Consider the following 922,746-nt stretch of genomic DNA (forward strand, 5'->3'; position numbering starts at 1 on the left):
TTTGCACATTATGAATCTGCTTCATTACACTGTTGTATACTCTCTGATGATCTTTCTTGTATTTCCAATCCTCCGAGTCTACATTCCAATCCCACATATGAAATCCACCTTGTGCAAGCATTACGTTCCGATAAGGAGCTTTCATATATGGCTTACTGCCATAGGGTGTACGTACCAAACTTGTTTTGACACCAGCTACTTTATTCAAACTAACGTTGGCTTGTTGCATTTCTTTCAATGCAGTATACGGTGTTTTGTAAAATTTGCCCGGAACATGTGTTACACCATGAAGACCTAAGCCGTGTCCGTCAGCAACGATACGTTTGGTCGCTTTGGGGTATGTTTCCATGTGAGGTCCCAACATGAAGAACGTAGCTTTGGCATGATATTGATCCAAAATATCTAAAAGCTGACCTGTATGTGCAGTTGGCCCATCGTCAAAGGTCAGATATATGATTTTGCTGTTAGCCTTAGCTCCGTTATCCTTGGAAGAAGCCTTGGCAGAAACCGCCTGTGGTAAAAGTAATGGAATAATAAGTAAAATAGCAAGTGCGGTGATCCATGATCTGCGAATATGTAACATAAATTGAAGTCTCCCTTGTGTCTTGTATTTCCCCGGGTGTCGAAATTTCTCTCACTGCATCCCTTGGCGATTAACACCAATTCTATCAAGAAAGATGCCTATCAATCTCGCTTTAAATGCTACGGTCGAGTTACACTTTTGTCAGATCAACCGAAAAAATAAAACGAAAATGATAGATTTGAGTTGAATAATGCCCTGCAGGATAAATAAATACTTACATATTATCATATTAACCTAATTTGACCCATTTGATAGACTCAGTAAAATTAATTCAGGGTACAACGCAAAGAAGCCTGCATAGCGCAGGCTTCTTGTATGTAGATCTATGTGCGATCAGGCTCAAATATCTCAAACATTTCTCACATCACTTGAGCCGAATCCATCGAACCTATTACTCTGCTGGAGCTGTAAATGAGCGTTTAGCAAATTCAGCATCTAGCATATAGAACGCATTGCTGTCTTTCTCGATGCGACGAAGCTTTTGAATGATATTATCAAACAACGCCTCTTCTTCCACCTGCTCGTCAATGAACCACTTCAGGAAATACATTGTTGCGTGTTCACGCTCATTCAATGCAATATCTGCCAGATTGTAGAATTTTTTCGTATTTTGTTGTTCATGGGCATAACCATGTTCGAACACATCCAACATGGAAGAATACTCATTTTTTGGCTCAGGCAGTGCAGCAAGTGTCGCACGTTGTCCACGATCATTCAAGAATTTGTAGATTTTCATACCATGAAAACGTTCCTCTTCTGCTTGTACGATGAAGAAGTTAGCAAAACCATCTAGACTTTTGCTGGAACAATATGCTGCCATTGCAAGATATACATGAGCTGAATAAAACTCAAAGTTCATCTGTTCATTCAGCGCTTCTGTCAGTTCTTTACTCATTGTGAATACACCTCTTACTTTCTCTAGGAATGTTCCTATCTTACCATATTGTGCATGGAACTAACATCGTTTTTCTACAAAATTCGCCAATGACTTAACGATGGTTTCTCCTATATAATGTCATAGTTATATGTTCATTATTCTCATCTAGAAAGCAGGTACATCTCTCTTATGCAATCATCAAACGAGCTCAAAAAAACGATTGGCATGCCACAAGCTGTTGCACTCTATGTAAGTGCAGTCCTCGGCTCGGGTGTCTTAATCGTTCCTGGTCTTGCTGCCGAGCTGGCCGGGCCTGCATCACTCTTAGCCTGGGAGGTATGGTACTGCTCATCCTTCCACTCGCTTTGTCCATGGGTCTGCTCTCCGCTCGTTACCCGAACGCAGGTGGCGTATCCCATTTTGTTACACTTGCTTTTGGCCCAAGAGCAGGAGCAATGGTCGGCTGGTTCTTCCTCATGTCAGTACCCATCGGCGCTCCAGTTGCTTCATTAACCGGTGCAGGATATATGACGGCGGCGCTTGGTTTGGGAGAAGGTGCTCGTATTGCCATTGCAGCGACCATGTTGACGGCAGGGCTACTCATCAACATTGTCGGGATGCAGCTCGCAGGCAAAGTTCAAATCGGCGTTGTCATCGCAATCATTGCGGTACTTATCATGACCTTTATTCTTGCCGTGCCTCATCTGGAATCCAGTCATTTCGAGCCTTTTATGCCACATGGATGGATGAGTGTAGGACAAGCCGGAGCTATATTATTCTGGTGCTTCATCGGTTGGGAGGCTGTTTCTCATCTCTCTGAGGAATTTACCGATCCCCGAAAAGCCGCAATCAAAGGTGTGACCATTGCCGCCGTTATTGTTGGAATACTCTATTTCCTAACGGCTCTTGCCACAGTAGGTACCCAAAGTTATCTGCATGGCGGAGCAGATGTTTCCCTTGTTTGGATTATTAGCCAAGCGCTTGGCTCCTGGGGAAGTCTCATCGCAGGTCTAACAGGTGTATTTATCTGTACAGCGACAGTCATCGCCTATACAGGTGCTGCTTCTCGCGTAGCCTTTGCACTGGCAAGACAAGGCGCTGCACCACAATGGTTGACACGTCTATCCGGTCGTTTCCATACACCGATTGCAGCACTTGGTTTTCTCGCCATCTGCTTTATCCTTGTTCTCAGTATCTATAGCTCGGGACTTGTTTCTTTAACGACACTGATCCAGCTCCCGAACGCAACCTTCATCCTAACCTATCTAGGAGGTTGTGCAGCGGGGATCCGATTGCTCAAAGGTAATCGCACTGGAGTCATCATAAGCTGGATTTCCTTCATCGCTACAGCGATTATTTTTCCTTTTGCTGGCTGGGCGGTGTTATATCCGGTAGTGATCGTCATTCTCTATGGGCTGGTTAGTCGTAATCGAAAGGCAATCCAATAAGTGAAGTATAAAAAAGCTCTGCCTCGGCGGCAGAGCTTACTTTCGTTCCTTTATGCAATTATACCAAGAACGCTTTGGAGATGATAACCAACAGGATGAACAGAACCAGAATGGCACCTACAGATGTGAAACCTCCGTATCCGTAGCCTCTTGTGTCTCCGCCTAATACTTCGCTCATTGACCGTACCTCCTCTGCAACAGGTATGGGTTATCTTATGCAGGATGGAGGGTTTTGACTAGGCGAATATACTCAATTTTAAATAATGGGCTATTTTAATAATATCTGGGTGAATCTACACGCATTATATCCAAGAAAGGAACCTTAGCCGTAAAATCCTCTTCGGTATGCTCTACATGCACCAGCCGAGTACGTGAATCAAGCTTTACAATAACGCCTTGAACCTGCTCTTCCTTCCCCCACACCGTCAACAATACTTCTGAACGCTCATGGTAGGCTTCAACGAGTTGATTGCCCAGCTCCTCAAGTTCAAATTCATCCCGCGTGGGTCGCTTTGCTACTTTTGCTTTTGCCAAAATAGGGCCTCCTCTACAACTAATCCGATATCCCGATCCGCAGGGTAACTGCAGGCATATTCAATTAGTATACCATTCATTTACGCTCGTGTACTGTTTTGGCGAAGATTCGAAGGTCTAAATATCGAACAAGTTCTGGAAACAAGCCTATGACTCAAATCATGCAAAAATGGATTGCGAACCTCGCTCGTGCTACTCATCTCTTTCCTCCACAATAATCGTATACTCATTCGAAAGGGACTTCCCAACTCTGCGCTGACCTCTCCACTCATAAGAATAATTCGCGGTTAGGGTACCTTGCTGCTTCGTTATATCTCCATCGGGTGTAATTTGAACAACATACGAAATATCCTTCTCCTCGCCTGGCTCCACATCACCTAAATGTAGATTTCGTGGTGTAGCGTATTCCGGGATATTTATTTGCAGCTCTCCATGAGCACGCCCAACCCATCTAGCTCCCGGTGGCAGTATATTCGTTAATTGTACACGCGCAGGCCAACTGCCGTGATTGGCAACTCGAACTTGGAAGACTACCTCTCCCCCTGCTTCTACAAGTGTCGGAGCCACCTCCACATAGACTGTGATTATAGGAACCTTCAATTGAATCGTTGCATCATTTGATATCACGGTTCGCTGCACATTTCGCGAATCTGGCAATCGAAACGTGTAGAGCAGACGTGCCTTATTCACGATTTCAAGCTGCTGAGGATTCACTTGATCCATCTCCATAAGTTGTGCCTCGAACTGAATATGCATAGTAGAGCGGGCAGTCAGTGTTCCAAGGTTGAATCCACGACTCGGATCAGCACCTGGCCTTTTGACTCCATTCCACCCAAGACTTCCTTCCACAAATCTCACTCCGTTGGGTAGCACATCCAGCATTGTTGCATCTACGGCGTAACGGCTCTCGTTCGCAACCGTAATGTCATAACACACCGTGTCTTCCACCGTTGCGACCTCAGGATTTACCGTTTTGCGAATGGAGATACGAGGCTGAATGACCTCAAGTGTTGCTTCATTAGAGTAGATCGTTTCTCTCTGTCCTGCTGAGATGTAACTTAATCTAGCCTGGCTTGTAACCCCTTCTGTGTCCAACGCAGCTGTCACTTGCACGCGGTATTGAATCTGTATTGAACGTTCTGGCAACACATCCCCAATTATAATTCCCGATTCTGGTGTCATCTGAGGAACGAACATGTCATTCACAACAACACTTCCAGGAATAAACTGAACTCCTGAAGGCAACACAACCGTCACTTGGGCATCTGTCGCCGTTACAAAACCAGGATTACGTACAATGATGTTATACGTTACAATGTCACCTGGAAAAGTCTGAACATGGTCTGCTTGCAGAGCAATCTCAAGACGAGGGGAGACAAGACTGACCTCCACCGTGTTCGAACGCTCCTCCCCCTGTACGTTCTCCCTTCTGATGTCACAAACTCATAACGAACAAGAGCCTGGTTCAATAACTTCAAACTTTCGGGTAAGCGGATAATCATGACTTGAAAATGAAACCGCAAACTCGCTCCGGGCGCAATCTCACTCGGTGGCAACCCTTGTGCTGGGGATGATCCAGGCAACGGAATCCCATCACGAAGTACGCTATTTGGCAACAGAGAGGTATCTGCGGATAATGAATCCGATACATAGACCGTAGCCGTGCAATTGCCTGAATTGATAATTTCAATGAGATAGATCAAGGACTGACCCAATGTTGCCACTGTGGCACTGCACTGTTTACGAACTTCAAGTCTTGGTCCTACCCACGGTGTAACGACCGTATTAGAATAAGCTACCTGCTCTTGTTCAGTTGTACCTGAATTGAATCGAACCATGGATTGATTCTGCAGCCAATGTGACCACGAATCGGAAGTCGAACTCATATCACCACAACCTCAACCCTAAATGTAATCGTAACCGAAGCACCTGCAGCAATGGATCCCAGTGTAATTCCGGTATTCGGATTCGCAGTTGGACGCGCTGCTCCATCCACGGTTACGCTACCTGGTACAAACACACTTCCTGCTGGCACGGGATCGACCATCACGACGTTGTTAACAACTTCAATACCGCTGTTAGTTACAACAATGGTATACGTGATCACATCTCCTACCACTGCATCAATCGCACTCGTACTCTTGACAACTACGACATTCGGCGCTGACACAGGGATGACAAGAACATTAGACACAACACTTCCCGTTAATTGGCGGCCATCTGGCGGGCTATACGTGAAGTCCGCAACAGCTTGGTTAATAAGTTGTTGATTCTGTGGTAACGAATCGACCGTTACGCCAAGGGTAACCGTCACATTAACAGATGCACCTGGAGACAACGTACCTACGACAATACCTGTATTGGGATCAGCTCCAGGTTGTGGCACACCATCGATCAGCACACTGTTCGGCAGCAATACTGTTCCATCTGGGATAGAGTCGGTCAATGTTAACTGGACAGGGAGATTTCCTGTATTGGTTAAGGAGAAAGAATAAATAATGGTATCACCAATTGTGGCATTTGAAGTACTGGCAGTTTTGGTCACAGCAACAATCGGTTGATAGATTGGCGTAACGACTGTATTGGAATATGAAGCACCAGAGAAAACTCCAGATGTGAAGCTTACATAAGACTGGCTACTCACCTGAGGTGGTGTAGGTAATGTATTAACTCGTACGGTATAAGACACCGCAGCAGAAGCACCTGGTGCGAGCGTGCCTATAGCTATGCCTAACGCAGGGTTTGCCGATGCCCTAACAACGCCGTCTACTAACACACTCCCTGTAATAAAAGTTACAGCTGGACTAATAGGGTCTGTTAATAACACATTGTTGACGGGGTCTATTCCGTTGTTCGTTATGACCATCTCATAAACAATGGTATCCCCCACTACAGCGTCAGTCGCAGGTGTTGTTTTGACAACCGTAACATCAGGAGCGGATACCTGAATTGCAAGTGTATTAGACGTCAAACTTCCTCCAAGCGTTCTACCGTCAGGTAACGTATAAGAAAAAGTTGCAGAAGCCTGGTTAACAATCGACTGACTGAGTGGCAATGTTACGATGACAACCGAAAACATTACTATCGTTGTTGTAGAAACGACGCCTAAAGGAATACCCGATGCAGGATCAGCGCCTGGCGCACTTGCTCCATTAATGATGACACTGTTTGGAACCAATTCGGTGCCAGCAGGGATCGTATCGGTAAGCGTCACCGTTGCTCCATAGTTTCCAGCGTTGGAGATGGCGATGCTGTACACGACGGTATCCCCAACGGTAGCAAGAGCCTGATCTCCTGTTTTGACCGCAGTCAAAATAGGCTGATATACCGGCGTTGTTACTGTATTCGAGAAGGTGGTTGCAGAAAAAGCTCCCGAAGTGAAGCTGACAGTCGATTGATTGTTGAGTACCGCGCTCGCTGGAAGAGCCGTCACTCTTATGCTAAACACAACGGTTACCGTTGCACCTGGTGCAATAGAACCCAGTGAAAGTCCAGTTGATGGATTAGCTCCGGGACGTAACACCCCATCTACAAAGACACTATTTGCCACCAGTGCCGTACTGGCCGGGATTGCATCTGTAAATATGACATTGCTAACACTCGCAATTCCGTTATTCCGCACAGCAATGCTATAGGTTACCGTATCGCCAACGGAGACCGCCGTAGACGTTGTTGATTTAACCACAGCGATATCTGGAGCAGACACAGGAATCGTGACAACATTGGACTGAATCGAGCCTGTAATGTTTCTTCCATCTGGAAGTGTAAAGGATAGTGCTACAGTAGCCTGATTAACCAATTGCTGTGGCGTTGGCAGACTATCAATAACAACGGAGTACGTAATCGTTGTTGTTGCACCTGCAGCCACATTCCCGGCTGGAATACCTGTTGCAGGATTGGCTGCTGGTAATGGCTGACCATTCACAATAACGCTGTTGGGAACAAAAATTGTACCCGCAGGTAATGCTGCAGACAAGTTAATCTGAGCACCGTAATTCCCCTGATTGCTCACCGTTACCGTATAACTGACTGTGTCTCCTACCGTTGCATTCTGTGTACTTGCGGTTAAAACGGCAGACAGAATGGGCTGGAATACAGGTGTCACTACTGTATTGGAGAAGGTCGTACCTGAGAATGCACCTGAGGTGAAACTTACTGTCGATCGATTGCTTAACTGTCCTCCTGGTGGAATTTCATTGACTCTAATATTGAAGGTAACTGTAGCACTCGCTCCTGGTGCCAGTGTGCCAAGCGCTACTCCTCCTGCCGGATTAGCCGCCGGTTGGACAACACCATTGACTGTAACACTTCCTGCAACAAAGGTTGCACCGGCAGGAATGGGATCAGAAAACTGAATATTACTTACAGGTGCAATACCACTATTCGTGACGAGAATAGAGTACGTTACTATATCGTTAACTGCTGCTGCTGTAGATACTGTACTTTTTACCACAGCCACATTCGGAGCAGACACAGGGAATGTAAGTGTGTTAGAAGTGGCTGAGCCGGTTAATGTCCGTCCATCGGGCGGAGTGAACGTAAATGATGCTGTAGCAAAATTGCTCAGCTGTTGAGGTGTTGGCAAGGAAGACAGTATAACAGCAAACGTTACAGTAGCTGTTACTCCCGCAGCTACATTTCCTACCGGAATTCCCGTTACAGGTGAAGCTCCGGGTTGCGGTACTCCAGCGACAACGACGCTATTGGGTACAAAGGTAGTCACCGCAGGAATTGCGTCCGTTAACGTGACGATGGCTTCAAGATTTCCCGCGTTACTTACAGTTACTGTGTAGACAATCGTATCCCCAACAGTTGCATTGACTGTGTTAGCCGTTTTCACAAGCGAGATCTGCGGTTGTATAACCGGGGTCACTGTTGTGTTGGACGATGATGATCCCGAGAATGTACCTGATGTAAAGCTAACCGTAGACTGATTGCTAATCTGCGAAGGAACCGGCATAGTAATCCTCACCTCAAAAGTTACGGTAGCTTCCGCTCCTGGAGCTAGAGTACCGATTGGAATACCGGCTGACGGATTGGAGAGCGGGAATGAAACCCCGTTCACAATGACGCTTCCGGGTACAAACGGGGTATTCGCTGGAAGTGGGTTGTTAAATACAACATTGTTGACAGCAACCGTTCCATTGTTACGAATGACTGACGTATAAATAACGGTATCGCCAGATACGGCATAGTCTAGATTATCGCTGTTTACAACCGTTACATTGGGAAGAGATACCGGAACAGTAACTGTGTTGGAGGAGGAAGTAGCTGTAATGACTCTTCCGCTTGGGAGAGTAAAGTTGTATACCGCTCCTGACTGGTTCGTTAATTGCCTTGAACTTGGCAGACTTGTTACGGTGGCAACAAAGGTTACCGTAGCGCTGCCCCGGCTGGGACTTGCCCTATATTAATTCCGGTATTCGGACTTACGCCTGGGGCTGGAGCACCGTTAATGATGACACTGTTGGTGTTAAATACTGCACCGGCGGGTACAGGGTCGTTTATCGTCACTACTGCAGCGATATTACCCCTGTTATTAACTTGGATTGTATAGTTAAACGAATCTCCAACCGTCAGATTTGTTGTACTCGCGGATTTCACCAATTGTATGATCGGTTGAAATACGGGAGTCGTGACAACAACGGAAGAAGATACGCCATTAACACTTCCGGTTGTAAATGCAGCTCCCGCTCGGTTGCTAACAGAACCTGTGGTGGGTACCGCTGTAACTCTTGCCTGATACGTGATGGTTGCACTGTTAGAGCTACTGCTGGAGCTACCTAATGTGCCTATCGAAATCCCTGCAATTGGACTTGCGGATCTCGCAGCAGTCCCGTTAATGGTTACACTGCCTGACACAAATTCTAGGCCTGTCGATGGAGAATCCGAAACAATGACATTTTGTACAGCAGCGATGCCTGCATTCGTAACTACCACCGTATAGGTTAGAATCTCACCCACTGTAACATCAGGCGCATTCACGGTTTTGGTGATGGTGACATTGGGAGCAGAAGCCGCAATCTGAACTTGGTTAGACGCTGCGCTTCCCGATAGACTCCGACCACTTGGCAGTAGATACGTGTAACTGGCTGTTGCCTGATTCTGCAAGGTCGGTGGTGAAGGAATCGAGCTCAATGTTGTTTGAAAAACAACCGTCGAGATCCCTCCTGGCGCAAGAGTTCCCAATGAAATTCCTGTTACTGGACTCGTTCCTGGTCGAGCCGAGCCATTCACGGTTACAGATCCAGCAATAAAGGTAAGACCTGCCGGAATCGTATCTGTTACATTCACTTGAGCACTTAGATTCCCTGTATTTCTAACAATCAACGTATACCCAATCTGGTCACCCAACGTTGCATTTGTTGCGCTAGCCGACTTATTGATTGATATTACAGGTTGAAATACAGGTGTACTTATTGAATTGGAGTTCGAAATCCCTGAGAACGCACCGGAACTGTACGACACGACTGCTTGGTTACCTAGTGATCCCGACACAGGTAGGGACTGCACATTAACCTGAAACGTAACTGTAGCTGAAGTGCCGGCTGCCAGTGTGCCAAGAGATATGCCACTGCCTGGATTGGCAGCAGGTACATTCGTTCCTCTAACGACCACACTACCAGGTACAAATGCTGTGCCAGCGGGAAGAATGTCCGTAAGTACGACATTGTTGATCGCCTGAATGCCACCATTCGATGTAACGATGGAATACGTAAATGTTTCGCCAACAGCAACGTCCGTAATCGTTGCTGATTTGACCACGACAACATTTGGTAACGTAACAGGAATAGATAAAATGTTCGATGCCACTGAACCGTTAATCGTTCGTCCGTCAGGCGAATTAAAGGTATAGGTAGCCGTAGCTTGATCCACCAGTGTTGGGGGCGAAGGCAGATTCGTTACAAGCACCTGAAAGGTTACTGTCGTTACACTTCCTGCTGCAAGGCTTCCAAGATTCACACCTGTCGCCGGGTTGGCTCCTGCCACCACATTGCCATTCACACGAAAGCTGCCTGCAACATAAGAGCTGCCTGCAGGAATGTTATCCGTGAGGGTCACGTTTGCCGCTACATTGCCTCCATTGTTAACTTGAAGAGTGTAGGTCACTTGATCCCCAACCGTAGCATTGGTAGTACTCGCTGATTTCACAATAGACAGGTTAGGAGAATATACCGGTAATACAGAGCTGTTGGACGGAATTACACCCGTGATGACCGAACCACCTGCTACACTCTGAAAAGTAAAGGCCGCACTAGCAGAATTGACTAGTTGCAAAATATTAGCATCGGGTCCGATTAATGCGCGATATGTGACGACAATACTACTAGATAGATTCAATGAGCCCAGAGGTATACCCGTTGTCACATCCAGCGTTGGCCTAGATACTCCTGCCACAGTGACACTGCCTGGAATAAAGGTGAGACCCGGTGGCAATGTATCCGAAAGCACCACACTAGCGGCACTAGCTGTACCTCCGTTACTAATCGTTACTGTATACAGGATACTGTCCCCTGCAACAGCTCCGGTGGCGACGGAAGCCTTAGCAACTGTAATTCGGGGTGCATTGATATCAACCTGTATGGCATTGGCATTAACGATGTAGGCATCTCCCGAAGTGGTAAGCGTCAGTACCGCTGAGGACTGGTTATTAATCAGCCTAGCCGAGACATCTACATTCGTAATATCCCAGCCTTGACGTCCACCAACGATGTTGGAACCAGGAGCTCCATTCACTTGGTTACGTGTGCCAAACGTACCTGTTGTGTTCAGCGCTCCGGTATCCCCGTTAATTTGAGACGCAAAAAAATTCGCTGCCAGATTGTTCGGGCCAGATAAAGCAACCGAAGTCGCTGATGTCGGGCCAAAGAGCGCCTGGTCTCCGGTTCGGTTAGCATCTCCCTCCTGTGCACTGAATAAAGCCCTGCCCCCAAGCGTACCGGATAGTGGCGTAGCAAACCCAGTCAGTGTGGTGACTACTGGCGCCGAAGTGGATTGTACAAGCACACCACCAGCCCGAAGAGACATGTTTCGAAACGGAAGATTTCCGTTCTGGTAAATAACCCCTAGTGTCCAACCCGCGTGATTCGCTGTAGCATCGTTTGTAATGACAATCGTGCCTACGACAGCCCCCGTGATGTATGTACCTGCCCCACCATTTGCGACTAATGTGGTTACATTCGCTGAACGTACGTACCCCGCAGCATTATTTCCTAGATCGAATTGATTGTACGTAAGTGGATCGGGAGTAATGCTAAAAGTCCCCGCCGGAGTAGTAAAGGTTACAGGGTTATTAATGGCTGCACTGAGATTGACCGTGCCATTAATATAACTTCCTCCCCAGATTAATTCTGCGTACAAGATTGTACTGCCAGCAGGAAGATTCAGAATGGCTGCGGAACTGTTGCTCTGGTATGCACTTGTAGTCCCAAGAGGATATGTTCCGTATTGCACACCCGCATTCGTTGTCGTAAAACCTCCGATACTGTCTTGCGTTCCAGGTACCCCTGCCGTATCTGAACGACTTAGACCAAGGGTATTGCCCGTAAAAGTGATTGCTCCTGTAGCGTTAACGGTTGAGCGAACGACAAGAGGAATGGAGTTCACCTCCCCTTCATCCAAAATCATGTTCCTTGATATGGAGCCTTGTAAAAGTCTATGACGCACCCTTCAGAAATTTGTTTATTCTATGGTGAAAATTTCTTTCTTTTGGTGTATACTTGTACATTTTATTTCAAATTTAATGATTGCCTTTTGTCCAATGTGATTTATAATCATCATATACGAGAGAAGAAGTTTCGTATCATTATGATGCAGTCAGCGGTGATATATTGAAAATTCCCTTTACACAACGTAGTCATATACCTACAGATTATGAGTTCAAACATTCCAAGTGGATGAAGAAAATATTACGAGCCTACTGGCTTGTTATTAGCCTCCATGCACTCGTACAGATTGCTTGCTACGTATTCCTCGCTTATGATCGCACTCCAGCCGATTTCATCGTGAATGTAGTCATTTTGCCTACGGCGGCGGGAAGTGCAGGTATTCTCTTCGCAAGTTGGATTGATCGACGGTTGAGCTCCTATTCCTCTTATGCCATGTCGGCAGCCAGCACCATCATTGCTTGGACGATCATTCATGTCAATTATGACATTCGGATTATTATGGCCGCATGTTTGTTGCCTATATTTTCTTCCGTGTTGTTCTTCAACAAAAAAGGAGTATGGGTCTCTTTTGTCATGCAGATGATAGGTTATCTTCTATTACTTGGAGTGCCTAGCTATCGCCAGTTTTTAAGTTCATTTGATATCGTTTCCATACCTGTATTCCTGCTTGCCGGCACTTATGTTGCTCAAGTCATTGTTACCAGCAGTATTGAAGTTCTGGATGATCTCAAGGACAGCATGTTAGCGAAACAAGACCTGATCGTTAGAAATGCTATTATGGCCAAACAATCCAAAACAGATGGATTAACCAACCTGTATAATCAAAGTTCATTCAAGGATTATTATGATAAAGCGTATGAATACGCCAATAACGGCATGAGTCTTCACCTCGCATTAATCGATATCGACGATTTCAAAGCGATTAATGATACCTACGGACATCGCGTGGGCGATGTTATTTTAGAGAAAGTTTCATTAATCATTCAAGAAAATATAACTTCAAGTGATATTGCGGCACGTTACGGTGGAGAAGAGTTTGCCATCTTAATGTTCGAGCAGTCTTTTGAGCAAGCTTATGCGATGGTAGAGCAGATTCGGCAAAAAATTGCGAATATGGGACATCTCGAACTTGATGGTGCTTTTGTTACCGTTAGTGTTGGTCTCAAGAGTTATAGCCCACACCTCTCAAAGGACAAGTTGTTTGAAGAGGTTGATGCCTGCCTATATGCCGCCAAACGGACAGGAAAAAACAAAACCGTCACCTCCCTTGATCTGCCAAATCTAAAGTCTGACGTATCCGGTGTATAGGAATGGTCAAAATCAAAAAAAGTTGTGTTGTTTAACCGCATTACGGTTAACAGCACAACTTTTTTGGCATTTAGCATGTATTCGATTCATGGCATATTGGCGATTATTCCGCCCAATCCCAGCGATTCTTATTTTGCTCCAATCTGGGATGAAGTTCTGTAGCTGGGCCATCAATAATAATCCGCACTTCTTTGATCCATTCCTTGAAGGAGTCGAAGGAAGCGAACAGATTCGCCATTTCAGTGGTTAGATACAAAAAATGAGGTGCTGGATACTCGGCTTTAATATGACGTAAGGCTGTATCCATCGGTGTGTATTTCTTCCGCTTTCCCTCAAGCCCTTCTACACGTATACGGGCATCTGTATGTTCCCGTCTCCATTCGTGCAGCCGATCCTCTCGTTTGAAGTAAGGCAGTATGCTCCCTGATCTCATCCGTTTAAATGTACTTTCATGAAGCGGATAGAGCACTAATTGTGCAAAAGCACGACTGTTCGCGAGGTTCAACGCATGCTCCAATTGTTCGTCTGTGACCTGCTCGAATGTATCATAAAAAATGAGTGTACCCTTGCGGCTCGCCGCCGGGGGTTCGTAACCGTATGGCACGTTAGTATACGAATTAGCCATTCTTCCCCCACCCTCCTTAATCGATTGCTTCACAGAAGCATGTAACATATGTTTATTATGGACTACCCGTTACTTTTCAAATCCGAATAAAATGTCATCCGATTTTTACCTGCACGCTTGGATTCATACAATGCCTCATCGGCCATCCGAATAATTTCGCTTGGATTGTTACTGTTGGTTGGATACTCCGCACCACCGATACTGCATCCAATCTGAATACGCTCATATTCAATTACAAAAGGTTTGTTCAAACTTTGGATAATGTCCTCCGCATACACTCTAGCTTCCTCACGTGGATTGCTTCCCACTGAACGAAGCACGATCAGAAACTCATCTCCGCCCAATCTGACAGTTATCCCTTTTTCCTGACTTAGCGCATTGAGACGTTGAGCTACTTTTTGTAACAAGACATCCCCCGTTTGATGACCAAGGGAATCATTCACGCTTTTGAATCCATCCAGATCAAGATAGAGGAAGGTGAGTGTGTGATCCACGCTTTCTGTCTCCAGCGACTCTTCCAGGTAGTATTCAAGAGCCGTCCGGTTTGGTAAACCGGTTAATTGATCGAAGTGCGCCAAATTCTGCATTACAACAAGCTCAGAGTCTTTATTTTTACAGCAAGTGCCATCATGAGCCATATAGAAGTTTTCCCTTTACGCAAAATAAACCCACCTCTTATTTGATATTGATAATCATTATCAAATAATATCATGCTATGAAACAACTGACAAGCATATTTCATATGTCGTTGTTAGTGTTATTTTCTACTCTTTACGAAATTGAAACTTGCAAGTCAGTTAGCTAAACAACTATCATCAATAGAGTAGAATATCCTTTATAAGAGAAAAAGAGCTGATCATTGGAAGCATCAACGCCCAATGATACATATTCAAGGAGGACAAGATGGAAGACATTATATTGTGGTTAAAGTATTTATTATTAGGTATTGTACAAGGTGCGACAGAGCCCATCCCGGTTTCCTCCAGTGGCCATCTGATTATTGCCCAACGACTTATGGGGTTGAAGCAGAACGGATTGTCATTTGAGATTTTGACCAACACAGCGTCTCTACTAGCGATCATTTTTATTTTCCGGGAAGATATCAAAAAACTGATTATCGGTGCATTAGGTTATCTGCGAACGCGAAAACAAGAATATAAAGCAGACTTCATGTTTTGCTTATACATAGTGATTGGTACAGTTCCAGCTGCTGTCGCTGCAGTGCTGTTCAAAGATCAGATTGAAGAAATCTTCTCGTCTGTATACACCGTTGCCATCGCACTATTAATTACTGGGGTTGCTCTATGGCTGATCCGTAATCTTCGTGGACGCAAGCAGGACGGGGATCTCTCCACTAAGGATGCGCTGTTGGTTGGTCTTGCTCAGGCCGTTGCGCTGATTCCAGGCATAAGCCGTTCTGGGGCTACAGTCATTGCTTCTATCGCCGTTGGTATGAAACAGGAAACTGCCTTAAAGTTCTCGTTTATGCTCTATATTCCTATTAGTATCGGCGGACTCATTCTAGGCGTATCTGACATTGCCAACGATCCGAACCGCGGCCAGCTTGCTATTCCTTATCTGATTGCATTCATCACAACCCTCTTCGTCACTTACTTCTCCATGAGATGGTTTATGGGAATTATGGCGAAAGGCAATCTTAAATATTTCTCGTATTACTGTTTTGCAGCGGGTACATTACTGCTTATCTTTTTATAAAAAAAACAAGTACACAAAAAAGGAACAATTGGCCCGTCGCCATTTGTTCCTTTTTCAATTCAACTACCCATTCTCCGTTGATAATCTTCCGTTTGATCGGCAGTCTTTGCATTAGGTGCCTAGTAGCCGTGGCATATATTCATCGTAGGCATCTGAGATCAATTGCTCGTGCAGAGGACTGCTCGTTATAATCGCTTTTCTTTTGGCTTTCAGTATAATCTGCTCCACATCTGCGAAGCTACAGCCTTCTAAACGCTGACACATATAATGTTGTACATCAGGCTGGTGTTCGAACTGCCCGACCAGCTTGCTAATATAGCGTTGCCTGCTTGGAGTATCTGGCATAGCGTAATTCATTTTGGTATCAAATCTGCGCCAGATCGCATGATCCAATTGTGTTTCAAGGTTAGTCGCAGCAATACATATACTGTCCCCTTCGAACTCATCAAGGCATTGCAGCAACGTATTCACAACCCTGGCCATCTCTTTTACCTCATCGTTACTTTCTCTTGTGCGCGCAATGGCGTCGAACTCGTCCAAGAAGAGCACGCATGGATTCACCCTCGCGTATTCAAACAATTTGCGCACATTGGTACTTGTTTCCCCAAGATGACTATGAATGATCGCATCCAGACGCACAAGCACCAACGGCAAGTTCAAACGATCTGCTACATACGATGCGGTTAACGTTTTCCCTGTGCCTGGCGGCCCAAACATGACCAATTTATTAGGGATCGGAACCTCGTGTTCTGCAAAACGATCCTTCATCCCAAGAATCGTTATAAACTCTTCAATAATGCGTTCATTCTCCGCCGAGAATACAATATGTTTGGCTTTACGTGCACATTCCTTGGGTGAATAGAATGCAGCCATATCAATCCCTTTTGCTCAAGGGATACGATTGATGTGATTGGTTTTACTCATTACGCTAACTCTCCTTCAACGCTAATCAAGCGGTATCCATTAGAATTGTTGATGATCTATAAATAAGTATGATCCGTCATTCGGTTTTTATTCGTAATAATTACTATTAAAAGATATCATACAATCTCCTTTTTGCCAAGGACGTACCTATTTTAATGAAAAAAGCACCACCATGGACTTGTCCTGTTGCAAGCTGAGACATTATTTGCTATTCTAAATGTGCATCGTTGTGTGTAACGCAAAAAAGCCCTCAAGTATCAGAGAGCAATAAAGTTCAGATTAGCAAGCGGCAACTTGCAGAATCTGAGTATGTCTTATACCAACGAATGTAATCCCACTACAAAGCGAGGTAATTAATCATGGCAAAAGACGTATTGTGTGAAGTAAATTCTTGTGTTCACTGGGCTCAAGAGAACAAATGTAATGCAAGCTCCATTTATATCGTAAGCCACAGCTCCAAAAAAGCAAGTGAGTCTGCGGAAACAGACTGCAAAACTTTTGAAGTAAAATAAGATAATCCATTGTTTGAAGTTAAAGGAGCCCTAGCCGGTTCCTTTTTCTTTTTGTATTGTAACAAGAATGATAATTATTATCAAGCCTTTCTTACAAAAAAATCGTTATTCCCTTAACGCGCTCGGATGCACACTGGACGTTCTTCATACGTAAACTACGAAAGCAGTGCGTATGCCTATGCACGATTAGATCCAAGAGGTGAATAACGATGCCCGTTAAAAATGGCAAACAGTATGTTGAACGTATCAATGCCCAAACTGTACCTGTGTGGTACAAAGGAAACCTAGTGACCGGAAACCGTTCAGACCATCTTGCTTTTGCTGGTTTAATGGATACTCAGGCCAAAATGTATGATATGCAGCACGACCCATTGCTTGCGGCTAAGATGACCTATGCCTCCCCAGTAGATGGCAAACCAGTCGGTCTCTCCTTTCTGCCCCCCAAAAGCGTGGATGATCTAGAGAGACGCCGTATCTCCATGAATCTATGGTCTAATATGCATCATGGCTTCTTAGGTCGCTCCCCTGATTACATGAATACTGCAATTATGTCCTTTTATACTGCCGCAGACCTACTGAATGACTTATCGCCACAATATGCTGAGAATTTGAAAAACTACTATGCTTATTGTCGTGACAATGACATTACACTCTCTCATGCATTCATTCAACCCCATGCCAGCAAAATCTCCGGACAGATTGATGCAACCGAGGATGCCATTGCGGCTAAGATTGTAGATCGAACACCTGATGGATTGATCATCAACGGTGCATTCATGATGGCAACTCAAGGTACCACTTGTGATGAGATTTTTGTATATCCATCCCCTTCTCCAGCACCATTTGAAGATGAAAATCCGTTTGCCTTCTCCTTTGCTGTCCCGAATGATCTACCAGGCATCAGCATGATCTGCCGAGATACGTATGCAGCAGATTCACGTTATAACTATCCGCTCAGTTCCAGATATGAAGAGATGGATAACATCGTTATTTTTGACCATGTATTAGTGCCTCATGAACGAGTCTTCTTCGCCGGAGATGAAGAAATGTCCTCACGTTTATTCAGTGGAAGTCATTTCCACATCTACGCAGGACATCAGGTATTGTGTCGCTATATTGCCAAGACTGAATTTATTTTGGGAACGATACAGTTACTTACGGAAACACTGGATCAGGTCTCCGAGACTCATGTCATTGAAAAAACAGCTCGCATATTAGCTGGGCTTGAAACGTTAAAGGCGTTAGCTATTGCGGCAGAAACCAATGCCATACCCGATGGTAGAGGATTCTTACTGCCTGCTCCCAAACCTCTGATGGCAGCGAACATCTTGTACCCGAAACTCTATCCTGACATGATGGATACGATGCAGTTGTTAGCCTCCAGCGGCATGATTATGATCCCGCAACAAGAGGAGTTCCAATCCGATGTAGCTGCTCATCTCAACACGTATCTTAAAGGCACCAGCTCAACATCTGTAGAACGCACTGCACTGTTTCGTCTGGTCTGGGAGCTAGGTTCAGGTTCCTTCGGTGGCAGACAGACCCAATTTGAACGGTTCTTCTTTGGCAATACGATAACGGTATCCAATCGACTGTATGGTACTTACTTGAAGGATCAGACCTACCGCGAACTCGTTCGCAGCTTCATCACAGACACAAAATGACGACATTTGTAACGTTTAATTCGGTTAAACGAGATGATCGTACACCGTCATAAGCTCAGAAGCGGGTCTTCCATAGTCCACATGCCTGAACGCTGGCTGGTCTCCATACCCGATATGAAACACACCTAGCACTTTCTCTTCAGGGGTTAGACCCATCAGATTCATGAACACTGGATGATGTTGATAGTCGTTCATCTTCCACACAGCATGCAAACCTTTTTCTGCTGCCAGCAAGGAGAATCGTCTGCTCCATGCTTTTGCTGGTAACAATTGATCCTCTCTGGCAGCAGATGGGGCTACGACGACTAGATGTGCTGGGATCGCTTCAGTATATTGATACGTAGCCCAGTCCCCATAACGATCAGCCAAGTGAGGAGGATAGCTCTGTCTAACTGCCTCCAAGTATAACTGGCGACCTTCCCCCGCGAACAACATAAAGCGCCACGGCTCTGAACTCATTACATATAATGATGGGTCTGCTTCATCCAACAATTGTCCAATAACAGCTTTTGGGACAGGAAGTGGACTAAATTCACAGCTGCCAGCTTGACTTCTCACATTACCCATCTCATGCTTCGTATGGCTAGACATGGTATCAATCCTCCTTCATCTCACTTTAGCTTCTCTACATTAACCAGGTTTTCTTCGTCTCAGTTTCACTTCTACGTCGATCAGCCTCTTCATGAATACGAGCTTTGTCACGCGCACTGAATTGGTCTGATTCTACATCTTCGGCTTGCGGTACACTGTCTCGAATCAAATGAATATAATCCATAGAACGAGCAAGTGACTTCCGTCCAGGCATAAAACGAATTTTACGTCCTTCCAACAAACAATACACTTCAATCATGCCAGGCAGTTTGCCAAAGGCCTCATAACAAAACACGCTTGTCATATGTTGAAAAGCTTCAACCACATTTGGGTCATAACCAACCATATATTTCTGGATTAACAGTGAGTCCCAGCCTTCAGGCTGCCAAGCTGCATGAAAAATCATCGACAGCTCCATAGACAGCGAAGGAATCTCTGTTTTCCACTGCTCGAACAAAATCGAAGGATGCTGCAGGTCTTCGTTTGTCCGGATGATACGTGATAACTCATCAATGATTTTATTTTTTACTTCCCAGTAGTGGAGCACCGATTCGAATCCCGTTGTTTTTTTGGGCCACCACTTCTCCAGCATGTACTGCACAGGCACTTCCTTACGCACATCCGGATCCATACTGTAAAAGGCATTCACGGCGTGACTGACTGCATACTGGACTCGATGTCTCCATAGGAGTTGAGATGCCTGCGTAATCTCCGGTTCTGGGCGAATGAACCGGTGTGGACTCCGCAGCATCTCCTCTAATTTGTAATCTTCAAGCAGTCGTGTTGAGATTCCCGATAACCCCAATGGAACGCCTGCTTGAACATGTTGTTTTAACATTTTCTCTAGGAAACCTGTAATCCGGCAGCAATGAATTTTTTGCCAAAGTCACGGCAAGTATCCTTCTCCTGCTCCAGCGGACTATATTCGATTTTAAGCATCTCTGGATATACTTCCGCCCCACGCTCCTGCAACTTCTCTGCCGCCAGATCAACCGCTCCGCAGTACTGCTCATAGGAAGTATCACCACTACCAAATACTGCGGCTCTTTTCCCGGTCAGATCCAACTCATCCAGCTCTTCATAAAAATCTAGAAACTCATCCGGTAGCTCGCCGTCTCCCCAGGTATACACTCCAATTAGAAATCCATCATAATCCAGCACATCCGCTGCATTACAATCCGTTACAGACTTCAGATCCGCCTCATGACCGCTCTGTTTGATTCCTTCCACAATCAATTCAGCAATTTCTTCCGTATTTCCTGTCATACTTGCATAAGCCACTAACAATTTAGCCATCTATTATTCCCTCACTTTATATAATCATGGATATTCGATTCACGAATGAAGTAACATTTGAATTATCAAAATCATATGTGATAATGATTATCATTGTCAAATTAAATTTTCCAATGTAATCAATTTTAGTATACGGAGCTACCTCAAAAACAACACTAAAATGTATATCGTTATAGAACTTTACATTATGACATGGAGCAACATATCTTGCGGGTTCGTTTTCTTATAGGTCTTGCGCCCCCTAACTGGCGTATATGTCTATTTTTGTTGTACAATAGTATCCAAATGACTTTTGAAGGATGGATAAATGAATATGTACGTAGCTAATCAATGGAAGGATTATGAAGTAATTGATACTGGAGGCGGCGAGAAGCTGGAGCGTTGGGGCGATGTCATTTTGCGCAGACCCGATCCACAGATTATCTGGCCACTTAAACAAGAAACGAATGAATGGCGTCAGGTGCACGGTCATTATCACCGTAGTTCTTCTGGTGGCGGCAGCTGGGATATGAAACAGCCGATTCCAGAACGCTGGACAATCGGTTATGAGAACCTCAAGTTTCACATTAAACCAACTAGCTTTAAGCATACGGGTCTGTTCCCTGAACAAGCCGCTAACTGGAGCTGGATGATGGATAAAATTAAGAACGCAGGTCGTCCAATATCCGTACTGAACCTGTTTGCATACACAGGTGGAGCAACCGTTGCTGCTGCCTATGCAGGCGCTTCTGTTGTACATGTGGATGCAGCTAAAGGCATGGTACAATGGGCAAAAGAAAATGTGCAGTTATCTGGGCTGGCAGATCGTCCTGTTCGCTTCATTACAGATGATGTATTCAAATTCGTACAACGGGAAGAACGTCGTGGTAACCGTTACGATGCGATTATTATGGATCCTCCTTCCTATGGTCGTGGACCCAATGGAGAGACTTGGAAGCTGGAACAGAACCTGTATCCGTTCCTTAAGTCCTGCATGAATATTTTGTCGGATAATCCGTTGTTCTTGCTCATTAACTCATATACAACAGGTATCTCTCCAACGGTATTGCGTAACATGCTTACGATGACGATGTCCGCTCAATATGGAGGCAACATTACCGCAGGCGAGATCGGTTTGCCGATTACACGTAGTGGTCTTGACCTGCCTTGCGGCATCTTGGGCCGCTGGGAATCCTGATTATGTCTGATCATTCACACAGTACGGTAGATATCCCTATTTTGTTTGAGGATAATCACTTGCTCGGTATTGTTAAACCCGTGAACGTCCCAACTCAGGAGGATGCTTCTGGAGATCCGGATCTACTTACACTGCTTAAGCAGGATCTGAAGGAACGCTACAATAAACCGGGCAATGTGTATCTCGGTCTCGTTCATCGGCTCGATCGACCTGTCGGTGGGGCGATGATCTTTGCCAAAACATCCAAAGCAGCTTCTCGTTTGTCTGAGACTGTTCGGGACGAGATTTCCGCAAAATATATACAGCTGTTGTACATGGCAAGCCACCAGCTCAGCGTGGTACGCTGAAGCATACGTTGCTGAAGGATGCCCGTACAAATACGGTTACCGTTGTACCCCCAGGTACACGTGGCGGTAAAGATGCGATATTAGACTACCAAGTGCTCGGCCAGAATGACCGGTACAGTCTTGTGCATGTTGAACTACATACTGGCAGATCCCATCAGATTCGGGTACAGATGCAAGCCATCCATTGCCCTCTGTTCGGAGATCAGAAGTACGGCGCAGGAGTGAATAAACCAGGCCAGCAGATCGCCCTCTGGTCTACTATTGCAGGATTTCCCCATCCGGTGACCAAAGAAGAGATTACGCTAAAATCGCTTCCTCCGCGGGAATTCCCTTGGGCTGAGTGGCCAATTCAAGTGTATGAGCAGGCTTTTCAGAATTAGTGCAATAACCGTGTATCCCGCTTAGACATGGGTACACGGTTTTATTCTATTGTGAAAGGAAACTTCATTCTTATGACACCATTCACACAAAATGTCGTCTCCATCATCTCTTCTATTCCCGAAGGCAAAGTCATGACCTATGGACAGATTGCCGCTCATGCGGGGAGTCCACGAGCAGCAAGACAGGTTGTACGTATCCTGCACTCCATGAGCCGGAAAGAGCGTCTTCCTTGGCACCGAGTCGTGAATGCCAAAGGTGAAATTGCAATTCCAGATGAACATTCACGGCTAATCCAGGAAACCGAACTGATCAGTGAAGGTGTAGAATTCAAGCTAGATGGAACCATTAATCTTGAATTATTTGGTTACCAACCTGAGCTTGAATAGCAAAACAGAGCCCGGACAGATTGATCTGTCCAGGCTCTGTTTTTTTCGTTTATTTTACATGAAGCATTAATCCTTACGCTGTTGCGTTGACTTCTGCAGATTCTTGAGGCGTCGGTTCGACAGCCGGTTTTGTTTTGCGAATAAAGAACGCCATTAGCATCGCCACAACCGTCATACCAGTCGCTACCGTGAAGGCATAGTTAACACCATAGATCGTTGCGTCAGCTGTCGCACGCAGCATTGCTGCTTGGTCATTTGGGTTAATCTGCCCTTGAGCAAGTGTATCTGCCAAGTGAGATTTCAGCTTACTACTCATAATAGTGACAAGGATTGCCGTACCGATTGCACCTGCCACGGTACGCAGTGTGTTAGACATTGCCGTACCATGTGCGTTGAGACGCTGAGGGAGCTGGTTCAGACCAGCAGTCTGAATTGGCATCATTAGCATGGACATCCCGAACATACGAGCTGTGTAGATAAACATCATATAGCCATATGTTGTATCAATCGCTAAACGGCTAAGTCCCCAGGTTGTAACAGCTGTAATCGCTAGACCCGCAACGGACAACCATCGCGCCCCTACTTTATCGAAGATCCGACCTGTAATCGGGGACATAATTCCCATTAGAATTGCACCTGGCATCATAAGAAGCCCTGATTCAATCGGTGAGAACCCACGAATGTTTTGCAAGAAAATAGGTAGCAGGATCATACCTGCAAACATAGCCATCGTTACAAGCATGTTAATAATCGTTGTTAGAGTATACATGTTGTATTTGAAAATGCGGAACTCCAGAAGCGGATGATCTGTTGTCAATTGACGAATAACGAATAGAACCAGAGAAAGTGCACCTACAATCAGACAACTGATAACAATTGCGCTGCCCCATCCATCTGTACCTGCATCACTGAAACCATACAGCAAGCTACCAAATCCGAGTGTGGATAGGATAACGCCTGGATAATCCAATTTCGGTTTAGATTGACGTGTTACATTTTTGACAAATGCGATACCGATCCCTGTTGCAATAATAGAAAATGGCAGAATGATGTAAAACAATAATCTCCAAGAATAGTGCTCAACCACGTAACCTGACAATGTTGGTCCAATCGCTGGAGCCAAAATCATTGCAATCCCCATTGTACCCATAGCTTGACCACGTTTCTCAATAGGGAAGATTGTCAGGAAGACAACGGTCATCAGTGGCATTAGAATACCTGCACCTGCTGCTTGAATGACACGACCGACCATAAGGATCGCAAAGGTAGGACTAATCCCACAGACTAATGTTCCTAATGTAAAAAGCATCATAGCAGTGATAAAAATCTGACGTGTAGAAAACTTGGCAATAAGATATGCCGTAACGGGGATCAGTACCCCATTGACAAGCATATATCCAGTTGTAAGCCATTGGGCCTTATTCGCGTTAATCGCGAGGTCTTCCATGATCTTAGGAAGAGCTACGTTCATCAGTGTTTGATTCAAGAAGGCTACAAAAGCACCGATTAACAACGCGGCAACGATTGGCCCTTTCTTGATGTTGTCCATCCCCATGGATGGCGCTGTAGCGGTTGTACTCATTGATTGTTCATCTCTCTTCCTTCTAACTTTTCAATCATTTGGGTATGGATTCTTAGCAGATGATCAAGATCTTCCTTCGGAATATCCAGAATAGGCGATACTCTTTCCATCCATAAGTGATGTGTCTCCTGCTGCGCCTTCTCCCCTTTATCCGTAATCTGCAACATAACGGATCGGCGGTCAGCATGCGAACGAGTCCGGATGATGTATTCACCTTTCACGAGACGCTCTATAACTGCACTCATAGAGCTGCTTCCCATATGGCAAAGTTCTGCCACTTCGTTAACTCCGATTGAAGGTCGCTCCTTCAGAATGGATAACACCATAAACTGAATAGAGGTCAACTCGATCTGCTTGTTTTCATTCCAGAATGCTCGAAAGAGCATTTGATTCACCTGTCGGAACGAATTAATAATATAGAATACTTCATACGTATCAGTCATTGTTTCACCCGTTTACTTTTGGAATATAATATTTCGTACACGAAATATCAGGGGAACAATTACTTATTATAACAAAAATATTTACATAGTCAACTCTTTACATATGATTTTTAAAATAATATTAGAACATATCATATTTGATATATAAATTATATAAGCAAGCCCAGTAGGAGCTAATCAGTTTGATTGTAGCTTTTCCTTGAACGATGAGTTTATGCAGCCATAGTCTCGAACTGTAAGGTTGTTCTTGTCATCATAATCGCCAAAAACCTCTATTCCACTTGAGGTGAAATAGAGGTTTGATAAATTCGAGAGTAAGATTGAGTTAAGTTACGATTTTACACGTTTAGATAAACAAATTATGATTCGCCTGATCTGCTTGTCCGAGATAATAACCAACACCACCAATGACAGCCTGATCAATTAATTCCTCACGCTGTATGCCCATCAGATCCATCGACATCTGGCAAGCCACGATCTCTACCCCTTGTGCGATAGCAGACTGCATAAGTTGCTCCAGCGAAGCGACATTATTTTTTTTCATCAAACCTCGTATCATCTTCGGCCCTGCACCAAACATATTCATCTTGGAAAGTCCTAGCTTGAGACTGTTGCTTGGCAACATCATATCAAACATACGAGCCATACCTGTTTTAACAGGTGCTTGTAACCTCTCTTGCTTACGTATGATATTTAAGCCCCAGAAGGTGAAAAACATCGTTACTTTCCGTCCGCTTGCTGCCGCCCATTGGCAATAATAAACGAGGCAATGGCCTTATCGAGTTCACCGCTGAATACTACCATCGTACTGGCTTTATCAAGTTGTTGTGAATGGCTTGTGACAGGTGTATTATTCTTGGCCAAAACTGCTTCAATCACCCCGCCCTTGTCCCTCTCCAGCTTAAGGACGTCAGATCCGGACATCGTAGCCCATGCCTTCACATCCTCATAGAATCCTGGATCGGAAGCTTTCACTCGAAGTGTTTGCCCGTCTGCCAACTGGTCCATTTTTTGTTTCACCTCAATCAAAGGCCCTGGGCAACTCAAACCACATACATTCAATTCGTTATCGATGCGAAGTTCATCTGATGAATTTACAGATGATCCTTGCTTTGTTTCGTCATCCATCAGAATTCTCCCTTGCGTTTCCTGTACTTTATTCATTTCATTACCGTTAGTTCCATTATTGTTGTTACTTCCGTGATCCCCATCGCCGCTTCCACTTAAGACGGTTGCAGGTTTAAATTGCACCTGATGATAGGTTTTGTACCCCCCGCTTAAGTTTTTCACCTTATAGCCATGCTGACGCAGAATTTGTGTGGCGGTATAACCACGAAGGCCAACCTGGCAATAAACCCAAATTTCTTTGGAAGCATCCAGCTCATCGAGCCGTTGACGCAGCTCATCCACCGGAATGGACAATGAACCTGGAATACTCGCGTTACGGTGTTCAAGGTCACTCCTCACGTCTAGTAATATAGACTCCGCAGGATTGCGCTCTGAGAGTCGATCATACGTGAATGAGTCTACTCGGCCCTCGATCATGTTTTCAGCAGCATACCCAACCATGTTTACCGGATCTTTCGCAGAAGAGTATGGAGGTGCATAGCTCAATTCAAGTTCCGTCAGATCTCTTACATTTCCTCCGAAGTGAATCGCCACCGCAATATCATCAATTCGTTTGTCCACCCCCTCATAACCAACAGCTTGTGCACCTAGAATTTTCCCATCTGGAGCAAAGAGCAATTTTAATGTGACAGCACTGGAGCCTGGATAATAGGAAGCATGGGACGCGGGATGTACAATCACACTGCGATAGTCCTTCTGCATTCGTTTGAGCGTTTTCTCATTGCTTCCGGTAGATGCCCCCGTCAACCCAAATACTTTGATGATCGACGTTCCCTGAGTCCCTTTGTACGTAGTTGACAGACCAGCGATTTGATCCGCTACAATGCGTCCCTGTTTGTTCGCAGGACCCGCAAGCGGAATCGCTGTCTGCGTCCCATGAATGTAATCCTTTACTTCAATGGCATCACCGACCGCATAGATATGAGAGACACTGCTTTCCATCCTTTCATTGACGAGTATATGTCCACGCGAACCTAGAGCCACGCCACTGTTCTGCAAGAATGAAGTGTCTGGTGTAACGCCAATCGCCAGAATGACTAGATCAGCAGATAATACAGAACCATCCCACAGTTCTACGCCGATACCTTGATCCAACGTAAGGAAGCCTTGAACGCGTTGCGAAAATATAAGTTTTACTCCATTTTGCTCCATCTCTTGAGCTAGCGCAGCAGCAAGTTCAGGGTCAAACGGTGTTAACAGTTGATCATTGCCTTCTATCAAAGTTACATCGAGTCCAGCTTGCTTCAAATTCTCAGCCATCTCTACACCTATAAATCCTCCACCAATAACAATTGAACTTTGGTTGTTATGAGAACTTATTTGTTCTTTGATTCGATCAATATCCGGAATGTTCCGCACGGTATAAATTAACGGGTTCTCTTTACCAGGCAGATCAGGCACAAGCGGACGTGCGCCAGGTGACAAAATCAAGTCATCGTAGCTTTCCTCGTATAGACCACGTTCAGCACTACGTACGTGCACAGTGCGTTTAGTTGAATCAACAGCTATAACCTCACTTTTGGTGCGAACATCGATGTTGAATCGTTCCTCCATACCTTTCGGAGTCTGTACGAGTAGTCGTGCGCGCTCTTCAATTGTACCTCCAATGTAATAAGGCAAGCCGCAGTTAGCAAATGAAATATAAGGTCCCTTTTCAAACATAATGATCTCGGCATGTTCGTCCAGGCGCCGGAGGCGTGCAGCAGCAGATGCACCCCAGCGACACCTCCCACGATTAACACTTTTTTACGTTTATTCATCTTCGCATTCATCCTTCTCGAATAAAATCATGATCAACTGCTCTACACGTGCATCAGCAAGTACGTAATTCACTTCAAGACCATTTCGCTCGGTAGCAACAATTCCTGCACTGCGAAGCTTCTGCAAATGCTGTGACACCGTCGATTGCGGAAGATCCAAACACTCCTGCATATATGAAACGTTACATTTCTTTTTGCGCATCAAACCTCGAACGATACATAAACGCACCGGGTGAGACAGCGCCTTAAGAAACTCAGCTGGTTCGTCAAACTGTTTTAATTGATTCCGATCAAAAGCAGGAAACTCCAAAATAAGCCCTCCTAAAACGTTATAACGTAATATTACGATATATTGATTTTAAAGTCAATTTTATTTTCTAAAAGTCTTCTAACATGAATTCAAATGTTGTGCTGTTGATACGATTCTAATAAATTCAGGCTCAAAAAACAGACTCCCGGCTAATAAAAACCAGAAGTCTGTTCAGTAATTCTTTTTTGTTTTCTAAATCACCAAATATGATACTACCTAAGCCACCCTTATAAATACATTAACTTAGTTTAACCTGAACTCGTTAAGGCTGGCTGTTGAACGTTGGTTTTGGGTGTTGTCATTTTGCCAAGGAGGTATACCAGTAGTTGTTGATTGTGCATCGAAATATTACTAAGCACTGAATTCATGAAGTCATTGCGAATAGCAATGCCTCGCTCTGTCTCCTTCCGTCCTTTATCCGATAGAGAAACCCAGACGATCCGTCTGTCCTGATTATCTCGATCTCTACGGATCAAATCATTCTTCTCCATGCGATCAAGCAACATCGTTACCGCCGCAGGCGTTGTCGCCAAAAAAGGAATCAAATCAGATGGCTTCATTCTCTGGTGATCCTCAAGAACCTCCAGTACAGCCAACTGAGCTTCAGTTAGGGGGGGCTAATTCTTGATCCATATGCAATTTATAGTCCTTCGTTAACCTTGACCAGCATTTAGCAAAATCGGAATTATACATGTTATATCGCTCCTCTCTGCATCCGGTTATCACTTCACCTGCTTAAGTTTTCGCCCTCGAAAGCTGCATTCCTGCTGGGTTTTTGCAATTTCCTAGCGATCGACCGCAATCGACGAAGGTTGTTAAACTTCGCATGAAAGCTCTCTTGTAATCCGCCTCATAGCTACAAAAAAAGACTCCTCACATGACAGCATTAACTGTACTGTGAAGAGTCTTTCATTAGGAACATTTTGCAATTTATAATGTTGCGCCAGACTGATCTTCCGTAAAGTCTGCCAGCAATTCCATAATTTCGTCTTGTTTATCTACATGTACAAGTAACTTACCGATGTGCTTACGCTCTGTGATCGGTACACCTTCCGAAGAAATCGCATGCGTATGCCCTTCCTTCGTCATTACATTGAAGCTACGTTTTTCACGACAATAGAAGGCTGCTGCAATACGGCTACCGTTCGGTTTAACGCGCTTGCCTTCCTTGAACTCAAATGTCGCAAGACCTTTGCCTCCGCGGCTCTGTAATGCATAATCGAGCAATAATGAACGTTTGCCATAGCCCAGATCAGACAACACAGCAATTTCACCTTCATCGCCCTCTACCCATAGAGCAGCAACCACTTCGTCTGTATCTTTTAACTGTATCCCGCGTACGCCACCAGATACCCTTCCCATGGGATTCACTTCATCCTCACGGAAACGAATCGCCATCGCTTCTTTGGTAATCAGCATAATTTCTTTGTCACTCGTGCTTAAGTGAACAGATAATACCTCATCATCCTTGCCTACTTTGCACGCCGCCACAGCACCCGAACGTTTCGTTACATACTCTTTTAATTCGGTACGCTTCACCTGGCCTTTACGAGTCACAAACACCAGGCTGTGATTCGGCTCCTCAAATGACTTCACTGCAAGTACTGTGGATATCCGATCATCTTTGGCAAGTGGAATCACATTGACAATGGCTGTCCCTGGATCTTTCCATTTGAACTCTGGCACCTGATGAACAGGCAGAAGGAAATACTGTCCTTTCTTAGTGAACACCAGCAGGTTTTCAAGTGTATTCACTTCAAGAACTTGTGCAATATAGTCCCCTTCTTTTACACCGCTTCCGTTACGTTCCCCACCAGATCGGGAAAAGGACTGCATACCTGTACGTTTAATGTATCCTTCCTTAGACAAAGTCACAAATACATCTTCCGCATTAACCAGCACTTCCAAATTAACCTTAAGCTCTTCGACTTCACCTTGGATTGCAGAGCGGCGATCAATACCGTATTTCTCGCGAATCTCCAACAATTCCTTGCGAATAACTCCAATCAACTTGCGGTCACTATCCAGAATAGCGCGTAACTGTGCAATCTTTTTCATCAGATCGCCAAGTTCCTTCTCCAGCGAAGTGATCTCCAGATTCGTCAGACGGTATAATTGCAGGGTCAAAATCGAATCCGCCTGACGCTCGGAGAACCCAAACATCCACATCAGATTATTTTGAGCATCCTGGCGATTTTTTGATGCTTTGATCGCAGCGATTACTTCATCCAAAATGTTGAGTGCTTTAACGAGCCCTTCCAGCACGTGTGCACGGTCTTCCGCTTTCTCCAGCTCATACTGAGTACGGAACGTCACAACTTCACGCTGGTGGGCAATATAAGCCTCCAGAATCGCTTTTAAGCCTAATTGCTGCGGCGCTTTGTTGACTATCGCCACCATATTAAAGTTATAGGTGACCTGTAAATCGGTTTTTTTGAGCAAATAAGCCAGAATACCCTGTGCATCTGCTTCTTTTTTCAACTCGATGACGATACGTAGACCTTCACGCCCACTCTCGTCACGTACCTCTGCAATGCCTTCGACCTTTTTCTCCAGACGGATGTTCTCCATCGCCGTGACCAGGCGAGACTTTACGACTTGATAAGGAATCTCTGTAATGACAATCTGCTGTCTGCCACCACGCATATTCTCGATATCCGTTTTGGAGCGAATGTAGATACGTCCTTTACCCGTACGGTACGCATCCAGAATGCCATCTCCGCCCATGATCAATCCACCTGTAGGAAAGTCAGGACCTTTCATGAACATCATGATCTCTTCAAGTTCAATCGAAGGTTTCTCCATCACAGCAATACTTGCATCAATGACTTCCCGCAGATTATGCGTTGGGATCTCGGTTGCAAAGCCAGAAGAAATCCCGCTTACCCCGTTAACCAGCAAGTTCGGGTAACGTGAAGGCAATACAACGGGCTCTTTAGCTGTATTATCAAAGTTATCCTTGAACAAGACGGTACGTTTTTCAATATCACGTAACATCTCCATTGCAATCGGTGACAAACGCGCTTCTGTATAACGCATCGCTGCAGCCGGATCATCATCCTGCGAGCCCCAGTTACCATGACCGTCCACCAGCATATGGCCCATTTTCCATGGCTGTGCCATCCGCACCATACCATCATAGATGGAGGAGTCACCGTGAGGGTGGTAGTTACCCATAACGTCCCCAACAGTTTTGGCAGACTTACGATACGGCTTCTCAGGCGTATTACCTGAGTCATACATGGCATACAAAATACGCCGCTGCACGGGTTTTAACCCATCACGCACATCGGGGATTGCCCGATCCTGAATAATGTATTTGGAGTAGCGACCGAAACGGTCACCGACGACCTCTTCAAGAAAGGCCGGCATAAATTGTTCTGATAGACTCATTCCAAGCACCTTCTATTCTTCGTACTCTGTAAAGTCAACGTTCTCTACAATCCAGCGTTTACGTGGGTCTACTTTGTCACCCATAAGTGTAGATACCCGACGCTCTGCTTTTGCCGCATCGACAATCTCAACTTTGAGCAATGCACGCGACTCCGGGTTCATTGTCGTTTCCCACAGTTGATCAGGGTTCATCTCGCCCAATCCTTTGTAACGCTGAAGTTCGACGTTTTTACCTAATTCTTTCATGTAATTGGCCAACTGTTCATCCGTCCATGCATAACGAACGGTTGACATTTTGCCTGATTTGCTAGTGATTTTGTATAGCGGCGGCTGAGCAATGTACACTTTGCCCTCATCAATCAAAGGTTTCATATAGCGATAAAAGAACGTAAGCAACAATACCTGAATATGCGCACCGTCTGTATCGGCATCTGTCATAATGATGATTTTGGAATAATTGCTGTCTTCAACCGCAAACTCGGTACCAATACCTGCTCCAATGGCAGCAGTAATGGCACGGTACTCTTCATTTTTCAAAATGTCAGCAAGCTTGGCTTTCTCTGGGTTGAGCGGCTTTCCTTTTAGCGGAAGAATAGCTTGAATTTTGGAATCCCGCCCTTGTTTCGCTGAACCTCCCGCTGAATCTCCCTCTACAATAAACAGCTCATTCCGGGAAAAATCCTTCGATTGTGCAGGAGTTAACTTACCGTTTAGATTGGAGCTTTCGCTACGCTTTTTGCCTGAACGCATCTCGTCACGTGCTTTACGCGCCGCTTCTCTTGCACGAGATGCCTGAACTGCCTTGCGAATAAGCGTCTGCGCAACCTGTGGGTTCTCTTCCAAAAAGCGCTGCATGTTCTCTGCCACGACAGAATCCACTACACTTCGAGCAGATGCGCTTCCGAGTTGGTCTTTCGTTTGACCGACGAATTCAACCTCAGACATTTTGACACTAATAACAGACATCATACCTTCACGAAGATCGTTACCTTCTAGGTTTTTGTCCTTTTCCTTAATCATGCTCGTCCGTCTTGCATATTCATTCATCACACGGGTGTAGGCTGTCTTGAATCCGGTCTCATGTGTTCCCCCACCCTAGTAGGTATGGAGTTAACAAATGACGCTAGCGTTTCGGTATAACCAGCGTTGTACTGAATCGCCACTTCGACTTCGATATCATCCTTCTCCGCAACAAAATGAATGACATCATGTAGCACATCTTTATTTTCGTTCAAGTATGCGACAAATTGACTTGCTCCACCTTCATACATGTACTCATCTTGATTTCCTGAGCGCTCATCCTTGAGCACAATCCGTAGACCAGAGTTTAAGAAAGCAATCTCTTGCAAACGCTCCGCGAGTGTATCGTAATTTAACTGAATACCATTTTGAAAAACACGAATATCCGGCTTGAACGTAACCTTCGTTCCGGTGCGATTAGTGTTACCCAGCACTTCAAGACCTGTAATAGGCTCTCCGACATGCTCCACACCTTTTTTATCTTGCCAATATTCGAATCGTTGACGATGAATCTTACCATCACGGAAAATTTCAACTTCTAGCCACTCAGACAAAGCGTTCGTCACCGAAGCACCAACGCCGTGAAGTCCGCCAGATTTCTTGTATCCTGATCCACCGAATTTTCCGCCTGCGTGCAAAATCGTAAACACGACCTGGGGAGTAGGAATCCCTGTTTTATGTATACCTGTCGGAATTCCCCTTCCGTTATCCTGAACCGTAATGGAACCGTCCTTATGCAGGGTGATATCGATTTTGGAGCAGAATTTGGCGAGATGTTCGTCGACAGCATTGTCAACAATTTCCCATACCAAATGATGCAGACCTGAAGAACTGGTGCTGCCGATGTACATCCCGGGCCGTTTCCGAACCGCAACCAGTCCTTCAAGTACTTGAATGTCGTCCGCGTCGTAGCCTGAAGACCCTTGTCCCCCGCCTGTCGAACCTGCCGACATATCGATTTGCTCGACCATTCATGCTCCCCCTTCTTCACTACCAACTAAAAAAAATTCTAAAATGCAAACAGATGTTTTCTTATCCTTGTCCATTTTAATTCAAGATATCCCGTTTCGTAAAGACAAGGAATGACACAATGAGTGAAGCAATGCCCCAAACACTAAGCACAATAAGGGAAAATGACAAATTCATTCCTTCAATTGGAGGTAATCCACCTGACAAATAATTAGGAAGTTCAAGGTTTACCATGAAGAGATATTTGGCTGTTTCCCACGAAGCTGCCATATTCGTAAGGATCGTTCCTGCGATAAGAGCAGCCATCATAATGACAATACTTGCAGCTGTACTCCGTACCAGAACGGATACCATGAAGGCCAGCATTGCAACGATCACACTAACAAACCAAATTAACCCCGCCTGCATAAGCATATACTGCCACTGATCTACAGCATGTACAGTTGACATATCCACTTCTGTCCCCACAATCTTGAAGCCCGTGAAGACCGGCATCGTAAATCCTTTATATCCAAAAACTGCGCCCGATATGGCATAACAGATAACATAAGCCGATACCACGATAATCGAGACAAACATGATCAGCGTGATCAGTTTGCTTAGCAGCACTTTCCATCGCCTAACCGGACGAGTTAAGAGCATTTTAATGGTTCCTGTTGTACGTTCTCCTGACACAAGATCTGAAGCAATCGCCATGATTAGTAAGGGGATAAATAAACCAACCGCATTGTTCATGAACTCTCTCGTAAAGGTAACACCACCCGGTTCTTTCGGATTGATGTCATTTTCCAGATAATATTGCATCTGCTGGATATACACCGTTCTATATTTCTTAAATTCTTCAGGAACCCGATCACTGCCAAGCGAGTTCTGATTATCAGTAATCGCCTGTTGCAGTTCAAGTCGCCAATCGCCGTTAAACTTGTCCTGATTATTTTGCGAAGATTTCATCTGTGCATACGTAAACATCGGTACCAAAACGGCCAGAACGATAAAAATAATATAAAGGCGTTTTTTCTTCACCATTTTAATCGTTTCGTTGCGAATTAATGGCATGATATTATTCAATGGATTCACCTTCTGTCATTTTTAAGAATAGTTGTTCCAGTGTAGGCTGGATACGCTGCACACCTTCCACTTGAATCCCGGCTTGAACCATTTGTTGTACCAGATCAGGGATCCGTTCTTCGGGCATTTCAGCGACAACAGCGTTAGAACCAAGTCCTGCAACAAGGGTGTCATCCATCACATTGCCAGGTCGATCGACCAGCGTAATTCCTGCATCAAGCAGCAACTTTTTGCCTTGTTCCAGGGGTGTAAGATGCCATATTGCTATCTTCGAATGGTCTTCAATTAATTCATGAACGCCACCAACCGCAAGAACACGTCCAGCACTAATAATGGCTACACGATCACAGAGAAGCTGAATTTCACTTAACAAATGACTGCTGACAAATACAGCCATACCTTCACTAGCGAGCTGCTTGATAAAGATACGTAATTCCTTAATCCCCTTAGGGTCAAGTCCATTCGTCGGTTCATCCAAGATGAGCAGACGTGGACGTCCAAGCAGTGCTTGGGCAATCCCAAGCCGCTGACGCATTCCCAGAGAATACGTTCTAACCTTGTCATGTATCCGCTGATCGAGCCGAACAATATCAACAACTTCCTGAATGCGGTCGTGATCCACACCAGGCTGCATACGAGCGAAATGTTCAAGGTTCTCCCACCCGGTCAAATATGTATATACCTCTGGATTCTCAACGATCGAACCAACATACTTCAGAGCTCTCTCCGGATCTCGGTTCACATCATAACCACAGACTTTAATTTTGCCTTCAGTTGGTTTGATCAGATCCACAAGCATACGAATGGTGGTTGTTTTACCTGCTCCATTGGGTCCTAGAAATCCAAAAATCTCGCCTGGCCTAACGTCAAACGTAACGTCCTTAATAATCCATTTACGTCCAATTTTTTTCTTCAGATGTTGTACGGATAATACCGAATCGTATTGCTTCTCTGCCATTTATTTAGCGCTCCCCTCTGCCGGTGTCTCTGCTTGATATTCCTGTGCAATCCGAACCGCAATCTGTTCATAACCTTGTCCATTCGGATGGAAATGATCGGATGATAAATATTCCCCGAGATGATTCTCAAATAGATCAAATGTAGGAACAAGGGTCATATTATCTTCGTTGTCCAGAATAGCAGAAGCCGCATCGTTCCATGCTGAAACTACTGCATTGCCGGGCTTCTCCAGTTCTTTCACATCACCAAACGGATTATACAGACCAAGGTATGCAATCTGAGCAGTAGGATTAATCTCCTTTACTTTCTTCAAAATTTCCTGAAGGCGTTTAGATGTTTCCGGTAAAGCGGCTGACAACGATTCTGCTGTTGGTGGATCTTCCCCTGCAGAACTTGTCCTCCCTGGAACAGGTCATTCGCACCAATTGAAATAAGAATAAAATTGGACTGTTTCAGCACATAACGTACGCCTTGTTCATCAAGTTTCGTCAATAACGCATCCGTTCTCAGTCCATTAACACCAAGGTTATTCAAAACCTGAACATCGTAACCTTCATCTTTTAGAATATTTCCTGCACGTCTAACAAAGCCGAGACCCTGATCATCTCCTGTACCTCTTGCTAGGGAATCCCCAATAACAGCCATGTGTATCTTGCCATCCTCTACGACAGCCGGTTCATCCTGTTTATCGTTTGATGCAGCCGCCTTATCACCTGAGTTTAGCGATGTGTCTCCTTCAGGATTAATAACGTCTTTTATGGCGTAGCCAAATCCAAATAACAGCAACAAAGTTGCCAGTATCGAAACTGTACCTACAATTCGCCAGATCCATGGCGCTGAATCCAGTATTTTTTTCTGCTTTTTCATCCATCACATCTCCACTCATCACACCGCTTTGGTGCTCATAATTTATAAATGACTTTACACTAAAGATGATGTTTTCTTAAATAACATAAATCTTCTGTCGTTAATTTGCAAACTTTGTCATGGTAACTGTAAAATGCATTTTCATTATGTCATTTTACGGCAAAAAGGTTATACCATACACAGAAGTTTATCTGTGTTGGCATAACCTTTTTGGAAGCTTTATTTTATCATATATTATTCTTCATTACACATATAGCTGAACTTATTTACCTACGAACTCTTGAGCCCAGTATCCGTTGTAGTATCCAACACCGATTTGAGTGTAGTTTTTGTTCAGAATGTTTGCACGGTGACCTTCACTGTTCATCCAAGCTGTAACAACTTCTTGCGGTGTTTTTTGACCTTGGGCAATATTCTCCCCAGCGTAGCTGTAAGTTACGCCAAACTGTTTCATCATGTCAAATGGAGAACCATACGTTGGTGATTGGTGAGCAAAGTACTTATTGTCACTCATATCTTTAGCTTTCGCAAGAGCAACTTTATCCAGAAGTGCATCGGAAGCCAGTGCATTTAGACCAGCTTTGGCACGTTCAGCATTCACCAATTTTACAACTTGAGCAGCAAAATCGGACTTAGTGCTGTCGGTGTTCGTGTTGTTTGTATTACCTGCATTGCCTGTGTTGTTTGTATTACCTGTGTTTCCTGTATTCGAAGGATCTTTAGCTGGCGTAGTCGCAGGCTTGTCTTCTTTAACTGGTTGTGCTGGTTTAGCAGGAGCAGTAGGTGTAGTCGGCTGAGCTTCAGGCTCTTTAACCACTTGGCCATTCGTAACAGTGAATCCATTGTCTTTCAACCATTTCTCCAAGAAGGTTTGCAAGCTACCTACATCTGTAATTTTGTATGATTGCTTATATGTGGATGGGTTAGCAGCAGATGCGGAGGCAGGGAGCATAACCCCTACAGCCAATACAGCTGTCAAACTTCCAGCGACGACAGTTTTGATCAAGTTCTTCTTCAAATAATTCATCTCCTCAAAAATTAATTATGACAACTTTGTAATGAATACTCTAGCAGTATATCAATTAAGAGGAGTGTTGTGAACCTTTAAAATATGGAAAAATGACTTTTTTGTCATTTTTATAACTGTTTCAAAGCTGACTCAACGGTTTAAATGACTATGCTAACGGTATAAAACGACTTTATCACGGTGTACATCAAAAACTATTTTCTGAGATAGATCAGAAGAAAAAAGCCCACAATCCTACGCTTTATTGCTTTATGTAACTACATATCGAAAAAAAAATGGCATCCAGACCGATAAAGCTTGTCCGAATGCCATCATTTTGTCTTGTTAAACCACAGAGGGAGCCCTGTTGGGTTCCTCTAAAGGAAAAGACTTTACTATCTATAGAAGGACTTTACTGAAACGATATCCTTTTTTATTGAAGCCAATATGCTCGTAGAAAGAATATGTTGGTGAAGTAGCTTCGCGATTACCTCCGGTAACAAACAGCTGTTTGCCGCCTTTCTGTTTGCCCCAAGCCTCTGCACGAGCCATCAAACGACGACCAATTCCGCCTCCACGATGTTCTTCTCCCACAATTAAAGAAGTAATCTGTGCTGCTGGTTCTGGATAGGCATGACTTTGCACACATTGCAAGCCAATCACACCAATAATTTGTTCATCCACTTCAGCAACAAGCATGCAAGCATTCGGATTGTTCTCCAACCCTTCGATACGCTCTTTCATAACATTTGTTGTTGTTGGATAGCTGACCTCTCGCATCAATCCTGTTACCGCTTCTGCATCTCGCAGTTCACACTCTCGGATCATCAGTACAGGGGCCTGGGCATTATTGGACATGATTTACCTCCACTTTCAGCATATTTGCGGCTTGAACCGCTGTTTTTCGAGCTTCTTCCACATTTGAGTCTGCACTTAACGCTACAGCCATTCGGCGTCCAACCTTGGTCTCAGGCTTACCAAAAACTCGAACCTGAGTACGTGGAAGTGCCAATGCTTCTTCGATACCGCCTATAGTAAAGTCAGATGTTTCATCAGTCGCTTTCAGCGTAGCTGAAGCTCCCGGTGTGAGCAAATGTACGCCCGTTACCGGAAAACCAAGGATAGCACGGACATGTAATGCAAACTCAGAACAATCCTGAGTAATCATTGTAACCATGCCTGTATCATGTGGACGAGGGGATACCTCGCTAAACACAACACCATCCGCAGTCAGAAACAGTTCAACCCCGAAGAGTCCATATCCGCCAAGTTCATCGGTAACAGACTTGGCAATATGACAAGCTTGCTTCCATTGTTCCGGCGTCATCGCATGAGGCTGCCAAGATTCGACATAATCCCCATCCTTCTGAATATGACCGATCGGAGGACAAAATACCGTCCCTGATACAGATCTTACAGTTAACAGCGTAATTTCACTCTCAAATTTCACGAAGCTCTCTACGATGACACGTACAGACTTGCCTCTAGCTCCCGAAAGAGCAATGTTCCAGCAGTCCTCTACATCATCTGGCGTACGGCATACACTCTGCCCTTTGCCCGAAGAACTCATCAGTGGTTTGATCACACAAGGTGTACCCAATTCACGAACAGCTTCTTGAAGTTGTTCCAGATTGTCTGCAAATAGATAAGCTGCTGTTGGAAGTTTCAATTGTTCCGCTGCCAGACGACGAATACCTTCACGATCCATCGTTAAACGAGCAGCACGAGCCGTAGGTACGACACAAAATCCTTCTTCCTCAAGCTCAAGCAGAGCTTCTGTCGCAATAGCTTCGATCTCAGGTACAATATAATGCGGTTGTTCCTTACGAATCAATTGTTTCAGAGCCTCGGCATCTAGCATGTCGATGCAGTATGACCGGTGTGCAACCTGCATTGCAGGTGCATTCTCGTAACGATCAACAGCGATCGTTTCGACTCCCAGCCGCGTGGCCTCAATAACGACCTCTTTTCCCAATTCTCCGCTGCCTAATAGCAGCATTTTTTTGGCTTGAGCCGAAAAAGGAGCACCCCACATGTTCTTTCCAATCCTCCCAAAGAGAAATCTTCTATATCTGTCTCTCTATTTTCGGGGTTTTGGTTAAAGATTGCAAGAGTACTCCCTATTTTTCTTGTGAATTTTACAAGATTTTTTCTGTTTTTTCGATCAAATTTTACAATTATTGCTTAGCGTTTTGGCACTCTTTCCAATCTTCCCAGAAATAAGGATATAAATATAATGTTAAAGCTTGTCATGTAAGAGGCTCAACATCTCGGAGATCTCAGTCACCTTTCATGATAGAGGAGAAACCGATTGACGAACGATGAGAAAACGTAAATCTTCTCCTACATGTCTACGACAAAACATTTCATTGCCCACTTATGAACGGGATATACTCCGATTTTTATCACGGAAGAGCTCATTATGGGAGGAAACATACGCCATCCTAGCTGCCTCTGGATTCAAGTATAGTTTCGCACGATTCACCGCAACGATTGCATCATTAAAAGCCCCAGCTATGAGCCGTACTTTGCTCTCATTGGTGGCACAATCTCCAGCTGCAAATACACCCGGTAGGTTGGTCTCAGCGTGTTGACTCATCAAAACCATTCCGTCACTCATTTTTAATCCACAACTGGCAAGATCACTTAGATTACTTGTATATCCATGGCTAATCACTACTTCATCCACATCCAATAAGATATGCTCTCGGTTCAACGTATGCGTAATGCCAACCTGGTTAATGCGTTCACCATTGGTTTGTAGCTGTGTAATCTGATACGGAGTTCTTACATCCGCTATCTCGTACATCTCGCTGACATTCCGTTCCATTGCACGAAATTCAGATTGACGATGAACCACGTTAACACGTTGAGCAACTTTAGCAAGTTCAATGGCCCAGTCTACAGCACTGTTGCCTCCACCTGAAACAAGCACACGTTTACCTGCAAAGTATTCCGGGTTTTGCACCGTATAGTGAAGATTTACATGCTCATTATCATTTGATTCCTGGAGCTCTAGCCTCTGAATTTCAGCGACGCCACGACCTACTGCGATGATCATCGTTCGGGTATAGTGGATCTCCCCTCAGTGGTATACATCGCCAATATTCCGTTATCCAGACGAGAGAAGCGTTCCATCTGACGATTGAATATAACCGTTGGGTTAAATGTGTTGGCCTGCTGTACAAGCCACTCTATCAACTTCGAACATTTCATAGGTGGTAACCCACCTACATCCCAAATCGTCTTCTCGGCATAGGTGTGCAGAAATCCGCCAAGTTGATCTTTACCTTCAATAATTTTGACCTTCATCTCACGCATGCCCGCATAAAAGGCCGCATACATTCCGGCAGGGCCGCCTCCAATGATGGTTACATCATAAATATCTTCTTCACGCATTGTGAACACATCCTGTATTCATTAGTTATGAAATGCGAGACTCGATAGCGGAGTCCATTTTCTACAATTCATTTTTCTCCTCAAAAGCAGCAACGATATCATCAATCACATAGCTATCTGCAAGTGGAGCCATACCTAGATTGAACCATTCCTTGCCACCTACCATGTACACATGATCTCCCTTGACGGCTTTTAGATTTTTCCACAATGATGTCGATAACATCTGTTCAAATTTCTTTTTAATTTCCGGATTATTCTCGTCATCAAGCTGAACGATTAGATGATCTGCATCGTACTCAGGCAGCACCTCCAGGGATACGGACATGGCCTTTTCGGACTGCGGGAAATTAGGAACCGGCTTCATTCCGAGTCGTTTGTGTACAAAGTTGCCTCGGTCGATGTTTTCACCATGCATTACAATTTCTTTTTCCATGACCCGAATATACAGCACCGTTTCATCACCAATCAGTTTGTTCAATGTGTCAGCAGCTGTCTTCTCCTTCTGCACTAAATCTTGTATGACCTTCTCGGCCTGCTCTTCCTTGTCTACAATTTTGGCGATATCACGAAGCTCATCACGCCAGTCATCACGACCTTGCAACAATACAGTTGGGGCTATTAGCGTCAACTGGTCATAGTCTTTTTCAGACCACCAGGCTGGAGCAATAATTAAATCAGGATTCGCTTCCATAATAGCTTCAAAATTTGGTGTTTTGCCAATGCCCATTTTCATCGTATTCGAGAAAGGCTCTGACAGATATGAAGGAAATTCGTCATGATAATTTTGTACAGCAACAGGCACAATACCAAGGGCATACAAAAATTCTGGATATACTACGGATAGACCAACCACCCTTTGTGGTGATTCTGGAATTTCAATTTCGCCCATCTCACTATTCACTGTTTTTACGTTACTTTCTTGTGACGTTGCTCCACTCTCCACATGATCCTGTCCGGAGCCCGTGCTTACTTCCTGCCCCTTCGCACCACACGCGGTAATAACGAGCAGAATCAAAATTGTGCTTACTAAAGTTAGCCATTTAAATCTCATTTCTGTATGTACCCCCTATATGTCAATAAGTAATGACAATGTCTAATTAATAATAATTATCATTATCATCGTGATATAGGAGTAGTATAATTAAATTTAGTCTAGCATGATATTGACGATTCAGACTTTTTACTATGGACGATCGTGCCATAGCTTTAATAGTTCGTGCAGCATAAGTTCATGGGTAAACGCAGTATAATCGAGCAGAACGCTAGACATTAATATGTCCACCTTACCGTTTCGTACAGCATCAATGTTATTCCATTCGTCTGAAGCTCGAAGGCGTGTCCAAGTCTGTTTAGAAGTCTCATCTTCACCTATGATCAACAATAATCTTGCAAAATGGAGCATGGATACTTCCTGTAGGGTGACGGAATCCTTGTTCCAGAGAGCCTCTGTTCCTGAAGGAGCATTCATTTCCATATCTTCATAAAAGACAGAAGCAATACTTCCAGGTCCAAGTACCTGCAGATGCTCACCGTACACTTTCAAGACGAGCAATTCGTCTTCACGAATTGTCACTGCAAGCTCCCTCTTCACTTGGGCTGCCTGCTCTTCGTACCGCTTAAGCCACACATCCGCGATATCCGATCTATCCAAAAATCGAGCAACCACTCTCAAATGCTCTTTCCAGTCATTGTTTTCCCAAGGAATCGTGCAGACGGGAGCAATGGTCTGAAGCTGACTTTGCAAAGACTCAGACTGATCTGTTGATACAGCAACAATATAATCTGGTTGAATGGATTCAAGCTGTTCCAGCCAAGTGTCCTCCACTTCTGCGAGTGGGATCACCTTGTCCGTCTGATATTTTCGACGGTAATAATTCGTCCACGGATGACGTGCTGGAGCGGCACATGGGATGATCTGTAATGCAAGCAGGATGCCAATACTGAACGGATGAACGGCAGCAATTTTTTGTTTGCTATTGCGTATGAATGCGGCTGGTGGAATACCCGAGATTTGTTTGAATTTACGGCGGAAATATGATTCATCCTGATAACCTACATATGAAGCAACATCCTTGAGTCGATAATTGTGATCGTTCCTCATCAAAATCTGGGCCTGCTTGATTCGGTAAGAGGTCAAATAATCCATTGCACTACAACCATATCTCTTTTTAAATACACGCATGAAGTGCCTTGAACTCATTCGCGCAACAGCTGCCAGCTCCGGAATGCTTATTTTATTCGTATAATTCTGCTCCAAGTAGATCTTCACCTGTTCAACAGGTAAAGCCTGTTCATTCTCATCTGCAAGAACACCATCGGAAAATATGGTATACATTAGCTCCTGAAATCGAATCTGGCCGTAATACCGTTTCAAGCCGTCTTTGTCCATGATGAACTGATAGATCATCTGGCAGAGTTCACCTACAACAACGGGTGAAAGGGATGTTAGTTCACCGTTTAGCTCATAACGGATCAGCTGCTTGATTCGATCCAAAGCTACTAATTTGTCTTGCTTCTGTGTGAACAATACATCAAAGCTCATATGATACACACCGTATTCGTCTAAGGAATGCACATTCGCCTCTACCAATTGCCCAGGAAAGCCGATATATAGTCCGCCTGAACGCAACTCCACAAAATTACCGTCGATCCTTAACCAGCCCTGTCCACTAACCACAAATATAAGCAGATAAGTTTCAATAAAATGCTTTTTCAAGAACCATTCGCTCGTATTCTCATTTGTATGATCTATATAAGTGAGCTTAAAATGCATATGATCCAACGGCTCAAACCGAGCTGATGGTATAGTCGTATAGGTATCGTGCAAAGATCTCCCTCCAGCCCTAAGTATCGATTTTCTCTAAGTTGTTTCAATATAACATATGAATTCTAGCTTGATCTAAGATAAACGTTTCATAAGATGACCATCGTTTGTTGATTTTATTGAATTGACAGTAAAGGGAGTACTAGATAAAAAAACACCCCGGTAACCTTTATACTTGCCTCCAACGAATAGGTTGCTCTTATCCGAGAAGATCAAGTTAAAAGAATACCAGAGTGTTCTAGTTTAAAATCTTATACGCTTAGGAAGTGTTCAAGTTTGCTCTACAAAAATTTGTACTGAGCCTCAATAAGCCCATTATACACACCTTGCTGTTTAATCAACTGATCATGGTTTCCTTCTTCTTTAATTTCACCATGATCCAGTACAATAATATTATCCGCATTCCGAATCGTCGAGAGACGGTGAGCGACCATAAAGGATGTTCTACCCTGCAACAGAACCTTCAATGCCTCTTGGATTTTCAGTTCAGTCTCCGTATCAATACTTGCTGTCGCTTCATCTAGAATTAAGATACGCGGATTAGCTAGCAATGCACGAGCGAAGGATAACAGTTGGCGTTGACCCATAGATAAGACATTGCCGCGCTCTTCAACTTCGGTATCATACCCACCTGGAAGCTTCATAATGAATTCATGAGCGTTTACTGCTTTTGCAGCGTCCTCCACTTCTTCATTGGTTGCATCCAACCGCCCGAATCGAATATTATCACGGATCGTACCAGAGAAAATAAACGTATCCTGCAGTACGATACTGATCTGACTTCGTAAGCTCTCTACGGTTACATCCCGAACGTCCCGACCATCAATCGTTAAACGCCCGTCAGATATGTCATAGAAACGGCTGATTAAGTTAATGATTGTACTTTTACCGGAGCCTGTGTGACCCACTAGTGCAATCGATTGACCAGCGGCTGCCTTAAAGCTGATTCCCTTCAGCGCCTGTCTGCCTTTCTCGTACTCGAATACAACATTGTCAAATACGATGTCCCCTTTGATTGCAGGAAGTGGCTTCGCACCCGGTTTGTCTGCAATGCTTGGCTTCTCATCCATGAATTCAAAGATCCGTTCAGAAGACGCCATTGCAACCAGTAATTGATTGTACATTTGACCTAGACGATTGATTGGGTCCCAGAAGTTACCAACGTAGTTGGCGAATGCAACAAGCAAGCCGACAGTCAACTGATTATCCTGGATCAGGTAAGCACCAAACCAGAACAGAATTAATGTACCAAAGCCACCCGTAATCTCAATGAGCGGTCCGAAGCCCTGGTTCATCGCCGAAGCTCTATCCCAAGACTTTTTGCTGGACATATTCATGTTGTCAAAGTATTTCATGTTCTCTTTTTCCTGCGTATACGCTTGAGTCACTCGAATCCCTTGAATGGATTCATTCAAGTGGGAGTTAATACGGGAGTTCTTCATACGTACATCCTGCCATGCACGGCGGATTAACACACGCAGTTTGGTCGAGATAATAAACATAATTGGAACCGTGATAATGACAGCAAGCCCCAGCTTCCAGTTAATTAGCAACAAAATGACGATGATACCAAGCAACTGTACACAGTCGATCATGACGTTAACTGCACCATTCGTAAACAAGTCCTGCAAGGAGTTAATGTCATTGGTGACACGTACAAGCACTGAGCCTGCTGGTCTTTTGTCAAAAAAGTTAAAGGACAATTTCTGGATATGCTTGAACAGATCTGACCGAAGATCGTAAATCACTCGCTGTCCAATAATATTGGTCAATTTGATCCGATACGTATTGGCACCCCACTGAATTAAATACAGTGCAAGAACCGAGCCAGCGATCAAATAAAGCAATGTCATACTGGGCAATCCCGTCTGTGGTGCTATTGCACGGTCAATCGCCAAACTGATTAGAAACGGTACAGACAATTTGGTTATTGTCCCCAGAATCATCATTAATATAACGAGTGGCAAGAGCTGCCTTGCATAAGGTTTCATATATGCAAACAATCGGCCAAACTCTTTCCAGTTAAACGGTTTCTCAATAATTTCGTCATCTTGATATACGAATCTTTCATTTAACTTTTGATTAGAAGTCCCCTTGACCTCGCCCCTATCTGCTACCGTATCGGCACTCATGAGTTCACCTGCTCCCAGCCTCCCGCTTACCGCGGGCAATGTAATCTGCATATTGAATTTTATAAACATCCTGATATGGTCCAGGTACTTCAATAAGGTCTTTGTGTTTCCCGCGCTGCACGACACGCCCTTCATCGAGCACCAGAATCTCATCTGCATGTCGTAGAGAAGATATCCGGTGGGCAATAATAAATGTCGTTCTACCACGCATGACCTCTTGGAAGCCGGATTGAATCTCATGCTCGGTTTCCATATCTACCGCACTGGTTGCATCATCAAGCACTAGAATTTTCGGGTTTTTCAACAAAGCTCTTGCGATCGCAATCCGCTGTTTCTGACCACCTGAAAGACCCATTCCGCGCTCACCGACAACCGTGTCATACCCTTCCGGGAACTCCATAATGAAATCATGTGCTTTGGCCAGCTTCGCTGCCCGAATAATTTCATCCATCGTTACATTTTTCAAACCGTAGGAAATATTGTTACGAATGCTTGAGGAGAACAGGAACGTCTCCTGAAAAACTGAAGCGATCTGACTACGTAAACTACGAATACCGATGTCTTTAATATTTTTTCCATCCAGCTTAATCGTGCCCGAGTTCACGTTGTACGCACGCATCAGGAGCTGAATAATCGTCGATTTTCCTGACCCTGTTCCGCCAAGGAAACCGATGACTGTTCCAGGAGGTGCATCAAAGTTAATATCTGTCACAGCTGCCATCTTGTTGCCATACGCAAAGGTTACTGACTCGAAGGTTACATGTCCTTTAACATGATCTGCCTCCATAATAAGTGGATCTTCTGTTTCTTGTACATCTACTGGCGTATTCAATAGTTCTAGTACGCGTTCACCCGAAGCTTTTGATTGAGTATAGTTGTTGATATGGAAACCGAGGTTCCACATTGGTCCAATTATGTACCAGATCAAACTGAAAAAGGCAACGAGTTCACCAAGTGTTAGCGTTTGCTGAATAACCATTCTGCCACCGATGACCAAGAGCAAGACCACACTTACAGAAGCAAGGATCTCCATGATCGGAAAATAATGACTCCATAAGGTTGCTGCATGAATCTGATTCGTTTTGTAACGTTCGTTGCGTGTAGAGAACTTCTCCACTTCATAAGGCTCACGAGCAAAAGATTTAACCGTACGCACGCCTGTGATATTCTCCTGTACGGCTGTCGTGAGTGAACTCAGCGCGAGTCGCATTTCCTGGAACGCAGGGTGAATTCGGGATTCGAATCTTAGCGCAACGAAGGCAAGTAGAGGAATACAAATGAGTGTATACAGGGTAAGCTGCCAACTCATCGTCATCATCATAATTGCGCCGAATACGACCATTAATACCATGTTGAGAATCTGGGCGAAGCCAAACCCGATAAAGTTCCGGATCGCTTCCAAATCTCCCGTGAGGCGGGACATCAGATCTCCCGTTTTGGCCGTGTCATAATAACGGAAGGATAAAAATTGAAGCTTTTCATAACAAGCATTACGAAGCCGGTATGCCAAAAAGTTACCCAGTCGGCCTCCAAAGAAACCGTGTAAAAATTGCATGCCCGCTTTTAAAATAACAACACCTAACACTGTCAAAGCAAGTATGGGAACGTCTTCAAAATTTCGCGGTATAATTACGTTATCAATCAAAATCCTTAGCAGGTTCGGATATACAAGCCCGAGTGCAGTCGCTATGGCGAGGAACAAGATTGATACAAATAAATACGATCGCTTTTCCCAAAAAAAGGTTTGCAGTTGCCTGAGAACATCCATGTTTCTCCTCCTCTTGTCTAGTTCAAAATAGTATGAACATTTATGAAGTTTATCACCGTCCCCCTTCGCGGCAAAGCGAATAACAGACCATATTCAGGCTACTTTCTCCTTAATGCGGCATTAACAGGGGTAAACAACCACCTATCAATCAAATGTTTGAATATTCTCTTCATTTCAGGTTGTTCGTACAAAAAAAAGGCTCCCTTGTTGACCTCTTGGTCGGGAGCCTTTTTGAACATGAATTTATAGGTACACACTTCGTGTAGACTTATTCGTGTACGAATTGCTGTATTTGTAGGGAAAGAGCATTCCATTCGTCTGCGAGTATGCCGCTAGTCAACGTTTCGTTCAACGCGTTTACTGCTTCTTGTAGTCTCTCCTCCAACTGTCTGGATTGATGCTGTAACGACTGCTGAAGCTGCACATCATAGAATTCAATAAGCTTTTGTTGCGCAGGAGGTAACACATCAGCAACCATTTGTTTGATGACAGGCTCCAGCACTTCTTGCAGTCGCTGACGTCCGCCTCCTTCGAAGAACTGCTTCGGATTGCGTAAATAACTCTGATAGGTTTTCCAGCCGGATGGCTCCTCTAATCGAATCTCTTCAAGAACCGGTGTCGTCCATTCTTCATTAAAGGATAAGGATAGATCCATCCCCTCAGATAGGCGTTTGAGTTCCTCGATGCAATCCGTAATCTGCTTCTGCAGCCATGTCTGACCTGTCTGTTCTAATCGCAGTGTCGTTGCGAGCAGTTCCTGTTCAAGCTCAACCGCGATCATGCGCAACAGCTCACGTCCACATGCGGCAAAGGCACTTTTCAACTGACCACGATCTTCTCGTAGTACAGAGGGATGGAATGCCTCAGCCATAAATGTACCCAGTCGATATCCGAGTCGCTGTCTGACATGGAAGAGCAATTCACCTGTCTCTTGTGTCAGCTCCTCTTTCATAGAACGTTCAGAGAGGGTGCGTATACGACCAACGGATTGATCCATGATGGCATTCAGCTCCAGACGACGCTGCTCTAATACCTCTTCACCTTGTACCGCATCCTCTGCTCTCTGCTTCAAGCGCTGCACCACACGGTTCAACTCTTCCGCTGCTCCGTGAACAGCAAGATCGGCAAGCTCTCTACCAGCAAAACGATTAAATTCTTCTTCAAACCGCGTGAAACCTGATTGCTGAAGCAGCTCTTCATTGCCCGTACTCTTGCCATCCATCGCAAGCAAGCTAGACACCGGGAATAATCGAGGTGAACGAATTCCGTTTGTTCGAAGCTGGGTGCTCACATGATCCAGAACCTGTTCCAATTCCTCTTCTGACGAAGAAAGATCACTCGCATTCACAACGAAGAACATCTGATCCATAGCGGAGTTGTCCTTCACCCGGCCTAATTGGTTCAGGAATTGTCGATCTCCTTGTGAAAAGGCATGGTTATAATACGTTACAAATATAAGCGCATCTGCATTCTTCATATAATTAAACGTTACTCCGGTATGACGGGCATTCACCGAGTCAGCTCCCGGCGTATCCACCAGGACAATGCCTTGCTCCGTAACTGCACAACTATAGTAGAGGTCGATGCTATCAACAAAGCAGGACTTCCGTTCATTCGCCACAAAGTTACGATAACCAGCCAGATCAACTAACACATCTTGACCCAATTGATCCGCTGTATCCTCCCAACCAGCCGCAGCCGCTTGTAAAAAGCTATAATGCGGTCTTCCTGCTGGATGTACATCTTGAGGCGACAGAGATTGGACGCGCTTCTGCCAATCTGCTCCCGGTTCACCTAAGCCAAGCAAGCGGAACGAATATGCCAGATCCTCTTGGAAGGCATTCCGAGTCTTCATCCGGACTCGGGCAGTGCCATGCTCCGCTCCACCGGACGGAGCCATAATGCGGTTAATCGCCGCTGTTGTTGGGTGCGGCGAGACCGGTAAGATAGCTTCGCCGAGCAAAGCGTTGGCGAAGGAGGACTTACCCGCGCTGAACGCACCGAACAGCGCGAGTGTAAACGTGCCGCCGGCAAGCGAAGCCGCGCGTGCACGTAAATCCCGTACCGCCGACCTCATGGCGGGGTACGGCTCCACCACCGCAGCGGCGGCTTCCAGCCGTGCCGCCGCTGCGTCCAGGCGCCGGCGACGCTCAGCGCCAGCCGCCGGGTGCCCTTGCGCCGCTGCTGCTGTGCGCGGCGGCGTTGCCTGTGGCTGCGCAGCCACAGGCGTGGTGCCCGTGTGCGAGCCGGGAGCTTCGCTCGGCGGCTCGTGCGCGGGCACTTGCGGGCTCCGCACCTCCGGCAATAGCCCGGAGGGGAGGGAGCCCGCAGGAGGCAGCAGGCTGCGCAGCCCTGCTGCCTCCGCTGCGGCGGCGCGCTGGAGCGCAGTGTAGCGCGTCGCCGCAGCGGATTGCGCCAGCAACGCTGTGCGGCTGGCGTCCAGCGCTTGAAGCGCGGCTTCGCCTTGCGCGCTCAGCGCTTCAAGCATGCGGTCGACCAGCATCATGGCCGACTTGCGGTAGCGAGCCTCAATCTCGCCTCGCAACTCTTTGCTATATTGAAGTATATACTCAGGAGACAGCTCTGCACTGGCACTTCGTTTCATCTCTAGCAAAGTTTCATCTATAACAGGAAGCTCCGCATTCAGCGCCTGCTCCCAATCAGCTCCCCAGAGCTGATGAGATTCACCCAGCTTTCTAAGCATCGTGCGGATATGAACCTCCACTTGTCCCTGAACTTGATCTTTCAGCAAGCCAGCAAGCTCCGTCGCTCGGCGTTGTTTCTCATGCTCTGTTTTGCCACCCGAAAATAGGAGCCCTACCCGGAATCCAGGTTTGCGGCTTTCCAGAAATGCACCTGCCGACGTACGGATATCCGCTGGCGTGAGATTAGCATTAGCCAGAAGCGGTTCAAGCTCTGCCCGAAACTTCTCTCGTTCCCATGACGGCTTGGAACGAAGCTCAGCTTCTTGCTGCTGAATTGCCGCTAGCTCATGCTCCAATCGCTGCAAACCTTCCTGCCCACCGATTTCCTCAAGCAGACTCGCTTCTTCCTCTTCTCGTTCTTCCGCTCGCCGCTCTAAATGTTGTTCTGTCACATGACTCGCGGAACTCAACAAACTATGCTGGATCAGTCCCTCTTTATGTTCCAACATATGTTCAATAAGCTCAGGAATCTGCTTCCACTGGTTGTAGCGGTGATCCTTATCTCGAAGTGATGTGAACAATAACCCATCATATCGAACTTCCCAAGCATTAAAGATCGTTTCAACACCCTCAACATACGTATCAAACGAAAGCTCTTTTTCTCGATGCTTATCAATCTGATTCACGATCAGGAACAGCGGTTTGCCCCAATCCGACAAACTTTTAGCAAATGACAGGTTACTCTCTGACTGCACATGATTATAATCCATTACATAGAACACAACGTCAGCTAAATGAAGTGCTGAATGTGTTGCCAATCCATGACCTCGATCTGTTGAATCCACACCGGGTGTATCTAACAGTACTGCACCATTTTTCAGCAAGGGAATATCATCCCACACTTCAATCGAACGGTATGCGCCACCATTCTTGCAATATGCTTCTAACTGCTCAGGGGAAACCTCCAGCGTACTGTTAGCACCTGATGCATTGTCAGCGCTTTCGTCATTCGTCATATGAATAATCGCTCGTGGAGCCCCATTACGGATCGATACGACGTTAGCACTTGTAGGCACAGGACTTGAAGGCAGTACCCGTTTACCACACAAACTATTAATCAGACTAGACTTACCGGCTGAGAAGTGACCGCAGAATGCAATGGTTAACTGTTTCATTTCCGCTTTGCGGATCAGATCTGTTATAGCCTGTACTGCCGTATGGTCTCTCGTCTGCTCCATTGCCTCTCGCAGTGGAAGCAGAGGTTTAGCCATCTCTACTGGATAATCTGTTTTCGTCATGACTGGCCTTTCCCCCTGGCTCCTTTAATTTGGCATCATTCATGATAATGCCTTTCTCTTATAGAAGTTGTTCAAAAAGTCCGCTTGGATTATAAAACTAAAAAATCTCATACTTACTCAGCATTTTCAGCATTAAAGTTGGATTCCTTTTGAACTCGCATTTATAATAGTCCCATTTTAACATTACCTCGTGCGAATTTGAACGATTTCTATGTAATAACGCATAGACAAAGCATCTTTTGCACCACAGATTCTGTCAACGCTCGACTTCAGATTACACTTGCCACTTCAATGACAGAAAAATTTTCCGAGCGCTGTTATCCCCAGTTTTCTTGCATTCCCTTTTTCAATGGGAAAATTCGGATATAAAAAAATAAAACCGAATATATCGGTTTTATCGATGGTACTTCACGAACATGCTGCACCCTTAATATGCGGTATTGCTCCGTAATGAGCATGTCAACATAGATGCAACATATCCATGGGTATAGGTGTAATATTAAGAAACCGCGTTCTCCATTGTAGGCAACAAGATTTCAAATACTTGTCCGTGCTGAAGAATTGTAATATTTCTTCCTTTGTCTCTCATAACTACAACTTCTGGTTTTGTGGACATGCGCTCCAAATAATGCTCAGGCACGTCGCCAGAATGACTTACAGTGATACCTTCGACTTCTTTTTCTTCATTTTCAGCCATTTCCTGCTCCACAACTTGTTCAAAAATATCGGAGAAGGCTTCAAAATTGTCAGTGTACACGGAAATGCATTTCATCGTTACTCATCCTCTTCTAGTCATTAATTTATTTTTCGTTTTGGGGTACTGCTACGTTCCTTATCTTTCCTGATTTGGGACGTTTTCATACGCTTTTTCCCTTCTCTGCATATATCCAGCAGAGGGCAGATCTGGCACGCTGGGTTCTGGGCCTTACAATGGTAACGTCCAAAAAAAATGATCCGGTGATGGGTCAACGTCCATTCATCTCGGGGTACGCGCTTCATCAATTTTTTCTCGACTTCAAGAACAGAGTCATCCCAACCAGCTAGTCCTAGCCGCTTGGACACACGTTCTACATGCGTATCCACCGCAATGGCAGGAACGCCAAACGCATTAGAAACAACAACGTTCGCGGTTTTCCGTCCGACCCCTGGTAGCGTCACAAGCTGATCATGTTCCTGCGGTACATCACCGCCATACTGCTCTATTAAAATACGGCACATGTTCTGGATATGCTTGGCCTTGTTTCGATACAGACCGATTCGCCGAATATCCTGTTCCAATTCCTCTAGAGGAACCGCCAGATAATCAGCAGGGCTCGTATACTTTTGAAACAAGTCTGCGGTTACCTTGTTTACTGTTTCGTCGGTGCATTGGGCCGACAATAGGACAGCTACCGTCAATTCAAACGCATTGCTGTGATTTAATTCGCAATGTGCATCAGGAAACATCGATTCCATCGTATCGAGTATGTGCCTAACTGTCGCTGCATTCATGAAGAGCTACCTCCCACAGAATCACCACACATGGTGGAGCCTTACTTCCAAACTTATTTCGAGTACTTTACGAGGACACAAAAGCTTGCAAAAAAAACGTCCTGATGCGGGAAAGATCCCGCATCAAGACGGTCATTCTTTGATCCTCAAAAAGAAACGATTACTGTTTTTGGATCTCCATCACGATGTTGTTCAGGAGATACAATACAATATTATCATTATCTCTGAGAGATTGCACGCTTAAAGTGTTGTCACCCTGGTGAACATATACTCCTGTACCAAGTGCAAAACGATAGTTAGTGTCCGTAGTTGTCTCACGTTTCACCAGAATTTGGTTCCCTACGCCATCGTAAGACCAGAACTGTTTGCTCAGAATTGTCATCACTCTGAAACGAGTGGAGTTATCCGTATCCTTCGTCATTTCGACCCGATCTCCAACAGTAAGACTTCCCAATGAAGTTAAAGTAGAACCGGATTTAATCACTTTGACGGGACCGCTAACCGGAACTGTCTCGGATTGACCGTTGAATAGTTTCAGTGTAACTGAAGTTGCATCAACTGAAGTGACCTCAGCGAGTGTACGTTTCACAACCTGAACAGCTTTAGGTGTAATCCCTTCAAACGTAACGTTGATCAAGTTTCCTACTGTCAATTGTGAAGCAGTTAACGTCTGACCACTTTCTCCTGTCAGCGTTGCTTGATCGAAGTAAAATTGGCTTGTCAGCAAATCCGATTTTACACGAACACGACCATTGGTTTCAATACCCGTAATTTCGAATTGAGCAACGGTGTTCAGAGCGACCTTTTGGATATAATCCTGATTCGCGCCCAACGTGACCGTAACGTTGTCGCCAATTTTCAAATCTGAGAGACTTGCACCAGACTTATTATATATTTCCACTGTAGGAGCGATTGTATAAGGAACGGTTATTGTCTGATTGCCAGACAACAAACTAATTTTCCGGTTGGAAGTATCAATATTGCTAATGGTACCCTCATACTTGAAAATAACCTTAACGGAAAGCGCACGAGTACCTACATATGTTAGATCCAGCTTGCGTCCTTCGTTCAGCAGAGACTCCAGACCTGCCATAGTTGGCTTCGTTGAATTATAATCCAACTTTGTTTTTTCATCCAATGTAAATACAAACGGTTTTTTGTTGCTATCCAGCACAGTAAGTACTTTTGTTTTAGCGTTATAGGATACTACAGATGCACCATTCATCGGTTCCATTTGGCGGCCAATGACCTGGATCCGTGTAACACGATCTTCAGCGTTCAATGTTAACTCTACCTGATCTCCATTTGTTGCATCTGTGATGAGATCATTTAATGAAGCATCCTGTATTCCATTAATAATAACTTCCGGTTTCTCAACCAGCAGCTTAGCTTCAAGGGAGCCACCTTCACGCTTGAATGTCAATGTAGACTGATTCCCACCAATCTCCACCAGTGTGCCTCGAACCGATTGCTCCACACCCTGTGACAATTCGATCGTTTGCAAGACGCTATCCCTCACCGTATATTTCACTGCGCTTCCCGGCTTAAGCTCAGCCAGTGTCAAAATCCGATCCTGATAACGAATCATAAGGCTGTCACTATACGTATATTGCTCTGTTGTTCCTGCTGTAGTAACCAGTTTAATCGTTTTGCCAGATGTTACGACCTCAGCGACTACACCCGTATCACTCTTGTTGACAATGCCCGACTTCACACGAATAATTACTGTCTTCTTATCGGCGGAAAAGGTCTCACGTTGCACTTCAATGATACTGTCTGCTGTAATATCTGATAATTTAATTGCTGATCCGTTCTGATCAATGAATGCTGTGGATTCATCGTATCCGAATGTCTCGTAGTTTTCACCAACGAAGACACCAATTTTATTACCTGACAGCGAACGCGCAAACGTTCCTTCTACTGTCTCTACCTGAGGTGTTGCATCGATCACTTCCACATAGGAAGCATTACCCGCTGAACCGACCACCTGCACTTTGGTATACAATTGAACATTGGCTTGTGGTGAACGAGTTTCACTGTCCTTTGTAAAATAAGGCGTATTGCTATTCACGGCAAAAGTCGTCAGTTTACCGTCAACGACCATCGTAATTCGGCCATCTTCAAGTCCAGTAACATATCCTGTATACGTGTTAGGATAAGCAGTATCTGTCAACGATTCACCTCTACTAAAGAACGTAGCAAGCTGTGCGCGTGTAACAGAGCCGGTTGGATTGAACTTGTTTCCATCTACACCTTTGGCCAGATCTAGACTAACGGCCAGGTTAACATAACCTTTGCTGCCATCGGAAATGCTTGCATTATCGGCGAAGCTCGTTGATTGATTGTTTTGAGCTTTTGCTTCTGCATCCTTGTTCAACGAACGAATAAGTAGCTTCGTGATCCACTCACGAGTAGCAGGCTTCTGTCCCCAAGATGTTTTGGACACATCCACTGCTGCTTCTTCCGTTTTATCAATCAGTCCCAGTTCCAACGCCAATGCGACGTAAGGCTTGAAGTAGTTGCCTACTTCCATAGTTGTCGGTAATGCCGCAGCCGTGCTGTCATTCAACTGGTCTTGTTTATTCATAAATCGAATGGCCATAGTTACCGCTTCTTGCTGCGTTACCGCGTCTCCTGGACGGAATAAGCCTTTTTCACCGAGGAGAATTCCTTGGTAAGCCAGCTTGTATACGTGTTTCTCAGCCCAATATCCTGCTTTGATATCACTGAACAAACCGGTTGGTGCAGCCGTATTACTTACTGTTGTAGTCTGGCTCTGTCCAGCATCTGTTGCTTCAGCTGCCAAGGCAGCCCCGCCAGCACTAAGAGCCATCATACCTGCAAGCACGGCTGAAACTACTTTTTTAGAGTGTGATGGATTATTATATTTAAAAGTCACCTATGATTCCCCTCTCTCATGTAAAACGGCTGATATTCCGCAGAATACACGGTAAAACAACATATGAAGCTCTCTATTAAGATCTCGTCATTGGATGTTCCAAATCCACATGGCCCATCAAACTCTCGGACTGTTGTCCATCCACCAATAGATCAAGTGTCTTCACTTCATCAAACTGGAAGAACGTTTTTTGCAACGCTTCAATGGCATATGCTTCTCCACCAGCACCGAGCCTAGCCGTATCTGGCATATGGATATCGAGTGTGAGAGCACCATCCTTGAACTGAACAGACTTCAGTTCGATCTCCTTAGACCACAGTGGAACGAGTTTGTCATCTGAGCTTTGTTGTAAAGCTTCGAAAGCAGACTTATATTTGTCTTCTTCCGCTGCATAGGTCACAGTAGCTGTAGATTCATGCAGTTCTAGCTCCTCTGGGTCTGTGAAGAATACGTTGATAGTCTTCTTCTCTGTCGCTTGCGAAGCATCCGTCTTACCTGTGTTCTCCGAGCTCGGGCTTGTACCCCTGATGAATTCGTTCCTTCTGATTCAGACGTAGTTGTGTCTAGTGTTGTTGTTGAAGTCGTTTCATCTGGCTCTACAGTGGTAGGTTCAGTAATTTCCGTTTCACCTTGCACTTCTGTCACAGTATCTTCGGAGCCTGCACCTTGCGTCTGAGGTGGAGCGGCTGTCGGCTTATTTCCACATCCAGCAGCGACCGCCATAACCGTTACTAGTAGTGCTGCAATCCATAATTTTTTGTTCATTCTAACTCCGCCTCCTGTACATAAGGAATTCACCCTTATTTAATTCCCAGATACTCCTTGATCCCTGCAACAATACCTTTGGCTACACTATTTTGGAAACTCTCCGTAAACAGTGCCGCTTCGTCACTCTTGTTGCTCAGGAATCCACCTTCCAGCAGAACAGCGGGCATTGTTGTTTCACGAGTTACATGGAGACTAGCCGTTTTAACACCGCGATCCTTCAATCCTGATGATTCCAATAAATGCTTGTGCATTATTTTGGCTAGTGCTTGACTGGTAGCACGAGAATAAAATGTCTCTACACCATTTGCCGCTGCAGGTCCACTGTTAGCATGAATTGAAATAAAAATATCTGCTTTCAGACTTTCAGCGATTCTTACACGTTCTTTCAAGGCCAAAAATGTATCATCGCTGCGCGTCAGCACAACGTCAATGTTCGATTCTTTTTTCAACAAGGCTTCCACTTTCAGTGCCATTGCCAAATTAAAGTCTTTTTCTCTTTTGCCCGTTACGCCGATCGCACCTGGATCTTGATCCCCGTGTCCTGCGTCAATAACAACAACCTTTTTACCATTGTTTCCAACAGGGGGCTGTGTTGTTGGGCCTTCTTTGTTCAGATCAACGATAACTAAACCAGAATCGTTCTGTACGTCATAACCTTTGCTATTTGTCAAATCAATAACAAATCTTACGGTTGATGGCGTATTGCTGTATAACGAATAACGAATCTTGGATACATCGGGATATCCGTTCACAACAAGTTGTCCATTCTGATTGCTGTCTAGAGCTTGTCCTTGGCTGAAAGAATCAGCAAATGCCGTATTAGGCAAATCGATAACAATTCGATCCGGTCCTGTCATCGTGAAGACGTTCGGCTTCGTATCTCCGCTAGTTGCAATTAAGAAGCGGTTATCGCTGAAGCTGATGCCGTTCACCAGTACAAGACCTTCCTGCGTATCTCCGCCGTTATTGCCGGAGTTCGGGGGAGTAGTCGTTCCGTTTCCGGAACCTGAATTCTGGGTAACTAATGTTACCGTCTTCGTGGTATTGTTCCAACCCACCTTTAGACCCATTTGTTCACCAACAAATCGGAGCGGAACAAGTGTCGTACCATTTTTTACGAGTGGCGGGACATCCAGGTTCACGTTACTGCCGTTCACCGTTGCCGTCTTCTGTCCAACAATCATCTGCATGGCAGTGTTGTCTTTGCTTATAGTCACGGTGCTTGTCTTCTGTTGCCAGTCCACACCATATCCCAGGCTTTCAGAAATAACCCGAATTGGAACCATCACACTGCTGTTGATGTTTTCCGCTTTGGCATCCGAAGGCTGTACAATCTCTTTCCCATCTAGGATAATTTTCGTATCTGTTGCTGCATGACTATAGCCCGGGAAAACGAGCCCAAAGACAAATAACAGTACCAAAAAACCGAACTTCTTCATCCTTCACCCCTACCATTCTCATATTTTTTTGCCACACGTTGCGGTATTTCAGCTCTGACTGACACTTGGGCATTACCAGACACCTATTAGACGCCTCCAACACGCAAAAGTTGCGAATATATTCCATCATCACTGAAAAAAAACGTTGTTAAATCAAGCTTTTTCTACATTTTTATGGTTTTAATTTCCCATTATTCACATCTATGCATCTTGAAACAACGAACTACCCTAATCATTAAAACAACGATATTTATGTTTACTTGCCCAAAAATTCTAAGATTCCATCAACGATGGCCTGTGCACATTTGTTCTGATAATCCTCGGTGAACATTATCGCTTCATCCGATTCATTACTTAGAAAACCAAGCTCTAGAAGAACGGCTGGCATCGTTGTTTCCCTTGTCACATGCAAACTTGCCGTCTTAATGCCGCGATCCTTAAGTCCCGTAATAGGCAATACATATTTATGAAGGATATCTGCTAACTCTTTGCTTTCCGGGCGAGTGTAGAGCGTCTCTATCCCATTGGGGACAGGCGTCGTAAATTTATTACCATGAATGGACACAAAAACATCTGCATGATTCAATTCAGCTATATCAACTCGCTGCTGCAAGGACAATTCCGTGTCATCCTTACGTGTAATGACAGTCTGAATGTCCGTGTAGGACTGAAGTAACGCTTGCACTTTGAGGCCTACAGCCAAATTGAAGTCCTTCTCGTATTTGCCTGTAACGCTAACCGCTCCAGACTGTCTTCCTCCATGCCCTGGATCAATGATAACAACCTTTGTCCCATTAGGAATTTCCACAGCAGGCTGAGGAGTGATTGTTGTTTCACCATTTGCCGTAAGATCAATCAGTATCTCTTGATTTTCTCCATGCGACCACTTCGCAGTAGCGATATGACTTAAATCAAAGACAATTCGAACCGTAGCAGGAGAGTTACTGAAATTAGCATACCGAATCTGGGTAATGAATGAAGAGTCTGTGACTTGAAAACTGCCGCTTCCATCTGGCTTGGAGGCTTGTCCTTGAATGAACTGCTGAGAAAACGTAGTTCCCGGCAAATCAACAATGATTCGATCAGGATTCGTTAGCGTGGATAGCTTCGGAGTAATGTTTCCTTTGGTTCCCAAAGTAAGCTGATTTCCACTAAAGTTAATACTGTTTAGCTCTGCAAGAGAAACTGATCCAGGTGTTTCTAATGAATCTTCTTCGTTATCTACTTCTACTACAGGAGGCAGACTGGATAGGCTTACAGTCTTGGTTCCATTGTCCCAACCTACGAGCAGTCCCATGCCTTCACCGACAAAGCGCAACGGAACTAACGTCGTGCCTTGTTTAATCAAAGGAGGTGCATCCAGACTTACCTTGTTTCCATTGACAGTAGCCTCCTCTTGCCCGGCGACCATCTGGATGCTCCTTGCTCCTTTTAGGACACTAACCGTCTGTGTCGCTTTCTCCCACTTAACCTCATAACCTAAATTTTCCGACACAACTCGGATGGGAACCATTACTGTCTTACCCGTATTTTCAGCAGGAGCTCCTGTTTGCTGCTCAATTGTTACACCATCCAGTACGATGGAAGGAGGCGTGTCAGCATGCACCATTGCAGGAAATACGCACAGAAATAAAATAAATACAAATACTGCTGACCATTTTCTCATACATCATCCACCATTCTGTTGGTCTGTTGTGACTCTATTTAACTCTCAGGTATAAACATATGTCTAACGTTATGTAGCCTTCCATAATCTACTAACCAGTTTATCAGATATCCTGTCATATTCCGGTTACAACGTTGTCATAATTGGTCGGAAATATGGCGAAAAAGAATAAACGTCCGCAGATGTTTTCTACCTATTGAATGCAGAATCTATCAATCATGTCTTTTATTGACGTCAGCACCTTCAATAAGGTAACTTTAATTATACATATTATGGAACTTCAAAAAGGTACGAAGGCTATGTTATTACAATTACAATCCATCCATATGGAGGTCTGACATGTTTACTTTATATAAGAAGAAACCAGACGGTAAACTACTGTACGCAGAATACTGGATCGAAGATGGTCAGCTTGTCGAGCATGTTGGAACTGTTGGTACAATAGGTACTTCAAGTCGAATAGATTTTCCTGGCGAATATCAAAATGAAGACGAATTCAAACGTAATTTCTTATCCCGTTACACTAGTCAGGGCTATGAACAAGCTTCCAATCAAGAAGGTGTTATGCTACTCATCCAATATCCTATGAAGAGCCTATCTGGAAGCAAGCGTGATCTATGGCTAAGGGATAAAGCAACGGAGGCATTAACAAGTGAGCTGGGCTGGAGAGGTCTAGGCTTCGTAGATGGCTTCGATATGGGCAAGACTACCAATCCAGTAGAGCAGTACGCCTTGAACATATACTGCCATGTTGTAGATGAGAAGCTCGGTATTCAAGCCGTCAAGCGTGTACTTAAAGAAACACGATTGGATCACACTCAGATCAAAATCGCTTCGAAAGTGATGAACAGAGATGCAGCCTACGTGCTCCAATATTCGGCTAAGAAAAACTCCGCATTTTATGTATAAAGCTCAATGAATGACATTAGTGCGTGTTCAAAAAGGACGGTTTTCAGTACCGAGAAGATGGGATGAAGATAGAAATGGAGTAGCGGAGCGTAGGCGGAACTACGTGAGCAACGGACATTTCGGCTGAATCCCATATTCGACGCTGAGATGCCTGCAGGCATCCTTCGTAATCAAAAGCGAACTTTTTGAACAACTTCTATTAGCAATCGATCAACATATGGTGAAATGAAAAAAGCTTCTGTTTCACAGACTGGAACCAGGTCCATACTGTGAAACAGAAGCTTTTACTTTTATTATTTTAGCAATTAGCCAAACAATTTTGCTGCATGGCGTTGCTCATATGCTGTGATCTCATCATCATGTTGAAGTGTCAAACCGATATCATCCAGTCCTTGCAACAGGAACTGACGACGGTGCTCATCCAGGTCAAACTCAATATGCAACCCGTGTGCATCTGTAATCGTTTTGTTCTCCAGATTCACATTCAATTCGTAGCCATCATGAGTTGCAGTGCGTTGGAACAGATCTTCTACCTGTTCTTCCGACAACTTGATTGGCAAAATTCCGTTTTTGAAGCAGTTATTATAGAAGATATCCGCATAAGAAGGTGCAATCACACAACGGAAACCGTAGTCCATAATCGCCCATGGTGCGTGCTCACGAGAAGATCCACAACCAAAGTTAGCGCGAGAGATCAGAACTGATGCCCCTTCATAACGTGCTTTGTTCATTTCAAAGGAAGGATTGTTGTTACCCTCTTCGTCAAAACGCCATTCGTAGAACAAAAATTGTCCAAACCCCGTGCGTTCGATCCGTTTCAAAAATTGTTTAGGAATAATTGCGTCTGTATCTACATTGACCCGGTCAACCGGTGCAACGATGCCTTGCAGTGTTTTGAAAGCTTCCATGTGATCCGTTCTCCCTTCTGTTCGTTACAATTAGATAACTGCTTCCGTTTTGAAATTCCAGTCACGTACATCAACAAAGTGACCTTTAACCGCCGCTGCAGCTGCCATTGCTGGAGATACCAGATGCGTACGTCCTCCGCGACCTTGACGTCCTTCAAAGTTACGGTTCGATGTTGAAGCACAACGTTGTCCTGGTTTCAATACGTCTGGATTCATCGCAAGACACATACTACATCCTGCATCACGCCATTCAAAGCCAGCTTCTGTGAAGATTTTATCAAGTCCTTCTTTTTCAGCCTGGATTTTGACACGTCCTGAGCCCGGAACAACAATTGCCGTAACATTGCTAGAAACTGTGTGTCCTTTAGCTACTTGTGCAGCTGCACGCAAATCCTCAATCCGTCCATTGGTGCAAGAACCGATGAACACATAATCCACTGGAATTTCGGAAATTGGTGTTCCAGGTGTAAGACCCATATATTCAAGCGCTTTTTCAGCAGCTTTACGTTCATTTTCAGTAGGCAGTTCCGCAGGAACAGGGACTTTGGAAGAGATATCGGTTCCCATACCTGGGCTTGTGCCCCAAGTTACTTGTGGAATCAATGACTCTACATCGATTTCAACTACGCGATCAAACTCAGCACCTTCATCGGTTACAAGCTCTTTCCAAGCGGCAACAGCTTCGTCGAATTTCGCATCTGCTGGAACATATTCACGTCCACGCAGATATTCAAAAGTTGTTTCGTCTGGAGCGATCATACCTGCTCTTGCGCCACCTTCGATGGACATGTTGCAGACCGTCATACGCTCTTCCATACTCAGTTCACGAATAGATTCACCTGTGTACTCGATAACGTATCCAGTTGCAAAGTCAGTACCATATTTAGCGATGACTGCGAGGATCATATCCTTCGCTGTTACACCTGGGTTGCGTTTACCAACGAAACGAACTTCCATCGTTTTGGCTTTGGCTTGTTGCAAACATTGTGTCGCCATAACGTGCTCTACTTCACTTGTTCCGATCCCGAAGGCAAGTGCACCAAACGCACCGTGGGTTGAGGTGTGGCTATCACCACAGACAATCGTTTTACCTGGATGAGTTAGACCCAACTCAGGACCCATAACGTGGACAACACCTTGATCAATCGTGTCCAAGTCGTATAGCTTAACACCGAAATCACGGCAGTTCTGCGACAACGTATCGATTTGTTGTTTGGAGATTGGATCTGTAATGTTAAAACGATCTTTCGTTGGTACGTTGTGATCCATCGTTGCAAATGTCAGTTCAGGGCGACGAACTTTACGACCACTCAAACGCAAACCTTCAAATGCTTGTGGAGAAGTTACTTCGTGTACAAGGTGCAGATCGATATAAAGAATGCTTGGCTTGCCTTCTTCCTGATGAATTACGTGGTTTTCCCAAATTTTCTCAAACATCGTTTTTTTACTCATCATTTTCACCTCATTATAAGTTCGTTCCATGGAAGAGCCTCTTGTGTTCGTTCACATCAGCGAAGCTCTTGAATGACATAAATATATCACTCGTCCATTCATTGTTCCAAGATATAATATCTATAGATGTAATAGGATTAACCTATAACGAGGGAAAGCCAAATAAACCACTGCTCTCAGCAGAGGTTTTAATTGATAACAATTATCATTATCATAACCTTATACTACGTTTCTTAACGGATTGTGTCAATGTATTTTATGCAAAAAAGGATTAAACGACTTGAGGGTGATATAATAGTGGCAATGATGAAAGGAATGACCAATGACGATGGAATTCAGACAGCTCCAATATACATTGCAGATTGCGGCAGAACGAAATTTTTCCCGTGCAGCAGAGAAGCTACATATCGCACAACCTTCATTGAGCCAACAGTTATCCAAATTGGAAAAAGAATTGGGTGTGCTCCTCTTTCAACGGAATACGAGTACAGTTGAATTAACCCACGCTGGCGTTACCTTTGTTGAACAGGCGCAGAAAATCGTGGATGCGGTTGAGCTGCTCAGACAGGAAATGTCAGACATTTCGCAACTTCGTAAAGGCAAAGTCGTTGTAGGCAGTATGCCAATTACCGGCTCCCATCTGCTCCCACATGTTCTTCCCGCATTTCAACAAACCTATCCTGAGATTGAAGTAACGCTGCTGGAAGACTCTGGTCTTACGCTAGAGAAATTAACGGCAAGCGGCAAAGCCGATCTTAGCCTGTTATCACTCCCGCTGCAAGAACCAAGTTTATCCTATGTTGTGATTGGTGAGGAAGGAATCGACTTGGCCGTACCTCCTACGCATCCATTAGCACAGCGAGGTGATCCTGCCAATCCCGTCCCTGTAAGGATGGAGGAGCTTCGTGAAGAGTCTTTTGTTGTCCTAAAGAAAGGACAAGGCTTCCGTAAACTAACCTTTGATCTATGTGAACAGGCTGGTTTTGATCCCAATGTAGTGTTCGAGAGTAATAACATTGAAACTGTACAATCTCTCGTAGCTACGGGAATGGGCATTACTCTGGTTCCGCGTTTCATCGCACGGGCACCTCGCAGTGAATTTGTACCGGTGTATGTACCTCTCGCTGAGCCTGTACCGAGCCGTACATTAGTTGTTGCGTATCGTCAGGGACGGGTTTTGTCCAAAGCGGCTGAAGCCTTCATTCACACCTTCAAGCAGACGGTTGCGAAGCTGTCTGAAGGTGATCACTAGACATATACCAATCTAGGTATAGTGCTGTGTAGAGTGTACTCAAGACAAATAAAAGGGAAGACCCGCGGGTCTTCCCTTTTACTTCAAACAGCGCTTGCTAATAACGGCAAGGCATTCTTCAACTTATTCGAGCGTGTTGCACTGTTCGAGCACAATGTTTCACACATTTATCGTTTCATCTTCTAAGTTAACGTAGAATCAACATAGGTCGTTTCAATCTGGCGGTTTATTTACGTAAATTACGATCACTCGTCAGCCTGTTCTGCTGATTCACCAGACGTCCTTCATCTGGCGTTCCGTGTTCAGGGGGTGATAGCCCTCCTGCACCATTCTCTAAGAATTGCCTTAAGTGGTCTACCCTTGTGTTATCCTGTTCCAGTCTCCTGAGCGTATCTTTCACATGGTTGTCCATTGATTGATCATCCTCCTTGGTGACGGGATAGTTATCATTACCCGTCCACTGAGAGGATAAACACTTATTCTCAATATTTTATAGATTTAAAACAATTTCATAACTCTTCAACAATGGATTTATGTAATTGATTTATTTAATTTCAGATTTTATTTTTCACCAAAATAAAGTCCTGGTCTCCGATCCTCAAATACCGGAATTCGTCCACGAACCTCATCAACCAAGGAAGGACGTATCATTCCCGTCACGATCTCCTCACCTTCTCCACCCTCAGCTACAATCTCCCCCAAGGGTCGATAATGAGAGAGTGCCCGAAGAATTCCGTATCTCCGCCCAGTCCTACACGATTACAGGCGATCACATACATCTGATTCTCAATGGCTCTAGCCATCAGAAGTGTGCGCCAATGATGGAGACGAGGTTTCGGCCATTCGGCTGGTACGATCAGAGCTTTAGCCCCATTTAGAGCTAACGTCCGCGCAAGTTCCGGGAAGCGGATATCATAACAGATGGAAGCCCCTGCTGTAAGACCATTTTCCAATTCAAAGATCTCCGGCTCTGCCCCAGGCTGCAAATACTTCTCTTCATCCATCAATCGGAATAAATGCAGTTTATCATAACGTGTTACCTCACGGCCTTCCCGATCATAAGCGTACATCGTATTGTAAATTTGATCATTGCGTTTCTCCGCAATGGAGCCACCAACAATTGAGATTTGATGCTTTTTGGCAAACGCAGATAACCATGCTCGCGAATGTTCACCTTCTAGGTCAGCCAGCTCATGAATTTGCTCCAAGGCGTAGCCTGTATTCCACATCTCAGGCAATACAGCCAAGCCCAGATCAGGATATTGTTCCACCGCTCGCTCAAGCAATGCTTGCATATGTTGATGATTAGCCTCAGGATCTCCTAATTGAATGTCAGCTTGTATCAAGGCTACTCGCATTTCCCCTTGTTGTTGTGTCATGACCAGCGCTCCTCCGAAATGTAATATGGGATATCATAGCTTGATCAACCTGACGTCTGCAAGTGCGTTTTAGAGGTTGTCCCAAAAGTCCGCTTTTGACTACCTATCAGAACGACGACCTAACAGTTCAGGCAGCAGGCTCAATAGATTCATGCGGGTAAGTGCATCACCCAAGTTCCATATCGTCTCTTCAAGCAAATATACGTGACCATTATTCACTGCGTTCAACCCTTGCCAAGCAGCACTTTGCATTAAAGCCTCCGTCGCCTGTCTCGCAATTGGATCTTCAGGCAACATAAGAAAAACACGGTCTCCAGCATACTGTTGCAACGCTTCAGCAGCAATTTCTTTATAAGCTCTACCCGCAGCCAGCGCTTCCTGTACTTTTGCAACTGGCTTGAATCCAAGAGGATGATATAACACCGGTGCAAGTCCGATGTTACCCATTACGAATAACCTCGCACCCCGATGATAGACAAAGACAGAAGCGGTCTCCCCTGGTTGAATGAATGCCTGCAGCTTTTGCCACATGTTCATCTCATTTTCGGTATACGTCGACCACCATTCTTCTGCCTCAGCATATTTTCCAAACCAACTTCCAATCGTGTGAATGCGATCGCTTAGTGTTGCATGAGAGTTATAAGCAAGTGTCGGTGCTATCCGTGAGAATTGTTCAAATTGCTGTTCATCGCTGCTGTCAAAAATGATCAAGTCTGGCTTCATCTCCACGGTTTCTTCCACGTTAATCGGCTGCACCGCATCATATGCCCGTTGATTCAGGATCGGAAGATCCATGATCAGCATATCCCCTGCCGATTCCCCGTAGTACATAATTCGTTCAGGCATAGCTGGAATATTCACATCATGAGAAGAGAAGTCTTGAACAAGTGTCTGACGTTGAAGAGATCGGTCATATTGGCGGGGCGCGAAACCTGTTGATTGGCGAAAACGTCTGCTGAAATAGTATTCATCCTTAAAACCAACCCTGCCTGCAATATCTCTAAGCGGTTCATCGGATTTGCCTAACCATTCTTTGGCCATTTGGATTCGCACATGATTCACATAATCAAGTGGCTTACGCCCAGTGATCTGTCTAAACAACGTCGTATATTGAGCAGGACGTAACCCTGCTAGCTTTGCAAGTTTTTGTACAGTAATCTCCTCGGTATAATGCTCGTCCACATACTTTATCGTACTGTATACTTTTCCTTCTGGACTTAATTCCGTTTCCAACGAAGTATATCTAGTGATCATCATCTGCATTAGTTTCTGGAATTGCACATTCAGCCCAGCATATTCACTGTCTGTACGATATTCACGCATAGGAAGCATGGATTCTAGTATCCCGCTCAACTGAGCGTATGCATACCCACCCAGTTTATTTCGATGCTCAAATAATGAACGCGTGTATAATTCTGGATCATCCGTCAACACATGAAATACATCATACTCAACCGCCACATAATGCAGAGTAGCCTTATCATCATGTTCAATCTGATAGCTCTCTCCTGGAGCCAGCGGATAAATCCTTCCGGATGAAAATGCATACTGTTTGTGACCAATGTACAGACGTCCCGTACCTTCCTCACAGATCAAAAATGTGTGTTTCAGGCAATCCTTCTCCAGCATCCTTTGTTCAGGTTGTTCCTTTCGTTGCTCTATACTGCCAAACCGGAACATAAATGCCGAAAAGAACAACGTGTCCTCAACCTGCTTCGAAACAGGCATTGGGCTCACCTCATCATCTATATTCATATTTCCTTCACCTATATTGAGAATAATTATCACTTCATTATACTTTTGGATTATATCGTAGGTGTACACATTAATCCAGAACATCGCACGAATTTGTACAGCAAAAAGAACATATCAACAAAATGTTGAATGTTCTTTTTGTGTGTGAGTGTTCACAACGAACAACGATCAGGATATCCTATAAACTAATTTGAAATTAAGTTTGCTGTCTCTGCATGTTATGGCGTGATTTGTTTAGGAAGTTCCTTCAAAAGCCACTCTCGTGATACCGCATCGCTTGAAGCTTTGACAATATCGAATTGATACACATGACCCGCTTTGACCGCAGGCAAGTTCTTCCACACCGAGCTATCAAGCAGTTCTTTGGTTGATTGTTTCGCTTCCTCTGGTACAGGATTCAGAATAAATATTCGATCACCCGCAAAATCAGGCAACTTCTCTGTTGAAATCTCAACGAATCCTAACTCTTCATCCAATACTTTTTGGATCTCAGCTGTTGGTTTCAGACCCCCTGGTCCATACAACAATTGAGGCAGTCCTGCACCCGCCATGACGAACAGTCGATTGCCTGGATACATGGTGAACACCGATGCAGTTTCGTCCGCTTTCAACCCATTATCATGGAGTTGCTGCCACATCGCTTCTGTTGCTTGCTGATGGGCTGTGATCCAAGCTTCGGCTTCTTCCTTTTTGTTCAAAATGTCACCTAATGTGCGCATTCTATCTTCAATGGTTGCAAACGAATCAAATGTCACGGTTGGTGCTACCTTAGAGATCGCCTCATATTGGTTCTCATCACTGTTGGAGAATATAATCAGATCCGGATTAAGAGACAGAGACTTCTCTACACTAATCGGGAATCCCACGTCCTCAGCTTCTGTAACTTGATCATCATACACGGTTCCTTCTTGACGAAGTATGCCCACGGGCACTACGCCGAGCGCCAGAAGATCTCCCGTAACCTCACCATGGTAAATTACGCGTTGAGGTGTTACTGGAATCTCTACCTCATGGCCTGTCCAATCTGTAAATAGTCGAGTTTGAGCTTCATCGCTATCCGCTGAAGTCGTTGTTTGCTCACTCTCTGCTGTTGCACCAGACTGTGTCTCATTGGCTGTGCTAGACTGTTCCGTTGAATTAGCTGTAGAAGTCGATGCCTCGTTACCACAAGCAAGTAGAAGCATGGATAGCCATGTTAGCGTCAATAGAACTGCCGTATTTCGTATACCTTTTTTCATTACCATTTCTCCCCCTAGATCTGTTCGTGTACTTTATTTCTCTGTAAAAGAAAAATCGACCTCATTAATGATATTGATTATCATTATCGAGTTGTATCATAAAACAAATCATCACTTGTGCTCAATGGACAAACGTAATTTTCTACTTTTCGTTTTGTACAAGAACCTGAAACAACCAGGTGGTTTCAAATCATCCATGCTCTTTTCCCTCTATACAGCTCGGGATTGACGTGATAAATTAATGAATACTTATTTCCATTTTTAAATAACCGGAGTGATGATAATAATGACGAACTCACAGCAACATTCAGGTCGCTCAGCCTTTAGGATACCTACATCTGATGTAATGACACAGCTGCCCACACAATTCTTCGCAAGTCTTGTGCAGAATGTGAATCGCGAAATTAACGCAGGACATGATGTCATTAATCTAGGACAAGGCAATCCCGATACACCAACGCCGCCTCATATCGTAAAAACGTTACAGGAATCCGCTGAAAACCCGCTCTATCACAAATACTCGCCATTCAGTGGATATGCCTTCTTGAAGGAAGCAATTGCGAAGCGATATAAGGAAGACTATAATGTCGACCTCGATCCAGACACAGAAGTTGCTATTTTATTTGGTGGCAAAACGGGGCTGGTTCAATTACCGCAAGTATTACTTAACCCAGGTGACGTATGCTTGGTTCCAGATCCAGGCTATCCTGATTATTGGTCTGGTGTAGCTCTCGCCAAAGCACATATGCACTTTATGCCACTGCTGGAGTCCAATGCTTTTTTGCCTGATTATGAAGCAATCTCCGCTGAGGACAAAGCGAAAGCTAAGCTAATGTATCTGAACTATCCGAACAATCCGACATCTGCCACAGCACCTCTTTCGTTCTATGAAGACACAGTGGAATTTGCTGTTCAGAATCAGATTGTTGTAGCCAGTGACTTTGCCTATGGTGCAATCGGATACGACGGACACCGCCCTGTGAGTTTCCTCCAAGCACCAGGCGCCAAGGAAGTCGGAATTGAGTTTTATACCCTATCCAAAACGTACAACATGGCGGGATGGCGTGTAGGTTTCGCCCTTGGAAATGCGGACATTATCTCGAAAATCAATCTATTGCAGGATCACATTTATGTCAGCCTGTTTGGAGGAATCCAATCTGCCGCAGCAGCAGCATTGACCTCCTCTCAGCAATGTGTCACAGATCTCGTTGCACGGTATGAATCTCGTCGTAACGCTTTCTATGATGCACTTGAGCATATTGGTTGGCAGGCAGCCAAGCCGGGAGGTTCATTCTTCAGTTGGCTGCCTGTGCCTGAAGGTTTCACATCCGCTGCTTTTGCCGACTTACTCTTAAGAGAAGCCAAAGTAGCTGTAGCTCCCGGAATTGGCTTTGGTACGCATGGCGAAGGTTATGTTCGTGCTGGCCTATTGAGTGATGAGACACGGTTACGAGAAGCTGTAGAGCGCATTGGCAACCTCAACTTATTTAAGTAATTATCCTACCTTTTATCCATGGTCTTGAGATTGATCCGATTTCGGTCCGAGAAGATGGTACGAAGCTAGAAATGGGTAGCGGCATAGGCCGTATATCCCTTTGCATCTGGTGAGTTTCCATGGTATGTTATAGAGAAATATTGAACGAAACGTGATGACGGGACCAGTACGAGAGAAACAAGACATGCACAGAGAGTAAATTCCATTGGCTGCAAGAATTTACCGTGACTTCTCTCCGAAACCTACCCCTGAGCGGCCTGTTTCTATATATGCGTGTTCAATGAAGAATTGTTGAACAAACATGATATGAACAGGACAGTGCCTTCTGTTACAGGGCATTAAGCCGGATGATACACTCATCAATAAAGGTGGTACCGCGGAAGTAACAAACTTTCGTCCTTTTTATTACAAAAGGACGGGAGTTTTTTTGTACCTGTATAGATTTTCCTATAAGAGGTAGTTCAGAAATTCGATTAAGTTTAAGGAAGTGAAAGCATGTCCTCACGTATAGTTGTTAAAATTGGTAGTAGCTCGCTAACTACGGAAGAAGGCGGACTCGACCGCGATTCTATTGCTTTTTTTGCTGGAGAAATTGCTGCTTTGATGCAAAATGGTCATGAGGTGCTTCTCGTCACATCAGGTGCTGTTGCGGCCGGATTCCGAGAGATCGGATACGTACACCGTCCTAAATTGCTCCATGAGAAACAAGCAGCGGCAGCGGTTGGGCAGGCATTGCTGATGCAAGCATATCAACAGGCTTTTGCGGCGCACCGCGTTACTACGGCACAAATTCTGCTGACTCGAACCGATTTTCATAGCAGAAAACGGATGGGCAACGCCGGTATGACCGTTGAAGAATTGCTGAAACAAGGTGTTATTCCCATCTTTAATGAGAATGACACGGTATCTGTCGATGAGCTCAAATTTGGAGATAATGATCTATTATCTGCTCTGGTCGCAAATCTGGTGAAGGCACAGCACTTGGTTATTCTTACGGATACTAACGGCCTCTACACCGCAGATCCACGCAAAGATCCTTCTGCTACACGTTATGATCGGATTACTGAGATTACAGCCGAGATTTATGCCTATGCCGGAGGTTCCGGATCATCTGTGGGTACCGGGGTATGCGCTCTAAGGTCGATGCAGCCAAAGTAGCAACACGCGGAGGCGTGCCTGTCTTTGTTGGTCGTGTGAATGAACCTGGCGATATGCTCCAAGCTGTGGAAGGCACAGGTAAAGGAACCTATTTCGAAACCAAGCTTGCTGCTCTATCCCGTAAGAAACAATGGCTCGGCTTCATGTCTACTCCGCTTGGAACTGTCGTGGTAGACGCGGGTGCAGAGGAAGCTCTTGTGCATGGCGGACATAGTCTTCTGCCTGTCGGTGTTCAGCGGGTGCTTGGCACCTTTCATGCCGGTGATGTCGTCGAAGTCCTTGGGCTCGATGATACGCTGCTTGGTCGTGGGATTGTAAATTACGATGATGACCAACTGCGACTTATTGCAGGACTACCTGGTGGTGAGGTTGTCAAAACATTAAATAGCATTCATCGACTTGAGGTTATCCATCGGGATGAATGGATTACTTTGAAGTAAGACTGGGCAACAGTCTTAGGATGGTTTTTTTAGACTAATAAAAGAAATGGGAGGAATACACAATGAGTGAGGTAAGACAAAAAGCCATTCAGGCACAAGCCGTAGTTCCACAATTGAACCGACTGACGACAGATCAAAAAAATAAAGCCCTCCTTGCCATGGCAGATGCGCTCCTAGAGAAATCAGACATCATTATTACTGCAAACGGCGAAGATCTGGAGCGCGGTAGACAACAAGGAACACCAGAATCTATGCTTGACCGGTTAGCATTAAATCAGGAACGAATTGCAGGCATCGCTGAGGGTCTTCGTCAGATCGTGGATCTGCCAGATCCTGTCGGGGAAGTGCTCGAAACCTTTACACGCCCAGATGGATTGCATATTCAGAAGTTAAGAGTGCCGATCGGGCTAATTGGTATTATTTATGAAGCACGGCCTAATGTTACCGTAGATGCTGCAGGCTTATGCCTGAAGACCGGTAATGCAGTTCTGCTCCGCGGTGGATCATCTGCCCTCTCCTCCAATCGCAAAATTGTTGAGGTATTACACGAGGCATTGGCAAAGACAGATTTACCTCCTGACGCGCTACAGCTTGTGGAAGATGCCAATCGCTCGTCTGTGGACGAGATGCTCAAGCTGAATGGATTGCTGGATGTCATCATTCCTCGCGGGGGAGCTTCACTCATTCAGAATGTAGTTGCGAATGCCACAGTACCAGTCATTGAAACGGGTGCAGGCATCTGCCATACCTATGTGGATGAATCTGCCGATCCGGTCATGGCAGCAGAGATTGCGATCAATGCCAAAGCACAACGTCCATCCGTATGTAACTCTATGGAAACTTTATTAGTACACAGTGCTTTCGCAGAGCAGCATCTCGCATCCATCGCAGAACAGTTCCGTGAGCTTAATGTGCTATTAAAAGGTTGCGATACCGTACAACGTATTGTCCCTTCTGCCCAACCGGTTAGTGAGGAAGATTACGCGACAGAGTATAACGACTACATTTTGAATATCCGGGTTGTATCTGGCCTAGATGAAGCCCTGCAGCACATTGCACAATACGGCACCAAGCATTCCGAATGTATCGTAACGGCGAATACTGCAAACGCAGAACGTTTCTTGCATGACGTTGATGCAGCAGCAGTGTATCATAATGCTTCTACCCGCTTCACAGATGGCTTCGAGTTTGGTTATGGAGCTGAGATAGGCATCAGCACTCAAAAGTTACATGCACGTGGCCCAATGGGTTTACCTGCTCTTACATCAACCAAATATCGCATTACTGGCGATGGTCAGATCCGTCAATAAGTTCGCAGTTTAGTATTTAGGAGGACGATAATCATGAGTCAAGAACAACAGACGTTATTACAACAAAAAATTACTTTCCACGGAGCAGGTGCGATGGCCGAAGCAATCGTACGCGGATTAATCTCCCGCCTTGTCGTACGTCCACAGGACATTACGATGCTGAACCGCAGCAACCAGAAACGTCAGGAGGAACTCAGTAGCCGTTACGCGGTTCATACGGGAACTGCGGCACAATCCCAGGAGATCCTCTCGGGTTCTCCCGTTATTGTATTGGCCATGAAACCAAAGGATGCCGCTGCTGCTCTGCGGGAACTTGGTCCTCTTTTGTCTCCAGATCAACTGATCGTATCCGTCATTGCCGGATTATCTATACGTACGATGCAAACGCTGCTTGGTCGTAAACAGCCTATCGCCCGTACCATGCCAAATACATCAAGTACGATTGGACTTGGCGCAACTGGACTTGCCTTCTCGGCCGAAATTACAGATGAGCAGCGTAGCACGGTTATGACGATGTTTGAAGCTGTAGGGATCGTGACCATTGTGCCTGAAGATAAGTTAGAGATTCTTACAGGGATTTCGGGAAGTGGCCCCGCTTATGTATACTATTTAATGGAGGCTATGATCGCTGCAGGTATTCGAGGCGGCTTATCCAGCCAGCAGTCACGTGATCTGACCGTTCAGACGGTGCTTGGTGCTTCCCGAATGGTTCAGCAGACAGGACTGGAGCCAATGAAACTTCGCAGTGATGTTACGTCTCCTGGAGGTGCAACTCAAGCTGCACTGAAGAAGCTGGACGAAGGCGACTTCTTTGAAAATGTAATTGCAGCCGTTAACCGTTGTGCTGAGCGCTCACGGGAAATGGGGGCTGCTTTGGAAGGAGATTTAAAATGAATAACATGTGTACTGCGACGTATCGTTTGCATGACGATCATGCCGATTTTCGTAAAAAAGCAGAATCCATTGCTGTTGGCATGACTGTTGGTAGCTGGACTGAATTACCTCAGGCCAAACGCGAAGCGATGCAGAAACATCTAGGTGAGGTCATTAAAGTAGAGGTGCATGAAGCTGACGGGATGTCTTCTGGTGAGCGTTATGCTGATATTACTATTGGGTATCCGGACGTGAACTTTAGCCGAGATATTCCAGCTCTGCTTGTGACCGTATTTGGTAAAATTTCGATGGATGGGCGCATTAAGCTTACACAGCTTGGCTTCTCAGACAATTTCCTGAGTGCATTCCCTGGTCCTAAGTTTGGACTAAACGGTGTTCGTGATCTGCTTGGTGTACATGATCGTCCACTGTTAATGAGTATTTTCAAATCTGTTATTGGACTGGATGCGGACGAATTACGTGAGCAGTTTATCCGTCAAGCGCTCGGTGGCGTTGATCTTATCAAAGATGATGAAATTCTGTTTGAGAACAAACTCACTCCGATCGAAAAAAGAGTCGAGGTCTGCATGAAAGCAGCCGAGCAGGCTCGTCAGGAAACAGGAAAGAAACTGCTATATGCAGCGAACCTGACCGGTTCGACCTCACAACTGAAGAAACAGGCTGAGCGTGCCATTAACGCTGGAGCTAATGCCTTGTTGTTTAACGTATTAGCGTACGGATATGATGTTCTGCATGAGCTTAGCAGCGACCCGGATATCCATGTGCCAATTATGGCTCATCCAGCCCTTGCAGGCGCGGTATATCCATCTCCGCATTACGGTATCTCCGCTTCCGTCTTGCTTGGCCAACTGATGCGACTGGCGGGTGCAGACATCGTCTTATTCCCATCTCCATATGGCTCCGTAACGATGCCAAAAGAAGAAAACATGGCGATTACTGAACAGTTGCTCTCGACAGAGCTTCCTGTGCGTGCAAGCATGCCTGTTCCTTCAGCAGGAATTCATCCTGGCCTTGTACCGCTGATTCTGCGGGATTTCGGTACCGATGTGATCGTAAATGCTGGCGGAGGCATTCATGGACACCCTATGGGCACTGAGGCTGGCGGACGTGCATTCTTGCAGGCAATCGAGGCATCGCAGCGTTCGATTCCTCTGGCACAACATGCATTGGAGCATCCAGAACTCAAAAGTGCATTGGATCTATGGGGTGGCGAACGATGAGAAATGATAAACAAACCGTCATTTTCTGTGATTTTGATGGAACCATTACGCTTTCGGACAATATCGTTGCTATTATGAAACAGTTCAACCCTCCTGGTATTGAGGCTATTATGAAAGATACGGTTGAACAAAAAATAACGTTGCGTGAAGGCGTTGGGGCAATGTTCGCCCTCTTACCCTCTTCGCAAAAAAATGAGATTGTGGAATTTGTGCTCGGACAAGCCGGTATTCGTGAAGGCTTCAGCGAATTTCTTGATTTTGTTCGCCGCGAAGGCATTGAATTCAATGTAACTAGCGGAGGTATGGACTTTTTTATCGAACCTTTGCTGGCACCATTCGATATCCCGCAAGATCATGTGTATTGTAACGGAGCAGATTTTACGGGTGAAACCATTCGAATCGAGTGGCCGCATCCTTGCCAGCCTCCTTGCGAGAATGGCTGTGGGATGTGCAAAACTACGGTCATCCGTACCTTCCCCGCAGAGCAATATAATCGAATTTTGATTGGCGATAGCCTTACTGATTTTGAAGGTGCCAAAATTGCCGATCTGGTCTATTCCCGTTCTATTTTAACGGATAAATGTATTGAACTTGGTGTCGATCATGTGCCATTCACAACCTTTTACGATATCATCGAAGATATGAAACAGAAGCAAACACAAGGAGTGCTGTAAAGATGGGGTTTGAGAAAATTACTTTGGAACATAAACGTCAAGTTCTCGAAGAACTAGCCGATGTTAAAGCACTGTTTGCCAGCCGCAACTGGTTCCCTGGTACAAGTGGAAACTTGTCGATGCGTGTTGGTGATTTTGATCCGGAACAGTTTTATTTTGCAGTAACAGCTTCCGGCAAAGATAAATCTCTGCGCACGCCAGAAGACTTCCTGTTTGTGGACAAACACGGTAAAGCGATTGAAACAACAAACCTGAAGCCTAGTGCAGAAACGCTAATCCACTGCGAAATCTACCGCTTAACAGGTTGCGGGGCGGTATTCCACGTACATACCGTGTTTAACAATCTAATTAGCGAGTTCTTCGGAGATGCTGGCCAAGTGCCAGTCCAAGGAATCGAATTGATCAAAGCATTCAACATCTGGGAAGAAAATGCGGAAATTCGTGTACCGATTCTGCCTAACTTTGCTGATATTCCTTCAATTGCTGAGTTGGTTCCTGGTGTGCTTGATGCCAAAGTACCAGGTATCTTGCTACGTAATCACGGTATTTATGCTTGGGGTAAGGATGCTTTTGAAGCCAAAAGACATCTGGAGGCCTTCGAATTTTTGTTCGAAGTGATGTATCGTCAGCTATTGCTTAAAGGAGCTACATCGTAGGTATTAATAGAGTTCAAGACGATATAGCACCGAATCAAATCAGATAAGTACTCAAAAACATAAAACACGCCGATGTTCCAATGAGGAACTATGGCGTGTTTTTGATTTAGGATCGATCTTCACGATCTTTGAACAAGAATAGACTGTCCAGTTCATCGTCTGGATTTTTGCTATTGCCACTTTTGATCGGACGTTGCTTCCCAAAAAGCAGCTTTAATCCTCCAACAATAAGCAATAGCGAGACAATCATCGTGTTCAGATAGGATCGAATTTCGTACGTCAAGAATATGTTGGGGAACATCTCACTGAGTTGTGGAATAACAAGGCGAATCGCTAAGTAGTATAAACCCAGTGCTGCAATTCCGAATCCAATCAGACGTTGATGACGCGCCCAATCCTTCAAGATAGGTTGATCCTCCAATGGTTCCCGCCCGTACCGGCTTGAGCATTGAAGACCGTCAAAGAAGCTATAGAACCAGATGAGTGGAATCATAAACAAAAATACAGATAAACGAAGTAAGTCTAGGATGTAGATACTACCAAGGAACAAAAACATGAGCTGCATGCCTCTTTTTTGTAAACCCAAGTAGAGATGCCCCGCGCCAGGAAACGCCGACAACAGCGTTGCTAGCATTCTGCTACGTCTTCCATTTACTCTCCCCATTTCCAACTCTTCAAACAACGTGCGGTCTTCTAATACTTCACCTGCTTGCTTGCGATGAATATGCTGTACCGCATCAAACATGCAGTATACCCAAATGACCGGTAGAATGAGCAGGAACATCAAGAAATTCTCTTCGTTTGTAATCGATGCTACAAAAACCATCATTGCAAAGGAGCCAAAGAAAGCAATTAAGAAAGATAGCCCCCGATGCAACAACCCCATATGAAGATGTCCAAGCCCTGGAATAAATGAAAGAAGGATTGTGAAGAATCGCTCACCCTCGGTGCCTTTGCGGTACATGGGACTGCCGTATGCCCCTTCAGGTCGATCATATCCTTCATAGGCGTGCTCTGCATGACCCTCGTTCGGCTCAAGCGAATCTACACTACGTTCATGATACGAGTCACTCACTCGTCCATAAGGTGCCCTATATCCTTTATATTGTTCTTCTCGATAGCTTGTCGAACTCAATAGCACAATAATCATATCAAGCATGCTTATCCCCAGAAGAATACGGATGCCAGAGCACCAATGATCACCATATCATGTTCCGATAATACCATTCCCAACATGAAGAAACCGACAAGTGTTCCAAAAAAGAGTAGCGGGTAGACTACTGCCCGAATAGGTTTTCTCCAGTATAGGAACCCAAGCCCAGGGATCAAATTCAGTAAAAATGCGAGTAATTTATTGCGATCTGATTGCACAAACGTCATCCTTTCTTTTCAGGCAATTCGAGCTAATTTATGGTTTCGGTTTGAAGTTATCCAGCCACGACGTGGCTGCCTCCGTCCATTTCTCCGTAAATGATCCGCCATGCTCACCATCCTGCAGATGATAAGGAGCTACCTTGTCAAACACTCCGGAGGAGAGGAAAATTAACGTCAGGCAGGCTGCCACAGCGTAATGAAACACTTTATGTTCAACCCAGCGGTATCGATGTGAACGTGATAGTGGCCGGACATTGGACGGTTGCATTTGATTAATCTGATGCATGATCGAATCGGCAAAGCCCGTTGGATCATTCAAGGAAGGCAATTCTCCATGAACATCGAGAGCTTCTACATAATTGTGCATTTCGTCTGGGTTCTCCATAAGTGCTTGTTCCATAAACAGCGACTGGCTGGGAGGTATTCGACCTTCTATATAATCGGACCATTCCTGAACGGTATATACACCTGATTTATTCACGCCACTCATCCTCCTTCCAATGATTTCGAATCCACTGCCGAGCACGATATAATCGGGATTCTACTGTTTTCACAGCTACTTGGGCATCGTGGGCAATTTGCTCATAGTTTTTCTCTTTTAAATAATATGCCGTGATAATATCACGATGCTGAGCAGGCAGCTGGTTAATTCGCGCTCGTAGAGCTTCCTTACGTTCTTCCCGAATAAGCCTTGTAAGGACATCTTCTTCTCGTCCTGGTATGTGGTGAATTCTCTCTTCTCCACCGAGATCTTCAATGCTTCGTCTGCCGAGCTTACGCTTGGCATCGATTGCTTTGTGAAATGCAATGCGGGTTAGCCATGTTTTGAAGCCTTCGGATCGGTAATCAGGGAGAGATTTGTACATTTGTATGAACGCTTCCTGAGCTGCATCCTGAGCTTCTTGATCGTTTCGTAATACCGAGTAAGCCACGTGATATACATGCTGGCTATACTTGTCGATCAACAAGCGAACCTGAGATGTGTCTCCTTCACGGATTCGTTCAATTATGCGCGCTTCATCAATAACTCTCCCCTCCTCTCCACTACATTAGACGACAGAGTTTCACTCTGCCCCTGCATATTATTTCATTTTTTTAATAACACGGTTGCCTTTCGCCTGAAAAGCGGATTTTCATCCTGAATCATATCACATGAAAAAGACAGGCACAGAATAACCTCTGGCCTGTCTGATTGTCTGAATAGAAATACTTCTACACCTTAAATTAACGACCACCACTGCGAAAACGTTGCGTATACGCTTTGGCGTCCTGAACCGTCTTCACTCGATTACGGCTCCATTCAAGCAAGATTCGATCAATGTATCGGAAATGTACTTTGCCTGCAAATACAGCCTCTTTCAGCGCCATCAGAATTAATTCTTCTTGATACCGATCCTGATCCAACCAACTGGAGATCGTTTCACATTCCATGGGTGAAAGCGGACGTCCGAATTCTTTTTCGAAGATGGAAAACATATTACGCTCTTCCTCTTCTATTTGAACACTGTTCGAATTCGAACGTGAGTTATGTTCCATCCGTTGTTTCTGGGCAATGGCAACATCCTCAGCTACACAAGATGCTAATCGTGCAAACAGCCCGTGCAAGTCATAGCGTTCGTACTGAATATCCCGTTCCTCATCCCGGTGTTCATCAATGGCAACATATCCATCTCTCATCAAGCGCTGCAGCATTCTGGCAATGCCTTCAGGGGCAAGTCCCATTCGACCAGCGAGCTCTTCCAACGTAGGAAACTCATTGAACTCTGCCTGTTGAAACCCCAGGAGTTGAATGAGCAAGAGAACCTCTGCATCGGCTAGTCCCAACTGATGATAATAGCGTAATAACGCATAAGGAAGCTGCGCTGTTCCTGATGTCATCCCATAAGCTGCCCCATTGATCCATGCTTTGGAGCCGGTGTCTTCCATAGACTCGCGGTTAAACATTAAGGATACAAACGATAGAGCATACGTGGGAATGCAATCGTTTCACGTACATGATCCAGTCCACAGATCCAAGCTACCGTCCGCTCCAATCCCAGACCGAAACCAGAGTGAGGTACCGATCCGTATTTACGCAAATCCAAGTACCATTGATATGCTTCATCTGAAAGCTGGTGCTCATCAAAGCGCTGTTTCATCAGTTCTGGATCATCAATCCGTTGCGAACCTCCGATGATCTCTCCGTAACCTTCTGGCGCAATCATATCTGCACAGAGGACAACTTCAGGGCGATTCGGGTCAGGTTTCATGTAGAATGCTTTGATACCTGCTGGGTAGTGTGTGATAAAGACCGGTGTATCATACTTTTCAGCAATTGCTGTTTCGTGTGGAGCACCAAAGTCTTCTCCCCAAGGGATATCGAAGCCTTGTCCATTCAGGAACTCAATTGCCTCATCATACGTGATGCGTGGGAATGGTGCGACAATGCCTTCGAGTTTGCTGACATCGCGTCCAATCGATTCAAGCTCTGCACGGCAGTTCTTCACCACGGATTGTACAACGTGAGCAATAAACTTCTCTTGTACTCGCAAGCTCTCTTCATGATCTACAAACGCCATTTCCGGCTCGATCATCCAGAATTCAATCAAGTGACGACGAGTCTTGGATTTCTCTGCGCGGAACGTTGGGCCGAAGGAATACACCTTGCCAAGCGCCATCGCTGCTGCTTCCATGTACAACTGTCCACTTTGTGTCAGATATGCATCTTCGTCAAAATACTTAATGTGGAACAGATTCGTAGTACCTTCTGCAGAGGATGGTGTCAGAATTGGTGGATCAACCTGTGTGAATCCGTTACCATCAAAAAACTGCTGAACAGCGCGGATAATCTCTGCACGAATCACCATAACAGCACGTTGTTTAGTCGAACGTAGCCATAGATGACGATGATCCATCAAGAAGTCAACACCGTGCTCTTTCGGCGTAATAGGATAGTTCTCCGTGAGATGAATAATTTCAACATTGGTAACGGTCATCTCATAGCCGGAATTGCTGCGAGGCTCTTCACGAATGATACCTGTAACATATAGCGAACTCTCTTGGGTAAGACTCTTCGCTGCATTCCAGATGTCTTCGCTAACTTCACTTTTTACGACAACCCCTTGAATATATCCGGTTCCATCACGCAGTTGCAAAAATTGAATTTTGCCGCTGGAACGTTTGTTGTTAATCCAGGCGCCGATCTTTACGGTTTCGCCTACATGTTCATTCACGTTACGAATTACACACTCCGTGCTCATGCCCATATCTCTCCCTTATTAGCTGAATTTGAAAATGCAGCGGGCAGGCTTAGGCCTGTCCCCTGCACTCCCTTGTCATGCTATATTCACTTTACAATTAGATTACTGAGAATTCAATACGATTCGGTGCGTATCTCTTGCAATTACCAATTCTTCGTTCGTTGGCACAACAAGAACATCGACTTTGGAATTGCTCGTTGTGATGCGGCGTGGTTCGCCAGAACGGATAGCATTCAAAGCTTCGTCCAGTTCAACACCCAGGTACGTGAGCTGCTCACATACTTTTTGGCGCAGAACAACGGAGTTCTCACCTACACCTGCTGTAAAGACGATTACGTCTACACCGTTCATTGCTGCTGCATATGAACCAATGTATTTACGCAGACGGTATTCGTACATCTCGAAAGCCAGTGTGGAGTTAGCATCGCCATTCTCCATACCTTCTGTAATCTCCCGCATGTCGCTGCTGATTCCGGAGATCGCCAGCAAGCCACTGTGCTTGTTCAACATGGAGTTTACTTCGCTTACGCTCAGTTCTTCCTTGTTCATTACGTAAGGTACAATCGCTGGATCGAGGTCACCACTACGTGTTCCCATCATCAATCCTTCGAGCGGAGTCATACCCATGGACGTATCTACAGAAAGACCACCTTTAACTGCTGTTACACTACCACCGTTACCTACGTGACAAGTGATAATTTTCAGATCTTCCAACGGACGATCCAGATATTCTGCTGCTGCTTTACTTACATAATCATGGGAAGTACCGTGCGCTCCGTAGCGACGAACTTTGTATTTTTTGTAAAGTACACGCGGAATGGCATACAGATAAGCTTTCTCAGGCATCGTTTGATGGAATGCTGTATCAAAGACCATAACTTGAGGAACGCCCGGCATATTCAATTCAGCCGCACGAATACCCATCATTGCTGCTGGATTATGAAGCGGCGCGAGGTCGAACAAACGGCGAATCTCAGCTTTGGCTGCATCATCAACTAATGCGGATTCTTTAAATGCTTCACCACCATGAACAACGCGGTGTCCAACTGCTTGAATTTCATTTACGGAACCCAAGACTCCATTTTCTTTGTCTGTCAGCATATCGATAACTTTACGAATTGCAGTAGTATGCTCCAGAATTTCGCTAACTTCCGTCACGTCTTCGCGACCAGTTGGCTTGTGTGTAAGAATGGATGAGTCCATTCCGATCCGCTCTACAAGACCTTTTGCGAGTACGGACTCGTCTGTCATATTATACAATTGATATTTAAGCGAGGAGCTCCCCGCGTTGATTACTAATACTTTCACAGTCTGTCACCATCCTTGTCGTACTTGAAGAATCCTTCGCCCGCTTTGACACCCAAGTGTCCTGCACGTACCATTTTCTTCAGGACAGTCGAAGGACGATATTTCAATTCCCCGAATTCACGGAACATTCTTTCGAGTGCTGCTTCAACGGAATCAAGTCCGAAACGGTCAGCCATCTCAAGTGGACCATGTTGGAAGTTGTATCCAATACGCATTGCGTCATCGATGTCCTCAGCAGAAGCAACACCTTCTTGCAATACATGAAGTGCTTCATTGATCAGAAGGCAGATCAAACGGGATGTAACGAATCCTGGGGATTCATAAATCATAACGCCTTTTTTATCAACCACTTCTTCAACAAAACGTCTAGTCTCATCAAATGTGGAATCAGACGTCTTCAAGCCACGAATAATTTCAACAAGATCAACCCGGGATACCGGGTGAATAAAGTGCATACCAATAACACGCTCTGGGTACTTGGTCGAGCTTGCAAGCTCGGTCAAACTCAGCGTGGATGTATTACTTGCAAGAATAACATTACTTGGGCAAACTTGATCCAGTTGACTAAACACTGCTTTTTTAGCTTCCAGATCTTCCGAAATCGTCTCAATGACCATATCGCAAGAACCCAGCTCCGCCAAATGCGCAACTTTGTTAATACGGGAGAGGATCAGTTTCTTCTCTGCCTTTGTAATTGCCCATTTCTCTAGTTGTTTATCCAAGTTGGTCTCAATCATGTTGTAAGCATGATCAAGCTTCTCCGTTGTATGCTCCACTAGAAGCACATCAAGTCCTTTGGCTGCGAGCATTTGGGAAATACCTTGCCCCATCGTACCGCCGCCGACAACTCCTATTTTTTTAAAAAACATGGTTCTGTTCCATCCTTTCGGTTCTCTATTTCTCTATTGTACCCTGTTCGCCGAAAATTACAAATTTCGACCCAACATATAATAATATCTTAGCACGACTGAAATGTAAAAAAAAATAACCGACATAAATAAATTATGCCGGTAAAAGGGCGCTGTCACGAAATTGACAACGAAATTGCTCCCCAGATAACACTTCTTCTCTCATCAAGGTATCGAGAGAATTGTCGAAAATTGTCCGTTGCTCTTCAAGCAATCGTTTCGTCTGGTTCATAAGCTCCTGCAAAATGACTTTATTCTCTCTCATCAACTCTTCGGTAGTCACCATATCCATATTTACAATACCGAGTGATGTCAGGCCGGAAGCCATCATGGTCTGTACAACATTTGTCGCCTGTTCAAAGTCATTGCGCGATCCCGTACTACGACCACCGTAATACATTTCCTCTGCAGCCGCACCACCAAGGGCAATCATAATCTGCTCTTCCAAGAAACGTTTGGTATATAAATACTGTTCTTGTTGTGGATTGTGACGTACATAACCAAGAGCCTGTCCACGGGGACTGAGCGCCACCTGACTAACACTACCCGGACGAACTAACTCCGCCATAATGGCATGTCCCAATTCGTGAATAGCTACCCGTTTCTTTTCTTCAACAGTGGACTCACGATCGGTCTTCTCACCCATCATAACCTTGTCAATTGCCATCGACAGATGACGCTGTTCGATACTCGACAATCCATCTCTCATCGCGTAAATCGCAGCTTCATTCATCACACTTTCAAGTTGTGCTCCAGAGAACCCATAAGACTCTTCAGCCGTCTTCTCAAGGCTCACATCCGTCGTGAGAGGCTTATTGACCGCGTGCAGTTCCAAGATGTGCTTTCTACCTTTCTTATCAGGCATATCCACCTGAATATGACGGTCAAAACGTCCCGGACGAGTCAATGCACTGTCTAACATTTCTTTACGGTTTGTTGCAGCAATCACTAAGATTCGAGGTGTTTCCGATGAATAGATTCCGTCCATTTCAGTCAGAAGCTGGTTCAACGTTTGGTCGTACTCACGTTGTTGTCCACCTTCACGCTTACCACCAATGACATCAATCTCGTCGATAAAAATAATGGCATTTTCTTTATTTTCTTTCGTTGCACGTGTTCTTGCATCACGGAACAAATCACGAATTCTACCCGCACCGACGCCGACATACATTTCCACAAATTCACTACCTGATGCAGCGACAAACACGGAATCTGTATAGTGAGCGGCAGCTTTGGCCATTAAGGTTTTACCTGTTCCCGGAGGCCCTGTGAGCAAGATACCTTTCAGCGGGCGAATCCCGAATTTTTGAATTTCTTCATGCCGGATAAGGAAATCGAGCGCTTCTCGTAGTTCTTGCTTGGCACTATCCTGACCACCAATTTCTTCAAATGTCAGCTTGGATGGCCCTTTTTTCTTCCGTTTACGCTCCTGACCTGCTCCAACGGTAATACCACCACGCATCTGCATCATGAACAGCAATCCACCGACCAACAATACAGCAAACAAAATTGGGATGATATTTACACCCACAAAAGCAAGAAAGATAATTAGCACTGGAACAAATCCAATTACAACTTCTTTAGTCCACTTAGGCATTTGGCCACACTCCTATCTGTCCTGGCACACGTGGTAGAATAATAAACTTGCTTGCGTCTCCATCTCGGAGACTGACGTATACGTTGTTATCATCCATAGCGGTATTTACTTTAATTCCATTGGTAGCCATCTTAGATAGCGTTGGTGTGATCTCGGTATATTGTTTGTTTTCCATCGCTTGAGCCACGGTAAACATTGCATCGCCCCACCAGTTTTCCAAAGCCTCGTTAGAGTGATCGATGACATCGAGTTTAAGAGCGCGATTGCCAATAAGGGTCTGTCCTTCTTTGTGAATATATTGAACTAATCTCCCCAAATCAACGTCTGGCTCAAGATCAAGTTTCATTTGTACGCTATTGCGGTTAATAGTTAACTGAACATCATTGACTCCATCATACTGGGTAATCATTTTTTCGATCGGATTCTGCATGGCCACTTGGCGATACACAAACCAACCTCCAAACAACAGGACGGCAGAAATGACGACAGTTAAAGCAATCGGTAATACTTTTAGCTTCAAATGAGTTTCCCTCCCAAATTTGGCCTATACTATAGCCTGTAGGCGTCAATAAATTTGCAACCAAAGTCCTGTGTCGTAATTAAACAGGATTTATTTGTTTTGTTTATTCATCATGTAATGTTGAATACATATCTGAGTATATCACATCGTATATACAATTTCGAAGGCTAAAATATGAATAAATTATTAATTTTAACTATTCAAATCCAATAGAATGACAAAAACACCAAAGAACCGGTGCAGTATAATACCATCCGCCGGAACATTGGTGTTTTATTGTATGATACGATTTAAAATCTCTACTCATAACTTTAGAGTAATATGCTCTCCTACTATGGCTTAGCTATTTGGTAATGTGTAGACTAAATCTACCTGTTCCCCATTGCTAAACCGATAGAAACGATAATAATTGTGGGTAGCATCATTATAATATACTTGCCATACATAGATTCCGTTTACGACACCAGGCATAATGCGCTTAATTTCTCCACCTGGTACCTCCGAGCTAAATCGATTGCGAATCTGGGTTTCAGACATGCCATTCTGAATCAGTTCACTGTGAACTGCATCAGAGCCTGTTACCGGCTTGTTTGTATTATCAAATTTCACCCATACAAGAACATCCTGGTTGTCCTTATTTTTACCTACAAAGGTCCAATAGATGTTGTCAGCGTCCTCTTTACCGCCCCAGACATACTTCCGAATGTCCTGAGTGAACGTAATGTCTTGCTGCTGTGCAGCTTCAATAGCCATAGCTTCTTCATTGCGCTGATCCTGAGTGACATAGACATAATAACGTTGAAGTCCAAACAGGAGCAGAACCAGAACCAGCAACGATATCCAGATCCACTTCTTTTTTCTCTTCAAAAGCCGAACTTCCTTTCCTCTAAGACGCTGCATGATTAACGAGCAAGCAGACCATCAAATGCCGATTGAGATTCACGCAAGATGCGCTCTTCGTCCATCGTGAGACATTCGCCATGTTTAACTACCTGTTTACCATCCACCCACACATGCTCCACGTCTTTTGCTGAAGCCGAATAAATGGCATGGGAGATTAGATCTGTATGCGGATAGAAATGAGCCTGTTCAATGTTGAGGGCGATAAAATCGGCCTTCATCCCTACTTCTAATAGACCCGTGTCATCTAAGAAAATAGACTTAGCGCCGTAAGCTGTCCCTAACAAAAGAGCTTCTCCAGCGGGTACAGCGGTTGGATCACCCGATACTCCTTTATGAATAAGTGCTGCCAGTCTCATCTCTTCAAACATATCCAGGTTGTTGTTGCTTGCAGGGCCATCCGTTCCCAAGGATACCATCACACCGGCTTTTAGAAGATCCGGTACACGAGCGACACCCGAAGCAAGCTTCAAGTTACTACCCGGATTATGGGAGACTGCAACATGATTTCGAGCCAAAATTTCAATTTCCTCGTCATTCAAATGTACGGCATGAGCTACGAGGGAAGGACGGGAGAAGAATCCCAGTTTCTCCAGATGAGCTACAGGACGAAGTCCATAATCCGTTACATTTTGCTCCACTTCTCGGATCGTTTCTGACATGTGTGTATGCAGAGGCAGATTCAAGTCGTGTGCAACTTGTACAAGCTTCTCTATGTAATCTGGCGGACAAGTGTACGGAGCGTGTGGGGAGATTACCGTGGTGATGCGGCCATCCGCTTGTCCATGCCATTCACGGGCAAATGCAGCCGACTCTTCCAACTTACGCATCTGCTCTTCTTCTGAACACAGGCCAATAACACCACGAGCTAGGGAAGCACGAATCCCGGATTGTTCTACCACTTTAGCCACTTGATCCATATGATCATACATATCGAGGAAAGCCGTCGTTCCGCCTTTGAGCATTTCTAATACGGACAGGGATGATCCCCAGTACACATCTTCAGCTGTCATTTTCGCTTCCATAGGCCACATTTTTTCTTGCAGCCATACTTGCAGAGCTAGATCATCGCCGTGCCCTCTAAGCAAAGACATTGCTGCATGACCATGCGTATTGATCAGACCCGGTAGGAAAAGAAGTCCTTTTCCATCCACTTTAGGCAGGTTCTCGTCCCCTTCCGGCAACGTCTCACCAATATGCACAATCTTATCATTTTCCACAACCATATAGCCTTGAACGACTTTCCAGTCCAAACCACTGTTTACGGCAAATTTGCCGTTATGAATAACCCATTTATTTGTTGTCATCTTCCTCGTCGTCCTTTCCATTCTCCAGGTAATAAGCTAGGCTGAGCAGATCCGTCGTAAAATCAGCATGATGAATGCGAATATGCGGCGGCGTTTTCAAAATCGTTGGTGCAAAATTAAGTATAGCCTCGATACCCGATTCAACCAGTTGATCAGCTACATTTTGAGCTTCTGTATCTGGAACTGTAATGATGCCGATTCGAATATTATCCTTTTGGACAGAATCTGATAATTCATTCATCGGTTGCACTTTCAGGCTATTAATCTGAGTACCGATTTTGGGTTCGTATGCATCAAACACGGCAACGATCTTCATGTTGTCTTTTAAGTAAGCATTGTAATTGGACAAGGCGTGCCCAAGGTTACCCGCACCCACCAATGCCACGTTGATTTGCTGATCAATCTTCAGAATATGGCGAATCTTCTCGATTAAGTAGGAAACGTCGTAACCAATGCCTTTGCGACCAAAATCACCAAAGTAGGCTAGATCCTTCCGAATCTGAGCTGGATTAAGATCCAAGCGCAGTCCTAGTTCTTGAGAAGAAACCGTAGTAACCTCGCGTTGACTCAATTCACTCAAATAGCGCAAGTAAACTGGCAAACGCCGCACTACCGCTTCTGATATTTTATCTGATTTCATTCGTTTACTCCCCTTTACCAATGTGACCCTGTAAATAGATTAAATAGGAGGCATCCTCGTATCCATACATGACGGTTTACCTGGACAGGATGCCTCAATGATATACATGATGATAGCGGTAACCTTTGTTCCTCAATGATTGAATCTAATAAATTTTACAACTAATTGCATTCATGGTGCAATGCTTGTGCGTATAGCACTGCTTCCGAAGCTTATTCAGTAGGTTGGTCTAACCACTCACGAATTCGTGGAACCATCTGTTCGGTGAGCATATGCTCCATTTTGGGACCTGGTAATGAATATAAGAAATACTTACCATAATACGCTTCAATGACTCGTGTATCGTATACAATGACGATGCCTCTGTCCTTCGCTGTGCGTACAAGTCTTCCGAACCCCTGCTTGAAACGAATAACAGCCTGTGGCACAGATAATTTCATAAATGGATTTTTCTTTTGTTGTTGCAACAGCTCGCTTTTCGCTTCCAGAAGTGGATGATTCGGCGGCTGGAACGGCAATCTAACAATAGCTAGACAGGTGAGTGCATCCCCTGGAATATCTACACCTTCCCAGAAACTGCTCGTACCCAAAAGCACAGTTGCCTTCGCGTCTTGGAAGCGGCGTGTGAGCTTCGAACGACTACCACTATCCACCCCTTGACCGAGCAGCGAGATATCGTTGCCAGCCAAGGCCTCCTTCAGCGGATCATACACTTGTCTCAACATCCGATACGACGTGAAGAGTACCATCATCCGTCCACGCGTCGCAATGGCAGTTTCAGCTAGTGAATGCACCAACATATCAACAAAGTGTGCATCCCTACGCTGCCTTTTACACTTGGGAAATCACGCGGAATGACAAGCAATGCCTGATCCCGATAACGGAACGGGGACGGCAGCAAGGACGTAAGCAGGCGGTTATGGTCTGCTGCTTCCTGCAGTCCTAATTGCTCAATCATAAATTGGAATGACTTATCTACAGAAAGGGTAGCTGAAGTCAGAACGACGCTTTTCTTTTTGTCAAAAAATAATTCCTTCAGTTGTGCGCTGACATCTACAGGAACCGCATAGAGCTGTAGCGATTTACTTCGGAATTGCCCACTTGCTTCCATCCAATAGACGGTGTTGGCATCATCCATTCGCATGAAGAAGCGTAGATTTTCTTTGAGTAAGGCCAGATCTTTCAGAAGACCTGTAATATCCGTAATCAAGCTATCGGCTTGATAGTCATCTTGTTCTTCCTTGATCTCAAGTAACAGCTTATCGCCCTTGCGAATTAAGTCACCTAACGTTACGTATATTTGATTTTCATCCTCTTGTAGCGCCTTCCACTTATCTGGCTTCATTGACGGCTTCAATCGAAGAGAGAATTGGCTCGTCTCCCCTGGAGAAGCATCAGTGCGCTCAGGAAGAAGATTAAATAAAGACTCGCTCAATCTGTCCCACATGTCCTTGACTTCAACCGCAAGCGGGAACATCTGATCGATAGCTGAGCCCCATTGTACTGATTTTTCATGGCTTGATAGCTGGGAGCGAAGCATAGGTAATTGGCCATTACGGCTATCTTTAAACAGACGTGTGAGCGTATGAACCATCGTGAAATATTTCATATGCAAGCCTAAATGTTTGCCTGCTACATCCTCCAGATGATGAGCCTCATCAATAACAAGACTTTCATACGCAGGAAGAAGTTGATGACTTGCTTTCACATCGGTAAACAATTTGGAGTGATTTGTGATTACAATATCTGACAATCCTGCTTCATGCTTCGCCCGGTGATAGAAACATTTGCGGAACCAAGGACAAGATCGTCCAAGACAGGACTCAGATTCGCTCTGCACCGTCTCCCAGAAGTCCCCACCACGCGCACTCAGGTTCAATTCCTCATCGTCACCTGTCTCTGTCTGTGCAAGCCAAACAATCATCTGTGCTGCAGTGAAATAGTCCTCTTTGGGTGTAGCAAATTCACGTTTGTTGATTTTGTGCTCGAATTTGCGCAGGCACAAATAATGCCCCCGCCCTTTAAATACAGCGGCTTTGAACGGAAACGGCACAACTTCAGTAAGCATCGGTATATCTCGTTCTCTGAGCTGTTCCTGTAGGTTAATGGTATGTGTGCTTACCATTACTTTCTGTTCTTGCTTCACACTTTCATAAATGGCTGGCAGCAGATAACCCAGAGACTTCCCTGTCCCTGTACCTGCTTCAATAAGCAGATGCTTCTCTTCATCAAGAGCCTGCCTCACACTACTGAACATTTGAGTCTGTGCTTCACGTTCCTCATAATGATCTAACGTATCTCTGAGATTGCTTCGAACCTGATCCATGAATTGCTCAAAACTGACACCATCCAGCGGATTACCCTCCAGCTCATTGCGGGGTGCACCAATGTCCATCCAATCACTCACATTAAGCGCTAATTGGCGATAATAGGTGTGTCCATCGAGATCCTGAATAGGCTCAGCTTCCTTCTCACTTCGCATGCCATCCAGATACCAACCAAAATCACTATCCTCGGGTGCAAACAAGTCAGACAACCGCTGAATCGTAATAAGTGGCAGTTCCCGCAGCTCATCCAAGCATTTCAGTAGTACATGTGCGGTAGCTAACGCGTCGCTGTCCGCCTGATGAGGACGGTCATGCTCAAATCCGAATTCAGCCGATACATATCCTAACTGGTAGGAGCTAAGTGAAGGAAATGAGATTTTGAGAAAATCAATGGTATCCAAAATTCGTCCTGTGAATGGCAAATATCCACAACGGTCTAGTGCATTTTGAAGAAAATGAAAATCAAATGCGACGTTATGACCAACCAGAACAACATCGTTCAACAGTGGAACCATCTCCATCATCATCTCTTCCAATGAAGGAGCGTTCGCAACATCTTCTTCGGTAATACCAGTTAATCCCGTAATAAACGGTGGAATTGGTACACCCGGATTCACATAAGAACTATATATTTGAGATATGCTGTAGTCATGATCTATGATGGCAAGTCCGGCCTGTATAATTTCACCGTCGGACTGCGTGCCGGTTGTTTCGAAATCCAATACGGCAAATTTCATTGCAATGTACGATCCCTTCCATTCCAGTCTATGTTACAGCATAGCAAAAAAAAGGACGTTTGAAAATTAACTGACAAAAAAAGGCGGTGCCTCCTCCGTAATTTCCTGAGGAAGAAACACCGTCTTCACGCTGGGTACTCCATTTCGATTCAAATGCAGTTAACCAATTCCGAATTGCAATTGTCCTTTATTTTGCCTGCAAGCTTCCATATTATACAGTGGTTCGGTCAACGTCGGGTCATGCTGAAGCGCCTGGGCAAACAATGAGCATGCTCCTTGTGGATTGGCAAGCTTGGCTTCAATACATCCAAGGGCATTACAGACCAGCCCCTTCAGACGCGGTGATCCCTTAAGTCGCAAGATTCGATGTAAGTGTGCTAATGCCTCTGTGTTCTGTTCCAAATTGAGATGAGCAAGCGCCAGATAATAACGAGTCAATGCACTATCTGGATAGTCGGCTACAATTCGTGAAAATTGGATAATGGCTTGCGGGTACATTTGCAATTTGAAATAGCCTTGACCTCGGCTAAAGCACTCCAAATGAAGTTCAGGCAGTGCCGTAACGGCCTCCTGTTCCGGTTCAAGGGAAGCAGGTTTGACCAGCTCCTGTTCACGCACCTGACTCATTTTCTCTTCAAACATCAGCCACTCATCAATCATGCCGTCACTCATCCGCTTGAGCAAGTTCCACTTTTGCAGCAATTCCTGTTTGTTCAGGCCTTCAGCCGAAGGGTAGCGCTTGATAATTTCATCTAACATGTCGTTCATTTCTGCGAAAACATGCTGGAACATCGATGCATCCCCACCCTTGAAAAAATGAATTAGTGCAGTGACCTGTACTCATTTTTTGCTGGATGCACCGATTTCATTCCCCTTACCAGTCGATTACATAATCGTTGCGTGGATCTCTTGCTTCGAGGTTTGAACAGGCTTATTATGCTCATCTACAAATACAACGGTTGGTTTGTGAGCATTAGCCTCCTCCTGAGACATCATCGCATATGAAATAATAATAACGTTATCACCAGGCTGAACCAATCGGGCAGCCGCTCCATTGAGACAGATCACTCCGCTGCCACGCGGGCCAGGAATGACGTACGTTTCTAAGCGTGCTCCATTGTTATTATTTACAATTTGGACTTTTTCGTTTTCCATCAAGTCGGATGTTTCCATCAGATCCTCGTCAATGGTTATGCTACCCACATAATTCAAATTGGCTTCTGTGACGGTAGCGCGGTGAATTTTAGATTTCATCAATGTTCTAAACATGAGACAGCACCTCCGATTTGTGCAATTTTATATTATCGATCAATCTTGTTTTGCCAAATTTAACAGCGAGGGCAATTAAAACATCCTCACGTCCATATACTGTTTCATGATCAGCTAAAGGCTGTAAACTTGGAAAAGCTTGAATTTCGGCATAATCAATGACCGCCAGTGGTGATGCCTGAATTACCTTACGCAACATCACGCGAATGTCTGCTGCAGTTGCCGAAGGACTTGTATCTATAGTCTCCTGAGCTGATCGTAGTGCCTGAGACAGTACGAGTGCCTGCTCACGCTGTTCTGAGCTTAGATAGACATTCCTTGAGCTAAGAGCCAAACCGTCGCTTTCACGCACGATTGGGCAAGGTACGATCTCCACAGCCATGTTCAGATCATTGACCATCTGCTGAATGACCGCCACCTGCTGCGCATCCTTCATGCCAAAAATGCACGCTGTGGTTGTACGATATTAAATAACTTGGATACCACTGTTGTGACCCCATCAAAGTGCCCTGGGCGGGAAGCTCCGCACAAACGATCTGTTAATTGCGAAACAGACACTGTTGTCTGTGTAGGTTCTGGATACATCTCGTTCACAGAGGGAATAAATACAATATCCACCCCTTGCAATCTTGCTGTCTCCACATCTCTAGCTTCATCACGAGGATAGCTGTCAAAGTCTTCATTTGGCCCGAACTGAATTGGGTTCACAAAGATACTCAGTACGACGATATCGCTCTGTTCCTTCGCTGCTCGCATCAGGCTTGCATGTCCTTCATGGAGATAACCCATCGTAGGAACAAAGCCAACTGCGGCTTCACCCTTACCCATGCTTTGACGTAATCTGCTAATTTCCTGTCTGACTTCCGTTATTGTGCGGATTACTTTCATCCGTTGTTCGCCACCTTTTCTTTGCGATGTCCGTATAATTGGTCTAACACGCCATCTGCTGCTGTGAATACATGCTCTTGTGCTGGGAATGAACGGTCTTTGACTTCCTTCACGTAAGCACTGATGCTGTTACGAATCAATTCGCCCACATCCCCATAGGTTTTGACAAAACGTTTCGGTGTATAAGGTGAAGCGTATTGCACCACATCATGGAATACCAACACTTGACCATCACAGCCACGACCCGCTCCAATTCCAATTGTAGGAATAGATAGTTCTTCCGAGATCGCTCTTGCCACTTCTTCCGTCACCAATTCCAAAACAATTCCAAACGCACCAGCGGCTTCAAGCGCTTTAGCTTCATCCATCAAACGTTTCGCATCAGCCGCATCCTTGCCCTGAATACGATAACCACCGATCTGATTAACCGATTGAGGGGTCAGACCGATATGCCCGAGAACAGGCACCCCTGCTTGGACTACCGCTTTTACGGTATCAGCGATCTCGATTCCGCCCTCCATTTTGACAGCATGCGCATGCCCTTCCTGCATCAAGCGACGTACACCCTTAAGGGTCTCATCAGTGCTGCCGTGGTACGTCATAAAAGGCATATCTGCAACGATAAAGGTATTCTCTGCCCCGCGAACAACAGAGCGTGTGTGATACACCATATCGTCAATCGTTACAGGGAGTGTTGAGTTATATCCGAGCACGACATTACCCAGTGAATCGCCAACCAGAATAAGGTCAATGCCTGCTTCCTCGGCAAGTTGTGCGGTTGGATAATCGTAAGCTGTAATCATACTCAGCGGAACGCCATCCTGCTTATATTTTTTCATTTTCACAATATTCAATGCTTGTTTGTTTGCCATTTGGTCATGGCTCCTTTCCCCTTTTCAATGTAAACACAACAAAAAAACCTTTTAGTTTTCCACTAAAAAGTCCCGAAAAGTCAAAAAAGAGTCACTTGCGATCGTCCCTTCTGTCTCGGTCCTCTTCGGCTCAGAGCAGAATCCAACATCTCACTTCAACATCAATCATTTGCTGGTTACCGTTCAAAATCACGTATTCAAACACGAATGATTTGAACAACCTCTAATACTGTTCGACTCAAGCCAATAAGGCATACTGTTGTGCGGAGTGCAATTCGGTCTACATTAGCCGATATCGCCTCACACACAGTATACCAAAGTTCGGCTTAAACTTCACGTCTTATGTTCATTTTAATGTTGGAAATTCGACAATTCTCTAGTTCGTTAACGAAATTTCGCCAGAGAATACTGTCATTCGTTCCCCATCCTTCTTCTGTACAATGAGTGCACCTGAGGAGTCAATTCCCATGGCCATCCCTTCAACAACGCCCTGAGCGTTAGATACCTCGATATCACGATGAAGCGAGACCGATAACGCTTCCCACAAAGCAGCAATTACATTAAAGCCTTGCTTTTGATACATACCATATAATTGCTCTAGCTCTGTTAAAATGGCTGCTGTAAGCAAAGTTCGGTCAACGGATTTGCCTGTTTCTATTTGGAGAGATGTTGCTATTGCAGACAGTTCTTCTGGGTAATCTTGTTTGTCAAAATTAACGTCTACTCCGATTCCTGCAATACAATATCTCAGTTCATGATCTTCTAAAGCTGACTCCATTAGAATTCCACATACTTTACGTCCATTAACCAGTACATCATTCGGCCATTTAATTCCAGCGTCCACACCTGTAAACGAACGAATAGCACGACAAACGGCAAGCCCTGTTAACAATGTTAGTTGCGGTGTATTACGAAGAGGCTGCTGGGGACGAAGCAGGATGCTCATCCATATGCCCTTACCTGGAGGTGAATACCAGCTACGACCATAACGACCTCGTCCACTGGTTTGTTCCTCGGCAAGTACAACAGCCCCCTCGCTGACACCTTCATCTGCGAGCTGTTGCACATCTGCCTGGGTAGAGGACGTCGACTGCAGAATGACAGCCTTACGTCCAAACACCTTCGTTTGCAGCGCCAACTGAAGCCCTGCTTCGTCGATACCATCGGGCTTCGTAAGAAGCCGATATCCTTTTCGAGAGACAGCTTCAAACTCATAGCCAAGATCACGTAGCTTATTCACATGCTTCCACACGGCCGTTCTGCTGATAAGTAGATGTTTGCTAATCTCTTCGCCAGATACAAACTGTCCATCCGCCTTCAGTAACATATGTAGCAGTTCTTCATGCTTGGTCAATGGCTCCCACCCGCTTCACTTCTGCACTCAGCGCTTCAGACTGATTTGCAATATTTCCAATCGCAGTTTCTCTCAGCAAATGTTTCATCAACTGTCCTAACCAAGGCCCACCTTTACGTCCCAGTAAACCTAGAATTGCCTCGCCAGTAATATCCAAATCCTTAATTTCCTGTACCTGCATCGACTGGCTCCACGCTAAAGCGTGGGCTTGTATATAATTGAATTGATCTTCCATTGCCATAGGTAGTTCTCTCCAAGCCGGTGGAAGAATGGTTTGAATGGTCAGCCAATCTTGCGTCGCACGGCTACCACATACCAGTACCGTTTGTATCCACTCCGCTCGTAGCGCCTCTACAGATTTATTCTCCTGCACAAGGCTCCTGTTCATTGCTTCTACTTGGAGAACTCCAGTCATTCGGATACGTTCGTCGTTAGAGAATGTCCATTGACGCAACAGTGCATCCGCCTCATCCTTCGAATAGTTCCCTGCCAGCAGAAGTAATGCCCACCGGAGTAAGACATGCTCACCGTTGAGCTCTTCGAGTTTCAACAGGAGTGTTCTGTTAAACCGGTTGGCATCGACAGGGGCTTTGACTTTTTCCAAGATCCGACTGCGAAGCAGAAGCTCCATACCTGTTAGGGGATGTGATCCTGCCATCATTTTGACCATCTCGGTACGCACTCGTTCCATTGCGATATGTTTCAAGAGATCTCTCTGAAGAAGAAGCCCCTTCCACGTATTATAAGCGATGCTGAAGTCGAAAACTGATGAAAAACGCACACACCGAAGGATTCGCAGTGCATCTTCACCAAATCGCGCCTTGGCTTCTCCCACACATCGAACTCGCCCCTCCTGAATGTCACCTTGACCTCCAAAAGGATCAACGATATGTCCGGCTGAGTCCATTGCAAGAGCATTCATGGTGAAATCGCGACGCTGCAAGTCCTCCTTGATATCCTTCACAAAGTGTACGGCTGAGGGTCTTCGATTATCTTTATATTCCGATTCTGTACGGAATGTAGTCACTTCGAAATAATAGCCACCAGAGCGAACGGTCACCGTGCCATGCTGAAGACCAGTTGGAATACAGTCTTCGAACAATTGCATCACTTGCTCAGGGGAAGCCGAAGACGTGATATCCATATCATCCACTCTTCGTCCTAGGAGCTCATCACGTACACAACCTCCCACCCAATAGGCTTCATAACCACGCTCGTTCAACGTGCGAATCACACGTTCACTTTGTCGTGCCATCTCTTGATCCACCTGTAGCCATTGAACCACTTTACTCACCTCATTACTGTCCTGCACTTCGCTAAGCACCTTCACATGCTCTTACGAGGTCAGGATTGTATCATCCACATACCGGCTTGAGACTTGGGACTTCACGTCCCAGCACGCGGTAATAAATTTCTTCATATTCATGACGAATCGCATCATTGCAGAAATCATGATGTGCCCGATGTAAACAAGCTTCTCTGAATTCAGCAGCCAGACGATCGTCGGTTAACAAACGAATTGCATTCTCCGCCATGGACTGGGTATCTCCGATTGGAGATAAAAATCCTGTTTTGCCATGTAACACCAGCTCAGGAATACCGCCAGCCTGTGAACCAATCGTTGGAACACCACAAGCCATTGCTTCAAGGGCAACAAGGCCAAAGCTTTCCTTCTCCGATGGTAGCATCAGAACATCAGCCATGGAGATTACTTGTGCGATATCATCCTGTTTACCCAGAAAATGCACACGATCACTCAAGCCCATTTCATTGATCTTCCATTGAATTTTGGGCAGATCCGGTCCTTCACCCACAAACAATAGTCTAGCAGAAACCTGCTCCTGCACCTGCCGAAATACCTCTACCACATCCTGCGTTCTCTTCACTGGTCGGAAGTTGGAAATGTGCATTAATATTTTTTCATCCGGTGCTGCAAAATCTCGGCGTAAGCTGGCCGCATCACGTGGATAATAAATTCGTTTATCTATAAAATTATAAGTGAGGTCGATTGGACGTTGAATATCCAACAATTCCACCGTTTCACGAATCAAATCACGTGATACAGCAGTTACTGCATCACTTTCATTAATCGCCAGACGGATGAGATCCTTCAATGATTCATCCTGTGCAAGCACTGTGATATCTGTACCATGAAGCGTTGTGACTACTTTCAGATCATCCCCTACCATCTGCTTAGCCAAGAAAGCACATACTGCATGTGGAACGGCATAATGTACATGAAGTAGATCAAGTTGCTGCGCCTTGGCTACTTGTGCCATCTTAGTTGCTAAGGACAGATCATAAGGCGGATAACGGAACACATAATAGTCGTTAACCTCTACCTCATGATAAAAAATATTTTTCTGAAACGTACCCAACCTAAACGGGATACTGTTGGCAATAAAATGAACCTGATGCCCCTGTTCAGCAAGCAATTTGCCTAGCTCCGTTGCGACAACGCCAGATCCTCCTAGGGACGGATAACAGGTGATGCCAATCTTTAATTTTTGATCCATCCAATGGACGCTCCTTTGATCTCCCGCACATGCAGGTTAATGTAATGCAACGGAAAACGAATCATCATTCATCATCTATGATAAGAAGGTTCACCGTCTTTTATTGATCTGCTGAACCAAACTGACGAACGACATAAGGTGTTAAAGTGGCGAAACCTTCAGCAAAAGGGATGAGACTACGCTGCCCTAACAAGGAATCCCTAGCTCTTACTCGCTCTATGTAACCCTGATTCAGTGGAGTGGAAACGGTGCCTACCCCCATCTCAAACTGTGAACGATAACACAGTAATGAATTTTCCTTTTGTTCATAGTGTTCCGAAATATCCACAATCAAATCCGCTCGGCCAATATCGTTAATAAAGTAAAAATAACATTCCTTCACTTGCACAGCTGGCAATTCTGGCATGTAATTTCGTAGCTTTGCATTAAATACAGCTTCCTGCACAATTTTGCTACACATCACATGATCCGGATGGCGATCCTCCCAATATGGAGCAAATACCACACGAGGGGCGTGACGACGAATCTCAGCCGTTACCGCTTGAATGTGCTCTGGCGTGATGTACAAGCCCCGATCGGGCAGTCCCAGATTCGACCGACACGAAAGACCGAGGACGCGGGAGGCTTCCTCCGCTTCCTCGGCTCTGCGCTCCACCGTACCATTCGATGACATCTCAGCTCGGGTTAAATCACACACGCCAACCTTTATTCCGGCTGCCGTGTGTTTGGCAATGGTTCCGCCCATACCAATTTCCGCATCATCCGCGTGAGCACCGAAAATGAGTATATCTAAACTCATTGTGTATCACCCGGTTCAATGCCAGCCTCTGGTTTATATTTGTGAACAAGCTCTCTCCATGCAAAATCACCACGATCCAATGCTTTCACAAGAATCTCGGCTGTTGCAATGTTGGTTGCGAGAGGAATGCCCTGAACATCACATAAACGAAGAAGTGCGTTAATATCCGGTTCGTGTGGCTGAGCCATCAATGGGTCACGCAAGAAAATAATAAGATCCATCTCATTCTGCGCAACCAGCGCACCAATCTGTTGATCTCCGCCAAGCGGGCCGGATTCAAATCGGTGAATCTGTAGAGATGTTCCTTCCATTATACGAAGACCTGTCGTTCCGGTGGAGTACAGTTGGTGGTCAGTAAATACAGGTTCATAAGCTGTCACGAAGTTGACCATTTCTTCTTTTTTGCGATCATGGGCAATAAATGCAATTTTTAACATGACAATCTCCTTTTGGGTTCAGGTTCAAAACGTCCGGGTTTTGAACAGCCTCTTTTAGTCGATAAAGTTATCGAAACCGTAGATGAGTCCTGTATATTCCATAACTTTTTGGATACCAATTTTAACACCTGGCATGTAACCTGCACGTTCGTAGGAATCATGACGAATTTTGAGCGTTTGGCCAAAATCACCAAATACAACTTCCTGTTGTGCAAATACTCCCGGTAGGCGAACGCTATGAATGCGGAAACCATTATAATATCCACCACGTGATCCTTCAATTAGCTCTTCTTCATTCGGGTTACCTTGACGAAGCTCCTCACGGTTCGCAGCAATCAGCTCAGCTGTTTTAATGGCTGTTCCTGAAGGCGCATCCAGCTTCTGATCCCCATGGTACTCAATGATCTCCACGTTAGGCATATGTTTGGCCGCTTGTGCCGCAAATCTCATCATTAATATAGCGCCAATAGAGAAGTTAGGAGCAATCAAACCTCCGATGCCTTTGTCCTGACACTGCTTGTCCAGTTGCTCAATTTGTTCGGTTGTAAACCCTGTAACGCCCATAACGGGTCTTACGCCATAACGGATTGCTATTTCAGTATGTTTAAACGCATATTGTGGGATCGTAAAATCCACCATAACCTGCGGTTTAGTCTCAGCAAAAGCCATTTCGATATCGTCAGTGACCAATACGCCACATTCTGGAAGACCGACGAGTGTTCCGGCGTCTGTGCCGGCGCCGGAACGGTTAACTGCTGCTGCCAATTCTAATTCAGGATCTTGAAGCACCAATTTCACCACTTCTCGGCCCATCCGGCCAGCCGCTCCAATTACGGCAACTCTAATTTTTTCGCTCATCTTGGCTGCATCTCCTCGCTATGTTTGATCAGTAGTCCGAATCCATTCTATGTTAATGTCGCCATTCGAATGGATTCTTATTGAATAGAATTCATACGCTGTTTGATTTGGTCGAGCAATAGATGCAGTTGGCCATTCTGTGGATCCAGAGACAAAGCATCACGTACAGCCTTCATTGCAAGGTCGAACTCGTTCAGATCGCTGTATGCAAGAGCTAGCATCACATGTGCCTCCACAGATAAGGGGTCAAGCTTAACGGCTTGCTTAAGCAGCCTAGCAGCTTGCACATATCGTTCATGTGTCCCACTTCCTGCCTGTTCTAACAAGCCCTTGGCTTGAATGCTCAGTTCCTTCGCTTCAAGCGTCTGCAAATGCAGGCTGTACTCCTCCGTGTCCTGAGACAACTCCACAGCCTTGCGAGCATATTGCAATGCAGGACTGAGGTGTTGACTGCGGGCATGCGTGATGGAACAGCGATAATAGAGCTCCGCATGTTCCGGGTGAGCGTGAATGGCTGATTCGAACCACCGAATCGCCTGCTCAAAATCATTTTGCAAAATACAGCGATAAGCTTGCTGCATGTAATCTTCCGGCTTCATCATCCAAGCTGTCCCTCCCCAATCGGGTGATGGTACAGCATATGTAATCTACGCCTAATCGGTGTTTTTTGGAGTCCACCGATTAGCATCGCGTGTATTAAATTTATGCATGACTTTATCGTGTGCCTGCGCCAGGTCAATACCGAGCGAATTGGCAAAACAAATCGTGATAAATAAAATATCTCCAAGTTCCAGTTCAATCGAGTTATCTGCTTCAGAAGCCTTCTTCGGCTTCTCACCAAACTCATGGTTCACTTCCCGCGCAAGCTCCCTACTTCTTCTGACATGCGAGCCAGCATGGCGAGTGGACTGAAGTATCCCTCTTTGAACTGTGAGATATAGAGATCAACCTCACGCTGCATTTCTGCGATGCTTTTCTCCATGAGAACGGATTCTCCTTTTGAAATAATGTCGTATTTGTTCATAATAATATCAGTTATTTAGATACACTTCCACAATATAAACCACAAATCATTTTTAAAGAATCTACAAAAAGGTATACTAAGATGGGAATGATTGCATTAAGTGCGTGTTCAAAAAGGAAAGCTGACTTTTTGATCAACCTCTTTAACATTCTAAATTTACATACGGTGAGGGATCTTATGAGTACAATTAAATCATGGGTGCAATTCAAATTAATTCTGCCTATTTTGCTCGGTACAGCCTTGTACGCGTTCGGACTGCTCTATTTCATTATCCCTAACCAGTTGATGGAAGGCGGAGTCACCGGCGTTACCGTGTTAGTTAACTATGCATTTGGTATCTCTCCTTCACTCACAACCTTAATTCTGAACGTGCCACTTTTCCTGATTGGACTCAAAATCTTGGGTGGCAAACAGATGATCTACACCGGCGTGGGGATCGGCGCGCTCACGATTTTCCTATGGTTGTTTGAAAAAATGATTCATATAGGCTGGATTGAACCTCTCCATACGGAAAATGATCTCTTACTTGCAGCGTTATATGCAGGTGTTACACTTGGCGCAGGCCTCGGGATCGTCTTTCGCTGGGGCGGAACGACAGGTGGTTCAGATATTATCGCCCGCATTCTGAATCGAAAATATGGATGGAGTATGGGACGGATACTGCTGGGCATAGATTTTATTATCATTGGGATCTCCCTAATTTACATTCCAAAAGAAAAAATTCTGTATACCCTCGTGGCTGTATTCATCGCTTCCAAAGTTATTGACTTTATTCAGGAAGGGGCATACTCTGCTCGTGCGTTTATGATCATTAGTGACCACGCTCCCGAAATTGCTGATCTGATTACCCGGGAAATGGATCGTGGGGTAACACTCATTCCCGCTATTGGAGCCTACTCCAAACAAGCTAAGCACGTGGCATACTGTGTTATTTCTCGTCAGGAATTTAGACGCTTGCAAACCATCGTGCGTTCCATTGATCCACGTGCATTTGTCATTATAAGTGATGTACATGACGTTCACGGTGAGGGTTTCAAGGAAAACTAATCATATTGAAAAGACCTCTAACCCAAGATATCAGCCATATAACAGCCTTTCTTGTGGACAGAGGTCTCTTCTCATCTTACATGTTATTCTTGCTTATCTCCGGAAAGGGAATATTCCTTGTTGCTGAGCCCGATATTTCCGAAATCCTGCGTAACTTAAAGCGGCAACAATCACTGACGTAATAAACATTCCCGCCGCTCTCCGATCCGGCCCTTGTACAAATGGAACGAAGGCACTTTCATCCTTTTCACGTCCAAACAACTGATTCACTAGTTCTTCCCATGCATCATCATAGCCTGTAGTTGAGAGAGATCAGGCTGTTTACCCGTTGTCAGTCCTTTGGTGTGGGACAGCCAGGCATCCAGTTGCGCAATCTCGTAAGGCTCCCGCCGAATCAGCGCTGCTGGACGAACGGTCTCATAATGCTCTTCCAGCGCGGCATATCGACTTGATAGTGTTGCAGCATTTTGTCGCTGATTCGCCGCTAATGACAAAGCCTGAAGATCGTCTTTTATAATCTTATAGTACTGAAGCCATAATGGCTTTGTTGGGTTAGCCAGACTATCGGCAGCCAGTCTTAATTTCGCAGAAGCTTGCTGCAGAGCTGCAGTATCACTTTTAATTCGCACAGCTGCCTCTTTTACTTCAACCACCGTCTCAGATAAGGCATGGATGCCCTCCACCGACGTTTGACCTTCGAACGATATATGTTCCAGCCCATTACTGATCCTAAGAATACTGCCTCTAACCTTCTCCACATCATGCTCCAGTGCATAACGGTATAATAGAGCTGCTTCCTCATTCATCTGCTGAATTGAAAGATTGGCTGAAACAGATTGTTCGACCTGACCAGTCTCTCCATTACTTTGCGCAAAACCACTATATGACAAGTTCGCCCAGAACAGCAGAGCCATGAACGATATTATCCATAACCTTAGTGTACTCTTGAACCTTCTCTTCATGGACATCCCCCCACCATCAATCTATGGCAGGTTTTCCTTCCTTAGAACAGGCTCGTACGTGAAATTAACTCCGTTTGGCTTGTCTTAATGCAAGCCATGACACCAAGATACTTAAGAGCGTTAAGACAACCGTGAAATTCCGCACCAGATCTACATGATCCCACAGGGTGTAAGGCAGCCAAGGATAAATATCATACGTGTAATCCATCGTGTCATTTAGTAAAGTCCACAATGCCGCAAATAAAAGTGCTACCCAGCGGAAACCAAAAAACCGAACATACAACAAAGCCTCAATAGCCATAGCGCCATGTGATGCAATCAACATCCAATCCTGCCATGCTGCCACATTCCCCTGCGACCATCCCGCAAAAATGATAGAAATTGCCCATACACCGTACTTCACAGAGGTCACTACAGCTAACGCTTGTATCACATGTCCAATACGATTAACCAATAGCGATTTCGGTTTATACAAAATCCATAATAAAGACAACGTAAAGAATAAGCTTGCCGTTGGACTATCGGGCACAAATACAATTTGCCAAAGCGGCTGCTTCTCCAGCGTGTCTACCAACTGATCGCCATACCATATGTATCCGTATACTGTTCCTAAAGCATTACACCAAAATAGAAGCCACAGGAAATAACGGTTTGTCAAAAATTCCTTGCTCCAAAAAAACGATAAAGACACGTTCGCTGCCCCTTCCTACAACCTTGTTTTCAAGTATAGCTAAAGTCTCAAAAAAACCTGACCGTATAAACGATCAGGTTTCATTGGTTAATTCGATTTTACTGTTCTGCCTTCTGTTTCGCAAGCCATTCTGTTAGATGCGTAATCTCCTCGTCCGTAACGCCTTGAGCAATAGCATTATTGTACTGAGGCTGCATTTGGTTATATCCTTCTTTGATAATCGTCAGAATCTCTTCCTGGCTATGTTTGTCACCTACACCTCGAAGGGATGGGCCTGAAGGTCCACCTTTCATATCGGCTGCATGACACCCAATACAACCCGCCTTCTTGAACGTTTCCATCGCTGGATCATCCTTTTCGACGATGGCAACTTCCTGCTGCTGTCCTGGTGCATTGGAAGTAGGTAGTCCCTGTTCAGCCCTCTCATGCGCTTCTTCTTCCCGTTGAATGTGCTCAGGCTTCTGACCTGACGCCTCAAGCTCATGCTTATAGTGCGTCCAAGCAACATTCGTGAGATAGAATACAGAAATGACAGACAGAATCATCAGCGATGAAGCAATCGGGCGCTTATAGAAGCGACGCTCCTTACCTGTATCAAGAAACGGCGCAAGCAGCAACGCACCAAATGCAACTCCACTTACCCCCAGTACACCGAGCAACACATAGTCACCAGAGGCATACGGATATTTCAAGTACTGATACAGAAATAGGAAGTACCAGTCAGGCATCGGAATAACCGATGCGCTCGGATTAGCCGGATAACCTAAAGGTGCAGGTTCAGATATGGTTAGTACGAGAATACCGACCAATACCACGACACCAACCATCCATTCCTTCAGCAAAAAGTTAGGGATGAACGCCTCAGACTTGCCCGGATAAGCCGTGTAGTCTGGTGGCGTGATGAAACCAGCGCCCTTGCGGACACGTGAATCACCGACATAGATAATCTTTTCCTCATCCTCTGACTTCGGTCCGTGAGCCATTACGATTCCTCCCTTCTCAAATTATAGTGGTCCTGAAATACCCTGTCTGCGGATCATAATAAAGTGTCCGACCAGTAGCACTAGAAGCACTGCGGGGAGGAAGAAAACGTGTAGGGCGAAGAAACGTGTTAACGTTTGCGCACCTACAATAGTACCGCCTTGTAAAAATTCTTTAATAATTGGTCCAAGCCACGGAACTGTGTTGGCGATTTCCAAAGTAACTTTGGTAGCAAAGTACGCTTTGTTATCCCATGGCAGTAAGTATCCTGTCAAACCAAGACCTAGCATGACGAAAAAGATTAACATTCCTACTACCCAGTTCATTTCACGCGGTGCCTTGTAAGAGCCTGTAAAGAACACACGCATCGTATGTAAGAACATCATTACGATGACAAGACTCGCTCCCCAGTGGTGCATTCCGCGTACAATTTGACCGAAGGCTACTTTGGTTTGCAAATACTCGACACTCGCATAAGCATTAATAATGTCAGGCACGTAATACATCGTCAGAAACATTCCTGACAAAATCTGAATTACGGTGATAAAGAACGTCAACCCACCAAAACAGTACACGAATGCGGAAAAATGATGTGCCGGGTTCACGTGCTCTGGAACCTCATGATCCGCAACGTCCCTCCAGATGGGCGTGATATCGAGACGTTCGTCAATCCAGTCATAGATATTTTTAAACATCTGCGTCCACGCCTCCTAATTCACTCTGGTGTTCGGAACGATCTCGCCGAGGTATACCCAGCCTTGTTCCTCTTTGACCACGTACTCATCCAGCGGTTTCGGGGCCACGGCAAGATTTTTCCCTTCCTTGTCATAGTGCGCACCATGGCAAGGGCAGTGATACTCATCAGGATAATTTTTGTCGCTGTTCCAACCTACGGTACATCCTAGATGTTTGCAAATTGGCGAAAGGGCATAAATTTGACCCCGCTCGTCTTTGCGAATCCAAGCCACCAACGAAGCATTGCTTAGATACCAACCGTCCTGTTGTTGTAGTTCAAATGTAAATTCTTGAGGCTCAGTTGTAATTTTGCTGATTTCTGCTACTTTGACAGAGGTGCCTTCTCCCTTATGCTGCAAAATCGGATCCACCGCAAAACGGATCATGGGCAGAACTGCACCGGCGGCCATGTAGGCTGTAGCTCCACCAAGCGTGTACGTCAAAAACTGCCTGCGTGACATTTCCATCCGGCTTGGCGGTTTCATTGAGTCTTCGTGCTGGTCATGCTCACTGCTCATACTGTCTCCAACCCCCTTTTCAGCCAACTCTCTCAACCGTTTTCATTATCAGAAATTCCACGTCTTACTAGAACATACATAATCATATAGTAGCCCTAGAACACCGTCAAGAATTTGTCACACTTTTTTAAGGTTCAATTGTAAGCGTTATTACAAAAGTGTCGATATTTTGTCACATTTACCAATTAGAATTCATTTTTTCCACAGCTCACGGATTTTCTCCCCGATATACCGCGGAATTTCGTTTCTTCTATTTTTCGAACGATATCTGAGCGAAGTAAAATCAAATCTGCATCGGGCATATGTTCTTTCTCTAACAAACCATCTGATGACATTATAACCACATATTTGAATCCAGACGCTTTAAGCTGTTTACACACGGTGTTTAATGCCATTGACATTTCCGGAATTTCAAAATGGTACGCCGGATAGGTCATTATTCGCCCTTTGAAAGGGATCTCTACCAAGTCTAAAAAATCTCTAAGTCGCTCCAACGCTTCGGTAGCTTCAACTGGCGATTGATTACCTGTGAGAGCTGTATAAGGAATTAGACATGTGTCCAGATAGAGTTGCAGCTCAGCCCAACTGTCTTGAGTCATCTCACTGAATTTCACTTCCCTATTTCCCCTCTCCATCCATTTTATTCCCATATTATATATGAGCATATCGTATAAATCTATTGATTTAAATTTGACCTTTCCATTTAAAACCGTACAATCAGTACCAAATAGGGTTGCCTACACTAGAAAATGCAATAAAAAACAAGGAATGCGATGTACGCACTCCTTGTTGTATATCCATTCTATATGAATGTTTATTTTAATATTGAATATCAGCTTATGGCTTTCAGTTCATCCGTTAGACTCCGGAAAGCTACTTCGTCTCCAGTAGCCAGCGCTTTGTCGATTTCCATATACAGCTTCTCGCTACGCTGTTTACGAAGCGCCTCGTCCCACACCATCTCAGCAGCCAGCCCCAACATGACTTCATACGTAACTTTCATTTTATCCAATAGGATGCACCTCCAAAAACGGATTTAATAGCTCCTATATTCCTTTCCTTTGGCAACATAACCTAGTGAAGTTCTGGACATCCGCTCAAGATCAGCATCCGTCAATTCACGCATCACTTTGGCAGGTGTTCCCAAAGCAAGAGTATAGGGCGGAATTTTGGTATTCTCAGTAACTACTGAACCGGCGCCGATTAAAGAGTATTCCCCTATTTCGGCTCCATTAAGAAGTATGGCTCCCATTCCAATTAGTGACCCAGTTCCAATCTGACAGCCATGAATAATAGCAGAATGTCCGACCGAAACATCATCTCCCATGATCAGGGGCTGATCTGTATTCACATGACCAACCGTATTATCTTGTATATTACAACGCTGTCCAATGATGATCGGCGCTAAATCCGCCCTTAGCACAGCGTTAAACCAAACGGTAGACTCCTCGCCCATTCTCAGATCGCCAATAAGTTTAGCACCTTCAGCCACATATACCGAAGGATGCAGCTGCGGCAGTATGCCTTGATATGGAATTATCATTCGTATCACTCCTTAATTTGGGAGTGATTTTAGCAACTTGTCCTTCATTTGTCAAACAAAACGGGTGAGATATCTCCAGAAAGTGAGCTACACGAGTCAGCAAGACGTGAACCCCAAGCCGTCATTTGTACAGTTCGTCCATCCGCAGCTTCTCCGATCCGAAGCATCCCGAGATGCAGCATCATTTTGATGATACGGTTGTCGTAGATTGTCTCAGGCGTATCGTAGTAGAAGGGTTGAATGAACGAGCCTATCTGGCGAAACAGCGACTCTGTAGTAGACCATTCATCGGCACATTCCCCTGTCCAATAGACGATGGAGGCGAGGTTTGGAATAGCACCTTTATACAGTCTTAACCAAAATCGAAATAGCTGTATCATTTCCGATGTTTTCTCAGTTGATTTCTCAGCAGCTTGCTTTTCCTCGCCAGCGGACGTTAGTTGCAGCATTCCTTGTTCCTCACGGATGAGCCGATAGTGAAATGCATAGTCATAGATTAAGGCGAATCGATCCGGATAATCCTTGAAGGAGCGACCATAGCCAAATCTCCAGCCCGCTTTGCCAACCAGCTCTTCGCTGACATGCAGATGCTCCATCAACTGCTGCTGTGAACGACGATACATCATGCCTTCAGCATTAAGTGCAATCTCGTGTTGCTGCACATATTGCAGAAACAATCGAAGATCATCGACAAGCAAGTGATATTCGTCCCTATACATTGTCGGTTCACTTGTGTTTGTGATTTCGGCTCTTAGATGGTTAGATAACACATCTCGGAATCTTAATTTCAGATCAAGAGGGACTTGGTACAAATATTTTGTATGCTGCGTCGTTCCATTGAATAACCATCCACTCTTATGGAAACGAGTGATCAGATCACGTGGACTGGCACCTGTCTCGTTTTCCTTTTTGTCCATGGATTGACGAGCTATCGCAACCAGTTCCTCAATACCGAGATATTGGCGTGGATCAAATAATAGATTGTTCAAAAACCTTAATTGAACGGGATTCAATTCACGAACCTGTTGTTCAAAAAAAGCTCTGCTTCCCAATGTGGTGAGAATACTCTGGATGAGTTCATGTTTGGAATTGGGCTTACACTCACACTGGTAATAATCTGCTATTCGATTCAGTTGGCCAATATCTGCAAAAGTAAGCATATCCGCTAGATTCATGGGTCATCGCCTCGCCAGCTAACTACTTATGACTGCTGATTTAGAGCCTAGAGTAGTTTGGTTTTGTAAACATCGTTGACGGAATTCCCATGATCTAAACCTCTTTTTTCAAATCTTTTATTAAATCTTTTATCTGTTAGTAACCATCCTATGCCTAGATGTACCTGATCAGAAGAAAAACAGGAGACAAGTATTCCTATTCCCTACTTCATCAGTTCGCAGAAGACAAAAAAAACAACCCGAGTTCATTACTCAGATTGTTTGGCTGAATTCATTATAAGATGCTCTGTACAGTTGTATAACAGCGGACTCCAGTCACTCTGGGTTTTCTCCAGAATCGTAAGTGAGAGATTACCTATGCGTTCTGTATACCGGTCTTTAAAGATAGCGGATAACAGATTCGCCAGAAATGCTCCGTGGGTTACGATCAGGACATTCTTGTCCGGATATGACGACCATAGATCCTCCAGAAATGCCAGTGCACGCGCTTGAATATCCAAGATATGCTCCTGTCCTAGATCCAGCGTCTCCCAGGTTGCACCCCAGCGAGCAATTCGTTCTTCCGAGGTCAATCCTTCGATCTGGCCAAACGCTCTCTCCTTCAGTCTTGCATCCGGTTCAAGCATAGGTACACTCAGCAACTTGGAAATAATCTCCCCAGTCTCCTGGGCACGAGATAAACCACTAGTAATGATATAATCCCATTGATATTCCTCTGTGAGAAGGCGTTTACCCAAACGTTCTGCTTGTTCACGACCTTCTGCATTCAAAGGAATATCTGTCTGTCCTTGAATACGACCTGCAGCATTCCAATCTGTCAAACCGTGACGTATAAGCCCGATCCTCATCTTATCCCTCATTTCTCAACACACGGTAATGATCATTTAACTAGACACGTACGCCTTGCTTACGCTTGCTCGTTGTACGATGCATACGTCCAAGCGAGAATAACGCCATACCGATAGCCAGTAAGGATAGAGCCATCCAGTATCCTGGATAGGTAGGACCCATACTCACGACAAACGGCTCAATGATGCTGCCTCGATCCGCCCCAGCCATATTATACTGATACATTCCAGATGAAGATGGTTCGCTGCCAGCAACGGCTGTCTCCAATATACCTGTGGAGATGACGCGTGGTTGCTCTGCTTCCGACACGGCTGGTTTAAACATCGCCATGTACAGGAAACTGCACAAAAAAATAGCCAGAAACGCAGCAATCCACAAAGACATATGCTTGCGCACTGCAGCAGAGAATCGATTTACTTTTGCCTCTTCAGGCAAGAGCCATGGTGACTCCGCATAAATGCGATCCATTACATTTCGATTTACCCTCTCTGCCTGTTGCTCTGTTACGGGTGTCGGTATGCTATGCAGCAAAAGTTGAGCTTCATGCCAAACTTCAAACTGCTGCGAGCACTCCTCACAACCAGCTAGATGAGCATGAAATGCAATCTGCTGAGGATGAGTTGCCGGCAAGTCCCAAACCAGTGCAAACAGTTCCTGGGCTTCATTGCAATTCATCGGTTCTTCATCCCTTCATATGGTTCGTACACCGGTTCGAAGAAATAAGGTTCCAATTGAGTTTTTACGCTTGATCTTGCTCTGAACAATAACGATTTCACAGAACTCACGCTCTGCCCAAGAATAGTAGCTATCTCTTGGTAGTCTAACTGATCATACTCACGGAGTATAATGGCAGAACGCTGCTTCTCCGGTAAATTGTTAATGGCATCCCTAACAAGCATCACCCGCTCACTACGCAATACAGCATACTCTGGAGCATTCTCCGAAGGAGCAATTGGCACGACACCACTCTCTTCAAGTGGGACATTACCACTGCGCTGTTTGCGAAGCTCACTCAATACCGTATTTCTCGCAATGGTATACAACCACGTAGAGAAAGAGGCATCCACCTCACGAAATGAGTGTAAACTGCGGAACGCCTTATAGAAAGTCTCAGAACAGAGATCTTCCGCAAGCAGCTCCATATTGGAACTTTTCAACATATGATATACGAAAGCCAGTATTTTACGCTGATAACGACGCATCAGCTCGGAATATAACTCCAGGTTACCTTCCTTGATCTCTCGAATCAACTGGGAATCCGTCATTTGAGTGCGACCCCTCCTCGCCCATCCATGTGCTTCTCCCCGTTCGACTCTATCCATGTATTACCGAACAGGCACAAAAAAGTTGCGGTTCTCACCGCATATAAACAGCGTTCAGCGCCAAAACAGGCCTTCCCGCCAAATTCCCCTATGTAATGGCAATTTCCCCAACGTTTCTACATTAACAGTATTTATTGTACAACGGTCAGCCGTTGCTGGCAAATCTATTCCGTTCAACAGGAGCCCGACCAGACATTCATATGCTTTCTTTTTCTCGTCTATGACCCCGGTGACGCAAAATAATCCTCCAATGCCAATGAACTACCATTACTGAACTATTGCAGGAAACGAACACCCTATTTCATTCGGGCTTGTTTCGTTTCGTAATGCATTCTAAACTTCAAACGTATGAAGATTGAAAATGGTTGCGTTTATACAAACTTTTTCCTTAATTTACGGAAGCTATGATTATTTAAAATAATTACGCTTTATCTGTTGACAAAATGAAAACGTATACATATAATAAGGGTACAGTATGGTTTCTCTCCACTCCTATCCAATAACTGTATTGCTCCACGTGAGCAATGGCCGCTTATGTAAGCGGTCTTTTTTTTTGTGTTTATTTCCCGATTTCAAGTAACAACATAAGAACAAGTGAATTTCACACGCAAATAAAGAGGGCTTTCGCCCTCTTCTTCACTTAACTCTACGCATGTTTAAACCCAAACCTGGTATCCAAGAGAAGCAAGCAATGTTTTCGCTCGCTCCATATCTTCTTCTTGGCGGAAGGATAACCGCATGATGCCGGGTACGTCCACGCGATTCTCGATTATCTCCAAGTTGCTCAAGTTGATATCATTAGCCCCAAGCTCGGTAGCAATCTTACCAATCATCCCTGGTGCATCCTGGACATCCGTGTACAGATCGAATAAAGATGAGATCATACCTTTCCGACGCTCAGGAAGAACACTTCTGAACTCCCTCGCTTGACGAAAAGCCTGTTCAATTCCTTCCCCGTCCTGCTCTTCCAACATATCAGTGAACGCAGACATTTGGCTGTTCCAATCCTTCATTAAACCTAGGAGCACCTCACGGTTGCTAAGCAAAATATCTCTCCACACAATAGCATCACTTGATGCGATCCGGGTAATATCCCGGAAACCACCTGCTGCCAGCATTTTATAGAGTGGATTAGATTCGTTATACTCCCTTACTTGATTAACAAGTGCTACCGCGATAACATGTGGCAAATGGCTAATTGCTCCCACAATATCATCATGTAACAGCGGTTCGACTCGAACAATCTGTGCTCTAGTATATGCTAAGAGCTCAGACAAACGGCTATAGGCTTCCTCCGGTACGTGCATTGAAGGAGTCAATACATAATAAGCATTCTCAAACAATACAGCAGATGCCGCGTCAACGCCTGCACGCTCTGATCCAGCCATCGGATGTCCACCAATGAAATAAGCATCAGTCATTCGAATATGCTCAGCACACGCAGCGATAGAAGCCTTGGTGCTACCAACATCCGTAATGATGCAACCTTTCTTCAAGGGAAGCTTCGCCAATTGTTGAAAATACGATTCCAATAAACCTACAGGTACACACAAAAAAATGAAGTCGGCATCCTGCACCGCTTCCTCCAGTGATAGCGTAGCATCATCGACTACACCACTTGCTATGTACTTGTCCTTCAGTTCAGGCAGATGGGCATAGCCCATCACCGATACACCTGGCTTGCCTTTGAAGCACAGCGCCAGGGAACCACCGATGAGCCCTACACCAATCATTGCAATTTTTAGTTTCATGTAGTCCTCACTCTTTCATCGCTAGAATTAAGGGCGTGCGACCGCCTTCTCTGCCAGCGTGTTCTCCAGTGCCGCGATAAATGCACGGTTCTGTTCTGATGTTCCAACGGACACACGGATGTAGCTTGGATACACTTGGAAATTCGGGCGCACGATAATACCTTGCTTAAGCAAAGATTGAAATGCTGTCGCTGATGGCATATCCAAGTCAACCATAATGAAGTTACCTTGCGATGGGAAGTATGGCAATCCAAGGCGTGAGAACTCATTTTGCAGGAATTCACGCTCTTCCGTATTGCGCTGAGCACACTCTTTAACAAAGGCCTGATCCCGTATCGCTGCTGTCGCCGCCACCTGACCAAACCGCGAGGTGTTAAATGGCTCACGCACACGATTAATTAAGTCGATGATCTGCGGGCTTGCAATACCATATCCGATCCGTAAGGAAGCCAACCCATAAATTTTGGAGAATGTCCGCAAAATAACCAAGTTAGGGTAACGATCTAACAAAGCAATACTTTGAGGATAGGCTTGATCCGTTACGAATTCATAATAGGCTTCATCCAACACGACCATAACATGAGAAGGTACCCGATCCATAAACGCAGTCAGTTCCTGTTCAGAAATGATCGTGCCTGTAGGATTGTTAGGGTTACATACCCACACCACTTTTGTTTTGTCGTTGATCTGTGCCAGCATGGACGTCAAATCATGAGTCCCATCCTTCAATGGCACCTCAATGCTTACCGCGCCCTCAATATCGGCATTGCTTTTATACACCGAAAACGTCTGATCTGCCATGATCGTCTCATCTCCCGGAAGGAAGAACGCCCGTGTAATCAGGGCAATGATCTCATCTGACCCACAGCCAAAAATCAGATTGTTGCGATTCACGCCGAGGTGCTCAGCAAGAACTCCTGTAAGTTCAGCCGCACTTCCGTCTGGATATATGCTAACATTCACGACTTCTCTAGTAATAGCTTCCAATGCAGCAGGAGAGCTGCCGTATGGATTCTCGTTGGAGGCCAGCTTGATGACTTGCTCAAGCCCCAGTTCACGTTTCACTTCTTCAATCGGTTTGCCTGGCTGGTACACCGGCAGATTAACAATCTGGGATTTAGGTTTCAATCCGACCACCTCCTGTTCATCAAATAAAGTTCATGATGCTATTACATACTGAGGGATTCTTAAATATAGTCCCTATCCTTTTAATTGTGCCACAAAGTTGCGAATTTGCAACAGTCCTGCCTGATGGGTCTCTGGATTCTCCAGGAGCGGGATGGCCTCCTCCACCTGACGAACAATAGCACTACCCACAACAACCCCATCACAAATACGGGAGAAATGTGCCACCTGTTCACGGCTGGATATACCGAATCCAACAGCTACCGGAAGGTCAGTTAAACTTTTAACCGTTTCAATAAACTGCTCAACGCCTTCAAAGAAGGATGCTCTTTCTCCGGTTACACCGAGGGAAGATACACAATAGATGAAACCACGTGCACCCGAGACGATACGCTCAATTCTGGCATTGGACGTAGGTGCAACAAGTGGCACCAAATGCACGCCCGCCGCTTCAGCACGACGACGCATCTCTTCGGCCTCTTCGATCGGAAGATCCGGGATAATCATGCCACTGATGTCATGCTTAAGCAATTCATTAAAAAATACATCAAGACCTGTCTGAAGCACAGGATTATAATACGTAAATAAAACAAAAGGCATTTTCACTCCAGCTTCACGTGCCTTAGCTGCCGTCTCCATACATGTACGAATGGTGATCTGGCTTTTCAGTGCCCGCTCGGAAGCACGCTGAATAACAGGACCGTCGGCGAGTGGATCTGAGTATGGTACGCCTAGCTCTAGAATATCTGCACCCGCTTGTTCAAGCTCCTTAATAATCTCTACCGTTGTATCCACATTTGGATCTCCAACCGTTAGAAAAGGAATAAGTGCTGTACGATTCTGCTCTTTCAATTGTTGGAAGGTTTGATCCATTAAATTCATGCGAATTGCCCTCCCGTATACTTCATGATGGATTCAACGTCCTTATCTCCACGACCTGATAGACAAATGACTACAATATCATCAGACGTGAGCTCGGGAGCAAGCTTAACTACCTGTGCAACGGCATGAGCAGACTCTAGAGCAGGTATGATTCCTTCGGTTCTGGAGAGCAATTGCAGGGCATCCAACGCTTCCTGATCCGTGATCGGAACATATTTCGCGCGCTCGATATCTTTAAGATATGAATGCTCTGGCCCTACACCCGGATAATCTAATCCAGCAGAGATGGAGTGAGCCGGCTGAACCTGTCCATATTCATCCTGCAACAAATAGCTCATAGAGCCTTGGAATACGCCATGTGTTCCTTTGCTCATCGTTGCCGCATGGAATTCAGTATCCACGCCTTTGCCTGCTGCTTCGACCCCTACAAGCTTCACATCTGCATCACCGATAAACGGATAGAACATACCGATGGCATTGCTTCCGCCACCTACTGCTGCAACAATGACATCAGGCAGACGACCTTCAAGCTCTTGAATCTGACGACGAGTCTCATCCCCGATTACCCGCTGGAAGTTACGCACCATCATTGGATAAGGGTGTGGCCCTACAACTGAACCAAGGACATAGAATGTATCTTCTACATTACTAACCCAATATCGCAGAGCTTCATTCCCCGCATCCTTCAGCGTTCTCGTTCCTGACGTTACTGGAATTACTTCTGCACCGAGCAACTTCATCCGGAATACATTCAATTGTTGACGCTCGGTATCTTCCTCACCCATGAATACCTTACACTCTAAACCAAGCAAAGCAGCAACCGTTGCTGTAGCTACGCCATGTTGACCTGCTCCTGTTTCAGCAATGACTTTCTTTTTGCCCATCCGTTTAGCAAGTAATCCTTGCCCGATGGCATTATTGATTTTATGTGCACCCGTGTGGTTCAGATCCTCGCGCTTCAGGTACACCTTTGGCCCACCCAAACGACGAGAAAGTTGCTCTGCATAATACAGCGGAGTCTCCCGACCAGAATACTCACTTAGCAGATAGTTTAATTCTTTATTGAATTCCTCATCTTCTGAAAAGCGGCTGTATGCTTCCTCTAGTTCGATTAATGCGTTCATTAATGTCTCAGGAACAAAGCGGCCTCCGAAGGAGCCGAAACGCCCGTGTTGATCCGGCAATTGATGTGTCATGCCTGCTTCACCCTCTCTACAAATGCTGTAATCTTAGCGATATCTTTAACACCGTCCGTCTCTACTCCACTTGATACGTCAACGCCATCCGGTGCATATGTCTGAATTAATTGTTGAACATTATCAGGCTTCAAACCACCAGCCACAAACAACTCAATACCGTGATTTCTCGCCCACTTCGCATAGGTTGGAATCCGTTCCCAAGCAAAGGTATGACCAGAACCACCAACATATTGAGGATCATACGTATCAAGCAATATAGCATCTATTGTGTGCACGTAATTATCAAGTGTCTTTAGCGTGGTATCAACCGCTTCGGTACCGGACTCATTTTTAGGAAAAGAAAAAGCTTTGAAGACTTCAGTCTGAAAGCGTTGCTTCACCTGCTCACAGAACGCTGGTGTTTCCTGTCCATGTAGCTGTATCACATCTAATGCTGCAGCGTCCATGACCTGTTCAAGCTCTTCCATAGTTGGATTAACAAATCCCCCGGTTAACTTCGGTCGATCAAATGTCGTCCACGCCAGCAATACTTCTTTTAATTCGGCAGCCTGCTTGGGTTCAATACGACGACGGGATTTGGCAAAAACAACACCAACATAATCAACAGGCAAGTTTATCATCGATTTTAGCACTTCAACGTCCTGAATTCCACAAATTTTTACGGCCGCTGCCGGTTGCTGGTGCAGATTCATGTCTCTGCTTCCCGTACCGCCATTCGTATATTCATTCATCATCGAGAACCCATTAATTCGTTCACAGCCGCTTCAACATCATCCTTACGCATCAGATGCTCCCCAACGAGGATCCCGTGAACACCCGCTGTAATTAATTCCTCTAACCGCTCAGCACCATCAATACCACTTTCACTGATAAGTGTCACCCCTGATGGGATCAGTTTCATAAGATCAAGTGTTGTATTCAGACTTGTCTCGAATGTTTTTAGATTCCGATTGTTAATCCCGATTAGCGTTGCCTGCGGAATCTCTAATACTTGCTCGAGTTCGGCTTGATCATGCACTTCAATTAAAGCATCCAGACCTATACTTTTGGCAAAATCCAAGTAACGTCGAATCTGATCTGGTGTCAAAATACTTGCAATCAGCAGAATTGCATCTGCTCCTAGCAGTCTTGCTTCGGCAATCTGCCGCTCATCTATAATAAAATCTTTGCGAAGCAATGGAATGTTCACCGCTTGATGGATTTCCTTCAAATACGCTGCACTTCCTTGAAAGTAAGAAACATCCGTGAGTACAGAGATGCAATCTGCTCCTGCTCTTTCATAAGCTAATGCAATGTTCACCGGATGAAAGTCCGGTCGAATTAATCCTTTGGACGGTGAAGCCTTCTTCACTTCGGCAATAAGCCCAGTTTTCGGTTACGCCCTTCTGCTAACGCTCGTTCAAACCCCCGTGTTGCTGGCAACTGCTCAATCTCTTTAAGCGCCTCATCCATGTTAAACGTTCGTGAGAGCACTTCGACTTCCTGCTGTTTGGTTGCAACGATTCGATCAAGATACATGACTGTACGCCTCCGTTGTGTATATTAACTGTTCCAGTTTCCCAGCAGCTTTTCCTGTATCTACAGCCTCAGCAGCCATAGTCACACCTTCCGCAATGCTATCCGCAAGACCAGACACATAGATACATGCCCCGGCATTCAGCAAAACAACATCACGATACGCGCTCCGCTCTCCCTGGAAGATCCGTTTAATAATTTCGGCATTTTGGGCTGCATCTCCTCCCAGTACCGCTTCAAGTGGGTGCAAGTTTAATCCCATACTGCGTGGATCAATGTCATATGTGTGTACTTCTCCATTTCTTAACTCCGATACTTGGGTAGGAGCAGAAATACTGATTTCATCCAAACCATCATGGCTAGCAACTACCAATGCTCTCTTTAATCCCAGACGATTCAAAACCTCGGCAATCATTGGTGTGCGGCTGCGGTCGTACAAACCAAGCAGTTGACGATCTGCACCCGCAGGGTTGGTTAACGGCCCAAGCATATTAAAGATTGTGCGAACACCTAGCTCTTTGCGTGGTGCAGCCGCATGTTTCATTGATGGATGATACACTTGAGCAAAACAGAAACAGATTCCAATCTCTTCAAGACATTGTCTTGCTTGCTCTCCATTCAGATGAATATTAACCCCTAACGCCTCAAGCACATCGGCGCTGCCTGCTTTACCTGATGCAGAACGATTGCCATGTTTGGCCACCCGAACAGAAACTGCTGATGCTATAATCGCCGAAGCCGTAGAGATATTAAATTTGTGAATACCTGAGCCACCTGTACCACACGTATCTAACAGCCCATTACCATCGGTAAGAATTCTACCGCCTTGACCACGCATAGCCTCGGCAAAACCAGTGATTTCATCCACGGTTTCACCTTTCATCCGCAGCGCCATCAGCAAACCTCCGATTTGAGCCGGAGTCGCCTCACCTTTCATAATGGAGTACATCAGGTCACGTGCTTCCGCTTGCTGGAGATCATGTCCCTCCAAAATTTTAGCCAGACCTTGTTTCATCCCCTCTTCCGACTGAGGCTGTGAAGTCAGATGCTGCAAGTTGTCATTCATTACAGGGTTCATATTCATTTCCGGTCTCTCCTCTCTCAGTTTTCTGCGACGCCTGCCGGACTTACAAAATAATCAGCATTAGCAAGTTTCAATCCATGATGTTTGCTCTTGGCCGGGAACATCGCTTCCGCTGTTCGAATCGCCTTGAGCAGCGCTTTGGCTTTGTTCACCGTCTCTTCATATTCCTTCTCAGGCACTGAATCCCATACAATTCCTGCTCCAGCCTGCACATAAGCTTTTCCCTTTTTGAAAATAATGGTCCGGATCGTAATACAAGAATCCATATTGCCCGAGAAGCCAAGATAACCAATCGCTCCCGCGTACGCCCCACGTGCCTCACGCTCAAGCTCCGCAATAATCTCCATCGCACGCAGTTTTGGTGCACCAGACACGGTTCCCGCAGGCAGACAGGATAGGAATGCATCGAAGAAATCCTTATCTTCTCTAAGCTCACCCGTTACATTCGACACCATGTGCATAACGTGAGAGTACCGCTCGATCTCCATAAACATGTCACACTTCACGGTGCCAAAGTTTGATACCCGTCCCAGATCGTTTCGACCCAAGTCAACCAGCATCAAATGCTCTGCACGCTCCTTCTCATCCTGTAACAGATCTGCTGCAAGTGCACGATCTTCACTCTCTGTTGCACCTCTTGGACGAGTCCCTGCAATGGGTCGTGTCGCCACACGATTTCCATCTATTTTAACTAGCGCCTCAGGCGAGGTTCCTACGATAATCTCATCATCCATCTTCAGATAATACATATATGGTGATGGATTCAACGTTCTAAGCACTCTGTATACGTGAAGCGGAGAAACCTCGGTATCAATGTGAAAGCGCTGGGACAGCACCACTTGAAAAATATCTCCCGCGCGGATGTATTCTTTAGCCTGCTCCACATTGCCAATAAACTGCTCTTTCGTCAGATTGGAACGAACATCGCCAAGCTCAACATCACCCGGAATCGAACGTGGATTCAAGTTTTCACCTGGCCCTTGTTGCTGCAAACGCTCTGCAGCCTGCTCCAGCTTCTCAGAAGTCAGTGCATAAGCTTGGCGGATTTCGTCATCCGTAGCTCCATCTCGTACATGCACATTACCTACAAGCAGCATCTGTTGCTTCACATGGTCAAACACGATAATTTGGTCACAGAACATGAAGCGAATATCATCCATTTTTAGATCATCCAGTGCGTGTGCCGGAAGCTTCTCATAATATTGCAGTAAGTCGTAACCGAAAAATCCAATCGCTCCGCCCGTAAACGGAGGAAGCTCATCATCTTTTGGGCTACGATACTTGCGCAAAAGAGCTTTCAGTTCTTCAATCGGCTTACCTGGAAGCTCCCGCGTTTGCCCAGCCTCTTCGACCACGATTCGGCCTTTTTTGGCGGAAATCATCAAGAACGGATCAGTACCGATAAAGGAATATCTCGCCCATTGAATTCCACCCTCAACACTTTCCAACAGGAATGCCCGGTCATTGTCGGCATAACGGCGGAAGATTCGGATTGGCGTCTCCATGTCAGCCAAGATCCGTTTAACAACGGGAATCAGATTATATTCATTTGACATTTTCAGTACTTGATTAACGTTTGGCGTTATCATTAGATCACGTCCTTTCAGATTAGGCACATATATACAAAAAAACCTCTACCATCAGGTAGAGGTTTGGTTATAAGCTGTATTCAACAAGTTCGTGTTTTATAAATAACAAGTCCCTATACATCTTTTGCCGGATTCATCAGGTTATCGGTAGATTAAACGTAAATCCACTTGTACACATGTTCCGTTCAGGTGCACTAATCAAATCCCTTCATCCATGAGTATATTCATAGAATCTGGTCTCAATTTGACCAAGCTATACCAAAACAAAACGATGTCACTGGACACGTCTCTTTCCCTAATCCTGTAATCCTATAGCGCGACGTACCGCGAATCAGTTGACCGGCCTATGTTTCTCCGGCTACCACCCGCTGGACTCTGCTATTACTCCACTAGCTCAGCTGCTCTCAGCTCAATCTAAACTCTACTCAACTGCTTATCACTATACATGATTCCATTCGGTTTGACAACCACTGTAATTATGAACCGGAAGGTGCTGCCAGATCCGGTCGCAATGCCTGCGCACCATTCAGGTAAACATGATTAATTTCATTCTGTGCTTTGGCTGTGTTCACATGCACCATAAAACGAATGCATAGCGGCAACGCCCTTGTACTGGAACTTCCAGTGCGCACATTAGCGGCACAAGCTCCCAGCCTTCCAACTGGCGAATGGCCTTTGCAGGAAAAGCTGCATCCAAATCTCCCGTCATTGTAATCCAGACACTAGAGATATCTTCCGGCGTAATATCATTACGATCTACGATCTCTTGTAACAATATAGCCGTCTCCTGCAAAATATGTTCTTCGGTGTTAAGCGTGACTGTTGTAGCCCCGCGAATTCCGCGTGTCACCATGTTGTTAATCTCCCTTCTTAAGCAATTCAATCACTTCGATGACAACTGACACAGGCACGTCTTTTACAATTCGAGCTGCGCCAATGCGATCAGGAATAATGAAGACCATATGTCCTTCACGGAACTTCTTGTCATGCATCATCGCTTCCATTAATGCATCTGTACCTAGATGACTCGGTAATGTTACCGGAAGGCGCAAGGCACGGAGCATACGAACTGTATCATCATACAGCCCAGCTGGGGCTCCCAGCTTCTCTCCAAGCAATGCTGAGCCAGCCATACCGATCGAGATTGCTTCACCATGTAGGAATTCGCCGTATCCGGCAATTGCTTCAATAGCATGACCAATCGTATGACCCAGGTTTAGCAGCGCTCGTTCTCCATTTTCGCGTTCATCTCTAGATACAATCTCTGCCTTAATTCCGCACCCACGCTCAAGTCCATAGCCAAGTGCCTCTGGATCAAGAGCAAGTAGCTGCTCTGCATGCTCTTCACACCAATGCGCAAACGCTTCGTCACGAATCAAGCCATGTTTCAGCATCTCCGATAAACCAGCAGATACATCACGAGGTGGCAACGATTGCAGTGTATCCACATCGTAGAGTACAAGCTCCGGCTGATGGAATGCACCGATCATATTTTTGGCAAGTGGATGATTGACAGCCACTTTACCGCCCACACTGCTGTCATGAGCCAGGATCGTTGTAGGGACTTGAACGAATTTGATTCCACGCATGTATGTAGCTGCAACGAATCCAGCCAGATCTCCTACCACGCCACCGCCCAGAGCAATAATGGCTGAGCTTCGATCTAGCTTGCCTTCAATTGCAGCTGTCATCATATCTTGATAAACGGATAATGACTTCGAGGTCTCACCAGCAGGAACAACGGCCGAGACAACTGTAAATCCAGCCGTGCTCAGCGTTTGTTCAAGCGCGGACAAATATTTAGGAGCCACATTTTCATCCGTAATAATCAGTAGCGGGCTTTTCTTCGTTAAACCATATTGCTCAAAAAATTGGGGTGCTTGTGCCAATAAACCAGAACCAATCAGAATCGGGTATGATCTTTCCTCTAATTGAACTGTTAACTGGCGCATTTTAGTAGTTCTCCAATTGAGCCTGGTAGCTTGCAACGTTCGCGCGGATTTCCTCCATGGAGTCTCCACCGAACTTCTCTAGGAACGCTTTTGCGATCTCCCATGCAACCACATGCTCCATAACAACACTCGCTGCCGGAACTGCACATGCGTCGGAACGCTCAACTTGAGCCGAAAAAGCTTCCTTGGTATCGATATCCACGCTCTGAAGCGGCTTATAAAGGGTTGGAATTGGCTTCATTACGCCTCTTACAACAACAGGCATACCGTTAGTCATACCACCTTCGAATCCACCCAAACGATTCGTTGCACGATGATAGCCACGTTCATCTGTATGCATAATCTCATCATGCACTTGGGATCCGCGAATCGTACCAGCTTCGAATCCGATACCAATCTCTACCCCTTTAAAGGCATTGATGGACATTACACCTTGAGCAATTCGAGCATCCAATTTGCGGTCATACTGTACATGACTACCCAGACCAATAGGTACACCTTCAACGATACATTCAACAATACCGCCGATCGAGTCGCCTTCTTGTTTGATCTGATCAATGTATGCTTCCATCTTCTTCTCAGTCTCTGCATCCGTTACACGTACTGACGAAGCTTCTGTTACCTCGATCAATTCATCAATTGGCAGATCGCGATACGGAGCCTCAATCTCTCCAATACGTAGGACACGTCCAGCAACTTTGATTCCGAATTCTGCAAGGAATTGTCTTGCAATTGCACCACATGCTACACGGACTGTAGTCTCACGTGCACTAGAGCGCTCCAGTACGTTACGCAAGTCCTTCAGATTATATTTGAGTCCACCGTTAAGATCAGCATGTCCGGGACGTGGACGATGAACACGACGCTTCTCTTCGTCACTGCCTTCGATTGGCTCAATGTTCATAATCTTCTGCCAGTGCTTCCAGTCATTATTTTCAACAACAAGTGCTACAGGTGCTCCTGTCGTATATCCATGGCGAATTCCACCAACAAATGTTGCCTGATCCTTCTCAATTTGCATCCGGCGTCCACGACCATACCCTTTTTGGCGGCGGTGAAGCTGGAAGTTCAGTTCTTCAAAGTCAATATTCAGATTGCTCGGTAATCCTTCAATAATAGCTGTCAATTGGGGTCCGTGCGTTTCCCCTGCGGTCAAATAACGTAAACTCATAATACGTTCCCCCTTTAAACTGTTAAACTGCACATTGCTAAAATCCCATAATTTCTTTGCTCATTATAGTATAGCTGACCCGCTTTGACAAGAAAGCACACGTTATCTTGCATCAAAACGGGTATATCACCCGTACAATCTTCCTAATAATAAACTGCTTCTTGATTCATTTTTCTGCGCTTTGCAAAATAACCGCCTGAGCACACATATTAGCATGTGTAACCCAGACGGTTATCAACAATATTTTGTATTTATGATATCAACTTATTTTTTGCGATAAAAGAACGTCTCTGCTGTCTCCAAGCCATACTGTCCAGGAGAGAAAATCTGCTCCGTGCTGCCCACGAACAAAACACCGCCTGGTCGCAAACTTGCTGCAAACTTGTGGTACAACAGGTTTTTAGCTTCCTCGGTAAAATAGATCATTACGTTCCGGCATACAATCAGATCGTACCCGTCATCGAAACGGTCCAACAACAGATTTTGCTTCACAAACTTAACCGAACTTTTGAGCTTCTCATCAATTCGGTACACCAAGCCATCTTGCTTGAAGTAACGCTCAGCCGTTTCCTTAGGTACATCTTTAAGAGAACGCTCCATATAACGACCTTCTTTGGCTTTGGCTATTGCTCCTTCGTCCAAATCACTTGCTGTAATCGAGCTATCCTTGAGAATCCCCATTGTATCCAGAATCATAGCTAACGTATACGGTTCTTCACCTGTTGAACAAGCCGCACTCCATACCTTCGCTTTACGCTTGGAACCGACCAGTTCAGGTAATATCTGATCCCGAAGGACTTCCCAGCGGTTCGGATTACGCCAGAATTCAGATACGTTGATCGTCATACGATCCAAAAATTCATAGAATAGGGACTTATCCTTTTGCATAGCATCAAAAAAAATAGAAAATGTATTAAATCCATTTTTGTTGCGAAGTGTGGTCAGCCGTCTTTTCATCTGGCCTTCCTTGTATTGAGCAAGGTCAATGCCCGTGCTCTCTTTGATTTTACGAATGAATCCGGCATAATCCGGGTCTAGTTGTTGTTCCTGCTCCAGCATCGTATCACCCTTCTGGTTAATAAATTACAACCAGGCTGCGATGCTCTTGTCGTACGTTACCAATTCCTCAGAACCAAAGAAGTTTGCTGCTTCACGGGTAGCACTTTCCGGCGAATCTGCCCCATGAATTAGGTTATGCGGTGTGTGACTAGCAAAATCTCCACGAATAGTACCTGGAGCTGCTTCCTTTACATTGGTCTTGCCGATTACGATCCGCGCTAATGCCACGATATCGTCACCTTCCCAAACCATCGCAAATACAGGCCCAGATGTAATAAATCCTACTAATTCATCGAAGAACGGCTTGCCTTCATGCTCGGCATAATGCCGCTTAGCCTGATCCTCAGTCATCTGAACCAGCTTGCCCGCAACCATTTTAAACCCTTTGTCTTCCAGACGGCTAACGATACGCCCTATCAAACCACGCTGCACACCATCAGGCTTCACCATCAAAAATGTACGATCCATTGGCTCACTCCTCACTCACGGTTCAAAGTTATTTCAATATGTAGACGCAATCCCTTTGATTGTAACATACAAGAGCAATTCCTCCCAATGAGGATTGTCACTCCTACATTCGTGCATGAGTCATTCAACTGCCAATCCTGAATTGAATCGACAACTGAAATTAATGAGTACGTTTAACTACAAAATGAGCAATATCACGCAAATTTTTGCTGGTCTTGATGTTAGGTAGTTGATCCAGAGCATCGAGCGCTTTCTTCATATATCGGTCAGCGAGTGCTTCAGCTTTAGCGATTCCTTGACTTTGGCGAATCATTCCAATGGCATCTGATGCGCTTGCACGTCCGTCCTCATGCTGTACACGAGCAATTTCTTCTAGTAGCGGTTCACGTAACTGCTGTTCTTGTAATGCATAGAGCACGGGCAACGTAATGTTTCCCTGCTTCATATCACTGCCCGGAGGCTTGCCCAGTTGCTTCTCTGTTCCGATCAGATCCAATACATCATCCTGAATCTGAAACGCCATGCCCACATTGTATCCGTAGGTATACAGCAGAGAGGATACTTCCTTAGGCGCACGAGTCGCTAAAGCTCCCAATTGACAACTTACTGCAATCAGCAACGCCGTTTTACGCCGAATACGAAGGAGATAATTACGCACACTTTGTCCTGTGTTAAAAAAGTCGCGAATCTGCTCCATCTCGCCAATGGACATCTGCACCATCGCCTTCGCCAGAATACGATGAATTGCCGGATCAGATAAGCCAGCTGTCATTTGCAGCGCTTTCCCGTAAATATAATCCCCGGTGTACATAGCAATCCGATTATCCCACTTGGATTTCACTGTTGGCTTGCCCCTACGTGTTGCCGCATTATCAATGACATCATCATGCACAAGGGAGGCTGAATGTATCAATTCGAGCGGAACCGCAATGAGCTTCAGTCGCTCAATATCATATGTACCGTATTTCCCACCAAGCAGCACAAATACTGGGCGTAAACGTTTCCCACCAGCTTTGAGCAAGTGAAGTGAAGTTTCACTCAGCAACTTTTGTTCCCCTTGAACACTGCGATATAACTCTTTTTCAATGTAATCCATATCTTTTTTTAACAACCCGAAAATATCTAATAGTTTCATTCGTTCACCCGTATCAGCGTATTGTCAGTCCAAAAATCCATGCTTACCTTCCCTCCAGCAATTCCGGCCTGCAGGCATAACGAAAGCCCGGGCTCGCCGTCCCTACTTGTGTTCTGTATATGTCGTACACTTTTCTTCGAATGCCATGACCGACATCCGGGATTTAAACTCTTCGACGTATTCTGAAACAAGGATACAGAAGTTGCCGGAGTATGGGTCAAGGCTGTGTGTCATTTCGATCATTCATCAGCACTCACCAATACCCCGGGTGTGGGGCAACAACTCGAAGCTTAATCTCTTCTTACTAGTCAATGGATGTGACCAGCTTCCAGTTGTTAACCCCGTTCATCCGGTTCTCCCCATCGCTTGAAGAGCTGATGCGGTATGCGCAAATTATCCAGCACTTTGCCTACCAAAAACATAATCAACTCTTCCATACTTTGAGGTTTGTAATAAAATGCCGGCATCGCCGGAATCATGCGTACACCTAGTCTGGAGAGCTTCAACATGTTCTCCAAATGGATTGCATGCAGCGGCGTCTCTCGTGGAACGAGAATTAACGGTCTCGCTTCCTTCATCATCACATCGGCTGCGCGAGACATCAGATTGTCAGATGAACCTTGCGCAATGGATGAGAGAGTTCCCATAGAGCAAGGCATGATGATCATACCATCAGCAAGATATGATCCACTTGCAATGGATGCTCCAATATCACTAACGGGATGGTAGATAAGTGAGCCGGAATGACCGCCGAATTTTTCTTCAAGCACAGCGTCACGGCTCGTAATATCCCAGTCCATTTCCTCTCTTAATACACGCCAGCCCGCATTAGAAATCACGAGATGTACGGTGTAGTTCAGATCAAGTAACGTTTCAATCAGCCTAATGCCATAAATGCTTCCACTGGCTCCAGTTATACCAACGACGAGGCGTTTATTGTCCGGCTGCTGCATCGTTACTTCACCGCCAGATCAATCAAAGTGAACGTAAACACTACAAGACTTAGCACACTATTCATCGTAAAGAATGCCGTTTGAACTCGGCTCATGTCATTAGGTGAAACAATGTAATGCTCATAGAATAGAATACCGTACGTAATCAACATACCGGCACCATACCACCAGCTAAGATCAGTCATTAACAAAAGTGCTAAGAAACCAATCGCCGTAATGATATGGAAGAATTTTGCGATCTTCAGTGACTTAATCAATCCAAAGCGAGAAGGAATGGAATGCAAGCCCTCTCCCTGATCAAACTCCAAATCTTGACATGCATAGATGATATCGAAGCCCGCTGTCCAGAATACAATCGTAACGTAGAGTACAATCGCTGTCCAATCCATCGAACCCGTAACCGCGACCCAGCCCCCAAGTGGAGCCAAACCAATCGTCATACCAAGCACGATATGACATAACCAGGTGAAACGTTTGGTATATGAATACAGTACTAGCATAAACACAGCAATAGGCAACAATTGCATGGATAACACATTAAGATTGGATGATGCCCAGAATAACAATATAAACGATACGATAATGAAAATAACTACTTCGCCGTTCTTCAGCAATCCAGCAGGAATAGCTCGCATTGCCGTACGTGGGTTCTTACCGTCAATGGCTTGGTCAATAATACGATTGAGACCAAATGCTGCACTTCGCGCACCTACCATAGCGAGTAATACCCAGAAGATTTGCATCCAGGATGGAAACGTGCCGTTGACTAACATGGAACCGAGAATAGCTCCCATAAAAGCAAAAGGTAATGCAAAAAGCGTGTGTTCAATCTTGATCATTTCTAAAAAGATACGAATTTTCCTAAACATGCTGATTCTCCTTGGTTCCAATATGCAGTGCCGCGATGCCTCCGGTCAGAGGATAGGCCTGCACTTGCTGTAATCCGGTTTCTTCGAAAATGCTCGCCAGTTCCTTTCTTCCCGGAAATAGTGCCAGCGAGTCTGGTAGCCATTTGTACTGCTCATAACGTTTAGCAAATAGTTTGGCCAGATTAGGCAACATATGTTCAAAATAAAAATAATAAATGCCTTTAAAAGGCTGCCATGTTGGCTTGGATAGCTCTAGACATACCACTTTGCCTCCCGGCTTCACCACACGTTGCATCTCAGACAGAACCTGTCTCAGATCCGGTACATTCCGAAGACCAAAACCGATCGTCACGTAGTCGAACGTATTATCTTCAAACGGTAGTGACATCGCATTTCCCTGTACAAGTGTGATCTGCTTCTCGCGATTCACAGCATTAATCTTCGTCTGACCTACCTCAAGCATGTTACTGCTAAAGTCCAGACCATGCATGTGACCCGTTTCACTTGCTTCCGCCATGGCAAGCGTCCAGTCGCAGGTTCCGCAGCATAGATCAAGCCCTGTATCTCCTTGGGACATGTTCATCTTTTTCATGGTGAATTTACGCCAAGCTTTGTGCCTACGAAAACTTAGGATATCATTCATGACATCGTATTTACCTGCAATACTCTGAAAAACCGAATGGACAAATTCTTCTTTCGGTTTGGTCTCTGTGCTACCCATTCGTCTCCCCCTCAGTCTTCCCTAACTACCGCATGCGAAGGCTGCAAATAAGTGAGGTAAGGTTCCAAAATAGTCTGCACTTCATGCAGTCCTTCCCCCTCCACCTTATCTTGCAATAATTGCTGTATGCGGTGTGTACTATTACGAAGCTTGTCCAACAAGATTTCACCAATTCGATACTTCAGAACCAGTCCAGCCCATACACGCATATCCGGCTCAGGTTGAAGAAGAACCTTCCGTTCCTCATCACTGCCCTGCTCATAGATACTCCAGAAGGCATAACTGTAGACAAAGCATTTCTCATCATTTAGCTTCTGCAATTCTTCCACAATGTTCTCACAGGTACTAAATTCAGCAAGCAGATGCTCCCAGATAGACTGTTCCTTTTCACCAATTATGTCTGTAAAAGAAAGAAACAGCTGCATTTTCAGCTGTACCGTTTCACGTAAGTATTCATCAGGCGAAACGACAAGCTTCTTCATACGTTCATATAATGACATCTTACCCACGTTAACCTCAGCGACTGCACCACTAAGTTTACCAATCATTTCGATCCGGTCGGCATGGGCAAGCAGTTGATAGAATCGACTACTGAAATAATCGCCAGCGAGTACATTCAACTGACGTGAACGCATCTCCTGTTCTTTACGTGCTCCGGATAAAGTATCAATACGATCATGCGTATCCATGGCCAACTGAACGAGCGAGGTAGCTAGAGCATATATTTCATTATGCTGCTTCTCATCCGTGCGGCTCACAAACACCTGCAACAGACGCGCTCGGCTATCCGGAAACGGTGGTATTTCCGTATGTTGTCGAATCATGTCGTAATCCGTATATTTTTTTGCTAGTTGGGGTACGCGATATGAATTCATTCTCCAGCCTCCGAGACTTTGCATTGTTAAACCTTTTTCTGCACTACAATCTTATATATTATAGCATATGTTTATCTGACACGCACTGAATCCTGCTATTCTATTACCCCTGGTTCAACATTTCGAATTGCTTCCTCCAGAGTTCCGTCTCCATAATATGAAACCATGCTTTTAATTCGCCAGATAACGCTGGACTATTCCAATTTCGAAGGGCATCAATGGCTTCCAAAGGCCATTCATTTCGGCGAATATCCGCAGCAAGTAACAGATGTTGCTTATGCAGCCATTCATCCTCTGCCATGACACGAAGCAATACTTGTTCCACATTGTCCAAGCTACGAAAACTGAGCTCAGCCACAGCAGCCATGTTGGCGTATATTTCACTATGGCTTGTTCCCGTTCCAATCACCTTTAAGTCGAGCTTCAAAATGGATTGCTTCCATTCTACTCTTGCGATAGGAGTTGTTAAATGCATAGAATGTAGCACATCGACCAAGTTTTTATCGGACAATTCATCTGGTGCTTTGGTCGCTGTGACTGGTAGTACGTGATCCCCCCCATGTACGTGTATGTAAGTTCTGTATCGCTACAAGCAGAAAAACAACCGCAACCGTTGCTAACACTGAAGTTGTAAGGATCATTCCGGGTTTCATAAATGCCTCCCTGCCCTCACCTGTTAGTGTAGTCTGTCCGGTAAAGGCTCATACCTCATTGTACAATGAAAAAAAGCAGGCTATGCCTGCAATTTTCATTATTCGGACTGAATTTCACCATGCTTGGTAATCAGCGTAGCCTTGCCTCGGATTTTGATGGCAGAAGTATGATTCGTGAATTGAGCAAACATCACTTCTCCCTTATCGAGCTTTTCTGTATGATGAAAACGCGTGTCTTGGCCCCGAGTTAAGCCGATTACCTGTACACCGTTCTCCTCCGCTCGAATGACAATATAATCACTGCCGGTTGGATGGTCCATCACGTAACGTCCCCTCTCCTAGTTCAATAGCGTTAATGATGATTAAAATTTTTGCATTTGTCAACAGAGTCCTATCCATATGGAACGCAACAATTATTAAATGCTGGGTCATACTACAAAGTATCTAGATTCAGAAAGGAGAATTCATCTGAAATATACTCCAGCAACGCTCACAGAAGAGCATGTGCATCAGATTCAAGAGATTGAACAGCATCTCTCTGAAGCCGCAGGCAAAGAATTGATTTTAATTGCTTATGCCCTGCAGCCCGAAGAAGCTAATCCGTCAGACAATCGTTCAGATCCTCTTTAAAAAGGCAAAAGAAAAGGCCGTGAACAAGTCACGGTCTTTTTGTCGACATATGGAATATGTAGAAATCTTATTTAATTCCGTCTTTGAGCGCTTTACCTGGTTTGAATGCAGGAATTTTGCTCGCAGGAATTTCGATTTCTTCACCTGTTTGCGGGTTACGTCCTTTACGAGCAGAACGTTCGCGAACTTCGAAGTTCCCAAAACCAACCAATTGTACTTTGTCTCCGCTTTGAAGAGCCTCAGAGATTGCTTCGAATACGGCATCAACCGCTTTCGTTACATCCTTCTTGGACAGTTCAGTAGCTTCAGACACGTGTGTAATCAAGTCTGATTTATTCATTTGTTTTTCACCTCCTGAATCAATGTCCTGAATGTTATACTGTGTTTCCGTTTTATCGCGAAATATACGTTCATACGCAAAAAATCTACGTAAATCTTGAGCGTGATGAACACCATTCTCCGCTTGCGGTTAACAGTTCTTTCCGGCAGAATGCCGCCTGAAACCAAGCGCGCTCCATACGCGGAACAAATTTTATACTAATACAGACAGCACACAATTTCAAGTGCGGTTGCGGTTTAACACGTAAAATGTAACAGCCAAGGCTAGTACAAGAACGCCACCTTTTACAATATCGTGTGTAAAATACTGTACATTCATCATCGTCAAACCATTCACTAAAACGCCGATTAACACGGAACCTATAAATGTTCCAATAACGTTTGGTTTACCCGCCCCGAACACCGAAAACCCTACAAACACCGCCGCCACCGATTCCATTAACAACGGAGAACCAGCATCGATCTGTCCTGAACCAACCTTGGACGCATAGATAATACCACCGATTGCAGCAAACACGCCTGCTGCCACATAGGCTAGTGTTCTTACCTTTTTCACCTTGATTCCAGACAATCTTGCAGCCTCTTCATTGCCTCCAGTAATGTACATTTGACGACCGTATTTCGTATACGTTAAAAAGATGTGAACGCCGATTACCGCAATGAGCAAAAGGATGACCGAAATCGGCATGCCCAGCCATTTTCCCTGCCCAAGCTGCAGAAACGTTGGATCCATCTCCCCCGCTGCTTTGCTTCCATCCGGAAATTGCATATGATTATAGATCGTGTAACCTTGTGCGTACGTTTTGTGAATTCCACCAATAATGTACATCGTGGCTAGTGTAGCCAGCAGGTCAGGGATACGCAGTTTCACAATAAGCAGCGCATTAAGAAGACCAATGACAGCCCCGATCACCAGCGGAACGATGATAACGACTGCTAACGGCTGTTGGTACCAGATCATTAAAGAGGCAGTAACCACCGTCGTTAGTGATACAGTTGCACCTACAGAGAGGTCGAATCCATCAACAATTAGAGATAATGTGACACCAATCGCCACAAACGTCACGATCGAGATGGAACCTAGAATATCGGTTAAGTTGCTGTACGTAAAGAAATAAGGCAATTTAATGCCGAAAAATGCAATAACACCAATAATAACGATAATCGCTCCATAACGGAACGCAAAATCTAATGATTTGTCCTTCATGCTTGCACCTCTTGTCCACCGCTTGCGTAGTATAGCAGCTGTTCTTGGTTAGTTTCGCCTCGTTTGAATTCCTTCACAATCTCACCTTCACACATCACTGCAATGCGGTCGCCGATTCCAAGTCCCTCATCCAATTCACATGTGAAATAAATGACCGCTTTTCCTGCCAGAGCCAGTTGGTTAATAATTCGAAAAATATCACTTTTGGCTCCAATGTCTACACCTTTTGTTGGCTCATCGAATATGAACACTTCAGCATCCGCGTTTAACCATTTGCCAATGGCTACCTTTTGCTGGTTACCCCCACTTAAATACTTGACCTCCTGACGAACAGAAGAGGTTTTAATACCAAGTTGCTGAATCAACGTTTCCGCATTCTCACGTTCCCTTTTACGGCTTACAAAACCAAGCCTGCTGAGTCTGCTGAGCAACGGCAAACTTAAGTTGCGTTCAACATTCTCATGAATTAGGATACCCTGTTTACGACGCTCTTCAGGTACGGAGACGATTCCCAATGCCGCAGCATCAGCGGGTTCAGCCATGCGAAGCTTGTTGTTGTTCAAACGAACCTCTCCTGCCTCCAGCCGGTCTGCTCCAATCAAAAGGCGTGAACATTCCGTTTTGCCCGCACCAACAAGTCCTACTACAGCAAGCACCTCACCGCGGTGTACAGATAGATCAACGCCTTTGACCTTAAGCCCACGCCGGAGTCCACGTGCTTCAAGCAACAGATCACCGATTGGCGCTTCAATCTTAGGAAATTCCTCATCAAAAGACTTACCTAACATCTGGGTGACTAGATCGTTAATCGTAAGTCCACGAGTATCCCCCGTAAACACATGCTGACCATCTCTCATCACCGTTACCCGATCACAATGACCCGTGACTTCAACCAGGCGGTGTGTAATGAAAATACATGCAACTCCACGATCCTTCAACAAATGCACAATGCGGAAAAAAGCATCTGTCTCTTCCTGACTAAGTGGTGCAGTTGGCTCATCAAAAATAATAACCTTCGCTTCCTGAACCAGAATACGCGCGAGCAAAATCATCTGTTTCTCTGCAAGTGTGAGATCAGCCACTTTCTTATGCACAGAAAAGTCTGCTCCCAACTGCTTCAACACCTCACTAGCGCGCTGCTGCAATTTTCGAGGACTCTTCCACCAGCCCCAGCAGAAGACGCAAGTTGATCTAACATAATATTCTCTGCAGCAGTTAATTGAGGTACTAGGGCTGCATCCACTTCCTGATACACACAGTGGATCCCCTGGCTTTTGGCATCTCCAGGAGAGGTCAGACGCAGGATCTGCCCGTTCAGGTTAATCGTGCCCTGATCTAGCGGATAGGCACCGGACAGAATCTTCATTAGTGTACTCTTTCCGGCTCCATTAGCTCCAAGAAGAGCATGAATCTCTCCACCTTTTACAGAGAAATTCACATCTTTAAGTGCAGGAACGCCTGCAAACTGTTTATGGATATGTTCCATTGTCAGCAGAATAGATGCCGTTGTCATGATGTATACCTCCAATCTCTTCCCATGGGAGTATTCGTCTTTTTCTTATTTCATCGGTAAGCCCATTATCCAGTACGCGTCATGTCTGTAGTTGCTGGAAAAAGCGCGCCTGACGGCGCGCTCGACTAACGCTTGTTGGTGCTATTGATGTACAACAGTGCTTATTTGGCAGTAATGCCGTAATCCTTCATCCAATCCTTGATACCCTGCGTACTTCCACCCCAGCCTTCTACATACTCTGACAGCTCGGAAGTAGAAATTTGTTTCTCAGGCAATGCTTCACGTTGTACATAAACCGGATTGAGTACCACTGCATCCTCTGTCTCGTCACCATTAATCTTTTGGTAAGCGTAACGAACTTGTACCCGTCCAATGTCCGTTGGATCAACTGCTGCGGATGCAACCCATGGATTTTTAGGATCTTGAATCATTTGCAAGTCTTCATCACTCATATCGATACCGTAAACTTTAATTTCATCACGGCCAGCTTGTTGAATTGCACGTGCTGCACCTTTAGCAAATTCATCCCATGCCGTCCACACTGCAGTAATTTCACCTTTTGGATATTGCTTCAGAATTGCTTCCATTTTCGCTTGTGTATCAAGCGCTGGATTTTGAGCTGAACCAAATGTTGCAATCTCTTTAATATCAGGGTTTTCGCTCATAAACTTAGCGTATGACACCTGGCGGCGTTCCATCGGTGCAAATCCAGCTACCCATACTTTAACAATATTGCCTTGACCGTTAATGTCCTTTTTCATTTGTTCTAAGGTAAGCTCAGCCATCTTCTGATCATCCTGGGACAACACTGTAGCACCAGGAACGCTGATATCCGCATCAAATACAACAACTGGGATGTTTTGTTCTACAGCCTTTTTGACACCTGGTTCAAGCAAAGAATCACCATGGTCCGTCAGAATCGCATCAAACTTTTGGTTAATTGCACTATCAAGCAATGATACCATTTTCGCTTTATCGTTATCGGCAACAAACGTCGTCAGCGTGCCACCGAATTTTTCAATCTCTTCTCGAACACCTTGCACATATTGTTGTGAGAATGTACCTGTGTTGAATTCCATAATCAGAGCAACCCGTTTACCACTTAGCGGGCCAGTCACCGCCTCAGTCGCAGGCTTGTCCTCCGCTCCAGAAGCTGGTGTTGCTGCTGGCTCTTTTTTGATTCCGCATGCGGACAGTGCCAATGTAAACACGAGCAGTACACTTAACCAAACCCATTTCGTAGCTTTTCTCTTCATCTCTATTCCCCCTAGTCATTCTCTCTCTGTGATCTCGATCACAATAGTTGAATATTAATATAACGGCTAATCCCTAGTATGTAAATGGGTTTTAGCAATTTAAAGCTAAAACTCGCTAAGTTTTTTTGAAAAGGCTAATCTTCCATCCATATCCTCCATAATTAAGAAAAAATTAACACGAAAAAGACCGCAAGGCATCCCTTGCGGTCTTTGATTTTACAGTATGATGGCGATTAATCCGCCCGATCCTTCGTTAATGATTCTTCCGAGCGTTTCCTGAAGCTTATAACGGGCATTATCCGGCATCATAGCAATCTTGCCCTGAATACCTTCTCTTACGATGGAATGCAATGAACGCCCGAACATATCTGAATCCCATACCTTGATCGGATCATTTTCGAAGTCCTGCATCAGATATCTCACCAGTTCCTCACTCTGCTTCTCCGTACCGATAATCGGTGCGAATTCAGACTCCACATCGACTCTAATCATATGGATGGAAGGTGCGGTTGCCTTTAAGCGTACTCCGAATTTAGTTCCCTGACGAATCAGTTCAGGTTCATCCAATGCCATCTCAGCCAGAGAAGGTGCCGCAATGCCGTAACCGGTCGTTTTGACCATCTCCAGCGCTTCAGCGAAGCGATCATACTCTCTTTTGGCATGAGAGAACTCTTGCATCAGTTGTAACAGATGATCTTTGCCTCGAATCTCAATCCCCACAACTTCCACGAGGATCTGATCGTATAACTCATCCGGTGCATACAGATCAATCTCGGCTACGCCCTGACCCATATTCATTCCGCTTAGTCCAGCACGGTCAATGAATTCGTATTCCATGAACTGGGATACAACGCGATCCACATCACGCAAACGACGAATATCCTTCACCGTGTCACGAACAGAATTTTCATAGTTGCTACGCAACCAGTGTGTATCATTCAATACCATAACCCAGCTCGGTAAATTCACATTCACCTCATGTACTGGGAACTCATACAATACTTCACGAAGGACACCTGTCACATCGTCTTCTGTCATTGTCGCTGCACTCAGGGTCATCACTGGGATGTCATATTTCGCTGCAAGCTCGTTACGCAATTGAAGAGCCTCTTCACTGCGTGGACGAGTAGAGTTGATGACCAGTACAAACGGCTTACCCACTTCCTTCAGTTCAGCGATGACACGCTCTTCGGACTCTACATAGGAACTCCGTGCAATCTCTGCGATTGTACCATCCGTTGTAACAACAACGCCCAGTGTGGAATGTTCCTGAATGACTTTCCGCGTGCCAATCTCTGCCGCTTCCTGGAACGGAATTGGCTCATCGAACCAAGGCGTGGAGATCATGCGTGGCCCATTCTCATCCTCATATCCCTTGGCACCTTCCACAGCGTAACCTACACAGTCCACAAGACGTACATTGACATCCAATCCTTCGGCAACTTTAATCTGAACCGCATTATTCGGTACGAATTTCGGTTCGGTGGTCATGATCGTTTTACCTGCTGCACTCTGTGGAAGTTCATCCACTGCACGGGCACGATCAGCCTCACTTGCGATGTTAGGCAATACGATCGTTTCCATGAATCGTTTAATAAATGTTGATTTCCCCGTCCGGACTGCGCCGACAACCCCGAGATAGATATCCCCTCCGGTCCGCTCAGCAATGTCCTTAAAAATGTCTACTTTCTCCAATGAAATCCCCTCCCTAAATTACTCCGAAGGAAAAATGCTAAAGAGCATCCGCTTCGTTTTTTCAATCAGAAGACTGAAATCCCTGCAACGGTAGAGCCGCCTTTGTGAGTGCCCGGAAGTCGTCCGCCGCCGAACGTTGCATTCTGATGAAACCGGCGAAAGCGGCGTTAACTCGTACATGCAATTGGACTAGTATCATCTTATGTATCCGTATGCAGCATTATGACGCGTATTTTTGTTTTTTTCTTAAGGTTTTTATCTCAAGAAATTGCCCGGCTCCCGGACTGCGCGTCTTTATTACAGTCTACCTTATGAACACTCTGCGATAATTATGCCGTTTTGAATTTTTAGATTTCATGAAGGTGCGTTCAAGTACATTGAAGAAGCCATCCGTCAAGGGACTCAACGTCATACCATCAACGTATACCAAAAAGGGAGATATTCCTTAGAACGGAATTCTCCTTTTAAGTAAAACATATATCATTTAAATTATAATGAATTGCTTTTTGCTACAGGAGTATTGCTCTCCCAAGCATAAGTGACTGATTTTACAGGTACAAAATACGAGTGTTCCAACAGAAAGTCACGTACGTCCATTGTTTCCGTTGGCGATTTTTCTGATTTCTCCACCGCCTGCATAATGTCAAAAGCATAATCGACATATACGTTACCTGCCTCATCCACTATAAAGGGTAGTTCTTGCCCCGAGTACACACTGTTAAGCGTAACCTCAGGTGCGCCAGCAACAGCAGCTTCTTTCATATCTACAACATGCAGACCAGGATATAACTCATCTCCTATGGGTAACTTGCCATTATGTACGGATTTATACTGATTAACCATTCGTTGCACATCATTAACCTTTTGCACAGTCTGCAGATCCATGACTTTGATTGTAGGCTCTACCTCTTCGTTCTGAATTAAGAAGTAAGCGCTACCACCGTTCTCAAAAGCCGTTGCTGGTATTTCATCAATGAATCCTTGCTGCTTCAACTTAGCCAGATCAACTCTGAACTTTTCGAATTTGGGCGTAGCTTCATCCGCATTCAGGATAGGCAATATCCCTTGATCTTTCTGAAAGGCTTCTACTGCAAGCTGTATTCGGTTAACACTTTCCCGATAAGCGACTTTGGGATCTGCACCACTTTGGGATTGATACATGCAACCACTACCCACAAAAGTAAATAATAAAAATACCAGCAGACCGCTGATTCGCTGTTTTCTTCCACTCCACTGCGTGTTATACGTGTTCTTGATCATCCGTATCCTCCTTGGATCTCATGAAGTACAACGTAATTAACTAAACGAAATTGTTAGATGGCTGGCTCCCACAGTAGATTTTTAGAACCAGTCATCTTCCTCCTGTTGCTGACGCTCCAGCTGTTTGCGAATTGCGGCTTTGAGGGGATCTTCAGGCACATGTACAGACAACGAAGCCCGAACCTTGGCTTGACACGCCAGTCTCGTTCCTTGTTCCAATAACTGCCCCAGTTTACGTTTTTCTGCATCGGTCGGAGGGTGCAACGCATGAGCATCAGCTTCATCTACTCTCACCTTGCACATCAGGCAAGCGGCCTTGCCATCACATCGTATCGTTATTTTTACGCCTGCACGACGTGCGGCATTCAGTAAGTTTACGCCTGCTTTCAATCGAATGCTCTTCCGATCAGGCAAAAATGTAATGAGCTGCTCCATATGCTCCCTCCCATCTATTAAGAATACCAATCGAACCCTACTAGATCTTTAACCTCGGAATGAAAACGACTTGTCCACATATTTTGCTCGCTGAGTAACATCATTAGAGGTTGATGTTGATCTGGTTGCTTTCGAATCTGCTTCGCGATTGCCTCATACCGATCAACGCGTCCCCTCAACACGTTAAATAACAGTTCATGAGCTAATGGCATTAATTGGACTGAGTATGAACCAATCTGAATACAAGGCGCATGCTTAGCAAGTAAACGATCGATTTCAACCCGATACCAGCTATTTCTTGCCCAGATCTCAAAACCACCGACTAGTTCCAACGCACACTCTCCCACCTGGTAATGGCTAAGTAAGGAAGCGTACGGCCCTGTCTTATCAACCTGCGGTTCGTCCAGAACTGTCCCAGGTGCAGTTCTATGTAATCTTTTGGCCGCAGCAATATCCGCGTAAATATCAATGTCTCTTGGCGCTTGTTGCAATTCTACCTCCTGAAATAGTAACCCACAACTCCCGCCGAGCAGCCATGTGTAAGGTTCATTGCTCCAGACCTTCGCCGTTTCTAGCAGAGCAGCATGTAATTCCGGATAATCTGCTGTTCGTTCCCCATTTTATTCAGCTCCATCCGGGCTCACCTTCTTTCATCCGTGTTCATTGTGTCAGTTCTTATGATGTGCTTATTCGGATGTTATCCCTCAGGCTCTGGATAGGCTCAGGTTAGAGAAGCAATTCCGCCGAAAAAGCCAATTAACATAATCAGAAATGCAATAAGGGACAATACTCCGCGTATAATACCTTTCGTTTTGGCACGAGCAAATGTAATCAGGAATACAGATAAACCCATAATCAGAATCGCAACCAATGACAGCCACATCTTGTCCATTGCGCTCATAATCCAACAGTCTCCCCTTCAGTCCGTTAATTCATCACTGACACCGTGACAATTGGTTTTATTATAACATGAAATTCAACGTTTTTTTCCAATAAAAAGACAAAAAGCAAGCTGGCAGAAGCCAGCTCACTTTTTCATCTTATTCATCCACAGCCTATGCAGGCATGATCAATTATTTTTTCATCATCATTTTCATAAGTGATTCCATGCTGTTTGGGTTCAATCCGCTCTTCTTGACCGCACTTACAATATCCTGAACCGTATCTTCAGACACCGGAACTTTCGCCATGGCGGATACCTGCTTAATCAATTGGCGCAACTGAGCTTCATTCTGCATCGTGGATGGTTTCACTGTGCTAGCCAATTTCTTGACCGCACCTTCCGTAATCGTTTTGCCTGTTTTTTTGTTGATCGCTTTCAGTGCATCCTTAGAAATATTGTTACCCATTCGTCTCCCCTCCTCCGGTAATACTCATGTGTATAGTATGAGTGCACCAGAGAAAAGGTGAATAAGCTTCAAGTCTGCGTTTGAAAAGATACAACGATTAAGAGTGCCATTGCTCCCATGTTTCAAGCTTCATAACTTCCATTTCAGTTTTAGGATCTCGTCCCATCAGCGCCTCAACCGCATCTCGTGGCAGCCTTTCCTGAAAAAGAACATGATACAATTGATCAGCAATTGGCATTTGCACATTATACTTTTGAGAAATAAAATAGGCAGCCTGTGTCGTACGAATTCCCTCAACCACCATGCCCATGGAGTTCAAGACATCGTCTAATTTCTTACCTTGACCCAGCATAGAGCCTGCTCTCCAGTTCCGACTGTGCTGACTGGTAGCTGTAACTACCAGATCGCCGATCCCTGCCAAACCAGAGAACGTGAGTGGATTCGCACCCATCTCCACACCGATGCGTGTAATTTCAGCAAGACCACGTGTTAATAATGCCGCTTTGGCATTATCACCAAACTGAAGTCCATCGGACATTCCCGCACCTAGTGCAATAATATTTTTGAAAGCTCCTGCCAATTCAACACCAAGCATATCTCGGTTCGTATACACCCGGAAATAGGCATTCATAAACAATCCTTGGGCTGACTCAGCAGCAGTCTTGTCTAATGATGCGACAACTACTGTTGTCGGGCAACGCTTAACCACTTCCTCCGCATGACTCGGACCAGAGAGGACAACGACTTGCCCTTCTTCGCATTCCAGTTCTTCGGCGATAACGGTTGACATACGTTTCAAACTTTCTGTCTCAAACCCTTTGGTTGCATGAATAACGAGCATGTCCGGCTTGTAGTGAGCCTTAAGTTGATGTGCCACCGCTCTCATTGCTGAAGAAGGTGCAACAATAAGTACTGCCGATGCCCCTTCAACCGCAGCACCCATATCTGTCGTTGCCCGAATCAGCGAAGAAAGTTTAGCACCAGGAAGAAAGCGAGCATTCGTATGCTGCTCATTAATTTCAGCAGCCTGTTCTTCCCCACGTGTCCACATCATTACATCCAACTGATTCGCAGCGAGCACACTAGCAAGAGCAGTTCCCCAACTGCCCGCAACCAGTACAGCAACTTTTTTAGACAACACGTTTTCCCCCTCCAGGGTTTTTCGATCCCAATTTATTTTCCTGTCCTTTGGCGAGCTTCGCAATATTGGTACGATGTCTCCAGAATGCAAACAGACAAATAATCAGACTCCCCAGAAGATAGTCATTGAATATCCGGGTAAAACAAGAATAAAGATAGGTGTCAATGCAACAAAGATCAATGATCCCAATGAAACATACCGTGTCAATACGATGGACAGGATTGCGACAACTCCGGCGCACAATGCAGGAACAAGAGAGAGCGTCACAAGTACACCAATTGCCGTTGCAATTCCTTTTCCTCCACGGAAACGGAAGTATAGTGGCCAGTTATGCCCCGCAATAGCTGCTATACCACAGATCGCTGGAATCCATTCCGAACCGCCGCTAAGCCACACTCCGATCCATACTGCAGCAATCCCTTTGAGCACATCAAGGAGCAGAACCAGAATAGCTGGCCCTTTCCCAAGAATACGCAATGTATTCGTAGCTCCAGCGTTACCGCTGCCGTGTTGACGGATATCGATCCCCGAATCGCCTTGGCAAGGAGGACACTAAAGCTGATTGAACCGAGTAGATAACTCAGTACAATCGCTGCGATTTGTAAAATCACAAACTTCTCCCCTAACTTTCGTCGGACTTCTTCCGAGTAAATATGCGAATTGGCGTACCTTCAAAGTCAAACGCACCACGGATTTTGTTCTCCAGGTACCGCTCATATGAGAAGTGCATCAACTCTGGGTCGTTTACGAAAATAACCATTGTTGGCGGTTTAACCGCTACCTGTGTTACATAGTTAATTCTCATTCTGCGACCTTTATCCGTTGGTGGTGGATTGATTGCAACAGCATCAGACACCACATCATTAAGAAGATGCGTCTGAATACGCAATGCATGCTGCTGAGCCACATGCTGAACAACCGGTAGCAATTTTTGTAAGCGTTGTTTTGTTTTGGCTGACAAAAAGACCACGGGAGCGTACGTCATAAACAAGAAATGATCCCGAATTTTTTTCTCAAATTCATTCATCGTCTTGTCTGTCTTGTCGACAACATCCCATTTATTCACAACAAACAGCGAAGCTTTACCTGCTTCAAATGCATAACCTGCAATATGCTTGTCTTGTTCAATAATGCCCTCTTCACCATTAATGACGATCAATACAACATCGGCACGTTCAATGGCACGCATCGCTCGCATAACGCTATACTTCTCGGTCGTTTCGTACACTTTACCACGTTTGCGCATACCTGCTGTATCGATTAATACATAACGCTGACCATCCTTTTCAAACGGGGTATCAATGGCATCACGCGTAGTTCCCGCAACATCACTAACAATAACCCGTTCCTCGCCCAGAATCGCATTCACAAGGGAGGATTTACCTACATTCGGACGTCCGATCAGTGCTACACGAATAACATCATCATCATACGTCTCTTCTTCAAGTTCCGGTAATTTCTCCACGATCGCGTCAAGCAGATCGCCAATACCGGTACCGTGACTACCGGATACCCCAATTGGATCGCCAAAACCGAAGCCATAAAACTCATAAATCAATTCACTGCGCCCAATGTTATCCACTTTGTTCACGGCTACAACGATTGGTTTACCTGAGCGGTATAGCATCTCTGCAACTTCTTCGTCAGACTGCGTAATCCCCGCCTTGGCATCACACATAAATACAATAACATCCGCTTCTTCAATCGCAAGTTCCGCCTGCATGCGGATGGATTTCATAATGACGTCCTCGCCGTCAATCTCGATACCACCTGTATCAATAATACTGAAAGCTTTACCGTTCCATTCACCGATTCCGTAAATCCGGTCACGGGTAATGCCCGGCTTGTCTTCCACAATGGCCAGTCTGTCGCCGATAACCCGATTAAATATAGTGGATTTACCCACGTTCGGTCGTCCGACAATTGCCACAACGGGTCTTGCCATACATTCCACTCCTCCTGTCCATACTTTACGATACTCATCATAGCAAAAAACACCTGTCTTGGCTAACCTTTCGTACCGATATTCTCGTAATAACAACAATCGGCGAACCCGCCTTGGGCTCGCCGATCTTGCTTTTATTGTTCAGCAAAATATGCAGTATATAACTTAGAACCATGCACAGATAACTTATTTGAATTTGCTGAGTTTGTCACCAAACAGTTCGCCAAGCGTAGTGCTCATACCTTGATTGCTCAGGGAAACGTTAGGATTGTTGATTTCTTCACGTGGAGCGTTGTTTCTAGCAGGTCTTTCTGCTTTAGGTTCTTGTGCTGGAGCTTCTTCTGTTTCCTTGATGCTCAAGCTAACACGTTGTTCAGCAGGGTTCATGTCCAAGATTTTAACTTGAACTTCTTGTCCTTCTTTCAACACTTCATGTGGAGTGCCGATGTGTTTGTGGGAGATTTGTGAGATATGCACAAGTCCCTCAACGCCAGGAGCGATTTCAACGAATGCACCGAAGTCAACAAGGCGTTTTACAACACCTGTTACGATATCGCTAGCATTGAATTGGTCGCCAGCTGTTTCCCAAGGACCTGGTTGAACAGCTTTCATGCTTAGGCTGATTTTACCTTTTTCAGGGTCAACTTTGAGCACTTTCACGTTAACTTTGTCACCTTCGGACAGAACATCGGAAGGTTTGTCTACGTGAGTCCAAGCTAGCTCGGATACGTGAACCAAGCCATCAACTCCACCTACATCAACAAATGCACCAAATTGTGTCAAACGTTGAACTGTACCTTCGATAACTTGACCTTCTTGCAATCCAGCCATAACCTCAGCTTTGTTTGCTTCGAATTCTTGCTCCAATACGTCTTTTTGGGAAAGGATCACTTTATTGTTCTCACGGTCGATCTCTTTCACTTTAACACGCAGTGTGCGGCCTTTGTAGTCGCTGAAGTCTTCAACGAAATGGCGCTCAACCATGGATGCTGGAATGAATCCACGCACGCCAACGTCTGCAACCAAACCGCCTTTAACTACATCAGCTACAACAACTTCGAATACGTCTTGGTCTTCAAAATGCTTTTGCAATTGTTCCCAAGCGTTTTCGCTGTCGATTGCACGCTTAGACAGAACGAGTTTTTCTTTCTCGTCGTCAATAGTGAGGACTTTTGCCTCAACTTCTTGCCCAACTTCAACTGCATCAGACGCGCTGTCTACATGCAAAGAGGACAATTCACGAATTGGAATAACACCGTCATATTTATATCCAATGCTTACATAAGCTTGGTTATCTTCCAATTTGACGATGGTTCCTTTTACGGTATCTCCCTTTTTCAAGGAAACGAATTGATCCAACTCATCTTGGGTTGCTTCTTGATTTTTAATTTCTTCCGACATGTCAAATACCCTCCTCAATTCAAAAACCCCATTATATTCAAACCTGCCTATAGCAGAGTTCAAAACACTTTCAGTACCAGGCGCTTCTATAGCTTCCCACATGTAAAATGGAAACATACACCCAGCAATTCAGGTCATAACCTTATTTACTTGGTACGCCTGTATTCACCATTTCGTTGATTTTGGACATAATTTTCTCAGTTGCTCTTTCGAGTGCATCACCCGATGGATCTTCTTTGAACTCGTCCAAATTCACAGGTGCGCCATACACCACTTTCATCTTACGAAAAAGCTTGTAGTTACCGATAATAGCAGTAGGGATCACAGTAGCACCACTCCGAAGAGCAAAGCTCGCTGCACCTTTTTTACCAATTCCACCATCATTGTGGCGACTTCCCGAAGGAAAAATCCCCAGAACTTCACCATCACGCAAAATATTGAGCGAGGTTTTGATGGATTCCTTGCTTACGCCTCCCCGCTTAACGGGAAAGGCTCCTACAGCCTTAATAATACGGCCGAAGACGGGAATATCGAACAATTCGCTTTTGGCCATGAAACGAACCTGACGACGAATTTTGATTCCCACTGTTGGTGGATCAAAGTTACTAATATGATTGGAACATAAAAGTACGCCGCCTTCTTGCGGGATATTCTCCCGACCAACTGCTTCAAGACGGAAAAGAATGGTGTAAATGATCCGCAGTAAAGTGCTGCAAAATGTGTAAATCATAGACCGATCTCTCCTCTGACCATTGTGCAATAAGATACGATTTTGTCAACCACTTCATGGATGCTCATCTCAGTTGTGTCAAGAACAGTGGCGTCCTCTGCACACCGAAGTGGGGAAATTTCCCTCTCTTCATCCAATTTGTCACGGGTGGCAATGTCTCGCTCCAGTTGCTCCAACGTCAGTCCTTCAGAGGGATCCAGCTCTTTGTAGCGGCGAAGTGCACGCTCTTCCACACTGGCAGTCATGAAGATTTTCACTTCCGCATCGGGCAGTACTGTCGTTCCGATATCGCGTCCATCCATAACGACGCCCTTGCGCAAAGCCATTTGCCGCTGAGTATCCACTAATTGTGTACGCAGCCCCTCGATTTGCGCATATCGTGACACGATTCCCGTTACTTCACGGGAGCGGATTTCCGAGGTTACTTCCTCCCCATTACAGAACACTTTCTGTCCGTCGGGATCCGGTTGTAATTCAATGACCAGCTTCTGGGCTTCCTGAAGCACCTCTGCAACATGCTCCGGTTTAATTTCCTTCCGAATCATGTGAAGAGTTACCGCACGGTACATCGCGCCAGTGTCAACGTAAATGTACGCGAGCGCCTCTGCAACTAAACGAGCCACCGTGCTTTTCCCGGCACCGGCAGGACCGTCAATTGCGACGTTCATTTTCCCGTTCTCTGATGTGTTCTGGCTTGCCAACGGGGCATTCCTCCTCAAACGTTAAGCCTCAATAAAAAAACAGGCATTGCCTGCATCGTGAAAATTATACCACACTATAAAGAGGGATGCAAAAACAGGCAAATCAATGATTTTGTTGCCATGTCGAGATTTGGTTCTGAATCGGCGTTCCTTCCATGTGGTCGATTATCGTCATTTTATTTCTCAAATAAGGGAATTGTAGAAGCAATTGATATATGATCAGCAGTAAACAAAGTACCGCAATCAGTTTGAGAAATCTTTTTTCCATACGCTGAGACCACACGTAATAGAGCCGTTCGAATCTTAGGGAATTCCGGCGGTTATCCATAACACACTCCACTGTTTTTCCATTACATTACCCACGGCAATCCCTATTTATCCAACATTACACATATTTATTTGGTACGGTAATCGAGTTGTCGCTCGAAACAAAATTTAATGATCTTCTGCCGCTCAGAATCCGTGATTTGCACAAACTTCAGCATACAGAGATGTCTGCCTGTCTCTAATTCTTTGATTCGCACGACTTCCGCCTCAAAAGCAACATGTTCAATTGTAGAGTTGCGATAGGGAACGAGTAACCAACAATTCAACTTTTGGCCTTCAACCAGCGAGAAGTTAGGTTCACCGTAGATGGATAATCCCCACCACCAATATCCTCAGTCAGCGCTACTACTCTCGTCAGATCCTCAGCTTGAATGGCTAATTCAAGATTTGCGTGAACACGTAAGAAGCTTCGGCGCTGGATTTTGGAAATTTCATCAGGTAAAGGTTTGCGGATACGCACAAGTCGAACGACATCTTCTTCAAATCCAGTAACATACGTATTAAAATAATGCCGAACGCCATCCTCAGTAATATAATAAATTGATAATTCCTCACCAAAGAAGAGCCTTTTCAATCGACTGCTTCCTTGCTGCATCGGAACTTCAATCAGGAAACTGTTATCTTCTACATCAGCAATACGGGATTTGTATTCTTTGATCGCTTCTTTTTCATCTGCTGAGGCTATTTGAATGAATAAGATTTCATTTACTTTGGGATACACGACTACTCACCGTCACTTTATGTTTTGTCTTCATATGTACAAGGACCATTATACCATGACCTTTATCATAGTGAATAACAAAATAAAAGAACAGACCCCTTAGGATCTGTTCTTTCTTTTGGTTCCAAGATTTGATTCATTCTAACTTCAATCTGCTATGAAGTAGCATTCACCGGTTTAATTTCCTCAACAGCTTCCTCTGTGCCTGTGTCCGCATTAATATAGATTCGATATCTGGTTCCGTTGATCCGTCCACCGAATTCGTAACATAGCACTTCCTTACTGAATTCATTCTCAATCAATGATTTACGGGCATAATTTTCTTCAAAATCAGGATTCAATTTCTTCCGTGCTTGTTCAGCTGTAAGGCGTGCCTTGGGAATGTTGCGTTGATCTTTATGTTCGTTGACAAAGTCACTTGCTTGAAAGCCTGTTACTTCGCCTGTGTCCAGACCAGCACGAACTGAAATTTTCTCAGGATAAATCAAGGTATCCCCTTGTTTACGTACATAGGTCAAGTTAGCCAAATTCCCATACTCATCGTAATTGACAGCTTTCATGTCTTTATAGCCTTTATCAGCCAAAAAATGTTCCGCTTTAGTCATAACCTCTTTACGTGAAACCTTTTTTGTTCCAATCGGACGTGTGTCGCTATACGAGATTAGCAATCCACCATTGCGCGTAAAATCCATCATGAGTTTACTGTCATTAGCCTGTGCGACAGACGCAGTAAATGATTCCCAATCTGTGCCTTTACCATTTTCTTGCACTTGGATGTTACTGGCTGATTTATTGGAGAACTTGGCAGCTTTATGCTGAATCTGCTCTTTGGTCATCGGAATTCCATCAAGCTTCTTCACTGTTCGTTTGGTATACATACTAGAAACTGACGGTCCCCAGTCCAATTCAGGGTATTGTTGAACCTTTTGGTTCACGGATCTGAATCCATCCACAATTGTATTATCATTAACTTTACCCTGAGCGGCCATAGCCGTTTCTGCATCCATCCAGCGCAGGCGATCCGATAGAACCTTTTGCTGCACATCTTTCAGATTCTTCGTGAGCTCAGATGAATTCTGGTACAACTGCTTCAGATTGCCCAGTTCCTTTTCACTCAATGGTTCATTCGTTAGATCTCGCATCGACGCCTTATACGCAAAGTTAGAGATTCGCGAAAGAAAATCATCGGTTTCATGGAAAGGTAGCATCGTCAAAGGCAGCTGACTAATCTCATTTTGAGCCTCACTCGTAAGTCGCCATACGTTCATCAGACCTTTACGATGCATTCCGAGTGAGCTTGTGTGAACAGCTAGTGTGTTACCAATTTCGGAATGCAACTTATCCATATGGAAAGATAGATCGTGAAATGCACGTTGGTATTGATTTTCCGCTTTAATTAAAATCGCATTTTTCTCTTGATTTTCTTGGTAACCCCAAACGAGAGCACCGATCAACAGGACTGCGACGATCGGAAACATGACTGAACTTAAACGTTTATACATCGGAAGTCTCCTTTCTTCTGAACCACTATCTATATTGTGGATCGAAGAAAGACCTCTTATGCATCGAATTTCCAGTACAGTAATATAACTGAGAGAACATACTTACTTAATTCAGTTGCACCAATGAAGCTCTGCCCTCTTCTTCTATCTCGAATTGATCCCGATTGTCACACAAACATTGCTTAAAACCCGTTTCAATTCGACCTCTTTCCTTCTTTCCCCTTAACGTAAAACGCTCTCCACACTGCTTGCATCTAATTTTAATTTTGATCCGCATCGTAAGCTCAATCCCCGTTTCTGTTAGTTTCCCCCGGAGATTTCTGTCTTCAAAACAAAAAAACACACCGGAGGCATTGTGCGCAGCTTGCGCTTCATGTCCACCAGTGTGTCCGTATTTCTATAATTTAATCTCTTCCTCTCGCTTCACAAAACGAAATGGAGAACGATTATTGGCTCGTGTAATTTTGCCGATTGCACCATACCACAATCCCGCCATAAGTGGAGCAATAAACCATAACCAGTGATTAACCATTGTATTCATAATCACATCGTAGAGCGCATGCCAGAAAAAAGGTAAGATCAAGGATAACATTAGATACCAACGCTTTTTCTTACCATCGGTAAACTTAGCTCGACCCATGTAATATCCCATGATCACTGCGAACATCGCATGACCGGAAACTGGGAGCAGTGCACGGAGAAACATCGCTGAGACTGAGGCATTCCCCGCAAAGGCATACAACACATTCTCAACCGTTGCAAATCCGAGCGATACCGCTACTGAATACAATATCCCATCATAAGGTTCATCAAACTCGGTGTGGTTATAAATGATGTGATAAATCACAAACCATTTGATAAATTCTTCGACACCACCAGAGATCAGGATGGATTCAAGATAAGGATTGTCTCCGAGCCAGATCATCATCCCACGTTGAATGATCATGATAGGCAACACCATCAGCACACCCATCACAAACACTCTTAGTACCATGTGAAGTGGCTCAGAGTCGTAACGGTCTTTCAGATAAAAATATGTTAACAAGGCGAGACCCGGAGCTACTGCTGCCGCTAATACCGAGAACAAAAGCACCGAAAATTCCCTCCTCTGACTAAGACGCGATTACAATGATGAACTTAATCTTGACGTTTGAAATGTGTGCAGATAACTTCAATGGCTTGTTCAGGAATGATCACTTTCCCGTACTCTTCCATCACTGCCGGTGTTACGGATGATCCCTCACCAAATTCAGCAAGCAATGCAATCAATGCAGCATGTTTGGTTGAATCAACATCATCGGGCTCCAAGTGCAGGAACCATTTGTCTTTATATGAATACAGTGTTCCGGCATTAGTAACATGTTGACGCAGCATATGCGCTGCTTCAATGAGCACCTCGAAATCTTTGAAGGCGTAAACGATCGTATCGCTCTGTTCAAGCGTAACTTCCATCTCATATACTTCCTCAGGAAGATCATCCTCGTTGCCTGAGCCATATTGTTGCGGATCATATTTCCCACGGGTAACAATGACAACCATGCCTTGAGCGGGAAGTGCGAATACTTCGACAGCAAGTGGACCAGTGGCATCAAATCCAAGTTCGGAATAAGCCTGATCCATCATTTCAGTGAACAGTTCATGAACTTTAGGTATTTCCTGCCACATATCTTCTTTTTGTATTCCGCGCTCGCTCAGATCGTCAAAGGTCAGGAAAATCCGTATCTTATCGTGACTTAATCGTTCTATTTTCATACAGGATCTCCCCTTTATAAGCAAGTCTTATAACAGATTATGAAGCACAAAACAATATGTGCTGAAAATAAATCTATGTAGTTATGTTATCATTTTATACCTGTAAATGCACGAAGTAAAATCGACAAAAAAAAGAATCAACCCACAGCAAATATAGTCTGCGGTTGATTCTAAACAGAAGTTTTGGTTTATAAACCCGGTACAGTTGTGTGTGTTTGACTCAAAATCTGCTCAACTTCGCTTTTAACTTCTGGATTTGAACGAATAAAATCCTTAAGCATGCTCATATTTTCTTCTTTTTCTTGAGGTGTAACCACTCTTGCTTCTTTCTTCAACGAACTCTTATGGTTGTCGCTATGTGCATTAGGTTTAACACTGAATCCGTCCATGCCCGGAAATGTCATTTCCATCATTTTATGCTTAGCCTGATCCATCATGTTACGTGACGAACCAGAAGACAGCATGGGTACTTTGCCTCTGGCAATCCATGAGCTAGCAGCAACGCCAACGACGAGTCCCCAGAAAAAGGATGAACCCTTCATTCCACCAACCTCCTCTAAATGTTAAAATCATAACTATTGTTTGCTGGATGACAGCATCTCATTCCGCATAAATACAGGAAAGTGAGTTGTTACTGATGTTTAGACGAACTGCGACATGCTTAATCGCCATCTGCTTGCTTCTGACAGCTTGTGGCAACGAAACAGAAACTGTTCTTCAAAATGCAAATAATACGCCTAGTCCATCTGTTAATCCGACCAATAACTCCATTGAAACCGAGAATACTGATCAAGTTAACAATACTGATAAGCCTGCGCCATCGGTGCCTTCTTCTTCGGAAAGTTCCGGTGAAGAAGATTCCGATACTATGCAGAATGCCGAAATCGAATCAATACAAGAAGAGATCCCAAAAATGTATCATATGAATGAAAATTATTTTATTAAGCCCAATGACGAATCAGTAGAGAAAAAGGTGGTCTTGTTGACATTTGACGATGGCCCCAAAGAAGAAGGCATGATTAATCAATTAATCGACACACTGGATAAACATAATGCAAAAGCAATTTTCTTCGTTAATGGTTATCGAGTCAAAAACAATCCTGATCTACTTAAACTCATCCATGAACGAGGTCAAATTATAGGTAATCATGCATGGGATCATGAAGATCTGAAAAAAATGTCCAATGCTGATGCAGCGAAACAGGTAGAAGACGTTCAAGACATCGTTAAAGATACGATTGGTGTAACACCTCAATTTTTCCGTCCGCCCTTCGGGTCTGGAAATGATGCTCTCAAAGCAGTTGTCGATAAAAATGAGATGCTGTACATGACCTGGTCTAACGGATCGCTGGATTGGGATAAAAGCACCAAGGATCAACCGGATAAAGTGATCCAAAATGTGTTAGATCAACTGAACCCTGGAAGCAACATATTAATGCATGAGTTGCCTTGGACTGCCGAAGCTTTAGATGGGCTACTCATTAAACTTAAAGAAAAAGGCTACTCCTTCGTAGATCCTCGCTCGATTGAACTGAAAATTCGATAAAATAATACAAAAAAACAGCCTAATTAACGCTAGGCTGTTTTCTTTTCTTTTATTCATATGAGGATAAAGCGACTACCCCAGCCAAGGTAAGAACGTATGCAGAGGTGGCGCTCCTTTTACTCCCCACCACACTAAACTAGCCGTGAGAAGGACGAATAAAAAAATAAGCGAATTTACAAAACGTTTGCTTAGTCGCAAACGGCGAGAAGGATGAAGCTCTGTACGTGTAGGAAGTGAACCTGCTTCCGATACGCTTTCTTCTCCATTCTGCTTCTGTGATGCTTTGGAACGTGCTGGAGCACGGCTTGGAAGTACCGGACTCTCCAGTGATGCTGACAAGGGTTTGCGTTTGGATCTAGGTAAAGAGATCGCGGTAATCGGTGCTGCTCCCCCTGATCAACAGTTACAGCCGCCTCAACAAAAATGTTCAATTCTGGCGTCAGAATAGGCTCGGATTTCTCTTTTTGCTCCAAGTTTCGATGACGCTGACTTCCGTATGTTTTCATTCTACTCAATTGCTGGTTCATGATCCCCTCCGAAAACGTATCGCTAATCCGGACACCAAATCAATTAAAAAGTGACATAGTATAGGCGCCCACAATGTGCCGGATTGCAAGTATATCCAACCCAAACCATAGCTCGAAACAAACACCCACCCTGTTGGAATCCAATGCCGTAAGTAACGTATGTGGATCACTGCAAATAAAATACTTGTCCAGTACGGACCGATTACATGCTGTATAGCTCCACGGAATAACAGTTCTTCACATATCGCTACAACAGCTGCAATACATACAATGTGCCAAATGGGTCGATTTCTGAACAGCATATCATTAATACCGCCATCATCCATGCTTTCCTGAGGAATGACATAGGACAAAATCAGATCCATTACAAGCATGGCCCCTGCAAGACCAAGTCCCCACCAGATAAAATGAAGAGTATCAGGTAATGCAAGCACTTCGAACAAATTTCTCTTCTGTAATAAAATCCACACAACTCCAATAATTAAAGTCAAACCTTGTGTAAAGTATAAATTGATCAGAAGTAAGCGCTCGGTAAGCTGTTGGGGTTCAGCCTTCTGAATCTTGAACTTGGGAAACTTTGGTTTTTTCATTGACTGTGTCTATCCTCTTAACATAAATTTGATGGATAAAAAACGGCGATCCAATAGGATCGTACACTAAATGATAGCCAAAAAAACAAATTGGTTCAAGACCTGCCCCAAGTCCCGGTTTAGGAACCCCCTAGACTGATATAAGCACAAAAACGAATTTTGAAAACTTATTTCGTAAAACAGTTAGTAAACACACTGAATTTCTGCTGTAAATCGCCATATTTATAAAAGATAGTTCGGATTCTCCTGATTAAGCAAACTGTTTCGATACTTTCAAAGTAAAACATTTTAGCCTATTGACACGGTCATGTTAGCCATGATACATTATGAAAAAATTAGTCACGTTAAACACGATGATGGAAAAAAGATGTTGCTTCGTCTTTCAGAGAGCCGATGGTTGGTGAGAATCGGTGGCTGGCAAATGATCTTGAGCGTTCCTGAGTTATTGCATTGAAAAGTAGAGTAGGTGCAATCGGTTTAGAGCCGTTATCCTCTTCGGTCTTCATTGACCGCTAAGACTGTCGTTGCGAAACGGCGGTGAATTAGGGTGGTACCACGACAACTCTCGTCCCTTATTGCGCAAGCAGTATGTGGATTGAGAGTTTTTTGATTATTTTGGGAATATTGACGTGGAAATCACCCTATTGTTACATCCTCTCCCTTTGTTGCGACACCGCGTTGTTGGAGGGAAGGATTCAAATGGTTTTAAGGAATTCCTCTACGATGAGGAGCAGCCTTGACGATAAAGATACACATACCTAAGGAGGAAGAAACCATGTACAAAGTGTTAGTGTCGGATCCGATTAGTGATCTGGGGATTCAGCAATTGGTGGAAGCAAATGATGTAGTTGTTGAAAAGAAAACCGGTCTTAGTGAAGATGAGCTTGTTGCCATTATTGGGGAATATGATGCCCTACTCGTTCGAAGCCAGACACGTGTTACCGATCGTATTATGACTGCTGGTACCAACCTTAAAGTAATTGGCCGTGCGGGCGTGGGTGTAGATAACATTGATCTGGAAGCTGCTACACAACGCGGTATTATTGTAATTAATGCACCTGACGGTAATACAATTACGACATGTGAGCATACCTTTGCAATGATGATGGCGCTCGCACGTCATATTCCTCAAGCTTATGCCAAAACAATTCAAGGTACATGGGATCGCAAAACTTTCTTAGGTGTGGAATTACGGAATAAAACTTTGGGTGTCCTTGGTATGGGCCGGATCGGTAGTGAGGTAGCCAAGCGTGCAAAAGCATTCGGTATGGATATTCTTGCTTATGATCCATTCCTTACACAAGAGCGTGCAGAGAAGCTGCAAGTTAAGCTAGCAAGCGTTGATGATATCATTCGCAATGCAGACTTTATGACCGTACACACGCCGTTAACACCTGAGACTCGTCATATGATTTCGCGCCCTCAATTTGAAGTCATGAAAAAAGGTATGCGCATTGTAAACTGTGCCCGCGGTGGGGTTGTTGATGAGATGGCACTCGTGGAAGCTATTGATGAAGGTATCGTTGCCGGTGCAGCCTTTGACGTGTTCGAAAGCGAACCACCAGCAGCAGATCATCCTTTCCTCAATCATCCTAGCATCATCGTTACACCACATTTAGGTGCATCCACAGTAGAGGCACAAGAAAATGTTGCGATTGATGTATCGGAACAAGTGCTTCATATTTTGCGTAATGAGCCGTTCAAAAATGCAGTGAACATGCCTGCGGTAGCTCCTACGGTTATGAACAAATTGCAGCCTTACTTTAAACTGGGCGAAACATTGGGTAGTTTTGCAGCTCAAATTACTCAAAATGCCGTTCAAGAAATCCGAATCGATTATGCGGGTGATCTGTCTGAGGTCGATACTTCACCATTAACTCGTTATATTGTCAAAGGCATCCTTGCTAGACATCTGGGCGGAGAAGCGAATATCGTTAACTCCATGCATTTGGCTAAAACAAGAGATCTGAACGTTGTAGTTAGCCAAACGTCTACGACAAAAGGATTCACCAACTTGATCACCGTTACTCTGGTGACAACACAAGAAGCTGAGGAACGCCGCGTTGCAGGTACGCTCCTTGCAGGTTACGGTGAGCGGATCGTGCGTCTGGATAAATTCCCAGTAGATATCGCTCCAGAAAGTCATCAAATCCTCATTTCCCACAACGATAAACCGGGAATTATCGGACGTGTGGGAACCTTGCTTGGTCAAAACGACGTTAATATCGCATCCATGCAAGTAGGACGTAAAATTATCGGTGGTGCAGCCATCATGATCCTTACTGTTGATAAAGAAGTTCCAAAAGATGTACTTGTTCAACTCACGGCTCTGCCAGAATTAAATACAGCGGTTGAGATTGTTCTGTAAGTTCGGGATCATAATCAATCGGATTGAAAAGAGACGAACCTTCGCAGGTTCGCCTCTTTTTTTCATTTTAAAATTGCCTGCAACTATTACACAGTTACAAAAATTAGCTTAAGCGAATAATATTCAGCGTAGCACCTGGTGGTGACAGAACCGCTGTTGCAGCAAGCCCGAATAGTTGAAGCTGAATTGTTGATCCGGCTGCAACTGTAACTATAAAGTCAGTTCCTAGCTGGCTCAGAGAGAGTAATGGGGAAATTATACTAGCTGGAATGGCAGTCCCGTTGAGTACTATACGTGTCTGAACAGCAAGGGCAGCCGTGAGATTAATTTTGTAACTGATATAATAGCGGCCTGCTGTGGCTAGTGTAAACGTCTCATTTCCACCGCTGACTGTTATCCCTGTTCCTATATTTTGATTAGAAGGAAGAGGTACTGCTGTCCCACCCAAGAGAACAAGAATCGTTCCATTGGTGTTCTCGGCATACGCTGATGTTTCAGTGACTGAAGTACCTGTCACACCTGTGATTCCTGTTGCGCCAGTCGCCCCAGTAGTTCCTACACCAGTGGCACCCGTTACACCTACACCTGTTGCTCCGGTCACACCCGTGGATCCTGTGGCTCCCGTTACACCTACACCTGTTGCTCCAGTCGCACCCGTGGATCCTGTGGCTCCCGTTACGCCTACACCCGTTACGCCCGTCACACCCGCAGTTCCTGTGGCTCCAGTTATGCCTACACCTGTCGCTCCGGTCACACCCGTGGATCCTGCGGATCCTGTAGCCCCCGTTATGCCTACGCCGGTCGCACCCGTTAATCCGGTTTCTCCTGTTGCACCTGTTACCCCGAAACCAGTTACTCCTGTCACGCCTGTTGACCCTGTTGCTCCCGTTATTCCCACACCGGTTGCGCCGGTCACACCCGTGGATCCTGTAGCCCCGTTACACCTACACCAGTCGCTCCGGTCACACCTGCGGATCCTGTAGCCCCCGTTACACCTACACCTGTCGCTCCGGTCACACCTGCGGATCCTGTGGCTCCGGTTATTCCTACACCTGTTGCTCCGGTCACGCCTGTCGACCCTGTTGCTCCCGTTATCCCCACACCGGTTGCGCCGGTCACGCCCGTGGATCCTGTGGCTCCGGTTATTCCTACACCAGTTGCACCAGTCACACCTGTCGATCCTGTTTCACCTGTTACACCTACGCCCGTTGCTCCAGTGACACCCGTTGCCCCTGTTGTTCCCGTTATGCCTACGCCGGTCACTCCGGTCACACCCGTTGCACCTACGGCTGCCAACAACGTGTAATCCGGTGACGTGCCTGGTGTGCCCGTTGGCGACGCTACATTCGCAACGTACGTGCTGCCATTAAACGTAACGACCTGACCCGCCGGATATGTCGGTGCTACCGCTGGGTCGAATGCTACAATTCCAGTCAACCCTGCACCTGTGGCTCCAGTGAAACCTGTCGACCCTGTAGTTCCCGTTATGCCCACGCCTGTGGCTCCGGTTCCTCCTGTTGATCCTGTTACGCCTACGCCTGTCGCGCCCGTTAAACCTGTTGCACCCGTCACTCCAATTCCAGTCGATCCTGTGGCTCCAGCTACGCCTGTTACCCCAGTGGCTCCCGCACTTGCTAACAACGTGTAATCCGGTGACGTGCCCGGCGTGCCCGTTGGCGATGCCACATTCGCAACATACGTGCTGCCATTAAACGTAACGACCTGACCCGCTGGATATGTCGGTGCCACCGCTGGGTCAAATGCCACAATGCCCGTTAAACCTGCACCTGTGGCTCCAGTGAAACCTGTCGCCCCTGTAGTTCCCGTTATGCCCACGCCTGTGGCTCCGGTTCCTCCTGTTGATCCTGTTACGCCTACGCCTGTCGCGCCCGTTAAACCTGTTGCACCCGTCACTCCAATTCCAGTCGATCCTGTGGCTCCAGCTACGCCTGTTACCCCAGTGGCTCCCGCACTTGCTAACAACGTGTAATCCGGTGACGTGCCCGGCGTGCCCGTTGGCGATGCCACATTCGCAACATACGTGCTGCCATTAAACGTAACGACCTGACCGGCTGGATACGTCGGTGCTACCGCTGGGTCGAATGCCACAATGCCCGTCAAGCCTGCACCTGTCGCTCCTGTTAAACCAGTCGCACCCGTCACGCCTACTCCAGTTGCTCCTGTAATTCCAGCTACACCTGTTACCCCAGTAGCTCCTGCACTCGCCAACAACGTGTAATCTGGCGATGTGCCCGGTGTTCCCGTTGGTGAAGCTACGTTTGTAACATACGTACTACCGTTAAACGTAACGACCTGACCCGCTGGATATGTTGGTGCCACCGCTGGGTCAAATGCCACAATGCCCGTCAACCCTGCGCCTGTCGCGCCCGTTAAACCAGTCGCGCCCGTCACTCCAATTCCAGTCGATCCTGTGGCTCCAGCTACGCCTGTTACCCCAGTGGCTCCCGCACTCGCTAACAACGTGTAGTCTGGCGATGTGCCCGGCGTGCCCGTTGGCGATGCCACATTCGCAACATACGTGCTGCCATTAAACGTAACGACCTGACCGGCTGGATACGTCGGTGCTACCGCTGGGTCGAATGCCACTATGCCCGTCAAACCTGCACCTGTGGCTCCAGTGAAACCTGTCGCCCCTGTAGTTCCCGTTATGCCCACGCCTGTGGCTCCGGTTCCTCCTGTTGATCCTGTTACGCCTACGCCTGTCGCTCCCGTTAAACCTGTTGCGCCCGTTGTACCAACGCCAGTTGCTCCTGTCACTCCAGCTACACCTGTTACCCCAGTAGCCCCTGCACTTGCCAATAAGGTATAGTCCGGTGACGTGCCCGGTGTGCCCGTTGGAGATGCCACATTCGCAACATACGTGCTGCCATTAAACGTAACGACCTGACCCGCTGGATATGTCGGTGCCACCGCTGGGTCAAATGCCACAATGCCCGTTAAGCCTGCACCTGTCGCGCCGGTTGCACCTGTTACGCTTACTCCCGTTGCTCCTGTCACTCCAGCTACACCTGTTACCCCAGTAGCCCCTGCACTTGCCAATAAGGTATAGTCCGGTGACGTGCCCGGTGTGCCCGTTGGAGATGCCACATTCGCAACGTACGTACTCCCATTAAACGTAACAACTTGACCCGCTGGATACGTTGGTGCCACGGCTGGGTCGAATGCTACTATGCCCGTCAAACCTGTGCCTGTCGCTCCTGTTAAACCAGTTGCGCCCGTTGTACCAACGCCAGTTGTTCCTGTGATTCCAGTTACCCCAGTAGCCCCTGCACTCGCCAATAAGGTGTAGTCCGGTGACGTGCCCGGTGTGCCCGTTGGTGAAGCCACGTTTGCAACGTACGTACTTCCGTTAAATGTAACGACCTGACCCGCTGGATACGTCGGTGCCACCGCTGGGTCGAATGCCACAATGCCCGTCAGACCTGCACCAGTCGCTCCTGTTAAACCAGTTGCACCCGTTGTACCAACGCCAGTTGCTCCTGTGATTCCAGTTATCCCAGTAGCTCCTGCACTTGCCAATAAGGTATAGTCCGCTGACGTGCCCGGTGTTCCGGTTGGGGATGCCACATTTGCAACGTACGTACTTCCGTTAAACGTAACAACCTGACCTGCTGGATACGTCGGTGCTACCGCTGGGTCGAATGCCACAATGCCCGTCAAGCCTGCACCTGTGGCCCCAGTGAAACCTGTCGCCCCTGTAGTTCCCGTTATGCCCACGCCTGTGGCTCCGGTTCCTCCTGTTGATCCTGTTACGCCTACGCCTGTCGCTCCCGTTAAACCTGTTGCGCCCGTTGTACCAACGCCAGTTGCTCCTGTCACTCCAGCTACACCTGTTAACCCAGTAGCCCCTGCACTCGCCAACAACGTGTAATCTGGCGATGTGCCCGGTGTGCCCGTTGGCGACGCTACGTTTGTAACATACGTACTTCCGTTAAATGTAACCACTTGACCCGCTGGATACGTTGGTGCCACCGCCGGATCAAACGGCAAAATCCCACTCAGTCCTACGCCGGTTGCTCCCGTGCCACCTGTTGCCCCTGTCGCACCTGAACCTGTGGCGCCAGTCGACCCTGTAACACCCGTTACACCTGCACTCGCTAACAACGTGTAATCCGGTGACGTTCCTGGTGTGCCCGTTGGTGAAGCCACGTTTGCAACGTACGTACTTCCGTTAAATGTAACCACTTGACCCGCTGGATACGTTGGTGCCACCGCTGGATCAAACGGCAAAATCCCACTTAGTCCTACGCCCGTTGCTCCCGTGCCACCTGTTGCCCCTGTCGTACCTGAACCTGTGGCGCCAGTCGACCCCGTTACCCCTGTTACACCTGCACTTGCTAACAACGTGTAATCTGGCGATGTGCTCGGTGTTCCCGTTGGTGAAGCCACGTTTGTAACATACGTACTTCCGTTAAATGTAACCACTTGACCCGCTGGATACGTTGGTGCCACCGCCGGATCAAACGGCAAAATCCCACTTAGTCCTACGCCCGTTGCTCCCGTGCCACCTGTTGCCCCTGTCGCACCTGAACCTGTGGCGCCAGTCGACCCTGTAACACCCGTTACACCTGCACTCGCTAACAACGTGTAGTCCGGTGACGTGCCCGGTGTTCCCGTTGGCGATGCTACGTTTGTAACATACGTACTTCCGTTAAATGTAACCACTTGACTCGCTGGATACGTTGGTGCCACCGCTGGGTCAAACGGCAAAATCCCACTTAGTCCTACGCCTGTAGTTCCTGTCACACCCGTTGCACCAGTAGGACCTGAACCGGCTAATAACGTATAATCTGGCGATGTGTCTGGTGTTCCTGTAGGCGAAGCTACATTTGTAATATACGTACTACCGTTATATGTCACTATCTGACCAGCCGGATACGTCGGCGCCTGAGCTGGATCAAAGGCAAGTGCACCATCAAGCCCTATACCCGTTGCTCCAGTTGCACCTGTTGTTCCTGCACCTGCAAGCAAAGTGTAGTCTGAAGATGTCCCTGGTGTGCCCAATGGATCTGCTACACTTGATATATAGGTACTGCCATTAAACGTGACCACTTGACCTGCCGCATACGAAGGAGCAGATGCTGGATCAAAGGGAACCGAACCAGACAGCCCAACCCCCGTCGCACCTGTTGCGCCTGTTGTTCCAGCCAACAGCAACAAGGTATAGTCTGGCGAACTGCCTGGAACTCCACTCGGGCCATTTACTCCAACAACGTAAATACTCCCATTAAAACTAACGACTTGACCTTGGGCATACGATGGAGCGAGTGCCGGATCAAAAACGGTGATATTGTTAAAACCAGTCCCCGGAGCGCCTGCCGGTCCCGGTGGCCCTTGAATTCCTTGAACTCCCTGTGGTCCGATTGGACCGGCAGGTCCAGCTACTCCCGCAGGTCCATTATTTCCTGGAGGCCCAGCTGGTCCAGGTACGCCTGGAACACCCGGCACTCCCGGTACACCTGGTGCTCCCTGAGGCCCAGCTGGCCCTGTAATTCCTGATGAGCCAAATGTTGTTGTTGCTCTGCTAAGTGACACGGATATGGAGCGAATCAATATTACCAGTTTATCTTTTTCTGCCGGAGCGATTTCCAACAGTAAAGTTACACTTAACAAGTCATCTAGCAGATTTTGTAGATTCCCTGCCAGATTGATCAAAGCAACCGGAACCACTTCCGAACCAGCAATACTTAACTCTAACACCGCTTGAAGTTCCGCCTTTACTCCAGCACGGAATCCTGAGTCATTGACAAAGGCAAGCAAATTCTTCAATCCAGTTTGTAATGTACTTATATTCGATGCCGTAGGTTGACTAATAGCCGCTGGAATACTGATAGCAAGGGTTCGCAAGATCGCTTCAAACTGTTCCCTTTCACTTTCGGTGATTGGTATGAATGGAGAACCTGCTCTAAATGATCTGCCTTCCAAAAATGCTTTAATATTTACTCTTTTGCGTCGATCGGACATGCGTATTTCACTCCTCCTTCAAATGATCTTGTTTTTCAAGCATATGAGCTTGTGGAAGGAAAATTATCTTGGACACATGTTTTGCTCAATAAATTGACATCATTTGTTCCACGTTGAACAAGATTAAACGGTAGACTTCAACAAAAAAACACCCTCCACAGGAGGATGTCTTCGCACTTTTTGTATAAAATAAATCTATTTCGGAGAATCAACAGGAAACTGCATCATAAATTCGGTTCCTTCGCCAAGAATGCTATTCACCTGTATCGTTCCATGATGAGCATCTACAATGTTTTTCACAATAGCAAGTCCCAGACCCGTGCCTACACTTTCCCACGAACACGAGCTTTATCGGCTTTGTAGAACCGTTCAAAAATGAATGGTAAATCCGATGTTGGGATGCCTACTCCCTCGTCCTTGATCGAGATTTTGGCTGCAGGAATTCGACTATCTGTTACAAGCTTTGCCGTGATTATAACGTTTCTATTCGTAGGGGTATGTCGAAAGGCATTGTCTAATAGATTGGTGAAGACCTGCTCAAGTCGATCCTCATCTGCGTGATGCAGCTTGATGGATGATTGTGCACAGTCCAGGTGCAGCGTGATCCCTTGTTCTTTGGAACGTACCGAGAATTTGCGATAAACTCGTTCAAGTACTTCCACCAGATCCACTTCTCTCATCGCCATATCTGTATGACCTGCTTCCATTCTTGCCAGATCCAATAGGTCTTTAACCAATCTTCCCATACGAAGAGACTCGTCATGAATAACCTGAATCAATTCTTCGCTCTCTTCTGGAGATGCTGCCATACCATCCAAAAGCGCTTCACTGTAGCCCTGCATCATAGATAAAGGCGTACGTATTTCATGAGACACATTCGCAACAAAGTCCCGACGCATCTTCTCCAGGCGGACTTCCTCTGTCACGTCACGAAGGACAGCAACAGCTCCTCGTATCACGCTATCCGCATATAGCGGCGTCATCTGAACAGACCAAACTCCTTGTTGAACGTGAACGTTGGAACTTTGATCTCCGCCTCGCTCCATAACGAGCTTGAACAGAGGAATGAGCGGTTCTGGTACATCCCGAGAAGCACTTGCTCGTTCAGATGTATCATCCGTATCCGCTTGTGACCAATCTAGGTCGCACCAAACCTGCATAATCTTCTCGCCTGGAGGATTGGTTAGAATTACTTTACCTTCACCATCAAACGTAACTACTGCATCTGTCATGCTTCGGAGCACACTAGCTAGATGCTCTTTTTCATGATTCAGATTCCGGATATTATCTTCCAACTGTGCAGCCATATGGTTGAAGGTGTTTGCCAATTCACCAATTTCATCACTTGTCACGAGTGATAGACGGGTATCATAATTTCCTTTTCGGATGGAGTTAGCTGCTTGGATTAATTGCTGCATTGGCTGAGTGATTTTAGTAAAGAGAAATAACGCAAAGAATGTCGTCAGACTGAAGCCGATAATACAGACATACGTAAATAATCTCTTGATATCCCTCGACTCAGATTCAGCAAAATTGGTATCAATGTAAGGCAGCAAAAAAAGCCCCAGCGCTATGAGTACACAGCCCACAAGGAAAATAATCGTAATCCATAACTTGCCAACGAGCGATCTCCAGAACGCAAAACTATTTCGGTACTTCCAGTTTATAGCCCACACCCCAAACTGTCGTAATCATCGCCGCCGATTCAGGCGAAACCTTGTTTAATTTTTCACGAAGACGCTTAACATGAGTATCTACAGTACGGAGATCACCGAAAAATTCATAATTCCAAACATCTTTGAGAAGCTCTTCTCTGGAAAAAACCTTATCTGGAGAAGTAGCCAAATAATGCAACAGCTCATATTCTTTTGGCGTAAGACTAATCTCTTCGCCGCCTGCTGTTACCCGATGAGCATCATGTTCAATAACCAAGTGTGGGAATACGATGTTGTTGCTTGAGTTACTCTCTTTGGATAAGTACGCTGTTGCAGATGAACGACGTAATATCGCCTTAACTCGGTATATCACTTCGCGTGGACTAAATGGCTTGACCACATAATCATCAGCTCCAACTTCAAAGCCCTGAACCCGATTAATTTCCTCACCTTTTGCTGTCAGCATCAATACAGGAGTGGATTTAACCTGACGTAGTCGCGTGCATACTTCAACGCCATCCATTCCTGGCAGCATGACATCCAGCAGGATCAGTCCATAATCTCCTGCTGTAGCCTTCCGAAGAGCGGTCTCTCCGTCCTCTGCCTCATCAATTTCGTAGCCTTCTTTTTCAAGATACATTTTCAAAAGTCTGCGGATTCGTTCTTCATCATCCACAACGAGAATTCGATTCTCATGCTCTGCCATTCCAACTCCAGCCCCTTTGCAATAACTGCTCGTCACTTCTATTATGTTCGATCTGGCGAACAATATTTGAATGCCCACTTTTACCGTGAGGGCTCACACCTGTGTTTCATGGGTTTCTCTCCAGAACGTTATGAAACAACCGCCTTAATCTGCCCCAGCATAAGAGTGCAGCCCTGCGATGATCAGATTGACACCAACCAATGTAAACATCACAACCAAGAAGCCTAACACTGCTAACCAAGCAGATTTCCGTCCCTGCCATCCTCGAGATAAACGTAAATGTAAGTATACACTATAATAAAGCCACGTTATTAATGCCCAGACTTCCTTCGGATCCCAGCCCCAGAAACGACTCCAAGCAATCTGAGCCCATATCATAGCAAATATCAACGCGCCCAACGTAAAAATCGGAAAACCAATGGCAATAGCTCGATAACTAATCTCATCCAGATCATCAGCATCAATACCATCTAGTGCGGGTTGCAGGACTTGTCCAAGTGGTCTTCTTACAATTAAACGAATAATGCCATAAAGGATCAAACCAACAATGACAGACCAAACTACGGTGTTCAGCTTACGTCCAGCATTTACCCCGTTCATCCAAGATGGTGTCTCAAGTAACGGTTCTTTCATGCCAAGAAACGGTTTTATGCTCTCTACCTCACTCTGATACGGTGCAAAAATAGGAGGCATGCGATAAATCACTTTCTCTATTGTACTATTTCCCTGTACCTCTGTGTCAATGCTAGCTGTTTCTTTGACGAACACCGCTTCATACCCAGACGCACGAAAAGCAAATACGGTACCGATAAATCCAATGACAACCACAATCGTGATCAGTGTGAATTCGACCCATCCACGCTGACGTCTAGAGGATTTATCCTTGCCACTAAAATCAACGGTACGTAGCAGATACATAAACCCTGCCGCAAAGCCCACTGCAAAGAAGGCTTCACCTAGTGCTGCCAAGGTGACATGAATTTTCAACCAAATGGATTGTAGCGCAGGAATAAGTGGTTGTACTTCCTGTGGAAATACGGCTGCATACGCCATAATAATAATGGTAAGTGGTAACGCGAAAAGTCCAATCAATGTCTTACGATAAATGGCATAGACCACGATGAAAGCCACCATAATCATCATCGATAAAAAGCTCATGAATTCATACATATTGCTTACAGGAATGTGTCCTGCACCTGCCCACCGGGTGAAGAAAAAGATAAGATGCGCTGCAAGGGCTATCGTTGAGGCAATAAAGGCTCTCTTGCCCCATTTTTCAACATGAGCCTGAGGATCACGATTACTCCACTTTTTGCCCATAACCGCCACACCATATAACATAAACGCTGCACTATAGAGAAAAAAAGATACAATAAATGCGTCGCTGCTGAAATCCAATAAACTCATGCTTGGTTCCCCCGTTATCCAACGACTTCTCATCTACTTCCACATTCATCTGTTTTAGCACAGTTGCAACCTCGCGCCTAAAGCCAAACCAATTTTTGTTGGTATGACCTCCAAGCGTAAGATGACCATCATCAATACGAATCCATATACGGCGGTGATGCCAGTAGAAGCCCATAATCAGACCCAACATGACAATTCCAGCCCCTACCCAGACAAAAGGCATCGCCTTATCAATTCGGATATTGAGATAACTTACCGATTGAATGATGTCTACTTTATCCATGCTATCCACTTCTAGCTGAAAAGGGATTGGATCGCCAGAGAGCTGTTTGTTGATCGCATCTTGTTGAAAACGCTCTTTGTCAATCTGCTTGGCAAAATATAAATACTGAATGCCCCCTTCAGGCAACTCTGGGCCGGTAATCAAGAATAAGAAGGCCGGCGCATTGGGTGAGGGCGACTTTGAAGTGGGTTTACCTTGCGCATCCAAAGCAAAGTCCATAAATTTATTTTTGACCTCTAACGTGTATGGACCAACTTGGAAGCTTGGCTGTGTATCCACCATATCAATCTGCAGTTCCCCAATTTTCTCACCTGTCTGAGCATTAACCAAGTCAGGAGTCACCGATCGAATGGTCGGGGTTAGATCGTAATCAAACTGATATGCCTTCAGCCCGTTATAGTTCAGTGGATGATTCACTCGCACATCATGTCTTGCAACCTCAGCCAACTGAGGTTTTTTGGTTAAGTCCGAACAATCAGCAGTACATTCATACAGTACAACTTTGGTCTCAAAGAGCTTCGGAACCATCCGGTTCAAATTACGAAATTGTTCCGTTATCTCTTCCTCACTGTAGAACTCTACATTAAATTGTTCATTCTTCAGATACATAGATGTATTCGGAATCTTCTTAATCTCGCCTTCAGGAAACGCCACATGTTCATCCAGATTCAGTCCCGGTAAGCCCCGAGCAAGCACAGCTAGTAAAAATATGATAAGTCCAATGTGGATGACATAAGGCCCCCACCGGCTGAATCGCTGTTTCTCAGCAAGTAATGCATCACCTTCGGTATGTACGCGGTACCCCTTCTTTTTGAGCGGCGTAACCGCTTTCTTAATCCAATCTGCAGAATCACCCTCAATTGTACCTTGGTAGACCAGACGTTGCCGGGTAAGAAACTGCATATGCTTTCGGATTTTCTGCTTATTCAGCGCTTTGTAAAGTGGGAGTACTCGGTCGAGGCTGCATATGACTAGTGAGGCACCGATCAACACAAGTAAAAGTATAAACCACCAGGATTCGTATGTATGGGATAAGCCCAGTAGATAATAGATATGACCTAATTGCCCATACGTCTCTTTGTAGTACACGGAAGGGTCAATATTTAGAAACGTACTTTCTTGAGGATAGATTGTCCCAAGTATAGATCCAAGTAGCGTAAGCACAATCATGTACACAGCAATTTTTACAGATGAGAAAAAGTTCCATATTTTATCAATGATATTAGGATTGCTGCGCTGTGAACGTCGAGCCATTCCATCGTAACGCATTTCAAGCACTTCATCCGATTTGGCCTCAGCTTCAAGCAGCGGCTTACCACAGGCTTCACACAGCACTGTGCCTACTGGATTTTGGTGTCCACACTCACATTTTGTGTTTTGAAACACGACTAGACCTCCGTTCAGGGCTGTTTAGCCAGTTGTGAAATTTGAGCGTCAAGTGTGCCTAAATCTAGTTGACCAATGTGAATGGTAGAAATTTTGCCCGTATTTGACACGAAGAATGTAGTCGGCATCGGAGATATTCCATAGTCTCGAACTGAATTTTTATCACGATCGAGCATTATCGGGAATGTCACACCAACCTGCTTTACAAAATGCTCTACGGTCATCTGATCTTCCCCTACATTGATACCTATAAATTGAACACCCTGATCTTTCCACTTGTCAGCTTGTGCTTGAAGAGCAGGCATCTCCTTCACACAAGGCTCACACCAAGTGCCCCAGAAATTGATGACTAGTGCCTTACCCTTGTATTCCTCAGACGTATGCACTTGACCATCCAAGCCCAGCAGTTCAAAAGAAGGTGCTTGATCTCCTTCTTTTGGCTTGCCATTTGAGCCGGATACGGATGTACTAATCGCATAACCGCCCAACACCAGGATCAAAAACAAAATGACGATCTGCACCGGTCTTCTTGATTTCCCCATGTACGGCTCTCCTTTTTAAGGTGACTATATAAATTGAACTAAAGAATGCTCACACATGTGCCACTCGTGTAAATGTTTAGTCCAATTTATATAGATTATTCGCAATCGTAACTGTTCCAGATATCTGTGAACATCCTATGAACAATTATAGCGAATTCCGTCACAAAATTGCGGCAGTTTTATGAAAATTATGTGTCCTTACATTACCTTTTTTTCATTTTTCTGGCTGGTTCCGATTTTGCAAGCTGAATAAGGTTATTGACTTCTTCTTTAGATAGATTGCGAGTCAGTCCTCGTTTCAGGTTTTGTAGCAAAATCCCACCAAATGCAATACGTTTCAAGCGAGTTACCGGATGGTTAATCGCTTCAAACATCCGTCTAACCTGACGATTGCGTCCTTCGTAAATGGTGATGGAAATAACAGCTTCATTGCTCGCAGTGTCTACATCCTTGTATTCAACCTCAGCTGGAGCAGTCATACCGTCGTCTAGCATAATCCCTGTCTTTAGTTTCTCTAGAGCTGATCCATGCGGGACGCCTTTGACTGTTGCCAAATACGTTTTGGGTACATGGTGCTTAGGATGCGTCAGCAAATGTGCAAACTCGCCGTCATTGGTAAGAATCAATAAACCTTCCGTATCATAGTCCAGTCTTCCTACTGGATACACACGTTCTTTGACCCCTTTAAGGTAATCGGAAACAATTTTCCGTCCCTCTGGGTCAGATGCACTTGTAATAACACCTTTTGGTTTGTTCATAAGCAAGTACACTTTTTTCTCACTGCGGATTGGCTTCCCGTTTACCGTAATGATATCCTCTTCAGGGTTCGCTTTCGTGCCGAGTTCGGTCACGACCTCCCCATTGACTTCTACCTTGCCAGACTGGATCAATTCCTCGCTTTTGCGACGGGATGCAATGCCAGCTTGAGCAATAATTTTTTGTAATCTTTCCATGTTTGTCATGTCACCTCACACTAATGATACCCATCAAGGAGGGAAATCACAAGGATAATCCAAGGAAAATGTAAACAGAGGCTTGATTTAGCTGTTTGGAGTACTAATCAAATCACTTTTAACTCAAAAAAACTCACCCTTCCTATCTCTGTTTCCAGAAAAAGAAGGATGAGCCGCGTGCAACTATAGGCATTAGTCCGATCTACTTTTAGAACTCATAAGTACAATTAAATTAATTGGATACTTTGCCTGCAACAACAACTGGCTTTCTCGCATGTGTTGCACTGCCTTTAATAAAGTCTTGCAGAGTTTGTGATGTAATGAAGTACGTTCTTGATCCGTAGACAAAAGTCATCATGCCAATGACTTGATTGTTTTGATCCAATACAGGCCCACCAGAGTTACCTTGTGCCATAGATTTTACAATACTGCCAATACCTTTTCGACCTGGTACATCGGTAGCATCAGGGCTCGAAACCCGACTTTTGGCAATTGTATTGTATGTAGCAGGGAATTCTTCATCAAGGATAACTAAATCCCCGTCTGGGTTTTTGGGAAAACCGATCGTATAGACCAGTTGATTATCCCTCGCATTTGCAAATGTCACCGGCTGTGCATTTATTTCTTCGTCCAGCTTCAGCAGCGCCATATCCGTTACCGGATCTGTCTTCACAATTTTGGCTTTGATCGGACGCTTTAGCTCGCCTGGACTGGCAACGGTTAATGTTCCCTCATCCCCCTTCGCAAGCTCCGCATATTCCTGAACGACATGATAATTCGTAAGCACTTCATCCTTGGATATCAGAATGGAAGTCCCCACATCATAATAAACCACATCTGGTTCATCCTGCTTGACTAAGCGAACGTTAACGACTGGAAAGGAATCTGCGGTAACCGCAAACTTGTCTCGTAACTGTTTATCGAAGTATCCAGTAAAATGTATCGTGTTAACTGCCTGAGCATCGGCCATACCCATTTGTCCAGTTAGCAAACCTACCGCCATCACGCCTGACAACGCGAACTGAAGTACCTTTTTCCATCTTTTATGCATGTGCGACTCTCCTCCCGCTATCCATTCTAGCATATCTAGTATATCGGAAGAAGAAAGCCACTTGGTTAACTATATTTATAGAAGACATTGAAATGAAACTTATCCAAAAACGATCAAGCAGATAACAAGTGCTGCGATGAAGCCCACCACATCTGAAAACAGACCGACTTTGAGCGCATAACGACCGTTCCGGATGCCTACTGCACCAAAATATACGGTCAGTACATAAAGCGTTGTATCCGTGCTTCCTTGGATTGTAGAGGCCATACGCCCGATCATCGAGTCGGGGCCGTAGGTTTTGATTAGATCGGTTGTAAAGGCTAGAGAGCCTGTCCCTGTCAGAGGACGGAGAATCCCCAGTGGCAGGACTTCTCCTGGTACACCCATCCAGGATACGAGTGGTGCGAACAGACTAATCACAAAATCCAGTGCACCAGACGCACGAAATACACTTATCGCAACCATCATTCCCACGAGATGAGGAATAATGCTAATCGCAGTGGAGAACCCCTCTTTTGCCCCATCAACGAAGGATTCATAGACCGGAACCTTCTTGGTAAACGCATATAATGGAACAAACGCGATAATAACCGGAATGGCCCAGACAGAGATCCAGTTGACGAAGGTTAGCAAGGTTTCTCATCCTTTCATGCCAGGAGTGCCGTTTTTCACGATACGTGGCGGTTTGTTCAGCGTTCTATTTCTGTACCAGCGATCTGCCATAATGGCTGCCAGTGTGGCTATAATTGTCGCAATTAGCGTTGTTCCCACAATCTCTGTTGCATTGGCGGATTGATAATTCAACCGAATCGCGATAAGCGTCGTAGGAATCAACGTAATACTTGCCGTATTTAACGCGAGTAATGTACACATTGCTGGGGATGCCGTCTGTTTATCGGGGTTGAGTTCCTGTAGCTGTTGCATTGCCTTAATCCCCATTGGTGTAGCAGCATTCCCTAGACCCAACAGGTTCGCACTCATATTGGATAAGATGTAGCCCATGGCTGGATGATTGCGAGGCACGTCAGGAAATAAAAAAGCTACAACTGGACCAAGAAGCTTAGCAATTTTGCTAAGCAGTCCAGCATCCTCACCTATTTTCATCATGCCCATCCAAAATACAAGCACACTGATTAGACCAAAACATACCGTAACTCCTGTAGCCGCCCATCAAAGGCCGCTTGTGTGACCACTTCAATTTTTCCGTTCACTGCTGCAAAAACAAATCCAATTACAATCATTAGTAGCCAAATTAGATTAATCAACCAGGAAACCTCCTTTAAGGGACAACAAGTGACTTATCACGGCACGCCATGCGGCTGCCCAAGTTGTAATTTCACCTATCCCAGCAAATGCAGCTTCTTGCATTTCAGGTTGGGGAGGAATATAACTTCCTTTGTGATAAACAGGAATGGTGCCAATCAACTTTCCATCCAGTTGCATCTCAATGCGACCAGCTAGCCCAAATGAATGATCATTCGATACACTATTATTTTGCGAATCATTTTGGCTACGATTAGCTGTTAGAATCAGCTTCTTGCTGATCGAGGCTACCTCGCTCTCAGCCAGTGGATATTGGAATCCACGTCCTGTAACGACGGAGGTATTCGCCACAGGCTGTTCTTTTTTGGCGATCTCCCTCAAGGGAAAGTTCTCAAATCCGAAATCCAGCATACGTGCATGATCGTTCCAATCGTCTCCATCGTTTAGCGTTACAGCCGCTAGCTGTTGCCCGTCTCTCGTTGCAGAGCTTACCAGGCACCTAAAGGCTTTTTTTGTATAACCGGTCTTAACCCCGTCAGCGCCTTCATACAATCGCAGCATTTTATTTTTGTTGTGCCATGAGTATTCCCAGCTTTCATTTGGATTCGGTGCCGATTTGTCCTCTGTTGCGACGATTCGCTTGAACACAGGATTATGGAGCGCATAAGCCGTTAAACGTGCCAGATCATTCGCCGTTGAATAATGTCCCTCGGCATCCAAGCCATGAGGATTCATGAAGTGTGAACGCGTTAACCCGATCTCCTCTGCCTTCTTATTCATCAGAAGCACAAAGCCTTCCTCTGAGCCACCTACATGCTCGGCAATAGCCGAGGCTGCATCATTACCAGAACGTAACATGAGTCCATACAACATGTTCTCCAGGGTCATCTCTTCACCAAGTTTGAGATACAGCGATGATCCTTCCTTCGCAAACGATGAAGCTGTCACCTTCACCTTATCTTGTAGATTCCCATGTTCAATAGCAACGATCGCTGTCATGATCTTGGTCAAACTGGCAATACGCAACTCTTGATCCCCATCTTTGCTGTACAAAATCCGCCCAGACGTCACATCAATTAATGCTGCACTCTGAGCATGAGTCGATGGGCTTGGAATCGTTCCAGATGCATCGGCAATACCAACTGAAGACAACAGGAATAACGGAATCAGGACACTCGCAATGACTTTCGTTAACATTTTCATTCAACCATTCCTCCGGGTCACTTGGAATCTTGTACTACTTTATGTCTGGACAACCTGAAGTATGTCCCAGTGTTGCAAAACAACAAAAAAATCCCTCTCGCTTGAGTAGCGGAAGGGATCTATTACATCCTTCATTTTAGCTGTAAGTAGATGGATCAGGATTGTGATTCGGAGTTTGGTCTTGGACTGTACTCGTCGCCGGGTTACGACGAAACATCTCTTGAATTCGATCCATAACGTATGGCGTTGAATCGATTAATTTCTCAAACAGATGCGTCGAATTATCAAGTGGTACAATATGAACCCCCTGTTTCCCTACCACCAGGAAAGCGATCGGACGAATGGACACACCACCCCCGCTACCTCCACCGAATGGAGAGGAGACTTTGGCTGAGCTAGCGTGTTCCGCAGTAGTTCCTGAATTCTCTTTATGTTTATCCACATTCACGTTAAAATCACTACCGCCTGCCGCAAAACCGAATCCAACCCGGCTTATTGGTAAAATTACGGTGCCATCAGGTGTTTCAACTGCGTCACCAACAATGGTATTCACATCAACCATACCTTTGATATTTTCCATTGCGGTTTCCATTAGACCTTGTATTGGATGATCTGACATGTAAGTTCCCTCCAGTTTCAATTTAACTAGTTTAATCTAAACCATATCATCCCCAAACTTGAAGGGACTTATGTAAAGCAGCCATTTAATATACCGTAATCCATCCCAGACCACTTGCTTGGCAAAATATAGATTGTACGATAAAATAACAGTGTTATTTTATTAATTTTAAGGAGGTGCCTCCCATCGCAACGACCAAAGCTGAAATGACGGAACAGAAGCTGCTGTCCTGCGCCAAATCTGAATTTTTGGAAAAAGGATTCCTCGGTGCCAGCATGCGCTCTATAGCACAAAAAGCAAGCATGACTACTGGCGCCATTTACCGATATTTCCCTGACAAAAATGCATTGTTTGAAGCTGTGGTTAAGCCAACTGCGGATGAAATTAGCGCTTATTTTGAAGAGATATCCAGTTACCAATTACAACTGCTGGAATACAACGAAACAGTTTTGGAGTATGAGTCTATGCAAAAAGGTATGCTGCAGATTGTTGATTTTATATACGATCGATTCGACATATTTGACCTATTAATAAACGGTTCCAATGGCTCAAACAAAGAGCATTATATCGACTCTTTAATGGAACTTGACCTCTCGTCTACCCAAGCCTACATCCATAAACTATCACAATTAAACATTCTGCAACATAGTCCACCAGCTCATCTACTCTCCATTCTTGTTAAACAAAGTTACCGACAAGTACTGGAAATCGTTGTATCCAGAATGAATCGTGAAGAAGCATTTGAATACATGCAGCTCCTTATCCCTTTTTTGTATGCAGGCTGGACTAGTTTATTGGAAACACAAAATAATTCAAACAAAGCAAAGGAGGAGAAACAATGAATCGTTTCGCAATTGGACATGTTTTAATACAAACCCGACGGTTGGAACAAGCTGTGGAAAATTTTCGTGCACTCGGTTTCACCGTAACTTACCGAACAGACCCCGCCAAGGCACATAATGCGCTCATCTATTTGCAGGATGGCTCGTTTCTTGAATTGTTTAACCCCAAGCCCATCAACCTCCCTGATTCGCTTCTCACAACCGTATTTCAGCTTCTGCGGCCATTTCATCCAGCAATGGTCAATCGTTTCCTCTATTACCTGAACAGCCCGGAGGGCTTAAATGATTATGCGCTCGATAGCATCAATCCTGCACAAGCTATGATAAACATCAACTACATCAAGCAGCAAGGTGCGAAACTGGGCAAAACCATAAACATGAGTAAAACATTAGCTACTGGACAAAAGCAGACTTGGTGGACGGCAGTTCCACGAGAACCGCGTCTTCCATTTTTCATGAGTGATTATGAGCCAGCAGTGACCTGCACAACAGAAGAAGTCACTCATCGTAATGGTGCACTTGGTATACATAAACTAGTAATCGATGTACCTGATCTAGAGGCTTGGATGTCTAAATACACCCCTTTCATCGGAGAAGCAATGAGCGTTAAAACCGAAGAAACATGTACAATCACGATAGGTAAAAATCACATCATTCTATTACGACAAGCCAATCAGTATGGTATATCTGAAATTCACTTACTAACATCACACCAAATGGAGAATCCAATCCAACTTGCACCTAATCATGCTCTTGGTTCAGCCATCTTCATGACATCTATATAGTAATTACATTTGGACAATACAACCGTGGCTAAACGTGGGATTTACTGTGTTGTCCCTTGAGCTTATGCTTTCGTCTGTCCCGTTGCTGCTGTAACAGTCGGAACCACATGCGCCATCCACCTTCAACTTGAAGCACACGGGTAAGCAGCGTAATCCCAGCAACACAAAGTGCTGTCATCCGAATCTTTATTCTGCCATCAAGCTCTGTTCTGAATTCCATTTCGTCTGACCACACCGGCATAACCTGAAGTACGGGTGTTTGATCAAAACGAATCTGATATGTGAGATAACCAATGATAATGGACTTGATACTCCAGACCCAACCGATCAGTACCGCTGTGTATGGTGCATCGCCAATCCCGATATGGGTAGTCCAGGAGAGCCCAGTCATATGTACATGTGTGAGTGTTTGCTTGAGCCAAAGCTTTAGCGCATCGGTCGCCCGCAACATTACCTTTACATCTTTCGCCCATTTCTTAACTTTACGTTTGTTAACCCGTTCACTTCCCTGAGTTTCCCCTCTGGAATGGTTCATGGATTGCTCCGTCTTGACCAGAAAACCTTCCTTCATATTGCGAAAAACAATGCTAGGGATCTCATAGTTCATTCGCACAATCCCATAGAGAAGTCGGACATTAATATTGGCGTAATCATCATTTTTATGTTTACGGAATGTAAAATGTACATGAACATTTGAGATGAGGACTGCGACAATCAGCAATACGAACAACAAACCGATTCCTCCAAGCCAAATCCACACAGGCCTTACCTCCAAGGCTACAATTCTTTTCCTGTTTAGTATGACACTATATATTGGAAAAAATTCATAGCTCATAGAAAAACCGCTGAACGTAAACAGTCCAAGCTTTATCCTCTTCCGCGACAAGAAAACACGAATAGACCGAAACCTTTATGTACAAAGGAATCGGTCTACATATTCGAGTAAGACGTTAACATCGGTTCAATCATTTACTTATTTTCGTAATCTCCGTCATCCAAGTCCTCTGCAATGTCTAATTCATTATTATCGATTACCTCATCAAATGAATCCGTCTGATCATTCATATCCAAGTTTACTTGCTGACCATCCAGCTTATCGAACAAGAGCTGCGTCTCTTCCTCCAGGTTCTCCGTATCCTCGAATAAGCCCGGCTCAGGAAGATCCTTAATTGTAGCAAGTCCGAAATAATCCAAGAATGACTTGGTTGTCCCATACAGGATGGGACGTCCAATAGCCTCTGCTCGTCCCACTTCATGAATCAAATCCTTGTTCACTAACGTATGAATGGCACGTTCAGACTTCACGCCGCGAATCTCTTCAATCTCCACCCGAGTAATCGGCTGACGATATGCCACGATCGCAAGCGTCTCCAGGGCTGCCTGAGATAACGAAGTACGCGCTGGAGAATAGGCAAGCTTCTCAAAATAAGAGGCATGTTCCGGCAATGTACCGAGCTGCACTACACCTGCCAGTTTGAGAATCTGAACCCCTCTTCCCTGATTTGCAAAATCAGCGACCATTTCCTCCACCGCATCAGACACCCGTTCCGGTTGTTGATCTACAATTTCGGCAATTTGTTTGATACTCAGACCTTCTTCTCCGGACAAAAACAGCAGGCCTTCAATAATCGACTTCAATTTCGGAAAATCCATGATTCCTTGCTTCCCCTCTCCACTCCATAACAATATCCTCAAACATCCGTTCCTGATAACAGACGATCTGCTTCATCTTCATAAGCTCCAAGATCGCAAGAAAGGTAACGACGATTTCATGCCGATAGATCTGATCATCTAACAGCTTCGAAAACAACAACTTACCTCCTGGCCCTACACGCTCCAGAGCACCCACAACATCACGAATACGATCCTTAACCGATATTTCATCGCGTTGAATACGAGCAACAGTCGTTCTCTTCTCAGCCTTACGTAACGCCTTCTGAAAAGCAGCGATGAGATCCGAGGTATGAAGACCCTGTACCGGATTCGATTGTGTCTCCACAGGCATATAAGGTCTAAGATCTTCAGGCTCCTTGGAGAAAATGAGGCTGCGCTCCCACTCTCGCTCATGCAAATGTCGTGCAATTCCTTTGTACTTGCGATATTCAATCAGACGTGCAATCAGTTCAGCACGTGGATCATAATCTTCATCTTCGATATAATCATAATCCTCAAAATCCTCAATTACCGGTGGCTTGGGCAGTAATAGCTTGCTTTTGATTGACAAAAGTGTTGCAGCCATTACGAGAAATTCACTTGTAATATCAAGCTCCAATTCTTGCATCGAATGCAGATACGCCATATATTGATCGGTAATATCGCTGATGGGAATATCCTGGATTTGAATCTCTGCCTTGTCGATCAAGTGAAGCAGCAGATCCAAAGGCCCTTCAAAAGTCTCCAGTTTGTATGTAACTACCGTCACTAGACGAATCCTCCCGCCAGAAAAATACAAAACCCTGCTAAGCCGCCGAATTCGGTCTCCCGTTTTCGTCTGCGCAGAGCAGGGCACTACATTAAATAAGCACTATTTTAGCTGTTTCGTCAAGTTCGCCATTTCAATTGCTGCCGTAGCCGCATCCCAACCTTTGTTGCCCGCCTTCGTTCCAGCGCGTTCAATAGCTTGCTCAATGTTCTCTGTAGTAACGAGACCAAAGATCGTTGGCACGCCTGTTTTGAGGTTAATTGCTGCAACACCTTTTGCCATTTCATTACATACATAATCGTAATGAGTTGTTGATCCACGAATGACTGTTCCTAAAGTGATAACCGCATCATACTTGCCACTCTCGGCCATTTTTTGTGCAATAAGCGGGATTTCAAAGGCTCCTGGAACCCACGCCACATCTACTTCATTGTCTTGCACGCCATGGCGTTTGAAAGCATCAAGTGCACCGCTAAGCAATTTACTCGTAATAAATTCGTTGAAACGTCCTACCACTACTCCATATTTTAATCCTTCTGACACTAAATGTCCTTCAAAAAAGTTTGGCATTATTAGTCAACTCCTATAATTAGTATGAGATATAACCGAGATAACTTATTAATTTTTTCTTCCACAAATTACATATGAATCGAAGTTCAATTATTTTTCATTTTGCTCGATATCGTCAAACTTCAGCATGTGTCCCAGCTTCGCTTGTTTCGTATGCAGGTACAGCGTATTATCCTCATTTTCTTGCATCTGAATCGGTACCCGTTCAACCACTTCTAGGCCGTATCCTTCTAAGCCTTTGATCTTGCGTGGATTATTGGTCAACAATCGAATCTGGCGAACCCCAAGGTCTTTGAGGATCTGAGCTCCTATTCCATAATCACGAAGATCCGCAGCGAACCCAAGCTTCAGGTTGGCATCGACTGTGTCTAACCCTTCTTCTTGCAACTTATAGGCTTTGAGCTTATTAATTAGTCCAATGCCTCGACCTTCCTGCCTCATATAGAGTAGAATGCCATTGCCCTCTTCATCAATCTGTCTGAGCGCCGCATCGAATTGAGGCCCACAGTCACAGCGATGAGAGTGGAATACATCCCCTGTAAGGCATTCGGAGTGTACGCGTACCAATACAGGCTTGGAACCGTCAATCTCCCCTTAACAAGGGCTACATGTTCCTTATTATCCACCGCATTGGTGTATGCAACTGCCTGGAATTCACCAAAATCCGTCGGCATCCGCACAGCCACCTCGCGCTGTACCAGCTGTTCCTTCTCATTCCGGTACCGAATCATGTCCTGAATGCTGATTAGCTTCAGATCATGTTTACGCGCGATTTCCTGTAGATCAGGCAATCTCGCCATCGTACCATCTTCCTTAATTACCTCACAGATCACGCCTGCAGGGTATGAACCACACATGATTGCCAGATCAACCGCAGCTTCCGTGTGTCCAGCACGACGCAGTACCCCGCCTTCTTTGGCGATGAGCGGGAACATGTGACCCGGTTTGCGGAAATCCGTACTTTTCGCATCAGGATCTATTAAGCCTTTCACCGTAACGGAACGTTCAAACGCAGAAATGCCGGTTGTTGTATCTTTGTGATCAACTGACACGGTGAATGCCGTTCCATGAAAGTCCGTGTTTTGCTGAACCATTGGTTTGAGGTTAAGTTCGTCCGCACGTTGTTGTGTAATCGGTACGCAGACCAGACCTCTACCCTCGGTGATCATGAAATTAATGACTTCAGGCGTAGCTTTATCTGCCAAAGCGATGAAATCACCTTCATTTTCCCGGTCTTCATCATCCACAACGATTACGGGTTTCCCTCGCATCAGATCATAGATGGCTTCCTCGATTGGATCGAGAATGGATTGCTCTGTCATACGTCTCCCTCCAATTCTTTTATCTGTCTTCTCCGTTCTCGTGTAAAAAGATTATTCATACCTATATTTTACGCAAAGCCGTGATTAGCTAGAAACTCTTCACTTAACCTTTTAGGTTTTGTTTCTGTCGAGCTGGAGTGACCCCTTCCATATTGAAGCAAATGATCTACATATTTACCCAAGATGTCACATTCAATATTGATGGTATCTCCAGTTTTCTTAAAATTCAGCACAGTCTCTCCGATTGTGTGAGGAATAATGGAGACCGTGAATGATCCAGAAGAGGTGTTCACAACGGTAAGACTAATGCCGTCCAAGGTAACAGAACCTTTTGGAATCAAGTATCTGAAGAGATCGTTATCATCCGGTTTAATTTCGAAAACAACCGCATTCTGATCACGTGTAATACTGCCGATTACACCCGTGCCATCCACATGCCCTTGCACAATATGTCCACCAAACCGGCCACCAGATAACATGGCTCGCTCTAGGTTCACTTTGCTTCCAGATTGCAGATGGTTCAAGTTTGTATGTCGATACGTTTCCGGCATTACGTCAGCGGTAAAACCATCGCCTTCGAGCGTTGTTGCCGTTAGACATACTCCATTTACTGAAACGCTATCGCCAATTTTCATATCATCCATGATGGCGGAAGCTCCGATGTTCAGCACCAATGCTTCGCCTTTTCGACCAATGCGTCGAATGTGACCGACTTCTTCTACTAAACCGGTAAACATGCTACCGCCTCCTTTTTGTACAACTTCTTAGCACTCACGCTTAATCGATCTCCCTTACTCTGGCCAGACCGGAATACCGCCAATGCTAATATTATCTCCAACTTGCTCGATTTCGAGTTGATTCAATTGAATCGCCTGACTCATACGCTCAACTCCTTCAAACCGGAAACTTCCCGGCGTATCATAACCACCCACGATTTTGGGAGCGATGAACATGAGCATACGATCCACGAGTCTAGCCTCTAGCATGGCGCCGTTCAACGTACCTCCACCTTCGAGCAAAATAGATCCAATCTCACGTTCACCCAGCTTGCTGAGAGCATTGAGCAGATCAACTCGTGGCCCTGGTCCACAGCGGATAACCTCTACACCATATGCCTCAAGACGCTCAGCCGCTTCCGGGCTCGCTTCGTCTGTTGTCAGTACCCAGGTTGGTGCAATGCCATCCTTGACCATTTTCGAGCCTACAGGCAGGCGTAGCTTGGAATCCACTACGATTCGCACCGGATGGATGCCCTCCACTTGCAATCGAGTCGTCAATTCAGGATTGTCCGCAATGACCGTCTCAACACCAACCATAATTCCTTGGTGACGATGACGAAGGGCATGCACAATCTCGCGAGCAGGCTCATTAGAAATCCATTTACTATCTCCACTGCGAGTAGCAATCTTGCCATCTAACGTTGAAGCCGTTTTGAGGGTCACAAACGGTAAACCTGTGGTGATGTACTTAATGAATTTTTCGTTAAGGCGTCTTCCACGTTCGCGTAATATGCCAACCTCAACTTCAATTCCTTGTTGTCGAAGCATGCTGATTCCTCTGCCCGATACTTGGGGATTAGGGTCTTCACAACACACCACTACGCGCTTAACCTTTTCATGGATCAGACGCTCGCTACATGGAGGTGTTTTGCCATAGTGGCTACAAGGCTCCAGAGTAACATATACCGTACTTCCTTCGGCATCACTGCCCGCCATGTTTAATGCGTGTACCTCGGCATGACCAGTACCACGTTTCAGATGTGATCCCAGCCCCACTACACGGCCTTCTTTAACCACAACACAACCTACAACGGGATTAATACCAGTCTGTCCCTGTGCCCGTTCTGCCATATCCAATGCGAGTCCCATATAAAATTCATCATTGATCATTTCCAAGTCCGTCACCCCACGGTCTAATCTATTTTGTTAATATCCTCTCCTACTGGAGAAAATGCTGTGCATCCTCATCATAAAATCTTTTCAAATTTCACTATGGAATATTTAAGAATTCTGTTATGAAAATAAAAAAATCCCCGTCGAACATTCCGTTCGATGGGGAGAAGAGAGACAAAGCGTCGTCGCAAGACAGCATTGATACATTGGTCATCTAGCGCACAGAATCACTACCTTGATTCGATCCAGGTAAGTGAAAACAAACACATACCCTAATGAAATTCATTCTAGGTAAAGCGCTTCTAAGACATAACCTATGTATGGAGCGAATGGGAATACCCGTTATCTCCATGTACAGCTGTATAACCCAACTGTACACCAATACATCTGCAAATGCAGCCAGAAGCTGCACTCTCTCCTTCTCCCATCCAGACTATACTGTCGGTTCTGGAATTGCACCAGATCAGCCATCTGCATCAGCAGACAGGTCACGGACTTTGCACATCCCCATAATTGATTACATGAACATGTGCATCACCGCCGGTAGGGAATCTCACCCTCCCCGAAGGATTGTTGCGTTATTAATTGGATGTTAGCACTTTAACGTCAAAAAATCAATTGTTTTTTGTTCCTTTTTGTCACATACTAACTTTTAATAAGCGAAGAATGCAAAAAAAACCTTTAGTGCTTCTTCAACAGAAGCACCAAAGGTTTCCTGAAAAACATTATTGATTTCGTACGACTTACGCTTCAACAACTTCAACAGTTTCCATTTTGTCGCTTCCTTCGAAAGCGTCAACGAATTCCATACCTTTGGTCACTTTACCAAATACAGTATGTTGTCCATCCAAATGTGGTTGTGGTTGATAGCAGATGTAGAACTGGCTTCCACCTGTGTTACGGCCAGCATGCGCCATAGCCAATGTTCCACGCTCATGTTTGTTCGGGTTAATTTCACAGTTGATTGTGTAGCCAGGACCACCAGTACCATTTCCTGTTGGGCAGCCACCTTGAGCTACGAAGCCAGGGATAACACGGTGGAAAGTCAAACCATTGTAGAAGCCGGAGTTTGCCAGTTTCTCAAAGTTCGCTACTGTGTTTGGAGCTTCTTGATCGAACAGGTCGATCAGAACTTCTCCGCCGTTTGCCATTTTGATTTTCGCTTGTTTCGCCATATGTAAATGACTCCTTTCGTATTGACCATCATTAGTGGTGCTAGAAGCATATGACCCTAGGCCAAGCTTAATAGCACTTTTCATAGTGTACACCGAAATGCGTTCAACCGCAAAATAATCAGCAACTTTTTTCGCACAATACGGCTAAATAAAGGTGATATCTGCCCTGCTCGCCCTTATCTACATGTTGCATTTTTGCTGATATAACATTAAAAAGAAGGCAAAAGAGCAACGCTCCTTTGCCTTCTTCCTAAATAAGTTACTGATTTACGAAGCTACTGTACTGCCGTCCACGCTATCTAATGAGATTAGCGAGTTACTGGCTGTTTAGCGATACGCTCAGGTACCAAGTCATTCTGAATGATGTCCTGATATGTCTCACGACGAACGACTACATCACCTTGACCGTCTTTGACAAATACAACCGCTGGACGACGAATCCGGTTGTAGTTACTCGCCATGGAATAGTTGTATGCCCTGTGCACGCTACGGCAAGCAAGTCACCGCTTTGTACTTTTGGCAATTCCAGATCCCAGATCAACATGTCGCCACTCTCGCAGCATTTACCCGCAACTGAAACGGTCTCTTGAACGGCTTCGTTAGCACGGTTTGCAAGCACCGCCTCATACTTGGACTCATAGAGCGCAGGACGTGGGTTATCCGTCATTCCACCATCTACAGCAACGTATTTACGTACGCCTGGGATGTCTTTGCTCGTACCTACTGTGTATAATGTGGTTCCAGCTTCACCAACGATACTGCGACCTGGCTCAACCCAGATCTCAGGTACATCATAACCGATTGTAGCAAAGTGATTTTTAACCGCATCTGTAATAGCCTTCACGTATTGTGAAACTTCAAGCGGTGTATCTCCATCGATATAACGGATTCCGAATCCTCCGCCAAGGTTAACCACTTTGAATGCAACATTCAGACGCTCATACACACTTGCCGCAAATTCAGCAACACGCTGAACAGCCATCTGGAATCCTTCAACCTCAAAGATTTGGGAACCAATGTGAGAGTGAACGCCGAGCAGAACCAGGTTCGGTTGTTTGGATGCCAGTTCGATTGCTTCGAACGCCGTTCCGTTACCGATATCGAAACCGAATTTCGAATCAGTCTGTCCTGTGGAGATATATTCATGTGTATGCGCCTCAACACCAGGCGTTACGCGCAGCAAGATGTTAACTTTGCGGTTTTTGTCCGCAGCCACAGCTTGTAGCAAGTGAAGTTCATTAAAGTTATCTACTACGAAGCAACCGATCTCTGCATCCAGTGCCATCTCGATTTCTTCAAGCGTTTTGTTGTTGCCGTGGAAGTGAATACGTTCAGCAGGGAATCCTGCTTGCAATGCTGTGAACAACTCACCATCAGATACAACGTCTAGGGAAAGTCCTTCTTCTGCAGCCAGAGCACACATTGCCATTACGCAGAATGCTTTACTTGCATATGCAACCTGGAAGCCCAGACCCGAAGCTCGGAATGCATCCATATATTCTCTGCAACGATCACGCACTAATTGCTCGTCCACCACATACAGCGGTGTGCCAAACTGTTCTTTCAAATCTGTTGCGTCTACTCCACCAATTTCTAGATGTCCTTGTGCATTTATTTTACTTGTACCATGTAAATACATAATCTGCATTCCTCACTTTATATACTGGAATTTAAGCTATTCCAATGATTTTACACCAGTATACCAAATTAGGCACTAAGAAGAATGGATTTTTCAGCAGATCATTTGTGTTTTTTACTTTTTCGTGATTCTCCGTCTGGATCATCAGGCATTTTGGTATTATCACGAGTTTTGTTGAACGATGGACGTTTTTTACTTTCAAGCAATGGCAGTCGGAATAAAAAGTTACCAAGTGCCTTTGCATTAAACGGTATAAACGGCCACAGATAAGATGAATTGTACGAACGATGGATCGTCAGTGCAATAACCAATAGGGTGGTACCCACCACGAACCCGGGTACTTTAAAGATAGCCACCGCAATCAGAAGGAACAGCCGTACCAAGCGGTTGGCTAGTCCAAGCTCATAACTCGGCGTTGCAAACATCCCTATTGCAGCAATGGCCATGTACAGCACGACCTCATTGACGAAATATCCTGTTTTGACAGCGATATCCCCAACGAGAATAGCCGCAATCAAGCCCATCGCTGAAGCAAGTGGTGTAGGCGTATGCACCGCTGCCATCCGTAAGAGATCGACCCCAAGTTCTATCAGCAGAAACTGAAGAATAAGCGGAAGTTTAACATTCTCCTGTGGACCGATAAAATCAAATCCCATCGGTTTGATGGCAGGATCAATAACCATGAGCAGCCACAAAGGAAGTACAAACAGAGAGATTAAAATACCTGCAAACCTTACCCACCGCAGGTAGGTTCCCATGAAGGCCGTTTGCCTATTTTCTTCTGCATGCTCGCATAGATCAAAAAAGGTCGTTGGCAAGATCATCACACTTGGCGAGGTATCTACAAAAATAACGACTCTGCCCTCAAGCAGATGAGATGCTGTAACATCCGGTCTTTCCGAGTATCGCACGAGTGGGAAGGGATTCCACCCTTTGTTGATGATCGCTTCCTCCAACTGCTTATCGGCAGCCGGGATACCATCGATATCGACCCTTTTTATTTTTTCCCGGACAGAATCCACTTGAACCTTGTCGACGATATCATCAATGTACACTACACATACATCCGTTTGAGTTCTGCGACCCACCTGCATTAGCTCGAACTTTAATCCAGGGTCGCGAATCCTCCGCCGAACTAAGGCCACATTGGTCAGAAGCGTCTCTGTAAATCCGTCTCTCGAACCCCTTACTACCCGCTCCAAGGAAGGTTCTTCCGGCGATCGAACCGGGTAACTCCGGGTATCCATAATGAGCACAGAGCGATCTCCTTCAACAAACATCGCACTCATACCCATAAGCACCTTTTTAATTACAGCGCTCATGCTATCTACTTTTTCCACCTGAATATGAGGAATGTAGCATTCAAAGTAAGATTTTAGCGCGTGCTCTGACACTTGATCCGGAGTGAGATAGGTTAATCTTTTTAACACTTCAAGTAAAATCTCGTCTTTGGCAAACCCGGTCAACAGCAGTATTCCAACATGTTTGCCTCCCAAAACCATTTCACGCAGATCCACGTCGAAGGACTCCCCGAGCCCCAAAATTTGTTTCATTGTATTTTTATTGTCACTCATGCGCGGAGAGATTTCATCATTATCCTGCCAGTATTGCACGGATTCTTCAACACTATCAGACATCTCATTTTGTTTTTTCTTCTGATACGCCTTCTCTTCTTCTTCCTTCTGAATCTCATACGGTGTCTTATTCATTAACTCTGCGGGAACACCTTCACCATGCTCCTGTTCACCGTGATCTGATCTCACGTCCATGTCCATCCTCCTTCAAGCATTACTCTCTAACGCTGGTATACAAAAAAATCAAATAACGAACCTGTCATCTTCCCCAGAATCATAGCCAGCAGCAATCCGAATAAATACGGCTTCATTCCTAGCCTTTTGGCAAGTACAGGCAATACGTTTAACACTTCTGTCAATGCGGCGGCAAGCAAACCGATAAACACACCGCAGAACAGTCCAATGATTGGACTTAGTAATAGCACTCCATGTATTTTCCAGTGCCAGAAATCCGCAACTGTGCCTACTAACGAACCTCCAATGAGTGCACCTTCATACCAATGTGTTTTGTCATACGATTGGGTCAATTGAGCCAGCCGTGGAATCATATCCAGTACCAAGATAAGTGCAATCACACCACTTCCTACTGCGATTCCCCCAGCAATGCCGAGTACAATGCTAATCGCTCCATTAAGAACGCTCATCTGCACTCATCTCCCCGTGTTCCTGGTCATGCATTCGCTCGGTTTCCTGAATAACGACATATTGGTCGACATTCTGCTGATATAAAAACATTTCCACTTCAAGAGGTGTCGGTTCTTCATTCCACTTCTTCTTGAATAAGTGATTGAAGAACACAGCCATACCGAATCCAATCCCGATGGAATACGCCACCTGAAATAAATAGGGATGCTCATCTCGGCGGCCTGTAATCATCTCTACAATTCGTATTTGAACCTCCTGCATACTCACGTCAGCATGAAAATTCATGATGGTTAATGCTGAGCCAAAAAAAGCAGCAGCCATACGAGAATAAACAACGATTTGGACGGTTTGCCATTCCCCTCGACGACCTCAACCAGCGTATGTCCAGAGCCGATTAACTCGACACTGACATCTGGCAGTACACCTCGGATCTGGGGAATAATCTGCAGAATATCAATGAGAATCAGATTGCCGTCTTCCGGTCCAGGGCGCAGCAGTTCAAGTTCAATCAGCCTTCGCTCCTGTTCTTCTGAAGAGGTCAGTACATGGGCGATATCCCGAAGTCTGACTTCTTTTCCACGCTGGATGCGGACACGACTGCGCAAACGAATGTAGACCATTGGAGTGGGTGTCAGGGACATCCGAAACACTCCTTTACTGCGTAATTTAGGTTAGTATTTGAAGAATGTGCAAATTTATTACATGGGGGTTGGAAAAAGATCAGGAGCTTGGCGGAGGCTGCGGGATGGATTGGTTGCCGGTCGCTGTTATCCCCGGATTTCTTGAACTCTCCTTTGCAAGGAGGAAATCCAGTGCTAAAGGCGAACGCTCCGCTCCTTTAACCAATTCCATCCCTCCGCTGCATCAGCTCCCATTTGTCCAAACAGCTGCAAGAAATTTGCTAGGTGTGGGTATTGGAAAGGATATTGAATGTGTTGCGCTGTTGCGCGAAGGCTGGAGCCTTGCTGATCACCCTTTTCAGGACGTTTGAAAGAATTTTATTGAGTAGGAGAGGGGAATCGGACTAAAAATAAAAAAGGTCACCCTATTGGCGACGAATTTTAGAATAATAATTATATTTTTTTGAGTGGTGTAAACAAAGGATGTGTCAGTATGAGCCGTAAAGCTGTGAAATGAAGAGCACTACCATGAAAATGAATTTGGGGCTTATGCCCATTATTCTTAGTTATTCACCTCTGCTCGGCTCTTTATCACCATCTCCCTCCTGAATTTCAAAGGGGTTGTTTTCATTATTTTGCCGAATTGATTAATGTAATAGCTTGTGCTGTTAAATCCAACCTGATATGCAATTTCGGTTATACTCATTTCGGGAAGCTGAAGTAATTCTAAACTCTTCCGGATACGATAATCCATCACATAATGAATCGGCGTGGTTCGTAACATCTGTTTGAAATAACGACAGGTCTCTGAACGACTCAATTGTCCTGCCTTTGCAATATCCTCTAGCTTGATCGGTTCAGCATAATGTAGATGAATCCATTCCAGCATACCTTTCATGCGCAGATTACGTGTCATCTCGTTCGGATCGTACTCCAGTAAACATCCGTTTGAAATAAACTGTTTCCAGATGGTGAGTAGTTGAGCAGAGATATCTAATTCATAGTGTAGAGGTTGATCTCGCAGGTTCTGCTTTATAACTTGAATGGCTTCAAGGATCTTGACTCCCCAGCTCTGATCCCCTCGTATCAACAAATAGGGTACATTGGTCGCCGTAACATAAGGGTGTACAAATTTCATATATAGCTCTGCCGGCAGAATAAATTGCGGACTAAGATTCAAGCATATATATTTGCACACATTCCTCTCCCCAATGTCCTCCGCCATGTGCATGGAGCCACTATTAATAAATATTCCATTGCCTTTGGGCACAACAATCTCCTCCTGATTTACTCGAAAGAGTGCCTCCCCCTGCATCACATAAACAAACTGTAGTTCATCATGCCAGTGAAGCGGTATATGACCATGTACATTATGAATAATTGTCGTTTCATAACAAGCGATTGGCAACGAAACGGTGCGATGCTCTGTCAGTTCTTTCAAATTTTGATCGATATGAAATTCGGTTTTGTCCACCATGCTCAACATACATCCTCAATATATTTATATTTTTCTATCTAATATTGATATTAATATATACTATTCCATCCTAATATAACACTATTCTTATATTTTAGGACGAAGGTGTTATTACATGAGCAAAAAATCGGTTGTACATTTGAATTCAAGAAAAAAAGGATTGTTTTTGGTTTTGACCGGAGCGATCTGTTGGGGAGTTGGCGGAACCGTATCACAAAAGCTGTTTCAGCATTATGGCATCGAGGTCAACTGGTTTGTTACTGTTCGATTGTTAATTGCAGGCCTTCTGCTTCTAACCGTTCAATATTTCAGACCTAAGCGCTCACAAATTCTAGACATATGGAGAAACAAAGCTACAGCCTTCCAATTAATTATTTTTGGTCTGTTCGGAATGCTCGCTGTACAGTATACGTACATGGCCTCCATTCAACATGGTAATTCTGCTGTTGCTACTCTTTTGCAATATCTCTCCCCGGTTATGATCATGCTCTACCTGATCTGGCGTAAACAGGCGGTACTGGGCTCCAAAGATCTGATATCCATTAGTTTGGCTCTTGGCGGCTGTTATCTTCTGTTAACTAATGGTTCCATTTCCCAGTTGTCCGTACCCTTCATTGCTATCATTTGGGGACTTTTATCGGGTGTTTCCGCTGCCTTTTATACGTTGTATGCTGCAAAATTAATTCGCCAGTTCGATTCACTGGTAATCGTCGGTTGGGCCATGATAATTGGCGGAACTGCCCTTAGTTTCATTCATCCACCTTGGAAATTCGAATTCACGAGCGTGCCCCTCGAAGCGTACGGGTATCTTATATTTACTATTGTTTTTGGAACCATGATCGCTTTTTGGTTCTATGTCGAAAGTTTGCAAAGTCTCTCAGCTAAAGAAACCAGCTTACTCGGAAGTGCAGAACCACTAGCTGCGGTTGCCACAACAGTAATTTGGCTGCAGGAACCCTTTGGACTATTTCAATGGTTAGGCACGGCATGTATTGTTACCCTTGTAATTTTGATGCAAATGTACAAAGAAAAGCAAGAAGCACCTCTCGACCACCCAGCATAAACTTCCATTATGCTAACTTTTGAAGGCTCGAAAAATCGCTGTCTAAAACCTTACTTTCTCACCATTCTATTAACTATTGAACAGAAGGATGGCGAACAGAAGTTACCTGCATTAATATCACCATTTCGGCTTTAAGTACAAAAAAACAAGCCGCTACAGATTTTGCGGCTTGTTCAATACAGTGCACTTACTCTTTTTATGGGTTGTCTAAATCCTTCGAAGCAGGCATATCAGGGTATAACGCTTGCATACGTTCAAGTACAGATTGTGCTGAAACTTCATCCGTAGCTGGTGCTACAACTTGAATGACATCAATTGTATCATTGCTTAACTTGACATCTCTCATAAGCAAGTTTATTTCCGAATAACCGTCTGTAAAGAACATTAATACGTTACCTTGTTCAAAAGTTTGACCATAAAAAAACGGAGAATAGTTTACTCCCTTTGCTTTTTCCTGAACTAACATGACCACTGAGTTATTCATTGTAAAATCTAAACTTTCAATCTCGATCTCACCCTCGAAGTGAGGTGCTTTAAGAAGTGGATTGTGTAAGGTTCCTCTAATATTAATAGTTGTTGAGGATTCTATAGATTCATCTGTAGTTAAAATGAAAGCTTCTTTACTCAGATTGATCTCTTTGGAAAATAGATTAGTAGACAATAAAATTGAAATTCCAGTCGTAATAGCAAGCAACGCTACTACAAAAAGCGAAATGATCATTTTCCTATTGAACATAAGTTTCTCCTTGTTGAATGTACTAAAAAAAATGAATATCTTCTATTTCTGATTGCAAAAAAACATTATCCGTAGCAAAAATCCATCACTTTTCATTTTTTCAATTTTACTACTAGTTCATATATTTTACATTTAATTATATTCTAAATAAAAATAGAATTGAAATAACTTTATCAACAACAAATAACCTTCTTCGCATTATAACGCGCGAAAGAAGGTTGTTAGTTGTCGTATATTGGTGACAAACCACGTTTCACATCATCATGTAGCTCATCCAAACACCAATCATTGTGCGATCTGATCGCGGATGGATTGCAGGATCTTTTTCTCCAGCCGGGATACCTGAACTTGAGATATCCCAAGTCTGCTGGCAACCTCAGACTGTGTCTGATCCCGGTAATACCGAAGGTATACGATTAGCCGTTCTCGTTCACTCAGACCACCGATAGCTTCGTTCAAAGCCAGCTTGTCAAACCAACGTTCCTGTGTTTCGTCAGCAATTTGATCCATTAGCGTAATCGGATCACCATCATTCTCGAACACCGTCTCATGGATCGACGTGGGCGGTTTGTTGGCTTCTTGAGCAAATACAACTTCCTCTGGGGTTACCCCCAGTTGTTCAGCCACTTCCTTAATCGTTGGCAGACGATCAAGATGTTTGGACAATTCATCTCTTTTTTTGCGAACTTTATTCGCCATCTCCTTAAGTGAGCGACTGACCTTAAGTGTGCCATCGTCCCGCAGGAAACGCTGAATTTCTCCGATAATCATCGGTACAGCGTAGGTCGAAAATTTCACATCATAGCTGAGATCGAATTTGTCCACCGACTTGAGTAGTCCGATACAGCCGATTTGGAACAGATCCTCTGGTTCATAACCTCTGTTCATAAAACGCTGTACGACAGACCAGACAAGTCTGATGTTGCAGTTTACCAGCGTATCTCGTGCATCATGGTCACCCGATTGACTGAGCGCAATCAATCGTTTGACCTCGGCATCATCCAAATAGGTCTGTGAAGATGGTTTCACTTCAGCATCCATAAGACCAACCCCTAATTATACAATGCTTTCTTGGATTCAATCCTTTTCTTCATCTTGATGGAGGTGCCTCTGCCGGGCTCACTGCTGACTTCGAATTCATCCATGAAGTTTTCCATAATCGTAAAGCCCATGCCCGAGCGCTCAAGTTCGGGTTTGGATGTATACAACGGCTGCTTGGCAAGGTCGAGATCTTCAATACCTTCACCACGGTCTTCCACAATGATCGTAATCATGTCTTCACGGATCTCCGCCTGAATGGATACAACCCCTTCTGGGTTGTTGTTATACCCATGAATGATACTGTTGGTTACCGCTTCGGAGACTACGGTCTTCAGATCGCTAAGCTCGTCCATTGTAGGATCAAGCTGCGAGATAAAGGCCGCAACCGTTACACGCGCGAACGATTCGTTCTCCGACTTGGCCGCGAATTGCAGATTCATGAAATTTGTCCCTGTTCCTTCATTCATGAGACGACCTCCAGACCCGAGAGAGCAGTTCCCTCATTTTCGTATATCGGCATGATCTTGAACAAACCCGACATCTCCAGCAAACGGTACACTGGCGGATTAACATCACACACAACCATCTTACCGCCTTTATTCTTAATAAGCTTATATCTTCCCAAAATGACACCCAAGCCTGAGCTATCCATAAATTGCAGATCCTTCAGGCTGAGCACCAAGTGCTCGCATTGTCTCCGCTGGATCGCTTCATCCATCTGCATCCGTACCATATCCGCAGTGTGATGATCCAGTTCTCCCGATAGTCGCACAATCAGAATCCCGCGGTGATGTTCCATTTCCACATGCAAGTTCACGTTTGCTCACTCTCCTCCCTGTCTTGAACAAGGATTTCTACGTTGCCCAAAGCATTTCCTGCACCCCGACAAAACTAGAAGAAAACCCCTAATTAACTACAAAATACGTTCAAGGATGCAGGTCGCACACGTAAATTGACGCTTAATCAAAAAGATTGGAAGTGGTGCGCTTGAATAACTTCCACCAGCCGGCTTTGTTTACGTCTTGAGGAGCCTGAATGTCAAACTCCTTAATAACCTCATTCCCTTGATAAACCACCAGCTTACCGACACTTTGACCTGCTTTAATCGGAGCCTTCAGTTCTTTTGTCATCAACAGCTCATGTCGAATATCGTTCGATTTGGCGCCTTTGCGCATGAGCACACTGTAATTTTGTGTTGCATTCAGTGGTAGTTCGGCAACCTCACCTTTTTCAATTTTCAAACTGCCCAGGAGATCACCTGCTTTGTATAACGGTTTCATCATGTATTGGCTAAAAGCATAATCGAACATGGATGAAACTTCAGCATTACGTGTTTTCGTGTTTGGTTCTCCCAGCACAACCGCAACTGTACGTAATCCATCCTTCATCGCTGTTGCTGATAAACAAAATTTAGCTTCTGAAGTGTAACCTGTTTTCAATCCATCTGCGCCTGTGTAGAAACGAACGAGTTTATTGGTGTTTACTAGCCAGAAGGGCTTCTCCGTATCTTTCCGGAGGTAGTCCTGATACGCACCAGTATACTTCGTAATTCCCGAATGTTTCAGTAATTCTCGACTCATGAGTGCAATATCATGTGACGATGAATAATGATTTTCAACCGGGAGCCCGTTACAATTGGCAAAATTGGTGTCCTTCATGCCCAGCTCTTTAGCACGATCATTCATCATCTGTACGAAGGCTTGCTCAGAGCCGGCAATTTTCTCAGCCATTGCTACAGAGGCATCATTACCCGATGCCATAGCGATCCCTTTGAGCATGTCGTCTACCGTCATTTCTTCACCGGGTTCAAGGAAAATCTGTGATCCTCCCATGGAAGCGGCATACTCACTTGTTCTCACTTTGTCAGTTAGCTTCAACTTACCTGAATCAATGGCTTCAATGGTTAAAAGCATGGTCATAATCTTCGTAATACTTGCCGGAGGCAGTTGATCATGACTGTTTTTCTCGTAGATTACAGTTCCAGTGTCTGCATCCATTAATATCGCTGAACGTGCCGAAGGAGCCAAATCCGTGCCCCCTGTTGGGGTAGGTTTTTCTTCAGCAAGTGCTGTGGATGCCATCAGAGATAGCAAAATACAAAGGGTCATGAACGATGCCATTATACGTTTCTTCACGATCGGTAACCTCCTCAAATGACTTGCTTAATGCATTTCCATGCATGTACTGCTAATCATTGTCGGCTCGTTTCCAGTAAATTATTCCATGTAAAGCATGATTTCCCGAACTTTTTTGTTAAATCTAGCATCGAAACGGTAACGCAAAAAAAACATGCCCCTACTCACTGAATGTGATAGAGGCATGTTTCATTATTTTGCGTTAGCATCTTATGGAGCTGTATGTCTGAGAAGAAATGAACTTCTCGGCTTCAGTAGCCCAGTCAAAAGGTTAGATTAATAACCTGGCTCTATAATCTGTTACATTTGTGGAATAACGGCTACAACCAGCGCAAGGAAAGACTCACGCACTCGCTCTGTTGTCTCCATAACCTCATCATGGGAGAGTGGCTGATCCAGAATACCCGCAGCCATGTTGCTGATACAAGAAATACCGAGCACTTCCAGACCTGCATGACGAGCCACAATGACTTCAGACACGGTGGACATGCCGACAGCATCCGCACCCAAAGTACGAAGCATAACGATCTCCGCTGGTGTCTCATAGTTTGGACCAAGCAGCCCCGCATAGACGCCTTCACGTACGTTGAAGCCTTGGGATGCTGCAGTATCTTTTGCCAGCGCACGCAAGCGGCGGCTATACGCTTCGGACAGATCCGGGAAACGCACACCCAGTGCTGGATCATTAGGGCCGATGAGTGGGTTTTTGCCTGTAAGATTCAGATGATCAGAGATCAACATCAAGTCGCCCGGTTCATAGGATGTGTTCACTCCACCTGCTGCGTTCGTTACAAGCACCGATGTAACCCCTAATTCTTTCATAACACGTACCGGAAAAGCGGTAAGCTCAGGGCCATAGCCCTCATACATATGGAAACGTCCTTTCATCATGACAACAGGACGACCTTTGATTGTTCCAACCAGCAGTTCACCCTCATGTCCTTCTACCGTAGATACAGGGAAATGGGGAATGTCTTGATAAGCGATACTCACACCATCTTCAATGAGTTCAGCCAAAATGCCAAGACCTGAGCCAAGAATTAAGCCTACTTCAGGCTTAATGGAGCTTTTGCTTTGAATATAAGATGCTGCTTCCAAAATCATTTGTTGAGTTAATGCTGTCATTACGATGTTCCTCCTTGAGTTGAAACGATCCGTTCATGTATGCAGATTAGCTCCAGGCTAGTCCCACTAGACGGAAGCATATGCTTATGTATACGGCGTTTAGTGTATTCAATTTATTTTATCCTAAATAGGCAACATGTTCTTCATTTTTTTGCAAAAAACATTCACGCTCCAAATCTATTTAGCCCGTGGATGATGTGTTTCATAGATTTCCTTCATCGTTTTGCGACCATGGTTGCCATATTGTTGACCCGGCTGTTCTACGTGACCTAACATGTCCTGAACGGCTCTGGTGTCGGCTCCGCTGGCAATAAGGTGAGCAGCAAACGAATGCCGTAACGTATGTGGCGTAATTTCACCAGGAATTCCTGCATCCACCGCAGCTTTTTTGAGCAATTTCCAGAATCCTTGGCGTGTCAGACGTCTGCCTGAGACATTGACAAAGAGTGCCTGCTCGTCCGAACTTGTTTTGAGCAATCGGCTGCGTTTCTCATCCAAGTACACATCGATCCAATGTGCTGCAGGAGCACCAATGGGAAGGATGCGTTCTTTCCCTGCTCCGCCGCAACGAATAAACCGCATACTCGGCTGCACATCACGGACATCCAGTGCAATCAGCTCCGAGACACGAATACCTGTGGCATACAATAATTCCAGCATCGCACGATCCCGAATTCCTTGGGGTGAACGCGTCTCCGGTGCATTAAGCAGTAATTCAATTTCATCAATGGTCAACACTTGAGGAGGCGTTTTATCCGCCTTAGGAGCCTCTACATCAAAAGTAGGATCTTGAAGGATATCTCCCCTGCGCATTAGAAAATGAAAGTAGGAACGCAAGGACACAATACTCCGGGCAATCGTAGCATTAGCGCGCCCTGACTGCTTTAGTTTGCCTACAAATAAAATAACGTGCGTACGCCGCACCTGACTGGCATCACGTATATCATATTCTTTCTCTGCAAATTCGATGAACTTGTCCACATCGCGAAGATACGACTCCAGTGTGCTGCTTGACATCCCTTTGTCTTCTTCCAAGTAAATGGCATAGGCGTGTATCGTCTGTTTCATGTACAACGCTCCTCATCTACAGAACTGCCTCGCGTGCAGCCTGTTACCGTATTTGCATTCCTAGATGCTTCAACTACTCCCCATACCAGTAAAACAAACGTAGCCGTTCCGCAAGTGAAGGTCGCCCTTCTCCATGAATTGTCCAATCCGTTTCCTGAAATACTTTGACCGCATTTCCTGAAGGAATCTGATACTGATCTACGGGTGAGATCCAGCCGTTGAACAGATCCAGAACATTATAGAACAAATAAACTAATGCTGAAAAAAAGATTATAAAACGAATAAAACGGAGCCCTCTCCGTAGTGATATAATCATCGTTTGTCCGCCTCCTAGTTTTCGATCCTGGCTCCAAGTTCTCTGAAACCGGAACCTCATTCCCTGCACATCTAATGGGCAGAGAAGCGTCTACAGACAAGGTATGAGGACAAACACAAGAATATGACATTGAGAGAAGCTCACATCAGATCCGGTACCAAAAAAGCTCTCCCGTCAAAACCGCCGGTGAGAGCTTGAAGATATGCTATGTTATTCTTCATCTTTGGGTTTCTGGTCATTTTTTGCTTTGCAACGATAACAAATCCCGTGGAAATCCAATCGGTGGTCTACCACCGAAAAGTTAAATTCTCGCTCCAGGCGCTCTTCAAGCGGCCCAAGCCAGTCTTCGCGTATTTCATCCATACTACCACATTGAACACAGATTAAGTGATGATGATGATGCTTGGACGTATCTCCGCGCAAATCATAACGGGCAACGCCGTCGCCGAAGTTGATTTTCTCTACAACATGCAGCTCACTTAGTAGTTCGAGGGTACGGTACACGGTTGCAAGACCGATTTCGGGAGCCTTTTCTTTAACGAGCATGAATACATCCTCTGCGCTCAGATGATCTTCTTCATTCTCAAGAAGTACTCTTACGGTGGCTTCCCGCTGGGGCGTTAATTTGTATCCTTGGGACTGTAGTTGCTGCTTAATTTTATCAATCCGTGCTTCCATTTTCTCCCTCCCCCTAGGAAATCACTGCACACTGCAACTTAACCCACTTCTTTCATTATAGGGGGAGTGTATAATTAAAGTCAACAATTTACACTTTACTGCCTGCACCTATGCAGGTAGTAACATTGGCGTAACCCACCGCATCATCGCTGGCGTGACCCAAGTTTCAAAAGAAGCAACTCCAAGCAGCAGTGCAGCCATTGCCAAAGTTAACAATACATATGATGCAAAAGGTCTTTGACCACCGGGAGTACGCTGCATCAAAACCCGATTCCGAATGATATATAAGGAAAAAGTTATCGCAGAGACACTGCAGATGATCAGCACAGGAATGACAAATAAATTATGCGGAGCAACGGAGACAAGTGCAAATAGCAGGCCTTTCCATGAATATTGTCCAACTAAATATCCGACAGTAAATCCGATCAGCACACCTTTTAGAAAATCCAGCACGAGGATGCCAGGTAGTCCAATAACGGATAAACCAAGGATCCAGATCAGACCGACCCATTTCAGATGCAGCATAGCAATTTCCCAGTAGGTACCCGTCTCTACAACCTGTCCCCCATGCTGCACCGTCATGAAAAAGTTCCCTAGATAACCTTCCAAATCTTGACGTTGCTCTAGGGACAGCGCATTAACCATCAACGCCCCGAAGATAACACCTACCAGGAACAGAACTGCCACAAATACATATAGCGAGGTTTGACCTTTGAATATAAAGGTAGAAGATCGCACAGACATAAGTCTCCTTTCCGGTTGTCATGCTGCTGAATTTCGAAAGAAACCCACACAGTCATTCTATGAATCGGAAAGAGTACGTATGACATCTTGTCCTGAATAGGTGTTATGCATATTTCAAGGCTGATTAACTCTATTGTAAAAGTTTATCGCTTCAATTAGTGATCTGCACCGTCTTTCCCGGCAACTTTACCATAAGTTCCACCGCCACCAGAGGACAGGGCTAACTGCCCATTCCTTGCCGCAACGATCATAGCCGCCATCACAGGGCCAACAACAGTGGCAAGTTCGGCTTCGCTCGTACGGTGCAACACATTCATCTCTGTACCAAATCGTTCAAGCAATTGACGCAACTTCGCCTTTCCAAGACCCGGAATAAACTCTAATGGCACCTGATAATGATAGGCAGGTCTGTTGTCAGGCAATTCAGGATTCGCTCGATCAGCTATCGCCAGAATCCGGTCAAGCACGCCCTGAACAAGCTTTGTACTACCACAATGCGGACAACGTTCTGCCGATAATGCCTGCTCGTCCAATATACGACCACATGCCGAACAATACGTTCGATGATACTTGCCAAGCCTAGGGTTCAATCCATAGTTAGCTGTTATGCCTCTTCCACCCTCGTTTTGCAATGCCATACGAAATTCGTCAAAAGAAGGAGTCGCCAGAGCTAACTCATTATACTCTCTACCAATCTTACCTAGCGAATGAGCATCTGAGTTCGTCAAAAAAGGAACGTGATCCAGCTCCCGAATATAACTTGCCATTGTTGAGTCTGAGCTTAATCCAAGTTCCACGGCATCAACCAGGCTCGTATCGAGCACATCAGCCATCCGTGGAGCTGTACTGCCATAGATACCTTTATGCGGGGTAAATGCATGGGCTGGCACAATAAGTCCTCCACGAGCCTTAATTTCCGACTGGATCTCAAGTGTTGGCACGTATACACGCTGTGAACTTAAATTCACATTTTTCATATAACGCTGCATAAAAGCAGTAAACGACTTCATCGACGCTAAATCTCGAAAATAAGCAAGCAAATGATACTCCCGCATGCCTGGCTCCCGCAGTTCAATCTCTGTGCCGAGCAAAATAGTGGTGTCCTGATAAGCGATCCCTCCACCTTCCAGCTCAGACATTGTGCCGTCCTCCAGTAACTGCTCAATATCCATCTGCACAACAGGCGAATGACAATCAATAACACCAAGTAACTGGATACCTTTGCGATCTGATGCCTCACGAGCGATGTTCTCAAACGTCAGATCCCGACTTCCACTAATCTTTACAGCTTCACCACGGGAGGTTCGCCCAATATGAATGTGCAGGTCTGCATAACATGGTTCCCATGGATTACGTTCGTCGTGCTGAGACTTGGTCATCTTTACAGTCGTCCCGTTGTTCTGTACAGATCCCATGCGTACACCGCTAACATCGTTTTGGCATCACTAATCCGATTTTGATCCATTAAAGCGTAAGCCTCTTCCAGCGTGATTTCACTCACCTCTAGAAACTCATCCTCATCCAGAGCCATATCTCCGGCTTCCAATTCTTCAGCAATATATAAGTGAATGATCTCATCTGCGAATCCAGGCGATGTGTAGAAAGAACGTACAAGACGAAGTGACTTAGCCACATACCCTGTCTCTTCACGTAATTCACGCGCCGCTGCCACTTCTGGCTCTTCTCCTGGATCAAGCTTGCCTGCTGGAATCTCCACTTCGGTTCGCCCCATAGCTTGACGGTATTGATCCACGACCAACATCCGATCACCATTCAATGCAAGCACTGCTACAGCTCCAGGGTGACGCACAATCTCTCGGGTAGCCTTCTGTCCATTGGGCAGCTTCACCGTGTCAACCTGAAGTGTAATTACTTTCCCCTCAAAGATGGGTTGTGTTGATACCGTCTCTTCGTCTAATTTCGGATTGGCTGGATGTGATTGGTTGTTAGGATGCGTAGGATTCATGGTTGTCAACTCCGCTTCTTAGATTTTTTTATTATTGTTTTCTGTAATTACATGTGCATGTTCATGTATAAAGCATAGATTTTTGGCATATGGTGAGCGTATAGAGCAAGCTACCTAATATGATGAAATCAGGGGATACCAATGAACAGTTATTTAACGCCGCGATCCGTACATTTGGTGGACAAGCTAGACAGGTGCAACTTATCCTTAGACAGTGGTTGCGTGAATGGGGTCCTGATGCCAAAATAACTGATCTTCTTGCTGGCCGTAAATAAGCTCTAATCCGTATGCTCGAAATATAACATGCTTTTGCAAAAAGTCCGAATCCGGTACCCAAACCGTTTTCGGACTTTTCACTACAGCTTCAAATTCAACTTATTTACTAAACTCTCCTACTTCGTACTCGTCGATGCTGTCTCCTTAATAATAGCAACAACAATTTCGGACAATTTGGCGATATCCTGCGCACGAATGCGCTCTTTGGTTGTATGAATATCCTCATATCCAACGGCGAGATTCGCTGTAGGAATATTGAAACCGTTGAAAATGTTAGCATCGCTGCCACCACCAGACGGGAACGTGCTTGTCTCAAGACCTACGCTGCGAATGGCACGCTGTGCAAGCTGAACCACCTCATGTTCATCGTGGAATCCAAATGCAGGATACAGAATCTCACTGCGGAATTCAGCCGTTGCTCCGTATTTGCGACAAGTTGTTTCCAGCGCTTCACGCATCTGGGAAACTTGCAGTTCCACTTTTTCCTGAACAATACTGCGTGCTTCTGCTTCAATCTGAACAAAATCACATACCACATTCAAGGCAGAACCGCCTTGGAATTTCCCGATATTGGCAGTTGTTTCATCATCAATACGTCCAAGCTTCATTGCAGCAATCGCTTTGGCAGCTACCTGAATCGCACTAATACCGTCTTCTGGATTCACACCAGCGTGTGCAGACTTACCATAAATGCTCATCTGAATCTCGGCGCGTGCCGGCGCAGCAACACAGATCGTACCTACTGCTCCATTGGAATCGAGCGCGTATCCGAACTCTGCTTGGATATCATCAGGATTCATCGCCCGAGCTCCAACAAGTCCCGACTCCTCGCCAACTGTAATGACAAACTGGATTTTGCCATGCGGCACTTTGTTCTCCTGAATCGCACGGATCGCTTCAAACAGTGCAGCAATGCCAGCCTTATCGTCTGCACCCAGAATCGTTGTTCCATCACTGCGAATCCAGCCATCTTCACCCAATTCAGGCTTTATTCCTTGCCCAGGTGTGACAGTATCCATATGGCAAGTGAAAAACATCGGGGTTACCCCTTCAGTGCCTTCTGCTTCCCATGTAACAACGAGATTACCGGCACCATGCCCTGTTTTCTCCATTGTATTGTCCTCATATACGCTGAGACCAAGAGCTGCGAACTGTTCTTTTAACACCTTTGAGATGTTCTGTTCGTTCTTAGTTTCACTATCAATCTGTACAAGTTCCATAAAATGATCTACAACACGCTTTTGATTAATCATAGGACTTTCCTCCCTTACGTGGATACGGTACAATATCATTACTGTGGTTTTTTATTTCTTGGTTGAAAGGAGTTCGCTCATCATGCAAAGAAAAAAATGGTTTCGCATCATTGTCTATATCATGCTAATCGCCATGGTTGGCTCCACCCTATTCATTGCTCTTGAACCATTATTATTCGGTTAAAACATGAAGTCTTGAACTGTCTCCATTACAGACGGTGAAGGGCTTCTTTTTCTGAGATCCAATTCATCTCATAGGAGAACAACCTGCTGAAATAGGGAACGATATCTTGTGCAACCTGCTCTATCTCGTAGCTCCGTCCTGTCATATCCTCCAGTGAGGTCACCCCATATTGCTCAATGCCGCAAGGGACAATACCTTGGAATCCTTCATGCTGAATCCCTGACGTAACATTAAAAGCAAATCCATGACTGGTTACAAAACCTCTCCTCGTCTTACAACGATTGAACTTTACACCGATCGCAGCAATCTTCATATCCCCAATCCAAACTCCTGTGTACCCTTCTTTGCGCCCTGCATCGACGCCTTGATCCGCTAAATAATCAATGATGACCTGTTCTAATCTGCGTAGATAGGCATGTAAATCGAGATCTTCATCTCGTCCGAGCACAAGCAAAGGGTAGCCCACAAGCTGACCAGGGCCATGATAAGTAATATCACCCCCGCGGTCAATTTGAAACACGGAAATTCCCTGCTCTCGTAATTGCTCTTCACTTAGAAGCAGATGCTCAGGATGATTTTGAGAACCAATCGTATAGGTAGGCGGATGCTGAAGCAAGAGTAGCTGCTCCACTCCCACGCCTTCATCAAGTTGCTGCACAATCGCTTTTTGTCGGTTCCAAGCCTCTTCATAATCAAGCATTGGTATGTATGCCACATCCATAGGCTTGTTCATGATCTCCCACACCCTTTTCTTTCAATGTGCAATCTATTCATGAGCGCTCAACCATATACAGCGGGAAAAGTGCACGGCCTACGGCCATACACTTCTCCATAACCCTTCATTTCACATCTACAATCGATGTTTCTGTTCGGAATATTTAGTTACAGCAAGTATAACAACAAAAACTTAATAAACTTTGGTCTCCATGTTATAACCTTCGAGATTCTCTTTGACCCGTTGCAAGAAACGACCGCTGATTACGCCATCCAGAATACGATGATCCAGGGATAGACATAGATTCGCCATGGAGCGAACTGCAATCATATCGTTAATCACGACTGGTTTTTTGACAATAGATTCAAATGTCAGAATAGCCGCTTGTGGATAATTGATAATCGGTTGAGACAGGATTGAACCAAACGAACCGGTATTGTTCACCGTGAATGTTCCACCTTGCATATGATCAAGCTTCAACGTTCCTTCACGGGTTTTCCGTGCCAAGTCATCAATCTCACGAGCTAGACCTGCGATATTACGCTGATCTGCATGTTTAATTACAGGCGTCAAGACGGAATCTTCTGTGCCTACAGCCATGGACAGGTTGATATCGCGTTTCACAATAATTTTATCGACAGCCCATACAGAGTTCATAATTGGGTAGTCTTTAATTGCATTAACGACACCTTTCATCATAAATGATAAGTACGTCAAGTTGATGCCTTCTTTGCGCTTGAACTCATCCTTGAGTTTGTTGCGAAGCATAACCAGATTAGTAACGTCTACCTCAATCATGGTCCAAGCGTGAGGAATTTCGGATACACTTTGCCGCATATTACGAGCGATCGCATTACGTACAGGGGTAACATCAATAAAGTATTCTGATCTTCCCTGTCCGCCGCCTTCCACTTCAATTTGCGGAATTTTGGGACTCTCGGTCAGATGAATGCCCGAATGTCTGACTGGAATACCAGCATCAGCAGCCGGAACAGCAGCACCTGAAGCAGAATTAGAAACTTGTGCATCATTCCGATTCAGGCCACTAAACGGTGACGGCGAAGCAGCTGATCCTCCAACAGAAGCATTCTGCCCAGTCGATGGTGCAGCCTGCGTAGATACCGCTCCTTGTCCACCTTGTGCAATGACTGCAAGTACGTCTTTACGTGTAATACGTCCACCCGCACCTGTACCTTGGATGCTCTGTAAATTCAAGCCGTGTTCCGCTGCCAGTGTCTGTACTGCCGGGGAAAACCGATTACGCATCGGCTGATTCGGATCATGTACGATTGAACCGCCAGCATTGGTAACCGTGGACTGAACCGAAGCTTGCTGTGCACGAACCGGCTCTTGATGTAGCTCCTGCGAAGCCTGCGTCTCTTGTACAGCCACTTCTTGTTCAGATGCTTCAACTTGCATACGGCAAATCACTTCGCCTACAGCAATAGTTGTGCCTTCCTCTGCGAGAAGATCGCCCATAATGCCATCAACAGTCGATGGAATCTCAGCATTAACTTTATCCGTAATGACTTCACAGATCGGCTCGTACTGCTCCACTTGATCGCCTGGTTTTTTCAACCATTTCGCTATGGTAGCAGAGACCAGCGATTCCGCCAGTTGCGGCATAATGACCTCGATCCATTTCATACTCATTGGTTTTATCACTCCAAACTTTACATTTAACCTCATAATGGAATTGCGGCATTCTATTGAAAATTAATACTCGGCAAGTGTGCGCATTGCTTCCTTAGCTTTATCCTTGCTCAGCATATAAAACTTCTCCAAGGTAGGGCTAATTGGCATAGCTGGCACATCTGGACCGCACAAGCGCTGAATCGGCGCATCCAGATCGAACAGGCATTCTTCGCTAATAATGGCAGCAACTTCGGCACCGACGCCGCCTGTTTTGTTATCTTCGTGTACAATCAGCACTTTGCCCGTCAATCTTGCGGATGCAATAATAGCTTCACGATCAAGCGGTTGTAGTGTACGCAAGTCAAGAACGTGGGCTGTAATTCCTTCTTCGCGCTCGAGTTCTTCTGCAGCCTGCATAACAAAGTGCAATGGTTGACTGTATCCAATCACCGTAATATCCGCACCTTCGCGAAGCACGTTGGCTTTGCCGATCGGAACGATGTAATCATCCTCTGGTACATCTTCCTTAATCAGTTTGTAACATTTTTTGTTCTCAAAAAAGAGTACTGGATCTGGATCACGAACAGCCGCCTTGAGTAGCCCTTTGGCATCATATGCCGAATAAGGAGCTACAATCTTCAATCCTGGTGTACCAAAAAAGATTGATTCTGGACACTGGGAGTGATACAGTCCACCAAAAATACCGCCGCCGATTGGTGCGCGGATGACAATAGGACAACTCCAGTCATTGTTAGAGCGATAGCGGATTTTGGCTGCTTCGCTGATGATCTGGTTCGTTGCCGGCAACATGAAATCCGAATACTGCATCTCAGCAATTGGTTTCATACCATACATTGCCGCACCAATAGCTACACCCGCAATTGCCGACTCGGACAACGGTGTATCCATAACACGCATGTCGCCAAACTGCTCTTGCAGTCCTTTGGTCGTTGTGAACACGCCGCCCTTGACTCCGACGTCTTCACCGAGCACAAATACATTCTCGTCTCGCTCCATCTCTTCCTTCATCGCCAGACGGATTGCATCAATATATTCCATAACCGCCATGTTTACCGTCCCCCTTCTTCGCTGTCCGCATATACGTGCGTCAGAGTGTCCTCAGGTTTCGGATATGGCGCGTTGTCTGCATATTCAGTCGCTTCTTTCATTTCCAGCGCGAGCTGGGAAGCCAGATCCGCATCCCGGGCTTCATCCCAGATGCCGCAATCGATCAAATAGTTTTTCATACGAGGCACGCCGTCTTTTTTCCAGTTTTCCTCAACTTCTTCTTTCGTCCGGTAAGCCAGATCATTATCAGAAGTGGAATGTGGTGACAAACGGTACATCATCGCTTCAATAAGTGTAGGTCCTTCGCCAGCGATTGCACGGCGACGTGCTTCCTTAACCGCAGCATATACTTCTAATGCATCGTTCCCATCCACACGAATACCTGGGAAACCATAACCCAATGCACGATCCGATACTTTACCACTAAGCTGCTTGTGAACCGGTACTGAAATGGCATATTGGTTATTCTCACACATGATAATTACAGGCAACTTATGCACACCTGCAAAGTTGGCTCCCTCATGGAAGTCCCCCTGATTACTTGACCCTTCGCCAAAGGTAACAAAAGAAACAAACTCCTGTTTCTTCATTTTGGCTGCAAGTGCGAAGCCTACGGCATGTGGAACCTGCGTTGTCACTGGGCTGGAGCCTGTAACAATCCGCAGCTTTTTGTGACCAAAGTGACCTGGCATCTGACGGCCGCCACTGTTCGGATCCTCTGCTTTGGCAAAGGCAGATAACATTAACTCACGTGGAGTCATGCCAACTGCGAGTACGAATCCGTAATCGCGATAATAAGGTAAATAATAATCGTTATTCCGATCGAGTCCAAAAGCAGCACCCACTTGTGCAGCTTCCTGACCTACACCAGATACGTGAAAGTTAATTTTGCCGGCCCGCTGAAGCAACAAGCAACGCTCGTCGAACTTTCGTGCAAGCAGCATATATTTGTACATGTCTAATACTTCTCCATCGCTAAGTCCAAGCTGTTGATGCCGGTGAACCGCGTCTGCAGTACCTTGTGAACTCATATGAGGTACCTCCTTTTAATCAGAGCCTTGCCAGTCTTACAACCCGATCTTATAACCTGGTACTAAGACTTGGCTTAACCTTATTATAATCCCTTTTGCCCAAAAAAGGAAAGGACCTTTCTCATAACTCGTCTAAGTTACATGCCAATTGCTTTTCCGTCTACCGCCAGCATCGCTTCACCCATAATCTCCGACAACGTTGGATGTGGGTGGATGGTCTGTCCAACTTCCCATGGTGTAGCATCAAGCATTTGTGCCAACGAAGCCTCGGCAATAAGCTCCGTTACATGGGTTCCAATCATATGTACACCCAATATATCATTCGTCTTGGAGTCAGCAATGACCTTCACGAAGCCATCCCGGCTACCTTGTACGAGTGATTTACCGATCGCTTGGAATGGGAACTTACCTGTCTTCACTTCATATCCACGCTCTTTCGCCTCGGTCTCCGTAAATCCGATGCTTGCTGCTTCAGGACGTGTGTAGACACAGCGTGGGATCCGGTGCGATTCTACCGCGTGAACCTGCTCACCCGCAATATGATTCACAGCGAGAATGCCTTCATGACTTGCGGCATGAGCCAGTTGCAATCCACCAATACAATCACCAATCGCATAGATATGTCCTTCACCGGTCTGTAGATGCTTGTTCACCGCAATGAATCCTCGCTCTAATTTGATATCTGTGTTCTCCAGTCCAATATTCTCAACGTTTGCCTGTCTTCCTACCGATACAAGCATTTTCTCCGCTGTTAACGTCTCCTGCTTGTTATTTCCGAGCTCAACCTCGATCTGGATTCCATTCTTCTGCGCGCTATAGGTTTCAGTCAAAATCTTGCTGCCTGTGAGGAAACGAACACCACGTTTGCCAAGCAATCGTTGCATTTCCTTCGCCACATCTTCATCCTCTGCTGGAAGTACATGTTCCGCTGCTTCCACTACTGTGACTTCAACACCAAAGTCATTCAGCATCGAAGCCCATTCCAGTCCGATGACGCCTCCACCTACAATAATGAGGGAAGCAGGAAGCTCATCCATCCGCAGTGCTTCGTCACTACTCATAATGTATTGACCATCTGGCTCTAGACCAGGCAGTACACGTGGACGGGAACCTGTAGCAATAATTAGGTTTGTCGGCACCACGGTGTCCATCTCACCGTCTTCAAACTCGACAGCAACGGCTCCACTTTGCGGGGAGAAAATGGATGGTCCAATCACGCGCCCTTTGGCGTGTACAACCTGAATTTTATTTTTCTTCATTAGATACTGGACACCTTGGTGTAACTGCTCAACAATGGCATCTTTCCGTGCCTGCACTTTTGGGAATACAAGCGTTGCGCCAGTCGTTTCTATACCATAGGTTTCGCTCTCTTGAATCTCAGCGTATACTTCCGCACTTCTAAGTAACGCTTTGCTTGGAATACAGCCACGATGCAGGCAGGTTCCTCCGAGCTTGTCCTTTTCAATAATGACCACTTGCTTACCGAGCTGGGCTGCACGAATGGCCGCAACATATCCCCCGGTTCCTCCTCCAAGAATAGCAACATCACATGTAATAGGCATCTTATCTGTTCTCCTCTATCGTTATAATAATTTCAATCATGTTGTATGCGTAATAAATACAATTTTGATAAATCATCTTATGATATAGCTATAGTTCTCTATACTCCATTGTACTCTCCTTCACCTAGCAACTCAAAGTTTGGCCTTAACCTCATGGACAGCTTAACAAAACCAAGCTATGATGGAATTAGACATCACCTGTAAGCGCAACCTTTATTTAACGTCGATAAAAGGCAGAAGGGGTTTTGATGATGAATACAAGGCTTGTCTTTGCGCGATTTTTGGCCATTATGATCCTGGTAATTCCAGGTTTAATGGCGATGAAGGGTTTTCTAATGATGAAAGATGCGCTTTTCCTCTTTTACGCCGAACACGGTAATGAGCAGATCTCACCTGGATTCCAGTGGCTGTCCTTTGGCGGCGGGCTTGTCCTATTTGCAGCAGGTATGAGCTTTCTGGGAGGCTGGATTCTGTTTCGTGACCGCAAGAGAAATTATGTAGGCCCTCGTTTTCGTTCCAAAAGCACACCCGAAGCGACTAAGACGCCCGGAGGGACTTCATAAGTCCGGGCTTTTTGTCCGTGTATACATATAGTTGAATCAACTTTTCGTACGTTATAAAATGATTCAGCCACATGCATTGATAGTAAGTCTCAGGGAATCGACGTGAGATCCTGTTTCACATTAATATAGATAGGATGAAATCAACATGATATCTTTTTTACTTACACTCAAACGGCTGCTGAAAGGAATTTTCCACGCCTTTAAAGATTCGCAGTTTATCGCTCTATTCGCACTAACGTTGGCCACTCTACTATCCGGCACTATATTCTACAGTCGTGTAGAAGGCTTACACTGGATCGATGCACTCTATTTCTGCGCCGTAACTTTAACAACGGTAGGCCATCCTGAATTTGTGCCATCCACAGGGTTCAGTAAAGCGTTCACCGTGATCTACATGTTTGCAGGCATTGGCCTTACCTTCGCCATGATTGCCAAAATTACAGCAGGTATTCTGTTCCCTCGTAAAAAGAAGACAGAAGAGAACCCGGAGTAGTCTCCGGGTTATTCGTATAACGCATCCCTAAGTTTTGTCGACATGCGTGATTCCTTGGAAGAAGATTTAAGAATTGTACGACGCAAGGCCATATTGCTGGTCTGTAACTTCTCTACTTCTGACAATAAATCAGCAATCAAGACCTGCGTTGTCTCATCCAATACCGCTTGGTCCTTCAAGCGATCATATCTTGCCTGTAACTCAGTTAAACCTTCACTCAATTGTAACACCTCTCTCTTTCGTTGCTGGATGGTAACCTGCCGTCGCCAACCACTTCACATTCCATATAGTAACACAAAGCCGCAAGGATTAGTTCTGGCTCTGAACAAAGATTTTGTGGTACTCTGTAATGGTCGCTTTTTTTTGTCAGCATTTTGCAAACGTCATTCATAGAGGTCATTCAAAGAATAATATTTTTGCAGAGTGCTGTTCGTTAATTCTGTATGTGAGAGGAGTAGCAGCATCGTGCCAACAGGACGTATAACCGTTATTACTGGACCTATGTTTAGTGAAAAATCAGGGGAGCTTATTCGCCGCTGCCAAAAGTTAAGCCAATTTGGACGTAAAAAGGTGGTTGCCTACAAACCCGCCGAAGATGATCGCTTTGCCCAAGATGAAATTGTTAGCCGGATCGGCTATCGATTGACCGCACACTCCATTCCTCGTCAATTGACGAACGAGCTGGTGGAGACGATTATAGCTCAAACGAAAGATGCAGATGTTGTTGCATTTGATGAAGTTCAATTTTTCAGTAGTGCCATTATGGAGCTTGTCTCAGAACTCGCTTATTGCGGTAAACATGTCATCGTAGATGGACTTAACATGGATTACCGCGGCAAAGAGTTTGGATACATCGGCGGTCTACTTGCCATGGCTGATGATATCGAGAAGCTCTCTGCATTCTGCGCAGTATGTGGAAGCCCAGATGCTGCTTTTACGCAACGAATTGTAAATGGAGAGCCTGTAACCCTTGGCCCCGTGGTCATGATTGGGGACTCGGAAGCCTATGAGCCACGTTGCCGGAGCTGCTTCATCCCACCACACAAGGTGGAGTGTTAGATCCACTGTATTGGATATTGGTTTCTTAACAGCGAGTTCTGCTACTCCTGAAACCTAATATATTTAAAAGCCCCTTAGGGGCTTTTTTTCTACTGTTTTCATTTTCCATCACATCACATTCCACACCAAGCCTCTCAGGTCAACCCCAGCTGACGTGTAGCAAAACAAAAAAAAGCACCGCTCACTGGCGATGCTTCCACAGATGAATCTCGCTAATCGCGAGAGACAAAATATTTGTTGGTCATGTAGTAAGCGTCACCTCGGGACGTTTCCACCATTCCTTTTTTGGCATCCAGAAATACAATCTCTTTACACTTCGTGCAATACCACTTGGTACGCTTGTAAGGAGATTCTGTCACGTAAGCCGTGCCACATTTGCAATCAATCTTCATCAATAGTTCGGTTGATTTATAAGCACTGGACAAGCGCTCCAGGTTATCCTGTTGCTGAGTAGGCATAATCGTCTGTTGATAATCGGATAAATGATTCTGAACCTTAAAGTCTGCCACAAGACCGGCGTTCAATCCAAAGAACTCTTTGCCGATCTCAGTCACAAAGCGCTTCTCATTTCTGTAGCAATCCAGCCACTCAATAATTTGCTTGTTAGACAGTGGAACCGTACCCTTGATACCGCTGTTTAAGGTGTAGGTCATGATGTATAAAGTATCGTCTTGTCTACCTGAGTACATTAGAATCCTCCTTCGAATACATTTGCTAATGTACTACAAAAACGCGCATAAATCAAAGTAATGTTATTTCCTTAGCGCATCTTTTCTAATTAAATGGGGAACATTTCCTTACGATATGCAATCGTTTTACAGGAACTGCATACACCTGTAACTTTTGCCTGTATATCGGCATAGTTGAGAACAGCGTTGACCTTTTTCTTGCACAGCGAGCAGAAGTACCTCCTCTCTTTTTGGGAAATGTATTTCGATAACTTTACTACGTTTTGAGACTGTATGGATCTGCGGATCAAGCCAAACCATCACATCTCTCTCACTCTTCCTGTTTTCTACTTCATCGGAAATCGTTCTTGAGGCTGTGCAATTATGCTCTTATGTATACGTAACCAAGTTGTGCATGGCTATCTCATAAACTATTCGACGTTTTTATTATTTTTCCTGTTTTTATTATCGGTATACATACAAAAAAACCGACAAAACATGTCTCTTCTCTTAACATCAGAAGAAAAACTGCGTCGGTTATGTTACTTTATTTATAATACGTGCCCAAAACTTCAAGCGCAGATGACCGCTCAATGCGAAAAGGATAGATATAGCCCATGTTCATTCGTTTGAACTTTCTCCCCCACAGGTCAAGACCAGATGTAAACTGATATGCCTGATATATAAATTTGGAGCAGTAATTGCGTTCAATGCTACGAAGATTGGTCTGTAGACGATACAACTTGACTTGCTGGTAGTGCTCTTGTACCCATTCAGCTGCTCGGAGACCTGCCATATTCATCCGAGAACGAAAAACAATAAAACGATCACCTGCATAAAAACGAGTCAGGTACCATTCCATCGAATCCGCAAATACAGGGCCATATGGATGCACATGATAGATCTTGCCGTCGAGCCCAATAATGCCCATATGTCCAGCATAATATGTGGATTCAGAGCTCGGTGTATATACGATGTCTCCAGGCTCCAGCTTAATGTCATTCAAATCAGCGATTGGCCGATCCTGCTGCAATCGTCTTGAAGCACTACGCTCACGTCGCCGTTCCACCAATAATCGATGCAGAGCACCCGCTAACGCCAAATAAATAACGGAGCCTTTTATTTTCTTTTTCCTTAACGAGTTAAGCCACTGTACAATGTGGGTGGATGCACGTCGGATTACGTTCTTCATTAAAGTCTGCCTCCACTATAATTAAGTTAGATTTCCAAGTTGTTATGCTCTTTAAAGCTATTATAGACAGCCGAGCATAACCGAATCAATTAGACTGCATTTTTTAGAATGTACAGATAAGGGAAAATCATACAATTCCATGTGAAAAAGCAGCTTTGGGTGATCCAAAGCCGCTTCCTTATTTTGAAGATTTATTTATTCAAAGTCCACTTAATCGATCCATGAATTGATCTACTGTTCTACACCAAGAGCTTTATTTTTCTCTTTAAACCTGCTGTTATGGGAAGATACATAAGCTACTTTGTCTGCCTCCGGATCCATATACAGCTTCGCACTATTTACCGCAAGGGCTGCGTCCGTAAACGTACCTGCAATGAGATGCAGCTTGCTGCCATAGTTTACAAAATCCCCTGCTCCGAACACTCCGGGAATATTCGTATGTAACTTCTCGGATACACTCACGTGCCACTCTCCAAGATCTAAGCCCCAATCACGGATTGGTCCAAAGTCACTCTTCATACCGTGGTTTACAATAATTGCATCTACATCGAGCAATTCACTTTCACCCGTTTCGATGTGAGAGATGGTTACTTGCTCAATCACTTCACCATTCGTACTGTGCAGTGTCTCCACAGCATAAGGGGTACGCACATCTACCGAAGATTCCTTCATACGTAGAACGTTACGCTCCAAGCCACCAAACCGCTCACGACGATGCACGACCGTCACCTGTTCAGCGAGCGGCTCAAGTTCATTCGCCCAATCGACGGCGGAATCTCCCCCACCAGAGATCAATACTTTCTTCCCACGGAAAGGTTCTAATTCCTGTACGGTATAATGTAGGTTGGTCACCTCAAAACGATCAGCTCCTTCAATCTCAAGCTTCGCCATCTTGTAGATGCCATAACCAATTGCCATAATGACGGTTCTAGTCCAATGCTTCTCCCCTGTGGAGGAAGTCAAAATAATAGTTCCATCTGGCTGACGCTCAAACCCTTCAATCTGTTGTTCAAAAACGATGGTTGGTTCAAACGTTCTAGCCTGTTGTTCCAATTGCTTAATCAAGTCAGCACATAGTGTAGGCGTAACACCGCCCACATCCCAGATCATCTTCTCAGGATAAAACAACATGCGTCCGCCAAGTTGATCCCGAGCTTCAATTAATTTGGTCTTCATATCACGCATACCACTATAAAATGCAGAGTACATCCCAGCAGGGCCTCCGCCAATAATTGTTACATCATACAATTCCAATGTTTGGTCCATTACGTTACCTCCGTTATTTCGATCCATAACACGCGACCATTTGATATCGATTCTCATTATCATTCAATTCCTAGTGTAATGGGAAACTTATCAAATTACAATGGATAAATAACAAACATTTTTTGTACAATCATGATATTTATCTCATCATACTTCGTTTACTTCACTTTTGGTGCATCCAACAAGTGTTCGACCACGAAATCAAGCTGCTTGTTGATTGAATATACATCAGAGTAATAGAAGAAATCAAAATCAATTTCTATTAAACGGCCTTCTTTGACTGCTGGGATACTACTCCAGATCGGATTATCCGTCAAATTGTCCATGCCTTCATATGTGGAGCGGAACAAATAATCTCCTACATATTCAGGGAGAACTTCCATGGATACCGTGGAGCCAGCAGCATCCGAAACGACATCAATTTTCTGTTGAACAATATCAGGTGCTTTCATGCCCAGGTATTCGTAAACTGCTTGGGAGCCTCGACCAAATTGCTTGCTTTCCACGACCACCATGCCTTTGAAGCCACCCTCTACAATGGAAACTGTTTTATCCAGAATGCCTGCATCTGCAAGTGTCTTCTTACTTTCTTCAACTTTGCTGTTCAGATCGGTAAGCAATTTCTCGGCTTCTTGTTCTTTGCCGAAAATACTGGCGATGTTGACCAGCCTCTCTTCTGTAGTTAATTTCTCATAAGGAATATAGACTGTGGGTGCGATATCTTTTAATAGATTATATGTCTCCTCCGAAGGAACAATAATTAGATCTGGGTCAAGGTCAATGACTGCTTCAGGATTAGGTTCAAACCATGTTCCGAGCGAGTTGACACCTTCAAGCTCATTTTTGTAAGCTGCCCCATCATATACATCTGATGTAGCAATCGGCTTAATTCCTAGGGCTACAACATCTCCCTGAAGATACAATACAACGACTCTCTTAGGATCAGCTGGTACAACAATATCACCTTTGACCGTAGATACAGTGCGGGTTCCGCTATCTGTATTCGCCTGATTGCCCTGCTCTGATGTTGAAGCCACTGTCGTATTGTTATTGTTGGAGCTCGCTGCCGTACCCTCATTTCCTGTTGGCGTGGCTGAACCTGCTCCACATGCGGATAACAGCATGGTTAAGCTTAACAACGCAATTATAAACATGCCTGATGTTGTTTTCTTTCTTCTCATCGGTGTAGACCCTCCGTCTATATATTGATAATGATTCTCATAACCAATATATCCTCGCTTCCATCTCCAGCCAATGGACGATTCGGAGACCTGTAATGGACGATCCTCTATAATCTCTTGCTCACGTACCTTTTGCTGATAGCGAATTGGGGAGATGCCGACGTGTTTTTTGAACAATCTACTGAAGTAATAAACATCGGTATATCCCACTTCTAATGCAATTTCTTTCAGTGTCACATTCGATTTGATTAACATTCTGCGAGCCTCAGCCAGTCTGATCTGAATTAAATAGTCAATCGGACTTGAACCTGTTTTCTGTTTAAACTGCATGGATAAGTGGCGAGAGCTATAATTGAAGAGTTCAGCCAGATCATCCAGTGTTACTTGTTCCCTGTAGTGGTCATGAAGATAACGGAGCGTATGCTGCACCGGATCTGATATCATCACCGAGCTCTCTTCTGCGGACAACTGAAGCATTAACTCATGGATAAATTGATAAAACAGACTTTTCACATAGAGCCTATCCATATTATCCGCCTGAAACCATGCCCTCTCCAGATGATCCAAATGCCTCATTAAACTAAGTGGTGTGTGGGGAGTAAACGCATATTGTTGGACAAAGGGAGAAGACGATCGCTGCTCCAATCGCCACGTGTTTCGAATATTGGGGAACGCCAGAAATGCGCGATAAAAGAGAATTACATATTCGAATTCTTCTCTCACCTGAAGTTGAAGACGAGAACCTTTGGCTACATGGAGCATATAAAATGAATTCGCTTCATGCTCTTGTCCATCTATTCTAATCCATGCAGAGCCACGAGTTGCGTACATAAATCCGTTTGCCGGCAATTCATAGGCTTTCACCTCTTCTCCAGGCTTAAGTATCACCCTACGAATATCCAAAATCTTCACAGCCGCTTGATTCCAGTGCTTAATTTGTTCGTTCAAATGCATCTATGACTCTCCAATCCACCTTCGTCATTATCTCTCAATTCATTGATAACCATTATCATTTAAAATGCGTATAGATGCAATACTTAGTTAACTACACAAGATAGATCCCAACGAAGATATTCACTTCCTTCACCTAACATCCGATATATGTAATTAAGTCTAGAAAATAACGAATAAGGAGAGAAGACGATGAGTTCAATATCGCCTGCATCCAAATCCAATAACAGTTTTAATCCTAGCCACATGCAGTCCAATCGAGATAAAGAAATTCAAGCACTGATGCAACGAAAGACCAAATTAAATGAAGATTTACAGAAAATTAGAGCTAATGATGAGCTTGATATTAAAACAAAAGCGGAACGAGTTAAATCCTTAACCAGTTCTATAGCCCAGGTTGACAGTCAGATTGCTCAGATTAAGGCAGAGGAATTACAGGAGAAGAATAAATCTAGACAACCTGAAAACACCCAGCAGCAACAAAACAATAAACCAGATGAAGAGAATCAGCTCCCTTCCATGGATCACCTAATCAAGCATAGTCAAACCTATGATCAGTTAGGAAAATTAGTTGGGATGCGTGAACGGATGAATAGCTCGATTCAAACGATTGAAGGCGAGACCAACTTCGATCGGCTGGTCTTGGAGATTAATGCGGAGAATGATACAGGAAAATCAGATATGCTCGCTAATGCGGAGCGCACCGTTTTCCAGAAAAAACGTGAGGCTGTACAAGATATACAGTCCCAAATTCATAAAGTAGATCAGAAGCTCGGGGAATTAATTAAGGACATCCATCAGCCATCGAGCCAGAAAGCAACAACGATTCCTTCTACTTCTGCATCAGAAGAGCACACTATTGAAGACAAACAAACAGGGGAAACTTCTAAGTCAGCTCAAGATTCATCGCTTTCACAGGATCAAAAATCTAACACAGCTACAACACAAGATAGCGCAAACGTTCAAACCTATCCGTCTATTGATGTTCGTATCTAGGCCAATTACATAATGTATACATGTAGACACGAAAAACCGTTACCAAATGTGATTTTACTCATCGATCTGGTAACGGTTTTGTATCGTTTTTAGAAGATAGATATATCTTTAAACTAAGGATTAAGACTTGTCACCGTCTCTTCATTGTCACAAATAATGCTGCCTATCGTCGATTTACAAATTTTCTTAATCCGTGTCGCCTCATGAATGACCTCATCAATGTGAGCAAAGCTTTTGGAGCGATTCGTAACAACCGATATAGACAGAGAAACGAGAGGAATCTGACCGTGTAGTCCAGAGCGTCCTGCCCCTACAACGTGATTATTTTCCAAATATTGGCTGTTATAAAACTCCCTTTTGAGCTCTTCAAAGCCTGCAATAACTTCCTCGCAGTCTTTACGAAATTCATGGTGATTCAAAATAACAATAAAATCATCACCGCCGATATGACCTAAAAATGCCTCCGGCACAGTAAAATATTGACGCAACAAATCAGCGGTTGCTTGGATAAGCGCGTCCCCCATTTTAAAACCATAACTATCGTTATATGACTTAAAATAATCGAGATCGAGATAAAGCACGCTAAAGCGCTCCAGCAGATAGGATTGGCATAAACGATCATCAATAATTCGGTTGCCCGGAAGACCCGTCAACGGATTCATGAAGCTTGCCATCTCGGCTCTAACATCAGCAACAGCTAATAACAAGCGACGGATACTTATCGCCCCACTCAATGCTCCTTTGGATGTAACCAGCACAAGGTCATACAGTTCTTCCTCTGAGCGATTCATAGCCTGAATACTAACGTCCGTGATCTGTTCCATATAATCAACCACGAGCGGGCCATTGTTCATCACAAGCTCTACAGGACGCCCCATATATAAGTTATACCCATACTGCGTGCCAATCTGTTGAAAAAAACGCGCCCGCATCAATAATGACGGCATACCTTCTGCTCCTACAATTGCTACACCTTCCAGATTCGGATTAGATCTAAAAAGACGATATACAGCTTCACATTTCGTGTCAGACGTAATAACAGGAATATTTTCTGCGATATCACCGATGTGTGTAAATATACCGCTCACCTTCTTCTCATCGCTCTTTATGTAGAATCGGAAACTTCTATTAAATAGTATAATTCGGTATGCCTATAATGTTATAAAAATATGTAGTCATATCGTACCACCTTCACCTATAAAAAGAATCAATTTAACGTAAAGTTTGAAATTAAATCTGAGGTCAATTTTGGGTCAATGCCTATCTTGTCTAAAAACTCAGGAAAAAGTATCTTATGCTCCTCTTTACTGGCAGAATAGAACACTCCCACGCCAATACTGCTGGAAAACATATACTTTTATACACCTTTTAAGAGAATTGTTAACAGTGGATTGTAACAAAAAACCGCTATGTACTGGATTGTTATACCCGGTTACAAAAAAATAAAACCCAGTAACTGAAATCGTCTACTGGGTTTAGATAAGTTCATTTATGTGGATATTTGTCACGAATGACACTTATGCATAATAAGTTCTCAGATGTGTTGTTCCGGATCCTTTCAAGACACCTTATGCTCAATTCTCAGCTTGTCAGCAACCATTGCGATGAACTCGGAGTTCGTCGGTTTCGACTTGCTGATGTTGATGGTGTAGCCAAACAGGTGGCTGATGCTGTCGATATTACCGCGAGTCCATGCCACTTCAATGGCGTGGCGAATGGCACGTTCGACGCGGGACGGCGTGGTTTTGAATTTTTCGGCAATAGCTGGATACAACGTTTTGGTGATTGCACCCAAAATTTCGATGTTGTTGTACACCATTGTGATGGCTTCACGCAAATACTGATATCCTTTAATATGCGCAGGAACGCCGATTTCATGTATGATCGAAGTAATGCTCGCATCCAAATTTTTGTGTTTGCCCATAGGCACCACGTTAGACTTACTCATGAACATGGATGAGCTGCTGTTGCTATTATTCGATGACATCGTTGTTTGTGAACCAACAAGCTGACGCACACGATTCGCGAGAACTTCCATGTCAAATGGTTTCAGAATGTAATATGAAGCTCCGAGTTGCACGGCACGCTGTGTGATATTCTCTTGCCCGAATGCAGTTAACATGATGACCTTAGGCTGTGGAGACAGATTCAAATTACGCAGACGCTCAAGCACACCCAGACCATCCAGGTGAGGCATGATAATGTCCAGAATCAATACATCCGGCACATTACGAGTCTGTTCCAGCAATTGCAGAACTTCTTCTCCGTTGTAAGCAATCCCGGTTACTTCCATATCTTCCTGTTCGGATATATATTCGGCAAGCAAATTCGTAAATTCACGATTATCATCGGCCAGCAATACCTCAATTTTTTGCAAAACGGTATCCTCCTTTAATTTAAACATCATTTCGTACAATTCCTTACAGGTTAAATTTTCGACATGAGAGAGGAAATTCCTTCTGTCGAAAATTATTTTTCTTTATTTTTTTTTCTCGTTGCTATATAATAAATAATTTATTTCATTATCCGAGCATTTATGTATTCATTCGACAAAAAATCTTAAGGCGGATTAACCTGCCTTAAGATTTTTAGATGTTTCCTTTTTGAGCATGACTCCTGCATCTTGCAACATCCATTCAATAAAGCACCCATAACCCGATTTAGGATCATTAACGAATACATGCGTTACAGCGCCGATTAGCTTGCCATTTTGCACAATTGGACTCCCACTCATCCCTTGAACAATACCACCGGTTTTCTCAATTAACTTTGGATCGGTGATTCGCAAGACGAGCCCTTTCGTAGCTGGTTCCGACTGATCCGCCACATGCACAATATCAATGGAGTACCGTTCAACCTGTTGACCCTCAACGACAGTCAGAATTTCAGCAGGCCCTTCTTTCACCTCACGAGAAAAGGCTACTGGAATTCCCTTCGAATATAAGCTGTGATCAGGATTGTTAGACATTTTACCGAAAATACCAAATGCCGTATTACGCTCAATATTGCCCAAAATTTTACTTTCCTTCAGGAAATGTGCTCGCTTCTCACCTGGATCGCCAGATTCGCTTTTGGAAATAGACGTCACATTGGACTGTACAATCTGACCACTACCTACAACGATGGATGTTTGAGTATTCATATCGGTGATCACATGTCCCAGTGCCCCGTACACGCCTTGGTCAGGTGCATAAAAGGTCAGTGTGCCAACTCCAGCAGCAGAGTCACGAATGTATAATCCCAATCTCCACGTCTGATCCTCTGCATCATAGGCAGGTGTTAAACGGGTTTTGACTGTTTCCTCGCCCCGCTTAAGAACCACATCAATCCCTTTTTTACTTTTACCTGCTCGCTCGACTGCCTCAGCTACACCGCCTACACCATCTAGACGTTTACCATCCATATGGGTAATGAGATCACCAAGCTTAATTCCTGCATCTTCTCCAGGCGATACACGTTGATCTTGTCCAGCACGAATTAAGTGATGACCGACCACCAGAATGCCTGCAGATTTTACTTTGACGCCAATGGTTTGACCCCCGGGTACAACACGCAAATCTGGAATAACATTTACGTTAACCGTCTTTACCGGTATTTTGCCCCACAATTTCAAGGTTAATTTCGCTTGACCTGTTTGCTGTGGGTGAAGGTGAAGCGGCTCCTGCTTAGTTACGTTTACGGCTTGTTCTTGTCCATCTAGACCAACGATATCCGGTCGATCCACAACTGCACTTGAAGTAGCAGGCACAGCAAGACGAACCTCTGCTTGCCTACCTGCAAATACCTGAACTTCGTCAGGCAAAGAGGCATAACTTTGCACAGGCTGAATCGCCTGGCTAATTAAACAGAGAAAGAAGGCAAATAAAAGACCTAGCAATTTCTTCCTGAGGGGGAATTCAATGGCTGTCACACTCCCTTTGCTTCTTTCGCTTGACGAAAGGTGGTCGCCAATTGCGTACCTATAAGATAACCTCGCCCCCAGGCTTTTATTACTGTCAATCATTACGCCAGCCGCTCGTTTCCCCCTTTTTTGGCTTCCGCCAAATTCAGCATTTCCTGTGCGTGATGCAGCGTCTTTTCTGTAATTTCCACGCCGCCCAGCATACGTGCCAATTCCTTCACTCTTCCCTCGTTTGACAGCGATTCCACTTGCGTCATGGTACGTCCATCCACAACGTGCTTCTCAATCAGATACTGATGATCGGCCATACAAGCCACTTGTGGCAAGTGTGTAATGGAGAACACCTGACAGGTAGAGGACAGTCTGAATAACTTCTCAGCGATGGATTGAGCGGCTCTACCGCTCACACCTGTGTCCACCTCGTCAAAGATCAGTACAGGAATGCGATCATGACGTGCAAAAATACTCTTCATCGCCAGCATCATTCTCGACAATTCACCGCCTGAAGCGATTTTGCCAAGAGGACGAAGTGGCTCCCCAGGGTTCGGAGAGATTAAGAATTCAGCATTATCCGCGCCTTGACGGGTCAACCGGATACGTCGCCCATTCCACTCGATACCTTTGGGATCTTCAAAAGGAGTAATTTGCACACGTAGCGTTGTACGCTCCATCTGCAGATCCTTCAATTCACTTTCCACCTGTGCAGCGAGGTCTTCCGCACATTGTTTCCGCACCCGGCTTAATTCCTCAGCCGATTCCATGACCAGAACAAGCAGCTTATCGCGCTGGTTACGGAGCTTCTCTAAGCGTTCATCTTTATTTTCAAGTTGATCGGTCTCGTGGCTAATCTGTTCGTAATAATTCAAAATAAGTTCAACACTGTCTCCATATTTACGTCGAAGCCCAGAGATTAAATTCAATCGCTGCTCGACTTCTTCCAGCCTACCTGGATTAAACTCAATTTTCTCGCGATAATCCCGTAGTTGGAACGTTGCATCCTCCAATTGATAAAAGGCTGATTGCAGCTGCTCCACAATTGGCTGTAGGCCTTTGCTGTCATAACCAGAAATATCTTCAATTCGTGAAAGAGCGATACTTACGGCTTCTAAGCCACGTTGCCCACTTAGCAGATCATATGCACCTGCAACACTGTCCATCATTTTCTCACTATGGGATAGTTTGACCCGTTCTTCTCCGAGTAATTCATCTTCTCCGCTTATAAGACTGGCTGCTGCAATCTCTTCAAGTTGAAAACGATACATGTCCAGCAACTGATATGCTCGCTGACTGGACTCCTGAAGAGCACGCAGCTCCTTCTCCGCAGCAATAAACTGGCTGTAACGCGCCTGGTATTCGGATTTAACAGGTCCAATGACCGTCGCTCCATACGTATCCAGCAGCCCCAGATGGCTCTCTGGACGAAGCAAACTCTGATGTTCATGCTGACCATGAATATTGATTAACTTCTCGCCAACCTCACGAAGCATCGTTAAATTCACCAATTGGCCGTTAATTCGAGAGGTGCTTTTACCTTGGGTATTCAATTCCCGCCGAATGACCAAATGCTCTTCAGGTTCACAGTGAATGCCTAGCTTCTCCAGCGTATCCCATACCGGATGTCCTTGCTCCATTTCAAATAGAGCCTCCATCTCTGCCTTCTCACAGCCATAACGGATAAGATCAGCAGAACTACGCCCACCTGCAATTAAACCAAGGGCATCAATGATAATTGATTTACCTGCACCGGTTTCCCCTGAAAGTACATGGAAGCCAGCATGGAATACTACGTCCACTTCTTCAACAACAGCCAAATTGCGAATCGATAATGTCACTAACATCTGCTAAACACCTCCGGATGACAAAACTCAGCACTTCGATTTATATCGTCTCTAGGAAATATAACCCATAATGCGTTCAATCACTGTAACGCTGTTATCTTCAGTACGGCAGATAATCAGGATCGTATCGTCTCCGCAGATCGTGCCCATCACTTCCGTCCACTCGATATTGTCCAGCAACGCCGCAATGGAGTTCGCCGTTCCTGGCAAACACTTCATAACAACCAGATTGTTCGTATGATCAATGTGTAGAAAATTGTCCACTAATGCGCGTTTCAGCTTTTGGATCGGATTGTACCTTTGATCTGTTGGAAGAGAATATTTATAGCGCCCATCATCCATAGGGATTTTAATTAATAACAATTCTTTAATGTCCCTGGATACCGTGGCTTGAGTCACTTGAAAACCAGATTGTCGCAATGCTTCAACGAGATCATCCTGGGTCTCAATTTCATTCTGACTTATAATTTCACGTATCTTAATGTGTCGTTGTCCTTTCATAAAAGCCTCCAGTTCTAATAATTGCCTTGATCTTAATCCAGATCTTCACCATCGTAAGCATCTTCCTCATAATCCATCAGTCGGATTAGCTTCACGTTTGAATCCTCAAGATCCACATATAACAAGCCCTCACAGCTGGGATATAACAATAAATAAGGAAGAAAACGATCTCGAAGGCCTGATCCTGTGAATTCCACAGGTTGTCTGCGCCTCGATGTCTTCACAAGATATCGATATCCATCCTGTTGCGCGACATAATCAATGAATAATCTACTGTGAAACACCGATTCATTCGCTTCAAAAGCAAGAGGTACCTTCATCTTACCACCGATGACTTCATACCCCTGTGCTTCGAGCAGGTCAATTGCAGGCGAATCCTGAATATCTACATTCAATTGCATGCCAGTCAAGCTTACAGGCTGCGGCCGATTAATCCAGTTGCGCAACCCGTAAAATAACCACACGATCAAACAGATAGCAAACACACCAATCATAATTGTGTCATATTGCCCATCCATTGTCTTCACCTCGAAGACTTATTCGCGGTTGATTGGTCATTCTCCTGTTATTAGGATCACCTTTCCAGCGAAAAGAAACCCATCTTATGATGAGTTTCCCTTAAATGTATGCGCAGCTTGTGTTGCAACCTGTTGTGCCAGTGCATCTAGGTCAGCCACATTGTTCTCTGGTTGTGTTGCGTCTGGTTCTTCCAGTCGCCAATGTGCAAGGAATTCAATGTTGCCTTCTCCACCAGTAATCGGTGAGAAGGTCAGATCCTTCAGCTTCAATCCGAGTTCATTCGCATAACGAAGCATCGTTTCCAGCACTTCCTTATGCACCCCAGTATCCCGAACAACACCTGACTTGCCTACTTTCTCACGTCCAGCCTCGAACTGTGGTTTAATCAGAGCTACGATATCCGCAGGCTGATGAAGTAGAGCGATTAGTGGCGGTAAAATAATGCGGAGTGAGATGAAAGAGACATCAATACTCGCAAAGTTCGGTACTGGCCCCGTCAGATCTTCCGGTGTAACGTAACGGAAATTGGTTCGTTCCATGACCGTAACCCGCTCATCGTTGCGCAAAGACCAATCCAACTGATTGTATCCGACATCAATAGCGTAAACATGGGAAGCGCCATGCTGCAATGCACAGTCCGTAAAACCACCGGTAGACGAACCAATATCCAGCATAACCCGTTCGTTCATATCGAGATTGAAATGACGGATTGCCTTTTCCAGCTTTAAGCCGCCTCGACCCACATAGGGGTGAACAGAACCTTTAACCTTCAATTCTGCTTCCCGTGGAATCTTCATCCCAGCCTTTTCAATTCGTTCATTATTGGCATACACTAGTCCAGCCATAATGGCCGCTTTTGCTTTTTCACGGCTCTCATAATAACCTTGCTCGACCAGCAGAACATCAATTCGTTCTTTCGGGAGTGACATGTCTTTCTCCTATCATCAAGTTAATGCTAACCATTCAGGCGATGCACCCGCTGGGATCACATCAAAAGTTTGTTACCAATTCATCTTAGGATCACACTTCTGCAACCCAGTTGTTATGATGGAAATTTGGTTCGCGTCATGTTATACGATGACTGTGCTACCATCGAACGCAGTTCAGAGCTTACATTTTCCACAGTAAGGCCAACTTCTGCCCGTTGCTCGTTAATGCTACCATGCTCGATAAATCGATCAGGAATACCCATTAAATGAACTTGAACATCGTGTAATCCTTGTTCTGCATAGAACTCCAGCACAGCACTACCCATGCTTCCCGCCTGAGAGACCTCTTCGAGCACAATAATTTTAGTGCCTCGTACAGCCAGTTCACGCAGCATTTGCTCATCTAGTGGTTTGATGAATCGAGCATTAATTACGCCAGCCGCAATGCCTTCTCTCTTCACTGACTCAGCAGCTTCCTCCGCAATCTGCAGCATGGAGCCTGATGCAATTATTGCGTACCCTTCCGCTGGTCTGATCTGCTCCCATGTACCAATTGGAATCGGCACAAGTTGCTCGTCAAGCGGCACACCAACGACATTATTCCGTGGATAACGATAAGCGATAGGTCCATCATTATACTCAATCGCCGTCTTCATCATATGGCGCAGTTCATTTTCATCTTTTGGCATCATCAATACGATGTTCGGAATATGACGCATGAATGCCACATCATACACACCTTGATGCGTTTCACCATCTGGCCCTACGAATCCAGCACGGTCGATAGCAAAGATGACATTAGCGTTATGACGGCAAATATCATGCACAATCTGGTCGTATGCACGCTGCATGAAGGTGGAGTATACCGCAAAGATCGGTTTTAATCCTTCCATAGCAAGTGCTGCGGACATCGTTGCCGCATGTTGCTCTGCAATACCAACATCAATCATCCGATCCGGGAATTCCTTACTGAATGGAATAAGACCCGAGCCCGTAGGCATCGCTGGTGTCACCGCTACAATACGCTTATCTTCCTTGGCCAGTTCAACTAACGTTTGACCAAATATTTCGGTATACATCGGTTTTCCAACAGCCTTTAGAACTTGACCAGATTCGATCTTGTACGGTGAGATTCCATGCCACTTATGCGAATCGGCTTCTGCTGGCTGATAACCTTTACCTTTGGTTGTAAGGACGTGAACTAACACAGGACCTTCAACGTTATCTGCCTGTTTGAACGCTTCGATCAGTTTAGGAATATCATGACCGTCAATCGGACCCAAATACTTGAATCCCAGCTCTTCAAAAAGAACGCCTGGAACCATCATGTATTTCACGCTGTCTTTGATCCAACTCGCTGATTTAGCCAATTTGTCACCAATGGCAGGAATCCTTTTCAGCATTCCCTCCACATCGTCTTTGGCTTTCAGATAGTGACGATCCGAACGGATTTTACTTAAATATTTATGCATCGCTCCGACGTTTGGAGCAATGGACATTTCATTATCATTGAGGATGACCATCATTTTCTTCTGCTCATGGCCAATATGATTGAGTGCTTCAAAGGCCATACCGCCCGTAAGCGCTCCATCACCGATAATCGGTATAACTTTATTGTCTTCACCTTTAAGATCACGAGCAAGTGCCATACCCATCGCTGCAGACAACGAAGTGCTGCTATGACCGGCTTCCCATACATCGTGTTCACTCTCATTACGTTTAACGAATCCGCACAAACCATTGTGTTGACGTAAAGTATCGAATCGATCCATACGACCTGTAAGGACTTTGTGTACATATGCCTGATGCCCAACATCAAAGATCATTTTATCTACCGGACTGTTATAACAGTAATGCAGGGCAACCGTGAGCTCAACCACTCCTAAGTTGGGTGCAAGATGCCCCCCTGTAGCGGACAATTTCTCAATGAGAAACTGCCGGATCTCCGCCGACAATAAAACAAGGTCATCTTGAGACATCGACTTCAGATCGCTGGGTTGTTTAATTTGTGGAAGCAGCACGAGAATCTCCCCGCTTTCCTAGAATGTTTGAATTTTGTGTAATATGTTCATGCATAATTCATGAATTGACATTAAATCATTATAACATAAATGAAAAGGAATCATAATGTACGGTACTTTACTCCCCCTACCACGTATTATCGCCAGCAGGGACACCCTATTAGATCATTATGTATCCTTGGTTAACAAGACTCCGCTCCTATAAAAAGAACATCAATATCATTACACGGTTCTAAAACAATTGAAACAGAACTTTCAGAATTTAACTGAATTGAATCACAAGTTAATGGTCTCTACGCATTAAGTAATCTGCAATTTCCATCAGTCTGGAGGAATCAGTAAGGTCTGCTCTGTCGAGTGCATCTTTAGCCGATTGAGTCAGCTCTCTAACCTGCTCTTGCGATTGTTCCAAACCAATAAAGAAAGGATAAGTGACCTTTTGTTGGTTCACGTCACTTTGCGTTTTTTTGCCCATCTTCTGTTCATCCCCAGTGAGGTCAAGAATGTCGTCCTGAATCTGAAAAGCAAGCCCCAAATCTCTACCGAAAACTCGTAGTGCCTCCAGTTGTCCTTGTGTTGCTCCGCCAATCCGTGCACCTGCAATAAGGGAGAACACCATTAGATCCCCTGTTTTGTGCAGATGGATGTATTGTAGCTGTTCAAGGTTCGTCAACCCTTGCTCGCCTTCCATATCAGCTACCTGTCCGCCAACCATACCTCGAGCACCGGCCAATTCAGACAGATCTTCAACGATGGAGAGCAGTGACTCCGCAGGAACCCCGCTCTTACGCCCTGCTTGAACGATACTGTAGAAAGCATGTGTTAGCAATGCATCACCTGCGAGAATTGCTGTTGCTTCCCCAAATACCTTATGATTCGTTAATTTTCCCCTGCGATAGTCATCATTATCCATAGCAGGTAGGTCATCGTGGATCAAGGAGTACGTATGAACCATCTCTACGGCGCAGGCTACCGGAAGCGCAGCTTGACGCTCCGCACCGAAAGCTTCCGCCGCAGCGACGACCAGCAGCGGTCGAAGACGTTTGCCTCCGGCCATTAATGAATACTGCATCGCATCACGCAGAGACTGTGGTACGTCCCATTCAGCAGGAAGGATTTCCTTCAATTCGTTGGTGATCTGCTCTGTGATCTCCTGAAGATACAATTCAAATACAGGACGATTATTCATTCACTTCACCACTCTCATCCGCAAACGGCTTCTTACGAAGTTCCCCATCTTCTTCTACGATCATCTCGATCTTACGTTCCACTTGCTCCAGCTTCAATCCACAAAGTTGCGAAAGCTTCATGCCTCGCTGAAACAAGTCAATAGCTTGCTCTAGAGGAACATCCCCGTGCTCCAGCTGACTTACGATGTCTTCCAACGCTGCCATCGCTTCTTCAAAATTCAGTTCCGGTTCATTCGCCATGGTCATCGTCCTCCTTCATCCCCCAAACCTGACAGTCCAGCTGCCCGTCTGTTAATTTAATCTTGATTGAATCACCGGGTTGTACATCTTTCAATGATTTAATTAAACGCTGCTCCTGATCGTCGTACACGAGACTATACCCGCGAGACATGACCTTTAGCGGACTGAGCGCATCCAAATGCCGAATTGAAGCTTTCCACTGTTGCTGCTTGGATCTGGTTATCGCCTTCATCGTAAGCTCCAATTGACGTCTGGCAGCTGCGTGCTCACGCTGAGCAACTGCAACCTGTTCACGAGGATTAAAACGCTGGAGCGCAGCGAGCAACCGTTCCTGCTTTTCTCCCGTCCATTTGAGCCTTGTATCCACCGTTCGAAGCATACGTTGATGAAGCATGTCCAAACGTTCCGTGTGCTGCATCAACGACCGCCTAGGATTCACAAGGACTGGAGAACGCTGCAACCTTGCAAGACGCTCACGATTATGCACAGCTCGTTGACGCAAGCTTTGCTGGAGTTGACGTTGTCTCCGCTCTATCTGGTCAAGCAGGTCAGCACGGTTAGGTACAGCAAGCTCAGCAGCAGCCGTAGGTGTTGCAGCACGTAAATCAGCTGCAAAGTCTGCAATCGTAAAGTCGGTTTCGTGTCCCACAGCAGAGATAACAGGGATTGTTGATGCAACGATAGCTCTAGCTACGATCTCTTCATTAAACGCCCATAATTCTTCAAGCGAACCGCCCCCACGACCAACAATGAGGACATCCGCTTCCCCTAGACGATTTAAGTTACCAATGGCTTTTACAATGGAGGGTGCCGCTGTCTTTCCTTGTACCAACACAGGATACAAAACCACCTTGGCCGAAGGATACCGCCGTTGCAACGTCGTTAAAATATCACGAACTGCTGCTCCAGTTGGGGAGGTCACGACACCTATGGTGTGTGGATAACGAGGAATCGCTCTTTTGCGTGATGGAGAGAATAGTCCTTCTTCCTCGAGCTTTTTCTTCAACTGCTCATAGGCTAAGTACAAACTTCCGATACCATCAGGCTGCATATGGGTGGCATAGAATTGATACTGTCCATCCCGCTCATATACGGATACGTTCCCTCTTGCGATTACCCTCGCACCCTCTTTGGGCACAAAAGGTAATCTCTGATTATGTGAAGCAAACATTATTGCTTTGATGCGACTGTCCTTATCCTTCAGAGTAAAATACATATGACCGCTGGAGTGATGTGTGAAATTAGAAATCTCTCCGCGTAACCAAACGTCCGACAGGATCTGATCGGACTCCAATTTCATCCGGATATACCGATTCAGATCTTTAATGGAATAGATCTGTTGCTCTGCCACAGACTATCCTATGCCAATTCGTGCGCACGCTTGGCTGCGATTAATGTATTCTGCATCAACATTGTAATCGTCATAGGACCTACGCCGCCTGGAACTGGAGTAATGGGACCAGATACCGTTTTTACACTTTCAAAATCAACATCACCAGCTAGTTTGCCGTTCTCTAGACGGTTCATGCCAACATCAATAACGACTGCACCCGGCTTCACATAATCTGCATCTACAAAATTAGCTCGTCCGATAGCTACCACCAGAATATCAGCCTGGCGTGTAATTTCTTTCATGTTCGCAGTACGTGAATGGCACATGGTCACTGTTGCATTCTCACGTTGAAGAAGCAGGGACACTGGTTTACCAACGATATTACTACGTCCAATAACAACCGCATGCTTACCTGACATTTCCAGACCTGTGCGTTTAATCAGTTCGATTACACCAGCAGGTGTACATGGAAGCAAGCTATCATCACCAATTACAAGGTTTCCCACGTTAACAGGATGGAAGCCATCCACGTCCTTTTCAACGGAAATTGCATCAATGACCGCTTTCTCTTCAATATGCTTCGGCAGTGGCAGTTGAACCAAAATTCCGTTAATGCTGTCCTGATTGTTCAGCTTGTCCACCAATGCTAGCAGATCCTCTTGAGAGGTGCTTTCATCTAGTCGATGTACTTCGGAATAGAAGCCAAGGTCATGACATGCCTTTTCTTTATTACGCACATAAACTTGGGATGCCGGATCTTCCCCGACGAGCACAACTGCCAGACCAGGCACTACCCCCTGTTCGCTAAGCTGCTTTACTTCTGCTGTTATGCCTGCGCGGATCTCTTGGGACACTTCTTTACCATTAATAATAGTTGCTGTCATTGTACTCTCTCCCTTATGCGAATATATCGTGTGTAATACTGATGCTTGAATCAAGACAATTTTTCTTTGAGGGTATTCACTTCTTGAATCATGCGGCCTAGCACACCATTAACAAACTTACCGGATTCATCCGTACCAAAGTGCTTCGACAGCTCAATCGCTTCATTGACTGCAACTTTGGCTGGAACATCTTCACGGAAGACCATCTCAAAAGCCGCAAGACGCAAAATCTGGCGATCAACACGGGACAGACGACTAATCTGCCAACCTTTAAGGTAATCCACAAGCAATCCATCGATAGCTTCTTTTTGGTTCCATGTTCCTTGCACAATGTCCGTTACATAGGTACGCATCGTATCAGCATCACGAATAACTACATCTGTTTCGTTCTCTTCAGCCGCTTCGTTAATCAACATGTTGACCGCCACAGCCGCACTCACTTCGTTCATTTCCATTTGATATAGACTTTGTACTGCAATTTCCCTTGCTAAACGTCTTTTCATGTCCTGCCTCCTGCAACGCTTACTGTTAAGCGTCATCCTGCTTATTTTATAATCATTCAGGGCATTCATACTCCACGTACAGATAACAAAATGCCCTCGATGAGTTAGTGTTAACCCTTTTCACAAAAAAACCTGCAGTACGTTTCCTCCAAAAAACGGGCATATTAAACTAAGCTCTATTTTCGGAAGAAACCTATTGCAGGGCTCAGATGGTTTTTACTTAAACATACGCCAGCGATCTCCCAGCCATTGTCCCCATTCCCTCCAGGGAATAAAAGATCCAAGCTTCGAATCACTTCGTCTGCCTAACGTATAACCGATGAACACCAAAAGTGCAAAGAACAACATATCCCAAAAACCGATCCATACATAAAGAAATCCAAAAAAGATACCAAAGGCAATCCCTAATATTCGGCCTCTGTGACTATCCCATATCTCTCTCCACAGCATCAGTGAAACTCACCTCATTCCACTCGACTCTTGTAGTTAGGCGACTGGGTAACATTAGCAATATATACTGTGACAAAAGAAACCGGAATACCCGTAATCTCCTGTACATGATCATGTATTGCCTTTTGTAGATCGGAAGTCAGTGCAGGGATCGGGCTCTCCCCGTCCACTACTGCACGAATCATAATCTCCAACCCGGACTCCACCACGCGAATGCGTGCTTTTACATCACGAACCCCACGAAAACGCGAAGTCGCCTTCAAACAGAGATTCTCAATCGTCTCCATTGAGATCTGCACATCACCGTATTCTGTACGCTGATCTACAGATGGCAATGAAGCACGTTCACGCCGAACTGAGATATAGAAGAAACGCAAACTCAGGATAAACAAAATCGCTGATGCAACAATTGCTGCAACAATGACGTTCTGTTCCTGCTGGTAATTCAATTCGTAAGGCAGCACTCCACTAATCAGAAGAATAACTGCTGCCGATATTGCTCCAACGCTTATGCTGTATATAAACAACAGAAGCCGATCCAGTATTTTCGCCACGAACTGCACAGCCTCCCTTGCTCACTAACATTGACATCTGTTAATCACCCTTCATCTTCAGTCAGACTTCAGATGAACTCAAGACTTGTCCAAGACGGGATAACCCCGGCAGTTATGCCGGGGGAATCTGCCCTTTGTTATTTGACGCGCTGTGTGTTCACGTCAATTTCTTCCACTTTCTCAGCGTTCTTGAATTGAACATCGTGAATGTGAACATTAACTTCGTTTACACTCAGTCCTGTCATATTCTCAATCGAACGTTTCACGTTTTGCTGAATTTCAGTAGCCACCTGTGGAAGGCGGTATCCATACTCAATAATAACGGAAACATCTACAGCAGCTTCACGCTGTCCTACTTCGACTTTTACACCTTTGGAAAGGTTTTTGCGACCAAGCAATTCAGCAAATCCGCCTGCGAATCCGCCACTCATGCCAGCTACACCTTTTACTTCGACTGTAGCCAGTCCAGCAATGACTTCAATGACTTCAGGTGCGATCTGGATTTCACCGATATCCGTTCGTTCAAATTCTGTCGGTAATGTACTCATAACTGTTCAACACACCTTTCGCGAGATAAGTTTGCGGCAATCCGTGAGGGCGCAGGTACCGAGGTCTACGACCGTCAGATACCGTTCCGATCCGGCTTTACCGGAACTCCTGCATTTTATCTCCGCAAAGCGGGCTTATCCTTTACAGGAGACATGCGCTCTTATTATTAAATACTATATCATTTGGGCTACATTATGACAAACAAGCCCAATATGCATATTAAATCTCGTTTTCCTCAAGAAATTTAATATCGAAGTCCCCACGAATGAACGTTGGATGCTCCAGCAATTTCTGATGGAAAGAGATCGTCGTGGAGATCCCTTCGATTGCAAATTCCGCAAGAGCACGTTTCATTTTGGCTATGGCCTCTTCCCGGTTAGCACCCCATACGATCAATTTTGCGATCATGGAGTCATAGAACGGGGAAATTGTATAACCTGGGTAAGCAGCGCTATCCACGCGTACACCAGGGCCACCCGGTGCCAGATAGAATCCAATCTTACCTGGAGATGGCATGAAATTGCGATCAGGATCTTCAGCATTAATCCGGCATTCGATGGACCAACCGTTGATCACCACATCTTCCTGACGGAATGAAAGTGGATGACCTTCTGCAACCGAGATCATTTCCCGAATTAGATCAACGCCAGTAACCATTTCCGTTACGGGATGCTCTACCTGAATACGTGTGTTCATTTCCATGAAATAGAACTCACCATTTGGGCTGAGTAGGAATTCCAATGTACCTGCTCCAGAATAGTTTACAGCAAGCGCAGCGCGCACTGCAGCGTCTCCCATCAGGGTACGCACTTCTTCGTTTAGGACAGGGCAAGGTGCCTCTTCAACCAGCTTCTGACGGCGACGTTGAACGGAGCAGTCACGCTCACCAAGGTGTACTGCGTTGCCATGCTTGTCCGCGATGATCTGAATTTCAACGTGCTTCATGCCCGTCAAGAATTTTTCGAGATACACGCCAGCATTACCAAACGCCTTCTGTGCTTCTTGCTGAGCTGCAGTAATTTGTTTAACCAGCGACTCTTCATCCTCAGCAATACGAATCCCTTTACCTCCACCACCTGCGGTAGCTTTGATAATGACCGGGTAACCGATATCACGGCTGATCATCACCGCTTCTTCGATGCTTTCGACGAGTCCGTCAGATCCAGGAATAACCGGAACTCCCGCGTCCTTCATCGTTTGCTTCGCAACTGCCTTATCTCCCATTTTGGTAATAGCCTCTGGAGATGGGCCGATAAACGTAATATTGCAAGACTCGCAAATCTCTGCAAAGTCAGCGTTCTCTGCCAAGAATCCATACCCTGGGTGAACGGCGTCACACTCAGTAAGCGTGGCTACACTCATAATGTTGGTAAAATTCAAATAGCTGTCCTTAGACAACGTTGGGCCGATACAATACGCCTCATCCGCTAGACGTACATGCAGTGAATCTTTATCTGCTTCTGAATAAACGGCTACCGTTGAAATACCGACCTCACGGCACGCACGAATAATACGAACCGCAATCTCGCCACGGTTTGCAATCAGTATTTTTTGAAATTTCATTTCGTTATTGTCCTCCTTCGAAGCTCATGCGGTTGCCAATCTCGGGCAATAAACGTTATTCCGGTTTAACCAAGAACAGAGGTTGTCCGTATTCAACAAGCTGTCCATTCTCAACCAGCACTTCAACGATTTCTCCCTTGATGTCAGCATCAAGCTCGTTCATCAGCTTCATCGCTTCAATGATACAAACCGTTGTTTTTTCGGTAACTTTATCACCAGCGCTTACAAAAGGACCTGCTTCCGGAGAAGAAGCTCTGTAAAAAGTACCCACCATCGGAGATACGATTTTATGTAAATGGCTTGTAGTATCGGCTTGTGGTGCAGTTTCAGTAACCACTGCAGCAGGTTGCACCTGTGGAGCAGCAGTAACAACTTGAGGTTGCACAGCAGCTGCTTGAACATATTCCGTTTTACCCGGTTTGCGTATAGAGAGACGTGATCCCTCATTTTCAATTTCCAACTCCTGAACGGAACTTTCATCTACCAGTTTGATCAATTCTTTGATCTCGCTCAATTTAAACATTAGCATTATTCACTCCTTCGGCATCATGCCAGTCTCACTTAGACGGTCATATGGCTTTATGTATTATATCATAATCGTTAAAAATGGAAAGAGCCCGGGACTTTAACAAGCTCCCAGGCCTCTACTCCAGCCCTTACCTTACTGTTCTGTCACGTATTGAACACTGATTTTATTCTGTGTGACAGCCAGTTCCTTCATCACCAAATCCACAATGGATACCGCTTGTTTTACATCCAGTTTGTCACTAAGCACTACGACTTTATACTTATCTTCGTTTTCTTCAATAATCGCATTGGAGAATTGCTGGGAGAGCGTCTCTTCAATTCCGTTAATCTTAGCTGTTCTCTCTTCAAGTTCACGGAGCTGCTCCGTAGCTTTAGCGTTCTCTTCTGGTGTTTTGCTGAGATCTCCAGCGATGGTCATGAGCTCCTCATATTTTTGATTGTTGCTTTCTTCCCGCTGCCATTGATAGTTTTGGAACTGACTGCTAGCCGACACTGCTGTGTTCTGCTCTTCCATCTCTTTCAGAACTTCCTCATCCGTTTTAGCTGCATTCCCCTCTGTTGCTCCACTTGCATCAGGGCTAGCTGTTGTTCCTTTGTCTGTTTCCTTACCTGGCTCACTCTTACCCTCATTCGATTCTGCAGCAGGGGTCTTGCCCGGCTCTGCCGTTCCCTTACCTTCGGTGGCCGCTGGATCATTCGTTTCGGCTGTCGTACCTTCCGTTACTGTTGCATCCGTTTCATCAACTTCTCCGCCAGTAACAACTTCGTTCACAACCAATCCCTCTGTTGGATCCAGAATACCTGCTGTCTCTGTCGCCTCATCTTGCTTCATTCCATCTACTTGCTGGCTATCGGCAACAGGTGGATTTACAGGACCCGAGTCTTCTGTAAAGAGGTAATATGCAGACAAAATAACCATCAGACTGAGCATAGATACAAGCCATACCGTTTGGCGTTTGTTATTCATTAATACTTCCTCCTCGAATAAATTCAATCTTGAGTTAGTTGATTACAATTGGATCATCGATCCTGGTTAGTCCTGCTTGCGCGGTACAACCGAGATACGGTAAGCCGCCACATTCAACCCTTTTTCCACAGCATCGGTAATCAGATCCTTCACAACTTTGTTCTCTGCACCTTTGGCTACAACAAGCACTCCACGAATTTGTGGTTTCAGTTTCTTGGTCACAATCGGTGTCTGATCCCCTGAAATTTCATAAGTAATAATCTCGCCATCCCTGGTGTACTGGGTCATGTGCCTTTTACCCCACTGGCATCCGTCTCTTCTGTTAGCTGCTGAGAGTCTTTCACATTGCGCTGAACCACTAATTCCTCCGTTGAATCGACTGTAACCATGACATCGACTGTTCCCACACCAACGATGTTCTCGAGCACACTCTTGATCTTGTCCTCAAATGCCATCTCGATTGCCTGAAAAGGGTTTGGATCTGTCAAGTCATTCTGCATCGTTGCCATGGATGTTGCTGGATCAGGAGGTTCCCGGCCGATATTTTCCGTATCAATCTGTTTGACGTTAACAAATGAATTGAACAGCATGATACCAACGCCGATTAACCCCAATATAATGAGCCATCGAAACGTTTGACTACGCCGACCTCCATCTTCTCCGCCGCCCAGCCACACCTCAATTTTTTTAAGCCACTTTCTCACCGCACACCCTCCTTCTTATAACGCATGCGCGTTCTTTTGTTCTTTTACCTGTACCTGACTCGCATCGATATCCCATTTTTCCGTCAACAGCGTTATAATCTGTACGGCATGCTCCGAGCGTGATGAAGCTATATCCCCGCCTTGAGGCTGAGTAAGTGTTTCCTGACTACCGGCAACCGGTTCAGCATCCGCATCTACCGTATTTCCATGGACATCTGGCTGCCCTGAAGGGGAGCTAACGGAAGATTGCTCATCCGTCCTCACCTTAATCTGAACCGAAGGAATGTGAATGGTACCAATTTGAATCGGCTCCTGCTTGAATGAGGATTCACCTGTTGCCTGAGCTTGGTCTTGTTCGAACACAGAAGCACTGTCAGCTTCGCCTTCGTTACGTTCAGCGTTAATCCCTATTGCCTCCGGCTGACCGCTCATTTCGACCATAACACGTTGGATCACTGGTAAATGTACTGGAGAGGCGACTTCGGATTCCGGTTGAACCTTATCCATCAGGAGCTTCACCTCCACAGACTGAACACGTTCCCCCGTGCTTTGTTCAATCTGGTCTTTCATTACCTTGGCTAACTCTTTCGCTGTCCACGCTAAAGATTGCTCCTGCTCATTCAGCTGAAGGCGTTTCCCCTGTGCTAATATCTGCTCTAAGGTGGCATTCCCCTCCGATGGAGATTCCATAGCCGTCATTGCCCGCTTGAGTTCATTAACTGGGTCGCTCTTGAGCAACTTAGTTATAGGCGATAGGAGGGTAAGCAGGATAAGGAGGCTCAGCACAAGCTTGACGTAACGCTCCATCGAACGATTGGGCAATAACATATCCACAAACGTTGCGAGCAAAACGATCATGATTACTTCCTGGAGCCAGTTGCTCAGCCACCCCATCCTTTTCAGCTCCTTTCTGCGTATTGTTGCGTCATCTCATCATGACGGTCAGGTTCCCTGCTGTGAGCAGGATGGTGATTGCTAAGAAAAACATAAGTCCGACAGCAGCTAGCGCTGCGAACACGTAAATCATTGATTTTCCAATCGCTTGTAAACATCCAACGATCGGTGTATCACCTAGTGGCTGCATGATTGCTCCAGTAATGTTATATATGAGTGCAAGGGCTAAAATTTTGAGTGCAGGGAAGGCACACAAAAACAGAATAATGATGACCCCCGTAAGACCAATTGCGTTTTTCACCAGCAGCGAAGCTGTAATGACCGTGTCTGTCGCATCTGCAAATGTCCTGCCTACGACGGGAACAAAGTTGCCTGCGATGTATTTGGCTGCCTTTAAACTGACACCGTCAGCAACAGAGCCTGATGCTCCCTGCACCGAAATTACACCTAGAAACATCGTTAGCAGAATGCCGAGCAAGGCAACGCTGATATTACGTAGCAGGTCTGCAAGCTGTGTAAGCTTGTACTTATCCGATAACGAACTGACAAGGTGCAACACCGCTGAGAAGAAAAGCAACGGAAATACCAGCATGTGAATTAATGTGCTCACCAGGTGAATCATGAAGATAATCAGCGGATGAGTCACCGAGACGGTCACCACATTCCCCATCGACGCTAGTAACGTGAAGAGCAGGGGAACCATCGCCATCATAAAACTCACCATGCCCTCAATGGCGTCTTTGGCATAACCTATGGCTACGCTAAAACTGTTGATTGCGATGACGATAATGACCATATAACAGATAGAATAAGCAATCTTGCTTATGTTGTTTTTCTCAAATGCCGTCTGTAAAGTCTCCAGAATCATACTCAGTACACTTAACATCACAATGGTGACTAACAATTTGCCGTTATACAAAATTTCATGCAGCATGAACGTTCCAATCGCTATAAAGACCGACTTCAGGCTAAATCCTTCATTGCCCGGAATTAACATATCCATAAAAGAGGGCGTTTTTCCCTCCGGAAAAAATCCACCATATTGCCCCATGAGCTGATCCCAGTACTTCTCCACTTGATCCTTCGGAAGCTGGTCAGCCTGCTGCTGCATCCATTCTCCAGACGGTGCACTTGCGGTAACATGTCCGACCATCGCAAACAGAAAACATAGCATTAGTACAAGAGTAAGGCTCCACTGCGGCTTAAAATGGTTGTATTTCATCAAAGTCCGCATGCCTCCTTCTATACCGGCATTAGTTTCATGACGGTTTCGATAATAATGCTAATAATGGGAATCGCGAGAACCAGGATCAGAACTTTCCCCGCAAGCTCAATTTTGGAAGCAATGCTCTCTTGACCGGCATCCCTCACAATTTGCGCACCGAATTCAGCAATGTAGGCTATACCTATAATTTTCAGTACAGTTTTCAGATAGATGCTTTCCATACCTGAGTTTTCGGCGAGCCGCTTCAACACCTCGATGACCGCGCCAATCTTGCCAATCAGTAGCATAAAAATGACTATGCCTGTAGCGGCAGCGATGAGAAATGCAAACATGGGCTTTTGTTCTTTGATGACAAGAATGAGAACTGTTGCAATCAACGCTAGCCCTACCACTTGAATAATTTCCACAGGTCACCACCATCCTGGCTTCATGACCGTTTTCATTGGAAAAGGAAGATCGATTTGATCTCTTGCAGCAACCCGTCCAACATACGAACAACCATAAATAACACAACAACGAATCCGATAACGGTTACCCAGTGCGCCATATCTTCCTTTCCCATTTGTTTCAGCACCGTGTGAATCATTGCAATGATGATTCCGATGCCCGCAATTTGGAAAATTGCGTTCACTTCTAGATTCATGACCTTGGCACCTCACTATCCCGGCAATTTCAGAAGATCAGAATGACGATTAACGCTCCGACAAGCATCCCAAGGCTACGGCTCATTCGTTCATATTTCATTTGGTCAGCCTGTGCACGGGATTCTTCATGCATGAGTTGTTGAATGGCTAGCGAGATATGTTTGGTCTGATCCTGACGGTCGCTGGTGCCAAGACTGAAGCTTAACTGCAACATGACTTCTCGCTCATCTGCTTTCATTGCAGACTTGTTCCACATGTATTCAATGCCAGCCTGAAGACTTTCGCGTGCAGTCTGTCCGTATGGCGGATTCATCTGATGTGCTGCATGGAGAAACAACGATCGTACAGGTTCCTTCGTCTGAGCTCCCATTTTCCCCATCGCATCAGGAAGCGGGGTCAATCCATAATTAATCTCCGTCATCAGTCGTTGCAATGCAGCAATTAATTCCCGTATCTGTCGTGGTCTGAGAGCGAATTGTCTTGCACGGTAGAAGCCAGCCAGTGTGCTTGCAAACAAGATAATGACAGCACCCAGCATGTTAACCAAATGCCTCACCTCCTGCATCTAGTTGCTGTAGACCACGCATTTTCCCATCAGCCAAACGAAAGTTCATCCCTCGGCTCGTCCGCCTAAGTTGTACATAACGCTGAAACATCTGCTCCTGGATAAGTGTTTTTAGCGCTGGCCTAGAAGATAACTCTGCCAGATCCCGCCCATGTGCTGTCGCAATCACCGATACCCCCGAATGCAGTGCCTCCATCACAGCTTCCGCATCCTCTGGACGACCAATCTCGTCCACAATGATTACGTCTGGAGACATGGAGCGAAGCATCATCATCATGCCTTCTGCCTTTGGACATCCATCCATCACATCTGTGCGTGGTCCAACATCAAAACCAGGTACCCCTTTATAACTTCCAGCGATTTCGGAACGCTCATCCACAATGCCTACCTTAAGTCGAGGACGTAGCCCTTGAACGAACTCACTTCCACCCACCAGTCTGCAACCATTGCTTATTTGTCTAGCTAGGTCACGTAACAGTGTCGTCTTGCCTTGTTGTGGAGGGGATAGAATTAACGTATGGAATACCTGTCCGCTTTTCATGTCCAGAAGATAGGGCAGAATGCGATCTGCCACACCATGAACCTCTCGGGCAACCCTTACATTGAATCCATTGATATCGCGTAAGGTTTCCACCCGTCCACCACTTAGAACCGTTCGACCAGCAAGTCCGATCCGGTGTCCTCCGGGAATGGTAATGAATCCTTTACGAAGCTCTTCTTCCAATGTATAGAGAGAGTGATTACTAATTAGATCCAGCAGCCTGTGCGTTACTTCTTTCTGAGGAATGTAAGCTTCTTCAGGCTTAGCTGTCAGACTGCCCTGTGCGGTAAGAAAGTGATAGGTATCTCCAGCATTAATCTCGAGCGGTCTCCCTTCCCGGATACGCACTTCCTCCACTTTCTCTAATACGGTAGGCGGCATTCTCCCTAGAATGGTTCGGATCGGTTCCGGAAAAAGCTCCTTCCAGTTCACTTTCATGAGTAGGCTCCTCCAACCTTGGTTTCAAATTGATCGCGTTGCTGGTGCTTGTTCATATCTCATGTTTATGCCTGTACATCGAATTTATGACGCTGAATCTAGCAATTCTTTTTAACTGCAAAATGAGAGACGTCACTTCTTGCTTCATGTCAAAAAAGCCGAAATAGGAAAGCATCGTTCATGCTTCCCTGTTTCGGTCTTTTGTCGAATTATTATAGATACTCATGAATTATCTTGTTAGTGTAACGGGTACCTCATCCGCATTTAATGCTGATACGGTGATATGTTGGTATTTGAGTGCTTCTCCATCTGCCTGACGTATATCAATGGTTCGCTGCTCCCCTGGAAGCAGATCAAAATAGTTATCACTCATGCGCACATTACCTTGCGGGATCAGAATCTGAACCATTCTAGCTACCGCATCATTTGCCTGCACAAGCAATTGCTGGGTTTCTTCATTATATGAAGCGTGAATACTGCTCAGGCTAAGCTGTACATCTTTTGCATCACGTAAATAATAAACGTTATCTAGGCACTCCCATGCAGGCGCAGACAACTTCAGCACCGCCTGTTCTGGAGATAGGTCTTTCAACACTTCCTGTTCGTCCCACTCCCCCAGTTTTACGACGCCATTAGCTTCCACCTGTGCATGCAGCTCCATACGATGAATGGATTGACCCTGCATATCATAAACCTCAAGAATCACCAGTCCATTAAGAGAAGATAAGTGATCATTAATCACCCACACCTCCAACAACTCGCCGGGTTCATGGTTCAGACTTAATAGTAATGGATGATAAAATTTACGCGCATAATAATAGGACGCTTTTGGTAGCAACTCATAATCAATTAACGACCAACTCGTTCCAGGCCAACTGTCGCCGTGCTGCCAGATTAAGGAACCACTTGTGCGCGTTTTGTTGCGCCGATAATGCTCAATTCCATATTTCAAGCCCTCAGCCTGAGTCAACATCGAAAACTGGATATACTCATCTAGATTTTGGGGTACTCCTGTGAACCCTTCCATGAGCAAAATGCCCTTCTGATGGTTCGTATCCTTGTTACGATAAGCCATCTCTACGCTTCCCCAATAGAATTGATCCTTTGGAATGTTTCGTTCCAACGTATACTTCGTGGCAGAGGCATGCATACCAAACTCACTGCTGAATAACGTGAAATCATTTTTATAGTTTTTGAACGTGACACCCTCCACACTGTAATCTAGCAAAGGCACCTCGCCAAATTTACGTGGATAGACGGAGCCATGCCACACTTGCCAGTTGTGACGATCACCATGATTCGGATCATTCGCATCATTGCCGCCATAAGGGGAAGAAGGCCAGTATTGGCGGGCAGGGTCAAGCTGTTCTAGCAATTCTGGTAAAATCTCATGATATATCGTTTCACCGTAAAAAGGTGTCGTAATCTCTCCGGATGACGATTTCATGTCGTACAGCCAGTCGATCTCGTTATTTCCGCACCATAAAGCAAGTGACGCATGATTGCGCAGCCTTTGAATGTTGCAGATGGCTTCCTGCCGAACATTTTCCACAAAATCAGCATTGTAATCTGGGAAAAGCGCGTTGGCAAAAGCAAAGTCCTGCCACACTAGTAAGCCGAGCTCATCACAAAGATCGTAGAAGACGTCTTTCTCATATATGCCTCCTGCCCAGATTCGCAGCATGTTCATATTAGCCTCTACGCCCAGCATGATCAGATGTTTATATCGTGAGTCAGGAGCCGCTCCAATCAGATTATCTACTGGAATCCAATTCGATCCTTTGGCAAACAACTTTACACCATTGATATGAAAAGCAAACGCTGGCTGTCCCTGATCATCTTCCAGCACCAGTTCCACGGTTCGAATTCCAATTCGTTGCTCTCTCCGATCTACCTCCACGCCGTCTGCAAGCAATACCGTTTCTAGTTGATAGAGGTAAGGCTTACCCAGATCATGCGTCCACCACAATTGTGGCTGCGATACCTGAAGATCGAATCCAACCTTACCACGTAGGAACTCACCCTCCGCATGAGCCACAACCTGCTGATCCGCATCAAGTAAACGAGCACGATAGGTCAGATGGCCACATCCGCGATACTTTTTCGCTTCAAGCTCAACTTTAATGTCCGCCTGCTGGTTGTCACACTGCTTCGTATATGCATATACCCCTTCCAATTTGGCTTGCACATGACGCTCCAGTCTAACCTTACCCCAGATCCCTACGGTTACGATGCGTGGCCCCCAGTCCCAGCCGTAATTCATCGCTGCCTTCCGAATCCATGGGCGTTCCTTTGTGTATGAAGACCACTGCATCAGTGCTTTATCTCTGTGATAGAGGTAGAGTGGGTCAAAGCGGACAGCAATCGTATTTTTGCCTTGGCGTATAACGCGGGAGACATCATACACGTACGTTCGGTGCATATTACTGGCCGTTCCAATCTCAAGACCATTCACATAAACCGTAGCATGAGTATCTAACCCTTCGAAAATCAGTTCCCAGCGCTCCTGTTGGGTTGGATCGGCATCCATCTGAAAACGTGTGCGATACCACCACTCCTTCTGCTCCACCCAGCGCGAATTGATATCGTTATGCCCATAATACGGATGATCAATTAGCTTGCGTTCGATCAGCGTGGAATGTACATCACCCGGCACACTCGCACTAATCCAGAAACGGTCATCCAAATCTGCATCTGCAATGGTCAGCGGCGGTTTCTCGCCCACTTCATATTGCTGAATTCTCCAATTATCATGTAGTAGCATGGTTTCTGCCTCCATCTCAATCATTCAAATTCCATCCAATGAGTTTATTTATTTTATTTTGCTTTCGGCCTGTTTACCTTTCTCCACCAATACATCATAAGCTGCATCCAGTGTCACTTGACCAAACATAACGCTCTCCATCTCTGACTTATACGTTGCTGTAAAATCTTCAGCACCAGCAGGCGCAGGATAGAAAGGCAATGCCTTCGGTTTGGCAACATCAAGCAAATCTTTCCCGAAACGTTCTCCAGCCGTAAGATTAGATTCAAGTGAAGCGTACACTTCATCATCAATCGGAATACCACGTGTCATCCCCAAAATTTTGCCTGCTTCTGGATCAGATATGAACCACTTGATAAATTCCTTCGCTTGCTCCACATTTTTGGAATTCGCACTTACAGAGAAGAAAATCGTTGACTGAGCCCAGCCACCTCCGCTTTCGCCAATAGGATTGCTGTTCACTGCTAGCTGACCTGGTTTGAGTGCTTCGATTGCACTCGCCGATCCGACCGATGCTGTGCGAAGCATGACTTTACCAGAACCCAGCGAGTCGAGCTGTGGATCATTCTCTTTAAAAGCTAGCTGCTGATCTGCGGGCGGTACAACGCCTTCTTTTTGAAATTCAGCATAGATATTGTTAAATTCGAAAAAGGTATCTTTATCCAGATTGAACTTTCCATCTTGGAAAATGGGCCCTTTGCCTTTGGCAGTCTGATAAAATTGATAGAATTCCCAGATGTTGCGCATGTCGTCGATCGGATATTTATCCTCTGGCAGCTTGCTCCGTGCTTCTTTGGCATAAGCAAAGAAATCATCCCAAGTCCAGTTGTTAAAAGGTAATTTGATCCCGTATTGCTCAAGTGTCACTTTGTCATAGACCAATCCTGCACCATTGTAGCTCAAAGGCACTCCATATACCTTGCCATCAATCTTGATGTTCTCCAGCACCTTCTCATCCACAATGCCACTTAAGTCCAGATCAGACAGATCCGCCAGTTGCCCCCGTTTGGCATAGCCCTGAATATAAGCCGCATCCATCTGTAGAATATCCGGGAGAGAGGACGAGGCCGCAAGGGTAGGAAGCTTCTGCCAGTATCCATCCCATGATGTAAATTCCGTGGTGAGTTTGACATCCGTATGGTTCGAAGTGTACAGTTCAATTGCCTTTTTGGTCGCTTCGTGCCGAGCATCCGAGCCCCACCACATCATTTTGAGTGTGCCTGAGCCCTGGCCTCCACTTGCGCCTGAATTGGAACCTCCTGCACAACCTGTCACCATTACTGCAGCCAGCACACCGATCGTCAAAGTCTTTAGCCAACGTTTACCTTTGATCACCATTGAATGACACTCCCTTGTATGTGAAGTTATGTGATACCTGTCATCAAAAATCAACCTTTGATCCCTGTTGTCGCTATGCCTTCCACAAAATGCTTTTGAGCTACAAAAAAGACGATTGCCGAAGGAATAACGGATAGTAAAGACATCGCGAGCAATTGACCCCACTGCACCTCAAACTGATCAATAAACATCCGCAGCCCAAGCCCCACCGTAAACTTTTCTACCGAATTGAGATATAGCAATTGTGAGAAGAAGTCGTCCCAGCTCCACAAAAAGGTGAAGATCGCTACTGTCACGAGTGCAGGCTTGATTAGCGGAGCAATAATACGGAAGAAAATTCCGTAAACGGAGGCTCCATCAATCTGCGCCGCTTCATCCAGTTCGCGTGGAATACCACGAATGAACTGCACGATCAGGAATATGAAGAAAGCGCCGCCCCCGAAAAAATGTGGCAATATGAGCGGAACATAACTATCCACCAAACCAAGTTTGTTAAACAAAATGTACTGAGGCACAACGGTGACTTGCGAAGGCAGCATCATCGTTAGAAGCAGCACCGAAAACCAGAAGTTACGGAACCGGAAATTCAATCGACCGAAACCATATCCGACAAGAGCCGCTGTGACAACACCGCCTAGTACATTCCAAAACTCCATCATTAACGTATTGGCAAAAAAACGAGCAAACGTAAAGTCAGACGTAAAGTTCCAGCCATTGCTGTAGTTCTCCCATAACCAGGTCGTTGGCCATAATGACGGTGAGGATAGCTCTGTTGTGCTTTTGAAGGAGGCTCCAATCCACCATAACACCGGGTAAATCATGAGCAGTGAAAATGGAATCAGAATAAGATGTGCCTTCCATGTCTTCTGACTGCTAGTTATCATTTTGATTTACCTCCTTCGGATTCGTAGAACACCCAGTATTTCGACACGATGAAATTCAGTGCTGTGAAGACACCGATAATGACAAGCAGAATCCATGCCAGCGCTGAAGCGTAACCCATCTGAAACTGCTTGAACGCTTTGTCATAGAGGAACAATACATACATGTAGGTAGAATTCGCCGGGCCTCCAGCGGTAATAACAAAAGCTGACGTAAACATCTGGAACGAGTTAATAATGCCGAGGACTAGATTGAAGAACATAACCGGAGACAGCATAGGGATCGTGATGGAGAAAAATTTACGAATACTGCTGGCTCCATCCACCGAGGCGGATTCATATAAATCTTTAGGGATTTGCTTCAATCCCGCTAGAAAAATAACCATGGTTGATCCAAACTGCCAGGCATTCAGCAATATTAGCGTACCCAGTGCTGTATTCGGATTGGATATCCAACCGATTCCGGTAATACCGAACCAGCCAAGTACGTGGTTAATGTAACCATCCATGCCGAACATGTTTCGCCACAACGCGGACACTGCAATACTGCCTCCGATCAAGGACGGAAAGTAAATCGCTGTGCGGTAAACATTCATGCCCTTAATATCCTTGTTCAGCAAAATCGCAACCATCAGGGAGAAGAAAAGCTTAATCGGTACCGCCAGTAGCACAAATACGAATGTGACTGTAAGCGATTTCAAAAATAGCTTGTCGGATTGTAAAATTTCGCTATAGTTGCGCGTACCTACCCATGTTGGTGAATCTAAGAGAGAGTAGTCTGTGAACGAAAGATAGAACGATTGCAGAATCGGCCACAGCGTTAATAGCAGAAAACCAATCAGCCAAGGCGAGATAAACACATAACCAGCCACATTCTGCTGGTAGATCCAGCCGATTCCCCGCTTTTTGCCGAACATAGCATTACCCCGTTTCCATTGTAGTCTGTCAGCGTGAAACGCTGTATCTGAGTACATCATATTCATTATCTGAGTATTCTGTCAACTAAATTATCTATATTATTATGTTTACAAAATATTAATAGGTTTACTTTAAGCGTTTACATAGATAAATAGTATGAATATCTCTCATTTGACAGACATTTATTCCATATGAAATAGGCTATCCTTTACATTCGCCACGTAATGGATAACCTCATAGGGTTGTATGTTAGACTACGCTATCAATGCTGCCTTTGATCATTAACTCACCTTGAATGAGTCTCTTCTCATATGGCATTCCGATATGCTTCAGCCTCCATTGCATGATCTGAACCGCCTGAACTCCAAGTGCCTCAGTCTCTGCATTTACAGTACACAATTCAGGATATTGCGCCTGAACATCAGGATCATTATCAAAAGCAACCACCGAAATATCGGTAGGAATTCGTTTACCTTGTCTCTCCAGTTCAGCCATGCATAATGAAGCCACCTTATCATTAGCACATACAATCGCAGTAGTCGAAGAGGCCACCATCAACTGTTGCATTGCTGTGCGGATCAGCTCCAGATTTTCCGGGTGATGCGTCGGCCTGATCTGTAACAACTCTTTGTGCGGCGTGTAAGGTATGCCATTTTCATCAAGAATCGCCTTGAACCCACTCCAACGATCAGCAAAACTCCGAGCATACGACCAGTCTCCTATAAACTGAATATGTCGATGGCCTTTACCAATCAGAAACTTCGTCAGCTTACGATAAATATCATAATTGTTCATAAACACCGTATCTGAAGCGACCAATTCATCTTCGTGATCGATGATGACAAAAGGAATACCGAGTGAACGTAACTCAACCAGCATAGCTGTATCGATGAGTCCGATCCCAATGATGCCCAGTAACGCCTCGGGTCGCATAAGTTTGTTAAAATTATGAGGACTGTCGTCCGTAATGAGTACCGATGAAATCCCGTGCTCTTCTAAACCGCGAAACACCCCTTCAAGCACGCGCCCCCAATAAAAAGATTCACGATTTTGACTACGGATATTGGGAAAAAGTATTCCGATCATGCGCTCTTCTTCCTCGGTCTGCGTCTTCGGAGCCATCGTGCGTCTGGTTAGTTGTTGATCCAAATAACCCAGGTTCGAAGCCACCTCAAATATGCGTTCACGTGTTGCCGTACTAATGCCTGCTTTGCCAGATAACGCTTTTGATACTGCATATTTGGATACACCAACCCTATCCGCAATTTCTTGCATCGTTACTTTTTTCTTCTTGTCCAACGCTACTCCACCCCGCCTCTTCTAAAGGTTTACAAAACAATTTTGTAAACCAAACTAACACGTTTACATCATAACAAAAGAGAAGCATGCTGTATAGGAATGATGTCCTCGTTCCTAAGACTCATCGGGAGTCACAATGTTGATGAAGGCGACATAACGCATGTATACGAACCAAAAAAAGGCTAATCGAAGTGAGCTTCGATTAACCTTTTCTTATGCCTATAGGTCTATGTCCATACTGACAAGACTCCTAGACAAAATCGTTTATTTTAATTATCGACGAACTTGCGGTCCACCAATGACAGCTTGCTCCGCTGTATCGAGATCATACGCTGTGTGCAACGCTTTGATTACATCATGCAGCTTCTCTCCATCGATGACACAGGAGACTTTAATTTCGGATGTGCTCACCATCTTGATGCTCACACCTTCACCAGAGATCACTTTGAACATCTTCGCAGCTACCCCTGGATGGCTAACCATACCTGCGCCTACGATCGACACTTTAACCAAGTTCTCTTCAGATGTCACTTCACGGTATGGTAACCGGCTGTGAAGGCTCTCAATGACACGCAATGCGTTCTCACGATCAGACAGCGCAACGGAGAAGGAGAAGTCTGCTTTTCCATCCATTACACCACTTTGCACGATGATATCAACGTCAAGCTGCTCAGATGCCAAAGCACCGAACACCTCTGCCAGAACTCCTGGGACATCTGGAACACCCAAAATGCTGATGCGAGCTACGTTTTTGTCATATGCAATACCACTAACCACTACACCTTGTTCCATTGTTGCTTCCTCCTTCACAACCGTTCCTTCATTATGGTTAAAGCTGGATCTTACAATCAAAGGTACACCGGAATGCTTCGCGTACTCAACTGCACGCGGGTGCAACACGGCTGCGCCCAGATTTGCTAATTCCAGCATTTCGTCATACGAAATTTCTTTCAGCTTACGCGCAACTTTTACGATCCTTGGATCGGTAGAATAAATTCCATCCACGTCGGTATAGATCTCGCACGCATCCGCTTGAATAGCTGCCGCCAGCGCCACGGCCGTTGTGTCCGAACCGCCCCGACCTAGTGTGGTGATCTCTCCGTCTTCCGTCATCCCTTGGAAACCTGCAACGATAACAATATTACCGTCCTCAAGTGCTCTTAACACTCGCTCAGGCTGAATATCGTTAATACGCGCTTTGCCATGAACTGGCTCTGTGCGGAAACCAGCTTGCCAGCCTGTAAACGACACAGCTTTACGTCCAAGCGCTTGAATAGCCATGGATAACAAAGAGATTGAGATCTGTTCTCCAGTCGTAAGAAGCATATCCATCTCACGTGCTGGTAACTCACTATTCAATTGTTTTGCTTGATCAATCAAATCATCGGTTGTATCTCCCATTGCCGAAACGACAACTACACACTGATGGCCTTCATCCATTTTCTCTACAACACGTCCAGCTACACGTTTCATACGCTCCGTGTCTCCGACCGAGCTACCCCCAAATTTCATGACGTACAATGACAACGCAAATCCACTCCCTACCTTGTGCAGTATGCATAATTGATGTCCATCGCCATTATTCTCTCCGAAGAATGACTTTAACCCAGTATATTACGAAAGCGTCTGATAGGCTAATCTTTTTTCGAAAAAACCCTTTGCCAAACGAATGGCAAAGGGTTGATCTGACCGTTTATTATCTTACAGTCATTGAAAGTTACGCACGGGAAGAGTATTTACCTTCACGTGTATCGATCAGGAGAACGTCACCTTCGTTAATGAACAAAGGAACTTGTACATTCAATCCTGTTTCTACTTTCGCATTTTTGGTAGCACCTTGTGCAGTGTTACCTTTAACGCTTGGCTCTGTTTCGATAACTTTCAACTCAACGCTTGTTGGCAAGTCGATCCCGAGGATTTCGCCTTGGTAGCTAACGATTTTTACGTTCATGTTTTCTTTCAGGAAGTTCAATTCCCACTCCAGTTGGTCACTAGTCAACGTGAACTGGTCATATGTTTCGTTATCCATGAACGTGTGCTCTGCACCACTTGCATACAGATAGGAAACGCCACGGTTTTCGATGATTGCACGGCCAATTGTTTCACCTGCACGGAATGTTTTTTCAACCGTGTTACCATTACGCAAGTTTTTCAATTTGGAACGTACAAAGGCAGCGCCTTTACCTGGTTTAACGTGTTGGAAATCAAGCACGGTATAGATATCGTTATCTACTTGTACAGTCAAGCCTGTTTTAAAATCGTTTACTGAAATCACAAAGATCCCTCCTGATATAGTTGAAAAGTAGGTGATATAGGACAATACGTTGACTGAAGGTGAGAATCTTCTGATTGGCAGCAATCTACTGCTGAGACCGTTCCAGAGTCGGATCGTTCTTCCGATCGCTGTTGTCTCCCCATTTTTATTGATTAGACTATAATAAGGTTAAAAATGGGGAGACAAAGGCGAACGCTGACGCTTCTTTAGAATCGATTCCGTCTCTTCCACTACTTCGCAATATATTCCTCACCATTCAGGAGATAATCTCCCACCTTCTAAATCAAAACATGTCCTTTATCACCGGTGGATAGTCATTTAGCCGATAACGGTAAATTTCTTATCCGATTTTGTTAAAATATGAATGCCTGTCTCTGTGATAACCACATCGTCCTCGATGCGTACACCGCCAAGACCGTCGATATAGATACCCGGTTCAACAGTTACAACCATGCCCGGTTTCAATACATCGTCGCTAAGCTTGGACAAACGAGGAGATTCATGAACTTCCATACCCAAGCCATGGCCTGTGCTGTGTCCGAACTGATCTCCGTATCCGTAGCCTGCAATGATATCACGTGCCAGCGCATCGGCTTCGCGTCCGGTCATGCCTGGTTTCAGGTTCTCCAGCGTATGTAACTGGGCTTCCAGTACAATATCATAGATTTTACGCAGCTCAGGTACCGGTGTACCTGTTGCAATGGTACGTGTAAGGTCTGAACAGTACCCATCCAGCAGCGCACCAAAGTCAAACGTAATCAATTCGTTCTGTCCAATGACCTTCTCACTTGCTACCCCGTGAGGCATTGCAGAACGTTCACCTGAGGCAACGATCGTATCAAACGATGAGGAAGTCGCACCATGCTTACGCATGAAGAACTCCATCTCCAAATCGACCTCACGCTCAGTCATGCCCGGTTTCGCAAACTGTAAAACGTGGCTGAACGTAGCATCTGCCAAATCTGCTGCTCTTTGCATTACAGCGATTTCATCTTCGTCCTTGAACATGCGAAGTTGTTCCACAATACCGGATACAGCTTTCAGTTCAGCAGGGTGAAGTGTTTCAGCATAAGATGCATGCGTACCAAATGTCACGCTATCCTGCTCAAAGCCAACTTCTTTGATGTTTGCGGAAAGCAGCAGTTCACGCACGGAATCCATCGGTTTTGGTCCGTGTTCCACAACGGTAAATCCTTTGGCTTGTAGAGGTGCCTGTGTCATATAGCGGAAATCAGTCAGCAAGTATGCTTCCTGTTCCGTAATAAGCACGTATCCCGCTGAACCCGTAAAGTTCGTCATGTAACGACGATTAATCGGATTAGTAATCAGCATAGCCGTGAGTTCACGCTCGCGCATAGCCTCACGTAACTTATTCACTCGTTTGTTTTCCATCGGTAACCCTTCTTTCTCTCACATTCCCGGGTTCCCGGCTCAGGTTTGTTTGTCCAGATGACGCACGAGAGCCAGCAATCCCAGTTCATAGCTTACTTCGCCAAATCCGGCAATCTGCCCGATCGTTTCTGCAGCAATTACTGAATGATGTCTGAACGCTTCGCGTGCATGAATGTTGGATAGATGAACTTCCACAGTAGGGACTTTTACTGCATTAATCGCATCCCGTATAGCATAGCTGTAATGAGTAAAGGCTCCGGCATTCAGCATGATTCCGTCGTCTTCCCCCATCGCTGCATGAATACGATCAATGATATCCCCTTCGTGATTAGATTGATAAAAAGTGATGGAGACGCCCAGCTCTTCAGCCTGTCTGCGAATTTTGTCTTCAATATCCTTCAGACTAAGCGTTCCATAGATGCCAGGTTCACGTATACCTAGCATGTTTAGGTTCGGGCCATTGATCACAACAATTCGTTTCATAGCTGCTCCATCCTCTCTGCAAATAACCATCTGCTATTTTAACACAGCCATTGCCCGATTGAGAAGCTTTTTTGCGGCTATGCTCCTGCTTTCTCTGGCTCACGCTTACGCTCGTCTGTGTACTCCATGGCTACTGTATAACCGATGAAGAGTCCCCATAGCAGAAAGAAACAGAACTCAGTGATGATTGAATCCCAGGTTAATTCATTCTGAGGCTTCACCATATGCACTTTAGGCCCAACCAGCACAAAGATAATGAGCCACCAGAAGATTCCGTAAATCATACCGGGGAATGGCCCTTTCAATTTGCGAATTGTGAAGGTATAAAGTACAGACGCTAGGATCGAAAACGCAATAAAAAATAACCATCCTGTTAGATGCCCTGCCATGGAATACACGAATTCATGTTTGAAAAAAGGCTCTGCCAAAAAACCTAAAGGTACAATCGTAAAATGGATGACATAAAACAGTAAATATATTGCCCCCATATAAATCCCGCAAAAAATCCTAATTCCACAGCAAATGGAAACGGCTTGGTCAAGTAATGTGCTTCTCCTTGTTTTGGCTTTCCACGCCCCTTTCGTTCTGCTGAATTTTTACTCTCCGATATTTGATCTTTCCGATGACCCCGATCTTCTGTGTGTTCTGTCATATGTTGAGCTCCTTCCAATTTACTTGTTCTTCATCAATACAACCTTCTGCAAAGCTTCGATTCACACAAATTGTTTATCGGGTAGTATGTTCCATTCTGACCAAACTTAACAACATCCAGCACAGATTGTCCTGCAAACTAGAAATTGCTCTCAAAATTCGATACAATAGGGTTATTAAACCGCCTTCTACCATGAAGGTATAGAACAGAATAGGAAGGTGAGTAATTTGCCTCAACAATCCAAGCCTGTCAGCTATGGGGGCAAGCTGTCATTGAAGGCGTAATGTTTGGTGGGAAACACGTCAATGTTACGGCTGTGCGAAGAAAAGACGGCGAGATCACGTATTTAGAAGTTCCCAAGCAAGACAAGTCCTGGGTCATGAAATTGCGGCGGATTCCGTTACTGCGCGGGATTGTCAGCATTATAGATTCTAGCGTTAAGGGCAGCAAACACCTGAATTACTCTGCTGACGCATATGCTGATGATGAACTGGAACCGGAAGAAAAAGCTAAACAAAAAGAAAAAGAAGGCTCTGGCTGGAGCCTGAGCATGATTATTGGAGTAACCGCAGTAGCCATACTTTCATTCTTATTCGGAAAGATTGTACTCACCCTGCTACCGGTAGTCATTGAGAATTTTCTTTTCAAGAATGCATTCGACAATCAGTTTTTGCATAATTTACTGGAAGGCGGCATTAAGCTGATTCTGTTGCTTGCCTATCTATGGTTAATTTCACAGACACCTATGATTAAACGTTTGTTCCAATACCACGGTGCGGAGCATAAAGTAATCAGTGCTTATGAAGCGGGTGAGGAACTCACGCCAGAAAATGTGCAAAAATATAGCCGACTGCACTATCGTTGCGGCAGTAGCTTCATCATGTTGACGGTGATTATTGGTGTATTCCTGTACTCCCTTTTCACGTATGACAACCTATGGGAACGAATGGGTCAGCGGTTGATTTTGCTACCACTTGTACTTGGCATTTCCTTCGAATTGCTGAAGATCACCAATTCTGTTCGTGATATCCCATTCTTGCGCTATCTCGGATATCCGGGGTTGTGGCTACAGTTGCTAACAACGAAAGAGCCTACGAACGAACAGGTTGAAGTATCCATCGCCTCATTCAATCGTATGCGTGAGTTGGATGCAAAACTTGCAAATGCTTCTGCAGTATCAGAAATTCCTGTTGCATCACTTGATCCTGTGAAAGGGTGATTGATATGAATAAGCAGGCAGTCTTATTTTGGACATTCATCACACTTGCTGCTATTGGAGCATTAGCTTTTTTAAGCAGCGGTGGAATCTCCCGAATTGTTATACCTCTAATTGTGTTAGGCGGAATATTCCTGCTGTATAAGTATCCTCCTAAGCGTTGGAGACGTAAATCTACGCCTAAGGTTAAACCATCGGTACGTACGATGGCCAAAGTTAATGCACAACAAAACAGTAACAAAAAGAGTAGTAGCGGATCTTCCAAGAAACGTAAAGATTATCCGTTCCAAGTCATTCAAGGTCAAAAGGGTAAAAGTGATGAAGATATCCCTAAATTTCACTAACTTTGAATAAAGTAAACACGAATAACAGCAACTCTCCTTCGTGAGAATTGCTGTTTTTTTGGGTATTTCATCTGAACATTCAAATCTTCTCATACAGGTATCAAAGGTAGTGATTCGGTTTGTTTTTTTCGAAGTTCTTTGCGTTGCTTATTTAATTGTTCGTCATATATTTTTGTGTTCCACCCACTAAAAAACTCTGTTCCTGCTGCTACCCCGGATAAATATAACGCTGTGCTATCCTGTGCTGAGAGGTGAAACTGTGTTGGTTTAATACCTAGCGTTGGTATTTTGACCGTACGGAAACGATTAATCTGTTCGATATATCGCTCATCATGAGCGGTAAGCATCGTCTCTACCAACGCCTGAAGCATGCTGAGCGGCCCTCTAATTCGTGCTGACTTGCCTTCTGTCTTGCCAACCATTTTAAAACCAACTACAGGAATCGGTTCACCGGTTCGATCTGAACGTTCCCCATCAAATAACCACAACGGAAAATTACTGAGCAAACCGCCATCCACCACATACACAAACTGATCGGAAAAACGCATGCCCTTTGACAATATAGGGGATCTACGAATGACAACTGGATCAAAAAAGTAAGGAATGCTACAGCTCATACGAACAGCTTTGGCTACCTCAAGCTTGCTGGGATCTATGCCAAAGCGTCCAATATCGTCAGGTAAAACCAGTATCGTACCGTTCGTAATATCCGATGCGGTAATAAGTAATTTGCCTTTGGGAAGATCCGCAAAGGTTCGAATCCCTTTTTGCTTCAGCATATTTCGGATCCATTCTTCGAGTGCTTCCCCAGAGTAGAGCCCCTTCTTCAGAAACAATCTTGCCGCAGGTCCGATCCAGCGTGCATCAAATATTGGAGAACGACGTAACAATGAAGCAAATGGCGTATTCTCGATAATACTCTTCATCTCTTCTGCTCGATATCCTGCAGCGATCAGAGCTGCCACAATTGAGCCTGAGGACGTACCTGCCACGCGATGGAACTCCATATCGTTATCCTGCGCTGCCTGCACTGCACCCGCAAGTGAAATCCCTTTAACGCCTCCACCTTCAAACACCGCATTAATTAACATGCTAAATACCCCGTTCTCCAGACAGCCATGTTTCTACTGCCACTGTATGAGAACAGGGGTTGGTTATATTACGTATATCACACTAAAAAATTTCTATAGTCCGTAATATGCCTTGAGTCTGGCAATCAAGCCCAATGTATTCTTCGTTAAATGCTGTGAGCTGAAGAAGATATCACCCTTGACCAAGTCATACTTTTCATTATAAATGAGCTGGTCTATGATCTCTTGTGAAGTATTCCAACCAATCTCCGAGGTTCCCAGCTTGTAAGGAGCGTGGCCAATGTACAGTTTAACGTTGGTGTTCGCCACCTCATTAACCCACCAGTCCACAACTTTATCATAACGAGCAGCACTCAGTGTCATACTCCAGTACACTTGTGGTGCAACATAATCAATCCACCCTTGCTTAATCCATGTACGAACATCTGCGTGCATGCTGTCATAAGCGGGTACTCCTGCTCTTGTATCCGATCCTGTCGGATCATCTGCTTTGTTACGCCATACGCCAAAAGGACTAATCCCGTATTGAACGTTTGGCTTCACACGATGCACACTCTCTCCAAGTTGCTTCACAAATTGATTAATATTGTCGCGTCTCCACTCCGCACGATCCTTAGTATTCAATGTATTATACGTCTTAAATGCCGCATCATCATTGAACGTAGCGTTAGATGGATAGAAATAATCATCCAGATGCACACCATCAATATCATACTGATTAACCACTTCCATGATCGTATCAATAATATGTTGTCTGGCTTGTGGTATACCTGGGTTGATATAAAGCTTCCCTGATACATTTACAATCCAGTCAGGATGTAATTTGGAAACATGATTTGCTGCGAGTCCGCTGGTACTTGCTGAATTCGTAGCACGGAAAGGATTGAACCACGCATGGAACTCCATTCCGCGTTGATGTGCTTCCTCGATCATGAACGATAGTGGATCATACCCTGGGTCTTTACCTTGAGTCCCCGTGAGAACCGTATTCCATGGTACAAGTCCTGATGGATAGATTGCATCAGCATTCGCCCGAACCTGAACGAATACCGCATTGATTCCCATGTCCTTCAGTGCATCCAACTGCTGAGTATACTCTTGTTTTTGTTTCATAATATTGTTTCTTGCCCCAGATGACGGCCAATCACCGTTAACTGTCGAAATCCAAGCACCACGCATCTCTTCTGACGCAGGCGTCTGTGCTGTGCCTCCTGGTTCAGCAGGAACGGCTGGGGTAGGCGTAGGTGCAGGTGTCGTTGATCCATCCTCAGTGATCAGATCGATAACCTGCTCCGATTGATTCCAGTTCACACGAATCCCGAGATTCTCACTGACAAAACGAATGGGAACCATGACACGACCTTGCTTCAGTTCTACTGATGCATCCAATCCAACTACCGTGTTGTCAACGGTAGCCTGCTGACGACCACTAGTCATCGTGATAACGGAATCAGCCTTTTTGATCGTAACGGTACGTGTCGCTTGTGACCATAACACAGAAGCTCCAAGTCCTTCGCTAATGACACGCAAAGGAACCATTGTTACATTCACCTTAGGAATAATGTAAGGAGCTACATCTGAATCTAAGCGTTGCCCGTCCAAATTAATGACGATTTCCTTCTGTCCTGCTGCCTGTGCCGTCATTCCTGCTGTTTGCAAACCCAGCACAAAAATAAGCAACAGGATTAACCCTTTACGAAACTTCATCGATAGCAATCCTCCATCATTTTTTAAACTCGCGGCAAATTCTGCTAGTTTAATAGACGCTCCTACTGATGGTTTAGTTGCGACATTCACCAAATGTTGGGTAGAAAAAAACCAGCTTACGCGCTTTATCACATTACGATAAGCATCGTTGGCTGGTTTTCATAAGGTTACTAGAAGACTTTTACAAGCATTCATTTGGCATCATTTCATTACTTATGATCTGATTGTGATGTTAGGAATATCTATTACGATTCTGTATTACTCATAACATCCTGCAGATTTTTGAGATCACGCAACCGACTTTCGTCTTGACGGAAATATTCGACTAAAGATTCGATACACGTAATGGAATCCCAGCTAAGATGGTGCTCAATTCCTTCTACGTCCTTATAAATATTTTCCTCTTGAACACCAATCGTCGTCAAAAATTGCTCCAGCAGATGATGGCGCTCCATTAAGCGTTTCCCCATCTTTTTACCTTTTGGAGTGAGTACCAAGCCGCGGTACTTCTCATAGATCAAGTACTCGTCTTTGTCCAGCTTCTGGATCATTTTCGTCACCGATGAAGGATGCACTTCCAGTCCTTCAGCTATATCAGACACACGAGCATAGCCCTTTTCATCAATTAATTTGTATATACGCTCCAAATAATCTTCCATACTGGGCGTTGGCATCTGCTTCCCTCTCTTCTCTCTGATCGGCAGCTGTTCCTGCCTGATCCCTATCTTATAATGATACATGTTATCAATACGCATTGGCAAGTCCTCTGAAACTGCATAAGCCTCCATTACCAATTGGAATGTCTAAAAAACCCCATCCTTACGCAAGTATTGGCACGGTTGACATAACCCTTCTTGAGACAAACTAAGTCCAGTTTCGTATCGAAAGGAGTGTTTATGTGAGTACAAGTGTAGCGCAACCCCCAGTTCGCAAAGCAAAGGGTACTAAACCCTTTATTCCCGATTTAGTGTATTTTGAACCTGGTGCGCTGGATTATGATAAAGGAAAAAGAATCATGGAATGGGTCACCTCTAGAGATATCCCGTACCAGATGACGACATCTCATAATCGGATCACGAACCTCCCCGGTGAGACGGAGCAGGAAAAGTATCGAATGGCCAAACGTACCCTAGTGGTCGGTGTTCGAAAAACTCTGAAATTTGATCAATCCAAACCTTCCGCAGAATATGCTATTCCGATTTCTACAGGTTGTATGGGTCATTGCCATTATTGTTATCTACAAACCACATTGGGTGCCAAACCGTATGTGCGGGTCTATGTGAATACAGAAGAAATTATTGAAGCTGCCAAAGGTTATATTGAGGAGCGGGCTCCTGAGATTACACGATTCGAGGCAGCCTGTACGTCAGACCCGGTTGGTCTGGAACACATTACTGAGAATTTAAGTGATCTGATTCGATTTATGGCTGATGAAGAATATGGGCGATTGCGATTTGTAACCAAATATCATCACGTTGATCCCTTGTTAAACCTGAAACATAACGGTCACACCCGAATCCGTTTCAGTGTTAATTCCGATTATGTCATCAAAAACTTTGAACCCGCAACGTCCCGCTTTGAAGAACGGATCGAAGCTGCTGGTAAGATCGCGCATGCCGGTTATCCTTTAGGATTCATTATCGCCCCAATTATGTGGTACGACGGGTGGGAGGAAGGCTACTCGGAATTGCTGCAAAAGCTTGCAGATACGCTGCCCCATGAAGCGACCAAGGATCTCACATTTGAGATGATCCAGCATCGTTTTACCAAAACAGCGAAAGCGACCATTGAGAAGCGTTACCCCAAAACGAAGCTTGAGATGGATATGGAGAAACGTAAAATGAAGTGGGGTCGCTGGGGACAGTATAAGTATGTGTATAAAGACGACCAACAAGACGCCCTGCGTGAATTTATTACAGAACGCATTTTCGAGCATTTTCCTTTAGCCAACATTGATTACTTCACCTAAAATTACAAACGATCCAGGGTATGATATGGATACGGACTTCTATATGCATTCATAAAAACAAAAAACAGGTTGCATGATCCAGAATACTCTGGGCTCACATGTAACCTGCTTTTTTATACCTTTATTCATATCCTTTTATTAAACTCTCGGGTTAACTACATTAATGCATTCGTTAGATGATCATCCAATCTGGTGTGATACTCTGCAGCCAAATCGTAATTTTAGTCATCTGACCTGTGTATAACAAAATACCCATGAACACCATCAAAGCCCCGCCGACCTTCATCAACACATTCGAATAACGCAAGATCCAGCGCGTTGAACCGATGAAGAAGGCTAATACAAAGAACGGCAATGCAAAACCGACAGTATACCCTGTAATCAATGCAAACCACGTTGTTGGCTCACTAGCGGCCATCGCAATAATCGTAGCTAGAATCGGCCCGATACACGGCGACCAACCAGCGGAGAACCCTATGCCGAAGATAAAAGAGCCAAGGTACCCTGCTGGTTTCCACTTCATATCCATCTTCCGTTCTTTCATCAGAAACTGTGGTTTGAAGACCCCAAGCAAGAACAACCCCATCAATATAATTAAAATAGCTGACAATTGACGAATCAATTCTCGATGATCATTGAAAAACTGACCAAACAGTCCGGCTCCCAGCCCAAGTGTATAAAAAACAGCTGAGAAGCCTAAAATAAACGCCAGCGTATGAGTCAGCGTCTTAAAACGAACTTCTCGCAGATTACGATCATCCTTCAAGCGTTGTACCGTCATGCCTGTTATGTAAGACAAATACGACGGATACAGTGGAAGACAGCATGGCGATATAAACGAAGCTACTCCTGCAATAAAAGCCACCCATACATTAACATCAGGCATGATGCGGATGTCTCCCTTCTCCGGGCTCGCTTGCTTACTCGTTCAGTCGTTAGGCACGGAACCCTTTTTTGGCAATCATCGTAAGAATGAGCATCATAATGAGCAGCAATACAATCGTTGCCCCTGGTGCAAGATTCCATATTCCGGCTACAACCAGTCCAATAACAACAGCAATCTCACCGATCACTACGGACAAAATAATAGCTGATTTGAAGCTTCGCGCCATTAGAAGGCTGACGGCTACCGGAATCGTCAATAGTGCTGATACAAGCAGAGCACCAACGATTTTAATGGCTGTACTTATAACCAACGCAGTCATTATTGTAATCAACATGTTTAACAACCTGACGGGCAAGCCCGTAACTGCCGCAGCATCTTCTTCAAAACTAAGCAGGAAAAATTCCTTATGTAACAGAGCTACAACGATGACCACAATTAGAGTGACCACCCCTACTAGTTTCAAATCCGTGGCATCTAGAGTATAAATACTTCCGAATAAATAACTCATAACATCTGTGTTATACCCTTTGCCTAACGTGAAGAACAGTGACGCCAGCGCTACGCCTCCGGACATAATAATCGCAATAGATAGCTCTGCATAACTCTTGTATGCCTTACGCAGCTTCTCAATCGCAAACGAAGCCAGTACAGCAAATACAAGTCCTACGCCAATCGGATATACCTCAATGAGGAATCCAAGTGCAACCCCGGCAATCGTCACATGAGAGAGCGTGTCCCCAATCATCGACAAACGTCGTAATACCAGAAATAACCCGATCAGCGGAGCAGTGATGCCAATTAACAACCCACCGGCTAGTGCCCGCTGAAAAAAATCACTCATTAAAATTTCCAAAACATACACGACTCCTTCTTCGGCCTTGCTCTAATCCAAACGTACCCAACACTGAATCTATTTTACCAAGGAAGTAGTATGCTGTAGATTCGTTTCCGCACAGTCTTCAATCTCATGGGAATGGCGAACATGAAAATGAATTTTACCATTCGTTACAGCTGCCTGCGAACCCAGATAGTTCTCCATCCGATCCATATCATGGGATACCATCAAAAACGTCATCCGATGGTGTTCATGCATATGGGTAATTAATTCGAAGAAGCTGTCCTGCGATTCTGCATCGATTCCAACCGTTGGTTCATCCAAAATAAGCAAATCTGGATGATTGATCAGCGCTCTTGCGAGAAACACACGCTGTTGCTGCCCTCCGGATAATTGTCCAATCCGCTTGTTCGCCAGATCCTCAATGCGCATCACCTGTAAGGCATCTGTACATTGTTGCTGTGCCTTACGCGATATTCTTCGAAACATATTTTTGTTATTGTACAAGCCAGACATGACCACTTCACGCACCGTTGCTGGAAAAAGTGGGTTAAACGCATTCTTTTGTGGCACGTAACCGATTCGCTCCCAATCCTTAAACCGGCGAATAGATTGTCCGAACAGCTTAATATCACCCTGCGCAGGAGGTAATAAACCTACCAACATCCGCAATAAAGTAGTTTTACCCGCTCCGTTCGAACCAATAATACCTACAAAGTCTCGTTCTTTAACCATAAAATTGAGATCATTAATCACTTTCTGATCTCCATAGGAGAAGGAAAGCTTCTCGATCTCGATGATTGGATCATGACATAGTGGCATGATTTGCTGCATTGCAAAGCCGCCCTTCATTATATATGAGGATTCTAAGTTAAAATCCTTCAGTCTACCTTATTTTAATGCGATCAATAGATTTTGCAAATTTTTTTCCATCAAAGTGAAGTAATCATCACCATTATCCACCTGTTCTTTAGTCAATCCTTCAACTGGATTTAATACCATCGTTTCTACGCCTGCTTCACTCGCGAGTGTTTTGGCAAGTTTATCAGATACAAGCTCTTCGAAGAAAATATATTTAATGCCTTCATCCTTAACGAGCTTCGCCAAGTTAACGATGTCCTGACCAGTCGGTTCAGCATCAGGAGATAGTCCCATAATCGCATGTTGAGTCAATCCATAATCGCGTGCCAAGTATCCAAACGCCTGATGTGATACAACAATTTCTTTGTTTGGAACTTTAGATAATTCTTCCGTAAAGTGCTGATCAAGTGTTACAAGTTTAGCATGCAGTTCTTCATAACGCTCTTCATAAGCAGCTTGGTGGGCAGGATCTGCTTCAACGAGACTATTTTTAATATTTTCTGCCATAATCATAGCGGATTTAGGACTTACCCATGTGTGTGGATCAACATGATGGTCCGCAACTTCTTCAGTCGCCGTTTCTTCATCAGAATGTTCATCTGTGTGCTCATCTGCATGTTCGTCCGCGTGCTCTTCATCATGCTCTGCACCATGTCCATGTCCATCATCACCTTCAGCTGTTAACAGCGTAACGCCTTCACTGACAGCAACAGATTTCACTTGTGTATCACTGTTTAGTGATTTGAGGAAATTCGGAACCCATCCCTCAAGACCTGCTCCATTGTAAAGGAACAATTGGGCTTTGGAGGTATTTACAATATCCTGGCTCTTAGGTGTCCACTCATGAGGTTCAACACCCGTAGGCAGCAAATTAATCACATTAGCATCTTCTCCACCAATAGCCGCTGTGAATGCATACACAGGATAAAAGGTCGTGATCACATTCACTTTATCTTCCACAATCTTGGCATTATTCGATGTATTCTGTCCACAAGCCGTCAAGAGAACCAAGCTAACAATGAGAAAACTGCTCCATACCCATTTTATCCGGTTCATGCCTGTATGCTTCGATAGATGATGCTGTCCATCCTTATTACTGTTAAAAAAACGCATAATTATAATCACTCCGTATTCTCTTAATCGTAAACATTACTGAAAGAATTATAGGGAACCTGTCTCTCATTGTCAAGCCGCTCTCCTATTCATTCTTACCTGGTATACAGAGTTCATAACAATATATGCTTGTTTTCTCACGATCAGATCAGAAGTTACAGCATAACCGAAAAAAGATGACCCGAATTATCGGGTCACCTTCCAATTCATAGCTATATGCTGCTCGATTCAAAATGTCCCTCAGAACAAGTTACATATGCATCTCGGCGTTATATAGCTTCTTATTTAACTTGAGCACCGTTAGGCATGCTATCAGGTACGGTAGCGAGTGTAAGCTGATCTCCGTGGGATGCAGCCAAAATCATGCCCTGAGACAGTTCTCCACGTAATTTTACAGGCTTCAGGTTGGTGACACAAATGACTTTGCGTCCAACCATCTCTTCTGGAGAATAGAACTTGGCAATGCCAGACACAACCTGACGTTTCTCATAACCGAGATCGAGTTGAAGCTTCAACAGTTTATCTGCTTTTTTGACAGGCTCACATGCAATAACTTGAGCAACACGCAGTTCTACTTTTGCAAAATCATCAATGCCGATCTCTTCTTTGCCTTCTGGCGCAGAAACCGGTTCAGTCGTCTCTGAAGTGGCTTGTGGAGTTTCAGATGGTTCTTCTGTTTTCTTACCACCAGTCATCGCCTCGGAGATATAAGCAATTTCCTGCTCGGAGTCAAGACGTGGGAAGATTGGGTCACCCTTCTGCAAAGCATTGCCAGCCGGAATTACGCCCCATTGCTTCGCAGTATCCCAAGCCGTAAGTTCGCCTTCTTGAATACCTAGTTGTTCCCAGATTTTACGCGGAGCACGTGTCAGGAACGGCTGTAGCAGGATGGAAGCAATCCGCAAGCTTTCAATTAAATGAGCCATTACAGAGGCCAGTTCATCGCGTTTAGCTTCATCACGAGCTAATGCCCACGGCTGTGTCTCATCAATATATTTGTTGCTGCGGCTAACGAATTGGCTGATCGCTGTCAACGCAACGGAGAATTGCAGATTCTCCATAGCTGTCTCTACTTTATCCACAGCCGCCTGACCTGCTTCTTCGAGTGATGCATCAAACTCGGTTACACCTGATGTAAACGCAGGCGCTTGACCCCCGAAGTATTTGTCTACCATAGCGACTGTACGGTTCAACAGATTACCCAGATCGTTGGCCAGGTCTGAATTGACACGATCTACGAAGCTTTCTGGTGTAAACGTACCATCTGAACCAAATGGAACTTCACGAAGCAGGTAATAACGAAGAGAATCCAGACCATAACGATCAATCAAAGTTACCGGATCAACAACGTTACCTTTGGATTTGGACATTTTGCCATCCTTCATCAGTAACCAACCATGTGCAAACACTTTTTTCGGCAATGGCAGATCAAGCGCCATCAGCATGATTGGCCAATAAATCGTATGGAAACGAACAATTTCTTTACCTACGAGATGAACATCTGCAGGCCAGAATTTATTGTACAGTGTAGGATCAGATGAACCATAGCCTAGAGCTGTAATGTAGTTGGACAACGCATCAATCCACACGTACACGACATGCTTCGGATCTCCTTTTACTTTTACGCCCCACTCAAATGTTGTACGCGAAACAGCGAGATCTTCCAAACCTGGCTTGATAAAGTTGTTAATCATCTCGTTTTTACGGGATTCCGGTTGAATGAAGCCTGGGTTATCCTCATAATACTTGAGCAAGCGATCAGCATATTTACTCATGCGGAAGAAGTAGGATTCCTCTTTCACGAGTTCAACGGGATGTCCGCTATCCGGGCTCTTCGCCGAAATGATCTCACCTTTATCATTCTTCTCTACATCGACTAATTGCGTCTCCGTATAATACGTCTCGTCTGGAATACTGTACCAGCCTTCGTACTCACCTTTGTAGATATCCCCTTGCTTCAGCAAACGGTCAAAGATATCCTGAACTACCGTCTTATGACGTTCTTCCGTTGTACGGATGAAATCATCATTGGAAATGTCCAGCTTGTTCCACAACTCTTTGATGCCTACCACGATATCATCTACGAAAGACTGAGGTGATTGACCCTTTTCCTGTGCTTTACGTTCGATCTTCTGCCCATGCTCATCCGTGCCTGTTAAGTAGCGAACCTCGTATCCACGCAGGCGCTTGTAACGTACCATCGCATCACCAGCTACCGTTGTGTACGCATGCCCAATGTGCAATTTGTCGCTTGGGTAGTAAATTGGTGTTGTTAAATAAAATGTTTTTTGATCAGCCATGAATGACTTCTCCTCCTTTAATCCGTTACACATTTAATTGAACTTGAAAAAGAACACAAAAAACTCCCGTCCCTATGGGACGAGAGTTGTTCTCACGTGTTACCACCCAAATTCCCTGCATCTTTTGCAAAACACAGGCTCTGTCGGTCCTTCGACCGTCCATTAACGCTGGATCACGCCTCAGCCTTACGACAACAGGTCTCAATCCCTGTGTTGCACGCTCGAAAGAGGTTCCTCCAGGACCATTTCCATCCTCCTCCCAGACCGGTTCTCAGCTCATCCGGCTCTCTGCACTGGGGTGTGTCTGTACTTATCCCTTCAATGGAAATCATTATACGAAAAATATACTGAAATACGGCCCTATTTGTCAAGTTCGTAGCGGCATTCACCTAGCGTGCCCAAATGCATGAAATCTCATTTTGAGAAATGACCTTTAATCCGAAATCACTATAGATTTCTCGGTCTTAGGTGGCACTAAATCGACTCCTCCTGGATGAAAAGGATGACATTTCGCAATCCGTTTCGCAGCGAGCAATGAGCCTTTGAACGCCCCGTGAACTTCGATTGCTTCCATCGCGTATGCTGAGCACGTTGGATAGAAACGGCAGCTCGGTGGCTTCAAGGGAGAAATATAATTACGATAGACCCGTATAGGGGCTTGCATAATTCGACGAGATATTTTCATTTTCAATGTTTCCCATGGGAATGATGATGTCCAGATGCAACTTTGGCTGGTGCATGTTCAGCACAGTCTTTGCAATAACCGAATACTTCAAATTTATGATCCACAACCTGAAATTGTTCGGGCGCGTCTGCGAGTTGCATTGGGCAGAACACGATCGGATATGTCTTCTGACATTTCAGACAGATCATGTGGTGGTGGTGATGATCCTCGCTACAAGAAGCTCTGAACTTCACACCATCTTCAAAAACGACCTGCTCCAATACGCCTAACTCCTGCATGACACGAAGATTACGATACACTGTATCAAAGCTCAGTCCACTATAAGTTTTCCCCATATATTCATAAACATCCTTAGGCGTCAAATACCCTGGAGATTCCGCAAACAAACGAGCCAACGTCTTCCGCTGATCCGTTATGCGAAGTCCCTGCGAGGACATCGTATTAATAATCTGTTCTGTTGACAGCATTACCTAAGCACCTCCTGTCATTCAAGCACTGCAATAATTGTTCAATAGTCTAACAAAATGAAAAAAATTCAACAACTCTCTTATCATAATGCCCTAAATTGAGTTTAGAGTCAACGAAGCTCCTTAATCGCCTATTTTTCACACTGTCTATATTAAAAAAGGACTCCATGAATGGAGTCCTTCCCGACGGTTCAGAAGAAATTAATCCTTCAAAGTGCGTGTTCAAAAAGATCGGTTTTCAGTGCCAAGAAGATGGGCGGACTTTTTGAACAACCTCTCTTAGACTTTTGGGGTGACAGGGTATATATGATATAAGCTTCACTCCAAACCGTCTCTTGCTGAAACAATAACATGTTACGGCTCAACTACTTCTCTTGCGGAAGTGGTGTGAACAAAAGGTTTACAGGAAGATTACTTCCTGGTGCAGCCGAGAAGATAATGGTTACACTCTCACCGTAAGAACCCGTACGATGAAGAACACCTTGCTCGTTCGGCGCACTCAGAGATCTGCTGTCACTTGCCAGTTGTACAACCTGACCATTAACAAGCGCAACACCTGAGTACTTACCTCCACGAGGATTAAATGAAATCAACGTACGTGGAGCCACATTATTGAGCGTAATTTTGTATAGAACTCCAAAGTTACCTGCGTTGGAAGCAATGGTGTGAGCCATTGGATCTGTTCCTTCCAGGTTTGGATCACTTGAATTGTCTCCGAGTGGAAGACGTGCAGGCTTCGAACCTACTTCCTGATCGTACGTAATTACACGTGTTGCGTTAGGATACGTTCCACGGTTATGAACACCATCACGATCCAGAACTGGCAGCGTTGGTAATGCTTCAAATGGATCTTTATTTTCGTCAATCAAGATGACGTTATAGTCGAGTGTATAATCGCTGAAAGTATCCGAATAAAGGGAAATAACTTGCCCTTCTTTCATCGGGATTGCATTAAGCTCCGTCAAGATCAACTTGCTTTCGCCAGGGAGAATATACATTTTCTTCGTATCGGCTCCAGTTTGAATCGACTTGAACCATTTATCAATGGACAATTTACCTGCTACAGTAGCAAACGGTGTAGGGCCGGCAAAGCCCATATTTTGCTGTTCAAACACAGCTGTATACGGGTTGTTGTTTGTTGCGATTACATACATTTTCACTCTTTTACCTGTGTTGTTTACATGGTGAATCATGAAACGTGTTTGCCCGAATGAAGATTCCTGGTACACAATCCCTTCCGTATTCACGGTTTCTGGGCTGTTACTACGAATCAACAAGCTTGGCTCATCCGTGTACGTGTAAGGGACTTTCTCCATCGCAGGTACTTCGCCACCGTTGAAGGTAAACTTGTCACCTACAGGCGTGAACAACTGATTGAAATCGGACAAGCTGTAGAGCGTTTCGCCTGTAATATTAATCGTCTTGGTGTAGCTATCGCTTGCACCATGTTTATCCGTAACAGTAATCGTTACGGTCTTCGGACCCGGTACAAAGAATGCGAGGGCATTATTGTCCCATACCGTTTTGGTAATTGCATTTTCGTCATCTGTACTTTGGTCAATGTAGGTGATCTTCTCACCCATTTTGTATTCTTCCTTGTCTGTTGTAAACATGGCTACTGGCGGAAGGTTAGGTTTCTCCACCTTGATCGTCAGCGAGTATGGATCACTCCATTGACCGCTTGAATCTTGGACCGCATAGGTTACCGTATATGTACCTGGTTGGTCAAATATGTCTTGGCGGCCTGTCCAGCGTTCGTCCACAATGTTAAGGCCTTTTGGAGAACTGGATTTCGTTGTATACGTCACTACATCACCAGCAAAAATTTCTTTTTGAACAGTGAAGCTAGCTACTGGCTTCGTATTCAGGTTCAATACAACAGTCTTTGCAGATTGATTAACTGTATAAGTAATGTTGAGCGCCTGTGTAATGGAAGTCAAAGGCACCATAAACGTATTTTTCTCTTGATAAGCAGGACCCTTCATGGATCTTGAATCACCATTTACGGTATAGATCGTGCTGTTTGTCTTAAAACGAAGTTCATCTTCACCACTAATAATAATGGTTTCTTTCGTTGTGTTATCGTATTTCACATCATATCCAACCCGATCTACCAGAGCACGGATTGCGACATAAGATACACCATTTTTGACAGCCATCGGTTGTCCTGCAAGATACGTCTTGCCATCTTGCATCATTTTGTTGCTGTTCATGTACAGCGTCAGATCACCGCCTGTAGTTCCGGAACTCGCTTGATTGCCAGTGGCTGGCTGTTCAACTTCTACCGGTGTAGGTGCAGGAGTTTCTCCCTCTTCACCTTCAGCCTCTGGTGTGTCTGTTTCCGTTACAGGTTCAACTGGAGTTACATCCGTTGCTGTAGGTTCTGTCGTTTCAGGTTGTGTTTCTTCCGTCGCATTATTTTGCTCCGGCTGTGTTTCTGTACCGGTTTTCACTTCCGATTCAGCAATCGTTTGTTCTTTTTTCAAAACCTCCACGGATTTCACTGTGGCTTTATTTACGGGTGTAGTTTCGCTTTGGTCGGTTGATTGTGCGCTAGCTGGAAGTACTGCAAACGCTTGAAAAACAGCTAAAGCGGTAAGTATGGACAAGTTCTTTTTCAGATTCATTCTTTGTCTTTGGCTCCTTCTGCTCCCATTTTATAAATATCCCCCTCAAAAAGTCATACTATTAGACGCTTGTAAACGGGAAAAGTTGCTAAAAATATTTTAATAGAAATGTAAACTTTGAATAATGTGAACAAACCTCGCCAAAACCGTACCTACAAGGCTTTATACGAGTTCACGATTTTATTTCACACTATGAAAATACTGATCTATCAACATTTACACCTGGTATAAACGTTTGAACAGACGTTTTGGTTTCAACCGATGCAAACAAAAAAGCAGCCAAGACGATCCATAATCGCCATGGCTGCTTCTGCATATTTAATCATTGGCTCGAACAAGCTACCCCTGATGTTTCTTCTCTACCTTGCTGGATCAAACGATAAGCTCGCTCAACCTCTTCTTGACTTGGTGATGGAACACCTTCAAGCGGGTACACCTTGCCAAGTGCCTCCCATTTGTAGATCCCCATCTGGTGATACGGAAGAATTTCGAACTTCTCCACCCCGTTTAATGTACCAATGAATCTTCCAAGGTTAAGTAAGTCCTCTTCGTCATTGTGAATGCCAGGCACATATACGTGGCGTATCCACATTTTACGTCCTTGCTCAGATAGCCACTTGGCTGTCTTCAGCGTTCTTTCATTGGATTTTCCAGTCAACTTCATATGCTTCTCATCATCGATATGCTTCAGATCGAGTAACACTAAGTCTGTGTTATCCAGTAGTTCATGGATACGGTCAGGTTCGTTAAAACCATTACTATCTAGTGTAGTATGGAGTCCCCAGCGACGTTTGACTTCCTTGAACACTTGGGCTACAAAGTGTGCTTGTAAAGTTGGTTCCCCACCGGATATGGTGAGTCCCCCGCCTGAACTACGATAGTAGGAAAGATAAGGCTCAATTTCAGCCAGTACTTCCTCTACGGTCGTTTCCTTGCCTCCATCCAGTGCCCATGTATCGGGATTATGGCAATACTGACACTTGAGTAGACATCCTTGCATAAAGAGCACGAAGCGGATGCCTGGGCCGTCAACCGTCCCGAAAGTTTCGAGTGAATGAATATGTCCTTTAACCATGCTGCCTCTTCCTTTCTATATCCGCATCCGCTGTGCGTTTAATTCTTGACCAGATGTTCCACTGGATTCGTTCTTACACTGTAAATTGCTTTACATGGAGCCGTGGAACGTACGGTTAATGACATCGAGTTGTTGTTCACGAGTCAGTTTGATGAAGTTAACCGCATATCCGGATACCCGTACAGTAAGCTGTGGATAATTTTCCGGGTGCTCCATCGCATCCATTAATTGTTGACGATCAAACACGTTGACGTTCAGGTGATGGGCATTCTGACCAAAGTATCCGTCCATCATCGCAGTCAGATTAGATTTACGTGTATTCTCCTCTTTACCCAGTGCTTTTGGCACAATGGAGAAGGTGTTAGAGATACCATCAAGGCTGTGTTCGTAAGGCAATTTGGCTACTGAGCCAAGGGATGCCAATGCACCTTTTTTATCACGTCCATGCATTGGGTTCGCACCTGGTGCGAATGGTTCGCCTGCTTTACGGCCATCCGGTGTAGTTCCTGTTTTCTTACCGTAAACTACGTTGGAAGTGATGGTCAGTACGGATTGCGTTGGTACCGCGTTACGGTATGCTTTGTGCTTACGAATCATGCCCATGAAGCTCTCAACCAGTTCAACAGCAATGCTATCTACGCTGTCTTCATTGTTACCGTAACAAGGGAATTCTCCTTCAATTTCAAAATCAACAGCAATGCCTTGTTCGTTACGAATTGGTTTTACTTTGGCATATTTGATGGCACTGAGTGAATCCGCTGCAACCGACAGACCTGCAATACCGCAAGCCATTGTACGAACGATGTCACGGTCATGCAATGCCATCTCGATCCGCTCGTAGCTATATTTATCGTGCATGTAATGGATGACGTTAAGAGTGTTCATGTACAGCTTCGCCAGCCATTCCATCATTGGTTTGAAGCGTTTCATAACTTCATTGTAATCCAGCACTTCGCTTGTAATAGCAGGGAATTCAGGTCCTACTTGTGCTCCAGACTTCTCGTCACGACCACCATTGATTGCGTACAAGAGAGCTTTCGCCAGGTTCGCACGAGCACCGAAGAATTGCATTTGTTTCCCGATCTTCATTGCAGATACACAACAAGCAATACCGTAATCATCGCCATAGATCGGACGCATCAGATCGTCATTCTCATATTGAATCGAGCTCGTTTCGATAGATACTTTACTGCAATATTCTTTGAATGCTTCCGGCAGTTTAGTGGACCAGAGTACAGTCAGGTTTGGCTCCGGTGCAGGTCCCAGGTTATGCAGCGTGTGCAGGAAGCGGAAGCTGTTTTTCGTTACACGTGTCTCACCATTTACGGACATCCCGCCGATGGACTCGGTTACCCATGTTGGGTCTCCACTGAACAGTTCGTTATAGTCCGGCGTACGCAGGAATTTCACGATCCGCAGTTTCATAACAAAATGGTCAACCAGCTCTTGAGCCTGCTCTTCGGTCAGAATGCCTTCTTGCAGATCACGTTCAATGTAGATATCCAGGAAGGATGATACACGTCCCAGTGACATTGCAGCACCGTTCTGCTCTTTGATCGCTGCCAGGTAACCGAAGTACAACCATTGGAACGCTTCTTTGGCTGTTGTTGCTGGCAAGGAAATATCGAAACCGTGCATTTCGCCCAATTGTTTCAGTTCTTGCAAGGCACGAATCTGCTCAGACAACTCTTCACGCAGACGGATAACATCTTCATCGATAATATCCACTTCCAAGGCGTTCAATTCGCCTTTTTTGTTACGAATTAGGAAGTCTACACCGTACAACGCTACCCGGCGGTAGTCCCCGATGATCCGGCCACGACCATAAGCATCTGGTAAACCTGTAATGATCCCTGCTTTACGCGCTGCACGCATCTCGGAAGTATAAGCGTCGAATACACCTTGGTTATGTGTTTTACGAATGTTTGTAAATATATCAATGACACCTTGAGGCATTTCGAAGCCATATGCTTCACATGCATCAATCATCATGCGAATTCCGCCGAATGGCTGAATGGAACGTTTGAATGGAGCATCGGTCTGAACGCCGACAATTTGCTCTTTGGATTGATCCAGATATCCTGGTTGGTGAGAAGTAATTGTTGCAGGCGTATTAACGTCTACGTCAAGGACACCACCGTTATCCCGTTCTTTTTTGGTTAGATCAGATACGATATCCCACAACTCTTTTGTATTCTGGGTTGCACCTTCAAGAAATGCTTCATCGCCATAATATGGAGACAAATTGTGTTCCAAAAAGTCATTCACATTAACGGTTTTAGTCCAAGTTCCTTTGGTAAAGTTTCTCCAGCCTGTTTGTTGTTTGACATCTTTTTCGATCACCGACATCGTAATCCCTCCACTAATTTGGATTTCTGGACACATAACATGCTGCGTCTTCGTATCATTGTGTGTCCAGAGCCGCGATTAATGTGAATTGTTTCACATAAACCGGAACACGTTCTCTCTACTTGGGAACCGGAACCGCGGAATGAATGTTTTTCTTACATTTTCAGTATACGTCTTGGCGATTTCATCATCTGTGATTTTTATCACAAAGTAAGTGAACTAACGCACTCCACCTGCGGTGTGTCATGTTGAACCGTGGGAAATGGTTCACACTGGCCACTCCGCGGACAGAACAACCTTCCGATCGCTGTTATTCCCGGATTTTTCAATTTACTTTCTCAAAGGTGAAAATCCGGGAATAGCTTATGCTTCCGATGTAGCTTTTTTTCAGAAAGCTTTCAGGCGAGCGCTTCGCTTCTTCAGGTTTTTTCTGTCCTCTCCGTTAACGTGTGAACGGGTGGTTCAAACTGCCACATCACGGATTCCGTGTTGCATTTTTAAAAGATGGGCGGCTCCTCCTCGATTTGGAGCCGAAACATGAAGTGATAAGTTCCTGAAAAAGCGAGGGCTTCGCTCCTCCGTTTTTCTGCCCACCTCCTTTCCCTGCGAACCTTTGGTTCTCCTTGCTACAACCCGGACTCCTTGTTGCATCTTTTCTGGAGCCGAAACATGAAGTGATAAGTTCCTGAAAAAGCAGGGGCTTCGCTCCTCTGTTTTTCTGCCCATCTCCTTTCCCTGTGAACCTTTGGTTCTCCTTGCTACAACGCGGACTCCTTGTTGCATCTTTTCTGGAGCCAAAACATGAAGTGATAAGTTCCTGAAAAAGCGGGAGCTTCGCTCCTCCGTTTTTCTGCCCACCTCCTTTCCCTCCCAACCTTCGGTTCTACCTGCTATAGCACGGATTACGTGTTCCTCAAAACATACGGCAATCGGGGCTCCCCATTTTGGGGAACCCTGAACCTATTGCCATCCTCAACAAGCTGTTGCATGTTTCGGAAGATTATTATTATTCGAATTTACCGTAGAATGCGTTGCGGTATACATCTGCTAATTCGGTTACCAGCGGCAGCTTCGGATTCGCAGTTGTACATTGGTCTTCGAAGGCACGATCAGCCAGGTAATCTACATGTGCTTCGAAATCTTTTGCATCAAATCCGATCTCTTGGAACGATTCCTCGATACCCAATGTTTTGTTCATTTTGCGGATAGCGTTGATTAAGCTGTTAACCCCTTCTTCGGTTGTGCGAGCAGGCAATCCGAGAATGCGGGCAATTTCGGCATATCGCTCATCTGCCACAAAGTGCGAGTATTTCGGGAACGATGCGAATTTGGTCGGTTTTTTCGCGTTGTATCGAATAACGTGTGGCATCAAAATCGCATTGGTACGTCCGTGGGCTGTATGGTACTGACCGCCCCATTTGTGCGCCAAGCTGTGGTTGATACCCAAGAATGCGTTGGCAAATGCCATACCTGCAATCGTTGAAGCATTATGCATTTTCTCACGTGCCAGTTTGTCGCCTTGTAATGCTGATTGCTCCAAATACTGGAACACCAGTTGAATGGCTTTGATTGCTAATCCATCCGTATAGTCATTCGCCATAACAGATACATAAGCTTCAATCGCATGTGTCAGTACGTCCATACCTGTGTCAGCTACAGCTGTTCTAGGCAGCGAGTATACAAACTCAGGGTCAACGATCGCCACGTCAGGAGTCAGCTCATAGTCAGCCAGTGGATATTTGGTGTTTCCTAGATTTTTATCCGTGATAACAGCAAATGATGTTACTTCCGATCCTGTGCCCGATGTTGTTGGGATCGCCACAAATTTTGCTTTTACGCCAAGTCTAGGATATTTGTAGATCCGTTTACGGATATCCATGAATTTTTGCTTCAGATCATTAAAGTCTGTGTCTGGATATTCATAGAACAACCACATCGCTTTGGCAGCATCCATTGGTGATCCGCCACCGAGAGCGATAATGCAGTCCGGTTGGAAGCGACGCATCATTTCGGTTCCGCGATCTACAGTCGTTGTGGATGGATCCGGCTCAACATCCGAGAACACTTCAATGGCTACCGGCATTTGGCGTTGACGCAGATAGTGCTCTACCTTTTCCACATAACCCAGCTTCACCATCATGGCATCCGTAATAATTGCAACACGGGTGATATCCGGCATTTTGGCGAGATACTGCGTCGCGCCTTTTTCGAAGTAGACCTTGTTCGGTACTTTGAACCATTGCATATTCACGGTACGGCGAGCCACCCTTTTCACATTGATTAAGTTGACAGCAGTTACGTTCGACGAAGTCGAGTTACGTCCGTATGAACCACATCCCAGTGTGAGCGATGGCATATTCGTGTTGTAGATATCGCCAATTGCTCCGTGTGTGGAAGGTGAGTTGACGATGATCCGTCCTGTTTGCAGGCGATCTGCAAACTTGTTAATCACTTCTTCATTGTTGGAGTGAATAACGGATGAGTGTCCCATTCCGCCAAAAGCAACCACTTCTGCTGCACGTTCAATACCTTCTGCTGCCGTTTTGACTTTGTAACAAGCCAGTACCGGGCTTAATTTTTCCGCAGACAATGGGAATTTGACGCCAACACCCTCAATTTCAGCAACCAGGATTTTGGTGCTTGCTGGAACTTCAATACCGCATAACTGAGCAATCGCTACGGCGGATTGACCTACAATCGCTGGGTTAACTGCACATTTCTCAGCATTGATAGCGCCTGCGGTCAGCTTAGCTGCTTCTTCCTTGTTAACGAAGTAACATCCATTGGCAATCATTTTCTTTTTGACTTGATCGAAGATAGGTTCTTCAATAATGACCGCTTGCTCGGAAGCACAGATCATCCCATTATCAAATGATTTGGACAAAATCAGATCCGTCACTGCCTGATTGATATCCGCACTTTTTTCAATGAAGCAAGGTACGTTACCTGGCCCTACACCCAGTGCTGGTTTACCACAGCTATATGCTGCTCGCACCATGCCTGATCCGCCTGTCGCCAGAATGAGTGCCACATCGTTGTGGTTCATCAGGGCATTGGTGCGATCCATGGATGGATCATCAATCCACTGAATACAGTCGGCTGGAGCACCATGCTTCACTGCGGCTTCAAGCAAGATTTTGGCTGCTTCGCGGCTACAGTTCTGTGCAGAAGGGTGGAAACCGAAGATAATCGGGTTACGAGTCTTGATGGAGATCAGTGCCTTAAACATCGTCGTTGATGTTGGGTTGGTAACCGGCGTAATCCCCATGATGATGCCAACCGGCTCGGCAATTTTCTGGAAGTTCTCATATTCATTATCTTCAATGACACCAACGGTTTTGTCATATTTGATGCTATGGTACACATATTCTGTAGCAAATATATTTTTAGTGATTTTATCTTCGTACACACCGCGGCCGGTTTCTTCCACAGCCATTTTGGCGAGCATCATGTGTTTATCCAGACCTGCAAGCGCCATTGCTTGCACAATTCGATCGATTTGCTGTTGATCCATGGACATGAATGCTGCGTGTGCTTTGTTCGCTTTGTCAATTAATGTTTGAATATACTGACCTGCTGTCGGTTCTTTTGCTGGGGCGACCTCGTTCTTTACAGCCATCTCCCTCATCCTCCTAAAGGTTCGTATTATGTTGTCTCTCTTCTTTACATTCACATCGTATCATGGGACATGATTTAATTATGTGATTTTTTTCACAAAGTATTACGAATTTAAATTTAGATTCTTAATGTCTGCTAACAAGTGCACTGCTACTCCCTTTTTTTACATGGCTCTTTCAGCTCCATACTTGCCCACAAAAAGTGAATTTAATCACAATGTTTGAAATTTCGCCATTTTTGTTCCCTTTCTATCCCCCTCAAACGGTAAGATTAGGTATATACTGAACTTAAAAATTGAACCACCGCAATTTGTACCGTCCTTCCCGGCCGAGATGACCCTGAACGGACGGCACCCGTTTGCGGCGAACCACAAAGGTCATGTAAGCCACATGCAGCCTTTGATTGGAGACAAAGGGGAGATAGACTTATGAGGGACCAACTAGTGATGGAAAAACGCGGGAATACGAACTGTTTCTCGGATGTGAACTTCAACCATTTACTTGTAACGATGAAAGATAGAACCTATCCCGAAGGAACACATCTGTATTGGGAAGGCGATGTCTCTGACAAACTTTATTATATGAAAAGAGGCCGTGCCCAGATTACGAAGTCAACTGATGAAGGTAAAGAATTGATCATGTACATGTATCAATCCGGAGATATGATTGGGCAGGCTGATCCTTTCTTCGGTTCGAAGCATTCCTTCTCGGCAGAAGTGCTGGAAGACAGCGAAATAGGTGTATTGGAGCATAAAGACCTGGAGATGCTGATCTGTCAGCATTGTGACTTTGCCATTGATTTTATGAAATGGATGGGGATTCACCATCGACTCACCCAGACCAAATTCCGTGATCTGATGTTGTACGGCAAACCTGGTGCGCTCTGCTCTACCTTAATTCGTTTGTCTAATTCTTATGGTGAACCACACGGCGATCATATGATCATCCACAAAAAAATTACGCATACGGATCTGTCCAATATGATTGGTGCTACCCGTGAGAGTGTAAACCGTATGTTAAGTGATCTACGTAAAAAAGACGCGATCGAATATGATAATGGCATGATCGTTATCAAAGATCTGAAAATGCTGCAAGGCATCTGTCACTGTGAACTATGCCCTAGCGAGATCTGCCGGATCTAAGATAGTTATTCATTATTCGCTTACAATAATCCTAAGTAGCAATATGTAAATAACAAAAAAGGCCCAATCTTCTCACTGTAGAAGATGGGCCTTTTGATATTTAGGATGTCGTCGTTAATTCAAGTTTAATCGCGTCACGTGGACTCAGCTTCATATCCAAGCCGTTATCCATTAATTCCTTATCATTCACCTTAATAACCCAACGTTGATTCATTCGTGGGATGACATTTTCAACAGCAACCACATATTTGTTATTCTCAGACATTCTCACAACGCCGCTGGACTTTAATACATCACGAACGGTGCACTCCTGAATATACACACCAGCATATTGCCGATTAAGATTTGGCATAATGTTGCCGCCGCTCACTTTGAGTAAGGTCGTCTGATACGCTACGCCTTCTCCTGAACTGTCAGCGGCTTTGACATATATTATCACTTCATCTTTGGCATGAAGCTCCATATTCCAATCTTCTGGATCAATATCTTTGCCATTCAATTTGACAGCCCAGATTAACGAGGAATCGAGCGAGACCTCTCCGACGGATTGAATTCGTTTTCCATCAGCCGTGAAATCAACAAGCCCACTGTTCGTTAGCGCCTTCTTAAGCGTTAATCCTTCGCTAAAGTCCCGTTTGATCGACTTAGTTGCATCTGGTAAAAAGGTACTGCCATCTATGGCAACCGTAATAGAATTCGTGGATTCGGTTTCCTGCACCACTGGCTGCTCCGAAGGCCGCGTCTCTGTACATCCGCTGAGAATAACTAAAATAAGTAGGCATATGCCTATGAAACCGGGGATTTTCTTATTCATGTAGGTAACACCACCCTGCGTAAAATCATTCACCCTGTTGTCCATACCCTCTATTATGGCACAGAATCCCGTTAAAAAAAGTGTCAATGCCGTTACTTTTATTGGATAGCATGTGTAGGAAATGGAACGTTTAGACATTTGTCTGCTGTGATCTGACCCAGTTTATAAGAGAACACCTATCGTCGTATTTTCACAGAAGACAGACCGCGTTTAATTGTATTTTTCATGCGATACTGCCTTGGTTCCGCTCCGCTGGAAACTTTACATTCTATTATCTTAACAAAAAGACGCTACAATTCACATCTCAGTGAAATGTAACGCCTCTTATTATAAAGTGATTAGTACTTCCAATCACCATAAGTTTATCGTTATTTGCCTTTACTGAACGCAGGCTTGCATATACGTTCTGCCCCCGTCTCCATCTTTTAGATACGGATTCAGCCCAGAGAACTGCTCCCCGGAAACATATACACCTGTAAGTAGTCGTCCCTCTAACATCTCGCCATCCAGCTGCACACATAAAGAAGGTGCTGTCACATATTCCTGATACAACGGAATCTGACCATAAGGACGATGGACTTTGAACAATTTGCCCTGCTCATTGAGTGGACGCTCCGAGAAGTAGGTAGGCACGATGTAGCGTGCAATGGTATCCAATTCATCTGCTGTGTAGAATGCTTCATCACCAAGCCATGGGGCGAACATCCGAATCTTCTCATATTGAGCCCACACAATCGCTTGAATCAGCATTTCCGGCTTGAACACATGTCCTTCCCCATTCGCTGTAGATGATGAGCCACGAAGGAAGGTGTCTGCATGTAATGGCATAATCTGATCTTCATTATGTCTCAGTTCGCATCCTATGCATTTCCAGCCTCTAGAAGTCTGAATCCATTTTTGCAGCACAATCGGAGCTAAACCTAAGCCCTTGCTGCGATCCAACCGATGCTTATCGGAATCTTGATTCCTAACCGATTGAGAATACGTATTGCGAACGAATAGTTCTGCTGCTTTCTTATAAATCAAATGTACCTGAATGGATGCGTTCTCAAGTTCTGCGATATCTTGTTTGCCGTAGCGTACTTCACGGGATAAGCTTTCTTCTCTCATGACAAGTGGCCTCCTCGCTCCGACCGTATACGGCCATAGTTGTAAGGAATAGACGTTGTTCTTGTTCTTACAATTATACTACAACTCCTGACAACATGTGCAGAACACACAAGAATTATGTCAGGGATTCCATTATCTTTATCATACATAGTTAAGACCCATAACATACCTACATTGAACGATGAGGGTACGAACCGATGAAGTTTTGCTCTACATGCTTTCTTGGTATCTTAAAACAAAAAGCTCTCGATTTCCAGTGAAATCAAGAGCTTCTGTCCATTACCTGCTTCAAAATTAGGGTTCATATTGAAATACATCAATTAGTCAACCCAATGCTCCGCCCAGTCCTGAATTTGATTCATAACCGGCTGGAGCGCCTTGCCTTTTTCTGTCAACTCGTATTCAATACGAACCGGCGTCTCTGGATACACATGACGGATTAGAATGCCTTCACTTTCCAGATCCTTCATCCGCTCGGATAACATCTTGTCACTCATTGATGGAATGAGGTTGGAAATATCCTTAAATCGCTTAGACCCACTCATCAACGTTTGAATAATCAGCCCGTTCCAACGTTTACCCAAAAAGGAAAACGCGGTTTCAAAACGCGGACACATCCGCAAATCTTGGCCTTCCACATTAATCACCTCTTTAGAGATCACTACACTTACGTTTTGTTAGTATATTTCATAATAACATATTTGAGAGCTAAAGGAAACGTCTCCCGCTAAAAACTTTCAATTGGATAAACCGGTTTCATCTTCTTTGATGATATTACACAGTATACCATTACATGGGGCTGAAGAACCATGGGAAATATCGTCTCACGTTCTTACAGCTAAATTACCCAAAAAGAACCCTACTGCCACAGTCATACAGACTTGGAGAAGGGTTCTTCGGTATAATGCTACATTTATCCATTCACGAGAGATTGCGGCTTAGACCAGCACGCCACCAAATGGTCTTACAGGTTCGCTCTTACCGAATTCCGGCTTGAAGCTACGGGCAGGATATGCCCATTTCACTGCATTGCTGATCACTCTTAAAATTTCCGGTTTGTAATAGGTCGGGTATGTCTCATGACCTGGCCGGAAATAAAAGATTTTACCTTCGCCGCGTCGGAACGTGCATCCGCTCCTGAATACCTCTCCACCCTGGAAGTTACTCACAAATACCAGTTCATCCGGTACTGGAATATCGAAGAATTCTCCGTACATTTCTTCTTTCTCCAGTACGATCTTGTCGTGGATGCCATCCGCAATCGGATGGGATGGATTGACACACCATACGATCTCCTGCTCGTCAGCTACACGCCATTTCAGATCGCAGCTTGTTCCCATCAGCGCTTTAAACGGTTTGGAGAAATGACCTGAGTGTAGTACGATCAGACCCATGCCGTTTAACACACGCTGTGTCACCTTCTGCGAAACTTCATCGCTTACGCGATCATGTGCCATATGTCCCCACCATATCAGCACATCCGTGGAATTCAGCACCTCATCACTTAACCCGTGTTCAGGCTGATCCAGTGTAGCTGTCCGAATCACAAAACCTTCGCCGCCAAGTCCGTCAGCCAATGCTCTATGGAGACCGTCCGGGTAGACTTCTCTAACTTCATCGTGAATTTTCTCATGGACAAATTCATTCCAAATGGTGACGTTGATCATCATTAATTTCCCCCTAATGTAGCTCTAAACCCACCACATGTCGCCCAGCGGTTCCTCAATTAATACCTGCTGGAGATTTTGTACGGCTTTAGAGAATCCTTCTTCAACCGACATCAGACCGTCTTCGTGTTCAATACTTACAACATAATCATATCCGACAAGGCGCAGAGCGCTCATAATATCTGCCCACGTTTTGTTATCATGTCCATAACCAACCGAGCGGAACTGCCAAGCTCGATCCAGCATGTTCGTATAATCCTGCATATCCGTCACACCGTGCTTATTCACGTTAATTGGATCAATGGTTGTATCTTTGGCATGGAAGTGATGGATCGCGCCTTCACGTCCCAGAATGTGAATCGCCTGTACAGGATCAATTCCTTGCCACCACATGTGACTTGGGTCAAGGTTAGCTCCAATGACTTCCCCTGCTGCTTCACGCAGTCTAAGCAATGTAGCAGGTGTGTGTACTGAGAATCCGCCGTGTAGCTCCAGACCTACTTTAACATTACGATCTGCGGCAAACTTACCCCACTCTGTCCAGTAAGGAATAACTTTGTTCTCCCATTGCCATTTCAAAATTTCTTGGAAATCATTCGGCCACGGTGCAACAGGCCAGTTCGGATATTTAGCATCCTCATGATCACCTGGACAGCCGGAGAATGTGTTCACTACAGGTACTTCTAACTTCTCAGCCAGCTCAACTGTTTTGACAAAGTCATCATGGAATCCTTTTGCAATATCCTTTTGCGGATGCAATGGGTTACCGTGACAGCTCAGTGCGCTGATCATCAAACCACGTGATTCCACTGCGTTTTTGAAGTTTTTCAATGCCGCTTCATTGCCAAGCAATTCTGCCGGGTTACAATGTGCGTTCCCCGGATGTCCTCCCGTACCAATCTCAACGGCTTTCAACCCTTTGGATGCCACATAATCAAGTGCGTCTTCTAATTTACGTCCTCCGAATAGTACCATAAATACGCCGAGTTTCAAGTGCGATTCCTCCCTAGAATAAATGTCGTATAATTGCTGATTCGTTAAGCTGTATAAATAACCGTTCAGATCACTTACTCGTCTCATTATTGTGGAAAATGAAGATCATTTCTATCCATTCAGGATTCAAAATAAACGGCTTTTCCTGTTTGAGCCGATTCGTAGATTGCCTCAAGAATCTGAGTTACTACGAGAGCTTGCTCTGGTTTAACGACAGGCTCTTTGTCTTCAATAATCGCTTCAAGCCACATTCTGGCTTCACGATCTGCTTCATTTTCAGCACTGCCACTGTAAAAGGCTACTCCACCTGCATCAAGATCAACCTTCGTTTCATACAACCGGCTTCGCTTCTCACCATTGATGCGCAATCCATCCTGCATATCAGCACCGCCTTCGGTGCCACAGAGTAACGATTTGGCTTCACCGAACTCGGCAACATTCAATGCCCAGCTTGACTCGATGATGATCGTAGCTCCATTCTGCATGGTGATAAAACCAAATGCCGAATCCTCCACCTTGAATTGTTCTGGATCCCACGGTCCAAATGCATTTGCCGCATTTTCACGCTGACCAAGCTTGTGGAAGGTCGAGCCCATTACACTCTTAGGCTTGTAATTATCCATAAGCCATAAGGTCAGATCCAGTGCGTGTGTACCAATATCGATCAGCGAACCTCCGCCCTGCTTCTCTTCATCCAGAAATACACCCCAGGTTGGAACAGCACGTCTGCGAAGGGCAATCGCCTTACCAAAGTAAATATCCCCTAACTCGCCATCCTCACACATCTGCTTCAAATACTGACTATCGCTACGGAAGCGGTTCTGATATGCAATGGATAACTTCTTGCCAGTACGTTGTGCCGCCTCCAGCATCGCTTTAGCCTGTTCAGATGTCTTCGCCATCGGCTTCTCACACATGACATGTTTACCAGCTTCCAGAGCGGCTACAGTGATAACGGAGTGAGAATCGTTCGGTGTACACACATGAACCACATCAATACTTTCATCCTTCAGCAGTTCATGATAATCCGTGTACACTTTGGCGCCCTCTGCTCCGAATTCAGCTGCCGCCTCTTCCGCCCGTTCTTTCACAATGTCACAGAAAGCGACCATTCGACCCTGAGATTGCTTGGACAGACTCGGCATATGTTTTCCTTTGGCAATGCCACCACAACCAACAATAGCAATGTTAAGTACTTTAGACATGAATAGGTCCTCCGTTAGCGGCATATTTGCGAATCCAGTTCATGCTGTTCTCAATGCTCTGTAATGATGGATTTTGACATTCGTCCTGTTCAACTACAAGCCACTCAGCTTCAGCTTGGTCTGAGGCTACAGCAACCGCTTCCAAGTCTACTTCCCCTGGCCAAATTCAACGGTTAACACACGCCCTTCTGACCGACTCATGTCTTTCCAATGCACCAATGGCAGGCGTCCTGCATACTTCGCAATCACTTCCGTTGGTGGATAACCAGCAGCATGCGCCCAACATGAGTCCAGCTCTACCTGTAGGTGAGAAGCAGGAACAGTCTCGTACATCGCATACAGTGCCGGACGACCGTCAACTTGTGTTGTAAATTCAAAATCATGATTGTGATAGAACAACACCAGATTCTCTGCTGCGATCTTCCCACCGATTGCATTCAGCGAAGCAAATACGTCATCCCATTGTCGTTGTTCCTCTGACAAATAAGGCACGATTAAGTTCCGATTGCCAAGTTCATTGTGATAAGCGATAACCGCATCCAAATCTTCTTTCAAGCTATTATATTGCACATGTGTACCTACAATTTCCAATCCGAGTTCATTTACGATCGCTCTGACTTCCTCTGCACTGTGTCCATAGAAATTATGGAATTCCACACCCTGGTAGCCGAGCTCCGCAATCTTAGCAAGCGTTCCTTTAAAATCGCGTTCCAGTTCATCCCGTACGGTGTATAACTGTAGTCCGATCTTCAACATTTCCTGCTTCACCTCATCTGAAATCAATTAGTGGATGGTACAGTCTCCGTCTGATTGTCATCTGTTTTGGTTGCTGCATTGTATTCATAGTTGCTTTCAAGCAAAATGTGCTTGCCCTCAAGAGACGAGCGCTGGAATGCATGCATAGCTTCTAGTACATGGTATGCCAGTTTGCCACTTGCTTTGCTCTCGCGTCCGGCACGAATGGACTCAACCATCTCGTTTACACCAAGACCACGCTCATTTTGACCACTTTCAAATATCGGTGTAACCGTCTCCCACGTATCCTGACCGTATTTGCGAAGCTTCACTTCTCCATTAAAATAATTCGGGTCAGGTACACTGAGCGTGCCTTCTGTACCGTAAATTTCAATGCGTGGCAGATCTGAAGCGCCCCGAATATCGAAGCTTGTAATCATCGTTGCAATGGCACCGCCATTAAAATCAATGGTTCCCGCAAGATGCGTTGGTGTTTGTACTTGCAACGAGGTGCCTTCCTTAGGACCAGAACCAATCTTACGATCTACAATCTGAATCCCTGCCGAAGAGCTAATTCTACGAATAGACCCAAGCAATGTTACTAGAGCTGTAAGGTAATATGGCCCCATGTCAAACATAGGTCCGCCTCCATCCATATAGAAGAATTCTGGATTCGGATGCCATGCTTCTGGACCACCGCCCATGAAGAAGGAAGTAGCTGCAATCGGCTTACCAATCAGGCCGTCTTCAATCGCTTTACGAGCCGTCTGAATGCCTGATCCGAGGAATGTATCCGGTGCTGATCCGACGTAGAGTCCTTTTTCTTCAGCCAGTTCAATGACTTTGCGACCATCTTCTATAGAAATAGCCAGCGGTTTCTCAGCATACACATGCTTACCTGCCTCAAGAGCAGCTATGTCCGTCATTGCATGACTACCAGGAACAGTCAAATTAATGACAAGCTCAATTTCCTTATTTTGCAGCAACTCATCTACATTGTAAACGTTTGCGATATTAAATTCATCTGCCCGTTCTTGTGCGCGTTCAAGGATCAGATCCGCTACGGCAACAACCTCAATAACGGGACTGTTCTTCAGATTCTCCAGATAAATGGCGCTAATATTGCCGCACCCTATGATGCCTGCTTTCATTTTGTCCACGTTGACCTTCATCTCCTTACGTATCGTGAGAAGTGTTTTTATTAAATTGTAATTACTGTATCTTGAATCTAACACTATGGTATTCCTTTTTGGCTTCAATTAAAATGAATAATATGATCGAAACATGAACTATCTGGTCATAATTTTTGATTTGCAAGGAGTATGCCTATGCCGACCGATCATTCCTGCCAGGTTCTCACGGCAGGCTTCTCATTTCACCGTAAACCCTATGCTATGGTACAGCCCGATGGGGTGAAGAACTACTTGATGAGGCTCCAGACGGATGGGCGTTGCCGAGCTCGTGTAGATGGTGCCATGTCGCTAGTCGATGCGGGCGATCTGCTTGTTTTTAGCCCGGACGAACCCTATGAACTGAAAATAGACAATGAGCTTAATCCGATGGGAGAACGTCTCGTCGAGAGTGGAGATTATCATGTCTTCTTCAATGGTTCTTGGGTGGATGAATGGTGGAAACGACACAAACGACCAAACCGGATTAAGGTGGAGCTTTCCGAGAGCCTGCTCACACTGTTCCGCCAGCTTATTTTGGAGCAACGCCGAATTTCCAATCCGTATCCTGAGATTTCAAGTTATTATATGCGCATCCTATGTCTCGAAATCGATCGACTATTATCCGAACATCCAACGATCACGAATACGAATTATGTAGCTTATGAAATTAAAAGTTATATTGAGGAGAACGCGTCCTCATTGTTTAAGCTTGAGGATGTTGCTTCTTCTGTGGGAATTAGTGTTTCGCGGTGTGTTCATCTTTTTAAAGAGGCGTTTGGCAAAAGCATTATGCAATATACCTTGGATGTGAGGCTGAACATGGCCAGGGAACGGATTATCTTCAGTCCGATGACCCTGGAACATGTGGCCGAATCCTCCGGTTTTAACAATTATACGTATTTCCACCGTGTATTCCGCTCCCGTTTCGGCATGTCGCCTAAGGAGTTTCGCATTATCCATCGGGAGCAGATGTAGTCGGTTATTAATGCTGTACTCTAAAAATTATTTTCTTGCAGTAATCGCTTCTGATACAACCATTGCTAGATCATCATTGCCAAACATCGCTAGAACACCCAGCAAGGTATCATCCGGAATATCGCCGGCTTCCTCCTTGGATACAACCAGTTTTAGCACCTGCTGTAAACGCTCGTTGCTCTGCTGATCTGGGTAGGCTTGCCGGTACATCTCTTCCGGATCCAGCCCTTGATTGACACACCACTGGGCAAAAACCAGAATCATCATTTCTTCTTCCTGTTTATAACTTTCAATGACAGCTTCCTCAATCTGCTTGTTTCGTTCCTTCTCATACTCGTCCATACGTTACTCCTCCTAATGTGTACGCTATACCGGATTACTTACGAATCAATTGTTCAGCCAGCTCATGACTCTCCATTACATGACTTGCACTGATCAGGCAATCGTCAGGTGTTTCTATGGAAGCAAGGAAATGATCTACCGCTCCAGCAAAACCCCGTCGAGCCAAAATACCATCCCAGCTTCCAAACATCTCTTGCTGTTCAAGTCCGCCGCGCTCCGCATATCTGGCTATTTCCATGTTGACGACTTCCACAGACCTCCCTCTACCGTGCAGCTCAATCTTCTCCAGATCTGCGCCAGCCTCCCGCACCATATCATATCTTCCGTAGGCTGTTCTTCCAAGCTTCACCGCGCCCGACGCATGCAGTAGCCTGTCTGTATCTGTCTTACGAATCCAATGTTGAAGCAACTCCACATCGCCATCTGAATACCAATATAACAAATCAAGCATGTGAATAAGATCATCGTAAATCGTTTCCGCCGCAGGACGATCCTGAATGCCTGTCCGATGCTTCGTAACAGTTAAGGAGTCATAGCCTCCACCGGCACGCATCCATTCTTTGGCCTTTTGATACAAGGGAGCAAATCTGCGGTTAAAGCCTACTCCTAGCAGCAAACCTTGCGCTTCTGCAAAAGCGGTCATCTCTTCTGATTCACGCAGCTTATACGACAGCGGTTTATCCACATAGACGGCAAGTCCCTGCTCCAAACATTGCATCACTATTTCAAAATGCGCTTCCGTTGCTGTATGTACAAATACGGCATCCAACTCCCAGGATAACAATTCCTTGATATCCGTTGTCCCATTACTTAATCTATAGGCTTGTTGCACGTTCTCCACTCGTTCTATGGAGCGATTCATTACACCTGCAATCTCCACCTTCGAATGCGTGCTTAATAACGGTAAATATACTTTACTTGCAATTCCCCCGAGACCAATGATTCCAACACGGGTTCGCTTAGTTGTGTCCATGATGAGCATTCCACCTTCAACGAGAGTTCTTTATTTCCACGTCCTATAGTGTAACCCTTCGGAGGGCAACATGCCAGTAAGGTTCCTGAGTCAGCTTCCAACTAAGCGCTCACTGAACGAACATGGTACAATTAATCAATGTGGTTCAGGCAAGTTTACTTTTGATTAAACGTAGCTCAGAATGTTCTGATGCTGAAAGGAGCATTAAGATTTTGCGAAAATGGTTTTGGCTCCTGTTATATGTTTTGCTTGCCGGAGTCATGTTTATGTACAGATATGAACTGTTGGAATGGACGGATACCCATCAATCCATCCCTATGCTTATTATCATTGCAATGTTATTTGCCCTTGTCCCTGTTATTCCATATAAGTTTGTTATTGCTGCTCTGGGTTACAGTTATGGTACCACCATGGCTGCCTGGGTAAGCTGGTCAGGAACAACACTCGCAGCATTGCTGGTATATGCAGGTGCACGATATGTATTTAGAGCTCAGGCTAGATCCTACTTGGATCGTATACGAGGACTTAACCGATTCACCTCTTGGATGGAAGCACACCCTTTTATGGGCGTTATGACTCTACGACTGCTTCCCGTTGTTCCTCAAACAGCCGTCAATATTTATGCAGGCATCACGTACACTCCCTTCTGGACGTTCATGATTGCTACTGCCATTGGCAAAATGCCCGCTATTTTTGTATTTGCATATGCAGGAGCCCAAGCAAGTGAATCCATCTGGCTCAGTCTACTCGTTCTTGGCGTTTATTTATTGTTCATGACGGTTATTTTACTTGTGTTCCGTTTTCGTTCTCGAAAAAAGGTCTAAGTGCCTGTTAGTAAGGACTGTCTAAAGACTGAGTTAGGTACCAAAAGAACCTTGCTCTCTATCCGACTTGGTTGGCTTGCCAATTCAGGATATAATAGAGGGGTAAACAATCTTCATCAGAAATGGAGTGACTATAGCATGGAACAACACACAAGTGAAAAAGCAACTTTTGCAGGTGGGTGCTTCTGGTGTATGGTATCCCCCTTTGAGGAATTGCCTGGTATTCATGGAATTGTATCAGGCTATACAGGTGGACATACCGAGAACCCAACTTATGAAGAAGTATGCTCCGAAACAACAGGACACGTAGAGGCGGTTCAAATTACGTTTGACCCATCAATTTTCCCTTACGAGAAGCTTGTTGAATTATTCTGGCAGCAGATTGATCCTACCGATGCAGGTGGACAATTTCATGACCGTGGATCCTCTTACCAAACTGCGATCTTCTACCACACGGAGGAACAGCGTGAGATTGCCGAAGCATCCAAAGCAGCACTAGAACAGAGCGGACGGTTTGATAAACCGATCTTCACACCTATTTTGCCAGCAAAAACGTTCTATGAGGCAGAAGAGCATCACCAAAACTACCATCGGAAGAACCCTGCCCATTATAAGCGGTATAGCAAAGGTTCTGGTCGCCAAGACTTTATTGAGCGTAACTGGTCGGCCAACGTGGATAAAAATAGCCTGAAAGAGCGCCTGACTCCTCTGCAGTTCGAGGTTACGCAGAACAATGCAACGGAGCCTGCTTTCCATAACGAATTCTGGGATCACCATGGAGATGGCATTTATGTCGATATCGTGTCTGGGGAACCACTCTTCAGTTCTACAGACAAGTACGACTCGGGTTGCGGCTGGCCAAGCTTCACACGCCCTCTTCGCGACTACAACGTGAAGGAAAAAACCGATCTTAGTCACTTCATGATTCGTACTGAGGTGAGAAGCCGGGAAGGTGATTCACATCTGGGTCACCTGTTCAACGACGGTCCTGCGGAAGCTGGCGGTATGCGGTATTGCATTAACTCGGCGGCCCTTCGTTTTGTACCCAAAGAGGATCTTCAGAAGGAAGGTTATGGCGAGTACGCCGTACTTTTTAACGAATCCCGTTAAATTTAAGATGCACGCACTCAAATGAAACTTGAGAACGACACACAGAAAAGCAACGGCGAGTATGCCGTTGCTTTTTATTATGGCTATAGCCATGCCATACACCTTTTGAGTTAATTCAAAAATCTAAATATTGGCGGCTCAAATATGTTGTTACCCTTCAAGGTCAGGAGAATTTAATGTATTAAACCTACGATCCAGCCGATCCAATATGCAAAAGGAATCAACAGCAGCTGTGCAAGTAACGTACCGAACAAACGGGATATAAGCATACAGCCATAGATCTGGTTCATCCGATCCAGCTTGATCTCACCGCGTAATGATTTGTCACTAAGAAGAGAAATGCGTGGATCAATCAGAATCGTGAGCAAAATGGTTGCAATACCGTTGATTAATCCTGTGGATTGGGAAGCAGCGATTGCCTGACTAGGGTACAGGTATGCCGCATACAAACTTGAGAGCACACCTGTTGTATAGATTGCCGTCACGGCAATGTTCAACGTCATCAGACGTCTAGGCATGCCATGTTGGACTAATTGCTTCGCCATCACCCATGACGGTGGAGTAATATAATACATCGCATTCTTCATCTTGCTACGCTTCAGCATTCCGCGAACCATCGTTGGAATGGAACCTGCTGCTTCAAAATGCACAACCATACGGGAAGACAGCTTCACCATCGTGGGAAAGCAAAGGATAGCAAGTGCTGTTCCGATCGTAGCCGCCCCCATTAACCAATGAAGCTGTGTTGCAAAATTTGTTGTTCCCCCACTGGAAGCTGTGTCTACCAGATTGCCTACCATTGGCCCTTGAGCCATATTGGACGTACGTGATACTAACAATAAAATCCCAGATAACGATATCGCTAGTGCAATCCGACGCGTACGTAATCCACCAAGACGCAAAGCATAGGATAAACTATCCGCTGCATGAATTAACATGGTAAATACCATTGGAATCGCTAAGCTTAGACTGAACATATGTAAATCTCCTTTATTTTTCCTAAGAAGTGCATTAATACCTGAACAGCATTATACCCCTCGTTCCTTCAAAAGTATAGGAAGCGTCTTCTATCTAGATCAGCTCAGCCACATCTTCTCAAACAAAATCCATTCGTTTATCCCTTCCCGGAGAGGGTAATATACAACTAATCCAATATTGCACAGGAGGGAATTCATATGCCTTGGAACAAACATGATTATCCTGTCTCAATGAAAAATCTAGAGCCACGTATCCGACATAAGGCTATTGAGATCGCTAATGCTCTGCTGGAGGACGGTTATGAGGAAGGACGAGCTATTCCGATTGCTACAGCGAAAGCCGAAGAGTGGGGCGAGAATCATCCCGAATCCCAAAACTCTAACGCTAACTCATCATCCGGAAAAAAATCAGCTCCTCGCCAATCCTCCTCTACGGAGCGACGTCACTCTGAACCTGTAGCCTCATCGAAGAGTCATGACAACATTCATGTTGTGCCTACAGATTCTGGCTGGGCGATTAAGGAGGAAGGAAAGCCCTCCTATCAGTCCACATTCGATACAAAAGCAGAAGCCGTGGATGCAGCCAAAGCACTCAGCCATAAACAGAACATTCGAGCCATTATCCATAACCAGGATGGACAGATCGCTTCATCGATTAAATCCTAAATATGTTCTTAAATACAAAATCCCATTTGCCGCTGATCTTGCGGGCAAATGGGATTTTGTTCATTCAATATCTTGTTGTACCGTTCATCCATCTATGGTTCTGAAACGTATGGTTAATGTGTTACCCCTCTTGCTACCGCAGTGCGTTGTGAAGCAACGTTCACAGCCTTGGTCGCTACCGATGGGATCGGCAGTTTGACAGCAGAAGTTGTAACAACCGTTCCGCGTGCCGGGATACTCACGACGTACGTGATGACTTTACTCGCAATCCATACGGCCAGAATCGTATATAAAGTTTCTTTTACCGGAAGAAAGAAAAGCGACAATCCTAATACAAATGCATCGCTGACGAAGAAAACTGTTCCCAGCTTCCATCCCTTCCAGCGGCTTACCAGCACCGCCAGAATATCGTCTCCACCTGTCGCTCCGCCAAATCGAAGCACAATCCCTGCGCCTATCCCTGTCAACACACCGGATAGCACTGCGGGAATCCACAGGTTCCCATTAAACGACATCACTAGTGTAGAATATCGTTCAAAGCCATCATAGAATAGGGAGAATGCACCTACACCAAGTAGCGCCTGAATCATGAATCTCCAGCCCTTAAGGTACCAGGCTAGAATCATGACAGGAATGTCCAGCAGCAGCATACCAATTGCTGGAGATAAGCCTGTTGCGTATTTCCCTAACAGGGCCAGACCGACAAATCCGCCCTCCGATAAATGATTCTGAAAATTAATGTGATAGTAGGCAAACGCCAAAATAAATGTACCGAGCAGCATAATCGCCAGCTTGCCCGCTTCTGTCTTCACTTGTTGCATTGTTAACGATGTTCTCTTCATACAGGTTCCCTCACAGTTTGTAGGTTGGTTTTTTAGACCGACCGTACCCTGCAAAAGGCAAGCCTGGAAGAAATCATCGTATATGTCCTTCGAATCTTCATTTCCAATCCCCTCTTTCGCAGAGTCAGCCGTTTTTTTACTACGGTTGGTTTACTCTACAAGGGGCGCTATGTGTATGAGAGATCGTAACGTTTCCAGATTGTCCTTGGGGAGATTGTCCTTCGGGAACTCATGGTATCCTGATCCTTTCTATCTTTTGTTGGTTAGCTGTGTCTGGTTAAACGAACTGAAACATTACAGAGGCACAACATTGAACACCTTGTTTCACACCTAACCACTCCGATTGCAGTACCCTCTTTCGATCGCTGTTATGCCCGGATTTTTGTGATTCCTTTTTTTAAAAGGAAAAATCCTGTGATAAACGCGAGCGCTTCGCTTCTACAGATGGGTTCTGCACTCTCCGTTCCTGTGTGAATATAAGTTCAAAAACGTGACTCCAAACCTGTAATCATTCAATTCTGCTTAAACACCAAAGCTAACTTGCTTGTTCTTTTATTATATAACACCGACGGGAGTGGGTCTAAACAACCGACCCAGCAAAAACGTGCATAAAGCAGGCTCTGTCCTTGATTAACCGTCAAACAGCCACACCAGTACTAGGTTATCTTACTAATCGTGCAACCTGCTCCTTCATTCTATGACCGATGGCTTCAAATATAACTGTCCAGTCACCCATCTGTGACAAATTGGGGCTTTTTTTTATTTTTTCAAGAAAAGTAAAGGAATCAATCCCCCGTCATACATACACTGTAGCAAATGTATTTCAAATAATTCGGCAACAGGTACAGACGTTTTTCAGACTTACTCTGCTTTTTATGGTATAATATAACAATTGAATCCCACTACCGTTTAAGCGAGGCGGATTGATGAAAACGTTAAAGCCAAGAGTGTTTATTGGCTGCTCGCTGGAAGCGAAGCCGATTGCAGCAGCAGTACACGAAAACTTGCGTTTCTCGGCCGAGGTTACCCCTTGGTACTCTGGGGTTTTTAATCCAAGCAGTTATACAATGGATGATTTGGAAGCAGAAGTACGCACAACCGACTTTGCCATTTTTATTTTCCATCCAGATGATATATCCAAAATCCGTGGAAAGTACTACGCCTCGGTTCGTGATAATACAATGCTGGAAATGGGTTTGTTTATGGGACGTCTGGGACGAAAACGTATTTTTTTCATTCTTCCTGAAGATATTACAGATATCAAGGACGCTGCAAAAGTCGAAGGCTTACGTATGCCCACAGATCTATTGGGGTTAAATCCATTGGTATATGAAATTCGATCAGATGGGAAATGGGCGCCAGCCGTCTCCGTAGCTTGCTCCAAAATTGCGGACAGCATTGAAGAACAGGGACGCTGGAGCGATCCTGAGATGGAGCGAATCATTGAGAAACACAAACGAACCGAAGGAGAGGCGCGGGTGCAGCTGCTCAAGCTGCTGCGATTCTTTAGGGAATTGCTGCGCACCCGCAGAGCAGATGACAAGATGCTGGAGCGAATGAGCGACGCACTACGAACTGCCTTTGTATCTCAATCTCCATTCGCTGTTAGAGGTACAGCCATCTACCGTACAGATGATCGTGGTTATATAGAGCAATTATGTGGTAATGTTGGGGAACCGGGAAGAAAATATGACTTATCTGCTAATGATGACAAACAACCTGACGATCCAAAGCGAATACTGGTCATTGATTCTTACCGCGAAAATAAAATCAAAATCAATCTATACGACGATTACCTTGAGAAAGAATATCTGCTATGCTATCCTGTAGCCAAGAGGTATGTCATTACGGTGCATATCATTGGTCATATTGAAGCGGATGAGGCGATATTCCAGCAGATTGACCTTCAGAACCGTCAACTGTTCAACGCCATCAACGATTTGTTAGGAGGCGACCCGGAATGAGACCGGAAATGAAAAAAATAAGCAAGCGCTGGGGCAGCGAGAAAAAGGTACGCCTCAGTTCTGCGCCCGAATCATCACGACCGGTTCCGGAACCTAAGGAAGAGGAACGTTTCCACAAACCGGCTGTACCACTCATTACAATTGGTCCTTCTCTGAAGGGTAAAGAACGACCTTATAAGGTCATCTTGGAAAAAGAAGCTCTTTACGAGAAACCACAATACCTTGCTTAAGCTTTCGCTTGAAGCGTTGTATTCAAGTCTGAACACATCATCTGACTGCCGCTGAATCGGCAGTATTCCACAGGCTCTGCCGCCCAAGGCAGAGCTTTTTTATTGCCTGTCATCAGGAAGCCAAAGAATACGTTGGAGGATTCCTTCTTCTCTGGCTTCCTACCGCAATTTGTTGCATTTCAGCGTATTCATTTATTCATTCTTGTTGTTTATCAAAATCGTTCTATCTTTTACTGTGTTCACTTGTACTTATTCATTTACAGTTATTCAATTGTACTAGATTCACTTTCCGACCAACTCCGCCGTGCACCATCCATGGTCAAAGCCTGCGTAACATCATCAATCCCGGTTACTTATGCCTTATGTTTCCTTCTGCACACTAAAATTATACCTAAATTTTGGAGAGAGCCTGTCCCTTTCTCTCAGCTCCGAACTATCTTCTAATGGACGCTTGCACATTCAGTCAGATCTCCACAGCTATTCATCTGATTGCCTGCTTCCAATATTTCTCTGTTGTCATACGTATCTATATTGCATATATTGATTATAATATAAGAACATACGTTCTGTAAATGTAAAATTCCAATTATAGGATAAGGAAGTGAACTTATGTCATCCTCTCCTTCCGCCCCATCCCCTGCGGATGAGGATCATCGCCTAATCAAAGGTCTCGTTGTTCGCACATTGCTTCTTGATGTACTTGAACGAGATATTCACACACTAGACACGTTACTGCTGAAGATGCCCGAGGTATACATCCTCTCGTTAACAAACATTCAGAATGATGTACTTCAAGAGATGCTGCACCTTCGCCAACAGATGAGAACGCGCGGAGTCAAAGTACTGGAGGAAAAAAGGCAAACTGAGGGGATCGAGACGGTGTACCTATGCAGAGGATACTGGCAACGGTTCTATATGCTGTGGACATTTGCACGTAATGAAGTAAAAAAAGAGCTGAGCCGCCATCTGCAAACGGATCTAACACAATCTTGATCTTTACATACAAGAGGGTAGATTCTGTAGACATAACAATAACAGGCTCTGCCCACCTGTTCTTCTTTTCCATTTACAGGTAACATTTATACACTTCTTCCCCCTCGTAAGGCTTCAGCTCGACTTAACCAGCTTAACCAAATAGGTTGACCTCTCAAGGTCACTTTCATTAAGATGGAGTAGACATATCCAACCATTCCAATAAGACATGAACTCGAATCGTTTATGAACCAAACAAGACACGTCCCAACGTCTTATCTATCAAGGAGTTGACTTATGGATTCAAATTCTATACAACCATCCAGAAAATATACAGGCATTGCCGCCGATGTCACCGAACTCATCGGTAACACCCCAGCTGTCAAGCTGAGCCGGCTCACGGGCAGCGATTCTGCCGAGGTGTACGTTAAACTAGAGTATTTTAATCCAAGCGGAAGTGTTAAGGATCGTGCGGCCTACAACCTGATTTACCAGGCTGAACAAGCCGGACTGCTGCTTCCTGGAGCGACCATTATTGAGCCAACCAGCGGTAATACGGGAATTGGCTTGGCTATGAACGCGGCAGCCAAAGGCTACAAAGCCATTCTGGTCATGCCTGATAATATGTCGAAGGAACGGATTAACATCCTTAAGGCATATGGCGCAGAAGTCGTCCTTACTCCCGCAGACGAGCGGATGCCTGGTGCTATTCGCAAAGCGAAAGAGCTTCATGCGAGCTTGCCCGGAAGCTTCATTCCTCAGCAATTCGAGAATCAGGCAAACCCAGATATTCATCGCATCACCACCGCTCCTGAAATTATAGAGCAGATGGACGGAAAGTTGGATGCATTCATCGCAACAGCTGGAACCGGCGGTACCATTACAGGGACTGGAGAAGAATTACGCAAACAATTGCCTGGCATCCACATCTATGCAGTCGAGCCCAAAGGTTCACCAGTGCTGTCCGGCGGCGAGCCTGGACCGCACAAGCTTGTCGGTACAAGTCCGGGGTTCATTCCGGACATTCTCAATACCGACATATGGGATGCCATCATCCAGGTGTCCGATGAGGACGCACTGGATACGATGCGGCAGCTTGCTGCCCGGGAAGGGCTGCTACTAGGCCCTTCATCTGGCGCTTCGGTGTGGGCTGCCCTTCGCATCGCGAAGGAATTAGGCCCAGGGCACCGGGTGCTCTGCATTGCGCCGGATACCGGGGAACGGTATTTGAGCATGGGTATTTTTTAACACATCAACCATATCTGTGCATAGGACAACTTCTATGATGCAACACACACAAGCGTTTAGCCTAGGTCGTGTCTGAAAACTCACTGAAGTGCATCTTTTACCCCCTTTTCGCCCCCTGCTGCGTCACTTTCCCTTGACGTGCCTCGGCACGCCTGCGGAAAACTTCCTGGCATGGAACGAAAATTCGGCAAAATCTGCGTCCTTCGGAGTTTTCAGACACTCCCTAAGAAATGCAGTACATCATTAATCTTCTTGCGGTTGGACAGCAGCCCATAATTCATCCAGCTTAGAAAATCCACCTCATATACGCGCTTGTTCTGTACGGCACGCAGGCTGTTCCAGACTGGGGAAGATAGATATTTGAGACCCATTTTTTGACCATCTTCATTATCAAAGGTGATAAAAATATGATCTGCATCCAACAAGCCTAGCTGCTCTGCCGTTAATTCAGCCTTGCGAGCTCCCTTGGTCAATCGACGAACTAGTGAATGTGGCTCCAAAGCCAAATCACCGTACAGCACTGGTCCCGTATAACCGTGCTTCTCTCCGCCATATAATGTGAACCCGCATGAGGATAACCGCAGCATCGCAACCGTTTGTCCTTGCACGCGTCTCTCCAGTGTGCTACGGGCGGCGGCTGCCTGATGCTCGTATTGCGCGATCATCTCTTCGGCTACTGATGTTTTTCCAAACATTTCGGCAACAGATACCAGCATTTGGCGCCAGTTCTCACTATGGCTGGACAGTGTAATATGAGGTGCAATCTGCTGATATTCATTCAGCTTCCATCTAAAGGATGCCGACTCCAGCAGGATTACGTCTGGCTTATAAACACTTAGCCTGTCCGGATCATCCCCCTCAATATCCAACTCAGGAATATGGTTCAAGCCAAGATAATCCTGCTTTCCCCAGCCTGCATGGCAGGACTGCACAACAGGAACAATACCCAGAGCGACCAAATAATCCTCCATGAAGGGGCTAAAGACGCGTACGTGATCCCGGCATTGACGACGATATTGACCCGGCGATACACCTACGGATTTTTTAAATTTTTTGCTAAAATAGTATTCGTTGCTCAGACCCACATGACTCGCTATATCAAACATACGATCCTCCGTGCCACTAAGCAACTGCTTGGCTCTGCTCATCCGCAGTTGACTGATATAGTCAAGCGGCGTTTTCCCTGTTACTTGCTTGAACATTCTTGCATAGCGCCAGCGCTCCATATTGGCGTGATCCGCCAGATCATCAACTGTAAGCGGTAGATTGTAATGCTCCTGGATATACCTCAGAGATTGCCTAATGTGTTGATGCCAGTCAGTCCCAGCAACAACACCTTGTGCAATGAGCATCATTAAAAACTCCTGTAATAGAATATGTCTTCGCATCTCGCTCATCATATCCTGCGCGTCCTTAATACGAAATATCCCTTCAACAAGCTCCAGGCAACGCGAGAACGGGTGGCACGAAAGCAGCACATCACAAGGAAGCGCATCTGTATATGTTGCGGCTGAACTCGGCAAAGGAGCAAAAATAATTCGATAAATCTCAACGGTACCAAGCCTTGACTCTATCTCATACTCATGGTCCGGCTTCGCAATAAAACAACTTCCCTGTGTAAGCTCGTACTGTCCTTCATTCCACAACAACTGACCTGCACCTGCGGTGACAATCAACAACGAGTATTCTTGCACGCACCACTTTATTTGCTGCTTGACTTGACCAGCCTCTATTATTTCTTGCACAATGTGCTTATATCCATACATCAGTTCATCAACCCTCGGCATTAGCGATAGCTCTAATTGATTTTAATTCTCAATATTAATTGTAAAAGAAAGCTGCCCACGTCGCAACACAAAACAGCGGGCTCTGACCTGCACACATCTTCGTGCAAATCGGAGTCCGCCAATCTGTTTCAGCTTATTTGACAAGATTTTTCAGCAGATCGTCTGCCTTCATTAAGTTTGCTTTCATAGCACCAGACTGCCAGTGCGATCTGTCCACAATATAAACCTGTCCCTTTTTAAGAGCCGGAACGTTCTTCCAGAGCGAGCCTTCCAACCAGGCAATTGCTTCCTTGTTGTTCTCCGAATCCCAATTGCCATCAGAAGTAAACAGGATGATATGATCAGCTTCGAGCTCAGGAAGCACTTCCTCGGACAGTAACTCGTTAAAGCCTTCCATACGCGTAGCGAGCGGTGCTGGTGTTAACCCCATTTGATCATAGATATTGCCGATATAGCGATTGTCTTCACTAAACATAATAAGCGACTTTTCACCAACTTCAAGACGCAATACGGCAACCGTCTCATCTCCAACAGCCGCTTGCAGTTGCTGCTTGGTCTCATTCATCACCTGTCTATACTGTTCCATAGCTGCTACAGCCTGATCCTGAACACCCAGCAAATCTGCAATCGTACGGAGAATAGCTTCCGGATCGAGCAGAATCTCTTCCTTTAAGCGGTAGGTCGGCGCTACCTTTGAATACATTTCGTATTTAGCCGCATCCACGCTTCCATCCACAATAATGATATCTGGCTCTGCGTCCAGCAAGGCTTCAATGCTACCTGTCATATCAAAGAGCGGAACATCCAAATTCAGATAATCCTGCTTGCCCCACCATGGATGATACCACTGGACGATCGGTTCTACATTCAAAACGGTTAGATAGTCTTCCAAATAAATAGCAGCGACCCGCTTGGGAGCTACTGGTATGACTACATCGCCAAATTCATCCTGTACGACCCTCGTTTGTCCTTCCGTATTTTCCTGCTTTGTCTCTTCCTGTGCTGTCTCGGGGCTTGCAGTATGTTGAACTGGCTCCGTCGTTATTTCCTCCGGCTCTGTAGCTGCTTTGCTTCCACAAGCCGTCAGTATCAGAACCAGAGCAAGTACAATTCCTATACCCGTTTTCTTGCTAAACATTTTTTTCCTCCCCTATTTAAGTAAATAAGATAATGATTATCATTATCATGATAAGTATTTTGATTCTAACAAGTCTCTCTTCTCTGTTCAATGTACAATCCTAGCAGCCATCTTATACATTTCGGACACTTCTCAGGCACCCATAATGCGCTAGTGAATCGTTTCAACCCCATTTTGATCCAACGCTACTATTAGAAAGTAAAGCCTAACCAAACAAAAAAAGTCCTTGCTCTCACACGGATTGTAAACCCGCAGAGAACAAGAACTTATACTAGAAAAAGCCTGATCTATTATCTATAACAAACCAAAACCATTTCAACCACATCAAAGGGCGGTTGTTTAATGGGTCAGGGTTGTCCATTCCACACCTTCAGGAAGCAGAGCTGCAATGCGGTCTTTCGCTTCCTTTTTGGTATACAATGATTCATCAAGGATCGCCGCCGAACCAGAGTCACTGCTTGTCCGAATCAAACGTCCAAGACCTTGCTTCACACGAAGCAACATGTACGGAAGATCGATCTCTTCATAAGGAGAAGAGGATGCATTCCGTTTGGCATTGAACACAGGATCCTGCGGAGGATATGGAAGCGACCAGATCATCACGTTGGACAACGACGGTCCTGGCACATCCAAGCCCTCCCATAGGTTAACCGAACAGAGTACACTTTCCTCATCCTGCTGGAATGCTGCAATTAGATCGCTGATCTCCCGGTCTCCCTCATACATGAACCGCAATCCTTGCGCTTCAGGAACTTGAACGATATCCTGCTTAAACGTCCGCAGCTCTTCCATCGTACGGAATAGAATGAGTGCACGTCCCCCGCTTGCTTGGAGCAATGACACTGCGTCACGCAAACGATTTTCGTTTTCGGGGTGACCTGATGTTGCTTCATCCGCAATCTTCATCTGCATTTTATCCGCATAATCATATGGAGAAGCTACCGAGAATGATACAAAATCATCGATACCCAGACTGTCCGCCACATAACGGAATGAATTGTCCACGGATAATGTTGCTGAAGAGAACACAATTGGAATGCCCGTATTAAACACACGCTCATTCAGAATTTCCTTCACGGTACGTGGCATAATGGACAATGTCGTCTCATCCTCGTTCTCTTCCGCCCAGCAGATGTAGCCATCTTCCTTACGGAATAGAGATAACGCCGTCTGAATCATATCCAGATGTTCTTCCACGACACGCATCTGATAACCATCCAGCGAGAACAATCCACTCTCAAATACCAGTTCCTCGCCAATCGCATCCAGCACATTGGTCAGTCGTTCAATCTCACGTAGCAATGGCGGTTCTACCCGAACTTCCTTCCGTTCCGACCCGGGAATCGCCACCGTATACGTATCCAGCAGTCTGAACAATCGCTCACTACTCTCAATCGCCTCATCCACTCGCTCCGCAAGGGATTCACGAATCTCACCTTCAAGCAAACGAGTAACCAACTCTTCGAAGATACGATGTTTCAATTTGTAGCTCAGTGCGTTCAGAGCCGCCTCTTCCAGCAAATGCCCTTCATCAAATACAACCGAGCTATGATCCGGAAGCAGCGGCAATTGTCCTTCACGCTTGCGCGCTTCATAGGTCCACACATGCTCCATGTAATAATCATGGGAACAGATAATGATATCTTTGGAACGACGGTAATGATCGCGTGATAGCGTCAGGCCGCAACGTTGTCTTTTTGGACATACAAAACAATCCTGGAATGGATCCCAGTTGATTTTGTTCCACTGACGATCGTTCAAATGTGGGTATTGCTTCCGATCCCCATACGGATGGAATGCCTGAAGTGTTCCGGGAGAATTCACAAAGTCCGGTAGACTCTCGTGCACTTCTTCGATCACCTGCGCATCTTCGTCCGCGAATCGTACCGCACTTAATTTGTTCAAACATACATATTGATCAGGGGACTTACCTAGACGTGCGTCCACTTGCAGATCCAAATGCTCTGCCAGCTTCGCAATATCTCCACCTGGTTTCACGAGTTGTTCAATCAGGGATTCATCGGCACAAGCAATCACCGCTGGTTTCCCCGTATAACGTGCATAACAGACCGCATAGAGCAGATAGACTAACGTCTTCCCTGTTCCAACACCGGCCTCTGCCATAATTGTCTTTTTATCTCCATAGGCCCGTTCGAGCTGGTACGCCATAAAAATCTGTTCATCCCGCACCTCGAAACCGGACTCAGGCAAAATATCATAGAAAACATCGGCAACCCATTCTCCCAGACGGGATACAAAAGGTTCTGCCGGATCATACGCAAAAGGATAACGTTGTGTAGACAATCCTAGGTCAGCCTCCATTCTTATATAGGTGGTGCATTTTTATCTAAAAACCGTCCATAGGGCAAAAGTTAATTATCCCACACCATAGAGTGAGTGACAAGCCTTTTTTGGTAGATACAATGCATAGAACGAGCCAAAAGGGAAAATATATACAGGAATCCATCTTAAGGAAAGGCGGTGCTCCATGAATAACCATTCTTCACCATCCGAGCATTCCCCAGACAAGGCCTCGGACACATTAACAGATCGACAGGGTCATCCCATCACAGATAATCAGAATGTACGCACGGTTGGCAGCAGAGGACTCACAACGCTGGAGAACTATCACTTTCTTGAAAAGATTACACACTTCGACCGGGAACGCATCCCGGAACGGGTCGTACATGCCCGCGGTGCTGGCGCTCATGGTGTATTCGAAGCATATGGAACGGCAGGCAATGAACCGGTATCGAAATACACACGGGCACGCCTATTTCAGGAAAAAGGCAAAGAAACCCCTGTGTTCGTTCGCTTCTCAACCGTCATCCACGGCGGGCATTCTCCCGAGACGCTGCGTGATCCGCGCGGCTTTGCTGTCAAGTTTTACACGGAAGATGGCAACTGGGATCTCGTCGGTAACAATCTCAAAATCTTCTTTATTCGGGATCCACTCAAATTCCCGGACATGGTTCATGCTTTTAAACCCGATCCACTGACCAATGCACAAGATATGGAGCGTTTTTTCGATTTTGTGTCACTTAGTCCTGAGGCTACGCATATGGTGACGTTTCTCTTCTCCCCCTGGGGTATTCCGGCCAATTACCGGCAAATGCAAGGATCAGGTGTCAATACATACAAGTGGGTGAATGAGGAAGGTACTGGTGTGCTTATCAAATACCACTGGGAACCGCTGAAACAAGGTATACACAACCTGCTGCAAAAAGACGCCAGCGAGATTCAGGGTCAAGATTTCAATCATGCAACATTGGATCTGTACCATGCCATTGAACAAGGAGACTATCCCGAATGGGAACTGAACGTGCAAGTGATGGAAGATGGCGAGCATCCAGAGCTGGACTTCGATCCACTCGACCCGACCAAGCTATGGCCACAGGATCAATTTCCTTTTTTACCTGTAGGCAAAATGACGCTGAATCGCAATCCCGAGGATTATTTCAATGAAGTGGAACAAGCTGCGTTTGGCACAGGCGTTCTGGTGGATGGACTTGATTTCTCGGATGACAAGCTGCTGCAAGGCCGTACCTTCTCCTATTCGGATACGCAGCGTCATCGGGTGGGTGCAAATTATCTACAGTTGCCTGTGAATGCGCCGAAAAACCGGGTTGCCACCAATCAAAGCAGCGGACAGATGCAATATAAGGTGGATCGTGCACCGGGTCAAAATCCGCATGTGAACTATGAGCCTTCCTCGCTCGGCGGACTGAAGGAGGCTACTCCACGTGGTAAGGATCATGAGCCGTTAGTGGAAGGTAAACTGGTTCACGAGAAGATTGAGCGTACCAATGACTTTGGACAAGCCGGTGATACGTACCGAGCTTTCGAGGAGTGGGAGCGAGACGAGTTGATCAGCAACATGGTTGGTGCGTTGGCAAAATGCAAACCGGATATTCGGGAGCGTATGATCTCTCACTTTACCCAGGCGGATCGTGACTACGGTCGGCGTGTAGCTGAAGGACTGGCATCTGTATCAACAGACGATAGTACAGCGGTACAACCCAAGCGTGAACCCAGTGTGGAGGAAGCGAAGCAACGCGGTCGGGAGACGGACGGGTATTAAGATTTGTTTGCTTTTGAGATGATGTACTTTAGACGATGCACTGTTGGATGGTCTGCTATGAAAATGTTATGCTTCATTGCCTTGAACTTGGAATGAAGTCATGAGTTAGCTTAAGCGGTGAATCTGCATGGCTGTGCTCGTTTTTTTGAAAGTATGCCCGATAGTATGGTTGCTTCTCGCAGCCTCTATTGGGCTTTTTTATTTTCCAATGCTTATCCTCTATTTGGTGCTCGATATATTGGGATGGGGAGAATCGATTATGTGCTTATGTTGAATGGATTGTTGTATTGAGTTGCACTTGGGGCAGGTTGAATGGAGTGGATTATGAGTAAGTGTTGTGCCGTTAGGGCAGTGAAACTGGGTTATTTTATGTTCATTTCGGACGATTCACCGTTAAAATAAGGCGATTAGCCAACAAGCGGATTACATGCAGCCTTTGAAACTTGAGCATTTGGACACAACCACGCCTGACCTGCCTGCATTTAACTCCATCTGATCAAATGATTATTGATGATAACGCTTACAACATTTACCATGAACCTGTGCCACACGGATGCCGTCCACTCATCGAATTGCTATTCCAATCCTTTTTACTGTATGGCATTCCGCATTATTCAACACTCATCTATTTATCCCAATTAACCAAGGAGGTCTATGTAATGAAATTATTCCCTTCCACTTCTACCCATGCATCTGCTCGATCGGAACGTTCCTTGAAATCGAAAATGGCTCATATCTGTCTGAGTGCCACATTTCCTCTATTATTGCTAGGTGGCGGATCAGTTGGTGCTGCGGAAGTGCTAGAGAATAGCTCATCTATCTCTTCTGAATCGGCTGTGGCTAATTCCAATATCACACTTGCTGCTGGGGATCTATATGTGTCACCTAACGGCTCAGCGAACAATCCGGGAACGATCAACAGTCCGACTTCACTGGCTAACGCGCTAACCCAGATCGCTCCAGGCAAAACGATCTATTTGCGTGGAGGCACATACAGCTTCTCGGAAACCATTACCATTGAACGTGGTAATAACGGTACATCCTCCCAACGTAAAAATCTGGTGGCATATGGTTCAGAAAAACCTGTTTTTGATTTCTCCGCACAATCGTTTGCCTCAACGAATCGAGGATTACAAATGTTCGGCGACTATTGGTTCGTAAAAGGGCTGGAGGTTAAAGGTGCTGGAGATAACGGCATTTTCATCGGGGGCAGCTACAATCGTTTAGAACAAATCGAGGCTCACCATAACAGGGATACAGGTATCCAGATTGGTCGTTATGCTTCGACTGCAGCCAAAAGCGAATGGCCTTCTTATAACGAAGTCATCCGTTCCTATTCCCATAATAACTACGATCCAGATGATGGTGAAGATGCCGATGGTTTTGCCGCAAAATTAACAGTTGGTCCGGGTAACGTATTCGATGGCTGTATCGCCGCCTATAACGTAGACGATGGTTGGGATCTGTATAGCAAATCGGATACTGGCGCCATCGGTGTGGTCACGATCCGTAATAGTATCGCTTTCGCGAATGGAGCAACCGCAGATGGCACTTCAACCTCCAACAGCGATGGCAACGGCTTCAAACTCGGCGGTGAGAAGATCTCCGTAAACCACATTGTCGAGAATAGCATTGCCTTTAATAACAAGAAGCATGGCTTCACGTATAACAGCAATCCTGGTTCAATCCAGATGAAAAATAACACGTCATGGAACAATGGACAGAGCAACTTCGCCTTCGATAAAGGCACCCACATCTTTACGAACAACCTATCCTTCCAAGGCGGCGCAAGCGACAAAACAAGCGGAACCGACGTCAGCAGCACCAATGTCTGGTGGAAAAACAAAAAAAGCGTTAATGACAAAGGTCTTCTCGCCAGCGCAGCCGATTTTGTCTCCCTCGTACCTTCAGTGACACGTAGTGCGGATGGTACACCTATCTTGGGTGATTTCCTGAGGCTTGCGAATGGCAGTGATCTGATTGGTTCGGGCACACCTTCTGGTACGAATGTGGGAGCGAGGTAAGTTTAATTTGGGTTGAGTTTGAATAGCAAATCCCCTTCGTCAAACCAGTTTGTAGCATGTTTATGACCAAGGGGATTTTTGTTATGTATGTTATAGAGATTTTACAACAATCCACAGACTCTATCTAAACTCTAACTCATGCACCTCGATACATTTTTTATTGATCCAGTCTATTGCTAAATCTGCTTCATCTTTTAGTATAACGCCTCGCTTGCACTTATACTGAAAATTCTCTTTTGCCCATAAGAGTATGATTTTTGTGAATTCTAAAGTCTCAAGTTTACATGTACTGTCCTCTTCATCATCTTCAGCAAAGATGTCATCAATGGTTGTAAAAATTTTATCAGATCTAATTATGTTCACATTTCCCCCACCCTCGTATAAAGTTGACTTTCCTGCTATTAAATCAAGTAATTTTTCGATTTCTTCCTTTACAGTAGCAAAATCGCTAAAAATATCCGAACCCAGTGAATCACTAATGGAGTAGCCATTCTTTAAAGATGTATCCATACTGAAATCCAAAATAACTTCATTAAAATCTTCATTATATTCAGTTGTATACGTATATCTAATCATGTCGTTATCTCCATTCTTCTTAATACAATGGGTATGCTGATATGATGTGATTTCCCTATTCTTTGTATACATCAAAATACTTCCCACCTAGACAGCAAGCTCTTTCATCCATTGCCATTCTAGCGCTCATTGCTCTATATTCCTTAATAGATCGCATACTCTGGCTTATTAAAAACATCTTGTTTTGCTTTGTTCAAAGTGATACTTCTTAAGCAGTATCATTAAAACCAAAACAGTAAGTCATTCAGGTCTCTCTTATGTTGCAACAAGCGAAAATAAAGACACCAAAAAAACAGGTTAATTAAGGTAGTGTCTGACCATAATTAACCTGCTTGATGTATCGGTAGAGCGTTATTTCGGCTATAAAATTAAATCATTTTATATGCTTACACCCGCGTTGACGAAATCTTTATACGGATATTACATGCGTTAATTGTGTTATTGGTTGAATGATGGATTCATTCGGCGCCAGATGTTTTTTTATGGAGATCCGTCACAAAATTAATCAATATCTCCATTATCAAGTGCATCTAAAGTTTCATCGCTTATATCAAGTGGCTCCCTTTCAACTCGATTTGCAAGCGAAAGAAGATCAGTAGAACCAGCTACATTTAAATAGCCAGACCTTATAAAGAAATGCCCCCTCTTTCATATAGCTTTATTGCTGGCTCAAACAAATCTTTATTATCAATAGCAATTTGATTACCTTCATCAATGAGTGCGTTTAACTCTAAATAACTTTTTGCAATATCTCTAACATAACTATTGTCAATCTCCTTTAGTGTTTGTAAATCATCAACACTCGCTTGTGACTTAGTTATCGAATTTGAAATGATAATAAAAGGGTACCTACAGGGACCAGGATAACATTGGAGGAATATTGATGATCTTCTTAAGTATTCTTTACTCAAATGAACATGTGATCTTGCTTGTTTGTTTCCAATACAACTCCAATCTATTGCAGAGATACGCTTAACTGCCTGATTAAAATTTTCCATGAAGTATTCCGCTCCATCTTTAAGATTTTCATGGATCAAATATTATTTGGAAAAATAATTACAATGTTACTATATAATCTTTCATTTCAATCCCCTTGAGGGTTTAATTTGGACAATGTATTACATCAATTTGACCCGTTCTAGATTCGCTAAAAGTCTTCTGTCAATATATGACTCTGTTATCACTGAGAAGTCGTCAGAATTGTTGTGAAGCCCGTGGGACAGTATAAATTTTTCTCCATTATCCATAACCAGCTCGACACCAACTTCATTCTGTAATTCAGCAAGCAATGCATTCTGTGGGTCTCGCTTGATAATGTTTATCATCTTTATATTCTGCCCTACTATTTTATTCCAGTAAGAATTGCTGTATTGATTATCCAAAGCGCTAATTGTATAGAGATCAGTATCATTTTCGATAGGCTCTTCAGTTACATATCCTGTATCATCTCTTTCAACCCATATAACAACAGAATTCTGTGCTGGGTCACTCGCTGCTCCTACTACTAACCCTGATTGAAAATATAATAATACTGGCCCCGCAGTTAATGAGAAGACGTCTTCATGTGCTATCTCACATTGCTCCATTGCTTCACTACTTTCCCACCAGCTAAATCTTGTCAACTTGCTGAGTGTCTGATTCTTTAAAACTTCAAATAATTTAACTTTATCAGATGGGGTAGAACTTTTTTTATCGTCTGCATTCATCAAGAGTTTCCTCATTTCAATCTATTTTTTTCGCAGCCTTAATAAGTAGATCTATCATTCTTATATTTGTTTTTTAGCAATTAGGTCATTAATACTTTGTTGGTTTAATAAAGGCGACTCCCCAACTATTCTTATTTTACCATTCTGTAACCTTACTATGTCCTTGGAACCTTGAGCAAATCTGTCGAATAAAATTCCTGGGTTGTTCTCAACATCTACTGAAAGCTCATTAACGGTTGGAAAGCCTAGTTCATCTAATGACCATCCATTTTGCATAATTCTCTGAAACAGGTTTACCCGAAAATGGATTAATGCCGAGCTCAAACGCCTTAATGTGAAGTGCAGACTCCGTAAATGTCAGGGTTGGAGAATCGCTCACGAATCTCCTATTCAGAGGAACTGTCGCACTTGGCTTGACAATCCGTCAATTTGTTTTGTTCATCAAACACATAAATAGTTTCGCAACTAGGACAACGCCATATATTATTTCTTGGGTTAGGTAAGTCAACAATATCTGTAAGGTCTGTTATAATCTCATCCCACTCACGATCAGTGTAAGCCCAAATTGTTACATCATCTAGTGCTTGGCTATTTGAAAGTGTATATCCACATTAGAAATGATGCCATTTAACTCCATCTCCCTTTATTTTTAATAATAGAGCCATCATTCTGATAAATTTTTGGTGCATGGTGCCTTAGAGAAAACTTGTAAAACAACTTAAGCCACTATCACTGAATAAGTTGCGATTCTAAAAGCAAAAACAAAGATACAAAAAAACAGGTCAATTACGGTGGCATCTGACCATAATCAACCTGTTTGATGTATCGGTAAAGCGTTACTTAGGTTATAGAATTAAATCATTCTATGTGCCGTACATTCGTATTGACGAAATCTTTTTACAGGTATTACATTGGTTAGTTGTGTTATGGCTAAATGATGAATTTATTCGGGTCTGGGTAGCCCTTCCGACCTGTTCAGTGTGGTGAACGAGGTTTTATTCGTAGAAGCAACAATCCCTTCTTCTAAGTCCTTCCTTTTATCAACCGGAATATCATAGAATATATATCCACAATCTCATCACCCTTATTTAATAGTAACTCAATATTTGGTAAAACTAATCTTTGCGTAATTTGTTCGATGCGTTCTAGCAGAAGAAATAGCTTATTATCACCATACATGACTTTAAAATCATCTTTTGAGTCTATGATCTTTTTACCGTTCCATATATCAACATCAATTATTGGATTTCCAACAGATTTAGGTATATCACTAACATTTGTTAGTTCTTTTGAAGAATATTCAATATCGTTGATAGATACTACTGTAATAGAAAATATTTTATTTGACTCGCTGTTCACTTTAACTTCAATGAAAGATGATTTGTTATTAAGTACCCTGTAATAAAATAACTCCTTTGATGAAATATCATTTAAAGGAAACTCAACGGTTATTGGTACGTAAAAGTCTGTCTCCAAATAAGATTTCATCTCATCTTGTGATATTCCTTGTAATTTCAGCATCTTCTTCCTCCCTGTTTAAGGTATATAAAGGGCATGTTTAATGACTGGTAATTGCCCAGCTTCCCTAGATGGACTAAATATTAATTCCCAATTGCTAACTACTATTGGTTCATTAAACTTGTATCCCTTTCTAGTAGCTTCTTTTACAGATGATTGAAAACTAGTTAATAATTGTTGTTCAGTTAACTTTTGTCCATGCGATATAGTTCTGGTTGAATACTCTACCATATGTTTAGTAGCATTTGGATTTACCCAATACTTTTCTCCATTCACTGATACTTCAAATGATTTAGGAATGTTTGTACCTGGATTATTAGGTTGTGTTCCTTTGATATTATCCCAAACGGTCCCAGTTTCACCATTCCCGCCATTAGCCGACCCTGCTTTTTCTGAACTCTTTCTCTTCGCCTTTTCGGCCTCCTCAATATATCCTTTCATCTTCTTTACGGAGGAATGGGAAGATGGCAAACGGAGAGGCCCTTGGCGGCCAGGTATGCTCCCACGAATCATTTGAAATCCCATAAAAATCTGTCCAGCCTTCAGACTTATAACCATCCATTTTGCATAATCCTCTGAAACAGGTCTACCCGAAAATGGATCAATACCGAGCTCAAATGCCTTAATCTGGAGTGCAAATATGTCCTCTCCAGGAGGTTCGACATTCACAGCTTGCATTTTATTAAAATCCAGATGTCCTTGATCCTTCTCATAAGCTTGTAGAGAGGCCTGATCCGCAACACCATTCTCATTGACAGGCAGCCACATCCACCTACCATAAAAATTAACATGAGCCATCCGGTAGCCTTTATCACCTGAGCCAGTACCACTTGAATTGGTCATCATAGCTGCTGCGCCAACAGCTCCAGCTGCACCACCGAGACTTACACTCTGAGCATCTGCATCCTCGAAACGTGTGGCGATGACCTTTAATTCCTTAGAGGTGTTGACCATACTCTCTAACGCCTTATCAAGTATAGGACCTGATCGCTCAAATTCATAGAAAAACCGCTCTTGTGTTGCCCCCGTCCACATCATTCGGACAAACATGATCTGCCTTGTTAGTTCACCACGTATCTGTTCTAACTGTTGTCTCGCCTGCTCCACCTGAGTCGATACGTGATGTAGCTGTTCAGGGGTGATTTTAATTGTACTCATACGATTCTCAACTCATTCAAAATAGGATTATCCCATGTTAGCAGAAGCTTGATCTTGTTTCATCCAGCATAACTCCTAAATTTATCCACCAAAAACTTATACTGAAGTCCTAGTACGAATCCCCCTTCATCCTATGTAGTTAAATTTTGAATTGTACGTGTCTAAAATACCGACGTTTAGACCTAGTTCTTTATATCCAGTTGCTCTTAATACTTGCTAGTATGATCTTATCTGAAGTTGAGTCGTTCTTCTCACTGAAGAAACGATTGCGGAGCCTATATCGCTCGTTATCCATCTTAACACTAAGGAGTTATAATCATTGAATTTAAACCTTATCAGGAATAGTTTAATGTTATGGCGCTACAGCTCAAACTCCACTTGCTTTTCATTTTACAAGTGGAGTTTATTTTTTACCACATTTAATTAGTGAGAAAGTTGAATCAATTTCTTAACTCATTAAAACGATTTTTTATGTGACTAGATATAGACAAATCAAACCGTTTTGATCTGTATCTAACCTTGATTTAAGCAGCTAAAGGTATTATGAAATGGATTCAGTTATACATTTATTTCAAACCACAAATTAAGGAGCTACATTCCCCGTGTTGCTATTCTGTTCTACTTTAGTACCCGGTAACTGAATCATTGGCGTATTAGATCCACTTACATATGGTAGAGCCCCATCCCATTTCTTAATGGTTTCATATTCAACGAGTTGACTTGATAATGATTGTTGAAGTTCTTTATTTGCTTTGGCTTGACCTTCCGCTTCGATCAATAATTTATCTGCATTACCTTGTGCCTCGACGCGCTTGCGCTCTGCTTCTTTCTTCGCAATCTCAAGTTCAGTTGTCTTACGTTCCAGTTCTTGAGAAGCCTCGACACGCTTATCAATGGCTTCCTGAGTTTTCGCATCAGGTTGAGGAACACCTACGGTAACGTTTGATACAATAAAGCCTAATTCTTTTACATCATCAGAAAAACGCTGTTGCACGTCTACGCCTGCCTCGGATGACTTTTCACCATACACATCAATGACAGTAAACTTGGAAATACCTTTACGGGCTGCGTCACGGAAACGTGTTTTGAGATATGTATCCTCAATTTCTTGAATGCTTATGGGTCCAAATGTGTTGAAAATAGAAGATACTTTACTTGGTTCTACCTGGTAGTTGTAAGCAAAATCGATTGTGATGTTTTTCCCGTCAGAAGTAGCAATCTGGATATCTCTGTATTCAACCGTTTGAATTCGAATCGGATATTTCGTCACTTTATCAAACGCTCCAACGAGTTTCCATCCTTGACTCAGTGTACTATCTTTTACCCCTCCGTTTGGTGAATACACGACCCCAACATAACCATTCGGAATTCGTGTGACAAAGAAGGTTACCAGCAATACGCCCACAATAATAACTAGTGCAACCGCAATGGCCCCTGCTCTAAACGTCTTTGAATTTTTCATCTGCATTCTCCTCTTGTTTGAATTTATCGTACTTTTTCAGAATTCTACTACCTATTTTATTGAATAACGGGATCATTAATGCCCATAGAATAAATGCTAGGATTATTATTAAAATGATTCCCCAATAAATGGCATGATTGTCCTCCTCTCTTTGTATCCGGCGCAAACCTGATCTGTACGAAGAAACCCCATAGTTAAATTCATCTGCGCTTCATCTACATTCATTAAACACATCCATTTATATGTTACTTCCCCGTACATCTAATTAATAACTATAAGTTATATCCTTATTTATATATACTTTGTAAATACGTATTCGGTTTCACAATATCTAGCACTTCTTGTAGCTTTAGAACATTGAATAGGATTCGATCCAACTTATTTTAAGGCTTGTTAGCATCCATAATTGAACTATTTTAGGCACATCAGCTTAAAAAATGGGGTCACAAAAAGAGCCATCCGTTTGATGGCATCTTCTAATACGAATCCTTTTTTTCAATTTTACCCAAACTCAATAACAGAAGCCTCACCATATGTAAAGGAAACGAACATGTATTTTAGTCTAATTTCTCTCTACGTGTAAGAATATATAAGTTCTCTCATCCGATAACGCTTCGGAAAAACTAAAGTCTAACCGATCAAAACTTCTAACGTCCTTTATGTCTGTAATCTTATGCTCCGCCATATAACGCACCATCTCACCTCTGGCCATCTTGGCACGCGTTGCCTTCTCAACAAGCTTCCCTTCGACCATCTGTCCAAATACACATGTGATGAACTCTGTTTCCTCGCTCAGAAAAGGCGTGATGTTCTTGCTGTACTCTTTGGAAGCTAGATTTAGGATGCAATTACTTTCCGCTTGAAGCTGATCTGCCAATTTGCTTCCCCAGAATTGATAGAGCGACTTGAATCCTGGTCCCTGCAACTTGCCCTGCATTTCCAAGCGATATGGAGTGACACCATCCAAAGGCCGTAACATACCATAGAAGCCGGATAAAATGCGTAAATGCTTCTCCAGATACGCCAGTTCCTCCTGTTGAAAAACACCAGGCGCCATATACTGATACTGAATTCCTTCATAGGCATAGATGGCTGGCGTAAGATTTGTCTTCAGATTCATATTCTGAATTCGCTCCACATTCTGCTCGGCGATGGCATCGTTACACTTCCACATTGATTTAAGTTCGTCGTAGGTTAATTTCTGAAGCAAACTCAGGAGTTGCTCAGTTTCGTTTATAAATTGGGGTAACTGCTTAGATGCCATCAGATCGGTATCGACCTTCATCTTTTTGGCTGGTGAAATAATCATTCGTATCATGGTGATCATCCTTAATCTACTGTTGTTTTGTCGTTATTCATTGTACAGGATTGGCCAGATGAATCCAATGATGAGGCAGATTAACTTTTACCCAGGTCTTCCTGCCCCTTGACCAAACTGGCTTTTAAGTCTACATTATCCTGAAGAATATTCGATTCTGATCAATCCGCGAAGGAGGAGCTCTTATCATACAATCCTATGACGTCATTATCGTTGGAGCAGGCTCCATGGGGATGAGTGCAGGTTATTATCTGGCACGAAGCGGGCTTAAAACCCTGATGATTGATGCTTTTGATCCCCCACATACCGAAGGAAGCCATCATGGAGAGTCCCGATTAATTCGCCATGTTTACAGCGGAGGGCCTGATTACATCGCGTTGGCACTTCTTGCCCAGAATTTATGGCAAGAGCTAGAGGATGCAACGGGCAACAATCTGCTTGTTCGTTCAGGGGTTATCAACCTGGTTAATCCAGAATTCCATTCGTTTCGCGACCGGTTGACTCATGCTGATGATGCCGGAGTCCGATATGAAATGCTGCGTGCAAATGAAGTGATGAAGCGCTGGTCAGGGATTACAATTCCTGAACATTATGAAGGCATGTATGAACCGGATGCTGGTTATCTGTTCAGTGAACGCTGCGTTCAGACTTATCGGCAAGCCGCAGAACAAGCAGGTGCCACCCTGCTAACGCATACCCTTGTGGAACATGTGGAATGCGGAGCTCAATCCGTATCCGTAAAAACCGCTGGAGGAGATACATATCACGCTAGTAAGCTCATACTTAGCACAGGTGCCTGGTTTCAGACATTGAAACCGTTTGTGAATCTTCCGATTCGAGCCGTTCGCAAAACGGTAGGATGGTTTGATGCGCCGGAAGCATTGTTCGGGGAAGAACATTTTCCTGGTTTCACTATATCCGAACAGGCTGGTGTCTATTATGGATTTCCCAGTATCGGCGGGGCTGGAGTGAAGATCGGCCGTCATGATACGGGACCTACATGGACGCCAGGAGAGCAACAGACACCATTCGGAGCGGAAGAAACAGACGAGGGTGAACTCCGGAGGCTGCTTGAGCTTCGAATGCCACTAGCGGCTGGCCAATTGAAGCGTGGCAGTGTATGCAAATACGAAATGACACCCGACGAGGACTTTATTATTGATCATCATCCGATGCATGAGCATGTTTGGCTTGCAGGCGGCTTCTCGGGTCACGGCTTCAAATTTGCAAGCGCAGTTGGCAAGATCCTGTCCGACTTAGTCCAGACAGGGCATACGGATCAGGATATTAGCAGGTTTGCCCTGTCCCGATTCTCCAAGACCGGCATCTAATCATAACTATAAATCCAAAAGACGTGCACGGACATCATCAATCATTATCGATTGGCGTCCTTGCACGTCTGTTTCATGAACACTTTTAATATCAAAAATTGATTTTAGTAATACTCACTCTCACCTTGTAAAGTCATGCTGCCCAATGGTCAGCAGTGTTGGTCTGCTCTTACTCCACAGCGAGGTGGCAATCTTCGGATTGTAATAATAGAGTGCACCATGCGTTGGATCAGCGCCGTTCAAGGCTTTACGTGCTGCTTTGTACGAGGTTGCCGTCGGCTTCTGATTGAACTGCCCATCGTCTACTGCTGTAAACTGACCTTTCTGGAATATAACCTTCGGAATCGACGAAGGGAATTCTCCCGAGTGTACCCGATTTAACACCACAGCTCCGACAGCTACCTGTCCTTCAAACGATTCCCCTCGCGCTTCCCCATGAATTAGCTTGGCGAGCTGGCGCAGTGTATTGCCTTCGGCTTTGACCTTATGGTTCAGTCTGTTCAGCGTTTTCGGGCCTGCCACACCATCGGCGCTCAGTCCTTGCGCCTGTTGGAATTCGCGGACAGCACTCTTCGTAATGGCACCGTAATACCCCGTCATTCCTGCGTCAAAGTAACCCAGATCGCTTAATTGCTCCTGCAATTGCAGCACATGTTCACTACGAACACCTTGTTCCAGTTTCTGCGCTCCCGCAGAAGGGGCTGCCACTGTAAGACCGAGAGCCATCGCGCAAGTACCGAGGAGCATACCAACCTTTCCTGCTCGTTTGTTCGTTTTTCTTCCCCTTTGATGGGTTACTTTGCGACTCACGGTTATAGAACCTCCACTCACGCTATGCTGTTGATTTATCATATTCTTTTCATTCATTTCACTCGTATGGTTCTTTTCAAAATTACGCTTTATCATGTCATTACCCTCCATTTTTCTGAATCCAGATCCCACTTCTTTCCCCTGAATCCTCACGGTTCGACATCCCGAGTGTCATTATAGGATATCACCCAAGGGGCGTCTATCGGACCGATGGAGCATGAAAAAATGAGTCTCGAACATAACAAAAAGAGGCATGAGCCCATGGTCGTATCAGGGTCACACCTCTTCTTGTATCAACCTTGTACCGCTTGTCCAGCCTGCATTTCCGTAGGCAGACAGACCCGCACAAAAGTTGCGCTTGAATTTAGGACGTTTCTCAAAACTCGCTGAAGTGCATCTTTTACCCCCTTTTCGCCCCCTCCTGCGTCAATTTCCCTTGACGTGCCCCGGCACGCCTGCTGAAAATTTCCTTGTTTGGAACGAAAATTCGGCAAAATCTAATCCTTCGGAGTTTTAAGACACGCCCTAATACAATTTACTCAGCCAGCTCTTGTCCCTTCGTTTCCCGACCCCAGAACAGCACAGCCGCTGCACCAATGAGGATGGTTACGAAGAAAATGGTGAAGATCAGGCTGATTGGAACTGCTCGCTGAACCAGCATACCGACCATGAATGGTGCAATGACGCCGCCAATCCGGCCTACCGATGTAGCTAGTCCAACGCCTGTTGAACGAACCGAAGTGGGGTACAATTCCGGGCTGTATGCGTACAGTCCGCCCCAAGCTCCCAAATTGAAGAATGACAGACAGATTCCTGCAGCCAGGATCGTTGCTTCCGTCGTTGCTAGTCCAAACGCAATAGCACTAATCGCGGTCAAGGTAAGATACACGACAAGCACGAATTTGCGACCATAACGTTCAATGAAGTACGCCGCGGTAAAGTATCCTGGCAACTGTGCAATCGTCATGATCAGCACGTACTGGAAGCTTTTCACGAGCGTAAACCCTTTAGCCATAACTACCGAAGGTAGCCACAAGAACATGCCATAATAGGAGAAAATCACGGTAAACCACAAGACCCACAGCATCAACGTTGTACGGCGATGAGGTGCTGACCAGACTGTAGCCACTTTTTCGCGGAACGTGATTTTATGCAGCTTAGTATGATTCTTGTACCGCGGTGGGTCTTGAATGGCACGGCGCAGATACAATGCATAGAACGCCGGAAGTGCTCCGATGGCAAAGGCAATTCGCCAGCCGTACTCTGGGATAACAAAGTTAGCAATGAGTGCCGATACAATCCAGCCTCCTGCCCAGAAGCTCTCCAATAATACAACCGCACGCCCACGTTCTGCCGTCGGCATGGATTCCGATACCAATGTAGAAGCTACAGGCAGTTCTCCTCCAAGTCCAATCCCTGCAACCAGACGCAGTGCACACAGGACTGCAAATCCGGTAGCCAGGGCAGATAGACCGCTTGCAATTGTGAAGATTAATAACGTCCACATCAGAATAGCCTTACGTCCGAAACGGTCTGCAAGCGCACCTGCAAGCAGGGCACCTAATGCCATACCGATAGAGTTAATACTTGTTAACACGCCGACTTGTCCAGGGCTGAGGCTCCATTCCTTGGCAAGTGCAGCCACGATGAAGGAGATCATGCCGACCTCCATCGCATCAAACAGCCAGCTCATGCCGGCGCTGAACAGCAGCTTGCGCTGCTTGGGATTCCGCAATACTTCCAGTTTGCTCATCACTTATAGCTCCCTTGATCTCTATGTAATCATTCTGACACACTAAACCATTATTATGCAGAATGATGCAGAAATCAATGCAAAATACGCAGATACGTTGATCTGTTCCTATAACCTTACCCTTTGAGTGAACCTGCTGTCAGACCTGCAACAAAATAACGCTGGAGCAGAAGGAACAACACAATCATCGGAATAGCTGTAATCATCACACCCGTGAGCATCATCGGATAATTGGTCACGTATTCGCCTCGGAACTGCATAAGCGCGAGCGGTAACGTTAGCTTGGATTTACTTGTAAGCATGAGCATTGGAATCAGCAGGTCATTCCACACCATAACGAGTAGGAATGTTGCTGTTGCCGCGAGCGATGGTGCAGCAAGTGGTAACGCAATTTTGGTGTAAAGCCTCCACTCACTGGCTCCGTCCATACTGCCTGCTTCCAAGATCTCTGTGTTAAGCATACGCATGAAACCGGTCAACATAAATACCGAGACAGGCATCAGCATTGCAGCGGACACAATGATTAGCCCAGTCAGACTGTCCGACCATCCCAGTGTACGTGTTAGGGAATAAATCGGAAGCATACTCACCTGAGAAGGAACGATCAGACCTGCTACGAACAGAGCAAATACGATTTTGCCTACACTCCCGCCCCAGCGCACAATCGCGTATGCAATCATACTGCTTAGCAACAACTCAATTGCAACCGTACCTAACGTCACGACCAAGCTGTTTCCAAAATATTGCCACATCGGCTGGTTACGAAACATGCCAATGACGTTGTCCCACGTAAATGGATCAGGCCAGCTAAATGGACTGGTGAAAAAATTACTGCTTGTTTTGAACGAGGACACAAATACAAAGTACAGCGGCACAATGATGAGTAACGCGTACACCAATAGAATTAGTCGATTGAACCATTTTAAAACCATACGAACTCCCTTCTGCCTTAGATCTGCTTCAATCTCAATAGCTTACCCTGTCGGCGCGCAGTGCCTTGAACTGCAACAGCGTCAAAAGCGCGAGCAATACGAGGAAGATCATCGAACCGGCAGAAGCCAGACCAAATGAATAGCTGCCAAAGGCGGTATGATAGATATATGTCGTCAAAATTTCAGTTGCATAGTTCGGACCGCCGTCCGTCATTGTAAAAATGAGGTCAAACGCCTTAAACGATTGAATGGTGGTATATGCCACAACAATGGTTGCTGAAGGCGCAAGCAAAGGCCAAGTCACCGTGCGGAATACCTGCCACTTGCTGCCTCCATCCATTCGAGCAGCTTCGTACAATTCTGCTGGAATGCCCTGTAGACCTGCGATGAACACAATCATCATCTGTCCGGCATGAGCCCAGACCTGTACTGCGGCGATAGAATAGATCGCAATCTTGGGATCACCGATCCAGTTACGAGCTATACTGCTCATACCCGCCTCATTCAAGCCGTAGTTGATCAATCCAATAGATGGATCATACATAAATGCCCATATTAGTCCGACCGATACAGAGGACAGAATGGTAGGCAGGAAATACAACGCCCGAAGCACAATACGTGTCTTTGTATTACGAACCAAGAGCAAGGCAAGTACAAGTGAAATAAACGTTTGAGCGATAACTACCGTTAACATGAATTCAACGTTGTTGCCAAAGGCTTTGCGAAATACGATGCTGCTGAGACTGTCCTTATAATTATCCAGCCCTACAAATGCATACGACGGGGATACCCCGTCCCAATCCGTAAAGGAGTAGAACAGCCCCGTCAATGTAGGAAATACGAACAATCCAACGTACAGCAGCAACCCAGGTAATAGAAACAGGGATAGCTGAATACGATTTTTCATCGTTTATTTCCCGATATGCTGATCAATGATCGCCTGTGCCTGCTGCGCTGCTTCTTCTGGCGAAGTACCGCTTAGCACAGCCTGGATGGAGTTCGTAACAGCCTTTTGGTTATCTCCATTCAGGATGGTGAACCGTGGCTGGAACACGGTCTTTTTGCTTGCCCATTCTCCGGCAACTTGAAGCTCAGGTGTATCGTATTTCACATCATTAACCGTTACATTCTGTCCGGTCTGATTAGCATACTCGCTAGCTACTTCCGGTTTGCTCAAGAACTCAATGAACTTCTTCGCTTCTTCCGGATGCTTCGACTTGCTATTCACCGCAAGCATAAATGTGGTGGTGTGCACCCCTTCATACTTCGCCTGATCGGCACTTACTGTAATTGGTGCGAGCAATTTTTGCTCCAGATTCGGGTTTTGCAGCTTGTTCTGAGCAAGTTGATATGATCCACTTGCGAGCATTGCTGCTTTTTCCTGAATAAACAACGCTCCTGCCGCAGGGTCTTTCGTACCCAGTGCATCCTGCTGGAAGTATCCTTTATCGTTCAGCTCTTTGATCTGAGTCAACGTTTTCACCCAGAACTCATCCGTCAGTTTAGCTTCGCCTGCTTCTACTTTGGTAAAAATGTCGTCACTCGGCGCATTGTTCATGACCATCGTGTTCATGAATTGGCCTGGGCCAATGTCCGCTCCGGCAAAAGCAATTGGAATGATGCCATTGTCTTTCAGCTTCTGGCACAGTGCCAGGAAACCTTCCCAATCCGTCGGTGGCGTCAGACCATACTGTTCAAACAGCTTCACATTATAGATGGGATCGTTATATACAAGTTGATACGGAACTGCATATTGCTTGCCATCATGTTGCCCTGCTTCTATCAGTTTCGAATTAAAAGCAGACAAGAATGATGATCCCGTCAGGTCTGTGAACAATCCAGCTTTGGTGAAGGCTTCGAATTGTGCACCTGGGAAGGATGCAAAGACATCCCCGACCGAACCATCACTGATTTTGGATTGTACGGTGGATTGATACTGATCCGAAGGCAATGTCTGCATTTCTACCTCGATGTTTGGATTTTCCTTTTCAAACGCGTCGATGGTCTTATTCAATGCTTCTACATCTTCTCCACGCCAGTGGATGAAGCTGATTTTCACTTTCCCTGAACCTGAACCCGAGGAATCATTCTCTCCGGATGCTGCGTTATCTCCGCCGCCGCAAGCCGACAGCAGGATGGACATGACCAGCATACTGATAAGGGGCAGGATATACTTTTTCTTATTTTTCATTAAATACGACCTCCTGAAGGATGATTAATGTAAGTTCTACGAATGTTTCACACTGGGCACTCCGAGTGCAGTACCATCTTCCGATCGCTGTTATCCCCAGATTTCTCTGAATCATTTCTTTTAATGGTTAAAATCCGGGGATAAAGGCGAGCGCTAGGCTTCTTCAGATCGGTTCTGCCCTCTCCGTTAAAGTGTAAAAAAGTTAACTTACTTAGTTGGTAGTAACGGAGTGCTGCTTTTGTCTTGTTTTCCATTGGTCTCGAATGATTGGCATAACTGTCCGCCCGAAGATTTCGGCTTCTTCCAGATGTGGATACCCGGAAAGAATAAAGGTAGTCACACCTATATCTCCATATTCCATCAAGCGTTCTGCAACCTGTTCAGCTGTGCCCACGATAAGGATTGCACCGCCGGAGCGTACGACAGACAAGCCCGTCCACAGGTTAGGACCCACAACAAATTGTTGTTTCTCCGATAGTTCCCGCAGCTCATTTTGTCTACGCTGGTTGGTAGCATCCGTCTCGGCAAAGGCTGCTTTGGCCTTCTCGATTGCCTCTGGCGGTACTTTACTAATAATCTCCCAAGCGGCGGCCCATGCTTCTTCTTCCGTATCCCGAATGAGCACTTGCGCACGCATGCCGTAACGCATCTGACGATCTTGTCCTGTTTCCGCTTTAACCTGCTCACGAATGACCTCGATCTCTTCGATCTGCTCTTGGATCCAGTCATGGGGTTCGCCCCACATGAGGAATGTATCCGCATGCTCCACAGCAACTCGCTTCGCAATCGGGGAGCTTCCTCCCAAATAGAATGGTGGATGAGGTTTCTGTACCGTTTCTGGCATGCCTACTGGACCTTTGAAGGTATAGTGTTGCCCGTTAAACGCTGGATATGGATCACTGGACGCATCCGCATTCGATTGTGCGCCGCTGCCTGCGAATTCAGTCAGATTGAGTCCTGTGGACTGGGTCCACGAACGCTTCATGACTTCCATATACTCGCTTGCGCGTACATACCGCTCATCATGTGCATGTGCCAGCGGATCACCCAGCTCTTCCAAATCTCGAACCGAGCTACCTGTAACCACATTCATCATGGCGCGGCCTCCAGAGAGCTGATCCAGCGCCGCACCCATGCGTGCAGCAAGAACCGGTGTAACCAGGCCCGGGCGAATAGCGACAAGGGGACGCAATGTCTTGGTATGGCTCATCACAGCCGAGCCGACAACCCACGCATCCAGACAGGCTCCCCCTGTTGGAATAAGCACGAATTCGAACCCTGCCGTCTCCGCCGTCTGTGCTACCTGAACCAGATAATCCAGACTCGGCGCTCGCTCTGGTTCAACTCCTACATACTTACCATCCCCTGCTGTTGGCAAAAACCATCCAAACTTCATCTCTTCCTGTTCGCTCACCAAAGTCATTCCCTTCTATGAATAAATAAAGTCTCATGTTAAAAAAAGTTACCGTTGTGCTTCCTTGACGTTCCGCGTACGAATCGTTCTTTCGATCACTGTTATCCCAGATTTTTTTTAATTTCCCTTTTCCAAAGGGAAAATCCGGAGATAAAGGTGAACGCGTTGCTTCTGCAGAATCGATTTCGTCCCCTCCACTACGTTGGCACCTCTTGAAACTTATTTTTAAAGTGCGCCTAATTTCTGTTCATTTTATTAGTACATAAGCTCCAAATACCGATTAATTAACTTGGTTTAATAGGTATGGACATCATATCAATTGATTTGTCTGTGATCAATGTCATTTCGCGGCAATTTTATTTTGTCATTTTGTGGTCTTTTCTCAGAATTAGGTCTTGTTGATCTTGAATATGTATAAAACCCACCTGTATAATAGGTTATAAGTGAACCTTTTCGATCGTATCTACAATACTTATATATTAAAGAGGTGTTCCCGATGACCGAGAGCATGAAGGAGGACCACCACGAGTTTTTGGATATTATTTTTTTCACTCCATCTGAATTCGAGAAAGCCGGTGGCGCCTGGCCGATTCGTATCGGCCGCAATCTAGCCAAGAGCAACTATCATATTGGCCCTCGCACCACACCTTATCATTATTTGCTGTTTGTGTTAGAGGGGGAAGGTACGTTTATTCAGAATGGGCAACATCATGCCTTGCGAGCACGAGATGCGTTCTGTCTATTTCCGCATGTCACTCACGAGTACTGGACCACCCCTGAGAACACATTGCAGAAAATATTTATCGCCTTTGACGGCTCACATGCGGCTGAACTGCTCTCCCGGATCGGTCTGACTCCAGACTCGCCTTATCGTTCAGGTGTGTTAACACCAGAGACAGCTAGTGCAATGCGTGCATTTATGGAGGATGTTCGCAAACCGCAGGATGGAGCAAGTGATCTAGGGCGACTTACTCGATTTCTAAGCCTATTTGACCGAATTGCACGTTCTCCGGCGACCAAAGGATTACAGCCAGACTCAGCCACTCCCTGGCTCCAGAAGGGCAAGGAGTATATGGATATCCATTTTGCTGGCGGCATTACAGTTGAAGGCGTGTCCGCTCATGCCGGTGTGGATCGAACCCATTTTGCCAAACAGTTCCGCAGAGCGTACGGTCTCTCTCCCGTCCAGTATATTCAGCAATTAAAAATGGATCAGGCTAAGCGTTTACTTGTGCAGACCCCGCTAAGCTTAACTGAAGTGGCTCATTCCGTCGGTTACCCCGACTTGTTCTCCTTCTCCAAAGCGTTCAAAAAACAGGTCGGTCTGCCCCCCAACCGCTATCGGACAACGGAGAGCAGCAAAGAATAAATAGGAGCACATTCCACCTTACGTTTCAAGCCGCCTATGCTATGATGCCGATCTCTTCGTCTTCGCTAAGCCAGCTTAACGGCTAGGAATGAACTCTTGACCATCTATGGCATCTGTTGCGATTATTTTTTACCATTCATAACAACAAGAAAGGCAAGTCCCCTTCATTCCAGGACTTGCCTTTCTTGTTCACTTCACTTGTTCATTTCATATCTTCTGCGCGTTGTAAGGTTACACTGACTCTCGATCCTCATAACGGTCATTCCTATTTCCGCTCATCATCCTTACGCGCAAGCGGAATGCCGTTCTTCTTCGCATACCATGCTTCATAATGATGCACGGCAACACCTGCAAAGGAAGAATGAGCGGAGCCAAGTTTGAACACCTTCTCAATTTCCTCATCCATATTGCTGATTGGTTTACGGAAAAAGGTCAGGTGATCGCCCTCATGCGTATCGGCCAACTCTGCTCCGATCCAGACTTTCTTGCCTAGGTCGTCCGCTTCGTCCAGTTCCTCCTTGGACAGATCGTACATCTGCTGCCCACTGTCACGGTACGCCATGATAGCTACGGCATCGAAGTGGGAGATGACCCAGTGGCTGAACGTGCCTTCATTCCCGGACGACTGACGGGCATCCAGCCAGAACGGAATGGCAGCGCTCATGTACAATCCTGCATCCTCTCCCGCGTCCGTCCAGGCCTTCATGTTATCTTGCCACTCTGCAATGACACGGCTCTCCTCATTCTCCCACCGTTTCAGTTGATACGGCTCTACATCCAGTTGGATACCTTCAAAACGTTCATTCTTGGCGGAAGCTGCATTATATGCTCGCACTCGCTCAATAAAAGCCAGTCCTTCTTCCCGTTTCTCCGTATACGCCCAATCCGCATGACCGTTCAGAGCGTGTACCTCAATCTCCGCCACCTTCGCAGCAGCGATAAATTTGCGGTACGTATCATCGGATACTTCATCCTGTATTTGCAGGAAGATCACATTCACGCCCTGCTCTTTGGAAAATGAGATAACTTCCGGTGTCTGCTCTGCAATAATAGAAGCGTCCCACAGCCAAGTCGCTTTACGTTCCTCATGAGAGAACCACTTGAGCAGCCAGGGCAGAAGCAGAAGGCAAAATATTAGCGCCAGAAGTACCCATTTTGCCTTCACCGGAACCTGCCTCCATCGTTTCATTGGATTCCTCAGACGAGCAACGCTTCACTTGGTTCAAGCACGGGGTGTTGTACCGAGTGACCAATCTTATAAATATGAGGCTGCGTATATGTGCGGAATGCATTACGTGTATCAAGAATTGGTACACCGAGCTCCGAAATTTCACGATATGGAAGATCCTTATGATTGGTAATCAGCACGATGCAATCGTATGATTTGAACTGTTCCAGATTGAATGCTTCGCTGTGTACAGTCTCGCCATGTTTGTCTAAGAATGAATCAGCATATGGATCGTAGTAGCTTACATTGGCTCCACTTTCCTTGAACAATTCGTATACTTCCAGTCCTGGGGACTCACGCAGATCCGCAATATTCGGCTTGTAGGACATACCAAGCAGCAATATATTGGAATTGCGAACAGACTTGGCGTATTCGTTCAGAATCGTTGACGTTTTATTCAGAACATAATATGGCATATTGTCATTCGTCGATTGTGCCAACTCAATGAATTTGCTGTAGAAACGGAAACCTTTTGCTTTCCATGACAGATACATTGGATCCAGCGGAATGCAGTGACCACCGATGCCTGGACCCGGATAGAATGGCATGAAGCCAAACGGTTTCGTTGCAGCTGCATCAATGACTTCCCAGATGTCGATGCCCATGCGATCACACATCATCGCCATTTCATTCACGAAGGCGATATTCACGCTGCGGAATGTATTTTCAAGCAGTTTGGACATCTCCGCTACTTTTGGTGAAGATACAGGTACAACCGTTTGCACATATTTACCATACAACGCCGTTCCTAGCTTAAGGCAAGCTTCGGTGGTGCCTCCAATAACCTTAGGCGTATTAAACGTAGTGAATCGTCCGTTGGACGGGTCAACCCGCTCTGGCGAGAAGCAGAGGAAGTAGTCTTTGCCTGCTTCATGTCCGATTTTGTCCAGCTTCTGTTGAATCAGTTCTTCCGTAGTTCCCGGATAGGTTGTGCTTTCCAGCGTAATCAGCATACCTGGTTTCATGTGCAGTTTAATCTGATCAACTACCGTCTCAATGTACGATGTATCCGGATCTTGGTTCTCGCTCAGCGGTGTTGGCACACAGATGCTCAACGCATCGATGACACGCAGCATACTATAATCTGTCGTTGGTTGGAAACGACCCGTCTCCATCACTTTTTTCAATTCCTCAGAGGAAATGTCATGAATATATGAATCCCCATGATAGATACTCTCTACCTTAGAAGCATCGAGATCAATTCCGATGACCGTGAAGCCTTGATTGACCATTTCTACAGCAAGTGGAAGCCCTACATAACCGAGCCCAACTACGCCGAGTACCGCTTCTTTATTTTCAATCGCATTTAATAATGAGTGGAAATGTTGATTATGCATGATAGTCCCTCCAACAATGATTTTGATTTTGTGTGATATTTGTTCTTTTTGTCTATCGTTATCTCTTTGGCATTTGCATAAATTCACAACTATTTAGTGCAGGCACCGCCGAATACGAGCATCCAGCTCTACAGGTGAGAACGGTTTGGTCATATAATCATCAACCCCGCTACGGAAGCATTGGCTGATCGTTTGCTCCACACGCTGCTCCGTCAGAACGACGATTTTGGGCGGCTGCTCTATCTCTAACTTCTGGATATGATGGATGAACGGCAAGCCGTCAATGCCATACAGGTTCAATTCAGTCAGTACCAGATCCGGTGTCACTTTCTCGATAAGCTCCAGTGCAGCCAGACCATCTACAGCTTCATACGTTTCGTAGCCTTGCATCTTCAATCGCAATTGCAGAAACTCACGCACGGTTGGATCATTATCTACAATCAAAATACGTTCCGGATCTGTTGATGTCTTGTCCAGCGTATAGATATGAATCTCAGATGAATCTACCAGCTTCGAGGATTCAGCCATATGCTGAATGGTCGCCTGCGAAGGACGATCCTTATCCGTGAAGCTAGCCAGTGTAATCTGTGGATCGGCACCAGGTACCGTTTCCTGCAGCTCATGCTTGATCCGAAGTCCTGCATAGTGAATCTCATCCAAGGTTAATCTCGGCAATAGAACCGCAATCGTCTGCGTAGCTCCATCCTTCCACAACTGAAAATCATAATCATGCGTCTGTTCCAAATGTGTTCGGATCTGCTGCTCTGGCTGAATATTCCCTGCACAGTGGATGAACATTAAACCGCATGTTCCGGCACCCGTTTCCTTCAACCCTTGCTCTACACTTCGATACACATTGACCGCAGTCTCACGCTGCAATGTTGCCGTATTTGGCATGTTCTTTTCCACCCTTCTCCTTCAGTTATGATCAAGCAGCTTCGCTTGTACCCTTTTCTTCTTCTGACCAGCTCTGGCGTGTCATCGTGCCCCATGAATTGTTGTTTTGCATAAACTGAACGTGACCCTGCAATCTCCAGAGCACACCGAGCTGATGGTAACCTACAAATTTCAAGGCAGAGAATACCAGCATTTTGACCAAATCAGATAGCTTGTTGTAACGCTTAAATGCAATTTCCTCCAGCACTAGCGCGCCTACACTCAGCAGATAACCACTCACAAAGTTCAACAATCCGAACAACACGAGAATCGGCCACTGCGTCATATCCATCAGCACGTATCCGGCGAGTGCCAGAAGTCCGGTAATCCGGAAATACGGGTTGAGTGCTTCAAAAATGACATTGTATGGCATCGTCACCATGCCCATTACTTTGTATTTCGGGTTGAACAGCATGCCACGGTTCTCGAGCATGTTCTTCAGATTTCCCCGTCCCCAACGCTTGCGCTGACTGGACAAGATCCGGTAGGAATCGGGAGCTTGTGTCCAACATACCGCTTCAGGACAGAAGGCCACGCGATACTTCAATTTATTTTCCAGCATATAGCGGTGAAGCTTGATAATAATGTTCATGTCCTCCCCAGGATAACCGTCCCGGTAGCCTCCGACAGCAATAACTGCATCCTTACGGAACATACCGAAAGCACCTGATACGATAATCAAACCATTCATGTGGCTCCAGCCAATTCGTCCGCCGAGAAAGGCTTTGAGGTACTCAATAGACTGGAACATTGGCCACATTTTGCGAGGAAGCGATACATCCTGCACGGCTCCGTTTTCGATCTTACAGCCATTGGCTATACGAACATCGCCACCAATCGCTACCGTCTCTTCCGGGTTCTCCATGTACATGCGTGCCATACGGATCAAGGCATCTTTCTCCAGAAGCGAATCGGCATCGATCGAAGAAATAAGAGGGTAGTGAGACAGATTAATACCTGCATTAAGTGAATCCGCCTTACCACCGTTCTCCTTATCGATCAAATACAGATCCGGGAATTCTGGATTATGATAAATGCCCCGTATGTTTTTACATGCAATTTTGCCATGCATTTTCGTATTGGTCATGGGCTTAAGATTGTACTCTTGCAGCAACACCTTCAACGTGTTGTCACTGGAACCATCGTTAACCACGATAACCTCATACGTTGGATAATTCAGCGTCATGAGACAGTTTACATTTTCAATAATCGTCAGTTCCTCATTGTATGCCGGTACCAGCAAGGAGACCGAGGGCACCAGTTCCGAGCCTGACAACGTATTGTATTTGGAATAGTGCGAACGCCGGAATATCGTCCATATGTTGCGGAATGAAAGGGCTAAGATGGAGAAATATAGTGTGTTAACAAAAACCACATAATATATAGCCACCATACCGTAGATTAATAATAGATCTCTAAGCAGTGTAATCCCCTCCTACCGTTGCCACACCTGTACGTTTCTTGCTTGTGCGATGGTCTATTGGTGAGCCAAAATACCGATCATAGAGCAGCCTTTTTTTGTTATGTGCGATCATCTGTTCAACAGCTTTATGATCTGTTCCCGTGTGTTGCATCGTGCTCTCAATCTGCTGCATCGCGATTTCACGCTCAACATTTGTACCCTGTACAGCAGCTTGGCACAATGCTTCGAATCCAGGCTCGCCCAGCTTCGCCAGACTTTCGGCACTGTTATATCGCACTCCCCAATCTTCATCTCGCAGCGCTTTGCGAAGTAACGGGATACTGCCTGATGCATGCTTGGAGCCCAGCGCTTGTGCGACTTCGGCACGTACCTCGGGATCTGCATCCTGCATTAATTTCAAAATCGTCTCATCTCGTAGTGCAGGACTTGCACTAAGGTACAGCTTCACTGCCTCAGCACGCACATCCTGCTGCTCTGCGCCTACCAGTCTGTGAAGAGCAGGCATCACTTCTGGAACAGCCTGTCCCCACATGGCTACAAGTCCTACTTTTACAAAATCGGGATTACGGTCCTCCAATAATTCAATCAACAGCTTACTCGTATCCATGCTTGTTTCAAGCAGAATATCTGCGGCTAGGTGATGAATGGATTTGCCTTTGGTTAACAACACCTCAAGCATTTCCTTTAACTCCCCTTGACGAACCGTGCTTCTCGCAATCGAGCGAGCAATCATGATGGCCATCGGACCAGGCTTCTCATCCTTCAGCAATTCCATCAGCCCCGGAACAGCCTCTGGACAACGCATGCCCCCTAAGCGATACGCCGCATCGATCTGACGACCGTAACGCAATCTGCCCAGTTCTTTCAGATCATGCTCTACAAACCCTGACTCACGGCACAAGGCAATTAATTTGTCGCGGTACTCTCCCTTGAACTGATCGATCCATTCAATCAACTTATTCTGGATGACTCTGCGCTCTAACGGAGCAAGCTTGCCTGGTGGCAGCTTCAGTTCACGATTCTCCGTCAGTGCAGTTTGCAAGTACGTAAAGTAGTCCCGCTGTTTGGATTCGTACCACTCCATCTTGCGCTGTTTGCCATTGTGGGACATTTTCATGGCAAACAGCAGGATTACGCCCACAACAACAAGCGCTATACAGATATATAGAAATAGATAAGCCAGTGCCAAATTGGGAAACATGTGAAAAAGTCCTCCTTATAGTGCGTGTTCAAAAAGGTCGGTTTTCAGTACCAAGAAGATGGGATGAAGATAGAAATGGAGTAGCAGAGCGTAGATTAAGCTACGTGAGCAACGGACATTTCGGCTGAATCCCATATTCGATGCTGAGATGCCGCTTACGCATCCTTCGTAATCAAAAGCGGACTTTTTGAACAACCTCCTTATATTGATTTATTCGGTCTGAAAACTAGGTATTAGTTCAAAACGTTTCTTCATTTCCTCATAACTTAGCTTCAAACGTTCGCTGTACTCTACCTGCTCCCAAGGCTGCCACTTGTACATAGGCAATGTCTTCAAGTCCAGTGTGTTCGCTTCGCCTCCTGGCCATGATACCTTACCAGTAGATCGCTCCATCAACCAAGGAACCAGTGTAACGCCCTCTACGGTTTCAGTTTGGAACTGTCGTCCTTCCTGAAGTGCTCCATAGCTGATGACCTGTAGTGAGCTTGGATCACCGAACCCAAGTAACATCCAAGGGATTCGCATCTCCACCTGATTTCCGTTATACTGCCAGGCTGTTAACGAATCTGTATCAGACTGCCCTGCCGCTGTAGTTCCTCGCTTCAGCGCCCCCACCTTTTCGTTCATAAATGGGTGAGCCGATCTGGTATCCGGCGGTGTCATCCTCAGGCTTACCGCCAGGTTCCACGGCTGGAATGGATTAGCTGAATCCGCTGAATCCTCAGGCAACATATCATAGCCATCCTTGCCATACAAACGACGATTAAAATCGTAATCCTTGGCGATCTCCACTTGAGATTCAGCATCCTGCCCCAACGTGATTACCGTTTCGAGTCCATCACTGATCGTTCGATCAGGAAGTCGCTCGCCAGGCTGATTACCTCCTGCAAGTGTATCTGTACCAATGTGCAGCACCGTCTGATCCGGGTCAAATGGCTGATCTAAGGTCATGCCGATGTACAGGTAAGCTTCGTCATGCGTCAGCTTCATCTCCTGAATGCCCTCCACTTTCCCCTGCCAGACCGTTACCTCATCATCCTTCAGCTGCTCCCAATCATCCAAGCTGCCATCAATGGTCAACTGCTCCTGTTTCCCAGGATCCATCGCGAGCAAACCAAACATCTTCTCGTTGGTCAGCACGTTTAACCAATACGCACGTCGGTCTGCTGGAATTTCGAGTGGCATCGTGTTCCAGGTTTTCTTGAACCATTCGTCCTGCCACATGAACAAGATCGCTCCTGCATACCCTTCATCGTAGATATCTTGAGTCAGGGAAGCGTCGATCTCACCTTGCTCTGCCTCGTTATGCCCTCCCTGATTCCTTCCTCCCATGCCCAGATGAGAAATACCAAGCGAGGAAGGTACACCGTACTCTGTAATCATTACAGGCATATCGGAAAACTCGGCTTTGAGCTTGCGTAGGTAGCTTTTGTACGTGTTGTACTCTCCATTGGCATCCTTGATCGTTTGAAGCGTCTTATCGATGTGGAACAAGTCAGGATAATAAGGATACACATGATACGCTGCAAAATATCCTCCTTGCCAGTCCTTAGACTCAATATGACGGGCATCCACACTGACCAGATCCTCTTCATACAATGGTTCACCTGGATGGTCGAGTACATCGGTCGTCACCCAATTCGTAAACGTCATTGGATGCTCCCAACCGTACTCTTTCTCTAATACAGCGGTGTAGTCCAGCAATTCGGCCAACCAATTCTCAAATGGTGAAGCATCTGGGGTTCCCGAAAAATGAACTCCCTTGTACTGCGGCACATCAGGATGTGTCTTATTCGTGTTATCCACCATCATAGGATCCCACTCGGTTCCTACATGCCACGCCATCAGATATTTCCCTGCATTCGCCTTATACTTCCCGCTAGAAGCTCCCGGTTTATCAGGAATGTCTGCATCCCCATAGACAGCAGATACTGCTTTTTCAATTTCCTGTTTAAACGTTTGTTCGATATGGTCGAGATAAGCATCCTGCTTCTCAATCAACTCTTCCTCAGGCGACCATATCCCCTGTATAAAATATAAGGGCTGCTGCCTACCGCGATTATAATCGACCAAGGCTGTGTAAAAAATCGGTTCGTGAACCGTATATACCCGGATTACATTAGCGCCCAGATCCTGAATCTGCTGGAACCACCTCTGATAGTCCTCTTTAGTCAGCGGGAATTCTCCTGGGTAGTGTCCTGGTGACGTTGCGCCCAGATTGACGCCTTTGACGAACATCTCCTTCCACGTACCGTCCGATCCGTACTCCATGAACCGGTCTCCCTCTGTTTTAAACTTCATTTCTGTACCATTCTGCGCTGTATAGGTGACCAGTTTGGGCTGCATATAGTACATGCCGGCAAAAATCCCTCCGGTCAATACTACGGCTCCAGCCAGCACCGTTAGCATCCAGCGTTTTCGTCTTCGTCTACTCATGCTCTCGATTGCTCACCTCTCTAGTATGCATCCCGTCTTATGCCTGTGTTATGGATCAAAACAGGAAGACACGCGGTATATTCCGCATGGGATGACCGCAATGGATAGAGCTGTCAGCGGTGTAGTTCTCACTATAGCGCTAAGCGTCTGCATTTGTAACTAGGCTGATGGGAGCAAACATAAACTGCAACATTCTGCCCATTATTCGTAAAATGCACCATCAACTAGTACACCGTCCCTCGGAACTTCATCCTCTGCTCACCGTTGTATCTTCCCCCTGTAAACGGAGGATTTACGTTCCATTCCTCTACGGACGTATATGCCTGTTATTGTTATATGCAACGCGGATTACAGCCTCTGAGTGTGCTTGGACACTTATCCCATTAAACGCAGGTTGTTTTTTAAAGTTGCGGCCTTTTTTACAGTATTAACCATAAAGATTACAAAATTGATACTATAGTCCGATAACGCATCAGTGAAAATCCGCGTCCTATCAAGCTTTTCTGAAAAATGCAGAAAATCAAAAAAGGACATCAGTCCTGCACTGTAGGACTGTGCCCATTTATATCCCTTTTACAAATCATCGAATGAACAGGGGGTCATCGCCCAGAGGTCACAGATCTCTAACATTAAATGTAAAAATCCACATCTTATTTCCTACAATCTGCTCTTCACCAAGCTATTTCGTATTTGTGTCCAATTTGCAAAATAATTCCGCTTGCCGCATTTTAAATTGTCAGATATGCTTATAAAACAAGAACACATGTTCCATACTGTAAATAAACTGTAAAATAATCAATCAGAATGAACCTATTTTGATTCAAACCCTATGGATTGAGAAGTCAAAGGAGAGACTGTTATGCCCCGCAAAGCCACACGCGTCATTATGCTAGCCGATTGCCAGTCGTTCTATGCCAGCGTAGAGAAATCTGCACACCCTGAATACAAGGATCGTCCACTCGTTGTAGCCGGAGATCCGCACGCCGTTCGGGTATTATTCTGGCAGCCTGCCCTTTGGCCAAATCCTATGGCATTACGACTGCTGAGCGACTAGGCGAAGCCTTAGCGAAATGTCCGGACGTTGTTGTCATTCGCCCAAGAATGGCGGAGTACATTCGGGTCTCCCTGCACATTACGAGCATTCTACAGACGTATACCGATCTTGTTGAACCCTATAGCATCGATGAGCAGTTTCTGGATGTCACCGGAAGTCTTGATCTGTTCGGCAGTCCGGAAATGATCGCTAAGAGCATTCAATCCAGAGTCATGGACGAGACTGGCATATACATCCGTATTGGTATTAGCGACACGAAGGTCGTCAGCAAAATGGCTTGTGATCTATATGCCAAAAAAGTCCCTGGAGGCATCTACACGATCCCCGTAAGGACGTACAGACAACATTATGGCGGAAACCAGTCAGAGATATGTTTATGGTTGGTTCTCGGATGGCGAATCATCTCTATAAGATGGGCATTCACACGATTGGTGAGTTGGCTCAGACTCCGCTCTCCCGACTTCGAGATCGTTGGGGCGTAAACGGTGAGGTGTTGTGGCGAATTGCTCGTGGCATAGACGATTCTCCGGTGAAGCCGGGAACATATGCCCACCAGCAAAAGGGGATCGGGCATCAGATGACTTTGCCTCGGGACTATGAGTCCTGGGAGGACATCAAGGTTGTGTTGCTTGAACTAGCCGAGCTGGTTAGCCGGCGTGCACGGGACAAATCACTGATGGGCAATGTCGTATCTGTCGGATGTCGTGGACAGGATTATGATCGTCCTACTGGCTTTTCGCGCCAAATGAAAGTGAATGAACCTACGAACATTACGGATGAGGTATACGATGCTGCAGCCGCCCTCTTCTTACGCCATTGGGACGGATTACCCATCCGTCGAATCAGCGTATCCTTAACCGGACTGGTCGCTGATTCCGACATACAGCTATCCTGGTTCGACGATCGTGAACGAAAAAGAGAACTGGAACGCGCCACAGATGATATCAAACGCAAATTCGGAGATACCGCGATTATGCGGGCCTCTTCCCTATGCTCATCTGCCCAAGCACAGGATCGTTCTCATAAAATTGGAGGTCATTACAAATGAGTAAAAAATTGCAGCAAAACGGACTCTTTGAATCTTCTCGCATGATGCTTCCTGAACACCGGGAAGCTTATATTCTTCATCAAGAGCAATTGGCTCCACGCACTCGTCCTTCTCTGGATAGTCAAGCGGCAGAGGAAATGTCTCGTTTACTCAGCGATTCGATGGTGTTAGGAGATATCATTACCATTACGCTGTTCCACGAATATGACGATATTCGTATCACCGGGCAGGTGCTGCGAATGAACCGTCCCGCCCGCACCCTTAAGCTACTTACGGATAACGGGACTCGGGACATTCAGATGAATCTGATCACAGATGTCACTCTAGCCAGTGACTAATACATCTCCCACATACACATGTCTATATCCTCAATAGGAACTATTCACTCGCAAAGTCAGGTTTGCGAATCTGCGGGGATAGTTGCAGCTAAATTAAATGGGACAGGACTGCTTTCCTACATGGAATGGACTCAATTCATGTGTTAAGAATAACGATACCGACGGCAGCACCTCTCATACTAAAGAAGCAAAAGGAGCTAGAAGTGATTCAAAAGATCATTTTAAGGGTATGTCTCGCATTTTTAGTGCGTGTTCAAAAAGATCGGTTTTGAACAACCTCTTTAGAAGAAGCTCCAGTCGAATTCCTTAGAGAGACGCTCAAGCAAATGCACCCCGGCTATACTGTTTCCTTTACGATTCAAAGCCGGCCCCACCAGTCCTATACCGAATTGACCTGGCACAAGCGTCAAAATCCCTCCAGATACACCGCTCTTCGCAGGCAGTCCAACCTGGATAGCAAATTCACCGGATGCATTGTACATTCCGCAGGTGGTCATAAATGTTTTGGCAATCTGTACATAACGACGTGGAATTAACTCTTCTCCGGTGATTGGGTCTGTCCCATTGTAAGCAAGCACCAATGACATACGTGCGAGATCCGCACAGGTTACCTCAATCGAGCAATGACGGAAATACACCGCAAGTACATCTTCGACATCATCCTTGAGCACCCCGTTGTGCTTGAGGAAATATCCAAGTGATCGGTTTAGATGACCGCTCTCGGACTCAGACTGAAATACGGCCTCATTATAGTTTAGTCGTTCATTGTTTGCCAGCTTACGGAAAAACTCTAGGATACGTCGAGATTTTTCTTCCTTACAATCGCCTGCAATTAGGGAGGATACGGTGATTGCACCAGCGTTAATCAGTGGATTAAATGGAATACCTGGTTCAACCAATTCGAGCTTGATCATGGAGTCATAATCGTCGCCGGTCGGTTCTTTTCCTACATTAAAGAATACAGCTTCTTCTCCATGATCCATCAAAGCGAGAATTAAGGTGAACACTTTAGAAATACTCTGCATCGTAAAAGGTACACCACAATCGCCAGCTGATACATGGTTACCCTCCGCGTCCATGATATGTATGCCAAGCGCATCCTGCGAAGCTTTGACCAGCTCCGGAATATAGGAAGCCACCTTACCTTGCCCTGTATGCAAACGGCTCGTTTCCAACCATTCGGGCAGTAGTGAGTTTAGTCGCTCCATCGTAGAATTGCTCATCTCCATCTCCTCCATCTCTCTGCTTATTATCTTACGGTATTAGAAAGGATTACCCGGAGTGGGTAATCCTTTACCATATTATCGTCGTCTTAGCGTTTCGCTCGTAAGTTCAGTTCGAGTATCTCTCCGGGTAACCCGTCATAATCGCCTACCCAAGTGGAAACAAAGTTCTGTCTAAGCAGTATTTGACGTGAAGCTGCATTCGTGGGATCAATTACGGCGTAGAGCTTACTAATGCCTGCAGCCTGTGCCTTTATAATTAACCGAGCGGCAATGGAAGTCCCATGACCTTGTCCCCAATGTTCAGGCAGTATCATATATCCGATCTCCGCTCGATCTGGATTAGCCTCATCTGGAATTAGTTTGGCGTAAGCTATGCCGTTTCCCTCCTTGCCAGAGACCCGATAGAATCCGGTATCATTGTTGAGGTTGTAGTCCAGCATGCTTCCGAATTCTTCTCTTGCTTCCTGTTCAGGAAATGCACGTTCGGTAATCTGTTTCATCACTTCACTATTGGAGACAAGCGCATAATAATCTGCAAAATCAGGCTCTGTGTATTTCATAAAATTCATTATATTCGTACCTCCTCTGAATTAACATCAGGGCTTGCCCTTTTGATTTCCCCTAGAGTATACCAGAAGCAAAGTATGCAATGCACATCCCCCATACCTTCAGGTTCGAACCGCAAAAAAAAAGCGACCTTTTAGAGGTCGCTCAGGCTCATTACATATTCCAATATATATGTCCGTTCTAGATTAGCTTGCCCGGGATGAAGGATGAAGACTCAGCTTTCCTTCACGCTGACGTGTACGACGTTGTTGCCCCGGAGGTGTAATGATACATGCAAGCAACAAGGAGATCGTACAGAGAACGGCAATCACGATGAAGGTAAGATGGAACCCGCCCAGCAATGCGCTGATAAATGATCCGGCAAGTGCACCAAAACCAAACCCTTGATAAATGACACCATAGTTTTTGCTCTGATTTTTCAATCCAAAATAGTCGGCCACAATGGCTGGAAATACTGTGATATTCCCGCCAAAACAAAAAGCAATGGCTGCCACACAGGCGAAGAACACTCCAAAACTTAGCGGCACCAAACTCAGTGTCATCACGGCTACTGCCGTCACCAGCAACGCTCCAGCGATGACCTTCATCCGTCCTACTTTATCCGACAATGCACCTAGGATGATGCGGCCAGCCGTATTAAATATGGCAACCATAGCAACCGCGTTAGCAGCCGTGGCTACATTTAGACCCGCGAGCTGAACACCGATGTCTTTCACAATTCCGATAAGGTACAAACCACTCATACATGCCGTGAAGAAAATAACAAATAACATGTAGGCTTCTTTTGTACGCAGCATCTCTTTGACCGTATAATCCTGGCGTACATTCGATGGTTGGTCTCCCTCTTTTTTGCCGGCTGCAGCTTGATTACGAACAACTGCTTCACGGATCAAGAACGAGCCTGCCACAATCAGAACGAGTACGATGATTCCCCAGTACATAAATGCCTGAGCAGGACCTACCGAACTAATAAGTGCGGAATTCACATATTTGAACAGAAGACTGCCTGTACCAAAAGCTCCGACCGAAATACCTGAGATCAGACCTTTGCGCTCGGGAAACCACTTAATCAGATTAGACAATGAAGTGATATAAGCAGTACCGTCTGCAAATCCAACCACAAATCCAGCCAGAAGATAGAGCAGTGTTAACGAAGTAACTTGAGAACTAAGAACAAGTCCAAGCCCAAGCAGAATTCCTGCAATACGGATCAGGCGCTGAAGACCCCATCGTTCCTGCAAACGTCCTGCAAACAATGTAGCAAATGCTAATGCAAAACTCGTTATTGAAAAAGTAATCGCAACAGAGCTAACATCCCATCCGAATCGATCGGAGAGCGGTTGGTTGAACAAGCTCCATGTGTAAATTGTACCTAGACCCATCTGTACAATAATAGTGCCAAGTACAATAAGCCAGCGATTAATGGATGTAGATTCAGTAGATGATGCCATATTAGGTGCTGATGAAATGTTTGCTTTCATCGTGATCTCCCCTTTGCCGATGTCAGATGCATGAATGCGTTCACAAGCTAATCATACATGAAAGGGGATTCATTACACCGATTTTGGCATGAGTTGCATCAGAGCGGGAATGAAATGCCTCTAAATGCGCATGAGCTGCCTGAACTCTTTTACCTTTCCACGACTTACAGGCACTTCTGCCTCCAGATCACGCAGGCGTAGCAGATACGTATTGTTAAACCAAGGCACAATTTCACGAATTTGGGCTAGATTCACCAAGTATGAACGGTGGCAGCGGAAGAAGGTTTCTTGTGGTAAACGTCCATGGAAATCCGTAATACTAACGGGCATCGTAAATTCACCATTTTTCGTGTACACCTTGGTTACCTTTTCCTGTGCTTCCGCATAATAAATATCCGTAGTATCCGTCACAATGATGTTGTCGTTCCGTAACAGGTTAATCCGCCTCACATCATGGCTGTTCGCTTCCTTCACCTGTTGCGTTCCAGATGCCGAGCTTGATACAGACGAATCGTCATGAACAAGAGCCGTATGCAGAATGGATCTATCGTTCATGCCACGTTCATGCTCACCCTGCTCCTGATCCCGGCGGAATGTCGATTCCAGCTTGTGCAGCATGGCTGCAATGCGTTTCTCGTCATACGGCTTCAATATATAGTCCAACGCTTCCAACTCAAATGCCTCTGCTGCATGTTCTTTGTACGCTGTCGTAAATACGATGTAAGGCTTACGGGCAAATTTTCCAATATGATGCGCCAGCGTCATACCGTCTAACGAAGGAATATTAATATCCAGAAAAATAACGTCAACTTCCTGCTCTTGCAGAAACTTCAGCACATCCAGTCCATCTTCAAGGCAAGCAACGACTTCAATCTGGCTGTGCTCCTGAATTAAATAATTCAATTCCTCACTCGCGAGGATCTCATCTTCAACAATAAGGGCTCTCATCGACCAATCACCTTGTTATGCATCTCCTTTGGGCACATCAAATAAAATATCTGTTCCTTGTTCCAGCCGAGTAATGGTTAAGCCTTGTCCATAAATAAGCTTCACACGGCGGTGTACGTTATATAATCCGATCTGATTCCCGGGCATTCGATCATGGTACACCTTCTCAATAATATCTGGACGGATACCTGCCCCTGTATCGCTGACACCCACTCGCACAAAATCAGGATAATCCTGTACTCGAATACGAACCGTCCCCGGGCCTTTCCCTTTAAGAATGCCGTGGATAATGGCATTTTCAACAAGCGGCTGAATCACCAGACTTGGAATATGCACAGCGACCTCATCAATCTCATAGATCACTTGCAGCCTACTACCGAAGCGGGCCTTTTCGATTTCCACATAATTACGAACCTGCTCTAGTTCCTTATGAATATCGATCAGTTCGTCTGACAGCTCCAGATTATAGCGCATATATCCTGACAAATTCACAATTAACTCTCTTGCTCGATCAGGCTTGGTACGAATGGAGGAGGCAATAGCATTTAACGCATTAAACAGAAAATGAGGATGGATGGTCGTCTGCAGAGCTCTAAGCTCTGCTTTGTTCGCAGCAGCCTTAATCTCCTCAACACGGGATACCTCCATCTGCGTGGAAATAATCTGTGATAGCCCTACCGCCATCGTTTGCAAAGGATACGTAATCTTGTACGCTTTTCGATAATAAATTTTGAGCGCACCTGTCACTTCGCCCCGCTCTTCTAGCGGAATAATGAGCAGGGAGTGAATATCTGGCGTTTTCTCATCGATCACATCATTACTAATGGTAATCTCACCGCTGGAGATCGTTTTCTTCGTCATCTCACTAATAATCTCATTTCCGATATGATACCGTTCTTCACCAAATCCCACATAAGCGAGTACATTTCGTGTATCGGTAATGGCTACTGCATCTGCCTGGATATCCTCCTGAATAATTCGGCAGATGGTACGAAGAGAATCTTCGTCAATGGAACGGAAATACGGCAGCGTTTTGTTGGCAATATCTAATGCGAGCTTCGCCTGACGAGCTGCGATCATTTCTTTTTCCCCTTCAACACTCTGCACCAGAAGCACAATCAACCCGATATTCATCTCACCTAAAATCATCGGCAGTGCAATCTGAGAAACGATATCTGCCCCCAGTGGGTCTGGATAGGAGTACAACAAAATAAGTAACATCGTAAGTGCTTCACAGATCATTCCAGCGGCGATCCCGATAATCCAGCGTTTGGACTTAGGGGTGTACTTGTGAATGTAACCAGATACGAGACCTGCGATAATACTTGTGATGAGACAAGGAACAGCCGTTACTCCGTCCATATCAATCAAATAACGGTGTACTCCAGATACAATCCCCGTAATGATCCCCACAGGTGCGCCAAACAAAATACCACCAGATAACACAGCGATGATTCGTACATTGACAAGAGAACCCTCTACATTAATTCCCGTATATGTCCCGAAGATAGCAAAAGCACAGAACAGTAGTGTAACTGCTACATATTCCTGCCACCTTAATTTGCCCTTCTGCAGGATCTGCCTAAACCGGGGAACTCTGGACAAAAAGAATAAAAAGATAATTAACAATGCCGCCCGTTCAAACAAACCAAGCAACATAATAAACATTTCAGACAATCGAACTTCCTCCATATCTGTTAGACATTAGCGTAACTCTGTTAGTTCAAGCTCCACTGTGTAGAACCTGCTCACCATGCTCGTATGCAACAGTTTACCGCTACCCCCACAGGAAAGCAAAGTCATCCCTAAAAAACACCAGATAGATTCACTTAGACATAAAAAGTAAATATGATTACATCTCTGGTTGTCCTAATAATACGAAAGGGCTGTCCCTCGTCATGTTCATGACAAATAGGACAACCCCTCAATACTCATCATCGTCCGATGTGATAAACCCAACATCGCATCGAATACCTCACCTAAACATTCCCCATAGCTTAATCAGATGGAACGTATTATTCGGGTCAATCTTCTGCGCGATCACAAAGGCTACAAATTGCTCCTCTTGAGCAGGCGAAAAGCTCTCATTCATAATGACTGCTGAAGATTTCACAAGTCTTCTCACCTTTGCACGATCCTGGAGATCCGACTTTGTTACACCATCGATTAGTTTTTTGATACGCTCTTTTACAGCAGGATTTTTCATCTTTTTTTTGATCCGCTCCACTAACTGCGGACTAATTCCATATTGTTGATAACCCAACGGACTTAGCACCTCCTGAATAATGAACTCACTTCTTATTCATATGACAGGAGGGCTTGTACACTTGACCTTTTTCCTAAGGAAATACGAAAACCGGACTTTATCATCTATTCGATAAAGTCCGCTTTTCAGTACCAAGAAGATGGGACGAAGCTAGAAATGGAGTAGCGGAGCGTAGATCAAGCTACGTGAGCAACGGACATTTCGGCTGAGTCCCATCTTCGCCGCTGATGATGCCGCTTGGCATCTATCGTAATCAAAAACGGACTTTTTGAACATCCTCTAAGTTAATCGATGAGGTCGCCTTGAAACACTTGCTGCCCCTGTAAATACTCACGCAGTGGTGCGTAGTCGATGGATGTCCAGAAGTTTGCGTCTGTAATTAAACTGGAGACGTCATCTCTGGCCTGCTCCAATACTGCAAAGTCAGCAACCATATCGGCCAATCGAAACTCGGGCAAGCCACTCTGCTTGGTGCCGAAGAAATCACCAGGACCGCGCAGATCTAAGTCACGCCTGGAAACCTCAAAACCGTCATCTGTTTCCGTCATAACCTTCATGCGTTCTTGTCCAACTTCTGATTTTGGATCAGCAATAAGCACACAGTAGGAAGCATGCGCCCCGCGGCCAACCCGGCCCCGAAGCTGGTGGAGCTGTGACAATCCAAAACGATCCGCATCCATGATCACCATAAGCGTAGCGTTAGGTACGTCCACCCCTACCTCGATGACCGTCGTGGAAACGAGAAGCTGAATATCGTTACTGTAGAAGTCACGCATCATTTCTTCTTTTTCCGTCGCCGTCATTCGTCCATGAAGCAAGCCCACACGATAGTTCGGGAAATTCTGCTGCATCTGCACATGCAGATCAATCGCATTCTGAACGTCCAGTTTTTCCGACTCTTCAATGAGTGGACAGATCAGATAGGCTTGCCGCCCTTGATCCACTTCTCGGGATATAAAGCCCAGTACCCGCTCCATCTTGTCATGCTTCACCCAGTAGGTGGAGATCGGGATACGCCCTTTAGGTCGTTCTGAGATCGTAGATACTTCAATATCTCCAAAAGCTGTAATCGCCAGTGTCCTAGGAATCGGCGTAGCTGTCATCGTCAACACATCCGGGTTATACCCTTTACGACGGAGAACACTACGCTGATTCACACCGAAACGATGCTGCTCATCGGTAACCACAAGTCCTAAATCACGGAAGAATACATCCTCCTGAATCAGAGCATGCGTCCCTACTACAATATCAATCATGCCCATTTGTAAGGAAGCAATCAGATCTTTACGTTTGCGGCCGTTCACACTACCTGTCAGAAGGCCAACGGTCACACCGAATGGTTCGAACAGCTTTTGCAATGATCTCATATGCTGCTCTGCCAGAATCTCTGTAGGCACCATTAGAGCCCCCTGAAACCCAGAGCGCACCGTAGTATAGAGAGCAATCGCCGCAATGACAGTTTTGCCTGAACCTACATCTCCCTGAAGCAGGCGGTTCATCGAATAAGGCGAGCGCATATCATGCAAAATTTCAAGCTCTACCTTCTTCTGAGCATCTGTCAGTTCAAACGGCAAACTGCGTACAAATTCACGAATCGTCGTATTATCCGTCGTATGCACGACCCCATCCATGCGATCTCGATTAAGGGCTCGATAGGCCTGCATTTTAAGTTGGAATAAAAAAAGTTCCTCATACACCATCCGTTGTCTGGCCTGCTGGCCTTCCTGGTTATCCTGGGGATGATGAATTCCAGCAATCGCTTGTTTACGAGGCATGAGACTATATTTATTTAACAAGCTCCGCGGCAAAATTTCAGGAACTAACTCACCAAATTGCACGAGCCCTTGCTGAATGGTTTTGCGCATCCACGATTGTGTGATCTTACCTGTTACTGAATATACAGGCTGAAGTGTACCTGAACGTCCTCCCCCTTTATCGGGAAATTCGGAATCGGATACCGTCATCTGCATGCGCTTTTGTTCCCATTTGCCAGTGATGACAATCTCACGGTTAGGCGTTAGCTGATCTTTCAGGAAATGTCGATTAAACCACGTAGCTGTAATCATCCACTCCTCGGTCATTACCTTACACGTAAGCCGTGATTTCTTACCGTATCTTTGTAACACAGGAATGCCCATAATTTGGCCCTGAACCGTGATCTTGTCTCCATCCTTCACTTCACTGAGAGAACGCAGACGATAATCCTCGTATCTGAACGGATAATATTCTAATAAATCTTTTACAGTAGAGATGCCAAAGGCGTGAAGCTCTCCCTCTTTGAGAGCACTCACGCCGTTGATTTGTTTTACGGATATTTCATCCCATTTCATGTCTAATCCCTCATTCCGGAACAGGCCACATAAAGATCGCAATTACACCAGGACCGACATGGCTACCGATGACAGCGCCAATGTTGGTATACACTACCTCATTCAGTGTAAAATGCCCACGTAACTGCTCTGCACAAGCAATAGCTGATCCGGGATCTGCGGTGTGGCCGATTGCCACATTCACGCGTTTACCCGCGAAATCCTGCTGAAACAGCTCAATGATGCGAGCCATGGCCTTTTTTTGACCTCTAACCTTCTCTACGGCATAGATAATGCCTTCTTCATCAATAGATAGAATCGGCTTAATATTCAAAAGGGTTCCAAAAATCGCTGCCGCTTTGCCAATCCGACCGCCTTTCTGTAGATACTCCAGCGTATCCACAAGAAAGAACAGCTTACGCGTTCGGTGCATACCTTCTACAGCACTAGCGATGTCGGATGCCGACTTGCCTTGTAAGGCTAGTTCAGCGGCCTGCACCACCAGCAACCCATATCCATAAGATGCCGACTTGGAGTCCAGCACCGTAATGTCACCTTCACGCTCTAACAAAGACTTGCCAAGCAGAGCTGATTGATAAGTGCCACTCATGCCAGACGACAAGTGAATGGATACGATGGCACGTTCCGGATCCTCATCCAGCAATGACTGATATACGTTCATGAACTCGGTTGGAGAAGGTTGTGACGTCGTTGGCAATGTCGCAGCCTTTCCAAGTTTCGTATAAAACTCCTCTGGGGTCAGTTCAACTCCGTCAGCATACGTTTCTTCACCAAACAATACACGCAACGGCACAACATGAATCCCATACTTGCGAATAAGTTCTTCCGGTATATCTGCTGTACTATCCGTTACGATCGCAACCTTGTGGCTCACTAGATCCCCTCCTTCTTGGCTAGGTGAACACTAAGACTCTACAGAGAACAAGTAATAATAAACTGGCTGTCCTCCAGCATGTACCTCTACTTCAGCATCTGGATACTGCTCTTCGAGCCATGCAACCAGCGCAGTTGTAACCTCAGAAGACGCCTCTTCCCCTTCGAGCAGGGTAACAACCTCGTCTCCACTCTCTAACATGCGTGCAAGCAAACCTTGGCATGCCTGCAACAGATCTTCGTCCGTAGCCACAATTTTGGAGTTGTGAATCCCGATATAATGACCTTCCTTAATATCCAGTTCATCATATTGGGTATCTCTCACCGCATGGGTCACTTGGCCCGATTGCACTCGTGCCAGAGCATCCAGCATCTGATCCCGGTTCACCTCTGCCGATTCATCTTCCTGGAACGCAAAAGCAGCCGCCATGCCTTGTGGAATGGTCTTACTTGGAATTACAGTAATACGGCGTTCGTCCTCCAGCAATTCACGTGCCTGCTCTGCAGCAAGTACGATATTAGAATTGTTCGGCAAAATAAAAATCTGTTCCGCTGCGATTGAACGCACCGCTTTCACAAAATCCTCCGTGCTCGGATTCATTGTCTGACCACCAGACAACACGACATCCACACCAAGGCTACGGAAAATCTCAGCAATACCTTCACCTGAAGATACAGCGATAAATCCATATGGTGCCATCTCATCCGCAGGTGGTACAGCTTCCTCGAGACCACGCGACGCTTCTGGTGGAATCTCCGCAAACAGTTCAGGCGAAGGCGCGATATCCATACCTGCAGTAAGCAGATCTCTATGCTGCTCACGCATGTTCAGAATGTGAATCTGCGTAATTTCACCATAGCGTAGAGCCAGGTTCAGTACATCGCCAGGCGTCTTGGAATGCACATGCACTTTGATGACTTCATCATCGGCAATAATGATAATGGAATCTCCGTTCACTGATAACGCTTTCTCGAAAACTTCCTCATCGAATGTGACTCCTGCGTTGTCGCCAAGCTGACGGTTAATGAAAAATTCCATATCGTACAGGAATTCAATATCTTCCGTAACAAGTCTTGCTTGTGCCGATAAAGGCATCTCTGGCGCGATAACCTGTTGTATAGGCTTCGCAGGTGTTACTTCCGGCTTCGCAGCAGGTTTGAGAGCAGAAGACGCCACCGAAGGTGAAACTTCTTTTGGCAAAGTCGTCAGACTTCCTCCATCTTGCTGCAACAGAACTTCCATGAAGCCTTCGTAAATATATACAAGCCCCTGACCACCTGAATCCACAACCCCTACCTGTTTCAGTACAGGCAGCAATTCTGGAGTCATCGCCAGTGCTTCTTTTGCTTTTAACAATACTTCATTCATTAATTCAGTGATATCATTCGTCCGTCTAGCGTAATAGTTCGCATGCTTAGCAGCTTCCTTAGCTACGGTCAGAATGGTGCCTTCTACAGGCTTTACCACTGCTTTGTATGCTGCATCCACACCATTCTGGAGGGCTGCCGCAAATTGGATTGTATTCAGTTCCTCATAAGGCGCAGCAGAACGGCTGAATCCTCGGAACAATTGCGATAAAATAACTCCGGAATTGCCGCGAGCACCCATAAGCAGGCCTTTCGATAAAATACCAGCAGCTTCTCCGATTGAGGCGGAGCTCTTGCGTTTAATCTCAGCGACTCCTGCACTCATTGTCAAATTCATGTTCGTTCCCGTGTCGCCATCTGGCACAGGGAACACATTCAGGGAATTGACGTGCTCTGCATGCTGCCCAAGTTGTTCCGCTCCGGCAAGTACCATTGCGGTGAAATCTGTTCCATTTAAAGAACGTATACTCAAGTGAGAATTCCCCTTCCTAGCTTGATACACGAACATCTTGCACCAAGATGTTATCTGGTCTGTTCATGCGTTAACGCTATCGCGTTATTCTTCGTCCATACCTTGTCCGGCATAGGCATATAATACAACATGTCAGCCGGGTTTAACGGTCTGGGCGGCCTGACCACCGATATCCTGCAACCAATTACAGCCCCAAGTTCGGGGCATACGGATATGCACCGGTATCGAGAGCCGGCATGAATGCCGCATGGAGACTGGTGCCAATGATGGAATGCCGCAGCGCGCAGCGTTGCCAAAAAGCAGACCCCCGACCTTTAAGGCCGGTCTTTTCTCCGGCTTCCCCGCGGCAAAAGCCTGTTCACCGCTGTATTATGGACTATTCAACATTGTACTATATTAGACAGGAGAAATAAATAAAGTTTTTGGATCAGTTGACGAAGCTTTTTTCAATATGATATTATATTCAAGTATTGTTTTAGGCAGGTTTAGTAATGGAAATGATCCGGCGATGCTGGCTTGAACAACCCATTAGCTACTGGAAACTGACTTTTTCTAGTCAGGTAGAACAATTTAGTCCTTGTGGAATGACTTTCGTCTCTCCGAAGGCACTGGTTATTTTAGGATAGGAGGTGTAATCTATGTCTCGCAAATGTTATGTGACAGGTAAGAAACCGGGCACCGGTAACCACGTATCCCACGCTAACAACCGTAACCGTCGTTCTTGGGGCGTAAACGTTCAGAAGGTCCGCATTCTCGTGAACGGCAAACCGAAACGTGTATACGTAAGCACCCGTGCACTGAAAGCCGGTAAAGTGACTCGCGTATAATCACGCAAAGCTACTATAAATCGGATAAGCAAAAAGCACCTTGTCTATTGCAGGTGCTTTTTTGGTATTTAAACATGAAAGCCCCCACCTTAAACACCATAGACATGTGAATGGCCGCCGCATCGTGCTTCGAAAGCTACTTTCCAGATCGCTCTGAAGCCAACAAAGCGGCGGTATTCGCATTGTAATGGATCAGTTCTTTTGAAACGTATTAAGAATCGCCTTCACAAACCCTCCCAAAAACTTCGGCAGTTTGAACGTGTAAAATTTCATACTTCACCCTCCCCATCATGCTCATACATCCGCCGTATCCTATGCTCCATGCCTTCTCCACCGCAAACACGACAAAAAAGGCTACATGAGAAACCTGCTCATGTAACCATATTTATGCGGAACTACCTGTCCCTATTCCATAATGACGAGCCTGAAACACGGCATTTACATCTGAGTCGGAACAAATTGATAGACAGCGATCATGAATACACTCATTAAGTAGTAGAGTATGCTAAAAATGACAAATGTAACCCGAAGTCTCGTTCGGTCAAATTTACGGAAGTACAAAATGACAATTCCAACCCCAAGTAAAGAGGTAAATGCATTAAATGGAGATTGTACTACCGCAAATAAAGCAAGCACTAATCCTGTAACGAGACTTGCAGCCATGGTCCACAGCGTCTCCTTCAGATTCATGTTTATCCCCCGTAGCTGTTGCGAATTTCAGTAATTGCTGCTGCACGATCTTCACGTCCAAATACTGCACTTCCTGCAACGAGTACATCCGCGCCAGCTTCCACCACGAGTGGAGCCGTATCGGCAGCAATCCCGCCATCGACTTCAATATGAACGTCATGACGACCTTTTTCATTCAGCCAACTGCGAATCTGCTTGATTTTGTTCATTGTTCCAGAGATGAAGGCTTGTCCACCAAACCCTGGGTTAACCGTCATGACCAGCACCAAGTCGACATCATCAAGAACTTCCTGAATCGCACTAGCAGGTGTACCCGGATTCAAAGCAACGCCCGCTTTTACACCCTGTTCTTTGATCAAGTGAATAACACGGTGAAGGTGCACACAAGCTTCAGCATGAACGGTAATGACCGCAGCGCCAGCTTTGGCAAACTCCTCAACATACCGCTCAGGGTTCTCAATCATCAAATGCACATCAAGTGGCAAGCTTGTATGAGGCGCAATGGCTTTTACAATTGCAGGGCCTAGCGTAATATTAGGGACAAAGTGACCGTCCATGACATCAACATGAATCCAGTCTCCACCTGCGGTTTGAGCTTCCGCTACCTCTGCACCAAGACGGGCAAAATCAGCAGATAAAATGGATGGGGCAATTTTAATCATGTTAGTACCTCCGCTTCTTGTCTTTCATTTCTGTTAGAAACAACACATAGTGCCGGTACCGGCTTTCTGCGATTAGTCCTTCTTCCTTAGCTTCAAGTACCTTGCATGATGGTTCATGGGTATGTGTACAGCCTCGGAATTTGCACTGCTCTGCATACTGGGCAAATTCACGGAAACAGGTGGAAAGCTCCTCTACACCAATCTCTAGAAAGTCCAGCTGGCTGAATCCAGGCGTATCAGCAACAAAGCCGCCATTATCCAGTGGAATCAACTCCACGTGCCTAGTGGTATGTCTGCCTCGTCCTAGACGCATGCTAATCTCACTCGTTTCCAGCGTAAGACCTGGCATCAAGGCATTCAGCATAGAAGACTTCCCTACCCCGGATTGACCTGCAAATACGCTAATCTGACCTGCAAGACGTTCCTTCAGCAGTTCACTACCTTCCCCGGTTCGCGAACTGGTCGAGATGACCTCGTAACCAATCTGTTCGTAGAGCGCCTTCACTTCAGCAACAGTATCTTTATCATCTGCTCCGGGGTCAGCTAGATCTTGCTTCGTTACCACGATTAGCGCATCCAGTCCTGCCTGTTCAATATGAACAAGGAACTTGTCCAGCAGATTCAGATTCATATCCGGTTCCTTGACGGAGAACAGGAGAACAGCGAGATTTACATTAGCCACAGGCGGACGGATCAGTTCCGTCTCACGCTGTTTAATTTCATCTACTGTCCCTTCCCCATTCTCAGTCAACATGTAGCTAACACGGTCACCCACAAGCGGTGAAGTGCCTCGCTTTCTAAAAATGCCTCTAGCTCGACATTGAACGGCAGAGCCTTCAACCGAAGGCACCCCGTTATCTTCCAGTGGCATGACATAGTAGTAACCGCTTAGCGCTTTAACGATGATACCTTCAGGCATAGCTCCGTCGCCCTCCTTTGAATTGGCAATACGATTGTACAAGTTCCAGACATACGATCTTCAGTCAACTTTTAAGACCTTTAATTCGGCTAAACGTCAGCAATAAGCCGTCCTTTAAGGACGGCTTGATGCATTAACAACTTCCTTGGCTCTACCCTTAGCCTTACCATTTCCATTGCCATTGCCTGGATTCATCGCAGAGGTATCTCCCTCTTCGTTGTCACTTTCACCATCCGCAGGTGTTGACTCAGGTTCACCTTCCTGGTTGGTTTCCGTACTATCCTCTTCCACATTTCCTGGGTCCGGCTGTTGCTCATCCGGTGGTGGTTGCAAGCCCCCCTCAGGCTCAATGGAAGGCACCGTAACGGTTCCATTCTTGGCATCGATGTAGCTAACAAGGTACGTATCAAGGAATTTCCCATCCCGATAGACGGACACAGCGCCATTCTCATTTGGTGCAAGTACCAGTGGGATCGTCAACGCTTGATTAGACTTGTTAATGGTACGCGTTCCCCACTCTTGGTTTTTGCCACGTGCATCTTCAAATGTAATTCGAATACTGCTGTTTTTGCCCTCTTCTTTTGGTGAGACATTAATATTAAATGAGTACTCTAACGCTTCTGGTGGATATCCTGTACTAATGTAAATGGTAATATTGTCACCAGGATTAACCTCTGCACCCGCTTCGTAAGGCCATTGTTGCGTTACTTTACCGCGGTCAATGGTATAACTCGATTCCTCTTGAACCTGTGCCAGTGTTAATCCAGCGGATTTGAGCAGCCGCTCCGCTTCACTGCGGGTTTGATTTTTGAGATCAGGCATTTTAACCGTTTCAGCGCCTTTACTTACGGTTAAAACAATTTGAACCTCTTCCGGATCAAAATCTTCATTAACTCCAGGTGTCTGGGAGATTACGTTTCCAGATTGGACTTCATTGGAGTGTTCATCTTTACGCTGGATCTGATCCTCCTTGATTCCTAAAGCGGTCAGACTCTTCACAGCAGCATCATAGGAGGAGCCCTTGACATCAATCATTTTGGCTTGCTCTTTCTCTATGCTGACACTGAGCTGAATCTCAGAGCCCTCTTTGACGACATCGCCTTCTTTTCTACTCTGATCAAAGACAATACCTGGATCAAAACCTTCTTCATGGACGCGAATGACCTCATTACTTACGACAAGTCCACTATCTTCCAAGATCTTGCGGGCATTTTCTTCAGTCTCGTTAATGACACTAGGCACCGTTATTTCAGGTACAACGAGCATGCCCTTGACGTACCACACCACGCCGACCATAGCTATCAGAATTAGAAGTGTCAACGAAATAAGCAGCGTTGGCTTTTTCCAATTCTTTGTTTTGCCCTTCTCTTTGCCTTCCTCAGCGTCAGATTCCATAACAGGAACTGCACCCGTTGAAGTTACACCACGCGGTTCAGGCTTGATTGCAGGCATGACACGTGTTTGATCAATATCATCCTCATCCGGAAAATCAATCTTCGTTTCATTGCGACGCTCGGGCATCAAACAAGTTTCCAGATCGGTCTGCATTTCTTTTGCCGATTGATACCGCTCGTGCGGGTTTTTACGCATCGATTTCAGAATTACATTTTCCACACTTTGCGGAATCAATGGATTGAATTTGCGTGGTTCATCGAATTCTTCCTGCAGATGCTTCAACGCGACGCTAATTGGACTCTCTCCCAAAAACGGAAGCTGCCCAGTCAGCATTTGATAGAGTACGATGCCAAGAGAATATAAGTCCGATTTTTCACCTGTTACGATGCCTTTGGCATGCTCAGGCGAGAAATAATGAACAGAACCGATCACAGAACCCGTCTGGGTAATTGTCGTTGAGGTTACGGCACGAGCAATTCCGAAATCCGTCACCTTCACACGCCCATTACGTCCAATCAATATGTTATGCGGTTTAATATCCCGATGAATAATTTGATTATGATGTGCATGATCCAGGGCATCTGCAATCTGGGAAGCAATACGAACTGCTTCATCGACTTGCAGAGGCGCCCTTTCCTTTATAATTTCATTCAGGTTTTTGCCTTCGACGTATTCCATAACAATGTAATGCACATCATCTTCTTGCCCTACATCATAGATACTCACTACGTTAGGGTGAGACAATGATGCAGCAGACTGTGCTTCTCTACGGAAACGTCGAATAAACTCTTCGTCATGGACGAATTGCTGTCTCAACACTTTGATCGCGACATTTCGATTCAGCAGAAGATCCTGTGCTTTATATACAAGCGCCATGCCGCCACCACCGACACGCTCAATCACTTCATAGCGTCCGCCTAACTGGTGCCCAATCATGACTCGCACCCCGTTTCAGCAACTACGGAATTATCCTCTTGAATCTCGAACAACGCAACCGTGATGTTATCATCTCCACCAGCAAGCAGTGCAAGCTGAAGTAGACGATCCGCTCGTTCCTCCAGAGGAAGATCCAGATTGCCAGCAACTTGAATGAGCTGCTCATTGCTGACCAGGTTGCTTAACCCATCACTGCATAACAACAGGACTTCGCCCTCTTCCAGCTTAACAGGATCTAAATCTACCTTTACCTCAGCATCTGTGCCAAGTGCACGAGTCAGTACGTTACGACGTGGATGGTGCGTAGCGTCTTCCTTCTTAATGATCCCGTTCTTCAACAGGTCATTGACCAGCGTGTGATCTTCTGTCAACTGGGTCAATGATTTGTTGGCAATTTTGTAAGCGCGGCTATCACCGATATGACCGATAACACCCTCAGCATCATTTAATAAGGCGGCAACAACTGTCGTCCCCATGTTATGGTACTTTTCATCTGCAGATGCTGTACGGAATATAACCTCATTGGCATGCAGAATCGCGTCGCTGAGAGCAGCAGACAAAGAGGCATGCGACAATCCCGGTTCTAATGTCCCCAGATCGTTCACGAGTGTCTCCACCGCAAGACGACTTGCGGTATCTCCCGCAAGATGTCCGCCCATGCCATCGGCAACAATCCCTAAGATATAACCTGTTTCCAAATTGCGAATCCAAGCTGAATCTTCATTAACCGAACGTACACGTCCGATATGGCTCACCTGAACTGTTTTGATCAAAACGTTCTCACCTCAACTCCATATGCTTGGCACGAAGCTGACCGCAAGCGGCAGCAATATCATGTCCCTGTTCACGACGAATCGTTACATTGACGCCTTGCTCCGAGAGGATTCTCTGGAAGTTAAATATATCGCTTCGTGATGTTCTTACGTATTTGCGCTCAGGTACGTGGTTGACCGGAATCAAGTTAACATGACACAGCATGTTCTTGAGCACACCCGCTAGTTCAGCAGCATGTTCAGGCTGATCATTAACTCCGCCAATCAGGGCGTACTCAAACGTGATTCTACGACCTGTTTTGGCCAGATAATAACGCAAGGATTCCATTACGTCTTCAAACGGGAAACGACGGTTGACCGGCATCAATTTGGAACGAAGCGCATCATTCGGTGCGTGAATGGAGATCGCCAGGTTGATCTGTGTATCTTCATCCGCAAACTTGTAGATGTTCGGTACGATTCCGCTCGTAGATACGGTAATGTGACGTTGACCGATATTCAATCCTTTTTCATGAATCATTGTGCGCAGGAAGGTCATCGTAGCTTCATAGTTTTCAAATGGTTCACCTGAACCCATAATAACAATGCTGCTGACACGCTCGCCACGTTCATCCAAGATTTTCTGTGCCTGTACCACTTGAGCAGTAATCTCTCCAGCCGTAAGGTTACGTTTGAGACCACCCAGAGTAGATGCACAGAAGGTACAACCAATTCGGCAACCGACCTGTGTCGTTACACAGATGCTGTTTCCATAGTTGTGCTTCATAATAACTGTTTCAATGGCATGATCATCATGCAGACCGAACAGGAACTTAACCGTTCCATCCTTGGATTCAAATTTCGTAATTTCTGTGAGCGTTACAAATTCGAATTGTTCTGTCAATTTTTCACGTAGTGCCTTCGGTAAGTTACTCATTTCATTGAAATCATTCACACGTTTCACGTAGATCCAGTCAAAAATCTGACCCCCACGAAACGCAGGCTCCCCGTTATTAACAGCCCACTGCTGCAGCTCTTCTAGGGAATAATCATATATAAAAGGTTTCATTTTGTTTTCAACACCTATTCCTTCTTTTCATTTAGATTGAACTATAAATATTTACACTTCCACTTCGATAACAGAATAACCTTCCGATCGCTGTTATCCCCAGATTTTTTGAACTCTCTTTTGCAAAGAGAAAATCCGGTGATAGCTTATGCTTTCGACGTAGCTTTCTTTCAGGCGAACGCTTCGCTTCTTCACGTTATTTCTGTCCTCTCCGTTCTCGTGTAAATGTCTAATTTCAATCTATATAGCTTTCTGCTTATCGTTCCATTCGTCCTATTCTATCATAAAGACCACTTTACATCCATGTATACCCTCGAAGCACACACTTCATGCATTATAACACCTCTATGCGTCCCTCGCACCCTAACATCGTTCGTCTATCACGAAAATTATCCACTTCTACCGCTGAATCATGCGATTTTGGATTGATCATATTTTCATTATCACCCCATAAAAAAGACATGCTTCTCACAAAGAAATCCGCCGAAGTTTCCCTCGGCGGCTCTTGCTCAAGCGCTATACAATTGATCCATTCGCTGTACGAATTAAACGGGCAATGTAAAAACCGTCGCTGTGCGCATATTGCGGCAAAATCTGCACACCTCCATTTACGGATTTCCATTCAGCCAATGACGTATCAGACCATGTCGAACCAGCTGCTTCGAATTCTGGGTGACGTTGCAAGAAGTCAGACACCATCATTTCATTCTCCGCTGGTTCAATCGTACATGTGCTGTATACCAGCACCCCTCCTGGCTTCAAAAGTGGAGCTACACGATCCAGCAACTCACGCTGTAGACCCGAAATATCTTCGATATCTTCAGGAGACTTGGTCCATTTGACATCTGGCTTACGACGGATAACACCAAGACCCGAGCATGGCGCATCCAGCAAAATCCGATCAAATGAAGCTTCAGCATAGCGTTCATTCAGATCAAGTGCATCACCGGTAACGGCATCAATACAGCCCAATCCCAGACGATCCGCCTGATCCATAATCAATTGACGTTTATGCGCATGCAGATCATTCGCTATAATTCGTCCACGATCCTGCATTTTCTCAGCCATATGTGCTGTCTTGCCACCAGGAGCCGCACAGCAATCGAGTACGGTTTGTCCTTCTTCGGGTGCGACCGCTTCAGCCACCAGCATGGAACTCTCATCCTGCACAGATAACAGACCATCCCGATACCAGGATGTAAGAGCCATATTGCCTCCGCTAAGCACCAGAATACCATCAGGACTTAATCGGGAAGGCTCTACGTTAGCTCCTGTGTTCTCCATTTCACGCATCAGCTTCTCTCGCGTTGTCATCGTTGTATTCACACGAACACTGACAGCAGGAGGTTCATTATTGGCACGGCAGATGGCCTCTGCTGTCTCTTCACCATATTGAGCGATCCAGCGCTCTACCATCCAGAGCGGATGTGAGTGCTCCAGCGTAATCCGCTCAGCAGCAGGTAGATGTTCCGGTATTCGAAGCTCATCACGATTACGAATCATATTCCGCAAAACGCCATTCACCATACCAGATATACCTTGGTGACCCAGCTTTTTCGCCAGATTCACCGCTTCACTGACAACTGCATGCTCAGGAATTCGATCCAGATATAACATCTGATACACACTAATCCGTAACAAGCTTCTTACCCACGGCTGTAACTTAGACACACCTTTGGCTACGTAACGTTCCAAATAATAATCCAGTGTGTTCAGCCTTGCGATTGTTCCATAGACTAATTCGGTCGCCAGACCTACATCTGCTGGGCTTAAATCGGCTTCTTTTAATCGGCGATTCAACTCTAAATTGCTGTATGCTCCGTCCTGTTCAACTGCACTAAGCACCTTTACGGCAACGTTACGGGCAGATGTTTTGGGAGCGGACGAACGTTCAGTCCCTCGTGAAGCAGGCCTAGCAGCATTTCTATTTTGAGTATGCGCAGGTTTACCGCTGTTTTGGCTTTTCTTAGAGTGGGTACGAGTCGTTGAATTTTGCGTTTGTTTCCCCTGACCTGAGGCACGACCTGATGTATTTCCGTTCATCGTAGCACCGTGCCTGGTTTCAAGGTACCACCACGACCAAAGTCTGCAGCTTTCATCACTTTTTTACCTGCTGGCTGAACTTCGGTTAACCAGAGTGAACCGCTGCCTGTTGACACCTCGATACCATTAGCACCCAGTTGCAGAACAGTTCCTGGTTCAGTCTGACCCGTTTGAGCAGTTCCCTGCGCATCTGAATGATTCGGATTCGTCGCTGCCCAGACTTTGAAGACTTGATCATCCCACATGGTGAATGCTCCAGAGAACGGCACCAGACCACGGATCTGATTAAACAGCTCTCGCGAGGAGCGATTCCAGTCTAGTTTCTCATCTTCCCGAGTCAGATTGCGGGCATACGAAGCTTCGGCATCATCCTGAGGGACAGCCGTTGTTTCCCCTGCAATTAATCTAGGCATTTCTTCCTGCAGCAGTTTGGATCCTGCGTCACTTAGCTTGATAAACATCGAGCCTGATGTATCTTCATCCGTGATCGGCACCTCCACGCGTGAGATCATGTCTCCGGTGTCCAGTCCTTCTGCCATATACATGAGCGTTACTCCAGTAACCGATTCCCCATTGATGATGGAGCGTTGAATCGGAGCACCTCCGCGATATTTAGGCAAAAGTGATCCATGTATGTTCACACAACCGCGAACAGGCATGTCCAACACGGCTTTGGGCAGAATCTGCCCAAATGCTGCGGTAACAATGAGATCAGGCTTCCACTCAGCAAGCCGAGCCACTGCTTCTGGATCACGAAGTTTTATCGGTTGAAATACAGGCAGGCCATGACGCTCGGCTGCAGCTTTCACAGGTGTTGGTGTAAGTACTTTTTTGCGGCCTTGTGGTTTATCCGGCTGTGTTACGACACCGACCACGTTGTACCCTTCCGCAATCAGCATATCTAGAGAAGGAACAGCAAAATCTGGAGTTCCCATAAAAACAATATTCAAATCCATCACTCCTTAATTACGTCGAGGTCCTGTCTGATCTGCAGAAATTTCGTACACTTTCTCGGCAATATCAGTAAAGAGCACTCCATCCAAATGATCAATTTCATGTTGGAATGCGCGGGACAACAAGCCGCTGCCCGTAATAATCAGTTCATTACCTTCACGATCCAGTCCTTTAACGGTCACCGTCTCAAAGCGACGCACATCCCCATTAATTCCAGGAATACTCAGGCAACCTTCTGGTCCAAACTGCTCACCTTCACTTGAGATAATTTCAGGATTAATCATTTTGATCAACCCCTGCTCATCTCCAGCATCAATAACAATCAAACGTTTCAGAATACCTACTTGTGGCGCCGCAAGCCCTACACCCTCAGCGTCGTACATCGTATCTGCCATATCATCCAGCAGCTTTTGTACATTCGGTGTTACCTTCGTTACTTCCTTAGCTCTTTTGTGTAGCACTTCATCCGGTTCTTTCACGATAATGCGAATCGACATGTTGTAAGCACCTTCCTAATCCTCATCATAATTTCAAGACATCAGGCTATGTAGTCAAACATCCAGCCATGATGCATGTTTTTACTATTCTATGTTTATACCGCCTGTTTACATTAACATTTGCGGGTCTACATCAAGACTAATTAGCAACTTCTGCGCTTGCACATCATCGTCCATACGCCGAGCTGTCGCTAGAGCGAGCCCAATAGCGTCTACATCCCCACGCCATTTTATCATACATTGGAATCTGTATCTATTCTTGATCCGCGGAATCGGGGAGGCTACAGGTCCGAGTACGTCAAAGGCTTCGTTGCTAAACCGATCTAGACTCCCTAACCAGCCTGCTGCGTTTGCGCGTTCTTTTAACATTCGAGTATAGTTTTCGGCTAGTCGAATAAGTACAGGTAGCTGCTCATGTGAAAAAGTAACCAGAATAAGCCGACAATACGGCGGATATTGAAGATTACGTCGATGTAGCAATTCTTCACGAACAAACGATATATAATCGTGCTGGCTAGCATGACCGATTGAGTAATGCTCCGGCGTATAAGATTGCACAAAAACTTCACCTGGAAGCTGATGTCGTCCTGCCCTGCCGGCAACTTGCGTTAGCAGTTGGAATGTTTTCTCCGCAGCTCGGAAATCAGGCAAATTCAATGCCGAATCTGCTGTAATGACCCCTACCAGCGTCACATCTGGGAAGTCGAGTCCTTTAGCGACCATCTGTGTACCCAGCAGGACATCGGCCTTTTTCTCCCGAAACTGTTTCAGCAGCTTCTCGTGTGAACCCTTCTCAGTTGTTGTATCCACATCCATCCGAATGACGCGAATACCAGGGAATAACTTCGCGAGCTCTTCCTCTACACGTTGGGTTCCTGTTCCGAAATATCGAATGTGCTCACTACCACAATCCGGGCACACTTCCGGAGCCGCTTCCGCATAACCACAATAGTGACAACGAAGATTATTGGAGCGTTGGTGATACGTCAGGGAAATATCGCACTCCGGGCAACCGGCTACATATCCACAGCTTCGGCACATCACAAAAGTAGAGTATCCGCGGCGGTTTAGAAGCAAAACGGTTTGTTCTCCACGTTCCAAGCGTTCCTCTATACCTTTGTGCAGTGCACGGCTGAACATCGAACGATTGCCATCCTTGAGTTCCTCACGCATATCAACAATGCGCACGTCAGGCAGGTTATTACCAAGCGCCCGCGTTGGCATCTCCAGCAGGAGAGGTGCGAATTCATCATTACTTTGAGAACGAGCAGCATAATAACTTTCCAGCGAGGGCGTAGCAGAACCTAGAACCACAACGGCCTGGTGCTGCTGAGCTCTTTTCACCGCAACATCACGGGCATGATATTTGGGCGTTTCCTCTTGTTTGTAGGAGGTCTCATGCTCCTCGTCCATAATAATCAATCCAAGGCGACTGAACGGTGCGAACACCGCAGATCGGGCACCAATCGCCACCTTGACCTGACCCTCTCTAATTTTACGCCACTCATCGTAACGTTCCCCACCCGACAGACGACTGTGCATGACCGCAACTTGGTTACCAAAGCGCCCTTTGAAACGCTCAACCATCTGAGGAGTCAAGGCAATTTCAGGTACAAGCACGATGGCCTGCCGATCCTGATCAATGCACTGCTGTATCGTTTGCAGATAGACTTCCGTTTTGCCACTTCCCGTAACACCATGAAGCAAAAAGACGCCGTGGCGCCTCTCCATTAATCTACCATTGATGCTATCATACACATGTTGCTGTTCTGGCGTGAGCGAGAGCGGTTCGGTCGCCCGAAACTTCCTGCCCTGATAAGGATCACGAAAAACTTCAACGTCCTCTGTTATGAGTAATCCTTTCTCTTCCAGTCCTTTGACAGTGGCCGCAGATACCTGAAGTGTTGACAACAATTCTTTCATGGGCATAGGCAGCAGTTCTTTCATCTCAAGCAAAAAGGACAATACTTCCTTCTGACGCTGAGCCTTCGCCGGGAATGCATCAAGCGCTTCTTGTGCTGCCATCGCATCAACCGCAAGATCCACCGATTTCATCGTTTTTTTGCCCATTTTGTCCTTGATGGCCTGGCTTTCCAGCAACACGCCACCTAGAAGCAGTTTTTTGATCAAGGACGCATGATTTGGGTACTTTCGACTAAGCTGTTGAAGGGGGACTTGTCCACGACTCTGTACGAACCGAATGATGTCCTGCTGTACCTTTTCTGTGGTCGATTCTTCTCCCCACACAAAAAGAACCTCTTCATTCGGCGACGAACTCGCCGACGCAGCATCCAGTCCATCTCCAATGGAGATATAACGCTCCGCTTTCCCCTTTAAAGCTGTAGGTACCATCACCTGTAATGATAAAATGCGATTGCTCGCATAACGCTCACTCATCCAGTCCGCGAGTTCCACCAGATCTTTGGATAAGGGCGGAACAAGATCCAGCAGCTCCTGAACGGGCTTAAGCTTGAATGTCTCATTACCGGTGCGAGGTACAAGATCAACGACGAATCCTTGCACCGTTCGATGTCCAAAAGGTACCCCAACCCGACTGCCAATTTCGATCCATTCACGCATTGATTCTGGCACAAGATAATCAAAAGGTCGGTCGGTTTCCTTCACAGGAACATCGACAATCACCTTGGCGATTTCCATATTAATTCCCCCCGGCAATGCGCTCCGCCGCAATTGAAAGCAACTGGCGTGCCACGTCTTCCTTGGCCACCACCTGAAGCTCTTCTACCAAACCCTCACGGTCATAAATATTCACCGCATTGGTGTCTGTTCCAAATCCTACACCTGCACGGGTGACATCATTGGCTACGATCAGATCACAGTTTTTCCGTTCCAGTTTTTCTCGTGCATACCGTTCAATATCATTCGTCTCTGCTGCAAAACCGATCAAAAATTGATGGGTCTTCTGCTTCCCTAATGTTTCGAGAATATCTATATTTTTAATAAGTTCAAGCGATAATGTATCACCTGTTTTCTTCATCTTTTCCTTATAAACTTCCTTTGGACGATAATCAGCCACCGCCGCTGCCTTAACTACAATATCGGCGTCATCCCACTGTCGTAGGACAGCAGCATACATTTCATCAGCAGACTGTACCTGTATCACCTGCACATTCGCGGGCGGGCTAACCTGTGTATTGCCCATGATTAGCGTGACTTCAGCTCCAAGCTCCTGCGCAACTGCCGCAATCGCAAAGCCCATCTTGCCTGAAGAGTCATTCGTAATGTAGCGAACAGGGTCAATACGTTCAATGGTTCCTCCCGCTGTGACAACCACTTTTTTCCCTGTTAATTGCTGTGGTTCTATAGCAGTTTGTGTGGCCGTTTGCTTAGTTGCTGGTGCCGAAACGAAGGAGACCTGTCCAGCAATGTCACCACTCGCTTTGTTAGCAAAGAATTGTTCAACCACATCAACGATTGTATCTGGTTCCTCCAGCCTTCCTTTGCCTACATAACCACACGCTAATTGCCCTTCGCTTGGCTCAATCATTAACGTTCCACGCTGGACTAGTAAATTCATGTTATGTTGCACAGCCGGGTGGTCATACATATGAACATTCATAGCTGGTGCAATCATTACTGGAGCAGTGGTAGCTAGGAGCGTGGTTGATAACATATCATCCGCCATACCATGTGCCATCTTTGCAATCACATTGGCGGTAGCTGGAGCCACCAATACGAGATCTGCCAGATCAGCTAAATGGATATGTGAAACAACCGATGGTTCACGCTCATCAAACGTATCGCTATAAACAACATTACGCGTCAACGTTTGCAGCGTTAGCTCCGTAATAAACTGTTTGGCAGACTCCGTCATGATGACATGGACATCCGCCCCTCTTTGCACAAGTCTACTGCATAGCGTTGCTGCTTTGTAAGCTGCGATTCCTCCTGTAACTCCAAGCACGATCTTTTTGCCGTTCAACATGTTATTTCCCCCAGTCTATGCGACATATAAACAATGAATAGGAATCTATCTCGTAATCCCTTTAGAGGTTGTTCAAAAAGTCCGCTTTTGATTACGAAGGATGCCTGGAGGCATCTCAGCGTCGAAGATGGGATTCAGCCGAAATGTCCGTTGCTCACGTAGTTTTGCCTACGCTCCGCTACTCCATTTCTACCTTCATCCCATCTTCTCGGTACTGAAAACCGACCTTTTTGAACACGTACCTTTAGTTCGTTATGAAAAGAATCCAATAGAGAAAAAAATAACAACCTCGCGGTTGTCAAATAAATCCGGCTTACGCCGTATGCAGTTGAAGAGCAGCCGCTAACGGCTTACTCTTCCTCTTCTTCGTCCTGTCCTTTGATGACAACGAGCAAGTCACCATAAATCTCTTCAAGCGCAACGCCAACCTGCTTATTAGATTTTGCATTTCTCAGATCGGATTTTTCGCCTTCGCGAAGTTGTCTAGCCCGGCGAGAAGCAGCAACAACAAGAGAATACTTGCTGTCGACTTTGTTCATCATTTCATCAATAGAAGGATACAGCATAGTTACAAAACACCTCTTTACATTAGTATAATCACCTTTCACCGCCAGACTGAACTTCATGAGGTTGTTCCTATCTGAACACACACCTACACAGTCCAGTCTGTATGCGTCATCCACACCAACACGTTCTTCTCTATATATCCTATGACTTTAGTCGTGTGGAATATCGCATGCTGCTGCGGTAAAGAGATTATTTATTGATCTTACAATGTTCGGCGATAATGATGCTTTCTATTCGTTTACACGCCATATCAATTTCATCATTAACAACTGCGTAATCATACTGCTCCAACAAGCTGATCTCATCCACAGCAACGGACATCCGGTGATCAATTGTTGCCTGACTTTCCGTACCACGGCCTTGAATACGATCTTTAAGCTCGTCCAAAGATGGAGGAAGTAGAAACACAAAGATCCCTTCCGGGAACTTTTCTTTCACTTTTAGTGCACCTTGGACTTCAATCTCAAGAATGATATCCCGGCCTTCGTTAATCGTTTTCTCCACAAAATCACGCGGAGTTCCATAATAGTTGCCAACATACTCTGCATGTTCCAGCAGTTGATCTTCGGCAATCATACTCAGAAACTCATCATGCGAATGGAAGAAGTAGTTGACTCCATGCTCTTCACCCAGACGAGGCTGGCGGGTTGTTGCCGATACGGAATAAGTCAAATTCGGCACCCGTTTGCGCAATGCGCTGCATACTGTACCCTTCCCGACCCCTGATGGGCCGGACAACACTATCAGTAATCCCTTAGACATATTACACTCCATTTTATTCGTCGTTATCATCATCTTTCGAAGAAAGACGATGGGCAACCGTTTCTGGCTGTACTGCAGACAGAATGACATGATCACTATCCGTAATAATTACGGCACGAGTACGTCTTCCATACGTTGCATCAATTAGCATATGACGGTCTCTTGCCTCTTGTATAATTCTCTTGATCGGCGCCGATTCCGGACTTACGATGGATATAATCCGGTTGGCCGATACGATGTTACCGAATCCAATGTTAATGAGTTTGATTGCCATAATCAGGTTCTTCCCCCTATACATGCGACTCTTCTGCCGAAATATGACCGTTCATTCGATATTCGCTGCTTGCTCGCGAATCTTCTCCAGTTCCGCCTTCATCTCGACAACACGGTTCACTAGAGCCAAATGGTTGGCTTTTGATCCAATCGTGTTAACTTCACGATTCATCTCTTGAATTAGAAAGTCCAGCTTGCGTCCCACAGGTTCCTCACTCTTCAGCAGTTCCCTGCTCTGTCCGAAGTGACTGAGTAAACGCGTAAGCTCTTCTTCTATGTTAGAACGATCGGCAAACACAGCAATTTCCATACCCAATTTATGCTCATCAAAAGGGAAAGAGCCTTCCTCCTGCATTTCCGTAAGCCTTTGTCTTAGCTTGTTGCGGTAATCACTTACCACAGTAGGTGCAAGAGTAAGCATCTCGGTATGCAGTGACTCCAGTCGACTTATCCGTCGTTCCAGGTCACTGGCCAGATGAAGACCCTCGCGAGCGCGCATCTGTTCCAGACCGGACAGAGCTTCTTCAAGCCCCTCCTGCAGAACACGTTCCCATTCGTCCTTCTGTTCTTCCGTCAGGAGATTAACCCCTTCTGAATGAACCATGACATCTGGCAACGAAAGTATGTCCATAATGGTCGGCTTGCCCTGCATCCCATACCGGGTCTCCAGCTGCTCTGCAGCCTGCAGATAGGCTCTAACCGCCTGCTCATTGAGCACGGCAGGCAGAGCCTGGTCTTCATCTTTTTCTTTCATTACATAAACATCAATCCGCCCGCGTTTCAAGCGGCTCTGTACCATTTTCCTCAATCCGTCTTCATAACATGTCCACTCTTTCGGTAGACGCATCATCACTTCACAATAACGATGATTGACCGATTTGACTTCCAACTGTACCTTATAGCCTCCAAAATGAAAGGCGGATTGACCGTATCCGGTCATACTGAATGACATCGGCATCACATCCGTTACACTATTGTAATTGATTATTAGGGTTGAAACAAGTAGGACATTGGTGCTCTGACTTCTCCCACACATATTGTGTAAGTTCCGCCGTCATGTTGTAGAACATAAATGGCGTCATCAGATAGATGCCTTTAAAATACGTGGTGGCTACATCCAATAGTTCCTTGGCGATTTTCACGCCCATCGCGCGGCCTTCTTCGCCTTCCAGACCAGCCATACGTGACCGAACCTCATCCGACAGCTGAATTCCCGGCACCTCATTATGGAGATATTCCGCATTTCGTCCACTTGCAAGCGGCATTACACCAACGAAAATAGGGATTTCCAGATGTTTGGTCGCTTCATGCATTGCCACAATTAATTGTGGATCGTAAATCGGCTGGGTCATGATGTAATCGGCGCCGGAGGCGATCTTTTTCTCCAAACGTTGGACGGCTTTGTCCAGATGCTTCACGTTCGGATTGAATGCAGCTCCAATAACGAATCCGGCTTTTTGCTTAAGTGGTTTACCTGAGAAGGCTACACCATCGTTCAGTTGCTTGATCATCCGAATAATTTCGAAAGAGGTTAGATCATATACCGAGCTTGAACCCGGGAGGTCACCGAAACGGGCTGGATCTCCAGTTACTGCGAGCACATGATTAATTCCCAGCGCATCAAAGCCCATCATGTGGGATTGTGTACCGATGAGGTTACGATCCCGGCATGCAATATGCACAAGCGGACGCAATCCCGTGCGATCTTGAACGAGATGTCCCAGAGCCATATTACTCATCCGGGTAACTGCAAGCGAGTTGTCAGCGAGTGTTAGTGCGTCAGCTCCTGCTGCTTTGAGTATCTCGGCACCTTTCATGAATTTGGCGATATCCAGATCACGTGGCGGGTCAAGTTCAACGATAACCGTATGACGTTCCTTCACCAGATCTACAATTGTAGGTTGTCCACCACGACCTGCACGTTCATCTACATTTTCATGTAGAACAATACGTGGTTTGGAATCCGTTAGGTCAGGCTGGACAATTGGAGCAGCTTGATAGTCGGTCAAGGCTCCAGCCATAGCAGCGATATGATCCGGCGTTGTTCCGCAGCAACCACCGATAATTCGAGCACCCAGATCGGCAAACTGCACTGCTGTCTGACCGAAGTACTCTGGAGTTGCACCATAACGGAATTCACCATCTACGTAATCTGCTGCTCCTGCATTAGGATAGACGGACATTGGAATACCGATCTGCCCAGATACCGTTTCCATCGCACGCATGATACCGTTAGGACCTGTTCGACAGTTGAAGCCAATCACATCGGCACCTTGTTCACGCATAATTCGGAACGCCTCAGGCATTGTATATCCATCCAATGTATGACCAACATGCTCTACAGCAAATTGTCCAATCACAGGTAGGTCACTCAGCTTGCGAGTCTGCAGAAGGGCAATGTCCATCTCCTCAATATCATAGAAGGTTTCAAGTAGAATACCGTCTACCCCTTCGTCAAGAAGTGCAAAAATCTGTTGCTCGTAAAAGCGTTTCAGCTCACTTGTAGATACATTCGTGCGTTTCCCCCCGCGAATTGAACCTACAGCACCAAGTACATAACCTTGGCTACCTGCCACTTCCTTGGCGATGCGTACACCAGCCCGGTTCACACTCTCAACCTTAGATTCCAGGCCAAACTTGGACAACTTATCATAATTGGCAGAGTAAGTGTTCGTCTCGAATACTTCTGTACCTGCATCTCGATAACGACGATGTACATCAGCCACCACTTCAGGTGAAATTAAATTCAACTCTTCATATGAAATGCCTACCGGGAATCCCATTTGATAAAGGAATGTTCCCATCGCCCCGTCTCCCACGAGAACCCGCTCCTGCATTACGCTCCGTAAATCCGCCTTCATCCCATTTCCTCCCGCCTGGCTGTGATCAATTTCATACTAATGTAACACAAAAAACGCTAAAAAACGAAGGAAAACACAGGTTTTTTCCCGAATCATGATGATATATGTTCTGTCCTGCATGTTCTCATGTAATGTATGGCTGAACATATATACCCAAATTCTACTTCTGTAACTAAAAAAGAGAGGCTCACAGGCCTCTCTTGACTTAAATCTCCGTTTTACGAGGTGATCCCTTTGAAAACAACTTCTGCAGGCCCCGTCATATAAACGTGGTTATCTGTTTCATTCCACTCAATGTGCAAATCTCCACCTTTGAGGCTAACGACAGCTGTACGGTCGGTGTGTCCGTTCAGAACAGACGATACGAGTGTTGCACAGGCTCCTGTTCCACAGGCCAGCGTTGGACCCGCTCCACGTTCCCACACACGCATATCTACATAACCGCGGTCATGCACAGTTGCGAATTCCACATTAATTTTTTTGGGGAACATCGGATGTACCTCCAGTAGAGGTCCCCATGTCGAGAGATCAAAATTCACAGCATCTTCTACATAAATAACAGCGTGTGGGTTCCCCATGGATACGGCGGTAAACTTGAATTGTTGACCATTCGCTTCAATGGAATGATTAACCACAGGGTTTGCATCCACGGTCGTTGGAACTTTAAGCCCGTCCAGAATCGGCTCACCCATATCCACACGAACCGTCTCTACCTTACCATCACGAATGTTAAGATTAACCGGCTGTACGCCAGCACCAATCGTTTCAATTGTAATATTCTCTCCGGATACATGACCGTGATCATACACATATTTTGCAACACATCGAATGGCATTACCACATTGCTCCGCTTCGGAACCGTCTGAATTCATGATGCGCATCTGAAAATCTGCTTTCTCGGAAGGCAGTATATAGACGAGCCCATCCGCACCAATTCCGAAGAATCGGTTACACCATTTCACAGCCAATTCTGGCGCATCTGCGGGAAGCTTCTCTTCTCCAAATACAACGATAAAGTCGTTGCCTAGTCCGTGCATTTTTGTAAATTCCATATGATCTTCCCACTCCTTTTGGCAGTCTGCTGCCAAAGCGTTTATTCATTTCAAGTTATGTTTTTTGAAAAGTCAGGCTCTCATGACTGGAAGAAGAGATGAAGCTCCGCTTCCAAAAAAAAGCTATCCTGCAAAATGGCGAAGCCGTTCGCTTCGACGCATTTTGAGGATAGCATAACGAAATTGGGAAGTAAAAGGTATTGATTTTATGCAGAAAACTTTGTACTTTTCGGAACGAAGCCACCAGGTCCAATACGGCGACGGTTGCGACGGCCTCCCCACACGCTGCCTGCTCCCATAAGGAACGTAGGAATTCCAGCAGCAACGATACAGATCGCCCATTCACGCAAGCCAAGTGGTACCGTTTTGAAGATCGGTTGCAACGGCTCTACGTACATCACAACAAGCATCAGCACGACAGATGAAATGACGGCAAGAACCAAATATTTGTTTTGGAGCGGATTCCGATGAAAAATGGAACGTGAGCTTCGGCAGTCAAAGACATGGATCAGTTGAGCCAGAACCAACGTCGCAAAGGCAACAGACTGTGCCTTAATCAGTTGACCCGGATGATCCGGAGCAGCTTGTAATGTGAGCCAGAAGGCTCCAAGAGTACATAAACCGATCAGGACACCACGACTTATAATTTTCCAGCCCAATCTACGGGCAAAAATATTTTCCTTCGCACCACGTGGCTTGTGCTCCATGAGATCCTTTTCTGGCTGATCCACACCCAGTGCCATAGCTGGCAGACCATCCGTCACAAGATTGACCCATAAAATCTGAATGGGTACAAGCGGTAAAGGTAGCCCCATCATCATGGCGAAGAACATGGTCAATATCTCACCCACATTGGAGGCAAGCAAGTAACGAATAAATTTACGAATGTTCTCATAGATGTTACGCCCCTCTTCAATAGCAGCTACAATGGTTGAGAAGTTATCGTCACTCAATATCAGGGCAGAAGCTTCTTTGGTTACATCGGTGCCGGTAATACCCATCGCGATACCGATATCTGCCGCTTTGATCGCTGGAGCGTCATTAACGCCATCCCCTGTCATCGCAACGACATGTCCTCTCCTTTGTAGTGATTTGACGATGCGTAATTTATGCTCAGGAGATACTCTGGAGAAGACATAAATGCCCTCAACGTGTTTGTCCAGTTCGTCATCCGTCATGCCCGCCAGCTGAAGACCACTTAATGACTTTCCTCCTCGCGGAAGAATGCCGAGTTGTTGTGCGATTGCTTCAGCGGTTGTACCATGATCCCCCGTGATCATCACCGTTCGTATGCCCGCTCTGCGGCAGGTGGCAATAGCATCCCTCACTTCACGGCGCGGTGGATCAATCATGCCTGCTAACCCTACGAATACAAGCTGGCTCTCCGCAGCGTTCTCATCTTCGACCCTTTCTTCTGGTCGTACTTCACGATAAGCCATGCCAAGCACTCGAAGTGCGGAAGCAGCCATATTTTCGTTCGCAGCCATGACCTTCTGCCGTAAGGTTCCTGTGAAGGGCACTACTTTGCCCTCCCAGAGGATGTAATTACATTGTCCAATTAGGACATCAGGCGCACCCTTGGTGTAGATCATTCGTCCGCCCTGATGATGAACAAGAACTGACATACGCTTCCGATCAGAATCGAAAGGAAACTCTTGCTGACGTGCGTATAATTCTTTGAGCCCGTTAGGTGTTAGTCCCATTTTAGAAGCCAGTGTAACTAGTGCGCCCTCTGTTGGGTCACCTTTCAGTTCCCAGACTACACTTTGGTCAGTGACGGTATCTTTCTTCGTTTCTTTGCCTTTTTTCTTATTGCGAAGCTCGTCTCCTCTATTCTCAACAATACTTGCGTTATTACAGAGAGCGCTAATCTGCAACAGGCGTCGCAACGTCTGGTCACTCTTCAGATCAACAGGACGCCCATTCTCAAGCATCTGTCCTTCTGGAGAATATCCATCCCGGTCACCTTAATCCCGCGACCCTCTAACCAGACATCTGTCACCGTCATTTTGTTTTGGGTGAGCGTACCTGTCTTATCTGAACATATGACTGATGCACAGCCTAACGTTTCAACAGAGGGCAATTTGCGAACGATGGCTTTTCGCTTGATCATACGCTGCACACCTAACGCCAGAGCAATGGTAACAATCGCGGGTAATCCTTCTGGAATTGCGGCAACCGCAAGGCTGACGCCAGCGAGAAACATACCTACAGCCGGTTGCCCATGAAGAATACCTGCAACGACAACCATGACGGTGAGCCCAAGTGCGACGAAAATTAGTATTTTTCCCAACTGTTCAAGCCTGTGTTGTAGTGGTGTTTCCTGTTCATCGGTATTCTGGATCAGATCAGCAATTTTGCCCATCTCGGTATCCATACCCGTACGAATAACAACCCCTCGTGCTGTTCCGCGTGTAACCATCGTTCCCATGAATCCGATGTTCTTCTGATCTCCGAGCGGCACATCATCAGCGGCAATAGGCATACAATGCTTGCTTACAGGTACGGATTCACCTGTCAGAGCGGATTCTTCCACATCCAGACTGTTCGTTTCCAACCAGCGCACATCGGCAGGAATACGATCCCCACTTTCAACAAGCACAATATCACCAGGCACAAGCAGTTTAGCCGCAACCTGAATCTCTTGTCCTGATCGAAGTACTTTCGCGGCAGGAGCTGATAATTGCTTCAGAGCACGTAGAGATCGCTCCGCGCGAAATTCCTGTACAAATCCCAAAATAGCGTTTAGCACAATAATGGCCACAATCGTTACCGCGTCCAGATACTCTCCCAGTAGTCCGGATACCAGCGTTGCTCCCATCAACACCAGCACCATAAAATCCTTAAACTGATTCAGCAATAATGTGATTGGAGATATGCGTTTTCCTTCGCTCAGTTCGTTTGAACCGGCAACTTTCCTCTTCTCAGTTACAGCTTCGTCCGTTAATCCCTCCTGCGGGCTAACGCCAAGAGTATTACGCAGCTCTTCATCACTTAGCTGATGCCACTTGGTATGTTCCATGCTTCAAGGTTCCCTCCCAGTCTGTATTTCATCTGCAAAACTTGCTCACATGCTTCACCGGCGCGCTGGTCGACAGGCTGTACACTATGCCGGACAAACTACCTAATCTATATGTATTCGGACAGGACCTTGATTAGCACACGGAAGGTGAATCCTTTCCCTAAGGGGCATAATAGGCTAAAATAAAAGTCTGTGGTTATATACGCAACCAAGTTAAGCGTTCCATAGGTAAGTAACAGAAAAACTACAACCGCCCTATCTTTTGTATACATAGCCCGGTTGCTCGTTTCAGTTAAAAAGGTTGTTCAAAATTTGGTCTTTTTGAACCCGCACTTATAGATGTAGCATCTGGCATGAAGCCAGACGCTCAATAGAGAGGAAGTGGAATAAATGGCACTCGACGGCATTGTAACCCGAGCCATTGTTCATGAACTGCAAGGTTGTATCGGCGGACGTATTAGTAAGATCCACCAGCCTAATGGTCATGATGTTGTGCTCACCCTGCGTGCTCAGCGCGGAAACAGCAAACTGCTTGTATCGGCAAGCCCAACATATCCCCGCGTGCATTATACGGAAAAGACGTTTCTGAATCCTACGGAAGCACCGATGTTCTGCATGTTGCTTCGTAAGCATTGTGAAGGGGCAATCATAGAGAACATTCGTCAGATCGGCATGGAGCGTATCATCCACATCGATGTGCGGCAGCGCGACGAATTGGGAGATGTTTCAGTTAAACGCATCATCATTGAACTTATGGGACGGCACAGTAATATCATCTTGCTTGATCCCATTACCGAAACTATTCTAGACGGTATTCATCATGTCACTCCGTCCATCAGCAGTTACCGGGTGGTCATGCCTGGTTTCTCGTATACTGCACCACCAGAACAACATAAGAGTAATCCGCTTGAAATCAGCACAACGGAATTCCAGAACAGCTACACCGCCGCCGAAGAGGATGCTTCACGCTGGCTCGTAAATGCGTTTAGTGGTCTTAGCCCACTAATTGCAGGTGAGATTACTGCTCGGGCAGTTGCTGCTGACAGCGAAATGCCAAGTTCAACCGAGGGTGAGAGCCGTATCGAGGCGGAAGCGCTATGGATTGCTTTTGAATCCGTGATGGGACTCGTTAAGGACAATGTCTATACCCCTGTCACCGGCATGAACGCCAAGGGCAAAATGATCTTCTCTGCCATCCAGCTTCAGAGCATCCAGGATGGAGAGAAAACGTACGATACGATTAGCAAATGTATGGAAGATTACTACGGAGATAAAGCTGAACGGGATACCGTGAAGCAAAGAGTGAGTGACCTGCTCCGCTTCCTGCAAAATGAACGAAGCAAAAATATCAAAAAGTTAGACAACTTGAATAAGGATTTGCTAGAAGCGGATGATGCCGACAAATTCAGACTGTGGGGGGAGCTTCTATTTGCCTCTCTGCATCAGGTTAACAAAGGCGACAAAACGGCTCAGCTTGTGAATTTCTATGATGAGGATCAAGCGACCATTACGATCCAGCTTGATCCGTTACTTACACCATCTGATAACGCACAACGTTACTTCAAGCGCTATAACAAGTATAAGAACAGTCTAGCTGTCATTCATGATCAGCTTGGAAAAACGAAGGACGAGATCGCTTATCTCGATAACCTGCTGCAGCAGCTATCCATCGCATCCATGAATGACATTGAAGAAATTCGAGATGAGCTTGTGCAACAGGGATACCTTCGTGACCGTAACAAAAAGGGCAAAAAGAAAAAGAAAAATGATCGACCTACTGTACATCAGTTCACCTCCTCAGAGGGGATTGATATTCTTGTAGGTAAGAACAATTTGCAGAATGAATATGTGACGAATCGTCTTGCATCCGCTAATGATACGTGGCTGCATACAAAAGACATCCCGGGTTCACATGTTGTCATCCGCAGCACAGACTTTGGCGAAGCTACATTGGAAGAAGCCGCACAGCTTGCAGCCTATTTCAGCCAAGCCAAAGAGTCTAGCAGCGTACCTGTGGATTACACATTTATCCGTCATGTTCGTAAACCGAGCGGTGCCAAGCCTGGTTTTGTCATCTATGATCATCAGAAAACCTTGTTTGTTACACCCAACGAGGAACTGATCAAGAGTCTGCCTTCCACCATCAAAAATGGATAGATCATTTCTCATCCGATAAATGTGTAAATAAAGACAAGCAATCCCCTGACCATCGCATGGTTCAGGGGATTTTATTTTGCAGGAATGGACGAACTTACTTATCAATCCATATAAACATCATTGCATTTTTATTCATTAAACTGTATTATAATTCAATTAATATGATTATCTTATCGAAAAGAGGATTATTACATGACTACTATTATCAGAACTACACAACCTAAGGATTTAATCCCACTTACTGCACTGATGCATGAATATGTAGTAGGATTTTATAACAACCTTTGGCCTGGTGACGAAGCTATCCAACTTTTGATCAACAACCTGCTCAATCATCAGATCGGGGTTCAATTCGTGGCGGAGCAAGATAATCAACTGATTGGATTCTCCACATTATATTTTACCTACAGCACAATGAAAGCAGAACGTGTAGCGATTATGAATGATCTTTTTGTTGTAGAAGCATTCCGAGACAGCGAAGTTGAAACTAAATTATTCGAACAATGTCAGCAATATACGCGTGAACACGGGTGCCCTTATATGTCCTGGATCACAGCAGAAACCAATGTACGCGCACAGCAATTATTCGAACGTCTTGGAGCAACGCGTGGTGCATGGGTGAATTACTCAATCACATAATTCTATGAATCAAAAAAACATGTGAGCACGATGGGTTACCCCCTCATGTTCACATGCCCTACAATGATAATTTAATCTGACTACCCATCTTCGGAAAAGAGAAATCATTTCTACGTTGTTCTTAGGCTCTCCTCTCTAACCAACGATCAAGGCTCCCTATTGCGTCTCGCTGCTGTTTGCAGGCTCTGCAACACATCAACTGTGACCGACTTGCTGCCAAGATCCCCATGGAAAACCACACCTTGTCTCACACCGTGATAATCCGACCCTCCGGTCTGAATCAAGCCAAATTCTTGGCCAAGGTCTGTATACTTGCGCTCCTCTGCCAAGTCATGATCCGAATGGAATACCTCAATGCCGTCTGGTTTCGAGTTCTGAATGATCTCCCGCACAAGCTCATCATTCTCATACAAACCAGGATGCGCAATAACAGCCGCTCCGCCTGCCTCTCGAATCCATCGACACGCTTCCTCTGGGGCAACCCGCGGGACTGACACAAATCCCGGCTTTCCTTCTGCCAGATAACGATCAAATGCATCACGCATATCCGTCGCATATCCTTTGCTTACTAGTACATCAGCCATATGCGGTCTGCCAATGCTCTCATCCGGCTCCAGCGGACGTCCGAGTCCTTCAATTACGTCCTGCCAGCTAATCGCGAGTCCAAGCTCTTGCAGCTTGGCAATAATCCGCTGGTTGCGCTCCTCGCGGGCTTCCCTTAAGTTTCGCAAGCGCTCCAGAAACGTCTGATCCTCTATATTTACATAATAGCCAAGCACGTGGATGTCTTTTCCACCCGCACGAGTACTAATTTCAACGCCAGCTACAACCTCAATTCCGAGTTCTTCCCCTGCACGTAGCGCTTCAGCAACACCGGCCACCGTATCATGATCCGTAAGTGCCATTGCCGCCAAACCTTTATGTTTAGCAAGCTCCACATTGGCCGTGGGTGACTGCATCCCGTCAGAAGCTTGGCTATGAGTATGAAGATCGCAACGTCCGTTAGGCTGATTCATCAAGAATGACTCCCTTCGATATGGCTTGAATTATTGTTGTAACTCGACCTGCTCCTGCTCACGCAAATAGTTTAGAAAAGCTACCGCTGATAAGGGCAGCAACGAAGATTTGAGATGAATCGCATAGAACTGACGTTTGAATTCCAGTCCACGAATATCGACGATATGAACCAGTCCAAGCGCAATTTCGTGTTGAACAGATGACGGTGATAACATCGTTATGCCCACACCCGCCTCAACGGCTGATTTCACCGCACCTGTACTACCAAGCTCCATGACTACATTCATGTCCTGTGGGTCTATTTTTCTTTTCTGCAGCTGATCCTCCATCACTTGCCTTGTCCCCGAACCCTTCTCCCGCAATACAAACGGATAGGACATTACCTCTTCCAGCTCAACCTCACCTCGCTGGGCAAGAGCATGACCCGCTGGTACGATCAGCTTCAGCTCATCCCGCATCACAGGCTCCACAATCATATCTGGATGATGAATAGGTGCTTCGATCAAACCAAAATTTAGCTGGTGCTTCAGGATTTCATCCATAATTTGAGTTGTATTCATGACTTTCATTACGATTGAAATATCCGGATATTGACGAGCAAAAGGTCCTAGCATCCGAGGCAACACATACTCACCAATTGTCAGGCTTGCTCCAAGCTGTAATCTACCCTGAAGCTTTTGTGTGAAAGCAGACATTGCTTCATCCGTGTGTCTAACCAATTCTACACTGCGTTTCGCATGAGGTAGCAATGTCATACCCGCCTCAGATAATTCTATTTTTTTGGTGGAGCGGTGAAGGAGCTTGGTACCAAAGTAATCCTCCAGCGACTGAATCTGCATCGTCACCGCAGGTTGAGTCATATGTAATGCCTGTGCAGCCGCTGAGAAGCTCCCCTTCTCGGCAACTGTATAAAAAATGTGTAATTGATGAAAATTCATATCTTCGCCCCTCTTCTGTACACTACCCTCATTGTATCCGATTTCGTGAATTCCAACAAAAAAAGCATGCAGCTTGTCTGCATGCCATGTAGCCTGAATCTATCATTTAAGAAAATGTGAAATCTCCCGATATCACTTATGCTTGCGACTGTTCTTGACTAGAGTCATCCGTCTTGAATGTCGTAGCCACGAATAATACGATTTCAAATCACGTAGCTCAATGGTCTCTGACATACGACCCAAAAACGTAACCACAATCATTTTGTGAAGTGGATTGCCAGCAATGTCATATTCCCCTTCAAGCTCGGAAAATTCAGCAACAACAACCAGATCTTCATCGATGAGGTATACGTCCTGCTCATTACGGTAGTATGGTGTAATACGATCCTGCTTCAGACACTCCCATAACCATGCCGCAATATGGTCATCATCATTACGTGTCGGCTCAATGCGATCTGCATACCGCATCTTGGCATGATGGGTAATGACGATGTCTGCCACTTTTTTGTCTCCAAGAGCTACGAAAAACGGCTCGTAGGTGCTCCAACGTTGCATCACCTTATCACGCATGGGAATCACTCTCCACCAGATAGGACTTTCTATCTATTTATTACCAAATATATTACAACATAAGTCCCGCAAGCTCAAGGTATATGTTAAGATTTTTTCACAAGACTTGTTATGATGTCATATTGAATAAAAGAGCGACTCCGAGGAGTCACTCTATATACTAATTGCACCACGAATCGTGGCAATCCGTTTGTTTTGCGACCATAATTGGGCATTTAGATGCCGTAATAACTTGTCTTGTCCATTGTTTTACTTGCGTACTCCGTTTTGATCTCATTCCGATAGGAACGTTCAATTTTGCGCACATAGGAAAGTCGTTTCACATTTTTCATCGTATCTTCAGCACGTTCTGCATTAACATACATCACAACATAATGCATACGACGGGAGATGTAATGAACAGTGCCATACTTTTCTAAATTACGAGCCGCTTTCAAATCACTTACCCAAATAATGAATCCTGTCCTTTCCGCAAACATCTTCTTCCCCCGCCTTTCAATCATGGAGACCGGATGCTCCCGCAGTCCGGCCTAATGAATTTAATTAAACGTCACTTTAACCGCAGCTGCATTTCCCGCCGCTCCCGCAACCACCTTTGGGATTCGGATCATTGCTTGGAACTTTAATCGTAGTAGACACAGCATATGCAATCGTCTCTGACATCTGATGCAGCATGTCATCCAGCGCTTTCTCAGCCTGCTTGAAGCGTGCTACCGCCTCGAAACCCTCTAGTTCTAATTCCAACGCTGTAACCTGATCCTTGGCTGCATGGAAGTCTGGATGAAAATGCCCAAAGCGCTGGGTTTCCTCGAATAGCTCTTTCTTGGCATCCAGCTTGCGTATACCGGCTTGAATCTCCGGGTTCGTCTCAACTTGCTGTTTCCAATATAAATAATCCGATACTTCGGCAGATTGGTTAATCATGTCGCCTAATTCATATGCGCCCGTTAACACTTGGGCCATATCGACCGTGTTCAGTTCCGCTACGCTCATGAAATTCATCCTATCTATATATAAAGTTCTACGTAAAGTAGATTACATTATCATAGCATATCCCCGATTAGTTAAGAAGCGTTTTTCCTGCAAATAGAAAACAAGGTAACGCGGAGGGTTATGCTAATCAAAGTCTATTGCATGTTGTTTATCACACTCTTAGTCCCTTACTAAGTGGCACTTCGTTCATGATCAGGAACAATTAAACGTATGTTGCCCCAGTCTCTTGGAGAAAGAACTTGCCGTTCAAAGACATTCTCACCGAGACTGGATGTCACCCAACCCGATAACATCCAGTCACCATGACCCTCAATCCGATCCGGTATGATGTAGACTATATCTTCATTTCTTTTCAACTCTAGCTTTGTCTGCCATTCAATCGCCTTTGAGGCAATTTGCCGAACGGTTGATGCGTGGTACTTACGCCATTCCCTATGCCACATTTCAGGAATATCCTTATAGCCAGGCCAAAGTTCATCTAATTCTGTGCTCACATGTGATTCATCATCTTCCTCGTAAGGCGTCTCCGCTGTGTGTATGGTACCCTGACTTCGTACATTTAGATTTATGACTAATTCATCGGCTCGATGCGACGCTTCTAAAGTGGGTTCACTTGGGTTAGGCGCTTTAGCTAGATGGTCTTCCGGCACTTGTCCCCATTGCTGCAGCGCCAAATGTACATGCTCTGGAATGCCAGTCATGGCATGATTATTCAAGAAAAGAACGATCTGATCCAGTGTAAAGCCAATCCTTACTGCTTTCATTACCGATTCCTTTGTAAGTCTGTAGATACTCATTCTATCTCGAGTCACAAGCTCAGCACATAGCTCCAATCTCCAGCGGACATGAGGTGGAGCTTCGGGGGAAGCAGAATCTCAAAATCAGGCTGTATAAATAGTCCAAATTTCTCTTTATCTAATTTTTCATCATATATCGGATCACCCGAGCAGCATAAATCGGCCGGCTTAACTAACCAACGATAAACCACTTCGCCTGTAGCATCGTGACCTACTTCACCGAATCCCAAACCTACAAGCGCTCGGAGCCAACTTTGAACAAGATGTAGAGGCGATAAACTCTTTGGATTGGCATTATCGCATCTCAATAGATCTTGTTCTTCGACCTGCACCTCGTCCCTCCACGGGAGCAAAGATCTTATAGGAAACCACTCATTTATTGCGGGCGCAAGAATGAGCAATCGGGATCGAAAATGCTGAGCATAAGGTTCGGACATCCCGTAACGCTCTGCACAAATGTTATAAATTTCACAATACATAGATGACCAAGATCGATTAATCCAGGCTTGAAGTCGTTCATTGGATATGTACACATGTGTATCACTCTTTTCAAGCAATCCCAATCTCAAAAGCAAATCCAACGCAATAGCGATATGAACAGGATATCCCTCTTGATCATCATCATGAATATGCAGTCCTTGAAAATGGCTTTCGTGCAGCGCAGTAATGCTACATAATTGCCGAAGCGTTCTTTTGTGGATCATACCTTTACTAGTTAATGGCAAGCCGTCATGCATTATCCATGCCATGAGATGAAGAAATTCAGCAGCAATATCTACTTCGGCCTCATGAAGTACCTGAATGTGATTCCTGGTTATCATATGAGATTTCCCAATATGCCGCGCTTCTTCTGACCCATCAGGTGTGTGACCAGCGCCAACTTTAATGGCAAAAACTTCAGTCAATTGCGGAAGCAGAACATTGGGAATATAGTACAGATGCTCCCCCAGGTTTTGCGAGTCGTTTTGATCCAGCCCTTCTGCCTAAGACCGATCAGACCCACCCTAGCTTCGGCACCACTCAATCCTTCTGTTACCCACACTGCGGAAGAAAACTTCGGAGAGATAAAGGCTCCAGCATGCTGCCGAAAAAGGGTACTTAGTACAATTTGCTCCGCACGTGATAGAAGCTCTGTACTCCAGTGTACTTGTTGCGTATTATTATTCCGCATTGGATGGTGTACTCCTTTCACGAACAACCGCATATTCATAACCCTGTTCCACCAGAAACATCTGACGTCGTAACGCAAACTCTTGTTCTTTGCTATCCTCGGATACAAGCGCATAAAAATAAGCTTTATTATCTCCTGGCTTAGGTCTTAGAATTCGTCCCAAACGTTGTGCTTCTTCTTGCCTTGAACCGTAACTACCCGATATTTCCAAAGCAACAGCCGCATCAGGCAGATCAACAGCGAAGTTCGCTACCTTAGAGACCACAATCGTTTGAATTTCCCCGCGCCGGAATGCAGCAAACCATTTCACTCGTTCTTGCTGTGACATTGTACCAGATATGAGAGGTGCCTCAATTTCCCGGGCAATGGTCTCCAGTTGATCTAAATACTGCCCGATGACAAGTGCCGGAAGACCTCGATGGTATTCTAAAAGCCTTCTAATCACATCTAATTTAGCTGGATTCTCAGCAGCTAGGCGAAACTTGTGCTTCCCTTCGGCTTCCAGATAGGTCGATTTTAAATCAGAGGGCAATGGAATCCGTATTTCCTGACATTTCACATCTGCAATCCAGCCCTGATGTTCTAGCTCCTTCCATGGCATGTCGTACAATTTTGGGCCAATCAGCGAAAAAACGTCTTGTTCACAGCCGTCTTCTCGAACCAACGTTGCCGTCAATCCCAGTCTACGCGTCGCTTGAATATCTGCTGTTGCTCGGAATACAGGTGCTGGAAGCAGATGAACCTCATCATAGATGATCAGTCCCCATTTCCGTTCACTCAGCAGTTTGATATGGGTAAAATCAGCATCCTTGGACTTTCGATGGGTTAGAATCTGATAGGTAGCCACAGTGATTGGCCTCACCTGCTTTTTCTGACCTGAATATTCGCCGATGGATTCTCCCGTAATCGTTGTCTTACGCTGTAGCTCATCAACCCATTGTCGCACCGATGTTGTATTCGAGGTCAAAATAAGACACTCACATTGCAGTCGTTCTAACACGCCCATGCCAATAACCGTTTTGCCTGCCCCGCAAGGTAATACCAGCAGCCCACTTCCGCCCATTCCTTCGCTGCCCTCGAATGCTTCTATCGCCTTTTGCTGATAGGAACGTAGCTCAAACGCTTCATCGTTGTCTGCCTGTTTCCAGTCAAACTGAAACTGTGTCCCTTGACGATAACCTGCATAATCAAGAACCGGATAGCCCAAGCGTGTGAGTTCCTGTTTCAACAATCCACGCTGTTCTCCCCGCACGATGAATTCTTCAGGTGCAGCACGCTCCATTCGAAAGGCCGCAACTGTTTTCATCGTGGATAATTCATTCAACAGCTGCTCATGGTCTCCAACTAGGCGCATATTCTCCTGATCTTGATCCCACTGCAGCTTCAGTCTGCCATACTGCTCAACGATTCTCCGAATATCTTGTATCAACGCTACTGGTACCGTCCAACGGGATATAGACTCCAGGCTATGGATAATGCGATCCACATTCCAACCAATGGCCGCCGCATTCCATAGAGATAAGGAAGTCATCCGATACGTATGGAAGCCAGCAGGTGTTTTAACGAGTTCAGCATACACACTGATCTGTGATCTAGCTTGTTCAAATTTGGGATGACCTACTTCAAGTAATAAAGTAAAATCTCGCTGGACAATACAGGCACCTGAGATTTCCATTACACACGCCTCCTAACTGTTAGTCTGTTCGTTGCTGAATAGGTGTAACACGCATGACAAAAAGCCCAGTCCCGGTAAGCTCCGAAATTGAACCATATGAACCTACTAACGATCATGTTCATCAAATAAAAAAAGAGCATCCTATGTTAAAGGATGCCCAATGAATTGGTTAATCATTCTATAAGTGCGTGTTCAAAAAGGACCGTGGACTTTTTGAACAACCTCTATAATTCAGCCGTATAGCCTGTCGCCATAGCAATAAACAGCTTAACTGCATGCTGCATCGCATCTTCATCAAAGTCAAACTTCGGATGATGGTGCGGGTAGATTGCGCCTTTATCTGGATTGCCTGCACCAACAAACATAAAGCAGCCAGGAATCTGTTGTAAATAATAAGCAAAATCCTCTGCAGGCATGATCATCGGTGAAGCTTGCACATTTTGTGCGCCAAACACTTGCACCGCTTCTTGGAAGAACCGCTCTGTTTCCCGTTCATCATTGACGACTGGCGGGTAACCCATAATATATTTAATATCCGTCTTAGCGCCATAGGCTGCTCCCGTCTGAGCCACCATGGTGTGGATGCGTTCTTTCATTCCCGATCGGGTCTCTTCATCAAACGTTCTTACCGTGCCGCTCATTTTACATGATTCCGCAATAACGTTCTGTGCAGCTCCAGCTTGCATTGTGCCAATCGTCAGCACTGCCGGACGCAATGGATCAACGGAACGACTAACCACCGTCTGTAATTGCATCACTAGAGCTGAGCCTGCCACCAAACTGTCAACGGTTGACTGCGGCATGCCGCCATGACCGCCTTTGCCTGTGATCTCAATATAGAAATCATCCGCCGCGGCCATCATCGGTCCCGCTGTACTCGCTGCAACACCTACAGGTAGAGGAGTCCATAGATGAATACCATAGATGACATCTACTCCATCGAGAGCACCGTCAGCAATAACTTGAACAGCTCCGCCAGGCAGTAACTCTTCTGCAGGTTGGAACAAAAACCGAATCTCCCCTTTGATTGCTGCCTTATTACGACTGAAATACAATGCTGTTCCTAGCAAAATAGAAACGTGTCCATCATGACCACATGCGTGCATGGCTCCATCTTTTCTAGAAGCATATTCTACATCCTTCTCATCTTGGATAGGTAAAGCGTCCATATCAGCTCGAAGCATAACCACAGGGCCTGGCTGATCCCCTCGGATCGTCCCGATAATTCCATGCCCTCCCACATGACGCTTCACTTCCACGCCAAAGCTCTCTAACATATCTGCTACAAATGATGAGGTCTTCTCCTCTTGAAAGGAAACTTCAGGATTGCGATGAAGATGACGGCGCCACTCCACCATATGGATTTGCAGATCATCCCACCATATATTATTTGTCATATTTCCTCATCCTTTCGCTCTGGATCGGTACTTTCATCAAGCCCGAACCTCTCACTTCAAACCTATTGCAGTATATTGTAGCAGAATTGGAAGAAAACCGATATGAACGAGCCCTTGAAAGCTTGCACGGGAAGGTGAAACATACTATCATAAACTAGAGAAACAACGAGAAATTATACTCGGAAGCTTATGAGGAGGATCAAACGCTTATGATATTTGAGAATACAGGCTTAGATGGCTTGAAAAGCGACTTGGCATACCTGGATGAGAGCGCCGAGAAAGTCGGATTTGTCCGGTGGCAATGGGAGTATTACCGTGCTACATATGACTACAAAATTGAAGATGAACTAACTAAATCGGAATACTTTGTACGTATTAATACCCGTGTGTTGGATGGCAAGCTTGAAAAACCAGATTCTGTTCTTTCCGTAGAAGCAGTCTATCTTGGAAAAGCGACCTTCCCGCATGGTCTGGATTATGACTCTACCGTTCCACAGCCAGTCGTGAAGCTGGCCGCACAAAAATTACAGCAGCTCAAAGAACTGCTGGAAGCTTAGGTTGGGCTGAGCGATGAAACAACAAACGGCCCAAACGAAAACGAAGAGAGGCACGCCGGATTTCCAACTGCTAATCCTCACTTTATTGTTGGTGGGCTTTGGACTGGTGATGGTATTCAGCTCCAGTTCCAGCATTGCAATTGCAAGCGAACGCTTTAACAATGATCCCCTGTTCTTCACGAAAAAACAACTTATGTGGGCGCTCATTGGTGTAGTTGGTATGTTCTTTGCTATGAATATTCGCTTTAACAAGTACAAGAAGCTGTATGCACCTTTTTTTCTCTTCACGACCGTCATGTTACTGCTTGTTCTCATTTCTGGTAAGGTGCTCAACGGTGCTCGAAGCTGGATTCATATTTTTGGTTTTAGTGTTCAACCAGCCGAATTCGCCAAAATCGCCATTATTTTGTATCTCGCTGCGCTAATCACTAAGAAAGGCGAACGCTTCAGAGATCTTAAAACTGGTTATTTTCCTGTCCTTATCATTGTAGGCTTCATTGCCGGACTTATCATGCTGCAGCCTGACTTCGGTACGTGCTTTATTCTGGTCTCCACATGTGGTTTGGTCATCTATGCAGGCGGGGCGAGCATGAAGCATATTATGGGTTCAATTCTGCTCGTTGTGCTAGGAGGCGCGCTGGCTTTTGGAGCCAATGCCTTGTTCTCCTCCATGTCTTCTCCGGACGATGCGACAAGTACAATAACCGAAGCAAAGGCGAACTATAAAATCGGACGGATTCAGGCATTCCTTAACCCGCTCTCTGACCCTACGGATGGAAGCCTTAACCTTTATCGCTCCCTTGTAGCGATTGGAGATGGCGGAATTACGGGTTCAGGAGTTGGACAAGGTACGATTAAACTACATTACCTGCCCAATGCATATAACGATTTTATCTTCTCCGTCATCGGTGAAGAGCTTGGATTCTTAGGAAGTACCTTGTTCCTACTTGTTTATCTCTACTTTATCTGGCGAGGCATCATTGTGTCTCTCCGCTGTCCCGATCCTTTTGGTACTTTGGTCGGCATTGGGATTATGGGACTTATCGCCATCCAAGCATTTATTAACATCGGCGGTGTTACTCAGACCATACCGGTAACAGGGGTCACGCTTCCGTTTATCAGCTATGGAGGTACGTCACTTTTCGTTATGATGGTCGCCATGGGCATCGTGCTCAGTATTTCACGCACCAATAATCTGGACGTCATCAAGGAAGAGAAAACGAAATCGGTTACCGTACAGACTCGTACCTCTCCTGCCCTCCGTTCAAGAGAAGCGATCCGTCGTATTCGATAATCATAGAACGTAAAAAAAAAGACTTCCCATCCATTATGGATAGGAAGTCTTTTTTGGATAAGTTTCACTTCGTGAGCGCATGCTCTTCGAATAAACCCTTTACACTGGAAGCCGATCAGCTTATACGTCGTCGCCTTTGAAAGATACACCTTCTACCTTCACATTAACTTCGACAACTCGTAATCCCGTCATGGTCTCAACCGCTTCTCTCACATTCTGTTGAAGCATGCGGGAAACTTCATGAATCGGTGTCTCGTACAGGACGATGATGCGCAGATCAATGGCTGTTTCCAGCTGGCCGACCTCAACGCCCACGCCTTTCTGTACGTTTTTACCGCTGAGACGTTTGGCCCAGCCCTCTGACAATCCTCCAGACATTGCGGCAATCCCCGGTGTCTCAAGCGCAGCCATTCCGGCAATTTTCGCCACCACGTCGTCAGCAATCCGGATGTTACCGCCATCTAGTTGAAGTTGTTCTGCCATGCCACATCCTCCTTCACTTCGTTAATCGTATTTTAAATCCTTTCTACCCCAAAAAGCAAATTAAACTCAAAAAGTTGCGTTTACAACCTACTATGATTTGGTTATATTGAAATATGAAAATAATCTCATAATCATTTCGTCACCTTTTCACAAGATGTGGCAAGATTCGAATGATTATGAAGACCAACATGTGATCACGTGTTGCAAACCAAATAATATGTAACCGAGGTGTGTCTTAGTGAGAAACCGGATTTCATCCATTCTGCTGATTGTTACTTTTGCACTCAGCGCGATCGCCCACTACATGAAATGGGATTCGATTCTACAGTTTGTGATTTCAGCCATTTCGGTTATTTTTGTCGCTGGTTTTTTAGGCAAAGCTACTGAAAATGTTGCCCACTATGCCGGACAGCGGCTAGGTGGATTTTTGAATGCTACCTTCGGCAATGCTGCCGAGCTGATTATTGCGATCTTCCTAGTCAAAGAGGGATTGTTCGATATGGTTAAAGCCAGTTTGACGGGCTCCATTATCGGAAACCTGTTACTTGTTCTAGGATTGAGCATTTTCGCGGGTGGTCTCAAGTTTAAAATTCAGAATTACAATGTATCGCTTGCAGGTCTAAACGGCTCCTTGATGATTGTAGCCATCATCGCTTTATTCATTCCCGCTGTGTTCCTTAACACCCATTCTATCACCCAACAAGACACAAATACACTCAGTCTTATTGTTGCGGGACTGTTGATTGTCGCCTACATTGCTTGGTTGCTGTTCTCTATGGTCACACATAAGAAGTATCTTGCCGATGTCACGGTAGACGCAGATGAAGAACTCCCGCATGAACATGCACCTGAATGGTCGAAGAAAAAAGCGATCCTTTATCTCGTATTGGCAACCGTTATGGTGGCCTTTGTCAGTGAATGGCTGGTCGGTACGCTTGAAGTGTTTACAGAGCGATTCGGGCTAAGTGAGCTATTTGTCGGCGCGTTCCTTGTAGCCATCATCGGTAACGCAGCAGAACACAGTGCAGCCATTATGCTCGCCATGAAAAACAAAATCGGTGCCGCAGTAGAGATTGCGGTCGGCAGCAGTTTGCAAATTGCATTATTCGTTGCCCCTGTGCTGATCTTTGTAAGCTACTTCACTGGCAGAACGATGGACATTGTATTTACGACCATTGAACTTGTCGCGATTGGTGTATCCGTATTTATTGCGAAGTCGATTACGCAGGATGGTTCAACGAACTGGTATGAGGGCCTGCTGTTACTTGTAGTCTACATCATCCTTGGAGTGTCGTTCTTTCTGGTATAACATAATCGGGTCACTCCATAGGCAACTTAGTTACATATATAAAATAAAGCTCATAAAAAAGGTAGCTAGGTGATTTTTTCACCAAGCTACCTTTTTTTACGTCCTTTCCCCTAAAGCCCCACTTCACTCTCAGCCTGTGGCTGTGGCTAATCCACCCTGACAAAGAGTCAGAGTAATACGTGCTGAAGTCGCACACATTATCCAAAGTGAGAAATACAACAAAGAGCATACAAAAAAAGCATGCAATAACCTGCATGCCTTCTATTCTGACCCGCGCATATGCAGGCTATTGCTCATTCTTTTTGTTCAAGGCTTCATATAGAATCGCCAGATTCCGCTCAAGCGCGCTAACCATCTGCTTACCAGCACCTTCTGGAAGGAGACCTGCACGAACAGCAAAATCAACTTCCTTGGAGAACCCATACATCTGTGTATCCAATACTTCCTCATAGAGAGGGCAGTAGCGGGTAGCCAGATTCTCCATCTGTACTTCAATAAGCTTCTGTATTTTATCTGCATCTTCTTGAAGAAGACTGATCGCTTTCAAATTCAGCTGGTCCTGCAGATCAGATGAAGTCATGCATTTTTCCCCCCTATGTCCCAAAAATCGCGTAAAGACGTTCTATCTCTAATATTAGACGAAATCAGTAGGTAATACAAGAACCTGACCAAAATATCCGAACAAAGTGAGTGCCTTCATGATTGCTTTTTTCGGATATAGCACAATGGGCTTTTCGTATGATTCAGCTCATCATACAAAAGAAGCACCCTCGCCACTACTGGCGAAGGCGCTTCTCATAACCATTACTCCGATGCGATCTTTACATTCAGTCCATGCTTAGCAAATACATCAGACATGGCTGCTTTGGCCTCATCGGCATCTGGACCATGAACATGCAATTCATAGCTATGAGTGCTGATCAGTGTTGTAAACAAGCCCAAGATACTTTTCACATCGATATACTTGTTCTCTGAATGAAGCACGATTGAAGAAGTAAACTTGCCTGCTGTTTGAGCAATTTCCACTACAGCCGCGTTATTACTCGACATAGGAATCCCTCCGTCTTTTCACTTTTGGTATCATCTATTAATTACCACTACATGATACCGTGAATCCGCTTTCCTAGCAACAGCAAAATACCGATGCTATTTCAAACGGTCTGGATTCAGGCATTCCAGCTCAGGAATAACGAAAATACCATCTTTGCGGATCAGTACATCGTCAAAATAAATCTCTCCTCCGCCGTAATCTGGACGTTGAATCAATACCAGATCCCAGTGAATGGATGAACGGTTTCCATTATCTGTTTCTTCATATGCCTGCCCAGGTGTAAAATGTAGGCTTCCAGCGATTTTCTCATCAAACAGGATATCTTTCATAGGATGAAGAATGTATGGATTGAATCCAATAGCGAATTCACCAATATGACGTGCACCATCATCCGAATCCAAAATATCATTCAGGCGCGCTGTATCATTGCTTGTCGCTTCTACAATTTTGCCGTCTTTGAATGTGAACTTAATATTCTCAAACGTAACACCGTTATACAGCGTTGCTGCATTATAACTGATCGTTCCATTTACGGAGTCACGTACCGGAGCACTGTATACTTCTCCATCTGGAATATTTTTTTGACCAGAACACTTCACTGCACCGATATCCTTGATGGAGAAGCTGAGATCTGTTCCTGGCCCTGTAATACGCACTTTATCCGTACGGTTCATGAGGTTAGCCAGTGCGTCTTGTGCTTTATCCATTTTGGCATAATCGAGGTTACATACATCGAAGTAGAAGTCTTCAAACGCCTCTGTGCTCGTGTTCGCGAGTTGTGCCATACTTGCATTCGGGTAGCGCAATACAACCCATTTGGTATGCTTCACGCGCTGCTCGCTATGTACAGGATGAGAATACAATGAATTATACATTTTCATCTTCTCTTCTGGTACATCGGACAGATCATTTACGTTCTCGCCCGCACGAATCCCGATGTAACAATCCATTTGTTTCATCCGATTCAGATCAATCTCTGCCCATGTTTTCATCATTTCTTCTGTTGCATTTTTGAGCATTGCACGTTGTACCGTTCTGTCGGTCAACTGGACAAATACATTACCGCCCTTTTTCCCTACTTCCTCAACCACAGCGTTGATTAAGTCACGCTCGCTTCCGATCATCTCGACCAGAACGTTCTCGCCTGGTTGTACATCCACAGAGTAACCGACCAAGTTAGCCGCCAGCTTCTGGATTCTTGGATCTTTCATCTTGTATAATCCTCCTGTCATCTGCCATTCATAATTGAACAACGGTAAATTACGATACTATTGTAGCACGCTACCGTGATCCCGTCAGCAAGCAACCCTTAACTAGGGTGTGCTTTATTGATACTCTCCAAAGTTTACATCCGTAACGAGAGCTTCTGTATTCTTTTTATTATTCATATCCTGATAACTAATCTGACTCTCGGATGAAAGCCGAAGAGGTAAGCTGGTTTTGCGATCTACGGTAAGATGATATACGGTCTGCACACTAGCTGGCTCCATCATTTTATCCATCGTACTCTCTCCCTGCTCCCACACCCGCTCAAGCTCCTGTTCAAGCTTCGTCTGATTCACACCTCCGATTGCACTTGCCTTGTGCATATATTCCTCTCGCATAGCACTCATCTCGGCATCTAGCTGCGTCATAGCCCATGTCTTGGCATCCTCAGGATTAAGCTCAATCCGTAGAATCTGAGTGCGTCGTCCCCCGCCATATTCTGATTTAATCGTTTTATTCATGCGATCGATATTCTCCAGCTGTGAAATCGGATTATAGCGAGATAACGCCCCACGCAAAGGCTCCTGTTGATTAGATAAAGCCATCCATTGCCCCTTCTTCCGCTGAAAGGAAGCACTGAACCCTCCAGGTTGCCCAGTAGGCAGGACAGAGGTTGTGCTCATTTGTGTACCCCAGAATTGACTACACCAGGAAGCCGAGTCTGCAAAGTCAGACGGTTATGATCCTCCAGTTTGCCTGCAAATTTAAATTGATTCTCGAACACACCATTATTCTCGCGTCGAAGCCCAGCCTGACCCTCGAAACTGAGCTTCTCCTTTCCGGCAAGTCCGGATAAAGCAAGTGAAAATATCTCCTCTGGTGTTTGAGCTTTCTGTACCAATCCACACCCAGGCGTGCAGAGGAGTATTAAGCTCAAAATCAATAACATTACGCGTGCATTCCGATAATTAAACATGGCTACCCCACCTTTTTGTCAAACGTTCTCCATAGGCTACCCCTCCGTTAATGACTTATACTGTGTGATACATAATCATTCTGTTCCCAAATAAAAAAAAGAGAGAACGACTCCGACATCGGAATTGTTCTCCCTTAACGTGTAACTTCTTGTTCTTCTAATACGATACGGTTACGTCCTCCATTCTTGGCTTGGTAAAGAGCCATATCTGCGCGATAAAATAGTGATTCTACACTCACTTTTTCATCCATCCAGCTCCACTCCGCGATCCCGCTTGAGACTGTTACCGACGGCCTTGTCTCTTCTGACACCCGCTGGCGTATGATCTCCGCGTATTCGAGAGCCTGTCGTATCCCTAATTGAGGCATATAAATGGCTAACTCTTCGCCGCCCCAGCGGGCACATACATCCTCTGGCCGAACAGAGCTTACGACGATGTCACTCACCTGCTTAAGAACCTGATCCCCCGTTTGATGGCCAAATGTATCGTTTACCTGCTTGAATTGATCGATATCAACCACAATGAGAGAACCACAGAACTCATGCGCCTGTCGTTCATGAATAACATTATCTAAGTAATGACGAACATATAATCCTGTTAGCATGTCCAGATTAGCCAAACGGCGCACTTCGGCATGAAGTGTTGCATTGGACAGCGCAAGTCCCATATGAATTACTAACATCTGCAGCAAGCGATAATTATCGTAAGAGAAAAATTGCTCCTGTGTATGTCCAAGCATAATTACACACTTCACTTCACCGTTCACCCGAACCGGTGACGCAATCAGAGATAACGATTTCGTATGATCCATAAATTGAGAAGGAAATGGAGCATGTTGAAGATAGTTAGACATAATAAGCGGCTCTTCCGATTGATACAATGCACCTGCAATACCGTAATTGTTCGGGAATGATTGGCGGCGTAGCTGATGAACGTTAGAGGACATCACTTCAAACTGGTTCGTACTATCATTCAATTGGAGAATACAGCATGATTCAGCTTGGAACATGCCAAGCATCTCTTGTTCAGCGAATTGAAAAATTTCCATCAGTTGCAGACTTTTATTCAACCGTTGTGTCAAATCGTTAATTAGACGAAGTTCCTGGATAAGCATATTGGATTGTTCATGCAGTTTCGCATTCTCGAAGGCTGTACCTGCCGTATCTGCCATCATCGTAATCAATTGCAGATCTGATTCCTCCATCAGCTCATCATTCATCTCAATGTAAAACACACCGTATATGCCCTGTTTTCCTTTGAGAGGTAACCCCACCTCAATAATTCTGTTCTCACCATCGATCGATCGAACAACAATAAGGCGTCCTTCCATGAAGGAACGTACACAGATATCTTCGCCTCGTTCATGAACCAGTAAAGGTTTGATCCGGGCATTAGAGCTGCTCTGGTCTTGGGACATAAAAAGCGTAATTCGCATCGTAGGATACAAATAATCCATGCTGCTAAACACTTCATCCAATATCGTATCCACGTCCATATTGTCGTGCATCCGTTGAACAATCTGGAACAGTATTGATCTACGATGTTCTTCACGTGCCGATTGCTCATGAGCATGTAACAGATCCGTCATAAATATGTATTCAAACCTGCGGTAAAAGCAAGTCCGATAGTGCGATGCCTCAGCTCGAACCAAGGCTTCTGACGTTTCATATTGGTTAGGCTCATAGATCAATGCAGTGAATACAGCGAACATATCCTTATTGCTTCTCGAACGGAGTGGAATAGCAAGCAGATGAAATTGCCCATGCTTATCACTGCTAAGCAAGGATTGTTCTTGTCCCGTTTCCAGACATCTTAATACCGTGAGGCTCACGTCCATGCTTACATCCTCATATGGATCTCCTACGCTGACGCCTTCGGTATCCCATATATTGAATATCGTAGCTGCATTGTTTGGTATGGGGTTGCGTTGTTGTTGCCAATCGGTAAAGGCCTGCTGTAACAGACTCCCCAAATATGAAAAATCAAAAGGTGTGATATCCACTTGCTGCATCCAGAGCGCATGCTCATTATGAAGAGATGCAGCAGATGCGGGATCGCCCGAACTTGGCGAATTCAGACTGGCTGGTAAACTTCCTAGATGTTCTAACATGTCAGGCGCTCCTTTGCACCGTTTTTGCATCTCATAGATGCATTAATCTGCATAGGTTATCGCAAACCTGCAAATTCGTCTGATAACCTTACAGGATAAGTTTATTTAAAGTTAAGATAGAATCTATTTTACTCCCTTTACAACTTTTTTGCATCCATATTTCAGAAAATTGTCCCATTATTTTAGGCCTAATGACCTATCGACAAATTTAGACGTTTTTTTGCTTTTATCTTAAACTTGACTTTGTGTCTCTCAAACTGTAATATAAGTTGTTGATGAAGACTACTAAATGGGTCTTTAAATTTGGGCATTACCGGTTGTGTCACCCTCATTCTTTTTGTTGCTTTCAGGACAGCGGCTGAACTCTCCTGATCGACTTATGCGTGGCTGAGCCAGCATCAACAAATTGGAGCGCAAACAGAGCCCTATATGAACTTTAACTAAAAAGGAGCTACTTTAAACATGGCACGTTACACTGGTCCTAAATTTAAATTGAGCCGTCGCCTCGGCATTTCCCTTAGCGGAACAGGCAAAGATTTGAAACGTCCTTTCCCTCCAGGTCAGCACGGAGCTAACCAACGCAGAAAAATGAGCAACTACGGTATGCAGTTGCAAGAAAAACAAAAACTGCGTCACATGTACGGTTTGGGCGAAAAACAATTCCGCACTCTGTTTGCTAGAGCGCAAAAAATGCAAGGTATCGCGGGTGAAAACTTCATGTTCTTGCTTGAGTGCCGCCTTGACAACCTCGTTTACCGTCTTGGATTTGCTAACTCCCGTGCAGGAGCACGTCAGTTGGTATCCCATGGTCACATCACTGTAAACGGCAAAAAAGTCGACATCGCTTCTTACCAAGTAAGCACTGGCGACGTAATCAGCTTGCGTGAAAGAAGCCGCGGTTTGTCTTCTGTTAAAGAAGCATTGGAAAACCGTACGCATCTTCCAGCATACGTTGAGTTCAACGATACAGCAGTTGAGGGTAAATTCATCCGTCTGCCTGAGCGTTCGGAATTGTCCCAAGAAATCGATGAGAAACAAATCGTCGAGTTCTACAACCGTTAATCGTTGCGATTACATTAAATCTTCAAATAAAACAGCTGTCGAGATTTTTTCGACAGCTGTTTTTTATGCTTTTGACTAAAAAAGGCAGAAGTTGAGGGCAATATAGAAAATTTCGCCGTATCCATAAGAAAAATAACACGTGAAGAACACCGTTTTGATCAGGAAGTGATGATCTAATATCTTAAGAACTTATATGCAAAGTACGTCACAGCAGAAAAAATACCACTCACCATGATAATAATCGCTGATTCAAACACCTCTATTTCAATTCCAAACTGATATATCACAAGCATTGTAATTATGACCATTATCATAACTATAAATCCAAGTGAAAATGAAGATTTACAATGCGAAATTATTCTTTCATCATGTTCAGAGTCCACACTTCGTTTAACCCCTTTGTTGTCCATAGCCAAAATGATTAAGTTTATCATTGAGCACCCGATTAATCCAAAGCCTAAAGGCATAGCAAACGACAGGTTAGAATTATTTAACGCAAACTTCTGGTAGAGAGCAATCGAAAAAACGAGCAGTCCGAGAATACACATAACAATAGATACCACAGTCCATTTCCTCACTCAATATCCCCCTCTTTCTCAAAAATAAAAACTTGTTCAATGCTTTTATTGAACACTCGGGCTATGAGATAAGCCAGCATAATCGATGGATTGTATCGCCCTCTTTCCAATGAAATGATGGTCTGACGTGATACGTTAACCTTTTCCGCCAGATCCTGTTGTGTCATGTTAAGCTCTCGACGGTAGATCTCAATTTTATTCTTCATGAATTTCGTGTCCTCACTCTTCATTTGTAAAGCTAACTTTACAAAAAATATATCTCTCACTCCTCAAAATGTCAAGCTAACTTTACACCAAATTCGTGCCCTAAAACAGGCTGATAGAAAGGATCTTCTCAAGCCATATTGTTATCTCCTTATGATATGGTACATTTACAAGCATAATAAATAACATAATTTCGAAAATAATGGCATTATTCGACTATTGCTTGTATTTCTCAGGCATGCAAACCCACCTTTTTATGCTATAATAAGTGCTGTTAAAAGGAGGAAGACACTGAATGGTTGATGTTAATAAGAAAAAGCCCGATGAACAGCCTGTCCGCAAGCGTAGCTTCATTCGCAGACTAGGCAGTGTCGTCAAATGGATGGTTGTCCTGGGAATCATGGGGGTACTATTCGTAGGCGGTGCTTTAATGGGGTACGTCAGTTCCATTGTGAAAGACGAGCCTGTCCGATCCAGGGCCCTGATTGAACAGAAAGTCAGCGAAAACTCCATCACAGGCTTTGCTTACTTCGCCGATGGCAGTCCAATCGGTCAATTACGTACAGAAGAAGACAGACGTCCGGTCACCGTTGACCAGATCCCACAGAAGGTTATTGATGCAGTTATTGCCATTGAAGACAATCATTTTTACGAACATAAAGGTGTAGACATGAACGGTACACTTCGTGCCGTAAAACAGAAGGTGCTTAAAGAGTCTGTCCAAACAGGCGGAAGTACACTTACACAACAGTTAGCGCGTCGTGTGTTCCTCAATCTAGATCGTACAGAGGATCGGAAAGTAAAAGAAATTCTTCTCTCGCTCCGATTGGAACGTTTCTTGACGAAGGACGAGATCATGACTGCATACTTGAACAAGGTTCCTTTCGGTAATGGTTCCAGTGGATATAATGTCTATGGCATTAAGGCTGCTGCCAAAGGTTTGTTCAATATTAATGATCTGGAGAAAATAAATACGGCTCAAGCTGCTTACCTTGCCGGCTTGCCTCAGCTCCCCTCTTCATACTCTGCTTTTAATGGTAAAGGCGACTTTGTTGAGGACAATTTTGAGCGCGCAATTAATCGCCAGCACTTGGTTTTACGTCGAATGTTAGAACTCGGTAAAATCAATCAAACCGAATATAACGAAGCGCTTGCTTTTGACATCAAGAGCTCGCTCGCTCCCAAAACGGTTAAAGCTTACAACACTTATCCTTATCTTATGATGGAAACTGAACGACAAGCTGCTCAAATCTTGATGACACAGTTGAATGCAGACGCAGACGCTAGCAAAGACACTGGTGAAGCTACAGACAAGGATGCAGCGACTAAAGATAGCAGTGCATTATTGGAAGAAGCTCAGCAGCAATTACGCACAGGTGGATATCGCATTTACACTACAATTAACAAAAGTGTATACAAAACCATGCGTACCATTGCTGAAAATGATAGTAATTTTGCCGCAGACGATCCCAAAAAGGGGAAAGAACAAACGGCAGCTATGTTGATCGACCATAAGACTGGTGCCATTCTAGGCATGATCGAAGGTCGAAGCTTCCAAGATGAACAGATGAACTATGCTACGCAGATGGTGCGTCAACCAGGTTCTGCTATGAAACCAATTGCAGCATATCTGCCTGCTATGGATGAAGGCTTGGTTCAGCCAGGTTCCGTCGTGGATGATTCACCGATTATTCTTAAAGACGGTCCAAGCGGATATCACATTCCGAAAAATGCAAATAACCGGTACCAAGGCCTCATCACTGCTCGTAGAGCACTGAATTACTCATTGAATACCGTGGCGCTTAAGTTGTTTAATGAAGACGTGGGAATTGATAAAGCCTGGGCTTTCGCCAAAAAACTTGGCATTACCACCATTCAGAAAAACGATTATCAAGCACAAACAGGTGTTCTTGGTGGCCTTCAGTACGGTGTGACCGTCGAGGAACTCACCAACGCCTATGGTGCCATTGCCAACAACGGTGTGTACAACGATTCTTATATGATCAGTAAAATTGTAGACTCCAAAGGTAATATCGTTTATAAACACGAAGCAGCTCCTGTTCAGGCCTTCTCCGAGCAGACGGCATATCTCATGACCGACATGCTTCGTACGGTCGTTACAGAAGGTACAGCGGATAAAGTACGCGAAAGCTACAAATATTCGAAGAGTGTACCGATTGTCGGAAAAACAGGCTCTACCCAGAACTACGCCGATGTCTGGTTTGAAGGCTACTCGCCAGATGTCACTTTAGGTGTATGGGTTGGATACAAACAGCCAGTAAACACACTAGAGACCAAGTCTCAGCGCAAACGCGCACAGCAGCTATGGACGCAAATTATGAATGAGGTCATCGCCTCAGACAAAGAGCTATTTGTTACAGATAAGTTCGAGAAGCCATCAGGTATAGTGACGAAAACCGTCTCCGCTTATAGCGGTAAACTTCCTACGGCTCTGACAGATCGTTTTGTTACAGATATTTTCAACAGTAAATTCGTTCCTAAAGATAGTGATGATGGCGTCGCTAAGGCGAAGTACATCACTTACAATGGTGTAAACTACATCCCGCGTGATGAAACACCTAGTGATATGCTCAAGGAAAAAACCGTAATCAAACGTAAAAAACCAATCTCCGATCTCATTAAAGAGTTGCAAAATGCATTCTCTCGTATGAGCCGGCACGAGTCACTTGCATATTACCTGCCACAGGATGCAGATTCAGACATGCCAACGCAGATTGATCCACGGCAAGACAACGGTAAAGCTCCGGATGCTCCGGGAAATGTAAGACTGTCTATGTCAAATGGCAGAGCAATCATTACATTTAATGCTACACCAGAAAGTGATGTTGTCGGGTATCGCTTGTATCGTTCTGTTAATGGTGGAGGATTCCAGAATCAAGGGCAAGTCGTTCTTACGGGTGAATCTCGATCATTTACGGCGTATGCACAAGGTGGCAACTTCTCATTCTACGTAACAGCAGTTGATGTTGCTGGCAGAGAGTCTGCACCAAGCGCCATTGCAACTAGCACTGCCGTTGTAGAACCGCCACCAGAGGAAGAAGTGAAGGAACCGATTAACGTTCCTGGAACGATCATCACGCCTGGTGAAGGTTCAGACGATACTTCGGCTTCGACTGCTCCAAGCACACCGAGTCAGGTAAGTGTTACAGCCCTATCTCAAGGTATTCGTATCCAGTGGGGTTCAAACGCTGATACGGAAGGTGTACAGAGCTATTCCGTCTACTACAGCGAAACGGGCAATGCTCCATTCAACAAAATCGGCTCTACCTCGGGTACTTCGCTCGACTTCGGTGTACCGGCAACAACCAGTGGATGGTTCAAGGTATCTGCGAGCAACAGTGCAGGAGAATCTGAGCCTTCAGCAGCGGTACATTATCAACCTTAAAGTAAACATTACATTTACACCAAAAGACCTCCTAAGTTTATCCTTAGGGGGTCTTTTGATTAATACGTCAAAAAAGCCTAATCTGATGGACATCCAGATCAGGCTTTTTCATGCTACCTTTCATTCCAATACGGCTAGCATGCTAGCCACCTTTAACATTTAGTCCTCAATGGTGGACAGGTCACCTGTCGGCAAATCCAGCTCCCAGGCTTTCAAGACACGACGCATAATTTTACCAGAACGTGTCTTCGGTAATTTATCCTTGAATTCAATCTCACGCGGTGCAGCATGGGCAGACAGGCCTTCTTTTACAAAACGATAAATCTCTTCCTTCAGCTCCGGTGTTGCCTCATACCCATCACGAAGCGCTACAAAGGCTTTGATGATCTCACCCCGTGTTACATCCGGTTTACCGATAACCCCAGCCTCAGCTACAGCAGGGTGCTCTACGAGCTTGCTCTCCACCTCAAAAGGGCCGATACGTTCACCAGACGAATTAATTACATCATCAATTCTGCCCTGAAACCAGAAGTAACCGTCCTCATCCATATAAGCCGAGTCCCCAGATACGTACCAGCCAGAGAGTCGGAAATATTCCTCGTATTTGGCAGGGTTGTTCCAGATCTTGGCCATCATCGACGGCCAGGGGCTACGTATTGCCAAATTCCCCATACTGTATGGAGGTAACTCCTGCCCACGATCATCGATAATCGCAGCTTCAATTCCGGGCAAAGGTCTTCCCATGGAACCTGGCTTAATCGGCATACCCGGATAGTTACAGATCAATTGTGCACCCGTTTCCGTCATCCACCACGTATCATGAATTCGCTGATCATACGCTTTCCAGCCCCAACGAACTACTTCAGGATTGAGCGGCTCGCCAACAGACATGACGTGACGCAGACTACTCAGATCATGCTGGGCGATCGTCTCGTCTCCTGCACCCATCAACATCCGGAATGCCGTTGGTGCGCTGTACCAGACGGTCACTTTATTTTTTTCGATCGTGCTATACCAGTCTTGTGGACTGAACCGACCTCCACGAATCACATTGGTTACCCCGTTTAGCCATGGTGCAAAAATACCATATGATGTGCCTGTGACCCAACCAGGGTCTGCGGTGCACCAGTACACATCATCCTCGCGTAAGTCGAGCACCACTTTGCCTGTATAATAATGCTGAATCATTGCATTCTGTACATGGTATACACCCTTGGGTTTCCCTGTAGAACCCGATGTATAATGGATAATGAGTCCATCCTCACGCGTGAGCCACTCCACGTGCATCTCATCTGAAGCCGCAGACATCTCTGCATCAAAATCAATGAGTCCATCCTCTGTCTGCTCCCCACCACCAACGACAAATATATGCTTTAGCTCCGGTAATTCGGAGCGCTTAATTCGCCCTAGAAGCTCGGGTGTCGTTACAAGCGCAACTGCCCCACTGTCTTCCAATCGATCTTTGACGGCGGTCTCCATAAAGGCTTCAAACAGCGGCCCTGCGATGGCACCTACTTTCAAAATACCCAAAAGGCTGAAATACAGCTCAGGGCTTCTTGGCATAAAAATAAATACCCGATCTCCCTTGGTCACGCCATATTTCCGAAGTACATTACCAAACCGGTTGGATTGCTCGCTAAGATCGGCAAAGGTGTATGCCTCTTCCCGTGAAGCATCACTGTATAACAATGCCGTTCTGCTGCCTCTTCCTTCCAGTACATGGCGATCTATCGCCTCATGAGCCATATTCACTTTTCCGCTGGCGTGCCACGTAAAGTGCCTTTCCACCGATTCCCAATCAAATCGGCTCCGAGCCTCCGCGTAATCGCCCAAGTTAGATTGAGACACAACCGTTTGCAGCATCTCTTCAAATGCTTGACTCATGCTTGCCAGCCTCCTTCAACTCGACATTTCGATTCCCTTAAATGGGTGACTTCTCATTGCCTTGTGTTGACTGAACTTCCAGTTAGCGCTTACATTAATAGAGAGAGCATTCTCTTTATTTACTTGCTTGACCTACTGAATGAATTTTGAGCTGCACTTGAATTGTGAACATTTTTTGTCTACGCCATTATAGCAAATCTTCTCAATCATCGTCTAGGGGGAAGAAAGGAGCATGAACCATGGAACATGTTAAGAAGCATCATATGCGTTCCATCTCCAAATCCGGTCACCGCATCACAATTGAAGGCCCTATGTCCGCTGAGGCTATTTCACAGCTCGGTTTCCATCCAGATCTCGATGCTTTTCGCCGACCATCAGAGCAGCAGGAAGCCCTGACCGAGATTGCCGCTCTGCCGGAAGGTCGTATCATTCTAGCACATGAAAATAGCATGATCATTGGCTACGTTACGTTTCATTACGCTGACGAATGTGAACGTTGGTCTGAGGGCAATATGACGGATCTCATTGAACTGGGAGCCATTGAGGTTGCTGATGAGTACCGCTCGCTAGGCATCGGACGTGAGATGCTGCTCACTGCGTTCGAAGGCGGTCAGATGGAGCGATATATCATTTTTACGACCGAATATTACTGGCATTGGGATCTGAAGGGTAGTGGCCTGTCCGTGTGGGATTATCGCAAAATGATGGAGAAGTTGATGCAGGCTGTGGATATGACCTGGTACGCGACCGATGATCCTGAAATCTGCTCTCATCCGGCTAACTGTCTTATGGTGAGAATCGGCAGCCAGGTACCACTCACATCCGAAGAACAGTTCGATCGTGTGCGCTTTCGTTACCGGTTTATGTACTAAGTTCAGCTTAAATACAATTGATCATCATATTGAAGTAAAACGGACTACATTCGAACAACGCTTAAAATATGCTTACATAAGAATAACGTCTATCGTCGTACCTTCACAAAAGACAAACGTTGTTTAGTTGTAGTTTTTCGTGCGATAATCGCATGATTCAGCTCCGCCGAAAACGTATAAATCCTATTAATTTAAAAAACCGCTTCTCACCCAGCTCTGCATACCTTAAGAGCTATCCGTTGAGAAGCGGTTTAATTTAATTTTTCTATTTGAAGTGGCTCACTGCGAGCTTGTTTATCTCTTACATGAGGGCTTACATGTTCTCCAACATATGCTCCACGATGCGATGTGAGCGCTGGGATGACTGCACTGTAAATTCGGCAAAGTTCACATGTGCAGAACCATCCGCCTTATCGGACATGCCTCTCAGAACGACAAAAGGTACACGGTTCATGAAACTAACCTGTGCAACAGCCGCGCCTTCCATTTCCGCACACGCTCCATCCATCTGGGTATACAGCATATTTACCGTCTCTTTGCTGGCAATAAACTGATCCCCTGACAACACCTTGCCAATCCGGTAATGGGCTCCTTGCGCCTTACACGCTTCTTCGGCAAGTGCAATCAGTGAAGCATCGGCAGGAAATGCAGAGGTCTCTTGATACGGAATAACGCCACGTTCGAACCCTAGGGGAGTCACATCCATATCATGCTGCACACATACCGAGGAAATAACGATATCACCGATATTCAGCTCAGGATGAACCGCTCCAGCAACACCTGTAAAAATAATTCGATCCACTTGGAAACGGTCAATTAGAATTTGCGTGGTTACTGCCGCGTTAACTTTACCCACGCCTGATTTGCAGACAACAATTTGTTTACCCAACCACTCGCCTGCAACATAGGTGATTCCGGTCTGCTTGACCGTCTCCAACTGCTTCATCCCCGCAAGCAACAGTTCTACTTCCTCATCCATAGCACCAATAATACCGATTGTTTCGCGCATGTCCCAAGCCCTCCAGTAGATTCTATTCAGCACAAAAGCTCCGTCACCGGAGCTTCTGCCAATTCGATATGTAGAGAGAATGTCTTCTCCCTGCCTTATACCATTTCCAATGCTATATTTACTTATCCAGCATGGCTTACAGACAAACGTAGAATTGTTTCATGTGGCAAAATAACCCGTGGGTTCTCCACATTTTCTTTTTTCATCAGCTTCGTGAGCAGACGCATCGCGACAGCACCAAGGTCATACATTGGCTGAGCGACCGTTGTCAATTGCGGACGCACCATGGAAGCCATACGAATGTTATCCACACTAATGATGGAGAAGTCATCCGGTACTTTCAGACCCTCATCCTGAATGCTGTGAATCGCGCCAATAGCCATCTCATCTGTTGCAGCGAAGATTGCCGTCGGTTTCTTCTTCAGTCCGAGGAAATATTTCATCGCTTCCACGCCGGACTCATAACGGTAGTTACCGATGCGTACCAGATCCTCCTGATACTCCATACCCGCTGCTTCAAGAGCTTTCTTGTATCCTTGGAAACGCGCATAGCCGTTAGCAGGATCTTGCAACGTACCACTAATCATCGCAATTTCCTTGTGACCATGACGAATCAATGTATTCACCGCATCAAACGCAGCAGCTTCATGATCGATATCTACAGAAGGATATGTTCCCTTCTCGTCACTTGTCGCACAGAGCACGATCGGTACTGCTGCTGATTGGAAGGCTTGGATATGTTCATCCGTTACCGTTCCGCCCATGAAAAGCAAACCATCGACTTGCTTTTCTAGCAACGTGTTAATAACACGAATTTCTTTTTCTTTCTTCTTGTCCGCATTACATAGAATAATATTGTAGTGATACATATTAGCAATATCCTCAATTCCACGAGCAATCTCAGCGAAAGTCGAGTTCGAAATATCAGGAATTACCACACCGACTGTTGTCGTCTTTTTGCTAGCCAAACCTCTGGCTACCGCATTTGGACGATATCCCAACCGATCAATGGCTTCATATACTTTTTTACGTGTTTGTGGCTTCACATTGGGGTTATTGTTCACTACCCGTGATACTGTTGCCATGGACACCCCAGCTTCGCGTGCCACATCATAAATGGTTACCGTCACAGTACTTCTCTCCATTACCAGTAAATTTTCAACCCATTTTCATTAAGAATTATATTACGACAAATTTTTGCATTAATCAATTAAAATAGGCTCTAGGACTCACTTAAAACCTGCGTGAGCGTGCTCGAAGTAATATCAGAATGGGAAGTATGCCATACAGGCGTTCCCTTTTTAACTAGAATTGCCTGTGGAGATTCATGCTTAACACCCAGTTTCTCTGCTGCTTCGTTAGATACAGGGCGGTCTTCCACAACATAAATAATGCCGTATTTCACTTGTTCATTAGGATTGTTCTGCAAATAGTTGTTCATCTCCTGATATGCATTCGCGCTGATTGGGCAACGCGTACTATGCTTAAACAGAAGCAAAGGTTGATCCTCGGTAGCCTCCACTGCGGAGTTTAGCTGTTCAATACTTGTCATTTTAGTCATGTCAGCCATTGGATATACATCCCCCTTTTTCAGGAATACCGCTAAGTTGAGCGTTTTCACTCTTCGATATCTTAACAAAAAGCGCGCGAAAAAGCCAATTTTCATGAAAACAAGCATTTTACACGTCAAAATTAGACAGCATTCGAGAAATGTGCCTGCCAAACAAAGCCCGATAACTGACCCAGTCTACGCTGAGTCGTCTCGATCCATTCTGCATCACCCGACTTTTGAGCATAACCCAAAATATCCAGCAATAGATTAATTCTTTCCTTCACGGCCTGCTGCATCTGATCCTGTATCTCTTGATCTGTTGCATCGGGTCTAGCAAGCAGTTGCTCGTGGAACAGGTCTGCAAGTTCATTTTGTTCACCAAATAAGACATCCTGCTTATTGGGCTGTTCACCCAATTTACTAATACACTCTTTCAGGTCAGGTTTGACCGGTTGAAGCACTTCGTATGAGATACAATCTGTACATGCAAATACGGGTACGTTGCGAATCTCTACTTTTTTGGCGTACACAACCGTTCTTAATTCTAATTCCATTACATGTCCGCATCTGCACGATTTACGCACATCCATCACCTCATTCGTTCTATCTCGTATACTGTTACCATTCGACCTTTTTCCGCCTAAATCCTGCTGCAAACCAAAGGTTGCACAAATTACCACTGTCGCCAGGTTAAGGGTTAAATACGTATGCTAACAACGATTGAAATCGGTTACTTACTTTGGAGGTTGTGTGTCCCGTGAAGCGAAGCCATGAATCTGTTACAATAAAGTCGATACATGCCACCGCAAAAGGAGAGATGGATGTGAGATTAACAGGTAAAAAAGTTATCGCTCTCGTTGATGAAGAATTCGAGGATCTCGAGCTATGGTATCCCGTACATCGTGTACGTGAAGAAGGTGCCGAGGTGCATCTGGCTGGGGAGAAAAAAGGTAAAACCTACATCGGAAAATATGGTGTTCCCGCTGAAGCGGAATACAGCTTCGACGAGTTGGACAGTTCTGCATATGATGGTATTCTTGTGCCTGGCGGTTGGGCGCCGGACAAGCTGCGTCGCTATCCCAAAGTGCTTGAACTTGTGAAGGAGATGCATGCGGATCGCAAGCCAATCGGACAAATCTGTCACGCTGGCTGGGTGCTGATCTCTGCCAAAATTCTCGAAGGCGTTACCGTGACCTCCACCCCGGGCATTCGGGACGACATGGAAAATGCAGGTGCGATCTGGAAAGACGAACCTGTTGTTGTAGATGGACATATCATATCGGCGCGCCGACCTCCAGACCTTCCCCCTTATGGAAAAGCGTTCTGTGATGCATTGGCTGATGCCAATACGGAATAAACACCCAATCACCAAAAACCCCCTCGCTCTGTAGCGTGGGGGTTTCATGGTTTAGGCGAAACTCTTCTTATCAATCCACTCAATAGAATACGTGAGGATTGATTGATGTCTAACCTAATTAGTAGAAGAGCATCTAAGATACTTTTACTAAGATTAGATTCTCAAGAGGCATTCGAGCCACTCTGTTCATCCGGGCTGCCTGCTCCGTCATTAAACGTCTGTAAACGTTGTTCGATATCCAGGCTTGTTCGCAACGTGAAGCACTCATGGGCTACTTCTTTAGCGGCTGTTGCAGTTGTATTGAGCACTCTATGCTTCACACGCAAAAGAGATTGAGGAGACATACTTAGATTACGAATGCCTAGCTCAAGCCATAATGGAATTGAACGCTCGTCCCCTGCCATCTCACCACAGACACTAATCTCAATCCCAGCAGCATGAGCTGCTTCTACCGTAGCTCGTAGCATACGCAGCACGGCTGGATGATATGGATGATACATATGGGCGATCTGTTCGTTCATCCGATCCACAGCCAAGACGTATTGAACAAGATCATTCGTACCGATGCTGAAGAAATCCGCTTCCTCTGCCAATAAGTCAGCAATCATTACCGCTGCGGGCACTTCAATCATAATACCTACCTGGATATGTGGATCATATGGCAAATTACGCTCATCCAGATCAGCCATGGCCTCACGCAAAATTTCATTGGCCTGTTGCAGTTCTTCAACTGACGAAATCATAGGATACATAATCTTCACATTCCCTGCAGCACTTGCCCGCAGAATTGCTGTAAGCTGGGTTTTGAATAGATCCTTACGATCCAAGCTGATGCGGATGGCACGGTATCCAAGAAACGGATTATCCTCTTCAGGTAGCTCGAAATAATCAAGCTGCTTATCTCCGCCAATATCCAATGTACGAATGACAACAGACTGACCAGCTGTCTTTTCAGCGACCAATCTGTATACCTCATACTGTTCCTGCTCACCCGGGAATGTAGCCCGATCCATATAAAGGAATTCGGTACGGAACAGCCCTACTCCCTTCGCCCCATGCTTCAGAGCGAGATCCAGTTCCTTCACCGAACTGATATTGGATGCTAGATGAAGTACTGAGCCGTCCTTGGTTACGGCATCAACTGTAGCAAGCACCTGTAATTGTTCTTTTTTCTGCAGTTGCTTGTTACGAATCATCGTGTAACGTTCAATCGTTTTGCGATCTGGCTCCGTGAATACAAGTCCGTTATCCCCATCTACCACAAGCATATCGCCTGTCTCAACTGGCATGCCAAGACTCGCCTCCAGACCGGAAACGAGAGGTATGCCTAGGGCACGAGCCATAATAGCGGAATGAGATGTTTTACCACCAATGAGAGTAACGATGCCGAGCACATGCGTAGGATTAAGGTGTGCCAGTTGTGAAGGCGACAGCTCTTTGGCTACAAGGATGTACGGCTGAGTATCTGAAGGGAGGGTAATCTCCGGTGCACCCAATAGGTGCTTCAACAATCGATTGCCGACATCCTTAATGTCGATCGCTCGCTCCTTCATGTACTCATCATCCAACAAGTCAAACATCGTTACAAAGTGGTCAATCGCTTCTTTTACGGCCACTTCGGCAGCCTTATATTGTCTTTCAATAATGCCTCGAATTTCGTTCATAAACACAGGGTCTTCCAAAATCGCTAGATGCGCATCAAAGATGCTTGACTCTTCTGGACCCACAACTTCCTTGAATTCATTCTTGATGTACTCTATCTCATCCCGAGAAGTCCGGATGCCCTCATACAGCCGTTCGAATTCCTGGGCGAGATCCACCGAATCCATCTTCTGATCCGGCAGATCCCATTCCCAACTGGGCAGGACAAATGCTTTGCCGATGGCTATGCCTGCAGCGCCGTTGATGCCTTGTATCTTCATTCTACCCCTCCAACGTTCCTGTCATAGAGCACCACGGACATAACGGATGCCTGACCTTTCTTGACTTGCTTAAATGGAGCAAAGCTCCATGATTTGACACGATCCGGATTGGTAATTACCATCGGCGTTGTCAGTGATGCTGCTTGTTCACGAAGAACAGCGAGATCAAATTTAATCAGCAATTGTCCAGGCTCGACAGTATCGCCCTCTTGAACAAAAGCTTCAAAATGACCTTTTAATTGTGAAGTATCTATCCCGATATGAAGCAGAACCTCAAGCCCTTCTCGGGTGGAAATGCCTAACGCATGCATCGTTGGATACAGATGCATAATTGTACCGAATACAGGAGAGACCAGCTCTCCCCGCTCTGGGACAAAGGCTACCCCATCCCCAACAAGCTTGGCTGCAAATATCTGATCGGGCACCTCTTCAATCGGCAGCATTTTCCCCTGTACAGGCGCACAGAACAGCACTTGCGGCAGATCTCGTTCCAGTAGCTTCGCAATTTCTTCACGAATCAATTCGGAATAGGTACCGAATACCACCTGTACGTTTCCTCCGCCCAGCTTGATCAACCCGGCTGAGCCCATGCTCTTCATCGCACCCGTGTCGATCAGGCGATCGTCATGCACCGTCAGACGAAGACGTGTGATACACGCTTCAACCTGCACAATGTTGCTTTTGCCACCGAGCGCTTCCAAAATCAACGGAGCCTGGTAAGGAATATTGCCTACCCAATCCTCTAACATCGAGCCTTCTTCACGTCCTGGTGTAGGAATCTTGAATGTACGAATCGCCCAGCGGAACAAAAAGTAATAGACTAGCCCGTATAGTATGCCAATCGGAATAAGCTTCCAAGCATTCTCTGATAGATGAAAATTGAGTATGTAATCAATTATACCTGCAGAGTACGAGAACCCGTGTCGTATATCAAGCCAATAACTAATCCACATCGCAATACCAGACATAACCGCATGCACAATAAACAGATAAGGAGCTGCAAATAAAAAGGCAAACTCGATCTGTTCGGAAACTCCTGTCAGGAAACAGACTAATGCTGAAGTAAGAAATGTTTTCTTAATCTTCGGCTTCAAGTCTTCCCGGGCTTCCTGAATAATGGCAAACGCAATCGCTGGAATAGCGAACATCATGATCGGGAACAACCCGGCCATGAAGAAACCTGCAGATGGATCACCAGCAAAGAACCGAGGCAAATCCCCCTGTACAATGTTTCCGTCAGGCGTTTCGAATGTACCCAATTGAAACCAGAATACATTGTTCAGCAGATGATGTAAGCCAAAAGCAACCAATACCCTGTAGAGCACGCCATAGATGAACAATCCGAAACCACCGAGACTGTATTCCCATGTGGCAACCGCGTTCAATCCATGCTGCAGTATTGGAGCGATCCATAACATAAAACAGGAGAACAGCGCCGAGCAGAGCCCAACAATGAGCAAAACGAATCTAGAACCGCCAAAAAATTGCAATATTTCGGGCAGTTTAATGCTCTTAAATCGATTATGCATTACCCCAGCCAGTGCGCCGAGTATAATTCCGATTAAGGAAGCAGGCTGAACGGTGCCATCGCCAAAGTTGCGAGTCACCTGATCATATATGACGATACCAGCCAGCGCAGCGAGTCCCGCTTGTCCGGCCTGGTTGGAGAGTCCCAGCGCTACACCGACCGCAAATAAATAGGGCAAAAAATAAAAAATACCGTGTCCAGCCACGGTAGACACTTCACCAACAACGTTCATCCCCCAGGCGTCCCAGGGCAAACTGCCAACACTAAGCAAAATTGCGGCGGCGGGCAGGACCATTGTAGGCAGCATTACCGCTCTTCCGAGCTGCTGCAAGGATCCGAGCCAATTCATGGCGACCTCTCCTTTCTATCCTTGATGGTAAGCTTTAAGAAACGTTTTGTCAAAGCAAAACAGCAACCTGCTAGAAAGTTAATTATACTCCGCAATCACATACCAAAAAGACCACTTGTTGATGTGGCCATCACAATAAATAAAACGTTATATAGTCTTTAGAAAGGCTGGAATGTCATCTAAGCCATTGGTGCTATATTTCGATCAACCTAATGCAGTTATGCTATATAAAAAAAAGAAAATCCCCGTTAACTTTGCCTTCGTTAACGGGATTTTCTACGTGTATCACCTGATCGTATAAAGTTTTCTGTCCTATCACCAGGCATAACACAATTTCACGACCGCCGCAAAACGACGTAAATGGCGTTTAGTTGCGTCCAGCACCGCGCAGAACGATGGAGTCTTCGACCTTGATACAACGATTCGTAACAGCCGTCAGACCGTTCTCAGCCGCAATCTGCACTGCCTCATCGCTATGGATGCCCAGTTGCAGCCACAACACGTTAGCTTTGATCGCCGCAGCCTCTCGTGCTACATCAGCACAATACTCTTCCCGACGAAACACATTAACGATATCTACTGGTTCTGGAATATCCGCGAGCGTGGCGTACACCGTTTCTCCAAGAATCTCACCTTGCGCCTGTGGGTTCACAGGAATGATGCGATATCCTCTGCTTTGCATAGCTTCAGCAACCATGTAGGATGTGCGATCTGATTTGTCTGATAATCCAACGACAGCGATGTTGCCTGCATTACGCAAAATTTGTCCAATTTCTTCACGAGTAGGGTTGTTAAATTCCATGTTCAAGCACCATCCTTTTCTGCTCAAAGATTTCAGCTGATTTCGAACTTCGATGCTGATCATATACCGCCAGGGGGCATGCTTCATAACCACAAGCGGACTTTTGGAACTACCCCCTCAACGTGAGGGTTGTTTTACTCTTTTACCCATTGTACGGAGGCACCAAGCGCCTGCAAGTGATCGAAGTATTGTGGGTAAGACTTGGCTACATGGTGCGCATCCCGAATGCGAAGCGGTTGCTTGGCACGAAGTCCAACAACGGTTAGAGCCATGATGACCCGGTGATCATAATGAGCATTAATCTCAACGCCACCTTCAACGCCCTCTGGCCGTCCATGCACGATGATCTCCGCCTGACGCTCTTCGACGTTCGCTCCCGCCTTACGAAGCTCATTCAAGTAATCCGTAATTCGGTCACATTCCTTATAGCGCAGGTTCTCTACATTATAGAACCGTGAGGTTCCTTCCGCAAACACAGCTGCTGCTACCATGGCCAGAACTGCATCTGTTGCAGCATCTCCGTCGAATTCGATCGCCTTTAATTTCCCGTTCCCTTGCACGTGCACAACATTGTTCTCATGTGTCAGAGGTACTTCCATCATGCGGAGTACATCCACGATGGCACGTTCCCCCTGCTTGCTCTGTTCCATCAAACGCAAGATTTTCACATCCGACTGTGTCACCGCTGCCGCCGCGAGAACCGCCGCTGAACCTGGGTAGTCTCCTTGAACGGTATATGTCTGTGGTTGGTATGACTGGCCGCCAGGTACACGGAAGGACATGTAATCATCGCTTGCATGGATAACGATTCCTGCTTGCTCCAATACCTCCAGCGTTTGTCCGATCACGACCTTGGACTTCAGATCATTCAGCACTTCGATTGTGCTATCTTCTGCAAGCATAGGTGTTACAAAGAGTAATGCACTCAGATATTGGGAGCTCACCGAACCGGATACACGGATATGCCCACCTTTGGGTTTGCCACCTTTGATCGTAATAGGTAGACGTCCTTGTTCATGCTGAACTTCCACACCAAGTTGTCCCAGAGCATCAATCAGATCATCATGTGGACGCTTGCCAAGTGAATCTGGATACGTATTGACAAAAGTAACCTCAGGACATAATGCCGTTACACCCATCAAAAAACGTAAAACAGCACCCGCGTTGCCTACATTCAGTTCACGTACATCGCGTGGGTGGCTACCGAAACCTTGAATTACGATTTTGTTATCGTCTTCTTCCAGAACTGCACCTAGATCACGAATACATCTACGCATCGCGTCACTATCTTCACTATGCGCAGGGAAATGGATTGTGCTTGTGCCTTCTGCCAATGCCGCAGCTAGCAAATAACGTGTTGTGTAGTTTTTGGAGGACAAGGCTCCAATTTCCCCTTTCAGGGAGGGAGTAGGTGTTACGATAACGTCCATGAATGAATTCTCCTTCATTATTCAAATTATTAAGATACTAGAATCATAAACAAGGGCATCTTGCCTAAATTGACATTCCCTGCATCGCTTGGGTATCATTATAAGCGTTAAGTCGATACAGAAAAGAGGATCTGAATATGACGCAAATTGCTGAAATTGAAACGTCTGAACTACGCCGCCGTTTACAGGCTGGCGAGAAGTTGCAGATGATAGACGTCCGTGAGGACGAAGAGGTCGCACAAGGCATGATTGAGGGAGCGAAGCACATCCCCCTAGGTCAAATTCCAGACAGACTGTCTGAAATTGAGAAGTCAGGTGAGATCGTCCTCATCTGTCGCAGTGGTTACCGCAGCGAGCGTGCTGCCGAATATCTGCAACAACTTGGCTACGAAGGCTGCACCAACATGGTTGGCGGCATGCTGCAATGGCAACAGGAAGACTAGTCGAACGAGCCGCTCGGCTCGTTTTTTCATTACACTGTACTTCTCACACCTCTATAAAAAAACACACGGCGATTACAGGCTTAGACGCGGTAATGCGCTAAAATTAAACGAGTCACTTCAGCCGCGGATAACGACGTAGTATCCACTGTGTAATGCGCAAACCGATACGCGTCTTTGCGTTCCTCCATAATCGTCTGGATTCGTTCCTCCGCATTGCCTGCCAGTAATGGACGATTGTCACAACCACTCACACGCTCTACAATCACTGCGGGATCTGCAGTCAGCGCAACGACCCAGCCATTCTTGGACATCACATCACAGTTGTCAGCACGCAGTACAACTCCGCCTCCAGTTGCAATGATCTGTGCCTTCTTCTCTAGTACAGAGCACAGCACCCGACTCTCTGCATCCCGGAAGTAAGTCTCGCCTTTGCTTGTGAACAATTCAGGAATTGTACATCCTTCCTCTTTCTCCACTGCGGCGTCCACATCAACCAGTCGATAGCCTAGTTCGCGTGCAAGTAAATCTGCAACTGTTGATTTGCCGGTTCCCATCATACCGATGAGTATAATATTGTTAGCCTTGCTCAAAAGGTACACTCCTTTATTTCAAGAGGTTATTCAAAAAGTTCGCTTTGGATGACGAAACATCATTTTGAATTCGCATTTCAAGCATTTCTTGAGCACTTTTGTCCTATCATAACACAGCCCTGCTAACTGGGGAAGGCTAGAGCGCTGACGGTGGAAGTCAGAAAGATTAATGACCTTCTATCGCGCAATGAAAAAGACCCAGCAACTCCGGCATAGCCGAGATTGTGGGTCTTCTTATTAGAGGTAATCGCAAGCGATCCTCCCTCCGAGACTACTCCATCCAGTTGTGGTGGAAGCTGCCTTCTTTGTCCACACGTTTGAACGTGTGTGCACCGAAGTAGTCACGTTGTGCTTGCAACAGGTTTGCAGGCAAACGCTCTGTGCGGTAGCTATCGTAGTAGGACAACGCACTGGAGAAACCAGGAACCGGAATTCCTTGTTGTACAGCAGCTGCTACGACTTCACGCCATGCGCCTTGGTAAGATTCAACGATATTTTGGAAGTATGGATCTAAGAGCAGGTTTTTGAGCGCTGCATCTTTATCGTATGCTTCTTTGATGTTTTGCAGGAACTGTGAACGGATGATGCAGCCACCGCGGAAGATCATGGCGATGTTGCCATATTTCAAATCCCAGCCGTACTCATCGGATGCAGCACGCATCTGAGCGAAGCCTTGAGCGTAGGATACGATTTTACTTGCGAAGAGTGCTTTACGCACGTTCTCAATGAAGGCTTTTTTGTCGCCAGAGAATGCTTCTGTCGCAGGACCATTCAGAATTTTGCTTGCTGCTACGCGCTCGTCTTTCATCGCAGACAAGAAACGGGAGAATACGGATTCAGTAATCATGGACAGTGGTACGCCGAGATCAAGCGCGCTTTGGCTTGTCCATTTACCTGTTCCTTTTTGTCCAGCTGCATCCAAGATCACGTCGACCATTGGTTTACCGGTTTCTGGATCGTATTTGGAGAAGATATCTGCTGTGATCTCGATCAGGTAGCTATCCAGTTCCCCTTGATTCCATTCCGTGAAGATCTCATGCAGCTCTTCTACGGAAACGTTAAGTACGGATTTGAGCAGGTGGTATGCTTCGCCAATCAATTGCATATCACCGTATTCGATACCATTGTGAACCATTTTGACATAGTGTCCTGCACCGTCTGGTCCAATATATGTACAACAAGGATCATCGCCAACTTTAGCTGAAATTGCTGTCAGGATTGGCTCTACTAGTTTATATGCACTCTCTTGTCCACCTGGCATAATGGAAGGACCTTTCAATGCGCCTTCTTCACCACCAGATACGCCTGTGCCGATGAAACGGATACCTTTGTCTTCCAGTTCTTTGCTGCGACGTTGGGTATCAGGGAAGTATGCATTTCCTCCATCAATGATGATGTCGCCTTCATCCAGATGAGGCAGCAATTGTTCAATGGTTGCGTCTGTCGCTTTACCTGCTTGAACCATGATCAAAATTTTGCGTGGGGATTCCAGGGATGCTACGAATTCTTCAATCGAGAACGTACCTGTCAGATTTTTACCCTCGGCTTCTTTCAGAAGATCCTCTGTTTTCTCTTGGGAACGGTTGTATACCGATACCGTGAAACCTCTGCTTTCAATGTTAAGGGCCAAATTTTTGCCCATGACAGCCAGTCCGATTACGCCGATCTGTTGTTTAGTCATCTGGTCTCCCATCCTTTACTCCAATTGATTTTTAATGATATTGTCTCTCAACAACACTCTCATTTTAACGGTTTTACGTATAGAAGTGAACCCCGCAGAGCATCTACACCACGAGAAAACGCCCCAATCCGTCAAGGAGTTCATTGTATTTTCATAATTACCTGGGATGGGACAGACACATCTTGTGTAAATCGTTTCGTTTCAAGGCTGTATACCTTTGATGTTATACTAGAATCCATTGAATGACATGATGAGGAGGAGAGAACAAATGGAGGTTGAGCAGCTCTCGAACGAAGAACGATTATCGCTAGATATTCGTAGAACCTTTCTTCTAGGCTCGTATATGGCTGAATGGGGGATGCCACAGTTCAGAATCATTCTATCTAAGCCAGAAAGAAATGTGTATGTGGAAATCTATTACTTTCCAGCCAAAACTCAATCAGACGTGGCAAGATTTGTTACGGTAGGATTGTCACAGGCAACCCGTCCATCAGGTGATCTGGTAGCGGCTGAATGGATGCTTGCACTGCAATCGGATCTTGGTGGTGAACATGTGGAACGCATCAACACGTATCTGGCTGATTTAATATCACATCATATTGAGAATGTTCCGAATTCAAGCATTCCCCGTGTAATGCCACCAAGCAACATTGCACCAGCTGGTTGGAATGCAACTGCTCTACTTATTGATGAATTACGTGGAGAAAACGAATCTTTGGAACAAATTCATGTAGGTCAAGAGATGATTCCACTGCTCTGGGTCGTGCCGATTACTCCATATGAAGCTGATCTCATCCTCAATCAAGGGATAGATCACTTCGATGCCTTGGTTGAAAGCTCGAGCTTCTCCATTATCGACCCTTCTCGCCCGTAACTTCACCATTGTTCCTTTCATGAGGATCATCCGATACAGCAATGAAAGCCCTGGCGTGTGCCGGGGCTTTATTTACGAGTGTAATCTACAATTTGTATGTTTCATGCTTCCAGCATCAACAGATGTCCGGATAAACGCTGCAATACTTCGCGGCAGGCGTTTGCTTTTTCCGTATTATTGAGCTGTATGGCGTTATGCAGACGTTCCAGTTCATCATCCACTTCCATGCGCAACAGCATCAGCCGCTCCTCACCTTCACGCGAGAGGAACATTTCTTCCATTTCTTCCGCCGTAGGCGCAGGTTCCTTTTGAAAAATAACCCGTTGCTTGAACCCGGATACCTCCACCAAACGAATCACTTCACCAAACAAAATGTTCTCTACCGTCATCTGCTGATCCTTGAATCGTTTTACAACGGCATGCCCTCGTGTGTCACCGATAAGCTTCTCCAGCCATTCCGCTAGCTTCGCGTCCTTGATGAGGTAATCACCCGTCATTTTGTAATTGCCACTGCGTGTCTGTTGAAAACGGAGCTTTACCAGCTTACGCCCAGTACGGACTGACAAGATAAAGAAGGATTCGTCCTCGCTCCAATATAGTGAATAGCCCTCACGAATAAGGTCTTTGATCAAATTTTGGATATGCCGACGGTTGAACCGCAGCTCCAGATTGCAATATTCAACTTCATAACTCTTATTCACGGCACTCCCCTCCATCTGTACCGGATCTACACCGGTTCGCTTCTTACATCGCTTTTTACATGGCTTCTTCTACATCGGCTTACCCTATTTTATACTTCATTTTATGTAAGGGTACTTGGTTATTTGACTATTTTTCACTGAATCAACCGAAGGACCAGACCTTTCCGCAGGCGCACAGGGGCAAGCCCCTGATTTTCATGATATAATAGACGCGAAATGGAGGAATACAGATGGATTTTTCCAAGGGATGAATGCCATCTCACAAAAATGGAGCTTGTTCTCTAACGGACTATAGCTATCTTCAAAAGGTTAGAAATAACAAAGGGAATGTCACAACCGATCTGGTTGACGACACTCCCTTTTGGTGTTGAATCCATTCTTCATAGATATGCGTTATTTGGCGGGTGCAGTTCGAAATGGATTGCGTGACAATATAAAATGCACGATCGCAAGCCCTGCCATCACAATTGCACTGCCGATGAACGGTGCCGGATGGCTGACATGATCCCACAACAAACCTGAGACGATCGGCCCAACCACCATGCCCGACCCCTGTAAAGTTAGGAAAAATCCCCAAATGGCCCCCGCTCTCCCTTGGGAATGAGTGTAGCTACAAATGCGTTCCATGCCGGCAAAATCATGGCGTAACTAACTCCGACGAGCATTACGATTCCAAAGACCACCGGAATGGCGGTAATCGAAGCGAACGCGAACAAACTTGCGGATGCCATCAAAAAACCGATGTGTAAAAACACGGATGTTCCGAACCGATCCACCATTTTCCCTACGGGCAGCAACGCAATCACGGTAATCCCTCCACCCGCAATTAATAACAAGCTGTAAAGATTGGGTGAGATATGCAGGTCGGTACGCGTATACAGTGTAATGACCGGACTGAGTAAGCCAATAACGAACGATTGCATAAACAATGCAGGGTATACGAGCGGGTTCACATTAAGTGTACTTCGCACACGCTGTAATGTGCCCTGAATGCTTCTTTTGAGCTTAATAAATGGTGTAAGTAGGCTCGGCTTGGGTGGATAAGGTGCAGGGGTACGTGTTGCCTCTTCATGCGCATGCTCTCCTTCCACAACGACACGTCCTGGCAAGATCAAAGCGACTAAAATGACAAGAATGGCACAGCCCATTAAGACTAGAAATACCATACGATAATCATGATGAGTACGCTCCAGCATCCAGTTCATGCCCACAGGGCCAAGCCCCGTTCCTCCTAGAGCGGCCATTTCCAGTGCACCCATCGCTGTGCCATTTTTGTTCTGTGGGCCTGACATCGCCGTCACACCTGTCATGGCGCAAGGCCAGAGCGGTGAAGTCCCTATGCCAAGAATGAGACAAGCCATAGACAGACCAAAAGCACTTTTGAAAAATATAATCATAATGACCGCGATCAACGTACAGATTAAAGCAGTCACCATCGTTGCACGAAACCCAATTCGTTCAGCTGCCCAACCCGAGGGCGCTCGGAAGAGGTTGTCACCCAAATATTGAAGGGCAAATGCTACACCGATCACACCTGCTGACAACCCCAAAATGTTATCCATATATACAGGCAATACAGCTACCAGTAGAGCTCCTTTGATAATTTCGACTAAGAAAAGCGTCAGCCACATTGCGATAAAAAAAGGCGACCGCAAAATTTTGGCAGGTTTCGTGTTGGTTTGCATTCTTTTCTCTCCTTTCGACGCTCCATTGCCCTTCCCCTAACCTTAGTGTAACCGCGGGGAATGTGACCAAATCTCGGCAATTCAAAAATTTGTCGCTCATACCGCTTGCATTCGGTTCTTAATTTGCTATACTCATCTTTGTTTACCAATTTTATTAGGAAGGGTTGTGACAGCACTGATGAATCACCACCGTACGCCGCTGTTTACCGCTTTAAAAAATCATGCGGCACTCAATCCGGTACAGTTTCATATTCCGGGACATAAAAAAGGATTGGGAGCGGATACCGAATTCCGTGAATTTATTGGCGATAATGCCTTCTCCATAGATTTAATCAACATCGCACCACTGGATGACCTGCATCAGCCGACAGGTGTCATTCAGGAAGCTCAGATGCTGGCTGCCGATGCCTTCGGAGCAGATTATACCTATTTTAGTGTACAAGGTACAAGCAGTGCGATTATGACGATGATTCTATCGGTCTGCGGACCTGGCGACAAAATTATTGTGCCCCGTAATGTGCATAAATCGGTACTGTCTGCCATCATTTTCTCAGGTGCTAAACCTGTCTTCGTTTCTCCTGCACAAGATGTCAATCTTGGCATCGATCACGGAGTAACGATTCAATCTATACGTCGCGCTCTTGAGCGCCATCCGGATGCTAAGGCGTTACTTGTCATTAATCCAACCTACTACGGCGTATGTACGGATCTAAAATCAATTGTTGAGCTGGCTCACAGCTACCAAGTTCCTGTCCTTGTGGACGAGGCACATGGCGTACTTATTCATTTCCATGAGGATCTTCCCCTGTCTGCTATGGCAGCAGGAGCCGATATGGCTGCAACAAGTGTCCATAAGCTCGGTGGTTCCATGACACAGAGTTCTATACTCAATCTGAATACGAAGAATGGATTCGTGAATCCACAGCGTGTACAGACAATCCTGAGCCTTCTCACATCAACATCAACATCATACATTTTGCTTGCTTCACTCGATACATCTAGACGCAATTTGGCTCTGCATGGACATGAGATTGCACAGAAAGCGATCGATTTGGCTGAATTCGCGAGACGAACCATTAATGATATCGATGGATTGTATTGCTTCGGAAAGGAACTGCTCGGTACGGAAGCAACGTTTAATTATGATCCAACCAAAGTTACGATTCATGTTCGTCACTTGGGTATTACAGGTTATGAAACGGAAAACTGGCTACGTGAACATTACAACATTGAGGTCGAACTCAGTGATATGTACAATATTCTGTGCCTTGTGACGCCAGGTGATACAGACGACTCTGTAGGAATCTTACTCAATGCTTTGCAGGATCTGTCCAGAACCTACTATCAGGTTAATCCAGCTCACGAGCTTGTTGTTAAAGTTCCAGATATTCCGCAATTGATGCTCACACCGCGTGATGCTTTCTACGGAGATACGGAAGTCATTCCTTTCAGAGAATCCGCAGGACGTATTATCTCGGAGTTTATCTATGTGTACCCGCCAGGCATTCCAATTTTACTTCCAGGTGAGGTCATTACTCAAGAAAATATTGACTACATCATCGACCATGTTGAAGTTGGATTGCCCGTTAAAGGCCCTGAAGACCGAAGCGTAACGAATGTAAAAGTAATCGTGGAAGCAGATGCGATCTTCTAGAGATCTGCTGCAGCCATATATAAATGCTTAGACTAAGAGCCAGGCCTGCCCGCCTGGTTCTTTTTTTGTGCAAAAGAACAAACAAAACAACAAGACCCCTTGATATCAAGGAGTCTTGTTGTTATTCCAAAAGAATGACTATTCTTGGCTTGCAACGAGTTCGTTGTATGCCGCTTCAACACGGCTCCACTCGGCTTCGTCTTCAATATTGTAGAGCACCATTTCCTCGTCTTCTTCTTCCATACGCAGGATGATGCCGTCAGCTTCAGGATTATTACGTTCCAGCAGGAGCGCATAAACATGGTTCTCCACGTCAAACGTCTCCACCAAAACCATCTCCACGTCGTTTCCGTTCTCGTCTGTTAGTGTCAGAAGAACTTCTTCATGCTCGTGGTCGTGGTCATGGTCGTGACCGCATCCGCAGTCAGCGCCGTGTTCATGTGTGTGATCGCTCATTGAAATACCTCGCTTTGTAAATAGTAATAGTGTAACCTTGCATATCGTAACATGTTCATGAATCCAGGTCAATTTACCCAGCTAGGTTATTTTTGGTTCAATCGTTCAGAGCGGTAATGATTTTCTCTGCTACCAGAACGTAATTGCTGTTTGCATTTTCTTTAATATGAAAACCGACTTGGTATTTACCAGCACGGCTGAAGTCGTACGTAAAGTCATAGGTGCGGAACCAGAAGTTATCCTTCTGCGTTGTAAGCTCCTGCGACTGAATATCTTTCACTTGACCACTTGGATTCGTAATGGTTACTTTAACGGCAGCCACATCCGCTGTTAGACTGTCCACTTGAGAGAACACGTTGAATTTCAGTTTGCCAACGTTGACGTTACCAAACACAGTGTCTCCTTTGAACAGAAAAATATGTACATTCGGCTTGATCACCGTGACCCTCTTGTTGTTGCTATCCCATCTGGCGATGCCGCCAGCTTCTCTAACAGGTACATATGTCGTTCCATCAATTAAATAACCGCCATCAGCCGCTTCCTTGCCATTGATTAGAACTCGAATCTTCTCGTTCACTGAATCTGCAAACAATAATGACCCGCCGAGCAAGGAAAAAACCGTGACACACAGCAAAACTCTCTTCCATTTCATCCCGTCATATTCCCTCCCCGCTGCTAGGTGTTGTACATTTATACTCCAGATTCAGCCACAAAGTTGCGCTGTTTTTCATCATTTTTCATTTTTTATCCAGAATTTTTTCCACGCCTTGGAACGTTCAAAAAGAAGCACTCCCTGTAAGGAAATGCTTCTATAATATGATTCTTATGAATGCGCTATTATACGCAGCTATTACGTATTGCTTGTTGTTTCCATTTATTAGGTTCAAGATGACGTATGACGGGTCAGAATGCAAGGTACACCTTTACCGATTGCTCCATCCACCCGCATTCTGGCTGCATAGTCCATGCCCCGGGTACAGGGCGTTTTACAGCGCTCACATACATCCGATGTAACCAATTTCATGGATACACGAACTTTGTCACTCTTTAATGCAGCTGCCTTTTTACCTTTTGCTTTTGCCATCCCGGATTCCCCATTTCCCCAAGTGCTTACTGAATGTAGTGCATCATATGGGGGTTCGCCCAGTTTGGTGTCAATCTTAGGTTATTTATCAAAAATTTCAGGCTTATTCCTCGGAGAAGTAGTGAGCAATTGGATTTTCTACTTTTTTGACAGCTACCTCTTAACCTTGCTCATCCATCACATAGTACTAATAGTAGTCGTTAGTAAATCTAATTGTGTTCTGCATTTGCACTACATAAGCTTGGGAGGTCTCTTCACTCAAGTGATCCTCATTCCAGAAATAGTGCAGCATTAACCGATTCTGGTTATACGGATGTTTGGTGATATATGCTCCTGCGGCATGAGGCTGCTCCATCGTATCTTTCCAAGCAAACCAATCTGCTTCGCTCGATCCGTAATGCTGGGCTTCAACGATTGCACGAATCCACTTTTCGTCGCTTTACCAAAGACAATCAGATTGCTCGGCGATATCTCGCTGTTCATCTTTTGCTTCAATTCTCCGCGATCCTTGACCACATCATATTTCACACCACTTGTATTGAAGAACTCCGTCAATTGACTCATTATCGCCTCATGCTGCTTATCCGGTTGCTTGCTCACCTGATCACTAAGGACAATCGTTAATGGCTCATCATGAAGATCCTTGGCCATCAGACGATTCATCAAGATGTATATTGATCAAAGTTACGAACCCCATCTGTTGGTAACCGATTTGACAGCATGCTGTGCATTACATAATATGGAATAAATATACCATTTTACAAGTGCTCAATGTTTGGGGGAATGAAAATGAAAAAGGTTTACTTGTTATTTTTATTTTTACTTTTTATCGTGCTTAGTGCATGTACAAATGTTAATGTGGATAACGCAGAGGTAGTCAGCCCTGTTACAGAAGTTCAGCCAGAAGTTACAAACCCAGAGAATCAAACGACTACGATCACCGAGAATAATCCGAATACACCATCCACGTTTGTAGCATTGGATCAGAATAGTCTGTCTGTACGAGATTTCGAATCAGCTTATGCCATGTGTGTATCTGCCCTCACAGCGTATTACAAAGCCACTTGGAATGACTCGAAATTTGATGTAAACACTTATTTTGACAACGATAATTTAAAACAATATATGCAAGCGAAAATCGATTCCCAGCATGAAATATTTCTCCAAAATGACCTTACGGATAATACAGTAACAGGTCTTAAAGCAGGTGTTGAGAAAGCAGAGTTTCATGATGAAGGTGACTTTTTCTATCTTAAAATAGACGCAGAGGTAATTAAGGATGTGGGAAGTTATGCTGAGCCTACTGAATTTCTCATTCAGAACTCACGTGGAAATTTAGTTATCGTCGATTGGTATACTGGCGGGAAGGATAGCTATGATTCCATGATTCGTGGAGAAAATCTGGTTATTGATAATCCTGAGATTTGGAATGATGGCGAGTGGGTTAAAGGTCTGGAGCTGAATACGAACTAAAATGTGAGATGTCCCAAAAACTATTCTTCACCTTCCTGTCAGAGGTTAAAAAAATTTAAAAAGCCCTTGAATATCAAGGGCTTTTAGTTATGATCTGTAGTGGGCTCGAACCACTGCCCCCTACCAGCACCTTTACTTTCACTGGATAAATGACTTAGGAATTCTTTTAATCTTACCTTGATTTCCACTGAAATCTTCTCTTGGCTTACGTAAACCACATCAATAAGTGTATTCAGCATCATTTTCTTCTTTTCCGTAGACGCATTATCAAATATATCTTGCCAAATAGGAATGTATTCTTTTAACATTTCCATTTCAGATATCTCAATTTTCTTCGACGAGAGTAATTTTTCAATTTCATTAATTTCATTTGAAGTTTGTGTGATTTCATTCTCTTTAGTCTCAATGAGTCCACTAAGCATTTCCGGCTTAAAGACACTCTTACCCATAATCGCCTTTGGAACCTCAGCATTTAAGACAGAAAGTTCATTATAATGCTCTTCGAGGATACTTTGTAATTTCTTTATCTTCTTTTCTTCCTCATTTAGTGTTTTCTTTTTGATAGATTCAATTTTTGATCCAAAGTCTATAGTTTGAAGTTGGTTTAAATAAATATTGACTTGCTTCATTACCTGTCTTTCAACTTTCCTAGATGAAAAAGTTGCTTGACCATTGCAATCTGTTTTACCCTGCAATTTGCCACTACAACGGTAACTTTTACTTTGATAGTATCTGAGTATTTCTCCATTAGCTGCTTTATACTTATTTACAAACGTTGTTGAAGTTAATCTTGAATTACAACATCCACATCTAGCTATTCCTGTAAGAAGCAGACTTCCTTTTGTGCTCATGGGTACAGAATTGTCTTTATTTTGTTTACTTTTTGGGTTTTTCTTTTCTCTGATATCCTGTACTGAATTCCACTCTTCTTCGGGGACTATAATTAACTCAGGAATAGGCTTTGAAAATGTATCATCTCCAGATTCTTTCCTATACCTCATTACCCCTTTGTATATAGGATTCTTGAGTATAACATTCACAGTAGCTGCACCCATTGTTTAGCTTTTCGAGTAGGAATACCCTCTTCATTTAACAATTTAGCTATTCTCAGTTGTCCATATCCCTCATCCAGCACCAGTCTAAAAATTCTATGTACTACAGCAGATTCTTCCTCATGTTTGACTAATTTAAGTAGTATCTTACCTTTCTTGTTTACATCTCCTGAATCAATACCCTTGTAGCCATAAGGGATTCCTCCACCCTGAAAATTCCATCCTCAACCATCTGCATGTGTTTTTCGTTGACACGGTCAGATGTCTTTCTGCTTTCTCCACTTGACTGCCAAAACCTTAAATAGTTAACAAGTCTATCTGTGTGTGCCTCAATTTTTTGTTGCCCTTCTATTACAGACCACATTTCGATTCCCATATTTACAAACCACTCAAGTACAAAGGGAGTCTCATCATCTTTCCTTCCCAATCTATCGAACATGAACACTAACAAAACATCAAACAAACCGTTTTCTGCATCCTCTTTAGCCTGTTGAATAACGTCACGATTCGAGGCAGACACTTTGAATCCTGAGACGCCTTTTTCGGTATATTCCTTAACTAACTTCCAGCCTTTTTGCTTTTCAATCATTCCTCTGCATGATCGCTGCTGCATCGGTATATCGTTCCCATCTAACTGTCCTTTTGTAGATACACGATACAGAGTTGCTACACGTTTAATTTGCACCATTTTTTCACCACCATATCTTTTTTCTGTCATAAATAATGATATCTCTTTCTCTACTTTAACTATAAAAATTCTACCCAGAATATTCCCTTAAGTCAATAAAATAAAGTGAAGACTACCCACATATTCTGTTGTAGGTAGTCCATTGGTTTATATCTCTCTTATTTGTTGTTCTATGTATTCATCCGATAGCATATGGAACCTTCATTTTACACGAATCCGGCCATGGGCCATTCTTTATTTATTTTCAGTAGGTGTCGCACTTTCTATTACAATCCGTCATATAAAAACCCATTTTTTCACATCATAGAAGTAAAAAAAGCCCTCTAAGGGGCTGTATGTGTGAGAAGTCAGACATTGGTACTATGTCGCTGAAGCTCTATTTGAGAAAACCTCCTATTTCATTTCCTATTGTTTGGTGCGATGAAACATTTAATATTTCATAAATCAGAATACCCAACAAAATTGTTAAACCAATAATCTTTGGAAGTTTCTTTTTATTGAACGTGAAAGAGCATATTGTTCTTATCTCCTTATATATGTATAGGGATATTTAAACGTATAAAATGCAAAAAATCAATGAACAGCCATAGTTGACTGTTCATTGATCTCATGTATATAGGACGAGTGGGGATCGAACCCACGACCCTTACCCTGTCAAGATAATGCTCTCCCGCTGAGCTATCGCCCTTCAATAATTGTATTATTTCCACTGATAAAAAATATTTCAATATGGCTATTAACTCATTATTATACAATATGTAAATCAAGTAACATTATCATACCAAGTAACCGCGTACATTGTCAATTGTTTTGTGGTTAGATTATACCCGAAATGGAGAACAATAAAGGAATGATTCCCATTTGAATAAAGAGGTGATTTTCATGAAATACATTCGATTACGCACAGTACGTTATGTGACTACCAAACTAGTCGCTCTGCTCGGTGCCTTCCTAATGATCATTATTGCTTCTGGGTGCAGTTTGGAACGGGATGAGCATACTGTACAATTTCAACAGTTACAGAGCCCAGGTGGGGCTGAAGCACTCCCGGTCTGGCTTGATGTATATTCCAAATCGATTATTAAGGATGTGTATTCTCCACAGGGAAATAGTGAGGTTCTACCTTAAGCTTTACCTTAATCGTGTTGCACACGACTACTCATCTTCGTCCCACTTCTTAGAATATGCCTTCTTGGTGACGTAATATAACAAAACAAACATGCCGGCAGATAACAAGAGTGTTATGGTCATAACCCCTGCCATACCCATCATGAACACCCCTTTCCATTATGTTCCACTTTAACTATACAGGAATTGCATTTTTTTGTATAATGCATTCTTACACGTCGCGAAAGAGCAGAAAGAAGGAATGGAATTGGCAGCGGAAATTAGTTATGTAACAACAGAATCACAGCTCCAAGAAGCTCTAGAGATTCGTAAACAGGTTTTTGTAATCGAACAACAGGTGCCAGCCGATCTGGAAATTGACCAATATGATGTTATTAGTCCAGATGCACACCATGTGTTATTGTATACGGACGGACAAGCGGTAGCAACGGGACGTTTGATCTATTACAGCAAGGATACTGCCAAAATGCAACGTATCGCTGTACTTCTATCCCACCGTTCTTTTGGCTATGGACGCGTGCTTTTGTTAGCGATGGAAGAACAGGCACGAGAATTAGGCTTAACGTATTCTGTACTGGATGCACAATGTCAGGCTCAGAAATTCTATGAGAAGTTAGGGTATGAAGTTATTTCAGAAGAACCTTTTTATGATGCAGGGATTCTGCATGTTCGCATGAGAAAAGCGCTGTAATCAATACTTACGACTTAACATCGTTCTCTACAGATGCATACTTTCTACTGTTCCGGACAGGATAAGGTTGTAACCAGAATCCTACTTGTTCAGATAAGGAGAGTGTGACAACATGGATCAAACAACTCGTGAAAGCTTCACCGCCGTGCAGAAGAATGGAGATGGAGATCTAACCGCCTTTCAAACTTCAACAGGTCGGGTGTTGGATTATCAACAGGCTCTGGCAGAAGTACAAGCTGGTGCGATTGCTGGAGTGAATGTGTTCAAGGGCAAGGATGGGGAGATGTATATCCGTGGTGACGCCGATGGCGATCCAACGAATAATCTCGATCAACTGCCAAGTTTCTAAGTTGAGAGCATCTATCTGATATATGAAACGCTAATCCGTCTTAACGGGTTGGCGTTTTTGATTATTCCACCATTTTGCCTACTTTAATATTCCGTAAAATATTTCAAGGCATCCGCTTTAGGTTTGGGCGTATGAATCGGTGTAGACACCTGCTCCCATGCCTGCAATATCCGAATGCTTTCGAGTGTTGACTTGTTCTCCCAGTAAATATATTGTCTGCGCTCAAGCTCCTGCAGGGACTCTTGGATGAGCGCTTTACTTCTTCCCGTCTTGTTCTCCAGCTCATCCATACGAGGCATACGACGGCGCTGTCCCGCATAATTCACTATAATTCGTAAAACTTTACGATCAAAATCATTTAGCATAGTCCAGCTTCCCTTCCTTCTGAAGTACTGGCCGCCAGGCTAGAATCCCTTGTTCAAGAAATGTTCGGGGCACCCCATCTTTACCTGCGGATGCTTTAATCAAGCCACCCCGTACACTATTAATTCGAATCTGTCGCTGTGTAATGTGCCCTGCACGATCCATGTATACAAGCTCAACCATCTGACCGATATATTTACCTAACATTAACGACCCCTCCTAAATAAGAACGTATGTTTGTTAATTATTATATGCGAACATAAGTTCTTTATTCAACAACTAAAAAAAGGATTCAAGTAAAAATAAAACCAGACCTCCCTTGGATCAGGGCAGCCTGGTTTCTATGGAGCGTTATCCGGTATAACGAACTTTATGCTCAATGTCGATCTGATTCTGTAAATTGTACGTTTTTCAATTGCTGGGTTGAAGGATTAAAATCAACATTGACATACACCGCGAATTCTTTACCGTCTTTGGCTCGTACCCATAACTTGAATTGTTCCCTAGATTGATTAGCTGTAAGAGAGGTACGACCAATATGTTTATAATCCACAATATCGACATTATACTTGGTCTGGGTTTCCTTGACCGCAATAATCCCCCACTTCGCATAATCCGGGATCGTCGTTTCAGTACCTGTTGCAAAAACTCCCGTAAAACTGAGAAGCACCGACATGAAGGTTACGATGAGCATTTTCATTTTACTCACTCCTTGGGATTGTTTCCCGTTAGCCTGCCCTGCCGGAGCTTCGTTTACACTAAAGAGGTTAAGATAAAAGTGACTGGGTGCCGAAACCAGAGAAGCATACTGATAATGATTTCATACCGAGTCGTTGAAGGATCAAAGCTCATTCCCCAATCGCCAGACCACAAATTTGCTTTAGGTAACTCGTCCTTCGTCTGTTCAAGACCATACTTTTCGGCTATGGCATCCCTCGTTTGCTGATCAAGCTTAACTTCACTCGTCACACTTGCCTCAGCGTTTCCTAACCCCACATTTACGAATAAAAGAATCATCCAACCTACGATTATCCAACTTTTACGCACTCACCATTTCTCCTTTTATCCTGAAAACAACTGAATGTCTGTTCTTTATTGATCCTTTTTCTTTATTGATCTTTGTTCTTTACATCCATGACAACTTGAAAGCCCTTCGCTTTACCACTGAGGTATCCCTGTTCATAAAAATCAATTCCATCAGGAGTTATTGTAATTGCCACCATTTCATCATCATTTTCTACAGAATTGGCTACGATATATTTTCGCTCTAATAAATATGTTATGGATCTATGTTTTTCTATGTGTTCCGTTTGGTAAAATGCGCTTTTGGGAACAACGACAGCTTCAGTTTTCGTAAACCATACAGAATAAATTTCTGCCAAAATATCGTACCTTTCTTGTATCCTCTCTTTTATCGCTATTTCCAGTTCATCAAACATTTTTAATATCTCCTTTATAAAAGGTGTATTCCACTTAGACTTATATCGAATTGTACATAAATTTCACCACATTGGAAATAACAAGACTAAACTCAATTACACTACGTGGTTCATCCTTCATTAGAACCATTTATGTATAAAATTGTTTAATTGAATCAATGTAAGTGTAATAGGCAAGTGACAGAACGACTTCACTGATCTAGCACCTATTCTAGAGGAGGTTACATTTGAATGTTCAAACGCATGGATGAAATCGCAATTGAAATTCCTGATGTCGAGAAGCCGGATCCGAACGCAGCCGCAGCGATACAAGAATTGTTGGGTGGTAAATTCGGAGAAATGTCAACATTGAACAACTACCTCTATCAGTCCTTTAATTTCCGCTCCAAAGAGAAGTTGAAGCCGTTCTATGACCTGGTGATGAGTATTACTGCGGAAGAACTAGGCCATGTTGAGCTCGTGTCACACGGCATTAACAAATGTCTTAGAGGCTCAACGGAGTACAAAGAGCCTGATGACACACCGCTAGGTTCAGTGAAGGATGCCCGCCTCTCGTATCACTTCCTGGCAGGGGCACAAGGGGCGATGCCTTTCGATTCGATGGGGAATCCATGGACGGGCGCTAACGTCTTCAACAGCGGCAATCTCGTCGAGGATTTACTGCACAACTTCTTCCTTGAATGTGGTGCACGTACCCATAAAATGAAAGTGTATGAAATGACCGATCATCCTGCGGCACGAGAAGTTGTAGGTTTCCTGCTCGTTCGCGGCGGCGTCCATGTTGTCGCTTATGCTAAAGCATTGGAGATCGCAACCGGCGTCAATGTAACAAAGCTGGTTCCGATTCCTTCTTTGAACAATAAAGCCTTTAATGAGACTCGAAAATATGAAGATAAAGGCGTACACACCAAGCTGTATACGTGGAGTGATAACGATTTTAATGCCATCAATCAGATTTGGAAAGGAACTCACCCTGAAGATGGGCTGCCTTTAGAAGTTATTCAAGGTGCTCCTGAAGGTGTTCCTATTCCTGAAGCTCCTCCGGTGGAGGAAGAGTTTGCTCCAGGCATTTCACAAGAGGACTTCAAGGAGATTGCACGCCGCCTCAAAATGGCCGGCAATATTACAGATTAAGCTGGTTTCTTATGAAATGTCGTTTATTCCATACAACGGATAAAGCATAAAGTAATGCCCCAGCTCCTGCTCATTGCATGGAAATGAGGGCTTTTTTGCTTTTGTATTTCACTTGTAATCTATCCGATTATTTAGTTTTTGCCTGCTTATACATGTATCTTCCCCAGATTACCAACGTGACACATAACAAAATGGCACAGTAGGCCCACACAAACAACATCGCAAGCCCCAATCCAATATTTGCATCCAGACGTTCATCGAACATCTCCGTATACAGTGAAAATCCAAGGGGCACTGCTCCCACAACAAACAGTCCAATCAGCCCAGCACCCCAGCGTTTTAACGCCCAGCCAGTTCCGCCGCTGGAGAGCTTCCGAATACCTTGGATCAAAAGCATTAGAATGATAATAAATCCAGCACAGGTTATCAGTATTTTCAGCATTTTCGTTACCTCCTTCTATAGAATCAGGATGCATAATAATATTTCATTTCACTATTTTGGATATATTCATGAACGACCTTAATCACATATGACATATGACTGATATATAAAATTACCCATTTCGCATGCACATACCACAATCCTTCTCTATACCAATCAATGAGTCCCTTCGCCATCAACCTCCCCTTCTCACTCATTTGTTGTATACGTATCATCTAACCATACGCTAGTCTCATTTCATTCATAACAAAAAAGCCACCACCTCGACTCCTTCCAAGCCGCGGCGATGGCACATATAGAACTTCCTCTAAACAATTCTAGAACTACGTCACAAGTTATGCCCCAAACTGTGCGTAATGCAGACGACTATACACGCCTCCTGCGGCCAGTAATTCATCATGACGTCCTTCTTCGGTAATACCCTGCTCAGCCACAACGATAATGCGGTCAGCATTCTTAATCGTAGCCAGTCGGTGAGCAATGACAAGTGTTGTCCGACCTTCAGACAATTCAGCAAGAGATTGCTGAATCGCTGCTTCTGTTTCGGTATCCAGTGCGGATGTCGCTTCGTCCAGAATTAGAATAGGTGGGTTCTTCAGGAACATTCGTGCAATGGATAAACGCTGCTTCTGTCCTCCTGATAACTTCACGCCACGCTCACCAATTAACGTATCCAGACCTTCAGGCATGGACAAAATCAAGCTTTCCATCTGGGCGCGACGAGCCGCCATCCAGATCTCTTCTTCACTCGCATCCAATTTCCCATATGCGATATTCTCACGAATCGTGCCATCAAACAGGAATACATCTTGTTGAACGATACCGATCTGGCCACGCAATGAATCCAGTGTCATATTCCGGATCTCCTGTCCGTCGATCAAGATGCGTCCTTCCAACACATCATAGAAACGAGGAAGTAGACTACATAGCGTTGTTTTACCTGCTCCTGACGGCCCCACAAGCGCTACCGTTTCACCAGCTCGAATACTGAGATTAACGTTTCTGAGTACAGGCTCCTGATCCGGCTCATCGGAATAACCGAAGGTCACTTGCTCGTAGCGGATATCTCCACGTAGCTGTGACACTTTCACTGCGCCAGGACGATCTTCTACATCAGGCTCCATATCAAGCAGATCTGTATACCGTTTGAAGCCTGCCATTCCTTTTGGATAGGTCTCAATGACGGAATTAATCTTCTGGATTGGCGTTAGGAATACGTTAGATAACATAATAAATGCAATAAATTGACCGTAACTCATGTCCCCTGAATGACAAACCATGTTCCACATACAAGTACAAAGAGGGAAACAAGCTTCATTAACATATAACTGATGGATGAATTCCACGCCATGATCTTGTAAGCAATCAACTTGGTTTGACGGAAACGACTATTGTTAACTGCAAATTGTGCTTTCTCATGCTCTTCATTAGCAAAAGCTTGAACAACACGAATACCTGTTACATTGTTTTCTACACGAGCATTGAAATCGGCGATATCTCCGAACATTCGGCTAAACGCTTTGGACATCTTACTACCGAAGTATAAGGATATATAGATAATTAATGGCACAATGATAAATGTTAAAATAGCAAGGTTACCATTAATGCTCATCATGATGCTGAATGCACCCACCAATGTCATCACGGCAATAAATACATCCTCTGGGCCATGATGGGCAATCTCGCCAATATCCATCAGGTCATTCGTCATTCGGGAGACCAAATGACCCGTTTTCGTATTATCGAAGAAACGGAATGATAACTTCTGCACATGATCAAACAATTTTTTACGCATATCCGTCTCAATATTAATCCCCAGTTTATGACCCCAGTAGGTTACCACATAGTTCATGAAAGAACTGAGAAAGTACACACCGAGCAATCCAAGACATGCCCATAAAATCCAGTCCCAGCGCCCTCCTGGTAGCAATTCATCCACGACTTTGTTTACAGCTAGCGGAAAAGCAAGCTCTAAAGCTGCTACGAAAATCGCACAGCTAAAGTCTAGAATAAATAGTTTTTTGTAAGGCTTATAGTAGGCCATAAAACGGCGAAGCATATACAGATTTCCCCCTTATAGCAACCACTCCATTATGATTACTTTCTATTTCGTCCTGCTCAAGAGATACAAGAAATATGGTGCACCAATAATTGAAACTAAAATACCCGCTGCCATCTCAGAAGGCTGTAAAATGACGCGTCCTACCGTGTCTGCCACCAGAACCAGCAACGAACCGATTAAAGCAGATGCAGGCAGAAGAAATTGATGTTTGGGTCCGACCAAACGACGAGCCAGATGCGGACCAATGAGTCCAACAAACCCAATACCGCCACTAACGGATACACATGATCCAGCAAGCCCCACGGCTGCAGCCAATAAAATTAAACGTTCCCGGTTTACCGGCGTACCAAGGCCGGTTGCTGTCTGATCCCAAGATTAAGGACATTAAGGACACGAGCTTTATATAGTACCAATGGAACCAAAATGATGATAAACGGCAATAACGCTCCTACAAACTTCCAGTTTGAACCCCAGATACTACCCGCCATCCAAGTGGCTACGAACTGATATTTCTCCGGGCTTAGTCTAAGGGTTAGCACGATCATTGCGGAACTAATCCCTGCCGCTACCCCAATACCTGTGAGCAGCATACGCGTAGGCATGATGCCCTCTCCCTTTTTATAAGAGAGTACGTAAATAATGAATGCAGCAAAGCTTGAACCGATCAATGCCAAGATCGGCAGCAAAAATATAGGAGCCGCTGTCGTTGTAGGAAAAAATGAAACAAACAGCATGACGACAAGTCCAGCTCCTGCGTTAATCCCCAGGATACCTGGATCTGCCAACGCATTGCGTGATACCCCCTGCAAAATCGCGCCTGATAAAGCAAGTCCAGCCCCAACCAATACAGCAATGACAATTCGCGGCAAACGAAATTCAAAGAGGATTAGCTCTTGCTTGGGTGTCCCAGCTCCAAACAATGTTTTCAATACTTCAATAGCTGATAGCTTGGTAAAGCCCGTGTTCATGCTTATGATGAATGCAGATATAATTAGCGCACCAAGCACCAATAGAACAATCGTGCTTTTTATTCTCTTCTTACGCTCTGTTCCAACCATACTTGAGGATGCCATCTTTACAGAGCTCTCCTTTCTTTCCGCGCCAAATACAGGAAGAAGGGTACCCCGATGAGGGCAACCAGAGCGCCTATTGGCATCTCGTATGGCGGGTTAATCATGCGTGCAGCCAGATCTGCAAATACAATCAGCAGACTTCCCAAAACGGCCGAACAAGGAATAATCCAACGATAATCTACTCCAACCAGCTTACGGGTAAGATGGGGAATGATAAGTCCAACGAAACCAACAGCTCCAACGATGGATACTGCTGTTCCTGCCAGAATAAGCACAACAACAAGACCCACGAGCTTAATGAGACCTGTACGTTGACCTAGTCCCATTGCGATTTCTTCCCCGAGACTTAGCAGGGTAATCGATCGAGAGATGATCAAGCCTCCAATGAGCGCAAGTACCACCCAAGGGAACATAATCTCAAGTTGAGACCACTTGGTTCCTGCAACACCACCTGCTGTCCAGAAGGCGATATCTTGTCCAACTCTGTAATACAATGCAATCCCTTCGCTAAAAGCAGACAACATTGCGGTTACCGCAGCACCAGCCAAGACGAGTCGCAGAGGTGTGAGACCCGATTTGGATGCTGCACCGAAACCGTAGACGAGCAGAACCCCGAGCCCTGCCCCGAGGAAGCAATACATAATGATGTACATATACGACAGACCTGGGAAAAATGCAAAACAGATTGCAAGCGCGAACCCTGCACCTGCGTTCAGTCCGAGCAATCCCGAATCCGCAAGCGGATTACGAGTCATCCCTTGCATAATCGCGCCAGCTACAGCGAAGCAGGCACCGACCATTGCACCACCTAAAATTCGTGGTAACCGAATTTCCCAAATGATCTGATGTTGGTTAATATCCGGATTAAAGTTGAAGATGGCTTCCCATACCACACCCAACTTGATACTTGCAGCTCCGAAAGAAACGGATAACGCCATGCTCAACACAAGTAATATGGTTCCGCCGATCAAGATTAGCGTTGCAGCCCAGGGACGAGTATGTATTTTGGCTGTCGGCGATTCTGTGTTCTGACTTGCTGATGAATCTTGAGGAATCATATGCTGTCACCCGCGTTATGAGTGCAAACCGATTCTATGTACATAACAATCACCCCTCTGTAAATACCGAACTTTAATGATATTGATTCTCATTCCCATACAACATTGTATGTCAATGAACGATTTCTCGCAATGGACAAAATGGACAAGTTTGTTGCACTTATTTTCATGGACACCAAAATAAAGGCATAAAAACTTGAGAATCAGCAGTCCACAGCTGATTTCTCTAACACGAAAAAAAGCCATACTGGAAAAAAATCCAGTGTGGCTATATGTAGAATGATACGTCTGCACGATGTGTCGTGCGTTATTTCTTTATTCATTTTACCAATACAATATGAAAAAGATGATCAACGTGTATGTGCAGCAGTTAATGCTGCCAATACATCCGGTACATCCGTAATGATGCCTTGAACCCCCATCTCAATCATCGCTTTCATCTCTTCAGGATCATTCACAGTGAATGGATGAGTCACCACGCCCTGCGCGATCGAAGCAACTACCTCTTCCCGAGTCACAGCGAATTTATAGGGATGCAGTGCAGAGGCCTCCAGCTTAACCGCATAGTCATAGGGACGATACAACTTTTCCATATAGAGGAGCGCTGTACGAATTTCAGGTGCCAGACGTTTGCATTTTACCAATGAGGCATGATTGAAGCTAGACAGAATGACTTGTTGTTCGAGATCCCATTCTCGAATGACCTGTACGATCTTCTCTTCCATCCCTTTGTAAGGAACAATTCCATTTTTCAGTTCAAGATTTAGCAGGATGTTTTTTCCTTGAATTAGTGCAAATAATTGTTCTAAAGAGGGGATGCGCTCTGCTGCAAAAGCTGTATGAAACCATGAGCCTGCATCAAGTTCTCGTAATTCCTCATAGGTCTTATCTTTGACCCAGCCCTCTGCACCTGCTGTTCGCGTTAATGTCTCATCATGGATAAGCATGAGTCGACCATCGCTAGTCATCTGCACATCCGTTTCAATACCTGTAGCACCCAGCTCCAAACACCGCTCAAAGGCAGCCATTGTATTTTCCGGGCATACTGCCGATGCTCCCCGATGAGCAATAATCTCTAATTTTCTCAACTCCATTGCCTCCTCACTTCACGATCCTTCAACCTCTTCACTATACATATGGTTTGTCATTCCTGTATTAACAGAGGGTTTAATTATGTACTTACGCCCCCTCCAAAGTAGCGATATAGGATAACATCCAGCAGGCTGGGGATTCACTCATTTTTGCGAACTCAATCTGCAAATTGACATAACATAGTATGAACGATAGAAGTTTCTCACTCCGCCATAAGGAGGTTGACTATTGAAACCTTCAAACAAAAATTCATCTAGCCAGCGCTACCGCACATCACAGCCACAGTCGGCTTCCAGGCTTTCCAGACCTACTGCACATATTAAAAACAAATCCACAAATTCAGCCAATCAGAGCAATTCCAACTCCAACTCCATCACAAGCAAGACGTTGGATCAGCTTGCTGTTATCGCGGCAATTCTTTCCTTGATCGCAGCAGCCCTCGGGCTGTATATCGCCTGGAAATCCTTAGGTCTCCCCGACCAAACTGCTGTTGTGGTATAGGCTGTACAAACTAAAATGCTCTACGCTTGCGACGACTGATCCTGTTTCTCCACATCCGTTTGGAGGCAGGATTTATTTTTTCTACTCAACTCAATCCTTGGTTACAAAGCAAAAAAACCATTCCCCCGAAACGCCGGAACAAACCCGGCGTTTCTTGGAAAGGCCATTATTTACTAGATTCGGTCACACGGCAGTACCCGATCCTAGAATGGCTGACCGAATTACAGAATGAACGTACGGGAGATAATAACCAGCAAAATGAACAATACCAGAATCGCGCCTGTAGATGTCCATGCTCCACCGCCGAAACCTCCGCAGTAACCGTACCCTGCACCTTTAAGTCCGCTCATGAGTGACACTCCCTTCTATAAGAAAGTACACTATAGACTATGTCTAAGCCTCTAAATTGTTTGGGCAGAATGGAAAGTTTTGCACAGGGGCGCATGATTCCCGTTAGTTCACTTCTTGTCTAGCTGAGACCACTTTTGAGAAAGTTCAGCTGGAACATAGGCAGACATTTGCTGTAGTAATGTTGCTGGATCTGATTCCAAACTCCACAAGCTAAGATGGGAAGTATTCGAAAATCCTTCATGCACGCTATGCTCCACCATTTTCATAAGGGGCTCATAGTATCCTTTTACATTTAATAGACCTACAGGTTTACGGTGAATGCCAATTTGAGCCCAGCATAACACTTCGAACAACTCCTCAAACGTTCCCATTCCCCCAGGTAGAGCAATGAAACCATCCGATAACTCAGCCATCGTAGACTTCCGTTCATGCATCGTTCCTACCTCAATCAGCTGTGTGAGACCTCCATGTACAATCTCTCCTCGGAACAGCCCTGTAGGCATGACACCAATCACTTCACCACCCTGCTGCAACGCCGCATCGGCTACTGCACCCATTAGCCCCATACATGATCCGCCATAGACGAGAGTATAACCGCTTGTGGCAATTTGTTTACCTAATTCGATAGCTTGCTGTGTATATTCTGGCTGATGACCTGGATTAGAACCTGCAAAAACACATATACGTTTCAAACGTCTTCACTCCTTGTCTCTTGTTGTTTATCTCACTAGTATATATCACAAATGTCATTGCTATGTTACTCCAATTTACATTCCTATATAGCCAGAAAAGCCCGACCGTTTGCAGCCGGTCGGGCTCCCATGTTATTACACATCATTTAGAAGGGTTGTTACACTTAATATAACGACTAAAGATTAAATCCAGATGATCTGAACATGAAATGAATATTAAATATATTCATAAGTTTAACGAATTCCTCGCCGTGAACGTACGACAAACATATACTTGTCCTTACGAAGAAATCGCCCATCTGCAATTTCAACCTGGTCTTCGTCATGGCGAAGGATGGTGGTGGACAAAGCTACAATTTTGGCTCTTCTCCATATCATCACTTCTGATTTAAAATATATCGCATTATCAAACTGTATTGCCTTCTTCATGACATATCCAACCTTATGCACCTCAGATCGCGCCTTCTTCAAAGGCAGGCTCTCCTCGGGCAAGGGTCTGATCATTGCGATGTTATCAAACGATACTTTGATACGTTTGGGTCCAATCCGTACACAACCCGATTCTTCGTCCCAATCGACCAGCGTTCCTTTTAACGGCTCTCGTATGCCAGTCGCTCGGTATACAGCTACTTTTCGTCCCACCCAATGTCGCAATGTCCTCACCCTCATTTATCTAGTTTTGCGGTATATTCCAGTCGATCGGTTCAATACCTTTGGAGGTCAAGAAATCATTGGCCTTCGAGAAGGGACGACTGCCAAAGAACCCACGATGGGCAGCAAGTGGACTTGGATGTGTAGACTCCAACACCAGATGCTTGTCTCGATGGATAAAGGCACCCTTCTTCTGAGCATGACTGCCCCACAGCATAAATACCATAGGCTCTGAACGCTCGTTTAATTCCCGTATAACGGCATCCGTAAACGTCTGCCAGCCTAGACCTTGATGTGAATTAGGTTGACCTTCACGTACAGTTAACACATTGTTAAGCAGCAATACCCCTGTTTGGCCCAATGAACCAAATAACCATGTGCAGGGATTGGAAGACCTAGATCAGCATGCAATTCCTTATAGATGTTTCTCAAGGATGGTGGAATGCGCACACCTGGCATAACCGAAAAACTCAACCCGTGAGCCTGACCTTCACCGTGATACGGGTCTTGTCCAATAATAACTGCTTTCACCTGATGAAACGGGGTCAGCTTCAGTGCAGAGAACAAATTTTCCTTGGACGGATAAACGGTTTGAGTTTTGTACTCTGCGGCCAGCGCATAACGAATTTTATTGAAATACTCGGCATTCACTTCATCATGCAACACCGAATCCCAATCATTTTCAAACATAGATGTAGGCTCCTTCCCATGGATGAATACGTACGTTTGCAGCCATCTAGCTGGCTGCTAGCTGTGTGAGCCGCTACCGTCAGCTCATAGACTATCCATCATTTTAACATAACCGAAGTCCACAGGCTAGAAATCTGCACAGCATATGCCATTAGAGCCTTCCTCTGCTGCTGTACTCAGTCAAACAAATCTTACTTTTGGTTGTAAACCTGCCCTGATCTAGAGCGTTAACAACATATTAATGCATACACAAAAAACGCCTTCCCCAAGGCGGGTATCCACCGGAGAAGGCGCTAATTTGCACCATTTCAAGTCATGTAATCACATCGTTGCGGCCAATGTTTCTGGATACTTAGTACTTGATCAGGTCAAGTGTCTCATCGAACAAGTCACGTTGTTCCTCGATCTTACTCTCGTTACCAATGACACAGCGATGTTTCTCCTCAAGGATTGCAGAGATCAGCTGAGCAAAGTTAACGATATCCGCTTCTGTAGTGCTCAGCACCTCATCTCTTTCTTTCTGGAGGTCTGCCTCGGTCACGTTAGACAAGTAGCACTCCAACGAGAAGGTTCCCTCTGCATACGGCGTTCTAGGCGCATCAAGATCTTGAATTGCACCAATGATATAACGAGTCATTTCGCGCGAATCCGCTTTGAAGTTTTGCAAATACTGCGGCATCTCTTCGTACACGTTATAGGTTTTCTCCAAGTTAGGGTCTCTGTAAGATGCCATGTAGCTGTCGCCACTGCGTCTAAAACCGGTCATACAACCATAGGCTCCGCCTTTAGCGCGAATATTGGTCCATAAATAATCCAGTGACAGAATGCCCTGTAACACACGAAGCGAGCCCGTATACTCGAAGCCTTTATGGATGAAGTTACCTGTCTGCACGACGTACTGAACCTCCGATGGAGACTTGAAGCCCTCGTTGTGATGGACTGCTTGGAATTCAGTATGTTCTTTAACAACCTCTTGCGTATATAGCTTCGCTTTTAGTTTTGATACGTGCTGATCTAGGGTAGCATATCCCTGATCATCAGCCGTGTAACTTACCAGCAGATTCTCGGGTCTGAAGATCATTCCCGTCAGCTCTTTCAAACGGGTCGTAAGCTCTTCTTTGCGATCATCATAGTTTGCCTGAAGCTCCTCAAGCCACTGGTAGAACGCCACTCCACTTACCGCTTCCCGGAAAGCAGCTACGGCTGAATGCTTGGCAGAGGATCTGCCCATCGCTGCCGAATGCCCACTATTAATCAAGCTACGCTGCAGTCTTCCCTTCAATTGGGAGATAATCTCGTATAACCGCTTCGTATCGTGGAACTGTGAGGTCAGTACAATCTCTTCAATCATATCAAAAGCAAAATCCAGCTTGTCGTACAGAATTTTAGCTTCAATCTCGAAATGAGCTTTATACGTATTGTATTGACGAGCATCCGCGCTCGCACCTACGCTCGCACTGATTCCACCGGAATGGATGTGAATTTCATTAGATAATCCATTGAATTTAAAGTTTGCCGTATCCACGTAACCTAACACACTTTTCAAAAGTCCTAGGTACGGCTGTAAATGCTCTGGAACTTCCTTCACATTAAACAGCAATTTCAGATAGCCAATTCCGTTCGTGTACAGATTATGATGTACAATTGTTGTTCCGTCGACGGACTTTAATGTATTCGATAATTTGGACGCTTGCGGATCAATATCTTCAATCGACAAAGTTGGGATGACCTGCTGCTGCTCTTTCGTTGAAGGTGCATTCTGATAATCCGCGAGTTCCTTGGTACGTTGAACCAGTTGCTCGATCTCTTCCTTACTCAGACTTGCTTGGAGGGATTTCAAACGAGATTTCAGCGCCTCTTCTTTACGCAAACTTAGCCCTTTATCCGGAGTCACGGCGACAAAAGAAGTATGTGTATTTTGCAATAAATATTGCTCAATCAATTGCTCAAAGTACCCTTCATTCATCTTCGTTCTAAGTGAAGCAAATACGTCATTAGCCTCCAAATGGGTAAATGGTGCCTCGTCGTCATATAACCAGCTCTGTAACGTGTAGAAGCCATAGATCAGTCCTTTTGGCATTCTTCCAAAGTCCGCTTCCCGATGATTGAATTCATATGAATTAATACCGGCTAACAGCGCCTTCGGATCGATCCCTTCCCGCACAACGCGCTCAAGCACTTCTTGAACCGTATCAAGGAACACCTGTTTACTTTCCAAGTTGCTCTTCTTCAGTCCAATCGTCATGACTGGCTGGTACAAGCTATCATCATAAGAGCCATATACGTCCTTCGCAATTCCTTTGTCGAGCAACGCCTGCTTCAATACCGCACCAGGGGCGTTCAGAAGCGCATACTGCAATATTTGAAAGGCGATATTCAGTTCCTGATCCAAACTTGTTCCAATAACCGCATTATAGGTCAAAAAGCTGTTGTCCACTTCCGACTCTGTCGTTCCGGCCGAATACGTTTGTACGACATCAACACGTTCACCGAATGCAGGCTGCAGTCCAATCTCTGAATCCGTCTCCATCCGATCATATTGACTCAGATACGTTTCATCCAGCCATTTGAGCTTCTCCTCCATATCCATGTCTCCATACAAATAAATAAAGCTGTTGGACGGATGATAATACTTCGTATGGAAATCCAGGAGTCCTTGATAGGTTAGATCCGTAATCTCGTCCGGGATACCTCCGGATTCCTTCGAATACGTCGTGTCTGGGAATAATGAGTTGAGCACAGCTCTGCGAACAATTCGTTCAGGTGAAGAAAAAGCACCTTTCATTTCGTTATATACAACACCGTTATATGTTAAATCATCCTCTGCAGAAGCTAGTTTGTAGTTCCAACCTTCCTGCAAAAATATTTTCTCGTTCTCATAAATATTCGTATTTAACACCGCATCCAGATAGATGTCCATCAAATTATGAAAATCATGCTCATTGCGGCTTGCAATAGGATAGATCGTTTTGTCCGGGTACGTCATTGCATTCAGAAATGTATTGAGTGAACCCTTCAACAATTCCACAAAGGAATCCTTCGCTGGAAACTTCTTAGAGCCGCATAGTACGGAATGCTCCAGAATATGAGGTACGCCTGTATTATCGCTAGGTGGTGTTCTAAAACCGATACTAAATACTTTATTGTCGTCTTCGTTGGACATAAGTACAATTTTGGCGCCTGACTTTTTGTGTTCCAGCAAGTAGCCGTCAGATTTCAGTTCCTCCATCCTGCGTTCCTGGATTACTTGATAAGACTGAAGCTGTTTCAACATATGTCGAGTCCTCCATTAAAAATGTATTTGGTTAACTTTGAGCTCCGCAAGATAAAGGTAATATATGCCTATAGACAGTATACACCATCGCCCCTTGTCTTCATAACGACCACCACGGATTGTTTCATTACCCATCCACAATGTCAAAAAAAAGATCGGACACTGATCTGAACGCAAAAAAACGCAACACGAATAAAAATATTCAGCTATACTGTACCTAAATATTCATAGCCAACATTGGCGGAGGTTTTAAATTTGTCTAAGTACACTAAATTCTATGTATTAGCTTTTGTTTGGATGACATTAGGGGTCTTGCATCCAACAGGTTATGCACCAAAAGAAATTTACTTTTTCACATATTTACCTGGCTCAACTCTGTTTGTAGTCCTTAACATTATCGAATACAAGAATTCGAGAAAGTAATGTTGCTTTTCATTTAGGAGCTGTGACGTAACGGTAAAGATTCCCAAAGAAAGAAAAAAGAGGCTTACGAACAATAAATCAAGGCTCTTTTTGAAAGTATAAAAAAAGGAAACTCCCTGATATATCAAGGAGTTTCCTTCTTCTTAAATGGATGCCGAGGACCGGGATCGAACCGGTACGGTAGTCACCTACCGCAGGATTTTAAGACATGAGTTTCTATTGGTCTGAAATGGAATGAAGGCTATAAATGCAGTTGTATCAAGGCTTCAAGTCGTTCGTATGTTGTTCTTATTTGGACTGGATTCTACTACTTAATCTAGAGTCCGTCCCCAATATGTCCCCAATCCGTCCCCAGCTTGTCCCCAAGATTCACTCGACCAGAATCGTGTGTTCTAGGGACGGGGACGCCACTTTTATAAGAACAGGAGTGTCTATCCCTTGCGCAGAAATCAAAACCTGCGCAAGGGTTTTTGCTGCTTGTTGAGAAATATCCTGTTGAACATTGATCTGATGTGAATGCATGATGTTCCCCCTGTCATGTTTACCCCCAGGGACTTCAAATGTTATACTCTTTGCATTAAAAGGCAACTGGAGGTCAATTAGTGGAAGTCTCCCGAGGGAGATGTAGGCTTCTTGAACTCATAACCGCTCGAGGCTGGACACAGACTGAATATGCCAATCGATCTGGAAGGTCTCAGAGAATGATTTCCCATTTCTGCAACAGTAAACGTGTAATGCTGCCTGAAGATATGTATACTGCCGTGATTTTACTGAATTGCAATTGGGATGATCTTTATGAGTTTGATGTTAAGCGTACATGAGGCGGTAATACCGCACTCCCCCGGTCAGTTTAGAACAAATTGTTCTAAACTAGATACAAAAACAACTTTTTTTCCTGCGTAAACAAATGTCGTTCAAGTAAAAACATTCAAATATTAAGTACACTTGTTCTCATTTTATTATCTTCCTCCTTTCTTTTCAACAGGATCGTGCCCTGGTTAAATAAAAAAGCCGACGTAAACAATGCCGGATCTCAAAGAATCCACGCATTGATACATCGGCTCCAATCTCAGGCTTTGCTCCTGTCTTTGGCTACCGTAGCCATTATTGACTAGGGTATCTATTAAAACTAATAATAGTCTATTAAATGGTAATCGTCAATAATTCGGTATGGATAATTTTTTTGATCTGCATAAGGATTCTAGATTCTCATTTACTGTTACGTGGATAGTTTGTTGCCGCATCGAAGTTTCGGGGAAATGATAAATGAGGGATTCGATACTTAGCACTGGGTTCAGCGCTTGAATGAAAGGAGTGAATAAATCAATCAACTGTTCGCCCATTCTATCGAGTAGTATTTGATGGCCGCCTAGCTGAATGATCGTATCAACGAGGAATAACTCTGATTGTACTGAGTCAACTTCAAAACATATATTTATATTTTTCCCCTTAACAGTAACCACCATGTTTTTGGGGCCTCGGTCAGTATAATTTTTCCGTATAGCAGATACCGTTAAACCGATGTGATTTTCTAACTTTTTTAGTTTCATGCCTATCTCCCTATCCTCCTGCGTATCTTGATGTATGGGCTATATTGTATATAGGGATGCTAGATTGAATCTAGCGGTAAAATAATACAAATAGAAAATCCGCCAAGTCTCACCTTAGCGGATCTGATTAGTTAAGTGGTACCAATAACATACTTGAACAAATTCATACATTAGCTGAGATAATTTCGGCCAATGAAATCCATCGGAACTCTTCGTCTAACATTAATTTCACTTCTCTACGGCCAACATTCAGACCAATAACTACACCTGATACTGGTTCATCATAAAATGGATTAAATACAACAAGATCAATTGTACATCTACTATTATATGACTCCACTAAAAGCCTCTCGATCTGCTGCACCTCCTGGTCATCTAGCTCCGGCTTCCCTCTTCGCTTCTGCTCCTCCATTTGAGCAAGATACGCCTCACGATGTTCAGGAAGAATAATTCTAGATCCTTCATAGATCCCATTGTCACCTAATTTACTTGCCATACTAAACGCCTCCTTAATATTTAGTCCAATAATCATCATTAACTTGAGCTGGTTTATTATCGACTTTGGGACGTTCAGTTTCGCGCTCCCATCCTTCGAGAATAACTATATTACTTGCATCAGACTTGTCGTCCCAGGCAATATAGTTAGCTGCAACTAAGCTGTTTAAAGCAGCTAGGACATCAGGTTTATGTTTACCTGTTTTAACAGTTAATTCGTGGATAGTTGGCAGTCGCCGCCTTCCACTGGTGTAGTTATACAATATCCGTAGGATTTTACGCTGATAATCAGTTAGCATATTATCACCTCGTGTTTCATTATATGCGAACATTTGTTCTTTTATCAATAACAAAAAAAGGCACTCCCACTTTTGAGGAGTCGCCTTTTTTATTGTTTATTCAATTATAAATTGTACCCTGGTGCCATCTGGATAATCACTGAGTTGGTGACCCACCCAGCTACCAGCACCGCGATTATCTTTTGGACTTATGTATTTGATGTCTGCGCCCTCTCCACCCTCGGCGCACATAGCCATAGGCCATTCATCACGATCATAACCCTTCTTGGTGTCTACACCTCTTAACGACAGATCCCGGTTATTGTCTGCTCCCTCTCTATCAATTGTGCATGTGTCTGAGTGTCCGGCTGCTACAGCCTCTTTAATGTGTAGTGCTGTCTCTGGGTATCGATCAGCGGGAAACGTAATAGTAATGTCCGGTGCTTGCTGCTGAATCTGTGTTACCTCTGTGTGTGGCTCTACGTTATAAAGACCGAAAGCTGCCGCTGCCGCAATGAATAAACCTATTATGTACTTAACCAACCTATACACCTCCACATGAATAATGCCCCGCCAGCTAAAGCGCTAACGAGGCATATTACCGATGCTTTCGGATTCATATCTATAGTAATGCAATTCGACAGTTTTGTAAATTGTTTCAAATAATTCTAGAAACATTTTCCTAGGTCTGATAGACTATCCTTAACTAATACATAGGAGGAATTACCTTGAAGAAAGCAATGCTATTACTATCCGCTCTAATGCTTGCAGCAGCCTTGTCAGCTTGTGGAACGGATACAGCAAGTACATCATCTACTACAGAATCTAAAGCTGAAGCTCCAGCAACAGAAACAGTAGCAGCATCAACAGAAGAAACACAGAAAGAAGAAGTTAAAGTTGAAGAAGTAGTCGAGAAGGAAGAAGATAATGTTCCACGGGAATATAAAGCCGCATTGAGATCAGCAGAATCATACTCTGAAACTATGCATATGTCCAAGGCAGGCATTTATGATCAGTTAACATCTGAATATGGAGAAGGGTTCCCAGATGAAGCTGCTCAATATGCCATTGATAACATTGTGGCTGACTGGAATGAGAATGCTCTGAAAGCTGCACAAAACTATGCAGAGACTATGAACATGTCAGATTCAGGAATATATGATCAATTAACATCTGAGTACGGAGAGAAGTTCACCGCAGAAGAAGCGCAATACGCAGTAGACAATCTAAAGTAATATCGGAGGTAAGCTCTAATGAAAATCGGATTCCGGAAGTCCAGTCTAAAAAAGCGTTTATCAGCTCGTACCAGCATCAAGCGTCAGATTGTACATCGGTCTGGTTTGAAAATGCCGCGAGGTTATGGATGGCTCCGTAATCCGAAAAGAGCTTTATACAACAAGGTCTATAATAAAACATCGTTCAAGCTCTCTACTGTCATTAAGAATCTATTCAAATAAATAAAGCGCCCGTCAGTTGCTCGCTGATACGGCGCTTTTATTTTTCCAATCGCTTGGGATTATAATTCTGTTGTATTTTGTAGTGTATTATTGTATCATACAATTACATAATACATACAACAAATACAACAATACACTACAAAGGAGCGTTTTTAATGGCAATCTCCAAGGAACAAATATTCACCGTAGCTGATACCCTCGACTCCGAAGGCATCAATCCTACGCTTGCCAACGTGCGTAAACGTCTAGGGAGCGGTAGCTTCAGCACAATTAGCGAGTATATGGCTGAATGGCGAGAGGAACGCAAAGATACTGATGCCTCCACCACACGAGAGCCAGCGCCAGACAAAATTAACGCCCGTATGGAGGACTTCGGGACAGAGATATGGAATATGGCCGTAGAGATTGCTACAGCACGCCTACAAGCCGAGAAAGACGAAATGTTGTCTGTCCAGCAGACATTAGAGTTGAAACAACAGGAAATTGCTGAAATGGCTGACCAGATGGCCGCTGAAATTGAAGTTTTACGTCAAGATAAATCAGATCTTGACTCCATACTCCTTATATCTAAAGAAAATGAATCCCAACTAAAAGATTCGCTTCATGAAGAAATTTCAAAAGGTGTGCATTTGAATGATCGTTTGCATGCAAGTGAAGAATTGGTTAAATACTGGCAACAGAAGTATGAGCAGGCGCAAGTGGAAGCATCTGATTCGCTCAAAGAAAACACAAAACTTCAAAAGGATCTGACCCGAGCACAGGTCGTTGCCGAGAATAAGGAAACAGATTCAAGAGAATTGAAAAAAGAAATCAAAGAGCTAAATAAGAACCTCTCCAGCCAACAGATTGATAACGGGAAGCTTACTGGTATCATAGAATCGCTACGTGCCCAGATTGCTGAGCAAGCCGAAACAATTAAAACTCTCACTCCAACTTCTAGTAAGAGCGATACAAAGGACAAAAAATAGAACGCAAAAAAAGGCTCTGCCAGCATATAAGCCAGCAGAGCCTTTTATATTTCCAAGCGATTAAGATTTTGGCGTATCCAGTTTGGCTGTCTTGGTTTTGTTATCCCAATTAACCTTAGCGCCTATGGCATCCCCTACCGCACGTAAAGGCACATATGACGTGCCCTCAATCAGTACACCATCTGCTATGGCCTTTCCGTTTACAACCACATTTACCTTGTCCACTGGCTTTTCCTCCTTCAGCTTACTCTCCAAGCCTAGATATGACACAATCCCCTGAACATGACCGTCAATGATTGCATCGATCACACTTGCTTGTTTAAGACGGTCTGCATCAGCAACAACATCTATAAATAAATTCTCAGTCAATACGGCTGGCATCTTAGATTCTCGCACCATGTGCAAGTTCTGAGCTTTCTGCCCACGGTCAATGCCGCCAACCTTGCCAATGATTGCCTTGTGTAATGCATCCTGTAGCTTGATACTGCCTTGGGATGCAGATGTATACCGGAATGTCTCAAAACCTCCCTTACCCCCTCCAGCGTTGCAATGGATGGATACTAGGATGTCAGCACCAGCAGCGTTTGCCTTGGCTGTCCGGTCTCGAAGTTCTAGGAATACATCTGTGGATCTGGAGAGCAAAACCTGCACGTCAGCATAGGCCGCCTCCAGTCGTTCCTTGATGCCCAGTGATACCTTCAGCGCAATGTCTTTCTCCTGTATCCCGTGGCCAACTGCTCCAGGATCTGTTCCTCCATGTCCTGCATCGATCCAAACTTTATACATTCGTACCAGCTCCTTTATCGTTATCGTTTCCACCCTTGCCCTTCAGGACTTCAACCGCCTGTTTGATGACTGGCGGAATAGGTGCGCCTAATTTGCCGCCGTTCTCGATCAAAGACAACAACTCATTAGCAATGTAAAAATACGCTACTGTATCTCGGAACAAGTGACCGTCTCCCAGGATGCCATCCACCAAGTGACCCACTGCGACCATGGCAAAGATGAACACCTTCCGGGCAATCCCGATCATGCCGATTTTACTTTTTAACTCCCCGGTTGCTCCGGCTGCCGCTACACCCGTCACATAATCCAAAATGATGAATACCAGTAGCACGCCGAGCAATCCAGACCAACCACCAAAAAAATATGTTGCAGCACTACCCACTACGGCCACCATCCATTTACCTACTGTCTCCAACTCTTTTCCCCCTGAATTCAATATGAAAAGCCCCTGACCACTCCAGAGGGCAAAAAATAAAATAGCGCACCGCTTGGGTACGCTTGTTACTCAGTGATTAGAAATTCAAGTCCGCTGTCAATCAAAACTTCTTTTACGCCTTCCTGCAATGATACTGGAACTGCGCTGTACTCAGTTTTGCCAAGAATAACACGTTGTGCAAAGAACATCGCCATCATGGTTTCGTCACCTCCCTTCACAAGAAACCAAGTAATAAAGCGCCTGATCATTTGTAAACCTGAGTAGCCATTTCTGCAATGACGTCCTCAACAAAGTCCGCACGTTCAGACAAAGCGCTGCTTTGAGCCTTCAGGAGCGTGCTATCTTGTTTCAATGATTCAAATTCTTTCTGTGGCACATTAACGTAGACAATAGGTTCTGGTAGAGGGACATCCGAAAAAACGAGAAAGTTTCCTTCAGTAATATTTTGTTCTTCAATTAAAATTAAGTGACTATTTTGATCCAAAACCCTCGATCGTTCTTCTTCGTTTGTATACTGATAAGTAAATTTCATGATAAGCCTCCTTAACCCATGAATCGATTAAAACCAGTAGCGATAAAGTTAACGTAAACTGTCATAGATATACATATCGCTTGTTTGGAAGCATTGGAAGTCCATAAATATAGTGAAATTTTATCGTTTGCTTTAACTGTAATATCCTCAATAAACGTAGTCACACTAGGGTATCCAGCAGTAGATGTCCTAGTTATTCCCCTTGCTACATCATTTACATAGATACGCCCATATACAGGTGTACTACTTCCATATGGTCCACCTAAAGTAAAAGTTACTCGATAGGTTCCGGGCTGAAATATGGTGGCTTCTAATTTTTTAAATGGAGTTGTAGACCATGTATAAATATCATTTGGATCAGATGTGGTATCACCCGTAATTAGAGTTCCAACACCGCCAATTAATTGAGCGCCTACATATGTGCCAACAAGTCCATTGGCGCTCGCATTACTAAATGTAGCTCCAGCTAACACTTGTGCTGGCGTGGCGTTACCTGTAGCCCGAACCACCGCAGACATCTTTGTTATAAGCTGTGTCCATGTCTCGCTTGTGGATGCCGAAACACCTATGGAGTTGAGAGCGGCAACCACATTATTTTTTTGCTCAACTCCAAGCTGCTTTGCCGCTGTAGCCTCAGTATAAGCAGAATCCGCTCGTGCTTGAGCTGTCCCAGCGGCCGTCACTCCTGCGCTACCACGGTCATAAGCTGATTTTACAGCCTTTGGAGTAGATGCTCTATCTTCCAACTCGCTATCCGTTGCACTTGACAACTGTGTCTTACCTTTTTCGGTTAGTGATGCATCAGGGATATCAGCATTTTGGACATCCTCTTGAAGCTGGGTAATATCGTTTTTAATCGTTTCAAACTCTGTATCAACATAGGTTTTCTCGGCCGCCTTCTCCTGCAGCTCCTTCAATGCCAGGTAACTCCAATTCAGGTGCCAATTGAACCATTGAGCTGGTGGTTTCATGCCTGGCTGGAAACCCGTCTGTTTCTGAGTTGCTGAAGGTTCTACGCCTGGCGCATTCCACTCAGGCAGTTGCTGTGTAAATGCCATAATGTGACCCCTTTCTATATCGGTAAATCTGTATTGGTGCTAGCTTGATATACTGCGCCCAGATCCCCGCCTATTGTCTCGTCATTAACGTCACCGAAACCTGTTGCAGAATCAAATGATTCTGGCAATCCTCCAAACTCAAATGTTCCCTGAAGCTCAACACTTTGGACGCTTACGCCAGCAGCTACCGTCTTGGCTATGATCTGTACAAACTGGTTCAATTCAATTCCGGACGATGCCAGTCTTTCGAGTGGTAATCGCATCAACGAGATTGCAGCCGGTTCAGGGTCAAGTGGGTCATGAAACTTTTGAGTGATTTTGATATCCGAGTAACTAGCACCTACGGCCAGAGCGATTACCCGGATAATCGTGTTCACGTCACCTTTGCTCAGGTTCCTAGCAATCTTGGACTTGATCATGATGCGATACACATCATCGGAGGCAGCACCGCGTTTCTGGCCAACGTTGCCGCCGATCAGATCCAATGTTGTTCCCTTTGCCTCGTCAATGTCTCGCCAGCGTTCAATCTGTTCAAGATCCGATTTCAATTCATTGATTGGCTCACTCACGATACGTAGCAGCTTGCCGATATTGCTATCTGGATTTTTGGTGAATACGTCCGTTAATTTACGGATTAAGTCAGTTGCTGAAATCATCTGTAATCACCTCAATCCACTCGGAGGCAGTTTGCGCAACCTGGAACACTTCGATTGGGATATTTCCCGCCGTGAATGTCGTCCCATCTTGTGACAGCTCCAGGGACACATCTTCAACCCCTGCAATCTTGTAGATGGTTGATACCAGACGCATTAGGATGACATCATCGTTCATGGATAATCCTGCATACACCGTTCCGTCTGAGTCTGTACCACCGATGAACTGCGCCAGTGCTGAAACCACCTGTGCGTCACCATCTGCCGGATATGATGCAGTTTTATAGAGGTGAGCCTTGATATGACTTTGAACCACCTCAGCACGTGAAAACGATACAGGCTGATCATTACCGCTCAAATCTTTCAGTATTACTTTGATGTCACCATATGACTCTATCCCTGCTGAACCAACCCCCAGGATCGCCTCTGCAATGTCTTTATCTTGACCACCAAGCACATAGACTTGATAGGACTTTGGAGGTCGTCCAGCTGAATCCACATCAGTAGAGCTATTAATTATGACAGCAGCAGCACGAACACCAGGAACACGCAATACAGCCCCCTTATGCTATCTCCTGTAGCTGATCCGCCACCGGCAACTGAAAGCCCGAACAGCTCACGGAACTCCGGGTCTGTCTGTTTAGCTCGTCCACCCGCTGTGGCTGCTGAATTGGTTACTGCTGTTACATCAGGATTGGGATTAACGATTACATTAATCAGTCCAACAGGAACGTTGCTGCCAGTGCCTGACTCCATGGCCTCGATAGGCACTGTTGCTTTGCCCTCAGCGTTAAATACGGCTGGTTCAAGCGTCTCAAATTGGATGCCTCCTTCTGTGGAGATTAAAAACCCCTCTGCCTGTGTATAGCCTGGCGTGCCTGTAAGTGTAACGCTACCTTGCGCATATTGATCCAGAATTCGTGACACACCAACATATGGCCCCAATCGATCCAGGCTGTTTCCACTTGCTGTATTGACATAGCCACTGTAATAAACTTGCTCGGCTAATCCATGGAGAATAGACATAAACCAAGCCACAATACGTAGGATGATGCCTAAAGGCGATTTCTCGCTAGTGTTCACCTTCTCGCCCCACGCTTCCTTGGCCTTGTCTTCCATTTCTTCGAACAGATCCACAAACCGCTTCCGTTTAAAGCCATTTTCATCCAACACCTATTTCCACCCCTCCTGCTCTATGACTTCACCATTGGTGCCAGTAGCCACAAAAGCAACCGTCATAACCCTAGCCCTCCGGTCAATGCTGAAGGTGATTTCCTCCACGCTTTCAATACGTTCATCGTCTAGAAGCGCCCGGTTTAGCTCGTCCCTCATTTCTTCCTCGTCCACCGACTTTCCGGTGAACAGATCGAAATCAATCCCTAATTCCGGATTTAAAAACCATTCGCCCGTTCTCGTGCCTAACGATATCTCACAGCACTGCGCCAGCTCTTCCGTTTCCTCCACTAGCAGCAGTTCGCCAAATTCATCAAACTGTATATCGCCATCAATTAGCCTGAGAGACTGCATCCAAACACCCCCACAATAACAGCATCATTTCGGTCATGTGACCTGGACGTATCCGGTTTTGCAACAGAGCCAGTCAAGGCATTTCGTATCTCGTTATCAGCAAACTGCACCATGACAACATCGCCTGGACGAAGAGACGGCTTATACTCCTTTTCCACACCGTCCACCTTGTATCTGTGCCCTAATGCCTGCACATTAAGGATCATGGCCGGATCATCTGTTGATGTCCGCAATAATGGTTGTACGTCTGCTGTACATGCAGTTTCGTCAAACTTGACCACTTTGCAAGGCGTGCCGCAATGTATATCACTCATCGCTTTCTCGATCAGAGACGTGAGCAGTTTAGCCATTGCTGCAGCTGGATCAACTTTGGTCAAATGATCGCCTCCATATCTGTCTTAAAATCTCCAGTACGGGAAAATGTGTGAGAGCCTCCGCGGACATGGAGCCTGCCCGTAAAGACTCTGCTTTTAAGATCAATTGCCGAAGCTGTTGTAATTCGGTATTGCAACTGGGATGAAAGGTTGTAGCCCTTTGCGCCTTGCTGTTCGAAGTAAGCAGGAGAACCAATAAGACCTGTATCAGAATTCAGCTTAAACAGGTCGTCAGCTCCACGGCGTAGGCTCCGGACATACAATTTGCCTTTATTGATATAGCAACTCGTACCGCAATCCTTGCACACCTTGGTTATGATGTCTGTCACCGCGCCTTTGGCGCTGTATCCGTCCTGGTATCGGTAATCTTGGTTCAGATCCATTTGAGCAACAGGCAAGCCGATGTAAGCAGCCATTTGTTTAATAATCGCACTACCTAATGTGTTCTTGGCGTATGCAATCTCTTTGACTACCCGCTTGGACAAGTCCACGCCATCAAGTACCCGGATAGTCGTAATCTTATCTACACCTGACCAGGCTGTACGCACGTCAGATATGTAACCGTGTAGGATCACGCCAATGTCACCTTTATACCCTGCATTGACCATCAACACCTTACCGCGCTTGATGTTATTTAACGTTGTATCAGAGAGGTTCCAAATCTTAATTTCAGCCTCATTTGGCAACGGGTCATTATCAAAGGGAATGGAGCCTTCAATGTTGTAATTGTCCATTGAAAATTTCATTCCCTCGGTTATGACCTCGACCACACGGCCAAAGTTATTCTTCATCCTCATCACCTTCAGTATCTATTAAATACAAAAAGACGCTCTCGGAGAGCGTCCGCCAGTTCACTTCGGATTCAGTTTCGGATTGATCGTATGGAACGATCGGGACTTTCGGGAAACGGTTGTCCATCACGTCATAGAAAAGTGTTGTACCGTATACCAATTTTTCCCCAGTGACCAGCACTTCCCCGTTCTTTTCCAAATCCAAAGTGAAGTAATCAAACTGTTCGTTATATTGGACTTCAAATGTGAACAATTCGTCCTCTAGGGAAATGTCGAAACGGTAGGGAACTAGATCTTTTTCAATATCGATGTAATCCATAATAGCACCTTCCCTACGCCCAAGGACTTCCAGGCTTGAACTTAACCTTGGTTACTGGTTCTTTTGATTTTGTCTTTGTTTTGGTTTTGGTCTTCGTCGTTGTTTTCGTCTTGGTTTTTGTCTTTGACTTCGTTTTGGTTTTAGTCTGTTTAACGCCTGAGTTAACAATCTTTATAGCCTGAGCCTTAACAGGTGTAGGTAGCTTCTCGGCAAACGATGAGGTTGCAACACGTACCTCTGTCATTGTGAAGCTGATTGTAAAACCATTGGCTATCTGGTTCGTGTGCCCTGTTGCTAATCCCGATATGATCCCAGTAAAAGCCATGCGGCCAACGTACTTTACAATCTGGCCGGAATCAGAAGCTTTTTTAAGATACGCTAGTACCTTGGACGCTCCTGACCCAGCCACCACACCTGTAATGCCCATCGTCCGCGCTTTGCGCTGAACATGATCCATCATATCAATATCTTTTTCCACAGGCTGTGTAGTGATATCAACGTCAAAATTTGGGCTTTCTTGCTCCACCAAAATGTAATTTCCATCAATCTTAGCCATTAGATCCCCTCCATATCAGGGACTGGCAACCCCATACGCCTAAATGCTTCTTCAATTACTTCTTGCACTTGACGTTTGACCTCAGAGGCGATGTCCGATGCGGCAGAAGCAGAGCCGCTATCCCCCTTCACATCAATATTAATATCAAACTTGAACGCAGCCCCTTGTGATGATCCGCCGCCAGTAGCACGTGCAGGAGCCAAATTCTTAGCTGGTGCTAATGCAGATTGCCTATTCACATCTGGAATAATCTCGTCCGTGACATTAGCTGATGCACCAGACACACGATCCTGAGTATTTTCAATCCCTCGTGCCAGACCCTCGCCCGTGAAGAAACCGACTTCCATCATGACTCGGGACGGTGAATGGATACCCAAAATGCCCTTGATCTTGTCTGTAATGCTGTTACCGATGTCCTTCACCTTATCGACTACGGCATTTGCCATACTGCCGATCCCGTTTATCATTCCTTCTATGATGTTTTTGCCGATGTCGAATAGATTGATGCCGGACAAAAAGCTGGTGATTCTATCCCATATTGACTTGATGCCATCCCAAATAGCTGTGGCTTTAGTCGTGACTGCTGTGACCAAACCTGTGAACATATTCTTAATGAAATTCCCAATCGCTTGGAAAACTGAAATTGTTCCTGCTTTAAGTGCCTGCCACTTCGCAACCAACCAATCCTTGATTGCTCCCCAGTTCTTGAAAACAACAATAGCCGCAATAATTACGGCAATAATTGCAGCCACAATCCATGTGATTGGGTTAGCCCAGAACGCCGAGTTTAACGCCCATTGCGCCGCTGTCATTGCCCATGTTGCTCCAGTGGAGATAACCATAATTGCCTTTTGAGCAGTCCAGGCTATCATGGTCGCAGTAATGGATGCCACAACAGCCCATCCTTGAATTACATACCGCACCATTGCAAGAACCATTTGACTCGTCATTACAGCCGCATTAGCAGCTATCTGCACTTTAGATAACAGGAAAGCTCCTGTCATTCTTGCACCTGTAATCATGGCTTGGACACCGGTTGAAACCAACGCAGGAATCAGCAACGTTGTAATGATTCCTACCACGGCACCAATTGCACCTTGGTTATCCTCTAGCGTCTTCTTAAAATCCTGAAATGTGGATACCGCCTGATCCTTAAATTCCAGAATCTTAGGAATGAAATCATTGAATGTATCGTATGCAAATTGGACTGCGTTGCCTGTCCAATCTACCGCCGCACCAATGCCATCTCCTATTGCATTCCCTACCGCCTCTATCGTCGGTTTGTTATCGGCCATCCACTGCCCAAACTGGTTAAAGTATGGCAACAGCTTTTGTCCAATAGGTATTAGGATTCCGGTCTCGATCTGCCTACTAAACATGGCAAATGCTTCGCCAGGCTTCTCGAATTTTATTTTGTTTAGCTCGGCCAGTGCGTCACCAGTCGAGCTAAATTGGCTTGTTGCTCTGCCCATCCCTGCAACTACCGTTGCCTCCAAATCCTCAAACTGAGTACCTAAGAGCGATACACCAATCTGATTTTTCAATACCGGGTCTTCTACGTCAGATATCATCTGCAATATTTGTGAAAATGCAGTTTTAGCCTGTGGTCCACCTTTGGCGAAGGTCTGCATCATCGTATCCGCGTTTAGACCCAGCATTTCAAAGGCTTCAACGGACGCTTTGCTTCCGTCTTTGGATCGTATATTAAATTCCTTTACAGCATCCCCGACCTTATCCAGCTGGAACACACCTTCAGCCGATCCAGCCGCAAAGACATCAAACATTTCTTCAGCCGAAAATCCAAGTGACTTAAATTGGTTGGCGTATTCGTTTGCGCTGTCCATGAGTTCGTCCGACTTGTTCAAACCTTTTTGCGTCCCCTGTGTCAGCAAGTCATATGCCTGTTCAGAGGTAATACCGAACTGTTTCATCATCGTATCCACGGATTTAATGGATTCATTGATTTCATAGCCGAATGCATCTCTTAATAGCAATGCACTCTGCGTTGTGGACTCCAATTCACTGCCGGTCTGTCCGGTTACCTGTTGCACCGTAGAAATCGCACTACCCAAGTCGTTCCAATCTTCGCCAAAGTTCTGGTTGTAAAGATTATTAGCGACTTCCCTTGTTGCTTCCATCTGATCAGCGGCTAAACCTGTAGCCTGTTGTATATCAGACATCGCACTTTCATAAGTGTTTGCTGCTGCAATACCCGCAATGCCAAGTCCGGCCATCGCGGTAACGCCCGCAGCCCCTAAGCCGATCACACCTTTGGTCAAGGTGGAAATCTTCTTATTACCTTCATCTAGACCTTTGGTGTTAAGTTTAAATCCTACAGCAAACATGAGGTTGCCAATGATGCCTCCTGCCACCTCAAATCACCCCATTAAAAAGCAAAAAGCGCCCAAAAAGGACGCTATTTCTTCTTTTTATTCTGTTTTTCCATATGTTCCATATGAATATCCAGAGCCGCATTCGCCTCAGCTAAATCATCATCGTCCATTTTGTCAAGGTCGCTGTATGTTATAGACATATCCGAAAGCAACAATCGCCACATCGCCCAATTGCGTTTAGCTCTATTCTTTGCTTCCTTCTTGGTTATCATCGGTCTGCTCCTCATCAACGCCAGCAATGAAGCTGTAAGCGCTGTTCACTACTTCCATGTACTCACTGTAATCGTCGAAGTCATCAATGGTACGCTTTGGCTGTACAACAACGTGTTTAAGCATCAACTCAGACATTCTCTCTTCAGACAACACGCCATGCTTGTTTTTGGATTGGTCATTAATTTTCGAAACCATTCGAACACCAGGATGTTGGAAAAGAAACTCGTTTCCCTTTTTACTTTTGAAAGGCTTCTGTTTGAAATTCGTCATGAATAATCATCCTTATCTATTTTGATTTTAATTAGCTGAACAGCATGTCCATCAGAACCAATTCATACTCCCGATCCTCAGCCTCATTGCCATAGGTACGTGCAGCAGGCTTTTTAACAAAAGCTTCGGTGCATGTAATTGTTTCTTTTGGTGGACCCGCGTTAATGATCGTTACCGGAACCAGCTTTCCGCTGTTCGCCAGACCGTCTAGGTATGTTACTTGTGGACTCGTTGGCAACAAAGTGATTGTGCAAGTACCCAATGGGTTGTTTACCTTGGTACGAACGGTATCCCCTTGCGCTCCTACTTTCACATCGTAATTGTCCTCGTCCTTCTCCACCTCGACCATGTCCTCTGAAAACCCAGTCAAATACACACCATCGACTGTGATTGTGACGGACATTGCATCATAAGTTGTTGCTTGAGACATGTACAGCTACCTCCCTTACTTGCGGATTACTCCGCTAATTGTGGTTTGGTGGATTGCTCCAGCCAATTCGAACCAGAACGTTCCCCCGTTGTATTCGCGCTTCGAACGGTCTACAGGATCTACTTCCTCACGACCTTTGAAGGTCGTTCCGTAAAGCGGAAGACCCGCAGCATCCGCAGCAACCATGCCTTGTAAGAATCCTTGCTGAAGAATGGTACGTGTCACGCTTTCCAACTGTGCAATCCCCGTATCCGTAAAACTCACTTTGTCTGTATCAGCAAATAGATTTTGGATTGCATACTCGATGTTAAATCGAATGTAATCCTTCGAATGAATGACATCGATCCATTCACCAGACAAGGTTTTACCCTCGGAGGTTTGATTTCGACCAGCTTTCGTTACGTATGTGATAGCTCCTGCGGCATGAATCTCACGCAGCTCCGTGTCCGTAATATCAAGCGGCGCAATACCTTGCAAGTATTTGAATTTCCATGTCACAGATCCCACAGGAGCAGACCCAACACGTCCGACCAATGCAGCCTCAGGATAATTAGAAATATCAATATGATAGAAAACTGTAGTACGACTGTAATTCTTAGCCAACAACAACGCGACATCAGCTAGTGTGGAAGATCGCGTGAAATACTCCCGCGAGTTATCCGCCTCAATCGCTGCCGCGAATTCATCCACATCAGCCTGTGCTGTGGTCGTGGTAATCAGGAAATACCAGTCTTCTTTCAGCAGACGTTCCATCACGTCCGAAACCGTCTCCGGCTCCGTTCCTGTTTTCTGCCGTGCAATCGCGATTTCTGCCGGCGCATAATCTCCCTGCGCCCAAATCGCCGCAGCGGCTTTGTATTCCTCTGTTGTCTCGCCGTAATCTGCCTTTACTGCTGCCAGTTCAAGGTACGTTTTGTAGGGTTTTGCTGTTGAAGCACTCCCCAGAATCAACGGCTTACCAAAACCAAGCCTTGGCGTTGGCGTTTCGATTCGAATAATTACATTTACGTCTTTAGCCAATTGGCTCAACTCCTTCCACATTCACCGACTCAATCGGTGTGTAAGCTTGTTCAATCACGTTTTTCGTCCGCAATTCAATTTCAAATCCATTCCGACGCTCCCATTCATTGCCTATCTGCACGTCATTATTGATAGACTCTCCGACAGAGACAACAACTGTGTTGACTTCATCTTTCAGGAGCCAGCGCCCCGCCGTCAGGAACCAGTCTCTAGCACGATTAGCAAGAACAACAGCCCCAAGCCGATCATGGGCATAGCTTTGAAACGTCACGCTAAGCGTCACGTCTCCCGTATGCACCATTTTTCCATCTTCAAGTGTTACGGCCATGTGACCGCGCACACCACTTTCATCCGAAAAGTCATACGACATGAATGGTACCGGAGGCACCTTGTTCACTCCGTCGATTTCAAGGACTAACACATCCAGCGCCGCCGCCAACCCTTCAATCATGCTCTTTCGAATCGCTTCAAACTGGATCATGTGTGCTTACCCTCTTTAGCCGGTATTCGTTGACGTTGCTGTACTGGTTCCAATCCGAGTCCGTTTCCACGGTGTACTGTTTGCCTTGATGCTCGACAACATCCCCGGATTCATGTTGATAGGTCGTTAGCAGCATCCTGTCGTCCACTGTATAACGTCCACCGTCCGTCTGGGTTAACTTATCGCCTAACGGCTGTATTGACCCTCTCAGTTCAATTCTCTGCGTCTCAGGAGGTTGATAGACTCCAACAGAGTCCCAATCACCCTCACCCTCTCGGATCAAAATATAAGGACGCTCATACTTGCGCAGAGTACGCGCTTGATTAAATCTCATGGCTACCCTCCTTTGCGCCGAACAAGGAATACGATAGAGTCTCGTAAATCCATATCGGCCTGTAAGAGACGTCTTCCCTTTTTATAACGAGCATAAATTGCAGATATTCCCGGCTGCTTGATTCGGTCAAAGTTCTTGACCACGCGCTGCTGTCCGACTTCACCAATTTCATGAAGCAGAGAGTCAACCGACTTGTTACCAAGTACAATCTCAGTAACGCCAGCTCGGACAAGCTTGCTGATAGCCGCCTGCGCCTTCTTCTTACCCGTTCCAATAAACGAGCGTGCAGGTATGTTCATCTTCGCTGAGCCAAATTCATGCACGGCTGCAATCATAGCCAGCTCAGCATCCCCTTGAACCCCTATGACTACCTCATGATCCACTAAAGGACGCACCCGATCCACCAGAACGGATAAATCCATATCCCCGGTGTATGATACGTTTGCACGCCGCACACTTCTCCGTCTTTTCGCCATATGTCACCTCACAACTGAATAAGAGCCTTGACCGCACTTGGCAAGCCTCGACCCTCATCCCTGTAAGTTACGGATATGTTGCCGACCCGCTCACTTGATACGCCCTGTTCCCTCATCAAAGTTTGAGCAAGCAACACACAAGCCAACTCATATTTCTGTGGCAGTGTCGAAGCCGGAGCGTCTATCTCATCGCTGGGAAGGATATACCCGGCTAAATATTCCACATCAATTAAACGAGCGCCACAAGGCCAGCCAGAGCGTTTGAATAGCATCCCGTGTTCCGACTCGATCTTGAAAGAGTCTGTCGGTTGATCCTTATCATGAATGCTCAGCTCAGAGACTGCATGGATTGGGAAATTTCGAAGCCGGAGGAACTGGGTTCCAGAGCCGTCCAACGTCTGTTGGTATGTCTTGTATTCGAAGCTTCGATTACATTCCCGTTCAATCCATTCAGAAGCAGCAGCTAAGGCGGACAACAGATAAAGATCCTGTGATGTGTCGTCCAACGGAATGGACATCATGCCTTTAGCTCTTTGCAGTGTTGTCAGCATCAGAATCACCGCCTGCTGTAACATCTTGCGTCTTAGCCTTGTCCTTGTCTGGATCATCCGTTTTGGATTGTTTAGGTAAGGCTTGTCCTTCATCGTCTTCAGCAATAACACCTGCAGCCTTCAGTTTGCCGGCGCGCTTCTGATCCGCAGGGTACAACTCACCCGGTTCAATAACAACATTGGTTTCCTTATCATTGAAAGCAGAAATAACCATGTAATTCAATTCTTCGTTTTTAACAGCCATGACCTGCTGTCCTCCTTCTAGACCCGGAATTCCGGGTCTGATCATTTATTCAATTAAGGTGTTGGAATACCCAGAACTACATATGGACTAACCTTTGTTGCTCCATCTTCCAGCGTCAAAGGTGTTTTAACCCATGGCTTGCCATCGACATTCCAGAAGCACTTAACAATTGTCTGGTTTTTTGTGAATAGAACATGTTCTGATGCAGCAATGAAAGGTCCCGAGCCATCTTTAATGAGATAGTATCCAAGGTCGATCAGTACCAAGTCCCCCGCTTGACCAAGAAGCTTTGTTTTACCTGTGAATCGGATTGGAATGCCCAGCAAGGTGGATGGAATACCTTTGGTTGCATCACCTTGAATGAAAATGTAGTTTCCTGCTGGATCTTTGAGAGTCATTACCTGTGGCATTGCACTTTGCGAAGCAATAAACAGCGCATCACCCAAAGAAGCAGGAAGCAATTTACTAAGCATCAATACCGCGTCTTCATACGAGATTTCGTTTGCCTTTGCACGATTAACCACTAACCGTCCAGTAGCATCAATGAATCCAGTCGGTTTCTCAGATCCATCACCAGAAATAAACGCTGCATCCTCAGCCGAGACCATCGCTTGGGAAAGAAGATTACGAATGAAGGCATTCGCTGCCCCCAGTTGCGCAACAGCTTGTCAGTAACTTGAATAGTCGCCGCTACCTCGTAGGGTTCCAGTGTAACGACATCCAGTTTCGCGTCAGTTTTCGGTTTTTCTTCTCCTTCACCGATCCATTGAACGGTAACACCGCCATGCGCCCCAGCAGCTCCTTGTTCGAATACAGGAATGGTGATTTTGCTATCTGGTGGCGTTCCAGGAGGAATTACATTCGCTCTAGGACGTACAATTGCTTGTTCAGCAGTCAAGCGAAGTAGCTCGTCCCTAAATTGCTCTGGTACCGCGTAGCCGCCACTTTCCGATGTCCCCATGGAAAGGTCATTTCGAATCGTATCCAATCGACCTTGTGAATCGCCAAAGCGAACTGCATTAACAAATTCTCCAATCGATGCAAAGCCGTAATTTTCTTTCTTGTCCACCGGATCTGGTCCAGGTACAAAATTGGATGGCCGGAAGGGTTTGCCTGCCGGATCTTCTAAACTTTTCATTCGAGCATTAACACTGTCTTCGCGAGCATTCTGTTTTTTCTTCGCTTCAATTTGCCCTTCAAGCTCTTGAATTTCCGTATCAAGAGAATCAAACTCCTGCGCCTCATCCTCAGTAAGATCACGACCAGACTCAGCCCGAGCCTTTTCAATAATCTCACTCTGTTTTTGGATTTTTTGGGCACGAGTTTGAAGCATTGCCTGCAAAGTTGTTTCTGCGAATAGTTGCAAATCGAGTTTAAGTCTTCTTTTCTTGGTCATTTTCATTTGACCTCCCTATTTTTATTGTGATTTAGAACACGTTCATAAAACGATAACGACTTCGTTTGGGCAGTATTTCTATGAGTTGATACATGATTTCCAGATGCAACGATAACTTTGGGAGGGTTTTTGAACTTGGAAAGATCCATCTCCTGTCCGTTTACCGTCAACTTTTTACCATTTACAGAAGCAGCAATCTCTTTAAACTGCTCTATCTGATCAGCGAAGCCAAAGTTTACCGCTTCTTCGGCTGTCAACCATGTCTCAGCTTCTAATAGGCTAAGTAATTCGTCTCTATCCATGCCCGACTTATCTTGGTATGCAGCAATCAAACTCTCACGAATGTTGTCCAGATCATCGGCTGTTTTACGAAAATCTGCTGAGTTCCCGGATAAGGAAGTCCACGGATTATGGATCATCAGCATAGAATTTCGCGGCATAACTACAACATCTCCAGCCATAGCAATAACCGAAGCTATCGAAGCTGCCAATCCATCTACGAAAACCGTGACTTTAGCCTTGTGTCGCTTCAACATACTGTGAATAGCCTGTCCGGCAAATACATCGCCGCCGTCACTGTTGATGTATACTTCCAATTCCGAAATATCCCCAAGGGAATCAAGATCCGCCTTGAATCGGTTAGGTGTAACTTCATCCCCCCACCATTCCAAGCTGTCAATCACACCATAGAGGTAAAGCTTTGACTTACCATTTTCATTGCGGAATGACCAAAATTTCATTTTTTACTCACCCCTTTCCGGAACTTTCGTTACGGTTTTCTTTCCTGCTAAGTCGGACGGAATCATGTTCCCGTTGACCATGTAGACCTGTCCTGAACCGTCCGGAATCGGGTTCATTTCTTCATATCCCCGCCAGTCATCTGCGTTAATTACGCCGTTTTGACGCTGGATCGCAAGCCCTTCCTGCCTGCTTTTGTAATCCCCACGGAGTAACCCCTCTACATTGAACTTGACATAAATGCCCTGCCCCCTCTCTTTTTTCGTAAAGAGTCGCCAGTTTATGGCCTGTTCGTACTTAGTGATGTAGGGCATAAGGGTGTACATGACAAATTCAATAGATTGATGCTCAATATTGGAAAAAGTAGCCCTTTCCAGGTTCCCAACCATATGAGGTGGAACGCGAAATAACCCGCAGATTTCATCTCGGGTAAATTTTTGAGTCTCTATGAATTGAGCTTCGGCTAACGGCATTGGAATTCGGCTATACTTCATGCCTTCCTCTAAAATCAATGGTTTCCATGAATTAGCCATCCCACTTCCTTTTTCTTCGAGCCATTCCTTCAGACGCTCATAGGCTGGATCACTTAAACCACTTGGATGTTCAAGGACACCACCAATATTCATTCCTTGCGAGTAAAACCGCTCGGTAAATTCCTGCGTTGCCAGCCCGATGCCCATAGTGGAGGCAGCCGTTCGTATCGGTGAATATCCCCGAATGCCATCAAATCCCCAACCTGGAACATGAAGAACTCGCTCAGGTTGGAAAATCTCTGCCTTGCCTCGATCGTTATACACGTACTCAATCTTCTGAGTGGTAGGATTTCTCTGTGGCAGCATTAAACGCCAATCAACTGGATAAAGTTCCATCGGTACTCCGCGACCATTCAGCGTGATAATGGAATAAGTGTTGCCTGACAATGCTAAATGACCCGTAGATGTTTCCCGCCAAGTAGCTGATGTCATCTCGTCATTTGGTCGGTAATGTAGCAGTTCGTGAACTGGATGGTCACGTGCTTTATCCTTCCCGCTTCCTGGTCTCTCCTGATAAACATCTAGCGGAAGTGTTGCAATTGTTTCGGCAATAACTCGGACACACGAGAATACGGTGATTAATTTAAGTGCTCTTTCCTCATCAACCTGCATTCCTGCGCCGTATCCGCCACGAAATCGACTCAACACCTGATTATTAAACTCTTCCATCGTCATTGCTTTAGATCGACCAACAAGCTTGCTGATAATACCCATTTTTATCAGTCACCCCCTTTCTGGTTGGGCATCCCCACCCACATCAGCACAATACCGCAAATGATGTACATAGCTGGTGGGTAAATCATCCAAATTCCGTAGGCGGCCATTATAAAACCACAAACAAGGAGGAATTCCCGAATGTGATCCAAGGTGACTTTCCATTTTGGTTTCTTCACAGGCTTCTCGGCCCCCTTGTTTCATAAACTGATGATTTTGTTTTCTTATTTGCCAAGCATAATTTGTGGGCATCAATGACAGCATCCACCGGGTCAATCCGTTTCGTCTTAGCTGAAGGGTCTTTGTCAATCTTGATTTCTCCGAAACTGTTGCTTACCGTCTTGGCGTTTGCCATACTCCATGTCAGCAGCTTGTTTCTCCGGTCATAAATCACGTTCTTAGCCTCGGCTTCCAACCTGAAATCCACCGTAGCGTCATTCAAGCTCTTGGCACTCTGTACAATCTCAACCAGATCCACCCCAAATTCTTCAAGGTCAGACAAAAAGGCATCTGCGTTGTGTGGATCGTAGGCAATGCCCAGCAGCTTGAGGTTATGTTTTTTGATCAAGTCACGGTAATAAGACAGGATGTACTTGTAATCCGTCTTGACTCCGCCCATCGTCTCGGTTGGAGTTAACAAACCCTCCATGATCCACATGTCATACGGCGCAAAGTCACTCTTCACATGCTCATCAACACGAGCTGAAGGAATCCAGCTATGTGAATGGATGTAATACTTGCGTTGCCCGTCGATATCCAACGGAAACTCCAATGCACCACTTGTCAAGTCACCGCCTGAAGACAAGTCCAAACCTAGGTAACATTCCTTGCCTTCCATATCCTCAATGGTTGTATCAGACTCACAGGCTACCCAGTGTTCCATGTTCATGTACTGCGTGTCTGAGAACTGCACCCATCTGTTTAGGGACTTGGTCAGGAAGTTGCGAAGCTCCTCGCCTTGTTGTACCTTGGCTTTGATTGCTTCAGCTCGCAAACTCTCCAACGTTTCAGGAGTCCAGAGAGGATTCGCCTTCGGCCAGTTGGATTCATCCCAAACATCATCGTCCTTGTCCAGCTCACAAATGAAAACAAACTGCGTTTCATCGGCATGAGCGCCAGACAAAATCATTTTGCAATATTTGTACAACTCATAGCATGGGCCATTGATGTTAAACCCTGCTGTTGTGATAACAGAAATAAGACACTGCTTCAGCTTCTTGGTACCATCCGCCAGGAGCTTGTACATCTGGCTATCCTTGTGCAAATGATACTCATCGACGGAAGCAAAATACGGCCTGAAACCGTCTATGGATTTCGTATCACGCCCAAGCGCTCTGATTTCACCTTTGGAAACCGTACACAGGATCGTGCTCTTATAATCCTTCACGTCAAATAGACCGGATTCGTATTCATCCCCGGCCAACTCTGGGTCTGCATCAATAAACTTGATACATTCCTTCAATACAATTCGTGCCTGCGCTTCCTTGGTCGCTGTAACGTACACTTGCGGATAGCTGTATCCGTCAAAGTTCCCGTAAAACAGCGAAGGAACTGCGTTTCCCAATGACTTACCGTTTTGCCGTGCTACCTGGATGTATGATGTTCGAAAACGTCGATAACCGTCCAGCTTCAGCCAGCCATTCCAGCTACCAAAGATAAAGTCCTGGAAGCCCCATAAATCTAGTGGACGTGGTTCCTCACCCTCAGCCAGCGTGAGAGATTCGGCAAACTCTATAATTTCATGTGCCTTATCTGGATCAAATACGTAAGGGAAGTCTTCCGTACCCTGCCGATCCAAATCCCGAAGGTGCCGTTCACATGCCTGCCGCTGAGCCTGTCCCGCAATTATTCGTCCTGACGTAACTTCAAGCGCGTAGGCTGTTACCCTGTCCGTCTCACCAACCGTGTTGTACGGGTAAATCTGAGGATTATCCACTTCGGTTCCCGAACTTTCCGAACTTGCTCGGCTTCTCTTCCTTAGCCTTCGGTTTCGGTACGTTCTTCACCTTGGACAAGGGATTCAGGAACAGCCGATCTTGCATTTTAAGGAGCATGTCCATTTTCTTGTTTATGGCTGTCTCGATTTTTAGGACACCCTCAATGGAAGCCAACTGAGAGAGGTACTTTTGTGCCCTCAGTCCATACTCGTTCAGATCCTGTTCTGATTCCTCTGCTTTACGAGCTAGTTCTTCAAAATATTCTTCAAATACATGATCTTCGATGGAAATTCGCTCGATTTTTTGATACTGTTTCAGCAGTTTTTCATACTCTGAATACGTCCTACAATACATTCCTAAAAGTCCTATATCAGAGCTGGAAAGTAAATTCACACCTTCAGCAGCAGCGGCTTTATAATCCTTCATGCACTGTTTCCAATGAGAGAAGGCAATCGTGTCATCCTTTACAAACACTGGTGGTTTCAGCTTTTCCAACTCGGTTTTTCCAAGCTTAACCTCACCTTCTTGTCTAGCTTGGATCTGTGCTTTAGTCAGTCGGTTTGGATTGCCCTCCGCGATGTGGAGACCAACCGGTTTGGCGTTCCTTCCCATCAGGGCATACCTCCTAAACGCCGAAAATATTATAAAACGAGTTTTTACGCGAAATAAGTCCGACGCGGTCTATCAGCCGAAAGGTTTTCAGAGATTCGACCCCCTACCCTCCCTGAATGAATGGTGAAGGCACGGGAAATAATTCGTTTGACCATCTCTTCACACTCTTTATGAGCCACTTGAACGGGCATACCTGCCTTGACTGCCTCTTCGAATGCTTTGGGTAGGCTCTGCGTGAGAGTCTCTAACCATGGAGCAAGTTGAATGTTAAGCGTGATGTTATGTTCATTCGGACTCTTATGACAGAGTGGTATGTAGCTTCCGTATCTATCAAGATAACCAATCATCTCGACTGTACCCCCGCATTTGCTACACAATGGTTCGTCTTCGCTTGTCAATCCTGTCTGTACGTTAGAGCACACTCGACACCGAACAGTCCTTTCAACCTTGCCCATTACCAAACCCTCCATCCTCTTTGGCTGTCTTGACATCGTGACATTGCTTGCACAGCCCCTGCCAGTTTCTTCGATCCCAGAACAGAGTCTTATCTCCCCTATGTGGTTTGATATGATCGACTACCGTAGCCTCTTTAACATAGCCCTGCTTCCAGTGAGTGACACACAGCGGATGCTTCTTTAGGTATCCATCCCTGGCTTTACGCCATCGGCTATCGTATCCACGCTCGGCTGCTGTCCCCCTATGCTGGTCATAGCTATGTACTTGGTCTTGGTGTGCTTCGCAGTATCTGCCTTCTGTTGCGTATGACTTACACCCTTGCTTAGAACAGAACCTTTTAAGCGGCATGGCTCACCTCTTGCTTGGAGCTATCGGTTCAGCTCCTACAAAGATCATGTCACCTTCAAACGGCTCTGCTACCCCTGGAACCATGTAATCCCCAAAATGATTCATTAAGCTCCATACGCTGAATGATGTATATCCATCTTCATCCAAATTAAATTGAAAGTCTCTCAACGGCACGCCGCTTCTATCTCTTATAAGCTGGTCAAGTTCGTCATGCTGTGCCTTCAGAATTGAAACACCATGTTCTGTAAGCTTCACCTTAACTGTGTCGTTGAAGTTCACAATACAGTCTATTTTCCTAGCAATAGCCGGTGGTTTCCTTGCTGTCGGCTTACACGGATTTCCGTTGGCATCCCAATATGTTCCCTTTGGTAGTTTGTCAATACATGACAAGCACCACTGACCTTTGGTTACTTGATTACAATGACCACAGTGAAACATGTCTTTCATAATCCATTTTTCGGGAAACACAAGGCGCTTTATCCTTTCAAACAACTCTTCCCCTCCTTCCAGCATCCTGGTATCTTGCATACTTGCTTAGTGCCTGCCCATTCTCCCCATATGCAGCCTTTGCATTTCGCCGGCTGATCAGGAGAAGACACAGACAAAGGAGGCTCTTTCTTCGTTGATCTCGTGACCATATCAACACCTACTCCTAGCAACCTGGCGAATAGGTTTGCGATTCACTACTTGATGCCTCATAGGTTGCCTGTAAGGGGCGCTCTTTGTTCGTAAGGGATGTATATGCCGCTTATGCTTCTCTTGCTCTTCCATTTGCCTCGCTTCTGCCGTCAACATCCTTAGAATCAGTTGAATTGAATCACGATGCTTGTTCAGGAAAGCCATAAGGGATTCATAAACTTGTTTCATCGCTTCGCCCAATTCCCTCATTGCCTCTCCGACCGTCTGGCCGTGTCGCCGTTTCAATTCCTCCCATGAATCTGCTTCATCCATGCCTAAACCTCCCTTCATATTTACAATCGCTTGGGATTACACAAAAAAATAAGCCACCCGCTGTTGGATGGCTCTAAAAAAGGATATGGAGAAAACACCGTCGTTGGCCTTGCCGGGACTCGAACCCTGCCGCTGCCTTCAGGCCATAATATAAGTATCCGTATTTCTATCCCGCCCGGATGGAGCGGCTGCGGGGAATCTAACCCCATCCCCACACTGTACCCTTGACGATCCACGTCTAAGGATAACAATCCCACAGCACAGCCGAGTCGCCCATAGATAACGGCGAAAGGCACACCGGGGAAGAATTTTCCTTCCCTATGTGCCTAGTTTAAGTCTGAACCACAGACGTTGTGCCGACTCACTACAGACGTACTACAGACGCCTAATTCTCGCTACTTAGATATGACAGTTTCTTGCACTAATTACTGGAAGATACTATACTAACAAATGTGACAACAAATTAAGCAGAAGAGGATGAAAGGGTGTGAATCCAAAATGAAATACATGTGTGTTGTGTCGTATGATCAAGCGCGAGCTTATCAAACAACATCGGGTTGCTAGAAAACATTTGATTTACTCTTGGTAGGGGTAAATCTCCAGTTTCTCCTTTCACTTCCTTAGTTTGATTGTTCACACTCCTGGTTAAGGCGAACAGTAGGAATTCTATCCATAATGATCATGTCACCCCCTGCAAATCTGGGGAGGAGCTGAGAGCTGCTCCCCAGACCTGAGGCGCAAGCCCTTGTAAAAATTAGCAGAGGAAGATGACAATGAGAAACTGGACTGAACCTACCAAACTTTGCCTTGATTACTTACTATTCATGCTTGGGACGTATTACGCCCCTTGTATTGGAGTCGTAGGTACTACGCTGTGCTGGATACTGTTGATCTACTTACATAGGAGACTATAGAAGACTCATAGCAGTGGGGACAAAAAAGAGGACTAGCTACCCTCTTTTTTTTGTTTGTCTTATATTACCCCTATTAATTTCAATGTTTCTGCTACGGATTCTATCCCCTAACAATACGCCTGTCAACTGACCTATCTGTGATGCTTTGAAATCGGTTTACTGTCCCCCATCGTGGATATCCTCGAAGGAATCTGTATTCCATTACCTTCTTTACTCCATCATCTTGAATGAGATTGACAGCCATTTCCACAGCATCAGCTTTTTGATGATACTCGACTTTGACCAACTGTTCTTTTTCAGTGAGATGTGGGCGGTTATCCAATGCACTGGCCGTCTGTCTCATGCGTACATAGCGTTTCAGCATACTATGAGCCGCTTCATAGTCCGTTCTATCCGCTTTTGGAAATAACTCCATTTGGATGATCACCGCCCCCATGCTCTGCACCCTCTCCTAATCGTTCCTTTAGTCTCTTGTTTTCCACATAAAGTAGGGTAGCTTCTTTCTGCCAGTATGCAACAGATCCGGTGAGGGAGAGGATTTCAACCCGCTGAATCTCTGCATGATCTGAAAATTCCTTATCCTGACTGTATAATGCCTCTCTGTTGCTATCAGCCAACACTTTGAACTTATCGAGCTGAAGGAGTACCGCGCAGAACAATTCGTAATCTGATTCGCTGAATAGTTCCCTTGCTAGGCTGTCCAGTTTGGCTTGTGCGGCTTCTAAAGTCGGTGCTGTCACTTTGCCACCCCTTAGACTGCTGAAGTCGTCTATACTCAACCTCGGGAATCTGATTTATGATTACTTTAGGGTTAGTCCTCTTCCTATCCGATATATCTGCAATCGCTCTGGCTGGATGGCTACTCTCAAATAGTTCCACCACCTTGCCACGAAGCACACTCTTAAAATATCGTACTCTCACTTCCGCCATCGTCTGTACCTCCATCACACATCGTTACATGCTCAAAATATAAATCTGAGTCGTCCAGCTCATCATCATCTATCCTGGTAATCTCGAATACCTTCTGACAGACTGGACACTCTACTATATCCCCCAACTCAAACTCGATAATCATCACTCTAAATCAATGGAATCAGGAGCTTTACCTTCATCCAACTCACCGTAACTGTCCGCTAAATCCATTTCGTAATACTCACAAATAACTTTTATGCCTTCCGCAACATAAAATTGTTTATTCTCAATGACCTTTTGTTCATTCGTCTTTTCCAAGCAATATATCAACCTGTCGATGAATTGTTTTTGTTGGTTTTTGACTTCATCGACATTCCTCATCAAATTTTCATATAAGTCCGCATTACGTTTGATAGACTGGAAACTTTCGTAATCAAGCGTTACAGTAGCGTTGTTCATTGATTACCCTCTCCTTCTCGACACACGGTCAAGCTATCAATCGGTTTCCAATCTACCAAGGAAATAAGCATTTTCATGTTTTTGGCAATTGCTCTAAACATGAATCCATCTGTCGGAATACCTTCATAGTTTATTAACTTGCTCAGGTTCTTGGCTGCCACCAATGCAATACCGTAATGGCGTATGGTTGTCCATGCCTCTTCTAGCTCCTTGCGGAGCCGATCACGTTCAACACTCGCATACTCCATTGCTACCAACATATCCTCAAACTCGTTATCCGGATCCATCGTTAGCGGCGTTCCGTTCTCGCTTGACCGCACAAACATAACCCGATCCTCTTCAGCCCATAGCAGATGTTCTCCGTTCGGTAAATCAAACACCTTATATCCGTTCACATCTCGTTTAATACTCATGACTGTTCTTCCTCCCCACTGGTTTGAAATCCCCGATGTCATCCCCACATGACCCCTTATACACGTCACGGTCATGATCCCAGCAGGTACGACACATCTTTTTACCAATAGCAAAGTCATTAAAGTGTGGATGACTCAATTCAGCAACCACCTCGCCGCACCAGTCGCATTTTCCGCCGCTTTTATACTCTGCCTTGATCTTGGTCACCTGTTCTTCTGAAAGCTCCACAGTGCCGATTACATCAGCCTCACCCATAACATCTAAATCAAACCTCTCAGGTAATCCTGTATAGCCGTCTGCTTTGAACCCTATTACATCATTCACGTTCATATCAATAACCAGTCTGTTATCTATCAGCACAAGATTTAATTTCATAGGTATCCCCCTCACCATTCATTCCGTTCACGAATTGTTTTTAATTCAGCCTGAGTCAAAATTACTGTTGAAGGGTCATAATTGTCTTTGATGAATTGAACATCGTTACTCAACGGCAGAGAAGCCATGAATTTATAGTAACCCTCAATATCCATTGCATCAGGTTCGGTAAGATCCTTGCGGATGAGAAGCATTGCATCAGACAATACAGTTGTATCAAGGTTCTCGTCCCCCAATCTCCGCATTCAATGCCATCACTCAGGTAACGACCAGGCTTGTTCTTCGCTTTGAATGCTGTTGCTTTAATCACTGCCGGCCAATGCACCAGCCCCCTGTGATAAAAGTTGGCGTAACGTTCTCCGAATGCCAATGCAAGGATACAAAAGGTTGTTCCATCGCCATATTTAGAAATCACGTCCTGTGTGACGCCCACCTCGTTTAGTCGTGCAACAGTTTCAGGAGTTTGGTTTACCAAGATGTAAGCATCATCCCGCCGTTGCGTTCTTCCACTTCCAAACTATTAAGCACATCCAGGATCGCTTGATTGTTCATATTCATTCGCTCCCTATATTTAGATTAGAGGGGGATACCCTCCGCTTTAAATCCGTAACCGTTTATTCCTGTACTCAGCTCCCCATCCATCATCCTGCTTCGGGATATCGTTTGTAATATCAAGCATTTCCCGCTTGTACAATGAGGTGAAGCAGGCGGGGTCAACATCTATGACCGATTTCCCCCGACTGTTCAGACGGCGTGTGACTGGTTTATTTTCATAGCACCAAAGCCAATCTTCATCAACCTTATCGACAACCACCATTAGCCCTTTATTCAGCCCTTGGTTGACTCGACACACCATCCCTGGCTCAAATTCCTCAAAAAAGAAGAAGAAGGTCATAATTCATCACAGTGTAGCTTTCATCCGGTCAATTAATGCCATGGTTGCATCCTTATACTTGGTATGAAGTTCTTCATCCGTTTTGCCTACGACATCCAGAGCGCCAAGCATATTATTGAATGCATCAGTCAAATTTTTGAAGTGAGCTTTGAATACTGCGGCTTCCTCGCCCAGCCCCTGAGCAACTTTCTTACGCAGTTCTTCCAACTCCGCAGTGATTGCCTTAGGAACTACCTCCACCTCTACAGTGGCAGGAACAACGTCAATAGGCTTAGCCTTAAGCTCCTGTTCTAGCTGCTTAATTTGTGCCAGGGAATCAGCGTGCTGCTGTTGTGCCTTCTCCAACTCTTCTTGCAGTTCGGCAGCTCGTCCATCATCCTCACCGGATTCAGCTTTGGCCGCAGCAGCTTCCGCTTCTTCTGCCTGTTTTTTAAGATTCTCCACAATCAGTGCGTGGTCAGCCTGCTGAAGCTCCAATTTCTCCCGTAACTTCCGTTCCTTCTCCATTGCATCCTGAGCCTTCTTCAACTCTTTCTCCGCAGCCTTCTGAGCCTTTTCGGCATCCTTACGGGCTTTGACCGCCTCAGCCAGTTCACGAGTAGACATGCTATCTACATCGTTCTCTTGGACAAACGCCTCACGTTCCTCAGCAGGGATACCAAGCAAAGCAACTGCCTGTGTATAGCTCAAACTTCCAAGCGCTTGGGAGTCTGCGTTGTCACCAAAAAGTGTGAGCTGATCGGTACCGTACTCCTTGAACAGTTTCATGAGGTTGTTCGCTGTAGATTGGGAATAATCAACCGAATCAGCAAGCCAATTCATCCAGGTCCCGTGTTCCATCATGTCCTTGGCTTCAGTTAAACGTCTGCCAATCTCAATTGAACCGTGAAGCATGATTTTCTTCGTTTGATCCTTAATGCTGTTAATCTCGATTGCTATTGTCTCAATGGTGCGGATGGCTAATTGGCTCATACGGCTACCCCCTCGTTATTTTTAGATCCTCTAACATGACGTTGCTTTTTAACTACAAGCTTAGTCGCAACAAAATTATCAACAAATGCCTTGACTTCATCAGTCATACTGCAATTTTTGAACCCTCGACATTGCATGACCTTCCCCCTATGAGTTCCAATGTGTAAAATGGAACGTCTGGGCTATCGGATTTCCTAATGCACATGAGAATTTTCCGACCATCACCGTAACCCTCTGCATAACGCCCTACACAATGCTCCAATTTAATGCCCTCATCGTGCAACTCTTCCAGAGATACGATAGGACGGATTGAAACCCATCTTTTTGGAACATATACTTCTTTAGTCCCTTAGCGCGTCTCTGGATCTTTAAATCTATAGCCTTATCATTTTTCAGCCTGATTCGTTTGGTTAGCTCGTTATGAGATTTATGAAGATCATTAGGGAACAAATAACGATCTTCTTCCAGACTCATGCCCAGTTCAACACATTGTTTTCTATAGTCGCGCCAGTCTGATAGCATGTTGTAAACACGCTCATCAACATAGTGTTCTTTTCTCATTTGTTTCAGGATGTACTTAACGACAATATCTTCAGATTCATGAGCGCATGCAGCCTTGTAATATTCCTTTTCATGCCCTCCGTATACTGCGCCAATCAACTTGGCATCCCTGAGAGTAACCGGGAGTGATTTCTTTCGAGCATATTGATAAAATCTTAGTTCGATCGGGCTTAACTCAATCTTAAAATCTCGGATCTCTCTCAATTCAACTTTGCTTAATCGTAATACTTTCATTAGCGTGTTACCTTGCCAGTAGATTGCTCCATATGTCTGATCCCTGTAGAGTTTTGCCCAGACGAAATCCTTAAATCCTATTTTCGTCAGATACTCCACACACGGATATCTGGCAGCTATGTCAAAAAACTCAACCATGTCACTTACATAATGGGGATTCTTGTATTTCGTATACTGATCCCAAGTTGAATACTGGAATGGCGTCCCTTTTACTGCTCTCCTGATATTCGGAATTGACATAAATCTTGGACAGTTTGCTCCATAACGAGTGGCTATCTCGTCAAATGCCGACCCTACTTTGGAACGTATCCTTTCATAACCGAAGTACATACTTTTGCCTGGCTGGAAGACGTAATGCGAATTGGTACTGAACTCAGTTTCTACTTTGGTATAATCGCCGCTGTAGTCTCTTCTAACTTCAATCACTCTAGCAACGATAGTTTCATTGTCTATCAATGACTTTTCATACCAGACAACTACCGCACGATCCATCATGTATTTACGTCCAAGGCCAGCAGCCCTAACTTTGCATTTAGATTTACAGTGAGGACATTGGACTTCAAGAAGCTGTTTGTGTTTGAGCTTTGTTTCTGGAAAATGTTGCTTTTTGCAGTACGTACAGTATGCAGATTGAATTCCTTTAGCGGTCTTAATAAACAAATACCGACTGCTCTTTAAAGCTGTTTCTGTCACAAAGCGTGCAAGTGAACGACTTACCTTCACAGGAAAATGATTTATTACATCCCTAAATTCCACACGTTGTCCCGCCGTCATAATAGTTCGTCCAATCTGACCTCAAACCGCGAAACCTTTTGCTCCACCGGTGGGGGCTGACTGCTTCAAGGCCGAAATACTTAAGTACCACCGCATAACCTTCATCATCAGTAAGCATCGCCATACCGTTAGCCCCAGCCTTTTTCCTAGCTTCTGTCTGCATAGCAAGCAAACTTTTGGCAATAGTCTTGTCAGCGGCCGCAACCTGATCCGCAGAACCAGGGTTAGCCTGAAGGTGTTTAATCAAGAAATCCCCAATCAACTTGATATACGCATTCGTACCTGTACCATCCATTTCAGCTTGTAACTTAGCAATTGCTGCCTCCATCTTCATCCTCCATTCAATTCATTTCTCCGCTTAACCCAAGCTAATGCTCTATCATTACCAGTGTTTTGGAGTACATAAGAAACTCCTTCAGGCACCATAATATCCTGCGCTACTGTCAACATTCCGAAATCAGTCCGTATTTCGCTATCCGCCGCAATCGGATCAAAGGGGGAAATGACAAGCTTGAGCCGATCCAGCGTATATCCCTGATTAATTAGCGATTCCACAGCCCTATCTATCCTGGATCTCATCCCATATCCCGCATATGATTGGCGTAACTCAATAGCAGTACGCTCTAATTCGGTGAGTTTGTCCTCCTCTAGCTGTTCAAACGCCCGAGAAAACAGGGGCATATATCGGAACTGATCCTTTGTCTTAGCTGCATAAATATATCCTGCTGGAGGTTCGTCATCCGCCACGGCCGCGCCCAGCTCCCCGCAACGTTTAATCCCTAGCAAGATATCGCCGATTGGACGCTCCATGTTCCAACGTCCTCCCCAGACCCACTCGCCGCTGACTTCATCCTTCACCTGACGCGGTACAAAAACAGGTATTCCCCTGCTTGCCACTTCTAGCTTGTTCAACCAACGGTGTAGTGGGTTCATGGTCGTTCACCTGTCTTTGCGGCCTGAGAAGCCTGAGCCTGACGCATCAATTCAGCAAATTCCTCTTCCGAGGGGCCGTCTTCCGGGTTTGAACTCTGCTGTACGATAGGAATCGGTGTTTTCCCGCTCTTGCCGCCCCCGCCGCCGGAACCCTTCCGACGTTTTGCCTTATCCTCATGCATCACCAAAACCAATTTCAAAAACTGTTCACGGAATGTACTGCCTGAAAGCACATTAATTCTCCAAAACGAATGAGAAGGTAGCCATTCCATCACATCAAAAACCAAACGTTCGTCTTCTTGCTCATCCACTTCGAACAGCAGCCGGAAACTATCTGCCCAAACTTGCATATTTGATCTTTTCACCAAATGGGCTACATTCGCTTCTTCAGCAAAACCATCAATTTTCTCTTTCAGGTAATTTGCCATTTTTAGGTAAGGGCTGTCCGGTTCGTATACCCGCTTTTTCCGAGTTCCACTTTTTCCGGTTTTACCTTTCCTACTTTTTCCAGATTTTCCACCTTGCTCTTCCGGCTCCGTTTCATTTTCGGACGTCGCTTCGGATTTCGGTTCTTGTTCTGGATTTTGATTTTGGTCTTCATGTATTTCTTGTTGTGAGGTCTTTTCTTCTTTAAATAATTCTTTATCTAAATCTATATCTAATTCTTTATATACCGGGACAGGGGTAGACGTCCCTCATTTGTCCCCGGGATGTCCGTAGGGATGTCCCCGGGGACATAAGTCTTTCCCGCTGCTTCTGCTGCCTTCTTGGCCGCAGCATTTTCACGCTGTTTCGCCTTTTTAGCAGCAGCCTTTTTCCGGCTTTCAAGAACCTGTCCACCAATGTTGTGCCAGTTCAAAACCTCATATCCCTCAAGGGTTTTCCCTACATATTTCGCTTCGACTAATGCATCAAAGAACTCTTTTGGATCACCGTCATAATGAGCCGCTTCAGCCAAGTCTATTGGCTCGAATTCGCTTATGTTTCCGTCAGGTGCCCAATCCATTGCCCACCACCAAATCATGTGTAGCGTCCCCACTGCACGGGGTACATCTAGCCCTGTCAAACGACAGAATTTCTTTGTTTGGGGGTCTCTATCAGTCGCCTGATAACTCTTAATCCATAACATCTAGTTGTTCACCGCCTCCTGCAAATGGACTCATTCAGGACAGACACAAGACATCCCCAACATGTCCACCTTCTGTCCCCTATTTGTCCCCGGGGACATCCTAGGGACATCCAAGGGACAAAGAGCGTCCTATTTCCAATAGTCTTTTCCCTCTCCAACCGTGTAATAAATGAATAACTCCGCTTGCTTATTCGTTTTCCAAGCCCGTCCTTCACTTGTCTCATCAGCCCAGTTGTGACAGGTTCCTGTTGCTGTTTTGGGGCCACACAAGATAACAATATTCCACGGGGCTTTTCCGGTGCCGTATTGACTTGCATTAATCATGTGACACCGCTCGAATCGATATTTAGGTCTGCTGCATCCGCAACGTTCGCAACGCGTATACCCCGCCTCACCAGCACGTCTATAAGCCTCGTAATCAACCTTTTTGCTTATTGATGTGTGTTGTTTCTGGGTTTTCTTAAACCGTTTGTGGTTAGGCTTAGGGGCAGGATGGTACCCGAATTCAACCATGGACTCCACCTCCTGTTATATGCATTTCAATCCGCACCCGAAGGCGCAGCTCATAAATCTTTTCCTTCACAGAATTAAGCTCGTTCTTCCAATAAGCTTTTTGCTCTAAAGCATCAGCTTCTATCATGCGAAGTTCAGCAGTTGCACGAGCAGCCGCTACTTCCTTCTCGCCACGCTTTGCTGTAGCCCGAGCTTCAGCGTCAACGTTGTCACGCAATACATGAATCTTTGCGTAATCTCCTTCCTTCTGTGCGGAGACACGTCCCATAAGCGTATGTGCTTCTGTAAGCAAACGAATCATTTCAATCATCCCACCAGGAGAATCTTCGTCGTATTCTGTGGCCTCTTTTCGCAGGCGCTTTATATGCCTGATATACTCGTCCATTTGTTCCGCACTTGTACGTGAACTGAACACTTCACGGAGATAATCGTTAATGTCCAAGACTTACCTCCTTGTGCTACAAAATAAAATTTGATATGATTGCCGTAATTATTTTTGCAAATCGTTTCACCGAATGACTACGCGGACCAGGCGTGGTCATTTCTCATTTATAAGTGCTTTGTGCTCTTTGAGGTGTCTATCATTGCAATATGTCAGTTTGCCAGCTTGTACATAACTTTCGCCATATTCGATCCGCCGGAAGCATAAAGGACAATTGCCGATATGACGTTTTGGCTTTTTCTTTCCCTCTTTTACAGTTGGTTCGCCTTCAGCACGCTGAAGCTCTACTTCTACTTCCTTGCGTACTACTTGGAGTTCACTAATCCGTTGAACATTTGTTTCATCAAGAATTTTCCTGCAGATTTCGTTATGCCGCTTACGCAGCTCCCTCCGTTGATTACTCAATTCCTCACCTCCTTATAAAAGTCCATTCCCTTAAGTTCCAACACACCGTTGCATTAATGTTCCAGTACAATGTTGCCTGTCTAACAATTTCCTAAAATATGCTAAACTGTTAGTGTCCTATCGTCGTCGTATCAAGGCAGAACCCTCCGGGCGAATGGAGTGTGATGCATGTTTTTCTTTTTCTTTTTTTATGATTCTGAGTTCTCCAAGCGGCTGCAATCCATCATGGAAGAACGTGGCCTAGACCATGCTGCTTTGGCTATACTCGCCAACGTTTCACCTCTCACCGTAAAACGTTGGCTTAATGGCAAGTTCGAACCTAGACAAAGGAACTTGTTGAAAATCTCAAATGCACTTGACGTCTCTAGCAATTACCTCATAGGCAGAACCTGATTTAATACTTAGCCCGGGGGGTTCTGTCTTGATACGACTTCAGGGCGACTACTTTTTCCCCTTAATCGGTTTCTGTATTGCTTTCTTCGTTCATGAGCTGGATGAGAGATTCGTCAAACCAACTCGACGTTTCCGGATCGGCTGCCTGCATCTGTTGCAAGAAACTGATGCGCTGCATTAATCGTTGATGATCCGTCATGCTGCTCCACCTCTTCTATTCCAAGTTCAAGTTTCATTTCAGTAATTTCTTTGTCCAACCACCAGTTGCCAGCATCAATTGTGTGAACACTCTTGCGGAATTTAAGTAAACTTTGTAAATGCACCCAAGCGAACCAATTTATCGTTTCCATGTAATGGACTCCTTTCATTGATTCATTTTAATTTCCACACATTGTTGAAGAGTTGGTTCATTGCTATTGCGCTAATTGCCCTCGTTTGTAATTGGCAAGCCTTTGCTCCGCCCTCCAAGCTTCAAGATCAGCAAGGCGCAATTTTATAGCAGGTCTTCTTGAACCAACCACACCGTAACGTTCATGTGGAATTCTGCCTTCTTGGCACATGCGATAAATCAACTTTTCAGAAACACCTATATGTTTAGCCGCTTCAACAACATCAAGAGTTTTGTCAATTAACCCTGAGAATTCTTCTCTGAGTCTTTTCTCAGCAATAGCTACTTGATCATCAACGATAGACCTAATAGCAGCTTCAAACGCAAGCAGCGTTTTATCCATTTCAAACTCTCCTTTCCAAATGTGGTATAATGCAAATCAGACCTGTTCTTTTACCAAATCATCAACTGATACATTTAAAGCAGTTGCAAGCTTTACAAGTGTTTCAGCATTGGGTCCTTGTTTCTTTTCTTTCAGACCATAGATTACTGTCATAGAAACACCACTTTCTTTACCAAGCCTATACGGCGTCCACCCCTTTGCATCAAGGAACTTCTGAACGTTATTCCCGATTGTCATCCCCATATTGTTCTCACCTCCTGAACACATATTATCTCCGTTTTAGGTTATAGTAAATCCCGGTTATCTCCGTTTTAGGTTACAAAATCCGACATTTACTCCCACTTCCTCTTGAAAGCTTGACATATCTCCCATTTATGAATTAGTATAACCTTATTAGGTTATATCTCTTTTAGGTTATATTATGGAGGTCATTGTCTTGCTGGTATCGGATAAAATTAATGAATTGATGGATTCAAGTGGTTTAAGCGCCTATAGACTTTCTAAGGACACAGGAATCCCCTACACAACACTTACCAAAATACTTAATGGAACAACTAAGAGTCCTAAAGTTGATTTAATTAAAAAAATTGCAGACTATTTCCACAAACCCATTGAATACTTCACAGAAAACGATGATGCCGCATCTCAAAATGCACCCGATTGGGCAACAGCTAGGGACATGGCTGATATCAAAAAAATTCTTGAAGAAGATCAACCTGTATTATTTGATGGAGTTCCAATTACAGACGAAACACGCCAAAGAGCCATGGATATCCTTACTGGACTGCTTTGGGAAGCCAAAGAACTCAACAAAAAAACATATGGCCGCAAAAAAAAGGCAACCCCTAAAGACAAAGAGTAGGTGACCCCTTTGGATGACATCGTTCACAAGCTTGTTCGAAGATTTAAAACAAACGATCCTTTCGTAATCGCCAAAGGACTTAACATACTGGTTCGTCATGCGAATTTTGATCCTGGCACAAGAGGTTTCTACTATAGACGATTACGAAGGCGATTTATCGTTATTGATAGCGGTCTGTCGGAAGAATGGCAACGTGTAGTCTGTGCACACGAACTTGGACACGATCGGCTTCACTCTGGTTTAAGCCAGGCATGGATTGACGAACATACATTTTTCAATATGGGCAAATACGAAAGACAGGCAAATCTTTTCGCTATAAAACTTCTGACCCATTCCATAGAACGAAATCTAGGAGAAACACAAGAATCCTACCTTTTACGTTGCGGAGTGCCTAAACAACTTCACAATTTTGAAATGTAACTTTGCGCTTTCCAGCCGCAAGGCTGTTTATCATACAAAAAAACAGAACATAAGTTCGAAAGAGAGGTAAAAAAGTGGCAAAAGGAAGTATAGAAAAACGAGGCGAAAACAAGTGGAGATTCACACTCGATGTAGGACTGAATAGTGATGGAACTCGGAACCGCCCTCGGAAAACAATAACTATTGAGGATAAGGCGCTTCTAAAAACGACAAAAAAACTCCGAGACTATTTAGATGACGAACTTGCTAAGTTTAAGCAGGAGGTTCTTAGTGGCAGCTACATCGCTCCCTCCAAACTCACATTCAAAGAATTTTACGAAAATGAATGGAAGCCTAAAGATGCAGAAACGCGATTGAAGCGAACGACGTTCATGTCTCACTGCTCCAAAATCGAAAATCATGTATTACCATTCATCGGACATATGAAGCTTGATGAAATCACTACGATGCAGCTTGTCACGCTTTTTAATGAGTTGCGGCAACCAGGTGCTCGAATTGACAAACGAGGCGGTAAAGAGACAATTAGCTCCCGTACAATTCAATACATTTATGACGTCACCATGAGTATATTCAAGCGAGCCGTAGAATGGAAAGTCATGAGCGTTAATCCCTTGAACGGTATTCAACGACCACAGATAAGCAAAGAGGATAAAAAAGCTCGAAAGGATAGAAAGAATTTTTTCGAGGAAGAAGAAGCAACTGAGGTTATTGCTACTTTAATCAAAAGTGATACTCACTGGAAGCTTTACTTCTTGGGTGCCATAATTGGAGGTTTCAGACGAGGTGAACTAATTGCTTTGGACGAGGACGATTGTGATTTTGTTAATAACAGGCTGCGCATCGATGAAAGTATCTCACATACTCAGGACGGGCAGGCGGATATTACAGATACAAAAAATGAGGCGTCTGACGATTATGTAGATATGCCACAGTGGTACATGGAGCGCTTAGCGAGACATGTCAAAGCCATGCGCAAGTTACGCCTTGAATCAAAAGCACAAGGGAAATGGAAAGGCGGAGATAGGAATTTTGTTTTTCACGCAGGAACAGGAAAGCCGTACTACCACACGACACCTTCCCAGCAATGGAAGATATGGTGTGAAAAAAACGGATTCCGAAATGTATCCTTGCATGGGCTAAGACATACAAATGCAACCTATTTGCTAGGACAAGGAGCGTCCATTAAAGAGATCCAGCATCGATTGCGACACTCGACTTCTCAGGTGACCACTGACACGTATGTTCACGTTACCAAGAAGTTGAGCCGACAAACAACAGCACACCTCGATGTGTTCGATCCAAAAGTTCGTCCCCAATCCGTCCCCAAAGAGGAAAAATCCGCTCGTTCACTTTGAATTAGGCAATCCATTTCAAAATTATAAAAAAAGAAAAATCCCTTGAGGGACAAGGGATTTCAGGGTTTTTCATGGATGCCGAGGACCGGGATCGAACCGGTACGGTAGTCACCTACCGCAGGATTTTAAGTCCTGTGCGTCTGCCAATTCCGCCACCCCGGCATGTGTATGTATTACTTAATCAATTGTGGCGACAAGAAATATCTTATCATGTATTTTAATAATATGCAACACTTTTCTAAAAAAATATTTGAAAAAATGAAACAGGCACCACCAGCGTGAGCTAGCAGTGCCTAGAAAGTTCGAGTTGCGGTCTCGAACTTTCTTATAAACCATCTATATTAAGGGAGGTGTAAGGTAAGAATACCTCCCCAACATTAAAGAAACCTAAAATCAGGATTAAATTAAGCTAAAAAAGAAAATAAGTTCACATTTCACGCTTCTTAGTCACGTTTCATGATTATAGGCGCGACGCGAGCAATCTCGTCTTCACTCGTTTCCACAATCACAAGCAAATATTGTTGCATCAGCCATTGCTCGTAATAGTTTGCATCATCCTCAGTAATACCAGCTTCCGTCAGGGTAAGCACAAAATCATCGGTCTCTTCACCGATTTCATTGCCTGCAAGCCGGCGTACGGCCTTCCCGGCAGACATCGTATGATCCTTCCTTTTACCAAGCGCAGCCAGCACACCTTTAAAGGCTCCAAATGCCCCATCCGTGCCAGCACCTTTAAGTGGTTTCGGTAAGCCTGCCTTCTCACTGATCAACTCCAAGTTAATCTCTTCTTTAGCGACTACACCGAGCGAATCCGAATCAACCCCCGCTTGTAGAAGCTGATTCAGCATCAAAATGGCTTCATTCTCAGTACGTACCAGTCCAATCAATAACTTTGTCATAGACACTCCTCCTTAACATCCATTAGCTCAGTACCCTTTATAACCCTCTAACTGAAGGAAGCAAACGCTGAGCACCCGCTAAGACGAATCACCTAACCCAGAAAAGTTACTTCTCTTCTGGAAATTCATACCTAGTTCTGATAGACTAGATAAAGAAGACAAATTAACCATTGAAATTATTGACATATAGAATCCAATCTCATAATCAGGAGAAATGACATATGAACAAAGAGGTAGAAATTGCCATCCGCCGTAATCAACAAATTATTGTACGTAATACAAGCGGTCAATCCGTAACCGGATTTCCTGAACGCTCAGCCGACTCCTCCATTCTGCTTCTACGCACATTACAAGGAAACCTTTGGATTCCGTTTGAGGAAGTTGATCAGGTTACTCGTCTATTAAGCATTCGTTCGCATCATCTGAGCAGTATGGCACTATAAACGGTCGATTGTAACCAGTAGTGATTCATTATATGATGAAGAAAGCCAGACTTCTCAAAGTCTGGCTTTTGTCATTTCTATATAATTAGGGCGTATCTTACATCCTGCTATTCAACAACAAACTTCACTCGTGTTCCATCTGGATATGTACTGAGTTGATTACCAACCCATGAACCTGCTCCGCGATTGTCCTTTGGCGTAATGTATTGAATATCTGCATTAGCACCGCCCTCCGCACACATGGCCATCGGCCACTCGTCTCGATCCTTCCCCTTCTTGACCGGGACTCCTTTTAACGAAAGATCCCTATTAGTCTCGGCACCTTCACGATCAATCGTACACACATCAGAATGCCCTGCCTTAATGGCTGATCGAATATGATTAGCTGTCTCTGGATAGCGTTCAGAAGGGAAGATCAGCGTATGATCTACACCTTGGTTGCTACTTCCATTAAATATTGAAGTCCAATCCTCCAGCTTATAGTCTCCATTAAACCATGCTAAACAGGCGACTAGAGCAAGCGTGACCAGTGTGATCCATTGCTTCTTCAATCTGGCTGTCCCTTTATTTCTTCTCCTTGTGCGCTTACGCGTCATGCTGTCTCTCCCCCATTCATCGTTCTCATTATATCAGAACATTCGTTCGCGAAACAATGAAAATGTACAGAAAAAAAACAGCCCGGATCTACCCGAACTGCCCTCTTCTGATCATTTAACTCCCCTTTAGCCTACATTACCCACGTTTGGCATCATTCGCTGCCGCTTGAGAGGCACAGTGACCTGGAATTGTGTTCCCTGACCTTCTTGACTCTCTACCCTAATTTCGCCATGCATCAATTCCATTAGTTCTTTGCAGATGGTTAATCCAAGACCGCTGCCCCCAAACCTCCGTGCATGAGACACATCAGTTTGAGTGAAGGCTTCAAATAACTGATTCATCTGGTCTTGTGGAATCCCAATACCCGTATCTTGAATGCTGAAGACCAGGGTCGTAACATCCTCCAACGTCTCTTTAACGTCCACTTGAATATGCACTTCACCCTGCTCTGTAAACTTAATAGCGTTGTTTATTAAGTTATCCAGCACCTGTCGCAAACGTAATGGATCTCCAACGAGCACCTCTGGCACTTCAAGATCAAGATGGCAGACTAGGCTGATCTGCTTCTGTCTAGCAGCCACTTCATGCGTCTTGATAATCTGCTGAATAAGCTTGGAAGGCTGAAAATCAATTTGCTCTACCTTCATTTTCCCACGACCCAGCTTCGCCACATCCAGGCTCTTGTTTACAATGTTCAGCAAGGCCTCTCCAGATTGACGAGCAAGCTCCAGGTATTCCTTTTGCTCGTTACTGGTTTCTTCCATTCCCACCAGCTCAATCATTCCCATAATCCCATTGAGCGGGGTTCGTAACTCATGATTCAGTTTGCCGATAAATTCTAATTGTCCCCGGCTGTTCATTTCAGCCATGTGCGCTGCCATACGAAGCTGTTCCTCCGCATATTTCCGTTCTGAGATGTCATATTGTATCCCAACAAAAAAGAGGCATTCTCCCTCGTCATTAAAAATCGGATCTATATTCAACTCATTCCAGAATTTTCGTCCGGTTTTCGTGTAATTCAGAATTTCTGTCTTGATTGACTGCTGCTGTCTGAGCGCTTCACGAATCTTGCTTACTGTCTCTGGCAGGGTATCCTGTCCTTGAAGAAACCGACAATTTTGCCCCACAGACTCTTCATATGAATATCCTGTCAACGTTGTAAAGTGCTCGTTTACATAAATCAGGGGCAGTTCTGGTGAGGTTGCGTCAACCACAGTTACGGAAGATTTAAGCTTAGAAATTAAAAACTCCCATTGAATGGGCATGGAATGCTGATTTTGAATGCTCATGCTTCCCTCCTGCTTCTATCTGCCTTCAACAATTATGAATAATAAATCATTGCATGTCATCAATTTGATATGTGATCATACTAATTCAATATCTTTAATTGTATCATAGTTGTTCAAACGGTGCCGAAAAGGTTAATGATTTCATAAACTTAGGAGGACTGCACATGAAGTTTCTGTTCATTCTCATCATCATTATTTTGATCTTAGTCATTTTCAGTAGACGTCGGCGATAAGCTGATTTGAGGCCATGCCTGAATGAGGAAGGAAGATCGCGCATGAGAACTCTCTTTTTTATTTTCATGTTACTGTGCATTATCAATCTTTGTTTCCCCAAGTTCGGATGGTTTCTACGTTATGGCTGGATGGTTAAGGGGGAATCAGAGCCTAGCAAGCCATATATGGTTTTTGCGCGAATGACTAGTTTAGTGATGTTATTAATTGCATTTTCACTAGTCGCCGCATGATCCACACACACAATCGCTCATGTATATGTCTGAGTAAGAGGCATTTATGCATATAAAATATTCGTTATTCTTACTGTGATATTTATGTAAAAATGAGATCTCACAATCATAAAAAAGACGAGCAGCATTCGCTCGTCTGTGTCTGATCCAAGCACGACTGGATCGGATTTTTTTATTTGATCAACCCATCTTACTGGTTTACATCTCATTCAATTCAAAGGGTAATCCGTCAACGGTTTCCCCTGCTTGTAGTATAGCGTTGGCTCCAGAATACTAAAAAATATGTGTACGTCCGGCAAACCTGCTTCGACCAAAATGACGTATATGGATGAAGCCATTCGATTATGAATTTCCTGATCACGTTGAAACATAACAATTTCTATAGAAGCTGGAGAAGGAGTGAGTGCTTGTACATCATAACGCTCAGCCTTGATTCTTTCTTGCGGAATATTAGAAGTAAGCGACATCTGCTCTGTAATTTTAGGTACAACTTCCTCTAACTGATGACCTGTAAAGCCTCTGAAGCGAATAAACGGCATTGCAATCCCTTCAATCTTTAAATTTAGTTACTTATGTGATTTTAAGTACATTGTTTTCTATTGTCAAATGTCACACTCGCTACAGCTAACCTATATCATAAGGAAAAGCTCCACTGAGATCTCAGCAGAGCTTGGTGTAACCGTCCACTTCGCTTAGTTACAAACTAACACCAGAAAGACTTCGTGATGATAACAAGCAGGATGAAGAGTACCAGAATTGCAGCAGTAGAAGTACACATTCCAGTTCCGATTCCTCCGACATTACCACAACCGTATCCAACATGACTCATTTGATTGGCCTCCTTTGATTTTAAAAGGTATGGGATAACATATGCCAATGCTGAGTAAATGACCGGGCTACTCCCTATATGCAATGCCCAATCTCATGGGATCAACCTATCCCCGTCACTTTTATCAAAAAACGTTCTTTCCTCGGTGTAGTTGTCTTGTGCTCTTCTGCACGTTCCACCACCACGACTCGGGTTCGAGTATCATTGTGCGATGCGAATACAATCTCGCCATCAGGAGATATACAGTAAGCAATGGGAATAGATATGCCACTGTCACGATAAGAGCCGTCAGCGTGACTGGTTCCCATCACCATGCATTGATTACGAATAGCGATCCGGCGAGCCTCCTCCAGCCACTCCGTATACTGCTCCTCACTGAACATCCCTACCCCAATCGAATGTAAGAGCAGGTCAACTCCCTCATCATTGTACTGAAACCCTTGCAAAACGATCTCATCACACAATAGTGTACTGATCACCACATCCTGCTGCGTAACAACTAAGGCAGATGTGTACTTCGCTTTCTCCATCACAATCTGTCCCTGCTGGTCAATGATAATCGTTCGATCCTTGGGACGCTCATTCAGTCTACGGTGTCCGGATACAATCATCGTTCCATACGTAGCCGCAAGCCTGCAGGCCTCTTCTACATTCTGGTTTAAATAACCTTCGGGATACAACAAAATATCTGCATCGCTGTATTCCCTGAGCTCTTTTTCCAATTGGTTTAATCCAGGCTCAAGGCTGGGCTGTCCAATAACAATCCTCATTTCCCATCTCCCTTATAGCAAACATTAATGTATACTTATTCCATCAGCTTAACCTACACCAGTCAATCCCGCGTCATATTAAAATTGTGTATTTCAGGAGGGTTAACATGCGAAAATTGGGAAAGTGGGACAAAGTAATCATTGGTGTTCTCTTAGGATTGAGTGCTCTGTTCCTCGTTGCTTTAGTTTTCTTCTACTGGGTTCTAACTAGCGTATCCTTTGCACCTTAGTCAGGACGAATTATCCGTTTTCTAAACTTTCAAGCATCGAAAGAGCCTCTTCATGGTCTGGATCCAACGCTAGCACTTGACGGGTATACGCCAGTGCTTCTTCTTCCATCTCAAGCTCATAACAGCAAATAGCCAGATCATACAATACAACGGTATTACCACCGTATTTAGCCCCCTGTATGGATTGTTCTAGAAAATACTTTGCATCCTCGTACATGTACATCACATAAAATAATTGACCTGTTAGGAAAGCCAAGTCACCTGACTTCTCCATCACATAATACGAAGACCACATGGAACGAATCCCGTGCTGAATATCCATCATTTCTTCATCGCTTGCATCTGGCAACAGATTAGAAATGCGTTCCGCACAGCGAATCAGAAACTCTGCATCATATCCACCTAATCGCCAGAAAGGCAAGATTTGTTTGAGCTCCATGCTAGCAATCTGCTGATCAAACCATTCTTTTAAACTAAAAAAGTCATCCGGCCCAAAGCGATCAACCTCTCGCAAGTATGCTAGACGGGTATTCACATAACTTATAGGCTCTTCAACCATCAGGATACAGCCGACATTGATATCCTTGTAATGATGTGTTGTAAAGCAAGCCAGGCCACCTCGCTGCTCCAATGTATACTGAATCGCATGATAGTTCGCCGTCAATGAGAAACTGCCGTGTAATACGAATTCAGGCGGCTCAGCGAATTTCCAGTAATCGAGTCGGTGATCACCCTTATCCGCTGTAATAAGCATATACCCTGCACGGGATAAAGTTCCAAGTCGTTCAAGACATGATAATCCAGCCGCCGGAAACAGAATATGTGAATCTTCCAATTCTTCCTCATACAATGAAATTACATCCCGATAAGGAGACATTTCCGCAGTATATTGCGGCGCACGGCGGTAAGCATAACTTATTTCCATTGCCTTTAACTTCTCTGAGGGAGCAAGATCCAACTGTTCTTCCGCACTAGAGAGTATGAGATCACATTCATAAATCTGTCCTTCACCTACATATAGCAATTCCTGCGGGATACTATCAAAAAATAATTCGCGATAATAAGCAAAGGCTGCTGCAGATCTCCCGGCTCAATTGTTTCGCCTGCAACCACTAGCTTCAGCGCAGTATCCTTCATTGCATCGAACGGAGCAAAATCGAGCAATCCCTGCTGAATATAAGGTTCCATGGACGAATGATTTCTCCATCCAACTACGTTCTCCATCGCTAGATCTGTCATCACGTAACGAAAAGCAGGCAATTCTGTTGCGGCATACTCCCGCAATTCAATCAGTTTCGTAATAATCTGAAACGCTAGACGACCTACTCCAGCGCCTAGTTCCAGAATCGTAACTGTCTCCGAAGTCTTTCCTTTCGCTGCTAAATCTTGGAGAAAACCAAATATCATTTCGGCGTACGCCGCAGCAATCATCGGGTTACTGGTGATATATTGTGGAACTTGGTTTTCACTCCAAGCGTCAAGCCCACTCTGTTCATAATATGCACGCTGCCATTCCCACACAGGTGCTTCACTGAAACGGAATCGTTGTCCTTCACTCTGCATCATTAATTATAAACCGCCTTTTATCCATAATCCTTAGCGTTCTTAGACTTTGTGCCATCTATGCTACTCAAACAATTTAGACATGTAAATGCTACACACTGTTATGCATTATATCATAACCAGAATTACCTCAAGTAAAGGTCTCTCTTGAATCAGATATGGTAAATCGATATGCATATCAGTTTTCTTTTCAAATAGAGGGAACAGGTTCACACATAAAAAATAACAGCCATACTAAACAAAAACCTGCCTTAATCAAGGCAGGATTAATCATTAACGTGCAGCCTAAATACACTTTTCTGTAGGGTTGTAGCTGCAGGATTAGTCTGAATACAATACCCCGTCAAAGTTCTCAGGGCCTACACGAACCGTACCTAACAAGTTGGAACTTACAAATGCGGTATACGTCAGCTGTGGAGTGATAGGTGGGTTGTAATCATCGGCAGAGAATGTGATAATCTGAGGTGCCAATACGCTCAAGTTAAACGTAGAAGTAGCTGAATATATAACCGGATCTGTTGGCTGAGTTCCTCTGACAATCGTAACGGTGATCCCTACAAGCGCCAATGGTAGCTGAACCGACACCGTACCCTTGAATTGCACCCGTGGGTTAGCACCAATACCCGCAGTGGTTACCAGTCCAATCTGACCAAATAACTGGGGTGTATTCAGAACTAAGATTGGAATGGCAATAGAGTTGGCCAAACTCGCATTCTGCGAAGTTCTTGCATCAATAAATTGACTCATGAAATCTACCTCCTAATTATGGAATACGATAATATATGCGAGATTTATAATATGGCATGGACACTGTCACTAGTTTGCATAAATAAAAAAGACCATCAGGCTTTTTACCCGACGATCTTCATCACTGATTCCTCATTATTGTTTAGTTTCCCAACATTACTTATGTGTATAGACCTTCTCTTGTTCTTCATTTCTATCAACAGTATAACGGTCATTCCGATCCACTTTATCCTGCAAGACTTGAATATCCTTACGAAGATTAGAGATTTCTCGTTGTACATTACCCGATCTCTTCGTAACCCTTGAAATGATAAAATAGACTATAAGCACAATGACTGCTACAAATAATACTAAAAATAATAAACCTGGCAAACCTACTGCAGTTGCACCACCACTCATATTAACACCCCCACCTTATGCTAAATTATAAAAATTATATCATATATCTCAATAATTATAGTTATTAGGATCTATCAGCCAGGCCTCATCAAAAGGTATTGACTTTATGATTGGAACTATTTCAAAACATTTCCGTATATAAAAGATAACATTACTACCAAGGGGGTGACCATAATATTCATGATTATATTGGGTGTGATTATCATCGCGCTCTCCCTGTATGACTATAAAAACCCTAACTCCAAAATATCTCAGTTTTTCAGTCGAATTTCACGTACAGAAAGCAATGTACATAACTCTCAAACAAGTGGAATTATAGGCATAAGCTCAGGTGTTATCTTCATCATGATCGGTGTGATCGCCATTTTACTGCCTTTACTATAATAGAGTCAATTCACTTGTCCCAAGCTGGACACTGGTCAGATATGCCAGTGTTCTTTTGGTTTGTAGTCCTTATAAACGCGCAAGTTTAGTTAAAAAATCGATTGATCCCTGTCATCCCTGATTGTTCCGAATTGACAGAAAGCTCCTCTAACAGTTGAATCCACATTTTATGATTAACTAAATCATTCCAATCAACCTCACTGACACCCAACGATGTCGCTTCAGGCACATATTTTTTGACTATTTCCGACCATTGATTGTTCAGCTCTCGTATTTCTGTTAGTTTCATACTTTGCGTCGCATCTAGTGAAATCGTTGATTCGCTCATGCTGCAGTCCCCAAGAAGACCATTTCCGATCACGGATCGTGCCAGAAAAAAGGTTATATCCTGAGCAACATTTCCTAAGATAGGGTTGATATCTGCATGGGTCACCTTATTTAAATGTATCGCTGTATTTAGTAGATCGTTATACTTCGTACTTACAGTTGTGAAATTGGCACATAGATTGGTTGCTTGTTCAGGTAGCAGGCTTTCCCTTCCACCTGAAGTATATTGCTGGAGTATCTCATCATTTGCCAAAATTGCGGTCACCAATTCTGATAAAGATTCATTTAACTGAGCAGATATAAATTGTTCATATCGTTGATTCTCCTGAACGTTTTTATACAAAAAGAACATGCAGATCAGCAACAATAACGTAGTAACCGCTATCATAATAATATGACGTTTTTGAGCCACTCCCATCTTCTCCTCTCGTCCCAAACTCTATAAATAACGATACAGCACATTGTGGAATACTATATCACCTTACACTCACCCTAATTGAATCACAACTGAAAAAGAAAAAAACCTTGCTGTATAAGCAAGGTTTCAAGAGTATGGGCCCTACAGGACTCGAACCTGTGACCAATCGGTTATGAGCCGACCGCTCTAACCAACTGAGCTAAGGGCCCTCGACATAATGTATAACGTTCAGATGATGGCTGTAAATCATCTAGTAAGAATTAAATTGCGGGGGCAGGATTTGAACCTGCGGCCTTCGGGTTATGAGCCCGACGAGCTACCGGGCTGCTCCACCCCGCGTCAGTTAAAATGTAAAACAGCGACTTAATTAATATACATCATATTCACCCAATAAGTCAAGGGGTAATGTTAGGGAATAAATCGTACACCATATCGGCCTTTACGTGAACGGTACACTTCTATTTCAGCAGGTTCATTGTGACCATAGATCCATCCATCCTGCTCTAAGCGTTTGGCAAGGCAACCCGCCTGAAATTTGGTTGCATATAACTTGCTGAAATATACCCAATGCATGCTGCTCGTCCTTTCTTCGTTGTAATGTATCCTGCACCTCTTCTTCTTGTAGGATGCCCCAATTCAAGTAAAAATAGCCGCTGAAGAACTTATTCTTCAGCGGCTATTTTATGGAAGCCATGCTCATCAAGCTTAGCCTACATGTTCTCCAGAACAAGTAACAAGCATTAGAACGTTGCTTTTGGATCTTTCTTCAGCTTCTCAAGCATTTCATTACCTTTGGCTGCCCACTCACCAAGCGCTTCTTTTGGTGTTTTCTTATTTTCTAGAACCTGATTGAAGTATTCCATTCCTTTGTCACTTACCTGCCAAAGATTAGGCATCTTCTGATACAGCTTATCCAGGTTGGTATTTGTTGGTGGAACAGGCTTCAACGTATAGAACGCTTGGATGTTATAGTCTAAACCGTCTTTTGGTTTAATAAAGCTTTTCCGGGATACCATCTCGTAGCTGCTGCGTGCTTTGATTTTGGCCCAGTCCTCACTGTTCATGTACTTGATTAATTCCCAAGCATCATCTGGATTTTGAGCTGAACTATTGATGGACATCAAACTGCTCAGATAGATATTGCCTCCAATTTCAGGTGCTTCAGGATGAACTGGTGGTGTTACCACTTCCCAATCCACCTTGTTGAATCCTTCCATTTTATCCGCATTTTTATTCGCATCAATGAGTTGATTAATATAGCTATAATCCCCAATAACCATCGCTGCTTTGCTGCTAAGGAACAGATCGCCCTGAAGCGGATTATATCTTCCGCTTGGATCCTGATCCTGTGGCTCATCGCCTTTAGGAATGATTTTGTCGATAGCCAGCTTACTAACCGTACTCCATACTTTTTCCCATTGTGGTGAGTCAACGGTCATTTTCTCCGCTTTATCATCAAATATTTTTAGCTGGAGGGAGTTGTAATATTGCTGCATGGAATAGTATGGCGATCCCCTTGATACGTACTGAAGGAGAAGCCAAACACATGGTCCTTACCCTCACCTTTGGTCATACGTGTCGCTAGGTTGAGAATATCATCCCAAGTCATGTTATCTGTTGGTGGCTCTACGCCTGCCTTTTGGAACATTCCCTTGTTAAAAAATAGCGCAGAAGAGGAGAACGTTGGCGTCAAGGCATAGATACTTTGGTCTCCCAGATCCTTAATGCCTTCCAATACACTTGGCACAATATCCGTTGTATCGAATTTGTCTTCTTGCATCAACGGATCCAATTGCTTCAACATATTCTCCTGAATCAAGGACTTCACGGTAGCTGTATCCGCAACAATAACATCGACTGGATTGTCACCAGTCATAATTTTCTTCAGACTCTCTACCGTATCAGGAATCTCCTGATTCTCCCCCTGCATGCCAAAACCATAACTGCTCTGTTCAACAGCAGGAACGACTTCAACCGTAATATTCGGATGAGTCAATTCAAACGCATCTGTAAACTGTTGGCGGAAGTAACTGTCGTCTTGACCGCCCCATAGTGTTGCTACGCGTAATACACGCTGTTCCGTGTCCTTAGCCTCACTTGCCGTACAGCCTGCTAACAATGGCAAAGCTAAACTCGCGGTCGCCAAAACAGCGAGCACCCGTTTTCCCCACAACCTGTTCTTCATCTCCCAATTCCCCCTATTCATTATCTTGGCGGTGTAATCACAATACGTTCACCGTCAAATTCCAATGTAGCCCGATTATCAATGGATAAGGCCTCCAGATACTCCTTAGGTACCTGAAGACGTCCTGCCCGGTCAATAATGACAAATGCTTCATGTATATCCTGGGCACCGATCTGTGATAAGCCTTGATCATCATCCAAATTCGGGTTACGTTTCACAAACTCCGTACTCGTCAGTCCGTCACGGATCGCAACGATGCGATCCACCTTACCTGCAAGTGTTAAGTCATGCGTAACAATGACAATTGTGACGCCAAGTTCTTTGTTCATTTTGCGGAAAATCCCCATAATCGTGTCGCAGGTCTCGGAATCGACTGAACCCGTAGGTTCATCGGCAAGCAGCAGTTTAGGACGGTTCGATAGGGATATCGCGATAGCGACCCGCTGCTGCTCTCCACCTGACAACTGATGCAGCTTGTTGTGCATCCGATCCTTAAGCCCTACCCATTCTAATAGTTGCATGGCATAAGCACGGTCACGTTTACCACCAAGAATCATAGGTGTCTCCACGTTTTCGAGTGCCGTTAGATAAGGCAATAGGTTTCGACCATTGTTCTGCCAAATGAAGCCTACCGTATGACGTTTGTATTCAACCAGTTGTGCATCCGTCATCTTAAGCAGATCCCAATCTCCTACAACGGCTGTGCCTGCTGTTGGACGATCCAGTCCACCCAGAATGTTGAGCAACGTGGATTTTCCGCTACCACTGTTGCCGATGATCGCCATCATCTCACCTTGGTTGACCGTCAAATTGAGACCTTGAAGGGCAACAACTTCCACGTCGCTGGATTTAAAAATTTTCACAAGTCCTTCGCACTGGATCATGTTTACCTCTCCTCTCCCATTTTGACCGCCTGGTGTACACGTAGTCTACGAATCTGCCAGAGCAGCATCGTCGCCCCGATAATGAGCATAACGACAGTCACACCGTACAGCTGCAACATATCCTTCTCTTCAAACACAATTCGGAATGGTGGTACCTGTGCAGATACATTATCTGTCGTTTGTAGAAATGGTAAGAATAGACGACTCGATACTTGACCAATTCCAATACCAAGAAGGATTGACAACCCGGCAGTGAACACCTGCTCCAGCAGCAGCATCCCACTTAATTGAGCACGGGATAATCCCATGGCTCGCAGAACGCCAAACTGTACGACACGTCCTGAGAGGTTGAAGAACCAGTACAGAATATAACCAATCAGAGATATGATGACTGATACAAGGAAGCCGAGACTCAATATACCGAATACGCCGCCCCGTGATGGATGTTTCCCCTGCGTTACCAATTCGGTACGCACGTCACGCACAGATGATAGCTCAATACCTTCTGCTGCAAGCTTTTCCATCAGTGGTGCGACTTTGGCATCCGGCTCCATCTTCAGCCAGACTTCATATGGAATAAGTGGTACTTGATCATAGATATAATCCAGATTCGCAATAAAGAACGGTGTCTGATCTGGATACTGCGCAGGCCAGTATGGCAGAATGCCAAATATAACAAATTCAATCGCTTGACCTTGCACACCAATGGATACTAGATCCCCGGTTTTGAGCTTATACTTATCAGCAAATTTGGAGGATACCAGTACAGCCCCTTCATACTTACCGAGCAAATCAAGATACTTATAAGGATGTGCAGGGAAAAGATCGTTACGGAACCAGCCTACTTGGGCAAAATCCACATTATCAATTCCTACGAGCATCCCCTGTCCGCCTGATTTACCAGACACGATGATGTTGCCTTTGGTCTGCATCACCCTTGCTGCATGCTCTACTCCGTCTAAACTACGGAACACTTCAAAGGGGGTTCAGAATAGATCACTTTGGTCGGTTGTGAACCTCCGCCAGGAGCACCTCCACCCCACCAGCGCCACCGCCTCCACCTGGTGAACCTCCACCGGAAGAGCCTCCGCCATTGTTGCCGCCCCCTTGCTGCCCTCCGCCTGATCCACCACTTTGGCCAGAACCTTGCGGGGTCACTTCAGGTGAACCTTCCCAGACCGTCTGCATGATGACATCCGTTCCGTATCGGTATAATGTACGTTCCGTAGAGTTCAGATCAATCGTTCTGGCTGCAGCCGAATTATATACACCAAGTCCCAAGGTCAGCACAAGCAATATCATCAACGGATAATATGAAGACGACGAGCGCGAGAGCTGCGTCAGAGTCAGATATAGTGGAACTGGTAGAAACTTCTTGCCCATCCACTGGATCAGCTTCAAGATCCATGGGAATATCCGCAGGAAGAACAGACCCAGTGCAAAGATGGCAAGTGCAGGCACAAAGAACAAAAACGGTTGCACTTGCAGCTGGTCTGTAGTCATGCCTGTCTGGAAAGTCAACATCTGTCGTTCATAAAACAGATAATATCCGTACCCGGCAAGTCCAAGCAGAACAACATCGAGGAACCAGCGCTGCCAGATTGGGGCACGATCCGTCCGTGCCTGTCTTCTCTTCGCCGACACAATCGTAGCGCGCGCATACGTAATTGCAGGAATTAGAGACGCTATGATTGCCACGAGCACAGCCACAAGTCCTAGGAGAATCGCTTCCTTCGATACTCCAATCGGAATTGACTTCCGATCTACGAAAGATAGGAAACCACTCGCTGAACCAATACTCTTCGCCATAAACCATCCGAGCAATGGACCTATAATCAAGGCAATTGCGCCAAGGAATATGCCTTCTAACAGATATAAAGAGAAAATCTGTCTTGCAGAAGCACCACGACTCCGAAGAACAGCAATGTCACTTTCCTGCTTCTGAAGCGACTGCCTTGCATTCATTGCAATAAAATAAAAGACCATCGCAATCATCGGTGCCGCAAGGGTGAACAGCATCGTCTGCAACTGCAGGCTCTGACTGCGGAACTGCTTCAGCAGATCACCGAAGGTGATATCTACTTTTGTATCCTTTAATCGTTGATACAGATCAATATCAAGTCTCTCCAGCACAGAAGAAAGCCCGGAAATTTGGCTAGTCTGAATGTCTTTCAGATCAAACGCATAATACCAACGGGAATTCTGAAGCGGGATTCCTTTTTCCTTGAGCAACACATCATTAAAAACGGTTTCATCGATGTAAAGTCCATTCATCATGCTATCGAATCCTTGCACCCAATACGGGCTACTTGTATCATCTGCTGTGAAGGCACCCGTAATCTTCACACGGAGCGTAATGTCCAGGCCACTGTATACGGGATATTCAAGAATATCTCCAATATGCAGATCGTTTCGATACATGCCTTCTTCCAGCATAACCGCCTCAATGATCCCATCTTTCACCTGGTTACCAGGCTTAAGCCCTGTGGAATAACTGACCTGGGCATCCAAGCCAGACATCGTTCCTAGACTCATGCTACGCACCCGGCTTGCATCTACCTTGGTTGGATCCTCTGGATTCACCTCGGTACTGCGGATTGAACGAGAGTTCACATACGTATGGAAAGGGAAACCAATATCGCGCGGCACATCCTCACGAATATACCGATCCACTTCCTCCAATCCGAGTGTATCCGTCTTCACTCCACCAGGAGCCTGGTAACTCATCAGCAATGAACCTGCTGGCAAACCTTCGCTATTGTCCTGTAAGGTTTGAGCTACAACTCTTTTCAGCGCACCATCGGCGTACATCGGAATACTGACGGTGAACGCAACCGCCACGATCAATCCGATCAGTGTGCTGAAGGTCATCCAGCGAGTGTTCCACATTTTGCGGAACAGCAGCCGAAGCAATGGCAGCCCCATTAGCGACCCACTACTTTCTGTCCCACAGTAAGACCTTTCAGAATCTCAACATCAGTAGATGTCTGCTGACCCACCTCAACATCCACTTCTCGTTTGCTGCCATCGTTCTCTATGACTTGAACATAGGTTCTTGAACCAATAGAACGAAGAGCCGACACTGGAATAACAACTGCATCCTTGGTACGCTGCGTTACGATGGATACCGTAAGAGGTGTACCGCGTTCAACACCCTTGGGCATTTTCGCCAAGGAAACGATCACATATTGATCAAGGGATTCTTTCGCTGGAGGTGTGTTGGTATCTCCTGAACTTCCCCCACTACCACTGTCCGAAGATGAAGCAATCGGCATTACTTTAATGACTCCAGAGACCTTGCCTGCGCCATTAATATCAACGTCTGCTTTCATGCCTACCGAGAATTTCTCTAGATCCTCTTTGGCAAACGTAGCTGCAACGACCAGATTCGAAGTATCAGCAATCGTGGCAATTGGATCATACGCCTTGACAGCAGCACCCTTCTCTACCTGAACGGCAATGACTGTTCCCCCAAATGGAGCCGTTAGAGTCGCTTTCCCCAGCTTCTCCTCCAGATCAGCCAATTCTTGACGCAGCTCTTCAAAAGCTATGGTGGCTTCTTCAAATTCTACCGGGTCCATCTCATCCCGCTTACGCAGCGTTTCCTTCATCTGGACCTCAGCTTTGCGGATCTGAAGGTTCTTCGCCCGAATTTCCTTCTCCACGCTCTCTACATCAAGCACAGCAAGGAGCTGACCCTTTTTGACCTTATCGCCAGGTTTCACATTCAGCTCTTTCACATGCATACCGTCCAGCGTAAAATACACCTTTTCTTCCCTTTGGCTCATCATTTTACCGCTTCCGCTAACTTTCTTCTCCAGGGTCTCAGTCCGGACTTCATACTCCGGCTTTTTGGAGATCGTTGGCGGTGTAATTGGCGGAAGTACTTCCTCCTCTGTCTCAGCCGGTAACAAGGAACATCCCGACATCGTTGCAACAACTATCGCACTAAGCACGATAAGCGCTGCGCGTTTCCCCTCTTCGTAGCGGCAGCTTTACTTGATAAATCTGCCGTCCGCCATTTCATAAACATGGTCCGCAACCTCCAGAATCGTAGGATCGTGTGTAGTCATACATATCGTTACTTGTTCTACTTCAATAATATTGCGAAATACAGCCATAACTTGTGCACCCATCTTGGAATCAAGTTCAGCTGTCGGCTCATCCGCAAGCAACAATCTCGGTCGATGTGCAATGGCTTTGGCAATAGCGACCCGTTGTTGTTCCCCCCGGACATCTCAAATGGTCGGTGCTTCACCCGTTTGGTCAGACCAACCAGATCAAGACAATGACCTACTCGTTCCTTCCATTCCGAGCGAGGCACATCAGCCATTCGCAGCGACAGCTCTACATTTTCCCAAGCAGATAATAAGGGCATAAGCGCATATGCCTGAAAAATAAATCCAATTTCCTTACGTCGTAACGCCGTACGCCGCCTGTCTCCCCAATCTTGCAGAGGCTGGCCAGAGAACAGGATATCACCGCTAGAAGGCTGATCCAGCCCACCAAGCATATTAAGGAGTGTTGTTTTACCAGAGCCGGAGCGGCCTTTCAGCATCACAAGCTGCTGTGGGTTGACTTCCATATCAATGCCTTTGAGCACATGTATAATTCGGCTTCCTGTCTGAAAACTACGGTGCACATTACGCACTTCCAGCACAGGCCCATCATATGGAGGCAACAAATCCCGCTTCTTCACAGTTTTGGGTTTCTTGTCTTGAGCAGCAACAGCAACTGCCAGTTCATCGGAGCTAGATTCGTTCTGTTCAGTGAGACTCTCATCTGAGAGGCTCTCCTTCACTTGAATCTCTGCTTCGCTTATGTAGGTTTGATCTTGCTGCTGGGCAGACTCCGGCTGCTGTGTTCCCCCGATATCAGGCTCATTCCCTGGCTGGCTTTTGGCTGATTTGATTTTGGAAAATAACTTCTTCATGCCAGCAATCACACTCATCCTCTCTTCACATTCCGGTCGTTTCATGAAGACTCTAAAACTAGAAATCTATTCCATACTACACTGCATTATAAACGACGAATCACAACTAAAAGTTACAAGCTTTTTACAACGTTCCAGAGAAAAAGTTAATATTCTGTAGAGAACAACAAAAAAGCACCCCAAAGTGTGGGATGCTTCATACTAAACGGTGGAATTTGCCTGTATACCAGCAATCGTTACAATTTTGATACCGTTCGTGTAAGGACTACTTTTTTGTGCCTATATGATATTATTTACCAAAAGAAGAAGGATCTTCACGCCAGGATTTAAGCAATGCGAAGTCGCTCTCTTGAATCGTTCCTTGAGCCAGAGCCACATCCATCAGCGCTGTATAATTGGACAGGGTTTGCAGTGGAATTCCTGCTTCCTCAAAGGCTTTGATACCTTTATCCAACTGGTAGCTGAAAATAGCAAGTACGGCGAGTGGTGTTGCGCCAGCATCTTGTACGGCTTGTGCGGCTTTAATGGAGCTTCCGCCGGTTGAGATCAAATCTTCAATGACTACAACCTTCTGACCTTCCTGAATCAAACCTTCAATCAGATTTTCTTTACCATGTCCTTTGGCTTTATCACGAATGTAGGCCATTGGCAGATTCAGTTTCTGAGCTACCCACGCCGCGTGAGGGATACCTGCTGTAGCTGTCCCCGCAATGACTTCCGCTTCCGGATATTGTTCACGAATAATCGTTGCAAAAGCTTCTGCAATGTCCTCACGAATCTCAGGATAGGACATCGTCAGACGGTTATCACAATAAATTGGCGATTTGATGCCGGATGTCCACGTAAATGGTTGCTGTGGACGGAGCGCTACAGCTTTGATTTTCAACAATTGGGAAGCAATATGATTCGGAATCTCGTTAAGTGTAATCATGCGTTTAACATCTCCTTCAAAATAGCCTCTGCCGCTTCACGCGGATTCGGGGCACCTGTAATCGGTCTTCCTACGACGATATAATGACTACCTCTAGCGATCGCTTCTCCAGGAGTCAACACACGTGTCTGATCTCCGAGACCGCTTCCTGCTGGGCGAATACCTGGAGTGACGGTGTGAAACTCACTTCCACACGCCGCTCGAATGGCTGGTACTTCCAAAGGAGAAGCTACAACACCATCCAGCCCTGATTCATGGGCAAGACTAGCATAACGGACAACCGTCGCTTCAACTGAGCCATCAATACCGATTTCTGTATTCATCGTTTCTTGGCTTGTACTGGTAAGCTGCGTAACCGCGATGATCTCTGGTCTCGTCAGTGAAGCATCAGCCAACAGTGCAGCTTCTGCGCCATCACGAGCTGCTCGCATCATGACTGTTCCCCGGCTGCATGCACGTTGAACATATCTACTCCAAGACGAGTGATACTCTCTGCCCCTCCGCGCACGGTATTCGGGATGTCGTGCATTTTGACATCAAGGAATACCGAATATCCTTTGGACTTCAACTCTCGAATGAATTCTGGCCCTGCTGCGTAGAACAACTGCATGCCAACTTTGAGGTAACAAGGGATCCCTTCAAGGGACTGTACAAGTTCCTTTGCTTGTTCCGCTCCAGGATAGTCCAGTGCAACCATTAAACGTCCTGCCAGCTGGTTGAAATCAGGATGGTTCATTTCGCAGCAACTCCTCTGCCTGTATGGCTTAATTTTGGTGTTTTTGCCCGATATAAAGGACATCCCGCCAACCCGGAGGTTGACTGATGTCCTTCATCAGTGACAAATCTGTCTTATTAGAGGTTGTTCAAAAAGTCCGCTTCTTCTAAGTACTGAAAACCATCCTTTTTGAACATTCACTTTTTAGTTTACAAAGGCTGGCATAGCCTCAGAGGAGAAGTTGATCGTTTCCAGCATTTTCAGCAGGGCACCGATCGTATCCAATGAAGTCATACACACAACACCGTTCTCTACCGCTTCACGGCGAATTCTGAATCCGTCACGCTGTGGAGTTTTACCTTTGGTCAAGGTGTTGAACACAAAGTTCGCTTCACCACTGCGGATCATATCCAAAATGTTCGGTGAACCTTCGCTTAATTTGTTTACTTTCGTTACCGGAATGTTGGCTGCTTCGAGAGCTGCTGCCGTTCCGCCTGTAGCCATAATTTTGTAACCCAATCTGTAGAAACCTTCAAGCAAAGGCACTGCTTCGTCTTTGTCTTTGTCCGCTACAGTAACCACAATTGCTCCTGTTGCTGGAATTTTCATACCTGCTCCGATAAGACCTTTAAACAGCGCTTTAGCGTAATTCGGGTCACGACCCATTACTTCACCTGTAGATTTCATCTCAGGACCAAGCGTTGGTTCTACACGACGAAGCTTCGCGAAGGAGAACACTGGAACTTTAACCGATACATGATCCGTTTCAGGCCAGAGACCATCCACATAACCCAGATCTTTCAGTTTCACACCGAGAATAGCTTGTGTTGCCAGGTTAGCCATCGGAATGTTCGTTACTTTACTCAAGAATGGTACGGTACGGGATGAACGTGGGTTCACCTCGATCACATACACTTGGCCATCATGGATGACAAACTGGATATTCACCAAACCAATGGTTTTCAATTCTTTCGCAATTTTGATTGTAATTTCTACAATCTTCTCTTTCAGATCCTGGGACAAGTGTTGTGGCGGATATACTGCGATGGAGTCACCAGAGTGAACCCCTGCGCGTTCGATATGCTCCATGATTCCTGGAACGAGTACCGTTTCACCATCGCAGATCGCGTCTACCTCTACCTCTTTACCCAGCATGTAACGGTCAATCAGAACCGGATGCTCTGGGTTGATCTTAACTGCTTGCTCCATGTATGTCAGCAATTCAGCATCGGAGTATACAATCTCCATGGCACGACCACCAAGTACGTACGATGGACGAACGAGTACTGGATATCCGAGACCTTGAGCTGTTTCTACTGCATCATCCACTGAAGTGACCGTTTTACCTTTTGGCTGTGCAATCTCCAGACGGGAGAGAAGATGCTCGAACTTCTTACGGTCTTCCGCTTCATCGATGCTTTCCAGATCCGTACCAAGGATCGTTACACCTGCATTACGCAGTGGTGCTGCAAGATTGATTGCCGTTTGGCCACCAAACTGTACGATTACGCCCACCGGTTGTTCTTGTTCGATTACGTTCATAACATCCTCGAAGAACAGTGGCTCGAAGTACAGACGATCTGATGTATTAAAGTCCGTAGACACCGTCTCCGGGTTGTTGTTGATAATTACCGCTTCATAGCCTGCTTTTTGCAGAGCCCACACCGCGTGTACTGTTGAATAGTCAAACTCAATCCCTTGACCAATCCGGATCGGACCGGAGCCAAGTACAACTACTTTTTTCTTATCCGAAGGAAGTACTTCATTCTCTGTTTCGTATGTCGAGTAGTAGTAAGGCGTAGTTGCTTCGAACTCTGCCGCACATGTATCTACCATTTTGTATACCGGACGAAGGTTTTCCTCTTCACGACGCGCTCTTACCTCAGCTTCTGTTGTCAATGTGCTTCCAGGTTGACCCTGAGCACGCAATTCAGCAATCGCACGGTCTGTGAATCCAAGACGCTTCGCTTGATATAATGTTTCGGATGACAGTTCGGATTCTTCACGAATACGATCTTCGAATTTGATGAGGCCTTCGATTTTGTCCAGGAACCACCAGTCAATCTTAGTCAGATCCTGCAATTGTTGCAAAGTGTATCCTCTGCGGAATGCCTCAGCAATCAGGAACATACGCTCATCGTCCGCTTTGATCAGACGCTCGTTCAGCGTTGCTTCATCAAGTGTTTCCGCCTCTTTCAGGTATAGACGGTGTACGCCGATTTCCAGGGAGCGAACCGCTTTATGAATGGATTCTTCGAATGTCCGTCCGATCGCCATAACTTCGCCCGTTGCTTTCATTTGTGTACCAAGCTTCCGGTTAGCTGATGTGAATTTGTCGAACGGCCAACGCGGAATTTTGCTTACGATGTAATCGAGTGTAGGCTCGAAACAAGCGTAGGTTTGACCTGTTACCGGGTTCACGATCTCATCCAATGTGTATCCCATAGCAATTTTGGCAGCCATTTTGGCAATCGGATAACCCGTTGCTTTGGAAGCAAGCGCGGATGAACGGCTTACCCGTGGGTTAACTTCAATTACATAGTATTGGAAGCTGTGCGGATCTAGTGCAAACTGTACGTTGCATCCACCTTCGATGTTGAGGGCACGGATGATTTTTAAGGAAGCCGAACGCAGCATTTGGTATTCACGGTCAGACAACGTTTGACTCGGAGCTACTACGATACTGTCACCTGTATGAACGCCAACCGGGTCAAAGTTCTCCATGTTGCAGACTACGATACAGTTATCGTTTTTGTCCCGCATAACTTCATACTCGACTTCTTTCATACCAGCAATGCTTTTCTCAACCAAACACTGCCCGATTGGGCTGTAACGAAGACCTGCAGCTACCGTTTCGCGCAATTCTTCTTCATTCGCACAGATTCCGCCGCCTGTTCCACCCAGTGTGTAGGCAGGACGAACGATGATCGGATAACCAATCTCATTTGCAAAATCTAGTGATTCTTCCAGTGTTGTTACGATTACACTCTCAGGTACAGGTTGCTCCAGTTCACGCATCAGGTCACGGAACAAGTCCCGATCTTCTGCTTTTTCGATTGAAGTTAGCTGTGTACCCAGCAATTTCACATTTTCACGTTCCAGTACACCTGCACGCGCAAGTTCTACCGCCATGTTCAAACCGGTTTGACCACCCAGTGTTGGCAACAATCCATCTGGACGCTCTTGACGGATAATTTGAGTTACGAAATCCAATGTGATTGGTTCGATATACACTTTGTCAGCCATGTTTGTATCGGTCATAATCGTTGCAGGGTTGCTGTTGATGAGGACAACTTCCACGCCTTCTTCTTTCAACGCCTGGCAAGCTTGCGTACCGGCATAGTCGAACTCGGCCGCTTGACCGATGACGATTGGTCCGGAACCAATCACCAGGATTTTTTTGAGGTCTTTGTTAATCGGCATGTTATTGCGCTCCTTTCACTGCAGCTGCCAATACGGCTTGACGTGGCTGTGGTGGGTTAGTGATTTTGTGCTCACGAATCATCTCGATGAAGCGATCGAACAGATAGCTGTTATCGTAAGGTCCTGGCGCTGCTTCCGGGTGATACTGTACGGAAAACGCTGGGAACGTTTTATGTTTCAGACCTTCAATGGTCTTGTCGTTATTGTTGATATGTGTTACTTCCAGATCAGTGTTCTTCACAGAATCCTCATTCACCGTGTAACCATGGTTCTGAGAAGTGATGAAGCAACGTCCACTTTCAAGTTCTTTCACCGGATGGTTTCCGCCGCGGTGTCCGAATTTCAGTTTTTCTGTATCTGCTCCTGCTGCAAGAGCGAAAAGTTGGTGACCCAGGCAGATGCCGAAGATCGGATATTCGCCAAGCAACTCACTGATCATTTTAACCGCGTGAGGTACATCTTTTGGATCCCAGGGCCGTTGGACAACTGGATGCCGTCTGGGTTCAAGCGACGAATCTCGTCTGCAGTTACATCATGAGGAACAACAACTACGTCACAGTTACGTTTGCTAAGTTCGCGCAAGATCCCTGTTTTTGCACCATAGTCTACCAACACAATGCGCTCAGCCGTTCCTGGGCTATTGTACACATGCGGAGTCGACGTCAGTGGAACTTGGTTGCGCAGCTCAGCAATTGTTGTATCACCCATCATCTCCAGCAGTTCTTCCACAGGCTTCGATCCTGTTGTGAGAATTCCCTTCATCGTGCCGTGGTGGCGAATCCGGCGAGTCAACATGCGAGTATCAATTTCGCTGATACCTACAATGCCGTACTCTTTGAGCAAATTGTCTACGCTGTACTCTGCACGCCAGTTACTTGGCGTCGGCTCATGACGACGTACTACGAAGCCGTGTACAAATGGACGAATCGACTCAAAGTCATCACGTGTAATTCCGTAGTTACCAATCAACGGATACGTCATGGTTACGATTTGACCGCAATAAGAAGGATCCGAAAGCACCTCTTGGTAGCCTGTAATTCCCGTATTAAAAACGACCTCACCTGTAGTTTCACCTTCAGCTCCGAACGCTTTACCAGTGAACAGTGTGCCGTCTTCCAACAATAATCTCGCCTGTGCCATCCCATCTCACTCCTCTGTGTTTATCAACGGTTGAATGTCATTTAGGTTGAACTTGTAGCTCCCCTTCGCGTGGGACTTCGTAGACAGAAAACCCTTCGATCGCTGTTATCCCGGATTACTTTTTATCAATTTTTCAATTGATGTAATCCGGTGATAAAGGCGAACGCTTTGCTTCTTCGGGTCTTTTCTGTCCACTTCGTTAGCTAATGTAGAGCTCAAAGTTCAAAAGACTGCATTCAACGTGTGCTTGTTTCTTATATTGGACTCTCGGCATAAGCTGCCTCGAGTTAGTTAGTTCTAAAGATGTTACTCGTTAACATTTGTAGAATAGTTCAGTAATTTACCAATTTACTGTTGAACCGTGTTATTCCATACACTTTTGCCATCTACCCACGTTTGTACAGGCCAGCCTTTTAGCTTCCATCCTGTAAACGGTGTGTTTCTTCCCTTGGTGGCAAATGTAGATGGATCAACTGCTTTTTCTTGATTCAGATCAATCATCGTAATGTCGGCTGGAGCACCCTCTTCAAGCTTACCTGTATCCAGTCGGAATACTCTTGCTGGATCAGCAGTCATCCGTTTAACCAGGAAGTCGAGTGTCCAGATTCCTGTCTCCACAAACTTTGTGTAGAGGAGTGGGAAAGCTGTTTCGAAACCGACGATTCCGAATGGTGCCAGTTCCATGCCTTTTGCTTTCTCTTCTTCGCTATGCGGTGCATGATCCGTTACGATCATATCCAGTGTTCCGTCCTGCAAGCCTTCAATGCAAGCCTGCACATCGCGTGGTGAGCGTAACGGTGGGTTCATTTTCCAGTTAGAGTCCATGCCCGGAATGTCTTCATCGGATAGGAGCAAATGGTGCGGACATACCTCAGCGGTTACCTTGATGCCGATGGACTTCGCCAAGCGGATCAAACGAACCGATTGTTCTGTGCTAACATGGCACACATGGTAGTGAACTCCTGTTGCTTCAGCAAGCAGAATGTCCCGCCCTACATGAATCGCTTCGGATTCATTCGGAATACCTTTGATGCCGTGACGTTTGGAGAATTCCCCTTCGGTCACATAGCGACCCACAACTAGTGAATCATCTTCACAGTGGGCAATAACCGGCATATCCATGCTTGCTGCGAGTGTCATGGCGTCCTTCATCATTTGAGCATTTTGTACGCCTACTCCGTCATCTGTGAATCCAATCGCACCCGCTTCTTTCAGCGCGGCAAAGTCGGTAAGTTCACGACCAAGTTCATTTTTGGTGATCGCCGCATATGGCAGTACTTTAACCAGGTCTGCTTCCTTCGCTTTATCCAGTACCAGCTTCACGGTATCCGGATTATCGGTTACAGGTCTGGTATTGGGCATACATGCAATCGTAGTAAAACCGCCTTGTGCCGCTGACCGTGCGCCTGTTTCGATCGTCTCTTTGTGTTCGAATCCCGGTTCGCGCAGATGCACATGCATGTCGATCAGCCCTGGGATAACCAGTTTTCCTGAAGCATCCGTTACACGTTCAGCTGATTTTTCCGCACTTAGTACTGCCTCGTCTTCCACTCCAACGATGGCTTGAATCTTTCCTCCATCTATAATGATGCTTTTCCGTTCAAGTTCCCCTTTTTGATTCAAGACATTTGCGTTTTTAATAATCTGTACCATGATTGCCCTCCGCTTCGGTTCTGTCCGACTTCCTAGAAGCCGGATGATTTGGTTTATCGTTTACGCTCTATTGCTCTATAAGAACTCTCGCCCTTGAGCCCAACATTGCTACAGCTTCATCGCACGTTCCATAACCGCCATGCGGATTGGAACTCCGTTCGCCATTTGCGGGAAAATCCGCGATGCCGCACTTTCGACAACCGCGTCGTCAATTTCGACGTTACGGTTTACAGGTGCTGGATGCATAATGATGGTGCTTGGTTTAAGACTTGCTGCCCGTTCTTCCGTCAATCCGTAGTGTTCGCGATAATCCTCTGCTGAGGTAATAATTCCTTGCTTGTGACGTTCGAGTTGAACCCGAAGCATCATGACTACATCCGCATCCAAAGCATCTTGCAGCTCTACATATGGAGCATGCTCTGCCAGTTCAGGTGCCTGCATCGTTTCTGGAGCACAGAACCGTACATCTGCACCAAACTTCTGTAACGCCCACAGGTTGGATCGAGCGACCCGGCTATGCTTAATGTCTCCGATGATGGAAACACGCAGGCCTTTCAGCTCACCAAACGCTTTGCGCATCGTATACAGATCGAGCAAAGCTTGTGTTGGGTGCTCGTTATTGCCGTCTCCTGCGTTCACTAGTGGCACATTAACTTTTTGCGCCAGCTGCTGCAGAACTCCTGAAGGCTTCAAGCGAATAACCCCTGCATCAATGCCCATGGATTCAAGGGTGCGCACCGTATCGTAGATGGACTCGCCTTTCTCTACACTGGATGCCGCTGCAGTAAAGTTCAGTACTTGAGCACCTAATCGTTTCTCTGCCATTTCGAAGGAGAATCGAGTGCGTGTGCTGTTCTCGAAGAACATGTTAGCGACAAAGCGTGATTCCAGAACAGGAACGAGTTTCTCTTGTTGTGCTTCCCAGTGAGCTGCTCTGTTTAGGATTGATTCAATCTCTCCACGACTTAGTTCTTTCAGTCCTAGCAGGCTGCGATCTTTCAATGCTGGTTGTGTAATCATCATGCTTGCTCCCCCGGTTCTGAATGATTTTGACTTCGTCCTGTCCATCTGCCTCCATGAGTGCAACTTCGATCTCCTCTGATTTGGAAGTCGGCACATTTTTGCCGATAAAATCAGGGCGAATCGGAAGCTCGCGGTGACCGCGATCCGCAAGAACAGCCAGTTGAATGTTTTGCGGTCTTCCGCAATCCATCAGAGCGTCCATCGCTGCGCGAATCGTTCTGCCGGTATACAGCACATCATCGAACAAAATCACTTTTTTGTTATGAATGGAAAGTGATTCAGGTGTCATAATCAAAAGTTCCTTCCGAGTCTCGCCCGCTATATCAAGGCGATCATCACGGTAAGGAGTTACATCCAGTTCTCCCCAGGGATTGGCGTACCTTCGATCTCTTCGATCTTGGCTGCAATTCGTTCTGCAAGGTATACACCCCGTGTGCGAATTCCAATAAGTACGCATCCGTCGATTCCTTTGTTTTTCTCCAATATCTCATGGGCAATCCTTGTTAAAGCGCGGCGGATCGCCGTTTCATCCATAATGACATGTGTTTCTGTGCTCATGCGTTCAGCCTCCTCAGGATTCCCTTCAGATCATGGCCCCGTGACGAGGAGAACAAAAAAGACTCCTTGCCGTGTTTAATGGCAAGGAGTCTCCGAACTTCAGTCTACGCTGAAGAAAGTTTACTCTCGGGGATGCATCGCTTCATTTGCCGCAGCAAATAAACGACGTATCGTTCACGTTACCTTGCCAGTCTCACGGGACTGATTTAAAGGTGCTATTCATGACGTCCATCTGGCAGTACCTCACAGGGTGCTGTTATCCATCAGGTCGTTTTATCTTCATGAATTATGACAGAAAGACAACCCCTGTCAACACCTCACCATAACAGGCGAAATTCCTCTGCTGTGATTCTCTTAGAATCAGCATTTGGGCTGAAAAACATCCATGCACACTACATTTCATTCGTCATTCATAATTATACAATAAATCTGTATATTTATCCATAGGCAATTATTCAAGGCTGTACACCAAAATAACCCTTTTCCCACATAAACAGTGTGGTAAAGGGTTATAAATTGTTATGTGAATATATTCAATAATACGGAACGACAACATATTTTTCGGTATATGGGTTCCATCGCTTTTTATTATCTCAAGGAGAGCAATCAACGGATTAATTCCAATTCTGCTACTTAGCTACAACCTTCTTCCCTAGTTGCTCATAGGACTGTTTGATGGTCGAGAGCGTCTCCATGTGGCGATATATATTATTGCCTGCTGTTATAAGTATACTTACGATCAATAAGCCAACCAGAATTTTTTTCCCTAACCCCTGACGTAAACCAATAACAAATCCTCCACCTAATAAGAAGAGAGCGAACAAATAATGCCCAGCATACAGATACATGTCATATTGGAATACAGCGAGTCCAAAACCAACAACGATATGAAGCAAAAACGCAAATAAAATATAAGGAAGAAGTGTCCACACTTCTCGTTCCCGAATGCCTCTGATTACTCCAGTAAGAGCCAGAAGCAAGATGAATACACCGGTAATTTGCACATACAGTGGGTTGGATCTTGTAAGATCCGTGACAAACGCAACCATACCCGGATCAAGCAAAATCACTTTTGGCGTCAAGATCGGATTGATGGTTAATAGATTCAGTGCTTTCCAGTGTACGGCGAATTGAAAAGGTGTTGCATAACTCGTTCCTCCGTTTTGAATACCCAGCAACCAGTTGGTTACCCAGCTCCGTCCACCAAGAGATACATATTGAATAACGGTAAATACCACGATCAAGCCAGCCGCGAGCAGCATAATGCCGATATATTTTGTCCATCCAGCCTTGCTCCTCCAAGTCCGCATATTCCCAAACAATGCAGCAGCAAATGGAACGATATTCGTTGACGTCAATCCAAAATTCACAGTGGCCAGAACAGCATGAGGTACAACACGAACTTCATTCTGTTCCCGGGAATATTGCAGATAAACCACAGATAACAAAATCATAAATTGCACATAGGGATACGAGTCAGGAATCAGAGCCGTGAACATCAAATACGAGCTGAAACCAAAAAGAAGCGCAAAAAGCAACGGTACCGTGATCGTTCTGTCCTTCTTACTTAGAAAAATAAATACTAATACAACGGAAGCAGCATTAATTAAAGATTGCAGCACGAGAAAGAATCCATTGCCGCCTAACAACTGCGCTCCAGCGCCCAGGGCAAGAGCCAAAAATGAAATTAACGGATGAATAATGGATGAGCTATTGGTGCCGTAATACATTGATGGATCAAAATTGAATAAATTAAGCGGAAAAAGATGAGTACTAAATGGCGAGTATACTGCCAAACGAGCTGCATTTTCCGAAATATAACTTACATATGCCAAATTCATTACACCGTAAAACAGAGCAAAACCAACGAACAAGTAAAGCGCTGCCCAATTCGTTTTGCGATTGTAAAATATGTATTCTAAAAATTTCATGCACTCACATCCAATTTCTTTGATTACAAACATGTTATAAGCATTAGCCCAAGCTGCAATTAAACCAGACTCGTCTTCGGACTACATTACAAGGAAACATAATCCACCCATGATGCAAATGACGCCTAACCAGCGTAGTGTGCCAACCGTCTCCTTAAATGCAAATCGAGCGATGAACAGTGTCCACACATAGGTGAGGGCATTGGCAGGTAATACCACCGTCAGTGGCAGAAACTTCAACAATAAAATATTCAGGAGCGCTCCTGTACCATAGAAGCCAAGTCCCATGAATACATGTATTCGTCTGCGGCTGGTCGCATAGGCTTTCAACCCCGCTCCCCCCATGGCTCCGCATAACGTCATCACAATGAGCACTACAACCATCCAGCTATCGATCAACACTGGTCAATGTCACCCCAATTCCGAGCAATACAACAGCTGCCAGCTTTTGAACGGTAATATCTTCACCGAGTAGGAAATATCCATAGATCAGTGCAAAAATGTAACTGGCACACATCAAAGGATAGGCAACCGATAACTTTTCCATCGCAAAGGCTTTGATCATCAAAATCGCACCCAATCCGTAACAGAGAAAGCCCGCCCCCAAGAAAAACCAGTCCGTCAGTCCCCATTTCCAAAACAGTTGACCGGTTGCGGTAAGAAAAGCAGAGATGAGCATTAGCAGCTTCCCTGTGTGGCGACTTCTTATTTCCCCCACGATAATGCCTCCGTCTCTGGCACATGTCTGTTGATAAAATATCGCTGTGCGACGAGTTGCATCACCGGCATATCAGACAAAGAATCTGAGTAAGCGCAGGACTGATCGTAGTCAATAACCATGCCCTTCTGATCGAGATAAGCTTGTATGCGTCGCACTTTTTCTTCCCCTTTGCAATTCAAGCCTTCAACGGTACAGGTATATCCCTGATCTTGGCGTACAAGCTCTGTTCCAATCACATGATCAACCCAAGGGAAATTTTCAAAGTATTTCATGTACGCATGTGGGGATGCTGTAACAAGCAAAACATGATACCCTGCCTCCTTGCGGTGTTGCATCTCCACACTGGCTTCAGCAAAGATGGCCTTACGCAATCGGGAATCAAAAAAATGAGCCAGATCTTCTTCCGTCATGCGTTCAATGCCTTTAAAGTACGAGCGTTTGACTTGTTCAACACTCATAAGTCCTGCCTTGAACATCAGTGTGTGTAGCGCAATCACAGGCAATCTCCACGACTGTCCTGGATAACGCCGAACACCATAATGCACGAATTGAAACATGGAATCGGTACGTATAATCGTTTTATCAATATCAAAAATTGCAATTTTTGTACTTCTCACTCTGATCCCCTTACACTCTCTACAAATCACAACATTTATTCGAAAATAGCAAAAATGCAGATTACACTGATCACATACAGAATCACGGTAATGAGGATAGGCTTGTCCTCAAACAACACCCGATCCGGTGAACCACCCTGGTTCTTCATATGAATCAAATACAAGTAGCGGAACATACCATAAATAACTAAAGGAATCGTCCACATAAGGTGTATCGTTCGATCCGACGTAAATGTAAATAACGAGTAGCTGATAATGGTCGCTGTTGTGACAATGGTATTAAATTGATCCAACAAGGTTATTGAGTAGTTATCTAGAACCTTGCGATGAGAGCCTGTATTGCCTTCAAGCAGGGTAAGCTCATTTCTCCGTTTCCCAATGGCCAGAAATAGCGAAAGCAGCAGTGTGCAGATCAGAAACCACGGTGTAAAAGGAACATGAATTAACACTCCCCCTGCAATCGCCCGCAATACAAAGCCGGCTGCAATGGTCATCATATCCAATATTACGAGATGCTTCAGCACAAATGAATAAGACACATTCAGTATAAAGTACACGATACACAATACGCCGAATAACGGATTGATCACAAACGCTGTTCCTATTGCTCCGATCAACAGCAAGGCACCAAATAGAAGGGCATGCGCCCCATTCACCTGTCCTGAGGCAAGAGGGCGAAATTTCTTCACCGGATGTTGCTGATCCCTTTCTCTGTCCACAAAGTCATTCAAAATATATACGCAGCCTGCAACCAAGCTAAATAAAATAAAACCAAGTATCGTCGTTAGAACCGTTTCCGTGCGAATTTCTTCAAAGGAAAACAGTAATGCTGCAAATAATAACCCATTCTTCGTCCACTGTTTGGGTCTTAACAATCGCAATAATCCTGAAATTGTGTTACCGGTTCCCACTGAACTAGAGGACACTGTGTTTGTACGTGAAGATAACAATTTCCATAACTCCCTTCAATAACAACTTCTACCTATAAAAACAACGTAAAGACTTTATAATATGTTGCTTGTATATTTTTGTAAAGGGAAATTTATCCTAAAACACAAAAAAAGAGACCGTTACCGGTCTCTTCTGTGATCTATCTTATTCATACAAATGTTTGTATTGAGTTAAAAGTTACAATTAGAATTCAAACTGCACATCGCTCAGGCGGCGTTTGATTTCAGCGATGACACGTTTCTCTTCCTCTTCCCCTTGCGCTACAAAGGTAACGGAGAAACGAACGAAATTACCTGCATCATCCCAAGGTACAGAAGAAATCAATTTTTCGCGGATCAAGAATTGGGAGAAGTCTTCCCCAGACTCGAAGCGACGTCCACCAACTACCCCTTTTGGTGCTTCAACATAAAGGAAGAATGAACCTTTAGGTTTTTCAGCTTGGAAGCCCAGTTCGTTCAATGCAGCAACAAGCATATCATGACGACGGGAATACTTCTCTGCAATTTTTTCTGTGATTTCCGGGTGGTTCAATCCATAAGCAGCAGCTTTCTGGATCGCAATGAATTGACCGGAATCGTTGTTGTCTTTTACATCACTGAATGCTTTGACAACAAGCGGATTACCCGCTACGAAACCAATTCTCCAGCCTGTCATGTTGTAGGACTTAGACAAGGAATGTAGCTCGACACCAACGTCTTTTGCACCAGGCACAGACAAGAAGCTGAATGGTTTTTTGCCATCATACGTAAGAGCTGCATAAGGAGCATCATGCACAACCACTACGTTGTATTTCTTCGCCCATTCTACAACCTCGGTGAAGAACTCTACCGTTGCACTTGCACCCGTTGGGTTATTTGGGTAGTTCAGATAAAGCAATTTCGCACGTTTAGCGATGTCTTCAGGAATCGCTGTCAGATCAGGCAGGAAGTTATTTTCCTTCGTCAACTGAATGTTGAACACTTCTCCACCAAGGTATTTCGTGTGCGTACCCATTACTGGGTATCCTGGCACCGTCATAATTGTTACATCACCTGGGTTAATGAAGCAAGAAGGCATCATAGCCAGTGCAGGCTTAGAACCGATGGAATGCACGATTTCCGTATCTGCATCAATGCCGTCTACGTTAAATACGTTCTTCAGGTAAGCTGCTGCAGCTTCCTTGAATTCTGGAATACCATTGTCAGCATAACCACGGTTCTCCGGCTTGGAAGCTTCCTGTGCCAGTGCAGCTACGATCCCTGCATCTGCCATCTCGTCAGGCTCGCCTACACCAAGGTCAATCAGCTCTACATCAGGGAAATCCTTTTTAGCTGAAGCTTTGGCGCGTTTGATTTTCTCAAATTTATAAATGTTTGTGTCTTTACCATAGTTGGAGCCGCCAATGCGGTCGGCAAAATTAGTTTGAATGTACGTTTCTTGATATTTATCGATACTCATTACGTGTTCATCTCCTCGTTTGACGCAAATTTCTACACTTTAATATGAAGCATTTGCGGAGGCTTAGCCATGGACAAAGTATCTGAACATTTGTACTTTCACGAGATGTCAGCGACTACGCAATGAGGCGAGCACATCTTCCATATCCTGCGGAAGCGGAGCAGAGAACTCCAGATACTCTCCAGTTGTCGGATGAACAAAACCCAAGATCGCAGCATGTAAGGCCTGTCCTTGCATTTTGATACCTTTGTTCCGTCCATATATCGGATCTCCTACAAGCGGATGTCCGATAAATTTAAGATGTACACGAATCTGGTGGGTTCGGCCTGTCTCCAGCTTCAATTCCAGCAAAGTATAGTCGTTAATCCGCTCTGTCACGTTGAAATGAGTGACCGCATGTTTGCTGTTACGCTCGGTCACAGTAAACATCTTACGGTCATTGGTGTCACGCCCAATTGGTGCATCAATTGTACCTTGATCATGACTCAAATGACCATGAGCAAGCGCAATATATCGTCTGTTGACGCTATGATCCTTAAGCTGTGCAGCTAATGAGGCATGCGCCCGATCATTCTTGGCAGCCATGAGTAGACCAGACGTATCTTTATCAATGCGATGTACAATGCCTGGGCGAAGTTCTCCATTGATCCCTGACAAGTCCTTGCAATGATGCATTAGCGCGTTTACAAGCGTACCTGAAGTATGTCCAGGTGCGGGATGCACCACAAGACCCCGAGGTTTATTAATGACGATAACGTCACTATCCTCATATACAACTTCAAGTGGAATATCTTCAGGAATGATCTCGACCGCTTTCGGTTCAGGGATCTGTAACACAACAAGATCACCTTCTGCCAGTTTGGCATTAGCTTTGACCACACCGCTATTAACAGTAACATGCCCCTCTGATATCCATAGCTGTACTTGAGAACGGGATACATTATCTATAGATTCAGTTATATATTTGTCGATTCGTTCTTTCTTATGTTCAGAAGAAACGGTCCACTCCATACGTTCATCATTTGTGAGTTCATCATCAACATTCATCTGCATCTCCTCAATTGATGTGTTCTCATTATTGTGTTCTTCCTTGTGTAAATTACTCATGGTGTTCATTCCTTTCAACCTGTGCAGCAGCTTTCTCTCGACGTCCCTCAAGCAAAGTTTCGATGATGATCAGTGCTACACCAATACAGATTGCCGAATCAGCAATGTTAAAGATAGGGAACGTGTAGGTTCCAAAATTAAGCTGCACGAAATCGACAACTTCTCCGGTTAATGCGCGATCAAGGAAGTTTCCGATCGCTCCACCGAGCACTAAACTAAGCGCTACAGGCAGCAATTTGTGCGGAGTATTCTTTACTTTTTGCAAATACCAAACCAATGCAACAACGACAACCAATGTAACGACAATAAAGAACCAACGTTGATTCTGCAGTATGCCAAAGGCTGCACCCGAGTTGCGATGTGATGTGATGATAAAGAAATTGCCGATTACCGGAATTTCCTCTCTTAGTTCCATCCGAGTTGCAATTAAGAATTTTGTTCCCTGATCCACCAAAAATACGATAAAAGCGAGGATATAATACACCACGTTTGTTTGTCACTCCGATCTTGTCTTTTCCAAACGATACCAGGCTTAACGCCAGACTTGTTCATTGTAGCACAGCTGTTTAGAAATCGTCCACGGGCGCGCTGTACTGCAGATCGGTTGGTAAAAACGATAACATTTCCCTTCTGTAATCCCGTACGCAATGGTACATCCTACAATAGAGTCCACATCCGGCTTACGCACGGAAGCAGAAAGGGGGAACATGATGTCACATTTTACAGCCAAACAACTGCAATCCCTTCAAGCTCAGCTTATTACTGAAAAGCAGGATATTGAGCACAGGCTCAAGCAAAACGAACATTATGGCCTCGGGGATTCAATGCGCTTTCAGACAGGTGAATTATCTCCAATCGATAATCATCCCGGTGACTTAGCTACCGAGATGTATGATCGTGAGAAAGATATTTCCTTGCTGGAACACGATGAGTTCCAATTGGAGCGAATTGATTCTGCTCTTCATGCCATGCAAGAGGGACATTACGGTATATGTGCTGTCTGCCAGCAACCGATTGATTATGAACGCTTGCAGGCGGTTCCTTACACCAAATACTGCAAAAAACATCAACCCGAAACCGTTGTTTCTGAAAATCGACCGGTAGAAGAGGAATTTCTTGCGCCTGCATTTGGTCGAACCAGCTTGGATGAACGTGAGGATCAAAATGGATTCGACGGCGAAGATGCTTGGCAGATCGTTGAAAGTTGGGGAAGCTCTAACTCCCCGGCGATGGCTGAAGGACGAGACATTGATAGTTACGACGTTATGGCAATCGAAGCCACCGATGAGATTGAAGGTTGTGTTGAAGCTTATGAGAGCTTTGTGGCAACCGACATCTATGGTCACGATGTGTCCATCGTTCGTAATCGGCAATATCGGCAGTATTTAGAAAACCGAGAAGGCGATAACCTGCTTGAGCCTGAATCATCATCAGACGATCTGTACTAACCTTCGAGCCGTCGTTCAATAGGTGCTCAGCTCAGTTCGAGCTGACGTTGTACGATCCTTACGATATCCGCAATGTAATCACCTACAATAGGTAAATTAAGCGCTCCGAGCACCTGTAACACATAAATGATCGTTGCTGCAAAAAAGGTAAAGCCAATCGCAATCCCTACACCTCGTGCAGTGCCAGATAAAAGGTTAAGCCCGATTAATTTCCATGGTCGGTTTAACAGCTCTGTATATTGAGCAATACGTGACCGTTCGAGCTCATTAGCAATGCGATTGGTCAGCGTATGTAGCTCTCCGATTTTATCATCCGCATCTTTCGTCGTTGACGAGAGTGAGGCATCTTGCTTTTCTTTATCATTCATGTTTCGCTCAGTCCTTTGGAGTAGAGTGACTGCCCAATAGCAATCATTGCCCATTTGCCGAAAAACCAAACGAGCCAAGATACAGGGATTATTATCCTTGCATCTAAGGCTCGTTTTGTCTTTAATAGGTTGTTCAAAAAGTCCGCTTTTAATTACGAAGGATGCCTAAGAGCATCTCTGCGTCGAAGATTGAATTCAGCCGAAATAAGTAGATGCTTACGAAGGTTGTTTCCTTCAGAAACAATGTAGTTGCTCACGTAGTCCTGCCTACGCTCCGCTACTCCATTTCTAGCTTCATCCCATCTTCTCGGTACTGAAAACCGTCCTTTTTGAACATGCGCTTTAGGGCATATTCTGTCCCATTTAAAATAGGGTTACTCCATCGTAACTGAGATCATGAATTGTTTCACCTTTACACAAGCTTCTGTTCACGATACTACGCTTCGATATAAACACCGAACGTTTTGCCACCTGCTTCGATCTGTACCATGTTATCCACTTTAGCAAATGTAACCTCGGTTACGAGGACATTCTCACGCAATACATCATCAAACGCCTGAATAGCTGCTTGAAGCTCAGCATCTACGTCTAGTGTCAGACGTACTCTTTTCTCAATCGGTAGATCCAGCTTCTTCCGAGTATCCTGAACAGCACGCACCACTTCACGAACCCAGCCCTCTTGCTCCAGCTCTGTTGTGATTTCCGTATTGAGCGCTACTGTCAAACCATAACCTGATGCAGAAGCAAAACCTGATTTGGCATGTTTATCTACGAGCAGTTCCTCTTGGGTCACTTGCAGCTCTTCTCCTTCTGGAGAAACGACATTCAGTACACCTTCTGTAACCACTTTGCGCGTTTCGTCAGCAGACATGCCTTTGAAGAAATTCTGCAGGAAGCCAACATTTTTACCATACTTCTTCCCTGCGACTTTCAAATTCAGTTTCAAGGAGAAGTCAACGAATTCCGCATCATCATTCTCTGTACGGATTCCCTTCACATTGATCTCTTCCTTAATGATCTCTTCATAACTTTCCAGGTCGAAACCTTTGTCTAATGATACGATCAATTCGGACAATGGCTGACGTGTCTTGATGCCTGTTTCGTTACGTACGTTACGAGCCAATTCAACGACCCGGCGTGCTGTCTCCATATCCTGTTCCAGCTTCAGATCAATCATATTCTCTTGAGCTACCGGATAATCCTCCATATGCACACTCTCGCCTGTAGTCAGGTTCAGATAGATATCCTCTGCCAGCATCGGCGTAAATGGAGCCACCAGCTTCGCTGTAGTCACGAGTACTTCAGTAAGCGTACGATAAGCATCCAATTTATCTTCTGTCAATCCCGCTCCCCAGAAACGGTCACGGGAACGACGGATGTACCAGTTGCTCAGTTCATCCACAAACGCTTCAATCGCTTTGGAGGAATTCAAGTAATCATTCACAGCCAGCGCTTTTTCTACAACCAGGATCAGACTATTCAGTCTGGATAGAATCCAACGATCCAGCTTGTGTGAAGAGAGCTTGAACGGATGCTCCTGTGGATCAAATCCATCAATCGTGGCATACAACGTTAGGAATGCATGTGTGTTGACAAGTGTATCTACCATTTTGGATTTAGCTTCACCGACAATGCCTTTGGAGAAACGTTTGCTGTTCCATGGTGCGCTGTCAGACAACAAAGCCCAGCGGAATGCATCTGTGCCATATTCTTCGATAACTTCCCAAGGGTCGATAACATTGCCTTTGGATTTGGACATTTTTTGTCCATTCTCATCCAAGACGTGACCTGTTGCCATAACGGCTTTGTAAGGTGCTTTGCCTGTCAAAAGCGTAGAAACCGCCAGCAAACTATAGAACCAGCCACGAGTCTGGTCGATACCTTCACAGATCATATCTGCCGGGTATTGCTGCTCAAAAGTCTCTTTATTTTCAAACGGATAGTGTTGTTGAGCAAACGGCATCGATCCACTGTCAAACCAAACGTCGATGACTTCTGGCGTACGTGTCATCTCGTATTTACCACAAGAGCTCAGAACCTTCACATCGTCTACATACGGCTTGTGCAGCTCCAAGTTCTCAGGCACGTCCCCTACCGCACGAGCACGCAATTCAGCGATGCTATGTGGGGCGAATTGTTCTCCTGTCTCTTCACATACCCAGATGTTAAGCGGAGTTCCCCAATAACGGTCACGACTGATGTTCCAGTCCACCAGATCTTCAAGGAACTTACCGAAACGGCCTTCACGAACGTGACCTGGATACCATTCTACTTCACTGTTGTTTGCGATGAGTTGATCCTTGATCGCTGTTGTTTGGATAAACCAACTGTCCATTGCATAGTACAGAAGTGGTGTATCACAACGCCAGCAGAATGGATAGCTGTGCTCATATTTTTCTTTGCTAAACAAACGTCCATTCTCTGACAGATAACGTACGATATCAATATCACAGTCCTTCACGAAACGTCCGGCAAAGTCGGTAACCTCAGCAACAAATTTACCTTCCAGATCCACCATGTTCACGAAGCTGATTCCATTCTCACGGCATACACGGTAGTCATCCTCACCATGTGCAGGAGCCATGTGTACGATACCCGTACCGCTTGCATCTGTTACGAAGCTTGCTCCAAGGACAATGTTGGCTTTCTCAGCCTGTACGTAATTAAACGGAGGGTTATAGGTTTTGCCAACCAAATCAGAACCCTTTAGCGCTCCGATTACTTCATACTCCCCTTTGGAGTCCTTCATCACTTTTTCTACAAGATTAGTTGCCATGATATATACTTCGTTATCCTGACGCACACGGGAGTAGTCCATATCCGGATTCACCGCAAGTGCTACGTGGGAAGGAAGTGTCCAAGGCGTTGTTGTCCAAGCAAGGACAAATTCACCGCTGTCATCAAGCTTAAATTTCGCCGTAGCACTCAGATCTTTAACATCCTTATACCCTTGTGCAACTTCATGGGAGCTAAGCGTTGTTTGACAAGAAGGGCAATACGGGCTAACGCGGTGACCACGATAGAGCAATCCCTTTTCGTGAATGGTCGCCAAGATGTTCCATACACTCTCGATGTAGTTGTTATCGAGCGTGATATATGGATGATCCATATCTGTCCAATAACCGATTCCTTCTGTCAGGTCACGCCATTGCTGTTCGTATTCAAACACGCTGGCTTTACATTCATTGATAAATTTCTCTACACCGTAATCCTCGATCTCCCACTTGTGAGAGATGCCCAGTTTCTTCTGTACACCCAGTTCTACGGGAAGTCCATGTGTATCCCAACCTGCTTTACGAACGACACGGTACCCTTTCATCGTGTTGTAACGTCCTACAAAGTCCTTGATAACCCGACCTAATACGTGCCCGATATGCGGCTTACCATTCGCTGTTGGTGGCCCTTCGTAAAATACAAAGTTTGGCTTGCCTTCACGGTTCTGAATCGATTTTTGGAATGTATTTTCTGTTTTCCATTTGGTTAACACGCGCAGCTCTCTAGCCCGCGCTTTTTCTTTGACATCAACTCGTTGCATGATTGTCATCCTTTCAGTTGTTAAATTGTGGACCGTCCACAAAAGCGTTTCAATCCCCCTAAATCCCCATTGCCAAGGGGGACCCCATAGGCGCTCCGCCCTCTAGACACCCGGGATGGGTTGTCTTGGGACAGTCTGCGGCGCTATGGGATGTATTGTTCGTGCGGTGCGGCGGCTCTTCTGCGGCTTGTTCCCTACGTGAACGCCGCAGAGCCTCACTGCGTGGGTTCGGTTGCCGTCCGCTTCGCTCGAACGGCGCTTAGCTCTCTACCTGAGCCCCCTGCGGGGCTCATGGACGTTCGCCTTAGCGAACCCTTGTGCCGTCCGCTTCGCTCGAACGGCGCTTGGCTCTCTACCTGAGCTCCCTGCGGGGCTCATGGACGTTCGTCCTTTTTTAGACACAAAAAAACCTCGTCCCTGGAAAGGGACGAGGTTGTGCTCGCGTTACCACCCTAATTCTGTTCATCACAAACCACATCCAATAAGATTGGGTATGCTCTGTCATCAACAGCGCTTATGCCCCGCTAACTTCAGCAGGGTGCCGATATAACGTTCGGCTCACGGTTTCGCTTACGCACGGCATAGGTATCACCGCTTCAGCGTCACTTCTCCGGGGAGATATTCGGCTATAACTCATCCATTGGCTTGCACCGGTATGCCAACTCTCTGAGGGATGAGATCATAACGTACTGAACCCGTCATGGAATCACTATTCATTATGAATATAGTTATAGCCTCTTTGCAGACAAAAGTCAACCAGGCGCGTGACCTAATAAATTTCCTTCATTTCCCGCTCCCGATCACGGACTTCCTGCTCCCGGCTCTCCAGCGCTTCCCAACCATCTTGAGACAGCAATTCAAGCTGTGCCTCAACAAGTGTACGGAAACGAGCACGATAGATAGAAGCTTGCTTCTTCAGCTCTTCAACCTCTAAAGCAATTTTGCGCGATTTAGCCAAAGATTCGTTGACGATGCGGTCCGCATTTTTTTCTGCTTCCTTCACGATCAACTGTGCTTCCTTCTTCGCGTTATTCTTCACATCATCGGCAGCTTCCTGCGCGATAATAATCGTTTTGCTCAGCGTTTCCTCAATTGTCGCAAAATGATCGAGTTTCTCCTGAACGGACAGCAACTGATTGCTCAGTTCTTTGTTTTCGCGAATGACGCCTTCATAATCTTTGATGACTTGATCCAGGAACTCATTGACTTCATCCTCGTCATACCCACGCAAGCGTCGGGAAAATTCCTTGTTATGTATGTCCAGCGGCGTTAATGGCATGCTGTCCACCTCCTGTAAAAGTTCCTTCCCTGCTTGAGAAGGTTTGCAGCATATGGGTTCGACCCAAGAATCCGTATGCAGAATCCCGTGGAAACCTATACGAGTATAAGGCTAGACCAACTTGTGATCTGTATCGGTTAGGATAACCCTTTGCACTTCAATGTATATCGGAAACATCGAATGTTTTTTACACCTTTATTTTAAACATTTCGACAAGAAAGCTTGTTTTCCTGCAACACACTTAGGCAAATTTGCCGATTTTTACGCGACAGCGTCCTTTTTTGGTCATTCCATCCTGCTCCAGCACCTTGAAACGGCCAAAACCTTGAATCGAGACCACGTCCCCAGCCTTCAGTGGTTTGGACGGATCCTCTTCCACCTTCCAGTTCACACGGCAGCGCCCTGCCTTGATTGGAACCAGAACTTTACTGCGACTTAAACGGTAGACATCTGCACAAATGCCATCCAGACGCAGCGAAGCAACCGTGATGTCCATCGTGTCTAGCTTGCTCGCTGACCATTTCATCTGATCGATCGGCAACAATTCTGTGAAGACATGTACACGGTGCACCTGATTCAATTGAAGCGATAAAAAAGCGCCGGTCTCCGCAGCCACTACAGTGTGGCATCCGTCATCCAGCACTTGGATATCTCCAATCTTACCCCGCTTCATCCCAAGCCCGAGCAGGGCACCCATATAGTCCCCATGCTCTAGCTCACTAATCTTCTGGTCATCCGACGTGATACTCATGACCTGCATACTCATGTCTTCATCATCCAGATAACGATAGTCAGGTGCGATCAACGCCCGTTTGCGTTCAGCCGCTTCATAACCGCCGTCTAGACGAATCTGTACATCATCACGGCGATTCACAAGCGTTTGCAAAATAAAAGCCTGTCTCGGATCAAGAAAATCAGTAAGTTTCATATCATGATACTTACCTGCACGTTCTACCCAATCGGAGGCTTTATCCACAAAGTCTCGTTCATCATGACTAAAATGTTCGTAAATTTCACCACTCATCTGTGCTCACCCTGCCTAGAATAAATAGCCCAAAATTGTGAATAGCCCCATACGAACTAACGTCAGCGTAAAGAGCGCTACGATTGGAGAAATATCCAATGTCCCAAATAGAGGAGGGATAAACCTTCTAAACGGACTTAAGTATGGCTCTACAAATTTACCCAACATCTCACCAATGAAACTTTCTCTAGCGTTGGGTAGCCACGACATCAGAATATACGCAATGATCATCCAATAATAAATGTTAAACAATGTATCCAAAAAACTAAAGATCATCGGACTCAAAAAAGGCTCACCTCATTCTGTTATAATCTTGCTCGCTGTCAGCCAGTATTTCCGAAATTGCTCCCTGAATTTCAACTGTATCTGGCGTACAGAGAAAAATGTTGCCGCCAATTTTAGAAATCCCGCCACCTAGGGCATATACCGTACCACTCAAAAAATCGATTACGCGTAATGCCTGATCCTGACGCACTCGCTGCAAGTTAACAACAACCGTGCGATGGGAACGAAGATGATCGGCAATCTCTTGAGCTTCGTCATATGAACGCGGTTCATAAAGGACAACTTTAACATTTTTCTGGGAATGAATGCTCACGACATTATTACCCCTTTGGTTTCTACGTTTATCCAGACTGGAGGTTTCATTTTCTTGATGTTCTGCCTCAGTTTCCTCTTGCGCTGCCAAACGTTCACGCTCCACAATCTCTTCTTCTTCCTGGAGCCCTAGGAAATTCATGAATTTATTCATTACGCCCATCGTGAACCCTCCTCTTTTCCTACAAGAATTGAACCCAGCCGAACCCATGTTGCCCCTTCTTCAATGGCCACTTCAAAATCATTAGACATGCCCATAGAGAGCTGGCTTATCGGTTCTGAGGTCAAGGCTTGTCCATTTAAGTCGTCTCTAAGCTCACGAAGTCCACGGAATACAGGACGGGTAAGCTCAGGATTTTCCTCATGAGGCGCCATCGTCATTAAACCGACGACTTTTAGGTTGCTAAATGAACTGATCTCACGCAAAAATGGTTTGGCCTGTTCGGGCTGTAATCCATATTTGCTCTCTTCACCCGAAATGTTAACTTGTAAAAACGTCTCCACCTGAATACCGAGTGCAGCCGCCTTTTTATCCAGTTCCTTCGCAAGCGATAAACGATCCAGGGAGTGTATGTAGCGGAATTTACCAATAACGTCCTTCACTTTGTTCGTCTGCAGATGACCAATAAAATGCCATATGCCCTGTTGGCCAAAAGCCTCCCATTTCGCCTGCGCATCTTGCCAGCGGTTTTCTCCAATATGCTCAAGACCATGTTGCAACACAGCTCCCGTCGTTTTAAGCGAGACGTATTTGGTAACTGCAATTACGTTCACTTCCTCACGTGCACGGTTACTGCGCTGACACGCGTCTTCAATCTTCTGATTTACCTGTTGTATACGCTCCTCCAATGACACAGAGGTCACCTCTCTTCCAGCCCAATCCAACTCGCCATTCTACCCGTTGTTCCATTTTCTTTACGATATGAAAAAAACAGTTCTGTATGGCAGCTTGTACACCAACTTGTACATTCGATATGATCCGGCAATATTCCTGCTTTCATCATAATGTGTCGATTACATTCTTTCAAGTTTAACATCGTTTTTCCATTATTGGCAGGTTGATAAATGCGATTAGAAGCAGACTCCATGTATTCATCATTACCCGTAGGATCGTCTAGCCAAACCCGTACATGCTGCATAACATTCTCGTCTACTTCATAACAGCAGTCTCCAATTGAAGGCCCAATAGCACAGCGAATGTCTTCTCTGCGACTCCCATAGTTCTCTTCCATCGTTTCTATCATGGACTGCGCGATCCCAGCAACAGTACCTTTCCATCCAGCATGTGCAAGCCCAACCGCTTGTTGAACAGGATCATAGAAATAGAGTGGTACACAGTCTGCATAGAACGACGTTAATAATACACCTGGTACATTCGTAACCAGTCCATCGGTATCCTGAAGAGCAGACTGCCGATCTTGCAGACCTCTGCCTCGATCCTCTGCGGTGATTACCGCTACATGTTTGCCATGCACCTGTTCTCCGCAGGTCCACGCTTCTACCGAGAAACCGAGTTGTTCAGCAACAAGTTTACGATTACGGAGAACATCGTCTGCGTTATCTCCCACATGATATGCACAGTTCAGACTGGCGTAAGGAGCAATCCCAACGCCTCCCTGTCTTGTAGTAAATCCTGCGGTCATCTTACTGAATTGCTGTCTCCACGGCTCCAGATGTAATAACCTTGGTTCAGCAATGAATTGTTCTGCCTGCTTTATATCTTGTTCTGTATCATCATGATCTAAAATAAAGGATTCCATCTTCTCACCTCACAACTTCCAGTTTACCAAATGTAATGCATTCTGTCTTGACTAGATCATTGTCGCTGACTGCGCTCTAACCGCTCAATTCGTTCCTCACGCTGTAAACGACCTTGTTGTTCATCGTACATCCGTGCTTCGCGGTCACGATCATCTAGAACTGTTTCCTTTATCTCATCCATTTTGACCAGAATAACGTCCGAGCCAATCTTTACGATATTTCTCCACGGAATGACCAGATCCGTTCCACCGCCAAATAACCCCATAAACCGGCTAGACCCCGGCACCACAATCGCCTCAATACGGCCCTGTCTCAGATCCAGCTCCAAGTCGCTTATCTGGCCTAGCCGCTTACCATCGGTAATATTGATGACTTCCTTCGTTTGGAAATCAGAAATCTTCACACCTCTTGATACGGATTCCCCTGTATTTCCTTTCATCCGGTTTCCTCCCGCCTTTGCCCACCATCACACTTATAGGGGTTGTTCAAAAAGTCCGCTTTTGATTACAAAGGATGCCCTGTGGCATCTTAACGTCGAATATGGAATTCAGCCGAAATGTCCGTTGCTCACGTAGTTTTTCCTACGCTCCGCTACTCCATTTCTATCTTCATCCCATCTTCTCGGTACTGAAAACCACCCTTTTTGAACACGCACTTATATATAATTATATGTTCCTGTTGCGAAAAATGTCCTATTTCTCGGCTCACAGCAAAAAGGCGACCCCAGGTTATTTCCCTCTGATCGCCTTCTTGGCTCTACTTCATCTTACGACTTAACATGCTTTTGCATCTGTTGTATGGCCGACTTCTCCAGGCGCGATACCTGCGCTTGAGAAATGCCGATCTCATCAGCTACTTCCATTTGCGTTTTTCCTTCAAAAAAACGCATGGACAAAATCATTTTTTCGCGTTGACCAAGACGATGCATCGCTTCTCGAAGTGCAATCTCTTCAATCCATGATACATCCTTGTTTTTATCGTCACTGATCTGATCCATCACATAGATCGGATCTCCACCGTCATGATAAATCGGTTCAAAGAGTGAAACCGGGTCTTGGATGGCATCTAATGCAAACACGACATCTTCCTTAGGCACATTCAGTGCTTCGGAAATTTCGAATATCGTCGGTTCACGGGAATTTTTATTAGTCAGGCTGTCACGAACCTGAAGTGCTTTATAAGCAATGTCCCGCAAGGAGCGAGATACCCGAATCGGGTTATTGTCGCGCAAGTATCTACGGATTTCCCCAATAATCATCGGAACCGCATACGTTGAAAATTTAACATTTTGGGATAAGTCAAAATTATCAATGGCTTTCATCAGGCCAATACATCCAACCTGGAACAGATCATCGACAAACTCCCCTCGATTGTTAAAGCGCTGAATGACGCTGAGTACCAGACGCAGGTTGCCATTCACTAATTTTTCTCTTGCTGAGCGATCGTGATGTTGCTGAAGGGAATGAAATAATTCCCTCATTTCAGTGTTGGTGAGAACAGGCAACTTTGCGGTGTCCACGCCACAAATCTCGACTTTGTTTCGGGTCATCGTGATTTACCTCCCAAGGAGAAACATTAATGTACATTATCTCCGGGGCAGGCTTTTTTATTCGTCCTTGGCAACCTTGCCATTAATACCCAACTTTACATTTCACGCTGTTCAGACCATTTTATTAAACTCTTTGCGTAGTCTTTTAATGATTCTTTTTTCGAGACGAGAGATGTAGGATTGCGAGATTCCGAGTAAATCGGCAACATCTTTTTGCGTCTTTTCTTCCCCATCCGTTAAGCCAAAGCGAAGCTCCATAATCATCCGTTCACGATCGGTTAATTTTTCCAGAGCCTTATGCAGCAACTTACGATCTACTTGTTCTTCAATATTTCGATAGATTGTATCGTTCTCTGTACCGAGTACATCGGATAATAATAGTTCATTTCCATCCCAATCAATATTGAGCGGTTCGTCAAAAGAAACCTCTGTACGAATTTTACTATTACGCCGTAAGTACATTAGAATTTCATTTTCAATACAACGCGATGCGTAAGTTGCCAGTTTAATTTTCTTTTCCGGATCAAATGTGTTCACCGCTTTAATAAGCCCAATGGCTCCGATGGAGACCAAGTCTTCGATGTTAATACCCGTATTTTCGAATTTGCGTGCAATGTAAACGACCAATCGCAGATTCCGTTCAATCAGCATCGCTCGGATCGCAGCGTCTCCTGAGGATAACTTTTGAAGCAAAAATTCCTCTTCTTCACGGGTCAACGGAGGTGGTAGCGCTTCACTCCCACCGATATAATAAATCTCTTCACTCTTCAGACCGAACAAAAACAACACACGATAGTATTGCAGCTGAGCTACCAATTTCCATTTTACAAGCATGTTCGTCCCTCCTATACCACATTCAGCGGCTTTTCTGTTGCTCCCACCGTGAGAGCCGTAGACTGTGTGTTAACAGCTTCTGACACGAGTTCAGGATGAATCACAGCACGATACTTGCCCTCTGAAGACAATACGCCGCCATCCAGACCTACCAACACCTTCGTTGTTTCATAGCATATTTCACCCAGACTCACTCGAACGAGATCAGGTCTTATCGCGAGCATAAAAGCAGTTCCTTTGTTAATCCCGCGAAATGGGACAAGCCTTAAACGATCCTGCCAACGAAACTGCTCTTGATCCAGTTCCATAATAAGGTTGTCCGGTGCCTCGTCCTTCAACCTGCCTTTCCAAGCCTCAGGCAACAGATCTTGCCAAAGTGAGACTTCCATGACCATGACCGGTAACCGAGAAAGAGGATCTGTCAGCTGATTGCCGGTATCCACAAGGCCTGTACAAGTTATGGTCACCTCGTCAATCACAACTTCGACTCTACCTAAATAAGTTGTCATTCGATCTGTTTTGCGTTTGGAGTTCTGAACAACCTTGAATAAAAATAAAACAGTAAAGAACACGATAAACGTAAACCAGAACGCAATTTTCAGATCAAAGGACATCCCACCAGACGTGGTAAACCAGATACCGTTAAATATCTCACCTGAATTCTGAAGCATATAATGCATACCTAGAATGCCTCCAGCGGCCACAAAATTGATGACGTAGAAGGTACCCAAGGTCCTTACGAAAGACTGAAGGCCTTTAAACCCGAATGCGATGCTGAGCATCACCAGTGACAAGCCGAACTTGATCAGAAAGGTGAACATGAATTCCAGCTCCGGCACAAACATCATAACCACATACAGCGCACCTACTACTGCTGACAGTAGCCATCTCCACCAAACTAACTTGATGCCTCGCATCCATGCCGTAAGTCCAATAAGTGCACCGTCAATACACAAGTTCGTCAAAAAGATAAGATCCACATAAACAACCAACGCTTCACCTGCCTACATCCATATCAGAATTCGATATAATGCACCGCTATACACCTATCAGGATATTCACAAGTATACGCAGCCCCTCTTCAAAGTCTGTCTAATCATGGAGGGATCGGCTCAACTATTTTTGTCGGATTACGCTTCTGATTGATTGTTCAGAATTTGTTCATTACCGTATGGTACAGTTAATTTGATTGCTTTATGGGCTAGCTAAGCTACGTATACATGGCGCAAAAAAATAAAAAAACCGGAACTCCATATGGAGAACCGGGTTTAGAATACAAACTATATTTTGTTTAGTCGTTATTAGTGTTACGTGAACGATTGCGCAAAAATGTCGGAATGTCCAACTGATCGCTGCTTGGCTGATTGCCGAACGGACGCAGATTAGGCGCACGGTTATCCGTAGGCTCACTAGTTGGAGCAGTTTTACGAGCTGGTGGCGGCGATACAGGCTTATCTTCAAAGCCAGTCGCGATCACCGTAACCTTGATTTCTTCCTTCAGGTTCTCATCAATGATGGCACCGAAGATCATGTTTACTTCCGGATCGGAAGCAGACGTGACGATTTCTGCTGCTTCGTTAACTTCATATAGCGACAGGTTAATGCCACCTGTGATATTCATGATTACGCCACGAGCACCTTCAATTGATGTTTCAAGCAAAGGACTCATGATCGCTTTACGAGCTGCTTCAGCCGCACGATTTTCACCAGTAGATTCACCAATACCCATCAGCGCAGATCCACGTTCATGCATAATCGTTTTGACGTCAGCAAAGTCAAGGTTGATTAGACCCGGAACAGCGATCAGATCAGAAATACCTTGTACTGCTTGACGCAATACGTTATCTGCTTGACGGAATGCTTCCAGCATCGGTGTCTTTTTGTCTACAATCTCAAGCAAACGATCGTTAGGAATAACGATTAGTGTATCTACTTTTTCCTTCAGAGCTTCAATGCCTTGCTCTGCATGGCTAGAACGTTTACGTCCTTCAAAAGTAAATGGGCGTGTTACTACGCCAACTGTAAGTGCACCACATTCTTTGGCGATCTCAGCGATAACTGGAGCCGCTCCTGTACCTGTACCACCGCCCATACCGGCTGTAACAAATACCATGTCTGCACCTTTGAGCGTATTCATGATCAGATCGCGGGATTCTTCCGCTGCTTTCTTACCAACATCGGGGTTAGCACCTGCGCCAAGACCACGTGTTAGTTTGTCACCGATTTGCAATTTATGTTCGGATTTAGCCAGATGCAATGCTTGAGCATCTGTATTTACCGTTATAAATTCCACACCTTGTACACCATTTTCGATCATTCGGTTAACAGCATTGCTTCCGCCGCCGCCTACCCCGATGACCTTTATTTGAGCCAAGCTCTCCATCTCGAAATCAAATTCCAACATATTATTCCATCTCCCCCTCAATGTGCATGGATGGCTCGTCCAATTTTTGATTGAACCGAATCAATTTCATATATCGACGAACGAAAGCGTTTATGTTAGTTTCAGCGCATTCAGACGTCTTCAAGAAGTATGAAAGAGATTCAACCTGTTATATAAATTCGCTGAACATATTTTTCAGCCGTTCGAACAAACCCGGTTTTTGCTCCGATTCCGGAGACGCATTCGGCTTAACACGGTTGGTCGGTTTCTTGTTGTTATTGTTATTATTGTTGCTGCCACCGCCGTTGCTGCTCGAAGGACGAAGACGCAAACTGCGGATTACATTGTGCAGAATACCAACCCCGCTAGTGAAGCCTGGGTCGCGTACACCGATATAATCCGGAACGGCTACTCGCACCGATGCAGCAAGCTCATGCTGAGCTACTTGCAGAACACCTGGCATAGACACGGTTCCTCCCGTTAGTATATAACCTCCAGGAAGCTCTGTGTAACCAAGTTGCTTCACTTCTTGAGAGATCATCTGGAATATTTCCTGAACTCTTGGTTCGATAATGGCTGCCAAATCCTCTTGCGAGAATTCTTTGTCCACATTGCTACCGATTCGTGTCACTTTGAACATGACATCCGCGGCAGCATCATCCAGCCAAGCACAGCCATATTTCAGCTTCACCTTTTCTGCTTGATCCGTTAGCGTACGCAAACCATAGGCGATATCATTCGTTACGAACTCTCCGCCAATGGGTAACGTTGAAGTTGCTACAAGACTATCCTCTTCAAAGATAGCAATCGTTGTAGCCCCTGCTCCAACATCAACAAGTACAGATCCCATTGCTTTTTCATCTTTAGATAAAGCCAATTGGCCTGCACCAAGTGACATGAGTACCAAATCACTTACTTTCAGACCCGCTTTCTCTACGCAGCGCAAAAGATTATGTATCGCGGTTTTTGCACCCGTAATGATGGTCGCCTCCACTTCCAGACGAACACCAATCATACCACGGGGATCCTGAATGCCTTCCAAGCCATCAACAACGTACTGCTTGGCGACAACGTCAATAATTTCCCGTTCCGGCGGAACCGCAATAACTTCGGCTGCTTTCAACACCCGCTCCATGTCTTCTTCTCCGATTTCACGATCCTCGTTAGATACTGCCACGACGCCGTGACTGCTCATCAGTCCGATATGATTTCCCGAGATTCCAACATATACTTCGGATATTTGAATACCTACCATACGTTCAGCATGATCCACAGCATTTCGAATCGACTGTACCGTTTGATCGATATCTACGATTACACCTTTGCGAATTCCTTCCGAGTCGGCAGATCCAACTCCAATAATATTAAAGGTTCCATTATTAATTTCCCCAATAATAGCGCGAATTTTGGATGTACCGATGTCCAAACTAACAATGATGTCATTGTTACTCAAGTCTGTGGCACCTCCTGACTCCAATAGTAAAATACGTTCGGGTTTAAACACTCTTAAAACATATTCAACACACTTTAGGCTTTCCCTCTTTTTTCTACAATTTTTTTGGGTGCCAAGATCTGGTTGCGAGACATAAAACCTTGAAGAAAAAAGAAGGAGGCAACTCCAGTGCCATAAGTTCAAGTGTATCATTTTTTCTTCATCTCAGAAAGAACAACTTTCACAGGTTAGACGTGGGCAAACCCTGATTCCGTAGGGATTTTAAATTCATTTCAAACCCAACAATCCGAAATCAAGGATTTGCTCCTGGTTCAACATCGTCCTCAGGGTTGTCGGCGATAAAAGGTACATAGGTATCGGCCTCCAACATCGTTATTTTTCCTGGCCGCTCCGTCTCAATAACCTGATTAAGATATTCCACCTTGTCCGGCAGCATAGACACCGTCGTAATCACTTCAAACTGCGATTTTGTATAGATCCGAATCTGATCCGGAAATGAGGGCGTAGGATTCGGAATAATCTCCGAAATGTCCGTTGTAAGCTCATTCGGTATGGTAGCTAAGACTTCACTCAATTTGGCTTTGAGCGGATCGTCTGCTTTCCACTGTGTCAGAATGGGTTTCTCTACAGCTACACCAATGGTAGGGGGTACAATCAAGCTTGTCCCGCTGGCAAGTATCGCTTTGAGTGCTCCATCCGCGGCAAGTTCATATGCAACCGTTGGATATTCCTCTACCTTGATATGAATCGTGCCAGGAAACTGCTTGTCCACCGTTACATTAGAGATCGCTTTATCTGTCTTCAGTTGTTCGATAATCTCTGACGAGCTTGTCCCAAAAAATTGTTCGCCTACCTTCAGACCACTTTTCTCCAACAATTCCGAAGTTGATGTGTATACATTACCCGTAATCTCAATCTCCGAAATCCGACTCATTGAAGAGCGAAAGAATAACACTGCAAGTAAGGCAATAAAAAGAAGTAGCAAAATGAATACAATTTTACGGCTTGTGTTTCGTTTAGGCCGATTCTTTTTGAGAACCGGAATTTGACTTTTTGGCATAGATCGCGCTCCACAAAGCCTTCAGCCCCCTTCCCTTGAAGAAGGGGACTCAAAGGACGTTAATTGGCAAAATCGAGCTGTTTCGAAACGGGAGATTGTCTTTCAACGGAAGCTCCGAGACTCTGGAACAACTTTTCGATACAATCATACCCTCTGTCAATGTGATGAACTTGCTCTACAACCGTCTTGCCCTGTGCTGCTAAACCAGCAATAACCAGAGCTGCACCTGCACGCAAGTCAGTTGCTTCCACTGTGGCTCCGTATAAACGGGGAACACCACGTATAAAGGCTGCATTCAGATCTACCGATATATCGGCTCCCATTACATTCAGCTCATCCACATGTTTGAATCGACCTTCAAACACCGTCTCCTTCATTACACTAAACCCATCGGCTAGACTAAGCAGAACCATAATTTGCGACTGCAGGTCTGTGGGGAACGAAGGATAAGGTGAAGTTACAATTCGATCTACTGATTTTGGACGGCTCATACAGCTCACCGTCATTATATCATTGCATACTGTAATTTGAACACCAGTGCGCTTCAACACATGTATAAGAGAAGTAAGATGTGCCGGATTGCAATGTGTAAGCGTTACATTTCCTCGCGTAGCTGCGGCTGCGATCATCACCGTTCCAGCCACAATTCGATCAGGAATAATTTCGTATGAGCATGGTACCAGCTTTTCCACGCCATTAATCGTAATGGTATCCGTTCCCGCACCAATGATACTTGCGCCCATAGCATTCAGAAAGTGCTGCAAATCCTGAATTTCAGGTTCACGTGCTGCATTAAAAATGGTTGTTGTGCCCTTGGCTACCACAGCTGCCATCATAATATTCTCCGTGGCTCCCACGCTCGGGAAATCCAGATGAATATCCGTTCCAACCAACTCACGACCACGACAAATGATCTGTTGATCCTGTTCCTCGATTGTCGCTCCGAGCGCTTCCAGGCCCCGGAGGTGAAGATCAATTTTACGTTCTCCAATCGCACAACCACCTGGCTGATACACGGATACTTGCCCGAATTTAGCGAGCAGTGGTCCCATTAAGAAAATGGAAGAGCGCATCTGTTTCATAAGCTCCTCAGGCACATCATAAGACTGAATGGACGACGTATTAATCGTCACTGTTCCCTGTTCATGCCGACACGTGCATCCAAGCCGTTCCAGGATATACAGCATTACTTCAATGTCCAGCAAGTGTGGTACGTTGTGCAGTGTGACTTCCCCATCTGCCAACAAACTTGCGGCCATAATCGGTAAAGCGGCATTTTTTGCTCCATGGATGCGTATGGATCCTGAGAGGGGTTTCCCGCCTTCAATCACCAATTTGTCCAATGTATCACCTCCGGGGTTTACCGCTCACCCACTACGAAGACTTCCGGTACCAGGTCAATACCGTTTTGAGATGATATAGTGTTCTGAATCTGCTGCATAAGGGTGATAACGTCCTCTGCTGTTGCTTGGCCGGTATTAACAATGAAATTGGCATGCATGGTGGATACCTGTGCGCCTCCCTGTGTCTTACCCTTTAGCCCTGCTGCTTCAATCAGTCGGGCTGCATAATCACCAGGTGGGTTTCGGAAAACACTACCTGCACAAGCCATCTGCAGTGGCTGTGTGCGACGCCTGCGATTCTTATAGGCAGCCATCGATTCCGAAATGACCTTGCGCTCGCCTTGCTGAAGAGCAAACGTAGCCTCCAGTACAATGCCTCTCTGGTCATGCAGTACAGAGTGGCGGTAGGCAAATTTCATGTCCTCCTTGCTGTAACGTACCAATTCCCCTGTTCCCAGCACAATCTCAGCGGATTGAAATATCCGTGACACATCCGATCCATGGGCTCCCGCATTCATATACACAGCTCCACCAACAGTTCCAGGAATGCCGCTACCAAATTCCAAACCGGTAAATTCTTTTTTAGCAGCCATCACACTCAGTTTAACAAAAGAAAATGCAGCTCCGGCCGTTACGCCATCTTCGTGAAATTCCGCAAAATCAAAGCCTTCTCCCGGTTTCACAACAACACCACGTATTCCTTTGTCAGATACTAACATGTTGGATCCACGTCCGAGTTGCATCCACGGGATCTCATGCTTCTGTAACAACTGAATTAGATTGACCATTTGCTCTTTGTTTTCCGGTATGACTAGCACATCCGCAGGACCACCGATTTTCCATGTTGTATATTTTGCGAGCGGCTCGTTTTCAAGAACTTTGCCGACATTATTCTGGGATAGTAACGATATCCACTGCTGCATGTTGAAAACCTCCTTTACTTCGAACCGATGAGCAAGCCTGCTGCTGTCTCAACAGGCTGTGCTACGACGCTATGGAACGATTGTCACGATTTATACGGTATCTTATGTCAGTCCCGCCAGGGATGTGACAGTCGCCCAGAACACACTTTAGCGGCGCACAGCGAGTCGCCGAATTTCATTCACAAGCACCTCTGCTGAGTCAGGTTTGCCAAGCTGCTTGGATGCTGCAGCCATCTCCCTGCGAGTCCCTTCATCATTCATGATGCCGGCAATGGTTTCATAGAGCTTTTGGCCCGTCAGATCTTTTTCCAACATCGTAATGGATGCTCCTCCACCTTCAAGGGTACGCGCATTCGCTTCCTGATGATTATTCGTTACATTCGGCGAAGGTATGAGAATAGATGGAATGCCAAGTGACGTAATCTCCGCAAGGAATGACGCCCCAGCACGATTTACAATCAGAGAAGTACAAGCAAGCACTTCAGGCATATTGTGCACATAAGGCAATACGTGCAGATGATTAGGCATCGTGCCAAGTGAACTTCGGATTGCTTCTCTTGTTTCATCGAAATAGGTATCGCCGGTCACGTATACCACATGAACATCATCCAGCTCAGCTAACCTTGGAGCCATATCTACCATTGCTTTGTTGATTGCTTTGGCTCCGCGGCTGCCCCCTACAACAAGAACAACACGGCTGTCCATCGGAACACCCAGTGTAGCAAAACCTCGATCACGGCTCGCCTTAGCAACCGTAGTTGCCCGTGGATTACCTGTATAGATGACTCGTTTAGCCCCGGAGAATGCTTTTTCTGCACCTTCAAAGCTAACAGCTACGGTATCCACATAACGTGTGAGGAACTTGTTGGTCAGACCTGGGATGGCATTCTGTTCGTGAATAATACTTGGAATACCTAGCTTGGCCGCAGCGTAAACGACAGGACCACATACATATCCGCCCGTACCAATCACGACATCAGGTTTAAATTCCTTGAGCATTTTTTTGGATTTGCTTACACCTTGAATAAAACGCATAACGGTCTTCAAGTTGTCAATCGACAGTTTCCTACGAAAGCCAGTAATGTCGATGGATTGAAACGGAATATTTTCTTGAGGCACCAGTTTGCTTTCCAAACCTCTGGTTCCTCCAATATATAAAAATGTCGAGTCGGGATTCTCCGTCTCCAATTGTCTTGCTATGGCAACAGCCGGATAGATATGTCCACCCGTACCGCCGCCGCTTAGAACGACTCGCATCGTTTTCACCTCGCATAACGGGATAAGTTTAATAAAATGCCTAGAGCAGTGAGCATGAGTGTTAGAGACGATCCACCGTAACTGATTAACGGCAGTGTAATCCCGGTAACAGGCATAAGCCCAATAACAACACCGATATTAATGATCACCTGAACAGCAACCATACCTACGATCCCTACGCCGAGCAAGCTGCCAAAGGCATCAGGAACTGTCATTGCTACACGCATCCCTCTCCAGACCAACACTAGAAATAAAAGCAATACAATTAACCCACCGATAAAGCCTAACTCCTCGGCCAAAATAGAAAAAATAAAATCCGTCTGTGGCTCTGGCACATAACTGTACTTCTGACGGCTCATGCCGAGTCCAAGACCCGCGAGTCCTCCTGGCCCAATTGCATATAACGATTGAATAATTTGATATCCTGCGCCCAGTGGGTCAGACCATGGATCTAGAAAGGCTGTAATCCGTTTCAAACGGTAAGGTGCTGCCGCAATTAACGCCGCGAATCCAGCCACACCGCCTAGAGCCAGGAACAATAAATGCTTCATTCGTGCACCTGCCGTAAACACAATCAGCATGGATGCACCCATCATAACTGTGCCTGTCCCCAAATCGGGCTGTAGCATAATAATGCCAAAAGCCAAACCCATCAATCCAAGTGGCGGTAGTAAACCGGTGGTGAAGGTTTTGATTTTCCCAGGGTCTTTACTAAGCCAGTGTGCCAAAAACAATATCATGCCTAGCTTCATGAACTCTGAAGGCTGGATACCAAAGGAACCAATCCCAAGCCAGCTTCGCGCTCCACCGCGAACAACACCAATGCCCGGAATCAGTACAGCTATCAGCATAATAAAACAGGCGATTAAAATCGGCTTTGCATACTTCCGCCAAACACGGTAATCCACACTCGCCGTTACAAACATCGCGGCAAGTCCAAGTCCTGCGAACAGAAGTTGTCTTTTGGCAAAGTAAAATGAATCCCCATAGTCGTGGAAAGCAAGAACCGAACCTGCACTGTATACCATAATAATGCCGATGGCAAGCAATGCCATAATACATATCAGGAGCCAGAGATCTGGCGCCGGTCGCGACTGTTTCATCAGGAGGCCACCCCTTGCATGGAAGTAGGGGCTTTTCCACCCCCCTACTTACAAGTTATGCGCCGCCTCTTTAAAAATGCGTCCCCGCTCTTCATAGGATGCAAACATGTCCCAACTTGCGCATGCTGGTGACAAAAGAACTACATCACCTGGAGCCGCAAGCCGAGATGCTTCCTGCACCGCAGCGGTTAACGTCTTGGCAGCGTCCTCTTCATTATCGACGACCTTAATTTGCTTTAACCCAGCCAATTCAGCTACATGAGCGATTTTCGCACGATTTTCACCAAGTGCAACAACAGCCTTAACTCGTTCCTGGAACAGTGGTAAGAGCTCCATCATATCTGAACCCCGATCGAGTCCGCCTGCTATAAGTACAACGGGCTCTTTGAAAGAATTCAGCGCCATAACCGTAGCTTTGGAATTGGTTGCTTTGGAGTTATTGAAGTATGTAGCTCCATTATGTTGCAACACATATTCAAGTCGATGCTCAACTCCCTTGAACTCGATTAGAGGAGTTGCAAGCACAGCAGGATCAGCTCCAGCGGATACCGCTATAGCTACCGCTGCCAGCGCGTTCTCTACATTGAATCTTCCGGGAATGCCGATATTCTCCACATCAACAATCACATGACGATGACCTTGCTCATCCGCATAAATCACCTGACGCTTCACATCATCTTCTTCTCCATCCACATAAGAAGGATCAGCATATACGCCTGTTTCTAACTTCTCGGTCATGGAGAACGGAAGCAGTTTGCTCTTGATGTAAGGTATTAGTCCACGACATACAGGATCATCCCAATTCAAAATGGCGATATCATCTGATTGCTGATTGGAGAACAACTTGGCTTTGGAAGCTACATAATCATCCATATCCCCATGGTAGTCCAAGTGAGTCTCAGCTACGTTGAGCAAACTAGCAATACGTGGACGGAAATCACTAGTGCCTTTGAGCTGGAAGCTACTAAGTTCCACAACCATCCAATTATCGGCCGTAGCCTGTTGTGCTGCCTCCGAAAGCGGGGTTCCGATATTACCAGCAACGATAGGCTGTAAGCCCGCATGCTGAAGCATTTTGCCTACCCACGTCGTCGTGGTAGTTTTGCCATTGGAACCCGTAATTCCAATCATCGGAGCAGCACACAGGTGATAGGCAACTTCCACTTCAGTCACTACCTCGATGCCTAAATTCAATGCTTGCTGAACGGGTGGTGCTTGATAAGGAATTCCAGGATTCTTAACCACTAGCTTTACATCACTGTGGATCAGATCATCCGGATGTCCTCCGCATACAACAGAAATTCCCAAAGCCTCCAATTCGGATGCTTCGGGACACTGTTCTCTTTCTTTTTTATCATTTACTGTGACAATTGCTCCAACGTGATGCAGTACTTTGGCTACTTGCACACCACTCTTGGCAAGTCCCAGCACAACGATTTGTTGTCCGCGATACGATTCAGGATGGTTCATGATCTACAACCCCTTGTTGAGATAAAGTCCAAGAGCGGCCAGAATTGCGCCTACCGCCCAAAAGGTAATAACAACTCTCCATTCAGACCATCCACTTAATTCAAAGTGGTGATGAATAGGACTCATTTTGAACACACGTTTGCCTCGTGTTTTGAAAGATATCACCTGAATAACTACAGATAGAATCTCAATCACGAACACACCGCCGATAATGACGAAAAGCAGTTCTGTCTTGGTTACTATAGCTACTGCACCAATTGCACCACCGATCCCAAGAGAACCGGTATCTCCCATAAATACTTTGGCAGGATGTGCGTTGTATACTAGAAAACCAAGTACAGCACCAATCATGGCAGCCGCACACACCGCAGCAGGCATCGAAGTTGCTTGCATCGCAACAATCGCAAATGCTCCGAAGGCTATAGCGCTAATCCCGGATAACAATCCGTCTAGTCCATCGGTAAAGTTCACCGCATTGGTGATCGCAAGCATCATGAAGACCACAAACGGATAATAGAACCATCCGGTCCAATCGAAGGAAACCGATGTACCTGGGATGGAGATTGCCGTGCTGTGTCCATTTTGAATTAACAAGTAACACATCACTGCACTGAAGAACAACTGACCGAGCATTTTTTGTCTAGCTGTCAGTCCAAGTGAACGTTTAAATACGATCTTGATGTAATCATCTAAGAATCCAATCAGACCAAAGCCCAGTGTAGCTACAAGCAGGACATAGAAGTCTGTATTCTTAACTGCTGAAAATTTCAAAAATGCCAATGTGAACGCGAGCAAAATCACGACTCCGCCCATTGTCGGTGTTCCGCTTTTTTTGAGATGGCTCTGTGGGCCATCCTCCCGTACCTGCTGCCCGAATTTCATACGTCGCAGCAATGGAATCAGGAGCGGTGCGGCAATCACCGCCAGAATAAATGAAACGCCGATTGTTAACAGTAATACCTGGAAATCCATGGGTTCACCCCTCTAGTCTACTTCATTTCTGTAATGGTGCTATTTTTAGTGCTTCGACCACGTCCTCAAGCTTCATTCCCCGGGAAGCCTTGAACAAGACAACATCTCTTGGCTGGAGCTTCTCCATAAGGTAACGGGTCAGTTCCTCTTTATCCTCAAAGGCAAGAACGGCTTCTGCAGGCATATGCTGCCTAGCCCCTTCAGCGATACTTGCAGCAAGAGAGCCATATGTCAGTACCATATCCATCTTATCTGGAGTCACATATGACCCAATGCCATAGTGAAGCTCTTCCTCTTGGGGCCCTAGTTCAAGCATATCTCCTAGTACAGCGACTTTGAAACGATATCCTCGTAAACTTTCAAGAACATCCACCGCTGCTTTCATTGAAGTTGGACTAGCATTATACGCATCATTAAGTATCGTGAGTCCACTGGAGGACTGGAGTACCTCAATACGCATACCTGTGAGCTTTAATCGGGACAACCCGTCAGCAACCTGCTCAGATTTCACACCGAAATGACGCGCAACAGCAAGGGCTGCCAGACAATTCACCACATTATGCGTACCTAACAGCGGAAGTGCATAGGCTGCTTCTCCCGATTGCTTACTCGTAAAAACAACGCCACTCGGAGCGTTCATGATCCCTGTCGGGTAATCGTCATTATCGGTTTGAAGTCCAAACGTTACTCGCTGCATGTCATTTGGCTGTATCGTTGATGGTTCAGCCAGCACTTGAGCGATTAACGGCTCGTCTCCGTTGTAGATCAACACACCGCTAGGCTTCATGCCTGCCGCAATTTCAGCTTTGGCTCTAGCAATCTCCAAACGAGACCCCAACTGAAGTAGATGAGATTCTCCAATATTCGTAATGATTGCCACATCAGGCTGGGCGATCTTGGATAGAACTTCAATCTCTCCCCGTCCACTCATGCCCATCTCCAAAATAATAATTTCGGTGTCTTCGTTCATGGACAGAACGGTCAATGGCAAACCGATATGATTATTAAAGTTACCTTGCGTTTTGTGTACTTTGTACGTCGTAGACAGAACTGCATCCACAATGTCTTTTGTTGTGGTTTTACCATTACTGCCTGTAATACCTACGACAGATGCACGACTCTCGTTCAGATAAGCCGATGCAAGTGCCTGTAGTGCGAGCAGTGTATCATCAACAAGGATGATTGCTCCGTCAGGAGCAGCACCATGATCCTTTTGCCACAACGCAGCTGCAGCTCCTGTCTCTAAACAGGTTTGCACAAATTCGTGCCCGTCAAACCTCTCACCCACAAGCGGAATAAACAAGCTGCCGACCGCTCGCTTACGTGAGTCTGTAAATACGCCTTCTACAAGCGTCTCACCATATGCGGCAGTGTCACACAACGTTCCTCCGCACATCTCCGCCAATTGTGCCAATGTTCGTTTTATCAATTGGATTTGCCCCTTATCGCTTCTTTGGCTATGATTCGATCATCAAAATCGGTTTTGGTTGTTCCGATAATCTGATAGGTTTCATGACCCTTGCCCGCAATCAATACTACATCGGCTGGGCTTGCCATTTCAATAGCCTCATGAATAGCCTGGCGTCGATCAACAATCATAACATAGCGATCCGCTGGAACGGATTCTTCAATCAGCCCTTGCTCAATGTCCTTAAGAATCAGGTCAGGATCCTCTGTCCGTGGATTATCTGAAGTGACAAAAACGACGTCACTATATGAAGCTGCAATTTTGCCCATCAACGGACGCTTGGTGCGATCCCGGTCGCCACCACAGCCAAATACGCAGATTACACGTCCTTCAGCAAATTCTTTGACTGTTTTAAGTACATTCTCTAATCCATCCGGTGTATGGGCATAGTCAACAATGACGGCAAACGGTTGTCCCGCATCAACTGCTTCTACACGTCCATCTACCCCTGGCACGGTCTCCAGGCTACGTTTGATTTCTTCAAGAGGAATGCCCTCAATGAGTGCTGCAGCAATTGCAGCCATGGCATTATACACATTGAATTTACCAACCATTCGTAGAGAAATATCTGTACTGCCTGCAAATGTATCCACATGGAAAGCTGTACCCTGAGAAGTAATTGAAATTTGGGATGCACGTACGTCTGCATTTTCACCCATACCATATGTAATCACTTCAGCCGCCGTAACGGAAATGAAATAATCTGCTGCCGGATCATCCGCGTTAATGACCGCAAATTTCCGTTTGGAAGCTTCTTCGGCATACCCATTGCCTAGGCGGGCAAAGAACAACCCTTTTGCTGCGCGATATTCTTCCATGGAATGATGGTAATCTAGATGATCCTGTGTCAAGTTGGTAAACACCGCTGTGCGGAACTCCGTTCCTTTTACACGACCCTGTTCAAGAGCGTGAGAGGAAACCTCCATAACGCAGCACTGCGTACCCGATTGTACCATATCATGCAAACTCCGCTGCAAATCAAGTGCTTCAGGTGTCGTACCTGACATCGGGTACGTACGACCGGCATAACGCATTTGGATCGTACCGATCAGCCCTGTATTTTGTCCATAGTCACTCATGATTTTTTCGATCAAGTACGTGGTCGTTGTTTTACCATTCGTTCCTGTTACTCCAATCATATTCATCTTGTGACTTGGCGAGTCAAAAAAGAAATCAGCAAGTACAGCCATGGCTACGCGGCTATCTCTCACAAGAAGCTGTGGCACGGGTAGATCGAGCAGTCGTTCCACAACCAGAGCTGCGGCTCCTGACTGTACGGCCTTCTCCGCATAATCATGTCCATCCACGGTATGTCCCGGAAGACAGATAAACAGATCTCCCGGTTGTACCTGACGAGAATCTGTCTGCAAGTTTGTGCACTCTGTATTTGGTTCACCATTCAGACGAGCAGTTATAAGTTTTGATGCAAGTTGTTTTAAGAGCACATGAATAACCTCACTTCTCAAAGTTTACTACTTCTGTATATGTCTTTATTATACTATCGTCATTATAACCAATTAATGAAACGCATCTGGATGAATTTTGTTGCGGTCAGGCCTTGAATAAGACTCAAGGTTCCTGACCTTCTTCTGCTGAATGATTATGAGCATCGTTCAGGACATCGCCCATATAGATACGTATGGTTGAACCTTGATCAACACGTGCTCCAGGCTTAGGTGCTTGATTAATTACATATTTCCCGCTGCCGGACTTCGCGAGCATGAAGTTCATATTCAGATCCTCGTACAAGTCCTCAACCGTCGCGCCTGTTAAATCAGGTACGGTTACGATTTTAGTTTCACCATATTTATATTCTTTGGCAACTTGATCCTTACGCACAGGAACTTTCATATAGTGAAGTGCATCCTCTAAAATATTTTGTACAATCGGCGCTGCTACCACACCACCGAATTGAATTCCCTTAGGATTATCCACAGCGGTATACACGACAATCTGAGGATCATCTGCTGGGGCAAAGCCGATGAAGGATACAATATGTTCACTGGAAGAATAGCGCCCATTAATAACCTTTTGTGCTGTTCCCGTTTTACCACCTACACGATAGCCATCAATAAAGGCTGGTCGACCGGTTCCTTTTGCGACAACACTCTCTAACGCTTCACGCACTTGTTTGGACGTATCCTCCGAAATGACTTGCCTTACAAGCTCTGGCTTAGCTTCCTCCATCACTTCACCTGTCTCAGGATGAACCCACGCCTTGGTAACATAAGGCTTGTAGAGCTTACCACCATTAATCGCAGCAGAGACTGCTGCAACTTGCTGGATCGGGGTCACAGATACACCCTGACCAAATGCAGTGGTTGCCAGTTCCACAGGACCTACTCGTGAGAGCTTGAATAGAATTCCACTCGCTTCACCACTAAGATCGATGCCCGTTTTGGTACCAAATCCAAAGTTTTTAATATACGAGAAGAGCGATTCCTTCCCTAGCTTTTGACCCAAAGCTACGAATCCAGGGTTGCAAGAGTTCTCGACAACCTGTAAGAATGTCTGGCTCCCATGCCCGCCCTTCTTCCAACAGCGTAACCTTGCACCGCCAACCTCTACATATCCGGGATCAAAAAACTGATCCTGCTGCAGATTCACTTTCTTTTCTTCCAGTGCTGCTGCTAAAGTGATGATCTTAAACGTTGAACCTGGCTCATATGTCATCCAGATTGGCAGATTGCGGTTATAAATCTCCGCAGGATACTGTTGATAGTCAGCAGGCTCATATCCCGGTCTACTAGCCATTCCCAGCACTTCACCCGTTTTGGGATTCATGGCAATGGCAAGCGCAGAGTTTGCTTGAAACTTGACCATCGCCTGATCTAACTCGCGCTCCATGATAGACTGAATGGACTTGTCGATCGTAAGCTCCAGATTCAGCCCGTCCCTCGGTTCCACATACTTCTCAGATGAGCCCGGCATTAGCCTTCCGGCCGCATCGGACAAGTAGGACACGCTGCCGTTCAAGCCATTAAGCTTATCATCATACTTTTTCTCTACCCCGGTTAAACCTTGATTGTCGATCCCAGTAAACCCAAGAATATGAGCAGCCAAATCACCATAAGGATAGAAGCGTTTATTGTCCTCTGCAACAACGATACCCGGAAGCTTCAAATCACGGATGCGTTGAGCTTTATCCATCGTAATTTTGCGGCCGCCGGGCTGTAGTCTGACAATGAGTTCTCTTTTCTTGATGGTTGCCAGCACTTTCTCTTCCGTCATGCCAAGCAGTGGAGCGAGTGCTTTTGCGGTGACCTCTGCTTCCTTCACCTGGGCAGGAATAGCCATGATGGTTGGACTCGTCACATTATAAGCAAGCGAGGTGCCATTCCGGTCCAGAATCTCTCCCCGTTTTGCCGAATACGGAATGTTCCGACGCCACGATTCCTCCGCCTTAGCCGACAGTTCCGGCCCCTTTCCCAGTTGCACATAAGCCAGTCGTATCACCAGAGCAGAGAACAATAAGATTAAAACAACTAAACTCCATAACAGCCTGCGCCGTAAATTTACACTTGATCCCTTCACGAAAAAGATCCCCCCACTCGTCCCAAAATCATGAGCTTCCTTACATTCATGAATATTCGGGACAACCAGGGGTTAGAACAAGCTGTATTTTATAATGCCATTGCGTATTATGGAAGTGAACTGTCCGTCTGATTACCTTCAGATGATTCGTTCTCACTTGAAGATGCAGCATTCTGATTGGTCTGACTCGCTTCTTCTCCCTGCCCGGCAGCATCTGATTTTGAATCTTCGGCATTCTTGTCAACCGCTGCGTCCGAAGAGTCTGGAGCATCATCTGCAATACCCGTGACAGCCGCCTTGGCCGTTTGAAGTACCAACTGAACCGTACGCTGCTCACCTGATACCTGTTCAGTCTGTTTCACAACAAAGCCTTCTCCTTTAACGGTTACGCCTACTTTGATCAAAGAGAGTACTTCAAGTGCATCTCGGAGAGATGAGCCCTTTAGATCCGGAATCTTCATCTTGCTGCTTTCTTCCGTTAGTAGGTAGATTCGCTGTCCAGGATTCATTAAATCTCCGGCAGCTGGATACTGACGAATCACATTTTCGCCTTGGCCTAATGTCTCATATGCAATACCAGCATTCAGTAATTGACTTCTCGCTTGCTTTGCTGTTTTGCCAATTAGATCAGGAGCCTTGATTTGAATGACAGGATCAGCCTTCGCTTTGCTATTAGCGGTTGATACCGTTTCTTTTGGAATTCCCCAATATTGAAGGGTTTGGCTAACGATTTTCTTAAATACCGGAGCGGCGGCAGTTCCGCCTCCAATATTAGCACCGCTTGGTTGGTCGATAAGAACCAGCATCGCGATTTTGGGATTGTTCACAGGTGCGAATCCAATAAATGAAACGACGTCTTTGGATTTACTATATTCCTTACCGTCCCATTTTCTGGCTGTACCTGTTTTACCCGCTACTCGATATCCTTCAATATAGGCGTTACGTCCTGTACCAATCGTTTGGTCTGCGACAACCTGCTCCAAATATCCACTCACAAGTTTGGAAGACTCCTTCGAAATAACCTGACGAACTTCCTTCGGCTTAATAACTTCTGTCGTTCCATCATTCGGATTAATGATCTCTTTAACCAGATGAGGTGTCAGTAGCTTCCCACCGTTGGCAATCGCTGAAATAGCTGCCACCTGTTGAATCGGTGTAACTTGTACGAGACCATGACCATAAGCAGCCGTTGCAATCTCTGACTTATACACCAGTGGTTTGATTGGTGAGGCCGACTCACTTGGAAGATCAATGCCTGTCTTCTTACCGAAGCCAAACTGATCAATATAGTGACGTAACCGATCACCGCCCAGCATGTTATAACCAAGGTTAACAAACGCAATGTTACTTGAACGTTTTACACCCTCCAAATACGAAATCCAGCCATATGCATGACCATTATCACTGATCGGATAACCGCCAATATAAACCCGTTTCGATTCAAAGGTCGCATTCGGATCGAATAACTTCTCTTCAACTGCCCCTGCTAAAGTGACAATCTTAAACGTGGAACCTGGTTCATAGATTGACTGCGTCGCATGGTTAATAAAGTTTTTCTGATCCGGTGTTTCTCCATACGTATTCGGGTTAAAGGTTGGCCAGTTAGCCATACCTAAGATTTCCATTGTATTTGGATCTGCTGCAATGACTGTCATACTCAGCGGATTGTATTTAGCCACAGCTTCTTTCATGGCATCTTCAATATAATATTGAATCGTATCATCAATCGTAAGTTTTAACGTTTTACCATTCTGTGGTGGCAGATACGTATCCTGAGAGCCTGGCAGTTTAATGCCTTTGGCATCCTTTTGGTAATTTAAATGCCCGTCCGTGCCTGTCAATACATCATCATAAGACACTTCGAGCCCGTTAACCGCTTTTCCATCCCGATTCATATAACCTAGCAGATGCGAAGCAAGTGTCTCCTCTGGATAATAGCGCTTCGATTCCTGTGTCATTACAATAGCATTTCGTGCCTTATACTTTTCCTGCAACTCTTCCCGAAACTCATTCACTTTCGCTTGGAGGTCAGGTCCAATCTTGTACCCCTCACTGCGCACTTCACGTTGGGCATAGAATCCGCCATTATCTGGTTTCTTCGCTGTGACGATCGCACGCATCTCACTTTCATTTTTACCTAGTATAGAAGAGAGTCTACTTGTAACTTCATCCTCGATACCTAGCTCATTAATTAGCAGGGGGTTTACAGATACGGTGTATGCAGGAGCATCCGTTGCCAGTACATTTCCGTTTCGATCTGTGATTGAACCTCGACTGGCCTTAATCGTCTGATCCCGTTCGATCAATCCGGTGGCTTCTTTTGTCCAAAAATCATTATTTACGATCTGAATGAAGAAGATTCGAATCACCAGTACAAGAAAAAAGAGGGTAATACATCCCCTATAAGTATCGTGCGCATTTTTATTCTTTTTACCATCGGTACACCTCTTTACTTACTTTGCTGTATCCGAAGAAGACCCTGTCTTTGTTGAACGTGGTACATAAATCACGTTTTTATCTGTCGCTTCAACGTAACCAAGTTCACGTGCATGTTCGATGACCAGATTGTTTAATTTCTCACGTTCCACTTGCAAATCAGCAATCGTCTTCTCAGCTTCTCTTACCTCGGATAACGTTGATTGCGCCTGTTTGTTCAGATCATAGATCTGAGCATAACGGGACATCATTACGCCACCTACCACGATTACTGCGACCAAAGTGATTAAGTATAGAAATTTTTCACGTGCGGGAAGTCCGGTACGACGGGTCACTACTTTCGTAGTTTCCTTGTACCGTTGCTGGGTCACACGCTGTTGTGACGCTTTTTCTTTTACAGCCAGATTACCACGTGTATATGCCATGCATAGGCTCCTCCTTCACTCTCAAGTTTACAATTTCTCTGCTACGCGCAGTTTGGCTGAGCGAGCACGGGAATTTTCAGCTAGTTCTGATTCCGTCGGAATCATCGGCTTCCTGTTGACTAAACGCAACGTTCCCTTACCGCCACACACGCATAAAGGGAAATCGGGAGGGCATGTACACTTCTCCAGATAACTGCTAAAAATCTGTTTGCATATCCGATCTTCAAGGGAGTGAAACGTTATGACAGATACACGTCCACCTGGTGCCAGGCATCGAACGGCCTGATGCAAGCCTTCCTCAAATGCCCCTAACTCATCATTAACTGCAATTCGTAGAGCCTGAAAACTTCTCTTAGCAGGGTGTCCACCGGTACGACGAGCTGCCGCAGGGATCCCTTCCTTGATTAACTCGACAAGCTCACCTGTAGTTTCAATAGGCGACTGACTTCGCTTATCTACAATGACACGTGCAATTCTTCTTGAGAACTTCTCTTCACCATAACGATAAAGGATCTGAGCAATTTCATCCTCTGGCCACTCGTTTACGATTTCTTTGGCAGTCAAAAATGCATCCTGATCCATTCGCATATCGAGCGGAGCATCGTGATTATAACTAAACCCACGTTCTCCTTCATCAAATTGCGGTGAGGATACGCCTAAATCGTATAAAATACCATCAACTTGTGGCACACCATCCTTCTGTGGAATGTCCAGTTCTTTCAGAACTTGTTCCAAATCACGGAAATTGGTCTTGACCAATGTTACACGGTCTCCATAGGCAGCTAACTTCTCACGTGCATTATCCAAAGCCCAATCATCCTGATCCAGTGCGATCAGACGTCCCCCTGGACCAAGCTTGGAAGCAATTACGGAACTATGTCCGCCACCGCCTAAAGTGCAGTCCACGTATATACCGTCCTGCTTGATGTTTAATCCCTCTGTTGCCTCTTCTTTGAGTACGGTTATGTGGTGAAACAACCTGCACCCCTCCTGACTTTATAAATCAAAATTAAAATCGACCAGCTTTTCGGCAATGTCGTTGAATACTTCTTCTGATTGATTAAAATAATTCTCCCAGATGTCTTTGCTCCAGATCTCTACCCGATTCGATACACCAAGAACAACACAATCCTTGTCTAGTTTGGCGTATTCCCTTAGATTGCCCGGCAAATTTACCCTACCCTGTTTGTCCAAATCACATTCAGTCGCACCAGAGAAAAAAATCGAGTAAATGCACGTGCATCTGACTTCATTAAAGGTAGAGCTTTGAGTTTCTGTTCCATGACCCCCCACTCCTCCATAGGGTACACGAAAAGACATTGATCCAACCCCCGTGTGACAACGAAAGACGGCCCTAGAGATTCGCGGAATTTGGCAGGAATAATAACCCGCCCTTTATCATCAATGCTATGTTGGAACTCCCCCATAAACATTGGCCCACTCACTCCTCACCCGTTTCTCCCACTTTGCCCCACTTTCCACCACCTAAGCATAATAGATTCGCACTAAAAAATCAAAACCCTTCTTACTTGCTTAACTTTTTTCATTTCAGCCACCAAAAAAACGCCTCTGACCCTGCAACTCAGGATCAAAGACGTTTCCTTCTACGGGCAACTAAACCTTTACCCGATTATGAGCCATATCATCAATACACTATTGTAGACCGTTTGAATCAGTTATTCAGCTTGTAATTATTGGGATTCGATTAGAATTTCCAGCTATCCAGGTATTTTTCTTGTTCTGTGGAGAGAGTATCAATCGTAATATCCAGACTTTCAAGCTTATAACTAGCTACTTGTTGATCGATTTCATAAGGTACATTGACTACATTTTTGCCAAGACTTGCATAATTTTCACTCACATAACGCAAACCGAGCGCTTGAAGTGCAAACGTCGTATCCATGATCTCAGCAGGGTGGCCGTCAGCTGCTCCCAAGTTTACAAGACGACCTTCTGCCAACAAGTACATCTTACGTCCATCTTTGAAGCGATATTCTTCAATGTTACGACGAACCGTGCGAATGGACTCGGAACGTTTAGCAAGTTCAGGCTTATTCACTTCGACATCAAAGTGACCTGCATTGCTCAGGATCGCACCATCTTTCATGACATCATAATGCTCACCCGTGATCACGTCTTTGTTTCCTGTAACTGCGATGAAGAAATCACCAATCTTAGCTGCTTCTACCATCGTCATCACGCGGAACCCATCCATATGTGCTTCTACTGCTTTGATCGGGTCAATCTCGGTTACGATGACATTCGCTCCGAGCCCTTTAGCACGCATAGCTACACCTTTTCCACCAGCCGTAACCAGCAACAACGACATTTTTCCCTGCTACGACGAGGTTGGTTGTACGTATAATACCATCAAATGCAGACTGCCCTGTACCATAGCGGTTATCGAACAAGTATTTGCAATAAGCGTCATTAACTGCAACCATCGGGAATTGCAATTGGCCTTCTTTCGCCAATGCTTTCAGACGGATAATACCCGTTGTCGTTTCCTCTGCACCACCACGAATCGTTGCAGCTAAGTCAGGGCGTTCTGATGCGATAATTGTAGCAAAGTCTCCACCATCATCAATGATGAGATCAGGCTTCACTTCAAGAGCGCGAAGTTGAAGTTGTTTGAACTCCGCAGGCTCTGGATTGTATTTTGCATATACCGTTACACCGTCTTCAACAAGAGCGGCACACACATCATCCTGCGTGGACAACGGGTTACTGTGGGTAATCGTCACTTCTGCCCCACCAGCCTGAATGACTTTAGCAAGATAAGCCGTTTTGGCTTCAAGGTGCAAGCAGATCGCAACTTTGAGTCCTTTAAATGGAAGATCCTGCTCAAATTGACGACGAATCCGGTTGAGCACAGGCATATGCGCCTCGACCCAATCAATTTTCAAATGTCCTTCTGGAGCAAGCCCCATGTCTTTCACAATACTATTTTGCAAAGCGGGTGTTGTCATTACAGATCCTCCTTAGTTTATATTCCTTCTATTATAAAGAGCGTTACAGTGAGATCACTTGATGTTGCCCCCGGAATTCACGCTGATCTTGAATCAATTCTTCAATCCACTCAGTTCCGTAGCGGTTCAGATAATAGAGCGTATTATGTACGCGTTCTTGTGGTTTATTCATTGGGAACAGAGCATTTTGTATGCCATTCCAATGTCTAAGCCCAACCTGATGTTTGAGTGATATCGCTTTGTTCGTCTGCTTTTGCAAATACTGAATTTGTTCGTTGATTTTCTTTAAATTCGTATCACAGATTCGATCCAGTCCGGGATGAATGGCCATAACTTGATCAAGTAAAGGACGATAGATATCAGCAATCGCCTGACTCGCCTGGCTGAATTGTTCCTCTACCTGAAACGTCTCCTGACCAGCAAGCCATTGATCACGTTTTTCTTCGAGATGGTATTGTACATCTTGGAAAGAGAGTCCGTACTGATTCATATGCTTCTGATGAACATCCTCAAGGATGGTGAATGACAAACGTGGTAACAGAATTGGCATCTGGAGACCAAACTGTGTAAATGCAGTACGTGTCAAACCCCAATAAGAGATCTCACCTTGCCCCAAAATAACGGCGACAACAGGCAGAATCGAATCCTGCATTAACGGACGGGTAAGCACGTTATTACTGAATCTCTCGGGATGTTCCGTTAACTCTTGTAACAAACGTTCTTCTGAAAAGGATACGAGACCTTTCCGATCCGTGTACAGACCGTCTTTCAAAAGCAACAGCAGCCGTGCCCCTCCATGAATGTAAAACAAGTTGGCGCCATCGTCTGCCACTTCTGCTGGCATGTCATAGCCTGCTTCTTTGACTAATGAAGCTCCGTGAAGATAAGCCTCACGCAAGATATCATTTTCACGAATGATCCGTTCAAAAACGGGTTGTTCTAATCGGCGAAGTTCGGGCGAAGCAGCATCCATAAGGATTAGTCCACTTTCGCCAAACAACGCAGCGATCAATCGAGCAAAAGCGTCACTGAGATTGGAACTTGAGTTATGGATATCAACCAGCAGTTTCATTAAACTCGGTTTATGTACCGTGTCAGGTAACAGATGCTCAACCTGCTCAATTGAAGTCATCCACTGTTCTGTGTCAACCTTAACGTTACTGACCGAATCACGTCCTTCAAAGCGTCCATGGAGCTTCAGCTTCACGATATCGCCTTGGGTATCCGGTAAATAGGTGTGGTTAACCTCATCCCAATCATGATCTTCTCCCGCAATCCAGAAGACGGGTACAACCGGGCGTTGTAATCTAGTCTCAGCTTCACGTGCAGCTGCTACTACACTGGCTGCTTTGTAAATAACGAACAAGGGTCCTGTCAACAAACCACTCTGCTGACCCCCTGTGACTACCAGCGCATGCTCTTCAGCCAAACGATCGAGTGATCGTTGCACAGCATCATCAGGGTTTAATCGCTTATTATATATACGTAGATATTCTACCAAGTCCTGACGGTTGATACGTGTGTCCTCCGATTGGTCGAGCCATTCGGCACGTCTACCTAGTTCAGATTCCCAGTGAATGTCATACTCATAAAGGCCACGCGCAGCATCACGTGAACAGATGTAGTCTTCTGCAAGCCGTGATCCGCTGCGGAGCGCCTCTGTAATACCTTTCATGAGGTCTGCCTCCTATTCTGCTTCAAAGCCTTTCTTGATTGTACCGAATCCAATGCCTCTTCGTCAAAAGAAAGTCACAAAAACTACAAAAAAACCGCCGAACAAGTCGACGGTTTAAGATACATAGATAAGTCCAGTTACAATTGGTTTATACGTAAGGCTCTGAAACCCAATGACCTTTGGAAACTTCAATTAATTGAGCATTTTCCAGGTTATATGGATCGTTTACAGGGCCACTACCTGCATTCTGGATTGGGCCTGATTGCTCATCCGGTAACAAAATACGACGTTTGTTCGCTTCAACTTCCGGATCAGGTACCGGAATTGCAGACAACAATGTTTTCGTATAAGGGTGGATCGGATTAGCGTAGAGCTCTTCACTTTCAGCAAGCTCAACCACTTTACCCATATACATAACCGCTACGCGGTCACTGATATGTTTAACCATGGACAAGTCATGTGCAATAAAGAGGTATGTCAAGCCAAGACGTTGTTGGAGCTCTTCCAACAATTTAACAACTTGAGCTTGGATCGATACATCCAATGCAGACAAAGGCTCGTCACAGATGATGAATTTAGGGTCTACAGCCAAGGCACGGGCAATCCCGATCCGTTGTCTTTGACCACCAGAGAATTCATGTGGGTAACGAAGCGCATGGCTTGGATTCAAGCCTACCAGATCAAGCAGTTCTTCAACGCGTTTTTTACGCTCAGCCCGGCTGGAAGCCAAACCGTGGATATCTAGAGATTCACCGATAATATCCATAACGTTAAAACGAGGGTTCAAGGATGCATATGGATCTTGGAAGATCATCTGCATGTCTTTACGCATTTCCTTCATCTTACGTGGAGACAGCTTGTAGATATCTGTTCCGTTAAAGTTAACACTTCCGCCAGTTGGTTCATAAAGGCGCAGAATGGTACGACCTGTTGTAGATTTACCACAACCAGATTCGCCTACAACCCCAAGGGTTTCGCCTTCAAAAATATCAAAGCTGACATCATTAACCGCCTTAAGAATGTTACCTTTACCCAGATTGAAGTATTGTTTCAAGTTTTTCACTTGAACTAGCGGCTTGTTGGCACCTTTGATAATACCAGCCGGTGCAGGTTTTTCTTTCTTAGGCTCATCCAAGCGTGGTAGAGCGTTCAGCAATTTAATCGTGTATGGATGTTGAGGATTGCTAAAGATTTCGGCAGTTGTTCCTGTCTCAACCACTTCGCCTTCCTTCATAACAACAACACGGTCACACATACCAGCAACTACACCAAGGTCATGGGTAATCAGCATGATCGATGTTCCGAGTTTTTGTTGCATATCCTTCATAACGTCCAGAATTTGCGCCTGAATCGTTACGTCGAGTGCTGTTGTCGGCTCATCCGCGATAAGAAGAGATGGACGGCACGCAAGCGCGATCGCGATCATCGCACGTTGACGCATACCACCGGAGAATTGGTGCGGGTAATGGTTCATGCGAATAGCTGCATTTTTGATTCCCACGAGTTCCAACATTTCCAGAGCGCGTTTTTCCGCTTCTTTCTTGGACATATTCTGGTGCTTACGCAGAACTTCAGTGATCTGTTTACCTATTTTAATTGTAGGATTCAATGAAGTCATTGGATCTTGGAAGATCATACCGATATCTTTACCACGAATAGCTTCCATTTGTTTATCTGTCTTATTTAATAGGCTTTGCCCGTGAAAAGTAATTTCTCCACTTTTGACCTTCGAAGGCGGGGAGGGAATCAACTTCATGATCGTTTGGGCGGTAACACTCTTACCACTACCCGATTCACCAACGATCCCCAACGTCTCTCCTTTGCCAAGTTCAAAACTCACATTTTTAACGGCATCAAATTCTCCAGAACGTGTCGTAAAGGACACGCTCAAATCTTTGACTGTTAAAATCGGCTCCATTAATCCCACCTCCTATTTCTATTTACGTAATTTCGGATCGAGTGCATCACGCAGACCGTCACCGAGCAAGTTAAATGCTAACATTGTGATAACCATCAAACCTGCTGGGAACCACATACGCCAAGGGAACAGCGTCCAACCTGTCAATGCATCATTGATCATTGAACCTAGTGAAGATCTTGGTGCAGATACACCTAGTCCGAGGAAGCTCAAGAAAGCTTCGGCAAAGATCGCATTTGGAATAGACAATGTCAATGTTACGAGAATTGGACCGATAGCGTTAGGCAGCAAATGACGGAACAACTGACGAGTTGTGCTTGCACCCATCGAACGTGCCGCGAGAATAAAGTCTCTGTTTTTGAGTTGCATAATCTCTCCACGGACAATCCATGACATACTGATCCAGCCCGTAATGGTGAGTGCAATGATAATGGTAGTCAAACTTGGTTCCAATACAACCAACAACAAGATTACAACGAGCATGTACGGCAAAGAGTAAAGAATTTCGGAGAACTTGTTCATAATTCCATCTACACGTCCACCGTAGAAGCCCATGATTGCCCCATAAATAACACCGATAATAAGGTCAATCAACGCTGCTGCCAAACCTACAGTAAGGGATACACGTGCACCGACCCATGTTCTTACCCATACATCACGACCGAGCTCGTCCGTTCCGAACCAGTGCTCCGCACTTGGTGCTGAGTTGGAATTCATTAGATCATTGGAATAATAGTTATACTGAGTAAACAACGAAGTTGGACCGATTATAGAGAAAATCACGACAAGGATTAAGATACCTAGACTAATCATTGCGGCTTTATTGGCTGCAAGTCTATACATAGCATCTTTAAAAAGAGATATGCTTTCTTCCGATTTAACCGCTGCCTGACTGTTCAGGTCAGTGTTAGCCGTTTCATTTTTTTTATTGTTCGTGCCAGACAACGTTATGCCCCCTTCCGGCTTTCCAGCTTAATTCTAGGATCAATTAGCACGTAAGCAATATCTGTGAAGAAACGTGCCAACATCAGGAGAATACCGTAGAAGATCGTAATCCCCATGATCATTGTGTAATCACGGTTTGTGATACTTTCTACGAATACTTTACCAATACCACCAATGTTAAAGATTTGTTCAATAACTACGGAACCTGTAATAATATTTGCTGTCATTGGACCAACATAAGTCACAACAGGAAGAATACCATTACGTACAACGTGTCTGAACATAATTGCAGGCCATTTCAGACCTTTAGCTTTCGCTGTTTTGATGTAGTCAGCATGAAGCACTTCCAGCATGCTTGAACGCGTCAAACGAGCGATAAAGGCGATCGGAGATGCAGATAGAGCTGCAACCGGGAGCACATAGTCGAGTGGTCCGTCGAAGCCCATTACGTTAAACCATCCGAGTTTGGATGCAAAAATGTATTGCAATAGGGACGCTAACAAGAAGCTTGGTACCGCGATCCCGATAACAGCAAGCACCATCGTGACATCATCAATGAGTTTACGGTGATACACTGCTGCGATCAGACCAAGCAGTACACCCACTATAACGGAGATAATAATTGCGAAGACACCCAGTTTAAGTGACGCTGTAAACGTTTGAGTAATCATGTCGGTTACTTCTTGGTTCAGGTATTTCATAGAAACCCCGAAATCCCCTTGAATAATTCCACCCATGTACTTCAGATATTGAACAAACATAGGCTTGTCTAATCCATACTTCACTTCTAGTAGTGCCCGAATTTCAGGCGTTACTTTTTTCTCGGATGTAAAAGGGTCACCCGGAATGGCCTTCATTAGGAAGAAGGTTGCTGATGCGAGTATGAAAAGCGATAGCAGCATAAATAGCAGTTTTTTCAGCACGTACTTAACCAACCCTTGCACACCTCCAAAAACAATATTTTGTATACAAATCGATTGTAGAATTAGACAACAATAAAGTCCAATCCATTTATCGGAAATTTCAAGAATTATAAGGAAAATCAGTTCACATACAAAAAAATCGGGATATATATGGAATTCCACATATATATCCCGAAGTAATCATATAGACTTCAGAACAACTTATTTCTCTTCCAGATATGCACGAGTGAAGTCAATTGCTCCACTGAAATCAAGTTGTACGCCTTTCAGGTAAGGCTTAGTCAAAGATACGTTAGTGTAGTAGTAGATTGGCATAACAGCCATTTCATCTTGAATCAGGATTTTTTCAGCGTCAGCGAAAGCAGCCATACGAGCAGCTGGTTCAGCAGATTTTACAGTGTCTTTTACATCTTTGTCATACTGAGCGTTGCTGAACTTGGAATCGTTGTTTGTGTTTCCAGTAGTCCACATTTCCAAGAAGTTGTACGGGTCATTATAGTCTGCAGACCAACCTGCACGAGCGATTTGGAAGTTTTGGTTTTGACGGTTCTCAAGGAATACGCCCCACTCTTGGTTTTCAGTTTTCACGTCAACACCAAGATTGTTTTTCCACATATCAGCGATAGCCAAAGCGATTTTTGCATGGTTGTCACTTGTGTTGTAGATCAAAGTGATTGCAGGCAACGTAGTGTAACCTTCTTCTTTCATACCTTCTTCAAGCAATTTTTTAGCTTCTTCTACATTTTCAGTGAAGTAGTCATCTTTGTGCTCATCACGGAATTCGCCGTTTTCACCGCGGATACCTGGAGGTACGAAACCGAATGCTGGAATTTGTCCACCTTGAGTTACTTTGTCAACGATTGGTTGACGGTTAATAGACATTGCAAATGCTTTACGGATTTTAACGTTGTTAAATGGAGCTTCATTTACGTTAAATTGGTAGTAGTACGTACTTGCGATACCAGTAGCTTTGAACTCATCTGGCAATTCTGCTTTCACAGAAGGAATTTGGTCAGTTGGGATCTCACCGTTAGGTGCACCAGTGTAATCCAATTGTCCGGATTTGTAAGCTTGCAGTTCAGAAGCACTGCTGCTTGTCAGGGACATATCGATTTGAGTCAATTTGATATCAGATGCTGCATGGTAGCCATCATTTTTCTTAACTACGATTTTTTGACCTTTAGCGTACGTATCCATAGTGAATGGTCCGTTAACGATCATGTTTTTGTAGTCTGTGAAGAATTTGTCATTTGTATCAGCAGACTGGTGTACTGGGTAGTACGTATAGAATGCTGTCAGACCCAAGAAGTAAGGTGTAGGGTTTTCCAAAGTAACTTCAAGCGTATGCTCGTCTGTCGCTTTAACACCTACTTGTGCGAAGTCAGTAACTTTAGTACCTTCGAATGTTTCATCAGAGCTACGGTTGTAACCTTCAGCACCTTTGATGTAGTACAATTGGTAAGCATAAGGAGAAGCAGTTTCTGGTTTCAATGCACGCTCCCAAGAACGAACAAAGTCTTCAGCAGTGATTGCATCACCGTTGCTCCATTTTGCTTCCGGGTTCAGGTTGAAAACATATTTCAAACCATCTTCAGAAATTTCCCATTTTGTAGCGACACCTGGTGCTTCTTTACCATCAGCATCGATGCGTACAAGACCTTCATACAAGAATTTCAAAACTGTGTTGGTTTGGCTGTCTTTTGCTTGAGCCGGGTCCAACGTAGGAGGTTCAGCTGTCAGGTTGATTTTCAGCACTTGATCTTTCGCAAGACCATTACTTTCGCTTGCAGAACCAGTATCGGTGTTGTTACCTGTGCCTTCATTTTTCGATCCGCACGCTGCAAGTACGGTACCGAACGCCAAGATCAGCGTCAAAAGGACTAATAGACTTTTCCTTTTCATCTAACACTTTCCCCCTAAATTGATGTGGTTTATGTTTATAGATTATACAACCACCGGTCAAAAAAATCTACATTACTTTTTCAGAAAGTAATGTTTTTTTCACTTTTCGACAAATTCGACACATTTTTTAACCCTTTTGCGTTATGTAACCTTACATCACTTTCACAAAATATCTAAAAAGTCCAAATATAGTAAACAAAATGTAACCAAAACTCATCATTACAAATGCCATACGCCAAACTGCCCGGAACATTCGTCCCCCATCCACTTTACCTTTTAGTCGATTTTGCGCCCCTCCTACCAATCCAAGTGCTATTAGTATGAAAATAAGCGTCAAATAAAAACCAAAATTCGTTTCAAATGTTAAGTTGAATAACGCAGATACAGAGAAAATTAGAAATAACGTTGTAACATCCATCGCTTTTCGAACCGCAACCCGTTTATCCTTTTTCCAAGCATACATAACCCAATAGACAATAATGAAAGGAAAGAAGGGCAGTATACTCAACGTGATAAAAAAGCTCATCAATTCACTCCTTCCGGATGCATACCTTTGATTAAATGCAGCAATGTTTCATGCAACGGAGCAGTCAGTCCACATTGGTGCGCCAAATTTACAACTTGCCCATTAATGGAGTCAATCTCAGTACGGCGTCCTTCCAGAACATCTGCAAGCATTGAGGAGGTATTCGAAGCCGTCGCCTGGCATACGGACAACAGTTGTTCCCAGAGATCTACATCCATCGTAATTCCGTTTGCTTTATATACCCTTGTTGCCTCATCATAGAGCTGGCGCATGACCATGGTGCGTTCTTTATTTTGAAGTAATTGACCATTTGGTACTCGCCAGATTGCCGTAAGTGGATTAATGACTGCATTGATGATCAACTTCCTGTATATCAGCTTATCGATTTGATTCGACACTGTACAGTCAAATCCTGCCTGTTGTATAGTCTGCACCAAACTTATTAGTTCATTCTTCCCTATCTGCACTACAGAACGGGGTGAAGCATCTGCGCTTTGACCAATCCAAGTCTGGCCTTTACCAGCACGAATTACCTCGTTACCTAGTCTTTTTGCCCCTTCTGTAGTTATTGCATTATATATAGTAGCTGTTGGCGTAGCTTTTTGTATTTTCGAGACATGCCCGATCCCATTTTGGAAACATACAATATTAAGAGGTTCCTGCTCTATCGTACCAATGTCACGAATGAGTTCATCCATTGCTGTCTGCTTCACCATCAGAAGTAACCAATCCCCAGGTGAATGTGCCCATGTCTCGCCCAACTTCTTGATGCAATAGGCCTGAATGTCCCTTCCGCTTATTCGCAGCGCTTCTGCTTCGCTCGGCTCTGTAATTTGCAATCCACGCTTCTTCATGTCGGACGCTTGCTCAGAAGTTCTAGTCCAATATCGCACCTGATAGCCAGCAGCATGTAGTTTACTCCCATATAACAATCCAAGTGATCCTGCGCCTATAATGTCAATAATCATATGACACCTTCCTCTCGCCATTCTCCATTTCTTAGATTATATCTATATATCATAGAACAAAATGGTCAAACAAAAAACCCGCACACACCGCCGTATATAACGGAAATGTGACGGGTTTATTCCTATATCAAAGACTAAGCACGTATCTTTACTACTCAATTCGCTCCAAATTTCCGTTAGCATCCATTTTAAAGCGTGTTTTGAGCTCCTCTTCTTCTTCTGACAAAAATGCAAGTCTTCTTGCACGATCCATAATCTGAATCAGTGCCTTGTAATCGTCGTTCACCACACGGTAATCGGTTTGAACTTCATTAACCTGCTTCGATAAACGGTCATTCTCACAGCGAAGCTCATGAAGTTCGTCTTCCTTTTCTCGCAATTCTTTTTCCAGCATTTTAAGCTGACGTCCATTTTCCTGCACAGTGCCTCTCCACTGACGTAAGAAACGGATCACCGCATCGATGGATAGAGTCTCTTCCGAAATTCCATCTGATTTATACAAGGTTTCTTCCGTTTCTAGTGTAGAGAGAGCGGCAACTTGTGGCCCAAGCAATGCAGGCTGTTTTCTAAGATAACTACGTTTCTGGCGTTGCGCTTTAGCATTACTGATGGCAGATTCATACTTTTTCCGCACAAAACTGTTCCAGCGAAATCCGCAAGCGGCAGAGGTTCTGCCAATTTTATCGCCTACTTCCTCAAATGCAGCGAGCTGCGTGCTTCCATCTCGAATATGACGTAACGTAACCTCAGCCAAAATCAAATCGTCCTCTGTACTCCAAGCATCCTGTCTCACTGCAGTCATGCTATAATACCCTCCTAACAACATCCTAAAATAACCGTTCACATCACCGATCTCCCGGCTTGTGAATGAGGTATAAAAGCTGCTTCATTCATTCTTATGCCTCTCATAGAGTTCATAGAATTGATTTCATACTAAAATGTATTTCCACATTTAAGGGCACTCATACGTCACATGTGTAAAAGAAAGCATAATTGAGCCTTTCCAGGCAAAAAAAAGAATTCGCTTTCATATCCAATTTTGTTTACACCTTTTTCCTTTCCCGGTATAATGTTGTGTAGACAATCTATGATCGTACATAGAGAGGAGGACTTACCGTGGCACGCATGTTTCGAGTACTCGGGTTCTTCACACTCACGATTGGCCTGATGGCTTTTGCAGGAGATTTGGTCGAGATGGCCTTGCTTTTTTTCTTGCAGACTGCGTTTTTCGTCATTTTGGGATACCTGAAATTCACCGAAAGAACGTACATATTGCTCTTCTGGGGTTATATGATCGTTACCTTTACGGGGTTCAGTTACTGGACCGTATTCCAAATGGATTTGCCGCTCTAATCCGCCAACAGCAAAAAAGCGATCCAGTTCACACCGGATTGCTTTTTTTGTGTTTCAATATTGATGACAACTCTGGTGATTGAAGTGCGGTTTAACGCGTTATGTAACCACTAAGGATATTTCACAGGTTTGTTTCATATATTGTTTGAAAGAGAGAAGCCTGTACAATAGATATGAACCAAGGAAAGGAGAATGATATTGGTGAAGCGTCGATATAACATACTTGTTCTACTTATCTTCATCCTACTTTTTGTCCAACTTACATCGACTTCCGTTTATGCCGATCCCTCTCCTGAGGAAACACGTGAAATATTGCAAAAGAGCTTGTCCATCGTCGAAATCGATAACGAGATTGAGCGTATCACGCAAAGACAGAAAGATTTGGATCAACAGCAGCTTACGTTGGCGAGCCAGCTTCAAGAGCAACAGGAACAAATACATATCCAGCAAGAACGGGCGGGATCGGTTGTACGATCCTATTATACAGGGGAACGTGATAGCCTGCTCATGACCGTTCTTGGCGCGAGATCGTTTAAAGATCTATTCATTCTTTACGATTACTATCAGATTATTATCGGCAGAGATCAGGCGGTATTGGATAAGTATCAGGAGAGATATCAAAGCATGCAGCAAACCTCAGCTCGCATTGCTCAAACGACCCAAGAGCTTAACGAACTAAAAACCAATTTGCAGAATCAACGGGAGCGTGTAATCGCCTTACAAAAAGAAGTGGATGGGCAAGTTGCAGCGAGCGGTAATGCAGACGCCATTCAAAAGCTAATGAACGAACTTACGATCTATTGGGAGAATATCGGGATATATGAGGTTAAACGTTATTTCAAAGCTTTGGCATCAGCCATGCAAAATCTACCCGACTTTATTCAAAATCAAAATGGTGGAATTTCTACAACGGGAACAACCTATACCATTCGAATTGGACAGAATGAGCTTAATCAATTTTTACGTGAGCAGAATTCTATTTTTAATGATTTTGCTTTTCAATTTGAAGAAGATCGAATTACAGCTTCGGGTAAACGTGACCAATTAGAGTTAAGCATTGAAGGTCATTATACCGTGGAGAACGAACCCCAGAATTCCATTCGATTCCATGTTGATAAACTTGTATTTAACCAATTGGAGCTGCCTGATACAACACGAAGGATGCTGGAAAAGGAGTTCGACCTCGGATTTTACCCACAGAAAATCCTTTCTTTCGTGAGGGCTACAGAAGTATCTACGAGCGAAGGTGTGCTTGAAGTGAAATTAGCAATCTCATTTTGATTCATTTGGATAAGCCTCGTAATTCAACAATACTGTTCATGTACTGAATCGCTGAGATCTGGCCTTGGATAAATTGCTTTATCTTCTGTTGAACCTTTCCAGTGGGCACATAGGTTATCTCAGCTTCGGATGATGCAGGCTTTGTAGCAAACAGAGCTTTAACGTCCATTTTGTCAAAAAGTGAAGCCAATTTGCCAGACTGAGCATTCATCTCCTCTTGTTTGGCTGGCAAATAATGCGCTTGTTGAAACCATTCGGACTGTACTGAAGCGGAAGTCATGCCTTCAATCCACCGACTGGCTCCATCTGTCTCAGAAGAACCTGTTGTAATGACAAAGCTTCGCGACTTAACAGGCATCAGAGCTGTAAGCGCTATCTGCTTTAATGAGCCCGTGTTCTGCATTATTATCTTATTCTCATCAAGAAGCCTGGATAATGACATAACGGTCATCGGAACCTCATTTTGTTGAAGTTCTCCTGAAAATTCAGCATTCTCTGCTTCCAGCTGCAGGTGTGGTTGGATCTGCTCTATTAGCTGTAACTCCTGTTGGTAATCCCCCTCTAAAAGACTTCCCTGTTCAGCATTCATCATCCGTTCTGTCGCAAGCCCAGGTTCAAAATGATTTAACCACGCACTTGTTGCATAGATATCATTGCTGTCAATCGATAACAGCTTCGTCCCCGCGCCACTCGTTTGCTGTATAAGTTTAATCCATTGATCTTCCTGTTGTGGCAATGTGTCTAGACCCACTTTAGTAAGAAATGCAGAACGCGCCGCAAGCACATAAGTGTCAAAATCAAACGGCATTGCCCATTGGTAGCCATTCCATTCTGTCTTTTCGCGCAATGGAATTATGGTTTCTCCAAGTGACTTCGATAACGTAGTCCCATTCAGAGGGTACAAATATCCTCTTTTGGCATAATCCTGAACCTCGTTACTATCAAGCAGAATTACATCTCCACTGTCCCCAACCGCAAACTCTGAATCAAGCACACTCTCGAATGTATCCTGCTCCACATTACGCAACTGTATTTCTACACGAGTTGTAGCTGCAACTTGATTCGCTATCGTTTCAAACACAAGAAAATCCTCTGAAGGCATGGAAACAACAATTTCGACTGGCGCATGCTGATCCTCCCCACGGGATGTTTGATTTGGAAACGTAGTACGATCTGGATTACGCTCTTCGCTCGATTGTGATCCACCAAAATCAAAGCTTGGAGAAAGTATAGTTAATGAAAGCAGCAACACTGCAAACAATACAATTTGATGTCTCCGCTTCATTACCTCTCCTCCTTGCTTCCTAATTATTTCCTGCGATGTCCATTGTAACAAATTCATAGTGCTCTTGTCCTACTCTGCCTAAAAACTGTTTTTCTAACTTTTGCATAATTTGAGCATATCGAGTTCTGAACATTATGCGCTGTTCCTTTTTTTCGCAATAAAAACCGGCTCAAAAGAGCCGGTTTTGCTAGAAACATTTTCCGGGAAATAACCACTTCTGTATTCACATGAATCACAACAAATCTGCCGCTAATTGAGCAAGCTTGGAACGTTCTCCTTTTTCGAGCATAATATGTCCGCTGATTCCTTCTTGTTTGAATCTCTCCACAATATAGGTTAGGCCATTACTCGCCGAATCCAGATAAGGATGATCAATCTGCTCAGGGTCACCCATCAGAATGATTTTACTGCCTTCGCCAACCCTTGATACAATTGTCTTTACCTCATGACGGGATAGGTTCTGCGCTTCATCAATGATAATGAATTGTCCTGGTATGGAGCGCCCACGGATATACGTGAGGGCTTCAACTTGAATACTACCTAGACCCATCAGGATTTTATCAATATCTCCTGCTTTTTTGGTATCGAACAGAAACTCCAGGTTATCATAGATCGGTTGCATCCACGGGCGTAGTTTCTCTTCTTTCTCCCCTGGTAGATACCCAATATCTTTTCCCATCGGAACGACAGGGCGAGCAATCAATAGCTTTTTATATTTATGATCATCTTCTACTTTTAACAGTCCAGCCGCCAGTGCCAATAAGGTTTTGCCTGTTCCTGCTTTTCCCGTTATCGTCACGAGAGGGATATCATCGTTCAGCAATAGCTCAAGAGCCATGCGTTGTTGTGCATTACGTGCACTAATTCCCCACACATTATCATTACTAAGAAAAAGCGGCTCAAGCTTGGTACCCTCTGTATTTACCTTGAGCAAAGCTGATTTATTCGTACCCATCTCATCTTTGAGAATAACAAATTCATTGGGATAGAGTGAATAGGATAGCTGCAATGGTTTGATCGGAAGAAAGCGATAGGTGTAGAACTCATCAATAACGGATGGGTGCACCTTCAAGGCTGTATACCCGGGATATAACTCATTCAGCCCAGCTGTCCGATCTGATAGGTAATCTTGTGTAACCAGACCAAGGACATCGGCTTTGATCCGAACAAGAACATCTTTACTAACCAGAACGACCTGTCGTTCCGCAACCTCTTTTTCATTTTCTTCAATCTGATAATTCACAGCAACAGCCAAAATACGATTATCATTGGATACTTCTCCAAACATCTCCTGTACCTTTACGAAACTGCGATGATTCAACTCTACTTTTAGGTTCCCTCCATTGGCAAGAGGCACACCACTATGCAAATGCCCTAGCTCACGTAGTCCATCGAGAAGCCTTGATACGTTGCGGGCATTGCGGCCTATTTCATCGGCATTTCTTTTCTTGGAGTCGATCTCCTCCAGTACAACCGCGGGAATGATTACCTCATGTTCCTCAAAGGCAAATATGGCATTGGGGTCATGCAGAAGCACGTTGGTATCCAATACAAAAATCTTTTTCATTCAATCCCCTCCAAAGCGGCGTCGTTAAAGGCATGGATAAGTGCGATCTTTCAGCAGCGGCATGGACAATCATGCTCCCATACATAAATGTATTCGACTAGGACAAAATAATTGTCAACCATTCTGAAAAACTCCAAGAAAGGATGAACATTTATGAAATTTGGGATATGCACGCTGCTTCTGATCTTTATACTTACAGGCTGTAACAGTGCTTCGCATAACGCTTCACAGCAGCAAGGTCAGCATGCTAAAGGTTATGGAGGTAATGTTACAACTCAGCAAGATCGGATGAGAGGATCTCATATGCTGGACGCACAGGATGATCTTAGAAACCCTACAGGACTTGAACCAGTTCCTGAAAATACAGGTGAAGTCCATGATACAAATATCGTAGATGATGCACAAACAGGCCGGATGCCTAATGATCAACGAATTCTTCACCTTAAAACACTCGCCAAGCAAGTGGAAGGTGTGGAGGATGCCAGTTGTGTCATCCTAGGTAATACCGCAGTAGTTGGCATCGATGTTGATGGTGAGCTTGAACGTGCACGCGTAGGAACCATCAAATATGCTGTTGCTGAGGCCCTTCGTAAAGATCCTGAAGGTGTAGATTCTATTGTTACGGCCGATGCGGATGTCACTGAACGAATCAAAGAAATTGGTGAGCATATCCGTCAAGGACATCCGATCTCCGGTTTTGCTTCAGAGCTTGCTGATATGGTGGGACGAATTATCCCGCAGCTCCCAAAAGACGTTCAGGTTCGACAAAATCCTGATGAACAGCATGAGCAGGAACCACAGATGCAGCAACATCAGCAACATCAATCCAATGACAAAAGACAACAAAAAGCCCAGTGATCTCTCACTAGGCTTTTTTCATCGCAGTAAAAACCTGCTCATCTAATTTTTCAGCAGCACGCTGATCGTATATTTTGACATATTGAGGCACAGACGATAGCTGAGCTCCATAAAACAACGCATTTCGCACCGCTTCGATTGAAATGTCGAAACAGCACATATTAAATGGAACATCCTGTAATGGATCTTGTCGCACTGACGCACGACCGTTAATGGCATACACCATTTCTTCTCCAAATACAGTGACGGTTATGAATGGATTATGCAGCATATTCTTCACGAGACGTGAACGATGATCCAGCGCAACACGAAGAGTGGATGCATTCTCTGCATAGATCCAAGAAATAGCAGTAGATGTAGGGCCTCCGAATTCCAGATCAACGGTGTTCAGGAGGACAAATGTCTCATGTTTGAACTGTTGCAAAAGAGATTCAGTTAATTGTGTGACGGCTTCGGACATTCAACCAGCCCCTAATCTTCTTTAGGCAAGACTTACTTCACTGCTTAAATCATTATAGCATACCGTCAAGCTCGCTTCCAATCCCCAAAGAATGAGAGTTATTCTGCTGCTGGAGACGCAGTCACTTTACCGGATAACGTATCCTGCAAAGCTTGCTTCGCATTCGCCAGCTCTGTCTCGTTAATATATACATATGGACTTCTCCACTCGCCTGTCACTGGAATATAGTGTACATCCGATTTAGAAATATCCCAATACGTAGAAATAAAGTTTTTCATTTGTTCTGATTCCACATCTGTGGTCATATTGTCATCCACTGCTCCAATAACCTTACCGATTTTGGTTACACCACCTAGTGATTTCATCTGATCCAGCATTGAATTCAGCACTTGGTTTTGGCGTTTATTTCGGTCAAAATCGTTGGATTCTTGTGTTTTGGGATCACAATTAGATTTACGGTAACGGACGAAGTCAAGCGCCTCTTTACCATCCAAATGTTGCGGGCCTGCTACGAGATTAATATCCGTACCATCTCTTGTATCTCGGTAACACATATTTTTATCTACAGTCACGTCTACGCCACCAACTGCATTAACAGCATCGCGGAAAGCTTGGAAATTCAGGACAGTTGTGTAATTGATGTCCACACCAAGATACTTGCCCATCATTTCTTTCATCTGATCTTCCGCTTTTTTACCGGAGGTTTTTTCTTGTGCCTTGAATTTTGGATAGTATGAGTTCAATTTATTCGATTTATATCCATCCAATACAATGCGTGTATCCCGTGGTAGCGACACAATCGTTGCCGTTTTGGTCTCAGGATTCAAGGAAGCCACCATCACCACATCGGATAGATAGGTTCCTGTCTCAGGACGATTATCTGTACCTAATAGCAGCATCGTAATCGGTTTGGTTTTGGCTGACATACCTGGAGGTACCGGTTTATCAATACCTGTATCCGCTACTTGGTTGTAGACCCAGTAGATATATCCAGCCCCACCAATATGCCGATGACGAACAAACTGAGGACAATCTTCGCAAATGCTCGCAATCCTTTTTTCTTTTTCTTCGGTTGACCCTTGCTATTCTTCGATCCAGAAGTACTTGATTTCGTCGGTGCCTGTCTCCGTGGAGGTAAGCCGTTTGAATTCATATCTTCAACACCTTTATCACATCTGTTTTTTTGTCTAAATAAAAGACAACCGCTTTCCCGAGGGAAAACGGATGGATTGTACAAGACAACATTTATGAGTTTCGTGCGGAAGTTTCCGCCTTTTTCTTTTGTCGACCTTCAATAAAATAGCGCACTCGTACTAACAACATCAAACCAACCGCTACCAGCAAACATTGAATGATGGGAAGCTTATCGATCTGAAAAATAAGAAGCATGAATGTGCCCATCGCCATCAACAGATAGAGGAAAATTTCCTTAACGAGTGGTAACTTCTGACGTACCCGAAACACCTTGTTGTATACGTAAGTTATTAGCACAAAGATGACGATATAGGCTACGATCGGGTGTGATGCGAACCATGCTTGCATGTTAAGGCATCTCCTTTCGTGATCATGCTTGTATAAGTAAACTGGTTGATGGAACAACACTGCCAAGTTGATTACAAAACCGTCGTATGAGACCGTTCCGGATTCGGATCGTTCTTTCGATCGCTGTTGTCTCCAGATTTCCTAAATAATTCTTCAAAGGTTGAAATCCGGAGACAAAGGCGAACGCTTCGCTTCTATCGAATCGATTCCGTATCCTACACTACTTTAGCGGTTTAATATCAACCTTGGCAGTGTAAGTCAAAACATCAAACGTTAACTTATACATTCTATTTTTTGTTAGTTATGATTAAGCGTTATTTTGAGCCATTTTGCGTTGTTTTTCTGCACGCTCACGCTCGGATTTGTTCAGAAGTTTCTTACGAAGACGAATGGATTTCGGCGTGATTTCACAGTACTCGTCATCGTTCAAATATTCAAGCGCCTGTTCCAATGAGAAGATAATCGGAGTTTTAATTTTAACCGTATCATCTTTACCAGCAGAACGAACGTTACTCAGTTGTTTTTCTTTACAGATGTTAACTACGATATCATTGTCACGTGTATGCTCACCAACAATCATACCTTCGTAAATTTCTGTTCCTGGCTCAAGGAAGAGCGTACCACGATCCTCAACACCCATCATTCCGTAGAACGTAGATGTACCCGTTTCAGTTGAGATCAGTACACCTTGGTGACGTCCACCCACTTGACCGGATACCACTGGAGCATAGCTGTCAAATGCATGGTTCATTACGCCATAACCACGAGTCAATGTCAGGAAGTTGGTGCTGTATCCAATCAGACCACGTGCAGGAATCAGGAACTCCAGACGTACTTGACCAGTACCATTGTTGATCATGTTAACCATCTCTGCTTTACGTGCGCCCAGGCTCTCCATGACGGAACCCATGCTTTCTTCAGGGATATCAATCAACAAGCGCTCAAGAGGTTCCATTTTCTTACCGTCGATTTCCTTAACGATAACTTCTGGTTTGGAAACTTGAAGCTCATATCCTTCACGACGCATATTCTCAATCAGGATACCGAGGTGAAGCTCACCACGTCCAGAAACGATAAATGCATCAGGGCTCTCTGTTTCATCAACACGAAGAGATACGTCTGTTTCCAATTCTTTTAACAAACGCTCGCGCAGTTTACGGGAAGTTACCCATTTACCTTCGCGGCCTGCGAATGGACTGTTGTTTACGAGGAATGTCATTTGCAGTGTTGGCTCATCAATTTTCAGAACCGGCAAAGCTTCAGGGTTGTTCGGATCAGCAATCGTTTCACCGATGTTGATATCCTTAATACCCGCGATCGCAACGATGTCACCTGCGCCAGCTTCCTCTGTCTCCACACGTTTCAGACCTTGGAAACCAAACAGTTTCTCGATACGAGCTGTTTTGCTTTTGCCATCACGCATAATAACAGTAACGGATTGGCCTTGACGAATCACACCGCGGTTTACACGACCGATAGCGATACGTCCGAGGTATTCATTGTAGTCCATCAGAGTTACGAGGAATTGCAGTGGCTCTTCAACGTTCTCTGTTGGATGAGGGATATGACTTACGATGGTATCGTAGATCGCCATCATGTTGTCATCTTGTTTGGCAGGATCGTCTTCCATGCTGGATGTTCCGTTCAATGCGGAAGCATATACAACAGGGAATTCAAGTTGTTGATCGTTGGCACCCAGTTCGATGAACAGGTCAAGTACTTCATCAATAACCTCAGCCGGACGAGCCGCTGGACGGTCAATTTTGTTTACAATAACGATTGGAGTCAGGTTGTGCTCAAGTGCTTTACGAAGTACGAACTTCGTTTGTGGCATACAGCCCTCATAAGCATCAACAACGAGCAATACGCCGTCAACCATTTTCATGATACGTTCTACTTCACCACCGAAGTCGGCGTGACCAGGTGTATCTACAATGTTGATCAGGAAATCTTTATAAGTTATAGCCGTGTTTTTGGCCAAAATCGTAATACCGCGTTCACGCTCCAAATCGTTGGAGTCCATTGCGCGCTCCTGTACCGTCTCGTGATCACGGAATGTACCGGATTGCTGGAGCAACTTGTCGACGAGTGTCGTTTTCCCGTGGTCGACGTGGGCAATAATCGCAATATTGCGAATGTGTTCTCTTGAATGCATGGTTTGTATCCATATCCTTTCCAATTTCAATTCTTATCTTATCTACTAAACTTCCCGCAAAATCGCAGGTTACTCACAAAATAAGCGTCGGTGATAACCCGACGCATGTCTATATCCCTTATATTATAGTTTATCATAGGTAAAAATCAAGATATTTCGCTTGAAATCAGCACTGAGATTATTACCAGCCCTTACCGCGACGTCCCCGTCCTAGTAATAACCACACTCCACCTAAGATCAACAGGACAGCAAGTACGTAGACAATCCCTGTCTGAAGCAAGGTAAATCCGAGCAATATGACAGCTACTGCACCTATAATCATTCCAGCAGGTAACACATACTCAGGTCTTCGACGTTCAGCTAGTCCGTATTCTAATAAACCTACAGCAACACCTAACAGAAGAACCGGCCACAACCTTGCCATCAGTCCCGCTCCCCATGTGTTCGTTATGCCGAATAATAAGCCATATACCGTTAGAATTCCCGCAGGAACAAGTGACCATGAAGGCGAGAGTCGTGCATAACGCAGCGCATGAAGAGCAATACCCGGAAGAAGGATCAACAATGGCCAGAAATGGCGCCCAATGAATCCAAACACCCCTAGCTTACCGAGCAAAATTATCACACCTGCAACAACTATAAAAATCCCGATTGCTTTTTCATTTCTCATTCTCATTTTCTGCAAGTCACCTCTTATCCCATTTGGCTATGTATCTCGCCTGGCTAACATACAGTCTTTTTTCGCGATGCCAGACATGCATCTATAGTATCTAGTGTAGCTGAAGTTTCGGCAAAAAACTATCCTTTATGTCATACGCTGCGGCTACTCCATATTGTAGGTTCTCTGATGTCATTCGATGATAGGCATATACTTCCTATTCTTCTCAGTAACCTTCTTGAGCAAACCAAATTCAACAAAAAAACCGCTCTAACCCGAGCGGCTTGGACTTCTTCGGAGATGTGCGATCCACTTTTACAGAAAGTATATTTAAATGTTTCGCCTTACAAACTTATTTGCTCCTCCAACAGCAAGAACCAGACAAGCCATGGCTGCTGGGAGCAGCGTATGTGCTTCGGTTGTCATTCCATTTAACCACTGCCCAAGCTTCGGATCGTTCATTACCATCTCACCGGCTGTAAAAGCCAAAATTCCAGAACCGACAAACACCAAGATCGGGTATCGCTTCAACAGTCCCACGATCAGACCACTTCCCCATACAACGATAGGAATGCTGATGGCAATACCAATAACGATCAGCGCCAGATCACCTTTGGCTAATGCAGCAATGGCCAGAACGTTATCTAAACTCATGACAAAGTCAGCGATCAAAATCGTTTGAATCGCTTTCCACGTCGTCTTTGCTTCACGAATATGTACCGCATCCTCATCCTGAAGCAATAGCTTCATGGCAATCCAGAACAACATCAGTCCACCAGCAGCTTGAATGAAAGGAATCCCCAGCAATAAAACTGCGGCAAAGGTCAATACACAGCGTAATACTACCGCTCCAAATGCCCCCCACCACACGGCTTGCTTACGCTGCCTCACAGGTAGATCCTTACTAGCAAGCGCAATGACAACCGCATTATCTCCACTCAAAACCAGATTGATCATTAATATTTCCGTCAACAGCCATAAAGTATCCATAATCATCCCCCCACTCTAACTTGTATGTCAAAGTTGTCCATGCTATTCTTATCGATTGAACAAGCTTATTTTAGACAGGCAGGTAAATGAAGGAGTGACAGCAAATGGACATATTTAGCGCTGTTTTTTGGATTGCTTTAGTTAAAATTGTATTTATTGATCTAATGTTAGCCGGGGACAATGCCATCGTCATTGGTTTAGCTGCACGTAATCTCCATCCCTCAGTGCAGAAAAAAGCGATTCTATACGGAACAGCAGGTGCACTCCTCATACGAATTGTAGCAACCGTCGTTGTACTCTGGCTCCTTAAAGTGCCTTGGTTGCTCCTAGCTGGAGGCGTGCTTCTCGTCTGGATTGCCTATAAATTGTTAGCAGATCAAGGAGAAGAGCACAGCGATATCAAAGCAGGTAACTCGCTGTGGGTTGCAGTACGCACCATTGTTATCGCAGATGCAGCCATGGGACTGGATAATGTCATTGCTGTCGCTGGCGCAGCCGAGCAGCATCTCCTACTCGTTATCCTTGGACTTCTTATTAGCGTACCTATTATCGTGTGGGGCAGCACGCTGTTCATTAAGCTGATTAATCGTTTTCCATGGATTATCTATCTTGGCGCGATTGTCTTAGGTTACACCGCTACCAACATGATTACAGAGGAACATCAGCTTGTTCCTTTCTTCACTGAGCATCCGGCACTGCGGATATTGTTCATCATTCTTGTCGTTGCCGGCGTTGTATTGGCAGGGTACCGGAAACGTGTAAGTCATGACCGAGCAGCCAAAAAGCACGAGCGATCCTATTCGTAAAAAGGATTGCGATAATCGAATTAATCAGCTCTGCTGAACAATTTAAATGCTATTATTTTCAAAAAAAAGGACTGATCGATTAATGTCGACCAGTCCTTTTTCTGTTTAACTTTGTCATGTTTTAAGATGCGGGTAAACATATTCCTTGTTATGTCTTTCCAACCACATAAGATCATTATGATGATTAGACGATTAACTTGTTAAAACCAGTCTTCTTTGATTTCAGAGTCGTCACTAGAACTCGCTCCAGTCACAGGTTCACCTGCATGTAAAACAATCGTTTCGGTCTGCGCTACGGCTTCATCAACCCATGCGGGCAGATGACTCATCGTCGCCTCAATTTTATCCACAATGCGTAGGTTAGGATTCGTCGTTGGCGATTTTGGCACAAACAGGGTACAACAGTCCTCATAAGGCAAAATGGAGATGTCATACGTTCCAATTTGCTTGGATAGCGTAATAATTTCCTGTTTATCCATCATGACTAGTGGTCGCAGCAACGGTAGTTCCGTTGCACGCCCAATCACGTTCATGCTGGGAAGTGTCTGACTGGCAACCTGCCCCAAGCTATCGCCTGTAATCAAAGCAAGCGCACGTTCACGTTCAGCCAATTTGGTTGCAATCCGCAACATAGAGCGCCGCATCAGTGTAATAATTAAGTTGTCCTGTCCGAGCTGTGTGAATGCCGTCTGTATTTCGGTAAACGGAACAAGATGCAGCTTAATTGTACCCGCATGATCCGCGAGTGCACGGGCAAGGTCGATGACTTTCTCCTTCGCGCGCTGGCTTGTGAACGGATAGCTGTAGAAGTGTACACATTCTACTTCGAGTCCCCGACGCATCGAAGACCAAGCTGCCACCGGACTATCGATACCACCGGACAACAGAAGCATCGCTTTTCCGTTTGTTCCCAATGGGAACCCACCTACAGCAGGTATTACTTCATTGAAAATATAAGTACCCTGCTCACGAATCTCTACGCGCAGCTCGATATCTGGCTCACGCACATCCACGCTTAGATCCTGAAAGGTTCGGAGAATGGGAGATCCCACCATATGATTCATCTCATGAGAGGAATGCGGGAACTCTTTCCATACTCGGCGGGCATTTACTTTGAAAGTCATACCGCCTTCGAACTCGTGCTTTCTCTCCTCCATAAAAGCAACCGAAGTCTCCACAATGGCATCCCGCTCAGAAGGAGTCACTTTAACCGGACTGATCGACATCACGCCGAAAACTCTCTTCAATACCTTGATCATATCCGTATAGGATTCATTACCGAGATCCACATACAGACGACCAAACTCTTTTCGCAAACTCGCAGTTGGGTAAGGCTTGAGCAAGGAACGTACTTGAGTAATGATCGTTTTCTCGAAACGTGCACGATTTTTGCCTTTTAACATAAACTCTCCAAAACGGAGAAGTAACATATCGTATTTCATTTGACTTTACATCCGCCTTTCCAACGGGCGCAATTGCGCCATCATCTGATGTATGGCCTGCTTCAGCAGGGTTACATCTTCTTCTGTGTGTTCATCACCTAGACTAATACGTAATCCTCCAGCTGCACAAGCCGCATCTTTGCCCATCGCAAGCAGTACGCGACTTGGTTCAGCAGAACGGGAAGAACATGCTGACTGGGTGGATACCGTTACCCCAAGCTGCTCCAGTGTATGAAGCACTACTTCGGCTTTCATGCCAGGATAAGAGAAATGAATGATATGAGGTGCTCCCTGTCCATCACTATTTAGGACTAGACCCGGGATTCCCTTAATAAACGCCATGATCTCGTCACGATACACCGTCACACGTTCAACAAACTGGGGTTGACGCTCTACAGCAAGACGTATCGCCTTCGCCATACCTACAAGCAATGCTACATTTTCCGTACCTGCTCTCATGCCGTTCTCCTGTGAGCCTCCCGATAATAGCGGAGTAAGTTCAATCCCACTTCGCACGTAAAGCAGTCCAGCTCCTTTGGGGCCGCGGAATTTATGAGCAGATAGACTATATAGATCGGCATGCCATGAGGCAGGTTTGGCTTCCAGTTTCCCGACTCCCTGCACACCATCTACATGAAATAAAACACGGGGAGCTTCTTTTTTGAGACGTTGACCGATCTCAGCAACCGGGTGAATCGCACCTGTTTCATTGTTGACATGCATTAAGCTTACAAGGACAGTATCCGGTCTTAACGCTTCGATAACCTGCTGCGCGGTTACCCTCCCAAGTGAGTCCACAGGAATCCATGTGACTTCCCATCCCCACTGTTGCAATTGGAGGAAGCTCTCATACACTGACGCATGTTCGGTAGCTGTAGTTATGATGTGTTTGCCTCGGGATTGGTAGCGTAATGCCGCCCCCTTAATCGCGAGATTGTTGCTCTCCGTTGCTCCTGAGGTGAAAATAATCTCTTCAGGCTTAACCCCGATTGCTGTAGCACAACCCGCTCTCGCTCGCCGCAATAGTTGGTGCGCCCGCTCACCGTAGCCATGGATGGAAGAAGGATTCCCATACTGTGCCTCCATCACTTCAGCTATGGTTCGTACGACTTCAGGATCTGGAGGCGTCGTAGCTGCATAATCAAAATATTTCAAAACGAGGTTAAACCTCCTTATCTTGTGCATTCAAACTTCATGATTCTACAGTGAGCATTGTAACACGATACCGCCACAACACAAAAAGACCAAGCAGAAGCAGGTAGAGAAGCTCCCTACAGGTTCCTGAATTGATCTTTATGCTGAACTCACTGTATGTGCATTACATCCCAAGTTACAGCGTATATTTCGCTTGCGCCTTCTCTACCTTCGCGATATAAGCTTGCGTCTCGGTAGGCAGAAGCTTCAGTGCATTCATCAGTTCTGCGTCATTGGATACACCCAGGCGTGATACACGTCCCGGTCCCGCATTGTACGCGGCGAGAGCCATTTTCACTTCTCCCCCAAAACGTTGAAGCTGAAGCGAAAGATACTTCGTTCCCCATCAATATTCTGTGCAGGGTCGAATGAATTGCTTACTCCAAGACCAGCAGCCGTTCCGTCCATCAACTGCATTAAGCCCTTGGCTCCGGCTGAGGAAACTACGTTTGGATTAAAATTGGATTCTGTATCAATAACCGCCTTGATTAACGACTCAGGCACCCCATACTTTGCACTCGCTGCAGCGATTAAGGAATCATAATCGGTGGGTACAGTCTCTTCCCGTTCGTTGACACTGCATTCAACAGAGAGGAAAGGGATACAGTTGGACTGCTGCTTGTGGATTCTGTCAGTGGTGTACCCGAATCTGAACTATATTGGCTTCCCAATTGTAACCATAACAACCCGTCATTTGATCGTTTGGACAAACCAAGAGATGCTGAAGCTGCATCGCTACTGCTTGATCCACGGTTTCCAGTGCCTAATAGCCCGTCCATCATGTTAGCAAAATCTACAGACGAATTGGCCGCTCCGGCAGACCCGCTTGATGGATTGGCAACGTTGGACAATTGCAGTTCAAGCAACTGCCGTGACCCAGTGGGATCAATCTGCATGTGTATATCCACTCCCGTAAATTAAAACTATATTCTGCCTTTATTCTACATCGTTTTACATGAATCTGCCATCATTTTCAAAAAATAAGCGCATATATATTCTTTTTTTGCACATAGACGAAAAAACCTTTTTCCATCCCAGTGTCGGGAAAGAAAAAGGTCATCATATAAAGTACTGTGTTCGTTTAAGAAGCTGCAAGAAGCATGACCTTTCGCTTTTATCGCGCGAATGGAATCATGAAGAAATAACTGAGCGTGGCTACAATGCCTAAACCAATTGACCAGGCACCTGCCGTTTTACGCCCATTCACAAAAGCATAATATCCGAGTACAGCCGCGACGGGTCCAAGCACGATCGACCACATGAATAATGAGGCAATCCCTGAGGCTAAACCTACATAACCTGCAACTCTGCCTGTGGATTCCATCATTGCGTCTGCCTCATGATTTTCCTGTGTACTTACCGGACGCTCAGAACGCTCGGTACGCAAAGCAGATGGAGGAGCAACCTCCGCACCGTACTCTTCTCGATGTTCGCGTCTTGGATAGTCAACGCGTTCCCGAGATTTCTTGTCCTCTGCTTCAGAGCGCTTAATCAGAAGATCTTTGTAATCATTTTTCATTACTAAGCACCTCCATTAAGAATAGGAATGACTGCTCATTTGGGTTTGAACGTGTGACAGCATGTGGCAGAGGATGTTCTGGCATGATCGTGATGATCGGAATCGAATGTCTCTCCAGCGAATTCCTCATGTAGACGGCGGGTAGCATGCTGATCGATATCAATCATGATGGCATCCGCCTGACAGAAGTTGTTTTCGCCCCAGTAGTTACAGTTAGAGACGCTGCATTTAACGATTGGCTTTTCATGACTCATTATTTATCACCTCGCACCTATTGTCTCCACGGTAATAATCAGCTATTCCCGTTCAAAATGTCAGATGATGACATGCATCTATTCCCTCTCCCAGCTATTGGTCAGAACACAAAAAAGCCGCCAAAATAGGCGGCTTCATTCATTGATATCTTTAGTTTACATGTAATCTGAGCTTAAGCGTGGTTACGTTGGTTCTGCATCCGACGCTGAGTCAAGTAATCACTTTCATAGAAAGCCAAGTCGTCGCGCAATTCTTCATACGTTTTGGAAATCTCAAGAATGACGTCACGGACTGCGCGGATAGGCTTGTCACGGAAGCGAATTGCATCTTGCCCTGTGTAAGCATATCTGCCGTCTTCAGAATAACATTCATTTTTGGGATAGAAAAAGCTATTCACACTTTGGTGATACGTATTATAAAGCGCCTTTTCTGCAAAATCGACATCGAAATTAGCACGACGCAGCACAACGCCAAGTTTTTCGTAAGAAACTTCAGAAAAAACAAGCAAATGACGGAGATCCGAAAGAAATCCTTTGTAGAACGTTGTTGATTCTTCCGTCTGATTCTGATCCAGTTCAGGCAAAGCATTTTCGTTCAAAAATTGTTCAATCCGGTCGATAGCAGGTTTTAACTTTTCCCTAGTTGACTCACAAATTTTCTGTACATTGGCTGCTGACATAAAGGTAGCTCCCCCTTAAATAAGTCCTTACATATAGGTAGGTCGGGCGGTGAACTTCACCTGACCTTCAATTCTCAGGTACTATCCTACCATAAAAAGCTGACGAGCGGTATCCCATAATCCAAGCGTTGTATTCATGTGTTCCACGATCTTCATTGCAAAACGCTACGCATGGTCTAGATCTGCATAAAAATATCTGCTTTTCCTAACGATAGAACTATGCACGGACAACGATGAGAACCTAAGCAAGGTTCAGATTATTGTCCTAATTCCAGAGGAGGTTACCATCTCGATGTCTAAACCAAAATGGATTAACTGGGTTATCGCTGCAGGTGTAGGAACACTTGCACTAACCCTGCTTCTACCAACATCCAACAATCGCACACTGCCAGAACACAGTGCGTTACCTGATGCTCCTCACGTGGAGCAAGGGAATAAACAGCGCCTGAAAGTACAAGACGTAAAAAAAACGGATCTCCTCACCCGAATGGATGCGAAACAGCATCTAAGCACGATGTTAGAGAAAACCTCCAGCATGTCAGATTCAGAATTGCGTAAGTATGTGCAAGACCTTCAACATTCTCACACACACATTCGTTCTCTCATGTTCATGGACAATACATCCGGTTCACAGCGTCACCAGTTTGGCAAAGACCTGCCACAAGGAAGTAAATTGGAGCAACAACGATTCGATCATTCTCTTAGCCTAGCCAAAAAAGCCGTTATGAAACGTCAGAGCTTCGAGTCGTCTTCATTTTCCATGGGAAAAGAAAAGTACTTTGTGCTAGGTCAGCCTTCCAAAGATGGCAAACAAGCAGTCATCGCCCTATTCAGCCAAAACGTGCTTAATGCAGTCGAACAGCACCAACGTAAAAATCTACGTATGATTCCTTATCCTCGAGAAGGCAAATTCAAAATCGAATCGGTGCATCCGGATACCTTAAACGAAATCACGGTCAAAACAGGGCATGATAACGCAAATGCCAGCCATTTTTATGAAAATGAAATCGTAATTCGTTTCCGACAGGAGCCGGGTGAACGTGACATGCGTATCATTAAATCTGACTTGCGAACACAGTCTGCTCGCAAATTGGGATACACGTATGTTTTCCGGTCAGAACATATGAATTATGAACAGCTGCATTCCTATTTCGAACGTAAATGGAATCCACTTTATATGGAGCCCCACTACATGTATTTAACCAATGAAACACTGTCTGAAAAGGATAATTCGGCCGAAGTCACCGTTCCTAACGATATTTTGTTCACCGATTATCAATGGAACCTGCCTGCGATCGAAACCAACCGAGGGTGGAACATTTCAAAAGGAAACAAGGATGTTATTGTGGCCGTGGTGGATACCGGGGTAGACGTCAATCACCCTGATCTCAAAGGTAAGCTGCTTGAAGGATACAATGTAATCGACCCAGCTAGTAAACCTCTTGATGATGTCGGTCATGGTACACACGTTGCTGGAATTATCGGGGCGATCGTTAACAACAATGAGGGTGTAGCTGGAATGAGCTGGTACAATAATGTACTTCCAGTTAAAGTTCTGGATAGTTCGGGTTCAGGCACGACATATGCTGTTGCTGAAGGGATTATCTGGGCAGCAGATCATGGAGCCAAGGTCATTAACATGAGCTTAGGAAACTACGCCGATGCTCAATTTCTTCATGATGCAATCAAATATGCATTTGACCGCGACATTGTGCTGATCGCCGCCACAGGTAACGATAATACAGAACGTCCAGGGTATCCGGCTGCCTATCCTGAAGTATTTGCCGTCTCTGCTACTGATCCTGACATGAATAAAGCCTCTTACTCCAACTATGGAGACTACGTTGATGTCATGGCACCAGGCACAAGCATTGCGAGCACCTACCCGGACAACCAGTATGCCGCATTGTCGGGAACATCCATGGCGAGTCCCCATGTGGCCGCGCTTGCTGGTTTAATTCGTTCGATTAATCCTGATCTAACGAATACTGAAGTGATGGATCTTATGCGCCAGAGCGTGATTGACCTTGGCGATCCTGGTCACGATAAATATTATGGATACGGCCAAGTGGATGTCTACAAAGCATTGCAAGCGGCATCGAGCAACAGTGCCCCTCTGCAATTTTGGCCACAACATGTGAGACAGCAAATGGACAATACGATGAAAAAATATACGAAGTGAGCGTATATATATATCCTACAACAACAAAAGCAGCTGCGCCCCGGGCGTATGCTGCTTTTTGATATGGTATCACTGTTGTTATTCCCGGGGGCTTAGGCTGCGCTTAACGTTTACGCGAAGCTGTACGGGATTTGCTTGATTTTTTGGCAGATTTCTTTTTGCCTTTGTAGCTGGATACATAACCCATGCCCATGTCTTCTTCTTTCACTACGACAGGATACATATGGTGAGGAATCGGCACGCAGTGGTGTTTTTTGATAACCTCGATTGGATGAATCACAGGTACGATTTGTGGAATGTAGTAGTCTTGCACAACCTGGATAGGATCACAGACAATCGGGCAAACCGGTGGACAGAAATGGTTCATTTCAAAACCAACTCCCTTTCAAGTGATACTATAACGTATTGCATGAGGACGAAAGTGGATTGGATGTATGTCCATTTTTGAGAAATTAAATAAGCGGGAGCCTGTCCGCACTCGCCCCTCCCTTAAGCGGGGCTTCGTTTGCGATCACATGACATAAGACACGCAGACCTTCGCACAAATGCTCCTGGTCTGTCACTGTGAAACAAATTCGCAGACTCGAAGTGTCCGGTTCCCCTACATAACAAGCTGAGCCCGGCAAAAAGGAAACCCCTGCTGCCAGCGCGTGTCTGTGCAGTTCCCGCATGTCCATGCCATCAGGCAGTTGCAACCACAGGTTCAACCCTCCGTCCGGTAAAACCCAGAACATGCCTGGTGGTGCATGTGCTTCTAAGACAGCCGATGCCGCACGCAATCTAGCGCACAGCTCATCTCGAAGCTTGCGGATGTACAGGCTATACTGATGCTGAATGAAGGACTGCAACGCTTTTTGAGTTAACAGCGGACTGCCTAGATCTGCCGTAGATTTCGCAGCTACCAATCGGGTTAGGACACTCCCATCTGCAATAGCACAGGCGACACGACAACCTGGTGATAATACTTTGCTGAACGTTTTCAGGTATACGACATGCCCGGTTGTATCCATCGACTTAATGGAGGCTGGAGGCGGATCGCGGAAATAAAGATCAGAGAACGGATCATCCTCCAGAATGAGGCAATGGTAGCTTTGAGCCAAATTCAGCAACTGTGCTCGCCTTTGAGCACTCATCGTGATGCCCGTGGGATTATGAAATGTTGGAATGGTATAGATTAACTTCGGCGGATGAGTATCGCATAACCTCGTCAACAGATCAATGCGCATCCCTTCATCATCCATTGGTACGGTAATAATTTTGGCGCCTCTGCTCGTAAATACATCGATGGCTCCCGTGTACGTCGGGGCTTCCATGTAAACCACATCACCAGGACCTACAAATGTCCGAGCCACCAGATCAATGCCTTGCTGCGTACCGCTAGTAATTAACATGCGCTCAGGCATAACCTGCAGACCTCTTTCTGCAAAATGATCCGCAAACGTCTGACGAAGCTCTCGATCTCCTTGGAACGAACCATATGCAGCCATCCGTTCCGGATGATCTGAAGAGAGGCGATAAGCACTCTCAATAATCTCGCGTGTAGGCAACAATTCAGGCTGGATGGCAGACATATGGAGCTCATACCGCACTTGTGGGGAAGCGTCGAAGTGTCGCCAGAGCTGAGCCCGGGGTAAATAATCTACTAGTGCCATCTGCCAGTTCCACGGTGTGTTTTTCTCCCCGTTTCCTTGAACAGGATACATTTTATCTATATTTTCGCTTCTCTCGGACTCCTGCACTCCCCGAACATAACAACCTTTGCCTTGAGAACACGTAATTAATTGAATTGCTTCAAGCTCCGCATATGCTTTGGACACCGTCACTAAACTTACACCAAGGTCTGAGGTGAGCTTTCGGACGGATGGCAGACGGGTTCCTGGTTCAATAAGCCCAGATCGGATACGATCTGCAAGAGTAAGTGCAATCTGTATGTACAATTTCGTGCGACTTCCCCGTTTCAGTTCGATATGCATTGTTCCCGTCCTCCCAACTGTTATGATCTACATTTTACTGTTATACAGTTTCGGTCTATTATAGAATATAACATTACTTTAAGTTCGTGTTCAAAGGTTCGTTTTTCGTACGAAGACGATGGAAAAAGCTGCAAAACGAACTTTATGAAGCACCTCTATAACAGTGAATAACAGGAGATGAGAACACAATGAATATCCCTTGGTCTAAAATGGCACTAAACACACCCTCCTCTGTCGTTCGCGACATGTTGCAGGCAGCTCAGGCTCCGGGCATGATTTCATTAGCAGGAGGTTTACCCGCACAATCATCCTTCCCTTTGGAAGCGATTCGGGTGGCGTATGAAAAAGTATTTGCGTCCGGATCATCCGCTCTTCAATATGCAGAAACGGAAGGATATCGTCCGCTTCGTGCCAAAATCGCGGAACGCCTTGAATCCAAAGGCATCCCCGCTTCTCCAGATCATATGCTTCTGACTACAGGATCTCAGCAATCCATTGACCTTGTATGTCGTATTCTGCTTGATCCGGGTGACCGTGTACTGGTTGAATCACCAACCTATCTGGCTGCGCTTCAAGTTATTCATTCCTACCAGGCAATATCTCACGGTGTAAGCTGTGATGACGAAGGAATGTTACCTGAATCATTAGAAGAACTGCTGCAATTGCATCGTCCAAAATTGGTCTACATCAACCCAACCTTCTCTAACCCTTCGGGTAAAGTGTGGAGCCGTGAAAGACGTCAGAGAGCAGTAGATCTTTGCCGAAAATACGGTGTCCTGATTTTGGAGGACGACCCGTACGGCGAGATTCGTTTTAATCCAGAAGAACTGGATGCACCAGCGCTTGCAGAATTGGATGCTGCTTATGAAGGACCTTCCAACGTTATCTACACCAGCACCTTCTCCAAAACAGTTGCTCCTGGACTTCGTACAGGCTGGATCCTAGCTGCACCAGACATTGTTAAAATAGCGGCAAGAGCTAAACAGGGTGCGGATCTACACTCAAGCAGCATTGACCAAAGAGCCCTTCATGCACTGATGGAGACATTTGATCTGGATGAACACATTCGTGGAATTTCCGCTGATTATAAACAGCGTATGGAGAAAATGACTGAGCTTATGACGAAGAAAGCTTGGGAAGGGATCTCGTGGAATTCACCGCAAGGGGAATGTTCCTCTGGCTCGAATTACCTGAATCGATGTCTGCCAGCAATCTGTTCACTTACGGCATTCAGGAAAAAGTATGTATCGTTCCTGGTGATTCCTTCTATGCCGGCACGCCTGAATTGAACCGGATGCGGATTAACTTCACCCACACCGATCCAGACCTGCTGCCTGAGGCTGTAGAACGTATGGATCGCGCGATTAAACGCTGGCATGCTTCGGTACAATCCGATGCTACAGTGACCATGTAATTACTGATAGAGGACGTTCAAAAAGTCCGTTTTTGATTACGAAAGATGCGCGAGCGGCATCTCAGCATCGAAGATGGGATTCAGCCGAAATAAGTGGAGGCTTACGAAGCTTGTTTCCTTCGGAAACAATGTAGTTGCTCACGTAGGTTTGCCTACGCTCCGCTACTCCATTTCTACCTTCATCCCATCTTCTCGGTACTGAAAACCGTCCTTTTTGAACACGCACCGATAGTCGCATTTATATTGCATATTGCAGTATAAATGCGACCATCGCTCACTTGATCAATAGCAAATAAATATGGCGTCAGATTCCGTAAAGATCGGATTCTGACGCCATCTCTGTTATTACGCTATGTTCATCATGAGAATTACCATTCACATGAATGAATTCCAAATGACTAGCTGTTGTTGCAGTTAGGAAAGCTTACCGTAAGCCGGGTTCTGTGCTCTTCGTGGTCCATACGGGAACTACCCTCCCACCACAAGCGACAATCATCTATCTAGGCCATACATTGCTGTACAGCTCAAGCGACCAACCTAGACACACCTCGGGCTAAGGCTGTCTCCTCCAAAGAGTCGACTGTGTCCCATTAGGTCTTGCTCCAGATGGGGTTTACCAGGAACGAAGTCACCAGCGTTCCTCGGGGTCTCTTACACCTCGGTTCCATCCTTGCCTGTGCCGGAAAATCCGGCCATCGGCGGTCCATTTCTGTGGCACTATCCTTCAACTCGCGCTGACTGGACGTTATCCAGCATCCTGCCCTGTGGAGCCCGGACTTTCCTCTCGTGGCAACAAGGCCACCAGCGATTGTCTGTCAAGCTTTCCGAAACAACATTACATAGTATACAAGGATTTCAGTTTACAAACAAGCTTAATATTAATGGAAGCATTGGAACAAGCACGTTTAGAGGAAACGGAATACTTCTGTATTTACCTCTGATGCTGTCACCTGTGTTTCATAACGTTTATGAACTAAGCGCTCCCGCAGCCAATCGGCTGTTTTTGGCTTCATAATTTTCTCGGCATTATGTCCAACATCAATGATGCTCATGCCTGCCATCAACGCATCGTGAGCCGTATGATAATCGATATCCCCAGTTACGATCACATCTGCTCCTTTGAAGCGTGCGGTAAGTGTATAACGGCTACCTGAACCACCAAGAACTGCCGCCTTTTTCACCTTACGGCTTAAGTCTCCTACCACGCGGACGTGAGACACGTCCAGTTGGGTCTTCACGACGTCAACCAGCTCTTCGAGTGTCATTGATTGTTTGAGCGGTCCCAAGCGCCCCAGACCAAGCGTACGGCCTTTTAAATCCATAGGATACAGGTCGTATGCAACTTCTTCATAAGGGTGAGCCTTTAACATCGCTTGTATAACCTGACTACGCAGACTTTGCGGCACAACCGTCTCGATACGCATTTCCTCTACACGTTCCATCTGTCCCTGAGTACCAATAAAAGGCTGTGTGCCTTCTCCAGGTACAAATGTACCCGTTCCTTCTGTATTGAAGCTACACTTGTTATACTGCCCAATGCTGCCAGCGCCTGCTTCTAGAATAGCGTTTAACACTTGTTCATGATGTGTACGAGGAACGAATACCGCCAGCTTGAAAAGATGATCCGTATGTACATCTTCCAGTGACTCTTTGCTATCGATTCCGATCGCTTCTGCCATCCAATCGTTCATACCGCCCTCTGCTACGTCTAGGTTCGTATGACTGATGTACACCGCAATATCATGCTTAATCAGCTTTTCGTACAGTTTTCCCATAGGTGTATCGGTTGTTAGAGATTTAACTGGACGGAATATAATGGCATGATGCGCAATAATGAGATTGGCACCTATGCGAATCGCTTCCTCAACTACTTCATCAGTGACATCCAAAGCAACAAGAACGTGTGTTATTTCCTTTTGCAGACTCCCCAGCTGCAGTCCGATTCGGTCATCAGGTACAGCTAAATGTTTGGGAGCAAGCTGCTCCATCAATTGAATTACAGTTTGACCTTTGGCAAACATGCCAATACCTCCTTCAATTTCGCAATCAGTTGTTCTACATCCGCGGCCTTCTCACGAGCAGATTCTTGATCGGATTTCATGATCGACTGCACCACACCCTGCAGCTTAACGATCTCACTTTCCCATTTGGCGAAAAATACGTCTGTCGGTTGATCTACCAGATATGGCCCCATGCGAAGCAACAGTTCCTCCGTCAACTCTACATCATTCGTGATGAGACGGGGCTTGTATACTTCTTCATTCGCAATGGGACTGCTCGCTTGTGGCATAGCCGTAATAATTTCATAGATCTTGCCATCTTCCTCAAGCAGCTTCTCCGCAACGACCACCCAGTTGTGAGCTAGAAGCCACCGTCTCAGGATATCCTCACCTACATTGGGTTGTAGGATAAGCAGGCTAATCCCTCAAGCTTGGACAGACCACGATCCAGAATGGATGCAATTAACGCTCCGCCCATACCCGCAATTGTAATTACGTCCACTTCACCTGGCTCTACCACATCAAGACCGTCTCCGCGGCGAACCGTAATTTTCTCTTGCAGACCTGCATCACTCACTTGTTTCCGGGCTGCTTCATAAGGTCCGGGATTCACTTCACCAGCTATTGCACTTACAACGATACCGCTGCGAACTGCTGCTACAGGTAACAACGCATGGTCTGAACCAATATCCGCTAAACGGCTTCCCTCCGGAATTTGTACATGTATTTGCTGTAATCGATTCGAAAGTTTCATGACACACCTACACCATTCATTAAATTTATTGATTTGCATTGAACAACGAAAAGCGATAAAATAAAATCCAATCAAACATTTCAAGGATGAATTACCAAAACCAAGAAATTAAGACACTCAATTTAAACATAAAGGAGACCCCGCAGCCGCGTTAGCGTCTTGCGGAAAGTCTCCCATAGTGTTGTTATTCGAGGAAATCCTTGAGTCGTTTACTGCGACTCGGGTGACGCAATTTACGAAGAGCTTTGGCTTCGATCTGACGAATCCGCTCACGCGTAACGCCAAATACTTTGCCGACTTCTTCTAGTGTTCTCGTCCGTCCATCATCGAGACCGAAGCGCAGACGAAGTACATTTTCTTCCCGTTCAGTCAATGTATCCAGAACATCCTCAAGTTGCTCTTTCAACAGTTCATACGCGGCAGCATCAGCAGGAGCCAATGCCTCCTGATCCTCAATGAAATCGCCCAGATGGGAATCATCTTCTTCACCAATTGGCGTTTCAAGGGAAACCGGTTCCTGTGCAATCTTCGTAATTTCACGCACTTTCTCAACACTCAGATCCATTTCAGCAGCGATTTCTTCTGGTGTTGGTTCACGCCCAAGCTCTTGTAATAGCTGACGGGATACCCGGATCAGCTTATTAATCGTTTCTACCATGTGTACAGGGATACGAATTGTCCGTGCTTGGTCAGCAATGGCACGAGTGATCGCTTGGCGAATCCACCATGTCGCGTACGTACTAAACTTGTAACCTTTTTTGTGGTCGAACTTCTCAACTGCTTTGATCAGACCCATGTTACCTTCTTGAATCAGATCGAGGAACAACATGCCGCGTCCAACATAACGCTTAGCGATGCTGACAACGAGTCGCAAGTTGGCTTCAGCCAAACGACGCTTCGCTTCCTCGTCCCCATTCTCAATCCGTTTAGCGAGTTCTACCTCATCGTCTGCGGACAATAGCGGGACACGACCAATTTCTTTGAGATACATACGGACAGGGTCATTGATTTTGATGCCTGGAGGCAAGCTCAGATCATCATCAAAGTGGAACTCATCGCCCTCTTCTCTGTTGTTGTTTTCCGAATCCTCGCTCGGACGAAGAGTTACCTCTTCATCATTCTCGTTAACAACATCAATACCGAGATCGCTCAATTGCTCATAGAACTCATCCATTTGCTCTGCGTCCTGCTCAAACGGGGAGAGTTTTTCAATAATTTCTTTGTAATTTAGCGAAGCTCTTTTCTTACCTGATTCAATCAATTGATCTTTAACCTGATCCAGCGTCAATTCTGTCTCTAGTTCAGTATGCTGATCATTCGCCATAATTCGACTCCCTCCTCCTAGAAACATCCAACACTCAGACGTTCACTGTCTCTCTAGGGCAATCATTTCAATTGCAATTTGTGCCGCACGTACAGAATCACCTGCACGCTCTGCAGCAATCATTTCTTCTTTCTTCAAGTCGTACTCTTTCTTACGCGGATACTTCAGCACTTCTCTGATGCAATCGTCGAGCACTTGAACACTCCATTCACCCGGACCATCCATCATCGAGATTGAACTGACCGTCTTCTCAAGGCGGTCATCATGCAGCGAAGACATGAAGCGGCTAGTATCCGGGGGTTTGCCTTGCGCATAGTAGGCATATAGATAAGCAGCAATAGCTGCATGATCATCCAAGTTGAAAGCTTCACCAAGATGCTCGTTAACATACTGGGCAGCCTCGTCGTCCTGAAGCATCCAGGCAATCAGCTTACGCTCAGCAGCGTGATAAGCCGGCAACAGATTAGGTGTAGGCACCTGCCTATTTTGTTGCCTACCATTATTCCACCTTTTCGAATTATTATCCCCAAACTGCTCGTTATTTTTCATGGCTTCTCGCTCTTCGTTGCACTCCTGCTTCAATGTTTCAAACGAAACGTCGACTTCTGCAGCAAGCTCACGAAGGTAAACTTCCCGTTCTGTCGGGGAAGGCAAAGGTGCAATAAGTTTCACAGCTTCCTTTGAATAAGCGATTTGTCCGCCACCTTCTAGCAGTATATGGTTTTTCTTAAGGTTTATAAGCTTAAATTTTGTTGTCGTTACGGCACCATCTATAATCTGGTTCCGGAATCGTTCGCCACCATGCTTGCGGATAAAATCATCCGGGTCAAGCCCTTCAGGAATGAGTGCTACTTTAACTTGCAGCCCTGCTTCCTCAAGAATAGGGAAGTTTTTGAGCGCTGCAGCCTGTCCAGCTCGGTCGCCGTCATAACAGATAATAACCTCATTGCACATGCCTTTCAGCATTAAAGCCTGATTCTCGGTAAGTGCGGTTCCCATTGCTGCTATACCGTTATGGATGTCTTGATCCCAAGCGGAGATAACGTCACCGTATCCTTCAAATAGTATGGCTTGACTTTGTTTACGAATTGCATTCTTGGCATGATGCAGATTGTAGAGCACTCGGCTTTTGTTAAACAACCGGGTTTCCGGAGAATTAAGATACTTAGGCTGCCCATCTCCCAAAATGCGACCTGCAAATGCAATTGGTTTCCCGCTCCTGCCATTAATCGGAAACATGACTCTGTCACGGAATCGATCCACATAACCTTGACCTTCATTTCTCGGTGACAGAAGACCGCCCTTCTCCATCTCTTCAAGCGGAAAATTGCGTTTCTCCAAAAATTGAACCACGGTATCCCAGCGATTAGGTGCGTAACCAATCTGGAAATGGTCAATCAGCTTGTCATTGAAGCCCCGTGAGCGTAAATAATCCATAGCCGCTTTGCCATGCTCTGTATTTTTCAATAAGAAATGATACAGCTTCGCGGTAAGCTCGTATGCCTCCAGCAGACGCTCAGTCTCCGGATTCACATGAGCAGATTCACGCCCTTGCCAGTCACCCATTGAAATATGGCTTTCTTCTGCCATCGTCTTAACAGCCTCGGGAAAGGATAACCCTTCGATTTCCATCCTAAATTTGATGGCATTTCCACCCGTGCCGCAGCCGTAGCAATAGAAAATTTGTTTCTCTGGTGTAACTGTAAACGAAGGCGTCTTCTCAGAATGAAAAGGGCAGAGGCCTTTCATATATTTCCCCTGCTTGGTCAGATGCACAAATCGACTCACCGTATCGACAATATCATTCTGCTGTAACACCGATTCAATAATACTTTCCGGTATACCGCCTTGTCCGGTACTCATCTCTGGCCACCTTCATCTCTTTAGCACGTAAATATAATTCGCTAAACTTACACATTCTCCTGCAAATCTTTTAAAAGTTTTGTCAGTTTATGTTGAAATATTTCACGATCCTGCTCTGTGAAAGGCTTTGGCCCTTTCCCATAGTGACCTCTTTTTCGTGCTTTAGCCGCAGTGTGGCGGGAATCAAGCATGAAATCAATGTCACGATCGTTAAACTCACGACCACGAAATGATAAAACATAACAACGCTTGCCTAAAGCGAGCGCAGCCAAACCATAATCCTGTGTAATGACCACATCGCAAGGCTTAATATGATTCGCAATATATAGGTCAGCGCTTTGGTCACTACGATCTACCTGAACCGTGCGAACCCCTTCTCCACCTTGAAGCAGATGGTCAAAAGAAGAAACCAGCAGCACAGGAATTTTGAAACGACGAGCCGTTTCCGCAATCTCGGCCTTAACCGGGCAAGCATCGCCATCTACAACAATGTGGCGTACATTCAACTCACTCAATCCCAGACCACCCAGCTTCAGTTATAGTTCGCATGTTGTCATCTTTGTATAGATTCAAAATGCACAAAATAAACTGCATATTGTTATATACGACCTTAGTTAGGCGAAATCCTTCTGTCGAGTTAAGGTAAATCAAAGGCTAAAATACGGAACAGGTGTTTAAAGTAAATTTCACAACCCGTTCCGTATATTTATACCCTGTTATATCCCGCTTTAATACTGAAATTATGCTTTGTCCCTGAACCACCTTGTAGGGGTGCTCAGAAGAAGGATTACCACACTAATTTGGAGAAATCAGCGAATTGTTTCAGATCACGATCAATTGCCGCAAGGAGTGCCAAACGGTTAGCACGTACAGCTTCATCCTCAGCCATTACCATAACGGAATCAAAGAATACAGTAATTCCCTCTTTCCAAGCTGAAGCGATCGCTAGAGCCTCGGCAGCCGAATGTTTGGACAACGCTTGACGATACTCTTCGCTCGTTTTGCTCCAAGCTTCGTGCAACTGGCGCTCCCCTTCTTCTGTAAACAACTCCGAATGCACGGTCGCATTAGATGCTTTTGCAGCCAGATTGCCCACACGGTTGAATGCTTCAACGGTTGTTTTGAACGCATCTCCAGTTTGAACAGCCGACATCAACGCTTCACCCTTAGGAACAACCGCACTAATATCATCGAAGCCGGAAGAGATCACTGCATCAACCACGTCGTAACGAACTGTCTCGGACAGCAATTTTTTCACACGAAGTCCGAAGAAGTCCTGCAAATCTTTACGTATTTCTTCGTCTGCACGTTTCAACAGATTCATCTGAGCGTGCACTTCAAGTGCAACTCCGAATACGTCTGACAACGTCAATGGAAGCTGATGATCTAGCAAAATCTGCACGATGCCTGCAGCCTGACGGCGAAGCGCATACGGATCTTGAGAACCTGTCGGAATGATGTTGATGGAGAAACAACCTACGATCGTGTCCATTTTGTCCGCAGCACTTACAATCGCACCGATCAGTGAACTTGGGGATTGATCTCCAGCAAAACGTGGCTGATAGTGTTCAAATACGGCTTTAGCCACATCTTCTTTTTCGTTAGCTTTGCGTGCGTAATCCTCACCCATAACCCCTTGCAATTCTGGGAACTCACCAACCATCAGGGTAACAAGATCGAACTTACAGATATCCGCAGCACGGCTAACCGATTCCGCAACAACATTCGACACCTGCAGCTTAGCTGCCAAAGCATCTGCAATTTTGCGAATACGGCGAACTTTATCACCAACAGTACCTAGTTCTTCCTGGAACACGATCGTTTCCAGCTTAGATAGTGCGTCTTTGATCTCTAGCTTTTGATCTTCTTCATAGAAGAATTTTGCATCCGAAAGTCTTGCACGCAATACCTTTTCGTTCCCTTTGGCAATGACCTCAAGTGAATCCGCACCACCATTACGAACCGTAACGAAATACGGCAGCAATTGTCCTTCACTGTCAAGCACAGGGAAATAACGTTGGTGCTCTCTCATGGATGTAATCAGAACATCCTGAGGAATGTTCAAGAATGAAGAGTCGAATGTACCAAACAGCACCGTTGGCGTCTCAACTAAGAACAATACCTCTTCAAGAAGATCTTCTTTGATTCCAATATTCCATTTTTTTTCAGCAGCTAGCGCTTCAATTTGCGATACAATCATCTGTTCACGTTCAGCGATGTCTACAATGACATGCTCAGAACGAAGAGTCTCTACGTAAGAAGAAGCACTGCTGATCACAGTATCTTTGCCCAAGAAGCGATGTCCCCGAGTAACATTACCAGACTTCACGCCAGCTACTTCAATCTCAATGACTTCACTGCCGAACAAAGCAACAATCCAACGGATTGGACGTACAAACTTGAAATCATAGGTTGCCCAGCGCATGAATTTAGGGAACGTCATCGCATGAAGGATAGACAACAGGCCTTCACCAATTACAGAGGAGGTTTCTACCCCTTTGCTGCTCTTGGTTGCATAGATGTACTCCACGCCACTAAGTTCCTTAAACGTGAATTGTTCCGGGTCTACACCCTGGCTACGAGCGAATCCTAAAGCCGCTTTGCTCCAGTTGCCGCTCTCGTCCAATGCAATTTTGCGCGAAGGTCCTTTGACTTCTTCTTCCACGTCCTCTTGCTTCTCTGCGACGCCTTGAATCAATACAGCCAATCTACGTGGTGTTGCATAGGCATTCACTTCACCGTAAGAGATACGAGATGCGTCCAACCATTTCACAACGCGTTCCTGTAACTGCTCGATCGCACCGCGCATGAAACGAGCTGGAACTTCTTCAAGACCAATTTCAAATAATAGATCCTTAGACATGCTCAGCTCCCCCTTTCTTAATCAGCGGGAAGCCAAGCTTCTCACGCTCTTCCATGTATGTGGCAGCCACTTGCCGAGCTAGATTACGAACACGTGTGATGTAACCTGTACGCTCTGTTACGCTAATTGCACCTCGAGCATCCAGCAGATTGAACGTATGTGAACATTTCAGCACATAGTCATATGCGGGGAATACCAAGTTTTGTGCCATTGCTTTATTCGCTTCTTCTTCATGCATGTTGAAAAGCGTAAATAACATTTTCACGTCTGATACTTCAAATGTATATTTAGAATGCTCGAATTCTGGTTGACGGAATACATCGCCATAGCTAATGCCTTCAACCCATTCCAGATCAAACACATTCTCTTTATCTTGAATGTAAGAAGCTAGTCGCTCCATACCATACGTAATCTCAACAGCAACCGGATTCGTCTCGATTCCACCTACTTGTTGGAAATACGTAAATTGGGTGATTTCCATACCATCTAGCCATACTTCCCAACCCAAGCCCGCACATCCAAGAGACGGATTCTCCCAGTTGTCTTCAACAAACCGAATATCGTGTTTGAGCGGATCAATACCTAGACGTTTCAAGCTCTCCAAGTAGATCTCTTGGATATTGTCTGGAGAAGGCTTGATAATGACTTGGAATTGATGATGCTGATACAGCCGGTTTGGGTTCTCACCATAACGTCCATCCGATGGGCGACGGGAAGGCTCAACATAAGCTACTTTCCATGGTTCAGGTCCAAGTGAACGCAAAAAGGTCATTGGGTTCATCGTACCTGCCCCTTTTTCCGTATCATACGGCTGAACAATAATACAATTGTGCCCAGCCCAGAATTGCTGCAGCGTTAGAATCATCTGCTGAAAATTCATAATCATGCTCCTTTTCAATGGTTTGTTGGCAAGCCTAGAACGGTTTAGACAATAAAAAGCCCCCGTCCTACGCCTGTTGTCCAGACGTAGGGACGAGAGCTATTCCCGCGGTTCCACCCTACTTGGCTCAAGGAATACAGGATATCCTGGTAAACCTAAGCCCACTTTTCCGTGTCCATTCATGCTCCCGAGTGCCCTTTCATAGACCAATTCATCCAGGCTTCCACCATCCCCGGCTCGCTCTATTATGATCGTAGAACTAATGCCCTCAATCATAAATTATAGAATTCTGTCTACTACTCTCTCGTTCAATGCATGTCTCCAAAAGAGAAATTATAGTTCATCATATATAAAAATAAGAATGAAGTCAAGTTGTATTTCAGCACTGCTACAAACAACTCAAATCCCGTACTTCTCCATTTGATCGAGAAAGGAACGGGACTTCAAATTTAAGCCTAGTTGGTGATCCATAAACGAGCGCATGATTTTTTTGATCTCAGCTCGAGTACCTTCACTCACCGATATATTACCCAGCCGTTGCAAATCAAGCTGTGCGAACAATCTCAACAATTTCAGTGCTTTAGGACTTACTGACATGGCAGGCGGATCAAAATGCTTACATGCACGGCATAATACGCCCCCAAGTCTAGGGCTCACGAACAATTGCTCATCTGGTCGTTCCTGCCCACAAGAAATACAATCATCCAGTGCAGGCCCGTAACCAGCCGATTGCAAAATTTTCATTTCGTATAAACTAGTCATTACAACTGGATCCTTATCTTCCTTTAATGCTTGGAGACAGGCCTTTAGCTGTTTAAACCAGAAGGTACCTGTCTCCTCATCCTGCAGCACGCGATCAAGCAGCTCACACGCATAGGATGCATATGCCGCTTTGACCAGATCCTCACGCAGCTCATGGTATGACTCAATAATTTCGCCTGCATTCAAGTTTCCCAAGCCCGTGTTACGAAAGTAAACGTACTGACCGAACGTAAACGGCTGCACAAGTGCAGCGTGTCGACTTTTGGGCTTTTTGGCACCACGGACAAGCACACCTACTTTTCCACCGCTTTCGGTGCAAAGCGTAATAATTTTGTTTCCCTCGCCATAGTCCATGCTGCGGATGACAATCCCTTCCACCCTGTATAGCATGCCTCGTCACCTAACCATTCCCGAATCCGCCAATCATTGCTCGGCTTCTTCATCTTCAATCACTTCCCCTGCATGATCCGACTCTTGCTCCAATGAGCTGCATGCTTCCGCATACAGTAAGTAGGATTCTACATCCCCCGTCATCGCAAAAACCTTCCACGAAAAATCTCGCATCGGAATTTCATCCTCTCTTCGGAAATGACGTGTGCATCTAGAAGATAGGATGGAGTCTTGCAAGGTAAACTATGCGTTGCAATTACTGGATACAGCTCGGAGGATTATTCACGACCGAAACCAAGGTCACGTAGTACACGATCCTGATTTCTCCAGTCCTTTTTCACCTTTACCCACAGATCCATAAAGATCTTGGAGCCTAACAGGTTCTGAATGTCCTGCCTAGCACGTTTACCGACTTCTTTGAGCAAGGCACCTTGCTTGCCGATAATAATCCCTTTTTGCGAATCACGCTCTACAAAAATAACTGCCGAAATGTAGACAACGCCATTATCCTGCACCTTCATATCTTCAATCGTTACTGCAATGGAGTGCGGTACTTCTTCACGAGTCATTTGCAGAATTTTCTCCCGAATCAGCTCAGCGCAAACGAATTGCTCCGGGTGATCTGTCACCTGATCCTCAGGGTAGTATTGCGGGCCCTCTGGCAGGTATCTGCTGATCTGCTCCAGCAATGTATTCACATTACTACCAAGCTTAGCGGATACAGGAACAATCTCTGCAAAATCGTGAAGTTTACGATATTCCTCAATCAAAGGAAGTAACGCTTCAGGTTCAACTTTATCAATCTTGTTCATTACCAAGATGATTGGAGTGCGTACATTTTTTAGCTGTTCTGCAATGTAACGATCCCCTCCACCCATACCTTCAGAAGCATCAATCAGGAATAGCGCAGCTTCAACCTCGTGAAGTGTGTTCAGTGCAGTTTGATTCATGTAGTCACCCAACTTGGATTGACGCTTATGGATACCAGGTGTGTCTAGAAAGACGATCTGTTGCTGTTCAGAAGTGTATACACCATGAATTTTATTACGTGTCGTTTGCGGCTTGTCCGACATAATGGCAATCTTCTGACCAATAACTTGATTCATTAACGTCGATTTCCCGACATTGGGACGTCCAACGATGGCTACAAAACCGGATTTAAATGCTTGTTTTTTCATATGTTCCTCCTCAGGCGCCTAGGCCTGGAATGTAATGGTTTATTTTTGGGACGAATTCAGATCGGATGGGCCAAAAGCATATGGAATCAATTCGGCAACCGTAGTCTCACGCAGGTCACCTTTCATGTTTCCTAGAATAACCTTCATATCTGGTTCGCATAATTCAAACATCACTTGACGACATACTCCGCATGGAGCAATCGGATCATCCGTGTCACCTACAATAGCAATGGCTTTGAAGCTTCGCGGCTGCTGCCCACCAGCAATCGCACTAAACAAAGCGGTCCGTTCAGCACAATTACCAGGCGTGTACGCTGCATTTTCAATATTACATCCATGGTGCACATTACCTTCTTGATCAAGCAATGCCGCGCCTACACCAAAATGCGAATAAGGAATGTACGCTTTGGTACGCGCCTTAATCGCTTCTTGCATCAGCAGTCCGTTATCCATACTAAATTCTCTCCCTTAGGTCATATAAAGCTGCGCTCTATAAATTAAATTCAACTACATCAAAAAAATTAATACAACCCTAACCAGCTCAGTACTGGCTTGAGGAATACAACACATCCAATGATGACAGCGAATACCGCAGCCAGAAGTACTGCTCCAGCCGCGGTGTCTTTTGCCGCTTTGGCAAGCGGGTGAATATGCGGATGTGCGAGATCAACCGCAGCTTCCACAGCAGTGTTCATTAATTCGGTCACCAGTACCAAAAAAATAGCTGTCAAAACAAACATCCAATCTGTTCTGGAAATCCCGAAAAAAAACCCGGCTACACACATGATGAGGGCTACTCCTGTATGGACTCTTACATTCCTCTGAGTTCGGAAGCCGTATGCGATTCCTTCCGCTGCATTGCGGAACACCAGACCCCAGGAGCGCCGCTTCATTATCGTGTCAACCCGGCCTGAGCCAATACAGCTTCCTGCTTACCCATCATCTCAGCCTCACTGGCCTCATCCTGATGGTCATAACCGAGCAGGTGTAAAAATCCGTGAACAAATAGAAATCCTAATTCGCGTTCAAAGGAATGTCCGTACTCCTCACTTTGCAGAATCGTACGAGGAACGGAGATGATAATGTCGCCCAGCACATCTGGCATTTCTTCCATTTCCTCATCTTCGTCCAACTCATAAATGATATCCAGTTCTTCATCCACCGTCTCATTCATGGCAAATGATAATACATCGGTTGGACGGTCGATACCACGATAATCGCGGTTCAACTCATGGATCTGCTCATCATCTACAAACGTTAGAGCTACTTCTCCTTCAGCAACACCTTCGGCTTCTCCTGCAAGATTGAGCAGCTGCTCCAACATTGCGATCATAGGCTCTGTAATTTCTTTATCCTGTTGTTCATTATTCCATGCCAGGTTAAGACTCATTCTTTCATAACTCCTGTCTACTGATTATTAGAGGTTTTATTCAATTAACCTGCTTCGGGTGAAGTAGGTTTCGGTTTCTTCATTTCCTCTGGATATTCGATCCGGGAGTGGAAAATGCCCATTACCGTTTCTTTCAGAGTTTTGGCAACAATATCAAGTTCCCGCATCGTTAGATCACAATCATTAAACTGATGGTCGTCCAATCTACCTTTGATAATCTTCTCAATCATGGACTCCACTTGCTCTACCGTCGGTTTACGCAGCGAACGAACAGCCGCTTCCACACTATCTGCTATACCAACAATGGCAGACTCTTTGGATTGAGCTTTCGGCCCTGGATAACGGAAATCCTCTTCCGTAAAATCAGGTTCGATCCCCGCTTCTTCAGCCTGTCTTAATGCCTTATGGTAGAAGAAGTGAAGGAATGTTGTCCCATGATGCTGTTCCGCTATATCGCGAATCGGTCTTGGCAGCTTGTAATCCTTCTGCATTTCCACTCCATCTCTAGCATGAGCAACGATGATCGACTTACTCAGCTTTGGATCGATGGAATCATGGGGATTTTCCATATTATTTTGGTTTTCGATAAAATAAATAGGTCGCTTCGTCTTTCCGATATCATGATAATACGATCCAACGCGGCAGAGTAGCCCATTAGCTCCAATAGCTTCGGCCGCAGCCTCTGACAGGTTGCCCACCATGACGCTATGATGATACGTACCAGGCGTTTCGGTCAACAGCTTACGTAATAACGGATGGTTTGGATTGGATAACTCTACAAGTTTGAGAGCAGACAAGATGCCAAACGATGTTTCAAAGAATGGCATAAGCCCAATGACAAGTATAGCGGTTAACACACCACCGGCAAAGGCGAAACCTATACCATACAATGTCGTTGTACGGTTCCAGTCACCTGTATCGATTAAAGCGAGTGTGAAGACAGCAATGGAGCCAAAGAGACATACCATAATGGCACCCTTTAAGATCGTTGAGCGCTGACTAGCCTTATGGGTTGCAAAAATAGCAACAAAGGAAACCAATACAGCGAAGAAACCAAATTCGAAGTCAAAAATCTGACCCTGATGCGTATTAAGAATGATACTTGAGAGCATGCCAATGATTATGGAACATACAAAAGCAAGTGAAGTATCCAGCAGCAAAGCAATCAGCATCGCTCCTACAGCAACTGGTGCAAGGAATCCTACATACGACTGTTCGTTTGTCTGGATGAATGCGGTCACATGCATAACTACAATCGTAATGATGAATATAAGGACAAGCATTAGCAGCTGTGCGTTGTTGTATTTAAAATGTGTGCCGCTACATTGCTGAATATACATGAGAATCGCCGCAGACAACAGACAGGACAGCATGAGCAATCCAACTTGCGGCCAATAATTCACTTCATTTTTCAACAAATCATTCTCATCCAGCAGTGCATACATCTCTGGGGTAATTATTTCCCCCTTGGCAACTAGGGTGTCTCCTTGCTTGATAAACACGGTTTGCGTGTTCTCACGAGCCTGTACCTTCGCCTCTTTTGTCCCCTCTTCATCGTAGAAACGATTTGATGTCAGAACAAGTCGTCCCAGCTCCTGCACAACCTCACGCTGTGTACGTTTGCTAAGCGAGCTTACACTAACCATCTCGGCGACTTTGGCACGAGCCGTTGTTGCATCACTGATCTGATCCGTCATCAGTCTAGAGACAATGTCCCTCGCAACAGGTTTCATCTCCTGAATATCATCTGAAGTGAGACGAGATATTTTGATATATGTCTCTTCCGGGATTCGGTAGCTTTGCTCCTGTACTACATTTCTGATTTCTTCCAGTAACGTTTCGGAGTATGTACCTGATTTCCGGTTGTTGTTGATAAAATTGGACACAAAATCCTTCTGTCGCTGCGGAATTTCTTCCCGGTAAATGTCAATCTTATCTTGACTTGATATCTGATCATCCTGATTCAATCGGTCAATACGATCAAGTAATGTCGTCATCAGATTCTCATTGCGCATCTGCACAATTTGATAAATAGGCTGCACACGTTCGGCGGCTTCTTCTTGCGCTTTTAGCGTAGCTTTATTGTTTGGAATCTGCATAGGTGCAGCAATATCCACTTCACTGCGTGTCCCTTCCTGAATATCATATCGCTCAGGAAGCAGCTTGGGAGCTAGACTTACGAAGAAGAGAATCACCAGAAACAAAAACAGAAGATAGCGTGCCCACACGCTATACTTCCATCCTGTAGCTCTATTCTGAAAAGATTTGCCTTTTGACAGTTCCTTAGAGGTCACCTTAGACAATCCCTTTCTATTCTTGATTTTCTGCGGCGTGGTTGTATGCAACGATAATTTTCTGAACGAGAGAGTGTCTTACAACATCTTGCTCTGCAAAGAACACAAATCCGATTTCTTCCACTTCATTCAGTATCGTTTTGGCTTCCACTAATCCAGACTTCTTGCCGCGGGGTAAATCAATTTGTGTAACATCGCCGGTAATGACCATTTTGGAACCAAAACCAAGACGGGTCAAAAACATTTTCATTTGTTCAGGCGTTGTGTTCTGGGCTTCATCCAAAATAATGAATGAATCATCCAGCGTACGTCCACGCATGTATGCCAAAGGTGCAATTTCTATCAGCCCTCGCTCTAGCGCTTTTGCCGTCTGCTCTTGTCCCATCACATCATATAATGCATCGTACAGTGGACGTAAGTAAGGATCTACCTTCTCTTGCAAATCGCCCGGGAGGAAGCCTAGGCTTTCACCAGCCTCAACCGCAGGTCTTGTAAGTACAATCCGCTTTACACTACCTTCCTTGAGTGCTGCCACGGCGAGCACAACCGCGAGATAGGTTTTTCCTGTACCTGCAGGACCAATACCGAATACAACGTCCCGTTTCTTAATCGTAGTTACATAGTGCTTCTGTCCAATCGTTTTTACCCGGATCGGCTTGCCTCGATAGGTCGTTGTAATCTCACCCTTGAACAGGTCAAGAAGCTGGTCTGCACGCAGTTCCTTCGCTAGCTCAATCGCGTATTTAACATCCCTCTCCGTTAACACATATCCGTTACGAACCAATTGCAATAATACATCAAATAACTGTTCTAGCGATTCTACGTTCTGTGCATTCCCGAAGATCACGATCTCCGCTTCACGGGATGAGATCTGAGCAGGAATTTCAGCTTCAATTAATTTCAGAAAAATATCTTGGGGTCCAAACAGAGATTGACCCTCTCCCGCGCTTTGGAGGGAGATTCGTATGCTGCGTGTTTGTTCTGACAAATAGCCTCATTCTCCTTGACTATGGACTAGCGGAAGTTCCTCCGCAATACTTTCTTCTACTTCAAATAATACTTTCATATAAACTTTACCATTCTCTTTCTTCTCATGCAAAATTTTTTCACTTATAATTTTAGTTTCTTTCCCATTTTTAGCGATAATATCGTTTCTAGCCCCTTCCAACCCTTTGCTTCTAGCCCATTCTACACTCTGCTGAACTTCATGTGCACGGGTTTCTCTATCTGTCTCTGTTAACCACCCCATAGGAAGAGTAAAGGATCTCCATGTGAGTGGATCATGGTTGCTGGATGTTTCATACGAGTTGAAAGGAATCTTACCATATCCCCATAGCTGTACCGCCCATTTCCCCAGCACAATATAAAATCGCTCTTTGCTCTCACCAGTCATCGTATTGAGCTTTTGGGTAAGCGGCACTTCAACTTGATATTCACGCCACACCAAGCCACGAATATCACCTTTGGCCACCACTGTTTCTGTATTTTCTTCATCCCCTAAGATGCCTGAGATCAACACTTGTCCCTTTTTTACACGCATGTTTTCCTGCACAACCGGCCGCCCCTGCTCCGCGTAAATCTGAGTAACTACTGCGTCGGATTTACTTACTAGATGTCTAGGGTTCATTAAAGGCTCTCGCTTCGGTTGTGCCGACTCTACAACCTGAATGGTGACGTTGGTACCTTCTTTGGTTACACCAACCCATGTTACATCCGGCAACGTCAATGCGAGCTGTTTGGAGAGCTTGTCCTGGCTAGGAAGACGAAATGACCATTGAAAAGGATATAACCCCTCTTTTTTGGCAGCTGTAAGAATTTCATCTGTTGGAATCTTCACATTGCCCTTCACTTCCACATTCCAGACCATAGACGTTAACGCAAATAATGCTGCCACAAAAAATAACATTCCACCAAGGAAAAATTTTCTTTTCCATAGTCGGGCAACAAAAAACGGGAATCCTCTGCGATGAGTCACCTTCACTTTGCAGCCTGTCCGTTTCAGTAACGGACGCAACTTGAAGAAATGCGGCAGCAAAATATTCATATCTGCCCGGCGCCCATCTCTGGCACGCAGGTTCCAAACTTCCAGTCCCTGCACTGCCAGCAAGTTAATTAACCCTTCAATGTCTCCCCCAGTAACCGTGATTCGGACCGCTCCACGCAGTTTGTACAGACTGGGCTGCTTCATTCGTTTCCCTCCGCTCCATTCATATGAATATCTAAAATCTTGCCCTCCACAGCTACCTCATCCGGTAAAATATTTCGGATCATCAGTTCGGCTCCTTTAATCTCCAGTTCGCCTTGGGATAGAGCAAGCACGATGCGGTCAGGTGTAAAATGGATGACACCTCGATGATTCTCTATATACAATTGCTTATTGCCAATCAGGGTTAACCGTGGCATATCGTAAAGCACATCCTGCGGCAGATCCAGTACCTCACTAGTCCATCTGCGCAGCTTGCGGCTAATTCGAGTCATTCGAAGGTCTTCCCCCTTCCTCTACAATTCAACTTATGCGGTTAAGCCTGAATATATGAGAACTATGGTAAAGGATGAGTTCGAAACAGATAAAAGTATTATAAAAACAAAAAAAGAGCCGTCATCTGGCTCTAACACTCACCAGAGACGACCCTTTCCTCATTCATTTTTAAGATTATTACAGTTTACCCCGAGTCCCAAATGGTTGTTTGGAACGTGGGGAACCCAACACTTCAGCCCATAAAACACCGGTACGAATATCTTCTCTGCGAAGCAGAGACTGCCCAGATTCACCTGTGGTTTCATCCCAACTGGAATCAGAGACAACTGGAGTATTGGCTGATGAAATACGATTCAAACGCTCTTGTATTTCACGTTGTTGCTGTTCCATCTGCTTCATCTGCTCTTCAAGAGAACTGCTCATCGCACTTACCGTGCTCTGGCCGCTGTATTCATCGGATTGTCTAGAACTTGACGCAGGCTCAGAATACATGGGTTCATAACGATCATCATACGTTTCCTCGTCATACCTTCTATCATCATAACGATCATCGTATTGCTCATCATAACGAGTATCTCCCTGATTAGAGGGTCCTGTGGATTGCGTTCTCGTGTCTTCAGAAGAACGTCCATTTCGATCAGAGTCACCACTTCCACCAAAGGTAGGCATCCCGTTGCTCGGTCGCTTTTTGTTCGGATCAGCGGACTTGGCGGCTTTTCCCAGGAATGAAAACAGCATAAATCCAACAACCGCTACAATGTACAGATTGTCAAATACCCAATCTAATAGGCTCATGTGTATTCACCGCCTATCTTCCGTTTTTGGAATCACCCTGATCATTGGAATTGGAGCCTTCACCAGGTTTTCCTAATGTGTTACGCATTTGAGTATCTGCTTCAATATTTTTCAGGTTCATGTAGTCCATAACACCGATTTTACCACTACGAAGTGCTTCAGACATTGCCAAAGGTACTTGGGACTCAGATTCAACTACACGTGCTCTCATCTCTACAACGCGTGCTTTCATCTCTTGCTCTTGGGCTACGGCCATTGCACGACGCTCTTCGGCTTTTGCTTGGGCAATACGCTTATCCGCCTCTGCTTGTTCCGTTTGCAAGAATGCACCAATGTTTTTACCTACATCTACGTCTGCGATATCAATGGACAGGATTTCAAAAGCCGTACCTGCATCCAAACCTTTAGACAACACCGTACGAGAGATCAAATCTGGATTTTCCAATACGTCTTTGTGGGAATTGGAAGAACCGTTCGTACTTACGATACCTTCGCCGACACGGGCAATGATTGTCTCTTCACCAGCACCACCGACGAGGCGATCAATGTTTGCACGTACCGTAACACGCGCTCTAACTTTAACTTCGATACCATCTTTCGCTACAGCGGATACAATTGGTGTCTCGATTACACGAGGGTTAACGCTCATTTGCACGGCTTGCAATACGTCACGACCCGCAAGATCGATTGCAGCAGCACGTTCAAACTCCAATGGAATGTTTGCACGTTGTGCAGCAATCAAGGCATTAACAACGCGGTCTACGTTACCACCAGCAAGGAAGTGACTTTCCAATTGGTTGATATTCAATCCTAGTCCCGCCTTTGTTGCTTTGATCAACGGGTTTACGATCCGACTAGGTGTTACACGTCTCAATCTCATAGCTACCAGTGTAATAATTCCGACACGCACACCGGATGCAATGGCTGAGATCCAGAGCATAACCGGGAAAAAGCTGAAGAATACGCTAAGCACGATAATCGCAACTACCGCAATTAGCAAAACCGTAATCAAGGTTGGTTCCATAGTCAAAATTCCTCCATTTGCATTTTAAATTTTGTACCAATATACAGCATAACAAACCTGAGTTAAATCTGCTGTTTATTTTGATCCCCCACTCTGGCAACAGCCTCACAGAATGGATATGTACGTTGCCGAAGACCTCATCGGCTCCGGCAATGAAGAAGGTTACACAGGTAGAGCTTGTTGCACTACAATACGAGTACCTTCTGCCTTAATGACGATAATCGGTGTATCAATAGGAATAAAATCACCATCTGATACAACATCGACCCGCTCCCCATTCAACATGGCGGTTCCAGACGGACGAAGCGGAGTAAGGCTGATTCCTTGCATTCCAATCAGTTCCTTGCGTTCTGTCGCTGAGGAGAACCCACGATCAGCAGACAGCTTCTCACTCAATATGAATCGATTCCAGATGCCCTTATCCTTAAACAGAATGACAACGATCGCGATAACTACGAGCGCAGCTCCAAAGGCAATACCGAGTGATACAAACGCATCGCTTGTGTCGTACGCTGCTCGCACAACACCAGCAACGAGTGCGATAGATCCGAGAATACCCAGTATTCCGAAGCTCGGTATAAACATCTCAAGAATCATCATGATGAGGCCAACAGTGAATAATACCCATGTCTCTGCTCCGGCAAAACCAGCAATATAGTTTCCGGAGAAATAAAGTACAAAACATACAATACCAACAATACCAGGTACTCCGAAGCCAGGAACGATCAACTCAATGATCACCCCTGCAATACCGAGGAATAAGAGCACAGTCATAACCACAGGGTTCGTAAGGAATGTAGAGATGTTCTCAGCTGTGGTTCTTTCCACTTTGAACACATCATCCTGACTGTATCCTAACCAGGCAGCCGCCTCTTCTGGAGTGTTACTAATATGGTCTGCGTATCCAACTTTTAAAGCTTCTTCTGCCGAGAGTGCAATAATTTCACCTTTTTGCTTGGTTTTATTAATCTCTGGCATTTCTACGACCATATTAACGTCCGTCATTCCAGCGGCAATTTTGCCATCGCGACCACTTTTTTCAGCCGCTCCTTGCATTTTACTTTTCCAAAAGGCAACGAGTTTTGGATCATCTACATGTTTACCCGTACTGTCCACCATCGCTGCCGCACCAATCATGCTTCCTGGCGACATTACGATCTTATCCGCATTCAAGGCCAAAAAACTACCTGCAGAAGCAGCGTCACCGCGCACAAAAGCTAAGGTTTCAATCGGGCTATCTTTGATCAAGATTCCCAGTGCTTCCGCAGTATCAACACGTCCTCCCGGCGTATTAATATCCAGAACAATCAGGCCAGCGTTCATGCTCTCAGCTTCTTTGAAGCCGCGCTCCATAAATTTGCCAAGCCCCTGCTCGATTGGTTTGTCAACCGGAATAATGTATACGGCGCCGCTCTTCTCAGCCGCATGTGCTGAAGGCGATCCAATCCAAACAGGAAGCAACAGCGTCAGCAGCATCAAGAGCATGAATGGCCCCGTAAGCATCTTCCGGTGCTTTCCCTTCACCAATAATCCCCCTTTTCCTTAATTGTTATACTGTCCAGCTTATGGTTGTTATTACGTACCAATCAGCATTTCGTTTCAAAATCTTAAAATTATATTTGAATCTTGCGACAATTGCAACATTTATAATCCAATATCATGTTCAATATCCAATTTAAAGAAAAAAGTAACGCATTTATTCACCATTTGTCCAACGCTGTAAAACATAAATTTATTCCTGCTTCAAAAAGCCAACATGCTCGCTTATAGTGTTTCACTAAGAGTGCTTCACTAAGAGTCTTTCACTAAAGAGGTATTAACAAAGGAAAAAACACTCCCTGACAAGTCAGGAAGTGTTTATTGATTGCTTTATTGCAGAAATTGTTGAACTGCTTGGTTAACCAGCTTGCCGTCCGCTTTGCCTTTGACTTTCGGCATAAGGGCCGCCATAACTTTCCCCATCTCGGCTTTCGAAGAAGCACCGGTTTCCTGGATGGTCTGCTGTACAATAACTTTAATTTCTTCTTCGGTAAGCTGTTCGGGAAGGTATTGACCGATTATATCAATTTCCGCTTTTGCATTTGCCGCGAGGTCTTCACGGCCCAATTTTTCAAATTCTTGGAGGGCATCTTTGCGCTGTTTGATTTCACGACTTAGGATATCAAGCACTTCGTTGTCATCCAAATCTCTTTTCAAATCTATTTCAAGATTCTTGATCGTCGAACGAATCAACCGAATGGTGGAGAGCTTGAACTTGTCCTTGCTCCTCATCGCTTGCTTCATATCTTCGTTCAATCGTTCGCTAAGATTCATGTAGTTAAAATCCTCCTAAAACTTTCTCTTACGAGCAGCCTCGGACTTTTTCTTGCGCTTCACGCTTGGCTTCTCATAATGCTTACGTTTCTTCACCTCAGCCAAGACGCCATCTTTAGCGATGGAACGTTTAAAGCGACGAAGTGCAGCATCAATAGTCTCGTTTTTGCGAACTTTAGTTTCAGACACCAGTTTTCCCTCCCTCCGACCAGACCGTCCAAGAGCAATAACACGGTTCATCACCTTTCATTATAGGCGAAAGGTAATAAACGTGTCAACCTCAACGTAAAATAGTCGTTTAATTCAAACAACATCGATGCTTTCCATCGTTAGATAGTGCAAACAATAAAAGTTGATTTTAAGCATTTCAACTGTTTATTTGTGCGAATCAGATAGGCTAGTCAAAGCTCCGAGTCTTGTGCCTCCAAGCAGGTGATAATGCAAATGATGCACCGTTTGCTCGCCATCCTTACCACAGTTATTGATCAGTCGGTAACCAGACTCGTCAATGCCTAAGCGTTTTGCAGCTTCCTGTGCAGCCAAATGCACTTGTCCAATCAAGGGCAGATCCTCTGCCGTTACTTCATTCATAGAAGCAATATGTTTCTTAGGAATCACTAACACATGTGTTGGCGCAGCGGGCTGTATGTCATGGAAGACGACAACATGGTCATTCTCCAGCACCTTGTTGGAGGGAATGCTGCCCTCTACAATTTTGCAAAACAAGCAATCCATTGTTCATACCCTCCTTTAAACAGCAATTATGTATACCTTTCCTATCATACCGGATGTGCCGAGCAACGTCCAATTTCATGAAATGATCACTCAAGTACAGAGATACAGGATTACTGTTTTAAAGCCATAAAATTCCATATTTTTCTTTTAATTTACACATTTATAGTATATAATCCCCATTGATATAGTTGCTTTTATTTCGAGCGTTACCAAGGAGGATATTTAGGTAATGGGCAGAGAGTTTGTTCCTTTATTTGACCAATGGTCTAATAACTATGATCTAACCGTAACAGGACACAACGAGCAGTATCAGGAAGTGTTCGAAGATTATGAGAAAATTCTGCATTCTGTAGTCTCCGAGGTACATGGTACGATTTTGGAATTTGGCGTAGGGACGGGAAATCTCACCGAAAAACTAGTGGCAGCAGGTCATAAGGTATATGGAGTAGAGCCTTCACGAGGTATGATTCAACAGATTCAACGACGAAAAATAAATTTTCAATTGTTTGAAGGTGACTTTCTGGACTTCCCTCCTTTGACTGAACCCATTGATGCCATCGTGAGCACGTATGCCTTTCATCATCTAACAGATGCAGAGAAGGAACAAGCGATTTCAATATACGCCAAGCTGCTGCAGCCTCATGGGAAAATCGTATTTGCGGACACGATCTTTCAAAATCAGGACAGTCGGCGCCAGATTGAAGAAGAAGTGGCATCTCAGGGCTATTCGGGACTGCTCACCGATCTACGGACGGAGTATTATACAACGATTGAGGTACTACACCCCATATTATCGAAGCATGGTTTTAGAACAAACTTCTCCCGCTTGAATAAATATGTATGGTTAATGAGTGCACAAAAGGAGATTGGTTAATGTGACTGTTTATCAACATGTACAAGAACTTATAGGCAATACGCCTTTGCTTGAATTATCTCGTTATCCTTTACCTCAGGGAGTGCGTTTGTATGCCAAGTTGGAATTCATGAATCCTGGAGGCAGTGTAAAAGACCGGATCGGCAAGTTTTTGTTGGAGCAAGCCTTGGCACGGGGAGATGTTAAGTCAGGGGGACGATCATAGAAGCTACCGCAGGTAATACCGGCATTGGTCTTGCGATGGCTGCGGTAGGCCTGAACTTAAACGTTATTTTCACAGTTCCTGAGAAGTTCAGTGTGGAGAAGCAGCAATTGATGCGTGCACTGGGTGCTACGGTCATCAATACACCGACATCAGAGGGAATGACGGGTGCAATCCGCAGAGCAGAAACACTAGCAACCGAGATACCGGGTTCCTACATTCCAGCACAGTTCTCTAATGAGGATAATCCCAAAGCTCATTATGAACACTTGGGTCCTGAGATTTGGCGTGATCTGAATGGAAAAGTAGATATATATGTCGCTGGAGCTGGGTCTGGCGGAACCTTTATGGGCGGCTCACGCTTCTTGAAGGAACAGAATCCTTCCATTAAGACCTGCATTGTAGAGCCCGAAGGCTCAATCCTTGCTGGTGGTTCACCGGGATCACATCGCACAGAAGGTATCGGAGTCGAAGCATTATCTTCATTTATGGATGTAAGTTACTTTGATGCTATTCATACCATTTCAGATGAGGACGCCTTTGAGCGGGTTAAGGATCTGGCAATCTTGGAAGGTTTGCTGGTAGGAAGTTCTTCCGGAGCAGCTATGCAGGCTGCATTAAATGAAGCGCATCACGCCCTGCCTGGAAGTAACATCGTTGTTATTTTCCCGGATAGCAGTGAGCGTTATTTAAGCCAAAACATCTATAATGGAGGACAATAAAATGAGACAAAAAACAAAGTTAATTCATGCTGGCATTGTTGGTGATCCTCATACGGGAGCCGTGAGTGTGCCGATCTATCAAGTAAGCACGTATGAACAAGAAGCCGTTGGTGTGCACAAAGGCTATGAGTATTCACGCACGGGCAATCCGACTCGTCATGCCTTGGAAGAAGTGATTAAAGAGCTGGAAGACGGCGTTCGGGGCTTCGCGTTCAGTTCAGGAATGGCTGCCATTCATGCCGTAATGTCTCTGTTGAAAAGTGGTGATCACGTTATTCTAACAGATGATGTGTACGGTGGGACTTATCGCATTTTCACCAAAGTGCTCCACCGCCTAGGAATCGAATCCACTTTCGTGGACACAACCTCGCTGCAAGCACTGGAACAAGCTCTTCAACCGAATACGAAGGCTATTTATGTTGAGACACCAACAAACCCCCTACTTAAAGTGACTGATATTGCTACTGTATCGAAATGGTCTAAAGCTAACGAACTGTTATTCATCGTGGATAACACCTTTAGTACACCGTATTGGCAAACCCCTCTCGCTCTCGGTGCGGATATTGTGTTACATTCAGCCACGAAGTATATTGGTGGTCATAGTGATGTTGTTGCAGGACTTGCCGTCGTGAACAGTGAACAGCTTGGTGAAGATCTACATTTCTTGCAAAACGCAATTGGCGCAGTCTTAGGACCGATGGATTCGTGGTTATTGATGCGTGGACTCAAAACATTAGGATTGCGTATGGAAGCGCAGGAACGCAACGCCGAGCAAATTGTTGACTTTCTGAACCAACATCCTGCCGTGAGCAAGGTCTACTACCCAGGATTGTCCGATCACCCTCAGCACACTCTCGCTTCCACCCAGGCAAGAGGGTTTGGCGGGATGGTGTCTTTTGACGTAGGCAGTGCCGCAAAAGTCGATGAAGTATTGAGTAAAGTCCGTTATTTCACCTTGGCTGAAAGCCTGGGCGCGGTAGAAAGTTTAATTTCTGTACCTGCGCGGATGACACATGCTTCCATTCCATATGAACGTCGTCAAGAATTGGGGATTACGGACGGGTTGATACGCATCTCGATTGGCATTGAGGATGTCCAAGATTTAATCGATGATCTGAGTTCTGCCTTAAAGTGAATCCAATTTATATTGTAAAATAAAGAAATCATGCCGCTTCAGAAGAGAACTTCTGTGAGGCATGATTTTTTGAAGTTTTTCTATTCAGTAGCATCGGGGTTCCCCAACTGCCCAAAATAACCCTCGTGTTAAGTTAAGGACATAAGTACTGATCACTTCGAGTTATGTCAGCGCAATGCAAACACTACATCTATGTGCTCAATCAGAGCTCACACATCAGATATGAAAAGAAACTTTATGGCAGATCTATGCTAACTTCTCGGCTTAGTAGTACGGTAACAAGGTCAATGCAGTAAGGGCAAACAACGGGAGTACGAGCCGATTAAAACGTCTGCGCCCGTATCCATAATAAGGATATGGTGTAGGATAACCGTAACCTGGGTAAAACCCACGCGCATGTGCTATTGGATAGTTCGCTCCAGGCATTGCATTCGGTGCCCAGTTCGCTTGATGCATCGCTGCTTCCGGTCCAACGGGAACAGCCAGATAGATCATGTCATCATCCACATTTTCCATAATCCCATCATAGTGACTACCATCCTGCATCTGCACACATACATACCGATGCATGTGCTCTTTACAGATCTTCTTCGCTTCTACCTTCTCCACTTCTTAACGCCTCCCTGATCATTGCTCATCATCACCTTTTCATCGTATTCAGCTCTGGGCGAATTGACACTGCAAGAACAGGTAAAAAAAGAAGCACCCCGTGTGAGCTTCCTAGCGGAAGTCACTGCTTGCGGACGTCTATTCAGGATCATTCCTGATCAAACGTCCGCCGGGGTACTTACATCAAGTTTGTCGGCTTAACTGTAGTATAACAATGCGATGAACCTGTATCTGTGATGTAACTCACTCTGTAGTCAAAATGAATTAAGCATGGGTGCAGGAGGATCGAAAATGTAGCATAGCGATGTGGAAATTTCTCCAGCCGGGTACACCACCACTACAATGTTTCCAGCATAACTCTGGAGCCGCCACCAGCCTCACTTGCCGGAATGACAACCAACTTACGTGCTAGACGTGCCCGCAGTTCAGGCACGTGGCTAATCACACCAACGGCCAGGCGGTCGTCATGTAATTTTTCCAGCGAGGTTATCACCGTGTCTAATAGTTCAGGATCAAGTGTGCCGAACCCTTCATCCAGGAAAAAGAACTGCAGTGGGTACTGCCCACGAAGCTGAATCTGTGCGGACAACGCCAATGCTAGCGACAGCGAGGTTAAGAAGGTCTCGCCACCCGACAAGGTGGACACCGGGCGTTTCACCCCACCGTTTGCATCGTCACAGATGACAAATCCACCACCAGAATCGACTTCAAGCGAATATCTCTGTTTGGTCAAAAAGCGTAATCGCTGGGATGCCGCCTGGCTGACTTGCATCAGTTGCTCTTCAGCAATGTATTCTACGAATGCGTTACCGCGGAAAGCCGATTGCAACTTACTCAGCAGCTCGCCTTCTCGGCTAACGTCCACTCGCTTGTTCTCCAGTTCAGTCCAGCGTACGTGGCGTTGCTGAACATCTTCCAAATCCCGCTCAGTCCGAGCTTTGGCGCTAAGTGCCGCTTCATCCTCAGTCCTTCTCTGCCGTAACTGTTCCGTGCATGCCATCCACTGCTCTTCAGACACCTCAGCTCCCGCAAGTTTCTGCTCCAGTTCTCGTAATTGGGACGCCAGCTCACGTTCCTGTTCGCGGTGTTGCTGGATGGCCGCAGCTAGTCGTTCTGCCTCCTCGGAAGCGATGGCTGCCTGCATTACAACCTCCTCCGAAGTGAATGGCGATTGCTCCAGCAGTTGCTTCCAGCGCCCTTGCGCCTGCTGCAGATGCTCGCCAGCAGAGGCAGCTGCCTGATGAGCAATAACGTCTTTCTTCGCTGACTCTTGTTTCAGAATATCTGCTTCCTTGTAACGCTGTGCTGCTTCTGTTGCAGAAGTTCTTAATCGATTCAGCTGAGCCTGCGCAGCAGCAATCAGGTCTTCTACTCGTTGTTCACCAACCCATTGCCGTAACCGTTCTTCCTTCTCGGCAAGTTGTTTACTGTTGCCCTGCCACTCCGTCTGCCACTGGATTAATTGTTTATCCAATTCAACCAGCTTACGCTGAAGTGATTGAACGATCTCTTGCTTCTCCTCAAGGAACGTCACGCTTTTGTTCAGACGTTCCTTGATGTCCTCGGCGCGTGCATCGCGCTCCTGCATCGCCTGAACTAAGGCCTTGGCCTGCTCCGGGGCGATGTCAGGCAGTTCCGCGGCCCAGCGATCGCGCAGCGCTGTCGCTGCCGCCTCGCTCTCGGCCAGCTTGCGCTCCGCCTGGGCGAGCCCGGCACGGCCGGCTTCCTGCGCAGCAGCCGCCTCCATGCGGCGCTGCTGTGCGCCTGAGGCCGCCTGTTGCAACGCAGCGGCCTCCGCTTGCAGCGGCGCTGCGGCGTCAGCCAGCGTCCGCGCGGCTTCGCGCAGCGCGGCGGCACGCGCCGCCCAGTCCGCCGGGGAGCGCCCGTTCACGGGCGACTCGGCGGGCTCGGGCTCCGCTGCCGCAGGCGCGGCCTCGGCTGCGGACGGAGCTTCGCCGGCCGCAGCGCCAAGCTGCGTCAGCAGGCTGCGACGTTCGTGCAGCTGCTGGCGCAGCCCAAAGCGCAGCTCCTGCAGCTCCGCGTGCAGGCTGCGCAGCAGTTCCAGGTCCGCATCGTCTGCGTGCGGACCTTCTCCCGCCGGCGCAGCCGGGAGCGGGTGGTGTGCGGAGCCGCACACCGGGCATGGCTCGCCATCGCGCAGCTCGGCGCGCAAGGCGGAGGAGAGCCGGTGCAGCTCCTGCTCACGCATCGCGCCCCGCAGCTGTTCCTCCGCCCCAGCCAGCATGCTCTGCTCGCGTCCAATGTCCTGCTCGCATGCAAGCAAGGCTTCAAGACCTGCGGCCGCCTGCCCAATCAATTGCTCACGCTGTATGCTCAGGCGGCCCTCCTCTTCCGTGATCGCCTGGAGCTTATTGGCTCCCTGTGCTGCTGATTGCTGGCTCGCCTCCAGCTCCACTTTATTCTGACGTAACTGCTCTGCTACCGTGTCGATCCGGTGCTGTAGCTCCAATGCAGACTGTAGCTGTCTCCGCTCATCGGCTTTCACTTCATTGGGCTTCAGGCTCTCCTGTAATTCTTCCCGCCGTTTACGTCCACGCTGTTGCAACTCTTGCTCTTTCTCCAATTGTTGATTCACAACCGTCTGTTCGGCTTGACCTTGCTCAAGTAATTGCTTCAGACGTGAAGCATCTTCACGGAGCCCATCACGTTCCTTTTGCAGTTCTTTCGCCTGTTCCAGTTGCTCCAGACGCAGCATTAATTTAGGCTCTTCCTCAGACAATTGCACTCGGGTAGCCTCTGCCTTTTCCGCTTCGAGAACAGACTGTTTCTCATGTTCTATCGCTTGCTGATGCGCAGTCTCAGCTAACTGCTGACGCAGCTGCTGCTCGGCCATAGCTTCACGCATCGTTTGTAATGCAGGCAGAATCACATCCGCTGCACTAGCCTGCTTCAAACGTTCTTCACCTTCAACAATGTGTGCATCCTGTGCCTTTAACTTACGCTGTTCATCTAAGCGAGATTGACGCTCATGACTCCATTCACGAATTTTGCCCAGCTGCTCGGCTTCCTTCGTTGCCTCTTCTAGCGCTTTACGAGACAAGGCAGCAGCACAAACTGCCTCTTGAAGAAGCCGAGCCGTCTCCTCAAGCGTCTCCTTACTTGCATTGCCTAATCCTTGTTGCTCTGCAACAAGGGATTGGTGAACCATATCATTATTCTTCACTCGCCTGCTCAACTTGATGGCAAGCTGGTCTCCGTATTTCTCCAGATGGAAAAGCCGCTGCAACATTTGACGTCGCTCGCTGCCCTTCAGTGACAGGAATTCAGCAAATTTCCCTTGTGGAAGAACAACCGCACGCGTAAAATCATCCATTTTGAGTCCGATTACATCTTCGACAGAACGGTTAACCTCGGCTAATTTATCCGCGAGCACATGATCTTCCCCGTTAATAGTCTCAATGAATTTACTAACGGTATTGCTTACAGATACTTCATTATTTCGTTTGAACCGCCGCTCCACTCGGAATCGACGCGTACCTTCCGCAGATGATAATTCAAACGTAAATGCAACCGATAATGCGTCCTCGGCATGATTCATAATGCCCTGCGTACCATTCACCGCACGTTCTACTTTTCCGTACATCGCTAGGGTAATGGCATCAAGCAACGAGGATTTTCCACTTCCCGTAGGCCCAAAAATACCGAATAAGCCCGTCTCCGTCAGCACGGTAAAATCAATTTCCTGCGTTTCACGATAACTCTGTAGACCAGCCACTTTTAACGAAATCGGCTTCATTTTGCTTCAGCCTCCTCACGAACACCCGGCTCGTCCTCATCGACAAGCTCCAGGAATAACTGTACGAGCTTCTCTTCAGGCTCTGCACCACCGGTCTGCCGCTGATAGAACTTTCGGAACAATTCATGCACAGGCAGCTCAGAGCGTTGCTCTAACAGACCTGCTGCAGCCATCTCGGGATACACCGGACGAATGTGAATGATACCTTCATGGGATCTTCGAAGCTGCTGGATTTCTTTTAACGACATCGCATCCTCTAGCCATACTTCCATATCCACGAAGGCCTGGGCATCTCGTCCTTCCTCTAACCAACGATGCACCTCGGCAAGCCCTCCTCGCGCCTTCCAGCGAACAAGGGACGACCACAGGTTAGCAGCACTTCTTCCACATGTGGCACGCCACCAGGTGCCAGATCCACCATCGTCACCGATTTACTCTGTCCAGCTTCTGAGAAGCTGTAGGCGAGTGGCGAACCGCTATAACGAATAATACCGTCTCCCTTGACCGCCTGAGCACGATGCAGATGTCCGAGTGCGGTATATTGTGCACCTATAGACAGAGCTGAAGGATCCACCGTGTAGGCACCACCAACCTGAATGGGACGTTCGGAATCACTTTCTACGCCACCAAGCACATAGATATGACTCATGGCTAAATTCACTGTATCTGGTCGGAATGATGCCGCCAAATGCTGCATCAGCATCCCTACACGCCGGCTGTAAGCTTGACGAAGTACATTCTCATCCCCATCCGTTGTCAGCAGTTCGTTTAATCTAGCTTCAGACGGATAAGGTAATGCAGCAATGTTAGCCGTTTCACCTGTACGCTTTGCATGAATGGTCACTGCTTCCGAAGTAGGCATTCCTACAAGCGTGATCCCCTGTCTATTTACAAGTGGCGTAACCGATGCAACCCGTTCAGGCTGATCATGGTTTCCCGCGATGACCACAAGCGGTCTGCCCCGCTCGGTAAGCCTTGCAGCTGCCTCATAGAATAACTGCTCTGCAGAAGCTGGAGGGTTCACTGAATCATACACATCACCAGCCATTAAAATAGCATCAGCCTGCTGATCGTCTGCCAGTTTAACAAGCTCATCCATAAAGTCTTCCTGTTCCCGCAGACGGCTCCGACCTTCGAGTGTTTTCCCCAAATGCCAGTCTCCTGTATGCAAAATACGCATTGTCCGCTCATCCCCTCTCCCAAGAACATTTCAAAAATACTGCCCTACTATCCATAAAATCCATCTCATAACTCACTAAACATGATGTATGTAACGAGATATAGACAAAATAAATAACCCCTTTTAATCTATATCTCGTCCTGATTAAGTTAGCTAAGATAATATGAAATAAATGACTATATTCAGCATTTCACCGCATGTCCACCATCAAAGAAATAGAGCCACCGGTGATCAACCTTACGTCCCAAAATATCCTCAATCGCGCGGCTATATAACTCTAGCTGGAAACGATAGTTTGCAGTCAAATCGTCTAACCCTTTTACATCATTCCAGACACGATCTGTTTTATAATCTAGCAGCACAAGTTTGCCATCCACCTCATAGAGGCAGTCTATAATGCCTTGTACTAATACTGTCTCATCTACTAGTGATGCCTGAAGTCCTTCCCCTTCATCTACGGTCTGCATCCCTTCATGTGGCGTTATATCATGCAACCACTCAGCAGGAGAATGATGTGCTGGCAGTCCGTAAATAAATGGAATCTCCCGTTTCACCCAATCTGCGCGCATAAGTTCCAATCCAGGCTCAGTCTCAAAAAAAGCAACGAGCTGCGTAGCATCAATGACCTCTGCCTGATGAGGCAGTAGAATTTGCAGTTGCAACAATCGTGCAAGCGTATTATCCACAACCTCAACATTGATCCCTGTTCCATCCATAGGAAGATGCTGCATCAATGTATGGTACACCGTTCCTCGTTCTGCACCTGTTAGCTTCTTCTCTTCCATGAATTTAGGACGACGCAGGTGCAATTTGAAGGACGAATCTGGATCATGGCTTCTACGATTGTCAGGCTGTACTACTGGATTCAACTTCTCATCGGGCGCATCATCTGTAAGCAAAGTGTTACTTTCGAGCCGTCTTGCCATCTCTTCCATCACCTGTAGCGGCTGATATTCCTGCTTGGCGAGCAATGTCTTGAGCTCAGAAACGGATGTACTTGCTGCAACCTGCGTTGCCGCTGTGTGTGGATATGCCCAGGATAATCGTTGATGGACTTGCTCCATAAGCGCGACATCTGCTTGCCCATCTTCAGTAACTTCATCACCGTCACCGTTAACTTGCTGAGCTATTTCTAACACATCAACAGCTCCATCGCTTCTTTCTTCAGAAGTGCGTAACTGAACAGGCTGTAAGGCTTGCAACGCAGCAATTCGTTCTTTTCGAACTTCTGGCATTGCTTCTTCCTCGCCCTTCGGATGCCCAAGAACCATATCCCGTGAAACCTGATCTGCAGAAATCACGGTGATGTTCCAGCGCGACTCGTCATCCATTAAGCAAGATGAATAGGAATCACTTCCTCCAGCCAATTCACGCAGGGAAGCCGCTGCTGGGTGACGAATAAGGGACGGGCCAATCCAGTCCAAATAATTCCGTCCTGCTGCAAGTAAGTAGTCTGGCAATAAAAGCTCCGGACTGTCCTTCACTTGAGACCAGGCGGCTGCCTTTTTGGCAACATCCTTCACTGTCCCAATGAGGATCATTTTTTCTTTTGGACGAGTAAGTGCCACATACAGCACCCTCATCTCCTCAGCTAACAACTCAAACTGAGCCCGGCGTCGGATCGCCAGATTTGCGAGTGTCGGATACGCAACCCGATTCTCTTGATCCACAAACCTTGGGCCAAACCCAAGTTCCTTATGCATGAGAAAGGGTGCATTCAGATCTTGCTGATTGAACATTTTGGATATCCCCGCCACAAAGACTACCGGGAATTCCAATCCTTTGCTTCGATGAATGGTCATAATTTTTACTGCGTTGTCTTGCTCAGCAGAACCACCAACCGTTCCTAAATCTCCACCATTCTCACGCAGTCTGGAGACATAGGTCAAAAAGCGGAACAAACCACGATTGGCCGTCGCTTCCTCATATTGTCGTGCGCGGTCGTATAACGCTTTGAGATTGCTTTGTCGTTGCATGCCGCCAGGAAGACCGCCTACCCAGTCCAAGTAACCCGTCTCTCGGTAGATCCGCCAGATTAATTCACTCAGACTGCCTTGACGAGCTTCCAATCGCCATTGCTTCAATTGACGTGCAAACTGAACCAATTTCTGCTGCAATGTTACATCCTCATCAGGCTGCACAGAATTGTTTTCATCACTTACAAGATCAACCAATCCTGCCCAATGAGCCGCATCTACATCACTGCTTGCTGGTTGCAGGTCATCTATACGATCTACTTCAGCAGTAACTGCCGTCTCTCGCCGTGCTTCCTCCAGCTCTGTCCAAGCTTCAGGCCAATTCATCTGAACAACTTGAGCATCTTCACTTACTTGCTTGTATTGCTCATTCGAGTTACGGTCATGCAATGGATGATCTAGTTCTCCTGTAGCGAGGATTACTGCATCATAGAAGGATTGACCTTTATTACCAAGACGAATCTGTGCCAATTCCTCTTCGTCCAGACCCACAATCGGTGACCGAAGTACCGCAGCAAGAGGAATGTCCTGCCTAGGATTATCAACAATCTGAAGCAGGGACAACATGACCTCCACTTCTATAGCCTGAAAATATCCTTTGCTCTGCTCACCACCGGCAGGAATACCCTGTTGTCTAAACTCTTCAATCATGAGCGGTGCCCACATTAGAGCAGAACGCAGCAAAATGACAATGTCACCGTACCTTGCCGGTCGCATCGTTTTTAGTGCTTTATCATACACTTGCAGCGCAGGTTGATCTGCGTCGCCCACGATCTCTCGAATACGTTTAGCCATTGCACGTGCTTCCAGTTGAGCCGTCTCTAACTCAGCGCTCTCCAGTTCAGCAGTAGCCAGTGTATCTCCTTGCTCATCCGTGCTTTCAGACAGTTCAGAACCACCGCCTTGTCGATCAATTAATATGACCTCAGGGGTATATGCTTCGTCTTGTAAAGTCTCTGAGGGAAACGATGCTCCATAAGCAAGTTGGGCTCGTTCATCATACGCAATCTCCGCCACACCTTCGTTCATAATCTGTCGGAAGAGCATATTGACCGAATGAACGACTTCTTCACGGCTTCGAAAGTTACGTGCAAGATCAATACGTCTGCCAGTGCGCTCGTTGGAGCCTTCTACCTGATCCAGTTCAGCGCTCGAAGCATATTGACGATATTTATTAAGAAATAGTCCCGGCTCAGCCAAACGAAAACGGTAAATGCTCTGTTTCACATCACCAACCATAAATCGGTTGCCGGGATTCTCTCTGGAAATGAGTCTTACGATATCTTCCTGCACCGTATTCGTATCCTGATATTCATCCAATAACACTTCATCAAAACGTGCACGGAATTCCATCGCCGCATCTGAAGGCATGGACACAGCTGGCGTAGAATCCTCATGACGCAAAATTTGAAGACAGTAATGTTCCAGATCACTAAAATCGACCTGTCCACGTTCCTGCTTCGCCTGTTGGTATCGTCCTCCAAACTCACTAACGAGTTTAGACAACTCGTGCATAAGTGGTGCGGCTTGCTCTAATTCCTGCCAGAATGAAAAAGCAGTTCTCCCGAACAATGATCCTTTCAGATCCGTTACTGCTTTTTTGGCTGCTTCGCGCAGCTCCTTAACTTGCTCTTGAAGCCCCGGGTCTGTCTGATCTTTCTTACAAGGTTTGAGCTTGCCAAATGCAGCTAATTGGAACACGTCTGGCAACTTGTCCCATGGCATGATCTGCACAGCAGAACGAAGCTCCTCCACCATCGCCAGATCTTCCTTAAGCGTATCCGCATAAGGTGCCGGCCCTTCTGGCTGCATTGCAATCTCAATCCCTTGGCGCAACACTCCGGCAGCGCCGCTGAGCGTAAGTGAAGCATCTCGTAAAATACTCTGTACCCAAACCGTGCGACCAAGTGCCTCTACACTCTCCACCTGAAAAGCTGACGCCATTTCTGCCAGCCAGTGATCTGGCCAAGAATGACTGCGAGAGAAATCATACAGCCGTTGTACGAGCCGATGCATTGCATCATCGTTCCGCTCACCACTGAACCAATCCACTAATTTGCGGAATGTACTGCCTTCATCCTGCTCACCATACTTTTCTTCAAAAAGCTGTTCTAGCAGTTCCTGCCGCATCATTTCAGCTTCGTTTCCGTTCAATATCCGGAAGGCGGGATTCAGCGGAATCTGTTGATAATAACGGCGAATCACTTCCATACAGAATGAATGAAGTGTCGTGATAGACGCACGCCCAAGCAGTGAAAGCTGCTTACGTAGATGCTCCTCCCCAGGCTGATCTTCCAGCGCACGTTCCAATGCTTCCCGTATACGCTGCTTCATCTCGGCTGCGGCAGCTTTCGTAAATGTGGCCACCAGCAAACGATCTACGCTGAATCCCTGAGAAGGGTCGGCAATTTTACGAATAATCCGTTCGACCAGTACAGCCGTTTTACCCGATCCTGCAGCCGCGGCAACTAGAATGTCTTCTCCGCTCTGAGAGATCGCACTCCACTGGTCATCACTCCAGAAACTACCTTCTGGTTTTGGCATATTCGTCATAACGTTTCCCCTCCCTTGTTGTGGGATAACAACTCCCATATTTGCTGTTTGCCTGGTCTCGATAAGAGATTATATTCATTACCTTCTATATTCTCATCAAACTGACAGACTGGTTTATACGGACAGAAAGTACATGCTACTTCCTGCTGGATACGATAAGGCTCGATGCCCACGTCCCCGTCCGTAATCCGTGTACCAATCTCTTGAATATTACTTCGTACTGTTGCAAGCAGCGTATCCCATTGCTCAGGCGTAGCTACAGCCGCACTGCTGTAAAAACTACCATCTGCTTTCAGTGCAACCGGAATGATCGCAGAATAACCTTTTTCCAAGGTATGATCCATTTGAGCGATGTTATCTCGATCTGCGAGCAATAGTCCTTTCATTTTGAAACGTTTCAGCAGCTCTTGTCCTGCCTGCTCCGAGGTCATGCCATTAGAGGATTGCAGTAGCGGATTATGCACATGGAAATATAGCGTACCCCAGGCATCGCAGACTCGCCAAGCCATTCCTCAGCCGAACTCAACAACACTTCCAGATACGTAAGCATCTGTAGTGACAGACCATAATAAACTTCGTGTAGCTTGAGATCCGTCTGGCTTGACTTATAGTCAATGACTCGTAGCAAAAGTCCATTTTCCCCTTCAGCCACATCTACACGGTCAATTCGACCAACAATCTCCATCACACAACCATTTTCTAGCTCAAAACGTAGCGGCGGCAACGGCTTGCCTGGTCCAAAATCAAGCTCCAGCCCAATCGGTTCATAACTGCCCCGTCTAGACTGTTCTCCCAAAATAACGGAAGCTCTGCTGACTATCTCCTTCAACTTGCGGAAAATATAACCGTACCGTTTGGTGCTAAGCAAAATTTCTCCTTGAAGCTGTGGAGCGATCTGTTCTACCGTCTGCTCTGCCTCTTGTCGGCATTGCTCTGGAGATAAACTCCCCCAGCTACGATTTTCTTCACGTAAGCGCATCGCCAACTGACTGAGTGCAGCATGAAATAATTGTCCGATGTCTGGTGCTTGAAGACGGTAAAGCTGGCGATCCTTCAATCGTAATCCATGAGAAGCAAAGTGAGAGAAAGGGCATGCTACAAAACGTTCCATCCGGGAGACACTTGTGCGAACTTCCGTACCATACAATCTCCGACTAGTGGATGTACGAAGTGGTAACGCCCGATTGCGATAAAAGACAGATCCCAGTAATCTCTCTAATAGCGGTTTGCTGCTTTCTTGCGAAGCATGCCAGTTGTACACCGCCCACCATAATTCTGGAATGTCTTCACCCCGGCGCCATCTGCGCAATTGTCCAATTAACGTAGATAAGCTCTGTTCAGGATGACGAACATAGGCCCAATGATTCTGTGAAGCTACTGATCCCTGAGGTTCCGTAAGAAGAGGCTGTTCCTGTTTGCCAAACATGTTCCGTACATGTCGTACAATTTCCGAAGGAAGCAGCGACTTCCCTTCATCATCCGCTACAGGATAACTTAACCACAGCTGGTCACTAGCTGATGTTAAGGCTGTATAGATTAGAAAACGCTCGTCCAACATTTGTCTGGTCACACCAGGTCCCAGAGGCAAACCTCTTTCTGTTAATAAAAGCCGTTCCTGCTCAGTCAATACACCATCCTCTTGAGGTACAGCCGGAAGTTCTCCATCCACCGCCCCAAGAATAAATACATACTTGATATCCTGCAGGCGCGTCCGATCCATTGAACCAACGAGCACCTGATCCAGTGCAGGTGGAACCAGACCCAATTTAAGTTCCGTTAGTCCAGTCTCGATCAATCCAGCAAACAAATCCAAATCCAGTCGCTCGGCTCCCATCATATCGACCATCTGATCCAGCAGATCCAGAACGGCTCCCCACATTTGCCGATGCTCGCGCGAACGTTCCGGATCACCTTGAGCGGTAGCCTCTGTAGACATCGTCTCCAGCTTCCACGGAATCTCGGCATCTTCAAGCAACGTGTATAATGCAGCGCACTGTTCCTTGGCTGTCTTCGCCTTGCTCATTCGTTTCTCAAAAGCACCCATGGGATCTGTAATAACCGTACGGCACTTTTCCATCAACGATAACATTTGTTCACGTCCGCGGCTCCGATTGTCCTGACCGTTGTCCTCCAGCGACAAGCTAGGCACATACTTCCAAGGCTTGCCGTCAGTCCAGCGGTATCCGTGAATACCACAAGCCAGGATGTAATTTTCGAGTTGATCCATGTCCTCACGACTCACTGAACCATCACGAGGCAGAAGCAGGTCTGTTTTGACACAACGAAATACATCTTCGTAGCGCCAGCGACGACGAACAACATCCAGTGCCGAACGAATAAACTCTGCGAGCGGATGATGCAGCTCACTTCGTCTACGGTCCAAGAAGACAGGGATGTTATAATCTCGGAACAATGGCTCGGCAATATCTGCATAAGCATCTAACTGACGAACCAACACAGCCATCTCGCGGTAACGAGCACCCTCATCCTGAGCCAAACGTCTCATTTCCCGCAGTGCACCTTCAAGTTCCGCACGACGATTCTCAGCTGCATACAACTTAATGCCAGAATTGCGCCCCTCACTTCTCCAGCGAACTCTACGATCGAATCCAGCTTCCAAATGCGCTAATCCTGGACTACCTTCATATCTTGGAGCAACCTCTGGCTGAAGAATCAACGTTTCGCTCGGCACGCCTAAATCATCAGCCATACCTTTGAGGCGTGCATAAGCACTCGCTGTAGGATAGAACAGATCTAAATCATTAGGAAGTGCACCATGCTCGTATGGGCGATCTAATGTCAATGCAATCGTAACGTTAGAAGACTGTAACATCAGTCTACTAATCACACTCATTTCCTGCGGGGTAAATCCCTGAAACCCATCTATCCAAATCTGAGCGTCCTGAAGCATCGTGCCTTCAGACAACCGTTCGGTCAATTCACTAAGCGTATCTTCATCATCAATGTAAAGATCCGTTAATTCCTGTTCATAATCACGATATATAAGAAGCAGATCATGGAGCTTGTCTCCCAATATCGGTGCTGACGAAGAGGCATTCCACATGGAAACCCCATCCCCCAGCGATGCAGGATCAAGCTCATAACGTTTAAATTCACCATATAGATTATTCAAATGACTAATAAAGCCTAATTGGCTGCTTGAAGCACCAAATAATTTCAACTCTTCCTTACGCCGTTGCAGTACTTTATAGAGCAGCATCTTCTTACCTTCAGCACCAATGGGAATACGCGCCGAACCACCAGCCTCCTGCATGACGCGGTAGGCTAGTCTTCGGAAACCAAGCACTTCAGCGCGCATCGATCCTCTGATCATGCCAGAAGAGACGAGTGCTTGCTCTGTACGGAATGAACTCTGTTCAGGTACTAGTAAAATAAGCGGATTCCCCTGTGGCTCCTGTTGAAGCAGGGTAGTAATTTCCCGAGTAACCAGGGCACTCTTGCCACTGCCTGCCCGGCCAATAACGAAGCGTACGGACATGTCTAATCCTCCAAATCATCACGAACAAGATTTTAATTCCCAGTATAACATACCTGACTCGGTTCGGAACATACGTTTGCCACTATTCGGCAGCATCGGAAACATCTCCATAAGCATAAAAAAGGCCTACAGCTAAATAACTGCAGACCTCCAACTTAATGTTGATATGGTTGTTGATGTTTTTTGATTGGTCGTTTACATGCTCGTGTGACTGACTACATTACTTTGTTTTACTACGAACCTCGAAGATCGCAAATTTCAGGTAATGTCCTTCATCTACACCTAAAATCTGTGGATGATCCTTGCCTGCTGCCTTCCAATCAATAAGGCGAAGTACTTTGCCCGCATCTTCAGCCGCATCTGCGATTGTTTCAAGGAAAAGGTCTGGACGCATGTGATATGAACAGCTTGCCGTTACAAGATATCCACCCTCATTGACCAGCTTCATACCATGAAGATTAATATCCTTGTATCCACGGCATGCACCTTTGACTGCTGATTTCGTTTTGGCAAATGCCGGTGGGTCGAGGATTACGACGTCGAATGACTTACCTCCACCAGCAGCGAGAGCTTTGGATGTATCTACTTTTTGCTCGCCTGCACGTGCACGTACATTGCGTTCTTCCAGACCTTTAACCTGTTCACGCAGGTACTGGAACGCATCTGCTACGACAAATTCAACTCGATCTGTGAATCCGTTCAACTCTACATTCGTTCTAGCACTCTCGATCGCATGCTCTGAAATGTCCAGACACGTTACTTTCTTCGCTCCATACTTGCAAGCATTCAACGTGAAGCTGCCCGTATGAGAGAAACACTCTAGTACCGTCGCACCATCCCAATAAGGGAAAGTTACAACTTTACCACTTTTGTTAACAGGTAACCGTTGCTCACTACCATCCTGCTCCACTTGCTCAAGGCGGATACCGCTTTTGTAACCCCAGCCCTTCATTAAGGGTTCGATGGCCGCACGGTTTTCACGCTGATCGAAGAAATAACCTGTTTTCTGACCTTCCACGATATCTACTTTAATAAGCAAGCCGTTCTCTGTTACGGTCACATGACGTGGGCATTCTCCGTAAAGAGGACCTTTGGTCTGCTCCAAGCCTTCCAGCTCACGAATAGACACATCGCTCCGCTCGTAAATGCCTTCAGGCTGCATCACTTCAATCAGAGCTTGCACAATCGCCTCACGACAACGATCCATTCCCAGTGTCAATAGCTGTACCACAAGTACGCTACCGAAGCGATCAACGATCAACCCAGGTAAAAAGTCTGCCTCACCATAAACCAAGCGATACGCTTCTCCGTCTTGGATGAAACGTTCACGATGGCGTAAGCAATCCTGGAAACGTGCTGTAAAGAACGCCGTGTCCATCTGAGCAAAATCTAACGGTTGGTAGGATACAACCCGCACGGTAATTTGTGATGCAGGATTGTAGTATCCCGTTGCCAGATAGCGACCTTGATGATTCAATACATTGACCAGATCTCCAGGCTCTGGATTTCCGTCAACTGAGGCAATTTCATTGTTAAAGATCCATGGATGTGCATGTTCAAGCCGCTTTTTGCGACTGCGTTCTAGGGTAACCGATGGCAAGGTAAATCCACTTCCTTTTGAGTTAGTTGAAAAGATAGGTTTAGTGCAAAGGAGGCGCTCCGGGGACGGATCGGTCTTTCGATCGCTGTTATCCCCAGATTTTTTGGATTCCCTTTCTCGAAAGGGAAAATCCGGGGATAAAGGCGAACGCTCCGCTTCTTCAGATCCGATTACGTCCCCTCCGCTCCGTTTGCACGAATCTCCGTATCTTTTGAATATGGCGTTACGTAGGGTAGACCCTTTAGGTGTGGCTGTTCCTCTTATCAGTTCCCTTTTTCTAAAAGGGAACTGATAAGAGGAAGGCGCTCGCTTCGCTTATTAAGTACCGTTTCGTCTGCTTCGCTCCGATTGTACGGACCCCGTATCTTTGGAATAGCTGAACCGTAGGCAAACCGGTAAAAGATTACTACCAGCGACTTGATCTTTTGATTTTAACTCTCTGTAATTCCTCATGCTTGTCATGGTTGTCCTTACCGGCTCATAGGATGAAGGTAAGAGCCATGCAGGAAGGAATGAGGTTACGGATGTTCAGAGAAGTTGTGTTTCCTTTATTATATGGGCTTGTTATCTTCTTTACTGGCATGAAGGTCATGGAAATGTCGTTGCAGCGCATGGCTGGACCTATGCTCGCCGGGTGGCTTAATCGCGCCACTTCTGCCCCATGGAAAGGGATGGCTTTCAGCGCAGGCGCAACTGCACTGCTCCAGAGCAGTACCGCAGTTACCGTGCTCACCATTGGTCTTGCCAATACAAGAATCATCACCTATGGGCGCACGCTTGGGATTATTTTAGGTACAAATATCGGCACCTGTTTAACCACTGAGCTTGTTGGATTGCAGATTGGGCGTGCTGCACTACCTCTACTCGTTCTTACCCTGCTTGGCTGGGCTACTTTTGTTGTCCTTGCAGAACGCAATCAGGCGGCTCATGAAGAAACCAAGCGAACGCTTTTTCAGATACAATGCAGTTTTTTGGCAGCCGCAGGATTTGCATTCGTCATGACAGGCATTCAGGTCATGCAATCCATTGCAGTTCCACTTCGAAGCATGGGTGTGTTTCAATGGTTTTTGGATCGCTCCGCGGATAGCCTATGGTGGGGATTTCTTGCAGGAGCCTGTCTGACCGCCCTCATTCACAGCAGTGCAGCCGTCATCAGCATGGCGATAACTCTTGCCGCGACAGGTGTGTTGCCCGTAGAGATTGGCATTGCCATTGTAATTGGATCCAACGTGGGCACGTGCATTACGGCCGTGCTTGCTGCCGCTGGTGGAGCATCCGCAGGCAAATTCGTCGCAGCTGCACACGTCATCTTAAACGTGGCAGGCGCACTATTGTTTATGCCGCTCATTGATCAGCTTCATACAGCTTCTGCTTGGCTCTCTGCGGATCACGGGGCACAGATCGCCCATGCACAGACGTTGTTTAACATCATCTGTTCACTGTTAGCTCTACCCTTATGTTATTTACCAATCTGGCACAAAAAACCACCGGTCTCCGCCCCATCGGCGAAATCACCCGTGGCATAATGCTTCTGAAACGATATAAGTGCGTGTTCAAAAAGGTCGGTTTTCAGTACCGAGAAGATGGCATGAAGATAGAAATGGAGTAGCGGAGCGTAGGCAAAACTACGTGAGCAACGAACATTTCGGCTGAATTTCATCTTCGATGCTGAGATGCCTTCAGGCATCCATCGTAATCAAAAGCAGACTTTTTGAACAACCTCTATAAGTTCAACTAAAGAAAGTTTAGTCGCACCTATATAATCTTATTGATATCCAAAACGTAAAGATCTTGCTCTCGATAATTAAACGTTAATACCCAGTTTGTTCAGTGCGTCACGTAGAATGCTATCATTGTTATCATAGCCGTTACTTTCCTGTCTTGACCATGCTTCCTCAGGTGTATACCAGTCTACACCTTTAATTTCTTCAATCTGAGGCTGCATATCGCCGCTCTCTGCTTCCACTAAATAATAGTGAACTTCCTTGTCTACCGCGCCAAACTCTGCATGTTGGTACGTATAGGCGATAACATCGACAGGTTCAACAATTCGTCCAACCATGCCTGTCTCTTCCAATATCTCGCGCAGCGCTGTCTGCTCAATCGTTTCGCCTGGTTCCATTTTGCCCTTAGCCAATGTGTTTTTCCCGTAACGATCCACAATCAATTGGATCTGCAGTTTACCGTCATCGCCTTTGCGATAAACAACGCCACCTGCTGAAATTTCTTTTTTGTTCATTTTGTTCTCCCCCAGTCACGAATGCTTACGGTCTGTTTACAAATCTTCTTAGCCACTTTATTGCAAAAGAAGGATTTCATCGCCCGGGTACGTTCCCCAAGGAAATGAAATCCTTGTTTTTGTCATCTCGATTACATCGCCGCAGATTTCAGTTGACCGTCCAATACACGAACCAACGTAGCCTGGCTCTCGTTGACACCCGCCTCAGTGAGTTTCACGCGGCATACTTTGCCAATCATATCCTGGGAACCATCGAATATCAATTGAATGTAATTATCGCTGTATCCTTGAAGTTTACCGCTGCCTTCGCGGCCTTTGGCTTCTCCCTCAGGAATAACATCCAATACTTGTCCCACGAATTGCTGTGCATAAGCCAGCTGCATCTGCTCAGATAGATCAATCAATTCATGTACGCGAGCATTTTTCACTTCTTCATCCACCTGATCTTCCATACGTGCTGCTGGTGTTCCGGTACGTTTGGAATAAGGAAATACGTGCATTTCGGAGAAACCAATTTTCTTCATCAGTTCATAACCGTTACGGAACATCTCGTCCGTTTCACCAGGGAATCCTACAATAACATCTGTCGTAATCGCTACATCCGGCATAGCTTCACGAATGCGGAGCATTTTATTGTAGAACTCTTCTGTAGTATATTTACGGCGCATCCGTTTCAACACTGTATCGTCGCCTGCTTGCAGCGGGATATGGAAGTGACGAACCAATTTATCGGAACGCTTGATTACATCCAGCATACGATCATCGATCTGGCTAGCTTCAATGGAGCTAATGCGAATACGTTCCAGACCTTCGACTTTATCCAAATCCCAGAGCAGGTCGGTCAGGTCGTAGTTTTCCATGTCGTCACCATATCCACCAGTGTGGATACCTGTGAGTACGATTTCTTTGTACCCCGCATGCACTAATTGATGCGCCTGTTGAACAATACTGTTTGATTCCCGGCTACGAGACAGACCACGCGACCACGGAATGATACAGAATGTGCAGAAGTTATTACATCCATCCTGAATTTTCAGGAAGGCACGAGTGCGATCAGCAAAATCAGGCACATCCATTTCTTCAAACACACGTGTCTTCATAATGTTACGAACAGCGTTTACCGGCTCACGGGATTCCTGGATTTCTCTAACATACGGCAAAATTTTATCCCGATCTTGTGTTCCGATAACCAGGTCTACTCCTGGAATATCTAGAATCTCGGCAGGAGAGGTCTGAGCGTAACAGCCAGTTACTGCCACAATGGCATCCGGATTCCGACGAATGGCACGACGAATAATTTGACGGCTTTTCTTGTCTCCTGTATTCGTCACTGTACAAGTATTAATTAAGTATACATCGGCCGTCTGTTCATCAAAGTCCACTTGATCGTATCCTTCGTTCTTAAACAGTTGCCAGATTGCTTCTGTATCATAAAAGTTAACTTTGCAGCCTAAGGTGTAAAACGCCACGGATGGCATAATTACATTCCCCCCATTTCTCCAGATTCGTATAAAACACAAGTCAGCGCGGCCATACCAGCCGTCTCTGCACGCAAAATCCGTTTGCCCAGTCCAACCGATACAGCGCCAGCCTGATCCGCTTCCACCGTTTCCTTTTCCGAGAATCCGCCTTCTGGGCCTACAACAATCAACACATTAGCCGAATCATCAGGTGCAAGCTTTTCTACGAACGGTTTTAGCGCATCGCGCAGTTGCTTACCATTTTCTTTTTCATAACAATAGCATACCAGATCATATCCCTCAAAAGAAGACAACAGCCCTTTCCAGGAAAGCGGCTGCTCAATGGACGGAATACGATTGCGATGGCTCTGCTCGGCAGCTTCCTTGGCAATCTTCCCCCACCGCTCTAGTCGTTTGCTTTCCTTCTTGGCATCATATTGCACGATCGTCCGTTCCGAGAGAAAAGGAACAAACGCTACCGCTCCGATCTCAGTACATCGCTGAATGACCGTTTCCATCTTGTCACCTTTAGGCAAGCTTTGAGCTACCGTTACACGAATACGAGCCTCATGGTCCATCTCCAGAGGCTCCACAATATTCGTTGTCACTTCACCAGCTTCTATGCCTTCAATCTCCACCAGAGCTTCTCTGGTACGTCCGTCACTGACAATCAGTTTATCTCCAGGTTTGCCACGCATAACTTTACTGATATGACGCGCATCATCCCCTGTGATTACAACCGAACGCTCTTGGAATTGTTCTTCAGATACAAAATAACGCTGCATAGGTCTGTCCACCATTCTATCCTGTTATGAATGGAATTCACCCTGCTCGCAAGCAGGCGTGAATCCATACGCCACAGATGATCATACAACTTTTATGTCCTTCTGACCAGTATTTCAGTCCAAAACGTTATCATTCGTTTACTAGAATTGCGAGTTCAAAAAGACCTCTAAAATAGACCTCTAATCAAATTTCCAAAATCGTCATACATACTGTATGCCAACATGTATAACGGATTAATCGTTACATCGCGTAACGGAGGTACGATCAGAATAAGCAAGAAAATAAGAATAGACCATTGTTCCACGCCCTGTAGCTTGCGACTAATGGAGGGCGGTAATAACTCTTCCAGAACCCGATAACCGTCCAGCGGTGGTAATGGAATCAGGTTGAATAAAAACAGGAAAAAGTTCGTGAGATTGAACATGAAGAAGAAGGTTGCAATGGCTGTATACAATCGTTCATTTTCAATATTTTGCATAACGCCAGTACCCACAAGCGTAGCAAATACGATGGTTCCTATGATCGCAAGTAACAAATTACTCAAAGGGCCTGCCAAGGAGACAATCAAACTCATTCTGCGCGGATGATCGAAGTTGGCTCGATTCACGGGTACAGGTCGTGCCCAACCAAAACCAGCAATCAGTAGCATTAACACGCCCAACAAATCAAAATGCACAACCGGATTAAGCGTTACTCTCCCTAACAGTTTCGCTGTTGGATCTCCAAATTTATTGGCAAAATACGCATGTGCGAACTCATGCACAGTAAAAGCAATCAAAATTGTTATTAAGAAAAACGGTAACTGATCTAGTGGGTAACGAAAGAGCGAATTTAGAAAATCCATCTGTTACCTCTTCCTAGCTACGTACGCCAGCCAGTCCTCATCACGGTGAACGGCACTAATCTCAAATCCAGCGGCAATGAGTCCATCATGAACTAACTGCTCTTTATTTTTCCAGATACCTGAAGCAATATAAATGCCTCCTGGTTCAAGAGCATTGTACACATCATCCACAAACAGCATAATGATCTCTGCCAGAATATTCGCTACAATGACTTTGACTGGGAGTTTTACACCAAGCGTTGGGTCTTCGCTACCCAAAACAGACAATAGATCACTTTCCTTCACAGTGATGCGATCATCAAGTCCGTTCAGATGTGCATTTTCCTTTGCGCTGGATACAGCAACTGGGTCCAGATCTAAAGCTAGAACATGCTTCGCCCCAAGTTGTACCGCGCCAATGGCCAGAATACCTGAACCTGTTCCGACATCGATGACTTCTTCTCCGCCTTGGATCACCGTTTCCAGTGTACGCAAACAGAGTGAAGTTGTGGGGTGAGTCCCCGTACCAAAGGCCATGCCTGGGTCAAGCTCGATAATTTTTTCGTCAGGGCTTTCTGGGGTGTACTCCTCCCATGTCGGTTTGATCGTCAGACGTTCTGACACACGCACAGGTTTAAAATACTTTTTCCAAGCATCTGCCCAGTCGTTCTCATCAACCGTTCTTGTCTCATAACGCACGTCACCCACATTAATATCGAATTCAGGAAGTTGCTCAATTCTCGGGCGCACTTCTGCCTGTAATGCTTCCATGTCCGTGTCTTCGGAGAAATACCCTTTGATCTCAGCAAAACCTTCAGGGATATCATTTAATGGAAACTCATACCACTCACCATAAGGTGCATCACGCTTTTTATTTAAAGTACCGGACTCTTCAATTGAAACCCCTCCAGCACCTGCTTCATGCAAAAAATTCGAAATCATCTCCACCGCTTCTTCGGTAGTATGTATTGTTAGTTCATGCCATAACATACGTTATTTTTCCTCCTCATTTTTCAAACATCCCCATCATTGTACTACACAAGCGAGTCAGAATACAAAATGCAGTAATTGAGAACAAAAAAACAGGACCTCGTAGCGAAATGCTGGAGCATCCTGTTCTAATGACTTGTTTTACTGCAAAAATTAATAAAAACGTCCACCGTTTCGTGTAATCATCTCGGCAGCCTGTGGAAACGAATCGTTCGTCACCGACACGGTCAATAAAATACCTTGGTGGGGTTGCCCTGTCGATATGGTCTCAGGCATATCATATACCTGACCATTGGATAGCATTTCCGGATCATCGCTAATTAGCGAAAGAACGTTAAGTTCCCCGCTAAATCCACCAATTACCGCCGTGGGAGAGAATTCTCCCTCCTCATCCTGTTTGGCAACCGGTTCATCAGATTGCAGAGGAAGACTCTCAATACGTAATTGATTGGGGTGTAACAGTTCTAGAGCTCTTCGAGCAGACTCTGCATCAGACCAACTCGTAAAGACTGCCTCAATCATTACTGTGGAATGAACGTCTTCACTCATGCAGCTCTCTTCCTTGACGACGATCGGCAGCTTCACTTCGACGCAATGCCTCTACATCATCATGATCAGCTGACTCACTACTAAATTCCACATCTTCATTTTTTGCAGATTGCAATCGTTTCATTTTCTCAGTCTTCGTCAAAATTTTGCCCGGGCGTTCATGTTCTGCCATGTCATCTTCCTCCTTTAGTATCAGTGCTCTATTATGGATGGGGTCTAACTAGATCATGCCACCAGCCTGCTCAATAATGGATAGGGCACGGTGATGTACTGATTCATCTACGACTACAGTGAGCAGAACATCCCTACCTGTTGGGCCTTCTTGTCCACCATCACTCATGCCGCTTGCGGCAGGATCTGCAGCAGCCATAATTCCGGCGGTCACATTCATTCCCATTGCTCCAGGCACCCACGAAGAGTAACTACCAGAAACTCCTGGTGTGTAGGAGGCTCCACTTGGACCTACCCCTGCATAACGGCTGAAACGATTGATCGACAGGTCCTCCACACGTAACGCCTCCAATTTTTTGGCAGCGCCTTCTGCTTGCTCTGGGCTATGGAAGTACGCCAAAATGTTTTTCTCACTCATCTGGTCACACCTGCTTCCCTAGTTTTCGTATATGGGCTATCCCTTATCGTTCTCGCTCTGCTATTCTGCCGCAATGCTCCTCCATTTATGCACAAAAAAGGACACCATGACGAATAACAGCAATGATGTCCTTTCATATTTACAATATTGATGGCAAACGATCTAAATAAATTTCCCCGACTTTATGACATACAAGCCGATTGGTTAATACAGCAATACGTCTATTAGTCACCACGGAATGCGCGTTTTACTCGATCAAAGAAGGATTGCTCATGCTCATGAGTTTGTTCTCCATCTAGGGCAGCAATTTGGCGCAACAGATCTTTCTGCTCGTCATTCAGCTTGCTAGGTGTAACAACAACCACTTTTACATGTTGATCCCCTTGACCCATACCGCGCAGGCGTGGAACCCCTTTGCCTTTGAGGCGGAAATAAGTTCCGGTTTGTGTACCCGCTGGAATTTTCAACTTCACTTTTTCAGTCAACGTTGGAATTTCAATCTCATCTCCCAATGCTGCCTGAGCAAACGTCAGTGGAATCTCGCAGTAAATATCGTCTCCTTCACGTTCGAAGAAATCATGTGATTTCACACGAATAACAATATACAAGTCTCCCGCTGGGCCACCACGCAGGCCACCTTCACCTTCACCTGTCATACGCAGTTGTGCACCATCATCTACGCCCGCTGGAATGCGAACATGGATTTTGCGTTGCTTGCGTACTTTACCGCTACCACTGCACGTTGTACATTTTTCTTTAATAATTTGTCCTGTACCACTACAGTTTGAACATGCACGGCGATTCACCATACGACCAAATGGAGTGTTCTGAACAACTTCCTGTTGTCCACTACCTTTGCAGACCGTACATGTTTCTGGTTTCGTTCCTGGTTTAGCACCTGAACCGTGACAAGTGTCACAACCTTCAGTACGCGGAATCGTAATGTCCGTTTCTTTACCAAAGACAGCCTCTTTGAACTCAATGGTCATGGTGTATTGCAGATCGTTCCCACGTTGCGGTGCATTCGGATCGCGTCGTCCGCCGCCACCACCGCCAAAGAACATATCGAAGATATCGCCAAATCCACCGCCACCAAAATCGCCGCCACCGCCGAATCCACCTTGATTCGGATCAATATGCCCATATTGGTCATACTGCGCACGTTTCTGGCCGTCACTGACAACATCATAAGCTTCCTTCACTTCTTTGAACTTGGCTTCCGCATCATCCGCTTTGTTTACGTCAGGGTGATACTGACGTGCAAGCTTACGGTATGCCTTTTTGATCTCCTCGTCGCTTGCATTTTTGCCAACGCCGAGCACCTCATAATAATCACGTTTTTCAGCCACTCTTCCACCCCCATAACATTCACCATATCGCACATCGTGACAAAAGGAAAGTCAAAGCACGGGAGCCCCGGCTATGACTTTCCCCTCAATCCGAACGTCACCGATGTTTCATTCGCCTACATGCGCGAATTAGTTTTGTTTTTTATCTTCGTCTACTACTTCGTAATCCGCGTCAACAACGTTATCACGTTTAGCAGAACCTTGTTGCTCTTCAGCACCTTGAGCCGCTTGCTCTTGTGCTTGTGCTTGCTCATACAGTTTTACGGACAGTTGTTGAACGATCTCTGTCAGTTCTTCTGTAGCTGCTTTGATGTCTTCCAAGTTGTCTGTAGCTACTACACCTTGCAATTTTTCTTTTGCAGCGTTAGCTTTTTCAACTTCACCAGCGTCAGCTTTTTCACCAAGATCTTTAATCGTTTTGTCCACAGAGTAGATCAGTTGGTCTGCACTGTTTTTAGCTTCAACGAGTTCTTTGCGTTTTTTATCTTCCTCAGCATGCAGCTCAGCATCTTTCATCATTTGCTCAACTTCAGCATCGCTCAAACCGCTGGAAGAAGTGATTGTGATTTTTTGTGTTTTGTTTGTACCTTTATCTGTTGCAGATACGTTAACAATACCGTTGGCATCAATATCGAAGCTAACTTCGATTTGTGGAACTCCACGTGGAGCTGGTGGGATATCTCCCAGCATGAAGCGTCCAAGTGATTTGTTACCCGCTGCCATCTCACGCTCACCTTGCAGGACGTGGATCTCAACGCTTGGTTGATTGTCCGCATAAGTGGAGAACACTTGAGATTTACTTGTAGGAATCGTTGTGTTGCGTTCGATCATTTTGGTAAACACGCCACCTGCAGTTTCGATACCCAGGGACAATGGAGTTACGTCAAGCAATACAACGTCTTTCACATCACCTGTCAGTACGCCCGCTTGTACAGCAGCACCCAAAGCTACAACTTCATCCGGGTTAACGCCTTTGTGAGGCTCTTTACCTGTCAGTTTTTTGATTGCTTCTTGTACTGCTGGAATACGTGTGGATCCACCAACCAATACGATTTTGTCGATATCGTTAGCAGTCATACCCGCATCGCTCAATGCGCGACGAGTTGGTTCAAGCGTACGCTCAACCAGACCAGCAGAAATTTCTTCGAATTTCGCACGGCTCAGGTTCAATTCCAAGTGTTGAGGAACGCCGTCAGCCACAGTAATAAACGGCAGGGAGATCGTTGTAGTCAATACGCCGGAAAGTTCTTTTTTCGCTTTTTCCGCTGCATCTTTCAAACGTTGAACCGCTGCTTTATCTTTGCTCAGATCAATACCTTGATCTTTCTTAAATTCACTTACGAGGTAATCAATGATTACTTGGTCGAAGTCATCTCCACCCAATTGGTTGTCACCACTAGTTGCTTTAACTTCGAAGAATCCATCGCCAAGTTCAAGGATAGATACGTCGAACGTACCGCCACCAAGGTCATACACGAGGATCGTTTGATCTTCGGATTTCTCCATACCATATGCCAGAGCCGCTGCTGTTGGTTCGTTGACGATACGCAGAACTTCCAAACCAGCGATTTTACCAGCATCTTTCGTTGCTTGACGCTGACTGTCATTGAAGTAAGCTGGAACTGTGATAACCGCTTGAGTTACCGTTTGACCCAGGTAAGCTTCAGCATCAGCTTTCAGCTTTTGCAGGATGATTGCAGAGATCTCTTGTGGAGAATAATCTTTGCTGTCGATTGTTTCTTTATGGGAAGTACCCATGTGACGTTTGATCGAAATGATCGTACGATCTGGATTCGTAATTGCTTGGCGTTTCGCAGTCTCACCTACAACACGCTCACCGTCTTTTTTGAAACCTACTACGGATGGAGTTGTACGTGCGCCTTCTGGGTTTGGAATTACGACAGCCTCGCCGCCTTCCATAACCGCTACGCATGAGTTAGTTGTTCCTAAGTCAATACCGATTACTTTGCTCATCGGAAAATTTCCTCCTTCGACAATTGAGAAGAATCCTTCGATTCTTCATTCTATTATGGTTTATTTTCTTGCTCTATGTGTGCAAACCTCTATATGAAGCTTCGCTGGCATTATACCCTCATGGAGAGGAATTATGAGCTTACCTTAACCATAGCCGGACGAAGCACTTTATCTTTAAGCATATAACCTTTTTGGACTTCCTCAACAACGGTACCTTCTTCATACTCGTCGCTTTCCACTTGCATGATCGCTTGGTGGAATTCAGGATTGAACGGTTGTCCTACCGTCTCCATTGCAGTCAGACCTTCGTTGTTTAACACGGACTCCAACTGGCGGAAGATCATTTGAATGCCTTTGGAAAAAGATTCACTCTCTGTACCTTCAGGTACAGTTGCCATAGCACGCTCGAAATTGTCGATAACCGGCACGAGTTCGGTGATCAGCTTCATCGAAGCATATTTCGCTAGTTCTTCTTTTTCCTTTTGAGTGCGGCGACGGAAGTTGTCAAAATCAGCTTGTGCACGGACAAAGCGTTGCTGATGTTCCTCAGCTTCTGCCATCAAACGTGCGATCTCACCTTGCTCTTGACCTACCATCTCCTCAGCCTGTACTTCTGCAGCACCTGCTTCGTTAACAGGCTCCTGGCTTTCAGCCGCTGTTGTGTCCTGTTGTTCCTGCTCTTCTGCTGCGAATGATTGCTCCTCTTTCAAGATGTTCACCTCCTTATAAGAATGAAATGGTTCATTTCCCGTTCGTGATAAGCATCATGCAGGATAACCCACACAATGCTTATTTGAAACGATGCGTTAACATCGAAGTCAAGTCACGAGAGAGTGTATTTAAAATATGAATGACACGCGCGTAATCCATTCGTGTAGGCCCCAGTATACCAATGGAACCTAAGGCCTCGCCATCCAATGAGTAAGATGCTGTAATTAAGCTGCAATTGGCAAAGGCTTCATGATCATTCTCGGTACCAATCCGTACCTGAATGCCAGATCCACCCGGCACGGGCATCATTAACTTCATCAGTGTTGGCGTTTCATCTAACAGGTCAAGAATATCTTTAACCTTTTCAACATCTTTAAACTCAGGTTGAGTTAACATATTGGTAGCACCGCTAAGGAACAGACGATTGTCGTGCTCATTGTCAAAAGCGCTATTCAGCACCTGCATTACTTCTTCATAGCGATTAATATGTCGTTCCATCTCTTGCCCAAGCTCTGTATAAAGGCGTGATTTGAGTTTATAAATAGGTACACCAACCAATTTGGTATTTAACAGACGTACCACATTCTCCATCTCGGCAACCGAGATTTCCGGTGGAATCTGTACCGTTTTGTTCTCAACTTGGCCTGTATTCGTTACAATAATCGCCACAGCTTCCCGTTCATTGAGCGGTAACAGTTGAAAGTGGCGAAGTGAGGTATGGAACACTTCCGGTCCAAGCAAGATCGAAGTATAGTTGGTCATATGTGACAATATGACTGATGCATGCTGTATGACCTGTTCCATGACATTTAACTTCTCAGCAAAAAATGATTTCAGATCGTCCAATTCTTGAGGCTCCACTTGATTCCACGGAACCAGATGATCGACATAATATCGGTAGCCCTTGTGGGAAGGAATTCGTCCAGCAGATGTATGCGGCTGTTCCAGAAATCCCATATCCTCAAGATCCGCCATCTCATTACGGATCGTCGCTGGACTGTATCCAACATCTCCTCGTTTGGAGATGCTTCGGGACCCTACGGGCTCAGCTGAACGGATATAGTCATCCACTATAGCGTTCAGAATCATACGTTGACGCTCAGTTAACATGGTGAGTATCCCTCCTTCTGACTGCAATGTCCCATGTCGTTAGCACTCAGGTTAGATGAGTGCTAAGCGGTAATACAAAAATACCAAACTGACACGAACATTGTCAAGTCAGTTTCATGACGATGCTCATCAATTTATTACGTATGTTTAAGCTGACATGTTTTTTAGAACGAAGAAGATGGAAATTACGCGATCTCTCTAATAGTATAGACCATTCTCCTCCTGTCATAACACTCAACACTCATTATACATAATATGCATGAAAAAGGATCGCATGAGAGAGAGCTGTTCACTCAAGACTCTGTTCATGCGATCCATTATGCATCAGGCGGAAATTTCTAGTTCTTTCAGCACTGCAATTTCGTCGCAGCAATTTTGTTTGCTGCAATGCACGCAGTCTGTCCATACTTTTTCAGGGAAAATCTCTTTATCTACAATGGCAAAGCCATTTTTCTCAAAGAAAGAAACTTCATAAGTGAGTGCCATCACTTTAGGAATTTTCTGATTCTGAGCTTCTTCCACCAGTCGATCCAGCAACCGGGAACCTATGCCGAGTCCTTTGTGTCCTTCTGAGATACCAAGGGATCTAACCTCAACCAGATCGTTGCCCAAACGGCAAAGCGACCCACATCCCACGACCTCACCATCCACTTCTGCAACGACAAAGTGTTCCAGCTGCCTATGCAGTACTTCCCTTGATCGCGGAAGCATGATCCCACGCTCTGCGTATCCCTTAATCATTTCATATAGCGGTTCAACATCTTCCGGCACGGCTTTTCTGCATATTACCGACATTCTGCTCTCCTCCTATTACCAAGCTTTCCGAAGGAAAGCCAACTTCGTAGTTGTTAAATTACACGCTCTGTCAAATCAATATGAATAAATATACAACAGAGCGTATAGAATTTCAAGCTACGAATTCAGCGATATTGAGCCGATAAACTCAGCAAAAACGTCGTTGCCGAACAGGATACCCTGCTCGCTCAGCCGGAAGCCGTCTGGCGTCCGCTCAAGTAGTCCTGCGTTTAACATTTTGCCCAAAGGCTTCGCGAACACCTCTTCAATGGATTCTCCGAATTGCTCACTGAAACGTGAGGCCGAAGCACCCTCCAGCATTCGGAGTCCAACCATGAGATAATCCTCCATGGCTTCTGGACGACTGATCTCAAAGTGATCTAAACGCGGCAGTCCAGTTTTGGCAGCTTCAACATACGGATTTATGCCTTTGATATTCATATGCCGTTCGCGGCCTACGTATCCATGTGCCCCTGCTCCAAGTCCATAATAATCCTCGTTGCGCCAGTAGGTGATATTGTGACGACTCTCGAAGCCAGGTTTAGCAAAGTTACTGATCTCATACTGCTCGTATCCCGCTTCTTTCATTCGACTCATTAATAGAAGATACATCTGCAATTCATCATCTTCATGCGGCAGCGGCAATTGATTTTTCTGATACAGCGTATGGAACAGGGTGTTCTCTTCCACTTTCAAGCTATAGATTGAATAATGCGGCAGATCTAGCTCCAGCGCTCTGTCGATACTCTCATTCAACATCTCTACTGTCTGGTTCGGCAAACCAAACATTAGATCGATGGACAAGTTGCTAAGTCCTGCCTTACGTGCATTCTCCAAGCTACGATATACATCATCCGTGTTATGAATGCGACCAATGCCAGTAAGTAGGTCATTTTGGAAAGCCTGCACGCCAAAGCTGACACGGTTAACGCCGCCTTCTTTCATCGCAGCGAGCTTCTCCGCATCTGTTGTTCCCGGGTTAGCTTCCATTGAGAATTCAATATTGTCTGCCCAATTCGGGAAGTACGTTTTGACGGAACGAAGGAAGTACGCCATTTCGTCAGGTTTCAAGGCTGTGGGTGTGCCCCCACCTACAAATATCGTTTTAATTTCGCCCGGCGGATTCGCCTTAACGGTATGCTCCATTTCCCGTTCCAGCGCCTCTAGATACTGCATGACAGGCTGATCCTTCAGAACATAAGAGTTAAAATCACAGTAAAAACATTTATTCGTGCAAAAGGGAATGTGAAGATACACTGCTTGGGGTGAACCTGTTTTCCGGCTTTGTGATGTCAATGTCATGGGTAAGTCCCCCTCTATTTGAAAAAAGGAAAGCCATCCGGCTTCCCCTCTCAGCTTCATTATATAAATTGAATTTACTCGTAAGTGTCCGTTCAATCTATACCATATTATTATTTGCAAGCAAGCGTCTTATCTTATAATTCAATTTCGATACACACATTCTGTGTTGTACCCGAAATTGAATTATTAATCATCAATTTTCAATACAGCCATGAACGCTTCTTGTGGTACCTCAACGTTACCAACCTGCTTCATCCGCTTCTTACCTTCCTTCTGCTTCTCCAGCAGTTTCCGTTTCCGCGAGATGTCACCACCATAACATTTAGCAAGTACGTTTTTACGCATTGCTTTTACCGTTTCACGCGCCACTACCTTCGTTCCAACGGATGCCTGAATTGGCACCTCGAACATTTGCCGTGGGATCAGCTCACGCAGTTTCTCACAGATAATGCGGCCACGGTTATATGCACGGTCACGGTGAACGATGAAGGACAGCGCATCGACCTGTTCGCCATTGAGCAAAATGTCCATTTTCGCCAGATTAGACTGACGATAGCCAGACAACTCATAGTCGAAGGATGCATAACCTTTGGTACTCGATTTCAATTGATCGAAGAAGTCATATACAATCTCGGACAACGGGATCTCATACGTAATCGTAACCCGCGTAGTGTCCAAATACTCCATATTAACGTATTCGCCACGTTTGTTTTGGCACAATTCCATAATGGTACCTACATAATCATTCGGTACGATAATGGCTGCCTTAACATAAGGTTCCTCTACATAATCGATCCGTCCTACCTCGGGGTAGTTAGATGGATTGTCAATCTGAATCATCTCACCGTTAGTCAGAGTGACATGATAGATTACGCTTGGTGCAGTAGTGATCAACGGAATGTTGAATTCACGCTCAATCCGCTCCTGAATAACGTCCATGTGCAGCAATCCGAGGAATCCGCAACGGAATCCGAATCCAAGCGCACTGGATGTTTCTGGCTCAAAGCTCAGTGAAGCATCATTTAACTGCAATTTCTCCAATGCCTCACGCAGATCCACGTAATCCGATGTTTCAATCGGATACAGACCGCAGTATACCATTGGATTAATTTTGCGATAACCTGGCAACGGCTCTGCCGTCGGCTTTTTGGCATCGGTTACTGTATCCCCGACCCGCGTATCTCCTACATTACGGATACCCGCTACGATAAATCCAACGTCACCCACGTTTAGCTCGTCCACAATGGTCATGCGTGGTTTGAAGGCACCCACTTCAATAACCTCAAATGACTTGTCTGTTGCCATCATTTTGATCTTCGAACCCGATTTGATCTTACCATCGATGACACGTACGTATACAATTACGCCTTTGTACGGATCATAGTGCGAGTCAAAAATCAGCGCTTTCAGTGGTTGATCTGGGTCACCTGCAGGAGCAGGTACGCTTTGTACCACTTGCTCAAGAATCTCCTTGATCCCAATTCCAGCCTTGGCGGAAGCCAGCACTGCATTACTTGTATCAAGCCCTATCACATCTTCTACTTCCTGCTTCACACGATCAGGATCAGCGCTTGGCAGGTCGATTTTGTTGATGACTGGTAGAATTTCGAGATCGTTATCAAGCGCAAGATATACGTTAGCTAGTGTTTGGGCTTCAATCCCCTGAGCCGCATCCACTACCAACAGCGCGCCTTCACATGCAGCCAAACTCCGTGATACTTCATACGTGAAGTCTACGTGTCCTGGTGTGTCAATCAAGTTCAATAAATACTCTTCACCATCGTCTGCTTTGTAAGTCAGAGCTACAGCTTGCAGTTTAATTGTAATTCCACGTTCGCGTTCAAGATCCATCTGATCCAGCACTTGCTCCTGCATCTCACGCGATGTAAGCGCACCTGTGTACTCCAAGATCCGGTCCGCAAGTGTTGATTTGCCGTGATCTATATGTGCAATAATTGAAAAGTTACGAATTTTACGTTGTCTTGCCCGAATGTCAGTCATTCCTTACCCCCAGAAACAGCCTAGTGTCAATCACTTCATTATAACAGTTGATGCAGGGTGCATCAATCCCATGATGTTTCAACTTTATCATAATCATCACTACCAAGAACTGCCGAGGGTATATTTTGCCTTGAATGTATTGCTTTTTATTCAGCAACGCCACTAAACAGGGAGACCACCCATTTGATACCGTTATGAGAAAGGTTCTGCAGAAGTCCTGCTGTTTTATCAGCAAGAACATCAACCGGTGCCTGGCTCTGCTCTGCTCCTAATACCTGACTTGGCGATTGGACAGGCACAACCGGAGGTTCCTTTTTTTCGACCTGCTCCACAGGCTGCTCTGGCTCAGATTCGACTGCAACGGATGCTGGCTCTGACTTCACAAGTGTAGGACTCTCCTGCTGATCATTCCCAAGCTGAAAGTTACTACCTGCCAGTTGCATACCAAACAGGATTCCCAGCAACATCAGAACAGCTACCGATAGCAGCTTTTCCCCGAATCTGGACACACCTTCGCCCCCTCTATAAATATTTTAGAATGTTCTCCATCTGACTCAATTGCTAACCACCTTGTGTTTCCTTTTTCGCACTTGCCTTATCTACCTTCTGGTCTTGCCAATACACTTCGGCAATCATGTCTGCCAGTATTTTAGAGGTTCGCTCTAATTCTGCTGCGGTATTGTCGATACCCCGATTTCAATGAGGATACTGTTTGGAGAAAGTGTCTGATTATATTCGCCATTGTTAGCTCCTCCCCCATTTTTCCCCCAGACTCCGCGGGAAACACCGGGATACTTGGCTTCAAGCTTTTTGTGAATCTTGGCCGCAAAGGCTTCATTTTGCTGCCAGTTAGGGTTTTCATGCCCAATGATAAAGTAAACCTTCGCATATCCAAGACCTTCAATCGTTGTCGTTGTTTTATTATGACGCTGTGAATCTCTATGGATATCAATGAGATAGGTAAGATCATCATTTTGGGCGAGTGCAGCTTTTACCGTCTGGCGTGAATATTTATAGGAATAATTCCAGTTATAATCCTTCACTTTAGTAGGGTAATCATCTTTGGCATGTTCCACCCCTATCCCTAGCTTTTCCAAACTATCTGTTAAATAGCTCCCCACTTGAAATACATTGCCTGTGGACTTACCGGAAGAAGGATTATCACTCTTGGTACCTAATAGTGGGTTGTATCCTTCCCGTGGATGCGAGTGATAGATGAGTACCGTCTTTTTATCTAATGTAGGTTTGGAATCATCGTCTGGGTTCTTCGAAGGCGGATCTTCCTGAGCTTCTGGATCTTTAGAATCCCCAGAATTTTCAGGCTCGTCCGTGTCTGGTGAGGTCGTGTCATCCTGCCCTGGTGGCGTATGTAACTCTCCCTCGCTTTTCCCTCCACTGTTTGAAGCTGTGTCCGTTAATCCGGGTCCGGGTTGATAATCCTCTGGCGCTTCTGCCTTTTCATTTCCCGAGCCTGGCCGAAGCAACACAGGTTGATTCGAACCCATTCCTGGCATTTCTCTAGCAATTAAGCTTTTGGGATCCTGAGGATTAACATTCGTAAGCAGTTGAAAAACAAACGTAGTTAAATTCTCACCTGAGAACGCAGACGTCTGTTCCTTTTGAGTTAAATGCGGCACTTCCATGCCCAGCATGTCTACAAAAAAACGACTAGACACGGTACTGGCGAAACCTTTCATTGAAGAAACTGGCGAATTATTCAATCGCTTCTCTGCCATTCCTCCTAGGCCTAGTACTACAAAAAATAGGACAGATATAATCATAAGCAACAGCAACGTACGGCCCATGGCCAGTACATGCAGCAATCTTTTTCTCCACTTACCAATATTCCAAGCCAATATTTTGTTCATTGCCTCTGTCTCCTTCCCTGCTGGACAACTCTTATACTCCAACTCTATGAGCTAGTTAGAATTGATAGAACTAGAAGAGGACAATCTCCAAAAAAAAGAAAGTCCGATAGATTCGGACTTTCTTCTATAGGCTTGGCCAGTTGCAATTTCCAATTTAATATAGGAGGAAGCTAGAAGTGGTTAACTTCATCAAGCCAGTTTCATCAGTTTTCAATTTAATGTGTATAGGCGGCTACATTGTCAGGATTTACAGCATCATGTAGTGCTGCATTTAGCCCTGTCGCAATAACGTTAGCGATATCTTCAATAAATTCGTCGATCTCTTTAGGGGTTACGATCAGATCATGCCCCAACGGTTCAAGCACTTCTTTCACTAAACTAAGGCGATCATTTTCACTAATGTCGTCAAGCATGCCCATAATCTGTTTTGTTTGATCCGTCTCCTGGCGGAAATGATGCCGCATCATCTCGATTGCGTTATTCACAATCGTCGATGCATAACAAACCGTAGGAACACCAATCGCAATACAAGGCACACCCAGAATATCCTTAGTTAAGCCACGTCGCTTATTCCCAATGCCAGAACCCGGGTGAATACCTATATCTGCCACTTGTATCGTCGTATTGACACGTTCTAATGAACGGGAGGCAAGAGCATCAATCGCAATGATTGCATCTGGCTTGGTTCGATCAACAATGCCTTGTACGATATCACTCGATTCGATCCCCGTAGTTCCGAGTACCCCAGGAGCAATAGCACTTACTTCTCGATAACCCGGCGCTACCTGATCAGGAACTAATTCAAAATACTGACGGGTAACCATGAGATTCTCCACAACTAACGGGCCCAGTGAATCAGGTGTCACATTCAAATTTCCCAACCCTACAATTAAAACTTTAGAGTCTTTGTTGATGCCTGCTTTGGTCATAAAGTCTTCCATTTCTCGGGTGAATTCCGCAGCAACACGCTCCTGTAGTTCCGTATCTCCATTGCGAAGTGTTGGAACCTCCAACGTCACATAATGCCCCTTCACACGACCAATTGCTTGTGCCGCTGCATCGTTCAGAACATCAATCCGCGTAATCTTAATTCCTTCTTTCTCCTCTACATCTTCCTTTAAACCTGGAATGGTCTGTTTCTGTTCACCCTGAACCATTTCTTTTGAATCAATAGCCAAATCAGTGCGTACTGTATAGTTCTGTAAATCAAGTGTCATCCGTTCTTGCCTCCCTTACCGCATTTGAGCATATTGTGTGGGAAAAAGGGCTACTTTATGCAGCATACCCGAATATGATAGGAATTTCTGTTGCAATTTACATGCCATCATGCTAGAATATTTTAAGTTGTGAAACGTTTGTATTCATGCGAATGCCTTACAGGAGGTGAATGTAATGCCAAACATCAAATCCGCTGTTAAACGCGTAAAAACGAGCGACAAGCGCCGCGCACTCAATGCTTCCCAGAAATCCGCACTCCGTACAGCTGTTAAAGCTGCTGATGCTGCACTGGTAAGCAACGAAGTTGATACTGCTAAAGCTGCGATTCAAGCTGCTTCCAAAAAGCTGGACAAGGCTGTAACTAAAGGTCTGGTTCATAAAAATGCTGCAGCTCGCAAAAAGTCTCGCTTGGCGAAAAAACTGAACGCTCTTTCCGCACAAGCGTAAGAAGCGTTACTTATACGATCCAATGGAAAAATCCTGAACAGCACGTGCTTTCAGGATTTTTTAGCTATGTGGTCTGTTAGGTACAGTTCAGAACAAAAAGCGGCTCTCACTCGGTTGATCAACGATCAACGGAGTGAGAGCCGCTTTTGTTATCTTTGATTGGTAATCAAGATTCACGATGATAATTGGCAATCATTTAATTATCGCTCAACATTATTATGCTCCAAGTCTTAGCAAAAACAGTTCCAGACCAAGCACTTTATCTACAGCGCCTGTTTTCATTTGATAATCCAGCTCACTCAAATGGCTTAAGATCAGGCGTAAACGTTCAGGCTGAAATTTTCGAGCCTGCTCCCCAGCAATTTTGACTGCATACGGATGAAGTCCAAGCTGGCTTGCAATTTGCTGCTGTGAATAGCTTTGCTGCCCAAGCTCCTTCACCTGAATCATGATTCGGAACTGCCTCGCGATCAATGCTGCAATTTTGATAGGCTCTTCGCGCTGTTTTAACAACTCGTAGAATAGAGCTAACGCTTTCTCAAGCCTTAAATTCGCTAATTCCTCCACTAGGGCAAACACATTCTGCTCCGTGCTACGTGCAACGAGCGATTCAATATCCTCACGCTTAATCACGCCACCATTTCCAGCAAATAGACACAGCTTGTCTACCTCAGCAGATAACGTCTGCAGACCTGTTCCCGCATAACTAACAAGCATATCTGGAGCTCCAGGCTCAAAGGTAACCTCGCGTTGTTTAGCCAGCTTCACAATCCAATTCAACAACTCTTCTCCACTCAGCGGGGCAAACGAAAGCACAATGGCTTGCTTCTTCGCAGCCTTCACCAGCTTCTTACGCTCGTCCAATTTATCCCCTTGAGCCAAAAATACAATTGTACTGTAATCTGCAGGGTTATCCATGTACGTTAATAAGCGATCGACCTGATGTTCAATTTTAGAGTCCTTACCGGCCGTAAATAGATTTGCATCTCTAACAATAATTAGTTTACGTGGCACGAGAAAAGGAACCGTCTCTGCTTCTTCAATAACAACTTCTACAGGCGTCTCCGAGAGATCATAAGGTACAATCGCAAAATCACGATGCTCCTCCTCAATAACCTGTTCCTTTAACATATCCGTAAATTGCTGTATCTGGTATTTCTCCGTTCCGTACAGCACATATATCGGAGCCGTATCTCCATTTCGTATTGCTTTTGTTGCACTCTTCACATCCATCACGGTGCCTCCTTATCCCTCTTATCCTACCAGAAAACGTGACAGACAACAAAGGGACCTTCCATCCACAGTGTGGATAAAGGCCCCTCAGTCCTACATCTATATAAACGCAGCATCAACCACTCTAGAAGAGGCTGATGCGCGGTCATACGACGTCAGTTGTTATAACTGATATAGGACGTGGTTTACTTCCATTATATTCGGATGAAGCTAGAATGTGCTTCCATCGACAGTTAATAATCGAAACGTTCTACAATTATTTGCCGGAATTCCCGCTGTCTGCAGCTGGAGCTACATTAAATGACTTTTTCACCGCTGTTCCGTCTTTCTCTGTCTCGTAATTAAATACAGTGCTATCCTTGGACCAGCTAGCCGATTTTAATGTTCCTTCCAGATCACGCTGTTCTACTAGATTCAGAACGTCAGAATCACTGGCAGATTTAGAATAGATACTGAGCTGGTTCCCGATCTGTAAGACCAGATAAGATCCATTCGGAGACTTCCACTCGGTTGCAGGAGGAGCCACCGCAGCAAACCCACGGTCTGAACCTGCTAATCCATTGTTGCTTTCTGTCGCCTGCTCTGGGTTCTGATCTGCGTTAGGAGCGACCATCCCCGTTGCTGGTTCATCATTATTTACATGCGGCACCACATCTTGCGTTGTAAAGGATTCCGCTTCTCCATTTTCAGGTTCAGTTGCAGCACCGTCATCCGAACCTGCTTGAGGAGCATCGGTACTTCCCGGATCTACACTCTTTTGTTGATCAGGTTGTACTTGATTAGCATTCCCCTGATTTTCCGAAGGTGTTGACGCAGAAGGCGTTTCTTTTGGTGCATCGACTTTGGCTCCAGCATCAGCCGAAGGCTGTTTCGGTGCTACATCTTCCTGAGGTTGCGTTTCCAGCTTCTCCGTCTCATTCTCCTCAGGGGTTACTTCTGAAGTAGATTCTTGTGTATCAGGCTGTGTATCATTCTGTTCATTAGACAGCCCTGACATTGCACGGTTATCTCCTTCTGTTGGAGCAGATGAATCGTCGTTGCTAATTTCCATTCTGAGTGCGTTCTGATCTTCATTACTGCTTTCTTGAGCACTACCTGCACCCATCATCGACTCTGCATTTTCAATTTTCTCAGGCTTAGGACCCCATATAGCTACGCCCAATACCAAGACTGCTGCCGCAGCCCCCATAGACATTCGGCCAACCATAGAATTAAACCATGAGGGTTTAACTTTCCGCTCACTTGATCGTTGTAAATTTTCAAATGCAGCAGGGACAGGACTCATTTCTTGCATGGCACTACTCTGTTCCCTCCGCGCTTCGTCGATCGCATCTAATTGAGGCATGATTGCATCCACTAAACTAAACTTCGGGGTTACTTGCGGTAAATCTTCCAGTTCTCTGGACAAAGCTCTGAGCAAACTAAAATTCTCGGCGCACTCCGGGCACTTGGCCACATGCTGTAGCAACTGCTCGGTTTCCACCTCACCCAGATCATGATCCAGATACCGGTGCATCCATTCCACCACCTCTTCACATTTCATCCTGTCACACCACCTTTCTGATACTCCTGTAGTAGATTTTGCAATTGTTGCCTAGCTCGGAATAAATAAGATTTCACCGTATTTAACGGAAGATCAAGACAATCCGCAATTTCGTTATACGATAAATCCTGTAAGTATCTTAGAACAATCACGGTTCGATGATGCTCTGGAAGCTTGTTGATCGCCTCCTGAATATCTTTTGCCACATACGTGGACATGACTTCAAATTCTACATTTTGATTATCTTGAAAAACCATCTCATGCTCGTCAATTGAAACAGAAGGCTTGGTTCTTCTAAATTTATCAATACAGATATTCGTTACAATGCGTTGAACCCAGGTTTTGAATTGTGCTTTTTCTTCATAAGAATTAATCTTGGTGTAAATTCGGATCAACGCTTCCTGAGCAGCATCCAAAGCGTCTTGTTCATTATTTAAAATGTAAAATGCGGATCGATAAACATGCTGTTCAATGTTCCGCAATAGGGTAATTAGAGCGTCGCGATCGCCCGATTGAGCGGCTCTGATGAGTTCCGGCTCTACCACAAAGGATCCCCCTCTCCCTGCAACCTTACAGACGTGACCATCAATAAAATTGTTGCAAAGTTAAGTATTTTTTTTATCGGCATCATAAAATAACGGCTTATGTATTAAGGGCCGCCCAAAATCTTCTCTTAGAATAACAGAAATTGCATAAAGCGTCACCACAGCAGTAAAAAGCGATTCCAGTACTTACACGATTCAATTGCTGAGCAATAGCATATATTATAGCAAACAGCCCTCAGAAGCAAAAAAATAAAAAAAAGTCGAATTTTGTACAAATTTAAGCTCTTTTTAATGCAATTTTCATGAAAATAGTGTATTGTAAATTTACATTCATAATACGAGGTGATGAGCATGCCAGCTCTAGCGAAAATTCAGTTGTTAAAAGAACAAATGCCTAAGGAATATCAAAGCATTTCTCATTTTGTAGAACATGCACTGGAATCCATTGATACCCTGGTAGAGGAACATCGGAAATATACTGCTGCACAAGCGTTATACGGCGATAAAATTGTCGGATCGGAAGAACGCTTGTACAGAGAAACTGTACTTGATGTTCGTGAGCAGCTTCTGCTTACGCTTGAGAAAACAGTAGAAGACCTTCTGCATAAAGGTGACAAACACTGGAATAAACATTTCAAAGATGGCGTTGAATAGTTTCAACTAGCAGTTAAAAATAGCCCGTTTCCGTTCCCTCTCAGTTGGAGGGTACGGAAAGCGGGCTTTTTTTTGATGAAGTCCAGTAACTTGTAATTAAAAGAAATGAATAATTCGTGTAATGTTCAGTAAATCACAATCAGTTTGCCATTGGCAAACCCTAAGGCTCTTACACCTGCAGAGCTAGCATATACCCAAGCTTCGATCTTGCCTTTAGAACTTGTTTCATACGAAATGCTCGTTGGATCCCCCCACGCCAAGCGCGCCTGCGTCATGTTCATTCCTAGAGCTACTTCTCTAGCAATAATTTTATTCCATGTGGACTGCGACCAATTGTATTTCTTATAAGGATCAGAAGAGAAGAACCAATGTCCTGCAATATCCGAAAATTCATCATTCCCCACCCTCCAATTTATATCGAATATCTATTTCCCCATCTTTGACCCTCATCTGGATCTCTCCCATCTGATCTGTTCGATAGATCTCGGATCCCGTTTCCCCCAGACGTTCCATTACTCCCGGATTGGGATGACCATAGGTATTGTTGAGTCCAGCAGAGATTACAGCGGTTTTGGCATTCCAGTATTGAAGCCATGCTTCGGTTGACGACGTTTTGCTACCGTGATGCGCCACCTTCAGGACGTCAATGGAGATCGACTCCTCCTTCGCCGCCGTCTCTTCTGCATCACCAGTGACTTTCCGAGCCGTTTTGTTGCCCGAAATCATTTTCATTAGCTCCAGAGGAACATGCTTATCAACATTTCCACCTCTTACATTCTGTCTTTCAAACTGGGTAGCAAGCGATCCATCCTGAATCATGTAGAGTAAATTTTGCTCGGCTGCTGCATCCATATCTCCCGTGAACAAAAATGAAGCGCCAGCCATATCCAGCAAAAAGACAACCGAATCATGATTTTGATGTTCAGATACAGGAATACCATCCTCATCCTCAAGATGCAACGTATCTAGATCTGGATTAATAAAATGTAACGTAGTCTCCTCATCCGCGACGTAAGACAGTCCTTGCCGAATTGCATATAGCGGTATATTACGCTCAATAGCTGTATCTATTAGTTTATCAAAATTACTCTTACCACTTGTTGTGCCATTAAACATAAAACGCTCCACTGGAATCTGTTCCAGTACAGCTTGTAATCCCCCAGCATGATCCTGATCGGCATGGGTCACGATAACGGCATCCAGCCGATGTATGCCTCGTTTTTTCAGCAAGGGTACAACCACCTTCGCTCCAACTTCATAGGGATCACGCCGAGTTTTCCACGATTGATCAGGCTTGCCGAAGCTAACCGTACCCCCGCCATCAACCAAAATATGCTTTCCCTCAGGCGTCGTAATTAACGTGCTATCCCCCTGACCAATATCGAGAAACTGCACTACACCCGTCCGCGAAGGCTGTGGAGTCTGATAGGCCCACCATAGCCCTGCAATCAAAGTAATCACAAGTAACCCGCATATCCAGCGTTGAGAAACAGGTCGTTGTCTCCCCGAGTCATCTCCCGCTCCTCTAGCCCGAAATGCACTTGTGTACTCTGGCCAGGCAATACTTGCACTGAGTGTGGTCATCGAACCCTTGTGCTTTGCTTGCGCGCTATTATTCTGATTCGGTGGGTAAAGAGAGGACTTGAAGGCAAGTTTGCCATTCATCCTAGAGGTCGCCCATGCTGCATCTTCCCGTTTCAACGGTTTGGTCTCTTCATCAACATGATTGCTCCACTGTGATTCTTGACCATTCCCTTGAAACCATATACGTAATAGTGCATACAACACTCCGTAATAGACTCCAACCCACAGCCAGGTAGGCGTAGCCCAGATGAGTACAAAACCAGGCAAACTATTCAACCATTCAATGCCAGCAAAGGTTAGTTTATTTAGGAGGATGACCAGCCAAGCGAACGGTTTGGCCAGAGGTAGCCATATCATAGATAACAGCAATGCAACCGCTCCAAGGGGCAGTACTACAGCGCTTATGAGTGAGACAAAGAGGAAATTTGCTACAAACGATAATATTGAAAACTGATTGAAATACAATATGGTCACCGGAAATGAAATGAGCTGCGCTGTAACAGTCACCGAGGCTGTCGCAGCCAGTGCTTTCGGCAATTTTCTAAACAGACGATTAATAAAAGGCATGTAGATCATTAAACCGGCGGTGACGAGAAAAGAAAGCTGGAAGCTGACGCTCAGCAAAAAATACGGATTCCACCACATCATTAACAATGCTGCCGCACTGATCATCTGCAATCCATCCCTTGCTAACCCTCGTCTAGCCATATACAAGCCAAGCATGGACATAATGCCTGCACGAATGACCGAGGGAGAACCGCCAGATAACATGACATAAGCAGGGATAAGTAATAATACAATCGTGAGTGACGTTTCTCTAGTTAACCTCAGCCAAGACAACAAAAACAACAACGAAGCAACATAAACGGCAACATGTGTGCCAGATATCGCCAGGATATGGGTAAGTCCAAGCTGTGAGAAGTGACCATACGTATCCGGATCAATGTCCTTCGCCATACCTATGATCAGCCCCTTCATGTATCCAGCATGAGGTTCGGGAAATAAAACTTCTAAAGCGCTACCCAATTGGTGTCTGATCCTGTCATTCCAACGAAAAATATCAACACGGCCCCAGCCTTCAGGCTGCATGTTTTTAATGGAGTTGGCACCTTTGACCTTAAATAACCAATGTATCTCCTGTGTCCGCAAATAATTCCGATAATCAAAGCCACCATAATTCCGGGCTTCTCCCGGCCTTGTGAACGAGCCAGTCAATATTATGGAATCTCCCCGGCTCCACGCCATCGCTATGTCCTGCTCTTCTTCTTCGGCTAGTTTGACTTGTACCATTAAACGCTCGCCCACATCATGTATGGGCTGCAGCTTCGTATCTACTCTTTCTTCAGTGCCAGATAACGGGTCTGCTTCCGGATATATTGTAGAAAGTAATAGCTCAAAATCCGCCCGATCTCCATCCACACGAACAGCTGACGCGATCGTACCTTCTAGCTTCGCTACATAACCGTCCAGCTCCCGATGACTCATTCCAGTGATCTCAGGCAAGATGCTGACATTACGCAGATCATTCCATTCCCAGTGGGCAAGACCACCTAGAAGCGATGCAACAAGTAGTATACGAGTCCAGCCGCGGATATCCATCCAACGAAAAAAGAGAGGCATACATGCAATCACTCCGATTAATCCCCACATAAGTGTCCATCCTGATAATGCACATCCCACTACACTCCCGCATAACCAACACACTGTAAAAAGCAATAGCGGCCTACCTTTCATCCTAATCCCCTCCTTATCATTTTTTTACAGAAGCTTATTTATAATCAAAAAAAACGAAGAAAAACCCCCGGTAGCTGACGTAGCTAACCGGAGGTTCTTCCCCAATTTAAAGCGTAATTAAGTTAAGTAATATCACATTACAATACACATACCTGACAACAAAGACGACGCATACGTAGCCTCCATAGCCTTCCCGTGCCTAACCGTTTAGTCGCTAATTGTCATCATCGTCTCACGTGGTGGCTGATATTGCTCCAGCTTGCGGAATGTGATTCCTTTTTGCGCCATCATACGTGTTACTTTTCCCGTATCCTTAGGATATGGGCGATGGAAAACAATTTCCGTAATACCACTGTTTGCAAGCATATTAGAGCAGGTCCAGCAAGGTTCATCCGTCACATAAACAGAAGAGCCCTCCCGGTCGATTCGATCCGTGAACAGAAGCAAATTTTGCTCCGCATGAATCGTGCGAATACACCGCTGCTTCTTGACCATTTCCTCTTTACCATCCGTGACAACCAGCTCATACTCTTCGGATATCATGCATCCTGCTTCTGAACAATCCGGCACTCCCATAGGTGCACCGTTGTATGCTGTTCCGAGCAATTTTTTCCCTTGCACAAGCACTGCACCTACATGCCGACGCGAACAGCGGGAGCGGGTAGAGACCATATAAGCAATATCCATGAAGTAAGTATCCCAGTCTTTGCGTACATCTGTTGTACTCATATTTGCATCCTCTCCCGATTGAAATAATCTAAATTACCGAATTTGCACATACGGAGCCATCTTCTCCAGCATTTTCATACCTATTCCTTTTACTTTGGTCAAATCACTGACTCTTGTAAACGACCCATGTGCATTTCGATAATCTACGATGGCCTGCGCCTTCTTCTCTCCAATGCCTGGAAGCTCAGTAAGTTTAGAGACAGGTGCTGAATTGATATCAATTTTACCATTGTCGACAACCTCTTGCTCGGGCGGGCTTGAAACTTGCTGCTCGGGCTTCACTTCTGCTTCGGTTGTAATATTCGTGATAGCTACAGACGTAGCGGATTCCGTACTAGCAACGTCTGGAATTTTCCCATCTGATGTCTTCTCCTGAACCGTAGAGGAAGCCTCACTGCTTCCAGCAGGATTCACCCCCGCAGCGACCGGTGTTGCTTGTTCTACTACAGCATTCGTTGACAACTCACTATTTTGACCCAAAACAGCCGACTCTACAATAGCAGCTTCCTGCTTGAGCGTCGGCGTTTGGGTGGCGAGCTGCATCGGTTCCCAGCCAGAAGGCGGCTGTTCACTTTTGCCCGACCATAATATAAGTATCGTTCCAATTACCGCAGCACCAATCGTCCATCCTTGTTTCCATCTCATTCGTCTACACCTCTCCCTGTTATCAAAATAGATCAATTTTGAACACGGGCGGTGCTTCCGAACCGTCTATAAATGAACTACACACTCCACATTCCTTTTTTTCATGTCATGTCAAACAAGTCATGCTGCATAGACTAGAAGGAACGAACTACGCCAGTACCGTAAAGCATGAAAGGAGGCCTGAAACAATGAAGGTTGGATTTATCGGAACCGGCAGCATGGGAAGCCTGCTGATCTATGCCCTGATCCAATCCGGAGCATTGGAGCCGCGGCAGATCGCCGCAAGCAATCGAACCCCTTCCAAAGTGCGTCAGTTATCCCTCCGTTATCCCGGTCTGCATGAATCACAGAGTAATCGGGAAACCGTTATCCGAAGCAACATCATCTTTCTCTGTGTGAAGCCGCTGGAATTCAAACATGTTATTGACGAGATCCTGCCTGTCGTGAATCCCAATCATATGATTGTCTCGATCACTAGTCCCGTGCAGCTGCGTCATCTGGAATCTTCACTTCCTTGCAAAGTCTCCAAAGTTATCCCCAGCGTCACACATCAGGTCGGCAGCGGAGCGTCATTATGTATACACGGTGAACGAATGACAACTGAAGATCGCACTGTATTGGAAGGCTTGCTGAGTCATTTCAGCAAACCTTACCAAGTGGATGAAGCGTGTACCCGCATAACATCCGACTTTTCCAGTTGCGGACCTGCATTCATATCGTTCTTTTTGGAACAATGGATTGAGAGTGCCGTCAAGCTTACAGGGATTAAACGAGCAGATGCCTGTGCTCTTGCAGGTGAGATGCTCCTCGGAACAGGTAAACTGCTCACTGAAGGAGGCTATACGCCTCAAGAACTTCAAGCACGTGTTGCTGTTCCCGGTGGCATTACTGCCCAGGCTTTGGCACTACTCAAGATTAGTCTGGATGGTGTATTTGATAGTCTCATTCACACCACCCACGACAAATATGATGAAGATCTGGTAAAGCTTAATGAACTATTTCAAACCAGTGAGATTAACCGGCAACAATATTAACCAGTTTGCCTGGAACGGCAATGACCTTACGAATGGTCTTGCCTTCCAGAGCCTGCTTCACAGGTGCAAGCTCCATTGTGAAGTCTTGCATGCCTTGTGCATCCAGATCCTTCGCAACAGTTGCCCGTGTTACAATTTTGCCATTCACTTGAACGACAATCTCCACTTCAGCGTCTACCGTCATAGCTTCGTCGTATTCAGGCCAAGCTACATAAGTAATTCCACCTTCATGACCTAAGCGACTCCACAGCTCTTCGGCCATATGCGGTGCCAATGGTGAGAGCAATTGTACGAAGTTCTCCATTGATTCACGCGGCAGTGTATCTGCTTTGTAAGCGTCGTTGATGAAGATCATCAGCTGACTGATCGCTGTGTTGAAGCGCAGATGCTCCAGATCATCAGTTACTTTCTTAATCGTTTTGTGAGCAGTACGCTTGAATTCCTCTGTGCCGCCATCTGCTGTGATTTTATCATTAATCGCGCCTGTATCCTCGTTGATGAAGAGACGCCATACGCGTGACAAGAAGCGGTACATACCTTCAACCCCGTTAGCATTCCACGGTTTTGTTGCTTCCAGTGGTCCCATGAACATCTCATACAAACGCAGAGTATCTGCACCGAATTCATTTACAATTTCATCTGGGTTAATAACATTACCACGAGATTTACTCATTTTCTCATTATTGGTTCCCAGAATCATACCTTGGTTCACGAGTTTATGGAATGGCTCTTTGGTCTGAACTACGCCCAGATCGTACAATACTTTATGCCAGAAACGTGCATACAGCAAGTGAAGCACAGCGTGCTCTGCTCCCCCGATATACAGATCGACAGGCAGCCATTGTTGTTGTTTCTCCTGAGAGATCAGTTCCTTGTCGTTATGTGGATCGATAAAGCGCAGGTAATACCAGCAGCTTCCCGCCCATTGTGGCATCGTGTTTGTCTCACGGCGTGCTTTCATTCCCGTTTCAGGATCAACCGTATTCACCCACTCGGTTACATTCGCCAGTGGTGATTCCCCTGTACCCGAAGGCTTGATCTGATCGATATCTGGCAGCAACAATGGAAGCTGATCCTCTGGTACGGTCTTCATCGTTCCATCTTCCAGGTGCAGAATTGGAATCGGCTCTCCCCAGTAGCGTTGGCGGCTGAACAACCAGTCACGCAGACGATATGTCGTTTTGCCTTCACCTTTACCGTTGTCTTCCAGCCAAGTAATCATCTTCGCAATCGCTTCTTCGTTGTTCAGACCATTCAAGAAATCAGAGTTAACGTGTGGTCCGTCTCCGGAATACGCTTCTTTGGTCACATCGCCACCAGCAACAACCTCAATGATGTCCAGTCCGAATTGCTTCGCAAATTCCCAGTCACGTGCATCATGCCCAGGAACCGCCATAATTGCACCTGTACCATAACCAGCCAGAACATAATCAGCGATCCAGATAGGCACCTTCGCTCCATTTACTGGATTGATGGCATAAGCCCCTGTAAATACACCTGTTTTGTCTTTGGCCAAATCGGTACGTTCCAGGTCACTCTTACGTCCAGCTTGCTCCTGATAAGCTTTGATCGCTTCACGTTGCTCTGCAGTCACAATGGCTTCTACCAGCTCATGTTCCGGTGCCAGTACAGCATAACTAGCTCCAAACAAAGTATCCGCACGAGTCGTGAATACCTTGATTACTTCCTCACGTCCCTCGATGGCAAACACCACTTCTGCCCCTGTAGATTTACCAATCCAGTTACGTTGCATATCCTTAATGCTCTCGGACCAATCCAGCTCTTCCAGATCCTCCAAGAGGCGCTCAGCATATTCAGTAATTTTCAATACCCATTGACGCATCGGTTTACGGACAACTGGGTGATTACCGCGCTCACTTTTACCGTCAATGACCTCTTCATTAGCCAATACTGTACCCAATGCTTCGCACCAGTTTACAGGCACTTCGTCAACGTAAGCGAGGCCTTTGTTGTACAACTGGATGAAGATCCATTGCGTCCATTTGTAATAATCCGGATCCGTTGTGCTGATCTCCCGATCCCAGTCATAGGAGAACCCAAGGGATTTAATTTGACGACGGAAGTTGTCAATGTTACGGAATGTGATCTCACGTGGGTGTTCACCCGTATCAAGTGCATGCTGCTCAGCAGGCAAACCAAAAGCATCCCAGCCCATCGGATGCAAAACATTGTATCCGCGCATACGTTTGTAACGAGAAACGATATCCGTTGCAGTGTATCCTTCCGGGTGACCTACGTGCAGTCCCGCGCCAGATGGATATGGGAACATATCCAATGCATAGAACTTCGGTTTAGCCGGGTCCTCGCCTGTTTTGAACGTTTTATTCTCATCCCAAAATTGCTGCCAACTTTTCTCCATCACTTGTGGCTGATAGCCGTGCTTCGGCTGGTGATTCTCACTCATCTATTGTTCCTCCTCTGGTTGATTCACATAAATTACAACAAAAAAACCTCAGCATCCCATAGCGTTTGCAGCGCTAGGGACGAGAGGTTGAATTCCCGTGGTACCACCCTAGTTAGCGGACGAACGTGCTTCGTCATCCACTCCCTTTGAACCTGTAACGGCGGTTAACCGATGCGGATTTCCATTCCTGCAACCACCGAATAGACATCGGTTAAGTATCGGATGGTGTAATCACCGCATTTCTCCAAGGCGAGTTCATGAAATACTGTCAATCGGCTTGCACCAACCGCCGACTCTCTGTCATGTACAGAATTCACTACTGATCCTTATCATCGAAATATGTATACAATATCGGAAACATTATATAAAAAAGTACCGCCAAAGTCAATGACAGACCTCAGCCTAACCGAAAGCGTTCAATGCTTTCTTCCAGATTATGAATCGTCCACTGAATATGTTTATGATCATCAAACTGCCGGTATGCACATTCGATCCGAAGCAATAGATCAAAGTACAGATCATATAACCCTCTTCTGCTTCGTTCACTTGGTGTTGTAATGGATCTACCATATCCCTTCAAAAACCCAGGTGTGTAATTAAAGTGACTAAAATAATGCTCCATCAATGGATCTGCCCAGAGTGAACGCTCGAAGTCAATAATGGCGGTAATACGGCCTTTCTCCACCAGTACATTGCCATCCCATAGATCCCAGCTAATAAATGCAGGTTCTAGAACATCATTGAGGACATCTGCTCTTGCCAGAATCAAATGCTCCAACTCCTCATAAGGCATCGAAAACTTAATACCCGCCTTTTGCCCATCGATTAATACATCTTCCATTAGCTGCAAGAAAGCTTCTTTCCATGTGGAATAACGTTGTCGTCCCGATGAGAAATAACCAAATTGTTCTCCTGTGATTTCATTTATCCTTCGATTGTAACGCCCTAGCTCTTCCTCAATCGCTTCCTGTTCGTCAATGCTATAGTGCTCTTTCACTTGGTTATACGGCTTGCCTGTCATATGCTCCATAATAAAATATTCTGAAGGCGCAAGGGTTAGTGAATCATCATAGGCAAGCACACGAGGAACAGGCAGATCCGTTAGCTCAGACACAAGACGCAGTGCCTCAACTTCAGTATTCATCAACTCTTGTTCACAACGCATCAGATTGGATTTATCCGTAGGAGCAATTTTGAGTACCACCGTCTGTCCATCTTTTAAACCGATCCGGTAAGCCTGGTTCGCCCAGCCTTCATTCATTTCCTGATATTCAGATAGCTCACGATTTAAAATCTGAGTTGCTATTCGCTCTAGCTGTTCCGAAGTTAGCTTTGTTTTGTATTTACTTTCCACCCCATAATCACCTGACCTTCTATAGTTCGTCACATTAACCACTCAAAAGAAAACGCTTTCCATCAGTGTTATTATGGCTCCCCCACACTTAACTGGCAATAGCTTAGATCACAATCCAGACTATCCTACTCATCTGATATTGAACAAAATAAAAAAAATGCCCTTACACTAATGCAAGGGCGATAAGCGATAAACAAGATCATTATTTAATAGCTACATAGAACAGACGCTGCGCGCCTTCTCCTGCTTCTTGCCATTCAAAATCTGCGTACACGCTGACATCGCGGAATCCCGCCTTCCGTAACTCTAGCTTCATCCACTCCGGATCGTATGCACGCTGCACATGCACCTCTTCGAATCTCTGATACAGATCCTTACCACCTTCATCAACACGCGAGAAAATGCTGAGATGATGTTCGATCTCACAACGTTCCGAGTCTAACGCACTTGTCCAGATATAAGATATCGAGCGTTCATCCAGTACAAACGGCTGCTCTTCCTCATATCGGATAAATGTATTGGGATGATGCACATCGAACAGGAATGTTCCTCCGGGCTTCATCATTTCGTAGGTTCGTTGGAAGGTGCGAATGACATCCTCTTGCTCTAGCAAATAGTTAATACAGTCACAAAATGATATAACCGAGTCTACAGGCTCAGGCACTCTCCATTCGCACATATCCTGCTGTACCCACCGTACACTGCCTTCACGGTACAAGCGATGACCTTGGGGTGTAGCTTCCATCTTGCTACGAGCCACGGATAACATATCAGCCGACAGATCAATACCCGTCACCTCGAACCCTGAGTTAACCAAAGGAATCGTAATCGAACCTGTACCACAACCAAGTTCAGCTACACTTTTGGGCATACCGTGGCGCTCCCAAGCTGTTCTCGCGAACCTTATCCAGTCCGGATAAGGCATATCTTCCATTAATTCATCGTAAACATAGGCAAATTTACGGTAAGACATGTCAGGCACCGCACTTTCAATTCATTTTATTATATAACTCAAAAATATTTACACTTGCCACTCCGATGACAGAACAACCTTCCGATCGCTGTTATCCCCAGATTTTTTTGATTCCCTTTTCCAAAGGGAAAATCCGGGGATAAAGGCGAACGCTTCGCTTCTTCACGTTATTTCTGTCTTCTCCGTTCTCGTGTAAAGAATTAGTTGAACTTATATAAATTTGTTATAAACGAAAAAGCAGGGGCGTCCGGAGTTCACCCAGCCTTGCCCTGCTTTTACATTGGACTCACAAGAGTCCTCATTTAGCTTAAGTTCAACGTTACTAGTTCTTGTCCGGATCTTGAGCAGCAGCTTGCGAAGCAGCATCTGTGAGATAGGTCCAGTTTTCTTTCTGGGTCACCAGTCCATCCTTCATCAGTTTACCTAACGCACGTTTGAAGGCGGATTTGCTGATGCCAAAACGCTGTTTGATAATATCCGGTGGCGTTGCATCTGAATACGGCATACCACCTGTTGGACGCTCCTTCATGAACGCGAGCAGCTTATCAGCATCCTCGTTCCGGCCTACCTCTTTGCGAAGAGACGTCGCCAGGTTCACACGTCCGTCCTCACGAACAAGCGTTACCCGGCATTTCACCTTCTCACCAAGACGCAGCAAGTGGGTACGCTCGGAGGAATGGATCATACCAATGGCTCCGAACCCAAGTACGCCACCTTCTACAAGTACAAAAGTACCCATTTGCAATGGCTTGTACACCGTCGCTTCAACCCATTCATTAAGCCATGATGTCGGTGCATGGAAGGCTAAGGGTGCAAGTTCACGCTCTCCAGCCAATTTTGCACGAAGACGACCTTGTTTATCATGCTCCATGATAACAAAAACCTCGTCCCCAACATGTGGACGCAGCTCTTCTAATTCAGGCAATTCACGGATTGGAAGCAGCAGTTGCCGACCCAAGCCCATTTCTAGAAAACAACCGAGCCGTGGATGTACGTCAGCCACAACAAGTCGTGCCATTTCACCAAGGGTGAGGTAAGGCTTCTTCATTGTCGCAGCAAGGCGATCTTCCGTATCGAAAAAGATAAAGACTTCCAGCGTCTCATCGATTTTGATATCACGTGTCAACTCCGTATAGTGAAGCAGTACATCTTCCGATCCAGTCGTCAAAAAGTAGCCAAACGGAGATACTTCACGTTCAACCCGCAAAGAGACAACAGTTCCTGCAATCAAACTCATACCGTCTCCACCACTTTAGCATCCGACCACAAACGTTCGATGTTGTAATATTCGCGCTCGTCGCGGTGGAAGATATGAACAACCACGTCTCCCAGATCCATCAGAACCCAGCGTGCAGAATCCATACCCTCAATCCCTTTAATCGTTACACCTGCAGCATGCGCCTGTTTACGAATCTCTGTAGCAATAGACTGTACCTGTGTATCCGAGTTACCGTGACAGATTACAAAATAGTCCGCTACCAGTGAAATTCCCACCAGATCCAGTGCTACAATGTTGGATGCCTTTTTATCGTCTGCGGCTGTAACCGCCATATTCATAAGTTCTTTCGATGATAATGTCATGAACCAACCTCCATAATTTATAATTGTGTAATCAGATCATTCCGAGCAAACATGGTTAACGGGTAGATCACTCGTCGTTGTGACAACAACAAGCTAATGGTTGAGTCAAAACCAGCAATTAACCCTTCTTCCAAACTGTGCTCAGCCTGTTCGCGAATCCGATCCACACCCGGGAAGTCTCTTCCCGGTTCGATATAATCCGCAAGACATACCACCTTATCCAGTAGGCTCATGCCCACTTTCCCAGAAGTATGCCAGCGAATAGCATTAATGATCTCCAGATCATCGATTCCGTAATCTCGCTGTGCCACAAATGCACCGACCTCTGAGTGCCAGAGCTGTTTGTCATGCTGCAACAATTCTTTGTTCAGTTCATTGTCACGGATGACTGCTTCCATCTCTGATACTGGCCAGTACTTGGCAACATCGTGCAATATAGCAGCCAGATCCGCCTTCATAGGATCTGCACCGTATTTTTCAGCCAAATATACGGCAGATTGCATCACGCCAAGTGTATGCTTCCAGCGTTTCTCCGGCATTTGACCCGAAACGGCTTGAATGAGTTCCTCACGGCTTAGTGCCATATAAACCGCTCCTTACAATATATTCATGAACTGCAGCAGGAATCATGAAGCGTACCGATTGTCCCTTGGCAAGACGTTTACGTACGGCCGTGGATGATATATCTACGAGCGGCATCTCTGCCATCAAGACTTTGTCTTGCAGCTCATCGGGTAAGTCGTCCAGATGTAGCTGAAAACCGGGTCTGCCTACTCCGATAAAGGTCAAGCGTGCTGCAAGCTCCTCGATCTGCTCCCATTTGGGTAGATAGTTCACCATATCTGCACCAATGATAAAATAAAAATCATGCTCTGGATAACGATTCCATAGCTCCTTCATCGTGTCGATCGTATACGATACGCCACCAAGCTCCATCTCAATATCCAGCACCTCATATTGCTGTACATCTTGGATCGCCGCTTCCGTCATATCGAGACGTTGCTGCCCAGAAGCCCCGGCTCCACGCTTGTGTGGTGGAACATGGGAGGGCATGAACCAGATTTCATCCAGTGCATGGGAATCCCTCGCAGCTTCGGCGGCCAACAGATGTCCCATATGGATTGGATCGAACGTCCCACCCATGATACCAATCTTCATGATGTCACCGTCCTAAGGAAGTTCGATTTGTTTGTTGTCGCGTGATTCCTTATACAGGACAATTGTACTGCCAATCACTTGAACGAGCTCGCTGCCTGTCTCACGAGCAAGCTCTGTCGCGATTTCGTTTTTATCATCAAGATTGTTGTTCAGAATTTGAACCTTCATCAACTCGCGTTTCTCAATTGCATCTTCAATGTGACGGTACAAATGCTCGTTCGTGCCACCTTTACCGATCTGAAACACTGGGGTTAAATGATGTGCTTGTGAACGCAAAAAGCGTTTTTGTTTACCTGTTAACATGAATACTCCATACTCCTTATGCTCAGCACGCCCGTAACAGAAGGATCTCTGTCAGGCTTGGCTGTTCCATTATATTTTAATGTTATAACTTTATGATTCCCTTAACCTTGCTTGTTACTTATCGAAGCTGTCTAGTACCGCTTGTCTCATGGTGTCCACAGGAGCCTGAATACCGAACCAATGCTCAAAAGCCACCGCGCCCTGATATACAAACATCCCCAGACCACCATGCACTGTACAACCACGTAAGCGTGATTCACGCAGCAGACGTGTCTCCAATGGATTATAGATGAGATCACTTACGACTGCATCTGCACGAATCAGTGCAGGATCAACCGGAACATCATCCACATGGGGATTCATACCAGCAGCCGTTGTATTGATGACAATATCAGCAGAAGCAAGTACAACCGCCGCTTCTTCCATTCCACTGCCTGTAATCTCACCTAACCCATGTGCTCGCAGATCCGAAGCGAGTTCAATCGCTCGCTCGGCTGTACGGTTCAATATGTGAATACGGTCAGGCTTTTCTAGAGCCAGCGCATATATGACGCCTCTAGCAGCTCCACCTGCCCCCAGTACAGCAATCCGTTTGCCTGCTAGGTCAGGCACAGCTTCTTCCTTAAGTGACCGCACATAACCAATGCCATCCGTATTATAGCCTATCAGCTTTCCGTCCTTATTGACAATGGTATTGACTGCACCAATCAACCTTGCACTCTCATCGATCTCATCCAGATAAGACATAACTTGTTCCTTATGAGGTATGGTGACATTCACGCCACGATACCCCAAAGCAACGATGCCTCTAATCGCAGCTTGCAATTGTTCTGGATGAACATGAAGAGGCATATAGATCCCATTCACTCCTGCCGCCTTTAGTGCCGCATTATGCATAGCTGGAGATTTGGAATGAGCAATAGGATCACCCATAACGCCCAGCAACACTGGAAGTGAAGAAGTCGTTTTCTTTTGTTCAGACAATGTGTCCGCCTCCGATCTGATGAAAATGTTACTGATCTGGTTAGACTGACTTAATTAGATCAGAGAAGGACGAACTAGCACCCGAATACCTTTAGGGACATGAACAGCCACGAGAGCCCCATTGTCTCCGTTCACTTTAACCCAGCCGAGACCGGAGATAAAGATATCGGACTGACTTCCACGTTTGATGCGGAATTCATGACGCGTCCATTCTGGCATCTCCGATGCACCTTCACGTGTTGGCGGGGAGAGCAATTCGCCTAAATGATCACGATACAGGTCATCCGCACGCTCTAACTTCGTGCGGTGGATACTCAGCGCTGTGCTGATAAAACATGTGAAGGACTGGCGATCCCCTTCAACAAAGTCGAATCGAGCCATGCCGCCAAAGAACAGTGCTTGACCTGCATTTAATTGATATACAGCAGGTTTAAGCGGCTTGTCCGGCATAATCGCAGCCAAGTCTTTGCGAGATACGATCTCACTGAAACGCCATGGATATACGATCCCTGGGGTATCAATAATGAATTTCCCATCTTCCAATGGAATGTTCACCATATCCAGCGTTGTTCCCGGATAACGGGAGGTTGTCAGTTCCTGCTCCAGATCGCTGTAGTCACGAATCAATCGGTTAATCAACGTAGATTTGCCCACATTGGTTCCCCCGACCACATAAACGTCACGATCTTCACGGTAGGTGCTTACCAGTTCAAGGAGACGGTCGAAGCCCTGGTTTTGCTTAGCGCTAACGAGTAACACGTCTACAGTGCGCAATCCCTGCTCCTTAGCCTGCTTCTGTACCCAGTTGCGAACCTTGTTCCAGTTTGTTACTTTAGGTAACAAGTCCGTTTTATTTACTACAAGTAATACCGGATTGTTACCGACAAAACGTTGTAGGCCAGAGATCACACTACCATCAAAGTCAAACAGATCAACGATATGGATGACAAGTGCATCCTTATCCCCGATTTGGCTCAGTAGTGCTAGGAACTCGTCCTGGTCAACGGTTACAGACGATGATTCATTATAATTTTTGATACGGAAACAACGCTGGCATATTACCGGTTCACGATCCAATGCTTTCTCAGGAATAAAACCCGGTCTATCCTGGTCTTCTGTTTGCAGATGCACGCCGCATCCACTGCATCTTACGGCAAGATTGCCGTTATGCGTGTCTGTCATTTCTTATTTTCCTCCTCGAGCCATAAGCCTTTCTTGCGCAAACTTGTTAGAGCAATCCGTTCCACTCGTCGATTGAAGCGCGTCATGAATCCTTCATCGCCGATGGAGATGGGCAATACCAGCACGGTATGAAGCCCTAGCCGGTTCCCTCCATATACATCGGTCAACATCTGATCGCCTACCACAATCGTTTTGTCTGGCGTTAGCTCCATCATTTTCATTGCTTTACGAAACGGTGTATTCGATGGTTTGCGTGCACTGTGCACAAACTGGATATCCAGTGGCGTAGCAAACAAGGATACACGATTCAAATTATTATTGGACACAATCATCAGTTTGAAGCCTGCCTCTTTCACACGCGCAAACCATTCGATCAGTTCAGGCGTTGCATCAGGCGCTTTGGCTCCAACAAGCGTATTGTCGAGATCAGTTATTATTCCGCGATAGCCTTGAGCGTACAGCTCTTCCAGATTAATGTCAAAAACCGTGTCTACTCGCAGCTTGGGCATTAACATTTTAAACAATCAAGTCACCTCAGTTTCATACGACACACTATATCACAAATCTGTCTTTCCTGAAAATGCATACAACGCTTGATGCGCTAGAAAAAAGGAAAAACGGGACGGGCAATAATTATGCCCGTTCCGCTTTGAGTTCCTTCCGTAGCTTCAAGGCCGTCTCATACACTGCCTTCCAATCATCCGCCGTTACAGATGCTGGACTATAACGCGTGCGCTCAAACCATGCTAACAATTCTTGAAGCGTGGCCGCAGATGCGGGCACAGTTTGGCTCCAGCGGTTTACTGATTCACGCAATGTTTCATCCCCACTGCGGGTTAAACCTTTGCGTTTCACATAACGAATCCAGCGCTCTGTTTCAGCTACAACCTTCTGCTCCGGAGTAAGTGGCTCGCCTGTTCGCAAACGAAGCAACAGGAAGCGAAGAGAGAAGCGGTTCCGCCAGAACATGTAGGCAACCCATGCAACAAGAATCGCTACAGCAACCCAGATGACGAATGTTGGAATGCCGGATGCTGCCTGCTCGGATACAGGTGTCTGTTCTTCTTCTTGCACTGGTTCTTCTTCCGGCTGTTCTTCAGGTTCGTCAACTGGTTGAACATCAGGTGCCTCTGTTAACAAAGGCATATCAAATCCTGGTGTAGCTTCAACTGGAATCCATCCATACTCACCAAAGTAAACCTCAGCCCAAGAGTGAGCATCTGCATTGGTTACTGTATAGGTAGTCTCGATCTCAGAACCAGGCTGACGAGGTGCCTGCATGTCTGAGTTGAGAGACAGTTGACCTGGTGCGTAACCTTTAACCCAGCGAGCTGGAATACCTTCAGAACGCGCCATCATTACTAGAGCTGTGGAGAAGTAGTCACAGTAACCTTCCATAACATCGAATAGAAACCCTTCGACAAAGTCACTGCTCACTTTCCGGGATAAATCCGGATTATTGGTGTATTCAAAATTGGTTTGTAAATAGTTTTGCAGTAATGCTACTTTTTCATACGGAGTATTTGCAGAAGCCGTAATTTCGTTCGCCAGCTCCGTGACTCGATCCGGGAAACGGGACGGCATCTGTAAGTACATATCGTCAGCTGGATTACTTCCGTACAGATCGTCAAAAGATTTGGTACGAAGCTCATCCTCTACAACCACTGGCGCTTCCGATACAACCGTATATGTCTTAGGATACTGAGGTTGTTGACGATTTGTCGTCAGCAGCAATTCAGCTTGCTCTGGATTCCAGAGCATTCGATTAGACTCCGTCTGTCCATCAATGGAAGTGACTTCTGCAATGGAGTACGCTCCAAACATAATCGGATAAACCGTATCATTCAGCATCGTTACTTTTTGCGTCACTTGTTTCGTATTCCCACTACCTGCATCATCATTCTGCAATGTTTCGCCAGGCTGCACCTCTTCCGTCGAGGCTCTTCTGCTATCATCCCAGCCTGTTCCGGTGTACTCTTCACGAGTCTCACCACGCCAGTAGCTGCGTTCATTAGTCTGTACAGACATCACAGGTGTGTAGTCAAAGTTAAAGCCACCACCGAGCTGATTATCTTCACGACTATATCCAGACTCGGTTGAATTCGGAATATCAAGTGTTCCATTGCCAGCCTGACTTGCTGACGTTCCAGTATAGTTACGCCATGCTGTATACGGATCTGTCAACGTCGGCGGTACTTCCGGCATGTTCACACTTGCTACAATAATAAGTGAAAAAATGATGGCGATATTGGCGATGATTTTGTAAGGATACCGGATGAGTCGCTTCCAGCCTTGTGGATAGTAAACCTGAAAGTTGCGGAAGTGCTGACATACTAACCAGCCCATACCTGCAAACATCACCCAAGCAACCTCAGTCCATAAAGAAATCTGGGTGAAGGAATCCAAAATGCCCATGGATATTATATTAATACCCAAGAAAACCAGTATTCGCCGGGTTGTGTTCACCAAGCGTAACGCAGCTTCCAGCATGACCCATGCACATAGGGAAAACCAGATATATGGATTAGAGTGAAAGATAAATTGCTCCACCCGATCCGTAAACGTACCATAAGGAATATACACGGAGTAATCAATTAAGGTTTTATGCAAAATATAAATAAGAACAATGGCTTTAATAAGCGTGCGATAGATAAGCTTAAAAGGCAAAATCACTTCAAGTACGCTCATAGCTGCCAGCGTCCACAGTACCAAAGAGGTCGTCTCGTTGTACCAAGATTCCTCGGTGAACGACAACCACTGCATTGCAATCAGGAAGATCCACAGCAGTGATGCAGCCTGATACCACGATCTCTTGCCAGGTGCTAGTTGTTTGCCTGTTGTATTCATGCGGAACCTCCCCCATAACCGTTGGAAGCTCCTGAAGATGGGCAACCGTGAAGGATCTTGTGCCTCTACCACGCAGCATGGCAGACCACTCTGCGCTCTGACGAGAGCTTTGAGGATCAATCAGGACATGGCAAGGTGTCATCCCCCGGGTATCTGCCCATCTCAACAATTCTAATACCTTCTCATCCTTCTGAGGTGAAATCAAAACGAAATAAGCTCCTTGCGGCAACTGACGCCCAAGCTTCTCTACACCCGGAAGCAAGCGACGATCCTGCCCGTTGGATTGCACGTCCACCAAGTGATGCATCATCTTCTGACGGTCAATGAGACTTTCGCTAGGTGCGAGGAATGTATGCTTATCAGACAAGGTCATCAATCCCATCCCCATCCGCTCTCTAGAACCATATTCCAATAAAGATGCTGCAGTGGACACCGCTAATTCAAATGTTTCACTCTGTTCATAGCTGGCTGCGAGTGCATCGATAACCAGAACGGTTTTGGGCACAGATTCGTGCTCAAACTCCTTCGATTTCCATGAACCGGTCTTCGCTGTGGCATTCCAATGAATTCGAGAGAGGCGATCCCCGTAGACATAGTCGCGGACACCATTAATCTGGGTTGTTTCTCGGCGTGAACGTGTCTGTGCTGTCTGCGGTCCAGATAATCGTGACTTTCGATCATATAACTGCCAGTACGGGATAAACACAGTTCGTGGTAACACTCGAAATTCGCCTTTGGCCTTAAACGTTCCGCGATGCTCAATCAGTCCGAAGATATCTTCACTCGAACATTCCGTTTCGGAAAAAACATATTTTCCACGTTCTAGCGGCGGTGTCTGAAACGATAGCTCACCAACACCCCTCATATTGGGAATTAGGCTCTCACGGAATGACCATGATTCACCGTTATGGCGATGCAACATCTCACGCACGACCACATATGGAAGTGGTAAAAATCCTGGAATGTTCACTCGAAGCTGAACTTGAACCTGATCACCTGCATGCAGCAATTCTTCATGATCCTGCCCTGATGACAGTGCCCTAGCCCCCCTAGCTCGTCTTACACCACTAAAACCAGCAATAGCAAGGTACAGACAGAGCAGGGTTACCATTGATAATAACATGATGGATGTCTTGCCACCTTGAAACAGAACATACGCAAGGCAGCACATCCACACCGCCGCGATGCTCCAAACGCGGGGGTGTCGTATCCCTCTTTTGACAGTATTCAAAAGCGGCTTCATAAACTATTGCCCCATAGAGACAGGCACACGCACCTGCTGGAGTACAGAGCTCAGAACAGCTTCAGAACTCATGCTGTCCAGTCTCGCCTCAGGACGAAGTACAATCCGATGAGAAATAACATATGGTGCCATTGTCTTCACGTCATCAGGCAGTACATAGTCCCGTTCCTGTAGGAAGGCGAAGGCTTTTACCGCAGACATAAACGAAATAGCCGCCCGCGGGCTGGCACCGAGCAACACGGATGGATGGGAGCGTGTGGTACGAACAACATCCAGCAAATAATCCATCACTGGATCGCCAATGAATACTTCCTTGATCTCCTGCTGGATAGCAGAGATCTGATCCATATGAGTCACCGACTCGAGCCGGTCAACCGGTTGACCCGACTGATGCTGCTTCAGCAGTATTTTCTCGATATCCTTATCTGGATAACCCAGGCTTATTTTCAACATAAACCGGTCGAGTTGTGCCTCCGGCAATGTATATGTTCCTTCAAAATCAATCGGGTTCTGCGTAGCACAGAGCATAAACGGATGTGGCAGATCGTACGTATCCCCGTCGACCGTTACACTGCGTTCTTCCATAACTTCCAGCAATGCCGATTGAGTCTTCGTTGTAGCTCGGTTAATCTCGTCTGCCAGCAAAATGTTGGTCATGACTGGACCTGGACGGAAGTAGAAGCGCTCATCACGTGGATGGAACACGGATACACCCGTAATATCACTCGGTAAGATATCTGGATTACATTGAATACGTCGGTATTCGCCGCGCATGGATTTGGATAAGGCCTTGATCAATTGTGTCTTGCCTGTTCCCGGTACGTCTTCAATTAAAACGTGGCCGCCTGCAAGCAAAGCTGTGAGCAAAAGTTGAATTTCAAAGGATTTCCCCATTATGCAAGATTCTAGATTAGAACGGACTGCTGAAATGATTTGGATCGACTCTTTGCGCACAGGCATATGTCTAACCTCCTAAAAAAGCATACAGATTTCCTTTTATTGTACATGATCCATGGGCGCGAGTACACTCGAAGAGAATCATAATTTGTTTCCAGCCGTCTTATTCACCGCTATTCACGCATGAATACGACAAAAAGAGACCCGGATAAGAGTTATCCGAAGCCTCTTTTGTAATTTTTTAACTATCTGCCCAAATTTTGCCAACGGCACTTCAACGATTACCCTTTTGGACGAACAACAAGTGCCGCAAGAAATGAGAAGATAATCGCTGCGGAAATCCCCGCTGCAGTTAGATCGAAGATACCCGTGATTACACCAAGCCAGCCCTCTTTCTCCAGTTCGGTTAATGCTCCATGGACTAGAGAATTACCAAAACTCGTAATCGGTATGGACGCACCCGCACCCGCAAATTTCACCAGTGGATCATAGAGACCAAAGGCATCAGCCACAGCACCTGCAACCACCAACGTACTCATCGTATGTGCAGGTGTTAACTTGACCCCATCCATAAGAAGCTGTCCAATGACACAGATTAAGCCGCCAACGATAAATGCCCACAGAAATTGCATTTTTATCCCTCCTTCTCGATGGAAACGGCATGTGCAATACAAGGAATACTCTCGCCCTGCTGGTAAGACAGCGGTGACAATAAAGCTCCCGTAGCTACTACGAGAACACGCTGCAAGTCACCCTTTTGCATTCGGTTTAGAATGTGCCCGTAGGTCACTGATGCGGAACAGCCACACCCACTTCCCCCTGCCACAACCTGAGGCTGTTTCTCACGGTTGTAGATCATTAACCCGCAGTCGTTAAACACCGTTTGTTCCATTGGAATGCCTTCTTTTTGCAAAAGCTCTTTGGTAATCGGTAGTCCTACCGAAGCAAGGTCTCCCGTAACAATGAGATCGTAATAGCCCGGCTCAAGCCCTGTATCACGGAAATGGGAAACCAACGTATCCGCAGCCGCTGGTGCCATAGCTGCTCCCATGTTAAACGGATCTTTAATCCCCAGATCCATAACGCGACCAATCGTTGCATGTGTAATGACAGGCCCTTCGCCTGTTCGCGATACAACTCCGCAGCCTGCACCTGTGACGGTATACTGTGCATAAGGCGGCTTCTGTGACCCGTATTCAGTCGGATAACGGAATTGCTTCTCTACGGTACAGTTGTGACTGACCGTTCCTGCAAGCACATAGTCACCGCCACCTGAATCCACGATAAGAGAAGCCAGCGCCAAACTTTCCATCGAGGTGGAACATGCACCAAATACACCGAGGAAGGGCGCTCCTAGCTTACGAGCCGAGAACGAACTGCTGATAATCTGGTTCATGAGATCACCACCAACGAAGAACTGAAGCTCTTCTTTGGTAATATTCGCATTGATCAATGCCAGTTGAGTCGCTTGCTCTAATAGCTTGCGTTCACCCTTCTCCCATGTCTTCTCGCCGATCTCCAGATTGTCGTATACATAGTCAAAGTCAGATGCGAGTGGCCCTTGTCCTTCGTCAGGCCCAACAACAGCAGCCCTGCCGACAATCCGTGGACGATTTTCAAATTTCCAGGTTTGACGTCCCAGTCGTTTCATAGATGTCCCCCAAATCCGAGGAAGGCATATACGATCCCGATAATAAATGCTGCAACTACACCAAACACGATAACAGAGCCAGCCAGCTTAAACATGTTTGCACCTACACCAAGTACCAAGCCTTCTGCTCTATGCTCCAGTGCCGCAGAACACATCGAGTTGGCAAAGCCTGTAACGGGAACGGCTGTACCTGCCCCTGCCCATTGTGCGATCTTATCGTATACACCAAGACAAGTCAGCACAACCGAAATGAAGATCATCACCGCTACGGTGGGACTTGCCGCTTCCTTTGATGTCATATCAAACCCTGCCATAAAGGCTTCCTGGATAGCCTGTCCAATCAGGCAGACAAATCCGCCGACAAAAAACGCTTTGATACAATTGGTCCAAAGAGGACGCGCAGGCTCATGCTTTTTAGCTACTTTTTTATATTCCTGTTCACTAATGGACAGTGAGGGTGATTTTTTGCTGCTGCCGGTTCCTTTCGTCTGAGCTGGCATTGTACAGAACCTCCTTCGAATGGAATGAGATCGCAAATTCATTCCTGTATGCAATGGTTGGACGTGTGTAATCCTAGATACATTGTTTGTCAATGTTCAAAAGGTTATGTATCCGGCGAAATGCAGCATATGTTTCCAGTGTGTCGAGAATATGAATGACTGTTCTATGCGCCGGATCATGTTCTGTTCATAAGCTACAAACTACACCTACGTTCCATGAAGCTTTTTCATGATTCATTGCTTGAATGTATACAATCATGCTCTTACAAATAAAGCAGGATGATAACGAGAAGAATAAACAAGACGATGAAAAGAACTGCTTCATTACCTTCATCAGGTGGCTTCATCTAGTTGTACGCAACTCCTTCCTATTGCTCAGACGAAAAGAATAAGGCGTGTGGTTCCCACGAGAGGTAAACCATTCCTATCTATGTATTCCTATTCAAACAGCCAATTGGTGGAACAGGGCTTGTGCGGATTTCACACGAACAAGAAGCGAAAATCAACCTCGTTATGCCTGATATACGTGACGTAACCATGGACAATTACGTGCGCAAGGTTCATACTGGTTATGACCGGTGGTTAATAATTGATCCTGACATTGAATTGAACGGATCTCATGTCCAGCAGCCGTTCTGCTGAGACTCGAACTACATAAGAACAGAGGAGTTGTCCACATATGAATGAAAAAACAATGGATATGTTTCGCACACTGACTGAATTCCCTTCTGCTTCGGGCTTTGAACGTGAGCTTCGTGGCTGGATGAAAGAACAGCTATCCGCCTACACGGATGAATTTGTACAGGATCGCTTGGGTAGTCTTTTTGGTGTATTACGCGGGGATGAAACGGGACCTAAAGTCATGGTCGCTGGACATTTTGATGAAGTCGGCTTTATGACGACTGGCATTACAGAAACAGGGATGATTAAATTCCGTCCACTGGGTGGATGGTGGAGTCAAGCAGTATTGTCACAACGACTTCAGATCATCACTCCTGAGCGCCGAATCACTGGGGTTGTTGGCTCGACACCTACACATCTACTGGATGAGTCCCAGCGCAGCAAGCCGGTAGATCTCAATACGATGTATCTGGATATTGGTGCAGATAACCGAGCTGAAGCGGAGTCATGGGGCATCCACCCGGGTATGCAAATTGTACCTATTTGTGAATTCACGCCGATGGCGAATCCGAAAAAAATCATGGCAAAAGCGTGGGATAACCGTTATGGGGTTGGACTCGCACTGGAACTCGTTGAGGCACTTCATAAAGAAAAATTGCCTAATATCTTATATTCGGGAGCAACGGTTCAAGAGGAATTGGGGCTACGCGGTGCACGTACCGCTGCCAATCTCATTGAGCCTGATATCTTCTTCGCACTCGACTGTAGCGCAGCGAATGATATGACAGGCGACAAGCAATCCTTTGGACATATTGGACAAGGAGCATTGCTGCGTATTTTCGACCCAGGCATGTTTACCCATCGCGGCATGGTTGAATATGTGCAGGATACAGCATCCTCCAACCAGATTAAGATGCAATACTTCATCTCACCGGGCGGAACAGATGCAGGACAGGTTCATCTGAGCGGTATTGGTGTGCCTTCCACTGTTATTGGCATCTGCGCTCGTTACATTCATACCTCTTCCTCCATCATCCATACAGATGACTATGATGCAGCGAAAGAATTGATTGTGAAGCTGGTTAAAGGGCTGGATCGCTCTACGATGAATACAATTATTAATAATGCGTAACATCTAAACATACACTCTGTTCCAAGAGATATCCTGACTATGTCGGGATATCTCTTTTTTCGTTATCACGAAACATACGTGTTCAAAAGGGTGGTTTCTAGTATCGAAAAGATGGGATGAAGCTAAAAATGGAGTACTGGATCGTAGGCCAAACTACGTGAGAGACTATTGGTTTCCCTCTAATAGATTAGTAGGTCGAACATTATAGAAAATTACACATAAGATACAAGAACGGAAGATGAATCAAACACCAAGCAGCGGGGGAGCTTCTATGGCAGTAAGGAAGAATGGAAAGTCGAATAAGGGCTCCAAAAAAGAGAATGCTGCCAACTCCCTTCTTGGCGGTAATCTTAAAGGAAGAAATCTGGAGCTTATTGTGGCAGCATTATTGGTCAGCGGAAAGCTCAGAGTGGATGCAGTCACGCTGTTTCGTGAAGCTACACTTGTCGTTGAATTGGTCGGGCAATATAAAACGCTGCAACAGATCACTCCATCGAATCAAGACAAACTCGTACAGTTTCTGGATGAGATCGGTGGCGATATGACGTTGAATGATGTGATTCGGGCATTTCAACAAAGAATCAATTCCTAATGGATAAAGTGAGGTTAGCGTGATGTCGGATTCAGAATTTGATGGTGTAGGCTTTGCCGAGCTGCTCATTGTGGTCATTCTTATTGTGTTGTTTGTGTATGGTTCCAATGATATTGATAAACTGTCAAGCACACCCACTACAAGTTAAGACCTGATTGACAAATTGCTCAGAACTCCATCTAGAGCATGAAATGGTATATGTGATCTGACCGCCTGTAGAAGTTACAAAACGAAACGCCAGTCCTGGTGTAGGCTGGCGTTTCGTTCTGTAAACAATAATTATAAAAACAATGGAGAGAACGCAATCCAAGCTAGGATTAGAGTAAGTACAATACAGACATTCTCTACAACGGCTCCATGCTTTGTTCCGGTACTCATTAGATTGGCTCGAATGCGCCACTTCAATGGTGGTAGTGGACGAATTCCCCGATTCGTTAGTGAATCCGCAAGAAGATGTATGCCGTAGGCTGTAGCTCCAGCAATCCAAATCTCCGGTTGTTGCTGAGCAGTCGTAGTATACAGCAGTCCCGCCCACACCGCAGTCCCATAGGCTGTGTGCGTGAGTCCCCTGTGTGTCAGCGTTGTACATAACATCAGCAAACTCCCTGCAATCCAGTTCCAAGGCGCAAATGCATGACCGTAGAAGACCAGTCCCAAGCCAATCGCAAACATTAACACTTTACGGAGTGATCGTGAAGGTAAAAAAGATACCATACCAATCAAAATAGCAAGTAACAGGTTCCAAGGTTGACTGTGAACATAGAAGTACACAAACACCGCCGTCGGTAACAAAATGGTCTGTAACAGCCTGATGAGGCTGTTTGGTAGCGCCTTTGAAACCAATAACGAGTTGGGTTCATCGATGTCTGGCAGAAGTGAACCAATCAGCGCCACCGTTAGTGCTGGAGCTGTTACAGGCAAGCCTGTAAATTGAAGAACAGACAGCGATACCCCTGTTCCAATAATAAGGTGGGATCTTCCCATCATGATGCCAAAACTTCCTTTCTAAGAAATAGGGAACATAGCTGACCCATTTCGATATTACACCGAATTCAAAATGAGAACAATAGTTCGTATTACCTTATTTCTTTTCTGAAAAAATTTTTCAATTCTGTGACCGGGACCACACTTTTTATTTTGTGAGGAGTTTATCGTTATTTGTGAAATTTATCACATTAGATGATGTCAATCGTCTGTATGATTAAAATATAAACCAATAAAAATATTAGTAAATGCGTGTTCAAAAGGGGCGGTTTTCAGTACCAAGAAGATGGGATGAAGCTAGAAATGGAGTAGCGGAGCGTAGGCAAAACTACGTGAGCAACGGACATTTCGGCTGAGTCCCATATTCGACGCTGAGATGCCTACAGGCATCCTACGTAATCAAAAGCGCGAACTTTTTGAACAACCACTAGTAATGTACAGTCTATCCAAGGAGGCTTATACACATGAACGGAAATAAAGAAAAACTGGTCGTCATCGGTAACGGCATGGCAGGAATTAGTACGGTTGAGCAGATCTTAAAATTAAGCTCCCGCTTCGATATCACAGTTATCGGCACAGAACCCTACCCTAACTATAACCGCATTATGTTGTCCTATGTGCTGGAGGGCAGCAAAACGTTGGATGATATTGTATTGAACGACCTGCATTGGTATGAAGAATATGGTATCACGCTGCATATGGGCACAACGGTATCCAAAATCGATTCCGATACACGCGAAGTGGTGACTACAGACGGTTCGCGCGTCCCTTATGACAAGGTCATCATTGCCACAGGCTCCAATTCCTTTATCCTCCCTGTACCTGGACACGATAAACAGGGCGTTGTTGGATTCCGGGATATCGCCGACTGTAATACGATGCTGGATGCGGCGAAGAATTACAAAAAAGCAGCTGTCATTGGTGGCGGATTGCTCGGTCTAGAAGCGGCAAAAGGACTCGTTCAGCTTGGTATGGAAGTTACCGTAGTTCACTTAATGCAGGATCTCATGGAACGCCAGCTGGATTCCCAAGCTTCTGCGATGTTAAAAGCTGAACTTGAGCGTCAAGGTATTCAATTCAAAATGGGCGCACAGACATCCGAATTGCTTGGCGGCGATCGTGTTGAAGGCATTCGTTTTGCAGATGAATCGGTACTGGATGTTGATTTTGTTGTCATGGCTGTCGGAATCAAACCGAATATTGCTGTTGCTCGCGAGAGTGGCATGGAAATCAACCGAGGCATCATTGTTGACGACTACATGCAAACTTCTCTCGAAAATGTGTATTCCGTCGGAGAATGTACAGAGCATCGCGGTGTGTGTTACGGCCTCGTCGCTCCATTATTCGAACAAGGTATGATTCTGGCTAAACATATATGCGGTGTTGAAACTGCACCTTATGAAGGTTCTGTCGTATCCACAAAATTGAAAATTTCGGGCGTAGATGTATTTTCGACAGGTGAGTTTATTGATGGCCCTGAGCACACCGTTATCTCTCACAAAGATGAATGGAAACGCACGTACAAAAAAATCCTGCTTCGCGATAATGTGATGGTCGGCGCTGTGTTGTTTGGTGACATCACGGATTCAGCGGAGCTACAAAAACTGATCAAGCAACAGACTGAAATGACCGATGACCTGTACGCTTCACTCATGGGCACAGGCTGCGACGGACACAAAAAGGCGACATCGGTAGAAACGATGGCTGAGGACGAAATCGTATGTGGTTGTAACGGTGTTACTAAAGGTCATATTATGGACGCCATTACGAATCAAGGATTAACCAGCATCGACGAGATCAAAGCCAGCACGGGTGCAACACGCTCATGCGGTGGCTGTAAGCCAGTCGTTGAACAGATCTTGCAATATGTACTTGGTGATAACTTCACAACCGGTGCCAAACAGGGCATTTGCGGATGTACTTCCCTTAGCCGTGATGAGATCGTAGCGGAGATCAGACAAAAAGGTCTGCAAACGACAAAAGAAGTGATGAACGTATTGGGATGGACTCAGCCTGAGGGTTGCTCGAAATGCCGTCCTGCAATCAACTACTACCTGGGTATGATTGCACCGGATACGCATGAGGATGAGAAGGAATCCCGCTTCGTCAACGAACGGATGAACGCCAATATTCAGAAAGACGGAACCTATACCGTTGTGCCGCGGATGTATGGCGGGGTTACGACACCTGAAGACTTGAAACGTATCGCGGATGTGTCAGTCAAATACGATGTAAAAGCGGTTAAAGTGACTGGCGGACAGCGTCTAGACTTGATCGGCGTCAAAAAAGAAGATTTGCAAAACGTATGGGCTGAGCTCGATATGCCTTCAGGTTATGCTTATGCCAAATCACTTCGTACCGTCAAAACTTGTGTCGGTTCACAGTTCTGCCGCTTCGGTACACAGGATTCAATGGCTATGGGTGCCAGAATTGAACGTAAATTCGAACGTTTGGATTTACCTGCTAAATTCAAATACGCCGTGAACGGCTGTCCGCGTAACTGTGCAGAAGCATGTACAAAAGATATCGGTATCGTTGGTAACGACGGCGGTTGGGAAATATTCATCGGTGGTAACGGCGGGATCAAAGCTAGACTTGCGGACTCCCTCTGCAAAGTGAAAACGGACGAAGAACTGATCGAGCTGTGCGGTGCCATCATGCAACATTATCGGGAAACTGCCAACTACCTCGAACGGACTTCGGAATGGGTAGAACGTGTGGGTCTGGAATCGATACGCGCAGTTGTGGTTGACGATATCCAAGAGCGCAAAGCGCTAATGGAACGAATTGAGTTTGCACTTGGACATGTGGAAGAACCTTGGCAAAAGGCTATTCGAAATGAACAAGGTGAGAACAAACTATTTCACGGTATTGAAGTAACGGCTCGTCCGTAAAATCGGATGTGAGCTTTACTCTATATAAGTTCAACTAAACTTTTTACACGAGAACGGAGAGGACAGAAATAACGTGTAGAAGCGAAGCGTTCGGCTTTAGTTGAACCTATAAAATACAGATAAGGAGAGTTCAATATGACAACTAAACCAGCTGGTACCTACTACCCTGCCGGAACGATTGATGAATTTCTACCTCGCATTGGTAGAGTCGTTGAGATTCAAGGCAAACAGCTTGCTGTATTTCTTGCCTCGGATGGTACGATCTTTGCTGCCGATAATCGAAATCCTCATCCAAAAGGCGGGCCACTTGCTGAAGGAATCGTCTCAGGTCATTATCTCTATGATCCGCTGTACGATTGGAAAATCGATCTTAGCACAGGTCTAGTGCAAGCTCCCGACCAAGGACAGGTTGAGATGTTCTCGGTTAAAGTGGAAAATGGAACGGTCTGGATTGCAGTATAGCTGCAGTCCAGGTAACACATGTGATTGATGCTTAAGTATGGGGGAAACCGACATGTACACACCTAATGTTGAAGGAATTATTGAAGCCGCGGTCAAAAAAAGAGATCAAATGAATTCAGGTCTAGCACGTTATATGGTATCCGCCTTGATGGCTGGTGCGTATGTAGGCCTTGGCATTATTCTAATCTTCAGTATCGGCGCTCCGCTTCTGGCTGCGCAATCACCTTTTCAAATGATCCTGATGGGCATGTCCTTCGGGCTCGCTCTCACCCTTGTTATTTTTGCAGGATCGGAACTGTTTACTGGCAACAATATGTTTTTTACCATGAGTACGTTAGCAGGTCGCACGACCGTTAAAGACACCATGAAGAACTGGGGACTTGTCTTCCTCGGCAATCTGATCGGTGCGGTCATTCTGAGTCTACTCATTGTAGGCAGTGGTTTATTTAAGACAGCTGCACCGGAGCATCTGCTCTTTGCCGTTTCTGCCAAGAAGATGGCAGCCCCCGTTACTGAGCTATTCTTCCGCGGCATTCTCTGTAACTGGCTCGTCTGTCTAGCCATCTGGATGTCTTCACGCACAAAAGAGGACATTGCCAAGCTTGTATTGATCTGGTGGTGTCTGTACGCATTTATCGCCAGTGGATATGAGCACAGCGTTGCCAATATGACATTGCTCTCCTTGTCTTGGTTACTGCCAAACCATCCGGATACCATCACGCTAGCAGGCTGGTTCCATAATATGATTCCTGTTACACTTGGCAACATTGTCGGAGGCGCTTTGTTTGTAGGTATGGCCTATTGGTTCGTATCACCTGTGAGAAAGAAAACCCGTCAATGACTCATGCTCTCATGCTATACACCATGCATTCTCTGGACTCTCAGAGGGCATGGTTTTTTTACGTTATGGTGTTCTTACATTATGTTTTTTCATCCTGTTTTCACGTCAATTACGTTATGACTTTATTTCCCTTGTGACCTTTTACCTTTCACAACCTCAGCGTTAATCCCCGTTTACATAGAAGTCGTATAGTCGAACCATGCCTTAACATATCTAACGACCAAAGGATGATCGCTTATATGGGAATACACACGTACTTCAGATCTCTGAATGATCTAGAACGCATTATCCGAACGCCAGGCAAATTCAAGTTTGAGGAACACAGCGTGTCCGCACATTCATGGAAAGTCGTGCAATACGCCAAAACGCTCGCGGATATTGAAGAGCAGAACGGCGTAGCGATTGATTGGAAAAAGCTTTACGAGATCACCAGCAGCCATGATTACGGCGAGATTTTCATCGGAGATATCAAAACTCCGGTCAAGCATTATTCACTTGAGCTTCGTGCGATGTTACAGCAAGTCGAGGAAGGTATGGTTGAGCATTTTATCAACGAGAACATTCCCGAAGAGTTCCAAGCCATATTCCGCCGTCAACTGCGTGAAGGTAAAGATCAATCTGTGGAAGGCCTTATTCTTGAAGTTGCCGACAAGATGGATCAGGTGTATGAAGCCTTTGCAGAATTACAACGGGGAAATACGGAGAAAGAATTCATTGTAATGTATCGTTATGCCCTGATCAAAATCAAGAACATTGACCTTCATTGTGTTCACTATTTCCTCCATCACATCCTCCCCGACATTATTCAGGAAGGCATCCGTTCCCCGATTGATATTCGCAAAATAACTGAAGAGGCACTCGCCGAATAATCAGCTCAAGTCGCCATGGCTCTCATGATCCAGGGACAGAGCTTTTTTTCGTTCTGCACACTGTTGCCGATATTCACTCGGATATACCCCTGTTTTATTTTTGAAAATTCGGCTGAAATAATGAGAGTCCGCGTAGCCAACGGCTTTGCCTATCGATTGAATGTCCAGGTTCTGATGCGCAACCAGCATACGCTTCGCTTCGTTAATTCGTAGCCCTGTCATATATTTGAGCGGAGTTTCGCCCGTTACTTTTTTGAAACACTTACCTAGATAATCCACGCTAAAGTGCATCTGTCCCGCCATATCCTGAAGGCTGATCTCATGCATATAATGCTGCTTCACGTACAGTTTGACCGCCTCTGCGATATCCTCTGGCTTCCTCTGCTCCTCCACTGCCGCACTCACATGCGTGAGAGAATCAACCACATTCCCAAGCTTCAGCTCCATCGCGTCCAGCAGTCCACGAATCTGGTCTTCCGAGATCGGCTTGAGCAAATAATCCTCCACTTTATAGCTAATCGCCTGACGCGCATACTCAAACTCATGATGGCCGCTCAGGATTACAATTTTCACTTGTGGATAGGCAAAATACAGATGCTTCGCCAGTTCTAATCCATTCATCACGGGCATCTGAATATCGGTGACGACAAGATCAGGAACCGTCTGTTCGATCAGTTGCAGTGCCTCCTGCCCGTTCCTCGCTTCGCCAATCACCTCGAATCGTGTACCCAGCTCACTGAACTTCCGCGACACGTTACGGCGGATCAGTGCCTCATCCTCCACAATAATGGTTCGGTAGTTAACCGTCATTTCAGCCACGCTCCTTTCGAATAGAACCACCCACGGTAATTCTGACCCGCCGTTAAGCCTATTTTCGATGTGCATCTGTGCCTTAGAGCCGTACCACAATTTCAGTCGTATCCAAATATTTCTCAGCCCCATGCCGTTAATCGCAAGATCAGGAATACGCTCCCATTCCTCTGAAGATGCAATATACGCTTGTATGGATGTTAATACCTCTGGCTCCATGCCCGGTCCGTTGTCTTCAACGATGATCCGCCAGGTTTCTTCCGCTTCGTTCAACTCTCCTCCAACATACAGCTTCCACGGAGGTGAATCGCCTAGTCCATATTTGATGGTGTTCTCCAGTAAGGGCTGGATCAGCAGCATAGGAATACGTATATGGTACATGGCCTCTTGAATATGGAACGTATAATGCAGATCCTCTTCAAACCGAATTTTCATACACTCCAAATATCGCTCGCAATAATTCATCTCCTCTGATAAAGTCACCCCTTCAGGGTTAGGTGCTGAGATGTAACGAAGCATCGCTGTAATATGTCCACAAAAAGCAACAATCTGTTCATTCATGCCCTCTTCGGCCATGATGCTGATATTCGTGATGTTATTGTACAAGAAGTGAGGATTCATCTGGGATTGCAATGCGAATAGACGTGTATCCGTCTCCTGTGATTTGAGAGCAAGCATGTCCTGGAAGGACTGCATAAGCTGTTGATTCAAACGCACAAATGTATCATTCAGTTCATCCATCTCGCGGATGGAGCTTGGATGATCCAACTTGAACAAATGACCCGAGTCCTGGCCTGTGGCGAGGTCTTGTACACCGATCTTCTGAATGATCCGCTGTAGCCGATGCAGGGGTAACGTCACCCTTTTGGAGATCAGATACGATAACACTAGAATGAGCAATAACATGCCTAACGTAGCGCCTATAAATAGCGTAGCCATCCGGTTCAGGCTCACGAACAACGATTGCTTCGATTGTGTCACAATCACTGTCCAGCCCGTTTCGGCTGAGGTCATGTATGTCATCATCTGAGGAGAGTTGCCTGTGTGAACGACCTCTTGCATTTCCCCTGGCGGGTACTGTCCCTTGCGAATCATAGCCAGATCCTCTGAACTAATCATCATTGTTGCCTCAGCATCCTCCGAAGAAGAGCGGGAGAAGGGGTACAGTAATGATCCTCGCTCATCAATTACATCAATATGCAGCTCTTCATTGCCAGCCTGTATTTCATGTAAATAGTTGAACATCGTCTGAGCATCCTGCAAAATTTCGACGACGCCTTGGCTAACGTAATTCCCGTTCTTGTATACACGTGTAAGTGAGACATATCGGCTATCCGACTCTCCTTCACCTGTAGGCATGGGCAGACTGCCTCCATCTAACATCGTGATAACTCGCCAGCCATTGCGATTCCAGGTTTCGTTGTACCAAGGTCTCTGCGTTAAGTCGACATTCATCTGTCCGTTAAAAGCCCCCGCCCCTAGCATTTTGCCATTCACATCATAGATGTTAGCCTGCTTGGCTGTATTCGAGCTGCTAATGATGGCTAATATGACGTCGATTAGCGTGGTTGTATCTTTGTAGAATGCCGGATCTGCCGCAAGCCCCTGCTCGCTTCCTTCCGCGGGAGACAAGTAGTGACTAAAGTGCTCCTTAACGAGATTGGAATAGACGATATTCATCGAGAAATTGTTCATCTTGACTACTTCCTGATCTAGATTACTCACAAGGGATGCACCGAGCTGCTTCTGCTGTTCTTCGCTGCGACTGCGAATATCATTGGCCAGAAAGACGTACAACAGCCCTGCCACAATGAGCGCAAACACAATAAAGACCGCCGAGTAATACATAAACAAGCTTTGCTGCAGCGTTCGAAAACGGTATCGAATCATCTTACACCTCAATCTACGGGTTCGAAAATGTCCACCCAACAGACCGCTTTTGTCTATTGAGCCCATTCCTCAATCAGCGTAATGTTGAACACATAAGAATACGCTTACATTACGTTGTACTGCAAGACATCATATCTTATTCTTCCAGGAGGTTCAATGATGAAAAAAAGATTATTGGTATCACTAGCCAGCTTGTTACTCGTATCTGGATTGCTGCTAGCTGGCTGTAACTCAGCTAAAACATCGGAAGGTTCAGGTAAGGTAACCCTTACGTTTGGAACCAGCCAAAGTGGTATTCCACGCACCGGGATTATGCAAACGATGGCGAAGGAATATGAACAAGAAACGGGTGTGAAAATTGACTTTCAGGTGGTGCCTGACGCCCAGTGGCGTGATCTGATCAAAGTTAAGCTCGCTTCTGGTGAAGCACCGGATATCTTCAATGTGGATGTAGACCCACTTAGCATGCCGGCTAATGTACGACCTGAAGAGAATGCGATTGACCTGACCAATGAGGAATTTGCCGGACGAATGTCCGAAGAAATTCTCCCAACCGTCAGCTATAACGATAAAGTATACGGCGTTTCATTCGCTCCATCAAAAATCTGGTATGTGTACTATAACAAACGGATATTTAATGAGCTGGGCATCGAGCCCCCAACCACATACGCCGAGTTTAAGGCCATTAGCGAGAAAATTAAGGCTCAAGATATCATCCCATTCTATCAAGCACCAGCAAGCGGATGGTATCAGGTACTCCCCCTGTTCGAGACAGGGCCTAACTATGAACATACGACACCCGGAACTTATGAGAAACTGAACAACAATGAGATGAAGGTGGCAGATCTGACGCAGTTAAAGACCGTTATTGAGCAATTAAAAGAATTCGCAGATCTCGGATATTTCGGAAAGGACTTCTTGTCCAACACAGTCGAAGCTGGTATCGAAGCCTTCGGTCAGGAAAAAGCAGCAATGCTGCTGCGTGTGCCTGGTACTGAAAAAGAAGTTTCCGAAGCTTACCCTGAGATGGAAGACAATATGGGATTCTTCGTCATGCCTTGGGGTGATAACCAAACGATTGGTGTCAATCCAGGTGGTTCCGCAGCGATGTTTGGCAACAAAAACAGCAAGCATCCTGAAGAAGTGCTGAAATTCTTCCGCTGGATTACAGAGCATGACAATCTACAACGTGTATTTGACGGAGGCGAGGGTAATCTGACCATCTGCTGGCCCGAGATCGAGCCTAAGCTGACGCAAGATTATATCGATTATGAGAAAAATCATGAAAAGGGAACGGTTATGCAAGCTGCCGTGAAGTATATCGATCCTCAATGGATGGATATCGGCAAAGATATCTCGGGTATGTTTGCCGGCGCTATGACTCCTGATCAAATCTTGCAAAATATCGATAAACGTCGGGCGGAACAAGCCAAAGTGTTAAAAGATGAGGCATGGCAGTAGTTGTGTCGTGTCACTACAGTGAAGCACGCGGCAGGAAGGACAGGTGTTACATGTTATGAATGCGAACAAAATTTATCCTTGGTACTTCTCATCCGGAGCGATTGTGCTTTACATCCTATTCATCGTCGCTCCCGCCCTGCTGGGTATATATTATTCCTTCACCGATTGGAACAGCTATAGCTCGGAGAAGAACTTTGTTGGACTGGAGCATTTCCGCACGATTCTGGCGGGTGATCCAACCTATCTGCTTTTTATCAAAAACACAGTGTTATTTACGTTAGTTACATCGATTGCGAAAACGGTATTAGGGCTATTTCTCGCCTTGCTACTCGTTAGTGGTGTAAAGGCAGCCAATCTGCATCGGATGATTATTTTCTCACCGCAGGTGCTGTCCTTCCTCATCATTGGTCTAGTATTCAAGAGTCTGCTTGATCCAAACAATGGCTTCGTTAACGTTACGCTGCGGTCACTCGGACTCGATTTTCTCGCGCAGAACTGGCTCGGCTCACTGACATGGGCGATGCCGTCCATTATGGCTGTGGATACGTGGAAAGGCATGGGCTATATTATGGTGCTGTTTATTGCGGGATTGCTCGCCATTCCCCGTGATTATTACGAAGCGGCATCCATTGACGGCGCAGGTTTCTGGCAGAAGCTATTCAAGATCACCCTGCCGATGCTGATGCCTACCATCACCATTGCAACGGTATTAAATATTACGTATGGCTTGCGGGTATTCGATGCTGTTTACGTGCTCACCAACGGTGGCCCGGGTAATGCAACAGATGTCATTAACACAGCAGTGTATTCGTCTTTTGCCAAAGGGTATTGGGGACTCGGTAGTGCACTATCCACCATCTTGTTTGTCATTATGGCGATCATCTCCTTCTTCATTATTCGCTTGATGAACCGAAAGGTGGAATTCTAGATGCGATTGAAGAAACGACTTGTTTCCCTATGTCTGAACGTGCTGGCATGGATCCTCAGTCTCATTGTGTTGATTCCTTTTGCCGTCATCGTCCTGAACTCATTCAAGTCCGATGCGGAAGCTAAAGTGCTGAAACTAACACTTCCAGAGACGTTTATTTTCGAAAATTATAAAATTGTATATGAGCAAGGGCATCTGGGTAGCTCCTTCTTCAACAGTCTGTTACATGCGGGAGCATCCTCCCTTTTACTCGTATTTGTCGTGGCTTTCTCGGCCTTCACACTATCTCGGAATCACTCCCGGTGGAGTAAGTTCCTATACTTCTTCCTCATTCTAGGCATTACATTGCCTCTGAACTATATTCCATTGATGGAAGTAATGAAGACGCTAGGCATGATTAATTCACACATGGGTATGATTCTACTCTACACAGCGATGGGCATTCCCATCTCCCTGTTCATTACGTTTGCGTTTGTATCGAATATTCCAAGAGAGTTAGACGAGGCTGCCATCATGGATGGATGCAACGGGATCAAGCTTTTCTTAAAAGTCATTGTCCCCTGCTCACCTCCGTGCTGGTTACGGTATTCGTGTTGAATTTCCTCAGTGTATGGAATGAATTCACCGCTCCGCTCTACATGCTCAATACGGTCGAGATGTGGCCTATGACGCTGGCTGTATATAATTTCTTCGGACAGTTCAGTGCACAGTGGAATCTAGTTAGTGCGGATATTGTACTTACGTCACTGCCAGTGTTAATTGTGTTCCTCATTGGGCAAAAGTATATTGTAGGCGGGCTCACTTCCGGAGCTGTCAAAGGGTGATATGGCAGGATTTCATAAGGATACGCAAGATGGAAAATGGAGTTCAGCTAACATGAATCAAACACATGCTGTGGAGGACAACGTAAAAATTTCATTTGACTTCGGCGCATTTTGTAACTATTATGGTTACAACGGTGGTGATTAGCAATGAAACAAATCAGCAGTCGTTTCTCCATTGCAGTTCATACATTATCTCTGATTGCCGTTGTACCTACAGAGTGCACCGGAGATTTTATAGCTAGAAGTGTCAATACCAATCCCGTCATCATTCGCCGGATCATGTCCACGCTGAAGAAAGCAGGCTTGATTGATGTCAGACCTGGCGTTGGTGGTGCATATCTTCTCAAGCCGCCTGCGGAGATCACGTTGTTGGATATCTATCATGCGCTTGATGTCGTGGAGGATGGTCAGCTGTTTAACTTTCACAAACATCCGAATCCAGCCTGTTCGGTAGGTAGCATGATTGAGCATACATTGCGTGCCGAACTGGTAGAGGCTCAGCTTGCCATGGAGGAACGGTTGAAGCGTGTAACGATTCAGCAGTTGATGGATCAAGTTCAACCGGATGAATAGCCCAGTCACTGTACTTCGTTTCGATTTTTCGATTGGTTCGGTGAAGAGAACTGGCTATTCTGGTGAACATAAAAAAGCTCAGGGTTGAGCTTTTTTTATCCCTTCGTTGTAATCACACCTGTTATAACGTATATGGTTACATCAATACTTTAATACTTTTACATCAGCAAAGTTATATTAACGCATCTACTTAGGCATTTCCCTATGATTCTAAAACATACCCATTGGAGGAATTAACAATGACAATTTTAGTTACTGGCGCAACAGGACATCTCGGTTCACTCGTCGTAGAAGCTTTGCTACAATCCGTTCCGGCTTCGAATCTGGCAGTAAGTGTTCGTAATCCAGAAAAAGCAGAGCACCTACGCTCCCAAGGTGTGGACGTACGTCATGGTGATTTTGATCAGCCGGAAACATTGGCACAAGCCTTTGCCGGTGTAGATCGACTGCTCTTGATCTCTGCAGATGCAGATAACGAAACGCGTATTCGTCAGCACAAGGCTGCCGTAAGTGCAGCGAAGCAAGCTGGAGTTGGCTTTATCGCCTACACGAGTGTTGTCAATGCAGGACAGAGTTCCCTTTCTCTCGCAGAAGTACACCGTGCAACAGAGAGTGCGATTCTGGAGACAGGTATCCCGTATTCCTTCCTACGGAACAACTGGTACTTGGAAAATGAAGCAGGCAGTATTCAAGCTGCGATTCAAGGCGCACCTTGGGTTCATGCTACAGATTCCAGCCAGGTAGGCTGGGCTACCCGTCGTGACTACGCACATGCTGCAGCTGCTGTGCTTACAGGTGAAGGTCATGAGAACACAGTCTATGAACTGTCTGGCAAACTTCTAACTCAAGCTGACCTTGCTGCCATCGCTGGTGAAGTACTGGGCAAGGACATCCCCGTTCAGAACGTAGACGGTGCTGCCTATGCTGAAATCATGAAAGGCGCGGGTCTACCAGACTTTATCGTATCCATGCTAGTGGATATGCAAGCTGCAATTAAAGATGGCGCACTTGCAGTAGAGAGCAACACACTCGAACAATTGCTTGGACGTCCAGCTCAGCCACTTCGTGAAGGCATTCAAGCGATTGTTGGTCAATAAGATCTGATGAGCCGTTGAGCTGATTAGTTTCACCGACATCGATTCTGTTAAGGATATGTCATGATCGTACGAGAAAGGGACACGCCAACTCCATGTTGGATGTGTCCCTTTTTGTGTCATAACGATCGATTGTAGTGAGTATACACCGTAAGAGCAATCCCGATCATAGACCGGTGTTTTCTCTTTTGGTAGCTCTGTTTGCATCTCTATTTATATCTCGTTTGTATCTTCTCTCATGCTCTTTCTTATGATCCACTCATGGCTGTTGAATGTACTGTACAGGAATATAATCAGCCAGCCAAATATTTTCATTTCCATGATAGAACCGTATTCCATCTTGGGCAGCCTTAGCAGCGTCGATTGTTAAGATAATAGGCTGGTCATCCCGCCTGCGTCCCACCTGAGTGGCAGTTTCCATATCTGCGGATAGATGCACGTATTGCCGTTGTCTTGGTTGTAAACCCTGCTCCATAATGGAATCTACTGCACGCAAAGGCGTGCCGTGGTAGAGCGTCTTTGGTGGAGTTGCAGGTAATTTCGCAATCTTGTGCGGAGTCGAATGTCCATATAAGGCGCGGATCCGACCAGCTTGAATCTCATGACGCTTTTTCTCCGAGACTGCGATCATCTTCTCTAGATGCGCTTCCGTCACATGCTTCCACTGCGGGCTCTCATGCAGCGCCACAAGCAATTGTGAGATCTCCACCCAACCCTCTTCGTCTAACTCCAGCTCATATTCCCACGGAGCATGACGCAACGCATATGAGAGTTCTTTACTCAACTTCATCAGATCCATCGCAATCAACTCCTAAGTAGGTTAATAGGTTCGATGTAAGAAGGTTTCCACTAACCACTCTGATAACAGAAAAAACTTAAGGTTAGTAAAACTATATAGATTGAACTAAAAATATTTACACTGACCACTCCGATGACAGAATAACCTTCCGATCGCTGTTATCCCAGATTTTTTTATTCCCTTCCCATAGGGGAAAATCCGGGGATAGCGTATGCTTCCGAAGTAGCTTTCTTTCAGAAAGCTTTTAGGCGAACGCTTCGCTTCTTCACGTTATTTCTGTCCTCTCCGTTCTTGTGTAAATTTATTGTTTAATCTATATAGTTAAACATATCTTCTTCGTAACAAAAATACCCCTTTAGGAGCGTACAGCCGTTAAAATCTCTTGTATATTCCGTGCAAGTCCCTCGTTATCATCCTGTGTAAATTGGTAGTGACCATCAATACCTCGATGAATAATTGTATTCATGACTGGATGAGCCTCACGATCTGAAGCCACTCGAATGAGGTCGTCGGCAAAGTCTACTGCCTGTTGTTCACTGTAAAGAAACGGCTTAATCAGCATCCGAATACTTAGGGCATGAGCTTGCGGCTCTCTAAGCTGATCCCGATGAGTGATGCCATATACAGCGCCGAATCCAAAAGCAGCAATAACTTGTCGTTCCAGTTCTGTCGTCTGCTCCAACGGCGTGCCAATCAGCTCGCAGATTCGATTCACCATCTCCTCCAGCTCGTTCGCTGCAGCAGCCAAAATTACATCATTAATATCGTCAGCGTTAATAAAATCAGTCATAGGTAATTCTCCATTTCTGAACCAGTTTGGATCCATTCTATGAATCACTTGCCCCTATTGTAACGAGATAGGGCGCTCAGTTCAAATCTATGAATATGCTCGATAGATGCTATGAACTGGAATAAAAGGGCAAGGGCGAACAAGGTTCATTCCATATCATGAGCAATTAACTATTTTTTATGAATGGTAGGACTAGGAAGATTTTCGTAAGCATGAATGTTAATACCCGCCTGGTTCATGATCTCACGCAGCTTCGTCGCAAACTCTGAATAATAATAGTCTGTGTTCAGACTTCCCGCATAATCTCGCAGATCATACTCGGATAACTCTACTCTTAGGTCAACCAGATCATCCACCAGCACCTTCTTGATCGCTGCATCCGTTATGGATGGATCGATATGACATTCGTTGACTAGCGTCTGTAACGTTTGTTGCAGCGTCTGCTTGTCATAAGTGGGGTGCGTCAACAGGAAGCTCAGATCGTATAAGTCTTTGAACCGGGGTCTAACAATCGTCTGATGCAGCTTCCACGCGACTTGAACCGATAATGGAACAGTATACGGAACGACAAAAGGCTCTCCCATAAGCGGTTGGTACGTGAGTGGGATCGGCGCAACCTCCATATCCAGATTAAATGAAATATCGAGAAATAACTCCTCTTCATAGGTATCTTCCTGTCTAGGTTCACTCGTGAAATAATAAGCTAGATCGGTATTAATCGTTGGAAAGTCATCCGCCATCGCGTAATCAATTCTGCGCCAAAAGGCGTTCTCTCGAAAACTTCTAAACATGACACCATCGTTCAGATCAAGCTCCGTGACCTGGATCATCCAGTCGGTAAAAAGTTTCTTGGCCTGCTGATCATCCTCGACCTTACCCATGTACAAAAAGTCGATATCCTCCGCATCCCGAATATCTCGGTTGCTTAAATATTGTCTCGTTAACAAGCTGCCTTTCAATACAAATGGCATGCCTACATGAGATGCTCTTCGTAGCAGTGCCTCTAACGCAATAATTAATTTCTCTCCCCAGCTGAACTGGTGTAAATGCTTCACTTCAGACATCTAAAGTTCCTTCTTTCCCTATATGTATGTGTGATTAGATCCAGCCACGATCCAGTTCTTCTCTGCTGTCATAGACACATAATTCGTACTGTTCCTTGATGAGCTCGATTCCGTTGTGTTGCAGGATATGATGTATCTGCTTCACTGTGTTGTAGAACTGTTCAGAACTGTTATATTCTCGGACTGTTACAAATCGTATTTTGCCATTTGCATTAAGCGAGTTTCTTGATATATGTCCACCGTTACCTTCGCATAATTCTTTTAAATGATTCACATCATCTACGTTCACTTTACCGTGCCATTCGAAATAGGGGGTGGAGTTAGCTACCATTCGCTCATGAAAGTACGTCTCTTGCTTCGCTGGAACTTCTACCTTGGTTCGCACAACCGTAAACCCGCTATGTTGGAACCTTGCTGCCATCTGCTTAATCGTACTAAGTACTTCATCAAAATTCGTACTATGTATTACGCCAGTAATCATAGGTTGATGAATATAATCGCCATGATCTAACACAATCATCACGGGTTTAACCTGTTCTACCTGGCAACGTTCAATAAAGCTTGCCTTCTCTTCAAGACTTAGATCATTCACTGTAATATGAAACTCAAATTCCATGTGCTCACTCCCTGTCGTTTCTTATGATGTTTGGATCGCTGTAAGGATTGATGCAAAGATGTTAGGTGTACTAATATACTCACAATTCTCTAGGAAACTTCCTAAATTATACATCGGTATTTTGCTAGATTTGTTTCAGTTTTTTTCATTTCCTGACTAAACATATTGAAGCCTCTTTAGAAGTAGCCACCAATCATCCGCATCAACAACCGGTGCAACACTTCTATACTTTTCGCCAAATACATAGTTGAATAGGAAATTATCCCACTCCCCCATGTTCTTGTCTTCTTCTAACTCCTCTTCATCTTTCAGAATGTATAACAAACCCGAGCTTCGGTTAATTACTACTGGCTCATATAATATTTGCCCAACCTCAAGCCAGTCACTCACATCATTCATCCAACTGGTCATGCGATATTGATTCTTGTTCAGTTCCTCATATGACCATAGATCAATCACACCACAACGGGCACCGTTACTCCTTCCAAGAAAATCATAGTATTGTCTCAAGTGGGAGCCATCGGAAGGGATGTATCTTATACCTGAATTTAGTTGACCATAGATTATACTGTCATGATCCTGCGCCAACGCTTCTTTAACTTGATCTATGATTCTTTTAAGTTGCAGGTTCATAACTTAATCTCCTAATCTAAGTTAGTACTTACTTAAGATATGACATCTGAATATCCACAAGATTATGCAAACTAATTTCAATTCTCATATCTTCGTGTTCATTAATGGCTGTTAATGTTGTGTCTTCAATACTTAACTGTTTAATAGGATTGGTTACATCAAGAAAGATACCCCACACCAGATTGTCGTCTGTATCTGTGCAAGCAATGAATCCTTCATTTCCCATTTGCCCGTCCCCGCCATAGATCTTCCCACCCTGATAATCAATACTTGTCCACGGATCAACCATAGTCCAGCAGTCGGTGTTATATTTCCCCACACTCTCAATCGTGGTATCACAGAGGGGAGAGCAGTATATTCTGCGCTCATTGTTGTTCGGATCGTAATACGTCTCAACATTTAACATGATGATGTTCCCATTGGAGAAAGCAATACAATTCAGCCCCGGCAATTCACGTTGTTCGGCAGACCAATGTTTCATAATAAGGTTGTTCATAGCGTTATCTTCCTTATCCATTCAGTTTTTAACTATGTGACAAAACATTCACTTGGTGCAATTCGAATCTACATGCAGGATGGAGTCCAGTCTTTTTCACTATCTTTAATATATGTAACATACCCATTGGCCGAAAATCGTTCATCAAGCATCCTGATCGCGTAAGCTTTACTACATCCCTGTTCCACATGAATTTCATCCTGTAGAAACAACATAAATAGAGATTCAGACGCTCCATCATCAGACAAATATAATCCCAGTAATTCGTTGTATTGAGAACCGAAAACCAAACCTATGTATTCGATTTTGAAAGTCAGCTTTTCTTTGCATTCCAGTAGTCCTTCGTATGTAGCGTACAAATTAAAATCATCCACATCATTTATTCGATTCGCCGAAATTAACGGATTCATTCCCCTGATGTATATACCTATGACATTACCATCACCTTTTTCAAGGAAAATAACCTGGTCTAATCGTTCATGATCCTCTTCATCCTGTAGATAAATGATATTTGCAATTTCTTGTTGGCTAAGATAGTGGTCTACCTTTTTGTTAACAGAAGAAATATATTTGTTCATGGGAAACCTCACGATCTATTGTCGAACCGAAATAAGTTTTTATGATTTAAATAGTTTAGTAAATGTACAATGTACCTTTTGGCCATTTTCCGTTCCATCCGCATGGACAGTGCCCTGATCTAAGGATCAATAACATTTGTCCAAAGAAACTTGGACAACCTTTAAACTCGCCAAACGCACGCTCAACACCAGCATTAAGCAATAACCAGGCTATTGTTCCTGCAAATTCATCTTTTATATTCTTCTCTTCAATAACATCGTTAAGTGTAGCAATAGCCGTTTTATACTGCTGTGACTCTCTTACGGCAACAACAACTGCATTAAAATCTCTAACACTATATCCTAATTTCCTCAGAATAAATTCAGCAAGATGATCTCTACTATTGGAGATTATCGCCTCCCATTCTTCCTTATCATCCAATTCTTCTGCTGTCTCCCAACCCTCCACTTGTTGTATTGAACAAAGTAATTCCATGGCTTCGATTTTTCCGCAATTTTCAAACCAACGGATATCCACAAATTCATTCAATATCTCTTGACTAACAGTAATCTCTTTCATAGAATAAACCCCGCCTTCTTATCTTTCTATGATAATCTTTCCAGTACTCTTTAAGTATCATATTTAGATGATGGAATAAGTTTGCAAATCATTACATATAAACACTATAAACTCAAGTATTATCTATATGTATTCTGTACTTCCCTTTTTTAATAAAGATTCAAACAAATACAACCCTATATCATCAGAGATTGAATCTCTATTAAAGTCATAATTTTCATTTAGTATCAGTCATACAACGAAATTAAAAATTCAGAGAACGTATCACTAACTTTCTTGCATTCAGTTAGATCTAGACTTTCATCATAAAGAAAGACTGGCGGATCATCACCCTCGTCCAAATTAAAGTACCAGAACATATATCCCTGATGCATCATAAATACAAACTGATTATCTGTTAGTTTCTCAGAATAATTATTTTCTTCTAAAAGTTCAACTGCCCATTCCTTAAGCTCTAATATATACTTCATGGAATAATCTGTACCTGCCAGAAACTCAACCCCGTTACCCGCTTTGTACATAAATTCCAAATAAGTTAAGGGAGTTCTTTGGTTGGACTTAGATTCTTCAATGTTGAGATCTCATCGTCATTGCAAGGTTTCATTGGACATAACTTTGCTTCTAAGGTCAATAAGAAAGTCCTGATATCATCGCCTCTTAAAGAATTCATTCTAAATTCCTCCACATTATAATCATCTATGTTTTAGACTCTCGTAGCTTTAAAAAACTTAAGATATTTAGCTTTCTTGGGACTTCCAAAACATCTACCTTCGGATTTGTCACTGGCAATCCTAAAAAATTCTTTTGCTGTCTCTAAATCTCCTAATTCAAAAGCAACTCTACCAGAAATAAATTCTTTATCGCCGGAATCTATACGATCGAATCCGGTAAGAAATATTTTATCTGCCCATTCTTTTGCTTTTTTAAAGTCGTTTTTTATAAAACAAGTATCAATAATATCCTTTACCAAATGATAGCTTTCTTCAGAGTAAAGACCTTTTGGTGAAGGGATTAAGTTCCATGCCTCTTCTAACAAAAAAATGGATTCATCATAGTTAGCATCCTTGAATTTCTCATCACTTTCATTAATAATATTTTCAAATTTCTCCTTAATTTGTGGTAGTAAAGTGGCCATTTATCTTCCTCCTAAATCATATCTAAAATTGATCCAATATATTTATCATCTTCGTTAAAAAAAATTTTGTATCCTTCTAACATGTAGGCTCTTAACAAATACTCCTTAGCTTTCTCGAGCTCCCCACACTCAAACAAACTCTCTCCAAGTCTCAACAAAATGAATGGGTTTGAGATCCCATTAGGGCAGTTTAACGCATCATAAAAACTATTTTTGGCATTTTCAAAATCACCAATATGAAAATAAGTATCTCCTAATGCGGTGTAAATCCAAGTACTTGTATCCCAGTCACTTTTAGGTAGCGGAACTAACTCCAGTGCAGCTATGTAACTTTCAATCGCTTTAGAAGTTTGCCCGTTTTCAACATGCTTATCTCCTTCTTTACATAAATGCACAATTAAGTCATGTACTTGTTGATCCATTTCCAATATTCATACCTCCACAATTTTTATTTAATTGGTGGTAAATAATTTCCTTTCAACTTTGCACCTTTCCACTAAAACCCATCAGGCTTAGCGTTGTTAAAGTCAGCCTCTTCTAGTGTTGCCAAGGTCATTCTTAGGGCGAACTTTATTATTCTATTTCTTCAGGTTTTCTAAATAAACAAAGAGTGTCAAGTGCCTCAAAAATATCGTCTCCGAACTTAAATAACGAATACCCGTTTTTTCCAAAGACCTTCCCCGATTCTGAGACAAACATTATTAAATTACCACGGTATGCCTCTCCAATTATAACAAGCGGCTCTTTTACTCGTGCCTCAAACTCTTCAAAGTCCTCCTTTTCGTAGTAATCCCCCACAACTTCTTCAGGACTAAAATGAAAGGTTTCCAAACTTCCATCTGGGTGCTTAAATTTATATTGATCGCCACCAAATAGACTTAATGTTTTAACCACTGGAATAAATACTTGATAGCCCATCGTCTCTAAAAACTTTACTGTCTCGCTTAAATCAACCTTTTTATTCGGATCCCACCCTGCTTTCAACAGTATATCTCTCGTTTCATCTGACATTTCCCCCATAAAAACACTCCAATATATCCGAATCGACGTATTCGCTTAATTGCTCTAAGCCATAATTCATCGCATAACTCTTTTAGCCAATTTACCAGCCATTTTAAGTACGTTCGCAACCTTCGGTGAGTTCATCACCAGTCCTCACAGCTTACTTTTTAACTTGTTCGCTAGATCTGCTCGACTGAAGTTATTTGTAGCCCCCTTCGTCTTGGTCATGACCTTCCTAGCAGTATCTCAAAGTAACGTTTCTCTTATCTATGTACATCCATCCCTTGTTTACTAATGATCCAAATAGGCATGCTCTGTATTCTAATTAGAACCTGCCTGACTTCTTTTATCAATCACTATTAGACATAATACTGAATATGTCGCTCTTTTTCAGGAATATCCTCATCCCCTAATAAATCCACCTGCGTTAAAGCATCCTTGTGTTCAAGTTCAGCAATGAATAGCGCATAGAAATCACCCGTTGTCGGATAGGTGAATAGACCATATCCTTTTGGAGAGATCAATTTGTTAACTTCTCTGATCTTCTCAGGAAGATACTTGTAGTCGAACTCTCCCAACTCTTCTAGTTCATCCGGCGTTCCCAATTCAATGTCGTGATTGAACTCGTAATCTAAGATATAGTTAACGATTTCATAGCCTTCTTCTCCCTTGTAATCCAAAAACAAAAATCGTTTGGTTTCCAGACCATAGTTCAGCATACTAAAATACGCGAGCGACTCCTCTGGATCATTTAAAATATTGTCTGCATCCTCTGAGTTATTAAAAATTAAGGGTACTAGATCTTCATCCGCCATTTAGACTTCTCCTCTCTTATTCAAATAATGCTCCATGGTGGCTCGGGATATACTGAGGATAGTTTTTACGGTAAAAGTCATCAATCATTCGCAATATAGGATCCCACTCTGGATAAGGTTCTGGATTCTGAATATTCATTTTAGCCTCAGGCGTGTTCATTAAGAAGTCTTCAAAACGATTTGGATTCGGTAAACCTTGTTTTTTTCTCACATGAAGCAAATACAATATTTCATAGGGATAAAAGGCATAATCATAATTTCCAAACTCAAGCGATTTCCCGATCTCTGAGGCAAGCACGGAATGATGCTCAGACATTTTGTCAATTAATTGAGTAATTTCATGCAAATCAGATGTATTCCAACGTTCCAACACTTCTCTATAAATGCCAAGTTCTTCTGGAATCAAGCTACATGGCTGATCACGTTCTGTTAATGCCGATTTCACGGCCAAGTGAACATATTCATTTGTTCCTTCAATTGTTTGTTGGGTATGCTGGAGATATAACTCTAATAAAAACCAGATATGTTGATTCCAATCGTTAGCTTCCATGATATTTCCACCTAAATACTCAACTATAAAATCATAGAAGATCTGTTCCTCTTTCTCCCATCCAAACATTTTAAAGTGTATTAGTGTAATAATGCTGTTCTGAAAAGAATAATCAATAACTTTCATCTCAGGATAACGTTCTTTATAAATATGTCTACACATACATTGATAAAAGGTTACTTGCTGAATATGTTTTAAACCTAGAGGACTTCCTCCTTTTTTATTTAAAACTTCATTTTTCCATACTTCCAACCAGTACGAAGATATTTTGTACATCCTATTCAACAATTTGTGATCTTGCTCTACAGCGTTACTTTCTACCAATGAAATAATCTCATATTTAACTTCGTCATATTTAGCTTGGACATCTTTCAATCCATCATAAAAATTTTTCACATATCGTTTATATGCCATTTCCAACTTTTTCAAGTTTATATTACACTCCCCTTACCATTTATCTTCAACTTGACTGAGTTTTTGTATGTATTGGCTGAATAAAAGAAACCACAACACGATAGCTAACCGTATTATGGCATCTATTGTATCTTAGGATATTAGGATCAATCAATTTCATTAGGTTGAATTGAATTTAGAAATTCTTCAAATGGTGCACTCACAAAAAGTGTGGATTGCTCTATAACATCTGCTTTATTTCTCATATTGAATACATAACATTTCCATGTAATTTCGTAGGAGACATCTGATTGTCTCCTGTTTTCCCTTTCGATTTGTCCATTTCCTTGTCCTTATCCTTGTTACCTGAATCCTTATCTTTCTTTCTCTTACCCTTATCACCAGAACCTTTAGTTGCTCCAAGCCATAATTCATCGCTTCACTCATGAGTAGATTCTGCATGATACCTTTCGCCATGCCGCCTGCCATTTCCTATTCCGTTCGCAAGCTTTGGCGACTTCATCATCAGAGTATCCAGCTTGCCTTTCATGGCAAATTTGGCACCGGTTGCTGCCTAGCCTACAAACGGAATCGCCGCGTAAACGGACAACGCCGAAGTGGTATAGTCTCCTCGTGCTACATAAATTTCACTACTTAATTTTTCAAAAAAACATTTTCCAATTATTAAAATAACCAGAGAATGTTGATGTGATGTCTAATACCAATTGTCTTTATTAGACTTAGATTATTTAAATTAAAACTAAAATTATTTTAACTTTTAAAAAACTCAAGATATTTAAGATGCTCATCTTCAAAGCACTCGTGAGCCATGTAATAAAATAAACTGAACATCCACCATATACCCGCCCAAAGGATAGAAACCCTTTGAGACGACTTGCTTAATGAAGTTATCTAAATTATTTGTACATTCATGTACAATTGGCATAAAGATTGTATCCAACCACATTGTAAATTCTTCTATTGCCTGGTTCCTGTTTTCTTGATATGCAATATTCCAATAATGTTTATCAACGGGAACATTGCATTTACGATTATTTATATGAAAAATTTTATTTTTTGATTTATGCAAGAAAATTGCGCATTCACCATGTAACCCTACACTTTTGTCATTTACATTATTCCAATTTGTGTAAAAAATATTTTATACGTAAGATGCTTATCTTTTTTTGTCATATAATGATTTGATTTAGAATATTTCCAGCCTCTTTCTAAGTATTTTTGAGAAATCAACTCACACACATTATTAAAGACTTCGCCTGATTGCATATGTTTACTCCTATGTCAGGATACCTGTAATTTAAATTCAATATTGAATTCTTTAAATTTAGCTTTGAATACATCTAATAACTTTTCACAATTCTCTGTTGGAGCATATTTAAAGCTTATATCTATAAGAAGGATTGTCAAGCCAAGTGCGACAGTTCCTCTGAGAAGTGTATACTGACTATCACTATGAATTTCCAACAGTACTCATCTGCTACCATATCCTTCATCGCTTTCGTCCTCCTACATGCAAAAAAAAGCCCACTCCTACTCAAAAATCAAGTAGGAAGAGCTCAAAATATGGTGTATGAATCCAAAGTCGAACTGTTCACATGTAATGAACTTGTTTTGTATTAGATTAATCTTTCAATTATTTTCATGACTTTTCAAATAATTTTCAACAAATTGTTTATTCTTTTCTTTTTCAGGAAGCAAACCTAAATATTGATACTCAAAAATCATTTGTCTTTGAGTTGAGGTGATTTCCGAAGCTATTACGTCCTCATAATCATAATGAATTTTTAACTTTCCAGGATGCTTTAATATGAAGGTTAAATTTGTCCAACTCTCTTGATCATTTTTTATGAAAATTTGCCTCAACTCTTCAAATCTTTCTTGTAATTCCAATAATAATTTATTATATTTTTTTTCACTAAGTCTGTACTTTTCAGGAATATCATGTGAGTAAATAAACTCTTCATCGTTAAAAGTGTTAAAATAAAAATATACTTCTCTTGATCCATCTAATATTTCCGCATACAAGTAAATTTCTTTCCAGTTATCATTAGGTATCATACTTAGAATATGTTCTGCTATTATGGGATAATGTTGATCCATCTGTTTCTCCATTGCTACTCTAACCTCCAATTTGATTCTTTAAAGTTTAAAACGTGCATAAAAATATAACTATATTGATAAATATTCAAAGATGCGAAATGTTACAAAGAACTGGAGAAGACGAAAATCAAAAAAAGCTAATTACGACAGCAACTAATCGAAATTAGCCTTTTATGTAATGTACTAATGATGCGAAATAAGTAAATTCACTCCATAAACCCCATAAAATGATTAACAATATATATATGTTCGATAAATTTAACTTTTTTTAAGTTCTCCACTTTCTCTGACCCACCGAGTCCTAAAAGCGGTACATAGCCAAAACATTCATCGTAGGTAGGCTCTCCATATTTTTCAACCGCTTCAAGATAAGGAGACCAATCAAGAGCTTTATTTAAGAAGTATTCATCATTTATATCCGCAAAAAAGTATCTGAAATTTTTCCCCACTACATTAACTTCATGCTTTCTGAAGTTCAGCGCCATTAGATATCCATCTTCCCATATCAATATATCACCCATCCCTGTTATGAAAAGAGGAATTGCTAAGTTTGCTCGACTATAAGTATCCTGTAATAACTCCACATAGTGATCTGGATTAATAATTTTCAAATATCCATTACAAAGACTCCCCAGTCCATATTCTTTCCATACTTCAATTAGTTGGACAGGGATTGTAGAACTGTACTTCTCAATTACGTTTGTAGGTATTTTCTCTTTATAAACAAAATTTAAACTATTCATAAATTATCCTCCTACTTTACTCTAGTAATTTTATATTTAACTAAGTTGTTTCTTTTTCTTCTTTAGTCATTTTCTTCTTTAGTCATATTTTTTGCAATTTCTCTAATCTGTCTATCTAGATCTTTGATTCTATTTTTTTCCATTGGGATCCAATAGAAGAATTAATTCTCATATCTCCCACCCCCTCGATCTTATCAGGATATGGATTGTCAACATTAAATCAGACAACTTTTTTGAAGGCTACTTGGCGATACTGAACAAGCGTCAAATACCCCCGTCATCCATGAATTCGGTGCCTGTTAAACCAGTTGACGTAGTCGTATGATTCCAATTCTGAATGACGGAGGTTTCGAAATTCCATCTGGTAAATAAACTCCGTTTTCACGACCTTGTAGGCGGCTTCGGCCACAGCGTTATCGTGAGGACATCCTTTCTTCCTGAATGATCGGCCAATAGCAAACGTGCCTAGAAGCTGGTTTCTTAAACGACCACCTGCTCAAAACTCATCTTCCTCATTACTGAGACAAAACACTCTATATTCTACAATCCTGTTTTAGCTCAATTGTCTATATGACACAATAGAGTTTTCACTCCTACTCTTTATCAAGTAGGAATGAACTCTGAAAGTTAAAATGCATTTTTAAAGTTTTAAATGTGGCTTTGTCCATTGAAGTGTCCTATCACAATGATAAAATTTATAATTTAATTACAAGGCTAACATCATAATTTGGTTCAAAATATTAAATCGCAACATCCTGGTACCCCATATCAACGACTTTCTCATCTAATAACCGAAGCCCCACACCATTTTCTAAGTCCCAGGTACAATTAAATAGAATTCCAATATCACGTTCTTCGTTAATTTCACCATACGGAACCACAATACTATCTAAAGTTACCATCTTCATTAGTTGTTCTGTTGTTTCAACATTAGGATAATTCTCATTAAATATTATATCGTAACCTAATTCATGTCTTTTCTGTTTATAATAATCTAACATGGGTTGCATTAAATCAAACTGTATTAGCTGCCAATTTTGAACTAACGTTTGATATGAAGTGTACTGTTTTTCATCAAACCTGCCATCTTTCTCACCATCAACTAACAGTGAAACTTCCACTTCCTCTCCCAAAAATTGAAGTACGATATTCCTACTCCAAACAAAATTGTAATCAAGTTCACCAAAAATAGGATCATTTTTTATCATTGTTTAATCTCCCTTATGTTTATTAGCAAATCCCCCAGGTTCAAAAGCTCCTGCATTTGTTTCTCCGACAACCCCTAGATGACCAGTATCCATCGTATACTTCAAGACACCCTGACTATTTCTAGGACTACGAATCACATACCTGTCCTCTGCTTCAGAACCATGCCATCGCACTTCTCCAAATTCTTTTCGGACACGATATGACTGATTTTTCGGCCACTTCCATAAGCGTCCTGTTGGTAAACCAAAAAAAATTAGGTGAAGCAGCTGTCACTTCTGGAACAAAGAAACGCGCCAACCCGAGATGCCAATCTTAGTAGGAACATCCAATCGGTTTCTTTATTTCCAGTAAGTGTCGCATTTCATATTACTATCCGTCATAAGAATAAGTAGCCTCTAATTTATTCTTAATAACATCATAGGTTAATTTCATTTCTGTCGGCATTTCACGATTATATTTTTCAAACAAATTAATTATTTTTAGTAGGTCTTCGTTTCCTATCCTTAGCACCGCGTACTGCCTTTCCTCAGAAACGACAATTTCACTATATATTTCATTGACTTTGTGCTTTTCAACAAAAACATCGTTAATTTTATAAAATACATCCATTCCATATTCACCTAACTCGTGGTAGGAACAAATATAGATAACATCTGCCCGTTTATCGACGTACTCTAAACAAATTGACACGATATCAGATTGTAACTCTGAAAAATAATCCTCAAATAATTTTCCCATTAATTAACCTCCCTAGTTTTTAATATTGGTGGTTTTAATTTTCCTATCAATAGAATACTTCACTCCAAAAATTGATGGGCGCAAAGCATCCCCATCATATTTAATGTTTACTTGGACCTTTACTTTTTTCCCTGCTTTAATTGCTTTAGCCCATTCATTTTCGAGAAGTTTATACTTACTTAAATTCACATTACTTAATTGTGAAACAAGGTTATTAATATCTGGTGAACCACCAAATCTATCCCCTGCCAAATGACCTGCATGGTCGCATGGCTCTTTGCCTAGTGTATTTGCATCATGTGGTAATCTGCTATCCCTTTCAGTTAATTTCAAATCGTTAGCTGTGAATTTTTCAAGCCTTCCCTCACTATCAGTTTTATAGATATATTCATATTCACCTGTTTTATATGTTACATTTGGCTTCAGCTTCCCATCTTCCATGTGGCTTCCATCACGTAATATATCATCGACCTGAGTTCCAACATTACCCATCCCCTCAGCGCCCTACTTCTTCCGATTCTTAGGTAGTTTATCCGGTTCACCACCAGAACCTCCACTACCATTGCTATCCATCCAGAAATAGTTCTTCTGTATCCAGAAAAAAAGTAAAAAATCCGCAATGTGAGAAATAATCTCGATTGCGGATTGATATTATCTAGCTATTTTTTCATAAACCTTATTTTCTTACTGAGACATAGCTAAGAAATACTTCAAAGGATTCACTAACATAGTCTAACGTTTCGTCCTGCCATTCTTCGAGTGACCTTTCTTCCAATTCCTCATCAGTAATTTCAGATTCTAGAATAACGTCCTCATGATTTTGGTAAACGATTTTAGGCTTATTTTCATCTTCTCGATAATCAAACAGAAATTTATCACCAGCTCCATTAATTGCAAAAGGAAAGACCTTTTTGGGTAATGCCTCACTTAACGTAGTGTACGCTAGTTCAATAGGAGAAATAATCTCTTCCATGACTTCTTTTTCTATAAAAGACAGTAATTGAATGCTCCAAGTTAACTTCCCCTTCACTTCAACAACTCCTATCTCCCACTCCCCCTGATCATTCATGACATATGGTACTGAACCATCATGTTTTGACACAATGTCAACATATGATTTAGGAAACTTTACATTCCACTTGCTCTCCAAGTCTTCAACTTTCTTATCATCTAAAAACACCTGATCAGACCACTTTATATTATAACTCATAATAATCATCCTCCACTCTTCAATTCACAGGAATATATTCAGGTTTTCCCGTCCCCTCAGCATCTTCTTTATTGTCCTTCGGTTTGGACGGATTAGTATCCTCTTTCGACTTAGCGTTCTCTTTATCCTTCCTTGAAGAAGGCTTCCAAGTGTTGACTTCATTCGGTGTTTTATTATTAACTGGACTGGATTTAGAGACTTCTGGCTTCGGTGTTGCTTCTTTCGGTTTCACACTTGGAGTCTCTGTACCTTTAGATTTCGTTCCTGGAGTCGAAGGAGTTGGCTTAGCAGCTGTTGATTTATTACTTTCACTTGAACCCGGTTTCACAGTCGGCTTGGAAGATTCACTAGAGGTTTTTGGTGGTATAGCAGGTTTAGCATTCGTTCCCGTTTCACTACCCGTTTTCCCTGCATTCCCTGCACTTCCTGTGCCTTTTTTCTTCGAATTAAAATCCGACCAGAAACTCCCGGGAACTATACCCACACGCTGGCTCTCTTCATATTTTTTCTTGAAAAATCCTTTGGCTGCCGCTAATCCGTTACCGCCACTCATTTTCTTACTTGCAGCAGCTGCTTCCGCATTCTGAATATTTTTAATCATCTGGCTGGTTGCATGACTCATGCCTGGGCTTTTCGACATGCTCTTACTACTGTACATCGCAAACGCCGCGGTCTGTGCTCCCATCAACACTTGATCCAAAGTGAGTGTGGCAACCATCATTTTGGCATAGCCATCTGATACAGCTTCTCCTGTATAGGGATATATCCCCAGCTTAAATGCTTGGATCTGCAATTGGTATATATCTGGCGCAGGTTCATATTTATGAGGCCCCTGTCTCATTTTGGCAACATCTAAACTTCCCGTATCCTTCTCGTACGCTTGCAGAGCTGCCTGATCGGAGACTCCTTTTTCATTCACAGGCAACCAGATACCCCATGGAGAATAATACACCAAACGGTATCCCTTTTCCTTTGGCTCCATTTCAGCTTGTTGCTGCTGTTGTTGATAAACCCACTTTTTCTTGATTGGATCAGGTATCTCCTGGACAGTTGCACTAATCTCCTGATGTTGCTGATGCAGTCTCTTAATAAAGTCGGGGAAAGAAGTTGCGGTGGACAACTCCCGAGCTGCCGTTACAATCTTACCAAGTAAATTACGCTTGGCATCTTCTTCATCCTGAAAAAATTGCTTAACTCCCGCTTTTAATCGATCTAACAAACGAAGCCCCGAGGGTTTAAAAGACCCTGTTTTCGGAACACTGGATATAATTCCTGCTGCTGCTGCAGCACTGCCCACACCTTGTGCTACTATAGCAGCAGGCCCACCAAGGGCTCCCATGATAGGAATCATGGCGGAAATGGCTAACGCTGCGCCAAATAAGGAACCCTCATTCATATTCGTTGTTGATGGCTGGACAGCTTTTTCTGCTTCTGTATTCAACGCCGCAGCCTGAGCAGCTTCGTATTGTTCTATAGGAATTAGCGGGGGTTCTGGCTCTAGCGGCAAATCAGTAACATGCACAGGAGCTTTGTTCGTCCCTTCTTGTTGAATCTGGGCTGCGCGTACATCCGCTTGTCCATCTAGAATGAAGCTACTACCTCCGCCCATCAGCCAGATGGATTCTGGCGAAGATCCTTTAATCTGCCCAGCCTCTAGGGCTATACTCCCTCCCTGAACAGTCAGGTTACCCGGACTAGACAATACCACACCTTGATCGTTAAGAATAATCTCTAGACCAGATCCGGCCTGCAATGTCACATCTTTAGGCGATATACCCATCGAAGCACCGTTGGGATGCCCCCAAATCTTATAATCCGTACCACCTTCGACAGAACGTTTGCTTTCTGGTACAGAATGGCGGATATAAGCCCCTGATTCAAGACTTCCAGGGAAATACAGCTCAACCGTATCCCCTTTCTCAGGCATCATGTAAAGCCCACTATGTCCTTCCGCTGCATACGTTGGTGCAACTGGATATGGACATGAAGCGCTTGGTACAATTACTCCTTCGTCTATCGTCAGTGCAATTTGTACATGATCTTGCAACACTCGAGTAACTTCTCCGTAAAGCGAGAGACCGATTAAATCTGAAAGCTCACACCTAGGTATGTGAATTTGCTCTTCAAGCATCATGCAGTACGATGTTATCAGCAGCCCTGATTCAAGGCAAGATACCGCTTCAACTACCGTTAGCTCCTTACCATCAGAAAGCTCCACTTTATCCCCAAGCGCATAAGTGTCGGCAGTATCCATCGTATACTTCAAGACACCCTGACTATTTCTAGGACTACGAATCACATACCTGTCCTCTGCTTCAGAACCATGCCATCGCACTTCTCCAAATTCTTTCCGGACACGATATGACTGATTTTTCGGCCACTTCCATAAGCGTCCTGTTGGTAAACCAAAAAAATTCAGGTGAAGCAGCTGTCACTTCTGGAACAAAGAAACACGCCAACCCGAGATTCCAATATTAGCAGGAACATCCAATTGCTTTCTTTATTTCCAGTAGGTGTCGCATTTCATATTACAATCCGTCACACATAAAAAACTGCACTTCAACTGTATAACAATTGAAGTGCAGTCAAACTAACCTTATCTTCTAATGCCCTTTGTTTTTTAACTTATTAGTACAAAATACTTTTCTAAAATAGTATCTGCTTGATTCAGCTCTTAAATATTTCAGTCATTTTCAAATTTTAAATCCTATTTTAGTAAATATTAGGAAATAACAACATAAGTCAGTGGTGAGTTAGATGCTACCGAGTATTATTGAATCGTATTATATTACAGATTTTCTTCTCGATGGAGAATAATTAATATAGCCTTCTTCAAACATTTTATCAGCTACAATGTATATATCGTCCTCTGTTTTTGCAACCTCTAACTCTTCAGAAGTTACTCCTAAAAGCAAGTTAATTCTACCATATCCCGAAACAACAGGAATAATTTCAGGTAAATCTATTGGCGGAACAATTATAAATCCACTTAAGTCTGTATTTGGAAGCTTCCCTTCTTGATATTCTAAGAACTGTCCAGGATAAATATGACTATTTGTTTTTTCAATATACTTAGCCCATTGAATTAATTCATTCCTAAAGACAATCTCATCCGTATTTGATAAAATCATAAGTTCATATCCATATCCAGAAGCTTTACCATTTTCGAATTCAATAAGTGAATTACTATTGTTATTTTGAGGATTAGTTAGACCCGATGTGATGTACACATCTAGTCCATTGAACGCATTCTCATATTTAAGGATCAACAAATCACTTCTCTCACATCTCCACACTACCTTAGCCTCTATGCATCCAAAGATCGACCAGTATATTAGTTCTATTCGATCTGATAATGGAAACTCTGACGGTGGAATGAGAATTCTATTTAGAATATTTTCAACTTGAGGATGTACGAAATGCCCCTTACTTATTGTCATCCTTAAGTACGATATGGGAGTATATGTCGAAGCAAAATTTAATAACTCCTGTTCATCCAGTTCTATCCATAGTTCTGGATTGGCTTCATCACGAGAATATAGTGTATTAATATCCACAATCCCCTTATTAGATAGTCCTAACATGTTTACTAGTGGAGTTTTTTTCTTGCCAGCGATTAAAACTAGTTCATATTCATTTTGAAAACAAAAACCTATTGATTCAACACATTTACACAGAAATTCAAAATACGGAGACCTTTCTAAAACGATCTCAATCGCTTGTTGTCTGTTCAACACTCAACAATACCTCCGTTTAATAAAGTTAAAAATTATTAGATTTAAAAATCCAACTCCCTTTCGTATCTACATAGCCCCATTCTCCATTAAATGTAACACATCCAAGACCTTTGTAAAAAGGATCTGCAGTTGTAAAGACATTTTTCAAGAGATACTCCCCCTGTTTGTCTATATAACCATACATATCTTTGCTTTCAACTACTGCTAAACTACTATTGAAATCGCCTACACTTTGAAATTTATTTTTGATAACTACGTTTCCTAATGAATCTATATATCCCCATTTTCCATTTGCTTTTAATTTAAAACCAGCCAGCCCCTCAGAAAAGCTCGATACTTGGTAATAATTCGGGGATATATGAAATTCTCCTTGCTTATTAATAAAACCATAACGTTCGCCATCTATTGATGCTTCTGCCAATCCCTCAGAAAAATTGGATACATACTTATATTGGTAAGCGATTTTTTGCTCTCCCTTATCATTTATAAAACCGAAATCGGATCCTTGTTTAGCTAGTGCTAAACCATCTGAAAATGTACCTAAGACATCAAAAATTGGTTCTATAATTATTTGATTTGAAATACCAAAAACTCCTACTTTTCCTTTTTTCTCCGCAATAACTGAATTCTCCGAATTTATTGCATAAATCCTTTCATAAATTGGTTCAATCACGAATTCTCCTTGCTTATTAATACAGCCATACTTACCTTTATAGATAACAATTGCCATTCCATACTCAAAGTCACCTAAAAAATCAGCATTTAATTCTATCACCCATTTATTTGAATTGTTTATATATCCTTCCTTATCATCAAATGTCCAAACATATGCTACACCTTCAGAAAAATCATTTACAGATTTATAATAAGGTTCAATTACTATGTCGCCTTGTTGATTTATAAATCCAAACTTATCTTGTATCTTAATTTTATACAGATCATTTTTTTCCATCATCAACTGTCCTCCTAATTGAATGGTTCTGGTTGCCATCTTGAGTCCGTTTGCCAGCTTTGGGGAATTCATCTTCAGGTCGTTCAGCTTACCTTTTGGCTTGTTCACTAGATCCGTTGGACTGAAGTGACTCGCAAGCTCCTTCTCCTTGCTTATGACCTTAACTAGCAATATCTCAAAGTAACGTATTTCCTATCTATGTACACCTATTCCTTGTTTACTACTGATCCAAATAGACAGGCTCCGTATTCTAACCAGAACCTGCCTGACTTCTTTTATTAATCACGATTAGACATAATACTGTATATGTCGCTCTTTTTCAGGAATATCTTCATTCTCCAACAAATCCACCTGAGTTAGCGCATGTTTATGTTGTAGTTCAGCGATGAATAGTGCATAATAATCCCCTACTGTCGGATAAGTAAACAAACCATAACCTTTTTTGAGAAATCAACTTGTTAACCTCTCTAATTTTTTCAGGAAGATATTTATAGTCAAACTCTCCCAACTCTTCTAGCTGATCCGTAGTTCCCAGTTTTACGATTTCCTGATCCATCTCTCCCTTGTAGTCCAGAAAAAATCTTTTGGTCTCCAATCCATAATTCAATATACTGTAATACACTAGCGATTCATCTGGATCATTTAAAATATTGTCTACATCCTCTGAGTTATTACAAATTAAGGGTACTAGATCTTCATCCGCCATTTAGACTTCTCCTCTCTTATTCAAATAATGCTCCATGGTGGCTAGGGATATACTGAGGATAGTTTTTACGGTAAAAGTCATCAATCATCCGCAATATAGGATCCCACTCTGGATAAGGTTCTGGATTCTGAATATTCATTTTAGCCTCAGGCGTGTTCATTAAGAAGTCTTCAAAACGGTTTGGATTCGGTAAACCTTGTTTTTTTCTCACATGAAGCAAATACAATATTTCATAGGGATAAAAGGCATAATCATAATTTCCAAACTCAAGCGATTTCCCGATCTCTGAGGCAAGCACGGAATGATGCTCAGACATTTTGTCAATTAATTGAGTAATTTCATGCAAATCAGATGTATTCCAACGTTCCAACACTTCTCTATAAATGCCAAGTTCTTCTGGAATCAAGCTACATGGCTGATCACGTTCTGTTAATGCCGATTTCACGGCCAAGTGAACATATTCATTTGTTCCTTCAATTATTTGTTGGGTATGCTGGAGATGTAACTCTAATAGAAACCAGATATGTTGATTCCAATCGTTAGCTTCCATGATATTTCCACCTAAATACTCAACTATAAAGTCATAGAAAATCTGTTCCTCTTTTTCCCATCCAAACATATTAAAGTGTATTAGTGCAATAATGCTGTTCTGAAAAGAATAATCCATTAATTTCATATTTGGATAACGATCTTTATAAAGCTGTCTACACATACATTGATAAAATTTAAGTTGTTGAAGCTTTTTTAATGCTGTTATATCTCGCCCCTCTTCGATTAAGACATTATTTTTCCAGGCTTCGAGCCAAAAGTCAGATATATTATCTAAATCAATTAACAAAATATGGTCGATCTCTGTATTATTACATTCGACGATTTCATCAATTTCTTTTTTTGCTTCTTCATATTCGTCTAGAGCGTTACCACCTATGAAATTTTTGACGTATCTTCTATAAGCCATTTGTATTTTTTTTGAATTAACCATATGCATCTCCTTAAACGTTATTTAATCTCCTTACTCCAGTCCTTAACTTTTACAACATCTACACGAAAGCCCACTGAGGTTTTGGAAATGTCCACTTCCACCCTGATAAACTGAAACTCCAATCCAGGGTTTTCTTTTAAGAGTTTTTTATACTTCGCCTTAAAGTCTGCAAAACTCTTATTTTTACGTCCTGACATGACTTCAAAGTATTTAGCACCACCCAGTTTTTGCTCCGTTGAATAACTAAAACTACTCCACTCCGATGTTTTAGCCTCAATCATAGTTAATTTAGGAGGCGGGCCTTTGGTCAAAAAGGTTCATCAATTCCGTTTCTACCAACTTGGAATAAGTCAGAAATATCTTTAGCAATTTGCTTGGCCACTTCTTCTACAAAGTCACCTTTATCATGATCAACCATCATGGCCGACAATAATATATTCGAATCCACATACTTACTAAGCATATCTATTGCGGCAGAGAACATCGCATCCGACATCAAATCTGCCATCAGACCATGTGTGAAATCAGTTGCTTTCGTGAGCGCGTTCGCAAGCTTCGGCGACTTCATCATCAGAGCATCCAGCTTGCCTTTGAGCTTGTTCGCTAGATCTGCTGGACTGAAGTTACTGGTAAGCCTCTTCTCCTTGGTCATGACTTGCACTATCTTAGAGTACGTTTCTATTAACTATGTACAACAAACCCAAGTTTCTATCAATTATAAGAGGCAGGCTCCCGTATTCTAACCAAAGCCTGCCTAAATTTTTTCATTCGCAGTCGTGGGGTAAAGTTTTATTAACCATAACCTTTGGAATTTTCAACTTGTTGACTTCTCTGATTTTCTTATGAAGGAAAAATCTAATTAAATGAAGCAACAACTAACTCATACCATTTTAAAGATCTATACCAAAGATACTAACTTAAATTGGATTATCAGGAAATTCCTCAGTGTATCTAGCTATTAGGTTTTGTAAATCCACGTCTTGAGGAAATTCTTTTAAATATTTATACTTCCAAATTATAAGTTGGTTACTAAAGCTGTAACTGGTATCAAACCAATTTGTATAGTCAAAGTGTACTTTTAAACTCCCGGATATTTCTAAACTTAGCGTGAAAGAATACCATAATTCTTGCCCTTCTTCTTGAAATAATTCTCTCAATTCTTCTGCTAATGACAGGAGTTTTCTTTTATTTAATTTGAATTCTCTTTCGTTCACTTGGTACTTGAAAGGGATCTCAAGACTATGTTCACACCTATCAGGCTCTTTTTCTGGTTGGTAGTAAAAGTAAGTTCCTCCACCATCGTCAGAAACCTGAGCATAAAAATAAAACTTTTTCCAACCCTCAGGTATCATTTCATTAACCGTCTCAGCGATCTGTCGATATAAATGATTCAGTGTTTCTCCATTTATTTGTCCCTACTTTTATTGTTTATTGTTACTTCGATGCCTTTACCGAGTACCAGTGTTCCTTCTCACTAAGATATAAGGTGATAACTTTTATAAGCTTATTCCAACTTTACTATGAGTAGGAATGAGCTTTTGATTGGAGTGAATCTTCTGCGTGAACCAGTTTTCCCACCATTATGAGATATTAAAAATTGCTTATGATCATATGGAAAAGAAATACCATACTCTGCTTCAAACAATTCAATGTCTTTTGAATTCAACCCAGGAAATGGACCTTCAATAAAAAACTTATTATTCTTCATGATTCATTACCTCTCTTTATATGCAGGAACATTTATTTTTCACGTTTTTCTTTTGCTTCTAATTTTTCTCTTGCTAACCTCATTTTCTCCATAAAGTTACTACTCATATTAATGCCAATGATTTTAGAGTTAATATCCTCTACGATATTATCATTTTTCATCTCTAGGCTTCTAATAAAATCAATAAAAGATTCCGCGATTAAATAAACATTATCCCAATAATTATCAATGCTTGATACATCTTTCAAATCCTCGTCCAACATCACCTTTGCAACCAATTCATTTTCGTGATCCCAAAAGTAAATTCTTCCTCGATATTCGTCATCTTTAACTCCAATACATATTAGATTTCCTGCTGAATCATCAGCAATTGGAAAAATCGATGTTGGAATTCGTTCATAATATTGTTCGATTTTTGTTTCTAGTTTATTTGTTCCATCTGAAGTAACAAAAAATGAAGCTAACGACTCAAAGCCATCACCATGAGACCATAGCGTGTTTTCAATAGTTTTAAATTGAATTTCTTGCTCGAATTCAACTTCTTCGTACCTCGACAGAAATTGTTTATATAATTTTGGTAAAGATATCACATATTTTTTTTCAATATCCTCTACTTTCCCCTCAACTTTATTGTCACCCGTCGACATACCTAGTTTAGTTAGTCGTGCCTCCATTTCATTAAATAACTCATCCATTATCGTCATCTTTTGTAGCTCCTCCTTTTTTTGTATCTTCTTTTATGTATTTTTCTTTAGCGGTTTGATCTATAGGAAGTACATCGGATATGGCTGCAAGTCGTTGTTCTTTCATATAAGGTTTCCATCCTCTGGATATACGTAATCCTACTTCTCCCTCTGCTTGATATTTTCTTATCCAATCTCTCACTGTGCTTGCTTCAAAGTTTGGATTGGTTTTGTGCTGTAAGCAACTCACTACAATTGAATTTTAGTTTCATACGCAATCCGTCTTCGTTTAGACATTACAAAAACTCACATCATGGTAGAAGTAGTTTTTTTCCACTGTCTACTATAATAGGAGCATATCAAAGCTCGAAAAAGCTTTTGAGTTTGATTCTTGGTTCATTTATTCGATATTGATAAATCTGTTAAAAGTAGTTTCTAAATAGCAACATCCTGATATCCTACTTCAATCACCTTTTCATCTAATAGACGAAGCCCTAGCCCATTTTCGATGTCCCATGTACAATTAAAAAGTATTCCAATATCTCTCTCTTCATAGATGTCGCCATAGGGTATAACTATTCCATCCATAGAGATCATCTCAACGAGCTGGTCTGTTGTTTCAATATGAGGATAGTTCTCATTATATGAAGTATCATAACCTAGTTCATATCGCTTTTGATTGTAATAATCTAATATAGGTTGTAAAAGGCTTCGTTGTACATCCTCCCAATTTTGCATCAGCAGTTTATAAGCTACATACTGTTCATTATCAAATTTACCGTCTTCATCACCTTTAACGATAAATGATATTCCAATTTCTTTTCCTAGAAAGTTTATCTGCATGTCCTTAGACCAAACATAGTCATATTCAAGTTCACCAAAAACGGAGTCTTTTATTTTCATGTTAGAATCCCCTTTACTTATTTATTGGCAAATCCCCCGGGTTCGAAAGCTCCAGCGTTTATCTCTCCTACACCACCAAGGTGACCAAATTTACTATTTATTATAGTCGGCACGAGTTGTATTGTTTTTCCATCATTTAATTCATGCCATGTGAATTTGTTTTTTCTCGGTATTTATCAATATCCCTCGCAGTGACTTTTCCAGGAACCATTCCGAATTGGCTTGCTAGTTCAGGAGATTTATTAATTTGATCTGCCAATTGTTGATCTGCCTGAGCAAAATTGTTTGTTCTGGCTTTTCCACCATATTTCCCCTTTCCACCTAACATATAATCAATTTCTATTTGAGCCTTTGCAACTGGCGAAAAATCAGGAACAGCATTTTTATATTGTATCCCCTTAATACCAGCTTCATCTAATATTTTCTTTATTTTAGGATCTGGTGGTGGCTTAAGAGTACAGAGAGATTCCCCTCTCGCGTCCACATCCTTAAATTCAACTGTTCGATTATCTGGGGAAGGAGTATAATTATATCTTGCTTCGTACGGACTTGAAAACTCAGTTTGTTTGAATGCAGGTGGAATATCATCTGTTCTATCCTTACCCTCGGTACCGTCCTTATCCTTCTTAGAGTCTGATGATGACGAATCCTCTGGATTGTCTCCCGTTTTCCCTTTAGATTTGTCCGTTTCCTGATCCTTCGGTTTAGGTTTGTTTGGTTCATCCTTAGTTTTGTCTTTTGTTTTGTCTTTTGTTTTGTCTTTTGTTTTGTCTTTTGTTTTGTCTTTTGTTTTGTCCTTCGTCTTATCTTTGTCTTTCGGTTTATCCTTGTCCTTATCCTTGTTACCTGAATCCTTATCTTTATTGCTCTTATCCTTATCACCAGAACCTTTATTATTGGAAGTAATCCCTTGGTTCTGACTCTTCTTGAACTTGCCACTTAGCATACTCATCAGAATCATGGCTTTAGTCATTGTATCCGAATCGACGTATTGGCTTAATTGTTCCAAGCCATAATTCATCGCTTCACTCATGAGTAGATTCTGCATGAAGCCTTTGGCCATGCCACCCGCCATTTTAAGTCCGTTTTCAAGCTTCGGCGACTTCATCATCAGAGCATCCAGCTTGCCTTTGAGCTTGTTCGCTAGATCTGCTGGACTGAAGTTACTGGCAAGTCCCTTCGCCTTGGTCATGACTTTACCGAGTGAACCCGTGATCGCATCGCCAGCTTTATTGGCGAGATCACCGATGGCCTTCGCAACTTGACCTGCCTTATCTGCAATCTTTGTGGCTGCACCTACGACGCTGTCGACTACTTTGCCCGCTTTTTTAACTAGCTTGGCGCCTTTGATGGCAAACTTGGCACCCGTTGCTGCCCAGCCTAACGGGATCGCCGCGGCAGCGGACAACGCCGCATTGGTATAGTCTCCTCGTGCTGCATAAATTTCACTACTTAATTTAAAAAAAACATTCTCCGATTAATAAAATAACCAGAGAATGTTGATGTGATGACTAACACCAATTGTCTTTATTAGACTTAAAATATCTAAATTAAAACTAAAAATTTTTTAACTTTTAAAAAACTCAAGATATTTAGGATCCTCATCTTCAAAGCATCTGCCTTCAGACTTTTTAAATGCAAAATTAAAAAAATCTCTGGCTAGATCAAATTTTCCTAATTCAAAAGCTGCTTTTGCCGAAATAAATTCTTTTGTTCCTGTATCGAAACGCATGAAACCTGTAATAAATATTTTTTTTGACCATTCATATGCTTTATTGAAATCTTGCAAAAGAAATAATGTATCAATTATATCCTCTACCAAATGATAACTTTCACTATAGATTCCTTTTGGTTCTGGTATTAGCTCCCATGCCTCTTCAAGTAATACAATAGATTCTTTTTGCTTACCATTATGAAATTGTTCATTACTCTCATTAATTATTGATTCGAATTTTTCTTTAATATTTGCTTCTAACTGAGCCATTTTCTACACTCCTTTGATTGAGTCTTTAATCAACTCATAGTATTTTTCATCTTCTTCTGAAAAAATCTCATACCCTTCTAGCATATAAGCTTTTAAAAGATATTCCTTTGCTCTATTAATTTCTCCACATTCTACTAGACTCTCTCCAAGGTTCAACAAAATTAATGGGTTTGAAATCCCGTCTGGACAGTTTAGAGCGTTAAAGTAATTGTTTTTTGCAAACTCATACTCCTCATTAATAAAATATGCATCACCTAATGCAGTATATATCCATGTACTTGCTTCCCATACGTGCTTCGGAACAGGCACCAAATTTAAAGCAGTTAAATATTTTCGTATAGCTTGATCCAGTTCCCCTTCTTCTGAATGAGCATCGCCTTCATTGCACAATGTTACGATCTGTTCATATAGATTATCATCAAGTTCCAACTTTTTTCCTCCAATTACTTTTTAGGTGGTAGATATTTTTGATTCAGTTTTGCCCCATCCGATCGATTAAGGCTGTAATGATCTAATACATAGTTATTAGAATCTAACATCCAATCCCTTACTTCTTTGGATTTCGCTCCATGGTACCTACCTACGTTGTTCCACCATGTAACTGCATCAGTGTGAGGGGGATCATTACGATGTGCCATATCTGCTGTACTAAGATCATACCATGCATCATCGCTCGCCTTATACTGGATTTTGCCACTACGTGTTTTTCTGATTTTAGGAGGTTTCTCATTTTTCATTCTTTCTATTACTTCACGCCCGGTTCTAGACTTTTTCCCGGGTGTTCTGCCTAAGTATTGTTCTCTTAATTTCTTTTTCTTTTTAGCTTTCTTTTTCTTCTCTGGGTTCGTAGTGCCCTTCTTGCCACCACCACCTGTGCTACCCACAATCATCATGGCCGACAATAATATATTCGAATCCGCATAATTACTAAGCATATCTATTGCGGCAGAGAACATCGCATCCGACATCAAATCTGCCATCAGACCACGTGTGAAATCAGTTGCTTTCGTGAGCGCGTTCCCAAGCTTCGGCGACTTCATCATCAGAGCATCCAGCTTGCCTTTGAGCTTGTTCGCTAGATCTGCTGGACTGAAGTTACTGGCAAGTCCCTTCGCCTTGGTCATGACTTTACCGAGTGCACCCGAGATCGCATCGCCAGCTTTATTGGCGAGATCACCGATGGCCTTCGCAACTTGACCTGCCTTATCTGCAATCTTCGTGGCTGCACCAACGACACTGTCGACCACTTTGCCCGCTTTTTTAACTAGCTTGGCGCCTTTGATGGCAAACTTGGCACCCGTTGCTGCCCAGCCTACGAACGGGATCGCCGCCGCAGCGGACAACGCCGCGTTGGTATAGTCCCCTCGAGCCGCATAGATTGCTGCGTTAGCTAGGTCAGCGACCTCACCCACCACCGGGATCATGCCGACAACATCCAGTACGGTCTGAGTTACATCCAGCACTTTTCCCCAGAAGCCCTTCTTTTCCTCTTCGGGTTCCTCTTCCACCTGTACCTCAGACACAAATGGCGCTTCTGGTACTGGCTCAAGATCCTCCACGGTTACAGGCATTTTGATTAGGCCATCGAGCAGCACTTCACTGCCCTTCAGGTCGGTCATGCCATCCAGAATCATACTGCTGTCTCCGCACTGTAGGAAAATGGTTTCCTGTGCCTCAATCCCTATCTTCTTCTCGCTCTCAAGCGTAATCTCCTGCCCACCGGATGCTACAATTCCGCTATTACTCTGAATGGTGACCCCGCCGCCGTCCAGTGTGATGAATAGACTACCTTCTGTCGCAATTAGAGACATTTCCGAATCCGTCATTTTCATTTCTTTGCCATAATTCGTTCCCCAGCTCTTCGTTGCTGGATCTGCAGTCTTGGGAGAAGGCTGACTGCCCGACGCACAGAGCCCATCGCGAATGCGTCGCTCTCTTGACCACTAGCAAAATACACTTGAACAGCCGAGCCGGATTCTGGCATGCTGTAGAATCCACCGCCATCTCCGGCATATACAGCCGAATAAGGCATCCAGCTTGCTTCCGCTTCCGATTGCGAGGCATCCACATCCAGATGGACTTTTACCGTGTCTTTGGTAACACCGATAATTTTGCCTTCTAGTGCTGCTCCGGCAATGTCATCGTTCCTGATTTCATTTTGCCGAATTCCACTTTCTGGACTAAGCGTAACCGTATGTCGAAGCAACCCTCCTACCGTTTGGCTTACACAAGCGGCTACTTTCAGCTCCTCCTCGTGGAAGAGCACAGTATCTCCAAGCGCCAACCAGCGATGGGTATCTATCATATAACTCGTGAAGTCTTTCTCCGTTACCCCCATAGCACCTACCGACCAAGCTTCTTTCAACGCCTTCATATCTCTCCTTAGCGTATACGCTTGATCTGGCAGTTCCGTATACCGGCCATCTGGCACGCCAATATACAGTTTAGGAGAGTCAGCTGATATTTCCGGAATGATCGCTGCGCCGAACCGTGACGCGAGTCGGCGTAAGAAAGCCCAATCCGTCTCTCGATATTGCAGCGTTAAGGCTCCTAGTTTCGAGCTTCCACTCACATAATCAATGACATCTGATCTCGGATAAACCTTCAATACCTGCCGAATGACGTCCTCACAGTCCTGATCCTTGTTCTGGAACGAACGAATACGAGGTTCTATGTCTAGCAGATACGAATAAGACACTGCCTCTAGCTCCAATATGTATATCCCTTGTACTCGGCGGATGCTAACATCCAGTACAAGTCCTTGGAACAGCTTGCGAACTTCCTGCCCCTGTTCTCCGATCTCCACCAACGACACGGTCTCATCTTTGGCGAGCCGGTTCAGATCCTGATCCTGATGATCTTCTGGAATAATGCCTTGCAAATACAAGCGAGCATGTTCTCCTGCACTCCGCTCGATCCGCAAATGTTGTATGTTCTGCAACGTGTATGGAGATATACATCGGATATTCCCCATACCCACTGCCGCTTCCACTACACTCATCGTCTCACTTCTTTCCTAGCAATGTCAGCACACGGAAAAAAGGTCTCAGCTATAGCTCTAAGATGTTCATTACCTGATGTTACCGCCAAACCCGGTTGTGCCGCCTATGGAAGACCCTCCAAGCTCTTGACCATCATCTTCAATCTGGATGTAGCCTCCGTGGAGACACATATTCATGCAGGTACTTAACAGTGCAGGTTCATTCTCAATGAGCACATCTGTTTTGCCCTCCATCCATGGTGTAGAGATGGAAGGAATACAGGGTGCCTTCTGGACACCTTCAATATCGAATTCACCTGTCTGAACGACAGGATTCAATTGGCTGGTACAGTTACCAAACGGCATGATGTGAATCATCGGTGTTGCATCAGCCACGTTCAGTTGTGCTTTCTCCTTTAGATGCACGCCATGGCTGTAAGGTATTTTCAATCGATTCAACTGTGTACCACAAGAACAACTTAAGATCGCTCCGGCCACAACATACGTTGGGCCTCCAGCCCCTTCATCCACTACATCCGGTCTCGTCGCTCCAATCGCTTCAGCCATTGATTTTCCTCCTCCGCTGGGTTTCACCCAGATGATTTTATAGACTCAGTAAACGGTTCTCCCCTTCAACCTGATTCACACGTTGCAACCGCAAACCAGTATATTCCCTTCGTAATATTGCTTCAGCCAGAGCAAGATTCACCAATATCACCGTTTCTCGCAATCGTTCATCCGCCACATAAATAATGGGCCAAGATGTGCTGCTTAATTGATCCGCATCAACTTGAAGCACATTTAACTTGCCACTATTGTCAAAGGTACTGCTTCGAGATAGAGCATTCAGACGTGGAGGCACCATGAACCAATACGGATGCAATTGCTGTCTTTCCATGTCCATCAATCCAACCAAACGAAACATGAGACGTGGGGCAAAGGTATGTAACAGGCGTTTAAGCTCATCCGACCACAATGGATATGGGCGTTCAATCAGATCTACAGCTACAGGCCTTCGATTCGGACGGATGGTAAACTGTAAATTCGATTGTTCGAGTTCATTTAATTGCTCGCCTCTCATCCACTCAGGCTGAATAATACTTTTGACTCCCACGGGCTCAATCGCTCCTGTTACACGTGTATCCTGTATGATTTGGAACCAATTGTGCCTCATACGAGCTTTCCTCCTTGCCCTGAGCTCTTATCCAATAATTGCGCTAACTGTTCTTCCATCATGCCAGCCATATGATCTATTCCTTCTCGTATCCGTACTACCGGGCGATCCAGAATGCGGCAAGAAGTTCCAAGATCCATTTGCGCTCTGTCCAAACGGGAACCTGTGAAATCCACTTTAGATACATCCGTCCCTCGAAAATCCGTATCAGCCAAATTGCACACGCCAAACACGGTGTTTTCAATCGATGCTTCTCTAAAATCGGCTCCTTGAAGATCTGCCAGTATAAAGTCAGCTTCTCTTAGATCCGCCCCTGCGAAGGAAACTGGGTTGAATCCAGGTGCATCCCAGATCTCTGGATTAGGCATCCCCTGCCTTGCTTCAATTCCATGAAATAGAGCGCCAACCATCCTACAGTTTCGGAACCGGGCGCCGTACATCTGGCTGCCATTCCAGCGAGTGTCCGTTAAGTCACATTGTTCCCACACCGTGTTTACCAGATTGCTATTTTCGAATTGACTCCCGCCAAACGCAATATCGCGAAACGCTGAGAAACGGAAATCCATTCCACTGTAGTCTCCTCCAGCCAGATCCAGATGTTCTAAGGCTGCATAGCCGTAGACTTCTTCTGTTCTTTCAGCGAGCCACTTTCGGATCTCGACTTCATCCGCAGGTTCAGCATCTGTTTTGTATACCAACTCACTGACATCCAAATATTCACCTACACGTACTTCAATAGCAGGACACTTCTCTAGATTAATAAATGATTCACATTGCACTGCCTCGGGCATCGCTTGGTGGATCAGATGAGTTACATAAGCATGTCCATGCGCTGCTTCTCGTAATAACAAGCGTTCCAGTTCTGGTTGTGTAATGGAGCCTGTATAGGAAGATCCCGGTCGCTCCAATTCCTCCTTCCAGCAAGCCAGCATAATATCCAGGTAGCCAAACGCCCATGAAGCATCGTAAGCTCCCTCAATAGGAGAAGGATCGAATAACCACGTTTCGTCTGCAGCTTCGGTCAAATAGAGAGCCTTCCCTTCTAGCAATTGTGTTCGAAGTAGAGAATACGTGAAGTGTCCCACGGCTCCATGTTCACCGATGTTCTGCATGTCCAGTACCAACTGGCACTGCTTGGCAAAATGCCGAATAAATTCTGCTTTCAGTCGTTCGCGATTCTGCTGATAGACCTGCTCCCATTGCAGCATCACACGATTCCGCAGAGGTATTACGATCTCTTGCTTGAACTGCTCAAGCGCAGTAGTCACGAGCATCCCCCTCTTCCTTGAATGTCATTAATTCGTTGTCAGATGAATATTGTAAACATTTTTCGCTTTATACTCTTTGTTACTAGCGTTTAATTGGTTTTCAATTCAGTTCCTACTAGAGAGGTCGTACCATCCATTTTGATATTACTCTCTTTGCAGGTTAGACTGATTTCTTCCTTCGCAGAGAACACAATGCTTTTCTCAGCATTCATCATAATATCTTCCTTAGCAGAGATCGTGATCTGCTGACTACTAATAATCTCAATCCCCCCGCCTTCACTGAGACGAATAAAGATCTCCCCATCCTTGCCAGTAACAATCACCTCTTCAGGTGTCATCTTCAATTCCTTCCCTGCTGCTGTACGGAAGTATTTGTGATCTGGGTTGCTCAGCTTGTTGCTCTCACCCTCATCCGAGTTCTGACGTACCGAGCTTGTAGCGACCCCTTCTTCTTCCTTGTTACCAGGGAAATACACCCGCACATGATCGCCTTTCTCCGGCATAACGTACCAACCACTGTTTCCTTCTGCGGTATACACAGATTGGTAAGGAAAAGCATGTGCCTCACCCTCATTCTGAGCTTGATCGATTTGCAGATGTATCTTCAATTTATCTTTACTAATACCGATAACGACACCTTGCAAGGAAACGCCAATAATTTTATCGTTATAAAATGTATTTTGTCTGAGACCCCGGTGAGTACTCAGTGTATAACGGTGCTTTAATAGTCCATTTTTCATTTCCGTAAAAGCTTCATATACGTACAGCAGCTTGCCTTTAAATTCAATGGCATTTCCCAGATCAAGTACACGGTTCGTCTCAACCTCGTAATACACATAGTCCTCCTCACCCACCTCAACCTTCGTGTTCTGAGAAGTGTATCGGAATTTATCCATCCGTTTGCGAACTCTGTAGTTAAAATCCTGCAGCTTGCCTTTAGATGAAGTATCGAACAAACCAAAATAAAATTTGGGTGTATCAAATACGGAAGCAGGCATGAGTCCTGTCCGCAGTCGAGATGCAATCCGCTTCAGAAATTGCCAATCCGTCTCCTCATACTGAAGAGTAAACTTTCCAATCGCTGCTCCGTCCGTCGCCGCATCCATAATATCGATATTAGGGTAACCAGCCGCAATCTGATCCAATAGCTGGGGATATGTCATACTGTGGTTTTGAAAAGAACGACTTTTCTTACGGATATCGAGTTCATGGGTATGGGAGATGCCCTCAACTTCAAGTAAGTAGACGCCGCCCTGCACCATAACGCTAACATTAAGGATTAGACCGCTGAACAATACAGATGTACTGCCTTGATCATCGACTTGGCTAATCTCCACAAGTGTATCGGAACCACTTAAACGTACATAAGAATCCTTCTTCTCTTCATCTACAATTCCCGTGAATCTCACACGAGCGTGCTCATTCATCTGTTTAGTAATCGTTAACTCACGAAGACTAATTACCTCAAATGGACTCACTCTCACATTTTTGTAAGATAAGGCTTCAATGCTCATTCTCCAGCATCCCTTTCGTCATGGACTTCAAATCGAACCGAATTCATGATTGCTGAAGCCACGCGTTGCCAGTCATCCAGTTCATGGTCTGTACAATTGAAAGTACAGATTAGTGCCCGATCCTCCAAAGAAGTAAATAACATCAAATGATATAAGTTTGCGTATACGACAGGAGTCAAAAATTCACATGTCGCCGCTTCACGTCCTCCGACCATGCGATCTCCATCCCCGTACCACTTCGTGAGCTTCTGCGTTCGCCGCAATATCTGAATCATGCTCTGTTTAAATAACGGTAGATCCTCTGCAGGTAATGGATTTATCGTATGGTTCACTGCGATATTAATCGTGCCCTCAGCATTGGTGTAGATTGTGCTTGGTCTATGCTGTGAAGGGTACTTCATATTCATCATTTGTTCAGACATCGGTTTGAACGTTCGAGGCAGCATCATCCACAGCTTGCCTTCCAGCAGTTCTGTTTCCTGAAAAGAATACGGGTTGCCACCAATTTGTAGAAAAGCTGCCTTCAAATCCGGCTCAGGGTCTTCTGGGATATGCCCATAATTGTCATCTTCAACCGAATTCATTTTCATGCCGTTCATCATTGCAACAATCTTCTCATCCCAATGCTTCATTGTTACATCCTCCCTTGCTGTTCCAAATTCAATCCACAATCATCCGATGTGGCCCGCCCACCGGCATACCTGAGCGACCGGATCCGCGGCCAGCATTCGCCAATATGCGGTCTAGATATCGATGAATCTGTGCGTTGTCATACTCCCGGTACTCGAGACCCAACCGATTCGCAATATGATGCAGGATGACGCTTCTTGCAATTGTGCCTTCGTTCAGGCACATCATGGCAAAGATCAGATCCTGGGGATCAGAGGTTCCTGTGCGAAGTAGTCTCTCTGCATAATCTTTCATAACGAGAGGGGATAATGTGCTAACTCCTTCCGCAGCATATGCGACATGAATAACATGAAGCGTGTTGAACTCTGTTGCTAGATCGGCAAAGGTCTGATAATCCCGCCTGAGTCTGGCGCCTTCCTTCAGCTTGAACCGCGCGAGCTCCATTTCACTGGAATCACAGGTAGCCTCCTCATCCAGCCGAAGTTCTGCATGACTGGCTGTCATGTCACTTAGCTTCTCATCCTCGGTAAATCGAAGTTTCAGCACATTCACCCTGCCCGTAGCCTGATATTCCAGCTCAGCAGACTCGGTTAACATATACAATCTTCCCTTGTGCAGCACCATTCCCGGAGTAACCACCAGCTTGTCCGGGTATACCTCCACCTCTGCGCCTGCAAGGATACCATCCGCGTAACTACGGTAGTACAACTCCATGTAGTCTCGGGGATAGTCCCGTAGTTCCTCCAGCATTGATGTCTTGAGAATTCTGCCTTTATGAAAATGGGGATAGGAATACGTGAACATGAACGTTTCCCCTCCTTTCTGCTGACGATGTTCATTTCATTCCGTCAAAAAAATCCAACTCGGACAAATCCGTCTCGAATGGGAGCAGCTTCTGCGAACCAAGATACAATCGTTCATTTCTACGAGCTACAGGAAGTACGTGGAAGCCCCAATGACGATCATCCGGGTAAACAAAAAACTTCGTCTCTCCGTTCACGATGGAGTCCGTATCATCCTGCGGAATTTTGTCTCCATATTGCGCACGGATATCTTCGTACAGAACCTCTTTATATGCATCCTGACGATTGGAATACACAAATTTCTGTCTCAGTTGACCATCGTTTCCGCTCAGATATAATTCCACTTCTGCTGTCTCGAACGGGCGAGATATGCTTCCGGGGATTCCGTCACTGCGATCCAGACTACTGATCAACACTTTTTCACGTCCATTGTGGGTGTATGCACTCACGGTATACGGGATAACAGCCGCATCATGTGTAATCTCTGCCTGAACAGCACCTGTTTTGCGGGCACTCAGATAACGGATCGCTCCTCGGAGACAGGCAAGTTTGAGATCTGGTACACGTCCTTCCGCAGGTTTTTGCCGAAACTCGATGCTCCTGCCTGGAACAAACTCCTTCAACGCTTCCCGAAATACATCAATGCGGCAGGATTGGCCTGTCAGCTTGATAATGGAGTATTGACTCATCTTTCCTTGCCGATAGAAGTCATCCAGAAACTTCCGGACTACCTCATAGATATCTGCTTTAATCAGTTGAGTAATCTCTTTGATGTTGAACACAACATCAGGAAACTCATACTCGTCCTTCAGTTCCCCGCCACGTTCCACGGACAGAAACCATCGTTCCATGGTCGTGATCTGTAGATCACTATCTCGATCATCTTCCATCTCGGAATGGAATCGATTGCGTAGGATACCTGTTTTGCGGAAAAATTGCTGCTTCATCTCTTCGGCGATCTCCCACAGAAAATAAAAGTTGCCTCTTACCCGCAAGTATTCATCCCGTGAACGGTTCTCCCTACGTGCAAAAGCAGTAGGTATGATCTGTTCGGCCTCCTCGTAACGCTGCTCCAGCTTCTGATACACGGACTTCACGCCTTCTTCGTCCACTTGGCGAAATACATCTGCACCAGGTGCTTCAATTAAATGATCAATATCCGTTACTTGGCGGCGGCCACTGTAATAATCGGCGAATACAATTTTCATGAACTGCATGATGCGATATGTAATGTTGTGACCCCCGAAGTTGGTATCCCCATTTTCGTACGTGGTATGGATGTCCAGCTTATACGCCATATGTCCGTCTTCCATCGTAAATGCGCAGGATGACAAGTCGGTCGTTCCACCGCCGCAATCAATCACGAGTGCATGATACATCTGCCCTTCCATGAACACACCGCGTTCCATACCATCCGCAAGCGTGTTATAGAGAACAGCCATCCCCTCATCCAGCGCATAAGTCTGTTCAATCTGATAGTCGGGAAGCATCTCCCCGAACATCTGCAAAAACTGTGTTTTCATCTTCACCGGACTCGTAAAATGCACATGGCGGAACTTGCACTTGAATTGATGCTCTGCGGTTCGAATAATATAGCTCATGTACGCGCGTAGCAGATCCATCCGAGAAACGTTAGCTGCATTTCCATGAACATCGACGATTTCTTCTAGCTTGGTATAATTGTTCACCCAGCGCTTCATACTCCGGAACACACTGGCTCGGCTGCTGTATCCTCCGCGACGCATGCTTCGCAATGCCTCATAGCCGAATTCGTAACGAATATTTGCCGGATCGGAGCAATCTGCTACACCAATGGCCGTAGGTAACACTTCAATCCAGTCGGTGTCTTTGTAAGTAGGATCAGGAAATGCAACATAGTTAATGGCATCCATTCGAACCCGTCCATTCAACAGATCCTGACTGCTGGGTGCTTGAATATAACCGTTATGCAAAAAGGCGCCTGCCGTCGTATTGGAGGTGCCAAAATCTATCGCAAGCACAGCTTCTGTTGGCTCAAGCTCCCGAATATCCAGATCAGCCAGTGGAATCTGAGTATATTGAATATGAACCGGAGGAAGAGGGCGGTTGGAGTAATACGTCTGGTACAAATATTCCGAATCGCGTTTACGGAAAAAGAGAAGACTGTACTGTCTGTTTCCCGAACGCTTCCAAGTCGATCCACTGCCTGCCGTCAGATAAAAAGTACCAGCTACAGTGTCATCCTTAACGAGGTTGAAGATGCCACACAGCTCCATGCTCTCATTGACCAACAGCACATTAGACTCCGTTAACCCTCCGGGTGCGGTGACGACGTATTGATCCAGCTTGTCCACCTTCAAACCTTCGTACAGAATAAGCCTTGCGGGAACACTGATTCCTCCATCACTGCTCATAGGAGCTGTCATATGACGGGATATTGCCTTTTGGATGCGCTCAAATCCACCATCATACGACTGATCGATCCACAATACATCGTCAGCCCCCAGAAATTTCAGAATGATTCGAATCAACTCTTCGCGCTCCGTTCTGGGCCCCAATCCCTCAACTAAACGCTCTTTGTAACAAATGTTCCGCAATTGGAATGTCGTCATATCCATTAGTTCTTCACGCGTATAACGCATCGTGCCTCTGGCTCGCTCCCTGCCGGTGGCGTCAGGATACAATCGGTATGAATAACCGTTCATCTATGTTTCCTCCTTACAACTGTTACCGCTGCTAATATAGCGCAATACCGTCCTGTATCATCGTATAGTCCACATCCAATATGCCAAAATGATGACCCCAATAGATTTCCGTATCGAAGCGAACCGGCAAAAATAATTCTAGAATCAGCTCCAACTTCTCCTTCGCCTCTGTGCGTTCCGCCTGTCCAATATATAAGAGCAATTCGTCCTTCTCCTCACAATTGGCATATAGAGTGGAGCGGGGAAACATCCGAACAAGTGTATCTCGTAGAAGATGTACAGCCTCGCCTGTATCGTACAAGCGGAGCATATTACAAGCGATCACTTCCTGCTCCTCCGGGCCAAACAGCTCCAATCGCCGCTTAATTCGCTCCCCGTATACACCCGAATGCATATCATTCAGAATGAAACGAATGTAGTACTCCCGCTTGTTCATCCCCTGCATCAGATCCATATTCGCCAGAAAATGAATGACCAGATCAAATAACGCTTCCCGTAATTCCACCTGTTCTTCATTGTTGATATCAAACAAATCTCGGAATATATCAAAAAAGCGATAATACGGATTCACTTCGATCGTCCGTTCTACCCCTGAAGCATTTAGATTGGTATGACTAAGCTCCATGTAAGGCGAGTACACGCGTGCAGGCACAAAAGATATATCGCGCAGATCAGCTCCACTTCGCTTCGCTCGAATGACGAGATCCCATATATAGTTCATGCCATACTCACACCCATTCCCCTTCACAACAGTATTCCGGGAAGGCAAGCTGGACTTCCGATACTAGAAAGCTCAGCAAATCATCTAAGAAAATAGCCATCTCCGGCTGAATTCCTTGTTTGCTGAACCTCAAAATCATTCGATGTTTATCCGCCTCAACACGAACATGATCACTGACAAATTCATTGAGTGGATACGTTATCCCAAGTCCCGAACCAGGTGCGACAACCTGCACATCCTCTAGTTCCAATCCTTCTGCAGACTGAAAAGCATGAATCATGCGGGCAATCTCGCCTTTGGATCGAACAGATCGTCCCTCCTGACGCGCATACTTACCAGCAAAACCTTCCCGTTTGTTATTGGAAAATAGCGGGTAGTCCATCCTGCTAATGCGGGTAGGAACAGGCACCGCTACCTTAAGCACCGTCCAAGAATCTGACTTTTCTAGTGGAGATACGATGGTAATCTCCTCTTCTGATCTTTTAATATATCGGATGTGCGATTCTTCTCCATCAACCAGATATCCGTGCTCTGTTCCTGTTTTGCGGAGTGGTAATACATGCTCATAATTAATTCGATCCGATGCTGGTACAGGGAAGCCTCCTGTTTTCATGTCAAGCTTCTGAATGTTCCACAGTGGAATCATATTCGTTCGTTTGTAGGACTCAAATTCTTCTAGATGGATAGAGAGTTCCTTGACGGTTTGTTGTTTGTCCCATTCGTCACCGTCATCCGAACTGACCAGAACACAATCAACGAATTTGAATATGTAGGGTGCATTAACTGACTTCCAAGGAAGGCTGTTTTTACGAAATACTCGGTACAACTCTTCAACTTTGGAGATATATGCGGTGCTTGGTTTCAATCGAACGGTTATAGCATGTCTACCCTCACTCGTTACAATTTCCCCGCGAAATGTGCGATTACTATGTAACAGAGATTGCAGCTCACGATGTCCGCACTCCATATAACATGTAAATAACTTCATCTCTTCCTTGCGTGACAAAGCTTCTGATGCTTCGCTCAAATATACCTTCTGAGGAACAGCATCCTCGGGAAGAATCGGATATAAGAATTCATGAATCGGATCTAAATCTTCATGTGCACATAACGTGACATATACATCATGACGTTCCTCTTGTGGGAGAACCTCATCGAACACACGCTGCTCAATCTGCTTATTCAGCGTCTCCTGATATTCCACCAAATTCAGAAAAACGCCAGTCATGAGGTTCTTTAGCATGCTGCGTTGTTCAAGATCCTCCATCTTATTGAGGCGGTCACGGATAATGTCTTTCATTATGAATCTCCTCCTTCCGTTGATGGCTGCTCTTCAGACTCTATTTCAGTTGTATTATTGCTAACCGCATTCGTAGCTCCAGTTCCTACGGATGAATTCGTGTCACCATTGGTAGTATTGTTGGATGTGTTGGATGTGTTGGATGTATTGGAAGAACTGCTTCCCACCGAATTATTCGTGTTCATCCCGCCTGTGCTGCTCGACAGATCTGTGTTCATCCCTGACATATCCGCTGATCCGAATCCCGCGGTATCCGTATTTAGGTCAGCCGCGGGTACAGGTGGATTGAGCTTTTCGTCCAGCTTGTTAATTTTGCGTTCCATCGCCAGCACACGTTCCAGCATATCAATCTCCTGATATATTTCCTGTGCTTTCTCGTAGGCTGTTAGCGCACCCGCATAATCGCCCGCTTCATTGAATCGATCACCCTTCTGTTCCAACGTATCTGCTTGAAGCTGGCGCGACTGGCGTTTGATATCTGCACGTTTCGTCTCTGCCGTCTCCAGTTTGGTGGCGATTTCCTTCAAGGCATCCTTATAGGCTGTCTCCGTTGCGGCTGTTCGAGCTCGTTTATACAAAATAATAGCCCCACTATAGTCCCCGTTCTGAAGCTTCAGATCCCCTTCGGTGATCCAATCCTGCACTTGTTGGAAGGTCGTCATTTGCTCCAGTCGCTCTGAAATAACTTCTCGATTGAACATGCTGTATGACTCCGTCAATTCGAGTGCCTTCGTATAGCTAGCCGTTGCCTTTGTAATATCGCCTTCCTTCAGATGAGCGTCTCCATCGACGAGCGTTTGAGCAGCAGCCATTTTTTCAGTAAATAGCTTCTTATGTATCGGGTCCTTGACCTTAATAGAATTGTTGCGTGCTAGACTGTAATCCGAGACCGCCTTAGCGTACTCCTGTTCCTTCACATACTGGTCAGCATTCTGCTCGTATTGCAGCATATCTACAACTAGCTCAGCCTTCTTGGCTGCACTTTTTACCGCATAGAAAATTCCCGCCCCACCAAAAATGAGAAGCATGATTAACATAATCGCAATCCGCTTAATCCACTTCTTCCGATTCTTAGGCTCTTCGTGAAAGATTTTGTTCACATAAATAGCAGCCGCACTGTAATTTTCAATTCGCGCACGCTGCTTGCTCAGCATCACTTCTTCAAGTGTATCCGCTAGCGTCTGTGGATCATTGGCTCCCTCCACGGCATCAATCATCTCGGCATCCTGTACACCTTCCCACAGACCAGGCGTACAGAGTACAAGCACATCTCCGTCGGCAAGCTTGATTTTGTCGGATACATAAGGCTTAATCATACCGGGCTTGCCCGCATATTCATTCAGATTGCCGCGTTCATCATGTTGGTCAACACGATCCTCTGCAATCTGTCCTTCCACAGCAAGTCTTGCAGCTACACTATGATCCTTGCTTTTCAGAGCAATACGATTGCCTCGAAAATGATACAACCGGGTATGTCCAGCCGATGCCCAGACCATACGTGTATAATCTGTGACCACAATGACGAATCCCGCTTTGAGTCTGACCCGGCGGCTCTCATACTGCAACCATTCATGGGCGATCTTGATATATTCGGTGAGTCTGCGTTTCGACATCGTCGGTTTGTCTAGAAAGGATTCAAGAATGGTCTGCACCGTGATCTGTGCACTGTTCACCTCTGTGTCGGTGTCCAGTCCATCTGCTATGACATAACAAGCCCAATCCTCCAGTTCTACACAACCGTAGAAATCTCGATTTTTCAGGAAAGATCCCGCTTCCGAGACAAATGCTGTATTAAATTCACTGTTCTCCTTCCTCATCCGTCTCCCCATTTCCCGTCCCTGTGCGCTGCCTTATCCGTTACCATCCTTGCTCCAAAATGATAATCGTGGCATTATCCTGATGCACGAGCTGTTTTTCTTCAATTAGATCAATAATGGCCTGTGCAGCATCAAATGGCGGAATACTTTGCGCCAATATGGTTTCCAGTTCCATCTCCGTGAGCGAGTTATATACACCATCACTGCATAACACAATCTTGTCCGCCGGATGCAACGCAAACGGCTCGTCCGCGATTTCCATTTGCTTAAAATGGTCGTATCCCAAATAGTTGACCAGCCTTTTGCGCTGCGGGTTATCCAGTGCCTCCTGCTCCGATATCTGTCCAGACATGTATTGTTCTTCTAGCTGACTTTCCAACGTATGTTTGTGATTGATCGGAATAAGTTCACCTTGGCGAAATACAGATAAAACACTATCTCCAACGGCTCCCCAATAGAGATTTCTCCCCCGAATCATGACTGAAACTAACGTTGTGCCCCCTGGAACACCAAGCAGATTACGGAGAATAGCTTGATTCGCTAAATGCGCAGACTCACTCCAGAACTCGTCCGGATCTGGGAATCGATCCAGTGCCTCAAACTCACGGATGAAGGTTTCAACGGCTGTCGTACTCGCAACCTTTCCACCCGATAATCCACTAATTCCATCAGCAAGTACCGCAAGCACGCCATAGGGCTCTACAGCACAGGCAAAATAATCATCTTGCTCACTTCGGGCGCCAATCGTCTGTCCATTCCCAATCTGAACTCCAACGGGTCTATCGTCACGCTGCCTTACCGGAATCCGGCTTCGGACGAATAATAGTAATCCAATGGACAGACAGCCTGCTAAGATCACCCAATAAGGGGTCAGCTCCTTGTCGTTCCAGAGAATCATGAACGTACTCACTGCTGCTCCCATTCAAAGTGCACACCGCACAATGGAATGAAGATGAATTTGCTTCGACCTAATTGAATGACATCGTATGCAGCCAGTTCCACCGGAGAATAGACCGCTTCATTGTTGTGATACGCAAGGCCAGAGGCATCGCCAGGCAGCAAGTAGAAATTTCTCTTTTTGGGATCATACACAATCACTGCATGATTCCGCCGGGAAATGGTGTTATCCCGAGGATGCGAACATGCATCTCTTCTGAACGTCCAATAAAGTTCTTCTCCGCCATAATCCGATAATCCTGACCCATCTGTGCACCTTCAATGCACACGAGCCAGCCTGTGACTGGTTCAATCCCCGTCGTTTCTCCCAGATACGGCATGGTTTTGTCTTCCTCAGACGTACGAGGTGCCCGCGGGATTGCCCCCGCCCCATCACTACTACTTGAAGCTGGTGATTCCACTGCTAGATTGCAATATGGACACGTATTTCCGTGCCGTCTCGTGCTGAACATATGTCCGTTTCCGCATCTTGTCAGACTCATTTCGTTTCATTCCCCCGTAAGCTTGTATGATGGTACGCCAACGTCATTTCACCAAAATTCGGGTATTGGCAATATAAATTAAATCCCCCGCCTCAATTAGACTGGGTTCCTCGATTTCCAATTTGGATGCTCGGCTCTGATTGCCCTTACGCACACCTACACCACTGGCTGAATCGATATCCTCGATAAACCATTGGCCTGATGCTTTGTTAAGCACGGCATGCTGTTGGCTGATTAGAGATGCATAAGGTGTATCTGACAGATCGATGTCTGCCTCACTATGTTTCGAACTTTTACCTATAAGCACACTGGTCTCACCCTGGATATACCATTCCTTCACACTTGTTCCGTCATCATCGAGCAGTACAAGTTTTACAACGCGTGAGGATAGTTTCTTCTTTTCCGCCTTGGTAGCAGGCATATATTTAAAAAATAGATAAGCCCCTCCCGAGAGAATCACGATACTTCCAGTAATCCACTGGGCACCCATATCCCGGTTCACAAAAAATATGTAATAGAGCACGGTTAACGAAATGATGGCGACACATGCATCAAGCCCTATCGTCAATACCGACCTTCCTTGTCTCACGTTTCATAACCTCCGCCTGAGCCAGAATCACTTATAAATTGCTAGCATCCTACTTTTTTCGAACTCCGAAATAACGGTCAAACATGGCGGACATATCCATTCCCTTATGAGAATCGGCTTTATTCCCACTGTTCGGACTTTCTTTCCCCTTTGGTCGAATCCCAAAAAACTGTTCAAATTGCTCATGCATTCGCGAAGGATCTGACCAGCCAGTTACCGGATTTCCTCCGGAAGCTGAATGGTTTTCCCTTGTTGCATGATTGGAGCCTGTTCCCTTGGAGCTACTACCTCCTCCAGATCGAGGTTGTTGGTCATACGCAGCCTTAAGCTCTGGATTGCCAAGTGTGCTGTAAGCCTCATGAACCTGCTTAAAGCGCGCTTCGGCCTGAGCATCGCCACCATTCACGTCAGGATGATACTTTTTGGCTAATTGGCGATAAGATTTCTTAATCTGTTCAGGCGAAGCGTCTCGACTCACCCCAAGAACAGCATAAAAATCACTCATTCGAATATTCCTCCCTCCTTACTGCTATCAGTACAAAATAAAGATTAAGGGGCACAGGGCCCCTTAACTTATGATGCTTGTCCCATGTAAGTGCCAGTAGCATTCGTATGGGACATCAGACGTTTCCTATTAAACCGGGAAGCCACCTTCAATTTTCGTGAATTCAGTTTTGTCTTTTTTCTGTTTGATGAACAAGCTGAATTCGCCCACACCTTCGGTATCTCCGAAACGCTCTGTGTAATCCACTACAAACGCGTTAGGCATGTAAATTTTGCGTACCACTTGGTCAGCTGCAACAACTTCCAACGTTACTTTGCGATAGCAATCTGCTTTTTCAGCAGGAACGAGGGACCACAGCGCCAACTTCATCGTGTCATCTGCATTGTCGCCATCCGTTGCTGTAATGATTTTGCCGCTGATGCGCAGTGTTGCGCCCACATCTGTGGAACGTGCATTGGAATCATCCGGCGTATCTGTGTCGTACGCGACTGTACGGATATTATCCATTCCCAATTCGATTGTTTCTGCGCCTTCTACTTTCAATACAAAACCCATTAATAAAAACCTCCTTAAGATTAGGAAAAATGTGCCCGCTATCCTACTACAAAATCTGAGGAAAGACAACGGAATATATGTATAAAGGCAAGCCGGTAAAGGCAGCCTCTAACACCAAATTAATGTTTTCAATACGTTGTTTAAAGAACTATATACACTGTTAAAACTTATATATACTTAAACTAGCTAGACTTTCATTGCACTCGTGCCTTTGGTAATCATGACCTCAAGGTTCTTCACGTTGCCGTTGAAGACCAGGTCAATATGGCACATATTGCTCTTCTCATCGATGATAAAGCTCATGTCATCACCCTCTTGAATGATCGAATTGATCGATCCACGAGTTCCCAGCCACCGGCTCTTCTGACTGCTCGGATTGTTGCTGAAGAATTTGACGATATTTTCATGCTTGAAATCACCGGTTTGGAAACGGAGCAAGCGTTCAATGTATGTGCTAACAAGTGTCTTATACAAGGAGTCAAATCCATCTTCGGACATCGCCATGCTTCTAGCTTTATACACGGTGATTCGTTTGATATCACTGTCCTGAATCTGAGCATTTTCCGATGAGAAAATAAATCCAAAGTTCTTCCGGTTAATGGAATCCTTAATGGTGTTCGTGAAACCCGAAATTTCCTTGGTCATCGTCGTAACAACACGCAGACTGTTATCGCCAGCTTCGATATCAAAACGTACCCCTGGATAATCGCGGTTGACCGTTTTGAATGCTCCACGCAGGTACTCTGGACATTGATAAGCTGCCACAATACCAGCAGATACATAAGATGCTCCTACATAAACACCCTCGATCCAAAGTCTCAGGATATCTTCTTTTTCCTTCGAAAGCTCAACACCATGCTCGGTTTGAAGCATACGGCTATCGATGACTACACCTGACTTCTCCTTCGGAATAATAGTGAAATTCGGCGCACTTGGAATCGCAAACTCACTATATTCCTTCCGCGTTAACACAGAACATTTCTCAATGTACTTATCAATGCCAGCGGTAGCCATACTGCTGAACGTCGTCTCTTCCCCGGATTCAAAACTGAAGAAGATCTGCACTTTGTAGTCCTTCACGACTTGCAGAAGCATTGTCAGGGATTCCATGCTATTCCCGTCCTGCTTAACCACCTTGTCATTACCACGGAAACGAGTACGACTGACCTTAACTTGGCTTGTATTGTCCAGTTCAACCGAAGGTACAATCCCGAACCAGATCGTATCCGAAAAGTCATTTTTCGCGTTAACCGTATTAAGATACGTCTCTAAGCGTGGAATATTGCTGCTCTTCACAAGCATATCCAGCTTCGTGTTGGAGATCAGCATGGAAGGCACCATACCTTTGTTCTTCGTTGCATATTGGTCAAAGAACATTTTGACACCCAAAATCTTCTCCACCAACGGCTTCACTGTTTTGACAAAGTCATCCTTGGCGTTTTTGTAAAACTCCAGGTATGTATTGTAGTTCTGTACCTCCACAGATGTATCCACATCGGTCTGTACCGCAGGAAGTGGGGAGAATGTACGAACAACCAGATCCTGAACATAAGGTGAAGGTGTCTCGGACAATGAATTATAATCCTCGGCAAATACCTGAGTCAGATCTGTACTACTCGCTTCATCCAATAACATTAACTCGTTGTTATCCGATTTAGGCGCTTCGATAATTTTCAATTCTCCGCTCTCACCGATGGTCAGTTGACCCACTTGAATCGCTTCGGAAGAGGTTTCTTCCTGTGCACGACCCAATAACAAACGGGTTTTGATATCTTCAATTGCAAGCGGCAGCATCGCCATGACATTGTTGTAATTCCGGCTAGCTTCCTCGAACATCACATTCAATTTGTCGCCGATATCTAGCTTCTTAGGGTCTCCATCATCCAGCTTCTCGTGCTGACCGTACATGTAGTGAATTTCCTTCCGCACTTGGCGGATGTCATCCATCACTTTCTTCGGGGAGATCATGTCGAGCAGATTCTCAAACTTGAAATCTACGTTGGTAATGCCTTGGCTACGCTTCGTATCGATCAGGGTAAACAGCATTCTTAGAAAATCGTTACTCTGATCAATTTTGATCTCCGAGATGGCTTCATCCGGAATACCTTCCGGTTTTTTAAGCGTATACATGACTTTCTGGTTCACCGCATTGAAAAATGAATATACGCTCGGTGAGAACTTATCCAGAAACTCATCAAAGCTGCGAACAAGCAAGTGCTCGTTAATCTCTTTGATTTTGTCATCGCTCAGGCTATCAATGCCCTTCACGTCACCAACGATTGTGATGAGATCCAACTTCTCGGGATTGATCTCTTCAAAAAGCATCGTTCGGTTCGTTTGATTAATAATGTCCATTCAGGCAGCATCCCCACGAGCAGGCTTAATTCGGGCGAATGCTTTCCCCCTCCATCAATTTTTGACACTCCGCACGTCTTTTCGGCCTTTGGTCTTGATCTTCAAGAATCAAACTAGGCAGAAGGAAGACGATCGATAGAACGAGCTGTCAACATGTAACTGGAACTTATGTACCAGTTTATGCCGTTTGCTTTGGAGATTTATGGAATTCATCTTAATCATCAGCGACATGTTTTGTCAATATTCCCCACTATAGGTCTAAAAGCTCATTTTATAGCCTTCGATATACCTATAGAACTAATTTTTGGAATTCGCTTCATTTCCTTGTAAGTCGAACCGATGATATAGAATATCCTATAATTTGGGTCTTGTTCAAGGATTTAAGACCGATGGAGTATTCCCCCTATTCGAGCGTGTAAACACATAACCTATGCGAGGTTGCACTTCTTTTGACAATGCAAAACTACGCATAACGACGTTAAAACGTGTGGAAGTAGCAAAAAATTAGATTTTGTAGATTTATTTCAAGAAACATAAGCTAGTTGTGTGCAAACAGAAAGGAGACTTGAAGCCTCACATGATATTAATTAAATTCAAAAAAGCATGGCTTACCCTATTGGTGGTGAGCATCTTACTTCCCAACTGGGACACAGGAAGCGTGCACGCAGATTCATCCGTCAAGACCCAGGCTTATGAAGGCCTAGATGCTATGTTTGTTCTAGATGTTAGCTACTCGATGAATGAGACTGACAAAGATCGCATTGCCGAAGAAGTTATACATATGTTTATGGATATGAGTAGTGGACCTAAGACCCGGCTTGGCTTTGTAGCCTATAACGACAAGATCACGTCATCTGTACCGTTGATGGATATCTCCTCTTCCGGAGCTCGCAATAATCTTCGCAGCCGTGTGGATGGATTGAAACGTTCAGGTTATACAGACCTTGGACTCGGTTTACGCCGAGGTGCCAGCTTGCTTGAACAATCTAAGACAGATCAACGTAAACCATTTATGATTTTGTTATCTGATGGGAGACAGACTTAAGGGGTTCAACCAATCGAACACCTGCCGATTCTTCCAAAGATGTCGACAAGGTAATTCAAATGGCACAACAAGCCGGTTATCCGATCTATACTGTTGGGCTTAACCGAGATGGAACTGTAAATCCTGCTGAACTTGAACGAATTGCCAAAGAAACAGGTGGTTCTTCCTTTATCACCGGAAGTGCAGACGACTTACCCGAGATTTTCAATCGAATTTTTGCCGATCAGATTCAATCTGTTCTCGTGTCTGTAGCTGCTGTTACGGCAACCGGGGCGATGCAAGAAGTCACAGTAGACATTCCGAATTCAAGTATGGCGGATGCGAATATCATCATGCTCTCGGATCATGCGGTCTCTGAGGCTCAACTCTATTATCAATCCAGCAATGTGAGCTTTATCCGTTCAGACAAATATGCTTTGATGAAGATCATTCGTCCGGTTAAAGGACAGTTCAAATTGAAATTCAAAGGACGTAGCGGAGATCTTGTGAAGATTAACCTGCTCGGCAATTACAACGTGTCTGCATCTGCAAATATGGCAACGGAGCTGCCAGTCAAGGGACAGAGCATTACGTTTAATGCCGCATTATACGATCAAGCTGCAGAGCCAAAGCCAATTCAGGATCTGAATGTGTACAAAGGTCTTGAAGCTGAGCTAATCGTGAGCACATCAGAAGGAACGAGTGAACGCGTAGCTCTAACGAATACAGGCAGTGGGTTTACGGGGAATTATACGTTTCCGAAGTCTGATCTATATACGTGGGGACTCCGCATCGACGGTCCAGACTTTTATCGAGAAATCACGCCGGTTGAAGTAGATATTACAAACCAAGCCCCTGTAAGTACGGGCACTTCCATGGATTTGTCCAAAGATGACGGGGATGCTTATCTGGATCTAAATACATATTTTGACGATGCCAATAATGACCCTTTAACTTATACACTCGGTGCAGCTCAGGATGCCAATACACTTGGTAATGCGAGCATTAATGGAAATATGCTGCACTTGTCTTCTCTTCACACCGGTAGTTCGTTCGTTCAGATTACAGCAACGGATTCCGAAGGCGCGAGTGTGACCACCGACATCCCATTGCGGATTCATTCTTTACGTGAAAAGATTTTCTTATTTACTGGCTTGGGGATCCTTGCGGCAGGTGGGATCTTTGCTTTGTATTGGTTTGTGTTGAAGCCTAAGCCTGTGTTTCGCGGAAGGTTGGAGGGTTATTTTCTTGCAACCGCGAGTGGTGAAGATATTCCGGTTACCCATTGGCCTCTAACTTCGCTGAACAGTCGAAAGGTGAGCTTAAGTGAGCTTTTTGCTCGAATGGATATTGGTGTAAGAGTACCTGAAGCTGGTCGAATTTGGCTGGAAGCAGGCAAAAAAGAAACATTGCTGATCCGGCATGATACCAATTGCACCGTCGTCCGAGGTCGAACACCTGTGAAACGGCGCCATACGGAGGCTCTGGAGTATAATGAGAAGTTGTATGTGACCTTCGAGGATGGGATTACCGAGATTGAAATTCGCTACAAGCCTATTAAACCGAGTACTAATATTTCAGTTGGGCAACGGAGAGAACCTTACCAGACATAGTGAATATGGTGGGTTCTGTTGGGAACGAATTGTAACTCACTTACCAACTAAAGGTATTCGTAGGTAGCGGAAGGACTTGGACGTTCGAGAAATTGAGGATTGTTATACACAGATACTTATCTTGATTGAAGCAACTAACGGTACTATAAATTTGACTACCATATAAATAAAACAGGTTAGATACAACCCACCGGGGTTAATCTGACCTGTTTTTTTCGTATGCATACGATATGTATTACTAGTAGCGTATACCCGCGATCTGGTTCAGGCGGTCTCATGCTGTTTGCCCGACTCTGCTTCGTAGATCTGCGTATGTTCATTCTCAGCCAATGACCACTCCACCGTGCCCGGTTTACGGACTTTCCACACCAAGGCCTGCATCTGCAATGATCTTCTTACCCACCTGAGAGAAGCACAACGCTTCTCAGAACGAACGGATAGTCCCCAGTGAATGACATGAGCGAGCCAAGGATTCACATATTCATTGTGCGAACGCACTGACGGGAGTTCATCCTGGAATAGACGTTGCTTCACATCCATCGGTGGCTGTCCACATGTCCAATAATGAAGCAGTGCCGCTAGACTATATATATCGGACATCGGCCCTTGACTGGACTTCTCTGAATAAAATTCGAGCGGAGAATATCCAGCAGATGTGAAAATGACTGGTTTCTCACCAGACGGCATCGGCCAGCGAACCGCAGAACCGAAGTCTAGTAATTTAGGCGTACCATCCTCCATCACCATAATGTTAGAAGGCTTCAGATCCCGATGCAGAATGCCTTGCTTATGTATATGTTCAACGGTATCAACAATAGGAAGAAGCGTGCCTTTGATAAAAGCAGCATCCAATGCATGATTACGTTCTTTCAAATAATCATTCAACATGATCCCGGTACAGTATTCCATCACAAGATAGCCGGTATCATTAGCTTCAAAATGATCCACATATTGAATGATATGAGGATGATTCAGACCAGATAGCAGCTCTCCTTCAATCAGAAAAGAAGCAAGTAATTCTTGATATTGTCCACTGTATCCTCGTGAGGAACAATACACACTCCGTTTGTCAGACTGACGTGAAGCCAGACTTTGAGGGAAGAATTCTTTGATCGCCACTTTGGCACCTGTATTCCGATCTCTTCCTATGTATACAATAGCCAGCTCGCTGCAAGCTAGGACTTGTCTTACTTGATATGTATCGTTCAATATAACATTGCGTTGCAGTGCCATTTTGTAGTTATCTTTTCTCATAACTTCCTTCGTCTCACCCCTATCTTACTGAGGAACTTTCCGCAGGTTGCATCATTTCGTTCAGTCAGCAAGCAATTGGATCGCCAACCATATATATAAACCAAATGATGCAATATGAATCATATTCCTGCGAAAAAAATAAAATTATTTTATCCTAATACTATACTTGCTTCATTCTATTACTTAGTCGCACCTTACTCGTACCCATATTTGTTCCATTCTTCTATTTATGTTATCGACAGAACGGAGCATTTAATTAATGTATTTGAACAAAAAGTGTAAATGTTCCGCTCAATTCATAGATCGTTTTCGTTTAATAATTCTCTTGTAGGAACAGCTTAATCTCCTCGTTCATCTGAACCAGCACATCCTGGGATGGATAATGTCCTGTATCGTACTTGACGGTTCTCACATTCGGGATAATCTTTCGTGCTCTCTCAATCAATTTATCTCCTGGGAAAAAGATATCCTTCTCACCTGCCAAGAGCAGTGTTGGAGCAGTGTAATTCGCCAGTTCTTCGCGATCAGTCAGCTTCGGCATATCCTGTTCCAGACTTACATGTTTGAAAATCTTGCCGATGATGTTCTTATCTACTTCTTTCATACAGTTACAAGACACGGTATCTGCAATTTTTTGTAGTGAATTCGGTGAAGAAGTCATGCGGTAAGTCACAATGGGGAGCATGAAGTCTTGAGCCACTTTCATTTTGGAGCGAGCAATCAATCCCGCTGGTGCAACCAGGATGGAACAAGCGATCCGATCCGGGATATACGTCGCCAGTCTCAGAATAATTCCGCCGCCAAAGGAAGGACCGATAAAGGCACTTTGATCAATCTCATAGTGATCTAGCAGATCCGTAACCCACATCGCCAAGCTATCAAACCTTGCTGAGATTCGGGTATCCTCACTATAACCAGGGTGACCGATCGTATCCGGTGCGATAATTCTGTAATCCTTGAATAAGGAAGAGAACCATGACAGCGTCATCGGATTCACACAATTCATGCCTTGGAGAATAAATAAAGGCTTGCCGTCCTTCGGACCAGTCAATAACACATGTGTCTGTCCAAAACGTGTCTCAACATACTCACGCGTAAAACCTTCACCCAACTGATCTACATATGCCTCGTATTCCTCAAGAATACAACTCTTACCTTCTTCACTTCTGTAAATGGAACTCATGTCTGCCTCCTGCAATGTGTACTCAAATAACCTATTATCCATGATATTTGTTTCATATAAACACTAAAAATAACGACCCAAAAAGATAAAGAGGGCCTGCAGACGGCAGGCTCCTCCATATGTGCAACTTATCATATTGACTGATTATAGAATGGAAATTGGAAATTGTAAATATCGTTTCTAATAGACAACGAATAACCTGATTAGAGATCGCAGCGGCAGCTTATTTCCGGCCATAATCGGCCTTAATTTCGCCCCATTGTTTGGTCTGCCATTTCAGTACTTTATTGCTGTATGTGTTGGTTCGCAGCCATTGCTCTGCACGGTCAATCATAAGCCAGATCTCTTCTGTCGAAGCATCTCGTGGCAATGTGGTCGATACCGCCTTTTGCTTCAACCATTTCATCGCGTTGACTGAGTCGGTGTAAACGGTTTTGTTACTGCCCTCTCTCTTAAGATGAGCCAGTGCATGCACAATCGCCAGAAATTCCCCAAGATTGTTGGTGCCTTTTGAGATCGGGCCAACCGAGAAGATGATCTCACCTGTACGTGTATCTACTCCCTTATACTCTACCGGCCCTGGATTACCTCGTGTACCTACATCAACCGAAATGCTGTCATAGTCGACCTCTTCTGAAGTTTCCATGCCAGCACTACGTCCACTGCTTCCTGCCTTCGTCTTGGACGAACCCTTAGCACCAGTGCCCCAATTGCCTTTCCAACCTGCACGATACGCTTCTTCTGCCGCAGCTTTGGATTCATATGACTTATATTTAGCCCCAGTATATTGATCTGTCTGTGCCTTGCATTCTGCCCATGTACTGTATACACCTGGCTGTTTGCCTTCCCAGACTACATAATATTTAGATTTGGCCATCGTTACCCGCTCCCTTATTCGCTTACGTTCAATACCCTATTGTATACGATCTACAGGGTGGATTGAAAGTTATTGGGGTTATCACCTATATCTCTCTAACGAATGAAGGGGATTGGCAATGTGTTCCCCAACCTCTGCAATGGTTTCTTCAATCTCACTACGAATGGCTGGATCTAGCTTGCTGTTCTGTTGTAAAGAACTTTGAACTTGTGCAAAGCATTCTTTTAACCCTAAATTCACTATTAAGGATAGCATGATATCTACCTCATCATGGGAGTCCGTATTCCACAGCTTACGAAGCACCTGATCTATATCATCCCGTAGTTCCTTCTCTAATAACTCATACGTCATTGCCTGTCGATCTGTTAGCTCGCTAAGGATCAGTAAGAATTCTTGCTTATCATTTGTACCGTTCTCAAAATCATGCAGTGCATCATGGAACAGCGTATGTAAAAAGTCAGCAGCACAATGATCAGGTAATTTGCAGATATCTTCGTAATTCATAATTGATGGTGAAATCTCCTTTCTTGCTAGGGTATATTTAATCATTCTCTTGGTTAGTAGTTGTGAGCTTCGGACAAAGTTATATTATCTTCATTTTAACAGATTGATTGAATTTTGATATTTTGCCATTTGCATAAATTCTCCTTATCCAGAACACGCTAATCCTAATGATGGAAAAGACTTGTAATGGAAAGGAGATCGAGTACATGGATTGGATATGGAAGTCGATCTTACTTGTACTTGTGGGCATGCTTTTATTGCGAATTGCGGGGCGGAAATCCATCTCACAGATGAGTGTTGCAACCACGGTTATTATGATTTCAATCGGAACTACAATCGTACAGCCCATTGCCAATCATGAGCTTGGCAAAGCCATTGGATCAGCAGCGGTTTTTATTGCAACTTTGCTGGTTGTGGAGGTACTTCAGATGAAGTTTAATTTTTTTGAAAAACTGATGAGTGGTAGCTCCAAGATTGTCGTCGAGGACGGCAAGATCATTGTTCCTAATCTGAAAAAAATGCGTTATACCGTGGATCAGTTAGAAATGCATCTTCGCCAGATTGGCATCTCTAGTGTCAACGATTTGGAAATGGCAACCGTAGAGCCGAACGGCCAATTGGGTTATGTATTGAAACGACATGCGCGTCCCGTCACAATGGGAGATTTGGAGCTGTTGCTACAAGGTCAGAATACCAAAGTAGAGCAGGATAATAATTCAGAAAACATTTTCAATGAAGTTAGCCATGGTGAGCATCAGCAGCCAGTTGATCCTATGCTACGCTGACCCGCTAGTCTGATCAAATAGAGCCGTTCCATAAAGCAATGCCACATTGCAATCGGAACGGTTTTTGCTGTTATGTTCATTTCATTCTTCTCCGTATCGTTCAAAATTAATAAACAAAAAAAAGCCGAAGCCATAGGGCTCCAGCTAGGGGTGTGTCTGAAAACTCCGAAGGAAGCAGATTTTGACGAATTTTCGTTCCAAGCAAGAAAGTTTTCTGCAGGCGTGCCGGGGCACGTCAAGGGAAAGTGACGCAGCAGGGGGCGAAAAGGCGGTAAAAGATGCACTTCAGCGAGTTTTGAGACACGCCCTAATTAAATATCGTTAGTTTGTCTTCCGCAGCAGTTCGCGGACGCGGCTGAGGAATGACTTCGGGATAACCAATGTGCAGTACACCTACGATGCGTTCACCTGGCTGTACCCCTGCCATCTCACGGAAATTAGGAGAGAATTGGTACGCATTCGTTTTCCACACAACCCCAAGTCCCTGTTCCCAGGCAGCCAACTGAAAACTCTGTATCCAGCTACATACTGCGCCAAAATCCTCAATCCATTGTTTGGGACGAGGGTCTTCCTTCATGACCACAATTAAGTGCAGCGGAATGATCGCATACTCGGCTCTACGTGACTCTTCATATCTACGACGGTCGTCGGCTGACAGGGCATCCAGTACTGCTTCTGTAAATAAATGACGGGAATCACCCGAGAATTGAATATAACGCCAAGGCTCACGCAAGCCATGATTAGGTGCCCAGTTGGCTGTATTTAACAACGACAGCAACAGCTCCTGAGGAACGGGAGTACTCTTGAACTGCCTGATTGTCCTGCGATCCGTAATCGTCTGTGCTACGGGTGTTAGCTGATTGACCTCCATAAGTTCACTCCTTGTGTAATGTATGGTCTAATAGTCACACTTATATGAACATGATCTCTCCTCTTGAACTTACCGCGTGCTTAGATAAGCAATCCCAAGCCCACCTGTTACGGGATTTTGGTAGATTTCACAATCTACCTCAAATACTTCACCGATCATCTCACGGGTTAATATATCAGCAGGTTTACCATGAACCACAATCTGTCCCTGCTTCACCACGTAGAGATGATCACAATACGAAGCGGCGAGTTCAAGATCGTGCAGCGCAGCAAGAATTCCGATATCTAGACTTTTCACGATATTGAGAATCTGTAGCTGGTATTTAATATCCAGATGATTGGTCGGCTCGTCCAATATCAGAAATTCGGGTTGCTGGGCCAACACACGAGCCAAAACAACACGTTGCTTCTCCCCGCCGGACAACGAAATATAGTTACGGTCTGCGTGTCCGGTTAGATGTACCTTTTCCAAAGCCTGCTCGACAATTTCAAGATCCCGCCCATTATCCGTCTCCAGCAACTTCTTATGTGGGGTACGTCCCATCATGACCATCTCACGCACCGTAAAATCGAAGCTTAACTCGTTAAACTGCCCAACTACACCCATATGCCGAGCCACGACTTTAGGACTGGACTTCAATATATCGGTATGATCCAAAAATACATTGCCCTGCTGGGGCTTAATGACCTTATAGATACTCTTGAGCAGTGTGGATTTGCCACAACCGTTAGGTCCGATCAAGCCAACGAACTGCTTTTCTTTTACCTGCAAAGAAATATTACGGATAATATCTGTGTGCTGCACCGTGATGGATACGTTCTCTACATTCAGTTCCATGGTTAGTTTCCTCCAAAACCGTAGCCTTTTTTGACTAACATATACATAAACATCGGTGCACCTATCATCGCTGTAATGATCCCGATTGGCAGCTCTACACTGGATATCAGAGATCTTGCAATAACGTCTGTCCAGATGAGGAAGATCGCACCAAAGAGCACGGATACAGGCATGACTTTGCGATGGTTTGAACCGACCAGACCTCTAACGATATGTGGAATAATGAGACCGACAAAACCGATCATGCCACAGCTCGCCACCATAACCCCTGTCACCAGCGCCGTTAATAACATGTATAGCCTACGGTACACACTCAAGTTAATGCCGAGCGTAACTGCTGCTTCATCACCTAGTAACATTGTGTTCAGCACACGGGACTGCAATAGGAAGAACACAATGGACACGATCACCACGATGCCGATCAAAGGTAGCTTATTCCACCCGGAGGCAGCGAGACTACCCATCGTCCAGAACGTTACCGTTTTGATCCCCTCAGCGTTGTTAGCAAAATAGATAATAAAATTAGAAAAGGCTGTACACAGCGCATTAATAACCATCCCGGCAAGTACAAGCTTGACTGAGGTCATCTTGCCTCGAATACCTGCTAACGTCAGTACCAACAAGGATGCCCCCATGGCTCCAGCAAATGCCCAGAATGCTACTCCCGTCTGTCCTAACCAACTAATAGCACCGAATCCAATCAAGATCGCAAACGTTGCTCCGAGTGAAGCGCCCGAAGATATGCCCAGTATGTATGGATCCGCCAACGGGTTCTGTACGGCTGCTTGCATGACTGCACCACACATCGCGAGACCCGCACCAATAAACATAGCCATCAGAACACGCGGAAAACGAATCTGCCAGATGATATCGGTAAATGATCCGGCTTCAATCGGTGCTTGACCGATTTGGAATCCTGTCAATTTGAATACAAGGATGCGATAGGATTCAGCAAGCGGGATACTCACCTGCCCGATTGATACGGCAATGCCAACAGAAATAATCATCACACCAATCAGAAGCGCGATTAATAGTGCAAAACCGGATTTGCTGTGAATAAGAGATTCTTTTTTCCCCACACGCGGTGTCTGAAGCTGAACTGTCTGTGCCATCTTGTCCCCCATCATTTCCTACGAAAATAAAATAAAAAGAATTTAGCTATTTACAAAGTATTTTCTCGGATTATAATTGAGAATGATTATCTTTGTCAATTTACATTACAGAAAAGGGGCTCTCTTCATTATGAAATTTACATCCAGAAAAATACTCATCACCTGTCTAAGTCTTATGCTGCTACTTCTCGCTGCCTGTTCCAATGCTACAACTTCCAACACGGATCAAACCGCATCAGGTGAAAATACAACCAGTACAGAATCAACCACTACCGCTGCAGATACCAATAAAACGTCATATCCGCTGACGGTTGAGAACTTCAGTATCTCCGGTGAAGGCGGAGAATGGAAACCAAAATCTCAGACATTCGAAAAAGCTCCTGAGCGCGTTGTAGCCAATACACAATCTGTTGCTGAGATGTTAATCAAGCTTGGTCTAACGGACAAAATGGTCGGTGTGGCTGCATTGTATGGCTCTGTAACTCCAGATGTTGCTGACGATTTCGCTAAAATTCCAGTCCTATCTGAAAACTATGTAGGTAAAGAACTTGTCGTAGGCGCAAGCCCAGATATCGTGTTGGGTCGTGGCGATCTGTTCGCGGATGCGGACTGGGGCGTGGGTACCGTGGATGGACTGAACGACATGAATATCCGTACATTCCTGCAAACGACGAACCATAAGGGCACATTGGACAGCCTCTATAATGATATTGCACAGCTCGGACAGATCTTCGATGTACAGGAAAATGCCAAAACCTTCACAGAAAGCCTGAAAGCACGTGCTGAGGCGATCAAGGCAAGTGTAGCGGATCAGCCTGAGCATACGTTTGCTTACATCGTACCTGCGTCAGAAGATTCCATTACGGTAAGCAGCATGCAAAACGATACGTATCAATTGGATGCACTCAGCCTGCTGAAATTGAAAAATACATTTGATGGCGTACAGGGCGAAGTCAGTGTAGAGCAACTGATCACATCTAACCCGGACTATCTGCTGCTGTCTGCGTATACTGGTTCCCCGGATATCGACAAACTGATTCAAAATCTGTATGCTAACCCTGCATTGCAAAGTATGAACGCGATTAAGAATAAACAAATCTATGTCACTGATTTTGGTCAGTTCTGGGGTTATGGACATCAAATTCTTGATGGCATCGAAAAGATGCAACAGCAAATGAATGAAAATCCAATTCAATAACAAGCATGTTCGTCTCGATTGAGAAAGCTACATTATGAAATAAATTCAATCAGTTAATATGCTGGAGAACGCAACGCTATATAACAAGAGCAGGAGATGTTAATCTCACTGCTCTTTTTTTGGGGGGATATTAATACGTGTCTGACCTTATATGACGAAATACCACGGAATGGATCTACTTTTCGCACCCAAAAGACATATTAGCGTGTCAACGATTCGTTATCTTTTCCGAAATGTAATTTTCCCGCCAATAAGGCCTACTGAGTTCGTTAGAAATGGAGGTTAGCGCTCAACAAAAAAGGCTGCCCCAAGTCATATGAATGACTTTCGAGACAACCCCTTATTAACTCCAGCTATGCTTTTGGCTTTTGGCTTTTGGCTTTTGGCTTTTCGCTTCGCTACCTCATTCCTTACTTCCTACTTATCGTTACGCCCTGTTCTACCAATCAGCTCTTACTCACACCACGTCTTCTCTTTTGCACGAGATATACGCCCACCAACAGAATAAACCACACCGGCGTTACAAATAACGCTACCCGGGTATCTTCAGCGAATCCGAGGATTACCAGAACAAAGACCAGAAAAGTGAGAATGATGTAATTGGAGAATGGATATAGCGGCAATCTAAACTTCGCACGATTAGCAAGCTCAGGCTGAGTACGGCGATATTTCAGGTGACTGATGACGGTAATGCCCCACACAAAAATAAAGCAAACGGTCGACACACTCGTAATTAGTACAAATACGCCCTCAGGCATAACATAGTTGAGAATAATCGCAAATAGAATAATTAGCGTCGAGAAAAACAGTGCATTAGATGGTACCTTTCTCCGATTAACACGTGCAAATGAAGAAGGTGCATTGCGATCCTTTGCCATCGAGAATACCATACGACTTGTACTAAAAATAGCACTATTACATGCTGAAGCCGCCGACGTCAGCACGACAAAATTTACAATCCCTGCGGCTGTGGCGATACCTACAGCGGCAAATACCTGCACAAATGGACTCTCACTCGGCACAATGGCGTTCCAAGGATAGATGCTCATAATGATCAATAAGGCGCCGACGTAGAATAACAACACCCGGATTGGAATCTGGTTAATGGCCTTAGGAATGACTTTCTCCGGATTCTCCGTCTCCCCAGCCGTAAGTCCTACAAGTTCAATACCGACAAAGGCAAAAACAACCATCTGGAACGATAGCAAGAACCCATGTAGTCCATGCGGGAATAGTCCACCATGACTCCAGATATTCGCGAAGCTCGCCGGCCCTTGATCTGTGGAGAAACCTCTGACAATCATGAATACTCCGATAACAATGAGTGCCACAATGGCAATGACTTTAATTAAAGCAAACCAAAACTCCATTTCCCCAAACCATTTGACTGTAGCCAAATTCATGATTAACAGAATAACCAGTGCAATTAAACCTGGCATCCACTGAGGGATGTTCGGAAACCAAAATTGTGTGTATAGCCCAACCGCTGTAACATCTGCCATAGCAATCGATATCCAGCAGAACCAGTAGGTCCAACCGGTGACAAATGCCGCCATCTCTCCCAGATAATCACGTACAAAATCCACAAATGAGTGGTAGTTCAAATTGCTTAACAACAACTCTCCTAAAGCTCGCATAATTAGGAACAGCACGATCCCAGTTATGATGTAGGCAAGTAGGATCGACGGCCCAGCCAATTGAATGGTCTTCCCTGCCCCTAAGAACAGTCCCGTACCAATCGCTCCCCCAATGGCCATCAGCTGCACATGCCTGTTTTTTAGTCCCCGCGTTAATGTTTCTTCTTGCATCGTACTCAACCACTCTCTTTCTGCTCTTGCTCTCTAAGTTGCTAAAAATAGTTATATCCCATCATATAATAATCTGCGCAGAATACATATCCCTGATTTTTATTTTTTTGAGCTGTTGAACCTTTTAGAGGAAATACCAAGATTACTTCGAGATTCGAACCCTTTTTCACGTGTACGTGCACTTCTGGGCAGCAGCCTACATACAATAAATCGACCCTGTTCCCTTATGTGCTCAGGCCAGATCGTTGTAAAACTGCAGGAGGTGTCATCTGTGCCCGGATTGTTTACTGCAATTGCCCTATTCATCAAAGAGTTGACGTTGCTCGTCTCGTATGTCAAAAATAATGCATTCCCTCAGCCGCTCGCTGAGGACGACGAAGCCAAACATTTACGCCTCATGGCTGAAGGCAATGCCCATTCTCGAAATCTGTTGATCGAACACAATTTGCGCCTCGTCGCACATATCGTTAAGAAATTTGATAATACAGGCGAGGATCAAGAAGACCTGATTTCGATCGGAACGATCGGTTTGATCAAGGCTATCGAAAGCTTTCAACAAGGAAAAGGAACCAAGCTTGCTACGTTTGCGGCTCGTTGTATCGAAAATGAGATTCTGATGCATTTAAGATCCCTGAAAAAAACACGTAAAGACGTATCCCTGCATGATCCCATCGGTACGGATAAGGAAGGTAATGAAATTACACTGATAGATATCCTAGGAACAGAAGCAGACGATGTTGTTGATAAGGTGCAGCTCAAGATTGAGAAAAGCAAAATTTATCGCAATCTCGATATTCTCGATGATCGGGAGAAAGAAGTGGTTATTGGTCGATTCGGTCTAGAGGCAGGTGGGGAAGAACGTACCCAACGTGAGATCGCCAAGGAACTGGGAATCTCCCGCTCTTATGTGTCTCGGATTGAGAAAAGGGCTCTCATGAAGCTATATCATGAATTCTATAAACAAAAGAGTTAGCATTCCTCTTCACCATTGAAGTGGGGTTATGCATCGTAACCAAAAGGGAGCTTATCAGGTGCGTAAAAACTGCGCCCGAATAGCTCCCTTCCATTCATACTACATCTCCTCAACCTCAAACTCCCCATCCACGGATCTGACTAGATATAACGTGTCAAATCCTTCAGCGTATGTAGGCATTTGCAAATTCTTCAGCGTGCTTTTGAGCCCAACCTCGGGAATCTTGGCAGTTCCTTCTCTCAGCTCATTTCTTGCATAGGACAACTCATAGTCAGGTTCAAAATAATAACCAATGACCTTAAATCGGTTTCTTTTGGCTGCATCAATATACTTCTTACGTTCTTCAATCGTAGGATTCGTATTGTCAATGACAAAGGGCTGCTTCGCCTCAAATGAAGCGGTTAAATAAATCTGCTCACGATGCCTTGTTCTCAACATATCCAGATTGATTCGCATATGTGTCTTGAAAAAGTTTGTTTGATAAAATGTTGATTTGCCAGAGGCCTGTATCCCAACAAAAATTATACATTCCAAGGTTATTCATCCTTTTGTAGATAAACGTATTGATTAATATATTCACGATCCTGACTAAAAATAGGCGTTTCAAAATCTACATCCCATTTGCTCCGCGTAGCTTCACCCTTTTTATAAAATTGCTTCGTTATGCAGGCTCCACGTTTTTGCCAGATCGGTAGGTCATTCCAATTGATGCCTTTCTCAAGGAATAACTTATCCTGTAGACTTTTGCCATCCAGACCCTGTAGCTCGTTATGTGGGAAATGAGCTTGCGCTACCATGGAGATGCTGTTCTTCGTTGCATCCTGTTGTCGCCAGAGAAAATAGTTAGTCACTTCATCCGGTGGCAGCACCCAGGCTCTACTATCAAAGGTGGCAAGTGGCTTGTCCGGATAATGATCTCGGACCACTTCATTAAATTTGGCAGTTGCCATCGAGGCAGATACGGAAACCATCTTTTGCAGGTTATTTTCAAACCATGATTTCGTTGTTAATTTATCGTAATTCGTCAGCAGCAGAGATATTTCATCGCTCTGATGATACACTATTTTGCACCCCATAATGTTCTGCGCCAAGTATTTACTTGTCTCCCACAGAGCTCCTGTCAATGCTTCATCAAACGGTTTCTTCAAGCCACGTGTGAACGTGTGAAAGTGACATCCATCAATTCGAATAATAATCGGCAGCCGCTGAGGTAGGGATTGTCTGAATGTATTTTCATACCCCTTCATTCGATTTCCGAAATCATCTTTTCTCATCTCTTACCCTCCTGCAAAACCTCTGTAATTTTAACCCTCGTTGTCTTGTCTTTGCTTGTTGGTTCATCCATTGTCTGATGTGCAACTTCATCAATAGCTATGAATTGCTTCATTATACAACGTGAGAAGGTTACGAACTACGTGTTTCTTTTGAAATGCCGGTTTAATCTTTACTTTTACTCTTAATTATCCTGATATAAAGAAACCTCCATTCCACATCCAAAATGTGTGAACAGAGGTTTTGCTTTTATATAATGATCATTATGCTCCCGAGCAGATTGATAAACGATCATATGGACTTACACACTTTCACTTCACTTTCACTTAAACTTACCCTCTCGCTCCAGTTGCATAAACTTCTTGTTTAATTCGCCGACGCAACTTCTACGATTTCCGACTTATCGATTAATCGTTTTCTGCGATCCATTCCTACACTAATCACTAACCCTAACAATCCACAGGCTGCAATAACTGCTGCGTAGAGCGGTATGGAACCCAGTCCCGTATGGGTAATTGCAAAGCCACCTAAGTAGGCACCCCAGGCGTTACCCAGATTAAAGGCTGAATGACTTGACGTCGTAGCTAGCAGTGGTGCTTCTCGCGTCAGGTTCATAATGCGAATCTGCAATCCTGGCATAATTCCGAAGGCAGCCACACCCCAGCAAAATATTGTAATTACCGCAAGAGTAGCATTCTCGATCGTGAACGTAAGTACGGCCAGTAGCACAGCTAGTATACCGAAATTAACCATCAGTGACGGCATCAGCTTCCAATCCGCCAGACGCCCACCTACCATATTGCCAAGTGTAACACCTACACCGAACAGCACAAGAATCCACGTTACACTCTGCTCCGCAAAACCACTAATATCCACTAACATTGGAGTAATGTAGGTAAACACAGCAAAGAGACTGCCACAACCTAGTGCACCAACTAGCAAAATCAGTAATACCTGCGGACGAATCAGATTGCGGAACTGCTGCATCAGATTAGCCGGAGCACCTTGCGGGATAACCGGAATAAAGCGAATGATTCCAATTAACGAAATGATGCCCAGGATTGTTATTGCACCGAACGATGATCGCCAGCCCAATTGTTGTCCGATAAATGTACCAAAAGGAACACCAATGATATTCGCAATCGTAAGTCCTGCAAGCACAACGGATACAGCTCCTGCCCTTCTCTCTGGAGCAACCAGTTTCGTTGCCATAATCGATCCCACGCCTAGAAACGTACCATGCGCAAATGCCGTCAAAATACGTGCGGAGATCAAAAGCCCATAGGTTGGTGCAATGACAGACAAAGCGTTGCCTATTATGAAAATGCACATTAATAGGACAAGCAATCTCTTTTGCGGTATTTTATGTGTAAACACCGTTAAGATCGGTGCACCTACAGCTACACCAAGCGCATATCCCGTAATCAGCTGCCCTGCTTGTGGAATGCTTACATTCAGATCTGTCGCTACGTTAGGCAACAATCCCATAATGATAAATTCGGTCATACCAATCGCAAATGCACCTACAGTGAGGCACAGCAAGGACAATGGAAATACGCCTCGTTGACGGGATGACGAAGCCTGCACCTTCTTGCTCTCTGTCTTACTCATACGATGTCTCTTCTCCTATCCGTTTAACATGATGAAACCTTGAACATCTCTATAAACACAACTTATATAGTATACCGCCCTGTTCAATTCCTGAACAGTAAATCTCGGTTCCGTAAGGCGATAAGGAACGTATGTAGGCTGTAGGACTTTAGTTTTAAATCCTTCTTTTACGCATAGGTCAGACTTACCTTTTATCCCATTTTTTGTTGAATTACTCCTTAGTATATGTTTAATTGGTATGAATTCATAAGGAGGTATTATACATTGATAAGAAAAGAATTTAAGGCATTTTTGGCTTTTGTCATGTTCGCCACTGTTGTATTAGGAACTTTCCAGCATCCCCAAGCAAGTGCCGAAGAATCAGTTAACAATGAAATAACAACCGAAGAGAATTGGTGGGATGAGGACACAGCACAAAGCTTAAAAGCAGCAAACGACCCCTCTAAGCAACTAACCAAAGAAGAGGTCTTAGATATCGCTAGAGAACAACTTGAGAATCAGAATGCATCACAAGAGAGCATTGATTATTTCACTAACCTTATTGAGAACGAATATAACGCCATGCCTAACGAAGGAATAACAACACAAGCTCAGGCTACACAAGCCGCTACCGCTACTACCAAACAAGTATTGATGAAGAGAGGTGGAGAGGATTTCTCCCAGTCTTACCTAGGAAGTAGATATATCGCAACTCACCGAGTGCAGTACTTACCTCCTACGGTGACAGCCGATATTATCGACAAAAAGCTGCGTGGCAACCTGACCACTTGGCAGCATGTAATGACGGCGTTGTTAGGATGGCCAATCTCTGCGAAATTCCCTGTAATTGGACATATTATTTCAGCAGTAGGTGTGCTCAACACGATTGATGCATATATGACGTCCGAAACAATCCGTAAGATTGAAGCATCTACCGGAGCATCCAGAATCATTAGCTATAACTCCTCACAGGGAGAGGACACGCTGTGGGTTCCTTGGACAGAATACCCATACGCTAACGTTAGCGTCGATTCACAGTACTCCAAGAATTCCAGTCATGTGATCTATTAAGATTAAGTTGAAATGATTAATAAATATTAATAATCAAGTCATGATACGGCTTGCTATTTTCCAACGTGAAAGGGACATAACATGAATACTCAACCTCTGAAGAACAAAATTTGGTATTATTTCACCATTGTTTCTTTTGGGCTCCTACTTCTCAGTTCATTCATGTTAGACCAGATGACCACCCGTTCTGCGGTAGAGCAATTGCTGGGTGGATATATTATTCCTGTGTACGTAGTCACTCTCGTTGTAATCTCCACCTTCATTCGGCAGAGAGATGAGCTGTTTAATTTAGCACTTATCATCTTCGCCACATACGTATACGCTGACTACACTGATATGCTCCAGACGAATTGGATTATTTCAATTGCCTTTCCTGTTCTATTTGTCCTACGGCTGGGATTCATCGCTAAAAGGAAACATAGAACCACAATCGGCGTTGGAATAGGAGCCGCTGTTATTTATATCTTCTTCTACCTTCACTATACGCTTGATATCATATAACACGAACAAAGCCAAAATCACAGGATCTTACCCGTGATTTTGGCTTTTATTCGCTTTATGCCACAGGCCATTCACTACCTCATCCAACGTTTCTTGCATAGCCAGCTTCTCTCGCCAACGGATTGGAATACCACTGAGACCGTAATACGCACCAGCGATTTGTCCATATACAGCTCCGGTTGTATCCGCATCATCTCCTAAGTTCACCGCCAAGAGTGCTCCTTCTTCAAAAGTAGAAGATGCATAGAACGCCCACAAAGCTGCTTCAAGCGAACGAACGACATAACCACTCCCTTGAATTTCGGGTGGCTCCTTGCGCTGATAAGACCCTTCCACCACTTCCTCTATGCCAGGGGAAAATGTCTTCGATTCCCGCCACTGACGAATGGTCACGGGTGACAACATGGTTTCTTTGCTTGCTCCCTGAAGTCCAGCCACCAGAATCGCAGCCAACACACCACAGGCTTCTACGCTTTCGGTCGTTGCATGCGTTGTTCTTGAACTCATCTCGGCATACCGAACCGCTTCTTCCGGATGATTAGCATAGGCCATTGCCACTGGAGCAAGACGCATAATGGAGCCGTTGCCTGCGGTATTCGGATTCGTTGAGCCGCTATATGCTTCTCCGGTCACTGCAAATCGTTCCAAGGCATTCCGAGTAGCTCCGCCAATATCGAAGCATGTTCCCGTACTACTCATATAGCCCACCTGATACCAGTTCGTATATCTTCGCATCTGGTCTGCAGGGTCAAACTCTTCCCTTCGCACCAAACTTTCTGCCAAACACAGAGCCATAGACGTATCATCTGTCCATTGCCCAGCCTCTAATTCAAATACACCACCACCCACCATATCCGTCATGGGTTCAAATGTACCTGGGTGACTGAACTCTACCGTTGTACCGAGCGCATCACCAGCGGCAAGTCCAACGAACGTACCATTAAAGCGATCTTGATTAAGCATCTGCCATTCCTCCTCTTCCTTTCACCTTTCACCATTCACTCTTAATTAACTTCTTTCATTTTGACATAAGCCTCAATGTGGCGCAAAAAGATTAATAATTCACGCCTTTCTACGCCTAATTCAATTGCTTTTCTTCTATTATAAAAGTGTCGAAATCTGTTGAACGGTTGAACTATCCGATTATCTATAAAAAAAGTTTAAAAAACTTAAACTGAAAATTCCGTTTTTTCAGTACACCGCTTACATGTAAAAGGCATAACGGTTTTTGACTTTTTAATTTTTCTGAAAACACGTCATTCATATGCAAATTTTCAATGTAAACATTCATAACGCGCTTGACCCCTAACTTTGTCCTATGTTACGGTTTTATTAGATACAGCGCATATTTATTTCCAATTTTATTACTTTAACCTATCAGTTGCGTCAACTAACTTGCCGCGGGTTAATTAATACAGGAAATGAATTTGCAGAAATTTTTCATTTTATTTCAACCCAAAACTAATTCTGACACAGGAGGAAACAAATTTATGATTAAGGCACTGGTTTTTGATTTCGACGGAACGATTATTGATACAGAAACAGCATGGTATGTCGCATTTCGAGACGCCTATAAGGAACATGGTGTTGACCTGACCCTGGAGATGTATTCACAATGCATCGGTACCAGTCTGAAAACATTTAATCCCTATGAGTACTTAATAACAGATTTGAATCTTCCGATTGATCGGGATGCGTTCAGGGAATCCGTTCAGTTGCATCACGCTGCTCTGATGAACAAAGAACAAGTAAGACCCGGTATCCAGAACTACCTCGATGCAGCACGTGAAGCAGGACTGAAACTGGCCGTTGCGTCCAGCTCGAAACGCGAGTGGGTCGAACAACACCTAGAACAACTGAAGCTCAAAGATTATTTTGAAGTAATCCGTACAGCTGACGATGTAGCCAATGTGAAGCCGGATCCAGAATTATATAATCAAGCGCTTGAAGCCCTTGGGGTAACTGCAGACGAAGCCGTAGCCATTGAGGATTCACCTAACGGCGCGCGTGCAGCTGCTGCGGCAGGTATTCACTGTGTCGTTATCTCTAATACCATTACCGGGACACTTGAATTTGATATGCCTCACCAACGGCTATCCTGCTTAACTGACCTCGAATTTAATGATCTGATCTCGAAGCCACTCGTCGCTACCGTTTAAGTCTGAACGAATGCCGCTTCATTTCAATGATTAAAAGGGGGAGTTCACACATGAAAGCTGTACATTTTGGTGCGGGCAATATAGGCCGCGGTTTTATCGGTCATATGTTGTCCGCTTCCGATTACGAAGTCTGCTTTGTCGCACGTAACCCAAAGAAAATCTCCATGCTCCAAAGGAGAAAAGAGTATCCAATTACGCTTGCAAATAGCGATCAGGATACAACGATTGTAAATAACGTAACTGCCATCAACATTGGCGAACAGGATCGAGTAGCCGAGCATATTGCCTCAGCTGATCTGATAACAACGGCAGTAGGTGTGTCAGCACTTGAGGATATAGCTCAACCTATAGCTAAAGGCATCTACCTTCGCATGAAGCAACGTAACCCCGCTCCGCTCCATATTATCGCATGTGAGAATGCCATCGGAGGAAGTACTCGGCTCAAGAAGCGTATCTATCCGTTACTCGATGAACAAACTCGCGCAAAAGCCGAGCGTTACATCGCCTTCCCTAACGCAGCTGTAGATCGGATTGTTCCCGCGCAGGATCATCAAGATCCCTTGCAGGTGACGGTTGAACCTTTCTACGAATGGGTTGTACATCGTCAGGCACTATTGGATGGTTTCAAGAAAATCAAAGGTGTACATTACGTCGATTCCCTTGAGCCATATATTGAACGTAAAATGTTTACCGTCAACACAGGGCACTGTGTTGCGGCATACTTCGGATATCTCGAAGGATTCAAGACCATCCGACAGGTGATGAGCCACAAACCGCTTCGTGCGAAAATCCGCCATGTGATGGAAGAAACCGGAGCTATGCTCATTCAGAAACATGGCTTCGATCCACAGAAGCATAACAAGTATATAGATACCATTCTTGAACGCTTTGCCAATCCGAACCTGACAGATCAGGTGACCCGGGTCGGCCGCTCACCTCTTCGCAAGTTATCGCCTTACGACCGGCTTGTTCGCCCAGCGTTACAAGCCAGCGAATTCGGAATAGATATTCCTCATTTAACTTCCGCTATGGCAGCCGCGATGTTGTTCAACGACGAACGAGACGAGGAAGCCATGAAGCTCCAACACATGATTCGTGAGGACGGCGTCTCTGCCTTTATTCGCGAACACATGGGTATTCCCGACGCACATCCCGTTCATGGGCAAATTGTCGCCCGTTATGAAGACATTAAAGGGCACAAGGAAGCTACCATTTTGACTTGATCAGATCATATGCTATGTCATTCCATCATGAATAGGTCATTCTCAAAATGAATAGAGCATAAGTTCACAATATAGGCCTTAAATATAAACCAAGTAAAAACCGGGAGGAACCCATGCTCTTAAGCATAGTCCCTTCCGGCTTTATTGTGTTGCTATCGTTAGTTATTTAGGAGAAACCTCTTCGTTCATGATGGAATTCAAAGATGCATATGCCATGGGCAAGAACCCTTCAGACGGCTCACCAATAGGTGCATTCACACGGAAGATAAACCCGTTTCCATCCAGCTCTTTCACAATATAATATTCTGTCTTCTTATCGTTCTGAGACATCATGTACAGCTGCGCATCATTCATCGATCCCGTGCTAAGCTCCTTCTTGGTTAATTCCTTAACCTCTCCCGTCTCTGACAGCTCTTCTTTTGCATCCATTTTCAAGAAATCCAGATTATAGTCAGAAGGCAACTTTTCAATCTCTACCTCATAATCAGGATCAATCTTCATCGTCAATTCATTCTCATCTGCGTCGAATGCCATCGGTTCAAAAACATACAACGAATATCCATTACCCTGTGCCAGCGTGACTGGACGTTTCTCTGTCATTCCTTCTACTGTCACTTCTAACTCGGATGTCTTGGGACGATTCGATGTGCCAGTAGCACCTGTACCCGCCCCATTGTCATCGTCATCTACTTCAACCTTCGTTATTTCCTTGACCACAAGTTGTTTGATCGTCGTATCTCCCGCAAAGGTTCTCTCTACATACTTGAAAAGAACAGTATCCTCATCATCTATATCGTCGAATAAGGGTTGAACACTCTCTTCTACCTGGAATGACATCGGTTCATCCTTCACCCGAATCTCTACCGTATGAGGATCCGCCCAGCCTGTAAGGATGCCTTCCGCTTCGATGACATCACCCTCAGCAGGTTGCTCCTCCGGTGCAGGCGCAGGTGTCTGTTCCCCTGTATTGTTCGTGGGTGGTTGCACCGCCGGATTACTGTTACCACAGGCGACGAGTGAGAACCCCATCATTAAAACTAGAATTGATGCACTAATATTCATTGTACTTCGCATATGAACACCTCCGTTAGCTTATACGCAATGATGCTTGTCCATGTTGCTTGACATTTAACTGAGCTACTTACTAGTACTTACACCACTGACGTTATACTCAATCAAAAGAATGCTCTAGCAGACTAGCATCTCACTGCGCTTAGCTTGCCTGATCCATCTCCACAAGCTTGGCATTCGCACTGTTAAAAGTTTTGGTCTGGAGATTGAACTGCTTCCTGAACTCGGCAACTTGCACATATTGCGCATTCCGTTCTCGAATCGCTCGTTTAATCTTCACAAGGTTCGGCTTAACATCGACTCTCATCATTGAATACAGCATTTCTTCTGCATCCAAGCTCTGCTGATAGGACGCAACGAATCCGTCGAACGTAGCCGCTCTTACCTGATATTGATCCAGCACAGCCTGTGCTTGAGCCAACGTCTCTTCTTTTTCAAAAGACAATTCATCTAGAGACGTTCGAAGACTATCGATCTGCTCCAACGTCTGCTTCATGACCGAATTAGCCTCGTCCAGCAATTTCCGACGCTCATTAATGTGCTCGTCTGCCTGATCTAACAGACCCTCGATATCACTGTTTTTGTTCTTTCCTTTACTCAAAATTTCCGTATATAACTCCATGTCCTCCCGCTCATACCGGGAAAGCTCCTTAAGGATCTCAGTAATCCCTTCATCATGCTGAAGCCATTGGTTCACCTGATTCGCCGCTGGTTCCTGCGGCTGTCCGCAGGCGGTAAGAAGCAGGATCAGCCCTATACTGACTGCCGTCCACATTGTTTTTGTTCTGCCAAGCACCGATCGACTCTCTCCCTTTTGCATCTGTTATGCCATATCTCAAACGTTCCAATGCTCTCCTACAGTACGTGTTCTTCAACCACATCTTATAAACGCGTATCTCCGCTAAAATTAGCAATCCAATGCGCACTCGGATCATATACTTCGAACTCATACCCTCGATCTTCTAGTAATTTCAAAATACGTGGCAAAGCCTGTACGGTCTGTTCACGTTCATGCATAAGAATGACTTCTTTATCCCGATGCACGCTACTGCTGACACGATCTACAATCTTGTCTGGCTGTCCAGGCAGATTCCAATCCAGGGAGTCTGTAGTCCAATCCCACATTTTGAAACCGGCTGCCGCAATGTCTCCCCGGAATTTCTCTCCGATCTGTGGGCTGCTTCCATAAGGGGCGCGAATCAGATGAGGTGTGAAACCAATCAGCTCCTGCACCATCTTCTGTTCCTTCTTAAACTCCTTGACAAAATTCGAGGAGCTACCGCTCTTATATAGCTTATTATAGTTATGCGTCATACTATGAAGACCGGGATAGCTGCCTTCTTTTACAAGCCGTTCGACCACCTCTTTGTGCTGATTCAACTGTCGTCCGATCATGAAGAAGGTAGCCTTTGCCTCATGTTGCTTCAAAATATCCAGCAGTGTGGCGGTATGTTCACTTGGTCCATCATCAAATGTTATGTATGCCAACTTGCGAACCTGACCTTGGAACCGCACAGGCTCTTCCTTCACATCTGGAGTCATTGCAATCATGCCAAGCTTTGTCGGTTGCTTAATGGCCGTGATTGGTGGGGGTGCAACGTAATCTTTGATCCAATGTGTCATTCCAATGAAAATATATGTTAAACCGGTTATCAGCACTACCAGAATCAGCAACGCTGCACTAAGTCTCCCATACCGGATTCGTCTACGTTTGTGCGTCTTCATTCGGCTTGTTGTCTGCGAGATCGCGCCGTTCTTTCCCGCTGTCTGCTCTACTTTCACTACCAGGCCACTTCCTTAATTTCATTTTTTCCCGAATCTTGGTATATTATATCGTTTCATGTCTCTATATAGAAGATTAATAGAAAAGCCCTTTGGGAGAATGACAGAATAGTTACAAGCTCGGTTACAATCTACTTATCTATTTTCACATGATGCATTTCCTGCGGAATCATTCTCCTGTATAATGAATTCATTTACGCCATTTGACTTCAAGAAGGAGCTACACCCATGACAAGCTTTAAACATACCGGCAGATCGATCTATCTGTTATTCTTTGTCGGTATTATTGCCATCTCTTTTTCTTCTATCTTTGTACGCTGGTCTTCCGCAGATGTTGCGGTAATAGCCATGTATCGTCTATTCCTTACTAACCTGCTGATGCTTCCGTTTATCTGGAAGTACAGACATGAAATGTTACGTCTCAACGTCAGACAATGGGTATTGTTGGTCGCATCTGGCGTCATGCTTGCACTTCACTTCCTGCTCTGGATGGGATCTCTGCGCCTAACGAGTGTTGCCAGCTCAACCGTGATTCTAGCACTCGAACCGATTCTAATCTTGGCCGGCTCCATCTGGCTGTTCAAAGCCAAAGTGAACCGGATGATGATTATCGGAATGGGTATCGCACTCCTCGGTTCCATCGCCATTGGCGCAGGAGATTTTCAGTTAGCGGGAACCGCGCTTCAAGGAGATATTCTCTCGTTGTTCGGCACCATTGCTGTAGCGGTGCACATGCTGTTAGGTCAGTTTTTGCGCTCAGGGCTTAGCGCCTTTTCCTATAATTTCTGGGTATTCTTCGTCGCTGCCTGTACACTAGCTGTATACAATCTAATCCAGGGTCATGCCTTCGGCGGTTATGCAGCATCCGAGTGGGGAATCTTCCTGTTGCTTGCCATTGTGCCAACAATCTTCGGACATTATCTCTTCAACTGGCTGCTTCAATATATGAATGCAACGACGGTATCCATGGGGGTACTTGGGGAGCCTGTATTCTCGTCCCTGCTGGCCTGGGTGCTGCTTGGCGAATCGCTAAGTACGTTACAGATGTCTGCCGGCGTAATCATTCTATTCGGGGTGTGGATCTTCATTCGATATGGCAAAACGAAGCCACAACTTGCTCCTGCTGAAGACAGCATGGTAGGGAACACACCTGCTAAACCAACTGTTGTGTAAAATGGGCTGGGCAATGCTATAGCTATATGAAACTCATGCGTTACTAATAATCTCATTCCTTAAGGCGGTGTATTGTTATGAAAAATATTGTATCCATGCGCTGGCTGCTCGCCAGAATGTACGAACCGGATGTTGTTATCGCGGATTGCCGTTTCCTACTCGGTCAACCGAATGCCGGAAGAGAGGCGTATGAAGCTGGTCATATTCCAGGTGCAGTCTACCTCGATCTAGAAAATGATCTATCCTCTCCAGTATCCGCCCATGGCGGACGTCACCCACTGCCTGCCCCGGCTTCACTCGCAAGTCGTCTAGCCAAAGCGGGTATTGGATCGAATAGCCGTATCATCGCTTATGATGATCAAGGCGGTATGAACGCCTCGCGTTTATGGTGGCTGCTACGTTATATGGGACATGAACAGGTGTATGTCATGGACGAAGGCTTTACCGCTTGGCAAAATGCCAAATTCCCTGTTACAACGGATGTACCGGTTCAGATCCCATCTTCGTTCGAGTGGAACTTGCAGCCACAGATGCTGGCAAGTGTAGAGGAGGCGCAGCACGCTTCAGCCAGCGGCAGCGCCGTGCTGATTGACTCCCGCGATGCCCGCCGTTATGCGGGGCTGGAGGAACCGATTGATGCGAAGGCCGGACATATTCCGGGGGCCGTGAACTATTTTTGGAAAGACGTGCTTGGTGCAGATGGGCGCTGGTCTGGTGTTGAAGCATTGGAGGAACGGTTCGTGAAGCTGGGGAAAGATGATGCGATTATCGTGTATTGTGGTTCCGGTGTCTCCGCCTGCCCGAACATGATTGCGCTGGAAGAAGCGGGATTCTCGAATGTGAAGCTGTATTCCGGGAGCTGGAGCGACTGGATTAGTTATGAGGGGAATCCGGTGGCGACAGGGGACGAGTAAGTACGGAACACGGGTCTACAGTATCTCAAAGACGAATACACCGCCATACAGGCTGATGCCCGGGGCGGTGTATTTTTTACAGTGCATGAGCGTCAACAGGAGATCAACATGTAGAAGGTTAAGCCATATTCACTCTAATAAATACTACTAGGCTGAAGGCAGCCAATTTGAATGTCTTTGTTAATATCCTGGAATACGCGAGAGATAAAGTCATTTTTGCAAAAGCAGACTTATCCATTTCCTTTCCCCTCAGTGAAATAAAATCTGCAACAGAACATGAGGGGATGCATTGATGAGTCCGTGAACCAAGATAATCACCCACACTCTACGATAGCGAACCCATAAATAACCAAGAAACAGACCCGTAACCCCATGATTTGCAATCACTGTTGCCACATCAATATCCCACTGACCATAACCTTGAATGGCAACATGCCAGATGGACCATAGTATTGAAACCATTAGTATGGCAGGCCATCTTCCAAGCAATGCCTCCAATCGAGTCTGCAACCATACCCGATAGAAAACTTCCTCCAATACACTATTGATCATAAAACCAATGAACACCAAGAGAAATAATTCTGTCAAATCAGTTGCTTCAATTACTCCTTCTGGTTGTGCAATTGGGGAATAGAACTTTAGATAACCCCAGACCACAATAATGATTAGTGGTGCAATGACGTTTCTGCGAGAGCGAGGCTTTGCCGAGATAATTTGTTGCTGCGCGCCAGTCGTTTTGCGATAAATTAGCAAGAAAATCAGTGGAATGCACAACAGTGTCGCTAACTTGAACGCTAAATAATATAGCTCAAAATGTAATCCTTGAGGGTCTATCATTACAAGAGCAGCCGTAAATAAAACACCTGATATTAATAACACAATCGATTGAACAACCAAGTGAGGTCTCTCCATTTGTTGGAAGGACGTATGATTTTGACTTTTATAAGGAATCAGACGGATTAGCAAAATACCAAGGAATGCCGGCAACCAACTATGCCATATTGGAATTACTCCCTCATGGTCGGCCGTGTACCTTATACTAAAGTTTCCGGTCCACACTAACCACAGTACAGCAGCAAACATAATTATCATGCACAATAAGCCAATTGCCTTTCCCCATGCAGGAAGCATTACTTTGAATTGCTGGTTCATTCCCTTTGCTCTCCTTTGAGTTGCATGCGGCATTTGCCCCATTTTTTTTAATTCAGTTGAGTTAAATAAACTTTAGCACATTCCATCTTAATCGTCTATTTAATTCACTTGAGTTAAATAATATGATATTCTGTGTGTATGCCAAAAATCGTAGACCATGAGAAAATGAAAAATATTATCGCTGAAGCAACTTGGAAAATCATTAGCGAGAAAGGCATTCATCAGGCAACCTCAAGAACGATTGCGAAGGAGGCCGGATTATCTCAAGGAGCCTTAAGACACTACTTTTCAAAACAAGAGAGCCTATTAGCGTTTGCGATGGAGTTAGTTAAGGAAAAGGTTCTTATTCGGTTAAGAAATCTAAATGCAAGAGAACTGGCGCCTCAAGAAAGAATTGTTGAATACTTGCTTGAGCTAGTCCCGACTGATGAACAAACATTATTGGAAATGGAGGTTTGGTTTGCATTTGCAGCCTATGGAAAAACGCAAAAAGGGTTCGATACCAATTATGAAGACCTCCAAAACGCAATCAAGAATTGCATTATATACTTGAAAAATGAAGGTCTTTTGAGCACAACCGATGAAGAGAAAGAACAAGAAAAATTGTATGCCTTCATGAATGGAATGGCTCTCAATTTGTATCTAGAGCCGGATAAGATAAATCGAACACGAAGCAAAGAAATGATACAAGACTACATTAATTGGATCATACGTTAAAGGGAAGATTGACGTATAAATCGGGGAGTTACGTCTGCTGGCCAGAGTCAAGCAGAATACGCTTTCCGTGCCTGTGCATATTAAGGTGTGCATGGATTGATATTTTCTTGGGTCCAGAGCTGCCTGCTGTGTAACCAATTGCAGAAACCAATCTACAGCTGGAGCGACTGGATTAGTTATGAGGAGAATGCGGTGGCGACAGGTAATGCCGAAGCGAATAAAGACGCATAACAGTGTATTGATGTTGAATACATCGCCAGGTGACTTATCTGCCTCGGCGATGTATTTTTCTATGTTCGGAGTCAACAACAATATCCAACTGGCATTTGATTCAACGGCAGATCGACCCATTCACCCTTCGTAGACACATCGTTGTATATGGCTACAAAGCATACAAAAGTAGACATCAGGAGGCAGCTTGTAGGGATCATGATAACAAAAAAACCGTGATGGACATCTGTCCACCACGGTTGAATAATGAAATCGATTATTACTTTGTGCTTAACGATACATTGGCTGTTAACGTCTTGTCGATCGTCGTCCAGTTTACATAAGCACCTAGTATTTCATTAATAACTGAAACCGGAACTACAGTTTCGCCATTTAAAAGCTTAGGTACCTTACTATTGAACACTAGTTTATCGTTAATTGAATACACATCTGAACCAATTTGAGCACTTATATTTTTCGTGCCTAATTGGATTTGCGTTGTACGCGTCTTATGATCCCATTCTACTGTACCACCCAATAGCTCCGAAATGGTTCGAATCGGTACGTAGAACTCATCGTTATGAACAACCGGCTTGATTGACGTACCGCCTACATTCATTATAACGTCAACATATTCAAGGAAATCGGTCTTTCGAATGAGTCCATGAACCCCTTTCGTTCGGTCTACAACCTGAGATACTTCATAATCCGTTGCGGCCGATAGATACGCATAAGCTACACTTCGATCCATATCAAGCTTATCGGATAAGAATTGAATCGATTCACGTACGGATTCTTTCATTGCTTCATCCAGATCAGGATCCAAGCCAATGGGAATCCAATAATCCTCTGTTTCAGCAAAGGGTTGCGTGAATTCTCCACGATGCGGTATCGACGGATCACCTTTCTTTAACACCGTTAACCGAACTGTCCCTCTTAAGGAGGCTTCCAATGCAGTTAATGCGACTTCTCCATCTCCTTGAGCAAAGTGTGGATCTCCAGTATAGAATAGCCCACCTTTAACTTGAATCGGATAATAAATAGTTGAACCGACACCTAACTCATTAATATCCATATTCCCTCCTGTTTCAATAGGTGGGATAGAACTCACAACTTCACTGGTATTTGGTGCAACCCCATAACACCTAGAAACGGGTTAATTGGGAAACGTACATTCTTGCCAGCTTTTGTTGGTAATAAACCATACCAATTGCCGTTGATTTCTTCAATCGGCGTAAATATAGATACATTATTATATAATTCCGGTTTCGTTGCGCTAGCCCCTCTTGTGGGCCTGTATTTTCTGGAAATTCGCCAGGAAGGGCACCTTTACCATGGCGGTTAGAAATGACACCATATGGAACTCGCGTTTGCAACGAAAGGACTTCCACTTTAAGAACATCTCCAGGCATCGCTCCCTCAACCGCTACGGGCCCAGTGATAATATGAGGTCCGTCTTTTACATAATCATGCTCAATCTCCGAAGCCGCAATTGCCTTTGCATCATCCAATACGCCATCGGGCGAGATACCATATTTGCCGAAGTACTCCACTGGATTTCTCCCTTGATCCTCGATCAGTCCCTCATGCGATACCGTATCAAATGTTACAGCACTTCCTGATGGTACAGTAAGAATAGGAGAGCTATCTCGATTAGGCAGTGATCCCCAGCGAATGTTCTCAATCGCAGACGTTACATAATAATCGCCTTCTACCTTATCGATGGTTGTTGGTTGCAGCGGCATACTAAAACCCACTGAAGGTAGAGCAAATGTAAACATACTTACAATCCCAACTGAAACCCCTAATTTCCTAATCGTTCGGTTAATAAACATTACATCTCCTCCATCACATTATGTAATATTACCTAACACTTAAATACACACTAACATATAAATATATTTACAACAATGCACTTATGTGAGTAAACTTTACATAAATTAACTATATATCAATAGCAACTTATACAAATAAATGGAATGTCATTATACTTTTCATATCTAAGACATATAAAATTTAAATACATCTAGCAAACTTGAGGATACTCCTTTGGAGATTTGGTTGAAGGCATAATTACCTACCCGAACGTGATTGCACTGGAAGAAGGAGGATATACGAATATGAAGGTGTATTCCGGAGGCCGAGTGACTGAATTAGTTATGAGGGGAATGCGTTGGCTGCAGGCATGAATAACGTCAAAGAACCCGCGCTCTGCGCAGGTTCTTTGTGTTCGGCTTGGGTGGTGTCCCTCTCGGTACATAGTGCTCTGAGATACTCCGAAACAATTAAAAAGTAAATTTTCACTCTCATTCCACTTCACTGTTGTCGTTGTCGCCTGGAATAAATTCCAGAATGTCTCCAGGCTGACAGTCTAAGATTTCGCAGATTGCTTCCAAGGTAGAGAAGCGGATCGCCTTCACTTTCCCCGTTTTCAGATTGGACAGATTGACATTGGAGATCCCTACCTTATCAGCCAGGTCATTCAATTTCATTTTTTTGTCGGCCAGAACTCGGTCGAGACGTATAATAATCGGCACTGTCATCAGTCTCCATTCTCATAAAGTCGAATCATGCTCTTCCTGCAGAAGAGCGCCATATTTGAAAATCTCGGAGACGAACAGCACGAGTATGCCGATGATAATTCCGATTAAAGAGATACTGCCCAGATTAATGGAGAAGATACGAGTTACGAACAGGCAGATCAAAATGTTGAGAAGCAGCTTCGCCAGCAAAGAATACAGGATAACGGCAACTCCCAGCCTTCTTAGACGAGTGGCATTCGCCAGGCTAAACGGGCTGCTTCCGCTAAGTATGCTACCTATTATATAGCGAATCTGGCCAATCGAGTAGATGTAAGTAAGGAAAATAAGCATAGTGTTGGTCAAAGTGACGACCAGATAAGCCGTCTTGGCATCGAACATATCAGGATTGATCGGTTGAAAATAAGTGAAAGGCACCATGACACTATTCGTCACAGTATCCGATAATGGTACTGAAAAAAACCAGTGCGCAACTCCCTTCTCTGCAGTGAATAACTCCTGAGGCTTTAATCCGATCCATAGTTTATAACAGACTAACGCAACGAGTAGCGCAATTCCTCCCCAATATCCGATCATAAGTGCGACGTGCATTCTTTTGAGGCCAGGCTTGGCTCTAAATTCAATTCCGTTCATGAACAATCTCCTTTCCATGTGAGCTTACAATATATACTAAATCATAAATTCACGAAAAACAATATAAATTTAATGATAAACATTAAACTATTAACGAAAAACTACTTCAAACTTCTTGATGATGAGCGATCTGCTCGCACAACTTCGCACAGACAAGCAGGAAGCTAGAGTCTCTTCACTGTATTGACCGATGGTTTTGTGAGCTGAATGAGGAGTTCAGATTGGTTTTAAATCACATCGATTGTAAATTCATTCTGCCGTCATCCTGAGATTCAAACTAGATTCGAATTATAATACGATGTAGATGATTGGTATTATCCCCTAATTCTCTTATAATGGATAAGTTAAAGAATAATATACTATTTTAGGGAGAGAGAGTATGAGAAAGAGTAGTAGGCGCTTTACCACATGGTTTTTAACTGTAGCAGCTATGATTTTGTTTAGTGGGTTGCTACCGATTACAGGTGGAAGAGCAGAAGCAGCACAAGAGCGGTTTAAATCCGAATTCGAATTTGAATTCAAGTATGAGGAGGAAGCATCCAGAGTTATACCTCAGGTTCGTGTAACGAAGTTTTATTTTGATGACGGTCGTGTGGAGACTGAACTTCATGAATTTCCTAAGCAGGCACGGGCTGTATCGAAAGATGCGCAATCCTTAGAGAGTGCACGCAAAAAAGATGATCCAGCGCTGAAGCAAACATTTTATCCAGGCTGCGGTTGGGGCTTTGGCACACAAGTGATGAACACAGAGAAAGGTCCACTAGCTTTTACGATTTATTGTGATTCAACGACAGACAAATTACCAGATGCAAAAGGTGAAAAGAAGTCAGTAAGCAATCATGTTATCTATAAATATGATCTCGAACGCAATCTTCTAAGCGTGTTGAATCAGGTACAAACGTTCGGGAAAAGCCGACCTCCGTTTCAAATGTATTATGACTTTGGAGGATATACCTTGCAAGAAGATAACGGAGAAATAAACTATGAAGAACGAAATACCCGAGTCTATTCACTGCTCAGTAACAAACTGCTGGCGCGTATTGCTGGATATCCACAGGTAATTGGCCAAACCTTAAGGTACACCGAGTACAAAAAGATATCCAATGATCCAAAAGTTCTCGCCAAAATCGGCAATTATCATACATATGGAAATAATCATTTCTCGGTAGAAACATTCATTTTGAATTCAGACGGAACCCGAACAAAAAGCAAGATTCCCGCCGCACTGCCAAACAATGTTTTTTATGAAAATAAAATCGGTTCATTAACCTATGTCCTGTATAAAAATCCAAAAGGCGAAAATACCATGGTAGGTTATCGAACTTCTACAAGTGCAGCAATCAAGCCATTATCTCGCGTAGATGCTTCAAGTTCCATACGATTCTCTAAGTACGAACGTTACGTTCTGATTCATCAGCAAACAGCCAAAGAAAAAACGATAAGAATCATCGATACAAAAACGGCAAAAGTTGTATCCGAAATTCCGGATACCGGCTTTTCAGTGTATAGGGAAGTTGGCGATTCAATTCTTTTATTCCAAGCCGAAAAGAAAGATTACTACCTGCATGTGCCAACAGGAATTGTCACCCGTAATATGGAAAACTCCCAATTGGTACAAACCGATACAGGTGGCTACACGGGTGACCAATCGAAGCTGATCTCCATACAGGCTCCACCACAAATGCTCGTAAACGGCAAACCGATGCGTTATGCCGGCCAAGGCCCCTTCCTGACCAAGGACAACCGATGGTACGTAGAAGTGAACGATTTTGCAAAGGCAGCGGATGCTACAGTGTCCAAAACTTCCAGTGGACTTATGATCAATCGTGGTAATTACAAAATGACCGTCTCCAAAACCGATAAAACGGTATTAACCTGGGCTGGGCAGACCTTCGTTCCGTTGGAGACACTGAACGAAAAATTAGGCATGGCTGGAGGTTTCTTGAATTCCCTTTTAGGTAAAGGCTACGAATACAAAGTGCTCCATGTTTTCTCCAAAGATCTGAAAGAAGCAGATGTGATCGCTCGCCCTGATCTGTATGAGGCCATCGAAAATCATTCAGGAAATTATTATACAATGGAAAACGGTAAACCTGCCGCAAGGCCGTTGTCGGAAGCCAACAGATATTATTATGATGGAACTAATCTCATCTTCAAAGATGGCTCACTCGTAAATGTTGCTTCTATTCACAATGCGGGTGGCCGTACCTTGCGAAATATTATCTTCGATATCAATAAACTGAAACATGTCATTGCCGTCTATGGTACGCCGAATGCAACCAAAACTGGAGGACAAATGGTACGCTGGTACGAGGTGGAGGGTAACGTGCTGGTATTCGAGAGTAACACGAATTTGAACGGCGCTTATTATATTTCACGATAAACCATGAATTGCTCCAAGCCCGATTCCTAATAAGGACTCGGGCTTTTTTTATAAAACTTACGATGAAATGAATTCTGATTCCCCGCTCTCCACCAACTTAACGATCTCGTCCAATTGTCCATCGACCGCCAGCGGTGTGTACATCCACCATTTATCGTAGGATACGGTGTGTACGTTTCCTTTACGAACAACATTTAAGTTGCCCCACACTTCTGAGCGACACAGCTTACGGAAAGCGGCTTCGGCATACGGATTTTGCCCATTCACCATGACAAACAGTCGATCCGCATCATAATTGCGAAGCTCTTCGAAGGGTAGCTTGTCCGAGAAGGCATTATGACCGTTATAGTTGTTAATGAATTGCTGCACGAGTGGATGAGGGGTCAACTGAAGGGAGCGATGTAGTACATGCCCCATGTTCCGGTTACCTGCCACACGAAAGCCTGTGTCATCGATCACCAGTGCCGCATACGTATCTTGTAATCCAATAATGGAAGCAAGTCGCTCTTTGGTTTGGGCAACTCTAAGCTGATGCTGTTCCATCCACTCTCTGCTTCTGCTGCGCTTGTTCACCACAGCAGAGACGCTGTCCAACTGTTGGTATACATCCTGAGATTGCCAGGGGATGCGAACCACTTCAGCAATCTTGGAAAACTGCTCGTATTCTCCCGTCGTCATATGCTCATATCCCAGAATAAGATCAGGCTCCATACCACGAATGGCCTCGAGATCGTACGGTTCCCATTCAAATGGTCTGATTTCAGGCAAATACGGACGAACATACTCATTACGATACAAATGATAATCAGGTGCTCCGATGGGCGTCATACCGAGTGCAAGCAAGTGAGAAGTGAATAGCAGACCGATTACACGCGGCTCGCGTTGCTTCATATACATACTGGGAGATACTCCTTCTTGCTGCTTGAACCTGCGGCTGAAATAAAACTCGTCCTTGAAGCCAACCTGTGTGGCAATCGCGTGCATATCCCGGCTTGGTGAACGAAGCAAACGCTTCGCATGATCGACTCGCACGCGATGCAAATAATCCATCGGACTTGTTCCTGTGATCTGTCTGAAAATATGGCTATACTGCCTTGTGCCAACACAGGCCATGGCAGCCAGCTCTCCCACCTTCCAATGTTGCTGGTAATTTTCCTCGATATGAGTAATGGTTCGAAGCACAGCTTCCTTCGTATTGGCAGGTTGATCCGCACACGCCTTAACTGCAAATTGAAAAAGTGCCTCCTGAAGCAAAATTCCCCGCCTAAAGCGGCTCATGCCTATGTCTGTCATCCTTAGCTCTGCAATCTGATCCAGGAGTTCCATCAGATTAGCCAAAGGCTGTATGGAAACCAATCGATTCCCGATTATTGTTAATGGATGCTCCTCGGTCTCTCCATCCCAATCTGCACTAAATTCCAATTTATGCGCATGCACGATCTGCCCAGGCTGTTGTTCCCACTCTATGACCGTTCCAGGAAGAACCAGAATACTACTGCAAGGAACAATTGGGAAGCGTTGTCCGTCCACAACGGCAATACCTTCGCCCTCATTCATCACCCACAATGCATAATTGCCCGAAGTGAACACCCGATGTTCTATATCCGAATGAAACGTATACACTTCGAGCCCGTTCCACCGCAAACGTACATGATCCAAAGGTAAATCAAAGTTCTGCCAATCCACAGTTGTTCACCTTCCTCCAAATGAAAATGATTCTCATCTACAACTCATTGTACGATAATTTAGACATGCAGAAAAGCCCCCTATATATAGGGAGCTTGTACACTAGTTCTTCCTTATTGTTTATGTTGTTTAAACAATTCCACTGCTTCGTCCAGCAGCGCATCGGTGGAAAATAACGTATAAGACCACCATTTGTCATGCGGTACGATAAATACGTTGCCGTTTTTGACCGCAGGCAGGTTCTGCCACAGCTTGGACTCCTTCATTTTCTCATAAAATTCCGTTGAGCCTGGTTGGGTATCATTCACCTTAATGATCAAGTAATCTGCAGTAAGCTCAGGCAATTTCTCCAGTGATTGCGGCTCGGTATACACGAGGAATCCATCACTTTTATCAACCTCTTCCTGAACCCATGGCATGCGTTTCAATCCGAGCAGTTCATGCAATACAAAGCCCATATTGCGATTACCTGCGACTTGGAAAGAATCTTTGAAAATTTCGACAGCCGCTACTGTCTGGTCTGCTCCAACAAGGCTGCTCATTTCCGCTTTGCGTTCTTCTACCTTCGCCTCATGCTTCGTAATCCATTCTTCTGCTTCTGACTTTTTGCCAACGATATCACCGATATATCTCAGTTGATCGTACAGATTGTCTTCCCATGGATAGACCACCGTCGGAGCAATCTTCTCCAATTGTTCAAGCACATCCGCTTCGACAAAGGAGGACGCGATGATCAGATCTGGCGCAAGTGCTGTCACAGCTTCCATATTAGGTGGATAGTCACCAGCGATTTCAACTTTGCTAGCTGCATTTTTGAGATAATAATCCTGATCAATCTCATACTGGAGTCCACCTACTGGCGTAATACCAAGGGCAAGTAATTGCGTCGTTGCACTGATTGAGAAAATACGCTGTGCTTGCACAGGAATCTCTTTGGTTCCCGTAGGATCTGTAAAAGTTTTCGTTTGTGCAGCATCATTGGATGCCACTTCTTCCTGCGTTGTCGTTCCTGTGTCCGTTGACGACGAAGCCGTCTGGCTTCCAGTGGATGAACCACTATCGGCTTGCGTTCCACACCCCGCCATAATTAAGATCAACAGCAATACGATTGCTGCAGACATCATGCTATGCAACCCTTTTCGTTTCATTAATGGATCTCCTCGCTATGCAGTATTCAGTAATGAGAATCAATATCACTTAGACTAGAATACCGGACAGCCCTCTTCTTTGCACATGGAGAATTCGGCGATTTTTCTTAGATCATTGAGAGATTAAGTGTTCTCCGTTAAACAAGATTTGAATCTGCTATCTTCACAATAGGCTATAACATGATTATAATAACTCAATCACATCAAAGGCTGGCCTCAGCAGCTCTTGAAAGGAAGAAACTCCTCATTGAAATCAATCCTGAATATACAAGAGCACTTGCTAATCTGGAACTGTGCGGCGATCAATGTTATGGATGTACGACATATTGTAGTTCAAGCGGGCGAGTACATCCCATCTTACCTATTACCTGCCAATGCCTTTCTCTATACAACGCAGGGGAATGCGACTGTTATTTTAGATGGAAACGAACATGCAACCAAGCCTTATTATATGCTTCATGGGGGCAAAGGTACCAAGCTTGATATCATCCTCACGGATGAAATCTTTCAATATTATCTGATCTTCTACAAAGCTTCCATCCCAGCTTCTGCTGGGCAGCGTGCACTTCGCCATATCGATCAACACTTGCCGTTTCGTATGCAATATGGTTTTGTTCCCCTCCATCCTGCCATTCTCTATGAACTATCTGAACGGATGCTGAGCGAGTGGCTTGTATCGGAACGTTTGGAACGGTTACATGTCAAAACTCTATTCTATCAATTTGTATATGAACTGTTTCGACAAATGAATCAGCAGCAGGTCAACCTAATCAGACCTAACTTAACTTCTCAGCTTATTCACTACATGCAGGCAAACTATGCAGAACCAATCACCCTGGAATCTCTTGCACGTACGTTTCATTATAGCGCTCCTTATCTGTCCAAATCCTTCAAGCGCGAAATCGGTACAAGCATCATCGATTATTTAATAAACATTCGAATGGACAAAGCAAAAAATTTATTACAACAGACGGATCTATCTCTACAAGAGATTGCAACAAGTATCGGATATGCAGACGTATCTTACTTCATCAGAATTTTTAAAAAGTCTACCGGAGTAACACCGAAACAGTTCAAGCATGAGTCTATGTCTGTAGAAAAAAGAACGGATCATCCTACGGTTAAGCTTGGATCGTCCATTGCCGCACGCAAATTGCGTCGTTATATTGATAACAAAGATGATAATCATTATCAATATAGCGAAAAAGGGGATTTACAGATGTATAGAAGCAAGCTACCGATAGGAATCGCCTTACTGCTATGTCTAACTCTTCTCGTTAGTGCATGCTCCAGACCAGCAACCACGAATGGAGGTGCAGGCAGCGCAGCCCCAACAGTAAGCAACACAACCAATACAGCAGCGGGAACAGCAACGGGCAGCCCAGAATTGATAACATACTCTGCTATTAACGGCGAGGTGCAGATTCCCAAAAACCCTCAAAGAATCGTCATGGTGGCAGGAGCTTTCACCGGGCATCTATTAGCCCTTGGTCTTAAGCCGGTAGGTGCTGGCGATGAGTCTTTTAACAACTACACAGAAGGCAAGTTGGACAACGTGGTCAACATTGGAAATGATGTGCCCTATGAGCAAATTATGGAGCTGCAGCCCGATTTAATTATTGTCTGGAATGATCCTGAAACGATTGAAAAGCTGTCTAAAATTGCTCCAACTGTCGCAGTTGAGTACGGTAAGCCTCTTCGGGAGCAACTCATGGATTTTGGCCAGATGACTGGTAGAGAAGAGCAAGCGAAAGCTTGGATTGCAGAATGGGATGCAAAGATCAATGAATACAAGCCACTCGTGAAGCAAGTGGTAGGTGACAGCACGGTTTCCATTTTTGATTCGGGAAGTGCGAAGGAATTTTATGCTTACGGCAGTTTTGGCCGAGGTGGAGACATCATTTATGGTGAGTTCGATCTGAAGGCACCGCCAATCATTCAGAAAGAAGCCATTGATAGCGGTAAAGGCTGGGCTAAGCTATCTCTTGAACTGTTACCTCAATACGCAGGGGATTATATCTTTATTAGTGGCTGGACAGGCGATGAAAAGGCCTCTTCTATATTTGAGGGGAATATCTGGGATAACCTCCCTGCTGTTCAGAATAATCACGTTTATGTTGAGGATAGTCGTGGCTTCGTGTTTAGCGACCCGATCTCGCTAGAAGCCCAACTTGAATTTGTGGTTAATAGCCTTACGAAGTGATTAAAAGTTAGTAGTCGAGAAGGGACATTTCTCGCAGTATACTCAAGAGCCCGCGGACACCGCGGGCTTTTGTTATGGTCAGATTTATAATTTATAAGCATGCAGACATTCCTGGAGAATCCTCATCTTACAAGGACAGCACTACATCCTCTTACCTTTCAAATGTGGCTACGATTACGGCTCTGCCTAATGTATGAGTTAACATGTTAAACCCTAAAAATGCCGGTGTGGCATGAGCGGGAACGCCGAGATCCTCAACATCCAGAGCGTGTACAATAAAATAATAACGATGCGGACCGTCTCCGACTGGTGGCGCTGCACCAATAAATCCTGCAAACAACCCATCGTTCTTCAATTGAATAGCGCCATCCGGCAAACCTGAACCATGCTCATGACCTGCTCCTGTTGCCAATGCTGTCACGTTAGCAGGGATATTAAAGACGGACCAATGCCAGAATCCAGATCCTGTTGGTGCATCCGGGTCATATACGGTAACCGCATAACTTTTGGTTCCCTCTGGAGCACCAGACCATTTCAATTCAGGCGAAATATCTTGCCCTCCTTCTACTCCGAATTTCCCCGAGAGTTGCGGAGCAGATAACACACTATTATCAGTAATATCAGAACTTGTCACATTAAAACTAGCCACTTCAGGCAATCTTGCAAACGGATTATTTTGTTCACTTCTCATGATAAACCTCCACGTTGTTCTCTTATATGTAGGAGCGGCCGTTCCATGATCGAAGTATAACAAACATTATTTCATTGTAAAAATAGATAGTTTTAATTATAATCATTGTGATTTTGAATGATTGGAGAGAAGCCATTTGGAGTTGAGACATTTAGAAGCATTCAAGACGGTCTGTGAACAGTTGCATTTTACCAAAGCAGCCGAGATGTTAAACATTGCACAACCGACTCTAAGTCAGCAGATCAAAGCGTTAGAGGAAGAGATTGGGACGCCTTTATTTGATCGGCTAGGCAAGAAGATTTTAGTTACAGAAGCAGGCCAAATTCTCTATAACCAATGCACCCAAATTTTTAGAAATCTAGACTATGCCTATGATGCGATTAATGACTTACGGACGATGCAACGTGGCAAATTAGTGTTGGGTGTACTCCCCTGTGATGTGGATGAGCTATTGACACCTGCTGTGATTGAATTTCACCAAACGTTTCCCAACATTCAGCTCTTGATCCAAGACTCCGATCGAATTGTAGAAGAGGTGCTGGAAGGCAGCATAGATATTGGCATCACGACAGTTCCTGTAATCCATGACAGTAGGCTCATTCATTTGCCTTTGTATACAGAGCAATTTGCAGTAGCTGTATCTAAAAACAGTGAGTTAGCAGTACGTTCTGAGGTAACACTGAATGAACTTAAAGATTGGAAGCTTGTGTTATTTCCCGATCATCATCCTTGCCGTAAATTAATTAATAGCCTGTGTGAAGAACAAGACTTTAGCGTGAGTCCTATTATTGAAACGTCTGCCATGATTTCTTTAATGCGATTAGTTAAAAATAATGTCGGTGCAGCTATTCTGCCCAAACCACTTTTGCAATCCTGGGATGAGCGGTTCTATCACATAATCAATCTGATCGAGCCCACCCCGGAACGAGATATTAGTATCATCTATCGATCTGACAAATTCCTGAGTCAGGCGGGTAGAGCGCTTATTAGCAAAGTTATGAAGCAGTTCACATAGATCACTTCCATGATCGCAAGCTTCTACTTTTGAGCCAGTTATCAAAAGGACGGACAAGCCGCAAGCACAATGGCCTTTCGCAAATGGATTCCTTTGATGACGGAAAGCGATATTTTCCTGATTTTTTAGTGAAACAGTATATCGCAGGGTAGACTCTGACCAACGATCATTATGCATATGTCAAAAGCCGGTCAATTCAATTTCAGCCTGCACTTCTTGCAGGCTTGTTTGTGTTCCATGGCACGCTTGCCCCTTATCATTGCATAGAGCAAGCACTCCAATGTAAAACCCGCCAAGTTTGTATTTCCGCCATCTCAACCTCTCCTCTCTAATCAAGTTACGTTTACAAAATTAGATAAAAAGTGATTGTATTCTAGCAAAAATATGATATGATAGCGTCAAGTTAATAAACATTTAAAAGAAAATATGAAAAATAATTACAATTAATTTCGTTTTTTTATGGATTGATATCATTTAATCCATTGTATTGAAAGCGATTGCAACAAACAACCGGAGAGATTATAGCGTTTCTAGCAGCGTCCTTCGATTGCAAAATTACTGTTGGGTTATAGCTGTCCGTGGCCGTCGTGATATGTACACGCCGTGCAAGTCGTATGGCTTGAGCCATAGATGATGCATCCCAGATCTAACGACGAAGAAATACAAGAAGAACGGAGGTGAAGTGAGGTCATTCCCGTTTTCACATTTTAACTTATGGAGGCGAAATGTATGATCCGTAAACCCCTTGCCATGATAATGTCTTTTCTTCTGGTGCTGTTCCTCTTCCCCGCTCAATCAAGCCATGCAGCCAATGCACCACTTGCCAAGCTCCCTGGGAACGCCAACCCCCTTATCGATCATAAATTGGGAGCAGACCCGTATGTGCTTGTACATAACAATCGGGTCTATGTATATATGACGGGTGATTCATATCTGTATAACAATGATGGCTCCATTAGAGAGAACCAGTACAGTACCATCGGCAGAATCAATGTAATCTCCTCTTCCGATCTCGTGAATTGGACAGATCATGGCTCTATTCCAGTAGCTGGTGCGAACAATGCCAATAACGGTCAAGGTATAGCCAAGTGGGCAACCCAATCCTGGGCTCCTGCAATGGCGAAGAAAACGATCGGTGGCAAAGATAAATTCTTTCTCTATTTTGCAAATTCCGGTGGCGGTATTGGTGTACTAACAGGTGATTCACCTATCGGCCCTTGGTCAGATCCGCTGGGACGTGCACTTCTGACACATAGCACACCGGGTATGGCTGGGGTAACCTGGTTATTCGATCCGGCTGTTCTTGTCGATGACGATGGTTCGGCTTATCTGTACGCGGGTGGGGGTATTCCAGACGCCAATAATGCAGCATCCATCGCTAATCCAAAAACAGCTCGGGTGATTCGTCTCGGCGCGGATATGATCAGTGTGGTAGGAAGTGCTGTAACGATTGATGCCCCTTATATGTTCGAGGATTCGGGCATACACAAATACAATGGCAAATATTATTACTCCTATTGCATCAACTTTGCGGGGACACATCCTGCGGCATATCCAAAAGGCGAAATCGGATATATGGTAAGTGACAGTCCAATGGGTCCATTTACGTATCAAGGACATTTTCTCAAAAATCCCGCAACGTTCTTCGGCGTAGGTGGGAATAACCATCATGCCGTGTTCCAGTTCAACAATCAATGGTATGTCGCGTATCACGCACAAACAGTAAGCAAAGCATTTCTTGGCGATGGTAAAGGATATCGTTCGACGCACATCAACATGCTGACACATAACGTGAATGGAACGATTCAGGAGGTACAAGGCAACATGGCTGGTGTTCCCCAAATTGCCAACCTGAATCCGTATGTTCGCGTAGAAGCTGAGACCATCGGCTGGCAAGCGGGAGTTACAACTGAACCGAGCCAAGCGAGCGGTGGGCCGATTGCTAACCAGAACGTGACGAACATTCATAATGGAGACTGGGTTGCTGTGAGTAATGTTGATTTTGGCTCGGCTGGTGCTTCAAAATTCAAGGCCAATGTCGCTTCTACAGGAAATGGTAACATTGAGGTTAGACTGGACAGTCCAACTGGCCCTCTAGTTGGAACTTTGAACGTAAGTCCAACTGGCGGTTCACAGACTTGGAGAGAGCTAGAGACGAATGTGACCAATGCTGCGGGGGTACATGATCTGTATCTAGTATTTGCCGGCACGGGGAATGGGAACTTGTTCAACTTGGATTACTGGCAATTCACATCCGGCTCAGGCACTACTCCGAATCCCAACCCTGTCGTGAGCCGTTATGAAACTGAAACAATGACCATCGGTGGTCCCTATGCTGGCCTGATCAGTTCTCCTTTTAATGGCGTAGCTCTATATGCAAATAATGACTATGCGGCATATAATCAATATTTTGCCTTCCCAACTCACAACTTTTCGGTTCGCGGAGCGTCCAACAACAATAATACCGCCCGTGTTGATCTGGTGATTGGTGGAGTAACAGCTGGCTCCTTCTACTTCACTGGAACCCAACCCACAGTGCAGACACTGTCGAACGTTACCCATGCCACAGGGAATCAGGAGGTTAAGCTGGTGGTCACCACAGATAATGGTACATGGGATGCATACATCGACTACCTTGAGCATTCCCAATAATTCAAGCACCTAAGAGAGTGCTCTTTCGAATCGATCTATAGCTGTACTGAGCATTATCCAATAAGTAAATCACGAGGAGTGAGGAAATGGTCAAAGCAGTGGATGTACCCTCCTAAATTAAATATTTTATTTTTAGGAGGGTGAACATTGAATTTTAATATCATTGATATGCATCAATGGGGGAGAAAGCCTTATTTTGAACATTATCTCAACCATGTCTGTTGCACTTACAGTATGACTGTGCAGATTGATATCAGTCGGATGCAAGAGGAGCTTAAGCGGACAGGCATAAAGCTGTATCCGGCTTTAATCTATATGATTACGAAAGTCGTTAATCGACATCGTGAATTCCGGACTTCTTTTGACCCTGAAGGACGGTTAGGGGTTTGGGAACAGATGTCTCCTAGCTTCACGATCTTTCATGAGGAACATCGAACGTTCTCAAGTATCTGGACAGCGTTTAGTGAGCATTTTCCAACATTTTATCAACGGTACCTTGAAGAAACGGCGAAATACCATAATGCAGATCAATTATTTCCTAATCCCAATGTGCCGCCGAACACGTTCCCCATTTCATGTATACCGTGGGTTAATTTCACTGGATTCAACTTAAACGTCTATTCGGGAGAGCGTTATTTACTTCCTATTTTTACGATTGGGAAATTCCTTCGCCAAGATGATAAGGTTCTGCTACCTCTATCGGTTCAATTCCATCATGCAGTATGCGACGGGTATCATGCTAGCTTGTTGTTTAATGAACTTGAAGAATTAGCAGCAGAATGTACAGATTGGCTGAAGGGCGTTAAATATCCTCACTGAATATCAACGGTGTATGTAGAAGCCAGAAGCTCAGCATAGCTGTCATAACCAACCACAATATAATGCTTTAGCTGCAGTCGATCCGTTGGATCGTATTTTTCACGTTCTTGTTCAAGCCACTGCGAATCCCTAACCTGGTATATACCTGTATCTGGGTTACTTCCATTCATCTCGTATGTATTATGGTTTGCCTCATAGAAATTAAGTGTAATACACCGAAGCTCAGCCACATTAGAAAAACTCAACTTCATCTGGTGATACTTCATTTCTCCGGATTCTACGAGCGGTGTAACATCAACGTTAATATTCACGCCATTCTGTTCTGTATAACGAACCTCCATCTCGGTTGTAGAGATGCGGTAGTCTAATCGTTCTGGTTTCAATGAAAGCATGAATCATATCCTCCTTCGTCTTTCGTTGGCTTAAGCTGTAATCGGAAAACGTAAGAGGTCGTCCATAAAAAAATCCCTCTATAATAGACAGATTAATCGACTTTCTTATCTCTGTCTATTATAGAGGTTTCATATCAAGTACTACGTTACCCCTCAGCATGATCCGCAAGGAGCTCCCTGTTTATGAATTTGATACAAAGCGTGAAATTCTGTTAAGTGATAGTAAGACTGCCGCTTGCATATCCGGCCAAGGTTGTAGCTACATCAATTCCGGCTGTTACGGATGCCGAGAACACCATAAGCAGGCGGTCACCCGCAGCTACTGGAATACTTAGTCCCGTGGTCAATCCGCTGGATATTGTGCCCAGTGCCAAAACGCCGGTCAGTGAAGGAGCCAAGGTAACCAATGCACCAGGTACAGCTGTAAAGGTGTTATTAGGTGTAGTGGAATGGAACAGTTGTGCAGTTATGGTTACTGTAGATCCCACCAAGCTAAGCCCAGCTGTCGTGCTGAAATAGGCAGCCAGTGAAGAAATCGTTCCTGCACGAGATGCTGAGAAAGCAAAGTTAAGCAAGGTGCCTGCAGCGCCCGTGAGATCAATAATGCCTCCGTTAATACTTATTCCTGTGGCACTGTTGCCAAAACCAACCAAACTCGAGGTATTTAAAAGTCCACCTAATACTGTAGTCAACGCGACTGGAAGTCCCGATGCATAAGGAATGATCGCTCCAGAACCTGCTGCACCTGTCGCTCCTGTTGTACCCGCTGTGCCGGTCGCTCCCGTTACTCCTGTTGTACCCGCCGTGCCGGTTGCTCCCGTCACTCCCGTTGTACCCGGTGTACCTGTTGCTCCCGTTACTCCTGTCGTACCCGCGGTGCCGGTTGCTCCGGTCACTCCTGTCGTACCCGCTGTGCCGGTTGCTCCCGTTACTCCCGTCGTACCCGCTGTGCCGGTCACTCCCGTCGTACCCGCGGTGCCTGTTGCTCCTGTTACTCCCGTTGTACCCGCCGTGCCGGTCGCTCCCGTTACTCCTGTTGTACCCGCCGTGCCGGTCGCTCCGGTAACTCCCGTCGTACCCGCTGTCCCGGTCGCTCCCGTTACTCCTGTCGTACCCGGTGCGCCGGTTGCTCCGGTCACTCCTGTCGTACCCGCCGTACCTGGCGAGCCAGTTGCTCCTGTCGCTCCCGTTGTACCTGGTGTACCTGTCGCTCCCGTTACTCCTGTTGTACCCGCCGTGCCGGTTGCTCCCGTCACTCCCGTTGTACCCGCGGTGCCGGTTGCTCCCGTCACTCCCGTCGTACCCGCGGTGCCGGTTGCTCCCGTCACTCCCGTTGTACCCGCGGTGCCGGTTGCTCCCGTCACTCCCGTTGTACCCGCGGTGCCTGTTGCTCCCGTTACTCCCGTCGTACCCGCGGTGCCGGTTGCTCCCGTTACTCCTGTTGTACCCGCCGTGCCGGTCGCTCCCGTCACTCCCGTTGTACCCGCGGTGCCGGTCGCTCCGGTCACTCCTGTCGTACCCGGTGCGCCGGTTGCTCCTGTTACTCCCGCTGTACCCGGCGTGCCAGTTGCTCCTGTCGCTCCCGTTGTACCTGGTGTACCTGTCGCTCCTGTAGACCCGGTTGCGCCGGTGATGCTTGGGATTTCACCTAGCAATTCTGAAGAAACCAAACGATGAGCTGCTACCAAAGAGCCTGTGCTGCTTTTTCCCCATACGGATACTTGAACAGGATCATTAACCACCGCTGTTGTTGAAAAAGTAAACTCGAACGCATCAAAATTAGCAAAATAATTGTTGGTTATCACTTGATTTGGTGCAATGTCGAACGACTCACTGACATATAGAATCCTGGATCCATCAGTCATATAATACCCTTGTAATTGTATAGTGGAAGTTGCTGAATTGCTGCGATTATCAATTCTGATCGTAACGGACTGAGTCGGTCTTACACCGCTAACAGAATTATTCTCTATCGGTCCTGTTGATAAAAAACTCATCGCCACATCCTCCTCTTATGAGTGAATTCTACCTGCTAGATGTCCTTAACTGTTGTTTCGTGTACCACTATCCGATGTGCATCAACTAATTGCCCGGACGCTTGTTTGCCCCACACTGAAATCCCTACTTCCTCAACACCTTCCGTACTAGTCTCAAAAGTAAACTCAAAAGCATCCAAATCTGCGAAATAATTTTTGCTCAAAACTTCGTTAGGCGCCACACTGATTACTTCATGCACATACAGCGTTCTTGTTGTGCTTAATACATAACCCTGCAATAAAATGGTTACTGAATCCACATTAGCGCGATTGACCAATCTAATCGTGACCTGTTGTGTCGGTCTAACGCCAGAAACGGGGCTATTTTCAATCGGCCCAGTTGATAAAATACTCATTTTCCCCATCCCACCTTTTTATGAACCTCTAACTCTGGAAGTATTTCGTATATTGGGACACTAAGCCAACGGTGCGGATCAAAGACAGCGGGCAAATTCACCATTATCAATAAACAATAACAGTCTACACCCAGTGCTTAGCTATAAAAGGCTGGATTATGTACAGCAAGGAGGAGAAATAATGCAAGTGCAACTATGAGTTTTTTCCATTGTTACCCGCAGGTTGACTCTTTGTGTCTTAGCCAAAATGATTTCCAGAAGAAACTAAACGACTGTTTCCAGTAAATTATATGGAAACAGCCGCAGCTTAAGACTTTTTTTCGTGTTTACTTGGTCAATTTTTATGTAATCTAATGTGCTGTTCTTATGTCTGTCTCTACAATCTCCGCAATATATCCTTCTTCTTCAAGCCGTTCTTTTTGGCAGTAGCCTCCCAGAACGAATGCTTGGCTGCCCATTTCCAAGCAAAACGTGGGAAATTGGGACTGAAAAAGCGAGATTGTCCCGTCCCTTGTGTATTAATATGGTGTGCAAGTTCTTGGATTGCTCTGCCGAGATTCCGAAGAGGGCCTTGCCCAAGTGGAACCTTTTCTAGAAAACCCAACATCTCACCACCACCTTGCCCAACGCCTTGTCCAAAGGTAACGCCAGTGCGTAGACACCAATTTTGAATGATTTCAATAGCAATCTGATTCTGGTGTCCCTCATAAAACCCATTGTTCATCATGACATATAGATAAATATCCTTGTTACGTTCTTTTTTCATAAATTTCTCTAAGGTGACAAGCGTACTAAATAAATGGGATGGCAGGCCGTCCACGTACAGTGGCGATGCAATAACCAGTACATCCATATCGCAAAGTTCAATGAACTGCGCTTCTGTAAGTGCTCTCTGGCGAATTGGGAAGTGTTTAACTTCATGCTCTTCATGGATAAGAGGCTCCAGAGCTTGTAGCATGAAAGCAGAGTTGCTTTGTCTAACTTTGGGACTTCCGTTAATCATCGCGATTTTCATTGCAGCATCCCCCTAACATCTTGGACATGTGTGTGAAAGAACACACTATTATTGGTAGAAGCCCAGTTAAGACTATTGGCAGCAACAAGCTTCTTCGCTGTTTCCTTCTCATGTTCCGCAATGTCTCCACCATAAAAATGGACTGACAAGGCGAAGCGATTTTTGTACCGTTGCTTGTGGTGAGTCTCCCCATTCTTCGTAATGAAGTAAGGCAACACGTAAGAGATACTTCTGTTAAGTACGTTAAGCACAAAAGGGCTATAGCTTCCATACATACACTCGCTGACAATGATCAGCTCATCGATTTTGGAGAGACGTTCTCCCATATGTTGATAATCATCCCTTATAATACATACCCCAGGCGTTCTGGTCCAGCATCCAAAACAGCCAACACATTTGCGAATGGAGCCATTGTTGGTGACAACGTCCAGCTCCAAAGCATCTGTAGGATTATATATCTGACTCAACTGCTGTTCAGGCAAATCGTGAATTAACATTTTCATTATTTCCCCTCCTGAAATGGAGTTTGGATCGTGATATAATCACGCCAATTTCCAGAGAAACGAACACCATTGTTGGTGAGCAGTGAGGCTATACCGTGCACCATCGCCCACAATGCAATTAACTGTTGTGGACATTGCTCTTCGGGCAGGCCAACGGAACGAAACATACGATATGCAGTCGTGCGAAACAGTACAAACGGTGGGTAATCATCTTGGTCATAGTTATCCAGATTAATCGAAATTTTAGAATGATAGAACAAGAACTGAAAATAAGGCGGATGATCCACAAAAAAATCAATGTACGCCTGACCGAGCAAAGAAACTGCTTCGCGGCTGTCTTCCTGTCCATAGATGGCGGTGTGAAGCTTGTTCATAAATTGTGCCGTCACATGCTCCCCCATAGCAGCAAGTAATTCATCCACATTTTCAAAATGACTATAGGGCGCGGTGTGACTGACGTTACATTTTGCAGCCACCCGGCGCAGTGAAAAGCTCTTTAAACCATCCTCGTTAATTAGTCGAATACCTGCTTCAATCAGTTGACTTCGCAGATTGCCATGGTGGTACGGCTTTTCCTTCATGAAATAAAGTCCTCCCTTCTTAACATCTTAACACTGTAAAGATTGTATCATATAATCTTTACAGTGTTAAGATTAATTTCTGAATAACTTTATTCTTTTCACACAATGAGCAAAAACTCTATTTCTAGCAGTAGTTTTTGCTCATGTTTGTATTAACAGTTTTTCGCTCTAGATTCTTTAAATTGGAACCGTTTATTTATTCATCTTCCGTCCAAGAAAATCTAGCATGAACCGATTCACAATTTCTGATTTTTCTAATGGAAGCCCGTGTCCAGCATGGGGAACAACAATAGCTTCAATACCATTTATGGTTTCTCTGGCTCGTTTAATAGCTCGTTCGACATCATACTGTATGTCTTGATCTCCAATTAGTAGTAATGCGGGAACGGTAATCTGTTCTAATTCATTGTCCTTTATGTATGAGACAAACAACTTTGTCCGTGGAAGAGCATTTTGCATAGACACTAGAAACTGATTCTTAATTGCCTGATTAATGATATTTCCATCACCAGTCATATAATCCATTAGATTTTGAATTCTTTTGGTTGTAGGCCTCATTCCCGCCAATAGACAACGTATGAAAAAGCGTATGCTCTGCGGCTGTAATCCCGCACCAGGACTAATGATCACGATTTTCCGAATACGTTCTGATACTCTACTAGCAAGAACTAATGTAAGAAATCCTCCATAGGAATGCCCACACACATGAGCCTGATCAATATGAAGTCTGTCCATCATCTCTATAAACCATAAAGCACAGTCCGTTTTATTTTTGATTGACTGGGCTGAAACACTCCTATTGATGTCACCCGGAAAATCGATGGCGTATACCCTGTAATGGTCGCTAAGAGCGCTAATGTTTTCCGACCACATCGTCGAACTGAATCCAAACCCATGCAGTAACACCATGGGTTCAGCATTTTCTTTCCCAGAAACGAGCACATGTACTGAACCAAAAGAAGTAGACACATATATTGAATCAAAGGGTACTTTCCATTGCTTAAGTGTATTATTATAAGCATTCATTACAAGATCGGGGTTTCCCCTCTTTCTATAAACCGGATTTACACGTTTCTCCACATTCATTCCTGTCCCTCCTCCTTTATGTAGTATTAGACTCGAACTATGCCTACAAAAAAGCGAATATGTTCCATCATGTTTTGCTCAATTTCTGTAGTTTTCTCCCCATCCAACCTTTTCAAAATATACAGAGAGACCATTTGAAGCAACGGGTATTGATAGTTAACCGAAAGCATTTTAGGATCGTGATATTGAATTTGTCCTAATGTAAAATATTTCTTAAATACGATCTCCATAAAATTTGACATACCCTCAACAATATCATTTAAATAAATTGATCTTGCTTTCTCGTCTCTTACCTGCTCCAAATAGATTATTCTCCAGATCTTCTCCATCTTCGGATTCTCAATATGATCCATAAAATTCTTCAAACCTTGTATGAGAAATCTTTCAATATCCATAGAAGACACAATCTCATCCAGACCTTCTTGTGGTGGAATAATATTGGCTACGTCCATCCGAAAATTAAAATAAATCGTTTCTAGTATCTCGATCTTATTACTAAAATGGTTATACAAAGAACTTTCCTTAATTCCTACCTTTCTCGTAATATCTCTAATTGAGACAGCATTATATCCATCTTGAGAAAAAAGATCGATTGCAACATGAAGAATGAGATTTTTATTAGCGTTCTGAATCCTATCCCCATTGATATCTATAAACCACTCAGATTCAAACGTTTTTTCCATATAAATTACCCCTTCAAACTAACGAGTGTTCGTTTTTTTTAATATTATAACTAACAATTGTTAGTTCGTAAAGTTCATTGAATGATTCTCTCTAGCAAAATTTGGAGCTACATATCACTAGATGATATAGTTGAACCTGTAGTCCTTTTAATAATTAATATCTTGTATACATATAAGAAAGAGAGGCATGATGATGAAAAGTTACCTTGTATTTGGTGCAAGTAAAGGGTTAGGAGACGCTTTTGTCAGAGGGGTGCCTCAGGAGGGCGATAAGGTTTGGGTTGTGTCCAGAAGTAAGCCCAAGAGTCTGAATTTGAATGATGGTGTAGAGCGAGTATGGATACAGGCCGATCTTGCAGATCAACATGCCGCTACCATTGTTACGGATCAGTTAAAAAATGAAAAATTGGATGTTCTTATCTACAATGTGGGGATCTGGGAAAAGGAAGGCTTCGAGGATCACTATTCGTTCGATCGGGATGAGCCTGCAGATATTAGTCAGCTGATCCATGTAAATATTACTTCAACGATTGTATGTATTCAGGCCTTATTGCCTCATCTCCGACAATCTTCAGGAGGAAAGATCATTCTCATCGGTTCAACCGCAGGGCTCAACAATGCCAGTAGCACACAGGTTTCTTTTGTCGCTTCCAAATTTGCTATTCGTGGAATTACAGAAGCACTACGAGAACATACCAGACAGGACGGCATCGCTGTCACGTGTATTAACCCTGGGGAGCTTGCAGCCGAAATTCCTTATGAACAAGGGGCTGAGCGAGCGCTTGAGGAATATAACGGAACACGCATCCCGCTTCAGGATATGGTCTCCATTATGAAGTGCATCGTTAGCCTATCCAATGCGGCTTGTGTGAAAGAGATAAACGTTCCTGCGCTAACAGATACCAACACCTAGTTCATTCACTAAACAATTGTCAATATATCGCATCAAAAAAATCTAAAAATGGCGCGTTCCTATTAACAGGAGCGCGCCGTTTGTATTCGTCCCGCCAAACGACGGATTATTGCATACCTTGCATAATTGCATTAATAATTCCTTGCTGAGTTACCGTATTGTTGTACCGGTTAAACAAACCGAATCCGTGCTGGCCGTTGTAACCATTGTCCCAGTATACAGGCACCGCTTTATACTTTTTGGCTGTTTTCGCAACAGCTTTTGCAAATATTGCACGATACGTATTGTTGGTGGAGTCATATGACGTTTTGTCAATGGAGCCGAATTCGCCGATCACAACAGGGTAGCCTTGTGTCACAAACTTATCATGCATCGATTTCAACTGTGATTCCAAGTAATCCTCTTGCCCCCAAGTAGACTTCTTGGATGGGTTAGTCGCCGTTGCCCCCCATTGAGTGATGTTACCGGATTCTTCACCGGCGAAATCCCAAGGAGAATAATAGTGTGCCGAGATCATAATTCTTTTTTCCGAACTCGGAATGGTCGAAGATCTGAACGTATCTGTTGGCAGAACGAAACCATAGTTGCCTACCGTATAGTCAATATTCGTATTCCAACCTGGGATCAGCAGCCATCTGGCGCTGTTGTTTCCTCCTGTTTTCCGAACGGTATCCACGAAGATCTGATTGTAAGCATTGAGGTTTGCATAATAGGCAGGATTCGGATTCCCGTAAGTACCGTCAAATGTTTCATTCATGGACTCCAGAACAAGGCGCTCATCATAATTAATGAACGTATTGGCAATTTGTTGCCACACACGTTGATACTTTTCTTTGATCTGTGTTTGATTTGAGCCATTCACAAGCAACCATCCACCTTGAACAGAGTTGAATCCATCCCCGTGAATGTTAATGACCACGTAGAGGCCTTCATTGTAAGCATAGTCAACAACCGTTTTTACCCGGTTCAACCATGTAGCATTAATCGTATAGTTGGGAGCGCTTCCAATATGACTCAAATAGGACACAGGGATACGGATCGTATTAAATCCCGCTGCCTTCACCTTTTTGATTAACTCTGGAGTGACCGTAGGATTATTCCATGCTGTCTCGCTTGGTGTACCGTTGACTGATGCCTCCAATGAATTCCCCAAATTCCATCCGGCACCCATCTCATAAACGATCTGCGAAGCAGACAAAGATCTGAAATCTGAAGTAATCGGTGTTGCCGCCGATGCCTTAGAGCCCCATCCAGAGAAGACCACTGAAGCCAACAAAACGAGAGCTAAGCTATGAATGCCTAATTTCTTCATTTTCATAAGCATGTCCAACCTCCATTTAAATGAATAGTTTGTGCTCACCTACATAACCGTTCCGTGAATAGATTCAATCAATGCTTGGAGAATACGGAGCCTCCCTTCTAGTAACTTAAGGAGATAAAAGTGGTAACAAACTTTACCGATAGATTCCCTTAATCATCTATGCTGATTGAATGATCTGTCACCCAATAATACCATATATTTGCAAAATAAGGAACTATACTTCTTGGGAAATTTATCTATTTTGTCGAAGAATATATTATTATGCATTACTCTACATCAATATACGAGATAGATGCGCAAGCGCCATCGATTGAATTCGGTTTTCTTCGGGAATATTTTCATAGAGAAGCTCCGCTTTCCCTACCTCCACCATATGTTTACGTAAGGCATCCATTCGTCCTTTATTAACACCCATATAACGAAAATCCACCTGCCGTAAACGATCCATTTCCGCCATACGATCAAAGGACTCCGCCTTAAGCTTTGGATTAATCTCTTTTAGTTCAAGCACCTCTAGTTGATTTGCATTCCATAGATGATCTATATCCTGCAATGACTTCATGTAGTCTAGTTCAAGCTGTCTTAGGTTGCTCAACCTGGAGAAATCACATAAACGTTCTACTTTGGGAAGAGACAACCGCAGATAGACCAAATTCTTCAATGTCTCCAATGTATCAATGTTGCTTAAATTACGAACGGCAGATAGCCGCAGCATGCTAATGTTTGAGGTAGATAGAACATCAAGTGAGTCATTTAAGGTACAGCTGTCTATGGCTAGATACGCTAAGAATGGTAGATCTACAACAAAATCAAGCTTCTCGATAGCACAGTTCAGAACAAGCGTTTCCAACCGGATACAATCCTCAATCGGCGAGAGATCATTGAATTTACCACTCAGTAACAGGTATTTTAAATACTTGAAATTCCGAATAAAATCAAGCGATTGTGCCTTCGGTGAATGGATCTCCAGATAATTCATGCGCTCTAACGCACTTAATTGAGTCAAATGCTGTCTCTGCTGAAGGTGGATCTTCAGCGCGGTAACATGCTTCATCTCAGCAAGTTGTGCCACCACTTCCTCTGGGCAAGGACTATTCTTCTCCACATTAGATACGTACAAAATTAAATCCGGTCTTTTCGCAAATACGTGTTGATCTAGCCCCATGAGATCGTCCAGCTTGTCTACACCAACAACATAACTAACCGTCGCTCGATTCCGCAAATGTCTCACAGCGTCATCCATCTTGTCGATCGTCCAAGGAGCCCCGCTCATTGAAGCAGCCCATACTTCACTCATCGTTCGCCATCCTCCATTTGCACATTATTTTATTGAAAGTAGTATTTACCGATCTAGCGATCACTTCCTATAATTGTAAAGGAGGCTGATTAAATTGAGAAGTACGCGGTGGAATATTCATCACAAAAAATACACCCGTCTACCGATAACATGAAGGCCTCAGACCCATCATATTCGGTACAACAGGGTGTATTTCTGTCTCTATTTCAACATATTATTGATGAAGTATTCTCATTTTAACTCAGGATCTATATTTTAAACCCTTTAACAAGATCGTTTAGTCGTGCAGCACTTTCCTTCACTTGATCCGACTGGTCGGCTACCTGCAACGATTGCTCCGAGGAGGATACCATGTGTTCAGCAATATGCTGACTCGATGCAGCCGATTGCTCACTAGCGGTTGCGATCTCATGAATCGCTCGTACAAGCGTATCGACCGTTTCTTTTACCTCTTGAGCGGTCTTATGAAGATCGTTAACAGTATTGGCTTGATCCACTGCATTGTTGTGATACTGCCCGACCGTATTCTCCAGCAATTGATAGTCGCTCCCCACCTGATTATACATAAACGCAAGCATTTCCTTAGCGCTAGAGGATAGATGAGCAACCGATTCAGTAACTTCACTGGTGACATGCCGAATCTGATCTGCCGCTTCTCTAGAGCCGTCTGCCAATTTGCGAATCTCCTCAGCCACAACGGCAAATCCTCTTCCTGCCTCTCCTGCACGTGCAGCCTCAATGGAAGCGTTCAATGCGAGCAGGTTGGTTTGCGCCGTAATATCCAGAATAGATTGGGACAAAACACTAATCTGGTCAACCGCATTGGCACGTTCCAATGCTTCATTCATTTTCGCACTTGCACTTGTATACATGTCTTGCGCGGCCTTACTAGATTCACTAGCCTCCTGCTTCAGAGCCTCAGCTTTCCCGCTGGTAACGTTCGCGGACTCTGCCTCCTCCTTCGTACGAGAAGAGATATATTCCGTAGCTCGGAGCACCTCATTAACAGATTGATTCATATTTTCAGTATATGCCGAAGTCTCTTCCATCGTAGCAGATAACTCTTCCACGGTAGCAGATACTTCCCGTATACGCTCGTTAAGCTCCGACATATTCTGGTTGGTTAGATCACTCATCTCGTTGATCTGACGAGACTCTTGAACCACACTCGTAATAACAGTTGAAGTAGCCCCGGTCATGCTATGGATTCCACGTGCAATGACACTAATCTCGTTATTGCCCTGGAGTAGATTCGGATCGAGAGTAGCTGTCAAATTCCCCTGCGTCACTTCAGCACAGTAGTGGTTGATCGCACGCATCCGCACAATAATATTTCGAATCGTGATAAACGAAACAGCCCCAAGAATAGCAAATGTAGATAACAACACAATACTAAGCATAACCGCTTTTTCTCTAATGGTTTCCTGAGCGGCAGCGTATAGCTTTGCGGATTCCTCTTCGTTATATGTACTTAGCTTCGTGATCGTTTCTACAATGGCTGTACTACTTTTGTTAATTCGATCTCTCTCTTCATCATCGTAAGTTCCCGTTGTTTTCTTCACGTTCATAATTCGTTCGATATCCTGATCATAGACTTCAAGCTTAGCTTGTAGATCAGTAAAAATCTCTTGTTCTGTTGGATCTAATGATCGTGCAGAGAACTCTTCCATTCCAGCCATTACATTGCTCTTATTTTTCTGAACTTGCTCATATTGCTTATCCGTATACTCTTGCTTGTCGAGAAGCTTCGTATAATTAGCTCGCATGTTATAGAAGTCCGCTTTGATCTCCAGAATGTTCGTTTGATGCAGGAAGCGATCGGTGTAGAGCTTGCCCTGTCCCTCTTTTACCTCATTCATGCCGAATATCCCAGACAGGAATAAGACAAATAGACCCACTAAACTAACTGCAAGCATTAGGATTAAGGTTGTCGTTAATCTCAGATGTTTAATTCCCCTCCTTTTGGATTCACTATGTAATGATTTTTGTTCCATGTGTACTCCCCCGGTATGTTCATATGACTTAAATTTCACATCGTGATAACTATATATCGGTAAAATGAGGTTCCATTTGTTAGATACCCATACAAAGTATAATTACTTCATTGCACAAATGTGAAAGAACTTTGCCCTCGTAGACATGCTCTAAACCCTTTCATTTATTTTCATTCAACCTACAAAAACCTACATAAATCTAATTATTTTTCCGACATATATTTAGAAGCATTTAGCTTAATACTCATCTGGGAGATGGAACATGAAAAAAATGTTGAAGCGGGGATCTAACAACGGTGCCAGAGTAACTAGCATCGCGAACACAGTATCCATTGTATTGTTAATTATTATCGTAGTCGTCTTCACCGTTCTTGGCACATTTATGTTTTCGAGTACACGGAATATTCTGATCAAGCAGCAGGAATCCATGCTACAGACCAAGACACAAGCTATTGTCAGTGAATTTGATGCGATGTTTAAGGAAAAAGGATCACTCGTGAAACAGATGTCGACGAATACACTTTTCCAACAATATATCGAAACCACCGAATCAGCAGCAGTGGCGACAACCTCACCACATGCGGCAGAGACACAAGCAACATTAGCTGCCATCGTCAAAGAAGAACCTTCATTTGCTGATGCTTGGATCGCAGGGTTAGAGGGAAAGGGATTCTGGCTGCAAAATGATGGCGTCTCTTCCGCGCCAGATTTTGATATCCAGACACGTCCTTATTACGAGCCTGTTCTAGCTACAGACGGTCTGTACTATTCAGATCCATACATCGACATCGCAGCAGGTAACGTACTTATGGGTATTTTCTATCCGATCAAAGAAAACAACCAACTCATCGGCTTTGCCGCAGCGGATATCGCATTCAAAGACATTCCCGCTATTATGGAAAGCTATTCCCTTGGGAACACGGGTTATTCCATGCTGATCTCCAAGACCGGAGAGATTCTGTACCACCCGGATGAGGAGAAAGTTCTAAAAGAAAACATTACGGACAACACAGGCGATTTTGGGGAAATCGGTAAGAAAATGATCGCTGGAGAATCCGGTGTCCAGCTTATTACAGACGACAACGGGGAACGTCGTTATATCGGTTATGCTACCAGTAAAGATACCGGATGGGCAGTAGGTCTAACGATATCTGAGAAAGAAGTTCTCGAAGAACTGAAGACCTTCACCTGGATTACGCTTGGCGGATTTGCTGTAGCTACCCTTTTATTGGTGATCATCTGCTACATTACTCTTCGTTACCTATTGAGATCCATTCCACAACTGCTCACCAAGATCAAATTGATTGAGCAAGGGGACTTAACCATTCAACTGGATGCCCAAGCGAATAATGAGATCGGTCAAATATCTCGCGGTATCAATACGATGGTGCAAAAAATTCAGGGCATGCTGCAAATCGTAGGCAGCTCTGCTCATGTACTGAATCAGTCCTCAACGGATCTGCAATCGATCTCTTCAAGAACGGCTACAACGATGAATGATACATCTACAGCCATTAATGAGATTGCGAATGCGACCAACTATCAGTCGATTGAGACAGAGAACATTTTACGCAAAACAGGTTCGCTATCAAGTCAGATCGATGAAATCGCCACCGATGCTCAAGCCATTGAAACGATGGTACAGACATCGGCTGATCAGAGTGGACAAGGATTAACGGTAGTAGCGCAGCTGTCCCAATGGGCCGAAGAGAATCATAATTCCACACAAGCCATCTCATCGATTATTCAGGAAATTGACCAGAGCCGTCATGAGATTTCCAGCTTCGTGGACACGGTCAATCAGATTGCAACACAGACCAACCTGCTTGCACTCAATGCTTCGATTGAGGCGGCACGTGCAGGAGAACAAGGTCGCGGATTCGCTGTTGTGGCGGGAGAAGTACGTAAGCTTGCTGAACAGACCGCCCTTGCGACCCAGGAAATATATAAAAAAGTACGTGTTATTGAAGAAAAAACAACAACATCTGTTGAGCATACTGCTCGTGGCATGAAAATCGCCGAGGAAAATGCAAAATCCGTGGAGGATACTAAACAGGTATTCTTCAGCATCAACAAAGACTTGGAAGATCTGAAATTGCGCATGATTCAGATCAGTACCAATACCGCCAATGTGCATAAGCACAAAGATGAAATTTTGCAGGCGCTAGAGATTATCTCCTCCACCACCGAAGAGAACTCAGCTTCAACCGAAGAGGTTAGTGCGAGTACGCAAGAACAGTTAGATAGTATTGAGCAAGTTGCTGACTTATCCAGTCAGTTGAATCAACTGTCCAGCAAATTGCAAGAAGAACTCAAACAGTTCAAAGTTGAATAAGCATCTGGATCACGTATCACGTGGATCATGTACGCCTGCTCTTCTCATTTACGCTCAGTCCATCTATTATAGATAGATATGTGTACGATGAGGAATGGAGGATATAACATCATGGAATTTGCAAAACGTATGAATCACTTCAGTGAGGGGATCTTCACCCGTCTGCTCGAAATCAAGCGCGAACGGCTGGAGAAGGGACAAGCGGTGATTGATCTTAGCGTAGGAACACCCAATATACCGCCTGCCCCACATATTATCACAGCACTGTGCGAAGCTGCGGCAGATCCCCAAAACTACATTTATGCGGTAAATGACCAGAGTGAGCTATTACAAGCGGCGAGTACATGGTATAAACAGCGCTATAATGTTGATCTGGATCCTAAGACACAGATCTGTTCTTTACTCGGCTCACAAGAAGGACTCGCACATATCTCCCTATCCATCGTCGATGAAGGAGATTTGGTGCTTGTTCCTGATCCATGTTACCCGGTGTTCGCAGATGGGCCTCTACTCGCTGGAGCCGAATTGTATTATATGCCGCAACAAGAAGAACACGGATATGTCATTCAACTAGAGGATATTCCGGAGGATATCGCAGCTCGTGCGAAATTCATGCTAGTGTCTTACCCTAACAATCCAACAACAGCGATGGCACCAGAGCAGTTTTACGTGGATCTGATTGCCTTTGCCAAAAAGCATAATATTATTGTTCTTCATGACAACGCCTATAGTGAACTTGTATTTGATGGAAAGACTTGTGGGAGCTTCCTCTCCCTGCCCGGCGCCATGGACGTAGGTATCGAATTCAATTCCTTGTCCAAAACCTATGGACTTGCTGGCGCAAGAATTGGTTTCTGTGTAGGTAACGCATCGGTTGTCTCTGTGCTTAAGAAATTAAAATCCAACATGGATTATGGTATGTTTCTACCGATTCAGAGAGCCGCAATTGCAGCCATTACCGGAGATCAGTCACAAGTTGAACAGGTACGAGCGATTTATGAGGAACGTCGGGATATCCTGTGCGATGGCTTCAGCCGGCTCGGATGGCATATCACGAAGCCCGAAGCAACAATGTTTGTCTGGACGCGGATCCCTGCGCATTACACCACCTCAGAACAGTTCGCAACAGACCTGGTTAACCAAACAGGTGTGATCGTTACGCCAGGTAGTGCATTTGGTCCTTCTGGTGAAGGATATGTTAGACTCGCTCTTGTGCAAAGTCAGGAACAGCTGGAACAAGCACTTCAATACGTGGAAGCCAGCGGAATCTTAGACCCTAAAAATTAAATACACCAACAACTAGACACAACAGCATCAGCTAAGAAGAGGAGCACGATTTCCCTTTATAGGAAACACCGTGCTTCTCTTCTTTGTTGTGTTACTTTTTATTCATGCTATCCAGGAATATACTAAGCCTATCGTGTCCATGCAGAAAAGCCCGCTACATGAGCGGGCTGCAAGTTTATTTTACATGTGCACCTGAGCTGAAATATCCTTATCTATTCACCTTACTTTTACTTGATGGACTTGCGCCAGTTGGAACGATACATCAAGTAGAGGAAGTATGGTGTACCAATAAGCGCGATTAATATCCCTGATGGGATCTCCGTTGGTGCCATAACCGTTCTACCGATCGTGTCTGCCAATACCAACATAACCGCACCAACTAAAGCGGACAAAAACATCGAGCGTCTTAACTTATGCCCAGTAAGTAACCGAACCATATGCGGTGCAATCAGACCGATAAAACCGACAGTACCTACACAGGCGACAGCACCAGCTGCCAACAATACACCTGTTGCCATTGCCAGTAACCGTGTTCTGCGTACACCTAAGCCAAGTCCTGACGCACTATTATCATCGAATACTAATAACTCGAATCTACGAGCCAGCCACCAGGCAACAGGTACGAGAATGACTAAAAATAGTCCAATGACTCTCACCTGTTCCCAGGTGCGTGCATACGTGCTTCCTGTCAGCCAAATATATCCGCTGCTTCCATAGACCGCGCCACGCACGATTAAAATCTGGATGCCTGCTCCAGCAATAGCGGACATCGCGATTCCTAGCAAAACCACCGCAGAAGGATTTAATCCTTTCTTCCACGAAAGAGAGAACACGACGGTTGCGGCGATACTTGCACCGATAATTGCTGCGATAGGCAGCAGGAATGCCGGTAGACCTGGCCAGAGAATAATGACCATCATCGCTCCCAGACCTGCGCCTGAGGATACCCCAACGATGGAAGCATCCGCCAGTGGGTTGCGTACTGCCATCTGGATCAATACACCGCTAATAGCCAGGGCAGCTCCAGCACCTGCAGCAACAAGAGTACGTGGAATACGCAACTGAATTATGCCAGAGAACAACCCATCCGAGGTGAATAGACTCGGTATTAGATCACCTAATGGAATACGCATACCACCAAACATCGTACTGACCAAAATCAGAAGTACCGTGGCGGCACTAAAGACAACCGCCAATGGGCCAAAAGCCCAGCGGCGACGTGCACCCGTACTCATGGAGGTGGTCATGCCACCGCCATTCGCTGCTTTCATCCGGGTAAGCACCAGCCAGATTAACCATGGTGCCCCAATGATCGCCATCACAGCACCCGTTGGCAGCTCCATACTGGAGTTATGTACCATTTTGGCAAGTACATCCGCGCCGATGAGCAGTGCAGCACCCCATATGAACACACCTGGTAATAATAATCGACTGGAACGCACTCCACTTAATCGAACGAGATGGGGTGCAACCAATCCAACAAAACCAATCGGCCCAATAACGCTGACGATTACGGCTGCCAGCAATACCGCGATGAGCAAACCACCCGCGCGAGCAAGCCCAACCTTCTGCCCTAATGAGGAAGCGGTTGATTCATCCAGCTCTAACATGTCCCACTGCCGAGATAACAACAGAGCAAGGATTGTAATGCCGACCACCCAAGGCCAAGCATAGGCAACACCACTCCAGTCATTTTGCACAAGTGTTCCGGAGCCCCAGAGGAATAATCCCTGTGTTTCCATGGAGAAGAAAATATGTAATGCACTTGTGAATGAACCAAGTACCATCGACACAATCATACCTGATAATGCAAGTCGAACCGGGGTTGAAGTTCTTCCGCCGCCCATGAAATAAGCTGCAAATGCAGCCACCAATCCACCTAAAGCAGCAAATAAGAAGGGCGATTGGCTCAGCAAGCTTGGAAATAGAATCGCTCCGAGCACTACAATAAAGTATGCTCCAGCATTAATACCTAGCGTATCCGATGCAGCCAGTGGGTTACGCGTAATCGTTTGCAGTAAAGCACCTGCTACAGCTAATGCTCCCCCAGCAAGAATACCAATAACGGTTCGAGGCATACGAAGATCCCAGATCATATTATGCTCTAGTGTATTCTGTCTACCAATCAGAGCATCGACAACAGTCTGCAATGGAATGGCTGCTTCCCCATAACAGAGGCTTACAAAAAAAAGCACGATGAGAGCGGTTAAACCGCCCCCATAGATGCTTATTGTGCGCCAGTTCACGGCTGGCTTAGCTTGAACCGAACTCATTGCGTAATCGCTCCAACGACTCCATCAACGAGAACTTTGGATGAGATTGGCCCACCAAATGTCCATGTTGTGCTGTCCAATTGATATGTGCGTTTGTCTTTAACAAAGTTCAGTCCATTCCAAACGGAATTATCTTTCATTGCCGTACCAAACACGTCATCATCTGGCTGTGTGATATAAATAAAGTTGCTATCTTGTACGGCAGACAGGGATTCAATGCCTACTGTGGAGAATCCGTATCCTTCCAATTTGTCCGGCTGCCAGTCATTAATAAGTCCAATTTTGTCCAAAGTACCAATTACAACGGAGTTATCCGTAAACATACGCAAGCTTGCAGCGTTTTGGTAGGTAAATGCCTGTGTCAGTGCAAAGTGGAAGTCTGATTTACCCGCATCAGCCAGCTTTTGTTTCGCTTCTTCATAATGCTGATCAAGGTCAGCAAGAACTTCCTTCGCTTTATCCTCTTTTCCAAGTGCAGTTGCAATCGAATTGAAGATCTCTGTCATTTTGTCATAGTTATAACCATCGCCGTTGTATGGATCAAATTCAAGCGTTGGTGCAATTGCATTCAGTTGATCATAAACAGCATTATTATTATCAGCATTTGCAATGATTAGATCGGGTTTGAGGGCAGCAATGGCCTCCAAGTTTGGCTCACTGCGTGTTCCAATATCCGTCACACTATCGTCGAGAGCAGCTTCGGAAGTCACGTACACTTTATAGTTAGCGTTGTCTGCGTTACCTACTGGCTGAACGCCCAGAGCAACCACATCTTCGGTATAAGTCCATTCCAATGTAACAACTCGTTCTGCAGGCTTGTCTAATTTAAGCTCACCACGATTATGCTTCACCGTTACAGGGCCTGCTGTCTCTTCAGTAGGGGCACTGCCCGAATCGGCTTCTTTGCTTGTATCATTCGTAGTGCTAGTAGATTGACCACACCCTGCCAGCACAAGCGCGAATACTAGCATCAACAAAAGTCCGTTCAAACTCTTTTTCATATTTCTTTTCTCCCCTATTTATATATATTTATATGATAACAATTATCATTATCACTATTGGATTATCCCCTACCTGTACTATTTTGTCAATGGGATTGCCATGTGTTTGGGGTGATCTGAACAAAAAGAAAAAGGATCTGCTCTTGAGCTATCCTCTCTCCTTAGATATACAAGCATGTTTTAACTTAGCTGCATTGTTGTGATGCACGTATTATCCTTTTCATATGTAGACAACTGAGTCTCCGCAACTTTTCCATTATGAACGACACGAATGAGATAGGTTCGATCTCTCGGCAGCCACATATCCATAAATCCGTTGGCACCTGACTTCATTACAGATTCCTTCATGAAGCTGTTACCCTCAGAATCATGAATCGTTACACTAAACTGCTCGTTGATCATTTCCCCCTGACAACCGGTCAGGCTATGAATTTCACAGGGATGCGTCTGCGCCACATAAGGCGCAATGGACAGAAAGAAGTCATCCTGAGGCAAATCATAGGTTGTCGTGTGTTTATCTTGATCTGTGACTATTAATTGTTTAGCATCAATAGAGGCAGACACAGGCGACTCTTTACCCGTACTGATATCTTCAACCAATTTTCTAACATTGGTCGCATTCACTGTACCTGCCTCTTCCCTGCCAGTGTTGGTTGCAACTAGATAGGTTCCTAACACCATCACAACCACTATACTTGCCATGATCCACATTGTTTTTTTCATCTGGAGTCCATCTCCTCGTCCATTTTCATTAAGTATAATAGAGAATGGATTACCACGGACTTATACAGCAAGGATTTCACCAGATATTCACATATATGTATAACTCATCGCCTGAAAATTGATTATGTTAATCTACATTCTGATCTCATATTCACAGTGCTCGTGTCCACTCACATTACATTTCGTTTCCTTCACGGTAACTCTACGCTGCATCATCTTCGTCAGTGCACCCTCAAGAATTGCTCCCTCAAGATCACAGACCAGTTTTTCTTCTTCCAGAGTTGGCAGCCCTTTGCAGAAACAGTCATCCACTGCAACAATCATCTTATGTTCCTCTTGGTGCAAAATCCTGGGAATGCCAATCCGTAAATCCTCAAACAGTTGCAGCAACTCTTCAACCGTATGTACAGGGAGATTCTCTCCAATTTTACGCCCAATCGTTAATGTTGTGCTTCTGCCTCCCATCGGCAGCCCTTGGTTCAATCCAATTAAACGGATGGTACGAAACAGCTCGAGTGGTACCATGCTGCCTAGCTTGTCGCGATTTATTAGTTTCATATCGTCAAACGTATAATCCAACATCGTTATGACCTCCCAGTAATGATCTGTAGCTCTATACTGACAGAAGAGGCCATGCTCTGCCTTGATTTGAATCAATAATACATGCCAAGTCTTCAATAAAATCTAACCTACGATTCGGTAATAAGATCAGCCAAATACGAATAATAAAAAAACCTTACCAGCCGTCAAGAACATCTCGACGTTGGCAAGGATAATGGTTGGTCTTCATATGTCTCCATAGATGTGATTATTCCATAATATCAGCTCGATCAGCCCGTCTACCTGTTGGAGAGAGCTTTATTTTTCTCATAGAACCGAACATTATGCGAGGATACCCCCGCCGTATGTGTAGCTGTCGGGTCCAGATAGTTGCTAGCACTGTTCACGGCAAGTACGGCATCGGTAAAAGCCCCGGCAATCAAGCGAACTTTACTTTGATAAGTAATAAAATCACCTGCTCCAAAGACACCAGGTATACTGGTACGCATGTTTGGATCAACGGTTACTCCGTAATCTTCCCGCTCGAGTCCCCACTGTACCAGGTTGCCAAAATCACGATCATAACCATGACTTACGACTACCTCATCCACTTCAATTTGTTTGATCTCCCCGCTCTCCATATGAGCAAGTTCAACACAATCAATTTTGTCCCCTGCACCGTATAGTCGAGAGATGCGGTACGGTGTCATCACTTGAGCAAAAGCTTTCATCTGGGCTACAGGTTCCTCATGCCCCGCAAATTCATGGCGTCTGTGTACTACAATTACTTCCCCTGCCAAACCCATCATTTCGTTCGCCCAGTCAATCGCAGAATTGCCCCCACCAGAGATTAGAACACGTTTCCCGGCGAATCTGGATAGATCCGTAATTGTATAATGAAGATTGGTGAGTTCATAGCGGTTGGCGCCCTCGATATCAAGTTTCTGGATCTGAGTCATGCCTCTACCAGCACATAGCAGAATTGTACGTGTATAGTGTTGCTCTCCCGTTTTGCTAGTAAGTACAAATACACCATCCTCACGTTTTTCCATCCCCGCTATTTCCTGTCCAAACACAATCGTTGGATCAAACGTCTTCGCCTGTTTCTCCAAAGAATTAATCAATTGCTCGCACCGAACAGGCTCTACTCCGCCCACATCCCAAATCATCTTCTCTGGATATGTGCGCATAAATCCGCCTAGTTCCGCTTTAGCCTCTATAATTTTGGTGCGCATTGCTCGCATTCCACTATAAAATGCGGCATACATTCCCGCTGGCCCACCACCGACAATAGTAACATCATAAATATCCACTAATTGCTGTTTTTTCATCTTAAGGCACCAACTTTTCAACCACATAATCCATCAGTTTGACGGAACCGATTGGCCCTACGCCTGATGTAAAATCACTCGTTTTCAGTGGGTACACACGATCATTTTTTACCGCATCCAGGTTCGTCCACACAATGCTTTCTTTCAAGTTTTCCATCGACTGCTTCGTATCATAGCCTTTCAAAGATCTGTCTTCTAAGAAAATATAGTCAGGATTCATTTCACTGAGAAATTCGAGTGAGAATGGATTAAACCAGACATCCGAATCTTTGATAACCTCTGGGCTATTCAGTCCCAATGTATCATAGAAAAACACACTGCTATTGGCCGCTTTGGGACCCATGAAACGATAACGGTCACTTTCCACTCGAAGCACTAGAACCGTTTTGTCTCCGATGCCATTGGCAATTTTCTCTCTAGCCAGCTTCGCCTTCTCATCGAATTCGACTAATAACTGGTTGGCTTCCTCGGTCTTATTGAAGATCGCGGCCAGCTTCGGCATAGCCAGATTCATCTCATAGTTGGTATCCATAGCTAGCGTTGGCGCAATTTTTGATAGTTCATCATACACAGCTTGCTCCATCCCCGCACCCCTCATAATGATTAAATCCGGAGCTAGTCCAAGCAGTTGTTCATAGTTAAATTGATATTGCTCAGATTGCACCATCTGCACGCCATGTTCCTCAAAATAAGGTGCTCGATAGTCTGGCTCTATCTCTGGTACAAAGACCACCATCTGTGGGTAACACCCATTTCAATTAAAAACTCAGCATAAATGGAATCAAGCACAAGCATATTTTTAGGCTCAGTCGGAATGGTTACTTCTCCAAACTGATCCTGAATAACTTTGGTTGTACTTACCTCTGTTTCTTCTCCCACCGTTGCAGTCTCATCCGTAGTTCCATTGGAACACGCGGCTAATATCAAACTTAATACCACCAGCAAAACGCCAAACCTCAAATTCTTCAATCCTGGTAACATGATGTACTCGCCCCTTATATTGATAATGATTATTATTATCAGATGTTATCAAATAAGAAGCGGCTCTTCCATAGTGAATCGTGCGTATCCGAATGGATTATTGTGCTCCAGCGTGATCAATATTCGTCAACTTCTCCATGATCTGATGCAATATCTGAGTATGCCCGATGAGTCCATATCCATCCACCCACAAGCGAGTATCCACGTAAAATACCCGATTATTCCTCACAGCCTTTAATCCATTCCATGCCGGAGTACTCGTTAAATAATTCATGCTCTCTTCCGCATTGAAATGTTCCATGACACGTTTCTCCACAAACAGAATATCCGGATCAGCCATTTTCAATTGTTCGATTGAGCAAGGATTGAACCAGGCTTCTCCAGCCTGCAAGGAGTCTGGAAGAGTTAAACCAAGCTGCTGGTAGAGTAATCTGGACACCCCGTGCGAATAACCTCCTAAATAGCGATATCCAAATGGTTCCACACGCAATACCATAACTTTCGCAGAAGCTTGGATAGTTTCTTGCAATTGCTGCCGTGCCGAACTCACTGAATCTTTCATCCGCATATGAATGGCAGCAGCTTCCTCTTGTTTATGAAAAATAGCTGCTAACTGCTGTAGTAGAATCTCGGCATCCATTTTCAGTCCCGTAATTAGTGGTGCAATTGTGCGCAGGCTCTGCTTCAATTCATCCGCCCACACATTGCCAATAATCATCTCTGGCTGCTCTTGTTGGATTAGTTCCACATTCAATTCATATTGAGAAGTTGGCAATATACGTATACCGTGAGATACAAAAAGTTCATGCTGATCGGGTGGTACTAGCAGCGGTACGACGACAACGGCATATGGTATTATGCCTATTCCGATGAGTACTTCGGCACAGAGTGGGGAAAGACATACAATTTTACGTTCTGATAAGGTTGTGATATAACTTCGAGGAGACGTGCCAGCAAATTGTTTGAATCTACGACTGAAATAGTGGGCATCCTCATAGCCTACCTTTTTGGCTATATTCTGTGATGTTTCGGTGGTTAATATCAGTTCTTCCTGAGCTCGATACATTCGGTAATGCGTCAGATAATCTAGCGGTGGCTTACCATAACGTTCGCTGAACTTGCGGGAATAATGCCATGGACTTAGTCCTGCAATCTGAGCCAATTGATTGCGGGTAATATTCTCATCATAATGACTAGTCATATGAGCAATGGAACGAAGAAGCCCCTGTTCAACGGTCTGCTCTTCGCTTGGCTGGTTCTCATATACAACATTTAGCAGTTCGTGTATGAGGAGCTGTTTGCTTACCCATCGCGCATGCTTCGCGGACGATCCTGCATTCATGTGCTGACTGATTCTCGCCAAGTCTCCAGCCATTAACTGTACAGATTGGTAAGAGAGACTTGTAGGAGTTTTCCAATCAAAAGTAGCCATACGCCCCTCATCATGTATGATGAAATAGGTATTGAACTCCACAAGCCATCCCGCCAGATCCATATTTCCACCATCTACAACTTCAATTACCGAATCTTGTTGTAATGCAATCAGTTGTCCGTAGGACACATGAACCTTCTGACCGCTGATACTCCAAGTGGCTTTGCCATCAACAATAAGAATGAACGCATGATGATGAAAATAATGCAGTTCACCTGTTGCAATCCATTTGTCCGTTAGTGGTTTAGTAGAATGCCATTCCGCAATCCACCCCTGTTCTGCTGGATTCATAACGAGTGCAGGGCATATACGCCCATATTATTCTTTATGTACTGCATCTTGACTATTAACTTGTTAATACTGTTCATTACGCCTCTCCTTTATCGCACAACCTTAGCAATCTCGAAATTTAGCTCATTGAATCACAGTATACATGAAAACCCCACACCATGTCGGCGCGGGGTTATACAATCCTATGGGTACTACTATAAATTAATGCTGAACGGATTTAGACATTCTTCCAGCTAACCAATAAGTCAATGCACCTGCTACTACAAAGGATACTGCCAATCCTATGCAAGCATGCAATACATTCAATGAGCCTTCTTCTATGAACAATGGAATCTGGAGCACACTGCCTAGGCTATTTGTGAGGAAAAAAGCTTTCACAGATGTAAGTCCCATATACAATCCCCTACAGCTCCACCCAGTAGTGCCGAATAAAAGGCTACTCTCATCCTCATATTCACTGCGTAAAGCGCAGGTTCAGGAACACCCAGAACGGCGACGATCGTAGACCATATGGCTATTCTTTTCGTTTCACCCTTTCTGCTTCGAAGGGCAACTGCCAGCGCTGCACCCGCATGTCCAATCATAGCAGCTAACATGGCAGGAAGTACAATAGAGTACCCATTATAAGTCAACTCCATTATGAGGATTGGCAAAAGCCAGTAGTGTAGTCCAGCAACATACATCAGGGAGAAGATGATGCCCAACAACATTACGCCAACTACAGGGGAAGACTCCACTAGTGAGCTGATCCAATCTGCTCCAACCTCATCCACGAACTTTCCTACGAAACTTAGAATCACTAACATGAGTGGCACAATAATACCTAAGCTTAATACAGAACCCGCTATCCCTTGAAATGCCTTAGGTACCCTGCGGTCTATTTTTCTTTCCAGATGTGATGCTGCCCATACAGCTAAAATAACCCATGGAACTGCGGCATAGAAGGAAGGTTGTGGAACCATTGTGATACCAAACAAACGAGCTGGTTTCTCACCGTTTAACCACATGGCAACCTCAGGGTAGAACATGAATCCTCCGATTGTAGCAGCCACATACACATTGCTTCTCAATCGGTAAGCCGTGCTAACGGCGATTAGCACAGGTAGTAGATATACCGGGGTATTTGCGATCATGCTCAGCAAATTGAATATAGGCTCATCCGTCAACATCGGATCATCGGATATGAGTTGATTCAGTAGTAGAATGATGCCCAACAGGACCTTAATAAGCCCCGCCCCAAGAATCACGGGCAGTAATGGTCTAAATACATCGGATATAAAATGCAAAACTGAAAAGGATCTCTTTGCCTCAAGCCTGTTTCCTGTTCTCCATCCTCAATCTTATGTACATAATAGCTGCCCGTAAGGGTGTTGAATACATCTAATGCTACGCTTTCTGATTCTAATTCGATCCGGCATCGTTGACCTTCAAGGCGAATATTGGCTGTAAACTGTTTCGTAGAGAGAATAGAAAAGTCCGCCTGAGTCCGATCTTTCAGCACCAGTGTGATTGCCGTTAGTTCATGCTCTGCGCCTCTAATATTGTCCTCCCCTCCTGTAATTTGCAGAATGTCTAATACAACTTGCCTGTGATTCATGAATATATCTTCTCCTCTTACAACGGTAAACCGAGTTATTTAAGTCCTCTATCTATATATCCATTTCCACAAATAAATCACAATAGGATAAATAAACCAATTATAATTGCGCATCTGAGTATGTACCTAGGTGAAATGAATTATAAGGAAAGAAAAAGCCCACGTACTTGTGGGCTCTCAATAATGCTATCCTTTCAAGCAAAAATTAGCTTTTCTCAGTACCAGTTGCCACCTCCAACTTGGTTGATATAACTTCTCTATGCCCCTCAATTTTTAAAATCATTCTCTCTAACTCATCATTTGGTTGAACTTTCTCATCAGCTAACAAATCAGAATATAACCTGGAAACTTCTGATAAAATATTTGTGTTTCCTGTAAGTATTTCATCTATTTCTTTAATACTATCTGCATTTTCTGGGTTCAAAAGATAGGCTCGAACGTGGTCTTTGACCTCACCAATTTTATCCCCTAATACTTTATAACTTTCCGCTCTGTTCAAGTATAAAACATCATCATCTGGGTCTATCTCTATCGCAGTCGAGTATGAATTAATTTCTTTTTGTAGCATACTCATTCTTTCTACCTCATCCTTAGTTTCTTTAATTAATAAATAGTAGGTTAGACCTTTACTATTATACCAATCACTTAGATTAGCTTTCACATGATTACTCAAATTAGAATTATTAGTAGCCTGTTCATATAGACCTAAGCTCTTAAAGAGCATTTTTTTATTTTCAGTTTTATTCAATCCTTCAGCCATCTTGCCATATGCCCTAGCGGCATTCGCGTAGTAGAATGGCTTGTCATCTACATCATCAAGGCTAATTGCAGTCTCGAAAATACCAGCAGCTTCCGAGAAGTGTCCTAATGAGAAGTAGCATAAACCTTGCCAGTTGTAATACTTCGCTGGTATGAAAGAATTTCCGGCAATATCAAAAGCTTTATCAAAATAAACTCTTGCCTTATCATATTTCTCTTTTGATTCTAACTTTCTAGCCAGTGTAAAATAACAATGAAAATCAGAAACTTTAAGTTTACTCAACTCTTTCTCTTTCTCATTGAAGAGATCATCAAATTCTGATTTTTCATGTTCTTGATCCAGAAAATCAACCATCTCCTCTATCAATGTGAGTACTTGCTCTCCATCATCCAATGAGGGGATCACATCGATCATTCCATCTTCTGATATAATGACAATAATACATTTTTTTCCGAATCCCTCTAATTTTGAATAGTAGCGATAAGCAGAATTATATCTTGCTCCACGGCTAGCATCCCCTTGCCTCTCTTGAGCGATACCATCGAGTATAACGCCAATTGCATGACATTCTCCGCTCGTATCAAAATAAATTGCGCCATCAATAGCTGTCAAAAACTTGATGTGATTGGGATCAACTATTGTGGGCTCGATTAATGTAGACTGTTTCTTTAATTTAACAAGTTCTTCATCTGCTGTAGCACGATCAGTAATAACCACCATTGTTCCATGATGCTGCTCACGAGCCTTTCGTATCACCTGCTCCAAATTAAATACACTTTCATCCATTAAAGATGAATTCTCATCTTTAAATTGTTCTTGGATGATAGATATCATGCGTTCTGATGTGTATCCTTCCTCCCCAAGCTTTGGATTCTTGAAAATAACAGATACTAACATATCATCTTTCATTCTAAGATCATTATTTGAACGATAAACTAGCTGTCCCTCATCAACAATAAGTTGACCCTCATTAGAAAGATGCTCAGTAAAATTAATATAGCTAAGACTATATTTAGATATACCTTTGAAATCGATCCGAAAGTGGAATTTCCCCATTAATCTGGGCCACTGAACCTCTCCTAGACCATACACATGATCACCATCTGAAATCAGATACAGATGTTTCTCAATATTTGTTAGTTCGAGTAATTTTCTAATTCGTTTAGCATCCTCTAAACTTATTAAATCATCTGCTTTAAACTTAATCGAAAATTTCACTGAGCCAGTCTGCTTTTGATTCTCAATCTCTGATTTCTCTAGAAACAATATGGAGCCGAATGGATTGGCTCCCTCATATGTCTTTGTGGATATATCATCAATTTTGTCCAATAAGTTATTAATATAATATTCACTTCTAAGTTTATTTTGATGCTCAATTTCATAGCTTTCACCGTATTTGAGTATCGTTTGCATTTTCCCAAAAAATAATCGAACTACTCTTCTCATAAATTGAAGCTCATCTTCATTGTACTTCTTGCTCAATATTTTTTCTGTAGAAATCTCAGATTGAGATACTAGTTTTAACCTACTGTCGGCAAAAAAGTCTAAGAAAAAATAATCCAACAACATTCGAATAATTGAAAGTCCTGGTTTGTTGTAATAAATATCTTGAACATTCTGCTCCAAATTTCTGATTTCCAATAAATAAACTATTTCGTATTGGCTGCTTGCCTGTCCATTATTAACTACAAACAGTCCTGCGTAAAGCATCTGGTTAACTTCTACAAACTCCCTATAAGAGTTTTTTTTCAAAGAGACATCAGATTTTTTGGAAGATGTTGTGACTTGATTTTGTAATCCCGTATCATTATGTAAATAGTATTTTTGACTAGATTTAATTAAATCTTGTAGTTTATCACTTGATAATGACATTTCTTTTCTAAGTCCTAATTCTTTGTACACTTGAGTTATGTCTTGCATTGAATCATTTATATATTCATATCTGGGATTTATTCCTTTTGGCAATTTAGTTGCAGTTGAAATACTCTTCTTGACTCTATAAATCTTATCAGAGGTCCCTTCTGCCGAAGCTATAGCAAATAACCTAAAATGGATTCGCTGATTAATTTTTTTTAGTATAGATTCTACATGCTGATAGATAATTTTATTAATTCCCTTCAACTCTGGATAAGTATTCACAATATCACTCCCAATTTTCGTTTCATGTCATGTCATGTCATCTCATCCTATCACGAAAAAAAATGCAGTAGCAATATATTTCACTTGTACTCTGTGCTTATTAAAAATTGCAAATAGCCCAATTCTTTCAGGCTATTTGCAACTTTTATTAGAGATATATCATTAAGACAGTGCCAGCATTGCATTCATGTCTTCTTCAGCAGTTGTAATGAGTTTCAGGCCAAACATCTCTACCAACACTTCCAATACTCCTGACGAGATGAACTCCGGCGGCTTCGGTCCAATGCGAATATCCTGAATGCCTAAGCTGAACAAGCCCAGCAAGATCGCAACAGCCTTCTGTTCGAACCATGACAGCACAATGCTGACAGGCAATTCATTCACGCTACAACCGAAAGCATCAGCTAATGCCATAGCGATTTTTACTGTAGAACCGGAGTTATTACATTGCCCCAGATCGATATAACGGGGAATACCGGTATCACCTACAGTGCCATAATCCACATCATTGAAGCGGAATTTACCGCAGGAGGTTGTTAGGATTACCGTATCATTCGGCAGAGATGTTGCCAACTCCCGGTAATAGTTGCCGCCTTTACCTGGTGCATCACAGCCTGCGATGACGAAGAATCGGCGGATATGTCCATCTTTGACTGCTTGGATAATCTCCGGTGCCAGTCCGATGACTGTTTCATGGTGATACCCCGTAGTTAGTACCTGTTCCGATTGTACGTTTGCTACAGGCAATGACAAAGCTCGCTCAATTAAGCGTGAGAAATCATCGTTCTCTACCTTCTCAACGCCTTCCAATCCGGCAACTTCGTAGGAGAAGAAGCGATCTGCATACGTTCCTTTAATCGGCATTACACAGTTTGTTGTCGCCAGAATAGCTCCAGGGAACTGTTCGAACAGTCTACGCTGATCATACCAAGCCTTACCGATATTTCCTTTCAAATGCGCATACTTCTTCAGTGCAGGATAACCGTGTGCTGGCAACATCTCGGAATGCGTATAAATGTTGATGCCTTTCCCCTCGGTCTGCCGCAGCAGCTCCTCCAGAGCATACAGATTATGTCCTGTCACTACAATACAATGTCCTTCAATCTGATTCTGACTAACCGTGATGGGCTGCGGAATACCGAAGCGTTCTGTGTGCGCCCGATCCAGCACATCCATAATGCGAATAGCCGCATTACCCACTTGCATTGCCATATCAATATGCTCTTGAACATTAAAATTGGAATTCGTTAGTGTCATGTATAAGGCTTCATGCGTAATCCGATCTACTTCAGGATCGGTATATCCCAACTGCCGTGCATGCGTGGCATAAGCGGCAATTCCTTTTAAAGCAAAGATCATCGTATCCTGCAAACTGGCTACTGTTTCATTTTTTCCACATACCCCAACGACGGTACAACCCCCACTAGGCGTCTGTTCACACTGATAACAAAACATATATCGTTCCCTCCAAACTTGGTAACAACTCATTAATAACAAGCCTAGCAGAGACTTCATGGTGCAAGTGTGATTAAGAACACAGTTCCGGAATCTTCCAACTTCTGTAACTTTCCAAATAGAATATTGCGAAAATAAGTGCAACCCCATTCATTTCGAAGCGTAATGCTAACCAAGCGAATGAGATTGAATCCCGTCGGAAATTATACGTTAAGGTAGGCAGCAAAAAAATCTAAACCCGTTTAATTTTTCTAGTCACGCCGTGTCTACACTTTGTTCTGCAAATATCTGAAAATGGGATGGGATTCACTGATTCTATTCATTCTACAGGGTTATATAAACAGAGAAATCCATACGTAAGGAGCTGGTCCATTGGAACATTATAGACACAGTACAGAGGAGACGCTTGATGAAGTACAGAGTTCACAGAACGGACTCACGACCTCTGAAGCAACCAAAAGACTTGAAACCGTTGGATACAATGAGATAAAAGGAAAAGACGCCACACCTGTGTGGAAGCTGTTTATTGAGAATTTCAAAGACCCCATGGTTATTGTCCTGCTCATCGCTGCTGCGGTACAGATTGTGCTTGGGCATCTGATTGAATCACTCATTATATTTCTCGTCATTCTGCTGAATGCCGTTATTAGTGTCGTGCAGACGAAGAAGGCAGAGAGCTCTCTTGATGCCTTACGGCAAATGTCAGCGCCAGAAGCGAAGGTCATTCGGGATGGTCAGAAAAGGACAATTCCAGCTAGGGAGCTAGTCCCGGGTGATATCGTTCTGCTTGATGCCGGAGACTATGTGCCAGCAGACGGTCGCATATTGGAATCAGGAAGCCTGAAAATTAACGAAGGTATGTTAACAGGAGAATCCGAAGCTGCGGAGAAACATGCTGATGCCATTGCAGAAGAGGCTCCACTCGGAGATCGACGTAATATGGCGTTCAGTGGCTCACTCGTCGTGTATGGTCGAGGAACCTTTGTGGTAACAGGTACCGCACTTCAAACAGAAATCGGTAAAATCGCTGAACTCATCCAGAATGCTGAAGCAAAGGAAACACCGTTGCAACGCAAACTAGAAGCATTTAGCAAAAAACTAGGTTTCTTCATTCTTGGCCTATCCATTCTGATCTTTGCCATTGAAGCAGGACGTGTATGGTTAACGGAAGGTACAGAGAACATTGGCCCATCGTTTATTAATGCTCTAATGTTTGCTGTCGCCGTTGCTGTTGCAGCGATCCCCGAAGCTTTATCCTCCATCGTAACGATCGTCCTATCACTGGGAACAAATAAAATGGCTAAACAGCATGCCATCATTCGTCGTCTGCCTGCGGTCGAAGCACTCGGATCAGCTAGCATCATCTGCACAGACAAGACCGGAACCCTCACCCAGAATAAAATGACGGTGGTGGATTATTATATCCCGCACGGTACCAAAGAAGAGTTTCCCGATGACCCGAAAGAGTGGTCTGAAGAGGAACGTCGTTTATTACATATTGCCGTGCTCTGCAATGACTCCAATATCAACCAGGAAGGCAAGGAGCTAGGTGACCCGACAGAGGTTGCGCTCATTGCTTTTAGTAACCGAGTGAACAAGGACTACAACGAAATTCGTGATCAGTTTCCACGTGAAGCCGAGCTTCCTTTCGATTCAGATCGTAAATTAATGAGTACCGTGCATACGTTTGAAGGACAGACTGCTCTGTTGACTAAGGGTGGCCCTGATGTTCTATTCAGCCGCTGTACCCATGTGTTTATTCACGGTGAAGTTCAGCCGCTGACACCAGAAATTCGTACACAATTCGAAGAGAAAAACGAAGCCTTCTCCAAGCGTGCATTCCGGGTCTTGGCATACGCCTACAAGAGATTTGATGACAAAAAGCAGGTTACCACTGAAGATGAACATGATCTGATCCTTGTGGGTCTAACGGCTATGATTGATCCACCCCGTGAAGCGGTATACAGCTCTATTGAAGAGTCCAAAAAGGCAGGTATCCGTACGATTATGATCACAGGTGACCATAAAACAACCGCTCAAGCAATTGGTATCGACATTGGACTTGCCAAACCGGATGATCTGGCTATCACAGGCAGCGAACTAGACAAAATGTCTGATGAGGAGCTGGATCAAAAGTTAGACCAAATTTCGGTATATGCGAGGGTATCGCCGGAAAACAAAATCCGTATTGTACGTGCATGGCAACGTAAAGGCAAAATTGCTGCAATGACTGGAGACGGGGTCAACGATGCCCCTGCCTTGAAGCAGGCCGATATCGGAGTCGCGATGGGAAGCGGAACCGATGTCGCCAAAGATGCCGCAGCTATGATTCTGACGGATGATAATTTTGTATCGATCGTCAATGCGGTCAGTGTGGGACGGATGGTATTTGATAATATCAAAAAGGCGATTGCGTACCTGTTTGCTGGTAACCTAGGTGCCATTATCGCGATCCTGTTTGCACTGGTGGTTGGTTGGGTTAATCCTTTCACTGCTCTGCAGCTGCTCTTTATCAACCTGGTCAATGACTCTCTACCTGCCATTGCGCTAGGCACTGAAAAAGCTGAACCTGATGTGATGCGGCGGAAACCGCGTGATATCAATGAAGGCATTTTTGCCGGTGGAACACTGCAGGCTGTTATTACGCGCGGGCTTCTGATCGGGATTGCCGTCATCATATCCCAGTATATTGGACTTGGTATCTCTGAGGAGATCAGTGTGGCGATGGCCTTTACAACGCTGATTCTAGCACGTAGTCTACAGACGTTTGCGGCACGTTCTAATACACAGACTATTTTTCAAGTAGGTTTCACAACGAACAAATTGGTGCTTGGCTCCATCTTTGTATGCCTATGTCTGTATGGAATCACGTTGATTCCAGGGGTACGTGGGATCTTCGCTATTCCAGACGCATTTGGCTGGTATGAATTCCTCATTGCTGGCGGGCTTGCCCTTGCCGCAGTGATTCTGATGGATCTGATCAAATGGATTCGTAATCGAGGTAAAGCTACAAGCGTTGCTTAACCGAAACAGGCTTCCTTCCGTAGAAGGGAGCCTGTTTATTTTTTATACAATACGATATATAGCCCGCTGTCTGCCTACAAAGTTACTCACGCGGTATCCCTTGTATGGAAAGATTATTTATCCCCCCGATTCGTACACTCCCCTTGCTCTATGAAATCCATCCACGCATATTGATCTGATTGTCCATGATCTGGATTTTCTATACTTGCATCGGGACGAAGGCATCTGGACACTCCTTCACCTTCTAGAGAATCAACATAGATGCTATCGATCCGCACAGGCAACGTCTTCTGCCACCGGTACAGATCACCAAAAGCACCAATCTCATCTTGACTACTCCCGTCAGGCAGTCGTACCTGCAATTCATGAATATCACAATCTTTCGACTCAGCACAGCTATACGCTACAAAAAAGGTATCACCATAGCTAGAGACATACCGCTCTGGCACCTCGTATCCTTTGGCTATCAATTCTTCTGCATATGTATCATTAAGTTCTAACATCTGCATGTTCGCATAGTCTTTGGAAAACTCAAAGTCGGATACCCTGCCGCTATCATCATCCACTAGCATTCGAAATGAAGTCTGATGCTCATTCTGAAAATGCCCATCAATGAGGTAGGAGAGATATCCCCCATGGAGAAAAACACGATCAATGATCACATCCTCATCATATTCTTCAGCGGCATACTTAATAGCAATAGCTTCTGCCTGCTTCTCACTAATGGACGAGAAGAACAAGGGGCGAAGTATAACAAAAAACAGAACACCTATGCTGATCACAACAATCAGAACAATGAGTTGAATAATATGCTTGATACCTAATTTCAATTCAGGCACATCTGCCCACTCCTTCTATCTTATATAGCTCGTCGCATTTCAATCTGAAACTCTCACGAACACGTATGACATTATTGCCATATTCAATACACTAACGTAAAATGTTATAACGAACGCATATGACTGCATGAAATCACGAGCACTTATCGTTCCATATCGAACATATAGACAGGAAGGATTACATGAAAGATCACATTGTCATGCCACTGTGGACATGCTGCCTGTTCATTGTGGTGATGAATACTACGATGTTTAACGTATCACTACCTATCATTATTCATGATCTGCAAATTACGTCTGACTTAGGTTCCTGGGTCATTTCCAGCTACTCCATCGGATACGCTTTATCTACGGTAATCTACAGCCGATTGTCGGATCGGATTCCGGTACGTAAGCTGTTAACCATTGGCTTGCTCATTCTAGGGCTGTCTTCCTTACTCGGTCTGTTTGCACATAGCTTCGCCGTGTTATTGCTTACTCGGATTCTGCAATCAGCTGGAGCAGGAGTTATGGCAGGCTTAGGACTCGTCATCGCAAGTCGCTACATTCCACTGGAACGAAGAGGCGCTGCCATTGCTCTAATCTCCTCCGGTAGCGCTATGGCCTTTGGTCTTGGCCCAATCGTCGGTGGATTAATCAGTGAATATTGGGGCTGGAACGGGCTCTTTGCCATTACCGTGCTGGTATTGTTCGCACTGCCTGTGCTGCTCTATTTCCTGCCAAACGAAACGACCAAGACGGATCAGCCTTTTGATACAACAGGTGCAATTCTAACGACACTGAACGCTGTGACATTATTGGTCGCCATTACCCAGCAGTCGCTTTTATGGTTTGTGCTAGGTGTCCTATCTCTTGTGGTGCACATTCTGTATATTCGCAGAGCCAAGCTGTCGTTTATTAATCCACAGGTTTTTAAGGTGCCAGGTTACACACGATTAGTCATGATTGGCTTTTGCGTCCTAATTGTTAACTTAGGCAATCTGTTCCTCATGCCACTTGTGCTCGCCGACCTGTTCGCGCGTTCTTCGCTGGCAATTGGACTGCTCATTGCGCCTGGAGCTATCGTTGCTGCATTTATGGCGCGGTATATAGGCCGCTGGATTGATCAATACGGCAATATGCGCTTTCTGATCATCGGGCATGTGTTGCTTGCCGCTGTGCTTACGTTATTTATGCTTGGATTGCATCAATCGGCATTTGTTATTACAGCAGGTTATTTATTTTTCTCTCCTGCAATTTCAGCGTCCATGTCATCACTCAATAACGAAGCATCACGTATCCTGCCCAAATCGCAGATTGGTTCAGGGATGGGTCTGTTACAGCTTGTTCAGTTCTTTGGCGGCTCGGTATCTGTTGCAGCTTGCGGTTTGTTGCTCCATAAGATTCCACACGTTACAGTTGAACAAGCTTACCACTATGTCTATGGATGTCTGTTGATCGTTGCTATGGTTTCGCTAGTGCTTGTAATCTATCACCATCGAGCATCCCGCCCTACATCTCCCGCATTAGTGTCGAACAATTCCTAGGGTAAACAAAGGGAAACCTCTTTAGAGAGCTTGATATGCCCTCAGCTTTGCCAGAAACGACGCAAAGCTGTCGGCAATCACTCTTACATTCTCCTCCATTAACTGCTGAGCTTCCTCCGGTGTATCGGTCTCACTCTCGGCATCTTCCCGCACCATTGCTTCTTCATGCTCCATAAGTAAAACAACCGGACACGCTGAATGTTTACGATAATCTAGCAAATAGTTATTACCGCTGCTGACACTCCATGCGATTGGAATAATCCGCTTCGGATCAGGATTCACATCATTTACCACCTGGATGTTATTCGTGATGAACTGGTCATCTAATTCAGAGAAGCGGATCTGCCAATCCGTTACCTCTCCGCTCTCCATGAGATTGAATGAACTACCGCTGTTTGTCTGCTGAAAATCCAAATATTCCTGCGGAAATACAACTCCGTAATAGTCCTGTATGGTAGTAATATCAACTTTACTCATATCTTCACACCTTTCAGCATCATATTTGCTAACTTAAATGAATTATCTCCCGCTTAACGCTATTTTCCATGCTTCTGTGATTGCAACAGGTGTTTTTTGACTTGTCTTACCTCCACCTTCTTCCGTCCATAGGGGCGGATAATAAGCAAACACCTGTCCTTGCTCTAGCTGGTTCATATCATTCTGCCAATCTTGCCAGCGAAATGTCTGATAGAACTGCTCCAGGTCGCCATTCGCCAGCCAGTTTACAAACCCTGAATAGGCAAGTTCCGTCGATTCCCATTCCAACGTATCTGGTGCGAAATAGTATACGTGTCCGCTTCCTTCAAACTTCCCTGTATCTAATGCGAAAAATCCACCAGCGACATCATATGCAACGACCAGCATCCCTTCAAGAGCCTCTACAGCGGGATGGTCTGTAAGCCCATTCCAACTTGTCAAGCTCCCTGCGATCTGTTCTGTCTCTGCGCCAAGCAGGGTAATCCAGCCATGATCCACCAGAACTCCTCCTGTTTCATAGGCTATAACACCTAGATAAGATTTTGTGCTCACTTGAAGGGCATAGATCGCCTCTTCCCCCTTACTTCGTTGTGCTGGAATAACGGTATACGTGTTGCTGCCTTCCTCCAATAGCTGCTTGAGTTCAGGCCATGCATCGTTCTCCAGATCCAACAGTTCATGTACCGATAATTTCTGCATCGTGATACTCCTCCTTTAGCGATTCAATTTCTACCACCGTGTATACTCAATACTTCACCACATTCACAATCCAAATGCACACATAAGTCTATTTCCTCCCAGCTACCATCCATCCAATTATCCGGAGTGATCTCATGGGGATAAAACCATACGGAATAATAGGGCTTGCCATACTGCCTGGTATCATCCTCCAGAGATAACTGAATGTGATAACACGTAATATCTACATTCCAATGCTTTGCCAGCTCCGACGCTCTGACGGCATCAATTGCCCGAACAAGATGCGAGGTGTACTGTTTATCGACCTTCAAAATTTCATTCATGCTGGAATATGCCCCTCCTCTTCCGACTTCGAGATTCAATTACCTGTGCACGTCATTTTCATCTCTGTCCAAAAAAAAACAACAAGAGCCCGCGAATAATTCACAGGCTCTTATTTTCAACAACCTTTTATAGATGATCTGCATGGGTTACACGGTTTCGACCTGCTGTTTTGGAAGCATAGAGTGCCTGATCTGCCCGCTGGAATACAGAAGTATCTGTATCCCCTTGTACCGCCGTAGCAGCACCGATACTTACGGTAATGTTATATTGCCCCCAATCGGATGAAGCAACTTCAGAACGATATCGCTCTGCTGCCTCCATTGCTTGGTCATGATCGCATTCTGCTAGAATGATTACGAATTCTTCCCCGCCATATCTTGCGACCACATCGCTACTGCGTGACATGGATTGCAGCAACCCAGCCAGATTTCCGAGTACCAGGTCACCGATTGGATGCCCATAGGTATCGTTAATGCTTTTGAAATGATCAATATCGACGACCAGCAGGGAGAAATCGCGTTGCTGCTGCTCAAACAGAATCAGGCTTGCCAGCAAGCTATTCTGGAAGAACCTCCGATTTTTGAGACCCGTTAATGGATCTGTGGATGCCATCGCTTCTAATTGGTCGTTTACTTTGAGCAGTGCTTGTTGCTTTACCTCGTATTCCTCATGTAAACGTTCAAGCTCTTTGTTGGCCTCTTGTGTCGCCTGGTATAGCTCCTGCAGTTTAGTTTTGGTCTGCAAAATATCCTTCTCATGCTCAATCCGTTTACGCATGACAACGACAACACAGTCCACCACACTCTCTCCATCGCGCGTCTGCCGTACACCGTTCAGAAGAACCGGGACATCCTGTTGGTCACTGGTGCGAAAAGAAAAATACATTTCATCCACATGCCCATATAGCTGGATATAAGGATAGAAATACGTATGGAAAAACAATTTGTTCGTTACCGACATAGTCGATTCAATATGACTCCCCAGCAATTGGCTATGCTCTACCTTGAGCATATTCAGCAATGTCTGGTTTACTGATCGCACAATACCTGAATCCGAGATAGAGAAGTATCCGCAAGGAGCCTGGTCTAGTTGGATATCCATGTAACAACTGCCTTTCGTTCAAATTAAACGCTTGCCAAGTAGTCTTTAATCAGACGACTCGTTTCCTCAGGCTGGCTTAGATGAGGATAGTGCCCCTTCGCCGTCATCTGTTGTAATCGGCTGTTTTTCAGATGAGCGTGCAGATAGTCCCCAACCTCAACTGGAGCTATACTATCATCCGAACATTGCAGAATTAGAGAAGGAACCGAAGCTTGCTCCAGATCGACTCGACAATCCGAGAAAAACGTCACTTCAGCAAATTGTCGTGCAATATGCGGATCTCTGGAGCAGAAGCTTTTTTCCAGTTCTTCTGATAGCTCTGCCCGATCCGGGTTCTGCATCACAATTGGTGCGAGATAACTAGCCCAACCGATAAAATTCAACTGCATCATTTCAAGCAACTCATCAATGTCCCGTTTATCAAATCCACCATAATAATTCGGAAGGTCGTTCACATAACGTGGGGATGGCCCCAGCATGACCAATCGTTCAAAATACTTGGTTTCATGGATGGATGCAAGCATCCCTATCATGCTGCTAACGGAATGTCCTACAAAAATACTGTCTCGTATATCCAGCGTTTCCATAATCTCCAATACATCCTGCGCATAGCCATGAAGATTATTATATTTCCCAGCATCATAATAGTTAATTTGAGATTGTCCTGAGCCTACATAATCGAACAATACCACACGGTAGTTGTCTACAAAACTAGGCACGATGTAACGCCACATATCCTGATCACATCCAAAGCCATGTGCAAATACAATCGTTTGGCTTCCCGTACCAAGTACCTTCACATTGTTGCGTTCGAGGACGTCAACTTTCATCAAAATCACCTCTCTGAGGTAGTAGTCTACACCTTGATTTTATTCCATTATTATATCGGAAAATGTTGGAATATGGCTAAAAAATATTAATTTTTCATGCATAAAGTATTCAAATAATAGAAAACACGTGATAACTCACTCTTTACAAACTGACCATCGTCAGATAAAATCATTCCAACATGCTTCATCGCAAAGAACATCATACGGAGGAAGATCATGAGTACTTTAACAGCAGGAACAGCCTCACAAAAATTATGGGGAAGATCGTTTATTTTCATTATGCTAGCCAATGCATTGTTATTTATGGCCTTTGAAATGCTTCTCCCCACCTTGCCCCTATTCGTTTCAACCCTTGGGGAGAAGCATCACAGATTGGACTCGTGACAGGAATTTTCATGTTCTCTGCAATTCTAGTTCGCCCCTTTACCGCTGTGCTTGCCACATGGATGGATAAGAAGTATTGGTTAATTATCGGTATCGCCATCTGTGCACTAATGACAGGATCATACTACCTCTCGTCAGGTATAGGTATGATTCTTGTATTTCGAGTGATCCACGGCTTCGGTTTTGGCTTAGCGACAACTTATTTCGCAACGATTGCAACCGAAAATATCCCCAAAACACGTCGCGGTGAGGGGATGGGCTACTTTGGCGTCGGCGAGACAGTAGCGGTATCTATTGGTCCTCTGATCGGAACGACGCTACTGCTGCAATCCAGCTATCAAAGCCTGTTCATGGGTGGCATGTGTATCTTATTGCTTGCACTACTCATGGCTGTATTTGTATCGCGCAAACCTAAACAGGTATCTGAAACTGAAGCACAGACTGCACCTGCAGCTACCGTGAAATTGATTGAGAAAAAGGTTCTTTTCCCTTCCCTTCTCATTATGCTGGTTGGTATTGCTGCTGGCGCAATTATGTCGTTTGTCGCCCTGTTTGCTAATGAGAGGGGCTTTACCAATATCGCATGGTTTTTCTTTATCGTGGCGATCGCGAGCTTTGTTGTTCGGCTGTTCTCCGGTAAAATGTTTGACCAGCTCGGCCCCGGTTCTGTGTTGCTGCCTGCGGCGGGATTTGCTATCGCTGGACTTTTGGTTCTGATCGTCGCCCAAAACGATGTTCAATTCCTCATCGCGGCTGCATTATATGGCTTTGGCTTTGGGGCGATATTCCCGGCAATTCAGACTTGGTGCGTTAATCTAGTGGAAGAACATGAGCATGAAAATGCGATGGCCTCATTCTTTAATTTCTTCGACCTCGGCATTGGCGGGGGTTCACTTGTATTAGGGGTCGTTGCCTCTGCATTTTCTTATACAATGGTGTATGCTATATCCATAGGTATTTTTGTGGTGTATATTTTGCTGTATCTGATCTACAGCTCTAAACAAAAGAACATCAAGAACCGTCCATTGGAGGTACACATTGAGTAAACAACGTATCAAAGAAATTGCGATTCAGCACTTTAACCGTTATGGGTATGAAGGAACCAAAATGGCTCAGGTTGCAGAGGAGGCTGGCATTCGTAAACAGTCCCTTGCCTATCATTATGCAACGAAGAAAGCATTGCTGCTGGAGATCTATGAAGAGGTCGTGCAGGAGGAGCAGCAATTTGTGCGTCAATTTTTTAGCGAATCAAGCACAATTCCGTTAGAGCAACAGCTGCATTCTTTCCTGTTAGAGCACAAAAACCGCTTTTTGACCCATCCCAATGTAGCTTTTATGTACATTCTCTCCTTTATAACGCCACTGGAGGTTCACGATTTTGTATTGGCTCAGTATCGAACCTACCTTGGTACGCTGAAGGAAGAATTGTCGGCTACCTTTGCCACCGTGCAGGCCACAGATATTCGTCTAAGTCCAGAAGAAGCGACGGTTGCCTTCGTTACTCTGATGGATGGACTTGATGTTCAGCTCGTCTATGAGACACGTCAGTCGTTCGAGCAGGCACTAGCCATCGCTTGGAATGTATTTTGGTCGGGCATTCAGCACAAGTAGCTAGTTCGTGTTCATTAGTACAGTTGAATTTTCTTAGTCACATTTAAAAAGATATCTGATAAAAAAAGCCCTGATCATCAAGATCAGGGCTTACTTCTTCGTCTGGACGAATTCATCTGCACGAATAAGCTTCAATCCATTCGAAGGACTTTATTGCACTGTTACAATGACACGTTGGTAATGCTTCAAGTTATGCTCACCGTCATCTTGTACCTCTGCGATGATGTGAAGAGTGTCACCAGATTTGGCATCCTCAGGCACCGTGAACGTTACCGTATCTGTATCTTTCCCTTGCAGTTCAAGCTCATCGAGCTTCTCATCCTTGGCCAATGGGCGCTGTAATCCAAGCTGCAGATCTCCAGCCATCTCAGGTGTTGCCTTGCCTTCCTGCTCCTTGGATTCCTGATAGGTGTCAGCTTCGAAATATCTCCACCATGTATATGTCAGCTGATCGCCATCCGGATCTTGTCCTTCCGCGTGTAGTGTTAATTGTTCGCCTGGAGCTGCGGTCAGATCCAATCCTTCCTTAATGGTGAGCGTTGGGTTGTGGTTGGCATCCTCATATCGATCTGTTACACCCCAGTCTGCACGGGCTGCAAAATCATTCTGAATGTCATCAAACCATCTCATGAGAGAATATTCGGCTTCATACCGTTTGGAGTACGGATCGTAGTCCAATACATTATTGCGGTAGAGCTTATCGTTAACGACGCCAAAGCGTCCACCCCAGCCACCATACGATGGATCTTCCATACTGCGAAGACCGTTATCAATTAAATAGAAGAAAGATGGAGAATCCCCTTCCGAGATAAAATCATACTTATCATATTGCGGATTGTTCTTGAGGTAATCCGCGCTGCCGCGTTGTTCCTCTGCTAATTCGCCTTCAATCATTTTGCCGTCACCCATCGTAGCGTACATATCCATCAGCTTGCCATGTCCGTTCAGAAGGTTCTTGCTCATCCAATCCCCGTGCAGCTTACTGTTTACTTCTTCGGCATGCAGCTTCCATGCATAGGCAAAATGCCAGAAGTTCGACTGATCGTTCAAAATACGAATATCCGGCCAGTTCTTCGCAATATATTCGTTGTAGCTGTCATCCTGGTCAAGGATGATATAGAGCAGCAACTTGTCACTCACCTTTTTCTGAATATTAGCCCAATCAGCAGTATCCTTATATTGTTCTTCAATGGATTTCAGTGCCCGAGCGGTTGTGTTCGTTCCTCCCCAGGTCTGTACAACTAAATCCCTTGAGTCGTCATCGAGAAACAGTGTTTTCAAGAATTCCGAACCTTCTGTTTCCTTCTCCATCTCACCTTTATCAGAGATATTGCCAATTTTGGTCATGGCTCGAATCTCCTCAGGCTTAGGATAACCATCTGCATGTGTGCTTAAGTTAGGATATATTTCCTCGTAAGCATCCAGCATATCATACAGCCACTGAGTTCCAGTCCAGCGGAACGGTTCGATGCCTGCCTCCTTATCACCAGCATAGTGATAAACTGAGCTTGTAAGCACGATTCCGGCTAGATCCATCTCATTGGCATAATAGAGATAACGAATGACAGAGTTCATATCATCCACTTCTCCATCTGTCGTGATCACCGTTCTTGCCTTCTGTTTCTCGTTATCTGCTGTCTGCTCAGGTTGGGTATCTTCCTGCTCTGTCGCCTGACTCCCTTGATTATCCGATGCTTGTGGCGTTGTAGAAGTACAACCACTCATAATGAGCATGCAAGCCAAGAGTGCAGCCAACATGCTAAACCCTGTTTTCTTATTCATCGTTACTCCCCCTTCTCGTTCTCGTGGTGATGTGTGTTCGGATTATCCTGTTCGATCTCTGTGCTTAATATGAGCCATATAAAGCAAAAAAAAACCCAAACATCAACATGGGTAGGGCAATGCCTACACATATCGATATTTAGGTTTTGCCTGCGAAAGCAGTAACAATCCTTTAACTGTCTGAAAGTATATCATGACTACGCTTACTTGTAAACGCATTCAATACATAATAGGTCATATAGACCTAGATTCGTCCTATCTTTTCTACGCTATCCTACCGTCGGTCTAAGCCATTCTACCTCGAACCCCAGTTGCTCCAGCTCTTTAAGTCCATCTTCAATATCGTAGTTAGTGGTTCCATCCCAGCCCTGCTGTACAGCAATTTCAATCCATTGCCTAATCCTCGCCGGATGGTTCAGATTGTAGTTTTCCTTCACGCCGGTGCGATGATTGAACAACAAGACGCCACTATTTAATACATATCCTACGATATGATCATCCCAAGTATGGAATTGAACATATAGCGCATGTGTTTTTGAACCGTCATTGAAAACCTTAAGTTCTAACTTAGCTGTTTTATTGACTACTCTAGCTGTAATGATGTACTTATACGTCTGACCACCAACAACTATGTATCGCAGTTTCTTTTTCATCATAATCACCTCTACTACCTTTACAATATGGAGTAAATACAGATTCGAAAATAAATGCCACCTTCCACTATTTTCATGTAAACTAAATCTTAGCTACAGTACAACAATGTATGGAGGAAACACGTCGAGCACAAGTACAAGTAAGTACCGTCCATTGTCTGATTAGGAGGATTAGAAGACTATGAAGGAACTAAATACAGCGTTAATCCGTTTTATCGAGCAACAGAATGTATACAATGAAGCCTATGGACTATTCAAAGACCATGATATACGTCCCCTCGCCAACCCGCAAGCACCTGTTATCGATGAGCGAATTCCGCTCTCGCCGGAGCTGATCTACTTCTACTCCAACTATGAGATGGTGGATGCTAAGGCTGAGGGTACACTTAAAATGAAAAGCGCTGCTGTAGAGATCGGTGACGCTGCCCTGCTGTTTTTTGTTGCACCTGAGCATCTCTATCGTCAACAGTTGGGCTATCGCTGGATTGGCATGCAAGAGCCTTATCAAGAATCGCCAGACTGGAAGCCACAGCATGTCGTTATTGCTAACTTGAATGATGATCCTCTTATTGTGGATACACAAGCATCACAATCGCCTGTGTATGCAGCCTTTGCAGGTGGAGAGCCTCATCCAATTGCGAGATCATTTGCGGAATTTTTCGACGTTCTTGCTATTCTCATTGAAACTGCGCGAGTTTACGAGGGAGAAGTCAAGGACGAGGAAACGTATGAGACCAAACCCGAATACCTGGAGCACGTCATACCTCTATTGCGCGAAGTGCTCGAAGAAGAAGAGTACGTCACTCATTTACTCGCTTATCTATCGTTACAAGAATAGTTGAATCATTATAGGAATGGAGATATGGATATGATCTATGTTGCGTTGCTGCGGGGTATTAATGTTGGAGGTAACAATAAAATTAACATGAAGCAGCTCAAGGAAACATTTGAGCAGGCTGGCATGCAACAGGTTCTGACCTATATTAATTCAGGTAACATTATCTTTGCTTATGAGCCTGAACTTGATAATGCCAATACAGAGCTGGCACATATTCTGCAGGAAGCTATTGCCGCAGACTTTGGCTTGCAGATCCGAGTTGTGGTGCGAAATATCGAGGAAATGTACACAGTTATTACTGCACTGCCGGAGGAATGGACAAATGACGATCAAGCGAAGAGTGATGTTATGTTCCTGTGGGATGAGGTCAATGACGTGTCTATTCTGGACAAGCTACCCCTCAAATCTGGCATTGGCACGTTAATCTATGTCTCAGGCGCCTTACTGTACAGCGTTAGTCGCGAAGATGCCACCAGAAGTGGAATGAATAAGCTGGCTGGTTCAGCTGTCTACAAACAAATGACCGTTCGCAATGTCAATACGACTCGCCAGATTTATACCCTAATGCTTGCTGCAAGCGAAAAGTCTTAAAAGCAGGAGCACCATTAACTCTTCAACGACGTTATATTGAAATAAGGAAGTTAGGTCGTGTCTGAAAAATCCCTAGAGACAGCAGAAGGGACAAGAGATTAGCTCTCTTGTCCCTTCTGCTATTCATTTTTACAGCTCAGTCGCACACACTTAAATCGTTTTATTCCCAGAAGAAACGGCCTGCGAATACTTTTTCCGTCAGTAGCTTGTACGTCTCTTCAGGCAATTCTTTTTTCATTTTCGCCATGACTGCTTCTTTGCCTTGATAGTACTGTGAAGACATGCCAATCTCTGCCTTTGTGTTGCTTGCATCTAAACGCATGATTGGTGTCGCTGCATTCTTCGTCCAAGGTGTCCAGTCTTCGAGGTTGGCAGATCCGCCATCCCCAGGGTGCCCTGTATACAAGAACTGTTTCAGATATGCCGCCATAGCTGTAGACAGCTGGTCACGACCTGGTTTGTTCGCCTCACCAAAGTACCCTTCTGGGAAGTAAGCAGCTATACCAGCTGCATGCCCTGTGTAGAAGTCCATATCTGCGCCGTGAGGAGCACCAAGCAGCGTCTGCAAACGTTCCGAGATTACACCAGGCTGCGTACCCCACGCAAACCGATATGCATAAACGGAAGGCTGTCCTGCAACACTTGTCAGTCGCTCAGCTACCCGCTCTGCGTTAAAGCCGGCATATGCTTCACTACCGTATTGAATAGCGGCAGCGTATTGTTCCGCTTTCGTTTTATCTGTGAACAATGTTCCATCGTTAATCGATGGGGAGAAGTTCGGATCACCGAAGGCAAATGCCGCGAATTCGGTATCCAGACTACCCAGTAATACTGGAACCTTAGTGTAGTTCCCTTGCTCCAGAGCAGAGAAGCCCTCTTTTGGAATGACTGTGCCATCACGGAACAAATGTGGGAATGGCTCCATCCGAATTGCCGTACCACCAAACACCTTAACCAGCTTGTCTGCAGGCAGTTCACGTAGATACGTAGCTAACTGTTCCTTAGACTGCTTCGCAATCCATGCTTTAGCTTCCTCGGGGGTAGTTGCTTTGCCTTCCTCTACCAGCAATTTCTCCAGGGCACTTTCCGACTTTTGCTCTCCTGCTTCTGGTGCTGAAGTCGTTAATCCACCACTGAATGCAACGACTTTCTGGAATAGCCCTTTTCCAAGTGGTGAGATAAGCGTAGCCAGCACATCCCGCGCTCCTGCAGACTGACCCGCCAGCGTTACGTTATCCGTGTCACCACCGAAGCCTTCGATATTATCCTGTACCCACTCCAATGCTCGAAGCGCATCGAGCAATCCATAGTTACCGGAATCATCCAGTGCATTACCTGTCTCCAACGCTTCATTCTTGAAGAATCCAAGCGCACCTAAACGATAGTTTACCGAGATAATAATGCTGTTTGTATTCCGTGCAAGTTGTTCACCTTGGAAGTCCTTGCCTGATCCAGTCATGTTCCCGCCGCCGTGCAGGAATACCATTACCGGAAGTTTAGAACTTGTTGTATCGGGTCTCCAAATATTCAAATAGAGTGAATCTTCACTGCCTACCGTATTTTGCCCAGACAGTTGCAAGCTGTTGGCAGCAAATTCCTTCGCCTCACGCGTTCCCGTCCATGCTTTTGGTTCAACTGGCGCTTTCCAGCGCAGCTCTCCTACAGGTGGTGCTGCATAAGGTACACCCAGCCAGCCAAGTGTTCCGTACTGCTCATAACTCTTACCATCAATGGAGCCATATTTTGTCTGCTGAAGCGTTTGTGGCGTAAATCCTTGATCCTGCTTATGCTTCAGCCAGCTTTGTTCAAGGGTGCCACTTCCGTTCTTGAGTTGCACTTGCAAAGCCTGAGCTGTTGCCTCGGCCACTTGGCGATTCGAGAGAGTCCCCTTGCCACCTTGGAGTGCTTTGATTCCTTTTGATGCCGCGAAGTTTACTGCCTCACCTTGTTTATAATCTGTGCCAGCCTCATAACCAAGCGCCTTTAACAACAGTGTTGCATAGTCTTCAGACGTAAGTGTTGCATTGGGTTTAAACGCGTTCGCACCGTCAGCAATACCCAGATAAGGGTGCTGCTTTAGATACCCAACCACAGGCTGTAGGAATTTCCCAGCTGATGCCGCATCTTCATACGTATCTGTGCCAGTATAGGCAAGAGCCTCTTTTTCCAATCCAGTCAAACGCAAGTACAGAACAGCAGCCTGAATACGTGTTGCTTTTTTGTTCAGGTACGCTGCGTTAACCCCTTGACCATTCCCCTTAATTAATTGGGATGAGATCAGCTTGTCGATCGCTGCATTGGAAGCTGGAGTTGAAGCTCCGGCAGCATAGGCAGGCATTGCTGATAAACATAAGCCTAGAACGGTTGCTACCGCGATGGATCGTTTGATTTTTTTCATGTCGTAAATCTCCTCGCTGTCAGATAGTGTGTGACGGAATATACGATGGCACATCAATACGGATATCCATAGTATTCCAAACCAAGATCATCCTAAATCTCTGTCTGTGAACCGAAAATGTCCCCCTTCCGGTTATGATTCTGCTACGGCGTTTCAAGCGAAGACAATACCAACCAGGCGTTTATCTGTATAAAAAAACCTGAATCGAAGGCAAACAGACGTCGCTACAGCGTGTCTTCTGCCCTCAATTCAGGTTTTGCCTGTCTTCAGTAACAACCCTGAGAATATGAGGTCATTCAATAAAACATATATTCAACTTAAGTATGTTTACACTTGCCACTCCGATGACAGAATAACGTTCCGATCGCTGTTATCCCCAGATTTTTTTTATTCCCTTTTTGAAAGAGAAAATCCCGGGATAGCTTATGCTTCCGATGCAGCTTTCTTTCAGAAAGCTTTGAGGCGAACGCTTCGCTTCTTCACGTTATTTCTGTCCTCTCCGTTCTCGTGTAAAAGGTTTAGTTGAATATAAGTAAGCGTATTCAAAAACATAACAGGTATTGCCCGGAGTTGGTTACAATCCTGTTGTTATGGTGATGTTAGCATATAATGTAAGCGTTCGCAATAACTTTTTATTACATTTCATATTTTTTTTAAAACTTACCAGACGTACGAAAAATGTCTCTACGATATGTCAGCTATGCTAAACGATTCGCTCGATATGATTTCTTCAATTATAGCAGCCCTTGACTCAATTTAAGTCCCACCGCTCGACCCTCTTCTACATCTAGCTTTTCACGCTAAATCAATCATTAATTCTTGGCTTCCGCTCATAAAAAAGACTGCTCTTGAAGCAAATTCAAGTTGAATTCACTTTAAGAACAGACCTTGAAATTAAACATGTTTAACGGCATCTTTCAGACCCATGACCATGTATATAAAAAGTTATTTCTGTAAATGGGACACCTGTTCCATAAGAACATCAACACCTTTGTCCACCGTATACGGTCCGTAGTTCCAGAAGTCACGGGATACATTAATAATGCGCTTGTTCTTCACAGCAGGAATACTCTGGTACACAGGTTCTTTGAACAGATCCATCATCTGACCCATCTCTTCATCTGTCATCTGCGTGATAAAATAATCGGCTGGCTCAGCAGCGAGCTTCTCCAGAGATAACACCGTACCTCCGTCGGCAAAGGCTTTGTATTCCTCCGGCATATCGAAACCAAAATCTTCATAGATTAATTTGCCGAGTGTACCGCCCTCTCCGCCTAATAACACTTCTCCGTTGTACAACACAAAAGACATTGCAGTGGTTCCTGGTGCGATAGACATGCTGAGTTTACTCCGAATGCCGTCTAGCTTGGTTTCAAAAGTGGAAATCCATTGCTCCGCCTGATCCTTACGATCCATAATATCACCCATCGTCCGCAAGGTATTAATGACATCAGGGTCACCACCCCAAGCTACCGCTACAGTTGGCGCAATTCGTTCATAGGTTCCAATAACGTCTGAGCTTGTGTAATCGGGAACAATGATGATATCTGGCTCAAGTCCCACGATAACTTCTGTATTCCCGGTACCTGAACCAATATCATTAACGTCCTTCATCTCTTCAGGATATTGATCCAACGTTTGTTTATCTACACCCGTAGGCGCTATACCCAAAGGCAAAAGATATCCCCCATAGGTTATGACAACTGGCTTAGTCGGTTGTATAGGTATGTTAACCTCTCTTCCCAGTGCATCTATATACATGCGGGTCGTTTCCTGAGGAGTTTCATCATTGACAGTCTGTGTTTGCGTCTCGCTGGCACCACAAGCAGCCAAGAGTAATGCTAGACTAAACAGGAAACTTACAGCTAAAGAAGGTTTAAAACGTACATTCAAATCATTCACGCTCCAAGTGTTGTATTGATAATGATTATCGTTATTAACAATATAACGTTGTCTTGAAGTGTCAGCAATGTACGATTGCGACCTATTATTGGTACGATTTGAACCTTGGATGAGATAACTATGCATCTTGAACTGCGTTGGCGTCTCTCCTGTCGTTTTTTTGAAAATCCGACTGAAATAATACAGATCCTTATATCCCACAGAATCGGCCACATCCTTAATCTGCACATCGGTTTCCATTAACAATATTCTGGCACGATTCATCCGTTTCTGGATGACATAGTCCATCGGACTACACCCATATTTACGCTTGAACACTCTGGCGAGGTAACGACTACTATAATGAAACATACTCGCCAGCGTCTCCATTGAAATCGGCTCTGCATAATGCTCCTGAATGTAACGGGCAATCTGTTCTGCAAGCTCGGGCTGAACCGGCATTTCATTCGATTGGCTCCATTGACGAAACTGCTCATAGACCCATTGATAGAAAAGCCCTTCACCTGTAACCTGCTTAAGTCATCCGTCTCTGTCCAGCCATGGTATATTTGCTCGGCGATGGAGACCAGAGTTAGAGGATATGAAGGTGCAAAATAATAATTCTGCAACAAGGGCTGCTGTGACCGCTTACCCTCATCATTACCGAGAGACACCCAGCCGATCTGAGGTTTGTATAAAAACATATATACATCCATAATCTGACTGCCATTCTCTATGCTTAGTGATGTTCCCTTGCCACCATGCAACAACTGTACACCTGTGGTGTGCAACTCATCCTGACCAAGATAAATCACGGCTTCTCCTTGAAGAGTTAAGAGAAATACGCTGCAAGGAAGAACATAGGATTGAATCGTCTGTCCAGACTGTAAGGCGAATTTACGAATATCCATGATTTTGATCGGAATGCTATTCCACGCCTGAATGACCGTAGCCAATTGTTCCTTCATTACAACACCCCGTACTTGTATAATTCACAGGAGCATACGTAAAAAAACACCCCTGCCCCGTATTTATCTGCCCATTTTTTTCTTCTAAACATACAAAAGTGTCACATCCTCTGTCTAGTAAGTCCATACCAATCTAATCGTAAAATTTACATTTAGTTAATCTACAGGTAATGCTCATTTATCATTCATTGATTACACTTGGTTCTGGATACCAAACTATACATATATTATAGGAGGCTGTGTTCATGTTAACTCGCTTTAACGCTCGTGCAGCAAAAATGATGCTCGCGGTGACTACGATTGTAACCGCTACCCTCGGTGGAAGTAGTGCCGCTTGGGCTGTGGAGGATAGCACGTCCAGTGCGTCCCCAATCAAAAATGTGATTATCCTGATTCCAGACGGAATGGCTAATGATGCTACCGCTCTTGCTCGCTGGTATAAGGGTTCATCTCTTACACTGGATTCTATGGCAAGTGGTCTGGTACGTACTCACTCCGCGGATGCGCCGATTGCGGACTCGGCGCCAGCAGGAACAGCTTTTGCAACAGGCTACAAATCTCACACGGGTTACGTTGGCGTCCTGCCAGATAAAGCGACCATGCCTGGACAGAAAGCAATTGCACCAGGTGATGCCAAGAAGCCAATAGCCTCCATTCTTGAAGCATCCCGACTTGCGGGTAAAGCAACGGGAATCATCTCTACGTCTGAGATTATGCATGCTACGCCAGCTGACTTCTCTGCTCATTATCCAGATCGCAAAAACTACGACGCTCTGAGCAAACAACAGGTTTACAATGGTATGGACGTTGTACTCGGTGGCGGTAGCCGTTATCTTGAGCCTGCTGGTCGTCAAGATGGCGAGAATCTCGTCTCATCCATTAAAGCGCTGGGATATGATTATGTAACTACACCTGAAGCAATGAAAGCATCTAACTCGAACAAGCTGTGGGGTATGTTTGCACCTGCAGGTATGTCTTATAATATGGATCGTGATCCAGCCAAACAACCAAGCCTTGCGGAAATGACTTCTAAAGCAATTGATGTTCTTTCCAAAGATGAAGATGGCTTCTTCCTCATGGTGGAAGGTAGTAAAGTAGACTGGGCAGCACATGCCAATGATCCAATCGGTATCATTAGCGATGTCCTTGCCTTTGATGATGCAGTGAAAACGGCTATGGACTTTGCCAAGTCCAATCAAGAAACCGTTGTTGTTGCAGTAACAGACCACGGTAACGGCGGACTTACCATTGGTAACAATGCAACCACAGGCACGTATGACAAAGAACCGTTGTCCACCTTTATCGGTCCTTTGAAAAAGGCCAAGCTGACAGGTGAAGGTGTCGAAGCGAAGCTTAATGCTAAGCGTACTAACATCAAAGCGGTGATGAAACAATACTATGGCATCTCTGACCTGACTTCAGAAGAAGTGAAAGCGATCAAAGAAGCTGATCCAGGTAGTCTCAACTATGTCGTTGGACCAATGATTAGTAAACGTGCGGGAATCGGCTGGACAACTGGTGGTCACACGGGTGGAGATGTCGTTCTGTATACGTATGCTCCAAACAATGACCGTCCATTTGGTGTGATCGACAACACCGATGTAGCGAAGTACATGGCTCGTGTGCTTAACCTTGACCTGGACAGCGTAAGCAAACAGCTATTTGTTCCTGCGAAGCAAGCATTTGCGGCTAAAGGCGCAACGTACAAGCTGGACCTAACGGATGCGAAGAACCCTAAAATCCTTGTAACAAAAGGTAGCACCAAGCTGGAACTGCAAATCTACAAAAACATTGCTCTTGTAAATGGCAAGAAAACAATGCTGGACGGAGTTATCGTATATAACGGCGTTGATGCATTTGTACCACAGATGGCTGTTGATCTGATTCAATAAAATAAAAGTATAGGATTAAAATGCCAAAAGAGTCCGCACAATGATGTGCGGGCTCTTTCATTCGTCAGGAATTTACAAGCGAAGTATATCTGGATCACTTATGTTTGCCGTATAATAAACGTAATGTTTCTACATATGACGCAAAAAGGAGAGTTTCTCCCATGTTAATTAAACTAAATTGGATCACCCTGCGAGTGAGCAACCTAGAGAACTCGCTTGAATTTTACAACGGAAAGCTAGGACTTCCGATTCAGCGCAGATTCGAGAGTCGCGGACGACAGATTGCTATGCTGGGCATGGAAAATGAAACAAAGCTAGAACTGATTGAGGGGAGCGAATCCATTCTTAAACCGGAGGCCGGCATATCGATTGGCTATGAAGTAAACTCCTTAGAGGAAGCGATAGAACAACTAAAAGCGATGGATATTCCGATTGTACGCGGCCCGATTCAACCCAATGCTCATCTGCGCTTTATTTACATTACTGACCCAGACGGATTTGAGGTACAGCTTGCTGAACATATCTGATTAGCAAGCTGCGGTTGCGAGCCTAAATGCTCTGGATCAATGAAACTATGTTTTAGTGGGGGAGCCCCAGCCAGACACTAACTAAATTGCTAATCGTTGTTGTCACTGTTCAACCAACCTTTTTTCAAATGATCAGCAATTCGCTCACCAGGCTGTAAATGTAGAAGTGTTCAATGTTTCTTTGTTTTAATTCCTGCTGCAACTGTTCTACTATGGCTTTCTCGATACGAGAGTCCATTATTGCTCAACTCCTTCTGGACTGTCTATCATACAATTGCTCTGCGAGCCGGCGATAAGCAGGGCCGTCAACGCGCTGGTGCACCTCATCCTCATCCATCTCAAGCCAGTAGTCTGCCTCCATTAACTCTAGCATATCCAGTTGTGTTATCTGTGCACATGCCGGATGTTCACAAACAGCCAGCATCGTCTCAGGTCCATCATCCCAGTTATATTCGCTAACAACGGCATGCACCAGCACTGCGGAATCCAGTTCACGAATCTTGGCAATAGCCTTCTCTATCGATTCTTCGTATATAATGGCATCCACCTTGCTTTGCTCGTCTTCCGTTAACTTCAACCGGATTGCACCTGGTGTATCTACTAGCAGATCAGCGATGTTTGGATTAGAGCGTGCAGCGTTCCATGCCGTGCCTAGAATGCCCTTAGGAGAATCAAGTTTAGCTCCAAATTCAAGTAGAAGCGAAATGGCATCCACCTGCTTGAATCGTATCGCCTTTTTGAGTGCGGTATCCCCAAGTTTATCTTCGATCTCCAGATCTGGGTTCTGTTCTAATAAACAGCGTATGCCTTCAGCAGGCATGCGCGCAGTTAAGCAGAGCATCAATGGTGTCCGTCCCCGCTCATCTCTCTCATTCATATCCAAACCTTGCACTGCTTCCCGAATTTGATTTACATCTTTTATTTTGCTAATTTCCACCCAATTCATCAGGCTTGCCTCCTCCTTCTACCTCTAACCCTATGTATATTGTTTAAGCTTTTGACAATATATTCTTCTCCCTATTATATTGAATCTTGAACACCGTGTACAAATCTTGTAAAACCCTTATTTCGGAGGTGCATCATGTCTTTTTATCCCGTTCCACTTCCTGAGCTTCATCCTTCACCTGGAACATTAATAGCCATCCAAGAACTAACCGAGGAATCCCCTGACCCAGAGCGGATCATGGTCCTTGCCTTAAATGACTATGCTGAATTATGGAAGCTTAACCTACATACCGGAGCAACCGAGCGAATGCTGCAAACGAACATCCCTGATCTTAATCTACTTCATCCTGTTCAGATCGTTATTAGTCCAGATGGAGCTGTCGCTGCAGTATCTAATACGTATGGGCAGTATGCGGCTGTATATGATCTATTAGATGGAAAAGAAATCCTGCAATTGTCGCGAGACGACTATCATTATGATGTATCTACATACCCACTAAGCTTTGCTTATATAGATCAGCGTTTAATCTTAGTCCATGGCACAGAGTGGAATCGGTTAGATCTAACCGACGTTTTCCGTGGTACATCCCTTACAGTAAGACACACCCCAATACACAATAACGATTCCAGTCAGAATACGGATGAGCCTGATACAAGTGAACATTATCTCGATTATTTTCATGGTAAATTAAGCGTGTCTCCTGATCAGAAATGGATTGTAGATAGTGGTTGGGTATGGGCGCCTCTAGGTATTACGCGTTCCTGGAGTTTGGATAACTGGTTAAGCCATGTATGGGAATCGGAGGACGGATCTTCGATCCATGATCTATGGCAAACCATGGATTGGGACCTGCCTTCCGCCTGGATTGCCCCTCATACCATAGCAATCTGGGGTCAAGTAGACGAAGAAATGGTGGATGAAGAAGATTGGGAGGAAGAGGGCGTATCACCCGCTATCATTTTCTTTAATGCACAAACAGGTGAGCGAATCGGCGTCATCACTTCTGTGCCTGCCTTCAACACAACGAGTCCAGTAGAAGGTGTCTTCCCCCATGCTCAAGCGGGCATGGCCGCAGATGAAGATAAGCTTTTTACATGGAGACATGGGCTGGATTTGCACGTATGGAATTGCCCTACCCTGACTTGTGTTGCGATCACGACAAAAGTTCACCCACAGTTGTATCATCGTCCAGCCAAACTTTTCATCGGGCTGCCTACAGAAGATGCACCACATCGGTTACTGGCTTGGAGATATGATCTGGATAAGGCGTAGATATTGATCTGCTAGTTCTCACCAAATACGGTTTATGATTAGGCGGCATCTAGCGATGCTGCCTTTTCACCTTTATAATCATGAAATTTCAATATAAATAAATGGATTTTACTCTTATTTCGCTTCATTCTCCTTTAATCAGCCATGTAGAGAAATGTTTTATATTTATATGCTTATAGAGGTTGTTCAAAACCGATCTTTTTGAACACGTACTTTTACGAAAGCCAAATCTTATTAAGCGGCTAAAAATAAACAAAGGAGATTTTTTCGTGAACTCAAACACTGCTCTTATAAGAAAAGATGATGTTAATACGTCGTCTTCCTTACGTTTTCCGTGGGTCGGGCTATTAGCCTTAGCTATGGCAGGATTCATCTGCATTCTTACAGAAAGCCTGCCTGCTGGATTATTACCGCAAATTGCACAGGATCTTGGGGTCACAGAAGCTCTTGCTGGACAATTGGTCACTCTCTATGCGGTTGGCTCTCTTTTTGCCGCCATTCCTTTGACAACCGCTACCCGCGGTTGGAGACGCCGGCCGCTTCTGCTGCTGTGCATTATCGGCTTTCTAGTATTTAACACGATCACCGCGTTATCTACCTCTTATGTGTTAACGCTTGTCGCGCGTTTCTTCGCAGGTGTGTCGGCAGGTGTGCTCTGGGGGATGACGGCTGGCTATGCACGTCGTATGGTGCCTGATTCGCTGAAAGGTAGAGCGATGGCCGTAGCCATGATTGGCACACCGTTGGCATTAGCATTGGGCGTTCCCCTGGGCACTTTTTTCGGTGCTTACATAGGATGGCGTTTCATTTTCGGAGTAGTATCCTTACTAGCTGTAGTTCTTATTGGATGGGTGCTCTGGAAGGTACCAGATTATGAAGGTGAGCCTGCGGGTGATCAACTGCCTTTGTACAAGATTTTCCTGGTTCCTGGTATACGGACGATTTTGTTTGTCGTGTTGACTTGGGTATTAGCTCATAATATTTTGTACACTTATATTGCACCCTATCTTGCGGAAACCGCGTTTGCGGAGCGAGTGGATCTAGTTCTTCTTATTTTCGGAATAACCTCGGTTGTTGGCATTTGGGTGATCGGCATGCTGATTGACCGTTTTCTAAGAATGTTAGTATTAATCAGCATTACAGGATTTGCTTTGGCTTCTGTAGCCTTGGGAATTGGAATGAATCAACCTGCAATCATCATTCTTGGTGTTACAGCATGGGGGCTTACATTTGGCGGAGCAGCCACTTTACTGCAAACGGCGATAGCACAAGCTGGGGGAAAAAGCGCAGATATCGCTCAATCTATGCTGGTTACCGCATGGAATGTGGCAATCGGCAGCGGAGGCATAATTGGGGGATTTCTTCTCCAGCTGTTTGGCGCCGGCTTCCTTCCCGGATCATTAATTATCCTCTTGCTCCCCTCCTTGCTTGCAGCTTGGCTAGCAAAAAAGCAGGGCTTCCCTTCCTAATGGAATCCATAAGTATGTATAACCAAAAAAAGAATCCGTCCTAGAGCGGCCTTGAAGTGCTCCCTTAGAATAGACATTGGAAAAACCCATGAGTTTAGCCGATGAAATTCTAGGGGTGCACTTTACCTTTTAAAGGGGGGTTTTTACGTAATTATTTTAGTTTTGAAAAATCAACTTTGTATGAGACTGAATTTTTTTTACTACCATACAGATATACAAGTTCTGCTTTCTTACTAAAATCAACCTTACTTAAATCGAAGTCGGCAAAAAGGGTAGCTCTATAAGCTGGAGAATTAGGCCAATTTCTAGTTACATCAACACTATCTTGTCCATAAATCTCAATAGGCTGTAAAATCTTATTTCCTTGTTTCAAAACAACATTTAATCCATTTGTGAATGTAGAACTGTTTCCATATACGTTAAGTTTAAAAGTTAATGCATTGTGTTTTCTGTAGAGATCTGCGTATGATTTAGCTTCTTTAAAAGTATAAGTGTCGTATTTTTCTGCAGCAAAATAAGATAAGTATGCAATATCGATATATGGAGTTGAAACGCTCACTTCCGGTTGCAAAACCTTAAGTTTATCGACACTAATCGGGAGTGTATTTTTCTCAATTAGTGCTTGTAGAGAGTCGTACCCTTTCTTTCCGATCGCTATAGCATTTTTTATTTGCTGGTCGGAGAGGTTATAGATGGAGTATTTAATTCTATTACTTTCTTTTGTGAAGGAGCTTGCTATACTACTTGCTTTAATATTAACGACTTCCGATGGAGTTGCGTAAACCGAACTAGTCAATAGTGTACTAGCGGTCAATACAGATATTAGTATTTTTTTCATGATTTCTCCTTAAAATATGTATTTAGTATATTTTACCCTGTCTTAAGACATAGGTAAATAGTTCTAGAATATTGTAGAAACTAATCTACACAAATATATATTTTCTTAGCCCCTTTTTTTAATAAGGGGCTGTTTAGCTCAATCCTAATTGTTGGTGCGGACAACAATGGGAAAAAGATCAAATTGAATGCTAAGGCAAATGTTCAAGCTTTAGAGTTCCTGAAAGATAATCCAGTATTTGCGAACAATGAGAAGAAGTTCAACAAACTTGAGAAGAAAGCAAGCATTAAATTGGATCTTGTTGTGAAGAACGAACAACAGATTAGTGAGAATCATACTGAATTAAATGCTGAAGTTTCTGGTAACATTAAACTGGATAAAAGCTTATCCATATAAAGGAGAAGGTACACTATCGTTGGTCAAATTTGACGATCGCGAAGTTTATTACGGAACTATCGACATTGAAATGAAGAGCTTGCTAGGCAGTGACCAAGGAAATTTATCCTTAAGATATGAGCCGAAGACTGATAATCTAGATATTTCTCTAACAAGTGGTAATATGGATACTTCTGCAATGATACCTTTTGGAAAGCCATTTTTAACATGGGATGATCTGGACAAAATCGATGCTATAAAGGGAGGGGTAAAGCAAGATGAGCTTACTGAATAAAATTACCTTCTTGGTACTATCATTTGTCTTGGTGGTTGTTAGCACAACCTTTAGTAATTCGGTCTCAGCAGCCGATCCAAGTGAGCAATATTACTTGAAAGGGGCTGATTATAGTCCGTTGTTATCGAGAGCTGGTAGTGCATCTACAGATCTAGGTGGTTCTACTGTTGTAGTTATCTGCTGCAACAACGTGGAATGGTAGAAGTGCTGGAAAAGCACGTATTCGAGCTTGGACAAGAAATGCTTTTATAGCGAATTACTATAAAGCAAAGATTGTTAAAACGAATTATGTTTCCTTATCTTTCGGTTCACCAGCTAATGTAGCACTTCTAGTATCAAAAGATAGAGTGCTTCCGGTAGAAACCGCGGCTTACACATCTGTGCCTGGTGTTAGTTACTTCATGAAAGGAATTCTCGCTCCTGCTTATGAGTTGTCTTTAGCTCTTCTCCCAGCGTTTAACGGACAAGTACTACACAATTTCCAAAATAATTATTACGGGGGTAGTGTAAAAATCATGGCAAGTAATGATAATTTTGAACTCCCCTCAACCATTCCTTATAAAAATGGCGACAAATATTATAATGGCGTTTATAACACGGATACTGAGAAAATAACAACGTCTGCTACAGCAAGAGGTGCAGCAGCATATTTCGGCTATACTTATGATATTCAAAAAACAGGCGGGTTATTAACTGCTTCTGCAATAGCTCAATATGAGGTTCGGATCTTTAATGATCCTATTAGTGGTGTCCCTCTCATATTTGCCGCAAATACAGGTAAAGCAAGTGTAGATTTTACCGTTTCTTATAATTAACGTTGAAGGATGATCAGTTAATGAAATCGAAATTCAGCTTTGTAATACTAGGAATATCAGTTTGCATTCTGTTAATATCAGCAATTTTTTTTAACAAGTATCTTGTGTTAAAGAATAATGTACAGATTGCCGCCAACTCAGCATATAAGCACACAATCATGGAGAGCCAAAATTTCCAAAAAGAATTGAAAGCCTACATTGAGAGTGGAAAGAAAATGGATACAGAAAATCTTACTATTTATTTTACCAAGTTTGAAGAAAACTTTGGTTCATTCGGTTTGATTAAGAATACGATAGGTGATGTCGACAAACCTCTGTACCAAGAGCAACGATCGTTTTATACAGAATTGCGTGACCTAATTTTTGTGGATTACAACAATATATCCATTGAAGAACTCAAAAAAATGGACATGAAAATAGGGCATTTGATTAGCTCACTCCAGAACCTTAAAGAATATTAAACTTTCAAAAGAGAAGTCCTGAGAAGCAGGGCAATGTCATTAAGTTAGCTTAATGACAAAACGCGAATAAGAATGAAATCTAAGCGGCATGGGACAAAGTCCCTTGTCGTTTGTTTTTTTAGTGCATGTAAGAAAAATAGCTTACAGCAAATAAGCGGATTTTCAGTGCTTCAACATCGGGCGAGGGTTCATCGTCTCTTGAGCGTAGGAAATGTCTGTAACCGTGAAGTTGACTTGGTAGTGGTGCTGTTTATCTTTTTTTTGGGAAATGAATACATAAAAGGGCATAATTTCTGTAAAATTGTACATGATCATTCTTGCGAAAATCCCTTGGCTGAACCATCGCGTCCACGTAAGGTCTATTACAGAGATCATGGCTGCTTTTAAACGCAGCAGATTAGAACCTTTTGCTTCCGGTTGACTTTGAAGATAGTTCCCTGCATCCGTTGGGTCAATGGCGAAATGCAAATCCGAACCGTCTATGGCAAGTAACCGATACCCTCGGTAGTGTTTGAGATCCGTATGCGATTGCGAAAATTTGTAAAAAAACTCCACGGCGGATGGCAGAATCTTATTTCTCCGTTGCACAAAAGCAGAAGTGGTTGCGGTGCTTACGTCATAGCCTTGTGATTCCAAGAGTTCCTTCTATAGGCTGCTACCGCCCATAGAGATCAGGAGCTGCATAACCGTTTCAAAGGGTAACTTTACCTTTCGAGTAAAATCTCTGTCAAGGCTTTTGATATCGCCACACATTTCCAACTGCTTATTAAGTCTTTTTTATTTTTTTTGCAAAAAAAAGCAGGCTATCTTTTCGATACCTGCTCTTTTTCATGGATATTTGATTCTACACTTTAAATTATAAACATTGTCCTAGAGCGGGTTCTTTTTTGGGTGTTTATCGAAATACACCTTATGCGAGCAAATTCGTTTCCCCAATCAGATTTTTGTAAGCGATCTGTGAAGACATCACGATTAGAGTCGTATAGGTACCATATTGATCGCATCTGTTTTCAAACTCCTCCAGCTCCTGGGTTGTTTCTGTGAGAATCTTCAATAAATAATTATGCTCCCCACTTATCCGGTAACACTCCGTAACCTCCGGTGAAGAACGACAAAAATCAAGAAAAGGATAACAATTCCTGGTTCGAATAAGCATATAGGCTGTGCATTGCTTACCCAATTTTTGCGAAGATATGACAGTCCGGTATTCCTCGATAACTCCCTTTTCTTCCATGCGTTTTACACGTTCCGTAACGGCTGGCTGAGACAGCCCCACCAGTTTTCCTAAATCTGTCATTGATAATCTAGCCTGATTCTGCAAATGGAGCAGAATGTTTTTATCGATCTCATCCAAGAAAATCACACCCCTTTAATTTAAAAGTTATTTCTTCTAAATGCCTTCAGAATCATCGGAAGTTTCTTTGTCTAACTTGTTTCTTTTATGTAAGGTAGCAGAAATTATTTATATAATAAACTCACTTGCTATATATAATCAAGTAAATTACAGCAGAAAAGGATGAGACACATGAAAACTATAGATCCGGAATTGTTGCACGAAAGCGTTAATGAAGTTATTGAGCGCACACTTGAGGAAAAAAGAATCGTGGGTACAGTCGTGCAAATTGCGTTAGAAGGAAACCTCGTTTACAGCAGGTCTGCTGGTTGGGCCGATCGCGAGCAGAAACGACCGATGCAGGAAAATGCGTTGTTTAGATATGCTTCGGTAACCAAGCCGGTCGTTTCAACAGCAGCCTTAGTATTAGTTTCGCAAGGAAGATTACAGTTAGACGATCTGGTGGAAAAATGGTTGCCCACCTTTCGTCCCAAACTGCCAAACGGACAGTATGTTCCAATGACCGTACGCCATCTGATGACACATACCGCAGGCTTAACTTACCGTTTCTTCCAAGAGGAAAAGGGAACTTATGAGCTTGCCGGGGTGTCGGACGGCATGGATTCGGTTGGAATTACACTTGAAGAGAATCTGCAAAGACTCGCGTCTGTCCCGCTTTTATATGAGCCAGGGAAAATGTGGAGATATTCCATAGCAACAGACGTGCTCGGAGCAGTCATCGAAAAGGTAACTGGAATGCTGCTTAGTGAAGCTGTACAGGTGCTTGTAACACATCCGCTATCAATGATGGACACCGATTTCAAGGCTGTGGATGCAGACAGATTGACTACGGCTTACGCAGACAGTACTGGAGAACCCCGGCGCTTGCATGATTTTGATACCATTCCTTTCATCGAGGGGACCGCAGGATTCCTCCTCTCACCCAATAGGTTTATGGATAAGACAGCTTACCCTTCCGGGGGAGCCGGCATGATTGGCAGTGCAGGGGACTTCCTTAAGCTGCTGGAAGCTTTGCGGCAAGGAGGACATCCCATTTTGCCGAAGGCTCTTGTCACAGAAATGACCACCAATCAAATTGGTAACCTTGAGATGCCCTACTGGCCAGGGAGAGGTTTTGGACTTGGTTTCACGCTACTAAAAGACTCAGAAGAAGCCAATACACCTGAATCGCCAGGAACGTGGCGGATGGGCGGTACCTATGGGCACTCCTGGTTTGTTGATCCGAGCCAGGAGCTTAGTGTCGTAGCGTTCACCAATACGGCGCTTGAAGGAATGTCAGGCAGGTTTACAACGGAGCTGTGCGAATCTGTCTATAAGTGCGTGTTCAAAAAGGGCGGTTTTCAGTACCGAGAAGATGGGATGAAGATAGAAATGGAGTAGCGGAGCGTAGGCAAAACTACGTGAGCAACTACATTGTTTCTGAAGGAAACAACCTTCGTAAGCATCTACTTATTTCGGCTGAATTCCATATTCGACGTTGATGATGCCTTTAGGCATCCTGCGTAATCAAAAGCGGACTTTTTGAACATCCTCTATAAAGGTATTCGAGAAATGAAGTGAGTTGTACATCTCTACTAGGTCAATAGAAAGACCGCCATTGAAGGCGGTCTTTCTAATTTATATTTCTGCCCGACTATACGTCCGGAGATATGAAAGCTTGCTGTCAGGTCACAGCCACCCCACTCCATCTAATTAGAGCGTCTCAGCCAATTTCTGAATTTTCGAGTGGGCAATTAAATATATAGGACCCATTGTTTCTATTACGCCGTCCTTCACACGCATCGCGCTCTCCTGTTCTGCCGCATAAACATCCATTTCCTCAGACAAGGGGAACAGATAGCCTTGAACAAACGTGGCGTAGTTTCGTTGCGAGTGAGATTCATAGGCAAAATGACCAAAGCCAATCCCATCATAAATCGTACTTGTTTGAATTTCGTCGGCAGTGTTCCCCAAGTTCAACCATTTGGCAGCCATGTTTAACGCACCAGCACTGGCACCCAGAATGACGGCATTACTTTTCTTAATAACATCCGTTAATTCATAATCTTCCAAAAAATCGTGCTGCAAAGCAGGATATCCACCGCACAAAAAAATGACAGAAGCGTTCTGAATAACTCGCTGAGCATCTTCCTTCTGCATACGGTAATCAATGAAATGATATTCATCAAACTTAAGGTTGGCCTGATTCAACCATGTCCATTCCGTAATATCATCCAAGTTAACCTGCTCATCTTCATAATTAGAAGGATCGGCGCTGATCATAACAAGCGATTGTCTGTCTGTAATATCCTCATGCAACGATTTGACCAGCTTCTCTGGAAAAAAGTTATTAAACCAACTGAAATAGTAATGAGTACTCAAACGTTGTTACCTCCGTATATGTATTATTATTTTAATGGTTCTTCCTACTTCATTCGCTACTTAACATCGCTTCAAGTATTTCTATACCTACAGAGTCTATCATCATTGCTTGAGCTGGCTCTTTTCTCGTAATCCATTTCTTTAATTGAGACACATAATGATCGATAAGCACGTTAGAGAAAAAAGAATAATTCGACAACAATACAACTCCTACACGGAGTTCCTTGTTGAAAGCTAGATAGCTGTTGAAACCCGCTGAACCTCCGTTATGCCAGAGAATCTCTTTATCTTGAATGCTATCCCCAGCCCAGCCAAAATAAAGATTCGCATTTCCAATGGCGTTAGGAAGATGACTTTTGGCTAGGATAGAGGCGATCGGATGATCATCATTTAGATTGGCTTGAACCAATAAACTCATATCACGGATAGAAGACTTGATCCCACCAGCTCCTTCATGTATCGAAAGATTCCAATGTGGGACTCTTCTGCCAGTCGAAGCATGTCCATTCAAAAATCTGCTATCCTGTTCTGAATTAAGCAGAACGGCTGTTTCTTTCATTTGTAGTGGTTCAGTTATATATCTTTTTAACAGCTCATCATATGTACTCCCTGACACCTTACATAAAATATTGCCCAGCAAACCCACAGCAAGATTGGAATATCCAAATGAACCAATGCCATCCGTGAAATTAGCTGTAGCTAAAAAAGAGGTTAAATCTTCCTCAGTATACATTGAATAAGGATCCGATCTTTTCTTAGCCATATTATGGTTGGTTGCCAAAATAGGTAATCCCGAGGTATGAGTAGCAAGGTTCTTCAAGGTGATTTTATTCAAATAATCATTCTTAACGCTTGGCAGGAACTTACCAACCATATCATCTGTGGATAGCAACTTTTCCTGCTCCATCGATAATAACAGCATGGACGTGAAAACCTTGGTAATGGAACCGATTTCAAACAACCTGTTTTCAGCAGGGATCATACTTTTTTCCGTATCATTACTAAACGAAAAGTATTCAATATCATCCCCTCTTATCATCCCAATAGCAAGGTGTACATGCTTCTTATCTTTCGTGTAATCTGAAACAAAGTTATGTAAATCCTTCATCGTAGAATTAACTCCTTTTCGTTGAATGAGCTCACCCTGCTCCAATGTTGCAATCACATTTCCTTTTAGTTCAAACCGCCATCCATCTTAGAACTACACATTCCTTTGAAGCTTGACATTACATTCTGTGGTTGACGCAGTCACGTACTCCATATAATTCACAGAACCATTAAAGTTCAAATATGCTTCATAACGCTTACGAATTCCAGGTAACGTAATGAAGCCGAGAACATTTTCCTTGGGAACCCACCTGCACTCGCTCGTTTCATCAGAAGTAGCTAACTCTCCACCCACAGCTTTACACACGAAATCAAACATGACCTTAGTAGGAACATCAGTCTCACCGTCATACCATTTATGGATTGCTGTATTTGAAACAATACCAATTAAATGGCTAACCGTGGTATCTATTCCACTTTCCTCTTTGATCTCGCGAATGACGCCATCAATCAGGTTTTCCCCAACTTCAGTTATCCCGCCAGGATACACCCAACCATCGTCATGCGCCTTTACTAAAAGGATATTACCAGCTCCATCTTCTACAATTCCGCCTGCAGATACAATATGTGTCGGAAAAACCATTTTACAACCTCCAAATAAGATGAATTTGTATAATTATTCCACACATTCATCGTACTTTCCTTTGCGTATTTATAAAATTGTCGATATTTATCCTTTCATAAGAAATGAGATCTTGCCTAAGGCCAGAGAAAGCTATAAATCAAACGAAAAGAACCTATCCAATTACGTTATCACGTAAGGACAAGCTCCATTTTCTTCGAATCTACTTCTTCAAACTTATGCTGTTTGCTCACTTTGAACAGTAGCATGCGATGAATTCTCATGATCCGCTACTAGTTCATTCAAACTTCTGATTAACAATTCTAACTCATCAAAGCTGCTCACGATGTTCTGCGTAAGATTGCGCTGCTCCTCCATACTTGCGAGAATCTCTTCTGCCGCTGCACTGGACTGCTCCGTCACACTAGAGATTTCAGCGACTTCATTGACTACTTTGGTTGAAGCATCCTTCATCGTCGCTGAGCTACCTTCAATATCCATCGCTTGACTCAAGACATGCTGAGAATTGCCGTTAATTGTACGGAATACATCCTCAGCCGTTTCCACAGCTTCTTTGCCTTCTGAAAGTGACTCTCGAATGTTAACAAAACGATCGGTTAGCGCCTGTGTCTGTCCTTTCAATCTAGCTAACACCGTAGCAATCTCTTGTGCCGATTGTCCAGAATGCTCGGCCAGCTTGCGAACCTCTTCCGAAACGACGGCAAAACCACGACCTTGCTCTCCAGCACGGGCTGCTTCAATCGCAGCATTAAGGGCAAGTAGATTCGTCTGACTGGCAATATCCGTGATGCTGCTCAGCAGTATGGTCATGGACTCACTCTCTTGATTGAATCGCTCCATATCACCCGCAGTGGTCTTAATCAGTTCAGACATCTCTTGCATCTGTACGTTTAACTGTTCCATTTGCGTACTTCCCGTTTGCGTGCTTTGAGTCATATGCGACGATAGTTCTTTCATTTTAGACGAATTAGCTGCTACGTCTCTAATATGCTGATCCGACTGGGACAAGGAATCCGAGATTTCTGCAACACTCGAAGCTTGGAACTCCACCCCTCGTGCCACTTCACTGAACCCTATCGTTACCTCATTCATGATTGAACCTGTTTGGTCAACTTTGCGCTTCAACTGATCAGTGAAACTCGTTAATCCTGTAACCGATACCTTAACTCGTTCCAGCATCGTTTCCACTCTAACACGAGATTGCTCCACCTCAGCCCATCTTTTCTCACTTTCACGGAAGAGCCTCTGAGACATATGAGAGACCATAAACAAAATTCCGCCAATCATACCTACAAGAACCACATTGGTTACATTGTCATAGAAAAGTTCTGGCGTTGCCGTTGGGACAATCAACAATTGTAGAAGATCATTAGCAAACATAACCAAGAAACCAACCAAGAATAATCTCTTGTCTGGATAAATCAGCAGTAAAGAAGAGATCAGAATCGTAAAGAGCGCCTCATTACTCCCCCATCCTGCATATATTCCACATGCAATAACAATAACGGTAACCAGCCATGGAATAAGGTGAGTGTGCTTTTTCTTAACATTGGCATAGGTCAGCCAGATTGCAAATAAGGCAGCCACAATATTGGACATAATCAGCTTGGGTTCAAAGAAACTCACAGCAGAGCCAACCACAACAACAATCCAAAACATGATGCCAATGATCTTATTCCTATTCCATATAATTTCATCAAAACGATTCATGCTTACCCCATCCTTTAGATAAAATAAACTACATTTGTAGGGCGCACTTGTATGTATATCGGCCTTATCATGATTTGCTTCATTCAATATACGCAACATCTCAGGCTCTTCTTGGTTCAATCATACCTCACATCTGTGAGAGCAGCGCTACACTAGGTTATATCGGCTTTTGTACACTGAATGTAAATATGCAATTTGAAATTACTATTTGCGTTTAACTTAGGGTATGCTTTTGAATTCTGATCTCTCAAAAGCACTGCTGAAACAACAGAAAGACCCACATCATAGATGGGGTCTTTCTTTCAAATAAGTAACTTATTTACCGAATACAAGAGTTGTATTCGATGAACCTGCATATTTCGTTACAAACTCTCTGGCATAGCTAGCAGATTGAACTTCGTAGCTGTAGTTCGTGCTAGGTCTCCAGTTGGTTTTAGGAGAAGTTTTTGCGCTCAATGCAGGTGTGCTACCTGTATCCGTGAACTCACCCTTGCCTTTATCATCGAGGATGCCGCCTTTTTCAGCACCTGCACCGAAATAATTATTTTCGGAATAAATACGAGCTTTTTCACCAATTGTAATGGATTGATTGAAATTGTTCGCATAGTTGTTTTTCAAATGGAAGTAGCCATATCTGAATAGCCCCGGACCACGTACATACACATTTTCAAAGTAATTGTTGGACATTGTAATGTGAGGAACCCCATTGTAACTGCTGTTTCCATCATTAGGGTGACCTAGAATGACGCCATACTTATGATTGGAGAATTTAGAATTGCTGATGGTGATAAAATCTGCCCGGTCACCAATGTAGAGCAGTTTATCCAGATCGTTGCCGTTGGAGCTATAGCTATGTCCAGCAAATGTCACGTGATCAATCCAATAGTTGTTACCTGAAGTAATGTACAGTTGAATATCATCATTTGCATTAATATTGGCAGAGTGTTCAAAGGTCAGGTTCTGGAAAATCACATTGCTTGAGCTAGCTGTAGATCTAAAGTTGATGTTGGTGAGCTTATGATTGTCATAGGAACCAACAATGGTCTTGTTAGCACCAAAGTTGACTTTTTGCAGGGTGGATGAAGAGATATTTTTCTCAATGACCAAAATTTTAGGCGTAGTATCCGCAGCATGTGTTCTCAGATCGTTCAGATTGTTAATGTAGATGACCTGACCATTCTTACCACCTGTTATAGCAGACTTGGAAACACCCGACACACTCTTGGCATTACCGGCAAAACCCGTCAAACCAGTTGTTCCCGTATTCGGGAAATTAGCCGCACCATATGTAGTAGGAGGAGCTGCCGAGACGGTTAACAACAACAAAGTGACTGCAAGTAAAAGAGTCGAAAATTTTTTCAAAATTCCACCATCCTTTGTAAAATTTTTCTTACAAGCCGATTATATAATGTAACCCGCCATGTGACAATACAAAATATGCAAAAAATATAATTTTTATTTATTTCGCAACAATGCACTGGGTCTGCACATAGAAGAAAGACGAAGCCCTTTCCTCCGAAGAAAAAGGGGCTTCGCCCTGGTTTTACTCGCTATTGAATTTTCGCATCTATTTAATTTTGATCTCTAACATATCCTTCTCCACTTCATTCATTGAATCGTACACTTTGCCCGGCTGAGAATGAAGCCTGAATGTTAGTGATTGTGGGTCATCCAACAAATTACTACCTAGAATATAGATTATGCCATCTTCCGAGACACGATCCGAACCTAGCGATACTAGAGTGTTTCCAGAGAAGTAACTAGACAAAGAACCTAGTAATGTGTGACCCTCCTTGGTGATAGATATTATGTCAACTCCTCTTATCAGATCCATCATAGACTGTTTCTCTTCATCATTCATATTCTCCCCGTTCTCAATATCAATTTTAATTCTTGTTGAAAGGGGGAACATCTCTACCTCAGATAGCAAAAATGAATGACCTTCCAATGTAAATGAATAATTAGGCTTCATTAATTCAGTCTTAGGATTAGCAAACTTTGAATCCAACGTAAATGAGATATTCATCGGCTTTGAGAAATGAGCTGTTTCGCTTTTGAATGTAGCTGAACGTTGTTCTATGCTGGGAGTATTCGATGAGATTCGATATGTCATCGTTACCTCCTCAGGCATCGGTTCATTCGGATCCAACATAACGTACGTTCGACCATAGATTATATTTTCGTTTAGCGGTGCATCGAGACTGTGCATTGATCCAAAAGGTTGACTTGTCTCCGCATTTATAGCCTTCACTTGGTTCACGGAATAGATCTCTTGCGTTGCATCCGTCTTGGCGGTGTATAACACAATTAGTCTATTCCTGTCTGCCATAACTGCATTAATGGTGAATTCATATGAGCCTGACACTACAGTCCGATCAACCATCTGTACATAGTCATGATTAATAGCAGACAACATCGTGCTCCGATCAGTATCCCTTTGGAATAACGTGCGAAAAGGCTCAAGCTTCTCCCAATACGTTGCTTGTTCTCCTGCTGTTAGTTGCTTCGGTGTGCGCTCGTAGAATTCTGACACCAGCCAAGCTCCACCAATGACCACCACAAGAAGCACCGAAATCCACTTCATCACTAGGCTTCGATCGTATCGCCTTGCCCTGCGCGCCCTTGCGAGTCCACGCTGGATCGCATGTGTGGTCTCAGAATTATTCATCTGCCGCACGTCCCGCTGTAACCGAGCAGCATCCGCGATTAGTACCTTTTCCTCTAGACTAGTATTCATGCCAATCCCCCCGGTTTTTCATCAATTTACGAAGCTGTTCCAGCCCTTTGTGCTGCCATGTCTTGACCGTACCTTCGGGTTTCCCAAGAATTGCTGCAATTTCAGCTAACGTCATATCGTTGTAATATTTCAACAGCAACACATGGCGATACTTCGGTTTGATGGATTCCAGAACGGTACGGATCGCGAGCTGATCGGCCTGGATTCCGCCTACGGTAGCACCGTTAAACGCATCATCCAGTTCTTCATAAGGGATCACTGTTGTGCGTTTACGTCGTCTCTGTTCATCAATGCAGATGTAGATCAGAATGCGGATGATCCAGGATTTGAATGCATTCTCATTTTTGAGAGAGCTGCGTTTCATCCAGGCCCGGCAAGTCATCTCCTGAATGGCTTCCAGTGCATCATGACGGTTCCGCAGATAACTGTAGGCAATGGAGAACAATGTATCCTGATGCTCCATGATGGATTGAACAAACGCCGTTTCATCGTTCGTCTGAATGAAAACCATCTTTTTCATCTCAGCATTGGTTCCCAACCTCGTACCCCTCCTCTTCTCTCTTTCTATATGTAATGACGGGCGAACCGCCCAAACGGTTTTTTTATAGCAAAAAAAGCCTCTCTCCTTAGATGGGATCAGTCCCATGGGAGAAGCCTCTTTCATGATATCACTGTACTGGCATAACCTATCTTCTTTAGAGTTCAAACCATTCACTCATCCCGTCTAAACCTTCTGTCTCGATCTGCATCTGCCTTAACCAAGTGGAAGCTAATTCGCCTCCGACATGGAACAAACAATAGATGTATTGCATTCCATCCTCAACTTCTTCAAGTCCAGCAGCTTGTTCAATCGACAACTGCATCACTTCCGGCCAAGCCGCATGATCCTGTACAATGGCAAACCCTGTTGGAGTGCGTTCTATGCTATAGTTTTCAGGCACAATAATAACATTGCTTAGTCGTTCTATAACTTCGGGAATCTTCATGGCAGGTGTTACCTTGATTCCATACTCCCAGCCCATATGTACGCCTCCCTTCCCTAGCTCACCTCACATTGTTCTCAAGCTTTATCCTTAATGTTAGCATTCGATGCTTTTATTTCTCGTTCTTTCCATTCATGCAGTGACTGATCCAGCCACAATTCATACCAGTCCAGGAAACAAAGCCGTTCCTTATTTCCCATATAATGATCCGGATATATTCCGCTACTGTTGGCACGGTCATCTGCCCAGATCTCTCCATAGGAAGAACCCTTGACGACTAGATTCATGGAAACTCCACATCCAAAATCACTGATGCGCAGCATCCCAGCAGACCACTTCGGATCATAGTATTCATGTTCAAGCTGGCTCCACTCTTCTTCTGTTCGGCTATCATCATACCAGTCATAATCCCAATTCCAAGCTTCCGTTAATGTGCAAGGATCGGATATCGCATTTAACTCATCATCATAACCCAGTACCGCATAAACCCCATCCTCGGGCTTCTCCAACCCATAATAAGGACCTGCACCTCCTGCACCAACCGTTAACAAAAAAGCCTGATAATCTTCCGGCAGTTGAACCTTCCATTTCTGTTCAAATTGTTTAATCTGTTCGGTAGTCCATACCGGCTCAAGCACATACTCATGACTCTCCGCTCCGAACAAGCTTAGCTCTACATCAACATTTCGCAGTGCATCCAGCTTGTCCTGTATACGTGCTAGCTGTTGTTCATACATCCAAAGTTCCTCCTTTTCATTCAGATGCGTATCAAATCTTCCAAATGATTACCGCCCTTCACGCTGGGTTCCATCGTCACATGGATACGATTGTTCTCCCTCCATATGATGCATGCATAACTACCTGGTTCGAGCTCCAGCAGCACACCTTCACACGCCTCATCAGGCTCAAGTTCGTCCGCTGTGACATCCTCTGCCGCACCCATGAAGATCTTGCCTGTAGGCACGTTAAGATAGTATATCTGCTCTTCACCCGTTCGTTCACCTTCTGACAAGGAGGCGTTCAGGCTCCAATCCACATCATATGCTCCATCTGCACCCAGATTAATGAAAAGGCAATGTCCAGCATTAACCTCGGCCAGTTCATCTTCAGGAATAGACCACCAGTCTACCGTGTCCTGCAAACGATGTTTCAATGTACCCAAATCATATATACACATCGTTGCCGTGTCTGTAATAAAGCTAAATGATGTCTGTCTCATGTCCAGTCCCTCTTCTCTATAACACATCTGAATTTTGTGTTCTATGTAGTCGTCCAACCCTTTTGAATACAGCAAGTCTCTTGTACTATGATCAGCATTATATCAAGCTCTCTTCAACTGTTAAAGGAACTTGAGAACGATCTTTAGTTTGCTCCTTCTACCGGGACACATTAGGTTAAGAGTGTATTCTTTTATTTTAATGAGACCACCACCCTCTGACTTCCTTAACTTCTCTTCATTTCTGCTGTTCTTTTGACGATATAACGATAACTGACTTTTTTGAAATATATGGAGGAGTACATGTCAATCAACCAGAGAAAAACACCTTTTCGCTATTTTTTAAAGCAACCTATAACATCGGAAGTGTACATTATAAGCATTAACGGGTCACCCGCGCCAGACAAACCCATTCAAGCCGAGCTATGCGATATCAGTCGTTCTGGCTGTCAGCTCTCCTTCCCGCTCCGGTTAAACGTAGATTCCAATGAGATCCGAATTGGGCTTGATACAACGCTCACGGAAGAACCTTTATATATGGAGGGATTACTGCGTTGGGGTGCGGAAAAAGGAAACCACTGGCACTATGGCGTTGAGTTTGAGGTAGCGGAAGACCAGCAGGAACGTCTATTCAGAGAAATGCGCATGCTCGCAGGACAAAATAGAATTATCGTCAAATAGGTACAACAAACAAAAAACAGCCCTATACCACAGATAGGACTGTTATTGAAAAAGAGTTCTATTGCTAACTTTAAGCTGCTTTACTCGTCTTGGCTGAGTTATCCATGTTAGACCATCTCACCGTAGATTCCAAAATAAGGGATATCACCACGCCGATGACGAGACCATTGCTAATCATAGGAATCAGATAGATCGGCAGACCTTGAAAAGCTTCTGCTGGTATGTTCATAATAGCAACACCCGTAAGAATGGGAAGAGCAATACGATAAATCGTTTTGGAATTAAAGACCGTACCCTCGAGCGTTCGTATTGCCGTACCAAACATTTGCAAATAAGCTACAAATAGCACAGCACTGCCCACACTCGGTGGCATTTGAGCAAAGAACGATGTCAACATCGGCATCAGCCCCAGCATACATAACAACCCAGCTCCCATGATAAAAGCCGATCGACGTAAAATACGGGTGCTCTCCAGAAACCCGATCGAAGAAGCAAATGCACCAAAGGGAATCACCCCCACACATGCCGCGATAACCGTAAACAATCCAGTCCATCCATAGGAACGTTTATACTGCTGAGCCGTCGTTTGAACCCCAACCATTTTCTCCACAGCCCCCAAGGTTGTAATGGAATTCGTCATATTCACCAGCCCAACAATAAAAGCGGTAATGACGATTCCAAGCTCCCACTTCGGCGTACCCCATGGAAAAAAGGTGAAGAACTCGCCCACCGCCTGCGTCACTGTGCTCTGATGTCCAGGAATGAGTAAGCGATAAGCAATCCAACCCGCAATAATACCGATCAGAATCGCATAATTAGCAAGCTTGCCTCTCCCCTTCAATTGAATCCACGCAACAAGAACTGCAATGAGTATAGATAATGCTGCAACCGGCAGATTAAATGTGCCAAACTCTGTATATCCAATCATGCCCTTGAAGAAATTCATGGTCAATTGAATCGTTAATAAAAATAACATTGTACTCTTCACCATTGGCGTGAACAACCTCTGAAGCACATGAGAAGCGCCCATCCAGCCTAAGATGGCCATCGTTAATCCAGCCAGTATAAAGCCTGCTGTCAGTCCACCACCAACCCGTTCAAGGCTCATTCCTGCGGATGAAGCGGAGACCGTTAAGCTAAGTGTCAGCCCCACCACAGGCCTGATGGTCCGTCCATCACCGCATATCGGTGTCCACATATCGCTTGTAAGATACATACGGCTCCTGTCAGCAAAAAGGAGTGCTGCATTGCTGTAGCAATAGCTTCTGGTGTAAGTTGAAAATTATGCCCAATGGATAACGGCACAACAACGGTATTCGTAAATAAAAAGAAAAACCATTGGATGCCTGCAAGAATTAGAGATGAAAATTGTTTTACATTTGAAGTTCGTAGATGCTCTTGTTGTTTGGTCATACGTGATAAGATCCCTTCTCGATACAATATATTGCATGGCTTGCAATAGCCCTACCTCACTAGGTAAATGCCTAAACCTTATGTATAGTAACATGAAGATGTAGTATATTAAAAATACATGTTTTATTGGCTTTCTATATGATCTACATATACTTTGTTAGTAAGGAGCGTCCTTTTGGATATTAAACAATGTCGTTATTTTATAGCCATTGCCGAGGAGAAACAGATTACCGCAGCAGCACGAAGACTACACATGGCGCAACCTCCCTTAAGTCAGCAACTTAAGCTAATGGAGGAAGAACTAGGTGTCGCGTTATTTGAACGCCAAGGACGGACAATGGAACTGACACAGGCAGGTCGAAGCTTCTATGAATATGCCATTACGATAACCAAATATATGGAAGAAGCCGTCATGGAAATACAAGACTTTCGCGATGGCATCCGCGGTAAACTGAACCTAGGCATGAATACAATCTCGGACAGTCTGCTGCCCCGCGTACTTCAACAATTTCGAATGACACACCCAAAGGTTACTTATAAAATTCAGCAAAATGAATCTGCGCAACTGTGTCAGCTGCTGGATGATAGCAAAATAGAGCTAGCCTGCGTACGGATGCCCGTGCGGACAGAGCATTACGAAGTGCTTCATCTACCGCAGGAGCCTCTCTTCTACATCTCAGCTACACCTCTTGAAACCGGAATGCACGGTGAGACTTATTTGAAGCAGCTCGCTCATATTCCACTCTTGTTACCCAGCACAGAAGGGCTCGGGATGTTTGAGCTGATTCTCGATCGATTTCGTGAACATCACGTAAGTCCATCCGTTATGGGGAATGCTCGGATGTTGCGATGCTGATGGAGCTTGTACGTCTAGGTTTTGCAAGTTCAATCGTGCCCCGCACCGTCCTTCAACTGCATCATGAACATGCCTTACATATCTATCGCATTATTGACCAATCCTCAACCGTTGGATCAGCGCTTGTATGGCTACATCACCGTCATCTATCCAAGCCGGCTCAACACTTTGTACAAATGGTTGAAAATATGCTGCCCTCCGTTACCGAGATGCCACCAAGAACGTCGCAGGCGGATAGCTAGCTAATTAAGGGAGTTGGATGGTCTAAGCATAAAAAATCAATCTCTCATCTCCCATAGGCTGCGACAACCACTGAGAGGCAACCCGACACCAGTGAAGTTCTGGAAGTAATATGTGAGCAGCATGTGCAGATTAGACGCTACAATTAAATAAGCTACCAAAAAAAGCAGTAGCCTTACGAATATTCTCCGTAAGACTACTGCTTTTATTCTTATTAATTCAATGCTTATGCTTTAACCGTATAGATCAATTCTTTTTCTTTGATCGTTGTACGTCCAGCAGATTCAACGGATTCATACTGGTGCATGTTTGTAATAATGACAGGTGTAATTGTCGTGTAACCGGCTTTTTCGATCTCTTCCCGGTCGAACTCCATCAATACATCACCCACGGATACCTTCGCTCCAGCTTGAACTTTAGGAGAGAAGAATTGACCTTTCAGCTTCACGGTATCGATCCCGATATGAATCAGCATTTCTGCACCCGTATCACTTACAAGACCGATCGCATGTCCACTCTTCGACAAGGAGAACACCGTTCCGTTAATTGGAGATACGGCACGTCCTTCTGTCGGCTGAATAGCGAACCCTTTACCCATGATTTCTTCGGAGAACGCTGGATCTGGTACTTCGCTAAGTGGTTTAACTTCCCCAGTCATTGGGCTGAAAATTTGCTCATCCTGAGCTTTTGCTTCTTCCGTTACAACTGGAGCAGCTGTTGTTGCTGCTGGTGTAGCAGGTTCAGCGGCCGGTGTTGTTGCAGCCGGTTGTGGAGCATTGTCTTCTTTGAAGCCCAAGATGTACGTAATCAATGTAGCGGATACTACGGCAATCACGCCACCAAGCAAACCATAGATCAACGTGCTGACCGCCGGACTAATGAACGCTGCAATACCAGGCAATCCAACGAGACCTGTAATAACATATGCTTTAACTTTGAAGATACCCATGAACGCACCACCGATTGCTCCACCCGCGAGGGCTGCAATAAACGGCTTTTTATATCTCATGTTGACACCATACATTGCTGGCTCAGTAATACCCATAATCGCTGTCAAACCTGTGGAGTACGCCATGGATTTGGTTTGTCCATTTTTGGAGCGAAGCCCAACACCAATTGCGCCACCTGCTTGAGCCCAGTTCGCTGCAAACATCAAAGGAACGATAAAGTCATATCCAAGTGTTGTGATCGAACCGATAACGATTGGTGTAAGTGCATAGTGCATACCTGTAATGATCAACAGGGACATCGTACCACCAATCAAGATACTTGCCAGGATGGACGCATTATCGAACAACCAAGCAATACCGCCAGACAAGCCATTACCAATAATAGAACCCAATGGACCAATAGCAATCAATGTAAGTGGAACCATGATCAACAAGGTTACCGTTGGAACTACCAAAAGTTTAACCGATGAATGTGTTACACGGTCAACTGCTTTTTCTACATAAGAAGCGATCCAGATCGCAATAACAATCGGAATTACCGTTGAAGAATACGTTGCTGCAACGACTGTAATCCCTGCAAACGATGAGTTACCACCTTCCAGCAAAGCTGTAATGGTCGGGTGCATAATTCCCGCTGCAAGTGCTGCACCAATATATATATTACTTCCCAATTTCTTCGCCGCGCTTACTGCCAGGATGATTGGCAGGAAGTAGAACGCACCATCACCAATGGCTGACAAGATGACATATGTTGAGCTCTCATTAGACAACCAACCAAGTGCGACAAGGATAGCCACGATCCCTTTGATCATACCTGCACCAGTAATCGCAGGCAGGATTGGTGTAAACATACCTGAGATGAAGTCGAACAACGCGCTTATTGGATTTCTCTTTTTCTTCTCGCCTGTAGAAGCCGAAGCATTAGAAGATCCAGTGTTAGCGCCTTTGGACATGTTACCTACCAGCGCATTATACACGACAGGTACATCGTTACCGATAATAACCTGGAACTGTCCACCGTTCTCCATGACACCCATAACACCCGGTGTATTTTTTAGTGTCGCTTTGTCTGCTTTTTTGTTGTCGTTCAAGTTAAATCTAAGTCTTGTCATACAGTGTGTGACTTGATCAATATTCTCTTCGCCACCGACCAACTTCAAAATGTCCTTGGACAATTGTTGTTTATCCATTGTGTTTTGCTCCTTTAATGTGTAATGAAGGTTTAAAAAAAACCTAAACACTGAATAATGACAAAGCAGTAAGCTTATCATTATTCAACGTTTAGGTTTTGCCTTTTTTGCAGTAACAATCCCAAATTTATTCGATTGTTTGTTCATTTCTAACCACACGTTCAATATGAATGGTTAGATACAGTATTTCTTCCCTAGATAACACCCGATTGTAGATCTTACGAGTATAATCACTAATCCTTACCGCACAAGCATGTGCTTCAGGATATTGTTTGCTTACGAGATCATGAAGCGGATTATCTTCTTCCTTATCCTCAATGGCTGTCCCTTGCAACACACGTTGCGCAAAGAACTTCAAATGAGTCAAAAAACGATAATAACTTAAAGAATCTTCATCTAGCTCAATGACAAAGCTACGTCTTACGATATTGAGTATGTCTTTGACAATATTCGTGATGCTGATGGTTTCTCGCATCTCACCGTTCATCTGGGCATTGACCAGATGCATAGCAATAAATGCGCATTCATCTTCGGGCAGAAGTACACCCAACGTTTCTTCAATGATCTGTAGTGCCTTGAGACCGATTGCATATTCCTTGCGGTACATGCGCTTGATCTCCCAAAATAGAGCATTGCGGATCTGTAATCCTTGACGATGCCGATCAATGGCAAAATGAATATGATCCGTAAGTGAGATATAAATACTCTCATGCAGCTTCTCACCTAACACCGTCTCTGCATAACGAATAATTTCATCAGAGCATTCAACATATTCAACAGGAATGTCGGACAGGAGCGTTTTGAGCTTCTGCGATACTTCCTTGCTTTCCAATGAGAATATCTTCTCGACCAGACTTTCGTCTATCGTTTCACCGGTATGCTTCTTGAAGGCAATTCCCCGCCCCATGACGACCAGTTCGTTTCCGCCCGGATCAATCACAGTAACTACGTTGTTATTAAGCACCTTCTCAATTTTCATTTTCTCCACATCACCTTGCACCGTCAAAAGTAGTAAAAGGCAAAACCAAAGCAGGTCACGAGAACATGTCCTGCCTCCGGTTTTGCCTGATTGAACAGTAACAATCCGTATTCATTAGCCTTAGGTCCCATCTTACCACAGAATTGTGCATATGACAATGTTTTTGTGAAAGCGGTTAATGTCGTATAATCTAACATAAGCAAGACACTCCTAGCTCATATTCAACAAAATTCGACGCTACGTACCGCGAAGATGGGCTGAGGCTTTAGAACCAGGACGATTATTCGTTCGCTCCTTTAAGACTTGCACCATTCGTACCAATTACCTCTTTGTACCAGTGGAAAGATTTCTTCTTGTAGCGCTCTAATGTACCTGAACCATCATTATTACGGTCTACATAAATGAAACCATAACGCTTCTTCATCTCAGCAGTCGATGCACTTACCAGGTCAATACAGCCCCAAGACGTGTAACCCATAACCTCTACACCATCTTCAATCGCTTCCCCTACTTGTACCAAGTGATCATTCAAGTATTGAATGCGATATTCATCATTCACTGTTTTATTGCCATTCTCGTCCGTAATCAGCTCGTCCACGGCGCCTAGACCATTTTCAACGATGAACAACGGTTTTTGGTAACGGTCATAATACTTGTTCAAGGTTACGCGCAAACCTTGTGGATCGATCTGCCAGCCCCACTCACTTGCTTTGAGATAAGGGTTCATTACACCTGCGAACAGGTTTCCTTTACCTTCTTTGCGTTTCTCCGGATCTCCTGTCTCACAGATACTTACATAGTAACTAAATGAGATGAAGTCAACGGTATGTTTGAGAATCTCAGCATCGCCATCTTCAAACTTAATGTTGATATTGTTCGCCTTGAAGTAGCGATTAATGTATTTTGGATAATATCCGCGTGCATGAATGTCTGCGAACAGGTCATTGCGCTGCTCTGCATGCATAGCTGCGACAACATCATCCGGGTTAGGTGTTAGTGGGTAAGTCGGCATGCTCAGCACCATACAACCAATTTTGGCTTCTGGCATAATCTCATGTCCTATCTTAACCGCTAGCGCACTCGCCACAAGCTCATGATGGATGGCTTGGTACAGGTCTTGCTTCGACAATTCCGATTTTGGCGTGAAAATCCCACCACTCATGAATGGCTCTTCGAGAATAGAGTTAATCTCATTGAACGTCAGCCAGTATTTCACTTTTCCTTTGAAGCGATTGAACAGCACAGTTACGTAACGCTCATAGAAATCAACCATTTTGCGGTTAACCCATCCGTCGTACGTTTTGGACAAGTGAAGTGGCGTCTCATAATGAGAAATCGTCACCAATGGCTCAATACCGTATTTATGGCACTCATCGAACAAATCATCATAGAATTGCAGCCCTTTTTCGTTAGGCTCCAGCTCGTCACCATTCGGGAAAATACGAGACCATGCAATAGATGTACGGAATACTTTGAAGCCCATCTCTGCAAACAATTTCACATCTTCTTTATAGCGGTTATAAAAATCGATCCCGATCAACTTCAGGTTATCTTCAGTTGGCCCCTCAGTTCTTGGTGTTGTAATCCCGTGTGGCATTACATCCTGTACAGACAGGCCTTTGCCGTCAGTATTATATGCTCCTTCAAGCTGGTTGGCCGCTACTGCGCCGCCCCATAGAAAGTCTTTTGGAAATGGTGTAGTCAATTCAATCATTCCTTCCTCTTATTGTTGTAACAAACATAAAAAAAGCGGGACAAAAACCAACAAGGGCTCTCTGGAGCATGTAGCTCGATGAGTACGCCCCTTTATTGTTAGGTTTTGCCCGCTTCTTATGCGGTAACAATCCGAATTCATCTGATGTTATTCGGTTATATCCTAGGGATCAACGTATTACAGTTGCTCACCATTCGTTGCAATTACATTTTTGTACCAGTCAAAGGAATCTTTCTTCGAACGTTCCAGCGTTCCGTTACCTGCATCATCCAGATCAACGTAGATGAAGCCGTAACGCTTGGACATTTCAGAAGTTGACATACTTACTAGGTCAATTGGACCCCAAGCGGTGAAACCAATCAACTCTACGCCGTCTTTGATAGCTTCTTTCATTTGCTCGATATGCTTCTTCAGGTAATCTACACGATACGTATCGTGAATGGAGCCATCTTCCTCCACTTTATCGTATGCACCCAGACCATTTTCAACGATGAACAATGGTTTTTGGTAACGATCCCAGAAGTTGTTCAATGTTACGCGCAGACCGATCGGATCGATCTCCCAGCCCCAGTCGGAAGCTTCCAGATAAGGGTTTTTCACGCCACCAGTCAAGTTACCTGCTGTTTCTTCCAAATCAGCGGAAGCTGATTTTGTTACAGACATGTAGTAGCTGAAGGAGATGAAATCAACGGTGTTGTTCAACAAGATTTCGTCATCGCCAGCTTCTTTTTGGATCACGATGTTGTTTTCTTCAAAGTAACGAGCCATGTAGTTCGGGTATTGACCACGAGCATGCATGTCTGTGAAGAACAGGTTAAGCTGGTTCTCATGCTGAGCCAGTTGAACATCTACTGGATTACACGTTGCTGGGTATGTCTCCATACGAGCAAGCATACAGCCCACTTGGGAACCTGGGATAATCTCATGCGCAAGCTTCGTTACCAATGCACTTGCAACAAATTGGTGATGCAATGCTTGATATGTGGTTTGCAGTTTGTTATCAACTTTATCAATGAGAATACCGCCGCCAGTGTAAGGACTGAACACCATTACGTTAATTTCATTGAAAGTAAGCCAGTATTTCACTTTGTTTTTATAGCGATTAAATACGGTCTCTGCGTATCTAACATAATGTTGGATTACTTCACGGCCAGCCCAGCCGTTATATTTTTGTGTCAAACCGAGCGGAGTCTCATAGTGAGACAACGTTACGAGCGGCTCAATGCCATGTTTCAACAATTCGTCGAATACTTCATCGTAGAATTTCAAACCTGCTTCATTCGGCTCTTGATCATAACCGTTCGGGAAAATACGTGCCCAGTGGATGGACAAACGGAATACTTTGAAGCCCATTTCTGCAAACAATGCGATATCTTCTCTGAAACGATGGTAGAAATCAATACCAAAACGTTTAGGGAAACGTTCTTCAATTTTGCCAGCCAGAATCTCTTCAATGCGTGAAGATGAAATTTCCATTGCATGGCCGCCTGTACGCTTCTCTTTCGGAACATGTGCGATCATATCCGCAGTGGAGAGACCTTTGCCATCCTTATCAAATGCACCCTCCAATTGGTTCGCCGCTGTAGCGCCGCCCCATAGGAAGTTTTCAGGGAATCCTTTTTTAGCTGTGGTCATGAATAACAACCTCATTTCAATTTGTATTTTTATTGACAAGTCAGAAAGATAGAATATCCAGCAGAGAGCAAAATCAACACCATACCCACGACATTATTGTTCAATCGCAACAAAATATACACGTATATTTTTACGCAAAAACAAGAAAAACCTAAACTCAAGGTAAAATAGCATCCCGAAAAAAGGAGCCTTCATTTCACCATCAGTTTAGGTTTTGCCTGTCTACGCAGTTACAATCCATCAAAAGATGTCGTTTACGTATTCTGTTGTGTTCTCTTGTGATGTAAGCGTAACATAATCATTTCACAAAATCAACTTCACTGAACAGCAGTATATTTTGAACACTGTAAACTTACCGTGGCATACGCAATATTGCTGCTCTAAGCGCGTTGGCTCCCTCTTCCGTTTCCAAATAACTTACAGGACTTTGGTCCCCCAGAGCAGGGATGTTCTTCTCTAGCCATTTAAATGTGTACTCCCCCATTTCACACAAAAGCACTCGACTCACATCTTCCGGAATTTTCTGTAATCGTGCGCGTTCTATCCACTTCGGATCCACCTGCGCATATAACTCATCAAACAATTGAACGAACGCATCCCAATTTGCCTGATTAAACTCTTCCGAATAGATCCCTTTCATACTCATGTAATATCACTCCCCATATGACTAGTCCGGTCTCACACAAATTCATCCTAAAGCCGCTTTGAAACAGCTCCTGTAACCGTTAGACTTAATTTTAAATGTTTTTCGGGGGAAAGAATAGTCAAGGAGGATTCATCATGTCTCAAGAAGAAAACACTTCCGGCTGGGATGCCATTGATGCTGCGGCTCGCGCACTCTATGGTCATCAAGAGCCTAAACACTACGGGACTGCAATCCCTTATATGCTTGGTGGTTCTGATCCTCTCAATGGAATAAGTGCATATCGTGTGGAGACACCAACGCCGCATTGGCATTTCGTCACGTATGGCTTCTCAGAACTCTACGATAAAGAAACAGCTGACCCTGAACATAGTGGTTATGGATTCGAATTGACCTTCCGACTACTGCGGAATGTGGAGGAAGAAGAACCTCCCGCATGGGCACTGAACCTGTTGCAAAATATCGGAAGATACGTCTTCAACAGCGGCAATATCTTTCATGCAGGAGATTATATGGACGCTAACGGTCCAATCTGTCTTGGCTCTGACACACTGCTAACTGCACTAGCTTTTATCGAGGATCCTGATCTTGAAGAGATATCTACACCGAACGGTAACGTTCAATTCATTCAGATGGTCGGCGTGACATGTAGAGAGCTGGAGACGATACAGACATGGAATACACGTGGATTCTTAGCTGCATGCGCTAGCTTTATGCCGAAATATGTTACCGATCTCATGCGTAACTCCTATGTGGATATTCCTGTCGTGGAAGAGGCTGTAGCCAGAGGTATCGAGCAAGAAGGTTCTAGCACTGCCTTCCTGTTCAACCAACAACTTGAATGGACGTCTAATCATCAAGAAACGCTTCGAAATACTGAATCTGCTGTACTTCAAGTTGGAGCCAAGCAGGCTCGACTTATCGGCAGAATATTACGTAGTCGCACGGCAAAAGGAGATTCTCTCTCCTTAATCGGATCTAACGTGAACATCACGTTTAAGGCTGGAGACGAGCCATCTTTACACGAGAACGAAAACGAAGTTACCTTAACCGTAAATGAAGCAGCGGTCGCTGAGCTTATGGAGAAACTTAAACCAAAAGCGCAAACGTTCGATTTAAACACCCTTCCGGGTATCACCTTCCGCATTGTACGTACGGAAATTACCGACCCAGACGGGAACATCATTGATACGATTGGCTAATAACGAGAGATATAATGACGACAAGTTGTATCGCAAGGAGGAAACGATATGAGTGCGACAACAACCGCTTTAAGCAAGCATTGGCCTACAACCCAAATGCCTGTATCCAAGGCAGCGCAGATCAACTATTTATCCAAACCCCAGCTCGACCGGGTTCTAAAAATCAATCATTTTCTAATCCGAGCCTTTCAGCACAGCATCTCTAATATTAAAGAAAATTTATCAGGAACGTATATGTTCCTCCTTACAGATTCAGATGGCGTTCTCATCGCTATGGATCACAGTTGTGATCTAACCTCTGAAGTGCAGCAGTCTCCTATTCGCCTGGGGATGATCTTCACAGCCAAGAGCTGTGGTGTCAACGCTATATCCGAAACGATGGATCAACATAAACCGATATTTCTACCACCAGAGTTGCATGAAAACCCACTTTTCCAAACCTGGCACTGTTATGCTACACCCCTGTCTGTGGGTCTGAAGCATTCCGGTTATTTAGATGTGTCTACGATTAACGCTGATCTACAGAGTGAACTTATTGCTATAGCCAAGCTCATTCCTGCATTTATGCAAAATAGCTATCAGAGTCTGCAAGCCTCTCAGGCTACTGGACAGACTTCGGTGGAATTCACCGATCGCCAGTTAACGATCCTCGAGATGATCTCGAACGGACTTACCGTTAAGGCGATTGCACTCCAATTAAAAATCAAGGAATGCACCGTTAATCATCACAAAAAAGTAATTTTTAACAAATTAGGTGTGCAATCGAGCACTGAAGCTGTTTCAATGGCTAGTCGATTGTCTTATTTATAACAGGTACCCCTATAGATTCCTATAGGTGGGAAAAGAGAACAGGTGTGCTAACATTATAGAGTACATATGTACACTTGAAATGCGTGTTCAAAAGCGGACTTTTGAACAGCCTCTTTATTCAAGTTAAGAGAACACACATCAGGAGGGTATTATGTCTATTTCTAAAAAAGCTTCACTATTTGCCATGTTAATTATGATTGTACTCGTTGCAGCTGCTTGTGGCGACAAAGCCGATACTGCTGCAGGCACAGATGACACGACCAAAACAGAAACATCCACTGCGGGCACAGATACAGATAACACCGCAAAAGAGGATTCAGAAAACACGGAAAGCACAGAAACCACTACGGAAACTACTACGGAAGCAGCTTCAGAAGATAACACCCAAAATGTCGAGCTTGGAACGACGGAAAAAGGTAGCTATAACAACGATTACTTTGGTGTATCCCTGAAATTCCCTGAAGCATGGGAGTTCCAAGATGCTGCGGGTATGAATCAATTGACTAGCGCTTCTTCCGAAGCTATTGCTGGTGATGATGCAACGAAGAAAAAACAACTAGAATTGTCCCAGGAAAAAACACTCAACCTGTTAATGGCATCTGAATTGCCACTTGGCGGACAACAAGTTGGTCCTTCCGCTATGGCAATCGCTGAGAAGGTAAGTTTGCTGCAAGGCATCCGTACAGGTAAAGACTATCTCGAAGCAACAAAAGAGTTCATGCAAGCGAGTCAGTTCCCGTATGATTACAAAGACATCACCACTGAAACGATCGGTGGCAAAGAGATGGATCTGATGCAAATCACGATGGACGCTGGCAATGGCACAACGATTACGCAAGACTACTACAGTGCTATTATCGAAGGTTATGCTTTTAACTTTATCTTTACGTACCTTGACGACAAGAGCAAAGCAGAGATTGATACGATCAAAAAATCTGTACAATTCAAGTAATCTTCTTGCCATTATAGGTATACATCATACGTATAGAACCCCGACTAGAATCTCGCTGATTCATGGCCGGGGTTCTTTTTCGTTACAACGCTGTACCGTCACAGCTCCGTTTAACTAGATATGGCTACCCAATGCCCGTCAGACACTTCGACCCAACTGGAATGTTCCAATTGATAGCGATCCACACCAGCATCTCGGTGCTCATCACTTACGATTCGTTTCTTCTTCGACTCGATCGCAGGGTCTGGAACAGGAATGGCCGATAACAATGCCTTCGTGTAGGCGTGCTGAGGATTGCTGTATAACTCTTCACTCTCAGCTAACTCCACAATTTTGCCATTATACATAACCGCTACACGGTCACTGATATGTTTAACCATCGATAGATCATGCGCAATGAAGAGATAGGTCAGACCAAGACGCTGCTGCAACTCTTCTAGTAACTGCACAATCTGCGCCTGAATGGAGACATCTAGTGCGGATAAAGGCTCATCACATACAATAAACTCCGGTTCCACGGCCAGCGCCCTTGCAATCCCAATCCGCTGCCGTTGCCCTCCTGAGAATTCATGTGGATAACGCTGGGCATGCGATGGATCAAGCCCTACTAGTTCTAATAATTCCTCTACCCGCTTCTCACGATCCGACGTATTTTTAGCTAACCCGTGAATATCGAGCGCTTCGCCAATAATGTCCATGATTCTCATTTTGGGATTCAATGAAGCATACGGATCTTGGAAGATAATCTGCATATGCCTTCTCATGGTTTTCATCTCGGAAGCAGACAGACGATTGAGCGGAACTCCTTTAAACAACACTTCACCGCCCGTAGGCTCATGCAATCTAAGAATTGCACGTCCAGTCGTGGACTTACCGCTGCCTGATTCCCCCACGACCCCCAGCGTCTCCCCTTGGCGAATATAAAAGCTAATATCATTCACGGCCTTCAGCGTATTACCCTTGCCCAGATTGAAATGCTGGCGAAGAGACTTCACCTCCAGCAAAGGTTGATGATCCTCCAGATCACGAGGAACAAGGGAGACCGGCTTGGGCTTCTTCTTCTCATCCAGTCGAGGTAAAGCGTTAAGTAATCTGGAAGTGTACGGGTGTTTCGGACTTGCAAAAATCTCGGCCGTTGTGCCCGTTTCTACGATCTCCCCACTTTTCATGACCACGACCCGATCACACATACCTGCAACAACCCCAAGGTCATGGGTTATCAAAATGATCGAGGTACCTAGTTGCTGCTGCATATTTTTCATCAAATCCAGAATCTGTGCCTGAATGGTTACATCAAGCGCAGTCGTGGGTTCATCGGCAATCAATAGCTCAGGTCGGCAAGCAAGTGCAATAGCGATCATGACACGCTGACGCATTCCCCCGGAGAACTCATGTGGATACTGATTGTAACGTACCTCGCCTTGTGATATACCCACCAGCTCAAGCATTGCTATCGCTTGTTTCTTTGCTTCTCGCCTGGACACTTTCTGATGTTTAATCAAACTCTCCGAAATTTGTTTACCAATCTTAATGGTCGGATTAAGTGAACTCATTGGATCTTGAAAGATCATTCCGATATCCCGACCTCGGATGCTTTCCATTTCCTTCTGCGTTTTGTTCACAAGATTGGTTCCCTTGAACCAGATCTCCCCCTGTTTCATACGTGAAGGTGGAGATGCCAGCAATCTCATAATGGAGCGAGCCGTTACACTTTTGCCACTACCAGACTCTCCTACAATACCAAGTGTCTCACCTGGACGCACCTCGAAACTGACGTTCTTAACCGCCTCAAACTCATTCTCCCCAGAATGAAAAGAGACCGATAGATCATTTACCTTTAACAAAGGTTGCATCACAACACCTGCTTCCTTCCATATTTTCATAACCTTACGTATGTACACTCTTTATTCCTTGACAATCCGTAGACCCTAAAATAATATATACTATATCCATCGGAATAATGCAATTTTAACTTGGATGAAAGGAGGTTCACCTGGGTTGAACTTAGCAGAAGGCAGCAGAATGTCACGGCTTGCGCACACCTTGGGCTTTATCTACGACAAAATGTTGCTCCACCCCTCCTATCGATATGTTCTATTCATTCTCGGCTTGCCCGTTAATTTAATCGTGTTATTGGTCTGGAGATCCAGAAGACAACAGGATGGCTGGAAGGTCGCTAGGCAAGAAGCAGAAGAGGAAATGCTGACCCACGCCTATCGAGATCAACTTCGCGGAGAAATAGAAGAACAACTTCGACGGAAGCATCGCTTCTTCAAGCAGCATGTCAGTGAGAGCGAATTTCAACGTGAAACGCAAGAATGGCTAGAAGAAACACTTCGCAAAGAGGTGAACGAGCGTACAACATTCAAGCTTCGGGAAAAAGGACAACAACGAACAACGATGGCGGATACCTTCCGCTCACTGATTAACCATCCGTGGTTTCTCGTCTTATCCATTATTCCAGGCTGTCTGATGTACGGCATTTTATTGTTGTATGGCAATCCCTATCTCAAGTACATATTTGAAAGACTACTCATGACTATATTCGTCATAATGGGCGTAGCCACACTTGTATTCACCATCTTATATCTGTCGCCGTTTAATCCGGCAGCTAACATTCTGGGAGAGACAGCGACACCAGAACAGATTGCAGCTTTTAATCACGTGTATGGACTAGATCAGCCCTATCTCGTGCAGCTCTGGAATAATATCAAAGGAATTGCCTTATTTGATCTAGGGAAGTCGTTTGCGGGGAATGAAGATGTCACAGCCACCATAGCTCGGAAGTTTCCGATCACGCTGACTTTGGCTGTCATCTCACTGTTGATTGCGATTGTGATCGCATTGCCGATTGGCATTATCTCAGCCATCAAGCCGAATTCATTATTTGATTATACGTTCATGTTTATCGCATTGATCGGATTATCGATTCCTAACTTCTGGCAAGGACTTATTTTCATTCTGAATTTCTCAATCAAAATGCAATGGCTACCCGCTACCTTTAACCCTCAGAACTGGTTATCCATGATTATGCCAACCATCGTTCTGGGAACCGGACTCACGGCGGCTGTTGCACGGATGACCCGTTCTTCTACGCTCGAAGTCATTCATGAAGACTACGTCATGACTGCTCGGGCTAAAGGGCTAAGTGAGCGACATGTCCTGCTAAAACATGCCGTTCGTAACGCATTGATTCCTATCGTAACGGTTGTTGGTCTACAATTTGGTGGAATGCTCGGCGGAGCCGCGGTAACAGAGAAAGTGTTTAACATCAGCGGTCTGGGCAGCTACATTGTGGATAAGCAATTTATACCCGATATTCCGAGTATTATGGGCGGAGTAGTATACACTGCAATTACGATTTCGATTATCAATGTGATCGTTGATCTGATGTACGCTTTTATTGATCCGAGGGTACGTTCCAAGATGAAACAATATTAAAGTTTGTGTTCAAAAGTCTGGTCTTCCTTATCTTTCTTACAACCGCTTAAAGCAGGTGCAATTTAAATGAAAAAATCAGGTTCTATTACACAAGAGATGCGTTTTCGACTGAAGTCTTCTTCAGAATATAGTCAGGCTAGCTTTGCCTGGATCACTTCGCTACTCCTGACATTGCTATTAGTGTTCAATAGCTATGATTATGGGGAGAACGTGTTCAAACCATTTATTCTAACTGCATTTCTGGCTTACCTGTTCTTCACACTCGTTCAGAGCTTCGTGACCTATCAATTACGCAAAGACCTGATGCGCGATGGCTCGATCTCTGTCTGGACTCGCAGGATGGGATGGATTCAACTTCTGGCCATCATCACAGGTAATATTTTTATTGTCACGGCTGCTTTTCATCTGATTCGAAGAGGTAAGAGCGTTGAGTATACCTTCGCTGTTTATACCGTGCTGACTCAGCTCTTCGTAATTGGCGTATCTGGCTTGAATTTATTCAAACCCTACGTGGCGGATACCTTTCTTCCAGCAATGGCAGTACTTCTTCTGATTATGGTGATTGATCTGATCGTGTTGTTCATCGTATCCCAGTATGCGCCAGCACAGATGCTCCCTCGCTGGATGCTAATCGTCAGTGTAGTACTTATTCTGACATCAATTACAGGCAACCTGTTTGCTCTGTTGCTAGGTGTTACCCTGCTTGGACGGATACGCCGCCAAGGGAAGCAAAAATCTAACTTCTGGAACGATCTATGGGAACGACTTGCTCCAAATGTAACTGCGATGTCAGGCTTGTTCTTCATCGTTTTCCTATTCTCGATCTCGATCTGTAGCTTCTACACGTTCGACTACAGCGTAGCCGTGGAGAACAATTACTCAGCCCTGTTACAACCACCTTCTCTCGCCTACCCGCTTGGGACGGATGATTTTGGACGCGACCTGTTCTCCCGAATTGTATTCGGTGCTCGAATTTCTCTCATTGTAGGTTGTATGTCAACCATCATTCCCGTATTGATTGGTGGGGTGCTCGGAGCATTCTCAGGCTTCTATGGTAAACATACAGACAATATCATCATGCGACTGCTCGATGTATTGTACGCTATACCAGGTATCCTGCTCGCAATTGCAATCATCGCGGCATTTGGAGCGAATACCGTTAACCTGATCCTGGCGCTTAGCCTTGGCTCTATCCCGACTTACGCTCGAACAATGAGAGCGAGTGTGCTCTACGTATCTACCTTTGAATTCGTAGAGGCAGCACGTGCACTCGGATATAACAATCGTTCCATCATTTTCAAACACATCATTCCGAACTCGCTAGCTCCTATGATCATCAAGTCTACACTTACGATTGGTGGAGCCGTCATCGCCACGAGTAGCTTAAGTTATCTCGGACTCGGCGTTGAGCCGCATATTCCGGAATGGGGCAACATTCTCAAACTCGGCAGTACGTATCTGGAGACACATTCGTATCTTGCCATTTATCCCGGTCTTGCCATTATTCTACTTGTTCTTTCGTTTAACTTTCTCGGTGACGGACTGCGCGACGCGCTTGATCCTAAGCTTGAAAAAGCATAATTTTATTTAATTTTTATGTTCTACTAAACGTTTTACACGAGAACGGAGAGGACAGAAATAACATGGAGAAGCAGAGCGTTCGGCTAAAAGCTTTCTGAAAGAAAGCTGCATCGGAAGCATACGCTATCCCCGGATTTCCCCTTAGAAAAGGAGAATCAAGAAAATCTGGGGATAACAGCGATCGGAAGGTTATTCTGTCATCGGAGTGGCAAGTGTAAACATTTTTAGGCGAACTCATTCATTCCAATAGGAGGTATTTTCATGAAAAAACGTACACTCATTTCGCTGTTACTTATCTTGGTCATTGTGATCTCCGGATGCAGCGTTAAAACAAAGAGCGACACTCAGTCTGAAGCATCAACTTCGGATACAACAGAAACTACCACGAATCAAGCACCAGTAGACATTACATTGCTGGCACAAAGTTCTTCCGAGAACGATGTAAACATCATCCGTGACCAACTGACTAAGAACGGGTTCAACGTGAAGTTGAACCTGCAACCGGATTACGGTAGCTACAAATCCCAACAGGACGCTGGGAATTATGACATTGCTTTGTCAAGCTGGACAACCGTTACGGGAAACCCGGACTATGCCGTTCGTTCTCTGTTCAAAACAGGCGGAGATTACAGCATTTTGGCTGATGAAGAAATCGACAAATTGATTGATGAAGCAGCTACGCAAACGCCAGACCAATACAAGGAAACATACAAGAAATTGGAGCAACGTCTGGTAACTGATCAAGCGTACATCGCTCCAGTCTATAACTCACTCAAAAACCAGGCACTGAATAAAGATGTGATAAACCAAGATACTGTGCGTTTGTCCAAATCTCGTGCAATGGCTTGGGAACCGATTCAATTCAAGGACAGCTCCAAAAATGAAACTGATCCTCTGATCTTGACGCAAAGCGCGTCTGTACTAACCTCTCTTGATCCGATCAAAGGTAATGATGGTTCCATCAACCAACTGAATACCAATATGTATGTACGTCTAGTCAACCTGACGGATGACGACCAACTGACTGCTGAGGGATCCCTGTCCCATAACTTCAGCATCGCGGATGGAAACTCCGAGTACTACTTCGTCTTGAGAGATGATATTAATTTTGCCAAAATCGAAAACAAAAAAGCAGTAGATACAGGTGAACGCGTTGGTGCGGACGACGTAATCTTCTCCATGGATCGTGCCAAAAATAAAGATTCCGTACCTGATCACCGGACATACAGCTTGCATGAGCACATCCAAAAAACCGAGCTGGTTACAGATCTGAGCGTGCTTGAGTCTACGCAACAAACTGGTGGTGGCGGTTCAATCAAGGATGCATTGGAACAAGGATTAGACAGCAAAATTACAGAGCTTGTATCTGACAAAACCAAAGCAGACAACGGAGCAGGTAAATATCAAGTTATCAAACTGACAACAACTGAACCATTCCCGCAAGTATTGAACTACCTGGCTCACCAATCTGCTGGTATCGTGTCCAAGAAACAAGTGGAAAGCATCAACACTTATGATGTAGCATCCTTTGATGTGAACAAAGACATCCCTTACGGCGATCAGAACACAGTAACCGAAGGAGCAGCGTACAACAATACGTTGTATACAAGCGGACCATACATTTTGTCATACAAAAATGACTATGAAGGTGTATTCCTGAAAAATCCTGGCTATCGCACAGGAAGTGAGTATGCACCGAAAATTTCACAAGTAAATGTACGCTTTATCGCAGATGCGGACAGCGCACTTTCCGCTCTGCGTAGCGGTGAGATCCACCTCTACTACGGTGTGCCTGAAACGAAGTATGACATCGTTGAGAGTGACAGTAAGCTGCACCTACAGAGCATCCCAAGCAACGCGGTATCTTACTTGCTGTTCAACACAGCAAATCGTGAAGTATCCAAGAGCAGTGACCTGAGAAAAGCTGTGCTGTACTCTATCAATCAGGATGAGATTCTACAGTTCTACAAAAACAACAAACTGAAAGCATTCTCCACATTAAGTCCACTGGTTGACACAGGCAATGAATTAAAAGCTGATCCAGCCAAAGTAAAAGAGTTCTTGAGCAACTACAACGCTTCAAAATAAACGGTTAACAACAAACGGCTGTACCAGATCTGTTCTTGATCGTGGTACAGCCGTTTTGTATTCCATTTTAATGGCATTTTCATAGTTATTTAGTGCGAATATCTTCGTTGTACCCCAGGCCATAGGGTTACGATCTGAATTCCTATGCCCCATGCAAAATAGATTAAGTGGATCAACGAGGCGGCCTGAATCCAGTACACCTGTGCCATAATCCAGATCAAGAGCGCAAATCCGATATATAAGGAGAACGTCCAACCCCAGTAGCGGTCAGGAAAGAGATTAAGCTTCTCACAGAGCGCTGAGCGAATGTAGCGTACAAGCGAAATACCGATGATCAAAGGCATCACGCCAAGAACTAACATTAACAATATGCCCGGAATCAGAAAGTTGGCAAATGGAGAATGCTCCAATAACGAACTCGGTAAACCAATTGCGTTCCCCGTCGGATCGATAATTAACATTATTCCTCCAGCAAGTGCTCCTACCCCTAATATCCCATGTATCATTGCAAGTAGCCACGATCTGCCTAATGTTGGCTTTACCATGAACCCCGCCTCCCACTCCATTCATTTCTCAACCTCCTGCCAAAACATTACTATACATGACGATTAGATCCGACCACACTAATAACATTTTCACACAAGGTGCACCACGTTCCTATGCTTCTTGTCACTACAAGGATTCGACAATATCTATCATGGAAAAACTTGATAAAGGAACGTATGTTCGGTATAATAGAAATCTATCCTGAATGAGCGAGAGGCAGATATGGACGACAAATTTATTAAGGAATTACGCGAGATTAGTCGGGATGACAGACGGAGATCTGAATTCATGATTCAAGGCTTAAAAGAAACGTTAGAGGGAAGAAAAGCAGAGAATGCATTTAAACGTTGGATTCGGCGCAAGAAGGAACAGAAGAGAATTACGGAACGATTCAATCAAGCTTCATCATCGGATCATAAGTAGTTAAAGTAGTAAATAGAAAAAAGGAGGCTTTCGCCTCCCTTGCATTTTACATAATACATTTGTATAAGACGATACCTTAATTAGATTTATGGCAGAATAGCAAAGGATCTTACCGGAAACCCGGATGCTTTCTCTGCTTTGGGAACGAGATTGAAGATGACTGCGCCTTTGGCAGGAACCTGATCCAAGTTTGTCAGAAGCTCGACCTGATATGTATCCTGTGCCAAGACATAGTATTCGGCTAGTAAAGCTCCATTTTTGCGATAATCTATTGCTGAATCTGTATCAAAGGTCTCGTGACCGATAGCCTTTACGCTCCGTTCTTCAAACAGAAATTTTAGTGCGCTTACCGACCATCCTGGTGCATGACTGTTCCCATCAGCATCTTTATTATTAAATAACTCATGGCTTGGCCAGCGCTTGCTCCAATCGGTACGTAGAGCAACGAAGCTGCCCGCTTCAATCTCACCGTGTTCTTGTTCGAATGCTAGAATATGCTCTACATCCAGCGTAAAGTCAGGGTTGCTTGCTACGGCTGCCGACTGATCAATTACAACTAGTGGTAATACTAACTCTTTCAACCCAAGTTGATCCAGATAACGAGTATCACGCACAAAATGGATCGGTGCATCTAGATGCGTGCCATATTGCCCAGGAAATCGAAAGCTTTGTGCAAAAAATCCTTGGTCGTGATTGAATAGCGTATCGAATTGAGCTGCATCAAAGGCTGAGAAGTGAGGTGAATCTGGCCCAAAGGTATGTGTCAGATCTACCCACTTTTTTTCTTTTAACAATTGAATAGCTTGAATAAGTTCAGTCGACATCAGGATCACCTCATATGTAGAATGGAATAAATTTCCCCTATTATATCTCAACGCTGCACATTGGTGAAGAATTTGTTGTGCTGCAAACTTCATACGAACGAACAGGAACACATTAAAAAACCGCTCTCCTGTATGGAGAACGGCATATGATCTTAAGGTTGTAAAGCGTTAATTCCACTGCAATATTCACCCTTTATCCATCTTCAGCTTGCTTGATCAACTCTCGGATTCCAAACTAATTCGTGGTAATAACCAACTTACCCCGTGTATGATGTGACTCACTTTTTTCGTGAGCATCACGCAATCCCTGTTCAGTTAACGGATACGTTTCATCAATGATCGACTTCAATTTCCCTTCAGCTGCGAGCTCTGCCAACTGTTCAAGTTGATCTCCCTTGGGTTCCATCATGAACACGCTACCTATCACGCCAGTTTCCTTCGCCAGCTTCTCATCCGGCTGCTGCACAAGTGATACCAGACGTCCGCCAGATTTCAACACCTTGAAGCTGTTCCGCTGTATGTCGCCGCCCATCGTATCCAATACAACATCGTAGTCTGAGAGAATCTGCGAGAAATCCTGTTCCTTGTAGTTAATGAAATGATCCACACCTAACGAGCGAAGTAACTCTTCATTTGCTGCACTCGCGGTGGAAGCAACTTCAGCACCCAGCGATTTGGCAATTTGAATGGCATATGTGCCTACTCCACCCGCACCGGCATGAATAAGCACCTTCTGTCCTTTGCCCAAGCGCCCATGATCCACCAGTGCCTGCCAAGCTGTCATCGCGGCGAGTGGAATCGCAGCTGCTTCCTCAAAGCTCAACTGCTCCGGTATGCGGGCAACAATATCTGCATCTACAGCAACATATTCCGCGTAGGTTCCGAATTGCCGCGGACGAGCGAATACCCGATCCCCTGCTCTGAAACGCGTAACGTTTGAACCCGCTTCAACCACAGTACCTGCGACATCACCACCCAGAATCATCGGTAGCTGATCTGCCGCTTCTTTCAAGTGACCTTGTCTTATTTTGAAATCAACTGGATTAACAGATGTCGCCTGTGTGCGGATCAAAACCTGATTCACACCGCATGACGGTTTATTAACTTCCTTTTCCTTCAATTGCTCAGGTCCACCAAATGCTTCAATCACTATAGCTTTCATGCTAAATCCCTTCCTTTCTTGAAAATGGAATGACATGTAATAGGTTATTCTCATAATCTTCTCTATTTATGATTACCCCATTCATCGGTTTACTTGACCTGAGGTCACAGCATTTTCATTCCATAAGCCAGGGACGAGCTAGTGATATTATTGAATTTTTTGTAAAAATCTTAGAACCGCTTCTTCCAATTGTTTCAAACCCGGTTGTTCTATAGGAAAATGACCTGCTCCCTCCAAAATGACACATTCCTTCTCCACGGCTAGACGGTCAAAGAATGATTGACTGAAGTGTAACGGGGTCATTGGATCCTGTTCAGGATGAACCAGTAGCACCGGGCACTGGCTGAATTGTTCAGGGCTCACCTCTAGCGTTTTATTAAGGAATGTTCTTAATAGCTCCAAAGGGACAGACGTGCCCGCAGCCTGTGGATCATTCATAATGAGACGGGTTAAGTCCTTATTATTCGTAATTAGTTCCATGCGAGAGACCCGTTTAACCGAAATACGTATAGGATCTAATAGACCAGGTAAAAGATCCATCATACGCTTACCTACACGACTAACTAATCGATTCGAAGTAATCTGGTCACGCAGATCAGGGTCACTTGTATCTACAAATGTAGTTGCAATTAATCCCTTAACATGTTTATTTCGTACACTGGCGTGATAGGCCAACATTCCACCAATGCTACTGCCTAATACAACGAACGGTTTACCGTCTTTACTGTACTCTCTTTCCATAAGGTCAACTAACAGTGTGATCCATAATTCATAGTTTATCCGCTTGCCATGCAATGAATAGCTTAGTCCATACGGTGGTAGATCGGGTGAAATCACCTCGTAACCATTGTTCTGTAACATTCGTGCATAGGGAGCGAGTAACCGCCCATTTCCCCAGCGCCATGAATAAACAAAATTTTGATAGGAGACTCTGGTACAGGTAATCGGTCAATGTGAAGATGAATTCCGTTGCTTTCCCACCATTCCTCCTCAGGGGAAGTATTTTCACTCAATCTAACTTCTTCAGGAAAAAAAGACTGATACTGCTTCCAATACAAATGTGTTGTCTGGTATGAAGGCAAACTTTTTTGCATATGTACACTCCTACTCCTATGTCTACCAAAAAAACCTTACGATGTACGGCTATATGACTCGTCCACTAATCATACTTAATCTTATACCACATATCCCTTCATCCGGGAACTGCACGTTACCCGTTACCATGTATGCACCGCCTCATCGATCATTTGACAGAGCCAAAATACTATCATACAGCATGTTACCTCGAATGAAGGTGCAAAAAAGCGCCACACCTTGGAGACGATAATTCTCCAAAGAAGTGTGACGCCTTTCTTGCCTTATACCTGTCAACACAGCTTATCATGTCTATCAAGGCTATTGAAATTACCTGCTTATCCGTTTTCCTTTCGTTTCCCCCGATTCCGGAACCGTTCATACCTCGCATACAGGCGAGGAGATTCTTTTGTCAGAATAGGTCCAAGCACTGCCAGAATCAGCACGTATAACACGGCAAATGACTGAATGGAAGCCATCAGACCTCCAGCCTTACCGATATTCGCCATAATGATGGAGAACTCTCCCGCGAAACTAGAGTGAAGCCTACATTCAACGAAGCCTTCGTCGACATACCCGCCATTTTACCAGCAATCATGCCTGCACCGTAATTGCTAACAATGGTCAGAACGACGGCAATCAGTGTCATCCCGACAGCACCACCGAGAGAAGATGGCTCAATGGTCAGGCCAAAGCTGAAGAAAAACAGCGCACCAAAGAAGTCCTTGAACGGCATAATTTGCTGTTCAATTCGGCTGACATGTCTGGATTCGCCAAGCACAAGTCCAATCATTAACGCACCGATCGCCTCAGCGACATGCAGCGTTTCCGAGAATCCGGCCACAAGGAATAGAAGTGTCATGATGGTAAGCAAGAATAATTCCGATGACTTAATGTTGAGTGCTTTATCAATAGCTTTGATACTCTTCCTGCCAATAATCAGGAACAATACGATAAAAAGCAGCGCAGAGAGCGATACTAACAGCACACTCAGGAACGAGGTCGCCCCGCTCAGTACAAGTCCAGTCAGAATCGAGATATGGATTGCGATGAATAGATCATCAAACATGATCATGCCCATAATAATTTCCGTTTCAGGGTTCGCCGTCCGCTTCAAATCCACAAGCACTTTGGCTACGATCGCTGTAGATGAACTGGTCATGATGCCGCACACAACCATCGTTTCCTGAAGGGGCAGACTCATCAACCAGCCTAACAGCAAACCTGAAACAAAATTAAGACCTACATAGAATACACCACCCGTAAGGATGGCTTTACCCGATTTCAACAATCGGGAGACCGAGAACTCCAGTCCCAGATAAAACAATAAAAATAAAATACCCAGCCTGCCCATAAACTCAATAAAAGACGAGCTTTCGATAAATCGTAAATCCACAATGCCAAACTGCGGTGCATGCGGTCCAACAGCCATACCGACCAGGATGTAAAATGGAATAACTGAAAATCGTAGTCGTGCAGATATTAATCCTGTAAGTGTAATTAGCGCAACGGCAATTCCCACCTCAAATATGAGCATATCCATAGGCTATAGCCTTCCATCAACAAGCAAACGTTTGAGCTCTCTGAGCTGCTCGCGCTCTCCTGCAACAACAAGGGTTGCCCCTGCGGTAAACGCATACTCAGGCCCTGGGTTAAGCTGCTTCGCCCTATCCTTCTCCACCACAGCCAGAATGACTGCGCCTGTAGCCTGGCGAATGTTCAGATCCCCGATGGTCTGCCCAACACTTGCCGCATGCGGCTCAATCCGCAGCCATTCAATCAGCAACCCATCTAGCATAACCTCGCGCTGCTCCTGAAATTGCGGTTTATACGTCATCCACCGACTATAGCGGCGACCGCTCTTGCCTCATCATCATCCAATGTCACCAAAGACCTCATATCTCCAGGTTCATCCGGTAGATCTCCGGGCTCCATATGAAATAGATCCCGCCGCTCGTCATTATGAATGACAATCACCAGATGCTCACCGCTGCGTGTGTGCAGCCAGTACTTCCGACCAATGCCGGGCAGATCTGTCTCTTTAAAGTGCATAATCTGCACCTCCTTCGACCTTCCGCGTAACCGGCTCGCGCTGCAATTGAATATCTGTAATGCGCACCCGCATGGAACCTGCAGGGATATTCACACTCCGGGTTTCCCCTTTGTGAGCAAGCAACAATTGTCTCCCCACCGGAGAAAGGAACGAAATACGATTCTCGTCTGCATCTGCCTCTTCCGGCATTACGATCCAGAACGAATCCGATGTGTGGAAGTCCACATATTCGAAAGTGATCCAGCTTCCAATTAGCACAGTGGAATCCAACAGTTCATCTGATCCAGCAGCAGCTGCTCCACATGTTCTGTGTACGTGGTAAGCATTCGTTCCGTCTGGAACCATTCAGGTTCACGCACGTCAAAATAGGCGTTGAGAAATGTTTTTTTCTCTTCACCCAAAGTAATGAGCTGGCTCACCAGCATCTCTCTGCAATTATGGCAATGGGATCTATGGTTCATAATAGATCTCACCTCCTATACAAGCCTTGTTCTCTTGGTTCATGTGTCTGAATCTTTGCAACATCTTGTATGCCTCCTTGAATATAAAATGAAGATCCCGGTTGCCGAGATCCCTACATCCATCTTACCAAAACTAATTATTAAATCCAGCTAAATAGGTAACTTGAACTAAGTCTTAACATCATATGGTAGATCTATAGAACATTTTAATAACGTCATAAAAAACATTTTATGGATTTCTATCTCGTATTTTTATAGCATTTCCTGTATATTTAACTACAAACTTTTGTGCAATTTATGCAAATGGGTAATTATAGACTTTAACACGACAAAGGAGTGCATCAGAAAAGTGTCCACACTAACTAAAGAATCTACTCAGTCTATCGCTTCACAATATGTTCATTCCGTCTATGAATCCGTAGTCGCTAGAAACCCGCAGGAGAACGAATTCCACCAAGCGGTAAAAGAGATTCTGGACTCACTCATTCCTGTCATCGAGGCTCATCCTAAATATATGGAGAACGGTCTGCTGGAACAATTGGTTGAACCTGAACGTGTGATTACCTTCCGTGTACCTTGGGTGGATGATCAAGGCAAGGTTCAAGTTAACCGTGGATTCCGCGTACAGTTCAACAGTGCTATCGGCCCTTACAAAGGTGGAATTCGCTTCCATCCATCCGTATACTCCGGCATTGTTAAATTCCTTGGTTTTGAGCAAATTTTCAAAAACGCTTTAACAGGTCTTCCGATCGGAGGAGGTAAAGGCGGCTCGGACTTTGATCCAAAAGGTAAATCAGATCAGGAAGTGATGCGGTTCACGCAAAGCTTCATGACCGAACTCTATAAATATATCGGTGCAGACACAGACGTTCCCGCGGGCGACATCGGCGTAGGTGCTCGTGAGATCGGTTATATGTTTGGACAATACAAACGCATTAGCGGAGGTCACCAAGCAGGTGTCCTGACAGGAAAAGGTCTGCTCTACGGCGGTAGCCTTGCTCGTACAGAAGCGACAGGCTTCGGTTGCGTGTACTTCGTGAACGAGATGCTTCAAGCCAAAGGATTAAGCTTCAAAGACAGCACGGTTGTCGTTTCCGGCTCAGGCAACGTATCCATCTACGCGATCCAGAAAGCTCAGGAGCTTGGAGCCAAAGTTGTCGCTTGTAGCGACTCTGGCGGATACATTCATGATCCGGAAGGAATTAACCTGCAAACCGTGAAACGTCTGAAAGAAGAGAATCGTCTACGGATTAGTGAATATGTGAAGGAACATCCTCATGCGGTGTACACCAGTGGTTGTGAAGGAATCTGGTCTATTCCTTGTGATATTGCATTGCCTTGTGCTACTCAGAACGAGATTGATGAACATGCGGCAGCTACGCTTGTCGAAGGTGGAGTAAAAGCGATTGGCGAAGGAGCCAACATGCCTTCAACGCTGGCAGCTATTGACCTCTTCCTCGAAAAAGGCGTCCTGTTTGGACCAGCAAAAGCAGCTAACGCTGGCGGCGTGGCTGTGTCTGCACTTGAAATGTCACAGAACAGCATGCGGTTGTCCTGGACATTTGAAGAAGTAGACGCGAAGTTGCACCAAATTATGAAAAACATCTACACAAGCTGCGTAGAAGCTGCAGAAGAATACGGCTGCTCAGGCAACCTCGTTGTAGGTGCAAACATTGCTGGCTTCCGTAAAGTAGCTGATGCTATGCTGGCTCAAGGTATTGTATAATTCTCCGAAACCTGTATAAACGATGCGAACAGGTTCGTATGGTAATGGTATAAATATGCACTAGATTATGATGTGCATGACAAAGGGCAGCGATCCGTGAGAACGGACGCTGCCCTTACTTTTTACAACCAATTCCAATGAATTCGTATACAAGAACTCTTTTATTTAACGCTGATTAGAGCCTCACCCTGTTCCACCTGAGAAGAAGAATTGATCTGAATATCCGAATACGATGAGGTATTAGATACAATGACCGATGTTATCGTATCATAACCAGCCGCTTGGATAGCCGCAAGATCAAACTCCACGAGCTTATCCCCCTTACGAACGACATCCCCATCGGAGACATACGAGGTGAAATGTTTGCCTTTTAAACTCACCGTGTTGATCCCAATATGGATTAATATCTCTACGCCATCTTCAGATAATAGCCCAATCGCATGTTTGGTCTTAAATATCGTCACAATCACGCCATCAAAAGGTGCATAGGCTACGCCGACACTAGGTTTAATTGCTGCTCCTTGCCCCATTGCGCCAGTTGAAAATGCCTCGTCACTAACTTCCGTTAATGGAATGATTGTACCTGTAAGCGGACTATATACCGTGTGCTCTGTTAACGTTCCTGTTGCAGTCTGTGTAGCAGAATTCGAAGTTGTACCTACAGTAGTATTCGCGACACTTGAACCAACGACAGTTTGCCCCTGCTCTACACCCCTAGTTTAGCCGAAGACGACGCTACCGCAACGGAAGGAGCAGTATTTCTATAACCAAACATATACGTCAGAATGAACCCAAGTACAAAGGCGATAACAATCGAAAGGATGAACCCAATAAATCCGGAATCAATTCCCTGAGGATTAATGAACAATGGAATACCGAACACGCCAGCACCAAAGCCGTACGCGGTAGAACCCATGAAACCAGCCACAGCTCCTGCGATACCACCTGCGATGGATGCCATCACAAATGCCTTTTTCGCTGGCAAGGTTACACCGTAAATAGCTGGTTCTGTTACTCCCATAACGCCTGAGATCGTCGCAGACATCGCAATCGGCTTCAGCTTCTTATCCCGCGTTTTGATTGCAATTGCAAAGGCCGCACCCGTTTGAGCAAAGGTAGTACAGTACAACATCCCATTGATCGGGTCGAATCCGTTGGTTACCAGGTTATTGAGTAGGATCGGTACAAAAGCCCAGTGCAGTCCAAAGATAATAATGGTCTGCCATAGACCCGCCAGCAGCAAGCCAGCAATAATTGGACTAAGCCCATATGTCCACATGGCCCCTTTGGCAAGCAGATCACTGATCAGTGTTGCTACTGGACCTACCGCCATAAAAACAACCGGCGTAATGACCGCTAGTGTAATCAGCGGTACGAGAAACATTTTAATAGAAGAAGGAGATACTTTCGTAAGCCATCTCTCGAAATTTGCTGCCAGATAGGATGCGATAATAATCGGAATAACGGACTGTGTGTAATTGATTAACACAACCGGGATACTCAGGAACGACATACCGGTTCCCGCTGTAGCGGCAGCCGTCATCGTGGGATATACAAGTGCAGCACCGATGGTCGCTGAGATGAAGGGATTACCTCCGAATTTCTTACCTGCCGAGAATCCAAGTATGATCGGGAAGAAATAGAACAATGCGTCTGCGGTTGCAAATAAAATTTTGTATGTGTTCATGTCTTCCGTGAGCCATTTTAATGTAATGAACAGAGCGAGTAAGCCTTTGAGAATACCCGCTGCTGCAAGCACACCGACCACTGGCATAAATACACCGGATACGACATCAACAAAACGGTTGAACAGACCACGCTTTTCACCTGCGTTCCCCTGCTCTGTCGTGGATGCCGAAGGATCCCTGCCCATTGTTTTTAACAGAGATTCATATACCTTGGGCACCTCATTGCCAATGACAACCTGGAACTGACCCCCACTTTCCACAACAGTAAGCACGCCATCAATCTGCTTAATCTCATCCTTGTTCGGAGACTTCATGTCCCTTAGATTGAAACGAAGACGCGTTACACAGTGAATTACACTATTAATGTTATCATTGCCACCAACTGCCCTTAGAATTTCCTTAGCTGTTTTGTCATGATTCATGGTCTATACTCCTTCACATTCATGCTGTAGTGTTGATAAACCTAACTTATACGAACCCATTAGTGATCCTGACTAATTCATTTTGGAGTCTGATGTGCTCGTCCATGCGGCTACCAAGGCTGCGCTGATGCCACCTGCCAGCTTGCCAATGATCATGGCGGTCACCATTGTTCTGTCCATTCCTGCTACAAATCCCAGGTGTCCACCGAGCACAAAGGAGCCACTCACCGCAAAAGCAATACTAATTACTTTACCTCTCGGATTCATATCCTTTACTAGGCGAAACGTCGGAATGTTATGTGCCAGTGAAGCAATAATCCCGGCTGTTGTTGGCGCATCCAAATGTAGCATTCGCCCAGCTCTTGCGAGCGGCTTCTGACAAGTTTTGTTGATCACTGCGACCATGGGGAAAGCTCCTGCGAGCACAATGGCAATGGTGCCGACAATGGTTATCCCTTCAGATAAAGGAGCCATACCCGGAATGATCACCCACCCAGTGAGCGTCTCAACTCCGACAGCCACAAGTCCAATTAAGGAAATCAACGTGATACCGCTTCCAAAATACTTAAATACCTTCACCGTCAGATCTGTATACAGATACAGTGCGAGCATAATGAACACGGATAATATGACGGGTATGATCAAATTTCTTAGAATGATCTCCATCTGAATTCCAGCTACGATACCTCCAACCAAGCATCCAACAGGAATGGTGCTAATGCCAATCAGTACACCTTTAGCAAAATACGGATGATCCTTGCGTTCAACTAAACCCAAGGCTACGGGAATGGTGAATACAATGGTTGGTCCAAGCATCGTCCCGAGAAATACCCAAGAAAAGAGCCCTGCCTCAGCACTCTGAGCCATCTGACTGGCGAGTGCATATCCTCCCATGTCCACAGCTAGAATTGTATTAGCGAAAGATGCCGGATCGGCACCTATCGCTTCATACAGAGGAGATATTACGGGAATGAGCAGACCTGCCAGTGTTGGCGCCAGCGACACAATTCCGACCATAACCAGCGCAAGTGTCCCCATTGACATCATGCCTTCCGTGAACGCCGATCCAAGACCCATCCGATTCCCCAATGCCTTGTCCAATGCACCAAGCACCATGAAGGCGGCAATGACGGTCATGACCATATCATTCATCGACATAACTTCTCCCTTAATACAACTGAACCTTATGATTCGCCGCACTGTCATACGTATCAAATACAAGACGTAACGTCTTCAGATTGTCCAAGCCGCTGGTCTGGAACTCTGCACCTGTGTTCAAACAGTCAATAAAATGACCCTGTAGCTTCCGATGACTATCCTCATAATTCAATGCTGTCTGATCTGCTATGACAGTCTCTACACCAGCATTATCAATGATCGTTAATCTGCCCGTATGATACAGTTTAATGGTTGCTTTATCCCCTTCGATGATGAGCTGTTCCTTATGATTCGGCAGCACCTGTTCTCCCAAAGGCTCCTGTAGCTCCCGCCGTGTAGCCCAGCTCATATCCATCAGACCCATGTAGTCTTCATAACCGATGAGGATCATGCCACTGTCTTCCCCCACGGTATAAGGGCTCACTTTACGAGTCTCCGCATACAATCTGGAGGGCTCACCGAATAAGAACCGCCACGTATCCAGCCAGTGCACACCCATCTCATAGAACAATAATTGCGGCATATCTCTGAAAAACGGCTGTGGAAGCTCTTGATCTGGATCAAACCGTGGTGAATAAAAATCAGTATGAATATAACGAATGGTGTTTAGCTTACCCACTGCATGTTCAAGCAACAGATTTTTGATGATCTGGAACGGCTCTAACCAGCGCCAATTCTCAGTAACCATTAAGCGTACGCCTGCCTGCTCAGCAATCTGAACCATTTCTTCTGCCTCTGCAAGCGATCTCGCAAACGGCTTCTGACACATAATATGTTTGCCGGCGGCTGCCGCCAGCTTCACAAGCTCCAGATGTGTTTCTGGTGGAGTAATAATATCCAGGACATCAATATCAGCCTGCTCCAGCATTGTTACTACATCTGAATACCGATACGCTTCTGGAATGTTATATTGATCTGATTTGTCACTCAGCAATGCTGTATTCTTGTCGCAAATGGCCGTGATCGTTGTATCCTCAATATGCTGCCATGCTTTAATATGTTTTTCAGACCAGTACCCCGTACCCACAATACCAATGTTCCACATACGTTCACCTCATCTATAAATGTAAGTCTTAGAGATGGAGTACAGTTTCAAGCTGTAATTCCCCATTTATTTTTTGGTGCCAATGATGACCACATCATGCTCAAATTCGTGCATCGGCAACACACTATATCCATTCTCGCGATACGCTTCTGTTCGTGCAAAACGACGATGCATGAGATCAATCGTAGTGAACGAATACGCTTCTGCTTCGAAATCTAATCGTACCTTCGTATTCACTGGCACATACAGGATCACGGTATCTTCATTACCTGCTGCCCGAATCTCCTTAGTCTGGTTCAGTACGATATCTAGCGGCTTCACCCCGACCAGATTGTACATATCAAATACATATTTAATGAATGAATAATCCCATGCTCCTTCAAATCGTAACGCCGCTCTCCAGTCGTATGGACTATCGAAGCCCTCGCCTTCCACAATGCCAAAATTCTGCCCTTTTTTATGCCAGCTCCAGATCCCGTGCGCACCATACGTCACGCCTGCTGCACCTCCTGCAAGCAGGCTCTGCCATGCTGCTCGGCGAGCATCCAGCGCCGAATAACGTCCATAGACATTACGACTGTAGCTAATCTGTTCATAACAGGGTTCACCGTTAATAACAGGACGCTCCGGAGTAAGGTTGTAAAAATGCTCTGCAATCTCATGTGAATAATGTTGGAATTCGGAATTGTGCCCGGACTGATACATATAAAAATCAAGTCCTTCATGATTCATGAACACCTCTGGAATCTCCCGAAGTCTTCCCTGTATGTGCAGAGTAGCTACGCTGGATGGACTGATTCGTTTTACCGTGTCCAGTGCGGTTTGATAATAACGATTAGCCAATTCGGATGGAAAATCCGTATCCCCGCTCACCAGATAGATCGGATTAAACGCCGAGAATCGCTTCACCGCATAAGTTACATACGGTTCTACAACCTCCAGCGGCATTTTATTCCCTTGCTGGAACGGAGTTGCCCATGTATCTGGTACATAGTTACACCACAATAGAACCAGTGCAGGTGTGAAGCCTCGCTCAACCGCCATACGTACCATCTCTGTTGCCCGATCAAAATAAGCTTCATTCAACTGACTGTAATCGTACGAACCATCCTCCTGAAGAGCGAACGGCTCCCAATCCAGATCAGATCCACTTGCATCCCATTGGCTTAACACATTCATTTGCAGCACATTAAAGCCCTGCATTTTGCGATAATCGAGATACTCTTCCCATTCTTCTAATGTGGCATTGGTAAATGCACTCCACACCGTATCTGCCAAGTAAAAGAAGGGACTGCCCTGTTCCTCAAAACTTCTTCCGTTCATCGATATCGTTGCGCTCATCTTCTCATCCGTCCTTTCACTTTAGTAGATTCACCAGGAACTAAACTTAACAATTAACCCATATAATTTATTTTGTTTAGTTTATTTTAGTAATTTAAACATAATAATAAGATCTTTAAGCTTAATGAATGCGTTTCACAATTGAATATTAGCATCACAAAGATAAACAGTCAATCACAATTTTAGTTTAAACCTTCGCATTTTAGTTAAGTTTAGTTTAGTTATGAGCTAAAATTTCAGCTTAATTCATGGTATACTTAGGACATGCAGGCCATTTAGGAGGTTGTATATTGAAAATTGATGATATTGCGCGGCTTGCGGGGGTATCGAAGGCTGCGGTCTCACTTGCGTTTAACAATAAACCTGGGTTAGTGAACAGACCCGAGAACATATATTAGATATTGCTCAGGCACACGGGTATAGACCGAGAACATTGAAGTCCGATAAGGAAATTCAGAAACCTCATGCCATTATCCGTTTTGTCGCCTGTAAAAATGCAGACATCGTTACCGAACATTATGATTCATTACCTTTTTTCAATGAGTTAATTCATCATATTACCGATCAAGTGAAGCAGCATGGGAATACCTTGGTCATCTCTTCCATTGATATACAGAATCTACATCATGAATTACTGGCCTTGGAAAAGGATCAGCCATCCGCTGGCATTCTGCTATTAGGTACCAATCTCACGCCAGATATGATCGAGCCTATACGATCTCATCATGCTAATGTGGTCATTTTGGATACGTGCTTTGAATATATGGATGCAAGCTTTATCTCCATTAATAACAAGCTTGGTGGTTATCAAGCAGGTCAACATTTAATTAAACTTGGACACCGTCGAATAGGTTATGTTCGGTCGCATACACGCATCGTCAATTTCGCGCAAAGGGAAGAAGGCTTTAACGCCGCTCTTCGTGAGCATCAGCTCGCGGTAGAGGATGGATTATTTTTCGATATGCATCCCATGCGCGTTATGCCACAGGAGGGATTCCAACAGTCGATTCAACAGCTGGCGGAGTTACCTACAGCTATATTTTGCGAGAATGATTACATTGCCATCAGTGCGATTAAATCACTACAGAATATAGGCGTGCGTGTGCCTGAAGATGTGTCGGTGATGGGGTTTGATAATATCTTTGAAGCCAAAGTTATCAGCCCCGAATTAACCACCGTGCATGTCAAAAAGGATATGTTAGCCAAGAGCGCTGTGAAGCTATTGATGGAAAAGATCGATCATACGGATGCAAATGCAGTCCAAATAGTTGTGAATACCGAGATTGTTGAGCGAAGATCTTGCATACCTGTTGTGGTCAAAAATCAAAAGTAACGTTTTTTGAACATCCTCTTAAAGGAAGTGTACAATAATGTCTAACCAATCCTTCGTCAACACGGAGGCACCCCTGCATCTGAGCGCAGACTGCGAGCAATGTTTTGGCTTATGCTGTGTGGCACTGCCGTATGGCAAATCTTCCGATTTTGCTTTTGATAAATCCAGTGGCACGCCTTGTCCGAACCTCCGCAACGATAATCGATGCGGCATCCATACAGAACTTAGACAAAAAGGATTTAAAGGTTGTACGGTATACGATTGTTTTGGAGCGGGACAGAAGCTCTCACAGCTTACATATGCAGGTAAGGACTGGCGAAATCACCCCGAGCTTGCTTCAGAGATGTTCGACTGCCTACCTGTCATGAGACAGCTACAGGAAATGATGAGCTATGTGAATGAGATGCTGGCGTATCCTGAAACAAAATCGATCCATTTACGTCTCCGTGAAAAATATCAAGAAACAGAGCAACTCACATTACTGGAGCCGGCAGCCATTTTACGGCTGGATATCCCGACTCACCGAGCCAGTATAAGCGAGCTCTTGCTGCAAGGAAGCGAGATGATCCGTACCCAAGCGACCTCCAGCATGAAACAAGCAGATAAGTCATCAGGTCATGGAAAATCCAAATCGAAGTCCAAAATAAATAAACGTGCCGGTGGAATGGACTATCTAGGCGCCAACCTCAAAGGAGCAGATCTTCGTGGTAACAGCTTCAGGGGAGCGCTTATGATCGCGGCTGATCTTCGCAATGCAGACCTAAGAACAGCTGACTTCATAGGTGCGGACTTACGCGATGCAGATCTTGGTGGGGCGGATCTGAGAGGCAGTCTTTTTCTAACACAGTCACAGCTTAACTCAGCCAAGGGAAATAACGCGACAAAGCTGCCCTCTCATGTGAAAACGCCTGAGCACTGGACTGCATAAGATTAAGTGTATCGCATGCATACATGCTTATCTTGAGAGGTACGAACCCCATAACAGCCATATGAAACTCAGCAGCACTGTCTGATGACCTGATGAGACAAATAAGAGCCCGTCCTTCAATCAAGCGAAGGACGGGCTCTTTTGTATGAACTTCACCCGCCCCTACTCTGTTCAAGCGTGAGTATGGTGGTAAAGCTCTTTTTTCCATAAAGTCTAAACTCGTTGATTAGAGCAGATCACGACGAAGCTCTTCAGCGGATTTAGGAGACAGGTGACCCAGTGGAATATCAAACACTGTTTTGGCACCTTTGTGACCTTCAGCGCTCAGGCGATGTGCAGCTCTTGCATATGCAACCAGTACACTTGCTGTGAACTCAGGGTTGCTATCCAATTTCAAGCCAAATTCAATAATTTGCTTGGAAGCTGTACCCGTTACTCCACTGCGAATCACGAATCCACCATGCGGCATACCTTCGTGTTCAGCTTTCAATTGCTCTTCCGTAATAAAGGTTACCGTTGTATCATAGTCAGCAAAATAGTTCGGCATGGATACAATCGTTTCACGGATCTCATCCTCGTTCGCTCCTGCTTCAGCCACAACGTAACATTGTCTCAAATGTTTCTCACGCGTAGACAACTCTGGCGTTTCACCTGCACGAATACGGTTAATTACTTCTTCTACAGGTACAGTGTACTGAACTCCGGCTTTGACACCTGGTACACGACGAATCGCATCGGAGTGACCTTGGCTAACGCCAGTTCCCCAGAATGTATATTCTTTACCTTCAGGCAGAATGGATTGTGCCAACAGACGATTCATAGAGAACAATCCTGGATCCCAGCCCGTAGAGATGACACTTACATGTCCACCTTGCTCGGCAGCGGCATTAACCTCTGCATAGAATTCAGGGATTTTCGCATGTGTATCGAAGCTATCTACCGTGTTGAATAGACGTGCAATGACAGGTGTCTGCTCCGGAAGATCTGTAGCCGAACCTCCACACAGCAACATCACATCAATTTTGCCTATGTATTGCTCAGCGGCAGAGATATGTTCGAAACGAGCGGATGTATCTTCGCCTACCATCTGCTCTGGATCACGGCGTGTAAATATAGCAACCAGTTCCATATCATAGTTTTGCTTAATTGCTTTCTCAACGCCTCTACCCAAGTTACCGTAACCCACAATACCCACTTTAACCATGTTCAATCCTCTCCTGTCTTCGTCAGTAGTTGTCTATCTTTCTATAAAGATATAACATACCATGTAACCTGTTGCGTTTCCAGTTCTAAATGAAAAAAACCTTACATTTATGTGGCAACAGCGCCACCAACAATGTAAGGCATGATGTATCATATGTTCCATATTGAGTTGTTCCAGCTATCAAGATTCAGCCCACGTAAGTGTAAGCTCAATCGTACCTTCCTTGCTCGCCAGGGCTCCGCCAATCAATGACCATTGCTGCTTCGTTTCAGGATCAGTCCCTTGAATAATAATGTTTTTGTCATCCAATGTCTGACCTGCATCGGTTAATTTTTTGGCTTCGAAATAGTCCTTATACATCTTGGAGACTGTCTTCATATCCTGCTCCGTGGTGTAGATCACCATAGCTGTCTTCTTACCATCATTGTCACCAGAGTTGGCTAGTTGAATACGAGCATCATCTGGCATAGGGAAGTCTGTTGGCAAAACTTCAGGTAACTCTTGAGTACCTTCTGCTGCTACGTTATCTCCACCAGCCTCGGAAGTGGTCTGCTCATCGGTATCCACAATCTCCGCTGTACCATCCGGGGAACTCACTTCCGCTGTGGTTGCTTCGTTATTCGCCTCATTATTCACTTCACCCGCTGACTCCGATGATTCAGAATTCACCTGTCCTGTATCCTGTGCTGGCTGTTCTGTCCTGCCGCTACAAGCACTTAGGGCAATAACCATTGCTACAGCAGCACACATCATGAGATGCTTCTGAGGTATTTTCATTATGTTCACTCCTTATGTTGTGTATGTTGGACTAAGCAATATCGTATACATATTCTGCTCAGTCGATGTAATGTGGACTTATCCTTGAGTTGACTTAACCCACATCTACATTCATTATTTGGTTATCTCTCCACCCCCTTACCCTAATTAAAGATCTAAGAAACCTAAGAAATCCTATCCTACAATCATTACGATGAACTCATCGTAAGAAGATGTGATGAATGTATATATGAAGCTGCTTCAACGTACGTTGAGGCATACAGCATCATGACAGATAGTGCTGCGATGGATAGTAAGAAGCTGACCAGAAACCAAGCTAGGAATCCGCCCATCACCTTTACCTTCATCCCTCTTCCTCCTTCTCGGCTATGATTCAATCAAGCCACAATTCGCTTATTCATATAACTCCAGGTTCAGTGAAGATTTCAGATGCTCATAAACTTGTGTAAACTCTTCAACCAAGGTTGAATCTTCTGGATCAGAAGCAAGCCTTATTCCACCTGAATGTAACGTCCTAGATGTATTCACTTGTACATGACCCCTGTTAAACTCATCTATTCTTTCCGTTGGCAGATAAGCCTGCCTCGTTTGAACGTCCTGCACCACCATGTAGCCCGCCCCGACAAATAACAGAACACCTGTTACAACCATCACACCGCCAACAATTCGAATACCTCTACCCAGCAATCTATCCATTCTCGTCCTCCCCATGCAACTTGATATCCGTTCCGAATCCATGCTAAGCCAAGACTCCTTATGTATGTATTAATCCTAACCCATGTTCTCATGGCAAGAAACGATCCAGAGCCTAGTCTAATCCCCAACTTTAGTCTAGTATGTAATCCTGCCCGGGATCGTTGAAAAGAACTAAAAAACCGCAAGTTCCCGTCACTCCTAGGAAACTTGCGGCATATTGCATTCGAATTATTGCGATTGAACTAAAATATTTACACTGACCACTCCAATGACAGAACAACATTCCGATCGCTGTTATCCCCAGATTTTTCTGATTCCCTTTTTCTAAGGGAAAATCCGGGGATAAAGGCGAACGCTTCGCTTCTTCACGTTATTTCTGTCCTCTCCGTTCTTGTGTAAATGTCTAGTTCAACCTTTACAATTTAATGTTAGCCCGACAGGACAATGATCGCTGCCCATCACATGGCAGTCGATGTGTGCATCCTTGACTTTTGAGACCAGTTGATTCGATACCAGAAAATAATCGATACGCCAGCCAACGTTCCGTTCTCTAACCTTTGGCATATACGACCACCAGCTATACACATCCGTGCGATCCGGATACAGGTGACGGAAACTATCCACATATCCTGTCGCGAGCAAGTCCGTCATTTTACCTCGCTCTTCTAATGTGAACCCTGAATTGCCCATATTGGGCTTCGGATTCTTCAGGTCAATCTCTTGATGGGCCACATTCAGGTCACCGCATACGATAACCGGTTTGTTCGCTTCCAACTGTTGAAGGTATTTCAGGAAACGATCCTCCCATTCGAGACGGTAAGGTAATCGGGTCAGGTCACGCTTTGCATTAGGTGTATACACATTCACCAGATAAAATTCATCAAACTCCAGTGTAATCATTCGACCTTCCGGCTCACTGTCTTCCTCCATCCCATACCAGACGGAAAGTGGCTTGATCCGAGTAAATACAGCCGTGCCGGAATAGCCTTTTTTGATCGCATAATTCCAGTATTGATATACATCCTCACCCAGATCCATCTCGATCTGGCCTGCCTGTAGCTTCGTCTCTTGCACACAGAAAATATCAGCCTGGCTCTCCTGATAATAATCCATAAATCCCTTGGTCACACATGCCCGTAATCCATTTACATTCCAGGACACTAATTTCATATCCTCATCTCCTCACATCTCTCCAATATAGCATGGGCGAATTCGCAAGGACAAGGTGATCAGGCATATTCGATTTCTGTTTGATTGCGATTTACGTATTATCAGAGCGAATAAGAAATATTTATGAATATCTATTCATTTGTGTGGGAACAAAACATTGTACCTTAAAATGGTATTTTCTTTTTAGGTAGACACTTAAAAAAAACTTCATGTTATCATGCAGGTTCAAGTGGAAAGTGACCCATAAAGTTAGACAAATTGAAACACCTCCAAGAGAATTCGACCATATCGTAAGATCTGGAGATAACTTTAGAGGTGTTTATGCTTCACTATTTTCTAGAAAATCCTCTTCTTCATAAGGATAATTCAATAGTGCTAGATTTTCTTTCGTCAGATACCATGCTCTATAATCTAAATTGCTATTAATAATCAAACGCCCTTTAATTCTTTTAAATAGAGGGCACGCAGTTTGATCCTCAACAACCAAATCCAGATTGTTTAAATTCAATAGTTTTCCAACGACTTCAAGTAGTTTTAGCCATCCGATTTCAATCGTATGCGTTTTAAATTGAATACTAATAAAAACATTCGTATCTACACCATACGCTTCAAGATTTGCCTTCCGATAACGTTCTGTATAGTCCTCATCATCATCTAAATTAATGCTCATTGAAAAATATGTGCAACCAACACTTACGCTGTGAGTATAGGATCTGTCCCATACTTCTGCCTCATAATCAATTAATTCTACAAATAATACTTCGCATAACATACTATACAGCAATTTGCTCAATTCTTCTTTAGGAAAATCAGAACCAATACTTAACGAATAATCCACTTACTCATACCTCCAATATGCTCTAGTTACTTGACGGCCTTCAATGACTAATAGTTCATTTAAATGTTTTAAATCCTTGTGAGTCTGACCTAATATAAACTCTATAAGTTCAGTTCTTTTTTCAAAAGGATAATCATTTAAATTCAACACTATTCTCCTTGCTTGATTTGTGGTTTTATCTCTGAGCATTTTACTAATAGTACTTAGATTAGTTGATTCAGGAGCATAACAATCAAACACTTGTCCTTCAATTATGAAATCTGGACTTTTTCGTGGACCAATACCATCGACTTGGATTTGCTGAACGGATAGGTTATGAAAGATGGCATTCAGTACACGATTTCCTTGTCCACTGGCATGGTCTTTTCCCTTGCCGCCCGAACTAAAGCGGACAGGAACGATTCCGGTAAAACGGGCTAACTTGTCGGCATTGGAGAAGGGACGAATATCTCCGATTTCAGCAATCAGTTCCGCCGCTGTAACGGTGCTAATTCCATCCATCGACTCTAGCCTGTAATCAGTCTGTGCCAATACGACCCAAAGCTGTTCCTCAATATACTTGATGAGTTCCCGACTTCTTCGCATGTCCCCCACCATGTTGACGATGAGGAAGTCTCCGTATTCTTGGAATTTCCGCTTCGTCTCGCCATCCTGCTTCACCAATTCCAGTATTCCTTCTGCCTTACGGGTGGAAAAGGTGTTATGATTTGCTTCACGTAAATACTCCGCCAGTTCATCTACCCCCACCGTCAACGCCTGATGCGGTGCAGGATACTTCTCCCAAAAAGCAAGGGCGGATTTACCGTCAATGTCACAAAAGGACTTCTTGTAAGACGGATAGTGATAACTTAACTGTTGATGCATTTGATTCTTCAAGCCACTGCGAATTGGTTGAAACGTTATTACCATTATATGGAATATGCACCTTGCTTTCCTGCATCTACTTTTGGTGCTCCATTTATACCTGCGTCAACCGTACCTTGACTCGGTAACTTATCAGAATATCCCGTCCCCTAGGTTGTAAAGCTATTTGGCATAACAAAAAGCGATAACTGGATTACCAATTATCGCAAACGATATTAATAATTTAATTTGTTATAACGTCACAGCTATATTATTTTCTAGTATAGTTCTAAAATTAGAATAATTCCTCATCATATTATTACCGTACGCACTCACGGCCTCATTACCATTTATCATACTCTCATAATTTTCTTTAAATTCTTTTTTTATGGGCTCATCTAAACTTGCATAGTACCTTTTAGTGGCTTCTTCTGCTAATTTACGAGAACCATGAGTTAATATAAAATTAATATCAACCACATAACCATTTGAAGGATAAAATCCTCTCATAGCAACTTGTTTCACAAAGTTTTCTAGGTCATTCATACAGCTTTCTACAATTGGCATGAACGAGCTATCTAACCAACTAGTAAATTCTTCAATTGTCCGATCCCAATCTTCTTCATTTGCTATGTTCCAATATAAATGACCTTTTGGTACATTACTTTGACGGGTATTATTATGAAATATTTTATCTTTTGATTTTAATGGGATAATTGCACATTCACCATAAAATGCTACATTTTTATCTGATATATTATTCCAACTTGTATAAAAAAATATCTTACACATGAAATTCCCGTCTTTTTTTGTCATCCAATGACCTGACTTAGAATATTTCCAACCACTATTTATATACTTTTCAGATATTAAACTACATACATTATCAAATACTTCGTTTGATTTCATACTTTCACCCCAAATACAAGTAATCTAGGATTCATATATTTTAAACTCGATTCTCAAATCTTGAATATTATTTCTAAATACATCCAACATTCTATTGCAATTCTCAGTTGGTTTATATTTAAATCTTAAATCAAAAATAAACCCATCTACTGACTTAGCATCTGGATAGATGCTATAGGCTTGCCCACTTTCAATAAATGATATATATGCATTAATTTTGTCTTGCAAAAATGTTAAGTGTTGGAGTTCATTTTCCCAATCTAAATGGTCTGCAATCATTAACGCTAACTTATTTTCATTTTTACCCTTTCCAATTCCATCTATTTTATTTTTATCCAATACTGACATTTGCATCTCTCTTCGGTTAACGTTAGCATGGTGATCGGATGAGAGGATCGATGAAATCAATCTTTTGAAATCAGCCCCCAGACTCTTTCGGCACAGGATGGGCAATTTATAGTACCTTAACATCAACTAAAAAAGCTCTACTCTTTTAGCATTTCAAAAAATTCAGTTATATTACAGGCAACCATTTGTATCACAGGAGAAAATTCCTCAGACTCTTCATGAAACCAAATAACTACTGTAGGCTCTTTTGTTTCTCTGAAATCTAAACAAATAAAATCTCCTGAAAAAAGCGCTGCGATCGGGACTACATTCATTCCGACTAAATCTTCATTGTCAGTTAATCTATCCCCTATTTGTGTAATAGTAACCTCAATATCATACCAACCATTTATGGGATCAGACTCACTGTCATCTAGTACACACAAAAATTTCTCAATAAGATATTTATGCTGATTAAAACTAAAAACATTAGTGATTGGTACAGCTCCATTATTCTCCTTAATAAAGATTCTATAAGCTTCGGGAAATGAAACTCTCAAGCTTCGTTCGACTACATCTAATAATTCATCGCTCGGTAATGGTAGAACAACTGTATTAATATCCATTCTCATCTTTTTCTCTCCCTATATTTTATCTTTTAGCGTGCGCCCAACCACCAGGAGCTCTTCCACCTTTATGATTTATGGAATTATGTATACCAAAAGGTACTAGTTCCATTCTACCGTTAATTTCAGAATGAAAATTATTTTTTTGATGGATCTTGTATAACTAAACCTCATACACAATCCTCAAATTGTTCTTTCACGATAACCATCGCGGCAAGCAATCCTGTCATTACGTACAAGTTGCAGCTAAGTCTTGACATGATTAATGGTCGGGCTAACTACCCCGAATGATGCTTTGTCTTTTCATCTTCCCAATCGAGGCGAAGTATACTACAGTTACGAAGAATTTTATAAATCGGTGAGAAAGCGAACATTACAAAAAACAGGTCGATCATGGTGGTATCTGACCATTATCAACCTGCTAGATGTATTGGAATAGCGTTATTCAAGTTATAAAATTAAAGCATTTGATGTACGTACAACAGAAATGAAGAAATCTCTTTCGACGATCATATCGATTACTACTGTAATATTAACCGTTGTTTAGCTAACCTGTCCCCCGCCGTTGTGCGGGGTTTCTTTTTTATACAGGTCTTAACTGCCACGTCACCATTGGACAGCGCTAATCTTCTTTTAACTCATCCATTTTTTGTGTATTTCCCCAATTATAGTCGAGGCAAGTACTTGTCTATATTACTAAGATCTAATGACTATGAGCGAATATCTAGTTAGTTTATGCTACTAGCACAGGAGCTGAAACTTCAATCATAACTGAATTTCTCGAATTGAGCCGCCAATCATACTGATTTAAGAATTGAGCAACTTTGCTTCTCCTGTTTGAACAGAAACTCTATTCGGTGTCGTACAAACTACCAATAAACTCATTAATATTCTTCGCCAAAAAAAACATGTTTTCCATAGCCTCATCATACTCTTCATCATGTATCCAGAAATAAATCTGCTCATAGAACTCTTCAGTAACACCTAAACAAACCTGGTTACCACCTGAATCACTAGCAATAGGAATAAAGCCAATTTCCAATATATCATCAAAAAAATCAAATTTTTTTTCTAGATTACTTCTCATGCTGCCAATTCCATAAAATATATTTAATGCACTTTCACCCTCATCCGAGGAGATTTTAAAGACATTCGGTTGAACACGCCCCCCATTATATTCTAATAAAAAATCTCTATATAACGTAGGTAATTTGATATTTGTAGTATTCTCAAAATTTTCTATTTGCTCTAAAGATACCTTATCATGTACTCGTACAACTTCAGCCATAGAAACTACTCCTCACTATTTTTTGTTTTGTTTTTACCATTGACCTTAGATTGCCCACCAATATGTTTGAATTCGTCATGAATATCTTCTTCCACTAAAACCATAGTCTTACCATCTTCATGATGATGCCATGTATATCCATCAGGGGGTTCATTTTTACTCGGCACTGGTGGATCAGAATCTTTACTTAAGCCCGCTTCTTTATTTGCGTTCTCGAAATCTTTATGATTATTTTTTGGAGATGAAACTTTTATGGTTACTGGTGCCACAGTAGGATGATAGTATGGTGAAAAATCAGGGTAGCCGCCTGGATAACTTACTGAAATTCCATTTTTGTTAGTATATGTCCAAGTTCCATTCTCATCAATTGAAATAGTTCCTCCCTTATCATACCATTTTTTTGGAACTCGTGAGTTCATAGGTTTTGTTTTCATTATTTCTTTAGTGAAATCTGATAGGTCTAACTTCCCTGTCTTTTTACCCGTCCCCTCAGTTCCACCCTTGAGGTCTTCCTTACGGTTACCTGATGAACCCTGTCTGTCCATCTTCATAATGACTGGTACGTTCCCACCGTCGGGTAATTGTACGTACCTAATACGCCACGGGATACTGGCCGCAGCACCTTCCGTCATTTTCCCCACCGCTTTAGCGATGAGCTCGCCCAACTCATTCAGAGATGGAGGAAGTAATGCCGCATTGGTCTTGAATTTCCCATCTTTTATTACAGCAGCGGCACCATCTGGGCCATCTCCATCTCCATGAAGGAAACCTTTTGGCCCCGAACCATCTCCATGGTCCGACTTACGTCCCAATTTATTGATTTTCATGGCGCTTTTCTTGACTAGCGAACTGCCTCCTAGCGCCATTCCTGCAATGTCGAGCTGAGCTAAATTAGCTTCCGCATCCGAGACACCCGCCTGTTTACTCTCTTCTTCGGTGAACGTCAGCATGGTGATCGGATCCTTTTTGGCCTGGTTCATGAGAGGAGTGATGAATTCACTCGCAACCCCTAAGGCGTCATTCCCGAGCTCACCCCAAGACTTTTGAAGTGTCACCACATCGCTTGCATAGTCCCATGTCTTGACTAGACCTTGCCACGTTGCATTCCTCTCCTCTAACGGGCCGACATATCCACCATCTTTGAAGCTACTATACGTGGCTCGGACTTGATCGGGGCCTTCGAGTCCGGTATATAAGATGTCCGCGACATCTCCTACCATGCGGAGCAAGCTCTTGCCTTCATCAATGTTGCGATTCAGTTCGCTTTGGTGCCTAAGCTCCCAATTGCGCGCTAAGCGTTCTTGCTTCAATACTGCTTCTCCCATGCTTGCCAAAGCTTGGTCGAATGCCGACTCAATCATCTCAAATGAACGATGAATCTCTGCTTCAAGCAGCACCTTCTCACTCTTGCCGTTTACCTCTTCGACTAATTCCACATGATCGGTTGCTGTTTGAATGAAGAGACCCTCAGCCCCGGTGAGCGAGACATTCCCACCGCTAATGTTAACGTCTCCCATCGATTGAATCTGGATATGCGTCGTACTGTTTAAGGTCACCCCGTTACCCGCCGCCATGGAAATGTATAATGAGCCCTCTTGAGCAGTCATGACCAACTCACTGTCTCCGAGCGTAAATGACTTTCCTTGGGGATTTCCAAACGACTTGACGCCAGGATCTTGCATCACCTTGCTGCTTTTTGCGGCATGCGTTGCTTCCTTGGGCTCCTCCCGAACCGATTGCATGACCATCGCTTCATCTTCTTCAGCACTTGGAAAGTACAGTTTCACCTTTGCACCAGGCTCAGGCATCATGTACCATACTTGACTGCCTTCTGCGGCATATGGAAACCATCTTGCTTCGCCCGCTTGCTGATCTTCATCCATATCAAGGTGAACTTTGACCTGATTTCGCTTTACATCAATGATTTTACCATCTATTGAAGCGCCAATGATATCCGTCTGCAACTTTTTCGTCAAAGGATGGAAGGTTGGCAACGCGCAGGTATACGTCCACTGTAACAATCCACGATCCATGACTGCTTCGCGGCGGTTGATAAGGTACGTCGCTCCATCACAAGATACTTCGTCGCCTGGCTGTAGTTCCTGTCCCAAGTTAAAGGTAAACGTCGTATATTGCTCTTCATTCACTTGATGCTGCTCATGAGCTACGGTATGTAAATAGTTCTCCAGATTACGTGCCTTCTCATACGGCCGTTCCTTCAGTTCGAAGCTCCTTATACCTTCCGGATAACCAATCCAAAAACGAGGTTTGTGCGCGGTCACGTCAGGGATAAGATCCGCTCCCATGTGGGAAGCAATCCGCTTCAAAAATGCCCAATCTGTCTCCTGATACTGCATAAGAAAGACTCCGGTCTTGTTTTTCTCCAAGGCATAGTCGATATAGTCTCCTTCAGGATACGCGTCCATAACGCGATGGACAATATCCAGATATCTCAGGTTCTCATTTTGAAAGGATCTCGTTCGCTGAAACGTGTCCAATTCGTAGGTATGAGAGATGACCACCGCTCTTACACAAGTCATTCCTCTGAACGCTTCAATGGAAATATCATGTAACTGCCCTTTGAACAACGGAATCTCCCGTCCCGTATTATCTTTTCGAATGAATCCGACACGATCGTGGCTCCCCGCCTGTTGAAGAATGGTCTCTTCCCAGTCTTCATCGATCCAGCCACTAAAGGATAAACGGGCATGTGAACCGGCCTGCTGGATCCACTGTAGTCGATCCAATCGTACAGGCCCATACGGCCAATGGATTAGGATGTCCTCGTATGTCAGTGTCGATTGTTCTTCGTTCTGCACGACGTTCCCCTTTCTTCTCCTTTTTACTTTTAATTACAGTTGTCCGTCCTCATTTATTGTTATCGTTCCACCCTTGCGACAGATCAGTTCCGACCTGTTAAGAAGAGCTGACTCCCCCTCCACTAACACGTCCTCTTTGCCTTGGGTCCATTTGTTGAAAAACGTATCTGGCACACATAACGCTCCATCCACTTTGCAAAACCCGCAACGTCCCACGTTGGCCAGTGGTATAACGTCGGCAACGTTCATTACAGGCTGTTCTTTAATATAAATTCCGTGAGAAAGCGGTAGATTTAGCACGCCGGGTTCCGAGCCCTCACTGCAGGATATCTCTGCACCACGAACCACATACGTAAACTCACCGCTGAACCCTCCGGACAGGAGGGCTTTGACAAGCATGGGAAGCAACATGTTTTCTCCTCCTCTGCAAAATATGTGTTGGCCATCCGTCTATGCGGTGACCTGAGCACACATGAATATAGCCCTTGTTATCGGTCGCCATATTTGAAGCTGTTCCATAGGAAAGCGAACATTGCCCGTAACCAGTCTGCCGTCCACCGAAGTTACGAAGAATATGTCGTAAGCGATGCCTCGCACCGATGGTTGGATCGATTCACTGTAAAACATAACAAGAGGATCTCCATGCACCGTTTCTTCATGAAGCCACTGTGCATCTTTTTTACGGATTCGCATCTGCTCAGTCATGGCATGACCAATGACTTCAACCTGGCTGGCTTCAAGCGGATGGTTCAATCTCGTTAGACCGAAGGTAATCCCATGTATTTCGTCTGTCCACATAGCTGCTTCATGTCCCTGACGGTTATGATCCTGCTGTAACTTTCCCCGGGGCACTTGAACCAAAACATCTGGTAACGGAAGCAAAAATCCATCCCCCCAAAATTGTTGTGGAGTAAACCTGATTAATGTTCCATGAAGGGTGAGATTGCCATGCCTAACACCGTCGAAGATCTCTTCTTCCGTCAATGCATTGAGCTCCAATATCTCGTCTTCCTGGGCACGCTTCGCGAGACGGATACTACGATCTAATTTCAGTAGCACTTCGTCACCATAGGGTTTCATTCCATCTCCACCTTCCGAAATACAAAGCCTGTGAACCCCGTCGGAGAATGCTTTCGGCCAAATCCAGACGAACCAGTACACGCGTTTCTCTTACATCGCCCAACATCCATATCCGCTGATCCTGCACCGCTTGCGCATCCAATACGAGTTGTTTCAATGAACCATCCGGATGAAAAACACTTTTCTTGGAGAATGTGGATGCGTTGGAGAGTTTAAAAACCCAGTAGCTGAATGGTTCGCCGTTCTCTTCATTGATAAAGGTTACCGATTTAAACGGAATCGTTTCGTCGACGTTCTCCATAAGCCGCTTCATGCGATCGCTCATATAGTAGGCAGGCCTTGTTATCCAATCGGTCATTTCGTCATGAGGTTTTCGCTCGATCCTCCGAACTGAAGAGAATGGCAATTCATCATAAGGCGTATCTATAACTGGTGGCCTGAATACATTCAATATTCGTTGGTCTTCGATCAGTTCGTAATATTGCTGGACCATAGTCCCTCCTTGTCTTCTCGCGTGGGTAGTGCCACCCAAAGTACCGATGCCAGTTGCTTGTCGCTCCATTGGTCTTCATACTTATCGCGATCATGAATCCATACCTGTGCACCTGTAAGATTTGCCTCTTTGAAATCGGCTTGAGCCAAGTTCGCGCCTCTCAAATCCGCGTTTTCTAGATTGGCTCTCTCGAAGGAAATACCTTGAAGTCCCAGCGAAGTTGTTGCAAATCCATCCCCGTTTCCTCCATCCGAGGTTTCCGAAAGGTTGGCTCCCTTCAGGTTACATCCCCGAAAACTGGCATCGGTGAGCACGCTTCCGCGAAGATCCGTTTCGCTTAGGTTGCTTCGGTGCCACTTTGTGCCGATGAGAACGGAATTTATGAAGCTACATTTCCTAAAGTCAGCGTCACTGAAGTCCGAATACCGAACATCGACATGATCAAATGAACCCTCAGGCAAAGAAAGCGAAGTATAGTCCCCATAAGCATTTTCCAAACCGTCTGCTGTTGATAATTTTTTTCGAAGGTGTTGTATATTTCGGTGATCGCCTTCCCTGATGTGCACCGGTTCACTATAGTCCTTATATTCCCCAACCCTGATCTGGAAGCGATCTGATCGATCTAATGCTTGCATCTCTGGCAAGTTCAAGATATGGGGTACAGCCATTCGGGCGATGGTCATAACGAAGGCATTGAATTGTCCTGCCGCTTGCAAGATCATCCGTTCTGCATCCGATGCGTTCAGCTTTCCTCCATAGCGTTTCATTTCTACAATTAGCGAATCCTGCAGTTCGTTCAATGGCGCAAAGGCCCATGTTGCGTCGTATTCGTGGAAACATCCGATACTATCCCAATACCAGTCCTCGGAGTAAGCCTCCAAGAGGTAGGCATAGCTACCATTAACTAGCGACATTCTTAGCATGGAACAATGAATGAATGCGACAGAACTCTTGCCTTGCTGTTCCTGATCCATTTTGGCTTGAATACATAGCTGTCTGATCGACTCCACGAAACCTTGGATTAATTCCTCTCTGTGTTCCACAACATAAGTTCTAAGGGTTGAAAGAGCATAGTGAATGGCAGGTTCCAGTACGACCTGATTGAAGTGGGTTAAGGCCTCTTCTTTATTCATTGTTGTTCCTTTCCAACGTGGTAGCCACTGTTCTTGTTGTCATGGCCAGAAACTAGTTCAGTTTGATTTCAGATCCATGCATTTTCAGCTCTTCTTCTAACGTAATCGTGTTGCCCTTACCGGTCAGTTCGATTTTACTGCCAGCAATGCGAATCGTTTGTCCAGACATGACAACGTCCTGTCCGGCTGTGATACTCACATTCTGATCGCTAACAATCTCAATGCCGCTTTCATCACTGACGGTAATGTACATGCCTCCTGCAGAAATGACGATTTTATCCGGAGCAAGCATGATTTCTTTGCCATACTTCGTCCGGAAAGTCTTGATGTCCGGGTTGCCCATCCGATCTTCGGGGACAGGAGCGGGGGAATTACCCGTACGCTCTCTGAAGAACTTCCCGCGCCGGCGGAACTAACGCTGCTACGTTTAGGACTGGAAGCACCCGAACTTCCACCCGAGTATCCTCCGTTTGGAGATGCTCCTGTCGTCGTTCCAGACGAGCCTGATGGTTTAACGGCCTGTTCAGGATCCTGCCGCTTGACAGAGCTGATGGCGATGCCTTCTTCTTCTTTTTTACTCGGAAAATAGATTCGGATATGATCGTTCACCTCAGGCATGCAGTACCAGCCGGTATTATTCTCAGAGGCGTAAATAGTAGAATACGGAAAATAGTAAGCCGTACTCTCATCCTGCTGCTCATCCATATCCAGCTTCGCTCGGACTTTATCCCCTTTGACCTGAAGCACTTTAGCCTGAATCGATGCGCCAATGATGGACGTATTATAGCGCTTCTTTTGCCGCAGTCCTTCAAAGGGAAATAATGAATAGGTATGCTCCAACAGGCTATCTTTAAAACGCGAGGTGACCTCGCCGACATTCCATCTTCGCCCTTTGAATTGAACTTCCGATCCCAAAGCAAACCATTGCCTGCTATCCGCCTCGTATACGATATAATCAAGGTCTTTTGCACCAGGCATCTTATTTTCCATTGCTGAACGGTAATCGGCAATTCGTTTGGTAGCGATATAATGTGTAGCCAAGAATTCTCCCTTATACTGACCTTCGGGCACGCCAAAGTAGAACTTGGGCTTCCCTGACGTCGAATCGGCAATCAGCCCCGTATAGAAATGGGAAGCCATCCGTTGAATGAATTGCCAGTCTGTCTCTTCATACTGCATTACAAAATCGCCAATTTTCTTTCCTTCCGTCACGTAATCAATCACATCCGAACCGTCATAGGGGATATGATTTTCCTGACCAGATTGGCATAGGTGAGGTTCGGATTTTGGAATGAACGTTTGTGTAGCTTCAGATCCAGCAGATGGGTATGGGATATCGCATCTACTAAAAGCGTATGTACACCGTTAACGACCTTCACTTTGACATGAAGCACAATACCGGAAAAAAACGTAGTTTCATTCCCTTCATCGTCCACCACCTTCACTGTGATATCTGTCTGAGATGTCGTGGCTTGTACATAACTGTCTTTTCGCACCTCCGGTATGACCGCTTCCAATTTTAATCTGGCATGTCCATTTAACGATCGGTGAACTTCAAGTGTTTGCAAACGAGTGATTTCGTACGGTGTTATCTTCACCTGACCGTACGTAATAGCGGAAATACTCACAACACGCCTCCTTGTATCCAACATTATTTTCATAATAATCCTAAATAACATGTATTTATATTAATCGGGATTTTATGGACAATATTGAATACGAAGAAAGTATCAAATTATGAGGTGTATTTGTGCAATATGAACGGTTTCATTTCCTATGAATTTGACCACATAGTGCCTCTTCGTTAATGAGGATATGTCAACTCTGAGATAGAATCGAAGTACAGAGGGAGGATGGAACGTAATCGTTCCAATTTGTATAAAGTCTCTAAAATATAAAGTCACAGGGTAATTAAATATACGGAACAAGACGCAAGCGGAAACCTGGATGGGATGGTATTGTAGCGGTCAATGGAGAATCGTTAACCAGTACAACGACGGCAATAGTCGAGGCTACATAACTTACTGTAACTCAATTCGTATTCAAACAAGCTAAATAGCCAGTCACCGGTTCATTGGCGACAACTGGCTGCTTAAAACTTGAAAGGTGTTTTGATCCCTATCTCACAAATAGGATCAGTCCCTAATCTTTAAAACTAAGTGTGTTTTAATCGATCAAGCCGTTAACCGTGATTACGTCCCGGGTTTGATCCGTTTAATAGCTTGACCCATTGACAAACACGAATTTGAGACACATCAACAGCTCACTCCATTTCTTCTGGGCTACGTGCGGATTCTTTTGCATGACCTTTTTCACTTCTCAGTTTAGAGAACACGGCGAGGTCAACGTATCTACCCTTCTCAAACTCATGCTCCCGCAACACGCCTTCCTGCTGGAAACCAAGCTTGCGCAACAGGTGAATCGACGCCTCATTCTTCGGTTCTACTCTTGCTTCGATCTTATTGAGCTGCATGCTGGTGAATCCAAATTGCATAACTGCTCCAGCTACCTCAGTCATGACACCTCGTCCCCAATAATCAGGGTGTAGATCGTATCCAATCTCAGCACGGTTATGTACTTCTTCCAAGTTGAGAAACCCACAGGTTCCAATGACTTTCCCAGATTCACAATCCTCAATCATCCAACGCAAACCTGACTTTTCTCTGAAAATCTTCGCATACCAGCTCATTTCACCGTTCGCATCATCCACCGACTCAAAAGGTGTAAACGGCATAAACTCAATGACAGCTTCATTCGAATATAATTCCAAAATATCATGGCTGTCTTTGACCTCTGCCGACCGGAGGTTGAATCGTTCTGTCCTTAGTTGAGGAAATTCATCAAAATCAAATCGATTACTCATAGGTCATCTCCTTTGTTTTAGAATATTTTACAACGCTTCTCTATAGATAAGAAAGCCTATCTTAGACAGACCCTCCGTGAAGCTATCCTCTCGCTATTCGAATAGAAACAGGTATCTGTGCGTCTCCATCAGCGATTGTGCATTCAATCATGTTGGCTGCATATGCATCCACTGTAAAAACAAAAACGTGTGTTGGCACCCGTCGCTACTTAACGACTAGGCACCAACACACGTCTTGGAACTACAATCATTTCACCGAAACATTCATTGTTTCGTCTACTTGACGCTCACCCACGGATACTTGGATGGCTCGTCAAACAATAGACGAATTCGGTCTGGCGAGCGTCCTTCTTCATCAAATAACAATAGCTCATTCTCTTCCTGTAACCAGGCGACAGGGATTTTGTAATCCTCCTGTGGACCAATCTGCCAGTAACGTCCAAGATCATGACCATTGAGATGAAGCGTGCCTTTGCTCATTCCAGTAAGTCTTACCTTCACATTCACATCATACTGGTCGGATACGGCTGGCATTTTAAAGTTCCAACGGTACCATGCAGGCTGACCTTCTCCCTGATTGGCAGTACGATTGCCAGTAGTAGCCGCATGTTCGCCCAGAAGACTAGATGGCACTCCTACCTCTTGTGTCTCCCACTGCTGCGGAAGCAATGCATCATTACCCGCCATACGCCAACCGCTCAATTCATCGGCACTACGATACAAGATCAGTTCAAGCCGCTCAAGCGGGGATTTGGAATAAGGCATTTCCAATGTATTGACTTCACCTTCACGCAGATAGCTGGAAAGGTCAACGGTAGCGAAGGAGAACCAATCATGGTAACCTTCCATCGGCACTTCGGTGCCGTTCACGCGAAGCCCTTTGCTTACAGCACCAACCAGAATCGCACGGTCATTGCCATCTAGCTCAAAACTTCTGCTCAGAAGTGGAGCTTCCGCTAGATTGTTCACTTCATTCAGTTGTATAGATGCATCTGCCGCCTGCCAGTCACGACGAATATCCTGTACCGAACCGCCCAGATATGCAGAACCAGCAAGCCCTTTGCTCTCTCCGAGATTCGGTGAGAAATTCAACCTACCCATTTGCTGCACGAGAATCTGCAGCGTATTATGACCTTTGGCTGCTTGAATGTTCACACCTGCGGCACCAACCTGACGCACTAATGCCTGTTCTACCTGATTCACATAGACTCTTGCGGTATCTTGAAGATCAGGAAGTACAATATGCGTCATTCCGCCATTCGGACTTTCGAAATCACACTCGTAGAGCAGATAACCGAAATCTTGCCCGTACTGTGAGAAGTGCTCGGGTTGCCCACTTGCTGGACGCTGATCAGCTGCCAGTTTCACACGTGCTACCTCTGGAGAACGTGACAATATTGGTGCCACTGGAGGTGTAAGTGCTGCAACGGATGAAGCTGACAACGGCTCACTTGTTTCTGTCCGAGCGATGAATTCACGCCCTGTCCACGTCTGCTCGCCATCCTGCCAATCGCCGAGTAACACTACAGTGCGATCCAGATCAGAGATCGACCCTTTCACCTGGCCATTCGGTAAGACTTGAACCTCATCAAAGCCAATCGCATAACGATGTTCATTCTGACTAACACCATCTAAGCGCCATGTACGGTTCATCGAGTCCCGATCGAGCACAATCAATCGAATGGACACATCGCCCGCCTGCAGACGAATGATTCCCGGTTCACGGAAGTGGAATAAGTCGAAGCGATATAGATCTCGTGCCGGATCCTTCTCCACAAGAACCTGCATGCTACTGCTAACGACTTCCAATGCAGGCGCTTCCAGATCCAATACAGATCGCTGTCCGGAATCTGCTGAGATGAACAAGTTCAGCTCTCCGTTAATCATCTCATTACCCGTGATCAAGGCTCCGCTCGTTACATAGACGTTATCCGCAAGGCGAACGCGATCCAGCACCGGAATGATCTGTCCAGGATTTACAGTGATCGGAAGTGTTCGACCATCTTCAAACGTTATGGTAGTTCCCTCACGTTCACCTTTGTGGCTTTCTACAAACCAGATATGCTGGTTATCCGCAGTGCGACCACGTACAGACAATCCTTCCGGGTGACGGATTTTAACCTGCTCTGTAGGAACCGCTTCCGATTCAAGAAGCAGTGGCCCGAATGCATCTACAAAATAAGATACCGTTTTCGTAACTGCATATTTCTCGGTTACACGCCCATATTCATTCAGCGGAGCATCGTAATCGTAGGAAGTGATCATAAAGATATCGCTGCTACCTATCGTTCTACCGCCATATCCACCGAAATTCGTACCACCAAAGAACATGTAGTGGCTAATGCCCGTATATCCGGTTTGGAGAATTTCCATGATTCGTCTCTCAAGTAAAGCCGGTGTCTTCTGGATTGCGGAAGGCCCACCCCAATTCTCAAACCATCCGGTCCAGAACTCGGTCACCATCTTCGGCGTATCTGGCTGCTTCGCTCTGAGCTTCGCATAGTGCCCATCTGCACCCGACCAGAAATTAGCGCCCTCAATAGTGCCTTCTGCTCCTCCGACACAAGTGATCAAAGGCACATCAATTCCACGCTGTAATAACCCATCGCGTAGATAGATCATATGCTCGCTTGCCGCTTCGTCATCCTTGATATATTCATACTCGTTCTCGACTTGCACCAGAATGACAGTGCCGCCAGAGGAAATCTGACGCTTACGGATAATCGGTACGAGTTGGTCAAAATATAGATCCACATAATGGAGATACGTTTCATTATTTTCACGGAACTTAATGTCAGGCTTCGTTCCGAGCCAATAAGGGAAGCCGCCGAAATCCCATTCAGCACAGATAAACGGCCCCGGACGAGCGATAACCCACATTCCGAGCTCTGCACACAGATCAAGGAATTCTCCGCAATCGTTGTCTCCTTCGAAGTTCCACTGCCCTTCCTCAGGCTCATGGACATTCCAAGCAAAATACGTATCAATGCAGTTCATGCCAGCAAGCTTGGCTTTCACTAGCAACTGTCTCCACTCTTCCTTTGGCATCCGGAAGTAATGAATTGTAGCACTATTCAGAAATACGCGCTCTCCATTTAGCATGAAGCTACGCTGGTCATACGTCAGCTCCAATGGAAGCTGGTCTGATGTGGAGCCAATAATTTGGGAATCGACATTGTTCTCGCCTGCTTGATCTTGAACCAACAGGGATGGTTTCTCTCTCATCGATGTGTTCCCCTCCTTCTATCTAATTCAGTTCAACCTTGTATAACATACCATTATTGAGATTGAAGTGTAACCCCTTCCAATACAACGGTTGTAATCGAATTTTCTGCCGTATTGACCTCTATTCCATTTGAATAAACTTTAATGTCCTCCAACTGCTTCATATCTGAGTCCGGTGAGGTTTGATAGACCTGTGCAGTAGTTGAATTCCCATAGGTAAACGGCTCCAGTGCAAACGAGGTCTTGCCAGCAGATAACTCGTTACGAATCACTAACACCAGCCGTTGACTGGTCTTGTCATATGCCGCCAGTGTCCGCCCATCATCCGTTGGAATGATCATTGCACCCGGACGGATGAACTTCGTGAACTGAGCCATACCATAATACTGTTTGGTAAGTTCATACGAATCTTGTGCAGCAAAATCCGCATGGATGAAGCCCCAGTTGTTATTTGCACCTTCATCTTCTACCGCCTGCCAATATACCCAAGCCGAAGGCTGCATCACTTTGAGGTCGAACATAATGCGCTCAGCCAGTTCCTGTACTGATGTCATATCGTCATGACTATGCGGCTCGCTTCCACCTGTTCCATACTCGGACATCCACAGCTTCTTGCCATGCTTCTTAGCAAGCTCGCGGAGTTCCTCCATTTTGCTTCCATTATAAGAGTGAGTGTTGATCTGTGAGATCGCATCCAATGTGTCCTGATCATAGAGGCTGAAATTGAATACCGTCTCATCAATACTATTATCGTCCGCTGCGCTAACGACCGTGCCGTCCAAACCTTTGCTTTGAAGAGAAGCCGCTACTTTCTTGATAATCTCTGCCTGCTTGTCGTTGCTAAAATGACTGCCTTCCTGCATATTGCCCTTCTTCCACCAGTCCGAGGACGGCTCGTTCAAAGGGTCAAGTGTGCGGAACGTAATGCCCCACTCATCGCGATAATGTCTAACCACTTCTGTTAAATAATCGGCAAATGCATCATACTGATCTTCCTGCAAATTATTACTTCCATCGACTGCTCCCGTAACAGATCCACTGATCGTCATCCAGTACGGCGGCGAATTCGAGAAGGCTTCCGCAATGTCAGCGCCTCGTTCCAATGCACCTTTCAATACCGCACGTTGACCTGCATCCGCCTCCCAGTCCCATTCGCCCGGTTCAGGTTGGAAGCCAGGAACATCGCCCCGGGACGTAACGCTTTCATCTCAGGGTTCTCCTCGCCTCCAATGTTGTAACGAACAATATTCAGTCCAAGCCCTTTGGCTGGGTCAAATACCAGATCCATCACTTCATCTACCTTCGCCTGATCCTTCCATTCACCCATATTGTTCGCCCACCACGCAAGTGATGTTCCCCAACCTTCAAAGTGATCATAGGACTGCTCCAGCTTCAAATTCACAGGTTCTCCCTCAAAGGCAAGTGGCTTCGATTGTCCATTGGCAAATTGATTCAATACAATTCCTCCTCCAGCTAGCAGTACAACCAGGGCTGCACCCATCAGGATGTAGCTTCGTCTGCGTCTGCTACGATGTTGATCACGACTCATGGTTCACACAATCCTCTCTCCAGTGCACCGATCGTGCATGTGTAGTCACCTTTGTGTGTCTGACACTTGTTTGCCTATACATTTTGGTTTCCTAACGTTAAATTGTTACGTTGGAGCGGCACATGTTAGGTAACATCTCGCTACATCACTTTCGTTACTTGATACCGCTGCTGCCTCCGCTAATGTTTGCTTCATATACATAACGTTGTCCGAATAGATAAACGAGTACCATCGGAATCGTTAGGAATAGCGAAGCGATCATGACTAAGTTCCATGGAGGCATCTGCCCGCCACCAACGGTTGTCAGAAGTTGAACACCAAGGGCAAGTGGCATTTTCTCCGGATCATTGATATAAATGAGCGGCCCCATGAAGTTCCCCCAGTTATAGGAGAACGAGAAAATAGCGATAGCAGCCAATATTGGATAGGTCAGCGGCATAATAATTTTCCAGTAGATCCCCGGATGACCCATGCCGTCAATCATCGCTGCTTCATCCAGTGATTTTGGAATACTCATAACAAATTGCCGGATCAGGAATACGTTGAACGCACCCGCGAAGAAGCTTGGTACGATCAGTGGATAGAAGGTATTAATCCAGTCCAGATGACGGAAGATGATAAATTGCGGCACCATCGTAACCTCACCTGGAATCATCATTGTGCTGAGCAGCACGATAAATAAGAAACGACTGCCTCTCGCTTTAATTCGCGCGAATCCATACGATACGATCGATGCAGACAATACAGATCCGATAATCGTGAATACCGTGATAATAATAGAGTTTTTCAGATAAGTGCCAAGATTATTGTTCGTAAAGATGGTGTAGAAGTTCGACCATTGGAATTCGAGTGGAATAAACGTAAAGGCTGATTTTACCGTCGTTGCGTCACTCGCCAGTGCAATAGAGATCATGTACAGGAAAGGGGAAGCCAGCAGCACCCCGACCAGAATCAGAAAAATGTAGGATATCGTCTTCTCGACAGTCGATGGATTACTCATTCGCTTTTCCCTCCTCGTAGTGCACCCATAGCGCTGATGAACGGAACACAACCAGGGTCAGTGCCATGATGATGATGAATAATACCCAAGCAATTGCGGATGCATATCCCATTTTGTAGAACTGGAATGCATTCTGGAACAGGTATGGTACAACCATCTGACTTGAATTATCTGGTCCACCAGCTGTAACGATAAATACCTGTGCGAACGTCTGGAGCGCGCCAATCATGCCTGTTACCAGGTTGAAGAAAATGACGGGCGTAAGCATTGGAAATGTAATGTGAAAGAAGGATTGCGAGCTTTTGGCTCCATCAATGGCAGCGGCCTCGTACAACTCCTGAGGGATACCCTTCATACCCGCCAGCAGCAGTACCACGCCGCCCCCAACGCCCCATAAGGACATGAGAATCAATGCAGGTTTTACCCAATTCGGATCAAGGAGCCAAGCAGGACCTTGAATACCGAATACAGCAAGCGCCTGGTTAATCAAGCCCTCTGTTGGTGCAAGCAAGTGGATAAAGAGCAAGGAGCTTGCTACGACTGGAACGACAGAAGGTAGATAGAATAGAATGCGGAAGAACGTAATTCCTTTAATTTTTTTGTTGAGATAATAGGCAATCCAGAGTGAGATGGACATCCCTAGTGGTATTGATATCAAGGCATAGAAAAAGGTGTTACCCACCGACTTCCAGAAGATCGGGTCATCGGTTAACAAGGTTTTGTAGTTATCAATACCGATGAAATTCGGGGACTGGAACAGATCCCAGTTGGTGAAGCTCATGTAGATGGAAAACAAAATCGGGCCCAGGGTAAGTCCTAGGAAACCAATTAGCCAAGGCGAGATAAAGATATAAAACCATTTCCCGTCCTTTTTCTTCACGTTAAGCCCTCCCATAACAAAGCGAGCAGACGGAACCCGGGTTCATGCCGAATTCCGTCTGTCCCCCTGTCGATCTATTTGTTCGTGTTCAAAAGGTTCGCTCTTGAACAACCTCTATTTATAGATTCTTTCCAGTCCACTCTGAATCTCGTTTACGGTATCATCGAGTGCAGCTTTGTTGTTGAAATACACGCCGAGCTTGTCATTGATCAGCTTCATCATTTCATTCCATTGTGGATTGAACGGTTCAGCGTAAATGGTAGATTCACTAAAAGCAGCCATATTGATTTTTTTGCCACCATATTCCGCATTAAGGAACTCGTCGCTGGAGAGACCTGCTTTCGTTGCTGGTGCATCCTGGCCTGCTTTGATCATTGGCATCTGAGCTTCAGGGGTCGTGAGTGCTTCGATCACCTTGAACGCTTCATCCTTATGTTTGGATGCATTGGTAATCGTGAAGCCATTGAAGAACGCGTTGGTTTCACCCCAGATCGGAGAGATATCCCAGTTGATGCCTTCTACCTTAGCAAGTGAACCAATATTCCAGAATCCTGTCGTTTCCATCGCGATTTTGCCTTGAGCAAACAGCGGGTCAGCACCGATATTTCCCATATCCGCAATCTCCGTTGGTGTCGGGCTTGCACCGTGTACAAACGTTAAGTCATTCATGAACTGCAACGCTTTGCGCACAGGCTCTGTATTGAACGAAGGTTTACCATTCTCGTCGAAGATTCCGCCACCGTTCTGGTAGATCAATTGCATCCATTGCGGCCACCAGCTACCTGGATAGTAACCCCATTGAACCGTCTTGCCGTTCTCTTGCACGGTCAGCTTCTGAGCTGCCGCCAGCAGATCTTCTTGTGTCCATTCCTTGGTTGGGTATTCTACACCAGCCTTGTCGAACAGATCTTTGTTATAGAAAAGCACCATCGCGCCAGCGCGGTCAGGCATTCCGAATTGTTTGCCATCATATTTCATCAAGTTCGCGATATCGTCTGAATAACGCTCTGACATGTTCACATTGTGCTCCTTGATCATGTCATCGAGCGGAATAATCTGATTCTTAGAGGCGTACGCCTGATAGTTCTCGGCAATCATCATGATGTCAGGTGCAGTACCGCCGGCAATCATCGTCTGTACCTTCTGGTCATAATCCCCTGCAACAACGTTGAGCTTCACGTTAATGTCCGGATAGGTTTGTTTCACAATGTCGAGCCGTTCCTGATAAATCTTCTTCTCATCCTCTGAGCCCCAGATCGTCATACTTAGATCGACTTTGCCACCTTCCGAACCGCTTGCTCCACCATTCTCGCCTTTACTACAGGCTGTCAGACCAAATACCATGACCAGCATCAATAACGAAATGACCTTTAAACTTCTTCTCATACTGTACGCCCCCTTGGATAATGAATGGATTATTTCATTGAAACCCATTTCATGAAATGGGTTTCATTAAGCTGAAACATAAAACCCGCTTCACTTTATGAAAGGGGTTTCATTTACGCACTCATTATATTTCACCCTTGGAGAAAATGTCAACGCTTTCTTTTTGAGAACGTAACCCTTTTCATCGTGGTGCTGGCCCTGTACTTTGACGTATGATGAGTTCAGGTTGCAGGATCGTTTGCTTCTTCACTTGTCGCTGATTAATCAGCTCATGCAGCTTATCCACCGCCAGTTTGCCCAGTTGATACGTGTTCTGAGAGACGGTTGTAAGTTCAGGAATCACAGCACTTGCGAGTGGTGTATCATCGAAACCTACGATCGAAATATCTCTCGGTATGGATAAGCCGTGCTCAATGGTCGTCTTCATTGCACCAATCGCCGTATTGTCATTCACGCAGATGACTGCTGTTGGCGGATTATCACACTCCAGAAGCTTAGCCATCTCCCGCTTACCGTCATCAATGGAGAAGCTGCCCAATAAGAGTCTGTCCTTCGGGATTTCGAGACCATGCTCACGGAGCTTTTTCTGAACCGCCTTGACCTTAACCATCGTGGTCGCTAACTCCTTCAATCCACCCACAAATGCAATGTCCTTATGTCCCAGTTCGAGTAAATGTTCAGCTGCTAGAGCCGCCCCAGCACCTTCATCCGTATACACGCGGTGGAAGCCGCCTTTGGCAATATTGCCATTGACCAGCACAACCGGCGTACGTTTGCCAACATCAATCAATTCCTGAGCCATGTCATCCGGACAGGACTGCATATTAATGCGCCCGCCTAGGAAAATAATACCGTCTACCCGCTTCTCGCGCAGCATGGACAGGTATTCAGACTCTCGATTGTAATCGCCTGCGGTGTTACAGAGAAAGAATGTATATCCTAGACCACGCGCCTCGTTCTCTGCGCCCCAGAATACTTCCGGGAAGAATGGATTCGTAATATCTGGCAGGATGATTGCAATGGTGCCTGTTTCTTTTTTGATCAGACTGCGCGCTTGGGCGTTAGGTTGGAATTGGTGCTTGGCGATAATCGACATGATCTTTTCCCTCGTGCTTGCACGTACGGGTGCCGTATCATTAAGCACCCGGGAAACCGTGGATACAGATACGTTCGCCTCTTTGGCAATATCATATATCGTAATAGGTGTCATATGTAGAACCTTCCTTTTTCGCTGATTTTCCTGCTTATCATACCAGATTAGGATTATCGATGAAACGGGTTTCATTGGACGACTTTGGAGCCAGAACGACTCCCCTGCCGTGTCATGAGAATGCTTAACCCTTCTCAGACTTTCCATCCTTCTCTTTTGTAAAAATAAACAGCTTACTGTCGGCATTCACAATTTGTGTGCCATTGTTTAGTTGCACGAGCGAGGTATGCCAGTGGGTATGCCCGCAGAACACGACCGTTTCCGATCCGGCTTCCAAAGCCTGACGGATCAATGCTTCACCCATCAGCCCGAGCTCGGCAATGCCTGGGCTCTGGTGCAGTACGAGGCAATCCGGCTGCTGCTTCAGCAGCTTGCTCAAGGATTGCAGGTACTGCTCTTCCGGCAGCCGGTTCGGCTTATCCGGCCTGCCGATGATGCCGCCAAGGCCAGCAACGCGTAGCGGCTGACTGGCGGCAGAGGACGCGAGCCCATCCATGGGCAGGCTCGCGTTAATCACGACGGGCGCATCCATGTAATGGATAGCCGCGTCGCTGTGTAACCGATGGGCGCCTGCCTCATCGGTGAGATCATGGTTGCCGTCCACGCCGGCAACCCAGCCGAAGGCGTCCCTGAAGGCAAGCCAGACGGGAACCGGATTGCCGCTGGCTCCCCTTTTCCCGCGCCGGGCATATAGGTCACCACATAGCAATACACCCACTCGATTCGGATCAATCTCAGGCATCTCCACCTCAAGTAGCAAGCGAACATAATCCGGTAACACCTCGCCCAATAACGAATCCTCCTCTCTGCTCAATGTTGGTTCATCTTGAGATGGTCTATGTGTAGAAATCTGAACGTCTGAATTCGAAGCAATCCCAGTGTTGTCTCTGACGTAAGGCAGAGGTACAATCCCCTGCAAATCCGAGCTTACAATCAGCGCATCCAGTCCGTTCGGAAGACCCGAGATGGTTCCAACATAGATGGGAAGTTGTGCCGCTTGCACTTCTCCGCCTGGGACAGCATTCAGGTAATCCAGTGTTTCAATCGGGTGCTCTGACAGTGTAATAATTCTCAATGATGGTACCTCCTTGCTCTTAACAATGACTTAACTATTTCCTATGCTTATTTCTGAACTACTCCTTAGTCTACTTCTTCAACTATATGTTGGGCTAGCTCCTGAGTTGTTCATGATTCGCGTGATGAAGACAATACATATTTATTTTTCTCCATTTCGTTCTCGATTTCATCTTCTATTTGCCAGCGATTCTCCATATATTATTAATGTAAGCGAATTCATTTGGCGATTAGAGGAGTGTGAACGTTGTATGATCATTCAGGTTAGCCCATTGGCAGAATCACGACTTAGCGCAAAACTCAAGGATCAGCCGGGCTATTTCAAGCTATTTTATGACACGGATGGATGTGGATGTGACGGTATTGCTGTGCTCCTAATCGTTAATGAACCAGACAGCGATGACATCCCGATTGAATCCAGTACGCTCCCTTTTCTTATCAACAAGCAGCAGCAAATTTATTTTGAACCCAACTTACGCCTGCAGTCGGAAAACAGCTTCCCCTGCTTTCGCCTATGCAGCGATTCCATGATCTATGGCAGCAATGTGAAGGTGTACGATCTTCGGGATACGGCGGAAGTAGCCCCGCAGCCAACTGGATGGGTTGTACGATAAAAATATAGCATAAAAATGCACAAAAACCCAAAAACCTCCATCCCTATCATACATGGGAATGGAGGTTTTTGCGTGAATCCATTTTTAGCATACTATTCGGTTTTGAACTTCGCTGATTCTGCAGCAAGCTGCTCCGTCAGACCATTAATCGTATCCACCATCTCAGCAAGATGTCCTGTCATGCCAGACTGTTCCTGCATCGTCGCTGTTACTTCCTCTACAGAAGCGGATACTTGCTCACCTGAAGCAGACAAGTTCTGTGCCGCACCTAGAACGTCATCTTTATCTCGTTCAATGGATTCAATCTGGGAGGCAATGGCTTGAACCTGATCCATGAGATCATTCATATGCTCTGTTACGAAATTAAAGGTCTGCTTCGTCTGATTCACACTCTGTTTCTGTTGCTCCGTAATCGTCTCAATCGCTTGTACACTGCGGTTATTTTGCTCCACATGCTCAATCGTCTTCGTCACAATGCGACTAATATTCTCCGATTGGGACGTAGTCTGCTCCGCAAGTTTACGAATCTCGGAAGCAACTACGGCGAAGCCGCGTCCATGCTCCCCCGCTCTTGCTGCTTCAATGGATGCATTGAGTGCTAACAGCTTCGTTTGCGTCGCAATCTCCGAGATGGTACCCGTGATCTGATGGATATCGGAAGAGCTCTCCGCAAGCTGAAGGGTTGTCTGTGAAATATTGTGCACTTCAGCTTCGTTCTGATCGTTGACCATAATAAGTGCATCAATCACGGCATGGTTATTCTTGAAGGCATCTGTAATGCCATCCGCCTTCTGCTTCACTTCTTGTGACATCTCATTCACGCTCGCGATCTTGTCGCCCACGTTCATGAATTTATTAACAATCGCTTCGGTATCATTCGCCTGAGACTCCATAGCGCGCGAGATTTCCACGGCTGTTGTAGTTGTATCGGCAATCGATGCTGACGTCTGCTGTGTGGAACGGTCTAACTCTGTCGTGCTGGTATTCAGGACTCCAATGGAATGATTCATCCTGGAGATCAATTGTTTATTGCCTTGTGCCATAGCATTGAAGCTATCGACCAATGCCTTGAATTCACCGCTGTATTTCCCCTGTGCTTGAACGGTCAAGTCACCGCCCGCAAGTTGTCTGAACAGAACTGTCAGACGGCTGATTGGCTTGGTTACCAGGCGTGAGATTAAGATGCCCGATAGGATCGACACAGCAATTGCAACGAGCAGCACAATAATCATTTTGTTTGCCATCGCAGTTAACGGTTTCTTGACATCCTCGTAGCTGTCCTCCACAATAATCGTCCAATCGGATCTTGGAATCTTGGAGTAAAATACGACTTTATCCTCCGTGCTTGCCTCGCCCTGTTGCAGTTGATCACTCGCAGGCAGATCAACCAGAGACTGATATTCTCCGTCTGTCATCTTCTGGCTAATCAATGTCTCATCTGCTGAATGGTAGATTACCGTTCCTACACGATCCAGAACAATGACTTTTCCAGCCTCATTGATTTTAATACTATGCAGTTGATCTACGAAGAACGCAGTGGATACAACCGAAGTGAGTATGCCCAGCACTTGATTATTCTCGTCATAGATCGGCATCGCGAAGACATTGCCCAGTGTGCCTAACGACTTCGAGATTACACCTTCACTGATGATGTTCTTACCTTCCATAGCTTGTTGAAAATATAATCGATCTGACCGGTCACCCTGTAGCGCTTCGGGATTGTTCGATGCTACCACGAGCCCGCTACGATCCAGTAGCATAATGGTGCTATTGCCCTCCATACCTGCCAGATTATCCGCCAGTATTCCGTTCGCTTGATCTATCATTTCACTATTGTCCGCAAAAAAAGCCTCTGTATCTTGTCCCTCTTGATTTCGAATGGCTAATAAATCTCGAAACACTCCATGTGTCGTAATAAGGAATGTAGATTGTTCCTCCATACTTAACGTTGCAAATAAACCCTCCCCAACCCGGTCAGAAGTTGCTCGAATCTCATCTTTACTTTTGTCCAGTGTGATGCCTTCGGCCACTTTGTAACAAAGCACGGCTGTCGCTGCCAGTACGATACATACCAGCACACTGATCATCAGCGGCAGTTTTACTTTGAACGACATGTTGGCCATTCGCTCCCTCGCCTTAGCGATTAACTTCAATACATTCACCATCCATTTTAGGTCATAATTAGCGCCCACTTCATATGGGTTAATTCTATATCGGCAGATATAATATAAACCTACAGTATGGAAAGCGTTTTAAATTTAAATTATTTTTCAACTACCTTTTTCATCCAAAATTTGAGGGTATAAATTGAAAAGAGGGCTTACCTTTAGTAGAATCGGTATTTACCATACCAACGATTCAGCGAGGTTGTTTTGGTAGCGTTTATGCAGTTTTTCTAATTGCAATGCAGAATAAATACATACACACTTGTAGAAGGAGGACAATGACTGAATATGAATATTTTTATTATTGAAGATGATCCTCTTCTCCTGGAAGCACTTCGAGAAGGGTTAGGTCAGTGGTCATATGAGGTTAGTAGCCCAACCGATTTCGCATATGTGATGGATTCCTTTGTAGAGCGTCGCCCTCACCTAGTGATTATTGATATACAACTTCCTAAGTTTGACGGCTTCCATTGGTGTAGGGAAATACGTGCCGTGTCCAAAGTTCCTATTATCTTTCTCTCCTCAAGAGATCATCCGATGGACATGGTAATGGCGATGAACTTAGGGGCGGACGATTATGTGCCTAAACCTTTTAATATGGATGTATTGATTGCCAAGGTACAGGCTATTCTTCGTCGAACCTATACATATGAAGAGGCTTCCTCCGATGTTATCGAGTGGAATCAAGCGATTATTGATCTAAGAAATGGTGGAATTTATAAGGATGGGGAAACCATTGATCTGACCAAAAATGAATTTTTTATTTTATCGGTCTTGGTTAAATCGAACAATAAGATCATCTCACGTCATGAACTGATGAAGATGCTCTGGGATGATGATCAATTCATCAATGACAATACACTTACAGCTAACATCACAAGATTGCGTCAAAAGCTCTCCTATCTTCATTTAGCCGATGGGATTGTGACCAAAAAAGGTCTGGGATATATGGCCATTACCCTTTAGGAGGTTCCCATTGTTTATCGCTTATCTCAAGTATAAAAAAAGTTGGATTCTCTTGATTGGACTACTGCTGCTTCTTACCAATGCTTTGATCCAATTGGATGCCGGCATTCGTGTAGAGCCTCATTCTCTCATCTATTTGAATTCGTTGTTTCTAATTATCTTTGTAGGCTTCTTGATCTGGAGATATAAAAAGGAAACCGCCTATTATAAATCGCTGCTCGCCCTTTCTAATCCGATCGAAGAGGACTGGTTCCAAGACATCCCGAACCTCATAACTATTTTCCAGATCGTATCGTATACACGCTATTGCAAAACATTCATCAACATCATCAAAGCCAGCGTCGTGAGGAACAGTCCCACCAGCTCATGGAACATACGGATCTTGCCTCATGGGTTCATGAGATGAAAACGCCCCTTACTGCGATGAAAATAACGATGGATGCACATCGTTCGAATGAGCTGGCTCAACGGTTAAACGCGTCCTGGCTGCGAATGCACTTATTAATTGATCGACAGCTCTACATTTCGCGGTTAGCTAACTTGGACTCCGATTTACTTCCAGAGCAGCTGGACGTGAAAGATCTGCTAAGAGAAGAGATTCGAGAGTTATCCACCTGGTGTATGGAGAAAAATATATCCATTGATCTGACAGCGAGCTCCGCGATTACTGTGTACACCGATAAAAAGTGGTGCGGGTTTGTAATCAGACAGCTTTTGACCAATGCGATTAAATACAGCCCAACCGATGGGAAACTATTCATCCACATTGAACTTCATGAACATGATTCCGTGATTGTAACCATTCAAGATGAAGGGCCTGGAATTCAACCACATGACCTGCCTCGTATATTCGATAAAGGCTTTACGGGCGAAAATGGGAGAGTACAGCACTCCGCTACGGGAATGGGACTGTATCTTGCCAGAGAAATAAGCAAGAAATTGCATGTTCGACTTGAAGTTGATTCTACTATTTGCGAAGGAACCTCGATTTCGATGATATTCACGAATGGCAATCCGTTTGATCAGCTCAGACGATCATTACTATAAACACGGCAATATTGAAGCAGTCAGGACGTTTATATAACCTGACTGCTTTTTCATTGGCTGATGTAGTCGGCAAAGTGACAGAAATATCACATTCAATCCAATTTTATCATCTAAAGCTTACGACCCAGAGGCTGAAAAGAACTACACTGTATGTAGAACAACTCGATTGGAGTGTATGAAATGACACATCACAAGGTACCAAAAACCGTCTTAAACGCTGAAGGCGTAAGTAAGTCTTACGGTTCAAAAGGAAATGCCCAACAGGTACTAAAAGGAATTGATCTTCGCGTGACCGAGGGTGAGTTTGTCGGCATTATGGGACCTTCAGGCTCAGGCAAAACCACTCTTCTCAATACGTTAGCGACAATTGACCGAGCGACCGATGGGAAGATTTTCATACAAGAGCACGAGATTTCTAAAATGAAAGATAGACAGCTTTCAGATATTCGTCGTCAACATTTGGGCTTTATCTTTCAAGATTACAATCTGCTCGATACGTTAACGGTAAAGGAAAATATATTACTGCCTGTATCTTTAACCAAGATAAGTAAAGTGGAAGCTGAAAACGAGTTTAATGCGATTGCGGACATTTTGGGTATCCGGGAATTAGCTGATCAGTATCCTTCTGAAATTTCAGGCGGCCAGAAACAACGTACCTCTGCGGCTCGAGCGTTAATTCATTCACCCTCGCTTGTATTTGCAGATGAGCCTACCGGTGCGCTGGATTCCAAAGCAGCCTCTAACCTATTAGAGAATTTACATGAGATCAACGAATCGCGACAAGTCACCATTGTCATGGTTACTCACGATCCGCTGGCTTCCAGCTATTGCAGCCGTGTGGTGTTTCTAAAAGACGGCAAAATATTCGCTGAATTATACCGGGGTGAGAAAACGCGAGAAGCCTTCTTTAAAGATATTCTGGATATGCAGGCCGTTCTTGGAGGAGGCAGCCCAAATGAATACTCAAAGATTAGTGATTCGCAGCATGCGGAAAAACATCAAAATGTATTACCTCTACTTTTTCGCGATGATTTTCAGCATAAGCTTGTACTTTATTTTTTCGACTCTGCAAAATGATCAAACCGCTGTTGACATGTTTCAAGCCAGCGTGAACTTCTCCACAGCCTTTCAAATCGCAGGCATATTACTCATTCTAATTACGATTGTGTTTACGATGTATGCGACGAATATCTTTATGCGGCGACGCAGCCAAGAGATCGGATTGTATCAGTTAATTGGCTTGTCTAAGGCTTGGGTAGCTCGGGTATTGATCTTGGAACACATGATTCTTGGTCTAGGGGCTTTACTGATCGGAATGAGCGTCGGAACCTTGCTCTCACGACTCTTTCTCCTACTGTTCATGAATGTGTTGGGAATCGAAGCCAAGTTTGGCTTAACCTTCTCCAGTCAGGCACTCCTTCAAACCATTGTGGTGTTTACCTGCTTGATTGCTGTCACATCGTTACAGATCACATGGACGGTATATCGCAGTACGTTACTTCAACTATTCCAAGCCAGTCATCAAAAGGATACTTTTGTCCAACGTCCAAGCATCGTTTCAGGCATTTTGGGTTTCGCTGGATTAAGTCTAATCGGCTTGGGTTATTATGTGTCCACCTTTATTGCAACCAATGCGGATGCTCTCATTTTTCTCATGTTAATCGTGCTTGCCAGCACGATCCTTGGCACCTATCTAGTCTTCCATACGACCATAAGCTGGATATTATATGTGTTTCGCAAAAAGCAAAATGGCAATCTCGGCTTGGTTAACAGCCTCTCCGTGGCATCCTTAATGCACAGAATGAAAGGTCACGCCAATTCATTAACCTTAATCACGATATTGTCTGCTATGACCATTACGATGATCTCACTTTCCTACTCCTTATATTATTCAACCGAAAAGGATGTAAGGTTGTCGATGCCTTTTGATTTTGCAATGGAAAATATGTCTGAAGAAGCTGCTGAGATCACAAGTAAATTAGAAGAGGATCAGGTAGATTTCAATCAATATCAAGTTGATGCCATTCGATTCCATGGCTCGTGGGTAGATGAGAATCAGCATTCAGAACCAAGTCATCGTAACAGACCGTTTTTGCTTTTTTCCGCAGAGCAGATGGCACAGTTTGGCGTAGATCTGGAGCATCCCCAAGATGATGAAGCCATCTATCATAGTTCACGAGCCAGGATAGAAGGAATGGAGATTTCATCTCCAAAACAAGTACAGTTCGCCTCCAATAATGAAACCAATCTACTAACTGTCTCCAAGCATAGGCTACAGAACGTGATGAATTACATTTTCTATGGCGATCAATTACTTGTTTCTGAGGATACCTTCAACAAAATGAAAGACAGTATTCAGGAGGATGAATACAAAGAATTAGTGACCTTTGATGTCTTCAATATAGTAGGTACGGAGCAATCCGCTACCGCCTCGGACATCTTTCTAGCTGATGTGGACAGTGACCTGTATCTCACAGACTTCTATTCTGCATACGAGGGATCACGTCAAACTTTCGGACTCCTTATATTCATTGCCGGATTTCTAGGCTTGGTATTTATCCTATCCACAGGAAGCATTCTGTACTTCAAACAAATGACAGAGGCGGAACAAGAAAAGAATCATTATCGAACACTGCGACAACTCGGATTTCAAATCGACGATATGATGAAAGGTATTATCCGTAAACAGCTCTTTGTTTATTTAATTCCGTTAGGTATTGGGTTAACACATGCAGCTTTTGCCCTTAACGTAGGCTCTATTCTTATCGCTGCAAGCATGCTTACCCCGATCCTCATCAGTATGGCAGCGTATATTCTCATCTATTTGATGTTCACCGTCGTTACCATTCGATATTACAAAAGCATCGTCACGAATTCGCTATAAAGCTATAGAAAGGAAGAAAGTAATGAAAAAAAGGATCTTCATATCATGTCTCGTTGGGATCGTTATCATCTCTGGTCTATATTTCTTCGCACGGGAGCCATTCGATCGTTTCAATCCATGGATTGAACAGCAATATGTATATGTTGAGGTTCAAGATCAACCTGTAGATGATGATGGCAGATATAAATATAAGGAGCAGGGTGTGACCGAAAGTGGTGAAACGAAACGAGTGGTGTTCAGCACCAGTACCAGACTAGAGCAAGGCACATTCTTAAAAGTACTCGCCAAAGGTACGTATACTGAAAATTATGAATTCATAGATGAAGGTGAAATACCTTCTAAATAAGTATGATGCAATGTTATGTCTAATCTAACTAAAGCTTTCTCATATTAGGCGTATTGATTATCCACACTTGGTTAATCAGTACGTCTTTTATTTGAGAAATTACTGGATGTAAGTTCAGGAGAGATACTGATTAATAGACGTATTTACAATGGTAGTAGTGATGATAAATTTTACATTTCGTTATTGCGCGTATTTTGGCATTTGCATGCTTATGTAGTGCATTATGAATCTTCCACATACCTATTTTAGGACATATGCCTCTATTTGCCCGATTGGAAAATACAGACTTTGGGTTAATACAAAATATGACATCCTCACCGTATAATTAGAGAACTACATATTGATTAGGGAGAGAAACGTATTGAATGCCAAAATGCCAACACTACTTAATGTAATTCGCGCTTTATTAGGTGTGCAATCCATCTACATCATCATTTCGATGGTGGCTGTGCTTATGGAGCTGTTCCAGTATAGGGCTGCTTACGTGGGATTACCTATGTTCGATCTAATTGCTTTATTCGCTAATATCCTGCTTCGTATCATACTCATCGTAGGGCCGCCAATCCTGACCATCGTGTATATTTCGAAGAGACGATATAAGCTGACGATCACCTTCATGAGCATGACACTCTTCTTCGGAGTGGTCTTCCTACAGAATTTCTTGGTAGTATTGCATTTCTTCATGTTACTTGTACTACTGCTGCATCAACCAATTAAACGCTATTTGAAGCAAGAGCAGGATGCCAGGCAGTATGACCAGCGGAGTCTGAGATTGTAGATTAAACGTGTGATTTTGTTTATCTTGTTTGTAGCTCTTATTAATCAGCTTAAGAACCAGTTCAGATGAGTCATTAAAGAAATTAGAAAGAGCCTGACATTATAGTCAGGCTTCTTTTTGTTGTTTTTTTTGGGAGAGAGGCATGGATAATATTAAACCATTGAAGTTTACGCGGGTGGTCTCAGCTCCTCCGTGCATTCCGTTGGTTCGACTGATCGCCGTCATCACTACGCACTGGAAGCTTGTGCTGTCAGGGTTCAGGCGTCAGCTGTATCCACTGATCAGTTCGAAACACATAGATGTATTCTTGGGGAGTATCATTGAATTGCACCACAACAGGATACATCGGCATCTTGCTACGCCGTGCTTCAATACTTACAATACGCTTCTCATCCACGCCTTGATCAACAATTAAATGGGTTCGTAGCCTTTCTTCCAGTTCACGCATGTCCTTCTGATATGAGCTATACCACGTTACGGACGCCATAATTATTATAGCCACAACAATTAGACCACTCTTGAGTATTCTCGTACCTTCACCCCACTTCTTAGTCATTAGTAACCCATTTTTTAGATTCTTAGTCTAAATAAGCTAAATATTGTAATACATCTGTCTTCAGCGCTTGTAGCTGCGGATTGTTGGCTCTGGTTGCCTGCTCTTCTGTATCTCTATGATCCACATTGAACTTACCCTGCTCTAACGAACGCACCCAATAGCCTTGCCGTTGTTCATCCCAAGTTAGGAACAAGACATACCGCTGATCCGCATGCATCGGGGTATAGTGACCATAGTTATAACGAGTTACACCCGTATATAGCCCTCTATTGCGCATGACATACGTAGGCTCCAGAATATTAAGTTGATCATGAAGAAGCTTCTGCTGAGTTGAATTCGCAAAAACTTGATTCACCACTACACGGGTCACTGTATGACCTCTTCCTCTCTTATCCTCAATTACCTGGGTAGACTCGTCCGTTGCCGTCACCTCAACGATCAGATCAGCACGTTCCGCCAGTTCTTCATAGTCTGCAAAGATATGATGATCGCTGCTACTTATGGTTTCTGTGTTCTCTATCGTCTGATCTGCAATAATGTAACTGATGCCTGCGATTAGAACGATGATCAACACACCGAATACAAATGGTTTGTTTTTCATCCCATTCGCCCCCCTACCTTCAAACCGTATATATACTAGATGGTACTTGCCTATGAAAAGTTACACTCATTTGTACAAAACATCAAAAAGAAACCCATCTCTAAAGTCAGACATGGATTTCACATGAAGTCGTTTATGATTATGCGTTTGGCTTTACTTCAGATCCTCAATTTTCATTCGATCCAACTCTTCTTGTTGTGGGCTCTTTCTCTTATTCACTTGGGCGTTATATTTAATAAAATATCTAATGACGAAAAATAATGCTAAAGCTCCCACCAACATGAGCAAGGGGACAATAATTATTGTTATTAAAGTAACCGTCATCATTACCTCTCTCCTTTATCCTTCGAATTGTGGTATTCGTTGACAAGCAGCTTGGCTGTTTCAAAATCAATCTTATCGTTGATAGCCAGTCTTTTAACGAGAGAGATGAACGGATCTTGATCTTCCCTTTCCGTGATCTGGATCTTCTGAATTAATCGGTCGAGTCTGAGACGAACTGTCGGGTATGTAACTTGATAAATGGAAGCGATTTGTTTCAACGATCCGGATTGAAGAATGAACTTTTTGATAAATGTAACATCCTCTTCATCGAGATTAATCATCCATTCAGGGACACTTTTGATCGTCATAAGGATACCTCCTTAACATGTATTCACTTTAATATTATTATAATAAACTTTAACTTTATTAAAATCAATGATTATATAATCTTTAATATTATATAAATGATTTCAGTTTAATATTATGACTACTTCCTACACTATTGAAAGAATAAGCTTAAATATCGAGCACTTTAAACTTTTAAAAAAACTCGCTGTAACTCCGAAGGTCTTCTATCCCATTAATACAATAAATTTTCAAGGGCGGTCATATCACTCCCTTAATAAAAAAACACTGACGTTTATCTCCCGAAGGAGACAAATTCGTCAGTGTTTGAATCAATGTTCATTTACCTATTAAAATGCCATATCCCTGTGCATCAAATGAGTTCCTGTCTTCTTTTCAAATAAACGTACAACACGATGCCAGACACCGCACAGATGACTGCACACAGTCCAATAAATCCATAGCCCGCCTGAAGTCCGCGCAGTAGACCTAGCTGCGTTGTCGCACCATACATTTGCTTCACGCCTTCAATGACCCAGCCGATTACATAGTTACCAATAACACTACCAACCCCCATTAGGGTGACAGTGAAGGTTATCGCGGTATCACTGCCATTCGGATAACGCTTGGCGATAAACGCCATAACGGTTGGATAGATCATCGCAATACCTGCGCCAGATACAGCGAACAGTACAGCCAGACGCTCTCCGCCCAAGATAGCCGCAAACGTACATATTGCCGAGAACGCCGAGAACACAATCAGGGACAATACGAATCCGATCCGGTCTGTCAGTGGTCCAAGCAACAAACGTCCCAGCGAGAAAGCAAGGAAGAACGCAGATAACAATCCAGAAGCTTTCACGGTGTCCCAGGTATAGGCTTTCTCCAGGAAGTTAACGAGCCAACCTCCAACCGCAAGTTCAGATACTACGCCAAAAGAAAGAATCATCACCATCAGCCAGATCGCTGGATCACGCGTTAATGTCTTGAGAGAAGTCCGATCTTCGTGAGCAAGATCATCCCCTGGAAACTTGCTACGCAGTGCCGCAATAATCGGCAATAGACAGAGCGACAGCATCACCAGGTACATGCCGCGCCAATCCAGTTCGTGTCCAAACACCTTCAGGGACATCACTCCTGTTGCGAGCAACGGAGCAACCGTTGAACTCAATCCATAGAAGAAATGAGATAAGTTCATCATCGTACCTGTGTTTTTCACAAAAATCCGTGCACCCAGAATCGCTAGTGCGATTTCAAGCATACCGTTTCCGATGTACATAAAGAAATAGGATGAGGCAAAGAGCGGATATGTATGCGACACATAAATAAACACACCCGAGAGGATCATGGAGGCAAACGAAATAATGCTTACCGCCTTAATGCCCCATTTGCGAACCAGTATAGCCGTGAACGAACAGGCGATCAGATACCCTAATGCGTTCAGGGACAACAACGTGCCGAGCTGTTTCTCATCGAGATTGAAGTCGAATTGAATGCGCGGAATGGCTGGTCCCTTAATATTTTCAGATATACCAAATACGATAAAGCCCAGAAAGATCGTTGCCAGTTGCATGGCGTATAGCTTGTTGAACTTTCTCTTACTCCCTTGGGTATCTACTTGCTGACTCAAAATAAGTTCCTCCTGTAAGTTCAGAAAAAAATGATTACACTTCACCACTGCGATTGCAGTACCATCTTCCGGTCACTGTTATCCCCAGATTTTGCTGATCCCCTCCTAAAGGGGGAAAATCCGGTGATAAACGTGCTCTTCAGGTTGCTCCTGCACTCTCCGCTGTCGTGTAAAAGCTTTGCTTAACTCATATAAAAGTAGTACCTACCACTGCTTCTCGATGACCTGAATGCGGTAGGTCAAGCTCTCCAGTGTCACAGCCACCAGTCCAGTAACATATGCATGCCGCGTATCTTGCTGGATGATTAGCTCCGGCATGTGCTCCTGCGGAATCAAGTGATCCAGACAACCTTGTCTGAGATCATCCAGCATCGCTGGGTTCATCGTGTCTCCTGTGACCACAATCGTGGCAGGGTTGATGATCGCAATAATGGAAACTAACGTGCGGATTACCAGTTCCTTCACCCCATCGGTTGTTTTCAACATGCGCAACTGTTCTTCACGAGACACACCAAAAGGCAGGAAGGACACCTCTCCCCGAAGTCTGTGTTCCCTGTCAGCGGACGACCGTCAATGATAAAACCTGCACCCGGAAAATGATTCTCTGGAAACGTCACGACCGCAAAATTCTTTTCTTCCTCAAATTGTTGCTGGTTATATAGCCCGTATACCGTCAAGTTCATGTCGTTGCCAATGACCACTTCTACATCTTCATATTGCTCCTTGAGTCTCTGCCCCAGCGGTTGGAACATTAGCTCCGGAACATCACAGAGACCAATCACGCCATTGTGTGCAACACCGGGTATACCAATACCAATCGCCTGTACGTTGTGGTGCTGTTCAATCAGCTTGGCAATCAGATCCTCAACCACCGCCACATTGATCTCGTCCAGCATGAGCGTCTGCTCATCCGACCGCTCTCCGTTCAGATTCGAATGCGTATGGGTAATCGAATGGATACCGCCTTCCGTTCGAATAATGAGGCACAGCACACTCGCATAATCTGCATTGAATTGATATCGACTTGCGGGTCTTCCCCCGCTTGATTCATCCGGACCCAGATCCACAATCTCACCGGTCTGAAGCAACTCATTCAGGATCGTGCCGCATGTCGCCACGCTAAGTTTCGTTAAATTCGCGATGGAAGCCTTCGTACCCACACCGATCGTTCTGAGCGTATTCTTCACGAGTTCAACGTTAATCCGCTTTACCTGTTGGGTGTTGTGTGATGTTGGTAACATCGTTAGATGTTCGCCTCCCTTCCTTCATTTCACATGATTCTAAAATGTTCAAACATTGTTTTTAAAAGTCTTTTAATAATTGACAGTGTAGGTGGATTAGTGAAGAAAGTCAATGCTTTATTTGGAAACGAAAACGGTTTTGTTGGAAATGGGAAAGGACAGCTTAATGTCATCCTAAGATGAACTATACTGTCCCTCATTATAATTGTGGCTATGTAGACTGGCTCATGTGGTTTGCCAAGATGCTTTTCTTCAGCCTGACTTCAAATAACTTACGGTTCAGATCCTGTTCCATGTGATGGAGGTGATATGCTGCCTGCTTAACTGTATCCATGTGCAGCACTTTTGCACGCTTCGCGATGATGTCCATCGCGTCCAAGATCAGCTTGTTGCAGGTGACCAGTTGATTGACGTAATCGTCTTCTAATTGGACGAGTTGAGCGTACTGTGAAGCGAGATCCTCACTGTTGGTACCTGTCATGTTACCACTCCTAAAATTGGTACGCATAAGAGTACCAGTTATACAAAAAGTATATGGTACGCTCATGCGTAACGTCAAGATCATATGGAAATTTTAGGAGTGATACTCATGGCTAAAAAAGTCGTCGTCAATATACATAAACTCACAGAGAAACATAACATCTCACTGCGAGAATTGGCACGCTTGTCTGATATTCGCCACGCTGCATTAAGTGAGCTACAGTCTGGGAAACGAGAAAACATCAACTTTGCTCATATTGAGCGGATTGCAGAAGCATTGGGTATTGATGATATTAGGGAGATTATTGAGATCAAGGATCTCTAATACTTAACATGTATCTTCCTATTCGATCTAGTTAATTGAAGACTCAAACTCCCTCAGTCAACCGATGGAATAATTATTTATTTATCTTTTTCAGAAAAAATCATTGTTTCAAGGTTTCTTCCAGAGCTAAAATTCTCATCCAGTATTTTTTTAATTTTAGAATAAGAAAGATCCTTCAGATAGATTTCAGCGTAAAGATCCTCTAACCACGAATATATTATTTTATTTGACCACTCTCTTGCAATAAGTAATAAAGATATAAAACCACCTATTAAATATAGAGCAATTAAAACAGTATTTTTGTAATCGAAGAAAAAGTTACTAAACACGAAATAAAATAGATAATAAATTAAAATCAAAGTTGGAATTAAATTATAATACACTTGTATAAACGAGTATCTTTTAGCTTGCTTATCCAGTTGCTTTGGAATAGGTATCTTGTAATTCGTATAATTATTAATTAGAGGAATGAGACAATTTATTAAGGTCATGAAAGCTAATTTAATTACTAGTATATTTGGAAATACCAATAACCAAAATTCGCGACTGAAAAACAGCATTATTACACTACTAGATACAAGCGATATTATCCATAGAATATTAAAGCTACATGTTATAATGTAAATTGGTTTCATATATTGACGCTCTAAATTATTTAATTCACCATAAATATTTTTCTCAACTTGCTTTCTTCTAAAAATTCGATTCAGTAAATCAAATCCCAATACAACAATATTCAAAAAAGCTGTACACGAAATCAGTAATACATAATATTTATCAAATGTAGGTCTAGAGTTCGGAATAAAGTTTATTAACCAAATTAAAGAGCCTGCCAGAAAGAAAATAAGAGTACTCATCTTGAAAGTTGAATTATTCATTTTACTTAGATATGAAGTCTTACATTCTTTTACAAATCCTATTAATTTATTTCTATCTTCTTCCAAAAAATACTCACCTTTTTCCTTTCTCATTTCCAACTCACTTAGTTCATTTATTTTTTAAGTTATCTCTCTATAATTAACATCTATAGTAACATCATCGCTTCATCATATTCTGGTGTTCCATTGATTAATTGATTAATCAGTTTCTTCTTGTCAATTGAGATTATCTTCCCGTCCTTAATATTAAATACATCCTTATAATTTTTCAGTAATGTTGAAGAAACATGACGAGAAAACCCCATATTTTGCAAATATATTGCCACTGTATCCCTAGTCCCATACTCCAAAAAAATGTTCCAGTTTGTACCCGCTTTATTTTCACCAAGCACTGCTACCAAAAGTGCATGATAGTTATTGAAGTATTTCTCCAACTTATATCTCACAACATTTTCAATATCTGATATCAAGTTATTAATTATTTTATTAATATGTCGTTTACTTTTATCGTATGGTTCAAATATTGGAGTATTGTTCTCATAAAACATTAATTTTTTATTATTCGTTTCATAATAATACAATGCTGAACTAATCATCTCACTTAAACTTAGTCCATTAATCCATTGGTTAACTAAAAGGGCATAATATTTCAAAGAATTTTTGTTAGCTATATCGTTTTTACTTTCGTTCAATCCCCAATTGTATTTATCATGTAAAAGTTCTAAGGCAGCAATACAATTGTTGTAATTAATCTCACTTGGAAGTTGAATTTTTTCTTCATATGGTTGAGACCTAACTATAAATTCGTAGACGTTATTCTGTTGTCTAACCATAATCGATTGATTATTGTTTAGCACTTCGAAGGGCACCGTTAGACCCTTTATACTCTCTTGAGCCTTAGAAAGTACATCCATTTGACCATCTTTGTACAATTTGTTAATAACCGGACTTTTATATTCATCATTTTGTCCCAATGAATCAATGCTTATAATGTTGGCTATATATTTAAGTACTTCTTTTTCTGCTTCTGGAGAGTCAATTTGTTTTTCTGACAATAGCTGCTCTATATTCTTTTGATTCTTATCTAATTGATGAGTAACATTCACTTGCAAGTTGGTAGTTGATTCACCATCTAAAACCTTTAAATTTTTCCAATCTTTATTTTCTTCCCTAATACAAAATACGTTACCAAATAACTCGTAATTTAACCTTCCAGCTCTACCAGCTAAATTCCAAAAATCAATTTTTGACATAATGGCTTTATGTTTTTTATTATTTAAAATAAAGATATTCTTAGCTGGCAAATTCACCCCTTCTAACAACGTAGAGGTACAGAATAGATACTTTATCTTACCTTCCTTAAAGAGTTTCTCCACTTTATTTCTAATAACTTGTGGCAAATTTCCGAAATGAAATGCTACTCCAAATTCTAAACACTCAGCTAGATAATAATCGCTATGAATCATTTTTCTAATTTCCAAAATCAAATTATCCAATTGAGTATTCTTATTTTTCTCTGAATCTAAGGTGTTTTTTCTCAGATAATCGACGAAAGCTTTTGCTTTGTTAATTGTATTCTCAACTGAATTACAATAAATAACATTTGATGTTGATTTACCAATACAGTAAATGATTTCGTTTGATGTAGAATATTTTTCAACAGATATATCTTCGAAATTGTATTTTGTACCATCATTATAGTAACTAACTCTCCCTAGTAGCAGATCAACAAAGAAAAGATTCTGTGTGACAGGAGATTCTATTGTGCTAAAAGTCTTCCTACTAGATTTTTGAAACAATTCTAAAAAAGCTTCTGGATTTGAGACATTGGGCGAAGCAAAGTAAATTTTCAATTCTTTATATTTCTTTAAGCTTTTCTCTATTGATAAATACATTGTAATACTTCTGTAGTCTTTTTCAGCTGCTAGCTTATGTGCTTCATCTACAAACAAGTAATTTATAACGGGGTTTTCTTTGTTAGATATGTAGCTAAGTAGTCTTTCTGGTGTCATTACAAAAATGTATCGTTTTGAAATTTCTTCTTGATTATTATCATTAACAGTAGAGTTAGTTATAACTGTGTAATCAAAATCTTCTAATAAGTTTTTCAATTCAACTTTAATCTCAAATGAAAATTGATTTATTAATGCTCTAGTAGGTACCACTACTACAAAATTCCCTAGGTCTCCTCCAGTTATTGTTTCACGTATGAAGGTCTTAAATATGAATGATTTACCCA

General features: G+C 44.7%; 859 protein-coding genes, 4 tRNA genes, 1 other RNA gene, 60 pseudogenes, 1 riboswitch and 3 other annotated features (2 of these 928 running past the window's edge). Of the genes and pseudogenes, 166 read left to right on the plus strand and 758 right to left on the minus strand.

Translation table 11 applies throughout. The features are described from left to right. Positions 1-583 carry the 5' portion of a polysaccharide deacetylase family protein gene (locus DMB88_RS18025; RefSeq protein ID WP_128102471.1) on the minus strand. The gene continues 155 nt to the left of window position 1, outside the view, so only the first 583 of its 738 coding nucleotides appear in the window; it begins with the start codon at positions 581-583; its stop codon lies beyond the left edge, outside the window. A 391-nt stretch (positions 584-974) separates the two neighbouring features. Next, positions 975-1,478: a ferritin gene (locus tag DMB88_RS18030; RefSeq protein ID WP_056692344.1), complete on the minus strand. Its 504-nt coding sequence runs from the start codon at positions 1,476-1,478 to the stop codon at positions 975-977. Positions 1,479-1,649: 171 nt separating this feature from the next. Here DMB88_RS18030 and DMB88_RS18035 point away from each other — a divergent pair. After that, positions 1,650-2,908 (plus strand): annotated as a pseudogene (locus tag DMB88_RS18035) (amino acid permease). Between the two features lie 58 nt (positions 2,909-2,966). Here DMB88_RS18035 and DMB88_RS18040 read toward each other — a convergent pair. The 6 genes from DMB88_RS18040 to DMB88_RS31415 all read right to left on the minus strand — a co-directional run bounded on the left by DMB88_RS18040 (position 2,967) and on the right by DMB88_RS31415 (position 12,049). Beyond that, the gene (locus DMB88_RS18040) at positions 2,967-3,086 is read right to left on the minus strand and encodes a hypothetical protein (protein WP_056692350.1); all 120 of its coding nucleotides are present in this window, start codon (positions 3,084-3,086) and stop codon (positions 2,967-2,969) included. Between the two features lie 95 nt (positions 3,087-3,181). Next, entirely contained in the window at positions 3,182-3,442 is a 261-nt protein-coding gene (locus DMB88_RS18045) for a YolD-like family protein (protein WP_128102472.1), read from the minus strand. 192 nt (positions 3,443-3,634) lie between these two features. Further along, positions 3,635-4,834, minus strand: coding sequence for a COG1361 family protein (locus DMB88_RS18050; protein WP_128102473.1), 1,200 nt, complete (start codon positions 4,832-4,834; stop codon positions 3,635-3,637). After that, the gene (locus DMB88_RS18055; protein ID WP_128102474.1) at positions 4,753-5,328 is read right to left on the minus strand and encodes a DUF11 domain-containing protein; all 576 of its coding nucleotides are present in this window, start codon (positions 5,326-5,328) and stop codon (positions 4,753-4,755) included. Before DMB88_RS18055 ends, DMB88_RS18050 begins: the two co-directional genes overlap by 82 nt. Continuing rightward, complete coding sequence (locus DMB88_RS31410; protein ID WP_368028377.1) at positions 5,325-8,792, minus strand: beta strand repeat-containing protein; 3,468 nt, start codon at positions 8,790-8,792, stop codon at positions 5,325-5,327. Before DMB88_RS31410 ends, DMB88_RS18055 begins: the two co-directional genes overlap by 4 nt. Positions 8,793-8,815: 23 nt before the next feature. After that, positions 8,816-12,049: a beta strand repeat-containing protein gene (locus DMB88_RS31415; RefSeq protein ID WP_254438244.1), complete on the minus strand. Its 3,234-nt coding sequence runs from the start codon at positions 12,047-12,049 to the stop codon at positions 8,816-8,818. Positions 12,050-12,339: 290 nt separating this feature from the next. Here DMB88_RS31415 and DMB88_RS18065 point away from each other — a divergent pair, with 290 nt between their 5' ends. Further along, positions 12,340-13,419 carry a GGDEF domain-containing protein gene (locus DMB88_RS18065; protein WP_128102475.1) on the plus strand — a complete coding sequence of 360 codons (1,080 nt, stop codon included), beginning with the start codon at positions 12,340-12,342 and terminating at the stop codon, positions 13,417-13,419. A gap of 103 nt (positions 13,420-13,522) precedes the next feature. Here DMB88_RS18065 and DMB88_RS18070 read toward each other — a convergent pair whose 3' ends face one another. After that, complete coding sequence (locus DMB88_RS18070) at positions 13,523-14,044, minus strand: hypothetical protein (protein ID WP_128102476.1); 522 nt, start codon at positions 14,042-14,044, stop codon at positions 13,523-13,525. 62 nt (positions 14,045-14,106) lie between these two features. After that, a complete protein-coding gene (locus DMB88_RS18075) occupies positions 14,107-14,682 on the minus strand; it encodes a GGDEF domain-containing protein (RefSeq protein ID WP_254438245.1) in 576 nt (191 codons plus the stop codon). A gap of 265 nt (positions 14,683-14,947) precedes the next feature. On the opposite strand from DMB88_RS18075, the gene DMB88_RS18080 reads away from it, so the two are divergent. Next, positions 14,948-15,760, plus strand: a complete 813-nt coding sequence (locus tag DMB88_RS18080; RefSeq protein WP_128102477.1) for an undecaprenyl-diphosphate phosphatase — start codon at positions 14,948-14,950, stop codon at positions 15,758-15,760. A 111-nt stretch (positions 15,761-15,871) separates the two neighbouring features. Here the strand turns inward: DMB88_RS18080 and DMB88_RS18085 are convergent, their stop codons facing one another. Next, the gene (locus DMB88_RS18085; protein WP_254438246.1) at positions 15,872-16,633 is read right to left on the minus strand and encodes an AAA family ATPase; all 762 of its coding nucleotides are present in this window, start codon (positions 16,631-16,633) and stop codon (positions 15,872-15,874) included. A gap of 410 nt (positions 16,634-17,043) precedes the next feature. Here DMB88_RS18085 and DMB88_RS18090 point away from each other — a divergent pair, with 410 nt between their 5' ends. Together DMB88_RS18090 and DMB88_RS18095 are read left to right on the plus strand one after the other, a co-directional pair. Next, positions 17,044-17,196: a DUF1540 domain-containing protein gene (locus DMB88_RS18090; RefSeq protein ID WP_128102478.1), complete on the plus strand. Its 153-nt coding sequence runs from the start codon at positions 17,044-17,046 to the stop codon at positions 17,194-17,196. Positions 17,197-17,405: 209 nt separating this feature from the next. Then, positions 17,406-18,860, plus strand: coding sequence for a 4-hydroxyphenylacetate 3-hydroxylase family protein (locus DMB88_RS18095; RefSeq protein WP_128102479.1), 1,455 nt, complete (start codon positions 17,406-17,408; stop codon positions 18,858-18,860). A gap of 24 nt (positions 18,861-18,884) precedes the next feature. Here DMB88_RS18095 and DMB88_RS18100 read toward each other — a convergent pair whose 3' ends face one another. The 3 genes from DMB88_RS18100 to DMB88_RS18110 are packed head-to-tail and all read right to left on the minus strand — an operon-like array spanning position 18,885 to position 20,747. Continuing rightward, complete coding sequence (locus tag DMB88_RS18100; protein ID WP_128102480.1) at positions 18,885-19,451, minus strand: nitroreductase family protein; 567 nt, start codon at positions 19,449-19,451, stop codon at positions 18,885-18,887. Between the two features lie 34 nt (positions 19,452-19,485). Further along, positions 19,486-20,289 (minus strand): hypothetical protein, encoded by an 804-nt coding sequence (locus DMB88_RS18105; RefSeq protein ID WP_128102481.1) that lies wholly within the window; start codon positions 20,287-20,289, stop codon positions 19,486-19,488. A gap of 5 nt (positions 20,290-20,294) precedes the next feature. Beyond that, the gene (locus DMB88_RS18110; protein WP_056689646.1) at positions 20,295-20,747 is read right to left on the minus strand and encodes a flavodoxin; all 453 of its coding nucleotides are present in this window, start codon (positions 20,745-20,747) and stop codon (positions 20,295-20,297) included. A 313-nt stretch (positions 20,748-21,060) separates the two neighbouring features. Between DMB88_RS18110 and DMB88_RS18115 the strand changes: the two genes are divergently transcribed. The 3 genes and pseudogenes from DMB88_RS18115 (at position 21,061) to DMB88_RS18125 (ending at position 23,038) form a co-directional block, all read left to right on the plus strand. Next, positions 21,061-21,924, plus strand: coding sequence for a class I SAM-dependent methyltransferase (locus tag DMB88_RS18115; protein WP_128104499.1), 864 nt, complete (start codon positions 21,061-21,063; stop codon positions 21,922-21,924). A gap of 2 nt (positions 21,925-21,926) precedes the next feature. Further along, positions 21,927-22,651, plus strand: a pseudogene (locus tag DMB88_RS18120) (RluA family pseudouridine synthase). A 72-nt stretch (positions 22,652-22,723) separates the two neighbouring features. Next, positions 22,724-23,038 carry an MGMT family protein gene (locus DMB88_RS18125; protein WP_128102482.1) on the plus strand — a complete coding sequence of 105 codons (315 nt, stop codon included), beginning with the start codon at positions 22,724-22,726 and terminating at the stop codon, positions 23,036-23,038. Between the two features lie 73 nt (positions 23,039-23,111). Here DMB88_RS18125 and DMB88_RS18130 read toward each other — a convergent pair whose 3' ends face one another. The 27 genes and pseudogenes from DMB88_RS18130 to DMB88_RS18250 all read right to left on the minus strand — a co-directional run bounded on the left by DMB88_RS18130 (position 23,112) and on the right by DMB88_RS18250 (position 59,873). Beyond that, positions 23,112-24,620, minus strand: coding sequence for a DHA2 family efflux MFS transporter permease subunit (locus DMB88_RS18130; protein WP_128102483.1), 1,509 nt, complete (start codon positions 24,618-24,620; stop codon positions 23,112-23,114). After that, entirely contained in the window at positions 24,617-25,063 is a 447-nt protein-coding gene (locus tag DMB88_RS18135; protein WP_128102484.1) for a MarR family winged helix-turn-helix transcriptional regulator, read from the minus strand. The genes DMB88_RS18130 and DMB88_RS18135 overlap by 4 nt, the downstream gene beginning before the upstream one ends. A 346-nt stretch (positions 25,064-25,409) precedes the next feature. Beyond that, positions 25,410-27,951: pseudogene (locus tag DMB88_RS18140) on the minus strand (FAD-dependent oxidoreductase). Beyond that, on the minus strand, positions 27,944-28,261 hold the full coding sequence (locus DMB88_RS18145; protein WP_128102485.1) for an ArsR/SmtB family transcription factor: 318 nt from the start codon (positions 28,259-28,261) through the stop codon (positions 27,944-27,946). Before DMB88_RS18145 ends, DMB88_RS18140 begins: the two are co-directional and overlap by 8 nt. 248 nt (positions 28,262-28,509) lie before the next feature. After that, positions 28,510-28,954: pseudogene (locus DMB88_RS18150) on the minus strand (MarR family winged helix-turn-helix transcriptional regulator). A gap of 237 nt (positions 28,955-29,191) precedes the next feature. Then, positions 29,192-31,654 (minus strand): DNA gyrase subunit A, encoded by a 2,463-nt coding sequence (gene gyrA, locus DMB88_RS18155; protein ID WP_128102486.1) that lies wholly within the window; start codon positions 31,652-31,654, stop codon positions 29,192-29,194. A 12-nt stretch (positions 31,655-31,666) separates the two neighbouring features. Beyond that, positions 31,667-33,645 (minus strand): annotated as a pseudogene (gene parE, locus DMB88_RS18160) (DNA topoisomerase IV subunit B). A gap of 76 nt (positions 33,646-33,721) precedes the next feature. Next, on the minus strand, positions 33,722-34,711 hold the full coding sequence (locus DMB88_RS18165; RefSeq protein WP_128102487.1) for an ABC transporter permease: 990 nt from the start codon (positions 34,709-34,711) through the stop codon (positions 33,722-33,724). Next, positions 34,704-35,669: an ABC transporter ATP-binding protein gene (locus DMB88_RS18170; RefSeq protein WP_128102488.1), complete on the minus strand. Its 966-nt coding sequence runs from the start codon at positions 35,667-35,669 to the stop codon at positions 34,704-34,706. The genes DMB88_RS18165 and DMB88_RS18170 overlap by 8 nt, the downstream gene beginning before the upstream one ends. Next, positions 35,670-36,538: pseudogene (locus DMB88_RS18175) on the minus strand (GDSL-type esterase/lipase family protein). A 262-nt stretch (positions 36,539-36,800) separates the two neighbouring features. Beyond that, positions 36,801-37,556 (minus strand): CAP domain-containing protein, encoded by a 756-nt coding sequence (locus DMB88_RS18180; protein WP_128102489.1) that lies wholly within the window; start codon positions 37,554-37,556, stop codon positions 36,801-36,803. A 387-nt stretch (positions 37,557-37,943) separates the two neighbouring features. Next, the gene (locus DMB88_RS18185) at positions 37,944-38,402 is read right to left on the minus strand and encodes a GNAT family N-acetyltransferase (RefSeq protein WP_128102490.1); all 459 of its coding nucleotides are present in this window, start codon (positions 38,400-38,402) and stop codon (positions 37,944-37,946) included. Next, positions 38,392-39,579 carry a formate-dependent phosphoribosylglycinamide formyltransferase gene (gene purT, locus DMB88_RS18190; protein ID WP_128102491.1) on the minus strand — a complete coding sequence of 396 codons (1,188 nt, stop codon included), beginning with the start codon at positions 39,577-39,579 and terminating at the stop codon, positions 38,392-38,394. Before purT ends, DMB88_RS18185 begins: the two co-directional genes overlap by 11 nt. Positions 39,580-39,921: 342 nt before the next feature. Further along, positions 39,922-40,605 carry an NAD(P)/FAD-dependent oxidoreductase gene (locus DMB88_RS18195; protein WP_368028203.1) on the minus strand — a complete coding sequence of 228 codons (684 nt, stop codon included), beginning with the start codon at positions 40,603-40,605 and terminating at the stop codon, positions 39,922-39,924. Further along, positions 40,602-40,943 carry an NAD(P)-binding protein gene (locus DMB88_RS32130; protein WP_368028204.1) on the minus strand — a complete coding sequence of 114 codons (342 nt, stop codon included), beginning with the start codon at positions 40,941-40,943 and terminating at the stop codon, positions 40,602-40,604. Before DMB88_RS32130 ends, DMB88_RS18195 begins: the two co-directional genes overlap by 4 nt. 61 nt (positions 40,944-41,004) lie before the next feature. Beyond that, the gene (locus tag DMB88_RS18200; RefSeq protein WP_128102492.1) at positions 41,005-41,994 is read right to left on the minus strand and encodes an ABC transporter substrate-binding protein; all 990 of its coding nucleotides are present in this window, start codon (positions 41,992-41,994) and stop codon (positions 41,005-41,007) included. 132 nt (positions 41,995-42,126) lie between these two features. Next, complete coding sequence (locus DMB88_RS18205) at positions 42,127-43,770, minus strand: helix-turn-helix domain-containing protein (protein WP_128102493.1); 1,644 nt, start codon at positions 43,768-43,770, stop codon at positions 42,127-42,129. A 278-nt stretch (positions 43,771-44,048) separates the two neighbouring features. Next, positions 44,049-45,899 carry an ABC transporter ATP-binding protein gene (locus DMB88_RS18210; RefSeq protein WP_128102494.1) on the minus strand — a complete coding sequence of 617 codons (1,851 nt, stop codon included), beginning with the start codon at positions 45,897-45,899 and terminating at the stop codon, positions 44,049-44,051. A gap of 4 nt (positions 45,900-45,903) precedes the next feature. After that, positions 45,904-47,667 carry an ABC transporter ATP-binding protein gene (locus DMB88_RS18215; RefSeq protein ID WP_128102495.1) on the minus strand — a complete coding sequence of 588 codons (1,764 nt, stop codon included), beginning with the start codon at positions 47,665-47,667 and terminating at the stop codon, positions 45,904-45,906. Between the two features lie 268 nt (positions 47,668-47,935). Continuing rightward, positions 47,936-51,610: a dynamin family protein gene (locus DMB88_RS18220; protein WP_128102496.1), complete on the minus strand. Its 3,675-nt coding sequence runs from the start codon at positions 51,608-51,610 to the stop codon at positions 47,936-47,938. Positions 51,611-52,109: 499 nt separating this feature from the next. Beyond that, positions 52,110-52,382, minus strand: a complete 273-nt coding sequence (locus DMB88_RS18225; protein ID WP_056696846.1) for a hypothetical protein — start codon at positions 52,380-52,382, stop codon at positions 52,110-52,112. Positions 52,383-52,405: 23 nt separating this feature from the next. Beyond that, on the minus strand, positions 52,406-53,101 hold the full coding sequence (gene nth, locus DMB88_RS18230; protein WP_128102497.1) for an endonuclease III: 696 nt from the start codon (positions 53,099-53,101) through the stop codon (positions 52,406-52,408). Positions 53,102-53,261: 160 nt separating this feature from the next. Then, positions 53,262-56,000 (minus strand): S-layer homology domain-containing protein, encoded by a 2,739-nt coding sequence (locus DMB88_RS18235; protein ID WP_128102498.1) that lies wholly within the window; start codon positions 55,998-56,000, stop codon positions 53,262-53,264. A gap of 76 nt (positions 56,001-56,076) precedes the next feature. Further along, on the minus strand, positions 56,077-56,400 hold the full coding sequence (locus tag DMB88_RS31420; protein ID WP_254438247.1) for a GerMN domain-containing protein: 324 nt from the start codon (positions 56,398-56,400) through the stop codon (positions 56,077-56,079). Between the two features lie 23 nt (positions 56,401-56,423). Beyond that, a complete protein-coding gene (locus DMB88_RS31425) occupies positions 56,424-56,765 on the minus strand; it encodes a hypothetical protein (RefSeq protein WP_254438248.1) in 342 nt (113 codons plus the stop codon). A 35-nt stretch (positions 56,766-56,800) separates the two neighbouring features. Beyond that, positions 56,801-58,207 carry an N-acetylmuramoyl-L-alanine amidase family protein gene (locus tag DMB88_RS18245; RefSeq protein ID WP_128102499.1) on the minus strand — a complete coding sequence of 469 codons (1,407 nt, stop codon included), beginning with the start codon at positions 58,205-58,207 and terminating at the stop codon, positions 56,801-56,803. 256 nt (positions 58,208-58,463) lie between these two features. After that, a complete protein-coding gene (locus DMB88_RS18250; RefSeq protein WP_128102500.1) occupies positions 58,464-59,873 on the minus strand; it encodes an N-acetylmuramoyl-L-alanine amidase family protein in 1,410 nt (469 codons plus the stop codon). A gap of 339 nt (positions 59,874-60,212) precedes the next feature. Here DMB88_RS18250 and DMB88_RS18255 point away from each other — a divergent pair, with 339 nt between their 5' ends. After that, the gene (locus DMB88_RS18255; protein WP_128102501.1) at positions 60,213-60,782 is read left to right on the plus strand and encodes a hypothetical protein; all 570 of its coding nucleotides are present in this window, start codon (positions 60,213-60,215) and stop codon (positions 60,780-60,782) included. A 305-nt stretch (positions 60,783-61,087) separates the two neighbouring features. Here the strand turns inward: DMB88_RS18255 and leuD are convergent, their stop codons facing one another. Then, the gene (leuD, locus tag DMB88_RS18260; protein ID WP_128102502.1) at positions 61,088-61,690 is read right to left on the minus strand and encodes a 3-isopropylmalate dehydratase small subunit; all 603 of its coding nucleotides are present in this window, start codon (positions 61,688-61,690) and stop codon (positions 61,088-61,090) included. Positions 61,691-61,720: 30 nt separating this feature from the next. Beyond that, positions 61,721-63,142 carry a 3-isopropylmalate dehydratase large subunit gene (leuC, locus tag DMB88_RS18265; protein WP_056696989.1) on the minus strand — a complete coding sequence of 474 codons (1,422 nt, stop codon included), beginning with the start codon at positions 63,140-63,142 and terminating at the stop codon, positions 61,721-61,723. Between the two features lie 328 nt (positions 63,143-63,470). Between leuC and DMB88_RS18270 the strand changes: the two genes are divergently transcribed. Beyond that, positions 63,471-64,394, plus strand: coding sequence for a LysR family transcriptional regulator (locus DMB88_RS18270; protein ID WP_128102503.1), 924 nt, complete (start codon positions 63,471-63,473; stop codon positions 64,392-64,394). 226 nt (positions 64,395-64,620) lie between these two features. Here the strand turns inward: DMB88_RS18270 and DMB88_RS18275 are convergent, their stop codons facing one another. The 4 genes and pseudogenes from DMB88_RS18275 to DMB88_RS18290 all read right to left on the minus strand — a co-directional run bounded on the left by DMB88_RS18275 (position 64,621) and on the right by DMB88_RS18290 (position 68,766). After that, the gene (locus tag DMB88_RS18275) at positions 64,621-64,806 is read right to left on the minus strand and encodes a hypothetical protein (protein ID WP_128102504.1); all 186 of its coding nucleotides are present in this window, start codon (positions 64,804-64,806) and stop codon (positions 64,621-64,623) included. Between the two features lie 149 nt (positions 64,807-64,955). Beyond that, positions 64,956-65,773: pseudogene (locus tag DMB88_RS18280) on the minus strand (carbon-nitrogen family hydrolase). A gap of 99 nt (positions 65,774-65,872) precedes the next feature. Beyond that, entirely contained in the window at positions 65,873-67,528 is a 1,656-nt protein-coding gene (locus DMB88_RS18285; protein ID WP_164848730.1) for an ABC transporter substrate-binding protein, read from the minus strand. Between the two features lie 218 nt (positions 67,529-67,746). Beyond that, positions 67,747-68,766: an ABC transporter substrate-binding protein gene (locus DMB88_RS18290; protein ID WP_128102506.1), complete on the minus strand. Its 1,020-nt coding sequence runs from the start codon at positions 68,764-68,766 to the stop codon at positions 67,747-67,749. 286 nt (positions 68,767-69,052) lie between these two features. On the opposite strand from DMB88_RS18290, the gene DMB88_RS18295 reads away from it, so the two are divergent. From DMB88_RS18295 to DMB88_RS18325, 8 genes are all read left to right on the plus strand, one after another. Continuing rightward, complete coding sequence (locus tag DMB88_RS18295; RefSeq protein ID WP_128102507.1) at positions 69,053-70,261, plus strand: pyridoxal phosphate-dependent aminotransferase; 1,209 nt, start codon at positions 69,053-69,055, stop codon at positions 70,259-70,261. Between the two features lie 495 nt (positions 70,262-70,756). After that, positions 70,757-71,419 (plus strand): glutamate 5-kinase, encoded by a 663-nt coding sequence (proB, locus tag DMB88_RS32135; RefSeq protein WP_368028205.1) that lies wholly within the window; start codon positions 70,757-70,759, stop codon positions 71,417-71,419. Beyond that, a complete protein-coding gene (locus tag DMB88_RS32140) occupies positions 71,389-71,859 on the plus strand; it encodes a PUA domain-containing protein (protein ID WP_368028206.1) in 471 nt (156 codons plus the stop codon). Before proB ends, DMB88_RS32140 begins: the two co-directional genes overlap by 31 nt. A 62-nt stretch (positions 71,860-71,921) precedes the next feature. After that, entirely contained in the window at positions 71,922-73,169 is a 1,248-nt protein-coding gene (locus DMB88_RS18305) for a glutamate-5-semialdehyde dehydrogenase (protein WP_128102508.1), read from the plus strand. Between the two features lie 33 nt (positions 73,170-73,202). After that, positions 73,203-74,063: a pyrroline-5-carboxylate reductase gene (proC, locus tag DMB88_RS18310; protein ID WP_174715300.1), complete on the plus strand. Its 861-nt coding sequence runs from the start codon at positions 73,203-73,205 to the stop codon at positions 74,061-74,063. Further along, positions 74,060-75,283 carry a 2,3-diketo-5-methylthiopentyl-1-phosphate enolase gene (locus DMB88_RS18315; protein ID WP_174715301.1) on the plus strand — a complete coding sequence of 408 codons (1,224 nt, stop codon included), beginning with the start codon at positions 74,060-74,062 and terminating at the stop codon, positions 75,281-75,283. Before proC ends, DMB88_RS18315 begins: the two co-directional genes overlap by 4 nt. Beyond that, on the plus strand, positions 75,280-75,957 hold the full coding sequence (locus DMB88_RS18320; RefSeq protein WP_128102510.1) for a 2-hydroxy-3-keto-5-methylthiopentenyl-1-phosphate phosphatase: 678 nt from the start codon (positions 75,280-75,282) through the stop codon (positions 75,955-75,957). The genes DMB88_RS18315 and DMB88_RS18320 overlap by 4 nt, the downstream gene beginning before the upstream one ends. Before the next feature lie 2 nt (positions 75,958-75,959). Continuing rightward, the gene (locus tag DMB88_RS18325) at positions 75,960-76,613 is read left to right on the plus strand and encodes a methylthioribulose 1-phosphate dehydratase (protein ID WP_128102511.1); all 654 of its coding nucleotides are present in this window, start codon (positions 75,960-75,962) and stop codon (positions 76,611-76,613) included. Between the two features lie 106 nt (positions 76,614-76,719). On the opposite strand, the gene DMB88_RS18330 is transcribed toward DMB88_RS18325, so the two are convergent. The 26 genes and pseudogenes from DMB88_RS18330 to DMB88_RS18450 form a co-directional block, all read right to left on the minus strand. Further along, a complete protein-coding gene (locus DMB88_RS18330; RefSeq protein WP_254438249.1) occupies positions 76,720-77,772 on the minus strand; it encodes a multi-tm2 domain protein in 1,053 nt (350 codons plus the stop codon). Between the two features lie 2 nt (positions 77,773-77,774). Further along, positions 77,775-77,984, minus strand: a complete 210-nt coding sequence (locus tag DMB88_RS31430; RefSeq protein ID WP_254438250.1) for a DUF6677 family protein — start codon at positions 77,982-77,984, stop codon at positions 77,775-77,777. Between the two features lie 37 nt (positions 77,985-78,021). Beyond that, the gene (locus DMB88_RS18335; RefSeq protein ID WP_128102512.1) at positions 78,022-78,468 is read right to left on the minus strand and encodes a hypothetical protein; all 447 of its coding nucleotides are present in this window, start codon (positions 78,466-78,468) and stop codon (positions 78,022-78,024) included. Continuing rightward, a complete protein-coding gene (locus DMB88_RS18340; protein ID WP_254438251.1) occupies positions 78,461-78,955 on the minus strand; it encodes an RNA polymerase sigma factor in 495 nt (164 codons plus the stop codon). The genes DMB88_RS18335 and DMB88_RS18340 overlap by 8 nt, the downstream gene beginning before the upstream one ends. A gap of 256 nt (positions 78,956-79,211) precedes the next feature. Next, on the minus strand, positions 79,212-79,913 hold the full coding sequence (locus DMB88_RS18345; protein WP_128102514.1) for a DnaD domain-containing protein: 702 nt from the start codon (positions 79,911-79,913) through the stop codon (positions 79,212-79,214). Between the two features lie 17 nt (positions 79,914-79,930). Next, complete coding sequence (asnS, locus tag DMB88_RS18350) at positions 79,931-81,226, minus strand: asparagine--tRNA ligase (RefSeq protein WP_128102515.1); 1,296 nt, start codon at positions 81,224-81,226, stop codon at positions 79,931-79,933. Between the two features lie 102 nt (positions 81,227-81,328). Next, a complete protein-coding gene (locus tag DMB88_RS18355; protein ID WP_128102516.1) occupies positions 81,329-82,534 on the minus strand; it encodes an acetate kinase in 1,206 nt (401 codons plus the stop codon). Beyond that, positions 82,531-83,403 carry a 3-hydroxyacyl-CoA dehydrogenase family protein gene (locus DMB88_RS18360; protein WP_128102517.1) on the minus strand — a complete coding sequence of 291 codons (873 nt, stop codon included), beginning with the start codon at positions 83,401-83,403 and terminating at the stop codon, positions 82,531-82,533. Before DMB88_RS18360 ends, DMB88_RS18355 begins: the two co-directional genes overlap by 4 nt. Positions 83,404-83,536: 133 nt before the next feature. Further along, positions 83,537-85,039 carry an AAA family ATPase gene (locus DMB88_RS18365; RefSeq protein WP_128102518.1) on the minus strand — a complete coding sequence of 501 codons (1,503 nt, stop codon included), beginning with the start codon at positions 85,037-85,039 and terminating at the stop codon, positions 83,537-83,539. Further along, on the minus strand, positions 85,032-85,559 hold the full coding sequence (locus tag DMB88_RS18370; RefSeq protein WP_128102519.1) for a hypothetical protein: 528 nt from the start codon (positions 85,557-85,559) through the stop codon (positions 85,032-85,034). Before DMB88_RS18370 ends, DMB88_RS18365 begins: the two co-directional genes overlap by 8 nt. A gap of 339 nt (positions 85,560-85,898) precedes the next feature. After that, positions 85,899-86,426 (minus strand): hypothetical protein, encoded by a 528-nt coding sequence (locus DMB88_RS18375; protein ID WP_128102520.1) that lies wholly within the window; start codon positions 86,424-86,426, stop codon positions 85,899-85,901. Positions 86,427-86,461: 35 nt separating this feature from the next. Then, entirely contained in the window at positions 86,462-87,766 is a 1,305-nt protein-coding gene (locus tag DMB88_RS18380) for an amidohydrolase (RefSeq protein ID WP_128102521.1), read from the minus strand. Further along, the gene (locus tag DMB88_RS18385) at positions 87,753-88,406 is read right to left on the minus strand and encodes a redox-sensing transcriptional repressor Rex (protein WP_128102522.1); all 654 of its coding nucleotides are present in this window, start codon (positions 88,404-88,406) and stop codon (positions 87,753-87,755) included. The genes DMB88_RS18380 and DMB88_RS18385 overlap by 14 nt, the downstream gene beginning before the upstream one ends. A gap of 212 nt (positions 88,407-88,618) precedes the next feature. Beyond that, positions 88,619-91,470, minus strand: a pseudogene (gene dinG / locus DMB88_RS18390) (ATP-dependent DNA helicase DinG). A 159-nt stretch (positions 91,471-91,629) separates the two neighbouring features. Further along, on the minus strand, positions 91,630-92,262 hold the full coding sequence (locus DMB88_RS18395; RefSeq protein WP_128102523.1) for a tetratricopeptide repeat protein: 633 nt from the start codon (positions 92,260-92,262) through the stop codon (positions 91,630-91,632). Positions 92,263-92,355: 93 nt separating this feature from the next. Beyond that, the gene (gene panD, locus DMB88_RS18400) at positions 92,356-92,739 is read right to left on the minus strand and encodes an aspartate 1-decarboxylase (RefSeq protein WP_128102524.1); all 384 of its coding nucleotides are present in this window, start codon (positions 92,737-92,739) and stop codon (positions 92,356-92,358) included. Beyond that, positions 92,732-93,627: pseudogene (gene panC, locus DMB88_RS18405) on the minus strand (pantoate--beta-alanine ligase). The gene panD and the pseudogene panC overlap by 8 nt, the downstream one beginning before the upstream one ends. Further along, complete coding sequence (gene panB, locus DMB88_RS18410; RefSeq protein WP_128102525.1) at positions 93,624-94,499, minus strand: 3-methyl-2-oxobutanoate hydroxymethyltransferase; 876 nt, start codon at positions 94,497-94,499, stop codon at positions 93,624-93,626. The pseudogene panC and the gene panB overlap by 4 nt, the downstream one beginning before the upstream one ends. A gap of 376 nt (positions 94,500-94,875) precedes the next feature. Further along, a complete protein-coding gene (locus DMB88_RS18415; RefSeq protein ID WP_128102526.1) occupies positions 94,876-95,853 on the minus strand; it encodes a biotin--[acetyl-CoA-carboxylase] ligase in 978 nt (325 codons plus the stop codon). Further along, on the minus strand, positions 95,840-97,165 hold the full coding sequence (locus DMB88_RS18420; RefSeq protein WP_368028207.1) for a CCA tRNA nucleotidyltransferase: 1,326 nt from the start codon (positions 97,163-97,165) through the stop codon (positions 95,840-95,842). Before DMB88_RS18420 ends, DMB88_RS18415 begins: the two co-directional genes overlap by 14 nt. A gap of 43 nt (positions 97,166-97,208) precedes the next feature. Then, on the minus strand, positions 97,209-98,369 hold the full coding sequence (bshA, locus tag DMB88_RS18425) for an N-acetyl-alpha-D-glucosaminyl L-malate synthase BshA (RefSeq protein WP_128102527.1): 1,161 nt from the start codon (positions 98,367-98,369) through the stop codon (positions 97,209-97,211). A gap of 100 nt (positions 98,370-98,469) precedes the next feature. After that, positions 98,470-99,168 carry a bacillithiol biosynthesis deacetylase BshB1 gene (bshB1, locus tag DMB88_RS18430; RefSeq protein WP_128102528.1) on the minus strand — a complete coding sequence of 233 codons (699 nt, stop codon included), beginning with the start codon at positions 99,166-99,168 and terminating at the stop codon, positions 98,470-98,472. Continuing rightward, positions 99,165-99,605 carry a methylglyoxal synthase gene (mgsA, locus tag DMB88_RS18435; RefSeq protein ID WP_056696773.1) on the minus strand — a complete coding sequence of 147 codons (441 nt, stop codon included), beginning with the start codon at positions 99,603-99,605 and terminating at the stop codon, positions 99,165-99,167. Before mgsA ends, bshB1 begins: the two co-directional genes overlap by 4 nt. 54 nt (positions 99,606-99,659) lie before the next feature. Continuing rightward, positions 99,660-100,463, minus strand: a complete 804-nt coding sequence (gene dapB / locus DMB88_RS18440; protein ID WP_128102529.1) for a 4-hydroxy-tetrahydrodipicolinate reductase — start codon at positions 100,461-100,463, stop codon at positions 99,660-99,662. A 77-nt stretch (positions 100,464-100,540) separates the two neighbouring features. Further along, positions 100,541-101,065: a tetratricopeptide repeat protein gene (locus DMB88_RS18445; protein ID WP_128102530.1), complete on the minus strand. Its 525-nt coding sequence runs from the start codon at positions 101,063-101,065 to the stop codon at positions 100,541-100,543. 51 nt (positions 101,066-101,116) lie between these two features. After that, a pseudogene (locus DMB88_RS18450) lies at positions 101,117-101,445 on the minus strand (nucleotide pyrophosphohydrolase). Between the two features lie 219 nt (positions 101,446-101,664). Here DMB88_RS18450 and DMB88_RS18455 point away from each other — a divergent pair. Next, complete coding sequence (locus DMB88_RS18455) at positions 101,665-102,534, plus strand: YitT family protein (protein ID WP_128102531.1); 870 nt, start codon at positions 101,665-101,667, stop codon at positions 102,532-102,534. A 93-nt stretch (positions 102,535-102,627) separates the two neighbouring features. On the opposite strand, the gene DMB88_RS32145 is transcribed toward DMB88_RS18455, so the two are convergent. From DMB88_RS32145 to mtrB, 33 genes and pseudogenes are all read right to left on the minus strand, one after another. Next, complete coding sequence (locus DMB88_RS32145; protein WP_128102532.1) at positions 102,628-102,804, minus strand: sporulation protein YpjB; 177 nt, start codon at positions 102,802-102,804, stop codon at positions 102,628-102,630. After that, the gene (locus DMB88_RS18465; protein WP_164848731.1) at positions 102,804-103,496 is read right to left on the minus strand and encodes a sporulation protein YpjB; all 693 of its coding nucleotides are present in this window, start codon (positions 103,494-103,496) and stop codon (positions 102,804-102,806) included. The genes DMB88_RS32145 and DMB88_RS18465 overlap by 1 nt, the downstream gene beginning before the upstream one ends. A gap of 64 nt (positions 103,497-103,560) precedes the next feature. Further along, entirely contained in the window at positions 103,561-104,187 is a 627-nt protein-coding gene (locus tag DMB88_RS18470) for a DUF1405 domain-containing protein (protein ID WP_128102534.1), read from the minus strand. Between the two features lie 98 nt (positions 104,188-104,285). Then, positions 104,286-105,170, minus strand: a complete 885-nt coding sequence (locus tag DMB88_RS18475) for a menaquinol-cytochrome c reductase cytochrome b/c subunit (RefSeq protein ID WP_128102535.1) — start codon at positions 105,168-105,170, stop codon at positions 104,286-104,288. A gap of 21 nt (positions 105,171-105,191) precedes the next feature. Beyond that, positions 105,192-105,863, minus strand: coding sequence for a menaquinol-cytochrome c reductase cytochrome b subunit (qcrB, locus tag DMB88_RS18480; protein WP_056696759.1), 672 nt, complete (start codon positions 105,861-105,863; stop codon positions 105,192-105,194). A gap of 15 nt (positions 105,864-105,878) precedes the next feature. Then, positions 105,879-106,421 carry a Rieske (2Fe-2S) protein gene (locus DMB88_RS18485; RefSeq protein WP_128102536.1) on the minus strand — a complete coding sequence of 181 codons (543 nt, stop codon included), beginning with the start codon at positions 106,419-106,421 and terminating at the stop codon, positions 105,879-105,881. 185 nt (positions 106,422-106,606) lie between these two features. Continuing rightward, positions 106,607-107,035: a DUF2487 family protein gene (locus DMB88_RS18490; protein ID WP_164848732.1), complete on the minus strand. Its 429-nt coding sequence runs from the start codon at positions 107,033-107,035 to the stop codon at positions 106,607-106,609. A 218-nt stretch (positions 107,036-107,253) separates the two neighbouring features. Beyond that, positions 107,254-107,433, minus strand: coding sequence for an IDEAL domain-containing protein (locus DMB88_RS18495; protein WP_056696754.1), 180 nt, complete (start codon positions 107,431-107,433; stop codon positions 107,254-107,256). 24 nt (positions 107,434-107,457) lie between these two features. Continuing rightward, positions 107,458-107,964: a gamma carbonic anhydrase family protein gene (locus DMB88_RS18500; RefSeq protein WP_128102538.1), complete on the minus strand. Its 507-nt coding sequence runs from the start codon at positions 107,962-107,964 to the stop codon at positions 107,458-107,460. Between the two features lie 44 nt (positions 107,965-108,008). Continuing rightward, complete coding sequence (locus tag DMB88_RS18505; protein ID WP_128102539.1) at positions 108,009-109,139, minus strand: hypothetical protein; 1,131 nt, start codon at positions 109,137-109,139, stop codon at positions 108,009-108,011. Positions 109,140-109,387: 248 nt separating this feature from the next. Continuing rightward, positions 109,388-109,987 (minus strand): histidine phosphatase family protein, encoded by a 600-nt coding sequence (locus tag DMB88_RS18510; protein WP_128102540.1) that lies wholly within the window; start codon positions 109,985-109,987, stop codon positions 109,388-109,390. Between the two features lie 40 nt (positions 109,988-110,027). Next, entirely contained in the window at positions 110,028-110,663 is a 636-nt protein-coding gene (locus DMB88_RS18515) for a zf-HC2 domain-containing protein (protein WP_128102541.1), read from the minus strand. Further along, complete coding sequence (locus tag DMB88_RS18520) at positions 110,660-111,253, minus strand: RNA polymerase sigma factor (RefSeq protein ID WP_128102542.1); 594 nt, start codon at positions 111,251-111,253, stop codon at positions 110,660-110,662. The genes DMB88_RS18515 and DMB88_RS18520 overlap by 4 nt, the downstream gene beginning before the upstream one ends. 713 nt (positions 111,254-111,966) lie before the next feature. Then, positions 111,967-113,061 carry a prephenate dehydrogenase gene (locus DMB88_RS18525; RefSeq protein ID WP_128102543.1) on the minus strand — a complete coding sequence of 365 codons (1,095 nt, stop codon included), beginning with the start codon at positions 113,059-113,061 and terminating at the stop codon, positions 111,967-111,969. 27 nt (positions 113,062-113,088) lie between these two features. Then, complete coding sequence (gene hisC, locus DMB88_RS18530) at positions 113,089-114,189, minus strand: histidinol-phosphate transaminase (protein ID WP_128102544.1); 1,101 nt, start codon at positions 114,187-114,189, stop codon at positions 113,089-113,091. 72 nt (positions 114,190-114,261) lie between these two features. Further along, positions 114,262-115,068 carry a tryptophan synthase subunit alpha gene (gene trpA, locus DMB88_RS18535; protein ID WP_128102545.1) on the minus strand — a complete coding sequence of 269 codons (807 nt, stop codon included), beginning with the start codon at positions 115,066-115,068 and terminating at the stop codon, positions 114,262-114,264. Next, on the minus strand, positions 115,065-116,264 hold the full coding sequence (trpB, locus tag DMB88_RS18540; protein WP_056696737.1) for a tryptophan synthase subunit beta: 1,200 nt from the start codon (positions 116,262-116,264) through the stop codon (positions 115,065-115,067). The genes trpA and trpB overlap by 4 nt, the downstream gene beginning before the upstream one ends. Next, positions 116,261-116,959, minus strand: a complete 699-nt coding sequence (locus tag DMB88_RS18545; protein ID WP_128104502.1) for a phosphoribosylanthranilate isomerase — start codon at positions 116,957-116,959, stop codon at positions 116,261-116,263. Before DMB88_RS18545 ends, trpB begins: the two co-directional genes overlap by 4 nt. Positions 116,960-116,997: 38 nt before the next feature. After that, a pseudogene (trpC, locus tag DMB88_RS18550) lies at positions 116,998-117,785 on the minus strand (indole-3-glycerol phosphate synthase TrpC). Next, complete coding sequence (trpD, locus tag DMB88_RS18555) at positions 117,775-118,848, minus strand: anthranilate phosphoribosyltransferase (RefSeq protein ID WP_128104503.1); 1,074 nt, start codon at positions 118,846-118,848, stop codon at positions 117,775-117,777. The pseudogene trpC and the gene trpD overlap by 11 nt, the downstream one beginning before the upstream one ends. A 35-nt stretch (positions 118,849-118,883) precedes the next feature. After that, a complete protein-coding gene (gene trpE / locus DMB88_RS18560; protein ID WP_128102546.1) occupies positions 118,884-120,455 on the minus strand; it encodes an anthranilate synthase component I in 1,572 nt (523 codons plus the stop codon). 476 nt (positions 120,456-120,931) lie between these two features. Continuing rightward, positions 120,932-121,308: pseudogene (aroH, locus tag DMB88_RS18565) on the minus strand (chorismate mutase). Between the two features lie 4 nt (positions 121,309-121,312). Then, on the minus strand, positions 121,313-122,407 hold the full coding sequence (aroB, locus tag DMB88_RS18570; RefSeq protein ID WP_128102547.1) for a 3-dehydroquinate synthase: 1,095 nt from the start codon (positions 122,405-122,407) through the stop codon (positions 121,313-121,315). A 1-nt stretch (position 122,408) separates the two neighbouring features. Continuing rightward, entirely contained in the window at positions 122,409-123,578 is a 1,170-nt protein-coding gene (aroC, locus tag DMB88_RS18575) for a chorismate synthase (protein ID WP_056696727.1), read from the minus strand. Positions 123,579-123,842: 264 nt separating this feature from the next. After that, the gene (locus DMB88_RS18580; RefSeq protein WP_128102548.1) at positions 123,843-124,637 is read right to left on the minus strand and encodes a CheR family methyltransferase; all 795 of its coding nucleotides are present in this window, start codon (positions 124,635-124,637) and stop codon (positions 123,843-123,845) included. A gap of 24 nt (positions 124,638-124,661) precedes the next feature. Continuing rightward, positions 124,662-125,105, minus strand: coding sequence for a nucleoside-diphosphate kinase (gene ndk / locus DMB88_RS18585; RefSeq protein WP_128102549.1), 444 nt, complete (start codon positions 125,103-125,105; stop codon positions 124,662-124,664). Between the two features lie 160 nt (positions 125,106-125,265). Continuing rightward, a complete protein-coding gene (locus DMB88_RS18590) occupies positions 125,266-126,240 on the minus strand; it encodes a polyprenyl synthetase family protein (protein ID WP_128102550.1) in 975 nt (324 codons plus the stop codon). Positions 126,241-126,575: 335 nt separating this feature from the next. Continuing rightward, positions 126,576-127,193 carry a UbiX family flavin prenyltransferase gene (locus tag DMB88_RS18600; protein WP_128102552.1) on the minus strand — a complete coding sequence of 206 codons (618 nt, stop codon included), beginning with the start codon at positions 127,191-127,193 and terminating at the stop codon, positions 126,576-126,578. 2 nt (positions 127,194-127,195) lie between these two features. Further along, a complete protein-coding gene (locus tag DMB88_RS18605; RefSeq protein ID WP_128102553.1) occupies positions 127,196-128,062 on the minus strand; it encodes a UbiA-like polyprenyltransferase in 867 nt (288 codons plus the stop codon). Beyond that, entirely contained in the window at positions 128,055-128,783 is a 729-nt protein-coding gene (locus tag DMB88_RS18610) for a demethylmenaquinone methyltransferase (protein WP_128102554.1), read from the minus strand. The genes DMB88_RS18605 and DMB88_RS18610 overlap by 8 nt, the downstream gene beginning before the upstream one ends. An 11-nt stretch (positions 128,784-128,794) precedes the next feature. Next, complete coding sequence (locus DMB88_RS18615; protein ID WP_128102555.1) at positions 128,795-129,658, minus strand: heptaprenyl diphosphate synthase component 1; 864 nt, start codon at positions 129,656-129,658, stop codon at positions 128,795-128,797. A 103-nt stretch (positions 129,659-129,761) separates the two neighbouring features. Beyond that, positions 129,762-130,133 carry a hypothetical protein gene (locus DMB88_RS18620; protein ID WP_128102556.1) on the minus strand — a complete coding sequence of 124 codons (372 nt, stop codon included), beginning with the start codon at positions 130,131-130,133 and terminating at the stop codon, positions 129,762-129,764. Between the two features lie 276 nt (positions 130,134-130,409). Then, positions 130,410-130,631, minus strand: a complete 222-nt coding sequence (mtrB, locus tag DMB88_RS18625) for a trp RNA-binding attenuation protein MtrB (RefSeq protein ID WP_056696710.1) — start codon at positions 130,629-130,631, stop codon at positions 130,410-130,412. 184 nt (positions 130,632-130,815) lie between these two features. Here mtrB and DMB88_RS31750 point away from each other — a divergent pair, with 184 nt between their 5' ends. Beyond that, the gene (locus DMB88_RS31750) at positions 130,816-130,941 is read left to right on the plus strand and encodes a hypothetical protein (protein WP_285858496.1); all 126 of its coding nucleotides are present in this window, start codon (positions 130,816-130,818) and stop codon (positions 130,939-130,941) included. Positions 130,942-131,008: 67 nt separating this feature from the next. Here DMB88_RS31750 and DMB88_RS18630 read toward each other — a convergent pair whose 3' ends face one another. The 21 genes and pseudogenes from DMB88_RS18630 to DMB88_RS18730 form a co-directional block, all read right to left on the minus strand. Next, positions 131,009-131,281 (minus strand): HU family DNA-binding protein, encoded by a 273-nt coding sequence (locus tag DMB88_RS18630; RefSeq protein ID WP_024630670.1) that lies wholly within the window; start codon positions 131,279-131,281, stop codon positions 131,009-131,011. Positions 131,282-131,500: 219 nt separating this feature from the next. Then, entirely contained in the window at positions 131,501-132,487 is a 987-nt protein-coding gene (locus DMB88_RS18635; protein ID WP_128102557.1) for an ABC transporter permease, read from the minus strand. Continuing rightward, a pseudogene (locus DMB88_RS18640) lies at positions 132,484-134,000 on the minus strand (sugar ABC transporter ATP-binding protein). The gene DMB88_RS18635 and the pseudogene DMB88_RS18640 overlap by 4 nt, the downstream one beginning before the upstream one ends. A gap of 161 nt (positions 134,001-134,161) precedes the next feature. After that, entirely contained in the window at positions 134,162-135,256 is a 1,095-nt protein-coding gene (locus tag DMB88_RS18645) for a sugar ABC transporter substrate-binding protein (RefSeq protein ID WP_056696704.1), read from the minus strand. Between the two features lie 216 nt (positions 135,257-135,472). After that, positions 135,473-136,951, minus strand: a complete 1,479-nt coding sequence (gene spoIVA, locus DMB88_RS18650; RefSeq protein ID WP_128102558.1) for a stage IV sporulation protein A — start codon at positions 136,949-136,951, stop codon at positions 135,473-135,475. Positions 136,952-137,440: 489 nt separating this feature from the next. Next, a complete protein-coding gene (locus DMB88_RS18655; RefSeq protein ID WP_128102559.1) occupies positions 137,441-138,211 on the minus strand; it encodes a hypothetical protein in 771 nt (256 codons plus the stop codon). Between the two features lie 81 nt (positions 138,212-138,292). Beyond that, positions 138,293-138,646, minus strand: a complete 354-nt coding sequence (locus DMB88_RS18660; RefSeq protein ID WP_128102560.1) for a 2Fe-2S iron-sulfur cluster-binding protein — start codon at positions 138,644-138,646, stop codon at positions 138,293-138,295. A gap of 17 nt (positions 138,647-138,663) precedes the next feature. Next, positions 138,664-139,137 (minus strand): hypothetical protein, encoded by a 474-nt coding sequence (locus tag DMB88_RS18665; protein ID WP_254438252.1) that lies wholly within the window; start codon positions 139,135-139,137, stop codon positions 138,664-138,666. 230 nt (positions 139,138-139,367) lie between these two features. Further along, positions 139,368-139,547: a DUF2768 family protein gene (locus DMB88_RS18670; RefSeq protein WP_056696694.1), complete on the minus strand. Its 180-nt coding sequence runs from the start codon at positions 139,545-139,547 to the stop codon at positions 139,368-139,370. Between the two features lie 172 nt (positions 139,548-139,719). Further along, positions 139,720-139,995, minus strand: coding sequence for a stage VI sporulation protein F (locus DMB88_RS18675; RefSeq protein WP_056696692.1), 276 nt, complete (start codon positions 139,993-139,995; stop codon positions 139,720-139,722). 97 nt (positions 139,996-140,092) lie between these two features. After that, complete coding sequence (locus DMB88_RS18680) at positions 140,093-141,133, minus strand: NAD(P)H-dependent glycerol-3-phosphate dehydrogenase (RefSeq protein ID WP_128102562.1); 1,041 nt, start codon at positions 141,131-141,133, stop codon at positions 140,093-140,095. Further along, positions 141,126-141,747, minus strand: a pseudogene (gene plsY, locus DMB88_RS18685) (glycerol-3-phosphate 1-O-acyltransferase PlsY). Before plsY ends, DMB88_RS18680 begins: the two are co-directional and overlap by 8 nt. Positions 141,748-141,758: 11 nt before the next feature. Continuing rightward, the gene (gene der / locus DMB88_RS18690) at positions 141,759-143,081 is read right to left on the minus strand and encodes a ribosome biogenesis GTPase Der (RefSeq protein ID WP_128102563.1); all 1,323 of its coding nucleotides are present in this window, start codon (positions 143,079-143,081) and stop codon (positions 141,759-141,761) included. 186 nt (positions 143,082-143,267) lie between these two features. Beyond that, positions 143,268-144,482, minus strand: coding sequence for a 30S ribosomal protein S1 (gene rpsA / locus DMB88_RS18695; RefSeq protein ID WP_128102564.1), 1,215 nt, complete (start codon positions 144,480-144,482; stop codon positions 143,268-143,270). 142 nt (positions 144,483-144,624) lie between these two features. Next, entirely contained in the window at positions 144,625-145,212 is a 588-nt protein-coding gene (locus DMB88_RS18700; protein WP_128102565.1) for a lysophospholipid acyltransferase family protein, read from the minus strand. Then, positions 145,209-145,913 carry a (d)CMP kinase gene (cmk, locus tag DMB88_RS18705; RefSeq protein ID WP_128102566.1) on the minus strand — a complete coding sequence of 235 codons (705 nt, stop codon included), beginning with the start codon at positions 145,911-145,913 and terminating at the stop codon, positions 145,209-145,211. Before cmk ends, DMB88_RS18700 begins: the two co-directional genes overlap by 4 nt. Before the next feature lie 395 nt (positions 145,914-146,308). Beyond that, a pseudogene (locus DMB88_RS18710) lies at positions 146,309-146,961 on the minus strand (flagellar brake protein). Between the two features lie 155 nt (positions 146,962-147,116). Continuing rightward, the gene (gene ypeB, locus DMB88_RS18715; protein WP_128102567.1) at positions 147,117-148,463 is read right to left on the minus strand and encodes a germination protein YpeB; all 1,347 of its coding nucleotides are present in this window, start codon (positions 148,461-148,463) and stop codon (positions 147,117-147,119) included. A gap of 397 nt (positions 148,464-148,860) precedes the next feature. After that, positions 148,861-149,556 carry a glutamic-type intramembrane protease PrsW gene (gene prsW, locus DMB88_RS18720; RefSeq protein ID WP_128102568.1) on the minus strand — a complete coding sequence of 232 codons (696 nt, stop codon included), beginning with the start codon at positions 149,554-149,556 and terminating at the stop codon, positions 148,861-148,863. Positions 149,557-149,600: 44 nt separating this feature from the next. Beyond that, entirely contained in the window at positions 149,601-150,215 is a 615-nt protein-coding gene (locus tag DMB88_RS18725; RefSeq protein WP_128102569.1) for a genetic competence negative regulator, read from the minus strand. 188 nt (positions 150,216-150,403) lie between these two features. Further along, a complete protein-coding gene (locus DMB88_RS18730) occupies positions 150,404-150,757 on the minus strand; it encodes a hypothetical protein (RefSeq protein WP_128102570.1) in 354 nt (117 codons plus the stop codon). A 95-nt stretch (positions 150,758-150,852) separates the two neighbouring features. On the opposite strand from DMB88_RS18730, the gene DMB88_RS18735 reads away from it, so the two are divergent. Further along, positions 150,853-151,761 carry a polysaccharide deacetylase family protein gene (locus tag DMB88_RS18735; RefSeq protein WP_128102571.1) on the plus strand — a complete coding sequence of 303 codons (909 nt, stop codon included), beginning with the start codon at positions 150,853-150,855 and terminating at the stop codon, positions 151,759-151,761. A gap of 188 nt (positions 151,762-151,949) precedes the next feature. On the opposite strand, the gene DMB88_RS18740 is transcribed toward DMB88_RS18735, so the two are convergent. Both DMB88_RS18740 and DMB88_RS18745 read right to left on the minus strand, forming a co-directional pair. Then, the gene (locus DMB88_RS18740; RefSeq protein WP_128102572.1) at positions 151,950-152,288 is read right to left on the minus strand and encodes a hypothetical protein; all 339 of its coding nucleotides are present in this window, start codon (positions 152,286-152,288) and stop codon (positions 151,950-151,952) included. Then, a complete protein-coding gene (locus DMB88_RS18745) occupies positions 152,285-152,878 on the minus strand; it encodes a type II CAAX endopeptidase family protein (RefSeq protein ID WP_128102573.1) in 594 nt (197 codons plus the stop codon). The genes DMB88_RS18740 and DMB88_RS18745 overlap by 4 nt, the downstream gene beginning before the upstream one ends. Positions 152,879-153,222: 344 nt before the next feature. Next, positions 153,223-153,454, plus strand: a binding site (T-box leader). Positions 153,455-153,653: 199 nt separating this feature from the next. Between DMB88_RS18745 and serA the strand changes: the two genes are divergently transcribed. Next, a complete protein-coding gene (serA, locus tag DMB88_RS18750) occupies positions 153,654-155,246 on the plus strand; it encodes a phosphoglycerate dehydrogenase (RefSeq protein ID WP_128102574.1) in 1,593 nt (530 codons plus the stop codon). Between the two features lie 103 nt (positions 155,247-155,349). On the opposite strand, the pseudogene DMB88_RS18755 reads toward serA, so the two are convergent. From DMB88_RS18755 to ytfJ, 14 genes and pseudogenes are all read right to left on the minus strand, one after another. Beyond that, positions 155,350-156,165: pseudogene (locus tag DMB88_RS18755) on the minus strand (collagen-like protein); the annotation flags it as partial. Positions 156,166-156,194: 29 nt separating this feature from the next. Next, a pseudogene (locus tag DMB88_RS31755) lies at positions 156,195-156,824 on the minus strand (hypothetical protein); the annotation flags it as partial. A 3,975-nt stretch (positions 156,825-160,799) separates the two neighbouring features. Next, positions 160,800-161,231 (minus strand): annotated as a pseudogene (locus DMB88_RS31760) (collagen-like repeat preface domain-containing protein); the annotation flags it as partial. Positions 161,232-161,426: 195 nt separating this feature from the next. After that, positions 161,427-162,820 (minus strand): annotated as a pseudogene (locus tag DMB88_RS18785) (ATP-binding protein). A 55-nt stretch (positions 162,821-162,875) separates the two neighbouring features. After that, positions 162,876-163,592 (minus strand): response regulator transcription factor, encoded by a 717-nt coding sequence (locus tag DMB88_RS18790; RefSeq protein ID WP_017687664.1) that lies wholly within the window; start codon positions 163,590-163,592, stop codon positions 162,876-162,878. 144 nt (positions 163,593-163,736) lie between these two features. Further along, positions 163,737-164,999: a cytochrome c biogenesis protein CcsA gene (gene ccsA / locus DMB88_RS18795; RefSeq protein ID WP_128102575.1), complete on the minus strand. Its 1,263-nt coding sequence runs from the start codon at positions 164,997-164,999 to the stop codon at positions 163,737-163,739. Further along, positions 164,944-166,668 (minus strand): cytochrome c biogenesis protein ResB, encoded by a 1,725-nt coding sequence (locus DMB88_RS18800; RefSeq protein WP_128102576.1) that lies wholly within the window; start codon positions 166,666-166,668, stop codon positions 164,944-164,946. The genes ccsA and DMB88_RS18800 overlap by 56 nt, the downstream gene beginning before the upstream one ends. 14 nt (positions 166,669-166,682) lie before the next feature. Continuing rightward, on the minus strand, positions 166,683-167,210 hold the full coding sequence (locus DMB88_RS18805) for a redoxin domain-containing protein (RefSeq protein WP_128102577.1): 528 nt from the start codon (positions 167,208-167,210) through the stop codon (positions 166,683-166,685). 203 nt (positions 167,211-167,413) lie between these two features. Continuing rightward, positions 167,414-168,163 (minus strand): pseudouridine synthase, encoded by a 750-nt coding sequence (locus DMB88_RS18810; RefSeq protein WP_128102578.1) that lies wholly within the window; start codon positions 168,161-168,163, stop codon positions 167,414-167,416. Positions 168,164-168,395: 232 nt separating this feature from the next. Continuing rightward, on the minus strand, positions 168,396-169,214 hold the full coding sequence (locus tag DMB88_RS18815) for a S1 family peptidase (protein ID WP_164848734.1): 819 nt from the start codon (positions 169,212-169,214) through the stop codon (positions 168,396-168,398). 99 nt (positions 169,215-169,313) lie between these two features. Continuing rightward, positions 169,314-169,847, minus strand: coding sequence for a spore maturation protein (locus tag DMB88_RS18820; RefSeq protein WP_128102580.1), 534 nt, complete (start codon positions 169,845-169,847; stop codon positions 169,314-169,316). Positions 169,848-169,853: 6 nt separating this feature from the next. Further along, positions 169,854-170,479, minus strand: a pseudogene (locus tag DMB88_RS18825) (nucleoside recognition domain-containing protein). Then, entirely contained in the window at positions 170,472-171,680 is a 1,209-nt protein-coding gene (locus DMB88_RS18830) for a D-alanyl-D-alanine carboxypeptidase family protein (protein WP_128102581.1), read from the minus strand. The pseudogene DMB88_RS18825 and the gene DMB88_RS18830 overlap by 8 nt, the downstream one beginning before the upstream one ends. A gap of 136 nt (positions 171,681-171,816) precedes the next feature. Beyond that, positions 171,817-172,299, minus strand: coding sequence for a GerW family sporulation protein (ytfJ, locus tag DMB88_RS18835; RefSeq protein ID WP_128102582.1), 483 nt, complete (start codon positions 172,297-172,299; stop codon positions 171,817-171,819). A gap of 206 nt (positions 172,300-172,505) precedes the next feature. Between ytfJ and DMB88_RS18840 the strand changes: the two genes are divergently transcribed. Both DMB88_RS18840 and DMB88_RS18845 read left to right on the plus strand, forming a co-directional pair. Beyond that, positions 172,506-173,141, plus strand: a complete 636-nt coding sequence (locus DMB88_RS18840) for a TetR/AcrR family transcriptional regulator (RefSeq protein ID WP_128102583.1) — start codon at positions 172,506-172,508, stop codon at positions 173,139-173,141. Then, positions 173,138-173,926, plus strand: coding sequence for a VOC family protein (locus DMB88_RS18845; protein WP_128102584.1), 789 nt, complete (start codon positions 173,138-173,140; stop codon positions 173,924-173,926). The genes DMB88_RS18840 and DMB88_RS18845 overlap by 4 nt, the downstream gene beginning before the upstream one ends. A gap of 28 nt (positions 173,927-173,954) precedes the next feature. Here DMB88_RS18845 and DMB88_RS18850 read toward each other — a convergent pair whose 3' ends face one another. The 12 genes and pseudogenes from DMB88_RS18850 to DMB88_RS18905 form a co-directional block, all read right to left on the minus strand. Then, positions 173,955-174,686, minus strand: a complete 732-nt coding sequence (locus DMB88_RS18850) for a DUF2953 domain-containing protein (protein ID WP_164848735.1) — start codon at positions 174,684-174,686, stop codon at positions 173,955-173,957. Positions 174,687-174,895: 209 nt separating this feature from the next. Continuing rightward, the gene (gene scpB, locus DMB88_RS18855; RefSeq protein WP_128102586.1) at positions 174,896-175,579 is read right to left on the minus strand and encodes an SMC-Scp complex subunit ScpB; all 684 of its coding nucleotides are present in this window, start codon (positions 175,577-175,579) and stop codon (positions 174,896-174,898) included. Beyond that, entirely contained in the window at positions 175,548-176,348 is an 801-nt protein-coding gene (locus DMB88_RS18860) for a segregation and condensation protein A (protein WP_128102587.1), read from the minus strand. Before DMB88_RS18860 ends, scpB begins: the two co-directional genes overlap by 32 nt. A 102-nt stretch (positions 176,349-176,450) precedes the next feature. After that, positions 176,451-176,918, minus strand: coding sequence for a 6,7-dimethyl-8-ribityllumazine synthase (gene ribE / locus DMB88_RS18865; protein WP_056696627.1), 468 nt, complete (start codon positions 176,916-176,918; stop codon positions 176,451-176,453). A gap of 90 nt (positions 176,919-177,008) precedes the next feature. Next, a pseudogene (locus DMB88_RS18870) lies at positions 177,009-178,240 on the minus strand (bifunctional 3,4-dihydroxy-2-butanone-4-phosphate synthase/GTP cyclohydrolase II). Between the two features lie 68 nt (positions 178,241-178,308). After that, entirely contained in the window at positions 178,309-178,977 is a 669-nt protein-coding gene (gene ribE / locus DMB88_RS18875; protein ID WP_128102588.1) for a riboflavin synthase, read from the minus strand. A 54-nt stretch (positions 178,978-179,031) separates the two neighbouring features. After that, positions 179,032-180,135 carry a bifunctional diaminohydroxyphosphoribosylaminopyrimidine deaminase/5-amino-6-(5-phosphoribosylamino)uracil reductase RibD gene (gene ribD / locus DMB88_RS18880; RefSeq protein ID WP_164848736.1) on the minus strand — a complete coding sequence of 368 codons (1,104 nt, stop codon included), beginning with the start codon at positions 180,133-180,135 and terminating at the stop codon, positions 179,032-179,034. Between the two features lie 409 nt (positions 180,136-180,544). Then, a riboswitch (FMN riboswitch) is annotated at positions 180,545-180,706 on the minus strand. 169 nt (positions 180,707-180,875) lie between these two features. After that, the gene (locus tag DMB88_RS18885) at positions 180,876-181,307 is read right to left on the minus strand and encodes a peptidylprolyl isomerase (RefSeq protein ID WP_056696621.1); all 432 of its coding nucleotides are present in this window, start codon (positions 181,305-181,307) and stop codon (positions 180,876-180,878) included. A gap of 308 nt (positions 181,308-181,615) precedes the next feature. Then, a pseudogene (gene lysA / locus DMB88_RS18890) lies at positions 181,616-182,946 on the minus strand (diaminopimelate decarboxylase). A gap of 101 nt (positions 182,947-183,047) precedes the next feature. Continuing rightward, positions 183,048-184,715: a spore germination protein gene (locus DMB88_RS18895; protein ID WP_128102589.1), complete on the minus strand. Its 1,668-nt coding sequence runs from the start codon at positions 184,713-184,715 to the stop codon at positions 183,048-183,050. Between the two features lie 26 nt (positions 184,716-184,741). Further along, complete coding sequence (locus DMB88_RS18900; protein ID WP_128102590.1) at positions 184,742-185,164, minus strand: stage V sporulation protein AB; 423 nt, start codon at positions 185,162-185,164, stop codon at positions 184,742-184,744. Then, positions 185,151-185,806: pseudogene (locus DMB88_RS18905) on the minus strand (stage V sporulation protein AA). The gene DMB88_RS18900 and the pseudogene DMB88_RS18905 overlap by 14 nt, the downstream one beginning before the upstream one ends. 104 nt (positions 185,807-185,910) lie before the next feature. On the opposite strand from DMB88_RS18905, the gene DMB88_RS18910 reads away from it, so the two are divergent. Further along, the gene (locus tag DMB88_RS18910) at positions 185,911-186,156 is read left to right on the plus strand and encodes a hypothetical protein (protein WP_128102591.1); all 246 of its coding nucleotides are present in this window, start codon (positions 185,911-185,913) and stop codon (positions 186,154-186,156) included. A 191-nt stretch (positions 186,157-186,347) separates the two neighbouring features. On the opposite strand, the gene DMB88_RS18915 is transcribed toward DMB88_RS18910, so the two are convergent. Beyond that, positions 186,348-187,262: an AraC family transcriptional regulator gene (locus tag DMB88_RS18915; protein WP_128102592.1), complete on the minus strand. Its 915-nt coding sequence runs from the start codon at positions 187,260-187,262 to the stop codon at positions 186,348-186,350. A gap of 115 nt (positions 187,263-187,377) precedes the next feature. On the opposite strand from DMB88_RS18915, the gene DMB88_RS18920 reads away from it, so the two are divergent. Next, positions 187,378-188,325, plus strand: coding sequence for an EamA family transporter (locus DMB88_RS18920; RefSeq protein WP_128102593.1), 948 nt, complete (start codon positions 187,378-187,380; stop codon positions 188,323-188,325). A 196-nt stretch (positions 188,326-188,521) separates the two neighbouring features. Here DMB88_RS18920 and DMB88_RS18925 read toward each other — a convergent pair whose 3' ends face one another. The 12 genes from DMB88_RS18925 to DMB88_RS18980 all read right to left on the minus strand — a co-directional run bounded on the left by DMB88_RS18925 (position 188,522) and on the right by DMB88_RS18980 (position 198,134). After that, a complete protein-coding gene (locus DMB88_RS18925) occupies positions 188,522-189,061 on the minus strand; it encodes a hypothetical protein (protein WP_128102594.1) in 540 nt (179 codons plus the stop codon). Positions 189,062-189,346: 285 nt separating this feature from the next. After that, positions 189,347-190,102 carry an RNA polymerase sporulation sigma factor SigF gene (sigF, locus tag DMB88_RS18930; protein WP_128102595.1) on the minus strand — a complete coding sequence of 252 codons (756 nt, stop codon included), beginning with the start codon at positions 190,100-190,102 and terminating at the stop codon, positions 189,347-189,349. Between the two features lie 11 nt (positions 190,103-190,113). Next, on the minus strand, positions 190,114-190,569 hold the full coding sequence (gene spoIIAB, locus DMB88_RS18935; RefSeq protein WP_128102596.1) for an anti-sigma F factor: 456 nt from the start codon (positions 190,567-190,569) through the stop codon (positions 190,114-190,116). Beyond that, the gene (spoIIAA, locus tag DMB88_RS18940; protein ID WP_036663380.1) at positions 190,566-190,919 is read right to left on the minus strand and encodes an anti-sigma F factor antagonist; all 354 of its coding nucleotides are present in this window, start codon (positions 190,917-190,919) and stop codon (positions 190,566-190,568) included. The genes spoIIAB and spoIIAA overlap by 4 nt, the downstream gene beginning before the upstream one ends. A 142-nt stretch (positions 190,920-191,061) precedes the next feature. Next, on the minus strand, positions 191,062-192,183 hold the full coding sequence (locus tag DMB88_RS18945; RefSeq protein WP_254438659.1) for a D-alanyl-D-alanine carboxypeptidase family protein: 1,122 nt from the start codon (positions 192,181-192,183) through the stop codon (positions 191,062-191,064). Positions 192,184-192,537: 354 nt separating this feature from the next. After that, positions 192,538-193,362 carry a purine-nucleoside phosphorylase gene (locus tag DMB88_RS18950; RefSeq protein WP_128102598.1) on the minus strand — a complete coding sequence of 275 codons (825 nt, stop codon included), beginning with the start codon at positions 193,360-193,362 and terminating at the stop codon, positions 192,538-192,540. Between the two features lie 177 nt (positions 193,363-193,539). Continuing rightward, entirely contained in the window at positions 193,540-194,430 is an 891-nt protein-coding gene (locus DMB88_RS18955) for a tyrosine recombinase (RefSeq protein WP_128102599.1), read from the minus strand. A gap of 73 nt (positions 194,431-194,503) precedes the next feature. Next, the gene (locus tag DMB88_RS18960) at positions 194,504-194,746 is read right to left on the minus strand and encodes a DUF4227 family protein (protein ID WP_128102600.1); all 243 of its coding nucleotides are present in this window, start codon (positions 194,744-194,746) and stop codon (positions 194,504-194,506) included. 210 nt (positions 194,747-194,956) lie between these two features. Further along, positions 194,957-195,424: a ferric iron uptake transcriptional regulator gene (locus DMB88_RS18965; RefSeq protein WP_024630961.1), complete on the minus strand. Its 468-nt coding sequence runs from the start codon at positions 195,422-195,424 to the stop codon at positions 194,957-194,959. Between the two features lie 108 nt (positions 195,425-195,532). After that, positions 195,533-196,162, minus strand: a complete 630-nt coding sequence (spoIIM, locus tag DMB88_RS18970; protein WP_254438253.1) for a stage II sporulation protein M — start codon at positions 196,160-196,162, stop codon at positions 195,533-195,535. Between the two features lie 161 nt (positions 196,163-196,323). Next, on the minus strand, positions 196,324-197,547 hold the full coding sequence (locus DMB88_RS18975) for an endonuclease Q family protein (RefSeq protein ID WP_128102602.1): 1,224 nt from the start codon (positions 197,545-197,547) through the stop codon (positions 196,324-196,326). A 2-nt stretch (positions 197,548-197,549) separates the two neighbouring features. Beyond that, a complete protein-coding gene (locus DMB88_RS18980) occupies positions 197,550-198,134 on the minus strand; it encodes an NUDIX hydrolase (protein WP_128102603.1) in 585 nt (194 codons plus the stop codon). A gap of 119 nt (positions 198,135-198,253) precedes the next feature. Here DMB88_RS18980 and DMB88_RS18985 point away from each other — a divergent pair, with 119 nt between their 5' ends. Beyond that, on the plus strand, positions 198,254-198,409 hold the full coding sequence (locus DMB88_RS18985; RefSeq protein WP_254438254.1) for a hypothetical protein: 156 nt from the start codon (positions 198,254-198,256) through the stop codon (positions 198,407-198,409). 117 nt (positions 198,410-198,526) lie between these two features. Here the strand turns inward: DMB88_RS18985 and DMB88_RS18990 are convergent, their stop codons facing one another. Then, a complete protein-coding gene (locus DMB88_RS18990) occupies positions 198,527-199,663 on the minus strand; it encodes a M20/M25/M40 family metallo-hydrolase (protein WP_128102604.1) in 1,137 nt (378 codons plus the stop codon). Between the two features lie 82 nt (positions 199,664-199,745). Here DMB88_RS18990 and prli42 point away from each other — a divergent pair, with 82 nt between their 5' ends. Beyond that, positions 199,746-199,847 (plus strand): stressosome-associated protein Prli42, encoded by a 102-nt coding sequence (prli42, locus tag DMB88_RS18995; RefSeq protein ID WP_128102605.1) that lies wholly within the window; start codon positions 199,746-199,748, stop codon positions 199,845-199,847. Between the two features lie 25 nt (positions 199,848-199,872). Here the strand turns inward: prli42 and lipB are convergent, their stop codons facing one another. The 5 genes from lipB to lpdA all read right to left on the minus strand — a co-directional run bounded on the left by lipB (position 199,873) and on the right by lpdA (position 205,858). Continuing rightward, a complete protein-coding gene (gene lipB, locus DMB88_RS19000; protein ID WP_128102606.1) occupies positions 199,873-200,580 on the minus strand; it encodes a lipoyl(octanoyl) transferase LipB in 708 nt (235 codons plus the stop codon). Positions 200,581-200,754: 174 nt separating this feature from the next. Further along, entirely contained in the window at positions 200,755-202,215 is a 1,461-nt protein-coding gene (locus tag DMB88_RS19005; RefSeq protein WP_128102607.1) for a dihydrolipoamide acetyltransferase family protein, read from the minus strand. A 63-nt stretch (positions 202,216-202,278) separates the two neighbouring features. Further along, positions 202,279-203,265: an alpha-ketoacid dehydrogenase subunit beta gene (locus DMB88_RS19010; protein WP_128102608.1), complete on the minus strand. Its 987-nt coding sequence runs from the start codon at positions 203,263-203,265 to the stop codon at positions 202,279-202,281. Positions 203,266-203,267: 2 nt separating this feature from the next. Then, positions 203,268-204,296 (minus strand): thiamine pyrophosphate-dependent dehydrogenase E1 component subunit alpha, encoded by a 1,029-nt coding sequence (locus tag DMB88_RS19015; protein ID WP_128102609.1) that lies wholly within the window; start codon positions 204,294-204,296, stop codon positions 203,268-203,270. A 137-nt stretch (positions 204,297-204,433) separates the two neighbouring features. Continuing rightward, positions 204,434-205,858, minus strand: coding sequence for a dihydrolipoyl dehydrogenase (lpdA, locus tag DMB88_RS19020; protein WP_128102610.1), 1,425 nt, complete (start codon positions 205,856-205,858; stop codon positions 204,434-204,436). 248 nt (positions 205,859-206,106) lie between these two features. Here lpdA and DMB88_RS19025 point away from each other — a divergent pair, with 248 nt between their 5' ends. Both DMB88_RS19025 and DMB88_RS19030 read left to right on the plus strand, forming a co-directional pair. Beyond that, complete coding sequence (locus DMB88_RS19025) at positions 206,107-206,421, plus strand: DUF2627 domain-containing protein (RefSeq protein WP_251381333.1); 315 nt, start codon at positions 206,107-206,109, stop codon at positions 206,419-206,421. A 145-nt stretch (positions 206,422-206,566) separates the two neighbouring features. Then, on the plus strand, positions 206,567-206,914 hold the full coding sequence (locus tag DMB88_RS19030) for a potassium channel family protein (RefSeq protein ID WP_128102611.1): 348 nt from the start codon (positions 206,567-206,569) through the stop codon (positions 206,912-206,914). Positions 206,915-206,922: 8 nt separating this feature from the next. On the opposite strand, the gene DMB88_RS19035 is transcribed toward DMB88_RS19030, so the two are convergent. Next, positions 206,923-207,135: a hypothetical protein gene (locus DMB88_RS19035; RefSeq protein WP_128102612.1), complete on the minus strand. Its 213-nt coding sequence runs from the start codon at positions 207,133-207,135 to the stop codon at positions 206,923-206,925. A gap of 244 nt (positions 207,136-207,379) precedes the next feature. Here DMB88_RS19035 and DMB88_RS19040 point away from each other — a divergent pair, with 244 nt between their 5' ends. Next, the gene (locus DMB88_RS19040) at positions 207,380-207,973 is read left to right on the plus strand and encodes a thymidine kinase (RefSeq protein WP_128102613.1); all 594 of its coding nucleotides are present in this window, start codon (positions 207,380-207,382) and stop codon (positions 207,971-207,973) included. 212 nt (positions 207,974-208,185) lie between these two features. Here the strand turns inward: DMB88_RS19040 and DMB88_RS19045 are convergent, their stop codons facing one another. The 4 genes from DMB88_RS19045 to DMB88_RS19060 form a co-directional block, all read right to left on the minus strand. After that, positions 208,186-208,662: a hypothetical protein gene (locus DMB88_RS19045; protein WP_017687614.1), complete on the minus strand. Its 477-nt coding sequence runs from the start codon at positions 208,660-208,662 to the stop codon at positions 208,186-208,188. Between the two features lie 526 nt (positions 208,663-209,188). Further along, entirely contained in the window at positions 209,189-209,833 is a 645-nt protein-coding gene (locus DMB88_RS19050; RefSeq protein ID WP_254438255.1) for a hypothetical protein, read from the minus strand. A gap of 231 nt (positions 209,834-210,064) precedes the next feature. Then, positions 210,065-211,099 (minus strand): NAD(P)/FAD-dependent oxidoreductase, encoded by a 1,035-nt coding sequence (locus DMB88_RS19055; RefSeq protein ID WP_128102614.1) that lies wholly within the window; start codon positions 211,097-211,099, stop codon positions 210,065-210,067. Between the two features lie 158 nt (positions 211,100-211,257). Continuing rightward, positions 211,258-213,234: an AraC family transcriptional regulator gene (locus DMB88_RS19060; RefSeq protein WP_128102615.1), complete on the minus strand. Its 1,977-nt coding sequence runs from the start codon at positions 213,232-213,234 to the stop codon at positions 211,258-211,260. Positions 213,235-213,423: 189 nt separating this feature from the next. On the opposite strand from DMB88_RS19060, the gene DMB88_RS19065 reads away from it, so the two are divergent. Then, positions 213,424-214,227, plus strand: coding sequence for a hypothetical protein (locus DMB88_RS19065; RefSeq protein ID WP_128102616.1), 804 nt, complete (start codon positions 213,424-213,426; stop codon positions 214,225-214,227). Positions 214,228-214,340: 113 nt separating this feature from the next. Here the strand turns inward: DMB88_RS19065 and DMB88_RS19070 are convergent, their stop codons facing one another. The 36 genes and pseudogenes from DMB88_RS19070 to DMB88_RS19245 all read right to left on the minus strand — a co-directional run bounded on the left by DMB88_RS19070 (position 214,341) and on the right by DMB88_RS19245 (position 249,710). Further along, positions 214,341-215,315 carry a GGDEF domain-containing protein gene (locus DMB88_RS19070; protein WP_254438256.1) on the minus strand — a complete coding sequence of 325 codons (975 nt, stop codon included), beginning with the start codon at positions 215,313-215,315 and terminating at the stop codon, positions 214,341-214,343. A 470-nt stretch (positions 215,316-215,785) separates the two neighbouring features. Further along, the gene (spo0A, locus tag DMB88_RS19075; RefSeq protein WP_128102617.1) at positions 215,786-216,604 is read right to left on the minus strand and encodes a sporulation transcription factor Spo0A; all 819 of its coding nucleotides are present in this window, start codon (positions 216,602-216,604) and stop codon (positions 215,786-215,788) included. 192 nt (positions 216,605-216,796) lie between these two features. Further along, complete coding sequence (spoIVB, locus tag DMB88_RS19080) at positions 216,797-218,128, minus strand: SpoIVB peptidase (RefSeq protein ID WP_128104508.1); 1,332 nt, start codon at positions 218,126-218,128, stop codon at positions 216,797-216,799. A gap of 101 nt (positions 218,129-218,229) precedes the next feature. After that, on the minus strand, positions 218,230-219,966 hold the full coding sequence (gene recN, locus DMB88_RS19085) for a DNA repair protein RecN (RefSeq protein WP_128102618.1): 1,737 nt from the start codon (positions 219,964-219,966) through the stop codon (positions 218,230-218,232). A gap of 51 nt (positions 219,967-220,017) precedes the next feature. Beyond that, positions 220,018-220,467 carry a transcriptional regulator AhrC/ArgR gene (gene argR / locus DMB88_RS19090; protein WP_062324373.1) on the minus strand — a complete coding sequence of 150 codons (450 nt, stop codon included), beginning with the start codon at positions 220,465-220,467 and terminating at the stop codon, positions 220,018-220,020. Between the two features lie 32 nt (positions 220,468-220,499). Then, a complete protein-coding gene (locus tag DMB88_RS19095) occupies positions 220,500-220,985 on the minus strand; it encodes a hypothetical protein (RefSeq protein WP_128102619.1) in 486 nt (161 codons plus the stop codon). A gap of 84 nt (positions 220,986-221,069) precedes the next feature. Further along, complete coding sequence (locus DMB88_RS19100; RefSeq protein WP_128102620.1) at positions 221,070-221,915, minus strand: TlyA family RNA methyltransferase; 846 nt, start codon at positions 221,913-221,915, stop codon at positions 221,070-221,072. A gap of 113 nt (positions 221,916-222,028) precedes the next feature. After that, positions 222,029-223,936 (minus strand): 1-deoxy-D-xylulose-5-phosphate synthase, encoded by a 1,908-nt coding sequence (gene dxs / locus DMB88_RS19105; RefSeq protein ID WP_128102621.1) that lies wholly within the window; start codon positions 223,934-223,936, stop codon positions 222,029-222,031. A 283-nt stretch (positions 223,937-224,219) separates the two neighbouring features. After that, complete coding sequence (locus tag DMB88_RS19110; protein WP_128102622.1) at positions 224,220-225,125, minus strand: polyprenyl synthetase family protein; 906 nt, start codon at positions 225,123-225,125, stop codon at positions 224,220-224,222. Continuing rightward, positions 225,118-225,366, minus strand: a complete 249-nt coding sequence (xseB, locus tag DMB88_RS19115; RefSeq protein ID WP_128102623.1) for an exodeoxyribonuclease VII small subunit — start codon at positions 225,364-225,366, stop codon at positions 225,118-225,120. Before xseB ends, DMB88_RS19110 begins: the two co-directional genes overlap by 8 nt. Further along, complete coding sequence (xseA, locus tag DMB88_RS19120) at positions 225,356-226,717, minus strand: exodeoxyribonuclease VII large subunit (RefSeq protein WP_128102624.1); 1,362 nt, start codon at positions 226,715-226,717, stop codon at positions 225,356-225,358. The genes xseB and xseA overlap by 11 nt, the downstream gene beginning before the upstream one ends. An 8-nt stretch (positions 226,718-226,725) precedes the next feature. Next, positions 226,726-227,583, minus strand: coding sequence for a bifunctional methylenetetrahydrofolate dehydrogenase/methenyltetrahydrofolate cyclohydrolase FolD (gene folD / locus DMB88_RS19125; RefSeq protein ID WP_128102625.1), 858 nt, complete (start codon positions 227,581-227,583; stop codon positions 226,726-226,728). A gap of 50 nt (positions 227,584-227,633) precedes the next feature. Continuing rightward, positions 227,634-228,086 (minus strand): transcription antitermination factor NusB, encoded by a 453-nt coding sequence (gene nusB, locus DMB88_RS19130; RefSeq protein ID WP_128102626.1) that lies wholly within the window; start codon positions 228,084-228,086, stop codon positions 227,634-227,636. Positions 228,087-228,302: 216 nt separating this feature from the next. Continuing rightward, on the minus strand, positions 228,303-228,536 hold the full coding sequence (locus DMB88_RS19135; RefSeq protein ID WP_128102627.1) for a DUF2273 domain-containing protein: 234 nt from the start codon (positions 228,534-228,536) through the stop codon (positions 228,303-228,305). A gap of 14 nt (positions 228,537-228,550) precedes the next feature. After that, a complete protein-coding gene (amaP, locus tag DMB88_RS19140; RefSeq protein WP_128102628.1) occupies positions 228,551-229,090 on the minus strand; it encodes an alkaline shock response membrane anchor protein AmaP in 540 nt (179 codons plus the stop codon). Positions 229,091-229,227: 137 nt separating this feature from the next. Further along, a complete protein-coding gene (locus DMB88_RS19145) occupies positions 229,228-229,638 on the minus strand; it encodes an Asp23/Gls24 family envelope stress response protein (protein WP_128102629.1) in 411 nt (136 codons plus the stop codon). Between the two features lie 220 nt (positions 229,639-229,858). Next, positions 229,859-231,202, minus strand: coding sequence for an acetyl-CoA carboxylase biotin carboxylase subunit (gene accC, locus DMB88_RS19150; protein WP_128102630.1), 1,344 nt, complete (start codon positions 231,200-231,202; stop codon positions 229,859-229,861). Between the two features lie 55 nt (positions 231,203-231,257). After that, complete coding sequence (gene accB, locus DMB88_RS19155) at positions 231,258-231,725, minus strand: acetyl-CoA carboxylase biotin carboxyl carrier protein (protein ID WP_128102631.1); 468 nt, start codon at positions 231,723-231,725, stop codon at positions 231,258-231,260. 138 nt (positions 231,726-231,863) lie between these two features. Further along, positions 231,864-232,697: a SpoIIIAH-like family protein gene (locus DMB88_RS19160; RefSeq protein ID WP_128102632.1), complete on the minus strand. Its 834-nt coding sequence runs from the start codon at positions 232,695-232,697 to the stop codon at positions 231,864-231,866. A gap of 66 nt (positions 232,698-232,763) precedes the next feature. Then, positions 232,764-233,401 (minus strand): annotated as a pseudogene (spoIIIAG, locus tag DMB88_RS19165) (stage III sporulation protein AG). A 15-nt stretch (positions 233,402-233,416) separates the two neighbouring features. Continuing rightward, positions 233,417-234,295, minus strand: a complete 879-nt coding sequence (spoIIIAF, locus tag DMB88_RS19170; protein WP_128102633.1) for a stage III sporulation protein AF — start codon at positions 234,293-234,295, stop codon at positions 233,417-233,419. A 31-nt stretch (positions 234,296-234,326) separates the two neighbouring features. Continuing rightward, positions 234,327-235,517 carry a stage III sporulation protein AE gene (gene spoIIIAE, locus DMB88_RS19175; RefSeq protein WP_128104509.1) on the minus strand — a complete coding sequence of 397 codons (1,191 nt, stop codon included), beginning with the start codon at positions 235,515-235,517 and terminating at the stop codon, positions 234,327-234,329. A 20-nt stretch (positions 235,518-235,537) separates the two neighbouring features. Beyond that, positions 235,538-235,927, minus strand: a complete 390-nt coding sequence (gene spoIIIAD, locus DMB88_RS19180; RefSeq protein WP_017687586.1) for a stage III sporulation protein AD — start codon at positions 235,925-235,927, stop codon at positions 235,538-235,540. A gap of 32 nt (positions 235,928-235,959) precedes the next feature. Beyond that, positions 235,960-236,163, minus strand: coding sequence for a stage III sporulation protein AC (gene spoIIIAC, locus DMB88_RS19185; RefSeq protein WP_056696521.1), 204 nt, complete (start codon positions 236,161-236,163; stop codon positions 235,960-235,962). Positions 236,164-236,192: 29 nt separating this feature from the next. Then, positions 236,193-236,711 carry a stage III sporulation protein SpoIIIAB gene (gene spoIIIAB, locus DMB88_RS19190; RefSeq protein WP_128102634.1) on the minus strand — a complete coding sequence of 173 codons (519 nt, stop codon included), beginning with the start codon at positions 236,709-236,711 and terminating at the stop codon, positions 236,193-236,195. Next, on the minus strand, positions 236,704-237,708 hold the full coding sequence (gene spoIIIAA / locus DMB88_RS19195; protein WP_128102635.1) for a stage III sporulation protein AA: 1,005 nt from the start codon (positions 237,706-237,708) through the stop codon (positions 236,704-236,706). Before spoIIIAA ends, spoIIIAB begins: the two co-directional genes overlap by 8 nt. A gap of 229 nt (positions 237,709-237,937) precedes the next feature. Then, entirely contained in the window at positions 237,938-240,472 is a 2,535-nt protein-coding gene (locus DMB88_RS19200) for a beta-mannosidase (protein WP_128102636.1), read from the minus strand. A gap of 48 nt (positions 240,473-240,520) precedes the next feature. Then, on the minus strand, positions 240,521-241,810 hold the full coding sequence (locus tag DMB88_RS19205; protein WP_164848737.1) for an ABC transporter substrate-binding protein: 1,290 nt from the start codon (positions 241,808-241,810) through the stop codon (positions 240,521-240,523). A gap of 50 nt (positions 241,811-241,860) precedes the next feature. After that, complete coding sequence (locus DMB88_RS19210) at positions 241,861-242,694, minus strand: carbohydrate ABC transporter permease (RefSeq protein ID WP_128102637.1); 834 nt, start codon at positions 242,692-242,694, stop codon at positions 241,861-241,863. Then, positions 242,691-243,608: a carbohydrate ABC transporter permease gene (locus DMB88_RS19215; protein WP_056696959.1), complete on the minus strand. Its 918-nt coding sequence runs from the start codon at positions 243,606-243,608 to the stop codon at positions 242,691-242,693. Before DMB88_RS19215 ends, DMB88_RS19210 begins: the two co-directional genes overlap by 4 nt. 250 nt (positions 243,609-243,858) lie before the next feature. Next, positions 243,859-244,908 (minus strand): substrate-binding domain-containing protein, encoded by a 1,050-nt coding sequence (locus tag DMB88_RS19220; RefSeq protein WP_128102638.1) that lies wholly within the window; start codon positions 244,906-244,908, stop codon positions 243,859-243,861. 273 nt (positions 244,909-245,181) lie between these two features. Continuing rightward, positions 245,182-246,435 (minus strand): aspartate kinase, encoded by a 1,254-nt coding sequence (locus DMB88_RS19225; protein WP_128102639.1) that lies wholly within the window; start codon positions 246,433-246,435, stop codon positions 245,182-245,184. A 190-nt stretch (positions 246,436-246,625) separates the two neighbouring features. After that, positions 246,626-247,183, minus strand: a complete 558-nt coding sequence (gene efp / locus DMB88_RS19230) for an elongation factor P (RefSeq protein ID WP_056696506.1) — start codon at positions 247,181-247,183, stop codon at positions 246,626-246,628. Positions 247,184-247,501: 318 nt separating this feature from the next. After that, positions 247,502-248,575 (minus strand): M24 family metallopeptidase, encoded by a 1,074-nt coding sequence (locus DMB88_RS19235; protein ID WP_128102640.1) that lies wholly within the window; start codon positions 248,573-248,575, stop codon positions 247,502-247,504. Between the two features lie 39 nt (positions 248,576-248,614). Further along, positions 248,615-249,058, minus strand: a complete 444-nt coding sequence (gene aroQ / locus DMB88_RS19240) for a type II 3-dehydroquinate dehydratase (RefSeq protein WP_128102641.1) — start codon at positions 249,056-249,058, stop codon at positions 248,615-248,617. Between the two features lie 77 nt (positions 249,059-249,135). After that, positions 249,136-249,710, minus strand: a pseudogene (locus tag DMB88_RS19245) (YqhR family membrane protein). Between the two features lie 227 nt (positions 249,711-249,937). Here DMB88_RS19245 and DMB88_RS19250 point away from each other — a divergent pair. Both DMB88_RS19250 and DMB88_RS19255 read left to right on the plus strand, forming a co-directional pair. Next, positions 249,938-250,929, plus strand: a pseudogene (locus DMB88_RS19250) (DUF1385 domain-containing protein). 5 nt (positions 250,930-250,934) lie between these two features. Further along, a complete protein-coding gene (locus DMB88_RS19255) occupies positions 250,935-251,270 on the plus strand; it encodes a hypothetical protein (protein WP_128102643.1) in 336 nt (111 codons plus the stop codon). Between the two features lie 89 nt (positions 251,271-251,359). On the opposite strand, the gene DMB88_RS19260 is transcribed toward DMB88_RS19255, so the two are convergent. The 3 genes from DMB88_RS19260 to mntR form a co-directional block, all read right to left on the minus strand. Then, entirely contained in the window at positions 251,360-252,361 is a 1,002-nt protein-coding gene (locus DMB88_RS19260) for a patatin-like phospholipase family protein (protein WP_128102644.1), read from the minus strand. Between the two features lie 93 nt (positions 252,362-252,454). Further along, positions 252,455-254,068 (minus strand): family 10 glycosylhydrolase, encoded by a 1,614-nt coding sequence (locus DMB88_RS19265; protein WP_128102645.1) that lies wholly within the window; start codon positions 254,066-254,068, stop codon positions 252,455-252,457. 245 nt (positions 254,069-254,313) lie between these two features. Continuing rightward, positions 254,314-254,742: a transcriptional regulator MntR gene (mntR, locus tag DMB88_RS19270; protein ID WP_056696954.1), complete on the minus strand. Its 429-nt coding sequence runs from the start codon at positions 254,740-254,742 to the stop codon at positions 254,314-254,316. Between the two features lie 224 nt (positions 254,743-254,966). Between mntR and splB the strand changes: the two genes are divergently transcribed. Continuing rightward, positions 254,967-256,037, plus strand: coding sequence for a spore photoproduct lyase (gene splB / locus DMB88_RS19275; RefSeq protein ID WP_128102646.1), 1,071 nt, complete (start codon positions 254,967-254,969; stop codon positions 256,035-256,037). A gap of 172 nt (positions 256,038-256,209) precedes the next feature. Here splB and DMB88_RS19280 read toward each other — a convergent pair whose 3' ends face one another. The 12 genes from DMB88_RS19280 to adhE form a co-directional block, all read right to left on the minus strand. Then, the gene (locus DMB88_RS19280) at positions 256,210-256,923 is read right to left on the minus strand and encodes a cytochrome c biogenesis CcdA family protein (RefSeq protein WP_128102647.1); all 714 of its coding nucleotides are present in this window, start codon (positions 256,921-256,923) and stop codon (positions 256,210-256,212) included. A gap of 49 nt (positions 256,924-256,972) precedes the next feature. After that, positions 256,973-257,776, minus strand: a complete 804-nt coding sequence (locus tag DMB88_RS19285) for a metal ABC transporter permease (RefSeq protein WP_128102648.1) — start codon at positions 257,774-257,776, stop codon at positions 256,973-256,975. A 57-nt stretch (positions 257,777-257,833) separates the two neighbouring features. After that, the gene (locus DMB88_RS19290; RefSeq protein WP_128102649.1) at positions 257,834-258,592 is read right to left on the minus strand and encodes a metal ABC transporter ATP-binding protein; all 759 of its coding nucleotides are present in this window, start codon (positions 258,590-258,592) and stop codon (positions 257,834-257,836) included. 57 nt (positions 258,593-258,649) lie between these two features. Next, the gene (locus DMB88_RS19295) at positions 258,650-259,675 is read right to left on the minus strand and encodes a metal ABC transporter solute-binding protein, Zn/Mn family (protein ID WP_164848840.1); all 1,026 of its coding nucleotides are present in this window, start codon (positions 259,673-259,675) and stop codon (positions 258,650-258,652) included. Between the two features lie 338 nt (positions 259,676-260,013). Next, the gene (gene metG, locus DMB88_RS19300; RefSeq protein ID WP_128102651.1) at positions 260,014-262,032 is read right to left on the minus strand and encodes a methionine--tRNA ligase; all 2,019 of its coding nucleotides are present in this window, start codon (positions 262,030-262,032) and stop codon (positions 260,014-260,016) included. 433 nt (positions 262,033-262,465) lie between these two features. Then, a complete protein-coding gene (gene yidD, locus DMB88_RS19305) occupies positions 262,466-262,717 on the minus strand; it encodes a membrane protein insertion efficiency factor YidD (RefSeq protein WP_128102652.1) in 252 nt (83 codons plus the stop codon). 2 nt (positions 262,718-262,719) lie between these two features. After that, positions 262,720-263,184: a Fur family transcriptional regulator gene (locus DMB88_RS19310; protein WP_128102653.1), complete on the minus strand. Its 465-nt coding sequence runs from the start codon at positions 263,182-263,184 to the stop codon at positions 262,720-262,722. Positions 263,185-263,549: 365 nt separating this feature from the next. Beyond that, on the minus strand, positions 263,550-265,811 hold the full coding sequence (locus tag DMB88_RS19315) for a stalk domain-containing protein (protein WP_128102654.1): 2,262 nt from the start codon (positions 265,809-265,811) through the stop codon (positions 263,550-263,552). Positions 265,812-266,133: 322 nt separating this feature from the next. After that, on the minus strand, positions 266,134-266,886 hold the full coding sequence (pflA, locus tag DMB88_RS19320; RefSeq protein WP_128102655.1) for a pyruvate formate-lyase-activating protein: 753 nt from the start codon (positions 266,884-266,886) through the stop codon (positions 266,134-266,136). Positions 266,887-266,976: 90 nt separating this feature from the next. Further along, entirely contained in the window at positions 266,977-269,235 is a 2,259-nt protein-coding gene (gene pflB, locus DMB88_RS19325; RefSeq protein WP_128102656.1) for a formate C-acetyltransferase, read from the minus strand. A 462-nt stretch (positions 269,236-269,697) separates the two neighbouring features. Next, the gene (locus DMB88_RS19330; RefSeq protein WP_128102657.1) at positions 269,698-270,093 is read right to left on the minus strand and encodes a hypothetical protein; all 396 of its coding nucleotides are present in this window, start codon (positions 270,091-270,093) and stop codon (positions 269,698-269,700) included. Between the two features lie 148 nt (positions 270,094-270,241). Further along, on the minus strand, positions 270,242-272,854 hold the full coding sequence (gene adhE, locus DMB88_RS19335) for a bifunctional acetaldehyde-CoA/alcohol dehydrogenase (protein WP_128102658.1): 2,613 nt from the start codon (positions 272,852-272,854) through the stop codon (positions 270,242-270,244). 426 nt (positions 272,855-273,280) lie between these two features. On the opposite strand from adhE, the gene DMB88_RS19340 reads away from it, so the two are divergent. Then, complete coding sequence (locus DMB88_RS19340; RefSeq protein ID WP_128102659.1) at positions 273,281-273,994, plus strand: Crp/Fnr family transcriptional regulator; 714 nt, start codon at positions 273,281-273,283, stop codon at positions 273,992-273,994. A 100-nt stretch (positions 273,995-274,094) separates the two neighbouring features. Here the strand turns inward: DMB88_RS19340 and DMB88_RS19345 are convergent, their stop codons facing one another. From DMB88_RS19345 to DMB88_RS19380, 9 genes are all read right to left on the minus strand, one after another. Next, the gene (locus tag DMB88_RS19345; protein ID WP_128102660.1) at positions 274,095-274,808 is read right to left on the minus strand and encodes a hypothetical protein; all 714 of its coding nucleotides are present in this window, start codon (positions 274,806-274,808) and stop codon (positions 274,095-274,097) included. Positions 274,809-275,186: 378 nt separating this feature from the next. Then, positions 275,187-275,918 (minus strand): hypothetical protein, encoded by a 732-nt coding sequence (locus tag DMB88_RS19350; protein WP_128102661.1) that lies wholly within the window; start codon positions 275,916-275,918, stop codon positions 275,187-275,189. Between the two features lie 320 nt (positions 275,919-276,238). Beyond that, entirely contained in the window at positions 276,239-276,556 is a 318-nt protein-coding gene (locus tag DMB88_RS19355) for a winged helix-turn-helix transcriptional regulator (RefSeq protein ID WP_056696466.1), read from the minus strand. A 300-nt stretch (positions 276,557-276,856) separates the two neighbouring features. Continuing rightward, the gene (locus DMB88_RS19360) at positions 276,857-277,585 is read right to left on the minus strand and encodes a ThuA domain-containing protein (protein WP_128104511.1); all 729 of its coding nucleotides are present in this window, start codon (positions 277,583-277,585) and stop codon (positions 276,857-276,859) included. A 24-nt stretch (positions 277,586-277,609) separates the two neighbouring features. Beyond that, positions 277,610-278,578: a sugar phosphate isomerase/epimerase family protein gene (locus DMB88_RS19365; RefSeq protein ID WP_128102662.1), complete on the minus strand. Its 969-nt coding sequence runs from the start codon at positions 278,576-278,578 to the stop codon at positions 277,610-277,612. 119 nt (positions 278,579-278,697) lie between these two features. Next, entirely contained in the window at positions 278,698-279,783 is a 1,086-nt protein-coding gene (locus tag DMB88_RS19370; protein ID WP_128102663.1) for a Gfo/Idh/MocA family protein, read from the minus strand. Beyond that, positions 279,776-279,928 carry a hypothetical protein gene (locus tag DMB88_RS32150; protein WP_368028208.1) on the minus strand — a complete coding sequence of 51 codons (153 nt, stop codon included), beginning with the start codon at positions 279,926-279,928 and terminating at the stop codon, positions 279,776-279,778. The genes DMB88_RS19370 and DMB88_RS32150 overlap by 8 nt, the downstream gene beginning before the upstream one ends. Positions 279,929-279,930: 2 nt before the next feature. Further along, entirely contained in the window at positions 279,931-280,539 is a 609-nt protein-coding gene (locus DMB88_RS19375; RefSeq protein ID WP_368028209.1) for a sugar phosphate isomerase/epimerase family protein, read from the minus strand. A gap of 23 nt (positions 280,540-280,562) precedes the next feature. Then, positions 280,563-281,678: a Gfo/Idh/MocA family protein gene (locus tag DMB88_RS19380; protein WP_128102664.1), complete on the minus strand. Its 1,116-nt coding sequence runs from the start codon at positions 281,676-281,678 to the stop codon at positions 280,563-280,565. Between the two features lie 168 nt (positions 281,679-281,846). Here DMB88_RS19380 and DMB88_RS19385 point away from each other — a divergent pair, with 168 nt between their 5' ends. Then, positions 281,847-282,665: an AraC family transcriptional regulator gene (locus DMB88_RS19385; RefSeq protein WP_128102665.1), complete on the plus strand. Its 819-nt coding sequence runs from the start codon at positions 281,847-281,849 to the stop codon at positions 282,663-282,665. Between the two features lie 27 nt (positions 282,666-282,692). On the opposite strand, the gene DMB88_RS19390 is transcribed toward DMB88_RS19385, so the two are convergent. Together DMB88_RS19390 and DMB88_RS19395 are read right to left on the minus strand one after the other, a co-directional pair. Next, positions 282,693-283,007, minus strand: coding sequence for a hypothetical protein (locus tag DMB88_RS19390; protein WP_128102666.1), 315 nt, complete (start codon positions 283,005-283,007; stop codon positions 282,693-282,695). Positions 283,008-283,041: 34 nt separating this feature from the next. Next, positions 283,042-283,980: a Gfo/Idh/MocA family protein gene (locus DMB88_RS19395; RefSeq protein WP_128102667.1), complete on the minus strand. Its 939-nt coding sequence runs from the start codon at positions 283,978-283,980 to the stop codon at positions 283,042-283,044. Positions 283,981-284,192: 212 nt separating this feature from the next. Here DMB88_RS19395 and DMB88_RS19400 point away from each other — a divergent pair, with 212 nt between their 5' ends. Continuing rightward, a complete protein-coding gene (locus DMB88_RS19400; RefSeq protein WP_164848738.1) occupies positions 284,193-284,804 on the plus strand; it encodes a TVP38/TMEM64 family protein in 612 nt (203 codons plus the stop codon). A 138-nt stretch (positions 284,805-284,942) separates the two neighbouring features. Next, positions 284,943-285,914 carry a peptide-methionine (S)-S-oxide reductase MsrA gene (gene msrA / locus DMB88_RS19405; RefSeq protein WP_128102669.1) on the plus strand — a complete coding sequence of 324 codons (972 nt, stop codon included), beginning with the start codon at positions 284,943-284,945 and terminating at the stop codon, positions 285,912-285,914. A gap of 173 nt (positions 285,915-286,087) precedes the next feature. Here msrA and DMB88_RS19410 read toward each other — a convergent pair whose 3' ends face one another. Beyond that, positions 286,088-286,891 (minus strand): lipid II flippase Amj family protein, encoded by an 804-nt coding sequence (locus DMB88_RS19410; RefSeq protein ID WP_128102670.1) that lies wholly within the window; start codon positions 286,889-286,891, stop codon positions 286,088-286,090. Between the two features lie 198 nt (positions 286,892-287,089). Here DMB88_RS19410 and DMB88_RS19415 point away from each other — a divergent pair, with 198 nt between their 5' ends. After that, positions 287,090-287,557, plus strand: coding sequence for a DUF2188 domain-containing protein (locus tag DMB88_RS19415; RefSeq protein WP_128102671.1), 468 nt, complete (start codon positions 287,090-287,092; stop codon positions 287,555-287,557). A gap of 113 nt (positions 287,558-287,670) precedes the next feature. Here the strand turns inward: DMB88_RS19415 and DMB88_RS19420 are convergent, their stop codons facing one another. Then, entirely contained in the window at positions 287,671-288,399 is a 729-nt protein-coding gene (locus DMB88_RS19420; protein ID WP_128102672.1) for a YitT family protein, read from the minus strand. Positions 288,400-289,325: 926 nt separating this feature from the next. Between DMB88_RS19420 and DMB88_RS19425 the strand changes: the two genes are divergently transcribed. From DMB88_RS19425 to cysK, 4 genes are all read left to right on the plus strand, one after another. Further along, the gene (locus DMB88_RS19425) at positions 289,326-290,363 is read left to right on the plus strand and encodes a nucleotide-binding protein (protein ID WP_128102673.1); all 1,038 of its coding nucleotides are present in this window, start codon (positions 289,326-289,328) and stop codon (positions 290,361-290,363) included. Beyond that, a complete protein-coding gene (locus DMB88_RS19430) occupies positions 290,360-290,593 on the plus strand; it encodes a hypothetical protein (protein ID WP_056696440.1) in 234 nt (77 codons plus the stop codon). The genes DMB88_RS19425 and DMB88_RS19430 overlap by 4 nt, the downstream gene beginning before the upstream one ends. A 609-nt stretch (positions 290,594-291,202) precedes the next feature. Then, positions 291,203-291,586, plus strand: a complete 384-nt coding sequence (locus DMB88_RS19435; RefSeq protein ID WP_128102674.1) for a YhjD family protein — start codon at positions 291,203-291,205, stop codon at positions 291,584-291,586. 276 nt (positions 291,587-291,862) lie between these two features. Next, positions 291,863-292,813 (plus strand): cysteine synthase A, encoded by a 951-nt coding sequence (cysK, locus tag DMB88_RS19440; RefSeq protein ID WP_128102675.1) that lies wholly within the window; start codon positions 291,863-291,865, stop codon positions 292,811-292,813. A 212-nt stretch (positions 292,814-293,025) separates the two neighbouring features. On the opposite strand, the gene DMB88_RS19445 is transcribed toward cysK, so the two are convergent. The 3 genes from DMB88_RS19445 to DMB88_RS19455 form a co-directional block, all read right to left on the minus strand. After that, positions 293,026-294,600 carry a helix-turn-helix domain-containing protein gene (locus DMB88_RS19445; RefSeq protein ID WP_128102676.1) on the minus strand — a complete coding sequence of 525 codons (1,575 nt, stop codon included), beginning with the start codon at positions 294,598-294,600 and terminating at the stop codon, positions 293,026-293,028. 133 nt (positions 294,601-294,733) lie between these two features. Beyond that, the gene (locus DMB88_RS19450; RefSeq protein WP_128102677.1) at positions 294,734-295,738 is read right to left on the minus strand and encodes an ABC transporter substrate-binding protein; all 1,005 of its coding nucleotides are present in this window, start codon (positions 295,736-295,738) and stop codon (positions 294,734-294,736) included. A gap of 339 nt (positions 295,739-296,077) precedes the next feature. Further along, a complete protein-coding gene (locus DMB88_RS19455) occupies positions 296,078-298,042 on the minus strand; it encodes an ATP-dependent DNA helicase (protein WP_254438257.1) in 1,965 nt (654 codons plus the stop codon). A 184-nt stretch (positions 298,043-298,226) separates the two neighbouring features. Between DMB88_RS19455 and DMB88_RS19460 the strand changes: the two genes are divergently transcribed. Together DMB88_RS19460 and DMB88_RS19465 are read left to right on the plus strand one after the other, a co-directional pair. Further along, positions 298,227-299,819 carry a catalase gene (locus tag DMB88_RS19460; protein WP_128102679.1) on the plus strand — a complete coding sequence of 531 codons (1,593 nt, stop codon included), beginning with the start codon at positions 298,227-298,229 and terminating at the stop codon, positions 299,817-299,819. A 659-nt stretch (positions 299,820-300,478) separates the two neighbouring features. Beyond that, positions 300,479-301,843, plus strand: coding sequence for a right-handed parallel beta-helix repeat-containing protein (locus tag DMB88_RS19465; RefSeq protein WP_128102680.1), 1,365 nt, complete (start codon positions 300,479-300,481; stop codon positions 301,841-301,843). Positions 301,844-301,963: 120 nt separating this feature from the next. Here the strand turns inward: DMB88_RS19465 and DMB88_RS19470 are convergent, their stop codons facing one another. The 7 genes from DMB88_RS19470 to yaaA all read right to left on the minus strand — a co-directional run bounded on the left by DMB88_RS19470 (position 301,964) and on the right by yaaA (position 309,578). Then, positions 301,964-302,419, minus strand: a complete 456-nt coding sequence (locus DMB88_RS19470) for a hypothetical protein (RefSeq protein ID WP_128102681.1) — start codon at positions 302,417-302,419, stop codon at positions 301,964-301,966. A gap of 626 nt (positions 302,420-303,045) precedes the next feature. Next, positions 303,046-303,417, minus strand: a complete 372-nt coding sequence (locus DMB88_RS19475; RefSeq protein ID WP_254438258.1) for a hypothetical protein — start codon at positions 303,415-303,417, stop codon at positions 303,046-303,048. 120 nt (positions 303,418-303,537) lie between these two features. Beyond that, entirely contained in the window at positions 303,538-304,125 is a 588-nt protein-coding gene (locus tag DMB88_RS19480; protein ID WP_251381294.1) for a hypothetical protein, read from the minus strand. A 1,023-nt stretch (positions 304,126-305,148) separates the two neighbouring features. Continuing rightward, positions 305,149-305,646 (minus strand): hypothetical protein, encoded by a 498-nt coding sequence (locus tag DMB88_RS19490; protein ID WP_128102682.1) that lies wholly within the window; start codon positions 305,644-305,646, stop codon positions 305,149-305,151. A 15-nt stretch (positions 305,647-305,661) separates the two neighbouring features. Further along, the gene (locus DMB88_RS19495) at positions 305,662-306,801 is read right to left on the minus strand and encodes a WXG100 family type VII secretion target (protein WP_128102683.1); all 1,140 of its coding nucleotides are present in this window, start codon (positions 306,799-306,801) and stop codon (positions 305,662-305,664) included. Positions 306,802-307,384: 583 nt separating this feature from the next. Further along, positions 307,385-308,263 (minus strand): prohibitin family protein, encoded by an 879-nt coding sequence (locus tag DMB88_RS19500; RefSeq protein ID WP_128102684.1) that lies wholly within the window; start codon positions 308,261-308,263, stop codon positions 307,385-307,387. Positions 308,264-308,825: 562 nt separating this feature from the next. Next, positions 308,826-309,578 carry a peroxide stress protein YaaA gene (gene yaaA / locus DMB88_RS19505; RefSeq protein ID WP_128104513.1) on the minus strand — a complete coding sequence of 251 codons (753 nt, stop codon included), beginning with the start codon at positions 309,576-309,578 and terminating at the stop codon, positions 308,826-308,828. 188 nt (positions 309,579-309,766) lie between these two features. On the opposite strand from yaaA, the gene solA reads away from it, so the two are divergent. Then, the gene (gene solA, locus DMB88_RS19510; protein WP_368028378.1) at positions 309,767-310,912 is read left to right on the plus strand and encodes an N-methyl-L-tryptophan oxidase; all 1,146 of its coding nucleotides are present in this window, start codon (positions 309,767-309,769) and stop codon (positions 310,910-310,912) included. 120 nt (positions 310,913-311,032) lie between these two features. Here the strand turns inward: solA and DMB88_RS19515 are convergent, their stop codons facing one another. The 6 genes from DMB88_RS19515 to DMB88_RS19540 form a co-directional block, all read right to left on the minus strand. Further along, positions 311,033-311,818, minus strand: coding sequence for a cell wall hydrolase (locus DMB88_RS19515; RefSeq protein ID WP_254438260.1), 786 nt, complete (start codon positions 311,816-311,818; stop codon positions 311,033-311,035). A 439-nt stretch (positions 311,819-312,257) separates the two neighbouring features. Next, a complete protein-coding gene (locus tag DMB88_RS19520) occupies positions 312,258-313,475 on the minus strand; it encodes an MFS transporter (protein WP_128102686.1) in 1,218 nt (405 codons plus the stop codon). 116 nt (positions 313,476-313,591) lie between these two features. Beyond that, on the minus strand, positions 313,592-314,407 hold the full coding sequence (locus DMB88_RS19525) for a carbohydrate ABC transporter permease (RefSeq protein ID WP_128102687.1): 816 nt from the start codon (positions 314,405-314,407) through the stop codon (positions 313,592-313,594). A 34-nt stretch (positions 314,408-314,441) separates the two neighbouring features. Further along, positions 314,442-315,314, minus strand: a complete 873-nt coding sequence (locus tag DMB88_RS19530; RefSeq protein ID WP_174715302.1) for a carbohydrate ABC transporter permease — start codon at positions 315,312-315,314, stop codon at positions 314,442-314,444. Positions 315,315-315,317: 3 nt separating this feature from the next. Next, complete coding sequence (locus DMB88_RS19535) at positions 315,318-316,598, minus strand: ABC transporter substrate-binding protein (RefSeq protein WP_128102688.1); 1,281 nt, start codon at positions 316,596-316,598, stop codon at positions 315,318-315,320. A gap of 211 nt (positions 316,599-316,809) precedes the next feature. After that, the gene (locus DMB88_RS19540) at positions 316,810-318,021 is read right to left on the minus strand and encodes an LLM class flavin-dependent oxidoreductase (protein WP_128102689.1); all 1,212 of its coding nucleotides are present in this window, start codon (positions 318,019-318,021) and stop codon (positions 316,810-316,812) included. A 487-nt stretch (positions 318,022-318,508) separates the two neighbouring features. Between DMB88_RS19540 and DMB88_RS19545 the strand changes: the two genes are divergently transcribed. Then, positions 318,509-319,381, plus strand: a complete 873-nt coding sequence (locus DMB88_RS19545) for a helix-turn-helix transcriptional regulator (RefSeq protein ID WP_128102690.1) — start codon at positions 318,509-318,511, stop codon at positions 319,379-319,381. Positions 319,382-319,646: 265 nt separating this feature from the next. On the opposite strand, the gene DMB88_RS19550 is transcribed toward DMB88_RS19545, so the two are convergent. The 6 genes from DMB88_RS19550 to DMB88_RS19575 form a co-directional block, all read right to left on the minus strand. Further along, complete coding sequence (locus tag DMB88_RS19550; protein WP_254438261.1) at positions 319,647-320,546, minus strand: hypothetical protein; 900 nt, start codon at positions 320,544-320,546, stop codon at positions 319,647-319,649. 32 nt (positions 320,547-320,578) lie between these two features. Continuing rightward, a complete protein-coding gene (locus DMB88_RS19555; protein WP_128102692.1) occupies positions 320,579-321,946 on the minus strand; it encodes a nucleotide sugar dehydrogenase in 1,368 nt (455 codons plus the stop codon). A 93-nt stretch (positions 321,947-322,039) separates the two neighbouring features. Next, entirely contained in the window at positions 322,040-322,843 is an 804-nt protein-coding gene (locus DMB88_RS19560; RefSeq protein ID WP_128102693.1) for a response regulator transcription factor, read from the minus strand. A 31-nt stretch (positions 322,844-322,874) separates the two neighbouring features. Then, positions 322,875-324,275, minus strand: coding sequence for a glycosyltransferase family 2 protein (locus DMB88_RS19565; RefSeq protein ID WP_174715303.1), 1,401 nt, complete (start codon positions 324,273-324,275; stop codon positions 322,875-322,877). Positions 324,276-324,297: 22 nt separating this feature from the next. Beyond that, positions 324,298-325,506, minus strand: coding sequence for a HEAT repeat domain-containing protein (locus DMB88_RS19570; RefSeq protein ID WP_128102694.1), 1,209 nt, complete (start codon positions 325,504-325,506; stop codon positions 324,298-324,300). A gap of 210 nt (positions 325,507-325,716) precedes the next feature. Beyond that, positions 325,717-327,942: a hypothetical protein gene (locus DMB88_RS19575; protein WP_128102695.1), complete on the minus strand. Its 2,226-nt coding sequence runs from the start codon at positions 327,940-327,942 to the stop codon at positions 325,717-325,719. A gap of 859 nt (positions 327,943-328,801) precedes the next feature. Here DMB88_RS19575 and DMB88_RS19580 point away from each other — a divergent pair. Together DMB88_RS19580 and DMB88_RS19585 are read left to right on the plus strand one after the other, a co-directional pair. Further along, positions 328,802-330,044, plus strand: a pseudogene (locus tag DMB88_RS19580) (DNA polymerase IV). Beyond that, positions 330,041-330,382, plus strand: coding sequence for a YolD-like family protein (locus tag DMB88_RS19585; RefSeq protein ID WP_128102696.1), 342 nt, complete (start codon positions 330,041-330,043; stop codon positions 330,380-330,382). The pseudogene DMB88_RS19580 and the gene DMB88_RS19585 overlap by 4 nt, the downstream one beginning before the upstream one ends. A 281-nt stretch (positions 330,383-330,663) precedes the next feature. On the opposite strand, the gene glsA is transcribed toward DMB88_RS19585, so the two are convergent. The 9 genes from glsA to DMB88_RS19630 all read right to left on the minus strand — a co-directional run bounded on the left by glsA (position 330,664) and on the right by DMB88_RS19630 (position 341,913). Continuing rightward, positions 330,664-331,605: a glutaminase A gene (gene glsA / locus DMB88_RS19590; protein WP_128102697.1), complete on the minus strand. Its 942-nt coding sequence runs from the start codon at positions 331,603-331,605 to the stop codon at positions 330,664-330,666. An 89-nt stretch (positions 331,606-331,694) separates the two neighbouring features. Next, positions 331,695-332,177, minus strand: coding sequence for a GNAT family N-acetyltransferase (locus tag DMB88_RS19595; RefSeq protein ID WP_128102698.1), 483 nt, complete (start codon positions 332,175-332,177; stop codon positions 331,695-331,697). Positions 332,178-332,360: 183 nt separating this feature from the next. Next, positions 332,361-333,656: an L-lactate MFS transporter gene (locus tag DMB88_RS19600; protein WP_128102699.1), complete on the minus strand. Its 1,296-nt coding sequence runs from the start codon at positions 333,654-333,656 to the stop codon at positions 332,361-332,363. A 120-nt stretch (positions 333,657-333,776) separates the two neighbouring features. Next, on the minus strand, positions 333,777-334,604 hold the full coding sequence (locus DMB88_RS19605; RefSeq protein ID WP_128102700.1) for a LytR/AlgR family response regulator transcription factor: 828 nt from the start codon (positions 334,602-334,604) through the stop codon (positions 333,777-333,779). 15 nt (positions 334,605-334,619) lie between these two features. Further along, positions 334,620-336,263, minus strand: a complete 1,644-nt coding sequence (locus tag DMB88_RS19610) for a sensor histidine kinase (protein WP_128104517.1) — start codon at positions 336,261-336,263, stop codon at positions 334,620-334,622. Positions 336,264-336,579: 316 nt separating this feature from the next. After that, positions 336,580-336,867 carry a stage VI sporulation protein F gene (locus DMB88_RS19615; RefSeq protein WP_128102701.1) on the minus strand — a complete coding sequence of 96 codons (288 nt, stop codon included), beginning with the start codon at positions 336,865-336,867 and terminating at the stop codon, positions 336,580-336,582. Between the two features lie 287 nt (positions 336,868-337,154). After that, positions 337,155-339,200: an ATP-dependent DNA helicase RecG gene (gene recG / locus DMB88_RS19620; protein ID WP_128102702.1), complete on the minus strand. Its 2,046-nt coding sequence runs from the start codon at positions 339,198-339,200 to the stop codon at positions 337,155-337,157. Positions 339,201-339,210: 10 nt separating this feature from the next. Further along, a complete protein-coding gene (locus DMB88_RS19625) occupies positions 339,211-340,074 on the minus strand; it encodes a DegV family protein (protein WP_128102703.1) in 864 nt (287 codons plus the stop codon). Positions 340,075-340,104: 30 nt separating this feature from the next. Beyond that, positions 340,105-341,913 (minus strand): DAK2 domain-containing protein, encoded by a 1,809-nt coding sequence (locus DMB88_RS19630; RefSeq protein ID WP_128102704.1) that lies wholly within the window; start codon positions 341,911-341,913, stop codon positions 340,105-340,107. A 638-nt stretch (positions 341,914-342,551) separates the two neighbouring features. Here DMB88_RS19630 and rpmB point away from each other — a divergent pair. Next, entirely contained in the window at positions 342,552-342,740 is a 189-nt protein-coding gene (gene rpmB, locus DMB88_RS19635) for a 50S ribosomal protein L28 (protein WP_024631107.1), read from the plus strand. A gap of 192 nt (positions 342,741-342,932) precedes the next feature. Here the strand turns inward: rpmB and spoVM are convergent, their stop codons facing one another. The 19 genes and pseudogenes from spoVM to DMB88_RS31765 form a co-directional block, all read right to left on the minus strand. Then, on the minus strand, positions 342,933-343,013 hold the full coding sequence (gene spoVM, locus DMB88_RS19640) for a stage V sporulation protein SpoVM (protein WP_019424875.1): 81 nt from the start codon (positions 343,011-343,013) through the stop codon (positions 342,933-342,935). A 165-nt stretch (positions 343,014-343,178) separates the two neighbouring features. Further along, a complete protein-coding gene (locus DMB88_RS19645) occupies positions 343,179-343,430 on the minus strand; it encodes a hypothetical protein (RefSeq protein WP_056696385.1) in 252 nt (83 codons plus the stop codon). 2 nt (positions 343,431-343,432) lie between these two features. After that, on the minus strand, positions 343,433-344,092 hold the full coding sequence (gene rpe / locus DMB88_RS19650; protein WP_128102705.1) for a ribulose-phosphate 3-epimerase: 660 nt from the start codon (positions 344,090-344,092) through the stop codon (positions 343,433-343,435). Between the two features lies 1 nt (position 344,093). Beyond that, positions 344,094-345,011, minus strand: a complete 918-nt coding sequence (rsgA, locus tag DMB88_RS19655; protein ID WP_128102706.1) for a ribosome small subunit-dependent GTPase A — start codon at positions 345,009-345,011, stop codon at positions 344,094-344,096. A 114-nt stretch (positions 345,012-345,125) separates the two neighbouring features. Beyond that, a complete protein-coding gene (gene pknB, locus DMB88_RS19660) occupies positions 345,126-347,342 on the minus strand; it encodes a Stk1 family PASTA domain-containing Ser/Thr kinase (protein WP_128102707.1) in 2,217 nt (738 codons plus the stop codon). Continuing rightward, positions 347,339-348,115 (minus strand): Stp1/IreP family PP2C-type Ser/Thr phosphatase, encoded by a 777-nt coding sequence (locus tag DMB88_RS19665; protein ID WP_128102708.1) that lies wholly within the window; start codon positions 348,113-348,115, stop codon positions 347,339-347,341. Before DMB88_RS19665 ends, pknB begins: the two co-directional genes overlap by 4 nt. Positions 348,116-348,122: 7 nt before the next feature. Beyond that, entirely contained in the window at positions 348,123-349,163 is a 1,041-nt protein-coding gene (gene rlmN / locus DMB88_RS19670) for a dual-specificity RNA methyltransferase RlmN (RefSeq protein ID WP_056696377.1), read from the minus strand. Positions 349,164-349,679: 516 nt separating this feature from the next. Further along, positions 349,680-351,206, minus strand: a complete 1,527-nt coding sequence (gene rsmB, locus DMB88_RS19675; RefSeq protein WP_128102709.1) for a 16S rRNA (cytosine(967)-C(5))-methyltransferase RsmB — start codon at positions 351,204-351,206, stop codon at positions 349,680-349,682. After that, the gene (gene fmt, locus DMB88_RS19680) at positions 351,203-352,162 is read right to left on the minus strand and encodes a methionyl-tRNA formyltransferase (RefSeq protein WP_174715305.1); all 960 of its coding nucleotides are present in this window, start codon (positions 352,160-352,162) and stop codon (positions 351,203-351,205) included. Before fmt ends, rsmB begins: the two co-directional genes overlap by 4 nt. Before the next feature lie 6 nt (positions 352,163-352,168). Next, positions 352,169-352,657 (minus strand): peptide deformylase, encoded by a 489-nt coding sequence (gene def, locus DMB88_RS19685; protein WP_056696370.1) that lies wholly within the window; start codon positions 352,655-352,657, stop codon positions 352,169-352,171. 108 nt (positions 352,658-352,765) lie between these two features. Continuing rightward, positions 352,766-355,315 carry a primosomal protein N' gene (gene priA, locus DMB88_RS19690; protein ID WP_128102711.1) on the minus strand — a complete coding sequence of 850 codons (2,550 nt, stop codon included), beginning with the start codon at positions 355,313-355,315 and terminating at the stop codon, positions 352,766-352,768. A gap of 1 nt (position 355,316) precedes the next feature. Then, positions 355,317-356,603: a bifunctional phosphopantothenoylcysteine decarboxylase/phosphopantothenate--cysteine ligase CoaBC gene (gene coaBC / locus DMB88_RS19695; protein WP_128102712.1), complete on the minus strand. Its 1,287-nt coding sequence runs from the start codon at positions 356,601-356,603 to the stop codon at positions 355,317-355,319. A 350-nt stretch (positions 356,604-356,953) separates the two neighbouring features. Continuing rightward, positions 356,954-357,169 carry a DNA-directed RNA polymerase subunit omega gene (gene rpoZ, locus DMB88_RS19700; protein WP_056696365.1) on the minus strand — a complete coding sequence of 72 codons (216 nt, stop codon included), beginning with the start codon at positions 357,167-357,169 and terminating at the stop codon, positions 356,954-356,956. A gap of 190 nt (positions 357,170-357,359) precedes the next feature. Continuing rightward, positions 357,360-357,932, minus strand: coding sequence for a guanylate kinase (gmk, locus tag DMB88_RS19705; protein WP_128102713.1), 573 nt, complete (start codon positions 357,930-357,932; stop codon positions 357,360-357,362). A 13-nt stretch (positions 357,933-357,945) separates the two neighbouring features. Further along, complete coding sequence (gene remA / locus DMB88_RS19710) at positions 357,946-358,206, minus strand: extracellular matrix/biofilm regulator RemA (RefSeq protein WP_006209218.1); 261 nt, start codon at positions 358,204-358,206, stop codon at positions 357,946-357,948. Positions 358,207-358,257: 51 nt separating this feature from the next. Continuing rightward, positions 358,258-359,157, minus strand: coding sequence for a YicC/YloC family endoribonuclease (locus DMB88_RS19715; protein ID WP_128102714.1), 900 nt, complete (start codon positions 359,155-359,157; stop codon positions 358,258-358,260). A gap of 19 nt (positions 359,158-359,176) precedes the next feature. Then, positions 359,177-361,066: a bifunctional homocysteine S-methyltransferase/methylenetetrahydrofolate reductase gene (locus DMB88_RS19720; protein ID WP_128102715.1), complete on the minus strand. Its 1,890-nt coding sequence runs from the start codon at positions 361,064-361,066 to the stop codon at positions 359,177-359,179. 218 nt (positions 361,067-361,284) lie between these two features. After that, entirely contained in the window at positions 361,285-362,118 is an 834-nt protein-coding gene (dapF, locus tag DMB88_RS19725; RefSeq protein ID WP_128102716.1) for a diaminopimelate epimerase, read from the minus strand. A gap of 206 nt (positions 362,119-362,324) precedes the next feature. After that, positions 362,325-365,140 (minus strand): annotated as a pseudogene (locus DMB88_RS31765) (calcium-translocating P-type ATPase, SERCA-type). Positions 365,141-365,530: 390 nt separating this feature from the next. Between DMB88_RS31765 and DMB88_RS19735 the strand changes: the two are divergent. Both DMB88_RS19735 and DMB88_RS19740 read left to right on the plus strand, forming a co-directional pair. Further along, a complete protein-coding gene (locus DMB88_RS19735; protein WP_128102717.1) occupies positions 365,531-367,297 on the plus strand; it encodes an Rqc2 family fibronectin-binding protein in 1,767 nt (588 codons plus the stop codon). A gap of 192 nt (positions 367,298-367,489) precedes the next feature. Next, positions 367,490-367,936, plus strand: coding sequence for a GNAT family N-acetyltransferase (locus DMB88_RS19740; protein ID WP_128102718.1), 447 nt, complete (start codon positions 367,490-367,492; stop codon positions 367,934-367,936). A gap of 146 nt (positions 367,937-368,082) precedes the next feature. Here the strand turns inward: DMB88_RS19740 and DMB88_RS19745 are convergent, their stop codons facing one another. The 10 genes from DMB88_RS19745 to DMB88_RS19790 form a co-directional block, all read right to left on the minus strand. After that, positions 368,083-368,952 (minus strand): PHP domain-containing protein, encoded by an 870-nt coding sequence (locus DMB88_RS19745; RefSeq protein WP_128102719.1) that lies wholly within the window; start codon positions 368,950-368,952, stop codon positions 368,083-368,085. Positions 368,953-368,982: 30 nt separating this feature from the next. After that, positions 368,983-369,891, minus strand: coding sequence for a selenium metabolism-associated LysR family transcriptional regulator (locus DMB88_RS19750; RefSeq protein ID WP_128102720.1), 909 nt, complete (start codon positions 369,889-369,891; stop codon positions 368,983-368,985). Positions 369,892-370,023: 132 nt separating this feature from the next. Next, the gene (locus tag DMB88_RS19755; RefSeq protein WP_056696348.1) at positions 370,024-370,461 is read right to left on the minus strand and encodes a hypothetical protein; all 438 of its coding nucleotides are present in this window, start codon (positions 370,459-370,461) and stop codon (positions 370,024-370,026) included. A gap of 215 nt (positions 370,462-370,676) precedes the next feature. Beyond that, on the minus strand, positions 370,677-370,940 hold the full coding sequence (locus DMB88_RS19760; RefSeq protein WP_056696929.1) for a YlbG family protein: 264 nt from the start codon (positions 370,938-370,940) through the stop codon (positions 370,677-370,679). A gap of 76 nt (positions 370,941-371,016) precedes the next feature. Further along, positions 371,017-371,454, minus strand: coding sequence for a YlbF/YmcA family competence regulator (locus tag DMB88_RS19765; RefSeq protein ID WP_128102721.1), 438 nt, complete (start codon positions 371,452-371,454; stop codon positions 371,017-371,019). A gap of 170 nt (positions 371,455-371,624) precedes the next feature. After that, positions 371,625-372,251, minus strand: coding sequence for a hypothetical protein (locus DMB88_RS19770; RefSeq protein ID WP_254438264.1), 627 nt, complete (start codon positions 372,249-372,251; stop codon positions 371,625-371,627). 11 nt (positions 372,252-372,262) lie between these two features. Continuing rightward, the gene (locus tag DMB88_RS19775; RefSeq protein ID WP_128102723.1) at positions 372,263-373,072 is read right to left on the minus strand and encodes a hypothetical protein; all 810 of its coding nucleotides are present in this window, start codon (positions 373,070-373,072) and stop codon (positions 372,263-372,265) included. A gap of 80 nt (positions 373,073-373,152) precedes the next feature. Next, positions 373,153-373,422, minus strand: a complete 270-nt coding sequence (locus DMB88_RS19780; protein WP_128102724.1) for a hypothetical protein — start codon at positions 373,420-373,422, stop codon at positions 373,153-373,155. Beyond that, positions 373,412-375,097 (minus strand): DNA repair helicase XPB, encoded by a 1,686-nt coding sequence (locus tag DMB88_RS19785; RefSeq protein WP_128102725.1) that lies wholly within the window; start codon positions 375,095-375,097, stop codon positions 373,412-373,414. The genes DMB88_RS19780 and DMB88_RS19785 overlap by 11 nt, the downstream gene beginning before the upstream one ends. 224 nt (positions 375,098-375,321) lie before the next feature. Then, positions 375,322-376,494 (minus strand): M20 family metallopeptidase, encoded by a 1,173-nt coding sequence (locus tag DMB88_RS19790; RefSeq protein ID WP_128102726.1) that lies wholly within the window; start codon positions 376,492-376,494, stop codon positions 375,322-375,324. Between the two features lie 209 nt (positions 376,495-376,703). Between DMB88_RS19790 and DMB88_RS19795 the strand changes: the two genes are divergently transcribed. Next, complete coding sequence (locus tag DMB88_RS19795) at positions 376,704-377,051, plus strand: YugN family protein (protein WP_128102727.1); 348 nt, start codon at positions 376,704-376,706, stop codon at positions 377,049-377,051. Between the two features lie 13 nt (positions 377,052-377,064). Continuing rightward, positions 377,065-378,345, plus strand: a complete 1,281-nt coding sequence (ftsW, locus tag DMB88_RS19800; RefSeq protein ID WP_128102728.1) for a putative lipid II flippase FtsW — start codon at positions 377,065-377,067, stop codon at positions 378,343-378,345. Positions 378,346-378,465: 120 nt separating this feature from the next. On the opposite strand, the gene DMB88_RS19805 is transcribed toward ftsW, so the two are convergent. Continuing rightward, entirely contained in the window at positions 378,466-378,828 is a 363-nt protein-coding gene (locus DMB88_RS19805) for an Asp23/Gls24 family envelope stress response protein (RefSeq protein WP_056696336.1), read from the minus strand. A 238-nt stretch (positions 378,829-379,066) separates the two neighbouring features. On the opposite strand from DMB88_RS19805, the gene cax reads away from it, so the two are divergent. Beyond that, entirely contained in the window at positions 379,067-380,137 is a 1,071-nt protein-coding gene (gene cax, locus DMB88_RS19810; protein ID WP_128102729.1) for a calcium/proton exchanger, read from the plus strand. 286 nt (positions 380,138-380,423) lie between these two features. On the opposite strand, the gene DMB88_RS19815 is transcribed toward cax, so the two are convergent. The 6 genes from DMB88_RS19815 to DMB88_RS19840 form a co-directional block, all read right to left on the minus strand. After that, positions 380,424-380,717: an Fpa/YlaN family protein gene (locus tag DMB88_RS19815; RefSeq protein WP_056696331.1), complete on the minus strand. Its 294-nt coding sequence runs from the start codon at positions 380,715-380,717 to the stop codon at positions 380,424-380,426. A 224-nt stretch (positions 380,718-380,941) separates the two neighbouring features. Next, positions 380,942-381,187, minus strand: coding sequence for an HPr family phosphocarrier protein (locus DMB88_RS19820; protein ID WP_128102730.1), 246 nt, complete (start codon positions 381,185-381,187; stop codon positions 380,942-380,944). Between the two features lie 96 nt (positions 381,188-381,283). After that, the gene (locus DMB88_RS19825; RefSeq protein WP_128102731.1) at positions 381,284-382,399 is read right to left on the minus strand and encodes an aminopeptidase; all 1,116 of its coding nucleotides are present in this window, start codon (positions 382,397-382,399) and stop codon (positions 381,284-381,286) included. A gap of 114 nt (positions 382,400-382,513) precedes the next feature. Next, complete coding sequence (locus tag DMB88_RS19830) at positions 382,514-383,077, minus strand: hypothetical protein (RefSeq protein WP_128102732.1); 564 nt, start codon at positions 383,075-383,077, stop codon at positions 382,514-382,516. After that, positions 383,074-383,370, minus strand: a complete 297-nt coding sequence (locus DMB88_RS19835; protein WP_128102733.1) for a hypothetical protein — start codon at positions 383,368-383,370, stop codon at positions 383,074-383,076. Before DMB88_RS19835 ends, DMB88_RS19830 begins: the two co-directional genes overlap by 4 nt. Positions 383,371-383,504: 134 nt before the next feature. Beyond that, entirely contained in the window at positions 383,505-385,481 is a 1,977-nt protein-coding gene (locus tag DMB88_RS19840) for a sensor domain-containing diguanylate cyclase (protein WP_128102734.1), read from the minus strand. 462 nt (positions 385,482-385,943) lie between these two features. Here DMB88_RS19840 and rpsD point away from each other — a divergent pair, with 462 nt between their 5' ends. Then, a complete protein-coding gene (gene rpsD / locus DMB88_RS19845) occupies positions 385,944-386,543 on the plus strand; it encodes a 30S ribosomal protein S4 (RefSeq protein ID WP_056696322.1) in 600 nt (199 codons plus the stop codon). Between the two features lie 173 nt (positions 386,544-386,716). Here rpsD and DMB88_RS19850 read toward each other — a convergent pair whose 3' ends face one another. Further along, a complete protein-coding gene (locus DMB88_RS19850; RefSeq protein ID WP_128102735.1) occupies positions 386,717-387,121 on the minus strand; it encodes a hypothetical protein in 405 nt (134 codons plus the stop codon). Further along, the gene (locus tag DMB88_RS19855; RefSeq protein ID WP_128102736.1) at positions 387,118-387,327 is read right to left on the minus strand and encodes a helix-turn-helix transcriptional regulator; all 210 of its coding nucleotides are present in this window, start codon (positions 387,325-387,327) and stop codon (positions 387,118-387,120) included. Before DMB88_RS19855 ends, DMB88_RS19850 begins: the two co-directional genes overlap by 4 nt. 293 nt (positions 387,328-387,620) lie before the next feature. Between DMB88_RS19855 and DMB88_RS19860 the strand changes: the two genes are divergently transcribed. After that, on the plus strand, positions 387,621-390,731 hold the full coding sequence (locus DMB88_RS19860) for a transglycosylase domain-containing protein (RefSeq protein ID WP_128102737.1): 3,111 nt from the start codon (positions 387,621-387,623) through the stop codon (positions 390,729-390,731). Positions 390,732-390,890: 159 nt separating this feature from the next. Here DMB88_RS19860 and acsA read toward each other — a convergent pair whose 3' ends face one another. Then, positions 390,891-392,615, minus strand: a complete 1,725-nt coding sequence (gene acsA / locus DMB88_RS19865; protein ID WP_128102738.1) for an acetate--CoA ligase — start codon at positions 392,613-392,615, stop codon at positions 390,891-390,893. Between the two features lie 239 nt (positions 392,616-392,854). Here acsA and DMB88_RS19870 point away from each other — a divergent pair, with 239 nt between their 5' ends. Beyond that, complete coding sequence (locus DMB88_RS19870; protein WP_128102739.1) at positions 392,855-393,487, plus strand: GNAT family N-acetyltransferase; 633 nt, start codon at positions 392,855-392,857, stop codon at positions 393,485-393,487. Positions 393,488-393,800: 313 nt separating this feature from the next. On the opposite strand, the gene DMB88_RS19875 is transcribed toward DMB88_RS19870, so the two are convergent. The 4 genes from DMB88_RS19875 to DMB88_RS19890 all read right to left on the minus strand — a co-directional run bounded on the left by DMB88_RS19875 (position 393,801) and on the right by DMB88_RS19890 (position 396,602). Continuing rightward, entirely contained in the window at positions 393,801-394,496 is a 696-nt protein-coding gene (locus tag DMB88_RS19875) for a 5'-methylthioadenosine/adenosylhomocysteine nucleosidase (RefSeq protein WP_128102740.1), read from the minus strand. Between the two features lie 122 nt (positions 394,497-394,618). Continuing rightward, positions 394,619-395,626, minus strand: coding sequence for a catabolite control protein A (ccpA, locus tag DMB88_RS19880; protein ID WP_128102741.1), 1,008 nt, complete (start codon positions 395,624-395,626; stop codon positions 394,619-394,621). A 92-nt stretch (positions 395,627-395,718) separates the two neighbouring features. Then, complete coding sequence (gene ytxJ / locus DMB88_RS19885; protein WP_128102742.1) at positions 395,719-396,066, minus strand: bacillithiol system redox-active protein YtxJ; 348 nt, start codon at positions 396,064-396,066, stop codon at positions 395,719-395,721. Positions 396,067-396,188: 122 nt separating this feature from the next. After that, positions 396,189-396,602, minus strand: coding sequence for a hypothetical protein (locus DMB88_RS19890; protein ID WP_128102743.1), 414 nt, complete (start codon positions 396,600-396,602; stop codon positions 396,189-396,191). 263 nt (positions 396,603-396,865) lie between these two features. On the opposite strand from DMB88_RS19890, the gene DMB88_RS19895 reads away from it, so the two are divergent. Then, a complete protein-coding gene (locus DMB88_RS19895; protein ID WP_128104518.1) occupies positions 396,866-397,405 on the plus strand; it encodes a type 1 glutamine amidotransferase domain-containing protein in 540 nt (179 codons plus the stop codon). Between the two features lie 161 nt (positions 397,406-397,566). On the opposite strand, the gene ptsP is transcribed toward DMB88_RS19895, so the two are convergent. The 4 genes from ptsP to aroA form a co-directional block, all read right to left on the minus strand. Continuing rightward, positions 397,567-399,327 (minus strand): phosphoenolpyruvate--protein phosphotransferase, encoded by a 1,761-nt coding sequence (gene ptsP / locus DMB88_RS19900; RefSeq protein ID WP_128102744.1) that lies wholly within the window; start codon positions 399,325-399,327, stop codon positions 397,567-397,569. Beyond that, positions 399,324-401,204 (minus strand): glucose PTS transporter subunit IIA, encoded by a 1,881-nt coding sequence (locus tag DMB88_RS19905; RefSeq protein ID WP_128102745.1) that lies wholly within the window; start codon positions 401,202-401,204, stop codon positions 399,324-399,326. Before DMB88_RS19905 ends, ptsP begins: the two co-directional genes overlap by 4 nt. 367 nt (positions 401,205-401,571) lie before the next feature. Further along, positions 401,572-402,006, minus strand: a complete 435-nt coding sequence (locus DMB88_RS19910) for a CoA-binding protein (RefSeq protein WP_128102746.1) — start codon at positions 402,004-402,006, stop codon at positions 401,572-401,574. Positions 402,007-402,140: 134 nt separating this feature from the next. After that, entirely contained in the window at positions 402,141-403,436 is a 1,296-nt protein-coding gene (aroA, locus tag DMB88_RS19915) for a 3-phosphoshikimate 1-carboxyvinyltransferase (RefSeq protein ID WP_128102747.1), read from the minus strand. A gap of 137 nt (positions 403,437-403,573) precedes the next feature. On the opposite strand from aroA, the gene DMB88_RS19920 reads away from it, so the two are divergent. Next, entirely contained in the window at positions 403,574-403,879 is a 306-nt protein-coding gene (locus tag DMB88_RS19920; RefSeq protein WP_056696298.1) for a rhodanese-like domain-containing protein, read from the plus strand. 80 nt (positions 403,880-403,959) lie between these two features. Here the strand turns inward: DMB88_RS19920 and DMB88_RS19925 are convergent, their stop codons facing one another. Both DMB88_RS19925 and gndA read right to left on the minus strand, forming a co-directional pair. Beyond that, positions 403,960-404,469 (minus strand): shikimate kinase, encoded by a 510-nt coding sequence (locus tag DMB88_RS19925; RefSeq protein WP_251381264.1) that lies wholly within the window; start codon positions 404,467-404,469, stop codon positions 403,960-403,962. A 271-nt stretch (positions 404,470-404,740) separates the two neighbouring features. Next, positions 404,741-406,150 (minus strand): NADP-dependent phosphogluconate dehydrogenase, encoded by a 1,410-nt coding sequence (gene gndA, locus DMB88_RS19930; protein ID WP_128102748.1) that lies wholly within the window; start codon positions 406,148-406,150, stop codon positions 404,741-404,743. Between the two features lie 268 nt (positions 406,151-406,418). Between gndA and DMB88_RS19935 the strand changes: the two genes are divergently transcribed. Next, a complete protein-coding gene (locus DMB88_RS19935) occupies positions 406,419-407,024 on the plus strand; it encodes a suppressor of fused domain protein (protein WP_128102749.1) in 606 nt (201 codons plus the stop codon). A gap of 101 nt (positions 407,025-407,125) precedes the next feature. Here the strand turns inward: DMB88_RS19935 and DMB88_RS19940 are convergent, their stop codons facing one another. The 3 genes from DMB88_RS19940 to DMB88_RS19945 form a co-directional block, all read right to left on the minus strand. Further along, entirely contained in the window at positions 407,126-407,725 is a 600-nt protein-coding gene (locus DMB88_RS19940; protein ID WP_128102750.1) for a hypothetical protein, read from the minus strand. Between the two features lie 393 nt (positions 407,726-408,118). Continuing rightward, a complete protein-coding gene (locus tag DMB88_RS32155) occupies positions 408,119-408,268 on the minus strand; it encodes a hypothetical protein (RefSeq protein WP_368028210.1) in 150 nt (49 codons plus the stop codon). A gap of 17 nt (positions 408,269-408,285) precedes the next feature. Beyond that, the gene (locus DMB88_RS19945) at positions 408,286-409,410 is read right to left on the minus strand and encodes an MFS transporter (protein WP_368028211.1); all 1,125 of its coding nucleotides are present in this window, start codon (positions 409,408-409,410) and stop codon (positions 408,286-408,288) included. Positions 409,411-409,588: 178 nt separating this feature from the next. Here DMB88_RS19945 and DMB88_RS19950 point away from each other — a divergent pair, with 178 nt between their 5' ends. After that, a complete protein-coding gene (locus DMB88_RS19950) occupies positions 409,589-411,064 on the plus strand; it encodes an aminotransferase class I/II-fold pyridoxal phosphate-dependent enzyme (protein WP_128104520.1) in 1,476 nt (491 codons plus the stop codon). Between the two features lie 138 nt (positions 411,065-411,202). On the opposite strand, the gene DMB88_RS19955 is transcribed toward DMB88_RS19950, so the two are convergent. The 4 genes from DMB88_RS19955 to DMB88_RS19970 all read right to left on the minus strand — a co-directional run bounded on the left by DMB88_RS19955 (position 411,203) and on the right by DMB88_RS19970 (position 413,255). Continuing rightward, entirely contained in the window at positions 411,203-411,520 is a 318-nt protein-coding gene (locus DMB88_RS19955; RefSeq protein WP_128102751.1) for a DUF1292 domain-containing protein, read from the minus strand. 97 nt (positions 411,521-411,617) lie between these two features. Continuing rightward, positions 411,618-412,172: a stalk domain-containing protein gene (locus tag DMB88_RS19960; RefSeq protein WP_128102752.1), complete on the minus strand. Its 555-nt coding sequence runs from the start codon at positions 412,170-412,172 to the stop codon at positions 411,618-411,620. Between the two features lie 231 nt (positions 412,173-412,403). Next, positions 412,404-412,604, minus strand: a complete 201-nt coding sequence (locus DMB88_RS19965) for a hypothetical protein (protein ID WP_128102753.1) — start codon at positions 412,602-412,604, stop codon at positions 412,404-412,406. A 291-nt stretch (positions 412,605-412,895) separates the two neighbouring features. Next, on the minus strand, positions 412,896-413,255 hold the full coding sequence (locus DMB88_RS19970; protein ID WP_128102754.1) for a hypothetical protein: 360 nt from the start codon (positions 413,253-413,255) through the stop codon (positions 412,896-412,898). 138 nt (positions 413,256-413,393) lie between these two features. Between DMB88_RS19970 and DMB88_RS19975 the strand changes: the two genes are divergently transcribed. Beyond that, complete coding sequence (locus DMB88_RS19975) at positions 413,394-414,077, plus strand: hypothetical protein (protein ID WP_128102755.1); 684 nt, start codon at positions 413,394-413,396, stop codon at positions 414,075-414,077. A gap of 83 nt (positions 414,078-414,160) precedes the next feature. On the opposite strand, the gene DMB88_RS19980 is transcribed toward DMB88_RS19975, so the two are convergent. The 4 genes from DMB88_RS19980 to DMB88_RS19995 all read right to left on the minus strand — a co-directional run bounded on the left by DMB88_RS19980 (position 414,161) and on the right by DMB88_RS19995 (position 416,505). Further along, a complete protein-coding gene (locus DMB88_RS19980; RefSeq protein WP_128102756.1) occupies positions 414,161-415,132 on the minus strand; it encodes a recombinase zinc beta ribbon domain-containing protein in 972 nt (323 codons plus the stop codon). Next, on the minus strand, positions 415,114-415,212 hold the full coding sequence (locus DMB88_RS32160) for a hypothetical protein (RefSeq protein WP_164848739.1): 99 nt from the start codon (positions 415,210-415,212) through the stop codon (positions 415,114-415,116). Before DMB88_RS32160 ends, DMB88_RS19980 begins: the two co-directional genes overlap by 19 nt. A 77-nt stretch (positions 415,213-415,289) precedes the next feature. Continuing rightward, complete coding sequence (locus tag DMB88_RS19990; RefSeq protein ID WP_128102757.1) at positions 415,290-415,847, minus strand: recombinase family protein; 558 nt, start codon at positions 415,845-415,847, stop codon at positions 415,290-415,292. Positions 415,848-416,433: 586 nt separating this feature from the next. After that, positions 416,434-416,505 (minus strand) — tRNA-Val (locus DMB88_RS19995). A gap of 194 nt (positions 416,506-416,699) precedes the next feature. On the opposite strand from DMB88_RS19995, the gene DMB88_RS20000 reads away from it, so the two are divergent. The 3 genes from DMB88_RS20000 to DMB88_RS20010 all read left to right on the plus strand — a co-directional run bounded on the left by DMB88_RS20000 (position 416,700) and on the right by DMB88_RS20010 (position 417,985). Beyond that, entirely contained in the window at positions 416,700-416,945 is a 246-nt protein-coding gene (locus DMB88_RS20000) for a hypothetical protein (protein ID WP_128102758.1), read from the plus strand. 247 nt (positions 416,946-417,192) lie between these two features. Beyond that, positions 417,193-417,636, plus strand: a complete 444-nt coding sequence (locus tag DMB88_RS20005; RefSeq protein WP_128104522.1) for a GNAT family N-acetyltransferase — start codon at positions 417,193-417,195, stop codon at positions 417,634-417,636. 112 nt (positions 417,637-417,748) lie between these two features. Beyond that, positions 417,749-417,985 (plus strand): DUF3892 domain-containing protein, encoded by a 237-nt coding sequence (locus DMB88_RS20010; protein WP_128102759.1) that lies wholly within the window; start codon positions 417,749-417,751, stop codon positions 417,983-417,985. A gap of 83 nt (positions 417,986-418,068) precedes the next feature. Here DMB88_RS20010 and DMB88_RS20015 read toward each other — a convergent pair whose 3' ends face one another. The 5 genes from DMB88_RS20015 to DMB88_RS20035 all read right to left on the minus strand — a co-directional run bounded on the left by DMB88_RS20015 (position 418,069) and on the right by DMB88_RS20035 (position 419,787). Beyond that, positions 418,069-418,350: a hypothetical protein gene (locus DMB88_RS20015; protein ID WP_174715306.1), complete on the minus strand. Its 282-nt coding sequence runs from the start codon at positions 418,348-418,350 to the stop codon at positions 418,069-418,071. Further along, on the minus strand, positions 418,340-418,555 hold the full coding sequence (locus DMB88_RS20020) for a hypothetical protein (RefSeq protein ID WP_128102760.1): 216 nt from the start codon (positions 418,553-418,555) through the stop codon (positions 418,340-418,342). The genes DMB88_RS20015 and DMB88_RS20020 overlap by 11 nt, the downstream gene beginning before the upstream one ends. Before the next feature lie 169 nt (positions 418,556-418,724). Next, the gene (locus DMB88_RS20025) at positions 418,725-419,048 is read right to left on the minus strand and encodes a DUF3889 domain-containing protein (protein ID WP_128102761.1); all 324 of its coding nucleotides are present in this window, start codon (positions 419,046-419,048) and stop codon (positions 418,725-418,727) included. A gap of 53 nt (positions 419,049-419,101) precedes the next feature. Then, a complete protein-coding gene (locus DMB88_RS20030) occupies positions 419,102-419,395 on the minus strand; it encodes a hypothetical protein (protein WP_128102762.1) in 294 nt (97 codons plus the stop codon). Between the two features lie 62 nt (positions 419,396-419,457). Then, positions 419,458-419,787 (minus strand): hypothetical protein, encoded by a 330-nt coding sequence (locus DMB88_RS20035; protein WP_128102763.1) that lies wholly within the window; start codon positions 419,785-419,787, stop codon positions 419,458-419,460. A 231-nt stretch (positions 419,788-420,018) separates the two neighbouring features. Between DMB88_RS20035 and DMB88_RS20040 the strand changes: the two genes are divergently transcribed. Further along, positions 420,019-420,921, plus strand: coding sequence for a manganese catalase family protein (locus DMB88_RS20040; protein WP_128102764.1), 903 nt, complete (start codon positions 420,019-420,021; stop codon positions 420,919-420,921). Between the two features lie 127 nt (positions 420,922-421,048). On the opposite strand, the gene DMB88_RS20045 is transcribed toward DMB88_RS20040, so the two are convergent. The 6 genes and pseudogenes from DMB88_RS20045 to DMB88_RS20065 form a co-directional block, all read right to left on the minus strand. Beyond that, positions 421,049-421,363: a hypothetical protein gene (locus DMB88_RS20045; protein WP_128102765.1), complete on the minus strand. Its 315-nt coding sequence runs from the start codon at positions 421,361-421,363 to the stop codon at positions 421,049-421,051. 23 nt (positions 421,364-421,386) lie between these two features. Further along, a complete protein-coding gene (locus DMB88_RS30290) occupies positions 421,387-421,539 on the minus strand; it encodes a hypothetical protein (protein WP_164848740.1) in 153 nt (50 codons plus the stop codon). A 159-nt stretch (positions 421,540-421,698) separates the two neighbouring features. Further along, a pseudogene (locus DMB88_RS20050) lies at positions 421,699-423,422 on the minus strand (ABC transporter ATP-binding protein). Positions 423,423-423,467: 45 nt separating this feature from the next. Then, positions 423,468-424,498: pseudogene (locus DMB88_RS20055) on the minus strand (FecCD family ABC transporter permease). A gap of 2 nt (positions 424,499-424,500) precedes the next feature. Next, on the minus strand, positions 424,501-425,556 hold the full coding sequence (locus DMB88_RS20060) for a FecCD family ABC transporter permease (protein WP_128102766.1): 1,056 nt from the start codon (positions 425,554-425,556) through the stop codon (positions 424,501-424,503). Between the two features lie 350 nt (positions 425,557-425,906). Further along, positions 425,907-426,644, minus strand: coding sequence for a glycerophosphodiester phosphodiesterase (locus DMB88_RS20065; protein ID WP_128102767.1), 738 nt, complete (start codon positions 426,642-426,644; stop codon positions 425,907-425,909). A gap of 232 nt (positions 426,645-426,876) precedes the next feature. On the opposite strand from DMB88_RS20065, the gene DMB88_RS20070 reads away from it, so the two are divergent. Continuing rightward, positions 426,877-427,149 carry a hypothetical protein gene (locus DMB88_RS20070; protein WP_128102768.1) on the plus strand — a complete coding sequence of 91 codons (273 nt, stop codon included), beginning with the start codon at positions 426,877-426,879 and terminating at the stop codon, positions 427,147-427,149. 221 nt (positions 427,150-427,370) lie between these two features. Here the strand turns inward: DMB88_RS20070 and DMB88_RS31770 are convergent, their stop codons facing one another. The 10 genes and pseudogenes from DMB88_RS31770 to DMB88_RS20110 form a co-directional block, all read right to left on the minus strand. Continuing rightward, positions 427,371-427,499, minus strand: a complete 129-nt coding sequence (locus tag DMB88_RS31770) for a hypothetical protein (protein ID WP_260865799.1) — start codon at positions 427,497-427,499, stop codon at positions 427,371-427,373. Between the two features lie 108 nt (positions 427,500-427,607). After that, a complete protein-coding gene (locus DMB88_RS20075) occupies positions 427,608-428,192 on the minus strand; it encodes an LOG family protein (protein WP_128102769.1) in 585 nt (194 codons plus the stop codon). A 234-nt stretch (positions 428,193-428,426) separates the two neighbouring features. Continuing rightward, positions 428,427-428,846, minus strand: coding sequence for a hypothetical protein (locus tag DMB88_RS20080; protein ID WP_056696236.1), 420 nt, complete (start codon positions 428,844-428,846; stop codon positions 428,427-428,429). Positions 428,847-428,865: 19 nt separating this feature from the next. Further along, positions 428,866-429,533, minus strand: a pseudogene (gene ung, locus DMB88_RS20085) (uracil-DNA glycosylase). Positions 429,534-429,885: 352 nt separating this feature from the next. Beyond that, positions 429,886-432,807, minus strand: a complete 2,922-nt coding sequence (locus tag DMB88_RS20090) for an insulinase family protein (RefSeq protein WP_128102770.1) — start codon at positions 432,805-432,807, stop codon at positions 429,886-429,888. A 792-nt stretch (positions 432,808-433,599) separates the two neighbouring features. After that, on the minus strand, positions 433,600-433,752 hold the full coding sequence (locus DMB88_RS30295; RefSeq protein WP_164848742.1) for a hypothetical protein: 153 nt from the start codon (positions 433,750-433,752) through the stop codon (positions 433,600-433,602). Positions 433,753-434,387: 635 nt separating this feature from the next. After that, entirely contained in the window at positions 434,388-434,780 is a 393-nt protein-coding gene (locus tag DMB88_RS20095) for a hypothetical protein (RefSeq protein WP_128102771.1), read from the minus strand. 163 nt (positions 434,781-434,943) lie between these two features. Further along, the gene (locus tag DMB88_RS20100; protein WP_128102772.1) at positions 434,944-435,276 is read right to left on the minus strand and encodes a YolD-like family protein; all 333 of its coding nucleotides are present in this window, start codon (positions 435,274-435,276) and stop codon (positions 434,944-434,946) included. Positions 435,277-435,289: 13 nt separating this feature from the next. Continuing rightward, positions 435,290-435,628, minus strand: a complete 339-nt coding sequence (locus DMB88_RS20105; protein ID WP_254438265.1) for a hypothetical protein — start codon at positions 435,626-435,628, stop codon at positions 435,290-435,292. A gap of 42 nt (positions 435,629-435,670) precedes the next feature. After that, positions 435,671-436,105, minus strand: coding sequence for a NucA/NucB deoxyribonuclease domain-containing protein (locus tag DMB88_RS20110; RefSeq protein ID WP_254438660.1), 435 nt, complete (start codon positions 436,103-436,105; stop codon positions 435,671-435,673). A 176-nt stretch (positions 436,106-436,281) separates the two neighbouring features. Here DMB88_RS20110 and DMB88_RS20115 point away from each other — a divergent pair, with 176 nt between their 5' ends. The 3 genes from DMB88_RS20115 to DMB88_RS20125 all read left to right on the plus strand — a co-directional run bounded on the left by DMB88_RS20115 (position 436,282) and on the right by DMB88_RS20125 (position 437,978). Continuing rightward, entirely contained in the window at positions 436,282-436,788 is a 507-nt protein-coding gene (locus DMB88_RS20115; RefSeq protein WP_254438266.1) for an Ltp family lipoprotein, read from the plus strand. Between the two features lie 18 nt (positions 436,789-436,806). Next, the gene (locus DMB88_RS20120; RefSeq protein WP_128102774.1) at positions 436,807-437,010 is read left to right on the plus strand and encodes a hypothetical protein; all 204 of its coding nucleotides are present in this window, start codon (positions 436,807-436,809) and stop codon (positions 437,008-437,010) included. Positions 437,011-437,165: 155 nt separating this feature from the next. Continuing rightward, positions 437,166-437,978 carry a DNA-binding protein gene (locus DMB88_RS20125; RefSeq protein WP_128102775.1) on the plus strand — a complete coding sequence of 271 codons (813 nt, stop codon included), beginning with the start codon at positions 437,166-437,168 and terminating at the stop codon, positions 437,976-437,978. 60 nt (positions 437,979-438,038) lie between these two features. On the opposite strand, the gene DMB88_RS20130 is transcribed toward DMB88_RS20125, so the two are convergent. From DMB88_RS20130 to DMB88_RS20355, 50 genes and pseudogenes are all read right to left on the minus strand, one after another. Next, positions 438,039-438,764 (minus strand): N-acetylmuramoyl-L-alanine amidase, encoded by a 726-nt coding sequence (locus DMB88_RS20130; RefSeq protein WP_128102776.1) that lies wholly within the window; start codon positions 438,762-438,764, stop codon positions 438,039-438,041. Continuing rightward, positions 438,757-439,158 (minus strand): phage holin family protein, encoded by a 402-nt coding sequence (locus DMB88_RS20135; RefSeq protein WP_128104525.1) that lies wholly within the window; start codon positions 439,156-439,158, stop codon positions 438,757-438,759. Before DMB88_RS20135 ends, DMB88_RS20130 begins: the two co-directional genes overlap by 8 nt. A 107-nt stretch (positions 439,159-439,265) precedes the next feature. Next, complete coding sequence (locus DMB88_RS31775) at positions 439,266-439,397, minus strand: hypothetical protein (protein ID WP_302476274.1); 132 nt, start codon at positions 439,395-439,397, stop codon at positions 439,266-439,268. A gap of 47 nt (positions 439,398-439,444) precedes the next feature. After that, positions 439,445-439,732, minus strand: coding sequence for a hypothetical protein (locus DMB88_RS20140; RefSeq protein ID WP_128102777.1), 288 nt, complete (start codon positions 439,730-439,732; stop codon positions 439,445-439,447). Positions 439,733-439,743: 11 nt separating this feature from the next. Beyond that, entirely contained in the window at positions 439,744-440,790 is a 1,047-nt protein-coding gene (locus DMB88_RS20145; protein ID WP_128102778.1) for a tail fiber protein, read from the minus strand. A 14-nt stretch (positions 440,791-440,804) separates the two neighbouring features. Next, positions 440,805-441,446: a hypothetical protein gene (locus DMB88_RS20150; RefSeq protein ID WP_128102779.1), complete on the minus strand. Its 642-nt coding sequence runs from the start codon at positions 441,444-441,446 to the stop codon at positions 440,805-440,807. Further along, the gene (locus DMB88_RS31445) at positions 441,430-441,996 is read right to left on the minus strand and encodes a hypothetical protein (RefSeq protein ID WP_254438267.1); all 567 of its coding nucleotides are present in this window, start codon (positions 441,994-441,996) and stop codon (positions 441,430-441,432) included. The genes DMB88_RS20150 and DMB88_RS31445 overlap by 17 nt, the downstream gene beginning before the upstream one ends. Then, entirely contained in the window at positions 441,960-442,616 is a 657-nt protein-coding gene (locus tag DMB88_RS31450; RefSeq protein WP_254438268.1) for a baseplate J/gp47 family protein, read from the minus strand. The genes DMB88_RS31445 and DMB88_RS31450 overlap by 37 nt, the downstream gene beginning before the upstream one ends. Further along, positions 442,617-442,970, minus strand: a complete 354-nt coding sequence (locus tag DMB88_RS20160; RefSeq protein WP_128102780.1) for a contractile injection system sheath initiator — start codon at positions 442,968-442,970, stop codon at positions 442,617-442,619. Beyond that, positions 442,952-443,347: a Gp138 family membrane-puncturing spike protein gene (locus DMB88_RS20165; protein WP_128102781.1), complete on the minus strand. Its 396-nt coding sequence runs from the start codon at positions 443,345-443,347 to the stop codon at positions 442,952-442,954. The genes DMB88_RS20160 and DMB88_RS20165 overlap by 19 nt, the downstream gene beginning before the upstream one ends. Beyond that, positions 443,344-444,135 (minus strand): phage protein, encoded by a 792-nt coding sequence (locus DMB88_RS20170; RefSeq protein ID WP_128102782.1) that lies wholly within the window; start codon positions 444,133-444,135, stop codon positions 443,344-443,346. Before DMB88_RS20170 ends, DMB88_RS20165 begins: the two co-directional genes overlap by 4 nt. Continuing rightward, positions 444,125-444,454 (minus strand): phage baseplate plug family protein, encoded by a 330-nt coding sequence (locus DMB88_RS20175; protein WP_128102783.1) that lies wholly within the window; start codon positions 444,452-444,454, stop codon positions 444,125-444,127. The genes DMB88_RS20170 and DMB88_RS20175 overlap by 11 nt, the downstream gene beginning before the upstream one ends. 13 nt (positions 444,455-444,467) lie before the next feature. Next, positions 444,468-445,010 (minus strand): phage baseplate protein, encoded by a 543-nt coding sequence (locus DMB88_RS20180; RefSeq protein WP_128102784.1) that lies wholly within the window; start codon positions 445,008-445,010, stop codon positions 444,468-444,470. Further along, on the minus strand, positions 445,010-447,382 hold the full coding sequence (locus DMB88_RS20185) for a phage tail tape measure protein (RefSeq protein ID WP_128102785.1): 2,373 nt from the start codon (positions 447,380-447,382) through the stop codon (positions 445,010-445,012). The genes DMB88_RS20180 and DMB88_RS20185 overlap by 1 nt, the downstream gene beginning before the upstream one ends. A gap of 44 nt (positions 447,383-447,426) precedes the next feature. After that, positions 447,427-447,615 (minus strand): hypothetical protein, encoded by a 189-nt coding sequence (locus DMB88_RS20190; RefSeq protein ID WP_128102786.1) that lies wholly within the window; start codon positions 447,613-447,615, stop codon positions 447,427-447,429. Beyond that, complete coding sequence (locus DMB88_RS20195) at positions 447,587-447,886, minus strand: hypothetical protein (protein WP_128102787.1); 300 nt, start codon at positions 447,884-447,886, stop codon at positions 447,587-447,589. Before DMB88_RS20195 ends, DMB88_RS20190 begins: the two co-directional genes overlap by 29 nt. 31 nt (positions 447,887-447,917) lie before the next feature. Beyond that, positions 447,918-448,316 (minus strand): phage structural protein, encoded by a 399-nt coding sequence (locus DMB88_RS20200; RefSeq protein ID WP_128102788.1) that lies wholly within the window; start codon positions 448,314-448,316, stop codon positions 447,918-447,920. A 15-nt stretch (positions 448,317-448,331) separates the two neighbouring features. Continuing rightward, positions 448,332-449,336, minus strand: a complete 1,005-nt coding sequence (locus DMB88_RS20205) for a DUF3383 family protein (protein ID WP_254438269.1) — start codon at positions 449,334-449,336, stop codon at positions 448,332-448,334. Next, positions 449,329-449,817: a phage neck terminator protein gene (locus DMB88_RS20210; RefSeq protein WP_128102790.1), complete on the minus strand. Its 489-nt coding sequence runs from the start codon at positions 449,815-449,817 to the stop codon at positions 449,329-449,331. The genes DMB88_RS20205 and DMB88_RS20210 overlap by 8 nt, the downstream gene beginning before the upstream one ends. Further along, the gene (locus tag DMB88_RS20215; protein ID WP_128102791.1) at positions 449,804-450,151 is read right to left on the minus strand and encodes a hypothetical protein; all 348 of its coding nucleotides are present in this window, start codon (positions 450,149-450,151) and stop codon (positions 449,804-449,806) included. Before DMB88_RS20215 ends, DMB88_RS20210 begins: the two co-directional genes overlap by 14 nt. A gap of 2 nt (positions 450,152-450,153) precedes the next feature. Continuing rightward, on the minus strand, positions 450,154-450,627 hold the full coding sequence (locus DMB88_RS20220; RefSeq protein WP_128102792.1) for a phage virion morphogenesis protein: 474 nt from the start codon (positions 450,625-450,627) through the stop codon (positions 450,154-450,156). Between the two features lie 8 nt (positions 450,628-450,635). Then, positions 450,636-451,178 (minus strand): phage head-tail connector protein, encoded by a 543-nt coding sequence (locus tag DMB88_RS20225; protein WP_128102793.1) that lies wholly within the window; start codon positions 451,176-451,178, stop codon positions 450,636-450,638. Then, the gene (locus tag DMB88_RS20230) at positions 451,153-451,422 is read right to left on the minus strand and encodes a hypothetical protein (protein WP_128102794.1); all 270 of its coding nucleotides are present in this window, start codon (positions 451,420-451,422) and stop codon (positions 451,153-451,155) included. Before DMB88_RS20230 ends, DMB88_RS20225 begins: the two co-directional genes overlap by 26 nt. Positions 451,423-451,475: 53 nt before the next feature. After that, a pseudogene (locus DMB88_RS32165) lies at positions 451,476-452,824 on the minus strand (phage major capsid protein). Further along, positions 452,821-453,558 carry a head maturation protease, ClpP-related gene (locus DMB88_RS30495; protein WP_174715307.1) on the minus strand — a complete coding sequence of 246 codons (738 nt, stop codon included), beginning with the start codon at positions 453,556-453,558 and terminating at the stop codon, positions 452,821-452,823. Before DMB88_RS30495 ends, DMB88_RS32165 begins: the two are co-directional and overlap by 4 nt. Before the next feature lie 3 nt (positions 453,559-453,561). Further along, a complete protein-coding gene (locus DMB88_RS30500) occupies positions 453,562-454,803 on the minus strand; it encodes a phage portal protein (protein WP_174715308.1) in 1,242 nt (413 codons plus the stop codon). 5 nt (positions 454,804-454,808) lie between these two features. Then, the gene (locus DMB88_RS30300) at positions 454,809-454,982 is read right to left on the minus strand and encodes a hypothetical protein (RefSeq protein ID WP_164848743.1); all 174 of its coding nucleotides are present in this window, start codon (positions 454,980-454,982) and stop codon (positions 454,809-454,811) included. Beyond that, positions 454,979-456,739, minus strand: a complete 1,761-nt coding sequence (locus DMB88_RS20245) for a terminase large subunit (protein WP_128102795.1) — start codon at positions 456,737-456,739, stop codon at positions 454,979-454,981. Before DMB88_RS20245 ends, DMB88_RS30300 begins: the two co-directional genes overlap by 4 nt. Then, the gene (locus DMB88_RS20250; protein WP_128102796.1) at positions 456,732-457,352 is read right to left on the minus strand and encodes a terminase; all 621 of its coding nucleotides are present in this window, start codon (positions 457,350-457,352) and stop codon (positions 456,732-456,734) included. Before DMB88_RS20250 ends, DMB88_RS20245 begins: the two co-directional genes overlap by 8 nt. 44 nt (positions 457,353-457,396) lie before the next feature. Then, positions 457,397-457,807, minus strand: a complete 411-nt coding sequence (locus DMB88_RS20255; RefSeq protein WP_128102797.1) for a hypothetical protein — start codon at positions 457,805-457,807, stop codon at positions 457,397-457,399. Then, positions 457,794-458,156, minus strand: coding sequence for an HNH endonuclease (locus tag DMB88_RS20260; protein WP_128102798.1), 363 nt, complete (start codon positions 458,154-458,156; stop codon positions 457,794-457,796). The genes DMB88_RS20255 and DMB88_RS20260 overlap by 14 nt, the downstream gene beginning before the upstream one ends. 3 nt (positions 458,157-458,159) lie before the next feature. Further along, on the minus strand, positions 458,160-458,648 hold the full coding sequence (locus DMB88_RS20265; protein ID WP_128102799.1) for a hypothetical protein: 489 nt from the start codon (positions 458,646-458,648) through the stop codon (positions 458,160-458,162). A gap of 147 nt (positions 458,649-458,795) precedes the next feature. Further along, the gene (locus DMB88_RS20270; RefSeq protein ID WP_128102800.1) at positions 458,796-459,107 is read right to left on the minus strand and encodes a hypothetical protein; all 312 of its coding nucleotides are present in this window, start codon (positions 459,105-459,107) and stop codon (positions 458,796-458,798) included. Between the two features lie 1,014 nt (positions 459,108-460,121). After that, positions 460,122-460,457, minus strand: coding sequence for a hypothetical protein (locus DMB88_RS20275; RefSeq protein ID WP_128102801.1), 336 nt, complete (start codon positions 460,455-460,457; stop codon positions 460,122-460,124). After that, positions 460,411-460,761 (minus strand): hypothetical protein, encoded by a 351-nt coding sequence (locus DMB88_RS20280; protein ID WP_128102802.1) that lies wholly within the window; start codon positions 460,759-460,761, stop codon positions 460,411-460,413. The genes DMB88_RS20275 and DMB88_RS20280 overlap by 47 nt, the downstream gene beginning before the upstream one ends. A 334-nt stretch (positions 460,762-461,095) precedes the next feature. After that, positions 461,096-461,392, minus strand: a complete 297-nt coding sequence (locus DMB88_RS20285) for a hypothetical protein (protein ID WP_128102803.1) — start codon at positions 461,390-461,392, stop codon at positions 461,096-461,098. Continuing rightward, complete coding sequence (locus DMB88_RS20290; protein WP_128102804.1) at positions 461,389-461,805, minus strand: hypothetical protein; 417 nt, start codon at positions 461,803-461,805, stop codon at positions 461,389-461,391. Before DMB88_RS20290 ends, DMB88_RS20285 begins: the two co-directional genes overlap by 4 nt. Further along, positions 461,795-462,181, minus strand: a complete 387-nt coding sequence (locus DMB88_RS20295; protein ID WP_254438272.1) for a hypothetical protein — start codon at positions 462,179-462,181, stop codon at positions 461,795-461,797. Before DMB88_RS20295 ends, DMB88_RS20290 begins: the two co-directional genes overlap by 11 nt. An 11-nt stretch (positions 462,182-462,192) precedes the next feature. After that, on the minus strand, positions 462,193-462,426 hold the full coding sequence (locus DMB88_RS20300) for a hypothetical protein (RefSeq protein WP_254438273.1): 234 nt from the start codon (positions 462,424-462,426) through the stop codon (positions 462,193-462,195). 353 nt (positions 462,427-462,779) lie between these two features. Next, positions 462,780-463,037, minus strand: a complete 258-nt coding sequence (locus tag DMB88_RS20305; RefSeq protein ID WP_128102805.1) for a hypothetical protein — start codon at positions 463,035-463,037, stop codon at positions 462,780-462,782. Between the two features lie 45 nt (positions 463,038-463,082). Further along, a complete protein-coding gene (locus DMB88_RS20310; RefSeq protein ID WP_128102806.1) occupies positions 463,083-464,048 on the minus strand; it encodes a DUF3102 domain-containing protein in 966 nt (321 codons plus the stop codon). A 103-nt stretch (positions 464,049-464,151) separates the two neighbouring features. Beyond that, positions 464,152-464,331: a PcfJ domain-containing protein gene (locus DMB88_RS32170; RefSeq protein WP_164848744.1), complete on the minus strand. Its 180-nt coding sequence runs from the start codon at positions 464,329-464,331 to the stop codon at positions 464,152-464,154. Continuing rightward, entirely contained in the window at positions 464,295-465,617 is a 1,323-nt protein-coding gene (locus DMB88_RS20320) for a PcfJ domain-containing protein (RefSeq protein ID WP_128102807.1), read from the minus strand. The genes DMB88_RS32170 and DMB88_RS20320 overlap by 37 nt, the downstream gene beginning before the upstream one ends. Next, positions 465,589-465,945 carry a hypothetical protein gene (locus tag DMB88_RS20325; protein WP_128102808.1) on the minus strand — a complete coding sequence of 119 codons (357 nt, stop codon included), beginning with the start codon at positions 465,943-465,945 and terminating at the stop codon, positions 465,589-465,591. The genes DMB88_RS20320 and DMB88_RS20325 overlap by 29 nt, the downstream gene beginning before the upstream one ends. A 2-nt stretch (positions 465,946-465,947) precedes the next feature. Further along, positions 465,948-466,550 carry a hypothetical protein gene (locus DMB88_RS20330; protein WP_128102809.1) on the minus strand — a complete coding sequence of 201 codons (603 nt, stop codon included), beginning with the start codon at positions 466,548-466,550 and terminating at the stop codon, positions 465,948-465,950. Next, on the minus strand, positions 466,547-466,978 hold the full coding sequence (locus DMB88_RS20335; protein WP_128102810.1) for a hypothetical protein: 432 nt from the start codon (positions 466,976-466,978) through the stop codon (positions 466,547-466,549). Before DMB88_RS20335 ends, DMB88_RS20330 begins: the two co-directional genes overlap by 4 nt. Positions 466,979-467,208: 230 nt before the next feature. Beyond that, positions 467,209-467,574, minus strand: coding sequence for a hypothetical protein (locus DMB88_RS20340; protein ID WP_128102811.1), 366 nt, complete (start codon positions 467,572-467,574; stop codon positions 467,209-467,211). Positions 467,575-467,808: 234 nt separating this feature from the next. Continuing rightward, entirely contained in the window at positions 467,809-468,192 is a 384-nt protein-coding gene (locus tag DMB88_RS20345) for a hypothetical protein (protein WP_128102812.1), read from the minus strand. Continuing rightward, a complete protein-coding gene (locus DMB88_RS20350; RefSeq protein ID WP_254438274.1) occupies positions 468,185-468,634 on the minus strand; it encodes a hypothetical protein in 450 nt (149 codons plus the stop codon). Before DMB88_RS20350 ends, DMB88_RS20345 begins: the two co-directional genes overlap by 8 nt. Before the next feature lie 96 nt (positions 468,635-468,730). After that, the gene (locus DMB88_RS20355) at positions 468,731-469,039 is read right to left on the minus strand and encodes a hypothetical protein (protein ID WP_128102813.1); all 309 of its coding nucleotides are present in this window, start codon (positions 469,037-469,039) and stop codon (positions 468,731-468,733) included. Positions 469,040-469,207: 168 nt separating this feature from the next. Between DMB88_RS20355 and DMB88_RS32175 the strand changes: the two genes are divergently transcribed. After that, positions 469,208-469,432, plus strand: coding sequence for a helix-turn-helix domain-containing protein (locus DMB88_RS32175; protein ID WP_128102814.1), 225 nt, complete (start codon positions 469,208-469,210; stop codon positions 469,430-469,432). A 113-nt stretch (positions 469,433-469,545) separates the two neighbouring features. Here the strand turns inward: DMB88_RS32175 and DMB88_RS20365 are convergent, their stop codons facing one another. The 3 genes from DMB88_RS20365 to DMB88_RS20375 all read right to left on the minus strand — a co-directional run bounded on the left by DMB88_RS20365 (position 469,546) and on the right by DMB88_RS20375 (position 470,406). Beyond that, positions 469,546-469,782: a hypothetical protein gene (locus tag DMB88_RS20365; protein WP_128102815.1), complete on the minus strand. Its 237-nt coding sequence runs from the start codon at positions 469,780-469,782 to the stop codon at positions 469,546-469,548. 63 nt (positions 469,783-469,845) lie between these two features. Beyond that, positions 469,846-470,163 (minus strand): helix-turn-helix transcriptional regulator, encoded by a 318-nt coding sequence (locus DMB88_RS20370; RefSeq protein ID WP_254438275.1) that lies wholly within the window; start codon positions 470,161-470,163, stop codon positions 469,846-469,848. A gap of 36 nt (positions 470,164-470,199) precedes the next feature. Further along, positions 470,200-470,406, minus strand: a complete 207-nt coding sequence (locus DMB88_RS20375) for a helix-turn-helix domain-containing protein (RefSeq protein WP_128102816.1) — start codon at positions 470,404-470,406, stop codon at positions 470,200-470,202. A 193-nt stretch (positions 470,407-470,599) separates the two neighbouring features. On the opposite strand from DMB88_RS20375, the gene DMB88_RS20380 reads away from it, so the two are divergent. The 3 genes from DMB88_RS20380 (at position 470,600) to DMB88_RS20390 (ending at position 472,800) form a co-directional block, all read left to right on the plus strand. Further along, the gene (locus tag DMB88_RS20380; RefSeq protein WP_164848745.1) at positions 470,600-471,025 is read left to right on the plus strand and encodes a helix-turn-helix domain-containing protein; all 426 of its coding nucleotides are present in this window, start codon (positions 470,600-470,602) and stop codon (positions 471,023-471,025) included. A 9-nt stretch (positions 471,026-471,034) separates the two neighbouring features. Next, positions 471,035-471,445 (plus strand): ImmA/IrrE family metallo-endopeptidase, encoded by a 411-nt coding sequence (locus DMB88_RS20385; RefSeq protein WP_128102818.1) that lies wholly within the window; start codon positions 471,035-471,037, stop codon positions 471,443-471,445. Positions 471,446-471,519: 74 nt separating this feature from the next. Further along, positions 471,520-472,800 carry a site-specific integrase gene (locus DMB88_RS20390; protein WP_128102819.1) on the plus strand — a complete coding sequence of 427 codons (1,281 nt, stop codon included), beginning with the start codon at positions 471,520-471,522 and terminating at the stop codon, positions 472,798-472,800. Between the two features lie 76 nt (positions 472,801-472,876). Here the strand turns inward: DMB88_RS20390 and DMB88_RS20395 are convergent. Then, a tRNA-Leu gene (locus DMB88_RS20395) sits at positions 472,877-472,962 on the minus strand. A gap of 281 nt (positions 472,963-473,243) precedes the next feature. Continuing rightward, on the minus strand, positions 473,244-473,699 hold the full coding sequence (locus DMB88_RS20400) for a general stress protein (protein WP_128102820.1): 456 nt from the start codon (positions 473,697-473,699) through the stop codon (positions 473,244-473,246). Positions 473,700-473,920: 221 nt separating this feature from the next. Here DMB88_RS20400 and DMB88_RS20405 point away from each other — a divergent pair, with 221 nt between their 5' ends. Beyond that, complete coding sequence (locus DMB88_RS20405) at positions 473,921-474,142, plus strand: hypothetical protein (RefSeq protein WP_128102821.1); 222 nt, start codon at positions 473,921-473,923, stop codon at positions 474,140-474,142. A 107-nt stretch (positions 474,143-474,249) separates the two neighbouring features. Here the strand turns inward: DMB88_RS20405 and DMB88_RS20410 are convergent, their stop codons facing one another. From DMB88_RS20410 to DMB88_RS20435, 5 genes are all read right to left on the minus strand, one after another. Next, positions 474,250-474,738 (minus strand): NucA/NucB deoxyribonuclease domain-containing protein, encoded by a 489-nt coding sequence (locus tag DMB88_RS20410; protein ID WP_128102822.1) that lies wholly within the window; start codon positions 474,736-474,738, stop codon positions 474,250-474,252. A gap of 126 nt (positions 474,739-474,864) precedes the next feature. Then, positions 474,865-476,028, minus strand: coding sequence for a sensor histidine kinase (locus tag DMB88_RS20415; protein WP_128102823.1), 1,164 nt, complete (start codon positions 476,026-476,028; stop codon positions 474,865-474,867). Positions 476,029-476,701: 673 nt separating this feature from the next. After that, positions 476,702-477,031 carry a DUF1904 family protein gene (locus DMB88_RS20425; RefSeq protein ID WP_128102825.1) on the minus strand — a complete coding sequence of 110 codons (330 nt, stop codon included), beginning with the start codon at positions 477,029-477,031 and terminating at the stop codon, positions 476,702-476,704. Between the two features lie 164 nt (positions 477,032-477,195). Next, a complete protein-coding gene (locus DMB88_RS20430) occupies positions 477,196-477,321 on the minus strand; it encodes a sporulation protein YjcZ (protein ID WP_128102826.1) in 126 nt (41 codons plus the stop codon). Positions 477,322-477,422: 101 nt separating this feature from the next. Next, positions 477,423-478,091 carry a carbon-nitrogen hydrolase family protein gene (locus tag DMB88_RS20435; protein ID WP_174715309.1) on the minus strand — a complete coding sequence of 223 codons (669 nt, stop codon included), beginning with the start codon at positions 478,089-478,091 and terminating at the stop codon, positions 477,423-477,425. A 107-nt stretch (positions 478,092-478,198) separates the two neighbouring features. On the opposite strand from DMB88_RS20435, the gene DMB88_RS31780 reads away from it, so the two are divergent. Next, entirely contained in the window at positions 478,199-478,321 is a 123-nt protein-coding gene (locus DMB88_RS31780) for a hypothetical protein (RefSeq protein ID WP_285858459.1), read from the plus strand. Between the two features lie 10 nt (positions 478,322-478,331). On the opposite strand, the pseudogene DMB88_RS20440 reads toward DMB88_RS31780, so the two are convergent. The 3 genes and pseudogenes from DMB88_RS20440 to DMB88_RS20450 form a co-directional block, all read right to left on the minus strand. Next, positions 478,332-479,887 (minus strand): annotated as a pseudogene (locus tag DMB88_RS20440) (tetratricopeptide repeat protein). Positions 479,888-480,205: 318 nt separating this feature from the next. Next, a complete protein-coding gene (locus tag DMB88_RS20445; protein WP_128102827.1) occupies positions 480,206-480,631 on the minus strand; it encodes a hypothetical protein in 426 nt (141 codons plus the stop codon). A gap of 156 nt (positions 480,632-480,787) precedes the next feature. Continuing rightward, positions 480,788-481,030 (minus strand): hypothetical protein, encoded by a 243-nt coding sequence (locus tag DMB88_RS20450; protein ID WP_128102828.1) that lies wholly within the window; start codon positions 481,028-481,030, stop codon positions 480,788-480,790. A 180-nt stretch (positions 481,031-481,210) separates the two neighbouring features. On the opposite strand from DMB88_RS20450, the gene DMB88_RS20455 reads away from it, so the two are divergent. After that, a complete protein-coding gene (locus DMB88_RS20455; protein WP_128102829.1) occupies positions 481,211-481,414 on the plus strand; it encodes a hypothetical protein in 204 nt (67 codons plus the stop codon). A gap of 85 nt (positions 481,415-481,499) precedes the next feature. On the opposite strand, the gene DMB88_RS20460 is transcribed toward DMB88_RS20455, so the two are convergent. The 25 genes and pseudogenes from DMB88_RS20460 to lspA all read right to left on the minus strand — a co-directional run bounded on the left by DMB88_RS20460 (position 481,500) and on the right by lspA (position 506,855). Further along, on the minus strand, positions 481,500-482,153 hold the full coding sequence (locus DMB88_RS20460; protein WP_128102830.1) for a hypothetical protein: 654 nt from the start codon (positions 482,151-482,153) through the stop codon (positions 481,500-481,502). A gap of 141 nt (positions 482,154-482,294) precedes the next feature. Beyond that, positions 482,295-482,368 (minus strand) — tRNA-Ile (locus DMB88_RS20465). 56 nt (positions 482,369-482,424) lie between these two features. Continuing rightward, positions 482,425-482,498 (minus strand) — tRNA-Met (locus DMB88_RS20470). Positions 482,499-482,567: 69 nt separating this feature from the next. Next, positions 482,568-482,732 (minus strand): hypothetical protein, encoded by a 165-nt coding sequence (locus DMB88_RS30305; protein ID WP_164848746.1) that lies wholly within the window; start codon positions 482,730-482,732, stop codon positions 482,568-482,570. Between the two features lie 167 nt (positions 482,733-482,899). Beyond that, on the minus strand, positions 482,900-483,655 hold the full coding sequence (locus DMB88_RS32180) for an extracellular solute-binding protein (RefSeq protein WP_368028212.1): 756 nt from the start codon (positions 483,653-483,655) through the stop codon (positions 482,900-482,902). Further along, entirely contained in the window at positions 483,625-484,344 is a 720-nt protein-coding gene (locus DMB88_RS32185) for an ABC transporter substrate-binding protein (RefSeq protein ID WP_368028213.1), read from the minus strand. Before DMB88_RS32185 ends, DMB88_RS32180 begins: the two co-directional genes overlap by 31 nt. Before the next feature lie 20 nt (positions 484,345-484,364). Then, positions 484,365-485,228: an ABC transporter ATP-binding protein gene (locus DMB88_RS20480; protein ID WP_128102831.1), complete on the minus strand. Its 864-nt coding sequence runs from the start codon at positions 485,226-485,228 to the stop codon at positions 484,365-484,367. 2 nt (positions 485,229-485,230) lie between these two features. Then, positions 485,231-488,153 (minus strand): annotated as a pseudogene (locus DMB88_RS20485) (ABC transporter permease). Beyond that, a complete protein-coding gene (locus DMB88_RS20490) occupies positions 488,153-489,184 on the minus strand; it encodes an efflux RND transporter periplasmic adaptor subunit (protein ID WP_368028214.1) in 1,032 nt (343 codons plus the stop codon). The pseudogene DMB88_RS20485 and the gene DMB88_RS20490 overlap by 1 nt, the downstream one beginning before the upstream one ends. 39 nt (positions 489,185-489,223) lie before the next feature. Further along, positions 489,224-489,909: pseudogene (locus DMB88_RS20495) on the minus strand (ABC transporter ATP-binding protein). Between the two features lie 541 nt (positions 489,910-490,450). After that, entirely contained in the window at positions 490,451-491,092 is a 642-nt protein-coding gene (gene pyrE, locus DMB88_RS20500) for an orotate phosphoribosyltransferase (protein WP_128102832.1), read from the minus strand. Continuing rightward, positions 491,089-491,828: pseudogene (gene pyrF, locus DMB88_RS20505) on the minus strand (orotidine-5'-phosphate decarboxylase). The gene pyrE and the pseudogene pyrF overlap by 4 nt, the downstream one beginning before the upstream one ends. 183 nt (positions 491,829-492,011) lie before the next feature. Next, positions 492,012-495,230: a carbamoyl-phosphate synthase large subunit gene (gene carB / locus DMB88_RS20510; protein WP_128102833.1), complete on the minus strand. Its 3,219-nt coding sequence runs from the start codon at positions 495,228-495,230 to the stop codon at positions 492,012-492,014. Between the two features lies 1 nt (position 495,231). After that, positions 495,232-496,370 (minus strand): annotated as a pseudogene (carA, locus tag DMB88_RS20515) (glutamine-hydrolyzing carbamoyl-phosphate synthase small subunit). A gap of 348 nt (positions 496,371-496,718) precedes the next feature. Then, complete coding sequence (locus tag DMB88_RS20520; protein ID WP_128102834.1) at positions 496,719-498,023, minus strand: dihydroorotase; 1,305 nt, start codon at positions 498,021-498,023, stop codon at positions 496,719-496,721. Between the two features lie 108 nt (positions 498,024-498,131). Next, the gene (locus DMB88_RS20525; RefSeq protein WP_128104530.1) at positions 498,132-499,043 is read right to left on the minus strand and encodes an aspartate carbamoyltransferase catalytic subunit; all 912 of its coding nucleotides are present in this window, start codon (positions 499,041-499,043) and stop codon (positions 498,132-498,134) included. A 10-nt stretch (positions 499,044-499,053) separates the two neighbouring features. Further along, positions 499,054-499,604: pseudogene (pyrR, locus tag DMB88_RS20530) on the minus strand (bifunctional pyr operon transcriptional regulator/uracil phosphoribosyltransferase PyrR); the annotation flags it as partial. Positions 499,605-500,233: 629 nt separating this feature from the next. Further along, positions 500,234-501,535 carry a DUF6080 domain-containing protein gene (locus DMB88_RS20535; RefSeq protein WP_128102835.1) on the minus strand — a complete coding sequence of 434 codons (1,302 nt, stop codon included), beginning with the start codon at positions 501,533-501,535 and terminating at the stop codon, positions 500,234-500,236. Between the two features lie 81 nt (positions 501,536-501,616). Next, positions 501,617-501,937 (minus strand): permease, encoded by a 321-nt coding sequence (locus tag DMB88_RS20540; protein ID WP_251381237.1) that lies wholly within the window; start codon positions 501,935-501,937, stop codon positions 501,617-501,619. Next, complete coding sequence (locus DMB88_RS20545; RefSeq protein ID WP_251381236.1) at positions 501,924-502,253, minus strand: EamA family transporter; 330 nt, start codon at positions 502,251-502,253, stop codon at positions 501,924-501,926. Before DMB88_RS20545 ends, DMB88_RS20540 begins: the two co-directional genes overlap by 14 nt. Beyond that, a complete protein-coding gene (locus DMB88_RS20550) occupies positions 502,241-502,873 on the minus strand; it encodes an HAD family hydrolase (protein ID WP_128102836.1) in 633 nt (210 codons plus the stop codon). Before DMB88_RS20550 ends, DMB88_RS20545 begins: the two co-directional genes overlap by 13 nt. 35 nt (positions 502,874-502,908) lie before the next feature. Then, complete coding sequence (locus DMB88_RS20555; protein ID WP_128104533.1) at positions 502,909-503,799, minus strand: decaprenyl-phosphate phosphoribosyltransferase; 891 nt, start codon at positions 503,797-503,799, stop codon at positions 502,909-502,911. Positions 503,800-504,007: 208 nt separating this feature from the next. Continuing rightward, a complete protein-coding gene (locus DMB88_RS20560) occupies positions 504,008-505,261 on the minus strand; it encodes an LL-diaminopimelate aminotransferase (RefSeq protein ID WP_128102837.1) in 1,254 nt (417 codons plus the stop codon). A gap of 108 nt (positions 505,262-505,369) precedes the next feature. Continuing rightward, on the minus strand, positions 505,370-506,314 hold the full coding sequence (locus tag DMB88_RS20565) for an RluA family pseudouridine synthase (RefSeq protein ID WP_254438661.1): 945 nt from the start codon (positions 506,312-506,314) through the stop codon (positions 505,370-505,372). A gap of 46 nt (positions 506,315-506,360) precedes the next feature. Next, positions 506,361-506,855: a signal peptidase II gene (lspA, locus tag DMB88_RS20570; RefSeq protein WP_128102839.1), complete on the minus strand. Its 495-nt coding sequence runs from the start codon at positions 506,853-506,855 to the stop codon at positions 506,361-506,363. 223 nt (positions 506,856-507,078) lie between these two features. Between lspA and DMB88_RS20575 the strand changes: the two genes are divergently transcribed. Beyond that, on the plus strand, positions 507,079-507,816 hold the full coding sequence (locus tag DMB88_RS20575; RefSeq protein WP_128104534.1) for a TraR/DksA C4-type zinc finger protein: 738 nt from the start codon (positions 507,079-507,081) through the stop codon (positions 507,814-507,816). 26 nt (positions 507,817-507,842) lie between these two features. Here DMB88_RS20575 and DMB88_RS20580 read toward each other — a convergent pair whose 3' ends face one another. Both DMB88_RS20580 and ileS read right to left on the minus strand, forming a co-directional pair. Then, a complete protein-coding gene (locus DMB88_RS20580) occupies positions 507,843-508,184 on the minus strand; it encodes a DUF5665 domain-containing protein (RefSeq protein WP_128102840.1) in 342 nt (113 codons plus the stop codon). A 436-nt stretch (positions 508,185-508,620) separates the two neighbouring features. Then, positions 508,621-511,719, minus strand: a complete 3,099-nt coding sequence (gene ileS / locus DMB88_RS20585; protein ID WP_128102841.1) for an isoleucine--tRNA ligase — start codon at positions 511,717-511,719, stop codon at positions 508,621-508,623. A gap of 125 nt (positions 511,720-511,844) precedes the next feature. On the opposite strand from ileS, the gene DMB88_RS30310 reads away from it, so the two are divergent. Further along, a complete protein-coding gene (locus tag DMB88_RS30310; protein WP_164848747.1) occupies positions 511,845-511,982 on the plus strand; it encodes a hypothetical protein in 138 nt (45 codons plus the stop codon). A 157-nt stretch (positions 511,983-512,139) separates the two neighbouring features. Next, positions 512,140-512,430 (minus strand) — a binding site (T-box leader). 58 nt (positions 512,431-512,488) lie between these two features. Here DMB88_RS30310 and DMB88_RS20590 read toward each other — a convergent pair. From DMB88_RS20590 to DMB88_RS20760, 35 genes and pseudogenes are all read right to left on the minus strand, one after another. Then, positions 512,489-512,998, minus strand: a complete 510-nt coding sequence (locus DMB88_RS20590) for a DivIVA domain-containing protein (protein WP_056696170.1) — start codon at positions 512,996-512,998, stop codon at positions 512,489-512,491. Between the two features lie 241 nt (positions 512,999-513,239). After that, positions 513,240-514,022, minus strand: coding sequence for a YlmH family RNA-binding protein (locus tag DMB88_RS20595; RefSeq protein ID WP_128102842.1), 783 nt, complete (start codon positions 514,020-514,022; stop codon positions 513,240-513,242). A gap of 15 nt (positions 514,023-514,037) precedes the next feature. Beyond that, complete coding sequence (locus DMB88_RS20600) at positions 514,038-514,298, minus strand: YggT family protein (protein WP_128104535.1); 261 nt, start codon at positions 514,296-514,298, stop codon at positions 514,038-514,040. A 16-nt stretch (positions 514,299-514,314) separates the two neighbouring features. After that, complete coding sequence (locus DMB88_RS20605) at positions 514,315-514,782, minus strand: cell division protein SepF (RefSeq protein ID WP_128102843.1); 468 nt, start codon at positions 514,780-514,782, stop codon at positions 514,315-514,317. Then, positions 514,773-515,474, minus strand: a complete 702-nt coding sequence (locus DMB88_RS20610) for a YggS family pyridoxal phosphate-dependent enzyme (RefSeq protein ID WP_128102844.1) — start codon at positions 515,472-515,474, stop codon at positions 514,773-514,775. Before DMB88_RS20610 ends, DMB88_RS20605 begins: the two co-directional genes overlap by 10 nt. A gap of 5 nt (positions 515,475-515,479) precedes the next feature. Continuing rightward, a complete protein-coding gene (gene pgeF / locus DMB88_RS20615; RefSeq protein WP_128102845.1) occupies positions 515,480-516,379 on the minus strand; it encodes a peptidoglycan editing factor PgeF in 900 nt (299 codons plus the stop codon). Positions 516,380-516,435: 56 nt separating this feature from the next. Then, on the minus strand, positions 516,436-516,819 hold the full coding sequence (locus tag DMB88_RS20620; RefSeq protein WP_128102846.1) for a YlmC/YmxH family sporulation protein: 384 nt from the start codon (positions 516,817-516,819) through the stop codon (positions 516,436-516,438). Positions 516,820-517,146: 327 nt separating this feature from the next. Then, positions 517,147-517,929: an RNA polymerase sporulation sigma factor SigG gene (sigG, locus tag DMB88_RS20625; RefSeq protein ID WP_056696161.1), complete on the minus strand. Its 783-nt coding sequence runs from the start codon at positions 517,927-517,929 to the stop codon at positions 517,147-517,149. A gap of 111 nt (positions 517,930-518,040) precedes the next feature. Beyond that, positions 518,041-518,763: an RNA polymerase sporulation sigma factor SigE gene (gene sigE, locus DMB88_RS20630; RefSeq protein WP_056696160.1), complete on the minus strand. Its 723-nt coding sequence runs from the start codon at positions 518,761-518,763 to the stop codon at positions 518,041-518,043. An 11-nt stretch (positions 518,764-518,774) separates the two neighbouring features. Continuing rightward, on the minus strand, positions 518,775-519,755 hold the full coding sequence (spoIIGA, locus tag DMB88_RS20635; RefSeq protein WP_128102847.1) for a sigma-E processing peptidase SpoIIGA: 981 nt from the start codon (positions 519,753-519,755) through the stop codon (positions 518,775-518,777). 299 nt (positions 519,756-520,054) lie between these two features. Continuing rightward, complete coding sequence (gene ftsZ, locus DMB88_RS20640) at positions 520,055-521,167, minus strand: cell division protein FtsZ (protein WP_128102848.1); 1,113 nt, start codon at positions 521,165-521,167, stop codon at positions 520,055-520,057. 148 nt (positions 521,168-521,315) lie between these two features. Beyond that, positions 521,316-522,599 carry a cell division protein FtsA gene (gene ftsA, locus DMB88_RS20645; RefSeq protein WP_128102849.1) on the minus strand — a complete coding sequence of 428 codons (1,284 nt, stop codon included), beginning with the start codon at positions 522,597-522,599 and terminating at the stop codon, positions 521,316-521,318. 292 nt (positions 522,600-522,891) lie between these two features. Continuing rightward, positions 522,892-523,659, minus strand: coding sequence for a cell division protein FtsQ/DivIB (locus DMB88_RS20650; RefSeq protein WP_128102850.1), 768 nt, complete (start codon positions 523,657-523,659; stop codon positions 522,892-522,894). A 59-nt stretch (positions 523,660-523,718) separates the two neighbouring features. Beyond that, positions 523,719-525,002, minus strand: a complete 1,284-nt coding sequence (gene murA, locus DMB88_RS20655; RefSeq protein ID WP_128102851.1) for a UDP-N-acetylglucosamine 1-carboxyvinyltransferase — start codon at positions 525,000-525,002, stop codon at positions 523,719-523,721. A gap of 17 nt (positions 525,003-525,019) precedes the next feature. Further along, entirely contained in the window at positions 525,020-525,925 is a 906-nt protein-coding gene (murB, locus tag DMB88_RS20660) for a UDP-N-acetylmuramate dehydrogenase (protein WP_128102852.1), read from the minus strand. Positions 525,926-526,072: 147 nt separating this feature from the next. Further along, complete coding sequence (murG, locus tag DMB88_RS20665; protein WP_128102853.1) at positions 526,073-527,182, minus strand: undecaprenyldiphospho-muramoylpentapeptide beta-N-acetylglucosaminyltransferase; 1,110 nt, start codon at positions 527,180-527,182, stop codon at positions 526,073-526,075. A gap of 5 nt (positions 527,183-527,187) precedes the next feature. Then, the gene (gene spoVE, locus DMB88_RS20670; RefSeq protein ID WP_128102854.1) at positions 527,188-528,285 is read right to left on the minus strand and encodes a stage V sporulation protein E; all 1,098 of its coding nucleotides are present in this window, start codon (positions 528,283-528,285) and stop codon (positions 527,188-527,190) included. 48 nt (positions 528,286-528,333) lie between these two features. Further along, positions 528,334-529,755, minus strand: coding sequence for a UDP-N-acetylmuramoyl-L-alanine--D-glutamate ligase (murD, locus tag DMB88_RS20675; RefSeq protein ID WP_128102855.1), 1,422 nt, complete (start codon positions 529,753-529,755; stop codon positions 528,334-528,336). 3 nt (positions 529,756-529,758) lie between these two features. Next, on the minus strand, positions 529,759-530,727 hold the full coding sequence (gene mraY / locus DMB88_RS20680) for a phospho-N-acetylmuramoyl-pentapeptide-transferase (protein ID WP_056696140.1): 969 nt from the start codon (positions 530,725-530,727) through the stop codon (positions 529,759-529,761). Between the two features lie 22 nt (positions 530,728-530,749). Beyond that, a complete protein-coding gene (gene murF, locus DMB88_RS20685; RefSeq protein ID WP_128104536.1) occupies positions 530,750-532,153 on the minus strand; it encodes a UDP-N-acetylmuramoyl-tripeptide--D-alanyl-D-alanine ligase in 1,404 nt (467 codons plus the stop codon). After that, positions 532,153-533,640 (minus strand): UDP-N-acetylmuramoyl-L-alanyl-D-glutamate--2,6-diaminopimelate ligase, encoded by a 1,488-nt coding sequence (locus DMB88_RS20690; protein ID WP_128102856.1) that lies wholly within the window; start codon positions 533,638-533,640, stop codon positions 532,153-532,155. The genes murF and DMB88_RS20690 overlap by 1 nt, the downstream gene beginning before the upstream one ends. A gap of 124 nt (positions 533,641-533,764) precedes the next feature. Beyond that, positions 533,765-535,729: a stage V sporulation protein D gene (locus tag DMB88_RS20695; protein WP_128102857.1), complete on the minus strand. Its 1,965-nt coding sequence runs from the start codon at positions 535,727-535,729 to the stop codon at positions 533,765-533,767. 107 nt (positions 535,730-535,836) lie between these two features. Next, complete coding sequence (locus DMB88_RS20700) at positions 535,837-538,035, minus strand: penicillin-binding transpeptidase domain-containing protein (RefSeq protein ID WP_254438276.1); 2,199 nt, start codon at positions 538,033-538,035, stop codon at positions 535,837-535,839. A gap of 147 nt (positions 538,036-538,182) precedes the next feature. Further along, positions 538,183-538,590 (minus strand): hypothetical protein, encoded by a 408-nt coding sequence (locus DMB88_RS20705; protein WP_128102858.1) that lies wholly within the window; start codon positions 538,588-538,590, stop codon positions 538,183-538,185. 27 nt (positions 538,591-538,617) lie between these two features. After that, on the minus strand, positions 538,618-539,568 hold the full coding sequence (rsmH, locus tag DMB88_RS20710; protein ID WP_128102859.1) for a 16S rRNA (cytosine(1402)-N(4))-methyltransferase RsmH: 951 nt from the start codon (positions 539,566-539,568) through the stop codon (positions 538,618-538,620). An 18-nt stretch (positions 539,569-539,586) separates the two neighbouring features. Continuing rightward, positions 539,587-540,023: pseudogene (mraZ, locus tag DMB88_RS20715) on the minus strand (division/cell wall cluster transcriptional repressor MraZ). A 272-nt stretch (positions 540,024-540,295) separates the two neighbouring features. Next, positions 540,296-541,559 (minus strand): annotated as a pseudogene (locus DMB88_RS20720) (adenosylhomocysteinase). Between the two features lie 43 nt (positions 541,560-541,602). Further along, entirely contained in the window at positions 541,603-543,234 is a 1,632-nt protein-coding gene (bshC, locus tag DMB88_RS20725; protein ID WP_128102860.1) for a bacillithiol biosynthesis cysteine-adding enzyme BshC, read from the minus strand. A gap of 148 nt (positions 543,235-543,382) precedes the next feature. Further along, positions 543,383-545,152 carry an ABC transporter ATP-binding protein gene (locus DMB88_RS20730; RefSeq protein WP_128102861.1) on the minus strand — a complete coding sequence of 590 codons (1,770 nt, stop codon included), beginning with the start codon at positions 545,150-545,152 and terminating at the stop codon, positions 543,383-543,385. An 18-nt stretch (positions 545,153-545,170) separates the two neighbouring features. Beyond that, the gene (locus tag DMB88_RS20735) at positions 545,171-546,052 is read right to left on the minus strand and encodes an ABC transporter permease (RefSeq protein WP_251382472.1); all 882 of its coding nucleotides are present in this window, start codon (positions 546,050-546,052) and stop codon (positions 545,171-545,173) included. Between the two features lie 47 nt (positions 546,053-546,099). Further along, positions 546,100-547,032, minus strand: coding sequence for an ABC transporter permease (locus DMB88_RS20740; RefSeq protein WP_128102863.1), 933 nt, complete (start codon positions 547,030-547,032; stop codon positions 546,100-546,102). A 189-nt stretch (positions 547,033-547,221) separates the two neighbouring features. Then, positions 547,222-548,922 (minus strand): peptide ABC transporter substrate-binding protein, encoded by a 1,701-nt coding sequence (locus DMB88_RS20745; RefSeq protein WP_128102864.1) that lies wholly within the window; start codon positions 548,920-548,922, stop codon positions 547,222-547,224. Between the two features lie 151 nt (positions 548,923-549,073). After that, positions 549,074-549,448, minus strand: a complete 375-nt coding sequence (locus tag DMB88_RS20750) for a DUF3397 domain-containing protein (RefSeq protein WP_128102865.1) — start codon at positions 549,446-549,448, stop codon at positions 549,074-549,076. Next, complete coding sequence (locus DMB88_RS20755; RefSeq protein ID WP_164848748.1) at positions 549,448-550,416, minus strand: ketopantoate reductase family protein; 969 nt, start codon at positions 550,414-550,416, stop codon at positions 549,448-549,450. The genes DMB88_RS20750 and DMB88_RS20755 overlap by 1 nt, the downstream gene beginning before the upstream one ends. 151 nt (positions 550,417-550,567) lie before the next feature. After that, positions 550,568-551,218: an RsfA family transcriptional regulator gene (locus DMB88_RS20760; RefSeq protein WP_128102867.1), complete on the minus strand. Its 651-nt coding sequence runs from the start codon at positions 551,216-551,218 to the stop codon at positions 550,568-550,570. Between the two features lie 314 nt (positions 551,219-551,532). Here DMB88_RS20760 and DMB88_RS20765 point away from each other — a divergent pair, with 314 nt between their 5' ends. Both DMB88_RS20765 and DMB88_RS20770 read left to right on the plus strand, forming a co-directional pair. Then, positions 551,533-551,769 carry a DUF2626 domain-containing protein gene (locus DMB88_RS20765; RefSeq protein WP_128102868.1) on the plus strand — a complete coding sequence of 79 codons (237 nt, stop codon included), beginning with the start codon at positions 551,533-551,535 and terminating at the stop codon, positions 551,767-551,769. A gap of 201 nt (positions 551,770-551,970) precedes the next feature. Then, positions 551,971-553,050, plus strand: coding sequence for a coiled-coil domain-containing protein (locus DMB88_RS20770; protein ID WP_254438277.1), 1,080 nt, complete (start codon positions 551,971-551,973; stop codon positions 553,048-553,050). A gap of 1 nt (position 553,051) precedes the next feature. Here the strand turns inward: DMB88_RS20770 and DMB88_RS20775 are convergent, their stop codons facing one another. Together DMB88_RS20775 and DMB88_RS20780 are read right to left on the minus strand one after the other, a co-directional pair. Beyond that, positions 553,052-554,335: an extracellular solute-binding protein gene (locus DMB88_RS20775; RefSeq protein WP_164848749.1), complete on the minus strand. Its 1,284-nt coding sequence runs from the start codon at positions 554,333-554,335 to the stop codon at positions 553,052-553,054. A gap of 232 nt (positions 554,336-554,567) precedes the next feature. Beyond that, complete coding sequence (locus DMB88_RS20780) at positions 554,568-555,902, minus strand: PhoH family protein (RefSeq protein WP_128102871.1); 1,335 nt, start codon at positions 555,900-555,902, stop codon at positions 554,568-554,570. Positions 555,903-556,055: 153 nt separating this feature from the next. On the opposite strand from DMB88_RS20780, the gene DMB88_RS20785 reads away from it, so the two are divergent. Continuing rightward, on the plus strand, positions 556,056-556,760 hold the full coding sequence (locus tag DMB88_RS20785; RefSeq protein ID WP_128102872.1) for a YhcN/YlaJ family sporulation lipoprotein: 705 nt from the start codon (positions 556,056-556,058) through the stop codon (positions 556,758-556,760). A 7-nt stretch (positions 556,761-556,767) separates the two neighbouring features. On the opposite strand, the gene DMB88_RS20790 is transcribed toward DMB88_RS20785, so the two are convergent. The 6 genes and pseudogenes from DMB88_RS20790 to DMB88_RS20815 form a co-directional block, all read right to left on the minus strand. Further along, on the minus strand, positions 556,768-557,220 hold the full coding sequence (locus DMB88_RS20790) for a pyridoxamine 5'-phosphate oxidase family protein (protein ID WP_128102873.1): 453 nt from the start codon (positions 557,218-557,220) through the stop codon (positions 556,768-556,770). 98 nt (positions 557,221-557,318) lie between these two features. Next, positions 557,319-558,373, minus strand: a pseudogene (locus DMB88_RS20795) (LCP family protein). 92 nt (positions 558,374-558,465) lie between these two features. Then, positions 558,466-558,762 carry a YlaH-like family protein gene (locus DMB88_RS20800; protein WP_128102874.1) on the minus strand — a complete coding sequence of 99 codons (297 nt, stop codon included), beginning with the start codon at positions 558,760-558,762 and terminating at the stop codon, positions 558,466-558,468. 307 nt (positions 558,763-559,069) lie between these two features. Further along, positions 559,070-560,917: a translational GTPase TypA gene (gene typA / locus DMB88_RS20805; RefSeq protein WP_128102875.1), complete on the minus strand. Its 1,848-nt coding sequence runs from the start codon at positions 560,915-560,917 to the stop codon at positions 559,070-559,072. 181 nt (positions 560,918-561,098) lie between these two features. Further along, positions 561,099-561,593, minus strand: coding sequence for a hypothetical protein (locus DMB88_RS20810; RefSeq protein WP_128102876.1), 495 nt, complete (start codon positions 561,591-561,593; stop codon positions 561,099-561,101). A gap of 312 nt (positions 561,594-561,905) precedes the next feature. Further along, positions 561,906-562,565, minus strand: a complete 660-nt coding sequence (locus DMB88_RS20815) for a TerC family protein (RefSeq protein WP_128102877.1) — start codon at positions 562,563-562,565, stop codon at positions 561,906-561,908. A gap of 104 nt (positions 562,566-562,669) precedes the next feature. Between DMB88_RS20815 and DMB88_RS20820 the strand changes: the two genes are divergently transcribed. After that, positions 562,670-563,371: a TerC family protein gene (locus DMB88_RS20820; RefSeq protein ID WP_128102878.1), complete on the plus strand. Its 702-nt coding sequence runs from the start codon at positions 562,670-562,672 to the stop codon at positions 563,369-563,371. A gap of 200 nt (positions 563,372-563,571) precedes the next feature. On the opposite strand, the gene thiI is transcribed toward DMB88_RS20820, so the two are convergent. The 6 genes and pseudogenes from thiI to DMB88_RS20855 form a co-directional block, all read right to left on the minus strand. Further along, positions 563,572-564,813, minus strand: coding sequence for a tRNA uracil 4-sulfurtransferase ThiI (gene thiI / locus DMB88_RS20825; RefSeq protein ID WP_128102879.1), 1,242 nt, complete (start codon positions 564,811-564,813; stop codon positions 563,572-563,574). A 6-nt stretch (positions 564,814-564,819) separates the two neighbouring features. Further along, positions 564,820-565,968 carry a cysteine desulfurase family protein gene (locus DMB88_RS20830; RefSeq protein WP_128102880.1) on the minus strand — a complete coding sequence of 383 codons (1,149 nt, stop codon included), beginning with the start codon at positions 565,966-565,968 and terminating at the stop codon, positions 564,820-564,822. 175 nt (positions 565,969-566,143) lie between these two features. After that, a pseudogene (locus DMB88_RS31785) lies at positions 566,144-566,903 on the minus strand (lytic transglycosylase domain-containing protein). 218 nt (positions 566,904-567,121) lie between these two features. Then, the gene (locus tag DMB88_RS20845) at positions 567,122-567,526 is read right to left on the minus strand and encodes a hypothetical protein (protein WP_128102882.1); all 405 of its coding nucleotides are present in this window, start codon (positions 567,524-567,526) and stop codon (positions 567,122-567,124) included. Positions 567,527-567,561: 35 nt separating this feature from the next. Then, positions 567,562-567,780, minus strand: a complete 219-nt coding sequence (locus DMB88_RS20850) for a DUF1540 domain-containing protein (RefSeq protein ID WP_128102883.1) — start codon at positions 567,778-567,780, stop codon at positions 567,562-567,564. Between the two features lie 173 nt (positions 567,781-567,953). After that, entirely contained in the window at positions 567,954-568,460 is a 507-nt protein-coding gene (locus tag DMB88_RS20855; protein WP_056696072.1) for a YpuI family protein, read from the minus strand. A gap of 292 nt (positions 568,461-568,752) precedes the next feature. On the opposite strand from DMB88_RS20855, the gene DMB88_RS20860 reads away from it, so the two are divergent. After that, positions 568,753-570,642, plus strand: coding sequence for a S8 family peptidase (locus tag DMB88_RS20860; RefSeq protein WP_128102884.1), 1,890 nt, complete (start codon positions 568,753-568,755; stop codon positions 570,640-570,642). A gap of 103 nt (positions 570,643-570,745) precedes the next feature. On the opposite strand, the gene DMB88_RS20865 is transcribed toward DMB88_RS20860, so the two are convergent. After that, positions 570,746-571,009, minus strand: coding sequence for a hypothetical protein (locus tag DMB88_RS20865; RefSeq protein WP_128102885.1), 264 nt, complete (start codon positions 571,007-571,009; stop codon positions 570,746-570,748). Positions 571,010-571,094: 85 nt separating this feature from the next. After that, on the minus strand, positions 571,095-572,615 hold the full coding sequence (locus DMB88_RS20870) for a MocR-like pyridoxine biosynthesis transcription factor PdxR (RefSeq protein ID WP_128102886.1): 1,521 nt from the start codon (positions 572,613-572,615) through the stop codon (positions 571,095-571,097). 188 nt (positions 572,616-572,803) lie between these two features. On the opposite strand from DMB88_RS20870, the pseudogene DMB88_RS20875 reads away from it, so the two are divergent. Next, positions 572,804-574,029 (plus strand): annotated as a pseudogene (locus DMB88_RS20875) (PLP-dependent aminotransferase family protein). 415 nt (positions 574,030-574,444) lie between these two features. Here DMB88_RS20875 and rnpB read toward each other — a convergent pair. From rnpB to DMB88_RS20995, 24 genes and pseudogenes are all read right to left on the minus strand, one after another. Then, an RNA gene (rnpB, locus tag DMB88_RS20880) (RNase P RNA component class A) lies at positions 574,445-574,853 on the minus strand. A gap of 81 nt (positions 574,854-574,934) precedes the next feature. Beyond that, a complete protein-coding gene (locus DMB88_RS20885) occupies positions 574,935-576,050 on the minus strand; it encodes a Nif3-like dinuclear metal center hexameric protein (protein ID WP_128102887.1) in 1,116 nt (371 codons plus the stop codon). Continuing rightward, a pseudogene (locus tag DMB88_RS20890) lies at positions 576,026-576,783 on the minus strand (tRNA (adenine(22)-N(1))-methyltransferase TrmK). Before DMB88_RS20890 ends, DMB88_RS20885 begins: the two are co-directional and overlap by 25 nt. Positions 576,784-576,967: 184 nt before the next feature. Next, positions 576,968-578,107 (minus strand): RNA polymerase sigma factor RpoD, encoded by a 1,140-nt coding sequence (rpoD, locus tag DMB88_RS20895; RefSeq protein ID WP_128102888.1) that lies wholly within the window; start codon positions 578,105-578,107, stop codon positions 576,968-576,970. Between the two features lie 42 nt (positions 578,108-578,149). Next, entirely contained in the window at positions 578,150-579,970 is a 1,821-nt protein-coding gene (dnaG, locus tag DMB88_RS20900; protein ID WP_128102889.1) for a DNA primase, read from the minus strand. 47 nt (positions 579,971-580,017) lie between these two features. Next, complete coding sequence (locus tag DMB88_RS20905) at positions 580,018-580,500, minus strand: YaiI/YqxD family protein (RefSeq protein WP_174715349.1); 483 nt, start codon at positions 580,498-580,500, stop codon at positions 580,018-580,020. Positions 580,501-580,757: 257 nt separating this feature from the next. Next, the gene (gene glyS / locus DMB88_RS20910; protein WP_128102891.1) at positions 580,758-582,833 is read right to left on the minus strand and encodes a glycine--tRNA ligase subunit beta; all 2,076 of its coding nucleotides are present in this window, start codon (positions 582,831-582,833) and stop codon (positions 580,758-580,760) included. Next, the gene (glyQ, locus tag DMB88_RS20915) at positions 582,826-583,713 is read right to left on the minus strand and encodes a glycine--tRNA ligase subunit alpha (RefSeq protein ID WP_128102892.1); all 888 of its coding nucleotides are present in this window, start codon (positions 583,711-583,713) and stop codon (positions 582,826-582,828) included. The genes glyS and glyQ overlap by 8 nt, the downstream gene beginning before the upstream one ends. Before the next feature lie 399 nt (positions 583,714-584,112). Then, on the minus strand, positions 584,113-584,865 hold the full coding sequence (recO, locus tag DMB88_RS20920) for a DNA repair protein RecO (protein WP_128102893.1): 753 nt from the start codon (positions 584,863-584,865) through the stop codon (positions 584,113-584,115). A gap of 33 nt (positions 584,866-584,898) precedes the next feature. Next, complete coding sequence (locus DMB88_RS20925; protein ID WP_128102894.1) at positions 584,899-585,039, minus strand: YqzL family protein; 141 nt, start codon at positions 585,037-585,039, stop codon at positions 584,899-584,901. Between the two features lie 104 nt (positions 585,040-585,143). Then, a complete protein-coding gene (gene era / locus DMB88_RS20930; RefSeq protein ID WP_128102895.1) occupies positions 585,144-586,043 on the minus strand; it encodes a GTPase Era in 900 nt (299 codons plus the stop codon). Between the two features lie 39 nt (positions 586,044-586,082). Then, a complete protein-coding gene (locus DMB88_RS20935) occupies positions 586,083-586,496 on the minus strand; it encodes a cytidine deaminase (protein WP_128102896.1) in 414 nt (137 codons plus the stop codon). Positions 586,497-586,564: 68 nt separating this feature from the next. Continuing rightward, positions 586,565-586,936, minus strand: a complete 372-nt coding sequence (locus DMB88_RS20940) for a diacylglycerol kinase family protein (protein ID WP_128102897.1) — start codon at positions 586,934-586,936, stop codon at positions 586,565-586,567. Then, complete coding sequence (gene ybeY / locus DMB88_RS20945) at positions 586,936-587,433, minus strand: rRNA maturation RNase YbeY (RefSeq protein ID WP_128102898.1); 498 nt, start codon at positions 587,431-587,433, stop codon at positions 586,936-586,938. The genes DMB88_RS20940 and ybeY overlap by 1 nt, the downstream gene beginning before the upstream one ends. 44 nt (positions 587,434-587,477) lie before the next feature. Next, a complete protein-coding gene (locus DMB88_RS20950; RefSeq protein WP_128102899.1) occupies positions 587,478-589,727 on the minus strand; it encodes an HD family phosphohydrolase in 2,250 nt (749 codons plus the stop codon). A gap of 16 nt (positions 589,728-589,743) precedes the next feature. Next, complete coding sequence (locus DMB88_RS20955) at positions 589,744-590,715, minus strand: PhoH family protein (RefSeq protein ID WP_128102900.1); 972 nt, start codon at positions 590,713-590,715, stop codon at positions 589,744-589,746. Between the two features lie 6 nt (positions 590,716-590,721). Next, on the minus strand, positions 590,722-591,915 hold the full coding sequence (gene yqfD / locus DMB88_RS20960) for a sporulation protein YqfD (protein WP_128102901.1): 1,194 nt from the start codon (positions 591,913-591,915) through the stop codon (positions 590,722-590,724). After that, positions 591,912-592,205, minus strand: coding sequence for a sporulation protein YqfC (gene yqfC / locus DMB88_RS20965; protein ID WP_128102902.1), 294 nt, complete (start codon positions 592,203-592,205; stop codon positions 591,912-591,914). Before yqfC ends, yqfD begins: the two co-directional genes overlap by 4 nt. A gap of 178 nt (positions 592,206-592,383) precedes the next feature. After that, the gene (locus DMB88_RS20970) at positions 592,384-593,001 is read right to left on the minus strand and encodes a hypothetical protein (RefSeq protein ID WP_128102903.1); all 618 of its coding nucleotides are present in this window, start codon (positions 592,999-593,001) and stop codon (positions 592,384-592,386) included. Positions 593,002-593,014: 13 nt separating this feature from the next. Beyond that, entirely contained in the window at positions 593,015-594,025 is a 1,011-nt protein-coding gene (gene floA, locus DMB88_RS20975) for a flotillin-like protein FloA (RefSeq protein WP_164848750.1), read from the minus strand. Positions 594,026-594,187: 162 nt separating this feature from the next. Then, positions 594,188-595,510 (minus strand): NfeD family protein, encoded by a 1,323-nt coding sequence (locus DMB88_RS20980; RefSeq protein WP_251382470.1) that lies wholly within the window; start codon positions 595,508-595,510, stop codon positions 594,188-594,190. A 384-nt stretch (positions 595,511-595,894) separates the two neighbouring features. Then, the gene (locus tag DMB88_RS20985; protein WP_128102905.1) at positions 595,895-596,338 is read right to left on the minus strand and encodes a GatB/YqeY domain-containing protein; all 444 of its coding nucleotides are present in this window, start codon (positions 596,336-596,338) and stop codon (positions 595,895-595,897) included. Positions 596,339-596,353: 15 nt separating this feature from the next. After that, positions 596,354-596,527, minus strand: coding sequence for a 30S ribosomal protein S21 (rpsU, locus tag DMB88_RS20990; protein ID WP_005547957.1), 174 nt, complete (start codon positions 596,525-596,527; stop codon positions 596,354-596,356). Positions 596,528-596,713: 186 nt separating this feature from the next. After that, complete coding sequence (locus DMB88_RS20995) at positions 596,714-597,073, minus strand: histidine triad nucleotide-binding protein (RefSeq protein WP_128102906.1); 360 nt, start codon at positions 597,071-597,073, stop codon at positions 596,714-596,716. A gap of 229 nt (positions 597,074-597,302) precedes the next feature. Between DMB88_RS20995 and DMB88_RS21000 the strand changes: the two genes are divergently transcribed. From DMB88_RS21000 to DMB88_RS21010, 3 genes and pseudogenes are all read left to right on the plus strand, one after another. Further along, complete coding sequence (locus DMB88_RS21000; RefSeq protein WP_128102907.1) at positions 597,303-597,947, plus strand: class I SAM-dependent DNA methyltransferase; 645 nt, start codon at positions 597,303-597,305, stop codon at positions 597,945-597,947. Position 597,948: 1 nt separating this feature from the next. Next, positions 597,949-598,871, plus strand: a pseudogene (locus DMB88_RS21005) (PLP-dependent cysteine synthase family protein). Position 598,872: 1 nt separating this feature from the next. Then, entirely contained in the window at positions 598,873-600,006 is a 1,134-nt protein-coding gene (locus DMB88_RS21010; protein ID WP_128102908.1) for a bifunctional cystathionine gamma-lyase/homocysteine desulfhydrase, read from the plus strand. A 264-nt stretch (positions 600,007-600,270) separates the two neighbouring features. Here the strand turns inward: DMB88_RS21010 and DMB88_RS21015 are convergent, their stop codons facing one another. The 6 genes and pseudogenes from DMB88_RS21015 to DMB88_RS21040 form a co-directional block, all read right to left on the minus strand. Next, complete coding sequence (locus DMB88_RS21015) at positions 600,271-600,576, minus strand: hypothetical protein (protein WP_254438662.1); 306 nt, start codon at positions 600,574-600,576, stop codon at positions 600,271-600,273. 376 nt (positions 600,577-600,952) lie between these two features. Beyond that, entirely contained in the window at positions 600,953-604,372 is a 3,420-nt protein-coding gene (locus DMB88_RS21020; RefSeq protein WP_128102910.1) for an SbcC/MukB-like Walker B domain-containing protein, read from the minus strand. Next, positions 604,369-605,552, minus strand: a pseudogene (locus tag DMB88_RS21025) (exonuclease SbcCD subunit D). Before DMB88_RS21025 ends, DMB88_RS21020 begins: the two are co-directional and overlap by 4 nt. 182 nt (positions 605,553-605,734) lie before the next feature. Then, positions 605,735-610,081: a helicase-exonuclease AddAB subunit AddA gene (gene addA, locus DMB88_RS21030; protein WP_128102911.1), complete on the minus strand. Its 4,347-nt coding sequence runs from the start codon at positions 610,079-610,081 to the stop codon at positions 605,735-605,737. After that, positions 610,078-613,580: pseudogene (addB, locus tag DMB88_RS21035) on the minus strand (helicase-exonuclease AddAB subunit AddB). The gene addA and the pseudogene addB overlap by 4 nt, the downstream one beginning before the upstream one ends. 220 nt (positions 613,581-613,800) lie before the next feature. Then, positions 613,801-615,180, minus strand: a complete 1,380-nt coding sequence (locus tag DMB88_RS21040) for a class I SAM-dependent rRNA methyltransferase (RefSeq protein ID WP_128102912.1) — start codon at positions 615,178-615,180, stop codon at positions 613,801-613,803. Positions 615,181-615,704: 524 nt separating this feature from the next. On the opposite strand from DMB88_RS21040, the gene DMB88_RS21045 reads away from it, so the two are divergent. Next, positions 615,705-616,706 (plus strand): Na/Pi cotransporter family protein, encoded by a 1,002-nt coding sequence (locus tag DMB88_RS21045; RefSeq protein WP_128102913.1) that lies wholly within the window; start codon positions 615,705-615,707, stop codon positions 616,704-616,706. A gap of 278 nt (positions 616,707-616,984) precedes the next feature. Here DMB88_RS21045 and DMB88_RS21050 read toward each other — a convergent pair whose 3' ends face one another. The 18 genes from DMB88_RS21050 to gpr all read right to left on the minus strand — a co-directional run bounded on the left by DMB88_RS21050 (position 616,985) and on the right by gpr (position 634,943). Continuing rightward, positions 616,985-617,419: an NUDIX hydrolase gene (locus tag DMB88_RS21050; RefSeq protein WP_128102914.1), complete on the minus strand. Its 435-nt coding sequence runs from the start codon at positions 617,417-617,419 to the stop codon at positions 616,985-616,987. 131 nt (positions 617,420-617,550) lie between these two features. After that, entirely contained in the window at positions 617,551-618,897 is a 1,347-nt protein-coding gene (gene mtaB / locus DMB88_RS21055) for a tRNA (N(6)-L-threonylcarbamoyladenosine(37)-C(2))-methylthiotransferase MtaB (protein WP_128102915.1), read from the minus strand. Between the two features lie 2 nt (positions 618,898-618,899). Beyond that, positions 618,900-619,664, minus strand: coding sequence for an RsmE family RNA methyltransferase (locus DMB88_RS21060; RefSeq protein WP_128102916.1), 765 nt, complete (start codon positions 619,662-619,664; stop codon positions 618,900-618,902). 167 nt (positions 619,665-619,831) lie between these two features. Further along, on the minus strand, positions 619,832-620,509 hold the full coding sequence (locus tag DMB88_RS21065) for a site-2 protease family protein (protein WP_128102917.1): 678 nt from the start codon (positions 620,507-620,509) through the stop codon (positions 619,832-619,834). A 3-nt stretch (positions 620,510-620,512) separates the two neighbouring features. Further along, on the minus strand, positions 620,513-621,478 hold the full coding sequence (prmA, locus tag DMB88_RS21070) for a 50S ribosomal protein L11 methyltransferase (RefSeq protein ID WP_128102918.1): 966 nt from the start codon (positions 621,476-621,478) through the stop codon (positions 620,513-620,515). A gap of 153 nt (positions 621,479-621,631) precedes the next feature. Further along, the gene (locus DMB88_RS21075; protein WP_128102919.1) at positions 621,632-622,027 is read right to left on the minus strand and encodes a hypothetical protein; all 396 of its coding nucleotides are present in this window, start codon (positions 622,025-622,027) and stop codon (positions 621,632-621,634) included. Further along, the gene (locus DMB88_RS21080; protein ID WP_128102920.1) at positions 622,020-622,199 is read right to left on the minus strand and encodes a YfhD family protein; all 180 of its coding nucleotides are present in this window, start codon (positions 622,197-622,199) and stop codon (positions 622,020-622,022) included. The genes DMB88_RS21075 and DMB88_RS21080 overlap by 8 nt, the downstream gene beginning before the upstream one ends. Positions 622,200-622,247: 48 nt before the next feature. After that, a complete protein-coding gene (locus tag DMB88_RS21085) occupies positions 622,248-622,616 on the minus strand; it encodes a hypothetical protein (RefSeq protein ID WP_056695977.1) in 369 nt (122 codons plus the stop codon). 224 nt (positions 622,617-622,840) lie between these two features. Next, a complete protein-coding gene (gene dnaJ, locus DMB88_RS21090) occupies positions 622,841-623,965 on the minus strand; it encodes a molecular chaperone DnaJ (protein WP_128102921.1) in 1,125 nt (374 codons plus the stop codon). 129 nt (positions 623,966-624,094) lie between these two features. Then, positions 624,095-625,939, minus strand: a complete 1,845-nt coding sequence (gene dnaK, locus DMB88_RS21095; RefSeq protein WP_128102922.1) for a molecular chaperone DnaK — start codon at positions 625,937-625,939, stop codon at positions 624,095-624,097. A gap of 131 nt (positions 625,940-626,070) precedes the next feature. Next, a complete protein-coding gene (grpE, locus tag DMB88_RS21100; RefSeq protein ID WP_128102923.1) occupies positions 626,071-626,649 on the minus strand; it encodes a nucleotide exchange factor GrpE in 579 nt (192 codons plus the stop codon). Positions 626,650-626,728: 79 nt separating this feature from the next. Beyond that, positions 626,729-627,760 (minus strand): heat-inducible transcriptional repressor HrcA, encoded by a 1,032-nt coding sequence (hrcA, locus tag DMB88_RS21105; protein WP_056695970.1) that lies wholly within the window; start codon positions 627,758-627,760, stop codon positions 626,729-626,731. A gap of 324 nt (positions 627,761-628,084) precedes the next feature. Further along, on the minus strand, positions 628,085-628,555 hold the full coding sequence (locus DMB88_RS21110) for an N-acetyltransferase (RefSeq protein WP_056695968.1): 471 nt from the start codon (positions 628,553-628,555) through the stop codon (positions 628,085-628,087). Between the two features lie 117 nt (positions 628,556-628,672). After that, positions 628,673-629,857 carry a radical SAM family heme chaperone HemW gene (gene hemW / locus DMB88_RS21115; RefSeq protein WP_128102924.1) on the minus strand — a complete coding sequence of 395 codons (1,185 nt, stop codon included), beginning with the start codon at positions 629,855-629,857 and terminating at the stop codon, positions 628,673-628,675. Between the two features lie 186 nt (positions 629,858-630,043). Further along, positions 630,044-631,858 carry a translation elongation factor 4 gene (gene lepA, locus DMB88_RS21120; protein ID WP_128102925.1) on the minus strand — a complete coding sequence of 605 codons (1,815 nt, stop codon included), beginning with the start codon at positions 631,856-631,858 and terminating at the stop codon, positions 630,044-630,046. Between the two features lie 146 nt (positions 631,859-632,004). Next, positions 632,005-632,367: a DUF3679 domain-containing protein gene (locus DMB88_RS21125; RefSeq protein ID WP_128102926.1), complete on the minus strand. Its 363-nt coding sequence runs from the start codon at positions 632,365-632,367 to the stop codon at positions 632,005-632,007. 153 nt (positions 632,368-632,520) lie between these two features. Continuing rightward, a complete protein-coding gene (locus tag DMB88_RS21130) occupies positions 632,521-633,726 on the minus strand; it encodes a stage II sporulation protein P (RefSeq protein WP_254438278.1) in 1,206 nt (401 codons plus the stop codon). Between the two features lie 215 nt (positions 633,727-633,941). After that, positions 633,942-634,943, minus strand: a complete 1,002-nt coding sequence (gene gpr / locus DMB88_RS21135; protein ID WP_128102927.1) for a GPR endopeptidase — start codon at positions 634,941-634,943, stop codon at positions 633,942-633,944. A gap of 175 nt (positions 634,944-635,118) precedes the next feature. Between gpr and rpsT the strand changes: the two genes are divergently transcribed. Continuing rightward, positions 635,119-635,391 (plus strand): 30S ribosomal protein S20, encoded by a 273-nt coding sequence (gene rpsT, locus DMB88_RS21140; protein WP_024628504.1) that lies wholly within the window; start codon positions 635,119-635,121, stop codon positions 635,389-635,391. Between the two features lie 216 nt (positions 635,392-635,607). Here rpsT and holA read toward each other — a convergent pair whose 3' ends face one another. The 3 genes from holA to DMB88_RS21155 all read right to left on the minus strand — a co-directional run bounded on the left by holA (position 635,608) and on the right by DMB88_RS21155 (position 638,712). Then, complete coding sequence (gene holA / locus DMB88_RS21145; protein WP_128102928.1) at positions 635,608-636,624, minus strand: DNA polymerase III subunit delta; 1,017 nt, start codon at positions 636,622-636,624, stop codon at positions 635,608-635,610. A gap of 256 nt (positions 636,625-636,880) precedes the next feature. Further along, on the minus strand, positions 636,881-638,167 hold the full coding sequence (locus DMB88_RS21150) for an anti-sigma factor (protein WP_128102929.1): 1,287 nt from the start codon (positions 638,165-638,167) through the stop codon (positions 636,881-636,883). Continuing rightward, on the minus strand, positions 638,164-638,712 hold the full coding sequence (locus tag DMB88_RS21155) for an RNA polymerase sigma factor (RefSeq protein WP_056695951.1): 549 nt from the start codon (positions 638,710-638,712) through the stop codon (positions 638,164-638,166). Before DMB88_RS21155 ends, DMB88_RS21150 begins: the two co-directional genes overlap by 4 nt. Positions 638,713-639,063: 351 nt before the next feature. Between DMB88_RS21155 and DMB88_RS21160 the strand changes: the two genes are divergently transcribed. Continuing rightward, positions 639,064-639,366, plus strand: a complete 303-nt coding sequence (locus DMB88_RS21160; protein WP_056695947.1) for a hypothetical protein — start codon at positions 639,064-639,066, stop codon at positions 639,364-639,366. A gap of 125 nt (positions 639,367-639,491) precedes the next feature. Here DMB88_RS21160 and DMB88_RS21165 read toward each other — a convergent pair whose 3' ends face one another. From DMB88_RS21165 to DMB88_RS21180, 4 genes are all read right to left on the minus strand, one after another. After that, positions 639,492-639,770, minus strand: a complete 279-nt coding sequence (locus DMB88_RS21165; protein ID WP_128102930.1) for a hypothetical protein — start codon at positions 639,768-639,770, stop codon at positions 639,492-639,494. Further along, positions 639,760-642,684: a ComEC/Rec2 family competence protein gene (locus DMB88_RS21170; protein WP_128102931.1), complete on the minus strand. Its 2,925-nt coding sequence runs from the start codon at positions 642,682-642,684 to the stop codon at positions 639,760-639,762. Before DMB88_RS21170 ends, DMB88_RS21165 begins: the two co-directional genes overlap by 11 nt. Positions 642,685-642,891: 207 nt before the next feature. Next, positions 642,892-643,413, minus strand: a complete 522-nt coding sequence (locus DMB88_RS21175) for a deoxycytidylate deaminase (RefSeq protein ID WP_128102932.1) — start codon at positions 643,411-643,413, stop codon at positions 642,892-642,894. A gap of 33 nt (positions 643,414-643,446) precedes the next feature. Further along, positions 643,447-644,058: a ComEA family DNA-binding protein gene (locus DMB88_RS21180; protein WP_254438279.1), complete on the minus strand. Its 612-nt coding sequence runs from the start codon at positions 644,056-644,058 to the stop codon at positions 643,447-643,449. 188 nt (positions 644,059-644,246) lie between these two features. Here DMB88_RS21180 and comER point away from each other — a divergent pair, with 188 nt between their 5' ends. Next, positions 644,247-645,092, plus strand: coding sequence for a late competence protein ComER (gene comER / locus DMB88_RS21185; protein ID WP_128102933.1), 846 nt, complete (start codon positions 644,247-644,249; stop codon positions 645,090-645,092). Here comER and leuS read toward each other — a convergent pair. From leuS to spoVAC, 17 genes are all read right to left on the minus strand, one after another. Then, on the minus strand, positions 645,073-647,517 hold the full coding sequence (gene leuS / locus DMB88_RS21190) for a leucine--tRNA ligase (protein ID WP_128102934.1): 2,445 nt from the start codon (positions 647,515-647,517) through the stop codon (positions 645,073-645,075). The two genes, comER and leuS, sit on opposite strands and share 20 nt — an antisense overlap. A 72-nt stretch (positions 647,518-647,589) precedes the next feature. Beyond that, positions 647,590-647,859: a binding site (T-box leader), on the minus strand. Positions 647,860-647,914: 55 nt separating this feature from the next. Continuing rightward, complete coding sequence (locus DMB88_RS21195; protein WP_128102935.1) at positions 647,915-648,871, minus strand: phosphotransferase family protein; 957 nt, start codon at positions 648,869-648,871, stop codon at positions 647,915-647,917. A 202-nt stretch (positions 648,872-649,073) separates the two neighbouring features. Beyond that, the gene (locus DMB88_RS21200; protein ID WP_128102936.1) at positions 649,074-649,844 is read right to left on the minus strand and encodes a class I SAM-dependent DNA methyltransferase; all 771 of its coding nucleotides are present in this window, start codon (positions 649,842-649,844) and stop codon (positions 649,074-649,076) included. 322 nt (positions 649,845-650,166) lie between these two features. Further along, entirely contained in the window at positions 650,167-651,081 is a 915-nt protein-coding gene (locus tag DMB88_RS21205; RefSeq protein ID WP_128102937.1) for a CvfB family protein, read from the minus strand. Beyond that, positions 651,078-651,425, minus strand: coding sequence for a ribosome silencing factor (rsfS, locus tag DMB88_RS21210; RefSeq protein WP_056695926.1), 348 nt, complete (start codon positions 651,423-651,425; stop codon positions 651,078-651,080). The genes DMB88_RS21205 and rsfS overlap by 4 nt, the downstream gene beginning before the upstream one ends. A gap of 17 nt (positions 651,426-651,442) precedes the next feature. Further along, positions 651,443-652,009, minus strand: a complete 567-nt coding sequence (yqeK, locus tag DMB88_RS21215; protein WP_128102938.1) for a bis(5'-nucleosyl)-tetraphosphatase (symmetrical) YqeK — start codon at positions 652,007-652,009, stop codon at positions 651,443-651,445. Beyond that, the gene (locus DMB88_RS21220) at positions 651,993-652,583 is read right to left on the minus strand and encodes a nicotinate-nucleotide adenylyltransferase (RefSeq protein ID WP_128102939.1); all 591 of its coding nucleotides are present in this window, start codon (positions 652,581-652,583) and stop codon (positions 651,993-651,995) included. The genes yqeK and DMB88_RS21220 overlap by 17 nt, the downstream gene beginning before the upstream one ends. 12 nt (positions 652,584-652,595) lie before the next feature. Next, a complete protein-coding gene (gene yhbY, locus DMB88_RS21225; RefSeq protein WP_128102940.1) occupies positions 652,596-652,886 on the minus strand; it encodes a ribosome assembly RNA-binding protein YhbY in 291 nt (96 codons plus the stop codon). 114 nt (positions 652,887-653,000) lie between these two features. Continuing rightward, a complete protein-coding gene (gene aroE, locus DMB88_RS21230; protein ID WP_128102941.1) occupies positions 653,001-653,870 on the minus strand; it encodes a shikimate dehydrogenase in 870 nt (289 codons plus the stop codon). A gap of 54 nt (positions 653,871-653,924) precedes the next feature. Then, a complete protein-coding gene (yqeH, locus tag DMB88_RS21235) occupies positions 653,925-655,052 on the minus strand; it encodes a ribosome biogenesis GTPase YqeH (protein ID WP_128102942.1) in 1,128 nt (375 codons plus the stop codon). After that, on the minus strand, positions 655,049-655,576 hold the full coding sequence (locus tag DMB88_RS21240) for a YqeG family HAD IIIA-type phosphatase (protein ID WP_128102943.1): 528 nt from the start codon (positions 655,574-655,576) through the stop codon (positions 655,049-655,051). Before DMB88_RS21240 ends, yqeH begins: the two co-directional genes overlap by 4 nt. 109 nt (positions 655,577-655,685) lie before the next feature. Further along, positions 655,686-657,839, minus strand: coding sequence for a transglutaminase TgpA family protein (locus DMB88_RS21245; protein ID WP_254438663.1), 2,154 nt, complete (start codon positions 657,837-657,839; stop codon positions 655,686-655,688). Beyond that, a complete protein-coding gene (locus DMB88_RS21250) occupies positions 657,727-659,022 on the minus strand; it encodes a DUF58 domain-containing protein (protein ID WP_254438280.1) in 1,296 nt (431 codons plus the stop codon). The genes DMB88_RS21245 and DMB88_RS21250 overlap by 113 nt, the downstream gene beginning before the upstream one ends. A 123-nt stretch (positions 659,023-659,145) precedes the next feature. Further along, the gene (locus DMB88_RS21255) at positions 659,146-660,102 is read right to left on the minus strand and encodes an AAA family ATPase (RefSeq protein WP_128102945.1); all 957 of its coding nucleotides are present in this window, start codon (positions 660,100-660,102) and stop codon (positions 659,146-659,148) included. A gap of 218 nt (positions 660,103-660,320) precedes the next feature. Then, positions 660,321-660,671, minus strand: a complete 351-nt coding sequence (gene spoVAE, locus DMB88_RS21260) for a stage V sporulation protein AE (protein ID WP_056695903.1) — start codon at positions 660,669-660,671, stop codon at positions 660,321-660,323. 2 nt (positions 660,672-660,673) lie between these two features. Further along, positions 660,674-661,690 carry a stage V sporulation protein AD gene (spoVAD, locus tag DMB88_RS21265; RefSeq protein WP_128102946.1) on the minus strand — a complete coding sequence of 339 codons (1,017 nt, stop codon included), beginning with the start codon at positions 661,688-661,690 and terminating at the stop codon, positions 660,674-660,676. Further along, positions 661,687-662,190 carry a stage V sporulation protein AC gene (gene spoVAC, locus DMB88_RS21270; protein ID WP_128102947.1) on the minus strand — a complete coding sequence of 168 codons (504 nt, stop codon included), beginning with the start codon at positions 662,188-662,190 and terminating at the stop codon, positions 661,687-661,689. The genes spoVAD and spoVAC overlap by 4 nt, the downstream gene beginning before the upstream one ends. A gap of 679 nt (positions 662,191-662,869) precedes the next feature. Here spoVAC and DMB88_RS21275 point away from each other — a divergent pair. From DMB88_RS21275 to DMB88_RS31790, 3 genes are all read left to right on the plus strand, one after another. After that, positions 662,870-663,943 carry a M42 family metallopeptidase gene (locus DMB88_RS21275; protein WP_128102948.1) on the plus strand — a complete coding sequence of 358 codons (1,074 nt, stop codon included), beginning with the start codon at positions 662,870-662,872 and terminating at the stop codon, positions 663,941-663,943. Positions 663,944-664,214: 271 nt separating this feature from the next. Next, complete coding sequence (locus DMB88_RS21280; RefSeq protein ID WP_128102949.1) at positions 664,215-664,535, plus strand: hypothetical protein; 321 nt, start codon at positions 664,215-664,217, stop codon at positions 664,533-664,535. Positions 664,536-664,557: 22 nt separating this feature from the next. Beyond that, positions 664,558-664,683, plus strand: coding sequence for a hypothetical protein (locus DMB88_RS31790; RefSeq protein WP_302476275.1), 126 nt, complete (start codon positions 664,558-664,560; stop codon positions 664,681-664,683). 131 nt (positions 664,684-664,814) lie between these two features. Here the strand turns inward: DMB88_RS31790 and DMB88_RS21285 are convergent, their stop codons facing one another. Then, positions 664,815-665,522, minus strand: coding sequence for a metal-dependent hydrolase (locus DMB88_RS21285; protein ID WP_128102950.1), 708 nt, complete (start codon positions 665,520-665,522; stop codon positions 664,815-664,817). Positions 665,523-665,983: 461 nt separating this feature from the next. Here DMB88_RS21285 and nirB point away from each other — a divergent pair, with 461 nt between their 5' ends. The 4 genes from nirB (at position 665,984) to DMB88_RS21305 (ending at position 670,585) form a co-directional block, all read left to right on the plus strand. After that, positions 665,984-668,413: a nitrite reductase large subunit NirB gene (gene nirB, locus DMB88_RS21290; RefSeq protein ID WP_128102951.1), complete on the plus strand. Its 2,430-nt coding sequence runs from the start codon at positions 665,984-665,986 to the stop codon at positions 668,411-668,413. A gap of 135 nt (positions 668,414-668,548) precedes the next feature. Beyond that, positions 668,549-668,875, plus strand: coding sequence for a nitrite reductase small subunit NirD (nirD, locus tag DMB88_RS21295; protein ID WP_128102952.1), 327 nt, complete (start codon positions 668,549-668,551; stop codon positions 668,873-668,875). 52 nt (positions 668,876-668,927) lie between these two features. Further along, complete coding sequence (locus tag DMB88_RS21300; protein ID WP_128102953.1) at positions 668,928-669,716, plus strand: formate/nitrite transporter family protein; 789 nt, start codon at positions 668,928-668,930, stop codon at positions 669,714-669,716. A 239-nt stretch (positions 669,717-669,955) separates the two neighbouring features. Continuing rightward, the gene (locus DMB88_RS21305) at positions 669,956-670,585 is read left to right on the plus strand and encodes a YfbR-like 5'-deoxynucleotidase (protein WP_056695875.1); all 630 of its coding nucleotides are present in this window, start codon (positions 669,956-669,958) and stop codon (positions 670,583-670,585) included. Here the strand turns inward: DMB88_RS21305 and DMB88_RS21315 are convergent, their stop codons facing one another. Beyond that, positions 670,586-673,285, minus strand: coding sequence for a response regulator (locus tag DMB88_RS21315; RefSeq protein WP_254438281.1), 2,700 nt, complete (start codon positions 673,283-673,285; stop codon positions 670,586-670,588). Positions 673,286-673,441: 156 nt separating this feature from the next. Between DMB88_RS21315 and DMB88_RS21320 the strand changes: the two genes are divergently transcribed. The 6 genes from DMB88_RS21320 (at position 673,442) to DMB88_RS21340 (ending at position 678,168) form a co-directional block, all read left to right on the plus strand. Then, positions 673,442-674,746, plus strand: coding sequence for an ABC transporter substrate-binding protein (locus tag DMB88_RS21320; protein WP_254438282.1), 1,305 nt, complete (start codon positions 673,442-673,444; stop codon positions 674,744-674,746). 55 nt (positions 674,747-674,801) lie between these two features. Continuing rightward, on the plus strand, positions 674,802-675,674 hold the full coding sequence (locus tag DMB88_RS21325; RefSeq protein ID WP_128102955.1) for a carbohydrate ABC transporter permease: 873 nt from the start codon (positions 674,802-674,804) through the stop codon (positions 675,672-675,674). After that, positions 675,675-676,271, plus strand: a complete 597-nt coding sequence (locus tag DMB88_RS21330; protein ID WP_254438283.1) for a carbohydrate ABC transporter permease — start codon at positions 675,675-675,677, stop codon at positions 676,269-676,271. It begins immediately after the preceding gene. Further along, entirely contained in the window at positions 676,265-676,498 is a 234-nt protein-coding gene (locus tag DMB88_RS31460) for an ABC transporter permease family protein (protein WP_254438284.1), read from the plus strand. Before DMB88_RS21330 ends, DMB88_RS31460 begins: the two co-directional genes overlap by 7 nt. 147 nt (positions 676,499-676,645) lie before the next feature. After that, a complete protein-coding gene (locus DMB88_RS21335; protein ID WP_128102956.1) occupies positions 676,646-677,071 on the plus strand; it encodes an Rrf2 family transcriptional regulator in 426 nt (141 codons plus the stop codon). 239 nt (positions 677,072-677,310) lie between these two features. Next, positions 677,311-678,168 carry an SDR family oxidoreductase gene (locus DMB88_RS21340; protein WP_128102957.1) on the plus strand — a complete coding sequence of 286 codons (858 nt, stop codon included), beginning with the start codon at positions 677,311-677,313 and terminating at the stop codon, positions 678,166-678,168. Positions 678,169-678,424: 256 nt separating this feature from the next. Here DMB88_RS21340 and DMB88_RS21345 read toward each other — a convergent pair whose 3' ends face one another. The 56 genes and pseudogenes from DMB88_RS21345 to DMB88_RS21610 form a co-directional block, all read right to left on the minus strand. Continuing rightward, the gene (locus tag DMB88_RS21345) at positions 678,425-678,964 is read right to left on the minus strand and encodes an RNA 2'-phosphotransferase (protein ID WP_128102958.1); all 540 of its coding nucleotides are present in this window, start codon (positions 678,962-678,964) and stop codon (positions 678,425-678,427) included. 355 nt (positions 678,965-679,319) lie between these two features. Beyond that, entirely contained in the window at positions 679,320-679,754 is a 435-nt protein-coding gene (gene imm48 / locus DMB88_RS21350) for an Imm48 family immunity protein (RefSeq protein ID WP_056695853.1), read from the minus strand. Positions 679,755-679,924: 170 nt separating this feature from the next. After that, complete coding sequence (locus DMB88_RS21355) at positions 679,925-680,818, minus strand: nucleotidyl transferase AbiEii/AbiGii toxin family protein (protein WP_128102959.1); 894 nt, start codon at positions 680,816-680,818, stop codon at positions 679,925-679,927. A gap of 34 nt (positions 680,819-680,852) precedes the next feature. Next, positions 680,853-681,434 carry a hypothetical protein gene (locus DMB88_RS21360; RefSeq protein ID WP_128102960.1) on the minus strand — a complete coding sequence of 194 codons (582 nt, stop codon included), beginning with the start codon at positions 681,432-681,434 and terminating at the stop codon, positions 680,853-680,855. Between the two features lie 156 nt (positions 681,435-681,590). Beyond that, complete coding sequence (locus DMB88_RS21365; RefSeq protein WP_128102961.1) at positions 681,591-682,067, minus strand: hypothetical protein; 477 nt, start codon at positions 682,065-682,067, stop codon at positions 681,591-681,593. Between the two features lie 28 nt (positions 682,068-682,095). Next, a complete protein-coding gene (locus tag DMB88_RS21370; RefSeq protein WP_128102962.1) occupies positions 682,096-682,563 on the minus strand; it encodes a hypothetical protein in 468 nt (155 codons plus the stop codon). Positions 682,564-682,631: 68 nt separating this feature from the next. Beyond that, the gene (locus tag DMB88_RS21375; protein WP_128102963.1) at positions 682,632-683,141 is read right to left on the minus strand and encodes a hypothetical protein; all 510 of its coding nucleotides are present in this window, start codon (positions 683,139-683,141) and stop codon (positions 682,632-682,634) included. A gap of 55 nt (positions 683,142-683,196) precedes the next feature. After that, entirely contained in the window at positions 683,197-683,700 is a 504-nt protein-coding gene (locus DMB88_RS21380) for a hypothetical protein (protein WP_128102964.1), read from the minus strand. A gap of 227 nt (positions 683,701-683,927) precedes the next feature. Continuing rightward, positions 683,928-684,221, minus strand: a complete 294-nt coding sequence (locus DMB88_RS21385; RefSeq protein WP_254438285.1) for an SMI1/KNR4 family protein — start codon at positions 684,219-684,221, stop codon at positions 683,928-683,930. A gap of 182 nt (positions 684,222-684,403) precedes the next feature. Beyond that, the gene (locus tag DMB88_RS21390; RefSeq protein ID WP_128102965.1) at positions 684,404-684,835 is read right to left on the minus strand and encodes a hypothetical protein; all 432 of its coding nucleotides are present in this window, start codon (positions 684,833-684,835) and stop codon (positions 684,404-684,406) included. 11 nt (positions 684,836-684,846) lie between these two features. After that, the gene (locus tag DMB88_RS21395) at positions 684,847-685,263 is read right to left on the minus strand and encodes a tetratricopeptide repeat protein (RefSeq protein WP_128102966.1); all 417 of its coding nucleotides are present in this window, start codon (positions 685,261-685,263) and stop codon (positions 684,847-684,849) included. Between the two features lie 145 nt (positions 685,264-685,408). Next, positions 685,409-685,855, minus strand: a complete 447-nt coding sequence (locus DMB88_RS21400; protein WP_128102967.1) for an SUKH-3 domain-containing protein — start codon at positions 685,853-685,855, stop codon at positions 685,409-685,411. A gap of 341 nt (positions 685,856-686,196) precedes the next feature. Next, positions 686,197-686,652, minus strand: a complete 456-nt coding sequence (locus DMB88_RS21405; protein WP_128102968.1) for a DUF6630 family protein — start codon at positions 686,650-686,652, stop codon at positions 686,197-686,199. 16 nt (positions 686,653-686,668) lie between these two features. Next, positions 686,669-687,616, minus strand: a complete 948-nt coding sequence (locus DMB88_RS21410) for a hypothetical protein (protein ID WP_128104540.1) — start codon at positions 687,614-687,616, stop codon at positions 686,669-686,671. 1,629 nt (positions 687,617-689,245) lie between these two features. Further along, the gene (locus DMB88_RS21415; RefSeq protein ID WP_128102969.1) at positions 689,246-689,728 is read right to left on the minus strand and encodes an antitoxin YezG family protein; all 483 of its coding nucleotides are present in this window, start codon (positions 689,726-689,728) and stop codon (positions 689,246-689,248) included. Between the two features lie 194 nt (positions 689,729-689,922). Continuing rightward, positions 689,923-690,459, minus strand: a complete 537-nt coding sequence (locus DMB88_RS21420; protein ID WP_128102970.1) for a T6SS immunity protein Tdi1 domain-containing protein — start codon at positions 690,457-690,459, stop codon at positions 689,923-689,925. A 115-nt stretch (positions 690,460-690,574) separates the two neighbouring features. Next, a pseudogene (locus DMB88_RS32190) lies at positions 690,575-690,655 on the minus strand (polymorphic toxin type 15 domain-containing protein); the annotation flags it as partial. Between the two features lie 81 nt (positions 690,656-690,736). Further along, positions 690,737-690,892, minus strand: a pseudogene (locus DMB88_RS21430) (IS3 family transposase); the annotation flags it as partial. 307 nt (positions 690,893-691,199) lie between these two features. After that, a complete protein-coding gene (locus DMB88_RS21435; protein ID WP_128102971.1) occupies positions 691,200-691,667 on the minus strand; it encodes a DUF6985 domain-containing protein in 468 nt (155 codons plus the stop codon). Between the two features lie 370 nt (positions 691,668-692,037). Beyond that, positions 692,038-692,406, minus strand: coding sequence for a DUF600 domain-containing protein (locus DMB88_RS21440; protein WP_128102972.1), 369 nt, complete (start codon positions 692,404-692,406; stop codon positions 692,038-692,040). A 12-nt stretch (positions 692,407-692,418) separates the two neighbouring features. Further along, positions 692,419-692,898 carry a DNA/RNA non-specific endonuclease gene (locus DMB88_RS21445; RefSeq protein WP_254438286.1) on the minus strand — a complete coding sequence of 160 codons (480 nt, stop codon included), beginning with the start codon at positions 692,896-692,898 and terminating at the stop codon, positions 692,419-692,421. A gap of 184 nt (positions 692,899-693,082) precedes the next feature. Next, a complete protein-coding gene (locus DMB88_RS21450; protein WP_164848753.1) occupies positions 693,083-693,616 on the minus strand; it encodes an SMI1/KNR4 family protein in 534 nt (177 codons plus the stop codon). A gap of 19 nt (positions 693,617-693,635) precedes the next feature. Continuing rightward, entirely contained in the window at positions 693,636-695,915 is a 2,280-nt protein-coding gene (locus DMB88_RS21455; RefSeq protein WP_128102974.1) for a hypothetical protein, read from the minus strand. Positions 695,916-696,399: 484 nt separating this feature from the next. Further along, the gene (locus tag DMB88_RS21460) at positions 696,400-697,353 is read right to left on the minus strand and encodes a suppressor of fused domain protein (RefSeq protein ID WP_128102975.1); all 954 of its coding nucleotides are present in this window, start codon (positions 697,351-697,353) and stop codon (positions 696,400-696,402) included. Between the two features lie 25 nt (positions 697,354-697,378). Then, positions 697,379-698,308, minus strand: a complete 930-nt coding sequence (locus DMB88_RS21465; protein WP_164848754.1) for a WG repeat-containing protein — start codon at positions 698,306-698,308, stop codon at positions 697,379-697,381. Between the two features lie 376 nt (positions 698,309-698,684). After that, positions 698,685-699,011: a hypothetical protein gene (locus DMB88_RS21470; protein WP_254438287.1), complete on the minus strand. Its 327-nt coding sequence runs from the start codon at positions 699,009-699,011 to the stop codon at positions 698,685-698,687. 16 nt (positions 699,012-699,027) lie between these two features. Further along, on the minus strand, positions 699,028-699,993 hold the full coding sequence (locus tag DMB88_RS21475; protein ID WP_128102977.1) for a hypothetical protein: 966 nt from the start codon (positions 699,991-699,993) through the stop codon (positions 699,028-699,030). A gap of 17 nt (positions 699,994-700,010) precedes the next feature. After that, entirely contained in the window at positions 700,011-700,304 is a 294-nt protein-coding gene (locus tag DMB88_RS30505) for a hypothetical protein (RefSeq protein WP_174715311.1), read from the minus strand. Beyond that, positions 700,301-700,645, minus strand: coding sequence for a hypothetical protein (locus DMB88_RS21485; protein ID WP_128102978.1), 345 nt, complete (start codon positions 700,643-700,645; stop codon positions 700,301-700,303). Before DMB88_RS21485 ends, DMB88_RS30505 begins: the two co-directional genes overlap by 4 nt. Before the next feature lie 265 nt (positions 700,646-700,910). After that, complete coding sequence (locus DMB88_RS21490) at positions 700,911-701,402, minus strand: immunity protein YezG family protein (protein WP_128102979.1); 492 nt, start codon at positions 701,400-701,402, stop codon at positions 700,911-700,913. 95 nt (positions 701,403-701,497) lie between these two features. Further along, a complete protein-coding gene (locus tag DMB88_RS21495; RefSeq protein WP_128102980.1) occupies positions 701,498-701,701 on the minus strand; it encodes an SMI1/KNR4 family protein in 204 nt (67 codons plus the stop codon). A gap of 32 nt (positions 701,702-701,733) precedes the next feature. Then, complete coding sequence (locus tag DMB88_RS21500) at positions 701,734-702,405, minus strand: SMI1/KNR4 family protein (RefSeq protein ID WP_128102981.1); 672 nt, start codon at positions 702,403-702,405, stop codon at positions 701,734-701,736. Then, positions 702,389-702,511 carry a hypothetical protein gene (locus DMB88_RS31795; RefSeq protein ID WP_302476276.1) on the minus strand — a complete coding sequence of 41 codons (123 nt, stop codon included), beginning with the start codon at positions 702,509-702,511 and terminating at the stop codon, positions 702,389-702,391. The genes DMB88_RS21500 and DMB88_RS31795 overlap by 17 nt, the downstream gene beginning before the upstream one ends. A 15-nt stretch (positions 702,512-702,526) precedes the next feature. Next, positions 702,527-702,634: pseudogene (locus DMB88_RS32195) on the minus strand (helix-turn-helix domain-containing protein); the annotation flags it as partial. 185 nt (positions 702,635-702,819) lie between these two features. Then, positions 702,820-703,287, minus strand: coding sequence for a DUF6985 domain-containing protein (locus DMB88_RS21505; protein ID WP_128102982.1), 468 nt, complete (start codon positions 703,285-703,287; stop codon positions 702,820-702,822). Positions 703,288-703,304: 17 nt separating this feature from the next. Next, a pseudogene (locus tag DMB88_RS21510) lies at positions 703,305-703,870 on the minus strand (HNH endonuclease). 984 nt (positions 703,871-704,854) lie between these two features. Beyond that, on the minus strand, positions 704,855-705,271 hold the full coding sequence (locus tag DMB88_RS21515; RefSeq protein ID WP_128102983.1) for a hypothetical protein: 417 nt from the start codon (positions 705,269-705,271) through the stop codon (positions 704,855-704,857). 3 nt (positions 705,272-705,274) lie between these two features. After that, on the minus strand, positions 705,275-705,700 hold the full coding sequence (locus tag DMB88_RS21520; protein WP_128102984.1) for a hypothetical protein: 426 nt from the start codon (positions 705,698-705,700) through the stop codon (positions 705,275-705,277). Between the two features lie 14 nt (positions 705,701-705,714). Next, positions 705,715-707,097: a GH-E family nuclease gene (locus DMB88_RS31465; protein ID WP_254438289.1), complete on the minus strand. Its 1,383-nt coding sequence runs from the start codon at positions 707,095-707,097 to the stop codon at positions 705,715-705,717. Positions 707,098-707,099: 2 nt separating this feature from the next. Further along, on the minus strand, positions 707,100-708,272 hold the full coding sequence (locus tag DMB88_RS21530) for a contractile injection system protein, VgrG/Pvc8 family (protein ID WP_128102985.1): 1,173 nt from the start codon (positions 708,270-708,272) through the stop codon (positions 707,100-707,102). Positions 708,273-708,341: 69 nt separating this feature from the next. Continuing rightward, on the minus strand, positions 708,342-708,818 hold the full coding sequence (locus DMB88_RS21535; protein WP_056695786.1) for a DUF4280 domain-containing protein: 477 nt from the start codon (positions 708,816-708,818) through the stop codon (positions 708,342-708,344). 37 nt (positions 708,819-708,855) lie between these two features. Beyond that, the gene (locus tag DMB88_RS21540; RefSeq protein WP_128102986.1) at positions 708,856-709,425 is read right to left on the minus strand and encodes a hypothetical protein; all 570 of its coding nucleotides are present in this window, start codon (positions 709,423-709,425) and stop codon (positions 708,856-708,858) included. Continuing rightward, entirely contained in the window at positions 709,422-710,693 is a 1,272-nt protein-coding gene (locus DMB88_RS21545; RefSeq protein WP_164848755.1) for a pentapeptide repeat-containing protein, read from the minus strand. The genes DMB88_RS21540 and DMB88_RS21545 overlap by 4 nt, the downstream gene beginning before the upstream one ends. Before the next feature lie 89 nt (positions 710,694-710,782). After that, on the minus strand, positions 710,783-712,207 hold the full coding sequence (locus DMB88_RS21550; RefSeq protein WP_128102988.1) for a contractile injection system protein, VgrG/Pvc8 family: 1,425 nt from the start codon (positions 712,205-712,207) through the stop codon (positions 710,783-710,785). Then, complete coding sequence (locus DMB88_RS21555; protein ID WP_128102989.1) at positions 712,204-712,839, minus strand: hypothetical protein; 636 nt, start codon at positions 712,837-712,839, stop codon at positions 712,204-712,206. The genes DMB88_RS21550 and DMB88_RS21555 overlap by 4 nt, the downstream gene beginning before the upstream one ends. A gap of 28 nt (positions 712,840-712,867) precedes the next feature. Next, a complete protein-coding gene (locus DMB88_RS21560) occupies positions 712,868-713,641 on the minus strand; it encodes a DNA and RNA helicase (protein ID WP_128102990.1) in 774 nt (257 codons plus the stop codon). A gap of 31 nt (positions 713,642-713,672) precedes the next feature. Further along, complete coding sequence (locus tag DMB88_RS21565) at positions 713,673-716,324, minus strand: acetate and sugar kinases/Hsc70/actin family protein (protein WP_128102991.1); 2,652 nt, start codon at positions 716,322-716,324, stop codon at positions 713,673-713,675. 31 nt (positions 716,325-716,355) lie between these two features. Next, positions 716,356-717,045: an iron-dependent peroxidase gene (locus DMB88_RS21570; protein WP_128102992.1), complete on the minus strand. Its 690-nt coding sequence runs from the start codon at positions 717,043-717,045 to the stop codon at positions 716,356-716,358. Between the two features lie 7 nt (positions 717,046-717,052). Further along, on the minus strand, positions 717,053-718,345 hold the full coding sequence (locus DMB88_RS21575) for a normocyte-binding protein (protein ID WP_128102993.1): 1,293 nt from the start codon (positions 718,343-718,345) through the stop codon (positions 717,053-717,055). Beyond that, a complete protein-coding gene (locus DMB88_RS21580; protein WP_164848756.1) occupies positions 718,345-720,162 on the minus strand; it encodes a SpoIIE family protein phosphatase in 1,818 nt (605 codons plus the stop codon). Before DMB88_RS21580 ends, DMB88_RS21575 begins: the two co-directional genes overlap by 1 nt. Positions 720,163-720,202: 40 nt before the next feature. Then, positions 720,203-721,084 carry a PP2C family protein-serine/threonine phosphatase gene (locus DMB88_RS21585; RefSeq protein WP_254438290.1) on the minus strand — a complete coding sequence of 294 codons (882 nt, stop codon included), beginning with the start codon at positions 721,082-721,084 and terminating at the stop codon, positions 720,203-720,205. Then, a pseudogene (locus DMB88_RS21590) lies at positions 721,069-721,601 on the minus strand (FHA domain-containing protein). Before DMB88_RS21590 ends, DMB88_RS21585 begins: the two are co-directional and overlap by 16 nt. 43 nt (positions 721,602-721,644) lie before the next feature. Further along, a complete protein-coding gene (locus DMB88_RS21595) occupies positions 721,645-722,190 on the minus strand; it encodes an FHA domain-containing protein (RefSeq protein ID WP_251381137.1) in 546 nt (181 codons plus the stop codon). 49 nt (positions 722,191-722,239) lie between these two features. Further along, entirely contained in the window at positions 722,240-722,695 is a 456-nt protein-coding gene (locus DMB88_RS21600; protein WP_128102995.1) for a J domain-containing protein, read from the minus strand. A gap of 129 nt (positions 722,696-722,824) precedes the next feature. Next, the gene (locus DMB88_RS21605) at positions 722,825-723,250 is read right to left on the minus strand and encodes a membrane-associated protease 1 (RefSeq protein ID WP_128102996.1); all 426 of its coding nucleotides are present in this window, start codon (positions 723,248-723,250) and stop codon (positions 722,825-722,827) included. Between the two features lie 186 nt (positions 723,251-723,436). Next, a complete protein-coding gene (locus DMB88_RS21610) occupies positions 723,437-725,605 on the minus strand; it encodes a transcriptional regulator (RefSeq protein WP_128102997.1) in 2,169 nt (722 codons plus the stop codon). Positions 725,606-726,182: 577 nt separating this feature from the next. Between DMB88_RS21610 and DMB88_RS21615 the strand changes: the two genes are divergently transcribed. Together DMB88_RS21615 and DMB88_RS21620 are read left to right on the plus strand one after the other, a co-directional pair. Next, positions 726,183-726,650, plus strand: coding sequence for a vWA domain-containing protein (locus DMB88_RS21615; RefSeq protein ID WP_128102998.1), 468 nt, complete (start codon positions 726,183-726,185; stop codon positions 726,648-726,650). 59 nt (positions 726,651-726,709) lie between these two features. Continuing rightward, on the plus strand, positions 726,710-728,242 hold the full coding sequence (locus tag DMB88_RS21620) for a VWA domain-containing protein (protein WP_128102999.1): 1,533 nt from the start codon (positions 726,710-726,712) through the stop codon (positions 728,240-728,242). Positions 728,243-728,506: 264 nt separating this feature from the next. Here the strand turns inward: DMB88_RS21620 and DMB88_RS21625 are convergent, their stop codons facing one another. The 4 genes from DMB88_RS21625 to DMB88_RS21640 form a co-directional block, all read right to left on the minus strand. After that, a complete protein-coding gene (locus DMB88_RS21625; protein ID WP_128103000.1) occupies positions 728,507-729,496 on the minus strand; it encodes a serine/threonine protein kinase in 990 nt (329 codons plus the stop codon). Between the two features lie 313 nt (positions 729,497-729,809). Next, positions 729,810-730,679 (minus strand): alpha/beta fold hydrolase, encoded by an 870-nt coding sequence (locus DMB88_RS21630; protein ID WP_128103001.1) that lies wholly within the window; start codon positions 730,677-730,679, stop codon positions 729,810-729,812. Between the two features lie 223 nt (positions 730,680-730,902). Further along, complete coding sequence (gene rnhA / locus DMB88_RS21635) at positions 730,903-731,556, minus strand: ribonuclease H (RefSeq protein WP_128103002.1); 654 nt, start codon at positions 731,554-731,556, stop codon at positions 730,903-730,905. A gap of 81 nt (positions 731,557-731,637) precedes the next feature. Next, positions 731,638-732,060 carry a hypothetical protein gene (locus tag DMB88_RS21640; protein ID WP_128103003.1) on the minus strand — a complete coding sequence of 141 codons (423 nt, stop codon included), beginning with the start codon at positions 732,058-732,060 and terminating at the stop codon, positions 731,638-731,640. Between the two features lie 206 nt (positions 732,061-732,266). Between DMB88_RS21640 and DMB88_RS21645 the strand changes: the two genes are divergently transcribed. Then, entirely contained in the window at positions 732,267-732,845 is a 579-nt protein-coding gene (locus DMB88_RS21645; protein WP_128103004.1) for a DUF421 domain-containing protein, read from the plus strand. A 307-nt stretch (positions 732,846-733,152) separates the two neighbouring features. On the opposite strand, the gene DMB88_RS21650 is transcribed toward DMB88_RS21645, so the two are convergent. The 3 genes from DMB88_RS21650 to DMB88_RS21660 all read right to left on the minus strand — a co-directional run bounded on the left by DMB88_RS21650 (position 733,153) and on the right by DMB88_RS21660 (position 735,665). Beyond that, entirely contained in the window at positions 733,153-733,716 is a 564-nt protein-coding gene (locus DMB88_RS21650; protein WP_128103005.1) for a nitroreductase family protein, read from the minus strand. A gap of 69 nt (positions 733,717-733,785) precedes the next feature. Further along, a complete protein-coding gene (locus DMB88_RS21655) occupies positions 733,786-734,553 on the minus strand; it encodes an ABC transporter ATP-binding protein (RefSeq protein WP_128103006.1) in 768 nt (255 codons plus the stop codon). Between the two features lie 2 nt (positions 734,554-734,555). After that, positions 734,556-735,665 (minus strand): FecCD family ABC transporter permease, encoded by a 1,110-nt coding sequence (locus tag DMB88_RS21660; RefSeq protein WP_128103007.1) that lies wholly within the window; start codon positions 735,663-735,665, stop codon positions 734,556-734,558. 130 nt (positions 735,666-735,795) lie between these two features. Here DMB88_RS21660 and DMB88_RS21665 point away from each other — a divergent pair, with 130 nt between their 5' ends. After that, entirely contained in the window at positions 735,796-736,863 is a 1,068-nt protein-coding gene (locus tag DMB88_RS21665) for an ABC transporter substrate-binding protein (protein ID WP_128103008.1), read from the plus strand. 446 nt (positions 736,864-737,309) lie between these two features. On the opposite strand, the gene DMB88_RS21670 is transcribed toward DMB88_RS21665, so the two are convergent. Beyond that, positions 737,310-738,671 (minus strand): amino acid permease, encoded by a 1,362-nt coding sequence (locus DMB88_RS21670; protein WP_128104548.1) that lies wholly within the window; start codon positions 738,669-738,671, stop codon positions 737,310-737,312. 271 nt (positions 738,672-738,942) lie between these two features. On the opposite strand from DMB88_RS21670, the gene sigK reads away from it, so the two are divergent. After that, a complete protein-coding gene (sigK, locus tag DMB88_RS21675; RefSeq protein WP_024628561.1) occupies positions 738,943-739,644 on the plus strand; it encodes an RNA polymerase sporulation sigma factor SigK in 702 nt (233 codons plus the stop codon). Between the two features lie 99 nt (positions 739,645-739,743). Here the strand turns inward: sigK and DMB88_RS21680 are convergent, their stop codons facing one another. The 3 genes from DMB88_RS21680 to DMB88_RS21690 all read right to left on the minus strand — a co-directional run bounded on the left by DMB88_RS21680 (position 739,744) and on the right by DMB88_RS21690 (position 742,527). After that, positions 739,744-740,178 carry an ATP-binding protein gene (locus DMB88_RS21680; protein ID WP_128103009.1) on the minus strand — a complete coding sequence of 145 codons (435 nt, stop codon included), beginning with the start codon at positions 740,176-740,178 and terminating at the stop codon, positions 739,744-739,746. Between the two features lie 2 nt (positions 740,179-740,180). After that, positions 740,181-740,918 (minus strand): tRNA(His) guanylyltransferase Thg1 family protein, encoded by a 738-nt coding sequence (locus DMB88_RS21685; protein ID WP_128103010.1) that lies wholly within the window; start codon positions 740,916-740,918, stop codon positions 740,181-740,183. A 364-nt stretch (positions 740,919-741,282) separates the two neighbouring features. Further along, entirely contained in the window at positions 741,283-742,527 is a 1,245-nt protein-coding gene (locus tag DMB88_RS21690) for an MFS transporter (RefSeq protein WP_128103011.1), read from the minus strand. Positions 742,528-742,791: 264 nt separating this feature from the next. Here DMB88_RS21690 and DMB88_RS21695 point away from each other — a divergent pair, with 264 nt between their 5' ends. Then, the gene (locus DMB88_RS21695; protein WP_128103012.1) at positions 742,792-743,577 is read left to right on the plus strand and encodes a hypothetical protein; all 786 of its coding nucleotides are present in this window, start codon (positions 742,792-742,794) and stop codon (positions 743,575-743,577) included. A gap of 81 nt (positions 743,578-743,658) precedes the next feature. Beyond that, positions 743,659-744,078, plus strand: coding sequence for a hypothetical protein (locus tag DMB88_RS21700; protein WP_128103013.1), 420 nt, complete (start codon positions 743,659-743,661; stop codon positions 744,076-744,078). A 27-nt stretch (positions 744,079-744,105) separates the two neighbouring features. On the opposite strand, the gene DMB88_RS21705 is transcribed toward DMB88_RS21700, so the two are convergent. After that, positions 744,106-745,041 (minus strand): ADP-ribosylglycohydrolase family protein, encoded by a 936-nt coding sequence (locus DMB88_RS21705; RefSeq protein WP_128103014.1) that lies wholly within the window; start codon positions 745,039-745,041, stop codon positions 744,106-744,108. Positions 745,042-745,568: 527 nt separating this feature from the next. Here DMB88_RS21705 and DMB88_RS21710 point away from each other — a divergent pair. Both DMB88_RS21710 and DMB88_RS21715 read left to right on the plus strand, forming a co-directional pair. Further along, positions 745,569-746,237, plus strand: a complete 669-nt coding sequence (locus DMB88_RS21710; protein ID WP_128103015.1) for an HAD family hydrolase — start codon at positions 745,569-745,571, stop codon at positions 746,235-746,237. Between the two features lie 50 nt (positions 746,238-746,287). After that, on the plus strand, positions 746,288-747,460 hold the full coding sequence (locus DMB88_RS21715; RefSeq protein WP_128103016.1) for a mannitol-1-phosphate 5-dehydrogenase: 1,173 nt from the start codon (positions 746,288-746,290) through the stop codon (positions 747,458-747,460). 162 nt (positions 747,461-747,622) lie between these two features. Here DMB88_RS21715 and DMB88_RS21720 read toward each other — a convergent pair whose 3' ends face one another. From DMB88_RS21720 to DMB88_RS21730, 3 genes are all read right to left on the minus strand, one after another. Continuing rightward, positions 747,623-748,534: a hypothetical protein gene (locus DMB88_RS21720; RefSeq protein ID WP_128103017.1), complete on the minus strand. Its 912-nt coding sequence runs from the start codon at positions 748,532-748,534 to the stop codon at positions 747,623-747,625. Between the two features lie 139 nt (positions 748,535-748,673). Continuing rightward, the gene (locus DMB88_RS21725; RefSeq protein WP_164848757.1) at positions 748,674-749,327 is read right to left on the minus strand and encodes a YkyA family protein; all 654 of its coding nucleotides are present in this window, start codon (positions 749,325-749,327) and stop codon (positions 748,674-748,676) included. Positions 749,328-749,413: 86 nt separating this feature from the next. Continuing rightward, positions 749,414-750,313 (minus strand): polysaccharide deacetylase family protein, encoded by a 900-nt coding sequence (locus DMB88_RS21730; RefSeq protein ID WP_254438291.1) that lies wholly within the window; start codon positions 750,311-750,313, stop codon positions 749,414-749,416. A gap of 228 nt (positions 750,314-750,541) precedes the next feature. Between DMB88_RS21730 and DMB88_RS21735 the strand changes: the two genes are divergently transcribed. Next, on the plus strand, positions 750,542-751,486 hold the full coding sequence (locus DMB88_RS21735) for a DMT family transporter (RefSeq protein ID WP_128103019.1): 945 nt from the start codon (positions 750,542-750,544) through the stop codon (positions 751,484-751,486). A 77-nt stretch (positions 751,487-751,563) separates the two neighbouring features. Further along, entirely contained in the window at positions 751,564-752,400 is an 837-nt protein-coding gene (locus tag DMB88_RS21740) for a sulfurtransferase (protein ID WP_128103020.1), read from the plus strand. A 249-nt stretch (positions 752,401-752,649) separates the two neighbouring features. On the opposite strand, the gene DMB88_RS21745 is transcribed toward DMB88_RS21740, so the two are convergent. After that, the gene (locus DMB88_RS21745) at positions 752,650-753,552 is read right to left on the minus strand and encodes a CPBP family intramembrane glutamic endopeptidase (RefSeq protein ID WP_254438292.1); all 903 of its coding nucleotides are present in this window, start codon (positions 753,550-753,552) and stop codon (positions 752,650-752,652) included. Between the two features lie 138 nt (positions 753,553-753,690). Here DMB88_RS21745 and DMB88_RS21750 point away from each other — a divergent pair, with 138 nt between their 5' ends. From DMB88_RS21750 to DMB88_RS30315, 3 genes are all read left to right on the plus strand, one after another. After that, positions 753,691-754,269: a TetR/AcrR family transcriptional regulator gene (locus DMB88_RS21750; protein ID WP_128103021.1), complete on the plus strand. Its 579-nt coding sequence runs from the start codon at positions 753,691-753,693 to the stop codon at positions 754,267-754,269. Positions 754,270-754,365: 96 nt separating this feature from the next. After that, positions 754,366-754,500: a hypothetical protein gene (locus DMB88_RS31800; protein ID WP_260865960.1), complete on the plus strand. Its 135-nt coding sequence runs from the start codon at positions 754,366-754,368 to the stop codon at positions 754,498-754,500. Next, a complete protein-coding gene (locus DMB88_RS30315) occupies positions 754,475-754,633 on the plus strand; it encodes a hypothetical protein (RefSeq protein ID WP_164848758.1) in 159 nt (52 codons plus the stop codon). The genes DMB88_RS31800 and DMB88_RS30315 overlap by 26 nt, the downstream gene beginning before the upstream one ends. 126 nt (positions 754,634-754,759) lie before the next feature. Here DMB88_RS30315 and DMB88_RS31470 read toward each other — a convergent pair whose 3' ends face one another. The 4 genes from DMB88_RS31470 to DMB88_RS21765 all read right to left on the minus strand — a co-directional run bounded on the left by DMB88_RS31470 (position 754,760) and on the right by DMB88_RS21765 (position 757,652). Beyond that, complete coding sequence (locus DMB88_RS31470) at positions 754,760-755,554, minus strand: stalk domain-containing protein (RefSeq protein ID WP_254438293.1); 795 nt, start codon at positions 755,552-755,554, stop codon at positions 754,760-754,762. 70 nt (positions 755,555-755,624) lie between these two features. Then, positions 755,625-756,314, minus strand: coding sequence for an acetamidase/formamidase family protein (locus DMB88_RS31475; RefSeq protein WP_254438294.1), 690 nt, complete (start codon positions 756,312-756,314; stop codon positions 755,625-755,627). A 471-nt stretch (positions 756,315-756,785) separates the two neighbouring features. Next, positions 756,786-757,016: a helix-turn-helix domain-containing protein gene (locus tag DMB88_RS21760; protein WP_128103022.1), complete on the minus strand. Its 231-nt coding sequence runs from the start codon at positions 757,014-757,016 to the stop codon at positions 756,786-756,788. An 18-nt stretch (positions 757,017-757,034) separates the two neighbouring features. Beyond that, positions 757,035-757,652 carry a DUF2975 domain-containing protein gene (locus DMB88_RS21765; RefSeq protein ID WP_128103023.1) on the minus strand — a complete coding sequence of 206 codons (618 nt, stop codon included), beginning with the start codon at positions 757,650-757,652 and terminating at the stop codon, positions 757,035-757,037. A 379-nt stretch (positions 757,653-758,031) separates the two neighbouring features. On the opposite strand from DMB88_RS21765, the gene DMB88_RS21770 reads away from it, so the two are divergent. Next, entirely contained in the window at positions 758,032-760,035 is a 2,004-nt protein-coding gene (locus DMB88_RS21770) for a hypothetical protein (protein WP_128103024.1), read from the plus strand. A gap of 57 nt (positions 760,036-760,092) precedes the next feature. Here DMB88_RS21770 and DMB88_RS21775 read toward each other — a convergent pair whose 3' ends face one another. Both DMB88_RS21775 and DMB88_RS21780 read right to left on the minus strand, forming a co-directional pair. Then, the gene (locus DMB88_RS21775) at positions 760,093-761,721 is read right to left on the minus strand and encodes an AraC family transcriptional regulator (protein ID WP_128103025.1); all 1,629 of its coding nucleotides are present in this window, start codon (positions 761,719-761,721) and stop codon (positions 760,093-760,095) included. A 113-nt stretch (positions 761,722-761,834) separates the two neighbouring features. Then, positions 761,835-762,869, minus strand: coding sequence for an ABC transporter substrate-binding protein (locus DMB88_RS21780; RefSeq protein WP_128103026.1), 1,035 nt, complete (start codon positions 762,867-762,869; stop codon positions 761,835-761,837). Between the two features lie 247 nt (positions 762,870-763,116). Between DMB88_RS21780 and DMB88_RS21785 the strand changes: the two genes are divergently transcribed. Next, positions 763,117-765,072, plus strand: a complete 1,956-nt coding sequence (locus DMB88_RS21785) for an ABC transporter substrate-binding protein (RefSeq protein WP_128103027.1) — start codon at positions 763,117-763,119, stop codon at positions 765,070-765,072. Between the two features lie 151 nt (positions 765,073-765,223). Here DMB88_RS21785 and DMB88_RS21790 read toward each other — a convergent pair whose 3' ends face one another. Next, on the minus strand, positions 765,224-765,763 hold the full coding sequence (locus DMB88_RS21790; RefSeq protein ID WP_128103028.1) for a YbhB/YbcL family Raf kinase inhibitor-like protein: 540 nt from the start codon (positions 765,761-765,763) through the stop codon (positions 765,224-765,226). 136 nt (positions 765,764-765,899) lie between these two features. Here DMB88_RS21790 and DMB88_RS21795 point away from each other — a divergent pair, with 136 nt between their 5' ends. The 3 genes from DMB88_RS21795 to catA all read left to right on the plus strand — a co-directional run bounded on the left by DMB88_RS21795 (position 765,900) and on the right by catA (position 770,249). Continuing rightward, entirely contained in the window at positions 765,900-766,778 is an 879-nt protein-coding gene (locus DMB88_RS21795; RefSeq protein ID WP_164848759.1) for a LysR family transcriptional regulator, read from the plus strand. 729 nt (positions 766,779-767,507) lie between these two features. Then, positions 767,508-769,430: a carbohydrate-binding protein gene (locus DMB88_RS21800; protein ID WP_128103030.1), complete on the plus strand. Its 1,923-nt coding sequence runs from the start codon at positions 767,508-767,510 to the stop codon at positions 769,428-769,430. A 147-nt stretch (positions 769,431-769,577) separates the two neighbouring features. Then, a complete protein-coding gene (gene catA / locus DMB88_RS21805; protein ID WP_128103031.1) occupies positions 769,578-770,249 on the plus strand; it encodes a type A chloramphenicol O-acetyltransferase in 672 nt (223 codons plus the stop codon). Here the strand turns inward: catA and DMB88_RS21810 are convergent. From DMB88_RS21810 to DMB88_RS21845, 8 genes are all read right to left on the minus strand, one after another. Beyond that, a complete protein-coding gene (locus tag DMB88_RS21810) occupies positions 770,243-770,641 on the minus strand; it encodes a hypothetical protein (RefSeq protein ID WP_128103032.1) in 399 nt (132 codons plus the stop codon). The two genes, catA and DMB88_RS21810, sit on opposite strands and share 7 nt — an antisense overlap. A 212-nt stretch (positions 770,642-770,853) precedes the next feature. Then, positions 770,854-772,638 carry an exosporium glycoprotein BclB-related protein gene (locus DMB88_RS21815; protein ID WP_128103033.1) on the minus strand — a complete coding sequence of 595 codons (1,785 nt, stop codon included), beginning with the start codon at positions 772,636-772,638 and terminating at the stop codon, positions 770,854-770,856. A 35-nt stretch (positions 772,639-772,673) separates the two neighbouring features. Continuing rightward, on the minus strand, positions 772,674-773,033 hold the full coding sequence (locus DMB88_RS21820) for a hypothetical protein (RefSeq protein WP_128103034.1): 360 nt from the start codon (positions 773,031-773,033) through the stop codon (positions 772,674-772,676). 376 nt (positions 773,034-773,409) lie between these two features. Further along, positions 773,410-774,048, minus strand: a complete 639-nt coding sequence (locus DMB88_RS21825; protein WP_128103035.1) for an NADPH-dependent FMN reductase family protein — start codon at positions 774,046-774,048, stop codon at positions 773,410-773,412. Next, positions 774,045-774,551: a flavodoxin family protein gene (locus DMB88_RS21830; RefSeq protein WP_128103036.1), complete on the minus strand. Its 507-nt coding sequence runs from the start codon at positions 774,549-774,551 to the stop codon at positions 774,045-774,047. The genes DMB88_RS21825 and DMB88_RS21830 overlap by 4 nt, the downstream gene beginning before the upstream one ends. Further along, positions 774,551-775,132, minus strand: coding sequence for a TetR/AcrR family transcriptional regulator (locus DMB88_RS21835; protein WP_128103037.1), 582 nt, complete (start codon positions 775,130-775,132; stop codon positions 774,551-774,553). The genes DMB88_RS21830 and DMB88_RS21835 overlap by 1 nt, the downstream gene beginning before the upstream one ends. Positions 775,133-775,324: 192 nt before the next feature. After that, complete coding sequence (locus tag DMB88_RS21840) at positions 775,325-776,218, minus strand: alpha/beta fold hydrolase (RefSeq protein ID WP_254438295.1); 894 nt, start codon at positions 776,216-776,218, stop codon at positions 775,325-775,327. Positions 776,219-776,244: 26 nt separating this feature from the next. Next, a complete protein-coding gene (locus tag DMB88_RS21845) occupies positions 776,245-776,901 on the minus strand; it encodes a TetR/AcrR family transcriptional regulator (RefSeq protein WP_128103038.1) in 657 nt (218 codons plus the stop codon). A 193-nt stretch (positions 776,902-777,094) separates the two neighbouring features. On the opposite strand from DMB88_RS21845, the gene DMB88_RS21850 reads away from it, so the two are divergent. Continuing rightward, positions 777,095-777,814 (plus strand): SDR family NAD(P)-dependent oxidoreductase, encoded by a 720-nt coding sequence (locus DMB88_RS21850; RefSeq protein WP_128104552.1) that lies wholly within the window; start codon positions 777,095-777,097, stop codon positions 777,812-777,814. A 106-nt stretch (positions 777,815-777,920) separates the two neighbouring features. Here the strand turns inward: DMB88_RS21850 and DMB88_RS21855 are convergent, their stop codons facing one another. The 3 genes from DMB88_RS21855 to DMB88_RS21865 form a co-directional block, all read right to left on the minus strand. Then, complete coding sequence (locus DMB88_RS21855; RefSeq protein WP_217363753.1) at positions 777,921-779,138, minus strand: glycoside hydrolase family 5 protein; 1,218 nt, start codon at positions 779,136-779,138, stop codon at positions 777,921-777,923. Between the two features lie 268 nt (positions 779,139-779,406). After that, on the minus strand, positions 779,407-780,432 hold the full coding sequence (locus DMB88_RS21860; RefSeq protein WP_128103039.1) for a leucine-rich repeat domain-containing protein: 1,026 nt from the start codon (positions 780,430-780,432) through the stop codon (positions 779,407-779,409). Between the two features lie 248 nt (positions 780,433-780,680). Beyond that, positions 780,681-782,426, minus strand: a complete 1,746-nt coding sequence (locus tag DMB88_RS21865) for a methyl-accepting chemotaxis protein (RefSeq protein ID WP_128103040.1) — start codon at positions 782,424-782,426, stop codon at positions 780,681-780,683. 271 nt (positions 782,427-782,697) lie between these two features. Between DMB88_RS21865 and DMB88_RS21870 the strand changes: the two genes are divergently transcribed. Next, complete coding sequence (locus DMB88_RS21870; protein ID WP_128104554.1) at positions 782,698-784,761, plus strand: methyl-accepting chemotaxis protein; 2,064 nt, start codon at positions 782,698-782,700, stop codon at positions 784,759-784,761. A 111-nt stretch (positions 784,762-784,872) separates the two neighbouring features. Beyond that, positions 784,873-786,048, plus strand: a complete 1,176-nt coding sequence (locus DMB88_RS21875; RefSeq protein ID WP_128103041.1) for an aminotransferase class I/II-fold pyridoxal phosphate-dependent enzyme — start codon at positions 784,873-784,875, stop codon at positions 786,046-786,048. A gap of 227 nt (positions 786,049-786,275) precedes the next feature. Here the strand turns inward: DMB88_RS21875 and DMB88_RS21880 are convergent, their stop codons facing one another. From DMB88_RS21880 to hcp, 12 genes are all read right to left on the minus strand, one after another. Then, positions 786,276-788,321 (minus strand): iron ABC transporter permease, encoded by a 2,046-nt coding sequence (locus DMB88_RS21880; RefSeq protein ID WP_128103042.1) that lies wholly within the window; start codon positions 788,319-788,321, stop codon positions 786,276-786,278. Further along, positions 788,318-789,322 (minus strand): ABC transporter substrate-binding protein, encoded by a 1,005-nt coding sequence (locus DMB88_RS21885; protein ID WP_128103043.1) that lies wholly within the window; start codon positions 789,320-789,322, stop codon positions 788,318-788,320. The genes DMB88_RS21880 and DMB88_RS21885 overlap by 4 nt, the downstream gene beginning before the upstream one ends. 180 nt (positions 789,323-789,502) lie before the next feature. Beyond that, on the minus strand, positions 789,503-790,045 hold the full coding sequence (locus DMB88_RS21890; protein ID WP_128103044.1) for a CueP family metal-binding protein: 543 nt from the start codon (positions 790,043-790,045) through the stop codon (positions 789,503-789,505). 132 nt (positions 790,046-790,177) lie between these two features. After that, positions 790,178-790,627, minus strand: a complete 450-nt coding sequence (locus tag DMB88_RS21895) for a V4R domain-containing protein (protein ID WP_128103045.1) — start codon at positions 790,625-790,627, stop codon at positions 790,178-790,180. A gap of 257 nt (positions 790,628-790,884) precedes the next feature. After that, positions 790,885-791,916 carry an NAD(P)/FAD-dependent oxidoreductase gene (locus DMB88_RS21900; protein WP_128103046.1) on the minus strand — a complete coding sequence of 344 codons (1,032 nt, stop codon included), beginning with the start codon at positions 791,914-791,916 and terminating at the stop codon, positions 790,885-790,887. A gap of 1 nt (position 791,917) precedes the next feature. Beyond that, entirely contained in the window at positions 791,918-792,652 is a 735-nt protein-coding gene (locus tag DMB88_RS21905; RefSeq protein WP_254438296.1) for an ABC transporter substrate-binding protein, read from the minus strand. After that, complete coding sequence (locus DMB88_RS31480; RefSeq protein ID WP_254438297.1) at positions 792,628-792,897, minus strand: hypothetical protein; 270 nt, start codon at positions 792,895-792,897, stop codon at positions 792,628-792,630. The genes DMB88_RS21905 and DMB88_RS31480 overlap by 25 nt, the downstream gene beginning before the upstream one ends. Before the next feature lie 97 nt (positions 792,898-792,994). Then, a complete protein-coding gene (locus tag DMB88_RS21910; RefSeq protein WP_128103047.1) occupies positions 792,995-794,620 on the minus strand; it encodes a helix-turn-helix domain-containing protein in 1,626 nt (541 codons plus the stop codon). Positions 794,621-794,994: 374 nt separating this feature from the next. After that, positions 794,995-795,906, minus strand: a complete 912-nt coding sequence (locus DMB88_RS21920; RefSeq protein WP_128103049.1) for a PTS sugar transporter subunit IIC — start codon at positions 795,904-795,906, stop codon at positions 794,995-794,997. Further along, on the minus strand, positions 795,864-796,217 hold the full coding sequence (locus DMB88_RS21925; protein WP_128103050.1) for a hypothetical protein: 354 nt from the start codon (positions 796,215-796,217) through the stop codon (positions 795,864-795,866). The genes DMB88_RS21920 and DMB88_RS21925 overlap by 43 nt, the downstream gene beginning before the upstream one ends. 205 nt (positions 796,218-796,422) lie before the next feature. After that, positions 796,423-799,116 (minus strand): tetratricopeptide repeat protein, encoded by a 2,694-nt coding sequence (locus DMB88_RS21930; RefSeq protein WP_128103051.1) that lies wholly within the window; start codon positions 799,114-799,116, stop codon positions 796,423-796,425. 162 nt (positions 799,117-799,278) lie between these two features. Next, complete coding sequence (gene hcp, locus DMB88_RS21935; protein WP_056701675.1) at positions 799,279-800,571, minus strand: hydroxylamine reductase; 1,293 nt, start codon at positions 800,569-800,571, stop codon at positions 799,279-799,281. 372 nt (positions 800,572-800,943) lie between these two features. On the opposite strand from hcp, the gene DMB88_RS21940 reads away from it, so the two are divergent. Then, on the plus strand, positions 800,944-803,595 hold the full coding sequence (locus DMB88_RS21940; RefSeq protein ID WP_128103052.1) for a cation-translocating P-type ATPase: 2,652 nt from the start codon (positions 800,944-800,946) through the stop codon (positions 803,593-803,595). A 113-nt stretch (positions 803,596-803,708) separates the two neighbouring features. On the opposite strand, the gene DMB88_RS21945 is transcribed toward DMB88_RS21940, so the two are convergent. After that, on the minus strand, positions 803,709-804,434 hold the full coding sequence (locus tag DMB88_RS21945; RefSeq protein WP_128103053.1) for a hypothetical protein: 726 nt from the start codon (positions 804,432-804,434) through the stop codon (positions 803,709-803,711). 182 nt (positions 804,435-804,616) lie between these two features. Here DMB88_RS21945 and DMB88_RS21950 point away from each other — a divergent pair, with 182 nt between their 5' ends. Beyond that, complete coding sequence (locus tag DMB88_RS21950) at positions 804,617-805,960, plus strand: MFS transporter (protein WP_128103054.1); 1,344 nt, start codon at positions 804,617-804,619, stop codon at positions 805,958-805,960. Between the two features lie 21 nt (positions 805,961-805,981). Here DMB88_RS21950 and DMB88_RS21955 read toward each other — a convergent pair whose 3' ends face one another. The 5 genes from DMB88_RS21955 to DMB88_RS21975 all read right to left on the minus strand — a co-directional run bounded on the left by DMB88_RS21955 (position 805,982) and on the right by DMB88_RS21975 (position 809,391). Further along, on the minus strand, positions 805,982-806,437 hold the full coding sequence (locus DMB88_RS21955) for an SMI1/KNR4 family protein (protein WP_128103055.1): 456 nt from the start codon (positions 806,435-806,437) through the stop codon (positions 805,982-805,984). Positions 806,438-806,479: 42 nt separating this feature from the next. Continuing rightward, a complete protein-coding gene (locus DMB88_RS21960) occupies positions 806,480-807,136 on the minus strand; it encodes a DUF2625 family protein (RefSeq protein WP_128103056.1) in 657 nt (218 codons plus the stop codon). A gap of 23 nt (positions 807,137-807,159) precedes the next feature. Beyond that, positions 807,160-807,459, minus strand: coding sequence for a hypothetical protein (locus DMB88_RS21965; protein WP_128103057.1), 300 nt, complete (start codon positions 807,457-807,459; stop codon positions 807,160-807,162). Positions 807,460-807,586: 127 nt separating this feature from the next. Next, positions 807,587-808,561 carry a sensor domain-containing diguanylate cyclase gene (locus DMB88_RS21970; RefSeq protein ID WP_128103058.1) on the minus strand — a complete coding sequence of 325 codons (975 nt, stop codon included), beginning with the start codon at positions 808,559-808,561 and terminating at the stop codon, positions 807,587-807,589. 23 nt (positions 808,562-808,584) lie between these two features. After that, positions 808,585-809,391: an alpha/beta fold hydrolase gene (locus DMB88_RS21975; protein WP_128103059.1), complete on the minus strand. Its 807-nt coding sequence runs from the start codon at positions 809,389-809,391 to the stop codon at positions 808,585-808,587. A gap of 216 nt (positions 809,392-809,607) precedes the next feature. Here DMB88_RS21975 and DMB88_RS21980 point away from each other — a divergent pair. Both DMB88_RS21980 and DMB88_RS21985 read left to right on the plus strand, forming a co-directional pair. Further along, positions 809,608-810,821, plus strand: a pseudogene (locus DMB88_RS21980) (MFS transporter). Then, entirely contained in the window at positions 810,814-811,386 is a 573-nt protein-coding gene (locus tag DMB88_RS21985; protein WP_128103060.1) for a TetR/AcrR family transcriptional regulator, read from the plus strand. The pseudogene DMB88_RS21980 and the gene DMB88_RS21985 overlap by 8 nt, the downstream one beginning before the upstream one ends. 150 nt (positions 811,387-811,536) lie before the next feature. Here DMB88_RS21985 and DMB88_RS21990 read toward each other — a convergent pair whose 3' ends face one another. Then, positions 811,537-813,168, minus strand: coding sequence for a DUF1593 domain-containing protein (locus tag DMB88_RS21990; RefSeq protein ID WP_128103061.1), 1,632 nt, complete (start codon positions 813,166-813,168; stop codon positions 811,537-811,539). Between the two features lie 269 nt (positions 813,169-813,437). Next, entirely contained in the window at positions 813,438-813,824 is a 387-nt protein-coding gene (locus tag DMB88_RS21995; protein WP_128103062.1) for a hypothetical protein, read from the minus strand. A 178-nt stretch (positions 813,825-814,002) separates the two neighbouring features. Between DMB88_RS21995 and DMB88_RS22000 the strand changes: the two genes are divergently transcribed. Continuing rightward, entirely contained in the window at positions 814,003-814,659 is a 657-nt protein-coding gene (locus DMB88_RS22000; RefSeq protein ID WP_128103063.1) for a hypothetical protein, read from the plus strand. 30 nt (positions 814,660-814,689) lie between these two features. Beyond that, entirely contained in the window at positions 814,690-815,250 is a 561-nt protein-coding gene (locus tag DMB88_RS22005; RefSeq protein WP_128103064.1) for a DUF1697 domain-containing protein, read from the plus strand. A 160-nt stretch (positions 815,251-815,410) separates the two neighbouring features. Here the strand turns inward: DMB88_RS22005 and DMB88_RS22010 are convergent, their stop codons facing one another. The 3 genes from DMB88_RS22010 to DMB88_RS30320 form a co-directional block, all read right to left on the minus strand. After that, positions 815,411-817,648 (minus strand): carboxylesterase/lipase family protein, encoded by a 2,238-nt coding sequence (locus DMB88_RS22010; protein WP_128103065.1) that lies wholly within the window; start codon positions 817,646-817,648, stop codon positions 815,411-815,413. A gap of 945 nt (positions 817,649-818,593) precedes the next feature. Further along, entirely contained in the window at positions 818,594-819,919 is a 1,326-nt protein-coding gene (locus DMB88_RS22015; RefSeq protein ID WP_368028379.1) for an AraC family transcriptional regulator, read from the minus strand. Next, positions 819,811-820,497, minus strand: coding sequence for a hypothetical protein (locus DMB88_RS30320; protein WP_164848761.1), 687 nt, complete (start codon positions 820,495-820,497; stop codon positions 819,811-819,813). The genes DMB88_RS22015 and DMB88_RS30320 overlap by 109 nt, the downstream gene beginning before the upstream one ends. A gap of 278 nt (positions 820,498-820,775) precedes the next feature. On the opposite strand from DMB88_RS30320, the gene DMB88_RS22020 reads away from it, so the two are divergent. Both DMB88_RS22020 and DMB88_RS22025 read left to right on the plus strand, forming a co-directional pair. Next, positions 820,776-822,389 carry an alkaline phosphatase gene (locus DMB88_RS22020; RefSeq protein ID WP_128104555.1) on the plus strand — a complete coding sequence of 538 codons (1,614 nt, stop codon included), beginning with the start codon at positions 820,776-820,778 and terminating at the stop codon, positions 822,387-822,389. 161 nt (positions 822,390-822,550) lie between these two features. Further along, positions 822,551-822,916, plus strand: coding sequence for a VOC family protein (locus tag DMB88_RS22025; protein WP_128103067.1), 366 nt, complete (start codon positions 822,551-822,553; stop codon positions 822,914-822,916). 244 nt (positions 822,917-823,160) lie between these two features. Here DMB88_RS22025 and DMB88_RS22030 read toward each other — a convergent pair whose 3' ends face one another. Continuing rightward, positions 823,161-823,862 carry a DUF4274 domain-containing protein gene (locus DMB88_RS22030; RefSeq protein WP_128103068.1) on the minus strand — a complete coding sequence of 234 codons (702 nt, stop codon included), beginning with the start codon at positions 823,860-823,862 and terminating at the stop codon, positions 823,161-823,163. A 135-nt stretch (positions 823,863-823,997) separates the two neighbouring features. Here DMB88_RS22030 and DMB88_RS22035 point away from each other — a divergent pair, with 135 nt between their 5' ends. Together DMB88_RS22035 and DMB88_RS22040 are read left to right on the plus strand one after the other, a co-directional pair. Next, positions 823,998-825,134 carry a hypothetical protein gene (locus DMB88_RS22035; RefSeq protein ID WP_128103069.1) on the plus strand — a complete coding sequence of 379 codons (1,137 nt, stop codon included), beginning with the start codon at positions 823,998-824,000 and terminating at the stop codon, positions 825,132-825,134. Positions 825,135-825,403: 269 nt separating this feature from the next. Continuing rightward, entirely contained in the window at positions 825,404-826,603 is a 1,200-nt protein-coding gene (locus tag DMB88_RS22040; RefSeq protein WP_128103070.1) for an MFS transporter, read from the plus strand. A gap of 151 nt (positions 826,604-826,754) precedes the next feature. Here the strand turns inward: DMB88_RS22040 and DMB88_RS22045 are convergent, their stop codons facing one another. After that, the gene (locus DMB88_RS22045) at positions 826,755-827,441 is read right to left on the minus strand and encodes a hypothetical protein (protein WP_128103071.1); all 687 of its coding nucleotides are present in this window, start codon (positions 827,439-827,441) and stop codon (positions 826,755-826,757) included. Positions 827,442-827,624: 183 nt separating this feature from the next. On the opposite strand from DMB88_RS22045, the gene DMB88_RS22050 reads away from it, so the two are divergent. The 5 genes from DMB88_RS22050 to DMB88_RS22070 all read left to right on the plus strand — a co-directional run bounded on the left by DMB88_RS22050 (position 827,625) and on the right by DMB88_RS22070 (position 829,387). Then, on the plus strand, positions 827,625-827,837 hold the full coding sequence (locus DMB88_RS22050) for a hypothetical protein (RefSeq protein WP_128103072.1): 213 nt from the start codon (positions 827,625-827,627) through the stop codon (positions 827,835-827,837). Between the two features lie 19 nt (positions 827,838-827,856). Then, complete coding sequence (locus DMB88_RS22055) at positions 827,857-828,111, plus strand: hypothetical protein (RefSeq protein WP_128103073.1); 255 nt, start codon at positions 827,857-827,859, stop codon at positions 828,109-828,111. Further along, positions 828,095-828,313, plus strand: a complete 219-nt coding sequence (locus DMB88_RS22060) for a hypothetical protein (RefSeq protein WP_128103074.1) — start codon at positions 828,095-828,097, stop codon at positions 828,311-828,313. The genes DMB88_RS22055 and DMB88_RS22060 overlap by 17 nt, the downstream gene beginning before the upstream one ends. Before the next feature lie 199 nt (positions 828,314-828,512). Continuing rightward, a complete protein-coding gene (locus tag DMB88_RS22065; protein WP_128103075.1) occupies positions 828,513-828,926 on the plus strand; it encodes a hypothetical protein in 414 nt (137 codons plus the stop codon). A 20-nt stretch (positions 828,927-828,946) separates the two neighbouring features. After that, positions 828,947-829,387, plus strand: a complete 441-nt coding sequence (locus DMB88_RS22070) for a hypothetical protein (protein WP_128103076.1) — start codon at positions 828,947-828,949, stop codon at positions 829,385-829,387. Between the two features lie 162 nt (positions 829,388-829,549). Here the strand turns inward: DMB88_RS22070 and DMB88_RS22075 are convergent, their stop codons facing one another. Then, positions 829,550-830,023, minus strand: a complete 474-nt coding sequence (locus DMB88_RS22075; protein WP_128103077.1) for a hypothetical protein — start codon at positions 830,021-830,023, stop codon at positions 829,550-829,552. Between the two features lie 274 nt (positions 830,024-830,297). Then, positions 830,298-830,741: an Lrp/AsnC family transcriptional regulator gene (locus tag DMB88_RS22080; RefSeq protein WP_128103078.1), complete on the minus strand. Its 444-nt coding sequence runs from the start codon at positions 830,739-830,741 to the stop codon at positions 830,298-830,300. Positions 830,742-830,912: 171 nt separating this feature from the next. Here DMB88_RS22080 and DMB88_RS22085 point away from each other — a divergent pair, with 171 nt between their 5' ends. Continuing rightward, positions 830,913-832,121 carry a serine hydrolase domain-containing protein gene (locus DMB88_RS22085; protein WP_128103079.1) on the plus strand — a complete coding sequence of 403 codons (1,209 nt, stop codon included), beginning with the start codon at positions 830,913-830,915 and terminating at the stop codon, positions 832,119-832,121. 312 nt (positions 832,122-832,433) lie between these two features. On the opposite strand, the gene DMB88_RS22090 is transcribed toward DMB88_RS22085, so the two are convergent. From DMB88_RS22090 to DMB88_RS22135, 10 genes are all read right to left on the minus strand, one after another. Beyond that, positions 832,434-833,102, minus strand: coding sequence for a type 1 glutamine amidotransferase family protein (locus DMB88_RS22090; RefSeq protein ID WP_128103080.1), 669 nt, complete (start codon positions 833,100-833,102; stop codon positions 832,434-832,436). A gap of 49 nt (positions 833,103-833,151) precedes the next feature. Next, positions 833,152-834,210 carry a serine hydrolase domain-containing protein gene (locus DMB88_RS22095; protein WP_128103081.1) on the minus strand — a complete coding sequence of 353 codons (1,059 nt, stop codon included), beginning with the start codon at positions 834,208-834,210 and terminating at the stop codon, positions 833,152-833,154. A 93-nt stretch (positions 834,211-834,303) separates the two neighbouring features. Continuing rightward, the gene (locus DMB88_RS22100; RefSeq protein WP_128103082.1) at positions 834,304-834,792 is read right to left on the minus strand and encodes an NUDIX hydrolase; all 489 of its coding nucleotides are present in this window, start codon (positions 834,790-834,792) and stop codon (positions 834,304-834,306) included. 216 nt (positions 834,793-835,008) lie between these two features. Further along, positions 835,009-836,502: a methyl-accepting chemotaxis protein gene (locus tag DMB88_RS22105; RefSeq protein ID WP_164848762.1), complete on the minus strand. Its 1,494-nt coding sequence runs from the start codon at positions 836,500-836,502 to the stop codon at positions 835,009-835,011. A gap of 315 nt (positions 836,503-836,817) precedes the next feature. Further along, positions 836,818-837,864, minus strand: a complete 1,047-nt coding sequence (locus tag DMB88_RS22110; protein ID WP_128103084.1) for a pectate lyase family protein — start codon at positions 837,862-837,864, stop codon at positions 836,818-836,820. A gap of 205 nt (positions 837,865-838,069) precedes the next feature. After that, complete coding sequence (locus DMB88_RS22115) at positions 838,070-839,239, minus strand: DUF4179 domain-containing protein (RefSeq protein ID WP_128103085.1); 1,170 nt, start codon at positions 839,237-839,239, stop codon at positions 838,070-838,072. After that, positions 839,229-839,777 (minus strand): RNA polymerase sigma factor, encoded by a 549-nt coding sequence (locus DMB88_RS22120; RefSeq protein WP_254438298.1) that lies wholly within the window; start codon positions 839,775-839,777, stop codon positions 839,229-839,231. The genes DMB88_RS22115 and DMB88_RS22120 overlap by 11 nt, the downstream gene beginning before the upstream one ends. Positions 839,778-839,934: 157 nt before the next feature. Continuing rightward, positions 839,935-840,261 (minus strand): hypothetical protein, encoded by a 327-nt coding sequence (locus DMB88_RS22125; protein WP_128103086.1) that lies wholly within the window; start codon positions 840,259-840,261, stop codon positions 839,935-839,937. A 38-nt stretch (positions 840,262-840,299) separates the two neighbouring features. Further along, positions 840,300-840,959, minus strand: a complete 660-nt coding sequence (locus DMB88_RS22130) for an SMI1/KNR4 family protein (protein ID WP_128103087.1) — start codon at positions 840,957-840,959, stop codon at positions 840,300-840,302. Positions 840,960-840,979: 20 nt separating this feature from the next. Next, complete coding sequence (locus tag DMB88_RS22135; protein ID WP_254438299.1) at positions 840,980-841,441, minus strand: DUF6386 family protein; 462 nt, start codon at positions 841,439-841,441, stop codon at positions 840,980-840,982. A 300-nt stretch (positions 841,442-841,741) separates the two neighbouring features. Here DMB88_RS22135 and DMB88_RS22140 point away from each other — a divergent pair, with 300 nt between their 5' ends. After that, entirely contained in the window at positions 841,742-842,119 is a 378-nt protein-coding gene (locus tag DMB88_RS22140) for a PilZ domain-containing protein (protein WP_128103088.1), read from the plus strand. 70 nt (positions 842,120-842,189) lie between these two features. On the opposite strand, the gene DMB88_RS22145 is transcribed toward DMB88_RS22140, so the two are convergent. Both DMB88_RS22145 and DMB88_RS31485 read right to left on the minus strand, forming a co-directional pair. Continuing rightward, positions 842,190-843,335 (minus strand): purine/pyrimidine permease, encoded by a 1,146-nt coding sequence (locus tag DMB88_RS22145; protein ID WP_254438300.1) that lies wholly within the window; start codon positions 843,333-843,335, stop codon positions 842,190-842,192. Next, positions 843,263-843,532 (minus strand): purine/pyrimidine permease, encoded by a 270-nt coding sequence (locus DMB88_RS31485; RefSeq protein WP_254438301.1) that lies wholly within the window; start codon positions 843,530-843,532, stop codon positions 843,263-843,265. Before DMB88_RS31485 ends, DMB88_RS22145 begins: the two co-directional genes overlap by 73 nt. A 175-nt stretch (positions 843,533-843,707) precedes the next feature. Between DMB88_RS31485 and DMB88_RS22150 the strand changes: the two are divergent. Beyond that, positions 843,708-844,630, plus strand: a pseudogene (locus DMB88_RS22150) (LysR family transcriptional regulator). 224 nt (positions 844,631-844,854) lie between these two features. Here the strand turns inward: DMB88_RS22150 and DMB88_RS22155 are convergent. The 6 genes from DMB88_RS22155 to DMB88_RS22175 form a co-directional block, all read right to left on the minus strand. Then, complete coding sequence (locus tag DMB88_RS22155; RefSeq protein ID WP_128103089.1) at positions 844,855-846,768, minus strand: beta-glucoside-specific PTS transporter subunit IIABC; 1,914 nt, start codon at positions 846,766-846,768, stop codon at positions 844,855-844,857. Positions 846,769-846,895: 127 nt separating this feature from the next. After that, entirely contained in the window at positions 846,896-847,747 is an 852-nt protein-coding gene (gene licT, locus DMB88_RS22160) for a BglG family transcription antiterminator LicT (RefSeq protein ID WP_128103090.1), read from the minus strand. A gap of 23 nt (positions 847,748-847,770) precedes the next feature. After that, positions 847,771-847,944, minus strand: a complete 174-nt coding sequence (locus DMB88_RS30325; protein WP_156395541.1) for a hypothetical protein — start codon at positions 847,942-847,944, stop codon at positions 847,771-847,773. A gap of 83 nt (positions 847,945-848,027) precedes the next feature. Continuing rightward, positions 848,028-849,458, minus strand: a complete 1,431-nt coding sequence (locus DMB88_RS22165; RefSeq protein WP_217363789.1) for a glycoside hydrolase family 1 protein — start codon at positions 849,456-849,458, stop codon at positions 848,028-848,030. Between the two features lie 180 nt (positions 849,459-849,638). Beyond that, on the minus strand, positions 849,639-851,096 hold the full coding sequence (locus tag DMB88_RS22170; protein WP_128103091.1) for a glycoside hydrolase family 1 protein: 1,458 nt from the start codon (positions 851,094-851,096) through the stop codon (positions 849,639-849,641). 352 nt (positions 851,097-851,448) lie between these two features. Continuing rightward, complete coding sequence (locus DMB88_RS22175) at positions 851,449-851,742, minus strand: MbcA/ParS/Xre antitoxin family protein (protein WP_128103092.1); 294 nt, start codon at positions 851,740-851,742, stop codon at positions 851,449-851,451. A gap of 134 nt (positions 851,743-851,876) precedes the next feature. On the opposite strand from DMB88_RS22175, the gene DMB88_RS22180 reads away from it, so the two are divergent. The 3 genes from DMB88_RS22180 (at position 851,877) to DMB88_RS22190 (ending at position 854,703) form a co-directional block, all read left to right on the plus strand. After that, entirely contained in the window at positions 851,877-852,941 is a 1,065-nt protein-coding gene (locus tag DMB88_RS22180; protein WP_128103093.1) for a suppressor of fused domain protein, read from the plus strand. Positions 852,942-852,989: 48 nt separating this feature from the next. Next, a complete protein-coding gene (locus tag DMB88_RS22185; protein ID WP_254438302.1) occupies positions 852,990-853,751 on the plus strand; it encodes a LuxR C-terminal-related transcriptional regulator in 762 nt (253 codons plus the stop codon). Positions 853,752-853,902: 151 nt separating this feature from the next. After that, positions 853,903-854,703 carry a hypothetical protein gene (locus DMB88_RS22190; protein ID WP_128103094.1) on the plus strand — a complete coding sequence of 267 codons (801 nt, stop codon included), beginning with the start codon at positions 853,903-853,905 and terminating at the stop codon, positions 854,701-854,703. A gap of 110 nt (positions 854,704-854,813) precedes the next feature. Here DMB88_RS22190 and DMB88_RS22195 read toward each other — a convergent pair whose 3' ends face one another. Continuing rightward, complete coding sequence (locus tag DMB88_RS22195) at positions 854,814-856,556, minus strand: ABC transporter ATP-binding protein (protein WP_128103095.1); 1,743 nt, start codon at positions 856,554-856,556, stop codon at positions 854,814-854,816. 145 nt (positions 856,557-856,701) lie between these two features. Here DMB88_RS22195 and DMB88_RS22200 point away from each other — a divergent pair, with 145 nt between their 5' ends. The 3 genes from DMB88_RS22200 (at position 856,702) to DMB88_RS22210 (ending at position 861,813) form a co-directional block, all read left to right on the plus strand. Further along, positions 856,702-858,144: an ABC transporter permease gene (locus DMB88_RS22200; protein ID WP_128103096.1), complete on the plus strand. Its 1,443-nt coding sequence runs from the start codon at positions 856,702-856,704 to the stop codon at positions 858,142-858,144. A 66-nt stretch (positions 858,145-858,210) separates the two neighbouring features. After that, positions 858,211-859,725, plus strand: a complete 1,515-nt coding sequence (locus tag DMB88_RS22205) for an ABC transporter permease (protein ID WP_128103097.1) — start codon at positions 858,211-858,213, stop codon at positions 859,723-859,725. 261 nt (positions 859,726-859,986) lie between these two features. Beyond that, entirely contained in the window at positions 859,987-861,813 is a 1,827-nt protein-coding gene (locus tag DMB88_RS22210; protein WP_128103098.1) for an ABC transporter substrate-binding protein, read from the plus strand. Positions 861,814-861,902: 89 nt separating this feature from the next. Here the strand turns inward: DMB88_RS22210 and DMB88_RS22215 are convergent, their stop codons facing one another. Further along, complete coding sequence (locus DMB88_RS22215) at positions 861,903-862,358, minus strand: hypothetical protein (RefSeq protein WP_128103099.1); 456 nt, start codon at positions 862,356-862,358, stop codon at positions 861,903-861,905. A 223-nt stretch (positions 862,359-862,581) separates the two neighbouring features. On the opposite strand from DMB88_RS22215, the gene DMB88_RS22220 reads away from it, so the two are divergent. Next, positions 862,582-862,782, plus strand: coding sequence for a hypothetical protein (locus DMB88_RS22220; protein WP_128103100.1), 201 nt, complete (start codon positions 862,582-862,584; stop codon positions 862,780-862,782). A gap of 86 nt (positions 862,783-862,868) precedes the next feature. Here the strand turns inward: DMB88_RS22220 and DMB88_RS22225 are convergent, their stop codons facing one another. The 7 genes and pseudogenes from DMB88_RS22225 to DMB88_RS30330 form a co-directional block, all read right to left on the minus strand. Next, positions 862,869-863,606, minus strand: a complete 738-nt coding sequence (locus tag DMB88_RS22225) for a cyclase family protein (RefSeq protein ID WP_128103101.1) — start codon at positions 863,604-863,606, stop codon at positions 862,869-862,871. Between the two features lie 235 nt (positions 863,607-863,841). Then, positions 863,842-864,768, minus strand: coding sequence for an NADP-dependent oxidoreductase (locus DMB88_RS22230; RefSeq protein WP_128103102.1), 927 nt, complete (start codon positions 864,766-864,768; stop codon positions 863,842-863,844). Between the two features lie 147 nt (positions 864,769-864,915). Next, entirely contained in the window at positions 864,916-865,629 is a 714-nt protein-coding gene (locus DMB88_RS22235; RefSeq protein WP_254438303.1) for an alpha/beta hydrolase, read from the minus strand. A gap of 551 nt (positions 865,630-866,180) precedes the next feature. Then, positions 866,181-867,385: pseudogene (locus tag DMB88_RS22240) on the minus strand (cation:proton antiporter). Between the two features lie 3 nt (positions 867,386-867,388). Next, a pseudogene (locus DMB88_RS22245) lies at positions 867,389-867,894 on the minus strand (cation:proton antiporter regulatory subunit). Beyond that, a complete protein-coding gene (locus tag DMB88_RS22250) occupies positions 867,884-868,165 on the minus strand; it encodes a GreA/GreB family elongation factor (protein ID WP_164848764.1) in 282 nt (93 codons plus the stop codon). Before DMB88_RS22250 ends, DMB88_RS22245 begins: the two are co-directional and overlap by 11 nt. Continuing rightward, on the minus strand, positions 868,147-868,356 hold the full coding sequence (locus DMB88_RS30330) for a hypothetical protein (RefSeq protein WP_164848765.1): 210 nt from the start codon (positions 868,354-868,356) through the stop codon (positions 868,147-868,149). The genes DMB88_RS22250 and DMB88_RS30330 overlap by 19 nt, the downstream gene beginning before the upstream one ends. Before the next feature lie 349 nt (positions 868,357-868,705). Between DMB88_RS30330 and gdhA the strand changes: the two genes are divergently transcribed. Next, complete coding sequence (gene gdhA / locus DMB88_RS22255) at positions 868,706-870,082, plus strand: NADP-specific glutamate dehydrogenase (protein WP_128103104.1); 1,377 nt, start codon at positions 868,706-868,708, stop codon at positions 870,080-870,082. Positions 870,083-870,243: 161 nt separating this feature from the next. Here the strand turns inward: gdhA and DMB88_RS22260 are convergent. From DMB88_RS22260 to DMB88_RS22280, 5 genes and pseudogenes are all read right to left on the minus strand, one after another. After that, a pseudogene (locus DMB88_RS22260) lies at positions 870,244-870,675 on the minus strand (PTS glucose transporter subunit IIA); the annotation flags it as partial. Positions 870,676-870,839: 164 nt separating this feature from the next. After that, positions 870,840-872,192, minus strand: a pseudogene (locus DMB88_RS22265) (PTS transporter subunit EIIC); the annotation flags it as partial. 72 nt (positions 872,193-872,264) lie between these two features. Beyond that, entirely contained in the window at positions 872,265-873,350 is a 1,086-nt protein-coding gene (gene eutH / locus DMB88_RS22270; RefSeq protein ID WP_128103107.1) for an ethanolamine utilization protein EutH, read from the minus strand. A 10-nt stretch (positions 873,351-873,360) separates the two neighbouring features. Continuing rightward, positions 873,361-874,395, minus strand: coding sequence for a Gfo/Idh/MocA family protein (locus tag DMB88_RS22275; RefSeq protein WP_128103108.1), 1,035 nt, complete (start codon positions 874,393-874,395; stop codon positions 873,361-873,363). Positions 874,396-874,461: 66 nt separating this feature from the next. Beyond that, complete coding sequence (locus DMB88_RS22280) at positions 874,462-875,736, minus strand: glycoside hydrolase family 140 protein (protein WP_128103109.1); 1,275 nt, start codon at positions 875,734-875,736, stop codon at positions 874,462-874,464. A gap of 290 nt (positions 875,737-876,026) precedes the next feature. Between DMB88_RS22280 and DMB88_RS22285 the strand changes: the two are divergent. Continuing rightward, a pseudogene (locus tag DMB88_RS22285) lies at positions 876,027-877,069 on the plus strand (LacI family DNA-binding transcriptional regulator). 37 nt (positions 877,070-877,106) lie between these two features. Then, positions 877,107-877,997, plus strand: coding sequence for a pentapeptide repeat-containing protein (locus DMB88_RS22290; RefSeq protein ID WP_128103110.1), 891 nt, complete (start codon positions 877,107-877,109; stop codon positions 877,995-877,997). A gap of 226 nt (positions 877,998-878,223) precedes the next feature. Here DMB88_RS22290 and DMB88_RS22295 read toward each other — a convergent pair whose 3' ends face one another. From DMB88_RS22295 to DMB88_RS22415, 29 genes are all read right to left on the minus strand, one after another. Further along, complete coding sequence (locus DMB88_RS22295) at positions 878,224-879,207, minus strand: diaminopimelate dehydrogenase (RefSeq protein WP_128103111.1); 984 nt, start codon at positions 879,205-879,207, stop codon at positions 878,224-878,226. A gap of 174 nt (positions 879,208-879,381) precedes the next feature. Continuing rightward, a complete protein-coding gene (locus DMB88_RS22300; protein WP_128103112.1) occupies positions 879,382-879,978 on the minus strand; it encodes a hypothetical protein in 597 nt (198 codons plus the stop codon). 188 nt (positions 879,979-880,166) lie between these two features. After that, a complete protein-coding gene (locus tag DMB88_RS30335; RefSeq protein ID WP_164848766.1) occupies positions 880,167-880,325 on the minus strand; it encodes a hypothetical protein in 159 nt (52 codons plus the stop codon). 46 nt (positions 880,326-880,371) lie between these two features. After that, positions 880,372-880,674 (minus strand): hypothetical protein, encoded by a 303-nt coding sequence (locus DMB88_RS22305; RefSeq protein ID WP_128103113.1) that lies wholly within the window; start codon positions 880,672-880,674, stop codon positions 880,372-880,374. Between the two features lie 408 nt (positions 880,675-881,082). Further along, entirely contained in the window at positions 881,083-881,844 is a 762-nt protein-coding gene (locus DMB88_RS22310; RefSeq protein ID WP_128103114.1) for an exodeoxyribonuclease III, read from the minus strand. A gap of 319 nt (positions 881,845-882,163) precedes the next feature. Beyond that, on the minus strand, positions 882,164-882,682 hold the full coding sequence (locus DMB88_RS22315; RefSeq protein ID WP_128103115.1) for a hypothetical protein: 519 nt from the start codon (positions 882,680-882,682) through the stop codon (positions 882,164-882,166). Then, a complete protein-coding gene (locus DMB88_RS22320) occupies positions 882,683-883,546 on the minus strand; it encodes a transposase (protein WP_164848767.1) in 864 nt (287 codons plus the stop codon). Positions 883,547-883,777: 231 nt separating this feature from the next. After that, entirely contained in the window at positions 883,778-884,434 is a 657-nt protein-coding gene (locus DMB88_RS22325; protein ID WP_128103116.1) for a hypothetical protein, read from the minus strand. A 24-nt stretch (positions 884,435-884,458) separates the two neighbouring features. Further along, a complete protein-coding gene (locus tag DMB88_RS22330) occupies positions 884,459-884,782 on the minus strand; it encodes a DUF6572 domain-containing protein (protein WP_128103117.1) in 324 nt (107 codons plus the stop codon). 137 nt (positions 884,783-884,919) lie between these two features. After that, entirely contained in the window at positions 884,920-885,393 is a 474-nt protein-coding gene (locus tag DMB88_RS22335) for an SMI1/KNR4 family protein (protein ID WP_128103118.1), read from the minus strand. A gap of 19 nt (positions 885,394-885,412) precedes the next feature. Continuing rightward, the gene (locus DMB88_RS22340; RefSeq protein WP_343224519.1) at positions 885,413-885,541 is read right to left on the minus strand and encodes an HNH endonuclease; all 129 of its coding nucleotides are present in this window, start codon (positions 885,539-885,541) and stop codon (positions 885,413-885,415) included. Positions 885,542-886,237: 696 nt separating this feature from the next. Then, positions 886,238-886,675, minus strand: coding sequence for an SMI1/KNR4 family protein (locus DMB88_RS22345; RefSeq protein WP_128103119.1), 438 nt, complete (start codon positions 886,673-886,675; stop codon positions 886,238-886,240). Between the two features lie 5 nt (positions 886,676-886,680). Then, entirely contained in the window at positions 886,681-889,494 is a 2,814-nt protein-coding gene (locus DMB88_RS22350; protein WP_128103120.1) for an HNH endonuclease, read from the minus strand. Positions 889,495-889,527: 33 nt separating this feature from the next. Further along, entirely contained in the window at positions 889,528-889,905 is a 378-nt protein-coding gene (locus tag DMB88_RS22355; protein WP_174715313.1) for a DUF4280 domain-containing protein, read from the minus strand. A gap of 39 nt (positions 889,906-889,944) precedes the next feature. Continuing rightward, positions 889,945-890,574, minus strand: coding sequence for a hypothetical protein (locus tag DMB88_RS22360; RefSeq protein ID WP_128103121.1), 630 nt, complete (start codon positions 890,572-890,574; stop codon positions 889,945-889,947). Continuing rightward, positions 890,558-891,067 (minus strand): imm11 family protein, encoded by a 510-nt coding sequence (locus DMB88_RS22365; RefSeq protein WP_128103122.1) that lies wholly within the window; start codon positions 891,065-891,067, stop codon positions 890,558-890,560. The genes DMB88_RS22360 and DMB88_RS22365 overlap by 17 nt, the downstream gene beginning before the upstream one ends. Beyond that, positions 891,043-892,200, minus strand: coding sequence for a pentapeptide repeat-containing protein (locus DMB88_RS22370; RefSeq protein WP_128103123.1), 1,158 nt, complete (start codon positions 892,198-892,200; stop codon positions 891,043-891,045). The genes DMB88_RS22365 and DMB88_RS22370 overlap by 25 nt, the downstream gene beginning before the upstream one ends. Positions 892,201-892,252: 52 nt before the next feature. Beyond that, on the minus strand, positions 892,253-892,453 hold the full coding sequence (locus tag DMB88_RS31490) for a hypothetical protein (RefSeq protein ID WP_254438304.1): 201 nt from the start codon (positions 892,451-892,453) through the stop codon (positions 892,253-892,255). Continuing rightward, a complete protein-coding gene (locus DMB88_RS31495) occupies positions 892,396-893,412 on the minus strand; it encodes a hypothetical protein (protein WP_254438305.1) in 1,017 nt (338 codons plus the stop codon). Before DMB88_RS31495 ends, DMB88_RS31490 begins: the two co-directional genes overlap by 58 nt. 8 nt (positions 893,413-893,420) lie before the next feature. Next, positions 893,421-893,828 (minus strand): hypothetical protein, encoded by a 408-nt coding sequence (locus tag DMB88_RS31500; protein WP_254438306.1) that lies wholly within the window; start codon positions 893,826-893,828, stop codon positions 893,421-893,423. Between the two features lie 635 nt (positions 893,829-894,463). Continuing rightward, positions 894,464-895,063 carry a GNAT family N-acetyltransferase gene (locus tag DMB88_RS22380; RefSeq protein ID WP_128103124.1) on the minus strand — a complete coding sequence of 200 codons (600 nt, stop codon included), beginning with the start codon at positions 895,061-895,063 and terminating at the stop codon, positions 894,464-894,466. A 276-nt stretch (positions 895,064-895,339) separates the two neighbouring features. Further along, positions 895,340-898,288, minus strand: coding sequence for a beta-galactosidase (locus DMB88_RS22385; RefSeq protein ID WP_128103125.1), 2,949 nt, complete (start codon positions 898,286-898,288; stop codon positions 895,340-895,342). A 53-nt stretch (positions 898,289-898,341) separates the two neighbouring features. Next, entirely contained in the window at positions 898,342-899,403 is a 1,062-nt protein-coding gene (locus DMB88_RS22390; protein WP_254438307.1) for a glycoside hydrolase, read from the minus strand. After that, the gene (locus DMB88_RS31505) at positions 899,400-899,837 is read right to left on the minus strand and encodes a hypothetical protein (RefSeq protein ID WP_254438308.1); all 438 of its coding nucleotides are present in this window, start codon (positions 899,835-899,837) and stop codon (positions 899,400-899,402) included. Before DMB88_RS31505 ends, DMB88_RS22390 begins: the two co-directional genes overlap by 4 nt. Before the next feature lie 154 nt (positions 899,838-899,991). Continuing rightward, on the minus strand, positions 899,992-900,837 hold the full coding sequence (locus tag DMB88_RS22395) for a carbohydrate ABC transporter permease (protein ID WP_056701540.1): 846 nt from the start codon (positions 900,835-900,837) through the stop codon (positions 899,992-899,994). After that, a complete protein-coding gene (locus tag DMB88_RS22400) occupies positions 900,830-901,717 on the minus strand; it encodes a carbohydrate ABC transporter permease (protein WP_128103126.1) in 888 nt (295 codons plus the stop codon). The genes DMB88_RS22395 and DMB88_RS22400 overlap by 8 nt, the downstream gene beginning before the upstream one ends. A gap of 114 nt (positions 901,718-901,831) precedes the next feature. Continuing rightward, entirely contained in the window at positions 901,832-903,103 is a 1,272-nt protein-coding gene (locus tag DMB88_RS22405) for an ABC transporter substrate-binding protein (RefSeq protein WP_128103127.1), read from the minus strand. A gap of 181 nt (positions 903,104-903,284) precedes the next feature. Next, on the minus strand, positions 903,285-904,313 hold the full coding sequence (locus DMB88_RS22410; protein ID WP_128103128.1) for a LacI family DNA-binding transcriptional regulator: 1,029 nt from the start codon (positions 904,311-904,313) through the stop codon (positions 903,285-903,287). 124 nt (positions 904,314-904,437) lie between these two features. Next, positions 904,438-905,388 carry a metallophosphoesterase family protein gene (locus DMB88_RS22415; RefSeq protein ID WP_128103129.1) on the minus strand — a complete coding sequence of 317 codons (951 nt, stop codon included), beginning with the start codon at positions 905,386-905,388 and terminating at the stop codon, positions 904,438-904,440. 250 nt (positions 905,389-905,638) lie between these two features. Here DMB88_RS22415 and DMB88_RS22420 point away from each other — a divergent pair, with 250 nt between their 5' ends. Beyond that, positions 905,639-906,001, plus strand: coding sequence for an iron-sulfur cluster biosynthesis family protein (locus tag DMB88_RS22420; protein ID WP_128103130.1), 363 nt, complete (start codon positions 905,639-905,641; stop codon positions 905,999-906,001). A gap of 92 nt (positions 906,002-906,093) precedes the next feature. Here the strand turns inward: DMB88_RS22420 and DMB88_RS22425 are convergent, their stop codons facing one another. Further along, positions 906,094-908,115: a methyl-accepting chemotaxis protein gene (locus DMB88_RS22425; RefSeq protein ID WP_164848768.1), complete on the minus strand. Its 2,022-nt coding sequence runs from the start codon at positions 908,113-908,115 to the stop codon at positions 906,094-906,096. Positions 908,116-908,454: 339 nt separating this feature from the next. Between DMB88_RS22425 and DMB88_RS22430 the strand changes: the two genes are divergently transcribed. From DMB88_RS22430 to DMB88_RS22455, 7 genes are all read left to right on the plus strand, one after another. Beyond that, entirely contained in the window at positions 908,455-909,132 is a 678-nt protein-coding gene (locus DMB88_RS22430; protein ID WP_164848769.1) for a response regulator transcription factor, read from the plus strand. 10 nt (positions 909,133-909,142) lie between these two features. After that, complete coding sequence (locus DMB88_RS30595; protein WP_217363754.1) at positions 909,143-909,538, plus strand: hypothetical protein; 396 nt, start codon at positions 909,143-909,145, stop codon at positions 909,536-909,538. Further along, positions 909,535-910,179: a sensor histidine kinase gene (locus DMB88_RS30600; protein ID WP_217363755.1), complete on the plus strand. Its 645-nt coding sequence runs from the start codon at positions 909,535-909,537 to the stop codon at positions 910,177-910,179. Before DMB88_RS30595 ends, DMB88_RS30600 begins: the two co-directional genes overlap by 4 nt. Positions 910,180-910,359: 180 nt before the next feature. Continuing rightward, the gene (locus DMB88_RS22440; protein WP_164848770.1) at positions 910,360-911,256 is read left to right on the plus strand and encodes an ABC transporter ATP-binding protein; all 897 of its coding nucleotides are present in this window, start codon (positions 910,360-910,362) and stop codon (positions 911,254-911,256) included. After that, positions 911,183-913,063: an FtsX-like permease family protein gene (locus DMB88_RS22445; RefSeq protein WP_302476293.1), complete on the plus strand. Its 1,881-nt coding sequence runs from the start codon at positions 911,183-911,185 to the stop codon at positions 913,061-913,063. The genes DMB88_RS22440 and DMB88_RS22445 overlap by 74 nt, the downstream gene beginning before the upstream one ends. A 22-nt stretch (positions 913,064-913,085) precedes the next feature. Next, entirely contained in the window at positions 913,086-913,409 is a 324-nt protein-coding gene (locus DMB88_RS22450; RefSeq protein WP_128103134.1) for a YxeA family protein, read from the plus strand. Positions 913,410-913,770: 361 nt separating this feature from the next. Then, entirely contained in the window at positions 913,771-914,187 is a 417-nt protein-coding gene (locus DMB88_RS22455; protein ID WP_128103135.1) for a hypothetical protein, read from the plus strand. Between the two features lie 250 nt (positions 914,188-914,437). On the opposite strand, the gene DMB88_RS22460 is transcribed toward DMB88_RS22455, so the two are convergent. From DMB88_RS22460 to DMB88_RS22485, 7 genes and pseudogenes are all read right to left on the minus strand, one after another. After that, a complete protein-coding gene (locus tag DMB88_RS22460; RefSeq protein WP_128103136.1) occupies positions 914,438-914,743 on the minus strand; it encodes a DUF3139 domain-containing protein in 306 nt (101 codons plus the stop codon). Between the two features lie 22 nt (positions 914,744-914,765). Next, a complete protein-coding gene (locus tag DMB88_RS22465; protein ID WP_128103137.1) occupies positions 914,766-915,344 on the minus strand; it encodes a hypothetical protein in 579 nt (192 codons plus the stop codon). A 153-nt stretch (positions 915,345-915,497) separates the two neighbouring features. Next, on the minus strand, positions 915,498-915,671 hold the full coding sequence (locus tag DMB88_RS30340; protein WP_164848771.1) for a hypothetical protein: 174 nt from the start codon (positions 915,669-915,671) through the stop codon (positions 915,498-915,500). Beyond that, positions 915,671-915,976: a DUF2089 family protein gene (locus DMB88_RS22470; RefSeq protein WP_128103138.1), complete on the minus strand. Its 306-nt coding sequence runs from the start codon at positions 915,974-915,976 to the stop codon at positions 915,671-915,673. The genes DMB88_RS30340 and DMB88_RS22470 overlap by 1 nt, the downstream gene beginning before the upstream one ends. 350 nt (positions 915,977-916,326) lie before the next feature. Further along, positions 916,327-917,526: an MFS transporter gene (locus DMB88_RS22475; RefSeq protein ID WP_128104563.1), complete on the minus strand. Its 1,200-nt coding sequence runs from the start codon at positions 917,524-917,526 to the stop codon at positions 916,327-916,329. A 261-nt stretch (positions 917,527-917,787) separates the two neighbouring features. Continuing rightward, a pseudogene (locus DMB88_RS22480) lies at positions 917,788-918,824 on the minus strand (ROK family protein). Positions 918,825-919,035: 211 nt separating this feature from the next. Continuing rightward, positions 919,036-919,305 carry a hypothetical protein gene (locus DMB88_RS22485; RefSeq protein WP_128103139.1) on the minus strand — a complete coding sequence of 90 codons (270 nt, stop codon included), beginning with the start codon at positions 919,303-919,305 and terminating at the stop codon, positions 919,036-919,038. A gap of 108 nt (positions 919,306-919,413) precedes the next feature. Between DMB88_RS22485 and DMB88_RS22490 the strand changes: the two genes are divergently transcribed. Next, positions 919,414-919,629 (plus strand): helix-turn-helix domain-containing protein, encoded by a 216-nt coding sequence (locus DMB88_RS22490; protein WP_128103140.1) that lies wholly within the window; start codon positions 919,414-919,416, stop codon positions 919,627-919,629. A gap of 77 nt (positions 919,630-919,706) precedes the next feature. On the opposite strand, the gene DMB88_RS22495 is transcribed toward DMB88_RS22490, so the two are convergent. Together DMB88_RS22495 and DMB88_RS22500 are read right to left on the minus strand one after the other, a co-directional pair. Continuing rightward, on the minus strand, positions 919,707-920,600 hold the full coding sequence (locus tag DMB88_RS22495) for a hypothetical protein (RefSeq protein ID WP_128103141.1): 894 nt from the start codon (positions 920,598-920,600) through the stop codon (positions 919,707-919,709). Positions 920,601-920,653: 53 nt separating this feature from the next. Next, on the minus strand, positions 920,654-922,746 hold the 3' portion of the coding sequence (locus DMB88_RS22500) for a DEAD/DEAH box helicase (RefSeq protein WP_128103142.1). 478 nt of this gene lie beyond the right edge of the window; 2,093 of the gene's 2,571 nt are visible here — the last part of the coding sequence; the start codon falls outside the window, past its right edge — the gene reads right to left on this strand; its stop codon occupies positions 920,654-920,656.

This window comes from Paenibacillus sp. DCT19 (assembly GCF_003268635.1).
In the GTDB taxonomy this organism is placed as follows: Bacteria; Bacillota; Bacilli; order Paenibacillales; family Paenibacillaceae; genus Paenibacillus.

Excerpts from the sequence above, each read along its gene's own strand:
- DMB88_RS20525 (WP_128104530.1), bottom strand. The coding sequence starts at position 499,043 with ATGATTACACAACCAGCATTGAAAGATCGCAGCCTGCTAGGACTGAAA.
- DMB88_RS20255 (WP_128102797.1), bottom strand. The coding sequence starts at position 457,807 with ATGGGCAAGGTTGAAAGGACTGTTCGGTGTCGAGTGTGCTCTAACGTA.
- DMB88_RS18660 (WP_128102560.1), bottom strand. The coding sequence starts at position 138,646 with ATGGAGCAGCTCATTACATTTTTGCCTGATCGGAAGAGCATTCGATTG.
- DMB88_RS18040 (WP_056692350.1), bottom strand. The coding sequence starts at position 3,086 with ATGAGCGAAGTATTAGGCGGAGACACAAGAGGCTACGGATACGGAGGT.
- DMB88_RS22370 (WP_128103123.1), bottom strand. The coding sequence starts at position 892,200 with ATGAATAAAGAAGAGGCCTTAACCCACTTCAATCAGGTCGTACTGGAA.
- DMB88_RS18960 (WP_128102600.1), bottom strand. The coding sequence starts at position 194,746 with ATGATTATATCACTACGGAGAGGGCTCCGTTTTATTCGTTTTATAATC.
- DMB88_RS22355 (WP_174715313.1), bottom strand. The coding sequence starts at position 889,905 with ATGTTGCTTCCCATGCTTGTCAAAGCCCTCCTGTCCGGAGGGTTCAGC.
- DMB88_RS22220 (WP_128103100.1), top strand. The coding sequence starts at position 862,582 with ATGGACGACAAATTTATTAAGGAATTACGCGAGATTAGTCGGGATGAC.
- DMB88_RS20210 (WP_128102790.1), bottom strand. The coding sequence starts at position 449,817 with ATGATCCAGTTTGAAGCGATTCGAAAGAGCATGATTGAAGGGTTGGCG.
- DMB88_RS21530 (WP_128102985.1), bottom strand. The coding sequence starts at position 708,272 with ATGAGTGTAGTGGAAGCGGCAGTGGGTATGGGGAATATCCGATGTATA.
- DMB88_RS21970 (WP_128103058.1), bottom strand. The coding sequence starts at position 808,561 with ATGGATATCCAACTAGACCAGGCTCCTTGCGGATACTTCTCTATCTCG.
- DMB88_RS19765 (WP_128102721.1), bottom strand. The coding sequence starts at position 371,454 with ATGAGCGTAGCGGAACTGAACACGGTCGATATGGCCCAAGTGTTAACG.
- DMB88_RS22320 (WP_164848767.1), bottom strand. The coding sequence starts at position 883,546 with ATGCATCAACAGTTAAGTTATCACTATCCGTCTTACAAGAAGTCCTTT.
- rsmB (WP_128102709.1), bottom strand. The coding sequence starts at position 351,206 with ATGAACGGAAATACATCAGGTCGTGCCTCAGGTCAGGGGAAACAAACG.
- spoIIIAE (WP_128104509.1), bottom strand. The coding sequence starts at position 235,517 with ATGAAATACAACCATTTTAAGCCGCAGTGGAGCCTTACTCTTGTACTA.
- DMB88_RS22195 (WP_128103095.1), bottom strand. The coding sequence starts at position 856,556 with ATGCAACCTTTGTTAAAGGTAAATGATCTATCGGTCTCTTTTCATTCT.
- DMB88_RS21780 (WP_128103026.1), bottom strand. The coding sequence starts at position 762,869 with ATGAAACGAAAAGGGTTGCATAGCATGATGTCTGCAGCAATCGTATTG.
- DMB88_RS19205 (WP_164848737.1), bottom strand. The coding sequence starts at position 241,810 with ATGGTGATCAAAGGTAAACGTTGGCTAAAGACTTTGACGATCGGTGTG.
- DMB88_RS30325 (WP_156395541.1), bottom strand. The coding sequence starts at position 847,944 with ATGTTAGATTATACGACATTAACCGCTTTCACAAAAACATTGTCATAT.
- spoVAE (WP_056695903.1), bottom strand. The coding sequence starts at position 660,671 with ATGCAATTTCTGTGGGCATTTATCGTTGGCGGCTTAATCTGTGTCATT.
- DMB88_RS18485 (WP_128102536.1), bottom strand. The coding sequence starts at position 106,421 with ATGAGCAGTGAGCATGACCAGCACGAAGACTCAATGAAACCGCCAAGC.
- DMB88_RS32155 (WP_368028210.1), bottom strand. The coding sequence starts at position 408,268 with ATGGTGGTTGGGCCGATCGTCTCAGGTTTGTTGTGGGATCATGTCAGC.
- DMB88_RS20330 (WP_128102809.1), bottom strand. The coding sequence starts at position 466,550 with ATGAACCCACTACACCGTTGGTTGAACAAGCTAGAAGTGGCAAGCAGG.
- spoIIAB (WP_128102596.1), bottom strand. The coding sequence starts at position 190,569 with ATGAATGAAGGAACAGGGACAAATTTCATGAATCTGCAATTCGCGGCC.
- DMB88_RS22100 (WP_128103082.1), bottom strand. The coding sequence starts at position 834,792 with ATGGTTTTTCCGACACATATTGTATCTGCAGGCGGAATTGTAGAAGAT.
- typA (WP_128102875.1), bottom strand. The coding sequence starts at position 560,917 with ATGCATTCAAGAGAACACATTCGCAATATTGCGATTATTGCCCACGTC.
- DMB88_RS19425 (WP_128102673.1), top strand. The coding sequence starts at position 289,326 with ATGAAAACGTTAAAGCCAAGAGTGTTTATTGGCTGCTCGCTGGAAGCG.
- msrA (WP_128102669.1), top strand. The coding sequence starts at position 284,943 with ATGGAACAACACACAAGTGAAAAAGCAACTTTTGCAGGTGGGTGCTTC.
- DMB88_RS21605 (WP_128102996.1), bottom strand. The coding sequence starts at position 723,250 with ATGGGTTTTGTATTGAAAGTAGAAGGCGCAGAAACAATCGAATTGGGA.
- mntR (WP_056696954.1), bottom strand. The coding sequence starts at position 254,742 with ATGCCAACGCCCAGTATGGAAGATTATTTGGAGCGTATATACAAATTA.
- DMB88_RS21470 (WP_254438287.1), bottom strand. The coding sequence starts at position 699,011 with ATGGCGGATGAAGATCTAGTACCCTTAATTTGTAATAACTCAGAGGAT.
- DMB88_RS21250 (WP_254438280.1), bottom strand. The coding sequence starts at position 659,022 with ATGTTATTATCAATGGTAACCCTGCTCTGTCTGTACCTTGCTATTGCT.
- DMB88_RS31485 (WP_254438301.1), bottom strand. The coding sequence starts at position 843,532 with ATGACCAAACAACAAGAGCATCTACGAACTTCAAATGTAAAACAATTT.
- DMB88_RS19970 (WP_128102754.1), bottom strand. The coding sequence starts at position 413,255 with ATGGCCAAGGATCTTCATGATGAGCCATTAACGATTGTCCTTAGTGAT.
- ftsZ (WP_128102848.1), bottom strand. The coding sequence starts at position 521,167 with ATGTTGGAATTTGATTTCGAGATGGAGAGCTTGGCTCAAATAAAGGTC.
- recO (WP_128102893.1), bottom strand. The coding sequence starts at position 584,865 with ATGCTATACAGGGTGGAAGGGATTGTCATCCGCAGCATGGACTATGGC.
- DMB88_RS21815 (WP_128103033.1), bottom strand. The coding sequence starts at position 772,638 with ATGAGTTTTTTATCAACAGGACCGATAGAGAATAATTCTGTTAGCGGT.
- DMB88_RS19585 (WP_128102696.1), top strand. The coding sequence starts at position 330,041 with ATGAGTAAAAAATTGCAGCAAAACGGACTCTTTGAATCTTCTCGCATG.
- DMB88_RS19715 (WP_128102714.1), bottom strand. The coding sequence starts at position 359,157 with ATGTCATTCAGTATGACCGGATACGGTCAATCCGCCTTTCATTTTGGA.
- argR (WP_062324373.1), bottom strand. The coding sequence starts at position 220,467 with ATGAAAGGACAACGACACATTAAGATACGTGAAATTATAAGTCAGAAT.
- DMB88_RS21400 (WP_128102967.1), bottom strand. The coding sequence starts at position 685,855 with ATGGGGGAAATGTCAGATGAAACGAGAGATATACTGTTGAAAGCAGGG.
- DMB88_RS21690 (WP_128103011.1), bottom strand. The coding sequence starts at position 742,527 with ATGAGTAAGACAGAGAGCAAGAAGGTGCAGGCTTCGTCATCCCGTCAA.
- DMB88_RS30290 (WP_164848740.1), bottom strand. The coding sequence starts at position 421,539 with ATGGCGAAGGGACTCATTGATTGGTATAGAGAAGGATTGTGGTATGTG.
- DMB88_RS20345 (WP_128102812.1), bottom strand. The coding sequence starts at position 468,192 with ATGGTTGAATTCGGGTACCATCCTGCCCCTAAGCCTAACCACAAACGG.
- sigE (WP_056696160.1), bottom strand. The coding sequence starts at position 518,763 with ATGCTTGTAAAATGGAAATTGGTAGCTCAGCTGCAATACTATCGTGTG.
- DMB88_RS18885 (WP_056696621.1), bottom strand. The coding sequence starts at position 181,307 with ATGGCGAAACAAGCGAAAATCAAAATGGCAAACGGCGGAGAAGTTCTG.
- DMB88_RS19935 (WP_128102749.1), top strand. The coding sequence starts at position 406,419 with ATGGAGGTTGAGCAGCTCTCGAACGAAGAACGATTATCGCTAGATATT.
- DMB88_RS19600 (WP_128102699.1), bottom strand. The coding sequence starts at position 333,656 with ATGAAAGCAAACATTTCATCAGCACCTAATATGGCATCATCTACTGAA.
- DMB88_RS30295 (WP_164848742.1), bottom strand. The coding sequence starts at position 433,752 with ATGCATTCACATCAGATCAATGTTCAACAGGATATTTCTCAACAAGCA.
- DMB88_RS19760 (WP_056696929.1), bottom strand. The coding sequence starts at position 370,940 with ATGTTTGCGGAAAGGACAGGATTCATTATTTGGGTAAGTGATTTGAAA.
- nth (WP_128102497.1), bottom strand. The coding sequence starts at position 53,101 with ATGAATGCAGCGACAGTTAGGCACATACTCGATACGATGGAATCGATG.
- DMB88_RS22175 (WP_128103092.1), bottom strand. The coding sequence starts at position 851,742 with ATGAGTATGAAAGGGATCTATTCGGAAGAGTTTAATCAGGCAAATTGG.
- DMB88_RS22170 (WP_128103091.1), bottom strand. The coding sequence starts at position 851,096 with ATGACCACAGCTAAAAAAGGATTCCCTGAAAACTTCCTATGGGGCGGC.
- DMB88_RS22485 (WP_128103139.1), bottom strand. The coding sequence starts at position 919,305 with ATGACAGGTACCAACAGTGAGGATCTCGCTTCACAGTACGCTCAACTC.
- DMB88_RS18295 (WP_128102507.1), top strand. The coding sequence starts at position 69,053 with ATGACGAACTCACAGCAACATTCAGGTCGCTCAGCCTTTAGGATACCT.
- DMB88_RS18810 (WP_128102578.1), bottom strand. The coding sequence starts at position 168,163 with ATGGAAAGATTACAAAAAATTATTGCTCAAGCTGGCATTGCATCCCGT.
- DMB88_RS22460 (WP_128103136.1), bottom strand. The coding sequence starts at position 914,743 with ATGACTAAGAAGTGGGGTGAAGGTACGAGAATACTCAAGAGTGGTCTA.
- DMB88_RS18385 (WP_128102522.1), bottom strand. The coding sequence starts at position 88,406 with ATGAAATCAGATAAAATATCAGAAGCGGTAGTGCGGCGTTTGCCAGTT.
- DMB88_RS18805 (WP_128102577.1), bottom strand. The coding sequence starts at position 167,210 with ATGGGGAAATCAAGAAGACCGGTGCAGATCGTCATTTTGTTTTTGATC.
- fmt (WP_174715305.1), bottom strand. The coding sequence starts at position 352,162 with ATGGATTTGAATATTGTTTTTATGGGAACTCCAGATTTTGCTGTTCCT.
- DMB88_RS18655 (WP_128102559.1), bottom strand. The coding sequence starts at position 138,211 with ATGATCAAGAACACGTATAACACGCAGTGGAGTGGAAGAAAACAGCGA.
- DMB88_RS20045 (WP_128102765.1), bottom strand. The coding sequence starts at position 421,363 with ATGCTGAAAATACTGATAACCTGTGCTGGATTTATTATCATTCTAATG.
- DMB88_RS20170 (WP_128102782.1), bottom strand. The coding sequence starts at position 444,135 with ATGAAGAATAACTTTGGCCGTGTGGTCGAGGTCATAACCGAGGGAATG.
- rnhA (WP_128103002.1), bottom strand. The coding sequence starts at position 731,556 with ATGGCCAAATCTAAATATTATGTAGTCTGGGAAGGCAAACAGCCAGGT.
- DMB88_RS30495 (WP_174715307.1), bottom strand. The coding sequence starts at position 453,558 with ATGAAATTTTGGTCATTCCGCAATGAAAATGGTAAGTCAAAGCTTTAC.
- DMB88_RS21960 (WP_128103056.1), bottom strand. The coding sequence starts at position 807,136 with ATGCAGAAATTATCGGTACATGAACTGTTGGATCTGGAGAACGATGCA.
- DMB88_RS21370 (WP_128102962.1), bottom strand. The coding sequence starts at position 682,563 with ATGAACAACCTTATTATGAAACATTGGTCTGCCGAACAACGTGAATTG.
- DMB88_RS20175 (WP_128102783.1), bottom strand. The coding sequence starts at position 444,454 with ATGGATTACATCGATATTGAAAAAGATCTAGTTCCCTACCGTTTCGAC.
- DMB88_RS22325 (WP_128103116.1), bottom strand. The coding sequence starts at position 884,434 with ATGAAATCAAACGAAGTATTTGATAATGTATGTAGTTTAATATCTGAA.
- DMB88_RS21615 (WP_128102998.1), top strand. The coding sequence starts at position 726,183 with ATGATATTAATTAAATTCAAAAAAGCATGGCTTACCCTATTGGTGGTG.
- DMB88_RS18510 (WP_128102540.1), bottom strand. The coding sequence starts at position 109,987 with ATGAGGATCGGGCTTATACGTCACGGTTTGACAGATTGGAATGCTGCA.
- DMB88_RS22275 (WP_128103108.1), bottom strand. The coding sequence starts at position 874,395 with ATGTGGAACATTGGTATTGTGGGTACGGGGTACTGGTCTGAAAAACAT.
- DMB88_RS21640 (WP_128103003.1), bottom strand. The coding sequence starts at position 732,060 with ATGAATTACGAAGATATCTGCAAATTACCTGATCATTGTGCTGCTGAC.
- DMB88_RS19975 (WP_128102755.1), top strand. The coding sequence starts at position 413,394 with ATGAAAAAGGTTTACTTGTTATTTTTATTTTTACTTTTTATCGTGCTT.
- DMB88_RS19575 (WP_128102695.1), bottom strand. The coding sequence starts at position 327,942 with ATGAGTAGACGAAGACGAAAACGCTGGATGCTAACGGTGCTGGCTGGA.
- DMB88_RS19415 (WP_128102671.1), top strand. The coding sequence starts at position 287,090 with ATGCCTTGGAACAAACATGATTATCCTGTCTCAATGAAAAATCTAGAG.
- rpsA (WP_128102564.1), bottom strand. The coding sequence starts at position 144,482 with ATGTCGGAAGAAATTAAAAATCAAGAAGCAACCCAAGATGAGTTGGAT.
- DMB88_RS31425 (WP_254438248.1), bottom strand. The coding sequence starts at position 56,765 with ATGAACAAAAAATTATGGATTGCAGCACTACTAGTAACGGTTATGGCG.
- DMB88_RS18840 (WP_128102583.1), top strand. The coding sequence starts at position 172,506 with ATGACGGAACAGAAGCTGCTGTCCTGCGCCAAATCTGAATTTTTGGAA.
- DMB88_RS18965 (WP_024630961.1), bottom strand. The coding sequence starts at position 195,424 with ATGGAAGCACGGATTGATAAAATTAAGCAGCAACTACAGTCCCAAGGA.
- DMB88_RS19460 (WP_128102679.1), top strand. The coding sequence starts at position 298,227 with ATGAATAACCATTCTTCACCATCCGAGCATTCCCCAGACAAGGCCTCG.
- DMB88_RS22035 (WP_128103069.1), top strand. The coding sequence starts at position 823,998 with ATGTCTTTTTATCCCGTTCCACTTCCTGAGCTTCATCCTTCACCTGGA.
- DMB88_RS21485 (WP_128102978.1), bottom strand. The coding sequence starts at position 700,645 with ATGACCAAGGAGAAGAGGCTTACCAGTAACTTCAGTCCAGCAGATCTA.
- DMB88_RS22215 (WP_128103099.1), bottom strand. The coding sequence starts at position 862,358 with ATGGTAAAGCCAACATTAGGCAGATCGTGGCTACTTGCAATGATACAT.
- DMB88_RS22280 (WP_128103109.1), bottom strand. The coding sequence starts at position 875,736 with ATGAGCGCAACGATATCGATGAACGGAAGAAGTTTTGAGGAACAGGGC.
- DMB88_RS19445 (WP_128102676.1), bottom strand. The coding sequence starts at position 294,600 with ATGCCGAGGGTTGATGAACTGATGTATGGATATAAGCACATTGTGCAA.
- DMB88_RS19395 (WP_128102667.1), bottom strand. The coding sequence starts at position 283,980 with ATGGACACAACTAAGCGAACCCGTGTTGGAATCATTGGTCTCGGGGGA.
- DMB88_RS22005 (WP_128103064.1), top strand. The coding sequence starts at position 814,690 with ATGATCTATGTTGCGTTGCTGCGGGGTATTAATGTTGGAGGTAACAAT.
- DMB88_RS22425 (WP_164848768.1), bottom strand. The coding sequence starts at position 908,115 with ATGTCGTTCAAAGTAAAACTGCCGCTGATGATCAGTGTGCTGGTATGT.
- rpsD (WP_056696322.1), top strand. The coding sequence starts at position 385,944 with ATGGCACGTTACACTGGTCCTAAATTTAAATTGAGCCGTCGCCTCGGC.
- DMB88_RS18895 (WP_128102589.1), bottom strand. The coding sequence starts at position 184,715 with ATGGACGTGAGATCAGATCACGGTGAACAGGAGCATGGTGAAGGTGTT.
- DMB88_RS20780 (WP_128102871.1), bottom strand. The coding sequence starts at position 555,902 with ATGAAAAAGATTTTTGTATTGGATACCAACGTGCTTCTGCATGACCCC.
- DMB88_RS19955 (WP_128102751.1), bottom strand. The coding sequence starts at position 411,520 with ATGAGCGATCACACACATGAACACGGCGCTGACTGCGGATGCGGTCAC.
- DMB88_RS19605 (WP_128102700.1), bottom strand. The coding sequence starts at position 334,604 with ATGAGAGCCCTTATTGTTGAAGATGAGATCCTCGCGAGTGAGGAATTG.
- DMB88_RS30335 (WP_164848766.1), bottom strand. The coding sequence starts at position 880,325 with ATGAAGGTAAAGGTGATGGGCGGATTCCTAGCTTGGTTTCTGGTCAGC.
- DMB88_RS18700 (WP_128102565.1), bottom strand. The coding sequence starts at position 145,212 with ATGATTTACACATTTTGCAGCACTTTACTGCGGATCATTTACACCATT.
- DMB88_RS22020 (WP_128104555.1), top strand. The coding sequence starts at position 820,776 with ATGATGCTCGCGGTGACTACGATTGTAACCGCTACCCTCGGTGGAAGT.
- DMB88_RS21065 (WP_128102917.1), bottom strand. The coding sequence starts at position 620,509 with ATGGATTTTCTAAATTCGCTCTTTCGTTACCCACTAGATCAGTTACCG.
- eutH (WP_128103107.1), bottom strand. The coding sequence starts at position 873,350 with ATGTCGATGAATGATATGGTCATGACCGTCATTGCCGCCTTCATGGTG.
- DMB88_RS21020 (WP_128102910.1), bottom strand. The coding sequence starts at position 604,372 with ATGAAGCCGATTTCGTTAAAAGTGGCTGGTCTACAGAGTTATCGTGAA.
- DMB88_RS20435 (WP_174715309.1), bottom strand. The coding sequence starts at position 478,091 with ATGAGGATTGTTATTGGACAGCCCAGCCTTGAGCCTGGATTAAACCAA.
- DMB88_RS18445 (WP_128102530.1), bottom strand. The coding sequence starts at position 101,065 with ATGATGAAGCCGGAAGATTACATGCAGCAAGCTTATCGCTGTATTTTG.
- DMB88_RS31470 (WP_254438293.1), bottom strand. The coding sequence starts at position 755,554 with ATGGATATTAATGAGTTAGGTGTCGGTTCAACTATTTATTATCCGATT.
- DMB88_RS31770 (WP_260865799.1), bottom strand. The coding sequence starts at position 427,499 with ATGAGCGGACTTAAAGGTGCAGGGTACGGTTACTGCGGAGGTTTCGGC.
- DMB88_RS20130 (WP_128102776.1), bottom strand. The coding sequence starts at position 438,764 with ATGTATAAAGTTTGGATCGATGCAGGACATGGAGGAACAGATCCTGGA.
- DMB88_RS18315 (WP_174715301.1), top strand. The coding sequence starts at position 74,060 with ATGAATAACATGTGTACTGCGACGTATCGTTTGCATGACGATCATGCC.
- DMB88_RS21085 (WP_056695977.1), bottom strand. The coding sequence starts at position 622,616 with ATGAGTGAGAAAAACATTTTGGCGTACTTCCATAGCCCAGAGCAAGCA.
- proB (WP_368028205.1), top strand. The coding sequence starts at position 70,757 with ATGTCCTCACGTATAGTTGTTAAAATTGGTAGTAGCTCGCTAACTACG.
- DMB88_RS31465 (WP_254438289.1), bottom strand. The coding sequence starts at position 707,097 with ATGACGGATTCGGAAATGTCTCTAATTGCGACAGAAGGTAGTCTATTC.
- DMB88_RS19015 (WP_128102609.1), bottom strand. The coding sequence starts at position 204,296 with ATGAGTTCACAAGGTACTGCAGACGCGGTTCACCGGCATCAACAGCTT.
- DMB88_RS22115 (WP_128103085.1), bottom strand. The coding sequence starts at position 839,239 with ATGAATACTAGTCTAGAGGAAAAGGTACTAATCGCGGATGCTGCTCGG.
- DMB88_RS20970 (WP_128102903.1), bottom strand. The coding sequence starts at position 593,001 with ATGAGCCTATTAGATTGGGTATTTGACAATCTGTACATTGTAGCGGTT.
- DMB88_RS20220 (WP_128102792.1), bottom strand. The coding sequence starts at position 450,627 with ATGGCGAAAAGACGGAGAAGTGTGCGGCGTGCAAACGTATCATACACC.
- DMB88_RS18200 (WP_128102492.1), bottom strand. The coding sequence starts at position 41,994 with ATGAGATTTAAATGGCTAACTTTAGTAAGCACAATTTTGATTCTGCTC.
- DMB88_RS20730 (WP_128102861.1), bottom strand. The coding sequence starts at position 545,152 with ATGGAGCCGATTTTAACAGTCAAAGATTTGAGCGTGTCCTTTACGACA.
- DMB88_RS18215 (WP_128102495.1), bottom strand. The coding sequence starts at position 47,667 with ATGGATGTTCTCAGGCAACTGCAAACCTTTTTTTGGGAAAAGCGATCG.
- sigG (WP_056696161.1), bottom strand. The coding sequence starts at position 517,929 with ATGACCCGAAACAAAGTCGAGATTTGTGGCGTGGACACCGCAAAGTTG.
- DMB88_RS21475 (WP_128102977.1), bottom strand. The coding sequence starts at position 699,993 with ATGGTTAATTCAAAAAAAATACAAATGGCTTATAGAAGATACGTCAAA.
- DMB88_RS21535 (WP_056695786.1), bottom strand. The coding sequence starts at position 708,818 with ATGGCTGAAGCGATTGGAGCGACGAGACCGGATGTAGTGGATGAAGGG.
- DMB88_RS21850 (WP_128104552.1), top strand. The coding sequence starts at position 777,095 with ATGAAAAGTTACCTTGTATTTGGTGCAAGTAAAGGGTTAGGAGACGCT.
- DMB88_RS20020 (WP_128102760.1), bottom strand. The coding sequence starts at position 418,555 with ATGTTAGGTAAATATATCGGTCAGATGGTTGAGCTTGTATACATGGAT.
- DMB88_RS21720 (WP_128103017.1), bottom strand. The coding sequence starts at position 748,534 with ATGCGAAGTACAATGAATATTAGTGCATCAATTCTAGTTTTAATGATG.
- ccsA (WP_128102575.1), bottom strand. The coding sequence starts at position 164,999 with ATGAGTTTATTGGATTTCAGCAGCGACGCATTTATTGTATCTTTTTTT.
- DMB88_RS20150 (WP_128102779.1), bottom strand. The coding sequence starts at position 441,446 with ATGATTTCAGCAACTGACTTAATCCGTAAATTAACGGACGTATTCACC.
- DMB88_RS22105 (WP_164848762.1), bottom strand. The coding sequence starts at position 836,502 with ATGAATCGTTTTGATGAAATTATATGGAATAGGAATAAGATCATTGGC.
- DMB88_RS18610 (WP_128102554.1), bottom strand. The coding sequence starts at position 128,783 with ATGGGTAGCACAGAGACCAAACCGAAAGAAGAATTTGTCCATTCGGTT.
- DMB88_RS19770 (WP_254438264.1), bottom strand. The coding sequence starts at position 372,251 with ATGAGTATCTACAGACTTACAAAGGAATCGGTAATGAAAGCAGTAAGG.
- DMB88_RS21890 (WP_128103044.1), bottom strand. The coding sequence starts at position 790,045 with ATGAAAAAAACAATGTGGATCATGGCAAGTATAGTGGTTGTGATGGTG.
- DMB88_RS21840 (WP_254438295.1), bottom strand. The coding sequence starts at position 776,218 with ATGAATGTGGAGAAACGTGTAAATCCGGTTTATAGAAAGAGGGGAAAC.
- DMB88_RS31490 (WP_254438304.1), bottom strand. The coding sequence starts at position 892,453 with ATGTACATTACCGTCAGTGATGAAAGCGGCATTGAGATTGTTAGCGAT.
- aroA (WP_128102747.1), bottom strand. The coding sequence starts at position 403,436 with ATGGACGTTATCGTAACACCTACTCCCTCCCTGAAAGGGGAAATTGGA.
- DMB88_RS21660 (WP_128103007.1), bottom strand. The coding sequence starts at position 735,665 with ATGGCACAGACAGTTCAGCTTCAGACACCGCGTGTGGGGAAAAAAGAA.
- DMB88_RS19860 (WP_128102737.1), top strand. The coding sequence starts at position 387,621 with ATGGTTGATGTTAATAAGAAAAAGCCCGATGAACAGCCTGTCCGCAAG.
- DMB88_RS21655 (WP_128103006.1), bottom strand. The coding sequence starts at position 734,553 with ATGGAACTGAATGTAGAGAACGTATCCATCACGGTGCAGCACACAGAT.
- DMB88_RS18500 (WP_128102538.1), bottom strand. The coding sequence starts at position 107,964 with ATGATAATTCCATATCAAGGCATACTGCCGCAGCTGCATCCTTCGGTA.
- DMB88_RS18245 (WP_128102499.1), bottom strand. The coding sequence starts at position 58,207 with ATGAAGAAGTTCGGTTTTTTGGTACTGTTATTTGTCTTTGGGCTCGTT.
- DMB88_RS22335 (WP_128103118.1), bottom strand. The coding sequence starts at position 885,393 with ATGAGAATGGATATTAATACAGTTGTTCTACCATTACCGAGCGATGAA.
- DMB88_RS21315 (WP_254438281.1), bottom strand. The coding sequence starts at position 673,285 with ATGATTCGATACCGTTTTCGAACGCTGCAGCAAAGCTTGTTTATGTAT.
- DMB88_RS20885 (WP_128102887.1), bottom strand. The coding sequence starts at position 576,050 with ATGTTTGCCAAAGGTCAAACTGTAATTCAATTGATGGAGCAGCTTGCT.
- DMB88_RS19820 (WP_128102730.1), bottom strand. The coding sequence starts at position 381,187 with ATGTCGAGTAATAACGCGGCTGTAGTGGAAATTGCTCAAACAGCAGGC.
- DMB88_RS21420 (WP_128102970.1), bottom strand. The coding sequence starts at position 690,459 with ATGAATAGTTTAAATTTTGTTTATAAAGAGAAAATACCTACAAACGTA.
- DMB88_RS18250 (WP_128102500.1), bottom strand. The coding sequence starts at position 59,873 with ATGAGAAAATGGTCAGCAGTATTTGTATTTATTTTATTTCTGTGCGTA.
- spoVM (WP_019424875.1), bottom strand. The coding sequence starts at position 343,013 with ATGAAATTTTACACGTTCAAACTGCCGAAGTTTTTGGGAGGGTTTGTG.
- DMB88_RS21280 (WP_128102949.1), top strand. The coding sequence starts at position 664,215 with ATGGCAGTAAGGAAGAATGGAAAGTCGAATAAGGGCTCCAAAAAAGAG.
- DMB88_RS22465 (WP_128103137.1), bottom strand. The coding sequence starts at position 915,344 with ATGAAAAACAAACCATTTGTATTCGGTGTGTTGATCATCGTTCTAATC.
- DMB88_RS22310 (WP_128103114.1), bottom strand. The coding sequence starts at position 881,844 with ATGAAATTAGTGTCCTGGAATGTAAATGGATTACGGGCATGTGTGACC.
- pknB (WP_128102707.1), bottom strand. The coding sequence starts at position 347,342 with ATGATTGGGCACCAGTTAGGCGGACGCTATGAAGTGATTGAGCGTGTC.
- DMB88_RS18105 (WP_128102481.1), bottom strand. The coding sequence starts at position 20,289 with ATGTTAAAACAACATGTTCAAGCAGGCGTTCCATTGGGGTTATCGGGA.
- DMB88_RS19450 (WP_128102677.1), bottom strand. The coding sequence starts at position 295,738 with ATGTTTAGCAAGAAAACGGGTATAGGAATTGTACTTGCTCTGGTTCTG.
- DMB88_RS19340 (WP_128102659.1), top strand. The coding sequence starts at position 273,281 with ATGAGGGACCAACTAGTGATGGAAAAACGCGGGAATACGAACTGTTTC.
- accB (WP_128102631.1), bottom strand. The coding sequence starts at position 231,725 with ATGTTTAAATTGAGCGAGATCAAAGAATTGATCAAACTGGTAGATGAA.
- DMB88_RS20455 (WP_128102829.1), top strand. The coding sequence starts at position 481,211 with ATGATTATATTGGGTGTGATTATCATCGCGCTCTCCCTGTATGACTAT.
- DMB88_RS21390 (WP_128102965.1), bottom strand. The coding sequence starts at position 684,835 with ATGGCCACTTTACTACCACAAATTAAGGAGAAATTTGAAAATATTATT.
- DMB88_RS21600 (WP_128102995.1), bottom strand. The coding sequence starts at position 722,695 with ATGAGTGATTTTTATGCTGTTCTTGGGGTGAGTCGAGACGCTTCGCCT.
- DMB88_RS19795 (WP_128102727.1), top strand. The coding sequence starts at position 376,704 with ATGATATTTGAGAATACAGGCTTAGATGGCTTGAAAAGCGACTTGGCA.
- DMB88_RS22135 (WP_254438299.1), bottom strand. The coding sequence starts at position 841,441 with ATGAGACAGACATCATTTAGCTTTATTACAGACACGGCAACGATGTGT.
- DMB88_RS20775 (WP_164848749.1), bottom strand. The coding sequence starts at position 554,335 with ATGAAGCGGAGACATCAAATTGTATTGTTTGCAGTGTTGCTGCTTTCA.
- xseB (WP_128102623.1), bottom strand. The coding sequence starts at position 225,366 with ATGGCGAATGAACCGGAACTGAATTTTGAAGAAGCGATGGCAGCGTTG.
- DMB88_RS20415 (WP_128102823.1), bottom strand. The coding sequence starts at position 476,028 with ATGAGCATTCAAAATCAGCATTCCATGCCCATTCAATGGGAGTTTTTA.
- licT (WP_128103090.1), bottom strand. The coding sequence starts at position 847,747 with ATGAAAATTGAGAAGGTGCTTAATAACAACGTAGTTACTGTGATTGAT.
- DMB88_RS20140 (WP_128102777.1), bottom strand. The coding sequence starts at position 439,732 with ATGAAATTTACTTATCAGTATACAAACGAAGAAGAACGATCGAGGGTT.
- DMB88_RS21735 (WP_128103019.1), top strand. The coding sequence starts at position 750,542 with ATGACAAGCTTTAAACATACCGGCAGATCGATCTATCTGTTATTCTTT.
- DMB88_RS20225 (WP_128102793.1), bottom strand. The coding sequence starts at position 451,178 with ATGCTGACAACACTGCAAAGAGCTAAAGGCATGATGTCCATTCCGTTG.
- DMB88_RS19215 (WP_056696959.1), bottom strand. The coding sequence starts at position 243,608 with ATGTTCGGCAAAAAGCGGGGAATCGGCTGGATCTACCAGCAGAATGTG.
- DMB88_RS21445 (WP_254438286.1), bottom strand. The coding sequence starts at position 692,898 with ATGGGTAATGTTGGAACTCAGGTCGATGATATATTACGTGATGGAAGC.
- DMB88_RS18920 (WP_128102593.1), top strand. The coding sequence starts at position 187,378 with ATGAGCAAAAAATCGGTTGTACATTTGAATTCAAGAAAAAAAGGATTG.
- DMB88_RS21410 (WP_128104540.1), bottom strand. The coding sequence starts at position 687,616 with ATGGCATATAAACGATATGTGAAAAATTTTTATGATGGATTGAAAGAT.
- DMB88_RS21130 (WP_254438278.1), bottom strand. The coding sequence starts at position 633,726 with ATGAACAAAATATTGGCTTGGAATATTGGTAAGTGGAGAAAAAGATTG.
- DMB88_RS20785 (WP_128102872.1), top strand. The coding sequence starts at position 556,056 with ATGAAATTTGGGATATGCACGCTGCTTCTGATCTTTATACTTACAGGC.
- DMB88_RS21465 (WP_164848754.1), bottom strand. The coding sequence starts at position 698,308 with ATGATGGAAAAAAATGATCTGTATAAAATTAAGATACAAGATAAGTTT.
- DMB88_RS21010 (WP_128102908.1), top strand. The coding sequence starts at position 598,873 with ATGAGACAAAAAACAAAGTTAATTCATGCTGGCATTGTTGGTGATCCT.
- DMB88_RS19825 (WP_128102731.1), bottom strand. The coding sequence starts at position 382,399 with ATGAAAGATCCAAGAATCCAGAAGCTGGCGGCTAACTTGGTCGGTTAC.
- DMB88_RS21555 (WP_128102989.1), bottom strand. The coding sequence starts at position 712,839 with ATGAAGCATTGGGATGAGAAGATTGTTGCAATGATGAACGGCATGAAA.
- priA (WP_128102711.1), bottom strand. The coding sequence starts at position 355,315 with ATGGAAATCGCCAAGGTGATTGTCGATGTTCCTGTGAAGGAAACCGAC.
- DMB88_RS21180 (WP_254438279.1), bottom strand. The coding sequence starts at position 644,058 with ATGAGATGGAAACAAGGATGGACGATTGGTGCTGCGGTAATTGGAACG.
- DMB88_RS22230 (WP_128103102.1), bottom strand. The coding sequence starts at position 864,768 with ATGAAAGCTATAGTGATTGAAGCATTTGGTGGACCTGAGCAATTGAAG.
- DMB88_RS21365 (WP_128102961.1), bottom strand. The coding sequence starts at position 682,067 with ATGAACCTGCAACTTAAAAGAATCATAGATCAAGTTAAAGAAGCGTTG.
- DMB88_RS22010 (WP_128103065.1), bottom strand. The coding sequence starts at position 817,648 with ATGAAAAAAATCAAACGATCCATCGCGGTAGCAACCGTTCTAGGCTTA.
- DMB88_RS20980 (WP_251382470.1), bottom strand. The coding sequence starts at position 595,510 with ATGCTCTTGATGCTGCTGACGCTGTTGCTTCCTGTTTGGATTGGATCG.
- DMB88_RS18545 (WP_128104502.1), bottom strand. The coding sequence starts at position 116,959 with ATGAATCTGCACCAGCAACCGGCAGCGGCCGTAAAAATTTGTGGAATT.
- DMB88_RS21170 (WP_128102931.1), bottom strand. The coding sequence starts at position 642,684 with ATGAAAGGTAGGCCGCTATTGCTTTTTACAGTGTGTTGGTTATGCGGG.
- DMB88_RS22015 (WP_368028379.1), bottom strand. The coding sequence starts at position 819,919 with ATGGAGACGCTGGCGAGTATGTTTCATTATAGTAGTCGTTACCTCGCC.
- glsA (WP_128102697.1), bottom strand. The coding sequence starts at position 331,605 with ATGAGCAATTCTACGATGGAGCGACTAAACTCACTACTGCCCGAATGG.
- aroC (WP_056696727.1), bottom strand. The coding sequence starts at position 123,578 with ATGAGTTTACGTTATTTGACCGCAGGGGAAACGCACGGACCCCAATTG.
- DMB88_RS22130 (WP_128103087.1), bottom strand. The coding sequence starts at position 840,959 with ATGTATGAACAACAGCTAGCACGTATACAGGACAAGCTGGATGCACTG.
- DMB88_RS19870 (WP_128102739.1), top strand. The coding sequence starts at position 392,855 with ATGGAACATGTTAAGAAGCATCATATGCGTTCCATCTCCAAATCCGGT.
- DMB88_RS21965 (WP_128103057.1), bottom strand. The coding sequence starts at position 807,459 with ATGAATGAAATTTTGAAGGTCGATAAACAGTACACCTCGCATCTTGTT.
- DMB88_RS19565 (WP_174715303.1), bottom strand. The coding sequence starts at position 324,275 with ATGGTGGCTATATATTATGTGGTTTTTGTTAACACACTATATTTCTCC.
- murD (WP_128102855.1), bottom strand. The coding sequence starts at position 529,755 with ATGAACCATCCTGAATCGTATCGCGGACAACAAATCGTTGTGCTGGGA.
- DMB88_RS19490 (WP_128102682.1), bottom strand. The coding sequence starts at position 305,646 with ATGCTGAAATTACAAGGAATATCACAAGATGAGATGAAATCTTATTTG.
- DMB88_RS18980 (WP_128102603.1), bottom strand. The coding sequence starts at position 198,134 with ATGAATCCTACGCATCCTAACAACCAATCACATCCAGCCAATCCGAAA.
- DMB88_RS20100 (WP_128102772.1), bottom strand. The coding sequence starts at position 435,276 with ATGGCAAGTAAATTAGGTGACAATGGGATCTATGAAGGATCTAGAATT.
- imm48 (WP_056695853.1), bottom strand. The coding sequence starts at position 679,754 with ATGACTGATTTTATTAACGCTGACGATATTAATGATGTAATTTTGGCT.
- DMB88_RS19095 (WP_128102619.1), bottom strand. The coding sequence starts at position 220,985 with ATGGATGGGCAATATGACACAATTATGATTGGTGTGTTTGCTATCTGT.
- DMB88_RS19910 (WP_128102746.1), bottom strand. The coding sequence starts at position 402,006 with ATGGAATTTAACAACCCTACTCGTGAAGAAATTGGACAAATTTTGCGT.
- mtrB (WP_056696710.1), bottom strand. The coding sequence starts at position 130,631 with ATGGACCATCCAACCGGCAGTGATTATATTGTCATTCGAGCGGAGGAG.
- DMB88_RS18815 (WP_164848734.1), bottom strand. The coding sequence starts at position 169,214 with ATGCATAAAAGATGGAAAAAGGTACTTCAGTTCGCGTTGTCAGGCGTG.
- DMB88_RS19370 (WP_128102663.1), bottom strand. The coding sequence starts at position 279,783 with ATGTCTAAAGTACTTAACATTGCTATTGTTGGTTGTGGTGGCATTGCC.
- DMB88_RS19980 (WP_128102756.1), bottom strand. The coding sequence starts at position 415,132 with ATGGGTGCAGCTACTGTGAATGTTATACTCAAGAATCCTATATACAAA.
- DMB88_RS19480 (WP_251381294.1), bottom strand. The coding sequence starts at position 304,125 with ATGAATGCAGACGATAAAAAAAGTTCTACCCCATCTGATAAAGTTAAA.
- DMB88_RS20925 (WP_128102894.1), bottom strand. The coding sequence starts at position 585,039 with ATGCGAGATTTTTCGTGGAAGGTTTTTGCGATGACGGGGGATGTAGAA.
- DMB88_RS18270 (WP_128102503.1), top strand. The coding sequence starts at position 63,471 with ATGGAATTCAGACAGCTCCAATATACATTGCAGATTGCGGCAGAACGA.
- DMB88_RS21585 (WP_254438290.1), bottom strand. The coding sequence starts at position 721,084 with ATGGGAGCAGCAGTGAGTACGTTCATGATTCTCTGGAACGACAAGGAG.
- leuD (WP_128102502.1), bottom strand. The coding sequence starts at position 61,690 with ATGGAAGCTTTCAAAACACTGCAAGGCATCGTTGCACCGGTTGACCGG.
- DMB88_RS20365 (WP_128102815.1), bottom strand. The coding sequence starts at position 469,782 with ATGGAAACGATAAATTGGTTCGCTTGGGTGCATTTACAAAGTTTACTT.
- DMB88_RS18305 (WP_128102508.1), top strand. The coding sequence starts at position 71,922 with ATGAGTGAGGTAAGACAAAAAGCCATTCAGGCACAAGCCGTAGTTCCA.
- DMB88_RS18950 (WP_128102598.1), bottom strand. The coding sequence starts at position 193,362 with ATGACAGCATTAACTCAACAAATGATTTTGGAAGCAGCATCTTATATT.
- DMB88_RS20095 (WP_128102771.1), bottom strand. The coding sequence starts at position 434,780 with ATGAAACTAAAAAAGTTAGAAAATCACATCGGTTTAACGGTATCTGCT.
- spoVE (WP_128102854.1), bottom strand. The coding sequence starts at position 528,285 with ATGAAACAGTCGCGACCGGCGCCAGATCTCTGGCTCCTGATATGTATT.
- DMB88_RS21855 (WP_217363753.1), bottom strand. The coding sequence starts at position 779,138 with ATGCTTATGAAAATGAAGAAATTAGGCATTCATAGCTTAGCTCTCGTT.
- DMB88_RS21200 (WP_128102936.1), bottom strand. The coding sequence starts at position 649,844 with ATGTCTTACCGTAAATTTGCCTATGTTTACGATGAATTAATGGAAGAT.
- trpE (WP_128102546.1), bottom strand. The coding sequence starts at position 120,455 with ATGATAACGCCAAACGTTAATCAAGTACTGAAAATGTCAAATGAATAT.
- DMB88_RS20320 (WP_128102807.1), bottom strand. The coding sequence starts at position 465,617 with ATGACGGCGGGACAACGTGTGGAATTTAGGGATGTAATAAATCATTTT.
- DMB88_RS19790 (WP_128102726.1), bottom strand. The coding sequence starts at position 376,494 with ATGACAAATAATATATGGTGGGATGATCTGCAAATCCATATGGTGGAG.
- DMB88_RS19595 (WP_128102698.1), bottom strand. The coding sequence starts at position 332,177 with ATGAATTTTATGAAATACACAGAGCCTGATTTTGCAGATTATTATGCG.
- DMB88_RS19390 (WP_128102666.1), bottom strand. The coding sequence starts at position 283,007 with ATGGACGAGTATGAGAAGGAACGAAACAAGCAGATTGAGGAAGCTGTC.
- DMB88_RS20040 (WP_128102764.1), top strand. The coding sequence starts at position 420,019 with ATGTTCAAACGCATGGATGAAATCGCAATTGAAATTCCTGATGTCGAG.
- DMB88_RS18955 (WP_128102599.1), bottom strand. The coding sequence starts at position 194,430 with ATGAAACAGACGATACACGCCTATGCCATTTACTTGGAAGAAGACAAA.
- DMB88_RS20215 (WP_128102791.1), bottom strand. The coding sequence starts at position 450,151 with ATGAGATTTAATCAAGCGCGTACTCTGCGCAAGTATGAGCGTCCTTAT.
- DMB88_RS21885 (WP_128103043.1), bottom strand. The coding sequence starts at position 789,322 with ATGAAAAAGAGTTTGAACGGACTTTTGTTGATGCTAGTATTCGCGCTT.
- DMB88_RS19030 (WP_128102611.1), top strand. The coding sequence starts at position 206,567 with ATGATATCTTTTTTACTTACACTCAAACGGCTGCTGAAAGGAATTTTC.
- DMB88_RS20275 (WP_128102801.1), bottom strand. The coding sequence starts at position 460,457 with ATGGGGGCGGTGATCATCCAAATGGAGTTATTTCCAAAAGCGGATAGA.
- gndA (WP_128102748.1), bottom strand. The coding sequence starts at position 406,150 with ATGACTAAACAACAGATCGGCGTAATCGGACTGGCTGTCATGGGCAAA.
- scpB (WP_128102586.1), bottom strand. The coding sequence starts at position 175,579 with ATGGATTTTCCGAAATTGAAGTCGATTATTGAAGGCCTGCTGTTTTTG.
- DMB88_RS20450 (WP_128102828.1), bottom strand. The coding sequence starts at position 481,030 with ATGAGTGGTGGTGCAACTGCAGTAGGTTTGCCAGGTTTATTATTTTTA.
- DMB88_RS19360 (WP_128104511.1), bottom strand. The coding sequence starts at position 277,585 with ATGATCAACGTCACCATTTGGAATGAATTTGTCCATGAGAAAATTCAC.
- dapF (WP_128102716.1), bottom strand. The coding sequence starts at position 362,118 with ATGGAATTTACAAAAATGCACGGACTAGGCAACGACTTTATCGTTGTA.
- DMB88_RS22395 (WP_056701540.1), bottom strand. The coding sequence starts at position 900,837 with ATGAGTAATCCATCGACTGTCGAGAAGACGATATCCTACATTTTTCTG.
- DMB88_RS19025 (WP_251381333.1), top strand. The coding sequence starts at position 206,107 with ATGATGAATACAAGGCTTGTCTTTGCGCGATTTTTGGCCATTATGATC.
- DMB88_RS22140 (WP_128103088.1), top strand. The coding sequence starts at position 841,742 with ATGTCAATCAACCAGAGAAAAACACCTTTTCGCTATTTTTTAAAGCAA.
- DMB88_RS21000 (WP_128102907.1), top strand. The coding sequence starts at position 597,303 with ATGGGCAGAGAGTTTGTTCCTTTATTTGACCAATGGTCTAATAACTAT.
- DMB88_RS20370 (WP_254438275.1), bottom strand. The coding sequence starts at position 470,163 with ATGGATAAAACGCTGCTTGCGTTTGAAGCTGCTATTAGGTCTATCGTT.
- DMB88_RS21835 (WP_128103037.1), bottom strand. The coding sequence starts at position 775,132 with ATGAAGGAAAAGCCGTACCACCATGGCAATCTGCGAAGTCAACTGATT.
- DMB88_RS20290 (WP_128102804.1), bottom strand. The coding sequence starts at position 461,805 with ATGAGTATTAAACGAGATGTGAACGGATATAAGGTGTTTGATTTACCG.
- DMB88_RS18740 (WP_128102572.1), bottom strand. The coding sequence starts at position 152,288 with ATGAACCAGCAATTGAGTAGAATGAAAACATACGGAAGTCAGCGTCAT.
- DMB88_RS18320 (WP_128102510.1), top strand. The coding sequence starts at position 75,280 with ATGAGAAATGATAAACAAACCGTCATTTTCTGTGATTTTGATGGAACC.
- DMB88_RS19540 (WP_128102689.1), bottom strand. The coding sequence starts at position 318,021 with ATGACTTTGGTGAGCGAACAGGAAGAGATGAAGTTTGGATGGTTTTTG.
- DMB88_RS21075 (WP_128102919.1), bottom strand. The coding sequence starts at position 622,027 with ATGAGTGAAGACGTTCATTCCACAGTAATGATTGAGGCAGTCTTTACG.
- DMB88_RS22065 (WP_128103075.1), top strand. The coding sequence starts at position 828,513 with ATGAAAGGAATTCTCGCTCCTGCTTATGAGTTGTCTTTAGCTCTTCTC.
- DMB88_RS20230 (WP_128102794.1), bottom strand. The coding sequence starts at position 451,422 with ATGGCTGTTAAAAACGAAGAATTGAATTACATGGTTATTTCTGCTTTC.
- bshC (WP_128102860.1), bottom strand. The coding sequence starts at position 543,234 with ATGAAAGGTATTACAGAGGCGCTCCGCAGCGGATCACGGCTTGCAGAA.
- DMB88_RS21405 (WP_128102968.1), bottom strand. The coding sequence starts at position 686,652 with ATGGCGGATGAAGATCTAGTACCCTTAATTTTTAATAACTCAGAGGAT.
- DMB88_RS21685 (WP_128103010.1), bottom strand. The coding sequence starts at position 740,918 with ATGAGAAAAGATGATTTCGGAAATCGAATGAAGGGGTATGAAAATACA.
- DMB88_RS20125 (WP_128102775.1), top strand. The coding sequence starts at position 437,166 with ATGGCAATCTCCAAGGAACAAATATTCACCGTAGCTGATACCCTCGAC.
- DMB88_RS20250 (WP_128102796.1), bottom strand. The coding sequence starts at position 457,352 with ATGGGAAGGAACGCCAAACCGGTTGGTCTCCACATCGCGGAGGGCAAT.
- yqfD (WP_128102901.1), bottom strand. The coding sequence starts at position 591,915 with ATGAAGCAGCCCAGTCTGTACAAACTGCGTGGAGCGGTCCGAATCACG.
- DMB88_RS21870 (WP_128104554.1), top strand. The coding sequence starts at position 782,698 with ATGTTGAAGCGGGGATCTAACAACGGTGCCAGAGTAACTAGCATCGCG.
- DMB88_RS22205 (WP_128103097.1), top strand. The coding sequence starts at position 858,211 with ATGAAAAAATCAGGTTCTATTACACAAGAGATGCGTTTTCGACTGAAG.
- coaBC (WP_128102712.1), bottom strand. The coding sequence starts at position 356,603 with ATGTTGAACGGCAAAAAGATCGTGCTTGGAGTTACAGGAGGAATCGCA.
- DMB88_RS21995 (WP_128103062.1), bottom strand. The coding sequence starts at position 813,824 with ATGATGAAAAAGAAACTGCGATACATAGTTGTTGGTGGTCAGACGTAT.
- DMB88_RS20190 (WP_128102786.1), bottom strand. The coding sequence starts at position 447,615 with ATGATAACCAAGAAGGAAGCAAAGAATAGAGCTAAACGCAATTGGGCG.
- addA (WP_128102911.1), bottom strand. The coding sequence starts at position 610,081 with ATGACGAATATGCCAAAACCAGAAGGTAGTTTCTGGAGTGATGACCAG.
- DMB88_RS32175 (WP_128102814.1), top strand. The coding sequence starts at position 469,208 with ATGTTTTTCTTTTTCTTTTTTTATGATTCTGAGTTCTCCAAGCGGCTG.
- rsfS (WP_056695926.1), bottom strand. The coding sequence starts at position 651,425 with ATGACATTATCATCGAAAGAACTTATGAATATGGCGGTTACAGCCGCA.
- DMB88_RS22045 (WP_128103071.1), bottom strand. The coding sequence starts at position 827,441 with ATGAAAAAAATACTAATATCTGTATTGACCGCTAGTACACTATTGACT.
- DMB88_RS20035 (WP_128102763.1), bottom strand. The coding sequence starts at position 419,787 with ATGTTTGATGAACTGGAAATAGCGATAAAAGAGAGGATACAAGAAAGG.
- DMB88_RS18115 (WP_128104499.1), top strand. The coding sequence starts at position 21,061 with ATGTACGTAGCTAATCAATGGAAGGATTATGAAGTAATTGATACTGGA.
- DMB88_RS18330 (WP_254438249.1), bottom strand. The coding sequence starts at position 77,772 with ATGCTTGATATGATTATTGTGCTATTGAGTTCGACAAGCTATCGAGAA.
- pyrE (WP_128102832.1), bottom strand. The coding sequence starts at position 491,092 with ATGATTACACTTAACGAGATTCCGAATCATATTGCTTCCCAATTGTTG.
- DMB88_RS18455 (WP_128102531.1), top strand. The coding sequence starts at position 101,665 with ATGAGTACAATTAAATCATGGGTGCAATTCAAATTAATTCTGCCTATT.
- DMB88_RS18070 (WP_128102476.1), bottom strand. The coding sequence starts at position 14,044 with ATGGCTAATTCGTATACTAACGTGCCATACGGTTACGAACCCCCGGCG.
- DMB88_RS19160 (WP_128102632.1), bottom strand. The coding sequence starts at position 232,697 with ATGAATAACAAACGCCAAACGGTATGGCTTGTATCTATGCTCAGTCTG.
- yqeH (WP_128102942.1), bottom strand. The coding sequence starts at position 655,052 with ATGACAGACACGCATAACGGCAATCTTGCCGTAAGATGCAGTGGATGC.
- DMB88_RS19290 (WP_128102649.1), bottom strand. The coding sequence starts at position 258,592 with ATGCAGCAAATCATGCCACTATGTCATGATCCAATCATCGAGATCGAG.
- DMB88_RS19430 (WP_056696440.1), top strand. The coding sequence starts at position 290,360 with ATGAGACCGGAAATGAAAAAAATAAGCAAGCGCTGGGGCAGCGAGAAA.
- DMB88_RS21845 (WP_128103038.1), bottom strand. The coding sequence starts at position 776,901 with ATGGAAAAAACGTTTGAATCTGAGTGGTTTATAGATATCAATGGGGAT.
- DMB88_RS20335 (WP_128102810.1), bottom strand. The coding sequence starts at position 466,978 with ATGGCAAATTACCTGAAAGAGAAAATTGATGGTTTTGCTGAAGAAGCG.
- DMB88_RS20310 (WP_128102806.1), bottom strand. The coding sequence starts at position 464,048 with ATGAGCCAATTAGCCATCCGCACCATTGAGACAATAGCAATCGAGATT.
- spoVAD (WP_128102946.1), bottom strand. The coding sequence starts at position 661,690 with ATGAAACGACTGGGACGTCAAACCTGGAAATTTGAAAATCGTCCACGG.
- DMB88_RS20815 (WP_128102877.1), bottom strand. The coding sequence starts at position 562,565 with ATGGATACTTTATGGCTGTTGACGGAAATATTAATGATCAATCTGGTT.
- DMB88_RS21830 (WP_128103036.1), bottom strand. The coding sequence starts at position 774,551 with ATGAAAATGTTAATTCACGATTTGCCTGAACAGCAGTTGAGTCAGATA.
- DMB88_RS20705 (WP_128102858.1), bottom strand. The coding sequence starts at position 538,590 with ATGGCATATACACGTGGTAATCTGGCTGTAAAAGAAAAAGCGTCACAA.
- DMB88_RS21790 (WP_128103028.1), bottom strand. The coding sequence starts at position 765,763 with ATGAGAAGTGAACAAAATAATCCGTTTGCAAGATTGCCTGAAGTGGCT.
- DMB88_RS19875 (WP_128102740.1), bottom strand. The coding sequence starts at position 394,496 with ATGCGCGAAACAATCGGTATTATTGGTGCTATGGATGAGGAAGTAGAA.
- aroB (WP_128102547.1), bottom strand. The coding sequence starts at position 122,407 with ATGCGCCAGTTAACAGTTCAATTAGAGGAAAGATCATACCCGATTCTG.
- DMB88_RS18600 (WP_128102552.1), bottom strand. The coding sequence starts at position 127,193 with ATGCAGCAGCCGGACAATAAACGCCTCGTCGTTGGTATAACTGGAGCC.
- DMB88_RS22495 (WP_128103141.1), bottom strand. The coding sequence starts at position 920,600 with ATGAGAAAGGAAAAAGGTGAGTATTTTTTGGAAGAAGATAGAAATAAA.
- DMB88_RS21150 (WP_128102929.1), bottom strand. The coding sequence starts at position 638,167 with ATGAAATGTGAAGAGGTGGTGGAATGGATGCACCGGTATCTGGATCAT.
- DMB88_RS21220 (WP_128102939.1), bottom strand. The coding sequence starts at position 652,583 with ATGAAGATTGGTATCATGGGTGGGACGTTCGATCCAATCCATATGGGA.
- DMB88_RS22060 (WP_128103074.1), top strand. The coding sequence starts at position 828,095 with ATGAGCTTACTGAATAAAATTACCTTCTTGGTACTATCATTTGTCTTG.
- DMB88_RS20590 (WP_056696170.1), bottom strand. The coding sequence starts at position 512,998 with ATGCCATTAACGCCGCTGGACATACATAACAAGGAATTTTCCCGACGC.
- dnaK (WP_128102922.1), bottom strand. The coding sequence starts at position 625,939 with ATGAGCAAAGTAATCGGTATTGACTTAGGAACAACTAACTCATGCGTA.
- DMB88_RS18285 (WP_164848730.1), bottom strand. The coding sequence starts at position 67,528 with ATGAATATAGATGATGAGGTGAGCCCAATGCCTGTTTCGAAGCAGGTT.
- DMB88_RS19530 (WP_174715302.1), bottom strand. The coding sequence starts at position 315,314 with ATGAAAAATCGTATTCAGCTATCCCTGTTTCTATTACCTGGGTTGCTG.
- DMB88_RS19010 (WP_128102608.1), bottom strand. The coding sequence starts at position 203,265 with ATGGCGGTTATGGAATATATTGATGCAATCCGTCTGGCGATGAAGGAA.
- DMB88_RS22155 (WP_128103089.1), bottom strand. The coding sequence starts at position 846,768 with ATGGATAAACAACAATTGTCCAAGGACATTTTGAAGTTGGTCGGTGGC.
- asnS (WP_128102515.1), bottom strand. The coding sequence starts at position 81,226 with ATGAGCACGGAGTGTGTAATTCGTAACGTGAATGAACATGTAGGCGAA.
- DMB88_RS22125 (WP_128103086.1), bottom strand. The coding sequence starts at position 840,261 with ATGGGCTGGGAGTATGGAATCAAGGTAACACCTGCCATGAAGATTCCC.
- DMB88_RS21560 (WP_128102990.1), bottom strand. The coding sequence starts at position 713,641 with ATGTTCACGTATTCCTATCCCCATTTTCATAAAGGCAGAATTCTCAAG.
- ybeY (WP_128102898.1), bottom strand. The coding sequence starts at position 587,433 with ATGAGTCTTAACCTGGCATGGAATAATGAACAACAGGATAAAGAAATT.
- DMB88_RS19435 (WP_128102674.1), top strand. The coding sequence starts at position 291,203 with ATGTCATCCTCTCCTTCCGCCCCATCCCCTGCGGATGAGGATCATCGC.
- DMB88_RS18065 (WP_128102475.1), top strand. The coding sequence starts at position 12,340 with ATGAAGAAAATATTACGAGCCTACTGGCTTGTTATTAGCCTCCATGCA.
- DMB88_RS21665 (WP_128103008.1), top strand. The coding sequence starts at position 735,796 with ATGAAATTTACATCCAGAAAAATACTCATCACCTGTCTAAGTCTTATG.
- DMB88_RS20565 (WP_254438661.1), bottom strand. The coding sequence starts at position 506,314 with ATGCAGATGAATGTTGATGATGAACTCACAAATGATGAACGTATGGAG.
- DMB88_RS20160 (WP_128102780.1), bottom strand. The coding sequence starts at position 442,970 with ATGCAGTCTCTCAGGCTAATTGATGGCGATATACAGTTTGATGAATTT.
- DMB88_RS19945 (WP_368028211.1), bottom strand. The coding sequence starts at position 409,410 with ATGCAAACCAACACGAAACCTGCCAAAATTTTGCGGTCGCCTTTTTTT.
- DMB88_RS31790 (WP_302476275.1), top strand. The coding sequence starts at position 664,558 with ATGTCGGATTCAGAATTTGATGGTGTAGGCTTTGCCGAGCTGCTCATT.
- DMB88_RS18210 (WP_128102494.1), bottom strand. The coding sequence starts at position 45,899 with ATGAGTGCCGATACGGTAGCAGATAGGGGCGAGGTCAAGGGGACTTCT.
- DMB88_RS20750 (WP_128102865.1), bottom strand. The coding sequence starts at position 549,448 with ATGAGCTTTTTTATCACGTTGAGTATACTGCCCTTCTTTCCTTTCATT.
- rpe (WP_128102705.1), bottom strand. The coding sequence starts at position 344,092 with ATGATTAAAATTGCCCCATCCATTTTATCTGCTGATTTTGCCCGTCTT.
- ndk (WP_128102549.1), bottom strand. The coding sequence starts at position 125,105 with ATGGATCGTACATTTTTGATGGTGAAGCCTGATGGTGTGCAGCGTGGT.
- DMB88_RS20000 (WP_128102758.1), top strand. The coding sequence starts at position 416,700 with ATGAAATACATTCGATTACGCACAGTACGTTATGTGACTACCAAACTA.
- DMB88_RS22405 (WP_128103127.1), bottom strand. The coding sequence starts at position 903,103 with ATGAGAAGAAGTTTAAAGGTCATTTCGTTATTGATGCTGGTCATGGTA.
- DMB88_RS19720 (WP_128102715.1), bottom strand. The coding sequence starts at position 361,066 with ATGAAGGCGGATTTACGGAGCGTAATGCAGGAGCGGGTTCTCGTGGGA.
- DMB88_RS18845 (WP_128102584.1), top strand. The coding sequence starts at position 173,138 with ATGAATCGTTTCGCAATTGGACATGTTTTAATACAAACCCGACGGTTG.
- DMB88_RS21340 (WP_128102957.1), top strand. The coding sequence starts at position 677,311 with ATGACAATTTTAGTTACTGGCGCAACAGGACATCTCGGTTCACTCGTC.
- DMB88_RS18360 (WP_128102517.1), bottom strand. The coding sequence starts at position 83,403 with ATGTTTTTTAAAAAAATAGGAGTTGTCGGCGGCGGTACGATGGGGCAA.
- def (WP_056696370.1), bottom strand. The coding sequence starts at position 352,657 with ATGTCGATTCGCATTATCGTGAAAGAACCGGATGAAGTGCTACACAAA.
- trpA (WP_128102545.1), bottom strand. The coding sequence starts at position 115,068 with ATGAATTTAATGGATCAAACCTTCCAACAATTGAAAGAGCAGAATCGT.
- DMB88_RS22410 (WP_128103128.1), bottom strand. The coding sequence starts at position 904,313 with ATGACACCTATTACGATATATGATATTGCCAAAGAGGCGAACGTATCT.
- lepA (WP_128102925.1), bottom strand. The coding sequence starts at position 631,858 with ATGACTGACATTCGGGCAAGACAACGTAAAATTCGTAACTTTTCAATT.
- DMB88_RS19735 (WP_128102717.1), top strand. The coding sequence starts at position 365,531 with ATGGCACTCGACGGCATTGTAACCCGAGCCATTGTTCATGAACTGCAA.
- DMB88_RS19135 (WP_128102627.1), bottom strand. The coding sequence starts at position 228,536 with ATGCTGTGGAGAGAGATATGGGATAGTCACAGAGGCCGAATATTAGGG.
- sigF (WP_128102595.1), bottom strand. The coding sequence starts at position 190,102 with ATGGATGCTGAAGTGAAACCATCTTCACAGACCTATTTGGATGATGCC.
- DMB88_RS18325 (WP_128102511.1), top strand. The coding sequence starts at position 75,960 with ATGGGGTTTGAGAAAATTACTTTGGAACATAAACGTCAAGTTCTCGAA.
- DMB88_RS21700 (WP_128103013.1), top strand. The coding sequence starts at position 743,659 with ATGAATACTCAACCTCTGAAGAACAAAATTTGGTATTATTTCACCATT.
- DMB88_RS22190 (WP_128103094.1), top strand. The coding sequence starts at position 853,903 with ATGTCTATTTCTAAAAAAGCTTCACTATTTGCCATGTTAATTATGATT.
- DMB88_RS21385 (WP_254438285.1), bottom strand. The coding sequence starts at position 684,221 with ATGTACAAAGCGGGTAACGGGGTTGAGTTTCTGGCAGGTACAGATTAT.
- murB (WP_128102852.1), bottom strand. The coding sequence starts at position 525,925 with ATGCAGCAGTGGATATCGTTACTATCCCAGAATAATGTCGGCAAAGTT.
- DMB88_RS21745 (WP_254438292.1), bottom strand. The coding sequence starts at position 753,552 with ATGAACCAGCAATTCAAAGTAATGCTTCCTGCATGGGGAAAGGCAATT.
- DMB88_RS22330 (WP_128103117.1), bottom strand. The coding sequence starts at position 884,782 with ATGTCAGTATTGGATAAAAATAAAATAGATGGAATTGGAAAGGGTAAA.
- DMB88_RS20985 (WP_128102905.1), bottom strand. The coding sequence starts at position 596,338 with ATGAATCTTAGCGAACGATTGAACGAAGATATGAAGCAAGCGATGAGG.
- rpmB (WP_024631107.1), top strand. The coding sequence starts at position 342,552 with ATGTCTCGCAAATGTTATGTGACAGGTAAGAAACCGGGCACCGGTAAC.
- DMB88_RS31475 (WP_254438294.1), bottom strand. The coding sequence starts at position 756,314 with ATGTTTATTAACCGAACGATTAGGAAATTAGGGGTTTCAGTTGGGATT.
- DMB88_RS19645 (WP_056696385.1), bottom strand. The coding sequence starts at position 343,430 with ATGAATCTGAAGGAGACGCTGTGGACCATGGCTGCAAGTCTCGTTACA.
- glyS (WP_128102891.1), bottom strand. The coding sequence starts at position 582,833 with ATGTCTAAGGATCTATTATTTGAAATTGGTCTTGAAGAAGTTCCAGCT.
- floA (WP_164848750.1), bottom strand. The coding sequence starts at position 594,025 with ATGGAACCAACCTTGATTACGGTTTTGCTAATTGCGGTAGTTGCGATT.
- pflB (WP_128102656.1), bottom strand. The coding sequence starts at position 269,235 with ATGTCGGTGATCGAAAAAGATGTCAAACAACAAACAGGCTGGAGAAAC.
- DMB88_RS18590 (WP_128102550.1), bottom strand. The coding sequence starts at position 126,240 with ATGAAACTATTAGATATTTTCGGGTTGTTAAAAAAAGATATGGATTAC.
- DMB88_RS21865 (WP_128103040.1), bottom strand. The coding sequence starts at position 782,426 with ATGGAACAAAAATCATTACATAGTGAATCCAAAAGGAGGGGAATTAAA.
- DMB88_RS19555 (WP_128102692.1), bottom strand. The coding sequence starts at position 321,946 with ATGCATAATCAACATTTCCACTCATTATTAAATGCGATTGAAAATAAA.
- yhbY (WP_128102940.1), bottom strand. The coding sequence starts at position 652,886 with ATGTTAACAGGTAAACAAAAACGCTTTTTGCGTTCACAAGCACATCAT.
- DMB88_RS19920 (WP_056696298.1), top strand. The coding sequence starts at position 403,574 with ATGACGCAAATTGCTGAAATTGAAACGTCTGAACTACGCCGCCGTTTA.
- DMB88_RS20340 (WP_128102811.1), bottom strand. The coding sequence starts at position 467,574 with ATGATTTGGTGGTGGGCAATGGATTGGGCACCTGACGGAAACATAAGC.
- DMB88_RS18225 (WP_056696846.1), bottom strand. The coding sequence starts at position 52,382 with ATGAAATGCATTTCCGTGTACACTGACAATTTTGAAGCCTTCTCCGAT.
- DMB88_RS18095 (WP_128102479.1), top strand. The coding sequence starts at position 17,406 with ATGCCCGTTAAAAATGGCAAACAGTATGTTGAACGTATCAATGCCCAA.
- DMB88_RS18645 (WP_056696704.1), bottom strand. The coding sequence starts at position 135,256 with ATGAAGAGAAAAGCTACGAAATGGGTTTGGTTAAGTGTACTGCTCGTG.
- hcp (WP_056701675.1), bottom strand. The coding sequence starts at position 800,571 with ATGTTTTGTTATCAGTGTGAACAGACGCCTAGTGGGGGTTGTACCGTC.
- DMB88_RS19990 (WP_128102757.1), bottom strand. The coding sequence starts at position 415,847 with ATGACAGAAAAAAGATATGGTGGTGAAAAAATGGTGCAAATTAAACGT.
- DMB88_RS18730 (WP_128102570.1), bottom strand. The coding sequence starts at position 150,757 with ATGAAGGGTTCATCCTTTTTCTGGGGACTCGTCGTTGGCGTTGCTGCT.
- der (WP_128102563.1), bottom strand. The coding sequence starts at position 143,081 with ATGGCAAGACCCGTTGTGGCAATTGTCGGACGACCGAACGTGGGTAAA.
- DMB88_RS19050 (WP_254438255.1), bottom strand. The coding sequence starts at position 209,833 with ATGAAGAACGTAATCCGACGTGCATCCACCCACATTGTACAGTGGCTT.
- DMB88_RS19755 (WP_056696348.1), bottom strand. The coding sequence starts at position 370,461 with ATGCGTGATAAGGTGATGCAACGTTGGAGCACCTACGAGCCGTTTTTC.
- mgsA (WP_056696773.1), bottom strand. The coding sequence starts at position 99,605 with ATGTTAAAAATTGCATTTATTGCCCATGATCGCAAAAAAGAAGAAATG.
- DMB88_RS19545 (WP_128102690.1), top strand. The coding sequence starts at position 318,509 with ATGACCGAGAGCATGAAGGAGGACCACCACGAGTTTTTGGATATTATT.
- DMB88_RS32140 (WP_368028206.1), top strand. The coding sequence starts at position 71,389 with ATGCGCTCTAAGGTCGATGCAGCCAAAGTAGCAACACGCGGAGGCGTG.
- DMB88_RS32180 (WP_368028212.1), bottom strand. The coding sequence starts at position 483,655 with ATGCAGCAATATTACAACTCCCTCCAGCTAAAAATATTTGATGATAAA.
- acsA (WP_128102738.1), bottom strand. The coding sequence starts at position 392,615 with ATGAGTCAAGCATTTGAAGAGATGCTGCAAACGGTTGTGTCTCAATCT.
- DMB88_RS20325 (WP_128102808.1), bottom strand. The coding sequence starts at position 465,945 with ATGGAGGCAGCAATTGCTAAGTTACAAGCTGAAATGGATGGTACAGGT.
- spoIIIAA (WP_128102635.1), bottom strand. The coding sequence starts at position 237,708 with ATGAAAGTGAACTGGAAGGAGCTTTTTCCGGAACCGATCCGAACCATT.
- DMB88_RS20195 (WP_128102787.1), bottom strand. The coding sequence starts at position 447,886 with ATGACGAATTTCAAACAGAAGCCTTTCAAAAGTAAAAAGGGAAACGAG.
- folD (WP_128102625.1), bottom strand. The coding sequence starts at position 227,583 with ATGACAGCAACTATTATTAATGGTAAAGAAGTGTCCCAAGAGATCCGC.
- DMB88_RS31775 (WP_302476274.1), bottom strand. The coding sequence starts at position 439,397 with ATGATGGCGATGTTCTTTGCACAACGTGTTATTCTTGGCAAAACTGAG.
- DMB88_RS21860 (WP_128103039.1), bottom strand. The coding sequence starts at position 780,432 with ATGAGTGAAGTATGGGCTGCTTCAATGAGCGGGGCTCCTTGGACGATC.
- DMB88_RS19420 (WP_128102672.1), bottom strand. The coding sequence starts at position 288,399 with ATGAAGAGAACATCGTTAACAATGCAACAAGTGAAGACAGAAGCGGGC.
- DMB88_RS20480 (WP_128102831.1), bottom strand. The coding sequence starts at position 485,228 with ATGATCCAGTGCGAAGGACTTGTGAAAATTTTTAAATCCAGCGACGTG.
- DMB88_RS19315 (WP_128102654.1), bottom strand. The coding sequence starts at position 265,811 with ATGAATCTGAAAAAGAACTTGTCCATACTTACCGCTTTAGCTGTTTTT.
- nirD (WP_128102952.1), top strand. The coding sequence starts at position 668,549 with ATGACAACTAAACCAGCTGGTACCTACTACCCTGCCGGAACGATTGAT.
- DMB88_RS20305 (WP_128102805.1), bottom strand. The coding sequence starts at position 463,037 with ATGGTGTGTCGAGTCAACCAAGGGCTGAATAAAGGGCTAATGGTGGTT.
- DMB88_RS19200 (WP_128102636.1), bottom strand. The coding sequence starts at position 240,472 with ATGCTACTACATGATAATTGGAGAATTCAGCAATATGAAGTGGGCGAG.
- DMB88_RS21275 (WP_128102948.1), top strand. The coding sequence starts at position 662,870 with ATGAATGAAAAAACAATGGATATGTTTCGCACACTGACTGAATTCCCT.
- DMB88_RS18135 (WP_128102484.1), bottom strand. The coding sequence starts at position 25,063 with ATGACTGATACGTATGAAGTATTCTATATTATTAATTCGTTCCGACAG.
- DMB88_RS22360 (WP_128103121.1), bottom strand. The coding sequence starts at position 890,574 with ATGAAACCCTATGGTGACGAAGTGCTACTGAAATTAGATCGTAGTATC.
- DMB88_RS18365 (WP_128102518.1), bottom strand. The coding sequence starts at position 85,039 with ATGCCTAAGTGGACTAAAGAAGTTGTAATTGGATTTGTTCCAGTGCTA.
- DMB88_RS18090 (WP_128102478.1), top strand. The coding sequence starts at position 17,044 with ATGGCAAAAGACGTATTGTGTGAAGTAAATTCTTGTGTTCACTGGGCT.
- DMB88_RS18605 (WP_128102553.1), bottom strand. The coding sequence starts at position 128,062 with ATGTTTAGGAAAATTCGTATCTTTTTAGAAATGATCAAGATTGAACAC.
- DMB88_RS21015 (WP_254438662.1), bottom strand. The coding sequence starts at position 600,576 with ATGCATCGGTATGTATGTGTGCAGATGCAGGATGGTAGTCACTATGAT.
- ptsP (WP_128102744.1), bottom strand. The coding sequence starts at position 399,327 with ATGAAGATACAAGGCATCAACGGCGCTGCAGGCATAGCCATCGGCAAA.
- DMB88_RS22000 (WP_128103063.1), top strand. The coding sequence starts at position 814,003 with ATGAAGGAACTAAATACAGCGTTAATCCGTTTTATCGAGCAACAGAAT.
- DMB88_RS21750 (WP_128103021.1), top strand. The coding sequence starts at position 753,691 with ATGCCAAAAATCGTAGACCATGAGAAAATGAAAAATATTATCGCTGAA.
- DMB88_RS19145 (WP_128102629.1), bottom strand. The coding sequence starts at position 229,638 with ATGAGTACATTACCGACAGAATTTGAACGAACGGATATCGGTGAAATC.
- DMB88_RS18945 (WP_254438659.1), bottom strand. The coding sequence starts at position 192,183 with ATGGCATCCACAGCACTTGCTGAAGAAAAACCTACCCCAACAGGGGGC.
- DMB88_RS20535 (WP_128102835.1), bottom strand. The coding sequence starts at position 501,535 with ATGAAATTTTTAGAATACATATTTTACAATCGCAAAACGAATTGGGCA.
- DMB88_RS21875 (WP_128103041.1), top strand. The coding sequence starts at position 784,873 with ATGGAATTTGCAAAACGTATGAATCACTTCAGTGAGGGGATCTTCACC.
- DMB88_RS19835 (WP_128102733.1), bottom strand. The coding sequence starts at position 383,370 with ATGTTTAATTATCGGAATGCACGCGTAATGTTATTGATTTTGAGCTTA.
- DMB88_RS18185 (WP_128102490.1), bottom strand. The coding sequence starts at position 38,402 with ATGTCCAATAATGCCCAGGCCCCTGTACTGATGATCCGAGAGTGTGAA.
- prli42 (WP_128102605.1), top strand. The coding sequence starts at position 199,746 with ATGCAAAGAAAAAAATGGTTTCGCATCATTGTCTATATCATGCTAATC.
- DMB88_RS22385 (WP_128103125.1), bottom strand. The coding sequence starts at position 898,288 with ATGAGAGAGAAACCATCCCTGTTGGTTCAAGATCAAGCAGGCGAGAAC.
- DMB88_RS21355 (WP_128102959.1), bottom strand. The coding sequence starts at position 680,818 with ATGTCTGAAGTGAAGCATTTACACCAGTTCAGCTGGGGAGAGAAATTA.
- lipB (WP_128102606.1), bottom strand. The coding sequence starts at position 200,580 with ATGAACAAGCCTATGGATGTGGCATACATACCAATGCTTGATTATGAA.
- DMB88_RS19260 (WP_128102644.1), bottom strand. The coding sequence starts at position 252,361 with ATGTTAATTAATGCGGTGTTTGAAGGTGGAGGCGTTAAAGGGATTTCA.
- DMB88_RS18100 (WP_128102480.1), bottom strand. The coding sequence starts at position 19,451 with ATGTCTAGCCATACGAAGCATGAGATGGGTAATGTGAGAAGTCAAGCT.
- spoVAC (WP_128102947.1), bottom strand. The coding sequence starts at position 662,190 with ATGCCAGCTCAGACGAAAGGAACCGGCAGCAGCAAAAAATCACCCTCA.
- DMB88_RS21080 (WP_128102920.1), bottom strand. The coding sequence starts at position 622,199 with ATGGCAGAACATGAACGCCCGGGCAAAATTTTGACGAAGACTGAGAAA.
- panD (WP_128102524.1), bottom strand. The coding sequence starts at position 92,739 with ATGTTTAGAACATTGATGAAATCTAAAATTCACCGCGCTACCGTCACA.
- DMB88_RS21375 (WP_128102963.1), bottom strand. The coding sequence starts at position 683,141 with ATGAACAAATATATTTCTTCTGTTAACAAAAAGGTAGACCACTATCTT.
- DMB88_RS21810 (WP_128103032.1), bottom strand. The coding sequence starts at position 770,641 with ATGCTTTCATTGAAACCAGAACGATTAGACTACCGCATCTCTACAACC.
- gpr (WP_128102927.1), bottom strand. The coding sequence starts at position 634,943 with ATGACACTTGATTTACAGAACTATACAGTACGCACTGATTTGGCTATT.
- DMB88_RS18900 (WP_128102590.1), bottom strand. The coding sequence starts at position 185,164 with ATGAGCGTTCTTAATGGAGCGATTAGCATTGTACTCGGCATTGCTGGG.
- DMB88_RS19410 (WP_128102670.1), bottom strand. The coding sequence starts at position 286,891 with ATGTTCAGTCTAAGCTTAGCGATTCCAATGGTATTTACCATGTTAATT.
- DMB88_RS30340 (WP_164848771.1), bottom strand. The coding sequence starts at position 915,671 with ATGATGACGGTTACTTTAATAACAATAATTATTGTCCCCTTGCTCATG.
- DMB88_RS18790 (WP_017687664.1), bottom strand. The coding sequence starts at position 163,592 with ATGGCAGAGCATGAGAATCGAATTCTCGTTGTGGATGATGAAGAACGA.
- DMB88_RS19750 (WP_128102720.1), bottom strand. The coding sequence starts at position 369,891 with ATGAATTTTCATCAATTACACATTTTTTATACAGTTGCCGAGAAGGGG.
- DMB88_RS21380 (WP_128102964.1), bottom strand. The coding sequence starts at position 683,700 with ATGAAAGAGATTACTGTTAGTCAAGAGATATTGAATGAATTTGTGGAT.
- DMB88_RS21415 (WP_128102969.1), bottom strand. The coding sequence starts at position 689,728 with ATGGAGAAACAGATGGATCAACATTATCCCATAATAGCAGAACATATT.
- DMB88_RS21880 (WP_128103042.1), bottom strand. The coding sequence starts at position 788,321 with ATGAGTTCGGTTCAAGCTAAGCCAGCCGTGAACTGGCGCACAATAAGC.
- DMB88_RS19255 (WP_128102643.1), top strand. The coding sequence starts at position 250,935 with ATGAATAAGCAGGCAGTCTTATTTTGGACATTCATCACACTTGCTGCT.
- spoIIIAC (WP_056696521.1), bottom strand. The coding sequence starts at position 236,163 with ATGAATCTAGAAGTGAACGCAATTTTCCAAATTGCGGGCATCGGAATC.
- DMB88_RS22470 (WP_128103138.1), bottom strand. The coding sequence starts at position 915,976 with ATGACGATCAAAAGTGTCCCTGAATGGATGATTAATCTCGATGAAGAG.
- DMB88_RS21910 (WP_128103047.1), bottom strand. The coding sequence starts at position 794,620 with ATGAATCCAGCAGAACAGGGGTGGATTGCGGAATGGCATTCTACTAAA.
- DMB88_RS18915 (WP_128102592.1), bottom strand. The coding sequence starts at position 187,262 with ATGGTGGACAAAACCGAATTTCATATCGATCAAAATTTGAAAGAACTG.
- DMB88_RS18580 (WP_128102548.1), bottom strand. The coding sequence starts at position 124,637 with ATGCTGGAGCAGGAACAACAACTAGACCCGGATTATGCCGGATTCATT.
- DMB88_RS18985 (WP_254438254.1), top strand. The coding sequence starts at position 198,254 with ATGATGAAATCAGGGGATACCAATGAACAGTTATTTAACGCCGCGATC.
- DMB88_RS18630 (WP_024630670.1), bottom strand. The coding sequence starts at position 131,281 with ATGAATAAATCAGACTTGATTACACACGTGTCTGAAGCTACTGAACTG.
- DMB88_RS22475 (WP_128104563.1), bottom strand. The coding sequence starts at position 917,526 with ATGCAACTGGCAACGATCTTTCTGGGCTTTATCGTATTTGGTATATCT.
- DMB88_RS18125 (WP_128102482.1), top strand. The coding sequence starts at position 22,724 with ATGACACCATTCACACAAAATGTCGTCTCCATCATCTCTTCTATTCCC.
- DMB88_RS18080 (WP_128102477.1), top strand. The coding sequence starts at position 14,948 with ATGGAAGACATTATATTGTGGTTAAAGTATTTATTATTAGGTATTGTA.
- DMB88_RS21820 (WP_128103034.1), bottom strand. The coding sequence starts at position 773,033 with ATGAGTATTTTATCAACTGGGCCGATTGAAAATAGCCCCGTTTCTGGC.
- DMB88_RS22085 (WP_128103079.1), top strand. The coding sequence starts at position 830,913 with ATGAAAACTATAGATCCGGAATTGTTGCACGAAAGCGTTAATGAAGTT.
- DMB88_RS19065 (WP_128102616.1), top strand. The coding sequence starts at position 213,424 with ATGAGTTCAATATCGCCTGCATCCAAATCCAATAACAGTTTTAATCCT.
- DMB88_RS18290 (WP_128102506.1), bottom strand. The coding sequence starts at position 68,766 with ATGAAAAAAGGTATACGAAATACGGCAGTTCTATTGACGCTAACATGG.
- DMB88_RS21045 (WP_128102913.1), top strand. The coding sequence starts at position 615,705 with ATGTTCAGAGAAGTTGTGTTTCCTTTATTATATGGGCTTGTTATCTTC.
- DMB88_RS19110 (WP_128102622.1), bottom strand. The coding sequence starts at position 225,125 with ATGAATAATCGTCCTGTATTTGAATTGTATCTTCAGGAGATCACAGAG.
- DMB88_RS19895 (WP_128104518.1), top strand. The coding sequence starts at position 396,866 with ATGGATGTGAGATTAACAGGTAAAAAAGTTATCGCTCTCGTTGATGAA.
- DMB88_RS21205 (WP_128102937.1), bottom strand. The coding sequence starts at position 651,081 with ATGAGTTTGATTGCAGGAACTGTTGTCTCTTTGCGGGTTGAACGTGAA.
- DMB88_RS22210 (WP_128103098.1), top strand. The coding sequence starts at position 859,987 with ATGAAAAAACGTACACTCATTTCGCTGTTACTTATCTTGGTCATTGTG.
- DMB88_RS30500 (WP_174715308.1), bottom strand. The coding sequence starts at position 454,803 with ATGGGTATTATCAGCAAGCTTGTTGGTCGATCTAAAGCAATGACGATG.
- gmk (WP_128102713.1), bottom strand. The coding sequence starts at position 357,932 with ATGTCTAAGGGATTACTGATAGTGTTGTCCGGCCCATCAGGGGTCGGG.
- DMB88_RS21950 (WP_128103054.1), top strand. The coding sequence starts at position 804,617 with ATGAAAGATCACATTGTCATGCCACTGTGGACATGCTGCCTGTTCATT.
- accC (WP_128102630.1), bottom strand. The coding sequence starts at position 231,202 with ATGAAATTTCAAAAAATACTGATTGCAAACCGTGGCGAGATTGCGGTT.
- DMB88_RS18465 (WP_164848731.1), bottom strand. The coding sequence starts at position 103,496 with ATGAAGAGAAGGTTCAAGAGTACACTAAGGTTATGGATAATATCGTTC.
- DMB88_RS20755 (WP_164848748.1), bottom strand. The coding sequence starts at position 550,416 with ATGATTATTGACATTATAGGCGCAGGATCACTTGGATTGTTATATGGG.
- DMB88_RS19815 (WP_056696331.1), bottom strand. The coding sequence starts at position 380,717 with ATGACTTCATCTGATCTGCAGGACCAGCTGAATTTGAAAGCGATCAGT.
- DMB88_RS18220 (WP_128102496.1), bottom strand. The coding sequence starts at position 51,610 with ATGACGAAAACAGATTATCCAGTAGAGATGGCTAAACCTCTGCTTCCA.
- rpsT (WP_024628504.1), top strand. The coding sequence starts at position 635,119 with ATGCCAAACATCAAATCCGCTGTTAAACGCGTAAAAACGAGCGACAAG.
- DMB88_RS20180 (WP_128102784.1), bottom strand. The coding sequence starts at position 445,010 with ATGGCTAAGATTGATGGAAATTACATTTTGGTGGAGCAAGAAAGCCCA.
- DMB88_RS19235 (WP_128102640.1), bottom strand. The coding sequence starts at position 248,575 with ATGGAAAACAAACGAGTGAATAAGTTACGTGAGGCTATGCGCGAGCGT.
- DMB88_RS22430 (WP_164848769.1), top strand. The coding sequence starts at position 908,455 with ATGAATATTTTTATTATTGAAGATGATCCTCTTCTCCTGGAAGCACTT.
- DMB88_RS21175 (WP_128102932.1), bottom strand. The coding sequence starts at position 643,413 with ATGAGTACAACAGATGTACGCAAAGACTGGGATACTTACTTCATGGAT.
- hemW (WP_128102924.1), bottom strand. The coding sequence starts at position 629,857 with ATGACATTGACATCACAAAGCCGGAAAACAGGTTCACCCCAAGCAGTG.
- cysK (WP_128102675.1), top strand. The coding sequence starts at position 291,863 with ATGGATTCAAATTCTATACAACCATCCAGAAAATATACAGGCATTGCC.
- DMB88_RS19745 (WP_128102719.1), bottom strand. The coding sequence starts at position 368,952 with ATGAATCAGCCTAACGGACGTTGCGATCTTCATACTCATAGCCAAGCT.
- DMB88_RS20090 (WP_128102770.1), bottom strand. The coding sequence starts at position 432,807 with ATGTTGAAACAGCTTCAGTCTTATCAAGTAATCCAGGAACGCAGGATG.
- DMB88_RS20200 (WP_128102788.1), bottom strand. The coding sequence starts at position 448,316 with ATGTCTCAAGCAACAACTTATGATGCAATGTCCGTCACAATCACAGTC.
- DMB88_RS21550 (WP_128102988.1), bottom strand. The coding sequence starts at position 712,207 with ATGAGCATTGAAGCCTTATCTTACAAAAATGTGAGAGTGAGTCCATTT.
- DMB88_RS21955 (WP_128103055.1), bottom strand. The coding sequence starts at position 806,437 with ATGAGTAAAGTTGATATTACTACCATACAGGACTATTACGGAGTTGTA.
- DMB88_RS19805 (WP_056696336.1), bottom strand. The coding sequence starts at position 378,828 with ATGGCAGAACAACTTCAACTAGATGGCGGTAACATCCGGATTGCTGAC.
- DMB88_RS20015 (WP_174715306.1), bottom strand. The coding sequence starts at position 418,350 with ATGCTAAATGATTTTGATCGTAAAGTTTTACGAATTATAGTGAATTAT.
- proC (WP_174715300.1), top strand. The coding sequence starts at position 73,203 with ATGAGTCAAGAACAACAGACGTTATTACAACAAAAAATTACTTTCCAC.
- DMB88_RS20650 (WP_128102850.1), bottom strand. The coding sequence starts at position 523,659 with ATGCCAAAAAGTCAAATTCCGGTTCTCAAAAAGAATCGGCCTAAACGA.
- DMB88_RS22095 (WP_128103081.1), bottom strand. The coding sequence starts at position 834,210 with ATGAAGGATTTACATAACTTTGTTTCAGATTACACGAAAGATAAGAAG.
- DMB88_RS19465 (WP_128102680.1), top strand. The coding sequence starts at position 300,479 with ATGAAATTATTCCCTTCCACTTCTACCCATGCATCTGCTCGATCGGAA.
- DMB88_RS20135 (WP_128104525.1), bottom strand. The coding sequence starts at position 439,158 with ATGGTGGCCGTAGTGGGTAGTGCTGCAACATATTTTTTTGGTGGTTGG.
- DMB88_RS21715 (WP_128103016.1), top strand. The coding sequence starts at position 746,288 with ATGAAAGCTGTACATTTTGGTGCGGGCAATATAGGCCGCGGTTTTATC.
- pflA (WP_128102655.1), bottom strand. The coding sequence starts at position 266,886 with ATGGTTAAAGGACATATTCATTCACTCGAAACTTTCGGGACGGTTGAC.
- DMB88_RS18520 (WP_128102542.1), bottom strand. The coding sequence starts at position 111,253 with ATGACGGATTCCCAGTTGATTCGAGAGATCAAGGAAGGTAACCTGGAG.
- spoIIIAF (WP_128102633.1), bottom strand. The coding sequence starts at position 234,295 with ATGGGGTGGCTGAGCAACTGGCTCCAGGAAGTAATCATGATCGTTTTG.
- DMB88_RS19345 (WP_128102660.1), bottom strand. The coding sequence starts at position 274,808 with ATGAATAAGAAAATCCCCGGTTTCATAGGCATATGCCTACTTATTTTA.
- DMB88_RS19535 (WP_128102688.1), bottom strand. The coding sequence starts at position 316,598 with ATGAAAAATAAGAAAAAGTATATCCTGCCCCTTATCAGTATGCTGGTC.
- DMB88_RS21565 (WP_128102991.1), bottom strand. The coding sequence starts at position 716,324 with ATGAACGGTTATTCATACCGATTGTATCCTGACGCCACCGGCAGGGAG.
- ribE (WP_128102588.1), bottom strand. The coding sequence starts at position 178,977 with ATGTTTACCGGTTTAGTAGAAGAAGTCGGTCACATTCGACGCATTGGT.
- DMB88_RS21990 (WP_128103061.1), bottom strand. The coding sequence starts at position 813,168 with ATGAATAAGAAAACAGGGTTTAGCATGTTGGCTGCACTCTTGGCTTGC.
- DMB88_RS22235 (WP_254438303.1), bottom strand. The coding sequence starts at position 865,629 with ATGTTACAGAACAATGGTTACGAGGTGATTTCACCCGATCTACCACCG.
- DMB88_RS19295 (WP_164848840.1), bottom strand. The coding sequence starts at position 259,675 with ATGAACCGGATAAAATGGGTATGGAGCAGTTTTCTCATTGTTAGCTTG.
- DMB88_RS19890 (WP_128102743.1), bottom strand. The coding sequence starts at position 396,602 with ATGGAATTAGAATTAAGAACGGTTGTGTACGCCAAAAAAGTAGAGATT.
- DMB88_RS31780 (WP_285858459.1), top strand. The coding sequence starts at position 478,199 with ATGCGAAAATTGGGAAAGTGGGACAAAGTAATCATTGGTGTTCTCTTA.
- bshB1 (WP_128102528.1), bottom strand. The coding sequence starts at position 99,168 with ATGAGTTTAGATATACTCATTTTCGGTGCTCACGCGGATGATGCGGAA.
- DMB88_RS21895 (WP_128103045.1), bottom strand. The coding sequence starts at position 790,627 with ATGTTGGATTATACGTTTGACGATATGAAACTAATAAATCGCGACAAG.
- DMB88_RS21925 (WP_128103050.1), bottom strand. The coding sequence starts at position 796,217 with ATGAATCACAGGCAAGTTGTATTAGACATTCTGCAAATTACAGGAGGG.
- DMB88_RS20595 (WP_128102842.1), bottom strand. The coding sequence starts at position 514,022 with ATGAGTGGTGAAATTTACGAACATTTTAGTCATGATGAACGAGACTTT.
- DMB88_RS21740 (WP_128103020.1), top strand. The coding sequence starts at position 751,564 with ATGAAAAATATTGTATCCATGCGCTGGCTGCTCGCCAGAATGTACGAA.
- rsgA (WP_128102706.1), bottom strand. The coding sequence starts at position 345,011 with ATGCCTGAAGGTATCATCGTTAAAGCGCTAAGCGGTTACTACTATGTC.
- DMB88_RS20845 (WP_128102882.1), bottom strand. The coding sequence starts at position 567,526 with ATGAAAAATGATTACAAAGATCTTCTGATTAAGCGCTCTGAAGCAGAG.
- ileS (WP_128102841.1), bottom strand. The coding sequence starts at position 511,719 with ATGCAACGAGTTGATGTCAAAGAAAAAGCGCGGGCTAGAGAGCTGCGC.
- dapB (WP_128102529.1), bottom strand. The coding sequence starts at position 100,463 with ATGAGCGAAAAAATTAGAGTTGCCGTAATTGGAGCGGCTGGCCGGATG.
- DMB88_RS22380 (WP_128103124.1), bottom strand. The coding sequence starts at position 895,063 with ATGAGTAATCGATTTGATTTTGATGAATTTCCTCAACTAAGGACAGAA.
- yqfC (WP_128102902.1), bottom strand. The coding sequence starts at position 592,205 with ATGACTCGAATTAGCCGCAAGCTGCGCAGATGGACTAGTGAGGTACTG.
- DMB88_RS19055 (WP_128102614.1), bottom strand. The coding sequence starts at position 211,099 with ATGGACCAAACATTGGAATTGTATGATGTAACAATTATTGGCGGAGGC.
- DMB88_RS18735 (WP_128102571.1), top strand. The coding sequence starts at position 150,853 with ATGTTTAGACGAACTGCGACATGCTTAATCGCCATCTGCTTGCTTCTG.
- DMB88_RS21705 (WP_128103014.1), bottom strand. The coding sequence starts at position 745,041 with ATGCTTAATCAAGATCGCTTTAATGGTACGTTCGTTGGACTTGCCGCT.
- DMB88_RS19785 (WP_128102725.1), bottom strand. The coding sequence starts at position 375,097 with ATGGAAATCTCAGGTGCCTGTATTGTCCAGCGAGATTTTACTTTATTA.
- DMB88_RS20285 (WP_128102803.1), bottom strand. The coding sequence starts at position 461,392 with ATGAACAACGCTACTGTAACGCTTGATTACGAAAGTTTCCAGTCTATC.
- DMB88_RS20620 (WP_128102846.1), bottom strand. The coding sequence starts at position 516,819 with ATGAAAGGAAATACAGGGGAATCCGTATCAAGAGGTGTGAAGATTTCT.
- DMB88_RS18615 (WP_128102555.1), bottom strand. The coding sequence starts at position 129,658 with ATGAATTCATATCGCGTACCCCAACTAGCAAAAAAATATACGGATTAC.
- DMB88_RS18170 (WP_128102488.1), bottom strand. The coding sequence starts at position 35,669 with ATGGCAGAGAAGCAATACGATTCGGTATTATCCGTACAACATCTGAAG.
- DMB88_RS18620 (WP_128102556.1), bottom strand. The coding sequence starts at position 130,133 with ATGCATTTAACAACTCCTATCGCAAGAGTAGAATGGAAGCAATCCATT.
- DMB88_RS18515 (WP_128102541.1), bottom strand. The coding sequence starts at position 110,663 with ATGAATTGCAATGAAGCCCAGGAACTGTTTGCACTGGTTTGGGACTTG.
- pgeF (WP_128102845.1), bottom strand. The coding sequence starts at position 516,379 with ATGGAATCCTTTATTTTAGATCATGATGATACAGAACAAGATATAAAG.
- DMB88_RS22025 (WP_128103067.1), top strand. The coding sequence starts at position 822,551 with ATGTTAATTAAACTAAATTGGATCACCCTGCGAGTGAGCAACCTAGAG.
- panB (WP_128102525.1), bottom strand. The coding sequence starts at position 94,499 with ATGGCAAACAAACAAGCATTGAATATTGTGAAAATGAAAAAATATAAG.
- recN (WP_128102618.1), bottom strand. The coding sequence starts at position 219,966 with ATGTTAGTGACATTATCGATTCGCAATTTGGCTGTTGTTGAAGAAGTG.
- rlmN (WP_056696377.1), bottom strand. The coding sequence starts at position 349,163 with ATGAAACCTTTTATATATGATTATTCCCTAGAAGAGCTGCAGCAGTGG.
- DMB88_RS22445 (WP_302476293.1), top strand. The coding sequence starts at position 911,183 with ATGTATTACCTCTACTTTTTCGCGATGATTTTCAGCATAAGCTTGTAC.
- DMB88_RS21580 (WP_164848756.1), bottom strand. The coding sequence starts at position 720,162 with ATGAGGAAGGAGAACAGTGAATTTAATACAGCATTTGTCTCGGAAGCG.
- leuS (WP_128102934.1), bottom strand. The coding sequence starts at position 647,517 with ATGAGTGAGAATCACCAGCCGAAGCACGGCTATCAGCCACAAGTGATG.
- mraY (WP_056696140.1), bottom strand. The coding sequence starts at position 530,727 with ATGGATTTCCAGGTATTACTGTTAACAATCGGCGTTTCATTTATTCTG.
- DMB88_RS21110 (WP_056695968.1), bottom strand. The coding sequence starts at position 628,555 with ATGTCGGTAATATGCAGAAAAGCCGTGCCGGAAGATGTTGAACCGCTA.
- DMB88_RS19950 (WP_128104520.1), top strand. The coding sequence starts at position 409,589 with ATGAATCACCACCGTACGCCGCTGTTTACCGCTTTAAAAAATCATGCG.
- bshA (WP_128102527.1), bottom strand. The coding sequence starts at position 98,369 with ATGGATCAAAAATTAAAGATTGGCATCACCTGTTATCCGTCCCTAGGA.
- DMB88_RS20405 (WP_128102821.1), top strand. The coding sequence starts at position 473,921 with ATGAACAAAGAGGTAGAAATTGCCATCCGCCGTAATCAACAAATTATT.
- DMB88_RS20935 (WP_128102896.1), bottom strand. The coding sequence starts at position 586,496 with ATGGATAACGGACTGCTGATGCAAGAAGCGATTAAGGCGCGTACCAAA.
- DMB88_RS22180 (WP_128103093.1), top strand. The coding sequence starts at position 851,877 with ATGTCTCAAGAAGAAAACACTTCCGGCTGGGATGCCATTGATGCTGCG.
- DMB88_RS19280 (WP_128102647.1), bottom strand. The coding sequence starts at position 256,923 with ATGCCTGATGTTAATGTATGGGTGGCTTTTATTGCAGGAGTAGCTTCG.
- DMB88_RS21670 (WP_128104548.1), bottom strand. The coding sequence starts at position 738,671 with ATGCAAGAAGAAACATTAACGCGGGGACTAAAAAACAGGCATGTGCAG.
- DMB88_RS18345 (WP_128102514.1), bottom strand. The coding sequence starts at position 79,913 with ATGGAAGACACCGGCTCCAAAGCATGGATCAATGGGGCAGCTTATGGG.
- DMB88_RS21620 (WP_128102999.1), top strand. The coding sequence starts at position 726,710 with ATGGCACAACAAGCCGGTTATCCGATCTATACTGTTGGGCTTAACCGA.
- DMB88_RS19005 (WP_128102607.1), bottom strand. The coding sequence starts at position 202,215 with ATGAGTATGAAATGGATCGAGGTCATTATGCCGCAACTGGCGGAATCG.
- DMB88_RS18075 (WP_254438245.1), bottom strand. The coding sequence starts at position 14,682 with ATGGCTCATGATGGCACTTGCTGTAAAAATAAAGACTCTGAGCTTGTT.
- DMB88_RS21825 (WP_128103035.1), bottom strand. The coding sequence starts at position 774,048 with ATGAAAATCGCGATGATTAACGGAAGTCCCAAAGTTAGACAAAGCAAC.
- DMB88_RS18635 (WP_128102557.1), bottom strand. The coding sequence starts at position 132,487 with ATGAAGGACAAATCATTAGATTTTGCGTTCCGTTATGGAGCGATTATC.
- DMB88_RS21495 (WP_128102980.1), bottom strand. The coding sequence starts at position 701,701 with ATGAAGAATAATAAGTTTTTTATTGAAGGTCCATTTCCTGGGTTGAAT.
- DMB88_RS20745 (WP_128102864.1), bottom strand. The coding sequence starts at position 548,922 with ATGAAAAGGAAAAGTCTATTAGTCCTTTTGACGCTGATCTTGGCGTTC.
- remA (WP_006209218.1), bottom strand. The coding sequence starts at position 358,206 with ATGGCAATCAAACTCATTAACATTGGATTCGGTAACATCGTATCGGCC.
- DMB88_RS19610 (WP_128104517.1), bottom strand. The coding sequence starts at position 336,263 with ATGTTGCTTGGTTTGTTTGAACGGGCGGCATTGTTAATTATCTTTTTA.
- DMB88_RS18505 (WP_128102539.1), bottom strand. The coding sequence starts at position 109,139 with ATGAATCTAGCGGATATGCTTACTTTTGCAGATATTGGCCAACTGAAT.
- DMB88_RS20060 (WP_128102766.1), bottom strand. The coding sequence starts at position 425,556 with ATGATTCCTCAAGATTCATCAGCAAGTCAGAACACAGAATCGCCGACA.
- nirB (WP_128102951.1), top strand. The coding sequence starts at position 665,984 with ATGAACGGAAATAAAGAAAAACTGGTCGTCATCGGTAACGGCATGGCA.
- DMB88_RS21320 (WP_254438282.1), top strand. The coding sequence starts at position 673,442 with ATGATGAAAAAAAGATTATTGGTATCACTAGCCAGCTTGTTACTCGTA.
- DMB88_RS30315 (WP_164848758.1), top strand. The coding sequence starts at position 754,475 with ATGCCGAAGCGAATAAAGACGCATAACAGTGTATTGATGTTGAATACA.
- gyrA (WP_128102486.1), bottom strand. The coding sequence starts at position 31,654 with ATGAGTCTATCAGAACAATTTATGCCGGCCTTTCTTGAAGAGGTCGTC.
- purT (WP_128102491.1), bottom strand. The coding sequence starts at position 39,579 with ATGTGGGGTGCTCCTTTTTCGGCTCAAGCCAAAAAAATGCTGCTATTA.
- DMB88_RS19570 (WP_128102694.1), bottom strand. The coding sequence starts at position 325,506 with ATGTTTCCCAATTTGGCACTGGCTTATCTATTTCTATATATCTGTATA.
- DMB88_RS20410 (WP_128102822.1), bottom strand. The coding sequence starts at position 474,738 with ATGACGCGTAAGCGCACAAGGAGAAGAAATAAAGGGACAGCCAGATTG.
- DMB88_RS21800 (WP_128103030.1), top strand. The coding sequence starts at position 767,508 with ATGATCCGTAAACCCCTTGCCATGATAATGTCTTTTCTTCTGGTGCTG.
- DMB88_RS18675 (WP_056696692.1), bottom strand. The coding sequence starts at position 139,995 with ATGGGTAACAATATTTCTAAGGATGCACTGAAAGCGATCAACAAAAAA.
- DMB88_RS20855 (WP_056696072.1), bottom strand. The coding sequence starts at position 568,460 with ATGTCAGCAGCCAATGTACAGAAAATTTGTGAGTCAACTAGGGAAAAG.
- DMB88_RS19100 (WP_128102620.1), bottom strand. The coding sequence starts at position 221,915 with ATGTCACTCCCGAAAGAACGAATTGATGTTCTGCTGGTCGAGCAAGGT.
- DMB88_RS18195 (WP_368028203.1), bottom strand. The coding sequence starts at position 40,605 with ATGATCATCGCAGTAGGTCGTGGCGTCGCTGAAATTCAGAGGCTAGAG.
- DMB88_RS20270 (WP_128102800.1), bottom strand. The coding sequence starts at position 459,107 with ATGGATGAAGCAGATTCATGGGAGGAATTGAAACGGCGACACGGCCAG.
- DMB88_RS18975 (WP_128102602.1), bottom strand. The coding sequence starts at position 197,547 with ATGACCAAGTCTCAGCACGACGAACGTAATCCATGGGAACCATGTTAT.
- DMB88_RS18830 (WP_128102581.1), bottom strand. The coding sequence starts at position 171,680 with ATGAAAATGTTAACGAAAGTCATTGCGAGTGTCCTGATTCCGTTATTC.
- DMB88_RS19560 (WP_128102693.1), bottom strand. The coding sequence starts at position 322,843 with ATGCCAAATACGGCAACATTGCAGCGTGAGACTGCGGTCAATGTGTAT.
- DMB88_RS21900 (WP_128103046.1), bottom strand. The coding sequence starts at position 791,916 with ATGAAAAAACAGCAATTAGTGGATATTTATGATGTTACTATTGTCGGT.
- DMB88_RS21710 (WP_128103015.1), top strand. The coding sequence starts at position 745,569 with ATGATTAAGGCACTGGTTTTTGATTTCGACGGAACGATTATTGATACA.
- DMB88_RS20865 (WP_128102885.1), bottom strand. The coding sequence starts at position 571,009 with ATGAACCATTTCTGTCCACCGGTTTGCCCGATTGTCTGTGATCCTATC.
- DMB88_RS18275 (WP_128102504.1), bottom strand. The coding sequence starts at position 64,806 with ATGGACAACCATGTGAAAGATACGCTCAGGAGACTGGAACAGGATAAC.
- DMB88_RS19375 (WP_368028209.1), bottom strand. The coding sequence starts at position 280,539 with ATGTTGAAGATCGGACTACAGTTATACACCGTACGGGATGAACTGGAA.
- trpB (WP_056696737.1), bottom strand. The coding sequence starts at position 116,264 with ATGACACATCAATTGCCGGATCAACACGGGCGTTTCGGCTCCTTCGGA.
- DMB88_RS21345 (WP_128102958.1), bottom strand. The coding sequence starts at position 678,964 with ATGGATCTGATGAAGTTGAGTAAAGAACTCTCATATGCGTTGCGTCAT.
- DMB88_RS19210 (WP_128102637.1), bottom strand. The coding sequence starts at position 242,694 with ATGATAACTAGCAGTCAGAAGACATGGAAGGCACATCTTATTCTGATT.
- aroQ (WP_128102641.1), bottom strand. The coding sequence starts at position 249,058 with ATGAAACGAATTGTTGTGATCAATGGCCCGAACCTAAACATGCTAGGT.
- prmA (WP_128102918.1), bottom strand. The coding sequence starts at position 621,478 with ATGTTATGGCATGAACTAACAATACATACTACCGAAGAAGCGGTGGAG.
- DMB88_RS19515 (WP_254438260.1), bottom strand. The coding sequence starts at position 311,818 with ATGATAAAGCGTAATTTTGAAAAGAACCATACGAGTGAAATGAATGAA.
- DMB88_RS20790 (WP_128102873.1), bottom strand. The coding sequence starts at position 557,220 with ATGTCCGAAGCCGTCACACAATTAACTGAATCTCTTTTGCAACAGTTC.
- DMB88_RS19740 (WP_128102718.1), top strand. The coding sequence starts at position 367,490 with ATGACTACTATTATCAGAACTACACAACCTAAGGATTTAATCCCACTT.
- DMB88_RS21255 (WP_128102945.1), bottom strand. The coding sequence starts at position 660,102 with ATGCCTGTGCGCAAAGAGTCGATCCAAATCATTTCAGCAGTCCGTTCT.
- DMB88_RS21500 (WP_128102981.1), bottom strand. The coding sequence starts at position 702,405 with ATGACGATAATGGATGAGTTATTTAATGAAATGGAGGCACGACTAACT.
- DMB88_RS30330 (WP_164848765.1), bottom strand. The coding sequence starts at position 868,356 with ATGAACCATAGATCCCATTGCCATAATTGCAGAGAGATGCTGGTGAGC.
- leuC (WP_056696989.1), bottom strand. The coding sequence starts at position 63,142 with ATGAGTAAAAAAACGATGTTTGAGAAAATTTGGGAAAACCACGTAATT.
- DMB88_RS20870 (WP_128102886.1), bottom strand. The coding sequence starts at position 572,615 with ATGCATATCGAACTGAAACGGGGAAGTCGCACGAAATTGTACATACAG.
- DMB88_RS19775 (WP_128102723.1), bottom strand. The coding sequence starts at position 373,072 with ATGATAACCAGGAATCACATTCAGGTACTTCATGAGGCCGAAGTAGAT.
- DMB88_RS20800 (WP_128102874.1), bottom strand. The coding sequence starts at position 558,762 with ATGCAAGCATGGTTCGCATCACACCCGATCGTAGCCTATATCGTCATC.
- DMB88_RS22305 (WP_128103113.1), bottom strand. The coding sequence starts at position 880,674 with ATGGATAGATTGCTGGGTAGAGGTATTCGAATTGTTGGCGGTGTGATG.
- lpdA (WP_128102610.1), bottom strand. The coding sequence starts at position 205,858 with ATGCCTATTACATGTGATGTTGCTATTCTTGGAGGAGGAACCGGGGGA.
- DMB88_RS18110 (WP_056689646.1), bottom strand. The coding sequence starts at position 20,747 with ATGGCTAAATTGTTAGTGGCTTATGCAAGTATGACAGGAAATACGGAA.
- DMB88_RS19905 (WP_128102745.1), bottom strand. The coding sequence starts at position 401,204 with ATGAATTGGCTCGGATCCTTGCAGCAGCTCGGAAGAGCGGTAATGCTG.
- DMB88_RS22185 (WP_254438302.1), top strand. The coding sequence starts at position 852,990 with ATGAGTGCGACAACAACCGCTTTAAGCAAGCATTGGCCTACAACCCAA.
- ytfJ (WP_128102582.1), bottom strand. The coding sequence starts at position 172,299 with ATGTCAGATCATCCAATACAAGGTCTAATGGAAACCGCAATGGAAAAT.
- DMB88_RS19310 (WP_128102653.1), bottom strand. The coding sequence starts at position 263,184 with ATGCTGTCAACAGAACAGATTATTAATACGATGTCCTCGCAGGGACTT.
- DMB88_RS21285 (WP_128102950.1), bottom strand. The coding sequence starts at position 665,522 with ATGATGGGAAGATCCCACCTTATTATTGGAACAGGGGTATCGCTGTCT.
- DMB88_RS21975 (WP_128103059.1), bottom strand. The coding sequence starts at position 809,391 with ATGAAAGTTGACGTCCTCGAACGCAACAATGTGAAGGTACTTGGTACG.
- DMB88_RS18525 (WP_128102543.1), bottom strand. The coding sequence starts at position 113,061 with ATGAAACTAAAAATTGCAATGATTGGTGTAGGGCTCATCGGTGGTTCC.
- DMB88_RS19385 (WP_128102665.1), top strand. The coding sequence starts at position 281,847 with ATGCCGACCGATCATTCCTGCCAGGTTCTCACGGCAGGCTTCTCATTT.
- murG (WP_128102853.1), bottom strand. The coding sequence starts at position 527,182 with ATGCGAGTCGTTCTAAGCGGCGGCGGTACGGGTGGACATATCTATCCG.
- ypeB (WP_128102567.1), bottom strand. The coding sequence starts at position 148,463 with ATGTATAAACGTTTAAGTTCAGTCATGTTTCCGATCGTCGCAGTCCTG.
- DMB88_RS19780 (WP_128102724.1), bottom strand. The coding sequence starts at position 373,422 with ATGCGGAATAATAATACGCAACAAGTACACTGGAGTACAGAGCTTCTA.
- DMB88_RS21440 (WP_128102972.1), bottom strand. The coding sequence starts at position 692,406 with ATGGGAAAATTATTTGAGGATTATTTTTCAGAGTTACAATCTGATATC.
- DMB88_RS30600 (WP_217363755.1), top strand. The coding sequence starts at position 909,535 with ATGAAAACGCCCCTTACTGCGATGAAAATAACGATGGATGCACATCGT.
- DMB88_RS19500 (WP_128102684.1), bottom strand. The coding sequence starts at position 308,263 with ATGAAAAATTCAAAGACGTTTAGAGCAGGGGCCATTGCGGTTGCACTA.
- DMB88_RS21770 (WP_128103024.1), top strand. The coding sequence starts at position 758,032 with ATGAGAAAGAGTAGTAGGCGCTTTACCACATGGTTTTTAACTGTAGCA.
- DMB88_RS18395 (WP_128102523.1), bottom strand. The coding sequence starts at position 92,262 with ATGTTCCAGCATGTTTTCGCAGAAATGAACGACATGTTAGATGAAATT.
- DMB88_RS21515 (WP_128102983.1), bottom strand. The coding sequence starts at position 705,271 with ATGGCTCAGTTAGAAGCAAATATTAAAGAAAAATTCGAATCAATAATT.
- DMB88_RS20260 (WP_128102798.1), bottom strand. The coding sequence starts at position 458,156 with ATGCCGCTTAAAAGGTTCTGTTCTAAGCAAGGGTGTAAGTCATACGCA.
- DMB88_RS19350 (WP_128102661.1), bottom strand. The coding sequence starts at position 275,918 with ATGAGAGAAGAAAGCTTATCCCGTGAAGTACGCTACGGCAAACAAGAT.
- DMB88_RS19520 (WP_128102686.1), bottom strand. The coding sequence starts at position 313,475 with ATGAGCAAACTGGAAGTATTGCGGAATCCCAAGCAGCGCAAGCTGCTG.
- DMB88_RS19965 (WP_128102753.1), bottom strand. The coding sequence starts at position 412,604 with ATGGCAAAAGCAAAAGGTAAAAAGGCAGCTGCATTAAAGAGTGACAAA.
- DMB88_RS21630 (WP_128103001.1), bottom strand. The coding sequence starts at position 730,679 with ATGAGTTCCATTTACAGAAGTGAAGAAGGTAAGAGTTGTATTCTTGAG.
- rpoD (WP_128102888.1), bottom strand. The coding sequence starts at position 578,107 with ATGGCGAATGATCAGCATACTGAACTAGAGACAGAATTGACGCTGGAT.
- DMB88_RS31795 (WP_302476276.1), bottom strand. The coding sequence starts at position 702,511 with ATGAAAGAACAACGACTTGCAGCCATATCCGATGTACTTCCTATAGAT.
- thiI (WP_128102879.1), bottom strand. The coding sequence starts at position 564,813 with ATGAAATACGATATGTTACTTCTCCGTTTTGGAGAGTTTATGTTAAAA.
- DMB88_RS21325 (WP_128102955.1), top strand. The coding sequence starts at position 674,802 with ATGAATGCGAACAAAATTTATCCTTGGTACTTCTCATCCGGAGCGATT.
- DMB88_RS22450 (WP_128103134.1), top strand. The coding sequence starts at position 913,086 with ATGAAAAAAAGGATCTTCATATCATGTCTCGTTGGGATCGTTATCATC.
- DMB88_RS18925 (WP_128102594.1), bottom strand. The coding sequence starts at position 189,061 with ATGTTCAATAGGAAAATGATCATTTCGCTTTTTGTAGTAGCGTTGCTT.
- DMB88_RS20375 (WP_128102816.1), bottom strand. The coding sequence starts at position 470,406 with ATGGGGATGACAATCGGGAATAACGTTCAGAAGTTCCTTGATGCAAAG.
- DMB88_RS32130 (WP_368028204.1), bottom strand. The coding sequence starts at position 40,943 with ATGCGTGAAGAAGATATTTATGATGTAACCATCATTGGAGGCGGCCCT.
- DMB88_RS32185 (WP_368028213.1), bottom strand. The coding sequence starts at position 484,344 with ATGAAGAACAGGTTGTGGGGAAAACGGGTGCTCGCTGTTTTGGCGACC.
- DMB88_RS21060 (WP_128102916.1), bottom strand. The coding sequence starts at position 619,664 with ATGCAGCGTTATTTTGTATCTGAAGAACAATTCCAAGAGCGTTCGGTT.
- DMB88_RS18990 (WP_128102604.1), bottom strand. The coding sequence starts at position 199,663 with ATGATTAATCAAAAGCGTGTTGTAGATCATTTTATGGAACTTGTACAG.
- DMB88_RS18130 (WP_128102483.1), bottom strand. The coding sequence starts at position 24,620 with ATGAGTACAACCGCTACAGCGCCATCCATGGGGATGGACAACATCAAG.
- DMB88_RS21625 (WP_128103000.1), bottom strand. The coding sequence starts at position 729,496 with ATGAGAAAAGATAACTACAAAATGGCACTGCAACGCAATGTTATATTG.
- DMB88_RS19495 (WP_128102683.1), bottom strand. The coding sequence starts at position 306,801 with ATGAGTACAATTAAAATCACCCCTGAACAGCTACATCACGTATCGACT.
- DMB88_RS21505 (WP_128102982.1), bottom strand. The coding sequence starts at position 703,287 with ATGAAAATAAAAGACTCCGTTTTTGGTGAACTTGAATATGACTATGTT.
- DMB88_RS21305 (WP_056695875.1), top strand. The coding sequence starts at position 669,956 with ATGGGAATACACACGTACTTCAGATCTCTGAATGATCTAGAACGCATT.
- serA (WP_128102574.1), top strand. The coding sequence starts at position 153,654 with ATGTACAAAGTGTTAGTGTCGGATCCGATTAGTGATCTGGGGATTCAG.
- DMB88_RS19265 (WP_128102645.1), bottom strand. The coding sequence starts at position 254,068 with ATGAAGTTTCGTAAAGGGTTAATCCTGTTGCTTATTTTTGTGCTGGGT.
- DMB88_RS19470 (WP_128102681.1), bottom strand. The coding sequence starts at position 302,419 with ATGATTAGATATACGTATACAACTGAATATAATGAAGATTTTAATGAA.
- glyQ (WP_128102892.1), bottom strand. The coding sequence starts at position 583,713 with ATGAATTTTCAGCAGATGATTCTAACGCTGCAGCAATTCTGGGCTGGG.
- adhE (WP_128102658.1), bottom strand. The coding sequence starts at position 272,854 with ATGGCTGTAAAGAACGAGGTCGCCCCAGCAAAAGAACCGACAGCAGGT.
- DMB88_RS21575 (WP_128102993.1), bottom strand. The coding sequence starts at position 718,345 with ATGAAAGACATTATCCGTGACCGCCTCAATAAGATGGAGGATCTTGAA.
- DMB88_RS22365 (WP_128103122.1), bottom strand. The coding sequence starts at position 891,067 with ATGGTCCAGCAATATTACGAACTGATCGAAGACCAACGAATATTGAAT.
- DMB88_RS19840 (WP_128102734.1), bottom strand. The coding sequence starts at position 385,481 with ATGTTAGAACATCTAGGAAGTTTACCAGCCAGTCTGAATTCGCCAAGT.
- dnaG (WP_128102889.1), bottom strand. The coding sequence starts at position 579,970 with ATGAGTACCGGACAAGGCGGTATACCGGAAAGTATTATTGAATCGGTG.
- DMB88_RS31480 (WP_254438297.1), bottom strand. The coding sequence starts at position 792,897 with ATGTTACCAGGATTGAAGAATTTGAGGTTTGGCGTTTTGCTGGTGGTA.
- ftsW (WP_128102728.1), top strand. The coding sequence starts at position 377,065 with ATGAAACAACAAACGGCCCAAACGAAAACGAAGAGAGGCACGCCGGAT.
- DMB88_RS21650 (WP_128103005.1), bottom strand. The coding sequence starts at position 733,716 with ATGGAGGTCAATCAGCTAACACCCGTAGCACAGACGATTACGGATCGC.
- DMB88_RS31505 (WP_254438308.1), bottom strand. The coding sequence starts at position 899,837 with ATGAGTCGTGATCAACATCGTAGCAGACGCAGACGAAGCTACATCCTG.
- DMB88_RS22030 (WP_128103068.1), bottom strand. The coding sequence starts at position 823,862 with ATGAATTGGGTGGAAATTAGCAAAATAAAAGATGTAAATCAAATTCGG.
- DMB88_RS19525 (WP_128102687.1), bottom strand. The coding sequence starts at position 314,407 with ATGGTTTTAAAATGGTTCAATCGACTAATTCTATTGGTGTACGCGTTA.
- DMB88_RS20820 (WP_128102878.1), top strand. The coding sequence starts at position 562,670 with ATGGACATATTTAGCGCTGTTTTTTGGATTGCTTTAGTTAAAATTGTA.
- DMB88_RS20860 (WP_128102884.1), top strand. The coding sequence starts at position 568,753 with ATGTCTAAACCAAAATGGATTAACTGGGTTATCGCTGCAGGTGTAGGA.
- DMB88_RS20025 (WP_128102761.1), bottom strand. The coding sequence starts at position 419,048 with ATGAAAATGCTCATCGTAACCTTCATGTCGGTGCTTCTCAGTTTTACG.
- DMB88_RS19960 (WP_128102752.1), bottom strand. The coding sequence starts at position 412,172 with ATGAAATGGAAGAGAGTTTTGCTGTGTGTCACGGTTTTTTCCTTGCTC.
- holA (WP_128102928.1), bottom strand. The coding sequence starts at position 636,624 with ATGGATGTGAAGAGTGCAACAAAAGCAATACGAAATGGAGATACGGCT.
- DMB88_RS18725 (WP_128102569.1), bottom strand. The coding sequence starts at position 150,215 with ATGAAAATAGAACGATTAAGTCACGATAAGATACGGATTTTCCTGACC.
- DMB88_RS18745 (WP_128102573.1), bottom strand. The coding sequence starts at position 152,878 with ATGAAAAAACCAAAGTTTCCCAAGTTCAAGATTCAGAAGGCTGAACCC.
- DMB88_RS30305 (WP_164848746.1), bottom strand. The coding sequence starts at position 482,732 with ATGCATTGGGTATATTTCAGCAAGTTATATGCAACCAAATTTCAGGCG.
- DMB88_RS18255 (WP_128102501.1), top strand. The coding sequence starts at position 60,213 with ATGTTTACTTTATATAAGAAGAAACCAGACGGTAAACTACTGTACGCA.
- yidD (WP_128102652.1), bottom strand. The coding sequence starts at position 262,717 with ATGAAAATATCTCGTCGAATTATGCAAGCCCCTATACGGGTCTATCGT.
- DMB88_RS21300 (WP_128102953.1), top strand. The coding sequence starts at position 668,928 with ATGTACACACCTAATGTTGAAGGAATTATTGAAGCCGCGGTCAAAAAA.
- DMB88_RS21335 (WP_128102956.1), top strand. The coding sequence starts at position 676,646 with ATGAAACAAATCAGCAGTCGTTTCTCCATTGCAGTTCATACATTATCT.
- era (WP_128102895.1), bottom strand. The coding sequence starts at position 586,043 with ATGAAAAAACAAGCATTTAAATCCGGTTTTGTAGCCATCGTTGGACGT.
- DMB88_RS20520 (WP_128102834.1), bottom strand. The coding sequence starts at position 498,023 with ATGGTACAGATTATTAAAAACGCAAATGTCTTGAATCAAAAAGGGGAA.
- DMB88_RS21765 (WP_128103023.1), bottom strand. The coding sequence starts at position 757,652 with ATGAACGGAATTGAATTTAGAGCCAAGCCTGGCCTCAAAAGAATGCAC.
- DMB88_RS21645 (WP_128103004.1), top strand. The coding sequence starts at position 732,267 with ATGGATTGGATATGGAAGTCGATCTTACTTGTACTTGTGGGCATGCTT.
- DMB88_RS21540 (WP_128102986.1), bottom strand. The coding sequence starts at position 709,425 with ATGAGGCACAATTGGTTCCAAATCATACAGGATACACGTGTAACAGGA.
- DMB88_RS22420 (WP_128103130.1), top strand. The coding sequence starts at position 905,639 with ATGATCATTCAGGTTAGCCCATTGGCAGAATCACGACTTAGCGCAAAA.
- DMB88_RS20295 (WP_254438272.1), bottom strand. The coding sequence starts at position 462,181 with ATGAAATTAAATCTTGTGCTGATAGATAACAGACTGGTTATTGATATG.
- DMB88_RS18380 (WP_128102521.1), bottom strand. The coding sequence starts at position 87,766 with ATGACAACAAATAAATGGGTTATTCATAACGGCAAATTTGCCGTAAAC.
- DMB88_RS18910 (WP_128102591.1), top strand. The coding sequence starts at position 185,911 with ATGGATTGGTTGCCGGTCGCTGTTATCCCCGGATTTCTTGAACTCTCC.
- DMB88_RS21450 (WP_164848753.1), bottom strand. The coding sequence starts at position 693,616 with ATGAGTTATAATATAAAGTGGTCTGATCAGGTGTTTTTAGATGATAAG.
- DMB88_RS18085 (WP_254438246.1), bottom strand. The coding sequence starts at position 16,633 with ATGGCTGCATTCTATTCACCCAAGGAATGTGCACGTAAAGCCAAACAT.
- DMB88_RS22440 (WP_164848770.1), top strand. The coding sequence starts at position 910,360 with ATGACACATCACAAGGTACCAAAAACCGTCTTAAACGCTGAAGGCGTA.
- DMB88_RS21050 (WP_128102914.1), bottom strand. The coding sequence starts at position 617,419 with ATGAACAAAAAAGAAATTTCAGCAGGTGGCGTTGTTTATCGCAAAGGC.
- DMB88_RS19045 (WP_017687614.1), bottom strand. The coding sequence starts at position 208,662 with ATGTACTCAGGTAGACAAGACGATACTTTATACATCATGACCTACACC.
- trpD (WP_128104503.1), bottom strand. The coding sequence starts at position 118,848 with ATGAATGACAACTTGCAGCATCTGACTTCACAGCCTCAGTCGGAAGAG.
- DMB88_RS20560 (WP_128102837.1), bottom strand. The coding sequence starts at position 505,261 with ATGAGTATCGATAAATATCAAGAAACGTACATTCAAACTAATTTTGCC.
- DMB88_RS20940 (WP_128102897.1), bottom strand. The coding sequence starts at position 586,936 with ATGAAGCGGCGCTCCTGGGGTCTGGTGTTCCGCAATGCAGCGGAAGGA.
- DMB88_RS20580 (WP_128102840.1), bottom strand. The coding sequence starts at position 508,184 with ATGAATGATAAAGAAAAGCAAGATGCCTCACTCTCGTCAACGACGAAA.
- DMB88_RS22490 (WP_128103140.1), top strand. The coding sequence starts at position 919,414 with ATGGCTAAAAAAGTCGTCGTCAATATACATAAACTCACAGAGAAACAT.
- DMB88_RS20605 (WP_128102843.1), bottom strand. The coding sequence starts at position 514,782 with ATGGGCGTAATGAATAAATTCATGAATTTCCTAGGGCTCCAGGAAGAA.
- recG (WP_128102702.1), bottom strand. The coding sequence starts at position 339,200 with ATGAAATGGGATGAAATATCCGTAAAACAAATCAACGGCGTGAGTGCT.
- carB (WP_128102833.1), bottom strand. The coding sequence starts at position 495,230 with ATGCCGATTAACAAAGACCTCAAAAAAATCCTGGTGATTGGTTCCGGA.
- DMB88_RS20575 (WP_128104534.1), top strand. The coding sequence starts at position 507,079 with ATGTCACATTTTACAGCCAAACAACTGCAATCCCTTCAAGCTCAGCTT.
- DMB88_RS21610 (WP_128102997.1), bottom strand. The coding sequence starts at position 725,605 with ATGGACATTATTAATCAAACGAACCGAACGATGCTTTTTGAAGAGATC.
- ytxJ (WP_128102742.1), bottom strand. The coding sequence starts at position 396,066 with ATGGCTGACATGACTAAAATGACAAGTATTGAACAGCTAAACTCCGCA.
- DMB88_RS18030 (WP_056692344.1), bottom strand. The coding sequence starts at position 1,478 with ATGAGTAAAGAACTGACAGAAGCGCTGAATGAACAGATGAACTTTGAG.
- mtaB (WP_128102915.1), bottom strand. The coding sequence starts at position 618,897 with ATGCCATCCGTGGCGTTTTACACCTTAGGCTGCAAAGTTAACTTTTAT.
- DMB88_RS19475 (WP_254438258.1), bottom strand. The coding sequence starts at position 303,417 with ATGGAAAATTTTAATCAGGCAGTTAAGCGTATCTCTGCAATAGATTGG.
- DMB88_RS20145 (WP_128102778.1), bottom strand. The coding sequence starts at position 440,790 with ATGGCATTTACACAGCAACTGCCTGAGTGGAATGCGCCAGGCGTAGAA.
- DMB88_RS20850 (WP_128102883.1), bottom strand. The coding sequence starts at position 567,780 with ATGAGTCATGAAAAGCCAATCGTTAAATGCAGCGTCTCTAACTGTAAC.
- DMB88_RS22290 (WP_128103110.1), top strand. The coding sequence starts at position 877,107 with ATGTCTAACCAATCCTTCGTCAACACGGAGGCACCCCTGCATCTGAGC.
- DMB88_RS20120 (WP_128102774.1), top strand. The coding sequence starts at position 436,807 with ATGAAAATCGGATTCCGGAAGTCCAGTCTAAAAAAGCGTTTATCAGCT.
- DMB88_RS21330 (WP_254438283.1), top strand. The coding sequence starts at position 675,675 with ATGCGATTGAAGAAACGACTTGTTTCCCTATGTCTGAACGTGCTGGCA.
- comER (WP_128102933.1), top strand. The coding sequence starts at position 644,247 with ATGAAGGTTGGATTTATCGGAACCGGCAGCATGGGAAGCCTGCTGATC.
- DMB88_RS20300 (WP_254438273.1), bottom strand. The coding sequence starts at position 462,426 with ATGCGGAGATTGGGGGACGAGAACCTTGATACAACTGTATTGTCTGAT.
- DMB88_RS22225 (WP_128103101.1), bottom strand. The coding sequence starts at position 863,606 with ATGTCGACTGAACTTATTCAAGCTATTCAATTGTTAAAAGAAAAAAAG.
- rpoZ (WP_056696365.1), bottom strand. The coding sequence starts at position 357,169 with ATGCTGTATCCTTCTATTGATGAAATGATGAACAAAGTCGACAGCAAG.
- yqeK (WP_128102938.1), bottom strand. The coding sequence starts at position 652,009 with ATGGCACTAAGCCGTGAGGAACTCATTCAAGCCGTTTCGGGTCAAATG.
- hrcA (WP_056695970.1), bottom strand. The coding sequence starts at position 627,760 with ATGTTAACTGAGCGTCAACGTATGATTCTGAACGCTATAGTGGATGAC.
- DMB88_RS21160 (WP_056695947.1), top strand. The coding sequence starts at position 639,064 with ATGCCAGCTCTAGCGAAAATTCAGTTGTTAAAAGAACAAATGCCTAAG.
- DMB88_RS22300 (WP_128103112.1), bottom strand. The coding sequence starts at position 879,978 with ATGAAAATACCTCAGAAGCATCTCATGATGTGTGCTGCTGTAGCAATG.
- DMB88_RS21905 (WP_254438296.1), bottom strand. The coding sequence starts at position 792,652 with ATGGTGGTCTTTGTACCAGAGATAGAGCCAGACTATCGAGCACCTTAT.
- ribE (WP_056696627.1), bottom strand. The coding sequence starts at position 176,918 with ATGCCAAACTTTTTTGAAGGACATTTAGTGTCAGAAGGATTAAAATAT.
- DMB88_RS19855 (WP_128102736.1), bottom strand. The coding sequence starts at position 387,327 with ATGAAGAATAAAATTGAGATCTACCGTCGAGAGCTTAACATGACACAA.
- DMB88_RS20430 (WP_128102826.1), bottom strand. The coding sequence starts at position 477,321 with ATGAGTCATGTTGGATACGGTTGTGGTAATGTCGGAGGAATCGGAACT.
- DMB88_RS22145 (WP_254438300.1), bottom strand. The coding sequence starts at position 843,335 with ATGTATCTTACAAGCGATATGTGGACACCGATATGCGGTGATGGACGG.
- DMB88_RS20995 (WP_128102906.1), bottom strand. The coding sequence starts at position 597,073 with ATGGATTGCTTGTTTTGCAAAATTGTAGAGGGCAGCATTCCCTCCAAC.
- DMB88_RS21570 (WP_128102992.1), bottom strand. The coding sequence starts at position 717,045 with ATGAACTATATATGGGATCTCGTCATTCGAGCGAAGCGAAGTGGAGCT.
- DMB88_RS18475 (WP_128102535.1), bottom strand. The coding sequence starts at position 105,170 with ATGGCTCACGGACCGAAGTCAGAGGATGAGGAAAAGATTATCTATGTC.
- DMB88_RS20400 (WP_128102820.1), bottom strand. The coding sequence starts at position 473,699 with ATGACAAAGTTATTGATTGGACTGGTACGTACTGAGAATGAAGCCATT.
- DMB88_RS19830 (WP_128102732.1), bottom strand. The coding sequence starts at position 383,077 with ATGAGCACAACCTCTGTCCTGCCTACTGGGCAACCTGGAGGGTTCAGT.
- DMB88_RS21360 (WP_128102960.1), bottom strand. The coding sequence starts at position 681,434 with ATGGAATTTGAGTTTCATATTACAGTGAATGATCTAAGTCTTGAAGAG.
- DMB88_RS20760 (WP_128102867.1), bottom strand. The coding sequence starts at position 551,218 with ATGACTGCAGTGAGACAGGATGCTTGGAGTACAGAGGACGATTTGATT.
- qcrB (WP_056696759.1), bottom strand. The coding sequence starts at position 105,863 with ATGTTTAAAAATATCTATGACTGGATTGACGAACGTCTCGATATCACG.
- DMB88_RS20600 (WP_128104535.1), bottom strand. The coding sequence starts at position 514,298 with ATGATCTTTAGTTTTTTGGATACATTGTTTAACATTTATTATTGGATG.
- DMB88_RS18670 (WP_056696694.1), bottom strand. The coding sequence starts at position 139,547 with ATGAGCGCAATGGACAAGATGTGGCTGTCATTGGTTGCGATTCTGATT.
- DMB88_RS21435 (WP_128102971.1), bottom strand. The coding sequence starts at position 691,667 with ATGATAAAAAATGATCCTATTTTTGGTGAACTTGATTACAATTTTGTT.
- DMB88_RS18055 (WP_128102474.1), bottom strand. The coding sequence starts at position 5,328 with ATGAGTTCGACTTCCGATTCGTGGTCACATTGGCTGCAGAATCAATCC.
- nusB (WP_128102626.1), bottom strand. The coding sequence starts at position 228,086 with ATGAAAAGACGTTTAGCAAGGGAAATTGCAGTACAAAGTCTATATCAA.
- DMB88_RS22070 (WP_128103076.1), top strand. The coding sequence starts at position 828,947 with ATGAAATCGAAATTCAGCTTTGTAATACTAGGAATATCAGTTTGCATT.
- metG (WP_128102651.1), bottom strand. The coding sequence starts at position 262,032 with ATGGCTGATCAAAAAACATTTTATTTAACAACACCAATTTACTACCCA.
- DMB88_RS20445 (WP_128102827.1), bottom strand. The coding sequence starts at position 480,631 with ATGAGTCAATTTATTGATGCAAGAACTTCGCAGAATGCGAGTTTGGCC.
- DMB88_RS22345 (WP_128103119.1), bottom strand. The coding sequence starts at position 886,675 with ATGGCTGAAGTTGTACGAGTACATGATAAGGTATCTTTAGAGCAAATA.
- DMB88_RS20810 (WP_128102876.1), bottom strand. The coding sequence starts at position 561,593 with ATGAGAATGAGAAATGAAAAAGCAATCGGGATTTTTATAGTTGTTGCA.
- DMB88_RS20010 (WP_128102759.1), top strand. The coding sequence starts at position 417,749 with ATGGATCAAACAACTCGTGAAAGCTTCACCGCCGTGCAGAAGAATGGA.
- DMB88_RS19060 (WP_128102615.1), bottom strand. The coding sequence starts at position 213,234 with ATGCATTTGAACGAACAAATTAAGCACTGGAATCAAGCGGCTGTGAAG.
- DMB88_RS20425 (WP_128102825.1), bottom strand. The coding sequence starts at position 477,031 with ATGCCGTTTATTCGCTTCAGAGGCTTTACAGGTCATCAGTTAGAGGAA.
- DMB88_RS30320 (WP_164848761.1), bottom strand. The coding sequence starts at position 820,497 with ATGAAGGAACAATTGGCTACGGTCATTCAGGCGTGGAATAGCATTCCG.